Raw genomic sequence first — 675,811 nt, forward strand, 5'->3', positions numbered from 1 at the left:
TAATATTATTTAGCTAAAATATGTGGTTTTAAAGCGTCAGCTATTTTGCGGTCATTAGCTAGACGTGGTATTTTATTTTGACCTCCTAGTTTACCAATAGATTTCATGTAATTTTGAAATCCATTTTTATTAACCTTACTAATTTTTAAAGGTTGTAATACTTTTCCCTCTATCAAATCTAAGTAATAACTGTTTTGTTTTTGCAACGAAGCGTCTATTTTTTTTGCTAAAGCAGAAATGTCTTTTGGTGCGTTTTCAAATTCTACAAACCATTCATGATATGGTAATCCTATTTCTGGATTAATTTGTGGCGCAACTGTAAACTCATTTATTCTTATATCTGTCCCTTGTGTAGCCTCTTTCATGGCTTGTTCGACCTCTTTACCAATAACATGTTCTCCAAAAGCCGAAATAAAATGTTTTATTCTACCAGATACAATAACTCTATAGGGTTTTGTGTCTGTAAACATTATAGTATCTCCGATATTATAAGCCCATAAACCAGCATTAGTGGATATAATCATGACATAATTAACGCCAACCTCCACATCTTTAATCGTAATACGTTTAGGATTTTTATCAAAAAACTGGTCAGCTTTTACAAACTCGTAAAACATTCCAGAATCAAGTTGCAATAACATTCCTTTCTCATTTTGTTTGTCCTGAAAAGCAAAAAATCCTTCACTTGCTGGATACAATTCAATACTATCTACTTTTCGACCTATTAAGTTTTCAAATTTTGCACGATAAGGTTCATAGTTAACACCGCCAAAAATAAATAGGTTGAAATTTTTAAATATGTCTCCTACATTTTTACCTGTTTTTTGTTGCAGTTTTTCAAAATACATTTGTACCCACGAAGGAATTCCGGATATTATTGACATATCTTGATTAACTGTCTCCTCGACTATTGCTTCTACTTTAGTTTCCCAATCCTCAATACAATTAGTTTCCCATGATGGCATTCTATTTTTTTGAAGATATTTAGGGACAAAGTGCGCTACAATACCAGATAGTCGACCTAGTTGTATCCCATTTTGTTCTTTTAAAACTGGGCTTCCTTGTAAAAAAATCATTTTTCCGTCTACAAATTTGGCGTTTCCTGTTTCATGTATGTAAAGCAAAATAGCATTTCTAGCTGCGTTTACATGGTTTGGCATACTGTCTTTAGTTAACGGAATATATTTTGCGCCTGAAGTTGTACCTGAAGTTTTTGCAAAATATAATGGTTTTCCTGGCCATAAAATATTCTCTTGACCAGCCACAACCTTGTCGACATAAGGTTTAAGGTCTTCATAATCCCTAATTGGTACACGTTTTACAAAGTCTTGATAATTATTAATACTAATAAAATCGTGATCAATACCAAAGGTTGTACTTGAGGCTTGGCTAATAAGATCTTTAAACACTTTATCTTGTGTTTGAATTGGGTTATTGGCCCATTTTTGCACTTTTTTATAAATGCGTTTTGCAAATGGTTTAGCTAAAGCTGCTTTAATTGATGGCATTATTTAAAATCTATAAAATTAGTTGGGTTTACTGGATAACCGTCACTCCATAATTCAAAATGAAGGTGTGGACCTGTAGATAACTCGCCTGTATTTCCTGCTGTAGCAATCACTTCTCCTGCTTTAACCAAATCGCCTTGCGCTTTAGTTAAGGAAGCGTTGTGTTTGTATACAGATATTAGACCTTGACTATGTTCGATTATAATAACGTGACCAGTTTGAGCAGTCCACTCGGCAAAAATTACAGTTCCATCTGCAGTAGATTTTATAGGCGTGTCTTTAGCAACGACAACATCCACAGCGTAGTGTTTAGTTTTAACGTTATAGTTTTCGCTAATTGTACCATTTACTGGTGGAAATAAAACAAAATTTGCTTTGGAAGTAGCGGTTTCAAACAAGCTATATTTATCTTCTTTATCTACTTTTTGTCTAAGGATCGAATCTTCTTTAATTGGATTTAAATCAACTTGACTAGCTTCTAATTTAGCAGCCTGTATTATAGAATCTTTATTAAACTTAACTGTACTGACTTCGCCTTGTAACACTTGTTTTATAGACGCAAAATATTTTTCGTTTAAATCAATAGTACGTTGTAAAGAATCTGTTTGAAAACTTAATTTAACAGCTTTCTTTTTAAGTGTTGTGGATGAATATCCTGGAATATATTCCTTTAAGGGTGTAAAAGCTATTAATATAGTGGTTAAAACAATTAATAAAATAGCAGATATTGTTCCAAGTATAAACACGTTTAAACGCGTTAAATTAAGTGAAAGGCGTTCTTCAAAAGTATCATCGTTTAAAATAACTAAACGGTACTTGTGAAGTAGTTTCTTCTTAATTTTTTTAGATTTTTTTTCAGATTTTACCATATTAAAAACAAAAGTAAATAAAAAATTGTGCTAACATCTTTAGCTAAAGCTAAAGTTAGTGTTTTAACGTTATTATTAAAGTTTAATTATTAACTTTGTGGTCTAAATTTTTAGTTATGATTTCAGCAAGTATATTTTTAGGTATGCCAGGACCAACATCAATGATAATAATAGTGGTAGCGATATTACTTTTATTTGGTGGAAAGAAAATTCCAGAATTAATGCGTGGACTAGGTAGCGGAATTAAAGAGTTTAAAGACGCTAGTAAAGACGAAGAAGACAATAAAGATAAAAAGTAATCTTACTTTATTATAAAAAAACCCAATGCAATGCATTGGGTTTTTTTATGACTTAAAACTGCTTTAGTTAATTTTCAATGATTTAATAATAGATTCTAGCTCTAATATATAATCACGTTTATTAACTGATGGTGCAAAGGTAAAACCTTCTAATACTACATAACGGTTATTAATTTTATCTTCTACCATGTAGTTAACAAATGGTCCTGCATTATATGTGCCTTCAATATCCCAAGTGCTTCTTACTTCATATGTTGGTTTATTATCAATTATAGTTGTGAATAAAAAGGGTGTGTAAGCTTCTTCGGTTTTCATGTATGAGCCATCTATTGGTCCAGGAATATACTTTTTACCAACACTATCTCTAATAGTTATAATTTGCTGTGTAATATCTCCTTCTTTATCTATAGCATCTAATGGTACTTGGTACACCATAAAATTATTAGTTCCTGTTGTTAAATTTTTTCTAACCCAGAAAAAATCACCATCCTCTTTAGCTATTCTATAGATAGATGGAAACTTAACCGAGATTCCTAATTTTTTTTCTATGTTATTATTTGTATGCAGTGAGTTGTTTGTCAACGTTTGACGTGCTTCAATTTCTTGGTTTTTAAACGTATCTAAAATTTTATCTTTATTAGACTTTAAAACCTCAATAATTTTGCTGTCATTTGGTCCTGATACAACTACTACCTTTTGAGGTTGTGCATACGCATCTGTAGCTATTTTAATCTCAGACTTTTCGCTTTGTTCTATTTTTAAAACAATTCTATTTTTTGCAGCAAATCCAGAGAATACTTGTGGCGGAATTTGATTAATATCAAACATAGGCTCTGGTTGTGGTAATCCAGGTACTACAGTAGTTAATACGTCTCTAATAGCGTCTCCAACATTACCTTTCCATAACTCGTTATCTACAACAACACTAACGTTATATAAGTTTCCTGAAGATTTTGGGACCATACGCTGGTTTTGTTTTGTCCCTTCGTTGCACGATAATATTGTGCATACTAATACAATTAATACAGCTAATTTTTTCATTTTATTATGCTATTTAAATGATTACTTACCCTTTAGAAACTAAAAGTTTCATTCCTGGTTTTAATTTAGTACCACTAATATCGTTCCAATCTTTAATATTTTGGACAGAAATACCAGAAAACTTTTGAGAGATACTCCATAGACTATCGCCTTGTTGCACAGTATATGTTTTTCCGTTTACTGGCTTAGTACTTTTTTTAGCCGAAGCTACAGCTTTAGATTGGCTTACTGGCACTCCGTTTCTAGGATATATGGTTAATCGCTGACCTATTTTAAGGTTATTATTGCGCATCCCATTCCATTGTTTAATTTGACTTACTCTAACGCCAAATTTTCTGGCTATTTTACCTAAATAATCTCCTTGTTTTACCCTATATCGTGTTTTGGTATCAGAATCCTGAAATTGAGGTAGTGGTTTTTCTCGTTTATCCAATTCTGCTTTTGCATGAGCATACAATTGGTCCTCATTATTTACAAAAGCTCCAATAATATTTCGTGGTAAACGTAGTGTGTAATTTTTACCTTCTATATAAGGTATAACATCTAATTTGTATGCTGGATTTAAAAACTGAAGCGTCTCTATCTCTACACCTGTATACTCTGACACTTGGTCTAGAGTAATCATTTGTTTAACGTGAATTGTATCTGTTTCTATTAAATGAAACTCTGGTTTATGTTGTACAAAGCCATGCTCCTTTGCATATTCAAAAATATACATAGTGGCTAAAAAAGCTGGCACATAACCAGCAGTTTCTCTAGGTAAATTAGGTCTAATATTCCAATAGTTTTGATAACCACCAGAGCGTCTGATAGCCTTGCTAACATTACCTGGACCAGAATTATATGCAGCTAATGCTAAATCCCAATCTCCAAATAATTTATATAATTTTGATAAATATTGTGAAGCAGCAATAGTCGCTTTAATAGGATCACTGCGCTCATCCACATAACTACTTACATCCAAACCATATTCCTTACCTGTTGCAAACATAAACTGCCATAAACCGGTTGCTCCAACTCTAGATCTAGCTCTTGGTTTTAAAGCAGACTCTACAATTGCTAAATATTTCATTTCTAAAGGAATGTCGTAATTATCAAGTTCGCGCTCAAACATAGGGAAGTAATAATTACTTAAACCCATTAAACGCTCAAATGATTGATGACGATTTTTTAAAAAGGACTTAATAACGCTTTCTAAACCAGGATTATATTCAACATTAAAAGGGGTTCTTGCGTTTAAGCGAGAAAGTCTAGCTTTTAAAGTATCTGTAGTTAACTCTGGATAATATACTGCATCATATTTTAATCCTGAAACATCTCTATAAATAGTATCATAAAGTGTGTTACTGTATAACTCTTCAAGCCATTTTTTATCAATTTTAGAAGCAAATTCGTGATCTTCTAAAACCTGTGGTAAAGGTTGTAATCCCTCTACTGTTTTTTTAAAGTAGGCTTGACCATCGATTATTGTATCAATAACGTAGTTTTCTCCTTCTATCAGTTTATCCTGAGTTAATCTTGTTTGCGCTTGTAATGTGTCTTGAGCCACACTAAATGTAATGCCAAATAGGATTAATAAAAAGGAAATATATGTTTTTAAATGCTGCATTTATTATTTGTTTGATTTTATGCTGTAACGTTTACTTTTAGTCTAAAATTGCAGCAATTCCTGGAAGAGTTTTACCTTCTAAACTTTCTAGCATTGCTCCTCCTCCTGTACTTACGTAACTTACTTTGTTTTCAAAACCAAATTGCTTAACTGCAGCAACAGAGTCACCACCTCCAACTAAAGAGAATGCTCCATTTTTAGTAGCTTCTGCAATGGAGTTACCTAACTCTATCGTTCCGTTTGCAAAATTTTCCATTTCAAAAACACCTAAAGGACCATTCCAAAGTATTGTTTTGCATTGCATTACTACATCATGGAATATAGCTTTGGATTTTGGACCAGCATCTAAACCTTGCCATCCGTCAGGTATTTTATTAACATCCACAACTTGGGTGTCTGCATCGTTGCTAAACGCATTTGCTGCCAAAACATCTACTGGTAAATGTATCTGTACGTTTTTTGCTTTAGCTTGTTTTAAAATGTCTAATGCTAAGTCCATTTTATCATCTTCGCAAATAGAATCTCCAACACTACCGCCTTGTGCCTTAACAAAGGTAAAGGTCATACCTCCTCCAATAATTAAGTGATCTACTTTGTCTAAAATGTTTTCTATTATAGTAATTTTAGAGGATACTTTTGCACCTCCAAGCACTGCTAATACTGGTTTTTCGCCAGTTTTCATTACTTTATCAATACTTTTAATTTCTTGCTCTAATAGGTATCCAAAACATTTTTTTTCTGGAAAAAACTGTGCGATTATTGTTGTAGACGCGTGCGCTCTGTGTGCTGTACCAAACGCATCATTTACATAAATGTCTCCTAGTTTAGCTAGTTTTTCCGCGAAAGCGACATCGCCTTTAGACTCTTCTTCATGAAAACGTAAATTTTCTAAAATAAGTATTTTTCCTGGTTCAAGGTTAGCTGCTGCTTTTTCTGCAGCTTCACCTACACAGTCCGAAACAAACTGAGTCTCGACACCTATAATATCTTCTACTTTATTTGCTATGTGTTTTAACGAAAACTCTTCTTGAGCACCTTTTGGTCTTCCTAAATGAGACATTAAAATACAACTTCCACCATCTTCTAATATTTTGATTATGGTTGGTTTTGCTGCTTGAATTCTGGTAGCATCTGTAACATTAAAGTCCGCGTCTAAAGGAACATTAAAGTCTACACGGATTAAGGCTTTTTTGTTTTTAAAATTAAAGTCGTTAAGTGTTTTCATTTGTTTGCTATGTTTTTAGTTTAGGTTTGCTTTTAAAACCCAAGTATCTCTATATCTGTAATTTGTTTTTAAATCTTCTGCCATTTTAAAGGCTTCTTCTGCGGTATCTCCTCTAAATAAATAGACGTAATTCCAACTGTTTTTAGGGTTAATAAACGCTTTTGCTGTATACCCTTTGTTTATTAAATAATCTGTCCATTTTCTTGCTCTCATGTTTTCTGCAAAGACACCTGCTATAACATAATAGCCACCTTCTATTCCTGCAATAGTTGTCGCTTTTTTATTTTTTAAATATTTAAAAGCTTTGGACTTTAATCCACGTTTTGTGTAACTATATGGTTGACGTTTCTTTTTAGTATTATAACTTGGTACTGTTTCTGGTTGTGATCTTACAATCTCTGGAGATACATTAGCTGTTTGGCTTGCACTTGGGTTATTATCTTGTACAATGTCGTCAAAATAATTTTGAGCTATTTCTGTTTGAAATGCTGTAAAATACAGGTAAAATCTATCTGCTTGTGTCTTTAATCTAAGCGTTGTTTGACTTGTACTATTATTAATTATTGCATTGTTATAATTAGGAATATCAAGTTGTGCAATATCAAATCCAAGCGTATTCTCACTATTAGGTAGTCGATCCCGATTTTTTATACTATTATTAGTAATTGAACTATTGAAAAAGTTTTGTTGATAACGTGCTCCATTACTTAATGATTGGAAACTACCATCACGCTGCTTTATGATTGCAAAATCATCACCTTCTAATGCGGAATCTCCTTCCAAAGCAGATAGTATTACCGATGTTTTTACATTTCCTTTTTCTACGGATTTAAAATTTTTAAATTCTAAATCCAAAGGTTCTTGCTTATTAATTAAAGCAAAACCATGGTACGTTGATATGTATCTTGGATTGTCAGTAGGTGATTGGTATACTACATATAACATCCAACCTGCTGCACTACCACCAGACAAATAGCCTTCTGTAGCTTTTACATTAGCAACGACATAATCGCCTGATTTGTTTTCTGCTTGTTTTAATAACGATGTTACGTCTGCATAACACACATAAGGCGCATTAATGGCGTGTGTTGGATCTGTAGACCCATCATATATTACTTCTCCTGTTAAATCCTGATACTCTTGATTAGGTAATTTAAATTTAATCTGATTAATTACTGCAGATCGCTCTCCACTTCCACGATAATCGTAATTACCTTTTTGTTCTTTACGTGTTCCTTTTTCATAGGCATAGGTTGCTGACCAATATAAACCTGCATATGCTATTTTTTTAAAGTCCTCTGGTAAGGTTAGCGTTGCTTGGCTAGAGCTAAAAGTTTCGGTGTCTCTGTCAATATCAACATAACGCATTTTAGTGTCGTCGTTATTAACTGTTAAATCATTAAAAGCATCTTTATCATCCTCACTTAAAATGTTATTACCAATTACCGCAGTATCTCCAAAAATGTAGAATTCGTTTAAAGATTTAAATTCAAGACCTCCATTGGTGACTGAATTTACTTGTTCAGTTTCTTGCGCAATAACATGGTAAGATCCTGTTATAATAAAAAGTAAGCCAAATAACTTTTTCATTTTAAAGATGTAGAACAATTAATAATCCTCAAATATATACAAATACTGCCATACTTTAAATTTGTTACGTTAAAATCAATTTTTAATAAAAATAGTTTTTCAATAATAGGAAAACTATATTTGCCTATGCTTTTCAGTGATATTTTAGGATTAAATCATATTAAAAAACACTTAACCACAAGTGCTAATAATGGTCGTATACCACATGCTCAACTTTTTGTTGGACCTGAGGGTTCCGGAACCTTGCCTATGGCTATTGCTTATGCACAATATATTTTGTGTAAAAATACTTTGGGTGAAAACACAGGAGAAAACGAAGTTTGTAATTTAAAATTTAATAATTTTTCTCACCCAGATTTACACTTTGCGTTTCCTGTTACCACTACAGATAAGGTTAAAAAACATCCTGTTTCTTCTTATTTTTTAGAAGAATGGAGGCAATTACTTAAAGAACAACCTTACGGAAACTTATTTGATTGGTACAGACTATTAGGTGTTGACAATAAACAAGGTCAAATAGGTGTAGATGAAGCTTTAGATATTGTAAAAGCGTTGAGTTTAAAATCTTACGAAGGTGGTTATAAAGTCATGCTAATTTGGATGGCTGAAAAAATGAATACACAAGCTGCTAACAAGCTGCTTAAATTAATTGAAGAGCCACCAAACAACACCGTTTTTATTTTAATCGCAGAAGAGGAAGAACAGATTATTAACACCATAAGATCGCGTTGTCAAATTTTACATTTTCCACCATTAGCCGAAGACGATATTAAATTGGGAGTTATTAAACAATTTAATCTGGATGATGCTACTGCTACAAAAATAGCACACCAAGCGGATGGAAATTATAATAAAGCGTGTGATTTAGTCTATCATGATAGTGAAGATGACCAATTTGAGCAATGGTGTATTTTTTGGATTCGTGCTGCTTTTAAAGCTAAAGGAAATAAAGGTGCAATCCATGATTTAATTGGTTGGAGCGAAGACATTGCTAAAACTGGACGAGAAACACAAAAACAGTTTTTAAATTTTTGCTTAGATTTTTTCAGACAAGCCATGTTACTAAATTATGGTGCTGAAGAATTAGTTTACTTTGAAACTAAAAGCAAAAATTTTGATATAGCTAAGTTTGCTCCATTTATTCATAATAATAATATAATGGATATTTCCAACGAGTTAAACGATGCTATTTACCATATAGAACGTAACGGAAATTCTAAAATAATACTAACAGACTTAAGTATTAAGCTAACACGATTACTACACGCTAAACAAGACTAAATTGACAGCAAAACGTAATTTTTTTGTGATCATTAATCCTGTTTCTGGTAATGGACATGGTAAAAAGGTTTGGCTAGCTATACAGTCCAAATTAAATCTATATTTTAATATTGAGTTTAGTTTTACAACTCATCCCAATCACGAAATTGAAATTACACATACAGCTATTAAAAAAGGCCATAAACAATTTATAATTATTGGTGGTGACGGTACAATAAACAATTTTATTAATGGTGTATTTAGTCAGGATAATAGTAATTACAAGAGCATCATTTTTGGCGTTATACCTGTTGGAACTGGTAATGATTGGGTAAAGACACATGGTATATCAAAAAACATAAATAAGGCTTTACAAACTATTTTAAACGGAACAATTAATACTCAAGATGTTGGTTGCATTAAATACTTAGATCAAAACATTTCAAGTAAATATTTTTTAAACCTAGCCGGAATTGGCTTTGATGGTTTAGTAGTAAACATTGTTAATAACAACAGGGCTTTTGGTCAATTTACCTACATTTTAGGCGCTTTAAAAGGACTTTATAAATATCGTTTTTTTGAAACCAAAATAACTACAAACTCTGAGGTTATAAACATAAAGTGTTGCTTTATGATACAAATAGGAATTTGCAAATACACTGGTTCTGGTATGCAATTAACGCATAAAGCAAATCCAAAAGATGGCCTATTTGATATAACCATTGCTAACCATTTTTACAAATGGGATATTATAAAAAATATCTTTAAATTATTTAATGGTAAAATAGTGTTTCATGACAAAGTAAAAACCTTTAAGGCAAATAATCTTTTAATAGAAAATAGCGCTACTAATACATACTTTCAAGCCGATGGAGAACAAATTGCTCCTGGTAAAATCACGATATCTATTATCAATAATGGAATCCAGTTTTACTGCTAAAAGTGACTAACTAATTTTGAAAACTAACTTTTATGAATAACGTACTTAATAACATTACAGAGCTAATTTTACTACTGTTTTTAGCTATAACTTTTTTACAATCAGGATACGATAAAATAACCGATTGGAAAGGTAATATTGAATGGCTAAAAGGTCATTTTTCAAAAACATTTATGGCTAATATGGTACCTTTAAATGTAGCTATAATATTAATTTTAGAGACCATTGCCGGATTATTTGCTGTAATAGGTTGCTTTACTTTAATAATTGATAGTAATACCAGTTTTGGTTTTTATGCTTCAATTTTAAGTGCTATAACACTACTACTTTTATTGTTTGGTCAACGTGTTGCAAAAGACTATGATGGCGCAAGAACTATTGTAATTTACTTAATTCCAACCTTAATAGCCTTGTATATACTTAAGTAATTAATAGTCAATCATATTAACTTTAAATACCCAATTTTGACTAAAAAGAGCGTTATTTAGTAATGTTTTATGTTGCATGTAAGCATCATAAAAATTTTGGGTATGAAATACGTAAACATAAAATAACTGTTCAGTTTCATCAATAAGTATCTGACTATCGTAACCTTTTTCTTTTAAATATTTTTGCCAAGTAATTGCATTTTGGGGTTTGGAAAAAAACTTATTTATAACATAATAGCCTTCTTTTGCACCTTCTATAAGTGCTGCGTTTTTTTCTAATAACAACTTAAATGCTTGTGTTTCTAAAGGTTTGTCTTCTATTTTTAATGCGCGCACATAATTAGTAGATGAAATTAAAACATCTCCTTTAGCTAGAGCTTCATTTTGTGACTTAGACGATAGTATCTCACTAGACATAGGCACAACCAATTCTTGCTTTAGTTCCTTTTTAATAATTACTGGTTGTTTTAAAGCAAAGGATTGTGTAGTAATGTTAAAATTTTCGGCTTGACCGATAGTTTTAATATCCGTTTTAGCAATAGCTTTTACTGTTTCTGCTTTAGCATTAACAACCTTATTATCAGAGGTTAACACAACATTTGGATCAAGTTTTTCTGACGTTAAAACAATAGCATTTACAGGTGTATTTGATTGAATTTCTTTTAAAAATGACTCACTAATTTCAGTATTAAAAGCAGTAAAAAACAAGTAAAACCGATCCTGTTTGGTATTAAAAATAAGGTCTACTTTTTCTGTTCCATTGACTAATACTGCCTCATCATTATTTGGTAAGGAAACTGTTGCCAAATCAAATCCTAAAGTGTTGCTACTGTTTGGATATCTAACCGTATTAGCTGTGGATATTGAAGTTATTTGACTACTAAAAAAATTATCTTTATCCCTATTTACAGCTTGTAATTGCCACGCTTTGTTAGTTACTGGGTTAGCGACAATGCATTGATCTCCAGACAATGCAGAATCACCTTCTAAAGTTGCTAATACAATTGCTGTACTAGTTGCTCCTTTATCTGGTGTTTTAAACTCGTCCAATGAAATTATTTCTGGTTGATTACCAATATGAGAAAAACCATTAAAAGTAGTTATATACTTAGGTTTACTAGTTGGTGCTTCGTAAACAACATACAACATCCAGCCAGCAGCACTTCCACCAGCTACAAATCCTTGGGTTGCATTAATATTAGCTACTGTGTATTCTCCATTTACTTGTTTAGCCTCTTGTAATTGTTTAGTAACATCTGCAAAGCAAACGTAAGGAGCATTTAAAGCAAACGCTGGACTTTTTGCTCCATCAAACAGCACATTACCTGTAATATTTTGATAATTCTCTCCAGGTAATTTAAGTTTTACCTTGTTAATTAAAGACCTATTTTTTTGTCGATTACCTTGAAAATAAAATTGAGCATCCTCTTCTCTTCTTGTACCTTTTATATAACTGTATGTTGCAGACCAATACAAGACTGCATATGCAATTTTGGACTGATTATCAGGTAATTTAAGATTAGCAGAACTAGATGAAAACGTCGTTTTATCTTGATCAATATCCACATAGACCATATCAATATCATCGTTGGTTAACAGATAATCATTATATGGTTCTTGTTTATCTTTACTTAATATGTTATTACCTATTACTGCAGCATCACCATAAATATAAAACGCTTTTTGCGTTGTAAATGGTACTGTTTGCTGAGCATAAGTAAATGAAAACATAGAAATGAAGATAGCAAAGCGCAATAGCAAGCCTCTCATAATCTTTATTGAAAATAATTAATAGCGCAATAAATATAGCTATTTATATCAAAAAGACTGATATTTAAAGTATTATAAGTCAAAAAAGGCGATTAACAGTAGTTAATCGCCTTTTTTAAAAAATTTATAAAAATCTTACTTTTTATATGCAGCATTTAAGTCTTCAATAATTTTTTGAGTCAAATCATTTTCCTCTTTTCCATACATTACACTTGGAGAATTCTCTACAGTCCCTAAAATGTAATCATAATTGTTATTTTTTCCGTAATCATTTACAAAACCTTTAACTTTAGAAATTAAAGAATCTATTTCTACTTGATATTCGTTTTGAAAGTTTTGCTGTTCTGCTTGCCAAGTTTGTTGTAAGCCTTGTGCTTTTTGGTTTAAAGCTTGTAATTCTGATTCTTGTTGACTTTTAGAAAGCGTTGCTACTTTTTGGTATTCAACTTGAAACACCTGACGGAAACTATCTACCTTTTTCTTAAAGGCTTCATCCTTTTCATTATATCTTGCTTCTAAATCTACTTTCTCTTTAATTTCATTAATTACAAGACCATTATCAACGTAAGCAATTTTTTGCTTTTGACAAGATGTTAATACTAATGCAACAATTGCTAAACCTATTATTTTTTTCATTTTAATTTATTTTGATTTTGAGCAAATGTAAATAATTAAATATGTGAAATTTTATTTTTTTAACAGATTTTAAAAGAATAAGAAATTTTTATAAGGATTTTAATTCTGAATAAGAAATACCTATTAAAAATGACTTCATATAAGCGCATTTAAGGCGTTTTTTAATAAAAGCAATATATTTACACATTAAGACCTGAAATCGTTTAATCCTGATTATTAAATTACTTTTTAGCTGTTTTAAGCGTATAAATCAATGAAGAATATTGCCCAGAAGACCTTGCTTTATAATTTGAGACACAACCAATCCAAAAAGCTTTAAATATATTCATTCGTCCAGATTTATATTTTTCAGATAATAGACTAACATAATATGAATCAAAAAGCATAGGCTTAGTACTTTGAACTTTTAAATTAACTGTCTTAAATAAATTAGAAATAGAAGTTTGATTAAAATGCCATAAATGTCTTGGCACATCATAAGCTGCCCAAAATTGTTTATAATGTTTAGCGTCGTAACTATTGTAATTTGGTACAGCAATAATTAAAACACCGTTTGGTTTAAGTAACGTCTTAAGTAGTGTGATTTGTTCTTCTAAATTTGGAATGTGTTCTAAAACATGCCACAAGGTGATAACATCAAAACTTTGAGTTTTTATAGTTTTTATTTGTGACAGATCTAATACAGCGTTTTTAGTTTTTTGATTTGCTATTGATCTTGCTTCCTTATTTGGTTCAATTCCGGAAACATGCCATCCATTATTTAATGCAGTTTTTAAAAAATCTCCTGTACCACAACCATAATCTAAAATGTATTTATCATTAGTTTGAAATGAATCAATCAACTTTAGCTTACGCTTTAATGCTATTTCCCTTACTGCATGATAAACGTTTTCTAATAGATTTCTTTTAGAATCTGTATGTGAAATATAATCTTCGGTTTTATAATATTCTGGTAATTTATCTAAAGTTGGCTTAGGAATCGTTTCTAAATAACCATAAGTTTTGTTTTCAATTAATTTAAAAACCTCTCCAGAAACTGAGTGATCTTTTACTTCTATAAACGTATTTTGATTATTTTGACTAGCCACAATTACTTATATTTTGATTGATTTTTTGATAAGAGTATAATTATATTATCCATCAATAAATAAAAAACAGAACGTTCCACGTGGAACGTTCTGTTTTTTTTATCCAATTTATCTACCCATATACACCAACAAAACAGAAATATCTGATGGCGAGACACCACTAATTCTTGATGCTTGAGAAATGGTTACAGGCTGTATTTTTTTTAGTTTTTCTCTTGCTTCAAAACTCATAGACTGAAGTTTTGAATAGTCAAAATTAGGTGGAATTTTTATATTTTCTAGACGCGTAAGCTTATCTGCATTGTTCTTTTCTTTTGCAATATAGCCCGAATATTTCACTTGAATTTCGGCTTGTTCGATAACCTCACTATCCAAATTATGATCGTTAATATAACCTGAAACAGATTCAATTTGCTTCATATCTTCAATACCAATATTTGGTCTAGCAAACATTTTAAACATCTTATCTTGCTGTCTAATTGCAGCAGAATCTTTAGCTTCTAACACAGGATTAATTTCGTCTGGCGTAACACTTGTGTCTCTAAAAAATTGTACAAATTTTTCAGCTGCATCATGCTTCTCCTCCATTCTTCTTAAACGTTTTTCGCTAGCTAAACCTAAATCAAAACCTTTTGGTGTTAATCTTATATCTGCATTATCTTGACGCAATAACGTTCTATATTCCGCTCTAGAAGTAAACATTCTATATGGTTCTTCAGTTCCTTTGGTTATTAAATCATCAACCAAAACACCTATGTAAGCTTCATCTCTTTGTAATATAAAAGGATCGCGTTCTTGCACTTTTAAAGCTGCATTTATACCTGCCATTAAACCTTGAGACGCTGCTTCTTCATAACCTGTTGTACCGTTAATTTGGCCAGCAAAATATAAGCCATCTACTAACTTAGTTTCTAAAGTATGCTTTAATTGTGTTGGTGGAAAATAATCATATTCTATAGCATAACCTGGTCTAAAAAACTTAACATTTTCAAAACCGACTACAGAACGTAATGCTTTAAATTGAACATCTTCTGGAAGCGAAGTTGAGAAGCCATTTATATAATATTCGCAAGTATTCCAACCTTCAGGTTCCACAAATAATTGATGTCTATTTTTGTCTGCAAAACGATTAATTTTATCTTCTATAGAAGGACAATATCTAGGTCCTAAACTTTTAATTCGACCATTAAACATTGGCGATCGATCAAACCCTTCGCGCAATAAATCATGAACCTTTTCACTTGTATAAGACATGTGACAAGAACGTTGATGTGTTAATGGTTTTGTAGTGTCTAAATATGAAAATTTTTCTGGATTAACATCTCCAGGTTGCTCGACCATTTTAGAAAAATCCAAAGATCGACCATCCACTCTTGGTGGTGTTCCGGTTTTCATTCTACCAGATTCAAAACCCAAATTAACTAACTGCTCAGTAATTCCAGTTGCAGCTCTCTCTCCTGCTCTACCTCCACCAAAATTTTTATCTCCAATATGGATTAAACCATTTAAAAAAGTACCATTTGTTAAGACAACACTTTTAGCTTTTATCTTAACTCCAAGTGAAGTTGTCACACCTGTAACTTTTCCATTTTCCACAATTAGACCAGAAACCATTTCTTGATAAAAATCAAGGTTTTTAGTTTGCTCTAAAATCAAACGCCAATCTTCAGCAAAACGCATTCTGTCACTTTGAACCCTTGGACTCCACATTGCAGGTCCTTTAGATTTGTTTAGCATTTTAAATTGAATAGCAGAGGTGTCACTTACAATACCAGAGTAACCTCCAAGCGCATCAATCTCTCTTACAATTTGTCCTTTAGCAATTCCACCCATTGCTGGATTACAAGACATTTGAGCAATGTTTTGTAAATTCATGGTAATTAGCAAAGTCTTGCTTCCCATATTAGCTGCAGATGCTGCTGCTTCACTTCCTGCATGACCAGCTCCAACTACAATTACATCATATACTTCGTTAAACATAATTTTAATTTGAATTAATACCAAGCAAAACCCAGTATCCTTATATTGATTGTTCCACGTGGAACGTTTTTATTATTTTACTTTTAAAAGCGTGCAAATATACAACAAACAATTACATTGCTTTTAATAACGCTAATGCTTCGTTTTCTTTAGTACGCATTAAGCTAGCATCAGCTTCAGTCTTATCTTTATATCCACAATAATGTAAAATACCATGAATTATCACACGATGTAATTCTGCTTCAAATGAAACATCAAAATCTTTCGCATTATCCGCAACACGTTCTACAGAAATAAAAACATCACCTTGTAGTGTTTTTCCTAGAGAATAATCAAAACTAATAACATCGGTTAATGTATCATGTTGTAGAAATTCTACATTCAATTTATGTAGATACTCGTCATCACAAAACACGTAGTTTATCTCGTCCTCCTTGCAGTTTTCTTTTAAAATAATAGAAGATATCCATTTAGAGATTTTCGCTTCATCTTGAAGCTTAAAATCGGTTTCGTTATTAAAACTAATCATTTTGTTGTTTAAAATACTGTTGTGCTTTTTGCTTATAAATTTGCTGCAAAGGTAAGGTTTGCTTATTCAATATCTCAGTTGTATTAAAATATTGTTTAGCCTTATCTATTTGGTTGTTAGTTGTATTTTTAAACTCTGTTGTATTAGTTTCAGATTGTCGCTTTTGTTCTTGACCTTGTTGTAATACTGCATTTTCGAGTTTTAATAACTGATGCTGAATATTGTTCATTTTACTAAGCGTTTGATTAGTAAAACCTTTGTTAATTAAATCCACCTCAACCTGCTCCATGTCTTTTAATAATTGCTTTGCTTCTCTACTTTCGCCTAAACCTTCTTTATCCAAGCGCTCTTCTAAAGCTTGACGCAACATTTGCTGTTCTTGATAAATTTTAAATAATTCAGCATTACCTTCTTCATTTAATCCATTATCACCTTGTTGACTCCCACTTTGACCTTGACCATTTTCTCCTGGTTTACCACCTTCACCCTTACCTTCACCTTGTCCTTCTCCATCGCCATTCTCTCCTGATTTACCGTCTTTTCCATCCTTCCCACTTTCGCCAGCTTTTCCGTTTTCACCTGATTCACCTTTATCACCTTCTTCTCCCTTTTTGCCTTCTTTACCTTTTTTCATGGCTTCACCCATTTTTTTAGCTAACTCTTCTTGACTAATAATAATATCTGGCATTGGCATACCTCCTTCACCTTGTCCTGGAGATGGCATACCCATTTGGTTTTGCATATTATCTAAAGCACCACTTAAAAAATCAGCCAAATTATTGGCAGAAGTAACTACATATTGTTGTGACGATACACCTTGATAAATCTTATTTTCAGAAAACTCGTCTAAAGCCATATCTATATTATAATATACTTCGTTAATCTCTCTATTTATATCTTCAGAAAACTTAGGCTGTCTTAATGATATAGCAAAAAGACTATCATCAACATGCTCAAAATGTGTACGAAGTTCTTTTTGTTTTTTAAGGTAAGTCGCATACTCATTATGATTAATTTCTATGCTTTTAAATTGTTTCATCAAAGCTTCTTCATCCATAGAAAAAATCACCAAATTATCCAAGATCTGACGTAACATAGCAATATCTTCCTCTAGTTGCTCTTGCGCAGCACCAGCCATTTGCATCTGCATACTTTGGCTCATTTTTTTCATTTTTTGAGCTGCACTTTTTTGCTTTTGTTTTGCTGACTGTTGTTTATCTTTTTTTTGTTTCTCATCCTTAGCAGCTTCTTTTTCTTGTAACTGGTCACTTGCCTCTTGCTGCTCTTCCTTAATGTTTTCCTCGTTATTTTTGTCTCGAGGTACATCCATTGGGTTTTTTAAATCTTGATTATCCTTTTCTAAATCCTCTAATTGTTTTTGTAAATCTTCAAATTTTTTATTGATCTCGTCTTGTTTGTCACTAGTGTTTTCTTCCTCTTTACTATTAGCTAATTTGTCTTGTTCTTTTGCCAATTTATCAAGCTCGTCACTAATTTTTTCCATTTTTTTGGTCACATAATAACGTTTAGTAAGCTCTACCAATTGTTCTAAACTTCGTTTTTGACTTTTAGCCTTTTTAGCAAGATTGTCCAACTTTTTTGTAAATTGCTCTTTACTAAATTTGTCTTTTAGTTTTTCTAATTCTTCAAGCAATTTTTCATCCTGCTTAAGTTGCTCTTCATTATCTTTAAGACGTTGTTTTAAATCTTCCTTAAACTGATCGTCTTCCTTTTTATCTTTTTGAAATTCGTCTAAATTATCCTTCAACTTTTTGTTGAATTGCTTCATCATTTGTTCTTGTTCTTTCTGACGTTTTAAAAAGTTTTCAAATTTTTTCTTATCATTAAAGTTTAATTCCGCTTTTTCTTTTTGCGTTTTAGATAACTCTTGTAATTCCTTTTGCTGTTTGTCAAATTTTTCTAAAGACTTATTTAAATCCTTAACGGTTTGATTTTGCTCTTGTAATTGCTTTTCTTCTTCCTCATCCTGTGTACGTTTTCTAAAATTAAACACAGAACTTTTAGTACTTTTAATACTATTAACAGCGTCGTTATCAAATACCTCAAAATACAAATCGTAAGACACACCTGCATCTACTGATAAGTTATTAGGAAAACTGCTTATAAATTGATCAAAATTAGATTTTGCGACTGGAATGTTTAGCGTTTTTTTACCAGCTGGATTATCCTTTGGATAATACACCAATTGTAGTTTACTTAATCCATAATCATCACTTACTTGTCCTTTAAAATATAAGGTTTGATTATCCAAACTATCTACCTTAACTTCTAACTTTAAATCAGGATATTGATCTTTGATAATAGTAATGCCGTAAGCTAAGTTTTCGTAATTTTTAATTGACTTATTACTGGTGCTAATATTGTAATCAAAATTAGCATATACCTTTTTTGAGATCTCAAAATAACCAGATTTTATGCTAGAAAAAACAAGAGTATCTGTACTTATTAAATCGACCTTTTCTGTTGCTTTAGTTTTAAGCTGCCATGTAATTTTGGTTCCTTGTGGTACAATTGCATTACCAATACCTTTTAAAGTTTCGTTACGTTTATTGGTATAGTTTGGATACTCCAAATGCATATCAAACCCAACCAATGTAGGTACTTCTACAACTTTTAAAGTGTATGGTTTACTAGTAACACCATTAGCAGTAAAATTAAAAGTTATGTCTGTATTGGGTTGTTCAAAAACGTATTCAAAAGTTCCGGATTGACGTTGTTGCAAATAATAAGTTTCGTTATTGTAAGTAATTTTAACATTATCAGGTACTACGTCGCCTTGCGTTGTTGCTAACAACCTAAATTCTTTATTTTGAGTAGTTTGTAAATTTTCATTTAACACAAAAAAAGTAAAAGGAGCAGGAGGCTCATAAGCAGTTTGATAATTAACAACCCTTTTGTAGCTATCGCTAAACCAATTTAACTTACCAAAAATAGCAGCAATTACAAATATTAAAATAGGTATAGCTGCATATTTTAAATATTTTATGTTTTGTTTAAAATTAACTGCTAACTTAAACGGTATTGGGCTTAATTCTTCTGATTTTTGATCAATACTTGCCAATAATAATTCCGATTGACTACCAGCTTCCTTTAATTGTAAAACATTAAGTAACTTATCGTTAACTTCTGGAAAATGATTACCAATAATTGAAGATGCTTTTTTATAATCAATACCTTTTTTAAGTTTAAATAATCTAGCTAATGGTAGGACAATAAATCTAACAAACAGGGTTAATTCGACAACTATAAACATCCAAAACAAAACGGTTCTAGCGGTTGGACTTAGCCATAAAAAATGTTCGATTAACAGTGTAAAAATAAAATACAGCAAGCCAATACTAAAAAATAATAGCGCACCTTTAATCAACTCATTAGTATAATATTTTCTAATAAATTGCTCTAATTTGGTCTGTATAGTATAAAAATTATTCAAGTAATTGCTATTTAACTGACTAAAATACATTTTTATTTTTACACCTAAATATTTAGGATTATAAGTTATTGTTAAAGGTAATCGCTTACGCGGAAAAAAAAGCCTGTGTATAAAGCTGTTCTTTATCCTTATTTTTTTGCTGTTTCTACTACTCTATTCTATCTTTGCAAGCTCAAACAAAACAAGATGTCAAAACAAGTCATAGTGCGTTTTGCACCAAGTCCAACAGGACCTTTACATATTGGAGGTGTACGTACAGCTCTTTTTAACTATTTATTTGCCAAAAAACATAACGGAACTTTTGTATTACGTATTGAGGATACAGATCAAAATCGTTATGTAGAAGGTGCAGAGCAATACATTGTGGACGCCTTAAATTGGTGTAATATCCCTTTTGATGAAGGACCAGGTAAAAACGAAAAATTTGGACCTTACAGACAAAGTGAACGTAAAGCTTTATATAAACAATATGCTGACCAATTAATTGCTAGCGGAAATGCTTACTATGCTTTTGATACGTCAGAGGAATTAGATTTTCATAGAACTCAAGACGAGTCTAATGGTAAAACGTTTATTTATAATTGGCATAATCGCTTAAATTTAAGCAACTCGTTAGCTCTTACAGAAACGCAAGTTAAAGCTAAATTAGATGCTGGAGACGATTACGTTATTAGATTTAAAAGTCCACAAGATCAAACACTACATTTAAAAGATATTATTCGTGGTGATATTAAAATAGATACTAACGTTTTAGATGATAAAGTATTATTTAAAAGCGATGGTATGCCTACGTACCACTTAGCAAATATTGTAGATGACCATTTAATGGAAATTACGCATGTTATACGAGGTGAAGAATGGTTACCAAGTTTAGCATTACACTTTCAATTATACCAAGCTTTTGGATGGGAACAACCAGAATTTGCACATTTACCATTAATATTAAAGCCAACAGGAAAAGGAAAATTAAGTAAGCGTGATGGTGATAAGTTAGGTTTTCCAGTGTTTCCTTTAGCGTGGAATCCAGAATTTGGTGATAGCGCTACTGGTTATAAAGAAGAAGGCTACTTTGCAGAGGCAGTTATTAACTTTTTAGCTTTTTTAGGTTGGAATCCTGGTACAGAACAAGAGATTTTTGAGTTAGAAGAATTAGTTGCTGCTTTTGATTTAAGCAGAGTAAATAAAGCAGGAGCACGTTTTGATCCAGATAAAATTAAATGGTTTAATCACCATTACATGCAAGAGCAATCTAACGACGATTTAGCAGAAGCTTTTCAAAAAAACCACAAACAATTAGAGGCAATTGATGTAAATTATATAGCATTAGTTGTTGGATTAATTAAAGAACGTGCCACATTTGTCAATGACTTTTGGGATTTAAGCAGTTACTTTTTTGTTGCTCCAGAAAGTTATGATGAAAAAGCTTCTAAAAAAGCCTTTAAAGAGGATACTAAGGCTATAATGACAGATGTTTTAGCTATTGTATCTAACATTGAAGATTTTGAAGTGGAAACCCTTCAAAAAGACATAAAAGGATGGATTACTTCAAATGACATCGGTTTTGGTAAAGTAATGATGCCTTTACGTTTGGCTTTAGTTGGTGCCTTACAAGGACCTGATGTTTTTGATATAATGTATATGATTGGTAAAAACGAAAGTATCAAACGCATAGAACAACTAATTAAAAGTATATAAAACAAAAAAGCCATCTAAATTAGATGGCTTTTTTAATGTCTTTTATGTAGTATAAAACCTAAAAAGTTAACATTCCTGTAAAGGCAAACATGCTTTGGTTTCCTTTAAAATCTCTACCTAATGCTTGATTAAAATCTGAGTCATTTAAAGCACCTAAAATATTAGTAAACCCATAAATGTATTGGGCTCTTAATTTAAAAAAGCCAATACCTAAAGTTGCACCAACAGTACCATTAACATTAAAGTTATTTAAATCCTTTACTGCTTTAGCCTGAACGGTATCAAAATCTGCTAATATAAAGTCTTCTTGTTGGTCATCACTTAACTCTAAATCACTATTATATTGTAACATAGGACCAAAATCTATAGTAAAATGAGAGCTTCTAAAAGGTTTAGCATGCCATAAAAATTGTACTTGAGCAGTAAAAATTTTATACTCCACATCTTGTGCTAATAAAGTAGATGCTAAATCAAATCCAGTTGTACTAATCGTGTTTTCAGACAATTGCATACCGTAACTAACATTAAACCATTTTTGAGGTATATCCACTGTAGCAGTCATGTTAGCAATCCAACCGTCTCCTTTTTTAGTTTCAAAATTGTCTGTAATGATATCAAATTGAGTGATTCCTCCTCCCAAAGAAAATCCGTTTTTAATTTTATAACTTGTATGTTGACCAAAGTTTTTTGTAACAAAACCTATAGTAAGTGCTACTAATAAGATGAATTGAATTTTTTTCATAGTAAATTAAGGGGTTTGTCCGCAAATATAACTTAATTTAGTAACCATAGTAGTATAACCATTAAAATCCATTTTTCATGAATCCAACACTTATTATCCTAATAGTCCTTGTACTATTTGTCTTTTTATCCTCATTTTTTGTTGTAAAACAACAAACAGCTGTTATTGTAGAGCGTTTTGGTAAATTCCATAGCATACGCCAATCAGGATTACATCTAAAGATTCCTGTAGTAGATAAAATAGCAGGTAGATTAAGCTTAAAAATCCAACAATTAGATGTCATTATTGAAACTAAAACCTTAGATGATGTATTTGTACGTCTTAAAGTATCTGTACAATATCGTGTAATTAGTCAAAAAGTTTATGATGCTTTTTACAAATTAGATTATCCACATGAACAAATTACAAGTTATGTGTTTGATGTGGTACGTGCCGAAGTACCTAAAATGAAATTAGATGATGTATTTGTTAGAAAAGATGATATTGCAATTGCAGTAAAAACTGAATTAAATGATGCCATGTCAGACTATGGTTTTGACATTATTAAAACCTTAGTAACAGATATAGATCCAGATGCTCAAGTAAAAGCTGCAATGAACCGTATAAATGCTGCAGACAGAGAAAAAACTGCTGCGCAATTTGAAGGAGATGCTGCACGTATCTTAATAGTTGAAAAAGCTAAAGCTGAAGCTGAAAGTAAGCGTTTACAAGGTCAAGGTATTGCAGACCAAAGACGTGAGATTGCTAGAGGTCTAGAAGAGTCTGTAGATGTATTAAATCGTGTTGGTATTAACAGTCAAGAAGCATCTGCTTTAATTGTAGTTACACAACATTATGATACATTACAAGCTATTGGTAGTGAGACTAACAGTAACTTAATATTATTACCAAACTCACCTCAAGCAGGTAGTACAATGCTAAACGATATGGTTGCAAGTTTTACAGCAAGTAATCAAATTGGAGAAGCGATGAAAAACGCAAAGAAAAAGGAAAACTAATCCTTCAGTTTATACTAAAAAAGCCTCACATTTTGTGAGGCTTTTTTTTATGAGTTAGATTTATATTTATCAACCATTTCATTTAAACTATTTAAATAATTTTGTAATGATTCCGTATCCACTTTAGCATCACTATTATCACCATGTGGTAAGGTAATCCTGGTTTCATCTAGATACTTTTGAAGCTCTGGATAATGTTCTTTAATTTCAATTGTTTTTTGAGATATTTTTGTTAATAGTTCTTGAGACGTATTCATAGCTGTATGATTTTAAGTTATTTACCTAAATTAATGTAAAGGCGTTTCAAAACAAAAAATATAATGCTAAAGATTTACTAAAGTCTTATTTAAATGGATGTCTTTCCTCCCATTTTGAAGTAGGATTTAATGTGTTTACAATATACTTTAAAGTTGGATTTAAAATTAAATTGTCAGTATGCTTAATATATATACTCATAGCATTAGGCTTAGCACCAACTGAGCTTTTAATCTCCATTGCAGTTCTAGCATAAACCACCTTTTTAAACCCATTTGTAATTGCAAAATCTAACATATCGTACAACATATTTAAATACAATTGGTACTTGGATTGAAAATCCGGATTATAACCTAAAAAGTAAGTTTCTAACTGGTTATTGTTTAAAATTAAGGTATAAAACCCTATTAATTGATCATTTAGATAATACCCAAACAGCCTAAAATCTTGATCTAATTCTTTTTTTAAGTTGAAAAAATGCCTTTTATCCAACACAAAAGAATTAACCTTAGCATTATCCGAAACGTTTTTATATAACCTATATATAGCTTCGGATGCTAAATTTATTTCATTTAAATCTAATTCCTTTTTAATAATATTAGTTGCTTTTTTTAAAGCAGATTTGTAACGACTTCTGTACTTTTTACTTAATGCTAAAACGTAATCTTTACTACTACTCCAACTTGGTATTATATCCAAAACCATATTAGGCTGGACTTGTAATTTATATAACTTGTTTTTAGTAAATAAATGTTGATATTGATGGATGTTATCGTTTTCAAAATAGTCTTTAAAACATATTATCCTAACACGTTTTTTGTCTTCCTTTTTAATTTGAAATGATAACGCGTCAATAACTTTAAAAATAGTATCCAAAAACAGGGTTTGAGAAATCATTTTAGTATTAAAATACAGACCATGTTGACCAGTATGCATCAAATTACCAACAATTAAAGCATTACCTCTAACTACAGTAGCTATTAAAGCTTTTGTAAGACGTTTTAAGACATTATCTGTAGGATTTCTAAGGACATCATCAAGATATAACTGCACGCGTTGTATAATAGCTATTCCTACCAAATTATTATCCTTAAAAATGCCAATATAATTAGTACTAATATTTTTTGGACAAGAGTGCTCTAAGGCTTTTAAAAAAGGAGTTTTTAAAAACAAATCATTAGTCGGTAAAGCATCCCAATAATCAGGGAGATCTATAACCGATTTATAAATTTTAAAGTGAATCACGAGTATAAATAAAAGACTAATAACTAATTAATTGGTCTATATTAATATAAAACTTTACAAAATACAAGCTGTAAAAGTCTCCTAAAGTATTACCAACTACCACTTGCACCTCCTCCAGAGGATCGTCCTCCTCCACCAGAATAACTACTGCTTGAAGATGATGACCTTGACGAAGAATACGATGATGACGAGTAACTTGAGGCACCTGATGAAGAATACCCTCTAGCAGAACCTGGATTTAATGTAGCAGATAATTTGGCATCGCGTTTAAAAAAAGCAAATCCAAACGACTTATTATATTCTCCTTTAATTTGATAGATAGCAAAATATATTGCTATAAAATGAAACAGTATAATAACAAATATAAAACTACCTAAGACATAAATAAAATCTACGTTAGCCATTACACTGTTGATATTTTTATTAAAAACAATATCAAGCAAAAAAAAGAAACCCATTACAATTGGCATTGAACCAAATATAAATCCTGCAACAAACAAAAATACTGTTGCTGGTATATAAAACAGATAAATAACTACACCTAATTGTCCTGTAAAAAGACTTTTAAAAATAAGTATTGCTCTAGTAAAAGCTAATTTTAATAACACAAAATAACCTATAAATACAAATATGGATAAAAAGCCAGTTATTAATATTCCAAAAAATAGTTTCAGAAAAAAAACATAAAAACTATCAATAATTAGTAATGCTATAGCAGCATACATCAAAAACTTAGTCTTATGAGTATTGTATAATTTTTTAAGTTTAAATGTTTTAAAACTTTGTTTAATTACTAACCTATAATAAGCATACATAGTAATCCAAAAAAAGACAAATAATAAAAAACTTGATACAATTAATTTAGTTATAAAATGTACACCATCTGTAGACTTATCGTTTGTTGATACTGCTTCTTTATTTATAAAATTAGAAAACTCGTTAGCATAAATTGGATCATCAATTAATTTAATAAGCTCTGAGGTTGCATCATCAATACCTTCAAAAAAACGACCTTGTTTAAAAAGTGGTGTTATCCTATGTCTAATAACTCTTGATGCAAAAGCGTCTGTAATAATAGGCTCTAAACCATCTCCTACTTCTATCCTAACCTTCTTGTCATTAACAGCTATTAAAATTAAAATACCATTGTCAACATCTACTTTACCAAAGTTATTACCTTCTTGATTAAATACAGAATACGCATAATACTCAATATTTTCACCATCCAAATCTGGTATGGTTAGTACAACAATTTCATGTGTTGTTCTGGCTTCAAAAGCAGTTAATTTATCTCTTAAAAGTTGGGCTTCATTGTTACTAAAAATATAGGCATTATCTGTTACCATGTCACTAATAACAGGATAGTCTTGTGCGTTTGTATTATTAATACAAACAATAAGAAAAAATAGTACTATTTTTAGTTGTTTCAATATAAAAAAATAACCTATCAAACTTTTACATTTGATAGGTTTTTAAATTATTAGTTAAGCGCTTTTGCTTCGTTTACTAACAGCTCGCTTTTGTCTTCCAACGCTTTGTTAATAAAGTCGGTTATCGCTTCGTTTTTATCTAAACCATTATCTAGTAAAACACCCAAGGTTATCATAGTAATAACACGAGTTCCTACTTTTTTAACTGCTGTACCAAAAAGTGGCTCTAAATCTTGATAGGCAACGTCCTTAGCTAGTGCTTGTATTTCGGCTTTAGCCTTATCTTGTTGTTCTGGCTTCATCCTATCATACTTTTTACCGTATGATTTTATTTGCTCTATAGCAGGACGATTGTTTTGCTGTGTTTGTTTTTGTTGGTTATTTTGCGCATTACTAGCTGGTTTTTGTTTTGCCCAACTATCACGTAAACCAACAGTTTTATTAAATACTAAAGCGTCTGCTTTAGAGTCGTTATCCACATTAAAATATCCTAAACGTTGAAACTGAAACTGCTCTCCTACCTTAGCTTCTTTTAAACTAGGCTCCACAAAAGCGTCTATAATTTTTAAAGAGTTTGGATTAATAAACTCCATAAAATCTTTATCCTCGTGACTATCTGGTGCTTCGTCTAAAAATAATCTATCGTATTCTCTAACCTCAGCTTTAACTGCATGCTTAATACTTACCCAATGTAAAGTCCCTTTAATACGACGTTCTGTGTCTTCAGAGTATGTACAATGTACTTCTGTTATATTTCCTTTAGCATCCTTAACAACGCTATCTGCTTTAATGATATAAGCGTTTTTAAGACGCACTTCTCCGCCTAGTTTTAGTCTAAAAAACTTACTACTAGCTTCCTCTTTAAAATCTTCTTTTTCAATATAGATTTCTCTAGAAAAAGGTACTTTTCTAAAACCTGCTGCATCATCTTCTTGGTTATTTTCGGCTTCTAACCATTCCTCTTTATCTTCAGGATAATTTGTAATAACCACTTTTAAAGGGTCTAAAACAGCCATTACACGTGGTGCTTTTTTGTTTAAATCCTCACGTATACAAAACTCTAAAAGTGCAACATCAATAATATTATCACGTTTAGCGACTCCAACAGTTTCTACAAATTTTCTGATAGCTGTTGGTGTAAAACCACGACGACGTAGTCCTGAAATTGTAGGCATACGTGGATCATCCCAACCGTTTACAATACCTTCTTCTACTAACTTAAGCAACTTACGTTTACTCATGATAGTATAACTAAGGTTTAAACGTGCAAACTCACGTTGTTTAGGTTGCATTGGATACTCTGATTTAGAATAATCATACACTTGCTCCTTAAACCAGTCGTAAAGCTCTCTGTGAGGCTTAAACTCTAGTGAGCATAAACTATGTGAAATTTGCTCGATATAGTCACTTTCTCCATGCGTCCAGTCATACATTGGATAAATACACCAATCGTCTCCTGTCCTATGGTGTGCTTTCTTTAAAATACGATACATTAATGGATCACGCATTAACATGTTAGGATGCTGCATGTCTATTTTAGCACGTAAAATATGTTCGCCTTCATTAAACTCGCCATTTTTCATGCGCATAAAAAGGTCTAAGTTTTCTGCTACAGTTCTATTTCTAAATGGTCCATCAACTCCTGGTTGTGTTGGTGTCCCTTTTTGTTCTGCCATAGCGACAGAAGATTGAGAATCCACATACGCTTTACCATCTTTAATTAATTGTACAGCCCAATCAAATAGAATTTGAAAATAGTCTGACGAGTATACCTCGTTTGCCCATTTATAGCCTAACCAAGAGATATCCTCTTTAATAGCATCTACATACTCCTGCTCTTCTTTTGCTGGATTAGTATCATCAAACCTAAGGTTAACTGGTGCATTATATTTTTCGCCTAAACCAAAACTAATACCAATTGCTTTAGTATGACCAATATGTAAATACCCATTTGGTTCTGGCGGAAATCTAAAACGTAGTTTACTTTGATCTAAACCATTGGTTAAATCTTCTTCTATAATTTGCTCTAAAAAATTGAGTGACTTTTTATCTTCAGACATACGTGTTTTGCTTTATTGTAATTGATTATTGCTATTATATCAACTTAATAATAAGCTGTAAAATTAGTTATTTTTTAGTTGAAATGAATTTAACCACACTTTAAAAATTTAGTAAACTACTATTTTAGGTACTTTTGTTCAAAATTTAAAGAAAATGGGAATAATTAAAGTTGAAAATATACGTGTTACTGCATATCATGGTTGTTTAAAAGAAGAAACTGCTATTGGAAGCGACTATTTAGTAAATTTAAAAGTGAAAGCAGATTTACAAAAAAGTACAACATCTGATAAATTAGAAGATACAGTAGATTACGTATTTTTAAACAAAGTTGTAGTTGAAGAAATGGCGACACCAAGTGCACTTTTAGAGCATGTTGCCAAGCGTATTTTAGATCGTATTTTTAAAGAAGATACATTAATTACTATTGCAACGGTTGCTGTAAGTAAAATAAATCCTCCAATTGGTGGTGATGTACAGATGGTTACAGTAGAATTAACAGAAAAAAGAAAAAACTAACAGAAATAGGGTAAAACGGTAATTATTTTTATATTTGCTGTCCTATTAAGGGTGTCGTGGCCGAGTGGCTAGGCAGTGGTCTGCAACACCATCTACAGCGGTTCGAATCCGCTCGACACCTCAAGAAAGCGTTACTTTATAAGTAGCGCTTTTTTTTATATGAATTTTAAATGATTAAAAGCAGGTTACACAATAACAATCATGTAAGTATAAAACTTAGATAAAACATTTATTTTTTCTAATTATGATTGAAAATTATGAAAAGATTGCTTCGTGCCTCGCAATGACAAGTTAATTAAACCACACCGCATATTTTTTTCGACGTAAGTCTAAAGCTAATGCTTCTTCCATTTTTAAAGCTTCTGCTCTAGTTGCAATTGGACCAATATGGTTGTATAAACTAGGTCGTAAATACATGCCATACTTCTGGACAATATTTGACGATAAATTGTGTCCTTTTTTATTAATGTAACCTGTTTTATGTTGTAAAAAACGTTCTTTAGGTGTTTTGCTTGTCATGCCAACATACAAACATTCTAGTACACCATTAAACTGTGGATTGGCAACTCTAAACTTTGTATTTTGAGTAAATACTTTTTTAGATAATTCCACAACGTATATATGATATTGCGTTTTAGACATCTTATTTTTTGCGTCTTACAAAATAATCTACAATCAATATAATAGCAGCCAAAACAACACCTAAAGTAAATAAGATATTTGCGTAAGGCCAATGTTGAATTTTAAAAATTGAACCAAAAGCAATACTACCAATACTAATAGCTACAAAACCGTAATATACTTTTTGTGCAATATAGGAAAGGACAAGTCGATTGTTATTAAAATAATTAGCGCTATCTATTAATAACCACCAACCAAACAGTATTAAAAGACCTCCAAAACTAAATACCTGATTAAATCCAAGAAGAAAATTTAAACACCATAAAACAATCATAACAACTTTAATATAATCCATGGTTACTTTGTCTTGTTTAAAGAAAAATCTAATTGGATATACTATCAAAATACCTTTAATACCAATAGTCATTAGTTGATAAGCATTTGGCCAATGCATAATTTTAAATAAGCTACCTAAAAGTATTATTGAAATACAAATGCGAAGTGGTAAACTAAATTTTTTAGGTGGAAAGGTTTTCAAATAATTGAAATTATAATGGATTAATTTGCTCAAGCTTTTCTTTAATTTTTTCTTTTTCTTCTGGAAAAAAACCTTGTGCTAACAGCAAAATACCAAATCCTAAAATAACTAAAGCAATAATTTTTTTAGTTTTAAAAATAAGACGTGGCGTTAATTTATTTTTAAGTCTTTTAGCTGCAATAATTTTTACTAGATCTGTTACAAAATAGGCAACCAACATGGTTGTAACAAAAACAATTACTCCGTTATGCGAAGTTGTAATTTTACTTGCCAAAACTATAAAACCTAGCCAACCTAATAAGACACCAATGTTAATAAAGTTAAGTAAAAATCCTTTGACAAATAATTTACCGTAGCCTTTTTTAAATTCTACTTTATGGTATTCTTTAACAATAGATCTAAACGAGCGCGATGTTTTAACAAACGAAATTATGCCATAAAACACCAATAATACACCACCAAATATTATAAAATTAGGGTCATTTTCAATTTTACCCAGTAACCTTTCAGTACTAAAAAAGGCGACTACAATAAATAAAATATCGGCTAAAATTACACCAGCATCAAATATTAATGCACTTCTTACCCCTTTAGTAGCACTAGTTTCTAACAATACAAAAAATACAGGTCCTACGGTAAAAGAAAGTATTATACCAAAAGGGATAGCTGCAAGTATATCGTCAAACATTGATTTTAATTGTGTTTATTACAAAGTAAAGAAAATATTTAATTAACACATAGTACTATAGCTACAAATAAAAAAAGCTTCAAATTAAATTTGAAGCCTTATTATAAACCGAGTCAAGTTATTTACTCATTTTTTACAGAGATAGAACCTCCAAACGTGTGCTTTTTAGTTACTATTTGTGGATCTCCATAAATATCAATGGTTCCACCTGCTGTAATACGTGCATCTACAGAATCGCTTGCATTAACCTCTGCTTCACCAGCTGCTCTAACTTTTACTGTTGTATTTTTTGTTTCAAAATCACGACCTTCATAAATACCTCCTGTATTAAGCGTAATATCTTGGGTGTTGGCTTTACCTCTAGTTTCTACAATACCTCCAGAAACAGCCCTTACATTAACTGTATTAACGTCTAACCCAACAATTATAGAAGCACCTTCTTGTGCACGAAGCTCTATGCTGTCCTGAGTTATTAACTCGTTACCAACAACTATGGCTCCTTCATTAGCATCTATGACCTTTAAATCTGTATAATGTACAGCTACAAACGTTTTGGTACCATCAAAACTACGGTCAAATTTCATGCGTACTTTTAAAGTATTGTTTTTAATTATAATCTCTACATCATCTACATCCTCTCCAGTAATCATAACTTTATTTTCGTCAGATTTTACAAGACTTACTTTAATTAAGTCAAAGACTTTAACTTCGTTAAAATCACCAACATTTTTGTTTTTTGGATTTTGAGCAAAAATTAAAGTTGTTGCTAAAAAGAAAACTGTAACTAATAAATTTTTCATTTTAAAAAAGGTTTTGTTTTAATAAAGAGGCTTCTTTTTTGCAAGTGTTACACTTTTAGTAATATTAGTTTTTATTTATAACCACACTAAAAAAATAAAAAGACTAAGTATTTATTTTTGAGGCGCTACGCTTACTGCTGTTCCTGTTACTGAAACAAAAAAATAAGAGCCATTTACGGTTTCAAAATCAACATTTATGCCAACTACTGCATTTGCATTTAAATTACTTGCATTGGTTTGTAACTCTTGAAAAGCATGCTCCTTTGCTTCATTTATAACGTCTGTTGTTAACTCTTTATTTTTTTCGGTCTTAAAAGAAAATTTTGTTTTAGTCTCAAAAGAGGTTCCTGTTATAATCCCTTTGTATTCAATTATTCTAAATCCTTCAATAGAATTTGTTGTTGTTAATATCATGGTTATTGGTTTTAAATATTAGTAGTTAAATGTAATAAAAAGTTACTGTTAATAACGAAAACTATATACTGGTTAAAAAAAAATGTATCAAAAACTTAAAGTTAATTGATACATTTTTTAAAATTTTTTTGAGGGTTAAAAAAGGTTAGTTACTATTAACCTTCGTGCTTACCAATTAAGTTAAAGTCAAGATGACGTTTTACTAAATCGGCTTGTTTTACTTTAACAATCACCTCATCTCCAAGTTGATATACTTTTTTAGTATTACGTCCAACTAATGCAAATTGCTCTTGATCAAAATCATAATGATCGTCATTAATATCTCTAATTCTAACCATACCTTCACATTTATTAGAGATAATCTCTACATAAATTCCCCAATCGGTTACACCAGAAATTACACCAACAAATTCCTCGTCTTGATGGTCTTGCATAAATCTAATTTGCATGTATTTAATCGAGTCACGTTCTGCTTTAGTTGCTAAATATTCCATGTTACTAGAATGTTTACACTTCTCTTCATATTCCTCTTGATTAGCACTTTTTTCGCCATCTAAATAACGTTGTAACAATCTATGTGCCATGACATCTGGATAACGTCTAATTGGTGAGGTAAAATGAGAATAATCTCCAAAAGCCAATCCGTAATGTCCTATATTTTTAGTGGTATACTCTGCTTTAGACATGGTTCTAATTGCTAAAGTATCTACCAAATTTTGTTCTTTTTTACCTTGAACATCTGTTAATAACTGGTTTAAAGATGATGCAATTCCGGCTTTACTTTTAAAGTTTAGTTTATGACCAAACTTAGCAACTACGCCTTGTAAAGCAGCTAGTTTACTTTCATCTGGCTCGTCATGAACACGGTAAACAAAAGTTTTTTCTGGTTTCATTTTAGAAACAAACTCTGATACTTTTTTGTTAGCCAGAAGCATAAATTCTTCTATTAACTTGTTAGCATCTTTACTAGTTTTAAAGTGAACACCAATAGGATTTGCATCTTGATCTAAAGAGAATTTAACTTCTACTTTATCAAAACTAATAGCTCCTGATTGCATACGTTTATTACGCATTTTTTTAGCTAGTTCGTCTAATTTTAAAACCGCTTGTGCTATTTCTGGAGTTGTATTATACTGTTTACCAGTTAATGATACTTCATTTGGAATGGTTGTATCTATTTTTTCTGGGTTAGAAATGATTTCGGATTTGTTAAAAGTAATATTATTTTCGATGATTGCCTGTGCTTCTTCATAAGCAAAACGAGCATCACTATACGTTACTGTACGACCAAACCATTGGTCTTTAATTTCGGCTTTATCATTAATTTTAAATACTGCTGAAAACGTATATTTCTCTTCATGAGGACGTAATGAACAAGCACCATTAGATAAAATTTCTGGTAACATAGGTACTACTCTATCTACTAAGTATACTGAAGTTGCACGCTCATAGGCTTCGTCATCTAAAACAGTATTTTCCTTAAGGTAGTGTGATACATCTGCAATATGGATTCCAATTTCATATAAACCATTATCTAAAACTGTAAATGATAACGCATCATCAAAATCTTTTGCATCTTTTGGATCTATGGTAAAGGTTAAATCTTTACGCATATCACGACGTTTTGCTATTTCTTTTGCAGTAATATTTAAGTCAATAGAATTTGCATAATCCTCTACTTCGGTTGGAAACTCGTATGGTAAACCATATTCTGCTAGTATAGAATGTATTTCTGTATTATGCTCACCTGCTTTACCTAAAACTTTAATTACACGACCATTAGGAGAATCTGCTTTGTCTGGCCAATCCTCCATTGTAACCACAACTTTATCGCCATCTTGGGCTTTTAAAGTTTTATTAATTGGCACAAAAATGTCAGTTTTCATTTTATTACCATCTACAACAACAAAAGCAAAGTTTTTCTTTTCGTGTATTTGTATAATACCAACATACTCAGTTTTAGCACGTTTGATAATATTGGTAATTTCGCCTTCAAGCTTACCTTGTTTTCTTCGTTTATAAACGTATAATTCTACTTCGTCACCATTTAGAGCTTTATTAACATTGTTAGAAGCTATATAAATATCGTTCTCAAAAGCATCGCAAATAACGTAACCGTTACCACGTTGAGCTGCATCAAAAATACCAGTATGATACTCAGTGTTAACAACTGCTTTAAATTTTCCACGATCTGTTTCTATAATCTCCTCTTTAGCTTTAAGTTGCGCTAATTTTTTAATAATCTGATTACGACTACTAGCATCATTAACTCCTATTTTAGCTGCTATTTGCTTATAGTTAAAGCTTTGGTTTCTTTCTTTTTTTAAAATACTTAAGATTGTATTTGTAAGGTTGGAAATCTTATTATTTGAAGGTTTCCTGTGTGTTTTTTTTGTCATTTAATTTGTAATCTATTGAATCTCTAAGATACTTGAAATTCTGTTATTTATAACTTAATACAAGGAGAAGATTGGTTATTAAGTTTATACAAAGCTACGTTATTATAATTTAATGGATATTAAACTAATATTAAATCTTGAATTTAGAGTTATTCACATATATACTATATATCATTTATTTTCTTTTAAATTTTAAAAAAAAAATAGTGATTATTATAGCTTGTTAATAGCGGTATAACTTTTTTAGATTTTGATTTGATTTGTGTAATAATAGAGTCTATTAACAAGTTATTAGCTATCTAAAGTATTTGGTTTTAAAGTAAATACTTATGTTATTAACAACTGTTAATAACGACTGTTGACAACAGATTTTTGATAAGTATTTTAAAAATTGATGTTGGTATCTGTAATTTTTTTAATGATAAGTATGCAAAAAAAAAAGGCTAACTTTTTTGGTTGTTAATAACCAATTTTGGTTTGTAAAATTAACTGGATAATCCTAACAAAAGTTTTAAAAAACAATCACAAGATATTAACAAGTAATTAATACTTAATCCTAAGTAGTTAACAATTTAATAATAGTGATTGATTTTTAAATAATTACGAATTTAATTTTTATGAATAAGTTAATACCTATTACTTATTAATACTTGTAATCAATTATTAACTTTGAAATCTAATAAACAATAACACAACTACTACTATGAAAATATCAATTGGTAACGATCATGCAGGCACAGACTATAAGTTTGCTATCCTCAAACATTTAGAAGCAAAAGGTTACACTGTTAATAACTATGGTACTGACCAAACAGACAGCGTAGATTATCCAGATTTTGTACATCCTGTTGCAAATGATGTAGCAAACAATACTGTAGATTTTGGAATTTTAATTTGCGGTAGTGCCAATGGTGTAGCTATGACTGCTAATAAACACCAAAAAGTTAGAGCTGGTATATGCTGGACTAAAGAAATTACAGAGTTAACAAGACAACACAATGATGCTAATATTATTTGTATTCCTGCACGTTATACAGCTATACAACAAGCTATAGCTATGGTAGATACATTTTTAGAAACTAAGTTTGAAGGTGGTCGTCATCAAAACCGTGTCGATAAAATACCAGTTAATTGTTAATAACCCAATATTAGACTGCAAGCTTATTAAGGTTGTAGTCTAATTTATTACTTTACTTTAATTATTTACTATTATGTTAGACATACAAACTAAAACTTTTGACCAATTAACAATACAAGAGTTGTATGATATTTTACAATTACGAAGTGAAGTTTTTGTGGTTGAACAAGATTGTGTGTATCAGGATATTGATGGTAAAGATCAAAAAGCACTACATATTATAGGTTTTAAAAACAAAAAAGTAGTGGCTTACACACGTGTTTTTAAACCAGGTGATTATTTTGAATTTTCTAGTATTGGTAGAGTAGTGGTTGCCCATAATGAGCGCCAACATAAATATGGTGTTGCTATAATGAAAGCCTCAATAGAAGCTATTGCAGCATATTATAACGAAACTAAAATTAAGATTTCTGCGCAGTGTTATTTAAAACGTTTTTATAACAGTTTAGAATTTTTTGAAATAGGTGAGGAGTACCTAGAAGATGGTATACCACACGTAGCGATGATTAAAGATTAATTAATCTTCTTTACCTACATATGTTACTAAAATTTCCACACGTCTGTCTAGTTCTGGAGCTCCACCAAGTGGAAATTTACGACGCATTCCTACGTATTTCATTCGTTTTTTATCAACGCCTTTTCTAGCTAAATAATCATAAATATATTTAGCTCTGGCTACAGATAGATTGCGTTTTTTGGTTTTTTTATCTACCGCATCACGACTCATTTGCGTGCAACATACATGACCTTGTATGGTAAAATAGATGTTTTTTTTAGCGACTAAAATTTTAGCTAAATCTTCTAAAGTTTTTTTAGACTCTGAGGTTACGTAACTATAACTGGTTTTAAAATAAATTTTATCTAGCGTTATTTTATCGCCTTTTTTTATGGTGCCTTTAGCTATGTCATCTGTAGTTTTTTTACTATCATCTGTATCATTTTCAGTGACTTCTTCAGGTTTAGTAATGGTCTTTTTTTCGGGAAGTTTTGGCGTAACAATAATTTCTACCTTACGGTTTAAACCTCTTATTTGGTGGACTTCTTCTTCGTTTAAAACTTTTAGTAGTATTTCACCTTTTCCGTTTACATTGGTAATTAAATTTTCGTCAATTCCGTAACCGGAAAACAACTCTTTAATTGTATTTGCTCTGTTTTGTGATAACTCTAAATTATAGTCATTAGAGCCTCTATCATCGGTAAAACCATAGATAGATATTTTTTGAATTGCTATGGTATCTAAGTTAGAAATAAATAGTAAAATACGGTTTTCTTCAGTTAAAGGAACGTCGTATTCGTCTGTATTAAAATACACATCATGTGTTAATTCGCTTTGCGAAAAACCTAATGTTGTGCTTAATAATATTAATAAAAATAAATGCTTCATGATTATAAACTAGCATTAAATATACCAAAAATTTAATATGTTAAAATGTGTTAGCTTATTTAGTTTAAATATCTGTTGTATTTTGAGGTATTTGATAAAATATCTGTTGCAGTTTTAATCTCTTCATTATGAGTTTTGTAGTACTCATATAACCCTTCTCTGTAGACGTAACGTTTAACAATTTCATCTGTTAATAAGTTAATTAATTGTTTTTTATTATTCTCTACTGCTTTAGCTTTAGAGTTGTCTAGATTAGTTATTAAGGTTTTATAATCCTTGCCAATATCGTCATCTAAATTTTCAGATTTTGAAACTTCCATTGCTTTTTTAAGTGCTTTTTCAGTTTCCGTTTCAAACTCAAAACCTGATGTATTTAGGTAGTTTTTAAAGGTATTAAAGTCGGTATCTGTTAATTTAAATTTAGAGATATCTTCTATCTTGTTGTTATAGTAATAGGTTGTTGCAAAATCAAATATGCTTTGACTATTTAAAATAGCGTCTGTTATTGCTGTATTTTTAGTCACCTCTAAAGCTTCGTCAGGAAAGACACCACCACCATCAAACACTTTACGACCATTTTTAGTTTTAAAGACATTGTAATTTTCTTGTTTAACTCTTACAGCGTTACCGTTGTCATCTCTGTTCCAATAATCTAAAGCCTGTATACATCTTCCAGAAGGTGTGTAATATCTTGATATTGTTACTTTTAATTGTGTACCATAAGTTAGCTTTTTAGGACGTTGTACTAGTCCTTTACCAAAACTTCTAGACCCAACTATAACTGCACGATCAATGTCTTGTAGTGTCCCAGAAACAATCTCTGATGCAGATGCACTGCGACCATCAATTAATACTACAACTGGGATGTTTGTGTCTATAGGTTCTTTAGATGTGTAATAGGTTTTATTGTATTTTTTTACTTTAGATTTTGTGGTAACTACTAATTGTCCCTTTGGTACAAACAGGTTAACTACATTAACCGCTTCGTTTAATAAGCCACCAGGATTACCTCTTAAATCTAAGATTACTTGTGTTGCACCTTGTGCTTTTAAATCTTTTAAAGCATAACCAGTTTGTAAAGACGCTTTTTCGTTAAATTTTTGAAGCACAATATAACCTGTTTTAGCGTCTATCATGGAAAAGTGAGGAACAGCATCAATTTCTATTTCAGATCGTGTAACAGTGGTTGTATTTGTTTTTCCTTGACGTTTATAGGTAATTTCTAATGTAGAGTTTGGTGTTCCTTTTAAAAGGTCTGAAGCATCACCATCAAAACCATCTAGTATTGTGCCATCTACTGCTGTAATTTCGTCACCAGCTTTTAATCCTGCTTTGTCTGCTGGATAGTCTTTGTAGGGCTCAATAACCAATAATTTATCTTTTAGTGTCTTAATCCTTGCTCCAACTCCTGTATAATCTCCTGTACGACGTATACGCTCTGCTTCTACATCTTGCTCGTTATAAAATTTTGTATATGGATCCAAGTCGTTAAGCATATTTTTAATGGCATTATCCATTAATTCTGCAGGATTAGTTTCATCCACATAGTTCATATTCAATTCTTTAAAAAGGGTAGTGAATATTTCTATTTGTTTAGCTATTTCAAAAAAATCGCTTTTAAAAGCAGTACCTGTAAATAAAATGGTAACAGCTAATATTGGAATTATAAGACGTTTTTTTAATATGTTTTTCATGATATTTTTTTTGAACTAAATGCGATAAGAATTTTGAAAATAAAAGTCCTTATGGTTTAGAAATTTGGTCATTAAATTTAGATAATAACGTTTTCATTTTTTGATTAATTACCTCAAAATCTGGCATTTCTTTACTAAGATATAAAATCATAAGCGTGAAATGGTCATTATTATTGTCTATTAATAGATTTTTATTTAATCTGTAGCCTTCCCTAAGTAAGCGTTTAACACGAATCCTATCTACAGCTTTTTTAAAATTACGTTTACTAGCAGATACACCAACTTTTAAAGTAGTATCATTTTTTAAATATACCATACGTAATGGATAAGCAGACACTGATTTACCTTGTTCAAACAATTTTTCGATTGCTTTTTGGCTTTTAAGTTTTTCGTGTTTATTATAAGTAAGACGCATTATTAGTTATTTTTTAAGTCTTTTTTTAATACTGAATCTTGTAATTGTACTAATTTAGTTTCAAGTTCATGCAACCTATCGTAGACATCAACAGGTTGAGCTATTTGTTTAGATGCAAACATTTTTACGTGCCAAATTTCCATAATATCTTCAATGTTTATTGAAAAATCAGGATAATTTCCGTCCTTATTATCACTTTTTAAAATCAGTTTTTTATCCGTTGTAGTGGTATTAATAATACGCTTTAAAACAATACCATCGTTTTTACTAATTACAACATAAATTTGATCATTTTTTATATCCTGTAATTGTTCTACATATTTAGCAAATACTAAATCTCCATCAAAAAATGTACTTACCATTGAGTGACCTTGAACTTCAAAACACCTAAACGTACCATGGGCAAGATTAGGCATATAAAAAGAAGGTAAGGTTTGAATATACTGGGTGTCAGCATAGCCATTTAGGTAGCCTGCTCTTGCTTTTATAGGTACATAAATTACATTTTCGTTATTATCACTTGTTACCGAAATTACCTGAGGCACACTAGAAAATGATGGACTACTGGGTAAATCTTGATTTAGCATAACTTTACTTTTTCCAAATAGATAATTTGGATTGATATCAAATACATTAATAATGGCGTTTAATACGTCATAACCAGGCTTAGTTTTTTTACGTGTACCATCCTTTTGTAAACGTCCATTTATAATACTGTCAATAGTTGTACCAGTCACACCTATACGTTTTGAAAACGCATAATTATTAAGATTAAAATGGTTAATTATTGTGGTGATTTTTTGATCAATCTGCTGCATGGTTCAAGAAGTAATCCTGTTTAAAATCTAATTAAAGGCTAATATACAAATTAATAAAAGTTAAACATTTGTACTATTTAAAACAAGTATAAGATACGCTCTTGATTATCTGGTAATCCAATGATATTATTACAATAGTCATTTTGGTAAATTAAGTCCCCTTTTTTAATATAACCTTCTGCTTTTGGCATACAAGCATCCCAAGCATTTGATGGTTTACAATCTTGTAAATTTAACTTAATTATAGTATGATCTTCTACAGTAATAACTGCATAGTCATGTTTTTTAGCTAAGTTTAAACTAGTTTTAAGATTGTCACTAGTTATATATATAACTTCTTTTGCTTCTGTTGTTGCAGATTTTTTAAAAGCCTCTATTGAATTGGTTGCAGCATCCTTTTCTAAATTTTTTACATTTACAAGAAAAGCTAGCGTTGTATTAGGTTTGGTGTTTTTTTCATTATTGTTAGTGGTCTTATTGCTGTTAGGTGTGATTATATCGTTAGAATTATTTTTACAAGAAAAAATTAAGACACATAAGGTAAGCAGTATAATTTTTTTCATAATAATGTATTGCTCAAAGTTTATTAAATATATCGTTTTAAAAACCAAAAAAGCTACAACCTAAGTTGTAGCTTTTATAAAATAGATTAATCTATTTTTATCTACTGTTTTACAGTATTATTAGTTTTATCTATATCTGCCATTAACTGATTTGGATCTATAGTTATAGATTTAATCATGCTTTTTGGCTTACTAATACTAAAGCTGTAGGTTGGCATTGCCCAAGCCCAATCGTTTATAATTTTAGTTGTTGTTGCTACTGGTTTTTCACCACGCATCATTTGTAACGGAATGTAATATTGCTCTGTTGTTCCGTCTGTATATTCTACTTCTAAATCTAAAGGCATTGGCATTAGCCCAATACGCTCTAAATTAACGGTTGTAATGCTATTATTTTCTTCAAGAGATGTAATGGCATAGTCAATGGTATTTGTAGTCTGTGTCCAGTCCATTAAGTACCAATCTAGCTCTAAACCAGAAATCTTTTCAGCAGTTCTAATAATATCAAGTGGTCTAGGGTGTTTAAAAGAAAAATCATCAAAATATTTTTTAAGCGTTTTCTTTAGGTTATCCTCTCCAATAATATATCCTAATTGAGATAAAAATACAGATCCTTTATTATAAGCAGTAATACCGTAAGCCATGTTAGTTTCATAGCGATCTGCATGAGTTGACTGTGGTTTTTCTTTTCCTGATTTTACTAAATAGTAATAACCATTATATGCTCCAGCAGCTGGATTTTTTAGGTTAGTATTATTAATTGCATCCATTGCATAATCACTAATGTAACTTGTAAAACCTTCGTCCATCCATTCATGTTTTGCTTCATTAGAAGCTAATAAAAATTGAAACCAAGTATGTGCCATTTCGTGTGCAGTAACACCAACTAAACTACCAAAACTACGTTTTCCTGTAATTAAAGTACACATAGCGTACTCCATTCCACCATCTCCACCTTGTATAACAGAGTATTGATCGTATGGATATTTTCCAACGTTTTCAGATAGATATTGCATTAATTGTACTGTTTTAGGCTGTAAATCTTTCCAAAACTGTAAATTTTCTGCTGGTAAATCGTTTTTGTAATAAAAGTTTAGCATCGGACCATTAGGTACTTGCATAGTATCGTGGATGTAATCTGGATCTGCAGCCCAAGTAAAGTCATGTACTTTAGGTGCTTTAAAACGTAACGTTTTTTTGTTTCCTTTTACTTCAGCTTCGCCTTGTTGGTAACCTGTACCACCAACAACGTAATTTTTATCAATAGTTAAATTTACTTCAAAATCTCCCCAAACACCATGAAACTCACGTCCAATGTATGGGTCAGCATGCCATCCTTCAAAATCATATTCTGCTAATTTAGGATACCATTGCGTCATTGATAAAGCAACACCTTCTGCATTATCACGACCAGAACGTCTAATTTGTTGTGGTACTTGTGCATCAAAATCCATTGTAAAAGTCACACTTTCTCCTGGCTGAATAGGTTTTGCTAAGTCAACTTCTAGAACTGTTCCAACAGTCTCATGGCTTAATGTTTTACCATCTTGCTTTAAGCTTTTTACTTTAATGTAACCAATCTCGTTTGGAGCCAATTTACTAATACGATCTCCAACACGTCTATCTGGATCTTCAATAGTACGAGAACGTACATCCATCTCGCTACCTGGTTGGAAGGCATTAAAATATAAATGGTAATACACGCGATTTAAAACATCTGGCGAGTTGTTAGTATACACTAACGTTTGTTTACCATTGTATTGATACGTGTTTACATCCATATCAATATCCATTTTATAATCTACATGTTGTTGCCAATAGGTAGATTTAGAATCTGTTGTGTTACTAGATGAATTGGCAACTTGTTTGGTAGAATTACAAGACGATAAAATACCAAAAGCGGAAATTAAAAGAAATAATTTTTTCATTGTTTTAAATTGAAATAAAAAAGCCTCAACATAATAGGTTGAGGCTTTTTTGAATTATTAATTGTTATTTAGAAATTTGTGAAGCCATAACTAAAGCGTTATAAGCATTTACAATTTTAGCCGATTGACTTAGGTCAGAAAATGGTTGAATGTTTTTAGCATCTCCACCAACAATAACTTTAGACGTTACAGCTAAACCAGAATCCATAATAATTTGTTTTACTTGTGCACCTGTTAGTTTTGGATATTGTGACCAAACTAAAGCAGCAACACCTGCAACAGCAGGAGCAGCCATACTTGTACCACCTTTAGTATCATATTCGTTTTCTGGAGTTGTAGAATATACTTGAGCTCCTGGAGCAAAAACATCTACATTTTTCTTACCGTAGTTAGAAAAACCAGCAACTAATTTTGTACCATAACTTGGTGCTAATGCACCAACACGAATGTAAGTGTTTGATAACTCTACATAATCAATATTGTCATCAGGGAAGTTAGCTTCAACATCTACATCTTTACTATCGTTACCAGCAGCATGTACAAAAATCACACCTTTATCACTTGCATATTTGATAGCATCTCTTACCCATTCTGGGTGCATAGAAAAGCTTTTACCAAAACTACCGTTAATTACTTTAGCGCCATTATCTACAGCATATCTAATTGCTTTTGCAATATCTTTATCGTACTCGTCACCATTTGGTACTGCACGAAGCGACATAATTTTTACGTTATTAGCAACACCATTTGCTCCTAAACCATTGTTACGCTCTGCAGCAATAATACCCGCAACGTGTGTTCCATGACTTTCAGATTTTTTTACTGGCATAACGTTTCCGTTTCCGTAACCTGGCTTATCGTTAAAATCGTTTGGATTATCTCCTGTTTTACGACCGTTAAAGTCTTTGTTTAAGTTAGCGTTTAATTGGTCAGTAAAATACTCTACACCACCTTTAATTTGCTTTTCAGCTTCAGAAATAGATGTCATCCCGTTAGCATACATAAATTTAGCTGTAGCTACTGCTGTTGCTAATTCAGATCCTTCTTCTGCAGTGATTGCGTTAACTTCTGCAGGTGTATAATCTTCTTTTTTAAAGTGTGCAGTTAATACTTTATTTGCGCTACTTACTTGACCATATATTTGGTCGTAACGTTGCTTACCACTTAAGGCTTGTTGGTAATCTTTTTCTAGTTTTTCTGCTGCTTCAGCATATCTTGGGATACTTGTGTCTCCAGTTGCAACAATACGCGTCATTTCTAACTGCTCGTCATAACCATCTCCTAAAAAGTTCCATCCATGGACATCATCGATGTAACCATTATTGTCATCATCTTTTCCGTTTCCTGCAATTTCTTTAGGGTTAGTCCAGATAACACCATCTAAATCTTCGTGTGTAATATCTATACCAGAGTCAATAACAGCAACAATAATTTGCTGTCCTTTTTTACCTTTAATAATTTCGGCGTAAGCCTTATCAACACTCATACCAGGAATAGTATCTTTTACTAAATCTAAGTGTCCCCAATTGTGTGCTTCTGCGTCTGTTAAAGCAGATTCTTTCATTGGTGTGTTGTCAATATTTTCTATAGGTGTAGATAATATTGGAGCACTTCCACCGCAACTAGATAAAACTATCGCAGCAAAAGCCGAAAATAAAATTGGTTTATAGGTAATCTTCATTATAAATTGTTTTGAATTGTTAATTAAAAATATCGTTACAAGTAAAGGTGTCTTTTAATCGTACGCCTTTTTCTGTGTGTTGCACAGTAATTATTTCGTTGTGTGCATCGTGTTCCAAAAATAAGTAATAATTGTTATCTGCTGCTAGATTCAGGAATTTTTCTTTTTCGTCTAACGTCAACAATGGTCTTGTATCATAACCCATTACAAAGGGTAAAGGTAAATGTCCAACGGTTGGTAATAAGTCTGCCATAAAACAAATGGTTTTACCTTTGTAATTAATCATTGGTATCATTTGTTTGTCTGTATGTCCATTGGCATAAAATATATCGAAACCTAAAGCTGAATTTTTTAAAATATCATCCTGCGGAAGGTCTGTAAATTTTAGTCGTCCACTTTGTTCCATTGGCAATATGTTTTCTTTTAAAAACGAGGCAACTTCACGTCTATTAGGTTCTGTTGCCCATTTCCAATGGTCTTTATTGCTCCAAAAGTGAGCATTTTTAAAGGCAGATTCTAATTTTGTACGGTCTTTATTATAATTAAAAGCACCTCCAGAATGGTCAAAATGTAAGTGTGTTAAAAACACATCTGTAACATCGTCTGTAGAGAAACCTGCTGCTTTTAAAGATTTTTCAATAGTATCATCTCCATATAAGTTGTAATGACCATAAAACTTTTCGCTTTGTTTGGTTCCCATTCCTGTGTCAATTAGTGTCAAACGGTTTCCGTCTTCAATTAATAAACAACGTGCAGCGATATCTATTAAATTATTAGCATCTGCTGGATTGGTTCTGGTCCATAAAGTTTTTGGGACAACACCAAACATGGCACCTCCATCTAGTTTAAAATGACCAGCTTGTATTGGGTGTAATTTCATTATAAAGTATTAGTATTAAAACTACCTGCAAATTACTAAATAAGTGTTAAACACTTAAAATATTAAGGTTTTATTAAGAAATAACCGCTTTTAGACGTTTACCAAAATCGTAAATTGCTTTAATTTCTTTTATACTAGCTAATCGCTCGCGTCCAAAGACCAACAAATCTTGACCATTAGACTCGATATGGTAGTAGGGATTACTTTCAAAAAAGTGCGTGATTTCATCTGTAAAAAACTGTTGTATAGCTTGCGTATCTTCACCTAGTAAATAAAAGCGATTGGAAAAATCGGTGTGGTTTTTAATAGGAATATCTTTAAAACCTGCAAAAGCATAGACTTTTTCTAAAAACCCTTCTCTGTCTAGAGTAAACTCTGGAATTTGTTTGTTTAGTTTAATATGAAGCATTGTACTACGCACGACTTCTTTAGCAATAAATTCTCCTTCAGAAAACTCGATATCAAATAATTTTAAACCATTGCTTTTATTAATGGTTTGGTTATAGATGTAGTTGATTTGTTTTACCCTGAAAAATAAAAAATTGTTTAAAAAGCCCGTTTGTTTTTCTTTTTTAGCATTGTAGTCTAAGTTGTAATCGTTTGCTAACTCCTCCATGGTGGTTTGACGACGCGTCAAGCTATTTTTAATAACATTTGGTACAGGAAGTAAGCGACGCAATGCAAATGGATGTTCTGAGTCTGTATCGTGTAAATCTAAGCCTAAAACTTCAAAGTGTCCACCACGTTTTGCAAATAGCTCTTGATAGTTATTAAGGTTTTCCATAACGGTATGGTCCACAAATTGGCATAGCGAAAAATCAATAATAACGTCTTCGTTTTCTGGTACTGCATCTAATTTAGCTTTTAATTTATAGAAATTTAAAAAGCTACAAAAATGCTTAACACTTATGTAATAATGACCATCTTCTTGAAACATTAAAACGTTTGGTTTAAGCCAATTTCTGGCAAAAAGTGATATACTTTTATTTAAGACAATATGTATAATAAATGTGATTAATACTCCTGATAAAATACCTGAAATTAAACCAATTTTTAATGTAACAATTAGGGTAACAAAAAAGATGATTAACTGTTCTTTTCCAATTCTAAAAATCTTTTTAATATTTTCTGGAGACGCTAGTTTATATCCTGTGTAAACTAATATTGCCATTAATGCTGGTAATGGTATACGTGCTAATTGCGTACTAAATAAGACAATAAAAATAACTAAAAAGAAAGCATGAAAAAAGTTGGAAGACCTATTACTACCGCCATTATTAACGTTAACTGAGCTTCTTGCAATTACAGTTACGACATTAAGACCACCTAAAAATCCACTTCCTATGGTTGCTAATCCTAAGGCTTTAAGATCTCTGTTTACATTACTTCTTCTTTTTTCTGGATCTAATTTATCTACAGCTTTGATGCTTAACAAGGACTCTATACTAGCAATTAATGTTAAAGCTAATACACTAGTCCAAAACGGAAATGTCCCGATTTTACTAAAATCCACAGTTGGTATTTGCGATATAATTTCTGAAAATTCTGGTATACCAGAAATCATGTAATTTATTGCAATTGGGTTGGCTTGATGCGCAACCAACTCAAAGTAATAACTAAATCCAATAGAAAGTATAACAATCCACATTGGAGCAGGTATAAGTTGTAAGTATTTGTTTCTTAGTTTAGAATAAAATATCATAATTAAAAAACTAATAACTCCAGCTAATGCAGCATAAATTAATCCTGTATTATCGTAATGTATAGCATCGTTTATAGTAAATGGGATTTCGAATAAATAATCAACCGTATCTTCCCTTTTAATCCTATGCGCTAACATAATATGAAACTGTTTTCCTAGTATAATAAGACCAATAGCAGCTAGCATACCTTGAATGGCAGAGGATGGAAAAAAATCTGCTAATTTGCCTAATCTTAAAAAGCCTAAAAGTAATAATAAGGCTCCAGAGCAAATAATGGCAGCATAAGCACTTTCTATACCCAAGGTTAAAATAGTACCTAAAAGTACACCAACTAATCCGTTACCTGGACCAGAGATAGTAACGTGACTACCACCTAAAATAGAGACTAAAATTCCACCAATTACAGCAGCAATTACTCCAGAAATTGGAGGTGCATCACTAGCCATAGCCAAGCCTAAACCTAAAGGTAAGGCAATAAGACTTACCACAAAACCAGAAAATATATTTTTAGGTAATGCTTTAAAAAAGACTGTTGTATTATTTTGTTTTGGACTCATTGAATAATTAAAACATCGGTTGGTAGCTCAGTTAAAATATGTTCAATATCATGCGGAAATAAACGATCCCAAAACGTCATTTTTGTTGGCGCGTTCATGACTAACAAATCTGCTCGAGATATTTGGGCATAATGACCAATGGAATACCCTTGGGTTCCAAAAATAGGTTGCGATTTTATTGCAATAGTATTAGTATATTCTTGTGGTAAATCTTCAATTATATGATTAATTCTTGAGGTTTCACGATTACTAATACGTTCTCTGACAATATTAGCATGTCTTAAAGATTTGTCATCATCCACATTAACTGCAATTTCATTGGGCTTAATTTCTTCTACTATTGTTATTTTTTCGGCTTTAAGTTTTGATGCAACATAAAAGGCAGTCGCTATGGTTTGTTCGGTTTTTGGATCTTCTAATCCATTAACAACTATGTGTCTACATACAATTCTGTCAATAGATGGATTAATTAATAATAGTAGACTACACTTGGCTTGTCTAGTTATTTTCCTAGCAATAGAACCAACATAGTATTTTAATAAATTTTCACGTTTAGCAGCTCCAATAATTAAAAGGTCTATATCTTTTTTATTTGTAGTGTCTAATATAGCAGCAACTGGGTTTCCTGATTTAAAGACGACTTCATACTTTAGATTATCTTTCTTAAAGCTACTTAATATACTATTTATGGTTTTTGACTTATCATCAGATTGTGCTCCAATATGAATCATAATTAGTTTAGCATCAAAAAATAAAGCTAGTCTAGCAGCTTCAAAAATATTAGCTTTAAGATTGGGCGAAAACGCGATACCAATTCCAATGGTTTTAAAGGGCTTTATTGTCAATTAGGTTAGTAGTTTTTTGATGAAAAATTGTAAGATACCATTTTTTTAAGTTTAAAAAAATTGAGTTAGATAGTGGTCTAGGCTTAAAAATTTAACTTTTTACTCTAAATTTGGGTTAAATTATAGAAGTAGAATTTTAGAATTAGTATTTTCACCAAAACGATAATTGAATGATAGAATTAGGAGGAATCATTATTTTAGGAATACTTGCACAATGGGTTGCTTGGAAATTAAAAATACCAGCAATTTTACCTTTAATATTAATTGGCTTGTTGGTTGGTCCAATTGCAGCCGAGTTTTTAAGTGAAGATGGAACCAAATGGATAGAACCAATATGGAATGGTGACGAAGGTTTATTTCCTGGCGAAAGCTTGTTTTATTTTGTATCCTTAGCCATTAGTATTATTCTTTTTGAAGGAGGTTTAACCTTAAAAATGAGCGAAATTAAAAATGTTGGACCTGTAATTACCAAGTTAATATCTGTAGGGTCTTTGGTTACCTTTTTTGGAGCTGGTATTGCAGCACATTACGTATTTGGGTTAACATGGGAGATTTCATATTTATTTTCAGGATTAATTATTGTTACAGGACCAACAGTAATTACACCTATTTTAAGAAACATTCCGCTTAAAAAAGACATCTCTGCAGTTTTAAAATGGGAAGGGATTTTAATTGATCCAATCGGAGCATTAGTAGCAGTATTAGTATTTGAATTTATTAGTGTTGACGCAGGTGGAGAGTTTACTAAAACCGCATTAATAGAGTTTGGTAAAATTGTGTTATTTGGAGCTACCTTTGGATTTACTTTTGCACATGCTTTAAATTTTATTATTAATAAAAAGTGGGTACCTCATTATTTATTAAATGTCTTTGCATTAGCAGCTGTTTTAGGTGTTTTTGTATTGTCGGATGTCTTTGCGCACGAGTCTGGATTACTTGCAGTAGTGGTCATGGGAATGGTGTTAGGTAACTCAAACTCTCCATACCTAAAAGACTTATTATATTTTAAAGAATCTTTAAGCGTACTATTAATTTCAATATTATTTATTTTACTAGCAGCTAATATTAATTACAGCGAGCTATTATTAATTTATAACTGGAATACAGTAGCGCTTTTTGCTATAATAATATTAGTTATTAGACCTATTGGTGTCTTTTTAAGCACGTATGGATCTAAGCTCAAATTAAACGAAAAACTGTTTATTAGTTGGGTTGGACCACGTGGTATTGTAGCTGCAGGAATCGCTTCGCTTTTTGGTTTAAAATTAGCTAGTAAAGGTGTTGAAGGAGCCGAGTATATTACACCTTTAGTATTTGTAATTGTTTTAGGTACTGTACTTTTAAATGCGACAACAGCTAGACTTTTTGCTAAGTTAGTTGGTGTGTTTTTAACCCAATCTAATGGAATACTAATAGTAGGAGCATCAAAAGTATCTAGGTTAATTGGGCACTACTTAGAGTCACATGGTAGACATGTGGTCCTAATTGATAGTAATCAAAATAACATTAACAAAGCTAAAGAGCTTGGTTTGGAAGCTATAAACACCAATATCTATTCTGAAACATTAACTGATAATATCGAGCTTAATGATGTTGGATATTTAATGGCTTTAACAGGAAACAACGAAATTAATAAATATGCTATCAATAAATTTTCAAAGCAATTTGGAGAAAATGGTGCGTTTAGATTAGTGTCTACAGAAGAGATGTTAGATGAAAATAATAATCCACATGAAGGTTTATTTTCTCATACAGATGACTTTAACACACTTTCAGATGTAACTAGAAAATTTCCTAGTATTCAAGAAATTGAAATTATAGATAAAGCACATCTAATGGATTTAATTAAAACCACAAATGAAGACCGTGAAATAGTTCCATTATTTATAAAGGATGACGAAGGAGAGTTACACATAATATCGTCTTACAACACTAATTTTGAAGACGTAAGTGAAGGTTATTATTTAGTCTATTTAGGAAAACCTTTAGACGTAGAAAAAGTAGACACAGTCTAACTAAAAGTATAAGGCATAAAAAAACCTTCATTTTAACAATGAAGGTTTTTTTATATCTAATAGTTAACTTAATCGTTAAGTTTTAAAACAGCCATAAATGCTTGTTGAGGTATTTCTACATTACCTACTTGACGCATACGTTTTTTACCTTTTTTCTGTTTCTCTAAAAGTTTACGCTTACGCGAAATATCACCACCATAACATTTTGCGGTAACATCCTTACGTAAAGCCTTAACGGTTTCTCTAGCTATAATTTTTGCTCCAATTGCAGCTTGAATAGGAATATCAAATTGTTGACGCGGAATTAATTCTTTTAACTTCTCACACATCTTTTTACCTATGTTATGTGCGTTATCTGCGTGTATTAAAGCAGACAAAGCATCTACAGGCTGTGCATTTAATAATACGTCTAATCGTACTAATTTAGACACCTTCATACCTATTGGGTGGTAGTCAAAAGATGCGTAACCTTTAGACACTGTTTTTAATCGGTCATAAAAGTCAAATACAATTTCGGCAAGAGGCATTTCAAAAGTTAATTCTACACGTTCTGGTGTTAAATACGTTTGATTAATAATCATCCCTCGTTTTTCTATACATAAGCTCATTACATTACCAACAAAGTCTGATTTTGTAATTATCGTTGCTTTAATATAAGGTTCCTCAACACGATTTACGGTTGAAGGATCTGGTAAATCCGAAGGGTTATTCACTATAAAAGCATCTTCAGGATTTTTATTTGTGTAAGCATGGTACGATACGTTAGGTACAGTAGTAATAACCGTCATGTCAAACTCACGCTCTAAACGCTCTTGGATAATTTCCATGTGTAACATTCCTAAAAATCCACAACGGAAACCAAAACCTAAAGCTGCAGAGCTTTCTGCCTGAAACACTAAGGATGCATCATTAAGTTGTAGCTTTTCCATACTGTTTCTCAGCTCTTCATAATCCTCTGTATCTACTGGATAAATACCAGCAAAAACCATTGGTTTTACGTCCTCAAAACCTTCGACAATATTAGTCGTTGGATTAGCAAAGTCCGTAATAGTATCTCCTACTTTTACCTCTTTAGCAGTTTTAATACCTGTAATTAGGTAACCTACATCTCCTGTTTTAACACTTTGTTTTGCAACCTGAGTTAGTTTTAAAGTACCAACTTCGTCTGCATTATACTCTTTATCTGTAGCAACAAATTTAATTTTTTGTCCTTTTTTAATTTCACCATTAAATACTCTAAAATAAGTTTCAATACCTCTAAAAGTATTATAAACTGAGTCAAATATTAAGGCTTGTAAAGGCGCATCAGGATCACCTTTTGGTGCAGGAATACGCTCAATAATTGCTTTTAAAATGTTTTCTACTCCAAAACCTGTTTTACCACTTGCATGGATAACATCTTCTGGTTTGCAACCTAATAAATCTACAATATCATCTGTAACTTCTTCTGGATTTGCACTTGGTAAATCTACTTTATTTAAAACAGGAATAATCTCTAAATCATTCTCTAAGGCTAAATAAAGGTTAGATATAGTTTGCGCTTGTATACTTTGGGCAGCATCTACAATTAGTAAAGCACCTTCACAAGCTGCAATAGATCTTGACACTTCATAAGAAAAATCTACGTGACCAGGTGTGTCAATTAAGTTTAAAACAAATTTTTCGCCTTCATAAATGTAGTCCATTTGGATAGCATGCGACTTAATGGTAATACCACGTTCGCGTTCTAAATCCATACTATCTAATAATTGGGCTTGTTGTTCTCTTGCTGTTACAGAGCCAGTAGCGTCTAGTAACCTATCGGCAAGTGTACTTTTTCCGTGATCAATATGTGCAATTATGCAAAAATTTCTGATGTTCTTCATAGTCAAATCTCTTTATAAATAAAGATATTGCAAATATATAGTAATTATTGGGCTTTTTTTCTTTTTTCTTAGGAATACAAATTCATATAAATTTGCGGTTTTTCCCACACTTTAATGTTAATTACAATTATTATATTGCAGGCTTAACCTATTATAAATGAATCGCTTTAATTTTATTATCGTTTTTTGTTTATCTATGACTACTTATGCTCAGGATTTAACCATTTCTGGGAACGTTGTAGATGACTCAAATCAACCCATTTTATTTGCTAACGCAATCATGTATACTTCTGATCAATCACAAGTTATATCAGGATCAAGTACTAATGAAGATGGTCAATTTAGTATTGACAATTTAACCTCTGGAGAGTATGTTTTAAAAATCTCGTTTTTAGGTTTTGAAACCGAAACTAAAAATATAACATTGACTAATGATGTTAATTTAGATACCATAATATTAAAAACACTACCAGAAACTTTAGGCGAAGTAACCGTTAATGCAAAAAAACCAACGTTTACTAAACAAGCAGATCGCATGATATTTAACGTTGCAAATACTGCTTTAGTGGAAGGTACAATGCTTGATGTTTTAAAAAGTACACCAGGTGTTTTGGTTTTGGACGATAATATTTTGGTTAAAAATAGTAGCCCAACAATTTATATAAACGATAAAAAAGTAAACTTATCAGCATCAGAGTTAGCTATGTTGTTAAATGCGTCTTCAGCAAATGCGGTCCAAAAAATAGAAGTTATTACCAGTCCATCTGCTAAATATGATGCTTCTAGTGGTGTTGTCTTAAAAATTGTGATGAGTAAAAACCTAATTATGGGTTACAGAGGTAGCGTTACAACGCATTACACACAAGGTGTATATCCTAGATATGATGGTGGATTAAATCAGTTTTATAAAACGGATAAAATAAACGTTAATCTTAATTACAGCTACAATCATACTAAGATAAATAGACACAATTTAGACGAAATTAATTACCAAGAAAACAATACTGCAACAGAATTTTGGAGAACAGATTTGGACCGAAATACAACGTCTAATACACACAATGCAAATCTAAATTTTGATTATTATATTAACGATAATAATACCCTTAGCTTGTCTTCAAACGTATTGTATTTACCATATTTTGATTATCAAACAAACGGAAGCACTTTTGTAAACGACTTACAAGGGTTAAATGACTACAATTTTAATTCTTATAACTCATCTAAAGATGACAAGTATAATATTGGTACAGATTTAGACTATAAGCTTAATTTAAAAAATGGTGCTAAATTTTTAGCAAATGCACATTATACGACCTATGATTTTAATAGAAGTCAACATGTCAATTCTGACTATTTTTTCCAGAATAACGCTTCAAACTTTAGTACTGCTTTTAATACCAGAAATAATCAATCTACAGATATTTTTTCTTTAAAATTAGATTACGAACTACCAATCAATGATAGTTCTAACCTATCCTTTGGTGTTAAATCCTCTAGCATAAATACAGACAGCGACATTGTGCAATTTGATGTGGACCAAACTACAGGTAACCAAGTATTAAATACAGCTAATACAAATGCTTTTAATTATGACGAGTCTGTTTATGCAGGATATTTAAGTTATGATAAAAGTTGGGATAAATGGAGTATGTCTGCAGGTTTAAGATTAGAGCATACTGATCTAGAAGGGTTTTCTCCTGCGACTAATGTAAGTCAAACACAAGACTACTTGGAGTTGTTTCCAACACTAAATGTAACTTGGCAAGCGTTTGAAAAAGCTAACCTTTATGTATCCTATAAAAGATATATACAACGTCCTAATTACACAAATTTAAATCCGTTTAACTTCTTTTTAAACGATAACATTATAGTTTCAGGTAATCCTAACTTACAACCATCGTTTACAACATACTCTACCATTGGGACTTCTATTAACAACACCTTTACTATAGAGGCATATTACAAAACAGTATCCAACCAAATTAACGAATTACCTATACAAGATAACGCCAATAATTTTTTGATTTATTCGCCTACCAATATTCAAAATGTTAGAGAATATGGACTTGATTTTATGGCAGATTTATATATCTCAAACAAGTATTCAGTCTTCTTTTTGACTAGTCTTTTTAATCACGATTTTGATATCGATTTTAATAATCAAACGTCTAATTTTAATCAGTGGTCAAACTACTCCGAAATTAATGCTGGGTTTAATATGCTAAAAGATAACAGTCTATCTGTTAACCTTTCCGTAGCTTATTATAGTCAATTTTTACAAGGTACTTTATTAGGAGAGTCAATAACATATTCTAATTTAAGTTTAAGTAAAAAGGCCTTAAAAAACAAAGCAGTAATTAGTTTAATGTTTGCCGATTTATTTAACCAACAAGACCTTGGGGCAAGATCTAAATTTGCTAACCAAAACAATTACAGTTATCATAATATAGATAACCGTTACGTTAAATTAGGTTTTAGTTACAAGTTTGGAAACACTACGTTACAAACAAACGAGCGTACTAAATCGCTAAAAGAACGTGAACGCCTAGAGAAGTAGTATAATAGCTATTTTTTATTGTGTTTATGGTTTATAGGCATTTTATTTAATTGTTAGCAGTTATTTGAGAAATGACATCCAGAAAAACAAACATCAAGCAACATTATGTGCCTCAATTCTATTTGCGAAACTTCGCTGATGAAAATGAAAAGTTTTTTGTATTTGATGTAAATAGAGAAAATAAATATCAAACTTCCCCAAAAAAAGAATGTTACGAAAAACTTCTTTATGATATAAATCCTGATATTCTGAATAAATTTAGTGACCATTCAGAAAATTACGAAGAAATTGTTGATGACAATATTAGAATCTTAAACGAAGAAGTTTCTGCTATTTTATTGAACTTCCTAGATAGAACTATAAAATCTGAAAAAGACTTTAAATTTGAAAGACCTGAAAGAGAAAAATTATATGACTTCATATTGTTACAAACTTTTAGGACACCATTTTACAGGGAAAGACTAGGATATTTAGGTGTTTCATTTGCTTTAAAAACTGGTGTTAACGATTTAGAAGACAAAGAGTTTTTAGATGTAATCCATAATCTACTAATTTTCGGAATTATTGAGCAACTTTATGGTTTAGACTTCAAACTAAACAAAACTTACCACCTGTTTTTTGACCATTTAATTGACGAAATTTTAAATATTAAAACTCAATTAAGAAATGCGGGAAAGTTATTTTTATTAAATAAATCAAAAGAACACTTTATCACAACCAACACACCAATAAACATTCGGTGGAAACCAGATTTTCTTGCTCACCATAGAGCTTTAATGACATTTCCTGGAGAAGACAAACCTGTAGTTGATATTGGAAATTATATTGAGTTTTTAACAATACATCTGCCTATATCAAGTGACTTTTCTATTTTTATTTTCGAGAAAGAACTTGATAAAAACCTCACGGAATTGAATCGAGGAATTGGAATAATTAAAGATTGGAATTCTGATTTGATTACAAATTTAAACTATAGTGCATTTCTGAAAAGTTCTGACAAAGTCATCTCTAAAACAAATGATTTTGAGAAATATGTAGAAATGAAAAAACAAAGACAAAACCCAGCTATGAATTTCAGATTTAGTGAATAAAAACAACTGCTAACACCGTGTATAACTTATTGTTAGTGCTTGCCTATTTACTACAATCCTCAGAGATTTTCTATTCAGTTTGTATTTATTAAATTAGATGCATAAACACAAAACAGTCCATCATGGAAATAGGAACAAAATTTATTAAAATCAATTGGAAATATCGAGTACTATTTGCAATAGGTACAGGTCTGTTGTACGGTTTTACACTATGGCTTTTTGATTATTTTTCTGATGAAAATATTTACTCAACAAACAATATTATTTTTCAAGCCCTTTTCTTTGGTTTATTTTTTGGTATTGGATTTCCGTATATAAATCAAAAGCTTGCTGACAAGTTTTCTAATAAAATAGGACATACAATCAAACCAGATTTATCACCAGACGAAACTGTTGAAGTAGAAGGTCCTGCTAATCTATTTCGTGGTATGGAAGGTGTAGGTGGAAAAATATTTTTGACCAATAAAAAGCTAATCTTTAAATCGCACAAAATTAATATTCAAACAGGACAAACAGATATTGCTTATTCAGATATTGATCAAATTATAAACCGTAAAACTGCAAAACTAATTAATAACGGAATTAGGATTGTGACTAAAGACGGTAAACAATTTGATTTTGTAGTTAATGAAAGAGGAGTATGGTTGGACCACATTAATAATCACCTAAAATAAGATTTTAAGACATTTTAAACTGCCAATAATGTAAATGTGTGCAACCTATATTATTAGCACCTAAAACTACCTTAAAATTAGCTTAATACCGTTTTAATTAAAGTAGATTAATCTACCCATTCTGCGATAAACAAATTAGTATCGCGTCCACCACCATTATTACGGTTAGACGAAAACGCTAACTTTTTACCATCGTTAGAAAACACCGGAAACGCATCAAACGTTTCGCCATGTGTAACACGCTCTAGGTTTTTACCATCAATATCAATTAAGTATAAATTAAACGGAAAACCACGTTCTGCTTCAAAATTAGAAGAGAATAATACCTTGTTACCACTTGGGTGAAAAAACGGACTCCAATTGGCATTTCCTAAATCCGTTAATTGGCGTAAATCACTACCATCTGCATTACAAATGTATAGTTCCATATCTGTTGGCTCAACTAAACCTTCGGCTAACAAATCTTTATAGTCTTTAATTTCTTGTTCAGTTTTTGGTCTAGACGATCGGAAAATTATTTTTGTTCCGTCAGGCGAGAAAAATGCACCTCCATCATAACCTAATTCATCTGTAATTTGTTTTACATCACTACCATCCAAATTCATAGTATATAACTCTAAATCGCCACTTCTGGTAGACGTAAATACAATTTTATCTCCTTTTGGAGATACTGTTGGCTCAGCATCATAACCAACCTCATTAGTCAATTGCTTAACAATATTACCCTCTAAATCTGCAACAAAAATGTCAAACGTATCATAAACAGGCCAAATATATTTACCGTTTTTACGTAAAGGGGTTTCAGGACAGTCTTTATCTGCTAAATGTGTTGATGCATAAATAATATGCTTATTATCTGGCATAAAATAAGAGCATGTTGTACGTCCCATTCCTGTACTAACCATTGGTGGTGCAATACTATCAAAGGTTTGATTGGCATCCATTAAAAACATTTGGTCACAACCAACACTCCATTTTTTGTAATTAGATTGAAACACTAATTTACTATCATCAAAACTCCAATAGGCTTCAGCATTATCACCTCCAAAAGTCACTTGACGTAAATTTTTAAAATGAATTTCTTCAGGATAAATCAAAGGGTTTTTTACTTCAGTAACTTCAGGTTTTACGGTTGTATTAGTAACATCAGTTTTAGTTTCATTTTTACATGAAAAAATAAAAGCTGTAACTAGTAAAATTCCGAATAAGCGTGTTTTCATAATAGGTTTTATTAAATGGCTTTAATTGCCTAATTTTGAGTAAAATTAATACTTCTTATCATGAAATTAATAAAACTACTTGTTTTTTTACTTGTTTTCACCTCATGTAAACACGAAATTTTAAAAGAAATTACCATTCAAGAGGATGTTCAGTTTTTAGCTGACGATGCTTTGGAAGGTCGTCAAACAGGTACAAATGGCGAGCAAAAAGCTGCAAAATATATTGCAGAACGTTTTAAAAATTTAGGCTTAACACCAAAAGGTACCGATGGTTATTTTCAGGCGTTTTCGTTTAAACCAAAAACAGATCCACATCAAGAAGTAAAGTATAATGTAAAGGATGGTGATAGTACAATTACAGGCACAAACGTCCTTGGTTTTATTGATAACAAAGCCGATAACACTGTAATTATTGGCGCACACTATGACCATTTAGGTTATGGAGCAGAAGGGAGTTTATTTAGAGGCGAAAAAAAAGAAATACATAATGGAGCAGATGATAACGCAAGTGGAGTAGCAGTGCTACTAAATTTAGCACAAAAGCTAAAGGCTAAAAACACAAATAATAACTATTTATTTATCACATTTTCTGGCGAAGAAATGGGCTTATTAGGCTCTAATTATTACACAAAAAATCCAACAATCGACAACAAAAAAGCCAATTATATGATTAACATGGATATGGTTGGTCGTTTAAAAGCAGATAGTACATTGGCTGTTTACGGTGTTGGTACGTCACCCATTTTTAAACAGACGTTACAAGCACACAATAACCGTTTTAAATTAGTACAAAAAGAGTCTGGAGTTGGACCAAGTGATCATACTAGTTTTTATAATTCTGACATACCTGTATTGCACTTTTTTACAGGTCAGCATGAAGATTACCACAAACCATCTGATGACACAGAGCGTTTACATTTTAATGGTATGCAAATCATTTCAAATTATATTTTTGAAATCATAACAGATTTAGATAACAACGGGAAACTACCCTTTAGAAAAACTAAAAACGAAAGCGATGAAGTGCCACGTTTTAAAGTAGGACTTGGTGTAATACCAGATTATTTATTTGACGGAAAAGGCATGCGAATTGATGGTATAAGCGAAGATAAACCAGCACAAAAAGCGAACCTTAAAAAAGGTGATATTGTTGTCAAACTTGGCGATAGTACAGTTTTTGATATGATGAGTTACATGAAGGTATTAGCAACTTTTAAAGAAGGTGATAAAACAAATATAACAGTAGACAGACAAGGCACAATGGTTGATGCTGAAATACAATTTTAAAGCTTCCTAATTAAACCATGAAAATCACCAACCAGGACATAATAACAAAAATACACTTAATCATATCTGTATGTATTGTTGTTCCTGTGTCTTTTTTTTATGGTTTTAATCCAAGCTCTCAGTTCGATATTCATTTAAACACCATTGACGAGCATAATTTTTTTAAAGCCATTATGGGCCTATATATAGGGTTTTCTATACTTTGGATTTTGGGTGTATTTAAAGCCAATTATTTAAAAATGGCATTGGTAACCAATATGATATTTATGCTGGGTTTAGGTTTTGGAAGGTTGCTAAGTTTAACATTAGACGGTGTTCCAACCTTTGGCTTTAAATTTGGGACTATTGCAGAGTTATTTTTAGGGTTTTATGGATTGTGGGTATTACTAAGCCATCATACTACCACAAATACCTAAACTAACAATTACATAAACAGCAGCTAGTATAAATAATACTTTAGCTGCTTTTTTGTTTTTTTTAAGCAACGCCAAACCAATAATAGCTAATAAAATGGCTGGTCCAAACATGATAGCAGCAAAAAATAAGACTATTCCGTCATAATTTCCTCCTCCAGTAGCTTCTATTAAAAAAAATGTATTCATAAAATTCCGCAATAGCCTAAGCTAATTAATACATAAACAGCAGTTAAAATACCAATAACTTTAGCTGTTTTTCGCTTTTTGTTTCTTAAAGATAACGCAATAATTGTTGCAATTATTGGTACACCATAAAAGATAAAAAGCAGTAGTAATATAGTATTTCCGCTAATATTCAAAATCATTGCTTGAAGCATATTTTATTTTTTATGATTAAAAACAGTAGTGACATAACTCTATATTTATTTTTACTTAGTAATTAAATCTCGTTTCTAAGTTCTTCTAATCGGGCTTTTTTATCATCACGATAAAACAAATTCATGGTTTCAAAAGGGATGATTTTATTGTCTTTATCCACAATATGCACACATGATTTTTTAATGGCTCTAACATCAAAGTTATAAGCATCTATAAACTGCATAATAATCACTCTAAATAAATTATCATACCCTAATTCTGGAGCATCAATATTTGGTAAGCAACACATTATGGATTTTAGGTTTTCTTCTGCCACTTCAACCGAGTTTCCTGTACTAAACAACTCCACCATTTTACCTTGCAGTGCTTCATCTTGCTCGTAAATAATAGTGTTTTTACTATTATCTAATAAATCGTTTGGATTAATATAACGCGTTAACGGAAACACTTCGTCTCCTAATTTAAGTGCGTAACCCATAACTAATGCGTCGGGATTACAGGGTACAGGAAGTAAATCGTCAGCATTAAAAATAGTGGTTTGTTCCATTATTTTTCGACGTACTTCAGTAATAGTCATTCGATCCGTTTCTGGATTAAAATTATCCAAACGTCCTGCAATTTGTGTTGGTTGTAAGGTTACACCTCTAACACATTTTTGTTTTAAAGCGTAGTCAATAATTTTACCGATTTCGCCATCATTTAAGCCTTTTTGTAGGGTTACCACTAAAGTCGTTGACAGGTTTAGTTTGTTAAGGTTTTCAATAGCTTGTTTACGGATATCATTTAAATCGGCACCACGAAGCTCGCGCAACACACTGTTTTCAAACGAATCAAATTGTAAATAAATTTCAAAATCCGGAGCGTAGGTTTTTAGTCTTTCCGCGAAAGCAAAATCTTTAGCAATTTTAATCCCATTGGTGTTAAGCATTAAATGTCTAATCGGCAACGTTTTGGCGTAATCCATAATGTCCCAAAACTGAGGATGTATGGTTGGCTCTCCACCAGATATTTGTACTACATCAGGCTCCTTTTCGTTTCTAACAATAGTGTCCAACATAGCTTTAACTTCGTCCAAAGTACGATGTCTACCGTATGTTGGTGATGAGCCTGCATAACATGTCGGACAAGTCAAATTACAGCGATCCGTCACCTCAACAACCGTCAAACAACTGTGCTGCTCGTGGTCAGGACACAAACCACAATCATAAGGACAACCATAATCCGTTTTAGTGTTAAAAGTATAGGGTGTTTCGCTAGGCTTATTGTAGTTGCGTATGTTTTTATAATACTTAATATCGTCAGCAATTAACACCTTACTATTACCATGTTCCTTGCAACGTTTTAACATGTAAACATTATCATCTTCAAAAACAATTTTGGCATCCACACGTTTTAAACACTCAGGACACAGGCTTAAAGTAAAGTCGTAATAGGTGTAATTTCTAACTGGCATTTTCTGTTTTTTTAAGTTGTTTGGGCGTTACCACAAGGGTCGCGCTATCCACTAAATCTTTTTTATCGTACCTCAAAAAAGGATACCGTTTCTATCGCTAACGCAGGTGTTTTCCAAGTAAAAGACTAGCAATAAATTTGCTGTAATACAACCAACAAATTACACATAATATTTGGATACTGCTTAAGCCAAAAGTATAAAATACATTAGGTTTTAAAAACTCGATACAAAATCTAAAACAAAAATAACTTAGCATAAAAAACTTGAATAAATCACCATTTTTTAATCGGAAGGTTTTGTGTATAGTTTTTAAAGCAATAAATAATATAGTTAAAAAGACAAGTTCATATAAAGACGTGGGATGACGTAGTAATCCATCACCTAAATCCATTCCAAAAACTGACGTAGTTACTTTACCATAAGTAAACTCGTTAATACCAGATAAAAAACAACCAATACGACCAATAAAGATTCCTAAAATTATAGGAAACACAAATAAATCTCCAGACGATTGCTTTTCGCTAATTATTTTTTTTGCCAATTCTACACCAAGTAAACCGCCAAATAAACCACCCATTATGGTTTTTGTGTTTAGTAATGTAATGGCGTTTTTTAATGTAAATTCAATTAAAGGATTTTCTAAAAACCCAACCAATCTTGAGCCAATTAAAGCAGCCAAAGCTGCGCCTAAAATAATAGAGAGTCTATTATTGCTACTAATAACATCAGTACTGCGTTTTCTTAAAAACACATAATATCTATACGCTATAAAAAAGGCGAGATATTCTAATATAAGATGAATATTTATGTTAACGCCAAAAAGCTCAGGGTTGAAGGGTAGGTCCAAATAATGATAGATTATTAGTTAAATATACACAATTACCTAAAAAACACTAATTTTGCACCAAAATTGTATCGTGGTAAAAATAGGTAATATAGAACTTCCAGACTTCCCATTGTTGTTAGCACCAATGGAAGATGTGTCAGATCCACCATTTAGAGCGTTGTGTAAAGAGCAAGGTGCAGATGTTGTGTATACAGAGTTTGTAAGTAGTGAAGGTTTAATACGTAACGCAGCAAAAAGCGTTATGAAATTAGATATTTACGAAAAAGAACGTCCCGTTGGTATTCAAATCTTTGGAGCTAATTTGGATAGTATGTTACAAACCATTGATATTGTTGCCGAGTCTAAACCTGATATTATTGATATTAATTTTGGATGTCCTGTTAAAAAAGTAGTTAGTAAAGGTGCAGGAGCAGGAATCTTAAAAGATGTTTGCCTAATGGAACAACTAACAGCCGAAATGGTTAAACGCACTAACATCCCAATAACCGTAAAAACACGTTTAGGTTGGGACCACGATTCTATTAGAATTGTTGAGGTAGCAGAACGACTTCAAGATGTAGGTTGTAAGGCTATAGCAATACATGGTCGTACCAGAGCACAAATGTATAAAGGTGATGCCGATTGGAAACCGATTGCACAGGTAAAAAACAACCCACGTATGCATATTCCTGTTTTTGGAAATGGAGATGTGACTACACCAGAACGTGCAATGGAAATGCGTGATCAATATGGTTTAGATGGCTGTATGATTGGTCGTGCAACTATTGGTAATCCATGGTTTTTTAAGCAGGTCAAACACTTTTTTGAAACAGGAGAACATTACAGGCCAATTACTATGCAAGAGCGTGTGGATGCTGCACGCAGACACTTGCAAATGTCTATTGACTGGAAAGGAGAAACACTTGGTGTTTTTGAAACCAGACGTCATTATACAAATTACTTTAAAGGGATTCCGCATTTTAAAGAACACCGAATGAAAATGGTTACTAGTGATGCATCTGTAGATGTATTTGCTGCTTTTGATGAGGTTTTAGAATTGTTTGCAGATTTTCAATTTACAGAATAATCAAGCTAATACTTTGTTAAGCAAAGCGCCAACTATATATAACAGTAAGCGCAAGAAGGATGAAGCAATTTGTCTGAGCTCCTCGAAGAGAGCGAGTTGCGCGAGCCTGTTTGCCTGTTAAGGCAACTTGCCCCAATTTTAATTAGTTTTTACTAAATCACGTGTAATACGTGAGGCTGCTATTTTTGAAGCTATTATCCCTAAAATTGAAATAGTTAGCATGACTATCACAAAGTTTTTTAAGTGTATTGCAACTGGATAAGGTAAGCTTGGTGTAATCATTATTAAGTCAAAACTAGCTTGTAATTGAACAACTATGTAACCTATTACTAATCCTAAAAACCCACCAATAATAGTCATTAAAACACCTTGATAAAAAAAGATGTTTCTTATGTCTTTTGCTGTTGCTCCTATATTATATAGGGTACTTAAGGTTTTCTTTTTGTCTAAAATCATCATTATAATAGAACCTATGACGTTAAATAAGGCAATAATAAGTACTAATGTGAAAATTAAATAGACTGCTAAATTCTCTGTATTTAGCATTTTGTATATCGCATCGTTTAGTTGGTCCTTATTTTTTATCATAATGTTTTTACCTAAAATACTTTTAATGTTGGTTATAACTGTTTCTTGATTAGCATTGTCAGTCAATTTAAACTCTAAGCTGGTAATTTGATTGGGTTGGTAATTTAATAATTGACGTGCAGTATCAATAGATGCAAAAATGTACTTATTGTTAAGTTCTTCGTTAATATCATAAATACCTACATTTATGGTGTTTACTTGGTTTAGTGCTTGGTTTTGAGAGGTGATTTGACCTTTTCCTGGTTTTGGAACAGATAAGGTGACGGTTTTACTGTAATCGTTTACAAATACAGATAATCTATTAGATATTGCCCAACCAACAACTATTTGTGGTGTGTCTTGGTACAGCCAATTACCATAAGGTATAACAGAGTCTATAGCTGTTATTTTGTTATAATTGTTGTCTACACCTTTAATGTAAGCTGGATGGTTATTACCATCTGATGAAGCAATAATACGTTCTTCTATTATTTTAGAAAAGTTGGCAACACCATCTATAGCAAGCAATTGTTGGTTCTGGCTTTCATCTAGAGTAAATGATTTACCAATATTGGTTTCTGCTTTTAAATCAGGATCTATAATACTTGAAAATTCTAGCGTAAAATCTCTTAAGCCAGCAAAACCAGATAGTACTATAAACAGTGAAGCTGCACCTAAAACGATACCTACAATAGCTATTATTGTAATAAAGTTAATGGCATTATTACTGCTTTTACTGCGTATGTAGCGTTTTGCTATGTATAAAGAAAAATTCAATTAACCTTTGCTACGTTTATCTAATAAATCTGGATTTTGTATTGGATTTTCATCCCCTTTTAAAGATTTTTCAATTTTATCGATATGCTCTAAACTGTCGTCAACGTAAAACTCTAATACAGGCATTCTGCGTAATTGGTTTTTGGTACGTTGTGCCAATTCATGTCTAATCATAGGTTTGTTAGCTCTAATTCCCTCTAAAAGCTCTTTAGCTTTATCATTAGGGAATATGCTTAAATAAACCTTAGCGTCTGTTAAATCTGCAGTTACTCTAACCTTAGATACAGATATAATTATACCACGCATTCCACCTTGTGTAGCAGCGCCTTGAAGGATATCTACTAAATCACGTTGTAAAACCGAGGCTATTTTTTTTTGTCTTTGACTTTCTTCCATGTTGCAAAAATAGTTGTTATTACAATAATATATTACTTTTAAGCCATAATTAAGCAATTATTATACCCTAAATTATATATTTAATGGAAAAAATAGAACATATTGGAATAGCAGTCAAAAATTTAGAGGAATCTAATGTACTTTTTGCGAAACTTTTTGGCAAGCCACACTATAAAATTGAAACGGTAGAAAGTGAAGGGGTTAATACTTCTTTTTTTGAAGTTGGACCCAATAAGATAGAGTTATTGGAAGCAACAAAGTCAGATAGCCCAATTGCAAAGTTTTTAGAGAAAAAAGGTGAAGGTATACATCATATTGCTTTTGCTGTAGATGATATAAAAGCAGAAATTTTGAGATTAAAATCTGAAGGTTTTATTATCTTAAATGAAACACCTAAAAAGGGAGCAGACAATAAGTTAGTTGCTTTTTTACATCCAAAATCCTCCAACGGTGTATTAATAGAGTTATGTCAAGAGATTAAGTAATTAAAAAAAGTCTTGCAAGACTTTAAAATAAGTAGTAATATTGCAATCCGATTTCGGGTCCTATAACTCAGCTGGTTAGAGTATCTGACTCATAATCAGAAAGTCCCTGGTTCGAGCCCAGGTGGGACCACCATCAAAACCGATTCATTAATTTGAATCGGTTTTTTTGTTTTATATATGTTAAATGGTTTCTTCCATTCATATTTAATGTTTTGTTTTACGTATCAAATAATTATTCTAATTAATTAAGCATCAGGTAGTATTATTAATATTCAATTAGAATTAAACACTATTTAGCATATGTCTTTTACAAGAATCAAGTCTGTTTTTGTTTTATTATTAGTACTTCTATCTTCTTTTTTATGTACTTCTCAGAATATTAATAAACTACTAAAAAAAGGTAGCATTGAAGATAAAGTGTTTAAATCAACATTTAAATATGAGCCTTACGGTAATTCTATATTTGTTAAGGTGTTAATTAAAGATAAAGAGTATCGTTTATTATTTGATACTGGAGCAGTTACTGCAATTTCACCTAGAATGGTAGAGGAATTAAACTTAGAGATTGTAGGTAAAGAAGACGTTTATGATTTAGGAAATACCTCTAAAAATTTAAATTTTGTTAAAATAGATACTATAAACTTTAATGGAATTAATTTTTTTGATACTGGTGCAGCTGTGCTTGATATTGAAGCGGTAAAAGATTTTAAGTGTACAAGAATAGATGGGTTTTTAGGTGCAAATTTTATGCGAAATGCTGTTTGGGAAATAGATATGGTAAAGCACGAGATTACATTTGCAAATACTATTGACTCGATTAGTATTCCGGAGGGGACACCTTACACTAAAATTTTTATTGGATATGACGGGACACCTGCAATCACAGCTTTTTTAGGTAACGAAAAATTATATAGTACTATGATAGATTACGGTTATGGTGGTGGCATTTCTCTTTTTTTCTACGATTTTAAAAAATTAAGAGATGAAAATCCTAATATTAAATATGTAAAATCTAATGGAGGAAGTACTGTGGCGGGAGTGTATGGCGATCTAAAAATGTCTACGTCTTATAAAGCAATAGTTGATAATTTTAAAACAGGAGAGTTTAAAGTACCAAGTAACTTAATGGCTTTTGGTCAATTAGGTGCAAGGACGATTGGTGCTGGATTTTTAAAAAATTATAGAACGGTTTTAAGCTGGAAAGATCGTAAAATATGGTTTATTGAAAATAAGGCAGCAGATGATCAAGTTATATTTAGTGGTCATGGTTACGGAATTAGACTTGAAAATGAATCCATTTTTATCAGTTCAATTTCGGAAAATTCAGAAGCGGAAGAAAAAGGTCTTAAAATTAATGATAAAATTTTAAGTGTAAACGATTTGGATTTTACAAAAGTGACGGATCAAAAATGGTGTGAGATTCTAAGTACTAATCGTCCTGACAAGGTTAAACTTGTCATCCAAAGGGATACAAAGCAATTAACTGTAGCGCTCGAAAAAAAGGTTTTATTAAGTAATTAATTCACTTTTTTTATTGTCCTCAAGATCTACAAATACTTTTTTATAGAAATTGAATAAAATTAAACATCTTGGGTGTCATAATAACACCTGTTTAAAATACTGATTATCAATTATTTAAACTGTTATTTTGTAGCCTGAATTTAGTCTGTGTTTTAAAAATAGACTAGGTATGAAATGTCAAACCTCTACTTTAGATTATTATTTAAATAGAAGTAGACCATAAATGGAATTAAACAAATACAGTAAAACAGTCACTCAAGATCCAACGCAGCCAGCTGCTCAAGCTATGTTGCACGCTATTGGATTAACTAAAGAAGATTTTTTTAAGCCAATCATTGGTATTGCGAGTACAGGTTACGAAGGTAATCCTTGTAATATGCATTTAAATGATTTAGCAAAATTGACAAAAGAAGGGACTAAAAACGAGGACATCATTGGTCTTATTTTTAATACTATCGGTGTTAGTGACGGTATTTCTATGGGGACACCAGGTATGCGCTACTCATTACCATCTCGTGATATTATTGCAGATTCTATGGAAACTGTAGTACAAGCCATGAGTTATGATGGTTTAATTACGGTAGTAGGTTGTGATAAGAATATGCCAGGTGCATTAATTGCAATGATTAGATTAAATCGTCCTAGTATTTTAGTGTATGGTGGTACAATAGATTCTGGTTGTCATAACGGACAAAAACTAGATGTCGTCTCTGCTTTTGAAGCTTGGGGAAGCAAAGTTGCTGGAACCATGGAAGAAACAGAATACCAAAACATCGTTGAAAAAGCATGTCCAGGAGCAGGAGCATGTGGTGGGATGTACACTGCAAACACAATGGCTTCGGCTATTGAAGCTTTAGGGATGACCTTGCCTTTTAACTCGTCTAACCCAGCATTAAGTGATGCTAAAAAAGCCGAATCTATTAAAGCAGGAGAAGCGATGCGTGTGTTGTTAGAAAAAGACATCAAGCCATCAGATATTATTACTCGTAAATCTCTTGAAAACGCGGTTAGATTAGTTACTATTTTAGGAGGTTCTACAAATGCAGTGCTTCACTTTTTAGCAATTGCAAGAGCAGCAGATATTGATTTCACTTTAAAAGATTTTCAAAAAATAAGCGATACTACACCCTTTTTAGCAGATTTAAAACCTAGCGGAAAATATTTAATGGAAGATGTACACGCTGTTGGCGGAATTCCTGCAGTATTAAAATATTTATTGAAGAAAGGTTTAATTCATGGGGATTGTTTAACCGTTACAGGAAAAACAATTGCAGAGAATTTATTGGATGTTGAAGATTTAACTGAAGGTCAAGATGTAATAAAGCCAATTGAAGAGCCAATAAAAATTTCAGGTCATTTAAGAATGCTTTATGGTAATCTTGCTACCGAAGGTTCTGTTGCTAAAATTACAGGAAAAGAAGGTTTGAGTTTTATCGGAAAAGCAAAAGTATTTGAAGGCGAATATGCTGTAAATGATGGAATAAGAGACGGATTAGTAGAAAAAGGAGATGTGGTCGTAATAAGATACGAAGGTCCAAAAGGAGGTCCAGGAATGCCAGAAATGTTAAAACCAACTGCTGCAATCATGGGAGCAGGTTTAGGTAAAGATGTCGCACTAATTACAGATGGACGTTTTTCTGGTGGGACACATGGTTTTGTTGTTGGACATATTACTCCTGAAGCACAAGAAGGAGGAACTATCGCTTTAGTAAAAGATGGCGATATGATTTCTATTGATGCAGAAACAAACAGTATTGTTTTGGAAGTGTCTGAAGAAGAACTACAAAAAAGAAGACAATCATGGAAAGCACCAGATTTAAAGTTTAAAAGAGGGGTGTTGTATAAATATGCTAAAACGGTATCATCAGCATCAAAAGGATGTGTAACGGACGAGTTTTAAAAAAAACGAATTATCCAAAATAGAATAATATGGATACAAAAACAATAAATAGAGAAACAAACACAACGCAAACTACAGAGCGTATTTCTGGTAGCGAAGCAGTTATCAGATGTTTGTTAGCTGAAGGTGTAGATATCCTTTATGGATATCCTGGAGGAGCAATCATGCCAGTTTATGATGAGCTTTACAAATACCAAGATAAAATTCACCATGTGTTAACCCGTCATGAGCAAGGTGCAACACATTCTGCTCAAGGTTATGCACGTATTTCGGGTAAAGTTGGTGTAGCAATTGCAACGTCAGGTCCAGGAGCAACTAACTTAATTACAGGTATTGCAGATGCGCAAATAGATAGCACACCAATGGTTTGTATTACAGGTCAAGTAGCGTCACATTTATTGGGTAGTGATGCATTTCAAGAAACAGATATTGTTGGTATTTCTACGCCAGTTACAAAATGGAATTGTCAAGTTACAAAAGCGTCAGAGATTCCTGAAGTTATGGCTAAAGCCTTTTATATTGCAAGAAGTGGACGTCCAGGACCTGTTTTAATAGACATTACAAAGGATGCTCAGTTTGAAGAGTTTGATTTTAAATACGAAAAATGTAAAGGGGTCAGAAGTTATATTCCCATTCCAAAATTAGATCAGACTTCGGTTGAAGCTGCTGCAAAATTAATTAATGCGGCTAAAAAACCTATGATTGTATGGGGTCAAGGCGTGTCTTTAGGTCAGGCTGAAGCCGAATTTAAAGCGGTTGTTGAAAAATCAGGAATCCCTTCCGCTTGGACCATTTTAGGTGCAGGAGCAATTCCAACATCTCATCCTTTAAATATTGGTATGGTTGGTATGCATGGTAATTATGCACCAAATGTGTTGACTAACGACTGTGATGTATTAATTGCAATCGGAATGCGATTTGACGATCGTGTTACCGGAAGTTTATCTACATACGCTAAACAGGCTAAAGTGATTCATTTTGAAATTGATCCAGCCGAAATTGATAAAAATGTAAAAACAGATGTGGCTGTTTTAGGTGATGCAAAAGAAAGTTTAGCAGCTCTACTTCCGCTTTTAGAAGAAAAAACACATCCAGAATGGCATCAAAAATTTAAAGATTTATATGCTATTGAATATGAAAAAGTTATAAAACACGATTTGCATCCTACAAAGGAAGGCTTAACTATGGCTGAGGTGTTAAAAGAAATTAATATTCAAACCAAAGGTGATGCAGCAATTGTAACAGACGTTGGTCAGCATCAAATGGTTGCTTGTCGTTATGCCAATTTCAACAAAACAAGAAGTAATATCACTTCTGGTGGATTAGGTACAATGGGCTTTGGTTTACCTGCAGCAATTGGAGCAAAAATGGCTGCTCCAGATCGAGAAGTTATATCAATTTCTGGTGATGGTGGTTACCAAATGACGATTCAAGAATTGGGTACTATTTTTCAGCAAAAAGTACCAGTGAAAATTGTGGTTTTAAATAACGAGTTTTTAGGTATGGTTCGCCAATGGCAACAGTTGTTTTTTGATAAACGTTATGCGTCTACAGAAATGACAAATCCAGATTTTGTAGCCATTGCAAAAGGCTATTTTATTGAAGCCGAAAAAGTAACTAAGCGAGAAGATTTAAAAGAAGCAGTTGCTAAAATGATAAACACAGATGGACCATACTTTTTAGAGGTTTGTGTAGAAAAGGAAGGCAATGTGTTCCCAATGATACCAACAGGAGCATCAGTTTCAGACGTAAGATTAGAATAATATGGAAGCAGAAAACAACATATACACTGTTTCGGTTTACACCGAAAATAATATAGGATTATTAAATCGTATTTCGGCAATATTTCAACGTAGACATATAAATATTGAAAGTATAAATTCTTCGGTTTCAGAAATTGAAGGTGTTTCAAAATTTACAATCGTTGTTAATATTACCGAAGACCAAATGAAAAAAATAATTGGTCAAATTGAAAAACAAGTAGAAGTTATTAAGGCTTACTTTCATACAGATGAAGACACCATTTATCAAGAGTCTTGCATCTTTAAAATGAAGTCTGATTTATTGTTTGAAGAACGACAAATTCAGAATATTATTAAAGAAAGTAATGCTAGGATTGTAACTGTAAATCGTGATTTTTTTGTGATTGAAAAATCTGGACGTAAAGAAGAAATAGAATTATTATATAGAGAATTAAGTGCTTTTGGAATTATGCAATTTACACGCTCAGGACGTATTGCTGTTACAAAAGACGAAATGAAAATATCAACAATGCTAGAAGCTTTTCAAGCATAACCAAAAATTAAAATACAAGACAATGTCAAATTATTTCAACACATTATCATTAAGAAACCAATTAGATCAATTAGGTAAATGTAGATTCATGGATGCTTCAGAGTTTGAAGATGGTGTAAATGCATTAAAAGGGAAAAAAATTGTAATTGTTGGTTGCGGTGCACAAGGTTTAAACCAAGGTTTAAACATGAGGGATTCTGGTTTAGATATTTCATACACATTAAGACAGGTTGCAATTGACGAGCAACGCGAGTCTTTTAAAAACGCAAACTCTAACGGGTTTACGGTCGGGACTTATGACGAGTTAATTCCTACTGCAGATTTAGTGTTGAATTTAACACCAGATAAGCAACATACAAACGTAGTTAAAGCGATAATGCCTTTAATGAAAAAAGGCGCGACATTAAGTTATTCTCACGGATTTAATATTGTTGAAGAAGGGACTCAGGTAAGAGAGGATATTACTGTTATTATGGTCGCTCCAAAGTGTCCAGGAACAGAAGTGCGTGAAGAATATAAACGTGGTTTTGGTGTGCCAACATTAATTGCCGTACATCCAGAAAACGACCCAGAAAATAAAGGTTGGGCACAAGCAAAGGCTTATGCTGCAGCAACTGGAGGGCATCGTGCAGGTGTGTTAGAATCGTCTTTTGTTGCTGAGGTAAAAAGTGATTTAATGGGTGAGCAAACTATTTTATGTGGTTTGTTACAAACTGGAGCAATTTTGTCTTTCGATAAAATGGTAGCCGAAGGTATTGAACCTGGTTATGCTGCAAAATTAATTCAGTTTGGTTGGGAAACAATTACTGAAGCTTTAAAACATGGTGGAATTACAAACATGATGGACCGTTTATCTAATCCAGCAAAAATAAAAGCATACCAATTGTCAGAAGAATTAAAAGATATCATGCGTCCTTTGTTTGAAAAGCATATGGATGATATTATCTCTGGTCATTTCTCAGAAACAATGATGGAAGATTGGGCAAATGATGATGTAAATCTTTTAAAATGGAGAGCTGCAACTGGTGAAACCGCTTTTGAGAAAACAGCATTAACACCAGATCATATTTCTGAGCAAGAGTATTTTGATCACGGAACATTATTAGTAGCATTTGTAAAATCTGGTGTTGAGTTAGCTTACGAAACTATGGTAAGTGCAGGGATTATTGAAGATTCAGCGTATTACGAGTCGCTTCACGAGTTACCATTAATTGCAAATACCATTGCTAGAAAAAAATTATTTGAAATGAATCGTGTCATTTCAGACACTGCAGAATACGGATGTTATTTATTTGACCATGCTTGTAAACCGTTATTAACTGATTTCATGAAAACGGTTAAAACAGATATAATTGGTAAATCATTTTCTCCAACAACAGGCGTTGATAATATCGAATTAATAGCAGTAAACGATGCGATTAGAAATCATCCAATCGAAGCAGTCGGAAAACGATTAAGAGCTGCAATGACAGCAATGAAGATTATAAAATCAGATGTTAAGACAGAAGCATCAGTTTTAGCTTAATAGCTAATTAGCTTCTCACACTGAGCGCAGTCGAAGTGTCTCATTTATAAAACAAAAACATTTCCACTGTCGTGGGAAATAAACATGGAAGAAACCAAAACAACATACAGGCCTACTATAGAAGCTGTTGAGGCTGCTGCCGAAAAATTAAGAGGAGTTGCTGCTGTAACTCCTTTAATTTCAAACATGAGATATTCAAAGCAATTTGAAGCAAATATCATGTTTAAACGCGAAGACTTACAGCAAGTACGTTCCTATAAAATTAGAGGTGCTTACAATAAAATGTCATCTTTAACTCAAGCTGAAGCTAAAAAAGGAATTGTATGTGCAAGCGCTGGAAACCATGCACAAGGTGTGGCCTTATCTTGTAAATTGTTAAAAATAAAAGGGACTATTTTTATGCCTTCTCCAACACCAAATCAAAAGGTGGAACAGGTTAAAATGTTTGGAGAAGATTATATAGAGGTGGTTTTAGTGGGCGATACGTTTGATGATGCTTATCATGCAGCAATGGAAGATTGCGAGCGTTTAAACAAAGCGTTTATTCATCCATTTAATGATAAAAAAGTTATAGAAGGTCAAGCAACGGTTGGTTTAGAGATTATAGATCAAACGGAGTTTCATCCAATAGATTACGTTTTTGTACCTATTGGAGGTGGTGGTTTGTCTTCAGGTTTATCCTCTGTTTTTAAGTTGTTATCGCCACATACAAAAATTATAGGTGTGGAGCCAAAAGGGGCACCTTCGATGTTAACATCAATAAGAAATAATAAAAACACCGAGTTAGAAGAGATCGATAGTTTTGTAGATGGTGCTGCGGTTAAACGTGTTGGTGATTTAAATTTCGCCATTTGTAAAGAGACCTTACATCGTGTGGTTACTGTGGATGAGGGTAAGATTTGCCAAACCATTTTAGATTTATACAATAAAGAAGCGATTGTAGCAGAACCTGCAGGGGTTTTAAGTTTATCTGCTTTAGAGTATTTTAAAGAAGAAATTAAAGGTAAAAATGTAGTTTGTGTTATAAGCGGAAGTAATAATGATATTACGCGTACTGCAGAAATTAAAGAACGCGCGCTATTACATGCCGATTTAAAGCACTATTTTATTGTTAAGTTTCCACAGCGATCTGGAGCATTAAGAGATTTTGTTGTTGATATTTTAGGTGATACAGATGATATTACTCATTTTGAATACACCAAAAAAGCAAACCGTGAAAATGATGTTGCTGTGGTTGGAATTGAGTTAAAATCTCCAAATGACTTAGAGCCTTTAATTACAAAAATGAAGCGTCACAATTTTTATGGAGATTATCTAAATGATAAGCCTGATTTATTTCAGTTTTTAGTGTGATTTTGATAATTATGACCTTAAATACTTTCAAATTCGTAAAAATTCATTAAAAATGACACAAAATAAACTTTTGTATCAAATTAAATTATACGTTTGTACCATGTTTACAACACTAAATAAAAACGAAAGACCCACAAGTTTGCTATTACGCAGACGACGTCGCTAATACGCATACTTCAAGCTTTTAGTTAATAGTTTTTATTTTTTTTCAGACAGTGAACAATTCAACACAAATAGTTTCTTTTTTAAATACAGTTATTAGAAATAATAACAGGATAACCCTACGTCCAATTTTCCGTCGTCGCCCTTAGGGTGTACTTCTATTTATAGAACTAAGGTGAGTCCGGTTCTGCTTTCAAAAACAAAAATTATCACATTTTTTAATTTAAAATTCAATTACAATGGAAATTGTTATTGCTGATAAATCGCATAGTATTTACGCAGATATTATTTGTAACACTATTGCTGATGCTGCTCAAGTTAGAGGAACAGGGATTGCAAAACGCAAGCCTGAATACATTATTACCAAAATGGAAAATGGTAATGCTGTTATTGCTTTAGAGGGCGATAAATTTGCAGGCTTTTGCTATATCGAACAATGGGGTCATGGTAAATTTGTGGCTAACTCTGGATTAATTGTACATCCAGATTTTAGAAACATGGGCTTAGCTAAACAGATCAAACAGAAAATATTCGAGCATTCTAGAATCAAGTTTCCGGAGGCTAAAGTATTTAGTATTACTACAGGTTTAGCAGTTATGAAAATGAATAGTGATTTAGGTTATAAACCTGTTACGTTTTCAGAATTAACAGACGATCAATCCTTTTGGAATGGCTGTCAGACCTGCAAAAATTTTGATGTTTTAACTAGAACAGAGCAAAAAATGTGCTTATGTACAGGTATGTTGTATGATCCTTCTAAAAAGGAAGCAGCAAGACCAGCAGCAAATAATCATGATAAAAAAGTATGGACCAGATTGAAAAATATTAAGCAATCCATGTTTCTAAAAAAAGATAAAAATGAAAAATAAAGGTAAATTAGTCATAGCATATAGTGGTGGATTAGATACATCCTATTGCGCAGTAAGCTTAAGTAAAGCTGGATACGATGTGCACGCGGTAAGCGTAAATACGGGTGGTTTTTCTGATGAAGAAATTACTGCAATAGAAAAAAACGCTTACAAAATGGGTGTGTCAACCTATAAGAACATCGACGCTATTGCATCGTATTATGATAAAGTGATTAAGTATTTAATCTTCGGGAATGTTTTGAAGAACAACACCTATCCTTTATCTGTAAGTGCAGAACGTATTATTCAAGCTATCGAAATTATCGAATATGCAAAAAGTATTGATGCCGAATATATCGCACACGGAAGCACAGGAGCAGGTAACGATCAAGTGCGTTTTGATATGATTTTTCAAACTTTGGCGCCACATATTAAGATTATCACGCCCATTAGAGATGGAAGTTTAAGCAGACAACAAGAAATTGATTACTTAAAAGAAAACGGTATCGAAGCGTCTTGGGAAAAGGCAAAGTATTCTGTTAATAAAGGACTTTGGGGAACTAGTGTTGGTGGAGAAGAAACATTAACATCAGAAAAACCATTACCCGAAAGTGCTTATCCTTCGCAATTAAAACATGCAGACAATGAAAAAGTGACATTAACCTTTTTAACAGGAGAATTGGTTGCTGTAAACGGAGTTGAAAATGCATCTGACGTAAATATTGAAGTCTTAAACAATCTAGCATCTGCGTATGCAATTGGAAGAGATATACATGTTGGAGATACTATTGTTGGTATAAAAGGACGTGTTGGTTTTGAAGCTGCAGGTGCTTTGGTTATTATAAAAGCACATCATTTATTAGAAAAGCATACGTTGACTAAATGGCAATTACAACACAAGGATTATATGTCAAATTTCTACGGAATGCACCTGCATGAAGGGCAATATTTAGATCCTGTAATGCGAGACATGGAAGCCTTTTTACAAAGCAGCCAAGACAAAGTGTCGGGAGATGTTTTTGTGACCTTAAAACCATACCATTTTACCGTAGACGGAATTAGCTCTAAGCATGATTTAATGAATGCAAAGTTTGGAAGTTATGGCGAAGAAAATAAAGGTTGGACTGCTGAGGAAGCTAAAGGCTTTATCAAAATAGTTGGTAACCAAAATAAGATTTATCAACAAGTAAATAATTAATTGAATGAGACCTGTTAGGTTTTTAAAACCTGACAGGTCTGAAGTTAGTTGAACTAAAATATTCCCATTTTCGAGGGAAATAGATATGAAAAAAATAGAAATAGGAATCATTGGAGGAGCAGGTTATACAGCTGGAGAACTTATTAGATTGTTGTTAAATCACCCAAAAGTAAATATCAATTTTATTTACAGTACGTCAAATGCTGGTAATAAAATATCTAAAGTACATCAGGATTTAATTGGCAGTACAGATTTGGAGTTTTCAAATCAAATTAACCCAGAAGTGGATGTGTTGTTTTTGTGTTTAGGTCACGGGAATTCTAAAGCATTTTTAGAGAACAATTCATTTTCTAGTAAAACTAAAATTATTGATTTAAGTAATGATTTTAGATTAACTAAAGACGCCATTTTTGATGGCAAAACGTTTGTTTATGGTTTGCCGGAATTAAATAAAGAAGCGATTAAAAAAGCGAATTATATTGCAAATCCAGGGTGTTTTGCTTCAGCTATTCAGTTAGCATTATTGCCTTTAGCTAAAGCTGAAGTTTTGCAAAACGATGTACATGTTAATGCGGTTACAGGAGCAACAGGAGCAGGAACATCATTATCCGCAACTACGCATTTTACGTGGCGAGATAATAACTTTTCGCATTATAAAGCTTTTACACATCAGCATTTGGGTGAGATTAATCAATCGGTTAAATTGTTGCAATCTAGCTTTAAGTCAGACATCAACTTTATGCCAAATCGTGGTGATTTTTCAAGAGGGATTTTTGCAACTATGTATACTAAGTTTAAAGGAAACTTGGAAGACGCAAAAGCATTGTATAACACGTTTTATAAAGATGCTGCTTTTACTGTGGTTTCGGATGATGAGATTCATTTAAAACAAGTGGTAAATACTAATAAGTGTATGCTTCATTTACATAAACATGAAGACAAATTATTGGTGACAAGCATTATTGATAATTTATTAAAAGGCGCTTCGGGTCAAGCTGTTCAAAACATGAACTTAATGTTTGGTTTTGATGAAACAGAAGGTTTAAAACTGAAAGCAACTTATTTTTAAAAGTACTGCAGCTGCGTTAGCGGTTGAAGTGGCATCCTTTTTATTTGTCTCCTCGAGCGCAGTCGAGAGGTTGACAAATAAAAAGATATAACGGAAAACGCGACCCTTGTGGTAACGCCCAAATAATAAAAGGATGTCACCTTGAGCGCAGTCGAAAGGTCTTAGTAAAAAGAAAGTTTAATTAAAAAGATAATAGTCATTGCGAGCTTTACGAGTGAACGAAGTAAACCTGAAGCAATCTGTTTAAAGAGATTACTTCAGTCATTCTTCTTTCGTAATGACAAAAAAAAACAAACAAATGAAAATAGCAATTATAGGAACAGGAAACTTAGGAAAGTCCATCGCAAAAGGATTGATAACCAACAATGCCATTACTAGTTTGTATTTAACCAAACGGAATTTGGAAGACATTCAAGAATTTGATGGTTATAAAAATGTGCATTTAACGACGGATAATATTGAAGCTGTAAGGCAATCTGATATCATGATTTTTGCAGTGCAACCAGCGCATTTTGAGCAAATATTGAATGACATTAAGCCGGAATTAACAGAGAAACACGTGTTGATTTCGACTATTACAGGTTTTCTAATTCCTAAGATTGAAGCGCAAGTTGGTGCGGATAAATTTATCATTCGTGCGATGCCAAACACCGCAATTGCAGTTGGTAAATCGATGACCTGTTTGTGTAGTAATGTGCAAGGTGCAAAACGCATTAAAATTGCTGAAGCTATTTTTAACAGATTAGGACATTCATTAAGTATTCCAGAAAGTCAAATGCAAGCTGCTACTGTGGTTTGTGCAAGTGGTGTTGCGTTTTGGATGCGTTTAATTAGAGCAACAACACAGGCTGCTATTCAGTTAGGGTTTGATGCTAAAGAAGCGCAAGAACTAGCGATGTATACCAGCGAAGGTGCGGCGAGTTTATTGATTACCAACGGGAATCATCCGGAAGAGGAAATAGATCGTGTAACGACGCCAAAAGGGTGTACGATTGAAGGTTTGAATGAGATGGAACACAAAGGATTGAGTTCGTCTTTAATACAAGGTATGATTGCCTCGTTTAACAAGATTAGTAACATTAAAGAAGAGCAGATATGAGTTTATTTAACGTGTATCCTTTGTTTGATATCACACCTGTAAAGGGTGTAGATGTTTTTGTTTACGATGAAAACAACACCAAATATTTAGATTTATATGGTGGACATGCCGTGATTTCTATTGGGCATTCGCACCCAAAATATGTGGCTGCAATTTCTGATCAAGTAGCCAAATTAGGATTTTATAGTAACTCGATTCAGAATCCTTTACAAGTCGCTTTGGCTAAAAAATTAATCGCTTTTTCAGGCTGCAAAGATTATGCATTGTTTTTATGTAATTCTGGAGCAGAAGCCAATGAAAATGCTTTAAAACTGGCGTCATTTCATAACGAAAAGAAAAAAGTTGTTGCTTTTAAAAATGGGTTTCATGGTCGTACATCAGCAGCTGTTGCAGCAACCGATAATGCGAAGATTATAGCACCAATTAACGCACAGCAAGAGGTTGAGATTCTGGCATTAGGTGACATAGAAGGAGTCGAGAAAGCATTGGCTAAAAACGATGTCTGTGCTGTAATTATTGAATGTATTCAAGGTGTTGGAGGATTAGATGAAAGTACTGCTGCGTTCTACGAAGGTGTAGATGTTTTATGCAAAAAATATAATACGTGTTTTATTGCAGATGAGGTGCAATCAGGTTTTGGAAGAACTGGAGATTTCTTCGCATTTCAGAAATATAATGTGATACCAGATATTGTTTCGATTGCCAAAGGCATGGGGAATGGTTTTCCGATTGGTGGGATTTTAATTCACCCAAATATTAAAGCCTCTTTTGGTTTATTAGGAACCACTTTTGGTGGGAATCACTTGGCATGTGTTGCATCTTCGACTGTATTAGAAGTTATTGAAGAAGAGGATTTGATGCAAAATGCTAAAGACGTCTCAGCTTATTTTCTAGAGAAAGCAAAAGAAATTTCGGCAATTAAAAACATAAAAGGACGTGGTTTAATGTTAGGATTGGAATTTGATTTTCCGATTGCTGAACTACGTAAAAAGCTAATTTTTGAACATAAGATATTTACTGGAAGTGCGAAGAATCCTAATTTATTACGAATTCTTCCGCCTTTAACCATCAAAAAAGAACATGTCGATTTGTTTTTTAAGGCTTTAAAAAGTGAGTTACAAGGCTAGCTTGAGTAACGTCATTCTGAACTAGTTTCAGAATCACATAACAGTGAGAAGTTGAAATAAATTCAGTAAGATTAAAGTAATAAATAGATGAAAAAGTACACAGGAATAAAAGACATATCAAATCTTCAAGAAACCATAAAGGACGCGATTTTATTAAAAAATAATCCTTTTAAATTCCAAGATTTAGGAAAACATAAAACATTAGTGATGCTGTTTTTTAATTCCAGTTTACGAACGCGATTAAGCACGGAGAAAGCTGCAAAAAACCTAGGAATGGATGTGATGATTTTAAACGTAAATGACGCCTGGAACTTAGAATTTGAAGATGGTACAATCATGAATGCTAATACGTCAGAACATATTAAAGAAGCAGCACAAGTGATTTCGCAATATGGAGATGTAATTGCGGTGAGAGCTTTCCCAAGTTTAACGGATAAGAAAAAAGATGAAAGTGAGTTTGTGATTAACAGCTTTATAAAATATGCAACAGTGCCAATTGTAAATATGGAAAGTGCAACAGCGCATCCTTTACAGGCGTTGGCAGATGCAATTACTATTACTGAATTATCAAAAAAAGCGAAACCAAAAGTCGTCTTGTCTTGGGCGCCACATCCAAAAGCGTTACCACAAGCAGTTGCTAATTCGTTTGTAGAAATGATGCAAAACTTGGATGTCGATTTAACTATTACACATCCTGAAGGTTATGAGTTAAGCGAAGCAATCACAAAAAAAACACCAGTAAATCACAATCAAGAAGAGGCTTTAAAAGATGCCGATTTTGTGTATGTTAAAAACTGGAGTAATTATAAAGATTACGGAAAAGTACTTAGTCAAGACGAAAATTGGATGATGACAAAAGCGAAGTTGGGTAATGCAAAATTTATGCATTGCTTGCCTGTAAGACGTAATGAGGTTGTTGAAGATGCGGTTTTAGATAGTGAACAGTCTGTTGTGATTAAACAAGCTAATAATAGGACTTTTGCTGCGCAAATTGTCTTGAAACAAATTTTGGGGAAATTTTAATGTTACGTCATGCTGAGTTTATTTCAGTATCACACAATTAGTAAATAATGAGAAACTGAAACAAGTTCAGCTTGACGATTGAGGTTTTAAAGTAAGCAATAAGTTAATGTTAATCCGTCACGTCATACTGAATTCATTTTAGTATCACATCAAAAGAAGAATAAGCATGAAAACACTAAAAATCATAAAAATTGGAGGAAACATCATCGATGATGATAACGCTTTGCAGCAATTCCTAAAAGCATTTGCGACTATAGATGCTCCTAAAATCCTAGTGCATGGTGGTGGTAAATTAGCAACTAAATTAGCGCGACAAATGCAAGTTGAGGTTAAAATGATTGACGGAAGACGCGTAACCGATCAAGTCACTTTAGATATTATTACAATGGTGTATGCTGGAAAAATCAATAAAACTATAGTCGCACAATTACAAGCTAACAGTTGTAATGCTATTGGTTTTTCAGGAGCAGATGGCAACACGATAGTTTCGGATTTAAGACCATCTAAACCTATCGATTATGGATTTGCTGGAGACGTCAAAAAGGTAAATACAGAAACCTTAGAAATTCTATTAAACAGTTCAATTACACCTGTATTTTGCGCGATTACTCATGATAAAAACGGACAATTATTAAATACCAATGCAGATACGATTGCTTCTGAATTAGCAATAGGTTTTGCAACAAAATATAAAACTGAATTATATTATTGCTTCGAAAAAAAGGGCGTTTTAGAAGATGTAAATAATGACGATTCTGTTATTCAAAATATAAACACCAAAAGCTATCAACCGTTGATTGAAAATGGTATTATATATGAAGGCATGCTGCCAAAATTAAACAACTGTTTTCATGCTGTAAATAATCAAGTTCAAAAAGTTTGTATTGGTAAATCAGAAATGCTTTTCGATAAAAATAATAAACACACAACCATTTCAAAATGATAGAAAAACTAACAACAAGAGCAATTGCTTTATTAAAACAATTGATAGAAACGCAGTCGTTTTCTTCAGAAGAAGGACCAACAGCAGCACATATTGAGCAATGGTTTAACAATCAAAATATTCCTTTTAAAAGAACCAATCATAATGTTTGGGCAACCAATAAATATTTTGACGAGAGCAAACCAACACTGTTGTTAAACTCACATCACGATACGGTAAAACCAAATAATGGGTACACCAAAGATCCGTTTATAGCCATTGTTGAAGACGGAAAATTATATGGTTTAGGTAGTAATGATGCTGGAGGTTGTTTGGTGAGTTTGTTAGCAACGTTTGCTTATTTCTATAGCAGAGAAAATCTAAATTTTAATCTGGTTATTGTCGCTTCCGCTGAAGAAGAAAGCAGTGGAGAAAATGGGTTAAATAGTATGTTGTCAATAATTCCAAAAGTGGATGTCGCTATTGTTGGAGAACCAACATTGATGAATATGGCTGTTGCTGAAAAAGGCTTAGTCGTGTTTGATGCAGTTGTAAAAGGTACGCCAAGTCATGCTGCGCATCCAAATCACGATAACGCCATTTATAAAACAATTCCAGTTTTAGAATGGTTTAAAAATTACACGTTCGACAAGACGTCAGAAGCTTTGGGAGATGTAAAGATGACTGTTACGCAAATAAATGCAGGAAAGCAGCATAATGCGGTTCCCGCAGATGTGAAACTAGTGGTTGATGTCCGTGTAAACGATAAATATTCTAACCAAGACATTGTCGATATTTTGCAGAAAGAAGCGCCATGTGATAGTATTATTCCGCGTAGTATAAAATTAAATTCATCGTCCATTCCAATCGATCATCCATTGGTAATTGCGGGAATAGAAATTGGTAGAAGCACCTATGGCTCGCCAACCTTATCGGATCAAGCGGTGTTGAGTTGTCCTTCTTTAAAATTAGGGCCAGGAGATAGCACGCGGTCACATTCTGCTGACGAGTTTATTTACGTGAATGAGATTGAAGAAGGGATTAAGATATATATTGGATTATTAGAAAAAGTATTGTAATGTCAGGTCGAGCGCAGTCGAGACCTATTAGTATTAAAGACCTCTCGACTGCGCTCGAGGAGACAAAAAAATCAAATTATGAAACTCTGGGACAAAGGAATAAGTATCGATAAAAAAATAGAACAATTTACCGTTGGAAACGATAGAGAGATTGATTTACATATTGCAAAGTACGATGTGCAAGCGTCTTTAGCGCATGCAATAATGTTGGAGTCTATAGGCATTATTTCTTCGGAAGAATTACAACAGCTTAAAATTGGTTTACACGCTATTGCGGAAACTATAGAAAACGGAACCTTTGTTATTGAAGCGTCCTTTGAAGATGTGCATTCTAAAATTGAATATGAATTGACTAAAAGCTTAGGCGATGTCGGCAAGAAAATCCATACCGCACGTTCTAGAAACGATCAAGTTTTAGTAGCGCTTCAATTGTATTACAAGGAGAATTTAAAAGAAATTAATACGAAGACAAAAACGTTTTTTGATACCCTTTTAGGTTTGGCGGAAACGCATAAAGATGCATTACTTCCTGGTTATACACATTTACAAGTAGCAATGCCATCTTCTTTCGGATTATGGTTTTCTGCTTATGCTGAGGTTTTAATTGATGATGTATACTTGCTAAATGCAGCCTTGAAAACCGTAGATCAAAATCCGTTAGGTTCTGCAGCGGGTTACGGAAGTTCGTTTCCTATTGATCGAGAATTAACGACTAAAGAATTAAACTTTTCAACCTTGAAATATAATGTCGTTGCTGCACAAATGAGTAGAGGAAAAAGCGAACGAACTATCGCTTTAGCTTTAGGAAGTGTGTGTAATACATTAGCGCGTTTTGCAATGGATATTTGCGTGTATAATAGTCAGAATTTTGGCTTTATAGCCTTTCCGGATGAGCTAACGACAGGAAGTAGCATTATGCCACATAAAAAGAATCCAGATGTGTTTGAATTGATTAGAGGTAAAGCCAATAAAATTCAAGCTTTGCATGCCGAAATGGTGTTAATTACGAATAATTTACCAAGTGGTTACCATAGAGATTTTCAGTTATTAAAAGAAAATATTATTGCAGCAATTGAAGATGTAAAAGACTTATTAGATATTTTTAATTACGCTATTCAGCAAGTTATTGTAAAAGACATCGATTTAAATGATGCTAAGTATCAATACTTATTTACAGTAGATAATATTAATACATTGGTTGTGGGAGGTATGCCTTTTAGAGAAGCGTATCAAAAAATTGGAGGCGAAGTGGAAAGTGGAACTTATGTGCCAGATACCTCTAAAAAACACACGCATGTTGGTAGTATTGGTAATTTGTGTTTGGATGGGGTTAGAGGCAAGTATCCTGAGTAAAATTTCAGGCATATAACCGTCAGTTTGAGCGCAGTCGAAAACCTTAAGATTTAAGTTTTAATAGCATTTCGACTGCGCTCAATGTGACAAAGCGTTACGTTTATTTAAACTCGAGGCAAATCGCTATCATCCTTTAAAGGTAAACAAGACTCTCCCATCAAATACGTGTCTATATGATACGCTGCCTGTCTTCCTTCAGAAATTGCCCAAACAATTAAAGATTGTCCACGACGCATATCTCCAGCAGCAAAAACACCAGGAATGTTCGTTTTGTAATCTTTGGTAGAGGCTTCAATATTGGTTCTAAAATCCATTTTTAATCCAAACTGGTCTGCTAACGTTTTTTCGGCACCTGTAAAACCAAGTGCTAATAATGCTAAATTACATTTCCATTCTTTTTCAGTGCCTTCCACTTCTTTAAGTTGCGGTCTTTCACCTGGAGTAAAAATCCATTCTACTTCAACCGTTTTTAAGCCTGTTAAGTTTCCTTTTTTATCGCCAATAAATGCTTTAGTAGAAATGCTAAAAAAACGTTCGACACCTTCTTGGTGCGATGAGGTTGTTTTTAGCTTCATAGGCCAATATGGCCAAGGTTGATGTGCTGGACGACCTTCGGTTGGTTTACTTAAAATTTCGAAATTGGTAACCGAAGTTGCTCCATGACGATTAGAGGTTCCAATACAATCGCTTCCGGTATCTCCACCACCAATAACGATAACGTCTTTTCCTTCTGCAGAAATAATATCTTTAAAATCCACTAAACCATCCACGTATTGATTATTTAGTTTTAAGAAATCCATCGCTTGCGTTACCCCTTTTAAGTCTGCTCCAGGAATTGGGATATTTCTTCTTACCGTTGCTCCACCGCATAAAACTACTGCGTCAAAATCGTCTTTAAGTTGGTTTGCGTCTATGTTTACACCAACATGAGCATTGGTTTTAAAAGTGATTCCTTCCTCTTCTAAAACAGCAACACGTCTGTCAATCACGGTTTTTTCCATTTTAAAATCTGGAATTCCGTAGCGTAATAAACCACCAACTTTTTCGTCACGTTCAAAAACGGTAACGGTATGTCCTGCACGATTTAATTGTTGTGCAGCAGCTAATCCTGCTGGTCCAGAGCCAATAACAGCGACTGTTTTTTCGGTTCTAATTTTTGGAGGATTTGCTACAATCCACCCTTCATTAAAGGCGGTTTCTACTATGTTTTTTTCAATATTCTCTATGGTTACTGGGTCTTCGTTAATACCTAAAACACAGGCTTCTTCGCAAGGTGCTGGACATAAACGTCCTGTAAACTCTGGGAAGTTGTTGGTTTTGTGTAAAATTTCAGCAGCTTCTTTCCATTTTCCTTTGTAGACTTTATCGTTAAAATCTGGAATTAAATTCCCAAGCGGACAACCACTATGACAAAACGGAATTCCGCAATCCATGCAACGTGCGCCTTGATCTTTCAGGTGGTCTTCTGGTAACGGAACCGTAAATTCTTTGTAATTCTCTATGCGTTTTTCTGGCGCTATATAGCTTTCGTTCTCACGCTTAAACTCTAAAAATCCTGTTATCTTTCCCATAATTTACGCTAATTCTAGTTGTTCTTGTTCTAATCTCACTAAGGCTTGTCTATACTCTTCTGGTAGCACTTTTTTAAACTTAGGAAGGTAATTGCTCCAGTCTTTTAAAATGCGTGCTGCTAATGGGCTTCCTGTTGCTTCAAAATGATTTTCGATTAATTGTTTTAGCTGAAGACTATCCGCTTCATTTTCAATTGGATCAATATTTAAATCTTCCGAATTGCAATTCTGTTTGAAGGTTCCTTTTTCATCTAAAACATAAGCAACTCCTCCGCTCATTCCTGCTCCAAAGTTTCGACCTACAGTACCAAGGATAACAGCAACACCACCAGTCATATACTCGCAACCATGATCTCCAATACCTTCTACTACTGCTTGTGCTCCAGAGTTTCTAACACAAAAACGTTCTCCAGCCTTACCATTTATATAAACTTCTCCAGAGGTTGCGCCATACAACGTTACGTTTCCTGTAATGATATTGTCTTCCGGAACAATGGTACATTTTTCTGGCACTTTAATAATTAATTTAGCTCCGGATAACCCTTTACCTAGGTAATCATTTGTGTTTCCGTGCACGGTGAATTTTAAACCTTTTGTTGCAAAAGCTCCAAAACTTTGTCCTGCAGAACCTGTAAAATCAATATCTATAGTGTCTTCTGGTAATCCATCTGCACCATAAATTTTAGAAATTTCGTTACTTATAACTGCTCCAACTGCTCTATCTATATTTGTGATAGGCATAGCTAAGTTTGTTTTTTGTCTTCTAAATAACGCTTGATGTGCTTGTTTTATAATTTTAAAATCTAAGTGTACATTCAGGTTGTGGTCTTGACAATAGGTGTTGTATAATTGCACATCTTCTGCCACTTCTACTTTGTGTAAGATTGGTGTTAAGTCAATTCCTGAAGATTTGTAATGGTCTATGGCTTTGTTTCTGTTTAGTTTTTGAGATTGTCCAACCATTTCATTAATAGTTCTAAATCCTAATTTAGCCATAATCTCACGTAATTCTTGTGCTACAAAATACATGTAGTTAACGACGTGTTCTGGTTTTCCTTTAAACTTTTTACGTAAGTCAGGATTTTGAGTAGCAATTCCGACTGGGCATGTGTTTAAATGACACACACGCATCATAATACATCCCGAAGCTACTAAAGGTGCTGTGGCAAAACCGAATTCCTCCGCGCCAAGTAAACATGCAATTGCTACATCACGACCTGTTTTTAATTGTCCGTCACATTCTAAAACCACACGATTTCTTAGGTCATTCATCACTAAGGTTTGTTGTGCTTCTGCAACACCAAGTTCCCAAGGTAAACCAGTATGTTTTTGTGAAGTTAAAGGTGTTGCTCCTGTCCCTCCATCAAAACCAGCAATTAAGATAACGTCTGCTTTTGCTTTAGCAACTCCTGCTGCTACTGTACCAACACCAATTTCCGATACTAGTTTTACATTAATTCTAGCTTCTCTATTTGCTGATTTTACGTCGTAAATTAATTGCGATAAATCTTCAATGGAATAAATATCGTGATGTGGTGGTGGTGAGATTAAACCAACATATGGTGTCGAGTTTCTTGTTTTTGCAATTTCTGGATTCACTTTTGGTCCAGGTAATTGTCCACCTTCACCAGGTTTTGCACCTTGTGCTATTTTTATTTGAATTTCGCTTGCGCTTGTTAGGTAGTTGGAAGTGACTCCAAAACGCCCTGAAGCGACTTGTTTGATTGCTGAGTTTCTCCAGTCTCCTTGTGAGCTTTTGTAGAAACGTTCTTGGTCTTCTCCTCCTTCACCAGAATTAGATTTCCCTCCAATTCTGTTCATCGCAACCGCTAAATTTTCATGTGCTTCTTTACTAATAGAACCATAAGACATGGCTCCGGTTTTGAAACGTTTTACAATTTCTGTCCAAGGTTCTACTTCCTCTAAAGGAATGGGGTCAAATTGATCAAACTCAAACAAACCTCTAATAGTCATTAGGTTTTTAGATTGATCGTTTACTAAGTCTGAAAACTCCTTAAATGTAGATGCTTTATTGGTTCTTACCGATTCTTGAAGCTTGGCAACTGTTAATGGGTTAAACATGTGTTTTTCTTGTCCACGTCTCCATCTGTAATCTCCTCCAACTTCAATTTGCGGTTCTGTATTTTTATGAAAAGCTCTTTTGTGACGTTTAACAATTTCTTGTTCAATTTCTCTTAAGCCAATACCTTGAATACGTGTTGGTGTATTTGGGAAATATTTTTCGACTGTGGAGGTTTTAATTCCGATACATTCAAATAATTGAGAGCCACGGTACGAGTTTAAAGTTGAAATCCCAATTTTGTTCATTACCTTTAAAATTCCTTTACCAACTGCTTTATTGTAGTTTTTAATGGCGGTTAAATAGTCTAATTCACTAAGGTCTGCATTGTTTATTTGTTCTTGAACAATTTCGTTTACAATGTACGGATTTACAGCACTTGCACCATAACCAAATAATAAAGCAAAGTGGTGGACTTCACGAGGTTCTGCAGACTCAATAATTAAACTAATTCTTGAGCGCTTTTCTAATTTATGTAAAGCGTGATTTAGATACGAACAGGCTAAAAGCGCAGGAATTGGTGCGTGATTTTTGTCTACAAATCGATCTGATAAAATAATAATATTTGCTCCGTTATCTATAGCTTTAGAAGCTTTATTCACTAGGTTTTCTAATGCAACTTCAAGCTCGTTTAATCCTCTGTTTACTTCATATAACATCGAAATAGATTCGACTTTAAAATCAGGATTAGTATCATAATCTCTAATCTTATCTAAATCGTGTTTAGAAATAACCGGATTCTGAATTTTTAATTTTTTACAATGTTCGGCATTGATATCAAATATATTGACGTCACTACCAAGCGTTAAACTTATATCTGTAATTAACTCTTCTCTAATTCCGTCTAAAGGCGGATTGGTAACCTGAGCAAATAACTGTTTGAAGTAGTTATAAATTAATTGTGGTCTTTCTGATAAAATAGCAATTGGTGTATCACTTCCCATGGATCCAATAGGTTCTTTTCCTAATTGTGCCATCGGACGAATAATGGTGTTTAAATCTTCTTCTGTATATCCAAAAACAACTTCACGTTTTTTAAGATCAATTTCATCATATTTAATATGACCTTCTTTAGCTTCAATATCTCTAAGATGGACTAAATTTTCGTTTAACCATTGTCTGTAAGGGTGTTTTGCTGCTATTTCTTCTTTAATTTCTTCATCATTAACAATACGACCTTCGCTCATGTTTACTAAAAACATTTTTCCTGGTTCTAAACGACCATGGAATTCTATATTTTCTGGAGCAATGTCTACAACACCGGTTTCAGAAGACATGATAACGTTTCCTTGTTTTGTTACAGTGTATCTTGAAGGACGTAATCCATTTCGGTCTAATACAGCACCTATAAAATTTCCATCTGTAAATGGGATTGAAGCTGGTCCATCCCACGGTTCCATTAGGCATGAATTGTATTCGTAAAATGCTTTTTTAGAATCCGACATGTGTGGGTTTTTCTCCCAAGCTTCGGGTACTAACATCATCATTGCTTCTGGGAGCGAACGTCCCGTCATTAACAGTAATTCGACAACCATATCTAATGTCGCAGAATCTGATTTTCCTCTTAAAATAGTAGGGATTATCTTTTTAATGTCATCTCCAAATAATGGGCTTTCCATGATTTCTTCACGAGAAAACATACGCGATACATTACCTCTAACGGTATTTATTTCTCCATTATGACAGATGTATCTAAAAGGTTGCGCTAAATCCCAAGTTGGAAATGTATTGGTAGAAAAACGTTGGTGTACTAATGCTAATCTAGTGTCTAAAGCCGAGTTAAATAGGTCTAAATAATATTCGTTAATATGTTCCGGCATTAATAAGCCTTTAAATATTATGATTTTAGTAGATAGACTTGGTAGGTAGAAGAATTGTGATTCTGATAATTTAGAATCATATATAGTGTGTTCTGCAATTTTTCGTGCAGCATATAATTTTATGTTGAATTCTCTTTCGGTTTGTGATTCGCTAGCCTTTCCTATAAATATTTGTTTTACAAAAGGTTCTGTTACTTTTGCTATTTCACCTAAAACAGTACTGTTAACTGGTACATCTCTCCAGCCGATTAATTTAAGACCTTGATTTTGGATTTCTTTTTCAAAAACATCAATACAATATTGACGTTGATTTTCTTTTTTAGGAAGAAATACATTGCTCACTGCATATTCTCCAGATTCAGGTAAATCAAACTCACAGAAAATCTTAAAAAATTTATGCGGAATATCAATTAATATACCAGCACCATCACCGGTTACTCCGTCCGAACTGACAGCACCACGATGCTCTAATTTTACTAAAATCTCAAGAGCTTTATGGATGATGTCGTTAGATCGTTTTCCCGTTAAGCTACATATAAATCCTGCACCACAATTATCGTGTTCAAATTCTGGCAAATAAAGTCCTTGTTTTTTTAGCATAATAAGTCAGTTTTAAAGGCTTTTTAGGCCTTATTACATACCCAAGATACACGCTATCAACTGAATTTAAAAAAAGTAGAAACACTTTTCCGAAATTCTGAGTTAGACTATTATTTAATACACTTTAATCAATTTTATGTCGCTAATACTGATAAATCATCAATACAATAAACGCAATAAAAACTAATGTTTATTGCGAAAACGATTTCGTAAAATATAAAAAACTGAATAATTTACAAATAAACAGTTGTTTTTGTGAGAATTAGTTATTTAGTGTGATGCGATATTGTTAGTAAACAGACATTTATTTTATGATACCCTATAAAAAATAGGGGGTAAAATAAAATTATAATAAAAATCAGCACACAACCCTATGTTTTTTAGGGGTTAATTTTTTTTTAACATAGATTTGGGATAATAACTAACTGATTTAACACCAATTTAATACCGATTTTTATGAAACAATTATTGACCCTATCGCTTCTTTTGGTTGCAACAACGCTGTTTGCTCAAGAGGATGCTAATACCCCAGAAAAAAAGTTTGCTTTTGAAGGTAGTGTGGATGCATACTACAGAACCAATTTAACAGCGCCAAATGATGAAAATCAAATTGCGCCCGCAACATCTTTTGCAGATACGGGTGGATTCTCTTTAGGAATGGGAAATATTATTGCATCCTACGAAAAAGGACGTGTTGGAGCTGTTGCGGATTTAGTCTTTGGACCAAGAGGTGAGGCTGCAAGTGCAACAGTATTAAATCAGTTGTTTGCTTTTTATAATATTAGCGAAAACACCAAACTAACCTTAGGAAAGTTTAATACGTTTTTAGGTTACGAAGTTATTGCACCAGCAGGAAATTTTAACTATAGTACCTCTTATTTGTTTTCTAATGGACCATTCTCTCATACAGGTTTGAAAGCAGATTTTACTTTGTCAGAAGATTTTAGCTTAATGTTAGGGGTGTTTAATCAAACGGATGTTACGGAGTTTAATCCTGATGGAAGTTATGCAGTAGGTGCGCAATTAGGATATGACGGACAGTATTTAAATTTATTATATGATGCTGCTGGATTAGGTTTTGAAGTAGATTATACTGGAGGTTTTGATGCATCAGAAGACTTTTTTGTTGGTATCAATGCAGCGTATGCAGATAATGACGGTGAAGGATTTTATGGTGTGGATTTGTATCCTCAATATGGTCTTAGTGACACCTTTACTATAGGATTAAGAGGAGAGTATTTTCAAACGCAAAGCGAATCTGTAGATGATGATCCAAGTGTTATTGGATTAACGCTTACAGGTAGTTTAGTTATTGACGAAGACTTAATTATTAAACCAGAATTTAGACTTGATAGTAGTTCTGAAGACGATTTTATTGATACAGATTTAATGGCTACAAAAAGCTTAGGTTCTTTTGTTTTGGCAGCGATATATAAATTCTAATAAAAACTAATTATGAAAAAAGTAGAAGCAATAATCAGAAAATCTAAATTTTCTGCAGTTAAAAATGCATTGCATGAAGTTGGTGTAAATTTTTTCTCCTATTGGGATGTTACAGGATTAGGTAACGAAAAAGAGGGACATGTTTACAGAGGGGTTTCTTATAGCACAAGTGATATACAAAGACGCTATTTATCAATCGTTGTTAATGATGATTTTGAGGAAGTAACAATAAAGGCCATTTTAGAATCAGGATCGACTGGAGAGGTTGGTGATGGTAAAATATTTGTCTCACAAGTTGATGAGGTCTATAGAATAAGAACAGGAGCAAAAGGCGGAAACACTTTAAAATAAAAAAACATGGAATTACTTACAATAAATAATGTATGGATGATGATCTGTACAGCCTTAGTTTTCTTTATGCATTTAGGATTTGCATTTTTAGAAATAGGGTTAACACGACAAAAAAACACATTAAACATTTTATTTAAAAACATATTTATTATTACGGTAGGTCTATTACTTTACTGTTTAGTAGGTTTTAATTTAATGTACCCAGGTGAATTTAATGGGTTTATCGGATTTGCTGGTTTTGGATTGGATGCGCCAGTAACAGCAGAAGGTGCTTTAGATTTAGCATATAATGAAGGGTATACGTATTGGACAGACTTCTTATTTCAAGGGATGTTTGCAGCAACAGCAGCAACTATTGTGTCTGGTGCAGTAGCAGAACGTATGAAGATTGGACCTTTTATGATTTTTACAATAATATATGTTGGATTAGTATATCCAATTGCTGGCTCATGGAAATGGGGAGGTGGATTTTTGGACAGTTTAGAAACGCCTTTTTATGACTTTGCAGGATCAACCTTAGTGCACTCTGTTGGTGGATGGGCAGCGTTAGTTGCTGTTTGCTTATTAGGTCCAAGAATTGGGAAATTTAAAAACGGAAAGCTTCAAGCAATTCCTGGACACAATATACCATTAGCAACTGCAGGAGTTTTAATACTTTGGCTTGGGTGGTTTGGGTTTAATGGTGGGTCTGTGTTATCTGCCGATCCAAGTTTAACATCGCTAACACTTGTAACTACTTGTCTTGCAGCAGCAGCAGGAGGTGTTGTAGCAGCTTTAGTATCTACGGTACTTTATAAAAACCTTGATTTAACTATGTTTTTAAATGGTATTTTAGGAGGATTAGTTGGTATAACTGCAGGAGCAGACCAAATGAGTCCAACAGATGCTATATTAATAGGAGTCATAGCAGGAGCAATAATTGTTTTTGCAGTATCATTAATAGATAAATTAAAACTAGATGATCCAGTTGGTGCAATTGCTGTGCATTTGGCTTGTGGAATTTGGGGTACTTTAGCAGTTGGTATTTTTGGAGAATTAGCTAGTGGATCGCAATTTTTTAGCCAGTTAATCGGTGTTGGATCTTATGCGGCAATATGTATTGTGTCTTCATTTTTAATTATTTTTATAATGAAGAAAACAGTTGGAATTAGAGTTTCTGAAAAAGAAGAATTAGAAGGACTTGATGCTCATGAGCATGGTATGGATGCGTATCCAGACTTTAGATTAAATGAACATTAAGATTTAGTTAATTTGTTGAAAAAACCTGAAGACATTTTGTTTTCAGGTTTTTTTTGTGATTAATTTGAAATAATATAAAGCAAAAAAAACTCAGCAATTAAATTGCTGAGCATGTTTTAGACTAACAAAAATAGTGTTAAATAATCGTAGATTGTCCTAAGTGAATATTATTGAAATTAATATTCGTATCATTTGGGTTGCTTATAAAATCTGCAATAAAATCGCCGACCTTAGCAGTAGAAATATTGTCGTAGGACGTATTTAAGTCTGGTGTTGTAATTTCTAATTTTAAAGATTTTTCAACTCCTTCTTTAATTAAATTAGCTTCTTCATGTAAGTCAAAATGCTCTAAAAGCATCGCTGCACTTAATATAGATGCAATTGGGTTTGCTATCCCTTTTCCTATTGCTTGTGGGTATGATCCATGTATGGGTTCAAACATGGCATATTTGTCACCAATGGAGGCTGATGCCAGTAATCCAATAGAGCCGCCAATTACACTGGCTTCGTCACTTATAACGTCTCCAAATAAGTTTTCGGTTAAAATAACATCAAACTGTTTTGGGTTTAAAATCATTTGCATGGCAGCATTATCCACAAATAAAAAGTCTAAGGTTACATCTGGGTAATCCTTTGCTAAATCAGTAACAACTTTACGCCATAATCTAGACGTTTCTAAAACATTAGCTTTATCTACTAGTGTTACCTTTTTCTTTCTGTTTTGTGCGTTTTTAAAGGCTAAATGTGCAATACGCTCAATTTCGTGTTTAGAATATTCGCATAAATCAGACGCAGTATTTCCGTCTTCACTTAAATATTTTTCACCAAAGTAAATTCCGCCTGTTAGCTCTCTGTATATGCTTATATCTGTTCCTTCTATTATATGTTGTTTTAAAGGAGATTTATCTAACAGTACGTCATATGCTTTTACGGGTCTAATGTTTGCGTATAAACCAAGTTCTTTTCTTAGTTTTAATAGGCCTTGTTCAGGTCTAACTTTGGCTGTAGGATCGTTATCATATTTAGGGGCTCCAATAGCTCCAAATAAAATGGCGTCACTAGACTGGCATAAGTCTAGAGTGTTGTCAGGTAATGGGTTGTTGTGTTTGTCAATTGCTATTGCGCCAACAGAAGCTTCTTTAAATAAAAAGGTGTGATCAAATTCTAAAGCAATAGCTTTTAAAACTTTGATTGCTTGATTAGTTACTTCTGGACCTATACCGTCACCAGGTAAAACTGCTATGTTTAATTTCATAGTATAATTATTAGTATGTTTTTTTGGCTTCAAAAGCCGAAATAGTTTCTTTTTTACTTAATAGGTAGTCAATATCATCATAACCATTAATCATACAGGTTTTTTTGTAAGCATCAATGTCAAAAGCTTCCTTGAAAGAAGTGTCTTTTACGGAGATAATTTGCGCTTCAAGATTAACTTCTAAAATAGTCTCCGGATTTTCAGTGGTAACGTCTATTAGTACTTTTAAAAATTCTGCTGAAACTTGAACAGGTAACAGTCCATTATTTAAAGCATTTCCTTTAAAAATATCCGCAAAAAAACTTGAAACAATAACTTTAAAGCCATAATCGCTTAAAGCCCAAGCTGCGTGTTCGCGACTAGAGCCGCAACCAAAATTATCTCCCGCAACTAAAATGCTTCCTGAATATTTAGGATTGTTTAAAGAGAAAGACTCATTTACCGAATCATCTTTGTTAAACCTCCAATCTTTAAAAAGGTTGTCTCCAAAGCCTTTTCGGTCTGTTGCTTTTAAAAATCGAGCAGGAATAATCTGATCTGTATCTATGTTTTCTATTGCTAACGGAATAGCTTGAGATTGTAATGTTGTAAACTTTTCCATCTTAATTTAGTTGTTTTGTTATGTCCACAATTTTGCCTTCAATAGCTGTTGCAGCTGCAACTAAAGGACTAGCTAAAATAGTTCTAGAGCCTTGTCCTTGTCTTCCTTCAAAGTTTCGGTTTGATGTTGAAACACAATATTCGCCTTGCGGAATCTTATCGTCGTTCATGGCTAAACAAGCGGAACAACCCGGTTGTCTTAGCTCAAAGCCAGCTGCATCAAATACATCTTTAAGACCTTCTTTTATAATTTGAGCCTCTACTTGTTTGCTACCAGGTACTAACCAAGCAGTAACATTATCTGCTTTTTGTTTTCCTTTTATGTAGCTTGCAGCTACTCTGAAATCTTCAATTCTAGAGTTGGTACAGCTTCCAATAAAGACATAGTTAATGGGTTTATTGATTAAAGATTCTCCTTTTTTGAAATCCATATATTGTAAAGATTTTTCAAAAGAAGCATCGTCTATACTTGGAATGTTTTCAGTCACTTTAATTCCCATTCCTGGGTTGGTACCATAAGTTACCATAGGTTCTATATCTTCCGCGTCAAAAGCATATTCTTTATCAAAAACAGCATCTGTATCCGTTGGTAATGTTTTCCAATAGGCTACTTTTTTGTCAAAAGCATCTCCTTTTGGCGCAAATTCTTTATCCTTTACATAGTCAAAAGTGGTTTGGTCTGGGGCAATCATTCCGCCTCGAGCGCCCATTTCAATACTCATATTACAAACAGTCATTCTGCCTTCCATGGACATGTTTTCAAAAACATCTCCCGCATATTCGCAGAAGTAACCTGTGCCTGAGTTTGTGCCTAATTTGGCAATGATGTATAAAATAACATCTTTGGGTAATACGCCATTTTTAAGTTTACCGCTAACGGTCACTCTTAAGCTTTTTGGCTTAGTTAAAAGTAAGCATTGACTAGCAAAAACCTGTGCCACTTGACTGGTTCCAATACCAAAAGCGATGGTTCCAAAAGCACCATGTGTTGAGGTGTGACTGTCACCACAAACCATTGTCATTCCTGGTTGGGTAATCCCTAATTCTGGAGCCATAACATGGACAATCCCATTGTATTGGTGTCCTAGTTGGTAAAGTGTAATATTATTTTTTTTACAGTTTTTAGATAGTTGTTCTAATTGATTTCTAGACAATAAATCTTTAACTGGTAAGTGTTGGTTTTGTGTTGGCGTATTATGGTCCGCAGTGGCAACAATTTGTTTTGGTCTAAAAACAGGGATGTTGCGTGCTTCTAGCTCATTAAAAGCTTGCGGACTGGTCACCTCGTGTATTAGGTGTTTGTCAATATATAATACTTGTGGTCCGTCTTTAACGGTTTCTACAACGTGGGCATCCCAAACTTTGTCAAATAATGTTTGTCCCATAATTAAGCCGAAATTATTTGTTGATACATTTTGCTAGTTTCAATAATCTGATGGATATCACCATCATTTATTTCTTTTTTTCTATCTGCAAAATTTAAAAAGTTAGCATAAACATCATCTAATTGAAGCTTTGTTAGTTCGTAACCCACATTTTTTGCTCTGTATGCTAAAGCGGCACGACCACTTCTGGCGGTTAAAACAATTGCAGATTCTGTAACACCAACATCTTTAGGATTGATTATCTCGTAAGTTTCACGGTTTTTAATCACACCATCTTGATGTATACCTGAGCTGTGTGCAAAAGCATTAGCACCAACAATAGCTTTATTAGGTTGCGTGTAAATCCCCATGCTTTCTGACACTAATTGACTAAGTCCGTAAAGCATTTCTGTTTTTATACTAGTATCTAGGTTTAGGTAAGGGTGCTGTTTTAAAACCATGACTACTTCTTCAAGCGCAGTATTACCGGCACGCTCTCCAATTCCGTTTATGGTACATTCTACTTGTCTTGCTCCGTTAATAACGCCTTCTATAGAGTTTGCAGTTGCAAGACCTAAATCGTTATGGCAATGACAGGATAAAATGGCTTTTTCAATTCCTTTTACGTTCTCTTTTAAATATTTAATTTTTGCGCCATATTCACTAGGCAAACAATATCCTGTTGTATCTGGGATATTTAGTACTGTTGCTCCTGCCTTTATTGCAGCTTCGCACACTCGTGCTAAATACTCGTTATCTGTACGTCCAGCATCTTCAGCATAAAATTCTACGTCTTCAACAAAGGATTTAGCATATTTTACAGCATCGTAAGCACGTTGTATAATATCCGCTTTGTTAGTTTTAAATTTATGAAGTATGTGGGAGTCTGATGTGCCTATTCCTGTGTGGATTCTTGGGTGTTTAGCATGTTTTAATGCTTCGGCAGCTACTTTTATGTCGTTTTCTACAGCTCTAGTTAAGCCGCAAACGGTAGAATTTTTTACGATTTTTGATATTTCTTCTACCGATTTGAAGTCACCTGGACTAGAGACGGGAAAACCTGCTTCGATTACATTAACACCTAGTTGGTCCAATTGCTTAGCAATAATTACTTTTTGCTCTGTATTTAGCTTACAACCTGGTACTTGTTCGCCATCACGTAGCGTTGTATCAAATATTTGAATTGCGTTTTTTGACATTTTTAGAGAGAATTATTTTTCTTTTGAATTACTAATGTATACTTTGGTTAACTATTTGATTTAGCATTGGAGGAGAAGCTACGATGTTCAAGACACGAAATACAATGTAAACTACTAAAAATCAGATACATAAAAAAACAATTAGTTGATGACTAAAGAGCAAAAAGATAATTTATTTTTATTAGTTAAGTCTTTAACTAAGTCTGAAAAGCGACAATTTAAATTGTACGTGGGTAGACTTGGAGTGAATTCTGATTCTAAATTTTTAAACCTTTTTAATCTTTTAGACAAAGCTTCAGTGTATAATGAAAACGTTATTTTAAAAAGTGGAGTGGTAAAAAAACAGCAGTTAGCTAATGTTAAAGCACACTTGTATAAGCAAATATTAATTAGTCTTAAATTAAACCCTTCCCATCAAAATATTCGCTCTCAAATAAGAGAACAATTGGATTTTGCATCTATATTATATCATAAAGGATTGTATAGACAGAGTCTTAAAATCTTAGACAAGGCCAAAGAGTTAGCAATAATTAATGAAGAAAAAAACCTTGCTTTTGAGATTGTCGAACTTGAGAAAATTATCGAAACACAGTACATAACTAGAAGTATTAGTAATAGGGCAGATCAATTAACTATTCAGGCAAAAGAATTAAGTGAGTTAAATGTTGTTGCTAGTAAGCTATCTAATTTATCATTACAGCTTTATAGTATAATATTAAAAACGGGTTATGTAAAAAATGAGGAAGAAAGCAAAGCTGTCACGACTTATTTTAATGACAGATTGCCTAAAGTAGATTTATCCGCTTTGGGGTTTAGAGAAAAATTATGGTATTATAAAGCGTATTTGTGGTATAGTTTTTTAACACAGGACTTTTTAAACTGTTATAAATATGCTTTAAAATGGGTGAATTTATTTTATGAAAACCCTAATATGATTAGCTTAAATCCAGTGTTTTTTTTAAAAGGAAATAACTATTTGTTAGAGGCTTTATATTTTATAAAAAATAAAGAAAAATTTGAAACTAAGTTGGCTAGTTTTCATTCTGTTGTTAACCAATCTAATTTTCCCAAGGACGAAAATGTAGCTTCTTTAGTTTTTTTGTATGGTAATTTTCATAAAATAAATTTACACTTTATAGATGGTAGTTTTGATGATGGCTTAATATTGATTCCGGAAATTGAGGCTGAATTAGTTCAATTTGATAATAAAATAGATGCACATCATAAAATGATATTTTATTACAAGTTTGCAAGTTTACATTTTGGAGCTAGTAATAATAAGGAATGTATTAAATACTTAGATAAAATTATTTCAAATAAATCATTGTCAATGCGTGAGGATTTATTGTGTTTTTCTAGAGTTTTAAATTTAGTAGCACATTATGAGGCAGGATTGGATTATCATTTAGAAACCTTATTAAAAAGCACTTACAAGTTTTTAATTAAAATGAACGACTTACATGAAGTGCAAAAAGAGATGATAAAATTTATTAGAGGATTACAAGATATTTATCCTCAGGATATTAAAAAGGAGTTTAAAAAATTATTAGAAACTTTAAAACAATATGAAGACCATCCTTTTGAACGTCGTGCTTTTTTATATTTAGATATTATCTCGTGGTTAGAAAGTAAAATTGAAAATAAGCCAGTGGGTAAAATTGTACGAGACAAATATTTAGAACTATATGCTAAGTCATAATTTATAATATTGTTAAAAATAAATAGTTTGTAGGTAAAAAATAAAGTGATTTTTAAATAAAAACTGATGTTATCAAATAGTCAAATAATTCAAAATTTACAGCTAAAAGCGCAGTTTACCGAAGAAAACAGTATTTAAAAGGTGTTTTTGTTTAAAAAAGAGAATCAAATGTTTTGATAGCATGCTTTTTTTATTACATTTACAATCTCAAATCGGCAATGAAGAAAAATAAAACATTAATAGCAACAGTCTTATTTTTAATAATAAGCATAGTTGGTGTAGCTCAGATAGTAACTCCACCACCTCCAGCACAACAAGTACCTCCAGTAGGGTTGCCAATAGATGGTAATATTATTGTGCTTGTAGTTATAGGTTTGTTATATGGTGTTTATAAGTTGATATCTAAGCGTAAGTCATCAAACATTTAATTCGTTTAGACGCTTTACATACTTTCCAATAACGTCAAATTCTAAGTTTATTTTAGTGCCAATTTTAAATTGTTTAAAATTTGTATGCTCATACGTGTAAGGTATTATGGCTACGCTAAAACTATTTTTTTGAGAGTTTACAACAGTTAGACTTACGCCATTTACTGTAATAGATCCTTTTTCTATTGTAATATTGTTTAGCTCTGGATCGTATTTAAAAGTATACAGCCAGCTTCCGTTAGTTTCTTTGGCTTCTATACATAGTGCTGTTTGGTCTACATGACCTTGTACAATGTGACCATCCAATCTGTCTCCAAGTTTCATAGCACGTTCAATATTTACAATATCATTTATTTGTAAATCTCCAATATTGGTTTTGTCTAAAGTTTCTTTAATTGCAGTAACTTTATATTGGTCATCATTTATTTCAACTACAGTTAAACAGACACCATTGTGTGCAACACTTTGATCTATTTTTAACTGATTGGTAATGGTGCTTTCAATAGTAATATCTAAATTGTCCTTAACTGTTGTTAATTGCTTAACAGTACCTAGTGTTTCAATTATTCCGGTAAACATAAACTTAATCGTATTATTTGGTTAAATTTGCTTTGGTAAATTTACAAACAATAGTTATTAGTATTAATGAAGAAAGAAGAAAATATTAGACTAGGAATATCAATAGGAGACCTAAATGGTATTGGAGCCGAAGTGGTTTTAAGAATATTTGAAGATAATAGGATGTTAGATTTTTGTACGCCAATTATTTTTGCTTCGATCAAAACCATGAGTTTTGTAAAAAATCACCTAAAATTGGATATTAATTTAAATGGTATCCATAATATAAATCAAGCATTACCTGGACGTGTCAATGTTTTAAACTGCTGGAAAGAAAACGTAAACATAAATTTTGGTCAAGAGGATCTTAAAATAGGTGAATACGCAATTAAATCTCTAGTTCAAGCAACAAAAGCGCTAAAGGATGATTTAATAGATGTATTAGTTACAGCTCCAATTAACAAGCATAATATACAATCGGACACTTTTAAGTTTCCTGGTCATACAGACTATCTTAACCAAGAGCTAGAAGGTAATAGTTTAATGTTTATGGTAACTCAAGGATTAAGGGTTGGGTTATTAACAGATCACGTACCAGTAAAAGATATTGCTAATCACATTACCCCTAAACTTATCGAAGAAAAGATTGCGACAGTATATAAATCATTAGTTCAGGACTTTAAAATTAGTAAACCAAAAATTGCTGTTTTAGGCATTAATCCACATACAGGTGATAATGGCGTAATTGGAAGTGAAGACGATACCGTTTTAAGACCAACATTACAAAAAATTAAAGCGACAGGTAAGCTAGTTTTTGGTCCATATGCAGCTGATAGTTTTTTTGGATCAGACAATTACAAAAATTTTGACGCTATAATTGCATCATATCATGATCAAGGATTAATACCATTTAAAACGTTATCTTTTGGTCAAGGTGTAAATTATACCGCAGGATTAAATCGTGTAAGAACATCTCCAGATCATGGAACAGCCTATGAAATAGCAGGAAAAGGAACCGCAGATATCAGTTCTTTTAAAGAAGCTATTTTTACAGGAATACAGATTTTTAACAACAGAAAAGAATACGAAGAGCTTACCAAAAACCCATTAGGATTTTCAAAAAGAAAGATATAAACAAAAAAATGTTTATAAGTCTTTTTAATAAAGAAAATTTTATATATTTGCAGGCTCAAAATAGATGTGGTAATGAAGCAATTAAAAGAATTTACAATACCATTTGTAGGTTTAAAAATAGGAAAACATCATTTTGATTATAGTATAGATCAAACGTTCTTTAATCATTTTGAATATGAAGACTTTAACTCTTGTAATATTAAAGTAGATTTAATTTTAGAAAAAAAATCAACATTATTAGAGTTACATTTTGATATTTCAGGAACAGTAAACGTCAATTGTGATGTTACAAACGAACCATTTGACCTGCCAATAACAACAGAATTTGATTTGGTAGTAAAATTTGGAGACGAGTATAATGATGAGCATATAGACATATTAATCATTCCACATGGAGAATATGAATTAAATGTACAACAATATATATATGAGTCAGTTGTTTTAGCATTACCAAGTAAACGTATACATCCAGGTGTGGAAGACGGAACATTAGATTCTGAAATACTTGACAAATTAGATGAACTTAGCCCAAAGCTAAAAGATAAAAAAGAAGACAAAGAGGAAACAGACCCTCGTTGGAATACATTAAAAAAACTATTAACGGATAAATAATAATATAAAATGGCACATCCTAAGAGAAAAATCTCGAAAACAAGAAGAGATAAGAGAAGAACACATTATAAAGCAGTTGCGCCACAAATTGCAACTTGCCCAACAACAGGTGAAGCTCATTTATACCACAGAGCGCACTGGAGTGAAGGTAAACTTTACTACAGAGGTCAAGTTTTAATTGACAACTCAGTTGAAGAAAACGTAGCATAATTACTATGCATGCATATAGAAAAACGCTCACTTGTGGGCGTTTTTTTTATGATTTGTTTTTCTTTACGTTAAAAAGCATTTACTTTGCATAGAATTAGTCTAAAAAAGAGTAATTTTATTATAATTAAGTCAATATGGGTCATTTTAGACCTTTTTTTGACTAAAATAGCTAAAAAATGAGCAAAATCTCTGCTGCAATTACTGCTGTTGGTGCCTATGTACCAGACTATGTTTTGTCTAACAAGGTACTAGAAACTCTTGTAGACACAAATGATGAATGGATAACATCAAGAACAGGAATAAAAGAGCGTAGAATACTTAAACTAGAAGGCGAAGGGACATCTTACCTAGCCATTAATGCAGCTAAAGACCTGCTTAAAAAACGCAATCTAGACCCTAAAGAAATAGACTTAGTTATTGTCGCAACTGCAACACCAGATTTACCTGTGGCTGCAACAGCGGTTTATACAGCAACCCAAATTGGTGCAACCAATGCATTTGCTTATGATCTGCAAGCAGCGTGTTCTAGCTTTCTTTACGGTTTGTCCACAGCAACTAGCTATATAGAGTCTGGACGTTATAAAAAAATATTACTTATTGGAGCAGATAAAATGTCGTCTATAATAGATTACACAGATCGCGCTACATGCATTATTTTTGGAGATGGTGCAGGAGCTGTTTTATTAGAGCCAAATACAGAAGGTCTAGGTTTTCAGGATGAATACCTTAGAAGTGATGGTTCTGGTAGAGAATTTTTAAAAATTGAAGCAGGTGGATCAATATTACCACCTTCACAGGAAACCATAGACAATAAACAACACTTTGTACACCAAGATGGACGTACAGTATTTAAGTTTGCTGTTTCTAATATGGCTGATGTTTGCGAAAAAATAATGGAACGCAACAACCTTAGTCATGATGATGTATCATGGTTGGTGCCACACCAAGCTAATATGCGTATTATTGACGCAACAGCTAACAGAATGAGCTTACAAGACGATAAAGTCTTAAAAAACATACACAGATATGGTAATACAACCTCTGCAACATTACCATTATTATTAAACGATTTTGAATCCAAGCTTAAAAAAGGAGATAACTTAATATTTGCTGCTTTTGGAGGTGGATTTACTTGGGGTTCTATTTATTTAAAATGGGCTTACAACTCTTAAACTAACTAAAATAAAGATTAATAACTTATAATTATGGATTTAAAAGACATTCAAAACTTAATTAAATTTGTTGCTAAATCAGGAGCAAGTGAAGTTAAATTAGAAACTGACGATGTAAAAATCACGATAAAAACGGGATCAGAAACAGAGACAACTTACGTTCAACAAATTCCTATGCAGGCTCAAATGCCAATGCAGCAAGCAATGCAACAAGCACCAGCAGCACCAGCCTCTACAGAGGCAGCAGCACCTGCAGCTGATGAAAATTCAAAATATATCACTGTTAAATCTCCTATTATAGGGACTTTTTACAGAAAACCATCTCCTGACAAACCATTATTTGTAGAGGTAGGACAAACAATTGCAGAAGGTGATGTACTTTGTATTATCGAAGCAATGAAATTATTTAACGAAATAGAATCTGAAGTATCAGGTAAAATCGTTAAAATATTAGTGGACGATTCTTCTCCTGTAGAGTTTGATCAACCATTATTTTTAGTAGACCCATCTTAATTTTAGATTATTAGTATTTTTTAGCTACTTATAAAGTAGTATAAAATCGAATAATCAAATCGTCTAATTATCTAATTTATACAAGATGTTTAAAAAAGTATTAATTGCCAATAGAGGAGAGATAGCATTACGTGTTATCAGAACCTGTAAAGAAATGGGCATAAAGACCGTTGCAGTATACTCTACTGCAGATGCTGAGAGTTTACACGTCAAATTTGCTGATGAAGCAGTTTGTATTGGACCTCCATCAAGTAGTGAGTCTTATTTAAAAATGTCAAATATTATTGCTGCAGCAGAAATTACAAATGCAGATGCCATCCATCCTGGTTATGGATTTTTATCTGAAAATGCTAAGTTTTCTAAAATCTGTGAAGAACACCAAATTAAATTTATTGGTGCATCTGAAGAGATGATTAACAGAATGGGAGACAAAGCAAACGCTAAAGCAACTATGATTGCTGCAGGTGTACCTGTAGTACCAGGAAGCGAAGGTGTAATAGCAGACTTTAAAGACTGCCTAAAAGTAGCTAAAGAAACAGGATATCCTGTAATGCTTAAAGCTTCTGCAGGTGGTGGTGGTAAAGGTATGCGTGCTGTTTGGAAAGAAGAAGATTTGCAAAATGCTTGGGAGTCTGCTCGTGCAGAATCTAAAGCAGCTTTTGGAAATGATGATATGTACATGGAAAAACTTATTGAAGAGCCACGTCACATCGAAATCCAAATTGTAGGAGATAGCACAGGAAAAGCATGTCACTTATCAGAAAGAGATTGCTCTATCCAACGTCGTCACCAAAAGTTAACAGAAGAAGTACCTTCTCCTTTTATGACAACAGCTTTACGTAAAAAAATGGGTGAAGCAGCTGTAAAAGCAGCAGAATATATTAAATACGAAGGCGCAGGAACAGTAGAGTTTTTAGTAGATAAGCATAGAAATTTCTACTTCATGGAAATGAATACGCGTATCCAAGTAGAGCATCCAATTACAGAGCAAGTTATTGATTTTGACTTAATCCGTGAGCAAATTTTAGTTGCAGCAGGCGTGCCAATTTCTGGAAAAAACTATACTCCAAATTTACATTCTATTGAGTGTCGTATAAATGCAGAAGATCCTTTTAACGACTTCCGTCCATCACCAGGAAAAATCACAACATTACATGCACCAGGTGGTCATGGTGTTAGACTAGACACGCATGTATATGCAGGTTATAGTATTCCTCCAAATTATGACTCAATGATTGCTAAGTTAATCACAACAGCTCAAACTAGAGAAGAAGCTATCAATAAAATGAAGCGTGCTTTAGACGAGTTTGTTATAGAGGGAATTAAAACAACCATTCCTTTTCATAGACAATTAATGGATCATCCAGATTATTTAGCTGGTAATTATACCACTAAATTTATGGAAGATTTTGTTATAGAAAAGCAAATAGAAGAATAAAACTAAGGCTCCGAAATTAATTTCGGAGTTTTTTTTTTATGCATATAACAAATAGCTTCAGTATATTTGAATACTAAAGCAATTTACATGAAAAGTCCTAGTTACCTAAAATACAGTCTTTTGTTATTGGTGTTTTTTTCAATAACATCTTGTTTTGAAATTATTGAAGAGATTGATCTAAATAATGATGGTACAGGTACAATGACCTTTACACTAAACATGAGTAAAAGCAAATCAAAATTAGCTTCAATCATGTTGTTAGACTCTGTTAATGGTTATAAAGTGCCTTCAAAAGCAGATATACAAAAAGGATTAAACGATATGGTTTCGGAGCTTAAAAAAGCAGAAGGTATTACTAATATTGTTAAAACAGCAGATTACGAAAATTTTGTGTTTTCAGTAAAATGTGATTTCAATAAAATCGATAATATCAATAAGATTACTAACAAAATAACTAGTCAACAAAAAAGTAACGCTGCATCTACTTCTTATCTTTTTGATGATAAAAACGGTGTTTTTAAAAGAAAATACACCTATTCTTCAGAAGTAAAAAAACAGTATAATAAATTAAAAACCGAGAATAAAAAGGTGTTTAATGATGCGTCTTATACAGTGATTTATAGATTTGATAACGAGGTAATCAGTCAAAATAATAAACAAGCTAAAATTTCTAATTCTAAAAAAGCAGTCATGCAACGCGTAAGTGCAATGGATGTGATTAATGGTACAGGAGATTTTACCACTCATATCCAATTAAAAAAATAATCCTTAAACTAACACCCAACCAATGAAAAAATTATCATGTATAATCATGCTATGTGCATCTGTATTTTCTTTTGCACAAAATTCAACATCAAAAATCCCAAGTGATGCAGCTGTTGTTGCCACAATAAAAGGAAATAATTTGTTACAATTAATGTCAATAGATGAGTTAAATAACTCGTTTATGGGAACTGAGATTTTAAAAGAATTATCTAGAAAGCAGACTAAATACAACTCGTTGGAAGATTTTGGTTTTGACTTAAATGGCTCTGCTCATTATTTTTTCCAAGCTAATGATAGTATTAATTACAATGCATTTATCGTTCCTTTAAAAAATGTAACTGCTTTTGAAAGTTTTTTAACAACTCAAAGCAAAAAAGAAATCGCAAACGTTAACGGAATAAGATCGTTTAAAGATCATAATCAAGGCGGTATTGTTTGGGATAGCTCAACATTAATTATGGTTGTAGGAAGCACTAACGAGGCGTATTTTCAAAACCCAGAAGTCATGGAGCGTTACGGACTAACAGAAGATGATTACTATGGATACGTAATAGATGATGCTGTTGTAACAACTGCAGAGGATTACGATGATGAAGTTATTGAGGCTGAAGAAGCATATGAGGAAGAAATAGAAGAAACGGTTATCGAGTCTACAGAAAGTGAAGAGGTTTATGAGGACGAGTATATTGAAGAGGAAGCTACTGAGGTTGTGGAATATGATTACAATAATGATACGTCTAACTACCAAATTAAAAGTGCTATAAATAAAAATTGGGCTTTATTAAAGGCAGAGCAGCTTTTAACGCAACAACCAAATCGTTCTATCTTAAAAAATAAATCATATTTAAGTAGTCTAGACAGTAAAGCAGAAGCTACATTATGGGTCAATGACTTTGGTCAATTATACTCTAATATGTTAGGGTCTATGTACTACAATCAATTAGTTGGTTTTGATTTATCAAGCATGTATGCTAATAATGGATTAACAGCTAAATTGTTTTTAGAAAACGACAAAATGGTACTAAATACAAAGTACACTATGTCTGATCAAATGGCAGATAGTTATAAAAAAATGACCTCTAGAAAACTTAATAAAAAGTTTTTAGATTATGTAAATGAAGACAGAATGATTGGCTTTATGAGCTACTCTATAGACACAGAAGCCATGTTAGAAGAGTATCCTAAATTAATGAAGTCTATGTATAGCAACATGCCATACTACGGAGAAGAAGCTAGTTTGGGTATAGATTTATTTTCTTTATTATTAGATGAGGAAGCTGTAGGAGAAGTAATTAATGGAGATTTACTATTTTTATTATCAGGTATATCTCAGCAAGAAGTTACCTATACTACTTACCAATATAATGACGATTATGAGTATGTTGAAGTTGAAAAAACAAAAACAGAAACAATTCCAGATTTTTTATTAATGGCATCTACGGATGAGCCTAGTATGCTTAATAAATTAATCCAATATACTGTAAACAAAGAAATGGCAATTTTTGATAATGGTTATTACACATTTGAAGTCCCAAGAAGCCCACTGGCTATTCACTTTGTAATTAAAGACGGAATTGCTTTTTTAGGTACATCTCAAGTAGAAATGAATAAAATCGTCTCAGGTACATTTGATGCTAAAGTAACATCTAAAACTAAAAAAATGATGTTAGACAATTCTTATTCTGTATTTGTTAGCGCTAAACAATTAGCACAACAACTACCAATAGAAGAGATGGGAATTGACAGAAGTGGTAAGCTAGAATGGTTTTTAAATACTACAGAGGATGCTTATATCACTGCATCAAAAATTAAAGGAAATACAGTTAATAGCGAAATGGTTGTTGGTGTGCCTCCAACCGAAGAAAATGCTTTAAAATATATCTTTAATATCATCGAAAAATTTGCAAAATAATTATTAATGAAAATTAAGAAAATATTAAAAAAAGCAGCCATTATTATTAGTGTGCTGCTTTTGGCTTTTAAAGGCTTTTTAATGTACCGTAATTACACGTCTTACCAAGATGTGATTCATTATAAGGCCAATCAAATAGTTAAGGTGAATATAGACGGTATCGCTCAATCACTAGTGTTAAATGCAATAGCAAATCCTTCATTTTATTTAAAATCAAAAAGAGAGAAAGACACTATTTATGATGACGATGACAAACAAAAAAAAGGATTCAATATTCCAGCAAACATCTTTTTATACACTGTTAAGGGACAACCTATAACTACAGTTTTTACATCCTTTAAAATTTCAGAACAAAACACCTTTAAGGGCTACCTTAAAGCTAATTATAGAGCGGAAGATTTTAAAGATAGCCAAGACTATACTGTTGCAACATTATTTAATAATAGTATGATTATAGCATTTAACAAAACACAAGCAGTTTTAGCTTACAACCCAAGTAAAGAAGATGTAAATCAAGTATTTGAAGATATATTGGTAGACCATAAAACATTAACAAAGTTAGATGTAAAATGGGAGAAATTACAGGATGCAGATGGACATTTTAACTACCTCACAAAAACAGATCATTTGGCTATTAATTTTCAATCTGGAAAAGCTGTAATACAAGGTGATTTTGTGTTGCCTGTATTTTTGGATACACCAAAAGTTTATAAAAGCACAAATTTTTCTAAAGATGCTAGTGTAACATTTAATCTTAATCTACTTTCAACACTAAAGTATGTCAGCTTTAAACACAAAAATCAAGCTGTAGATACAGACAGTTTAGATACATATTATAAAGGTCATATGGCTCTAGAAATTGCTAAATCGACAACACAATTAGATTCAGTAATAACTTATGAGTATAATGACGATTTTGAAAAAGTAGAAACCTTAACAACGGTAACAAAACAAGTACCAGAAATTAATTTGCAATTAACATCTGACGCTTCAAAACTTTATAAATATTTAGAAAAAATAGCCATAGTAAAAGATGGTAAATTAAGTAAAGATATATTTCCTTTGTATCAAGTTAAAATAGATTCTACTAACGCTAAAAGTTTGCAAGCAAGTACCAATTTATCCAATACAGTAAAATCTAAATTAAGCGAAACTTCGGAAGTTTTTGCTTTAAAAGTTTATTTTGAAAGGCTGCAAAAGCAGAATCATTTTCCGCTACTGAATAGTTATTTAGAAAAACTGACAACCTTAAAAATTGTTGGAAATAATTCTAAAAACGAAACGATAGCAATTGATGGTCAATTCAATTTAAAAAACGAAGACATAAATGCGCTCGCACAATTTTTTATTAATCAAAAAGAATAAACAAATTTAGTATCTTATTAAAATGACATTAAGTTATTGGGAAATAAAATCATGGCTAACCAACGTAGATTACACTATTGTTGGTAGTGGAATTGTGGGTTTAAATTGCGCTTTACATTTAAGAAAAAGATTTCCAAAAGCTAACATTTTAATTTTAGAAAAAGGCACCTTACCTCAAGGCGCAAGTACTAAAAATGCAGGTTTTGCCTGTTATGGTAGCTTGTCAGAAATTGTAGATGACCTTAAAACACATAGTGAACAAGAGGTTTTAGACTTGGTTAAAAAACGTGTCAAAGGATTACAAAAATTAAGAGAAAACCTAGGAGACAAAACCATAGATTATCAACAATTAGGAGGTTATGAGTTGTTTAATACTAACAGTGATTTATTTGAAATCTGTCTAGAACAAAAAACGTTAGTCAATAATTTATTGAAATCTGTTTTTGGTGACGACGTTTTTAGTTTAAAAGACAACACCTTTCGCTTTAATAATATTAAGAATCAGTACTGTTTTAATCAATTTGAAGGACAAATAGACACAGGTCTCATGATGGAGGCTTTACTACAAAAAGCGTTCTTAAAAGGCATTAAAATACTTAATAATGTTTCGGTGTCTAGTTTTTCAGAAGATGCCAATACTGTAAAAGTTGATACCAATCAATTTAGTTTTTCAACATCAAAATTATTAATAGCAACAAATGGCTTCGCTTCGGTTTTAAACATTCCTGAAGTTAAACCAGCAAGAGCACAAGTGTTAATTACAAAACCAATAAAAAACCTTCATATAAAAGGCACGTTTCATTTGGATGAAGGGTATTATTATTTCCGAAACATCGATAACAGAATACTATTTGGAGGTGGTCGTAATCTAGATTTTAAAGCAGAAGAAACTACGGATTTGGAACAAACGGACTTAATTCAAAATAAATTAGAATCACTTTTAAACACTACAATTTTACCTAATATATCATTTAAAATAGAGCATCGATGGAGCGGAATTATGGGTGTAGGAACTCAAAAAAAACCAATTGTAAAACAGCTTAGTAATAATGTGTTTTGTGGTGTGCGATTAGGCGGAATGGGAGTTGCAATTGGAAGTTTAATAGGAGAAGAATTAGCAAACCTAATAGAGTAATATGTTTAAAAAAATATTCAAGTTTTTAGCTAAATGTTTACTTTGGTTTATTATTTCAACCGTTGGTGTGGTCATTTTATACAAGTGGATGCCTGTACCAATAACACCATTAATGGTCATTAGATATTTTGAAAAAGACAGTCCAAAATTATTGAATCACGATTGGGAGCCAATAGAAAATATCTCTAAAAATTTACAACTAGCAGTGATTTGTAGCGAAGATCAAATTTTTTTAAGTCACAATGGATTTGATTTAAAAGCAATTGAAAAAGCTTACGAAAACAATAAAAAAGGAAAACGTATTAAAGGTGGAAGTACCATTAGCCAACAAACAGCAAAAAATGTGTTTTTGTGGCCAGAACGTAGTTGGCTACGCAAGGGATTAGAAACGTATTTTACTTTTTTAATAGAGTTGGTTTGGTCCAAAGAGCGCATTATGGAAGTCTATTTAAATAGTATAGAAATGGGTAATGGTGTCTATGGTGCCGAAGCAGCAGCACAATATTGGTTTAAAAAACCAGCATCTAAATTATCAAAATTGGAAGCGTCTGCAATAGCTGCAATTTTGCCAAACCCAAGAAAATACAAGGCTAATCCTGTTACTAATTACATAGCCTTTAGAAAAAGTTGGATAATAAAACAGATGAATTTTTATGGTCCTTTAAATTATAAAACAGAGGATGAATAGAACTGAAAAAATTAAACAAGCATTACATAATGGTTGTGTTTTGTTTACACAAAATAGACTAGATACTATAAATAAAACAATTTCAGAATTACAAGAATCCTTAACCTCTGAGACTAAAAGTAGCGCTGGAGATAAGCATGAAACTGGGCGAGCTATGGTGCAATTAGAACGCGAAAAAGCAGGACATCAATTGGCTCAAATCCAAAAAGTAAATCAATTATTAGCAAAAATAAGTACAGAAAAGACCTCTAAAATTATAGGTTTAGGTAGTGTTGTGTATACTACAAAATCCAATTATTACATTGCTATTAGTGCTGGAGAGCTAGAGGTTGACACTCAAAAATTTTACGCAATTGCAGCCAATACGCCTATTGCACAATTGCTTTTAGGTAAAACCATTGGCGATGATATTGTTTTTAGGGCACAAAATTTTTCAATAACAAATGTTAACTAACGTCTAAGTCAACAATTTTCGAGGTATCTTTAGTGAAATTGAATTAGAAAAAAGTTGAATATAATTCCCTTAAATTTAGAATAAGGAACTAGTATTAAAAACAACATTGGTGTGCCTAAATTACAGCATAATAGAGTCTTGTTAGCTGTCTCTTTTTCGTTGACACATCATGGTGCTTTTAGCGGTTATGCTATTTTGTGATTTCTAAATACTGAGTAGTATTTTTTTCTAAGTTTGTTTTACTTTCAAAAAATACAATGTCATCACCTAATAAGGCTTCAATTAAGTAATAGTGTCCTTTAAAATAAGAGTGCAACACTGTAGCTTTAAGCTCAGAATTGGTTACCATTTTTAATTGATGCGCGTATATTATTGCATCGTTAATTATATTAAACTCGCCAAAAAACGAAGCTATTAATGGTGCTTCTGGATTTTTGAATAAATTTTCTGGGCTATCATTAACAACAATTTTGTTGTTGTATAAAACAATCATTCTGTCTGCAAAACCTAAAACATCTTCTCTGTCATGTGTTGCAACAACGCATGTGATGTTTTTGTCTTTTAAATATCTAAACACATTACGTCTAAGTGATTGTTTTTGGAAATTATCAATATGACTAAAAGGCTCGTCTAATAAAATAATTTCTGGCTGTTTTGCCAATGCACGTGCTAATGCGACGCGCTGTTTTTGACCACCACTTAAGGTTTTTACTTTGGTTTTAGCAAGTTCAGTAAGTTCTACAACTTCTAGTAACTCTGCAGTGCGTTCTTTTTTTTCTTCTGGAAAAAAGTTAGACAGGTGTTTACCAATGTTTTCTTCAACGGTTATATAAGGCATTAAGTCAAATTCTTGAGAGACATATTTCATGAATTCATAACCAACCACAAGATTATATTTAGGACCTAAAATCTCTTGGTCTTTCCAGAAAATCTGACCTTCATTTAAGTCAAATTCGCCAAAAATAAGATTTAAAAGAGTGCTTTTTCCAGAACCGCTTTCGCCAATAATAGCAACGTGTTCACCTTGATTAGCAATTAAAGAGATGTCTTTTAAAACAGGTGTTTTATTATACGAAAAAGAAAGATTTTTTACTGCTAGCATAGTCGTGCAAAAATAGTATAAAAAAACCGCTCCAAATGGAACGGTTTTGAAATTTATTATTGTTTTTTAATTCCATCCACCACCTAAAGCTTGATATAGTTTTACATTAGCTAATAATTGGTCGCGTTTAGTTTCTATAATTTCAATTTTAGAATCTAATGCTTCTCTTTGTGTAAGGAGTACTTCTGTATATTCTGCTCTTGCAGATTTAAAAAGTCTAATAGAAAGATCTATAGCTTCCGTAAGTGCCTCCACTTGTTCTGTTTTTAAAAGGTAACTTTTGTTTAAATTCTCTACATTAGATAATTGATTTTCTACTTCTATAAACGCATTTAAAATCGTTTTTTCGTATTCATAAATAATCTGAAGTTGCTTGTTACTGGCAGTTTTATATTCTGCTTTAATTGCATTTCGGTTAATTAATGGAGCGATTATATCTCCAATTAAAGAATACGCTAAAGATTCTGGTGTGCTAGTTAAAAATTTAGGTTTAAAAGCTTCTAATCCAACACCAGCTTTAATACCAATGGAAGGATAGAAATTTGCCTTAGCTATATTTACGTTTAACTTTGAGGCAGATAACTCTAGTTCAGCTTGTCTAATATCTGGTCGATTGGCTAATAATTGTGAGGGTACACCAGAGTGCATAACGTCTACTTCTTTAGTTATAAAATCATTAGAATTTCTGATTACTGTTTGTGGGTATCTTCCAACTAAAAAATTAATCAAATTTTCTGTTTCTACTATTTTTTGCTGAATTTGATATTTATTACTTTTATTTTTAAAAACCTCAGCCTCAAAGCGTCTAACAGCTAGCTGTGTTGCTCTAGCAGCTTCTTTTTGAAGCTTTACCATTTTTAAAGCACTTTGTTGTAAGTCTAAGTTCTGTTTAACTATAGTAAGTTGGTTATCCAAAGCAATAAGCTCATAATAGGCACTTGCTATTTCTGAAACTAATTGCGTAACCATAAAGTTTTTACCTTGGATAGTTGCTAAATATTCTAAAACTGCTGATTTTTTACCATTTCTAAGTTTTTTCCAAATATCCAATTCCCAAGAGGCAGAAAGTCCTGCCGAAAAGTTGGTTAATGGTTCCGGAAATTCTTCATGTTCACGTATGTCTAAGTGTTGCTCTACAGCACCATTTCTGGTGAATTCACCAACTTTATCAATTTCCGCACCAGCGTAAACACCTACATAAGGTAAATAGTCTCCTTTTTTAGCTTTTATTTCGTTTTCAGCCATATTAATTTGCTGTAGCATCATATTTAATTCTTGATTATTAGCTAATGCCAAGTCTATCAAGTTTGTTAAATTTTGGTCGGAAAAAAAGTCTTTCCACTTTACAACTGCTGTGTTTAGTGTATCACTACTATTGTTACTGTAAGTCTCAGAAATGGTTTTATTTTCTTCTCTTATCGCTATTTGTGTTGGCACACATGATTGTAATAATAGTACAATCATGATGCTAACAACAAAAAGATGTTTTATGGTTTTATTATTCATCTTTATTTTTTTTGCTTAGTTTTTTTAATAGATTTTTTAGTTTAACAATCTGCTCAGTATTCTTTTTAGTTTGTTGTCCAGCAGATTCACTATTTCTAATAAATTCTTCAGATAAAGGCTCAAGCGACTCATCTTTTATTAGACTTTTTCCTTCAGCCATTTTGGCGAAAATGTAATATAATCCTGGAATAATTAATACTCCACCAATAGTCCCTATTAACATACCTCCTAATGATGAACTTCCTATGGTTTTATTAGCAATTGCTCCTGCACCTGTTGCTATTATTAAGGGAATTAATCCTGCAATAAAAGCAAAGGACGTCATTAAAATAGGTCTAAATCTAGCTTTGGAACCCTCAATTGCTGCTTCTAGAATTGTAGCGCCTTGTCTTTGTTTTTGTACTGCAAACTCCACAATTAATACTGCGTTTTTACCAAGTAGTCCTACTAACATGATTACTCCAATTTGTGCATAAACATCATTAGCTAATCCCATTGCTTTTAATAGGAAAAATGATCCAAAAACACCCACAGGAAGTGATAAAATAACCACCAATGGTAATAAAAAACTTTCGTATTGTGCAGCTAACACAAAGTAGACAAATACTAAAACTATAATAAATATATAAGTCGATTCATTACCTCTACTGGCTTCATCATAGGACAGGCCTTCCCAAGCGATGTCATATCCATTGGGTAGCTCTTTTTTAGCTACTTCGTTTATCGCGTTTATGGCGTCACCACTTGTATATCCTGAAGCAGGTAACCCTCTTATTGACGCAGAATTGTAAAGGTTATATCGTGTAATTTCATTTGGTCCTAATTTTTTTTCAATAGACATAAAAGCAGAGTATGGTACCATATCTCCTTCTTCGTTTTTAACATAAAGCTTTTCTAGATCAGATGGTAGTCTTCTATATTCTGGTGCTGCTTGTGTGTATACTTTAAAGAATCTACCAAATCGAATAAAACCTTGCTCGTAAGTACTACCAATTAAAATATTTAAATTTTCCATTGCTTTACTAATAGTTACTCCTTTTTGCATAGCAATTTTGTTGTTTATTTTTAACTCATATTGAGGATAGTTTGCAGAAAAGAAAGTAAATAATCCAGTAAGCTCTTTACGTTTGGACAATGCAGCTATAAAGGCGTTATTAATCTTTTCAAAATGTTGATAATCTGTAGAGTTGGTTTTGTCTAGTAAGCGCATTGCAAATCCACCAGAAGATCCAAAACCAGGTACTGCAGGAGGCTCAAAATACTCGATAACAGCTCCTAAATCTTTGGTTTCTTCTTCAAGTTCTTCCATTATCTCATGCACAGAGTGGTGACGATCTGACCAAGGTTTTAAATTAATTAAACACGTACCAGCATTAGAGCCTCGACCTTCTGTCATAATCTCATAACCAGCAAGTGATGACACAGATTCTACACCTTCGGTTTCTTCACAAATTTTTTGAAGTTTTTTAGCAACTTCATTTGTACGTTCTAAAGTTGCTCCAGGAGGCGTTTGGATAATGGCATAAATCATTCCCTGATCCTCGTTAGGTATAAAACCAGCAGGTAATACTTTATTAGTAAAATATATTCCTGCACAAAATGCTGCTAATATCCCAAAGGTTATAATACGTCGCGCTACTATTTTGTTTAGTACTGCTACGTATTTTCCTGTAAGTTTTTCAAAACCATTATTAAACCAAAGTATAAATTTATCTACAATAGATTTTTTAGTTTTCCCATGGTTATTTTTAAGTAGCATTGCACATAAAACTGGTGTTAATGTTAATGCTACAATTGCTGAAATTACAATTGAACCAGCCATAGTAATCGAAAATTGACGATAAAATACACCAACAGGACCTGTCATAAATGAAATAGGTATAAAAACCGAAACCATTACTAAGGTTATGGCTACAATTGCTCCTCCAATTTCGCCTAATACTTCATAAGATGCTTTGTAGGGTGTGAGGTGGTCTTCTTCCATTTTAACATGGACTGCTTCCACAACAACAATAGCATTGTCTACTACAATACCAATTGCTAATACTAATGCAAAAAGAGTAATTAAGTTAATTGACAACCCAAATAATTGCATTACAAAAAAGGCACCAATTAAGGATACAGGTACTGCAATGATTGGTATTAGTGTCGAGCGCCAATCTCCTAAAAATAAAAAGACAACAATGGCTACTAAAATAAAGGCATCTCTAAGGGTATGTAAAACCTGCTCTATAGACGCGTCTAAAAAGTTAGACACATCATAACTAATTTGGAAATCTACATCAGGTGGTAAATCTACTTCTAGCTCTGCTAATTTGGCTTTTACCTCTTTAATAACATCACTACCATTACTACCAAACGTTTGTTTTAGGACTATTGAGGCGGATGGTTTACCATCTAAATTAGAATAAATGTCAAAAAATTCACTACCTAAATTTACATCAGCAATATCTTTAAGTTGAATGGTTTCACCTTCTTTATTTGCTCGAACAATGATGTTTTTATATTGATCAGGTTCGTTATATCTATTTTGATAGGTTAGTACATATTCTAAAGATTGTGCAGTTTTACCAGAACTTCTACCTAAACGACCAGGTCTAGCTAAAATGCTTTGCTCTTCCATTGCTTCTAAAACTTCTTCTGCAGAAATATTATAGGCACGCATACGATCTGGTTTTAACCAAACACGCATTGCGTATTTTCTGCTTCCTAAAATTTGTGCACTTGCAATCCCTTTAATACGCTGTATTTCTGGGATTATTTTGGTATATGCATAGTTATATAAAAACTTTTCGTCGTTGTGCTTATCTGTACTAGATAGGTTAACGTACATTAACATACTAGGTTGCACAGGTGTTATAATTACACCTTCACGTTGCACTAACTCTGGTAATAATGGCATGACCTGATCCACACGTGTTTTAACCCTAACAACAGCTTCGTTAGGATCTGTTCCTGGTTCAAAAATCACACGTACTGTAGCTTCACCAGCACTTGTTGCATCTGATGCTATATAACGCATGTCTTGCACACCATTTATGGCTGTTTCTAGCGGAATTAAGGTAGAGTTTACTAATACCTCTGAACTAGAACCAGGATAGGCTATAAAAATATTTACTGTTGTTGGTGCTATTTGAGGGAATTGAGATATAGGGAGTTGCTTGATAGCTAAACCACCTATAAATAAGATGATAACCGAAATGACAATAGCCAAAACGGGTCTTTTTATAAATTGTTTAAACATGTCTTTTGAAGATTAAATTCTAAAATTATTCAGCGTATAAGTCTAACTCAGACATTACTTTGGTTGGCTCTAAAAACTTGGTTTCTATTTTTTGATTGTTTTTAACCATTTTTATACCTTCTAATAAAATCGTGTCGTTTTGCGAAAGCCCTTTGCTTATTATAAATAGATGTGGTAGCTCTGCTCCAATTGTAATTTCTTTTTGTTTTACTACATTATTTTTATCTATTACAAAAACATAGGTTTTATCTAACACTTCAAAAGTGGCTTTTTGTGGTATAATTATAACATCTTTAAAAGGGATAGACATTAATACACTACCAGTTTCGCCATGTCTTAAAATACCATCAGGATTAGGAAACGTGGCTCTAAAAGCAATATTTCCGGTTTCGCTATTAAACTCTCCTTCTATAGTTTCAACAATGCCTTTTTGGTTAAATGGTTTGTTATTAGCCATTAGTAAGCCAACTTCTTTTTTAACGTCTTTGTCTGTGCTTGTTATATAATCTAGGTATTCCGCTTCTGGTACGTTAAAATACACCCACATTTTACTATTGTCAGACAACGTGGTTAGTAACTCTCCTTCGTCCAAAAGACTTCCTTCTCTTGCTTCTAAATGGTCCATGATACCATCAAAAGGTGCGGTTATTTTAGTAAAACCTAAATGAGTTTGTGCTAAAGCAACTTCAGCATTTGCTTTATCTAAATTGGCATTTGCCATAGCTAATTCATTTTGAGAAACGACATTGCCTTCTGCTAATAGTTTAGTGTTTTGTAATTCAATTTGTGCAGCATTAGATTCGGCTTTAGCCTTTTGTAGTTCGGCTTGATAAATATTTGGCATTATCTGGAACATAGGTTGTCCCTTTTTAACGTGTTGACCTTCGTCTACAAATATACTTTTGAGATAACCTTTCTCTAAAGCTCTTAATTCTATATGTCTTATGGAGTGAATTTGACTAACATAGTCCTTAATTATAGTGGTGTCTTTTTTGATAGGATTTGTAACAAGAAAAGCAACATGTTCTTTCTTTTCTTCTTTTTTAGTTTCGCAACTTGTATGAAATAGACATGCGAATAAACCCATGAAAATGAAGATTTTTTTCATAATTTTTTATTTAAAATAAATTGGTAAAATAAAATGTGATTGTAGCCAGTCATTGCCAATAAGGCATATGACTGGCTATTTGTGTTATGTTAAATGTTTTGTAAGTAATAAACCAATTGCAAATTGGTTTTAAAAAAGAAAGAAAATCAGATTATAAAAACCTCTAATCTAATGTGAAGTTTTGTCGAAGGTTGACAAAAAGTTTGTTTGTAATGGTTAGCCTCTGCTTGAAGTTGAGAGGATAAATCGCTTAATAATTGAGCGTTTAAAAATGCAGCTATATAGCTACCAAAAGAATTTATAGTGGTATTTGTTACCGATTCTTCATTTTCTGCTTCTTCACTTTCTGTATAATCAAAAATTAATTGGTTGTCTTGATTATTGAAAATTGAAAAGTGAGCGGATTGACTTGAGATGTCATCTATTGAAACTGGGATTGTTGTTTCAGATTTAGATGTACTAATTAAAGTGAAATTATTATCTAATGTACTATTTGCAAATACGTTTATTACTCCTGAGAATAACAAGAGTATTATTAGCGTCAAATATTTAGAGATAATTTGTTTCATTTTATGGATGCAAAATTATATCAATTGACTAATATCACCAAAATAAAGATTGTTTTTTATGTGTTATTTAAGACTAGAAATATAATATACAAAAAACCTGTAGGATATTGTACCTACAGGTTTTTAATACGTTGTATGTGTTTGTTTTAATCTTTAAAGTCTTCGATTTCGGTTGGTAAAATTTCAAAACCCATATTGTATAATGTAAATCCGTAAATGTCAGCATATTGCTCTATAGTTTTACTTACAGGTGTTCCTGCTCCATGTCCTGCATCAGTTTCTATTCTGATTAAAACAGGATTGTTTCCGGTTTGTTTAGCTTGTAATTCTGCAGCAAATTTAAAACTGTGTGCAGGTACAACTCTGTCGTCATGGTCACCTGTTGTAACCATCGTAGCTGGATATTGTGTGCCTTCTTTTACATTATGTACAGGAGAGTAGCCTAGTAAATAATCAAACATTTCTTTATTATCTTCTGCAGTACCATAGTCATAAGCCCAACCTGCTCCAGCTGTAAACGTGTGGTAACGTAACATGTCTAAAACACCAACCGCAGGTAAAGCTACCTTCATTAAATTTGGACGTTGGGTCATTGTTGCTCCAACTAGAAGACCTCCATTAGAACCACCTCTAATAGCTAAAAAGTCTGATGAGGTATATTTTTGATTAATAAGGTACTCTGCAGCAGCAATAAAATCGTCAAACACATTTTGTTTTTTAAGTTGTGTTCCTGCATCGTGCCATGCTTTTCCGTATTCACCTCCACCACGAAGATTAGGTACAGCATATATACCACCTTGTTCCATCCATACAGCATTAGCAATGCTAAAACTAGGTGTTAAACTTACATTAAAACCACCATAACCATATAGGATTGTTGGGTTTTTACCATCAAGCGTTAATCCTTTTTTATGTGTAATAATCATTGGTACTTTTGTACCATCTTTTGAGTTATAAAAGACTTGTTTGCTTTCGTAATTTTCAGGATTAAAATCAATATTAGGTTTACGGAATAGCTCTGAAGTTCCGGTTTCAATATCATATTTATAAATACTTCCTGGAGTTACATAGTTTGTAAATGAATAGTATAATTCTTTTTCTTCCTTTTTAGCACCAAATCCACTAGCACTTCCTACACCAGGAAGTTTTACTTCCCTTACTAATTTACCATCGTAGTCGTACTGCATTACTTTAGATACTGCATCTACCATATACTCAGTAAAAAAGTAGCCACCTGCTGTTGATGGGTTTAATACATTTTTAGTTTCTGGAATAAAATCTACCCAGTTTTCTGGTGTTGGATTTGAGGCATCAACGGTAACTATTTTTTTGTTAGGTGCATTATGATTTGTTACTAAGAATAATTTTGAGCCTTCGTTTTCAATTACATAAGTGTCGCTATCTGTGTTGCCAATAATCTCTACTAATTTTGAGTTTGGTTGTGTTAAATCCTTAATGTATAATTTGTTTCCAGAGGTCGATACACGTGGCGATATTATTAAATATCGATCATCCTCTGTTACGCTTCCGTAGATATATCTGTGTTTTTCAGAAGCTGTTCCTCCAAAAATTAACTGATCTTCTTTTTGCGACGTCCCTAGTTTATGGTAATATACTTTGTGCTGATCTGTTTTTGCAGATAACTCGCTACCTTTTGGTTTGTCATAGCTTGAGTAATAAAAGCCTTCGTTTTTGTACCAAGACATTCCGCTAAATTTTATATCTACTAAGGTGTCTTCGATAATTGTTTTAGACTGGGTGTCCATTACTAAAATTTTTCGCCAATCACTTCCACCTTCAGAAATTGCGTAGGCTAGTATCTTTCCGTTTTTAGAAAAGCTAGTACCTCCAAGCGATATAGTACCATCTTCCTTAAATGTATTTGGGTCTAAAAACACGGTTGCTGTACTTGGGTCTTCTCCGGTTTTATAACGGTAGATTACATACTGGTTTTGTAAGCCATCGTTTTTATAAAAATAGGTATAGTCACCCTCTACAAAAGGCGCTCCAATTTTTTCATAATTCCATAACTTCTCTAAACGTTGCTTTAGTTTTTTTCTGTAAGGAATATTGTCTAAATAAGCATAAGTAGTTTTATTTTCTGCTTTTACCCAAGCTTCTGTCTCTGGACTTCTGTCATCCTCTAACCATCTGTAAGGGTCTTCTACATCTGTACCAAAATAGTTAGTTACAGTGTCAACCTTACTAGTTGTTGGGTAGTCTATTACGATACTTTTTTCTTTTTTTGTTGCTTCTTTTTTACAAGACATAATAGTTATTACGGTTAAAATACCAATAGCTAGTTTTTTCATGTTGAAGGGATGGTTTAATTATGTGAATAAAATTAACCAAAAAAGCACATGTTTACTACTAACTTGCGCTTTTTAAGATTTTTTTAGTGTTTTATAAATTTTTGAGCTTTTATACTTCCGTTACTATTTATTTTTAAAATGTAGTTACCTGACTGGATATTTGAAACATCAATTGTATTAGTTTTTAATTTACCTTTTAATACTTGTCTACCATTCATGTCAAATACAACATATGCTGCGTTATTTAAATGTTGATTTTCAATATTTAAATTTAAACTGTGGGTTGTTGGGTTAGGGTAAAGTATTAGGTCAGACAATAAAAACTCATCAATACTTAATTGATTTTGACCTTCAATTATATTTAAAGTTTGATTAACTGTAGGATTTAAAATAACATCTACTATTCCAGAAGGCCATTCTACGGTTAAGCTTGTAATAGTGGTTGCTGTACCTAACCCAAAATGAGTATTTAAGGTGTTCATGTATCTAAATCCATCACCACTTCTAACATCTCTAATTTGACTACCTAAGGTTGTTTCTATTGTTATTCTAGCTCCAATTCCATTTATATTACTAACGTTTCCAACGGTATTTAATGTTATCCAATTATTAATCGTGGTGTCATTCATGTAAATTGAACCATCACTACTAAAAGCATCAATAAATCCATCTGTGTTTAAGTCTCCAAAAGATCCTGCTGTAGGTAATAGACCTGTATAAAGATTAAAAGTCATGTCACCATTACCAATTAATATATTTCCATTTGAAGCTAAGTCTAAAATACCATCATTATCAAAATCGTAAGTTACGTTTTCAATACCTGTAGCAGTCATATCTAATACTCCTGATCCAGTTGTAACATCTGTAAAGGTTACTATTCCAGTTGTTGTGTCTAAATCATTTCTCATTAATTTATGAGTTCCAGAACTAGCTCCAACAAACACATCCATATCACCATCGTTATCAAAATCTCCCCATGATGAAGACCATGTTTGCATTGGATCTGATAATCCAATTTGAGAGGCTACCTCTGTATAATTGACTACTAATGTATTTGAAGCATCGTAATAAGAGTCGTTTCTATACATTTGGTTTTTTCTTCTAGCTTCTTCACCACCACATTTGGCGATAAACATATCACTATCTCCATCGTTATCATAATCAACAAAAATTGATCCATAATGTCCACCAGATGCGTAATCTCCTAAATTAAAAGGAGCAGTTCCTACGGTTGATTGATAGTATTGCAAATTACCATTACCATCGTTAATATAATACACAGTAGGCTCTACATCATGGCAAACAAATGCATCTAAATGACCATCCATATTAAGGTCTGCAAAATTTGATCTTTGGGAAAAAACATATTCTGAGCCTGAAATTTCTGTAAATCCAGTTCCAGTATCGTTTGCTTTCATAAAGGTTACACCTTGTCCAGCTCCATATAATAAATCCGTATAACCATTGGCGTCATAATCTGCAGCAGCAAGACTCCAGTTTGGTGTGAAATCAGCAGAAGTGGTTGCAATATTGACAGTATTAAAACCACCTGTCGCTAATTGATAATTAATATTAATATTTGTAGCTGTAACAGCAACAACATCATCTAGAAAATCCCCATTCATATCAACAACAGCACGATTTGAACCGTTTGTAGAAAGTGATTGTTGACTAAATGTAACAGGAGCAGGAGGAGGTGGAATAACCACTGCACCTTCCGTTAATTCCCAATCAAACCCTGAGTCACTCCATTTATCATCAAAAGCAATGTAATATGATGTACCAACTATTACATTAAATGTCGCAACAGATAAGAAATTAGTTCCAGAATCATCATCTCCAGCAACACAGGTTAGGCTACCACAAGCTCCTGAATAGATATGTACACGTGTGTCTTTACCAGAATTTTGAGTTAAGTCTGTACTGATGGTTACAGAGTAGTCGTTAGTTGGTATATACCTGTACCATTCTCCATTTGTTGCCCCAGTTCCGTTTGCTGCACAAATAGGAGAAGGTATTTCTGTACCATCAATAATTCCGTTAAGGGTAAATGTCCCAGGACCAACTATAGCTGTGTCTGTATTTGTATCCAAGCAGCTGTTGCTGTTTGTTTGTGCTTTAATTATAAATGTAACTAAGCAAATTAAAATAGTAAGTAGTGGTTTTTTCATGGTTAGACGGTTAGTTTATTGGCAGGTTTGTGTTAGTGAAGTAATCCATTGCTCTAAAAGAATAACACCTTCTTGGTGTATTAGTGTTCTACCCAATAAAGGCATTCTATATTCTTCTTGTGTATTATTTAATCTAAAGTGAATTAATGAGCGTGCTATGTTATCTGGTTCTACAATTTTAGAGTAAGGTGCTATTGGTGTATCTGGATCTACACAAACACCTAAACTAGTATCTCCTTGATAATCTCCAAATGCAAACCTAACAGGTCTGTAGTCACAATGTCTATCTTGACTGTGGCAGTGTGCACAATTAATATCTAAGTAACCTCTAATCCTGTCACTAAGTGTAGAAGTAACATCTTGCCAGTTAGAAACTGTATTGATAGTGTTAGGTAAGTTGTCTTCTAAATAACCAATTTCTATCCATTTTTGTAATTGATTTTTTACACCATCAGCGTATGCTAAATCTTTATTTAGATTTTGTGGTTTTGGACCAATTGGAATGGAGTTAACTTCAGACTTGTGGCAAGTAAAGCATTCTGCAGCAGACGGAATTCTGTAAGTGGTAGTTTTTGTTACTCCGTTTTCAATAAAAGTAACATCTGTATAACTTCCAGCTAAATCAAAGTATGCTTCTGTTTGATCATCATTCCAGATATAATTTGCAAATTTCCAACCTTCGGAAGATTTATACATTAATCGTGTTTCAATAATCCTTGATAAATTACTAGGTAATGTATTTTGGTAATAAAAGTTTTTTATAAAAACAGTGCCATCAGGAAAATTTAAAATTGAATAATCATTAACATAAGTTGCCTTTTGGTCTTTAGGCATCCAAATAAATCTTTTTTTGTGCGCGTAATCTGTAAATAAGGAATTAATAGGTTGATATGGCAGGACGCCTACAACAGGAGTTAAGTCTTTAAGGTTGTCTTTAAAAAAATGGTATTCTGATAATGTATTAAAAGGTGTTGCTTCTGGATTAAAAATAACAGGAGAGGTCTCTGTACTTTCTTGGATTGGGATATACGTTTCTTCTGAGCTACAAGAAAATTGCAACAAAGTAAAAAAAGCAATAACTAATAAGCTCGTGTAGTTTTTGACCATATAAAAAATATATGGTCACTAATATATAAATTAATTGACCTAAAAATGGTATTAACTTAATGAAATTTAGATTGTTATATCTAAACTAAGTTGTGTTTTACTAAATATTCTGCAATCTGAACAGTGTTTGTAGCTGCTCCCTTACGCAGGTTGTCACTAACAATCCACATATTAATAGAGTTTGCCTGAGATAAGTCGCGTCTAATACGACCTACAAAGACATCATCCTTACCATTGGCATATAAAGGCATTGGATAGGTGTTAGTGTCTAAATTATCTTGTACGACTACACCTTCGGTTTGGCCTAAAAGCGTTTTAACTTCAGCTAAATCAAAATCATTTTCAAATGCAATATTAACAGACTCACTATGTCCACCAGCTGTTGGTATTCTAACTGCAGTAGCTGTTACAGCAATAGTATTATCGTTTAATATTTTCTGGGTTTCGTTAACCAACTTTAATTCTTCTTTGGTGTATCCATTGTCTTCAAATACGTCACAATGCGGAATTGCATTTTTAAAGATAGGATAGTGATACGCCATTTCTCCTGTAACGCCATTTAATTCATTTTCTAATTGTTGCACAGCTTTTACTCCTGTACCAGAAATGGATTGGTAAGTTGAAACGACTATTCTTTTAATTTTATATTTTTTATGAAGAGGAGCCAAGCACATAACCATTTGTATGGTCGAGCAATTAGGATTGGCTATTATTTTGTCTTCTTTAGTAAGTTGATTTGCATTAATCTCCGGAACCACTAGTTTTTTGTCCTGATCCATTCTCCAAGCCGAAGAATTATCAATCACAGTTGTACCTACTTCTGCAAATTTTGGTGCCCATTCTAATGATGTGCTTCCACCAGCCGAAAATAAAGCAATATCTGGTTTGGCATTTACAGCGTCTTGTAAGCTTACAATTTTATAATCTTTACCGTTAAATGAAAGTGATTTACCTACGGATCTTTCTGAAGCTACAGGTATAAATTCTGATATAGGAAATTGTCTTTCTTCTAATACTTTACGCATAACTTCTCCAACCATTCCGGTTGCTCCAACTACAGCTACTCTCATTTTAAATACAAATTAAATTAAAGGCTAAAATTAGGGTATTTAACTAAAAAAGTAATATAATTAGTATTAATTTTTTCGTAAAAATTTGAGCATAAAAAAACCGATTTTAAAACTAAAATCGGTTTTTTATGATAATACTAAAAATTAGATTACTTTTTTAAAGCATCTCTAATTTCCATTAATAATTCGTTATCAGATGGTCCTGCTGGTGCAGCTGGTTCAACTGGTTTTTTAGTTTTATTGTATGCTTTAACAATTAAGAACATGATAAATCCAACAATTATCAAGTTAATTATTGTATTAATCCAGCTACCATACATTATTGCATTTTCTGGTTTTGTAACAACACCAGCTGCGTCTACTACTGCCTCATCAAGTACAAGTTTTTTAGCAGCAAAATCAATTCCTCCTGCAAAATGTCCTACAAATGGCATAGCAACGTTATTTACAAAGCCATTAATTACTTGGCCTAATGCTCCAGCCATAATTACAGCAACCGCAAATTCAATTACGTTTCCTGTCATGATAAAATTCTTAAATTCTTTAAGCATAATTTTAATTTTTAATGTTAGTTAATATTAATGATATTCGAATTTAGTTAAAATTTTAACATAACTGGTACTTATCAAATATATGTAAATGACATTTATCGACGAAATACACGTTTTACACGTTGAGAGATGGCAGTAATTAATTCGTAGGAAATGGATTGTACATTTTCTGCTAAAGCCTCAGCAGTGTACTTGTTATCAAATACAATAACTTCGTCACCTTCATTACAATCTATGGAAGTGATGTCTACCATAATCATGTCCATACAAACATTACCTAGTATATATGCTTTTTGATTATTAATGGTTACAAATCCATTTTTGTTACCATATTGTCTTTTAATACCATCTGCATGACCTATTGGTAACGTTGCAGTTTTTGTATCTGTTTGTGCTATAAAAGCTCTGTTATAACCTAAGCTTTCTCCTTTTTTTATATGATGAATTTGCGAGATGTTTGTTTTTAAAGCTGTTATTGGTTTTAGGTGTTTGTTTACATTTGGATCGTTTCCAAAACCGTTTAATCCAATACCACTTCTTACCATATCAAAGTGTGCTTCTGGGTAGTTTATAATACCAGAGGTGTTACAAAGGTGTAAAAATGGCTTGTAGTCTAATTTGGCATAGACTTGTTTGTATATTGTTTTAAAATGTTCTATTTGAGATACAGTAAATGCTTTATCATCCAAGACTTCACTTTCTGCGAGATGAGAAAATAAACTGGTGATGTGTACCGCTTCGGTTTTAGATACTGTTTCAACTATTTTAAAAATATCTTCCAAACCAAAACCTAATCTATTTAATCCAGTGTTAAATTTTAAATGTACAGGATAGTTGTGTTGCTTATGTGTTTCTGCGGAAGCAATAAAAAGGTCTAAAACTCTTTGTGAGTATAGACTTGGTTCTAGGCAACGTGTTATAATGTCGTCAAAACTTACAGGTTGTGGATGTAATACTAGTATTGGTGTTGTAATTCCTGCATCACGCAGTGCTACACCTTCATAGGTATAGGCTACAGCAAAATAATCTACGTCTAATTGTTGCAGATATTTTGCAACTTCTACAGCGTCACTTCCGTAGGCAAAGGCTTTTACAACCGCTAAAAATTTGGTGTTTCCGGAGAGTTTTGATTTTAAAAACTTAAAATTATGTTTTAGTGCTTTAAGGTCTATTTCTAAAACTGTTTCTTGAGCTTTATTCATTAGAGATTTTAGATTTTGTGTCAATCTCTTGGGCATCTTCTACCTTTATGTGTTTCACTTTTTCTCTAAGTGTTGCTTTATAATATGCAGCTCTGCTTAGTGGCTCATACTCTTCAGTTTCACCTAACAAAACAAGGTTGTCATTTGCAGATTTCCTGAAACTATATTGTGCTAGGTTTCCGGTTCTGGTACAAACAGCGTGTACTTTTGTAACATATTCTGCTGTTGCCATTAAATAAGGCATTGGTCCAAAAGGATTACCTTTAAAGTCCATATCTAAACCTGCAACAATTACACGTATGCCTTTATTAGCTAGGTCGTTACAAACACGGACGATTTCGTCATCAAAAAACTGAGCTTCGTCAATACCAACCACATCACAGCCATCCGCAAGAATTGGAATATTAGCTGCAGCAGGTACAGGAGTGGATCTAATCTCGTTAGCATCGTGCGATACTACCATTTCATCATCGTAACGAACATCAATAGCTGGTTTAAAGATTTCTACTTTTTGTTTAGCAAATTGAGCGCGTTTAAGTCTTCGGATTAACTCTTCAGTCTTTCCAGAAAACATTGATCCACAGATGACTTCAATCCATCCAAATTGTTCTTTTTGATTTACTGTATTTTCAAGAAACATTTTGTAAATTTAGCACTAAAACGTAAAGCATTTACGTTTTGTATAAAGGTGGGTCAAATTTATTAAAAATCAAAAGGCTAACTTGCAATTAATTCAAAAATTATAAAAAAAAATAAAACCATGAAGAAGAAATTAGAATCAGAATTAATGAGTATTGCACACAGGATTCTAAAACTAGTTGGTAAAGAAGACGTTAATAGGATGCATGCAGAAGTTGCTGTTTTGTATGAAAAGTTAACCGTTTTAAAATTTGCTAACGAAAACTTTGAAGATAGTTTACCGACTATTGGTAATGACTCTTCATTTTTTGATATGTTAGATTCTGCTTTTAATAACAAAGTAAGTGATAACATAGAGGTAGATGATAAAACCTATATCAATTTGGATGATGCAGATCAGGATGATATTATGGAGCCAGTCATGGAGAAAATAAAGGATATGGTTGCTCAAATGCCACAAGAAACTCACCAAGTGGATGACCTAATTGAAGCAGTTATACCAAAGCAAAATTATACTAAAAATGATTTTGAAGAGATAACCGCAGGCTTTGATGAGATTCCTGTTTTTGATCCTGTGTCAAAATCTGATATAAATGAAAAAAAGAGTTTAAACGATAAACTTAAATCTGGTTTAAACATTGGATTAAACGATAAATTAGCATTTATTAAGCATTTATTTGATGGCGAACCTGACGATTATAATAGAGTATTATCACAACTTAATACGACTACAACTTTAGACGAAGCGTTTAATTTAATTAATAATGTAGTTAAACCAGACTACAATAATTGGGTTGGTAAAGAAGATTACGAAGTCCGTTTTATGGAAATTATCGAAGCTAGATTTAAGTAGTTAGTAAACTTTAATACTTAATTTAAATGAAACAAACGTCTATAAAGACTGTGTTGTATTGGATTGTTACAATTTTAGTTTGTGTGATTTTTTTATATTCAGCACAGATGTACTTTTTTAATATAGAGATGGTTGAAGGTTTTTTTAAAGCACTAAATTATCCAACCTATTTAGTAATTCCTTTAGCAATAGCCAAAATACTTGGTGTTGTTATGATTTTATGGCGAAAAAATAAATGGTTAACAGAATGGGCTTACGCTGGATTTTTCTTTGATGCTTTATTAGCAACAGTAGCACACTACAATGCAGGTCATGGTCTTTTTGGTATGTCTTTTTATGCTGTTATAATAGTTTTAATCTCTTATTTTTTAGGGTTATCGGTTCGTCAAAAAAACAAACTAATAGTTTAAATATATATATCCTACCAAAGGATTTTTTATTGTTGAAATACTTAACACATAATAATAAGTGCCAACAGGTAACACTTTGTTTTGATTAAAAGGACCTTGATTTGGCATTCCGTTCCAGTCATTAATATAGTTGTTACTTTGGTATATTAATGTACCATATCTATTGTAAATTTTTAAATCATTATTTGGATAGTCTTCAATGCATGGAATTACAAAGGTGTCGTTTACCATATCACTTCCAGGAGAAAACCCTTTAGGGATTTGTAAACAATCATCAACAGAAATTATTGCCCAATCCTGATTATTTGTGTCATTTCTATCAATCTCTAAAACTTCAGTTAAAGTAGCTGTGTTTAAAAGATTATTGGAAGATATAACTTGAGCTGTTATTGTTAAACTCTCTGATTGATTTGGTAATAAGTGACTTATACTCCATAAAAACGAATTTACATCATAATTTCCAAAGCTGGTGTTAGCAGTTATAAGCTGATAGCCAATTGGAAGTTTTTCAAAAATCAAAATATTTGTAGCTTCGGTAGTTCCAACATTACTAGCGCTAATGGTAAAAGTAACCTCTTGACCAATAGAAGTTTGTGTTGGAGTTACAGATTTTAATACTTCAATATCAACATTAGTTGTATCCTCTAAAACAGTTAATGTTGCATTTGCTTGAGAGCTATCAATATTATTTTGATTGCTAAAATTGCTACTGCTATTATTGTATATACCTTCCATTGTAGAGGTGACCAAAACCGAAAAACTACAACTTGCCACACCTGCTGGAATAATTAAGTCAGATACGCCAACAAATGTTCCGCCTAATGAGCTAGTAAATGTTGCAGTACATCCATTACTATCTGTCCAAGATATTGGACCTGCTATAGTTAATCCAAGAGGTAAATTGTCTGTAAAGGTTATATTTGATTGCGCTGCGTTACCAGAAACATTAAATACTGTAAACTCTAATTGACTTTGTTGACCTACAATTATTTGGTCTGGAGTAAAGGTTTTTAAAACCGTTGGAGCAATAACTTGCATATTGCTAATTGACAGATTGGTATCGGGAGTTAACTCGTTGTTTTCGTTAATGTTGGCTATGGCTTGTGCAGTATTTGTAAATGCACCACCATAACTTGGTGCTGTTACCGGAATTGCTATTTGTATAGTGGATCCGCCTTCCATATTTGTAATATTACCAGAAATAGTATTACCAGAAATATTAAATGCGGACATGCAGGATGCTATGCCTGAAGTCACAATACAAGATGGTGTTCCGTTTATTGTAAATTCTGGACCTAATATATCTTCAAAAGCAATATTTGTTGCGTTTGAACTTGTGTTACTATTTGTGATGTCTATTATCCAATTAAATGTACTATTTACACCAACAGAGGTAAATTCGGGATAGGTCTGTACAACGATGTCAATGCAAGGAGCTAGATATGTAATAACGTGGTCTGTATTGTTGAGTAAATCAATTTCATTGTTATAATCTACGCTTTCTATTGAAACATTATTTCTTATAATAATAGGATCTGTGCTACACTCTGGTTGCCAATCTACAACCACTTCATAGGTTATTGAGCTTTGCGCAGGAAGTACCACATTTTCTTCAGGAGTAATTTCCCAAAAAACATCGTTTTCTCCTGCTTCAGGAATACCATCCTGAAACTCTCCGATGTTAGCATTAATAATATCATAACAAGTGGCAGTACCTGTGGTGCCAATACAATTTACAGAAATTAATGTTCCTGATGAGGCTTCAGTAATAAAGTCACTTAAATAAATTATAGAATCTACATTGCCATAATTAGTTGCCACTACTTGATAAGTGACTTCTCCCCATTCTATTGTGTTTGTTGGTGTTAAACCACTTGGTAAAACTGGGTTTGTCTGTTCTTTTGTAATTTTAAGCATAACAGTTTCGGCAGGATCACATTCCTCTAAAGGAGGTAATAATAAGAAATCACTATCCGCATTATTTCCAATATTCGGATCAATAATAGTGCTTTCTAATAAATTTACACCACTTCTTACGTGTACCAAAGTATTATCGTCTAATTGTATCGAGCAGTCGTCAGGTTCAATAAATACTACAACAGTAATTACTGTAATTGTAGTGTTAGTGGGTAGGAAAAATTCGCTGCTTTCCCAAAACTGATCCTGATCAGTTAAAGTAAAATCTGTACAGGCAACAGGACCTGTGGTAGCATCACAATTTATGGATATAATGTCCCAATCGGTATTTAAGGTTAAATTTTGAAGAAAAAAGCGCATATAAGCATCTTCAGGACCCATATTACAAATAGTGGTTACAAAAGTTACTTCTTCGTTCCAATTAATTTCTGCTAAAGGATCAGGATTAGTTTGTATAGTAGTTATACATAAATCCGTCATGTCGCAAAGGTTTCCTTGTGGTAATGGATTAGTAATTATGTTGGAACTATCTGAAGATTGATTGATATCAGAAGGGATAAACGTTAGTTCGATTAAACTTGACAATTCTAAATTGGCAAACTGTATCGCACATGTTGGATCTAAAAAAAGGACTTCCATTTCAAAAGTTATAGATCCTCCAGGTGTAAACTCGATAGGTGTTGTAAAGGTAAAAAAAGGTTGATACGATGTAATCCCAACTGTTACACCTCCATATGTTGAGGTGTCAGGACACAGCACACCAGCAGTAGTACTAATGCAATTTAAACTATTAAGTTGTATTATAGGTATACCAATTAAAGGTCCAAAAGGATTATCAAATCTACTTATAAAGCTTTGTAATGGAAAAGGGATGTCACTGTTATTGGTAATAGTAAATTGATAAGTTATAGTTTGGTTCCAATCACTTATTGAAGTGCCTGAAGTAGGTGAAATTTGATTGTAATCAACCGTAAAGTTAATTGGAGGTTCGACTATGTCAATAGATATAACAGACGTGTTGTTGGATAAATTATTATCCGTTGTGCCTTCAGGCGAAAAAACTGTGGCGTTGGTAGCAACACCTCCAGGAGTTAAAGAGGCCTTAACAACAACCTTTAATTGTACACTGCTATTTGAGGGTAGGTTTGCTATTGTACCAGATATTGTGTTTCCGCTTAAAGTGATTGGTGTAATTACGCTGGCTCCACCAGTTTGATTTTGACTATTTGTACTTAAAACCGTTAAGTTAGGATTTAATGTTTGTGTAAAAGTTGCATTAGTAACATTGCCTCCCGAATTAAAAATGGTAATAATATATTGAAAATCTTGATAAATATTAACTTGCGAAATTGAACTGCCAGATAAGTTTTGTGCAGCAACTACTATTGATAAATCTGTAGTTTGCGCTTTGCTTATTAAAAATGAAAAACAAAACATAATTAAGCAAAACGATTTTTTCATAGTTGGTTGGTTTATTGATAGATGTCTAAATTACTAAAAGGTTGCTTCAACTCTCTCAAAAAGATTGTAAATTTGAATTAGAATTCAGTTAAAACATGAGTAAATTATACATAGTTCCAACACCAATTGGTAATCTTAAAGACATGACATTTAGGGCTGTAGAGGTTTTAAAAGCAGTCGATTTAATTTTAGCCGAGGACACACGTACCTCAGGAAAGTTATTAAAACACTATCAGATTAGTACGCAAATGCAAAGTCATCATATGCATAACGAGCATAAAACGGTGGATAATTTGGTCCAAAAATTAAAAGCAGGAACCACTGTTGCATTAATTAGTGATGCAGGGACACCAGCCATTTCAGATCCAGGATTTTTACTAACACGAGCCTGTATAGAACATGGTATTGAAGTAGACTGTCTTCCAGGAGCAACTGCGTTTGTGCCAGCATTAGTAAATAGTGGCTTCCCTAATGATAAGTTTGTTTTTGAAGGATTTTTACCAGTAAAAAAAGGTCGTCAAACAAGATTAAAGCTATTAGCCGAAGAGACCAGAACCATTATTTTTTACGAAAGTCCACACAAATTAAATAAAACCTTAGGTCATTTTTGCGAGTATTTTGGAGAGGACAGACCAGTATCAGTGTCTAGAGAACTAACTAAATTATACGAAGAAACCATTCGCGGAACCGCAAAACAGGTTTTAGACCATTACACTAATAAACCACCTAAAGGTGAAATTGTAATAGTGGTAGGTGGAAAAAGTAAATAATATATAGGATAAAGATGACAATAACAGCATTTAAATTAAAATTAAAAAACACACCAAATACTATCGCTTTCGCGGAAACGATGCAAGTCGTGGATACGTATTTTGATTTTACACCAACAGCTTTTGCAAATGGTTTGGTGCAAAATGCTGCAGGAGAAAATTCAGGTTCATGCAAAGTATTTGCTTTTGCAAAAGCAGAAGCTTTATCTAAAACCGAAACCTTGGCATGTTTTGGACAGTATTATTTTGATGACGTTTTAAAAGACCCAAACGGAACAGGTCATCAAAACGTCAGAAACTTTATGATAACAGGTTTTGAAGGGTTGCAATTTGACCAAAACCCATTAACTAAAAAGAAAATCTAATAAAAAACCTCACTAGATATAGTGAGGTTTTTTATTATTAACTAAGTGTAAGCTTTAATTACACGTGTTTCCCGACTTCAAAACCATGTTTTCCTAAATATTGGTTTCCGCTATCAATAGCATCTTCTTCTAAAGTAGTTCCCATACTATCATTCCATCTGTTTAAGTATCCAAATAAAGAGATTACACCAAGCATTTCTACAATTTCACCTTCATCCCAATGTTCGTGTAAGCGTGCTTTAATAGTTTCGTCTACTTGATTTGGTACTTGACTAGCAGCTAAGCTAAAATCTAAAGCAGCACGTTCTGCGTCGCTAAAAGCGGGATGTGTGCGGTATTCCCAAATATTATCTAATTGTTCTTGTTCTGCGCCATAACGTTCTGCTGCTCTAATAGCATGTGCTTGACAATATCTGCAACCTGTAGCATTACTACTTACCCATGCAATCATTCGTTTTAAGGCAGAGGTAACACGACCTTCATTAGCCATAACCGCTTTGTTTAAATTAATAAAGGCTTTACTAATAGCAGGTCTACGTTGCATAGTTAATACCGAATTTGGACAAAATCCAAGAGTCTCGTTAAAGAAAGTCGCCAATTCTTTAGTTTCTAAATCGTAATCTGCTGTTAAAGGTGTTACTAATGGCATCGTTTTTTCGTTTTTAAGTAGTATTTTTGATTGATATCAATAAACGAAAAAATATTCAATTATGTCGCATAAAATTACAACCAATTGGAAGGGAAACATGTTATTCGATTCTGATAACCCAAGTGGTCATCATGTTTTAATGGATACAGATGTAGAAGGTAAAACGCGTGAAGGCCTATCTCCAAAAGCACTAATGTTATCGTCCTTAGCAGGTTGTTCTGGATTAGATGTCGTATCTATTTTAGATAAAATGAAAATTGATACTTATGATTTAAAAATGGAAGTTGAAGGATTGTTAACCGACCAGCATCCTAAATATTATCATACCGTAATTTTAGACTATCACTTTACAGGTAAAGATTTAAACGAAGAAAAAATAAATAGAGCAGTACAATTATCTATTGAAAAATATTGTGGTGTTATGGAGATGTTTAGGCGTTTTTCTGAGGTTAAAACCAATGTGCATTTTCATAATAAGTAAGCTTATTTACTTAGAAAAAGTCTAATTTATATTCTAAATCCATTACATGCGCTGGACCTTAAAACCAAAACCAAATCCTAAAATCGTTAAGTCTTTAGCGGATAGTTTGCAAATTGATGTACCTATTGCATCGCTTTTAGTGCAACGTGGTATTGAAAACTTTGAGGACGCTAAATCTTTTTTTAGACCTAGTTTAGACCATTTGCATGATCCGTATTTAATGAAGGATATGGATAAAGCTGTGGTTAGAATACAGTACGCTATTGCTAATAATGAAAACATATTGGTATATGGCGATTATGATGTAGATGGTACGACTTCTGTTGCGTTAATGTCATCGTATTTAAAAACAAAAACACCATTAGTTGCTACTTATATTCCTGATCGATATGGTGAAGGTTACGGTGTCTCTTATCAAGGTATTGACTTTGCAGAAGACAACGACTTTAGTCTTATTATAGCACTAGATTGTGGTGTCAAAGCTGTAGATAAAGTCGCATACGCGAAACAAAAAAGTATAGATTTTATAATTTGTGATCACCACAGACCAGGTGCTACTGTACCAGATGCAGTAGCTGTTTTAGACCCAAAACAAGCAGATTGTAATTATCCTTATAAAGAACTGTGTGGTTGTGGTGTTGGATTTAAATTAATTCAGGCTTTAGCCGAAAAAGATGGTCAAACTATCAACGATTTACTTCCGTATTTAGATTTAGTAGCGACTGCAATTGGCGCAGATATTGTTCCCATTACTGGGGAAAATAGGGTTTTAGCTTACCATGGTTTAAAAGTGGTCAATCAAAAATCGAGAGCAGGATTTAGAGCGATTATCAATCAGCTCAAAAAAGACACGTTAACTATTACGGATGTTGTGTTTACTATTGCACCACGTATTAATGCTGCAGGACGCATGAAACATGGGCAATATGCGGTAGACTTATTAACGGAAATCGATTTTGATACAGCGGTTACCTATGCTGAAGAAATTGAAGCATTTAATTCTGACCGAAGAGAAACTGATAAAACAATTACAGTTGAAGCGTTAGCACAAATCATAGAAAACAAAGAAGAACAAAGACTAACCTCTGTCGTGTATCAAGAGGATTGGCACAAAGGTGTTATTGGGATTGTAGCTTCAAGATTAATTGAAACGTATTACAGACCAACATTGGTGTTTACTAAAAGTGGAGACAAATTAGCTGCATCTGCTAGATCAGTTTCTGGATTTGATGTCTATAATGCTCTAGAGGCTTGTAGTGAACATATCGAACAGTTTGGAGGTCATATGTATGCTGCAGGTTTAACGCTTAAAGAAGAAAACTACGAAGCTTTTAAACAAGCGTTTGAAGATGAGGTTTCTAAAACCATAGATAAAAATTTACTAACACCAGAAATTAAAATTGATACGACTTTAGAGTTAAGTGCTATTGATGATAGATTTTGGCGTATTATCAAACAGTTTGCACCTTTTGGACCAGGAAACATGACACCTATTTTTATGTCGGAAGATTTAAAAGACACTGGTTATGGAAAATGTGTTGGAGAAGACGATAAGCATATTAGATGCACAGTGACGCAATCTGGTAGAGAAAAATTTGTGTGTATTGGTTTTAATTTAGGCGATAAATTAAACCTTATAAAAGATAGAAAACGTTTTAAAGCGGTCTATTCTGTAGATGAAAACCATTGGCAAGGCAATGTGTCTTTGCAATTAAAATTAAGAGATTTAAAAGAATAATATGGCTAAAAATGATCCATACGCAGCATTAAGAATAAGAGAGTTTAATATCTTTTTATTAGTAAGATTTGCCTTAGTCTTTGGTTGGTCTATGCAATTTGTGGTAATAGAATGGCAAGTTTACTCTATGACTAATAATAAATTAAGTCTTGCTATAATTGGTTTATGCGAGTTTTTACCAGCTTTTTTTCTTGCTCCTTTTGCAGGGCATATTGTAGATAAAAAAGAAAAACGAAATCTATTTGCACTTTGTATTACGCTATTTTCTTTAATTAGCTTTGGACTGTTTTGGTTGACCTCCAATACCATTGAAGCCACCTGGAAAATGCCAACTATTTTATATAGTATTTATGCATTGGTGTTTTTTGGAGGTGTTTTAAGAGCCTTTTTTGGTCCAACTATCTTTTCTTTGATAGCCTTACTTGTGCCTAAAAAGATTTATCCTAATGCAGCAACATGGAGTAGTAGTACATGGAAAGGAGCAAGTGTTTTTGGTGCTTTATCTGCAGGGTTTTTAATAGCTTGGATTGGTGTTCATCATACACTTGGTATTATATTCTTTTTAGTAATGTTGTCCTTAGTACTGGTGTTTTTAATTAATAAAAAGCCAATTTTAAATAGCGGAAATAAAGAAACAGTAAAAGAAAGCTTACAAGCAGGACTTAGTTTTGTGTTTAACGACAAGGTGGTTTTAGGTGCATTAACATTAGATATGATTGCTGTTTTGTTTGGAGGAGCTGTCGCTATTTTTACTGTTTTTGCAAAAGATATTTTAGATGCTGGGCCAAAAGGTTTAGGTATTTTAAATGCTGCATTATCCTCAGGAAGTATTTTGACAATGTTAGCGACAACTTACATTCCTATAACAAAAAACACAGGTAAAAAGTTACTGGTTTCTATCTTTGGTTTTGGGGTTTGTATGATAGTTTTTGGTGCTTCTAAATTAATGTGGCTTAGTGTTTTAATGTTGTTTTTAGCAGGTGTTTTTGACGGAATCTCAATGGTAGTAAGACAAACTATTCTGCAATTAAAGACGCCAGACCATATGAGAGGTCGTGTAGGTGCAGTTAACTCGATGTTTGTTGGGTCGTCTAATGAGTTAGGAGCTGTTGAGAGTGGTATTGCTGCTAAACTTTTAGGAGCGCCATTAGCGGTAATATTTGGTGGGACAGCTACACTTATAATTGTTGCTATAATTGGTGTTAAAAACCAACCACTTCGTGATCTTGATTTAACAAAAGATGTTGAAGACCATGAAAAAGAGGATTAATACTCTTTTAACTCCATGTTTTCGCCATCAAAAACTCCATAAGTAAAGTACTGTATCCAATCGCCTAGATTAACGTATTTAGAGTTGTTACTTAAGTCTATGTTTAATGGTAAGTGTCTGTGTCCAAAGACAAAGTAATCGCGGTGTTTAGTCTCTAGTTTGCGTTTGCAGTATTGTACTAACCACTCTTTATCGTCTCCTAAAAACTTAGCATCATCGTCACCAGAGATCATTTTGTTTTTAACAGACATGTATTGTCCTAAGCGTAAAGCAAAATCTGGGTGTAATAAACGTTGGAATAACCATTTAGCAACAGGATTGGTAAACACTTTTTTCATGCGTTTATACCCTTTGTCTTCTGGTCCTAAACCGTCTCCATGTCCTATAAAAAAGGTTTTGTTGTTAAAGGTAAATTCTTTTGGTTTGTGGTAAACAGGGATGTTTAATTCTTCTTCAAAATAGCCATCCATCCACAAATCATGGTTACCTACAAAGTAATAGATTGGGATTCCGGAGTCACTAATTTCTGCTAATTTACCTAATGTTCTGGTAAATCCTTTTGGTATCACACGTTTATATTCCATCCAAAAATCAAACATATCTCCTAATAAGAAAATAGCTGCTGCATCGTCTTTTACCATGTCTAACCATGCGACAAACTTTTTTTCGCGAGGTAAAGAGAGCTCTTTTGTTGGTGCGCCTAAATGATTGTCTGAGGCGAAATATATTTTTTTTCCTTTTGGAATTTGCATGTGGTAAAGATAACTATTTCTTGATAATGCCTATCGTTAGCAGGTGTGTGCGTTAGCGATTGATACGGTATCCTTTTTTGTGCGCGCTTATGCGCAAAAAAGATATAGTGGAAAGCGCGCCCCTTGTGGTAACGCCCAAATTATTTATTGGTTATCGCTGGCGTACCATTGTGCGTAGCTGGTTGCGGTTTCGGATAGTTTTAAAGAGTGCAGTTTGATGTTGTTTGGTAAACGGTCTTGTATTTTTTGTGCAAAATCGATGACCATCATTTCGCTGGTTGGTTGATAATCCACCAGTAACACGTTGTGGTCTCTGTCTTGAAGCTCTTTGGCTAGTTGGACATGTGGTGTGTTTTTGTTAAATACTGTGGCGTGATCAAAAACGTCTACAATTTCTTCTTTTACTATTTTTTTTAGATCTGTAAAGTCTATTACCATTCCAAATTTTACATTGTTGCTATCAGAAATTGGTGTACCTATTACTGTTACATCTAGTTTGTAACTGTGTCCATGGACGTTTTTACACTTTCCGTCATAACCATAAAGTGCGTGTCCAGTCTCAAAAGTAAATTGTTTTGTAATACGAATATTGCTCATTAACCTAAGTTTTATTGCGCAAAGATATTGAATTTGTAAAAGCGAAAGGTTATTAGGTTACATTTGCGCACTTTTTTAAATATAAAACAGGTTATGAATCAGATTTTTGAGGCTTTAGATTTTATTGAAAATCCATTGTACGAGCAAATTATAGAGGATATTGCAAAGCAAAAATTTACGATTATTGATAATTTTTTTTCTGAAGAAGAAGTTGTTGCTTTAAGAGGGTCTATACTTGATAAGTATGAGGAGGATGCTTTTAAAAAGGCTGCTATTGGTAATAAATTTGATGAGGTAATAGTTAAATCTATTAGAGGTGACGTGATTTTATGGATTGAGGAAGCTAGAGCTAATGCAGCGGAATCTTTGTTTTTTAATAAGATTAATGATTTGGTTGGTTATTTAAATAAAACGTGTTTTTTGGGAATTTTACATAAGGAGTTTCATTATGCGATTTATCCAAAGTCAACGTTTTATAAACGTCATTTAGATACGTTTAAAAATGATGATAGACGTAAGCTGTCTTTTGTGTGCTACTTAAATCATGAAGATTGGCAACCAGAAAATGGTGGCGAATTGGTATTGTATTTAGACGATAATGGTAATGAAGTAGAGAAAGTAGTATATCCTTTTCCTGGTCGTGTGGTAATATTTGAAAGTCAAATTTTAGAGCACGAAGTTAAACCAGTAAATACTAAAAGATTAAGCATTACTGGTTGGCTTAAAACGCGTTAATTAGCGTCTTCTGTTGCGCATTTTATTATAGAAATAAGCTATAATTACAAATAATGCTAGTAATGGAAAAATTAAATTGCTCATAATTTTAAGACTCTTTGTTACGATTTTTATTATATCTGTACAGCAAATAAGCTAGTACTACTAAGATAAAAAGTGGCAAATACGATCCAATTAAAATACCAATTTGATAATTATTATCTGGAGCATTTTTGATTTTGTCTTCAATATTGACTTGTAGTAAGCTTAATAACATACGATTTTATTATGTTGTAAAGTTAGTTGTTTTGTGCAAGAGGCAAAAATTGTTTTCTAAATTTTATAATTAACGGAAAACCACGCGCTATAATCCACAAAGTAAAGGCTATAAATATACCATGTAATTTTAAGTTGTAATAATCTGCAATAAAAAGGACTGGTAAAAAAACAAAAAAAGTGGATAATAATAGTAAGTTACGTAGGTCTTTCATTTTTCCTAAACCTTTAAACATACCATCAAATATAAAGGCTAAAGCACACAAGGGTTGCATGGCTAGTACCATCCAAAAAACACTATAAAAGGTTTTTAAAACTTCGGGTTCTTTGGTGAAAAGTCTGCCTATTGGATAGTAAAATATAGCTCCAATTAGTGCTACTAGGCTACCTAAGTAAATCCCATATTTTATTAGTTTTTTACTTAATTCTAATAGCTCTTTATAGTTTTTTTGACCAAATAGTTTGCCAGACAAAATGTTTCCTGCGCTAGCATAACCATCTATTATAAAGGCTCCTAAAAACCAAAGATTAATTGCAATTGTATAAGCTGCAATATAGTTTTTGCCATAGCCTGTGGCATATTTTGTTGCAAAATATAACGTGATATTTAAGGCTAGTGTACGTACAAACAAGTTTAATATCATGATAGCAAAATTGCTGATTTGTTTGTTTAATGGGAATTTAACCCGAAGCGGAATATTAGTTTTGGTTAATAGTAAATAGCCAGATAGGATTGCCATTATTATTTGTGCTATTACACTAGCATACGCAGCACCTTTTATATGCATGGGTTGTATAAATCCATTAATACCATACACTAGCATAAAGTCTAAAATTACATTTAAAAAGGCTCCAATAATTGCAATTACCATGGGATAGTAAGTGTTTTGTAATCCTCTAAAGGTGCCAAAAACTGCGATAACAAATAAGGTAAACGGAAAACCAAATACTCTAATTTTATAATACTCTATACTATAATCCAAAATCAGACCTGAGGCATTATAAAGTTTAAATATCTGCGATGTAAATGGATATGTTGTTGCTATTATAACTAAGCTTAACGAGGTAATTAATAAAATAGCTTGAGCAGGTAAGTCTTTAACCTGGTCTAATTTATTGGCGCCAACATGTTGTGATATTATAGAAGAAATAGCGCTTCTAGTTTGTCCTAATATCCAAATTAACATAGATAAAAATGTGGTAACTATACCAATTGCAGCTAAGGACTCAGTTGGGTTAAGCTGTACATTTCCAACAACAGCAGCATCTGTTAAAGACAAAATAGGTTCTGATATACCTGCTATAAGTGCAGGAATGGCTAGTTTATTTATATGTCTTAAGCTTATGGAGGTATTCAAAATTTGTATTCAAAATGATTTTGTAAAGGTCGTAAAAGATTATCGAAGTTTTTGTAAAGAAAAATCTGTATTTTTGATTTCTAAACACTCTTTATATGAAATCTATTTTAGTTCCTGTTGGGTCATCAAAAAACGCACAAAGTCATTTACAATACGCAGTAGATTTTGCTGAAGCTTTTGGCGCAAAATTATATGTTGTTCAAGTATATAATGTTTATACCAAATCAGGAACGATGATTAAGGTGGATCATATTTTAGAAAGAGAAAGTTTAGATTTTTTAAATAAGCACGTTGCTTCGGTAAATAAAAAAAATGTTGAGGTTATTGTAAAAACCTTTAAAGGAAAATTAGTAGACACGTTAGAGTTAGTTTCTAAATCGTTAGACATTGATTTAATTATTTTAGAGCCTAGAACAAATTCTATTAAAGATGAAGTTTATTTAGGTAAAACCTCTGGTAAAATCATTAAGCAAACTAATATTCCTGCACTTATTGTTCCTGAAGGTTATGTTTATAAACCAATAAATTCAATACTATTTGCATTAAAATCTGCAGTCATTAATAAAGTTGATGCTTTGTATCCTTTATTAAGTTTAAAAAATCATTTTAATGCTAAGTTAAATTTACTGCTAGTAAAAACACCTTTTCACTCTCAAAGTGATTTTGTTATAGCAGAGGATTTAAAAGAACATTTATCATCTACAAAAGAATCTGAAAACGCTACTACGTTTCAAGGTGTCTTAGAGCATTATAAAGAATTTAATCCTGATATTCTTTGTGTTGTCCGTCGTAAAAGAGGATTTTTTACTAAAATGTGGGAAAAAAATAGCATCCTTAAAAAGGATTTTTATGTGACAACATTTCCTGTTTTAGTGTTAAGCGGACTAAAATAATTTACTCGTGTTTTGTGCTTTTATCGGTAAAATCATTTGATTTAACTAATATAATAGCTGTTTGTCGTAAAGTCACTATTTGGTAAAACTCGACTTTGCCTTAATGCGTAAGTTTATAAAACTAACCAAATAATGAAACACTTATACCTGCTAATCTGTTTTATAAACTTTTCTGTATTTGCACAAAATACAACCTACAACCCAATCACTAGTTCTGGAGATTTATATGAATATAGTCAGTATGCATCGGTTGGGAATAAAGATTTAAGTATACAAGATATACTTTTAGAAAAAAACCTTGAATATCAAGATTTAAGCTCTGATAATCAAAGTTTAGGATTTACTTCTCAAAATTATTGGGTAAAATTTAAATTAGAAAATACGTCTAATGATAAAGCGACCTATTACCTAGAAACTGCAAGACCTGTAACAGATAAAGCTAATATGTTTATTGTTACACAAGACAGTATACAAACGTTTAAAAGTGGTGATCAAATCCCCTTTGAAACCAGACAGGTGGCACACAGATCTACTGTATTTAAACTAGTTTTATTACCTAACACTGTTCAGGATGTTTATATGGAGTTTGGCAGTGATGGAGAAACAATCAACTTACCACTTAACCTATTTACAGAGTCTGAGTTTTGGATCATGAATTATAAGCAACAATTGTTTTTGGGCTTATTTTATGGTCTTTTATTTTTGGCAGGGATTATATACTTGTTCTTTTATACTAGTTTAAAAGAAAAAACATTTTTGTATTATGGCTGTTATGTGTTTTCAATAGCTTTATTACAAGGCGCTTTGGATGGTTTTATTTTTGAATTTTTACTAACCAATGGTGGTTATTTAAATAGTAAAGCGGTTTTAATAGCAGCATTATTTTCTAATTTTTTTCTATTAAAATATTGTGAGTATTTTTTAAAAGTTTCGCAATATTTAAGCAGTTTTAAGATTGTATATAATATTATATATTTCGTGTTAGGTGTTTTATTTGTCATGGTATTTATTTCGCCAAAAACAATGGAGTTTGTATACCCATTATCTAATTTAAATGGCTTGCTAAGCCTTATTTTGCTCTTGGCTACAATTTTTACAATGCGTTATAAAAAACTACGTGTTGATTTTTATTTTTCTATTGGAATTTTCTTTTTGATAATTGGTTTATTAGGCTTTGTAATGAATAACTTAAGTCTATTGCCTAATAATTTTTTTACTTTAAATAGCTCTAAATTTGGATCAGGAATGGAGGTTATTTTCTTGTCTTTATCTATGACTAACTTGCTTAAAAAATTAAGGGAAGATAAGGAAGAGTCGCAAGAATTAGCGTTAAATAGGTCTCAGGAAATAAGTCAATTAAAGACTTTTTTTATGTCCAATATGAGTCATGAATTAAGAACACCTATTAACGCAATTATGGGTATTGCACAAACCGAATTGAAAAATAATGGTAATTCTGAAAGTAATAAAAATTACGAAATTATTAAAAATGCATCACTTAGTTTACTTAGTAATGTTAATGATATTTTAGATTTTGAGAAGATTGAAAAAAACGAATTAAAATTGGTCAACGAGGTTTTTAATCCGTTTAATGCAGTTACTGAAATTAATAATAATTGGAAACTTGAAGCACAGCGTAAAGGCTTAAATTATCATTTTGAAATAGATGCAGATATACCAGATTTTATTGAAAGTGATTTAGAGCGTTTTGTGCAAATTATAAATAATGTTTTAAGTAACGCTGTTAAGTTTACAGCAGAAGGTAGTATTGGTTTTAAATTAAAATGTTTTCCGCAACCTAATGATGTTAATCGGTTTTCACTTCAAGTCTCAGACTCTGGCGTTGGTATGACACCAGAAACCAAGAAAAACATTTTTGACAGTTTTAATCAAATGAGGAATAACCACAAAAGAAAATTTGGTGGTATCGGGTTAGGGTTAACTATAGTCAACCGTTTAGTAGATTTATTTGATGGAGAAATAACGGTAGAGAGTCAGTTAGATAAAGGCACTGTTGTGTATATAGATTTGCCTTTAAAAGTTGTCAAAATAGCAACCCTTAACGATCAAAAAGCAAACCCAAGCACACGTCATGCTGCTCCTTTAAATGTTTTAGTTGTAGAGGATAATATGCTAAATCAAATGGTTATTAAAAAACTACTTAGTACAGATAACAAGTTTACAATGGTTATTGCTAACAATGGTGAAGAGGCTTTAAAACTATTAACAAACGCTAGTTTTGACTTAATTTTGATGGATTTGCAAATGCCTATTATGGACGGTTACGAGGCTACGCAACATATTAGAAGTGGTATTTGTGGACCCAAAATACAATCAATACCAATTATAGCAGTAACCGCAGATGTTATGCAGGAAACTAAACAACGTGTTTTAAACATTGGTATGAATGATTACATGACAAAACCGATTAATAAAGAGCTTTTGTTTAAAAAAATAGAGCGTTGTATTTATGATAATACTAATTTAAAAATTGCTTAATTTATAAAAGCTATGCTTTTTTTGGTGACAACTTCCAATGCTTCTGGTAGATAATTTTCAGTCCAAGGATGTTTAGCATTAAATACATGATTGGTTTCTGGTAGTGCAATTAAGGTGTTTTTAGGGCTCCAAAGTTTTAGCAATTTTGCTTCTTCAAAGCTTACCGAAGGATCTTTAGTACCATGAATTATTAAATGAGGAATAGTTAATCGTTTACAGCAATTTTCTATATCCAATCGGTCTTTATTATTTATGTAATCTAAGTAAAACTGAAAATTATGAGGCATATTTTGTTTTGTCCGACTGTTTAAAACGTATTTAACACCATCTTGTTTCCATTGTTCTAAATCTCCTGTTGTGGAGGTGCGTTTGCCAAAAGCACAAACACTAGCCCAAGTTATTAACTTTGTAATTCTGTGGTCTTCGCTTGCTTTAATTATTGAAATTCCACCACCTCTAGAATGTCCAATTAAAGTGATATTATTAGTGTCAATATTATTTTTGTATATACTTTGGTCTGACGTAAAATGATTTAGTATATCGTCTAAATCTTGTAATTCTTTAGTGTAGTTGTTTTCCGCGAAAGCGTCTAAATCCGGAAAATCTATAGGTTGATTTGCAGTTCCTCCATTATGCGAAAAGTTGAATTTTACAAAAAATAAATTTTGTTTAGCAAAGTTATTTGCTACTAAATCCCACGTTCCCCAATCTTTAAAACCTTTGTAGCCATGACAAAAAATCACTAAAGGTTTTTGCTTTTTGTTATCATTATAAAACGTATCATAAACAATTGGTTTTTGATTAATACGTGTTAATATTTGATTTTTTATCTTCATTTATAGCTCTTTTTCTATAAAATCTTGATCTGTATTAAAGATTTCTATGATTAAATTTTTAAGCTGAATTTCAAATTCATTTAAAGTGTCCTGAGTGATTAATGTATCCTTATTCCTGTCGTGACTGCTTTCTTTTTTTATGAAGGGAATAAAACCTGCACTTAAATTTTTAAACGAAATAATACCTGCTTCTACAGGTAAATTTATTTTTTTATCCTTTAAAAGCATATAGACATACATCAAAACCTGAAAAGATTTGCTGTACTTATTATAGTCCGTTAATAAGTCGTCCCAATTAATAACTGACACTTTACTTTGGTCTACTTTTCCTGTTTTGTAATCTATTATTCTAACAACACCATTACATTGGTCTATTCTATCAACTGTACCTCTTAATTGTATTGTAAAAGGTAATGTGTCTATATTTAGTTTTACGTTTTCGACCTTAGCTTCTAATGCAATAATTTTTATGGAATCTCCTTTTTTTAATGCTTCAATTTCTAAGTTTAAAAAATTTAAAACATAGCGTTTAGCAATTTCAAAAACAATAAGGTTTTTACCCTTTGTCATATCACCTTCCTTGTATTCTTCTTTAAAAAACGAGGTGATAAGAGTATCTATTTTTGGTATTAAAGATTTTACGTTGTCAACAGTTATTGTTTGTCCAATAAAAGGAGTGTATAGGCTTTCAAGTGTATTGTGTACAACGGTTCCTAGTGTATTGGCAGCAATGGTTTCTTCTACTTCTTCTAGATTAGAAATGCCTAGTAACTTTTGATAGTAAAAATCAATTGGGTTTCTAACATAACTGGTTAATGATGAAGGAGAAAATCCTCTGTTAGCAATATTTTTTAATTGCGAAATAACACTTTCGGTTTTACTAACTGTTATTAGTTGTTTATTATGGTTAGGTACTTTTGGCGTTAGTATTTTATGAGTGACCTGATGTGTACCTTCTAATTCTAATTGATTGATAAATCTACTTTTCTCTCCTCCAATTAGCGTATCAATTTCTGTGTTATATAATATATAAACATTTTTTGCACGCTGTAATAAGTGATAAAAGTGGTAGGTGTATACTGCGTCTTTTTCTTTATAAGTTGGTAGTTTGTTTTCTAATTTTACATCAAAAGGAATAAAGGAGTTATTCGTTTTTCCTGAAGGTAAAATACCTTCATTAACATTAGATATAATTATAGTTTCAAAGTCTAAAACTCTAGATTCTAACATTCCCATGATTTGTAAACCTTGTAAAGGTTCTCCTTGAAAATCTAATGTTTCAGAGCTTAGTAATTCTTTATAAATTTTATATAAACCTTTTATATCTTTTATGTGGTTGTAGTTTTCATTTAGTCGTAAAATCTCATTAAATAAGATATTAAATCTGAATAGATATTCTAATCCTAATTGATTTTTATCTTTATTTTCTGTGAGATGTTCTTTAATTATATTAATAAGTTTAAAACAGTTGTTTAGAGCTGTTTTAGCGTCGTTATTCCAATTGCTAAACAATAGTGACACTAACGCTTTATTGTCTTGAGCTAAGGCTGATATTTGAGCTTCTGTTACATAAACTAAATTGTTTTTATTGATAAGCTCTATAATATTAATAGCATTATCGTTTTTAAATAATGGTTGTATGTATTGATGAGAAATTATACTTATAACATCCTTGTAATAAAATGGATTAGCATGCTTTTTATGTAAAGTGAAAATATGTTCAAATAAAGAAGCTAATGGGATGGTTTTTAAAGGAAATCCCATGGTTATATTTAACGTCGAAACGGATTCTGGTACGGAATTTAATACGGGAATTAATAAGTTTTCGTCACCTAAAACTACAGCTGTATTTTTTAAACTGGCATCGTATTTACTTAAATCCTGTAGTATTGTTCCTATTGCTTTTGCTTGACCTATATTTTTTGGTACACCAAAAATATTAATGTTTTTTTTAGATGAGTAATGGTCGTTGATCCAGTTAAAATCATGATCATTAAAATAGCTCCATTTGTTTTTGTGTTGTCTTAAAAACAATCCAGCGTCATGAATTTTATTATTCATAAATTGCTTGTCAGTGTCCCAATAAATGGTTGCTAATTTATTATGTAGTAGTTGTTGTATTATTTTTTCTTCTGCTTCATTTAAAGCATTAAACCCTAAAAACACATGGTGTTTGTCTGTGTTAGATATGTATGCATTACTGTTGTTAAAGGCTTCTCTATAAAGTAAGCCTTGATAACCTTTATTTTTAGAAATTAAAGATGTAGTAAAGGCGTTATAATAATCGTTTAACTTATTCCAGAATTTTAAATAGCTACTGACCAGTTCAGTTTGATCTTCTTGTAGTGACCAATGTTCTAGGTTTTTAATAGCTTTTAGGTAGTCAAATATTTTTTTCTGCGGAATTAGATAGCGATCAATCTCATTAAAATCTTGAAGTATAATTTGTGCCCATTTAGAAAAGGTATCAAATGACTCTCTTTCCTTTTCTGGAGTTAGTATAATATATACGTTATAGAACTCAAAAAGCAGCTCTGTGTTTGTTGTCGTTTTTAAATCTGATAATTCTTCTACAAAGGATTCTATACTAATAATCTTTGGAGCAAAAATAGTCTGATTTAAAGTTAAGCTTAACGTGCGTCTTAAAAAAACACCTGCTCTTCTGCTGGGTAATATAAAGACAAGTTCGCTAAAGTTTACTTCCTTAGTTACTAAGTCGTCAATTACATCTTGTATAAAACTTGTCATTATATAAAAATAAAAAACGCTTCGGAATACCGAAGCGTTTTTCTATAAAACTTATTAGTGTTTGGTTATAACTTATTTTCTAAGTTTAACTTCTACACGTCTGTTGTTAAATCTTCCAGCTTTTGTTTTGTTGCTGTCAATTGGATAGTCTTCACCAAATCCGTAAGCGTTTAATCTTTCAGAGTTAATTCCGTTTTCGATTAAGTAAGCCATTACAGCGTTAGCTCTAGAATCAGATAATGTTTGGTTAGAAGTTTTGCTTCCAACGCTATCTGTGTGACCTTCAATTGTAAAGTTAGCGTCTGGGTATTCTTTTAAGATTGCAGTAATAGACTGTAATACAGAGAAAGTTTCTTTTCTGAAGCTAGATTTTCCAGTGTCAAATAAGATAGTTTTAGCATAGCTATTTAATTTATCTAATACAACTTGAGTTGGGATAACAGCTTCTGGACAACCATTGTTAGCTACTGTTCCTACTTCTTTAGGACAGTTATCATCTTTGTCTAATACACCGTCACCATCAGTATCTGGCCAAGGACATCCTCCGTTTGCAGCAGGACCTGCTTCGTTTGGACATTTATCTTTAGCATCAGCAACACCATCACCATCAGCATCTGGACAACCTTTTAAAGATTTTAATCCTTTTACTTGTGGACAATCATCGTTATTATCAGATACTCCGTCACCATCAGAATCTGGACAACCGTTAAACTCAGCTAAACCAGCTTCGTTTGGACAAGTATCTTTAGAATCTTCGATTCCATCACCATCAGAATCTGGACAACCGTTAAATGCTTCTAATCCAAAAGTATCAGGACAAGCATCATCTTTGTCATATATTCCGTCACCATCAGTATCAGTTCCACCAAATTTAACTGCTAAACCAGCTGAATGTTGGAAATGCTTAGTTAAATAGTCTTCAAATGAGTGCTTGTATTTAGACTCAACAAATAAACCAATATTATCAGAAAACCAGTAAGTTAATCCTAAAGAAGCATTAACTGTTCCTGCTCCAACTGCGTTGTTAGAACCTGCTTTTGTAGAGTAAGTGTTATAAGCACCTTCTTCAATCCAAGTGTAACCACCTCCAACTCCAATAGCTGGATCTAATCTTTTTGAACCTAATACTTCACCTAAGTGGTATCTTACGTTACCATCAATAGCGTAGTATGCTAAATCATTAACACGTAAACTAGGGTTAGTACTATCTTGTCCCCATTTGTTAATTCTGTTTATAGAACCTCCAGCTTGGATAGAGAAGTTGTCACCAACATACTTAGATACAGAAATTGTAGATAAAGATGGTAAAATACTCCAGTGATCGTTAGCGTTAAAGAATTCTTGGAAATAATCTCCTTGTGGAGCGTTTTCACCTACAGGAAAAACATCTACTGCGTTTACACCGAAGTTAATAGCCCATGGGTTGTTTTGGTCTTGTGCCATAACGTTACCTAAACTAGAAAGTAGTAACATTGTGAACAATAATCTGCTAAGATTTTTCATATTCAAAAATTTAATTTTTAAGTGTTAATTAAAAGCAAAAATAAGTTGTTATATATTATTAACAAAGACAAATATATAAAAATATTGATTATTTGTTGCTTTTATATCAGTATTATAGATTGTTTCTAAATAATTTCCAATACTTTACCAACTTTAATAAAAGCACTAACTGCTTTTTCTAGTTGTTCCTTAGTGTGCGCTGCAGATAACTGCACTCTAATTCTAGCTTTGTCTTTTGGTACTACAGGGAAGAAAAATCCTATTACATAGATACCTTCTTTTAATAACATATTTGCCATGGTTTGAGATAGTTTAGCATCGTACAACATTACAGGTACAATTGCTGAGTCACCATCAATAATATCAAATCCTGCAGCTTTCATTTCTTTTTTGAAAAATTTGGTATTTTCTTCTAGTTTATTACGTAACGAGTTGTCATTGGCTAACATATCAAACACTTTTATTGAAGCACCTACAATAGCTGGTGCTAATGAGTTTGAAAATAAATAAGGTCTTGAGCGTTGACGTAATAGTTCTATAATTTCTTTTTTACCAGTAGTGTAGCCACCCATTGCGCCTCCAAGTGCTTTACCTAAAGTTCCTGTTATAATGTCTACTCTGTCCATAACGCCTTTTTCTTCTAGAGTACCACGTCCTGTTTCTCCAATAAATCCAGCCGAGTGACACTCGTCTATCATTACCATAGCGTCATATTTATCTGCTAAGTCACATATTTTATCTAAAGGTGCTACTAATCCATCCATAGAGAATACGCCATCAGTGACAATTATTTTAAAACGTGCGCCATTTGCGTTAGCATCAATAAGTTGCTTTTCTAAATCTGCCATGTCGTTGTTTTGGTAACGGTAGCGCGCAGCTTTACATAACCTTACACCATCAATAATTGAGGCATGATTTAACGAGTCTGATATAATCGCATCTTCTTTACCTAATAAAGGTTCAAATACACCACCATTTGCATCAAAAGCTGCTGCATATAATATGGTGTCTTCTGTACCATAAAATTCTGCTATTTTGTGTTCCAAAGTTTTATGTATGTCTTGTGTACCACAAATAAATCTAACAGATGACATACCAAAACCATGCGTATCCATTGTGTCTTGAGCTGCTTTAATAACTTCTGGGTGAGAGGATAATCCTAAATAGTTATTTGCACAAAAATTTAAAACAGTTTCGCCTGTGTTTAAAGTTATTTCGGCACCTTGAGCAGATGTTATAATACGTTCTTCTTTAAAAAGACCGTTGTCTTTAATGTCTTGTATTTCGTTTTGTAAGTGTTCTTTTATTTTACTGTACATAATTGTATTTTTTTACAAATTTAATAATGTTATCGCGTTAATTGCTTAGTTAAATCTATTCTTTAATTTAATACGTTACTATTTTGATTGTATCGTTTACATAGATTAATATTTTTTTCTTTACCATATAGTTCATCTCCTTTAAAGTATCAGAATATTCTTCTAGTTGTTGTTGGTACTTAGGATTAGATAATCCTGTTTTGTAATCTATAATAATAGCTTCGTTATCTTTTATTGCTAGTCGGTCTGGTCTAATTATTTTGCCTGATTTTGTAATAATATCTCTTTCGTTATATATGGTATAATTATCAGTAAAATAAGGATTTAACTCTGGTGTATTAATAATTTTAGTAATTGTATTGTTTAAAATTAATGCTTGTTCCTTATTAATAGTTCCTGTTTGAGTATAGGTTAAAATAACAGGCTCAACATCTACTATTGTGTTTATTTCTGACATTATATCGTGTATCAGGTTTCCTTTTTCAATAGCATTTTCTTGTTCTGTATCCCATAGATAACCTGATTTAGTAATAATTTTAATATTATGATCTTGTTTAGAAACGCTAATAAACAATTCTGTTTCTTGGGTGTTTTCTAACTTGTCTTCTAGTTGCGATTCGCGATTAGCTTTTCCAAAGGTATACTCTAATTGTGAGTCACTCCATAGACCCTTGTCTATTAAGTAATTTGTTAGTAATCCAGAATACGTATTATGTGTCACTATTCCTTTTACTGACTTTTCTTTTTTAGATATAATATAGAGTTGCTCTATAGGTCTAGTTAATGCTACATATAATAGGTTAATATTATCTAATTCTTGTTCTGCTCTATGTTGATTGTAAATGGTTTCGCCAGTTGTGCCATATTCCTCAAAGTCCTTATTAAAATTGAGTAGCGTTTTAGAAAAACCACTAAATTGTTCTTGGTCTAACGGAAACCATTCTTTGGGCTCCACTTCTTTATATATATCTAAATGTGCATACGGAAAGATAACCACCGGAAACTCTAATCCTTTAGATTTATGGATTGTCATTATCTGAACCGCATTTTGATTGCTAGGAGAGACAATATTTAAACTGTCCTTTTTAGATTCGTAATAATCTACAAAACTTGGTAAATCGGATATTTGCTTTTGAGAAAACTCTAAAACGGTGTCTAAAAAGTACTGTATATAGGCATTTGACGTTTCCGTCATTTTAAAACTTCTGACAATATCTTCAGTTAAATCAAATAAGGATAATTCTACTAATTCGGTTGGATTACAATGTATTGAGAATTGCTCAAAGCCTTTAAAAAACTCGGGAAGTGGCAACTCCAAGTTGGTTTTAAAATAAGCATGTTTATCTTGTATTGCATTAGTATTTGCTATATAATCCAACACTTTAATTCTAACCTCTAAGTGATTTGGGTTTATTAGTAGTTTAAAGATATTAATAACTAGTTTAACCTCTTCAGAGTTGTTTATCAACATGGTTTCGGAAGAGGTGATTTTAACTCCTTTTTCGCTTAAAAATTCGGCAATAGCCACACCTTCTTTTTTCTTTCTTACTAATATGCAAATATCTTTAAGATTGTATCCGTTTGTTAAGCATTGGTTTATGGTGTCAAAAACTGTTTCTGGAAACAACTCGTTAATATCGTCTTCTTTTTGTAAATCTAAAAACTGAATATTAACAAAGCCTTCTTGATTTAACACCGGAATTTGATTTGCTTTTTTATACAAATCAGAATAGTCGTTACTACTAAAACTAGTGTTAGCCAAAAACTCAAAAAACGTATTATTAAACGTAATAACCTTTTTAAAACTTCTGTAATTATACTCTAACCTAACAACTTCTTTGTCAATAGGAAACGGGTTGTCGGTTTTAGTTAGTCCTAAAAATTGTTCTGCTTTTCCACCTCGCCACCTATAAATAGCCTGTTTAGCATCACCTACCAACATGGCTGTGCCTTGTTCACCTTTTAAGTTTTGTCCTGTTAGTGTGTTTTCTATTAAAGGCACTAAGTTTTCCCATTGCATTTGTGATGTATCCTGAAACTCGTCGATAAAATAATGTCTAAATTTTTCACCTAAACGTTCATAAATAAAAGGCGTTGGTTGGTTTTTAATTTCTTTACTGATAAGCGTATTAAACTCGGAAATCAATAATTTATTTTCATCTTCCTTAATCGTAGTTAACTCTTTGTTTATAGCATTTAAAACGGATAAAGGCGTTACATTTTTGTACACAGCTTTTATAAATTTTAAGCTAATAACATTTTCTTTAATTAAGTGATATGCTTTATCTATCTGTGGTAAAAGTTGATCAATTAATTGCGCTTTCGCGGAATCTAAAGTCTTTGTGTAAACGTTACCTTCAGCAATATTATCGGCTAATTTATTATCATATAATTTGTAAAATTCAAAATTAGAAACTTTTACAAAATGGTTATATAACGTTCCTCTAGAAAAACTTTTGGCATCCAGACCATTGGTTTTAAAAACCTCTAATAATTGGTTGGCTGTTTGCTTAATTAATGTTTCTTGATATTTTATTTTTTTAATTAATTGCGCTTTTAAGGATTTAAAATCCTCTAGCGTTTTATGTTTAATACTGTCTAAATGTGGTAAGTCATTGTCGTTAATTAATAGTTTGGCAATAGTATTAAAATCTCTAGAAACGTCCCAACTTTTATCATCATCAGCTTTTTCTAAAGCAAAATCAATTAAAACTTTAGTAAGTGCCACATCAGTTCCTGCTTTAGCTATAAGACTATCCACTGCTTGATTAAGTAGCGATGGTGTATCAAGCTCGACCTCAAAATTTATCGGAATTTTTAAATCATGTGCAAAAGTCCTGATTAATCTATGGTTAAAACCGTCTATAGTAGAAATGTCAAAAGCAGCATAATTATGCATTATGGTGTTTAATAAAGCAATTGATTTTAAATGGACATCAGTAGGTTTAAGGTCTAACTCAGTAGTGATAGCCTCAAACATCCCATTTGGTTTAGTGATAATTTCTGGATCAGAAAACGATTTTAATGTGTCTAAAATTCTAATTTTCATCTCGCCTACAGCCTTATTTGTAAAGGTTATGGCTAATATTTGTTTAAAACCGTCATTATGTTTTCTGGTAAACAATAGTTTTAAATACTCCTTAACTAAAGCAAAGGTTTTTCCGCTACCAGCAGAGGCGTCATAAACTTTAAAAGGTGTTTTTGTAGACATTGTAATTTTAAATTTTAGACAAGATAATAACAATATTATGGTTCCTAAATTTATTTTAAAACATTCTTTGATAATTAAATGGCGATGTTAAAATATTATTAAATACATTTAATCCATTGCTTAAATATTTTCAATTGAAGGCTTTAATGTTTAATTTTGATTATATTGAATATTAACACTTAAAAACATACAATTATGGCTTTTGAATTACCAAAATTAAAATATGCGTATGATGCATTAGAACCAAATATCGATGCACGTACAATGGAAATACATCACACAAAGCACCACAATGGTTACACAACTAAACTAAATGGAGCTATTGAAGGAACTGACTTAGAAGGAAAATCTATTGAAGATATTCTTACTAATTTAGATATGAATAATATGGCTGTAAGAAATAATGGAGGAGGTTTTTACAATCACTCATTATTTTGGGAAGTTATGAATCCAGAAGGTAAAGGACGTTTATCTGGAGAATTAAAAGATGCTATTGAGGCAGCTTACGGAAGCTTTGATGCATTTAAAGATGCTTTTAGTAACGCAGCAGCAACTCAATTTGGATCAGGTTGGGCTTGGTTATGTGTGCATAAAGGAGGTAAGGTTGAAGTGTGTTCTACACCAAACCAAGATAACCCATTAATGCCAGGGGTAACTTGCGAAGGAACACCAATCTTAGGATTAGACGTTTGGGAGCATGCTTACTATTTAAACTACCAAAACAGAAGACCAGATTATATTGATGCATTTTTTAATGTTATTAACTGGAACGAAGTAGAAAGACGTTATGCAGAAGCTAAATAAGCTTTAAAACGTTATAATATTAAAAAAGCAGATTCATATTTGAATCTGCTTTTTTTTATGCTGTAAACTGTGTGTTTTTTAAAATTTTGGCAAATAAAAAAGGAGAACGAGAGTTCTCCTTTTTTGCCCCAAATCTACCATGAACTTAACCTACTTATGTTATGGTAAGCTCAAATATAACGACATTTAATTTGATATATTATAAAATATAGTTAAAACGTAAAAATATTCGCTTAAATGAGTATGTCGTGAGAAAATTTGTACTTCTTATAATTAGTAAGCACGTTCTTTATTTCCTTCGTAAAAATTAATAAAAGCTCTGTTAACTACTCGGTTACCTCCAACTGTTGGATAGTTTCCTGTAAAATACCAATCTCCTAAATGATCAGGTATTGCTTTATGTAAATTAGCAACTGGCTGAAAAATGATTTCAACTTCAGCATTAACGGACTCATCAGTTAAAAGTTGAGAGATCTTAGCCGAAATTTGTTCTGTTGTAAATTGGTCATAAATTTCGTTTACAAAATTCTTAACATCTTTATCTGCTAGGTCTTCTTGTGCTTTGCATCTGTGATATACTTCTTCTACTAAATCGTATTTTCCGTTTTCTTTAAGTAGCGCTAATGCAGCATTAAAAGCTACCAATGTTTCTAGATTAGCCATGTCAATACCATAACAATCAGGAAAACGTATTTGTGGTGCAGACGATACGATAACAATCTTTTTAGGATGTAATCGGTCCATCATTTTAATAATACTCTTTTTTAAAGTGGTACCTCGTACAATACTATCGTCAATAATTACAAGGTTATCCGTAGGTTTTATAACACCATAGGTTACATCGTAAACGTGAGCAACTAAGTCGTCACGACTACTATCTTCTGTAATAAAGGTTCTAAGCTTAACATCCTTTATTGCTATTTTTTCTATACGTGGTCTTTCTTTTAATATAGATGTTACCTGATCTGCAGATAATTGTCCATTTCCGTCTAAAATAGCTTTGGTTTTTTTCTCATTTAAATGCTCCTCGACTGTTTCAATCATTCCATAAAATGAAGTTTCAGCAGTATTAGGAATATAAGAGAAAACACTATTTTTTGTATCATTATTAATCGCCTTTAAAACTTGTGGCATTAATAAACGTCCAAGCATTTTACGCTCTTGATAGATTTCGGCATCACTTCCTCTAGAAAAGTAAATGCGCTCAAAACTACAAGATTTACGCTCTAAGGGTTCTAATATTTTTTTTATCGAAACTGCACCAGATTTTTTAGAGATTAAAGCATGACCTGGAGTTAGCTCTTTAACATCCTCAAACTCGACATTAAAAACTGTTTGTATCACAGGACGTTCTGAAGCAACAACAACTATCTCGTCATCTGTATAGTAATATACAGGACGTATGCCTGCTGGATCACGAAGTACAAAAGCATCTCCATGTCCAATTAAACCAGCCATAGCATAACCACCATCCCAATTTTTAGCAGCACGTCTTAATATTTTGGCAATTTTTAAACGTTCGGCAATTAAAGGTGAGCATTCGTGTTTACCGTAACCTTCTTTTTTTAGGTCTTTATAGATTTTACTTACTGCATCATCTAAAAAGTGACCTATTTTTTCCATTATAGTAATGGTGTCTGTATATTCTTTTGGATGTTGTCCAAGGTCCACTAGGTTTTTAAACAGCTCTTTAACATTAGTCATATTAAAGTTACCTGCCAAAATAAGATTACGATGCATCCAGTTATTTTGTCTTAAAAAAGGATGGACACTTTCCACACTGTTTTTACCAAACGTACCATAACGCACGTGTCCTAATAGTAACTCACCAATATAAGGTATGTGTTTTTTTTGAAGCGCAACGCTATCTTGGTATTCTGGATGTTGTGCTAACTCTTTATTTACACGTTCGTTAATTTGTGCAAAAATATCCTGAATAGGTTGTTGTGCTATGGAGCGTACACGACTAATGTAACGTTCTCCTGGAAGCGTGTCCATTTTAATACTTGCAAAACCAGCACCATCTTGACCACGATTGTGTTGCTTTTCCATCATTAAGTACATTTTATTTACACCATAAAAAGCACTTCCATATTTTTCTTTATAAAATTCTAAAGGTTTACGTAATCTTATCAGTGCAATTCCGCACTCATGTTTTAAAGCATCACTCATTGTTGTTGTGTTGTGAGTTGTTTATTAAAATGATAAAAATAAAAAACGCGCTCATAATTACGAGCGCGTTTTTTTTATTTTAATTCGATATCGAAATGTGTTAATTTTTTAAATTCTTTTAGTCGGTTGTTGACCTCGTCTTTTTTAAGGTCAATCATGCGCTCAGTTCCAAATTTTTCGACACAAAAAGAGGCTAAAGTAGATCCGTAGATTACTGCGTTTTTCATGTTTTCAAAACTAATGTCTCCTGTACTTGCTAAATAACCAGCAAATCCACCAGCAAAAGTGTCTCCTGCTCCAGTTGGATCAAATACTTCTTCCAATGGTAAAGCAGGTGCATAAAACATATGGTCATCATGGAAAAGTAAAGCACCATGCTCTCCTTTTTTGATAACTACATATTTTGGTCCCATTTCATGAATCTTTCTAGCAGCAACAACTAAACTGTATTCTCCAGTTAATTGTCTTGCTTCTTCATCATTAATAGTAATTACATCTACATTTTTAATCACTGCAAGTAAATCGTCTAATGCGATGTCCATCCAGAAATTCATAGTATCTAAAATAGCTAATTTTGGCTTTTTAGTCATTTGGTCTAAAACACCTTGTTGTACTAAAGGGTGTAAATTACCTAACATTACAATCTCCGCATCACGATAATTTTGTGGTACTACAGGGTTAAAATGCTCTAATACGTTTAATTCAGTTGCTAAAGTATCACGAGAGTTCATGTCGTTGTGATATTTTCCACTCCAAAAAAATGTTTTACCGTCTTTTACAATCTCGATACCTTCAATATTTACTTTTCTATCTGTTAAAAGATCTAAATATTCCTGAGGAAAATCTCCACCAACAACAGACACTGCTGCTTGATCTACATCAAAATTTGCTGCAGATAACCCTATATAGGTTGCTGCTCCACCAAGAATTTTATCGGTTTTACCAAAAGGAGTTTCTATTGCGTCAAATGCTACTGTACCTACTATTACTAACTTGCTCATAAAAGCTATTTAAATTAAAGTGCAAATATAGGTTTTTTAGTCGCATTTTTTTTAATTTCCTTTCGGAATAAAATGAAGTCTTTAACATTAGTTTTGTAATTCTTAACAATTCACTTGTATCAAACAACACTTCACTAATCTTTATTTTTTTTGAGGTTGTAAATCATGGATGTTTGCTTTAAATTAAAACAAATTAAAATGAAAAAAAATAAAAAGACTTTGGTGTATGCGTTGGTTTGAACTTTTGTTATTACTTCCTTCCAAAATCCGCAGGTATTTCTCCCCAAGCTTTAGTTTCCCATTTAACAATAGTAGTTTTATAATCGTTAGCTTTTAGCCAAGCTACAGCACGATCTACCAAATCATAAACTGGTTTATTTTTTGCGTTACGCTCAAGCTTACTATTACACGTTTTTTTGCGTACCCAACTCATAGCTGTTTTGGAGTCTGTATATATAATACGGTCGCTATTATGTTTTTTTAAAAAACTTAAACCATGTACTAAAGCCAAAAACTCACCTAGATTGTTTGTGCCTTGCTCAAATGGTCCTTGTTTAAATAATTGTTTCTTGGTTTTGGTGTCTACACCTCTATATTCCATTATACCTGGATTACCAGAAGAAGCTGCATCCACAGAGATAGAATTATAATTTGGACGTCCAATTTTTTTAAGCTGTTCATGGCTTAACTCACTTTTAAAATCTTCTTTTTTTCCAATATAGTCAAAGTAGTTACCTTTCAAGGCTTCTTTGGCAGCGTCAAAAGTAGCAAAGGACTTATATTGCGCACCTGGATAGTCTTTAATTTGTGCTTTACAATCATTCCAAGTTTCAAAAACGCCTTTATGGTGTCCTTGCCAAACGGTATAATATTTTTTCTTCTTTTTACTCATTTTAGTATTTCCGTGTAAACGGAAATCTTATTTTTTTAATAGTTGATCAACCACTTCCGGAAAATGTTTCATCTCTAATTCATGAATCTTGTCTGCAACATCTTGTGCAGTGTCTGAAGCTAAAACCTCACATTTTGATTGAAATATGATCGCACCTTCGTCATAATTCTCGTTTACGTAATGAATTGTGATACCTGTTTCTGTTTCTTTATTATTAATTACAGCTTGATGCACATACATTCCATACATGCCTTTTCCACCAAATTTTGGTAATAAAGCTGGATGTACATTGATGACTTTATTTGGAAAGTTTTTTAGTATTTTTTCTGGAAATTTCCATAAAAAACCAGCTAAAATAATTAAATCAGGTGTATTAGATTTAAGAATATTTAATACATCATCTGTCTCTGTAAAGGCTGTTTTGTTGAAAGATAAAGCGCTAACTTTCAATTTTTTACAGCGATCTAAAACTTTGGCATGAGGATTGTTAGTTAATACCTGAATAACAGACGCATTGTCTCTATTTTGAAAAAACCTTATTAAATTTTCAGCATTAGATCCGCTTCCGGACGCAAAAATTACTACACGTTTCATTTTCTATTTTCAATGTTAAATTCTTCAAACAAAAAAAGCAATAATTATTAACAATTATGGGCTAAAATCGAAATTCTTCGATTTAAATAATTAAATTCGTAGCACATTTTTAAAGTAAACGTGTGTTTTAAAATAAAGTTTTTTATTTTTGCCTCTTAATTAAAACTAAAAAAATTAAAATTATGTCAGACATTGCATCAAGAGTAAAAGCGATTATCGTAGACAAATTAGGTGTTGATGAAAACGAAGTTGTAACTGAAGCTAGCTTCACAAACGACTTAGGAGCAGATTCATTAGACACTGTAGAATTAATCATGGAATTTGAAAAAGAATTCGATATCCAGATTCCAGATGACCAAGCAGAAAACATTGCTACAGTAGGTCAAGCTGTATCTTATATTGAAGCTGCTAAATAAGCACAATATTTATGGAACTTAAGCGAGTAGTAGTTACAGGATTAGGAGCGTTAACGCCAATTGGAAACACTAAGGACGAGTATTGGTCTGGTCTTATTAGTGGTAAAAGTGGTGCTGCACCTATAACATATTTTGATACTGAAAAGTTCAAGACAAACTTTGCTTGCGAGTTAAAAAATTTCGTGGCAACTGATTTTCTAGATAGAAAAGAAGCCCGCAAAATGGACAGGTTTACGCAGTACGCAATGGTCGCATCTGATGAGGCTATTGCGGACTCTAAACTAGACTTAGAGACCATAAATAAATTAAGAGTAGGTGTAATTTGGGGAGCCGGAATTGGTGGATTAGAAACATTTCAAAATGAGGTGTTAAATTTTGCCGAAGGTGATGGTACTCCAAGATTTAATCCTTTTTTCATCCCTAAGATGATTGCAGACATTGCTCCAGGAAACATTTCTATAAAAAATGGTTTTATGGGTCCTAATTACACAACTGTATCTGCATGTGCATCTTCTGCAAACGCAATGATAGATGCCTTAAATTATATACGTTTAGGACATTGTGATGTTATTGTTACAGGAGGTAGTGAAGCAGCAGTTACAATTGCTGGAATGGGAGGATTTAATGCAATGCATGCTTTATCAACCAGAAATGAAAGTCCAGAAACAGCATCAAGACCTTTTGATGCCACTCGTGATGGATTTGTTTTAGGTGAAGGAGCAGGTGCAATTATTCTAGAAGAATATGAGCACGCTAAAGCAAGAGGAGCCAAAATCTACGCAGAAGTTTTAGGAGGCGGAATGTCCTCTGACGCTTACCACATGACTGCACCACATCCAGACGGAATTGGAGTAATTGCAGTAATGAAAAACTGTTTAGAAAACGCTGGTTTAAAACCAGAAGACGTTGATCACATTAATACGCATGGTACATCTACACCTTTAGGTGATGTTGCCGAGTTAAAAGCTATTAAAGAAGTTTTTGGTGATCACGCAAAAAATATTAATATCAATTCTACCAAGTCTATGACTGGGCATTTATTAGGTGCTGCAGGTGCTATTGAGTCTATTGCTGCTATATTAGCAATGGAACATGGTATTGTGCCACCAACAATAAATCATACTACTATAGACGAAAATATTGATCCAGATTTAAATTTAACACTTAATGCACCTCAAAAAAGAGAGATTAATGTTGCTATGAGCAATACTTTTGGTTTTGGAGGACACAATGCTTGTGTGTTATTTAAAAAACTAGACTAGTTTTATTGAATGAAACGCATTCGTAACATATTTAATTCCCAATCAAATGACGATGGGAATTTTTTTGTGGCAATATCTAAAATACTAAAGTTTAAACCAAAAACTTTAAAGTTTTATCAAACAGCCTTTACGCATCGTTCCATGAATATTAAAGACGAAAAAGGACACATAATTAATTATGAACGTTTAGAGTTTTTAGGCGACGCTATGCTTAGTGCTGTGATTGCGCATCATTTATACATGGAAGTCCCTGGAGGTGATGAAGGTTATCTAACTAAAATGCGATCAAAAGTAGTTAGTCGAGAACATTTAAATGAACTTGGTAAAGATTTAGGACTTATAGATCTTGTAGAAAGTAAAATACCTAAAGGTCAATTTGGAGATAATATACATGGTAACCTATTTGAAGCGTTAATAGGTGCAATATATCTTGACAAAGGTTACAAAAACTGTGATAAGTTTATTCAAAAACGGGTTATAGATCCTTATGTTGATATCGAAAAACTAGAAGGTAAAGTCATAAGCTATAAAAGTTTATTGATAGAGTGGTGTCAAAAAGAAAAAAAGGTCTTTGACTACAATGTTTATGAAGACACTGGTAATGACAATATTAAACACTTCTCTGTAAAATTATCTATTGACTCAAAAATAGTAGCTAAGGCTAGAGCAACTTCAAAAAAGAAAGCTGAAGAAAAAGCATCCAAACGCGCCTTTTTTGCACTTCAAAGTCAAATTACTAAAGCTGGCTTTATATAATAAAAGTACTATTCTTAAATTCTTAATAATTTAGGTTTAACTAAAACGTTTTCGTGGTTTTTTGTTGTTAAGTTTAAGTAAAATTGAATTATAATAAGCGTTTAAATGCTATATTTACAATTAATTTTATATTAAAATGGCTGTTCGGAAACTCTCCTTAGATGATTTTTTAGAAGAAGAGCATTACGCATTAATAGGTATTCATTGCGTAATAGAAGACTATAGATTAGCTTTTTTAATAAATCAAACATTAGATATTAAACTTAGAAGACGGTTAGACGACCTAACCAATCCAAGTTTAAATTCCAGTTATGCATTGTTTGAGTGGTTTGACGAAAAACAACTTACCACATACCACCTAGTAGCCAATACATGTAAGGTACAGCATAATAATTTACAGCAACAATCAAATTCGTTATTTGGAGAAGACTCAACAGGTGCAACTAATTTTTATTTGTTACCAGAATTTAAAAAAGTAAATTATCTTCTTAAAATAGAAACCGAATTCCATAATAAAGAAAAAATTATTTTAAATAACATTCTAAGGATTCCACAAGTAGTGACTGCTTACAGTATAGACACAGATGCTTTAAAATCCAAGGACAATTTAATATTCAACTAATGCCAATAAGAAAAAAAACTAAGATCGTTGCAACTTTAGGACCAGCAACTAGCAGCAAAGAGGTATTAAAAGGTATGTTAGACGAAGGTGCTAATGTATTTAGAATCAACTTCTCTCACGCAGATTATAAAGACGTTGAAGAACGTGTAAAAATGATACGAGAGCTAAACGACGAGTTTGGTTATAATGCTTCCATATTAGGAGACTTGCAAGGACCAAAACTTCGTGTAGGAGTGATGAAGGGAGAGGTAATTGTAAATCCTGGAGACGAGATTGTTTTTGCAACAGGTAAACGTTTTGAAGGGACTAAAGATCGTGTATACATGACTTATGACCGTTTTCCGCAGGATGCAAAACCAGGAGAACGTATCCTTTTAGATGACGGAAAATTAATTTTTGAAGTACTATCAACAGATAAAAAATCAGAAGTAAAAGCCAAGGTAATTCAAGGTGGACCATTAAAATCTAAAAAAGGAGTTAACCTTCCTAATACAAATATCTCTCAGCCAGCTTTAACAGAAAAAGACGTCGAAGACGCTATTTTTGCATGTAAGTTAGGAGTCGATTGGATGGCCTTATCATTTGTGCGTCATGCAGAGGATTTAATGCAATTACAAGAACTAATAAAAAAACATAGCGATCATAAAATTCCGATTATTGCAAAAATCGAAAAACCAGAAGCAGTAGAAAACATAGACAAAATTGTAGCCTATTGTGACGGATTAATGGTAGCACGTGGTGATCTTGGAGTAGAGATTCCTGCAGAAGAAGTACCATTAGTTCAAAAACAACTAGTACTACGTGCAAAACGTGCCAGAATACCAGTAATTATAGCAACACAAATGATGGAAACTATGATTACTAGTTTAACACCAACACGAGCAGAAGTTAATGACGTTGCAAACAGTGTAATGGATGGTGCAGATGCAGTAATGCTATCAGGAGAGACAAGTGTAGGACAATACCCTGTGCAAGTTATCAGACAAATGTCTAACATTATCAAAAGTGTAGAAAACTCTGAGCTAATAAAGGTACCACAATCACCACCACACATACGTACCAACAGATATATTACAAAATCCATATGTTATCACGCAGCACACATGGCTAATGATATTGACGCAAAAGCAATATCAACATTAACCAATAGTGGATACACAGCGTTTCAGATATCAGCATGGAGACCAAAATCACATATATTAGTATTTACCTCAAACAAGCGTATATTAACGCAGTTAAATTTACTTTGGGGAGTAACAGCGTTTTATTACGACAAGTTTGTTAGCACAGACGAGACCATAGAAGACGTAAACGCTATTGCATGTAAAAAAGGGTTTTTAGAAGTAGGAGACATGTTAATAAGTTTAGCAGCCATGCCAATTCAAGAAAAAGGAATGGTAAACACGCTAAGAGTCACAGAGATTACAAGTTGTAGTTTTTAAAATAACTTGGGCGTTACCACAAGGGTCGCGCTATCCACTATATCTTTTTTGCGCATAAGCGCGCACAAAAAAGGATGTCGTTTCTATCGCTAACGCATAGCCAAGCACAAAACATTAAATTAAAACCAGTTATAGAGATATAACTGGTTTTTTGTTTTAAAACACTTACAAACTATGTTAAATATTAATCAAAATAGCAATTAAATTAGTCAGTTAAGTAATGATTATGTAATTTAAAGTAATAAACGATTAATAGTATATAAAATGAACAACCTAGCGATACAAACAATAGAAAAAGAGCAAATAAAATTTTTAAAATTCCCTAAAGAAGAATTATTATCCTCGAAAAAAGAAAAAGTAGAACGCTGTCAGACTTTAATAAGAGCAATGGTATTGGGTAATATAGAGCACGAGAAAGTACATATTTTGTTTGCAGACAACGAAGGATTAAAAAGAGTAAACACCACAATTTGGGGAGTAACAGAAGACTATGTAATATTAAAAACGTCTACAATTATTCCAATGGAGCGTATTGTATCTGTAGCCTAGAATTTAAAACTCAATTGGACACTAATGGTTTTATCCAACTCTATCTTTTTAGGTTTATTTAAAGTATTTAGATTGGATAATGAGATGCCAAGTAAACGCACAGAATTATTCATTTTTTCTTGATATAGCAAATCCTTTGCAGTATCCAAAATTATAGCAGCATCAGCAATAAAATAAGGTAATGTTTTACTGCGTGTTTGTAGCGTAAAATCACTGTATTTAATTTTTAACGTAATAGTTTTTCCTGCAACTTTGCTATTAGCTAATCTTTTAGCAACTTCGTCAGCAATAAGCTTTAGTTTTTCAAGCATAAAGACTTCTGAGGATAAGTTTTCAGTAAACGTACGCTCAGCAGCTAAACTTTTTCTAATTCTGTTTGGTTTTACTTCGCTGTTATGTATACCTCTAACAATGTAGTAATACGATTTTCCTGACTTGCCAAAGTTAGATTCTAAAAACTCAATTGATTTAGATTTTAAATCCTTACCGTTATAAATTCCCTTTTGGTACATTTTCTCGGCAGTAACCTTACCAATGCCATAAAATTTTCTAATGTCTAAAGCTTCTAAAAAAGCTAAAACCTCTTCAGGATTTACAACTTTTTGTCCATTAGGTTTGTTGTAATCACTAGCGATTTTAGCAACAAATTTATTAATACTAATTCCAGCTGAAGCAGTTAAGCCAACTTCATTAAAAATTCTAGATCTAATCTCTTCTGCTAACATAGATGCGCTAGGATTACCTTTTTTGTTTTGGGTAACATCTAAATAGGCTTCGTCCAAGGATAAAGGCTCTACCAAATCGGTATAATCGTAAAAAATTTTTCTAATTTTATTAGAGATTTCTTTATAGCGTTCAAAATCTGTTTTAACAAAAATTAGATGAGGACATAATTTTATTGCCAATCTACCAGACATGGCGCTTTTGACTCCAAATTTTCTTGCTTCATAGCTGGCAGCACTAATAACACCACGTGATCCGCCACCTCCAACAGCAATAGCTTTTCCTATAAGTTCAGGATTATCCATTTGGGCTACTGACGCGTAAAATGCGTCCATATCCACATGAATAATTTTTCTTATTGGTAAATCGTTTTGCATCTTGTAAATTTAGACATTAAATGTCTTTTATTGATTTCAATTTAATTTAAGATTTATAATTACCTAAAAAAATGATAGAAATAGAACGTAAATTTTTAGTCAAATCTAATGCCTTTAAAGCAGAAGCATTTAAACTCACCAAAATTACGCAAGGTTTTTTAAGTACTGACAAAAAAAGAACTGTAAGGGTAAGACTTAAAGATAATCAAGGGTTTTTAACTATAAAAGGAGAATCCTCAAGCAGTGGATTGTCTAGGTTTGAATGGGAGAAAGAAATCACAAAAGTAGAAGCAGAACAATTATTATTACTTTGCAAAAAAGGAGTAATTGATAAAACACGTTACGAAGTAAAAGTAGATGAGCATACGTTTGAAGTGGATGAGTTTTATGCAGATAACCAAGGGTTGGTCATTGCAGAAGTTGAGTTAAATCATGAAAACGAAACTTTTGTTAAACCGGAATGGTTAGGTGATGAAGTGACTGGAGATATTAAATATTACAATTCACAACTTATTGAAAACCCATATTGTTCTTGGTAAAGTGAGTGCTTTAAAACAGCTATAAATTAAAAAAGCCACATCTATAAAAGATGTGGCTTTTTTTGGTTTTTAATTGGTTGTTAAACTAGTGTTTATTGTTTAGGTCCACCGCTTACGATTGTAAACTCAGAACGTCTGTTAAATTGATGTTGCTCTTCTGTACAACTAGATCCACAGTCATATAATAGCTCTGATTCTCCCTTACCATCTCCAGATATTCTGCTTGCATCAATACCTTTAGATATGATGTAAGCTACTGTAGATTTAGCTCTTCTATCAGATAAGCTCATGTTATAACCTGCAGGACCTCTACTATCTGTATGTGATGTTGCATAGATTACCATTTCTGGGTATTTATTCATCACTAAGACTAGTTTGTCTAACTCTAATGCTCCTTGTGGTGTAATGTTAGATTTGTCAAACTCAAAGTAAATTGGGTCTAACACCACTTTGTCTGCAACAATAATTTTCTTGATTGGTGTTAGGTCAACTGTAACAGCAAGACGGTCCTCTCGTTTTGTATTAACAGTTACTGCGTTATCTTCAAACTCTGCTTTAGTTACTTTTAAGCTAGTATCTAAGTCACAGTCTGTATTAAATGTTGCTACACCTTGTGCATTGGTTGTTTGTGTCCCTAATACTGATCCTTTAGCATCATGTAGTACTACTGTAGCATTAGCTAGTTTTTCTCCAGTTTCTGCATTTTCTACAGTTACAATTAGGTCTACATCACATAAGGCTTTAATTTCATTAATAGCATAAATGTCATCACTTCCTTTTCCACCTTCACGGTTTGAAGACACGTAACCTTTTTTATCTGCATCAATATTAAAAGCAAAATCGTCTGCTTTACTATTTATTGGTGCTCCCATATTTTTTACTTTTCCTGCATTAGAATATTCAGTATAAAATACATCTAAGTTACCTAAACCTAAGTGTCCATTTGAAGAGAAAAATAAATAGTCGCTTGATCCTGCGTATGGAAACATTTCTTGTCCTGAGGTATTAATCTTGTTTCCTAGGTTTTCTGGTGTTCCAACCATACCATCAGCTTCAATAGTTGCTTTGTAGATGTCGTACATACCAAATCCTCCTGGCATATCAGATGCAAAGTATAATGTTGTTCCGTCTTTGCTTACTGATGGGTTTTTTACAGAGTACGTATTAGTGTTAATATTTAACGGTTGTACTTTATCCCATTTGTCTCCAGATTTTGTCGCTTTAAATAACTGAATAACACTAATTTTTGTGTTCCCTGTTTCTAGCTTTTCGTACATATTCTCAAAAAAGCTTTCTCTAGAAAAATACATCGTGTTACCGTCTGGTGAGAATGATACCACACCTTCATGATATTTAGTGTTTATCTTTCCGTTAAGCAAATTTGGTTCAGCATAACTTCCGTCCTCTGCTTGTGCTATTTCATAGATGTCTAAAAACGGTTGGTCATTCCATCCATAATTACGTCTAGAGTCATTTCTTGCAGAGGTAATATAAAGGGTTCCATCTTTTAAAGTCCCTCCAAAGTCTGAAGCTGCTGTATTAAAATCTAAATTTTCTGCAGTAAATTTTGCTTCAGAGTTTAAGATGTCTTCTAAGTAATTTGGATTAGCAGTGTATGCTTTAGCTCTGTCGTCTGTGCTGTAAAGCGAAGCAAATTTTTTCATTTGTGCGTTTGAAGCATCATATTTACCATTTGCTTTTAACATCTCAGAATACTTATAAAGCATTTCTGGATCTGCTTTTGTTTCTAATGCCTTAGCATACCATTTTTCTGCTTCTACGGTATTAAATGTATTGTAGTTTGCTTCGGCTAATCGTTGGTACACGTATGCGTCTGCTTCTCCTTTTTCTACTAATTTGGTATAGGCTTTAGCTGCTTCAACAAACTCTAACTTATCAAAATGTTTGTCAGCACTTTTGGTCGCATCACTTTGAGCAAACCCATTGGCACTGCTTAGTAATATCGCGAATATAAATAGTTGTATTTTTTTCATTGTAATGGTTGGCTTTTGATTAGAAATAACGTGGTGAACGTGATACTTTTCTTGGAAGATTAATATCAAAGTTGATAAAAATCTCGTGTGATGAGTTGGTTACAACATCTAATTGTGATTGGATACTGTCATACGCATAACCTATTCTTAAATTAGGTGCCACTAAAAAGTTAATCATCCCACTAAAAGAATCGTCTAAACGGTAACCTGCTCCTACTTCTACAAAGTCATACATAAATAAGTTTAAGTTAACATCAAAACTTACTGGCGCATCAAAAGCAACTTTAGCTAAAGCGTGTGGCTTTAGCTTAAAGTTTTCTGATAAATCAAATACGTATCCTGCTGCTCCAAAAAAGTGTTGCGTCTCTGATCCTATTTTAAAACCATTAGCATCTAAATGCACAGAGTTTAAAATGTTAGGCATAGAGGCAGAAATATAAAACTTACTTGGTTTGTAAAAATATAATCCCGCTCCAATATTTGGAGTAACTTCATTAATGTTTTCTGAGAAAAAGGGATCATTAGCATCTATTAAATCTAATCCTGCTAATCCAATGTCATGAAACGTAGCTCCTGCTTTTAATCCAAATGCTAATTTAGTTTTTGTTCCTACAGGTATGGTGTAAGAAAAATCAACATAAGCATTCGTCTCGCTTACTGGTCCTACTTCATCACTTATTAATGATAGTCCCAATCCTACATTCTTACCAACTGGCGAATGTAGGGTTAGTGTTCCTGTAGTTGGTGCTCCTTCTAATCCAACCCATTGGCTTCTGTATAGTGCGCCTATGGCAACACCATCTGTCGATCCTGCATATGCTGGATTAACCACATTCATGTTATACATGTACTGTGTGTACTGTGGATCTTGTTGGGCTTGTACACCTATAAACACTAGGAATACGATATATATTATTTTTTTCATCTGTTTCTTGTTGGTTTTCTAGTTAGTTTATCTGTTTATATATACCCAAGAGGCTTTTGTTTTGTTTCCTTGATACTTCATTACGTAGTAGTACGTTCCAACTGGTAACTCGTCACCTGCGTTAGATTGTCCTTCCCATTCGTTTACATAATTTGTTTTAGAGTAAACTAAAGTACCATTACGGTTGTAAATCTCTAAGCTTTGTACATCAAAACTACTTAAATCAAAATTGTCATTTAATCCTGGTGATACACCTGGAGAGATACCTTGTGGTATTGTACAGTTTTCTAACTCTACTACTGTTACAAATTCTGACTTAGAACATCCTGTATCATTAAATGTAACTTCAATTTCATACTCTCCTGCAGTTAAAACAGTATTTAATGATAAACCTGTTTGACCAGCAATCTCAACACCTTCGTTGTACCACTTGATACTTACTTCGCTTTCAATATAATTAATAGCGTCTGCAGTGATTGCAATTGGTGATGTTGCGTTTGGACAAACTTCATAAGGCACATCTAAATTAAATGATGTTTCTGGACTTATATTAAATAATAAGTTAAATGATGTGGTTTCAAAACATCCTGTAATTGTATTTTCTAACCTAATATATATTGTTGTAGGTGCTGATGTGAAACTGGTTGGGTTAGTAAAAGCATCTATTGCATCAATTGCATTTTGTTCGGTTAAATAATAGCTTATTGCAATATCATTTTGTGTGGCATAAATAGCTGATTCAAATATTGTTAAATCAAACGAGAAAACACCACTATCATCTGGATCACAAGCTGAGATATCTGTAATTATACCTGTTTCAATTTCCGGTTTCGGAAAAAATTCAACCAAAATCTGATCTGTATAAAAACAAGCTGAACTTACGTCTGTAAATGTAATATCTACTTGATATAGTCCTTGTTCAGTAACAACTAAAGAGGTTCCGTTTTCACCTGCAATTGGGTCTGTAATTCCGTCTGCAACCGCATACCATGTTATGGTTGCGTTTGTTGGTGGAGCAATACCTAAGTCTAGTGTTACGCTATCACCTTCGCAAGTTGCTAATCCATTACTAATTAAAATGTCATTTCCAAGGTCAATATTTCCAATATCAAAACTACTAGCTTCTAAAAATACAGCCGAGTCGTAAATAGTATCACCATCATCTGCGATAACCAATTTGATACTATATGGATTGTTAGGTATCACAGCAGAAGTTGCTGTTAATGGTACTGTTCTTCCAATAAAGTTTGTTGGATTAGTAATTGCTGGTAATCCTCCTGCTCCATAGTATGCATCAAATAGTGTTGGGTTAGAGGATGCACAACTAGTATTATAAGCGTCGTCTCTTATTGAAAGTACCGAAACTGGATCTGAAGTGCCTGGTATTACAGCAAGGTTTGTAACATTACCAGTTGTTAAGTCTGTTAATAAAAATGCAAATGCATCAGAGAATCCACATTGAAAAGTTCCATATTCTTCTGCTGCAAAAATAAAATTAAAAGATAGCTGATCAATTAACGGAGTAAATTCGAACTCAATTAATGATGCGTTGTTAGATCCTCCTGCAGGTACATCATCTCCTGGATTTCCGTCTAAATCTGTATTAATAAAAGCCTCTAAGTCTGCATCTCCTGGCCAAGATCCTCCACCTTCACTTAATACACCTGTCTCTGGACCTGGTGCATTTAATACGTTTCCTGTTGTCATAACAATACCACTTTGGAAAGGGAATGAAGATCCGTTGGCTTCAAAATATCCAATACCATTAGTTGTTCCAAAATCGGTTCCTGTTGACCAAGTAACGTTGTTAATTAATGCACAAGGCGAATTTACTAATACATCTGTAACTAATTCTTGTACTGTGTATTGTGTGTCGTTTGTTGTTATTGGAGGCGGAATTGTAAATACACATAAATCAAAGTTTACATCTTGAAAAGGAATATCTCCATCTGTGTAAATTCTAATATAGTAAGTATTACCTATTGTTAACCCATTTGCTATGCTATTGTTTGTAGCCTCACAATAAATATTAGTTAAAGAGTCACAATCAGGACCTTCATAAAGTGCATGGTTTAAATTAACCGTATCTCCAACGATGTTACTTATGTCAATTCCGTGATCGGTTGCAACAGCATCAAACTGAAACCAAACGTCGTCATTTGCTGTTCCAGTACAAACATTTGTTTGTGTTGAAGTTGTTGCTCCATATAATGTTGCGCTTGTTGTATTAGTACAATTCTCGTCTGCGTTTGGTGTGACTATAATAGCATTTAAACAATCATCATTTACTGGAGGGCAAACAGGAACATTTAATGTGCTACTTGTTACAATACAATTTGTATCATCCGCATTTGCAACTGTAACTACTACATCTGTGTCCAATGGATATGGTCCCATTGTTATAATACCACTAGTCATTACGTTTTGTAATGGAGTACTTTGGTTGTCTGTAATATTTAAGCTTAATGCATCTCCTATACTAGTTATATCAACGTTAACAAAAAATTGATTGTTTCCTGCACTACAGTCGGTAGTTGTAGAAAAGTCTACAACAGGATTAATACAAGTTGCACAATTTACTGTAACTGTTAATGGTGTATAGCCTTGAGAACCACAATCAAATACACCATCTGATTGTACAGTAAAAGAAATAGTGTCTCCTGACGATTGATATGTCAACCCTGAAACATCTCCATTATTTCCATATGGTGTTAATGCATTAAGGTCTGTTGTTCCGTCTGTATCAAATACGATTAACTCATCCCATCCTTGCTCTACTTGTCCAGAGTTAAATGTGATATTTAATGCTGTACCATCCGTAGAGCTAAATGTAAAGATGTTTGTATCGTTACTTTCATAACAGTAGTTAATTGTTTGTGGTCCATCCGTCGCACAATCTAAAGTAAAGTTAAATTGTAATAATGTTGAAAAGGTAAACGGACCAGCCCAAGTACTTGTATCTGCTCCACAAATCGATTGTACATAAATCTCGTAATCCGTTGCTGGATTTAATCCTGTCTCTGAAATTGTGGTTGTTGTTACTAACGTACCAGAAGTTGGTATTCCTGTTCCTGCTGGTTGTATAACATAATTCCATTCTGTCTCTGTTCCATTTGATGTCCAAGATATATCTGCTGAAGTTTCAGTAATTGATGTTGCAGTAATATTACTTGGTGCTACGCAAAAGTTTCCACAAGCTTCTACTCGCACTTGGTCAATTGCCATATCGCTTTCAAAAATATCACCAGTACCTACATAGCTAATTTCAATGTACACTATCTGTCCTAAGTAGGCATCTAAATTAACACCAATAGGTACCCAAGCTTCGTCTGCTGTTGATTGGTAATCACCTATCCAAGTATACTCAGTAGTAAAAGGTCCTGTTTGAGAGGTGCTTACACCAATATTTAAAGTTCCCATATTATCTCCAAATGCATGCATCCAAAACGATAATTCTGCACCATCTACTGCTGTAGATAAGTCTATTGCTGGTGTAATAGCAGAGGCTACATTAGTTGTGTTTCCTGAACCTTCATATTCAAGGTGTGTTCCTGCATTTCCGTCCCATGTAATGTTTGGACCAGTTCCTGTTGAGTTTGCATTTACGGTTGTAATATCCCAATCTCCATTAGTATCTGTAAATGCAGTTCCTGTCCATCCTGCAGGCACATAGTTGGTGTCATTACCAAAATCTTCTGTAAAGATAAAAGTAGATGCACCAGAAGTACATGTTACGCCTACTGGAGCAGGTGGTGGTGTGTTTAATGTTGTAAAGTTAATTGGTCCTGCCCAAACACTTAAGCCATTACCACAATCAGAAAGAATATAAACCTCATTAACTGTACTTGCGGTTAAACCTGTTAATGTATAAGGGTTGGTAGTAATAGGTGTTCCAGATCCCGTTGGTACTCCTGTACCTGCTGGTTGTACTACTATTTCCCAATTTGTTTCACCATTATTAGCAGTCCATGATACATCTGCAGTTGTGTCTGTAATTGCATCAACAGTTATACCTGTTGGAGCAACACAAAAATCACCACACGTTTCTACTCTCACTTGGTCAATTGCCATATCACTCTCAAACGTGTCTCCTGTTCCTACATAGCTAATTTCGATATAAATGATTTGACCCAAGTAAGCATCTAAGTTAATACCAATTGGTACCCAAGCTTCATCTGCTGTTGATTGATAGTCACCTATCCAAGTATATTCTGAAGTAAAAGGTCCTGTTTGAGAAGTGCTAACACCAATATTTAAGGTTCCCATATTATCTCCAAATGCATGCATCCAAAACGATAATTCTGCACCATCTACTGCTGTAGATAAGTCTATTGCTGGTGTAATTGCAGAGGCTACGTTAGTTGTATTTCCTGAGCCTTCATATTCAAGGTGTGTTCCTGCATTTCCATCCCATGTAATATTTGGACCTGTTCCACCAGAGTTTCCATTTACAGTTGTAATATCCCAATCTCCATTGATATCAGCAAAAGTGGTTCCTGTCCATCCTGATGGCACATAATTAGTATCATTACCAAAATCTTCTGTAAAGATAATTGTAGAAGATGCGCCAGAAGCACATGATACTCCTACTGGAGCAGGTGGTGGTGTGTTTAATGTTGTAAAGTTTACTGGACCAATCCATACACTATATCCATCAGTACCGCAATTTGCTCTCACGTAAACTTCATATGGTGTGCTAGGTGTTAATCCTGTTGCTGGATATGGTGCGTTTAATGAGGTTACTACACCATCTGTTGTTGGCTCTCCAGTTCCTGCTGGTTGTATCCAAATTTGCCATTCTGTTTCTGTTGATCCAGCATCCCAAGTAATATCTGCTGTTGTATCTCCTGTCGCAGTTGCTGTTACAGCTAATGGGTCTGGACAAGATGGTACTGCGCGTACTTGAAAATTATCTACAAATACATCGTTATCTGTTGGATCATCAACAGTTCCTTCTGATGCTCTAATACCAAACTGAGCAGTAGTACCAGAATAAGCAGTTAAATTTTGTACTACATGTAATCCTGTTGCCGGAATCACGGATGTTGCATCAAAAGTTTCTAATACAGTCCATGTTGTACCATTATCTGTAGTAATCATTAATTCTACTGTATCATCAGATCCTAAAGTTCCTGCGGTAGTTGTACTACCAAAAGTCATAACTCCAAAATCAAATTCTACCTGATAAGGAACACCTGTTAAGTCAATTTCTGGACTTAGCAGCCAATCACTTTTTTCTGCTAACCATAGGTTGATTTTATAAGCTCCAGTAAAACCATTGTTTAAATAGCCATCGTTAGCCCATGAAGAAGTTCCTAGGTCTGTAGGACCTGTTGTTGAATCTCCATTATTAGCTACTTCCCAACAGTTTGCTGGAATGGTTGTAAAGTCTTGTAAATATGTTGGTGTAAATATTGCACAGTCGGTTGTAAAAGTTATTGGACCTGTCCAAATACTTAAGTCTGCACCACAATTAGCTCTAACATACACTTCGTAGTCTGTTGCAGGAGTTAAAGTATTATCCGTATATAATGTATTGTCTGTTGCTGGAGAACCTGCTCCAGTTGGAGCTCCTGTTCCAGCTGGTTGAACAACTACTTCCCAAGCAGCTTCTGTCCCTCCTAAGGTCCAAGATAAATCTACAGATGTAGATGTTACTGCATCTAAAGTAAGTCCTGAAGGGTTTGGACATGTAGCGTTGTATATAAGCACATTGTCAATTAGCCAATACCAAGCCCAAGAATCGGCATCATTATATATGAATCTAACTTGCATGTTAGCGTTAGCATAGGCTGTAATATCTATATGTTGTTGGTCAGGTGCATTAAAACCGCCTATACTAGCGGTTTGATTTAATACTTCGACCCAAGCAGTACCATCAAAAACCTCAACGATAGCATTGTCTGCTCCAATATTTCTGTAATATTGGTCAAAATCTAGAAATAGTGCAGTTGCTGCCGAAGCATCAAAAACAGGAGAGGTTAACGTTTCTAATAATAACGTACCGTTTCCGTTTGCATCACTATCTGCTATAGCTGCATTTGTGCCATCTAAGCTTGAAAAACCTCCTTGAATTCCAGAAATCCATGAATCACCTGTTGCTGCTCCTGCATCTGTTATCGTCCAGGTTGCAGGTATGGAGGCATTAAAATTTTCTTGTAAATAAGTTTGTGAATTAGCTTGCCATCCTGTTAGTAGAAATAGTAAAGCTAAAATGAACGTAGTTTTTTTCATTTTAATGAGATTGGGTGTTAGTTTATTTTTTTTGAAAACCTTGCGAAAAACACAAGTTGGTTATTTAAAGGTATACTTTTATTAAGAATAATTTAACACAGATAGACGTAATGCGTTTTTTTTCGACGAAAAGAGTATTAATTGTTAAAATTGTAAGATTTATATATCGTGTTTAGAATATTATTTAGAAATTATCACGTTTCTTTTTATTTCATTACCAAATTCGTCGACTACAACAAGTGAATGTTCTCCAATTTCGGGCTTAATTGCGATATCATGAATATCTGTAGTTTGACCAATGTAAGTTTTGTCTATATACCAAAAAAGAGTGCTATTTTTTTTAGAATGTGCAACTTTTAAAACGAGTTCGTTCTTCGTTTCGTTAAAATCCTTAGGTAGATAAATAGTACTTTCATTTTTGGGATAAATAAATTGCATTGTGACTTCATTTTCACCTAAACAATCAAATCTAAAAGTTGGAAGTGATTTATAAAAAGGATTCTTTTTTTTATAATAGTATTCCATTAAAGGAGGAAGTGTGAACCAAGACTGAGTGTTAATGTTATTTAGATCTTCGCAAGAGGTATTAACCTGATAAGTGTTTGTTTTGTCTAGGTGAATTAACTTATGATAAGGACACGGTTTTGTTTTAAGACCACTTAGTTGTACGTATTGAAGCTCTGTATCTAAACAGTTAAGCGAGGCTCTGTAGCCACTAAGTCTACAGATTCTAGTTTCTTGCATTTCATCAAAAGGTTTTTTAAACCATTGACTATTTGGAAGCGCATCAAATACGTCAAATAAAATTGGAGCTGCAGATTGTACACCAACTAATCCTGGTCTACCTTCTCCGTCAGCATTACCTACCCAAACACCTACAACATAATCTTTTGTTGTACCAATTGCCCAAGCATCTCTAAAACCGTAGCTAGTACCTGTTTTCCAGGCGATTTGTTTAGAATTGTCAAAAAACTCCCAATTGTCATCGCCTTCTGGTCTGTTTACCTCCTTTAAACTTTGATACGTTAGATAGATTGAGGCAGCATCAAAAAGTGTTTTTTGATTAGTTTTTTTTCCAAAATCAATGGTTTGCGAGTCGTAGAAAGTAGGTTCGCAAAATTCATTGGAAAAATACTCGCTTGAAGTGTCGTTAAAATGATTTATAGTCGAAGAGAACGCTGCATAACTTTTACATAAATCCCATAAATTACTTTCTGCTCCACCTAAAATTAAGGATAATCCGTAATGATTTGCATTATAGGTTATGTCTTTTAGTTTTAAATCTTTTAGATAATGATGAAATCTATCTAAACCAAACGCTTGTAACATTCTAACTGAAGGAACATTTAAAGAGCGTGATAAAGCGCGTTTTGCAGGAACAGCTCCATCAAATTCTTTATTAAAATTTTCGGGACTATAATTTCCAAATTGAGAAGGTATGTCTGCAACTAATGTGTTAGGAAGTATATCTCCTGCATCAAGCATAGCAGCATATAAAAAAGGTTTTAAGATACTACCAGTACTTCTAGGCTTGTTAATTATGTCTACATTTTTTTGATGTGCTTTATCTGTTGGAGCGTTACCAACATAGGCTAAAACTTTTCTAGTTTTAACGTCTAAAACTAAAACTGCAATGTTATATATTTCATTTTGTTTTAAAATGTTATAATGATTAGAAACAATGCTGTTTACTTGTTCTTGAAGTTGTTTTTGAACTGTTGTTTTAACTCGTTTTCCTTTATTAGTTTTTGAAATAGTTTGTAGTAAATGAGGTGCTGTTTGTGGTAATGGATATGGTTTTTGAGGCAAGATTTCAGCTAAAGAAAGATTATAGGTTAATGAATCAATAGTATTGTTTTCTAATAATTTTTTTAATAACCTGTTGCGTTTTTCTAGTAATTTTTTTTGATTTTTACCTGGGTAAATTAGGCTTGGTGCATTGGGTAAAACAGCTAAAGTTGCGCTTTCTGCCCATGATAAATCATGAGCGTTTCTGTTATAATAACGCCAAGACGCAGCATCTATACCAACAACATTTCCGCCAAAAGGCGCATGACTTGCATAAAGCGATAATATTTTTTCTTTACTATGCCTTAACTCTAATCTAGTGGCTAAAATAATTTCTTTAAACTTTTCTAAATAGGTTCTTGATTTTCCTTTTCTAGATAGCCTAATAACTTGTTGGGTAATTGTACTTCCACCACGTTTGACTTCACCAGAATTTAAGTTTTCTTTTAAGGCTTTAATTATAGAGATAGGATTAAATCCAGGATGTTTATAAAAATAGTCATCCTCAAAAGCGATAACACACGTTTTAAATTTTTCCGGAATACTATCGCTTTCTGGAAAACGCCACTGTCCATCTTTTGCTATTTGAGCACCTAATAATACATTAGTGTTACTAGTAATAACAGTTGCTGTTGGATCTTTAAAAAGTATACTTGGTAAACAAAAAAAATAGGCTACTAATAGTATAAAAAACACTATTGTTTTTTTAAAATGTTTTGAAATAATAGCAATTAACCTATACATGAGTGCTACAAAAAGGCTTTAGTTGTTTTAATAATTGTGAATTTAAAAAAATACATTTATACTTGATGATAATATCTTAATTATAAACGTGAAAAGCTACCGATTTACTGTTAATATCATTTTATTTTTATCTCTATTTTTTGCAACTCAAAATGCAGTAGGGCAGTTGGGATTTTGTAATGGTAATTCTGGAGATATTATTTTTAGTGAAACTTTTGGAACTGGAATTGGTCAAAGTGCTTTACCTGCAGGAACAACAACCTATACCTATGCTAATGGGTCTGAGCCAGAAGATGGTTTTTATACGGTAAGTAATACCTCTAACTTTTTTGATTGGTTTATAATTCAAGATCATACTTTAGATGATGTTAATGGTAAAATGTTGGTAATAAACTCCGATTTTACAACAGGTGAGTTTTACCGAACAATTATTAATGGACTTTGTGTGGACACATCTTACGAGTTTTCTTCGTGGTTAGTAAATTTGACACCTTCTACCGGATTTTGCGGTTCAGGAGCTATACCTATAAATGTAAGTTTTGAGATTTGGGATAGTTCTGATACTAATTTATTAGCCTCTGGTAGTACCGGAAACTTGGGTAGTTTGCCTTCACCAGAGTGGTTACAGTATGGATTAGTTTTTCAGACACTTCCTGGTCAGACGTCTGTTATATTAAAGATGAAAAATAATGGTGTTGGAGGATGCGGAAATGATCTTGCAATTGATGATATTGTTTTTAAAAGTTGTGGAGATAATATATCAATAGCAGATGCATCAGCTTCTAATATGATAAGTTTATGTAGTAGCCAAACACCTTTTAGTACGTTTTTGACAGTAACGCCAGATAATAGCGTATTTAGTACTCATTTTTATCAATGGGAAGAGAGTTTAGACGGAACCACATGGACCGATATTATTGGAGAAACAACTCAAAATATAACCATTAATGGTATTACAGATACTAGGTATTATAGGAGTAAAGTAGCTGAATCTGTTGCAAACTTAAATAATAACCTATGCAATGTTGTATCAGAAGTTTTTCAGGTAGATGTAACACCACTGCCACCTGCTCCAACACTGGCGTGCTGGGAAACTGCAACTATAAATAATACGACTTGTTCATGGGATGTTGTTGGTGCGCAACCAATTCAGCCTATTGTAGCATGTTGGGAAACTGCGATATTTAATACTACAACTTGTGCTTGGGAAGTCTCTGGTACGCAACCATTACAACCTTCAGGATTAGAATGTTGGGAAACCACTATATTTAATACTACTACATGTGTTTGGGATATTATTGGTGACCAACCATTTAATGAAGAAACTGAATTTGTAAATTTCTGTCAAAATGAAACGATTACTTTACAAGCCATTACAGATATAATTAGTCCAACATATATTTGGGATACAGGCCAAACGACATCGTTTTTAGAAGTAGATGCTTCTGGTATTTATATCGTAGAAGTAACTGATGGTTGTTTGACTACCATTATAACTTTTATTGTAGCTCAATTAGAAACACCTTTACTTAATAGTATTACCTCCAACGGAAACGATATTGTTGTTAATACAAGCAATACTGGTGATTTTGAATATTCTATAGATGGTGTTAACTATCAGAATTCCAATGTGTTTTTTAATATTGAAGGTGGTTTGTATACAATTTATATTAAAGCTAATGGATGTGATGATGTCGTGACCACATCGTTTTTACACTTTTACATACCGCAATTTTTTACACCAAATAACGATACAAACAATGATACCTTTGATTTAAAAGGAATCCAATATTTTCAGTCCTCAGAGGTTTATATATATGATCGTTTTGGCAAGCTTTTAAAAAGCTCAAAAAATAAATCCTTTTCTTGGGATGGTACATTTAATGGAAGCCCAATGCCTACATCAGATTATTGGTATGTTATAATAATAGATGGTCAGCGTCGTGTTGGACATTTTACTTTAAAACGATAAGGGTTTCTGCGAAAGCAGTATTATAAATTTAAAGTTTTTAATACAGACTTAAGTTCGGTTTCTTTTTGCGTGCCAATAATAAATTTACTTCCATCTTTAAGTGTGATAGATAGTCCTTTATTACCTTTTATGTTATAAACTGTTCCGTATTTAGTCCATAATCTAATTCCCCAACCACCAACAAAACCATAGTTTACAACTTCCATGGTTTTAACATCGTTTAATTTAACCTTCTTTTTTACAAACGGATTAAAAGACATTCTAATTTCGGAATGGTCAATTTCTGTTTTTAAACGAATTAATCCAAAAAGCCCAATAACTAAAAAAAGGATTATTGTAAAAGCAATTAAGCCTTGATTAGATAAAGGTTTATCTCCAAAACTTTGACCAATAATTAGTTGTTTATAAATACCATATATTGGTATCAATCCAATGCCAATTAACAACACCCAAAGCCACCATTGGTTAAATTTTTGCACTTCTTTAAAATTCATAGTTTTAGTATTAAAAAAATACCACTTTCGTGGGAAACTTTTATTTTTCAACTTCAATCCATTGTCCTTTGTTTCTAACAAAAAAGTTGTTATCGTACATTGCTTCAGCTTGTAAACCTGGTAAATAGTATTGTCCTAAATACGAAGCATTAAGCATGACGTTAAACGTGTTGGTTTTTTTAGGTCCTAAGTCAAAATAAAAATTAACACGATCGTCTCTAATATCTGTAAACCTAGCCTGACTTGAAGTTGAAGCTCCAAAGTCTGTAAAACGTGTATTTACTATTTCCCAACCTGACGGAAAAATTTGAGTCAATGCAACGTCATTTATGTTGTAGTCTTTAGTATTAGTAATTTGTACTGTTGCAACAAAATCTTGACCTTGTTGTAGTTTGGAAACATCAATTTTATTACCCTTTAAATCTTTGTAAATTATACTTGTAGTCAGACCTCTTTGTTCTGCTAACTCTTGACCCAATGGTAGTTTTCCAGAATTTAAAACACGTATATAAACTATGTTTTGTTTGTTGTTTTTAACGGTTATGCTGTTGCTTCCATCGTTAATTGCTAAAGTACGTTGTGCAATAGCATTTTTAGTATCGATTGTTTCGGTTTTACCATTAATGGAGTAGCTTAATTTCATGGCTTTTCCGCCATTTGCATTAACCATTTTAGCCATAGCTAGTAAGCTATATGCAGTGGTTTGTGTACTCATCCAACGTTGACTTGATAAATCATTTGCAATGGTTTCTGATAAATCTTTAACCCGTTTGTCTTTAGTTAAAATCATAGTTTCTAAAGCCATAGCTCTGTTTCTGTCAACAGATCCATAGGTGTAATAATTGTATTTTTGTGGCTTAAAGTTAATATTTGCAGTACTTGACACTTGGTTGCTAGCTTCGGTTTGACCAGCTAAAGCATAAGCAGCTGCTAAACGCCATTTGGCTTCGTTAGAAATTTCTGAAAATTCGCGTAAACGATTCATAGCTCCCAAATCTGCACTTCCAGCTAATGCTAAAGTGTATAAGCGATAGGCTTGTGCTAAGTCGGAATTATATGTTCTGTAGCTTGGTCTCCAACTTTGTGCAGCTTGTTTTTGGTATTTAATCCAATTACTTTTAAATGTTAATGGTAAAACAAATCCTTTTTTCTCTGCTTCTAATAAGAAATGTCCAGCATAACTAGTTCCCCAATCATTAGCACTGTTTTCTCCAATCCAATAGCTTAAACCACCATTTGGTCTTTGAAAATGACCTAAACGTTTGATTCCGTTTTCTATGTTTGCTTGGATTTCTTGTTTTTTATTGAAAGGTAAATCAAAGATGTCTTGCAAGAATAACTGAGGAAACACACTTGATGTGGTTTGCTCTACACAGCCATGAGGATATTGTACTAGATATTGTAATCTTCTAGTAAAATCCATTGGAGGCAATGTTGAAAACTCAACGCTTGCACTATTTGTTCCAGTAACACCAAATGTCGAAAAGTCAATAGTTTTAGACCCATTTGAATCTAAAGTAGCATCTAGGCTTTTAGACGAAATTGGATTTACATTTTCAACATCAATCTCTACTTTATAAGTTGAAGATTCCCCATTTCCAGTTGCAATAACTTCAACAGTATTAATGCCTTTTGCCTTGCTAACATCTAATTCAAAATAAGCCATTTGCTCATCTGGATGTGCAAAAGTTAGTGCCTTAGTTTGGTTTCCAACAACTGTAATTCCTTTGCTTAATTTTAATTTAACCGATACGTTTTTTACATTAGGTTCCATAGCAAAAACAGTAACAGGTAGTGTTACCTTTTCTCCTGGACTTAATTTTCTTGGAAGCGTTGCTAAAACCATTAAAGGTTTTTTGACCTGTACAGATTTGTCAGTGCTTCCATAAGCTTCAGTTGTGTTATTACCTGCAACAACCATTGTTCTTACTGCTCCAACGTAATTTGGTATTTTAATTTTATGTGTTTTTCTTCCGCCTGCTTCTAGATTAAATGGCCCAAGGAATTTAACAACAGGTTTAAATCTATTTGCTTTTTTGTTTTTACCATCAGCAGCATTTCCATCTCCTCCAATAGCAAAAACTTGTTCTATACTTCCGCTATATGCACCAACAACATCATCAAAAACATCCCAAGTTTTTACGCCTAAAGCCTCTCTAGCATAAAAGGATTGCCATGCGTTTGGTGTTTTAAAACGTGTTAGATCTAATAACCCTTCTTCAACCATAGCAATAGTGTAGGTCATGGCTTTGTTGTTTTTTTCTGAAACAAATACTTCAAATTCTTGTTCAGGTTGCAAGACGCTTGGCATTCTTATTTCTGGTTCTAATTTAGTATTTGGATCTTCTACCAATAACGGAATTACACCAAATAAGCGTAACGGTAAATCATTAGCAGTAGATGCGTGTGGTTGTAGCAATGAGATATTAATAAATACGTTTGGAGCCATGTCTTTTGTGATAGCAATATCTACAGTGGTTTCTCCTTTTTTAGTTTTTACCCATTTAGTTTGTAAGACCTCTGATCCATTTTCTATACTAACTAATGCGCGACCTTCTGTACCTGATGGGAAAGTAATTTTTGCAGTTTCGCCAACATTATAGTTTTCTTTGTCTGCAGCAAACACTAACATTTTTGCAGCTTCTTTATCTCCAGAAGGTTGACGTTTCCACCAGTCTTTATAAAAGTATGCAGTGCGACCAGTCATGTGACCAGAAACGGGATCTTTTATAGTAATATAATAACGACCACCTTCGTTATCTGGCACTTTAATATTAAACGATGCTTTACCGCTTACATTAGTATTTACTTTGCTGTTTAAAAATGGTTTGTGATAGCTGCTAGAGGTATATTGTGATAGATTGTCGTAAGAGGAGTTCCACCACCAACGCCATTCTATTTTATACACTTTAATCTCTAAATTATTACGTTTTATTGGTTTTCCTTGATCATCCACAGTCACTAAATCAAACGTGTGATTTTCATCTGTAAAAAAAGAACCGTAAGCTTTTGCTTTAGGTGATTTTAAACCAACAAAAGAGTTGTAAGGAGCATATGGCATTGTAAATGCATCCATGGAAAAATCGCCTCCGTTTTCAAAAGCACGTACTAAAAATTGTGCATTTAGCATACCAGGAGCATCTTGTCCAATGTTTAAGTTTTTGGTAATATTTGCTAAACCTTCAGCATCTACATTGCCTTCAAAAATGGTAACCTCTTCTGTATTAAAGTTTTTGGATGGATCTAAAAATTGATAGTCTTCGTAGTTTTTAAAACCAGAATAAGAGGTACTAAATTTTGCTTTAATTTCGGCTTTTACATTTTTAGCTGGAGCACCATGTAGCCAATTTACAGCTAGTTTTCCGTTTAATGGCGTGTTAGATTTAAGTATATCGTCTTCAAAATCTATTTTAATTTTAAGGCGATTAGGTTTTACAGTTTCGACTTTAAGTCCTTTATAAAATGTTGCTCCTCCAACGCTAATTTTTGCATTCCAGTTTCCTGTTTTGTCTTCAGTAGCAGTTGGGATATTAAATTGATAAAAATTATTTAAGCCTTGATTACTTATATTCTTATAAGCTAATTTACCATTAGCATCGGTTACTTCTAATTTTACTGGATGTCCTTTTGGTAGCTTGTTTGCTATATCATTTAGCATAAAAGTTAAATGAATAGAATCTCCTGGTCGCCAAACGCCTCTTTCAGTATAAATATAACCTTTAAGTCCACGTTGTAATGTTGCTCCTGAAACATCAAATTTACTCAGTGATAGCGAGTTTCCGTCTCGTAGTTTCACGTAAGTGTTATTATTACCTTTAGACACTATTGCAAAAGCAGCCAACTTATCGGATTTGATTTTTGCTAATCCATCATTATCGGTATTAGTAGTTGCTAATTCTTGTTGTTGGAAGTTGTATAGAACGACCTTAGCAGCTGGTTCTAGATTGGTAGTTAAAATATTGGTCACTGCAAAATGATACGTATTACTAGCGCCTTTTTTTACAATAGCTCCTAAATTAGAACCAATTAAGTTTTGCGAAATCACCTTATTATTATAGTAAGCATCATTGCAAGGGTTATTGCGTTCTCTCCAGTTGTAATTATTGTCGCGATAGCTGTAAGTGATATTGTCCCAATATTCTTCTTCTTTTAAATCTTCGTCTTCTGTATTTGTGTAAGTATAATCTCCACCACCATAATAATAGTCGTCTTCATAATAATAATCGTCCTCATAATATTCTTCTTCATTATCACTGCTATTACTTGCATTTGCGTCACAGTCGTACAACGAATATGCTTTTTTATAATCTAACTCTACACGATAAATTGCACCAGGATCTGATTTGATGTATTTGGATAAGTCAATGCTATAGGTTTTCCATTTTCCATCATTTTCTATAGGGTTTTCAATTAGTTTAATGGTGTGTTTAGCAATACGACGACCAACACGTCTTATTTGGTTTTGATTATTACTTCCAAGAGTATTGTCTTGTAAAAATTGCAAAATATTATCTTCAAAAATCTTGATTACTCTAACATCTACAGCGCTTAAGTTTACAGCTTCAAAATTGAATTTTAACTCTTGAGAGTTAGGTAGTATTACACCACTATTAATTAGTTTAACTTGAGGTTTGACGTCTTCAAAAGCGATAGTTTCACTAAACGGTGTTTTTAGTTTATAGTCGTCTACGTTTTTTATCCCTTGAAAAACATCGACTTGTACATTACCTGTAATTTTTGATTCAGGATAGGCTTTTAACACGTTTCCGTTTACTATAAATTTAGGGTTTTTGCTATTTTGGATAGTGACTAAACCATCAAAATTTTGCTGTTTTTTAATTGGGTCAGAAAAGTTAATTGACAAATATTGTTCTGGTGTCTGAATAACGTTTACAGACATGATTTTAAAGTTGTTTTTTCCAGGAATAGAAAAAGTGTTTTCTCCAGAATTGTCTGCTTTAATTGCTTCGCCATTCCATTTAATTAAGATTTCAGAATCTTCAACTAATCGATTAATACTATCTATTTTAAATTCAAAATATTTTGAAGGCTGGCTTTTTTCGTTCCATTCAATATTTAGGTTTTTGCCTTTTTGAGTTGCACTAATTAACTGTTTAGCCTGTTGTAATGTAATAATATCAGATGCTTTAGCAACGCCTAAAAGGTATTGCCACTCTTTGGAGTAAGATTGTAAATCATTTGTTTCAATATTAAAATTTGGAGTAATAGTTTTAAACTGAAACGTATAGCTACTAAATTGTTTTGGAAGGTCTTTATATAATTCGCCTAAATTAATTGTCGCTGCATACTCTGTATCTGGTTTTAAATTTTCATCCGGAACAAACCTTAAAGAATGATCGTTTATTACAACAATTTTACCTTCCACATAAGGTGAGATTTTAAATACGTTTTTATCAAGCACTTGGTCAGGTTGCCATCCATCTACCACTTTTGCTAAATTGATGTTTATATTATCTGCAACAGACACGCGTCCTGACGTTGTAAAACTAATGTAATCTCTAAATTTAAAAAGGTTATCCGTTTCAGTGACCTCTTTTTTACAAGAATTAGCTAGTATAAACACAAGAAATAAGATTGATAGCGATTTTAATTTCATGGTAAACAGTATTTTATATTTTTATATCTATGTTAAGAGAAGTTGCTGAGAAAAAACTTGATATCTGGTTATTAAAACAAAACTTGATGTTAAAGTTATTGCAAATTTTGAATTTTCAAGTATTAATCATAGACAATTTTTAATCTATTTTTTTGAGTTAAAGCTTAACAGTATTATAAGACAGGACGTATTTTAAAACGAAGAAATATTAGTATATTCGCTAAAAATTAAATAATTCGTAAAAATTAAAGAAATATGCAAGCAGTTTCAACTGATTTCGGAATAAAAGAAGCTTTAAAACAATTAGGCTTAAAAGATATAAATGAAGGGACTTCTACAGGGTCTAATAATTTTGGAAGTGGAGATTTAATCGCTTCATATTCTCCTACTGATGGAAAATTAATAGGAAAAGTATCTACAACTACTAAGGAAGATTACGAAAAAGTAATCACTACAGCTACGGAAGCTTTTAAAAGCTTTAGAGCGATGCCAGCACCACAAAGAGGTGAAATTGTAAGACAATTTGGTAATAAATTAAGAGAATTAAAAGAACCTTTAGGAAAGTTAGTCTCTTACGAGATGGGTAAATCTTTACAAGAAGGATATGGTGAAGTACAAGAAATGATTGACATCTGTGATTTTGCAGTTGGGCTATCAAGACAACTTAATGGGCAAACAATACCATCTGAACGTCCAGGACACGTAATGCGCGAGCAGTGGCACTCTTTAGGTGTTGTTGGTATCATCTCAGCATTTAACTTTCCAGTAGCAGTTTGGGCTTGGAATACAGCTTTAGCATGGGTTTGTGGTGATGTATGTATTTGGAAAGGATCAGAAAAAGCACCATTATGTTCTGTAGCATGTCAAAACATTATTGCTGCAGTTTTAAAAGAAAATAACTTACCAGAAGGTATTTCGGCAATCATAAATGGAGACTACAAAGTAGGAGAGTTTATGACAACAGATCATAGAATCCCATTAATATCTGCAACAGGATCTACTAGAATGGGACGTATTGTTGGAGCAACAGTAGCAGAGCGTTTTGGAAAATCGTTATTAGAATTAGGAGGAAACAACGCCATTATTATTACACCAACAGCAGATTTAAAAGTAGTTGTTCCTGGTGCTGTATTTGGAGCAGTTGGGACTTGTGGTCAACGTTGTACATCAACTAGAAGACTAATCATTCACGAGTCGGTTTACGATAAGGTAAGAGATGCAATTGTAGGTGCTTATGGACAATTAACAATTGGTAATCCATTGGATCAAAAAAATCATATTGGACCATTAATCGATAAGGATTCAGTAAATACGTATTTAGCTGCAATTGAAAAAGCAAAAGCAGAAGGAGGAAATGTACTAGTAGAAGGAGGCGTTTTAGAAGGTGAAGGTTACGAGTCTGGATGTTATGTTAAGCCAGCTATAATTGAAGCAGAAAACAGTTTTGAAATTGTACAGCATGAAACATTTGCACCAATTTTATATTTAATGAAATATTCTGGTGAAGTTGAAAACGCAATTGCTGTTCAAAACGGAGTAGCACAAGGATTATCATCTGCAATCATGACAAACGAAATGAAAGAAGCAGAAAAATTCCTATCCTTTGCAGGATCTGATTGCGGAATAGCAAACGTAAACATTGGAACATCTGGAGCAGAGATTGGTGGTGCCTTTGGAGGAGAAAAAGAAACAGGTGGTGGACGTGAGTCAGGATCTGATGCTTGGAAAGTATACATGAGAAGACAAACAAACACAGTAAATTATTCGGACGAATTACCTTTAGCTCAAGGTATTAAGTTTGATTTATAATAATTATTTTTTCGCTTTCGCGGAAGTTAAGCCACATCGAAAGATGTGGCTTTTTTTGTTTTAAGCTAACTTTTTAGGTCGTTGGTCGATTTTTAAGCGTCTATAATTCATTTAGTTAAGATAAATGTTAAAAGATTTTTAATTTTTTAATAACTTGATAGTCATTAACTTAAAACAAAACCATAATGAGTAAAAAAACCGGTTATCTTCTGGGTATTTTACTGACCATTATCTTAGGTACAATTTTGTACTGGTATTTATGTTGTAAACCATGTCTTGAAGCAGATAAAGTTGCTATAGATAATACAATAAATACTGAAGATGTTTCAGTAAAAACAGATCAAAAAACAGCAACCATTAATGCATTTGCAGTAAAAGATGTTAATGGTGATTTAGATTTTCAAATTAATGATAATTTAAACTTTAAAACTTCTAGCCCTTTAATTATTGATTCTATCACTTCTAGTGTGGATGAAGGCGCAAATAAGCTGGTCGCGTATTACAATAGTAATCCTAATAAACTATTAAATATTTATGGTCATTATCGTAGTGATGAGGTTAATAACTCAGTCTTTCCGGATTTAGGGTTAGCACGTGCCAATGCTGCAAAAAATTATTTTGTATCAAAAGGTATGGCTTCAAAAAATATTAATACTTACGGTAAATTGGATGATAATTTTAACGCTAATGCAGAAGGTGTATTGCAAGGACCATTAAGTTACGAAGTAAAGACTGTAGCTGCAGGAGACACAAGTATTGAAGAAGACACCAAAAAGTTAGGAGACACCATAAAAGCAGATCCTTTAATTTTATACTTTGATACTGCTCAAGCGACCATTAGTTTGTCGGATAGTCAAAGACTAAAAGTTTCAAATATGGTAAAATATATAGATAAGGTTGATGGTGCGTTAATTACTGTTACTGGCTTTACAGATAATACTGGTAGTCGACCAACTAACATAAAATTAGGGCAAGGACGCGCTGATTTTACAAAACAATATTTAATCCAAAATGGAATAGACAGTAGTAAAATACAATCATTTTCCAAAGGTCCAGATTTACCTATTGCAGATAATGCTACAGAAGAGGGTCGCGCAAAAAATAGAAGAGTAGAAGTAACCATTAACTAACAAAAAATAAAAATTATGAATGTATTATTAACTATAAGTATTCCATGCTGGTTAATCCCATTATTAGTAGGAGCAATATGTGCAATATTAGGCTATTTATTAGGTCGTTTATTTGGAGGTAGCAATCAGGATAATAACAATAACATAGATTTAAATGTTTATAAAAATAGAATTAGCAAATTAGAAACCGATTTAGCTGCCTGTAAAGCAAGTAAAGATAGCGTGTCACGATCGTCTGGAGCTGGTAATACCGCAACTTCATTTACTTCAAATGTAACACCAACATCAACCTCAGTAATTAAAAAAGATGTTGTAGCTAGTGCTGCTCCTATAACCCCTAAGGTAACCGATGCAACTGTGATTGCTTTTGATGCAAAAGCAGCTAAAACAGCATTGGGTAAAAAAATAAAACAAGACGATTTAACTGTAGTTGAAGGTATAGGACCAAAAATTAAAGAGTTATTTCATAATCATAATATTACAACTTGGACAGCATTGGCAGGTTGTACAGTCCAAAAATGTCAAGAGATACTTAAAAGTGGAGGTAAACGATTTGAAATGCATAAACCTGGAACTTGGCCTAAGCAAGCAGATTTAGCAGCTAAAGGATCGTGGCAAGAGTTAAAAGATTGGCAAGACCAATTAGATGGAGGAAAATAATATTTAACTCTTTAAACAAAAAAGCCAATATTTACAATTGTAAATATTGGCTTTTTAAGTAATTTAAAACCTTATTCAATGCCGAAACTTTGTCGGGAGAATCAAGGTTTTCTGTTAATTAATAGGTTTGCTATTGTTTAATAGCTGTATTAATTAACTATTTATAGTTGTTGTTTAAGTATGCTTTAAACAACAACTTTAATCTTAATTGTATTTTACTTTTCGTAAAATACGCAAGACGTCTTTGTACTTTCTGTATACTTCAGGAAGCGGTTTTAAATATGGTTTTGCCTCATTTAATTTGTCCAAAGCTTCATGAAATAAATTCAGATAACATATAAGATACGTATCAGGTAGATTGTTTAGATCTTTTATTTCGTTATTATTTAAAATTTGTCTTTTTTTTAGTTTTTCTAAAATCACATTATTACTATTGTATATGTGGTGTAATACTTTTTTGTCAAATTGTGGAGGATTAAAAACTAAGGTAGACTCTATGTTATAGCTAGCATTGTCAGTAAAATTAATAACTGTTTTTTCTAATGGATAATATTTATAAGAATTTTGAAGTCCTAGTTTTAAGTATTCAATAATCGTAAAAGAATCTTCATTAAAAGTAATTGCAACTTCATCTAAAGTTGAAAAAAATAAACGGACTTGCTCATTAATAAGCTCAATGTCTACTCTAGAGTAAAACGTTTCATCTTTAACTTGCTTTTTTTCGCCAGACCAACACAGGACAAAATATTCTTTAAAAACAATATAATTAGGATTATAGTCTTGGCGTTTTTTCATAAAATCAAAAACACCATCTAATGTATATTGTATATTGTTTTGTGCATGGTTCTCAATAGCTTCCACGATTTTGGAGTTTACATCTTGTATTTCGCTATTAAAAACTTTAGGCATGCTAATGCTTCCATCTCTAAAAAAGACTGATCCTCCATAATATTTCCAAATGTTTTTTCTAAGAGAGGTCAAACCATTATTAGCGCGTATAGTAACTAATCCAACGACTTTGTGGTCTGGTAAGTGTGGAAAAGGAATATTCTCGTATTGTACAATTGGTGGGTTTGATAAATAAGCGTTGATTAAGTTTTGGATTTTAGAATCGTCAAAAAAATCAACGCCAATTATGGTGTTATCTTCATCCTCTACGCCTATAACTATAAACGAGTTGTTTTTAGGATTGGAATTGGATAAAGCGCAAACATGTTTTAAAAATTTAGCTTTACCTTCTTTTTGATTAATATCAATTTTTCGCTTTTTATCATAAAAACTATTCTCGTCGTTATGTGCAAGTAAGTTTTTAATAAGTAAGCGTTTATTAATCATGGATTACTCTTTTTTTACAATAGTTGAGGTTGCTTGAGCTGTGCAAAACATTAAAACATCAGCAATATTAACATGTGCTGGACGTGATACTGCAAAATAAATAACCTCTGCTAAATCCTCTGGCTGTAGCGCTTTGTAGCCTTTGTATACGTTATCTGCTTTGGCGTCTCCTTTAAATCTAACCTGAGAAAATTCTGTCTCTACCAAACCAGGATTTATGGCTGTGACTTTAATGCCAAAAGGATTAAGATCAATACGCATCCCTTCTGTAAGTGCCACAACAGCATGTTTACTTGCACAATACACATTACCTTTAGGGTAGACTTCTTTTCCTGCAGAAGAGCCTATGTTAATAATATGTCCAGATTGGCGAGCAGTCATTTGTGGTATAATGGCTTTGCTAACGTATAACAACCCTTTTACATTAATGTCCATCATAGCATCCCAATCGTCTAAATCGCCATCTTGTATTGGGTCTAATCCATGTGCATTTCCTGCGTTATTAACTAATATGTCAATATGTTTAAATGTTTCTGGTAAACTATTAATTGCCTCAAATACTTCTTTTTTGTCTCTAACGTCAAAATTTAACGTGTAGACATTAGTTTGTTTTTCTAAAGCTTTTTCAATGGTGTCTAATCTTTCTTGACGACGTCCACAAAGAATTAAGTTAATGCCTTGTTTTGCAAATTCATGAGCTGTTGCACGACCTATTCCGCTAGTTGCTCCTGTTATTAATGCTGTTTTATTCATTTAATTATGTCTTGTTTAAGCAATTATTTGTTTTTAGTTTTTGACCTTGTTTTTAAGGTACTTTATGTCCTTGACTAGCTACCAAAATTAAAAACCAATCTTCTAATTCTAAATTTATCTTTGTTGCTGCAATTGCGCCAGATAACCTGTTGCTATTTGTGGTGCCAACTACAGGTGTGATGTTGGCAGGATGTTTTAATATCCAAGATAGAAGTAATTGATCTTCAGTAGCATTGTATTTTTGCGATAATACTCCTAATTGCTTATGAATTCTTCTTGTTTGTTCCGTGTCTTCTTTAAAAGTTATACCTAAAGGGGACCAACACATAGGTTTGATATTATTTAGTAACATGTCATCCAATGTGCCATCATGCATTGCTGTATGATGAGTCAGAGAAAATTCGATTTGATTTACAGAAACCTCAATTTTTTGAGTTAATAAATTGGTTTGAGAAGGTGTAAAATTAGAGACGCCAAACTCTTTTATTTTACCTTGTTGTTTTAGTGTTGTAACAGCTTCAGCTACTTCGTCAACTTGTAATAAAGGGCTAGGTCTGTGCAGTAATAATAAATCTAAATAGTCCGTTTTTAAGTTTTTTAGGGATTGCTCTGCAGACCAAATTATATAATCCTTGCTATAATTATAATGTTTAACTTTTAATTGCGGACGTGCATTGCCAATATACTCTATTCCACATTTAGAAATTAGTTGTATCTGGTCTCTGTCTATATTGCTTTCCGCGAAAGCGTTACCAAACTCTGCTTCAGTTGTATAATCACCATAAATGTCTGCGTGGTCAAATGTAGTAATCTGATTATTAATACAATGGTGCATTAGGTTTATGTATTCTTTTTGGTCTAATTGTTTACCCCATTTTCCCCAAGTCATGGTTCCGGCAATTACTTGAGAGTACTTATTTTTTGTCATAGTTTAAAATCTTCAATAAAAGTAAAACATAAATTACTCTTAAAAGTCTAATAAACACCCTATTTTTAACCAATTATTAACACGATTGCAATAAAAAAATTAACAATTTGCACCACTTGAATTAGAATAGATAGTTCATTGCCTTTAAAAATATTACATAATGGAACAAACAAGTACAATTGATATTAAATCGATTAACGAGAAAATTGAAAAGGAAAGTGCATTTGTAGATTTACTAATGCTTGAAATGAATAAAGTTATCGTTGGACAAAAACACATGGTCGAGCGATTATTAATTGGACTATTAGGACAGGGACACATTTTGTTAGAAGGTGTACCTGGATTAGCAAAAACATTAGCTATTAATACGTTGTCTCAGGCTATTGATGCTAGTTTTAGTCGTATACAATTTACACCAGATTTATTACCATCTGATGTTGTTGGTACCTTAATTTTTAATATGAAAGAGAACGATTTTTCTATTAAAAAAGGACCGATTTTTGCAAATTTTGTGTTAGCAGATGAGATTAACAGAGCACCTGCAAAAGTACAATCTGCTTTGTTAGAAGCCATGCAAGAAAAGCAAGTGACTATTGGAGATGAAACGTTTAAATTAGATAAGCCATTTTTAGTAATGGCAACTCAAAACCCAGTAGAACAAGAAGGAACGTATACTTTGCCAGAAGCACAAGTGGATCGTTTTATGCTAAAAACGGTTATAGATTATCCTAAACAAGCCGAAGAGCAACTAATTATGCGTGCTAATTTAAAAGGTAATTGGGACAAGGTAAATCCTGTCGTGTCTGTAGCGCAAATATTAAAAGCGCAGGAAGCAGTTAGAGAAGTCTACATGGATGAGAAAATTGAAAAATATATCTTAGATATTATTTTTGCGACACGTTATCCAGAAAACTATAAACTAGCCGATTTAAAACCATTAATTAGCTTTGGTGCTTCACCACGTGGAAGTATTAATCTAGCAACAGCAGCAAAATGTTATGCATTTATAAAGCGTCGTGGTTATGTAATACCAGAAGATGTGCGTGCTGTAGTGCATGATGTGTTGCGTCACAGAGTTGGAATTACCTATGAGGCTGAAGCCGAAAATGTAACGTCTGTAGATATTATTAATAAAATAGTTAACGAAATTGAAGTTCCATAATTGAGTTATTACAAATTGTTAATTGTAAACTCAAGACTGCACACTGCATACTTAAAAAATGGATACTAAAGAATTACTAAAAAAAGTACGAAAAATAGAGATTAAGACACGTCGTTTGTCTGATCATATATTTGGAGGAGAGTACCACTCAACCTTTAAGGGTCGAGGTATGACTTTTTCTGAAGTAAGACAATACCAATATGGTGATGATGTTAGAAACATAGATTGGAATGTTACTGCACGTACCAATCAACCACATATTAAAGTTTTTGAAGAAGAAAGAGAATTGACCATGATGTTAATGGTTGATGTCTCTGGATCAGAATTATTTGGTACAGAAAACCAATTTAAAAGTGAAATTGTTACTGAAATTGCTGCAACATTAGCCTTTTCTGCAACGCAAAATAACGATAAAATTGGATTGATTTTATTTTCCGATCAAGTCGAATTATATATACCACCCAAAAAAGGGCGTTCTCACGTTTTACGAATCATAAGAGACTTAATAGAATTTGAGCCTAAAAGCAAACAAACCAATATTGTCGAAGCTTTAAAGTTTTTACGTAGTGTGATGAAAAAGAAGGCGATTGTTTTTGTAATGAGTGATTTTATTGCAGACGATTACCAACAAACCCTTAAAATAGCTGCAGGAAAGCATGATATTACAGGGATTAGGGTTTTTGATAAACACGAGGCTAGTATTCCTAATTTAGGAATGGTGCAAATGGAAGATGAAGAAACTGGCGAATTAATGTTAGTCAATACAGGATCAAAATCAGTAAGACATAATTACGCTAAGTTTTATAACCAGAAAGTTGCCTATTATAAAGATAGTTTTGCTAAATCTGGAGCAGGTAGTTTAGCTTGCAGAACAGATGAGAGTTACGTAAAAAAACTATTAGGTTATTTTAAAACTAGAGGATAATTAATTAGAGTAAAGTAAAAACTTAACAGTGAATACAAAAATAAATTATAATAGGTTGGGTACAATTAAGACTATAAGTATAGGTCTTATTGCTTTTACCTTTTTGCTTTTACCATTCATTTCTTTTTCACAAGTTAAAGCTACAATAGATTCTACTTCCATTAAAATTGGACAACAAATTACTTATAAGATTGAGGTAGAGACTGATACTGTAAATAGCGTTGTGTTTCCGGTTGGTCAAACTTTTATGCCTTTAGAAATGATTGAGGCCTATAAAACAGATACAACAAAGCAACAAGCTAAATATAAACTGATTAAAAAATATGGACTAACCCAATTTGATTCTGGTCAATACGTTATTCCTAAACAAAAAATAATTATTGCAGGTAAGCAATATTTAACAGACTCGTTATTAGTTAAAGTCAACAACATAGTTGTAGACACAACAAAACAAAAATTATACAACATCAAACCTATGATAGCGGTTGAAAAACCAGCTAGCGATTGGTGGAAGTATGTTTTATTAGCATTAGTAATAGTAAGTCTAATTGGATTTCTAATTTACTGGTTTGTATGGCGTAAAAAACCTTTAACAGAAGAGGAGCAAATAGCTTTACTACCACCTTATGATAGAGCAAAATTAGCATTACAAAAATTAGACGAGAGCAATTACCTAGCTTATGATAAGTATAAAGAGTATTACTCAGAGTTGACCTTAGCAATCCGTAAATATTTAGACGAAAAAGTTTACGACAGAGCGTTAGAAAGTACCACAGACGAGCTAATTACGCGCTTAGAAGTATTAAGTGATGGTAATCAAATTGAATTAACAAAAGACCATATTAAAAAAATCGAATCGGTTTTAAAACGTGCCGATTTAGTAAAGTTTGCAAAGTCTGCTCCAGATGTAGAGTTAGCAAAAATTGATAGAACAGTAATTGATCAAGAAATTGATTATGTAAAAGAAGCGTTACCAGAAGCTTCAGAAGAAGAAAAACTTTTAGATTTAGAATATAAAAAACAACAAGAAAAAAAGGAGTTTCGTCAAAAAGTATGGGTGACTATCGCTGCCATTATTTTTATGTTGGGACTAACATTTGCAGCTTTTAGTTACAGGTATGGTTTTAATTATGTCGTAGACACTATTTTTCAAAAGGACACAAAACAATTATTAGAAGGTGGTTGGGTTGACAGTGATTACGGTTTTCCGCCAATAACTATATCTACTCCAGAAGTTTTAAAGCGTGAAGAAGTAGCAATACCAGACGATTTAATCGATAAAATAAAAATTTCTAGTTTTAAATATGAACTAGAAGATAAGTTTACGGTAGATATTACATCTACAGTAGTTAAAAGCTCACCAGATCAAGAAGATGCACCTTCTCCAGAAACTAATGTATTAAAAGCTATTGAAGATAATTTAAAAGCTATTGAAGCAGATGGTGGAAGAAATATAATTTCTAACAAAGACAAGTTTAAAACTCCAAATGGAGCAGAAGGTGTTAAAACATCCGGAACATTTGATTATCCAATAGATGACGATAAAGAGGATTATGTAAATGGACAATTTGTAATTTTAAGTTTTGCTAATAAAGATGTAACTCAGCAAATATTAATTACATATTTGAAGGATGATATTTATTTAGACCAAGTTGTAGAGCGTGTTTTAGCGTCTGTAGAACTTAATCAAAAAGAAGACTAATGTTAGACGGGATTACATTTTTAAATAAAGAATTTTTCTGGCTGTTACTGGCATTGCCATTAGCAATAGTTTGGTATGTTTTTAAGCACAAACAGCAAAACGCAGAACTAAAAATATCTAGCCTTAAAGGGTTTAAAATTACTAATTCTTGGCTGCCAAAATTAAAACATTTATTATTTGCTTTGCGCCTTTTGGCTTTAGGTGTTTTAATAGTTGCATTAGCAAGACCACGCACATCAGAGACTAACACAAAAACCAAAACAACTAGAGGTATAGATATTGTTATGGCAATTGACGTATCTGCAAGTATGTTAGCAAAAGATTTAAAACCTAATAGGTTAGAAGCGCTAAAAAATGTGGCTTCAAAATTTATAAAAGGAAGACCAAATGATAGAATAGGTTTGGTGGAATATGCAGGAGAAAGTTACACAAAAACACCAATTACTAGTGATAAGTCAATAGTTTTAAATTCACTTGAGGATATTAAATACAATACCATTATAGAAGGTGGTACAGCAATTGGAATGGGCTTAGCAACAGCTGTTAACAGATTAAAAGATAGTAAAGCTAAAAGTAAAGTCATTATACTATTAACAGATGGAGTCAATAATTCTGGTGTGTTAAATCCAAAAATTGCTAGTGAGCTGGCTATAGAGTTTAATATAAAAGTATATACTATTGGTCTTGGTACTAACGGTATGGCTTTGTCACCAGTGTCTGCGTTGTCAAATGGTAGATTTCAGTATGATAGAGTCCAAGTAGAAATTGATGAAGATTTACTAAAAGATATTGCTAAAGTTACTGGAGGACAATATTTTAGAGCCACTAATAATCAAAAATTAGAGCAAATCTATACTGAGATTAATAAGCTTGAAAAAACAGAAATTGATGAAATTAAATTTACAACTTACCAAGAGCATTTTAGACCCTTTGTTTGGATTGCAGGACTGTTATTGTTAATTGAGTTTTTAATCAGAATAACACTATTTAGAAGCTTTGTATAAATGATTAATATAAAGCAATTGTAAAAAGTTTAAAATAAAAAGATAGTTAGCATAAATAATAATGTTGGTTAGCTTAAAATAAAAAATAAATGTTTCAATTAGAAGAAAAAATATGGTTTTGGACACTACTGGTAATTCCAGTATTAGTGCTCTTCTTTTTATTGCTACTATTATGGAAAAAGCAAACACAAAAAAGATTTGCAAACGCAGCGCTTTTAAAGCGACTTAGTCCTAATAAATCAATATTTAAATCGGTATTAAAATTAGTTGTTTTATGCTTAGCTTTTGCTAGTTTAACCTTAGCTTTAGTAAACCCAAAAGTTGGTACAAGTCTAGAGACTGTAAAACGAGAAGGTGTAGATATTGTGTTTGCGGTAGATGTTTCTAAAAGTATGTTGGCAGAAGACATTAAGCCAAACAGATTAGAAAAATCACAACAATTAGTCTCTAAAATTATTGATAAACTAGGTAGCGATCGTGTGGGTATTATCGCTTACGCAGGAAAAGCATTTCCGCAATTACCAATAACAACAGACTATTCTGCAGCAAAAATGTTTTTGCAAAACCTAAATACTGATATGCTATCCTCTCAAGGTACTGCAATTAATGAGGCAATTAACCTTGCAAAAACCTATTATGACGATGACCAACAGACAAATCGTGTTTTAGTAATTTTGTCTGATGGAGAAGACCACAGTGAAGCTGCAGTCCAAGTTGCAGAAGAAGCTAGTAAAGAAGGCATAAAGATTTTCACCATTGGTGTTGGAGACGTTAATGGAGGACCAATACCTTTAAGACGTAACGGAGTCCTGCTTAACTATAAAAAAGATAAACAAGGCGAAACCGTTATTACTAAACTAGACGAGGACACATTAAAAAACATAGCTAATCAGGCAAATGGTACTTACATAAATGGTGCGATAACAGACAAAGTTGTAAATCAAATGACGGACATTTTAAATAAAATGGATAAAACAGAATTTGAAGCTAAGCAAGTCGCTAATTTTGAAAGTAGATTTCAATGGTTTTTAGGTTTAGCTATCTTACTACTTTTTATAGATATTTTCTTGTTAGAAAGAAAAACAGCTTGGCTGAAAAAATTAAATCTATTTAACGAGAATTTATAAAACCCTTAACATCAACAATTGCAAGCCTTTAGTATATTTGCGAGTTATTTAATTTAAATGAAACACTTTTTAACATACATATTTTTATTGGTATCCTTATCAATCTTAGCTCAAGATAATACGGAAGATAAAGCTATAATTAAACAAAAGTTAGAAGCTCAAGGTTATACTGCTCAAGCTAATGCTTTAGCAAATAATGACGATTTTGTTGAAGCCGAAATGGAATACCGTAAAGCATTATCTTTAGAACCAAAGCAAGCAGCAGGTGCTTATAATTTGGGGACTCAGTATTTTAAAAAAGGAGACTTTGAAGAGTCATTATACAGACACCAGCAAGCAGCTAAAAATGCCACCTCTAAAGAAGAAAAACATAAAGCCTTCCATAATATAGGAAACATACTAATGGAAGAAAAAAAGTGCAAAGAAGCGGTTGAAGCTTACAAAAGCGCTTTAAGAAACAATCCGTCAGATGATGAAACGCGCTATAATTTTGCATTAGCAAAAGAGTGTGCAAAACAGCAAGAGGACGACAAGCCTCAGGAAGACGATAAAGACGGAGAAAACGATAAAGATAAAGATCAAAATAAAGACGAAGATCAAAAAGAAAATAACGAGAAAGAGCAAGAAGATAAAAATAAAGACGATCAAGGAGAGCAAGACAAAAAAGAAGGTGATCAAGATAAGGATGAAGATGGTAATCCTAAAGATGATCAAAAAAACGATCCCAAAGAAGGTGACCAAAAAAACGAACAAAATCAACCACAACCAGGTCAAATGTCACCACAGCAAATAAAAAACTTGCTAGAAGCCATGAATAACCAAGAGCAAAAAGTACAAGAAAAAATAAATGCAGAAAAGGTTAAAGGCGTAAAACAACAAACAGATAAAGATTGGTAACTAACATTTTATATTGTATTAATTAGATGAAATTACTGAAACACATATGTATCCTTTTATTAGCCTGTACAACAAGTTTTACTTTTGCACAAGATGAAGATGCGGTTCAGTTTCAAGCAAAAGTTAGTAAAAAAAGATTAGGCTTAAATGAGCGTTTGCGTGTTGATTTTCAAATGAATAAAGATGGTGACAACTTTGTGCCACCTAGTTTTTCAGATTTTATTGTAGTTGGTGGACCAAATCAATCGGTTAGCAACTCTTGGAATGGTAAAACAAGACGTTTTACTAAAATTTACAGTTACTTTTTAGCGCCTAAACAAATGGGTACGTTTTCTATAAATCAAGCTAAAATCGAGATTGATGGTCAAGAGTATAAAACATCACCAATAAGTATTACAGTTACAAAAGCTATTGAGAAGCCTGAAGATCCAAACGATCCAGATTATTTATTACAAGAACATATCCATTTAGTTGCAGAAGTATCTAATACTAATCCTTATCTAAACCAGCCCATAAGTGTTGTTTATAAGTTATACGTTTCGCCAACCGTTGGAATTAGTAATTACAGAGAAATTGAAAGTCCAGTTTATAATGGTTTTTGGAGCCAGAGCATGGATGATCAGAGAATAAAAGCTCAAAACGGAACTTATAAAGGTGAAGATTATAGATTTGTAACACTACGTAAAACCGTTTTATACCCTCAAAAAACCGGGAAATTAGTCTTAGAGCCATTAAGTTTGGATCTTACTATAGACGTGCCAACCAATAGACGAGACATTTTTGGTAATCGTATAAAAACACAAGCACACAGAACAATTACTGCAAGCGTTAGAACAATTAATGTAAAACCTTTACCAGAAGAGGGTAAACCAGATAATTTTACAGGAGCAGTTGGTGATTTTGTGTTTAGTTTGACAACAACAAAAAACAGTCTTAATGCAACGGAATCTCTACAAGCTAAAATTGAGGTTTCTGGTCAAGGAAATTTAAAATTGTTTGAGCTGCCAAAGTTAACAACGCCAAGTACTTTAGAGGTTTATGAGCCGGAACATCAGGAAAATGTTAGGACCAACATGGCAGGTATGCAAGGTAATATTTCAGACCTATATACGGTTGTGCCTCAATATAAAGGTAAGTTTCCGATTCCTCCAGTTAGTTTTTCTTATTTCGACTTAAAAACCGAAACATATAAGCAAATTAGCTCTGATGAAATAGTAATAAATGTATTAGAAGGACCAGTTTATGCAGAAGCGGATAATAAATTACCTGTGTCTAGTAATGGTAAACAACCTGTCGTTTTAAATGAAAATCAATTCGCATTTATTAAAACAGATTCAAACTTTACAGCTATTCAAAACGATACTTTTTTAAACTCGACTATATTTTGGACTAGTCTTTTAGGACCTTTATTAGCAATTCCATTAGCCTTATTTTACAGAAGAAAACGAGAAGAGCGATCGGCAGATGTAACAGGGAACAAAAAACGTAAAGCAGATAAGTTGGCTAAAAAGTATTTAACTGAAGCTAAAAAAGCACTAGGCCAAAAAGAAGCATTTTATGTTGCGCTAGAAAAAGCTTTGCACAATTATCTTAAAGGTAGACTTAATATAGAAACCTCAGATTTAAGCAAAGAAAAGATTGCAAAATTATTATCCGATAGACAAGTAGATAGCCAGGTGATTGTAGCTTTTGAAGCGATTTTAGAAAATTGCGAATTAGCAAGGTATACGCCAATTACTAACGTTACAATGCAGCAAGATTATGACAAAGCAGCAACAACAATTAATTTAATAGACAAACAGATTAAGTAGTGTTAATACATACTGAAAGCTAGATTTGACTCATTATTAAGTAAAATATATTAAGGCAGAAAGCGGATTACATGAAACATTTACTTTACATATTATTTTTTTTCATAGGAAACTTGGTGGCTCAAAACCAATCCGTTTTTGAGCAAGCCAATGCGTTATATACAGAAGGTAAATTTGAAGATGCTATTACAAAGTACCAAGCAATATTAGACACCAAACAGCACTCTGCAGAGTTGTATTACAATCTAGCTAATGCACATTATAAGTTAAATAATATAGCACCTAGCATTTATTATTATGAAAAAGCTTTGCAGTTAAAACCCAACGACACTGAGATACTTAATAACATCGCATATGCTAAAAATATGACTGTGGATGCCATACAAGAGGTTCCGCAATTAGGTATGTCTAGATTTTTTAATAAGTTAACCAATGCCTTTGCTTTTGATGATTGGGCTAAAATAGCTATAGGCTTTATTTTAGCATTTGTAGTGTTATTTTTGGTATACTATTTTACAGATAGTACGACTCGTAAAAGAGCAGCTTTTAGCTCTAGTGTCGTATTTTTATTTTTATCTTTAATAAGTTTAGGTTTAGCGTTTCAAAAACAGACACTAGACAAAAAAGATAATCCAGCAATAGTATTTGCTCAAAAAAGCGAAGTTAAAACTGAGCCAAATAGCGTAGGGACTGACGCTTTTGTATTACATGAAGGTACTAAAGTACAAGTATTAGACACTATTAATGATTGGAAAAAAATTAAAATAGCAGACGGTAAAACAGGTTGGATATTATCCAACGACATAAAGCTGTTAAATAATTTTTAATTATTCCTTAACACTAAAATCGTACTTTAGTTATATATTTGCCTTTCTTATTTAGACAAATATGCATAAAAAGATAGTTTCCATCTTCTTTACAATTTTATTTTTGGCGCTTATAACAGCTCCATCTATAATTATTGTTATGGATGATACTGTGGATGTATCTGTGTTTTATAGTTTGTCAGAAGAAGAGGAAGAGCACAAAAATGTAAACTTGACTTTTGTATTAGAAGACACAGAAGATGCCTTTTATGAAGCCTCTAGTATTAATAAGTATTTAGGTTACCACTTCAAAACCTATCCTAAACCACACCTTAATTTAATTTCCCCACCTCCCGAATTCATTTAATAATAAATTAGTCGGACTATTAGTCCATTTAAAATAATTATTAAAATATTACCAATAACAACTGTTATTGGTACAAATGAATTTATATATGTTTAAAACATTAAAAAATGACTTACCAGCGAGTATAGTCGTGTTTTTTGTAGCATTACCTTTATGTTTAGGTATTGCTTTAGCAAGTGGTGCGCCACTTTTTTCTGGTCTAATTGCCGGAATAATTGGTGGAGTTGTAGTAGGAGCTTTAAGTGGTTCTAAAATTGGAGTAAGTGGTCCTGCAGCAGGATTAGCAGCAATAGTATTAACAGCAATTGGTTCATTAGGAGGTTATGAAAACTTTTTAGTAGCAGTTGTATTAGGAGGAATTATTCAAATAGTATTTGGTATTTTAAAAGCTGGTATTATTGGATATTACTTTCCGTCATCAGTAATTAAAGGGATGTTAACAGGTATTGGAATCATTATCATTTTAAAACAAATCCCTCACTTTTTTGGCTACGACGCAGAGCCTGAAGGTGCTGATAGTTTTATTGAAACTTCAGGAGAAAACACCTTTTCTGCAATATTAAATATTACAGATAACATTACTATGGGATCAATGACTATTGGTTTAATAGGTTTAGCAATTTTATTATTATGGGATAAAGTATTGTCTAAAAAAGGTAAAGTGTTTCAAATTGTTCAAGGACCTTTAGTAGCAGTGGTATTAGGTATTGTATTTTTTGTTGTAACACAAGGCTCTAGTTTAGGTATAGCAAACACACATTTAGTTAGTGTTCCAATTCCAGAAGATTTAGACTCGTTTATAGGACAGTTTAGTTTTCCTAATTTTACAGCAATAACAAATCCTCAGGTTTGGATAGTTGCTTTTACAATTGCATTGGTAGCAAGTTTAGAAACGTTACTATGCGTTGAGGCAACAGATAAAATTGATCCAGAAAAAAACGTAACGCCAACTAACAGAGAGTTGTTAGCTCAAGGAACAGGAAACATCATTTCAGGTTTAATTGGTGGTCTGCCAATTACACAAGTAATCGTACGTAGTTCTGCAAACATCCAATCAGGAGGTCGTAGTAAAATGTCTGCTATTATTCATGGTTTTTTATTATTAATTTCAGTAGTATTAATTCCTAAATTGTTAAACATGATTCCTTTATCTGTTTTAGCAGCAATCTTATTAATTGTAGGATATAAGCTAGCAAAACCAGGTTTATTCAAAAAAATGTATGACATGGGTTGGAAGCAATTTGTACCATTTGTAGTAACAGTTGCAGGTATTGTCTTTATTGATTTATTATGGGGAATTGGTTTAGGGTTGTTAGTTGGAATTGTAGTAATATTAATTAAAAGCTACCAAAACTCACACTTTCTACACATCGAAGATAATAGTAACGGAAAGCATAAAATTAAAATGACGTTTGCTGAAGAAGTTACTTTTTTCAATAAAGGAGCTATTTTAAAAGAATTAGATAGCTTACCAAAAGACACGTATTTAGAGCTTGACGTTAGAAAAACTAGATATTTAGATAACGATATTATCGAAATATTAGAAGATTTTGCATTTAAAGCTAAAGAAAGAAATATTGATATTCAGTTAATATCAGAACGTGGTATAGTTGAAAATCCAGATAGTTTTATCGAGTTTTTTAAACTAAGACCAAAATCAGCATAAATTTTAAATCATGAAAAACAATAAATATAAAATATTGTTGCTTTCAGATTTAAATAAGTCGGCAACATCAGAACTGATAAGTACGGTAAGTTTAGCAAGAATGTTAGATGGAGACATCACTTTATTTCATGTTAAAAAACCGACTGACATTGTAGAAAGAGAAAGCCAATTATCTGCTATGCGTTCCATTAATGAGGAGCATATTTCAACTAATAAAATAATTGAAAACCTGATTAAACCTGTTTGTCAGGAATATCAATTAAATATTGGATATGATGTTGCTATTGGTAATATAAAATTCGAAATTGAAGCATATATCAAAAACTATCAACCTGATATTATTGTTTTAGGTAAAAGAAAATCTAAAACCATTAACTTTATGGGAGATAATATTACAGATTATGTTTTAAAAACACACAAAGGATCAATTATGATTGCAGCACCAAACCAATCGTTGCAACCAAATCAAGAAGCAATGTTGGGTGTTTTAAATACAAACGATCAAGCATCAGACACTAATTTTATTGAAAGATTGATTAGTAAAACTAATCAGCCTATTAAAGCATTTAAAATAGTGTCTAAGTTAGAACAATCAAATACAACAGCTAATAATAAAACGGTAGAGTATGTATTTGAAAAAGGAGATGGTGCAGTAGATAATGTTTCAAAATATGCTTTAAAAAGCAAAATTAACCTAATGTGTTTTGATAATGCGCAGCAGCAAAAGTCTAACACTAACATTAAAAGTGTAATAAGTAAACTAAATGTTTCATTATTACTAACAGGACAACAATCAAAAATGCTACATAAGTAGTCATTAATAATATTAAAATACACAAAAATGAAAGCACATACAAAAGAAACTCAGGCAACATTAACACCTGATAAAGCAATACAGTTTTTAGTAGAAGGAAATGAGAGATTTCAAAACAACCTTAAAGCAAATCGTAACCTTTTAGAGCAGGTTAACGATACTAGTGAAGGACAATTTCCTTTTGCAACAATATTAAGTTGTATAGATTCTCGTGTTTCTGCCGAGTTAGTTTTTGATCAAGGTCTTGGAGATATTTTTAGTGTACGTATCGCAGGTAATTTTGTAAACGAAGACATCTTAGGGAGTATGGAGTTTGCATGTAAGTTAGCTGGTACAAAAGTTATCGTCGTATTAGGTCACACTAGTTGCGGAGCAGTTAAGGGTGCTTGTGATCATGCAGAGATGGGTAACTTAACAAAGTTAATCCAAAAAATTACACCAGCTGTAAATGCAGTAACAGAACCTAAAGACGAAAGTTTACGTACCTCTAAAAACTTAGAGTTTGTAGATGAGGTATCAAAGAAAAACGTGCATTTAACAATAGATAGAATACACGCAGAAAGCCCAATTTTAACAGAAATGGAAAAAAATGGCGAAATAAAAATCGTTGGTGCTATGTATGATATTAATACAGGAGCAGTAGATTTTTACTAGAAAAAGATAATTTTTATGAGGGTTTTGAAAATGAAAATGAAAAGGAATAAAATAATAGCAACACTAACATTTATGTTAGTGTTGCCTTTTTATGGACTAAGCCAAGATAGTAATTTAGGTAATTGGCTAATCTATATTGGAAGTAAAGAGCTTAAAAATGGATGGAATATTCATAACGAAGTGCAATACCGTAATTACGATGCTGTAGGAGATTTAGAGCAATTATTGTTAAGGACAGGTTTAGGGTATAATCTTACCGAGAATAACAACAATTTACTATTAGGTTATGGTTATATATTATCAGAAAACTATGTTGGAGATACAGATCAAAAAGTATCAGTAAACGAACATCGAATTTTTCAGCAGTTTACAACAAAGCAAAATGTGGGTGTGCTTGATTTAAGTCATCGTTATCGCTTTGAACAACGTTTTGTTGAAGATGATTTTAAAATGCGATTTAGATACTTTTTAGGCTTAAAGATTCCGTTACAAAATAAGGCTGATGGTAATAATCCATTGTATCTTTCAGCTTATAATGAGATTTTTTTAAATACTAAAAGTGAAATCTTTGACAGAAACCGTTTATATGGAGGATTAGGGTACCAATTTTCTAAACAACTAAGGTTAGAATTAGGATACATGAATCAGTTTTTTGAAACCTCAAGCAGAGATCAAATCAATATTATGGCGTTTGTTAATTTTTAAAACTCACAAACTCATAATTTACTGTTAATTAAGACTGATAGAGCAGGCTAAACTTTTATTCTTCAAAAAAAATGTTAATTTAGTATAAACCCAACTATTAAACTATGAAGAAATTTTTCGCCAATTTCAAAGGAGATGCATTTGGAGGTATCACAGCAGGTATTGTGGCTTTACCATTAGCATTAGCTTTTGGTGTTTCCTCTGGTTTAGGACCTAGTGCAGGTTTATATGGAGCTATATTTATTAGTTTTTTTGCAGCCTTTTTTGGTGGCACACCAACTCAAATTTCTGGTCCTACTGCGCCAATGACAGCAGTAAGTATGGTTGTAATTGCTAGTATAATTGCAACGCATGATGGTGACGTTACTAAGGCATTGCCATATATCTTAACCGTATTTTTATTAGCAGGTTTAGTACAAGTTGGATTAGGTGTTTTAGGTTTTGGTAAATACATTAAATATATACCATATCCAGTTGTATCTGGTTTTATGACTGCAATTGGTGTTATAATATTAGTGACACAAATCCTGCCATCCATTGGTTATTATCCAAAAGAGGATACAGAATACGTCAACAAATTTAAGCCACAAGCTGAAGAGTTAATTTTAGAAAACATTCTTAGAGAAGAAGCAGGAGAAGGGATTTTAGTCTTAGAAGATTTTAAAGAAACTATTAAAAGAGCTGGAGAGTTACAACCGGAAGATATTGCTAAAGAGTCTAAAACACTGGCAAAAACTGAGGCATCAGGCGTTTTAGGGACACTAAAAGTGTTACCAAGAGCCATTCAAAATATAAATTGGTTAGAGCTTGCCTTAGCGTTAGCTACCATATTTATAGTATATGGTTTTAAGCGTATAACAACCAAAATACCAAGTGCTTTAGTGGCATTAGTTGTGGTTTCTGGTGTAGCCTATGGTTTTGGTTTAGGCTATCGTCCCATTGAAGAAATACCATCAGGATTACCAATACCTAATTTTGAAATAATAACAGGTTTTAGTTTCGCTAGTATTTCGCCTTATATCTTTACAGCAATAACATTAGCATTATTAGGTGCAATTGACTCATTGTTAACAAGTGTTGTAGCAGATAATATGACCAAGACTAAGCACAACCCTAATAAAGAATTAATAGGACAAGGTATAGGTAACAGTATCGCGTCAATTTTTGGTGGTATTCCAGGAGCTGGTGCAACCATTAGAACTGTAGTAAACATTAATGCAGGTGGACGTACTAGACTATCTGGTATGATCGCAGGTGTAATGTTACTATTTATCTTATTAGCATTAGGACCAGTTGCGTCAAAAATTCCAGCAGCAGTATTAGCAGGTATTTTAATTACAGTAGGTATTGGTGTTATGGATTATAAAGGTCTAAAAGCAATTCCTGCATTACCAAAGGACATGAAGATTGGACCATTAAAAGTCAGCTCTGAAGTATTGATAATGCTTGTTGTATTAGTACTGTCTAGCGTATGGGATTTAATTTATGCAGTGGGTATTGGTTTGGTTATCGCATCCTTATTATTCATGAAAAAAATTGGAGACCTTACAGCGCAACGTTCAGACGTTAAACCGTTAAAGGAAGAAGCTTGGTCGGACGAGTCAAATTTCCCTGTAGCCTTAAAAGAGGAAGTATTTATAAAACACATCAAAGGACCATTATTTTTTGGTTCAACTTCAGACTTTCAGCAATTAGCAAAACAAATTCCAAGTACAGCAAAAACAGTAGTAATTAGATTGGGTCGTATGCAGTATATGGATCAATCTGGATTATATGCGATGGAAGACGTTTTGGTAGATTTAAAAAAACAAAACATAAATGTGTTGTTTGTTAATCTATTAAAACAACCACGATACATGATGGAACGTATTGGTATTATTCCAGAATTAATACCAACACAACATATTTTTAAAGACTTTAATTCATGTTTACATTGGATTAAAACCAATGTAGAGGATAAATTTTAAGGTAGTCGATGATGGATATCAAAAAAGTATTTGAGAATAATCAAAAGTTTGTACAAGATAAATTAGCCACAGATAAAGACTATTTCGAGAATTTAGGTAAAGGACAAAGTCCAGAATTACTATATATAGGTTGTAGTGATAGTCGTGTAACTGCCGAGGATTTAATGGGTTTAGGTCCAGGAGAAGCTTTTGTACATCGTAATATTGCAAATATGGTATCAGGTAACGACCTAAGTGCCATGTCAGTTGTAGAGTATGCAGTGGTGCACTTAAAAGTTAACCACGTTGTAGTTTGTGGTCACTATGCATGTGGAGGCGTAAAAGCAGCGATGCAATCTGCAGATTTGGGCGTATTAAACTCCTGGTTGCGTAACATACGTGATGTATATCGTATACATAAAGACGAGTTAAACGCAATCCAAGACGACGAAAAAAAATACGACCGTCTAGTAGAGCTAAACGTAAAAGAACAATGTGTTAATCTATTAAAAACAGCTGCAGTACAAAAAGCATACAGAGATCGAGACCTAAAAGTACATGGTTGGGTGTTTGATGTGCATACAGGTAAGCTAATTGACCTAAAAATAGATTTTGATCATTACCTAGAAGACATAATGGAAATTTATCACTTAGATTAAACCTTAAACTTCAGATTCAGTAGTCGGTTCCTCAGGATCAATTATAGGTTCTTCCAATAAAGTATCATCAGACTTAATAATACTAGGAAAAATCATTGGAGCTAATGATTTTACAGGAGCATATAAAATAGAATCTTCAATATCCTCCTCCTGCACAAAAGGGATAGTATTATTCATTTTATCAAAAACAATCAATAAAACACTCAAAATTAAACCAATTTTAAGCGCACCAAAAGCAGCACCTAAAAGTTTGTTTAAAATCCCTAAAGAGGCAAAATCAGCTAACTTAGTTAACGCTTTACCAGCTAAGCTAATGACTAAAATTATAATCACAAACGTAATAGCAAACGCAGTAGTATTAATTGTTTTTTCATTCCAAGACGTTTTATCCATTAAAAATTCGGCAACAAAATAGCTAAAATGAATAGCACCATAAACACCAGCAATTAAAGCAACAATGGATGCAAGTTCTACAAAAAGACCCTTAAACAAACCACGTACCAAACCAAATAATAGTAAAGCACCTAAAACAATATCAATTACAGCCATAAAGTTAGATTTTAGACAAATATAAATTAACTTTGCGACTTTAAAATTAATATGGCAAGAGACGAACAGTTAAAAGAAAGATGGCAAGAGGTTGTAACCAAATTATCTAACCAGTTTGCAGATGGAGACAAACTAGATTTAGATGCAATAATTTATTTAATAGGCGTACAAGAGTTAGGACAATTAGACCGTAAATTTAAAAAAGATCATAAGTTAGACCTTATGCATATTGCAATCTGTAAACTGCTAACACCTTATGGGTATTATGAATTTGATTTTGTAGACGAAGACGGTTGGCCACACTACATAGCAAAAGAAGAATTACCAAATTTAAAAGCAGGAGAACAAAGCATCTTAATGAAAGAAGCCATAGTAAACTACTTTATAGAGACCGATTATATTAAATAAATTTTGGGCGTTACCCAAGGGTCGCGCTCTCGGCAGTCGCTTTTAATTTGCTTTAATGCAAATTAAAGAGCTTCAACAAATGCCTCCATCGCTAACGCAAATCACGATAAAATTCATAAATTTGCCAATCATTTAGAAGATCATGATAGACAAGATAAAAGAACTTATAGCAGAAGCAGAAGCCTTTAAGGCACAAACCAAAGAAGAGGTTGAAGCGTTTCGTATAAAGTATTTAGGAAAAAAAGGATTACTTAATGACTATTTTGCCGAATTTAAAAACGTGGCAAACGACCAGAAAAAAGAATTTGGTCAAGTAATTAACACCCTTAAAACTACAGCTCAAAATAAAGTTAATGCTTTAAAGGAAGAGCTAGACAACAATACACAAGACGCAGGTATAAGTGGAGATTTATCAAGACCAGGAGAACCAATAACCATTGGATCGCGTCACCCAATATCTATAGTTAAAAATCAAATTATAGATATCTTTTCAAACATTGGATTTAATGTAAGCGAAGGTCCAGAAATAGAAGACGATTGGCACAACTTTACAGCACTTAACTTGCCAGAATACCATCCAGCAAGAGACATGCAAGACACGTTTTTTGTGCAAACCAATCCAGATATCCTATTACGTACGCACACAAGTTCTGTACAAGTACGATATATGGAAAACAATAAACCACCAATACGTACAATATCTCCTGGACGTGTATATCGTAACGAAGCAATATCTGCACGTTCACACTGTTTTTTCCATCAAGTAGAAGGATTATATATAGATAAAGACGTTAGTTTTGCAGATTTAAAGCAAACCTTACAATACTTTACTACAGAGCTTTTTGGTAAATCTAAAATTAGATTACGTCCATCATACTTTCCATTTACTGAGCCTAGCGCAGAAATTGATGTGTATTGGGGACTTGAAACAGAAACAGATTATAAAATCACCAAAGGAACCGGTTGGTTAGAAATTGGAGGTTGTGGTATGGTAGATCCAAATGTCCTTACTAATTGCGGTATAAATGCAGAAGAGTATTCAGGATTTGCATTTGGTGTAGGTATTGATCGTATAGCAATGTTATTACATCAGATAGGTGATATTCGTTTGTTAAGTGAAAACGACGTTAGATTCTTAGAGCAGTTCAAATCTGCCTTATAATAATTACTAAAAATGTTTAAAAGCCGACTGTTTATAGTCAGCTTTTTTTTATTTAACAACAATTTAACTTCGATTAGTTCGGTTTGTTACGAACCAATAATATATTTGTATTATAAATTTTAAAGTTTAGATATGACTAAAGAAATCTGTAACAAAAAAATGGAGCTTGTAGAAAGACTAGGCGTTCATTTAGAAAGTAAAGATAGTTTAGCACCTGTTGCAGCACGTATAATGGCTTACGTGAATTTAACAGGAAAACAAGGAGCAACTTTTGATGAAATGGTAGAGGTATTATGCGCAAGTAAAAGCACCATTTCTACACATTTAAACCACTTACAAGACTTAAAAAAAATAGAATACTTTACCAAAACGGGCGACCGTAAAAAGTATTTTGTCATTAATAAAAATTCGGTATTAAATCATATTGATAATATGATTCACGAATGGGAAATAGTAGAGGTACTACATCTTGAAATGAAAGCTTATAAAGAAGCCATAAACGAACATGTTACAGACGACGATGAGAAATTCGATTTAACATTTCATAACAATTATCTCAAATTTATTTCAAGTGCTTCTGCATCAATGAAAGAACTAAAAGACAACCTAATTAAAAATAAATTCAACCTTTAAAATAATGAAAATAAATAAAATAATTTCAATATTATCAATAGCTAGTATTTTTCTAGTTGTGATTAGCTGTGGTAATAATGAGAAAGCGCAAGCAGCTTCAGCACAACAGCAACAGGTTTTACCTTTTCCTGTAACACAATTACAAACAAAAACCGTAACAGGTTTTATTGAGTATCCTACAACTATTGAAGGTAAAGTTAATAGTGATGTAAGAGCAAAAACCTCTGGATATATAGAAAAAGTATATGTAGACGAAGGACAAAAAGTACGTAAAGGTCAAACCTTATTTAAACTAGAAACACAGTCGTTAAGCCAAGATGCAGGTGCAGCTAAAGCACGAGTAAATGTGGCACAAGTTGAGGTTGATAAACTAGTTCCTTTAGTAGAAAAAAATATTATTAGTCCAGTACAATTAGAAACTGCTAAAGCAAATTTAGCTCAAGCTAAAGCTAATTATAGTGGTGTAACAGCAAATATTGGTTATGCCACAATTAAAAGTCCAATAGACGGTTTTGTTGGTGCCATTAATTTTAGAGAAGGTGCTTTAATTAGCCCAAATGATGCAACACCACTAACAACTGTTAGTCAAATAGACGAAGTTTATGCTTTTTTTAGTTTTAACGAAGCGCAATATATAGATCATTTACAACGCTCTGAAGGTCAAAATAAAGCAGAGCGCATCAAGAATTCGCCAGACTTAACTTTAGTTTTAGCTAACGGAAAAGAATATTCTGAAAAAGGACGTATTCAAACCAGTACAGGACAGATTAACCAAAGTACAGGTACAATACAAATTAGAGCTGCTTTTGATAATCCAAACGAAATTTTAACTAACGGAAACAGCGGAAAAATTAAATTTCCAATAGAGTATAAAGACGCTATCGTTGTGCCACAAACTGCAACTTTTGAGCAGCAAGGTAATATTATGATTTTCAAATTAGGAGCAGACAATAAAGTAGAAACTTCTATTTTAAAAGTTAAAGGGACAGTAGATAATTTATATGTGGTAGATTCTGGTTTAGAGGCTAACGATAAGATTATTATTTCAGGAGTAGGAAAGTTAAGAAACGGTATGGCAATTGCACCTCAGGACACGTCTTTTGACGAAGCAATTAAACCAGTTCCAACTTTATTTAGAAATTAGATAACCACCAAACATATTTATCATGTTAAAAACATTCATTGAAAGACCAGTGCTTTCAACAGTAATCTCTATTATCATAGTTTTACTAGGAGTTATTAGTATAACTAGCTTACCTATAGAGGAATATCCAGATATTGCACCTCCAACCATTAAAGTAGTTGCAAATTATACAGGAGCAAATGCCGAAACCGTTTTAGAGAGTGTTATAATACCTATCGAAGAGCAAATTAATGGTGTAGAAGGGATGACATACATTACATCTACAGCATCTAACACAGGTGCAGCCGAAATTACCGTGTATTTTGATCAAGAAATTGATGCAGATATTGCAGCTGTAAACGTACAAAACCGTGTGTCTAGAGCAACACCTTTATTACCACAAGAGGTAATACAAACAGGTATTACCACTCAAAAGCAAGAAACAAGTGTATTAATGTTTATCTCAATGTATTCTGAGAGTGAGGATTACGATGCTACTTTTATTCAGAATTACTTAAAAATAAACGTTATTCCAGCAATGCAACGTATTAGCGGTGTTGGAGATGTTAGTGTATTCTCGCAAAAAGATTACGCGATGCGTATTTGGTTAAACCCAGAAAAATTAGCGTCTTATAATTTAATACCTTCAGATATTTCTGCAGCTTTAGCTGAACAAAACTTAGAAGCAGCAGCTGGTTCGTTAGGAGAAAATAATGGTGAATCATTTTCATACACTTTAACTTATAGTGGTCGTTTTAAAGACGAAGCACAATACAGTGATATTGTTATAAAAGCCTTAGGAAACGGAGAGTTTTTACGTTTAAAAGATGTGGCAACTATAGAGTTGGATGCACAATCTTACGGATCAAACGCCATGAGTAAAGGTAATCCTGCTGTTTTTATGGGGATTTTCCAAACTAAAGGATCTAATGCACAAGAAATTATTGAAAACATAAAAGTAACCTTAGAGCAAGTAAAAGCAGACCTTCCAGAAGGTTTAGATGTATTTGTTCCTTACGATACTAGTTTATTTTTAAATGCCTCTATAGATAAAGTAATTACTACTTTGTTAGAAGCCTTTTTACTGGTATTCTTGGTAGTATTTATATTCTTACAAGATTTCCGTTCTACATTAATTCCTGCAATTGCAGTACCAGTATCTATTATTGGTACCTTCTTTTTCTTGAATGTATTTGGGTATTCTATTAACTTATTAACGCTATTTGCCTTAGTACTTGCTATTGGTATTGTAGTAGATGATGCCATAGTTGTTGTAGAAGCTGTCCATGCTAAAATGGATGAAGGCGAGCACAACCCGAAAAAAGCAACCATTACTGCTATGAGTGAAATTTCTGGTGCCATTATTTCTATTACATTAGTTATGGCAGCAGTATTTATTCCTGTAACCTTTGTAACTGGACCAACAGGAGTGTTTTATGAGCAATTTGGTGTAACTTTAATTATTGCCATTTTAATTTCGGCAGTAAATGCCTTAACCTTAAGTCCAGCATTATGTGCTTTATTATTAAAAGAACATAAAGAGGACGAAGAGTTAAAAGGAAAAGGTCCATTAAAGCGTTTTTATACGTTATTTAATCGTGGATTTAATGCAACCATTGATAAGTATGGAAAATCGCTGCAGTTTTTATACAAAAAGAAATTTATTTCAGTATTACTATTAATCATTGCAGTTGTCGGTATTTATTGGGCTTCAACTACAACTCCAACAGGTTTTGTACCAAACGAAGATAGAGGAATTGTTTTTGCTAATATAGAATTACCACCAGGAGCATCTTTAGATAGAACAGATGCTGTAGCAAGAAAACTTTACGCTCAAATTGAAAACATTGATGGTATTGAAGCTGTAAACTTTATTAAAGGTAGAAGTTTAATAAGTGGTGCAGGTAGTAACTTTGGTTTTGGTATTATAAAACTTAAAAACTGGGATGAACGTGAAGATGCATCACTTTCCGCGGAAGCGATAACAGGAAAATTATTTGGTGTAGCAGCAGGAATACCTGATGCCAATATCATATTTTTCTCTCCTCCAAGTATACGTGGTTTTGGTAACTCAGCTGGTTTTGAAATTAACTTATTAGATAAGTTTGGTGGTGAGTTTACAGATTTAGATAAAGCCAATAAAGATTTTTCTATGGCTTTAATGAGTCATCCAGAAATCAAATATGCAACATCATCTTTTAGTACAAGTTATCCACAATATGAAATGGAAGTTAATGTACCATTAGCTAAAGAAAAGGGTGTGTCTGTAAGTAGTATCTTTTCAACTTTACAAGGGTATATTGGTGGAATTTATGCTTCAGATTTCTCAAGATTCGGAAAACAATTTAGAGTATACATTCAGGCTTTACCAGAAGACAGAGCAGATGAAAACGCTTTAAATAGCATGTATGTACGTACAGATTCTGGCGAGATGACGCCAATTACACAGTTTGTAACCTTAGAGCGTGTGTATGGACCACAATCGGTAACGCGTTTCAACTTATTTAATTCTACCATGATTTCTGGTGCTACAAACGAAGGTTTTAGTACAGGTGATGCTATTAGAGTTATTGAAGAAGAAGTTGCAAAATTACCTAGTAATTATACAGTGGCATATTCTGGATTAACACGTGAAGAGGTTAATGCAGGAAACCAAACAACGTTTATATTTATACTAAGTATCTTATTTGTATACTTTTTATTAAGTGCACAATATGAAAGTTACTTATTACCATTTGCGGTCATATTTTCATTACCATTTGGTGTTTTTGGAGCTTATATTACAACTAAGTTTTTAGGATTAGAAAATAACATATATTTCCAAATTGCTTTAATCATGCTTATTGGTCTATTGGCCAAAAATGCCATACTTATTGTCGAGTTTGCTTTGGCCAGACGAAAAAATGGCGAGAGTATTGTAGATGCAGCAATCCATGGAGCCAAATCACGTTTACGTCCAATTTTAATGACTTCGTTTGCTTTTATTTTAGGATTGATGCCATTAGCATTAGCAACAGGTGTTGGATCTGAAGGAAACAACTCGATTGGATCTGGAGCAGCAGGAGGAATGTTAATTGGTACTATTCTAGGAGTATTTGTTATTCCAATCTTATTTATATTATTCCAATGGTTACAAGAAAAAGTTTCGGGTAAACCAGCAGTACAAACTATTGAAGACTAAAACAATGAAATCAATATTAAAACATAGAAACTTTAGTAAAGGCGCATTAATACTAGTTGTTGCATTAACACTACAAAGTTGTTTTGTAGCTCAAGATTATGTGAGACCAGACTTAGATGCTGAAACGCAAGCACTTTACAGAACTGATAATTTACCAACAGATAGCGTATCTATTGCAGATGTATCCTGGAAAAATTTATTTACAGACCAATACCTTCAAAAATATATAGAAGAAGGTCTTCAAAATAATATGGATGTGCGTATTGCTTTGCAGCAAATTTTAGCTGCTGAAGCTTATGCAAAACAAGGTAAAGCTGGTTATTTACCATCAGTAAGTGTTGGCGCAAATGCAACGCATCAAGAGTTGTCAGAAAACAGTCAATTTGGAGCTTTATTTAGTGGTGGAATAGATACTTATGATATTACAGCTAACTTATCTTGGGAAGCAGATATTTGGGGGAAAATTAGAAGTAATAAACGTGCAACACAAGCTGCTTACTTACAAAGTGTCGCAGGACATCAAGCAGTAAAAACGCAATTAATTTCTAGTATTGCTAATACGTACTATAATTTATTGGCATTAGATGCGCAACTAGAAGTGACTAAACAAACTATTTTAACTAGAGAAAGTGGTGTAACAACCATTAAAGCTTTAAAGGACGCTGGACAAGTAACACAAGTTGCGGTAGACCAAAATATAGCACAATATAACAGTGCCAAAGCGTTACAGGTAGATATTGAAGTTGCTATTTTTAAAACTGAAAATACGCTAAGTATTTTATTAGGAAAATCACCTCAAACTTTTGAAAGAAGTAGTTTAGACATTCAAAATATAGATCAAGATATAGTATTAGGTGTTCCTGCAACATTATTAAGTAACAGACCTGATGTTATGGCTGCAGAGTATGGCTTAATAAATTCTTTTGAGTTAAGTAATGTTGCCAAAAGTAACTTATATCCTTCTTTAACATTAACCGCTTCTGGTGGTTTAGAAAGCTTAGATGTAGATAATTTAATTAATGCCAATTCGATTTTTGCAAATATTATAGGCGGAATTACGCAACCTATTTTTAATCAACGAAAGTTAAAAACTCAAAGAGAAGTTGCTTTTGCACAACAAGAACAAGCATTACTTAGATTTAAGCAAACGTTGTTAGTGGCAGGAAGTGAAGTATCTAATGCGTTATATACTTATAAAGCTGAAACTAAAAAGTTTGAGTTTAGAAAAAATGAAGTGGAAGCTTTACGTACAGCCGAAGCTAATTCTAACGAGTTACTTAAAAATGGTTATGCTAACTACTTAGACTTATTAACAGCTAGAGAAAGCGCTTTAAATGCGGAACTTAATATTATTAACAGCCAATTGCAGCAACTAGTGTCTATCGTAGATTTATACGAAGCACTTGGTGGTGGATGGAGATAATATTTTAATCTAAATGAAATGATAACCAAAGCTCAATTGCTACAATGTGCTATTACTAAGTTTACTAGATTTGGTAGTAAGCACGTTACTTTAGACGATTTGGCAACTGAGCTTGGTATATCTAAAAAAACAATTTATTCTTTTTTTAAAAACAAAGAAGACTTAGTAACATCAAGTCTAGAAAGTTTATTAAACGAGTATAAAAACGATATAAATGGGATTGTTAATAGCAATGGTAAAGATCCTGTTTTGTGTGTTATTTTAATTTACCGTAGAGGGTTTGAGTATTTAAAATACTTTAAACCCTCTTTTATTTTTGGGTTACAAAAATACTACCCTAAAGCAAGTTTGTTATTTGATAATTTCTCTGAAGAATTAGCACATAAAACCATACAAGATTTACTTATTGAAGCACAATTAAAAGGAGATATAAGACCCGAAATTAATATTGAATTAATAGTAAAAATCTATTTTTTTAGAATTGACAATCTTGTTTTTAAAGAAAATAATTTATTTGAAATTTATACAAAAGACGTGTTGTTTAGGCATTTGGTGTTGTATAATTTAAAAGGGATTGTAAATTATAGTTACACTAATAGATATTTAGAACTTGAATTTTAAGCATAAAAAAGCCTTATAAAAATTAAAAAGCCTTAACGATAATCTGTTAAGGCATTTTGTCAGGGATTCATTAAATTTTAAAGAAATTATTGTAGTAAGCTATAAACAAACTCAGGATAACCACGTTCTCCAGCTTCATTAAAAAGTGCTAAAAACTTAAGTTTATATAAGTTTCCATCTGTGTCTCTAATAATATAAAACACATTGTCTTTTAGTGATGGAGATGAACTTGGTCCACCACTGTTTCTCCAACTACTTCCAATACTTCTTTGATCGTCAGAAAATTGTGTGTTGTCTACATCTGCAAGCGTAAAATTATCATAGGATAACTCAGATTGTATTTCCGTATCTATTACATACGCTTTAGTACTTTGTTTAGTGTTTGTAACTACAAAGTCAGAATAAAAGTATGGACCATAACTATCTGTGCCTATAAATACTTCGTCTGTAAACGTAGTAAAGTTTAAATCCCATGCTTCTTTTGCTGGTTCAATTACTATTTCACTAGTAGCATCAAAGCTAAAAAACGTATAGTTATAAGAGGTGTTTTTAGAGATGGTTACTTCGTGGTGAGTCGTATCATCTAAATCTGCATATTGTAAGATATATTTTGTACCATCTTGCAATACTCTAACTTTTTTCCAACCTCTCTCGTCATCCGTAGTGTCAATACTTCCTGTGGTAGGAGTTTCTGTACCTACAGTATAACCTAAGTTTACTAGGTATACTGGATTATCTGCATCTGTTGCTGTAATAGCCGAAAATGCAGTACCATTTAATGCACCATTTGGCGCATCAACATATTGCATGCTAGCTTGGTTATAAGTATTGGTTTTAACCAAAGGTTGTAAGTCTAGTACTTCTTGATTTGTAGAGTTTACCGCATCAATATCTGTAGTGGTTAATTGTGCTGCAGCCATTGCTATAGATCCATTTATGACCACTCTAAATTCTGTTCCTGAATAAAATCCTAAATCCCAAGAGTCACGTTGTACGCTTGTGGTTGTATTTGTACTTAAGTCTACATATACTTGGTTTTGCTGATTTGGACCACCAACTGTTGGCGCTACCGCTGCTCCATCAATAACAACTGTTATCGGTTGTGTTGGTGTATTATCGTCGTCGCTACTACAGTTAGTAAATACTAATGCAGTCATGCAAAGTGCTAGAGTAAATAGTTTGTTTTTCATTGTATTTGTTTTTAAAAATTTAAATTATATAATAGTTTTAGGTAATATGATCTTCCGTAACCTAGTAATAGGCTACTATTATTTGTACTGTGTGTTCCTGTTGTATTTGCGCCATTAATAGCAACGCTAGTGACATCCAATAGGTTTCTACCACCAATTGTAGCTTGTAGTTTGTTATTAAAAAAAGATTTTTTTACTGAGGCATCCATCCAACTATAAGCATCAGTATTATATTTTATAAAGGTGTTGTTTCCACTATCATCTGTACCTTCTGCAATGTAGTTTTGTTGTTTTCCGTTATATTTTAAAAGGACGGTTAAAGCAGTGTCCCATTTTTTAATTAAATAACTAGCACTTGTATTAAGTTGCAATGCGTATAAAAAGTCATTTTCTGCATTAACTTCATCATTCATTACTCTAGACACGCCTTGTAAAGTTGCACCTAAATTAAAAGTCCAATGCTCATGTTTAATAGTGTTTTCTGTGGTTATTCCAAATAGTTTATAGGCATCAATATTGATGTATTGGTATTGAAGTGGAGAAGGATTCACTAAGGCTAGTTCAATCTTGTCTTTAAGTGCTATGTAGCTTAATTTTAAATTGTTAGTTAAGGATGTGGTTTTAAACCAACTTCGTTTTTTAATATTTAAAAAAGCTGAAAACCCTTCTTCTGGACTTAGATTTTCGTTACCTCTAACATCGTGGTTAGAGTCTACAAAATAGTAGTACAACTCTTCAAAATTTGGAGTTCGGTAAGATGATCCAATGCTTGCTCTTAGTTCGTAACCTTTATTTAATAAATACCTAGTGCTAAACGATCCTAATATTTGAGATTTAAATTTAGAATTGTATTCATATCGCAATCCTGGACGTAAGGATAATTTACTAGATAATTTAAATTCTGAAGAGGAGAATACCGCATAGTTATTCTGTTTTTGCGTTTGATCTTGTTGCGTGATTTCTCCTGAAGCTTGTGTGTCAAACCCTTTTATAAATTTAGCTTCATAACCTAATTGATAATTGTAAAAGTCTTTTTTGGATAGGTTGTTAATAGTTCCTTTGGAGAAAAGTACATTACTGGATTGGTAGGTTTGATCAGTTTGATTTGTCTTGTCCTTTGTGATAATAAAATAGTTAAACTGATTTAAATCACGCTTTTGTGTTTGATAAGATAAGGACGCATTATAATTAGCTCCAGACGTTTGTGAGCCACTAATGTTTAAGTTATTTACAAAACGATTTGTAGTAAATATTTTATCTGTTGCAGATGGATTACTGGTTTGTGTTTGCACATTTATATTGGCTCTAACAGCAGCATCATAGAAATTTAAATCTTCATTAAAAAACTCGAATTTGTAAAACAATCTAAATTTATCTGAATTATAATGTAAGCTTGCTTTGGTAGTTAATTGGGTTTTTGGTAACCAGTCATACCCTCTTAACCCATCATTGTTATAGTAGTTTTGTCCGTGTCTATTGTTGTAGAATCCTGCAAACTGATTTCGGTTAAACCCAATTTTTGAAGACCATTTTTCGTTAAAATTATGGCCAATATTTATGCCTTGTATATGTCTGCCTTCATCAAATAAGGCATATTCATTACTAACGGTTTCTTCTTGTATAAAGCTTTGGATTTCCCAGTCATGGTTAACCGTTTTTTTAGTAATTATATTAATAACACCAGAGACTGCATTGGCACCATATTCGACTCCCATTGCACCTTCAACGATCTCTATGCGCTCGATATCGTCTAAATTTATTTGAGTTAAATCAATATTATTACCAACGCCATTATCGCTTACTAAAGGTATATTATCAACAAGAATATTAAAGTATTGCGCATCTAATCCAAAAAATGATATGGTTGATCGTCCAGTTTGGGCACTTGGAATAATGTTTAGATTAAGATTAAAATTAAGTAGGTCTGCTAAATTATTAGCAGCTTGTTGGTCTATTTTTTTTCGGTCAATTATAATAACATTATGTACGGATTTTTTAATGGATTGTGGATTATATTGACCTGTAATAACTACTTCTTCAAGCTTTTGGACCAGTGTGGAGTCATTAGCTGTAATTTCTTTGTCTTAAGCAGTTGTAATTCCGATTAAAAAAAAAGTAAAATAAACCGTTAAATATTTTTTATTTAGAATCATTCTTGATTAAATTTGCTGCAAATATAAACGTTATTTTAATTCAGTCTAAATAAGAACAACATTTTTTCAAATAAATAAACAACCCATTAAATATGAAAACTTTAACAACTTTATCACTATTATTTTTGACCTTTACAGCCACAATTAATGCACAAAACAAAAAAAAGCAAGACCAAGATGCTATTAAAAATATGTGTGGTTGTTATGAAGTCACCTTTAATTTTGCAGAGACTTTTAACTATAGTCAAGATTCATTATATAAGCCATCAGAAACTAAAGTTGATAAAGGTTTAGAGTGGGCACAATTAGTAGAGGATAGCGACAATAAAATTGTGATTCAGCATTTGTTACAAGTTGGTAGTCCAGAGTCTCCATATATTGTAAAGCACTGGAGACAAGATTGGTTATTTGAAAACACAGATTTTTATATGTACAATGGTGACAATAAGTGGACCTATGTGTCTAAGCCTAAAAAAGAAGTTAAAAATCAATGGACACAAAAAGTATATCAGGTAGATGATAGTCCACGTTATGAAGGCTCTGCAACTTGGGTTCATGTAGATGGGAAAAGTTTTTGGGAAAACATTACAACAGCACCTTTGCCAAGAAGAGAGTACACTAAAAGAAGTGATTATAATATTACTTTAAGAGGGAATAGACATCAAACAACAGATACTGGTTGGGTACACGACCAAGACAATGAAAAAGTGCTAAGAGAAGACGGAAAAGAGGACGTGATATTAGCTAAAGAAAAAGGTTATAATACGTACGTAAAAGTTGAGGATAGTAAATGTCAAGCTGCTCAAGATTGGTGGAAAACTAATCAAATAAAATGGTCTAAAGTCCGTACAAAATGGGAATCTGTTTTTGCAAGACATCAAGATCTAGCTTTACAAGCTAAGGTAGATAATAAAGTATTATATAAATATTTGTTTGATGACGAAAACTACTCTAAATCAGAACAAATAAATCCAATAATCGAAAGTTTTATAATAAAGTAAAATAAAGTATAAATGAAAAAAGTAATTACAGTTTGCCTACTATTAATTAGTATCGCAGTTAATGCGCAAGACAATGTTTTTTTAGGTAGAGGTTTTTGGGGACCATCAGTAACCATCCAAGACGTTAAATCTAAAATAGCAGAGGGTAATAATCCAGCCGAATTAAACGAAAATAATTTTGACCCAGTTGTCTATGCCATCCTGCAATCTGCACCAATCGATGTTATTAAATACATACAATCATTAGATGGTAACGATGTTAATAAATTAACGCACGATGGTCGCACGTATATCTTTTGGGCTGCTTATATAGGCAATGATACTATAATGGAATACTTTATTAGCAAAGGTGCTAAAACAGATATTTTGGACGACCATGGTTTTACGCCTTTAAATTTTGCTGCTAATGCAGGTCAAACAAACATCAAAGTATATGAGCTTTGTTTGGCAAATGGCGCAAACTTAAAAAAAGATTTAGACCATAATGGAGCTAATGCTTTACTATTAGCAGCTCCAACCAATATTACATTAACTAACTACTTTGTGTCTAAAGGCTTAAGTCTAAAAAGCGTAGATAGTAATGGTAACGGAATTTTTAATTATGTTGCTAAAACAGGTGATGTAGAATTGCTAAAAGGGTTAATGGAAAAAGGATTAAAAGGTACAGATCAAGCCTTTATTTTTGCCAGTCAAGGGACTAGAGGTAAAACCAACGGGTTACCTGTTTATAGTTATTTAGAAAGTATTGGTTTAAACCCAAATACTAATTCTCCAGATGATGTATCACCTTTACATAATGTAGCAGCAAGAAGTAATGATTTAGAGGTTTTAAATTATTTTATTGAAAAAGGAAATGATGTAAACGCTATCGATAAAAGCGGAAACACACCTTTTTTAAATGCAGTTAGTCAAAATAATATCGAAGTAATATCGATGCTTTTAAAACAGGTTAAGGATATTGATTACGCTAATAAAAAAGGAGAAACAGCTTTAATGTTAGCCATCCAAAACAACACTGCAGACGTGGTTAAATTAGTCCTGTCTAATGATGCAAAAACAGATCTTGTTGATACTTACGGAAATAATTTAGCCCATTATTTAATCCAATCTTTTAACCCAAGAAAAGAAAAAGATTTCACCACTAAATTACAGCTTTTAGAAAGTAAAGGGTTTGAGTTTACAACGCCTCAAAAAAATGGTAACACATTATTCCATTTAGCTTTAGATAAAAATAATGTCGAATTTTTAAAACAAATTAATCAATTTGGTATCGATGTAAATACTGCAAATAACGAAGGGTATACACCTTTACATTTAGCAGCAATGAAGGCTAAGGATAATACGCTTTTAAAGTATTTAATAGCTATTGGAGCAAATAAAAAAGCAACCACAGGTTTTGAAGAAACTGCATTTGATTTAGCATCAGAAAACGAAATTTTAAAGAACAAAAAAGTAGCATTAGACTTTTTAAAATAAGATATCATGAAAAACATAAAACTAATTTTTAGCATTGCTATACTTAGCATAGCCTTGTTTTCTTTTACAACAATAAACACATCTACTAAGTACAAATGCATGGTGCAAATGACCAATTATGTTGGCGAAGGAGCTTATGTAGTCATCTCGTTAATTAATCCAGATGGACACTATGAAAAAACATTATATGTTCAAGGAGATGATGAGGAGTGGTATAATGACATCACAGAATGGTGGAAATTTCAAGGTAAAGTTAGAGCAGATATTGATGCATTAACAGGAGCTACAATTTCTGGAGGAGAACGTGCTATAAGCGTTATTCAAATCGAAGATTCTAAAATAGATGCAGGTTACAGTATACGTTTTGAGTCAGCAGTAGAGGATCAAGAATATTACACAAAAGATGTCCAATTTTTGCTAACCTCAGAGAGTGTAAAAAGCAAAACAGAAGGCTCAGGATTTATACGTTACGTACGTTTAATGCCAAATTAAACCCATATTTATGACCCTTTCTATTTGGAGATATAGTCACCTTACACTAGCTATAACCTCATTTGTATTTGTATTTCTAGCAACAATAACTGGTATTATACTTGCTTTTCAGCCAATATCAGAGCAGATGCAACCCTTTAAAATAGAAAGTGTAAATCAGTTGGATGTAGACCAAACGATAACAACGTTTAAGGATAAATATCCCGAAATTATTAATATAGAAGTAGATGCAAATCAGTTTGTGTCTGCTTCTGTAATTACCGCAGATGGGACTTCGTTAAATGGTTATTTTAATCCAAAAACCGCTGCTTTTTTAGGTGAAAAGCCAGAGATTTCAGCCTTTTTTAAATTTACTACAAATTTTCATCGTTCGTTATTTTTAAAAGGAATAGGACGCTTTTTTGTGGGTTTAGGCTCGTTTTTACTATTCTTGATAGCAATTACAGGTTCTATTTTAATTGTTAAACGTCAAAGCGGAATTAAGCGCATTTTCGCAAAAGTGGTTAACGAGAATTTTTCCCAATATTGGCATGTGGTTTTAGGACGATTATCCTTAATTCCTATTATAATTATCACGTTAACTGGTGTGTATTTGTCACTGCTTAAATTTGATTTAATTTCAGAAAAAAAACAAAAACACACTGTTGATTTTCAAACTACAGCTTTCGCTGAAAAGCAGCCTGATATAAATATTTTTAATACCACACGATTAACTGAAGTTGTCAATTTAGAGTTCCCTTTTTCCGAAGATGAAGAAGACTACTACATCTTAAAGTTAAAAGATAAAGAAGTCTTGGTCCATCAATATTCTGGGCAAGTTTTAAGTCAGGTAGACTATCCTATGGTTACATTTTTATCCAACCTAAGTCTAACATGGCATACAGGTAAAGGTAGTATCCTTTGGTCTATAATATTATTGATTGCCTGTCTTAATATTTTATTTTTTATCTATTCTGGATTTAAAATGACCATTGAAAGAAGAAAAAACAAAGCATTGCCTAAAAATAAATTTACTAAGGATAAAGCTGAGGTTATTATCCTGGTAGGCTCAGAAACAGGACAGTCTTATGCTTTAGCTACAGCGTTTTATAAGGGAGTAATAGCTAATGGTATAACGGTTTACATATCAGATTTAAATAGCTATACGACGTATAAAAACGCCAAGCAACTTGTTGTATTTACTTCCACATATGGCGAAGGTGAAGCACCTATTAACGCTAAAAATTTTATTACGCTATTAAAAAGTGTGCCACAAGAGCAAACTATAAATTATGCAGTTGTTGGTTTTGGTTCATTAAAGTATAAAGCATATTGTAAATATGCCCAAATGGTGGATGCTAGTTTGCAATTACATCCCAATTTTACACCTAATCTGCAATTGCAAAAAATCCATAACCAATCGCAATCTACTTTTAAAGATTGGTTACAACAATGGAATACAGTAGTTGGTACAAATGTTAGTCTAGTACTAGATAATCCAACAATAAAAACTAAAAAGCAACAAACATTTAAAGTCATAAATAAAACGTTATTAAATGTGGACAATACGTTTGTATTACAGCTAAAACCTACCAAGAAAATTAATTTTATATCTGGTGATTTGTTAGCTGTGTACCCAAAACAAGATGGAATAGAAAGGCTTTACTCGATAGGTAAAATGGACAATCAAATTGTTATAAGTGTCAAAAAACACGAGTTTGGTGTGTGTTCTACTTACTTTAATACATTACAAAAAGAGGACGTGGTTAATGCCATAATAAAACCTAATCCTACTTTTAATCTTCCTGTAAATGCTAAACGTGTCGTGTTAATTGCAAACGGAACAGGAATTGGTCCTTTTTTAGGAATGATTAACACGAATCCACAAATTGAAAAGCATTTATTTTGGGGTGGACGTACCAAGCAATCTTTAAGTTTATATCAAAAATATATAGATAGTGGATTACAACATAATACGCTAAGCAGTTTTAATGTCGCTTTTTCTCAAGAACAAGAAGTGAAAAATTATGTGCAAGATATTGTGGCAAAAAATGCAGCAATTATAACACAGGTTTTAGAGGATGATGGCATCATCATGATTTGTGGCTCTGTAGCAATGCAAAACAATGTCTTGGAAGTCTTAAACCATATTACCACAACTAAATTACAACTGCCTATTAGCTTTTATATAGATAATCAGGTGATAAAAACGGACTGTTATTAACTTGTAAAACTTAAAATTATGTGCACTAATATAGAAGCTATTTCAAAAACCTCACAAGGTGAATTAAACTACTGTAAAGGATGCAAGCAGTTTCATTTTGAGTTTAATAATATTTATTTTGAGTTTACGCCAGAACAATTTGAGCAATTTAAAGCCTACATTTTATATGTTGAAGCAGATTATTGGGAACATAAATATGCTTGTGCAAATGTTAAGCGTAAAATACCAATCCCAACTTTACAAGACAATTTAGTGTTAATGTTTGATAGGCAAGAAATTAAAGAGCTTAAAGTACTGGTTAGCCAAAAAAACAAGGCTGTTTTTGATACTTTACTTAATGTAGACGATATAGATTACACTTATATTGTTAACTAGAATAGCTTAAAATTTATTATTATCTTAAATTTGCAGCTTAATACTATTTTAGAGTCAATTAAGTCATGAAAAAGGATATCCAAATACCAGTTGTTGAAAACGTATATGTTGCTATTGTTAATGAGTATAATGACATATACAAAACACAAGACTGGAACGCTTATATTATAAATGATAAAGCGGTTGATTTAGACACGGTATTGATTGTAACTAGTGGTTTCTCGGAGGATAAAATGACTTCTATTTTTAGAAAAAAACTAGACAAGCTACCTAAAAAAAGCTATGCTAAAATCGAGTTGATGCAAGAAGATTTATTTGCATTAAACAATCAATTTAAGGTTACCTTTTTTGAAGGTAATACTATGTTTGACAAAACGTATACTTTTAGAAAAAACACAATTAATTTAAAGGCTTTACAACCAATACCTTTAATGGAAGCACGTGGTGTTTTGGTTAAGTAATATTATAAAGATTACATAATACGGTTTAAAACAAATTATGATTAGTCTTTAGCTTGGCTAATACTTGCGTTAGCGATTGCAGTGTAAATCCTTTTTATGAGGCACGATTAAAAAGATTGTAACGTAAAGCGCGACCCTTGGGTAACGCCCAAAATAAAAATGATTGAAATTAAAAAGTCCCTTTGTTTAGCGCAAAGGGACTTTTTTTAATCTAATTTATCGGTTAGTTTTTGAAACACTTTTTTAGCGTCCTTACCTTCGTATAATACAGCGTATACTGCATCTACAATGGGTAAGCGTGTTTTCTTTTTGTTTTTCTCGTTAAGTAAATGGGCACTTTTTGTGGCATAGTAACCTTCTGCGACCATACTCATTTCCATTTGTGCAGATTTTACGGTGTAGCCTTTACCAATCATGTTTCCAAACATGCGGTTTCTAGAAAATGTGGAGTAGCCTGTTACTAATAAATCGCCTAAGTAAGCCGAGTTGTTTATGTTACGTTTCATTTTGTGCATTTTCTTGATAAAGCGTTTCATTTCGCGTATTGCGTTGCTCATTAATACACTTTGGAAGTTGTCTCCATAACCTAAACCGTGTGCTATACCTGCTGCAATTGCGTATATGTTTTTTAGCATTACTGCGTATTCTGTACCAATAACATCGTCACTTGTTTTAGTTTTAATATAGTCACTGGATAAAACGTCTGCTATGGCTTGCGCTTTTTTCTGGTCTGCACAGGATATGGTTAGGTAAGATAAACGCTCTAAAGCGACTTCTTCTGCGTGACAAGGTCCTGCAATGACACCTATGTTTTCAAAGGGTATGTTATAGTTATCATGAAAATGCTCGCCTAATAGTTTTCCGGTTTCTGGAATAATACCTTTTACTGCAGAGACTACGGTTTTGTTGGTAATATCTACGGTAAGTTTTTGTAACTCGGAATGTATAAAAGCGGATGGTACTACAAAAATTAGTACATCTGCATATTCAGCCATTTCGTCAATGTCGTTACTTAATTTAAGTTGTTCTAAATGGAACTCGACAGAACTTAAGTAGCTAGGATTATGTTGTTCTTTTAATAAGTGTTCTTTTGTATAAACGCTACGCATGTACCATCCTACTTCTTCCAGGTTTTCGCACAGCATTTTTACAATTGCAGTAGCCCAACTTCCGGATCCAAAAACAGCGTATTTTAATTGTTGACTCATATAAGGGATTAAATTCTATATCAAAAATACATAAAATTTTACTTCTTTAATTTTATCTAATTAACAAACCATTATCATTTTTGGCACGCCTTTTGAAATTAGTCTATTATCAATCCTTAAAACGACACATTATGAAGACAATAAAACTACTTTCAGGTTTTGCTTTAATAGCAATATTATTTACCTCTTGTTATAGCGAGGTTATTGTAGACGACTATAATGGTTATAATGAGCTAGTACCAGTTAGTATTAACCAAGTGCTAAATTCGCACGAGTTATGGTACGTTGCAGTGGATGAAACTATAGGTTATGGCGAGTCTCCTTTTTTACAGATAGCATTCACCATTTCTTTTAGAAACGGTACGCTGTACGCTAATAATAATTTAGTTGGTATTGGTAGTCAAGGTAACGGTTTTGGTATCCCAATTGGAAATTATAATGCTTACAACATGATATTAGACGTAGACCATGATATTGATGGTTATGATAGCTTTGATGTGTATCAAATAGATAATAATACCATAGAGTTGTACAACCCGTTTACAGACACCTCGTACTTTTTACATGGTTACCAACGTAGCACTTTTGATTTTGATTATGTGTTTTACGACAACTTACAATACTTTTTACAAGAATATGAAGCTTGGGAAAAAACATACACAAGCAATTATGGTGCTTTAAATGAGTTTGATAACGAAAATTATTTGCAATTTTTATCAGGCGGAAACGATAACACGTTTAGAAGTAGTCAGGATCCAAACGGAATTAATCCAAACAATTTATATTGGGATTACTCAGGATTTTATAACGTAGGAAACTTTAGCGGAAACATGTACTTAAAGTCATTAGTATTAGATTATGATTATTTTGATAATGAGCAGTTTGAGTTAAGTATTATCAATGATCAACGTATAGAGTTATTCCATCCAAGTTCTGGAACCGTTTACGAGTTTACTGGTAGAGGATATATCCAATATTTAAAGGTTGGTACAGAACTTAATAGAGCTAAAACTTCTGGTCTTAAAAAACGTGTACAACACACCAAAAAACAAGATAATCCTAGAGAAAACTCTAGAGCATAATATATTGAATTAGTCATTTAGTTAGTTTAAAAACCGCTTAGAGCAAGTCTTTAAGCGGTTTTTTATTGTATACTTTAACAAAGACTTGGCATAAGAGTTGTTAACATAAGTTGCAGTTAGACAACTAATTTTTTAACTTTATAAATATTAAATAACACTAAACAACAATCATAATTATGGGATTATTTTCATTTATTAAAAATGCAGGAGCTAAAGTTTTTGGAATAGGAAAAACTGATAAAGAAGAAGCTGCAGCAGCCGAAGCAGCAGAGGTTAAAATGGAAACATTAGCTGCTAGAAAATTAGAAGAAACAGCAAGTGATCTAGACTTACAAGTAGAGGGTTTAAGTATCTTTATAGATGATGATGCAGCAACCATTACTGGAGTAGCAGCAGATCAGGCAACCAAAGAAAAAGTAGTATTATTAGTAGGTAATAGTGATGGTATTGCAACTGTAGACGACCAAATGACAGTAGCTGTAGCAGAAGTTGAGGCGCCAGAAGCACAGTTTCATGCTGTAGTAAGTGGAGATACTTTAGGTAAAATAGCGAAGCATTACTATGGTGACGCTATGAAATATCCAGAAATTTTTGAAGCCAATAAACCAATGCTTACAGATCCAGATAAAATTTATGTTGGACAAGTATTACGCATACCTGCTTTGGACTAAACGCATTATATTTTATGTAAAAAACGCTAGCTTAATAGTCGGTGTTTTTTTTGTTTTTTACTCAACGTCATTTATAATATTAATAACATGTCTAGTAAAATAGGCTAGCATAATTAGTAATCCAACTATATTTAACCAAACAACTTTGTTGTTTGATTTTAAGTTTTGTTTGATGTTAACTGTGATAGTGTAAATCACGTAAATTAAGCCTATTGTAAAAATGTATTTCAAGGTTGTGTCAAGCTTTATCTTATTTTTTTTCTGTTTTAAAATATATAAAAAATGGCATTATTATAAATAACACAACTAGAATAGGGATATAATTAAATTTGTAGTCACCTCTTAATAGATGATTATTAACTAAACCAAAAAAACCATAACCAAAAAGAGTAGCAATAAATGATATGATATAATAAAGTATAAACTGTTTTAATGTTTACATGTTTTTTAAGTTTAGAGTATTTGAATTCATATACCATTCTTTTTTAAAAATGATTAATTAGGTTTTTATATAATTCTATAATTGGTTCTATTGGATCAGTCCAATTATCAAATTCTAGATGATAGTTAGTTTCAATGCTCCAAACATTATCATATTGACAAGTTATATTTGGATCAAATTTTTCTTTATTAGCAATTTCACTTAGTATGTTTAATGCGTTGTTTTTACTTAAGAAGTACTTTAGATTTGAATGTTCTGTTGTAACATTTAGTCTGCTTTTTTTTTGTAAAAACAGATTTTTTAAATGAGATGTGGTATTTACAGTAAAAGGTATTGGATGAAGTGTATCATTTAGTTGACAGCGTATAGTTGTAATATAATTGGTTCCTGTCTGATTTATTATGGTAAAAAGATTGTCTTTATAGGTAAAGGTTATTTTATAAATAACGTTAGGACTGCGGACTCCCATACCAATGGATATGTTTTCATCTGTAAAATAAAATTGTCCATTTTCTTTTTCGGCTAAATTCTTGAAAAATTCTTTGTACATATACTGTTGATTGTTACTACATCCAATTTAGTAAAAATTTTAGAAACTAATCTGAAGGTTTAATCCTACCTATAAAAATTCATTTCATCTAAATAAGACCAAACATGTTCTGGCAATAACGGTTTTATGTTTTTACCAGCTTTAATACTGTTTCGTATTAAAGTAGACGATATCTCCATTATTGGAGCCTCAATATGGTGTATTTTTGGGTGGTTATCAAATTGGGTTTCTACTTTACCATCACTTATTCTAGGATAGACATAAATGTTGTGATGGTCTAAAATAACCTGATAGTTTTTCCATTTATGGAAGCTTTTTAAATTGTCTTCTCCCATAATTAGCGAGAATTCTTTTTCAGGATATTTCTCTGTTAAATAGGCTAATGTATTAACAGTGTAATTGGGTTGTGGTAAGTTAAACTCGATATCACTTTCTTTAAGTGTATCATAGTCTTTAGTCGCTAGATATACCATTTCTAAACGATGATGGTTATCTAACAGCGTGCTTTTTTTCTTAAATGGATTATGTGGTGTTACCACAAACCAGATTTGGTCTAAGTCGCTATTTTCCACCAATTGGTTAGCAATTATTAAATGTCCAATATGTATTGGATTAAAAGATCCAAAGTATAAGCCTATTTTCATTGCGTTATCAACACTAGTATAAACGTGTTGTAATTATTTATTTATAAAATCACTAACTAAATGCTCTGCTTCGGTTAGCGCTTTTTCAAGATTATCATTTTCTATAATAACATCAAATAAAGGTGCTGTAGCTAGCTCTGCACTGGCTTTACTAATGCGCATATTAATTTTGTCGTCACTTTCTGTCTTACGTTTTTTTAAACGTATTTTAAGCTCGTCAATACTTGGTGGCTTTACAAAAATAGCGATGGTTTGTTCCGGAAATTTACGTTTTATACGTAAGCCACCAGACACATCTATATCAAAAATCACATTTTTGCCTAAAGCCCAAATGCGCTCGACTTCGGTTTTTAAAGTGCCATAAAAGTTGTCTCTGTATACCTCTTCCCACTCTAAAAAATCGTCGTCCTTTATGTGTTGTTTAAAATCTTTAGCAGATAAAAAATAGTAATCCTTGGCATGCTCTTCCGTACCACGTTTTTCTCTAGAGGTTGCAGATATTGAAAAGGCTAAATTTAAATGGTCTTGCTTTAGTAAATGTCTAACAATGGTTGTTTTTCCGGATCCCGAAGGTGCTGAAAATACGATTAGTTTACCTTGTTTTTTAGTGTTTTTAGTCAATGTGCTAATAATTTTTAATGTTGGACACTACTATTACAACTTGTGTAATGGTGGTTAGTGTGGTTATTTTTTGTGCTTTTTATCTGTTAAAGAACATTAAGTAATTGTTCTTTAATTTTTTCTAATTCGTCCTTCATTTGCACAACTAATTGCTGCATAGGTGCGTAATTACTTTTTGATCCAATGGTATTGATTTCTCTACCAATTTCTTGAGCGATAAAACCTAGTTTTTTTCCGTTAGAGTCTACACTGTTTATACTTTCTATAAAGTAATTTAAGTGGTTGTCTAGACGTACTTTTTCTTCAGTAATATCAAATTTTTCAATGTAGTACACCAGTTCTTGTTCAAAACGGTTTTCGTCATATTTTTCTTTAAGCTCTTCAACCCCTTTACGTAGACGTTCTTTAACACCTTCAACGCGATCTGGATCCATTGCAATAACTTGTTGTAATAAATCTGCAATGTTTTTAATACGGTCGTTAAAGTCTTGCTCTAACACTTTACCTTCGTTAAGTCTGTAGTCTTTTAAGCTATCTAAAGCGACATTAATTTCAGCTTCAATTTGTTTCCACTCAGTGTTATCAATTTCTTCTCTAACAGTATTTAAAGCATCAGGAAAACGCACAGCCATTTTAAGTAACTCAATCTCATTACCATCATTATAAACTGCTTTTAATTGCTCTATATATTGCTTAACAACAGGAGCATTAATTTGTGTTGAGGTGTCATCTGCAGTGGTTTCGACGTATATAGAAAAGTCAACCTTACCACGTTCTAATTGCTTAGCCATTAGTTTACGTAAGTCTAGCTCTTTCTCTCTGTAAATTGAAGGCATTCTAGCGTTTAAATCTAGGTTTTTGCTATTAAGCGATTTTAACTCGATAGTTATTTTTTTTGTTGGTAATTGTAATACAGATTTACCATAACCTGTCATTGAATATATCATATAAACACTAATTAATTGCTACAAAGGTAAGTAAAATGTTAACGCCTAAGAAATCCAAATTTTATTATGCATGCAGAATATATTATTGTAATTTTGAAATAACAAAAGTTAACGATTATGTATAAAAAAGATTTTGAAATTAGATGGAGTGATATTGATGCTAATAGACATTTAGCAAACTCGGCTTACATTAATTTTATGTCGCATACCAGAACCGCTTTTTTACAAGATCATGGGTTTTCTTTAATGGCTTTAAGTAAAGCTGGTATTGGTCCTGTGGTGTTCCATGAGCATGTTCATTATTTTAAAGAAGCGTTTTTAGGACAGCCAATTACGGTTAGTTTAGAGGTGTCAGGATTAAGTGAAGATGGTATGTTTTTTAAATTTGACCATAATTTTTACAATAGTAAAGGACAAAATTTAGCGTTTTGCGAAATCTCGGGAGCTTGGATAGATTTACATACCAGAAAGCTTACTGGCTTATCTGAAGACTTATTAGAAATGGCTAATAAATTTCCTAGAACAGCAGACTTTGCCATATTGACTAAAGAAGACATGCGTAAGCATGGACGTTTACCTAAGGATTTAGTACTTTAGGTTTTTTAGTTACCAAATACACGCCAAAGAATATTAAAGATGACGCTGTTAGTTTAACTATTGTAACTGCGTCACTACCTGCTATTACTGCATATATACCAGCAATTAATGGTTGTAAGTATATAAACACAGTGACAGTAGAGGCTCTAAGGTGTCTTAATGCTAAGGGATTAAGTAAGTAAGTGCCAAAGGTTGCACCTATTATTACAAACACTACAGAAAACCATATGTATGGTGTAAAGGTCGTTGTATTTATGGCTAGAATATCATTAAACCCAAAAGGTAAAACCATAAAAAAGCCAATTAAAAATAACCATCTTATAAATGTAAATGGATGGTAGCGATAGGTTAGTTTTTTAATTATTATAATGTATATACTATAAGAAATAGCATTTAGTAATATCATGATATTTCCTAAAAAGACATTATCTCCTGGACTTGCGGATTTACCATAGACGGTAAGTATTGTTGCGCCTGCAAATCCAAAAAGAACACCTAATATTTTGATTTTTGTAATTTTTTCTTCTAAGTAAAATGAAGATAGTAATAATACGATAATAGGGCTTATTATCATTATTACAGAAGCGTGTATTGGTGTGGTTAATGCTAATCCTTTAAAAAATAAAAGCATATTTGTTGCCACTCCAAAAAAGGCTGCATAGATTAGGGTTAAAAAATCTTTTCGTTCTATTTTTTCTTTTGGTCCTAAGCTACTAAATAGCCAGAATAATATTGCTGCGCCACCAACACGCAGTACAATAAAGCCAAATGGTTTTATAAAACCACCAACCATAACGTCTTTAGCAAAGGTGTAGTTTAGTCCGTAAAGTACTTGGACCATAAATGCTGCTAATAAAGCCCAATACCTAGTTTTCATTGAGTGCTAATTTGGTCGATGCTGTGGTTTTTTTAGAATTACCAATAAATATAGTCTGATCAATAACTACAACTGGTCGACTTAAAAAGGTGTAGTGTTCTAGTAGGTAGTGTTTGTAATCTTTTTCGGTTAGGTTTTGATCTTTAAGTCCCATTTCCTTGTATAATTTAGCACGTTTGCTAAATAAGGCTTCGTAACTACCTGATAATGCTGCTAAATCTTCAACTTGTTTTACGGTTAAAGGGTTTGCTTTTATATCTTGTAATTCAAAATCTGATGGTAGATTAAGCTCTTTTAAAATACGTAAGCAAGTACTGCAGGTTTTAAGGTAGTATACTTTTTTCATGGTACATTTTATTTTTTGCTAAGGTCGTTTTTTTTGTTAAAAACTACTTCATTTTTTTATTAAAACTAGTCCTTGCAAGGCGAAGCTTCCGCGAAAGCGTTATGTATAATTGGAAAATTACATGAGCGTGCTATAAAGCACATGGTATTGGCTTTATGATGTAATTGGTTGGCTTTAGTAATCATGCTTGCGTCTGCAACTGTGACTTTTGGGTGTAGTGTAACGCTGGTAAATTGACCACTTCCATCTTTGTTTTCTTGCATTATGCCTTCTGCATAGTCTATGTAATCTGTAACTATTATATTGTTGGTTGCACACAGGTGTAAGTACCATAGCATGTGGCATGATGAGATGGATGATAGTAGTAACTCTTCTGGATTATAACGTGTGTCATCGCCTAAAAAGGTAGGGTCAGCACTTGCTAGTATAGTTTGCGATTTATTAGGGTTTGCTATGGTATGATTGCGATTATAGCTTTTGTAATTAGTTGTCCCTTGACCAAGATTTCCTGTCCATGTAACGGTTGTGTTATAGTTGTGTGTTTTCATGTTTTAAGTTTAAATACTAAAGTTAAAAATTGAAGTCTAATTAGTTTTATTTTTTTTTATTTACTTTCTTGTGCAAAAATTTAAAACTATGGACTTTACATTTGATGTTACGCTAAAAAACAGAGCAATTTTTAAACAATTTTTAGAGACTTTTACACTTGAGCAATTAAATAAAGTGCCTAGTGGTTATAGTAATAATATTTTTTGGAACATTGCGCATACTGTTGTAACGCAACAGTTGCTAGTGTATAAGTTTTCTGGGTTACCTATGGTTGTTAGTGATGCACTTGTTGAGGCATACAAAAAAGGAACAAAAACAGAACGAGCGGTTAGTCAAGCTGAGGTTGATGAAATAAAGGATTTACTATTTAGTACTATTGAAAAAACTGAGGAAGATTATAAAAACGGAGTCTTTAAATCTTATCAAGAATATACTGTGTCTACAAAAAGTACTTTAAAAAGTGCAGCTGATGCTATCGTGTTTAATAGCTTTCATGAAGGAATCCACTTGGGTTATATCCTAGCGCTTAAAAAAAATATTTAATAGTTAATATATTGATCTACTACTGTAAATGGTATGGTAAACTCTAGTAACTGTGTGTTGACATGACCTAAGTCAAAATTATCATAAATTATAATTACTCCGTTGTCATTAAAGCCAATGGTTTCTGGTAGTTTAAAGTCGCTAGTGTCGTTGTTTATGCTTGTGTAAGTAGTCATTAACTCCTTGTCATAATACTTTTTGACAATGGCTTTAAAAGCGTCAATATCATTAATAAGCTCTTTTGTTGTTAATGATTTTCCATTGGTTAAATCAAAATTAAAAAACTTAAACTTTAAGTTGCTACTTGCAGCTCCTGTGTTGATACTTCCATTCATGGATATACAAACTAACGCTTCGTTTTGGTAAGATACTTCTCCATCAATTAAAGCTTCCCATCTTGGAAATTTACTGTCAAAATCGGATAAAAATGATTTATTAAAATTAGTGTAAGCCTCGTTAAATGCTGCAATGCTTTCTTCAATAGTTTCTTTTTTACTTTTAGCACTATCTATATTTAATATCTGACAAGCAAAATTGTTAAGTGTAGCATTTATGTTTTTTGCAGTCTTGGTTTTACCATTTGCTTTAGGCAAAACAATTTCTACAAAGGTTTCTTTTTCTTTGGATATTTGGGTTTCAGAAAAAGTAATAGTCTTGTCTTTTTGACAAGAGGTTGTCATTATTAAGCAGTAAACTACAGTAATAAGTAACGATTTAGAGTTGGATAAAGTGTTAAACATAGACTAAAGATATTGTTCTAGTTTGAATACAGCGAATTAAAAACTATTTTTATTGTTAACAAAAGTTTTCTTCATGAAATTTAATACAAAAACAATACATGGTGGTCAAAAACCTGATCCAGCTTATGGTGCAGTAATGCCACCAATATATCAAACATCAACATATGCACAATCAACACCTGGAGGTCATAAGGGTTTTGAGTATTCTAGAAGTCATAACCCAACAAGGCAAGCTTTAGAAAAAGCATTTGCTAGTTTGGAAAATGGCGATTTTGGATTAGCATTTGGATCTGGATTGGCAGCTATTGATGCAGTTATGAAATTATTAAAACCTGGAGACGAAGTTATATCTACTAACGATTTGTATGGTGGAACCTACCGTTTGTTTACCAAAATTTTTGAAGGCTTTGGTATTAAATTTCATTTTGTTGGTATGGATAATGCTGCTAATATAGAAAAGTACATAAATGCAAACACTAAATTAATTTGGGTAGAAACACCAACTAATCCAATGTTAAATATTATCGATATTGCTGCTGCTTCAAAAATTTCCAAAAAGCATAACGTACTATTGGCAGTCGATAATACGTTTGCTACACCTTATTTGCAGCAACCTTTGGATCTTGGTGCAGATATTGTTATGCATTCTGCAACTAAATATCTTGGTGGACATAGTGATTTGGTCATGGGAGCTTTAATAGTAAAAGATCAAGACTTGGCTAAAAAACTATATTTTATACAAAATGCTAGTGGAGCAATCTGTGGTCCTCAAGATGCTTTTTTAGCTTTACGCGGAATAAAAACATTACACGTTAGGATGCAGCGTCATTGTGAAAATGGTAAGGCTGTAGCCGAATTTTTAAAGTCGCATCCTAAAGTTGAAACTGTCTATTGGCCAGGATTTGATACGCATCCAAATCATACCATTGCCAAACAACAAATGAGAGATTTTGGAGGTATGGTTAGCTTTGTTACTAAAGGAAATAATTATGATCAAGCAATTAAATTTGTTGAAAACCTTAAAGTATTTACACTAGCCGAATCCCTAGGTGGTGTCGAGTCGCTTTGTGGACATCCAGCAAGTATGACGCATGCTAGTATACCAAAAGCAGAACGCGAAAAAATTGGTGTTGTTGATAGTATGATAAGGCTAAGTGTTGGAATAGAAGATGCTGAAGATTTAATTAATGATTTACAACAAGCCTTAGGTTGATATCTAGGCTGTAAACACAAAAAAAAGGTCAAGTTAAAAACTTGACCTTTTTTTATATTGCTATTTGATTAATTAATCAAGATAATAAATGTATCCTACATTTAACCAAACTAACCAATCATTATATTTGTTATATTCTAACTGGTGGTTTAAACCATCAATCCAATCGTTAAAATAATATTGACCTCTAAGGTCTAACATTAAGTCAGAAATTGTATTTAATTTATATCTTACACCAATACTTGAAACTACAGACCAAGTAGAACCACCACTAACATCAATAGGATTTTCTAAAGGAGGTCTAGACCAAGGGTTATAAAAATTATTTAAGTTATTAATATTTCCAGGATCACCTTCGCCAAGGTATGACGTACTAACTTTAGGATTAAAAGACACATAATGCGCACCTAAACTAACAAATGGAGCAAGTCGGTAACCAAACGCTTGAAAAGATCTAATGCTTAACGGAAAATACTCTAATTGCATTCCAATATCAAAATTATTGGCTTCACCAGAGTGTGCTCTTAATCTATCTGCATCAGCACTAGTTTGTTCTGGTTGAACAAATAAACCATGATGATCTAGTTTGGTTTTGTTGTAAGAAATTTCGGTGCGTAGTTTAAAGTGGTCGTTAAAATAATTGTCTGTCGTATAGCAATTACAATCTGCTTGATAAGCAAAATTAATATAATGTACTAATCCAATACCAAAACCAGTGTTACCAGAGTTAGTTGAAAAATCATTTCGTTCTCCAAAATCAGATTTAAAAGCAACAGGTCCAGTAATTATCCCAATTTCATGAGAGAAGCCTAACTGAGAAAATGCGTTACTAGTACTTAACAATATAAGTATGACTAGTATCAATTGTTTAAGGTTAAACATAATAAGGCTATGGTTTAGAGGCTATTTATTAAGCAAATATATAAAATCACGACGAACATACAAATTTTACAGATAACACGTAGCCTTTTATTTTAAATTTTAATATTTATTAATTCTACTATAACGTTTGCGAAAATTAAAAAAAAATAGGTGTACAAATAAAGATAATGTATCTTTGTATCACATTTTTATGGATTGTATAACACTATCGTAATTATTTACATAATGAAAGATAAAATTGAAGCATTTTTAGATTTAGTAAAGCAAAAAAATGGCAATGAGCCAGAGTTTTTACAAGCAGTACACGAAGTTGCAGAAACTGTAATTCCGTTTATAGAAGAAAATCCAAAATATCAAGGTAAGATGTTGTTAGAGCGTATGGTAGAGCCAGAACGCACAATAATTTTTAGAGTACCTTGGATTGATGATAAAGGAAATACACAAGTTAACAGAGCTTTTAGAGTTGAGTTTAACTCGGCAATTGGGCCATACAAAGGTGGATTGCGTTTTCATCCATCAGTAAACCTAAGTATTTTAAAATTCTTAGGATTTGAACAATTATTCAAAAACTCTCTTACAACTTTGCCAATGGGTGGAGGAAAAGGAGGAAGTGATTTTGACCCTAAAGGAAAAAGCGATAACGAGGTCATGCGTTTTTGTCAATCGTTTATGACTGAATTATTTAGACATATTGGAGCAAATACAGACGTGCCAGCAGGTGATATAGGAGTTGGTGGACGTGAGATAGGATACATGTTTGGACAATACAAACGTTTAAAAAACGAATTTACAGGAGTATTAACTGGTAAAGGATTATCTTATGGTGGATCTTTAATCAGACCAGAAGCTACTGGTTATGGTACAGTATACTTTGCAAAAAACATGTTAGCAACTAAAAACGATTCATTTAAAGGTAAGACAGTTGTTATCTCTGGATCAGGAAATGTTGCACAATATGCTTGTGAAAAAGCAACCGAGTTAGGAGGTAAGGTAGTAACTATGTCAGATTCTTCTGGATATATTTATGATAAAGATGGTATTGATGCAGATAAATTAGCATATATCATGGAAATCAAAAATGTTAATAGAGGTAGAATTAGTGAATATGTAGATAAGTATAGCTCAGCAACCTTCCATGAAGGAGAAAGACCTTGGAGTGTTAAATGTGATATTGCTATGCCTTGTGCTACGCAAAATGAGTTAGACAAATCTGAAGCTGAAACTTTGGTAAATAATAATGTTATTGCTGTTGCAGAAGGTGCAAACATGCCAACAACACCAGAAGCAATTGAAGTGCTTCAAAAAGCTAAAGTATTGTTTTCTCCAGGTAAAGCATCTAATGCAGGTGGAGTTGCTACTTCAGGTTTAGAAATGAGTCAAAACTCTTTACGTTATAATTGGACTAGAGAAGAAGTAGATGCTAAACTAAATCAAATCATGGATGATATACATGCGTCTTGTGTAAAATATGGTACTCAAAAAGATGGAACCGTAGATTATGTTAAAGGCGCAAATGTTGCTGGATTTGTTAAAGTTGCAGACGCTATGTTAGCTCAAGGAGTCGTTTAAGATTTTATTGTAATTTTTATAAAAACCCCTTAGTTGCTTAATGTAACTAAGGGGTTTTCTGTTGTATAAAACAGACACACAATACAATAAATTATAGTATTTTTGAGTTTTATTAATTTACTTTTATAAATGTCTAAAATCAAAATAGTTTTCAATCTGTTTATTATAGTGCTTAGTTGTCTTTTTATGGTTAAGACTAATGCGCAAGATTTTTCTGACTCTTGGAAGGGTCATTTCTCATATTTAGACATTAAGGATGTGTCTCAAGGAAGCACTAAAATTATTGCTGCTGCAGAAAATGCTGTATTTATTTATGACAAAAACACTAATGTAATAGATAAACTTTCTACAATTAATGGGTTATCTGGAGAAACTATTTCTGCTATACAATATATAGAGGACAGTAGTTTGGTACTACTAGGTTTTGAAAATGGTTTAATTCAAATTTATAAAGAAAGTGATAATACTATTTTATCTGTTGTAGATATTCTTGAAAAGCCAACAATTCCACCTAGTGATAAAAAAATTAATCATTTTAATGTTTTTGATGGAAAAGCATATGTTTCTACAGATTACGGAATTTCTGTTTACGATATAAATAGTTTTGAGTTTGGTGACACCTATTACATAGGATCAAATGGTACGCAAATAGTTGTTTCGCAAACTACTATTTTTGAAGATAAAATTTTTGCAGCAACCTCTATAGGTATTAAAAGTGGAGCATTGTCAAATCCAAATTTAATAGATTATCAAGAATGGAACCATTTAGTAGGGTTTTATTGGTTAGGTATACAGACAGTTGGTGATAAGTTGTTTGCGACAAGAACAAATAGAAGTGTTTATGAATATACAACTAGTGGTGTTCAACTTAAAGCAACTTATCCAAACAATATTGTAGATATTAGAGCTTTTGACAATCAATTAATTGTTACTACAGAGAAAGAAGCTAATGTATATAATCCAGAGGGATTTGTAAATTTAGCGCAAGTAGGAAACATACCTGAATATATTACTAACTACACATGTGCTGTAATTGATGAGGCTAATCAGATTTACGTAGGTACTATAGGGACACTTTCAACAGCAAAACCTGGTTATGGTTTGTTAAAAACAAATGTTACTGACACCTCTATTCAAGAGGAAATACATCCTGACAGCCCATTATTAAACAAGTTTTTTAAAATAAAAACTTTAGCAGGTCATATTTATGGAACACATGGAGGTTATGATGTAACATATAACCCTTATGCAATTACTACTAGAAAATCTGGGATAAGTCATTATTTTGATGATGCTTGGCAAAATATTACCTACGATTCTATTCAGCCAATTACTGCTTTTCCATGGTCTTTTACTCATATATCTATTAATCCATTTAATCCTAACTTAGCATATATTAGTTCTTCTGTATATGGCGTCTTAGCTTTGGAGAATAATGAGCCAACGGAATTTTTTAACGGAGAAAACAGTACTATACAACCCTTTTTTACAGACAATCACTTTGTTTTTGCATCAACTTTTGATAGCCAAGGAACATATTGGGTTTTAAATGCAAGGTATGAGTCTCCTTTAAATAGGTATAAGGATGGTGAGTGGACTTCATATAGCTTTTTAGATTTAATAGATCCAGCAACCAGTAATAATGGTTTTTCATCCATAGTTTTTGACGCTAATAATAATGTTTTTATGGGTACTCATCAATATGGTCTAATAGGATTTAACGAAAATGGAGGGAATTATATTTTTGAAAATATTGTTGAAGAAGAAGAGAATATGCCTTCTCCATCAGTAAAGTGTATTGCTATAGACCGTAATGACCAACTATGGTTTGGTACCGATAAAGGTTTAAGAATTGTTTATAATACAGAGCAATTTATGTCAGGATCTCCAGAAGTTGATAATATTGTGGTGTTAGATGATGGTATTGCTAGAGAGTTATTATTTCAACAATACATAACAGATATAGAGGTAGATGGATCTAATAATAAATGGATTGCTACATTGGATACAGGTTTGTATTATTTTTCGTCAGACGGTCAAGAAACCATCTTTCATTTTACAAAAGATAATTCACCTTTACCTACAAACGATGTTTTAGATGTAGATATTGATAGTGTAAACGGTATTATATATATAGCTACTGACAAAGGTATGGTATCCTTTCAGTCGGATGCCTCTAAACCTAAAAGTACCTTAGAAGATGCTTACGTATACCCAAATCCAGTACGACCTAATTTCAATATCCTAACCGAGAAGGTTAAAATTAGAGACATATCAGAAAACGTAAACATTAAAATTGTTGATATTGAAGGTAATTTGGTAGCAGAAGCAGAGTCTAGAACAAACTCTAGATTTAAAGGTTATAACCTTGAAATAGATGGTGGTACAGCACTATGGAATGGTAAAAATTTAGGAGGTAATATTGTGGCATCTGGTGTTTATCTAATCATGCTAAACGATTTAGATACCTTTGAAACTAAAGTGTTAAAAGTGATGGTGGTTAGATAATGTTAACAACAACAAACGCTATTGTTCTCTCAAAACTTAGATTTAAAGATAACGACTTAATTGTTAAGTGTTATACTCAAAAACAAGGTGCGGTTAGTTACTTGCTTAAAGGGGTTTTGTCCTCCAAAAAAGGCAATAAAAAAGTGGCTTACTTTCAATCGTTATCTCAACTCCAATTAAACACAGACTACAAACCTAATAGGTCGCTGCAATATATAAAAGATGTAAAAACAGATTTTTTGTATACTTCACTTCATACAAATATATTAAAAAGTGCAATTGTAATGTTCTTGGCAGAAATCTTAGCTCAGGCATTACAAGAAGAAGAACAAAATGATGCACTTTATAGGTATATACAAATCACATTACAGTGGTTAGATGCTAATGATAGTTATTCAAATTTTCATCTATTATTTCTTTTGGATTTAACTAAGTATCTTGGTTTTTATCCAGATCAAACAGAGATTGATACAGCTTCATATTTTAATTTAATGGATGGCGAGTTTCAGCATGAAAACAATTCTAAATATGCCATTACTGGCGAAAATTTAACACTATTAAAACAGTTGTTAGGCATGACATTTGATGATATAAAAACCATTAAAATTAGTGCAAAACAGAGGCAATCATTTTTAACTATAATTTTAGTCTATTTTGAACTACATTTAGGCAACTTTAAAAAACCAAAATCTTTACAAATCCTCAATGATGTTTTTAATTAAAAATATGAAATTATTATTAAGTTTTTTTCTAATAACTTTTTTTACACTTTCCTTGTCTGCGCAATCAATTACAGTGATTGATATAGACTCTAATCAACCCATTGCAGGCGTAGCTATTTACAATAAAAGTCAATCCAAAAGTCAAATTACTAATATAGATGGTATGGCTGATTTAACCAATTTTAATGCTTCAGAGGTGCTATTCTTTCAGCATATTTCACACACAATACATCAAGTTAAAAAAAGTAATATTACTAATAGTAAAGTCTTCCTTGAGTCTAATGAACAAGGTTTGGACGAAATTGTTATCTCTGCCTCAAATTTTGGACAAACAAAACGGGAGATTCCTAAAACAATAGCCACCATAAATGCCAAGGATATAAGCTTTACTAATCCTCAGACTAGTGCAGATTTATTAGAGGGAACAGGTCAGGTATATATACAAAAAAGTCAATTAGGAGGTGGTAGTCCAATGATTAGAGGTTTTTCTACCAACAGATTACTAATTACTGTGGATGGAGTAAGAATGAATAACGCTATTTTTAGAGGTGGAAATCTTCAAAATGTTATTTCTATAGACCCTTTATCTATTCAAAATACAGAGGTAACTTTAGGTGCAGGTTCTATTATTTATGGTAGTGATGCAATTGGTGGTGTAATGAGTTTTTATACTAAAAAACCTGAGTTTTCTTATACAGATACGCTTAACGTAAAAAGCAATGTATTGATGCGTTATGCCACTGCTAGTAAAGAAAAAACGGGACATATTGATTTAAATTTTGGTCTAAAAAATTGGGCGTTTTTAACTAATGTTAGCTACACGGATTTTGGAGATTTAAGAATGGGTAGTCATGGTCCTTCAGAATATCTAAGACCAGAGTTTGTAGTTACAAATAATAATCAAGATGTTGTAGTGCCTAATGATAATCCCAAAATTCAGAAAACAACAGGTTATGATCAAATTAATGTTATGCAAAAGGTTAGTTATAAAGCTAATGATGATTTAGATTTTGATTTAGGATTGTTCTATACCACAACCTCTGATTACTCAAGATATGACAGGTTGATACGTTATAGAGGTGATGATTTAAGATCTGCAGAATGGAGTTATGGACCACAAAAATGGTTTATGTCTAATTTAAGTGTTACAAAAAGAAGTAGTAATGCAACGTTTTATGACAACATAAAAACAACTTTAGCTTATCAAAATTTTCAAGAAAGTAGAATGGATAGAGATTTTCAGGATACGGATAGAAATGTTAGAGAGGAGTCTGTGGATGCAGTTTCGTTTAATATAGATTTTGAAAAAGAACTAAGCGCGACATCAAAAATATTTTATGGTTTTGAATATGTGTATAATAAAGTAGGATCAATTGGTTTTACTGAAAATATAGAGAATAATACTACTGAAAACACAGTATCTCGTTATCCAGATGGAGCCACTTGGCAAAGTGCAGCTCTTTATGCTAGCTACAAATTTAGACCAACCAAAAAGTTTGTTTTTCAGACAGGTTTAAGATATAATACAGTAATTCAAAAAGTAGATTTTACAGATAATAACCAGTTTTTAAATTTACCATTTTCAGAATCTAATAATACCGCAAATGCTTTAACAGGTACTGCAGGCGTAACGTTTGTACCTAATGAGACATTACAATGGAAATTTAACTTGTCCTCTGCTTTCAGAGCACCAAATGTTGATGATACAGGAAAGGTATTTGACTCAGAACCAGGATCTGTTGTAGTACCAAATGATGATTTAGACCCAGAATATGCCTATAGTGGAGAGTTAGGTTTAAAGTTAAATTTTGATAAAGTGGTTATTTTTGATATGGCAACATATTATACTTATTTGGATAATGCTTTGGTTAGAAGAGATGGTACTTTAAATGGTGAATCACAGATTATCTATGATGGCGAGCTAAGTAATGTGCAATCAATGCAAAACGCTTCTAAATCTTGGATATATGGTTTTGAAGTTGGAGCACAAGTTAATTTTTCGGATGCTTTTAAATTAACATCTCAATATAACATTATTGGTGGTACAGAGGAAACAGATGGTGTAGAAGTACCAGTTAGACATGTTGTGCCTAATTTTGGAAACACACATTTAGTATGGCAAAAAAATAAGGTTAAAGTAGATGGTTTTGTTAATTATAATAATGCGTTGTCATTTGACCAATTAGCACCTTCAGAAGCTGAAAAAGATTACATATACGCATTGGATCAAAACGGTAAGCCTTACTCACCATCTTGGTACACTTTAAATTTAAGGACGCAATACGAAATTGGTGATTCTGTATTGGTGTCTGCTGCTTTAGAGAATATTACAGATCAACGCTACAAAACATATTCTTCAGGGATTGCGGCTCAAGGTAGGAACCTGATAGTCTCCTTACAGTACACATTATAACAAAAAAAACCTCAATGTAAATATTGAGGTTTTTTTATAGTTATTTTTTTAAAGCTTTTTTACTAAGTATTGTGCCATTACTTAATTCAATTTGTGCAATATAAGCAGTTGGATTAAGGTTTGTAAGGTTGTAAGTTTCGGTGTTATTTTCTCCTTTTAAATTGTATAACAATCTACCCAACATATCATAAATTTTTATAGATTTTATGGTCAGGTCTTTGTTGTTTAATGAAAACGTCACAGTATCATCCTGGTCTTCGTAAATAATTAAACTCTCAGATGTAATAAGTGTTTCGTTAACAGATAAACTAGGTTGGTTAAATACAATTTCAAATCTATTATTAAATTCACCTGCTTCTGTAGTAAATGAATAATCTCCTGCATTTAAATCTTGATAAGTGTTAATAAGATTATCTTTTAAGTAAATCGTGTTGTTTGATAAAAATTCACCTTGAAACTGATTAATAGATATAGTATAAATTGTTGGTGTATTAATGTTATTGAAAAAACCTAGGTTTATAGTTTCGTTTAAATCTAAATCGCTTGGTGATTTACCTTGAATTGCTAATTTTTTTGAGTCACTTGGTAATACTGAGTAAAATGAAAAATCTGCAATGGTTGCACCATTTTTTTTAGCATCGTAATATGCTCCATCATTGGCAGCAGTTGCACCAGGAACATAACCAATAACTGTTTGGTTAAACAAACCTGTATCTGTTGTCATATTTAACCATAATTTGTTATTTGTAATTGTAGCTGTAGCTGAATTTGTATTGGATGCTCTAAAAAACTGAGTGTTATTATTTGTAACACGCATGGCATTGTTAAAAGTAACAGTACCAGTTGTAGATGCAGGATTGTCTGAATATGTTACAAAAAAACCTTGACCAGAAGGTATGTGTCTAGTAGGTGTTATTCCGTCTCCACCAGCAAGTTCTGCTGTTCCATTAATTCTGGCATAGTCACTAAACGAAAAATTTAAGGCTTGATTACCATTAGCTGTACCATCAGGAGCTGTTGCATGTGACCATAAATATAATTCGCCATCAAGTTTACCATTGGTTGGATTAGATAGGTAATTGTTTTCGGCAAAAAATAAATCAACGTCAATAGCAGAAGGATACGGATTACCTATTAAATTCCAGTTGGTGTCATTTGTTTCGGTATCATTTCTCTGAACAGGAACAGTTATATTTCCATTATTTAAAGTACCTCTAAATGAATAGCTATAACTACCAGCTCCAAAAATGAAAGCGTCTTGAGAATGTGTAGCTGTATAACCAACTCCAGGAGTCATTAAATCGCTAGATCCTTTTAAAAACCAAACATCTCCATTGTCATCGATGTCATCTACTCCAGAACCATTAACTAAGGTGTTATCATTATTTGTTTCGTATTGTGAGTCTACAAAGTTTGCTGCATTAAATTCAAATCGTCTATATTGACTAGATTGAAACAAGGCGTTGCCAAAAGTTTCGTTAGCAACAGGAGAACTCCAATAGGTGTATTCATACCATTGATTAATAAAGGATGTATTTCTTTCTACTACAGCTGCATTATCTGTTGTAAAAAAGGAACTACCTGTATCATCATAAGTTGCAGAGTTGTCTACTTGTACAAAAGATCCTGTATTTTGAATAGCTATACGACCATTATTTGTTACATCTGTAATAATTTGGACATACTCGTTAGATGAAACGGTAAGATTAACTCCAGGATTTATAACTAGGCTACAAGCAGTAAAACTAGGTTGACCAACAGTACTAGTGTTGTAGTTGCTAGCCAAAATAGCAGTGGTAGATCTGTTTGGAGTTGTTGGTAGCCAATTTGTGCCATCCCAAGTTACAGTTGAGGTGCAATTTTGAGTTCCCCAAATCTCAATGTTATCTATAGCTATATCTTCATGATTTCCGTTTAATCGTATTCTAATACTTATGTCTAAAAGGTTACCAGTTCCAGTAATTGGTCTAGTATGTTGTGTAAAAGTATCTGTAATTGCTACACCATCACCAATACCGTCAAAATCAGTATCTATTAAAGGCGTTCTGTTTGCGCCAACATTATCATTTTCTATCCATAATAAATTAGAGTTGGTTCCACTATTATCAATTTCGTATGTAAATCTTACATTATCACCATTATCCCAATGTTCTGTTCTAGTTCCACCGTTAGTAGTTTGGTCGTCTTCCGCTAAGTGTACTCTAAATTCTAAGTTTGTATAATTACTTATGTCTATATTTTCAATAAACAGTCTAGCAGGTAAAGGTGCTCCTTCACCATCTGTGTCTTGTGCTGCAAAGTAAAAGCCTCCTTGTAAATTATTAAATAAGACTCCGTTTGTACCATGGTTAAAATCTGTTCCGTCTGTTCTTAAAAAGTAGTCGCGACCATTGTCTGTAAATTCGGCAATATTAGTCGTGTAGCCACCAGGAGTTTCAAAATTTAATTCGGCGATTTTAGTTTGTGATAAACAGAATGAAACGGTAAGTAAGCATACTATTAAATGTAAAGATTTAACTTGCATTGAGGGTTTTTTAAAAAGATTATAGCAAGTTAAATATAGTTTGTAAACTTTTTTAGAACAAAAAACTCCAACTTTATTAGTTGAAGTTCTTTTTTCTGTGATAAAGTGTAAGTTGTGATTACTGTTTGATAGCTTTTTTAGAAATTAATTGGCCATCACTTAATTGTATATTTGCGATGTAGGAAGCTTGACTTAGGTTTGAAAGGTTGTAAGTTTCGGTATTAGAGTTTCCTTTTAAATCATATAATAATCGACCTAAAACATCATATATTTTAATAGACTTTATGGTTAAGTTTTGACTTGTTAAGCTAAATGTTATATCGTTATTTTTGTTTTCGATTATCGAAATATTTTGTGTTACAATTGTTTCTTCGTCAATGGAAAGGCTTGAGTCTTTAAACACGATTTCAAACCTATCATTAAAGGTTCCTATCTCTGATGTGAAATTATAGTCGCTATTTGATAAGTTATGAAGACTTGACAATAAGTTGTCTTTTAAATAAACGGTATTGTTGGATAAAAAGTCTCCTTCTAGTTGTGCTATTGAAAACGTGTATACCGTTGCTGTTGTAATATTTGTATTAAATCCTACAGGTATTACTTCGTCTATAGTTAAGCTCTCTGGAGCTTTACCTTGTATGGCTAGCTTATCAGAATCACCAGGAACTGCAGTAAATATTTCGGCAGCATTATTATTATAAAGTGTTTTGTTAGCGTCATAGGATTTACTGTCTTTTCCGTCTGTTGCACCATTTACATAAGCTACTAGTATTTGATGAAACACACCTGTGTCTGAGGTTAGGTTTACCCAAAGTCTGTTGCTTAATGCATTGCTAGATCTAAAAAACTGGTCATTACTTGTGGCATCCGCAGTACGTAAACTATTATTAAACGTTACACTACTGTTAGCAACTCCTTGTACAAAAAAGGCTTGACCAGATGGTATATAGCTGGTTGGTATAATACCATCTCCTCCTGCTGTGTTACCACTTCCAGTTGTAATGATGGCATAATCACTACTATTAAAATTTGCGCCTTCATTTCCGCTTGCATTTGCATTTGCAAGTGTATTGTGTGACCATAAATAAGCGACACCTTGTATAGAAGCAGCGTTATTAGTTAAAAATGCATTAGCATCTATTGCAGATGGATAAGGGTTACCAATTAAATTCCAGTCTTCATCTCCATTTGCTCCATTATAAGCAATTGGGCTAGTAATAATTCCCGTATTAAATGCGCCTTCAAAAGTGTAAGTGTATTGTGAACCGACAGAAAAACCAATTGGCGAATGCATAGATATGTATCCAACACCAGGAGTCATAACTGTGCTTCCTGGTATTAATGCCCAATCATTTCCATCGTCATCAATTCCGTCTGGTCCAGGAGTAAAAGTATTAGTGTTATTGATTTCAGTTAGATTATCTAAAAAGTTAACAGCATTAAATACATAGCGTCGACTTGGGTTAGCAAAAGCTAAACCTTGTCCAATGGTAGTATTTTCCACTGGCGAACTCCAATAGGTGTATTCATAAATACTATTAAGTGGTGTGGTGCGTTTGTTAACTAAGGATACTCCATCAGTATTTAGCGTAAATGCTGCTGCATCGTTGTTCTGAACAAAGTTTCCTTGTGTTTCGACATATAATTCTCCGTCAACAACAACGTCATTTTCAATTTCCACGTAAGTGTTATTATTTACGGTTAATCTAAATTCTGTTCCAGAAGGATTACTATTAATAGTTAAAGAGCATGCGCTAAAACTACCAAAGGTCGCAGTGTCATAACTATCGTTTATGATTACTTTGGTGTTTAAGTTTGGAGCACCATTGTCCCAAGCGCCCAAAGTCCATGTTGTTGTGCCTATGTTTATACGTGCTGCATTTGTGGCAGTACTACAAGATGCATCTTCAGTCACCTCGCAATAAAATTGGTAACCTTGTAGGTCTGCTCCTGTGATTGATAATGTGGTTGAGGTTTCTCCTGTTACTGTCCCTGGAGTAAAAGAGGTGCTAACCACACTAGTCCAGCCATTAGAAACTGTATCATTATAGTACCATTGGTAGGTTAAAGTTCCTGAGTTTCCTGGTGTTGCTGCTGCTGTAAATACAATAGCGTCGTTACAATTATCTATATCCTGAGGCTGTAAAGTTATTGTAGGTGCATTATTAAGAATAACAAAAGTACCTAAGCCACTTGTGTCTCCTGAGGTTGCAGTCGTCCATTCTGTAGCATCAAATGCAGTATTTGGGCTAACAACGTCAGTATTTCTTCTGTAGACATAACCTGGAGTACCAATTAGCGTGTCATGGAAGTCATCCACAACAACGCTTGTTGCTATTAAGGTAAGCTCAAGCCTATCGTCATCATTAAATCCTGCTGTAGAGCCACCAAAGATAAAATCATGTGCACTTCCTGTGTCTGTACTAACCTTTCCTACCAATACTTGACCATCAGCTATTGTACTTCCTGTTCCTGAAGCAGGAAAGGTGTAGGAATGAGAAGAGGAAGCAGAAGCTATATCTGCAAAACGATTAATTTCATATAAGGTTAAGTCGACAGTAGCTCCTGTTCCGTTAAAAATTTCTATATAACCTAGGGATCCTGATGAATTGTCATAGATTTCCGTCATCATTAATCCTGTAGTACTGCCACAGCTTCCTGAATTGTCAATTAATGTAAATGCTGTACTTGCAGGACAGCCTAAATCATCAGTGATTTCAATAATTCCTGATGTTGCTCCTGTAGGAATAGTAACCTCCATTGTTGTAGCAGAAAGATTACTAACTGTAGCAGCCAGTCCACTAACAGTAGCTGTTGCTGTTGTTAAATTTGTGCCTGTCACTGTTACAATGGTGTTTTCTGGACCAGACGTTGGTACTATAGTTATACTGCCAGGATTGCATAATCCATTACCTTGTACCATAAACGTAAAAGGATTCTCGTCTAAATCGTTATTAGTAATTGTAATGGTAGCTGTTCTAGTACCAGAAGCTAAAGGCGAAAAGGTTATTTCAAAAATACCTGGTGGATTTTGACTTGGCGTAACTGTAAAAGGTGAAGGGTTTAAACTTACCGTAAAATCACCTGGATTTACTCCACCAACAGTTATGTTGGCAATATCTAAATTAGCTGTTCCAATATTTTGAATTCTGTAAGACTTGGTTTGAGAGTTTCCTATGTTTTGAGCAGCAAATAATGTGTTGTCTAAGCTGCTTGGTGTAACATCACCATTTGTAATATCTGGAAACGCACCTAGATTACCTTCTACATTAATCTCTTGTTCTGGTATAGTACCTGTACCTTGCAGTAAAATAGTGCAAGTCCCTTCATCTGCATCATTATTATTTATTGTAAGTGTAGCATTTTTAACACCTATGGTCGTAGGCGTAAATCTAACAGTTACAGTTTGCGTACTACCTGCTGTAACCGTAAAAGGTGTTGCAGGCGTGACAATACTAAAGCTAGTTGCGTCTGTACCACTTAGTACTAAGGAAGCGATATCTAAATTTAAAGTACCATCATTATCAATATCAAAAGTAATGTCTGTGTTAAATCCTGTGGCTTGTGATCCAAAAGCTATAGCGTAACCACAAGCTTGGTCAGTATTAGAGGCATCAACAAGTTGTAATTCTGGAATAGAACAAGGAGAAATTAAAGTGTTTGCTCCAGCTGAACCACCTGTTGCAACTTCTTGCCAGTTACTACCAGTATTAGAGTTATCTAGATAAGCGTCAATGACATGTAATGTTGAACCATTATTATTTGCGCCATCAGTACTGTTGTAAGTTACAGAGTCAACAATAGAGGTTCCATTTGCAGCATATAAGAAAATGGTATCACTAGTATTATTAAGATTATTTGTATTATTTGTCGAAGCACCTATACCATAATTTGGCGTGAAAGGGCAATCATTATTATAAACACCATCTCCATTACTGCCTAATGATACAGTGATACACGTACCATCCGCAATACTTGTAGCAGCAGGAAAAGTAAACAATACACTTCCGTTATCTACAATATAATTACTTAAATCTTGTGCACTGCCTGAAACATTACATATTTCTATCCACTCATCATCAGTGCCAGAAGAGTTGTAAGATAATTCAGTAATAACAACATCTGCTAAAGGAGCTAAAACGTCTCCAGATAGCGCAACAGTTTTATCTGTTGCCAATGCACTAGTAGCTGTAATGTTACCAGAATACGTGTTAACTGTCAAACCAGAAATTAAGCGCGTGAAAATTGTGGTAGAAGCGACTGTGCCTGTTGTTGGAACTAAACTTACTGTAGCGCCAAAACCAGCACCTGAAGTTGTTGAAATCTCAAAATTAGTTGGTGCAGTTAATACTAAATTGGAGGTTAGTAAAAAACCTTCAGCAGTAAACGTTTGCTCTACAGATGGACCTGCTCCAAGGGAATAATCTAATCCTATTAAAGCTGTTGGATTTAATACAATTGTTGGTCCTGTAGGGATTCCCCAAATTTCAATATTGTCTATAGCAATGTCTACATCTCCTTGGTTTAAATTATTAAATTCTATTTCAATATCTAACAAATTACCTGTCCCTGAAATAGTATTTGTAAATTGAGCAAATGCATCGGTAACAGTAATTCCGTCACCTGTTCCGTCAAAATTCGTATCTAATCTAGGTTCCGTGTTGGTTCCTCCAGCAGCTTCTATCCAAATTAGGTTTTCATTAGCTCCTGCATCTATTGAAGCGGTTATGTGCATGTATGAATTAGCATCCCAATCTTGATTACTGCCATCGTCATCTTCTGCAATATGGATTCTAAACTCTAAACTTGTAAATCCTGAAACATCAATATTATTAAGGTTAAGTGTTAGATTTGCTGGACCACCATCTCCATCTGTATCTTGCACACCAAAATAATAGTTACCCTGAATATTAGTAAAATTGATTGCTCCTCCGATGTTACTACCATCGGTTCTAGTAAAGTAGTCTGTGCCTCCATCTGTGAATTCTGGGACACTTGTTGAGTAGCCACCAGTATTTTCAAAATTTACTTCAGATATTTTTATCTGACCAAAAGTAAAAGTGACTGAAAATAGTAGTAGTAGAGCGAGTAGGAATTTTTTCATAATAAAGGGATTAGGGCAAGCAGCTAGTTAATGTGTTATAGTCAAATTGTTTCACAAAAATAATAACGTACCATCAAGTTAATCTTTAAAGTTTATTATTATAATGTTATTTTTAGCACATGAATGTAACTAATACTTTTACTGTAGACGAAGCTAAAAAAAAGCTAGAGCATTATTGTGCGTATCAAGAGCGTTGTCACCAAGAGGTTAGACAAAAACTAAAAAGTATGCATATGATACCTGAAGCTACAGATATTATAATTGTACACCTTATGGATCACAATTTTCTTAACGAAGAACGTTATGCTAAATCTTTTGTTCGAGGTAAGTTTAGAATCAAAAAATGGGGTCGTCGTAGACTTTTACTCGAATTAAAGAAAAAGGATATATCCAAATATAATGTAAATCAAGCATTTAGCGAAATTGACGAAGAGGAGTACATCGGAGTTTTTAATGATTTAGCCGAAAAAAAAGCTGAATCTTTAAGAGAAACCGATAAGTATAAGAAAAAAAAGAAGCTTATTGATTACTTATTGTATCGTGGTTGGGAGAGTCATTTGGTATATGATAAAGCAAATGAGCTGATAAAATAGAGTATAAAAAAAACCTTTTAATGTATGACACTAAAAGGTTTTTTATTATGATTAAGTTGTTTACTATAGGTTAAATACAGCACCAACATTTACGGTAAATTGATTATGAATTTTTTCAGCAGGAGTTAAAATATCCGAATTGTATTTGGCAAACGTTGTTCCAAATTCTGAAAATATTCCAAAACCACTAGAGAAAAAGTAACGCATTCCTAAATGTCCACCAAAGTTTTTTAAGCTTAAGCTAATACCAGGATATAAATCAAAATTATCACTAATGTTTAAAACGCTACCTAAGTTAGCATTAAAACGACCTTCAATCTCTACTCGATCTTCAAAATCTGCACTTAAACCATTGTTTAAGTTTAAAGCGTAACCCGTTACAACTCCAACAGATATGTTTTCGCCTAAACCATAGTCGTAAGTTACAGTAATACCGTTAACGTTATCCTGAAAGTTTGCTCCGATTTGTAATTTTTGATCGCCTTTTCCTTCAAAAGACTGAGCGTTTACTAATCCTACAGTTAGTAATACAGCTAATAAAAGTAATCCTCTTTTCATTTTAATTTGCTTTAAAGTTTTTGTTTGTATTAACAATGGCTTTATTGTTTTTCCAATTAATCCATTTTTGACCTTTAATACGTCGCATTAAGTTGTCAAAATTACGCATTATAAAGACATTGTATACTGCTTTACTTAAATTTTTTGGGTTTCTAGCTATTGCACGTAGGCTCATGGAAAATCCTGGTGTTATATAGCGCATGTAATGCCAATAGCCTTCTGGCATGTATAAAACTTCACCATGGTTTAATTGACATTGCCAACCTTTAGCGTATTTTAAAGCAGGCCATTTTGCAAAATCTGGATTAGAAAAATCTATATCTTCTCGTGTAATTAAAGCAAATGGGACTTTATATAAATGCTTGTTTTGTTGTTGATCAAATAAAATAACTTGTTTTTCGCCTTCAAAATGAAAGTGAAAAATATTGGCTAAATCTATGTCATAATGCATGAAGGTGTAGCTGTCGCGACCTCCAAAAAAAAGCATAGGTAATCCCTTCATTAGTCTTAAACCAAAGTCTGGAAAGCTAAAATCCTTTTGAAGCTGAGGGACTTCTTTTAAAATATTCCATAAAAATATTCTAAATTTTGTTGGTTCGCGTTTAAGCAAATCAACATAGTCACTCATTTTCATTTTAGCGTGTGGCTCATTAAACCCATCTTTATGGTCAACAGGTCTGTCGTCATATAAAGGGACTGTTTTGTCTCCAGCAACTGTTTTAATATACTCTAAATTCCATTTAGAATATGCAGGCCAATCTGTTATAAACTGCTCAATAACAACAGGTTTTTGAGGCTTAAAATAGTTTTTAATAAATTCCTGTTTTGTTATTGTTTTAACTCTTGGTATGTCTTGAAGGTTTAAACTCAAATTATTAAAATTAGGGTTCAAAGTTAATAAAACGTTACCAAAAAAAGTAAAAATGTTTGTGTTACACTTTAGTTAAAGTTAAAACGCATACCAAATAACACGTTACTTGGAGGCATTGGTGTAAAGCCAGTTTCGATATAATCTGCGTCAAAAATATTACTTGCTGTAGCAGTAAATTCTAATTGTTTGACCGTTAAAATTAAAGAGGCATCCCAAACATTATAGGTTTGTCCTGTTGTGCGCTCAGCATGTTTATAGACTATGTTTTGTCTAACATTTTTAAATAATTGCGTGCTTAAGCGTGTTGTATAATGATGCTTTAAAGTGTTTAAAGAGTATCGTGATAATTCTTTATTTTGATCTAAAATATCATCTTCTAAAAAGGTGTATCCAATGGCTAAGGATTGATTATAATCTGAAATTTTAAAATTGTAAGAGGCATCTACTTCAAACCCTTTGGTGTTAACTTCTGCAATATTGGTCGCTGTATAAATAGTTTCAGTAGCATTAGGTCTTATAAAATCTATAAGATTTTTTGCATCTCTGTTAAATAAAGCTATCGTTCCGGAAAAATTATTAGTGTTGTATTTTATACCAAGCTCTTGTGCAAACGCTTCTTCAGGCTCTAAATTAGCATTTCCAGAGGTTCTGAAATCATTATAAAATAAGTCTGTATAGGTTGGGATACGGTAAGTATAACCAATGTTTCCGTAAAGCTTTATATTGTCGTTAACCTGATAACCAAGATCTAATCCAGGAAAGGCATGAAATTTAAAATCTGAAAAGTATGTTACTGCAATTCCTGGAGTGATATCTAGTTTATCCTCTAGTAATTTAAATTGGTGTTCTAAAAATAGGTTAGTCATAAATCGATTACGATTCCCTAAATTATTACTTCTAATATATATTTTAGAAACATCAACACCAAAACCAGTAACACCAGCTGTTGATGTATAAGATGCATTTACTTCTGCTCCCATTTTGTCAGTAATGTGAAGGTTTCTAAAAAATGAAGGATCCTCACGTTTTAGTAAAAATAAATCTTCGTTACGTTTCCAATAAATACGAGGTTTAATTTTAAGTTTTTCTGTATTAAAAGTTGTTGTAAATCCAATTAAACTGTTTTTAGTTTCTTCATATTCATTAAAAGCAGGATTGGTCGTGTAAAAGTTTTCTGCTCCAAATTTACGGTCAGAAAAAGTTGTAATCATCTCTATAGCTTGCGCTTTTTTGTTAAATACACTTTTTATGAAGTAGTTAGTATTGTCGTAGTCTGAGTTGTTTCGGTAACCTTCAGAGGTCATTTTACCAACGTGAATAATGTGTGACGAGTTGTCTAATTCTGTGCCAACAGTAACACCTGCATTTAATTGACCAAAAGAACCAGTTTCTAAATTTGCCGAAACCGAATTGTTTAAATTAGTTTTAGTTACAATATTTATTGCTCCTGTAAATGCATTTTGACCAAATACTCTAGCAGCAGGACCTTTTATAATCTCGATACGTTCAATAACCTCAATAGGTAAGGCTGCGTTCATGGTATGGTGACCAGTCTGTGCATCGTCCATTTTTATACCATCAATTAATAATAGGGTTTGGTCAAAACCACCACCTCTAATATATAAATCGGCTTGACTACCAGCAGTCCCACGACGTCTAATGTCTACTCCTGCAACTTGTTGTAATAGATCTGCAACATTGGTTGCTGCACTGTTTTTTATGTCTGAAGACGAAATAACAGTAATAGTTCTGGAGTTTTCCTTAAAAGGAAGCTCAATTCTAGAGGATGTAATTATAACCGAGTCTAATTGCTGTTGTTGCTCTAAATCTTGAGCATAAGATGTTAAAGATAATAACCCAATTAAAGTAAATAAGTAAGTAAATTTCATAATAAAATGTATTCGCATTTTTTGCGATGCAAAATTCGTAACTTTCCGGATCACTAAAGTAGTCCAGTTTTAAAACAATGAGTAGTCCGGTTGAAGATATATTACAAACGTTAATTCATTTTGAAAAATCGCCAAACACTTCGATTTATATTCAGATAGCACAACAAATGATAAATGCTATCCAACGTGGTTATTTACAAGAAGGAACAGCATTACCAGGAACTCGAAAATTTAGTAACTTATTTAGTATAAATAGAAACACTGCTGTTGCGGTTTATGACGAGCTTGCCTCACAAGGTTGGGTGGATATTGTAGCCAATAAAGGCACCTTTGTGCTAATGCCAGAACGTAAGACTGCAACTATAAAAGGTGTTTTACAAGGTGTGGAGCAATTAAAAACATATCCAGAAACAGCAGGATTTCCGTTTCAATCGTCTTTTAATTTAGCTTCAACCGAAGAGTTTTCTGTTAGTAATTATGTGATTAACGATGGGCAACCTGATTTACGATTGCATCCAACGCATCAATTTTCCAAATGGTATAGTGCTTCCATGAAGCGTTCATCTTTAATTTCTAAATGGAATCAAACACAAGAACAGTCCTACACAACTTTTAATATTCAGTTGTGTAATTATCTAAACGCGACACGAGGTTTTTATATCAAGCCTAATAATATTGTAAGTACACGTAGTACAGAAATGAGTTTATATATCATTTCTCAACTATTAATACAGCACAAAGATGTTGTGCTTGTTGGTAATTTAAGTCATTATAAATCTAATATGATTTTTCAGCAAGCAGGTGCAAATTTAATTACTATTCCTGTAGATGCACATGGTATTGATGTGGATTTTATCGAAAAAAACTTTACTAAAAACAGTATTAGATGTGTGTATGTATGTGCACATAGACAATATCCAACAACAGTGACATTGACAGCAGAGCGACGTTTAAAATTATTGCAATTAGCTAAAGCTTATAATTTTGCTATAATTGAAGATGATTTTGATTACGACTTTCAGTTTGAAGGATCAGCAATGTTACCTATGGCTAGTGCAGATGTAGAAGGTGTAGTTATATACTTAGGGCGTTTAGGGCAGTCTTTTTTTCCTAGTTTTCAAATCGGGTTTGTAGTGGCTCCAGAAAATATTATAAATGAAGCTAAAAATTACCTACAAATTCTGGACAAACAAGGGGATTTAATTCAGAAGCAAATTCTGACAGAATTAATATCTGAAGGCGAAATACATAGGTTAATTAAAAAAAACATAACTATTTACAAGCAACGACGTGATTATTTATGTGCTAGTTTATTGACTCATTTTAAAGATAATGCCACTTGGCAAGTTCCTACAGGAGGTTTAGCGGTTTGGATAAATTTTAAGCCTAGTATATCACTTATAAAATTAGCTGAAAAAGCAAAAACGCACGATTTATTTTTGCCAAAAACCATATTGTATCAAAGCAAAACAGTTTGTGCTATACGTTTGGGTTTTGGGCATTTAAACGAAACTGAAATTGAGCAAGTAGTTACGATATTAAAAACTAGTTGTGATGCTATAAAGGCATAGTTTTTTATTAAATCTGTTGTTACTTAATATCAAATTCCGTGTTACAATTAGCACATCGGTATTTATCTTTAGAGTAGAAGGGAAGTGTACCAGAGATAAACCCGAATATAAATGCGAAAAAAGATTTTAAACTTGTAATTGTAGAAAACAATTGTACTTCTGTACTATTACAATTTGGACAGTGTATTGCTTTGCCTTCATCATCAACCGAGTATTTATTAATACTTTCTAAAATATGTTGCGCTTGCATAGCATCTGTAGATAAAACTTTTAATTTAACACCACCTATTGCATTGCTAACCAAAGGGTCTGTGTCAATTGTAATATTGTCACTTAAAAAGACTTCAATACCTTCAGACTCTAATCGTCCCTTTATTATTTGGGCTTCTGATGAGTACTGAAATTTAGCTATAGTTTTAAAGGTTTGAGACATAGACTATTGATTTGATGTTTTTGTTAAATATACGATGTGTTGTTTCATTTTTAAAATAAAATTAAAGTAAAGAATAAACCATTTTATAAATATTATTATTGTTTTTCGATAATTTTATTATATTTGTTATTGTTAAACGATAATAATAATGAGAAAATTAAGTATTTTAAAAGCTATAGTAGATTTTTTTTGGATAATCTCTCTTCCATTAATTCCTCTGTTATTTATTTTTATTGGGTTTGTAATATTTGATAATAGTTTGGAAGGGTTTCCTATTAAAATAAATAATATTGAGGTTACAAGTTTTGATGGTCTAAGCAAAGCTATTTTAATAACCTTAATGTGCTCTTATTTAATTTTAATGTATTGTGTGTTTTTATTTAAAAAGGTACTGAGGTATTTTACTAAAGTTAATTTGTTTGACAATGTAGTTATCTATAATCTAAATAACATTGGTATTTGGTTAGTTGTTGCTGCTTTTTTGCAAGGTGTTCCAACTTTTATTTATAAAATTTTGTACAAACAGAAATTAGAGCTTGAAATTGGTTTTAGTTCTTTTTTAATAATGCTTTGTTTTGGGTTGTTCTTTATGGTCCTAAGCGAAGTGTTTAAGGTAGCTAAGTTTGCAAAACAAGAAAATGACTTAACCATATAGTTTATGTCCATAATAGTAAAACTTGACATAATGCTAGAAAAGCGAAACATGAAAAGTAACGAGTTGGCTGAAATTGTTGGTATAACCACAGCTAATCTATCCATACTTAAAACAGGTAAAGCTAAAGCCATACGTTTTTCTACTTTGGAGGCTATTTGCAAAGCATTAGACTGTCAACCTGCAGATATATTAGAGTTTGTAGAGGACTAATTGAATATTTGAAATACTATTAGCATATTAAGTTCAATAAAACTTTAACATTTCACAAATTTTTAGTTTACAATAATTCAAACATTTTACTTAATTTTACACATATGTTTGCATTAGTAGATTGTAATAATTTCTATGCCTCCTGCGAGCGTGTTTTTAACCCTAATTTAATAGGCAAGCCAGTCGCTATTTTAAGTAATAACGATGGTTGTGTTATCGCACGTAGTGATGAGGCTAAAGCGTTAGGTTTGCCAATGGGAGCACCAATTTTTAAATGGGAATCCTTTTGCAAAGCTAATAACGTTACCGTTTTATCCTCAAATTATCCTTTATATGGTGATATGAGTAGTCGTGTTATGTCTATTTTAAAGCAATATTCACCAGATATTGAAGTGTATAGTATAGACGAATCCTTTTTATACTTTAAAGGATTTGATAATTTCGATTTTACCAAGTATGGATTAGAGATAAAATCACGAATTTTAAAATGGACAGGTATACCAACATGTGTCGGTATTGCACCAACTAAAGCTTTAAGTAAAGTAGCTAATAAAATTGCTAGAAAGTATCCGGATCAAACTAAAGGTGTTTACGTTATAGATGGTGATGAAAGGCGTCTTAAAGCTTTAAAATGGCTGCCTATTGAAGATGTTTGGGGATTGGGAAGGCAGTTGTCTAAGCAATTATTGGCAAAAGATTGCAACACTGCTTACGATTTTACACAATTATCTGACGTTTGGGTTCAAAAAAACTTTTCGGTTGTGGAGTCTAAATTAAAACGAGATTTACAAGGGATTCCAACTTTAAAGTTGGACGAAATAGTTATCCAAAAAAAGATGATTGCAACTACACGTAGCTTTGATTATAGTTATTCGGATATAGAATATATTAAAGAACGTGTTGCGACCTTTGCAGTTAGTTGTGCCGAAAAATTAAGAAAACAAGGCTCTAGTTGTTATGTAATAATAGTTATGTTAAAAAGTGATAAGCATAAAAAAGAATTAGAACAACATCGCATTAGTACAAGTGTAAATTTGACGTATCCCACTAACTCGTCTTTAATTATAAGTAATTGTGCCATCAGTGCATTAATGTCTATCTTTAAAAAAGGAATACAGTACAAAAAAGCAGGTGTTAGTGTTACAGGATTAGTGCCAATGGATAATCATCAATTACATTTGTTTGATCAAGAAAATCCAAAACATGAACCACTAATGAAGTCTATTGATAGCATAAATGCTAAGTACAAAAATAATAAAGTAAAAATAGCAAATCAAGATTTAAAGCATACCTGGAAAATGCGCCAAGACAGACTATCACCTAAATACACAACCAATATAAACGATATTATTGTCGTTAAATAGTATAGTTAAAAATAATACCTTAGTAAACAAAACTATGATTACACATAAATCAGGAAGCTTAACCTTCTTTACGCCAGATGCTGTAGACAATGCAGCCGGACAATTTTTTGATACTGGAATTTCGGCAGGTTTTCCTTCTCCTGCAGAGGATTTTAAAGAGCATCGTCTATCATTAGACGAAGAACTTGTAAAAAATAAAGAGGCTACCTTTTATGCTAAAGTAAGTGGTCAATCTATGATTGGAGCTGGATTAGATGATAACGATTTATTAGTGATTGATCGTAGTTTAGAACCTTCTAACAATAAAATTGCAGTTTGTTTTTTAGATGGTGAATTTACTGTAAAACGCTTAAGAGTCTCTAAAGATGAAGTGTGGTTGCAACCAGAAAATCCTAATTATCCAATTATTAAAATTACAGAGGATAATAATTTTTTAATTTGGGGAATAGTTACAAATGTGATTAAAAAGGTATAATTTTTATATTAGGTATAAAACAAAAAAAACGCGAAACATATGTTTCGCGTTTTTTATTATTATTTAATAATATTAGTCAGCCAATATTATTACTTTGTTTCCATTCATTTCAAGTGTACCAGAGTTTATTTTTAATAAAGTTGTGTTTTTATCACCTGTTGTAAAGCGATCTGCTACTTCTTTATCTAGTACAATATTACCAGCTATTTTAACGGTTCCTTCTTTTAATAAAGACACCACTGGTGCGTGATTGTTTAACATCTCAAAGTCACCATTTACTCCAGGAACAGTAACGCTAGTTACCTCTCCTTTAAATAATGTTGCTTCTGGTGATACAATTTCTAAATGCATGTTTTTAATTTTTTAGATTAAGCTTCAGCAAGCATTTTTTCTCCTGCTTCGATAGCTTCTTCAATAGATCCTTTAAGGTTAAATGCTGCTTCTGGTAAGTGGTCTAAACCTCCATCCATAATCATATTAAATCCTTTAATAGTTTCTTTAATGTCTACTAAAACACCTTTAAGACCTGTAAACTGCTCAGCTACGTGGAATGGTTGAGATAAGAAACGTTGTACACGTCTTGCTCTACCTACAGCCATTTTATCCTCTTCAGATAATTCCTCCATACCTAAAATGGCGATAATATCTTGTAATTCTTTATAACGTTGTAATAACTCTTTAACACGTTGTGCACAGTTGTAGTGCTCATCACCTAAAATATCTGCTGTTAAAATTCTAGAAGTAGAATCTAATGGATCTACTGCTGGATAAATACCAAGCTCTGCAATTTTACGAGATAATACTGTTGTAGCATCTAAGTGAGCAAACGTTGTTGCTGGTGCAGGATCCGTTAAATCATCCGCAGGTACATATACCGCTTGTACAGATGTAATAGAACCTCTTTTAGTAGAAGTAATACGCTCTTGCATTGCACCCATTTCAGTTGCTAATGTTGGTTGGTAACCTACCGCAGAAGGCATACGACCTAATAATGCAGATACCTCAGAACCAGCTTGTGTAAAACGGAAGATATTATCAACGAAGAAAAGTACATCCTTTCCTTGTCCTTCTCCAGCTCCATCACGGAAGTATTCTGCTATTGTTAATCCTGAAAGTGCTACACGAGCACGAGCTCCAGGTGGCTCATTCATTTGTCCAAATACGAAAGTAGCCTTAGACTCTTTCATTATATTTTTATCCACTTTTTGAAGATCCCATCCGCCTTCTTCCATAGAATGCATAAAGTCATCACCATACTTGATAATTCCTGACTCTAACATCTCACGAAGTAAATCGTTACCTTCACGTGTTCTTTCTCCAACTCCTGCAAAAACAGATAATCCACCGTGTCCTTTTGCAATATTGTTAATCAACTCTTGGATTAATACTGTTTTTCCAACTCCTGCACCACCAAATAATCCAATTTTACCTCCTTTTGCGTAAGGCTCAATTAAGTCAATTACTTTAATACCTGTAAATAATACTTCCGTAGATGTTGATAAATCTTCAAATTTTGGAGCAGATCTATGTATTGGTAATCCTGCATCTCCTGCTTTAGGTAGTTCTCCTAAACCATCAATTGCATCTCCAATCACGTTAAATAGACGTCCGTAAACATCTCCACCAATTGGCATTTGTATTGGAGCACCGGTAGCAATAACTTCTGTTCCTCTACTAAGACCATCTGAAGAATCCATAGCGATTGTACGTACAGTGTCTTCACCAATGTGAGATTGTACTTCTAATACTAATTTTGAACCATCAGCCTTGATAATTTCTAATGAATCGTAAATTTTTGGTAGTTCAGAACCAGCAGCGAATTCTACATCGATAACTGGACCTACTATTTGAGCAACTTTACCTGTAACTTTTGACATTACTTATCTATTTAATATTATGGTATTTAATTGAAAGAAAACACCTTCTGTTTTCGCGTGCAAAGATAGGTGTTTTAATTTAAAAAAAAAGGAGGATTTCCTTTTTTATCTATAAAAAAACACCTGCTATCTTAACACAGAATAACAGGTGTTTATAATTTATATAATTTTTGTTTTTATTGTAGTGCTGGAGAATATGTTACACCAAAGTCTTCTGCTTTAGCAACATTACCTGAAGCTACAAAGTTTGATCCGTAAGTTGCATCTATAGCTTCTAAAAATTTATTAGCCATTAATGCGTATCCTCTTGCTGTTAAATGCACACCGTCTAAACTTACTAAACCTCCTGTAACTAAATTGGTCGCTAAATTATAGTCATCAAATTCTACTCCCATTACAGAGGCTTGACTTAAAATAGCATTTAAGTCTACTAAAGCTAGACCTTTAGAGTTGGCTACACTTGAAATAGTAGCATTATAAGCGTCTGTTGCAGTTTTGATTTCAGCTTGTTCTGTTGGTAAAACCACCCATTTGTCTGCTAAAGGTAAACTAACACCTTCTACAGAGAATTGTCCTGCTAAAGCTTGTGGTAAACCTTGTCCCATTAGTGCAGCGACATTAGCAGTATTAACTGTTCCTATAATTGAAGAGCTAGGTAATACTAACAAGTCTGCTTCTGTAGCTTGTCTTGATTGTCCATAAGTTGCACCTAATAAATTTGCAACTAATGGTGCTGCAGACGCAGGCAAACCAAACTGAGCTATAAATCCTGGGAAGGTCGGACTTGCATTTAATTGTTGAATAATAATTGCTGAAATATCTGCTAAGCTCTCATCATGGATAACTACTGGACTTGCAGATGTTTCAGAAAACACAATTGCTCTAGCTGGATCTACCGCATTAAATATTGGATTTAAAGCTCCAAAAATAGAGTTTAATAATGGTATTTGTGGTCCAAAGCTAGGATTTGTAGGATCTAATGGGTTGTGCGGTACTGTTGTAAAATGAGGTAAATCTGTAATATAAGGTACATTAGTTACTACTCCATTAGGACAAACAGCGGTTAATTGATTAACCATATCTGTAAAAACAAAATCAAAAGTTGCTGTTGGTGTGATTGGGTCTGATCCATCTCCACCTGTAGTTGCATATCCTAAAACATCGTTACCACCAATTTCAGACAGTGTAAAAAATGTTGGGTTTTGTGCAATTGCATATTCTAACATTGAAATTGTTGAACTTGTAGCCATACGACCAAAGTAAGGGTTTGCAGTAGCGTATCCATTAAAATCTATATGTGTACTTTTAGCTCCAGGAACACCTACATTAGTAAAGATGCTACCATCTGCAGCTAAACTAGTTGTAATATCTGTTGTTGGTGTAGCAGGTAAAACTTGTGGTCCAGAACCATTAAAAAATAATCTTGGATTAGCAACAACTGTTGATCCAAATACAAGACCTCCAATATTATCATTCATTAATGGTAGCGTTATAGCAGTACCATTTACCTTAACAAATTGTTTAGATAATGTGTTTGGAAATGAATTTTCTTGTGCAGCTTTAAATAAAGCGCCATCAGTGTATCCAGAAGTAAATGATGCGCCTAAAGCTACGTATTTTGAAAAATCTACAGAGCCATTAGTTAGTGTTGGTAATACAACACCTGTGTCTGGTTGTACATCTAAAAACTCTTCATAATCTGATTCATCATTACAAGATGAGAAGCCAATTGCAATAGCAATAAGTCCAATGTATTTTATGTTTTTTAAAGTCTTCATTATTATTAGTTATTAATAGTTATTGATGCATAATACATAGATCCAATAAATCCTGTACCAAAAGCAGTAAAGTACTCGTTACCTGTAAGGTTTGTAGCTCCTACTTTTATAACTGATTTTATGCTAGGTACTTCATAATTAATTTGTGCATCTAATACATGAAATTCTGGTACTATACCATTTCCAAATGTTGCTTCCCAGAAATAATCATCACTAAACCTATATGCGATGTTAAATCCAAAGTTTTCAAATAAATCTGTATGACCAAAAGTTGCTTTAAATTTGTGTTCTGGTGTATTAAAGCTAGTTTGGAAATCTGGGTTAGCAGCTTGATCAAAATCTTGTTTTGTAAAAGTATAACTTCCTCCTAGGTCAAATCCATTTAGTACTTTAGTAGAAAGTCCAATAGATGCTCCATAAGAGTTAACATCTGCATCAGAGTTTGTGTAAGCACTATAAGCTTGATAATCTCCATTAGCAATTGCTTGAGCAGAAAGTCCTCCATCACCAAGTCCTCCATTGCTTACGGTTCCGTAAAAAGGAGCTATTACAACTTCTTGAGAAATAAAGTCTTCGTATTTGTTGTAATAAGCACTAATATCAACTATTACACTTTCGTATTTTCCTCTATAACCAACTTCAAGAGAAGTTACTTTTTCTGGTTTAATTATTTCAGGATTAGCAACAGTTAATAAAGCAGGGTTACCTGCAGCTGCAAAAGCAGTCACAGAACTTGCTGAATAGGAGTTGTTGTATGCAGCTGCACCTGTTTGAGTAACTGTACTAGGTTGTCCAAACATGGTTTGACCTTCAAAACTAACATTAAAATCTCTAGTATATCTATTTAAATTTTCAGGAGCAGATCCTACTAAAATTGCTCTACCAGCATCTAATCCAATAAATAAATCTTGAGTTGTCGGGTTTCTAAATCCTGTTTGTACAGAAGCTCTAATATTATGATTTCTATTTAAAGTTAAACCAGCAGATAATCTTGGAGAGAAGAAACCATCAAATAATTCTGATTTGTCATAACGACCTGATAAGGTTAATTTAAGCTCCATTTCTTCTGATAATTCAATATCTTTCTGTATTTGAGAATATACTCCAAATTCAGAATATTCAATTGGGCTTTGACCATCAGTGTATATTGTACCACCAGAATTTAGTGTGTATTTTCTATAAGAACCACCAACTTGTATATCTGCAATATCCACTAAGTGGCTAAAGTTGTAATTTGCATCACTATGAAAATATTTTGAAGCATCTTGAAATTTAGACCCTGTAGCTAAATTTGGATCATTTATACTTTTGTTAAATGCACTTTTAAATTGTGGTGATCCTGGTTCGTATCTTCCTGTGTCTGCTGCTGCTCTTGCTGCATCATGTTTTTGTTGGTCTGTTAATCCTAATGGGTTACCACCAAGTTCAATCCCAGCATAAGTCGCTATATAATCTCCAAACCAATCTTCGTCACTTTTCCAAGCTCTGTTAACATTAATTCCTGTAAATACCATGTCATAAGAATCTCCTGCTTTGTCAGACACTTCATAAGCTCTAACAAAAAAGTTGTCGTTTCTTACTTCTAGTTTATGTTGTTGTTGGAAAAAACCATCAATATTATATCTGTTTGTTCCTTGATAAATAGTGGTACCTGTTCCTACTTTACCAACATATGAAAACTCTAAACTGTTACCTTCAATTGGACGATAATATAAACCCCAGTCAGCTTTTACACTTTCAGCGTTATATTGTGTTAAGTCTCTTTCGTTATAACCTGTTCTACTCACTACAACATCTGGTATAACACCTAATCCTGATGCAGCTCTAATGTTAGTTGAAACTTCATCTCCATAGACATTTATTCCGTCATAGTTTGTGTTTGATCTTGTTCTAGTTGGGTCAAGTTTGTCAACTTCACTAGTCGCTTGCCAGTCTGTTCCTTTAAGGTAACCAAAGTTGATTTTGGCAGCAAATTTATCGCTAAATTTATGTGCCATTCTTACACTTAAATCGGTGTACGGATTATCTCCTGCAGCTTCTTGAGATGTTATACCTCTTTTAAAAGAAGCACTAATACCTTCATGATCAAATGGGTTTTTACTTCTCATAAATAAAATACCATTAAATGCGTTTGCACCATATAAGGCAGAGGATGCACCAGGTAATAATTCAACACTTAAAACATCAGTTTCTGTCATACCTACTAAGTTACCAATAGGGAAGTTTAAAGCAGGAGTAGAGTTGTCCATACCATCAACTAATTGCATAAATCGTGTATTAGCAAAAGTTGCAAAACCACGCGTATTTACAGATTTGAAGGTTAAACTGTTAGTGTTAACATCTACACCTTTTAGGTTTTCTAAACCATCATAAAAATCTGCAGATGCAGTGTTTTTAATTTCTTTTAATCCAAATCGCTCTACAGTAACTGGAGATTCAAAAATACGTTCTGGAGTTCTAGACGCAGAAATTACTACTTCGTCTAACGCTGTACCTTCATTAAGGACAACATTAATAATTTGTTTATTAGTTGTTACTTCAACATCTTTAGAAGCAAAACCTACACTACTTATTTGTATAGTGAAAGGTGGATTTTGATCAGTCGTTAACGAAAAGTTACCATCAAAATCAGTTGCTGTTCCTACTGATGTGCCAGTAATAATAATGTTTGCACTAGGAATTGGTTGCTGACTTACATCATCTACTACTGTTCCTGTGATCGTTGTTTGCGAAAAAGTTAGTCCGCAAAAGCACAAAAATACAATTGAAAGGATTGTTCTCATTTTTTAGATTTAGTTAATTTATAATGCCAATATACGTTTTTTAACGAAATTTTTAGAAAAAGTGAGAATAAATTATGCACGCATAATAAGTATTTCTAAAAAAAAGACGCTTTAAAGCTAATTATTCACAAAAAAGAGGGTTAGTTTTTGCGTAATTAGAAGCTTTAAAGCGTCTTTGATGTATAAACAGTTGTCTGACTACTCTACAGTAACAGATTTTGCTAAATTTCGTGGTTGATCGACATTTTTTTCAAGCATTACCGCAATATGGTATGATAATAGTTGAAGTGGAATTGTTGTAAGTAATGGAGTTAAAGACTCTATTGTCTCTGGTACTTCAATTACATGATCTGCAACATTTTTAACGTCTACATCTCCAGTAGTAACTATACCTATTATTTTACCTGATCTAGATTTAATTTCTTGAATATTGCTTACAACTTTTTCGTAGTGTCCTTTTTTAGTAGCTATTACAAAAACAGGCATTTGCTCGTCAATTAAAGCAATTGGTCCATGCTTCATTTCTGCAGCAGGATAACCTTCTGCATGAATGTATGATATCTCTTTTAGCTTTAATGCACCTTCCAAAGCTACAGGAAAATTATATCCGCGACCTAAATACAAACAGTTTTTAGCGTCTTTATATATTTCGGCAACTTTTTTAATGTGTTCATCTGCTTTTAAAGCTTCTTTTACTTTTTCAGGTATTAGCTCTAACTCTTGTAAATGATGATGGAAATCTGAATTTGACATACTTCCACTAGCTTTAGCTAACTTTAAAGCTATTAAAGTCAAAACAGTAATTTGTGTTGTAAAAGCTTTAGTGGAAGCCACACCTATTTCGGGTCCAGCGTGTGTATATGCTCCTGCATTTGTTTCTCTAGCAATAGTAGATCCAACGACATTACAAACTCCAAAAACAAAAGCACCTTTTGATTTTGCTAATTTAATCGCTGCAAGTGTGTCTGCCGTTTCTCCAGATTGAGAAATTGCTATTACCACATCCTTTTCTGTAATTACTGGATTACGGTATCTAAACTCTGATGCGTATTCTACTTCTACAGGTATTCTAGCAAGGTCTTCAAAAATATACTCGGCTACCAATCCTGCATGCCAAGAAGTACCACAAGCTACTATAATAATACGATTAGCATTCAAAAACTTTTCTATATTATCATCTATACCAGCCATGCGGATTATTCCTTCTTTGGCTAATAAACGACCTCTGTAAGTATCCCTGATTGCATTTGGTTGCTCATGGATTTCTTTAAGCATAAAATGCTCGTAACCACCTTTTTCAATTTGCTCAAGATTAAACTTAAGCTCCTGCATTGAGGGATTAACTTCAGTATCGTCCTTAATTTTTCTGATTTTTATTTTTTTATTTCGACGCACAATCGCCATTTCTTCATCTTCAAGATAAATAGCATTTTTTGTGTATTCAATAAAAGGAGAGGCATCACTTGCTATAAAAAACTCGTCTTCTCCAATACCGATTGCTAAAGGACTACCTAGTTTAGCTACGACAATTTCGTTTGGTTTGTTTTTGTCAAAAACAGCAATAGCATAAGCTCCAACAACTTCGTTAAGTGCTAGTTGTACAGCTTTACCTAATTTTACGTTTTGTTTTTTCTTAACTTCTTCAATCAGATTTATTAAGACTTCTGTATCTGTATCTGATTTAAAAACGTAACCTCTTTTTATAAGCTCTGTTTTTATCGAGTCGTAATTTTCAATAATTCCGTTATGAATTATAACTAGATCACCTGAATTAGAATAATGTGGGTGAGAATTTACATCATTTGGTACACCATGGGTTGCCCATCTTGTATGACCTATTCCAATTGTTCCTTCTGTTGTGATTTCTTCTTTTACACGTTCTTCTAGATCAGCGACTTTACCTTTAGTCTTAGATAATTTGATGTCAGTGCCATCATATAGCGCAATACCTGCACTATCATAACCTCTGTATTCTAATCGTTTTAAGCCTTCCATTACAATAGAATAAGCTTCTCTATGACCTATGTATCCAACAATACCACACATAATAATTTAATTTTCAGGTTCTGTATAAAAAATTTCAAAACTAGCTCTTACGTTTTCTGGTACAGCTGGTGTATTTCCATAAAGTATTGTTCCTTCTGGAGCGATAACTGAACTTTGAGGAATAATATTTACAATGTTACTTTCATTAGTATTAAATACTTTTGAAGTTCCAAATAAGTTAATATTATTAGTAACGTAAATACCTAATTTTGTATTAGTCGAGTCATTTAATAAGATGTTATTAATATGCTCAGTAAGTCTAATTTTATATTTTACTCCGTTTCCGCTATCATCTCTTTCAAGTTTTGGAGAGTAAATTATTTTTGAGTTATAAGGATCTGTTGAGTTACTAGTTACATCAACAAAATAATCAATAATTGGAAGGTTGTTTTTTAAATCATAAATCATTATCCTGTCTGGCTCTGATGCTCCTCCAGTAGAAGTACTATGATCTACATATAGATTTAGATTAGCTTCATTAATCAACCATTGTCCATTTTTACTTTTAAAGTATTCCCAAGAATCTTGAGTAGCGTTGTTTTCGTCAATAATGTTACCATTAAATAAGTCTAAAACAGTCATTGATCCTTCAAATCCTTTAATGAATAATTGATCATCACCAGAAGTGCTATTTCCGTCTGTTAATGGTGTAAAGTTTGAAAGGTTTGTAAAAGTATTAAACTTGTTACCGTTAAAGTTAAAGGTGTAGGTTCCTGTTTCTCTATCTCCTGCGTCATCACCATCATATTCATACTTAATTTCAACTTTAGCATTAGTAGTAAGGTCTAAAAACAGTAAGCTACCGTCAACAGAAGTATCGTTTTGTTCAACTTTTAAAATTAATCCTCTAAAAAAGTTTTTAAAGTCAGCTGCATTTGTAATTGCAGGGTTTGCGCTTCCGTCTGCAGCAAAGATTATGTCTTCCCAAAAGTTAGCAGGTACAATACTTGGATCGTTTAAATCAACATAAATTCCTGGTGCTAATCTTTCTTCAACTTCAGGGTCTTCTCCTGGTTCAACCTCTGCTTGAATTACATGCTCTAAAGCACTAGGTGTAAATGTTTGATTAGGATCTGCAGGATAAAGTAATTGTTCTTCAAAAGCTTCTAAGTTTAAATTAGTGTAAGCGTTTGAGTAATAAGCTTGTTCGTCCTCAAAATTTGTTTCAGGGTCTAAGTTTCTTAAAAAGTAACTAGATTTGTAAATAGATAGTTTAAAAGGGCTTGAAGAATCACCATATATTGAGTCTAGAGTGTAAGTTGAGTTACCATCTTCATCAGTTTCAGTTACTGTAGAAAAATACGGAAGATATAATTTAACAGAAAGTATTGCTGGATTGTCACCAAAATCTGGAGCTAAATCGTCAGGTGTAATTTGAGAGATAAAACTTGCAGCTGTTGATCCGTAATTAGGATCGTTATATATACCTAAAACATTACTAGATAAACCACTTGTTTGTACTCCATCTAATTTTTTATTGTATGCTATAAAAGGGAATACTCTACTACTTGTAGAAAAATTTTGAGCACCTCTAATATCACTTTCTACATTTACAAAATCTTTGTCGCAAGCAATAGCGGTAAAGGCAATAATCATCAAAACGACTAATGGTTTGATGCTTTTTAATATGAATCTTTTCATAGATATTTCTTAAATATGGCAATATTGCGTTAGTCTAAAACGCTAGTTGTATAAAAATTAGTGTATGCTTCGCTAAATTCGTCTTTAGCATGAAAATCTAGAACAGGTTTTTTAGATTCTTTTAAATAGGATGTTAGCTCTTCAGGTAAATCTTCTGATCCAACAATCAAGGCATCAGAGTTGTCTATTGCTACCTTCATTAGATTATTATAAGTAGGCTTAACTAAATCCTTTATTTGATCTTCATCAATATTATCAAATTTAATTTTATCAACTAATTTTGAATTTAACTCGTTTTCAAAGCCACTTTTATATACTGAAGTAACAATTTTACTTTCGTTAAATAAAGGTTCGTCTTTGTAAAATTGCTTTAAATATAGTGGTAGTAAAGAGGCTAACCATCCATGAACGTGAATAATATCTGGTGACCAATTTAATTTTTTAACGGTTTCAATAACACCTTTAGCAAAAAAGATAGCTCTTTCATCATTATCAGAAAATAAATTTCCATCCTCATCTGTAAGTGTTGCTTTTCTTTTAAAATATTCATCGTTATCTATAAAGTAAACTTGAATACGTTCTTTAGGTATAGAGGCTACTTTAATAATTAAAGGCATGTCTAAATCATTCACAACTAAATTAATACCAGAAAGACGGATAACTTCATGTAATTGATGTCTTCTTTCGTTGATATTTCCATATCTAGGCATGAAAATTCTTATTTGTCCACCTTGCTGATTGATCATCCTAGGTGTTTCAAATGACATTGAAGAAATTTCTGTTTCCGGTAAATAAGGCACCACTTCAGATGATACATATAATATCCTCTTATCTTTCATATATTGTATAGCTTTTTCAGAATTATCATTAAAAAACACGCAAAAGTACAAAATTTTATGCAGATTGCCACTAAAATATTAAGTTTGCATCCGTTAATTAAATATTAAAAATGCTTGTATTTACTAATAAATCTAAAATTGGTGCCCATATTTCTTCTTTAAAACAAGAGGGAGAAACTATTGGTTTTGTGCCTACTATGGGAGCTTTACACCAAGGACATTTGTCATTGGTAAAGGAAGGATTGGCTAATAACTCAAGGTTAGTTGTTAGTATTTTTGTTAACCCTACTCAATTTGATAATGCTGACGATTTAGCAAAATATCCACGAACTTTAGAGGACGATATTGCTCTTTTAAAGACCGTTTCTAACAAAATAATTGTGTATGCACCAACTGTAGATGATATTTATGATGGTAATACAAAAGCCCAACAATTTAGTTTTGATGGCTTGGAGTTTGAAATGGAAGGAAAATTTAGAGCTGGACATTTTGATGGTGTAGGTACTATTGTTAAACGATTATTTGAAATTGTAACACCTAATAACGCTTACTTTGGAGAGAAAGATTTCCAGCAATTGGCAATTATAAAAAAATTAGTAAGTAAATATCATCTGCCAGTAACAATTGTTGGTTGTGATATTTTTAGAGAAATCTCAGGTTTAGCTATGAGTTCTAGAAATGTACGTTTAAAACCTGATTACAAACAAGCAGCACCTTTTATATACAAAACACTTAAAGAAGCTAAAGTTAAGTTTGGCACAAAAAGTGCAGATAAAACAACAAAGTGGGTTCAACAACAGTTTGATAAACATGAGTTATTGCAATTAGAATATTTTATTATAGCTGATGTTGACACTTTAAAAACCGTAAAAAGAAAAAATAAAACTAACACTTACAGAGCGTTTATTGCAGTTTATGCAGACGACATCAGATTAATAGATAATATCGCTCTAAATTAATTATCTTTGCCCTATGCAAATACAAGTAGTAAAATCTAAGATTCACAGAGTAAAAGTAACAGGAGCTGACCTAAATTATATAGGTAGTATAACCATTGACGAGGATTTAATGGACGCAGCAAATATTATTCAAGGTGAAAAAGTGCAAATTGTTAACAATAACAATGGTGCAAGACTAGAGACATATGCCATTCCTGGCCCAAGAAACAGTGGTGAAATCACATTAAATGGAGCTGCCTCAAGATTAGTTGCAAAAGATGACATCTTGATATTAATAACGTATGCGTTTATGGATATTGAAGAAGCTAAAGTATTTAAGCCTTCTTTAGTATTTCCTGACGAAGCGACCAACCTGTTAAAGTAAATGTCCAAAAGGCTTCTAGTAAAAATATTAAAAATAACGCTCCCAATTTTATTGGGAGTTTTTTTAATATGGTATTCTCTATCTCAATTATCTTTTACGGATATAGTTCAGTTTGCTAAAAATGCAGATTATAAATACATTTTGTTAGGTGTTTTTTTTGGCTTACTAAGTCACTTGTCTAGAGCCTATCGTTGGTTGTTTATGTTAGAACCTTTAGGTTATAAAATAAAATTAGGCAATAGTATAATGGCTGTATTTGCTACTTACTTAATTAATTACACAATCCCTAGAGCTGGAGAAGTAGCAAGAGCAACTATATTGACTAATTATGAAGGCGTCCCTTTTGAAAAAGGATTTGGTACAATAGTAGCAGAGCGTATAGCAGATATGATAGTCATGCTAGGTATAATAGCAATTACTTTGTTTTTGCAGTTTGACTTTATATATAGTTTTTTAGTGGATAAATTTGATTTTACTAAAATCCTGGTTGCAGGACTAATCTTAACGGTTTTAGCACTATTTTTTATTCTTTTTATAAAAAGAAGTCAGTCAAAAATAGCTTTAAAAATTAAAGGATTTGTAACTGGTTTGATTGAAGGGGCTCTTAGTATTTTTAAAATGAAAAAAAAGTGGGCCTTTATATTTCACACTTTATTTATTTGGACCATGTACGTGCTTATGTTTTATGTAACTACGCTAGCTTTTCCCGATTTATACGCTATGCCATTTGGAGCTGTTTTAATAGGGTTTATTTTAGCAAGTTTTAGTATTGCAGCTACAAATGGAGGTATAGGGTCGTATCCAGAAGCTATTGTTATTGCTTTTACTTTATTTAATCTACCAGTGGACCCAAGTCGTGCGTTTGGTTGGATTATGTGGAGCTCGCAAACAATTTTGGTTTTTGTCTTTGGAGGAATTTCGTTATTATACCTTCCCTTTTTTAACCGAAACAAATAATTTGTAACTTACACCCAAACTTAATCATCACACATCATGAAACATATTTTTTTTCTATTTGTAGGTTTATTTTTAACGTCTAACCTTAGCGCGCAAACTATATATAAAGAGCTTAACTCTGAAAGGCTAGGAGAAACTAGACAAATAAAAATCCAATTACCAAGAAACTACGATACATCAAGTAAAAAATATCCCGTTATATATGTTTTTGATGCAGATTACTTGTTTGAGCCTGTTGCAGGAAATGTGGACTATTATGCCTATTGGGAAGACATACCAGAAGCTATTGTTATCGGTGTTAATCAATACGGATTAAGAGAAAACGATTGTTATTATAGCGAACAAAACTCTCTGCCAATCGAAAGTGGTGCAGCCTTTTTTGAGTTTATTAGCATGGAGTTGGTTCCGTTTATAGATAAAACCTTCCGTACAGAAAACTTTAAAGTTGCTGTAGGACATGGTAAAACAGCAAATTTTATTAATTACTATCTGTTAAAAGGTATTCCTTTATTTCAATCTTATATTGTTTTAAGTCCAGAGTTAGCTCCAGATATGGCTAATTATTTAACAGAAGTATTTCCTAAACTAGAACAAAAAACGTTTTACTATTTAGCAAGTACTACCAATGATGCCTCAAATATTCATGAACAAACTGAAGCTTTGTCTAACGCATTAAAAGCAATAGACAATAATAATGTTTTAAAAACATTTGAGACGTTTGATGGACCATCACACTACACCTTACCCACTCACGCAATTCCTAAAGCATTAGAGAGTATCTTTTTAGTGTTTCAGCCAATTAGTAAAAAAGAGTACAAAGAAACAATTCTAAATCTAGAAGGCAATCCAGTGGATTACCTGACGGAAAAATACCAAATGATTGATGAGTTGTTTGGAATAGAAAAACCAATTTTAATTAACGATTTTAAAGCAATTGAAGCAGCTATTAAAAAGAAAGAAAATTGGGAATATTTTGAAGATTTAGGAAAATTAGCTAGAAAAGAATATCCAGATACATTATTAGGAAATTATTATTTAGGACGCTTTTATGAAGAAACAGGAGAGCCTAAAAAAGCAATGAAAACATACCAGTCGGCTTATGTGCTATCAGAAATAGCAGGTATTACTAAAGATCACGTTTTAGAATTATCAGAACAGATTAAAGCAGATTTTGGATATTAACTTATGGCTAAAGTAAAAACTACCTTTTTTTGTCAAAATTGCGGTACGCAATATGCTAAATGGCAAGGACAATGTAATGCCTGCAAGGAGTGGAATACAATTGTTGAAGAGGTTGTGCAAAAACCAGAAAAAAGCGATTGGAAAACACCTACTAATAATACAAAACGAGCATCAAAACCATTAAGAATAAACGAAATTGATTCCTCTAAAGAAGCAAGATTAGATACGCTTGATGCGGAATTTAATCGTGTGTTGGGTGGTGGGATTGTACCAGGATCTTTAACGCTTTTGGGTGGAGAACCAGGTATTGGTAAAAGTACATTGTTACTTCAAATTTCATTAAAATTACCCTATAAAACCTTATACGTTTCTGGAGAAGAAAGTCAAAAGCAAATAAAAATGCGTGCCGAGCGTATAAACCCGGAAAACGAAAGTTGCTACATTCTTACTGAAACAAAAACACAAAATATTTTTAAGCAAATAGAAGCCTTAGAGCCAGATATTGTAATTATTGATTCTATTCAAACATTGCATTCTGATTATATAGAGTCCTCAAGTGGAAGTATCAGCCAGGTTAAAGAGTGTACGACAGAGCTTATTAAATTTGCTAAAGAAACCAATACACCAGTAATTTTGATTGGTCATATAACAAAAGATGGTAACATCGCTGGACCAAAAATATTAGAACACATGGTAGATACAGTGCTTCAGTTTGAAGGAGATCGTAACCATGTTTTTAGAATTTTACGTGCGCAAAAAAACCGATTTGGATCTACACACGAACTTGGAATATATGAAATGCAAGGTTCGGGATTAAGAGAGGTTTCCAATCCAAGCGAAATATTAATTTCAAAAAAAGATGACGAGTTGTCTGGTAACGCTATAGCAGCAACATTAGAAGGTATGCGTCCATTAATGATTGAGGTTCAGGCATTGGTTAGTACAGCAGTTTATGGTACGCCTCAACGTAGTGCAACTGGATTTAATGCTAAACGACTAAATATGTTGTTAGCAGTTTTAGAAAAACGTGCAGGCTTCAGGCTTGGCGCAAAGGATGTTTTTTTAAATATAACTGGAGGTATATCTGTGGATGATCCAGCAATAGATTTAGCAGTGGTAGCAGCAATATTATCCTCAAATGAGGACGAAGCTTTGCAAGCAAATTTTTGTTTTGCTGCAGAAGTTGGTTTATCTGGAGAAATCAGACCAGTACAGCGTGTGGAACAACGTATACTTGAGGCAGAAAAACTAGGTTTCTCCACTATTTTTGTGTCTAAATACAATAAAATTTCTTTAAAAAATACTGCAATTAAAATTCAATTAATCTCTAAAATTGAAGACTTGGTGGATTTGATAATTACTTAAACTTCAATTGTAAATATAATTTTGAGATAGTTTTTTAATGAACAAAATAATGCTTTGTGTTTTTAAACGGATTAATATTACGTTCTAACGAAAATAAAAGGTAAATTGAAACCTACATATGATATTTGTCGTAGGTATCTTGCTTTACTGTAAATCCTTTCCCTCATAGCTTTTAAAAGAAAGTAAAATATATGCTATAAATCTATAAGTTAGTTTGTTATGAGTGTTTTGAAGGGTGAGAAAATATCGCTTTTATTTGATAAAATAGTTAGGTTAAAACACTTTTTAACTTGGTTATTTGTTTTTTATAGACAAAAACATTTTTCATACTAATTTATCTGAATTTTCTTTCAAACAACATTTTGATGTGCTCAATATCAATATATTATTCCTTAAACAAATGATTTTAAAACAAACTCTAGCAAATATTTGCTTAAAAGTAGTGGTGTTTATTTTGCTTTTAATCGGTAATCAAACGGTTAAAGCACAATGTATTCCTACAGGGATGCAATCATGGAATTATTTTAATATTAGCAATGTGCAAATAAATGGAGATGGAGCAAGTCAACTAATTAATTTTTCAGGAGGTGATAATTCTGTATATAAAGATTTTACTTCTCAATCGGTAAATGTGACTGTCGGTAACACTTATAATGTGACTATTGATCATGTAAAGGAGACATGGGGAAATGTAAAGGTGAAAATGTGGATTGACTATGAGGGAAATGGAACTTATATAGAGGTTTATGATTCAGGTATAGCGGTAAATAATAATCTATCAACTTATACTACTAATGCATCTTTTACAGTAGATAATGTTTCGATTCCAGGGTCAGTTGTTTTAAGGGTTGCTGCAACGTACCATGGAGGAAGTATTACGGATGCCTGTACATTTATTGATAGAGCAGAGGTGGAAGATTACACATTAAATGTAACACCAATATCTGCTACACCAATTGCTGTAAATGAGGAATTGACTGTGACTAAAAACAGTACTGCTGGTTTGGATAATCAAGTAAATGTAGCTGCCAATGATTATATTGGAACTACAGGTGGTGACTCTGATGATTATGCTATATCTACATTGCCAAGTAATGGAGCGGTTTCAGAAATTTCGGATGGTACTTTCCAATATATTCCAAACGCTAATTTTTTAGGTGCAGATAGCTTTACTTATAATTTATGTAATAATATTAATCAATGTGTGCAAGGTACAGTATCTGTAACTGTCTTAAATAATTATTGTACACCATCAGGAGTAACAAATGGAATACGATACATTACTAATGTCACTTTACCAGGAGAAACCGTTACAATTGATAATGACTCAGGCGATGGAGGAGGTTACGAGGATTTTACTCATATTCCTGCTGCAGATTTATATTTAGGAAATAGTTATGACTTATCTATTTTAATAGATGGAAACACCACTTTAACTGCTAGTAATCATAGGTCTGGATGGGTCGCATTTATAGACTTTAATCAGGATGGTGTTTTTGATACAGGAAGTGAGAGGGTGTATCGTTCTGGTGGTAATACTGGAGGAGAGGAGTCTAATGTATCTTTTCCTTATGCTTCAAGGGAGTTTACTGTTCCTTTTACTGCAGTTCATGGTGCAACTACTATGCGTATTGGTATGAGACAATATTGGTCACCTGACAGTGGTTGCTCTACTGCTACAGTAATAGATTATGAAGATTATAAAGTCAATATAGGGTTAGATCCTAGTGCGCCTCAAGATATAACTGTAACAGGAAATAGTTCTGAAATTACAAATGGACAAACCCAAACTACGTATTCTAATTTTACCGACTTTGGAACTTATGATATTAATGGTGGTGCAAAAACAAGAGTTTTTGAAATAGTTAATAGTGGTTCTCAGCCCTTAGTTTTAGGAGCTGTTCCAGTCCAACTTCAAGCAGGTTCGAGTGCTGATTTTTCTATCTTAACACAGCCAGCAGCAGGAACAACACTTGCAGCGGGAGGCGTTGTATCTTTTTCAATTAGTTTTGATCCAAGTACTATAAATAATAATATTACAGCTGTCGTGTTGTTAAATAGTGACGATCCGGACGAGAACCCTTTTACATACGTAATTAAAGGGGATGGTCAAGAGTTGTATCCTGATACAGATGGAGATGGTGTGTCAAACAATATTGATATTGATGATGATAATGATGGTATAACTGATGGAGAAGAACAATTACAGTGTTTACTGTATAGTAATGCTTCTGTTGTTGAAACCGAATTTTTAAATGAAGATTTTGGATTTGGTTTAAATCGAGCAGCTATAAATGGAAATACAATTGGAGTAACTACTTCATATTGTTATGAAGATGGTGTTTCTGGATTATCTGCAGATGAGTGTGATGCAGATGTAAACCTAAATGATGGAGAGTACGTCGTACATTACTCTGTCACAAATGGTGATGCTTTAAATAATAATGTCACTGCTACGGGAGAAAATATTGCAAATTTTGCTCATTATGCTTGGTATAAAGGAGAAGACCATACACCAGGAGATACAAACGGAAGGATGGCAATATTTAATGCAGCAACGGATCCAGGTGTTTTTTATGAAACAGCAATATCAGGGATTTTACCAAACGTACCTGTTAACTATAGTTTTTGGGCTATAAATATAGATAACGCAGATAATAGGTTTAGCTCAAGCGAGTTGCCTAGAATAAATCCAAACATCACAGTTAGGTTTTTATCATCTGATTACACAACAGAGTTAGCTTCATTTGATACTGGTGATATTACCAGATGTAATTCTGGAAATAGTTGTGTGGATTCTGTATGGAAAGAGTTTGGGACATCAATAATTATTAATCAATCAGAATTTGTTATTCAATTTATAAATAATTCACCTGGAGGTTTAGGTAACGATTTAGCTTTAGATGATATCAGAATAACGCAATCATTATGCGATTTAGATAACGATGGAGTAGTCGATGTTTTTGATTTAGATAATGATAATGATGGTATACCTAATATATATGAATATGGAGCTTTTCCATTTGGTGGTGATTATGATAGAGATGGATTGGTTTTTTCTGGAGTTGCATGGTCAGATAGTAATGGTAATGGAATGCATGATGCATTTGAAGGCTTGACGGGTTTGGATACAGATGGAGATGGTACTCCAGATTATTTGGATTTAGATTCTGATAATGATTCTATTTTTGATGTTGTCGAAAATGATGGATTTGGCGACTTGGATATAGATGGAGATGGTATCGGAGATGGTAATGATGCTGGTACAGGTATAGCAAATGACGACTTTGATAATGATGGTCTTTTAGCATTAATAGATGGTAATGATAACGATGCGGACTCAGATGATCATGGAGCAGGATATAATGGATATAATTTTCCCGTAGATACTGATGGTGATGGTATTCCAGACTATTTAGATGTAGATAGTAATGATAATTTAGATGATATTTCAAATGGTAGTGATATTAGTAATACTATTTACTATTTTTTAGATGTGGATAACAATGGTGTTATAGATGGAAGCACTGATGCGGATAACGATGGTGTTTTGGATGCATTTGATTCTGATAATACACTATATGGGTCGCCAAGAGATATAGAAGATTCTTATAGTCTATATTTTGACGGTCGTAATGATTACGTTCAGGATAGTAATGTAATTTCAAGTGGAACTGCTTCATTAATGACTTGGATAAAATCAGAAGGAGATAATACGTTTAATTCAAATAGAATAGTGGCTGGCCAAAGTAATTTTTATTTAATGGTAAATGATTCCGATAATTCGGTTTCAGTTGTATTAAATGGTAATAATGTTTTAACCTCTACAGATATTGTCGAAGATGGTATATGGATGCATCTAGCATTAACAATAAATGGGTCAGAAACAATTTTATATTTAAATGGTCAAGCTCAAGGTGATCCTGTAAATGTTGGAGTTATCAATGCGGATCCTTCTAACTTTACTATTGGTAGGTTGGCTAATTCAGATTCAAACTACTTCCATGGAGAAATTGACGAAGTCAGAGTTTTTGATGTAGCGCTCACAAAAGATGAGGTACAACGAACAGTATACCAAGAATTAAATGAAAACGAAAACTTTAATCAAGGAAAGATAATTCCTAAAAACATTTCCACAAATGATATAGGCAATAATCTAGTGCGCTATTATAAAATGGATGCTTACAAAGGTGACATCACAGATAATAAAGTAACACCAACAATAGATCAGTCAACAGGAGCTAAATTGTATAATATTAAAAATATTTATTTTCAAACAGCACCTTTACCTTATCAAACTAGTCAAGATGGATTGTGGACTACAGAAGCAAATTGGCAACATGGAGAGGTATGGGATATAAATGAAATAGCAAAAAATAAAGATTGGAGTATTGTTAAAATTAACAACAACATTTCTACTGCAACATCACATACTCTCTTAGGATTAATAATTCAGTCAGATAAAATATTTAACTTATCAGGTGATAATTATGTTGATAATTCATGGTATTTGGAGTTAAACGGTACCTTAGATCTTCCAGGTGATTCTCAATTAATACAATCTATTTCAAGTGATTTAGTGACAGGTTCTCAAGGTAAAATATTAAGACGACAAGAAGGGACAAATAATAAATATCGATACAACTATTGGGCGAGTCCAGTTGGAGCTTTAGGCGTGTCTTCCATCACAAATAATAATGGATTAACCTCTAACTTAAATAATACTCCGTTTACTTTAGATCTTTTAAAAGATGAATCTGGAGCAGCAATACCATTTACATCCAGTTATGACCAAGTAGGAAGCATAAGTACATATTGGACGCATACTTATCAAAATGGATATTCATATTATAATTGGTTAAATTTTGATGAAACAGATGTTATACCAACAGGATACGGTTACTCACAAAAAGGAGTAGGTGTAGGTACAACAGATTATCAATATTTATTTGAAGGAAAACCAAATAACGGAACAGTTGTTATTACTGCGTTAGATACAGGTGGTCCAGGTTCTATTGGTGGTTCGACAAGAACAATTTCGGTTTTAGGAAACCCATATCCTTCAGCATTAAATGTAACTTCCTTTTTAGCAGATAATAGTAGCGTAATAAGTGGAGAGATTTATTTATGGGAACAATGGGCTGGAGATACACATATTTTAAATCAATATCAAGGAGGGTATGCAACTGTAAATAATCTGGCAGGTGTTAAAGCATATCAATTTATTGGATTAAATGGAGACTCAACTCAAAGTGGTGGTGGACCTGCAGAAGGTGTAAAAACACCAACTAAATTTTTACCAGTAGCTCAAGGTTTTGTAGTAGAAATTGTTAACGATGGTGATATTAAATTTTTAAACTCGCAACGTGTTTTTAAAACAGAAGCAACGGACGAAACAATATTTTTTAGGCAAGTAGCATCCAATATTGAAGACGAAGCATCAAATACAGAAGATGTGATTAAAAAAATCAGATTGCAATTAACCACTTCTAATGGTTTGGGACGCGAAATAGTAATGGGTTTTAGTAGTGTAACAAGTGATGAATTTGACTATGGTTACGATGCAAAGGCATATGAGACTTTTAATAATGATTTATTAATGGTCTTAGAGGAAAATACTATGGTGCTTCAGGCGTATTCAGAGATTACATCAGATAAAGTAATTGACTTAACATTTAAAGCGGACGGTAATGGTATGTACAATATAAAAGCGACTCAATTTGTTGATTTTCCATTAGATCAGCCTGTTTTTTTATTAGATAATTTTACGGGTACTTATTATGACTTATCACAAGAGCAAGGTTATAATTTTACATCGCAGTCAGGTATATATACTAATAGATTTGATATTGTATTTCAAGGGTCAGAAACATTAAGTACAGACGGTTTTACTTTTAATAACGATTTTGGTATTTATTACAATTCAAACAGTAATAAATTGTTTGCAAAACAATCAAATCAAGATCTTAAGTCACTAACATTGTTTAATGCTTTAGGTCAGAAAATTTTTCAAATTCAAGATATCAAAGCTGAAGATTTGCAATCCGGTATTAGTCTAAAAAATGCTAGTACAGGTATGTATGTGGTAATATTAAAAACAGTTGAAGGTAAAATACTAAACAAAAAAATTATAATAGATTAATCTCACCACTCTTCCATAAAAACTAAAATGAAAAAAACTTTACAATTGATTGTTGTGCTTTTTGTGCTATCGCTTAAAGCTCAAGTTACTATGACGCCAAGTGCCACTGCAGTTACAGCAGGAGCTAACTGGACTACAACAAAAATAACAGCTAATAACGCGCTAAACTATCCTTGGGAAATAACTGTTGGACCTGATGGAGATTTATGGGTTACTGAGCGTGTTGGTGAAAAAATCTCAAGAATTAGCACAACAACAGCAACAAATACACCAATTACTATGTTAGATTTAAGTGCTAAAGTAACTTATTCTAAACAAGGAGGTTTAATGGGTATGGCAATACATCCAGATTTATATAATCCAATGGTGTCAATAAATAACTATGTTTTTGTATCATATACCTACAATGATGGTGGAGATTTAAAACTAAGGATAGCGCGATTAGTTTACAATAGTGTATCAGGAACTCTAACCGAGGATGTTGCGCTTTCTCCCAATGGAGCTATTTTGGAAGGTGTTCCAGCAAGTGGCGATCATAATTCTGGCAGATTAATTTTTGGGCCAGATAATAAGCTATATTATACCATAGGTGATCAAGGAGCAAATCAATTTGATTATGCTTGTAACCCTATTTTAGCACAAATTTTACCAACATCATCAACAGATTATGATAATTATCCAGGTAAAACGTTGCGAATTAATATTGATGGAAGTATTCCTAATGATAATCCAACTTTAAACGGAGTGAAAAGTCATGTCTATACCTATGGACATAGAAACGTTCAAGGAATTGTGTTTGCAGCAGATGGGACACTTTATGCTTCAGAGCATGGCGCTAAGGTAGATGACGAAATAAACATAATTAAATCTGGTAAAAATTATGGATGGCCTCAAATAGCAGGTTACTATGATAACATGGCATATACCTATTGTAATTGGTCCTCATTAAATGGGACTTGTAATGCTGGTGACTTTAGTGATCACAATTGTCCTGCAGGAGCAGAAACTGCAACAGAATTTGAATCTTATCCTACAAGTAATGATTTGCCAGTAGATTTTGAGCCACCAATCGGAACCTATGGAGGTACTGTAGCTATAGATCCTCCAGGAGGTTGGTTTACTTGGCCAAGTGTAGCTCCTTCAAGTATTGATATTCATGAAGCTAATACAATCCCTAATTGGGGAAGATCATTGTTAATTCCTACTTTAAAAAAAGGAACAATTTACAGAGCTAAATTAACTGCAAATGGAAGTGATATTATTGGTGATGATAACGTTGGGTCTATTGATGGTTATGAGGAATTTCATTCTTCAAACGATAGATATCGCGATATAGCAATTTCTCCAGATGGATTAACGATTTATGCTGTAACTGACAATGCAGGAGGGACCTCTGGTCCTTCATCTAATAGTGGTGTTTCAATATCTAATCCTGGAGTAATTATTAAAATTGAATATGTAGGGCCACAAATTACCAATGCACCTATTGCAAATTGTCAAGATATTACTATAGCATTAGATGCATATGGACAAGCTACAATTACTCCAGCAGATATAGATAATGGGTCTACAAATGTGGATACTATGTTTATTAATCAGGATACATTTGATTGCTCACACATCGGAATACCTCAGGAGGTTTATTTAACAGTTATAAGTGAGGATGGAGGTGAAGATACTTGTGCTGCAATGGTCACTGTTAATAACACTTCAGAGCCTATAACAGCTCCTGTATTAGCGGATGTTTCTGGTTATTGTTTTGTTACAGCAATTGCACCAGTTTTAAACTATAATTGTGTGGATTACACTGGTGTTACATCAGATCCTACTAATTATACTTCAGAAGGTGCTTTTGTAGTGCAGTGGACATTTGATGCTGGATCAGAAGGAATTGTGGTTTCAAATCAAAATGTTATTGTAAACCCAATAGCCAATCCAGCTAATGTGATAGTGACAAGTGTTACTAATACTTCTGCGGAATTAGAATGGGATATTTTGCAAGGTACAACTTATCAAATTCGATATAGAGTTAGTGGCGCATCTGCATGGACAACTATAGCGTCCAACACAAATAGTGTTTCATTAACCGGATTAGATTTTAATACTAATTATGAAGCACAAGTTAGGGCTGTTTGTGGAACAAGTTATTCCAATTATAGTAATCCATTAATAACATTTTCTACAACAGATATTACATATTGTGCATCACAGGGTGTTTCAAATGGTTATATTTCTAATGTTTCCATAAATGGTGAGAGTGCTACATTTATTAATAATTCATCATCAGGAAATTCATCATATACTAATTATACAGCTGTTTCACCTGTTACTTTAAAAGCTGATGGTGAGACTTCGTATTCGTTAAGTGTTAATACAAGTTTTAATGCTTCCGGAGTAGCTGTATGGATAGATTATAATCAAAACGGAAGTTTTAATGATGAAGGAGAAAAAGTTTGGGATGATGCAACTGGTATAACAGGTAATAGTCCAAGGGTTAATACATTTATCATACCTTTAAATACACCAAATGGTACTACAAGAATGCGTATAGCTTCTAGGCAATATTGGACACCAAGCGTTAGTTGTGGAGACATTGTTGAAGCAGGTCAAGATTCAGAAGTAGAAGACTATATGGTCAATATTGTTGCGCCAACCTTATCTATTCAAAATTTTGATTTAGCTGTGTTTAGTGTTTATCCTAATCCTATTAAAGATGCGTTTTCTGTTAAACTATCAAATCTATCAAACAAAGAAACGCATGTAAAACTAATAGATTTACAAGGTCGAATAATTCAGCAAAAAATAATAAGTAAATCTCAAGATACAACTACATTTAATCAATTAAGTCAATTAAATAGTGGTGTCTATTTTATAACGATTGTGGAAGACAATAAAACTTTAGCTTCTAAAAAAATTATAAAAATTTAAATAATATTTTTTTATTAAACTCCAATGCATTTGCATTGGAGTTTTTTTATGCTCAATAATCAGAGTTTTAAACAGAATTCCTTAATTTCGCGACTCTATAACGAAATTAGAAAAAATGAGCGCAGGATTCACTGAATATAAAGGACTTAACTTACCAAACGTAGCAGAAGAAATTCTTAAATATTGGCAGGACAATAACATCTTTGAAAAAAGTGTAACAACTCGTGAAAACGCAGAGCCTTACGTGTTTTTTGAAGGACCACCTTCAGCTAACGGATTGCCAGGAGTACATCACGTTTTAGCACGAGCTATAAAAGATATTTTTCCACGTTACAAAACCATGAAAGGTTTTCAGGTTAAGCGTAAAGCTGGTTGGGATACTCACGGTTTACCAATAGAACTTGGTGTAGAGAAAGAACTGGGTATTACCAAAGAAGATATTGGTAAAACTATTTCGGTGGAAGACTATAATGCAGCCTGTCGTAAAGCGGTCATGCGTTATACTGATGTTTGGAACGACCTAACTCAAAAAATGGGATATTGGGTAGATATGGAAGATCCATATATCACCTACGAGCCTAAATATATGGAAACCGTTTGGTGGCTTTTAAAAGAGATTTACTCTAAAAAGTTAATGTACAAAGGGTATACTATTCAACCATATTCTCCAAAAGCAGGAACAGGTTTAAGCTCTCATGAGGTTAATCAACCTGGAGCATATCAAGATGTAACAGATACAACTATTGTTGCTCAGTTTAAAGCTATTGAAAGTACATTACCAGACTTTTTACAAAACGAAGGCGATATCCATTTTACAGCATGGACTACTACACCTTGGACATTGCCAAGTAATACAGCATTAACGGTTGGCCCAAAAATAGATTATGTTTTGGTGGAAACGTATAACCAATATACATTTAAGCCTATTAATGTAATTATGGCTAAGGCTTTAGTTGCTAAACAATTTGCAGGAAAATCGTTTAATCAAGTACAGACTAAACCAGAACTTTTAGACTATAAAGATGGTGATAAGCAAATCCCTTTTTATGTTGTAAAAGAATTTAAAGGAAAAGACCTTGTTGGTATCAAGTACGAACAATTATTACAATACGCATTACCAAATGATAATCCACAAGATGCCTTTAGAGTTATTGCTGGAGACTTTGTAACGACTGAAGATGGTACAGGTATCGTACATACAGCACCAACATTTGGAGCAGATGATGCCTTAGTAGCAAAACAAGCTTCACCAGAAATACCACCATTATTGGTAAAAGACGATAATGGAAATTTAGTGCCTCTTGTAGATTTACAAGGTAAGTTTAGACCAGAAATGGGAGAGTTTGGTGGTAAGTATGTTAAGAATGAATATTATAATGATGGCGAAGCTCCAGAACGATCAATAGATGTTGAGCTAGCGATTAAGTTAAAAGAAGAAAATAAAGCCTTTAAGGTTGAAAAATATAAGCACAGTTATCCACATTGCTGGCGTACAGATAAACCAATCCTATATTACCCATTAGATTCTTGGTTTATAAAAGTGACTGATGTTAAAGAAAAAATGGTAGCAAATAATGATACCATTAATTGGAAACCAAAATCAACAGGTACTGGACGTTTTGGTAATTGGTTAGCAAATGCAAACGATTGGAATTTATCTAGATCACGTTATTGGGGAATCCCTTTGCCAATCTGGAGAACAGAAGATGGTAAGGAAGAAATCTGTATTGGATCTGTTGAAGAGCTTAAGGCCGAAATGCAAAAAGCAGTTTCAGCTGGTGTTTTAGCTAAAGATATATTCGAAGATTTTGAGGTTGGAAACAATTCCGAAGAAAACTATGCTAAGCTAGATTTACATAAAAATATTGTAGATGGTATTGTATTAGTGTCACCTAGTGGACAGCCAATGCAACGTGAAAGCGACTTAATAGACGTTTGGTTTGATTCTGGATCAATGCCTTACGCACAATGGCATTATCCATTTGAAAACAAAGAAAAAATAGATAATAACGAAGCTTTTCCTGCAGATTTTATTGCAGAAGGAGTGGATCAAACTAGAGGTTGGTTTTATACCTTGCATGCAATTGCAACAATGGTATTTGACTCGGTTGCTTATAAAAACGTAGTGTCTAACGGATTAGTGTTAGATAAAAACGGACAAAAAATGTCTAAACGTTTAGGTAACGCAACAGATCCATTTGAAACTTTAGATACTTATGGAGCAGATGCAACACGCTGGTACATGATATCCAACGCAAATCCATGGGATAACTTAAAGTTTGATTTAGATGGTATTGAAGAAGTAAAACGTAAGTTTTTCGGTACACTTTACAACACCTATTCATTTTTTAGTTTATATACTAATTTAGATAAGTTTAGTTACGCTGAAGCGGAAATTCCATTAGCAGAGCGACCAGAATTGGATCGATGGATTTTATCAGAATTGCATACTTTAATTCAGAAAGTTGATGAGTATTATGCAGAATATGAACCAACCAAAGCAGCACGTGCTATTTCAGACTTTACACAGGATTATGTAAGTAACTGGTTTGTACGTTTAAGCAGAAGACGTTTCTGGAAAGGAGACTATCAAACAGATAAGATTTCGGCATATCAAACCTTATACACTTGTATGGTTACCATAGCCAAGTTAGGAGCGCCAATTGCACCATTTTTTATGGATAAGCTGTATTTAGATTTAAACTCAGTAACCAATAAAGAGGCTTTTGAGAGTGTGCATTTAGCAGAGTTCCCTAAGTTTGACGCTAGTTATGTTGATAAATCATTAGAGCGTAAAATGGAAAATGCGCAAACCATCTCTTCTTTAGTGCTATCATTAAGAGCTAAAGAAAAAATAAAAGTGCGTCAACCGTTGCAAAAAATTATGATTCCGATAGATTCGGAACAACAAAAAGAAGAAATTCTAGCAGTTGCGGATTTAATTAAGCATGAGGTAAACATTAAGGAAATCCAACTTTTAGAAGATGCATCAGATATATTAGTAAAACAAATCAAACCTAACTTTAAAACGTTAGGACCTCGTTTTGGTAAGGACATGAAAACTATCGCAGGAGCAATAAATAAAATGACTGCAGACGATATTAAAATTGTTGAACAAAAAGGAGAAATAGATGTTGATTGTAATGGAAAAATAGTTAAATTACAACGTGATGATGTCGAAATTACCTCTCAAGATATTGAAGGGTGGTTAGTTGCAAATGAAGGTAATATTACAGTAGCTTTAGACGTTACAATATCAGATGCTTTAAAAGAAGAAGGTATAGCTAGGGAGTTAGTAAACCGTATTCAAAATTTACGTAAAGACTCTGGATTTGAAGTAACAGATAAAATTAGTGTACAATTACAAGAAGATGTTAACATTACGCAAGCGGTAAAAACAAACTTAGATTATATTAAAGCGGAAACTTTAACTGATGATCTAAAAATTATTAATCAATTAAATAGTGGTATAGAAATTGCTTTTGATGACGTAAATACCAAACTGTTTATACAAAAAATTTAAAATTATGGCTTCAGATATTAATATTAGATACTCAGATAAAGAGTTAGCAGGATTTAAAGTGCTAATTCAAGATAAAATAAAACAAGCTAAACATGATTTAGAGCTCATTCAAAGTGCGTATATGAATGACCATAATAATGGTACAGATGATACGTCACCTACATTTAAAGCGTTTGACGAAGGAAGCGAAACAATGAGTAAAGAATCTAATTCAGCATTAGCGATTAGACAAGAAAAATTTATTCGTGATTTAAAAAATGCTTTAATCAGAATTGAAAACAAAACTTATGGTGTTTGTCGTGTAACTGGAAAGCTAATAAATGCCAAACGATTAGAATTAGTACCTCACGCAACATTAAGTATAGAGGCTAAAAATATGCAACAATAATAAAAGATATATTCTTTAATTTTATAAACGCTTCAATATATTTTGAAGCGTTTTATATTTAAAATAGTTTGACCTTTTGAAACTTAAAACTACCATTTTATTACTATTAATAGCAATTACATCTGTATGTGCTCAAAAAAGTACTGAAAAAATATGGAATGCAGATGTGATTAATACAATAGTAATAGATGGAGAAAATGTGTTTAATATTACTGTTTCAAATAGTCCATCTAATACTATCTTATTAAAGGTGAAGATTGAAGGCGAACATGCTAATCAACTAGTAATGGTTGACAGTATTGTAAACAAGCAATTGTATATATCCTCATCATTTCAGCCATTATTTGTAAAAGACAACGACAAATTAAGTGCGCACAAGGTTATGTCCGTGGAGTATCAATTGTTTGTGCCCAAAAACATTAAATTAGAGATTAAAAGTAATATTGGATCTGTGGATTTGGTCGGGACGTATCTATCGGTTTTTATTGAATTAAATCAAGGGAATTGTAATCTTAAACAGTTTTTAGGAAATGCCTCCATTAATACAGTAAATGGTGATATTAATATAGAAACAGATCACGCAAAAGTAGAAGCTTTTACCAAAACAGGACAGATTGCATTAACCCAATTTAAATTTTTAAAATATAATCTAAATTGTCATACTATTAATGGTGATATAAAGATTACTAAAACTAAAAAATAGCACTACTTTTGTTTAATTAGATTATGAATTTAAAAAAAGCCACAGCATTAATTTTTGTTATTTTACTTATTGATCAAATAAGTAAAATTTACGTAAAAACTCACTTTGTTTTAGGCGAAGATGTAACTGTTTTTAATTGGTTTAAAATTTATTTTATTGAAAATAGTGGTATGGCTTGGGGAACAAAACTAAGCGATATTTTACCATTTATGACTGATAGAACAGCAAAATTAAGCTTGACAGTATTTAGAGTTTTTGCTATTATTGGTATTGGATATTGGTTAGTTAATACTATTAAAAAGCAACAATCTAAAACTTTAATATTAGCATTAGTATTTATTTTTGCTGGTGCTTTAGGTAATATTTTAGACTCTGTGTTTTATGGTATTATGTTTGAAGACAGTATTAGTCAAGTTGCTTCTTTTTTACCTAGTCAAGGTTATGATAGTTTATTACATGGTAAGGTTGTAGATATGTTATACTTTCCGCTATGGAAAGGCTATTTACCTGAATGGATTCCTGGAATTGGTGGTGATTATTTTACGTTTTTTGAACCTGTATTTAATATTGCAGATGTTGCAATTAGTATTGGTTTTGGAATATTAATTTTCTTTAACGGAAAAGCATTTCCAAAAAACGAACAAGATTAAAATATGTAAATCTTTTTTGGAGTTACGCAGTAATCCATAGGGATATCTCCATCAAAAACATCTTCAATTTCAGCTTCAGCTTCAAAAAAGGATAAGCCAACTTTAAGGGTGTTGGGTTTGCAAGACGCTAATAAATTATCATAAAATCCTTTACCATAACCTACACGATTTCCTTTTAAATCAAACGCTAAAAGCGGTAAAAATACGACGTCTATATTATGGTTTAAAATCTCAATGCCATCTATTGGCTCTGGGATATTATAATCACTTAGTTTTAATGTGGTAGCGTCTGTTAGTAAATAATTGGTTAATGTGTTGTTGGTAAAATTGCTTTTAGAAACAACTATGTTTTTATCCTTTCCTGATAAGATATTTAAAATATAATCGGTATTAACTTCATGTTGTGATGTGATAGTTAAAAATAAATGGTAAAAACTATAATCCCAAATAGGAAGGGTTAGTAACTGATTGGCAATAGTAATGCTTTGTGCTTCAATTTGATCTTGATTAAGTAAGCGTCTTAGTGATTTATATTTTTTTCGTAATTCAATCTTTTTCATCTTAAACTATTTTAAGACTTCTGTAGAGATATGAAACAATGCGTCACCTTGATAAACAATAGGTGATTGATTAATATTAATTATATAACCAGAGTGTTTTGCTTTAACAAAGTGATTAAATTTACCATAAGGATCTGTTATGTTTCCTATGTCATCACCTATTTTAACCTCTATACCAACTTTTATAGTTGCTTTAAACATACCAGAGTGTTTAGCACGCATCCAAGAGCTTTCGGTTATTTTAACACACTCTTTTTTAGGTTCTGTAACCTTAAATTGTCTGCGTAACATCCCAAAATGATTCATTATGCGTTTTGCACCATTAACACCTGTATTAGTAACCGTATTGTCTAAATCAAAAGATTTTCCACCTTCATAAAGTAAGATGGGTTTTCCTAATTTGTTGCACGCGTTTCTAAACGATTTATTAAGGTTTTTAGAATATAAAATAAATGGTGCTCCAAATATTTCGGCCATTACATCATCATCTTCGCTGCCTTTTTCAATACGTATTTGTGGTGCATTAAAACGATACGCACCTCCTGTATGAAAATCTACTATAAAATCTACATGTGGTACAACCTCATGTATCAACTCGTAAGCCACACGACTGGCTAATGACCCATTTTTTACTCCAGGAAACACACGGTTTAGATCACGACCATCAGGAAAAGCCCGAGCCATGTTTATAAAACCAAAAATGTTAAGTACTGGAATACAAATTGTGGTACCTATTTTAGGTTTATTTATCCCTTTAGAGATTAGTTGTCGTACAATTTCAATACCATTAATTTCGTCACCATGTATACCTGCTGTAAATAAAATAGTAGGACCAGGTTTTTTAGAGCGTTCTATAATAATAGGAACATCTACTGGAGTTCTTGTATGTAACTTAGCAACATTAAAACTGACCTCTGCACTTTGACCAGGTTTTATAGCCTCACCTAAAATTTCTAAAACGTCGTTTGTTTGCATCAATTATTTTTTGGTATTTCTTTCTATGTAATTAATAATGCTTTTAGCAATGTTTTTACCTGTAGCATTTTCAATACCTTCCAAACCAGGACTAGAGTTAACTTCTAGTAATAAAGGACCTCTGTCCGATTGTAGCATGTCAACACCACATACTGGTAGCTTCAATGCTTGTGACGCTTTCATTGCAACGCTTAATTCAGCTTCACTTAATTTAATAATTTGTGCATTTCCACCACGATGTAAATTAGATCTAAATTCACCTTCTTTACCTTGGCGTTTCATAGCTCCAACAACTTGACCGTCAACTACAAGTGCACGTAAATCAGCACCTTTAGCTTCTTTTATAAATTCTTGAACAATTACTCTAGCTTCCAAGCCATTAAAGGCTTCTAAAACAGATTCGGCAGCATTTTTGCTTTCAGCTAACACAACTCCTAAACCTTGTGTGCCTTCTAATAATTTAATAATTACTGGCACGCCACCTACATGTTCTATAACTTCTTCAACGTCTCTAGAGTAGTTTGTAAAAACCGTTTTTGGCATTCCAATTCCGGCTTTACTTAATCTTTGTAAACTTTTAAGCTTATCTCTAGATCTTAAAATAGCTTCAGAAGATGCTGTTGTAAAAACATTCATCATTTCAAATTGCCTTACCACAGCGCAACCATAAAAAGTTATTGAAGCACCAATACGTGGTATAATAGCATCTACATAATCTAAATAACGATCTTTGTAGTAGATGGTTGGTTTTTCTTTTTCAATAATAATATCACATTTTAAAGGATCTATTATTTCTATTTTGTGGCCTCTATTTTCGCCTTCTTCAACTAAACGGTCTGTGGAGTATAAGTTAGCGTTTCTAGATAAAATTACAATGTTCATTTATTTATTATAGTTAAAGGATTGGTTTTGTATATCGACATCTACTAAAAATTTTCGTTTTAAAAACTGTCTACCAATTAAAACCGGAAATCTCATATCGTCTCTTGTGCTTAAAGTTAAGTTAATCTTGTATGTTTTACCAAAAAAAACAACATCTGTTTTTATTTTATAACGGTTTTCTACAAAACCATTGCTGCTTTTTACATCAGTAAAAGTGTAATCTTTAAAAACTTTAGTTTTACTATTAAAATTAGGATGACCTTTGCTGTAAAATGTGCAATGTAAGCCATCTTCTTTAACTTCTACCAGAGAGCAGTGTATTGCAGACGTGTAAGCACCTGTATCTATTTTGCAGTCTATTTCAAAAAGATCTAACACTGGAAAGTTAATTTTGTCTGTTCTTCCTATGGTTTTTTTTGTCATGTGTAAAGTTTAAAAAGAGGTGCAAGGTACTAAATAACTAAGCGTGATTAATTTATTTTTAGGTTAAAATTTAGCCGATAAAGGTTAAGTTGTTTTTAAATAATTACCTTTGAATAACTATCAATTTTCTTCGATTTTAAAGTGTAAGATGAGTCAAACTTCTTTAGATGTACAACTTAAAACCCTTCCAGAATCACCTGGAGTTTATCAGTATTTTGATACAGAAGGTACAATAATATACATTGGTAAAGCAAAAAATTTAAAGAAGAGAGTAAGTTCGTATTTTACAAAAACTCACGAAAATGGTAAAACTAGAGTTTTAGTAAAACGTATTGCTAACATTAAACACATTGTTGTACAGACAGAAACAGATGCGCTTTTATTAGAAAACAACCTAATTAAAAAACATAGACCACGTTATAATGTTTTACTAAAAGACGATAAAAGCTACCCATGGATTTGTATAAAAAAAGAGCGCTTTCCAAGAGTATTTAGTACAAGACGCTATATAAAAGATGGAAGCGAATATTTTGGACCTTACACCAATATTAAAACGGTTTATACCTTATTAGATTTAATTAAAGGCTTGTATCAAATTAGAACATGTAATTATGATTTGGCTGAAAGCAAAATCGAGTCAGGAAAATATAAAGTATGCCTAGAGTATCATTTAGGGAACTGTAAAGGACCTTGCGAAGGTTATGAGGATGAGGAAAGTTATAACCAAAACATAAAGGCAATTAGAGAAATTTTAAAAGGAAATTTTAAAGAGTCTTTAGGCGAATTTAAAGCCCAAATGAGCCAATATGCGCAAGACATGCAATTTGAAGAAGCTCAAAAAATTAAAGAAAAAATTCAGGTTCTAGAAAACTATCAAGCCAAATCTACTATTGTAAACCCTAAGATTAGCAATGTGGATGTGTTTTCCATAGTTAGTGATGCAGGTCATGGCTATATTAACTTTTTGCAATTATCATATGGGTCAATTATTAGGTCACATACTTTAGAGATTAAAAAGAAGTTAGACGAAACTGATAAAACCTTACTAGAATTAGCAATTGTAGAAATCCGAGCACGTTTTAACTCAAGGTCTAAAGAAGTTTACGTACCTTTTAAAGTAGATTTAGGTCAAGATATAAAAGTAACTATTCCACAATTAGGAGATAAAAAACATATCTTAGACTTATCCGTTAGAAATGCCAAATATTACAGATTAGAGCGTTTTAAACAAGTAAAAATTACAGATCCAGATCGTCATGCTAATCGTATCATGGCACAAATGAAGGTGGATTTGCGATTAGGTGAGGAGCCAAGACATATCGAGTGTTTTGATAACTCTAACATACAAGGGACAAATCCAGTAGCAGCTTGTGTTGTGTTTAAAAACGGAAAGCCTAGTAAAAAAGATTATCGTCACTTTAATATCAAAACAGTAGAAGGTCCTGATGATTTTGCCTCAATGGAAGAAGTGGTATTTAGACGCTACAAACGTTTGTTAGAAGAAAAACAACCTTTACCACAATTGATAATTATTGATGGAGGAAAAGGGCAATTATCTTCAGCTTTAAAAAGTTTAGATGCTTTAGGGTTAAGAGGAAAAATAGCCATTATAGGAATTGCAAAACGATTAGAAGAATTATTCTATCCAGACGATCCAATTCCCTTATATTTAGATAAAAAATCAGAAACACTAAAAATAATACAACAATTACGTAATGAAGCCCATCGCTTTGGGATAGAGCATCATCGTAACAAACGAAGCAAACAAGCATTAAATACAGAAATGGAAACCATTCCTGGTATTGGAGAAAAAACAATTGTAGAATTATTAAAAGTATTTAAGTCTGCAAAGCGAATTTCAAATGCTAAAATTGACGAGCTAGAAGAGGTTGTCGGAAATTCTAGAGCAACAAAAATTTATAATTATTACCATAAAGAATGAAACAGATATACATTATAATTGTAACATTATTAGCGTTAAGTACAAATCTTAACGCGCAAGAAACACAAGCTGCAGAGCCAAAGGTTGGGCTAGTCCTAAGTGGTGGTGGTGCCAAAGGTTTTGCTCACATTGGTGTTTTAAAAGTTGTAGACAGTTTAGGGATTAGGGTAGACTATATTGCTGGGACAAGTATGGGAGCAATTATTGGGTCACTTTATGCTTCAGGATATTCAGGTAAACAATTAGATTCTATTTTTAAAGGCGTAAATTTTGATGACATTTTAAATGATAATATCCCAAGATCAGCTAAGTCAACTTATGAAAGAGAAATTTCAGAAAGATACGCAATAACACTACCCTTTGATCATCTTAAAGTAAAGCTGCCAACAGCATTATCCAAAGGGCAAAACACCTTTAATTTATTAACAAAATTGTTGCTTCATGTAAGTAGTGAGGATGACTTTTCTAAATTACCAATACCTTTTTTCTGTATTGCTACAGATGTAGAAACAGGTCAGCAAGTTATTTTAGATAAAGGTAATTTACCACAAGCAGTTAAAGCATCCGGAGCTTTTCCTTCATTATTTCAACCAGTAGATATTGATGGTAAATTGTTAATCGATGGTGGTGTTGTAAATAATTACCCAATAAAAGAGTTAAAAGCAAAAGGCATGGATATTATTATTGGTGTAGACGTGCAAGATGGATTAGCCAATAGAACAGATCTGTCTTCAGCACCACAAATTTTATTTCAGATAAATAATTTTAGAACCATTAATGACATGAAAATCAAGTCTAAAATGACTGATATTTATATTAAACCAGATATTTCTAAATTTAATGTCGTGTCTTTTGACGACGGAAATCAAATAATTCACAATGGAGAAGTTGCTGCAAAAAAAGAAATAGATGTTTTAAAACAATTAAAAGCAAAGCAACATTACACACCAAGTAAAAAGCAAACAGACCTGTCTCCAGATAGTTTACAAATTAATTATATAGAAACTAACGGAATAGATAAATACACAAGATCTTACATCCTAGGAAAATTAAAAATCAGACCTTACAGCAAAATTTCATACAACGACCTATCAGAAGGCGCTAACAATATTGTAGCAACCAATAACTTTGATAGCTTTTTTTACGAGTTAAAACCAGAACAAGACAATACTTATAAGATAATTACCAATGTGTCTGAAACTAAAAAAGCAACCTTTTTAAAATTAGGATTACACTACGATGATTTATATAAAAGTGCAATTTTGGCCAACATAACTAAAAAGCAATTTTTATTAAAAAACGATGTAGTGTCAATGGATTTTATAATAGGTGACCACGTTAGGTACAACTTGGATTACTTTATAGATAAAGGGATATATTGGAGTGTTGGTTTAAAATCAAGGTATAACGAGTTTAGTCAGGGCATTGTAGCTAACGCATTTTTAACACCAACACAAATTAACACAACAGGTGTAAATAAAATAAATGCCGAGCTCTCAGACTTTAATAACCAAGTTTACCTACAAACCCTTTTTAGAAATGATTTAGTATTGTCACTAGGTGTTGAGCATAAAAAATTAAGAGTAAAAACCGAAACTATTTTATCCTCAGAAGATGAAAAAGAAACACTATTTGAAAACAGTAACTATGTCAGTCTTTTTGGAGAATTAAAATACGATACCTACGATAGTAAATACTTCCCAACAGAAGGCGTGCTTTTCTCTGCGCAAGGTAATCACTATGTGTATTCCTCAGATTTTTCAAGCACATTTTCTCCATTTACAATTCTAAAAGCAGAGTTAGGATATGCTTTCAAAGTATCAGATAAATTATCATTTAACTTAGTCACAGATGGAGGATTTAAAATAAACCCTAAAGCAAATCGCTTTTTAGACTTTGTACTAGGTGGTTATGGTAATAATTTTATCAATAATTTTAAACCCTTTTACGGATACGATTTTCTGTCCATAGCAGCAGATTCTTACATTAAAGGAGGCGTAAGTTTAGATTATCAGTTTTTACCTAAAAATCACATAATGGTAGCAGCAAACTATGCCAATGTAGAAGACAGGTTGTTTGATGGTACAGATTGGTTTTCATGGCCAGAATATTCAGGATACGCAGTAGGTTATTCGTTTGAATCCTTCTTGGGTCCCATAGAAGCTAAGTATACCATCTCTCCAGAGACTAAACAAAGCTATTGGTTTTTTAACTTAGGGTATTGGTTTTAATTGGGCGTTTTGTACTTAAACCTTTAAGGGTTTAAATACAACCAGGTCATCCATTATATCTTTTTTTGCCATATATGGCAGCAAAAAAAGGATGCCATTACTACCCTTAACGCAAGGTTAGGCGCAACGGTCTCTTTTTTCAATTTAAAAACACTTCCTAAACTCATAAAATTTTACGATATTTGTTACACTATGAAGACAATTTGGAGCGATTTATTATCACATTTAAAATTCTTGATTAAGCGTAATCCAGAGTGATCTTTCTTCCTTGTTAAGCATTTAGTAAAGCGTCACAAGTTTCTTAGACGTTATTTTTTTCAATTTAAAACTATAACAAAATGCCATTTTATCATAAACTAGGAAAAATACCACCAAAAAGACACACACAGTTTAGAAAAGCGGACGGGACATTGTACGCAGAACAGTTATTTGGTACCATAGGATTTGACGGTATGTCAACAAACTCCTATCACGAGCATAGACCAACACAGGTAAAGGAAATTAAAAAACAATACAGTGTTGCACCAAAAATTGCTAAAAAAAACCACATACAATCCTACCGTTTAAAAGGGTTTCAAGTCAAACCAGAAAACGATTATTTACAATCTCGTAAAACAGTACTTATAAACAGCGATTGTAGTATCATTTTAGCAGCACCAAAACAATCAACAACAGATTATTTTTATAAAAATACAGACGCAGACGAGCTTATTTTTGTCCACAAAGGTACCGGAAAACTGCGCACACACTTAGGTAACCTAGACTTCAAATACGGAGACTATCTTTTAGTACCAAGAGGTGTAATTTATAAAATGGATTTTGACACTGAGGATAATCGTTTGTTTATTGTCGAGTCTAAAAGACCAATTTACACACCCAAACGTTACCGTAATTGGTTTGGACAATTATTAGAGCATTCGCCATTTTGCGAACGTGATTTAAGACAACCACAAGAATTAGAAACACATGACCAAAAAGGAGACTTTTTAATAAAAGTTAAAAAGCAAGACGATATTTTTGAAATGGTTTATGCAACACACCCTTTTGATGTTGTAGGTTATGACGGTTACAACTATCCATATGCGTTTTCAATCCATGATTTTGAGCCCATAACAGGACGTATCCACCAACCACCACCAGTGCACCAAACTTTTGAGACAGATGCATTTGTTGTTTGTAGTTTTGTGCCAAGACTGTACGATTATCATCCAGATAGTATTCCTGCACCTTACAATCATAGTAATATAGATAGTGATGAGGTATTGTATTACGTTGACGGAGATTTTATGTCTAGAAACGATATTGATGCAGGACATATATCCTTGCATCCAGCAGGAATACCACATGGTCCACACCCAGGAGCAACAGAGCGTAGCATTGGGAAAGTAAAAACAGACGAGCTAGCAGTAATGGTAGACACGTTTAAACCATTAATGGTCACTGAGGAAGCACTTAAAATAGCAGACGAAGACTATTACAAATCGTGGCTAGACCATTAAAATTAAAAAAGATTTCAAAACAATAATTAATTAAGATCGAATTAAAAATTCAAGAATTTTAAAAGACTACTAAAGTGTTATTTAATAACCACATAATCTTTTGTTCTTGTTGCTATATTCTTTCTTCTATATAAAGTATTATGAGTAAAAAAGAAGTAAAATCAGTAGACTACGGTTTAGAAAAAATATTTGAAGGTGCACAAGATTTCTTGCCACTTTTAGGAACAGATTATGTAGAGTTTTATGTTGGTAACGCAAAACAAGCAGCGCATTTTTATAAAACAGCATTTGGTTTTCAATCTCATGCATACAGAGGGTTGGAAACAGGATCAAAAGATTCAGTAAGTTATGTGTTAAAGCAAGACAAAATCCGTTTAGTATTAACAACACCATTAAACAGTAAGTCACCAATTAACGACCACATTGTAAAACATGGTGATGGTGTAAAAATTGTGGCATTATGGGTAGAAGATGCTAGAAAATCTTACGAAGAAACTACAAAACGTGGTGCAAAATCATACATGGAACCAGTCGTTGAAAAAGACGAATTTGGTGAAGTAATAAGAGCTGGAATTTATACTTACGGAGAAACAGTACACATGTTTGTAGAGCGTAAAAACTACAATGGACAATTTTTACCAGGATTTGTAGAGTGGAAAAGCGACTATAATCCAGAGCCAGTTGGATTAAAATACATTGACCACATGGTTGGTAATGTAGGTTGGGGAGAGATGAATACTTGGGTAAAATGGTATGAAGACGTTATGGGATTTGTTAATTTCTTATCTTTTGATGACAAGCAAATCCATACAGAATATTCTGCTTTAATGTCCAAAGTAATGAGTAATGGTAATGGACGTATCAAATTCCCAATTAACGAGCCTGCAAAAGCTGCAAAAAGATCTCAAATAGAGGAGTATTTAGACTTCTACGAAGGATCAGGAGTACAACACATTGCAGTAGCAACGGATGATATTATTAAAACAGTATCTCAGCTTAAAGCAAGAGGTATCGAGTTTTTACCACCACCACCACAAGCGTATTATGACGATATACCAAACCGTTTAGGTGTGCATATGGAAATGATGAAAGAAGATATCAGTGAGCTTCAAAAGTTATCAATTATGATTGATGCAGATGAGGAAGGCTATTTACTTCAAATTTTCACAAAACCAGTAGAAGATAGACCAACACTGTTTTTCGAAATCATACAGCGTATGGGAGCACAAGGTTTTGGGGCAGGAAACTTTAAAGCGTTGTTTGAATCTATTGAAAGAGAGCAAGCTAAACGAGGAACACTTTAACAAAATTTTATAGTTTAGTAACAAAAAAATGCCATCAAATACTCAGATGGCATTTTTTTGTTTTATACTTTTGGAATAGTAATTGTATTATAAGTTATAATATAATCTGTAACTTAAAAATTAAGTTATATAATTACAATAGTTATGAAAAAACAAATACTTATAATATTAGCAATATTTACCGCTAGCATGTCTTTTGCTTTCCAACAAGAACCTGCTTTTAAAGATGGCGAATGGTTTAAATTTAAAATGAGCTATAGTGGTTGGATGAAAGCTGGTAACGCTACCCTTCAAGTAAAGGAAACTACACTTAACGGAAAACCAGTATTTCATGTCGTTGGAAAAGGTTGGACAACCGGAATGATTAAATGGTTTTTTAAAGTAGAGGATCGTTACGAAAGCTATTTTGATAAAAACACAATTTTGCCTTACAAGTTTATCAGAGATATTGATGAAGGTGGACACAAAAAAAATATCGAAATCGAGTTTGATCAAGCCAATAAAAAAGCGCTAGTTTATAACAAAAAACACGATACAAAAAAGACACTTACAACAAAGCCAAATGTACAAGATATGGTGTCTACGTTTTATTATTTAAGAAATAAATTAGATACAAGTACACTTAAAGTTGGTGACGAAATTAAATTGGATATGTTTTTTGACGAAGAGAACTATGGTTTTAAGCTAAAATTTTTAGGAAAAGAAAATCTAAGTACAAACTTTGGAACTGTTGAAACACTTATGTTTAGACCATATGTAATGGCTGGACGTGTTTTTAAAGAAGAAGAAAGTTTAACGCTTTGGGTGTCTAATGATAAAAATAAAATACCTTTACGTATTAAAGCAGATTTAGCTGTGGGATCGTTAAGAGCAGATTTAGAAGCCTATAAAGGATTAAAGCACAGCTTCAAAATTATTGTAGACTAATTAAAGCATGAGTGTAGACCAAAAAATAACCAACCAGTTAGAAGATAAATATAACGCATTAGACCAAAATGTAAATACACATTTAGAGGGTTTATTGCATAGTAAGCCTATCGATTATTGGGACTACATTCAAACAGATGCGCTTTTAAACTTACAAGTACAACGCACAACCTTGCCTGACGAAATGGTTTTTTTGATGTACCATCAGGTAAATGAGTTGTTGTTTAAAATGATTTTGTGGGAGATTGATCAAGTCGCAAAAAAAGAAAATATAACAGCTTCTTTTTTTGAAACTAAAATCATGCGTATCAGTCGCTATTTTGATGTTTTAACGTCTTCGTTTACAGTAATGAAAGATGGAATGGATGTAGAGCAATACAATAAATTTCGTAATTCGTTAACACCTGCAAGTGGTTTTCAGTCTGCACAATATCGTAAAATTGAATTTGCTTCAACCGAGTTGATTAACCTTATTGACAATAGGTTTAGAGAAACTATAGATAGAAACACGTCTTTTGAGCATGCTTTTGAACATTTATATTGGCAAGCAGCAGGAAAGGATTATAAAACAGGCAAAAAAAGCTATACATTAACAGTTTTTGAAGCCAAATACAAAGACGAATTTATTAGATTTGCAGAATTCTATAACACACATAACTTGTGGACAATCTTCAAAAGTTTACCACAAGATGTTAAAGAAGATAAAGATTTAATCAAAGCAATGCGTCATTACGATTACACAGTAAATATTACTTGGGTAATGGCACATTATAACACTGCAAATCACTATTTAAATATTGGTGGAAAAACTGCAGAAGCAACAGGAGGAAGTGAATGGGTAAAATACATGCATCCAAAGTATCAAAGACGAATATTTTTTCCAGATTTATGGAGCAAACAAGAATTACAAGATTGGGGCAAAAATGTTTAATATTACTAGCTTTTGCTTTAGTAATAATTAGTTGTAAAAAAGAAGATAAAACACCAATAGATACTGTTTCGGTTATTGAACCTGAAGAGGTTTATGAGTTTGGTTTTAAACTTAACGATTATGTTGTTAAGCGTGATACCATTAGAAAAGGTGATAGCTTTGGCGAAATCCTGCAGCGCAACCAGATAGATTATTCTAAAATATTTCAAATAGCACAACAAACAAAGGATAGTTTTGATATTACACGATTGCAAATCGGAAAACCTTACACCTTGTTGTGTTCAAACGATTCGCTTCAACAACCAAAATGTTTTATATATCAACCTACTAAAACGGACTATGTTGTAATCAATTTTCAAGATTCAATTCATGCCTATTCAAGTACTAAGCCTATAAAATTTGTAGAAAAAGAAGTCTCAGGTGTTATCGAGTCTAATATATCTGAAGCTTTTGCAAAGCAAGGTAAAAGTGTATTATTAGCTTATAAAATGTCTGATATTTATGCTTGGACGATTGACTTTTTTAGACTTCAAAAAAACGATAAATTCAGATTAATTTATACCGAAAAATATATCGATGACAGTATTTATGCTGGAATTGATAATATTAAGGCAGCATACTTTCAGCACAACGGAGAAGATTTTTATGCATTCGAATTCGAAACAGATACAGTTAAAGGGCTTAAAGATTATTTTACCGAAGACGCAAAAAACTTAAGACGTGCCTTTTTAAAAGCACCTGTTGAGTATAAACGTATTTCTTCCAGATATAATTTAAACCGTAGAATTGCTTTGTATGGTAATCGCGTAAGACCACACAAAGGGACGGATTTTGCAGCTAATATTGGTACACCAATTAGAGCAACCGCAAATGGGACTGTAATTGAGTCTGCAAAACGTGGCGGAAATGGTAACTATGTAAAAATTAAACACAACTCAACCTACAGTACGCAATACTTGCACATGAGTAAGCGTAAAGCTAAAGTAGGCGATTTTGTTAAACAAGGAGATGTTATTGGTTATGTAGGTATGACAGGTAATACATCTGGACCACATGTCTGTTATCGTTTTTGGAAAAACGGAAAACAAGTAGATCCATTTAAACAAAAATTACCAGAAGCCGAAGCGATTTCGGATAGCTTAAAAGCTAAATATTTAAAATTTGTAAAACCACTTAAAACACAATTAGATGGGATTGAATTTATCCTTCCAATTGACGAAAATCAAATTTTAGATATCCAAGAAACGTCTAAAAACTCAATAACTTATACTAAGTAATGGCATTACCTTCAATCAACCCGACGACCACTAAAGCTTGGAAAAAATTACAAGCACATTTTGAAAACGTAAAAGGTTTAGAAATGAAAGATTTGTTTGCTCAAAATAATGATAGAGCAAACCAAATGGCCATTAATTGGGAAGATTTTTATGTAGACTATTCTAAAAACAGAATTACTTCTGAAACTATTAACTTACTACTAGAATTAGCAGAAGAAACAAAGTTAAAAGAAGCTATTCAGTCTCAGTTTTCTGGAGAAGTCATAAATAAAACGGAAGGTAGAGAGGTGTTGCACACTGCATTGCGTGCTAAAGCTACAGATACTATTTTAGTTGAAGGCAAAAACGTTATGCCTGAGATTTTTGAAGTAAAACAAAAAATTGAAACATTCTCTAATCAAGTAATTTCTGGAGCACTAAAAGGATATACAAATAAAGCCTTTACAGATATTGTAAATATTGGTATTGGTGGTAGTGATCTAGGACCAGCTATGGTTGTGGAGTCGCTTCAGTTTTATAAAAATCATTTAACAACGCATTTTGTAAGTAACGTAGATGGTGATCATGTTAACCAAGTTTTAAAAACATTAAATCCAGAAACAACTTTATTTGTAATTGTATCTAAAACATTTACAACGCAAGAAACGTTATCTAATGCTAATACTATCAGAACTTGGTTTTTAGAGCATGCTAAACAAGAAGATGTTGCAAAACATTTTGTAGCAGTGTCGACTAATATTGAAAAGGTAAAGGCGTTTGGAATTGATCAAAATAATATCTTTCCAATGTGGAATTGGGTTGGTGGTCGTTTTTCGTTATGGAGTGCAGTTGGATTAACAATTAGCTTGTCGGTTGGCTACAAAAATTTTGATTCGCTTTTAGCTGGAGCAAATAAAATGGATACGCATTTTAAAAGCACAGACTTTGAACAAAACATTCCAGTAGTTTTAGCCTTATTAAGCATTTGGTATAATAATTTTTTTAATGCTGAAAGTGAAGCAGTAATACCGTACACACAATACTTAACTCAGTTTGCAACGTACTTGCAGCAAGGTATTATGGAAAGTAATGGTAAAAGTGTTGATCGTAATGGTGATCTTGTTAATTACCAAACAGGAACATTAATTTGGGGAGAACCAGGAACAAATTCGCAACATGCATTCTTTCAATTAATTCATCAAGGAACTAAATTAATTCCAGCAGATTTTATTGGTTTTGCACAGTCACTGCATGGTAATCAAGATCATCAGGATAAATTAATGTCTAATTATTTTGCGCAAACAGAAGCTTTATTAAATGGTAAAACAAAAGCAGAAGTTGAAGCAGAATTTGAAGGTCAAAACCTTTCAGTAGAAAAAATAAAAGAATTAACACCATTTAAAGTATTTGAAGGTAATAAGCCAACAAATACCATCTTCATTAAAAAGCTTACGCCAGAAAGCTTAGGTAAGTTAATAGCTATGTATGAGCATAAAATATTTGTACAAGGAATAATCTGGAATATATATAGTTATGATCAGTTTGGAGTTGAGTTAGGAAAGCAACTGGCAAATAAAATTTTAAACGAGTTTGATAATCAGGCTTTTGATAATCATGACGGTTCCACGTTAAATTTGCTTAATCTCTACAAAAAATTAAGGTAAGCATTGTTAAAAACTTTGTTTATTGTTTGATTTGATTTGTATTACGTAGTACTAAAAAGTATACGTAAATTGCATTGTGTAAATTTGTTAACATTAAGTTAATATTACAACTATAATTAGTCGTATTTTTGCACAAAATTTGAAACTAACAAATCATAATTAAACACAATGAAAAACACAATTAAAGTTATGTTTTTAGCAGTAACACTTATGTTTACTGCATTTACTATGGCTCAAAGTACTGTTACAGGAACAGTTATGGATGCCGATTTAAACTCACCACTACCTACTGCTAGTGTTGTAGAGAAGGGTACTACAAATGGAACTACTTCTGATTTTGATGGAAATTTTACTTTAAAAACTAAATCGCCTTCTGGAGTTATCGAAATTTCTTATGTTGGTTATGGTACAATTAGTATGCCATTCAACGGAGATACTAACTTAGGGAATGTATCTTTAAGTTCAGGTAATTCTTTGGATGAAATTATGATTATTGCATCTGTAGCAGTTGACAGAAAAACACCAGTTGCAGTGTCTACAATTAAAGCTAAAGATATTGAGCTAAAATTAGGAACTCAAGAATTTCCAGAAATATTAAAATCTACACCAGGAGTTTATGTAACTAAGCAAGGTGGTGGTTATGGAGATAGTAGAATTAACCTTAGAGGATTTAACTCAGAAAACGTTGCTGTAATGATTAACGGTGTTCCAGTTAACGATATGGAAAATGGAGCTGTTTATTGGAGTAACTGGGCAGGTTTAGGTGATGTAACATCTACTATGCAAGTACAAAGAGGTTTAGGAGCATCTAAAGTAGCAGTAGCTTCTGTTGGAGGTACAATTAATATTATTACTAAAACTACTGACGCTGAAGAAGGTGGAAGTTTTGGTACAAGTATCGCTAATGATGGATATTTCAAATACGGAATGACATATTCAACAGGTTTAAGCGATAAAGGTTTTGCAGCAACAGTTAGTGCTTCAAAAATTTCAGGTGATGGTTATGTTGACGGAACAGAGTTTTCAGGATATAATTATTTTCTTAGTTTATCACAACAAATAAACGAAGCTCACAGATTATCATTTACAGCTTTTGGTTCTCAACAAGAACACGGTCAACGTTTTAATCGTTCTACAATTGAAGAATTACAAGATACAGATTCAGGACCGCAAAAAGCAAATAGAGATTGGGGTTATAAAAACGGAGAAGTTTATCACCAATCGTATAACTTTTACCACAAACCACAAATGTCCATAAATCACTTATGGAATATAGATGATAATTCAGCTTTATCTACAGCAGTATATGCTTCTTTTGGTTCTGGTGGAGGACGTAGAGATGAAGGATCTAAAATTGGATCTGATGATTACAGAATTGGTACTTCAGGTTTACAACCTATCGATTTTGATAAAATAGTTGCAGAAAATCAAGCTAATGGAGTAAATGGTTCTAGTGATATTATTTCTTCTTCTAGAAACTCTCACGAATGGTATGGTGTATTATCCACGTATAAAACATCTATCAATGATAAATTAACATTATCAGGAGGTTTAGACGCACGTTATTATGTTGGATCACACTGGTACCAAGTGGATGATTTATTAGGAGGTCAATTTTTCTTAGATAATGAGACGGATACATTTGCTTTTGGACAACCACTTAAAGTAGGAGATAGATATAATAAAGATTACGACGGTGTTGTTAATAGATATGGTTTGTTTGCACAAGCAGAATATCAAGTTTCTGAGAAATTAAATGTGTTTATGGCTGGAGATATTTCTAACAGTAACTATAAGCAAAGAGAATACATGAACAATACTATATTTGGTAGCAGAGAGTCTGATGCAGTTGATTTTTCTGGTTATGGTATTAAAGGAGGTGGTAACTATAACTTAGACATAAACAATAATGTTTTTGTAAATGTTGGTTATTTCTCTAAAGCGCCATTTTTAGATGATGTATTTTTAGATGAAGATGGAATTGTTCCAAATGGAGGAGCAGTAAACGAAAAAGTATTTAGTGCAGAGTTAGGTTACGGTTTCCGTAGCGAGAAATTTAGTGCAAACGTAAACGTGTACCATACTAAATGGTTAGACAAATCTCTTAACGGTTCAATTGGTACTGGAGATAACTTATTTTTCTACAACTTACAAGGGATCGATGCTTTACACCAAGGTGTTGAGGTTGATTTTAGATATAAAGCAAATGACAATATTACTTTAACAGGTATGGCTTCTTTAGGAGATTGGCAATGGAAAAGTAATGTATCAGCAATTATTAGAGATCAAGCAGGAGATGCAATTGACGTTGTAGAAGTTGTTGCAGATGGAATTAAAGTAGGTGATGCTGCTCAAACTACATTCGCTTTAGGTTTAGATTATAAATTAGCTCAAAAATCTAATATTTATGTTGATTATAACTTTGCAGGTGACAACTATGCTTCTTATGATGTAACAAACAGAGGGAGTGCAGATTTACCAGATGTATGGGAAGTGCCTGATTTTGGATTATTTGATGTTGGTTTAAAACATGGTTTTGCAATCGGATCTTTTGATGCAACTTTAATAGGAAAAGTAAATAATGTTTTCAATACAGAGTATGTTTCTGATGCTAATGACATCGATGGTACTGCTTTAAAAGCTCAAGTATATTATGGAGCTGGTAGAACTTACAGTGTAGCATTAAAAGTTAATTTTTAAAAAATATTTAAAATGAAAAGAATAATTTATTGTTTAGCAATTTTAGGGATAACCTTAGTGGGTTGTAACCCTATTGAAGACATCTATAATGACTTAGATGCATCAGCAGATCCAATTCAAGGATCAGAATCTTACACACTTACAAGTGATGATTATGATGAGTTAGAATTAGGTTTTGGTAGTTTTAATTCTGTTGAGGAAGCTAAAGCGCTTTTGCCGGATTTTTTAGCTAATAAATATCCATTTTGGGGTCAAGGATCTTCAGTTTTAGTTGGATACCAATTATATGTTGGAAACGCTGAAGGTGTTTCTGATTTAACTAATTCTGATATTTACCAATTAACTAATTCTGATTATGCAACTACAGGTAGTGATGCTTTTGGATTCTACCCAAATGTAAATGCAACATCTCAAATTCCTGATGTATTAACTGCTCAAATCACTGCTCCTACTGAAGGACAAGTAGTTTTAGCAAAATACAAGCAGTATACTGAAAACCCAGTTGTTGGTTTAGCTAACTTAGTAGAGTATAACTTTGCAGGTAGTTTTGAAGGATGGACAATTGTTGAAGAAACTGGAGCAGACGATGTTTGGACATCTTCAACAGGATACCTTCAAGGAAATGGTTATTTTGGATCAGCAGTAACAAATGAAGAGTGGATTGTTTCTCCTTCAGTGGACTTAACTGACGAGAGTGATCTTAAATTTCAAATTACACAAGAACTTGATTTTGCAGATGATGCTTCACTAGTTAAAATTTTAGTGTCTACAGATTACACAGGAGATGTATTAACTGCTACTTGGGATGAGATTACATTAGCAAATCCTGCTACTGGTGATATGGCTGCTTCAGAAGATTACGATTTTTCTGCTTACGATGGTCAAGTTATTAATGTAGCTTTAAAATATGAGTCTATAGGTGATGATCCTGCAACGACTACAGTTGATGAAGGTGACGCTGGAAGATGGAGAATCTCTAACATAGCTATTAAAACTCTAGGAGCAACAGGTACAACAAATTCTAAAGGAGAATACTTTATGTACTCAGGTGGTACATGGGTAGCAATGGAAGGTGTTTATTACTTAAGTTCTGCAGATTATGACGCAATGGGTACAGCTTCTGGACAACCAGGTGAGTATAATAACTTTAGTAGTTCATTATCTCCAAACTCTTATTTACCAACGTTCTTAGATTTAAATTTCCCTTACGGTCAAGAGGATGAGGAGTTATTTATTGTTTACGATTATTTCTCTAGTTCTTCAGGAGCACAAAGAAGAGGTAACTTATACACTGTAGTTAATGGCGAGTTTGAAGCTCATCAATCTACTATATCTACAACGCTTCAGTTTGGATTTGATAACGGTCTTTGGGTACCAGATAATACAATTAGATATACTTTAGCTGCTGAAGATTACGTTACTATAGCATCTGCTTTAGAGGCGGATTATCCAACAGCAACTGCAAGTATGTTAAACTATGGGAATATGGACAGAAGAGTTGGTAACAGTGCAGAATGGACAAACCCAATGGTACTTGAAGCAGTAGCTGTGGTGTTAAACCAAATGGATCCTTCTGCTGCTGAAGAGCAAAAGTATGTTGTGACTATAGAAGTTTACAATGGTAGTAATACTACTGAAGACTTTGCAGTTATTAAAATGGGAGGAATTTGGGTATACCAATAGATTTCTAATTTATAACACATAATAAATTTTAAAAGCCTCTTCAATTGAAGAGGCTTTTTTTATGTAATTAATTATTACCTTTAGACCTTAATTAATAAACTAAAAATATATGTATTCAACATTAAAATGGTTACATCATTATTGGGCATATTTGGTGCTTTTTATGATTGTAGTGGCAACCTTTAACGCAGTGTATAAAACAGTGACAAAAAAGGAGTATGAAGCAAGAGATTTTAGAATGTCTCTTTTTACATTAATTGTATCTCATATACATTTATTAATTGGTATTGTGCTTTGGTTTGCTGCAGACTACTTCTCTGAAATGAGTATGGGCGAAATCATGAAAAATGCAACAATGCGATCAAATGTTGTAGAGCATCCTGTTGCTATGATTCTAGCTGTAGCCTTAATTACTATTGGATATTCAAAGCATAAAAAGAAACTAACATCTACTAACAAACTTAAGTCAATTGCAATCTTTTACAGCATTGCATTAGTTTTAGTGTTAGCTAAAATACCATGGAAAGCATGGTTAAATTTATAGTATAAAAAAAGCGACCTTAATTAAGGTCGCTTTTTTTTATTTATATAATTTAAAAATTAATTCTTCTTAACTTCTGTTTCAGATGTGGTGTCAGTGTCTTTTACCTCTTTAACTAAGTAGATGTAAACAGGGAAGTGATCACTAAACCCATTAGTAAATCCACCATCAGCAAAACTTCTTAAAGGATAACCTTTGTAACGACCCTTTTTGTTTACTAAATAGTATTTATTAAATATACCTGCTTTATAGTAGGTAAAGTTTGAATAATCCTTGTCTAAAAAAGGCTTAGTAATCATTATTTGATCAAATAAACTCCATGCATCTCTATAAGCAGTAGTACCTAATCCCTCTTTTTTAAACATGTCAATATAAGGATTGTAAATACCTTTAAAGTCAACTTTGTTTTTGTCGCTTTCAGCTTTTAAAACATCCTTAACACTAGAGTTTGTTGGGTCATCATTTAAATCTCCCATAGTAATAATTTTAGCATAAGGATCTATAGATTGTAAACTATCAATGATACTTTTGTTTAGCTTAGCAGCTGCAACACGTTTTGGTCTGCTTCTAGCTTCTCCACCACTTCTTGATGGCCAGTGGTTAACAATAATGTGCATTGTTTCTCCTTCTAGTTTTCCCGTAACTAATAGTTGGTCTCTTGTGTTAACGCGTTTACGTGTTTTATCATCGTAAATTTTTAAAGTATGCGTGCTTTTTGATACCACTTGAAATAATGATTTTTGATAAAGTAAACCAACATCAATACTTCTGTTATCAGGACCATCAAAATGTACAATACCATAATCCTTACCTAATAATAAAGGGTCGTTTACAACATCTTCAATTACATTAATGTTTTCAACCTCACAAATACCGATAAGTGCAGGTGTGTTATTAGTAACGTCACTTCCAACATCTGCGATAACACGTGCCATATTATGTACTTTTTTCTTGTACACTTCAGAGCGGTCTGCTTTAAGTTCCATCATCGGACTAGCCTCATCATATTTTGTTGGATCATTAATCGTGTCAAATAAATTTTCAAGATTATAAAAAGCAACAGTATGTACTTTAAACTTCTTCTTTTCTTGAGCATTTACAGAAAAAACAACCGTTAAACAAAACGCTGCAGCCCAGAATTTAAAATTTTTCATGTATTCTAATATTATGTTATAGTTATGTTAATACAAAACTCCTGCCAAAAGTAGATATTTATTATAAATAATGTAAATTTGCACGCCTTAAATAATGATTATTTAACGGTTAAGCATTTTTATTAACTATAATTTCTAGTATGAAAAAAAGTTTTTTAATTTTTTTATTCGGAATTTTCTCAACGTTTACGCTTGTTGCACAACAAACTACAGTAAAAGGTAGTGTTAAGGACGCAGTAACGGATGAGCCTATTCCAGATGTAACAGTATCCATTCAAAAAACAGTATTGACTGAAAAAACAGATGGGTTTGGTCAGTTTACTTTTAAGAATGAAGTCCCTTTAGGAGAGCAAATTCTTAAAATTGAAAAAGATGGATTTACTACAAAGTTTTATCCAATCATTATCAACGAAGGTAAGACGCTTGATATCCAAGATATGACTTTAGATCTAGCAGTTACAAACGAGCAAGATTTATTTACCATTACTTTGTCTGATGACGAGTTAAATGATGACACAAGTGGTTCTGATAATATTTCAGGATTATTATCTGCTTCTCAAGACATTTTTCAGCGTACAGCTGCTTTTGAGTTTAGTTCATCATTTTTCAGAATTAAAGGTTTAGATTCTGACAACGCCAAAGTATTAATTAATGGTGTTGAAATGAATAAGCAAGATACTGGTCGTCCACAATGGAGTAATTGGGGAGGATTAAACGACGTTATGCGTAACCAAGAGTTAAGTTTAGGGTTAACACCATCGGCTTACACATTTGGAGGTGTATTAGGATCTACAAATATTAATACTAGAGCTTCTAATTACAGAGAAGGTGGTCGTATTACTTACTCTTCTTCAAACAGAAGTTATACAAATCGTTTAATGGCTAGTTATGCTTCTGGATTAATGGAAGATGGTTGGGCATATACACTTATGATTGGTAGACGTTGGGGAGACGAAGGTTTTCAGGATGCATCATTATATGATTCAAATTCATTTTTTGCTTCTGTAGAAAAGAAAATAAACGATAAGCATAGCATTAACTTTACGTCTATATACGCACCAAACAGAAGAGGAAAATCTTCTGCAAATACACAAGAGGTTTATGATCTTAAAGGTATTAAGTATAATGAGTTTTGGGGAGATTTTGATGGAGAGCAAAAAAATTCTCGTATTAAAGAAGTGGAAGAGCCAATTTTAATGTTAAACCATTATTGGGATATCACTGAAAAAACAAGCTTAAATACAAACATAGGTTACCAATTTGGTAAAGTAGGAAACAGTCGTTTAGATTATGCTGGAGGAGAAAATCCAAGTCCTGCATACTACCAAAACCTACCAAGTTATTTTCTTGAAGATGACGATTTAGCTGGTGCATATGAAGCTGAACAAGAGTTTTTAAATGATGGTCAAATTGATTGGAACAGAATTTTAGATGCTAACTTAACTAATAATATAACAGGTGCAAATGCTGCCTACGTATTATATGAAGATAGAAACGATGATAAGCAATTAACATTAAATACTATTTTTAATACTGAGATTAACCAAAACATTCTGTTTAATGCAGGTGTAAATTATAAAAAATTAGATTCTGAAAACTTTGCTGAAATTATTGATTTATTAGGAAGCACAACAGGAGCTTTAAATGTTGATTCTTTCAGTCAAAATCAATTTGATTTAAACAATCCTGACCAAGTTGCTTTTGTAGGAGATAAATTTAGATACAACTATAATTTATATGTTAACGAAATATCTGGTTTTGCTCAAGCACAATTCAAATACAACAAAGTTGATTTTTATTTAGCAGGAAGCGTAACAAAAACAGATTACCAAAGAGAAGGTTTATATAAAAACGAAAACCAAGTATATATCGAAAACGGTATTGAAAGAGACAACTCATTTGGTAAAGGAGATAAAATCGAATTTACAGGATATGGTGCAAAAGCAGGATTTACTTATAAAATATCTGGTAAACATTTATTAGATTTTAATGGAGCTTATATCGCAAAAGCACCTTCTATCAGAAACACATATACAAACTCTAGAGAAAGTCATGATTATGTTGGTGTTATTAATGGTGTAAATAATACAGATATTAATATTACTGAAGAGAAAATTTCATCAGTAGATGCAAGTTATATCTTTAGATCTCCAATTATCAAAGCTAAATTAACAGGTTTTTATACTAAAATAGAAGATGCTAACGAAGTAGGTTTCTTCTTTACACAAGGTAGTACTACAGGATTTATCCAAGAAGTATTGTCAGGAGTAGAAAAACAACACATTGGTGGAGAGTTTGGTATAGAAGCACAAGTAACACCTACTATTAAATTAAAAGGTGCGGCATCAGTAGGACAATATACTTACAACAATAATCCAAACTTGTATGTAACATCAACTTCAGAGGATTTTATTGATGTACAAGGTGGAGATGTTGTTAACACATCTGGATTAGTTAGTACATCTAACTTAAAGGATTATAAAGTGGCAGGTGGACCACAAACAGCTTATTCAGTTGGATTTGAATACAGAGATCCAGATTACTGGTGGTTTGGGGCAACAGCTAACTTTTTTGATAATGCTTACATAGACGTAAGTCCATTATCTAGATCAACTGAGTTTTACACAGATGCAGATGGATTACCGTATAATGATTACGATCCAGCAATTGCAAAAGAGTTATTACAACAAGAAAAATTTGATAGCTACATGGTAGTAAATTTAGTTGGAGGTAAGTCTTGGAAGATTGGAGATAAATTTATTGGTTTCTTTGCAAGTGTAGGTAACCTTTTGGATAAAGAATACAAAACTGGAGGTTTTGAACAAGGTAGACGTGCGGATTACAGAGCTTTAAGAGATGATGTAAACCTTGAAAAAAGAGTTTTTGGACCTAAATACTGGTATGGTAGAGGTGCTAATTACTTTGTAAATGTGTATCTTAGATTTTAAAAAGAAAAAGAAAAATTATTAATAATTAACATTACAATTATGAAAACGAATAAATTTTTAACATTAGCATTTAGTTTTATGGCTTTATTGGCTGTAACTTCTTGTGTAGAAAATGACGATTATTCAGTTCCAGAATCTCAAGGAAATGAAGAGAATGCTGCCTTAAATAAATTACTTTCAAAAATTGAATCAGGAGAAGTTGAGTTACAAACAATAACTCAAGTTAAATCTAACTTTGTACAATACGAAGCGACGCAATTTGTATCAGAAATAGCGGTTAAAGGTTATGTGTCTTCAAGTGACGAAACAGGAAACTTTTATAAAGAATTTTTTATCCAAGACAGTCCAACAGACCCAACACAAACTTTAAAGGTAGTGTTAAATCAAGCAGATACTTATAACCAATTTAATAAAGGTAGAGAGGTTTATATCTATCTTAAAGATTTATACATTGGTGAAACTAATACTGGTGATGATGTTGTAACTATTGGTGGTAAATTTGATACGTTTGATAACGATGTTTTAGAAATGACATCTAACCAAATACCTAACCACTTATTTAGATCTACAACTACAGAAACACTAATGCCTGTAGAATTAGAATTATCTGATGTAGGAGAAGAGCATATTGGTATGTTTGTTAAATTAGTTAACGTACAATTTCCTGCAGGTTTAGAAAACAAACCTTACGTAGATCCTACAGACGATTTTGATTCTCAAAGATCTATTGAAAGCTGTTCTGACGCTGGTTCTTTTACTTTAGAGTCTAGTACTTTTGCTGCTTTTAAAAATGAATTATTACCAACAGATGGAAAAGGTTCTATCTCTGGGATAGTAAACAAAACTTATGATGGTTACGACTTAATCATCAATTTAAATACTACAGATGATGTAGTAATGGATGGTTTTAGATGTGATCCTTTATTTCAAGATTCATTCTCTGCTGCTAACTTAGATAAGTGGACAACGTTTAGCGTTACAGGAGCACAAGAGTGGTATTATAACAGCTTTGGTAATCCAAGTGATAGTGCAACTATGAATGGCTTTGCTAGTGGAGCACAAACAAACGAAGATTGGTTAATCTCATTACCAATTGATTTATCTTCAGTACCATCTGCATTTTTATCTTTCCAAACAGTAAAACGTTATGGTGGTAATAACTTAGAAGTATTTTATGCTACAGATTATACAGGAGGAAATCCTAATACAGACGGAACATGGGTTGCATTAGCACCAACGTTAGATACTAACGAAGGTAGCTGGTCATCTTGGACAGATTCTGGTAGCTTAGATTTATCTGCTGCTGCTGGTGGAAATGTATTTATTGCTTTTAAATATACTTCAACAAGTTCTGCTGCTTCAACATGGGAAGTGGATAACGTAAAAATTTCTGCAGAATAATTTTTGCAAAAACTAATATCTAAAAAAAACCTGCTACATTGTAGCAGGTTTTTTTATTCAATTTATGACAACATTCGATCAACTTTTTTTTACTGTTTTTACTGCGTTTAAAGCGCGTTTTAAACAAAAGGCTAATACTATTGCTTTAGTTTATATCTCTGCGTTACAAATCGCCTTGTTCTTTTTATTAGGTGTTTTTACCGCAACATTTTTAACCAAAATGAATGCATCTACTATTTCAAGTCAAAAAGCATGGACCTTATTTGTACTTATTGCGATAGCAATACATATTAAAAACTGGTTAAAGTACAGTGGTAAAACTAGAAAGGTACTTAACGCAAAGTTTAATAGAAGTAAAGCAAGCAGTCACAATCTAACATTACTGTTAAGTTTGCCTTTAGTTAGTTTAATACTTGCAATAATTTTACTGCAAAGTATGTAATCCTACTTAACGTATTAAAAAAAGCCTGCTATATAATAGCAGGCTTTTTTTATGTCTTATGATTTGATTATAACCTTTAATGGATTCAAAACGACCAATAGCCTATTTGGTCTTTATTTACAGGGTCTGACTCTAGACATTTGTGCTATAGCGACAACTCCCAATAAATTGATTAATGCAAATTTTAATAAAGAAGGGTAACAAAACTAAAGGCTTCTTTATATAAACGTGTATAACTAAAATTTAAAAATGTAAATCATGAAAACTCTATTAAAATTTTTATTAATCGTATTTGTATTTGCTTCGGCATTTACTACAAACGCACAACAGGATGACAATAACTATTTTCAATTGTCACCAAGAATTGGTTATGACTTTCCAAGTTATAACAATAACACACCTTTTATAGATTATAATGGTGGAATGGATTTAGGATTATCCTTAGATTATTACTGGAATTGGTTTGGTCTAGGGTTTGATTTTGATTATATCAAAAACCAACCAGAAAGCACCTATCCAACAGACAATCTTTTTTACGCAGGAGGAGGTCAAATTAATAATTTCATTTTGTCAGAAGATGATATTTCTAGAGTCTTCTTTGGTATAGGTCCAAATTTCCAATATCGTAGTCAGTCTAGACGTTTCTCTACAGAGCTGAATACAAGAGTTGGTTTAGCGTCAATAAAAGGTGGAAGAACATTGTTAACAGACGATCCTGCTTCAACACTACTAAACTTTCATTCTGGTTATGACTTATCTAGTGTTTTTAGTTTTAAAGGACAATTGCGTTTCACCTATTACTTAAACGATAATTTTGGGATTAATGTAGGTGCTTATTATTTAAAACATTTTAGTGCTACAGAGCAATTGGATCCAACATTAAATATAGCTGCAGGATACCATCCTTTTAACACGGTTAATGATGTAGACGTAAATTTTAATAGCCTAGATCAAAGTGGTCCAGTGTTAAGAGAGGAACCTTGTGATTGTGATATATCTTCAGTAGGACTATTTGCAGGAGTAACTTTTAAATTTAATAAAAAAGAAAAAGTATCTGTATGCGAAGTATGTGGAGAAGACCACATGCCAAGATGTTGTGCGACTTGTGGTTGTGGTGTAACGATTACAGCTAGAGATAAATACACAGACGAAACATTACCTTTTACAGACGTAGTGTTAACAGACCTAAACGGAAATATTGTGCAGTCTGGTGTGACTAACGCATATGGAGTTGTAGTATTTAATGATGTTGCTGAAGCAGATTTAATAGTAAAAGGAAAACTACATGGTATAAACCTAGAAGAAACAAGTATTACTAAAGATGATTTTAAAGCGTGTAAGAAAGATGGTAATAGCATTCAAAAAGTTATTAGATATGGTGATTTAAACTTCATCCTAAAAGGAAACGTAGTAGAGTGTAATACAGATAAAGGTATTCAAGGGGTTGATATTCTTCTTAAAGATAAAGTTAAAGCTGGACAAAAAAACACCTTGTCTGACTTAGATGGTGGATTTATTTTTCATTTAAAACAAGCGTCTACTTATGCGTTAAACGGAAATAAAGATGGGTATTTTTCTAATGAAGTAGAAGTGTCTACATCTGATATTGATCGTAATAAATCACTATTTATTGATTTTGAAATGTGTGTGAATCCTTGTGGTCAAGCCATTAAATTAGATAACATTATTTTTAATTTAGATAAATGGGATATTCTTCCAGCAGCAAGACCAGACTTAGATTATGTTGTCAAATTAATGCAAGATAATCCAACCATTAAAGTGGAAATGTCATCACACACAGACTCTAGAGGTAGTAACCAATACAACCAAGAGTTATCTCAAAAAAGAGCACAATCTACAGTAGATTATTTAATGACTAAAGGAATTTCTAGAGACCGTTTAATTGCTCGTGGAGCAGGAGAGTCAGAGTTGTTAAATCGTTGTGCAGATGGCGTGCAATGCTCAGAAAATGAACACACTATTAATCGTAGAACAGAATTTAAAGTTGTGTGTATCAATTAAATTAAAAGCTATAAATCAATGTCAAATTAAGGCAGTATATAAAACAAAAAGCTGCCTTAATTTATTAAAAATTATAATCATGAAAACAATATATAAAATGAAAAATAACGATTCAGAATCTAGATTTTTCACATCAATAAAATTAGTAGTAATAACCGTTTTAACTTTATTTGCTTCTGCATGTAGTGATGACGAGGCTTGCGGTTATACCACACCATCAGACACCTTTCCATTTTCATGTGACTCTGGTATGGACGTAGCGTTTTTAATAGACTATACAGGTAGTATGGGAGAAGCTATTGAAGGTATTAAAAGTTCAATTTCATCAATAGCAACAAGTATTGTAACAGAGTCTGGTGGTGATTACCGATTGTCGTTATCAGTTTTTGACGAGGTTACTGCAGGTACTACTCCTAGTTACAATACTCAGGTTGGATATACTAATTTACCTACTGCGCAAAAACAAGTTATTACTACAGGTACACCTACTGACCAATACTTAACCATGATGGAGCCATTTGCTACTGCAAATCAAACAACTTTTAGCACGCAATTAGCTAATTTAAATAGTGCAAATATGTCATTGGGTTCTGGTAATGGTTTTGCAGAGCCTGGAGCATTATTACTAGATCAAATTTTAAATAATAATTTTTCGGGATCTTGGAGATCTGGTATAACTAAACTAGTATTTATAATTACAGATGCACCAGCAGGAGGAGATGATGATATTAATACTGCTATTGATGATACCTTTTTAAATGGATTGGCTACTCAAGCTAATTTAGATAACGTGCAATTAGTTTTAGTATCCACATTAGCATCGTCTAATTATGAGCTAGAGCTTATTAATAATAATATTTTAGGAGATAAAATGATTGTCCCTAACTTTAATAGTATAGCAGAAAATATTATCACACTAATCGAAAATATTTGCGACGGAAACGAAGAATAATCATTACATAATTTCAAAATTAGTCTAACAAACTCAAGACTGTTAATACAAATAGTCTTGAGTTTTATTAAATTTTAAACAATGAAAAAACTCTTTACACTACTAATAACATCTCTTATTTTATCGTCATGTACAGATGCAAATAATGGTTTAACTAAAGCATTAGCTTTACAAAACATTAAAGCTTGCGATGCAGAAAATCCAGTGGAATTTATAAAAGGAATTTATGTTGGTAAAATGACCTATCAAAATGCAGGAACAAGTCTAGCAGAGTTAGTTTACATTAAAAAATTAGCAAAATCTGGGATTGTAGTCTTGGATTCATTATCCTCTAGCAATCAACAAATGTCAGATCATATCAGGATAAATACCGTTTATAATGTTTCCATTAAACCAGAATATAAAAAGCATATTACCAAACAGAAGGACAATATTGCTTATGTTAGATTAGTCTCTAGAGAAGTACAAGAAGTAACATCTATTACATTAAAAAACGATGTTAGAGCAGATGTGATGGCAACTTTTAAAAAGATAAAAACACCATTTTATGACATTCAATTTGATCAATCAACCAGGTTAAAAACAAGACAAGATGTGTTTACAGAAGTCATTGGTTTTAATAAGTCAAATAAAGATGGTTGGACAAGTTGCTTTTTAAAAGAAAACAAACAGTAATAAAATATATTAAAAAGTAAAATACTAACTTAGTAATCTAGCTATTAATTTAAACCACCAACCAATGAAAAATTTAACATCAAAGTCATTACTAATCATTTGTTTAGTACTAGGGTTTTTACTCTTTCAAGAGTGTCAAAAAAACAACGATTCTTACAAAGAACCAACAGGTTTAATCTCATTAAAAAAAGCAGAAATGTATGAGAAAAACTATCTTGAAAACCAATATAAATTTATAAACGAAAAATTAAATCAGCCATTAGTGGATACCATAGAAGGTGTCGACATGCAGGATAGTGATTATATTAAAGACTCTAGAGCGATTCGTTTTAGTCTTGAAGAATTAGAAAACTACATAAAATACGTTAAAGCTTATACTGATAAAGAATATGCAAAAGACGAAATTAGTTTAAGAGTATATTTTGGAGCCAAAAATGTAAAATTTGAAAAAGACAAGGATAGCGTCATGCGCTCCACCTTATTTTTTATTCCAACGGTTAAAGAAGTTACTAGAAACACTGAAGCTCCACATCAAAACATTAACCAGTTAAACCCACTTAACTATGGTAGTGCAGGAGATCCTGATAGTATAGAATATAAAACTAAAGGATAATCTAAATTATGCTTAGCCAAGATATTATATTAAGATTAATAATGTGGTTACCACAAATTGCAGCTTTTGTATTTGCAATTGTAATGTGGCCAAAGTATAAAAATACTACACAGCGCAATTTTATATACTTCTTAGGTTTTGTGTTGGTTATTGAGTGTTTTGGCTACTTATTACCTATTTTATATGGTGTTAAAAGTGGCTATGTATATAATGTTTATACTATATTATCCGGATTGTTTTTACTTACTTGGTTTAAGTCCATATTACAAACAAAAAAACTGGTCATCGTCTTTATTTTTGTATTCATTACATCAATTGGTTATTCTCTTTTTTTTCAAGCGTTTGGTGTATTATGGAAAATCCCCTTAGTCGTTTTAGCAATTGCAATACTAATTTGTAGCACAGTATTTTTTTCTGATTTATTAACCAAAAATGAGGTCGTCAATTTTAAAACCGACCAAAAATTTTGGATTGTTACAGGGTGTTTAGTCTTTTATATTGGCTATTTACCATTAGTATTGTTGCAAAAATATTTTGGATTGTCAGGTATTTACTATCGTATTCCTATCACGATTAACATCATTATAATGTTTGGATTTATAATAAAAAGCTTTTTATGTCTGAAAAAGAATTAATTTTCATAGCATTATTTTCAGTTGCTTTATTGGTGGTTTTATCACTAATATTTCTGTTTATGACGTTCAGCAATCGTAAAAACAAACTCATTCAAGAACAATTAGAAACTAAATTAAATAATCAAAAACGTCAACACGAGCTGGAACTTAATGCGCTTAGAGCACAAATGAATCCACATTTTGTGCACAATTCGCTTAACGCCATTCAATATTATATTCAGCTAAACGAAGTTGAAAAAAGTGAAGATTACCTATCTAAATTTTCAAAATTAATGCGACAATTTTTTGAGTATTCTCGAAAAGAACGCATTTCGGTTGAACACGAAATTTCGTTATTAAAAAATTATTTAGATATAGAAAAGCTTCGTTTTGAAGACGATTTTGACTTTCAATTAAATATAGATAATGCATTGGATACACAAGATTTATTTTTGCCTCCAATGATTTTACAACCTATTGTAGAAAACGCCATTAACCATGGTATCTTTCATAAAAAAGGAAAAGGAGAAGTTGTTATTGACTTTGTAAGTATCAATGATTATAGTTTTAAAGTTGAAATTACAGATGACGGAATAGGTATTAATAAGTCTAAACTTATGAATGCTAAAAAGAAGCAAACGCATACAGAACATTCTAGTTTTGTGTTAGAAGAGCGTTTGGCTTTATTAAAAGTAAGTAAACATTGGGATGTCGCGTTTACAATTCAGGATCGTGCAGATACATCCGATAAAACAGGAACCAAAGTCACCTTGATTTTTAAGGAAGGCTTAAATAAAGACGATTATGACCATTAAAACCATATTAATAGACGATGAGCGTAAAGCGTTAGCTATTTTAAAAAATAAGCTACAACGTTTATGTCCTAATGTTAAAATAATAGCAGAAAGCCAAAGCCCAAAAGAAGGGATTGAATTAATTAAAAGCCTAAAACCAGACTTGGTGTTTTTAGATATTGCAATGCCAGAATTAAGTGGGTTTGATGTGTTAAAGCAATTTGAAAATCCTGATTTTGAAATCATTTTTGCAACAGCTTTTGATAATTATGCTATTGAGGCTATAAAACATTGTGCAATTGGTTACTTAGTTAAACCTGTAGATAATAAAGACCTGGTAGAAGCTGTGGCTAATGCCGAAAAAAATATTGGTGATAAATCTGCGCTTCAAAAAAACAAACAGTTAATTGAAAACTTAGGTGTACAAACGTTTCAAAAAAAGAAAATTATAATTCCGTCTGTGGAAGGCTTAGAGTTTATTAAAATTGAAAACATTGTGCATTGCGAAGGCGAAGCGGGTTATACTAAAATTCATTTAAAAGAGGGTAAACCATTATTAAGCTCCAATAGTATTGGGCATTTTAATAAGTTATTAGAAAATAGTGACTTTTACTTAGTGCATAAATCACATTTAATAAACTTAAGTTATATAGAAAAATACCTGAATGAAGGTTATGTAATCTTGACCGGAAATGCAAAAATTCCTGTCTCGCGTAATCGCAGACAGGAATTTTTAGATCAACTTAAAAGCTGATATGTTACTGTACAGTTAACGTGTACTGTGGTGTTTTATTTAATGGGCAAAAGTATGTGTATTCTCCTTTTGCTAATGTTGTTGCGCTAGACGTTTGTGTTTCTCCATCCTTAACAACACTAGTTACGTAAGCAGTTTTAATGTGGTTTTCTGGGTTAGAAGCATCAGCACCTTTTTTTATTAGTACAAATCCAACATCTGTTCCAACAGCATTATTTGCTATTTCAAAAATATAAGTACCTTCACTTATAGTTAATCCTTTTTGGGTAAACTCACCTGTAGTTTGCTCTAATGCTACTGTTTTTATAGCATCATGTTTCATCATTTTGTCTTGTGCATTAACAGATACTAAAAGTGTTAATGTCATTACTAAAGTTGCGATTAATTTTTTCATTGTTATTTATTTTTAAGGTTATAATTAATTAAGATATTACTGTTTCTAATGGTTGTGCTACTGGAAAATCTACAGGGACTTGTGTTGTATTATGGATGTAGTTAGAGATTGTTTTATCACCAACTAAAGCAATAACATCAATTAAGTTTCCGTGGTTATAACCAGCGTCTAAAAAGTTGTTTAAAATTGTAGCGTCTGTTTTTCCTCTGGTTTCTGTAATGTTTTTAGCTAAAGCAGCTAAAGCATTAAACTTAGTGTCAAAAGAGGCTTTTCCTGCTCTTAATTCTAAAATTTGGTCGTCTGTAAAACCATTCATTTTACCAATTGCAGTGTGTGCAGATAAACAGTAAATACAGCTGTTTACTTCACTTACAGCAAGATTTACTACTTCTTTTTCTTTAGCTTTTAAAGAGGTCTTTGCATTTGCAAAATTCAAGTAGTTTTCTAAAGCAGTTTCGCTATTAGCATACGTTGCATATAAATTTGGTACAAATCCTACAGCTTTTTCTAATTGGTCAAAAATAGCTTGATTGGTTGCATTTACTTCGTCTCTTTTAAGTGCTTTAATAGGTGTCATAATCTTATGTTTTTAATGTTGTGTTTTTATATAATTGAATTGTCAATAATTCCTTTGTTAATTTCTGCATCACAATAGTAATCGTGTAATTGTTTATGCTCACAATGTTCTTGTGGATTGATAGATTTGGTTAGCTTTCTTTTTGCTTTTGTAAAGATTTCAATTAAATTGAATATAGATATGGTCGTTTTCATAATGCTGTTGTTTTTATATTACAGTGCAAAGATGCGACGCGAAAGCGGGTTTTAAAACGACGATATTACCTGAGTGGTTGTCGATTTTTCCCAAATTGTATTTTTGTGAAGAAATAAAGGCCTTAAATGTGGTTTATAAACCTTTTTTAAAGTCCGAAAGGGTAATTCTGGTTTGTTTTTTAAACAATCGGCTTAAGTGTGAAGCATCCTCAAAACCAATATCGTAAGCAATTTGCTTGGCAGTTTTGTCAGTATACATTAATTGACGTTTGGTTTCTAATACTAAACGCTCATGTATAATCTTTAAAGGGCTTTGTCCTGATTTAGCAAAGCTATTGGATAACGTTTTTGGAGACTTAAATAATTTTTCTGCGTAAAAACTAACTTGATGAGCTTCTTTAAAATGGGTTTCTACTAATAAGTTATACTGTCTTAATGTTTCGTCAGTAGCTTTATTAAGTGGCGTAGATGGTGTTTCGTTTTTAAGTAAACGTGTGGTCTTTATTATAAATCGTGCTAATAACATTCTAAGCATTTCGGCCTGAATAGTATCTTCCGTTTCAATTTCATCTAAAAACATATCATGAAGCACATTAAATTTGTGTTGCTCATTTTCGTTTAAAGAAATCACCGGAATAGTATCATTCCCAAAAAATAAAACACCAGCACAACCCACCTCTTTGTCATGGTCTTTTATGCAATAAAACTCTTGGTTAAATTGATAGACTACGCTATCGTCCCCATCAATGTATTTAAAATTTTGGATAGGTGTTAAGGATAATATTTGATGCGGTTTTAAAACCAAAGGGACGCCATCCACTTCTGCGGTAATGGTATTGCTACCCGTAAGAATAAAGGTGTAAAGCCCAATTTGCTTTGCGGTTGTAAACTGTTTTAAAAGACTTTGGTCAGAGATTTTTAATGTTCCGTTAGTGGAAAACTCTGTAAATGTTTTTAGCATAAGTATATAGTCTGATAAAGTAAGGCTACATTACATTTAAAAATAAATTTCTTGAGCCAATCTAAACGTATTTGCATGTGCCTCTACAATGGTTTTAATGTCAGGACTGTAACCACCACCCATGCTGCACATAACTGGGATGTTGTTAGTTTTACAGGTTTCTAAAACAAATTGATCACGTGCTTTACAGCCTGTCACGGTTAGTCCTAATTTGCCTAGTTTGTCTGTAGCAATCACGTCTACACCGCATAAATAATAAATAAAGTCGGGTTGGAAGTCTTTAATTAGTTTGGGTAATGTGTTATGTAAAATGGAAAGATATTCGGTGTCTCCAACATTATTTTCTAAAGCAATGTCTAAATCGCTTTGTTCTTTTTTAAAGGGATAATTATGTTTTCCGTGCATAGAAAAAGTAAACACCGAAGGATCATCCTTAAATATTTGGGCAGTCCCGTTACCTTGATGTACGTCCAGATCTACGATTAAAACACGTTTTGCTAATCCTTTTTTCTGAAGAAATCGAGCGCCAATGGCTTGATCATTTAACATGCAAAAGGCTTCGCCACGATTAGTATAGGCATGATGTGTTCCGCCAGCAATATTCATAGCAATGCCATGTTTTATAGCATATTTACTTGCTTTTATCGTACCGTCTGCAATCACAATTTCACGTTCAATTAAAACCTCACTCAACGGAAACCCAATTTTACGCGCCGCACGCTGATCCAATGTAATATTAAGCAAGTCGTAAAAATATTCGGGATCATGTACTGCCAGTATTGGTGCTTCGTTTAGCATTCTATTGGGTTCAAAAAAATTAGCCTCGGTACAAGTGCCTTCGTGTTTTAATTGTGCAGGAAGCAACTCATATTTTAGCATCGGAAACCGATGTCCCTCAGGTAATGGATGACAGTAAATAGGATGATAAGCTATTTTAAGCATAAGTAAATTGACAGTTTAAGTTTTAAATTTAGGGTTTAGTAGGTTCAAAAAAAAATTAACTGCGTTTTTAAAATTTAGTATCTTCTTAACAACTTATCGTATACCTTTGTACTTTAAATTAAAGTATAACATGGCAAGATTTAGCGTTTTAGTTATTTCTCTTTTAATAGGGTGGTCTACCTTCTTCACTTCTGAAGTTGAGGTCGCTGCTGTCGTGCAAAATACTTTTCCACAACATACAGTGCAAGCTAGTGCAGCCTTAAATTCTCAAGGTATAATTGTAAATTCTCAAATTGATCTTACAGTTAATGTACAGGCAGAAGACAGCATTACTTTTTTTAAGCAATTCGCTTTTGTAAATGCGGTTAGTAGGGAGCAGCAAGAAAATGTCTTGGTGTATCAAAAAACTAACACATCTATTGACGTTGGATTGTCCAAAACACAGATTATTTACCCTTTTCATTGGTTTACATAAGTACAATACGTTTTTATTAACTATTGCAACGCTTGTCTTTTAAGTAAAGATAATGTGTTGATTTCTTATACATTAAATCAAAATATTAAAACAATGAAAATTTCATTCTCATTACTAGCTATACTAGTAACATTAAGCGTATTTGTGCCTTTTTTTATATTCATCTTTAAAGGATTAAATAATACTACAAAAACAAAACATAAAGCAGAAAATCTATTAAAACCAAATGGGTTTAAGTACAAATTAAAAGAGGTTTGGAACAATAAATTTATCGGTTTAACCGAAGATAAAAAAGTACTATCCTATATTGCTTTTAAGCCAAACGAAAACCAAGTGTATAATTTAGAGCTTTCTGAAATCAAGTCATGCGAAGTCATTTCTGATTACAAAAAAGATATAGATAAAGTCACACGATTAAAGCATTTAGATTTAAAAATCTGGTTTTATACACCTAATAAAGAGGCTGTGGTTATTAGCTTTTTTGATACAGACGAAGCCTTTACAGAAGATTATGAAGCACGTAGAATAGAAAACTGGAAAGACATTATTGATAATAACTTAAAGGTTACAGTCAAAGCTAAAATGGCGTCTTAACGTATTGCATTAGTTTTATTAAAAGCATCAATCTATAAGTTATATTGATGCTTTTTTTATTTATGTAGTTTTAATTGTATGCGCTTTCGCGGAACATCAACCTCTAAAACCTTAACAATTACCTGTTGGTGTAAATGGACGTGCTCATTGACATCTTTTACAAAACTATCAGATAGGTTAGAGACATGTATTAAACCACTTTCTTTAATACCAACATCTACAAAACATCCAAAATTGGTGATGTTATTGACAATGCCTGGTAATAATTGACCCGCAACCAAGTCGTTAATTGTTTTAATATTTTGATTAAAAGTAAACACTTTAGCTTCTTCTCTAATATCTAATCCTGGCTTTTCAAGTTCTTTAATAATATCTTCTAAGGTTAGTAAACCAACAGTGTCAGTACAATAATTTTTTAATTCTATTTTTTTAAGCAACTCTTGATTGCCAATCAAATCATTTAAAGTGACCTTTAAATCTTTGGCCATTTTTTCGACTATATTATAACTCTCAGGATGCACTGCCGAGTCGTCTAACGGGTTTTTAGCCGCTCTAATTCTTAAAAAAGCAGCACCTTGTTCAAACGCTTTTCCGCCTAAACGGGGTACTTTTTTTATCGCATTTCGGCTAGTAAAAACACCGTGCTCATTTCTGTAGTTAAAGATGTTTTCTGCTAGTTTTGGACCAATACCAGAGACATAGCTTAGTAAAGACGTACTTGCAGTATTGATGTTTACACCAACACTATTTACGCAGTTTTCTACCACAACATCTAGTTCTTTCTGTAGTTTGCTTTGATCCACATCATGTTGGTATTGTCCAACACCAATAGACTTAGCGTCAATTTTTACCAGTTCTGCTAAAGGGTCTTGCAGGCGGCGCCCAATGGAGACACTACCTCTAACAGTGACATCGTAGTTTGGGAACTCGTCTCTTGCAATTTTTGAAGCAGAGTAAATACTAGCGCCAGCTTCGCTAACCACAAAGACTTGCATGTCTTTTTTAAATTGAATCTTTTTAACCAACGCTTCCGTTTCTCTGGATGCTGTTCCATTACCAATCGCAATAGCTTCAATGTTGTAAGCTTCCGTTAAAGTGGATAGCTTTTTTATAGCACCAATACTATCACTTTTTGGAGGATGCGGATATATGTTTTCGTTATGTAATAAAACTCCTTGTGCATCTAAGCAGACTATTTTACAGCCTGATCTAAAACCAGGATCAATTGCTAATACTCGTTTTTCGCCTAAAGGCGAACCCAATAATAGTTGTTTTAAGTTTTTTGCAAATACCGAAATAGCAGATGCATCAGCCTTCTCTTTTGCTTTTTGTAGCGCTTCGTTGCTTAAAGACGGGAATAATAGTCGTTTGTACGCGTCGCTAATGGCTAACTCAATCTGATCTGCGCAGGCGTTTTCGCTTTTAATAATGCGTCTGTCAATGTTTTCTAACGCCTTTATTTTATCTATTTCAATTTTAACACGAATAAAACCCTCTTTTTCTGCTCTTAAAATGGCTAATAATCTATGCGACGGAATACGACTTAACGCTTCTTCCCATTCAAAGTAGTCTCTGAATTTTTGAGCATTCTCATCCTCTTTTTTTGTTTTTACCACTTTCGTGGAAATCATAGCATGACGCTCCAATTGGTTACGTAAATTATTACGAATATCTGTGCGCTCGTTTATCCACTCAGCAATAATATGTCTTGCACCTTCCAAAGCGTCGTCCACTGTTTTAACGTCGCCTTTTACGTATTTAAATGCGATAGATTCCACATCATTTGCATTTTGTGACATGATGATTTTAGCTAAAGGTTCTAATCCATTTTTTCTTGCAGTTTCTGCCTTAGTTTTTCTGCTTTTTTTATACGGTAAGTATAAATCCTCAAGCGTTGTTAAGTCAGTACATGCTGTAACCTTGTCTTGCAATGCATCAGTTAAAACGTCTTGCTCTTCAAGTGCTTTTAAGATTGCTATTTTTCGTTTTTCTAAGGCTTCAAATTCTTCTTTATATTTTACAATATCTCCAATTTGGACTTCATCTAAATTTCCAGTTGCTTCTTTTCTGTATCTTGAAATAAACGGAATAGTTGCGTCCTGATTTAATAGGTCAATCGTATTTTTTACTGATGTTTCAGGTAATTTAGTCTTAGAAATTATATAGTTTAAAAGCATAAAAAAAGACCTTATTTTTTTATAATAAATAAGGTCTTGTAATATATTTAACTCTGATTAATTTTCCGAGTAAAATCGGACAAAATTCTAGTTTTCTCCAGACTCCATTTTAGCGTCATTAATCATTTTTTCATTTGGTAGAATGGCTACGTTTACACGTCTGTTTTTTGCTCTGCCTTCTGCAGTTGTATTATCATTAGTAGGTTGTGTCTCTCCAAACCAATTTGTTGTAAATCTACCGCTACTTAAGCCTTGATTTGTTAAGTAATTGGTAACAGCATTAGCTCTGTTTTTAGATAATGTCATGTTGTTTTCTTCGCTACCAACACTGTCTGTATGTCCAACAACTAAAATATTAGTATCTGGATACTCTTTAAATACAGCTACAAGTTTGTTAAGTGTCTCTTGCGACGCACCATTTACGTTATATTTTGCTGTGTCAAAATACACACCACTATTTTCGTCAAAAGTTACGACAATACCTTCGTCAACACGTTCCACTGTAGCACCAGGGATTTCTTCCTCTATTTTTTGTGCTTGTTTATCCATTTTGTTTCCAATAAGGATTCCGGCTCCACCACCAACAACTCCTCCAATAACAGCACCTAATTCTCCGTTACCACCTTTACCAACATTGTTACCAATTATGGCTCCTAAAATGGCTCCTCCAGTAGCACCAATGACACCACCTTTTTGTTTATTATTTGCATTTTTTACACTGCTACAATTTGTAAAGCTAAAAGCCATAGCAACTGTTAATGCACTTATTGATATTTTTTTTAATATAGATTTCATAGTTTTTATAATTTAGAAAAGTTCATGTTAATTGTAAATGGTTTACCATCAACTGTGAGGGTTTGTTCCCATCTCATGTTAGTGTCTGATAATTGGGCTAATTTTAATCTAAACCCTTGATTGCTTTCACTTTTCCCTTTAGCATCGGTTGGCTTTAATAAGAAGTTGTATAAACCTGTAGTTTCGTCTATCTCCTGAATAGTAAAGTTAAAGTTTCTTTCTCCTGTATTACAATTTGGAGTGTTTATGGTATAAATACCTGTATTATTATTTGGTATAAACTGCCAAGTACTTTGCTCAAAACATTCCTTAGATGTGTCATTTAATAATGATACATTATAAGTGCCTGATTGATTGTAATTAATGGTGTTTAAAACCCATTGACCTTTAATGGTTTTTTCTGATTGTCTTACTGTTTTTGAAGATCCACAGCTAAATAGTAGACTTAAAAACAAAACGGTTATTATTTGCTTCATGATTGTTTAATTTATTTGATACAAAGGTGCAATATTACTTGATATTTGATATTACACGATTATTAATATAGGTTATATAATTACCATTTTTAAAATTGTAATTGGTAAGGTAGAGAAGGTGTATGCTTGCGATTAGAAGAATTAATTGTCAAATTTAGTAAGTGTATATTCTCCAGTCCTTTTATTATAGTTTCCTAAAAAGTAGCTAGATTGATACTTAAATAAGGTTTGCAAATGTGCATTATTGTACGTTCTGTTAGCGTCTTGAAAGTTTTTGATTTGATCAAATTCGTTTAACGGAATGTCACCTGTTTTGTGATTTAAATCTTTGTCAAATAAACAGCTTATTCTAGTAGATTTTGTTCTAGTGTAGCTATTAAAGCTGTCTAATATTAGACCATATGCAATTACACCAAAAGCGCCAAAATTGACCATAGCAAAACCACCTCTATCAATTTCTACACTGGCTCCTAATGTTATAATTAAGTCCTCATTTTTTGAATAAGCAGTAATACCTATTTTAGACTGTGTTATTTTTCTTAAAAATTTAGAGGTTTTTTCTAGTTCTCTGTAATCATCAAATGCACCACCTTCCTGAATTATTGGTGTGTTTTTAAACGTGATTTCTTCTTTGTCGTTAATATTAAACGTTTTTATTAACCCAAAATCATCTAAATTATAGGCACTAAAACTTAAGTGATCTAATGTAGAATAGATGGTTAACAGTTTGTCTTTATGAATAAAGGAATTAGAATTTGCGCCATGATGATTATTAGTATAACCTGTATTGATAATGCTATTAAAGTTATAAGAGTCACTTTCTAGATCTAAACTAATAACGTAAGTATACTTGTTAAAAAGATTATTGGTAATTGTAAGTTTATTATTGTCTACATATAATTTTGTGAACGCATTAGTTTGTTCTAAACTATTAGGAACATTACTATTAACAACCTCAATAGCTGCGTAGTTAGGGTTACCAAATAGCAAAGGGTATAATGGGTAATCTCTGTCTATGTTATTAACTATTGCTTGCGATGATAAATCGTAATGAGTAGTCTTAATAAGGCCTTTATCAGTTAATGTTCTAGATATTAAAACATCTTCTTTCCTGCTAACAGATAAAATATGAAGCTTATTTTTTAAGACTAGATATTCGACTATTTTTTCTTTTTTAAATTCAATGTTTAAGTCTTCGGTTATTTTAAAATTTCCTGTTTTAAAACTTAACGAAACCGAACTAAAATGAGATTTGTTATTATTACTAAAAAACAGCGTATAAGTCTCTTGGTCATATATTGCACCAATTAAAATCTTACCCTTTTTAGGAATTATTACATTATTTATTGAGCCGATTAATTGTTTATTTTGATCATGAAGATTTCCAAAAATCACCTTTCTGTTTGTAAAAAACATGGCGATTTGGTTAGTATCTTCATTAACCACAGGGATGACGTCCTTAGGGTACAGTTGTTTTGTTTCTTCTTCAATATTAAATCCAACCCATTCTTCTTGAGCAGAAGTTAAGGTGCTAAAAACAAATGCAAATAGTATTAAGGCGTACTTCATAAACTTATTTTACAATAATAATTTTGGTTAACTAATGTGTAATCCATTACTAACATTAGCATCATCGGGATTTACAAATACTAATTTGCCTTCCGCATTTTCTGTCATTAAAATCATACCTTGACTCTCTACACCACGTAATGCTCTTGGTGCTAAATTAACTAAAACAGTCACTTTTTTACCAACAACTTCTTCTGCAGTAAAGCTTTCTGCTATTCCAGAGACTATTGTGCGTACATCAATACCTGTATCCACTTTTAAGATTAAAAGTTTTTTAGCTTTAGGCATTTTTGTAGCTTCTAAAATGGTTCCAACACGTATGTCTAACTTAGTAAAATCATCAAAAGTGATTTCATCTTTTTGAGGCTCAACGACTTTGTTAGCAGCTTCATTAGCTTTTTTACTTGCTTCTAACTTATCTATTTGCTTTTGGATTGTTTCGTCTTCTATTTTACTAAATAACAATTCACCTTTACCTATTTGGTGCAAAGCAGGAAGTAATGTGTCTTTAGTAGATATATCGTTCCAAGAGTTTTCTGTTGTATTAAGAATGTTTTTTAATTTGGTAGAAGTAAATGGTAAAAATGGTTCTGATAATGTTGCTAAAGCGCTTGCTATTTGCAATGCGACAAACATAATTGTTTTTGTTCTAGCTTCATCTGTTTTAACTAGTTTCCAAGGTTCTTCATCTGCTAAATACTTGTTTCCAAGTCTTGCTAAGTTCATTAACTCCTGACCAGCTTCTCTAAAACGGTAACGCTCTAAAGAGCTTTCAATAACTGCAGGATATGCTTTGACAGTCGCTAAAGTTTCTTCGTCTATAGCAGAAAAATCAGATGGTGTCGGTACAACACCTTCGTAGTACTTATTAGTTAAAACTACAACGCGATTAATAAAGTTTCCGAAGATTGCTACTAGCTCGTTATTGTTTCTTGCCTGAAAATCTTTCCAAGTAAAATCATTGTCTTTAGTTTCTGGCGCATTAGCAGTTAAAGCATAACGTAACACATCCTGTTGGTTAGGAAAATCTTGTAAATAATCTGGCAACCAAACAGCCCAATTTTTAGACGTCGATAATTTGTTGCCTTCTAAGTTTAAAAACTCGTTAGCTGGAACATTATCAGGCAAAATATAGCTGCCTTCTGCTTTAAGCATAGCAGGAAATATAATACAATGAAATACTATATTATCCTTACCAATAAAGTGTACTAATTTAGTGTCTTCATCCTTCCAGTATGGCTCCCAATCTTTACCTTCTCTTGCAGCCCATTCTTTGGTTGATGATATGTAACCAATTGGTGCATCAAACCATACGTAAAGCACTTTGCCTTCTCCTCCAGGAACCGGAACCGGAATTCCCCAATCTAAATCTCTAGTTACAGCACGAGGTCTTAATCCATCATCAATCCAAGATTTAACTTGACCATAAACGTTAGGTTTCCAATCTTTTTTATGACCTTCCAAGATCCATTCACGTAAAAACGCTTCGTGTTTATTTAAAGGTAAAAACCAATGTTTTGTTTCTTTTAAAGTGGGAACATTACCAGTTATAGCCGATTTAGGATTAATTAAATCTGTTGCATTATGTGACGTTCCACATTTTTCGCATTGGTCACCATAACTTTCTTCGTTACCGCATTTTGGACACGTACCAATTACAAAACGGTCTGCTAAAAATTGGTTAGCCTCTGCATCATATAATTGTTCTGACACTTCTTCAACAAATTCATTTTTATCATACAAAGTTTTAAAAAACTCAGAAGCAGTATCGTGGTGAATTTTGGCAGACGTACGTGAGTAGTTATCAAACGTAATTCCAAATTCTTCAAAAGAATCTTTAATTATTTTATGATAGCGATCTACAATTTCCTGAGGTGTAACACCTTCCTTTTTTGCTTTAATAGTAATTGGCACACCATGCTCATCACTACCACAAATAAAGGCTACATCGTTACCAGTTAGTCTTTTATATCTAGCGTAAATATCTGCTGGAACATAAACACCAGCTAAATGTCCAATATGTATTGGTCCATTAGTATAAGGTAATGCTGCAGTAATTGTATATCTTTTTGACATCTTTGTTATCTTTTGAAGGTGTAAAAATACGTAATTTGACAGCCATTTAGAAAAAAAATGTAATTTTACATTATGTCAAAAAAGAGATTATTATTGTTAGTGTGTTGTGCTGTTTTTTTCTTAGGAAATACAACAGGATTTGCGCAAAATAAAACCGAAACTAAATTGATACAGCCACCTTATTTAAAAGCAGGAGACACTGTTGCTATTGTTGCGCCTTCTGGTGTTTTAAAAAATAGATTTGATGAAGTAAATCGTGCGAAGCAGCTTTTAGAAAGTTGGAAGTTACATGTCGTTATTGGTAAGCATGTTTTTAATCAGGCAAACCACTTTGCAGGTACAGATCAAGAGCGTTGCGAAGACTTTCAGATGGCTTTAGATGACCCTAAAATTAAGGCTATATGGTCTGCTCGTGGTGGTTACGGAACCGTTAGGATTTTGGATAGCTTAGATTATACCAAATTTTTAAAGCAGCCTAAATGGATTATTGGTTACAGTGATATTACAGCGTTACATAACCAAATACATAATTTAGGAGTGCAATCGCTACATGCAATAATGGGAGTGAGTTTACCTGAAAATTTAGAGGACATTGCAGATAGTATTGCCACTTTTAAAAATACGCTTTTTGGACAACCTTTACGTTATGCATTAAAGGGATCAAAATATAATAAATCTGGAGATGCTAATGGTATTTTAGTAGGTGGAAACCTAACTATTTTACACACTATGTTAGGCTCTAAAGATAGTATAGATACGGATGGTAAAATTTTATTTATTGAAGAAATAGGAGAGTACAAGTACCATATAGATCGTATGTTACAAAGTTTAAAACGTGCTGGTTACTTTGATAATTGTAAAGGTGTTATAGTTGGTGACATGAGCAGAATGCGAAAAAACACAACATTATGGGGAACTTCAATTGAGCAATTAATTTTGGATGCGTTGTCTGATTATAATTTTCCTATTGCGTTTAATATGCCTGCAGGACATGAAAAAGATAACAGAGCTTTAATTTTAGGACGTCAAGTAGTATTAAAAGTAGATAAAAGTAAATCGACTTTAATTTTTGAAGAATAATGGCTAGTCACAATGAACTTGGTAAAAAAGGAGAGCAACTAGCTGTAGATTTTTTAATTGAAAACAAGTACGATATAATAGAACAAAATTATCGTTTTGATAAAGCTGAGGTGGATATTATTGCTCAAAAAGCTGATGTTTTAGCCATAATTGAAGTCAAAACAAGATCTACAGATACTTTTGGTGACCCTCAAGACTTTGTAAAACCTAAACAAATCCAACGTTTAGTAAAAGCTGTGGATGAGTATGTTACAGTAAATGGATTAGATGTTGAAGTCCGTTTTGACATTATCGCAATAGTCAAACAGAATAATCAATTTAATATCAAACATTTAGAAAATGCCTTTTATCATTTTTAATTTGTCGTGATTGCTAAAAAAAAGGTGTCCTAATAAAAATTAGTATTTTGATGTTTAACTTTTTAGTTACCTATTCTTCTTTTTTTGATTGAGGTAATGTTTTAAAATAAGCTTCAAAAGCTTTAAAATCGTATGGTTTTTTGATTATTTTTTTATCACTATCTAATACAAAATAACTTGGTGTAGATTTTACGTTATAGTTGTTTCCAATCTCATTATCCCATTTTCCTTCACCAAAAACATGATAAAATTCAGGATAGTCATAGGTCATGTCTTTCCATCTGTAACGGTCTTCATCTAAAGCAATCGCAATAACTTTTAATTGTTTATTGTCTAAAGTTTTCACATACTTACGTAGTTCTGGAATCTCTTCTAAACAGTGTGAGCATGTTGTGCTCCAAAACACGATTAGGTAATTATTAGACTCATCTAATTGATATAGGTTTTTTACAGTTGCCTCGCCTTCTTCATCATAGATTACTATTTCAAAATCTTGTCCAATATTACCAACAGATGCATTTTTAAAATAAGTTAAATCTTCTATTAATTGCGTGTCGTTTTCCGCTTTAGCTAAAGCTAATAAATGGGTGTCTGTAATATGGTTAGCAACAGGTTCAACTTCTTCTAAAGCAAATTGATTCCATAAAATTTCTAACATTACTTTTTTAATCTTAGGATTGTTACCAATAGCTTTTACTACAGTATCTATGTTATTTTTGTAGGAAGTAATTTGGTCATTGCTATCACTAAAATTAAAAACATAATTTAATGTTGCTTCAATTAAAAAGTTTGAATTTTGAAGTACTGGATTTCCAAAATTGATATGTTTAAAGTAGCTGGTTTTAGCATTTTCTGTAAACGTTTTGGCGTCAATTAAATTTTCAGGAATGTAAGGTTGACTGGCAGTTATAAAATTAAGCACTAATTTACCTTCCGATGCCTTTTCAAACTCTGACTGTGTTGTTTTTAATATGTCAATAATGTTTTTAAAATCTTTTTCTTTTTTACCTCCAGAAGAATAAAAAGCATTTAAGCTCTGTCCAATCATAGACATGCTATTATTGTAAGAAATCCAAAGTTTGTTTTCTTCAGAAGTTACAAATTCTAGACCTTTTTCTAAATCAAACGTTAACTCAATATCCTCGTTGTTATACAAAAAATCGAAGTTATATTCGTCTTGTGGTTGTGCATAAACAATACGATACGTGCCAGGAGCTTGTGTTTTTTTAAGATTAAAAATAAAGCTTCCGTCTGCTGCAATATCTGCATTGTCTACAAAAATTGAAGTGTCTGCAGTAACTTGGTATAGAAATGCAAATTTAAATTGATCTGCTGGAGTAAAAGTTCCTTTAATTGTGTTTTGAGCCATCAAAAAGGTTGGCAATATGGCAAATAAAAACAGTATTTTTTTATTCATTTTTTGTGATTTTCTTTTATAATTTCAAAAACTATTCCAATATTGGTTGTAAGGCAATTAAAGCTTTTTTAACCGTTTTTATATTGTCAAAGGTAAGTAATAAACGTAAGCCATTTCTGGTTTGTTTTTCTTTCATTTTACAAGCCTGAGGATGTGTTTGTACATACTGTAGTAATTTTGTAAAATTTGGGCTTTGGTAAAAACTGCTTTGTTGATCATTAATAAAATAACAAATTAGCTTTCCTTGTTTCATTATTACTTTTTCAATACCTAATTTGGTAGCTACCCATTTGATGCGTACGCTATTTATTAAATCCACAACCTGTGTTGGTAACTCTCCAAAACGATCAATAAGTTGTGTCTCAAATTCGGTTAATTCAGCTTCGGTTTTAAAATTGTTTAATTGGGTGTAAAGACTTAATCTTTCGGCAATATTGTTAACATAGTCGTCAGGGAATAAAAGTTCCATGTCTGTGTCAATAGTAATGTCTTTAACGTATTCTTTATTTTCTAAAGGTTCATCATATAACTCTTTAAACTCATTTTCTTTAAGTTCTTCAATTGCTTCATTAAGGATTTTTTGATAGGTATCAAAACCAATTTCATTTATAAATCCGCTTTGTTCACCTCCTAATAAATCTCCTGCTCCTCTTATTTCTAGGTCTTTCATAGCAATATTAAAACCACTACCTAACTCAGTAAACTGCTCTAAAGCTTGTATACGTTTTCTGGCATCGTCTGTCATTGCAGAGTATTCTGGAGTTATAAAATAACAAAATGCTTTTTTATTACTACGTCCAACACGACCACGCATTTGATGCAAATCACTTAATCCAAAATTATTAGCGTTGTTAATAAAAATGGTGTTGGCATTTGGTACATCCAAACCGCTTTCAATAATTGTTGTACTGACAAGCACGTCAAATTCGCCATCCATAAAACCAAGCATCAAGCTTTCTAGTTTTTTACCTTCAAGTTGTCCATGACCAATACCTATTTTAGCATCAGGTACAAGTCTTTGGATCATACCAGCAACTTCTTTAATGTTTTCAATACGGTTGTGAATAAAAAAGATTTGTCCACCACGTTCTATCTCGTAGCTTACAGCATCTCTAATAGACTCCTCTGTAAATCTAATCACGTTACTTTCTATTGGATAACGATTTGGTGGAGGTGTAGTAATGACTGATAAATCTCTTGCTGCCATTAAACTAAATTGCAACGTCCTAGGTATTGGAGTTGCTGTTAGCGTTAATACGTCTACATTATCCTTTAAAGTTTTTAATTTTTCTTTTACAGCAACACCAAATTTTTGTTCTTCGTCAACAATAAGCAATCCTAGATCTTTAAACTTAACATTTTTACTTGCTAGTTGATGCGTGCCTATAATGATATCGACGTGACCTTTTTCTAATTTTTCTAAGGTTTCCTTTTTTTGTTTTGCAGTCCTAAAACGGTTAACGTAATCCACAGTTACCGGAAAGTCTTTTAAACGTTCTGTAAAGGTTTTATGGTGTTGAAAGGCTAATACTGTTGTTGGTACTAAAACTGCAACTTGTTTACCATTATCCACTGCTTTAAAAGCTGCACGAATGGCTACTTCGGTTTTACCAAAACCAACATCTCCACATATTAAACGGTCCATTGGACGCTCGCTTTCCATGTCTGCTTTTATATCTGCAGTTGCAGTGATTTGATCTGGTGTGTCTTCGTATAAAAAAGAAGCTTCTAGCTCGTGTTGTAAATAGCTATCAGGTTTGTATTGGTATCCTTTTTCTAGCTTACGTTTTGCGTATAATTTAATTAAGTTAAAAGCGACATGCTTAACTCTAGATTTGGTTTTTTCTTTAAGAACTTTCCAAGCTTTACTTCCTAATTTGTATACTTTAGGAGGTTTACCATCTTTACCATTAAACTTAGTTATTTTGTGTAATGAGTGAATGCTTAGATATAGGACATCACGTTCTCCATAAACTAATTTTATGGCTTCTTGTTTTTTACCTTCGACATCTATTTTTTGAAGTCCTCCAAATTTTCCTATTCCATGATCAATGTGTGTTACATAATCACCAATGTCAAGGTTTGTAAGTTCTTTTAAGGTTATGGCTTGCTTTTTAGCATATCCATTTTTAAGATGAAATTTATGATAACGTTCAAAAATCTGGTGATCTGTATAAACGACTATTTTAAGGTCGTGATCTATAAACCCTTGATATAGTGATTGGGTAATGGTTTGGTAATGGACGTCTTGCTCAACATCGTCAAATATATCATGAAAACGTTTTGCTTGTTGCTCACTGACACAAGCTATATAGTTTGTGTAATCGTTATTATGATTGCTATTTAGGTTATCTATTAATAAGTTAAACTGCTTATTAAATGTAGGTTGCGGTGTGGTATTATGTTGTATGACTTGTGTCGCACTAAAAATTGAGTCTGTACCTAGCTCTACGATGCTAAAATCTAATAGTTGTTTTTTTAGCTCGGCAGCATTACAAAATAACTCTAGTGGTTCTGCGTGTTTGATGTCTTTGTTTAATTTAACAAAAGCAGCAATTGCTTTGTCAAAAAAGTCGTCCACACGATCAAAGGTTAAGTCAAAATTTTTGCCAAAAACGACTGTTTTTTGAGCAATGTATTTTAAAAAACTTTGTCTGGACTCATCCATTAATTTATTAGCAACATTTGGTATGATACTAATTTTTTTAATTTGCTCTGTAGATAATTGTGTTTCTACATCAAAAGTCCTGATACTATCTACTTCGTCTCCAAAAAACTCGATTCGGTAGGGTTCGTCATGACTAAATGAAAACACATCTACAATTCCTCCACGTACTGAAAACTCTCCAGGTTCTGTTACAAAATCAACACGTTTAAATTTATACTCAAATAGGACTTCGTTAACAAAGTCTATTGATAGGCTATCATTAACGGTTATTTTAAGTGTATTACGTTCTAGCTCTTTTCTGGTGACTACTTTTTCAAACAGTGCGTCAGGATAGGTAACGATTATAGCGGGTTTTTTACGTGAGTTAATACGGTTTAAAACTTCGGCACGTAGAAGTACGTTTGCGTTATCAGTTTCTTCTATTTGATAGGGTCTACGATAGCTTCCTGGATAAAATAGGACGTCTGTTTTGTTAATGAGTTGTTCTAAATCGTTTAGGTAAAAAGCAGCTTCTTCTTTGTCATTAAAAATAAGTAAAAAGGGCAGCTGTGTTTGTTTAAAAGATTGTGCTACTACGTAGGATAATGATGAGCCTACAAGTCCTTTTAAATGTGTTTTACTTTGGGTTTGGGCAATAGCAGTTTGCAGTTTTTGCAATTGCAAAGACTGTAAATAGGTTTGCGAGATTAAGGTTTTACTCACTATAACTTTAGTTTGTGCAAATATAAGCAATGCATAAATTATTAGCTTTTAGATTTACAAAATTTAACTTTTTAGAAATATCCATGGGTAAGTGCGTTAAGGATGGAGTGGTTTGTCTGAGCTCCTCGCAGAGAGCGAGCCACGAGAGCCTGGTTTTTTACACCTATTAAAGGGTGTAAAATAAACGCCCAAAAAAATAGAAACTTTTAATTTTAAAAGGTGTACGGTTTGACTATATTTGTAGTCTAAAATTAAACAAAAAAGTATGTCATTTTCAGATTTATTCGATAGTGGATTTAAAAAGCGTAATGAGGATCATTTTGCTGCAATTGTACGTGTAGCAATGAGTGATGGTGTGATTAGTGAGTCAGAAAAAGCGTTTTTAGATCGTTTAGCACGTAATTTAGATATTAGTGAAGGCGAGTATAAGCAGATATTAATTGATTATAAAGAGCATCCTATTAACCCTCCAACATCTTATGATCAACGTTTAGAGCGTCTGTATGATTTGTCAAGAATGGTTTGGGCTGATCATATTGAAGGTCCTAAGCAAACAGCTGTATTGGAGCGTTTATGTGTTGGTTTAGGTTTTAAATCTAGCAATGCAAAATATATTACGCATAAGGCTTTAGAGCTAGTGCATGAAGGTGTTGATTTAGATACTTTTGCTGAAGAAATTAAAACGATGAACAGATAATCCTGTTTGATAATTATAAAAAAAAAGCGAACTTTAAAGTTCGCTTTTTTTTATTTTAAATATTCTTCTATTTTGGTAATTAAGGCGTTTTCGTCAAATGGTTTTTGGATAACATCGTTAATTCCTGCTTTTTTATAGCGTTTTAAATCGTCTTTCATAACACGAGCGGTTAATGCTATTACTGGGATTTTTTTATGTTCGCGTTCTGGCATTTTTCTAATTAGTTTGGTAATCTCGTCACCATAACTATTAGGTAATTTTATATCCATAAGTATTAGGTCAAACTCAGAGTTTTCTATTCTTGGAATAACGTCTTCTCCTTTTGTTACTATGTCTAAAAAGTAATTACCTCTAGAGGCTAATATTTTTAGTATGGATAATTGAGTAATTTCTGAATCTTCAACTAATAAAATACTGTATTTTTTATTTGATCGTGGTGAAGTTACAGCGTCTTTCTTTTTAGTCTTTAGTTTATGGTTTTTATCTAAGCTAAAATTGATATTGGTAGAAAACGTGCTACCTTCCCCTTCTGTACTGTCTACACTAATTTTGCTATGTGTTAAGCTTACTAAGTGCTTGGCAATTGCTAATCCTAATCCTGCACCTTTGTAGGCTTGAGAGTTATTTAATTGTGTAAAACTTGTGAAGACATCTTCTATTTTGTCTTGAGGGATTCCTATTCCCGTATCTATTATTTGGAAGTGTATGCTTGCTTTTTGAGCTCTGATTTGGTTTAAAGACACATTAAAGGTAATAGTACCTTCTTCTGTAAATTTTATAGCGTTTTCTAGAAGGTTGCTTAACACCTGTCTTAATCTTAAAGGGTCACCACCAACAACTTCTGGTAGGTTATCATTAAAATTAGTGATTAACTCTAATCCTTTTTGCTGCGCTTTAATTTCAAAAATACTTTTTATGTCTTCTAGTAATTGTCTAATATCAAAAGGACTAATAACAAGGTCTAACTTACCTGCTTCAATTTTAGAGATGTCTAAAATATCTTCTATTAATTGTTTTAGGTAAGTAGATGACGAGTCTATTACTTTTAAGTAATTTAATTGCTCGTCACTTAAATGGGTCTTTTTTAAGATATCAGAAAACGTTAAGATTCCTGTTAAAGGGTCTCTTAACTCATGACTAAAGTTTGCAATAAATGCGTTTTTAAAGGCTTCTTTTTCTTGTAGGTACTCGTTTTTTAACTCTAAAATTTGAGAGTTAATAACAGACTCATTTCTAACCTGAGCTGTTGTTTGGTAATTGTCATAATGCGTAGTAAGATCTAAAACAACTACTAAAGGCGGTTGTTTACCGTCAAAAGTTTTTACAATAATGTCTGTTATTATTGTTTGGTTTTCAGGATTTGTTAAATGAATACAAGAAAATACGTGTCTTTGGTTTGGTTCTAGAAGTGTACTATGTATACTTTCAAAAAAAGGATGAATTGTGGAAATGTTTTTTCCAACTACCTTAGTAAATATAACATCGTCAGACTCTAATATTTTACCATCTAAGTCTACAACTATGTATTGATTTGTGGATTGCGAATATTCTTTTTTGTATTGTTCTAGCATTATTTTTTCGCTTGTTAAATTACAGCTTCTGCTAAATTAATAAAAACATCGTCAACGTTAGTCCCAGATTTTGCACTTGTATAAAAATCGACAAAGCGTCCAAAAATGTCTTTATTCTGTTTAATAAACTCGTTAGTAACCAAATCTTTTTTGTTACCAATAACTTTAATTGGTGTTTTTGGGTAACGGTCTTTGATGTAATCTAAATCCGCTTCTATGTTTTGGTAGGTTGCAGGTCTAGTCATGTCAAAAACATATAAAAAACCATTAGTACCTATAAGGTATGATGGTCTAGTATTTGTAATGTCATCGTTTCCTTCTAAGTCCCAAATAACAAGTGTTATATCTTTATCTGATTTTGGTATTGATACTTCTTTTTTTAAAATGTGTACACCAATAGTTACTTTGTAGTCTTCTGTAAACGTGTCTTCTACAAATCGTCTTATTAAAGAGGATTTACCAACTCCAAAGTGGCCTATTAAAACTATTTTTTTAGATATTTTCATTGTCAAAGTAATCTTTTAGTTTAGTGTTAAAAATATCACTGTTTTCTAAATCTGTTTTGTTTATAATGTTTTGTGCAAAGTCTAGAAGTTTGTCTTCAAGTTTGCTTCTAAAGGTAGCTGTAAATGCACCTGAAATTACAACAGCAATATAATAATTAGAAAAGTTTTGAAGATGAATGTGGTAGTTTTCATATTCTATATATTCTAAATTTTGAATTTGAGTTGTAAACGCATCTTGCGCAAAACTTTTTATGGCTGTTAACATACCAGCAACTGTGTCTTGGTCTATTCCTTGGGTTTTTGAGTATTCTGATACAATTAGTCCTGAGCCACTTTCAATAACCATTATTTGCTCTATCTTAGATTTAAATTGATCGTGAATAATTATTTCTCCTTCTGATACTCCTGATTTTTTTGATCTAAATTTTCTTTTTATCGAAGCCCAAGAAAAGGTGTTGTTTAAGCTTTTATTTATGTTTTCAGATAGGATTTGTATTTCTTTCTGTACATATTTTTTAATCATTTTACCCATTATTGGGTATAAGGCTTCAACTACTGCATCCTGAGAGTTTTTAATTTCTTCTTGTAACGTTTGCGTAATTGTTGGTCCTAATGTTTTTGGCATTTCCTTGATAAACGCTTCTAGTTTATCTTCTAGAATAGGGTCTATATGTTTAGATAAATTATTTTGCTTGTTAATTAAATCTTCAAGTTTTTTAAGCTTTTCTTCAATTGACAAGGCGTACTCATGCTCATCTTTAAGCAAGATGTCCTTAAGGATTTTTAATTTATCTTCTTGGTTCATGCGGAAGTCAATTTGTTATTGACTTATTTTTTCGCCTAATTTGGTAAATAGTTCACCTAAAAGTTTACGATCCACTTTTTTCTCGTTTAAATCGTCAACTTTATCTTCTAAATTGTTTTCTAGCTCTGTGATTCTAATATTAATATCAGTGCTTAGGTTATCAATGTTTTGAAGCAACTCAGACTTGACTTCGTCCATTAAAGCTTCTAATTCTTTTTTCTTAGCAAGAATATCTTTTTTTAGTGTTTCAAACTCACTATCGTAAGCTTGCATGTTTTCACCAAAAATAAGTTGCTTAATCGCATCTATTTTTGAAGTTGCTTCAGAAGATGCTTGCATGTTGTCTTCGTTGATTTTGTCTGTATTTGCCATCAGGATAATTTATGTTTCAAAATTAGCAAAAAAATAAACACAATGTTAATTAATCAGCGTTTTGCATGAATTCTTCAGCTTTAAGTACCATGTTTTTGCTTCCGCAGAAAAAAGGAACGCGTTGGTGTAGTGCTGTTGGCTCAATATCCATAATTCTGTTATAACCATTACTTGCCTTTCCGTTAGCTTGTTCTGCTAAAAAAGCCATAGGATTACATTCATACAATAATCTTAATTTACCGTCTTCATTTTTTGAGCTTTTAGGATACATATAAATACCACCTTTAATCATGTTTCTATGAAAGTCAGAAACCAATGACCCAATGTACCTGGATGTGTAAGGTCTATCTCCTTCTTCCATTTGACAGTATTTAATATAGTTTTTTACACCCTGTGGGAAGTGTGTATAATTACCTTCGTTTACAGAGTATATGTTTCCGTTTTCCGGAAACTGCATATCTGGATGTGATAAATAAAAAGTACCGATTGCTGGATTTAATGTAAATCCATTAACACCATGACCAGTGGTGTATACTAGCATTGTAGATGTACCATAAACCACATAACCTGCAGCAACTTGTTGGTTTCCTGGTTGTAAAAAATCTTCGATAGTTACAGGTGTTCCAACTGGCGTAACACGTCTATAAATTGAAAAAATAGTTCCTACAGACACGTTAACATCAATATTAGAAGAGCCATCCAAAGGGTCAATTAATACAATGTATTTATTTTGATTGTTATCATCTTGACTATTTATTGTAATAAAATCATCTTCTTCTTCACTTGCAATACCACAAACAATATTACGATTTGTAAGGGTTTGGATAAATTTATCATTTGCATAAACATCTAGCTTTTGCTGGTCCTCACCTTGTATGTTTGTATCTCCTGCAGCACCAATAATATCTACTAGTCCAGCTTTGTTAACTTCATGATTTACAACCTTGGCAGCAAGACGTATAGAGTTTATTAATCTAGAGAGTTCTCCAGATGTGTATTTAAACGAAGCTTGGTTTTCAATAATAAATTCTCCTAACGTTTGATTTTTTTTAGACATGTGTTTAGATGTAGTTGTTTGCACAAATATCGTATATTTTAACAATTATAACGTTGTAGTTGTCCATAATTTGGTATTATAAACATTCTTAAACTATATTTGATTAAATTAAAATTTTATGGAGTTTACAATTCGTTTTGCCGAAAAAAGAGATGTTCCGGCTATGCTTGACTTGATAAAAACACTTGCTGTTTTTGAAAAACAACCTGAAGCAGTCATTGTTACAGAAGCAGATTTATTGGAACAAGGTTTTGGAAAACATCCCTTATTTACAACTTTTGTGGCCGAAAAAAATGATGAAGTTGTAGCTATGGCTTTAATATATATCCGTTTTTCTACCTGGAAAGGTAAGACAGTACATTTAGAAGATTTAATTGTTAAAGAAAACTATAGAGGAGAAGGTCTTGGTACTTTACTTCTTGACGAGGTTATCAAATACGGTTATAGTTTGGGTGTTAAACGTATATGTTGGGAAGTTTTGGATTGGAATGAACCTGCAATAAAATTTTATGAAAGTAAAGGAGCTACTTTACTAAAAGATTGGTTTTTAGTACAAATGGATCAATCAAGTATTGAAAATTACATCCAAAAATTATAAATGAGAGTATTTAAATTTGGAGGTGCGTCTGTTAAAGATGCCAAAGGTGTTAAAAATCTAATTTCGGTTTTAGATCAAGTAGGACATGATAATACGTTAATTATTGTGTCTGCAATGGGTAAAACCACTAATGCTTTAGAGCAGGTTATAGGTAATTATTTTGATAACAAACCAGAATTACAGCAGGCTATACAAGCAGTTGTGACTTATCATAACGATATTGTATTAGAGCTTTTTGAAAATAAAAATCATCCCGTTTTTGATATTACAAATGCGCTTTTTGAAGAGCTCACTAATTTTTTGAAAACAAATAAATCTCCGGATTATAATTTTGTTTACGATCAAGTGATAGGATTTGGAGAGTTAGTATCTACCACTATAATTAGCCAATTTTTAAACTTAAAAGGATTTACTAATAATTGGATAGATGTTAGACAATTAATTAAAACAGATGACTATTATAGACGCGCAAATGTTAATTGGGACCTGACACAGCAGTTAATTACTAAACATGTTGATACTAGTAAGCTTAATATAACTCAAGGGTTTTTAGGAAGCGATAAAAATAATTTTACAACAACTTTAGGTCGCGAAGGTAGTGATTATACAGCAGCCATTTTGGCTTATTGCCTAAGTGCAGATAGTGTTACCATCTGGAAAGATGTACCAGGTGTTTTAAATGCCGACCCTAGACACTTTAAAAATGCACAATTATTAAACGCCATATCATATACAGAAGCTATTGAACTGGCTTTTTATGGTGCTTCAGTAATACATCCTAAAACATTACAACCACTGCAACGTAAAGAAATACCGTTGTACGTTAAATCGTTTTTACAACCAAATGAAGATGGAACAATAGTTAGTAAAATTAAAGGAATTGAGCCAAAAGTTCCCTGTTTTATAGTAAAGCAAAACCAAGTCTTATTATCATTATCTACTTTAGACTTTTCCTATATTGTAGAAGATAATATTAGCGAAATATTTAATTTGCTATCAAAATATAAAATGAAAGTTGATGTTATCCAAAACTCTGCGATTAGTTTTTCTGTTTGTTTTGATAATAATTACAATAATTTAGAACCTTTATTGTTACATTTAAAAGCTAAATTTAAAGTGACATGTAATGATAACGTATCTTTGTACACGATTAGGCATTACAATCAAAAAGCAATTGCCGATTTAGAAGTCGGAAAAACAGTTTTATTAAAACAAATGTTTCAAGAAACACTACAAATAGTAACTAAATAAATCTATTGATTACATTTGTAAACTCTAATATGAATAAAATTAAATGGGATTAGTCACTGCAAAAGAAGTTTCAAAAGCTATAAAACTTGATAAATACGGGTTTTTAGGGACTTTTGTTGGTTGGTTATTAATGAAAGTTTTAAAGATATCTACTTTAAATAAAATCTATAATCGTAATAAACATTTATCACATTTAGAATTTTTAAACGGAATTTTAGATGAATTTCAAATTAAATTTGAAATACCTGAAGAAGATTTAAAGCGTTTACCTAAAGATGGAGCATACATTACAGTTTCTAATCATCCTTTAGGCGGAATTGATGGTATATTACTTTTAAAATTAATGCTAGAACAACGCGAAGATTTTAAGATAATTGCTAACTTTTTATTACATCGTATAGAACCGATGAAGCCATATATAATGCCTGTTAATCCTTTTGAAGACAGAAAAGATGCAAAATCTAGCATAGCAGGTTTTAAAAGCGCAATTTCACACTTACGCGATGGTCACCCATTAGGTATATTTCCTGCTGGAGAAGTGTCTACTTACAGAGACGGTAAATTGGTAGTAGATAGACCATGGGAAGAAGCAGCTATGAAGTTAGTACAAAAAGCGAAAGTACCTGTAGTACCAATATACTTTCATGCTAATAATAGTAAGTTGTTTTATAAGCTATCTAAAATTAGCGATATTTTTAGAACCGCAAAATTACCATCAGAGTTGTTGACTCAAAAAAGACGAGTGATAAAGGTTAGAATAGGAAAGCCAATCTCTGTGAACGATCAAGCCGAGCATGAGTCGCTTTCAGATTTTTCTGAATTTATAAGAAGAAAAACCTATATGCTATCCAATGCATTTGAACCAAAAGAAAAAATAATAGATACCATTTCCTCTAGCTTAAAATCTCCAAAATCTGTAAAAGCACCTAAACAAATTGTGACACCTGTTAGTCAGCAGGCTATGATTACTGAGGTTGATGCTTTAAGACAGCAGGATTGCAAATTGTTAACTAGTAAAAATTACGAAGTCTTTTTGGCTACTGCCGAAAACATGCCAAACCTGCTTCGTGAAATTGGTCGTTTAAGAGAAATAACTTTTAGAGAAGTAGGAGAAGGAACAAACGAACCTATAGATCTAGATCAATTTGATAACTATTACCACCATTTATTTTTGTGGGATAGTGAGGCTAATGTTTTAGCAGGAGCCTACAGGATGGGATTAGGATCTCAGATTTTTGCCAACTATGGTATTAACGGATTCTATTTACAAGATTTATTTGGTTTTGAACCGGAATTATATAAAATGATGAGTGAGTCTATTGAAATGGGACGAGCTTTTATTATTAAAGAGTATCAGCAAAAACCAATGCCTTTATTTTTATTATGGAAAGGTATTGTACACACTACGTTACGTCATCCTGAGCATAAGTTTTTAATTGGTGGTGTTAGTATCAGTAATCAGTTTTCAGAATTTTCTAAATCGTTAATGATTGAGTTTATGAAGTCTCATTATTACGATCCTTATGTAGCCCAATATGTACATCCTAAAAAAGAATTTAAAGTAAAACTTAAAGATGCAGATAAGGACTTTGTATTTGATGCAACAGAAGCCGATTTAAATAAGTTTGATAAAATTATAGACGAGATTGAACCAGGAGCATTAAGGCTTCCTGTACTACTTAAAAAGTACATCAAACAAAATGCACGTTTAGTGGCTTTTAATGTTGATCCACTATTTAATAATGCAGTAGATGGTTTAATGTATATTAAAATTGAGGATTTACCAGAAAGTACAGTAAGACCTGTTATGGAAGAGTTTCAAGCAGAATTAGAGCGTAAAGTTACTGAGCAAAATGAGTAACAGAATAGTAATCTTTATTGCTTTTTTTGTTAGCACATTAACATTTGCGCAAACCTATTCTGGTACTGTCCAAGACGCAGATACAAATCAACTGTTATCTAATGTTACCGTTTATTTTGATGGCACAACCATTGGAGTAATCACAGATCTTGATGGTAATTTTTCTATCACAACACAAAAAACTATAAACGCGCCATTAGTAATTAGTTATATTGGGTACGAGACGTTAATAATTGATAAAAAAACACTTCAAAATAATCCTATAATAAAGCTTAAACCTCAAGCTACAGATTTGGACGAGATAGTCTTAACTGATGATGACTGGTCAAGAGAAAAAAAAATAGGATATTTTAAACGCGAGTTTTTAGGACAGTCAATCCATAGTGAAGATTGTAAGATCAAAAACCTAGATGACATTAGATTTAGATATAGCAAAGTAGATCAAACTATGTACGCTATTGCAGATCAACCCATAGTTGTAATCAATAAGTATTTAGGTTATAAAGTCGAGTATAACTTAGTTGATTTTGAAATCATGTTCCATACATCAGCAGCAGGATTTGATTATGTTAAAGAAGTATTTTACAGTGGGACTAGTATTTTTACCGAATTAAATACAAAAGTAAAGAAACGTTATCTCAAAAATCGAAGCTTTGTTTATAAGACCTCATTACTATATTTTATGAGAAGTCTAGCAGCAAGTAATCTTAGGGAAAATGGATTTAAGTTATTTAAAAAGGAGGATGAAGCGTCTTCCGATCCATTATTTGAAACTATTCAAGATGCGGTTTTTAAAACTGAAAAAACAGAACATAATACTACAAAAGTCTCCTTTTTAGGCACTAACAAAGTCGTTGTTAGTTTTGACAACTTAGAGCAAGCCTTTTTATTGCCAAACTCAAAAGATTTGACTTTTTATATAGACAGCTTTGGTATACACTTTCCTATTAACAATGTTTTGTTTGGAGGTCTGTTTGGACAAGATAGATTGGTAAATATGTTACCATCGGATTATAATTTACAATAACTACTACTTATTGCAATTTACCTGAGTTTTTACAAAAAAGTCATTGACAACACGTCTACTTTCGTTTAATTGATCTAAATCAATCGTGTAAAATAGGTTTTTCCCTTTTACTTTTTGTTTAAGTAAACCAATTTTTCTAATCTCGCCAAGATGTTGAGAGATAGTTGGTTGTGACAATCCAGTGCTTTCCACAAGCGCATTGCAATTGCAGTCTTTGTTTTCGCTTATGTACTGTATCATGGCTATTCTAGCAGGATGACCCAAGACTTTAGTAATACTTGCCACTTGATTTTGCGATGTATTAAATAGCTGTTTTTTTGAAAAACCCATAGTTATTATATGATTAATATTAGTATAAAAGTTATATTGCAATATCACAATAATAAATTTAATTAAAAAACCAAAATCAAGCAAGACTTTGGTTTTAAATTTCTAATTTTTTTGTTATTTACCAAATAAACGTTGGAAAAAAGACTTCGTTTTTTTAGTAGTTTCTTCAATAACTTCTTTAGCATCTTCTGCCAAATCTTCTAGTTTATCACCTGCTTCGTCTGCAAATTTTGAAGCTTTTTCTTTGGCGTCATCTAGCATCTCTTTTGCATCCTCGTTAATAAATTCAGTTGCTTTAGCTTTAGCTTTTTGATACGTTTCTTTAGCATCATCTGACAACTCGTCAAATTTTTCTCCTGCTTCTTTAGCTAATTTTGATGCTTTGTCCTTAGCGTCGTCCATAAACTCTTTAGCATCTTCGTTTATAAATTCTGTCGCTTTAGCTTTTGCTTTTTCAAACGTTTCTTTGGCATCCTCTTTTAGATCTTCAAACTTAGACTCTGCTTTGTCTACAACTTCTGTAGTCTTTTCTTTAACAGCTTCAAGTGTTTCTTCAGAGGTTTCCTTAATATCTTCAGAGACGTTATTTGCAGTGTCTTCTATATTGTTTATAGTTTCTTCTGCATTATTTTCAATATTTTTGTGTTCTTCATTCATGATTTATCGATGTTATTTTTCTGAATGCTAATATATTACAATAATAAATGATTATTCTAAAAATGTTTTATCTATAGGTTCCCAAAGTTCAATTTTATTACCATCATTATCCAAAATCCAACCAAATTTTCCGTAGCTATATTCTTCAATTTCTCCAAGTACAGTAACGCCTTCTTCTTTCAAAACAGTTATTAATTCTGTTAAGTTTTCTACACGATAATTAAACATAAAGTCTTTTTTTGAAGGTTCAAAATGCTTACTGTCTTCTTTAAATGGACTCCATTGTGTCGAGCAGTCATTGCCATCTTTGTCTTTCCACCAAAAGGTTGAACCATAATCATCGGTATTAAAGCCTAAATGCTTTTGATACCAATCTTTTGATGCTTTTGGGTCTTTGGTTTTAAAAAATAGACCTCCAATTCCTGTGACGCGTTTTTTCATTTTTTTAATTTTAATACAGATTCATAAATTGTTATCCATTCCTGAACACTCATTTTACCTAATAACTCCTCAATTAAATCATAAGGGATGTCATCCATTTTTTTAAATCTGATACAACTTTTACCCATGTCTAATTTGTATTTACAATGTTTTGGGTATTCTGTAACAAACCAATCGTATAATTCCTTTTTTGCATATAAACCAGAATGATATATTGCTATAAAGTTTTTTTGAGAAGCTACATTAATAAATGGTAAAGGCGGAAACGGTTTGCAATGGTAACCTGCAGGATATATAGATTTTGGCACATAATAAGCCAACATACTATAACCCATGCCTGCTTCTAAGCCTTTTGGCATGTGTTTTACTATTAAATTATGTAGTTTAGTTATAGGTGCTTTTCTTTCTTCAGGAAGTTGATTGATGTAGTCTTCTGGTGTTTTTGCGGTTGAGGTCATTAGGTTTAATTTTATTTTTATGTATCTAGCTAAACTGTGATTTAATTTTATCTACTATTGTTTGTGCTAGTTTTTCTTTACTTTCAATGGTCCATCCAGCTACGTGTGGTGATAAAATGACATTGTCTGTATTAATTAAATATTTGAAGGCTTCTGGCATTTTATTATCGGTAAAAAGGTTTTCGAAGGATGACTTTTCATATTCTAAAACATCTAATCCTGCACCTAATATTTGTCCTGTTTTTAAGGCGTTAACTAAATCTGATGTTACTACACTTTTTCCTCTTGCTGTATTTATTAACCAAAATGGTTTTTTAAAACCGTTTATAAACTTAGCATTAACCATATTAATAGTGGATGGTGTCTCTGGAGTATGTAAACTTAATACGTCTGATTGATCTTGTAATTGTGATAAAGTGACTTGTGTAGCGTTAGTATCTGCTACATTTGGTTTTAGATCATAACACAAGACCTTAACGTCAAAGCCACGTAGTTTTTTTGCAAAGGCTTTTCCCATATTACCGTAACCAATTAAGCCAACGGTCTTACCATCTAATTCTAATCCACGATTGTCTTCGCGTAACCATTTGCCTTCTCTAACTTCTTTGTCGCCTTTATTAAGCTTGTTAAATAGACTTAATAGCATGGCTAAACTATGCTCTCCTACAGCATTGCGATTACCTTCTGGTGCAGCAATTAAAGCTATGCCTTTACTTTGTGCGTAGTCACAATCTATGTTTTCTAGACCTGCACCAACACGTCCTATAAATTTTAGGTTGGTTGCTGCATCTAAAAAAGTTTTGTCAATACTAAATCGGCTTCGTATTATAAAACCATCGTATTGATTTATTTTTTTTTGAATATCTGCTTTAGGTGATGTGTAATCTTCATGATTAGTAAAGCCCAAATCGTTAAGCTGATTGATTAGCAATGGATGATTGGCGTCTAGGTGTAATATTTTCATTTATTAGAGACTGTCTAAATGTGTTAAACAATTTTAATAAAAGTAATGTTTTTATGCGTTAGTGGTAGTAGTGGCATCCTTTTTTTTGCTGCCATATATGGCAAAAAAAAGATATAACGGATGACACGACCTTTAGGTAACGCCCAAATTATTTAAAATCCTAAGATTGATTTTGCAATGATAAAGTAAAGTAAAATACCAAAGACGTCGTTACTTGTTGTTATAAATGGTCCTGTTGCTACTGCTGGATCTATGCCTCTTTTATCTAAAAATATTGGGATAAATGTACCAATTAATGCTGCCATTATAATTACAGCAACTAAGGCTATTGCTATGGTTATTGAAATTATATAGGGTGTTTTAAATGCAAAATGTGTTACTGCTATAGCGACTAAGGCTAGTGCTAAACCGTTTACTAATCCTAAGATAGACTCTTTAAACAAACGTTTTATGATGTTGCCATCTATACTGTTGTTGGCTAATCCTTGAACTACAATTGCAGAGGATTGTACACCAACATTACCTGCTGTTGCTTGTATTAATGGGACAAAACTTAGTAGGATTATAAACTCACCCATGGAGCCATTAAATCCTTCGATGATGCTGGCTGCACCAAGTCCGCCAAACATACCAATTAGTAACCATGGTAATCGTGCTTTGGTTAATTTAAGGATGCTATCATCTGCTTCTACATCCTGCGATATACCAGCTGCCATTTGATAATCTTTGTCTGCTTCTTCACGAATAACATCAACGATATCATCAATGGTAATACGTCCTAATAGTGTTTTGTTTTGATCAACCACAGGAATCGCTTCTAGGTCATACTTTTGCATGATTTTTGCGACTTCTTCTACATCTTCTTCCACGTACACATAGTCCACATTGCTGTTGGCTAATTCTGCTATTTTTTGATCACTTTTTGCTGTTAATAAGTCTTTTAGTGACAGTCGACCTAACAGTTTTTCTTGTTTGTTTACAACGTAAATAGAGTGTACGCGACTAACGTGTTGCGCTTGTCCACGTATGCGACGTAAACAGCCTGCTACTGTCCAAGTTTCGTAAACCTTGACAAGCTCTTTTGCCATTAAACCACCAGCTGTATCCTCGTCGTAGGCTAATAATTCTTGTATTTCGGCTTTGTGCTCTTGGTCTTCTATTTGCGATATTACTTCTGCTTGACGCTCTTCTGGAAGCTCTGCAATGATATCTGCAGCATCATCTGTATCAAGTTCTTCAATTTCTTCAGCAATTTCTTTAGCCGACAGATTTTTTAAAACCTTTTCACGATTGTCCTCATCTAACTCCATTAGGACATCAGATGTGGTTTCAGAATCTAGAAGCTTGATAACATACATAGCCTCTTCTAGATTTACTTCATCTAAGATTTCGGCAATATCTGCATAGTGAAACTCTTCTAAAAGCGTTTTAAGTGCTTTATCGTTTTTTTGTTCGATAAGTAACTCTACTTGCTCAATAAGTGCGTCTGTAAGCTGAAATTGTATGTTTTGATTGTCTTCCACCAAATAATTATTTGTCGTTTTCGATTAGGCTAGTTAACTCTAAAAATTGTGCAACGCTAAGTTGCTCTGGACGTTTGTCAAAGATAGGGTTTGCTTTTAAATTATCTGACAATTCCATTGTTTTTAAACTGTTACGAATGGTTTTGCGACGTTGCTGAAAAGCTTGTTTTACTACTCTGAAAAATAGTTTTTCGTCACATGGTAAACTATAATCTGCTTTACGTGTTAAACGTAGTACGCCAGAATCTACTTTAGGTGGTGGATTAAATACCGTTGGAGGCACTGTAAACAAGTAGTCTGCATCATAAAATGCTTGAGTAAGTACAGATAATATACCGTAAACTTTGCTACCTTCTTTGGAGCAAATACGTTGTGCGACTTCTTTTTGAAACATACCAGAAAATTCTGGGATTTGATCACGAAGCTCTAATGTTTTAAATACAATTTGAGTTGAAATATTATAAGGGAAGTTACCAATTATTGCAAAAGGTTGGTCCTTAAAAGTTTGGCTTAAGTCGTATTTTAAAAAATCTTTTTCAATGATTCTTGGCGCTAAATTTAGATAGTTGTTTTGTAGGTATTCTACACTTTCTGTATCTATTTCTATAACGTAAGTTGTGATAGGTTTTTGTAGTAAGTATTTGGTTAAAACACCCATTCCTGGTCCAATCTCTAAGACGTTTTTGTAACCATTTAAAGTTAATGCGTCTGCAATGTCTTTAGCAATACCTTCATCTTCTAAAAAGTGTTGACCAAGAAATTTTTTAGCTTTAACTTGATGGTTGTTATGTTTTTGATGTGCCATAAAATAGGTTGTTTTTCAGCTTAAGCTGAATTATTTAAACGATACCGAATACTCGTCCACAATTTGAAGCTCTGTTCTAAAAGCTAACATTTTGTCGGCAAATTTTTTAAGACCTTCATTTCTAAGGTTGTCAGCGTCTTCTTTATAATAGGCATCCAAAGCTTCTCTGGAATACGATTTATATTGAATGGAGTAGGTTTGTCCTCCCATTTCTTCATCTACTAAAACCTTTGTAAGTGTTGCTTTTTCAAACTTACCAGTTGCTAACACAGTTGGTATGTGTTGTTTTATCCAGATTAACCACTCGTCATGAGCACTATCATCTATATTTACTGTGACGTTATATATGTACATGGTCTATAAGTTTTTTGCAAATAACATAAGTTCTGAGTCGTCCTCAAAGGGTTTTACCATTTTTATGAAGTTAAAACCTAATTTTTCTATTAATTTAATGGATGCAACGTTATTATGTTTAGTTATTGCTCCAATTTTTTTTAGATCAAAGCTGTTTTTTGCTAAATCTAATATCGCTAAAGACGATTCTAATCCATAGCCTTTACCTTCATATTCTGGTAACATTGCAAAGCCAATGTCAGGTAATTCTAAATTTGCTCGTTTTGTTAAACCGTTTGTGCCAATTGGTTTGTTGTTTTCTGCTTTTAAATGCAATTTGTAAAACCCATAACCATGCGTTTTGTAGTCATTTAAATGGCCCTTTTTAATGCGTGCTTTGGCTTGGTCAATAGTGTTTACTTTACGGTCACCAATAAATAATTTAAATTTTGGAGTGTTAACTAAATCTATAAAAAATTGAGCATCATCCAATGTAAACTTAGTAATTATAAGTCGTTCTGTTTCTGCTACTACCATAATGTTAGTTTAAGGTGTCACCACGAAGCGCTCTAAATTTTTTACGAGCATCGACTGCGTATATGCTATCCGAATGATTGAATAATAATTGTTCGTATAATTTTTTAGCTTCTTCTGGTTGATTTAAGTGATTTACTAATAGTTCTGCTAAATTGTATAGTGCGTTATCTAATAAAATACTGTCTTTAAAGTCTGTTATAATACGTTGGTAATTTGACTTTGCGTTTTCAAATTCATTTTTAATTTCGAATAATGCTGCTTGTTTTAGTAAGGCTTGAGGTACAATAACTTCTGTTTTATGATCCGTTAAAACGCTATTTAGGATACTAATGGCTTGGTCATTTTTATTTTGAAACGCTAATAAATCTGCTTTAGCATATTTAGTTAAAGCTACTTGTAGTGAGTCTTCTGCTCTGTTATCGCTAATTAGTAATTTTAAATCTAATGCATCATTAGCGGTTAATTGAGAGGTTGAGGATTTTAATATTTTTAGCTGTGATTCTGCCCATTTAAAATCGCCTTTATAATAACTAGCTTTTGCAATCTTAAATCTTGCTTCTTGTGCTATGGTACTGTTTTTTAGGTTGCGTTCTATTTGGGTGTAGTATATTAAGGCTTCGTTAAATTTTTCTTTTAATATTAAAATGTCACCTAATTCTAATTTAACTGGAGCTAAATCATATTCTGAAATTTTAAATTTTAATGCGTTTTTTAATATTGAAATGGCTTGATCTTGCTGGTTAAAATTAAAGGCTAAAAAGTGCGCGTAGTTAATTTGTAAATTTAAGGTTTGTGGTGTTTTACCATAGGTTTCAAAAAGCGTTTCATAGTCTTTCTGGATGTTGGGATAGTCGTTAGCAGTGGCTATTTTAGTTTTAATTAATAGCACTTTTAAGTTGCCAACAAGTTTGGTGTCAATGTCCTGAGTATTTTGAATTATAAAATTAAATACAGCTATGGCATCTTCGTATTGTTTTTGGTTTTCTGCAATTAGACCCAATTCAACCAGACGATCTAAGCTTTGCATTTGTCTTTTGTAAATTGCTTTTTCTTGTGCAAAAGCTTTATTGTAATCTTTTTGCTGAATGAATAACCAACTAAGCATCTCATTCCAGATTAAATCTTGTGATTGTTGAATTTTTTTTAAAAGTATTTTTTTTAAAAATATATTATTTTGATTGGAGGCATCATCCGAAATAAACTCGCTAATACTTCTTTTAATGGTGTTTAAATAACTGTAGCTAGTTTCTACTAAATCTATATAGCTTTCAAACATTTTTTCTACTTCACCTTGTGCACCATAAATACGTGCTAATTGCATATTAAACTCTAACCTAGGATTAAGTTGCATAGCTTTTTTATATGTAGTTATGGCTTGGTTTAAAAGTGATAGATTTTCAAAAGTCCTACCAACGCGATAGGCATTATTTGTGTTTTCGTCTAAGGATTTAATTGCTTGATCATAATATTTATTAGCATTTATACTGTCGTTTTGTAGGTTGTAGTTGTAACCTAGTTCTACTAATAATTCTGGATATTTATTGGTATCAAGTACTTCCAGTAGTCTTGCTTCTGCATCTTTATATAGCTCTAATTGTTGCTCTACTTTTACTAATTGCAATAAGTAGTTGGTGTTATTTGTGTTTTTGTTGTATAATTTTTTATAGCTGGTTAAGGCTTTTTCAAACTCACCATTTGTAAAATATTCGCGTGCTACTAAGTCTTCCTGTGCATTTAATGTCACAGAAAATATCAAGAGTATTATTAAAATGTAGCGTTTAATTATCATTGTTGTAAATATAAAAATACGAAAGCTAGTAAATGTAATTAATGTGCAAAAAAAATGCCCGAACTAAGTTCAGGCATTTAGCCAATCTAATAAATGTGCTATTAATCATATATATATTCAATATAAGATTCAATTACTTGATTGGGGTTTATCTATGTAATTTTACTTTTTATTGTTTTACTAGTGCTATTGTCTCTTTGTCCTTGCTTTGGTCGTTAGTTTTGTTTAAAACTTTCACCATAACAGCTAAAAGAAGCATGAAAAGCAGCAATCTTGCAACGTTTTTCATAATTAGTAGGTTGTATAGGGTGTATCAAAGAAAACTTATTTTTTGTTAACTACAAAACAAATCGTACTAAAACCGACGAAACAACGTGTTTTTTAACGTTTAATCGATTAAATTAATTTTAAAAATAAGAAAAAACCCACAAAACTAATTAATATATTCAAAACCTGTATAAGGGACTAATACGTCTGGAATCTTAATTCCGTCTGCTGTTTGGTAGTTTTCTAATATTCCTGCTAAAACTCTAGGTAGTGCTAAAGAGCTTCCGTTTAATGTATGTGCTAACTCATTTTTACCTTCGCTATTTTTAAAACGAAGTTTTAAGCGGTTGGCTTGAAACGTTTCAAAATTAGAAACGCTAGATATTTCTAACCAACGGTCTTGTGCTGTAGAAAAGACTTCGAAGTCATAAGTTAATGCAGAAGTAAACCCTGTGTCACCACCACATAACCTTAGGATTCTGAATGGTAAATTAAGTTCGTTTAATATTGCTTTAACGTGGTCAACCATACCGTCTAATGCTTTGTAAGAATTATCAGGATGCTCTACACGTAAAATTTCAACCTTATCAAATTGATGTAAACGGTTTAATCCACGCACGTGTGCACCATAACTTCCTGCTTCAACTCTAAAACATGGTGTGTAAGTGGTTAGGCACTTTGGTAAATCTTTTTCGTCTAATAAATCGTTTCTGTAAATATTTGTTGCCGGAACTTCTCCTGTAGGAATTAAGTATAGGCTTGGACTAACATTGGTAGCATGATACATTTGTCCATCTTTATCTGGTAACTGTCCTGTTGCTAAAGCTGAAGCTTCGTTTACAAGATGTGGTACTTGTACTTCCTCATAGCCAGCTGCTGTATTTTTATCTAAAAAATAGGCAATTAATGCACGTTGCAACTTAGCGCCTTTACCTTTGTATACTGGAAAACCTGCTCCAGCTATTTTTGTACCTAATTCAAAATCTATGATGTCATATTTTTTTGCTAGTTCCCAATGTGGTAAAGCACCATCATGTAATTTAGGGATTTCACCTTCGGCATAAACTTCTTCGTTATCCTCTTCGCTATTACCTTTTGGTACAGAAGCGTGTGGAATGTTTGGAATTTTGTATAATAGTTGATTTAAAGCTTCGGCTGTAGTAGTGAGCTTGTCGTTTAACTCTTTAGATTCGTCTTTAAAATCTGCTGTTTTAGCTTTTAAAGCATTTGCTTTTTCGGCTTGACCGGATTTATATAAAATACCAATTTCTTTAGAGATAGCATTGGATTCTGCTAAAACTGCATCTAATTTAGTTTGTAAAGCACGACGCTCTTCATCTAAATTTATTACCTCTTCAATCAATGTAGAAGCATCTATGTTTCTAACTGCTAATCTATTGATAACTAAATCTTTGTTTTCTCTGATAAATGGTACTTGTAACATATGTTTTGTTTTGGGTGTTACTTCATGCTTTGGCACACTATAATTGTTGTGCTAGGTGACAATTTGTAACTTCAAATTATATGTTGTAAAAGTAGTAAGATTTTGGTTGCTTTAAAATAAATTATTTATCTAATTGCGAAGGTAATACCCAATCACTGTGCTTAAAGGGTTGCCACTTGACACTAGCTAAATCTGTTTTAGTATTAATTAACGTTTTATGAGGTCTTCCATTAACGCTTACTTTTGCACTTACGTACACAGCAATATCTTGACCTTTTGACTTATAGTCCTTTTTTAAATGCTGTGCAAATTGCCATATTACGTCAGGTCTTGTAGTGACCAAGCGTTGTTGTTTTTTGGTTAAATAATCCTTTAAATTTATTAAGGTTTCTTGATTGGTGTTTTTATCGACTACTTTATAGGTTGCGTATCCAGATTTTGATCTAAGCATCATTCGCCAAGATAATCTATGACCTTCTTCTGTCCATAAAACATTATCGTTTATAAAATGATGACGTAAAGGTAGAATGATTTGAATTATAAAATATATGGTTGTAGCTCCTATTAAGATTGGTTTGTAATTAGGGATAATAACTTGGTTGTCCCTATATAAGGGCTTGTTTTTAAGAAATATTTTTTTAACTAATTCTGGAGCAAAAAAGAATAAGCTAAATGCCAACGCTAAATAAGGGAAAATGCCTACTTGAAATACAACAGAATTAAATAAATGGAATATTATAGAGCTGTAAAAGGCTAGTTTTCTGGTTGGTTTATAAAGCAATAAAGGAATTATTAATCCATCATATAAAATACCTCCATAAGCTACAAAAAAAGGTAAGTATTGATTTTGTAATAGTTGTCCAATAATAGGATAGTTAATTTTGTTTTCTAACAGCTGTCTAGGGACGCTTAGGTCTAACCAATCAGGATACATTTTGGCAATGGATGCGTAAGTATATAATATTAATAATTGCACTACAAAAATCCATTTACACCAGCTAGGCATACTTATTTTTTTTATTTCAGGATTGAGTTTGGCGTCAATTGATGCGTATCTATTAGCAGGCAAAAACACCATAATTCCGCTTAGTAAGCATAATAAGTAATAGTGGTTGTTGTACGATGATTTTTGCATTAAATATGTAGTTGTCCACATAACAGTAAATGCAATCATGCTTAATCTGTATTTGTAACCAACCATGATTAGCAGTCCAAAACAACCCATTATCAAGTAATATACATACATTCCATTACCAGGTAGTGGCTGTAAAAAATCAAAACCAATAAAGTTGAACGTAAATTTTGGTTCTATTAACGTAGTTTTAATCCATCCAGTAAAAATGGCTCCTACGGATTCTAGAAAACACAACAGACCAAAAATAATTCTGAAAACTATTAAGGCGCTATTGTCAATATGTTTAAATAGAAATTTATTTATCATACGACTTTAAAAATTCTGATGCATTATGGTTGTCAATCTCTAATTGTTTTTTTAGTAAGTCTAGGCTTTCAAACTTTTGCTCTTCTCTTAGCCTGTGTAGTAGCTCAATTGATAAGGTTTTGTTATATAAAGATTTATTTAAGTTAAAAAAATGAATCTCGATACTTTGGGTAGTACCACTTACTGTTGGATTTGTGCCAATATTCATCATTCCAAATTCAAGTACGTTATCTATTATGGCTTGAACGACGTAAACGCCTTGTTTAGGAATAAGTTTATAAGTTTCTTCAATTTTAAGATTTGCAGTAGGATAGCTTATTGTTTTACCAATGCCTTTGCCTTTAATAATTGTTCCTGTCAGCATAAAATTATAGCCTAAGTACGTGTTAGCTGTTTTGATGTCTCCTTCATTTAATGCAGCTCTGATTTTTGTAGAACTTATGGCAACATCATCTATATCTTGCATAGAAATCTCTTCAACATCAAAATTAAATTGCTCTCCAAATAGTCTTAGGTCATTGATGTTAGCATTTCTGTTACGACCAAAATGATGATCATAACCTATAATTACGTGCTTTGCTTTTAATTGATCGACTAAAATGTCCTCCACAAATGACTCAGCGGTTAATCTAGAAAAGTCTTTGGTGAATTTTTTTACAACCAAATTGGTAATTCCAAAACGTTTTAATAATAACTCTTTTTCACTTATTGTATTAATTAGCTTAATGTTAGCGTCTTTTTGAAGTACCATCCTTGGATGCGGGAAAAATGTTAATAAAGAAGGTTGAAGTCCTTTATTATTTGCAACCTCAACTAACTGTTTGATTATTTTTTGATGTCCAATATGAACGCCATCAAATGTACCAATAGTTAATACAGTGTTTTGTGTTTGATTTGTTTTCAACTTTCTAATATTATACTACAAAAGTAAAAAAGCCAATTGGATTAAATCCAATTGGCTTTTAAGATTATTGTATTTATCTTTTTATTTCTTGATAAAAGGGAATGTTACAGCATTTCCAGCTTTAGATATTTTAATAAAATACATTCCATTACTAAATGGAGTAGTATCTATAGTAAGATCTTGAGCGTTGTTAATGTTGTTTTCAGTGATTAACTGACCAAGCATGTTGTATACTTTGTAAGCATTTGGTAAATCATTGTTATTAGCTGCTTTTATAGTTAATACACCAACAGATGGGTTAGGGTATATAGATAATGTACTAGCTAATTCAAAATTATTAACCGATAAGAATGCTAATTGTGATCCAAAGTAATAAGTATCTGCGATACCTGTAGTAAATGATGCAGATAATATTAAGTCAGTACCAAACGCACTAATTGTAACAGGTACAACTTCGTTAGTACCTTCTTTTTTAACTTGTAATGCACTTCTGTTATTTCCAGTAGCAGTTTCCCAAGCAGCTATTTCAGCTTCAGTAAAGTAGAAGTTAATTGAAGATGCGTTACTCGTACTAGCATTTGTGGTTGTGATATCAAAAGTTTTAGCAGTTACAAAACCAGCAGCATCAGTTGCGCCAGCATACGATACAGCTCCAGCTCCAGCAGTTGTTGCATCTCTAGATACAGCTACTGTTGTACAGCCATGAGCAAATCCTCCTGTGTTATCAATATCTAGCATGATATTTCCAGTTGAAACATCTGTCGAGTAAGCTTGACCAGCAGCAGTTAAGTTGATCTGGTCAGGTGTAGTAGTGTTAACATCTGTTTGTACTAATGTGTTAACGTTTGATGTCACAGCAACATTATCTATAGCTAAAAAGTCTTGATCTGTACAATCCCAATGTCTAAAAGCAATATAAACATTTGATTGACCAGCAAATGCCGAAATATCAAACGTATGAGATATAATTGCTCCTGTATTTCCAACATCACCTAGTATTTCTGTCATTGAGGTCGCAGAATTTACTAAGGTTGCAATATTGTTTGTGTTACCTACATGGATGCTATATTTTTCTTCATCCCAACTTGCTGCAGCCACTTGAGTAGTCCAGCTCATTGTAACTGTTCCAGAAGCAGCAGATAAATCTATTGCTGGAGTTACAGCCCAATTATCAGGAGTTAATGGTACTTGAATCCATGAACGTGACATTAAACTAGGACTTAAAACAACGCCTACTGTAAATTGATCTCCAAATGAATTACCATCTCCATCGGCATCTGTTGTTGTCCAATCAGAAATATCTTCATCTTCAAAGTCATCACTAAAATATGTAACATTTGCAGTGTTTGAAACTACAGCGTCATCATTTAATATGGTAACATTGTAAGGTACTGTTGATACCGTAGCATCACCTGTAGTTGTTAAATTTAAGGTTAATTCAATAGTTTCATCAGCTTCAACAAAGCTATCATTAAATACTCTTAAAGTAACAGCATTACTAGGTGTAGTTGATCCAGCAGGAAATGTTACAGAGTTATTCATTAACATAAAATCTTCATTTTCTGTAGCTGTTCCACTGTTTGATAATGTTACAGTTGAAGCAGCAGTACCACCTAAAGAGATTGTAAAATCAATTGTATAATCTTGGAAATTACAATCACTACCTTCAGCTATTTGTCCAGGAGAAGGTGTTCCAGAAGACGTGTTGATAAATGGAATTGTTGAAGAGTTACATGCATTAGAGCTAGCTAATTCCATTCTACGAGGCGAATTAGCCATTACAATTAACATTCTGTCTTTTTGATTTTGAGTAAAGTTATTCATACAGATATCGTTTGAATAATCCATATAATTGGTAGTTAAATCAGCAACACCATCACAAGTTGTCGTTGCTGGACAGTTACCACCACTAGATGTTTGTTGCGTTGGTGTATCTGCACAAAAATCATCTCCACAGTTAGCATCACCCCAAATATGTCTTAAACCTAGGTAGTGACCTACTTCATGAGTCATTGTTCTACCTCTATCATAAGGTGCGTTTAATAAAAAGCTACCATCATTGCTACCAATATCTCCAAAAGTACTATATGCAGCTACAACACCATCCGAGTTAGCACCACCATTATTTGCGTTTAAACCTTGTAATCCTGAAGCATTAGGAAATTGTGCATAACCTAAAAGCGTCTGATCAGTAAATTGAACAGACCACATGTTCATGTATTGTGTAGGATCCCAAATTGTAGCAGGTTTAAGTACTGTATCTGTACTACCTCCTGGTCCAGACCATGTTGTACCTAAAGCAGTAGAGTCAAAACGATTAATACCATTAGTTGGATTACCATTTTCATCTTGTTGAGCAAGACAAAATTCTATCTCAACATCAACTCCAGTTCCATCACCAGGTGTACCTGTTAATTTTCTAAAATCTTCATTCATTGCATCAATTTGAGAAATTACTTGTGCGTCAGTAATATTTGGTGCTACACCAATTGCTTGTCCTGAGTGAACAACGTGTACTACTACAGGAATTGAAATAACAACCATACTTCTGCTATCTGGATTTGCAAGGCGTTGTTGTTTAGCTTCTTCAATTTTGGTAGCCATCCAATCTTCAAATTGACCATCTGTAGCTCTTTCAGGAAATTGTTGAGCTAAGTAAGCTTCATATTCTGTGCTTGAACATTTTACATAACCCGTGTCCTCTAGACTACGTGCATTTTCAGGGGTTACGTTTTTTGGACCGTTATTTCTCTTTTCCTCTTGAGCTGTTAAGCTTAAAGTGAATAGTATAGAAAAAAGATAAAGTGTAATTTTTTTCATCAAAGGGTTTTTTAGTTTAATCCGATAAATTTATGGAAAAATTGCTAATTAGGGTGTTAAATTTTAAAAGGAATATTATTTTTTTACACATTTTATTAAGAATTCTCATTATTTTAGTCTAATAATTCAACTAAAACCAGCTGTCATGAAAACAAGATTACTCAATTTATTTAAAATACTTATGATGCTTTCATTTGTATTTTCCTATGGTCAACAGGACTATTGGATTAAATCTACCGAAGCTAAAACTTCTAATTTAGAAAAAGTTAGACGTGCTTCTTTTCCAGATGATTATCAAGTATTTTCCTTAAACGTTGCTAAATTTAGATTAGCAATTAAAGACGCTCCTTTAAGAGGTGAAAATATAGGTAAGTCTAATGTTATAGCTTACTTTCCTGACGCTACAGGTAAGTTAGAACGCTTTAGTGTTTCTGAATCTCCAATTATGGAGTCAGAATTAGCAGCAAAAAACCCGATGATTAAAACGTATAAAGCTGTAGGTATTGATGATCCAACAGCTACAATGCGGTTTAGTTTAACTCAATTTGGATTACATACAATGTCATTGTCAGGAAAAAGAGGGTCATTATTTATCGATCCTTACACTATTACTAATGACTTTTATATTGTGTATCAAAGAAGTGCTTTAGGTCAAGATTTACAAGGTTTTGAGTGTTTGACAGATGAAAACATAGAGCTTAGGTCGCTTACTAATGAAACAGCAAGAGCTTTAGCTGATACCGACGATATGCAACTTAGAACCTATCGATTAGCTCAAACCTGTAATGGTGAGTATGGAGCATTATTTGCTGGAACAGGAACAGATGCGCAGAAGAAGCAAAATATTCAGGCTCAAATGGCAATTACTATTAATAGAGTAAATGAAGTTTATGAAAGAGATTTGGCTATAACACTGGTGTTTATTAATCAAAATGACCAATTGATTTATTATAACGCAGCGACAGATCCTTGGACAGGAGAGTTTAATACAAAAACACAACAAGTGATTTCTACAACATTAAATGATGAAAGTTTGTATGATATAGGACATAATTTTAATACCTCCGGAGGAGGTAGTGCAGGTTGTTTAGGTTGCGTGTGTCTTGATGGTGCACCACCTTATACTGGAAATCAAAAGGGTAGAGGTTATACTGGACGACCAAATCCTACAGGAGACGCATTTGATATTGATTATGTTGCGCATGAAATGGGCCATCAATTTGATGGATGGCATAGTATGAATACTTGCAGTCGTTCAGGAAATGGTATGACAGAAGTAGAGCCAGCTTCTGGTAGTTCTATTATGGGTTATGCTGGTATTTGTGCTACTAACGTACAATCTAATAGTGATGCTCATTTTAACTATGTAAATATTAGAGATATATCTGCTAATATCCAACCAGGAGGAACTAGTGATTGTGGTGTGACTATGGCACTAACTAATCAACCTCCAGTTGCAGATGCAGGTTCTGATTATTCAATTCCACCAAGTACAGCTTTTGTTTTAAGAGGGTCCGCAACAGATCCTGATGGATTAGCAAGTTTAACGTATAATTGGAGTCCTAATGATCCGTCTCAGGCACCAACAAACGGAGCGCCACAACCAAATTGGACTACAGGTCCAATGTATAGATCTATATTGCCAACAGATTCTCCAGATAGATATATGCCAAGTTATAGTGATGTGGTAGCTGGTAATTTAACACCAACTTGGGAAGTGACTCCTGCTGTTGCAAGAACCATGAATTTTTCCTTTATAGTAAGGGATAATGCTAGTGGTTTTGCTAATGGTATTGGACAAACTGATGCAGATTTAATGGTGGTTGACGTTGTAGGTTCGCAGCCATTTACTGTTGTTACTCCACCAGCTTGGGGTTCAGGAAGTGATCAAACTTTAATATGGAATGTTGGAGATACTGATGGAACAGTTATTAATTGCCAATCGGTAAATATTAAATTTTCGACAGATGGAGGTTTAACTTACCCAATAACTTTAGCATCTGGTACTGCTAATGATGGGACAGAAGTTGTGACTATACCTGCAATTGCAGATACGGATAATGCTAGAGTAATGGTTGAGGCTGCGGATAATATATTTTATGCTATGTCTAGCGTGTTTTCAATAAGTAATACGCCTTCTTTTGTGCTTAATAATGCTACAGGAGCTCAAGTTGCTTGTAGTATAGATGCGGTGGATTATAATGTAGATATGATTACTGTTAATGGTTTTTCAGAGACAACTAACTTCACGTATTCAATCAATCCAGCATTACCAAGTGCAAATGTGATATTTACACCTTCAAGTTTAAATACTGATGGAACAACTTTAGTAAGCGTATCTGGTTTACTAAGCGCTGCAGCTGATGACTATACAATTACTATTACAGGTACGTCTGCTACACAAACTAAAGCAGTGGATTTACCTTTAACTATTATTGATGGTATCTGTGCATCTGTTGCTAATACAAGTTATCAAACTAGTACGACTTTAGTTCAATTTGCAGATATAAACAATACTTCTGGTAAACCTTCTGGTTATAGTGATTATACAGGCTCTACTATTGCAACTCAAACAACGGATGTTAATAGAGGCTCTACTTATCCATTAGTAACACACCAAAATACAGATGGTAACTATACTTGTGTAACTAATGTTTGGATAGATTGGAATCAAAATTGTTTATTTGAAGCAAATGAAACTTATGACTTGGGCTCTGCTATTAATGTAACAAATGGACCTTCAGGAAATTCTGGACTAATGGTTACCGTTCCTTCTGATGCACTTATTGGAGCGACAACCATGCGTGTAACTACAAAGTATGCATCTGCTTCAAACTCTTGCGAAAATGGTCATGATGCTGAGGTGGAAGATTATCGTATTAATGTAATGGCACCTTTATCTGTTACAGAATTTACTGATTTTAGTAGTTTTAATGTGTATCCTAATCCTAATAATGGAGAGTTTGTTATCCAAATGAATAATAATAATTTGTCTAGTGATGTTAATGTTGTTGTTTATGATGTTAGAGGACGACGTGTTTTTAACGAGTCTTTTCAAAATTCTACTGAATTTAATCAAACTATAAAATTAAATAATGTAGAATCCGGACTGTATTTATTAAGTATTACAGACGGAAAGTCTACTGCAACTAAAAAGTTAATTGTAAAGTAATTTACTACTCAATATTTATAAATAAAAAAAGGAAGCTACTTAGCTTCCTTTTTTTATTTTCCATTAAAATTATTCATTGTATTATTGATTCCAGCAGTACCAAAAGATTTTACTATTTCTGCACTTTTTTCATAGCGTTCCGGAAGTTTTTTGTTTTCATCATCTTCCCATTCGCCTAATACATAATCAACCTGTCTTCCTTTGCTAAAAGCATCGCTTATACCAAATCTAAAACGATTATATTTTGAGGTGTTTAATTTTTCTTGAATGTCTTTTAGTCCATTATGTCCTCCATCACTACCTTTAGTTTTAATCCTGAGACTTCCAAACGGTAGGTTTAAGTCATCTGTAATAACAAGTAAATTATCTAAAGGAATTTTTTCTTTAGTTAACCAATATAATACAGACTTACCACTTAAATTCATATAGGTACTTGGTTTTAGTAAAATAAATGTTCGGCCTTTATATCTAAAGGTTGCAACATCTCCTAATTTTTGAGTTTCAAATGTAATGTCCTCCTTTGTAGCTAAAAAGTCTAATATTTTAAAGCCTATATTATGGCGTGTATTCTCATACTTTTCACCAATATTACCTAAGCCTACGATTAAAAATTTTTTCATGGGATCTAATTCTTCAATAAAATTTGAGGATTTATTGTTTGTAAACAGTTTAAAAATCCATTTAAGCATAATGTCTGTTTTTGTAAAAATAAAAAAAGCATCCTAAATTAAAAGGATGCTTTTTGGTATTTAATTTTAAAAGAAACTTAATCTTTTACTGCAGCTACATCATCTGTTTCAGTTGCTGGTACATCATCTGCATCTTCATCTTCATCTTCATCGTCTACAGTTACTGCAGCTCTAGAACGTCTTACTAGACACACAACAGTATTGTCTGGGTGCATAAAAGTGTAAGCTTCGTTTTCTAACTTAGTAATGTATAATTTGTTACCGATTTTAAGATCTTCGATATTTGCATCGATAAAATCAGGTAAGTTTCCTGGTAAAGCCTTAACACGTAAACTACGTTTGTTTTTACGTAAAACACCACCATTTCTTACACCTCTTGGGTTACCAATAAAGTTAAGTGGAATATCCATTGTAATTTCTTTGTCTTCAAATACTTGGTAGAAATCTACGTGTAAAATATTATCTGTTACAGGGTGAAATTGAATGTCTTGTAAAATAGCATTAAAAACTGTTCCACCTTCTAATTCGATTACAACTGTGTGCGCATTTGGTGTGTATACCAATTTAGAGAATGCTAACTCAGCTGCTGAAAAATGAACTGGTTTGTCTCCTCCGTATAGTACGCAAGGAACCTGACCAGCATTACGTAAGGCTTTTGTTGCTTTCTTGCCCACGCTTTCTCTTTGAGATCCGTTGATTGTAATTGACTTCATTTTATTATTTATGTTTAATTATTAAATACGTTGTTGATGTAGTTATACGTTACTACATTAAAAATTTTGAGCTAATTGATTTATTGTAATGTACATTTTGCATGACTTCGGCAAATAAATCAGCACAGCTTAAAACTTTTATTTTTTTACTTTCTTGCTTTAATGGGATAGAGTCTGTAACGATTAATTCTTCTAATTTAGAGTTCTCTATTCTTTCGTAAGCATTACCTGACAATATTGGATGTGTACAAATAGCTCTTACACTTAATGCGCCACGTTCCATCATTAAATCTGCTGCTTTTGTAAGTGTACCAGCAGTATCTACCATGTCATCTACCAATACTACATTTTTACCAGTAACATCTCCAATTAATTCCATGTGTGAAATTACATTGGCTTTAGCACGTTGCTTGTAGCAAATAACCACATCACTTTGTAATGCTTTTGAATAAGCATAAGCACGTTTTGATCCTCCCATATCTGGAGAAGCTATAGTTAAATTGTCTAGCTTTAAATCTTTTAAATAAGGTAAAAAGATGGTTGAAGCAAACAAATGATCTACAGGTTTTTCAAAAAATCCTTGTATTTGGTCAGCGTGCAAATCCATAGTAATAATTCTAGTAGCTCCTGCTGCTTCCAACATTTTTGCTACTAATTTAGCAGCAATAGGTACTCTAGGTTTATCTTTACGGTCTTGTCTTGCCCAACCAAAGTAAGGCAATACAGCTGTAATGTGTCTTGCAGACGCACGTTTTGCTGCATCAATCATTAATAACATTTCCATTAAGTTTTCTGAGCTTGGATTTGTTGATCCAATGATGAAAATACGAGTTCCTCTGATAGATTCCTCGTATGATGGTTGAAACTCGCCATCACTATAAGTTGATGTTATTACTTTGCCTAAATCTGATCCGTAAGCATGAGCGATTTTCTCTGCTAACGCTTTACTTTGCGTAATGGAAAATATTTTAGCTTCTGGCTTTGTGTTTGGCATTGTTAATCTGTTGTTTGGTAGGTTTTTAGGCTACATGATTTTTAATGAGGTGCAAATTTAGTATAATTTTTGAGCTTTAAAAGATATTAGACGCTATTTTTAAGGGATATTTCTAAAATATATTTATTTTTGTCATCTCAAATTGCTCAAGTGGCGGAATTGGTAGACGCGTCGGATTCAAAATCCGATTCTTCGGAGTGTGGGTTCGATTCCCACCTTGAGTACGTTTAAGGCCTTTATAATACTAAAAAATAGTTTTATAAAGGCTTTTTTATTGGTTGTAATTAGCTAGTTGTTAGCCTGTTGTTTTGTTTAGTCTTATTTTGAAGAGTCTCTAAATACAATATCAGTTTCTATAGTTTCAATGGTTGTATTTGTTATTTTCTTTTCTAGTTTATTGATTAAAAGTGTGGCTGCTCTTTCGCCAATAATCTCTCCATGTTGACTTATTGTACTTAATCTAGGATTGGAGTGTCTTGCTAAAATTCCGTTAGAAAACGCTAAAACAGATAATTCTGTAGGTATTTTAATGCCTTTTTCATGGGCTATTTTCATTGCAGCAATTGCTACTGACTCGTCAGAAGCAATAAGTGCATCAAAAGTATGTTCAAATAATGGTTTTACGACAGCTTCATGTTTTTTGTAATATATTTCATGAGTTGTTATTATAATGTCGTCGTCTTTTTCTAAATTATTATTTTTTAAACCAGCTAAATAGCCTTCGTGTCTTAGTTTTCCTATGCTTAAGTCCATATTTGCGCCAGCAAAAGCTATTTTTTTGCAGCCTTTATTTTTTAAGTAATTTACAGCGTTTACAGATGCCATAAAGTCGTTAGTGATTACTTTGTCACAATCTATGTCTTCAACAACGCGATCAAACATGACTAAAGGAATTTCTTTAGCAATACAAGATTTAAAATGATCAAAAGATGCTTCGGTTTCTGTTTCTTCAGCTACAGATAAAATAAAACCATCTACAACACCTGTGGATAACATTTCTATCGTTTCAATTTCTTTGTTAAGCGAGTCATTGGATATACAAGTAATTATTTTGTAACCTTTTTTTGTAGCTGTTTTTTCTATTCCTTTTAATACTTGTGCAAAGTAATAGTTAAGCATGTTTGGAATGATAATCCCAATGGTTTTAGTGCGTTGATTTTTTAAGCTTAAGGCATTAAAGTTTGGTGTGTAATTTTTTTCTTTAGCGTAAGATTTTATGTCTTCTGAAGTAGATTTACTAATCTCTGGGCTATCATTTAAAGCTTTTGAAACTGTCGAAATTGAAACACTAAAATGATTAGCTATATCTTTTAAAGTAATTTTTTTCATAGTAATTGTTATAAATAAACTTCTAGTAACTCACAAGATGTTGAAGATAAAGAAATGTTTTTAATACTAGCAGGAAGTAATACTGTTTCACCTTTTTTTAAGGTAAAAACATCCTTTTTCCACTCAATTTCTACGTTTCCTTCAACACATATGTATATTATAAACGAATCTATATTGCTGTAATCTTTATTTAGTGTACCATCAATTTTAATAAAATTGCTTTTAAAATAGGCTGAATGAACTAAATCATTAGATTGGTTAGTCGTTTTGTTATAGTGTGTTTTGTAGGTGTCGTGTACGGAAAAATCTATGACATCCTTAGCTAAATCGTTATGTAATTCTCTTTTTTCACCTGTACTATTATCAACTCTGTCGTAGTCGTAAATTCTGTATGTAATGTCAGATGTTTGTTGTATTTCGGCTAACAACACACCTGCTCCAATAGCATGGACACGTCCTGTTGGAATATAAAAAGTATCTCCTTTACTTACAACTTCATGGTTCATTACGTCTAATAGCTTACCATCCTTTAAATGTTGTTCATATTGTTCTGGAGATAAGTTTTCTTTAAATCCAATGATTAATTCAGCCTCTTTTTCGGCTTGCATAACATACCACATTTCGTTTTTTCCAAAAGAATTGTGTCGTGATTTAGCGACTTCGTTACTTGGATGAACTTGTATTGATAAAGGCGTTTTTGCATCAATAAATTTAATTAACAAAGGGAAGTTGTTTCCAAATGTAGTATAAACGGTTTCGCCTAAAAAATCGCCTTTATATTTTTGGATTAATTGTTTTAAAGTCAACCCTTGAAGTGGACCTTCTAATACAGTCGTTTCGTCATTATTAACGTCAGATACTTCCCAAGACTCACCTATCATGTTTTTGGAATAGTTTTTACCAAGCTCAGTTTTTAGTTTTTCGCCTCCCCAAATTCTGTATTTATAAAGCGGTTGAAATTTTAAAGGATATAATTCCATAGGTATAAAAGGTGATGTTTTGAGTTCAAATTTACCAAACTATCGCTATATTTTATAGTTTTTTACTAAAGTCTTTTTTTTAATCTGTATCGTGCTTATAATTTGGCTAGCGTTTTTGTTTTTATGTATATTTACCACAACCCTAAAACCTAATTTATATGTTCCAAGAATTTTGGATAAATGTACAGTATGGTATTAACCATGTATTAGATATCAACGCTTATGACCATGTTTTATTTTTAATTGTTTTGGCAGTGCCATATCTTTTTAAAGATTGGAAACGCGTATTGTGGCTAGTTACAATGTTTACTGTTGGTCACACTATCTCTTTGATTTTGGCTAGTTACGGAAAAGTAAAAATAGATGGTGATTTAATTGAGTTTTTGATTCCTGTTACTATATTAATTGTAGCTGTTTACAATGTCTTTACAGCAGGTAAGATTGCTAAAAGCCAAAAAATTGGACTTTTGTTTGTGTCTACCTTGTTTTTTGGTTTAGTACATGGTTTTGGTTTTGCTAGAGAGTTTAGGATGAGTTTAGATCAAGGCGATAGTAAGTTATTGCGACTTGTAGAGTTTGCATTAGGTATAGAGATTGCTCAAATTATAATTGTTTTTGTAGTCTTGTTTTTAAGTTACATTTTTCAAACTGTATTTAGATTTTCTAAGCGTGATTGGGTTATGGTAATCTCTGCAATTGTTGTTGGATTAGTAATTCCTATGTTGTTAAACAGTCCGTTTTTAGGTTAATTATCATTAAAATTTTCATAAACTTCATATTTAAAATTGTGATTAAAATATGAAGCGAGTATCTTCGTTTATATCTAAGCGCATCTTTTTATGCGTTATAATTTCTATTACTTAATTATGTCAGACTTAAAACAACTCAAATACGATAAAGCTTATCTAAGAATAGCTACAGAATGGGGTAAGCTATCCTATTGCAAGCGTAAACAAGTAGGAGCTGTTATAGTTAAAGATAGAATGATTATTTCAGATGGTTATAATGGTACACCAAGTGGGTTTGAAAATTTTTGCGAGGACGAAGAGGGTTACACAAAGTGGTATGTTTTACATGCAGAAGCTAATGCAATTTTAAAAGTAGCGTCTTCTACACAATCTTGTAAAGGTGCAACATTGTACATTACAATGTCACCATGTAAAGATTGTAGTAAGCTAATACATCAAGCTGGCATAATACGTGTAGTATATAATCAAGGATACAAAGATAATTCAGGCTTAAAATTTTTAGAAAAAGCTGGAATAGATATCCAATTAATCGAACAATTAGAAGACTAATGTCCAAATCCAAAATATATTTTCCTTTAGTTATAGGTGTTGCAATTGCAGCAGGAATCTTTATTGGTGGGAAATTAAATTTTGGTGATTCATCAGACAGGTTGTTTACATCTAATAGTAAAAAGGATAAACTTAATAGGTTAATAGATTATATTGATTATGAGTATGTTGAAGATGTAAATACCGATAGTATTGTAGACGTTACCGTTAATGGAATTTTGGGGAATCTAGATCCTCATTCAGTTTATATTCCAAAAGAAAATATGCAAAAAGTTGCCGAAAACATGAAAGGTAACTTTGTAGGTATTGGTATTAATTTTTACACATTTAAAGATACCATAACGGTTATCAAAACTATTGAAAATGGTCCAAGCGCAAGAGTAGGTATTGTTGGAGGAGATAGGATTATATCTGCAAATGGCGAGTCGCTTTTAGGTGGTGGCTATGATAATGATACCTTGATTGATAAATTAAAAGGTGAACGCTACACACAGTTGCTTTTAGAGGTTTTTAGAAAAGGAGAGCCTAAGCTGTTAACTTTTAATGTGACTAGAGATGAGGTGTCAATTAAAAGCGTAGATGCAGCATATATGCTAACAGATAAGTTAGGTTACATTAAAATTAACCGATTTGCAGAAAGTACTTTTACAGAATTTAAAAAAGCATTACTAAATTTAAAGAAGCAAGGAGCGACCAGTTTAGCTTTAGATTTAAGAGGTAATCCAGGTGGTTTTTTAGAAGTAGCTGTAAATATTGTTGACGAGTTTTTGGAAGATGATAAGTTAATAGTTTACACTAAAAATAAAAAAGGAAAAGAAGATAGGAGCTATGCTACCAAACGTGGTGACTTTGAAAAAGGACAGGTGTATGTAATGATAGATGAAAGCTCTGCTTCTGCCTCAGAGATTATTGCAGGTGCTTTGCAAGATAATGATAAAGGGACTATTGTAGGTAGACGTTCTTATGGTAAAGGATTGGTGCAACGCGAAATGAAATTAGGAGACGGAAGTGCAGTAAGATTAACAGTGTCTAAATATTATACACCAACTGGTCGATCTATACAACGATCTTACGACAATGGTAACCGAGATTATTATGACGATTATTCTGATCGCCTAAACAGTGGAGAGCTTTTAGACGAAAGTAAAATTGAAGTAGCAGACTCCTTGAAGTATACAACACCTCAGGGAAATATCGTTTATGGTGGAGGTGGAATAATACCTGATGTTTTTGTTCCGTATGACACTAAAATGCTAAACGAAACCTTGACTTTTTTAGAAAAAAGAGGATTGTTAAATAATTTTATTTTTGAAGAGCTAGAAAAAGAACGTGACGTTTATAAAAACATGTCTAGGCAAGACTTTTTTAATAACTTTAAAATTACGGACGAAGTTGTAAAATCTTTCGAAGATTTTTTAAAAATCAAAACACGCTCTAACATCGTATTTGTAGCTTATAAGGAAGAGGTTAAACATTATTTAAAAGCTACTCTAGCAGAACAGTTATATGGTTTTGGTGCTTACTTTAAAATATTAAACAAGCATGATATAATGATTGATAAAGTTATTGACTTATCTAATAGTGCAAATTAAATTTTATCGTGCACCTTAGTGTGTTTGCCATTATTCCATAAAGTTAAAATATCGGTTCCTACATGTGCTCCACTTCCGGAAGCAATAGCAAACTGACTTCTCCAACCAGCTAAAGTTCCAGCAACATAAAGGTTGTGTTTTATTAGATGGTCTATGTTTTCTAGCCAAATCCTATCTTTTTCAATCGCAGCTTTTGGATGTGGTTTAACGTAGTTTTCTAATCCAGATATGGTTAATAAATTAGTGTAGCCAACAGCAATAACAACACGTTTTGTTGTGTAAGTCTTTTTGTTTGTAACAATGCTATAGCCAGATTCTGTTTCAATAACTTGCTCTGCTTTTTCCTTGTCAATTTGTATAACTTCAGGATATAATTGCGATAATTGTAATATACCTTCTTCAAGTAAGTCCTTTCCTAAAGTGCCTGGTTTTAGTCCTAAAACATTATTAAACAATGCATTTTGTAAATGCGAATTTTTTTGATGCGTAATTAATGCAACTTTTTTTCCTTCAGCAAAAGGTTTTTTAAGTCCAGAACCTAAAATTAATGCGCAAGATAATCCTGCAGCTCCAGCACCAATTATTATCGTATCAAAATCCATTAGCTTTTACTTTTAACTTCTATTTTTTTAGAGATACGTAAAATATGTACTAGGCAAATAGCGCATAACGAGGCTAGTATGGTGATTATTGCAACAATGCTTTTTCCTTCAAATAATGCAGAAAAATTAAGGTTTGTAGCATTATATATTATTAAAACAACAGATATTATAGTTGTGATGTATGTAAATAGTTTCATTAAAATAAATTTTTATAAAAATACAACAATTAGGTTAAAAGTACTTTGATATTGTCGGTAAACAGTTTGACAGCAATTGCTAATAAGATGACTCCAAAAACTTTTCTAATAATGCTAATTCCGTTTTGACCAATAAGTCGCTCAATGCGTTTAGATGTTTTTAAAACAATGTAAATTACAATCACGTTTAAAATTACAGCTATTATTATGTTTTTAATATCATACTCAGCACGTAAAGATAGTAATGTAGTTAAACTACCTGGTCCGGCAATTAGTGGGAAAGCTAACGGAAATACAGACGCAGTTAAAGGGTTAGTGTCTTCTTCTTTGTATAGGGTTATTCCTAAAATCATTTCTAAAGCAATAAAAAATAATATAAATGATCCTGCTACAGCAAATGAGCTGACATTAATACCAATAAGATTTAATATGCTTTTTCCTAAAAATAAAAATGAGATTAATATAATTCCAGCTATAATTGATGCTTTTTCACTTTGTATATGACCAACTTTTTTACGCAAATCAATAATTATTGGAATGTTACCTACAATATCAATTACAGCAAAAAGCACCATAAATACAGTAAATATTTCTTTAAAATTTATTGGCATAACGTATAATTTTAATTTATTTATTTTTTTGCAAAAGTAGTCTTAATTCATTGAATTTTAGTGCTAAACAATGAATAAGTTTCTAGTTTTAAAATTATAGCGCTTACTTTATTTAGATGGTTTATATTTGTAAAAAAATAAGTTAAGTTATTTTATGTTTCAATTAGGTAAAACTATAGTGTCTGAGGCTATAATAGAAAAGGATTTTATGTGTAATCTTTCTGCATGTAAAGGCGCATGTTGTATTGATGGAGATGCTGGTGCACCTTTGTCTAAAGATGAAGCTCAAATATTAAAAGACATTTACCCAAAAGTAAAACCCTATTTACGTAAAGAAGGTATTGCTGCAATTGAAGCTCAGGGAACGTCTATTGTTACCGATTTTGGAGATATAGAAACCCCTTTAATTAATGGTGCAGATTGTGCTTATGTTATTTTTGATAAGAAAAAAACTGCGCTTTGTGGTATTGAGGAAGCCTATAATCAAGGCGATGTAGATTGGAAAAAACCAGTCTCTTGTCATTTGTATCCAATAAGAGTTAAGGATTATACCGAGTTTTCTGCTGTTAACTATGATAAATGGGATATTTGTGATGATGCTTGTACCTTAGGTAAAGAATTACAAGTACCAGTTTATAAATTTGTTAAAGAAGCACTTATTAGAAAATTTGGAGAAGATTGGTATACAGAACTTGAAAAAGTTGCCGAAAAAATGTCTAAATAATTCGGCTCTGCCAATAGCTTTAATTAAACTATAAAAATCATACTTTAATTCTCTTAAAGAAAAGTAAAAAAAGCTTTACTATTTAAGACTAAAATCTCAACTCTTTTTAACTTAATTTAAAAAGAAAAAGTGAGATAATTTTGTAATGCTCTATTCAAATAAAAACAATCTTTTTTTAACACTATTTATATCAAGTTTTGATACTAATTAGCGTTTGTTGTAAAATACGTTTTGTGTGCTTTTAGTGTTAACGTTTTTGTGGTATTAATTGTAATAATTTACAAAGTAATAATAATCTCAATTTCATTTTTTTTATGCCATCTACGTATTTTATTTTTAATAATGCAAACAAAACAAATCTTTTAGGTTTAGTTGTATGTCGCTGATAAATAAGATGCTACAAAAGTATTTTTTGTTAAAGGTTGCATAGTGACTAGAGTGTTAGTCAGTTAGAAGTTTAGTATGTATTTTAAATTTGATGTAAAAAAAATGACCATTAAATTACAACTTATTTTTGTTTGTTTATGTGTTTTAAGCGTTTAATTTCAATGTTAAAAAAATATTAAAATGTTAAAAAATCCGAAACATCAACAACAGCCACTTGTAGACCTACATTTCAACAATCGATGTTAAAAACTTTGAAAACATTTAGCTTAAACAAGCTTTTTAAATCATAGATTATTTCCAATCTTTGTTAGTCCCAAGTCAAAGCAAATAATCGCATATTATAATCACAGAAAAACATAGTACAATGTCGCAAGAAGTAGAGCCAATTTTAGCAGAAAATAAAGATAGATTCGTAATTTTTCCTATTCAACACCATGATTTATGGGAGTGGTATAAAAAATCTATGGCTAGTATTTGGACAGCAGAAGAGATTGATTTACACCAAGACATTTCAGATTGGAAAGAAAAATTAAATGACGATGAGCGTTACTTTATCAAACATGTTTTAGCATTTTTTGCAGCTAGCGATGGTATTGTTAACGAAAATTTAGCTGAAAACTTTGTAAACGAAGTACAGTATAGTGAGGCAAAATTCTTTTATGGTTTCCAAATTATGATGGAAAACATACATAGTGAAACGTATTCATTATTAATTGATACTTATGTTAAAGATGAAACTGAAAAAAATGGCTTATTTAATGCTATTGAAACGTTTCCGGCTATTAAGAAAAAAGCAGATTGGGCACTAAAATGGATAGAATCTCCTAGCTTTGCAGAACGTTTAATTGCGTTTGCAGCAGTAGAAGGGATTTTCTTCTCAGGTTCATTTTGTGCTATATTTTGGTTGAAAAAACGTGGTATAATGCCAGGTTTAACGTTTTCTAACGAGTTGATTTCTCGTGACGAAGGAATGCACTGTGATTTTGCAGTACACCTTCATGAAAACCACTTAGTCAATAAAGTGCCAAAAGAACGTATTAAAGAAATTATAGTAGATGCCTTAAACATTGAAAGAGAATTTATAACAGAATCTCTACCAGTAAGTTTAATTGGTATGAATGCTAATTTAATGACTCAGTATCTTGAGTTTGTAACCGATAGTTTATTAGATGACTTAGGTTGCGATAAGGTATATAATACCGCTAATCCATTTGACTTTATGGAAATGATATCACTACAAGGAAAAACTAACTTTTTTGAAAAAAGAGTTGGTGATTACCAAAAGGCTGGTGTTATGAACAAAGAAGTTGATGAGGATAAATACAATATGGATTTCGACTTTTAATACCGAAATCTAATCGTAGATAATTTTTATTGGATTATTTAGTTGTTATAGCATTGCATGCAACGCTTGACAAACTTTTTATACCCAACCCAAAAAAAATAATTAATACTTAAATAACTAACCTATTGAAAAACAGGTTGGTCTATATTTAGGTCAAGAAGTTAACCCCTTTTCTGAAAGGCAAACCAGAAAAGAATAATAAACAGTGTAAAGTATGTATGTAATTAAAAGAGACGGAAGAAAAGAGCAAATAATGTTCGATAAAATAACTGCCAGAGTGCGTAAATTGTGCTATGGTTTAAACGAACTTGTAGATCCATTAAAAGTTGCTATGCGTGTAATTGAAGGATTATATGACGGAGTTACTACTAGTGAACTAGATAATCTAGCTGCAGAGGTATCTGCAACAATGACAACATCTCATCCAGATTATGCACGTTTAGCTGCTCGTATATCAGTATCTAACTTACACAAAAACACTAAAAAAACATTTAGTGAAGTCATGCATGATTTATACATGTACGTAAACCCAAGAACAGGTAAAGAAGCTCCTTTATTGTCAGATGAGGTGTATAACGTGATCATGGAGAATAAAGATAGATTAGACTCGACTATTATATATAATCGTGATTTTAGTTATGATTATTTTGGGTTTAAAACTTTAGAGCGTTCATATTTATTAAAACTAAATGGGAAAATTGCCGAAAGACCACAGCATATGTTAATGCGTGTTTCTATAGGTATCCATTTAAACGATTTAGAAGCAGCTATCGAAACATACGAGCTGATGTCTAAAAAATACTTTACACACGCCACACCAACACTTTTTAATTCTGGTACGCCAAAACCACAAATGTCTTCATGCTTTTTATTAGCAATGCAAGACGATAGTATAGATGGTATTTACGACACATTAAAACAAACCGCTAAAATATCACAATCTGCAGGAGGTATAGGATTGTCAATCCATAATGTACGTGCTACAGGTAGCTATATTGCAGGTACAAATGGTACTAGTAATGGTATTGTACCAATGCTAAAGGTATTTAATGACACTGCGCGTTATGTGGATCAAGGTGGAGGAAAACGTAAAGGTAGTTTTGCAATGTATATAGAGCCTTGGCATGCAGACATCTTTAGTTTTTTAGATTTAAAGAAAAATACAGGAGCGGAAGAGTTACGTGCGCGTGATTTATTTTATGCCATGTGGATGCCAGATTTATTTATGGCACGTGTCCAAGATAATGCAGAGTGGACATTAATGTGTCCAAACGAATGTCCTGGATTATCTGATGTACATAGCGAAGAGTTTGAAGCACTATATACTAAGTATGAAGCAGAAGGTAAAGGACGTAAGTCTATAAAAGCACGTGAGCTTTGGGAGAAAATTTTAGAATCTCAAATCGAAACAGGTACTCCTTATATGTTGTATAAAGATGCAGCAAACCGTAAGTCAAACCAGAAAAATTTAGGGACTATTAAGTCATCTAACTTATGTACAGAGATTATGGAGTATACTTCTAAGGATGAAGTTGCTGTATGTAATCTAGCGTCAATAGCGTTACCAATGTTTATTAAAAACGGAGAGTTTGACCATAAAGAGTTATTCCGTATTACTAAGCGTGTTACTAAAAACTTAAATAAAGTAATTGATCGAAATTACTACCCTGTTAAAGAAGCAGAAAATTCAAACTTCCGTCATAGACCAGTTGGTTTAGGTGTGCAAGGATTGGCAGATGCGTTTATTAAATTGCGTATGCCTTTTACTAGTGATGCAGCAAAAGCATTAAACCAAGATATTTTTGAAACCCTTTACTATGCTGCTTTAACAGCAAGTATGGAAGAAGCAAAAGTAGATGGACCATACCAAACCTATGAAGGATCACCAATTAGTCAAGGACAATTCCAACACAATTTATGGAATATCCAAGAGGACACTTTGAGTGGACGTTGGGATTGGGATAAATTAAGAAGCGATGTTAAAAAACATGGTGTGCGTAACTCATTATTAGTAGCACCAATGCCAACAGCATCTACAAGTCAAATATTAGGTAATAACGAATGTTTTGAACCTTACACCTCTAATATTTACACACGTCGTGTATTATCAGGAGAGTTTATTGTAGTAAACAAGCATTTACTAGAAGATTTAGTAGACTTAGGATTATGGGATGATAATCTTAAAAACGAAATCATGAGAGCTAACGGTTCTGTTCAAAATGTAGATATTATTCCTCAGGACATAAAGGATTTATATAAAACCGTATGGGAGTTAAGCATGAAAGACATTATTGATATGTCTAGACAACGTGGTTATTTTATTGATCAATCACAATCGCTTAACTTGTTTTTAGAAGGTGCAACTATGGCTAAACTAACATCTATGCATTTTTACGCATGGAAAAGCGGTTTAAAAACAGGAATGTACTACTTAAGATCTAAGAGTGCAGTAGATGCTAAAAAAATGACGGTTACAAAAATAAAGAAGGCAGAACCGGTAGAAGTAAAAGCTACGGTTGAGGTTGCAGAAAATGATGGTGTAGCTCAAAAACAACAAAAAGCAGCTAATACAGCAGCTAAGTTTGCAAATACATCTAGTGCAGAAGCAGAACCAATGACACCAGAAGAAATGAAAGCTTTAATCGCTCAAGCTAAAGATGCTGAAGGTGATGATTGCTTAATGTGTGGTTCTTAAATAAAAATTAAGTGTTAATATAAAAGTGCCTTGAATTGCTCAAGGTACTTTTTTTAGTGCCTTTTTGAAAAACGAAAAAGCTGCTTAACTATTTGATTTATATGTATTTATGAATCGAAAAGAGTGAAATTTAGAGTAATTAATAATTTAATAAATATTAATTTGAGGTAAAGAAAAGACATAAAAAAAGGGATATCATTGTAGAACATCCCTGTTTTGTAATTTAAATATTTGGATTGGAACCCCATGTATTTTAAAAAAAAGAGTTTTGAGGAAAACCTCCCCTCTATTTTCAGTTTACAAATGTAATAAATTGAAGCTCTCTTCCAAAATAAACGTTCTACTTTATTAATTCTAACAAACATTAATAGTGATGTTTAAAAATTTTAAAAGTAATATATATGTATACGTATACAATTTACAGAGTGGCGCTCTTAAATAAAGTCAAAGAAGAGCAAATATTAAGCCTTTTTAATGGAGAAACTGATTTTTTGAAAATTTGTAATCAATATTATAACTCTTTACAGAAGCAAAAGATTGATTATTACGATAATCAAGGTAAAAAAAGAGCTTTTTCATTAACTTCAGATATTGAATTTCATGAAAATAATAGAATTGTGGTTTCGTATTTAGATTCTGCCTATAGTGGTGAAAGTCTAGAAATTCGAAGTCAGCTAAATAATCTTAATTATGTAGTCAAAGAAGAAGAATTACAGAGTAGAAGAGTGTTTTCATATATTCATATTCCAAAGAGTTCAAAATTTGGGTATTTAGTGTTTGAAAGTAAAGCTAATCATGGTGTAAAACAGGTTTTTGAAAGACAATTACAAAAATTTTTAAACGAATCCGGTTATCAAGATTTTAGAGTTAAGATAACACCTGGCTTAAATTTTAATTATTTATCCAATATGATTGATAAAGGGAAACTTAAAAAAGTAAGGTTAATTAATTATGGTTTATTACAAGATGTACAATTAAACTTGTTTGATAATCTTGATTTGTATTCTGGTGATGAAGATGTGAGAGAGTTAAAGTTTAAAACTAAGACTGAAAACAAGAAGATTAAATATGAGCTAGGTAGATTGTTTTTCTCTAACTTAAATAAGGAAGAGAAGATTTCTTTTTTCAAACAATATTTAGTAGACGAAATTGCTTTCGAGATTTGTCATAATGGATCGTCTAAAACTCTTTATATCAAAGATAAATCTAAAATGAGATCTAATATTGATGTCTCTAGAAGGTTAGAATTTGAAGGAGGTTTGCCGAAATATTCTTCCATGAAGAAAGTAGCTTTGGATTTAATCCATGAGATTTTGGATTATGACTCTCTAAGTTTAAGTGAGGCAGCATAATAATAAAAGCATCCACATTCGGATGCTTTTTTTTGTTCAAAAACTGCAATAAATACTATATTACTAAACCAAAGTAAAGTGTTAATGGAAATACCGCAAAGTATAATATTACAATCAGAATGTAAACATTGTGAAACGCCAGCAAAGGAAGAAGCCTCTTTTTGTTCTGAATGTGGATATCCAATAAAGGGTAGCGATCAGGACATTGCTAAGTTTTATGCTAAACGCGTAATGGATAAGCGTAAAACGGACAATGCTTACGAGAAAATAAAATCGGCCAGAAAAACCTTATTCATAATTGCAGGTATTATTACTGTGTTTGGTTTTTTTATCTATTATAAAACTGAAGATATAGTACCTTTAAGCATTAACTTGGTAGTTAGTATTGTTTACGTCATTTTGGGTTTTTGGTCTAAACAAAGACCTTTAATAGCCTTGATTTTAGGATTATTGTTATATCTAACTTTAATAATTATTACAGCTATTGCAGATCCTTTAACATTAGTAGCAGGAATAATCTGGAAAATATTAATCATTGGATATCTAGCCAAAGGGATTTACTCTGCATCCTCAATTAATAAAGCTGCGTAATGTCTATTTTCTGTAAAAATTGTAATTATATTTTTGAAACAGAAGTTAAATTTTGTTCGCAATGCGGACAGTCTGTTGTAAAAAATGTGTCTACCAATAAGCTTAAAAAGGTGTCTACCATTATTGGTTTTTATATAGCAATGTTGGTTTATATGTTGTTAGTTTATTACATAGATATCACGTTTCCTAATAATTTAGAGGCCGAAATTATTACAGTCCTAGGCTTTGCGTGCATTGTGATTGGTTTTGCGTCGTTTGATTTACAACCCGTTTTACAATTATACAACTACAAAGATTTAAAACTTAAGCATCTTGCTTTTGCGATTGTTACACCAATATTAACAAGCACTTTTGTTTACTTTTTTATTGGTTTTATTAATAGTTTTGTTGCGGATGGTGCATCTGTAAACTATTTTCAAGAGTATTTGTACTTGGATTATCCTTTATTGTGGGCAACACTATTTATTGCCTTAATGCCATCAGTTATAGAGGAGTTGGCTTTTAGAGGCGTCTTGTTTAATGCCTTAAAAGAGGTGACAAGTACTAGGCTTACTATAATAGCGACAGCGTTTTTATTTGCGGTAATTCACTTTTCAATATTTTCTTTTTTATGGATTTTTCCTTTTGGATTATTGTTAGGGTTTTTAAGAAGTCGCTATAACACACTTTGGTTAGGCATGATTATTCACTTTATCCATAATTTTATAATCTTAATGATTGATTATTACAATTTTTATAACTTTTAGATACAAAAAAAGCATCCAAAATTGAATGCTTTTTTTAAAATATATGTTGTGTCTAACTAGTTTTGTTGTGCCATTAAAGCAAAAAACTTATCAATGTTAGGCAGTATTAAAATACGCGTACGTCTATTTCTAGAACGTCCTTCGCTAGTGTCGTTATCTGTAACTGGTTTATAGCTGCTTCTACCAGATGCAATTAATTTTTCTGGTGCAACACCAAAGTCTTTTTGTAGTTTTCTAACTACAGAAGTGGCACGTAATACACTTAAATCCCAGTTGTCAGCTACTTTATCTGTACTGATTGTTCTAGAGTCTGTATGACCTTCAATCATAACATCTAAGCTTGGCTCAGAGTTTATAACGTCAGCTAATTTTTTTAATATTTTGTCTGCTTTTTTGCTAATTCTGTAGCTTCCGCTATTAAAAAGCATTTTATCAGAAATAGATATCATAACTACAGTTTCCTCGATGCTAATCGCGATATCATCACTTTCATCTAAATCTGTAGTGTCAACAAAACGTTTTAAGTTTAATGATAAAGCCATGTTCATTGAGTCTTCTAATGTCGTAACATATTTCATTACTTCTGGACTAACACGACTTAAAGTTTCGCGCATACCAACTTTAGCTTTTTCTGAAATAACAGCTTTGTTTCCAACTGCGTCAAATTTAGTCTGATTTTCTTCAGTTAAAACACCTACTTCATCAGTCAGATTATTGATTTTAGAATTATACTCATTTACTCTAGCTTCAATTTTTGCAAATTTAGCTTCTAATTCTTCTTTTTCAACCTGAGTCTTTTGTAGCTCGCTAGTTATTTGTCCTTTTTCTTGTTCTAATGCGACAAATTTCTTTTTAGAAACGCATGATGACAATATTACTAAAGCGAATAAGGCTATTGATGTTTTTTTCATAAATACATTAATTTTTTAGTTATTCTATTTACGAATGCTAAGCTGTTTTGGATGTTTTAATCTTGGGTTTATTGAAAACGATGTGTGCTTTCAGTTTAGTTTTTGGGCTGTAAACACTTGTTTATTATGGTTTTAATTAGGTCAGGCTAAGTCTTTGTTTTTTTTAAATTTTGAATTCCATAAAGTGGTATGGACTATGCTTAAAGTATTTGCTATTGATATATAGACATAAAAAAAGCTACCTGATTAAGGGTAGCTTTTTATTATAAATGGTATTTAATTTATTCCTCTTCTAAAGTTGCAGGAGTTACAGATGCATCATGAGCATTATGGTACTCTTCTAAAAGATTCATAGTAGCACTAAGTAAATCTTTAGTTTCTGATAATAAATTAAAATATAAGGTTGTATTTTTTGGACTAGACTCTTCAGTTCTTGTACGCTCTACTTGTTTAATGATTTTAGAGGAAACAAGTTCCATTATTTCATTCTTTCTTCCTAAAATATCTCCTATTTGTTCAAATGAGCGTGAATTAAAGGCGTTTTGTGTATTATTGAAAAACAAATCAAAACGTGCATCAATTTCTTTAAGCTCTTTTATTTGACTAAACTTTAATTTTTTATGATTGTTGTTTACGTGTTTATGACTCATTTTAGTAATGTAGTCTAACGACTGCGTCATGTCTTGTAAATAACCTAAAATATTGATGTAAAAGTTACTTGCGTTTAAGCTAGATTCATCTAAATTTTTAATAAAATAAAAGATATTATCTCTAAGTGCATCTACTTCTGTAGACAGTTTAATAACTTGTTTTTTATTCTTTTTAAGTAATGCGCTATCCTGTTTAGCTAAACCATTAATAGCGTTAGTGTAAATTTTGTTTCCTCTTTTTACAACGTTAGCAATGTTTTTGGCGCTTTCGTGAATAACACCTTGTACAGAGCTGCTTTCTGAATCTGTTAAGCTATCCTCTGGAGCAGTTTTGTTAGACGTCTCTTTGTGTGATAAATAATTTCTAACTAGTAAAATAGCAGTTAATAATAATAATATTGGTGTCATCACTTTAGGATTCCACTTTATTAAAAACACGACTGTACCTGCAGCAAAAAAGGCTCCAATAGCAGTTCCAAACCAACCACCAATTACATTTAATACACCAGCGACTCTATATACAGCACTTTCGCGTCCCCAGGCACGATCCGCAAAGGATGTACCCATTGCGACCATAAACGTTACGTAGGTTGTAGATAAAGGCAGTTTCATAGATGTTGCAATTGCAATTAATACACCAGCCACCATAAGGTTAACAGATGCTCTAATCATATCAAAAGCTGGTAAATCTTTACTTTGTGTTTTAGTTAAAGCTTTAGCAGTAGGCTTTTGAAAGCTTTTGTCAATTTTTGCTTGCGTTGATTTTGGTACAATTGCACTAAAGTAATCAGATAAAGCTGAGGTTCCTTTTACAATACCTCTAGATAACATGTTAGGTTCAAATTTTTCATGCGTATCGCCTTGGCTAGATAAGTTAATTTCAGTTTCGGCTACTGTTTTAGCTTTTTTAGAAAACCATAACGTTAATACCATTATAGCTCCAGAAACAAACAATAATAAAGGCTCGGCTGGTACTTTTTTCTCTAAAATTGCCATAGAGAAATCTGCTGGTAATGTTCCTGAAGTAGCAAAGGCTGTTTGCATCGCCTCAAACGAGTGGTAAGCTGCCATAGGGACACCAATAAAATTTACCAAGTCATTTCCAGAAAAGGCTAATGCTAATCCAAATGTACCAACTGCTATTACTATAATTAGAACACTTTTTTTAGTTATTTTTTGAAAAATATAAGAAAATAAAGTCCAGAAAATAACGCTTCCTATTAGTATGTATAATTCGTTTCCTTCTACAACACTATTAATGCTATTGTAAAAAGGAGTCCCTTTAAGACCTTTTAAAAAGATAAAGTAAGTTATTGAAGCTAATGATATACCGCCAAAAATAGCTCCAAAAAATTTAGATTTTTTTTCGTATTGAAAAGTGAAAATTAAACGCGATACCCATTGTACTAATGAACCAACAGTAAATGCTATAAAGACAGACATTACAATTCCTGTAATAATTTCGACAGCTTTTTTAGTGTTAATATAGTTGCCTAAATCAGCAAATGTTTGCGTGTCTGAAGCACTAATTTTAATTAATGACATTACAACTGCTGCACCAAGTAGGTTAAATACAATGGATACAGTAGTGGATGTTGGTAAACCTAATGTATTAAAAAAGTCAAGTAGTAAAATATCAGTAATCATTACTGCCATAAATATATACATGATCTCCTCAAAACTAAACATAGCAGGTACAAATATACCTTTACGTGCTACTTCCATCATTCCGCTAGAAAATACAGCACCAATAAAGATACCTAAACTAGCAACTATCATGATAGTTCGCATAGAAATAGCTTTGGAGCCTATAGCTGAGTTTAGGAAGTTGATGGCGTCATTACTAACACCTACAACAATATCAACGATTGCTAATACTGTTATGGCAATCAACATAAATAAATAAATATTATCCATAGTTTTTAATTAAAATAAGTTTGCAAATATCTTTACTGTTTTTGAGTGCAATGTTATGACAATGTTATGTTTTATTGTTAAAAATGAAGGTCAAATCCAAGTCTAAAGGTAATGTTATCTTCGTTACCGCTTACAGTTGTGTAACTTAAATCTGTTTGTACTTTTAGTTTGTGTCCAACAATGTATCTAGATCCTCCTAAAGTGTACTGATCTGTCGGTAAGTTTCCGGTTACAGCATCATAAGTTAATGTAGTGTATCTAGCTGCAATTTCATAATTACTTTTAAATAAATAGCCTGCTTGTAAATTTAGGGCTTTACCAGTTAAAACAATATCTCCAGTTGGTGTTGTACCATCTGTGTCAATTGCTATAGGTTGATCGGCCTCTCTATTAGCATATTCTCCCATAAATGAAAATCCTTTGTATTTAAACATAACATCTGCAAAAATAGTAGATATGTTGGTTTCATACAATGTACCATCACTTTTAAACATGTAGTCGCCTAAACCGCTTCGTTCGCGTACAGCGTTTTCGTTAAAATTATAAGTAAAACCTAACATTAATTTAGGTTTAGATTCTCTTTTTAAATCTGCTTGAATATAGGCTCCTTTAGATTGAAACTTACCAAAAGGTAAAAACTCTAAACGACCTGTATATTGTAGACCACCTTCGTTACCTTCCGAGACATTACGACCTTCGCCTTGAGAAATAGCTAATTTTTGACGCATTAAAAAATTACCTCCTAAGTTTGATGTGCGACGTAATTGTAATCCTAAGTCACGATCAATATTAAAACGACTGTTTAATAAAGAACGATCAATTAATTGCAAATTTGCGGATGACACAACACGCTCTACATTACCAGGTAATTTTGTTTGTCCAGCCCAAAGCTCCCAATTATCAGCAAATTGCCACATAATTACAGCATCTAAAATATATCTAGGTGTATTACGATTAAATTGGTTTGCACCAGAAAGATCTCTGTTAGATAAACCTAATTCTATTTTGTATTTTAATTTTGGACTGTAGGCAAAACCATCAAACTTTAAACGTGCACGTCGCACAATAAAGTTGTGTTCTGGACTAGTATATTGCGACCCATCATGATCCCAAGAGGATATAGATCTAACCTGAAAGCGAGGTGCAAATTTTATACTAAAAGAACTGTCCTTTGCTATAAAATTAATTAGTCCTTTACCAAAGGACGTATCACTAATTTCTTGAGCACGCACAGTTAAGGTTATGCACAATAATAGTGCAACAGATAAAATAAGTTTCATTAAAAGGTATTAGTTTTTGTCGCTGCAAAGAAATAACTCTAATGTTAACTTAATGTTTCCTAAGTATTAACCTTATAAAATTAATAAAAAAAGACTGCTTTGGCCAAAAGCAGTCTCATTAGAAATCATAATAATGTAGTCGACAAAAACTAATAGATTATATGAAATGCTAATTGTGTTGTCTTAAGACACCAACAAATATCACCACACAAAGTGATTTTAATGTAACCCTAATATTATGTAATTATTAAGGATTATTATGTTAATTTAATTTGTTTAACGATTGTTTTTCAGTGCTTTATAATTCCAATGTTAATTTAATGTTACGTAAATGTTGCATAAATGTTATGAATTGTGTATCTTTGAAGTATAATGTTAAAACCCATAATTATGAAGAAATCAATTTTAGTTTCAATTGCTTTTTTATTTACTGTGGTTTCTTTTGCTCAAGACAAAAGGGATTTAAAACTTAATAAAAACACTAACTTAATAGAAGTTGTTTATTATCACGACAATGGAGTTGTAAGCCAAACAGGAGCTTATACGACAGATGGTAAGTTACAAGGTGAGTGGTTAAGTTTTGATACAGCAGGCAAGAAACAAGTTTCAGCAAGTTATGATAATGGTAAAAAAGTCGGCAAGTGGTTTTATTGGAATGATACCACTCTTAAAGAAGTAGATTATACTAATAACAAAATTGCTAATGTTAGCGAGTGGGAAGTAAAAAATCCAGTAGCTACTAGTAATTAAGTTATTATATCAAAAAAAAAGCCTTGCATTTGCAAGGCTTTTTTTTTGATATATATTTTGGTTTAATTGATTGTCCAACCAGCTCCCCAAGTTGTGTAATCTGTTCCAGTTGCAGAACCTTCTGCAGTATAAAAGTCAGCATCTGTGAAAGTTACAGTAGTATCATTTTTAACTTTAGTTAAAACGTCAACAAAAGTTACTCCTGTTACCTGAAGATCGTCACTTACAACTCCGTTTCCTGTGTCAGCATCATCTAAATCAAAACCTTCAGCATATCCTGTAATCATTATGTTGCTAAATATACCTTGTGTACCAGCTCTTAATCTAACCGCTTCTGATGAGTTAGCTGAACCTTCTCCAATAATAGATACATTATTTAAAGTTGGCTTAGAAAATATTCCTGTAGCATTACTAAAGTCTGTATTGTAACCATCAGCTTCTATTGCTTTATCGTCTGATGCTCTATTAGAGATGTATACATTATTTAATGTTCCAGAAAAACCTTCAGTCCAGTCTACAGAGTCATCTTCTGCATTGATTACAGAGATGTAGCTTGCATTAACTGTTCCTCCAAAAAATTCGATTCCATCATCTTTTCCTGCAAAAGCCTGGATGTAGTTTACAGACGTTCCGTTACCTACACCATAAAAAGAGAATCCGTTATTTTCAGATTGTCCATCTGCTGCACCACCAGAATACTCAACACGTACATAGCTTAAAGATCCAGAATTGTCATTAGCAGTATTTCCTCCGTAAGGTAAACTTGCAATCTCTGAAGTTGCAGTGTTTGTTCCTGTAACAGAGTTGATAGGTGCTTTTCCTAATAATATTAATCCTCCCCAATCTCCAGCAGCAGGACTTGCAGCATCAGATGTAAAAACAATAGGACAATCAGCAGTACCATTAGCTATGATTTGTGCACCCTGAGATATTGCAATATATACATCTGCTCCAGATGATAATGCCTTAATAGTCATACATGGTGGAATAGTTAAAGTGGTTCCGCTTGCCATGATTAAAGATCCATTTAACTTGTAAGTGTTGTTAGCGTCTAATGTTAAATCTTCAGTATAAGTACCAGATAGGAAAATAGTTGAAGGGTCCGTTGAACCTCCTCCAGACGTATTATTGGTTACACTATTGTCGTTAATTACAATATCAGATGTGTCATCAGTTGAGCAAGAGAATACTGTTGCTGCTAATGCTAAGCCTAAAATTATTTGTTTTTTCATTGTTTTTAGTTTTTTAGTTGTACTATGTTTTTGTGTTATGTTTATTAAAATTTATATTTAAGTTGAAGTCCTATATTCATACCTCTTTTATAATCTGTAACACCTTTTCCGTTTGCAGATACTACTAATACATCGCCTTGGTTTTGGTCTTCTCTAACGTATTGAATAGTTGGGTCTAAAAGGTTTTTAGCGCTTAAGTTGATTTCAAAATTATCATTGATTGTGTTTTTCCAGATAAAGTCTAATGTTGGTACGCTTTTTTCTACAATGTTTCCTAAATCACCAGAACCCAATGCGTCGATACGGTCAGAGAAGTATGAAAAGACTAAGTTGGCAACAGGCTTGTAGTTTTTAAATGTTGGAGAATAGCTGATGTCTGCATTTAGAATAAATGGTGAAGCACCTTGTAATTCATCTTCGGTTTTATTGAAAGCTAAATCAAAAGTACCATCTATGTTGTCATATAAATCTTGTTTAGTTTTCATGTAAGTGGCATTAACTCCAAATGATAAATTGGTGTTTTGATCTGCGTCCACTAATAGGTCTTTTCTTAATTCAACTTCAACACCATAAACAGTTGCTTGATCTCCTGTTCTTACATAACGTTGTGTTCCTGTAGCGTCACCTACTACCACTAGGTTGATTGGGTTGTCAATTTGTTTTGTAAATGCACCTATAGAAAAGATTTCGCTTTTACTAAAAAACCACTCATATTTTAAATCAATATTTAAAACTTCAGAGTAACCAAGTGCATCTGGATTACCACCTATACGAGTTGATACGTCTTCGTAAACAAAAGGAGCTATTTCTTTAAACTCTGGTGTAGATACTGTTTTACTTGCAGATAATCTTAGGTTTTGATCATCCGTTAGGCTGTATTTAATGTTTAAACTTGGTAAAATAAATGTTTCTTCAGATACTTTAGAGTCTACACCATTGTTTCCTAAGTTGATCACGTTATAATCAATACTTTGCTCAAAGTTTTCTAATCTTACGCCTGGTACAAACAACCATTTTTCTCCTGCTTTAATTTGGGCATCTACATATCCAGCATAAATATTAAGCTTTCCATTGTAAGTGTTTTCAAAAAGTCCAGGTCTGTTAGTATTAGAAAGTGTTGGGTAAGGTTTTAGTACTTTAATTTCGTATAAACCGTTTGACGATTCAGTAAGATTTAAGTTGTCAAGATTAAAAACTGAATCAAAGTTGTTTACATCTGTTATTTGATAATTACTATCAACTATATCGTAACCGTATCTAACATTATTAAATTGTCTTGTTTTGTTACGACCATTGTATCCAAAGTTAAACTTAAGATTGTCATTAACTTCGTAAGCTAAATTGATGCGACCGTTATATTCGTCATCTTCAATTTTTTGAAAGTAACGTTGGTTATCAAATACTACATTGCTGTAAAAGGTTGGGTTTGTTGTAGGATCATTATCTAAAGCATAATCATAGTTTTCTACACTAAAACGCTTACGGTCTGGTTGATCAGAAAATACTTTGTTGTATCCAAATCCCCAATCTAATTCAAAATTACCCGATTTATGATTTCCTATTAATTGATTGACAAACATTTTTGTTTGATCAAATTGTATGTTTTGTTGGTAAAACCCTTTATCTGTGTTTAGGATGGCATCTCTGCTTCTTCCATTACCATCTGTTCCATAATATCCAACTTCGTCAGAAGAGCTATTAATAAATACAGAATTAAAACTTAGGTTATTATCAGAGTTTATTTTGTAATTAATATTAGCCATAGCTGTTGAGGTTGTAGAATACTCATATTCTTCAGCAGCTTCAAATGCTTTTTTCTCCACTGTAGAAAAATCTACTGACCTACCTTGTCTGTATTCGTAGTTGTTTTCAAATCCACCAGTTACAAAAAAGCTTAATCTAGAACCGTTTTCAAAATTAAAAGAGCTACCACCTGATGCACCATAAGCCACATTTATTGGTGTGTCTACAGCTACAGGATCTACACCATGAGATAATATAATTGCAAATGGATTATGCTCATTTCTACCATAAAAACCAAAGTAACCTGTACCTTCACTACGTACAAAGTTTTTGTCAATAGCATTAGTGTTAAAGCCACTACCTGTAAAAGCAGTTGCAAAGCTACCACCTTTATGTTCTTTAGAAGTGATATCTACATTTCCAGCAGCAAAGTCTCCGTAAAATTGAGAAGCATAAGCTTTACTTATCGACACGTTTTGAATAACGTCTGATGAAAATAGATTTAAATCAATGTTTTTCTTGTTAACATCATTAGATGGTAATGATAATCCATTCATAGTTGTGTTAAGGTATCTGTCTCCAAGACCTCTTACATATACGTTGCTTGATCCTTCTTGCTTAGATACACCAGATATTTTGGCAACAGCACCAGCAGCATCACTAACTCCTTTTCTTGATAATTCTTCTGCACCAATACTTTGTTTGATTTCGACCGCTTTTTTCTGGTCTAACAGCAATGCAGTTTCACTTTCACGCTTGGTAGTAACCGTTTCTAAAATTACTTCGTCTAAAGACGCAGCACTTGCTCCCATTGCAACATCAATTGTTGTTGTTTTTCCAGCTTCCACTGTAGCAGCAATAGTTTGTGTTTGGTAACCAACAAAACTAAATTCTATATTATACGCACCTGGCTTAAGGTCGGTAATTTGATATTGACCATTATCATCAGATGTTGTACCTATAGTAGTGCCTTTAATTAAGATGTTGGCAAATGCTAGCGGTTCGTCGTTAAATTCTTTATCAGTTAAAGTTCCTGATATCGAACCATTTTGAGAATAAGTTGCGATGCTAAATAAAGCAAAAAGTAAGTATGTTAAATTTTTCATTTTGACTATTAAAATTCTTGGTGCAAAGAAACCTTGATGTTGTAAAGTCAAGGTTAACTGCAGATTAATAGTTAGTCACCAAAAAGTTAGCTAAAGGTTAACAGGGTCGTTTTGGTATCACTTTTTGTAAACATTAAGTTAACATTAGAAAGTACTTTGCTTTATTTTTCAAATAGTTATCTTGCAATACTAAATTTTGTATATGAATTGGGAGCAATTACTATCGTTAAAGCGCTTTGGCGACACTAATAAAAGATTAAGAAAAGAACAAGATGAGACCAGATTAGGTTTTGAAGTAGATTATGACCGTGTCATTTTTTCGTCAGAGTTTAGAAGCCTTCAGGATAAGACGCAAGTAATACCATTGTCTAAAACAGACTTTGTGCATACACGATTAACCCATAGTTTAGAGGTTAGTGTTGTGGGACGCTCTTTAGGTAGAAAAGTTGGACAAAAAATTTTGGAAAAGCATCCACATCTTCAAAATATACATGGCTATTTGCCCAACGATTTTGGTGCAATTGTAGCTTCAGCAGCATTAGCACATGATATAGGTAATCCGCCTTTTGGGCATTCAGGTGAAAAAGCAATTGGCGAATTTTTTATTTCTGGTGAAGGACAGTATTACAAGCATGATTTAACCGATAGTCAATATCAAGATTTATGTGATTTTGAAGGTAATGCAAACGGTTTTAAAATTGTTACGCAAAGTCGTGCAGGAAGAGAAGGTGGTTTAAGATTAAGCTATGCTACGCTAGGCGCTTTTACTAAATACCCCAAAGCCTCATTACCTAAAAAACCAACTCAACATATTGCAGATAAAAAGTATGGTTTTTTTCAAACCGAAAAAGAATCATTTAAAGACGTTGCAGAAGAGTTAGGTTTAATTCCAAGAGGTGATGCTGCCAACTTAAGCTACTCTCGTCATCCTTTAGCTTTTTTAGTTGAAGCTGCAGACGATATATGTTATACAATAATAGACTTTGAAGACGGAATTAATCTAGGATTAATTGAAGAGGAGTATGCGTTAGAATATCTTATTAATTTAGTTCGAAACTCCATTAACACTAATAAATACCATAAGCTAACTAATACTAAGGATAGGGTAAGTTATTTACGTGCATTAGCTATTAATACATTAATTAACGAAGCAGTAACCATATTTATGGATAACGAAGAAGCTATACTTAACGGTCAGTTTAGTATTAGCTTATTGGATAAAAGTAAGTATGAAGCACAAATCAATGATATTATAAAATTAAGCATTAATAAAGTGTATCAATCTAAAGATGTAGTAGATAAAGAAATTGCTGGTTACCAAATATTAAATTCATTATTAAATACTTACAGTAAAGCTGTCAATAATACTTTTTTAGGAAAAGCTACTAATTATGATAAGCTAATAATGAAAGGTTTACCGTCAACATTAGACTTTAATACAGATAGTTTGTATGTAAGATTGCTAAATGTATGTCATTATGTGTCTTTAATGTCTGATAGTCAAGCAATTATTGAATACAGAAAAATAAAAGGGTTTAGTTTATAATTTGTATTTCTTGTAATAAAATGAATTTTTAACAATAAAACTCTTAAAAAAATATTAAAAACCGGTATTTTTATGCTCTTAAAAAAATAAAATGAAGAAGAAAATTATTATCCTAACGTCATGCGTTTTAGTATGTCTTGCTTTTTTTACCCTAACTAAAGTAAAAAACTCTGAAATTTCTGAGATGGCTAACGCTAAAGAAATTCACAAAAAACATTTAGAAAATAGTCCTTTTAAAGACGTTTTAAAATTAACTAAACCAGAAAGAAAAGCTGCTGGATTAACTCCTAACAAATACTACGAACAAGAATGGGAGTTAACAATGGATCCTATTTTAGGAAGACCAACAACAGAAAATCTTAAACAAATTAGAGAGGCTCAACAAGCTAAAAGACAAGCCTTTTTAGCTTCAGGTAGAGTACCTGGAGATGCTATTGATAATAGTTGGACAGAAAGAGGTCCTAATAATGTTGGAGGTAGAACAAGAGCTATTATGTTTGATCCTAATGATACAACTAACCAAACCCTTTTTGCAGGTGGAGTTAGTGGAGGTTTATGGAAAAACACTAATATTTCTGACGCTAATTCTAGCTGGACTAGAATTGATATTCCAGAAAATTTAGCAGTTAGCTGTATCACTTATGATCCAAATAATACTAACATTTTTTATGTTGGAACAGGAGAGTCTTACGTTGGAGGAGATGTAAATGGAGATGGCGTTTGGAAGTCTGAAGATGCAGGTACAACTTGGGCTAAAGTTTTAGGAGGTATCTCTGGACCAACAACAGCACAAACTATTATAAATAATATTACGGTTAATGCGCCAAGCAGTATTGCTGGAGATTATATCTCTAATCCTACAAGCATTTTTGGAGGAAGTATTGATACTGTAATTACAGCCGAGTTTATTTTAGCGGATGGATCTGTACCATTTACAGGTACTAACGGTCAAACATCCAATAATCCTAATGAAGGTTGTGGACCATCAACTATAGATATGACTGGAAAAATCGCTTTGATAAGAAGAGGGGTTTGTACATTTATTGAAAAAGTTAAATCAGCACAAGATGCTGGAGCAATTGGAGCTATAATAATGAACAATGTGGATGACGCATTAATTAATATGTCAGGAGATGATGACTCAATTGTAATTCCTGCAGTTATGATATCTCAAGCAGATGGAGATCTTATTGAAGCAGCTATTAATGCAGGTACTGTAACAGGGTCTTTAAATCCGCAAATTGGTATTTTAAATGGTAATTTAGTTCCAGGAATACAATTTATAAACGATATTAAAGTAAGAGATAATAATGGTGTTTCAGAAGTGTATGTAGCAGCAGGAGATAGTTTTTATGGAGCAGCAAGTACAGCAACATTTTTGACAGGTCCAGAGTTTGGATTATATAAATCAATTGATAACGGTACAAATTGGAACGAAGTAAATTTACCAACAACAACTTTAGGTAATAAGTTTTGTCCAAACGACATCGAAATTGGTGCAGATAACAAAATTTGGTTATCAACCACGAATAGTACAGTTTTTGGTGATGGTGGAGGAAACATCCTTAACTCTACTGATGGTGTAACGTTTACAGTTAAACGTACTGTTCCAGATGCTACTAGAACGCAAATAGCGGTTTCGTCATCTAATGCAGATGTGGTTTACGTATTAGCACAAGGTAGTAATGCTGCAGCTCCAGTTTTAATGGAAAAAACAGTTGACGCTTTTACAAATAACTTAACAATGAGTTTGCCTAACGATGCAGATACTGGTATTCCAGCAAATGACTTTACAAGAGGTCAGGCGTTTTACGATTTAATGTTAGAGGTAGACCCTAATAATGACCAAACTATATTTGCAGGAGGTATTGATTTATTTAAGTCAAATAATGCAGGTGCTAACTGGAGTCAAATCTCTAAATGGTCAAATAATAATAACCTTGCAAGTTTAAATATTTCTTTAGTTCATGCAGATCAGCATGCAATGACCTTTGCAAATGGATCATCAACAGTAGTTGCTTTTGGTAACGATGGAGGTGTTTATTATTCTGCAAATGCAGGATCAAATACAACGTCAAGAAATAAAGATTTTAACACCTCGCAATTCTATACGGTAGGTGTAGCTCCAACAACAGCTTTTACAGGAGATTATTTTGCAGGAGGATTACAAGATAATGGAACACAATTATTTGAAAATGCTAGTCCAAATCAAACAGATGCTACGATTGAAGCTTATGGTGGAGATGGTGCTTTTACATTTTTTGACCAAGACGGAACAGATCAATATTTTGTAAGAAACTACGTGTATAATTCAGGGATTAACGTTTATAATTTTGCAACAAGTTCTAATGTTACCATTAACAATGAAACTGCTTCAAATGGAGCGTTTATAAATCCTCAAGCATTAGATTCTAATTTAGATATTTTATATTCTAATTACTCGTCAGGAGGAAATAGTATTATTAGAAGATATTCTGGGATTAAATCTCAGTCTACACTTCAAGCAGCAAGTTTAACAGATCCGTTATTAACAAGCACACCAACTGCGTTTACAGTTTCTCCTTACACTACAACGTCGTCAAAAGTATTAGTTGGTACAATTCTAGGAGATGTGTTTTTAATAGAAAATGCAAATTTAGCCACACCAACATTTACTAAATTAGATCCTTCAAATGTGATTTTTGGAAGTGTTTCTGATGTAGAATTTGGAGCTACTGAAAACGAAATTTTCTTAACTATTCATAATTATGGTGTAGAGAGTATTTGGTATTCTAACGATGGTGGTTTGGTATGGCAAGCTAAAGAAGGAGATTTACCCGATATGCCAGTTAAAGCAATTTTACAAAATCCTTTAAGTCCTAACGAAGTTATTATTGGAACAGAATTAGGCGTTTGGTTTACAAATAATTTCTCTGATGCTAATCCAAACTGGAGTCAAGCTTTTAACGGAATGTCAAATGTTAAAGTAACAGACCTAGATTTAAGAGATGATAATATGGTGTTTGCTTCAACTTATGGTAGAGGAATCTTTTCTGGAGAGTTTAAAATTGATGCAAATGGTGACGAAGATGGTGATGGTGTTCTAAACGGAGTCGATAATTGTGTTAATACAGCTAATGCAGATCAAGCAGATGCAGACGGAAACGGTATTGGAGATGCATGTCAAGATACAGATGGTGACGGAATATTAGATATAAATGATAACTGTCCATTAATAGCGAATCCTGGTCAAGAGGATGCAGACGGAAATGGCGTTGGAGATGCGTGTCAAGATACAGATGGTGACACTATTTTTGATGATGTAGATAACTGTATAACAGTGTCAAATACAGATCAGCAAGATACTAACGGAAACGGAATTGGTGATGTTTGTGATACTAGTTATACTAATGCAGACAATATTGCTTTACAAATTATTTCAGAAACTTGCGATGGTCAAGATAATGGAAAAGTAGTAGTTACGGTTAATGAAACTTATGTGGATTACGTTGCAACTTTAGTAGGTAATGGATTAAACTTATCTCAATCGTTTACTAATGACACCTATACTTTTGAAGATTTACCTGTTGGCTCTTACACAGTTTGTGTTTCTGTAGATGATATTGCAATAGATTACGAGCAATGTTTTGAAATTAATATAGATGAAGCTGGTGTAATAGAATTGCAGATTGCTAATAACAATACTCTTAATTCAGATACTACCAATGTAGAAGTTAGTAGAGGTACAGCTCCATTTACAGTATTATATAACCAAGAAGTTATCATGATAACTTCTGAAACTAATTTTGATTTAGATCTTGTTGGTAATGGAGAGTTAGAGATAAAAACAGCAAAAGCATGTGAAGGTACTTTTAGAAAAACAATTCAAAATGCGATAAGTTTAAAAGCTAGTCCTAATCCAGTAATTGATAATCTTAAAATAGCAATTCCAAGTTCAGATTCTAAATCTACAATCGGAATTCAAATTTATGACGTTACAGGTAAGTTAGTACTTAATAATAATTACCAAAAAACTAGTGCAAATTATATTCAAGTTCCTTTTGCTAATCTAAATTCAGGAATCTATTTTATTAAAGTAGATTTAGATACTCCAGAGGTTTTAAAAATTATAAAAAAATAAAGAAAGATGAATAAGATATTTAAATTAATACCTGTATTAGCAATAACAGCATTTTTTAGTGCGTCTTGCAGTAGCAGTAGTGATGATGGAGGAGGTGCAGCTCCAGCGGTACCAAATACTGCTCCAACAGCAGTCTCAAATTTAGTGTACCCAAGTTCAGATTTGTTATGTATAGATAGTAACATTACATTTGAATGGGCTGCAGCAACAGATGTAGATAATGATGTTTTAGAATATACAATCAGAATTGCAACAGATAGAGACCAAACTAACATCGTAGCACAACAAACAACCACTAATACTTCAATAACAATCCAATTAGGAGCAGGAACAGCGTATTATTGGAACGTTATGGCTTCAGATGGCGAGGATAATGCAGCAGCATCACCTACCTTAGCATTTTATACCGAAGGTAACGGAGTGGCTAATTATGCTCCATTTACAGCAGCATTAAATGCACCAGCTTTAGATGCTTTTGTAGCTGCAGGAACAACAACTTTAGATTGGACAGGTTCAGATGTAGATGCAGGAGATACATTAACTTATGATTTATATTTTGGGACTTCTACAAATCCTGCTGTAAGTCAATTAGATTTAGCAACATCAACTTTTGATGTAACTACTGTTGCGGCTACAACATATTATTGGAGAGTGGATACTAAAGATAATAACGGAGTAAAAAGTATTGGTCAAGAGTGGTCGTTTACAACAAATTAATACACTATTTACCTTATAATTTTAAATGGCAGACTAATTTTTTAGTCTGCCATTTTTTTTAGTAATTCACTTAGACTTTTAGAGTCAAGCTGAATAGATTGTTGCAATTCTAAAACGGTTCCGTGTTCAATAAACTGATCCGGAATCCCTTTTAGGATTACCGTATTTTTATAATTATGTTTTGCTGAAAATTCAGCTATTGCACTACCAAATCCACCTATAACTGAAGCATCTTCAATAGTAACAATAGTCGTATGTGTTTTAAATATTTTATGAAGCATATCTACATCTAATGGTTTTACAAATCGCATGTCGTAATGAGAAAATGCTGAGGTGTCTTCCATGAAATCGAATGCTTCAGTAACATTTTTAGCCATATTACCAATAGAAAGAATTGCGGTTGTTGTCCCTTGTTTTATGCATTCACCTGTACCGATTTCAATTTTAGAAAACGGTTGCTGCCAATCTAAATTTTGACCACGTCCTCTTGGGTATCTAATAGCAATGGGCTGTTTTAAACCCAACTGTGCAGTGTACATAATGTTACGTAACTCGACTTCATTTCTTGGTGCAAAAATTATCAAGTTAGGGATGCAACGTAAATAAGATAAATCGTAAACACCATGATGTGTTGCTCCATCTTCACCAACCAATCCTGCACGATCCAAACAGAAAATGACAGGTAAGTTTTGTAAAGCAACGTCATGTATCACTTGGTCATAGGCACGTTGTAAAAAGGTTGAGTAGATATTACAAAACGGAACCATACCTTGTGTAGCCAATCCTGCAGCAAAGGTAACAGCATGCTGTTCTGCAATTCCAACATCAAAGGCACGCTCCGGAATTTGCTCCATCATGTATTTTAAAGAGCTTCCTGTTGGCATTGCTGGTGTAATCCCAATTATTTTTTTGTTTTGATGCGCTAGTTCAACAATAGTATGTCCAAAAACATCTTGGTATTTTGGAGCTTGTTTTATGTTTGATTTTGGGTTTAGCTCGCCAGTATCTTTATTAAACTTTCCTGGAGCATGATAAGTGACTTGGTTTTCTTCGGCTTGACGTAACCCTTTTCCTTTGGTGGTTATAACGTGCAAAAACTTTGGGCCTTTTACGTTTTTTAAACGCTTTAATTCTGCAATTAATAGTGGTAAATCGTGCCCATCTATTGGTCCAGAATAGTCAAAATTTAAAGCTTCAAAAATATTGTCTTGTTTTTCGGTACCTTTTTTGACGTTGGTTAAGTATTGTTTCAAAGCACCAACACTTGGGTCAATACCAATAGCATTGTCGTTTAAAATAACTAATAGATTGGCATCTGTAACACCTGCGTGATTTAAGCCTTCAAAAGCCATTCCGCTTGCTATAGAAGCATCGCCAATTACTGCAATATGTTGTGTGTTTAAATCGCCTTTTAATTTAGAGGCAATTGCCATACCCAAAGCTGCAGATATAGAAGTAGAGGAGTGTCCAACACCAAACGTATCAAAGTTGCTTTCTGACCTGTTTGGAAAACCGCTTAAACCACCAAGTTGTCTGTTGGTTTCAAAAGTATCGCGTCTACCAGTTAAAATTTTATGTCCATAGGCTTGGTGTCCAACATCCCAGACCAACTGGTCTTTTGGTGTATTAAATACATAATGAATTGCAATAGTTAACTCTATCACACCAAGACTTGCGCCAAGATGTCCTTCTTTTGTGGCTACAATATTGATAATAAAATCACGAAGTTCTTTAGCAATAATAGGTAAGTCGTCTTGTTTTAAAAGACGAAGCTGTGTTGGGTTTTGTATTTTATTAAGGAATTTAGTCATTGCTTTACAAATGTAGTACTTGAAATTGTATTTTTGATTTTTAATAGTCAACTTTCTGATATGATAAATCCATACGACGATACTTATTTTATGAAAAAAGCACTTCAGGAAGCGGAAGAAGCTTTTGATAAAGGCGAAATTCCGGTTGGTGCTGTAATTGTTATTAAAGACCGCATTATTGCTAGAGCCCATAATTTAACCGAGCTTTTAAATGATGTTACTGCGCATGCCGAAATGCAAGCCATTACAGCTGCTGCCAATTTTTTAGGTGGTAAATATTTAAAAGATTGTACGTTGTATGTCACTTTAGAGCCTTGTCAAATGTGCGCAGGTGCTTTGTATTGGAGTCAGATTTCTAAAATTGTTTATGGTGCAAGAGATGAGGATCGTGGTTGTATTGCATTAAATACAAAGCTACATCCTAAAACTAAAATGGAAGGTGGTGTGTTAGCTGAGGAAGCATCAGCTTTATTAAAACGCTTTTTTGTTGAAAAACGAAACTTAAATTAATAAACTGTGTTTGCGGTTTAGTGCATTAGCGATAGTAACGACATCCTTTTTGTTTTACTAAAAAAACAAAAAGATACAGTGGATAGCGCGACGCTTTGTAGCTTTTTGCGGAAAAGGGTAATGCCCAAATAAAACACTAAAATCGTCTTTTATCGCCTTCTTTTTTACGCATGTCTTCTATTTTTTCTTTGGTTAACATGTATTCTTTGGCGTCTCTGTCTTTCCATCTGTGGTAGGTAAATAAAGGGATGACCACAAAAAACAAGCCTAAAACACCAAAACCAATTAGCTTTTGTCCATAGTCAACTTCTAGCCAATAGCCACAAATAATACTGGCAACTGAGGCGATAAAAGATAATGCGATGATGTATTTCATGTTTTAAAAGACGTTATTTTTTGTAAAGATATAAAATGCTTTACTAAGTGGTGGTGTAGTTGATTAATTGGCGTCTGTAAGCGGTTAATAATTTAGATTTTGATACAAAACCAATGTATATGTCATCTTTGATTACAGGTAAATTCCAAGCATTAGAATCTTGAAATTTTGCCATAACCGTTTTCATAGAATCATTTTTATAATCAATAATATCTGGTGGATTATGCATTAAATCTTCGACTAAAGTGGTGTCGTACAGTGCTTGATTAAACATAATCTCTCTGACATCATCCAGTAGGATTATACCAACTAAAGCTTTGTTTTTATTGACCACAGGAAATAGATTTCTGGTAGATTTTGCAACGCCTTTATGTAGCATGTCTCCAAGTGTCATGTTTGGGTTTAGTTTTACAAAATTAGTTTCTATTACACTATCTAAAGACATTAGGGTTAGTACACTTTGGTCCTTGTTGTGGGTTAATAACTCGCCTTTTAAAGCTAACTCTTTGGTGTAAATGGTAAAATCTATCGCGTTTTTTTTAATTATAAAAGACATGGATACTGCAATCATTAATGGGATAAACAACTCGTATCCACCAGTAATTTCGGCAATTAAGAAAATGGCAGTTAATGGTGCGTGCAGCACTCCTGCAATTAATCCAGCCATACCAATTAAGGTAAAGTTGGTCTCGGACACATTAAAACCTAAGCCTAAATTGTTGATTATTTTGGCAACTACGTTACCCAATGCACTACCCATTACCATGGTTGGAATAAATATTCCTCCAGCTCCACCAGCTGCAAAAGTAGTAGTCATGGCTATTGCTTTAAATACTGTTATACCAATTAGTAATCCAATAATTACCCAAATATTATCCTTTAAATGGTCAAAAGGTGTTGTGCCTAAAGCTGCCAAATGGTTTCCTGCTAATAGGTTGTTTATAAATCCAAAGCCTTCTCCATACAATGGTGGGATAAAATATAACATGACACCAATTGCCAATCCACCAATTATTAATTTAATGAGTCTAGATTTAAAACGCTCGAAGAATTTTAAAATATAGAAATACATTTTAGTGAAATAAATTGAAGCAAATCCAGTTCCGATACCTAAAGCTACGTAAAAGAGAGTGTCTTTAATTTCGAATTTATCAGAAAAATTAAAGTTGAATAGTAAGTCGTCACCCAAAAAGAAGTACGACGTTAACACTGAGGAGACTGATGCGATTAGTAATGGTAATAATGAAGCAAAGGTTAAATCCAAACTAAATACTTCAACCGCAAAAATTATAGCTGCAATTGGCGATTTAAATATAGATGAAATGGCGCCTGCTGCTGCACAACCAATTAATAATGTACGCGTTTGTTGGTTAACATGAAACAGCTTACCTAAGTTAGAGCTGATTGCAGATCCGGAAGCAATAGCTGGTCCAAGTAATCCAACAGATCCTCCAAAACCAACAGTTAGAGGTGCAGTTATTAACGGAATGTAAATTTTAGAGCGTTCTATTAATCCGCTACGTTTTGATAATTTAAATAAAATAGAAGGTATGGCGTGTTCTACCTTTTTTTTAGAGACATATTTTGTAAATAAATACACTAAAAACAAACCAAAAACAGGTAGTATAAAATAGACTTGGTTTTTAGAAAACACGACTAAATTATCTAAAGCACTTTCTATGGTAAACGTTATGTTTCTTAATGTTACCGCAGCTAATCCTGCCAATAGTCCAACCAATCCACTTAAAATATAAGTGAAGTTTTTTTCGGAGATATTTTTAATTCTCCATATAAAAAAACGTTTGTGTAATGGTTGCTTTGGCATTAATTAAATGTAATAAAAAATCCTGCAATTTGCAGGATTTTTATTTTTATGATTTTAAATCTAATTTAAGATTTAATTCCTTTAATTGTGCATCATCAATTGGAGCAGGAGCGTCAATCATGACGTCTCGACCAGAATTGTTTTTAGGGAACGCAATAAAGTCTCTAATGGTTTCTTGTCCACCTAAAATAGATACTAATCTATCAAGACCAAAAGCTAATCCACCATGTGGAGGTGCGCCATATTCAAAAGCATCCATTAAGAATCCAAATTGAGCTTTAGCTTCTGATTCGCTAAATCCTAAATGTTTAAGCATGATTGCTTGTGTTGCTTTGTCGTGTATACGTATAGATCCACCACCAATTTCGTTTCCGTTAAGGACTAAATCGTATGCGTTTGCTTTTACGTCTCCTGGGTTAGTGTCTAATAATTCTATTTGACCTGGTTTAGGTGATGTAAATGGATGGTGCATAGCGTGGTAATGACCGGTTTCTTCATCCAACTCTAATAATGGGAAATCAATAACCCATAATGGAGCAAATACTTTAGGGTCACGTAGCCCTAAACGTGTTGCTAATTCCATACGTAACGCACTTAATTGTGCACGTACTTTATTGGTGTCTCCAGAAAGCACACAAACTAAATCGCCTGCTTTTGCACCTGTTTTTTCTGCCCATTTAGCTAAATCGTCTTGGTCAAAAAACTTGTCTACAGAAGATTTAAATGTTCCGTCGTCATTACAACGTGAGTAAACCATACCCAAAGCACCAACTTGTGGACGTTTTACCCAATCAATTAATTTATCAATTTCTTTTCTTGTGTATTCGTTTCCGCCAGGAACAGCAATACCAACGACTAACTCGGCATCATTAAAGACTCCAAAGTCTTTATGTTGTGCAACGTCATTAAGTTCTCCAAACTCCATTCCAAATCTAATGTCTGGTTTGTCATTTCCGTATAAACGCATCGCGTCATCATAAAGCATACGTGGGAATTTGTCCACCTCGACACCATTTACTTCTTTAAGTAAGTGACGGGTTAAGTTTTCAAATACGTTTAAAATATCTTCTTGCTCTACAAACGCCATTTCGCAGTCAATTTGCGTAAATTCTGGTTGTCTGTCTGCACGTAAATCTTCGTCTCTAAAACATTTTACAATTTGGAAATATTTGTCCATTCCTCCAACCATAAGCAATTGCTTAAAGGTTTGTGGTGATTGTGGTAATGCGTAAAATTCACCTTCATTCATTCTAGAAGGTACTACAAAATCTCTAGCGCCTTCAGGCGTAGACTTGATTAAGTATGGTGTTTCAACTTCAATAAAACCATTACCTGACAAAAAGTTTCTAACCTCTTGCGTTACTTTAGCTCTAAAAATCAAGTTGTTTTTTACTGGATTACGTCTAATATCAAGGTAACGGTATTTCATTCTGATATCTTCACCACCATCCGTTTTATCTTCGATAGTAAAAGGAGGAAGTAAAGATTCGTTTAGAATGTTTAATTCCGAAACTAAAATCTCGATATCTCCAGTTGGGATATTAGGGTTTTTAGAAGCACGCTCAATGACAGTTCCTTTAACTTGTATAACAAATTCGCGACCAAGCTTTTGTGCTTGATCCATCATTGCTTTTGGTGTGCGTTCCTCATCAAAAATAAGTTGCGTTATTCCGTAGCGATCACGTAGATCTACCCACATCATGAACCCTTTATCTCTTGATTTTTGTACCCAACCTGAAAGGGTAACTTCTGTATTTATATGTGATGCAGTTAACTCACCACAGTTATGACTTCTGTACATAATAGTTTATTAGAAATGCAAAAGTAAAAAATCCGAAGTAAAGACTTCGGATTTTTTGTTTAAATCATTTAAATGTATGTACTAAACTGAAAATTTACTCTTCAATTGCAGTTTCTAATGTAATATTGTCTTCGTTTTTGTTTGAAGAAAATTTATCTCTTATCCACATTTTTAATTTAATTGATAAGAAAAATAATATTGGAACAACTATTAATGTTAGGAAGGTTGCGATTAATAAACCGTAAATAACCGTCCATGCTAGTGGTCCCCAAAATACTACGTTATCTCCTCCCATGTAAATGTTAGGATTAAGATCTGCGAATAGTGTAAAGAAGTTAATGTTTAGTCCAATTGCTAAAGGAATTAATCCAAAAATGGTAGTGATTGCTGTTAGTAATACTGGTCTTAAACGTGCTTTTCCTGCATTTACAATACTTTCAAATAGGTCTTCATTTGTAAGGTACTCATCTTCATCTAAATCTAATTTTGCTTTCTTTCTATCAATTAGAAGTTGGGCATAATCTAATAATACCACACCATTATTTACAACAATTCCGGCAAGCGATATAATACCAACCATAGTCATCATAATAACGAAAGAACTTCCTGAAATTACAATACCTCCAAATACACCAATAAAACTAAGGAAAATAGCAATCATGATTATTGTTGGTTTTGAAACCGAATTAAATTGGAATATTAAGATAAAAAAGATTAATCCAAGTCCAGTAAAAAAGGCGCCAACTAAAAATAGCATTTGCTTGTTTTGTTCTTCAATTTGACCTGTGTAATCTATTTTGATGCCTTTAGGTAAGTTTTCAAAACTTTTCATTTCGTTTTGAATTTGACTTACAATAGCAGCCGCATCTGTAAAACCTGGTGATAATGCAGAATAAACAGTTACAACACGTCTGGTGTCTTTGTGTTTAATAGCACTAAAACCTGAGTTGTTCTCGTATTTAATTACAGCAGAAACTGGTACGCTTTTTATTTGGCCAGTGTTGTCTCTAAACGTTATGTTTTGATTAAATAAAGCACTTTTGTTGTATCTGTTTTCTTTATTAAAACGAACATAAATATCGTAATCGTCACCATCTTCTTTATAAACACCTGCTTTAGATCCAAAAACTGAGCTACGTAATTGCTGTCCAACTTGCGCTGCACTGATGCCTAGTTCTCCTGCTTTTTCTCTGTCTATAGTTACACGCATTGTAGGTTTGGCTTTGTTTACATCAATCTTAAGCTCGTCAATACCTTGAATGTTTTTGGTGTTAATAAACTCACGCATTGTTTCTGCTGTAGCAATAAGTTCATCATAATCTTCACCTTCAATTTCAATATTTATAGGCGCTCCTGCAGGAGGACCATTAGCATCTTTTTCTACCGAAATCAATACTCCTGGAAAAATACCTACTAATGCTGTTTGTACTTTTTGTCGTAAAACCTCACTGTCTTCGCCACGTCTAAATTTGTACTCACGCATAGAAGCGGTAATTTTAGCTTTGTGTGGCATTTCTGCAGCAGATCCACCATCGGTTTGAGGGTTTCCTGCACCTTCACCAACTTGAGATACTGTGCTTTCTACTAAATAATTGTAGCCATCATCCATGTAATGGTCATCATTTAATACAGTAAATACACGTTGTTCTATCTCTTTGGTAATCGCATTTGTTTTTTCGATAGCAGTACCTTCAGGATATTCTATATAAACAATAATCTGATTTGGTTTGTTATCTGGAAAAAATTCTACTTTAGTTCGTTTAGCACCTAAAGACATACCAAATGCCACAAATGAGGCAATAAGTAGTAAAAAGATACCAATACTTAGTAGATATGGTTTTCTTCCTGATAATGCAGCACGTAATTTACGCTCGTACCAGTTTTCTAAATTAACTAAAGCTTTGTTTTGGAAACTGTTTGCCCATTTTCTGATAAAGAATCGGTAAGCCCAAAGCATAACAGCTGTAAAAATCATTACTGTACCTAAACCTCTGTATGCTCCTCCAAAAATTAATATTAATATTCCGATGATAGCTATAATAGAGGATGTTTTAATGATTTGCTTTAGTGGCATATCTTTATCTTCAATAGTCATGTATTTTGATACTAAAACCGAATTGAAAAATATGGCAACAAATAAAGAGGATCCTAAAACTACAGATAATGTTATAGGTAAAATTTTCATGAATTCTCCCATAATTCCTGGCCATAATCCTAAAGGAATAAAGGCTGCAACAGTTGTAGCTGTTGATATGATAATAGGAAAAGCAATTTCGCCAATACCTTTTTTAGCAGCTTCAATTCTGCTCATCCCTTCGTCCTCCATTAAACGGTATACGTTTTCAACAACAACAATTCCGTTATCCACTAGCATACCAAGTCCCATAATAAGACCAAAAAGTACCATGGTATTTAAACTTTGACCTAATAATTGTAATATCATTAGCGACATAAACATGGACATTGGTATTGCAAAACCAACAAATAATGCGTTTTTAAATCCTAAAAAGAACATTAAAACCGTAACAACTAGTATTACTCCAAAGATGATATTATTTACTAAATCGTCTACTTGACCAATGGTTTGTGAAGATTGATCGTTTACTACAGTAACAGTTAAATCAGGAGGAAATACATTGTCTATTGCATCTGCAACAATAACCTGAATTTGCTCTGCAGCAGCAACCATGTTTTTACCAGCACGTTTTTTAACGTCTAGCATGACTACAGGATGACCATACTCTCTAGCAAATGTTGTTTTATCTTCTTCTTTAAAAGATACGGTTGCTAAATCTTTAAGGTATATTGAGTTTCCATTTTCTGCTTTTACAACAAAGTTTTCAAGCTCAGCTGGTGTTTCAATTTCACCTAGAACTCTAATAGTACGACGCTGTCCACTTGCTTTTAAGTTACCAGCAGACATCGTTAAGTTCCCATTATTAATAGCGCCAATAATATCGTTAAAAGTAACTTGTGCAGCCATCATTTTATAAATGTCTACAGCGACTTCAACTTCTTTTTCTTGAGCACCACGAATGTCCGCTTTTTTAATTTCTTGCAGATTTTCTATTTCATCTTGAAGATACTCAGCATATTCTTTTAGTTTTTGAATAGGGTAATCTCCAGAGATATTAATGTTTAAGATTGGCATTTCTTCTGAAAGGCTTAACTCAAACACATCTGGTTCTACTTTTGCTCCATTAAAGGTAGGCCAATCTTCGCCAGAAGTTTCTGTGTCAATTTCATCTTTTACTTTTTGTTTGGCCTGATCTACGGTTATACCATCATCAAACTCGACTATTAATATCGAGTAGTCTTCTTGCGATGTTGAGGTGATTTCTACAACATTACTAACCGTTTTTAATTTGTCTTCTAAAGGATCTGAAATTAATTTTTCAATATCCTCTGCAGTGTTTCCTGGGTAAATAGAACTTACATATATTTTAGTTTCGTTTACTTCCGGAAAGTTTTCTCTTGGCATGTCAAAAAACGCAGATATCCCTAAGTAAAAAATTACTGCAATTAGGACATACATCGTGGTTTTGTTATTTATTGCCCACGATGATAAACCAAATTCTTTATCGACTTGTTTTTTCTTTTTAGTCATTATTTAGTTGGTTTAGTATTTAATTACTTTAACAGTTTGTCCATCCTTTACACTACGTGCACCTTCTTGGATTAACTCGGCTCCATTTGTAATACCTTCTAAAACCTCGATCACATCACCTTGTGTTTTTCCGGTTTTTATAATTACCTTACTTACGGTTCCTTGATTATTATCCTTTTTGTCTTTAACGATGTAAACATATTGTTCTCCTTCTGCATTTTCAGATATAATACTTTGTGGTACTAAAATAGCTTTAGGGTTAGTGTAATCATTTATTTTAAGCTTTGCAGTTAAGTTAGGTTTGATAGTTTTGTCTTTGTTTGGTACAGCAACTTCAATTTTAAATGTACGGTTAGCTACGTTAATAACATCACCTGCTTGACGGACTTTAGTGTCAATGGATGTTCCTAAAACTGGAAATTGAACAGTAACATTTTTTCCTTGTACTACAGTAGGAATATAGCTTTCTGGAACATCTGTCTCTATATACATATCGTCTAGGTTTACAATTTGCATTAAAGGTGTTTGACCTGCTCCAACAACACTTCCTTTTTCTGTAATTACGTCATCAATAGTTCCTGAAAACGGAGCTCTAACAATGGTTTTACTAAGTTGTTTTTGTAATTGGTTTATAGCTTCTTCTTGTGCTTCGTAGGATGATTTAGCTTGTAGATATTGGATTTCGCTACCAATTTTTTGATTCCATAATTTTTGTTGACGCTCAAAAGTTGTTTTAGCTAATGAAGATTGTATTTTAAGTTGCGCTAATTGTTGGCTTAATCCACCATCATCAATTTTTGCTAAAGTTTGTCCTTTTGACACACGTTGACCTTCTGTAACATAAACGTTTGTTAAAATCCCACTATACTCTGGTGTTATAATTAGTAAGTTTTTAGTTGTTACGTTACCTTGAAGTTCCAATACGTGATCAAAAACTTCTTCTTTTGCAAGGATAGTAGTAATTAAAGGAATGTTTTGAGTGGTATCTAAAGTTTTAATTCTTTCGTCTAATAATTTTATTTTAGAATTAATATCTTCTTGTTCAGATACTAATTCTGCACGTTTAGTACGTATGTCTTCTAAATTATTTTTTTCTAGAATTTTTTCTACTGAGTTTTTTTTGTCTCCTCCACATGAGGCTAGTAAAACAGCTATAAAAGAAAGCGTTAATATATGTTTCATAATTAATATTTTGTAGGATTGATGATTAGTTAGTTGTGTTTAGTAAAGTTTCTAGTTCTGCTTTTTTAGTAATTACATCTAGCATGGTTTGAAGTAACTCTTGTTGTGCAGTATATAATTGCGTTTGCGCTTGTCTAAGTTCAAAACTAGAACCAATTCCTTCAAAAAATTTGGTTTGATTTTTAGTTTCAATACGCTCTGCAAGTATTAAATTTTCTTTTTTGTTTTGATAATCTTCGATAGCAAATTGGTAATCGCTTTTTGCAGATTGAATTTGAAGATTAAGCATTTGCTCAGTTTCGGTAAGATTTATTTCAGCTTTTTCTAAATTTATTTTGGCACGTTGTGTCGCTGCATTACGCATACCAGAGCTAAATATTGGTACATTTAAACTTACTCCAAATATGGAAGATCCAAACCATTTTTCGTTAGTGTCTGTAAAGTTAAATGACTCTCTGTTACCTGTGTAACCTCCATTTATAAATGCACTTAAACTTGGTAATGCTTTACTTTTTTCTAATTTAACTAATAATTCTTTTGTTGTTTTATCATTTTCTGCAATTTTATAATCAATGTTATTTTCTACATTGTTTTCAGAATCTAAAAGTTGAATGGTTATGTTTTGAAGCGCAAGTGTGTCCAAATTTTCAGTTAAAACGATGTTGTCATTAATAGGCTTTCCTATGGTTAAATTTAACATCTGATAGGCTAAGTCTTTTAATCTTGTAGTGTTATTTAAGGTGCTTTTTACACTTGATAATGTTATTTTTAGTTGCTCGACACTTTCTTCTTCTTCTAAACCGTTTTCAAAAATCTTGGTTATATCGTTTAGGTTTTTTTCTAAAACAGTTATGTTTTTTTCCAGAATTGCAACGCTTTCTTCTGCAAGTAAAACATTACCATATGCATTAATAACAGCTTTTCTTACTTCTAAATCTGTTTTTGTTTTTGCGTTTTTAGAAATTTCTAAATACACTTTAGCAGACTGTAATCCTACTAAATAAGAGCCATCAAATAATAATTGACTTAGGGTAGCAGTACCAGTTAGTGTATGCTGTGATCCAACTTGTATAATTTGATCACCAAAAACAAATACATTACGTTTTAATGCGTTTTGGTAATCAACGGTTGCATTAAGTTGAGGTAAACCTGTAGCAGTAGTTTCCCATTTTTGTTTGATTGCAGCCTCAATGTCTAACGCTGCATTTTTTGATGACCTGTTATTTTCTAAAGCATAATTAATAGCTTCTTGTAAAGAAAACTCGGTTGGAGTTTCTTGAGAATAAACGATAGATGTTAGTGCTAAACTAAATGCTAATATTAGTTTTCTCATTAGTTAAGGGTGGTTTTGTTAATAAATTTATTAAGTGTAAGTAGTCCGTTATCTGTACAAATGGCTCTAAGGTGATATTCCAAATAGCTTTCCATTAAATATTCCATAGTAAATAGTTTGGTAGGAAAAATGTTCTCGTCTTTAATTCCAGACATACCGTTAAAATACATTCTTGAAATAAAATCGACATCAATGTTTTTTCTAAACAAACCTGTTTGTACACCTTTTTCCATACTTTGTTTTACCGACACGTACATTTTTTCAAATTGTTTAAGGTGTAAAGCGCTGTATATCTGAGGGTAGTATTTTTTTAATTGATATTGAGGTGATGCTTTTTCGTTTTTTAAAAAGGTCATTACAAACATTTTAATGTCGTATAGTTCCTCAATAGGATTAAGTGATTTGTTTGAAATGCAATCAATGCCATCACAAATGTTTTCAAACATATGCGATGTAGTCGCTTCTACTAATTTTGTTTTATTAGCAAAATGCTGGTAAATTGTTTTTTTAGAAATACCTAAAGCACTAGCAATGTCATCCATTGTAACGCTTTTAAAACCAAGTGATAAAAACAACTCGGCAGATTTATGTATAATTTTGTCTCTCATAATTTCGTGCAAATGTACAATAGGAAACTTTAAAAACAATAAAAGTTTCCAAAGTTTTAATTATTATTTAACATTGGACTTTTGCTAGACAATAGTTTGTTAGCAGTATTTGCTTTATTTTTGCAGGATGCAAAACATTTTATTTTATCAGTCTGCATTTACAGACTATTTAAAAGACTATTCGTCACCAAAACAACCAGAAAACTTATATAGTCCAATACACTATATACTGCAATTAGGTGGTAAACGTTTAAGACCTGTGTTAACATTAATGACAGCAGAAATTTTTGGAATAGATTATCAAAAGGCATTAGATGCAGCATTAAGTGTAGAGGTGTTTCATAATTTTTCGTTAGTACATGATGACATTATGGACGATGCGCCTTTGCGACGAGGTCAACAAACAGTGCATGAAAAATGGGACCTTAACACTGGTATTTTATCTGGAGATGCCATGTTAATCATGGCTTATCAGTTATTTGAAAACTATAAACCAACAACATTTCAGGCGTTAGCAAGACTGTTTAGTAAAACCGCTTTAGAGGTTTGTGAAGGTCAGCAATATGATGTTGATTTTGAAACCAGAGACGATGTTACTATACCTGAGTACTTAAAAATGATTGAGTATAAAACAGCTGTTTTGGTTGGTGCAGCCATGAAAATGGGAGCGATAGTTGCCGAAACGTCGGAAGAGAATCAGAATAATATCTACCAATTTGGAAGATTATTAGGAATTGCTTTTCAATTACAAGACGATTATTTAGATGCATTTGGTGATCCAGAAACATTTGGTAAACAAGTTGGTGGAGATATTATTGAAAACAAAAAGACCTATTTATACTTAAAGGCTTTAGAGTTTTTAAACAAAAAGGATAAAGTAAAATTAGAACAATTATTTTCTGTGCAATTAGATGATAATTCTGAAAAAATTGAAACTGTAAAACAATATTTTATAGATTCTAAATCTGCTGAAGCAACTCAAGAAGCTATAAAAAGTTACACTAAAAAAGCATTTGATGTGTTAGATGTTTTAACAATCTCTGAGGATAAAAAAGAATTGCTTCGCGAGTTTGGAATGGGACTAATGACTAGAACGGTTTAAAACAAGTACATGACTTTACCTGCAACTTTTGAAGATTTAATTGTTGAAGCAAATAACTTACAACTTTATAAAAAGTTAGTGTTGCAACTTAATAAGGATTTTTTGTACGCAAATATTGATTTGGATTTTGATGAAGGCATCCTGCCAACAAGTTTAAAGCTAATATTACATGAAACAGTATATAAGCTGATTCAAGAAAAATTTGCCGAATATTTAAATCTACTTTATATTATTGACGTATCAGAAGACGCTATCAAAAAATTAGATGGTAGTGATACATTGCAATTGTCGGAGGAGGTTACTTTTTTAATCTTAAAAAGAGAATGGCAAAAAGTATGGTTTAGACATAAATATTCATAAAAGTTTAAACCATACTTTAATGTGTTTAAAGTGTTCTAAAGTATTCCAAAACAGCGCGTGCGTCAGCTTCTGTAAGTCCTTGATTAATCATAGGCGTATTATTATATTCTTTTAATAAATCTTTAGCAATTGGATCGTTTTTTAGCATCTCTTCAGGATTTAAAATCATATTCATAACCCATTCTGGCGTACGTCTTTTTAAAATGTCTTTTGGTGCTGGACCAATAAATTTTTTATCAGATCTATGACATGCTGTGCACATTTTATCGTAGACTTCTTTGCCTAGAGAAACCATTTTAGTATCTATTTGATCAGGTAAGGTTAGTGCTTTTATTGGGCCTATTCCTTTGTTAGTTAGGTCTACAGTGCTTGATGCTGTGTTTTGTTCAGGATTTGATTCTACTTTAGACGAAGGTGGACGCTTATAGCTAAAATTGTCTTTAGCTTTTTTCTCATTGCCACCACAGCTTATTAACACAAAACCTAATACTACAATAATTAAATTTAATTTTGACATGACTTTATATGTTTAAATTTTATCAAAAATAAAATTTTATTAAAGCCTAAAAGGTGACTTAAGTCACCTTAAAATATAAAATAAATTGTATTTAAGTTTAAAAGAAGACTCTTACAAATGGAACAAAAGCATTTGCATAAACACTATCGTTTTCGTCATAAAGTAAATCATATCTTACTCCAAAAGTAACATTGTTAGTTCTGTAACCAGCACCAACAAATAAAGCAGGTACCCAATAGTTGCGATCTGGGTTGCTTGCAAAAACACCTTCAAATTTTTGATTAACGTTAAGCTGTTCAAACTCGGCAGATAATTGGATTTCTTGTAATGGATTAAATAATCCCATAATACTTCCTCCTAATATTGTTGATTTGTAAACGTTTTTATTCCTATTGTAGGTTCCGTTTAATCCTACACCTAAAGCAAAAGTATTATCAAATTGATAAATAGCACTAGGTGCTAAAGTTGCACTAAAAAAGTTATTTCCAGTACTTAAACCTAAGCCTCCTCCAAAACGTACGTTTTTCCAAAATTCACTTTTTTGTTGCGGTAAATTATCCTGTGCATTACTAAAAGTGAGGAAAAAACATGAAAATATTGATAAAACAATAATTTTATGTCGATTTAGAGTGCTGAATTTCATAATTGTTAATTTAGATTTTTTAGAATGTTATAAATATAATAAAAGCATCTTTATATTTAGTAAAAGTTGTATTTTTGATAAAATTTTGTTGAAGCGAACACGTCTTAAAGAAAATAATGGATAAATACTCCTTTTTAAACGCAGCACATACAGCATACTTTGCTGATTTATACGAACAATATACAATAAACCCTGACTCTGTTGAGCCTAGTTGGAGAGCCTTTTTTCAAGGTTACGACTTTGGATCTGAAAATTATGGACTTGAAGGCGAAATTGTAGAAGGTGTTTCTAGTCAAATACCAGAACATGTTCAAAAAGAATTTCAGGTCGTAAAATTAATAGATGGTTATCGTAACAGAGGGCATTTATTTACCAAAACCAATCCTGTTAGGGATCGTCGTAGATATGAGCCTACACTGGATTTGGAGAATTTTGGATTGTCTCAAACCGATTTAGACACCAAATTTAATGCTGGTGATATTTTAGGTATTGGAGCGCAAACGCTTAGAGAAATATTAAAACATTTAAACAGTATCTATTGTGATGCTATTGGTGTTGAATATATGTATATAAGAAAACCTGACGAAATTCAGTGGATTCAAAATAAACTAAATATCAACGATAATCAGCCTAATTTTTCTGGAGAGCAAAAAAAGCATATCCTTAAAAAATTAAATGAAGCGGTATCGTTTGAAAGCTTTTTGCATACTAAATATGTTGGACAAAAACGTTTTTCTCTAGAAGGAGGAGAGTCTTTAATTCCTGGTTTAGATGCTGTCATTGAAAAAGCTGCTGAGCTTGGTGTTCAAGAATTTGTAATGGGAATGGCACATAGAGGTCGCTTAAGTACATTAACAAATATATTTGGAAAATCAGCAAAAGATATCTTTAGTGAGTTTGATGGTAAAGATTACGAGCAGGAAGTATTTGATGGAGATGTTAAGTACCATTTAGGTTGGACAAGTAACCGTCAAACAGATAACGGTAAAAAAATAAATTTAAGTATTGCGCCTAACCCTTCACACTTGGAAACTGTCGGAGCAGTAGTAGAAGGTATTGTTAGAGCAAAACAAGACACATTATATAGTGACAACTTTAGTAAAGTACTACCAATAGTGGTCCATGGTGATGCAGCAATAGCAGGTCAAGGTTTGGTTTACGAAGTTGTACAAATGGCACAATTAGATGGTTACAAAACTAACGGAACCATTCATGTTGTTGTAAATAACCAAGTTGGATTTACAACTAATTATCTAGATGCAAGATCAAGTACTTATTGTACAGATATTGGTAAAGTAACTTTGTCGCCAGTATTACACGTTAATGCAGATGATGCTGAAGCAGTAGTACACGCAATGTTGTTTGCATTAGATTTTAGAATGAATTTTAAAAGAGATGTCTTTATAGATTTATTAGGATACAGAAAATATGGTCATAATGAAGGTGATGAGCCTAGATTTACACAACCAAAACTATATAAAGCAATTGCTAAGCATGCTAATCCAAGAGATATTTATGCAGACAAATTAATTGCACAAGGTATTATTGATAAGGATCACGTTAAACAATTAGAAAACGATTACAAATCTAGTTTAGAAGAAAAACTAGAGGATTCTCGTAAGGAAGACAAAACTATAATTACGCCTTTTATGGAGGAACAATGGAAAGATTTTACTCAGGTAGATGAAACCATTATGATGCAATCTGTGGATACTACTACATCTTCAGATAAGTTAGCAGCAATTACAAAAGTAATCTCTAACTTACCAAAGGATAAAAAGTTTATCAGAAAAATAGAACGTTTGATTAATGATCGCCAAACTATGTTTGACGAAAACAGATTAGATTGGGCTATGGCAGAGCATTTAGCCTACGGAACATTATTAGACGAAGGTTACAGTGTTCGTATGTCTGGTCAGGACGTAGAGCGTGGAACATTCTCTCATAGACATGCTGTTGTCAAAGTAGAAGATAGCGAAGAAGAAATTTTATTACTAAACCAAGTAAGTGACAAACAAGGTCAATTTCATATTTTCAACTCATTATTATCAGAGTATGGCGTTGTAGGTTTTGATTATGGATACGCTATGGCTAGTCCTAATACATTAACAATTTGGGAAGCACAATTTGGAGATTTTAGTAATGGTGCACAAATCATGCTGGATCAATATATATCTGCAGGAGAGGATAAATGGAAAACTCAAAACGGGTTAGTTATGTTATTGCCTCATGGGTATGAAGGACAAGGTGCAGAGCACTCTTCAGCACGCATGGAGCGTTACCTACAGTTATGTGCTAAGGATAATATGTTTGTTGCAGATTGTACAACACCAGCAAACTTTTTTCACTTGCTAAGACGTCAAATGAAAACTAATTACCGTAAACCATTAATTGTATTTACACCAAAAAGTTTACTACGTCATCCAAAATGTGTTAGTACTGTAGACGAGTTTGCAAACGGAACATTCCAAACACTAATTGATGATACAGCTGTTCAGGTAGATAAAGTAAAAACATTAGTGTTATTAACTGGTAAATTCTATTACGATTTAGATGAGGAGCGTGAAAATTTAAACAGAGAAGACGTTGCTTTAATTAGAATAGAGCAGTTATTTCCTTTACCAACAACACAAATTAGAGAAGTATTAGCCAAATACAAAAATGCAGAAGACATTGTTTGGGCACAAGAAGAACCAAGAAATATGGGTGCTTATGCGCATATGTTAATGCATCTAGACGAAGCTAAAACATTTAGATTAGCTTCAAGACGTCCTTATGGTGCACCAGCAGCAGGTAGTTCTGTTCGTTCTAAAAAACGTCATAAAGAAGTTATAGATTTTGTATTTGATAAAACAAAAAATAACCAGCGATAAACAATAAATTTATAACCATGAAAAAGTTACTTTTAATACTAGCACTCTTGGTATCCTGTTTAGGAATAGCACAAGAAAAAGATAACTATAAAAATGCAGTAACTAGTTTTCAAAACCATTATAACAATGGAGATGTTACTAGTATTTTTAACATGTTTGATAATAATTTTAAACAAGTTTTAACCCTAGAAAAAACAAAAGCGTACTTTACAAAAGAGGTAAATATGGAAGCTTTAGGGAAAATTAAATCAATTGAATATAAAGACACAGTTCGTTCAGGAAACAATTATACAATTACTTTTGATAAAGGTGTTTATAATGGGTATTTCCTATTAGGAACGGATAATAAGTTTGAATTTATTCAATTAGATTTAGCAAAAAAATAAAAATAACACAACAATATAAAGTTACATTACGATGATTTTAGAAATGAAAGTGCCTTCTCCAGGCGAATCTATCACAGAGGTTGAAATAGCAGAATGGTTAGTTCAAGATGGTGATTATGTAGAAAAAGACCAAGCAATTGCTGAAGTAGATAGTGATAAAGCAACTTTAGAGTTGCCAGCAGAAGCAAGCGGAATTATTACGCTTAAAGCTGAAGAAGGAGATGCTGTCGCAGTTGGCCAAGTTGTATGTTTAATTGACACAAGTGCAGAAGCACCAGCAAGTAGCACTTTTGAAGGTGGTGATGAAGGCGGAAACACAAACGCTGAAAAAGATTTAGCTAAAGATCAAAAAGCAACACCTAATACTGATGCAGCTAAGGCTCCTAATCCAGCAACAAAAACGTATGCTTCTGGTACAGCAAGTCCAGCAGCTAAGAAAATATTAGCTGAAAAAGATATGGATGCATCATCCATAGCTGGAACAGGAAAAGATGGACGTATCACTAAAGAAGATGCAGTTAAAGCTGTACCATCTATGGGAACTCCAACTGGAGGAGATCGTAGCTCGACTAACACTAAAATGTCAATGTTACGTCGTAAAGTGGCAGAGCGTTTAGTTGAAGCAAAAAATACTACAGCCATGTTAACTACGTTTAACGAAGTAAACATGTCTCCAATTTTTGCATTAAGAAACGAGTATAAAGAAACTTTTAAAGCTAAGCATGGTGTTGGCTTAGGATTTATGTCCTTTTTCTCATTAGCAGTTGTGCGTGCATTACAGATGTATCCTGCAGTTAACTCTATGATTGATGAAAAAGAAATGAAAACTTTTAACTTTGTAGATATAAGTATAGCTGTTTCTGGACCTAAGGGATTAATGGTTCCAGTAATTAGAAATGCCGAAAATTTATCTTTCAGAGGTGTTGAGTCTGAAGTTAAACGTTTAGCACTTAGAGCTAGAGATGGTCAAATTACTGTAGATGAAATGACAGGTGGAACGTTTACTATTACAAATGGAGGTGTATTTGGAAGTATGTTATCTACTCCTATTATTAACCCACCACAAAGTGGTATTTTAGGAATGCACAATATTATTGAGCGTCCTATAGCTGTTGATGGTAAAGTAGAAATACATCCTATGATGTACGTTGCTTTATCTTATGACCACAGAATAATTGATGGTAAAGAAAGTGTAGGTTTTTTAGTAGCTGTTAAAGAAGCATTAGAAAACCCAACAGAATTACTAATGAACAACGATGTTAAAAAAGCTTTAGAGCTTTAATAAGCATAATAGTTTTATAAAAAAAAGGGAATAACTAAATGTTGTTCCCTTTTTTTTTACACCTATTTTTTAAAAAAAATAAATATATTAAAAGCAATTATGATGACTGCTAGTATAATAATACAAGCAGCGATTATACGGTTTTGCTCCTGTGTTCTCTTTTCTAAATCCATAATTTTAATTAATTAAAAACTCTGCACCATTACAGCGCAGAGTTTTCTTTAAATAATTCTCCCTAAGAACTAATTAATAGCATTGTAAAGGTATAATGTACTAAGGACATATGAAATACGTAGAACTACGTATTTTTATTAAGGTCTAGCGTAAAAAAAAGCTCTAAAACAATTAGTCGTTTTAGAGCTTCTACCAATTTTCCCTAAAAATTGATTTAATAGCATTGCTAAGATAAAAGATATTAATAACGTGTGAAATACGTAGAACTACGTATTTTTATTTCATTGAATTCCAAAAAAAAACTCCAAAACAAATTAATGTTTTAGAGCTTTCTCAGTTCTTCATAAATTGATTAATAGCACTGCTAAGATATAAGTAATAATTGAGGTGTGAAATACGTAGAACTACGTATTTTTATTAAGGTCTAGCGTAAAAAAAAAGCTCTAAAACAATTAGTCGTTTTAGAGCTTCTACCAATTTTCCCTAAAAATTGATTTAATAGCACTGCTAAGATATAAGTAATAAATGACCTGTGAAATACGTAGAACTACGTATTTTTTTCAGACTTTATTATATTAAAAAAGCTTTAATTGAGATATCAATTAAAGCTGTAATTGTCCGTATTTGTTATAAAAGTTACTTGTTTTTAAAATAAAATGAAGTAAGCTAACAATTATTTTACGTAAAAGTCTACGTGTTTTTAATTAGGTCTTTATTCATATTAGCCCATAACATAAGCTCGTTATGCGATTTTTTTAAGTCTAATTTTTTTACAATATTACTTCTGTGCTTTTCAATGGTTCTAGTAGAGCTGGCTAATTCTTTTGAGATCTCGGCTGAGGTTAATTTATCAGACAGTAACTTAACCACCTTTAATTCGGTAGGTGTTAATATTTCTAATAAATTAGAACTAGAAAAACTAACTTTTGAATTTAAGTATGAGGCAATCTCTTCGCTAAAATAAGCTTCATCTTTTAATACATGCTTAATACAGGTTTCTATTTCTTCAACCGCAAATTCTTTTAATATATAACCATAAACATTACAAGCTCTAGCTCTATCAAATAAATGTTCTTCGTTATCAAATGTAATAAGAATAATTTTGGTGTTTAATTCGTTTTTAAAGCAAGCTTCAGCGACTTCTAAACCTGTCATTTTTGGCATCCTAATGTCAAGTAAGGCTAAATCTGGTTTTAGTTTTACTATTAAGTTGTAAGCAGTTTGTCCATCTTCGGCACTTCCAATTATTTTAAATCCTCTAGAGGTAATAAAATCAGATAATCCTCTAAGCATTAAAGGATGGTCATCTGCTATTACTATTGATGCTTTCATATTATAGGAGGTCTTTTAGAGGTTGGATTTTGGTAATTAAAATTATAAAAAAATAAGCTGTTAGACTAATTTTTTTAAGTACAAATATTTTTTTTCGTAATCAATTATTCCTTTTACTTTTTTTAATACATCTGCTCCAATGATACCATCAACTGGTTGTGCGTTATGATTGATTAATGCTGTATTAACGTGACTTAAATCAAATAATACTAAAGCAGACTTTGCTATTTTAAGTCGTCCAATTTTGATGGTATTATTTTTAGATACTTGAGTAACCATACCTATTGCACCAGCTCCTGCAGCTAATATTTCAGAATCTTTAACTTTTTTTAAGCTAAATTTTTTAGCTGCCTCAAAACCAACACAGCTATTTGATGCACCAGTATCTAAAATAAATAAGCCTTTATAACCATTTATAGACGCTTTGATTTCAAAATGATTAGTTTTTGTTAGTTTTAATTTGACTCTTATATAGTCTTTAGCAAATAAAAAATCTTTAAGCGTTTGGTCCATTTTTGCGTTTACGTATTATAATCCATAAAAGTAAAGCAATCCCTAAACCAATAAAAGTAAAAATGATATAATTTGAATTTACCGTTGGTCTTTCTGGGGTCAAATGACCATAATAGATAAAGGTACTCCAATAATAAGGTGATTTTTTTATGTTAGAAATGGATTGATCTTTTAAATAATCTAATTTAGCTAAACGATTAGCTATAAAAGGAGAGTGTGATTGACTATAATTTTTGTAAAACGAAGCCATTAGTTGTGAGGTTGATAAATCATTGATTTTCCATAATGAAAACAATAAGTTTTCAACACCTGCATATTGGAAACCTCTTGCTAAGTTCATGCTGCCTTCTCCTTTTTGTAATTTTCCAATACCAGTTTCGCAAGCACTAAGGACTACTAATTGATTTTTAAGATTAAGACTGTATAAGTCGTTTAAAAATAATTTTTGATCTATAAAATCTATGTTTGCAGGTATGGTAAATGTTCCGCTACTTGCGTGTGTAGATAAGTGTAATACGCCATAATTTTTAGCTTGTTGCATCGCATTGTTTTTAGTGGCATCTTGGTACATTAAAAACTTTGCATTTGTATGTTTGTCAATACTTTCAGCTTCGTCTAAAGAGTAGGTTAGTTTTGCATCACTATTGTCAAATACAGGAAACACACCCAAGACTTTATCTTCATATTTAAAATCCGACGCGTTTAAATAAAACAAAGCACTAGTATTGTACGCTAATACTTGGTTGTTGACAACAAATGGCATTTTAGAATAGTTTTTGGTGTCTGTGGATTGGGTTAGTAAACTTTCAAAAGGAATAAAATTTAAAAAGCCATCCGTAATTATTACTACATTTTTAAAAGCTAGAGTTTTGTCAAATTGTAATGCTTTGTATAGTTTAAAAGCAGCATTGGAAAATTGAGGAATGTTATTATTTATAACCGATGAGTTATCAAAATAATGGATATAGTCACTTATAGCTGTGTTAAAAACAGCATCTCTTGTAATGTTATTTAAGCTTATGGCTGTTGCCGAAATTATAAACTGAAAAATATGATTTTCGCCATAAAAATACTCGACCAACACAGCATGATCTGTTTTTAATTTGTGTTGCAGTTTTGAGATTGAAATATCTACATCGTTAGGCTCAGGATACTTAGCTTTAATTTTAGCTTTTAATTTTTTTAATGCAATACTAACTGATGTTAACTCTTGACTTAATTTATTAATCTGTTTTACATCTTGTTGATATTGGACCTTAATTAAGGTATTTGTTAAAAGCTCTTGTTGTTGTAATAATGTTATCTCTTTTATTAATAAGGTGTCTGTTGGATGATGTTCTAACAGTGTTTTTTTACCAATTATTTCTTTTAAAATCGAAGCTTTATTTTTTTCAGCGTATGCAAAAGCTTGTGTAACAAGGGTTGTGTCTTTAGTGTTTTGATAGGCCTTATAAAGTGCACTTATTATGGACTCACTACGTTTACGATTGGCATGTAGATGGATGAGTTTAGACTCTTGTGAGGTTAAGTTATTAGTCAATAATGTTGAAACGTAAAAGCTTAAGTCATAACAGGCTAAAGTATTGTCAAGATTGGATTGTAGTAAAGCCAATAAATCAAAAATATCAATAAATGTGTTTTCAGGATAAAGAGTTTCTTTTTTTGGTAAGTTTTCTAAATTATAATTTGGTAATAAGGCTTGTAAAGCCAGTTTTAGTTTTACCGAAGTGTTTTTAAAATCGTTTAATTTATAGTGTAATTGTGCCTCTTCAAAATTTAATTTTGCTTTAGTTCTAGCGGTTAGTGTATCCTTATTTATGTGTAAATATTTAGTTTCAAAATAGAATAATGCAGTTTTATAATCTTTGTTTTTTAGCGCTAAATGGTATTTACTATCGTTATCATACTTGTTTTCCAACGCCAAGGCATTAGGGTTATTTTTTAATTCAGAATTATTTTGAATAACACTTTTATTAATTATCTGTTGTAATGCTTGCTTTTGTATAGCTGAAGCTCCTTTTATATCTAAGCCATTTTTGGCAATATTAAGTGCAGAATTAAATTTGCCAAGAGTATAATAAAGATTGGCTAGGTTTATGGCACCACTAATTCTGTGTGGATTGTTTTTTTGTTTTTCAGCAAGAAAAATGTAATGTTTAATTGTGTTTTCTGCATTGGTATAATCACCAATTTTATGATAAAGTATACCTAACGGTTTTAAGCAATACTCTGTAATATCATACGCAAAGGTTTTATTTAATTGTTGTGTGTTGTAAACGTCCAATGCAGCCTCATAAGCAGTAATAGCTTTGGGTAGTTGGTTACTTTGATATAAATAATCTGCTTTATTGATTAACAAAAATAGATAGGCAAAATAGTGGTCTTTTGTCTTTAACTTTGAAGAGAATTCAACTTCGTTTTTAAGTAAAACGGAAAAGGTTTGAGCGGTTCTATTTTTGTTAAACGTTTCAGTAGCCACATAAATACTTTCTTCTAAATCTTGCGAAAAGCAACTTCCGAAGACTAAAAAAAGGAATATGACAAGGCTATATTTCATTATTAAAAGTATAAATCAAATTAATTCTATCTAAAATTTCCAGATAGCGTAAAACTGCATGTAATTATAATTTGTTTTAAAATTGAATACATATCGTGCACCAATACTTGGACCAATTCTGGCAAATCCAGCAGTTGCTTCTACTAAAAAACCGGTTCTGAAGTTTGTAAATGTCTCTGTGTTCTGGGTAGCGGTTTGTGATGTGTCTAATAAAAAAGGCGGTTGGATGTTAGTGTTTTCAAATTCTTCTATTAAAATGTTTTCTGTGCTTTTTTGGCTAATGGACAGTGCGCCTTGTAAACCTGCTCCAAGACCAATGTAATTATTAACGTTATATCTTGCTAATACAGGGATTTCCCAGTCTATGTTGTCATAGGATTTGGTGGTTGTTGTGCGCTGTATCCTGTCGTCGATTCCAGGTTCGCCAATAATGGTTTGAGTGACCAATCTATCACTATCAAAGCTATGAAAACTGTTTAAAAGCTCTGCTTGCCAATACCATTTGTAGGATTTGTAAGGCGATATTGTGGCGCCAACAAAGTAACTTTTAGAATTATCTAAATCCGAGAATAGATTGTAACCAGCTTTTGCACCAATAGATATACCTGGTAAAAAACGTGTTGTAGAATAGTTAGTTATTATTGGGTCGTTTTTGTCAAAAATTATAGCAGTACGTGATTTGGTTTTTTGCTTATGAAAATCCTTACCAAACTTAATGCGGTATTGTACAAAACCTTTTGTGGAGTCATAAACCTTCACGTTTTTTTGCTGGCTTCCTGGTAAGTAAATGTTTTTAAAAGTAAATATGGCTTGCTTTTGTGTATAGCTTGTATCAAGGCAACTATATTGGACCTCGTATTTAGGACAAATTTTTACTTTTGGGTACATGTCCAAAACTTCAATAGTGGTTTTGTCAAACATATCTGGTATGTCTGTTTCTAGTCTAATTGTGGTTGCAGGACCTTCGCCATTATTTTGAAATCTAATTTTAAATTTAGGTTTTTTGTAACGTACTAATCTGTAGTTTAAAAAAGTAGCGTTTGAGGACATTTTGTTAGGATCGTGAGAGGTTACAATTTCCATTTCCATGTCTTTTACATTATGATCGTCATAATTATTATCTGGAATATAAACACCTCTTACCGAAATTATCGCACTTGTATCCTTTAGCATTTCTGGTGTTGTTTTTAAGGTGTAAAATATATTACGCTCTTCATTTGGTTGCATGTTGCTAAAGCTTAATTGGCTTGAGTTTTTATAGTTGGCTTTAGCTTCGGCAAGTGTTAATGGTAAATTTTGTCTTTCAGTAGAATCTTGAGGGTTAAATGTATTACGTAAGCTTTGAATTTCTGCGGAAGCGTAATAGGTTTTGTTTTCTGGTTTAGAGGTGTAAACTAGGTTGTCGTTATCTTGAGCAATCTCGCCATGATACGTTCTAGTATCTGTAATTGTAAAATTGTCGTCGCCATATTTTGCTTCGTTATAAAACAAATAGACTTTACCGTTTGTAGTGTAGTCTTTTGTGTTTTTGTATTTGTAAATTACTACTATTTCTTCTTCTGGAATGGGCTCTCTATTGCGTTGTAAATCTATTGCATCTTCCATTGACGCTTGCTCTTGGTAGGTGTCATCTGAGGTGTTAACTCTAATTTTTTTTGGTCTAGTAGTAGGTGGTTTGCCTGTGTCGTAATTGTTGGTAGCCCAAAGTCTTACTTCATAGTCTCCTGATTTTTTGTAAACTTTAGTAGGATTATTTTCTTTGCTGTAAGTACCATCTCCAAACTCCCAATAATTTGTGTAAAACGCTTTAGGTGCACCAGCTATTTGATTTAGTTGTGGTGCATTTGGAGAGAATTGGACCTGTTTGCCTTCTATTTTGTAATCTATGGTTGCAGTGCGTCTAGTCGTATCTATTACTGTGTCTTGACTAAAAGTGATATTGGTTAGACTTAGGGTGAAAATAATAGCGATTATAGTTTTCATTTGTGGTGTGGTTTAGAGATTAAATTTAGTAATAATAATATTGATATTAGCTTTTCAATCTATGAGTGGTGGTTTTAAGTAAAGCAACGGTATATAACAATAGATGTTTAAACATAAAAAAGTCAGAAAAATTAATTTCTGACTTTTAAGTTTAAGTAGGCTAATGGTTTATGGTAAACCATTTATTAAAGCTGTTAAGGTTGCTTCTGTTCCTGTTGTTGTGTCATCCATAGTAAACGTTATAATATCATTTGCTTCAATTGTCACTGGTTTGATTGCATATCTCCAAACACCTTTGTCTTCTGTTACAAAAATAACGTGACACTCTAAACCAATTGGTATTTGTCCATAATGTTCGCTAAATAAATTTAATGTTCCGTCGTAGGTATCCAAAGCAGCTAGTCCAGAATCTTCACCATCATAAGATAAATATACAGCACTATTAGTAAAGTTGTAACCTATTGGAGCTTGTACCTGGATTAATGTTTTTGGTCTTGGGTCGCTATAAAAACGATCAACATTAGACCATCCAAAACCTTGTAACAATCCATAATACTCGCTACCCTCTACAAAAACACCACCTTGACCTGTTGCATCTTCTACCTCGTCCCAAGTTAAATTATCTTCTGCATCAATCTCGCCTTCCCAAAGTGACATTAATGGATCTGCTCCACCTGTTAAGCTAGCAGGTATAATAAGTTGCAAACCACAGGTTGTATCTAATGCGCTACCATTTTGTGTGGCTTCGATAAAAAATTCGCCTCCAGAAATTAATAAGGTTTTATCACCATTAGGTAATGTTCCCATAGTAGGTTTGTTTGTAGTAAGCATGTTTCCTTTTTCAAACAACTCTACATATTCTAGTTGTACTTGCCCAGTTACTATGTTACCATTTAAGGTTAGACAATTACCGTTAATATTTATTTGTACTCCATTGGCAGAGGTTAAAGAAATGTTTCCGTCGTCTGCATTAAAGGTGAAATTTTGAGTTAGATTAGCTAAGGCTGTATCTTTAATATTTTTAAATTCTTGAGCTGTTGCAATGTCAATAGCATTGTCAAAGTCATTGTCTCCATCATCTTTAGTCTCGCAACTAGTTAGTAATGTTAAGGTCATTAATACTGTTCCAAAAATTGTTTTTAAATTTTTCATGATTTTATAGTTTAAAGGTTTATATAGTTATATAAATAGTGTGTCTATTTTGTTACCCTATTTAGTATTTTTTTTATTTCCGCTAGCAATTATTTTATGAGAAATTATATCTCCTTCTGCTACTAGACGTATCATTTGTTTTGCAGATGCTTCTGTGGTAGCATAACCTTTAGCGTATCCTTTTTGGCTTTTTACTTCCCAAAAGTATAGGCGACTTTCTGTTTTAAGCAGGTCACTTTTTAATACATAATAATTAGTGATTTTTCTTTCTAAAACAACTTCGTTTTGCCCAACTAAGTTTGATCGCTTTTTGGCTTCAAATAATGTTGTAGCAGTTCCAGAATATGTGCCATTAGTAGTTATAACTGTCCAGTCGTAAACTGTAATTAATTCATCTTTTAAAAGCTCAATGGATGTATTACTATTAAGTGATTTATTTTGGTTAGTTGCATTTAGGTTAAAAAAGCCTAACACTATGGTTGCTATAATTAAAATTGCTTTTTTACTCACGTTAATTTTGGTGATGCTAACGTGTTCCGGATTGTTTTGTAGTACGTTCATAATTTCTAAGTTTTAAATTGTTGTTCTTTAAGTTTGTGTGTGCTGAATAATTTTGACTGTTACACCCTTATATCAAAACCATTTAAAATTTGTTACCCTTGTTTTGCTAAGTTTTTTTAAATTCGTTGGAAACAAAGGGTTTATGAGTCAAAAAAAAATACACGAAGACCAGAAGTATGTGGATGGATTGGTAAACAACAACTCCTTTATTATTCAGGCTATATATGATAAGTTTGCGCCTAAAGTGATTAATTATATTAAACAAAACAGTGGTGATGCAGATAGTGCTCAGGACATTATCCAAGACACCATACTAACTATATATAATCAAGGCAGTCAAAAAAACTTACAATTAACCTGTCCTTTTGATGCTTACTTTTTTTTATTATGTAAACGCAAATGGCTTAATGTTTTGAAAAAAAGAAATAATAAGGAGGTAACAATAAACGAGGAAGTGCTATCTAAAGATGACGACGCTTATCAGTTATCTTTTGAAACCTCTGTTTTTGAAAACAAACAGATATTATTTAATCAGATGTTTCAAAAATTAGGAGATGCCTGCAAGGATTTGCTAAAAGCTACATTTAAAATAAAATCTATGGAAGAAGTAGCCTTAAGTCTTAATGTAAGTTATGCTTACGCAAGAAAGAAAAAATCCTTATGCATAGGACAATTAACCAAGTTAGTTAAAGAGTCGCCAACGTTTAATCAACTTAATTATTAATGCTATGGAAGAACAAGATTATATCCTTTTTGAAAACTATTTGGCTGGCGACTTATCTGATCAACAATCCTCAGATTTTGAAAACAGATTAAATACAGATCAAGAGTTTAAGCAAGCCTTTACAATTTACAAACAATTGTCTGCTAATTTGGAACATGAGATTGGAAATAAAGATCAAACTGCAGATTTTAAAGCCAATTTAGATACTATTTCTCATAGGTATTTTATCAAACAAGAGGATAAAGAAAATCCAATAGAGCGTAAAAAGACTTTTAATTTTTATAAACTAGCAATTGCAGCAAGTATAGCATTAGTAATGGGCTTTTTTGCGTACAATCAGTTTTCTGGAGGTGCCAATTACTCTGATTTTAATACACATGACACTGTAGATTTTGCAGTAAGAAATACAGAAGGGAATGTGGGTTTATTAATAAAAACAACAAAAGCATTTAATAATAAAGACTATAAAAAAGCTAAAGCGTATTTGGAAGAATTACTGCAAAACAATCCTGATAACGTCGAGTACAATTTTTATTACGCTATTACAAATATAGAATTAGATAATTTTGCTAAAGCAGAAACAATATTAGGTGATATCTCACAAGGAAGCTCTGCCTATAATAATAAAGCAAAATGGTACTTAGCCTTAAGTAAATTGAAACAACAAAAAGAAGCAGAATGTATTAAGATATTAAAGACAATACCAGAAGATGCAGATGACTATGATCAAGCACATAAATTATTAAATAAAATAGAATAAAAAGAGTCTTAAATATAAGGTCTTAAAATACTTAACTAAAAGTCATCATATCCATGATGACTTTTTTATTTTTGCGATATGATAATTACAGATACACATACACATTTATATAGCGAAGCTTTTGACGACGATAGGGCAGATATGATGCAACGCACCTTGGAAGCTGGCGTTTCTAGATTGTTTATTCCAGCAATTGATAGTACCTATACATCAAGTATGTTGCAACTAGAAAAAGACTATCCAGAACATGTCTTTTTGATGATGGGTTTACACCCAACGCATGTTAAAGATAATTATCTAGAAGAGTTGGCGCATGTGTCAGAGATGTTAGATACACATAAATTTTACGCAGTTGGAGAGATTGGTATAGATTTATATTGGGATAAAAGCACCTTAGCCATTCAGCAAGATGCTTTTAGAAAACAAATCACATTAGCAAAACAACACAAACTACCCATTGTTATCCATTGTCGCGAAGCATTTGATGAGATTTTTGAAATTTTAGAAGACGAAAAATCAGACGATTTATTTGGGATTTTTCATTGTTTTACAGGAACATTACAGCAAGCACATCAAGCCATTTCTTATAATATGAAACTTGGTATTGGAGGCGTAGCAACTTTTAAAAACGGAAAGATTGATCAGTTTTTAAATCAAATAGATTTAAAACATATTGTATTAGAAACAGATTCACCTTATTTAGCTCCAAAACCATTTAGAGGTAAACGTAATGAAAGTAGCTACATAATAAAGGTCATTGAAAAGTTATCTGATATATATGAAGTGTCCGAACAAAAAATTGCTCAAATTACAACAGAGAACTCTAAAGCAGTTTTCGGTATCTAAAAACTTATGACTAAAACTATTCCCAACATACTTCTTATTTACACAGGTGGAACCATTGGTATGATAAAAGACCCAGAAACAGGAGCCTTACGCGCTTTTGATTTTGCTAACTTATTAGATCGTATTCCAGAGTTAAAATTGCTAGAGTGTACCATAGAAACCTATTCTTTTGAAGAGCCAATAGACTCCAGTAATATGGAACCTAAATATTGGGTGCAAATAGCTGAGGTTATCCAGCAAAACTATCCGCTATTTGATGGATTTGTAGTACTACATGGTAGCGACACCATGAGCTATACTGCATCAGCCTTAAGCTTTATGTTGGAGCATCTTGCAAAACCAGTTATTTTTACAGGATCCCAATTGCCAATCGGAGATTTGCGCACAGATGCAAAAGAAAACCTAATAACATCAATACAAATCGCTTCTTTACAATATTATAATAAACCTGTAATTAAAGAAGTAGGATTGTATTTTGAATATAAATTGTACAGAGCCAATCGTACCACCAAAATAAATGCAGAACACTTTGAGGCTTTTGCAAGTCTAAATTATCCGGATTTGGCAGAAAGCGGTGTGCACCTAAAAGTTAATAACGAGTATTTATTTAAACCTAACACTAGAAAAGATCTAGTAGTGCATAAGGATTTAGACTCAAATATTGCATTAGTAAAACTGTTTCCAGGAATTTCAAGAAACCTTTTAGAAAGTATTTTTAAAACCGAAGGACTAAAAGGAGTGATATTGGAAACCTATGGCGCAGGAAACTGCACAACAAAAGATTGGTTTTTACAGTTATTAAAGGAGACCATAAATAAAGGTGTGCCAATTATAAATGTAACGCAATGTTCCGGAGGAAGTGTCTTAATGGGACAATATGAAACTAGTGAAAAGTTAAAGCGAATAGGTTTAATCTCAGGAAAAGATATCACTACAGAAGCAGCATTGTGTAAATTAATGTATTTATTAGGAGAAAATATATCTCCTAACTTATTCAAAACCATATATGAAACGTCTTTACGTGGAGAAATGTCTTAAAATTAACCCTCAAAATTTTAACCTTAGGATATTTTTTTGTTATTTGCCCACCGTAATTAGTGATAATTACAGAGAGGTGGCCGAGTGGCTTAAGGCGCACGCTTGGAAAGCGTGTATGCGTTAATAGCGTATCGAGGGTTCGAATCCCTTCCTCTCTGCAAGATATTTAACTGTCTTGATAAATTATAGAGGAGGAAAAGTAGAATTGTATGATTTTACTTATCTCTTTTTGTAATTTTTATTTTTAATTACATTTTTTTTATATCTTTAACACTTTAACTAATAAAATTAAGAACAACAAAATGAAAAGATTATTTTCTATCCTAGCCATAGCGTGTATCATGGCATTCGGAACTGCAAATGCAACTACTAACGCAGCAATGACGACTGCAACTACTGTAGTACTTACACAAGATGAACCAGATGCTGCTGCTGCAACTGCAGACGAAAACTTAACGTTCCACCAAGAACTTAAAAAACGTTTTATTGAAGGTGGACCAGGATTCATGGGGATTGTATTATTATGTTTAATTCTTGGATTAGCAATTGCTATTGAGAGAATTATCTTTTTAAATTTATCTACAACTAACTCTAAAAAGTTAACACAAGATGTAGAAGATGCACTTCAATCAGGTGGATTAGAAGCTGCTAAAGAAGTTTGTCGTAACACAAAAGGACCTGTTGCCTCTATCTTTTACCAAGGTTTAGACAGAGCAGATGGAGACTTAGAGTCTGCTGAAAAAGCAGTTGTTGCTTATGGTGGAGTACAAATGGGACAATTAGAGAAAAACGTATCTTGGATTTCTTTATTTATCGCTTTAGCACCAATGTTAGGGTTCATGGGAACTGTAATTGGTATGATTCAAGCATTTGATAAAATTGAAGCTGCAGGAGATATGCAACCATCATTAGTAGCAGGAGGTATTAAAGTTGCCTTATTAACTACTGTATTTGGTCTTATTGTAGCAATTATATTACAAATTTTTTACAATTACATTATCGCTAAGATAGACAGTATTGTTAACGATATGGAAGACTCTTCTATTAACTTAATGGATATGTTATCTAAGTACAAGAAATAATTTACTCAATTACTAACTTTAAAAATTAAAGATTATGCACAAGATTTTAAAAATAGTTGCTTTAGTATTGAGTTTGGCTGGAATTGGTATATTAGTTAACATTATTGCTAAAGGAGATGAAGCGATTAAAGCTGCGGCTCTTGATGGAGATACTTCAATAGTAGACCCTATGGCAATTGTTGCTTATATCATTCTAGGATTAGTATTAGCTTTTGTAGTGTTTTTTGTATTCAAAAATTTATTTACAGGAGGAAAATCTCTTAAAAATACATTAATAGGAATGGGAGCATTCTTATTAGTATTGGTTATTGCTTATGCAGTATCTGGTGGAGATGTTAAAGAATACTTCTATAATGGGATTGTAGCTACAGAAGGAGAATCTAAAATGGTAGGAGCAGGATTAGTTGCTTTTTATATACTAATTTTAGCAGCTGCTGGAGCAATGTTATTCTCAGGTATTAAAAAACTAATAAAATAATTATGGCAAAAAGATCAGCACCAGAAGTTAATGCAGGCTCTATGGCTGACATTGCCTTCTTATTATTAATATTCTTCTTAGTTACTACAACTATAGAAGTGGACTCTGGTATTAGTTCTAAACTACCACCAGATATTCCACCACCTGAAGTTAAAATTAAACAGAAAAACATTTTTACTGTTGAATTGAACAAAGACAACCAAATGTTGGTTGAAGAAGAATTAATGAAAATTAAAGACCTTAAAGCTGCAGCTATCAAGTTTATTGATAATGGAGCAGGAGAGGGAACTGAGGGAACTAAGTGTGATTACTGTAACGGAGCAAAGGATCCAGCATCGTCTGACCATCCATCAAAAGCTATCGTTTCTATAACACATTCTAGAGCTACAGATTATGAAACATTTATTGTAGTTTATGATCAGTTAGTAAGTGCTTACACTGAGTTAAGAGAGCGTTTAGCACAAAGACTATACAACCGTTCTTTTAAAGAAATGGAAGCTAGTTATGATGACTCTAATTCAGCTCAATTTAAAAGTGAAAAGCTAAAAGAGAAGATTGACAACATTAAGGATAAATATCCTAGAATCATCTCGAAAGCAGAACCTAAATAATTATTAAACTATGTCAAAATTTAAAAAAGGAGGCAGCAAAGAGTTGCCAGCTATATCTACAGCATCTTTACCAGATATTGTATTCATGCTATTATTCTTTTTTATGGTCGCAACCGTAATGAGAGACAACAGTTTGAAAATTAAAAACAATTTACCATCTGCTGCAGAGACTGAAAAATTAGGTCAAAAAAACTTAGTAATGTTTATATACGCTGGAAAGCCTAGCGATAGTTATAAAAACATGGGTAATGAGGCCAAAATACAGTTGAACGATAAGTTTGCTGAAATAAAGGACATAGCTCCTTTTATTGCTGCTGAGCGTGCATCAAAGCGAGAAGAAGAAGTTGATAAATTAATCGCTGCTTTAAAAGTAGATAAAGAAACTAACATGGGTTTAGTGTCTGATATTGAACAAGCATTGCGTAAAACTGGTCAATTAAAAATTAATTACACTACTAAAAAAGGTAGTGGACTTAAATAAGTATTACTCTTAATTTTATAGCAAAAGGTGTTTTGATTTTCAAAACACCTTTTGTTTTTTATAATAATTAATTTCTTTTATCTTAGATTAATAGATGTGATTACATCTGTTTAATTTCAATAAATGTATCAGATGAAATATTTAGTGCTTTTATTTATTATCCCTTTGTTCAGTACAATTAGTGTTGCTCAAGAGTCTACCTCAGTAAATACTGTAATAGATTCACTTTACAGAGAAGATCAGTTTTATTTGGGTGTAACTTATAACCTATTAAGTAAAAAGCCAAATGGTATATCTCAAAATGGTTTTTCAAGTGGTGTACATTTTGGTTTTATTAGGGATATGCCTATTAATAAAAGACGAAACAAGGCTATTGGTTTAGGGTTAGGACTGTCTGTTAATTCATATAATCAAAATTTGCTAATATCTCAAGATAGCAAAACACTTGGTTTTACTGTGTTAAATGATGATACAGATTACACTAAAAATAAATTTAATACTTATGTTATTGAAATGCCCTTACAATATAGATGGAGGACGTCTACAGCAACGCAATATAGTTTTTGGAGGATTTATACAGGCGTAAAATTTGGCTATGTTTTAGCTAATAATACTAAGTTTGAGGGAAGTCCAGAAAATATTAATTTAAAAAATACAGAGGTATTTAATACGTTGCAATATGGATTAACCTTTTGTGCAGGATATAATACATGGAATTTTTATCTATACTATGGTCTAAACGATATTTTTGATACTGCAACTGTTAATGCAGAACCTATAGATATGACTGCTATTAAAGTAGGTCTAATGTTTTACATCTTATAACCAATATTGTAATAATATTAATTGAGGTGTAATACCAATAAATAAACCTATTATTAATTCTCTTGGTGTATGTGCTTTTAGGGATAATCTAGAGGATGCTACAGCTCCAGCTATTATAGCCATTAATGCCAACGAGCCATTTATATTTACACTAAAATGAATAGCAAATGCTATAAAGAACATAAAAACGCCTCCTGTTGCAATTAAATGTATACTAGCCTTAAATTTTGCTAGAGCGAAAAGTAAACAAGTGATATTAGAAATTAATATTCCCACAAAAAAGAAGTATAACTCTGGTATTTGATCTAATGGGAATACGCGTAATATTAGCAAGCCAATTATAAGGCAGTTAATTAGTAAAGGATAAACACGCTCTTTGGTTGTCTTTAAATATATTGTTTCAGTCTTACCTAAAGTTTTTAATAAAAAATAGACTAATATGGGTAATGCTATAGATAGTATAGAAAGCGAAATTAACTTCGCATGAACAATTTCTTCTGGAATAAATCTTGGAGATTTTTTAAAATAAAAATGTACTGCCAATAATGGCATTATTACAGGATGAAATACAAATGACAAACTTTTGATTAGCCATTTCATGAAGTAATATGTTTTAATTTCTGTAAAAAACAGTGTTTATTAATAGCAGTGTAGGTATAAGTTTTACTTGATAGATTTACGTAATTATATTTTTTTACGCAATCTAGCAACTGGTATATCCAATTGCTCTCTATATTTAGCAACTGTACGTCGTGCAATAGGATAGCCTTTTTCTTTTAATATTTTAGCTAAAGCTTCATCTGTAAGCGGTTTCTTTTTGCTTTCTTCTTCAATGACAGTTTCTAATATTTTTTTAATTTCTCTTGTGGATACTTCCTCACCTTGATCGTTAGTCATCGATTCAGAGAAAAATTCTTTTATCAACTTAGTTCCGTAAGGTGTATCTACGTATTTGCTATTAGCCACACGTGATACTGTTGAAACATCCATTTCAATCTCGTCAGCAATATCTTTTAATATCATTGGTTTTAGATTGCGCTCATCACCAGTTAAAAAATATTCTTTTTGGTAATGCATGATGCTACTCATTGTTACAAATAAAGTTTGTTGACGTTGTTTGATGGCATCTATAAACCACTTGGCTGCATCTAGTTTTTGTTTTATAAACATAACTGCATCCTTTTGCGACTTACTTTTATCTTTACTTTCTTTATAACCTTTCATCATGTTACTATATTCTCTAGAAACATGTAATTCTGGCGCATTACGACCATTTAAAGTAAGCTCTAACTCGCCATCAACAATTTTAATTGCAAAGTCTGGTACGACGTGTTCTACAATTCTGTTGTTTCCAGCATAGGATCCTCCAGGCTTTGGATTTAGGCGTTCAATTTCATGAATGGCATCTTTAAGTTGTAACTCTGTAATATCAAATTTTTGCATTAATTTTTTATAATGCTTTTTTGTAAATTGATCAAAAGCGTTATCTATAATATCTGCTGCCAATACAATATCAGGTTGTTTTTCTTTACGATGTAATTGGATGCTTAAACACTCTTGTAGGTTTCTGGCACCAACACCAGCTGGATCTAATTGATGAACAATTCTAAGTACTTTTTTTACTTTATCTTCCTCTGTGTAGACGCTTTGAGTAAAAGCTAAATCATCAACAATATCGCTTAATTCTCTGCGTATGTAACCACTTTCATCAACACTACCAACTAAAAATTCGGCGATATCTCTTTCGTCATCTGATAGTCTATACGTGTTTAATTGATTGATTAAATGTTGTGTAAACGATGTTCCTGCTGCATATGGCACACTTTTTTCGTCATCATCTGCACTGTAATTGTTGACACTAGTTCTATAATCTGGTATTTCGTCATCACTTAAATAATCATCAACGTTAATGTCACCAGTATCAATGGTTTCATTATCATTATAATCGTCTTGAGAGTTGTCAAAATCATCATCTAAATCGTCTGAATTGTCTTCTTTACCACCTTCCAAAGCAGGGTTTTCTTCCAACTCTTGCTTTAATCGTTGCTCAAATGCTTGCGTAGGCAATTGTATCAATTTCATTAATTGAATTTGTTGCGGAGACAACTTTTGCGATAATTTAAACTGTAGATATTGTTTAAGCATGATTTGTTTTAGAATAATGATAAAAATAAAAAAAACAATCTACATTATTGATTTTAGTAGATTGTTTTAAGATATATTTTAAGTATAAAATTACTTTAGTATTGCACTATAGTCATTTATGCTATTAAAATTCTGCATTTTGTGGTGTTCTTGGGTAAGGAATTACGTCTCTAATATTTGTCATACCTGTTGCAAACATTACTAAACGTTCGAAACCTAAACCAAAACCAGAGTGCACAGCTGTACCATACTTGCGTAAGTCTAGGTACCACCATAACTCTTCTTCAGGAATATCTAGAACAGCCATTTTTTCTTTAAGAACTTCTAAACGCTCTTCACGTTGCGATCCACCAACTATTTCTCCAATACCAGGAAATAAAATATCCATAGCACGTACTGTTTTTCCGTCTTCATTTAAACGCATGTAAAATGCTTTAATGTTTGCAGGATAATCAAATAATATTACTGGACATTTAAAGTGCTTTTCTACAAGAAAACGTTCGTGTTCTGATTGTAAATCTGCTCCCCATTCTTCAATGATATAGTTAAATTTCTTTTTCTTGTTAGGTTTAGAATTTCTTAAAATATCTATAGCTTCAGTATAGCTAACACGTTTAAAGTTGTTTTCTGTAACAAATTTTAATTTTTCAATTAAACTTAAATCACTTCTTTCAGCTTGTGGTTTTACTTTTTCTTCATCTAATAGACGTTGGTCTAAAAATTCTAAATCTTCTTTATTATGCTCTAAAACATAACTAATAACAGATTTCATAAAGTCCTCTGCTAAATCCATGTTACCAGCTAAATCCATAAAAGCAACTTCAGGCTCAATCATCCAGAACTCGGCAAGGTGACGAGAAGTGTTAGAGTTTTCTGCTCTAAACGTTGGTCCAAAAGTGTATACTTTACCTAAAGACATCGCATAGGTTTCGGCTTCTAATTGTCCCGAAACAGTTAGGTTTGTGTCTTTACCAAAAAAGTTTTTTGAGTGATCTATTGCTCCATCTTCTGTTAAAGGTGGATTTTTTTGATCTAATGTGCTAACACGAAACATTTCTCCAGCTCCTTCTGCATCACTACCTGTTATGATTGGTGTGTGCATGTAGTAAAAACCATTGTCGTTAAAATACTTGTGTACAGCAAAAGATAAAGCCGAACGTAAACGCATTACAGCACTAAATGTATTGGTACGTGTACGTAAATGCGCGTTTTCTCTTAAAAACTCAAAGCTGTGTTTTTTAGGTTGAATTGGATATGTTTCTGGATCAGAATCTCCTAAAATTTCAATTTTAGTAACTGTAATTTCAACGTTTTGTCCTTTTCCTTGGCTCTCCACTAAATCTCCTGTAATTGCTACAGCAGCACCTGTTGTAATTCGTTTTAATAAGGCTTCGTCAGTTTTTTCAAAATCTACTACACATTGTATGTTTTGTAGTGTTGATCCATCATTTAAAGCCACAAATCTATTGGCTCTAAAGGTACGTACCCAACCTTTTATATGTACTTCTTGTAATTTGGTCTCTTTAAGTAATGTAGCGACTGTATATGAATTCATTTTTAAAAAAATTTGATTAAAAATATACTTTTTATATTATTTTTCTTCTGAAATAAATGATTTTTCGTCATCATCATCTTCAGAAGGTATGATATTTATTGTTGGTTCTTTTAGGACCTCTTTATTGGCAATGCTTCTTTCTAGAGACAATAATAAAGATGGTAGTAGTAATAAGTTGGATAACATAGCAAATAAAAGCGTTACAGATACTAATGCACCTAAAGCAACTGTACCACCAAAGCTAGAGATTATAAATACCGAAAACCCGAAAAACAGCACTATTGATGTGTAAAACATACTTACACCTGTTTCTCTTAAAGCAGCATAAACCGACTTTTTAATTTTCCAATTATTGGCTTGTAATTCTTGTCTGTATTTTGCTAAAAAGTGTATTGTGTCATCCACAGATATTCCAAAAGCAATACTAAATACAAGTATTGTAGATGGTTTAATTGGTACGCCTAAATATCCCATTAATCCAGCAGTAACAACTAATGGTAAAAGGTTTGGGATTAATGAAACGATTATCATCCTAAACGAACGAAACATATAGGCCATAAACAGTGATATTAATATCACAGCTAATGATAATGAAATCGCTAAATTTTTAACCAAATATTTAGTTCCTTTTTGAAACACTAATGCTTTACCAGTCATGGTAACATTATAGCGTTCTTCCGGAAAAACATTATCTATTTTATCTTGAAGATTTTCTTGGATACGTTCCATTTTATCGGTTCCAATATCCTTCATAAAGGTTGTTATTCTAGCATATTGACCTGTACTATCTACAAAGTTTTTAAGTAAGTCTACATTTGACGTAGAGTTTTTTGCGTACGATAATATAAAACTGTTTTCTTGACTAGTTGGTAACTGGTAATATTTTGGATTACCATTATAATATGCTTGTTTAGAGTATTTAACTAAGCCTACTACAGAGATTGGTTTAGAAAATTCAGGTGTTTCATTAATAAACTCCTCAATTTTATTCATACGTTTTAAGGTCGCTAACTTCATGACACCTTGTTTGCGTTTAGTGTCAATCATGATTTCTAATGGCATAATACCATCAAACTCTTCTTCAAAAAAGCGAATATCTTGAAAAAACTCTGCCTTTTTAGGCATGTCTTCAATTAGGCTTCCAGATATTTTAATTTGAAAAATCCCTATTAAGCAAACCACTAATAATACGATTGAGGTAATGTAAATAGTAATGCGTTTTTCTCTAACCATTTTTTCCATCCAATCCACAAAACCACCTATCCATTTTTTGTTTAAATGTTCTAAATGACGCTCTTTAGGGTAAGGTAAAAAAGTGTAAATAATTGGTATTATTAACAGACAAAGTATAAAAATAGCAAGGATACTTAATGATGCGACTACACCAAACTCTTTTAATAGAGTGCTTTCTGTTAAAATAAAGGTTGCAAAACCAGATGCTGTTGTCACGTTGGTCATAAGTGTTGCATTACCAACTTTAGTAATAACACGTTGTAAACTTTTAACTTTGTTACCATGAGATTTAACCTCATGTTGGTATTTGTTAATTAAGAAAATACAATTAGGAATACCAATAACAATAATTAAAGGAGGTATTAAGGCTGTTAATACCGTGATTTCATAACCCAACATTCCTAAAATCCCAAGTGTCCACATAACACCTATACAGACTACGATAAGTGAAATAAAGGTGGCTCTAAACGATCTGAAAAATAAAAAGAATATTAAAGAGGTTACTAATAATGCAGCAAGTACAAATAAGTTAATCTCATCAACAATATTTTGAGCATTAAGTGTGCGAATGTATGGCATACCAGAAATACGAACATTCATTCCCTGACTAGTCTCAAAAGCTTTAACTTTTTCAACTAAATTATCCATCACAAAATCCTTTCTAGCAGGTGTATTTACTATATCTTTTTTTAAATAGATAGCAGTACGTACCGTTTTAGTTTTTTTGTTGAATAAAAAATTATCGTAAAAAGGATATTGATTAAAAAGTTGGTCTTGCAGTTTTTCAATCTGTTCTATTGAAGCTACAGAGTCTTTAATAAAAGGCTCTAATGCAAATTTTTCGTTTTCTTGATCTTTAACTAATTTTTGAAGATCTTTTATGGAGACTACAGTTTCTACTTCTGGAGCTTCCCTAAAACTATCAGAAAGTGCATTCCAAGCATTTAATTTCTCTACAGTAAATAGTGTTGTGTCTTTAACACCAAGGACAATTAAATTACCTTCTTCTCCAAAAACTTTTAAAAAATCGTTGTAAGTAATATTGACCTCATGGTCATCAGGCAATAAATTAGCTTCAGTATAAGTAAAGCGCATGTACTTCCATTGTGTACTAAAAAAAATAGTAACAAGTACAACACCTAATAGAATAGCTATTTTGTTGCGCAATATTAGTCTTGCTACAACGTCCCAAAAATTTGCTGAAAATAGTTTTAACATAATGCTTTAAAAAACGGAGCAAAGGTATGTAAAACCATTGTATTTACTAAGCTAAATTTGGTTTATAATGCAATATTAAAAGTGAATTTTACTGCAATATTATCTTCTTGGTTAGGTAAGTGGTAGGCTCCATATCTATAAGTTGCACTTAATCCAAAACCAAATAGCAGTTTATTAATCTCAAAACCACTTTCAGTATAGCCGTGTTCCAGAGTCCCAAACGTAACTTCTTTATGTCTGTTAATATTATTCATGTTACCAATAGCATAACGAGTAATTAAAACTAATTGTGGATTAAAACGCTTAGCAATTGCAAATGGTTTGACATAATGTTTTAAGACTACTGTTGTAAAACGATCCGAGAAAAACTCATTAAAATACATGGTTTCAAAACTATTAATTCCAGCGACTGAAAACCGTTGTAAAATAGTTTCTTTGGTTATATTATTTGGGTAAGCATGGTAAAGGTGAGTTAAAGGTGCGTCACCATGTGCTATTCCTGCAGATAAAGTTCCTATGGTATAGGAGTTTTTGCTGTGTTTAATTTTATGAATGGTTTTAAAGTCTAGTTTTGAAAAGTTGAAATCAGCATTCAAAACATCTTTAAAACTTTTTGTGTATTGCAGTGTAAATTTTGGATAGCCTTCAATTGTTTTCTCCGCTCCATCGTCAGATTGTTGTGTGGTGTTAAATGGATTCCATTGTAACGCGACTTTTGCTGTAGTGGTTTCAAATCCGCTAAAAGTATTGCCTTCTAAGTCGTAGTTATAAGTATAAGTAGGTCTTATGTTACTTATTGCTATTTCAGATTTTGAGTATAGTTTTGCGGTTATTTCGTGTTCTAAAGATATTGCAGATGTAATGTGTTTATGAAATAAATCTATGTTTAACAATCTAGGTTCAAAAAATGAAAAAGATCTACTGTCTGTTAAAAAGTCAGAGCTACCAGTTTCTTTTAAATCATCAATGTAAGAAATGTTTATCCAGGTTTTTGATTTTTCGTTTACTCTAAAACCACCACCAATTTTATATTTAAAACTATCATCTCTAAATCCATAAACTAAATAAGAATCTATTCTGTATTTTTCAGAAAACGAATCATTAGTAATTCCGCCTAAACCTGTTCTAAATCCTTCGTATTGATTAAATTTAATAAGATACCTCAGGTCAAAATTCCATACTTTGGTAGGGAAAAAACCATTTCCTATTTGTTTTAAAAGTTCACTAGATTTGGTAGTGTCACTAACTTTTAGGTTTTTCTCAGGTGTTTGTGCCCAAGAAAACGTCATGCAAATAAAGCACAACATTACTAACCAATTCTTTTGTTTTTTTGTTTTAAAGTGCTGCATTAATAGCTTTAGTAAGTACAGATTTTATATTAGTTCTGTAACCAACTTCTTTGGTTACAATTTCACCCTTTTTATTAATTACAATAGTGGTCGGGAAGGTGCCTACACCATATAACGATATGATGTTATTGGCATTTGGTAAAATAGTAAATTTAAAGTCTTGGGTTTTTAAAAACTGCTCGATATTGTCTTTTTGATTAAAAGTAATTGCCAAAAATTTTACTTCTTTAGATTTAAAATTGTCTACTAATTTATTTAATTCTGGCATTTCTTGGATACAAGGACCACAATTAGTAAACCAAAAATTTAATATTACAACTTGTCCTTTTAAATCTGATAATTTAAAGGTGTTACCATCTAAATCTGTAGCTATAAAATCATAGGCTTTTTCGCCTTTAGTAAAGTTAGCTTCAGGATTTTTAGCGATAGTATTGTTTATTGCTTTTAGTCTTTTAAATACTACTGACTTTAGTTTGTTGTCGTTGTCAACAAAAAATAAAGGTTTGTAGTCTGAGTTGGTCATTAGTTGTACCTGTGACATGGGTAATAACTTACCTCTCTCATTAAAAAGTAAAACATCAGGTGTTATGACTAACTCCATTGTTTTAACTTCTTCATCTGTTAGGCGATGTTGCTCTTTTGGTATAAAGGCATACTCTTGTGCTTGCAGGATACTAACACATAAAAACAAACATACACAAAGTGATTTTAAAAACTTCATAACTATATTTTATTAAAACCTCTTAACGGTATATTTTGATAAAAGTTATAAAAAAAGCGACTTTTAAGTCGCTTTTAAGATTTATACAGTCATAATCTCTGCTTCTTTAGCAGCTAGTATGTCATCTATTTTTTTAACGTATTTGTCTGTTAAAGCTTGTACATCTGCTTCTGCATTTTTTTGAAGGTCTTCAGATGCATCTTCAGTCTTCTTAATGTCGTTATTAGCATCCTTACGTGCGCTTCTAACACCTACTTTAGCATCTTCAGCTTCAGCTTTAGCTTGTTTTGCTAAATCACGTCTACGCTCTTCTGTTAAAGGCGGAACACTTATTATTATTAAATCACCATTATTCATTGGGTTAAAACCAAGATTAGCGATCATGATAGCCTTTTCAATTGCTTGTAGCATGTTTTTTTCCCAAGGTTGTACTGTTATTGTGCGACCATCTGGAGTGTTAACATTAGCAACTTGACTTAACGGAGTTTGTGATCCATAATAGTCTACCATTACGCTTCCTAACATTGCAGGACTAGCTTTTCCGGCTCTAATATTTACAAATTGTTTTTCAAGATGCTTAATGGCTTTATCCATTGCTTCTTTTGTGCTGTCTACTATAAATGTAATGTCTTCGTTCATGCTTGTAATAATTTAATATTGAATGACTTTCAAAAAGCGAGCCAATTTTAAACGTAATATAATAATCTATTTTATAAACTTACTTGTGTTCCTATGTTTTCTCCAGAAACTACCTTCATTAAATTACCTTTTGTATTCATATCAAATACAATAATTGGTAAGTCGTTTTCTTGGCTTAAAGTAAAAGCTGTAGTATCCATAACTTTAAGACCTTTACGTAATACATCGTCAAAAGTAATATGGTCAAATTTTATAGCAGTACTATCTTTTTCTGGATCTGTATTGTATATTCCGTCTACACGCGTCCCTTTTAGGATTACGTCAGCCTCAATCTCGATAGCTCTTAATACTGCAGCAGAATCTGTTGTAAAATAAGGATTACCTGTTCCACCTCCAAAAATTACAACGCGACCTTTATTAAGATGGCTCATGGCTTTTCTTCTAATAAAAGGCTCGGCAACTTCGTTTATTTTGATAGCTGTTTGAAGTCTGGTTTTTATACCAGCATCTTCTAATGCTTGTTGTAATGCTAAACCATTAATAACAGTTGCTAACATACCCATATGATCTCCTTGTACACGATCCATACCATTCATGGCACCTGCAACACCTCTAAAAATGTTTCCACCACCAATAACTATAGCAACTTCTACACCTTTTTCTGTAACTGCTTTAATCTCTTCTGCGTATTCTGATAATCGTTCTGGATCAATACCATATTGACGGTTTCCCATTAGGGCTTCACCAGATAATTTTAGGAGTATGCGTTTGTATTTCATGTGTTTATTTATTGTTTTTCATGGGTCATATGTTGCTTCCATTTAATCATTCTCTTGCGTTAGAGCGTTTTTTATGGAAGTTTCATAAGTCGTTCTGAAAGTTTAGCAAAGCTACATAAATTTTTTATTTCTGAAATTGCTATTAATACACAAATGTTCGCTTTTTTACTAAGTTGATTAATTAATCATAAAAAAAACCACTAACTCTAAAATAGAGTAGTGGTTTTAAATATTTGTAATTATTTTAAATTTTCGCTTACGCGGAAATAAAAATAGTTTTCTATCTTAAAGATACACGTTTTGAAGTTTTTTACTGCTTTGTAAATGTGTAATCCCCATAAGGGACTCTAGGCTCTGTTGGTGCGCCTTCTGGTATAACATTTGTCCCTAGTTTAACTAATTGTGCTTCTATTTTCTCTACACCATTATCATTTACATATCTAATAGCTAAATAACTACTTAAATGTTGTCTTGTAGGATCTGGGTCATCAAAATATAAACGAACACGTTTTTCAAGGAATTCGCAGTCATCACATCCAGGGTATTCTGCCTCATACAAAATTCTACTACCTGCTATGTTATGATAGTATGGTTCTATGCTTAGATTATCTAAATCAGGTAAAGTATTTACTATTACGGTGTTGTTTTCAATGTATTTATATTCGCCAACTAATGTGTCAAAAAAGCAATCAGAAAACGACGCTTGTTCAATTTTTTGTAAAGTAATTGTTAATGAAGTTAATCCATTTGTGTAAACCCAAGTCCCAGTAAACTTATTTAAATCGTTATCTATATCTTTGTAGTATGCATTGGGTATATAATCCTCTCTGTCATCTAGAGGAATAATAGGTTGTTGAGCTTTACAAACTAAGGTTGTAAAAACAAGGAATATTATCGTAAAAAGTGTGTTTTTCATTTAAAAGAATTTACACTACAATTTAAACAAAAAAAACCACTAACTCTAAAATAGAGTAGTGGTTTTAAATATGTGTAATTATTTTAAATTTTCGCTTACGCGGAAATAAAAATAGTTTTCTATCCTAAAGATACACGTTTGAAAGCTGTTACAGATACGTTTTGAGATGCTACGTAATCTGCTACAGTCATTTTTTCATCTTTAATAAATCTTTGATCTAATAAACATTGTTCTTGATCTAAAGTAGTATTATCAGATACAAAACGATCCATTTTACCTGGTAAAATTTTGTCCCAGATTTGTTCTGGTTTTCCTTCAGCTTTTAATTCTGCTTTAGCATCCTCTTCTGCTTTAGCCATAACTTCTGGAGTTAATTGAGACATTGAGATGTATTGAGGTACATTTTTAAGTGTTTTACCTAAACGACCTAACTCGATGTTGTCTTTTTCGATAACAGCAATTCTTGCTTCAGTTTCTGATGCTACAAATGCAGGATCAAAATCTTTGTAAGATAATGAAGATGCTCCCATTGAAGCTACTTGCATTGCTACATCTTTACCAACCGTTTCGTTTGCTTCAGATAAACCAACTAATGCACCAATTTTATTGATATGAACATAAGAACCTACGTAAGGAGCTTCTAATTTTTCAAATGCAGTAATTTCTAATTTCTCTCCAACAACTCCTGTTTGTTCTACTAATTTTTCAGTAACTGTCATACCACCAAAGTCTGCAGCTAAGAAATCTTCTTTAGTATCAAAGTTGATTGCAATGTCTGCAAATTGTGCAGCTAATGCTAAAAATGATTCGTTTTTACCAACAAAATCAGTTTCACAACCTAATACGATTGCAACACCAACAGTGTTGTCATCGTTAATTTTGATTGCTGCAGCACCTTCAGAAGAATCTCTGTCAGCTCTTTTTTCTGCTACTTTTTGACCTTTTTTACGTAAAACGTCAATTGCTTTGTCAAAATCACCACCTGCTTCAACTAATGCTTTTTTACAGTCCATCATTCCGGCTCCTGTAGCTTTTCTTAGTTCGTTTACTTGTGCTGCTGAAATTTTTACTTCGCTCATAATAAGTATAATTTAAAAAAAGTCGTTTAATTAGTTTTCAACAAAGAAAAGAATTAAACGACTTATTTGTGTTTTGAAATTGTTATTTTATTCTTCTTCGTCTTTAGCTGCTTTAGCTTTTTTAGGTGCTGCTTTTTTATCTGCTTTAGCTGCATCTTTGTCTGCTTTTTCAGCTTTACGCTCGTTTAATCCAGCTGTAATAGCATCGGTAACGTGCGTTAAGATTTTATCAATTGATTTAGAAGCATCATCATTTGCTGGTATAACATAATCTACTTGACGTGGATCAGAGTTAGTATCTACCATTGCAAAAATTGGAATGTTTAATTTTTGAGCTTCTTTAATTGCAATATGTTCGCGCTTAATGTCAACAACAAATAAAGCTCCTGGTAAACGTGTCATGTCAACGATAGACCCTAAGTTTTTTTCTAACTTAGCTCTTAAACGGTCAACTTGTAAACGTTCTTTTTTAGATAACGTTAAAAACGTACCATCTTTTTTCATTCTATCAATTGTAGCCATCTTTTTGATTGCTTTACGGATTGTAACAAAGTTTGTTAACATTCCACCAGGCCATCTTTCAGTAATGAAAGGCATGTTAATGCTACCTGCTTTTTCAGCTACGATATCTTTTGCTTGCTTTTTTGTTGCAACAAATAAAATTTTACGACCTGAAGCTGCAATTTTTGCTAATGCGTCTCCAGCTTCTTCAATTTTAGCTGCTGTTTTATATAAATTTATAATATGGATACCGTTACGCTCCATATATACGTAAGGCGCCATGTTAGGATCCCACTTACGTGTAAGGTGACCAAAGTGTACACCTGCTTCAAGTAATTCTTTTACTTCTACTGCCATTTTGTAATAGTTTACGTTCTGTTGAATTAGCAATAATTAAGTGGTCTTGAAAAAATAATATTCAATAGCCTTAACTATTTAGATGCTAAACTAAATCCTGCGCTTTTGTTTTAAAGAGACTAGGACAACAATAACTGTTTGATTTTTTGTTTTGTGTTGAAAATAAATTCAACAAAGGTATTAACGTTTAGAGAATTGGAATTTCTTACGCGCTTTTTTCTGTCCGAATTTTTTACGCTCAACCATTCTTGGGTCTCTTGTTAATAATCCTTCAGGCTTTAAGATTAATCTGTTTTCAGCATCTAATTCGCACATTGCGCGAGAGATTGCTAAACGTACAGCTTCAGCTTGACCTGTGATACCTCCTCCAAATACATTTACTTTAATATCAAAGTTACCTTCATTATCTGTTAAAGCTAATGGTTGATTTACTTTGTACTGTAAAGTTGCTGTATCGAAGTAGTCTTTAAGATCTTTTTTGTTGATCGTAATGTTACCTTTTCCTTCAGATAGGTAAACACGAGCAACTGCGGTCTTACGACGACCAATTTTGTGAATTACTTCCATTACTTGAATTCGTTTAAGTTAATTACTGTTGGCTTTTGTGCTTCATGTGAGTGAGCTGCACCAACAACAACATTTAAATTACGGAATAATGTTGCACCTAATTTGTTTTTAGGTAACATTCCTTTTACTGATTTTTCTACTAACCTTGCTGGATCTTTTCCAAACATTTCTGTAGCAGTTAAACTTCTTTGCCCACCTGGATAACCTGTGTGACGAATGTACGTTTTGTCATTCCATTTGTTTCCAGTTAAGTTGATTTTTTCTGAATTGATAACAATTACGTTATCTCCACAATCAACGTGTGGTGTGAAGCTAGGCTTATGTTTTCCTCTTAAAAGTTTTGCAACTTTAGAAGCTAAACGACCTAATGATTGACCTTCAGCATCTACTAAAACCCACTGCTTATCTACAGTTGCTTTGTTTGCTGAAATCGTTTTGTAGCTTAATGTGTCCACGTTATTAATTATTTTTTATTAAACATTCCTCTCTCAAAAAGAGTTTGCAAATTTACGATTATATATTTGATTACCAAATACTGATAGCACTTATTTTTAATAAGTTTGTTCATATCTTTTTGAGTATCAAAATGCACTACAAAAAAGCTTCAATATTTAATTGAAGCTTTTTATATGATTATAGGTGTTGATTTAAGATTTTATTAGTTTGGATATTTTAGTTTGTCCGTTAGTGTCTTCTAACTGTATTATATATAATCCGTTAACTAAGTTTTCAATATTAAATTGATGTCCTGCTTCAAATGTTCCTTTATATTCAATTAACTGTTTTCCTGACACGTCTAAGATTTTAACTCCTGTTATTTTAGTTGTTAGTTTAAAAGATGTTTTTGCAGGATTAGGATATAATTTAAAGTTATCTGCAATTTGAAATTGATCTGTGCTTAGGCTTTGTGGAACTGCATTACCATATATTCTAAACTCTCCTGCAGGTATTGTAATTGGTGTTGCAGTGTTAGTTACATTAATAAAGGTACTATTGTTTTGATCCATTAAGTCATACCATGTACCTGTATATGGAAAATCTGGTGTCACGTTTTGTGATGTGACATCAAAGTTTGCTAATATTACTACGTTTTTTAATTCGGTTGAAGGTAAAGCATTGTCAAATATGTAAATTCTAGGTGTTAAAGTGTCTACATTTGGGTTGCTACTATCGTTAATTATATAGTCTCCTTCAAAGACAGCTTCGTTTACCTTTAACTCGTTTATTCTAGACCAATCATTATATACTTGACTTCTGTTAGCGTCCGTAAGCCATCCGTTTGTCCATTGAGGTTGTGGTTTTGTATCTAATTTACAGTTGCCGTCAATAGCATCTGCTTCCGTATTTACACTACCATTATTACAGGTGTAAATAGAATTTTCCATAGCAAGTTCTCCAAAATGCCAAATCATTTTTGGACCAGGTATGGTTAATGATACTGCACCTAATGCAGACATTCTTTTAATAGCTATATTTAAATTAGTAACATTATGACTAGCATTAGTGCTGTTTCCAAATTGTACATTTTTATACATTAGTCTTTCTTCGTCATGACTTTCTGGATAGCCTACTAGTCTTGGTGCATCATAATTACGACTGTTGTCTTTATGACCCATTCTGCTAATGTCGGTTCCTGAAGCATAACCCATTGTTAATTGGTTATAAGGATCTGTCATTTTACCCCAAAGCATGATACCTTTACCTTCATCTAATCTATAATCAGCCCATTCCTTTTCTTCTGCAGCACTTCCGCCAAATCCTAAATGTTCAAATATAACGTAGTGGTCTTCATCCAAACTCCATGAGTAATCTGCATATTCTTTTAAAATTGCAACTCTATCGGCTTGGTAAGCGTTGGTTTGCGTTTCTCCTGAAGAGGCGTTTTGAGTAAACCCTTTGGTTAAATCCCATCTAAATCCATCAATTTTGTATTCTTCAATCCATTGTTTTACAACTCTTTTTGAATATACTTTTGTGAAAGAGTTTGAGTGGTCAAAATCTGAACCAACACTGTAACTATGTGTTGCGACTTGATTAAAATATGGGTTTTCGCTACTTGGTTCTCCCCAACCATCACCATCTGCATCATCCATCCACATGCGTACCATAGGGTTACGTCCAAATGCATGGTTTAGTGCAAGGTCTAATATTACAGCAATTCCGTTTTGATGACAAATATCGATAAGCTCTTTAAGTTTGTCTTCTGTACCATAATATTTATCTAATGCCATATGAAAAGAGGTATTATATCCCCAACTTTCATTGCCTTCAAATTCCATAATTGGCATTAATTGAATAGCATTGATGTTTAGATTTTTAAAATAATCTATTCTATCTATTATATCCTGAAAATTTCTATTAGCATCAAAATCTCTAACTAAGACTTCATAAATTACTAAATCCTCTTTTTTAGGTTTTTCAAAATCTGTAACTACCCATGGATAATCTGTTTGGCCAGTTTGTAAAACAGTAACTTCTCTATCTTGACCAGTAGGATAGGTAGGGATATTTGGATAAGTAGCTGCTGGAATGTATGGATCATCAAAAGGAGACAATACTAATGTTGAATAAGGATCTGCAACCTTAACTAATTTAGGCGAATTTGTTATTGGTGTTTTGTCTACTACCCAATATTGATATGTTTCTATTTGACCTGGAGTTAACCCTGTTAATGTTATCCAATATTTATTATTTCTAGTTGGATCTCTTTTCATAGCGTAGCTGTTGTCAGGCTGCCAATTGTTAAAGCTTCCTGCTACGTATACAAAGTCTTTACCTTGTGCATATAATACTAAAGTTGCTTGTGTAGGATCTGCAGGATCATAAGTGATTCCGTCTTGATAGTTAGTTGGCATGATAGCAAAAGTACTACCAGGATCTACTACTACAGAAAATGATTTTGTTTTAGTTTGCCCACCAACTGTTACGTCTAATGTATAGTTTTTGTTTATTGTAATAGCTGTGTCTTGGAAGTTATACGAAGACACGCCATTTTGAGTGTCAATAGTTGTTCCGTCTGCACTTAAAACGTAATTAGCATTACCACCTGTATTATTAGCAGAAATGTCAAAGTTGCTTCCAGTATCTATAATTGTTGTAGAATTGTCTTCTGGAGTCGTTAAAATTACTTGAAATGAACCAACATCTTCAAGTATATCTTGAGATTTTTTGTCTCCTGAAGCGTCTTTAGCCTTTAAAAGAAACCCAATACGTCCAATTCCTGTTCGGTTATAAAAGTCTTGTGGTATAAATGAAATAGAGTAGGTGTCACTTCCTGAATTATAAGTCAATAGGTTAGGCGTTGTTGTGTTTGAAGAGTCTGTCCAATCTCCATTATTTGGTGCGTCTTGCTGATTAGTTAAGTTTAAATCATATGACCAAGACCATAAATACAGTTCATTATTAACAACATTCCAAGTTGCTTCATTAATACTACTACCATTAAAAGTTAGTGTTACCAATTGGTCTTCTTCAATTACAGAAGGAGTAACATTGTAAGTTACATTTTGTTGCTGCGCCAATGTAATTTGACATAGCAAAAAAATAAAAAAAATAATTTTTTTCATAGCGAAGTTAGTTTTAAAAAAAGAGGCAGCTTACCAAATTGGATGCTGCCTCTTATTTAATAATCAAATTAATTATTATTTAGTTATAAATACATATGTTGGAGCACCAGGATCTGTAAAATCTAGTTTGATATCATAAACTCCAGCAGTTACAACTATGTTATTATCGTTATCAGTATCTAATACACCGTCTGATGTTGCATCTCCATAATTAATTAAAGACCAATCTTCACTTAAACGTATTTTAATTTCTCCATCAATTAATGTCACATTTTCTGCTAACCATTGTGTGTCTGTTAAAGGTGTAAAAGTAGCATCAGGACCTGCATTACCCCAATCATTATAACCAGAACCTACAACTCCCCATAAATCTGTTGGTACTAAGGTGTAAGAAAAATCGTTTAGATTTATAGTCATTAAATAGAATCCAGCAGTTACAGCAATATTATTGTCGCTATCAGTATCTAAAACACCATCAAGTGTTGCATCACCATAGTTTGGTAATCCCCAATCTTGGTTAAATCTAACTTTCATTTCACCATCTATTAATCTTACACCTACTTTAAATGTATCTGTAGTGTAGTCGTAATGGAATTTAGCATCAGGTCCAGCATTTCCCCAATCATTGTAAGCAGAACCAACAATTCCGTAAGAAAACGCTTCAATAGTATAATCTAAGGTAGAGGTGTTATATACAATTTTGTAATCTCCAGCTGTAACAGCAATGTTATTATCGTTGTCTGTGTCTAAAACACCATCTAAAGTTGCATCTCCATAATTAGGTAGTGACCAATCATTACTTTGTCTAATTTTAATCTCTCCATCTTTTAAATTAACATAAGCAACTATAACGTCAGGATCAGAAGTCGTGTAAAATGGTAAGTCTGGACCAGCATTTCCCCAATCGTTAGCTGCAGATCCTACAACTCCCCAAATAGATGGTTCTATTCCAGATCCACCACCACCATTAGTAACAGGCGGTAAATAAACGTTTAATACTTGTGGAAAAGACATTAATTCTGTCCCATTACCAGTATCACCAACATAAGCTCTTAATCTAAAAGTTATGCTTCCAGCATTTAGTTCTGGTGTTGCAGGATCATTATTTAAACCTGCTTCTTCAGCAATAGATAGCATGTCTCCAATAGTCACAGCTAGCTCATTAGCACTTGTTGTTTCTACTACAACCATATCTGTGAAATCTCCAGTTAATGAACGTTGTAGTTCGTAACTGGTGTTAGTAGCTACATTAAAGTTGGCATCATCCCATGTAAATCTTTCTGCGATGTTACCAGACGCTTGCGATGTTAAAACATATTGTTCTAAAAACGAATTTGAAAAGGTGAAATCACCTGTTGGAGCTGCTGTGAAAACTAAATCATCGTCTTCTTGACAAGAGTTAAAGCCTATCAAAGCGATAACTACAAGTAATAAAATTTTAAAATTTTTCATTGTTATTTTATTTAGTTAGTAACCTGTATTTTGTTGTAAATTTGGATTTGCTTCTAAAGCTGTTTGCGGTATTGGGAATACTTTGTATGTGTCAGGAATTGAAGATCCATTTACAGTTCCACCTTTCCAAGGCCATAGGTAGCTTCCACCTGTGAATTTTCCAAAACGAATTAAATCTGTTCTTCTGTGTCCTTCTAGGTTTAATTCTCTACCTCTTTCATCAATGATAAAATCTAAGTTTAAATCTCCCATTGAAATAGCTGTTGCATTTGAACGTGTTCTTACTAAATTAACATAATTTAGTGCGTCTGTCATACTTGCTCCAGCTGCACCACGAAGCGCACACTCTGCATACATAAGGTAAGCGTCTGCTAAACGGTATAAAGGAAAATCTGTACCAGAAAAACTAGTAGGAGTATATTCTGAATTAAATGTTGTGTTTCTAAATTTTATTGAAGGGTAGCCATCAGTCCATACAGTGTAGTCATTCATTTCATAGTTGTGACCTTCAGTCCAAAATAAATCAGCTCTATCATCTGTAGATGTATCTAAATCTCCAAATAATCCATACCAAGCTTTAGTGGCTCTGTGTCCTTGCCAACCTTCTGTTGCTCCAAATTCTGAAATAGTTATTGTGTCTGGACTTAAGTTTCCGTTTACAATATAAGTTGTGTTTCCAAAACTTTGACTTACAATTGGATCTGCAATTAAAGGGTAGATAATTTCTGAAGACATATCATTATCTCCTGAGAAATTTTCAACAAAGTTATCTGTTAAGGTATAACCACCTTCAGTAATTACTTTATTTACATAGGTATAGGCTTGATCATATCGAGGTGTACCTGTATAAACTTCAGCATTAATATAAAGTTTTGCTAATAACATGTCTACAACATACGTGTTTGCTCTTCCGTAACCGTTAAACGTTCCTATTAATGGTTCGATTTCTAAAAGTTCAGACTCTACATAGTTAAATAATTCTTCTCTTGTAGATTCAGGTAAAAGCTCTGATTGGCCAAAGTTTTCGTCAGTAGCTAAAACACCTTTTCCAAAAACATCGATTACATAAAAGTAAGCTAGCGCTCTTAAAAATCTTACCTCAGAGACTACAGTCTCGCCAGCATCAGTACTAGCACTACTTAATACGTTAAGTAAATTGTTACATTGTGGGATTGTGTAATAAGCTCTGTTGTATAAATATCTAAAAAATTTATTATTACTTGTCCATTCTGAGGTTGTTGTTAGTTGGTCTAAACCATCATCTCCCCAACGATTTTTCATTCCGTCTGCAGTAAAGTCTTGTAAATTTACAATTCCTCTTAAAAAAGGTGATTCTCCTGGATCATCACTTATATCTGAACTACCAGGGCCACTTGGACCTGACAATGCAAATGATGCATATAGTCTAGATAAAATACCTTCTACAGCATTTGGATCATTTTCTAATAATTGTTCCAAAGTTAATTCTACTTTAGGCGCTGTGTCAAGGTCATCAACACAAGACGATAGTGTTGTAAATAACGCTAGCCCTAAAACTGTTAATATTATTTTTTTCATGTTCATAGTTTTTTAAAAATCAATATTCACACCCATACTAATTGTTGTAGGTCTTGGATAGAAAGCACCATCAATACCACCATTATTTTCTGGATCTTGACCTTCGTAATTAGTGATAATAAATGGATTGTTAACCGATCCATATATTCTCATACTTGTGTTTTTAATAAAATTACTATCAAAGTTATAACCTACAACAATGTTTTGACATCTTAAAAATGATGCATCTTGTAGGAAGTAATCTGAAAACTGTGTATTACCAATAACTTCATCAAATACAGGATTGGCTGCACCATCATAAAAGTTTAAAACATTTGTAATACTTGTGTTGTTGTTTGGCTCTGCACTACCTGTATGACCATATCTTAATTCATTAAAGTCATAAAGTTTTCCATCTAACTGTCCTCTAAAACTAGCTGATAAATCCCAGTTTTTGTAATTAACATTTAAACCAAAACCAAACGTCCAATTAGGTGCTAAAGCCTCAAAGTATTTGTCATCTTCAGTTATTTGATTGTCACCATTTAAATCTACAAAAGCACCAGGAATTGGATTTCCAGAAGCATCGTATACTTGTTTAAAAACTCCTGCTAAACCAGGCTCTTCACCTAATTTATTAAAAAACAAATTTGAACCAGTCCCTAAAAGACCACCACCTATTCTTAAAGTATTTATTCCTCCTAAATCAGTTACTTCCGTTGTAGCGTAGCTAATGTTTCCGTTAAATGATAGGTTGAAATCTTCATTTTGGATAGGATTAAGGTTTAAGTTAAGTTCAAAACCTTCACTTTCTGTCGACCCTACATTTTTAATAAAAGAATCTGTTAATCCTTGTCCTGGCGGAATTAAAGCATCTGTTAATAAGTCTGTTGTTTCTCTTTTAAAGATATCAAAAGAACCACTAATTACGCTATTTTTAAAGAAGTTGAAGTCTAAACCTAGGTTGTAAGTAGACGTTTTTTCCCAAGTTAAACCTGTTTGAAATGGTAATGCCGAATATAAATTAGCACCTGGAAGGTATTGACTGTTTTGAGATCCTACTGCAAAAAGAGGACTAGTAGGATAGTATGTACCAACTGCTCCTGCAATGTTTTGTTGTCCTGTCTTACCATAACCTAATCTTAATTTTAGGTCGTTTACAAAGTTAACATCCTTTAAAAAGTTTTCTTGTTTTATTTTCCAAGCTAAAGCTGCTGCTGGAAAAAATCCCCAAGCTTCTTCTGCCCAAACATCATCGGTTACAAAAAATGACGAACCATCTGCTCTTAAAGATACAGTTACTAAATACTTGTCTAGTATGTTAATGTTAGAACGTCCAAAAAATGATTGTAAATTTTGATCATTATAATATCTGTTATTAGGATTTTCTGGATTAAAATCTACTTCTCTAAAACCAGTGTCCACGTTGTTACGAAAACGATCACTATTACCATCTGTTTTAAAGTTTTGGTAAGAATAACCTAATTGTACATCATATCTTGTTATAAAGCTTTCCTCGATTTCTTTAGCGTATTGTAAATACGAATCGAAGGTTGCATTTGTTATGTGTTGTCTTTCTCTGTAGCTTGTTCCTGGATTAAAGACAACAGCGTTACCGTTAGTTGTATCAATACCAAAAGCAGAAATTGCATTATTTTCAAAGCTCTCTTTTATTTTAGAACGTGATGCGTCTAATCCAACATTTACAACCGCTTTTAATTCTGGTAAAAAAGGCATGGTATAATCAAATTCTACATTTCCTAAAAATCTGTAAGCTCTTTCAGGTCGTTCTCTTTGCTCCAAAAGTGCTAATGGATTTGATTGTCCATCAATTAATAATCTTGTACCATCCAAAGCTGTGTTGGTATAATAACCACCAAAAATCGAATTATTATCATACACAGGTTTTGTTGGGTCAAACACAATTGCTCCTCCTAATGCTCCACCTGCATCTGTAGCATTTTTATCTACAAAAGTTAATTTAGCATTGGCATCAATTTTTAAATTATCATTTAATAATTTTGGAGATAATTTAAAGGCAGCACTATAACGTTTATAATCGTCTGTTCTTACAACACCTTCTAAATCACTATAACCTACAGAGGCTCTAAAAGGTAATACACCTCCAAGGTTAGCTCTAACGCTAAAGTTTGTGTTTGTTGAAATAGCAGTTCTTAAAATAGCATCTCTCCAATTAGTGTCATAAACAGCTCTGTTTTCTGTTCCTGTGATATTTCCATCCGTATCGTAAATATTTACCTGGATAATGCTAGAAGGTTCAGTGGTTGAAACTTCTCCAACTGGTACTCCTAATTCTGATTGGTATGTTGGATGATATTGTTTAATAAAACGAACATATTCTTCGCTATTCATCATATCTAAACCTTCACCTGCACTATCAACTGATACATTAGTGGAAAATGTATATTTTGCTTCGCCAGAAGTTCCTTTTTTAGTTGTAATAATTATAACTCCGTTTGATGCTCTAGAACCATAAATAGCAGTTGCAGAGGCATCTTTTAATATAGAAAAACTTTCTACATCATTTGGGTTAATTAATGATAAAGGGTTTGAAACTCCAGCTGGATTTTGACCTCCAAGAGCAACACCATCAATTACAATTAATGGACTGTTATCTGCAAATAAAGAGGCACCACCACGTATTCTAATAGTTGGAGCAGAGTCTGGTGATCCACCACTATCTGTAATTCTCACACCTGCTGCTTTACCACGTAACAGTTGATCCGTAGACGTTATGGCTCCTTTATTAAAATCTTCAGACGTAACAACATCTACAGATCCTGTTAGGTCTTCTTTTTTAACACTACCATATCCTATAATAACGACTTCGTCTAATTGCGAAGCGTCCTCTACTAGACCTACATTAATATTAGATTGTCCATTGTAAGTAATTTCTTGAGTTAAATAGCCTATATAAGAAAAGACTAATATATCTCCATTATTAACCTCTAATGTATAATTACCATCAAAATCCGTAGCTGTTCCTCTGGATGTATCCTTAATTATAACATTAACCGTAGGTATTGGTAAGGCTGTAGCTTGTTCTGTAACTGTACCAGTAACTGTACTTTGTGCAAGTATAACCGTTGGTAAAAACAGTAAAGCTAATAGAAGCCTTTTAAAAATTGTTTTCATACAATAATATTAAGTTAGTTTAAATTTTAAATGTATATTTTTACTTCTCGATGATAAATCTATGTAAATTTTATGTTAATATTTTGTCACCTCTTGTATATCAAGCAACGAAAACGTTTTCGTGTTGACAACTTTTTGAGTATTTAAGATAAATGACTACTAAATAATGAATTATCGTCATTTTTTAATGGATATTTGACTTAATCCAATAAGTTTAACCCCTTATATTTGATAAATCTTAATCAAGCATTCTATTTTTAATATACCTATGAAAAAAAAAATAACTTTAAAGCAAATAGCAAGAGAATTAGATGTATCAATATCAACAGTGTCTAAAGCACTTAGAAATAGTATAGAGATTAGTGAGGATACACGCCAAAAAGTACAGGCATTTGCTAAGTTTTATAATTACAGACCAAACAACATTGCTCTTAGTTTAAAAAATAGGAAGACAAAAACTATTGGAATTATTATTCCAGAAATTGTGCATCACTTTTTCTCAAAAGTTATTAGTGGTATTGAAGCTGTAGCAAATCAAAGAGGTTATAATGTTATTGTAGGGTTGTCAAACGAGTCCTTTGCTAAAGAGGTCATTAACATGGAAATGCTTGCTAATGGTAGTATAGATGGTTTTATATTGTCTATTGCTAAAGAAACCTTACAACAGCAAGATTATCATCATTTTACTGAAACTATCAGTCAAGGCATGCCAATTGTAATGTTTGATCGTGTTGTAAACGAAATAAAATGTGATAAGGTAATAGTTGATGACACTGAAGGAGCAAAATTAGCAGTTAATAAATTAATTGCATGTGGTTGTAAAAACATAGCGATTGTAACCACTAAAGATTATGTAAGTGTAGGTAAATTAAGGACTCAAGGCTATTTAGAAGCTTTAGAAGATCATAAAATAGATCCAAAAGCTAGTCTAATATTAAAGGTTCATGATCAATTGTTGTCCGAAGATCATTTGGATTCTTTAGAAATTGAAATTGAAAACTTATTTAAAAATAATAAAAAAATTGATGGTGTTTTTGCTGTAAACGAGCTGTATGCTATTACAACAATGAAGGTTGCTAGAAAGTTAGGCTTAACCATTCCAGACGATTTGCAAATTGTTGGTTTTACAGATGGTGTATTGTCTAAACACGCTGTTCCTGCTTTAACTACAGTCAGTCAACATGGTAAGAAAATAGGCGAAAAAGCAGCCGAATTATTGATAAATAATTTAGAAAGAGAAGACGAAGAAGACATCTACGAAACCGTAGTTATTGAAACAGAATTAATTGAACGCGCATCCACAAAATAAAAATTTAACATTGCTCATTTAAAATCTTTTATATCTTTACGGCAATCAAAACATATATTTTTACTTCTCAGGTAATATAGTTTTGATAAGTAAAAGCTTGTCAAAATAGTAATAATTTAAACTTACTATTTATGAAAAAGCGTACCCTTGGCTTTTGGGAAATCTGGAACATGAGTTTCGGTTTCTTAGGAATTCAATTTGGTTTTGCACTACAAGGAGGCTTTATGTCTCGAATATTTCAAACATTAGGAGCAAGTAAAGACGAAATCCCATTATTATGGATTGCAGCACCTTTAACTGGTTTATTGGTTCAGCCAATAATTGGTTACATGAGTGATCGTACTTGGAGTGTCAAATGGGGAAGACGTAGACCGTTTTTCTTAATTGGAGCTATCTTAAGTTCGTTAGCATTATTTTTTGTGCCTTATTCTCCAGCTCTTTGGGTAGCAGCAGGATTCTTATGGATTCTGGATGCTTCAATAAATGTGTCTATGGAACCCTTTAGGGCTTTAGTGGCAGATAAATTACCTGACTCTCAAAGGTCTTATGGATTTGTTGTACAAACCTTAATTATAGGTATTGGTACTTGGGTTGCTAGTAATTTACCTTGGATGGTGTCGCAATTTGGAGTTAGCGATTCTGCAGACTCTGGTGTAATTACGGACTCAGTTAAAATAGCTTTTGCAATTGGTGCATTCGTGTTTTTACTAAGCATTCTTTATACTGTATTTACTACAACAGAATATCCTCCAGAAGACATGGAAGAGTTTGAGCGCGAGAAAGCTAAGAAAAATAACTTCATTCCAGACATTTTAAATAATATTGGTAACATGCCATTAACCATGAAAAAATTAGGAATCATCCAATTCTTTTCTTGGTTTGCCTTTTTTACTATGTGGAGTTTAGCCAATCCAGCACTTACAGAGCACGTGTTTAATACACCAGCTCCAATAGAAAGTGCTTTTGATATGGCAGACACTGTGCAAAAAGCTGCATTTGATACACAAAATACAGCGTTTCAAAAATCATCAAATTTAGTAGGTTCAGCAATGGGTGTGTATGGGTTATCCTCTATGGCTTTTGCTTTATTATTAGTGCTATATACAGCTAAAAGGCGCATTAACCGTAAGCTAGTGCATATGGTATCACTAATGTTAGGTGGTGTAGGATTTTTGTTAATGAATTATGCTTCACCAGAACACCTAAAGTATTGCTTTATACTTATTGGTTTTGCTTGGGGAAGTATTTTGTCAATGCCATATGCCATGTTATCTAGTTCTGTAGATCCAAAAAAAATGGGTGTAATTATGGGAATATTCAACATGTTTATTGTAATACCACAAATTATTGCAGCACTTGGAGGTATTAATTTTATATCAAGTTTATTAGGAGAAGAAACGATAAATGCTATGACAGTTGCAGGAATTAGTTTAATAATTGCAGGTCTTTGCAACTTATTGATAACTAATAAAAACGCAATTTCATATCAAGCAGAAGAAATTTAAAAGATGAATAAAAAAGGATTCATATTCGATTTAGACGGTGTCATTGTAGACACTGCAAAATATCACTTTTTGGCTTGGCAAAACCTTGCAAAAAGTATTGATATAGATTTTACACACGAGCAAAACGAACAACTTAAAGGTGTAAGTCGTGTAAAATCATTAGAAAAAATACTGGAATGGGGAAATAAAACCATTTCAGAAGAACTATTTACATCTTTAATGAGTAAAAAAAATGAAGAGTATTTAAGCTTTATTGCTAAAATGACTGATGAAGAAATTTTACCAGATGTACCAAAAATATTAGATTATTTAATAGAAAAACAACAGCCAATTTCTTTAGGGTCTGCGAGTAAAAATGCACGACCAATTTTAGAGAAAGTCAATTTACTGTCAAAATTTGATGCTATTGTTGATGGTAACGATGTTAGTAAAGCAAAACCAGATCCAGAAGTGTTTTTAATAGCAGCAAAGCATTTAAACATGAAACCAGAAGATTGTATTGTTTTTGAAGATTCTGTAGCTGGTGTTCAAGCTGCAAATACTGCAAATATGATATCTATTGGTATAGGCGAAAAAGAAGTATTACATGAAGCTGATTACATCTTTTCAGATTTTACTGAAATAGAAAACAGCTTCATAGAAGAATTAATAAATAGATAAAATAACGTCATTCCGAACATAGTGAAGGAATCTCATAAAAGAGTATCACTTCATTTTATGTGTCGCAATGATTAATAAATATATAAAATGAATCAAGATTATATACAACCAGACAAGTGGTCCATAATTGAAGAAGGTTTTGATGCAGATCGCGTTAAGTCTTCAGAAAGTTTATTCAGCATCGGTAATGGTGCAATGGGTCAACGTGCTAATTTTGAAGAGCAATATACAGGTCCAACTTTTCAAGGAAGCTACATTGCAGGTGTTTACTATCCTGACAAAACCAGAGTGGGTTGGTGGAAAAATGGTTATCCAGAGTATTTTGCTAAAGTATTAAATGCACCAAATTGGATAGGTATTAATGTAGAAATTAATGGTGAACAACTAGATTTAAACACGTGTGTTTCTGTTTCTAATTTTAGAAGAGAATTAAACATGAAAGAAGGTTGGTTGTCTAGATCGTTTACTGCAACGCTTCAAAACAAATTAGAAATTGAAGTGAAAGCACTTCGTTTTTTAAGCTTAGATTTAGATGAAGTTGGTGCAATTAATTACCAAGTAACACCTATAAACGGAGAAGCAACAATCAAGTTTCAACCGTATTTAGATTCAGGAATTACAAATGAAGATACCAATTGGGACGACCAATTTTGGGACACTTTAAATGTAAGTTCAGAAAACGAGCAAGCGTTTATTGAAGCAAAAACAATGAAAACAGGTTTTCATACTTGCACATTTATGCAGTCTTCGGTTTTTGTAAATAATACAAAACAAGAGCAAACACCAGAAATTGATAAACAAGCAAATGCTATTGCATTTACCTATACAGTTTCTGTAAATACAGGTGAAACAGCAAGTATCCAAAAGTTTGGTGGTTACACAGTAGATAGAAACCACGATAAAAACCAATTAGTTTCAGCAGCTAAAAAAGCACTAGATACTGCTTCAGATTTAGGATTCAATGCACTTTTAAATAATCAAAAAGAGGCTTGGTCAAAAATTTGGGAAATGTCAGATATCACAATCAATGGTGACGTAAAAGCACAACAAGGTATTCGTTTTAATATTTTCCAATTAAACCAAACCTATTTAGGAAAAGATTCTACATTAAATATTGGTCCAAAAGGATTTACAGGAGAAAAGTATGGTGGAAGTACCTATTGGGATACAGAAGCATATTGTATACCGTTTTACATGGCTACCAAAGATCAAAAAGTAGCACGAAGTTTACTTAAATACCGATATAATCATTTAGAAAAAGCGATTGAAAATGCTGAAAAATTAGGGTTTAATAACGGAGCAGCATTATATCCAATGGTAACCATGAATGGCGAAGAATGCCATAACGAATGGGAAATTACCTTTGAAGAAATTCACAGAAATGGAGCTATCGCATTTGCTATTTTTAACTACTATCGTTACACAGGTGACTATAGCTATATTCCAGAAATGGGATTAGAAGTTCTTATTGGTATTGCTAGATTCTGGCAGCAACGAGCTACTTTTTCTACAGATAAAAACAAGTATGTTATTTTAGGTGTTACTGGTCCAAACGAATATGAAAATAACATCAATAATAACTTTTATACCAACTATTTAGCAAAGTGGTGTATTGATTATGCGTTAGAAAATATAGAGAAAGTTAAAGAAGGGCATCACGACGATTACTTGCGTATTGTAGGCAAAACAAAAATCACCCACGAAGAGTTACATGCTTGGCAAAAAGTAGCAGATAATATGTTTTTTCCATATTCGGAAAAACATCAAGTATACCTACAACAAGATGGCTTTTTAGATAAAGAATTAATTACGGTTGCAGATTTACCAAATCAAGATAGACCAATAAACCAGAAGTGGAGTTGGGATCGTATTTTACGTTCGCCTTACATAAAACAAGCAGATACGTTACAAGGTTTTTACTTCTTTGAAGATCAATTTTCAACCGAAGAATTAAAACGTCATTTCGATTTTTACGAACCATTTACAGTGCATGAAAGCTCATTGTCGCCTTGTGTACACAGTATTCAAGCTGCTAAGTTAGACCAAATGGAACAAGCGTATACGTTCTATTTACGTACGTCTCGTTTAGATTTAGACGATTATAATAAAGAGGTTGAAGAAGGTTTACATATTACCAGTATGGCTGGAACCTGGATGAGTATTGTAGAAGGTTTTGGTGGTATGCGTGTTAAAAACGATATGCTGAATTTTGAACCTCGTATTCCTAAAGAATGGGATGCGTATTCGTTTAAAGTAAACTTTAGAGATCAAATTTTAAAGGTGAATGTATCCCAAGCAGAAACGACTTTCGAGTTAGAAGGCAATTGCGATTTAGATATTATAGTAAATAATAAACCAGTAACAGTGTCACCAAATAATTTGGTGAAAGCATAAACTAAACACACTAATTAAGATGAAAAAATTAATACATCTAGCATTAATCATTTTAATTAGTGTTAGTTTTTCTTGTCAGAAGGAAACTGAAAAAACAACAACTTCTGAAGTTATAACCAAAGTTAAAAACGATATCGAGCGTATCGAACCACCACATTGGTGGACAGGTTTTAATACTACACAAGTACAATTATTGGTGAAGCATCCTAATATTTCGGAAGCAACACCTAGTATAAATTATGCAGGAGTTTCTATTGAAAAAGTGCATAAAGCAGATAGTCCTAATTATCTGTTTTTAGATCTAAATATTTCAGAAAGTGCTAAAGCAGGACAATTCAATATTCATTTTAAATTTAATGAAGAAAAAGAGCTTGTTCAAACCTACGAATTAAAAGCACGTGTAAAAGAGGCTTCCGATTATCAAGGTTTTGATAGTACAGATGCTATTTATCTAATCACTCCAGATCGTTTTGCAAATGGTAATATTTCTAATGATATAAACGAAAGTTTAAAGGAGAAAACCATCGATAGAAAAGACGATTATGCACGTCATGGTGGTGATTTACAAGGCATTATTCAGCATTTAGATTATATAGAAGAAATGGGTTTTACACAAATTTGGTCGTGTCCTTTATTAACTAATGATATGGAAAGAGCTTCGTATCATGGTTACGCCATGACCGATTTTTACCAAGTAGATCCACGTTACGGAAGTTTAGAAGAATACCAAGAATTAGCTGCAAAAGCCAAAGAAAAGGGTATTGGTATAATCATGGACCAAGTGGCTAATCATTGCGGAAGCGAACATTGGTGGATGCAAGATTTACCATTTAAAGATTGGGTGAACCAACAAGAAAGTTTTGAGAATAACAAACCATTAAATAATTCTAATCACAGACGTACCAGTAACCAAGATTCGTATGCTTCCAAACGCGATAAAAAAGAAATGGCAGAAGGTTGGTTTGTACCAACAATGCCAGATTTAAATCAGCGTAATCCGTTTATGGCAAACTATATTATTCAAAATAGTATTTGGTGGGTAGAAACATTAAATTTAAGTGGAATTCGTCAAGACACTTATCCTTATCCAGATAAAAATTTCATGTCTAATTGGGCAGGAGCAATCATGAACGAATATCCTAACTTTAGTATTGTTGGTGAAGAATGGAGTTACAACCCATTACTAATTAGCTATTGGCAAGAAGGGCATGACAATAAAGATGGTTACGATTCTAATTTAAGGTCGACCATGGATTTTGCAATGCAAAACAATATTGTGGACGCTTTAAATCAAGAAGAATCTTGGGATAAAGGTTTGGTTAAAATATATGAAGGCTTAGCAAACGATTTTGCATATGCCTCTCCAAAAGATATTATGGTGTTTCCAGACAATCATGATATGAGTCGCATTTTCACACAATTAAAAGGGGATGTTACAAACACAAAAATGGCATTGAGTTATTTGCTTAGTTTACCTAGAATTCCGCAACTATATTACGGAACAGAAATTTTAATGGACGATTTTGAAAAACCTGGAGATCATGGTTTGATTCGTACTGATTTTCCTGGAGGATGGGAAGGTGATACTGTCAATGCATTTTCTGGTGAAGGTTTAACAGATGCGCAAAAAGACATGCAGGCATTCCTTAAAAAAGTATTGAATTACAGAAAGTCTAGTGATGCCATCCATAATGGAAAAACCATCCATTTTGCTCCATTGATGGGAACGTACTTTTTGTTTAGAGTTATTGAAGGTGAAACTGTTGTCCATATCATTAATAAAAATAGCGAACCAATTAGTTTAGATTTAAAACGTTTTGAAGAAGTTGGTTTGCAAGGTAAAACATTAAAAAACATAGTAACGAATGAAACTTTTGTTTGGGAAGATGAAATTACCTTAAACGAAAGAGGAAGTGTGTTATTATCTACTAAATTATAAATTAAATGTCGCCTCGAGCGCAGTCGAGAGGTCTCCATCATAATGAAAAATATTATATACATATTATCTTTTTTACTATTTCAATTCACCTTTGCTCAGGTTACCATAATAGTAGAAGCACTTCCAGAAGACACACCAAAAGACGCATCCCTATTTATTTCTGGAGATTTTGAAGGTTGGTCTGGCGGACACAAAGACTACCAATTACAATTCGTAAATGGTAAGCATCAAATAACACTACCTAAAAAAGAACAACGCATTTTATTCAAGTTTACCTTAGGGAATTGGGAGACTTCAGAAAGTACCAATACAGGTGAAACTATAGATAATCGTACCTATAAATTTACAGAACCAAACGATACGTTAAAAGTAAAAATCGCAGGTTGGAGTCATTTATTTGATCTTCAGGAAGCATCAACAGCTTCAAAAAATGTTACTGTTTTATCTGAAACTTTCAACATACCACAACTCAACAGAAAACGTCGTGTTTGGATGTATTTACCTGCAGATTATAAAACGTCTAAAGAAAATTATCCTGTAGTGTATATGCACGATGGACAAAATGTTTTTGATGCTAGTACGTCTACATATGGTGAGTGGAAAGTAGATGAAATTCTAGACAAACTATTCAAAGAAAACCTAAAACTAATCGTAGTTGGTGTCGATAATGGTGAGTCCAAACGCTTAGATGAATATTCTCCATGGACCAATGCTAAATATGGTGGTGGTGAAGGTGACGCATACATCGATTTTATTGTCAATACATTAAAACCCTACATAGATACTAATTATAATACCAAAAAAGATAGAGCTAATACAGCCATTTTTGGTAGTTCTATGGGAGGATTAATTTCGCATTATGCAGCTTTAAAACATCCAACAGTTTTTGGTAAAGTTGGTGTGTATTCTCCTGCATTTTGGTTTGCTCCAGAAGTCAATGATTTTACTAAAAAGCACGCTAATCTTCAAAATACCAAAATGTACTTTTTAGCAGGAGGAAAAGAAAGTGAAAACGCAGGTTATATCGAGATTAGCCAAACCGTTACAGACATGAATAGTATGATTTCTATATTAAAAGATAACGGATTTCCAAAAAAAAACATACAGTCTAAAGTCGTTCCAGAAGGGAAACATAATGAGGCTTTATGGGGAAACAATTTTGCTGAAGCTATAACGTGGTTGTTTGCAGATGCTATTAAAAAAAGAGAGTTCAAGACAGCAACCTTTCAAGACAATCAATTACATATTCAGGTTTCAGATGGAAATTATAAAATGCATTTTTACCATCCTGAAATTATCGAAACTACATTTTTGCCAACAGGTGAAACATTTGATAAAGAGTCACACGCTGTTGTTATAGATAAAGTACTTTCTGAGGTGAAATTTAATGAAACAGAAAATGAAATTACTTTTCAATCTGAAAAATTAACTGTAAAAATCACCAAGTCTCCTTTTCATATTTCGTATTGGAAAGATGGAAAAAAAGTTACTTCTGTGAAAAATAGTTTTCAAAAAACGGACGACTTTGAAACCATTAGTTTTAATTTAAAACTAGAGGAAGTACTGTATGGTGGAGGCGCAAGAGCGTTAGGGATGAATAGACGTGGTAATCGTTTAGAGTTGTACAATAAAGCACATTATGGTTACGAAGATAGTAGTGAGTTAATGAATTACACGATGCCAATTGTGGTGTCTTCTAACAAGTATCTTATTCATTTTGATAATGCACCAATTGGCTTTTTAGATTTAGATAGCAAAGCTGATAACACACTAACATACGAAACTATTTCTGGTAGAAAAACCTATCAAATTGTCGTTGGTGATTCTTGGTTAGATCTTACTAAAAACTATACTCAACTTACAGGAACACAACCTATGCCACCACGTTGGGCTTTGGGTAATTTTTCTAGCCGATTTGGATACCATTCACAAGAAGAAGTAACTGCTACAGTAGAAAAATTTAGAGAAGAGAATATTCCTCTAGATGCGATAATTATTGACATTTTCTGGTTCGGAAAAACTATTCAAGGTACTATGGGAAATCTAGCGTTTGATCGTGATTCTTTTCCAAACCCAAAACAAATGCTAAAAGGTTTAAAAAATAATAATGTTAAAACCGTTTTAGTAACAGAGCCGTTTTTATTAACCACTTCTAATCGTTGGGACGAGGCGGTAAAAGCAGATGTTTTAGCTAAAGATTCTATAGGAAATCCGTTTACTTACGATTTCTATTTTGGTAACACAGGATTGATAGATATTTTCAATCCGAAAGGAAAACACTGGTTTCAAAATATTTATAAAGACTTGGCCGATTTAGGAGTTTCTGGTGTTTGGGGAGATTTAGGAGAGCCAGAAGTGCATCCTAAAAATCTAATACACGCCACAGGAACAGCAGACGAAGTACATAATATTTATGGTCACCATTGGGCGGAATTAGTACAAGATATGTACACACAAAATTTTCCAAACACAAGACCATTTATTTTAATGCGTGCAGGAAGTTCTGGATCGCAACGTTTTGGAATGATACCTTGGTCTGGAGATGTTAACAGAACTTGGGGAGGATTGCAAAGTCAGCCAGAAATTGCACTGCAAATGGGACTGCAAGGATTAGCCTATATGCATAGCGATTTAGGTGGTTTTGCTGGTAATAATTTAGACGATGAGTTGTATGCGCGATGGTTACAGTATGGTGTATTTCAACCAATTTACAGACCACATGCACAAGAAGAAGTGCCTGCAGAACCTGTTTTTAGAAGTGATAAAGCGAAAGCCTTTGCTAAAGAGTCTATCGAATTGCGTTACCAATTACTACCATATAATTACAATTTAGTATTCGAAAACAACCAAACTGGTGCGCCTTTAATGCGAGCCTTGTTTTTTGAAGAGGAAGACAATAAAAAGTTGCAAACCAATGCGTCAACTTACCTTTGGGGAAATGACTTTTTAGTGACACCAATTGTACATTCAGAACAAAAAGAAGCTGAGGTTTATTTTCCGAAAAACAGTAATTGGTTTGATTTTTATACCAATAAAAAAGTGGAAGGAGGACAAGCACTTTCTGTTAAAACGCAAGAAAATAGTATTCCAACGTACGTTCGTGGTGGCGCATTTATTCCAATTGCAAAACCAATGCAAAGCACTGCAGAATATGACGGAAACACCTTCGACTTACATTATTATTTTGATGCTTCAGTTACAGAAAGCGAGCGAACTCTTTATAATGACGATGGCTCAACAAAAAATGCTTTTGAAAAAGGAAACTATGAGATTTTAGAGTTTGAAGCAGAAACATCAAACAACAATTTAGAACTAGAATTTGAAGCAGAGATAGGTGTAAATTACTCTGCATCAACAAAACAAATTGATGTAATTATTCACAATTTTCCTAAAGTACCAAAACGCATAAAATTCAATAGAAAAAAAATAGAGTTTAACTATAATGAAGTTTCAAAAACATTGACTTTTCAGGTGAATTGGAATACTTCAAAAGAGGTAGAAGCACAAATTAAATATTAAATTTAAAATGAAAAAGAGCATACTTTTAATCGTATTAACTATTCTTATTTTCGGTTGTAAAACTGATAAAAAAGCAAATCAAGATATCGCAGAAAACATCAAAAAAGAAGAGGTTAAAACACCTTTTGTATGGGAAGCTGCAAATGTCTACTTTTTATTAACCGATCGTTTTAATAATGGCGATAAAGCCAATGACGTAAATTATGGAAGAACTAAAAAGACTGCTGTTTTACGTGGTTTTGAAGGTGGCGATTTACAAGGAATCACGCAAAAAATTGAAGCGGGTTATTTTACAAATTTAGGAATCAATGCCATTTGGATGTCGCCAATTGTTGAGCAAATTCATGGAGCAACCGATGAAGGTACTGGAAACACCTATGGATATCATGGCTATTGGACTAAAGATTGGACTAATGTCGATGCTAATTTAGGAACCAAAGAAGATTTAAAACAACTAGTGGATGCTGCACACAAAAAAGGTATTCGTGTGTTGTTAGATGCGGTTATTAATCACACAGGTCCTGTTACAGATCAAGATCCTGTTTGGCCAAGTGATTGGGTTAGAACAGATCCGCAATGTCAATATGATAATTACGAAAACACCGTAACGTGTACTTTAGTAAAAAACCTTCCAGACATTAAAACCGAAAGTAATGAAGCAGTTGAATTACCACCACAATTGGTTGAGAAATGGAAAGCCGAAGGTCGTTATGAAGAAGAAGTTGCAGAATTAGATGCCTTTTTTAAAGCTACAGGTCATCCTCGTGCACCTCGTTTTTACATCATGAAATGGTTAAGCGATTACATTACAGATTTTGGTATTGATGGTTACCGAGTAGATACCGTTAAACATACTGAAGCTTTTGTTTGGCAAGAGTTTAAAGACGTTTGTGATAACGCTTTCGCGGAATTTAAACAGCAAAACCCAAACAAAGTTTTAGACGATAATACATTTTACTTGGTTGGAGAAGTGTACAACTACGGAATTTCAGCAGGAAAAGCATTCGATTTTGGTGATAAAAAAGTCAACTATTTTAATGATGCATTTAACAGCTTAATCAATTTTGAATTCAAATGGAATGCTGCACAGCAAACCTATGAAGAGCAATTTAAAACATACGATAGTTTATTACATACCAATCTTAAAGGTTATAGTGTATTAAACTATTTAACGTCTCATGACGACGGACAACCTTTCGATAAAAATAGAAAGAAAACCTACGAAACAGCAACACGATTATTACTATCTCCTGGAGCGTCACAAATATATTATGGAGATGAATCTGCAAGAGATTTAACCATAGAAGGTACTGATGGAGATGCTACTTTAAGAAGTTTTATGAATTGGGAAGAACTTTCTCAACAACAAGATTTGCTTATCCACTGGCAAAAATTAGGGCAATTTAGACGTAAACATCCTTCCGTCGGAGCAGGAAAACATACGATGCTAAGCAATGCACCTTACTTTTTTAGTAGAAGCTATACCAAAGGAGATTTTAAAGATGAGGTCATTATTGGTATTGATATTCCTAAAGGAAAACATACTATTGATGTGTCTTCAGTATTTAACGAAGCCTCTCAAATTGAGGACTTCTATTCTGGAGAAATTCTAGAAGTTACAAACGGAAAAATCACAATAGATACAGAGTCTAACATCCTATTATTAGAAAATATTAAATAAAAATTCACATGAAAAAACTAATCTTATCCCTTGCAATACTTAGTGTTTTTGCTTGTAAAGAAGAGAAAAAACAAGAAGATACTAACGTTGTTACAGAAGAAAAAGTAGCAATACAACCTATTTCGGCTTCCGATTTAGAAACTGCTGTTATCTATGAAGCTAACATCAGACAATATTCACCTGAAGGGACTTTTGAACAATTCACAAAAGACATTCCGCAGTTAAAACAATTAGGTGTAAAAGTGATTTGGTTAATGCCTGTGTTTCCTATTTCAGAAACAAAACGTAAAGCTACAGGAGGAGAAGACAGCAAGTTTGCAACCGATTTTCCTGAAGCAGAACAAGATAAATATTTAGGTAGTTATTATGCGGTTTCAGATTTCACTAAAATTAATCCAGAATTTGGGACGATTGAAAATTTTAGAGACTTAGTAAATACAGCTCACGATAATGGAATTTATGTGATTTTAGATTGGGTGCCAAATCATACAGGTTGGGATCATACTTGGTTAAAAACCAATCCAGAATATTACACACAAAACGATAAAGGCGAAGTCGTACATCCTGTAGATACAGATTGGACAGATGTTGCCGATTTAAACTACGACAATCAAGAGATGCGAAAAGCAATGGTTGCAGACATGAGTTATTGGTTGACAGAAGAAGGCGTTGACGGATTTAGATGTGACGTTGCAGGATCTGTGCCAACTAATTTTTGGGAGCAAGCGATACCAGAATTGCGAGCAAAAAAAGACATCTTTATGTTAGCTGAAGCTTGGGAACCAGAATTATTAAAAGATGGTTTATTTGATATGGCTTACGGTTGGGATAGACATCACGCCATGAATGCAATTGCAAAAGGAGAAAAGGGTGCAACCGAATTTACTAGTGCTTTGCAAACCGATTTTGATCGTTACGCAAGTGACGATATTTTAATGAATTTTGTAACCAATCACGATGAAAACTCATGGAATGGTACCATTAAAGAACGCATGGGAGACGCTAGTGAAATGATGACTGCTTTGGCTTATGTAACTCCAGGAATGCCACTAATTTATTCTGGTCAAGAGTATGATTTAGACCATAGATTATTATTTTTTGAAAAAGATAGTTTCCCTCATATTAAAGGAACCACTTGGAAATTATTAGAAAAATTAGCAACATTAAAACAGAATAATGCTGCTTTACATGGAGGAAAAGCTTCCGCTAAATACAACGCAATTGATAATGGAAAAGATGTAATTTCATTTTCAAGAACAAAAGATAATGATGAGGTTGTATTTATTGCAAATGTTTCAAAAGAGAATACTAAAGTAAACCTTGTTCAAAAAGGGACATATTTAGATTATTTGTCTAATAAAACCATAGAATTAGAAGGTGATGCAATCCCTTTAGCGGTTAATGAATTTAAGATTTTAGTTAAAAAGTAAAAGAATTAGTAATTCTTCTTCATAAAAATATAGAAAAGTGCCTGATGGTGCTTTTCTGGTTTAATAAATTGTCAGTTTTTACAAGAAAATGCGACTAACCATAATAATGCGTATTTTTGCATTACATTATTATTATAAATGATCGATTTAAACGACAATATAAATTTACCTTTTTCGTTACAAATAAGTTTTAATAAACTTATTGAGCGCTATAATGACTTGGCTAAAAGTGAAGATTCCTTTATCGCAGCCAAAGCAAATCGCATATTAGAAATAGGACAGGCTAATCCTGTATTAAAAGAGGGATTTAGTAAGATTTCTGTATTGAAAAAATATGAGAAAGAAATCGCAATATTATTGGAAGATTCGTTTAGCGAGGTTTTAAGTCTAAATGAAATTAAAACAGCAAGTGTACCCTATCATAATTTTATTTTTAATGCTTCAAAACGTTTTGAAAATATAATAAAATCAGCTGGTCCCGATTTTGAATTGGTAATTAAAAATATGCCAGAAAATGATTGGTATATTCTTAGTTGTACAATTATAATGAGTTTTTGTTATAACTATGACACTAATTTTAAAAGACCATTATATTATGAGATTCCGAATGAAAATGGTATTGTAAGAATTTACAAGATTACTTATAATGCAGATTTCATGGAAATTATTCCTACTGAAGCTGCACCTAAATTAACGGATAAAGACTTTGACGAATTATTAGATAATTTTGAAAATATAGAGTTGTGGAAAGAAAAATTTCCTCCTAACAGTTATGTGTCAAAAGGATTTGTAATATCTAACATTTTTGATGTTACGGACGATCAGTCTATTTCAAACATAAAAACAACCTTAATAAAAAATAGTAAACGTAAAGACGAAAGCTTTATGGTAGATTTTCAAAAAGTCTTCCGTTCGTTATTAGGGGTTACTGATTTGGAGGTTGGATTTTCTATTTATAATAAAGAAGAAAATACCTTAATGAAGGTGCATGATTCTAGCATTAATAGTTTTTTGCTTAAAGCTAAAGAAGAGTTTAAGTGTGAGAATTTATTTTGTCATTACAGTTATGATAAAATTTTAAAAAGTAAAGCTAACCTTGCTATATCTGATGTAGATGCTAATTTTGAAAAATCTAAAGGTAAGGCTCCTCAGGTTAAAGTTTTAAAAGAGCAAGGTTTTAAAAGTGCCATTTTTGCACCAATAGCAGAACAAGGTGATTTACTTGCTGTTTTGGAGTTAGTATCTAAAACACCTAGAGCTTTAAATAGTATTAATGCCAATAAACTAGCAGACGTTATGCCTTTTATTTTGTCTGCTGTTAAGCGCTCTAAATTAGACGAGGCAAACTTAATACAGGCTATTATACAACGCGAATGTACTTCTATACATCCAAGTGTAAAATGGAAATTTGAAAGTGCTGCACGTAAGTTTATGCAAGAGGAGTATAATGGTAATGAAAACCCATCTTTTAATAAAATTAGTTTTGATAATGTTTATCCATTATTTGGTCAGATAGATGTTAAAGGATCGTCTGATGCTAGAAATAATGCAACACAAAAGGATTTAGCGCTTCAATTAAAATTAGTAGAAAAGATCGTTGAAAAAGCTTTTGATCATCAAAAATTACCAATTTTTGAGCAATTATTATTTCAGGTTAAAAGTTATCAAATTGCTTTAAAAAATGATTTTAAAGTTGATAGTGAGCAAAAAATCACTCATTTTTTTAAATATGAAATAGAGCCACTTTTTAAATTTCAACTTAAATCAAAATCATTTATAACCCAAGACATTGAGGATTATTTTGCTAAAGTAGATGCTAATCTTGAAGTGATATATTATTATCGTAAAAATTATGATGATACTATTAGCTTGATAAACAAAAATATGTCTGCCTTGTTAGATAAAAAACAAGTAGAAGCACAAGCTATGTATCCTCACTTTTTTGAGCGTTTTAAAACGGATGGTGTTGAGCATAATATGTACATTGGAGAGTCTATTACAAAAGAAGATTCGTTTAACGAGTTATACTTATATAATTTAAGATTGTGGCAAATGCAAGTCATGATTGATATGGAAACGTCTTTTTACACCAAACAGCATAAATATCCTATCGCGCTTGATGTTGCATCAATGATTTTAGTGTTTAATCAACCGTTATCTATTAGATTTAGAGCAGATGAGAAACACTTTGATGTGGATGGTACTTATAATGCAAGATACGAGGTGGTTAAAAAACGAGTTGATAAAGCTAATATTAAAGGTACAGACGAGCGCATTACTGCTAAGGGTAAGTTAACAATTGTCTATTCTCAGCAAGAAGATGAGTTTGAATACTTAAAATATGTTAGATTTTTACAATCAAAACATAAATTAGGTGATGAGGTAGAAATATTAGAGTTAGAGGATTTGCAAGGAGTAACTGGCTTAAAAGCTATTAGAGTTAATATCTTGTATCAAGACCAAAACAATACAAAGCAGTTTTACACGTATAACGATTTAATGCAGGCTATAAAATCCTAACCAACTAAAAGTTGGTTAAGATTTTGAGGTAGTATGTATTGTATTTGCGATGTTGTATCTAATACATCCTGAATATTTACACCTGGATTGTTTTTTACAGCAATACCAAAAGCAAGTAGTGATATAATAATACCTATCATAAATACAGTGTATGTTATTCTTAATAAACGGTATTTTCGTTCTAAAACAATTCCTAAAAAATATAAATCTTTAGTCAGTGACTTGTAAATGTACTCCTTGTCATTTATCATTTCATTAATAGCCCATTCAAATTCGTTAAGTTTCATTTTATGAAAATTCCCAAAAAACGTTAAGTTAACTTCTTTGTTTTCTACATCTTCTTTAGTGAATTGACCACTAGTTACATTGGGTCTTGTAGCAATTATGGACATTACCATAGATACAACACTAAACAGAGTGAAAATCACAGTAGGCCAAGTTAGATAAGGGTTGGTGTCTAATTTAGAAATTAAATTAGCCAATACAACCGATATAATAATAGCATTAACAGATAATAAGATGTTGGCTTTAGTGTCCGCAATGTCACTTAATTTAATGTGATTTCGTAGCGCAGTTCTGTAAAACGATTGAATAGCACGTTCTGGACTTTCGTTTTTATATTGGGCTTTGTACTTTGCCTTTAGCTCTTCTGTATTTTGTTTCTTTTTTTGTTTCTTTTTTGCAAGGATCAGCTTAGCAAGATTTTTTTCTTTTCTTTGTTGCCAATTTTGTAAGGCATAATCCGTATAATAACTGTGTTTTTTAGATAAGACTTTAATGTTCTCGTCAAGCCATTCTCTTGGTGTGTAGTTTGCAATACCTGCTAATTCTAACTCTTTTCTTAAAAACTCGCTAGCTTCCGGAAAGTATTTTTTTCCAAAATGAGAGGCATCAGCATCGCGTAAAATTTTCTCTAATTCGGTTTCTGGCTTACTATCAAATTTTGTAGCTAGTATACAATCTTCAACAGCTTTAATAGTTTTTTCGTCTACATTTTCTGTAGTCAAAAATTCTCTAGCTATTTGTGCGCTAACCTCCTCATGGCCTTCTCTTTTTTTAGTGTAGCCCACATCATGTAATAAAGCTGCTAATTGAAGTATTTGCGCATCATTAACATCAATTTTAGAGTTTTCTATAATTTCTTTCGTACTTTTAAATACTCGTAAGGTATGCGTGTGATTGTGATAGACTATCGTGTTTGGTAGCTCATTTTTAAGGAGTTCAAATACAAAAGCTTCGGTTTTTTCAATTAGTTTAGACATGAGTGCATAATTATTCTTATCCAAAGTACTAAAAAAATAAAACTCTCAACCTTTAATGACAAAAAATAACATATTTCTAACGTTTGTTTTAGCTTTTCTATTGACTAATTGTGCCAGTTTTGAGGCGCAATATAAATCAGAAGATAAAACTGTAGTTGCATTACCAAATAAACCAATTGACAAAACGTTTTACTTAGTTGGTGATGCAGGAAAATCACCAATGGGTGGATTTAGTAGTGGATTAACTGCATATAAAAACCTAATAAAACAAAAAGATACCAAAGGTGACTATACTATATTTTTAGGAGACAATATTTATCCTGCAGGTCTACCAACAAAGGAAGATCCATATTATGACGAAGCTAAAAACCATTTACAAGCACAAGTAAATGCTGTTTCTGGTTTTAATGGTGAAGTATTGTTTATTCCTGGAAATCACGATTGGTACGCAGATGGTTTAAATGGGTTAAAAGATGAAGAAAAATTTATTGAAGACGCATTGGGTAAAAACACATTTCAGCCAGAAAACGGTTGTCCGTTAGAAGTGGTCGAGGTTAGTGATGGTATCGAGTTAATTATCATTGACACACAATGGTATTTAGAAAACTGGAATGATCATCCTACTATAAATGACGAGTGTGAAATTAAAACAAGAGAACGCTTTTTATTAGAATTAGAAGGCGAGTTTAAAAAAGCACAAAATAAAACCGTTGTAGTTGCTATGCATCATCCCATGTATACTAATGGTACTCATGGTGGATTTTATAGCGCAGATAAACATTTGTACCCAACACAAAGTAAAATTCCGGTTCCAATATTAGCTTCATTTTTAACGCAAGTTAGAACACAAGGTGGTGTTTCTATTCAAGATAGGTATAACGAGCGTTATAATAAGATGATGAATCGTATTGAAACCTTAGCTTTAGAGTATACAAATATAATTTTTACATCTGGGCACGAACACAATTTACAATACATAGAAAATAATGGAATCAAACAAATTGTATCAGGTTCTGGTGCTAAACAATCTGGAGCAGCCTTAAGTAATAATGGTTTATTTGCCTATGGTAAACAAGGTTTTGCAACACTAACAGTATTTAAAGATGGAAGTAGTTATGTTAGTTTTTATGGTGAGGATAATGAGCAGCCAAAACTGTTATTTACCAAGCAAATTGCTGAAAAAAACGCGTCTCAATTTGATTTATCAACATTACCAGATAGCTTTTCACCGACTATTCAAGCCTCAATTTATACTGAAGAAGAAACTCAAAAAACAGGTGTTTATAAAACATTTTTTGGAGAGAAATATCGTGATATCTATAGCCAAAAAGTAGAAGTTCCTATTGCTACATTGGATACGCTTTATGGTGGTCTAGAAATTGTTAGAGAAGGTGGAGGTCACCAAACAAGATCTTTAAGATTACAAACTAAAGATGGTCGACAATTAAATATGCGTGCGTTGCGCAAAAGTGCTACACAGTATTTGCAAACGGTTTTGTTTAAAGAAACATACTTAAAAGATGATTTTGATAAAACTAAAGTCGAAGATTTAATATTAGATTTTTATACAGCAGCACACCCTTATGCGTTTTCAGTAGTTCCAGATCTGTCACATGCAGCAGGTGTGTACCATACTAATCCTAAATTGTTTTATATACCAAAACATAAATATTTAAAGGATTACAACTATAATTATGGTGGCGAATTATATTTAATTGAAGAACGTCCTGAAGATAATTATACAGATGAAAAAAACTTTGGTTATGCAGATGATATTGAAAGTACACATGACATTATTAAAAAAATTAGGACTGACGAAAAATATAAAATAGACGAAAATGCTTTTATTAGAGCACGCCTTTTTGATATGCTTTTAGGAGATTGGGACAGACACCAAGACCAATGGAGATGGGCTCAGTTTAACCAAGATAATGGAGATAAATTATATAAACCTATTCCTAGAGATAGGGATCAAGTGTTTTCTAATTTTGATGGTGCTTTATTAGATATTATGCGTTTTATTTCTGGATCAACTAAACAGCTTCAAGTGTATGATGGTGAGTTGAAGGATATAAAATGGATGAATAGTGCAGGTATTAAATTGGATAAAGTGTTAATTCAAAATTCTGATAAATCTGTTTGGATTAAGCAAGCACAATACTTGCAAGATAATATTACAGATGCTGTTATTGAAGAGGCTTTTAGTAAAGTTCCAAAAGAAGTACAAGAAGAATCTTTATTGCAGATAAAAACATTTTTAAAAGAAAGAAAAAATAACTTACTAGATATAGCAGAGCGTTATTCTGATTATCTTAATCAATTGGTGATACTAACTGGTACAGATAAGGATGATTATATTGAAGTTAATAGGATTGCAGATAATCAAACGCAAGTTGTAATTTCAAGAATAAAAGATGGTAAAAAAGCAGATGTTATAGTAGATCGTACTTTTGATAAGGATATAACTAAGGAGTTATGGATTTATGCTTTAGATGATGATGATATAATTGAAGTTAGCGGTAAAGCTAGTAACTTAATTTTTACACGTATTATTGGTGGGCAAAATAACGATGAATATATTATTAATAATGGAAGACGTGTACGTATTTATGACCATAAATCAAAACCAAATACCATAACTAAAAACAATGGAGCTAAGGTTAAATTTACAGATATTTACAATAATAACCTGTTTGATTTTCAGAAAAACATAGTTAAAACAAGTGTGGTTACCCCAAGTCTAGGGTATAATCCAGATGATGGTTTTAAAGTAGGTGTAGGCTTAAATTATACTGTTAAGGGATTTTCTCGTAACCCATACTCGCAACAACATCGTTTTAAAAGTGGTTACTTTTTTGCAACTAGTGGTTTTAGTTTAAATTATGATGGTGAATTTGCAAACCTTTTTGGCGAATGGAACTTGCATGTCGCAGGACAACTAACAAGCGAGAATTTTACCAATAACTTTTTTGGTTATGGTAATGAAACCGTTAACAATGATGATGACTTAGATTTAGATTATAATAGAATTAAAACAAGTATATATGCAGCTAGTGTAGGTGTCCTTAAAAAAGGAGATTTTGGATCTGATTACGGAATAAAAATAACTACAGAAGCTGTAGAGATTGGAGAAACACCAGACCGTTTTATTGAAACACAAGAACCGTCTGTAAACACAACAGACTTTTATAATAGACGCTTTTTCGCAGGTTTAGAAGGGAATTTTAATTATCATAGTTTTGATAATGCTATAAATCCTTCCAGAGGGATGACCTTTGATTTAGGTGTAGGAGGTAAAACCGAAGTTAAAGACTCTAAATACACATACGGATTTGTAAATACTGCTTTAGGGTTTTACAACGCGCTATCTACAAACAGAAAACTAGTTTTAAAAACAGATGCACGCGCACAAATGCGATTTGGTGATGATTTAATATTTTATCAAGCAGCAAATATTGGTGGAGCCAATGGACTGCGTGGTTACAGGTTGCAACGTTTTACAGGTCAAAATAGTTTAACAGGTAGTGCAGATATTAGATATAGCTTTAATCAGTTTAAAACAAAAACGTTACCATTACAATTAGGTGTCTTTGTTGGAGGTGATGTAGGACGTGTTTGGACTAAAAATGATGCGTCAAAAATTTGGCATAATGATTATGGAGTTGGATTTTGGGTGACTGCAGCAGATAGTGTTTCTGGAACATTTAACTTTTTTAATAGCGAAGAAGGATTACGTTTTTCTTTTGGATTTGGATTAAATTTTTAAAACCCAATTAATGAAAAATGTTATAGTTAATGGTTTTGAATATTTAAAAAAACTTGAAAGTAAAATTGCTTTTTACCCTTCGGTTTATAGCCTGACAGGATTGCTGTTTACATTTTTTATGTACTATGCAGAAAATAGAGGTATATCGTCTTATTTAGTAGACAATGTACCTTTGTTGGTTATAAATAATTCAGAAACTGCATTTAATATTTTAACCACGTTTATTGCTGGACTAATCTCTATAATGGTTTTTAGTTTTTCCATGGTAATGATATTGTTAAATCAAGCATCAAGTAACTTTTCGCCAAGAGTCTTACCTGGTTTAATATCTAATAAGCGTCATCAAAAAATATTAGGTATATATAACGCAACGTTGCTATTTTGCATCTTTACTATGGTAGGTATAGAGCCTGATGGAGGCGAAAACCAATTGCCAGGCTTTTCAGTATTATTGGCTATTGTATTTATGGTTATCTGCTTAGGTGCTTTTATTTATTTTATACATTCTATTTCGCAAGAGATTCAGGTTCATAGTATCATGCAACGCATATTTGATGAAGCTAAAAATAGACTAGATAAACTTATACATTCAGAAGAAGATATAACTCAAGAGTTTCCAAATACAGATGATTGGACGGTTTATAAGTCACCAGCAACAGGCTTTTTGCAAGATATTATATTAGACCCTTTTAGTCAACACGCAAAACAAAATGACAATCAATTTGAAATTGTAGCAATTAAAGGACAATACGTATATAAGGACAAGCCTTTATTTAAAAGTAAAACAAAACTTAAAGACGAAGCTCTTGAAGATTTATTAGCTTATTTTCTTTTTTCAAGAGACGAGATTATAGAAGACAACTACGTTTTAGGCTTTAAGCAAATTACCGAAATTGCTGTAAAAGCGATGTCTCCTGGTATTAATGATCCTGGAACAACTATTATCGCGATAGATTATCTTGCAGAACTTTTTCAAAGCAGAATGTATAAAAACGATATAAGTATCTTGTTGGAAGATAATAAACCAGTAGTAAAAATTAGCTCTGTGACATTTAAAGAGTTACTATATTTTGTTATGGCTCCAATTAGGACTTATGCAAAGCACGACGTTATTATAGTTAATAAATTAATTAATCTATTTCAGCATTTAGCATTTAATATAGATTGTGATAATAAAGGCTATTTAGCAGATATTGATAACGAAGTTAAACGCTTATCAATAGATGCTAATAGTGCTATAAGTAATCAGGAGGATTTAAAATTAATAAACGACAGGTTAAAATCTTTTAATCTATAATTTAAACTTATAAATGTTATTATCTTCTTTACCAGAGTCTTCGTCTGTAATATAAATAGACGTGTTATTTATAAAGCAAACACCTTCTTTTTGACTATCATGATTTAATGAGATGCTCTCTACATTACCATCAAAAAAAGCATCGGATTTAAAGTTTGTAAGTTTCCAAATCCTATCATGATTTAATAGTATAATGGTAGAGCCATCAGGACTGATGTCTGCAGATGTTACACGTGTATCTTTTCCTTTTAGTTTGTAGTCTGTAACATACGTTGCAACGTGAGACCCAATGGTGTTTGGTACTTTAATAACCATTGTTTTTTTATTCTCTTTACTAAAAATATAAAAGTCATTATTCCATAAAAAGAAAGCTTCAAAATCTTCAGACTTAATATCATCAGGTAATGTAAAGCGTATAGTTTCAGCTTCTGTTTTGTCCTTAATGTTTGCTATGTTATTGACTTTATATATAAAAAAGTGGTCTCGTTTTCTTGAGTTATTTCCAAAATCTCCAATGTATAAATTCCCATTGTTGTCAGCAGCTAAGTCTTCCCAGTCATGGTTTTTAATATTGCTAATATCTATATCTTTAATAATATTACCTTTTTTGTCTAAACCATACACATTGTTTTTATTACCTGCATCCTCAATAGTCCAAATTAAATCAGATCCACTAATTAATTGTGCTGCAGAAGCTTCGTCCAAATCACCATCTATGGATCCTACTACAGTTAGTTTTCCTGTGTTGCAAGACATAAAAAGTAATGCAAAAACTAGTATTGGTTTTAAATGAAAAGTCATAAATTGTCATGTTTAAAATAAGATTAAATATAGGCATATAACAAGCCAGACTAAAGTTTGTAATCTTAAAGTATTTATAAAATTAATGAACAAAATATTAAAATTTGGTCATAGAGGAGCAAAAGGTCATGTGACAGAAAACACTTTGGAGTCAATCCAAAAGGCTTTGGATTTGGGTGTCGATGGGATCGAAATTGATGTTCACGTGTGCAAAACAGGAGAGCTAGTTGTTTTTCATGATTTTACGTTAGATAGAATTACGGATGGTACAGGAGAAATTGGTAAATTTTCGTTATCGGAATTAAAGCAATTAAAGGTTGAAAATCTACATAGTATCCCAACGCTAACTGAAGTATTAGATTTAATTGATAATAAAATTTTTATAAATATTGAGTTAAAAGGCGAACATACCGCTAATCCAACTTGTGCTGTAATTAAAGATTACGTGGACAATAAAAATTGGACAATGGACCATTTTATTGTTAGTAGTTTTCAAGAAAAAGAGTTGCTTGACGTGTTTAGTTGCAACCCTAATATAGTATTAGGCGTTTTAACAAAAGCAAGTGTAAATCAAGCAGTTGCTTTAGCTAAGCGGATTAATGCAAAAGCAATACATCCTAATTTAGCATTGTTAAGTAAGGACAATGTTAAACAAACACAAGACCAAGGTTATAAGGTTAATGTTTGGACAGTCAATACTAAGCAAGCTATTGCACGTATGAAAAGCTATAATGTTGATGCTATAATAAGTGATTTTCCAGATAGATTATGAAACAGTACGATGTAATAATAATAGGTGGTGGTGCAGCTGGTTTTTTTGCAGCAATTAACATTGGTGAGTTATATCCCAATTTAAAAATAGCTGTTTTAGAAAGAGGTAAAGATGTACTAGGTAAGGTTAAGGTGTCTGGTGGTGGACGTTGTAATGTAACACATGCCGAGTTTGTTCCGCAAGAATTAACCAGTTACTATCCAAGAGGTGAAAAGGAACTTTTAGGACCTTTTCACACCTTTATGACTGGAGATACTATGGAGTGGTTTGAAAATAGAGGCGTATCATTAAAAATTGAAGACGATGGACGCATATTCCCAACCAGTAATAATTCGCAAACCATTATTGATTGCTTTTTAAACGAAGCTGATAAATATAATGTTGAGGTATTAACAAATCAATCCGTAACAAGTTTTAGCCCAATCGACCAGCAATGGGAAGTGGTTACAAAATCGGACCATTTTACAGCTAAAAAACTTATTGTGGCTACAGGAAGTAATCCTAAAATTTGGTCTTTTTTAGAGCAGTTAGGGCATACTATTATCAAGCCTGTACCTTCATTGTTTACATTTAATATTAATGATGCAAGGATTAAAGATATTCCAGGTGTTGTGGCTCAAAACGTAACAGTTAAAGTAATAGGGACTAAGTTAGAGTCTTCAGGTCCTTTATTAATTACACATTGGGGAATGAGTGCGCCTTCCATATTAAAACTATCAGCTTTTGGTGCTTTAGATTTGGCTAAAAAAGAGTATAAATTTGATATTGAAGTTAATTTTGTAAACCAAGATTTTGAGGACGTGCTGTCAGATTTAAAAACATATAAGCAAGACTTGTCTAAAAAAACAGTGTTTAAAGCAGCACAATTTGATATGCCAAAACGGTTATGGAAAATGTTAGTTGAAGCTGCAGGAATAACTGAAGATACGCGTTGGGCAGATTTAAATAAATCCCAATTAGATGATTTGGCTGGTCAATTAACTACAGCAATTTTTAAAGTAGACGGAAAAAGTACGTTTAAAGAAGAATTTGTTACAGCAGGAGGAATAGATTTAAAGGAAGTTAATTTTAAAAATTACCAAAGTAAATTGCATAGTAACCTGTATTTTGCTGGCGAAATTATTAATGTTGATGCCTTGACAGGTGGATTTAATTTCCAAAATGCATGGACAGGAGCTTACATTGTGGCTAAAAATATTGAGATTTAATATGGAGACTTTTATTGTGTTTTTAAGAGGTATTAATGTTGGAGGACACAACAAAATAAAAATGCTAGATTTACGTCAAGTGTTATCAGAGATAGGCTTTAATGATGTAAAAACGTATATTCAAACAGGTAATATTATACTAAAAACGGATTTAAAAGACAAAGCAATTATAACCAGTAAGATAGAGGAGTCTATTTTAAATCATTTTGGTTTTAACATACCAACTCTAGTAAAAACAAAAGCAGACCTTGATTTAATATTTAAAAAATGTCCTTTTACTGATGCAGAAAAAGAAAACAGCTATTTTGCTCTACTTTATAACGCTCCAAGTCAAAGTCAAATCACAGCATTATCAAATTATGATTTTCCAAATGAAAAATTTACTATAACTAACCAGTGTATCTATCTTTATTCAAGTGTAGGTTATGGAAGGACTAAGGCAAATAGTAATTTTTTTGAAACTAAATTAAAAATCAAAGCTACCGCTAGAAATTTTAAAACACTTACTAAGGTAGTATCGCTAATAAAAAATTAGTTTTTGTTTCGAATAGCATCCCAAGACATTTCTATTGCTAGATCTATTTCCTCTTTTGTCATGTCCAATTCTTCGTTACTCTTTAGTCTAACTGCAGATATTACGGTTCCAAAAGCCATTTGCAAAATTAATCTTATAGGTACATTTCTAACATGCTTTTCTTCAATTCCTTTTAAAAAGAAATCTCTAATGTTAGCAATATAAGGTACAGATTGATTAACAATCTCTTTAGATATAATTGGTGGTGCAGCAACGTACTCGACAAATTGAAAAGCTAAGGGGTTTCCAACAAAGTAGTTGTACAAATTGGACCACATGGTTTCAAATTGTGCTTTAAAATCGCCTTCAGGTAAATTAGCCATTAAAACCACACCATAATCTTGAACAATCATCTTGTATAGTTCTTGTATAACCTCATTTTTATTTTCAAAATAATGGTATATCGTACCAACAGCTACATTAGCTTCTTTGGCGACTTGAGACATAGGTGTAGCGTGTACACCTTGTTTAACCACTAATTCTAACATAGTGATTATTATACGTTGTTTTTTGTCCATTTAGACAGGTTGTATTTTATGGTAAAAAGCGGTGAGGCGAAGTTTTAAGGGAACTTTTTTTACCTATCAGTTAACATTATAAATTTTTTTAGAAAGACAAACGATTTGTTAAGGGTTGTTAATCAGTAAATTGAATGTTCATTCGGTGCTCAAAATTAATAAATTAGTTTAAATATTAAAGCTATATTTGTATAAATTTAATTATTAGATGGATTTATCACGTTTTTTATTAAAAAACTATCAAAATAAGCTAAATAACGGAAGTGTAACTTGGTCTTCTCCAAGTAATATTGCGCTAGTTAAATATTGGGGAAAAAAAGAACATCAAATTCCAGAAAACCCATCAATCAGTTTTACTTTAGATTCTTGTAAAACAATTACTGAGTTGCATTATATTAAAAAGCAAAAAGGTAATAATAGTTTTGACTTCAAGGTTTTTTTAGATGAAGAATTAAAGCCTGACTTTCATCCTAAAATCGAAACGTTTTTTAAGCGTATTGAAAGTTATGTGCCTTTTTTAAAAGAATTTGAGTTTACTATTAAAACTAAAAACACGTTTCCTCATAGTTCTGGTATTGCATCTTCCGCATCAGGTATGAGCGCTTTAGCTTTGTGTATAATGAGCATAGAAAAACAATTAAATCCAGAATTATCTCAAGCGCATTTTATCCAAAAAGCATCCTTTTTAGCAAGATTAGGATCAGGTAGTGCTTGTAGGAGTGTGGAAGGTGATTTAGTAGTTTGGGGTAAACACCCAAAAATTGAAGATAGTAGCGATTTGTTTGGTGTAAAATATCCGTATAAAGTTCACGATATTTTTAAAAACTATAACGATACTATATTATTGGTTGATAAAGGAGAAAAACAGGTAAGTAGCACAGTTGGTCATAATTTAATGCATGGACACCCATTTGCTAGCCAACGTTTTGATCAAGCAGTAGACAACATAACCGCAATCAAATCAATTTTAGAAACAGGAGACTTAAATCAGTTTATTGCTTTAGTCGAAAGTGAAGCCTTGACGCTACACGCTATGATGATGACAAGTATGCCTTATTTTATTTTAATGAAACCTAATACGCTAGAAATTATTAATAAAATCTGGCAATTTAGGAAGGATACAGGATTACCTGTTTGCTTTACTTTAGATGCAGGTGCTAATGTACATGTCTTATATCCAGATAAATATAAAGATAAAATTTATGAATTCATTAAGGAACAGTTAGTTGCATATTGTCAAAACGGTCACTATATTTGTGATAAAATTGGTTTTGGCGCAAAACAGTTGTAACTTTATAAAACCAATGCTTAATTGCTTATGAAAGGCCCTTTATTTTATTCAAAAATTTTATTATTCGGAGAGTACGGTATTATTAAAGACTCTAAAGGTCTGTCAATACCTTATAATTTTTATAATGGTGCGCTAAAAATGGAGGACAATCCATCGGAAGTAGCGCAACAATCAAATCAAAGTTTACAACGCTTTGCTGACTATTTGTCTAAAATAGACCATTCATTAGTCGTTTTTGATATACAGTCATTAAATAAAGACGTTAAAGCAGGTATGTACTTTGACTCTTCAATTCCGCAAGGATATGGAGTTGGTAGTAGTGGTGCGTTAGTTGCAGCAATATATGACAAGTATGCACAAGATAAAATTACTGTCTTAGAAAATTTGACACGTGAAAAGTTGTTAACGCTTAAAGCTATTTTTTCTGAAATGGAATCTTTTTTTCATGGAAAATCTTCGGGATTAGATCCGCTTAATAGTTATTTAAGCTTACCAATTTTAATAAATTCTAAAGAAAATATTGAAGCTACAGGTATACCAACACAAAGTAGTGATGGTCAAGGTGCTGTGTTTTTGTTAGACTCTGGTATTATTGGAGAAACTGCTCCAATGGTAAGTATCTTTATGGAAAACATGAAGAAAGAAGGGTTTAGAACAATGCTTAAAAATCAATTTATAAAGCACACAGATGCGTGTGTAGATGACTTTTTAAAAGGAGATATAAAATCGCTGTTTAAAAATACCAAGCAGTTATCTAAAGTTGTGCTAAATAACTTTAAACCAATGATTCCGGCTCAATTCCATGAGTTATGGAAAAACGGAATAGAGACTAACGACTATTACTTAAAACTTTGTGGTTCAGGTGGTGGAGGTTATATCTTAGGTTTTACACCTGATATTAAAAAAGCACAATTAGCCTTAAAAGACTATAAATTAGAAGTGGTTTATAATTTTTAATTCACACCATTATTTTTTGAAAACAGAACTAAATCATTTTTCAATAGGCTTATTCGTTTGGCAGTTATTCATGATTTTGCTGTTATTAGCATTCATCGTTTTGGTTTATAAAATTTATAAAAAAATTACATCTAATAAATAGTTAATGCTCACTAGAAAGCAAAAACATATACTTATTAAGTTTTTTAGTATGTTTTCTGTAATTAGAGGCTATAATATACTAGTTGTAGTCCTTGCACAATATTTAGCGTCAATTTACATTTTTGCTTCGGACAAACCACTAAAAAAGGTGTTGTTTGATGTTAATCTGCTAATGCTAGTCTTAGCAACAGCAGCTGTAATTGCAGGAGGATATATAATTAATAATTTTTACGATTCTGAAAAAGATTTAATCAACAGGCCTAACAAAACAATGTTAGATAAGTTAGTAAGTCAAAATACTAAGTTGTCTTTTTATTTTGTCCTTAATTTTTCAGCAGTAGTAATGGCTAGTTACGTGTCTTTTAAGCCAGTATTATTCTTTTCGTTTTATATTTTTTCAATTTGGTTTTATTCACATAAACTAAAAAAAATGCCTATTGTAGGTAATGTAGTGTCGTCAATATTGACATTAACACCATTTTTTGTAATTTTTGTCTACTATCATAATTTTAAGTCAGTAGTATTTGTTCATGCTACGTTTCTATTTTTAATAATTGCTATAAGAGAATTAACTAAGGATTTGGAGAATATAAAAGGAGACTTAACACTAAACTATAGGACTATCCCTATTGTATATGGTGAGCGCACATCCAAAAAAATGATTAGTGTTTTGGTTATAGCGACGTTGTTTCCGGTTTATTTTTTAATAGCAAAATTTGATATTGGATATATGTATCTGTATTTTTATGTGTGCGAGGCTCTGTTGGTTGTCTATTTATTTTTATTATGGCGATCAGTGACTAAAACACACTATTTGTGGTTGCATAATATCTTAAAAATAATAATCGTAGCAGGAGTGTTTAGTATACTGCTAATCAATATTGATTTAGTTTTAAATCGAATTCTTTAGTGGTTAAATCATTAACATTCATACGATAATTAACAACAGATGAAAAATTCGTTGTAGATTTGCAAAAAATTATATTATGAGTAGACATAAAGGTGGTAATGATAAAGGAAAGTCTTCAGGACGAGGAAGTGATAATGCTAAAAGCAAAACTTTTGCTAGAGGCAATGCACCTATAAAAAAGAAAGTTGCTCCAAAAGCAAAGCCTACAAGCGCTACTAACTCTGATTTAATCAGATTAAATAAATACGTAGCTAATTCTGGGATGTGTTCTCGAAGAGAAGCTGATCAACATATTGCAATGGGTTTAGTTACCGTAAATGGTAAAGTTGTGGTAGAGATGGGTTATAAAGTTAAGCTAGAGGATGAAGTAAGATACGATGGAGCTAGAATTAATCCAGAAAAGAAGGCTTACGTTTTATTAAACAAGCCAAAAGGGTTTGCTACAACTACAAGTGAACAAAAAGGTAGAACCGTTATGGACCTAGTAGCTAATGCTTCAAGTTCTAGAATTAAGCCAATAGGACGTTTAGGACGTAACTCTACAGGTTTATTACTTTTTACTAACGACGAAAAGATTGTAGCACGTTTTACTAATTCTAATAAAGGTGTTGAAAGATTATTTCATTTAGAGTTGGATAAAAACTTAAAAATGGAAGATCTTAAAAAAATCAGAGAAGGTTTTAAGGTTGAAGGTAAACAAGTTGGTGTTGAAGAAATTGACTATGTAAATAATACAAAGAATGAAGTTGGTGTAAAAATTAAAAACACAGGAAACACTATTTTGCATACAATATTTGAGCATTTAAAATATGAATTAGTTAGAATTGATTGTGTTCAAATAGCGCATTTAACTAAAAAAGATATACCACGAGGTAATTGGAAAATATTATCAGAACAAGAGGTTAACACATTAAAAATGATGTAGTTTATATCTCTAACAAAACAAAAAAACTCGCTTTAATAGCGAGTTTTTTTGTTTGTTATAATTTTAAGTTGGTAACGTTTTTGGCGGATACTATTCAATTATGATGTTTTCATTTAATCCATCAATGTAGTTTAGTACGTCATCTTTACCAATGTCTTTGCTAGAAGATGTTATAAAGTAATTTGGCATTTCTTCCCATGTTTCTAACAGTATTGTTTTATAGTCTTCAACGTGATTTTCAATAGCTTTAGGTTTTAACTTATCTGCTTTTGTAAATATGATAGAAAAAGGTATTCCGCTTTCTCCTAAATATTGCATAAATTCTTGATCTATAGGTTGTGGTTTATGTCTAATATCCACAAGTACAAATGCAGTTACTAATTGCTCTCGGTTTTCAAAATAATGTGTTATAAATTTTTGAAACACCTTCTTTGTGCTCTTGGATACTTTAGCATAACCATAACCTGGTAAATCAACTAAAAACCAATCTTTATTTATTATAAAATGGTTGATTAGTTGGGTTTTTCCTGGTCTTCTAGATGTTTTAGCTAGACTTTTTCTGCTTGTAAGCATATTGATTAAGGACGACTTTCCAACGTTACTTCTACCAATAAAAGCATATTCTGGTATGCGATCTTTAGGACACTTTGAAGCATCAGAATTACTGGTTACAAACTCGGCAGATTTAATATGCATGTATTACTAGTGTTTTGATTTCGGTTAAACCAAAAATCTTATATTAAGTTATATTGTAAGACTGGTAAGATATTAAATATCACGTTTTTTAAACCAATCAAATAATATTTGATTAAAAGTTTCAGGATGCTCCATCATCGCAGCATGACCACATTTTTCGATCCAAAATAAATCAGAGTCAGGAAGTAATAAATTAAATTCTTCTGCAACTTCTGGTGGTGTTACACCATCATTTCTACCCCAAATTATACAAGTCGGAACAGTCATTTTAGGTAAGTCTTTAGCCATATTATGTCTAATAGCACTTTTTGCAATAGCTAAAGTTTTAATAAGTTTATTTCGGTCGTTAACGGTTTCATAAACTTCGTCCACTATTTCTTTTGTGGCTACTGCAGGATCGTAAAATACCTCTTGCGCTTTCTTTTTAATTACCTCGTAATCACTTCGTTTAGTGTATCCTCCACCCATTGCGCTTTCGTATAATCCAGAGCTACCAGTTATTACTAAAGCTTTTACTTTGTCAGGATGCATTTTTGTGTGATATAAGCCAATGTGTCCTCCTAATGAGTTGCCTAGCAAAATGACGTTATCAAGTTCTTTAAAAGCAATAAAATCGTATAGGTATTTAGCAAATGCTTTGACATTTGTTTTAAGTAAGGACATGCTATAAATAGGCAGTTCTGGGATAATTACTTTGTATCCATTTGTGCTAAAAAAAGTGGTCACAGCATCAAAATTACTTAAACCTCCCATTAGTCCGTGAAGTACAATTATTGGTTGTCCTTCACCAACTTCAATATAGTTGAATTTTCCTTCTTTTTTAAGTATACGCGTCATTAATGGCTAGTAGTTTACATCAAAAGCAAATATAACTAATTCATTTAAAAAACAGACATTTTAATCATTTAGTTAAGTGTCTGTCGTGTTAATAAAAAGCAAAATTTCCCACCTAAGATTTCGGCTTGGTTTGTTGACTTTGTTTAAGCTTGGACTTGATTTGTCTCCTAAAAGGTGTTAAAATTGGAATACTTATCAACAAAGTGGTAAAATGTGGTAAAATGTGGTAAAATTTTCAATATATTTGATTTTTACAAATTCTGACAATTAAAAACGGTTGTGAACTCATTAATAGGAACATACGAATGTAAAGTAGACGCAAAAGGACGGCTTATGCTACCTGCTGCGCTGAAAAAACAGTTGGCTCCTGAGTTGCAAAATGGCTTTGTTTTAAAACGTGCAGTATTTCAGGAATGTTTGGAGTTGTATCCAATGCAAGAATGGAATGCTTTAATGCAAAAAGTGAACAAACTTAATCGTTTTAAAAAGAAAAACAATGACTTTATCCGCAGGTTTACTGCTGGAGTAAAAATTGTTGAAGTCGATGCTAACGGTCGTTTGCTAATACCAAAAGATTTAGTTGAGTTTGCATCTATTGCTAAAGATATCGTGATGTCTTCAGCGGTTAATATTGTAGAAATTTGGGATAAAACGAAGTATGAAAAAGCTATTGATGATGCAGCAGATGATTTTGCTGATTTAGCTGAAGAGGTAATGGGTCAAGATGAAGAGTATGACAGCATATCATAATCCAGTATTATTAAACGAAACAGTAAATGGTTTGGCTATTAAGCCAGACGGAATTTACGTGGATGTTACTTTTGGAGGTGGTGGACACAGTAAAGAGATTTTAAGTCGCTTGGGTGAAAACGGAAAGCTATATGCTTTTGATCAAGATGTTGATGCATTGGAAAATGCAATCGATGATCCACGATTTACTCTAATACATGAAAACTTTAGATATATCAAACGTTTTTTGCGTTTTCATGGTGTAAAGCAAGTGGATGGTATTTTGGCTGATTTTGGCGTGTCATCACATCAATTTGATGTTGCTTCTAGAGGGTTTTCGACGCGTTTTGAAGCAGATTTGGATATGAGGATGAATCAAAATGATACTTTGTCTGCGTTTCATGTTATTAATGAGTATGATGAGGAGCAGTTAAAACAAGTGCTGTTGCAATATGGAGAGCTTCGTGCTGCACCAGCAATGGCAGGTTTAATTGTAGAGCATCGTAAAAACGAAATAATTAAAACTAGTGATCAGCTTAAAAAGGTGCTACAAAGATTTTTGTCGCCTAAGCATGAAAACAAAATATTAGCTCAGATTTATCAAGCAATCAGGATTGAAGTAAATCAAGAGATAGAGGCTTTAAAAGAATTTTTACAACAAACACCTGAGGTTTTAAAGCCAGAGGGTCGTTTAAGTTTGATTTCTTATCACTCCTTAGAAGATAGATTGGTAAAACGATTTATTAGAAATGGATTATTTGAAGGAGAGCCAGAGCGTGATGTTTTTGGTCGTTTTGAAGTGCCATTAAAAAAAGTTGGAGGATTAATAATCCCATCTAAAGAAGAAATTAAAATTAATAACAGAGCGCGAAGTGCAAAGTTGCGTATTGCTGAAAAGATATAACATTGAAAAAAAGTATCTATAGCATATTAAGAGGGACTTTTTTAGTCAGCGAAGATTCATTTAAAAACTGGAAGCTTATCATATTTCTTTCGGTTTTAGCTATTGTAATGATAGCAAGTTCGCATAGTCTAGATAAAAAAGTACATCAAATTGCAAAGCTTAACAATCAAGTTAAAGAGTTGCGATCCGAGTTGTATGATGGAAGAACCAAACTTATGCAGTTAAAAATGGAATCTTCTGTTGTAAAAAAAATGAAAGAAAAAGGTTTGGCGCCTTCTGTTATTCCGCCAAAAAAAATAATTGTTAAACCGCAAACTTAGTTCCACTCGTGGCAGTAAACGAAAAGAACATATTAAACAAATTATATTTTGTCGCAGGATGTATGTTCATCTTTGGGCTGCTTGTGGTTGGAAAATTGTTAACCATTCAGGTTGTGCAAGGTGATAAGTATAGGGCTTTGGCAGATAAGCGTGCTATTAAGGACGTGGTTATACCAGCAAACAGAGGTAATGTTTATTCTGCAGATGGTAGTTTGTTGGCAACATCAATACCTAAGTATGATATCTTGTTTGATGCCATTACACCTTCAGACAAAAACTTTAAAGCTAACTTGAAACCATTAAGTGATGCCTTATCAAACTATACAGGTAAGCCTTCAAGTTTTTATCAAAAAGAATTAGGGAAAGCTAGAGCTAATAAAAATCGTTATTTTTTATTAGCTAGAAATATTGGCTACTCGGAGTATTTAAAATTTAGAGAATTTCCTTTATTAAAATTAGGAGCTTTTAAAGGTGGTTTAATAGTAGAGCAAAAAGTTAAAAGAGAACATCCTTTGGGTGAAGTTGCACAACGAACTATTGGTTATGAGCGTACTGATGATGAAGGTAATGTGACCAGAGCAGGTATAGATGGTGCTTTTGGTGTCGATTATTTAAGAGGAAAAGATGGTAAGCGTCTAAAACAAAAAATAGGTAAAGGACAATGGAAGCCTATTTTAGATTACGATCAAGTTGAGCCTAAAGATGGGTTTGATGTGTATACTACTATTGATGTTAATATACAAGATATTGCGCATCATGCATTACTAGAACAATTAGAGTTGTATCAAGCAGAGCATGGAACAGTTGTGGTGATGGAAGTTGAAACAGGTGAAATTAGAGCTATTTCAAATTTAGGTAAAACAGCATCAGGTCATTATTGGGAAAAAAGAAACTATGCGGTTTATGAAGCGCATGAGCCTGGCTCTACGTTTAAGCTTATGGCTTTAATGGCTGCTCTGGAAGATAACAAAATTGATACGTCAGATGTTGTTGATACGGGAAATGGTTATAAGGTATTTTATGGTAGAGGTATAAAAGATTCTCATGGTAATGGAAAGATATCTGCAGCCAGAGCATTTGAAGTCTCTTCAAATATTGGATTAGCTACAATTGTAGACAACGCCTATGCAAAGGATCCAAACCGCTTTATAGATATTTTAAGTAGTTGGAATTTAGATAAAAAATTAGGAATTTCTATAAAAGGAGAAGGTCAACCAATGATTCCTAGACCAGGAGATGGTAAATGGAGTCGTAACGCTTTACCGTCTATTGCTTATGGTTATAATCTTAAAATTACACCTTTACAAACTTTAACGTTTTATAATGCTGTTGCAAATAATGGTGTTATGGTTAAACCAAGGTTTATTAGAGAGGTAAGGGATTTAAATAAGCAAATAGAGGTTTTTGATAAAACTATTATCAATGAAAAAATATGTTCAGACAAGACCTTGCGCGCAGCTCAAGAAATGCTTAAAAATGTGGTTGTTAAAGGGACAGGTAGATCATTGTATTCGGACTATTTTTCTATGTGTGGTAAAACAGGAACTGCAAGGGTAGAATATTGGATGGATGATTGGGCAAAAAATCCACGTTACATTTCTTCGTTTTCTGGATATTTTCCAGTGGACAAACCTAAATATTCGTGTATTGTGGTGATCCATAAGCCTAGTGTTAAAAAAGGATTTTATGGTGCTGATGTTTCTGGTCCAGTGTTTAAAAAAATAGCTCAAAAAATATTTACAGATACGCCATTAATTGATCAAGTAGCATCGCTAAATGTTAAGGATGTAAAAGTAGATAAAGAGTATGAAAGCTATTATAAAATAGCAAATACTTATAAAACAATTATGCCAGATGTAACAGGATTACCTGTTATGGATGCTATGGCTTTGTTAGAAAACATGAACGTAAAAGTGAATGTTAAATGTCAAGGTCAAGGGACTGTAAAAAGTCAGTCAGTTAATAAAAACACCAAATTAAAAGATAATCAAACTATAGTTTTAGAAGCCTCGTGATTTCATTAAAAGACATATTATATAAAGTAACGCTAGATGCAGTTGTAGGAAGTACAAATATCTTAGTGCGCAATATTCATTTTAATTCTCGTAATGTAGCAATTAATGATGTTTTTGTGGCTGTTAAAGGTAGTCTTACAGATGGACATCAGTATATTGAAAGTGCAATCCAACAAGGCGCAATAGCTGTTGTGTGTGAGGGGCTTCCAAGTGTGACTAAAGCTGGAGTTACTTATGTTAAAGTGGATGACTCAAGCGCAGCTTTAGCAATAATGGCTTCAAATTTTTATGGTAATCCCTCAGATAACTTAAAGTTAGTTGGTGTAACAGGTACCAATGGAAAAACCACGATTGCCTCGCTTTTGTATCAATTGTTTAAAAAAGCAGGATATAAAGTTGGTTTGCTTTCAACAGTAAAAATTATGGTGGATAATCAGGAGTTTTCTGCAACGCATACTACACCAGATTCTTTAACTATCAATAGGTACTTAAAACAAATGAATGATGAAGGTGTTGAGTTTTGCTTTATGGAAGTCAGTTCTCATGGAATACATCAAAATAGAACATTAGGATTAACGTTTGAAGGCGGAATATTTACAAACCTTTCTCATGATCATTTGGACTATCACGATACGTTTGCTGAATATAGAGATGTTAAAAAAAGATTTTTTGACGAATTGCCTAAAACAGCATTTGCATTAACTAATGGTGATGATAAAAACGGAAGCGTAATGCTTCAAAACACTAAAGCAAAACAATATACTTACGCCTTAAAAAGTTTTGCAGATTATAAGGCTCAGATTTTAGAAAATCAGTTTAATGGTTTGTTGTTAAAGCTTAATGATAATGAGGTTTGGGTTAGATTAATCGGGAACTTTAATGCTTATAATATCCTTGCAATTTTTGCTACTGCAGAACTTTTAGGATTGGAAAAAGAAGAAACTTTAAGGTTGATAAGTGAGTTAGAGAGTGTAAGTGGGCGTTTTCAATTTATAATTTCTGATCAAAAAATAACAGCTATTGTAGATTATGCTCATACACCAGATGCGTTGCAAAATGTGTTAGAAACTATCAACGATATCAGAACTAAAAACGAGGACGTAATTACTGTCGTTGGCTGTGGTGGCGATAGGGATAAAACTAAGCGTCCAAAAATGGGGCACATAGCTTCAGCGCTTAGTACTAAAGTTATTTTTACAAGTGATAATCCACGTACAGAAGTAGCAGAAGTAATTATAGAGGATATAGAAAAAGGTGTCGAACCACAAAATTTTAAAAAAACAATGTCAATTGTTGACAGAAAGCAAGCTATTAAAACAGCTTGTCAATTAGCAAATCCAAACGATATTATTTTGATAGCAGGTAAAGGACATGAAACCTATCAAGAGGTAAATGGAAAACGCCATGATTTTGATGATTTTAAAATAGTTCAGGATTTTTTAAAACAATTACAAAAATAATAATTGAAGTTAAGCTAAACGTAACACCATTTAAGACGGTTTAGCTAAATAAAAAAGCAATATAAATGTTATACTACTTATTTGAATTTTTAGAAAAAAACTACCAATTTCCAGGTGCTAGTGTGTTTCAATTTATCACATTTAGAGCAGCTCTGGCTATTATTTTATCATTGTTATTTTCTACAATATTCGGTAAACGTATTATTGTAGCGCTACAAAAAAAGCAAGTAGGAGAGTCTGTTAGAGATTTAGGTTTAGATGGACAGTTAGAAAAAGCTGGTACGCCAACTATGGGAGGAATTATTATAATTCTTGCTACGTTACTGCCAGTACTATTACTAGCAAGATTGGATAATATATATGTCATCATGTTAATTGTAACCATGTTATGGATGGGAGCAGTTGGATTTACAGATGACTATATAAAAGTGTTTAAAAAAGATAAAAAAGGCCTTAGCGGAAAGTTTAAAGTGTTAGGACAAGTGGGTTTAGGGTTATTTGTTGGTTCGATAATGTATTTCCATCCAGGAATTACTATCAAAACAGAAAAAGTTAATCCAGTTTTTGAAACAGAATTAATAACTCAAAGTTCTGAAAGAGAATTTAATGTGGAGGAACAGTCGCTAAAAACAACCATTCCTTTTGTAAAAGATAATGAGTTTGACTATTCAAATTTGGTGACGTGGATGGGAGACGGTTATGCTAAATATGCATGGTTGGTGTTTATCCCAATAGTAATATTTATAATCACAGCAGTTTCTAATGGTGCTAATTTAACGGATGGTATCGATGGGTTGGCAGCAGGTAGTTCGGCTATTATAGTCTTTGTACTAGCAATATTTGCTTTTATCTCTGGTAACATCGTTTTTTCAGATTATCTCAATGTTATGTTTATACCACGACTGGGTGAAATGGTTGTGTTTATAGCTGCTTTTGTAGGAGCATTAATCGGGTTTTTATGGTACAATACATATCCTGCTCAAGTATTTATGGGAGACACAGGTAGTTTGACAATAGGTGGTGTTATCGCTGTAATAGCAATAGCAGTAAGAAAAGAGTTGTTGATTCCTGTGTTATGCGGAATCTTTTTCGCAGAATCATTATCAGTGATTTTGCAGGTTAGCTATTTCAAATTTACACGTAAAAAATATGGAGAAGGACGACGCATATTTTTAATGTCTCCTTTGCATCATCACTATCAAAAAAAGGGCTATCACGAAAGTAAAATAGTAACTCGCTTTTGGATTGTTGGAATTTTTCTTGCAATACTGTCGATAGTAACATTAAAATTAAGATAAAAGCTAAGACTTAAATTAATAAAGTCTATACGTTGAAATATAAATGAAAAAACAAAAACTAGTCATATTAGGAGGTGGAGAAAGTGGTGTTGGTACAGCGCTTTTAGGAAAAGCAAATGGCTACGCAGTATTTGTTTCTGATAAAGGAAAAATAAAAGAAAAGTACAAGCAAGTTCTTATACATAATGAGATTGAATGGGAGGAAGAACAGCATTCTGATAATAAAATTTTAGAAGCTGATCTTGTTATGAAAAGCCCAGGAATTCCTGAAAAAGTGGCAATGGTTAAAGCGCTTATTAATAAAGGAGTGCCTGTAATTTCAGAAATCGAGTTTGCAATTCAATTTACCAACGCAACCATTGTTGCTATAACAGGTAGTAATGGTAAAACAACAACAGCTATGTTAACGCATCATGTGTTAAAACAAGAGTTGGACGTTGGGTTGGCAGGTAATATTGGAGATAGTTTTGCAAAACAAGTTTTGGAACATAATTACAAAAATTATGTTTTAGAGATTAGTAGCTTTCAATTAGATGGTTGCATCAATTTTAAGCCAAACATTGCAGTAATTACCAATATAGTTCCTGATCACTTGGATAGATATGATTATAAGTTTGAGAATTATATCGCTTCAAAATTTAAGATTACCCAAAATCAAACAAAAGAAGATTACTTAATATATGATGCAGATGATGAGGTGATTTTGCAGTATATAAATAACAATAACATTCAAGCTACATTATTACCGTTTTCGTTAACTAAAACAATAGAAAATGGTGCGTATTTGGATCAAGACAACATTATAATAACAATTGATAATAATCAGATAATTATGCCAACAAAAAATATCGCTCTAGAAGGAAAACACAATACTAAAAATGCTATGGCTGCTTCAACAGTAGCACATTTATTACAAATTAGAAAACAAACAATACGCGAAAGTTTAGAAAATTTTCAAGGTGTGGAGCATCGTTTAGAAAATGTACTTAAAATCAATAAAGTGCAGTACATAAATGACTCTAAGGCTACAAACGTAAACGCGACTTACTTTGCTTTGGATAGTATGGAATCGCCTACGGTTTGGATTGTTGGAGGTGTGGATAAGGGTAATAATTATCAAGAATTATATCCTTTTATTAATGAAAAAGTTAAGGCTATCATTTGTTTGGGTGTTGATAACGAAAAGCTGTTGGCAAGCTTTGGTAAAATGGTCGATGTTATTATTGAAACACAGTTTATGAGTGAAGCTGTTAAAATAGCTTATAAGTTGGCAGAAGCTGGAGATAGTGTGTTGTTGTCTCCTGCATGTGCAAGCTTTGATTTATTTGAAAATTATGAAGATAGAGGTAGGCAGTTTAAAGATGCTGTAAGAAACCTTTAATGTGATATCAAACTGTTTAATATATAGTTAGTTCTAAAAAGTAAATGCAAAACACAATAATAAATAATATAAAAGGCGATAAGTTAATATGGGCAATTTCTGCGCTATTAGCTATATTTTCGTTTTTACCAGTATACAGTGCTGCAAGTAATTTGGCATATATTGGTGGAGATGGTAATACCTTTGGTTTTTTTATTAAACATTTAATGCACTTATTTTTAGGTTTTTCAATTATGTACGGAGTGCATAAAATCCCTTATCGTTATTTTAGGGGATTGTCAATGGTTATGATGCCTATTGTATTTGTGTTGTTAATTTTAACAATACTTCAAGGTACAACTATTGATGGTGCCAATGCTAGTCGTTGGATAAGGATTCCGTTTGTAAATATGTCATTTCAAACATCAACGTTGGCAGCTGTTGTTTTAATGGTGTACATTGCTAGGTACTTGTCTAAAATTAAAGACAAAACAATAACTTTTAAAGAGTCTGTTTTGCCTTTATGGATTCCAATTTTTATAATTTTGGCGTTAATATTACCGTCAAATTTTTCCACTACAGCAATCATATTTGTTATGACTAGTGCTTTGTTGTTTTTAGGAGGTTATCCTCTTAGATATTTAATAGCAATGGGTTTTGCAGGTATCGTTGGATTAACCATGTTTATATTGGTGGCTAAAGCATTTCCAGATGCAATGCCAAATCGTGTTGATACATGGATGAGTAGGATTGATAGTTTTTTTAATGGTGAAGATTCAGAAGAAGATTATCAAATAGAAAAAGCTAAAATTGCAATAGCCTCAGGAGGTATCGTAGGTGTTGGTTCAGGAAAAAGTATTCAAAAAAACTTTTTACCTCAATCCTCTTCTGACTTTATTTACGCCATTATTGTTGAAGAATATGGTTTAATTGGCGGATTGGCTTTGATGATTTTATACATGTGGTTATTATTTAGGATTATTATAGTAGCTCAAAAAGCAGATACCGTTTTTGGAAAATTATTAGTACTAGGTGTTGGTTTGCCTATCATTTTTCAGGCTATGATTAATATGGCTGTAGCTGTTGAGTTGTTTCCTGTAACAGGGCAAACATTACCATTAATTAGTAGTGGAGGAACAAGTATATGGATGACGTGTTTGGCAATTGGAATAATTTTAAGTGTAAGTGCAAAACGAGAAGAAATTATAAAAAAAGAAAAAGATTCTGATGACACAAATCCGTTAGATATCTTATCAGAAACATTGGAAGATTAAATTTAAAAATATATAGGCTAAATCTATTTTCAATACGTAGTTTAAAAAGTAAAGTGAGTAATACAAATAAAGCATATAAGATAATATTATCAGGTGGAGGCACAGGAGGCCATATCTATCCTGCAATTGCAATTGCTAACGAGTTGAAATTGCGCTTTCCAGAATCGGAATTCTTATTTGTTGGTGCAAAGGATAGAATGGAAATGGAAAAGGTGCCACAAGCAGGTTACCAAATTAAAGGATTATGGATTACAGGAATTCAGCGTCAATTAACGCTTAAAAATATGATGTTTCCTTTTAAACTAATTAGTAGTTTGTGGAATGCAAAAAAAATAATCAATCAATTTAAGCCAGATGTAGCTATTGGTACAGGTGGTTTTGCTAGTGGACCATTATTACATGTTGCTGCTTTAAAAGGAATTCCAAGCTTAATTCAAGAGCAAAATTCTTATCCAGGAATAACTAACAAATTGCTATCTAAAAAAGTAGCCAAAGTATGTGTTGCTTATAATGGTTTAGAGCGATTTTTTCCTTCAGAAAAGATTATCAAAACGGGTAACCCTGTTAGACAAGATTTATTGGATATTTCTTCTAAAAGAGCAGAAGCGATTAAGTATTTTAATTTAATTGAAGGTAAGCAAACCTTATTGGTTTTGGGCGGAAGCTTAGGTGCAAAAGCAATTAACGAGTTGATGGTTGATGAGCTTGATTTTTTACAAACACTAAACGTCCAAGTAATATGGCAATGTGGTAAGTTGTATTATCAAACGTATAAGTTATATGGTAACACAAAACATGTGCAAGTCCATGAGTTTATTAATAAAATGGATTATGCATATGCTGCAGCAGATTTTATAATATCACGTGCAGGAGCAGGATCGGTAAGCGAGTTGTGTATTGTTGGTAAACCGGTTGTATTTGTACCTTCTCCATACGTTGCAGAAGACCATCAGACTAAAAATGCAAATGCAATAGTTAAAGAAAACGCAGCACTATTAATTGCTCAAGAAGACTTAAAAGTTGACTTTAAAAATAAATTTGGACAATTAGTAGCTTCTAAAGAAAAACAAGAAGAGTTAAGTCAAAATATTAAAAAATTAGCATTAGTAAATGCAACTAAGGATATAGCTGACGAAGTTGAAAAACTATTAAATAAATAATGAACTTAAATAAAATACATAACATCTATTTTATCGGTATTGGAGGTATTGGTATGTCTGCTATTGCGCGTTATTTTAGTGCTAATGGTAAACAGGTTGGTGGTTATGATAAGACAAAAACAGATATTACAGATAGTTTAGTTGCTTTAGGTATTTCTGTAACTTTCAAAGACGATATTAGTAATTTAGATTCTCATTATTTAAATCCAGAAACAACTTTAATAGTTTATACACCTGCAGTGCCTAAAAACCATGTGCAATTAAATTATTTTTTAGATAATACATTTAAAGTGCTTAAGCGATCTGAGGTTTTAGGTTTAATTACAGAGCATTCGTTTTGTTTAGCAGTTGCTGGTACACACGGTAAAACAACTACAACAAGTATATTAGGGCATTTACTAAATGAGTGTGGCGTAAAGTTAACTGCGTTTTTAGGTGGTATAAGTGAGAATTATAATTCTAATCTTATATTAAATGGTGATAAAGTAAGCGTTGTAGAAGCAGATGAGTTTGATAGATCCTTCCTTACTTTAAGTCCAGATATGGCATGTATTACATCCATGGATGCAGATCATTTAGATATATATGGTGACGCTTCAGAGTTAATAAAAACGTTTGAAGATTTCACTAAAAAGCTAAAACCTAACGGTAAATTGTTTGTTAAAAACGGATTGCCATTAAATGGAATTACCTACGGTATTGAAGACAACGCAGACTATTCTGCACAAAATATAACCATTAAAGATGGTACTTATATTTTTGATGTTAAAACGCCAAAAACGGTACTAAAGCAATTTAAATTTAATCTACCTGGTAGACATAATTTGTCAAATGCTTTAGTTGCTTTAGCAATGTCATTAGAGTATGGATTGCCTCATGACCAACTTATAAAAGCATTAGCATCTTATAAAGGGGTTAAGCGCAGATTTACATATCAAATTAAGACAGATGACATCGTTTTTATAGATGACTATGCGCATCATCCAGAAGAGATAAATGCTGTACATCAAGCAGTCAGAGAGATGTATCCAAATGATAAGGTTGTTGCAGTGTTTCAGCCTCATCTTTTTTCAAGAACTAAAGATTTTGCGCAAGACTTTGCAAAAAGTTTAGCGCAGTTTGATCAAATCTTGCTTTTAGATATCTATCCAGCAAGAGAATTACCAATAGAAGGCGTAACGTCGGACTGGTTATTAGGTATGATTGACAATAAAAACAAAAAAATAGTTACTAAACAAACAATGATTCAGCATATTAAAGCAAGTAATGCTAGAATAGTGTTGACCATTGGAGCAGGAGATATTGGTGCAGAAGTATCAAAAATTAAAAAAGAATTATTAAATGAAAGCTAATTGGAGCTATATAAAAATGGGATTACTACTAGGTTTAGTAGTATTTTTGTATGCCTTCTCTTCAGCAAGAAGTGGTAAAAGATTAGTGTCAAAACCTAACATAGAATTTATAGGAAATAAAAACCTATTTATCACGCATGAAGATGTTAGTAAGTTGTTAATACAAAATCAACAAAGTGTAACCAACAAGTCCAAAGAAATTTTAGATTTGAATTTGTTAGAGACAACCCTAAATGCAAATCCAATTGTCGAGTTTGCAGATGTTTACGTTAGCGTGACAGGTAAGTTAACAGCCAAAGTAAAACAAAAAACGCCTATTGCCAGAGTGGTAACAGACGCATCTTTTTATGTAGATAGCAATGGTGGCTACATGCCACTATCAAATAACTACACAGAGCGTGTACCAATGGTAACTGGTTTTGTCAATAAAAAAGATTTAGAAAAGGTTTATACCATAGCAACAAAAATTCAGGAAGACACGTTTTTGAAGACGCATGTGGTGCAAATTCATCAAAATAAAAACAGTACAATTAATCTTAAGTTAAGACAGTGTAATTTTGTAGTCAAATTAGGCAGTTTAGAACAATTGGACAAAAAAATTAATAATCTAAAGGCTTTTTACTTAAAGGCTACAAAAGATAAAGCTTTAGATAATTACAGTATAGTAAACTTACAATTTGGTAATCAAGTTGTATGCACAAAAGCATAAGTTATGGAACAAAACATTGCAGTAGGATTAGACATAGGAACCACAAAAATTGTGGCTATGATTGGTCGTAAAAACGAATATGGTAAAGTCGAAATTTTAGGCATAGGTAAGTCTAAAAGCTTGGGTGTGCATCGTGGTGTAGTAAATAACATAACACAAACCATACAATCTATACAGTTAGCCATTAACGAGGCAGAAGCTGCAGCAGCAACAAAAATTGAAGGTGTTACAGTAGGTATTGCAGGACAACATATTAGAAGTTTACAACATAGCGATTATATCACTAGACCAAACAGCGAGACTGTTATTGACGAGGAGGATATAGAGCGTTTAATCAATCAAGTACACAAATTGGTAATGCTACCAGGAGAAGAAATTATCCATGTGTTACCTCAAGAATATAAAATTGACGGTCAAGCCGAAATTAAAGAGCCTATCGGTATGTATGGAGGTCGTTTAGAGGCCAACTTTCATGTTGTTGTAGGTCAAGTATCTTCTATCCGAAACATTGGACGATGCGTGCAAAGTGCTGGATTAGCATTAGAAGGAATTACTTTAGAGCCTCTAGCTAGTGCCAATGCAGTATTAAGTCAAGAAGAAAAAGAAGCAGGAGTAGCATTAATCGATATAGGAGGTGGTACAACAGACTTAGCTATTTTTAGAGACGGAATCATACGTCATACAGCAGTTATTCCTTTTGGAGGAAATGTAATAACAGAGGATATAAAAGAAGGTTGTTCTATTATTGAAAAACAAGCCGAACTTTTAAAAATAAAATTTGGTAGTACTTGGCCAGGAGAAAATAAAGACAATGAAATTGTCTCAATTCCAGGATTAAGAGGACGTGATCCTAAAGAGATAACTTTAAAAAACTTATCTAAAATAATCCATGCAAGAGTTGTAGAGATTATTGAGCAAGTGTACGTTGAGATCAAAAATTACGGTCACGAAGAACAAAAAAAGAAACTAATCGCAGGAATCGTTTTAACAGGTGGAGGAAGCCAGTTAAAACATTTAAAGCAACTGGTAGAATATATAACAGGTATGGATACCAGAATAGGCTATCCAAACGAGCATCTTGCAGGAGATAGTGATGACGCAATAACCAGTCCTTTATTTGCAACAGCAGTAGGATTAGTTATGGACGGATTAAAACGTCAAGACCGCAAAAAAGCAGAAGCAGTGATTGAAGAAGAAATTCAAGCACAAGAAATTGCAAACGAAGAAGTGCCAGAAGTAGAAAAAATTGAACCACCTAAAAAACAACGCAAGTCGTTTTTAGATACGTTAACAGAAAGAGTAAAAGACTTTTTGGATAACGCAGAATAATAAATACATAAGAATACTAAGCGATGTATGTATCGCTAAAAAATAATAATTGATCCAGTAAAATAGAATTTATGAGCAGCAACAACGAATTCGAAAACATAGCATTTGACTTACCAAAAAACCAATCTAATGTCATTAAGGTCATTGGTGTAGGTGGAGGAGGTAGTAATGCCATAAACCACATGTTTCTTCAAGGAATAAAAGGTGTAGATTTTGTCATTTGTAATACAGATGCACAAGCACTTCAAAACAGTGGTGTTCCAAACAAAATCCAATTAGGTTTAAACTTAACAGAAGGATTAGGTGCAGGAGCAAATCCAGACGTAGGAGAGCAATCAGCTGTAGAGAGTTTTGACGATTTACAACGCATGTTAGATACTAACACAAAAATGATATTTATTACAGCCGGAATGGGTGGAGGTACTGGTACAGGTGCAGCTCCAATCATAGCAAAAATGGCTAAAGATTTAGATATCTTAACCGTTGGTATTGTAACAATGCCTTTTCAATTTGAAGGTAAAATGCGTAATGCTCAAGCCCAAGAAGGAATTGAAAAATTACGTAAAGAAGTAGATAGTTTAGTTGTGATTAATAACAACAAACTACGTGAAGTATATGGTAACCTAGGATTTAAAGCTGGTTTTTCTAAAGCAGACGAAGTCTTATCTACTGCAGCACGTGGTATTGCAGAGGTAATTACACATCACTACACACAAAACATCGATTTACGTGATGCTAAAACAGTACTTAGTAATAGCGGAACTGCTATTATGGGATCTGCTTCTGCATCAGGTCAAAATCGTGCGCACGAAGCGATTTCTAAAGCATTAGATTCACCATTATTAAATGATAATAAAATTACTGGAGCCAAAAACGTATTGTTGCTAATCGTTTCTGGTGCTCAAGAAATTACTATTGATGAAATTGGAGAAATCAATGATCATATTCAAAATGAAGCTGGTCATGGTGCAAATATTATAATGGGAGTTGGTGAAGATGACAATTTAGAAGAGTCAATTTCAGTAACAATTATCGCAACTGGTTTTGATGTTGAACAACAAAATGAAATTTCTAATACCGAAACTAAAAAGGTAATCCATGCATTGGAAGATGACCAAAATATGGAGCAGGATTTAAACAAAAAAGAAAAAGAGCCTGCGATAATCTTACCAAGTATTGAATTAGAAGAAAAGAAAGAAACACCTAAAGCAGTTGTACATACATTAGATTTAGAAGAAGATACGGATGACCAATTATCAGCTTTTGAAATCGCGCAAGTAAACAAGCAAAAAAGTACAACACTTAACGATCAAGATTTAGTTCAAACCACTCAGTCAATAAAAAATATAGATGTTAACTACACACAAGTTAATGCCTTAATAGACGAGACAGAAGAGTTTAATATCACTTCTTCAAGTGCTACAGTAGATCCGGTTAACCATATTGAAGAGACTGAAAAGAAACAACAAATTACCTTAAGTTTTGATATGCCATTATCAGAGCCAGAAGTAGAGCCTGTTGTGGAAGAAGAAAAACCGGTTGTTATGAATTTAACAGATGAAATCAGCAACTTAGAAGTTAATGATTTTGTAGAAGTTGTTCCAGTAACAGAAAACTCGCAGTCAGGAGAAATTAGATATGCGTTAGATGACTACGATGAGGTAGAGACTAATACAACTAAAGTGTCAGAAGCTAAAGTTGAGGTTGATAAAGAAGTGGTTTTTGAGAAAAAACAAATTGAAGCTCAAGAATTAGAAGTGGATATTGATGCCGAAGTTGATCCAATGAATACTCCAATTTCTGAGTTACTAAAAAGTAGAGCAGATGAGCGTAGAAAGAAAATGAAAAATTTTAATCATAAATTCAATAGCTCAAAAATTGAAGATATAGAAAAGATTCCAGCATATAAGCGTCAAGGTTTAGAGCTAGAAGACAGACAACACTCGTCAGATAATAATATTTCAAGAACATCATTAGGTGTGGATGAAAATGACGACATACAATTAAGAAGCAATAATTCTTTTTTACATGATAATGTAGATTAATAATCAATTAGATTAATCCATTTTTTTGACCCGGAAAGTTCCCTCAAACTTTTCGGGTTTTTTGTAGGCTATAATCATGTCATCACTTGCAGTTAGCCTACTTAAATAAATACTTTTAACTATCTTCGTAATAAATATTAAATAATACATACAATGAGTCTATCTACAGATATAATGACAGCCCTAAAAGAGGCAATGAAAAGTAAAAATACAGTTGCTTTAACAGCTTTAAGAGCAGTTAAGTCAGCTATATTATTAGCTCAGACAGAAAGTGGTGCAAAACAAGAATTAACAGAAGAGCAGGAGCTTAAAATTTTACAAAAACAAGTTAAACAACGTAAGGATAGTGCAGCTATATTTTTAGAACAAGGACGAGAGGATTTAGCAGCTCCAGAGTTGGCAGAAGCAGAAGTAATCTCTCAATTTTTACCAGAAGCTATGAGTGATGAAGAAGTCGCTAAAGTTGTTGATGACGTTATAGCAAAAACAGGATCAGAAGGTATGAAAGACATGGGTAAAGTCATGGGAATGGTTAGCGGTCAGTTAGCCGGAAAAGCCGACGGTAAAACGATATCTACAATTGTAAAGGCTAAGTTATCTTAAATACAAGTTGGGCCTTGTAGTTCAACTGGATAGAATATCAGATTTCGGCTCTGAGGGTTGGAGGTTCGAATCCTCTCAAGGTCACAATTTTAATTAAAACCAAACGCTGTTTCAAGTTTTCTGAAGTAGTGATTTGGTTTTTTTATTATCAATTAAAATAATCTTAATTTAAGTATGTGTAATATATAAAAATCACTTTCTTTATTTTTAATTTATATTTAATCAATAAACATTTTAAAACCGTACAATAATTAATGTTATTACAAGCTAAGGCAGAATTAGAGGAAAACCCATTGGTGTACAAATATGTCTTAGGTGTAATTTCTGTAGTGTTAGTTTGCTTTTTGGTAATAGCTGGCTCTATTTGGTTATTTAAATTGGTAGAAAGTATTTATATTGACTATATCGCTAGAAAACCATTATTCCGTCATTTTTACCTTAAATTAAATGACTTAACTCCAGGACAAAGACAAATATTAGAAAGTAATTTTAAGTTTTATAAAAGACTTAATTTAAAAGAACAAGGCTACTTTAGGCATCGCCTTCATAGGTTTTTAAATAATACCGAGTTTGTTGGTAAAGAGCATTTAGAAATTAATGATACACATCGTGTTTTAGTTTCTGCAACAGCAGTAATGCTAACCTTTGGATACAGAGATTATAAAATTGGATTAGTAGACAAAATATTAATTTATCCCACGACTTTTTACTCTAGTTTAGATAAGACCTACCATAAAGGTCATTTTAATCCTGCTTACAGAGCTGTGATATTATCTTGGGAAGATTTTATGATTGGCTATAAAATAGAAGATGATAATCTTAATTTAGGTATACACGAATTTATACACGCACTACACTTAAGTTATTTACAAACCGAGTTTAAAAACGATGTAACTGCATATCTATTTTTAACAGGTTTAAAGGAGTTGCAAAGTTATATTAATGACAATCCAGTTTATAAAAGTAAACTAGTAAATTCAAATTATTTTAGGGCTTATGCTTTTGAAAACAACTTTGAGTTTATTGCTGTTGTTGTCGAGTCTTTTATCGAAACGCCTCAAGATTTTAAAGCACAATTTCCGGAGCTTTATAAAAAGGTTAAGCAAATGCTTAACTTTAATTTTAAAGGCTATTAAATAGGTTTTTACTGACTTTTGTCATGTTTTTTTAAGTATATAAAAGGTAACTTTATTACTATAATTTAAAAGCCAATAACATGAAAAAAAGAACTCCAGTATCAGACATAATGACTAAAAATGTCATTACCCTAAATACAACTGACGATTTAGATAAAGCAGAAAATTTATTTAAGCTTCATAGCATTAGACATATTCCTGTTGTTAGTGGAGAGGCTATAATTGGAATGTTAAGTTATACAGATTTACTTAGAATTAGTTATGCAGATGCAACAGATGATCAGGATAGTAATGTGGACACAGTAGTATACAATATGTTTACAATACAGCAGGTTATGGCTAAAAATTTAATAAGTGTGTCTAGTAATACTACAATAAAAGAGGTAGCAGAATTATTGTCTAAAAAAGAATTTCATGCATTACCTGTGGTAGATAACAATGTTTTGGTTGGTATTGTTACTACTACAGATTTAATTAATTACTTAATTAATCAGTTTTAGGGTTAATAATAAATAATTAAGTAATTAAAAAGGCTCCATAATATGGAGCCTTTTTTTATATCTATTAACCGTTAGCTAATGCTTTCAGGTTTTTTATAGCGTCTTTTTGGTTTTCGCTTTTAAAAACGTGACTACCAGCAACAAAAACATCTGCACCAGCTTTAACTAGTTTTTCAATGTTTTTATCTGTTACACCACCATCAATTTCTATTTTGGTATCAAGACCTTGCTCGTCTATCATTTTTCTAAGTTTTTTTACACGTTGGTAAGTAACGTCTTCAAACTTTTGACCACCAAAACCAGGATTAATGGACATAAGTAAAACCATGTAGCATTCTGGAAGTATATCCTCTAAAACAGATACAGGAGTAGTAATATTAAGGACAACACCAGCTTTACAACCAGCATCTTTAATTTGTCTTAATGTACGATGTAAATGTACAGTAGACTCGTGGTGTACAGTAATAATATCTGCACCTACTTTTGCAAACTCCTCAATATAACGTTCTGGTTTTTCAATCATTAAATGCACATCTAATGGTTTAGTGGCATGTTTTTTAATGGCAGCAATAACTGGCATTCCATAAGATATGTTTGGTACAAAAAGACCATCCATAACATCTATATGAAACCAATCGGCATCACTATTGTTAACCATTTCAGTATCGCGTTGTAAGTTGCCAAAATCGGCAGCAAGCATTGAAGGAGCAATTAATTTAGAAGACATTTATTTTAGTTTTGTGTTGTTTGCACAAAGCTAACATTTTTTATTAGTGCTCGCTTAGTAGCTCTTCAATAATTTGCAAAAACAGTGGACTATTTTCAATATTGTTTTGTTGTAAATCGCTAACAAATTTTTGTAATCCATAAAGTGTATCAGTATCCTTAATTACAGCATAGCCAATATCAAAGGATTTAAAACTTAATTGCGATATGGATTTATTTAAAAGTTCTAATATATTAAAGTGTCTACGATCCTTTTTAATCTCTTCGTAAACTGTGTCAATTATTATAGGGTTACCTTCAAGTATCTGAAAAAACACATCATCTCTTTTAACTAAAACACCTGTAATGTTATGGCTATTGTTTTTTAACTGTGTTTGATTAAAAAGTGCCTCAAACTCTAGTAAGTTTAGATTAGCATTAGCTTGGCTTTTATAGCAAATGGTTTTTAACATAAATAAATATAATAATAAATTTTAAATAATAATACTGTACTACTTTAAATGAGTGAACCCGAAGTAATCAGCTTCGGGTTCTTTCATCAATCAAAAAACGAACAGTTATGAATAACTGTTTGTTACCGCAACTTAGGTATTATCCTAAGTAAGTTTTTAATATTTTACTTCTAGACGTATGTTTTAATCTACGTATAGCTTTTTCTTTAATTTGTCTTACACGCTCTCTAGTAAGGTCAAAGGTCTCACCAATTTCTTCTAACGTCATTGGGTGTTGGTTACCTAAACCAAAGTATAATCTAATAACATCAGCTTCACGTGGCGTTAGTGTTTCTAAAGCACGTTCAATTTCAGTACGTAAAGATTCGTGTAATAATTCACGATCTGGATTTGGTGACTCACCAGAGTTTAATACATCATATAAGTTAGAGTCTTCACCTTCAACTAAAGGCGCATCCATACTTACGTGACGACCAGAATTTTTCATAGACTCCTTAACATCGTTAATAGTCATGTCTAATTCCTTAGCAATTTCTTCTGGACTTGGTGGACGCTCATGCGCTTGTTCCAAGAAAGCAAAAGTTTTATTTATTTTATTAATAGATCCAATCTTATTAAGCGGTAAACGCACAATTCTAGATTGTTCTGCTAAAGCTTGTAAAATAGATTGTCTAATCCACCAAACAGCATACGAGATAAATTTAAATCCACGCGTTTCATCAAAACGTTGTGCAGCTTTAATTAATCCCAAGTTACCTTCATTTATTAAATCCGGAAGCGTTAACCCTTGGTTTTGATATTGCTTAGCTACCGATACTACGAAACGTAAATTAGCTTTAGTCAATTTTTCAAGTGCAATCTGGTCTCCAGCCTTGATACGTTGTGCTAATTCTACCTCTTCATCTGCGGTAATTAAGTCAACTTTTCCAATTTCTTGTAGATATTTATCTAACGATGCGGTCTCACGGTTAGTAACCTGCTTGGTAATTTTAAGTTGTCTCATCTAAAAAAGTGTGATTATTTTCTTTGTGAATATTTTGCTATCAATAGTTATACGTATACAATCCACTTTTTGTTACAAAAATTAGTAATTATTTTTTGGCGTTACCCATTTAAGCTTTTTTGTAAGCTTAAATGCGTCAGGCTGTACGTTATATCTTTTTTGAAAAAAACAAAAAAGGATGCCACTTCCATCCTTAACGCGCTTACTGTTGCGACTTACTCAAAATCTAATAGCTGTGTGGCAGCAATAAGTTGCTTTAAAGCATCAATTTTACTAAACAGTTTATTAAAAAAACGATTACGTTCTTTTTCTCCAGCAGTATTTAATAATTTACTATTCTGTAACTGCTTTTTTAAAAAGCGTTCAGCTTCCTCACACGTGTGTCTGTCCTCAGTTTTATAATAAGATAGCAAAGTAAAAGGCACATATAACATTTGGTTATTAGGCGTGCTAACCAGAACATTGTTATTCATTAAATGTAACTCATTATAATACAGTAAAAAAGGATGGTCTTCCGACGTTAATTTATTAAAAATAGATGTGATTAATTGTTTTAATAAATCACATAACTGTAACGCAGATTTAGAGCTTACTTGTCCAGCCTGAAAGTAAAAATGTATTTGTTTTAAAGTACTATTAATAGTTGTAATGTCCCAAACTTCCTGCGTGTTTAAGGTGTTATACAAACTACCTAGTCGCTTTCCGGCTTCAATTAAAGATGGGCTTGGAGCAAAATTATCAAAACTTTTACTGGCTAATTTAGGGTTTAGCAACTTAAGCCAAACATAATATTTAAACTGGCTTAAAGCATCACCATTTAAGTTGTAAAATAACGGTATATCCTTAGCCGAATATAGTATAGTACTATCCTTTTGCTTTAATAAGGGTAATAAAGACTGATAAGAATCCTCAAAATAGTGTTGCAATTCTGATTCATTCTCTATTTGCTTCGTTTTTTCAATGGTTACAAACTCATTAGCAGTCGTTTCAAATAACCTATCTAATGACACATTGTAGTATTTAGCCAATGCAACACTTTCATCTAAAGATAATTTACTTTTTAAGCTAACACGTCTATGTGCAGCATCATAACTAATATCTAACGCAGTTGCAACAGCATCTATTACAGAAGTATTATTTGGCAATTGTGCTTTTAAATAAGCTAAAAATGAAGTTTGAAACATGTAGTAATTTATTATTAATTTGCGAAAATCGCAAAAATTACTTTTACTATTGGTGGATTAGCAAAAATTTTATGTGATTATAACAATAATTTTGAATCAAATTTTAAAACTATAATCATGAAAAACTTATTAATTACCATTATATTTTTTGGAGGGTTACAGCTATGTATGGCGCAAAAGGATACTATTTACGTGACCAATAGTAATCAATATCATAGTTATATGGACGACTACTTTAAAAAAGTGACGTTTAAAATTGGAGGAGGTGTTATGTTGCCTCAAGGTAAACTGAAAAATTATTTTGGAGTCTCTCCATTAATCGAGCTAAGTTTAGACTTTCCAGTTACTAATAAAAAGTCTTTAGAATTAGCTTTGCAATTTGTAGTTCCGGATCAAAAACAGTCTTTTAAGTATGTTAGAGCTTTGGATACTATTCAGGCTAAAGCTGCTTTTATGTTTAATCCTATGCTGAGGTTTAAAAAAAACTTGAGTCAAAATGTTAATTCGCAATTACATGTTAGCTTTGGTATTGGTGCTTCTATTATTAAAACAGATGCAAGAAATCCCTTTTATACAGGAGACAATGATACAGAAGAAAAGTACGAAGTTATTACTGCATTTTTAATTTCGCCAACTTTAGATTACGTCAAAAAATTTAGAAATAATGAAGAGTTAACCTTTGGTCTAGGATTAAATTATGCACCTTATAAAATTGAAGGTGCAGTTCAGGAAAATGTGGGATCTGTGTATATAACACCTAGAATATTATACAGTTTTTAGTTTAGCATTATAAAAAAATCCGATGAATGTAATCATCGGATTTTTAAATAGTTTTTTTAAACTCTAACTTGGCCATCACCAAATACATAGTATTTATTGGTTACTAATTGTTTTAGTCCCAAAGGTCCTCTGTGGTGTAATTTGTCTGTGCTTATTGCTAACTCTGCACCAACTCCCATTTGTCCTCCATCTGTAAATCTAGTAGAGGCATTATGGTATACAGCAGCACTATCAATATGATTCATAAAATGTAGTGCTTCAGTAGTGTTTTCAGTTATAATAGCTGCAGAATGTTTACCAGAGTGTGTATTAATCATATCTATGGCTTCGTCTAATGTACTAACTTCACCTATAAGTAGCTTTAGGGCTAAAAACTCTTCCTTCCAAATTGCATCTTCTGTTATTTTTTCAGTAGAATCTAAAACTTTAGCAACGCTATTATCAGATAGTATAGTGACATTATGTTGCTCCAGCTTTTGCTGTAGCATTTTAAGTTTTAATTGGTATTCTGGGATGTTTTTATTTATTAATACCTTGTCTAAAGCATTGCAACCAGAGATTTTATCTGTTTTTGCATTTACTATTACACCAACTGCTTTACTCCAATCGGCTTGTTCTGAAACATATAAAAAGTTGTTACCTCTACCGCTAACTAATACAGCACATGTAGCATGTGTTTTTACAAAATTAATTAAACGCTCTCCACCTCTTGGCACTATTAAGTCCAATGGTTCTGTTGGGTTTTTTAAAAAGGCTTGTGTTTCTTCTCTTTTTAAATGTAAAAGTTTAATCCAGTCTTTAGATAGTCCGTTGTCTTCTAACGCTTGATGCCAACATTTTTCTAAAATAAGGTTACTGTTTAACGCTTCTTTACCACCTTTTAATAAAATTTTGTTGTTGGCTTTAAAAGCTAACACTGCAGCTTCAATGGTGACATCTGGTCTAGATTCGTAAATAATTAATATTGTACCAAAAGGAGCGGTTGTGTTAACAACATTAAGTTGATTTTTAAGCGTTAAATTTGATAGCTCTTGACCAACAGGATCATCTTGACTTAATACTGCTTTAACAGCCTCAATCATTTCATTTACCTTTTTATTGTTTACAATCAGGCGGTCAAACAATGCTTGATCGTCTTTGTTAAAAGCGTCTAAGTCCTTTTTATTGGCAGCAATAATATGTTCTCTTTCATGGTCTAAAATCTGTATCATTGATTTTAGAACGTTATTTTTTATATCTGTATTTAATAGTTTCATTAATTTAAATTTTTAGTTAGGCACAAATAAACTTTGTACCAATTTGTTTATTATCTATAATATCTACCATTACATTTTCGCGTTTACCATTAGCAATATATGTTGGTATGTTTTTACGTGCTGTGACTTTTGCTATTCTTAATTTTGAAGCCATTCCACCACGACCTTCTCCTTCTTTTTTACCAGAAGCACACACGTATTTTTCTACATTCTGGTTAGTTTTAACTTCATGTAATTTAACCGAGTCTTTATGGTCAGGATGACCTGTGTATAATCCATCGGTATCTGACAAAATAATTAATCTATCTGCATCAATTAATTCTGCAACCAAACTAGCCAGCTCGTCATTATCAGTAAACATAGACATGGTTAAGGATACAGCATCATCTTCATTTGCAATAGGTGTAATGCCCTCAGACAACAAACCTTCGTAACAGTTAATCATATTCTCTCTGTATTTTCCTAAGTCAAAATCACGTTTTGTGGCTAAAACTTGAGCGCAACGCATTCCGTAATCATGAAAAATGCTATAATAATGTCTCATCATTCTGGGTTGGCCAACAGATGAGTAGACTTGACGTCGTATTGACGAGTCTTCAATTTGTGTATTTCCTAAAATTTCTTTTCCGGCAATTGCCGATCCAGAAGAAACTAATACGACCTTAATACCACGTTCGTACAATACTGCAATTTGTCTAACTAGTTCTCTTAGTACAGGTCCTAATATTCTGTTGTCTTTATTTGTTAGCACGTTGGTACCTACTTTAACTACTACGCGCTTTATATTATCTTCCATTATTATTTTTCTTTTCCTAATTCAACAGCTCTATCAAACGCAGCGTAAGCAGCATCTTGGATAAGTTGTTTTACATTATTATCTTCCATACTATCAATGGCAGCTTGAGTAGTTCCTCCTTTAGAGGCTACTTTGTCAATCCATTTTTCTGGAGATATATCATTTTGACTAAATAATTCTATTGCACCTTCAAAGGTGTTACTTACTAAAACTTTAGAGTCATAATCCGAAAAGCCCATTTTTAAAGCAGCTTCTAACATGGACTGCATAAAATAAAACACATAAGCTGGACCACTTCCGGAAATTCCGGTTGAAGCATCTATAAAGTTTTCACTACTAACTTCAATCGATGTTCCTGTAGTATCTAATAAATGTCTTATCATTAAAAGCTCTACTTTAGAAACAGATGCGTCACCAGTATACGAGGTTACACCTTTACCAACCTTAGCTGGTAGATTAGGCATGGTTCTGATCACTTTTTTTATACCCAAGCCTTTTTGAATGGTGTTTATAGTAACTCCTGCCATAAGAGATACAAAAATTTGCTCTTTATTTACCATGCGCCTCATTTCTGTAAATAGATCGTCACAGTGGTAGGGTTTTACTGCTAAAAAAATAATGTCTGCCTGTGGTAAGCAATCTGTTAAGGACGTGTAAACATTAAATTTAGGTTGTTGTCTTAAAGTTTCAATTTTTTTAGGATCGGTATCAAAAATTCTTAATTTGTGTTTATTTAATAATGAAGAATTTATCATTCCTTCAGAATAAGTTAAACCCATGTTTCCGGCTCCTATTACTAATACTTTCATAATTTTTTTAATTAATAAATTAACTGTCAGTATTATAATAGCCACAATTACTGTGCGACAGTGCCAAAACGAAAGTTTGATTTAAAGAATTTAGATTTTTATAAAGATTTGTATTGATAATTGTGATATTGAAAATTTAAGAAGTAAATAGGTGGCAATATCTAAATTGATAAAATTAAGAAACGGGTTAATTGTGACAGTCTGTCGGTGACAAATTTTGATATTTGTACCATTCTGTAACAATTAACCCGTTTAAAATAGGGGTGTTTATTTAATAAAACACTATTTTTTTTCGACTAACCCTCTTGTTAGCCAGCCTCTTCTATTTGCTGTTGCAATTGCGTAAGGTGTAATCCAAAACAATCCAAAGGTGTATAAAATACTATATGAGTAAGCCCAAAACCCTTGGTAAGTTTTATATTTTTTAGTAAAAAATAATAAAGAAAACGTTGATAATATTAAGATACTTACTAGAGTAGATCCAAAAAATAACAATGGATGTACCATAACAAAAAACAACATAAATATTATTAAAGGATAACTCATTATTAGTTTAGAAAATTGACTAAAAAATAATAATCTAGTTCCTAATTTATTTCCTTCTCTAAAGTTAGTGAACACATATTTAGCCATTTCTAAATTTTCTCTAACATTACTTCTTCCCCAACGTATAAACATTTTGTATAGTCCTAAATACTCTTCAGGTACATTGGTATAGGCAATAGCATTACTTTGAAATAAAACATGATCACCTTGTTTTAAAATCATATTGGTCATAGCTCTGTCTTCTCCAATATCTGAAGGTTGTCCCATAAAAGTTTGATTAATCCATTCTGGTAAGACTTCAAAAACAGCAGTTCTTTTATATGCAGCTAATGCTCCTGGAGTACATAAAACAGAGTTTAAATTGCTTTCTGCAGAACGTACAAATTCAAAACTCATTACAAAACTTACGTCAAGCATTTTAGGAAGCATCTCTGATTTGTTATTTAGTACCCTAATGTTTCCAGCTACAGCTCCACATTTTTCATTACCTACAAATGGACTAACTAAATTTCTTAAAGTATCCTTAGTAACAATGGAGTCGCTATCTACAGTCACAAAAACATCTCCTTTACCAAGTTTAAAACCACGATACAAAGCATGGCGTTTACCTTTGTTTTTAGGTTGTTTATATATTTCTAAACGGTCTCCTAATTGTTTTTTAGCATCAACCATCCAATCCCAAGTGTCGTCTAAGCTACCATCATCTATTGCTAATAGTTGTAATTTATCTTTTGGGTAGTCGCTTTTATCCAAGCTCATAAGCGTATCCCAAACTTGTTTACCTTCATTATAAGCTGGTACTATAATAGTACAGGTTGGCAATTCTTGGTCAGTCACAGATGTAACTGGTTTGTACTTAAAATAATTATAGGCTGTGTATAAAAAGAATAAAACTTTGTATGCAAATAAAGTAGTTGCCACGTATATAAAAGTCAGCCCAATTTTAGTGCTCATTTGTGACGTATTAAATGCGTCAAAATCATTATGGAATACATAAAAGAAATAGACACCTAAAATAATAAGTAAAAAGGTGCTAATTAACACTAATCTATTTTGTGGACTTCCAGTGATGCCTTTACTATGAAAAAACCCGTTGATTTTATTTACTATTTTTTTTCTATTTGATACAGTTTTAATTGTGTTGGTAGTTTTTGTAGCCATAAAAATTGTTTGTCTTTAAATTAGTGTAATATTAGATTTACGCATCAAAATTTAGTTTAGATGTTTTTTAGTATTTATTTAAGAAAACTTTTTTACGGATTAAATAGTTGAAATTTAGTATTTACTTAAAAACGTAAAAAAGCCCAAATAGAAATAAATCTATTTGGGCTTTTTTTATTAAAGTTTAAAAAGAATTAATCTTCTTTTTTATCTTCTCTAGGTTTTCTGTCGTCACGTTTGTTATCACGTCCACGATTATCTCTACCTCTGTTATCACGTCCACCACGATCATTATTTTCTCTTGGTGGTCTAGCTACATAACCTTCTGGTTTTGGTAAGATTGCTTTTCTAGATACTTTTTCTTTGCGTGTTCTTGGGTCAAGACCAAAATATTTAACGTCAAAAACGTCTCCCATGTTTACTACATCAGTAACATTTTCAGTACGTTCCCATGCTAATTCGCTTACGTGTAATAACACTTCGTTTCCTGGTGCATCCATATACTCAACAACAGCACCAAAATCTAACATTTTGATAACTTTTACTTGGTATACTTTACCAACTTCAGGTTTAAATAATATAGCATCAATTTTTGCCATAACAGCATCAATACCTTTTTTACCAACACCTAAAATTTCAACAATACCTTCTTCTGTAACAGGATCTTCGTTTATTACGATAGTTGTTTCAGTTTCTTTTTGCATTTCTTGGATAACTTTTCCTCCAGGTCCAATTAAAGCTCCAATAAATGCGTTAGGAATACGTCTTGTCACCATTGTAGGTGCATGTTCCTTAACTTCTTCATTTGGTGTAGCAATTGTATCTGTAAGTTTACCTAAGATATGTAAACGTCCATCACGAGCTTGTTTTAGTGCATTTACTAAAATCTCGTATGATAAACCTTTTACTTTAATATCCATTTGACAAGCAGTAATACCATCTGCAGTACCTGTAACTTTAAAGTCCATATCACCTAAGTGATCCTCGTCTCCTAAAATATCAGATAATACAGCGTATTTTCCTGTTTCTTGGTCAGAGATTAATCCCATTGCAATACCAGAAACTGGTTTTTTAAGCTTAACTCCAGCGTCCATAAGTGCCATAGTTCCTGCACATACAGTTGCCATAGATGATGATCCGTTAGATTCTAATACTTCAGATACAACACGTACTGTATAAGGACAGTCTGCTGGTACCATGTTTTTTAATGCACGTTGTGCTAAATTACCATGACCAACTTCACGTCTAGAAGTTCCTCTTAAAGGTCTAGCTTCTCCTGTTGAAAAAGGAGGGAAGTTGTAATGTAAATAAAAACGCTCTTCTCCTTCAAAAGAGGCCATATCTATTTGATTTGCTTCTCTAGATGTACCTAAAGTAACTGTAGCTAATGCTTGCGTTTCTCCACGTGTAAAGATAGACGATCCATGTGTAGATGGTAAATAGTTTACCTCACACCAGATTGGTCTAATCTCGTCAGTCTTACGACCATCAAGACGTAATCCTTCATCTAAAGTTAAATTTCTAATAGCAGCTTTTTCTGCTTTAGCATAATATTTAGAGACTAAATCTCCATAATCTGCTAATTCTTCTTCAGTAAATGTTGCTTTAATTTCTTCTTTAATTTCAGAAAAAGCATTGCTTCTTTCTTTTTTAGAAGATCCAGCTTTAGCGACAGCGTAGACTTTATCGTATGCTAAGTCGTAAATCTTTTTTGCTAAATCGTCATCAGAACGTTCTGCATCGTACTCACGTGTTTCTTTTTTACCAAAAGCTTCTGCTAATCTTACTTGAGCAGCACATTGTACTTTAATAGCTTCATGTGCAAATTTAATTGCTTCAGCCATTTCTTCTTCAGAAATTTCTAACATTTCACCTTCAACCATCATTACAGAGTCAGCCGAAGCACCAATCATCATATCTAGATCAGACTCTTCTAACTGCGCACGTGTTGGGTTGATAATAAACTCACCATTAATACGTCCAACTCTAGCTTCAGAGATAGGCGTTTCAAATGGTACGTCAGATAGTTGGATAGCAGCAGATGCAGCTAATCCAGCCATAGCGTCTGGCATAACGTTGTCGTCATGAGACATTAATTGGATCATCACTTGCGTTTCTGCGTGATAATCTTTTGGAAATAATGGACGTAAAACACGGTCAACAAGACGCATAGTTAATACTTCACCATCACTAGGTCTTGCTTCTCTTTTAAAGAAACCTCCAGGATAGCGTCCAGCAGCAGCAAATTTTTCGCGGTAATCTACTGTTAACGGTAAAAAGTCAACGTCACTTTGTTTGTAGTTAGATACTAATGTACATAACAACATACAGTTTCCTGACTGTACAACAACAGATCCATGTGCCTGTTTTGCTAATTTTCCGGTTTCGATAGAAATAGTTCTACCGTCTCCAAGGTCAATAACCTCTTTAAAAACTTGTGGAATCATAAATTTTTTTAATTCTAATTAAACAATGGTCGTTGTGTTGTGGTAGTAGTAGTTGTGATTGACCAATGAAAAACTGTAATTAGCTTCTTCAATTTTGATTATTATACTCGTTCAAATCGAGTTGTTTGGTATCAAAAAACCACGCTAAAAAGCGTGGTTTTATATTATGATTATTTTCTTAATCCTAATTCTTTAATAATTGCACGATATCTTAAGATATCTTTCTTAGTTAAGTAATCTAGTAAGCTTCTTCTTTTTCCTACTAGTTTTACTAAAGAACGCTCAGTGTTATAATCTTTACGATTTTTCTTTAAGTGCTCAGTTAAGTGGTTGATACGGTAAGTAAATAAAGCTATTTGCCCTTCTGCAGTACCTGTGTCCTTTGCATTTTTACCGTGTTTAGTAAAAATTTCTTCTTTTTCTTTTTGATCTAAATACATTCTAATATTATTATAAATGATTGTTATGTACACGAAAGTTTATCTTTCGAGCCGCAAATATAGTTATTTTTAATGATTTCGTAATTTTTAAAACAAATTCTTCTAAAATTTTTTTAAAAATGTAGTATGAACTATTTTTAGGTCAATATTATTGTTGCCATGTACACAGAGAGCCTAGAAGATCTAAAATCCAATTTTTTGCCTGATGTTTTTAATCATGCTTATCATGGTATTGCAATTGTAGGATTGGATGGTAAATGGATAAAAGTTAATAAAAGTATTTGTGACCTTTTTGGCTATACTGAATCAGACCTGTTAGACTTAACGTTTCAGGATATTACCCATAAAGAAGATTTAGATATTGATTTGGATAGGCTTAACAAGTTAAAAAGTGGTGAGATTAATAGTTATACTTTGCCAAAAAGATACTTTGCTAAAAATGGGAGTATTATTTGGGCACAATTATCTGTGTCTTTAGTTAAAAATGAAAAGGGAGCACCCAAGTATTTTATATCTCAAATACAGGACGTGACCGATTTAAAGAAGGTTGAGAGTGAAAAAGAGGTTTTTACGGAAGTTATTAAAGAACAAAATGAAAGGTTATTAAATTTTTCTAGGATAATTTCTCATAATTTAAGTACGCATGCTGGAAATTTAAAGACTTTGGCCAAATTCACGAAAAATGAAGTGCCCGAAATTAAAACGAATGAAAGTTTTATTTACTTAAATGAAGCGATTACCAATTTAAATGAAACGGTAAAACATTTAAAAAGTATTGCAGAGTCTACTTGGTTTGAAAACGAAGATTTAAAACCGTTACATCTTGGTAAATACATTACCAATGCAATATATAGTGTTAATGCTTTGGCTAAAAATAATGCTTGCCAGATTAAAAATTTAGTTACCGACAATGTTAAGGTGGTTGCTGTTGAAGCGTATTTGGATAGTATAATCCTTAATTTGTTGACCAATGCCATAAAGTATAGAGATGCTAATAAACAATCTGAAGTAGTTTTAAGCACTTATGTTCAAGACGACTTTATTGTTTTGAGTGTTAAAGACAATGGTTTAGGTTTGGATATGAATAAGTATGGTGATAAAATGTTTTCGTTGTATCAAACATTTCATAATAATAAAAAGGCAAGAGGTTTAGGTTTGTTTATTACAAAAAGTCAAGTGGAATCCATAGGAGGTAAGATAGAATTTAAAAGTCAAGTTAATATAGGAAGTCAGTTTTTAGTTTATTTTAAAACAGCTTAATCCAATGTATTATTATTTAAAACTACAACAGTAATGAGACCTATCATAAATGTATTACTTATTGTTTTTGCTTTAGTAAGTTGTGCTAATCAAAAGGATTTAAAGCCTGGTAATTTTTCTAAAGATCAAGTCGCATTAATAACTGCTTTAGACTCTGATCAACCCATGCGTGTATTTAAGATTAATAATACTAAAGATTCCATTTTATTAAGACAGCAAAGTGGATATGTTAAACCAGATCCAAATGATATAACTTTAAAACACTTTACTAATCGTTTGTTCGCAACCGTTAGAGATAGTATGTCCTTAGGTGTTGGTATTGCAGCACCACAAGTTGGAATATTAAAAAATATTATTTGGGTACAGCGTTTTGATAAAGATGATGCGCCTTTTGAAGTTTATCTTAATCCAAAAATTATTAATTATTCTGAAGAAAAGCAGACTAGGAGAGAAGGTTGCTTATCGATTCCTAATCGTGCTGAAACCTTAAATACACGATCTAAAGTTATTACAATTGAGTACGACACATTGAATGCTGAGCATGTAACGGAAGATGTTGCAGATTTTACATCCGTAATTTTTCAGCATGAGATAGATCACTTAAATGGTATTTTGTTTTTGGATCATTTGAATAAAGACATTAAAGATGCTAAATAATAAAAAAGCCTTACTAAATAAGTAAGGCTTTTTTTATGGTTTATCAATTAAGCTCTTAATGGCTTATTTGTAATTAAGTCTATATATTGGTTGACTCTGTTTTTTAAATCTTTACGTTGTGTAATAAAATCTAGAAAACCATGTTCTAACAAAAACTCTGAGGTTTGGAAACCTTCTGGTAACTCTTGTCCTGTTGTATCACGCACAACACGTGGTCCTGCAAATCCAATTAATGCACCAGGCTCTGAGATGTTAATATCACCTAACATGGCAAATGATGCTGTCGTACCACCTGTTGTTGGGTCTGTTGCTAACGATATGTATGGTATACCTGCATCTGCTAGTTGTCCAAGTCTTGCCGATGTTTTTGCTAATTGCATTAAAGATAATGCTGCTTCCATCATACGTGCTCCTCCTGATTTAGAGATGACCATTAATGGTACATTGTGTTTTAAAGAATACTCTGCAGCACGTGCTATTTTTTCTCCTACAACACTACCCATTGATCCTCCAATAAAAGCAAAGTCCATACATGCGATTACTAAATCCTGACCTTTTGACTTACCAACTGCACAACGTACAGCGTCTTTAAGGTTTGTTTTAGCTTCGGCTGCTTTTAAACGGTCTGGATATTTTTTTGTATCCTCAAATTTTAATGGGTCTTTCGAGGTTAGATTTGCGTCTAACTCCTTAAATTTATTGTCATCAAATAGTATTTCAAAATACTCTTTGCTTCCTATTCTTACGTGGTAACCGTCTTCTGGGCTTACGTAAAAGTTTTTTTCTAGCTCTTTAGAGTCTACTATTTTTCCTGTAGGAGATTTGTACCACAATCCTTTTGGAATGTCTTTTTTCTCTGCAGTTTCGGTTGTTATTCCTTTTTCTTTTCTTTTAAACCAAGCCATATTGATTTACTATTTTGGGATTAAGATTAGTAGATGTTTTCTAGTAATCTATTCTAATTTTAGTTTTAGTTTGCTTTATACAAGCGTACAAAATTACATTTTTTATTAATCAATCTCAAAAATTGATGTCTCTATCTGTTTTTTTATTGCTTTTTGGGGATAAAAAAATTCCGTTTAGCGCTGAGGTTAATCAGTTTAAACGGAATTTTATTTTATGTAATTATGTTGGCTGCGTTAGGGATTGTAGTGGCATCCTTTTTTGTCTTTTTTCAAAAAAGATATAACGGAAAGCCCGACCCTTGGGTAACGCCAAAATTATTTTAAAGTGTGTTAACGTTGTTTAGGTCTTCGAATGCTTTTTTAAGACGCTCTACAAACGTTACTTCTCCTTTGCGTAACCAAACGCGTGGGTCGTAATATTTTTTGTTTGGAGATTCTGGTCCATCTGGATTACCTATTTGTGATTGTAGGTAGTCTGATTTTTCTGCCATGTAATCTCTTACTCCTGACATGAATGCGTATTGCATGTCTGTGTCAATATTCATTTTTATAACTCCGTAGCCTATAGCTTCTCTGATTTCTTCTAGAGTAGATCCTGATCCACCATGAAATACAAAGTCAATATGGTTGTGTGGTAAGTTGTGTTTTTTTGATAAAAACTCTTGAGAGTTTTTTAAGATTTTTGGTGTTAATTTTACGTTTCCTGGTTTGTATACACCATGTACGTTTCCAAAAGCTGCTGCGATTGTAAACTGGTCGCTTACTTTGCTAAGTTCTTCATAGGCATAGGCTACTTCTTCTGGTTGCGTGTATAACTTAGACTCGTCTACATCACTATTGTCTACACCATCTTCTTCTCCTCCTGTAATACCTAACTCGATCTCTAAGGTCATACCCATTTTGCTCATTCTGGCAAGGTATTGTTTACAGATTTCTATGTTTTCTTCAAGTGGTTCTTCACTTAAATCAATCATGTGCGAGCTGTATAATGATTTTCCAGTTTCTTTAAAATGTTGCTCACTAGCATCTAATAAACCGTCTATCCAAGGTAATAGTTTTTTTGCACAGTGGTCTGTATGTAAAATTACAGGTACACCATAGGCTTCTGCCATTAAGTGGACGTGTTTTGCACCTGCTATAGATCCTGCAATTGCTGCCTTTTGATCTTCGTTACTTAAGCCTTTTCCTGCGTTAAATTGTGCACCTCCATTTGAGAATTGTATGATTACTGGAGCGTTTAATGCTGCTGCAGTTTCTAAGACACCATTAATAGTGTCTGATCCTATTACGTTTACTGCTGGAAGAGCAAATCCTTTGTCTTTAGCAAGTTTAAAAATTTCTTGAACTTCTTTTCCAGTAGCAACTCCTGGTTTGATATTATGAGCCATTTTAATTTTTTTTAGTTGAATTTGTATAGCTTCAAAAGTAATGAAAATTGCTAAATTTTAGGTCTAAATAACTATAAAACCACGCAAACGTTTTAGCTAAAGTGCTAATTTATACTAGAAAGGATAGTTGATTCCGATGTTATAAACTGCGTTTGCAAAATTGTAATCATTAAACCATCTGTTACCTATTGGATAAGATGGATCGTAGGTTTTGAAGCCTATGTCACCACGAAGTACAAAAAAGTTAAAGTCATACCTAAGTCCAAAACCAGAACCTACTGCAATGTCTTTAAGCGAGTCAAAGCCTGATAGTGTTGCCTCATCTTGGTCTATGTCGTCAAAGACATTCCAGATGTTTCCTGTGTCAACAAAAATGGCTCCATTAAGTGGTCCAAATAAGTTAAATCGCTGTTCTGCACTTATGGCTATTTTTAGGTTGGCCTCATTAAACTCGTTTGAGGTTTCTAAGCTTCCAGGTCCTAAGTTATAGGCTGACCATGCTCTGTTATCATTAGCTCCACCAGCAAAAAAACTTTTAGAAAACGGTATGTTTGTAGAGTTGCCATAAGGTATTGCTATTCCAAAAAAGGTACGAAAAGCTAGTACGTTTTTGTACCCTAAACTCCAATGTTTGATATAGTCTAATTCTACTTTTGCGTATTGCGAGTAGGCGACGTTAAACATTTCGTATTTTCCGTTTGCATTTTTTTGTAATCCTAAAACTTTAGAGGTTAGTGAAAATAGGTTTCCTGCTAATTCTACCCTTGATTTAAAGATTGAAAAATCTTCATCTGCTAAGTTATCTCTTCTGTCTTTTGTAAAACTGAAACTAGTTGCAAAAATAAGGTTGTCTTCTGTTAGTCTTTGTTTTCTTTCATTTATAGCGTTTACTGTGTCTAAATCGTCCGAGGATAATATGGTGTCATATGACCCATTTTGTACTTGATCCAAAAAGCTGTCGGCTTGTGTTGGTATACTAAGGTTTTGGTCTGAATTAATAAAGCCTGAGGTTTGTGCAATTTCATTTAAAGAATCAAATGAATTATCATAAACATTAAAGTAGTTTGCTGTATTTAGATTTTTTACAAATTGGATATTAAATAAATCTAATTTATTAGTAATGGTGTTATTTGGATACCATCTGTAATTAAATGAGCCTGTAAAGGTTTGCTTGTCTAAACCTATGTTAGTTTGACTAGAGGTTGCTACAGTTAACCTTGTGCTAGGAAACATGTACTTAGGTATGATTTTCTCTGTATTAAAAGGAGAGAATAATCTTGGAATGGTAAGTTTTAGGTTGGCTCCAATCTCGTTAATATCAAAAAATTGATCTTTTATATTGCTAGCATCTTTGGAAGAACCAATGGATGTAAATCCAGAAATTTCCAAAGTCTCGGCAGCATTAAAAACGTTTCTAATTAATAGGCTTGGGTTAATAGAAAAACCAATGGTTTGTATGTTACTTTGTAGTGCTTCTGCGCTAAACTCTAATTCAAACTTTTTTAAAGGTGTTAAAAATATATTAGCGGTTAACGTCGTGTCTGGATTTTCTACGTAAGTAATGTTTGGATATTTAAACGTGCGTAAATCACTTATTTTTCTTGATGTTAACGGTCTGTTTTTATCTTTAAAAACAGTGTTTGGTGTTATAAATACCGAGTTTGTTAATGCTCTTGGTTTATACTTTAATTTACCAATACTATAGATATTATAACCATCGTAATAAGTGGTATCGTTTGTAGATTGGTTTCTGTTTTTAAATGAGCTATTGGTATAAATATTGACATCCTTTACCTTGAAAATTTTAAAAGGCTCTCGTCTAGAAACGTCTTCTTCTCTAATTAATCGGTTTTCAATAATGGTTTCAATATTCATTTTGTTGGTGCCAAAAATGGTATCGCCTTCAAACTCTATATAATCTTGACTAAAGTGATAAACACCATTATCACGCATTAGTTCTACAATACGGTCTGCTTCATTATAAACGTTGTTAATACGGTATTGTGAACCAGATTTAATTAGCGATTGATCTTTAAACTGGTTGTAGATTTTTTCGACTACGGGAGATTTAATATTGGAAGCAACTGTGTCAAACTTATAAGCGTTTTTTGTTTCGATAGTATAATCAATTGTCGCTTTTTTGTTGTCACCTTTATTAATCTTGTAGTCTGCTGTAGCATTAAACCAACCGTTGGTTTTGTAATAGTTTTCTATCCTTACTAAGGATTTATTAGTTAATGCTGTGTCAATAATAACTGGTGCCTCTCCAGTACGTTTTAACCAACTGTTAAAACTTTTTTTAGAGTCTAAATACTTATCCAATTGTTTTCTTGACAATAATTTAGATTTACGTGCCATTTTTTTTGGATTGCTATAAAATCTAGCATTTAATACAGAGTCAATATTTGGTCTAGCACTATTATATATATAAAGCTTTAAAGGTATTGTAGTAAATGGTATAGGTAATCTAGAGTTTGGTTTTTGGTAAAACAAATTAGATATTGTATCATTTGTTACACTTTCTCCATTAATAGTTATCGTGTTTTTAGTTAATAGATGCTGGTTTTGAGCTACGCGTTTAACGGAGTCACAAGCATTAAACAACATGGTAATTGCTATTAAAACTATTATTTTAAATTGAATTTTTTTCAAAAGAATACTAAATAATAAGGGTGTTTATTACTGATTTGATGTACTGTATATACATCATATTCAAAAATACACTATTTATTGAACAAATAAATTTTAAATAAATAGAAACACACAAATGCGAACTCCTTTTTTTTCTTTTTCTTTATAAAAAAATATTAAAAGCGTGCTTTCTAAAAATCAAATCAAAAATATAACGCGTTTAAAGCAAAAAAAATATAGACAACAAGAAGGTTTATTTATTGCTGAAGGCGGAAAAGTCATCAAAGAGTTTTTAAACTCTACTTTTAAACTTGTGGATTTATTTACAACAGAGACCTTTAATGTAGAAAACGAATGCATCGTGTCCGAAGCTGATTTAAAAAAAATTAGCTGTTTAACTACGCCTAATACAGCCTTAGCTGTTTTTAAAATTCCAGAAACAGATACTATAATAAACGAAGGTCTGATATTGGCGTTGGATGATATACGTGATCCTGGTAATTTAGGTACCATTATACGTTTGTGTGATTGGTTTGGAATCAAGCAATTAGTTTGTAGTCTTAAAACTGTGGATTGTTATAATCCAAAAGTAGTGCAGGCAACTATGGGATCTTTGACTAGAGTAAATATTGTTTATACCGACTTAAGCATTTATTTAAAAGAAGTCGATGTACCTGTTTTTGGTGCCTTTATGGATGGTAAAAATGTGTACCAAACAGAGTTGCCAAAAGATGGGGTTTTAGTTTTAGGAAATGAAGCCAACGGAATATCTTCAATAATTGAAGCTAGCATAACAGACAAAATTAGTATTCCAAGATTTGGAGATCTTCAAGCAACAGAAAGTTTAAATGTAGCCACTGCTGGAGCTATTTTGTTAAGTGAGTTTAGGCGTTAAACTTTTAAGCCTAAATAATTTAAGTTTTTATTGAACCGTAAAATTGATAAAAATACCACGTGTTTGCATTTGACTAATATTACCTGTCCAAGGACTGTTAATATCTTTGTCTCTAACCAGTTCGTCTTGCATTGCAAAAACACCTCTAATAGAAGGTGTAAACTTAAAGCGGTCTAAGTAAAAATCTATACCAAAACCAAGCTCAAAAAACTGCATGTTTTTTACCATTCTAAAATCTCCAGCCGAGTTGTCGTCTGGGTTTTTCTCGTTACTAGACAAGTTAATAGCAGTAGATACACCTGCTAAAACAAATGGTTTGAAGTTATTAATGCGTTTAGTTGACATTTTAAGTAATAGCGGAAAGTATACATAGGTTGACTTAACCTCACGTAGTAAATCCGAGTCTGTAATCTCTTCGTCAAAACCGTCAAAATAGTTTTCTGGATACATCAGGTTACGTTGCGAGATTACCAAACCTGGTTCAAAACGGACATCAAAATAATCGTTAATACGCACGTTACCTAATAAACCTACATTAAAACCAATCGTGCGTTCTGTTTGTATATCGCCAAGATTATTATTGTAGTCAAATTTAAAATCTAAGTTATTAAATCCTAAATAATAACCCCAACTTAATGTTGCTTTATCTACAGTTTCTAGGTTTTTTACTTTTTCTTTAGTGAAAAGCTGCGCTTGAGAAGCTGTGGCTAAAAATAGAGCAATCAGTAAGGTTGATATATGTTTTGTATTCATTATTTTTTAAATGCTTTGTAAATTGTAGCAACACCAAATGTCTGAGGCATGTCTGTAACATTACTAAACCCAATTTTACGTAAAATATTGTTTAAAGCCTCTCCATATGGAAACGCATTAGCGCTTTCGCTTAAATATTTGTAAGCTGTTTTGTCCTTGGAAAATAATTTTCCGACGGTAGGTAAAATAACCTTAGAATGGAATTGATACCCTTGTTTAAAAGGAAACTTAGTTGGGACAGAAGTTTCTAAAATAACAAAAATACCACCTGGTTTTAAAACACGTAAAATGTCTTTTAGACCATTTTCTAAAGTTTCAAAGTTACGCACACCAAAGGCAACAGTAATGGCATCAAAGGTATTGTCGTCAAAAGGCATGTTTTCGGAATCACCAATAACCATATCAATTTTTTGATCTAGTTTTTTAGCTTTTATTTTAAGCTTTCCAACTTCTAGCATACCACTACTAATGTCTAAACCAATAATTTTTTTCGCGCTAGTTTCAGCAAGATTAATAGCTAAATCACCAGTTCCTGTGGCAATATCTAAAACATTATCTGGATTAGTAGCTTTAACAATATCAACTACTTTTTTTCGCCATTTAATATCTATTCCAAAAGAAATTACTCGGTTTAAACCATCATATTCACCAGAAATGGTATCAAACATTTTAGTTACCTGTTCTTTCTTTCCTAAGTCGCTATCTTTGTATGGATTTACTTTTGTCAAAATCAATTTTTTTACAAAGATAATGCATATATAATAGTCTGTAAAACTTCAAAAGAATAAATAATTGACCCTTAAATCTTTAAATTAATTATCTTTGCACTCCGTTTATTAAAGAAACTATGAAAATAATTATTGCTGGAGCTGGTGAAGTTGGATTTCATTTAGCAAAATTATTGTCTTACGAGTCTCAAGAAATTACACTTATTGATACAGATAGAGACAGTTTGTCTTATGCAGATAACCATTTGGATATTAAAGTCTTAAAAGGTGATGCAACATCCATTGCTATTTTAAAAGAAGCTAAAATAGATCGTGCAGATTTATTAATTGGCGTAACAGCATCCGAAACTACAAATATTACAGTCTGTGTATTAGCCAAGCAATTAGGTGCTAAACGTACGATTGCTAGAATTTCTAATACAGAGTTTATTAAACATAAAGATGAGGTTGGTTTTACCCGATTTGGTATTGACGAGCTGATTTCGCCAGAAAGTTTAGCTGCTGCAGAAATAGAGTTGCTTTTAAATCAATCTGCCTTTAAGGATAGTTATGAGTTTGAAGGTGGTGCACTAACAATGGTTAGTTTAAGTTTGACCAGAACAGCAGGTTTTGTTGGTAAAACAGTAAAAGAGGCTGCCGAATCATTTTCGGAAATACATTTTGTGCCAATTGCAATACAACGTTTTGGCACGCAATATACTATTATACCTAGAGGTGATACCGAGTTTAGAGAAGGTGATAATGCAGTATTTATTACTTGTGCAGGAGGAGGTGATGAGTTGTGTAAAATGACAGGTAAAACAAATACACCTGTTAAAGATGTCATGATTTTAGGTGGTAGTAAAATTGGTTTTAAAACCTCTAGAGATCTGTCATTAAGCGGGTTTAATGTAAAATTAATAGAGAATAATAAAGATATCGCTTTTGATTTAGCGGACGACTTACCTAAAGTTTTAGTTATTAATGGAGATGGTCGTAATGTTGAATTGTTAGAAGAAGAAAATATTAGCGAAATGGATGCTTTTATATCTGTAACTGGCAATTCTGAGACTAATATCATGTCCTGCCTTGTTGCTAAATCTAAGGGTGTTAAAAAGACAATTGCCTTAGTAGAAAATATGGATTACTTTGAGTTATCCCAATCTATTGGTATTGACACGCTAATTAATAAAAAACTTTTAGCTGCCAATAACATCTTTAGATACATACGTAAAGGTGAAGTTATTGCAATGACTAAACTTAACAACATGAATGCCGAGTTGTTAGAGTTTAAGGTTAAGCCTACTTCAAAAATTTGCAATAAGTTAATTAAAGATGTCGAGTTTCCTAGATCTGCAATTGTTGGTGGTGTTATCAGAAACGGTAAAGGATTGATCGCATTAGGTAGTTTTAGAATAAAAGAAGGCGATTATATTGTGGTATGTTGTTTACCACGATCAATTAAGGAAGTAGAAAAACTATTTTTATAATGGGAAAACGATTACGCCTTAATTACAAAATTATATTTTATTTTTTTGGTCTACTATTAGTCTTTAATGGTGGTTTTATTTTGCTGTCCGCTTTGGTAAGTTTAATTTATCAGGATGGTGTGACTTTACAATTGGTGTCTTCAGGTTTAGGGATTTTGATTTTTGGGCTTTTAGGGATGATTAATCATCGTAACCATAATAAAGAAATGAATAAACGTGAAGGTTACATTGTTGTAGCTTTTGGGTGGATTGTTATGTCCTTATCAGGTGCAGTTCCGTATTTAGCCACAGGAGCAATTCCTAACTTTACAAACGCTTTTTTTGAAACCATGTCTGGTTTTACAACCACTGGAGCATCCATTTTAAATGATATCGAAATTGTACCTAAAGGGGTTTTGTTTTGGAGAAGTTTAACCCATTGGATTGGTGGTATGGGTATTATTGTTTTAGCAGTTGCCATATTACCATTACTGGGAATTGGAGGTATGCAGTTATTTGCAGCTGAAGCACCTGGACCTAGTGCAGATAAATTACATCCTAGAATTACAGATACCGCAAAGCGTTTGTGGTTAATCTATTTTGGTTATACAGCAGCAGAAACTATTTTGCTTCAAGTGGCTGGAATGAGCTTTTTTGATGCCATAAATCACTCGATGTGTACGTTGTCTACTGGTGGTTTTTCTACTAAAAATGCAAGTGTTGCTTACTGGAATAATCAACCAGTTATACAATATATTATTATCGCTTTTATGTTTTTAGCAGGTTCTAACTTTGTACTAAGTTATTTTGCTTTTAAAGGAAAAGTTCAAAAAGTGATACATGATGAAGAGTTTAAACTGTACTTTAAATTTGTAGCTATATTTACAATAATTGCTGCATTAATTATTTATTTTAGAGCAGATTTAACGATATCTTCTATAGACCATCCAATGGTTTGGGGTAAAGCCGAAAGTGCTTTTAGACACGCTTTGTTCCAAGTGTTATCTGTAATTACTACTACAGGATTTGTCACAGCAGACTATACATTGTGGACACCATTTTTGGTGGTATTTTTCTTTGGGCTAATGTTTTTAGGTGGATCTGCAGGAAGTACAGCAGGAGGTGTAAAAGTAGTGCGTCATTTAGTATTAATTAAAAATGGATTTTTAGAGTTTAAACGTACTTTGCATCCTAATGCTATTTTACCAGTACGATATAATAAAAGAGCTATATCAGGAGATATTGTATTTAATATTTTAGGCTTTTTTATTTTATACATGATTGCTTTTATAATTGGTGCCTTAGGTTTTTCTATGATGGGTATTAATTTTGAATCCTCTATTGGTATTGCAGCCTCAAGCTTAGGAAACGTTGGTCCTGCTTTAGGTCAATTTGGACCAGTAAATAATTATGCAGCACTACCAGCTGTTGGTAAATGGTGGTGTAGTTTTTTAATGTTAATTGGTCGTTTAGAGTTGTTTACTGTATTGATTTTGTTGACGCCTTTTTTCTGGAGAAATAGATAGTTTTCTAAATAGTCTTGTTGTTTTTTTTGGTTGTACTGTAACATTTTAAAGTCTACTTCGTCTTTATTATATAACCAATACATCAATCAATCATGGCATTATCAATTAACACACAGTCTTTACAAACGGACTCAGTAACTACATTAAATAATTATTCTGGGATTTTAAATTCTAATTACAAGTCTATTGTAATAAGTAATTTTAAAAACATTTCGTCTAAATCTTTATTTAGCAGTAAGCAACGTCTAAAAAGTTGGTCTTATAATAAAAGCTGTTGTACAGTTGCTACATCACTTAAACTGTTATTGTTTGTAGTCATGATAATTCTCGCTATTATTTAATTTCTATTAGTCTATCGTTATTTTCTTTAATCAGGAATGTAACATTTTATAAAAAGCTGCTACATATATATAAAGCAGCTTTTTTTATATAATAATTTTAATAGCAACTAATGTATAATGGTTTGCTAAAAAGATTTCAATGTTTAATTTCTGAAAATATTCAGACTAAAATATAGATTTTATGGGTGGAGAAGGATCAATGATGGCTGCCAACCAATCATTAAAAAGTAATAGAAATATGTTAGCAAAACGAAAAGAGAAATCTTTTAGTTTTGTTAGTAATTCTAAAGAAAAAACAAAATACAATTTACCAAAAGCATCAGATAAAGATATAGCGTTGTTACGCAATAAGCTTAAGAGAGAGCATAAGTTGAGACGTGTCAAACAAATAGTATTACTTATTATAACTTTGGCTGTTATGTTATCTATTTTTATATATTTAGTGTAAATAAAGTGATGTTAGTTTATTTTTTTAGATTTAAACTCATGTTTAATTAAACGTTGCTTTTTTTATTTAGTTATTAAATTTTCTCTTTATGAAATCTTAGTATTTGCGTTAGTATTTTACGCATTAGCATCAGTATTATTTTTATTAAAACAATATTATGGATACCAATCTACCACAGATTATAATTGGTTATACTATTTAGTGTTTCTTTTTATAGGTTTAGGTGTTTACTATAAGTTTAAATGGATCTATTTTATTTTGACAAAAAGAAAAAGTATTTAATAAAAAAAGCTTCACAATTGTGAAGCTTTTTTTTATAAGTAATATGTAGTGGGTTAATTAACTAACCGCTTCTTTAATACGCTTTATAGCTTCAGTAATCTCTTTTTGTGAAGCTGCATAACTTAATCTAATGCAATTAGGATTTCCAAAAGCTTCTCCAGTAACTGTTGCTACTAAAGCTTCTTCTAATAAATATAACGAAAAATCTGTTGCGTTATGTATTGTTTTTCCTCTTAATGTTTTTCCGAAAAAATAAGAAATATCTGGAAAAACATAAAAAGCGCCTTCTGGTGTATTTGTATTAAAACCTTCGATGTTAGCAAGTAGATCTAAAACTAAATCACGACGTACTTTAAACTCGTCAATCATAAACTTTACAACACTTGGATCTGCGTTTAAAGCTGTAATTACAGCTTGTTGTGCAATACAATTAGCTCCACTAGTCACTTGACCTTGCATTTTGTTACAAGCACGTGCGATCCAATCTGGAGCACCAATGTAACCAATACGCCATCCAGTCATTGCAAATGCTTTAGAGACTCCGTTTACCGTAATAGTATTGTTAAACATGCCATCAACAGAAGCCATACTTGCGTGTGGTTTTCCGGTGTAATTAATATGTTCGTATATTTCATCAGAAACAACGTATATATTTGGATGTTTTTTTAAAACTTCAGCTAAAGCTTCTAATTCTTTTTGACTATATAATGATCCGCTTGGGTTACAAGGACTACTAAACCATAACATTTTAGTTTTTGGTGTAATAGCAGCTTCTAATTGTGCTGCAGTCATTTTAAAATCTGTGTCAATACTTGTTTGTACTTCTACAGGTACACCTTCACTTAACTTAACAATGTCAGAGTAACTTACCCAATAAGGACATGGTAAAATAACCTCGTCACCTTTGTTTAACATAACTGCAGCTATATTTGCTAAACTTTGTTTAGCTCCTGTAGATACTACAATTTGTGGTAAGGTGTATGTTAAGTTGTTATCACGCTTAAATTTAGTAATAACCGCTTCTTTTAACTCAACATAACCATCTACTGGAGAGTATGAATTGTAATTGTCATTAATGGCTTGGATAGCAGCATCTTTAATAAAATCTGGTGTATTAAAGTCTGGCTCACCTAAGCTTAATCCAATAATGTCTTTACCTTCAGCTTTAAGCTCTCTAGTTTTTGCTGCCATAGCTAAAGTGGCAGAAGTGGACATGTTTAAAATACGATCAGAAAGTGGTTGGCTCATGTGTGTGTTGTTATATTGTGCAAAAATTAATTATGCCATGTTAGGCTTTTGACCTAACATTTTTAGTTGTTGGTAGTGTTCTCCAATAGCTTTCCAAATAGAGTTATATTCATTGTATGGTAAGCTAAATTCATGTGCAGTTTCTTTGACTATATTAGCAATGTTTTTGTAGTGTACATGGCTAATATGTGCAAATAAATGATGCTCTACTTGTCTGTTTAATCCACCTGTATAAAACTCTACTAACCAATTTTTAGGCGAAAAGTTAGAAGTAGTAAATAACTGGTGAATAGCCCAAGTATTTTTCATGTTACCATTTTCGTCCGGTAAAGGCATGTCTGTATTAGGCATTACGTGTGCTAATTGAAACACAACACTTAATATAATTCCTGCTGTGTAATGCATGATTAAAAAGCCAATTAAAACTTGCCACCAAGCATATCCTAAAGATAATGGTAATACTACCCAAATCGTATAATACAATATTTTTCCAATGATTAATTTGGTCCATTGTGTTGCAGGTTTAGGGAAATCACCATAAGATAATTTTCTTTTTAAGTAAATATAAGTTTGTTTGAAATCTGTTGTAATTGCCCAGTTTACAGTTAATAAACCATAAAGTAAAAAGGCATAATATTTTTGATATTGGTGGATCTTTAACCATTTTGAATGTTTAGAAAAACGTATGATTCTTCCTGCGTCAATATCTTCATCATGACCTTCAATATTAGTATACGTGTGATGTAATACGTTGTGTTGTACTTTCCAATTGTAGTCATTACCAGCTAAAATATGGATGCTACTACCCATTAAACGGTTAACCCATTTTTTGCTAGAGAACGACCCATGATTAGCATCGTGCATTACATTCATACCTACTCCAGCCATACCTACACCTATAACCATAACAGATATAATTTGCAGCCAAGTTGGTAGATCAACGGTTAATATAAGTACTAATGGACCCAATAATAATGTAAACATTACTATCGCTTTAAAGTATAATTTCCAATTTCCTGTTTTTTTAATATTGTTTTCTTTAAAATAATTGTTAACACGTTTATTAAGTGTTTTAAAAAATTTTGCAGAGTCTGTTCGAGAGAACGTTACTGTTTGTTTTGTCATTGTAATTGTATTCTTTTTACTATAACGGAAAAATCCGTCAAATAATATTTATTACAAAGATAATTAATTAAGCAAAACAGAAGCTCCCTTTTTAGTGTTAAAATGCATATTTTTGTCGAAAATTATAAACGTTTATGGAGCTGATTTTAAAGTATTTTCCTGATTTAACCCCTTTGCAAATTGAACAATTTACTAAGCTTGAAGCTTTATATCAAGATTGGAATTTAAAAATTAATGTAGTGTCTAGAAAGGATATTGACGAGTTGTATTTACGTCATGTACTACACTCTTTAGCAATTGCTAAAATTATTAATTTTAAAGATGGAAGCTCGATGATGGATGTTGGGACAGGAGGAGGTTTTCCTGGTATTCCTTTGGCTATTTTATTTCCTGAATGTGAATTTCATTTAGTAGATAGTATTAATAAAAAACTAAATGTAGTTAGAGAGGTTGTTGCAGGTTTAGAATTGCAAAATGTTAAAGTAACCCATAGTCGTGTAGAAGAAATTAAAGAAACTTACGACTTTATTATCAGTCGTGCTGTTGCAGCAATGCCAACGTTTGTACATTGGATAAAAGGAAAAGTTTCAAAAACACAGCAAAACGAACTTAAAAATGGAATAATTTACCTTAAAGGTGGTGACTTAACGGAAGAGCTTCAGGATTATAAAACCACTACTATTTATAATATATCAGATTATTTTGAAGAAGACTTTTTTGACACAAAAAAAATTGTGCATTTGCCAATAAAATGGAAAGCTAACTAATAAATAAAAAAGCCTCTCAAATAATTTGAGAGGCTTTTTTTATATGATTAAGGCAAAATGTTATAAGCCAAATTCAGCTTTTACTTTATCTACGTAGTTTAATTTTTCCCAAGTAAATAATTCAACATCTAAAGTAATGTCTCCTCCATTTGGTCTAGAAAATGTTTTAGACACGGTTTCGTTTTGTCTTCCCATATGTCCATAAGCAGCTGTTTCGCTATACATTGGATTACGTAATTTTAAACGGTCTTCAATCGCAGATGGACGCATGTCAAATATCTTCGATATTTTTTGTGCAATTTCTCCATCAGTCATATTAAATGGACAAGTTCCGTATGTGTCTACAAAAATTCCCATTGGCTCAACAACACCAATTGCGTATGATACTTGTACTAAAATTTCATCAGCAACGCCTGCTGCAACTAAATTTTTAGCAATATGTCTTGTTGCATAAGCTGCACTTCTATCAACTTTACTTGGATCTTTTCCAGAAAAAGCACCACCACCATGGGCTCCTTTTCCTCCGTAAGTATCAACAATAATCTTACGACCAGTTAATCCTGTATCACCATGAGGTCCACCAATTACAAATTTTCCTGTTGGATTAATGTGGTATTTGATGTCGTGATTAAATAATGCTTGTGTCGCTTCTGGTAATTTAGCTACCACTCTAGGTATTAATATCTCGACAATGTCTTTTCTTATTTTAGATAACATCACCTCATCGTTAGCATCAAAATCGTCATGCTGAGTTGATACTACAATGGCATCAATACGTTGTGGTACATTATCATCACTATACTCAATAGTAACTTGACTTTTAGAGTCAGGTCTTAAATAAGTAATGTCTTTGCTTTCGCGACGTAACTCAGCTAATTCAATTAAGATTTTATGAGATAAATCTAAAGCTAAAGGCATGTAGTTTTCCGTTTCGCGAGTTGCATAACCAAACATCATACCTTGGTCACCAGCACCTTGCTCTTCCTTACTAGCTCTGTCAACACCACGATTAATATCATCCGATTGCTCATGTATTGCACTAAATACACCACAAGAATTACCATCAAACATATACTCACTTTTAGTATATCCAATCTTATTAATAGTATCTCTAGCTATTTGTTGTACGTCTAAATACGTGTTTGATTTAACCTCTCCAGCTAAAACAACCTGTCCTGTTGTTACTAAAGTTTCGCAAGCAACTTTACTGTCTTTATCAAATGCCAAAAAGTTATCTATTAAAGCATCACTAATTTGATCTGCTACTTTGTCTGGGTGTCCTTCAGACACACTCTCTGATGTAAATAAATACGCCATATTTGTTTTTTAAAATGTATATAATAGATTTGACGAAAGCGTCTAAGGAAGTTTACACTGCCTTTAGCATTTTTTAATGAGGTTGCAATCAGTCAAATCCGTCCTCTAATTTATTGAGCAGCAAAAGTAAGAAAATAAAGTAGTTTTTATCAAAACATACCGTTAAAAATAGTTAATTGATGGAAGTGCCAATTATAATTACATTTAGTAAAAATCAAAATATGAAGATTTAATTACGTAATTCATACAAAGCAGTACTATTAGTTAATAATTCCTAAAAATTTCAATCATTTTATCAAAGTCAACTATTGTTCATTAACTTTATAACTTATCTAAAAATAAAAATTATGCCATTACAGCCTAAGTTAACGCGTTTCAATCAAAACGTATTGTCTAAATATCAAATATACAATGGTATTTTTATGACCCTTCCTTTTGATACAATTACTAAAACAGGTGTGTTATTACCACTGTTTCATGAAACATGCAAAAATGGGTTTGAAGATGGGCATAATCCTACTATTATTGTAGATACTTTTTTTAAAAAATATCAAGCTAGACGTTCAGACAAATCCAAGATAGATTTGTTGTTTAGGTTTATTCAGTATATTGAAAGACAAGTCGTTTTATTTGATGCTATTGAGGATGCTGCTTTCCCGATTGTTAATAATATGGATGGAATTGGTACACTTAGAAGTTTAAAAGAAAGTGCTGCTGCAGAAGGAAAGCTAGATAAGTTACGTCAGTATTTAGAAGAGTTTAAAGTTAGAATTGTGCTAACAGCACATCCAACACAATTTTATCCTGGTACTGTTTTAGGAATTATCACAGACTTGACAGAAGCTGTTAGAGAAAACGACTTACTTCGTATAAATGATTTGTTAGCGCAATTAGGAAAAACACCATTTTTTAAACATGAAAAACCAACACCTTACGATGAAGCGGTTAGCTTAATCTGGTATCTAGAAAATGTGTTTTATGAATCCTTTGGAAAAATATATGACTATATCCAACAAAATATTTTTGACGGGAAACATATAGATAACGATATTATTAACATTGGTTTTTGGCCAGGAGGAGACAGAGATGGTAACCCATTTGTTACACCAGAAATTACAGTTAAAGTCGCAGAAAGGTTACACGAAACTATTATTAAAAATTACCATAAAGACGTCCGAAAGTTAAAACGTAAATTAACCTTTCAAGGTGTTGAAGCGCGTATATCACACATAGAAACACAGTTATATAAAAAAGTGCTTCATGAAGAATCAAGTTTAACTTTAAACGAATTTGTTTCAGAATTAAAAGCCATTAGACAAATTATAATTGATCAGCATCAATCGCTTTACGTTACCGAAGTAACTAGTTTACTTAACAAAATTCATTTATTTGGCTTTCACTTTTCAAGCTTAGATATACGTCAAGATAGTAGAGTGCATCATTCAATTTTTACAACAATGGTGGATAGTATGATTGCTAACGGAAGCAAGGATATTCCGAGTAATTATCATAGTCTTTCAGAAGCGGAACAAGTTAAGGTTTTGTCTGAAGTTAAAGGAACAGTGGATTTGTCTTTAATTAAAGATGAAGAAACGCTAAAAGCACTAAATACTATTAAGGCTTTAAAATCTATTCAGGAAACTAATGGAGAGTTGGCTGCAAACCGTTATATTATTAGTAATAATCAAACCACTTTAAATGTTATGCAGTTATTTGCAATGCTTAAAGTTGTAGCATTTAATGATAAGCTAACGGTTGATATTGGACCTCTTTTTGAAACTATTACAGATTTAGAAAATGCACATATAGTAATGGAGGATTTATATACAAATCCTGCTTATGCTAAACACTTAAAATCTAGAGGAAATAAGCAAACTATTATGTTAGGCTTTAGTGACGGAACTAAAGATGGAGGTTATTTAATGGCTAATTGGGCTATTTATAAAGCAAAAGAACGTTTAACAGCTATCTCTAGAAAATATGATGTAACTGTCATATTTTTTGATGGTCGTGGTGGACCACCTGCTAGAGGTGGTGGTAAAACACACAATTTTTATGCGTCATTAGGACCAACTATAGAGGATAAAGAAGTGCAATTAACCATCCAAGGACAAACTATTAGTTCTAATTTTGGTACTTTAGATTCTTCACAATATAACTTAGAGCAATTAATAAGTTCTGGTATATATAATAGTTTAAGTGATACGGATTTACGCATGGTTCCAGAAAACAGAGCGGTTATGGATAATCTAGCTAAGCTAAGTTATCAAGCGTATGTAGATTTTAAAAACCATCCAAAATTTATCTCATATTTAGAACATATGAGTACACTTAAGTATTACGCAAAAACTAATATTGGAAGTAGACCTTCCAAACGTGGTAAAGCAGAAGGCTTAGTGTTTGAAGATTTAAGAGCCATACCTTTTGTGGGATCTTGGAGTCAACTAAAACAAAATGTACCAGGATTTTTTGGTGTTGGTACTGCTTTAAAACATTACGAAGATGCTGGCGAATTTGAAAAAGCGCAAAACTTATTTAAAACCTCTAGCTTTTTTAGAACATTAATTGAAAACAGTATGATGTCCTTATCAAAATCGTTTTTTGATTTGACAAAGTATATGAGTGATGATCCAGAATATGGTGCCTTTTGGAATGTTATACATACCGAGTATTTAACGACAAAACGATTGATTTTAAAATTAACAGGTTATACAGATTTAATGGAAGAAGAGCCATCAGGTAAAGCTTCTATTAGGGTCAGAGAATCTATTGTATTGCCACTATTAACAATACAACAATATGCTTTAAAACAAATTCAGGAATTAGAAAAAGCAGATGTAAAAGATGCCGAGTTAATTGCTGTTTATGAAAAATTAGTAACACGATCGTTATTTGGTAATATAAATGCGAGTCGTAATTCGGCTTAATTATAGCCAATTAACGTTTAATAAGACTTTAAATAGCAAGTTTAATTTTTTTTGAACTTGCTATTTTTAAATATAACAGAATATTAATCTGTATAATTTAATATTATATGAATTATTTTCTGTATAATTAATAAAAATTTAATTTTTTAGAAAATTATTCCGTTTTGTTTGTTTCTAAAATATTTATTTTGCAATATTTGTACTCACAAAGTTCAAAAACTTACTGAAATGTTATCAAGAAAGGTGGAGGGATTAGACCCATTGAAGCCTTAGCAACCCTTAGACTTACTAAGAAGGTGCTAAATTCTACTTAATTTTCGATTCATTAATCGATACATTGGATAGATAACTAAAAACTAATTACTCATCTGTGGTTAGTATTTTTCTTTTTAACATTTTTCTATTAAGTATGCTTCAAACGAAGCTTATTTGACTTTTGGTTTAATTTATTTATTAACTCAAAAATTAGAAAAATGAGTACTCAAAAATTTGCAACACAAGCATTACACGCAGGACATGACACTGCTAAAACAGGAGGGACAAGAGCAGTTCCTATTTATCAAACTACTTCATACGTTTTTGACGATTCGGATGACGCAGCAGGACGCTTTAACCTGTCTGTCCCTGGATTTATTTATACACGTTTAAATAATCCAACAAACGATGTTTTAGAACAACGTATTGCAGCTCTAGAAGGTGGTATTGCAGCAGTAGCAACTGCTTCCGGAACAGCTGCCATTTCTACAACATTATTAACCTTATTAAAAGCAGGAGATCATATTGTGGCTTCTAGTAGTTTGTATGGTGGTACCTATAATCTATTAAGCGTAACCTTACCAAGACATGGTATTACAACCACATTTGTAGATCCTTCTGATCCAGAAAATTTTAGTAAAGCAGCTCAAGAAAATACAAGAGCTGTATTTGTAGAGTCTTTGGGTAATCCAAAATTGGATGTATTGGATTTAGAGGCTATTTCTAAACATGCAAAAGCCCATAAAGTGCCATTAATTGTGGATAATACAGTTGCGACACCTTACTTGTTAAATCCAATTGAATATGGTGCAAATATAGTCATCCATTCGCTAACAAAATATATTACAGGTAACGGAACTTCTTTAGGTGGTATCATTATAGATGCAGGAACTTTTGACTGGACTAATGGTAAGTTTCCAGAATTTACAGAGCCTTCTGCTGGATACCATGGTTTAGTCTATAGTGATGTTATTGGACCAGCAGCATTTATTGCAAAGGTAAGAATTGAAGGTTTACGTGATTATGGTGGCGCTTTAAGTCCTTTTAATGCATTTCAGATTATTCAAGGATTAGAAACCTTAGAATTAAGAATTTTAAAACACTCTCAAAATGCTTTACAATTAGCTAAATGGTTACAAGAACAGCCAGAAGTAACTTGGGTAAATTATCCAGGGTTACAAACTAGTAAATACAATACGTTAGCTAAAAAATATTTACCTAAAGGACAAAGTGGTGTGGTGACATTTGGAGTGGAAGGTGGTTTTGAATCGGCTAAAAAAATAGCAGATACAACTAAGTTATTTTCACTATTGGCTAATATTGGCGACACTAAATCACTAATTATTCATCCTGCAAGTACAACGCATCAACAATTAAGTGATGAAGCGCAACAAGCCACAGGAGTTACAAAAGACTTAATCAGATTGTCCGTTGGAATAGAAAATATAGACGATTTAAAAGCAGATTTAAAAGAGGCTTTTGCTGTTGTAAACAAAACCGTTTTAGCTTAGACTTAATTTAATTTTAATTATTTAACCCGAAATAACTTCACACTTTTTAGTTGCCATTTTAAAGTGTGATGGTTATTTCTAATGCAATGAAATATGAGTGATTTAAAATTTACAGTAGCAGGAAATAGTACTTCTGCTACTCAATTTATAGGACAAGCAAGACAATTTAAATTAGTGGTTGACGAACCAGATGCGTTAAATGGAACAGATCAAGGTCCAAACCCTGTCGAGTATATTTTAGCAGGTTTTGCAGGTTGCGTAAATGTAGTTGGACACCTAGTAGCAAAAGAGCTTGGTTTTAAAATAGAAAAACTTGATATCGAAGTTTCAGGACAGATCAATCCAAATAAATTCTTAGGAATCTCGCAAGACGAGCGTGCTGGTTTTAAAACAATAGAACTAAACCTAATCCCTAAAACAGATGCAAGTATAGAAACACTTGCAAAATGGTTAGAGATTGTTGAGGCACGTTGTCCTGTTAGAGATAATTTGTCCAATAAAACGCCAATAAAAATAGCTGTTGAAAAAGAATATAGTTTAAAGTAAAATGGAGAATTTAAAATATATAAATATCCCTGAGTTTGTTAACAATAATGGTAAGACATCAGATATTAAGTTGTCTTACCAATTATTTGGCAGACCATTACATACAGCACCAATTATATTGGTAAATCATGCACTTACTGGTAATTCTAATGTGGTTGGAGATCAAGGATGGTGGAATGATTTAATAGGTGATAATAAATGTATTGATACCTTACATTATACCATTTTAGCTTTTAATGTTCCAGGTAATGGTTATGATAATCTAGAAGAAAATCTGATACATAATTACCAGGAATTTACAGCTAGAAACATAGCCGAAATCTTTGCTTTAGGACTGCAACATTTATTAATTAATAAATTGTATGCCATCATTGGAGGTTCCGTTGGAGGAGGAATAGCTTGGGAGTTAGCTGTTTTAAAACCAAACTTAGCAGAGCATGTAATACCAATTGCTACAGATTGGAAAGTGACGGATTGGATTACCGCAAATTGCCATATTCAGGACGCAATCTTAAACAATTCAAATCAGCCTTTAAAAGATGCCAGAATGCACGCTATGACTTTATATCGTACGCCAGAATCTTTGACAAAAAAGTTTTCTCGTAGTAAAAATTCACAATCTTTATTTAAAGTCCAAAGTTGGTTAAGTTATCATGGAGACCAGTTGGATAGTAGATTTCATTTGTCAGCTTATAAATTAATGAATCAAATCCTAAAAACTATTGATATAACAAAAGGACGATTACCATTTAAAGACGTGGCTTCAGTCATTAAAGGTCACGTACATATTATAACAATTAATAGCGATTTGTTTTTCAAGGCTGATGAAAACTGGGAAACTTATATTGATTTAAAATCAGTCAAACAAAACGTAACTATTGGCGAGATTAAATCGCTTCATGGTCATGATGCTTTTTTAATAGAATTTGATCAGTTGTCTAGCTTATTAAACCCAATTTTTAAAAGTAAAGAAGTGTTAACAAACAAATTTGAAACTGTATTAAAAAAGTGTGTATGAGTAGTATTACAGAAGTCATTAAAAAGCGAATTTTAGTGCTTGATGGTGCAATGGGTACCATGTTACAACGCTATAATTTTACTGAAGAAGATTTTAGAGGCGAGCGTTTTAAAGACTATCCAACATCTTTAAAAGGAAATAATGATTTACTGTCATTAACCCAACCCAATGCTATTGCAGACGTACATCGTAAGTATTTTGAAGCTGGAGCAGATATAGTTGAAACCAACACATTTTCAGGAACAACCATCGCTATGGCAGACTATAAGATGGAAGATTTGGTTTACGAACTTAATTTTGAATCGGCTAAAATTGCTAAATATGTTGCTACGGAATTCACTAATAAAAACCCTGAAAAACCACGTTTTGTGGCAGGAAGTATTGGTCCTACAAATCGTACTGCAAGTCTAAGTCCAGATGTTAACAGACCAGAATTTAGAGCTGTAACATTTGATGACTTACGTATTGCCTATAAACAACAAGTAGAAGCCTTAATAGCTGGAGGAGTAGACTTATTGTTAGTCGAAACTATTTTTGACACATTAAATGCAAAAGCAGCATTATTTGCAATTGAAGAAGTAAAAGAAGAAAAAAACATAGACATTCCAATTATGGTTTCTGGTACCATTACAGATGCGTCTGGTCGTACACTGTCTGGTCAAACAGTTGAGGCTTTTTTAGCCTCAATTTCTCACGTGCCTTTGTTAAGTGTTGGCTTTAATTGTGCATTAGGCGCAAAGCAATTACAACCTTATTTAAAACGTCTATCAAATCAAACAGATTTTTACACGTCTGCACATCCAAATGCTGGACTACCAAATGCTTTTGGAGAATATGATCAAACTCCAGAAGAAATGAAAAACTTAATCGAAGGATATTTAAAAGACGATTTAATTAATATTATTGGTGGTTGCTGTGGGACAAATCCAGAACATATTAAAGCAATTGCTCAGGTTGTAAAAAGCTATAAACCAAGACAAATTAAACAACTAGCATAATGGACGACTGCGACTGTCAAAAATATTTAACGCTTTCTGGTTTAGAACCCTTAATTGTAACTCCAGAAAGTAATTTTATAAACGTAGGAGAGCGAACCAATGTTACAGGTTCTAGAAAGTTTTTACGTTTAATAAAAGAAGAAAAGTATACCGAAGCTTTAGCTGTAGCAAGAGATCAGGTAGAAGGTGGTGCACAAATTTTAGATGTCAACATGGACGAAGGTATGTTGGATGGCGTTTATGCGATGACTACTTTTTTAAATCTCATTGCTTCAGAGCCAGATATTTCCAGAATCCCTATAATGATTGATAGCTCTAAATGGGAAATTATTGAGGCTGGTTTAAAGGTGGTTCAAGGTAAATCTGTTGTAAATTCTATAAGTTTAAAAGAAGGAGAAACCGAGTTTATTCGTCAAGCTAAACTAGTAAAACGTTATGGAGCTGCTGTAATTGTAATGGCTTTTGATGAAAATGGTCAAGCAGATACGTATAAGCGTCGTATTGAAATTTGTGAACGTTCTTATAAAATATTGGTTGATATTGTCAATTTTCCTCCACAAGACATCATTTTTGATCCCAATATTTTTCCGGTTGCAACAGGAATGGAAGAACATCGTAAAAATGCATTAGACTTTTTTAATGCTACAAAGTGGATTAGACATAATTTACCATTGGCTAATGTGTCTGGTGGCGTAAGTAATGTGTCCTTTTCTTTTAGAGGAAACAATACTGTGCGTGAGGCTATGCATGCTTCGTTTTTGTTTCATGCCATAAAAAACGGAATGAATTTAGGAATTGTAAACCCAACGATGTTGGAGATTTATGATGAAATTGATAAGGAATTATTACAGTGCGTTGAAGACGTTTTGTTTGACAGACGTGAGGATGCTACTGAGCGTTTATTGGAGTTTGCCGAAACCGTAAAAGGCAATAAAAAAGAAACTACAGAAACGGTTCAGGAATGGAGAAATACCGAGTTGCAAAGCAGGATTACACATGCTTTAGTAAAAGGGATTGATACGTTTATAATTGAAGATGTTGAAGAGGCAAGACAATCTGTTTCACGACCAATTGAAGTTATTGAAGGTCATTTAATGATTGGGATGAGTGTAGTTGGAGATTTGTTTGGAAGCGGAAAAATGTTTTTGCCACAAGTAGTAAAATCGGCTAGAGTCATGAAAAAAGCTGTAGCGTATTTACAACCATTCATTGAGGCTGAAAAAGATGGAAAACAAGCCTTTGCTGGAAAAATTTTAATGGCTACTGTAAAAGGAGATGTACATGATATTGGTAAAAATATTGTGAGTGTAGTTTTAGGATGTAATAATTACCAGATTATAGATTTAGGTGTTATGGTTCCACCAGAAAAAATTATTGAAACAGCTATAAAAGAACAGGTTGATATTATTGGCTTAAGTGGTTTAATTACACCTTCATTAGACGAGATGGTTTATGTGTCCAAAGAAATGGAAAAACAAAACCTAAATATACCATTAATTATTGGTGGTGCAACGACGTCTAAAGCACACACGTCGGTTAAAATTGCACCTCATTATAAAGACGCTGTGGTACATATTAATGATGCCTCAAGAGCTGTAACTGTTGTTGGTGAATTACTAAATAAAAATAATGTTGTTTATAAGGAGCAAATTAGAGAAGAATACGATGTGTTTAGAGAAAAATTTTTAAACAGAACCAAACAAAAAGACTACATAAGTATTGAAGAGGCTAGAAAAAGAAAGTATAAAATAGATTGGCAAACCTCTAAAATTGTAAAGCCAAAACAATTAGGAATTCAAATAATCGAAGATTTTGATATTACAAAATTAGAAGCGTTTATAGATTGGTCTCCATTTTTTAGAAGTTGGGATTTGCATGGTAAATATCCAGATATTTTAACAGATAGCGTGGTTGGTACTCAAGCAACAGATTTGTTTATCGACGCTCAAGAATTATTAAAAAGAATTTTTGACGAAAAGCTATTAAAAGCAAAAGCCATCTTTGGGTTGTTTCCTGCTAATACCATAAATGATGATGACGTTGAAGTAAGTTTGTCACCTCGAGCGCAGTCGAGAGGTCTTACAAGTGAAGATAAAATTAAATTCCTAACCTTACGTCAACAATTAAAGAAAAGAGAAGGTGTGCCTAACCATGCCTTAGCAGATTTTATTGCTCCAAAAGAAACAGGAATACAAGATTATATTGGTGTTTTTTGCGTGTCTACTGGTTTTGGTACAGCAGAATTAGCAGAGCAGTTTGAAGCCGATAATGATGATTATAATTCGATTATGATTAAAGCGTTAGCAGATAGATTAGCCGAAGCTTTTGCGGAATATTTACACAAAGAAGTAAGAACAAAACATTGGGCTTATGCACAAGATGAAAGCTTAACTAACCAAGAATTAATTAAGGAAAATTATAACGGAATCCGTCCAGCTCCTGGTTATCCTGCGTGTCCAGATCATTTAGAAAAACAAACCATTTGGAAGCTATTAAATATAGAAGAAAATATTGGTGTAAAACTTACCGAAAGTCTTGCTATGTGGCCTGCAGCAAGTGTAAGTGGTTATTATTTTGGTAATCCTGAGGCTAAGTATTTTGGCTTAGGAAAAATCACGAAAGATCAATTATTGGATTATTCAAAACGAAAAAATATTAGCATAGAAGAAGCTACTAAATGGCTAAACCCAAATTTAGCGGATTAGTGTGTTAGCGATTGATGTGGCATCCTTTTTACGTCAGTTCGAGTAATACGACGTTAGGAGTATTGTATCGAGAACAAGTAAAAAGATATAACGGAAAGCGCGACCCTTGTGGTAACGCTATAAAAGTAATTGAGATATAATTATAGGTAATACATGAAAGTAACAGAACATATAACGAGAGGTAAAGGGAAAACGCAATTTTCGTTCGAGATTTTACCGCCTTTAAAAGGACAACATATCCAATCTATTTTTGATAATATTGATCCCTTAATGGCATTTAATCCGCCTTTTATTGATGTCACTTACCATCGTGAGGAGTATCATTACAAAGATTTGGGTGACGGATTGCTTAAAAAACAAGTGGTTAAAAAGCGTCCTGGAACCGTTGGAATTTGTGCTGCAATCCAAAATAAATATAATGTGGATGCCATTCCGCATATTTTATGTGGTGGTTTTACTAAAGAGGATACTGAGAATTTTTTAATTGATTTAGACTTTTTAAATATCGATAATGTAATGGCATTGCGTGGTGATGCTGTTAAAACTGAAACTTATTTTACGCCAGAAAAAGAAGGTCATGCGTATGCTAGTGATTTGGTAAAACAAATAACAGCTTTAAATAAAGCTAATTATTTGGATGATCAACTGCTTAATTGTAGTGCGACGGATTTTTGTGTTGGTGTTGGTGCATACCCAGAAAAACATATGGAAGCACCAAGTCTGGAAAGTGATATTCATTTTTTAAAAAAGAAGATTAAAAATGGTGCTGAATATGTGGTGACACAAATGTTTTTTGATAATCAAAAGTATTTTCAGTTTGTAGATAAATGCAGAAACGAAGGGATTACTGTGCCGATTATTCCTGGTTTAAAACCAATATCAACTTTAAAGCAGTTAAATGTTATTCCACATCGTTTTCATGTTGATTTGCCAGAAGCTTTAATTAAAAGTATTATTAAATGTAAAACTAATGTTGAGGTCAGACAGGTTGGTATTGAGTGGTGTATCCAGCAATCTTTAGAGCTTAAAAAAGCAGGCATACCAATGTTGCATTACTACTCGATGGGAAAAAGCGATAATATTAAAGCAATTGCCGAAGCTGTTTTTTAATAACAAAAAACGCTTACTTTTGTAATATGCTTTCTAAGAAAACAAAATACGGAATTAAGGCTTTAGTACACTTAGCTAAAAAGGACCAACGTTGTCCTGTGCAAATTAGTACGATATCTTCGGCTGAAAATATTTCTCAAAAATTTTTAGAGACAATCCTACTTACATTAAAAAAAAATGGGATTTTAGGTTCTAAAAAAGGAAAAGCAGGTGGTTATTACCTTTTAAAAGAGCCTAAAGGTGTTAGTATGGCAGATGTCATGCGTATTTTAGAAGGACCTATTGCAATGGTGCCTTGCGTAAGTTTAAATTTTTACGAGGCTTGTAGCGATTGTCCAGATGAAACCATTTGTGCTGTCCATAACTTAATGGAAGAGGTTAGAGATAGTTCTCTTAAAATTTTTAACAACAAGACTTTAGCAGATTTTATTTAATTTATTTGTGCAAACAAGCTGCAAGCTATACATTTGCATTTAATCTACTATTCCGATAGGAATTAAAGAGTAATTGAATTTAGATATGATTTTAGATGCGTTTTTTAAAGTAGAAAACAAAAAGAAGGAAGCTAAGTCATCCGAAGAGAACATTAATAGAAGCATCCTTAAAACAATAAGTTGGAGAGTTATTGGTACGTTAGATACTTTAGTAATTACCTATTTTATTACTGGCACTTTACAAATGGCTTTAAGTATTAGTTTTATAGAGTTTTTTTCTAAAATGTTACTTTACTTTTTTCATGAACGTGCTTGGAACAAAATTAAATTAGGAAAATGATACAAATAGATATAGATAGTATTAACCAAAAATTAAAAGATAAAACACCACAGGAGATTGTCAATTGGGCTATTGGTATTGCCAAAAACCCTTTGGTTACTACTAATTTTAGACCTTATGAAGCTGCAATATTACATTTAGTATCCAATCAAAAAAAGGATATAAAGGTAATTTGGTGCGACACAGGATATAATACGCCTAATACCTATAAACATGCCGAGTCGGTTATTAATACCCTAAATTTAAACGTAAAACTATATGTCCCAAAACAGACTGTTGCACATCGTGATGTAGTTTTAGGTATTCCTGATGTAAATGATCCTAATCATAAACTATTTACAGAACAAGTTAAGCTAGAGCCATTTACTAGAGCATTTTTAGAGCATAAACCAGATGTTTGGTTTACTAATTTGCGTAAAGGTCAAACTGCTTTTAGAGATAGTATTGATGTTGTATCTGTGGATAAAAATGGAGTAATTAAAGTTAGTCCATTTTATAATTTTACAGATGAAAGCCTTGATGCATATCTTGAAAAACATCAACTACCAAACGAGTTTAAATACTTTGATCCAACTAAAGTTTTAGGTAATAGAGAATGCGGTTTACACGCATAAATGATAAATAAAATAATGAAAAATACCTCACAAATAAATCCGTTAGAAAACGAAGCTATTTATATTTTTAGAGAAGTGGCAGCACAATTTGAAAAACCAGTTTTACTGTTTTCTGGAGGAAAAGACTCTATAACATTAGTAAGATTAGCTCAAAAGGCATTTTATCCTGCTAAGATTCCGTTTCCATTAATGCATATAGACACAGGTCATAATTTTCCTGAAACTATAGCCTTTAGAGACCGTTTGGTCAAAGAATTAGGTTTAGAATTAATAGTGAGAAATGTTCAGGATTCTATTGATCAAGGAAAAGTTAAAGAAGAATCTGGACGATACGCAAGCCGAAACCAATTACAAACAACAACACTTTTAGATGCTATTGAAGAGTTTAAATTTGATGCGTGTATTGGAGGAGCCAGACGTGATGAGGAAAAAGCAAGAGCAAAAGAACGTATCTTTTCAGTAAGAGATGATTTTGGACAATGGGACGAAAAAAATCAACGTCCCGAATTATTTGACATGCTAAATGGACAAATTGAATTGGGACAAAATGTACGTGTATTTCCAATTTCCAATTGGACGGAATTAGATGTTTGGTCCTATATAGAGGAAGAAAAAATTGAAATTCCTTCTATTTATTTTGCACATACAAGAGCTACTTTTTTAAGAGATGGATTAATATGGTCTGCTGACGATGACGTTGTTTATAGAGATGAAGATGAAGAAGTGATTGAAAGAATTGTACGTTTTAGAACCGTTGGAGATATGAGTTGCACAGCAGCTGTCTTATCCGAAGCTTCAGATATATCTAGTGTAGTACAAGAGATTCGCGATTCTTCAATATCAGAGCGAGGTGCTAGAATAGATGATAAGCGTTCTGAAGCTGCAATGGAGAAACGAAAACAACAAGGGTACTTTTAGAGAAGCCTTTTCATTCCTTGAAAAAGTAATATTTAATTTAATAATAAAAACTTCATTTTGAAGTCAAACATATAATATGGACGTATTAAAAATAGCAACAGCAGGTAGCGTTGATGATGGAAAAAGCACATTAATTGGAAGATTATTGTACGATACAAAATCACTTACTTCAGACAAATTAGAAGCTATAAAAAATAAAAGTCAGCAACTAGGTTATGATTATTTAGATTTTTCTTTGGCTACAGATGGTTTAGTTGCCGAGAGAGAACAGGGAATCACTATTGATGTTGCTCATATTTATTTTTCTACAGTTAACAAAAGTTACATCATTGCAGATACTCCAGGTCATGTTGAGTATACTAGAAATATGGTCACTGGTGCGTCAACGTCTCAAGCAGCTATTGTTTTAATAGATGCAAGAAAAGGAGTGATTGAGCAGACCAATCGTCATTTTTTTATAAATAATTTATTACGAATTAAGACCGTTATTGTAGCTATAAATAAGATGGATTTAGTTGATTTTTCTGAAGAGAGATACAATGAGATAAAATCTGAATTTGAAGTTTTGATGAGCAAACGAGACTATCAAGACCAAAACATTAAATTTATTCCAGTAAGTGCTTTAAAAGGTGATAATGTTGTTAATAAATCAGAAAATACACCTTGGTATACTGGTGAAACATTATTGGAGCATTTGGAAAATATTAATCAAAAAGATGTATTAAATACAGGTACACCTAGGTTTCCTGTGCAATATGTTATTCGTCCTAAAACCGAAGAATTTCACGATTTTAGAGGTTATGCAGGTAAGGTTTATGGAGGTGAATTAAGTGTTGGAGATGAGGTTGTTATTCTTCCTTCTCAGACTAAATCCAAGATTAAAGAGATTCATTTTTATAATCAAAAAGTACAAACTGCATCAAGACGCTCGTCGGTATTAATTACTTTAGATGATGATGTAAATATTAGTAGAGGAGACATGATTGTTAAAGCCAATGATTTACCTGTTATTGATAAACAATTTACAGCGACCATTTCTTGGATGGATTCTCAAAATTTAGCCTCAGGTAATAAGTATGTTATACAACATGGTGTCAACAAAGTATTAGCAAAAGTGGATACTATTCATCATAAAATAAATCCTGATTATTCTGGGATTGATCAGTCTGCACAGGTGTTGAACATGAATGATATTGCATCAGTGACTTTTAAATTAAATAAGCCTATATTTTATGATGCATTTAAAGACCATAGGACAAATGGTTCTTTTATTATTATAGATAGTAAATCTAATAATACGGTAGGTGCAGGATTTATACAATAGTAATTATTAAACAAATGCAATGGTATTATCTAAGTAATTGCTATTATTTTAAATAATTAAACTCCTATTATAAATACGCTAAATAGTCTAAAATTAGAAGTAACTTTATAGCCTCAAATAAAAACAGGTTATGCAGGAGACGTTACAAATTCCATTTAGGTTTAAAGAGAAAGTAGAAGACTTAGCAAAAGAGTTGTTTTATTGTGCGTTAGAGACTTCTGACCAACAGGAACAGCTTTTTAAAAATATTAAAGATGCCTTTTTTTATGTTTCTCAGGCATTAGATTGCGGAGTTTGTAATACAAAATGGGATCAGTTTAAAACAGGAGTTAAAGCTTTAAAACCAAAATTACAATTGGATGCAGAAGCTGCTTATAATAATGATCCTGCAGCAAAAAGTGTTAAAGAAGTTTATTTAGCTTACCCTGGATTTTACGCTATAGCAATGTATAGATTAAGTCATATTTTATGGCAATTAGATGTGCCTGTTTTACCACGTATGATATCGGAATATGCGCATGGTATAACTGGAGCAGATATACATCCTGGTGCTACAATTGGAGACTCATTTTTTATAGATCATGCTACAGGAGTTGTTATTGGAGAAACAGCAATTATATATAACAATGTAATTATTTATCAAGGAGTAACTCTTGGTGGTATTAAAGTCGAAAAAGCTTTAGAAAACACTAAAAGGCACCCAACAATTAAGGATAATGTTACCATTTATGCCAATGCCACTATATTAGGAGGTGACGTTATTATTGGAGAAGGATCTGTAATTGGAGCTAATGTATGGATCACTAAATCTATTCCAGAACAATCTTTAGTCACTTACAAATCAGATATTAAAATCACCAATAAATACAGCAAATGAGTATTTTAAAACAAATAGGTAACACACCATTAGTAGAAGCCACCAATTTAGTATCAAAACCTAACGTTAAGTTGCTTTTAAAACTAGAAGGTGATAATCCAGGAGGAAGTGTAAAAGATAGACCTGCTTATAATATGATTGCCGAAGCTGTAAAACGTGGCGACATAAAAAAAGGAGGACATATAGTAGAAGCTACAAGTGGTAACACTGGTATAGCTTTGGCTTATGTAGCCAGTTTATTTGGGATTAATATTTCTTTAGTAATGCCAGAAAACTCCACTATCGAGCGTGTCAAAACAATGCGAGCTTATGGAGCAGAGGTTGTTTTAACAGATGCCCAACGTGGTATTGAAGGCTCAAGAGATGTTGCTTTTAAAATGAGAGATGAAAAAGGTTATTTATTGTTAAATCAATTTGAAAATAACGACAACTGGAAAGCGCATTATAAAACCACAGGTCCAGAAATTTGGAAAGATACAAAAGGAGAAGTGACGCACTTTGTATCTGCAATGGGTACTACAGGAACCATTATGGGGACTTCAACATTTTTAAAAGAACAAAATAAAGACATTCAAATAATAGGTGCGCAACCAGCCGATGGATCTAGTATACCAGGCATCCGTAAATGGTCTCCAGATTACGTACCAAGTATTTTTAATCCATCTAAAGTTGATCAAGTTATCGAAGTTAGTCAAGAAGAAGCAACAGCAATGACTAAACGATTAGCAAAGGAAGAAGGTATCTTAGCAGGTATGAGTAGTGGTGGGTCTGTAGCAACCGCTATAAAATTAATCGAAACTTTAAATCAAGGCGTTGTCGTTGCAATTATTTGCGACAGAGGTGACCGTTATTTGTCTTCTACCTTATTTGATTAGTAATATGCATTAACGCTGTTTATAATTTAATTACTTTTGCGACTTAATTACAGTGTTAATGAAGTCTTATTTTAGTTGTTTATTTTTATGTTGTGTCTTTTTAGCTACAGCACAACAAGAAAAAAATCCGTTTACCTTAGATGCTAATTTTTTCTATGGAAATATAACAGAGCATAACAGTGATATTTCACATTTAATAAAAGGACACCCAACTGGTTTTATTTTAAGTTATAATAAAAAGACATTTGGTCAAAATGCTTGGGAAAGCAGATATAACTATCCAGATTATGGAGCGTCAATTATTTATCAGGATTTTAAAAATGAAACGTTAGGCAATAACCTTGGTGTCTATGCACATTATAATTTTTACTTTTTAAAACGAAACTTAGTATTCAGAATCGGTCAAGGCTTAGCATACAATTCTAATCCGTATGATAAGGTAGATAATTACCGTAATAATGCATTTGGTACACGCTTGTTAAGCAGTACTTATGTGATGCTTAATTATAAAAAAGAAAATATTTTTCAAGGATTTGGATTACAAACTGGTTTATCTTTAATCCATTATTCAAACGCTAACATTAAAGCGCCAAACAGCTCTATAAATAGTATTACATTAAATTTAGGAGTTAATTATCGTTTAGATTCAAATAATTCACCAGAATATATCAAGCATATTGACGAAGCATTTACAGAAAAAGTAAAGTATAATTTTGCTTTCAGAACAGGTGTTAACGAAAGTGATATTATAGATTCTGGACAATACGTTTTTTACATTGTTTCTGCATATGCAGATAAGCGTTTAAATAAAAAAAGTGCCATACAATTAGGAACAGATGTCTTTTTCTCTAATTTTTTAAAAACTCATATTAGATATAAATCAGTTGCCTTTCCTTTAGATAATGTCTCTGGAGACGAAGATTATAAACGTGTAGGTGTTTTTGTAGGTCATGAGTTATTTATTAGTAAAACATCATTAATTACACAACTAGGTTATTATGTGTATTACCCATTTGATTTTGAAGGTCGTGTTTATAATAGAGTAGGTTTAAAACGCTATTTTGGAGATAAAATTTATGGAGCTTTAACCCTTAAGTCTCATGGTGCCAAAGCAGAAGCAGTAGAATTAGGAATAGGAATAAGATTATAAGATGAAAAAAATAATATACATACTATCAGTAATAGTTCTATTTAGTTGTGATTCTGAAAACGCACCAGATTGTTTTCAAAATTCGGGAGATATCGTACAACAAGAAATTGCTGTAGATGGGTTTACCAAGATTACGGTATATGAAAATATCGAATTATTTATAGAACAAGGTCTGACGCAAAAAGTAGTTTTAGAAACTGGAGAAAACTTAGCAAACGATGTTGATGTCTATGTGGAAAACGGACGATTGATTTTAAAGGACAATAACGGTTGTAATTTAACAAGGGATTATGGGATTACTAAAATATATGTTACCACACCTAACGTGACAGAAGTTAGAAACAGTAGTAATTTAGACGTGCATAGTATTGGTGTTTTAAATTTTCCAGATTTAAAATTGTATTCTGAAGATGATTCTGGAGATTATTATAATGTAGGTGTTTTTAATATGGAAGTTAATTGTACCGATTTAGTAGTGGTAATTAATAATATAACTACAAATATAATCTCTGGTACAACAGAGAATTTAAGAGTTAATCATGCGTCTGGTAATGGGCGTTTTGAAGGACGCTATTTAATAGCTCAAAACGTAACTATTTATCATCGTGGTACAAATGATATTATAGTAAATCCGCAACTTAGCTTAATAGCTAGTTTGGTTAGTACAGGAGATGTTATCGCTGTTAATACACCACCAACAGTTACAATTTCGCAACAATTTGATGGACAAGTAATTTTTGAGTAACTAACTTGTTAGTTCTCTAAATAGACTTTCTAGACTTGCGTTTTTTTGATTAAGTTGTAAAATCTTTAATTCGTTATCATGAGCAAAATCAAAGACATGGCTACGCATATCTTCTGACGTTCCAAACGTGATTTCGTAAGTAAAATCGTGGATGTTTTTAACATGTTTTGCATTAGGTAATTTTAATAAAAAAGCTTCTTCAATTCTATAATCAAATTCCACAATAACAATTTGTTGCTGTCCATCGCGCAATTCTTTTAGTTTTTTGTTGGCAACAATTTCACCGTTATTAATAATAATAACACGATCGCACATGGCTTCAACTTCTTGCATAATGTGTGTAGATAAAAATACAGTTTTATCTTTTCCTAAATTTTTAATTAGATTTCTAATGTCAATTAATTGATTAGGATCCAGACCTGTCGTAGGTTCGTCTAAGATTAAAACCTCAGGATTATGTAGTAAGGCGTTTGCTAAACCAACACGTTGTCTGTAACCTTTGGATAGTTGTCCAATAGTTTTATGTGCCTCAGGTGTTAATCCAGTAAGCGTAATAACCTCTTCAATACGCGATTTGTCAACATTATAGACATTAGCGTTAAAGCTTAAATATTCTCTTACATATTGTTCTAAATATAAAGGGTTGTGTTCTGGTAAATAGCCAACACTTTTTTGAACATTTTTTGTGTCAGTTAAAATATGATGTCCATTAACTTCCGCATCGCCTGATGTAGGATTGATGTAGGTTGTTAAGATTTTCATCATTGTAGATTTTCCTGCGCCATTAGGACCTAAAAAACCGACAATTTCGGGACGATTAATTTCAAAAGAAATATTGTTTAAAGCCTTCTGCGAGCCATAAACCTTAGTTATGTTTTCTACTTTAATTGACATGTTTATAATCTTTACTCAAAAATAGACATTCTGTAATTTAAACCATAGATTATTAGTAAATCTTTAAATCTTTACTAAAAACCACAAAAATAGGTGCTTAGTGTTTTGTTATATCATTTTATTAGTTACTTTAGCAATATTATTATAAACATGAGCACAATAAACAATACATATTTTAGCTGGTATTATTTCTTTTTTAACAAAAGGAACGAGACGCTGTATATGTAATTTAGCAACATATATTTTTTAAAAAAGTCTCGATATATATCGAGACTTTTTTTTGTTTTAATAAGTCAGGATTACACAAAACAAATAGGATAACTCAATTAAAAAAGAATAATAAATTGATAAAATCAGTAGCTATACAAGGTATTAAAGGATCATTTCATCACATTGTGTCTCAAAATTATTTTCAGACTAATGTTAGTATTGTTCCGTTTTTGTCTTTTGACCAAACAGTGGAAAGTGTCCTTAATAAACAGACAGATGCAGCAATAATGGCTATTGAAAACTCAATTGCAGGCTCCATTATACCTAATTATGCGCTAATTGATACTAATAATTTACACGTAGTAGGAGAGTATTATTTAGATATTCAACACAACTTAATGGCTTTGCCAAATCAAAAGATTGAGGACATTACAGAAGTATATTCTCATCCTATGGCTTTGTTGCAATGTAAAGCCTTTTTTAAGCAATATCCTCATATTAAACTTATAGAAGATAAGGATACTGCTGAGGTTGCGGAACGTATCCATAATAAACAATTAAAAAATACAGGAGCTATTGCAAGTACTTTAGCTGCGCAGATATTTGAGCTAGATATTTTAGCAAAAAGCATCCAGACTATTAAGCATAACGAAACCCGTTTTGTTATTGTAAAACAAGATAATTCTGAAATCGCTGAAGCGGAAATTAATAAAGCGTCTATAAAATTTGAATTAGACCATAAAAGAGGAAGTTTAGCAACCATTTTAAATGTCATGAGTGATTGCAAATTAAACTTAACAAAAATACAATCTTTGCCAATCATTGAAACTCCTTGGAAGTATGCCTTTTTTGTGGATGTAACCTTTCAAGATTATCAAGATTTCAAAAAAGCAAAATCTATAATGGATATTATGGCCACCCATTTTAAAGTTATAGGTCAATATAAAAATGCGAAAATATAATGAAAGTAGCTAACAGATTACATAGTGTAGAGGAATACTACTTTTCTAAAAAATTAAAGGAAGTCAATGCTTTAAAAGCAGCAGGAAAACCTATAATTAATTTAGGAATTGGAAGTCCAGATTTACAACCATCAAGCCAAGTTGTTGCAGCGTTAACAGCAGGTTTATTAGATATTAATGCACATAAATATCAAAGTTATCAGGGCTTGCCAGAGTTTAGACAAGCTATTTCAGAATTTTATAAAAAACAATATCAAACACAGATTAATCCAGATACAGAAGTGTTACCATTAATGGGAAGTAAAGAAGGGATTATGCATATTTCTATGGCTTTTTTAAATGAAGGTGATAGTGTCTTGATTCCTAATCCAGGCTATCCTACATATGCAGCTGTGACTAAATTAGTGCAAGCTAATCCTATCGCTTATAATTTAGATGAATGCAATAATTGGCTACCTAATTTAGACGAGATTAAAACTTTAGATTTAAGTAAAGTTAAACTAATGTGGATCAGTTATCCACATATGCCAACAGGAGCAAAGGCTAAAAAAGCAGATTTAAAAAAGTTAGTAGATTTTGCTAAAAAGCATGATATATTGCTAGTAAATGACAACCCTTATAGCTTTATTTTAAACGATAATCCGATAAGTATTTTAAACATAGAAGGCGCAAAAGAGGTGTGTTTAGAGTTAAACTCACTTAGCAAAACTTTTAATATGGCTGGTTGGAGAGTAGGTATGGTGTTAGGAAGTCAAGACCATATTAATGCAGTTTTAAAAGTGAAAAGCAATATGGATTCTGGTATGTTTTATGGCATTCAAAAAGGCGCAATTGCAGCACTAGAGAGCTCACAAGATTGGTTTGATAATTTAAACAAAGTGTATAAAACACGTCGTAAATTAGTATGGCAATTGGCAGATAAATTAAACTGTACGTATGATAAAAATGCCTCAGGTTTATTCGTTTGGGCAAAAACACCAGAAGGTTATAAATCAGAAACATTTATAGATACATTGTTACACGATAAAAGCCTATTTATAACACCAGGAACGGTTTTTGGAACACAAGGCGAAGGATATGTAAGATTTTCGTTATGTGCAACGACTGACCAAATAGAAGAAGCAATAGCAAGAGTATGATACAAAATATATACATAATTGGTGTAGGATTAATTGGTGGTAGCTTGGCTTTGGATATAAAAAATAAGCGTCCAGAAGTTTCAGTTTACGGTATAGATAATTCTGAAGACCACTTAAATCAAGCTTTGGAGCTGGGTGTTATAGACCATAAAGCAGTTTTGGAGGATTTAGATAAGGCAGATTTAGTTGTGTTAGCTATTCCTGTGGATGCTTCAGTAATTGTTTTGCCTCAAGTTTTAGATAAAATATCAGATTTCACGTTAGTTGCAGATGTTGGTTCGACTAAGTCAGACATATGTAAAGTTGTAGAAAATCATAAAAGACGACGTAATTTTTTAGCAATGCATCCTATTGCAGGAACGGAGTTTTCTGGACCAAAAGCAGCAATCAGAAATCTGTTTAATCAAAAAACAAATATTATTTGCGAAGTAGAAAAAACAGCTTTTAAATTACAAGAAAAAGCGGTTAGTTTATTTACAGATATTGGGATGCGCATGCGTTACATGAATCCCGAATCGCACGACAAGCATATTGCTTACGTATCGCATTTATCACACATTAGTGCGTTTATGCTAGGTAAAACGGTTATTGAAAAAGAAAAGAATGAGCGTGATATATTTGATATGGCAGGTTCAGGGTTTGAAAGTACTGTAAGATTAGCCAAAAGTAGTCCTGCTATGTGGACACCAATTTTTAAACAGAATAAAACTAATGTAGTCGAAACGTTAGACGATTACATTGCTAATTTAACACAGTTTAAAAAACTGATAGAAAATGATGATTTTGAAGGTGTTTTTAACGAAATGAAAGACACTAATTACATAAAACAAATATTAAACGGAATACAATAAATAGTAATACCTCTAAAATTCTAAATAATTTTGAGGCTTTAGATTAGAAGATTATGGAAAATAAAAAAGAAATGAGAAACTGGTTGGATGACATGAAGTTAGATCATCCATTAGTAATCGCTGGACCATGTAGTGCAGAGACAGAAGAGCAAGTATTAAAAATAGCACACGAGCTAAAAGATACTGATGTTAGCTATTTTAGAGCAGGTATATGGAAACCTCGTACAAGACCAGGAATGTTTGAGGGTGTTGGTGCTTTAGGTTTAAATTGGCTTAAAAAAGTTAAAGAAGAAACAGGTATGAAAACCTGTACTGAAGTTGCTAATGCTGCACACGTAAAATTGGCTATCGAAAATGATGTTGATTTACTATGGATTGGTGCACGATCTACAGTTAGTCCATTTATCATGCAAGAATTAGCAGATGCATTAGCTGGAACAGATAAAATTGTATTGGTTAAAAATCCAGTAAATCCAGACTTAGCGTTATGGTTAGGTGGTATTGAAAGATTATATACTGCAGGTATTAAAAACTTAGGTGCTATCCATAGAGGATTTTCTACTTACGAAAAAACGAAGTATAGAAATATTCCGGAATGGCAAATTGCTATCGAGTTTCAAAACAGATTTCCTGATTTACCGTTAATAAACGATCCGTCGCATATTACTGGAAAACGTGATATGGTTTTTGATGTCTCTCAAACTGCATTAGATTTAAATTTTGATGGATTAATGATTGAAACGCATACAGATCCTGATAACGCGTGGAGTGATGCTGCACAGCAAGTTACACCTACATCATTAATCCAGATGATGGTAGATTTAAAGATTAGAAAAGAGTCTGATCCAGAAGCAGAATACAATCAAGAGTTAACTAACCTAAGAGCACAAATTGATGTTGTAGATAATCAGATTATCGAAGCTTTAGGTAAGCGTATGAAAATTGCTGACGGAATTGGAGGTCTTAAAAAAGAGAAAAACGTTGCAGTTTTACAAAGCAAACGTTGGAACGAGATTTTAGGAAAAATGGTTTTAGAAGGTGAGTCTAAAGGTCTAAGTGAAGAGTTTATCTTAAAAATGTTTAAGGCAATTCACCAAGAATCAATTAATCATCAAGAAAAAATTATAAAAGGATAATTTTAATTTTTAATATAAAAAAAAAAGCCTCTTAAATTTAAGAGGTTTTTTTGTGTTTTAAAGTGTTCTTTTAAACGTGTATCTGGTAATAAAAATACCTTTGCCATCGCCTTTTCCACCTTCACTTTCAACACCAGTATTTATAAAAGCTAATTCCCATCCTTGAGCAACCATATCGTTAACTTTTGAAGTCATAACTGCATCGTTGGCAGCTATATTTTGAAATCTAATTCCACCTAAATTATAAAAATTTAATAGCTTAGTTTCGTCATAATTTTTAACTCTGATTTCATTTCTTTTAGATTTGTTTTTTTCATCAGAATCTTTATCATCAGAGCGCACAGTTGTAAATTCTTTGTAGTCTTTAGTTTCATTTGCAGATATCATTCTAGAACGACCCAAACCATTAGGTACTATAGATTCTACAACAGTTACAACCTTATACTCTACCTGACCACTTTTGTCAGATTTAGTAATAAATGAGAATGAAATAAAGCCAACAATGGCTAATGCGATAAATAAATAGTTTTTTTTCATGATATAAGTTTATGTTAAGACACGAAGTTAATAAAAATTTTAAACCGACAAAGGATGCCATTTGGTGCTGATTTTTGTAGGAATAGAGGATAATAATTTTCATATTTGTAGTAATGACAGGACGCGTATACAAATCTACAGGTAGTTGGTACACAGTAAAGACCCAATTAGGTCAAACTTACGAGTGTAGAATAAAAGGTAAGTTTAGACTTAAAGGTATTAAAAGCACAAATCCAATTGCTGTTGGAGACTTTGTGGATTTTGAATTAGATACAAAGTCTGATCAAGAAACAGGTGTAATTAACACCATTCATGACAGGCAAAACTATATTGTCCGTAAATCCGTAAATCTATCCAAACAAACACACATTATTGCGTCAAATATTGACCAAGTGTTTTTGTTAGTTACTATTGATAATCCACCAACATTTACAAGTTTTATAGATCGGTTTTTAGTAACAGCAGAGGCTTATGATATTAAAGCGGTTTTATTATTTAATAAAATTGATACTTACGATCAAGATACCTTAGATGAGGTAAGGTATTTAGCTCATGTATACCGTCAAATTGGTTATGAATGTATAGGTATTTCGGCTACGACCGGAAAAAATCTAGAGCAAGTTAAAGGCTTAATGGAAGGCAAGGTAAGTATGTTTACTGGTCATTCTGGTGTTGGAAAATCAACATTGGTCAATGCTATAGAGCCAGCTTTAGACCTAAAAACTAAAGCCATATCCATGCAACACATGCAAGGTCAACACACCACAACTTTTGCAGAGATGTTTGACTTAAGTTTTGATGCTAAAATTATTGATACACCAGGAATAAAAGGGTTTGGTGTGGTAGATATGGAAAAAGAAGAAATTGGAGACTATTTTCCAGAATTTTTTGCCTTAAAACAAGATTGTAAGTTTAATAACTGTTTACATATCGAAGAACCTAAATGTGCTGTTAAAGATGCTTTAGAAAAAGATGAAATCGCAGCATCACGATATAAAAGTTATGTACAAATTGTAGAAGGAGACGAGGAACATTACAGAACCGATATCTGGAATCAAGAATAAATGAAAGCAGTCATTCAAAGAGTTAGTAAAGCAAGCGTAACTATTGAAGGTGATTTAGTAGCTAATATTAACAGTGGACTAATAATTTTACTAGGTATTGTAGAGCAAGATACGCAAGATGATATGGATTGGTTAGTCAACAAAATTGCTAATTGTCGCATATTTAATGATGACAATCAAGTTATGAATAAATCATTAATAGACATAAATGGTGAGGCGTTGGTTGTAAGCCAATTTACACTACATGCAAGTACCAAAAAAGGAAATAGACCAAGTTATATCAAGGCTGCAAAACCTGATATTGCAATCCCTTTGTATGAAGCTTTTGTAAAGCAATTACAATCTGTTTTAGATAAACCTGTACAAACAGGTCAGTTTGGCGCAGACATGAAAGTGGAGTTGTTAAATGATGGTCCAGTAACTATCATTATAGATTCTAAAAACAAAGAGTAGCATGAAAAAAAAGGTAATTACATTTTTTGTTTCCGCATTGTTTTACGGAGTTTTAAGTTATCTAATTAATTATTTTGTAAAATCTGATTATACAAATAATCAAATAATTAATATGTCTATCTTTTTTGGAGTGGCTATGGGATTATTTGAAACTTTAGTTAGGCCACTAATTTTTAAAACAAAAACTAAGTAATAAAGTAAGCGTAATTACAGGATTTATTCAAGTTATGTGTTTTACATTTTCTACAAATTTTATATATTAGAGTTTAATTATTTTAAATGTCTACAACTACACTATTTAGAAGTATTTTTTTGATACTTTTTTTCTCCATAAATACTTTTGCTCAGGATACATATCAAGCACTTCTAATTGATTCGGATTTAAAAAAAAATGCCAATGCAATTATTAGATCTAGTCATACCGAAATTACTATTGACGCTAAGGATAAGCTAATTACAAACCAGAAACGTGCTGTTACTGTCCTTAATAAATATGGTCAAAAACACGAAGGTGCATATGTGTATTATGACGATTCTAAATCCATAAAAACACTAGAGGCTGTAATATATGATGCTTTTGGAAAAGAGGTTAAAAAGTACAAAAAAAGAGATTTTTTGGATGTAAGTGTAGCAGATGGTATTTCAATTTTTAATGATAATAGAGCCAAACGTATAGATTATACACCAAGCGCTTATCCATATACTATTGTTTTTAACTTAGAAACAGTATCAACAAACACTGCATTTTTACCACAATGGTATCCAATAGAAGGCTATCACTTAAGTACAGAACAATCTTCGGTAAAAATCATTAATAATTCTGAGATACAATTAAGCTATAAAGAAACAAACTTGGATAGTTTTAAAATTGAAAAAAAGTCTGAATTCTACTATGAAGCTAAAAACATTCCTGCTATAAACTATGAAGCTTATAGTCCATCGTTTACAGAAACAGTTCCCTCTGTTAAATTTGCGCTAAAACAGTTTAGTATGGAAAGTGTAGAAGGCGAAAACAAAGATTGGAATGAGTTTGGAAAATGGATTAATGATAAGTTAATTGCAGGAACCCAAGAGTTACCAGAAACAGTAAAATTAGAAATTTTAAACCTTACTGCAGACGCAAAAACGCCTTTAGAAAAAGCCAAAATTGTATACAATTATATGCAAAACAAAACACGCTATATAAGTGTTCAAATAGGTATTGGAGGTTGGAAGCCTATGTTGGCAAGTGACGTAGATAGGTTGGGTTATGGAGATTGCAAAGGATTGTCCAATTACACTAAGGCCTTGTTAGATGTTGTTGGTGTGCAGTCTTATTATACCATTGTTTATGGAGACTCAGATATAAGAGATATAGATACTTCTTTCTCATCCTTACAAGGTAATCATGCAATTTTATCCATTCCAGATAATAATAGTTATATTACTTTAGAGTGTACAGATCAAACCGTTCCGTTTGGTTATAATGCTAATTTTACGGATGACAGAGATGTGCTTATAGTTACACCAACAGGAGGTCAAATAGTACATACCAAAGCCTATGAAACCAATGAGAATTCTCAAGTGACTAATGCGACGGTTAATTTAGATAATAGCGGAAGTATTATTGCTGAAATAAACATTAAATCTAAAGGCACGCAATATTCCAAATATAGAAGGTTAGAAGCACAAACCGAAAAAGAAAATATACTAGATTATAAAGATAATTTTGATGGTATTAATAATATTCAAATAACTAATTTGTTATTTAATAATAACAAAGATAATATTGAGTTTGAAGAGCAAATTGCTTTAAATGCCAAAAACTATGCTAAAAAAGTAGGTAACAGATTATTGTTTGAACCCAATCTATTTAATAAATCAAAAAAAATACCTCCAAAATATGCTAATCGTAAATTACCGTTTAAAATTAATAGAGGGTTTATAGATACTGATCAATACACAATAATATTACCTGAAAATTTAAAAATAGAAGCGCTACAAGAGGATGTCACTATAAAAAACAAGTTTGGATCATATCAATTTTCTATTACAAAAAATAATGAAAACACCTTAGTGTACAACAGAAAGTTAATAATAAATAAAGGAGATTTCAGTAAAGAAGACTATAAAGCCTATAGGTTGTTTAGAGCTGAAGTAGCTAAGCACGATGCTTCAAAAATAGTATTACAAACTATTTAAAGCATAAAACTAGGTAATTATAAAAACGTATTTCGTTATACATATTTATTAAAACAAACTAGTTACACTATTCAAATAGTAGTAAATTTATAAATTGAAAAACAGTACTTAAAACAGTTTAAAAATGGACATTAAAAATGCACAGTTAGAGGTAGATAATTGGATTGAAAATCATGGTGTTCGTTATTTTAACGAGCTTACCAATATGGCTCAATTAACAGAAGAGGTTGGTGAAGTTGCACGTATTATAGCTAGACGCTATGGTGAACAAAGCGAAAAAGAATCTGATAAAAATAAAGATTTAGGAGAAGAGCTGGCAGATGTTATGTTTGTAGTATTGTGTTTGGCAAACCAAACAGGAATAGATCTTCAGGAAGCTTTTGATAAAAAGTTAGACCTTAAAACTAAGCGTGATCACGACAGACATCACAACAATCAAAAATTAAAATAAAGTACTAATTTCTGTTATTACAGAAATCCTTTACATATGAATTTACATTTACACCAATCAACAATACATCAAACAAACGCTATCCAAATTACTGGGTCAAAAAGCGAATCTAATAGACTGTTATTGTTGCAAGCTTTATATCCCGAAATTAAAATAAATAATATTTCAAACAGTGACGATTCGGTATTAATGGCTAAAGCTTTAGCGTCAAAAGATACTGTTATAGACATACATCACGCTGGAACAGCGATGCGATTTTTAACAGCATATTTTTCAACACAAGAAGGCAAAACAATAGAGCTTACAGGATCTAAGCGTATGAAAGAACGTCCTATTGCTATTTTGGTTGATGCCTTAAATCAATTAGGAGCAGATATAACTTATAAAGAAAACCAAGGGTTTCCACCATTACTAATTACTGGTAAAAAGTTAACTAAAAATAAAGTTACGCTTAAAGCTAATGTAAGTAGTCAGTATATATCAGCACTATTATTAGTGGCTTCAAAATTAGAAAACGGATTAGAATTAACCCTTGAAGGCGATATCACATCTGTACCATATATTAAAATGACGTTAAGCTTATTGGAAGAAATCGGTACAAAAACAAAGTTTCAGGATAATGTAATTACCATTTACCCACAACAGCAACTAGCAAATAAAACGCAACAATTAACCGTAGAAAGTGATTGGTCATCAGCATCCTATTTTTATAGTATAGTAGCAATGTCTGCAATAGGTACAACAATTTCGTTATCATCATATAAGCAAAATAGCCTGCAAGGAGATTCCGCTTTAGCGACAATTTATAACGCATTTGGTGTGACCACAACCTTTAAAAATAATACAGTTGTCCTTCAAAAAACCGAAGCTACATCACCAGATACGACAATTAATTTCGATTTAAAAAATGCACCAGACATAGCACAAACTATTTCGGTTACTGCTTTTGGACTAGGGTTAGACTGTCATTTAACAGGATTACATACACTAAAAATTAAAGAAACAGACCGTTTAGTCGCCTTAAAAACCGAAATTGAAAAACTAGGAGGACAAGTAGCTATTACAGATAATAGCTTAACATTAAAAAAAGCGACTAATAGACATCAAAATGTTACAATAGCAACCTATAACGATCACAGGATGGCTATGGCGTTTGCACCATTAGCCTTAAAAGTTCCAATAATTATAGAAGACTCAAAAGTAGTCTCTAAATCTTACCCAACGTTTTGGGACGATTTGGCTGCTTTAGGCTTCATTTTTAGTGTTTAATAAATAATAATTGGTCATTTACTTGACAACGCCTATCTCCAGATTGTATATTTGCAATCTTGTTAACTTAACAACTAATTAATAAATGAAATTATCACACTTCAATTTTGAATTACCTGAAGAGCTATTAGCAGAATATCCTGCAGAAAACAGAGACGAGTCTCGTTTGATGGTATTAAACCGAAAAGAGCAAACTATCGAACACAAAATGTTTAAAGACTTAATCGAGTATTTTGACGAGAAAGATGTGATGATTCTTAACAACACCAAAGTATTTCCTGCACGTTTATTTGGTAACAAAGAAAAAACAGGAGCAAGAATCGAAGTGTTTTTATTACGCGAGCTTAACCAAGAACAACGTCTTTGGGACGTATTAGTAGATCCAGCACGTAAAATACGTATTGGTAACAAGCTTTATTTTGGTGATGACGAGACGTTAGTAGCAGAGGTAATTGACAACACAACATCTAGAGGACGTACATTACGTTTTTTATATGATGGATCATACCAAGAGTTTAGAATCAAACTACAAGAGTTAGGAGAAACACCTTTACCAAAATATATTAAAAGAGAAGTAGAGCCAGAAGACGAAGACCGTTACCAAACCATCTACGCAAAAGAAGAAGGTGCAGTAGCAGCTCCAACAGCAGGACTTCACTTTTCTAAGCACTTATTAAAGCGTTTAGAAATCAAAGGTGTAGACTTTGCAGAAGTAACTTTGCACGTTGGTTTAGGGACTTTTAATCCAGTAGAAGTAGAAGATTTATCTAAACATAAAATGGATAGCGAAGAGCTTAAAATTGAAGCTAAAGCAGTAGAGATTATCAATAACGCTAAAAAAGAAAAACGTCGTATTTGCGCAGTAGGTACAACAGCAATGCGTGCAATAGAAAGCTCAGTATCATCAAGCGGAACACTAAACGAAGTAGAAGGATGGACCAATAAATTTATCTTTCCACCATACGACTTTAGCATCGCAAACGCAATGATTACTAACTTCCACACGCCAAAATCAACACTTTTAATGATGGTGTCAGCATTTGCAGGACACGACTTCATGAAAAAAGCATACGAAGAAGCAGTAAAAGAAAAGTATAAATTTTACAGTTATGGAGACGCGATGTTAATCATCTAATCCTATCAGTATAAATTACTAAAACCTCTTTTAGCCTTAATAAGTAAAAGAGGTTTTTTTTATGGCATTACCCAAGGGTCGCGCTCTCGACAGTCGCTTTGCATTTGCTTTAAGGCAAAAGCAAGAGCTTCAACAAATGTCTCCATCGCTAATGCACAACCCAAAAACCAGTTTTAAAATAATCTACAGTAAATCGTCAATCGTAATTCGTAAATCAATAAACGATTCACTATTTTTGCAATCCAATGGAAATCAAGAAAAAAGACATACGCGCATTAAGCAAAGACCAACTTAGGGACTTTTTCCAAAAAGAAGGCGATAAAACCTTTAGAGGAAATCAAGTATACGAGTGGCTATGGAGCAAAGGTGCACACACCTTTGAGGATATGACCAACCTATCCAAAGACACGCGTCAAATGCTAGAAGATAACTTTGTTATAAACCATATCAAAGTAGACGTTATGCAGCGTAGTAGTGATGGTACAGTAAAAAATGCAGTACGATTGCACGATGACTTAATAGTCGAGTCGGTTTTAATACCTACAAAAACCAGGACCACAGCCTGTGTGTCAAGTCAAGTAGGCTGTAGTTTGGACTGTAAATTTTGTGCAACAGCACGATTAAAACGTATGCGTAATCTAAATCCAGACGAGATTTACGATCAAGTAGTAGCAATTGACAGAGAAAGTAGATTATACTTTGACAGACCATTAAGTAACATTGTATTTATGGGAATGGGAGAACCATTAATGAACTACAATAACGTACTTAAAGCAATAGATAAAATAACATCACCAGAAGGATTAGGCATGTCGCCAAAGCGTATTGTGGTGTCTACATCAGGAGTGCCAAAAATGATTAAAAAAATGGCTGATGATGAGGTTAAGTTTAAATTAGCAGTCTCACTACACTCAGCAATTGATGAGGTCAGAACATCCATAATGCCTTTTAATGCAACATTTCCGTTAGCAGATTTAAGAGAAGCATTAGTCTATTGGTACGAGAAAACAAAAAATCGCATCACCTATGAGTATGTGGTTTGGCAAGGGATTAATGACAAACGCAAAGATGTTGATGCATTAGTGCAGTTTTGCAAATTTGCACCAAGCAAAGTCAATATTATAGAATACAATCCTATTGACGATGGTCAATTCCAGCAAGCAAGATCACAAGCAATAGATATGTATCAAAGTGTTTTAGAAGAAAATAACATAACCGTAACTATAAGACGTAGTAGAGGTAAGGATATTGACGCAGCATGTGGACAATTAGCTAACAAAGAATAGTTAAAAAAATAGTTTAAACATTAAAAAAGCGACTTTCAAATCAATTGAAAGTCGCTTTTTTTTTATAACTATAACAAGGTTATTCTTTAACAAATTTAAGCGTTTGCTTTTTGTCTTGAGTATTAATTGTTATTAAGTAAATACCATTATTTAAAGAGGCTACATTAATTGAGTTTTCAGTAATATCTGTACCTTTTCTGTTAATTACCAGTTGTCCTAATTGGTTGTATACTTCAACAGATTTAATAGCTAAGTTTGTTTTAATAGTTATAACATCACTAGCAGGATTAGGATAAACGCTAAAATTATTATCTAATGTAAACTCATCAGTAGATAAAGCAGGATCAGTCTCAGTTGTAAAAGACCAAACAGCACTAGCAGTAGACCCAAAGCAATTAAAAGACTCTATAGACCAATAGTATGTAGTGTTATATGCCCAGTTGAAAGTAATTCCGTTTCCATTAGTCGCTCCTGGTATAGTACCAATATTTGTACCAGCAGGATCTGTACCCAAAGACAAGTTAAAAACGGTTGCAGATGGTCCAGCAGTCCAGTTAAACGGAGTAATTAAAGGCGTTGTTCCAGTAATATCCACAGGGATATTTGTAGCTCCATTGGTAGGAGTGGGTGTTGTTGCAGCAATTGGTGCAGCAGTTTCTGTACAAGCAAAAACCTTTACGTTATCAAAAGCCCAAAAATAAGAATAATCTCCAACCCATCTAAATCTAACTTTTGCATTACTGACACCTGCTAATAGTGCAGATACATCATAAGATTTAAAACCAAAATCAAGTTCGTTGGCTCCACTTGTGTTGTTTGTACTGTTAAATAAAACCACTTGTACCCAAGCAGTACCATCAAATACTTCAACAAAACCATTACCACCAAATTCTGCACGAATAACATGATTAAATGTTAACTGTACATCTGTTAATGCAGAAGCATCAAAAGTTGGGCTTTCTAAATAAGTATCTTCAGCCTCACCATCATTACCCAAAATATCACTATCAAAAATTGGATAACTTCCAGAAAAACCTTCGTCATACAAAACAACGTTTCCTACTCCAAATCCAGGAGCTTCTCCGGTGTTATTAAAAGACCAAACACCTCCATTAGCAAGATCAGTATTAGACCAGCCAGCAGGTGTGCTTAAACCTGCATTAAAATCTTCATCAATCAAAACTTGACCGAATGCAATTGAAGCAGTAAGAAATAAAAATAAAAATGTAATTTTTTTCATGTGTGTGTGTTTAAGGATTAATATGTTTTAAATATACCACAAAATTTAAGCACTAGCTTTTTTTAGTATAAATATTGCGAATTATTAACATTTCAATCCATTAGATTATTCGTATTTTTGATATTACTAAAAGTTACACCATTATTTTGAAGATAACAGAACAAATAAAACAGCCTATTGCTTTTGAGATGGATCTTTTTGAGCAAAAATTTAGGCTTGCCATGTCCTCTAAAGTTGCTCTGTTAAATAGGATTACCTATTACATCGTCAATCGTAAAGGAAAACAAATGCGTCCAATGTTTGTGTTTCTAGTAGCAAAAATGGTGTCTAATGGTGAGGTTAGTGAAAGGACGTATAGAGGAGCATCTGTGATAGAGTTGATTCATACAGCAACATTAGTGCATGATGATGTCGTGGATGATAGTAATAAGCGTCGTGGTTTTTTCTCTATAAATGCACTATGGAAAAATAAAATAGCAGTTTTAATTGGTGACTTTTTATTATCAAAAGGATTATTACTATCAATAGATAATAATGATTTTGATCTTTTAAAAATTATTTCTATTGCTGTAAGAGAGATGAGTGAAGGCGAATTACTTCAAATAGAAAAAGCTAGAAAACTAGATATAACAGAAGCTGTTTATTATGAAATTATTAGACAAAAAACAGCAACACTTATTGCTGCCTGTTGTAGTCTTGGAGCAGCTTCAGTAAAACCTAATTCTGTTGAGGTAGAAAGTATGCGTAAGTTTGGAGAGTTGATAGGTATGGCATTTCAGATTAAAGATGATTTGTTTGATTATGGTACCCAAAGCATCGGTAAACCTACTGGTATTGATATCAAGGAACAAAAAATGACCTTACCTTTAATTTACGTATTAAACAATTGTTCTAAAAAGGATAAAAAGTGGTTAATCAATTCGGTTAAAAATCACAACACAGATAGAAAACGGGTTAATCAAGTCATCCAATTTGTAAAAGACAATGGAGGATTGGACTATGCTGTTTCAAAAATGAAAGCATTTCAGGAAGAGGCATTATTACTGCTAAATAGTTTTCCTAAATCAGAATATAAAGACTCGCTTGAGTTAATGGTGAATTATGTCATAGAAAGAAAAAAATAATTTTTTTTCATACTTCAGGCAACCTTCTTAAAAGCTTTTGCGTCTTTATAAATAGAAGACCAAACTAAACAACACTATTTGTGAAAGTCGTTACCTTATTTAATAACGAAGTTAAGCTAATTAAAAAAGCTGCTCAGAATAATCGTGAAGCCCAACACGTATTGTTTGAGTTGCATGCACCTAAAATGTTAAGTGTATGTCGTTACTATATAAAGGATATGCAACATGCAGAAGAGGTCATGTTAAATGGTTTTTTAAAAGTGTTTACTAATTTAAAAACCTTTAAACATGAAGGCAGTTTTGAAGGTTGGATTAGACGTATAATGGTTAGAGAGGCTATCTCTTTTTTAAGACAAAAAAAGACGATTCAGTTTGTAGATGAAGATTATCAACACATCGAGATTCAAGATGAAGCATCGCAACAATATGATGTGGCACAACTTCAAGAATTAATAGACAATTTGCCAGAGGGTTATAAAATGGTTTTTATAATGTACGCAATTGAAGGTTATAAACATGCTGAGATATCAACACTTTTAAACATAAGCGTTGGGACGTCAAAATCTCAATTATTTAAAGCAAGAAAAATGCTGCAGGACAATATTAAGATATTAAATATTAAAGAATATGGCACCAAATAAATTTGAAAAGCAATTAAAAGACACGCTAGAGCGTCGCACAATTGCACCAAGCAAAATAGCTTGGAGCCAACTAGATACGCAATTAGATAATCAAAAAAACAAACGAAAATTCCCGTTTTGGTGGTTTAGTATTGCAGCTACTTTTCTAGGTGTATTTATGGCAATTTTTATTTTTAATGACAAACCTGATCCAATTAATGTGGTTGTTGAGGATGTTAAAAATGAAATACTGTTGCCAAGTAAAGTCAATCAAATTAACAAGCAAAATAAAGTAACTAAAACAATAACAAGTCCAGAAGTAGTCGTTGATAAGGTAAATGTTAAACCAAAACATGAAGCGGTAACAAATAAAAACAAGACAACAGTACAAAGTGTTGAAGCAGATAAATCTAATACTGTTTTGGTTGTAAATGACAATACTAAGTCGGAAGATAAAGTAACTATAGCATCTACTACTAATTTACAAAAACCTATTGATAATACCAGTCAAACGACAACAATAACATCTGAAGCTGACCTTTTATTAAAAGAGGCATACTCAGATGTGCAAAACAACTACACTACTTATAAACCAGAAAAAATTGACGCTAACTCATTGTTGGAAGATGTAGAGATGAAATCTGAAAAATCTCTAAAAAATCGTCTGTTTCATGCTGTAAAATCAGGCTACGAAACATTAAAAACAACAGTGGCAGAGCGTGATTTTTAAATCAATTAATCATTAAAAAAACGAACAATTATGCAAACCATTACTAAACACTTAGTTTATCTAATTATTTTATTTACTGTCAGCCAAATTAGCGCACAAGTAAATGACACAATTCCTAAAATTGAAACCTTGAAAAAAGCGATTATTGCAGGAGAGCGTGATGCTTTAAAAGTTGAAATTGATGCAATTAACGATAGATTGGAAGCGGATGAGATTACTTTTGATGAAGCAGAAAGCTTAAAAAAAGAAGTCGCAGAAAAAAGAGCTTTAAATATTGAAAACAGAGTCGCAATTGCTGTTAATAGATTAGAGTTTTTAGATCGCAACAAGCAGCTGCAAGATGATGATGAAAACGTTAATGTTTTTTCTATTAAAATTGGAGCATCAGATAAAGAGTTAATCGGAGTTACAGCAAATCGTACACCTCCAAAACAAGACATACGCACAGGTAATCAATTACTATTTGCAATGGGTTTTAATAACGCAATTATTGATGGTGTTAGCTTAAGTGACTCGCCATATAAATTAGGTGGTTCTGGCTTTGTAGAATTAGGATGGCTTTGGAATACGCGAGTCTTTAAAGAGTCTAATTTTTTAAGATTAAAATATGGGCTTTCAGTACAATGGAATAAACTAGATATAAAAAACGATATGTACTTTGTGCAAGAAGGTAATCAAACCACATTACAACGTTTTGATGGCGATATAAAACGTGCTAAGTTTAGAACAACCAGTCTTGTTGTTCCTGTGCATTTTGAATTTGGACCTTGGGATAAAAAAGTGTACGAAGATGGTAGAGTCCGTTATAATAATTACGATAAATTTAAAATAGGTTTAGGTGGATACGTTGGTGTTAATGGAAAAGCAGTGCAAAAGCTAAATTACAAATCCGATGGAGAGCGTGTAGAAGAAACCATTAGAAGAGGCTATAATACAAATACATTTACCTATGGTGTAAGTGCGTATGTAGGTTTTGGGGATTTAAGTTTGTATGCTAAATATGATTTAGCACCAATATTTAAAAACCAAATAGTGGATCAAAACAACTTATCTTTAGGTGTTAGAGTAGATTTAGATTAAACAAACAGTATTTATTTTAAAAAGCGTCTTTTTTTATTGTTAAAAAAGACGCTTTTTAGCGTTAAAAGGGTTGTAAATACTGATGTTACCAAATCTTTAAAAAAATATTATTTTTTTCAAAAAAAAGTTTTTAATTAAAAAAAAAGTATTTCATTTGCATCATATTAGCTGAACACCTTGAACTCTGTTTCTATGTTCGGGCTTTTGGAAATTAGGAAGTCATATTCAAAAGCAGCTTACAGATTAAGTGACCGAATTTTAAAGCTAACTTCCGCTTTCACTACAATATTTGCTAGCCAGCATCAGTTTGGCTTCATGCCTACTTGTGAGCTAAAAATTCAGATTTGATAGAATTATTTTGACATAACAGCATAATAAAAATATTATGTTTTATCTTTAAAGTAATTTCTAAACAAAATAATGAATACAAAATACATAGACTTAATAAGTCAAACCTTTGATTTTCCTCAACCAGAATTTAAACTAGAGGAAAAAACCCTACAATTTCACGACATCAATTTAATGGAGTTAGTAGAAGAGTATGGTGCACCATTAAAATTTACGTACCTACCACAAATCTCTAATAACATACAACGCGCTAAATCATGGTTTAGTGATGCTATTAAAAAGTATGATTATAAAGGGAGTTATAACTATTGTTATTGTACAAAAAGCTCGCACTTTAAACACGTTTTAAATGAAGCTTTAAAAAATGATATACATATAGAGACCTCTTCGGCTTTTGATATTGATATTGTTGAAAATTTAAAAAAAGAAGGTAAAATAACAAATAAAACATTTGTAATAAGTAACGGTTTTAAACGTGACCAATACGTTACAAATATTGCTAGATTAATTAATGGTGGTCAGGAAAACTGTATTCCGATTATTGATAATTATGAAGAGATAGAATTGTTGTCAGAACAAATCGAAGGTAACTTTAAAGTTGGTATTAGAATAGCATCTGAAGAAGAACCTAAATTTGAGTTTTACACTTCTAGATTAGGTATTGGATATAAAAACATTGTACCTTTTTTCAAAAATCAAATAAAAGATAATCCTAAGATTGAGCTTAAAATGCTTCACTTTTTTATCAATACAGGGATTAGAGATAATGCCTATTATTGGAATGAGTTATTAAAGTGTTTAAAAGTATACACAAGCTTAAAAAAGATTTGTCCAAGTTTAGATAGTTTAAATATTGGAGGAGGTTTTCCAATTAAAAACTCTTTAGCATTTGATTTTGATTACGAGTATATGATTGATGAAATTATTAATCAAATTCAACAAACTTGTGAAGACGAAGAAGTAGACGTACCAAACATATTTACAGAGTTTGGAAGTTTTACAGTAGGAGAAAGTGGAGGCGCAATTTACGAGATATTATACCAAAAGCAACAAAACGATCGTGAAAAGTGGAACATGATTAACTCTTCTTTTATTACAACATTACCAGATACTTGGGCTATAAATAAACGTTTTATAATGTTAGCCATAAACCGCTGGAATGACTCTTATGAGCGTGTTTTATTAGGTGGATTAACATGTGATAGTGACGATTATTACAATAGTGAGCAGCACATGAATGCAATCTATTTACCAAAATACAATAAAGACAAACCATTATATATAGGCTTTTTTAATACAGGAGCCTATCAGGAAACTATAGGTGGTTTTGGAGGATTACAACATTGTTTGATTCCATCACCAAAACATATTTTAATAGACAAAGACGAAGATGGTAACATCACCAAAACATTATTTTCAGAACAACAAAAAAGTGAAGACTTACTTAAAATTTTAGGCTATGCAAAGTAAAACTTATGCTGGTATTCCAGAAGAATTAGCAAAATTAGAACAAGCAAAAATTGTCTTAATTCCAGTTCCTTATGATGGGACTAGTACATGGCAAAAAGGAGCAGATAAAGGCCCAGAAGCTTTTTTAAATGCTTCAGAGAATATGGAACTTTATGATATCGAAACAGATACCGAAGTTTATCAACAAGGTGTCTTTTTAGCAGATCCTGTTTCAGAAAATAGCTCGCCAGAAGCTATGGTTGAGGCAGTACATCAAGCAACAAAAAAGTATATTAAAAAAAATAAATTTGTAACCATTTTTGGTGGAGAACACTCAGTATCTATAGGTACTATTCGTGCCTTTAACGAGATGTTTCCTAGCTTAACTGTGTTACAATTAGATGCACATGCAGATTTACGTAAAGAGTATGAAGGCTCTAAATGTAATCACGCTTGTGCAGTTTATGAAGCTAGTCAAACCACTAATTTAATTCAAGTTGGAATTAGATCTATGGATGCTATTGAAAAAACAGTTATGGACGAAGAAAAAACATACTTCGCACACGAGATGGCTGTTGACGATACATGGATGGATAGTGCAATTGATCAAATGACGGACAACGTATTTATTACCATAGATTTAGACGCGTTTGACCCATCAATTATGCCAAGTACTGGTACACCAGAACCAGGTGGTTTATTATGGTATGAGACCTTAGAGTTTTTAAAACAAGTATTTGAAGAAAAAAATGTGGTAGGTTTTGATATAGTAGAGTTATGTCCAAACACAATTGACAAATCATCAGACTTTTTAGCAGCAAAATTATACTATAAAATGCTAAGCTATAAGTTTATGGATCAAGGCGTAGAGGACGAGTATGACAATACTTACGACAGTAACAAACAAAAAAATAATAGTTCAAAATTTAACGAAGACGATGAGTACTAAAGGACCAATATCACAATTTATTCAACACCATTATTTACACTTTAATGCAGCAGCTTTAGTTGATGCAGCAAAAGGGTATGAAACGCAATTGGATAATGGAGCTAAAATGTTAGTGTCATTAGCAGGAGCTATGAGTACTGCAGAACTTGGTAAAAGTTTTGCAGAAATGATTAGACAAGACAAAGTACATATTATTTCTTGTACAGGAGCAAATCTTGAAGAAGATATAATGAATTTAGTTGCACATTCACATTACAAGCGTGTACCTAACTATCGTGATTTAACACCTCAAGAAGAATGGGACTTGTTAGAAAAAGGACTTAACCGTGTTACGGATACTTGTATTCCAGAACACGAAGCATTTAGACGCTTACAACACCATATAGAAAAAATATGGAAAGATGCAGAAGCAAAAGGTGAGCGATATTTACCGCATGAATATATGTACAAAATGTTATTATCAGGCGTTTTAGAGGAGTATTATGAGATTGATTTAAAAGACTCTTGGATGTATGCTGCAGCAGAAAAAAACTTACCAATAGTATGTCCAGGTTGGGAAGACAGTACAATGGGTAATATTTTTGCTAGTTATGTATTAAAAGGAGAACTTAAAGCAAGCACAATGAAATCTGGTATTGAGTACATGACCTTTCTTGCAGACTGGTACACAGACAACTCTCAAAAAGGAATTGGATTTTTCCAAATAGGTGGAGGTATTGCAGGAGATTTTCCAATATGTGTGGTACCAATGTTATACCAAGATATGGAGCGTACAGAGACACCTTTTTGGAGTTATTTTTGTCAAATTAGCGACTCAACTACAAGTTATGGATCGTATTCTGGAGCAGTTCCAAACGAGAAAATTACTTGGGGTAAATTAGATATTGATACACCAAAATTTATTGTTGAAAGTGACGCAACAATTGTTGCACCACTTATCTTTGCATATATATTAGGACTATAATTGCTATAAAAAAATGAAAAAGCCAGACAATTTAAAACGCGTCATTGTTGATTTTAAAAAGCTAACACCAGAAATTTTAAAGCTGTTAGTGGATAAATACCCAGAAGGATACGATGAAGATCATATTATCGAATTTAGAAACGCTAAAAACGAATTAATTGAAGCTGTAGAAGTAACTACAGAAGACACTAAATATCTAGTTAAGGTTAGTACTAAATTGGTAAAAACAATGGAAAACTACGATGAGGATGACTACGAGGATTTTGAAGATGATGATCCAGAAGCAGTACAAGACCCTCAATTAGAAGAAAGTGAAGAGCAAGATCACGATTTTTAAAAAAAAAATAAAATTTAAACTAAAAAAAATAGTTTCATAATCTAAACAGATAGTACTAAACGTATTTAAAGTAAAACCACGTGTTATTGTTTTTAAGGAAAACAATACTAAAAGCAGATTCGGACTTGAGGTGGCTAAAATCCGAAACCCATTAACACAATATCAACTTTAATATAGTATTAAAATGAAAACAAAAATTTTAGTTTTAACAATTGCTTTTTTAAGCCTAACTTTAAGTTCTTTTACAATTTCAAAAAATCAAGTAGTATCTGGAGTTTATGATGGTGTAGAGGATACTAATTACGTATTTACAATCACTAAAGGTGATAAGACAGAAAAAATGGAATTTAACTATCTTTCAGAAGATGTTTTTGAAAACTTTGATCTTGATTCTGATGAGTTAATCGGAACAAGCTTTACTATCACTTACGAGAAAGAAAAAGAAATGATTGTAAATGATGAAGGTGATGACGAAGAAGTAGAGTATTTAACTATAACTAAGTTAAGCGTTAATGACTAGAAATAGTTGTTTTACTTAAAATAAAATGAAAAACCGGAATATATTCCGGTTTTTTTTTGCCTTAAAACTAATTATATGTTTCCTAATGCTATTTAGGTTTAAAGGTTAAAAAAATTAGTATTATCAACGCAGTTTCAAACTTATTTAATTCTAAAAACGTCAAAACTTAAAAGTTTCTGAATTGAAAAACGTCTTATTTTGTATTACTTTTACATTCTTAAAATTCAATAAAATTTAATCTTGATTACAAAATCTACCATAGACCAAGTATATGAAACAGCCAGACTGGAAGAGGTTATTGGTGATTTTGTTCAGCTAAAAAAAGCCGGAAGTAATTTTAAAGGATTAAGTCCTTTTTCAGAAGAACGTTCTCCAAGTTTTGTGGTGTCGCCAGTTAAGCAAATTTGGAAAGATTTTTCAAGTGGAAAAGGAGGAAACGTCGTTGCTTTTTTAATGGAGCATGAACATTTTACCTATCCTGAAGCTATTAAATATTTAGCTAAAAAGTATAATATTGAAATAGAAGAAACAGAGCAGTCTAACGAGCAAAAACAAGCACAAGATAAACGTGAGAGCCTATATTTAGTTAGTGAGTTTGCTAGTAGTTATTTTCAAAATACACTACATAATACAGATCAAGGTAAAGCAATAGGATTAAGTTATTTTAAGGAGCGAGGCTTTACAACAGAAACTATCAAAAAGTTTGAACTTGGTTACAGTTTAGATCAATGGAGTGCTTTTACAGATGCAGCCTTAAAAAAAGGATATAATTTAGAGTTTTTAGAAGCTACAGGTTTAACTATAGTAAAGGAGACTAAGCAGTTTGACCGTTTTAAAGGACGTGTTTTGTTTCCTATACAAAGTATGAGTGGTCGTGTTTTAGGATTTGGTGGTCGTATTTTAACTAATGATAAAAAAGCTGCTAAATATTTAAACAGTCCAGAAAGCGACTTGTATCATAAAAGTAAAGTCTTATATGGTATTTATCATGCTAAACAATCCATTGCAAAGGAGGATAATTGTTATTTAGTAGAAGGTTATACAGATGTAATCCAATTTCATCAAACAGGAATTAAAAATGTAGTTTCTAGTTCTGGTACAGCCTTAACTAGTGACCAAATTAGATTAATTAACCGTTTAACAAAAAACATTACTGTTTTATTTGATGGTGATGCTGCAGGTATGAGAGCCTCTTTAAGAGGTATAGATTTAATCCTAGAGCAAGGTATGAATGTCAAGGTTTGTACGTTTCCAGAAGGAGAGGATCCAGATAGCTTTGCAAAATCAAATACATTAGAGGAGCTAACAGCCTATTTAGATCAAAATGCTAAGGATTTTATCCAGTTTAAAGCTTCGGTTTTATATGAAAGTGCTAAAAACGATCCAATTAAAAAGGCCGAAACCATTAGAGATATTGTAAATAGTATTGCTAAAATTCCGGATAGAATTAAAACAGAAATTTACATCCAAGAGTGCGCAAGGATAATGGATATAAGTGAAGAGGTTTTATTTTCTACTCTAGCGCAAATGACTAATAAAGAGCAAAATGAGGCAGCGAAACAACCTCAAAACCCGCAAGCTTTTGAAGTTATTAAAAGTCAACCAGCAGTTAAAAAGGTTGATGTGCAATATACCTTAGAGCGAAAAATTATTGAGATACTACTACTTTACGGAAACAGAAAAGAAGATTTTGAAGACTTAGTTTTAAAAGAAGCAGACAATGGTCAGTTAGAGTTAGAACCAGTTGTTCAAGAAGCTAAAGTGTTTGAAAAAATATACTTAGACTTACAAGAAGACGAAATGGAATTTTTAAACCCACAGTTTAAAGATATTTATTTTGCAATAATTGAAGCTTTAAATCAAAATCCTGAATTTAAAATAGAAAGCATTATTAACACAATAGATCCTGTTTTAGCCTCAGAAATCACATCTATTTTAATGGAGGATGAGCGTTATGCGTTATCCGATTGGCATCGTAATAATATTTTTCCAAAAACAAAAATAGACTCTGTTGCGCAATTAGTTAGCGAGACTATTTTGACTTTACGTTGCTTTTTAATTGATCAAAAAGTATTACAGTTTCAAAAAGAAACATTAGAAGATAGAAACACTATAAACCGAGAAATCCTTGAAGAAGTCAAGGATTACTCAGGTTTAAAAATGTTGTTGTCAAGAAAGCTAAATAGAGCTTTATAAATCTAAACTTTTTGCTTGGTTTACTAAATCAATTAAGTTAGTTACATTAAGCTTTTTCATTAGCCTAGCACGATAGGTACTAACCGTTTTTTCGTTAATCTGTAATTCCTCAGCAATTTCTTTGTTACGTCTACCGTTAGATAAAAGCTTTAAAACTTCAACCTCTCTTGTAGATAGTTTTTTGTAGTAATTACTTTTTCCACTGTTTTTATCCAATGCAATTTTTCTAGATAAATTTGGGCTTATGTAAAGTCCGCCCAAATACACTTTCATTATAGCATCTTTTAAAGTTAGTAAGTCAGTGGATTTGTTAACATAGCCATCTGCTCCAGCTTTAATAGCACTTACAGCATAAACTTCTTCTTGCTGTGCGCTGTAAATAATAACTTTTACTTCTGGATTTTCTTTTTTAATGCGACGTAATACACTTATACCGTTAAGTTTAGGTAAGTCAATTTCGCAAATTAAGATGTCTGTTGTGTACTGTTTTAGTGCGTCAAAAATAGCTTCGCCATCTGCAACCGATGCGACAAATTTTATGTCTCTAGAGTTAGCAAATACCAATTCTAATCCTTTAGTTACTATAGGATGATTATCCGCAACCATTAGTTTAACCATGGTCAATTAGTTTTTTAGGGCCTTTTTAATTAAAAAAAGACTTGAGTTATAGAAATAATAATAGCGTCGTAAAGGTATATAAAATTATAGGATTAAGGACTATTAGATTAAATCTTTAGGGATATTACAGACAGGAATTGCAACCATTTTGTGTAAGTTGTTGGTATTGTATCGTTTAAATATTTTAAAGACTTCTAATTCTCTTGCTTCAAAGTCAGATATAGTTTTCCCTTCATCTTTCATTTTCATAGCCCATTCTAATTCTGGGTAAGATGCACCAATTTGGTCTTCGTCACTTCGTGCATCTCCAAACAAACCATCACTAGGTGCAGCTTTAATTATGGATTTTGGTACATTTAAAAATTCACCTAACTTATACACTTCACTTTTCATTAAATCTGCAATAGGACTTAAATCTACTCCGCCATCACCATACTTTGTGTAAAACCCAACACCAAAATCTTCTACTTTATTACCAGTACCAGCAACTAATAAACCTAGTAAACCAGCATGATAATATAATGTCGTCATACGTAATCTAGCACGTGTATTGGCAAGAGCCATATCCACCACTTCTTTTTTACCTTCTAGGGATACTTCTGTTTTAAACTCTTCAAAAACAGGTGTTAGGTCAGATATAATCCCTTCCACATTGGGATAGCGTTTTTTTAATTGCTCAATATGTTCTTGACCTCTAGAGACGTGACTGGCAGCCTGATGTATAGGCATTTCTACGCAAAGCACCTTTAAACCAGTTTGCGCACAAAGGGTAGAGGTTACAGCACTGTCAATTCCCCCAGAAATACCTACAACAAAACCATTTACTTTTGCGTTATTAGCATATGTTTTTAACCAATCTACAATATGTTTTACAACTTTTTCTGTTTGCATAATCAAAGAATTTAAAGCAAAGTATAGTACCTTTGCCTAACAAAAATAAAGTAATCCCTTTAGTAATAAAAATTAAGAGACCTTAAGTTTTATGAGAGTATTCATTTTAATAATATCATTGTTTTTTACATTGTTTTCTTGTCAAGATGATAATAAAGAAGCAGCCAAAATAGCTAAGATTGATATAAATCTTGCTGTAGAGCGTTTTGATATCGCTTTCGCGGAAGCTAAGCCAGAAGATTTACCGCAATTAAAAATGGCTTATCCATTCATGTTTCCTAAGCAGTTTGACGACCAATTTTGGATACAAAAAATGAATGATACTTTGCAAAATCAATTAAGCGAAGAGACTATTAAAATATTTCCAGACTTAAAAACAGAAACGCAGGAAATTAAGCAATTGTTTAAACACTTAAAGTATTATTTTCCAAATTTTAAGACGCCTAGAGTTATCACATCTACCTCTGATGTTGATTACCGCAACAAGGTAATTGTAACAGATACTATTGCTATTTTAGAGTTAGATACCTTTTTAGGATCAGATCATTTTTTTTATCAAGGCTTACAAACTTATATCTCTGCTAACATGACTGCGGATCAGATAGTCGTAGACTTGGCAAATGCTTATGCAGAGAAGATGGTGCTAAACTCTAAACGTACAAACTTGTTAGAAGAGATGATCTATTCAGGGAAGCTTTTGTATATAAAGGATAAGATTATACCATTTAAAACTGATGCTCAAAAAATAGGTTACACACAATTGCAATTAGATTGGGTATATGCTAATCAAGAGCAAATTTGGCAGTACTTTATTGACAAAGAGTTATTATACAGTACAGACTCTAAATTACCTAATCGTTTTATTAATCCAGCACCTTTCTCAAAATTTTATTTAGCAGAAATAGATAATGAGTCACCAGGTAAAGTAGGACAATTTGTTGGCTGGCAAATTGTAAAAGCCTACATGGATAATAACTCTGTTACATTAACAGAGTTGCTTAATACTCCAGCACAAATCGTATTTAATAAATCTAAATATAAACCAAGAAAGTAATGGCTAAAATAACATCAGAAATAACTTTAAAAGTTGAGTTAGACGAAAACAGAGTGCCTGAAAAATTAAATTGGACAGCACAAGATGGGGGTATTAAAAATGCTGAAGCTAAAGCAATGATGCTATCCGTTTGGGATAATGTAGCGCAGGAATCTTTAAGAATTGACTTATGGACTAAGGATATGCCAGTGGATGAAATGAAAGTGTTTTTTCATCAAACATTGGTAGCCATGAGTGATACTTTTAATAGGGCAACTCAGGACGAAAAAATGACTGCTACAATGAAGGATTTTTGTGATTACTTTGCAGAAAAATTAGAGCTTAAAAAGTAAATTTATTTTTACTAAAGTGAATAGAACAAAAAACGCGAACCATTTGGTTCGCGTTTTTTTATGTGTGATAGTATGCTTAAAGTACTATTCTCCTAAAAAAGGATATCTGTAATCTACAGGAGTTACAAAAGTCTCTTTAATCATTCTTGGAGATACCCAACGTAATAAGTTTAATGCGCTACCAGCTTTGTCATTTGTTCCAGATGCTCTTGCTCCTCCAAATGGTTGTTGTCCAACGACAGCACCTGTTGGTTTATCATTAATATAGAAGTTTCCAGCACAGTTTTGTAACGCTTTAGTTGCTTGTACAACTGCGTATCTGTCTTGTGCTAAAATTGCTCCAGTTAAAGCATACTCGCTTGTTTTATCAACTAATGTTAATGTTTCAGTAAATTTATCATCATCATAGACATAAATTGTCATTACTGGACCAAATAACTCTTCACGCATTGTAGTATAGTTAGGGTCTTCAGTAACAATAACTGTAGGCTCGATAAAGTAACCTTTAGTTTTGTCGTGGTTTCCTCCAACAATAATTTCTACATTACTATCTGCTTTAGCTTGATCTATATATTTAGCTAACTTATCAAAAGATCCTTCATGGATTACAGCAGTAACAAAATTGCTTAAATCTTCTGGAGATCCCATTTTAAATGAGTTAACATCTTCAATTACATAACCTTTAACCTCGTTCCAAATACTTTTAGAAACATAAGCTCTAGAGGCTGCACTACATTTTTGTCCTTGAAACTCAAAAGCACCTCTTACAATTGCAGTAGCTACTTGTTTTGGATGTGCAGTTTTATGTGCAACTATAAAATCTTTTCCTCCTGTTTCTCCAACAATTTTAGGATACGTTTTGTAGTTGTGTATATTGTTACCTATTTGTTTCCATAACTCTTTAAATACATAAGTAGAACCTGTAAAGTGTAAACCAGAGAAATCTGGACTAGCTAAAACGGTATCTGTAATCATGACTGGGTCACCAAATACAACGTTAATTACACCTGCAGGTACACCTGCTTCTTTAAATACATCCATGATTACTTTAGCAGAATATATTTGAGAATCACTTGGCTTCCATACAACAACGTTACCCATTAATGCCATACAAGCAGGTAAGTTTCCAGCAATTGCAGTAAAGTTAAAAGGTGTTACAGCATATACGAAGCCTTCAAGAGGTCTGTATTCTAGACGGTTCCAGGCATCGCTTGTGCTTTCTGGTTGATCATGATAAATCTCTGTCATGTACTGTACGTTAAAACGTAAAAAGTCAATTAGCTCACAAGCAGCATCGATTTCTGCTTGGTGTACAGTTTTTGATTGTGCTATCATTGTAGCAGCGTTAATCTTTGCTCTGTAAGGACCTGCGATTAATTCGGCTGCTTTTAAAAAGATACCAGCTCTATGTTCCCAAGGTGTGTCTGCCCAAGCTGTTCTAGCTTCTAAAGCAGTTGATATTGCTTGGTCAATATGTTTTTTTTCCGCAATAGCGTGTGTTCCAACAACATGTTTATGGTCATGTGGAGGAGACATTGTATGTGTTTTTTCTGTTGTAACATCTTGTCCATTAATGTACATAGGTACATCAATTTTGCTGTTAAACATTGTTTTATAAGCGTCTAAAACTGCTGCTCTTTCTGGAGAGCCAGGAGCGTAACTTTTTACAGGTTCATTCACCGCAATTGGTACATTGAAAAATCCTTTTCCCATGATAAGTGTTGTGTTTTTAGTTTAAAAATAATACTACAAAGTTACAATTTTTTGTTGGGTTATTACGGTTAGTAAAACCGTAAAATATTTGTAGTTAAAGGAAGAATGGTTCTTTTATCTAGAAAGAATAAGAGTATGTAGTTTTAGTTAAGTGCAAATGGAGCGCTTAGTTTAAAAGTAGGAATGATAACTTCAAAGTTTTTGGCAGTTGAGTAATTTATCATACTGTAAAAACCTTTCATGGCTCCAAATGGAGAGGTAAGTAAGCAGCCAGAAGAGTAGGTGTGACTCTCACCAGGTTGTAATACTGGTTTTTGTCCAATAACGCCTTCTCCTGCTACAATCTCAATATTATTTAGGGCATCCAAAATAGTCCAATGCCTAGCATTAAGCTGGACAACATCCTTACTTTGGTTTTCAATGGTTACGTCATATCCAAAAGCAAAGTTAATTTTATAGTTTTTATAAAACGTGCCTTCAAATTTAGTGTCTACGGATATTTTTATCCCTTTTGTAACTTGTTGTACCATGTTAGTATGTAGTTGCTTATTGTAAAAATAAGAAAATTATATATTTATTTGGTCGATATAATGGGATAAAACTTACTTTTAATGAGTGTTAATTGGTAATCCCAACCGAATTAGCTTCGCCTAAACCAATAATTTTGTCATATCTAGCTCCTAATTCTTTGTAATACACTAAAACTTTATAATTGTTCTCTGTTTGCCAAAAGCTGCCTCCAATAGTGTGTTCGTCTATGTTGCCACTTTTGTCGACAATTGCATATTTATAATTATAAAAACCTTGCTTTAATTTTATAGCAATACTGTAAACACCTTCTTCTTCATAATGTTCAAGTTTAGTTTGTGGTTCAATATCATAATTATTAAAATTTCCATAAACATGAATGGATTGACCTTTTTCAATAGTTGGATATTGTAAAGAAAAATGTACCCAAGCATAATCTGCTTCTGTTTCTGGTTTGTCCGAGTTTAAAGCTGTTATAAAAAAGTTTCCGTTTATATCTGGATTGTAGGTGTATTCTAGGTCAGCGCGAGAGGTGTTGGTGTATAAATAGGTTTGATATAGATCTTCTAAGCTAATATATTGTACACCATTATTTGCTGCTCGTATTTCTTTGTTTTCAAAACTTAAAAACTCATTGCCTCCAAAAAAGCTAGAGGCTTCATTGTATCTGTAGCTTAACTCGTTACCTAAAATGTATTGAGGTTTTAAATCCGTAATAGCTGTTTTTAAATTGTTATTTTGAATTATTACTGTTTTTACAGTCTCGGTAGGATTTACAAATTGTAATTGACCCGAACTTATTGTGATGTCTACAGATTGCTTTTGTTCGATTGTTGAAACGTCACGAGAGCGTCTAATTTGTAGGCCAACATTAGCTTGTTGTTGGTATACCATAAATTTTCGGCTAAAAATAATATCATCATAATCATCATAAATAGTGATAATATAGTTTCCGGTAAGTTTGATGCTTTTTGTAAATTGGTTTGGAATGCTAACTTTATAATGAGAAAAAGTTTGTAAAGTGTTAAAAGAGTTTTCGTATTCTCTAATACGTTGCTCATCAAAACCATCTAAATATTCTGATTCAACTAATATGGAAGGAGTCCAATCAAAATTATAGTGCTTAATTTCGTAATAATAATCATCTTCGTTACCATTTAAAACGTCAAACTCTAATAGTAAAGGTTGACCAAGTGGAATGATTGGTAATTGACTTTCTGATGTTCCTCCATTAAAATAGATTGACTTTACATAATCAGGCGGTATTATTTCTTTAACTTGAGCAAAGCTTATAGTAGTGATTAAAAAAGTTAAAAAAATATGTTTAAAGTTGTTAAGCATTTGTAAGCAGTTTTATATAACAAAGATAAACAAAATCTATGCCTAAAAGTTTTTTTTTAAATAGTCAATTAATTATCTATTTATTATTAAATTTGCACGGATTTTTAAGCCTATAAAAATCACAATCAGTATAACTATTAACCAATAGATTTATAATATGTCAAACGACATTAAGATTAAAAAAGGTCTGGATATTAAATTAGTCGGAGCAGCCGAAAAGGTTACCGAAAACGCTATTGTTAGCAATTATTATTCAATTAGACCTGAAGATTTTCATCAAGTTACACCAAAATTAATGGCTAAAGAAGGCGATAAAGTAAAGGCAGGTCAACCTGTTTTTTACGATAAGTCTAATGAAGCTGTAAAATTTGTATCTCCTGTTTCAGGACAGATTATTGAGGTAGCTCGTGGTGAAAAAAGAAAAATACTTTCAGTAAAAATTCAAGCAGACAAGGAACAAGAGTTTCAGGATTATGGTAAGCTAGATTTAAATTCAGCTAATGCTGAAGCTATTAAATCGCGTTTATTAGAGTCAGGATGTTGGGCTTTTGTAAAACAACGTCCATATGATGTTATTGCAAATCCTGCAAACATGCCTAAAGCTATATTTATATCAGCTTACGCAAGTGCACCTTTAGTCGCAGATTTAGATTACGTCCTACAAGGGAAGGAGGCTGAGCTGCAAGCTGCTGTTACTGCTTTAAGTAAATTAACTAATGGTAAAGTACATGTAAGTGTTGCAAAAAATGGTAATTCGCCATTAGCAGGACTTTCAGATATAACTTTGCATAAGGTGTCTGGTCCGCATCCATCAGGAAATGTTGGAACCCAGATTAACAAAATAGATCCCGTTAATAAAGGTGAGGTTGTTTGGACGGTTAATGCTCAGGACCTTGTTATAATTGGTGAATTATTGTTAACAGGACGCTTTAATGCAGAACGTATTGTTGCTTTAGTAGGTTCTTCAGTTAAAAAACCACGTTATTTCAAAACTAAATTAGGAAGCGAAATCGCAACTATGGTTTATGACAATGGTGTGGGTAAAAACGGTAACGATCGTATCATTTCTGGAAATGTATTAACAGGAAAACAAGTTAAACCAGATGGGAATTTAGATTATTATAGTAATACAATTTCTGTAATCCCTGAAGGTGATGATTATGAGTTTTTTGGATGGAACAAACCAGTTTTTAATAAAGTTTCTACTTCTAGAGCTTTAACTTTTTCATGGTTAACACCAAATAAAAAGTTTGACTTAAATACTAATACTAACGGAGAGCATAGAGCTTTTGTTATTACTGGTAGTTATGAAGAAGTATTTCCTTTAGACATCTTTCCAATGCAAATATTAAAAGCTTGTATGTACAAAGATTTAGACGAAATGGAAGCTTTAGGTATGTATGAAGTAGCACCAGAAGATTTTGCTTTAACAGAATTTGTATGTGTGTCAAAACAACCACACCAAAAGATAATTAGAGAAGGTTTAGACTTAATGCTTAAAGAAATAGGATAATGGGCTTAAAAAGTAATTTACATAATTTAAAAGAAAAGTATAAAGGGACCAAGATGGCTCCTGCGTTTAACGCAATTCATACTTTTTTATACTTGCCAAATGAAACCACTCATGGTGGAACGCACATTAAGGCAGCAGATGATTTAAAACGTACAATGAATATTGTAATCATGGCATTAATACCATGTTTAATATTTGGTATTTTTAATGCAGGTTACCAACATTATGCAGCTATTGATGCAGCAGCAGGTATAACTAGAGAAGCGTCATTATTTGCAAACTTTATTACTTGGGATAACTTTGTAGTTGGAGCTTGGACAGTATTACCATTGGTAATTGTATCTTATGGAGTTGGTCTTATTGTAGAATTTATTTTTGCAGTAATTAAAGGTCACGAAGTAGAAGAAGGTTACTTAGTAACAGGTATGTTAGTGCCATTAATAGTGCCAGTTGATATTCCATTATGGATGTTATCTGTAGCAGTAATTTTTGGTGTAGTCATAGGTAAAGAAGTTTTTGGAGGTACAGGAATGAATATCCTAAACCCAGCATTAACCATTCGTGCTTTCTTGTTTTTTGCATATCCAACATGGATGTCAGGAGATAAAGTTTGGGTACATGAAGCGGTTGAGCGTGCAGGAACTGCAGATGCAATATCAGGAGAAACATTACTTGGTGCTTATGCACAAAATAGTAGTCTTGCAGGTATTGATTATATGGATATGTTTTTTGGATTTATTCCAGGATCAGTTGGAGAAACCTCTAAGTTATTAATCATCATTGGAGCTCTATTTTTAATCTTTACTAAGGTTGGAAGTTGGAGAATTATTGTCTCTACTTTAATAGGAGCTTTAACAATGGGGTTAATATTTAACGGAGTTGTTTCTGCTGAGTGGATTGGAGAATCTAGTAAATTTTACGGATTAATGAATGTACCGTTCTGGCAACATTTAATTATTGGTAGTATTTTATTTGGTGCTGTTTATATGGCAACGGATCCAGTAACTGCCTCTCAAACAAATAAAGGTAAATGGATTTATGGATTTTTAATTGGTTTCATTTCAATAATGATCCGTGTATTTAATCCAGCGTATCCAGAAGGTGTTTTCTTAGCTATTCTATTAATGAATGTCTTTGCACCAACTATTGACCATTACGTAATACAAGGAAACGTAAAACGCAGAAAGAAACGTTTAAAAGTTAAAACAGCATAATCATGGCAATGAACACAGATAAAAATTCATACACCTTAATATTTGCAATTGTAATGGTACTAGTTGTAGGATCATTATTAGCGTTTACAGCATCTACTTTAAAACCAACAATTGTAGAGCAAGAACGTATGGAAAAGCAACAGAATATTCTGTATGCAATGGGTGTAAATGGTAATGAAGGGACAGGAGATATAACTTTTGTTTCAAAAGAATTAGTAGATAATGGTTCTGGTAAAAAATCACCAAAAGTATCAGTAGAATTCGCAAAATATATCACAAAGCAACTAGTTATAGAAAACGGAGTTGCTAAAGAAGATAAACAAGCCTATTTAATTGATGTTAAAAAGGAACAAGCAAAAGCTAAAAACGGAGGAACAAGACGTTTACCTTTATTTATAGGGGAAAAAGATGGTAAAACATTTTACATCGCACCAATAAGAGGTAAAGGACTTTGGGATGCTATTTGGGGTTATGTTGCTTTAGATGAAAACATGGTTGTTCAAGGTACATTTTTTGATCACAAAGGAGAAACACCAGGTTTAGGAGCTAATATTAAGCAACGTTACTTTATGGATGATTTTTATGGCGAAAAATTACTAACTGACGCAGGTGTCTTTAAAGGTATTACGGTTGCAAAAGGTAATAATGATCCAAAAAACGAAATTAAAGACGATTACGAAGTTGATGCATTAGCAGGAGCAACTATCACAGGAGATGGTGTAACAGCAATGATTAAAAAAGATTTAAAGTTATACCAACCGTATTTCGAGAACTTAAAAAAACTAGCTAGCAATTAATTATGGGACTACTTTCAAAAAAAGACGCAAAGTTAATAACAGATCCTTTAGCGGATAATAACCCTATTACTATCCAAGTATTAGGTATTTGTTCTGCTTTAGCTATTACCGCAGAGTTAAAAGCGTCGTTGGTAATGGGTATTGCTGTAATGTTTGTATTAGGAATAGGTAACGTGGTAATATCATTAATGCGTAACATAATTCCTTCTAAAATCAGAATTATTGTACAACTTATTGTAGTTGCTTCATTAGTAATTATTGTAGATCAAGTGTTAAAAGCGTTTGCTTACGAACTAAGTAAAACACTTTCAGTATTTATTGGGTTAATTATTACTAACTGTATTATTATGGGACGTTTTGAAGCTTTTGCTTTAGCTAACAAACCTTGGAGGTCTTTTCTTGACGGAATTGGAAACTCTTTAGGTTATGCAGTCATCTTAATAATTGTTGGTTTTTTTAGAGAACTTTTAGGGTCTGGTACACTTTTCGGAATACCAGTATTAGGTGATCCAATCGAAAAAACAGGAGTGTACGCATTTGGTTACGAAAACAACGGATTTATGTTAATGCCTCCAATGGCATTAATAATTGTTGGACTTATCATTTGGGTACAACGTAGTAGAAACAAAGCATTAATCGAAGACTAAAAATATTATGGAACATTTAGAATTATTTTTCAAGTCGATTTTTATAGACAACATGGTATTTGCAGTATTCTTAGGAATGTGTTCTTACCTAGCAGTATCTAAAAAAGTAGCAACAGCTGTTGGATTAGGTGCAGCAGTAATATTTGTATTAGCTATTACTGTACCGCTTAACTGGTTATTGGATCAGTACATTTTACAACCTGGAGCATTAACTTGGTTAGGTGCAGAATATGCAGATTACGATTTAAGTTTCTTATCATTTATCATGTTTATTGCAACTATTGCAACAATGGTACAATTGGTAGAAATAGTGGTAGAAAAGTTTTCACCATCATTATATAACTCTTTAGGTATTTTCTTACCTCTTATTGCAGTAAACTGTGCCATCTTAGGTGGATCATTATTTATGCAGTCAAGAGAAATCGAAACTTTAGGTTTAGCATTTAATTATGGTATATCTTCAGGTATTGGATGGTTTTTAGCTATTCTTGCAATTGCAGCAATTAGAGAAAAGATTAGATACAGTAATGTACCTGCACCATTAAGAGGATTAGGTATCACATTTATCATTACAGGATTAATGGGAATTGGTTTCTTGAGTTTTGGAGGTATGTTAACTGGAGGAGATGAAGAAGCACCTAAAAAAGAAAAGACAGTTAAAGTAGATACTAAAACTGTTGAGTCAAAAGAATTAGCTAACAATACTAAAATAGTAGAGTAACATGATTTTAGCAGCAGGAACATTAGGGACAGTATTAGCAACCGTAGCAGCATTTTTACTAATTACATTAGTATTAGTAAGTTTACTGTTGTTTGTTAAACAAAAATTATCGCCATCTGGTCCAGTAAAGATTTTAATAAATGGCGAACGCGAAATAGAAGTATCTTCAGGAGGTACTTTACTATCAACATTAGGAAACAATAAAATTTTCTTACCATCAGCTTGTGGTGGTGGTGGAACTTGTATTCAATGTGAATGTCACGTTTTATCTGGTGGAGGTGAAGCTTTGCCTACAGAAACACCTCACTTCTCAAGAAAAGAACTAGCACATGGTGCACGTCTATCTTGTCAAGTAAAGGTTAAACAAGACATGGAAATTACCATTCCAGAAGAAGTATTTGGGATTAAAAAATGGGAAGCAACTGTTGTATCTAACTACAACGTAGCGACTTTTATTAAAGAGTTTGTAGTGGAGATCCCTGAGGATATGAACTACAAAGCAGGTGGATATATTCAAATTGAAATTCCAAATTGTACAGTTAATTATTCAGACATGGATATCACTGCACATCCAGAAGATCACCCAGGAGAGCCAAATAAGTTTGAAGCAGATTGGGATAAATTTGGTTTAAGACCGTTAGTGATGAAAAATGACGAGTTAGTTGAAAGAGCTTACTCTATGGCTTCTTACCCTGCCGAAGGAAGAAAAATTATGCTTAATGTACGTGTTGCAACACCTCCTTTTGATCGTGCTAAAGGTGGCTGGATGGATGTAAATCCAGGAGTAGCATCGTCTTATATCTTTAACCAAAAAGTTGGAGATAAAGTAACAATTTCTGGACCTTACGGTGAATTCTTTATCAACGAGTCTGAAGCAGAAATGCTTTATGTAGGAGGTGGAGCTGGTATGGCACCAATGCGTTCTCATTTATATGAATTATTTAGAACTATCAAAACTGGTCGTAAAGTAACGTATTGGTATGGTGGACGTTCTAAAGCAGAATTATTCTACATTCACTATTTTAGAGCTTTAGAAAAAGATTTCCCGAACTTTAAGTTCTTTATTGCTTTATCAGACCCAACGGAAGCTGATAATTGGAAATTGAAATCAGATATTAATGATGAGTCAGGTGATGGATTTGTTGGATTTATTCACCAAGTGGTAATTGACCAATATTTATCTAAGCATGATGCTCCGGAAGATATAGAGTTATATTTCTGTGGACCACCATTAATGAATCAAGCAGTACAAAAAATGGGAGAAGATTTTGGTATCGATGATGAAAACATCAGATTTGATGATTTTGGAGGCTAAAATGCTCAACTTCTAATTATTATATTATAAAGCCAGAACTTAACAGTTCTGGCTTTTTTTTTGGTATACCAAAATAGTGTGTTAAAGTTTCGTATTTTTTTTATTATGTTCCGTAAATTCGGCAAAAAGTAACATTTTAACGTTTATTAAAACATCAATATGAATAAAATTACACTTAAAGGTTTATTTTCCTTTTTATTTTTGAGTGCTAGTGTTTCCGCAGTAGCGCAAATTCAAAGTAGTAATTCTAGTTTAAATTCAAACCTTCAAATTAATGGAGGTCCTTTTGAATTAACAGAAGCTACTAAACAGTCTATCGAAGTCACTGGTTATGCTAAATGTTTAACTGATGAAAACGAACTTTTACTTCAACAAAAACATCCAAATAGAGCAAATGATGCTCAATTTGAAGAATGGTTAGCGCCAAAGTTGTCTCAAATTCAAGCAGACAGAGCAAGTGGTAGAAGCCAGCAAGTAGTATATAATATACCTGTAATTATCCACGTTGTTCACGATGGTGATGCTTTGGGTACAGGAGAAAATATTACAGATGCACAAGCGTTATCTCAAATTCAGGTAATGAATGAGGATTATAGAAGATTAGCTGGTACACCAGGAGGTGTAAATAGTACTGGAGCAGCTGTTGATGTTGAGATAAATTTTTGTATTGCGCAACAAGATGAAAGTGGTAATCCAACAACTGGAGTAGTTAGACACGTAATAACACCATACAGTAATAACCAAACGCCATCTAATACTGGAGATTGGGAAATTAGATCTGATGTGGAAACTATGAAAACAAATACACAGTGGGATCCAACAATGTATTTAAATATGTGGACTATACGACCAGGTGGAAATGCTTTGGATGATAATGTTAATCCTGGTTTAGGAGGTTTGTTAGGATACGCACAGTTTCCTAGTAATTCTGGTTTAATCGGATTGAGTGCAAGTGGAGGAGCAGCTAACACAGATGGTGTAGTTGCAGCTTTTGACTCAATGGGTACATTAGCTGAAGATGATGGTACATTTATGCTTAACCCAACGTATAATTTAGGTAGAACAATGACGCATGAAGTTGGGCACTGGTTAGGTTTACGTCATATTTGGGGAGATAATTCTAACTGTGTTGGAGGTAGTACAGCAGGAGATTTTTGTGCAGATACACCAGATTCTAATCAGCCTAATTACTCTTGTGTAACAGTGGATAATTGTGTTAGTGATGGTTTAGGAAATGACCAAGTACAAAACTATATGGATTATACACCAGATGCGTGTATGGATACTTTTACACAAAATCAAAAAGATAGAATTGTTGCTGTTATGCAGTCTAGTCCTAGACGTATGGAATTAAATGCATCTAATGTATGTAATCCTTCTCAACCAACTATTAGTTTTACTACAACAGCACCAACGTCAACATTAGAAGGTAGCGATTGTGATTTTGTAGATTATAATTTTGATTTAAATATATCTGAAGGTGGTGATGCTACAGCTACTGCTACATTAGTTGCTACAGGTACAGCAGTTGAAGGCGAAGATTTTGAATTAGTAAACAACTCGGTTGTTTTTGCAACAGGAGCAACTACTGCAACAGGAAGTAATGTAATTACTTTAAGAGTTTATAATGATAGTTTTGTAGAAGCTGATGAAACAGTTATACTTAATTTAAACGTTACTACTACAGGAAGTACATTGGCTTCTGCAGCGACTCATCAATTAACAATTTTAAATGATGATGCAGCAGCAGCATTAACAACTACGGTTAATGTGTATACTAATAATTTTGATGATGGTACTGGTTTAGGAGTGTATGATAGAGATGGTGATGGTAACGCATGGTATGCAGGTGTTGGTGGCTTAGATGGTTTTGGAGATATTGTTGGAGATACTGCTCTTTCTGAGTCTAATGGAACACTTTTAGGTACAGGAACTGGTGGATATACTCCGGACCAATATTTAGTGTCTGCAGCATTTACTATTCCAGCTAGTGCAACTGATGTTGCTGTATCTTATGTTGTTGGATCTTATAATACAAGTGGTGTCTATCAAGAACATTACTCTGTGTATTATACTACTATTAGTGCTCCAACAGCATATGCTGATTTAGAGGAGTTTGTATTAGAAAATGACAGAATAGTTCCAGCTACAGGAACAGAAATTAGAACACATGATTTAACACCTTATGCAGGGACGACAGGACAAATTGTAATCAGACACCATAACACACCTGGTGATGGTTTATTATTATTTGATACATTAAGTGTAGATGCTACCACAGGGACTTCTATCCAAACAGTAGAGAATTCTTCAACTTTAGATCAGTTAAGCTTATCAACTTCAGGAACAGTAACATCTAGTGATGCTGTAAGTTCTGATTTAATGTTGGATATTACTAATAATGGAATTGAAGATTTTGGCTGTTTAGATGTATTTGTATCTAGAGCAGGTAATAGTGCACAAAGTTATAATGGTAATACTACACCAAACTTTTTTGCAGATAAAACGTTTACTATTACACCAACAAATGTTTTAACAAGTACTGATGCAGTAATTGAGTTTTACTTTACTAGTGCAGAAATAGCTGGATGGGAAGCTGCTACAGGACAGACAACATCATCTTTAAGTATTATTAGAGAGCATGGAACAGAAGTAGAAGTTGTACCAGCAGCAGTAACAGCTTTTGGATCAGAATTTATTGTGTCTGGAACATTTACAACAGGAATTGATGGAACATTCTATTTTGGTGTACCTCAAGCTAGTTTATCTACTGCGGAGTTTGCTTTTGATCAATTTAGTGTTTATCCAAACCCAACTTCTGGAGCGATTACTTTATCAATAAGTACTAGTGAAGATGTAACGCTTACAGTGTATGATATTAGAGGACGTCAGATATTAAACGACAAGTATACTAACACAGGATCTTTATTTAATAAGACAGTAAATTTAAATGCTAAAGCAACAGGAATTTATATTCTTAAAGTTGAAGCAGGTAATAAATCTGTATTTAAAAAGATTATTGTAAAGTAATTTTAAGATAATTTTAGATAAAAGCCCAATACGAAAGTATTGGGCTTTTTCGTTTATAAATAGTATGAAAAAAATAATTCTTACTCTTTTTATATTTATAACCTTGTTACTTTTAGTCTACAAGCTTAACCCAAAACCTGTTAAGCTGTTTGTAAATAAGTTATCTAAAAGTGTAATACAATCACGTATTAACAAGGATAGTTTAACTATTGCGTCTAGGGTAAATCCTCCAAAAGGATATAAAAGAGTTGATTATCCATTAGGTAGTTTTCAAGACTATATTAGAAACTACAAATTAAAAGCTTATGACAGTAAGATTATTAATTATGATAATTCTTTATACTATTGGCAAAAAGGACATGAAGGTATATTAGATATTAGCGTGCCTAAAAATGGATTACAACAATGTGCAGATGCTTTAATTAGGATAAGAAGTGAATACCTTTGGCAGTCTGACAAAAAGGATAAAATAGGGTTTAATTTTACTTCTGGACATTATTGCTCATGGTCTGATTATGCTAAAGGATATCGACCAAAAATTACAGGTAATAAGGTTGTATTTAATAAGACTGCAAGAGTAAACACTAGCAAAGCTAATTTTTATAACTATTTAAATTTAATATATATGTACTCTGGCACCTTATCACTTTTTAACGAGTTAGAGCCAGTAACCAAAGTAGAAGATTTAAAAATAGGCGACATGCTTATTTTAGGTGGTAGTCCAGGTCATATTGTAATGTTAGCAGATCAAGTTGTTAATGATAAAGGTGAAAGCTTGTTTTTATTATTTCAAGGTAATACACCTGCACAAAGTGTTCATTTAGTAAAAAACCTTGAGGATGCTTCTATGTCTCCTTGGTATGACTTAAAATTGGATGCTGTAATTCCAGTGTCTAACTTTACTTTCTATAACTCTAAATTTGCAAGATTTAAGTAATTTGTTAGTCGGCTTTTTTTCCGCGAAAGCGAAATAAACTTTATTTTTGTAATATGAAAGCACTATCAAAACAAGAGTTACATAATCTAGCCATGAATCATGTAGGTAAAGACCTAGAGAAACGTGGTTTTGAGTTTATAGCAATTAATAGTCAACTTAAAAGTAATCCGCAATTTGTAGTTATGGATAAAAATAAACAATACTTTTTTGTGGTTGTTCGCGCTGTGCTATTACCTGATAATGCTAATAATTACGACGTTATTTGGATGGAGTCATTTAAAAAGCACGCCACAGATAATAATTCTAAAATATTATATGCTGGCGTTGGATTGGGTAATCCAAAAGGAGAAGACTTGCCTGTTTATTTAAATCAAGAATATTTAATCGAATATAATGGGATTCAATTAATTGAAACCAACTTAAACTAAGACTAAGACCTAAAATTAGTAGTCTTTTAAACTTACAGCATAGCCTATATGAAAAAATACACGCTTTTATTTTCTGTCTTATTTATTGTTTTTTCTTGTAAAAAAGAACCACAATTACTTAAGGTATCAGGTCCTATTTTTGGGACAAGTTATAGTATACAGTATTTTGATTTAGATGGTACAAGTTATAATAAACAGTTTGATAGTTTGTTTGCAATTATTAATAAATCCATGTCTAATTATCAAGATAACTCTGATATTTCACGGTTAAACCGAAATGAAGAAGTTGAAGTAGATAATCATTTTACAACCGTTTTTAAAGCATCAAAGCAAATTTATCGCGAAACCGAAGGTGTTTTAGATCCAACCATTGGAAGGATAGTTAATGCTTGGAATTTTGGTTCAGAAAAAAATACAATGACTTTGGATAGTGTTAAAATTGATAGTTTAATGCGCTTTGTTGGCTTAAACAGAGTTGGGTTAGTTGATCGTAAAATAAAAAAACCAGAAGCCTCTTTTATAGATTTTAACGCGATAGCTAAAGGGTATGGAGTAGATGTAATTGCAGATTTTTTAGAATCTAAAAATATTAAAAACTACATCGTAGATATTGGTGGAGAGTTAAGAGCAAAAGGTATTAATGTTAGCAAAGCTAAAGGTTGGACTGTTGGTATTGAAAACCCAAATTATGATGGCTCTCAAAGCTACAATGAAACATTAGTTTTAAAAGACCAAGCTATGGCAACTTCTGGGACATACCGTAAATTTAAAATTGACGAAAACGGAAACAAATACGCACACATTATTAACACTAAAACAGGTTATCCATCTAAAACCAATATTTTAAGTGTCTCTGTTATAGCTAAAACCTGTATGATGGCAGATGGTTATGCTACTGCTTTTCAGGCAATGGGAATGGAAAAAGTAGATTACTTTATGGCAAAACATCCTGAGTTAAAAGCGTTCTTGATTTTTGAAAACGATAAAGGAGAATTGGAGTCTAAAGCATTTAATAATTTTCCAGTTAATTAATCTTATTACCATTTAAATAGGTTTTTATACCGTTCGCTAATAATTTATAATTTAATAGCAGTCAATTTTGTAGCTTTGAGAAAAGCATAACTAATTGATCCATCGCTATTTTATATTATTTTTAATCTTACTCGCTAATCAAATAAGTTTAGCACAACAACCTGTGTCCATACATCTTACTGAAAAAGATGGTTTACCTGATATAGAATTTTATGATTTATTAGAGGATAACAAAGGCTTTATTTGGTTAGCAGCAGATAAAGGTTTGTATAGGTATGATGGCAGAAACTATAAATTATTTACTAATCCCGATAAAAGAGGACGCTCACTTTTTGGTTTAAAATTAGACAATAAAGGACGACTTTGGTGTAATAACTTATCAGGTCAATTTTTTTATGTCCAGGATGAGCAGTTAACGCTTTTTGAGGATTATAGCCATATTAAAACCTTAGTAGATTTTAATATCTACGATAATCATTTAATAATTTATGAGCCATCTAGAATAGTAACTGTAGATATTAACACAAAAAGTATCACTGCTATATTGGATAGTGGGACAAGGTCTTATATGGGAGATCTCAACCATAATCCAAAAGGATTTTATTATAATAAAAACAGTATTATATATTTTTCTCCAACAGTTGATTTTCAAGATGCTAAAACTTTAAATAATTCGCCAATTGCAGCATTTAATAAACGAGTTATAAGTAAATTTTTTAAATGGAATGATCAGATATATTATTTTAACCAATTACAAACGATTAGTAAAACTAGTTTGTATCAATTATTAGATGGTGGTATAAAGGAAGTTAACATCCCAAAACAACTTCAAAATGTAATTGTAATTCATTCTTATAACAACAATAATAACTTATGGGTTTTAACAAATAAAGGCGTTTTTATATGTCAATTGGATAGTGGTGGTTTAGTAGTAAAAAAACATCTTTTTAAAAATGAATATATCACAGATCTTGTTATCGATAAGGACAATAATTATTGGTTATCTACACTTAATAATGGTGTATTTGTTTTGCCAAATAAACAACTAAATAAAATAAATTTACCCAACAATATAGGTGTACAAGCTATTGAGGAAGTTAATGACGATTTACTGTATATAGCTACTAACTCAAATGAGGTATTTAGTTACAATCTAAAAAATAATAAACTTAAAAAATTACCAGAAAGTTTTAATAACAAAATATATAACATTTGCTATAACCCTTTAGCAAAGGACTTATTAATGGTTGCGACTACGGATTCAAAAATTTATAATCTAGACACCAAGCAAAGTCAAAGTAGTAACCTGATAGTAACAAAATCAATTGATGTGTTGGATCATAATCAATATTTAATTAGTCTTCCACATTCACTTTCTATTTATAATAAAAATAAAGACTCTATTTATAATCTTAGAACATTAAGAAGCTATGGGTCTGTATTAAATAAAGCAAAAAACAAAGCGTATTGTAGTTTTGTAGATGGCTTAGGTTGGGTAGATTTAAAGACTAAAAAGTATAAAAAAATAACCCATAATAACAGTCCTGTTTATGCCTTAAAAATCGCGATAAGCCATGACGATACGGTATGGGTTGCTGCAGATGGAAAAGGATTATTAGGTTTTAAAAATGATAGTTTAATTAGGACAATAAATATAAAAAACGGACTAGCATCAAACTTAATTAATGTACTAGTAGCAGATAAAAATGTAATTTGGATAGCTACAGATAAAGGTTTACAAAGCTATAATTATAAAACAAAAACATTAAATACTATTAATAAACAAGATGGTATAGACTCGTACAATATTAACGCTATTGAAGTCGTAGGAGATCAAGTCTTTTTTAGTTCAAATACAGGTTTGTATAAATTTAATAGTAATAAAATAAATACTGTTAGAAGTACTTCTCAACCTTATTTTACTAATGTATCCATACAAGAAAAAGATACCATAATTAAGACGTCATATACCTTAAAGCAAACAGAAAGCGAAATTAGATTTGGATTTAATGTCAATGGATTTCAAACCAATCAGTTTGTCAATTTTGAATATCAGTTAGAAGGTTATGATAATAATTGGATAGCTTTAGAAAACGGATTAAACTTTGTTAAATTTAATACTTTACCAGCAGGACAATATAAATTTAATGTAAAAGCAAAAAACACATCTCAAAGTAATTACACAAACCCAATAAGCATTGCCTTAACAGTCCGTTTACCTTTTTATAAAACTTGGTGGTTTTATCTGTTGTTTTTACTAACTTCTGTTGGATTGGTTTGGTGGTACTATTCCCAAAAAACAAAACGATTAAACAGTGTACAACTTCAAGCCTTAGAAAAGGCAAAGATCAATCAGCAATTGGTGTTTTCGCAATTAGAAAATTTGAGATCACAAATGAATCCTCATTTTATATTTAATGCATTAAACTCTATCCAAGATTATATTATTTTAAACGAAAGTAAATTAGCGCGTCAATATTTAGTTAAGTTTTCTAGACTTATTAGGACCTATTTGGAACATAGTCAAGCCAATGAAATTTCATTAAATGAAGAAATTAAAACACTAAAACTTTATCTAGAACTTGAAAAAGATCGCTTTGATGACGATTTTAAATTTGAAATTAATATTCATCCAGATCTAGATTTAGAAAACACTTTTGTCCCAACATTATTTATTCAGCCATATGTTGAAAATGCTTTAAAACATGGTTTGCTTCATAAAAAAAACAATAAAAAATTGGTGCTTAATTTTAAGCAGGATACTATTAATCAAAGTCTAATATGCGAAATTATAGACAATGGTATTGGACGTAAAGCATCCGCAATTATAAAAAATCAACGTCAGGATAATTACAAGTCTTTTGCAACCTCTGCTAATCAAAAAAGGATAGAGCTACTAAATCGTAGTCATAATAAAGCAATAACATTAAATATTGAAGATATTATTAATGCAAAACATGATGTTTGCGGTACCAAAGTGGTAATTAAAATACAAGTAAAAGATTAAAAATTAGACCATGAAAGCGATAATTATAGACGACGAAAAAAGAGCTAGACGTATTTTAAAAACCTTGATAGAAGAGGAGTGTCCAGAAATTGTAACCGTTTTTGATGCAGAAAATTTATTGGAAGGTGTAGCCATAATTAAAGCAGAACAACCAGACGTTGTGTTTTTAGATATAGAAATGCCTAACCATTCTGGACTTCAAATTTTAGAGTTCTTTAAAAATGATACTATTAATTTTCAAATCATTTTTACGACTGCTTACGGACATTATGCGATTGATGCGTTTAAGTTATCAGCTGTAGATTATTTACTAAAACCAATTGATATTGACGAATTAAAAACAGCTATAAATAAAGCGTCTGATAGTTTAGAAGAAAATTTTATAAAAGAAAAATTACTTAATTTAGAACGTAATTTTCAACAACTAGCATTAAATAAAATAGCTTTAGAAGTCCCAAAAGGAATACGATTTGTTTCGCATGAAGATATCTTGTTTTTTGAAGCAGATGGAGTATACACTAAAGTGTTTTTGCAAAATGGTAAAACAGAATTAATTTGTAAAACGCTAAAACATTTTACTGAGCAATTAAGTAATAAACCGTTGTTTTATAAACCGCATAGATCGTATTTAATTAATCTTAAGTACATGACAGAGATCACTAAAAAAGATGGTCTTCAAGTTATAATGAGTAATAATAAAAGCATTCCAATTGCACGAGACCGTAAAGATGAATTTATGGATATTATTAATCGTGTATTTTAAAATAACCATTCATTTACAAATACTTACCATTCACTAAAAAGTTAAAAAATTAAAGGCTATAGTTTAGCATTTTTGTTCCATAATTTTAAAATTAAATATATTATGAGAATAAAATTACTTTATGTATTGCTTCTTGTTAGTGGTTATGCTTTTGCGCAATTCCCATCAGATGCAACTAAGCACTATTCCTTTACAAATGGTGATATAACCAACCAAGTAGGTAGTAATTATAATTTGGTTGTTAATACAGGTTATGGGACTCCAACTTTTGTAGATGACCGTTTTGGTAATTCAAATTCCTCTGTCGACTTAAATAATGGACATTATAACATGGGTGTAATGCCCAATCGTTCTGGTTATTCTGGTAACCAACTATCTTTAAGTTTTTGGATCAAATCGACTACAGATGGTATTTTATTTCATCAATACGATAATGTTCAAGAAAATGGTTGGATTTTAGGACTAACAGGTAATTCTATATTTTATAGGACTGGGTATTTTTGTTCCTATGGATTTTCTTGTGGTAGTTTTCCAGACAACCAATATATAGCTAGTAACGTTTTAGATAATAATTGGCACCATATTGTAGCTATTGTCGGAAAGGAAAATGATGGTGTTGATCAACAATATATCAAGCAATTGTACATTGATAATGTCCTACAACTAGACTTTGTTTTAACGACTGTGCCTTTTAACGGTGTTCAGGAAGTTGGAATGTTAAATAGTGGCGATTTATATAATGCTTTAACAGGTGGTACAACTGGTAATAATAGATACGACGGAGTAATGGATGACATTTATTATTTTGAGCGTAAAATTACAGCTGCCGAAGTAAATGCGTTGTATAATAATGGATTGGTAGTAGATATTCCAGATGCTAATTTAAAATCAAACTTGGTATCTAATCCAGCCATCAACACTAATGGAGATAATGATATACAAACTGCTGAAGCCATAAATTATACAGGAGCTATTAATGTATCTAATTTAGATATAAGTAATAGTCAAGGTATCGAGGCATTTGTAAATATTACCAGTTTAGATATTAGTAATAATAATTTAGAAACTTTAGACTTATCATCCAATATTGCATTAACAAGTTTACAAGCTCAAAACAATAATTTAGTAAGTTTAAACATTAAAAACACAAATAATAATGCTATTAGTAATGCTAATTTTAATGTGTCAAACAACTACGCTTTATACTGTGTAGAAGTTGATAATGTCAGTTACAGTCAGACAAATTGGACCAATGTTAACGCATACACAATTTTTTCTCTTGATTGTGATACAGCAATTGTTAATATTCCAGATACGTCACTTAAGACTAGTTTATTAAATAATATAGTTATAAATAGTAATGGTGATTCCGAAATACAAGTGTCTGAAGCTAAAAGTTTTACAGGAGGTGCTTACTTAGGGTTTAACGGGATCCAAAGCATAGAGGGTTTACAAGCATTTGCATATATAACTAGTTTAGATTTAGATAATAATAATATCTCTAACATGGACCTGAGAGCGCATAAATACTTAACCAATATATACATTAGTAATAATCCATTAATGACTTTAAATATCGATGGATTAAAATTAGCGACTTCCATTGTAGTAAGTTATACAGGGTTAACAAATATTGATGTATCAACTATTACTAATTTGCAATATTTTGAAGCCCAATATGTACATAACTTAGGTAATTTAGATTTTTCTTCAAATTTGGATGTAAACTATATTTACGTTAGTGGTAATTCTCTAGCAAATATTGATTTAAGAACAGGAACCAATGTGGCCAATAATTTATATATAGAAACGATTGGCTCGCCTAATCTGACTTGTGTTTTTGTTGATGACCCTTCATTTAGTCAAAGTAATTCTTTTAAAAATTCAATTACCGAATTTTATCAGTTAGATTCAGAGTGTACTAATTTTACATTAAACATAGAAGATTTTCAAATTCAATCTAGCTCAATATCACTATACCCAAACCCAACAAAATCTACCTTAAATATAAAAACAGCATCAGCTATTGCTAATATATCTGTCTATTCATTACTAGGAAAACAAGTTATTAAAACCAACTCTAAAACTGTAGATGTTTCTAATCTTTCAAACGGTGTCTATCTAATTAAGATTATGGATGTTAACGGAAATAAACATGTAAAGCGATTTATTAAAGAATAAAGCTATCTATTAATTTTAAAAAAAAGGAAAGTCAATTTGGCTTTCCTTTTTTTTGTTGCTATTCATTAATAAAACCTTACCATTCACAAAAAAGCAGAAAATGGATTACTATAATCGCTCCATATTTGTATCAAACCAGAAACAAATATATTATGAAGTACATTATTTTATTTTTTATTGCATTAGTAACTACAAGTACATTTGCTCAAAACACAATCTTTGAAAATTTAGAAAAACATGGAGATAGTATAACCTATTTAGAATATGGAGCTATTAGAAAAGATAATAAAGGCAAGCTTTACGCACATCTTAATCCAGGAAGACAGCCAGAAGAAGTTCAGATAAAAATAAGAAGACACGAAAATATCCCTTGTGGTATAGAAATCTTATCTATTTCAGAAGATGGAGAGCAATCTGTCAAATATTGGCAGGACATGACTAAACAAACCTATATAGATTTCATTAACTACCCATTTACCTCTATTGCTTTTCATAATGGGTATTATGAAGGTTATGTGGCAATAGGCAACTACGTGTTTTTTATTAAAGATTTTAAAAGTAAAACAGAATTTGGAGAAATTAGTCGTGTTTATGTATTAAAAGGTACAACACCAGAAGGAGAAGAACCAGCAAAAAAGAAAAAGAAGAAAAAGTTTGGCAAATTTTTAAGTAAAGTAAAAGACGTTGCTTTAAACACAAAGTCCGAAGTAGATTATACCAAAGCACCAGAGTATAAAGCATTGATGTCTCAGGATAATAAAAAAATGATTACCGATTATTTAGTGGCAATGAAAGCAAAACAAGCAGCTCACACAACAACTGCTAAAGAAGAAGCAGATTTAGAGATTGTAAAAGCTGAAGGTAAAAAATATGCGGAGTACATTAAGACTAAAAACGATGCCTACTGGCAAAGTCCTGAAGGTCAAAAAACACTCAGAGTTTGGAAATTAAGAGATCAGCATAAAGCAAGTTGTCCTAAAACAGCAGAATCGTGTGACAGTTCCTATCATTAATAAAGACGTCACTAATAATCTAAAAATTTAACTAATTATGAAAAACTTTAAAACCCTAATGTTATTATGTTTAACTGTATTGCTATTTAATTGTAATGCAGACGACGATCAAGCACAAGTAAATAATAATCCAAGTGCTTTTACCTTAACAGAAGGTGTCGCTACAGCAGATGGTATAACTTTTAATTGGACTGCATCTCTAGATCCCGATAATCAGGACGTCGTTTATGCAATTTTTTTAAATGGAGATTTGTTATCCGATAACTTATCTGCGTTGACTTATGTTATAGACTATAATTTATTTGTAGGAGGAGAGGATACTATTGTAGTTGTGGCTTCCGACGGTTTTGGAGGTGTTACTGAGCAGCAGATTGTTGTTAATTTGATATCGTAATCAAAGAAGACTAAAACAAAAAAGGCTACATCTAAGTAGCCTTTTTTGTTTTAAAATATATTAACTATCAATAACAACCAACCTGTCACTAAAAGTAAACCACCAATAGGTGTGATAGGACCTAAAAATTTTAATTTTTTACCTTTAGCATCAGATAAAATTAAACCGTAAATACTAAACGAAAACAGTAGTATTCCAATAACAAAACACCAATAAATAGCAGCAGTCATTGGTCCTTGACCATAGCCAATAGCTAATAAAACAATAGCGTGATACATTTGGTATTTAACGCCAACTTCAAAACTATGTAATTGATCAGTGGTTAAAATCTTTTTTAAAGCATGTGCTCCAAATGCTCCAAAAATAACAGATAGCATACCAAATACAGCACCTGTTGCAATTAATATTTGTGAAGTCATAATTTATAATGTTAGATTATTGTTTTTTATAAACGACAGGAATAATTTCGCCTTTTGCTAAGCAGTATTTTTCTATCGCTTTCGCGGAAAGTTTGCCAGTATAATCTACTTCATTCACCATAAAACCAATGTCTCTAAGTTTATTAAAGTAGTCGTATCCATAGACACGTACATGGTCGTATTGGCCAAAAATTTCAGCACGTTCTTTTTTATCAGTAATGGTATTGTCTTCAAAAGTAGTTTGTCTAGTCAAATCCTGCGGAATTTGAAATATGCCATAACCACCAGGTTTCATAACACGATATAACTCTTGCATAGCCTTAGTGTCATCCGGAATATGTTCTAGCACATGGTTGCATAAAATAATGTCATAACTGTTATCCTCAAACGGAAGATTACAAATGTCTGCTTTAACATCTGCAATTGGAGATAATAAATCTGTTGTTGTATAATCAATATTGTCTAAGGCTCTAAAACGTTTTAAAAAACATTGCTCTGGTGCAAAATGTAGTACCTTTTTTTGATTTGTAAAAAAATCGGTTTCGTTTTGTAAGTATAACCATAATAACCTATGACGCTCTAAACTTAGGGTAGAAGGAGACAAGACATTATTGCGTTGTGTACCATAACCATATGGTAAAAAGCTTTTAAAGCTTTTGCCATCAATTGGGTCTGTAAACGTATCTCCTTTTAAAAAAAAAGCTAGAATAGGACGTACTACGTAACTAAGCCTTATTAGTAAAGGTCTAGGTATTAGATTTAATATAAGTTTAAATAGTTTTTTCAAAGGACTTAAGCTTCAACTGCTGCGTGTGCTGTTATTAAGTTGTAAATACCATCCCATAACTTAATACGATAGTTTAATGCTTGTTTAGAAACGTCTAAAACATCGTCCCATTTATTGGCATCATTAGAACAAAGTTCTTCAATCATTTTTAAAGATAAAGGACCATGCTCATCACCATCTAACTCGATATGACGATTTAAATAATAGGTAAGTTTGTTAAAGCTATTTTGATCGGCTTTAGATTGATTTATAATCTGAAAAAACATGTCAGGTATAACATCTTCACGACCAAAAGTAAACGCTGCAGCTATTTTATGTGCTTGATTTGTTTTAATTATTTCAAATGTAAACTTTACAAACGCTAAAGTTTCAGGATTTAACTGCACTGTTTTTAAAGCTTCGTCAATTGAAAATCCACTTTGTAATTGCGCCATTAAATAATCAATTTGAATAGTATTAGCTCCAACTTGTTGCATCGCTTCTAGATACATTTCAAAGTGGCTTTTTGCTTGGCCTAACTCATTTATATCACTTTCTTCACCTAAAACTATTTCATTTATAAATCTAGCAATGGATGGATTTGCAACAGGAATCCAAGGTAAAGTTGTTGTAGTTAATTGATTTTGAAGCGCTTTTAATAACGACATAAAATCCCAAACAGCAAACACATGTTGTTCCATAAACACCTTAATATCCTCAATGTTTGATAAAACAGAATATAATTTGTGGGTATTTAATGCTTGTCTTAAAGGCTGAAGCTGATCTTCTAAATAACTAATGGACATCATTTTAAATTATAGAACTAAAGGGTTTTGTCTAAATTCATCTTCTTCGTTACTAACAATACCTAAAGCATCATAAATATAGGCAAAGGTTGATAACAACTCAGGTTTACCATCTACGATAGCAACATCATGCTCAAAATGCGCACTTGGTTTACCATCTAATGTGGTAATTGTCCAACCATCTCTATGTTGTTTAATACGTTGCGTGCCAAGGTTAATCATAGGCTCAATAGCCACAACCATACCTTCTATAAATTTTTTACCACGACCACGTTTACCGTAGTTTGGCATTTCTGGATCTTCATGCATTTTAGTTCCTAAACCATGACCTACCAATTCACGTACAACGCCATAGCCATGATCTTCGCAATATTTTTGAATGGCATAACCAACATCTCCAACGCGATTACCAACTTTTAATTCTTTAATACCAACGTATAAAGACTCTTTAGTCACTTGTAGTAATTTTTCGGTTTCAGGATCAATGTCACCTACAGCAAAAGTATAGGCGTGATCACCATAGTAACCATTTAAAATTGAACCACAATCTATAGATATAATGTCTCCATTTTCTAAAGGCGTATTATTAGGAATACCATGCACCACTTGAGAGTTTGGACTCATACATAAGGTGTTAGGAAAATCGTATAATCCTAAAAATCCTGGAACAGCACCTAAATCTCTGATGTGCTCTTCAGCAATTTTATCTAATTGTAAAGTGGTAACACCTGGTTTTACTGCTTTAGCAACTTCACCTAATGTTTTAGAAACAACTAATGCAGCTGCGCGCATTAATTCTATTTCTTCTTTTGTTTTTACTATAATCATGGTTAAAAAAAATATGTGCAAATATAATTAAAATAAACTGCTTATTTTATTTTGAAGACATGACATTTAGCAGGTTTTAAAGTATTTTGATGTATTATTTTTGTACTCTAAATTTTAAAATTATGTTTACATCAGTCACAGCAGAAGACGCTGTAAAAGTTATAAAATCTAATGATCGTGTTTATATTCAGGCTGCAGCTGCTGCACCTCAGTCGTTAATTCAGGCGATGACTAAAAGGCATGAAGAGTTAAGGCATGTAGAGGTTTGTCACTTACATACCGAAGGAGAAGCACCTTACGCTAACCCAGAATTAAAAGACAGTTTTCATGTTAATTCTTTTTTTATAGGAAAAAATGTGAGACATACCTTAAGAGCAGGAAATGGATCTTATACGCCTGTTTTTTTAAGTGAATTACCTGTTTTGTTTAAAAGAAACATTATTAATTTGGATGTGGCTTTTATACACGTATCTGTACCAGACAAACATGGGTATTGCTCTTTAGGTGTTTCTGTTGAAGCTACTTTAGCAGCAATTGATAATGCAACAACAGTTATTGCTCAAGTAAATAAATTTATGCCAAGAACACATGGAGCAGGAATTATACATGTGTCAGAAATTGATACGTTTGTTGAAAGTCATCAACCTTTACCTGGACATGACATGGTGTTACCAAATGCTATAGAAAATACTATAGGTGATTATGTGGCTAATTTAATCGAAGACAGAAGCACTTTACAAATGGGAATAGGATCTATACCAAATGCTGTGTTGACTAGATTAACAAACCATAAAGATTTAGGGTTGCATACCGAAATGTTTTCGGATGGTGTAATTGACTTAATTTTAAAAAATGTAATAAACGGAAACTACAAAGCTATTAATAGAGGTCGTGCTTTATCTACCTTTTTAGTTGGATCACAACGTTTGTATGATTATGTTGACGATAATCCTTTTGTAGAAATGAGAGCATCAAACTATACTAATGATGTGTCCATTATTAAACAAAATCCTAAAATGGTAGCTATTAATAGTGCAATTGAAGTTGATGTTACAGGTCAAGTTTGTGCAGATAGTATTGGTGCACATATGTATTCTGGAGTAGGAGGGCAAATGGACTTTATTAGAGGTGCATCTTTAAGTGATGGCGGAAAAGCAATTATAGCACTACCATCGGTTACTAAAAATGGAATTAGCAGAATTGTCCCTACATTAAAACCTGGAGCAGGCGTAGTTACAACACGATCGCATGTGCATTATGTAGTTACAGAATATGGTGTTGCTAATTTATATGGAAAAACCATAAAAGAACGTGTCAAAGCATTAGTTAATATTGCACATCCAGATCATAGAGAACTGATTGATAGGCAATATTTTGATTTAATAAAGTATTAAAATTTAAACCAACTTTTTTTCTTTGGTTTAGGTATTTGGGGAGTGTCGTTAGTTAACATCTGATAGATTTCTCCCCAACCTAATATACCACCAATATTACGGTCGTCTATAAATAGGTCTGCGTGGATTTTTCTACTTACTTCATTGTTAAAGGTTTCTTCAGGAAAACTTTGGTTTACAGCATAAAACGTGATTCCATTTTCTTCGCAATAAGCAACAGCTTCGTCAAGTTTTTTTCCGTGTCTGTAAGTCCATAAAATTAAGCGATGACCATCAGCTTGCAGGCGTTTTAAGGTTTCAAAAGCAAAAAGACGTTCTTGTCCAATACCTGGATATGCGTCTTCTACTATGGTTCCGTCAAAATCTACTGCAATTATAAGTCCTTTGGAAAGCTTCATTTAATATAAAAATTGAATCCAAAAATACAATAATTATTGATAAAGTAAAGGGTAATCTTAATAGTGGTACTTCAATTAGAATGAAACTCAAAATTAATTATAACGGAGTTCTCGATACACTTTTTTCGTGCCTCAAAAAGCACTCGAACTGACGTATGAGCAAAATAAGGTGTATTATAAATCGAGGTGTTTTTTAGCTCTCCTCTTGTTTTAAGAGGAGAATGAATTTTATTTCACTTTAAAACAAATAAAAAGAAAGAGGTGTTAAGTAATACTAAAACATTATAAATGTTTGATTTAGTTTTAATTTTTGAAACAAAAAAACGTCCTATCAATTATAATAGAACGTTTATTGAGATTTAATATTGAATTTTTGCTACACTAAACTATGACAAGTCATTGCTTTTGGTTGTTCTACACCCATTAATTTTAAAATGGTTGGAGCCATATCACCTAAAACACCATCTTTAATTGTTTTTAATTCTTTATCAATTAAAATAAGTGGCACTGGATTAGTGGTATGTGCTGTATTTGGTGATCCATCAGGATTAATCATTGTTTCGCAATTACCATGATCTGCTATTAGTAACGTTGTGTAGCCATGCGCTAAAGCAGTAGTCACCACTTTTTCTACACATTTGTCCACAACCTCACAAGCTTGTATTGCAGCAGGCATAGAGCCTGTATGACCTACCATATCACCATTTGCAAAATTTAAGCAAACAAAATCCGTAGTTTCTTTTTCTAATTCTGGGACTAAAGCATCTGTTAACTCAAACGCAGACATTTCTGGTTTTAAGTCATAAGTTGCAACTTTAGGCGAATTTTTTAAGATGCGACTTTCTCCTTTAAAAGGCGTTTCTTGTCCTCCAGAAAAGAAAAATGTTACGTGAGGATATTTTTCAGTTTCGGCAATTCTTATTTGTGTTTTATTGTGTTTTTCTAATACTTCACCTAAGGTTTCAGTAATATTATCTTTATCAAACACCACATTAATTCCTGTAAAAGCATCACCATAATTTGTCATTGTCACGTAGTACAATTTCAATTTATGCATGTTCTGCTCATGATGGTCATTTTGATATAACGCATCTGTTAGTTCGCGTCCACGATCTGTTCTAAAATTAAAAAAGATAACAACATCGTCTTCTTTAATGGTAGTTAACGGAAGCCCTTTAGCATTTGATTTTATGATTGGTTTAATAAATTCGTCTGTAATATCTGCATCATAATTATGCTGCACACTTTGTGGTAAGTTATTTGATATTTCTCCTGTACCATTAACTAAAGCATCGTATGCTAATTTAATGCGTTCCCAACGATTATCACGGTCCATTGCATAGTAACGACCTGTTAAACTAGCAAGTTTTGTATTAGTGTTTAGAGTGAAATCTTCGATGTCTTGAACAAACCCTTTTCCTGATTTTGGATCTACATCACGACCATCTGTAAAGGCATGAATATAAGTGTTTTTTACACCAGAAGCTTCTGCTGCAGTAATAAGTCCTTTTAAATGATTAATGTGAGAGTGGACTCCACCATCACTTAATAACCCTAATAAATGAACATTTTTATTTTCCGCTTTAGCGTAATTAAAAGCGTTAATTAAGACGCGTTCTTGTGCTAATGTATTATTATCAATTGCTAAGTTAATTTTAGCTAAATCTTGGTAGACTATGCGTCCTGCACCTAAATTCATATGACCAACTTCGCTGTTACCCATTTGACCTTCTGGTAAGCCAACATGTAATCCGTCTGTGCGTAATTGCGCATTTGGGTAATTGTGATATAAACTATCTATAAAAGGTGTGTTAGCATTATCTATTGCAGAGACTTTTGGGTCAGGAGATTTACCCCAACCATCTAAAATCATTAAGATTACTTTTTTGTTCATTTTATTAGATTTTGTTTATACAAATATAAAAACAAAAGTCCTGCAATTGCAGGACTTTAAGGCTTATTTACTATATCGTTTTAGTTAAGACTATACTTTTTAATAGACGCTCTAATATGTTCAATGCGGTTGTCTGGGTCAGGATGTGTGCTTTGCATCTCTGGTTGTCTGTTAGGTCCTGCAGCACGTTTTAAAATTTCCATTACATCTATCATTTCTTCTGGATTATAGCCTGCACGAAGCATAAAACGTACACCTAAATCATCGCTTTCTAACTCATCATCACGACCATTGGTTAGTAATTTTGTCATTCCGTACTGTTGTATAAATCCTCCAGCATCAGCACCTACAGATCCAGCAGTTGATAGACCTTGCCAAAGCTCAGAATTTGCAATACGTTCTGCGCTATGTTTTCCTAGTACGTGACCAATTTCGTGACCTAAAACGCCAGCTAATTGGTCCTCGTTTTCTAATTGAGAAAATAAGGCGTATGTGATAAATATTTGTCCTCCTGGTAATGCGAATGCATTAATGGTATTTGGATCTGCTAGTAAGTGAAATTCATATTTATAAGGTGTGTCCTTAGCAATACTGTTGTTAACTAGCTTGTTTCCAACATTGTCTACTAAAGCTTGATAGTTTTCATTGGCATATAAACCACCATGTTGAGCAGCCATTTGATCGCGACTTTGTAATCCCATTTGGATTTCTTGATCTGGTGTCATGGATATGGCTTGTTTTTTTCCTGTGTAAGGATTTATTTCTTGTTGACTGCAATATTTAAAACCGAAAAAAGCAGCAATACATAAGCCAATTAATAGTCGTCCTTTTAAGTTTCCTCTCATTATATCAATGTGTTAATGCTACAATTTACAAAAGTTCTGGGTTAATATCTAAAATATTTTGAGAGATGTATTTGTTGATGAAATCTGCTGTAAATGAATCGATTCCGGATAATCCTTCAGTTTTTAATATTTCTGTGATATTTAAGTTTTTGTATGCTTTTAAATATGGAGTTGAAAGTGCCTTGTAGCTAAAGTGCCAAGGTTCGTATTTGAAGCCTTTACGATTAGCATTGTCAGTATATACTACATAAAAACCGTAAGTAGAAGCGTTAGTATCCATCCATTCTTTTAGCTTACAATATGGACCATTGTTATGATAGTTTTTAGGCAACAAAACATTGTTTGGCTGCTTAACATTGGTTTGGTAAATATCAATATCTGTTCCCCAATGATGACGTGATGTCCCAGGAATTGTAGAGTATTCTATTATTTTTTTGATATTATCATGACTAGATAATCCTTTTGCTTTATTGCTTTTAAATTTGCGTTCCCAAATGCGTTTTTGATGCGCAAAACTTCTGTAACTTGAAACTGTACCAATACTAATTCCGTCTTTTAAAGCTGCAGCTTGCATTTTTTTAAAGGCTAAATGGGCTTCTTCTCTTAGATTATATCCGTTTCCAAATAATTGAGGGTTACCTTTTCCTATTAATTCTTGTTCAGAAATACTAGATTGATTAAATGCAAGTTGTGGTAGTGTAGCTATTGAAATTACAATAAATACTATAAAGTTTAATAGTGTGTTTTTTTTCATTTTATAGATTTGTGCATGACGTAATGTGGTCCAACTTTTGGGATGTCAAAAATTTCTCCAATAGTTTCAAAACCATTGTTTTTATAAAAATTTAAAGCTTTAATTCTGGCATTAAACCATAGTCTATCAATTTTCTTAGTTTGTAAAAACTGAACGCCATAATTTAGTAGCTGTTTGCCAAAATGCTTGCCTTGATAGTTTTCTAAAACACCCATAGCGCGCAGTCTGTATTGTGTTTTATCATTAAATAAAGGAGAGCAATCCGCAACAAATGTGCTTACAGCAACTAAATTGTTTTTGTAATACAATCCAAAATGATATGTGTTTTCTAAATCATCTTGCTGAATATAACAGGCTTCAATAGGTTTTCCGTGTCTTAGTACAGCATGTCTAATAGGTATGGTTGCTTTACCAGAAATTTGTTTTATAATTATATCGGTATTTATAATCTGATTTAAGTTAGGTTGCATATCGTTAAGTCTATTAATCTTGTGAAAGTCACATGTCAAAATTAACTAATTTTGACTTAAATTATAGCTATGGCTTTTTGCTTTACAGAATTAAAAACTCAAGCATTATAAAAAAACACCCTTTGCATAAATTCATTATGGCAAAGGGTATTAGTTTTATTGTATAATACTTCTAGATTTTAATAAGTTATATAAATATATCCTGAATAACTCTTGTTGTCATCGGTAAGTTTTAATACGTAAAAATAAGTGCCCACAGGTAATTTTTCGCCTTGATTACCAACTACAGTTTTATTAGATACGCCATTAAAGGTATTATCGTAATTTTCGGTTTCGTAGACAATTCTTCCCCAACGGTTAAAAATTTGTAGATTATTTTTAAATAACTCGACACCTTCTATTATAAAGTTTTCATTTAATCCATCATTATTTGGACTTATACCATTGTAGACCGTTAGTCCATCGCTACCAATTAAGGCTCCAAAAGTTATAATTTCATAATCTTCAGGAGTAAAAACAAATGAATTTATAGTACCATTATTAAGGGTTCCAGTTGTTGCGGAATTACCAAGGTCTAGCCATCTGTTTTCAGTCTTACTCCAACCAACAACTCTTAAATTTATAAGATCCGTAACTAAGTTGTTTATTTGGCTTTCTTGGTCCCAAGTTAATGTGATATAAGTTGCTGTACGTCCATTAAAGTCCCAAAATTCTTCAGTACTGACAGCATTTATAATTCCCTCAGAATTGTTTGTGTCAAAGGTGTTGCTGAAAGTAGAAGGGAAGTTAGGGTCTTCATTAAAATAAGCTGCAGTAAATTTTTCTAATGCTAATTGAGACGGAGTAATTAACGGTCTAAGTTTATCATCTTGTCCTATAGGAAAGTTGAAGGCTTCAGTGCTAATTACTGTAGCATAACCGTCGACATGTCTTAGGTCATCTTCTAGTGTATAAATGGCATTGTCAAAGTATTCAAGCGAAACTTCTGGAGTTTCACGTGGTGTAATAATGTCTCCAATTAAATAGTCTAAGCCATTTGTTACTTGTGTACTAATCTCTAAAAATAAATGATTGTCAACCGCAACTTCCATATCATAAAACCTTGGAATGCTAGTTCCTGAAATGGTTAACGGATTGTCTTCGTTGTAAAATCCAGCAACTCCTAAGTTTTCATTAAATGCGCCATCATTTTCTAGATTAGTATGAAATCCAATTTCTCCTTGGTTGTGTATTTGAACGTTTCCAAAATTGTGAAATGCAGTTTGTGTATTTCCATTTTGAGAAAATAAAATCGCTAACACTATTATAATGTGATGTAACTTATTCATATGCTGTGAAGATTACAAGTATGTTTTCAGTTCTATTATCTACATTTACAGTAAACCCAGTAGGATTAAATGAAACAAAACTAGCTGAAGTTAGTCCTAAATTATCTCCGTTATTATTAGAGTACCTTATTCCAATACAATGAGAACTTGAAGCGTAACGAGAGATATCGTTAATTGAAGAACCACTACCTCCAACATATATAACTTGTTGCGTCGTACCTCTAACATATCCCGTCATAGATCCAAAAGAATTATTAAATCCATTATTGTTATTTCCTAAGCCATTATCAGCATTTATATTTTCACTTTCTACATTAGGATATGCTTGAAAGCTAATTTGAGAAGGTTGAAAAGGAAGACCAGTGATTGTTTGATTTCCTGTTGCAGAGATTATAAAATGTCCAATATATGTACCTGAAGGACCAACAGGACCTTGTGGACCAGTTGCACCATCAGCACCATCAGTTCCTGGAATACCCTGAGGACCTTGTGGACCAGTTGCACCATCTACACCATCAACCCCTGGAGCACCTTGAGGTCCTTCAGGTCCTGATGTTACAGGTATATTGATTGTTCCTCCACCATTACTAAGAGTGACATCCTGTCCACTAATAGATAATGTTTGAATTTCATTAGTTGCATCAATGTCTTCATCAGCAGTAATATGATCCGCTATTGCAGTTTCATTAGCAGTAATTGCTGTGTCTTGAGTTATTTGTTCAGCTTCTAAAGTATCAATACTATCTGTGTTGGTTGTAATGTTTGCAGTATTGTCAGCTATAGTTGTGTTTTGAGTAATCTGTTCAGCTTCAATAGCATCAATATCATCAGCGTTTTCTGTGATTTGAGATTGTAAAGCGGTATCATCAAAAGGAGTAACGCTTAAATCAAAGTCATTACCATTAGCCGTAATAGCAACAGAACCATCAGTAGATTCTACTGTTTGAATTTCATTAGTTGCATCAGTGTCTTCATCAGCAGTAATGTGATCCGCAATTGCAGTTTCATTAGCAGTAATTGCTGTGTCTTGAGTTATTTGTTCAGTTTCTAAAGCATCAATATCATCAGCATTTTCTGAGATTTGAGATTGCAATGCAGCATCATCAAAAGGAGTAACACTTAAATCAAAGTCATTACCATTAGCAGTAACAGCAACAGAACCATCAGTTGATTCTACAGTTTGAATTTCATTAGTTGCATCAATGTCTTCATCAGCAGTAATATGATCCGCTATTGCAGTTTCATTAGCAGTAATTGCTGTGTTTTGCGTTATTTGTTCAGTTTCTAAAGCATCAATACTTTCTGTGTTAGTTGTAATGTTTGCAGTATTGTCAGCTATAGTTGTGTTTTGAGTAATCTGTTCTGCTTCAATTGCATCAATATCATCAGCGTTTTCTGTGATTTGAGATTGTAAAGCGGTATCATCAAAAGGAGTTACGCTTAAATCAAAGTCATTACCATTAGCAGTAACAGCAACAGAGCCATCAGTCGATTCTACTGTTTGAATTTCATTAGTTGCATCAGTATCTTCATCAGCAGTAATATGATCCGCTATTGCAGTTTCATTAGCAGTAATTGCTGTGTCTTGAGTTATTTGTTCAGCTTCTAAAGCATCAATACTATCTGTGTTGGTTGTAATGTTTGCAGTATTGTCAGCTATAGTTGTGTTTTGAGTGATTTGTTCAGCTTCAATAGCATCAATATCATCAGCGTTTTCTGTGATTTGAGATTGTAAAGCGGTATCATCAAAAGGAGTTACGCTTAAATCAAAGTCATTACCATTAGCAGTTACAGCAACAGAACCATCAGTCGATTCTACTGTTTGAATTTCATTAGTTGCATCAGTATCTTCATCAGCAGTAATGTGATCAGCTATTGCAGTTTCGTTAGCAGTAATCGCAGTATTTTGCGTTATTTGCTCAGCTTCTAAAGTATCAATACTATCTGTGTTAGTTGTAATGTTTGAAGTATTGTCAGTAATAGCAGCATCTTGAGTAATCTGTTCTGCTTCAATAGTATCAATATCGTCTGCGTTTTCTGTGATTTGAGATTGCAATGCAGTATCATCAAAAGGAGTTACGCTTAAATCAAAGTCATTACCATTAGCAGTAACAGCAACAGAACCATCAGTTGATTCTACAGTTTGAATTTCATTAGTTGCATCAGTATCTTCATCAGCAGTAATATGATCCGCTATTGCAGTTTCATTAGCAGTAATCGCAGTGTCTTGCGTAATTTGTTCAGCTTCTAAAGCATCAATACTATCTGTGTTGGTTGTAATGTTTGCAGTATTGTCAGCTATAGTTGTGTTTTGAGTAATCTGTTCTGCTTCAATAGCATCAATATCATCAGCGTTTTCTGTGATTTGAGATTGAAGTGCAGTGTCATCAAAAGGTGTAACGCTTAAATCAAAGTCATTACCATTAGCAGTAACAGCAACAGAACCATCAGTAGATTCTACTGTTTGAATTTCATTAGTTGCATCAATGTCTTCATCAGCAGTAATATGATCCGCTATTGCAGTTTCGTTAGCAGTAATAGCAGTGTTTTGCGTGATTTGCTCAGTTTCTAAAGCATCAATACTATCTGTGTTGGTTGTAATGTTTGCAGTATTATCAGTAATAGCTGCATCTTGAGTAATCTGTTCTGCTTCAAGAGCATCAATATCATCCGCGTTTTCTGTGATTTGAGATTGCAATGCAGCATCATCAAAAGGTGTAACGCTTAAATCGAAGTCATTACCATTAGCAGTAACAGCAACAGAACCATCAGTAGATTCTACTGTTTGTAATTCGTTAGTTGCATCAGTGTCTTCATCAGCAGTAATATGATCCGCTATTGCAGTTTCGTTAGCAGTAATTGCTGTGTCTTGAGTTATTTGTTCAGCTTCTAAAGCATCAATACTATCTGTGTTAGTTGTAATGTTTGCAGTATTATCAGTAATAGCTGCATCTTGAGTAATCTGTTCTGCTTCAAGAGCATCAATATCATCCGCGTTTTCTGTGATTTGAGATTGCAATGCAGCATCATCAAAAGGTGTTACACTTAAATCAAAGTCATTACCATTAGCAGTAACAGCAACAGAACCATCAGTAGATTCTACTGTTTGTAATTCGTTAGTTGCATCAGTATCTTCATCAGCAGTAATATGATCCGCTATTGCAGTTTCGTTAGCAGTAATCGCAGTGTCTTGCGTAATTTGTTCAGCTTCTAAAGCATCAATACTATCTGTGTTGGTTGTAATGTTTGCAGTATTGTCAGCTATAGTTGTGTTTTGAGTAATCTGTTCCGCTTCAATTGCATCAATATCATCAGCGTTTTCTGTAATTTGAGATTGTAAAGCGGTATCATCAAAAGGTGTAACGCTTAAATCGAAGTCATTACCATTAGCAGTAACAGCAACAGAACCATCAGTAGATTCTACTGTTTGAATTTCATTAGTTGCATCAGTATCTTCATCAGCAGTAATATGATCCGCAATTGCAGTTTCATTAGCAGTAATAGCAGTATTTTGCGTGATTTGCTCAGCTTCAATAGCATCAATATCGTCCGCGTTTTCTGTGATTTGAGATTGTAAAGCGGTATCATCAAAAGGAGTTACGCTTAAATCAAAGTCATTACCATTAGCAGTAACAGCAACAGAACCATCAGTCGATTCTACTGTTTGTAATTCGTTAGTTGCATCAATGTCTTCATCAGCAGTAATATGATCCGCTATTGCAGTTTCGTTAGCAGTAATAGCAGTATCTTGAGTTATTTGTTCGGCTTCTAAAGCATCAATACTATCTGTGTTGGTTGTAATGTTTGCAGTATTGTCAGCTATAGTTGTGTTTTGAGTAATCTGTTCTGCTTCAAGAGCATCAATATCATCAGCATTTTCTGTGATTTGAGATTGTAAAGCGGTATCATCAAAAGGAGTTACGCTTAAATCGAAGTCATTACCATTAGCAGTTACTGCAACAGAACCATCAGTAGATTCTACTGTTTGTAATTCGTTAGTTGCATCATTATCATTATCAGCTATAGAAAACGTAGTAGAGACATTGTCTTCATTTATATAAGTAAAAGTTTGATTTCCGTTATCAGTAAGAGAAGTCGTCGTTTCTAATGAAGAAATGTCGAAAGTAATCGGGTTTCCATCATTATTATCAAATGTGAAACTTCCATCTGTGTTTTCTGTTAAAGTAGCTTTACTAACTATATCAATAGTTCCATCAGGTTTAATTAAGCTAAATGTCCCGTTATTGTTATCAATTAATTGAATGTTATCTACATAAGACTTAGGGGTTGCATCAGTTGCATTAATAGGGTTTCCAAGATCAGTAACGGTATTTCCATTCATGTCTAGATTTCCAACCATAGTATCTCCAGTTACGTTTACATATCTAGGATCATATAGCGCTGCGTTAAAAGGATCAATTGCAATCCATTCCATATTATCTGCATCATATATGTAAGTGTTTCCTACTTGAGCTGGATCTGGAGAGTCGCTGTTTACTACATATATATCTCCTTCTTGTGGTGTTCCACCAATTTCAATGGTGTCAAAATCTCCTGTTGAAGTAGTTGGTCCAGTATATACGTTTCCAATTGGGATATTTACATTACCGCTTTCGTCCGGAACACTTCCGTTTACTGTTGCTACTCTTGGACCATAAACCCATTGTGAACCATCCCAGTAAATTTCGTCATTAGCATTTACTCCATCTGCAAACATTGGTAACGTAATTTGTCCTGTTAAATCTACAGCGTTATCAGCAGTTGCGGGATTAGATAAAACTAATTCTGGACCGTTTAGTGAAAGATCTTGAAGCTCATTAGTTGCATCAGTATCTTCATCAGCAGTAATGTGATCCGCAATTGCAGTTTCATTAGCAGTAATTGCTGTGTCTTGAGTTATTTGTTCAGCTTCTAAAGCATCAATACTATCTGTGTTAGTTGTAATGTTTGCAGTATTGTCAGCAATAGTTGTGTTTTGCGTAATTTGTTCTGCTTCAATTGCATCAATATCATCAGCGTTTTCTGTGATTTGAGATTGCAATGCAGCATCATCAAAAGGTGTTACACTTAAATCGAAGTCATTACCATTAGCAGTAACAGCAACAGAACCATCAGTCGATTCTACTGTTTGTAATTCGTTGGTTGCATCAGTATCTTCATCAGCAGTAATATGATCTGCTATTGCAGTTTCATTAGCAGTAATCGCAGTGTTTTGCGTTATTTGCTCAGCTTCTAAAGCATCAATACTATCTGTGTTAGTTGTAATGTTTGCAGTATTGTCAGCAATAGTTGTGTTTTGCGTGATTTGTTCTGCTTCAATTGCATCAATATCATCAGCGTTTTCTGTGATTTGAGATTGCAATGCAGCATCATCAAAAGGTGTTACACTTAAATCGAAGTCATTACCATTAGCCGTAATAGCAACAGAGCCATCAGTAGATTCTACTGTTTGTAATTCATTAGTTGCATCAGTGTCTTCATCAGCAGTAATATGATCCGCTATTGCAGTTTCGTTAGCAGTAATTGCTGTGTCTTGAGTTATTTGTTCAGCTTCTAAAGCATCAATACTATCTGTGTTAGTTGTAATGTTTGCAGTATTGTCAGCTATAGTTGTGTTTTGAGTAATCTGTTCTGCTTCAAGAGCATCAATATCATCCGCGTTTTCTGTGATTTGAGATTGAAGTGCAGTGTCATCAAAAGGAGTAACGCTTAAATCAAAGTCATTACCATTAGCCGTAATAGCAACAGAACCATCAGTAGATTCTACTGTTTGAATTTCATTAGTTGCATCAGTATCTTCATCAGCAGTAATGTGATCCGCAATTGCAGTTTCATTAGCAGTAATTGCTGTGTTTTGCGTTATTTGTTCAGCTTCTAAAGCATCAATACTATCTGTGTTAGTTGTAATGTTTGCAGTATTGTCAGCTATAGTTGTGTTTTGAGTAATCTGTTCCGCTTCAATTGCATCAATATCATCAGCGTTTTCTGTAATTTGAGATTGTAAAGCGGTATCATCAAAAGGTGTAACGCTTAAATCAAAGTCATTACCATTAGCAGTAACAGCAACAGAACCATCAGTAGATTCTACTGTTTGTAATTCATTAGTTGCATCAATGTCTTCATCAGCAGTAATATGATCCGCTATTGCAGTTTCATTAGCAGTAATAGCAGTGTTTTGAATTGTTTGTTCAGTTTCTAAAGCATCAATACTATCAGTATTTGTTGTAATGTTTGTAGTATTGTCAGTAATAGCAGTGTTTTGCGTGATTTGTTCTGCTTCAATAGCATCAATATCATCAGCATTTTCTGTGATTTGAGATTGTAAAGCGGTATCATCAAAAGGAGTAACGCTTAAATCATAGTCATTACCATTAGCAGTTACAGCTACAGAACCATCAGTAGATTCTACTGTTTGTAATTCATTAGTTGCATCTGCATCTGCATCACTTAAAGAAATTATAGTGTTTGTTCCAGATTCGTCTGTATACGTTAGTGTGCCATCATTATTAGATACAATTGAAGTAACCGTTTCACTAGCCATGACATCAACACATAGACTATTCCATGCATTATTATTAAACTGAAATAAACAATCTTCATCAGTGTTATAGGCTAATGCACCTTCAAGAGGTGTGATAGCATTCATTTGTGCAGTTGTAATCCTTGTAACGACAAGCGTTTTGGTTGTGCTTTCTAATTCAAGTACTGAATTTTGGTCAATGTTTTGAGGATTATCACCAATCTTGACTTGGGCTAAAGCATTTGTCGTGATTAGGATTGTCAGAATTAGTAGAATTTGTTTCATCTAAGGGGGTTTTTTATGTAAACATATGTTTTATAACTCTATATCTACGTAAAAACAGTCCTTTGCGTTTTATGTATCGATGAAGTGTTTAAAATAATCGATAAAAAACAAAATAAAAATTGAAATAATACTTGTTAATCTAACAATTAGTACTATTTTTGCCACCGGAAATGCGAGAGTAGCTCAGTTGGTAGAGCGTCAGCCTTCCAAGCTGAATGTCGCCAGTTCGAACCTGGTCTCTCGCTCAAAAGCTTCATCATAACGATGGAGCTTTTTTTTTGGAATACAGTTAGATGTTATTTATTCTATATCATCTAACTGTATTCTATAGGGTTTAAAGTTAGCTTTCAATAAAGTTCATACTTTAGTTTTATTTTAATTCATTTAAAAAAGTGTCTGTTTCAATTTCATAAGGCTCACTTCCATGTTCAAAAACTCTAGCATTTAACACACCTTTTAATTGAATAGATTGCCCTTTTACTTCTAACCAACTACCTTCCCTAAGTCCAACAACCGGTTGTGTGTTAAATTTATGAAACTCTTTTATCCTAGTTTCTCTAGTTTCTCCCATATGTTTACTTGAAGGATCTGGATCTAAATAATGAGGGTTAATATTAAATGGCACAAAGCTTAGTGTTTTAAAACTTGGCGGATAAACAATTGGCATATCATTGGTAGTACACATGGTTAGACCACATATGTTACTTCCAGCACTTGTACCTAAATAAGGGGTTCCGTTTTTAACAGCAGCTTTTAAGGGATTGATCAACTTAAATTTATACAACGCATTAACTAAAACAAAGGTATTTCCGCCACCTGTAAAAATACCCTTAGCAGTAGTAATAGCTTCTACTGGATTTTTAAACTCGTGTAATCCTTTTACTGTAATACCAATTTTAGAAAAAGCTTTTGCTGCTTTTTTTGTGTATTCATCATGCGTTATACCACTTGGTCTCGCATAAGGTATAAAAACAATGTCGTCTATATTTTTAAAATGAATTTTTAAATCGTCTAATAAATAGTCTAAATATTGACCAGAATGAAGGGTTGAAGTACTTGCGATTATTAATTGCTTCATAATTTTAGTTTTTGTAAATTTAGGTATTAGAAGCTTTTAACAAAAGATTATAGATGCTTAACATAATAATTTAGTCTAAAAGTTTTTAATTTACCTAAAATCAACCAACATGAAATCATATATTATTGCATTTTTTCTTTTAGCTTTTAGTTTTGCTAATGCTCAAGACAGCACCAGAGTCGAGCTTAAAGGTAAGGTTATTGTCGCGTCTCCAGATTTAGAAGGCATAACCATTTATAATTCGTCTTCAAATAAAGGAACAGTAACTAATGCCGACGGAGAGTTTACTATTAGTGCAAAACTTAATGATAAAATTAGTATTTCGGCTTTACAATTTAAAGATTTTACGGTGTTGGTCGCTCAGGAGGTTTTAGACTCTAAACAAATGAATGTCTTTTTAGTAGAACAAATTAATAAGCTGGATGAGGTTGTTATTTTGCCATACGATTTGTCCGGAATTTTAGATGAAGACATTGCAAACGTCGAAACCTTTAATCCAGATTTAGACGCTATTTATTTTGGAATTGGTGATATTAGTCTTTACGAGTTTGCTGATGACGAATATAGTAAAGTAGAAAATTTAGCAGCTATGAGTCAGAACGATAGATTGCGATACCAAGCCAACGGAATGTTAATTTTAGGTAGCTTAGTAGATTTGATTTTTAGTAAAAAAAATAAAAATAAAAAGGAGACCAAAGAGGTTTTATACCAATCTTCAACTTTAAGTGATACTTATGATCATAAATATTTTACAGACAATTTTAATATTCCGGAAGCTAAAGTAGAAGCCTTTATGGCTTATGTTGAAAGTAATAATTTTGATGTTAATTTATTGAATAAAGGTAACGAAATGCAATTAATAGAGCATCTTAATACAGAAAGCAAAAACTTTTTAAAAGAGAAAGTTGAAAAAAAATAGGTTTTTTTTATGTTTCATGTTATTTGTGATGTTTCAAATGATACACGCTCAGACTGTTGAGCTAAATGGGACAATCACTGCTGAAGACGATATTGAAAGTATTCATATATTAAATAAAACCTCTTTAACTAATGCAACATCAAGCAAAGACGGAAGCTTTGTTATCAAGGCTAAATTAAACGATACCATTATATTTTCTGCAGTACAATATACATTACTAACCAAAGTAGTTAGTCAAGAGGATATAACTTCAAAAACAATAGCAGTTACTTTAAAATTACAAACCAATCAATTAGACGAAGTTTTTTTAAAAAGGTCTTTGTCAGGAAATTTAGAAGACGATTTGTTGCTTCTAGAGGCTAAACCAGTAATCAATTTTTATGACGTAGGCATACCTGGATACCAAGGAAAACAAAAAACATCTGCCGAAAGAGTCTTACATGAAGCAACAACAGGAGGAGGTTTTATACCATTAAATCCATTGTTAAACGGTATATCAGGTCGTACTAAAAAGCTAAAAGAAATTGTAAGACTAGAAAATGATGATGCCTTATTGGTAAGACTTAAAAACGACCTAAAAGAAGCTTTTTTTAAAGACAATGCTTTAGACAAAAAACACCATATAGATTTTTTTTACTTTGTACAAGAAGATCCAGACTTTAGAAGTGTTTGTAGCAAAAGTAATTTAGATGCTTTAGCTTTTTTTCAAAAGAAGTTAGACCAATACAAAACAAATTTAAACACTAAAGAATAAATAATTATTTGGAATACTTTTTGCCATTAATCCATTAGATTTGTAACTACATTATACTTATGAAAACACTAAAACAGCTTTTATTTATAACCGTATTTGCGCTATTATCATTTACATCAGTGCACAAATACTATGTAAGTATCACGCAAATTGAATACGTAAAAGAGAAACAATCACTTCAAATTATTTCAAGAATTTTTGTAGACGATTTTGAAAAATTAATACGTAAACGTTACGATAGTAATATTACTTTAAATAATGGTGGTAACGAGGAGGTTATCAATCAATACGTTAAAAAGTATTTGTTAGAAAAAATTGAAATTTCGATAAATGATGAGCCAAAAAAAATAACATTTATAGGAAAAAAATATGATGACGATATAATGTATTGTTATCTAGAAATAGAAAACATTGCATCAATCAAGAGTTTTGAAATAAAAAATAAAGTGTTGTTTGATCTATTTGACGATCAAAAAAACATTGTACGCACCAATATTAACGACAAAAATAAAACCTTTGTGTTGATAGCAGAGAAAGATAAAGGTTTGTTAAACTTTTAACAAAGATTTTAAACAACGTTAATTTTTGTTAAATTCACGTTCTTAAAGTAACAAACTATCACAATGAAAAAACTAAAGTATCTATTTCTTTCAGCTTTATTTTTGTCCGTAAGTGCTTTTGCACAGGACCAAAATGAAAAGAAAGAACGTCAACCAGGTCATACCAACAACAACAAGTTTAAACAGTTGTATGACGAGTTTTCAACACCAAACATGTACAGAGCAGCATCAGGTGCTCCAGGTTCTGCGTACTACCAACAACAAGCAGATTACAAAATGGACATCCAATTGGATGATAAAAACGCAAAACTTTATGGTTTTGAAACCATAACCTACACCAACAACTCACCAGATAATTTAAATTATTTATGGGTACAGTTGGATCAAAACATGCGTGCTAAAACATCTTTAACACCATTAATTCAAGATGACGCAGCACAACCAGCAGATACACCTGGTAACTTTGCAAACAAATATTTAACCGAAGCTTTTGATGGTGGATTTAACATCCAAGAAGTAAAAGATACTAAAGGTAATGCATTACCGCATATGATCAACCAAACAATGATGCGTGTAGAGATGCCTTCTGTTTTAAAATCAGGAGAATCTTTTTCGTTTTCAATCAAATGGTGGTATAATATTAATGACCACGTAAATGGGAGAGGTCGTTCTGGTTACGAGTATTTTCCAGAAGATGATAACAGAGCATACGTTATCGCTCAGTTTTACCCAAGAATGGCTGTTTACAATGATGTCGAAGGATGGCAAAATTCTCAGTTTTGGGGACGTGATGAGTTCGCATTACCTTTCGGAAACTTTGAAGTAAACATTACAGTTCCAGAAGATCATATTTTAGATGGTACAGGAAAGTTGACTAATAGAAAAGATGTGTTTTCAAAAGAAATGATGAAACGTTATGAAAAAGCACAAAAATCTTATGATGAGCCTGTAGTAATTGTAACTCAAGATGAAGCAATTGCTAAACTAAGCACAAAAGCAACTAAAACTAAAACATGGAAGTTATATGCAGAAAATGTACGTGACTTTGGTTTTGCTACATCAAGACGTTACATCTGGGACATGATGAGTGTTAAGATTGGTAATAAAGATGTTATGGCAGTATCATTATATGGTAAAGAAGGAAACCCATTATGGGAAGACTGGTCAACAAAAGCAGTAGCAAGTACTTTAAAGTCTTACTCTCGTATGACTTTTGATTATCCTTACCACAAAGCAATATCTGTTCATGCTAAAGAGCAAGGAATGGAGTATCCAATGATCTGTTGGAATTATGGTCGTCCTGATAAAGATGGAAACTATAGTGACAGAACTAAATTTGGAATGATGTCTGTAATTATTCATGAAGTAGGACATAACTTTTTTCCTATGATTGTAAATAGTGACGAGCGTCAATGGACTTGGATGGATGAAGGTTTAAACACATTTGTACAATATGTAGCAGAACAAGATTTTGGAAAATGGTATCCAGATGCTTTATCTGAAGGACAAACAGCATATCCATCACGTCGTGGACCAGCAGCAAACATTGTAAGATATATGGGTGGAGATCAAGATTACATTGCTCCAATTATGACTAAAGGATTAAATACTTACCAATTTGGTAATAATGCATACGGTAAGCCAGGAACAGCACTTAATATTTTACGTCAAACTGTAATGGGACCAGAATTATTTGATTATGCATTTAGAGAATACTCTAACAGATGGATGTTTAAACACCCTACACCAGAAGATTTTTTCCGTACAATGGAAGATGCTTCAGCTTTTGATTTAGATTGGTACTGGAGAGGTTGGTTTTATACAACAGACTACGTAGACATAGGTGTTAAAGAAGTTAAAAAATACTTTGTGTCTAACGAGCCAAATGCTGAAATTAAAAAAATGGCTGAGCAAAGAGGGATGAAGTTAAGTGACTTACCACCTTTAGTATTTTTTGTAGAAGAAGGTGCGGATGATTTTGATACTAACTTAAAAGGAAAGTCTGCTCTAGAAAACTCTACTACTTTAAATGAGTATGTAATGGATAACTTTACAGCTGAAGAGCGTGCTAAAATAAAAGAACCAAAATTCTTTTATAAAGTAACTTTTGAAAAGCCAGGAGGATTAGTGATGCCAATTATAGTTGAGTATACTTATGCTGATGGTACATCTAAAACAGAAACGTATCCAGCACAAATCTGGAGACTTAATGATAAAGAAGTAAGTAAAACGTTAGCAACAGAAAAAGAGATTGTAAGCATTACTGTAGATCCTAAATTAGAAACTGCAGATGTTGACACGTCTAACAATTCTTGGCCAAGAGAAATGAAGGCTAGTGAGTTTGATAACTTTAAGCAGCAAAACAAAAACTAAGTACTAGTTTGTTATACTATTGTAAGCCCTTAAAACTTAAGTTTTAAGGGCTTTTTTATTTTGTATATTTAGCATTATAAAATAATATTATGTACACATACAAAGCAAAAATAATAGCAGTTTACGATGGTGACACCGTAACAGCAGTTGTAGATTTAGGGTTTCTACATTCTCAAGAAATGAAATTACGTCTGTACGGGATTGACACACCGGAAATGAGAGGAGCAGAGAAAGAAGAAGGTAGGAAGGTTAGAGATATTGTTAGAAGCATGATATTGGATAAAGAAGTTACTATTCGATCCTATAAAGATAAGCAAGGTAAATATGGACGTTATTTAGCTAATATTATATTAGATGACGGATTAGAACTAAATCAGTGGTTGGTGGACAATGGTCATGCTAAACCTTATTTGTTGTAGTTAATATTTTATTAGATCATTCTATTTTATTACTAAAGCAAATAGGTGTTAATAATTATAGTAAATTCAAAGATAGAAATGATATTAATATTTTTTTAAGGTATAAGAATCCTAAATCTGATAGATTATGTATTATGCCTTATGGTGAAAATAAAAGTGTAATAGAAAATTAAAAATTGAATTCATTTTTTAGTGTCGGATATGATAATAGAATAGGACAACCAATAGGACCGTGGGATCATTAAAAATAAATTGAATGAGAGATAAATATAAAGACAAAGCGTATTTTAATGATTATATAAATACACTTTATAACACTCAAGAAGCTTTAATTGAAAAATTAAAAAATCATTTGGTTAAATCTGATAGAATAGCATCTGTTAAGATGCATATGACTAAAAAATATTTAAGAATTATTTTTGCTAAATATTCTAGAGGCGATGACATGTTTAATAAAGAGGTGTATTCTGTTTTTGAAAACATAGTAAATTTAATGACTGAATATTGGTCTGAACGTCATCAGAATATTTTATATTATTTAGAAAAAAATAAAGTCATTTATTTAAAACAATACGCATTATCCTATCATGTCTTCATGTTAAATATGTTATCTATTGGATATTTACTAAACGTAGATGACGTACAGTTTCAATTAATAAATGATTTTATAGAAAAAGATGAAATTAGGGATTTTACATATGATTTTTTCTTAAGAAGCAAATTAAAAGATAAAGAGCCTATTACTGATACTAATTTTAAAGAATTCTCTGGGTTTAAAGACCCATTCTTAACAATTAAACAAATCATAAATGCTTCTAATAATGAAGAAGCGGAAGTTTTGTTGAAAATGTTTTTAGAAAGCGAGTGGCTTAATTTAATAAATAAACATAATTTATATAGTCCACATACTAATAAGTTTAATGTTTACTATGGCTACTGGTGTTTTCCTGCAGCAGCAATAGTGAAAATTAAAGGACTAGATGATAGTAGTTTTAGAGACAATCCATATTATCCAAAAGATTTAATACAATAATTATGAGATTAAAAATAACAATAGGTATGATATGGTTTTGCGTGTTTGGTTTAAACGCACAAATACAATCCATACAGTTGCCTAAAGGCGAAGATGCAATTAGTATATCTAAAAGTAGTATTACACCAATCTACAGTATTTATGTAGATAAAAATGAATCCATTTATCTAGAAGACGAAGCGATTGCATTATCTGATTTGGCTAAAACCTTAGCGTATAATAGAAGTCAATTAGAGGAGTTACAAAAATTTCAAGTAATAATATTCTTATATATTGATCAATCTGTTAAATACACTATTGTAGATAAAATTAAAACCGAATTAGCTTCTGCCAATTTTTATAATTTAGTTTTTAAAACTAATACCATAAAAGATAAAGATATAGTATCTGGTTTCTCAATAAAGAATCATCAGTCCTTTTTTCATATAGAAGATCTAAAAAAGGTGCTTACTAAAAAAGAAGAAACTAAAAATAAGCGCTATAACGATAGTATAGCTAAACTCAGTAAAGAAGATTCAGATTCGTTTTTAATGTTTCCGCCACCACCTCCACCACCTGTTGATGAAATGTTCGAGTTAGGTTATAGAATTTATACTAATCAACAAGAAGTTATTGATGAGGTTTTAGAAGGGAAAACTTATAATAAGTTTGTGTTATCTAACAGTGGTTTAAAATATGGAAAGAATATTATTAAAATAACCGATAACGCTCAGTTTATTGAAATCATAAATACAAAAGATTTTGCTTTTATTAGTTTTGATCCAGCATTAACTTATACAAATTATTTTAAGTTTATTACGCTTCATAGACAATTATCAAAAAAAGGATGGGTTACCAAACCTTATTTGGAATTATCCAATGAGATAATTAAAATTCATAAAAAGGCTAATATTAAATTCTAGCATAAAAAAAGCGACTACTTTAAATAAGTAGTCGCTTTTTTAAATTTTAAACTATTACTATTGTTCCATTCCTGGAGGATATTTTTCCATAATCTTAGTTACAAACTCTTTAATGCGTTCCTCTTTTTTATCTACATTTTTAGATAAGTATCCAGTACCTTGACCTTGCCAAACTAATTCTTTTTTATTAGCGTCAATTAAGTCAACATACAAAACACCTTGAGTAGTAGTAGAGACTGTAGGTTGCATATTCCAACCCCATCCCCAACGAGGACCACCCCAACCCCAAGCACCAACTCCCCAATTGTTGTTGTAAACATCAACACGTTGATTGGATTTAGTAAAAATACTAACTAGTAGGTCTGGTTTTTCAGATTTAGTATACCCTTTAGCTAGTAACTCAGACTCAATAGCTCTAAGGATGCGACGTTTGTCAATATCATTAATTTCGGCTTTATCAATTCCTGATTTAAAAAAAGCAAAAGTTTTGTAGTTGTTAAAATCTACAGCTTTATCATAATCTGCTGCTACTTTTACTGAGCTACATGAAGTAAATGCTATAAGTAATAGCAATGCTGGTAAAATTCGTAATGTTTTGTTCATGGCGATAATATTTATAGTTTAACTTAATTTAATAAAGCATCATCAACAAGATTAGGTAAAGTTACTTTTAAATTAGGTTCAATATCCATTGCGCGCTTAATAGCAAAAATAGCTTCGTCATTTCTAGCCCAACTACGTCTTGATATTCCGTTATTTACGTCCCAAAACAACATTTGTTTTAATCTTTTTGATGCTTCTATACTACCATCAAGAACCATACCAAATCCACCATTAATTACTTCTCCCCAACCGACTCCACCACCATTATGGATACTAACCCAAGTAGCACCTCTAAAGCTATCTCCAATAACATTGTGTATAGCCATGTCTGCAGTAAAGCGTGAACCATCATAAATGTTTGAGGTTTCTCTATACGGACTATCTGTACCAGAAACATCGTGATGATCACGACCTAATATAACGGTATCAATCTCTCCATTTGCTATGGCTTGATTAAAAGCTTCAGCGATTTTCATGCGACCTTCTGCATCTGCATATAATATTCTTGCTTGTGATCCTACTACAAGTTTATTTTGTTGTGCACCTTTTATCCATTGGATATTATCAGCCATTTGCTGTTGTATTTGTTCTGGCGAATGTTGCTTTATGTCTTCTAAAACTTGACAAGCTATAGCGTCCGTTTTTGCTAAATCTTTAGGATTACCTGACGCGCAAACCCATCTAAATGGGCCAAAACCATAATCAAAACACATAGGACCCATAATATCTTGTACATAACTAGGGTATTTAAAATCAATACCGTTTTTAGCCATAATATCTGCTCCTGCTCTTGATGCTTCTAGTAAAAAGGCATTTCCGTAGTCAAAAAAGTAAGTGCCTTTTGCGGTGTGTTTATTTATTGCGTCAGCATGACGACGCAATGTATCCTGTACTTTTTCTTTAAACAACTCAGGTTGATTGGCCATCATAGTATTAGCTTCGTCAAAAGTAATACCTACAGGATAGTAGCCTCCAGCCCAAGGGTTATGTAATGAGGTTTGATCACTACCTAAATCAATATGTATATTAGCTTCATCAAATTTTTCCCAGACCTCTACAATATTTCCTAAATAAGCAATAGAAATGGTTTCTTTTTCGGCTTTAGCCTTATTAACACGAGAGACTAATTGGTCTAAATCTGTAATCTTTTCATCAATCCAACCTTGATCTAAACGTACTTGTGTAATTTTTGGATTGACTTCTGCACAAACAGTAATGCAGCCAGCAATGTTACCAGCTTTGGGTTGTGCGCCAGACATTCCGCCAAGTCCTGAGGTTACAAATAAATTACCTTTAGGCTCTTTTTTAATTTTTCTAAATCCGTTTAAAACTGTAATAGTGGTACCATGCACAATACCTTGTGGACCAATATACATATAGCTTCCAGCAGTCATTTGACCATATTGCGTAACACCTAAGGCATTAAATTTTTCCCAATCATCTGGTTTCGAGTAGTTAGGTATCATCATTCCGTTAGTAACTACAACTCTTGGTGCTTCTTTGTGACTGGGGAATAATCCCATTGGATGACCAGAGTACATGACTAAAGTTTGCTCATCATTCATCTCTGCCAAATATTTCATGGTTAAGCAATATTGTGCCCAATTGGAAAATACACCACCATTACCACCATAAGTAATTAACTCATGTGGATGTTGTGCAACTGCATAATCCAAATTATTTTGAATCATTAACATTATAGCAGCAGCTTGTTTGGATTGTGCAGGATATTCAGATATTGGTCTAGCATACATCTTATAGTCTGGTCTAAATCTATACATATAAATACGACCATAAGTATCTAGCTCTGCTTTAAACTCAGGTAATAGTGTTTCGTGATGTTTTTTGTCAAAATAACGCAAGGCATTTCGTAAAGCTAATTTTGTCTCTTCACTACTTAATATTGCTTTTCGTTTAGGTGCGTGATTTATGGAGGGATCAAAAGGTTTTACTTTGGGTAAATTATCAGGAATCCCTTGTAATATTTGCTCTTTAAATGTCATAGTAGTTAGTAACTTTACTTGTTTTTTATTGCGTTAGTTTTTGCATTAAATCCATATGGACAATGCCTGCAACCGCTTTGGCAGCAATAACCACGTTTTAAATGGTACTGTTCTGTAAAACAGCGGTAACCTTCAGGTGTAAGGTAAAAATCGCCTTCTTCAACTGGAATTATCTTCTTCATATCACAAAGATAACGTAAATTGGAATATATTTTGAAAGACAGTAATCATGATAATAGTATCTAAATATTTAGTACCTAAAGGTTATACAGGTATGACTGTTTTTCCGTTTATATTTTTAAAATCTAAAGTTTTAAAACAGAGTGAGACCTTGGTCAATCACGAAAAAATTCACTTAAAACAGCAATTAGAGTTATTAATAGTACCGTTTTATATCTGGTATGGTTTAGAGTTTGTTTTTAGGTATATCCAACATAAAAATTGGTATTTAGCTTACAAAAATATAAGCTTTGAAAGAGAAGCCTATTGTAATGACCTAAATCTTGAGTATCTAAAAACTAGACGTTTTTGGCAATTTTTAAAGTATCTTAGCAAGCATGAAATTTAAACCAGAACTTAGTGTTAATCAAAAAATAGAACTTCCATTTAAAAGTTCTGTTTCTTTATATATAAAGCGAGAGGATTTAATTCATCCAATTATATCTGGTAATAAATATAGAAAATTAAAATATAATATCGCTTTCGCGGAAACGCTTAATCAGGATACTTTACTGACTTTTGGTGGTGCATTTTCTAATCATATTGCAGCAGTAGCAGAAGCTGGACGTGTTTATGGCTTAAAAACAATTGGAATTATTAGAGGTGAAGAGCTTAACGACAAGGTCTTGGATAGCCCAACTCTAAAGTTTGCACAGTCTTGTGGTATGCAATTTAAATTTATAAGTCGTGAAGCATTTAGACTAAAAGGAACACAGTCGTTTTACGAAAAAATTAAAAAAGAATTTGGTGACTTTTATTTAATTCCTGAAGGCGGAACCAATGATTTGGCTGTAAAAGGATGCGAAGAAATTTTGACGGAAACAGACCGTAAATTTAATTACATATGTGCTTCCGTAGGAACAGGAGGTACCTTATCAGGCTTGATTAATAATTCAAACACAGCACAAAAAGTTTTAGGTTTTTCAGCTTTAAAAGGTGACTTTTTAAAAGAAGATATTAGTAAATTTGCAAAACAAGATAATTGGCAATTAATGACAGATTACCATTTTGGTGGTTATGCTAAAATAAACACAGAATTAGTAACGTTTATTAATAGCTTTAAAAAGCAAAATAATATTGCATTAGATCCTGTTTACACCGGAAAAATGATGTTTGGTATTTACGATTTAATTAAACGTGATTATTTTAAGCCAAATTCTGAAATATTAGTGATTCATACTGGAGGTTTGCAAGGTATTGTAGGTATGAATAAAAGATTAAAACAAAAACAACAACAGTTAATTTTATAATTGATGAAAAAAATAATTACCATGCTTTGTCTTACTTTATTAATTGTAAGTTGTGGCTCTTCAAAAAAAGTGACTACAAAAAAAGGTAGACAAAAAACCGTTAGGGTTGTACGAAATAAAAAGGATACTAAAAAAGACACCAAGGATGATGTTATTGTAGTAGCCACTCCAATAAAAGAAACACCTGAAGTATATGCTAGTAAAACGGACGAATATATTGCAATTTATAGTGATATAGCTCAAGACGAAATGCGTAATTATAATATACCTGCAAGTATTACTTTAGCACAAGGAATATTAGAGTCTGCTTCTGGACAAGGACGTTTGTCTGTAGAAGCTAATAATCACTTTGGAATTAAATGCCATGAGTGGACAGGTGCAAAAATTTATCATGATGATGATGCCTCTCAAGAGTGTTTTCGTAAGTACAAAAACTCTAAATACTCGTTTAGAGATCATTCACTATTTTTGACAGAACGTAAACGGTATTCAAAACTATTTACGCTAGAAAAAGATGATTATAAAGGTTGGGCCAGAGAGCTTAGAGCAGCAGGTTATGCTACAGACAGAAAATATCCAGATAAATTAATAAGCCTAATAGAGCGTTATCAATTATATCGTTTTGATGCTGTAGTTTTAGGTAAGCAAAATGTAGCAAACGACAAGCATACTGTTGTAAAAGGCGATACATTATATTCGATATCAAAAAAATATAACCTAACTATAGATACTATTAAGTCTTTAAATAGTTTAGAAGGCGATAACCTATTTGTAGGTCAAGTGTTATTTGTAAAACCAATTCCAAAAGATTTTTAAAGTCTATGATTTATAAACGTAGTAGTGCTTTGTTTGCAGAAGCAGAGCAAGTAATACCAGGAGGAGTAAACTCACCTGTAAGAGCATTTAAAGCAGTAGGAGGAACACCTATTTTTGTTAAAGAAGCTAAAGGTGCTTATTTATATGATGAAGATGATAACAAATTAATAGATTACATCGCATCTTGGGGACCAATGATTTTAGGTCATGCACACAAACCAGTGGTAGATGCAGTTATTGATAAAGCAAAAAAAGGAACATCCTTTGGAATGCCAACTCAAATTGAAACTCAAATTGCAGAGTTAGCTGTGTCAATGGTACCAAATATTGACAAAATACGTTTTGTTAATTCTGGGACAGAAGCCTGTATGAGTGCTGTTAGATTGGCTAGAGGATATACAAACAAAGACAAAATAATCAAATTTGCTGGTTGTTATCATGGTCATTCAGACTCATTTTTAATTCAAGCAGGAAGTGGAGCAGTAACTTTTGGATCACCTAATAGTCCTGGAGTTACCCAAGGTACAGCAAAAGATACCTTATTAGCAAAGTATAATGATTTGGCTAATGTCGAAGCTTTAATTAATGCCAATAAAAACGAAATAGCTTGTATAATTATCGAGCCTGTTGCTGGAAATATGGGTTGTATTCCTCCAAAAGCTGGGTTTTTAGAAGGTTTACGTGACCTTTGTGATGCTAATAACATACTGTTAGTTTTTGACGAGGTTATGACTGGCTTTAGATTAGCCAAAGGTGGTGCACAAGAATTACTAGGTATTAAAGCAGATATTGTGTGTTTTGGTAAAGTGATAGGTGGAGGATTGCCTGTTGGTGCTTTTGCAGCTAGAGCTGAAATAATGAATCATTTAGCACCTTTAGGTCCAGTGTATCAAGCCGGAACATTAAGTGGTAATCCATTAGCTATGGCAGCAGGATTAGCTATGTTAACCGAGTTGAATTCTGGTGATGTTTTTGAAAGTTTAGCAAAAAAAACAGCCTATTTACATAAAGGTATTGCAACCGTTTTAACAGAATTAAACATTACTCATACAATAAACAGAGTTGGCTCTATGATATCTGTTCACTTTTGTGAAGATGAGGTTGTAGATTTTGAAACATCTGCTAAAGGAAATAACGACACGTTTAAAACCTTTTTTCATGGCATGCTTAACCAAGGTATTTATTTGGCACCAAGTGCTTTTGAAAGTTGGTTTTTAAATGATGCTTTATCTTATGAAGATTTAGATAAAACTATTGCAGCATGTAAAGCAGTATTTAGTTAACAGCATTAAGCAATAACTATAAAACATAAAAAAGCCGATTATTTTATAATCGGCTTTTTTTATATAAGTGTATTACTACTCTGTGGTTTTATTAATTGGACAACTCTAAAAATTTAGTGTACTGTTCGTCATTTAAAATTTCTTTAAGTTGAAGTGATAAACGCTCGTTAATTTTTTTGCTAAACGTATTATATTCACTTGTACCAACTTCAAATGAGTTGTTTAATGTTTCCGATTTTGAGTAAAATTCTTGATAAGCAACAAACATTAATTCCTGAGTTGGCTCATAAGCTTTAACAAGTCTTCCAATTTCTGCAGTTTTTGCTTGTGCTGCATTATTTATTTCTGCACTAAATTTTTGTTGTGCATTAGCAGTTGTTGTTGCTAGTGTTAAACCAAAAACGAAAAGACAAAGTGTAATTATTTTTTTCATTGTGTAAGTGTTAATTAATTATACTCTCAAAGTAACACTATTTGATTAATAATTACAAATAAAAAAGCACTGAATAGACAATCAGTGCTTTTTTACCTTTAAAAGTTAATATTTGATACTAAATCATAGATTTAATTGTCAGATTTATCCTCTTTTTTATGATCTTTTTTGTTTTTTGAACCCTTTTTCATGTGCTTACGTCCATGTTCTCTTTTTGATAAAGATTTTTCCCACTTAGTGTATTGCTCAGCAGTAAGGATTGTTTTCATTTTTTTCTTAGCTTCAATTTGTGCATCTAATTTAGCATTCATGCGCGCTAACTTTTCTTCTTTAGTAGGTTTTACACGCTCTTTATTATCTTTTTCAGCTAAGCGCTTATCAAAGTTTTCTTTACGTTTTTTAGCACTTTCTAAATTTAAAGCCATCACTTTTTGTTGTTGGGCTTCTGTTAAATCTAAATGTAACGTCATTTTTTTTGTTTGTAACTGTGCCATATCTTGAGGGTCTAAGTTTTGGCGTTGCTCTAAACGTTCTTTTTTATTTTCTTGACGCTTTTCTTTTTTGTTGTCTTGTGCATTTGCTTGAAATGTTATTAAAGCTAATGCTAGTATTACTAATCTTTTCATCTTTTTTTGTTTTTTAAATTGTTATACTACTAAGACGTGCAAATTTGAGAATGGTTTAAACGCCTTAGTTTTTTTAATCTTTAATTAACAGTTTAAAAAGATTGGTCGACAGTTAATTACAATGTGTTTAAATAGGATTTAATCAAGAAATAGCCTTCTGTATGGACAAAGGTAGTGCCCAATAATGGCATGCTAAACAATTCTTGATAGTTGACCATTCTAGAATTTATTTCACCTTTTTTTTCTAATATGGATGTGTTTTCAAAAAGGGTTTCATATCTCAAATCTAAAGTGGTTTGTACATCGCAATAACCTCCTGGTTGGTGACAAGAGGCACAATTAACATCTAAATATGCTCTAGCACGATCTTGTAAGGAGTAGGTGGCATCATCTTCCCAATTTGGTAAAGTTGTTATTGTGGAAATATCTGATATACCAGTAATTTGATTGTTGTTTATTAGGTTTTGTAGTTGATTATTGTAATTAATGGAGCGTAATTTGGGTCCTAATGGTTTTACTTGGTCATTGTTTGAATGGCAGGTTACACAGTCTAAGTTTGATGGAATTTGATAATTTACTGCTACAGTTGTTCCATTTTTATCAATAAAAGACACTGGTACTGTTGCAGCGTTGTTTTCTAAAACTGCTTCGGTTTGTGCTTCGTTCCAGTGGTAATCGCCAGCGATCCATGTTCCGTTTTGTTTTATTAGTAACCTGGTTTCGATAATTTTTCTGCCTTGGCTTAAATCATTTTCATCTAAATTGTAATAAAAAGACTTTACTATTATCGAGTTGTCTGGAAACTCTGGCATTCCATTGCCTACAGCTGCTAATGTTTCGCCTTCAGGCAATACAATAAAACGTGCTTTATGTGCATAATCTGTAAAAAGTGGTGTGTTTAAAGTGTATGTAAAACTATAAGGAGATGGTGTTAAATCTTTAAGTGGTCCTTCAAAAAGATTAAGTTGTGATAGGTTAGGTAATAATTGTGCAATAGGTCGTGGAGTAGTCGTTACTGGTATATCTATGGTGTCAACATCTTCATTTTTGCTACAGGAAAAACAAAGTAATAGTGTTAGTACTAATGTGGTTAATTTATTCATTGTTAGTGGTTTTGAATCGTGAAAATAAAGAAAATGAACCAATTATAATGTCTGTAAGTTTAAATGTTGGGAATAAAAAAAAGGAATTACATGTATGTAATTCCTTTTTATATATTTAAAAGTGGTGTTTTGTAATGCTGTATTTATATAGTTTCAATAAATAATCCATCGTCTGTTTTATTGACTTTAGCGACACCTAATTTGGTTAATCCTTTGATAGTTTTGTCCCACTTTTTGTTACTTAAACCAGATTGTTCTTTAAGTGTATTAAGGTCTATTGGGCTACTTGCTTTTACTAATGCGAATAGTGCTTTTTCGTCCTCTGTCATTGGAACTGCTTTTTTCTCAGGTCTCATTTGTGGAAAGAATGGAACTGACTGGTTGTATCTATTGTAAATACTGATGTTTTGGAGTGTTATCATTTAGAATCTGACATATTCGTGACTGAAAGTAATGTTTTAAGTGCTAATATCTGCGATTATTCATAAACTTTGATGTAACCCTTAAAAGGGTGTTTCTTTTCTAATGATTGGACTAGTTCTTTATTGTCTATTTTAGAAACTCTTTCGATTGATGTATGTAAGCCATCTAATCTATGAGTAACTTTCTCATGATAAACAACTGTTAAAACAGTGTCATCAGGTGCTGTTATAGACCATCTATTGAAATCTGTTTTTGAATCACCAGAAACCCATCCGTTTTGAGTTAAGTGCCAATATGTATATTCTTTGCTTAATGCCATATTTTTTTTATTTTAAATGTTTCCATTCTACATCCCAATTACCAATTGGTCTGTTAAACCATAAATTTTCAATCAAAGATAAGTATTTCATTGATTTGGATATACCTCCTGTGTATTTTGGTTCTAGTGCTATTGTAATTCCATAGGTTCGGTTTAAAATCCAACTTGTCAATTCATTATCATAAGATAATAAATTTTTGATTTCCTTGTCTTTCATGTAAGTATAGATGTTTTTAAAGTCTATCACATCATTTATTATAGTGAAGTAATCTAAATCGATATCAAAAAAAACATGATTTATTCTGCTTTGGAATAGTTTGTTTTTTAAGTCTTCGACATTTTTAAATTTTCTGATAGTATGTTTTTCTCCTCTGTAGTCAGTTATATATTCATCTTCAAACTTTCCAAAATCTGTATCTTGTCTACAGAGTACCCAAACATCGTTGATTAAATTTAAGTATGCTGCGGACATTATATGATTATGATTTAATGGATTCAATCTATATGTTGAAAAGAAAGAAAGTTCAAAAGAATTTGAAATATCTAAGCTTTCTAAATATTCTTTTTCTTTATCACAGGGATAGACTAAATCTTGATGCCAGTCATAAGTTACTAAATCGAAGTTAAGATTTTGATTGTCTTTTCTATACTCATTACACCACTTTGCCCAAGAATAAAATGCATATCGATGATGATTAAAAGTGCTTAATTCAATTGAAATATTTAACCCAAATGGATGACGTAAAATTTGAGAGGTTACGTTTGGGGCATCTACTTCAATATGTTTGTTAAATAAGGGTTTGAATTCTACCATAAGCTGAATTAGTTTTGTATCGAAACTAATCTACAAATTTTTGCTTTACGACCTTGCCTTCCCAAGTATTATATCCTTTATAATTAATCTCTACCCAAAAGTATGATGGGTTATTATAATTTTGATTACAATCAAACTCGCAATAAATTTTTACCAAATACCCAAAGTTCCCTAAGTACCTAAGTAAATAAGGCTGATAATTGCCCTGACTAGTTGTTTTACAATTTGGCTTTTTACTTATCTCTTTTTGAATATATTTCTTAGTTGCTTTATATGCTTCTTTTCTCCAATGGTTGGAGTATTCAAATTCTTCTAACGTTGGTGCATTATCATAATCCCCAATGTCAATAAGTAGGTAGTCGTATTTTCCATCTTTAGTGCTTTTGGATTTATCACTATTTTTTTCAGTTTCTAGTATTTGGTTTGTTTGTTCTTTACGTTTATCATTACAACTTAGAATAAGTGATACTAGAATAATTATGGATGTTATCTTTTTTGATGTTTTCATTATTATAACTCTTTTACGTCATAGAAAACTAGTTTTTGACCATTGTTAAATTCATATCCTATATTTCCTATTGTGCTTACCCATATTTGAAAACAAGTTGGATTATCAATACTGAATTCCATCCCTTTTAAACCTTGCAAGCTTTCTTTTGTATTAGATTGCTTTATTCTAAATTCAAAGGTTTTCCAATTACCATTTTTAGTTTTAGATTTATATGTGATGAGGTTTTTATTGAAGTCGAATGTATGATAGCTAATCTCTTTATTTGTTTGTAATATTTTAACCTCATTTTCAAGGTCATTACTACTACTTACATATTTAAAAATAGCATTTTTATTCCCAGATGTCTTGTTGGTTTGATAATTCTGTTTGTTGGTTTGAGTGCAACCTAATAGTAAGGTTAGAGTAATTAGAATAAGGAGTTTGGTGCTTTTTGTCTTAGTGTAGTTCATTTGCTTATCTCATTATTTCAACCCAGTACCAAGGATGAGTAAGATTAAACAAATAAGGCATGGTACTAAAGCCCACTCCTTGGACGAGGTACTGGTATACCTATCAAGTAAAGCGAACTAAGCCCATGCCCATAAGAGACATGGGCATTAATTCATCTTTTTCTACTTGATTGATTGAAAATTACCAGTTTTCGTCCAAGTTATTAGATGACTAATGCCTATCGTGTATTGTTATGTAAAGAACGTCTTATTAACCCAAATATATAAGTTTATTTAACACCATTAAAATCTAAAGTCTTCGATTTTTTCGTAGAGTATTTACCAACTGTATATTTAGGAATATTTAATTTCTTTGAAATTTTAGAAGTTGTAAAAATTATTTGGAAATCTTTATCCTTAAACTTGTCCAATTCTGCTATTTCAACTACTTTCTTTTGAAAGTTTTTACTTCTTTTATCTACCATTCCTTTATCTTCAACATTGTCACAAAGGATGAATTTAGGATATCTAAAAAAGTCTAACTCTATAGAGGCAAAAAATATGGCGAATCGAACAGAGTTTTTTAAAATCACCATTGAACTAGCGGAGAATCTATTTCTACCGTCTAAATAGAATGTATTTTCTCTAAAGTTTGTTGTGACCTTTCGCCCATCAATAAATTTTTCTTCATATTTTCCATCCGCTTTAATTAACTCTAAAGCATATTCACTTATTTTACTGTATGCTTTAGAGGCATTTCTTCTTTGTAGGGTAGAAAACTTTTCGATTTCGGAGGTTAAAATTTCAATCCTAGCTTGTAATTGAGCTTGTCGAATTCTATATTCTTCATAAGAAGATACTAATTCAAGCTGTTTTTCTTGGTATATTATCTCATAGGTAAGATTGCTTTTCTTTTGAATTAGTTTGTCTATTAAATTATTAGACGAACTTCTTGTCTTATTAGTAAATAAGTCAAATTCTCTTTGCGAATTTCTTAGACCACTTTGTATGGTGCGTAATTCTTCTTTCAATGAAATTATTTCAGAATCTCTTTGTTTTATTAAGTTCTTAGACTCTTTAAGTTGCATTTCCAACTCTAATTTCATTCTTGTGAATCGACTTAGATTAACTGCATCGTTTAATTTAAGTTTACATAATCCGCAATGCTTATCATCAGTTTCAACTATTTTTTCTAAACAAGAAGGGCAATATTCTAACGTTAATTTTCCAAATGATTGTCTAGTTCTAATTGACTTATTAATATCTTTTAATTTGTCTTCAATAACTTTTATAAACTCATTGCTATCGAGGTAGTCAGCTTCAAGATATTCTATTTTACTCTTTATATTTTGATAATCATTTTTATATTTTTTTAGATTGACACGAAGTACATCAAGTTCTTTTTTTGTGTCATTTGGTTTAGTCTTATCAATTAATTCCTGAGGGTTCTGTAGGCTCTCATTAATCTTTCCTAATTGATTTTCTAAAGCTTCAATGTTTTTAACAATTTTTGAGGAATCAAAATCAAATGAAGAATGTTCAAATACATCTTCTAAAGCTTTTACTTGAGATTTTATACTTGAAGATTCTTTTTTAGTTTCTCTTAGTTCTTTTTCAAACTTTAATTTGTCATCACTGTATGTTCCTAGTAATAAATTTCCTATTGCATCTCTAACCAATGGTGAATCAAAATCTTCATTCCGCATAAGTGCGTTTAGGGAACTAAGTTGATCAACATATAGAAGTCTTAATATTTGATTTAAAGTAACCGTTTCAAGGTTGTCAGTTGATACCTCAGGAAAGTTTAATAGGTCGAATATTATCTGACTAAATGTTTCTTGTTTATCTGTTTTGGAGTAAGGGTATATTTTCCAACCTGCAGTATAAGATTTAATAGCATCTTCAAGTTTCGCTATGTTAATATACATAGGTCTCTTAGACATTACATCTTTCTTTTCATTCTTATCTAAATTTCTACGAATTGTTACATAGACATCATTTATAAGAAGTTCTGCAAGAACGTAATCACATGATTTGGCTTCAGGTAACCATTCAGTGAAATCACCTCCTAAGGCAAAAAAAATAAAACTTGATATGGATGATTTACCTGTACTATTATCACCACTAATTATATTTGTTTTTGAATCAAATTTCTCATGGTATACATAAGTATCTCCTTGGACAATTATTAATTCATTAAGTCTAAGAGTGCTCATATCTATATTCTGTAAGTTTTGTTCTTTCTTTCAATTCTCTAAGTGATATCTTGTTGAAGTAAATTTTTATTAGGTTAACTACCTCCGTTTCAGTTTCGGTTAATACATCTGAATCAATATCTGTTATAGTTTTATTTCCTACTATTAAATTTGCTTCTTTATAAGATTTGGCATTAACTAAACCGTGAGTTATTAATGAATTAACACTAATTTTTTGAATGTCTCTAAGTCTTTTATATACAGTCTGAGAGTTTTTTACTTCATTGTATTTATTTTGAAATTTAATTTTTTTATACATCCTAAAATCATTAGGCAAAGATACTTTTCGTAAATCTTGCGGGAATAGTAAGTAGTAATCGTATATGCTAAAACGGTCATTTTCAAAAGTAGTGCCCGTAAATTCATTTAATAGAATTAAGTTTCTATTAATACAGTGATAAACGTCGGTTAAAGGGTGGTATATAAGCATAATTCTAATCCCAAGTAATATGGCAATTGCCAGTTAAAAAATAAATCATTCCTATAATATCATCAGGATAAATGTTTAGTACATTTTTAGCTGATAGCATAGCTTCGATAGGCTTAACAACTTGTTCATCCATTATTTTTGAAATTTGTGCCTTTGAATACCCTTCATCTATAGCTGGATTTACATGAAGTAAAAACAGCTTCCATACTTGTGCTAAAATATGGGCATGAATTTTTTGAGTAGCTTTTGATAATTCATTTTCAGTTAACTCTTTTGTGTATTTTTCCTTAAGATGATTTACTCTTCGATATTGTTTTTCATAGCCTGCTCTTTTAAGTTTTTCATGAAGCCCAATTACTTTATCGTCAACATTAGATGTGTAGTGTTGAATCTTGTCTATAAAATCTAAAATGGTAGTACTTCCATCATCTAATTCTTTTTCGAATTCTTCAACTAAAGCTAGATAATCAGCATAAGTCTCAGATGTATTATGAATATGAAGTTCAGGCTTGTTAACTTCCATATTTCCGTAAGAAGCGTATTGTTCGGAGTCAGGTCCAGCTTCTTGGTTTAAGCTTGTTTCTTCGCTCATTTACTATTCTATTTCTTTATAGTCATATCTCCTTTAGACATATACTGGTTAGATTTTTTTCCAGCTTTTTGAGAAAGCGTAGTTTTACTATCTTGCTTTTCTTTTTTTTCTTCCTTACTTTTTACAAAGAAGGTTCCGATTAGAGCAGATATAGAAACAAGTAAAACAATAAGAGGTTCTTCAAACTCTTCGGCATTTATAAGCCAAATAATACTTATAATTAACACTATAATTTCTATAGCGATAATTATTTTTTTAGCGTTTTTAGTCATAGATATTGTGATGTATTTAAGCGATTAAGAAATAGTTGAAAATTTATATATAGCTCCGCCACGAACCTAAAGACTTGAAAGTCTTTATTAACTATTTTTTAGGGAGAAAAAAGGCTTTAAAATCTAATAATTAAAATCCTTGCTATTGTAAATGTATAAAAATTATTTTTAACATTAAGGAAATAAATATCGATATAACGCTAGGTGTAAAAAAAATGTGGTTTTCAAAAAGGCACTCGGTGTATATACTAAAGTGTCTTTTTATATAATTAATGGGGGACATATTTAATTATTAAATAAAATCTTTAATATTATGAATTTTCTTATTTAATTCGTCTATTAGATTCTTGTCTAGTGTATTCTCGTTCACTGAATTAAATAACTCTTTAATTCTGTACTTCATTTTACTACGCTTACTCTTAGGGTTTTTTAAATCGAAGTCTAAATTTGAAATGGTTTCACTTGTAAAATCAAAACCTAATTTATCAATTCCGTGATAGGACAGGTACTTATATACTCCATTATGATGAAATAATAATTCTGTTGGGTCTAAACCTAATTGAAGTTTATTAATTCTACTGTAATTATTAATCCAAAGTTCTAAGAATTTATTTTGAACAAAATCTTTAGTAAGCATATCTAATGTGAATTTGTCCACACTAAATAATCTTTTAAAATCAAGTCTTAAACCTATTTCATAACGTAGAATGTTTTGATTAAGGTATAATCCTGAGTGGGAGTATAAAAGTTCTTTAGACAGACTCTTTATCTCTTTTCTTTTATCGTAAAATAGTAGTTTCTTCTTAGCATATTTTCTAAAGAAAGTAACCGAATCTTTATACCTCATTGATTCTAGTCTAGGGAAAGAAGCCAGACATTTTAAGTATTCATGAACAGGGTAATCAACAGTAAAACTATATCCATAATCAACTCTTGTTAATGTAGCATTTGACATATCTATTTTTAAATAATCTGATAATTTAGTAATTGCTTTTTTTAATTCTGACTTATCTAAATGGTTTAGGTTATTCCCAAAATGAAATTTAGAAAGAGAACCATTAAACAAAAGTCTAAAAGGTCTTTTATCATTATCAAGTCTAATTGTTATTTTGATATTCTTTGCATTAAATGAAGCATTGTATCCATATTCAGATATTGTGATTTTTGAATTGCTTATTAACCTATTGTAATCGTTATTGGGATTAAGTAGGATATACCCTTTAATTGTATCTATCATAGTTTCTGTTATATGGAAATTAGTTTAACTTATTATTAGAGAGTAGGCTATTTGCTACTATCATATCTACTTCATCAATAGATTTGATGTAGTTTTTCATTAAAAATGATTCTAAATCCTTACGTCTAATAAAAATTAGTTTTCCGTTTGGTTTAGAGTGAGGAATCTTGCTTGAAGCAATTAGTTTTTGAATCTGTGATACACTAACTCCAGAAACAAAGGCAGCTTCTTTAATAGTGTAGATTCTTTTTCTGAAAAGATGACTTTTCTTGATTTCTTTTTTGAGAAGTTTTACCTCTTGGATAAGTTGAGAGATTTTAGTCATAATAAAATAATTATTGATTTATAATGACGTAAATCTCTTGAATTACTAGGGTTTATTTAATAAGTGAAAAGTGAGTTATAAGTTAGTACTTAGTTCCTGAATTATTTTTATTGTAACATCATCATCAGGGATATAATCTTTTTTTTCGGCTAAAACAGAACTAAGTTGTTTCTCTTTGTAATTGTTGCCTTTTTTGTTTATGAAGTGAGCAGTAATAAGTTTGTTTTTGAAATTTTGAGTTTCAATATCAAGAAACGTATTGTCTATTAATTTAGTTATTAGATTTGCGATTTGAAGTTCTGTACCTTTCCATTGTATTTTATCTTCCCAATCTTTATCAAAATGTTTTTCAAAATTGTTAAAATCAGTATCAATTAATTTATATTCTATTAATTGGTTATGTAATGTTTTTATGAATTCTTGCTTGTCAATTTTAGAGCTTAATATAAATTGAACATTACGTTTTTTACTCCTTAATGGTGGATTAATGTTTGATTCAATTTTTGATAGTCTAGTATCAATAATTCGTTTAAGTTTAATTAATCTTAATTTTAGATTCATAAATTCACTACTCATATCATCTTCAATCTCTAAAAGTAAATTTGTAATATCACTTTCATACTTCGAGTAATATTCGTCATAATAAAATTCATCTTCTATTCTATCATCATAACCACCACTATAAAAGTCTTCTAAAACCAAGTAGCTAAAATGGGTTTCAAAGTTTTTAATAATTCTATCTTCAAAGTATTCTACTAACTCTTTAACTTTTTTTAATTCCATAATTTAAAACTCTAGATTTACCATACTATCTACTGCTTTTTGTTTTTCTTCATCAATTACTTTTGCATAGACAAGAGTGCTTTTAATATCCTTATGCCCCATTAATTTAGAAATTGTAAAGACGTTTACACCTGATGTTACTAATAGAGTAGCAAAAGTATGTCTAGCACAATGGAAATGTACTTTTTTATTTATACCAGCTAATTTAATAAGTTTTTTAACTGTTCTGTTCATTGAACTAATATGTTCAGAAAGTTTAAATACAAAATCTTCATTATGTTTCTGTTTTTCTAATATGTTTTTTGCATTATTATTTAATGGTATATATACTGCGTTTTTTGTTTTATTCTGCATTAGTTGAATTCTGTTATCCTTAATGTTGGACCATTTTAAATCTTTAATATCTGATGCCCTTAATCCACTATAACAACTGAAAAGAAAAGCATTTTTTGCTTCATTATCCCAAAATTCTGTATTGATTATTATTTGAATTTCTTCTTTTGTTAAAAATACAATTTCTGTTTCTTCCTTTTTTGGTCTATTGATATATCTAATTGGATTGTCTACGATAATTTTTTCTTTGATAGCATGATTAAGAGTTGCGTTTACTTTATTAATATAAGTAACAATTGAGTTATTAGCTAATCCTTGATTTTTAAGATATTCAATAAAGTTTTCTACCCAAGTAGAAGAGATATTCTCGAAACTTATTTTTTTACCTTGAAAAGTAATTAAATGTTTTAGAGTATTATCCCAAGCAGTTTTTGTTTTCTCTTCTTTTTTATTTCCTAATTTCTCGAAGTAGAGTATGAAATTAGCTTTTTGAAGCTGTCTTGATACTAAACCATTCTTTGCATTACCTAGTTCAATTTCTAATTTAGCCCTGATATTTTCAACTAATCTATCTTTTTGTTTCCTTATTTCTTTGGAATCAGTGGGATTAAAAGTCACTTCTTTTATTGTTTCTCTAACTCTCTTTCCGTTTAAATTGTAATCTAATTGTTTTTTATACGGTCTGTTTTTCTTTGAAAGATTAGTTTTGCCTAAATACTTTGTTCTTAGATTAACTGACATACTTATTATTTGTTTTGTTTACTAAATTTAAAAGATAATTTCTACTCAAGTGACAGATATGTGACACTATTTTGAGACAATCTGCTATTATTTACAACAAAAATAGGTTGCCAAGTGGCAACCTATTATAAGTATTTAGTAAGTACTAAGTTCTGATTTTATGTAATCGACTTAAATAATATAGTTATTCAAACCAAACTTCAAATGTTCCTTCAGGTAATTTATTAACACTGACTAAACCATGTTTACCAAGCTCCTTCATTGACTTATCCCATTTTTTATTACTTAAACCAACTTGTTCTTTTAACCATTTCAAGTCAACTTTGTTATATTCTTTTACAATTTTTAAAATTGACTTCGCTTCATCACTAATCGCTAATGCTTTTTTCTCTGGTCGCATTTGTGGAAAAAACAGGACTTCTTGTATTGATTTATTATTGGTTAAAAACATAATTAATCTATCCATACCAATTCCCATTCCTGATGTTGGAGGCATTCCGTACTCTAATGCACGTAAAAAGTCTTCATCTATAAACTCGGTAGCTTCGTCATCTCCTTTTTGAGCTAATTTTAATTGGTGCTCAAAACGCTCGCGTTGGTCAATTGGATCATTTAGCTCTGAATATGCATTTGCTATTTCTTTACCACAAACCATTAACTCAAAACGTTCTGTTAATTCTGGATTATCTCTATGCTCTTTACATAAAGGACTCATTTCTTTTGGATAGTCTGTAATAAAGGTTGGTTGTATGTAGTTACCTTCACATTTTTCTCCAAAAATTTCGTCTATTAATTTACCTTTACCCATGGTTGCATCTACGCTAATACCCATGTCTTTGGCAGCAGTACGTATTTGATCTTCTGTTTTACCATTAATATCAAAACCTGTAAAGTGTTTAATAGAATCTGCCATAGTGACTCTAGCATAAGGCGCTTTAAAATCTATTTTATGTTCACCAAATGTAGCTTCAGATGTTCCGTTTACAGCTATTGCGCAATGCTCTAGTAATTGTTCGCAAAAATCCATCATCCAATTGTAGTCTTTATAAGCTACATAAATTTCCATTGCTGTAAATTCTGGATTATGTGTACGATCCATTCCTTCGTTACGGAAATTTTTTGAAAACTCATAAACCCCTTCAAAACCACCTACGATAAGTCGTTTTAAATACAGCTCGTTAGCAATACGCATATATAATGGTATGTCTAAACTGTTATGGTGTGTAATAAAAGGACGTGCAGCAGCACCACCTGGAATAGGTTGTAATATTGGTGTTTCTACTTCAAAATATCCAGACGAATTAAAGAAGTCACGCATCGCGTTAAATAACTTAGTACGTTTTACAAAAACTTCTTTTACTTTAGGGTTTACAACTAAGTCCGCGTAACGTTGTCTATAACGTTGTTCGGGATCTGTAAAAGCATCAAATGTATTACCTTCGGCATCTGTTTTAGGCAGCGGTAAGGGTTTTAAAGCTTTACTTAAAACTGTAAAGTTTTTAACCATTACTGTTTTTTCGCCAACTTTAGTGGTAAAAAGCTCACCTTCTACACCAATAAAATCTCCAATATCTAAAAGTTTTTTATAAACAGTGTTGTATTTTGTTTTGTCCTCACCTGTACAGATTTCGTCTCTGTTAAAATAAACCTGAATACGACCTTCACTATCTTGCAGCTCTGCAAAACTAGCATTACCTTGAATACGTCTAGACATCAAACGACCTGCAATAACAACCTGTTTGCCTTCCTTAAATTCCTGTTTTATTTGTTTAGAATTGTTAGAAACAGGATATAAATCTGCTGGATAAGGGTTGATACCTAACTCGCGTAATTTTGCAAGTTTTTCTCTACGTACGAGCTCTAGCTCAGATAATTGTGACATAGTATTATTGTAATAAATTTAAGACGCAAATATAAGGATTTGATTTGCGGTTTTGATATTAAATTTAAGAAATTACGGTTTGTTAAATACTGCCAAATCTTTTCTTTTATAGGGAATAGGCAAGATAAATTGTATCTTTGTAACATTAAACTTTACCATGAATAAGAACGTACAAATACAAGATTTAGGTACTAAAGACTTTAAAGAGACTTGGGATTATCAAGAAGTATTATTTAAAGGTATTTTAGATACAAAAATTAAAAATAGAAGGGAAGCTGCTGGTCTAGAAACTAATAACTACCTTTTATTTGTGGAGCATCCACACGTTTATACTTTAGGTAAAAGTGGTGATATGTCTAATTTATTGTTAAACGAAGACCAATTAAAAGAGAAAGGTGCATCGTTTTATAAAATTAATAGAGGAGGAGATATTACGTACCATGGTCCTGGACAATTAGTTGGTTATCCTATTCTGGATTTAGATAATTTTTTTACAGACATCCATAAATATTTACGTTTTTTAGAAGAAGTTATTATTTTAACTTTAGATGAATATGGTTTAAAAGCAACACGTAGTGAAGGAGAAACAGGTGTTTGGCTAGATGTAGGAACCCCTTTTGCGCGTAAAATTTGTGCAATGGGAGTTAGAGCTAGTCGTTGGGTTACAATGCATGGTTTTGCACTTAATGTCAATGCTAATTTAGGTTACTTTGATAATATTATTCCATGCGGAATTAAAGGTAAAGCAGTAACTTCCATGCAAGTAGAATTAGGTGTTAAGTCTGTGGATGAAGCAGAAGTGAAATCTAAAATATTAAAGCATTTTAGCGCTATGTTTGAAGCTAACTTTATATAAATTTAGTCCTTAACATAGTCTAGGTAAGCCTCTGCAATCTCTGTTAAACTAAAGTGTTTCCACTCTTTGTTTTGTATGCGTTTTACAAGTGCAGGATAATCTTTAAAATAAATACCCATTGCTTTTTTTACTTGACCATTAGTAAACCCTTTACCACTTACTATATAGGCTTTGTCCTCTGTTGGACGTTGGTATAAAAAGTAAACAAATTCCCAAATAGAGTGTGCTCCAGTTATGGATTTCATGATTCCTTTTTTATCCAACTTATAGCGTTGTGCAAGCGAGTAACCTTTAATAGCATCATTGGCATATATAAGTAACATCCAATGTTTATTCTTTTTTTCTGAAACTATTTCTTTTCCAAAAGATTTAAATAAGTGCACAACATTATTTCTGACAAATAAAAATTTGTTTCCGTTTTTGGCAGTATATAAAATTTGAGAAATACTGTCTTCGTCAATTTTTAAAACTTTAGCTTTTGCACTAGATTTATATTCTACTTTACCATCCAACATTTTATTAGAAGGTAGTCTAGCTAAGCCATCTTTAACGGTTCCATTTGTCATTAGTATTTTGGCAGTGTGATATTGTGCGTTAGCAATAAATGAACTTAAAATAAAGGCTAGGTATAAAAGGGATTTCATGTAAAACGGTTAGTTATTGATTATTAGCTTAATTAGCAATCAATTTAGTTAAAAGTATTTACATTTAAAAATGGTCTATCAGTTTTTGATTAGTATACCATCTTTAAAATAGTGAATTTTAAAATCTTTAAAATGGGTTAATACATCCGGTTTAGATATAAAATAGCGTCGATTTATATTATTAAAAAACAAGATTTGAGCTTTACCTTGTTTGATATCTTGGGTCATTTTTTGTAAAGTACTATCGTAAGTTTTTGTATTTACAAATGGAAGTTTATGGTTATTTACATTTTTATAAAAACGCATGATATCGTGTGCATTGGTATAAAGATTTAATGTGTCTTGGGACTTTATGTAGTTAATAGATTGGGAGTTTTTCCATACTTCTGCACTATACTGCGTACCGTTTTGATAATGATTGACTCTTAATTTGTAGGTGTTTAAAATATTGGATAGTAATAGTATTATAAAAAGGACTATGGTTATTGGCTGATATTGTTTCGGTTTTAGAATTGGGTTTAAAATTAAAACGACTAGTGTTAGTATGATAAAATAAAAGGGAAAGAATATTCTGGTGTTAACAGGCACGTTTTCATCAAAAAAAGAAATAGAAATTACTATAAATACTGTATAAGAACACATTAAAGTTACCAATAATAAAATGATAGGTGTACAGGATTTAACTTGTACTATTATTATTTTTTGTATGGTTTTAAATTTAAAAAAACTAATAACTATGACGCTTAAAATGATTGTTGCTATATAGCCATTATATAAAAACCAGTAAATTATTGTTTTGGTTAACGATAATAATCTTCTAAATCTGAAACCAAAAAAATCGATATTTCTTATGGTGTTAGAATTGTTAAAATAGTAACAGTAAATAAGCCAGAGAATAAATAGACTTAAAGAGGAGATTGTATAAATTAAAACCGCCTTTAATCTTGGTTTAATTTTAGATTTATGGAGTATTAAAATATAAGACCCAAAACCACCTATATATCCTAAGCCTGCATATCTAGTTAATAATAACACGCTAGATATTACTCCAGCCCAAATAAGATATTTGTAACTGCTAGTTTTAACCCATTTAATAAAAAGCAATGTTACTAACAGTAGTAAAACCATAAATAACCCTTCGCTTAAAAAGTAAATAAAGACTAGTGATGAGTAGGAGGTTAAAAGTAAAATAACAATAAAAGGAATGACTTTTTTGTCAATTTTTAGTGTTGTTAAAAGGTTGTAAAAAATTAATGAAATTGTAGAAAGGAGTCCTACATTTAATATAAAGGCGCCTGTAAGTATACTGCAATTAAATAGCTTGGTCGTTAATGCTACTAATAATGGGTAAAGTGGAGGCCAATGCGTAATTAGTATTCCGTTTTCGTCTACGATGCCATTACCTAGTAAAATACTTTTTACTATTTGAATATAGGACACAGAGTCTGGCGTGATACCTAATTTATAAGGCCAACTAAAATAAGCGAATAGTAAGGTGAAGGCAATAGAAATTAAAATGATTAATTTTTTTGTCATCACTATTTACCTTTTAATAGCCCATATTTAGTAATACAATATAAGGCTCTAAAACCGTCTTTCCATGATATTTTTTTACCTTCCAGATAGGTTCTTCCATAATATGAAATACCGACTTCGTAAATACGTATGTAAGGTATCCTAGAAATTTTAGCAGTTACTTCGGGTTCAAAACCAAAGCGTTTTTCTTTGAGGTTAACAGATTTAATGATTTCGCTTTTAAACATTTTATAGCAAGTCTCCATGTCTGTAAGGTTTAAATTGGTTACTGCATTAGAGAAAAAAGTTAAAAACTTATTTCCTATAGTATGCCAAAAAAACAATACACGATGTGGATTACTACCCATAAATCTTGAACCATACACGACGTCCGCAAATCCGTCTGTGATTGGTTTTAATAGGACGTTATACTCGTTTGGGTCATATTCTAAATCTGCGTCTTGGATTATAACATAATCTCCAGTTGCTTGTTTAATGCCTTCATGGAGTGCTGCACCTTTACCTAGATTTACTTCTTGCTTAAAAAACTTAATATCTAAATTAGGATTATTAGCAATAAAAGTTTCAATGGTTTTTTTTGTTTGATCTGTAGAGCAATCGTCAATAATTACAATTTGCTTTTTTATACCAAATAGTAATGTTACACTATTAATCTTGTCCAGTATTAGTGTGATAGTGCTTTCTTCATTATAAGCAGGAATTATAATGGACAAGGTTTTAATAGACATGTTTATAGCGTTTGGTTTTAGGCTTCGACGTTAAAAAACACTTTGTAATAATGCATTTTTTTCTCTTCGTCATAACCACGTTCAAGGTATTCTGCACTTGCATCAGGAGCGTCTATGTCTAATTTAATTTGGATGTTTGTATCCAATTTAATTTCGGTTTTAATTTTTTTCTTTTCTTTATTTAAAACTTTTTCTGAGACATCAAATTGATTTCTGATTAACACATTCTGTTCTGATTCAAAATCTTTTTTATAGCTTTCAAATAAATCCATGTGTTTGTCTTCCACAAATACTTCGTCTTTAAAACGCTCGACATTTACTATTTCATTTTCTTTAAAAAAGTCAATAGTTTTAGCTAAAAAGGTGTTATGCTCTTGGGCTCCATAGGTTGTTTTAATTATTTCTGTCGAAAATTCTTTACAAAGCTCAAGATAGTTTTGTGTATGACTATTGTAGTCATCTGCATATTTTATGTTTAAAAACTTATCTATCCAATACGCAGCATCATAATTATTGTTGTCTACGGTTAACACAACTTTACCTTCGGCATCTCCTGTATTTAAAATTAAACAACCCTTATCTACTTTTTTAGCATTGATCCCCTTTTGGACTAATACATCGTAACTGTTATCTTCTAAATAGGTTTGAAAAAAGTTGGTTTTGTTTTCTATTTTAAAAATTCCAATAGCATCCACAACCATTTCATTATGCTCAATACCATCAAAATAGGCAACAATTACGTCTCCAGTTTTAATTTGTGCAGAGGTTGATTGCTCATATAAATGTTTAACTACATTTTTGGAGACGTCCACAAAAGTTTCGTCATCTGCAAAAATTTCTTTAGTGTAAGCATTAATTTCATTTAGCTCGATATTGGCATGATGATTAAATCTGTGACTTTGGACTAAGCTTGTAAATGGTCTTAGTAAAAAAGGAACCATTAACTCATAACTGGCTTCATCAAAAATAAGTTCTTTTTCAGAAAAGGCATTTTTTGTATCGTTATGTTTGTTTCCTACTTTGTGAATAATACACTTTAAAATAGAGGCTTTGTTACGATTAATCATTATTAAAAATGGTGTTTGTTTTAAAATACAATGTTACTAAATATAGCCTAAATACAACACAAAAAAACCGAAGACTTTGCTTCGGTTTATTTTGTGATTTGATATTAATATTAGTATTTGATACCATAATAATCACAGACTTCGTAATAGTTGGTAATGTCAACTCCTGCTTGACTTAGTTGATTATAAGTTTGCTGTTTATTGTTGTTTGCAATTCTAGCGCCAGATGAAGATTTTATAATTATAACTTTTAAAGATGTTAGGTCTCCTGCAGAAATATTGTAAAATGATCCTGAAGCATCATTATAATCTAGATCGATGCCTTCTAAATAGTGTATTACGTGTACAGAAAAGTTAAATGCAACACTATCATAAGGACATGGTATTGTAACCCAATAATTAGGACTATCTGTTAAATAGGTAAGTACAACATCATTGTCTAGGACTTCTTGTGTTATTTCTGGTACTGATATAGAGGTGTAGTTACCTGAAAAAGTGGAAGCATCAATAGTAATTGTTTGCACATTAGCGTTTCCGTCCATACCATCTGCTCCGTTAATTCCATCAATACCGTCTGCACCAGCAGGACCATCTGCACCATCTTCTGTTGAGCATGAAAAGTTAAAAGCAACTATAATTGCTAATAGGACAAATTTTGATTTTAATAATAAATGTTTCATTGTGTTTTTGTTTAAATGATTAATAGTTTTTGTTTTCCTATTAATAGATCAAAAATGTAAAGGTTAACATGAGAGATAAAAAAAAGCCGAAAAAAATATTTTTCGGCTTTTAAACTAAATTGACTAATTCTAGCTTTCTTCTTCACCAACAGGCTCGTTTGAGGTTTTTATGCTATTCCATTCTGGGTGAGTAGAATTTAAGTAAGCATACACTGGTTTTTCATTTCTAACCATATCAACATACATTGGCATGTCTTTAAATGGTAAAAATATGGCTCCAACTTTGTTAGCAGGAATATAAGTTGGATCAGGTACAGGACTTGAGTCATGTAAAAAGTACATAATAAATCTGTGGTCTTTGTCATAACAGGTAATGTAACCTTGGATTTTAATTTTTTTACCATTCCATGTTGCAGAATTTTGATAACCCAAAGCCATTTTGTAAGTGTTAACTGTAAATTGTTTTGTTGCCATAATTAAATATGTTTTAAGATTAATAACACTTATTAATGGTATTAGTAAGTAAAGGTTAACACATAGAATAAAAAAAACCGAAACATTTGTTTCGGCTTTTAAACTAAATTAAATAATGAAAACTCAATCAATCAGTTTTAGGAATATTATCAATTAAAAATAAGCAGACAATCCAATACCCAAAAATATGGATGATAAAGTCTCTTTGTACTCTGAAGGTGCATCTTCTGGATTTATGTCTTCCCAAGAATAATTTATAGAAGGTTCAATAGCGACATGATCTCCTAAGAAAAAAGAATAGCCAACACCAACTCTAAATCCAAAGGATGATGCTTTAGTTTCTAACGTTCCTAGTTCGCTAAAATCACTTTCAGTAGATGTTTTTTGAGAGCCAAAACCAACAACAGCTTCGGCAAAAATACCATTGTCTAAATAATATCTAGCAAAAGGTAATACTGCAAATCCATTAGTTGTGGTTTCTATATCTCCAAAAAACTCATCTTCTTGTTTTTCTTTATTGGTAGTTATGGAAAGCTCTAGTCCAATAGCAAGATTATCTGCTATAAAATAACCTGCTTTTGGTGTAATATTAGTTGTAAAAGCAGTGGCTTTATTATCATTAATTTTTCGGGTTGTATTGTATACTAATATGCTTCCGTTAGTTAAAAATGTCCCTTTGGTTTTGGCTTGAAAAACGTCTTGAGCTTGGCAGTTTAAGCTTAAAATAATTAATGGTAAAATACTTAGTGTTTTAAAAATGTTCATTTTATTATTGGTTTATAATTAATAGTTTACATTAGTTTTTTATAGTCAGATGACTTTATGGTTATAGTGGTTTTGTCCAAAGCAATACATGTCATTTTTATGGCTTTGGGTTTGCGTTTAGAGGTGTCAACCATATCCATTTCTAGCGTTAGTCCATCTATCATTTTCATCCAAGATTGATTGTTCCCTTTTTTGCTTTTAAGGTTGTACATGGATTTTACAAATGATATACCTGCGTTTTGTGTAATCCAAACAGTACCTTCAATGTCTGGTCCTTTAACTTTAAAAGCTTCACATGTATAGCCTAATATTGTTTTAGTGTTTCCGGTAGCTATTATGCTTATTTTGGATTGATTAATAGCGTCGTTAGTGGAGTCCTCAAAGTTTAAACCCATAGCCATTAGTGTTTTGTCGCCTTTATTGTCCATAAACATATACATGGATTTTTTGTCTATATCCATAACGCTTATCACATCATTCTTACCTGTTTTATCAGGAATACTAGTTCCAAAATAATTTCCAGCATTAGTTAAATAGTACGCTAAGTTTGTTGTGCGTTTGCCATCTTCTATTTGCATGACGTATTTATGAGAAAATGTGTAGGTGTTTGCAGGAGTTTCAGCAGATGTACTAGTGCCAAAAGGTGATTTATTATTACTAGTAGCGGTTTTAGGATCACTACTATTATTAAATGTAGAATCAAAAGCTTTTTCTGTTTCGCGTTCGGTTTTTTGTTCAACTTTCTTTTCTAAAGTTTTTTCAGCAGCTTTTTCTGCTTTTTTAGCTAGTTTTTTCCAGATCTGTGCATTACTTGACGTTGCAAAGCAGCACATTAATATTATTAGTAAGGGTTTTAAAAGTTTCATTGTTTTATTTTTAATGGATTAATTATTCGTCTTTTTTAGCTTCCTTTATTTGTTTTCCAATAGCTTGTCCTAATGAGTCTTTTTGTTTTTGTGTCAAATCTTTAGATATCAAGTAATATTGATTTTTTAGCTCTGTTTTTTGTTTTTCAGCTAAGTCCGATTTTTCTAATAACTCTAAATATCCTATTGCTTTTCCGTTAGCTTTACCATCAAGGTTTTCGCCAAAAAGGCTGGTTAAAGTTTGAGTCCCTTTATCTAAAAAATTGTTAGAGTTAGTAGTAGTGGAATCTTTAGTAGTAGTTTTGTTTTGTCCATGTCCACTAATAGTAAAAGTTAATAGTATCATGATTGTGAATAGCAGCGTTTTCATTTTTTTAAAGTTTTATAATTACGCTTATTAATGTTTTGATTTTAAAAAGGTTAACAGAAGATGCTTTTTATTTTAAAAAAAAGTTAATTTTACTTTTACGTGTTAACCTTTCCTTCAAACCAAGTATTAAATGGCAAATAACCAAGAAGAAATATCGCTTCAAAGTTTAAAACTGGGCTCAGACCAAGCGCTTCAGCAAGTGTATGAAGACAACAGAGATAAGTTTATAAATTTTGCTAGACGTTATAATTTGGATACCGATGACATTATAGATATTTACCAAGATGCTTATATCGTGTTTTATAACAATGTAATGAGTGGTAAAATTGAAAGCTTTACAAGCAGTATTTCTACTTATTTATTTAGTATTGGTAAATACTTAATCTTTGATAAGATGAAAAAAAACAACAAAAAAGTAAGCGCTAATTTTGATTTATCCTTAGTTAAGGATTCTGATGATTTAGTAACTACTTTGGAGGTTGAAAATGAAGCGTTAACCCAAGAGCAAAAGCTACTAAAACAGCATTTTAAAGACTTAGGTAAGCAATGTCAAGAGTTACTTACCTTATTTTATTACAGAGGATTTACCATTAAAGACATTTTAAAACATAGTAATTATAATAGCGAAAACGTTATTAAAAGCGCTAAGTCTAGATGCCTAAAAACCTTAAAACAACGTATTAATAGCAATCCAAAATAACATGGATAAAGAACAACTTTTATATCTATATTTTTCTAATACTTTGACTCCAGAGCAAGAACAGGCGTTTAATAATTTATTAAAAACGGACTCTGAATTTAAAGCGCAATTTGAATTTGAAAATAATATCAAGCAAGTCATTAAGGCAGAACAAAGCGAGATTTTAAAATTAAAACTACAGGGTTTTGAAAAAAAGATAAAGACTGAGCAAAACAATGCCAAATCATGGTTTAATTGGCGCATTGCTGCATCCATTGTCTTTTTTTTAGCAGCTGGTTGGTTTGGTTACGATGCTTTTTTTGGTGTAAATTATGAGGATTTATATGCTAGCAATTATAAAAACTATCCAAACACAGTTTATACTATTACAAGAGGGGAAGATACAAGTAGTCTTGAACGTGAAGCTTTTGTAGCTTATGAAACCGAAGACTATAATTTAGCAATTCAAAAATTTAATAAAATAGAAAATAAACAACCCTACTTTAATTTTTATAAAGCAAATTCGTATTTAGGTTTAGGCGAATTAGATAAAGCAAAAGATTTGTTTAAAATAGAAACAGCAGCAGATGAAGCTGAATTTAAAGCAGAAGCTAATTGGTATTTGGCCTTAATTAATTTGAAACAGCATAATAAAACCGAAGCCACTAAATATTTTGAAACTTTAATTGCAAATTATAATTACAAAAAGGAGGAAGCTAAAACGTTACTTGAAAGTTTAAACTAACTATTTTTCTTTTTTAATAGTATACCTAATATTACTATTAGCAGTATTCCTGCTATAATCCATAACCAATAATGCGTTGAGGTTAAAGGCTCAGTATTTCCAGAAATTACAAATGCAGACCAATAATATGGATGTGATAAGGCATTGTCTTTATTTTGTTTTACAAAAGTTAGCTTAGCTTGCTGTAAGGCTAAGTCTTTAGGTTGTCCTTTTGAAAGGTTTTTGTAAAAATCTGACATTAATGCAGCAGAAGACGCATCGTTAATTTTCCAAAGTGTGCTAGATATACTTTGTGCACCACTAAAGTAAAAGCCTCTTGCTAAACTTAATAATCCTTCTCCACGTTTTAAATTTCCTATTCCGCTCTCGCAAGCAGATAGGGTAACCAAATTGGCATTGAGTTTTAAATTATACAAGTCTTTAGTATACAGATAACCGTTTTGCCTATTTTTAATGGTAAATGCTAAAAACGAAAACTCAGGAGCTTCATCATTAAAAACAGCATGTGTTGCCAAGTGTAAAATACTATAATTAGTACTTTTAGTATTAAAATTTTGTAAGGTAGCATTGTCATGACTTAATACTTGACCTTTAAAATAATCTGCACAATCTTTTGCTTCTTTTAAGTTATTAGGTAACGCTAGTAATTTGCTGTTGTTAAAACTTGGCGCGAAAGCTAAAAGTTTTCCATTATTAGATTTTTTAGCTTGTAATTGCTGTAATAATGTTGCAGAATTAATGTAACTTATATTATGTTTTTCAAGTAAATAATTGGATTTTTTATCAATTAAAGCAGCAAAAGGTATGTAGTTTAACAATCCATCTGCTATAATTATTAGATTTTGATTTAATTTATTAATAGGAGCTATTATCTTATCGTGTAAACTTTCTAGATTTTTTCTTAACAGCTCTAAATTGGACTTAGGATTGCTAAGCATTTTATATGTTAATTTTATTGAATCATTAAAATTATAATCCAATGTTATTCTCTTAAGTTGTTTTGTGTTTTTAGTTATTCCAAATGCATAGATCGCATTTTCACCATAAAAATAGGAGATAAGCATATCTTTTTTAGATAATAGTTGTTGTGTTTTTTTTAAACTAATCCCTTTTGAATTGTACTTTAAATTAAAGTAATTTTTATAGTTTGACTCTAGACGTTTTAAATAATTAGTATGTTCTAGTTTTAAGTTGGTTAACTCCTCTTTTAAAGTTTCAGTTTTATTAACGTTTAGTTTTTTTTCTAAAGTGGTAATTTTATATTTCAAAACGTCTCCTTCTTCAATTATGTTTTTTGGGATATTTGCATAATTGGTAGCTTTACTACTTAATAATGCTTCTAAAAGTAAAATGCTTTTACTTTTTTCTGCATATAAAAAAGCTTGATCTATATAAGTGTTATTATTGCTTTTGCTATCTAAAGTAAAACAGGCCTCTATACCTGACTCAAATAATGGAAAAGCATTTTCAATAAAAAAAAGTTTGTCATCATTATACCTAAAGGTTGGTCTTAGTTTGTCTAAAATACTAATAGCATAATTTACGGTGTTGATAGTTTCAATAGGATTATTAAGATTGTTTAATGTAATAGCTTTTAGCTTTAATGTTTTTAATAAGTTTATTTGATTAATGCTTGATTTAATAGAATCATTTTCAAATAAATTTATAGCTATATTATAATGGTTTATAGCCTTATTTGGATCATCGTACTTTTGATGCAACTCGCCTATATCAGAATTTGTAATTGCTATATATTGGTTGTTTTTATACGATCTAGTGGCTTTTTTTTTGTAAAAATCTAGCGCTTTATCTAATTCATTTAATGCTTTTTCATAGTTGTTTTCATTATCATATATTTCGGAGTATAGTTTATAATAATTTACATTGTACATATGGTTTATGTCTAAATACTGCTTAGCTTTTTTTAGATAAAATTTAGCACTATCAATTTTTTTTAATTGAATGTAATTTTTGGCAATATTAAAACACGAAGACATAATATTGTTTGAGCCACCTTTATTATCGTAGTAGTTTAAAAATTTAAGAAAATAGCTGTTAGATTGTTTATGCTTGTTTTCTTTTTTTAAAACTTCGGCTAGCAAATTATAGTTTGAGTATATCAAATCATTATTTGTACTATCTATTGTTTTTAAAAACCTGATATTTTTATCATACAGTGCTTTAGATAAGGCGTATTTACCTTCGTCAGTATTCATTTTAGCCACATAACTATAAGCTACAGAAAGAAACGTTTTGTTTTTTAAAAGTTGGGAGTTGTCAGCGTTTGCTGTGTTATCAATTATTTTTTGAAAACGATTTTTAGCTGCTTCGTAATTGTTTAAGCGGTAATAATAAAAACCATAATAAAAGTTAATATGGTTTTTATATTTAAGACTGTTTTCTAAGGTGTTAAAGTAATTTTGTTGACTATTATATAAGGAGTCAATAGTGAATAAAGTAGATTGTCGTTTGGTAAAATTATTATGGTAAAACGCTGTGTTGTAAATTTCAAAATAATTATCCATTGCATAATTCCAATGCTTATTGATTGCTGCAACTTTAATACTTTGTTTAAAGTAATAATACGCTGAGTCTTGGTTGCTAGTTGCAATATTGATAGCTTTATTACTTAGTTTTTTTATTGTTTTTTCTAAAGCTTGGCTGGACTGTTGTGATAGACTAACTTGAAGTGAAATTAAGCATATAAAAGATAAGATATATTTCATTCATCTTACTTTTTAAACATAACATTATAAGGTTTTTTATTGTTAGTGGTAACTTGTAATTTGTTTGTTCCGTCACATATTGATGATTTCATTTTATTTACCGGAAATACAAGAGTGCTATCTTTTAATGTCGTTAAATCATCAGCTGTAAAAGTTTGAATTGGATTGTCTTTGTTGTCCAATAAGATAATCTTTATGTTTTTAGTGTCCTTGTCAAAACTTATGTATTTAACAGATGGACAACAGTCTGTGAAGGAACTGTCAGGACAAGGTGGAAGAGGATCTCCTCCTCCAATCGCAATAGAGTCGTTAGCTGCAGTGTATGTGCTTCTTTGATCTGTGTTTTGAATATGTATGGTATAAAGCTGTCTTTCGGTTAAAGTGTTTTGTTCAGACAAATCGATTTCAGCTTTATCATTGTTATTACAAGAATTAGCTAACAGAAATAAAGTACATAGAGATATAATTACAGCTTTCATAAAATAGTGTTTGATTTATGTTTACTTAATGTTTTAAGTATCATAAAGTTAACGTTTTAATTGAATAATTTAAATAAATCATCAATTTTTTAGCTGTAATAACCTTTTATTCAGTCACTTAATTTATTTTATAAACCAACACAGAGTTGCTCTCACCTTTTGTCACAAACTCTAGATTATTATCCTTGTCAATATTATCAAGATCTATAGCTGATGTACCGTATACAGGAAAGTTATCTTGCTGCTTTGCATTACTATCAAATAACATTACTTTTTGAGTTTGCTTATCTGTAGTAGAAACGTATATTTTATTGTTAATTAAAAAAAGTTTTGCAGGCGTATAGCTACCAAAATCTAATTGTAAGGTTTGATCTTTAATATTTAAAGTATTGTCACTTTGTGTAATTAATGTTTTTGTAGTCGCGCTTAAAGTTATGTTTTCTGACAGGTTTGTATTACTTACTGTAACCTTTCCTTTTTGGTCTATAGTTGCTAACTTACCGTCTTTAGTTGTTGTTATAAAATCCGAGTTATAATTAAAGATAGCTTGATTTGCATAACTAAGTTTTGTTTTAGGAGTCACTCTGGTTTTACCACGTCTGTCTAAAATGTATAATTGGTTGTCTGTTTTAAATAGCAGGTAATCTTTTCGGCCAATTCTAATATGTTGAGGTGGTGTGTTTATAGTTTCTTCTGCTTGTTTAAAGTTGAAACCTTTGACCGTTTTACCTTGACTATCATAAACTAGTACATTTTTGTCTTGTGTTATAAACAAGCGGTATTTTTTGTTATTGTCATAGTCAAAAACAGAAAGAGGTTGCGTAATATCATCATTAAAGGTCATCGGAAACGGTTTTACATCCTCTCCTGTATGATCTAAAACATAAACGCGATTAGCAGTAGCAAACACTAATTGTAAACGTCCATTTTTGTACATGTCAATTTGATTAACAGATCCTAAAATGTGGCCTTTTAATTGTTTTTTCCATAGTATTTTACCACTATTAGATATTAAATATAAGGTGTTGGCTATGTCCTGCACAATTATATCTTTTTGTTTTGTACGATGGTTTTTAACAAACTGAGGGTTAGTAAGTATGTCATTATCTAATTTAATATTAAACATTTCAATAACCGAGTTGTCTGAAACCGATGGTTTACTTTGCTTAATAATGGCATTAAAGTGTGCAAAGTCTATGTCGTAAATAAATTGTAAAGCAGTTGTTTTGTAGTTGTCAAATTTAAAATCAAAATTAGTATTCAAGTTAGTTTTTACTATTTTACTAAGATTAATAGGATTTATAACCTGAAGTATAGATGCTTGATTACTTAAGTTTTTCTTCAAATCTTTGTAATAATCGCGATCATTTATTGTAGTCTGATTTTGATAATTAACAATTATATTTTCCAGTGTCTCTGTATTAGATGCAAATACTAAAAACTGATTTATTATAAAGTAGTTAGCAGCCTTGTCCAAATTAACAAATGGTTTTAAATAATCGTTAAATAGTCCAGGTTTAGAAAATTTATAAATGCTAATACCTCTAAAGTCTTCAACTTTTTCTTTTTCACTAAGTAAGGCTTCTTGAGTACTAATAATATCAATAGAGTTTAATACAACAGCACTAGTTGTGTCACTGTAAATTTCACCAAATTCTACGATATTATCAAAAAGAGTCGTTTTAGATTTAAGAGTGTCAATCTTATTGAATTTGTTTAAGTTATGACTAAATTTTTTATAATCATTAAAAGTAATACTTAAAAAGCCATCACTATTGGATGGTGTTATTTGTGCTAACTGGTTGTCCTGTGGTAAAGTGTTTTTAAACACGTTTAGCAACTTGTTTGTCGTGTCAGAAGCTTTAGTGATTCCGTTTAAAATTAATTGGTTTTGACCTGTTTCTGTATCAAACGTCAAGTAATCCGTAAAGTTTTTAGATAGCACGTTTTTGTTAACAAACATGCTGTTTAAGCCAATTTTGGTGTTTGTGTATACTGAAAACGATGCCTCTTTATCTTGAGTAGCTATTATTTTTTTAATCGAATTTTTGTCAGGTTTACTATTTATTAAGTGTTGCAAATGATCAAGATTATTAGCTCCTATAAGTAGGTTTCCAACTGTAGAAACATAAATTATTTGATTTTTATTTGTGATTTTTTCAGCAGATAACCCTTTTAACTTTATAGGCTCTCGTTTAATCTTTAAACTATCAAGTTTAAAAACAGTATCATTTAATTTAGTCACAAAACTATATTGTAAACTATCCTTTTTATCTTTAAACAGATTGACGTAAACCTTTTGTTTACTTTTTATTTGGTTTAATAATTCTAGTTTCTCACAAATGTTTTTATAAGACCTTGTGTTAGATAATTGGTCTATAAAATGATTATTGGTTATGTTACTTTTAAAGTTTTCTAGATTGTTAATGGTTAATACATAATCTGCTTGACTAAAAATATAATCTTCAATTGTATTTTTGTTAGTAGATTTTTGACAAGATATTATCAAAAAAATAAATAGTAAACAACACCATATATGTTTCATAAAAGTAGAGAGTTTGTGCAAATATAATAAGTTACAATTCTAATTTCAATTGTTCTGGTAACAGCTTAAAAGATTTTCTGTGGTATTTAGTAGGACCGTATTTTCTTATGGCTTCACGATGTTGTTTAGTTGGGTAGCCTTTATTTTGTTTCCAATTGTACATCGGAAACTCTTCATGGATTTTATTCATGTATTCATCTCGATATGTTTTGGCTAAAACAGACGCTGCAGCAATACTTAAAAACTTACCATCTCCTTTAATTATCGTTTCAAACGGAATGTCTTTATAAGGTTTAAATTTATTTCCATCCACAATAATAAACTCGGGTGTTTTTTTCATGGCTTCAATTGACTTATGCATCGCTAAAATGGAAGCGTTTAATATGTTAATATCATCAATTTCAGCTTCATGGATGTGATAAAAGCCAAAGCACAATGCTTCGTTTTCAATAATTGGTCTTAATAAATCTCTTTTTTTTTCGCTAATTTGTTTAGAGTCGTTCAAAATTTCATTCTTAAAATTAGATTTTAAAATTACAGCAGCAGCAGTAACAGGTCCAGCTAAGCAACCACGACCAGCTTCATCAGTTCCGCATTCTAATTTGTGATTGGTATATTTTAATTTTAGCATTAAATAAAAAAGAAGATTTGACGTTATATTGTTTCAATTTTGTTCCTTTCTTAACAGAAACCACAAAACCATAAAGATATTTGCTATTTTTGGCAAAAATAAATGATTCAGCTTTTAATTAAAGGTCTAAAATAGTCACCATTTAATGAAAAAAATAATTTTCTCTTTCCTTTTATTCATCATAACTGTTTTTGCTTATGCGCAAAGACCAGTAAAAAAGACTTCAAATAAAGCGATATCTACAGCCCAATCTAATGTTGTTACCGTTCAGGATAGCGTTAAAAAGGGTAGTGTAGGTGCTAAATCAACACAAAAAAAAGAGGCTGTTATTACAGATTATTTGATTATTAATCATTTAAGAGATACTACATATTTAGATACGACCTTAACAATAAATAAAGAGTATAAATACAATTATTTAAGACGTGACGAGTTTGGTTTAATGCCATTTGCTAATATTGGTCAGACTTATAATAGTCTTACTTATAATTTTAACGACACCCATTTAATTCCGGGATTTGGGGCAAAAGCAAAGCATTTTAACTACTTAGATGCAGAGGACATCAATTATTATCATGTGCCGACACCACTAACAGAACTTTATTTTAAAACTGCCTTAACCCAAGGACAGCAATTAGATGCGTTTTTTACTACCAATACGTCAAAACAGTTTAATTTATCAATTGGATATAAAGGCGTTAGGTCTTTAGGTATATATCAAAACTCATTAACTAGCTCAGGAAATCTTAGGATGACAGCAAGTTATAAAACAAAAAATAGGCGTTATATTTTAAATACACATTTTACCTCTCAGGATTTATTAACTCAAGAAAATGGAGGGTTAAAAGATGACAACCTTGCGTTTTTTGAATCTGGAGACCCTGATTTTGACGACAGAGGAGTGTTAGAAGTAAATTTTGAAAATGCAGAAAATCTACTTTTAGGCAAACGATTTTATTTAAATCATAGCTACGATTTTATTAGACCTAAGGATTCTTTAAGTTCAAACAGTCTTCAATTAGCACATGTAATGACACTTGAGGATAAGATTTATACATTCGATCAATCGGCAGCCAATACCGATTATTTTGGAGAAGCCTTCCGTACTTCAAGCTTAAAGGATAGGACAGAGCTAGAGCAATTTACAAACCAATTACAATTAAACTACAAAAATGGTACATTAGGTAATCTTCAGTTTAATGCAACTCATAATAACTATAACTATGGGTATGATAAAATTGTAGCACTTAATTCAGGAACTATAACTAATAGGTTAATTGGAGATGTAGTCTCAGTAGGAGCAAAATATAATAAGCAGTACAAAGGTTTTAATTTAAATGGTAACGCAGGATTAAATGTAACAGGAGATTTTGACGGAAACTATATTTCAGGGACAGCATCTTATCAATTAAATAGTGACCTTAAAATATTAGCTAATATCAATCACTCATCCATAGCTCCAAATTTTAACACATTGCTTTTTCAAAGTGATTATAAAAATTATAACTGGAGTAATCAATTTAATAATATTAAATCACAGCAATTACTTTTTTATATAGATTCCAAAAAATATGCGAATCTAACGGTAGATCTAAATACAATAAATGATTATGTATATTTCTCAAAAAATGAAGATGGCAATGTTAAACCATACCAAAATAGCGATGCGATTACCTATTTAAAACTCAAACTTCAAAAAGAAATCAGGTATAAAAATTTCGCTTTAGACAATACCGTGTTATATCAAAACGTCCAAGATAACTCCAATGTCTTAAACGTCCCTCAGATAGTAACCCGCAATACACTATACTATTCAAATCAAGTATTCAAAAAAGCAATGTTTTTGCAAACCGGAATAATATTCAATTATTTCAGTTCATATAATATGAATAGTTATGACCCTTTATTAGCCGAGTTCTATACTCAAAATCAAGAAAAGTTCGGAGGATTCCCAAGGCTAGACTTTTTTGTCAACGCAAAAATTAGACAAACTAGAATATTTTTAAAAGCCGAACATTTTAATTCAGCCTTCACTGCAAAAGATTATTATTCGGCAGCCAATCAACCATATCGTGATTTTACAATTCGATTTGGTTTAGTCTGGAATTTCTTTCTATAGCATAATGTTGGCGTTACCCAAAGGGTCGGGCTATCACTACTCGCTTTTTTTTAGCGCACAGTTTTTACTATTTATTACAATACATTTTATGGATTAATTAATTTACTACTTAATATAGGTACGTATCAAAAAAAGAGCTCAAACATACCGTTCTATCCCTAACGCGCTGCTTAACAGTAAACAAATTAAATAGTGTCAATATTACTTGTTTGTCAATAAGCTTAAGATTAAAAAATAATTAAAAAAAATATTAGACTATAACCTGTTAGCAATAAGGCATTAAAGGTTTGTATTAAAATAAAATTAAAAAAAGATTAAAAAAAGGGTTGCGGGAAAGAAAAAGGCTTGTATATTTGCACCCCGAAAACGACGTAACTGATGTTACTGAGAGTAAAGGGAAACGTTCTAAGATATATTGAAAGTGAAGTTTAAAAAAGAAAAAAAATTTTTTTTTAAATAAAGCTTGTGGGATTTAAAAAAGCGAATTATATTTGCACCCGCTTAAGGAAATAACATCTTAAGAGACAGAGAAAAAAGTTCATAAACATATTGAATTGACAGCGTAAAAATTAATTGGAAACGATTAATTTAAACAAACGAGAATAAACCATTTTGAGTACTGAAAACATTATTAATTGTTAAAACATAGTCGTAAGACTTAAAATTTAACGATGAAGAGTTTGATCCTGGCTCAGGATGAACGCTAGCGGCAGGCTTAACACATGCAAGTCGAGGGGTAGCAGGGAGCTTGCTCCGCTGACGACCGGCGAACGGGTGCGTAACGCGTATAGAATCTACCTCTTACTAAGGGATAGCCCAGAGAAATTTGGATTAATATCTTATAGTATGTTAACTTGGCATCAAGATGACATTAAAGGTTACGGTAAGAGATGACTATGCGTCCTATTAGCTAGATGGTGTGGTAACGGCACACCATGGCAACGATAGGTAGGGGCCCTGAGAGGGGGATCCCCCACACTGGTACTGAGACACGGACCAGACTCCTACGGGAGGCAGCAGTGAGGAATATTGGACAATGGAGGCAACTCTGATCCAGCCATGCCGCGTGCAGGAAGACTGCCCTATGGGTTGTAAACTGCTTTTATACAGGAAGAAACACTCTCACGTGTGAGAGCTTGACGGTACTGTAAGAATAAGGATCGGCTAACTCCGTGCCAGCAGCCGCGGTAATACGGAGGATCCAAGCGTTATCCGGAATCATTGGGTTTAAAGGGTCCGTAGGTGGATAATTAAGTCAGAGGTGAAATCCTGCAGCTCAACTGTAGAATTGCCTTTGATACTGGTTGTCTTGAGTTATTATGAAGTAGTTAGAATATGTAGTGTAGCGGTGAAATGCATAGATATTACATAGAATACCAATTGCGAAGGCAGATTACTAATAATATACTGACACTGATGGACGAAAGCGTGGGGAGCGAACAGGATTAGATACCCTGGTAGTCCACGCCGTAAACGATGGTCACTAGCTGTTCGAACTTCGGTTTGAGTGGCTAAGCGAAAGTGATAAGTGACCCACCTGGGGAGTACGTTCGCAAGAATGAAACTCAAAGGAATTGACGGGGGCCCGCACAAGCGGTGGAGCATGTGGTTTAATTCGATGATACGCGAGGAACCTTACCAGGGCTTAAATGTAAATTGACAGGTTTAGAAATAGACTTTTCTTCGGACAATTTACAAGGTGCTGCATGGTTGTCGTCAGCTCGTGCCGTGAGGTGTCAGGTTAAGTCCTATAACGAGCGCAACCCCTGTTGTTAGTTGCCAGCGAGTCATGTCGGGAACTCTAACAAGACTGCCAGTGCAAACTGTGAGGAAGGTGGGGATGACGTCAAATCATCACGGCCCTTACGTCCTGGGCTACACACGTGCTACAATGGTAGGGACAGAGAGCAGCCACTGGGTGACCAGGAGCGAATCTATAAACCCTATCACAGTTCGGATCGGAGTCTGCAACTCGACTCCGTGAAGCTGGAATCGCTAGTAATCGCATATCAGCCATGATGCGGTGAATACGTTCCCGGGCCTTGTACACACCGCCCGTCAAGCCATGGAAGCTGGGAGTGCCTGAAGTCCGTCGCCGTAAGGAGCGGCCTAGGGTAAAATCGGTAACTAGGGCTAAGTCGTAACAAGGTAGCCGTACCGGAAGGTGCGGCTGGAACACCTCCTTTCTAGAGAAAGACAATTATTGTGTTTTTTTATGTAAACAAAAAGTTTATTCTCCTGCTGTTGATTTATAATCTATTATAGTAGAGTCTCATAGCTCAGCTGGTTAGAGCGCTACACTGATAATGTAGAGGTCGGCAGTTCGAGTCTGCCTGAGACTACTAATACTATGATAAAAGGAAATTCTAGAAGTTGTCAATTCTAAATAAGTAATTCTGAATAGAACATTCGGGATTCCTATATGGGGGATTAGCTCAGCTGGCTAGAGCGCCTGCCTTGCACGCAGGAGGTCATCGGTTCGACTCCGATATTCTCCACTATTCAGTTTTAACTGAAAAAGTTCTTTGACATATTGAAAAAAGATACATGAAAATTTAGTGAGATTTTTCTCATTAAAATTAATGTGGTATTATACTAATCGTAGTATAATACTGCATAGAACTCATTAAAAAGCAAATAGTACAATAAGCTAAATAAGAGCGTATGGGGAATGCCTAGGCTCTCAGAGGCGATGAAGGACGTGATAAGCTGCGAAAAGCTGCGGGGATTGGCACATACAAATTGATCCGTAGATATCCGAATGGGGCAACCCAGCATATTGAAGATATGTTATCCGAAAGGAAGTAAACCCGGAGAACTGAAACATCTAAGTACCCGGAGGAGAAGAAAACAAAAGTGATTCCGTTAGTAGTGGCGAGCGA

567 protein-coding genes, 8 tRNA genes, 2 rRNA genes, 1 pseudogene and 1 riboswitch (1 of these 579 only partly in view) are annotated in these 675,811 nt (G+C 32.4%); of the genes and pseudogenes, 308 read left to right on the forward strand and 270 right to left on the reverse strand.

Annotated features, from left to right (window positions below):
- Positions 1-5: 5 nt before the first annotated feature.
- Entirely contained in the window at positions 6-1,508 is a 1,503-nt protein-coding gene (locus tag JM82_RS13380; protein ID WP_145004942.1) for a GH3 auxin-responsive promoter family protein, read from the reverse strand.
- Positions 1,508-2,377, reverse strand: coding sequence for a M23 family metallopeptidase (locus tag JM82_RS13385; protein WP_145004945.1), 870 nt, complete (start codon positions 2,375-2,377; stop codon positions 1,508-1,510). The genes JM82_RS13380 and JM82_RS13385 overlap by 1 nt, the downstream gene beginning before the upstream one ends.
- Before the next feature lie 116 nt (positions 2,378-2,493).
- Here JM82_RS13385 and JM82_RS13390 point away from each other — a divergent pair, with 116 nt between their 5' ends.
- Entirely contained in the window at positions 2,494-2,676 is a 183-nt protein-coding gene (locus tag JM82_RS13390) for a twin-arginine translocase TatA/TatE family subunit (protein ID WP_145004948.1), read from the forward strand.
- Positions 2,677-2,739: 63 nt separating this feature from the next.
- Here the strand turns inward: JM82_RS13390 and JM82_RS13395 are convergent, their stop codons facing one another.
- The 4 genes from JM82_RS13395 to JM82_RS13410 are packed head-to-tail and all read right to left on the reverse strand — an operon-like array spanning position 2,740 to position 8,141.
- Positions 2,740-3,717, reverse strand: a complete 978-nt coding sequence (locus tag JM82_RS13395) for a DUF4837 family protein (protein WP_145004951.1) — start codon at positions 3,715-3,717, stop codon at positions 2,740-2,742.
- Positions 3,718-3,742: 25 nt separating this feature from the next.
- Positions 3,743-5,326, reverse strand: a complete 1,584-nt coding sequence (locus JM82_RS13400) for a lytic transglycosylase domain-containing protein (RefSeq protein ID WP_145004954.1) — start codon at positions 5,324-5,326, stop codon at positions 3,743-3,745.
- Between the two features lie 37 nt (positions 5,327-5,363).
- Entirely contained in the window at positions 5,364-6,551 is a 1,188-nt protein-coding gene (locus JM82_RS13405; RefSeq protein ID WP_145004957.1) for a phosphoglycerate kinase, read from the reverse strand.
- 15 nt (positions 6,552-6,566) lie between these two features.
- The gene (locus JM82_RS13410; protein WP_145004960.1) at positions 6,567-8,141 is read right to left on the reverse strand and encodes an SPOR domain-containing protein; all 1,575 of its coding nucleotides are present in this window, start codon (positions 8,139-8,141) and stop codon (positions 6,567-6,569) included.
- A gap of 126 nt (positions 8,142-8,267) precedes the next feature.
- On the opposite strand from JM82_RS13410, the gene JM82_RS13415 reads away from it, so the two are divergent.
- The 3 genes from JM82_RS13415 to JM82_RS13425 are packed head-to-tail and all read left to right on the forward strand — an operon-like array spanning position 8,268 to position 10,769.
- Positions 8,268-9,422: an ATP-binding protein gene (locus tag JM82_RS13415; RefSeq protein WP_145004963.1), complete on the forward strand. Its 1,155-nt coding sequence runs from the start codon at positions 8,268-8,270 to the stop codon at positions 9,420-9,422.
- A gap of 1 nt (position 9,423) precedes the next feature.
- Complete coding sequence (locus JM82_RS13420; RefSeq protein WP_145004966.1) at positions 9,424-10,341, forward strand: diacylglycerol/lipid kinase family protein; 918 nt, start codon at positions 9,424-9,426, stop codon at positions 10,339-10,341.
- Between the two features lie 32 nt (positions 10,342-10,373).
- Positions 10,374-10,769 carry a DoxX family membrane protein gene (locus JM82_RS13425; RefSeq protein ID WP_145004969.1) on the forward strand — a complete coding sequence of 132 codons (396 nt, stop codon included), beginning with the start codon at positions 10,374-10,376 and terminating at the stop codon, positions 10,767-10,769.
- Here JM82_RS13425 and JM82_RS13430 read toward each other — a convergent pair whose 3' ends face one another.
- The 6 genes from JM82_RS13430 to JM82_RS13455 form a co-directional block, all read right to left on the reverse strand.
- Entirely contained in the window at positions 10,770-12,500 is a 1,731-nt protein-coding gene (locus JM82_RS13430; RefSeq protein WP_145004971.1) for a hypothetical protein, read from the reverse strand.
- Between the two features lie 174 nt (positions 12,501-12,674).
- Complete coding sequence (locus JM82_RS13435) at positions 12,675-13,175, reverse strand: OmpH family outer membrane protein (RefSeq protein ID WP_145004974.1); 501 nt, start codon at positions 13,173-13,175, stop codon at positions 12,675-12,677.
- Positions 13,176-13,396: 221 nt separating this feature from the next.
- Positions 13,397-14,263, reverse strand: a complete 867-nt coding sequence (locus JM82_RS13440) for a class I SAM-dependent methyltransferase (RefSeq protein WP_145004977.1) — start codon at positions 14,261-14,263, stop codon at positions 13,397-13,399.
- Between the two features lie 108 nt (positions 14,264-14,371).
- Positions 14,372-16,243: a tRNA uridine-5-carboxymethylaminomethyl(34) synthesis enzyme MnmG gene (mnmG, locus tag JM82_RS13445; protein WP_145004980.1), complete on the reverse strand. Its 1,872-nt coding sequence runs from the start codon at positions 16,241-16,243 to the stop codon at positions 14,372-14,374.
- Positions 16,244-16,355: 112 nt separating this feature from the next.
- A complete protein-coding gene (gene ybeY, locus JM82_RS13450; RefSeq protein WP_145004983.1) occupies positions 16,356-16,772 on the reverse strand; it encodes an rRNA maturation RNase YbeY in 417 nt (138 codons plus the stop codon).
- Positions 16,765-20,226, reverse strand: a complete 3,462-nt coding sequence (locus tag JM82_RS13455) for a hypothetical protein (protein WP_145004986.1) — start codon at positions 20,224-20,226, stop codon at positions 16,765-16,767. Before JM82_RS13455 ends, ybeY begins: the two co-directional genes overlap by 8 nt.
- Positions 20,227-20,412: 186 nt before the next feature.
- Between JM82_RS13455 and gltX the strand changes: the two genes are divergently transcribed.
- On the forward strand, positions 20,413-21,921 hold the full coding sequence (gene gltX, locus JM82_RS13460) for a glutamate--tRNA ligase (RefSeq protein ID WP_145004989.1): 1,509 nt from the start codon (positions 20,413-20,415) through the stop codon (positions 21,919-21,921).
- A gap of 58 nt (positions 21,922-21,979) precedes the next feature.
- Here the strand turns inward: gltX and JM82_RS13465 are convergent, their stop codons facing one another.
- The gene (locus tag JM82_RS13465; RefSeq protein ID WP_145004992.1) at positions 21,980-22,663 is read right to left on the reverse strand and encodes a hypothetical protein; all 684 of its coding nucleotides are present in this window, start codon (positions 22,661-22,663) and stop codon (positions 21,980-21,982) included.
- Positions 22,664-22,740: 77 nt separating this feature from the next.
- On the opposite strand from JM82_RS13465, the gene JM82_RS13470 reads away from it, so the two are divergent.
- Positions 22,741-23,661, forward strand: coding sequence for an SPFH domain-containing protein (locus JM82_RS13470; protein WP_145004995.1), 921 nt, complete (start codon positions 22,741-22,743; stop codon positions 23,659-23,661).
- A gap of 47 nt (positions 23,662-23,708) precedes the next feature.
- Here JM82_RS13470 and JM82_RS13475 read toward each other — a convergent pair whose 3' ends face one another.
- The 4 genes from JM82_RS13475 to JM82_RS13490 all read right to left on the reverse strand — a co-directional run bounded on the left by JM82_RS13475 (position 23,709) and on the right by JM82_RS13490 (position 28,651).
- Positions 23,709-23,918 carry a hypothetical protein gene (locus JM82_RS13475; protein WP_145004998.1) on the reverse strand — a complete coding sequence of 70 codons (210 nt, stop codon included), beginning with the start codon at positions 23,916-23,918 and terminating at the stop codon, positions 23,709-23,711.
- Positions 23,919-24,003: 85 nt separating this feature from the next.
- Entirely contained in the window at positions 24,004-25,161 is a 1,158-nt protein-coding gene (locus JM82_RS13480) for a GNAT family N-acetyltransferase (RefSeq protein WP_145005001.1), read from the reverse strand.
- Positions 25,162-25,250: 89 nt separating this feature from the next.
- Positions 25,251-26,591, reverse strand: a complete 1,341-nt coding sequence (locus tag JM82_RS13485) for a TPM domain-containing protein (RefSeq protein ID WP_145005004.1) — start codon at positions 26,589-26,591, stop codon at positions 25,251-25,253.
- Positions 26,592-26,641: 50 nt separating this feature from the next.
- The gene (locus JM82_RS13490; RefSeq protein ID WP_145005007.1) at positions 26,642-28,651 is read right to left on the reverse strand and encodes a glutamine--tRNA ligase/YqeY domain fusion protein; all 2,010 of its coding nucleotides are present in this window, start codon (positions 28,649-28,651) and stop codon (positions 26,642-26,644) included.
- A 154-nt stretch (positions 28,652-28,805) separates the two neighbouring features.
- On the opposite strand from JM82_RS13490, the gene folB reads away from it, so the two are divergent.
- Together folB and JM82_RS13500 are read left to right on the forward strand one after the other, a co-directional pair.
- Positions 28,806-29,168: a dihydroneopterin aldolase gene (gene folB / locus JM82_RS13495; RefSeq protein WP_028282533.1), complete on the forward strand. Its 363-nt coding sequence runs from the start codon at positions 28,806-28,808 to the stop codon at positions 29,166-29,168.
- Positions 29,169-29,218: 50 nt separating this feature from the next.
- Positions 29,219-29,289, forward strand: a tRNA-Cys gene (locus JM82_RS13500).
- A 170-nt stretch (positions 29,290-29,459) separates the two neighbouring features.
- On the opposite strand, the gene JM82_RS13505 is transcribed toward JM82_RS13500, so the two are convergent.
- The 6 genes from JM82_RS13505 to JM82_RS13530 form a co-directional block, all read right to left on the reverse strand.
- Entirely contained in the window at positions 29,460-29,810 is a 351-nt protein-coding gene (locus JM82_RS13505; RefSeq protein WP_145005010.1) for a ribose-5-phosphate isomerase, read from the reverse strand.
- A gap of 1 nt (position 29,811) precedes the next feature.
- Entirely contained in the window at positions 29,812-30,360 is a 549-nt protein-coding gene (locus JM82_RS13510) for a GldL-related protein (protein WP_409994627.1), read from the reverse strand.
- Positions 30,338-31,015 carry a LysE family translocator gene (locus tag JM82_RS13515; protein ID WP_145005016.1) on the reverse strand — a complete coding sequence of 226 codons (678 nt, stop codon included), beginning with the start codon at positions 31,013-31,015 and terminating at the stop codon, positions 30,338-30,340. Before JM82_RS13515 ends, JM82_RS13510 begins: the two co-directional genes overlap by 23 nt.
- Positions 31,016-31,137: 122 nt before the next feature.
- Positions 31,138-31,815: a head GIN domain-containing protein gene (locus JM82_RS13520; RefSeq protein WP_145005019.1), complete on the reverse strand. Its 678-nt coding sequence runs from the start codon at positions 31,813-31,815 to the stop codon at positions 31,138-31,140.
- Between the two features lie 111 nt (positions 31,816-31,926).
- A complete protein-coding gene (locus tag JM82_RS13525) occupies positions 31,927-32,229 on the reverse strand; it encodes a YbjQ family protein (protein ID WP_145005022.1) in 303 nt (100 codons plus the stop codon).
- 155 nt (positions 32,230-32,384) lie between these two features.
- On the reverse strand, positions 32,385-34,628 hold the full coding sequence (locus JM82_RS13530; RefSeq protein ID WP_145005025.1) for a ribonuclease R family protein: 2,244 nt from the start codon (positions 34,626-34,628) through the stop codon (positions 32,385-32,387).
- 703 nt (positions 34,629-35,331) lie between these two features.
- On the opposite strand from JM82_RS13530, the gene rpiB reads away from it, so the two are divergent.
- Complete coding sequence (rpiB, locus tag JM82_RS13535) at positions 35,332-35,766, forward strand: ribose 5-phosphate isomerase B (protein WP_145005028.1); 435 nt, start codon at positions 35,332-35,334, stop codon at positions 35,764-35,766.
- Between the two features lie 73 nt (positions 35,767-35,839).
- Entirely contained in the window at positions 35,840-36,283 is a 444-nt protein-coding gene (locus JM82_RS13540) for a GNAT family N-acetyltransferase (protein WP_145005031.1), read from the forward strand.
- Here the strand turns inward: JM82_RS13540 and JM82_RS13545 are convergent, their stop codons facing one another.
- The 10 genes from JM82_RS13545 to JM82_RS13590 form a co-directional block, all read right to left on the reverse strand.
- Positions 36,284-37,150, reverse strand: a complete 867-nt coding sequence (locus JM82_RS13545) for an OmpA family protein (protein WP_145005034.1) — start codon at positions 37,148-37,150, stop codon at positions 36,284-36,286.
- A 59-nt stretch (positions 37,151-37,209) separates the two neighbouring features.
- Positions 37,210-38,844, reverse strand: coding sequence for a S41 family peptidase (locus JM82_RS13550; RefSeq protein WP_145005037.1), 1,635 nt, complete (start codon positions 38,842-38,844; stop codon positions 37,210-37,212).
- A gap of 49 nt (positions 38,845-38,893) precedes the next feature.
- Positions 38,894-39,259 (reverse strand): ribonuclease P protein component, encoded by a 366-nt coding sequence (rnpA, locus tag JM82_RS13555; RefSeq protein ID WP_145005040.1) that lies wholly within the window; start codon positions 39,257-39,259, stop codon positions 38,894-38,896.
- Between the two features lie 2 nt (positions 39,260-39,261).
- On the reverse strand, positions 39,262-40,077 hold the full coding sequence (locus JM82_RS13560; protein WP_145005043.1) for a S24 family peptidase: 816 nt from the start codon (positions 40,075-40,077) through the stop codon (positions 39,262-39,264).
- A gap of 77 nt (positions 40,078-40,154) precedes the next feature.
- The gene (locus JM82_RS13565; protein WP_145005046.1) at positions 40,155-40,640 is read right to left on the reverse strand and encodes a hypothetical protein; all 486 of its coding nucleotides are present in this window, start codon (positions 40,638-40,640) and stop codon (positions 40,155-40,157) included.
- A gap of 101 nt (positions 40,641-40,741) precedes the next feature.
- Positions 40,742-42,568 carry a M1 family metallopeptidase gene (locus JM82_RS13570; protein ID WP_145005049.1) on the reverse strand — a complete coding sequence of 609 codons (1,827 nt, stop codon included), beginning with the start codon at positions 42,566-42,568 and terminating at the stop codon, positions 40,742-40,744.
- 64 nt (positions 42,569-42,632) lie between these two features.
- Positions 42,633-44,249, reverse strand: a complete 1,617-nt coding sequence (locus tag JM82_RS13575) for a S8 family peptidase (protein ID WP_145005053.1) — start codon at positions 44,247-44,249, stop codon at positions 42,633-42,635.
- 19 nt (positions 44,250-44,268) lie between these two features.
- Positions 44,269-45,129, reverse strand: coding sequence for an MBL fold metallo-hydrolase (locus JM82_RS13580; protein ID WP_145005056.1), 861 nt, complete (start codon positions 45,127-45,129; stop codon positions 44,269-44,271).
- Positions 45,130-45,202: 73 nt separating this feature from the next.
- Positions 45,203-47,389 (reverse strand): SulP family inorganic anion transporter, encoded by a 2,187-nt coding sequence (locus JM82_RS13585; RefSeq protein ID WP_145005059.1) that lies wholly within the window; start codon positions 47,387-47,389, stop codon positions 45,203-45,205.
- Positions 47,386-48,234 (reverse strand): universal stress protein, encoded by an 849-nt coding sequence (locus JM82_RS13590; protein ID WP_145005062.1) that lies wholly within the window; start codon positions 48,232-48,234, stop codon positions 47,386-47,388. The genes JM82_RS13585 and JM82_RS13590 overlap by 4 nt, the downstream gene beginning before the upstream one ends.
- A gap of 170 nt (positions 48,235-48,404) precedes the next feature.
- Here JM82_RS13590 and JM82_RS13595 point away from each other — a divergent pair, with 170 nt between their 5' ends.
- On the forward strand, positions 48,405-50,249 hold the full coding sequence (locus JM82_RS13595; RefSeq protein ID WP_145005066.1) for a cation:proton antiporter: 1,845 nt from the start codon (positions 48,405-48,407) through the stop codon (positions 50,247-50,249).
- A gap of 68 nt (positions 50,250-50,317) precedes the next feature.
- Here the strand turns inward: JM82_RS13595 and lepA are convergent, their stop codons facing one another.
- Positions 50,318-52,114 (reverse strand): translation elongation factor 4, encoded by a 1,797-nt coding sequence (gene lepA / locus JM82_RS13600; RefSeq protein ID WP_145005069.1) that lies wholly within the window; start codon positions 52,112-52,114, stop codon positions 50,318-50,320.
- A gap of 157 nt (positions 52,115-52,271) precedes the next feature.
- Here lepA and JM82_RS13605 point away from each other — a divergent pair, with 157 nt between their 5' ends.
- From JM82_RS13605 to JM82_RS13615, 3 genes are all read left to right on the forward strand, one after another.
- Positions 52,272-54,674, forward strand: a complete 2,403-nt coding sequence (locus tag JM82_RS13605) for a TonB-dependent receptor domain-containing protein (RefSeq protein WP_145005073.1) — start codon at positions 52,272-52,274, stop codon at positions 54,672-54,674.
- A 71-nt stretch (positions 54,675-54,745) separates the two neighbouring features.
- Positions 54,746-55,765: a DUF4238 domain-containing protein gene (locus JM82_RS13610; RefSeq protein WP_145005077.1), complete on the forward strand. Its 1,020-nt coding sequence runs from the start codon at positions 54,746-54,748 to the stop codon at positions 55,763-55,765.
- A 122-nt stretch (positions 55,766-55,887) separates the two neighbouring features.
- Positions 55,888-56,439, forward strand: coding sequence for a GRAM domain-containing protein (locus JM82_RS13615; RefSeq protein ID WP_145005080.1), 552 nt, complete (start codon positions 55,888-55,890; stop codon positions 56,437-56,439).
- Between the two features lie 107 nt (positions 56,440-56,546).
- On the opposite strand, the gene JM82_RS13620 is transcribed toward JM82_RS13615, so the two are convergent.
- Positions 56,547-57,659 carry a TolB family protein gene (locus JM82_RS13620; RefSeq protein WP_145005083.1) on the reverse strand — a complete coding sequence of 371 codons (1,113 nt, stop codon included), beginning with the start codon at positions 57,657-57,659 and terminating at the stop codon, positions 56,547-56,549.
- 60 nt (positions 57,660-57,719) lie between these two features.
- On the opposite strand from JM82_RS13620, the gene JM82_RS13625 reads away from it, so the two are divergent.
- Together JM82_RS13625 and JM82_RS13630 are read left to right on the forward strand one after the other, a co-directional pair.
- Entirely contained in the window at positions 57,720-58,946 is a 1,227-nt protein-coding gene (locus tag JM82_RS13625; RefSeq protein ID WP_145005086.1) for a M28 family peptidase, read from the forward strand.
- Between the two features lie 17 nt (positions 58,947-58,963).
- On the forward strand, positions 58,964-59,362 hold the full coding sequence (locus tag JM82_RS13630; protein WP_145005089.1) for a DUF4345 domain-containing protein: 399 nt from the start codon (positions 58,964-58,966) through the stop codon (positions 59,360-59,362).
- Here the strand turns inward: JM82_RS13630 and JM82_RS13635 are convergent.
- The 4 genes from JM82_RS13635 to JM82_RS13650 form a co-directional block, all read right to left on the reverse strand.
- Entirely contained in the window at positions 59,333-59,548 is a 216-nt protein-coding gene (locus JM82_RS13635; RefSeq protein WP_145005092.1) for a hypothetical protein, read from the reverse strand. The genes JM82_RS13630 and JM82_RS13635 overlap by 30 nt on opposite strands.
- The gene (locus JM82_RS13640) at positions 59,545-59,727 is read right to left on the reverse strand and encodes a hypothetical protein (RefSeq protein WP_145005094.1); all 183 of its coding nucleotides are present in this window, start codon (positions 59,725-59,727) and stop codon (positions 59,545-59,547) included. Before JM82_RS13640 ends, JM82_RS13635 begins: the two co-directional genes overlap by 4 nt.
- A 74-nt stretch (positions 59,728-59,801) precedes the next feature.
- Positions 59,802-61,193 (reverse strand): radical SAM protein, encoded by a 1,392-nt coding sequence (locus JM82_RS13645; RefSeq protein WP_145005097.1) that lies wholly within the window; start codon positions 61,191-61,193, stop codon positions 59,802-59,804.
- Between the two features lie 97 nt (positions 61,194-61,290).
- Positions 61,291-62,040 carry a prolipoprotein diacylglyceryl transferase gene (locus tag JM82_RS13650; protein ID WP_145005100.1) on the reverse strand — a complete coding sequence of 250 codons (750 nt, stop codon included), beginning with the start codon at positions 62,038-62,040 and terminating at the stop codon, positions 61,291-61,293.
- A gap of 70 nt (positions 62,041-62,110) precedes the next feature.
- Between JM82_RS13650 and dusB the strand changes: the two genes are divergently transcribed.
- Complete coding sequence (gene dusB, locus JM82_RS13655) at positions 62,111-63,106, forward strand: tRNA dihydrouridine synthase DusB (RefSeq protein WP_145005104.1); 996 nt, start codon at positions 62,111-62,113, stop codon at positions 63,104-63,106.
- 138 nt (positions 63,107-63,244) lie between these two features.
- Here the strand turns inward: dusB and JM82_RS13660 are convergent, their stop codons facing one another.
- Both JM82_RS13660 and rbfA read right to left on the reverse strand, forming a co-directional pair.
- Positions 63,245-64,450 carry an ABC transporter permease gene (locus JM82_RS13660; protein ID WP_145005107.1) on the reverse strand — a complete coding sequence of 402 codons (1,206 nt, stop codon included), beginning with the start codon at positions 64,448-64,450 and terminating at the stop codon, positions 63,245-63,247.
- Positions 64,451-64,846, reverse strand: a complete 396-nt coding sequence (gene rbfA, locus JM82_RS13665; protein ID WP_145005110.1) for a 30S ribosome-binding factor RbfA — start codon at positions 64,844-64,846, stop codon at positions 64,451-64,453.
- An 83-nt stretch (positions 64,847-64,929) separates the two neighbouring features.
- On the opposite strand from rbfA, the gene mce reads away from it, so the two are divergent.
- The 17 genes from mce (at position 64,930) to argH (ending at position 83,805) form a co-directional block, all read left to right on the forward strand.
- The gene (gene mce, locus JM82_RS13670; RefSeq protein ID WP_145005113.1) at positions 64,930-65,331 is read left to right on the forward strand and encodes a methylmalonyl-CoA epimerase; all 402 of its coding nucleotides are present in this window, start codon (positions 64,930-64,932) and stop codon (positions 65,329-65,331) included.
- 56 nt (positions 65,332-65,387) lie between these two features.
- A tRNA-Ile gene (locus JM82_RS13675) sits at positions 65,388-65,464 on the forward strand.
- A gap of 167 nt (positions 65,465-65,631) precedes the next feature.
- Complete coding sequence (locus tag JM82_RS13680; RefSeq protein WP_145005116.1) at positions 65,632-66,852, forward strand: aspartyl protease family protein; 1,221 nt, start codon at positions 65,632-65,634, stop codon at positions 66,850-66,852.
- A 223-nt stretch (positions 66,853-67,075) separates the two neighbouring features.
- On the forward strand, positions 67,076-68,752 hold the full coding sequence (ilvD, locus tag JM82_RS13685; RefSeq protein ID WP_145005119.1) for a dihydroxy-acid dehydratase: 1,677 nt from the start codon (positions 67,076-67,078) through the stop codon (positions 68,750-68,752).
- 29 nt (positions 68,753-68,781) lie between these two features.
- Entirely contained in the window at positions 68,782-70,515 is a 1,734-nt protein-coding gene (ilvB, locus tag JM82_RS13690; protein ID WP_145005122.1) for a biosynthetic-type acetolactate synthase large subunit, read from the forward strand.
- A gap of 1 nt (position 70,516) precedes the next feature.
- On the forward strand, positions 70,517-71,047 hold the full coding sequence (gene ilvN / locus JM82_RS13695; RefSeq protein ID WP_028288914.1) for an acetolactate synthase small subunit: 531 nt from the start codon (positions 70,517-70,519) through the stop codon (positions 71,045-71,047).
- A 22-nt stretch (positions 71,048-71,069) separates the two neighbouring features.
- Positions 71,070-72,572 (forward strand): ketol-acid reductoisomerase, encoded by a 1,503-nt coding sequence (ilvC, locus tag JM82_RS13700; RefSeq protein ID WP_145005125.1) that lies wholly within the window; start codon positions 71,070-71,072, stop codon positions 72,570-72,572.
- An 84-nt stretch (positions 72,573-72,656) separates the two neighbouring features.
- Positions 72,657-73,925 (forward strand): threonine ammonia-lyase IlvA, encoded by a 1,269-nt coding sequence (gene ilvA / locus JM82_RS13705; protein WP_145005128.1) that lies wholly within the window; start codon positions 72,657-72,659, stop codon positions 73,923-73,925.
- Positions 73,926-74,326: 401 nt separating this feature from the next.
- Entirely contained in the window at positions 74,327-74,956 is a 630-nt protein-coding gene (locus tag JM82_RS13710; RefSeq protein ID WP_145005131.1) for a GNAT family N-acetyltransferase, read from the forward strand.
- Positions 74,946-76,133 (forward strand): argininosuccinate synthase, encoded by a 1,188-nt coding sequence (locus tag JM82_RS13715; protein WP_145005134.1) that lies wholly within the window; start codon positions 74,946-74,948, stop codon positions 76,131-76,133. Before JM82_RS13710 ends, JM82_RS13715 begins: the two co-directional genes overlap by 11 nt.
- Positions 76,134-76,218: 85 nt before the next feature.
- Positions 76,219-77,202: an N-acetyl-gamma-glutamyl-phosphate reductase gene (argC, locus tag JM82_RS13720; RefSeq protein WP_145005137.1), complete on the forward strand. Its 984-nt coding sequence runs from the start codon at positions 76,219-76,221 to the stop codon at positions 77,200-77,202.
- 298 nt (positions 77,203-77,500) lie between these two features.
- The gene (gene proC / locus JM82_RS13725; RefSeq protein WP_145005140.1) at positions 77,501-78,301 is read left to right on the forward strand and encodes a pyrroline-5-carboxylate reductase; all 801 of its coding nucleotides are present in this window, start codon (positions 77,501-77,503) and stop codon (positions 78,299-78,301) included.
- The gene (locus tag JM82_RS13730; protein WP_145005143.1) at positions 78,298-79,428 is read left to right on the forward strand and encodes an aspartate aminotransferase family protein; all 1,131 of its coding nucleotides are present in this window, start codon (positions 78,298-78,300) and stop codon (positions 79,426-79,428) included. Before proC (JM82_RS13725) ends, JM82_RS13730 begins: the two co-directional genes overlap by 4 nt.
- Before the next feature lie 87 nt (positions 79,429-79,515).
- On the forward strand, positions 79,516-80,451 hold the full coding sequence (locus tag JM82_RS13735) for an acetylornithine carbamoyltransferase (protein WP_145005146.1): 936 nt from the start codon (positions 79,516-79,518) through the stop codon (positions 80,449-80,451).
- Between the two features lie 166 nt (positions 80,452-80,617).
- Positions 80,618-81,394 (forward strand): acetylglutamate kinase, encoded by a 777-nt coding sequence (argB, locus tag JM82_RS13740; RefSeq protein ID WP_186439226.1) that lies wholly within the window; start codon positions 80,618-80,620, stop codon positions 81,392-81,394.
- On the forward strand, positions 81,391-82,452 hold the full coding sequence (locus JM82_RS13745; RefSeq protein ID WP_145005152.1) for a M20 family metallo-hydrolase: 1,062 nt from the start codon (positions 81,391-81,393) through the stop codon (positions 82,450-82,452). The genes argB and JM82_RS13745 overlap by 4 nt, the downstream gene beginning before the upstream one ends.
- 78 nt (positions 82,453-82,530) lie before the next feature.
- Positions 82,531-83,805: an argininosuccinate lyase gene (gene argH, locus JM82_RS13750; RefSeq protein WP_145005155.1), complete on the forward strand. Its 1,275-nt coding sequence runs from the start codon at positions 82,531-82,533 to the stop codon at positions 83,803-83,805.
- Between the two features lie 104 nt (positions 83,806-83,909).
- Here argH and JM82_RS13755 read toward each other — a convergent pair whose 3' ends face one another.
- Positions 83,910-85,376 (reverse strand): glutamate synthase subunit beta, encoded by a 1,467-nt coding sequence (locus tag JM82_RS13755; RefSeq protein WP_145005158.1) that lies wholly within the window; start codon positions 85,374-85,376, stop codon positions 83,910-83,912.
- Between the two features lie 3 nt (positions 85,377-85,379).
- Positions 85,380-89,876: a glutamate synthase large subunit gene (gene gltB / locus JM82_RS13760; RefSeq protein WP_145005161.1), complete on the reverse strand. Its 4,497-nt coding sequence runs from the start codon at positions 89,874-89,876 to the stop codon at positions 85,380-85,382.
- Between the two features lie 456 nt (positions 89,877-90,332).
- Here gltB and JM82_RS13765 point away from each other — a divergent pair, with 456 nt between their 5' ends.
- Genes JM82_RS13765 through JM82_RS13775 form a run of 3 tightly spaced genes read left to right on the forward strand, consistent with a single transcriptional unit; the run spans position 90,333 to position 92,909 of the window.
- Positions 90,333-91,319: an outer membrane beta-barrel protein gene (locus tag JM82_RS13765; protein ID WP_145005164.1), complete on the forward strand. Its 987-nt coding sequence runs from the start codon at positions 90,333-90,335 to the stop codon at positions 91,317-91,319.
- 12 nt (positions 91,320-91,331) lie between these two features.
- Positions 91,332-91,670: a P-II family nitrogen regulator gene (locus tag JM82_RS13770; RefSeq protein WP_145005167.1), complete on the forward strand. Its 339-nt coding sequence runs from the start codon at positions 91,332-91,334 to the stop codon at positions 91,668-91,670.
- 6 nt (positions 91,671-91,676) lie between these two features.
- Positions 91,677-92,909, forward strand: coding sequence for an ammonium transporter (locus tag JM82_RS13775; RefSeq protein WP_145005170.1), 1,233 nt, complete (start codon positions 91,677-91,679; stop codon positions 92,907-92,909).
- 136 nt (positions 92,910-93,045) lie between these two features.
- Here the strand turns inward: JM82_RS13775 and leuB are convergent, their stop codons facing one another.
- From leuB to JM82_RS13795, 4 genes are read right to left on the reverse strand one after another with little or no spacing between them, the layout of a single operon-like run.
- Entirely contained in the window at positions 93,046-94,164 is a 1,119-nt protein-coding gene (leuB, locus tag JM82_RS13780; RefSeq protein WP_145005174.1) for a 3-isopropylmalate dehydrogenase, read from the reverse strand.
- A 10-nt stretch (positions 94,165-94,174) separates the two neighbouring features.
- The gene (leuD, locus tag JM82_RS13785) at positions 94,175-94,765 is read right to left on the reverse strand and encodes a 3-isopropylmalate dehydratase small subunit (RefSeq protein WP_145005177.1); all 591 of its coding nucleotides are present in this window, start codon (positions 94,763-94,765) and stop codon (positions 94,175-94,177) included.
- A gap of 1 nt (position 94,766) precedes the next feature.
- Positions 94,767-96,149, reverse strand: coding sequence for a 3-isopropylmalate dehydratase large subunit (leuC, locus tag JM82_RS13790; RefSeq protein WP_145005180.1), 1,383 nt, complete (start codon positions 96,147-96,149; stop codon positions 94,767-94,769).
- A gap of 2 nt (positions 96,150-96,151) precedes the next feature.
- Entirely contained in the window at positions 96,152-97,327 is a 1,176-nt protein-coding gene (locus JM82_RS13795) for a 2-isopropylmalate synthase (protein ID WP_145005183.1), read from the reverse strand.
- Positions 97,328-97,475: 148 nt separating this feature from the next.
- Here JM82_RS13795 and JM82_RS13800 point away from each other — a divergent pair, with 148 nt between their 5' ends.
- Both JM82_RS13800 and JM82_RS13805 read left to right on the forward strand, forming a co-directional pair.
- Positions 97,476-99,026 carry a hypothetical protein gene (locus JM82_RS13800; protein WP_145005186.1) on the forward strand — a complete coding sequence of 517 codons (1,551 nt, stop codon included), beginning with the start codon at positions 97,476-97,478 and terminating at the stop codon, positions 99,024-99,026.
- Positions 99,027-99,244: 218 nt separating this feature from the next.
- Positions 99,245-99,454 carry a hypothetical protein gene (locus tag JM82_RS13805; protein WP_145005189.1) on the forward strand — a complete coding sequence of 70 codons (210 nt, stop codon included), beginning with the start codon at positions 99,245-99,247 and terminating at the stop codon, positions 99,452-99,454.
- On the opposite strand, the gene JM82_RS13810 is transcribed toward JM82_RS13805, so the two are convergent.
- Entirely contained in the window at positions 99,443-100,033 is a 591-nt protein-coding gene (locus tag JM82_RS13810; protein WP_145005192.1) for a riboflavin synthase, read from the reverse strand. The two genes, JM82_RS13805 and JM82_RS13810, sit on opposite strands and share 12 nt — an antisense overlap.
- A 66-nt stretch (positions 100,034-100,099) precedes the next feature.
- Here JM82_RS13810 and pdxA point away from each other — a divergent pair, with 66 nt between their 5' ends.
- From pdxA to JM82_RS13870, 12 genes are all read left to right on the forward strand, one after another.
- Entirely contained in the window at positions 100,100-101,146 is a 1,047-nt protein-coding gene (pdxA, locus tag JM82_RS13815; protein ID WP_145005195.1) for a 4-hydroxythreonine-4-phosphate dehydrogenase PdxA, read from the forward strand.
- Positions 101,147-101,218: 72 nt separating this feature from the next.
- Positions 101,219-101,758, forward strand: coding sequence for a YceD family protein (locus tag JM82_RS13820; protein ID WP_145005198.1), 540 nt, complete (start codon positions 101,219-101,221; stop codon positions 101,756-101,758).
- 9 nt (positions 101,759-101,767) lie between these two features.
- Positions 101,768-101,968, forward strand: coding sequence for a 50S ribosomal protein L32 (rpmF, locus tag JM82_RS13825; protein ID WP_028282597.1), 201 nt, complete (start codon positions 101,768-101,770; stop codon positions 101,966-101,968).
- A gap of 176 nt (positions 101,969-102,144) precedes the next feature.
- On the forward strand, positions 102,145-103,140 hold the full coding sequence (locus JM82_RS13830) for a beta-ketoacyl-ACP synthase III (protein ID WP_145005201.1): 996 nt from the start codon (positions 102,145-102,147) through the stop codon (positions 103,138-103,140).
- Positions 103,141-103,173: 33 nt separating this feature from the next.
- The gene (accB, locus tag JM82_RS13835; protein ID WP_145005204.1) at positions 103,174-103,653 is read left to right on the forward strand and encodes an acetyl-CoA carboxylase biotin carboxyl carrier protein; all 480 of its coding nucleotides are present in this window, start codon (positions 103,174-103,176) and stop codon (positions 103,651-103,653) included.
- 85 nt (positions 103,654-103,738) lie between these two features.
- A complete protein-coding gene (accC, locus tag JM82_RS13840; RefSeq protein WP_145005207.1) occupies positions 103,739-105,091 on the forward strand; it encodes an acetyl-CoA carboxylase biotin carboxylase subunit in 1,353 nt (450 codons plus the stop codon).
- Positions 105,092-105,178: 87 nt separating this feature from the next.
- Positions 105,179-105,856, forward strand: a complete 678-nt coding sequence (locus JM82_RS13845) for a hypothetical protein (RefSeq protein WP_145005210.1) — start codon at positions 105,179-105,181, stop codon at positions 105,854-105,856.
- Positions 105,857-105,878: 22 nt separating this feature from the next.
- Positions 105,879-107,768, forward strand: a complete 1,890-nt coding sequence (locus JM82_RS13850; protein ID WP_145005213.1) for a hypothetical protein — start codon at positions 105,879-105,881, stop codon at positions 107,766-107,768.
- 6 nt (positions 107,769-107,774) lie between these two features.
- On the forward strand, positions 107,775-109,133 hold the full coding sequence (locus JM82_RS13855; protein ID WP_145005216.1) for a hypothetical protein: 1,359 nt from the start codon (positions 107,775-107,777) through the stop codon (positions 109,131-109,133).
- A 22-nt stretch (positions 109,134-109,155) separates the two neighbouring features.
- Positions 109,156-110,268: an NAD(P)/FAD-dependent oxidoreductase gene (locus JM82_RS13860; RefSeq protein ID WP_145005219.1), complete on the forward strand. Its 1,113-nt coding sequence runs from the start codon at positions 109,156-109,158 to the stop codon at positions 110,266-110,268.
- A 1-nt stretch (position 110,269) separates the two neighbouring features.
- Complete coding sequence (gene mtgA, locus JM82_RS13865; protein ID WP_145005222.1) at positions 110,270-110,956, forward strand: monofunctional biosynthetic peptidoglycan transglycosylase; 687 nt, start codon at positions 110,270-110,272, stop codon at positions 110,954-110,956.
- Positions 110,949-111,410 carry a 3-oxoacyl-ACP synthase gene (locus tag JM82_RS13870; protein WP_145005226.1) on the forward strand — a complete coding sequence of 154 codons (462 nt, stop codon included), beginning with the start codon at positions 110,949-110,951 and terminating at the stop codon, positions 111,408-111,410. The genes mtgA and JM82_RS13870 overlap by 8 nt, the downstream gene beginning before the upstream one ends.
- A 190-nt stretch (positions 111,411-111,600) precedes the next feature.
- Here the strand turns inward: JM82_RS13870 and JM82_RS13875 are convergent, their stop codons facing one another.
- The 12 genes from JM82_RS13875 to JM82_RS13930 all read right to left on the reverse strand — a co-directional run bounded on the left by JM82_RS13875 (position 111,601) and on the right by JM82_RS13930 (position 127,992).
- Positions 111,601-112,512, reverse strand: coding sequence for an ABC transporter ATP-binding protein (locus tag JM82_RS13875; RefSeq protein ID WP_145005229.1), 912 nt, complete (start codon positions 112,510-112,512; stop codon positions 111,601-111,603).
- Between the two features lie 66 nt (positions 112,513-112,578).
- On the reverse strand, positions 112,579-114,018 hold the full coding sequence (locus JM82_RS13880) for a TolC family protein (protein ID WP_145005232.1): 1,440 nt from the start codon (positions 114,016-114,018) through the stop codon (positions 112,579-112,581).
- The gene (locus JM82_RS13885; protein ID WP_145005235.1) at positions 114,011-117,262 is read right to left on the reverse strand and encodes an efflux RND transporter permease subunit; all 3,252 of its coding nucleotides are present in this window, start codon (positions 117,260-117,262) and stop codon (positions 114,011-114,013) included. The genes JM82_RS13880 and JM82_RS13885 overlap by 8 nt, the downstream gene beginning before the upstream one ends.
- Before the next feature lie 25 nt (positions 117,263-117,287).
- Positions 117,288-118,370 carry an efflux RND transporter periplasmic adaptor subunit gene (locus JM82_RS13890; RefSeq protein WP_145005238.1) on the reverse strand — a complete coding sequence of 361 codons (1,083 nt, stop codon included), beginning with the start codon at positions 118,368-118,370 and terminating at the stop codon, positions 117,288-117,290.
- A 146-nt stretch (positions 118,371-118,516) separates the two neighbouring features.
- Positions 118,517-118,939, reverse strand: coding sequence for a hypothetical protein (locus tag JM82_RS13895; protein ID WP_145005242.1), 423 nt, complete (start codon positions 118,937-118,939; stop codon positions 118,517-118,519).
- Positions 118,940-119,085: 146 nt separating this feature from the next.
- Complete coding sequence (locus JM82_RS13900) at positions 119,086-121,251, reverse strand: prolyl oligopeptidase family serine peptidase (RefSeq protein WP_145005245.1); 2,166 nt, start codon at positions 121,249-121,251, stop codon at positions 119,086-119,088.
- An 83-nt stretch (positions 121,252-121,334) separates the two neighbouring features.
- Positions 121,335-123,422 (reverse strand): FG-GAP-like repeat-containing protein, encoded by a 2,088-nt coding sequence (locus tag JM82_RS13905; RefSeq protein WP_145005249.1) that lies wholly within the window; start codon positions 123,420-123,422, stop codon positions 121,335-121,337.
- Positions 123,423-123,437: 15 nt separating this feature from the next.
- Positions 123,438-124,484 carry a hypothetical protein gene (locus JM82_RS13910; protein WP_261375434.1) on the reverse strand — a complete coding sequence of 349 codons (1,047 nt, stop codon included), beginning with the start codon at positions 124,482-124,484 and terminating at the stop codon, positions 123,438-123,440.
- A 125-nt stretch (positions 124,485-124,609) separates the two neighbouring features.
- Positions 124,610-125,599 carry an aspartate-semialdehyde dehydrogenase gene (locus tag JM82_RS13915; RefSeq protein ID WP_145005255.1) on the reverse strand — a complete coding sequence of 330 codons (990 nt, stop codon included), beginning with the start codon at positions 125,597-125,599 and terminating at the stop codon, positions 124,610-124,612.
- Positions 125,600-125,748: 149 nt separating this feature from the next.
- Positions 125,749-126,150 (reverse strand): large conductance mechanosensitive channel protein MscL, encoded by a 402-nt coding sequence (gene mscL, locus JM82_RS13920; RefSeq protein WP_145005258.1) that lies wholly within the window; start codon positions 126,148-126,150, stop codon positions 125,749-125,751.
- Between the two features lie 95 nt (positions 126,151-126,245).
- Positions 126,246-127,352, reverse strand: coding sequence for an alanine racemase (alr, locus tag JM82_RS13925; RefSeq protein ID WP_145005261.1), 1,107 nt, complete (start codon positions 127,350-127,352; stop codon positions 126,246-126,248).
- Complete coding sequence (locus JM82_RS13930) at positions 127,345-127,992, reverse strand: thymidine kinase (RefSeq protein WP_145005264.1); 648 nt, start codon at positions 127,990-127,992, stop codon at positions 127,345-127,347. The genes alr and JM82_RS13930 overlap by 8 nt, the downstream gene beginning before the upstream one ends.
- Before the next feature lie 120 nt (positions 127,993-128,112).
- On the opposite strand from JM82_RS13930, the gene JM82_RS13935 reads away from it, so the two are divergent.
- Positions 128,113-128,844 carry a hypothetical protein gene (locus JM82_RS13935; protein WP_145005267.1) on the forward strand — a complete coding sequence of 244 codons (732 nt, stop codon included), beginning with the start codon at positions 128,113-128,115 and terminating at the stop codon, positions 128,842-128,844.
- Positions 128,845-128,870: 26 nt separating this feature from the next.
- The gene (locus JM82_RS13940; RefSeq protein ID WP_145005270.1) at positions 128,871-129,254 is read left to right on the forward strand and encodes a DoxX family protein; all 384 of its coding nucleotides are present in this window, start codon (positions 128,871-128,873) and stop codon (positions 129,252-129,254) included.
- Here JM82_RS13940 and JM82_RS13945 read toward each other — a convergent pair.
- Entirely contained in the window at positions 129,243-132,632 is a 3,390-nt protein-coding gene (locus JM82_RS13945; protein ID WP_145005273.1) for a gliding motility-associated C-terminal domain-containing protein, read from the reverse strand. The genes JM82_RS13940 and JM82_RS13945 overlap by 12 nt on opposite strands.
- Positions 132,633-132,727: 95 nt before the next feature.
- Here JM82_RS13945 and rsmI point away from each other — a divergent pair, with 95 nt between their 5' ends.
- Positions 132,728-133,402, forward strand: coding sequence for a 16S rRNA (cytidine(1402)-2'-O)-methyltransferase (rsmI, locus tag JM82_RS13950; RefSeq protein ID WP_145005276.1), 675 nt, complete (start codon positions 132,728-132,730; stop codon positions 133,400-133,402).
- A gap of 14 nt (positions 133,403-133,416) precedes the next feature.
- Complete coding sequence (locus JM82_RS13955) at positions 133,417-133,767, forward strand: HopJ type III effector protein (RefSeq protein ID WP_145005280.1); 351 nt, start codon at positions 133,417-133,419, stop codon at positions 133,765-133,767.
- Positions 133,768-133,825: 58 nt separating this feature from the next.
- Here JM82_RS13955 and JM82_RS13960 read toward each other — a convergent pair whose 3' ends face one another.
- A complete protein-coding gene (locus JM82_RS13960) occupies positions 133,826-134,416 on the reverse strand; it encodes a carboxymuconolactone decarboxylase family protein (RefSeq protein WP_145005284.1) in 591 nt (196 codons plus the stop codon).
- Positions 134,417-134,477: 61 nt separating this feature from the next.
- Between JM82_RS13960 and JM82_RS13965 the strand changes: the two genes are divergently transcribed.
- From JM82_RS13965 to JM82_RS13975, 3 genes are read left to right on the forward strand one after another with little or no spacing between them, the layout of a single operon-like run.
- Complete coding sequence (locus JM82_RS13965) at positions 134,478-134,897, forward strand: OsmC family protein (protein ID WP_145005289.1); 420 nt, start codon at positions 134,478-134,480, stop codon at positions 134,895-134,897.
- Between the two features lie 46 nt (positions 134,898-134,943).
- Positions 134,944-136,635 (forward strand): single-stranded-DNA-specific exonuclease RecJ, encoded by a 1,692-nt coding sequence (recJ, locus tag JM82_RS13970; RefSeq protein WP_145005292.1) that lies wholly within the window; start codon positions 134,944-134,946, stop codon positions 136,633-136,635.
- 1 nt (position 136,636) lies between these two features.
- Positions 136,637-137,905 (forward strand): MFS transporter, encoded by a 1,269-nt coding sequence (locus JM82_RS13975; protein WP_145005295.1) that lies wholly within the window; start codon positions 136,637-136,639, stop codon positions 137,903-137,905.
- On the opposite strand, the gene JM82_RS13980 is transcribed toward JM82_RS13975, so the two are convergent.
- Positions 137,902-138,657 (reverse strand): UDP-2,3-diacylglucosamine diphosphatase, encoded by a 756-nt coding sequence (locus JM82_RS13980; protein WP_145005298.1) that lies wholly within the window; start codon positions 138,655-138,657, stop codon positions 137,902-137,904. The two genes, JM82_RS13975 and JM82_RS13980, sit on opposite strands and share 4 nt — an antisense overlap.
- 144 nt (positions 138,658-138,801) lie before the next feature.
- Positions 138,802-139,254: a 6-pyruvoyl trahydropterin synthase family protein gene (locus JM82_RS13985; protein WP_145005302.1), complete on the reverse strand. Its 453-nt coding sequence runs from the start codon at positions 139,252-139,254 to the stop codon at positions 138,802-138,804.
- 93 nt (positions 139,255-139,347) lie between these two features.
- Here JM82_RS13985 and JM82_RS13990 point away from each other — a divergent pair, with 93 nt between their 5' ends.
- Positions 139,348-139,989, forward strand: a complete 642-nt coding sequence (locus tag JM82_RS13990; protein WP_145005305.1) for a 2OG-Fe(II) oxygenase — start codon at positions 139,348-139,350, stop codon at positions 139,987-139,989.
- An 88-nt stretch (positions 139,990-140,077) separates the two neighbouring features.
- Here JM82_RS13990 and JM82_RS16430 read toward each other — a convergent pair whose 3' ends face one another.
- Positions 140,078-140,245: a hypothetical protein gene (locus JM82_RS16430; RefSeq protein WP_186439227.1), complete on the reverse strand. Its 168-nt coding sequence runs from the start codon at positions 140,243-140,245 to the stop codon at positions 140,078-140,080.
- Positions 140,246-140,267: 22 nt separating this feature from the next.
- The gene (locus JM82_RS13995) at positions 140,268-141,602 is read right to left on the reverse strand and encodes an MATE family efflux transporter (protein WP_145005310.1); all 1,335 of its coding nucleotides are present in this window, start codon (positions 141,600-141,602) and stop codon (positions 140,268-140,270) included.
- A gap of 95 nt (positions 141,603-141,697) precedes the next feature.
- Between JM82_RS13995 and JM82_RS14000 the strand changes: the two genes are divergently transcribed.
- A complete protein-coding gene (locus JM82_RS14000) occupies positions 141,698-142,495 on the forward strand; it encodes a universal stress protein (RefSeq protein WP_145005313.1) in 798 nt (265 codons plus the stop codon).
- Between the two features lie 132 nt (positions 142,496-142,627).
- Complete coding sequence (locus JM82_RS14005; protein WP_145005316.1) at positions 142,628-144,994, forward strand: hybrid sensor histidine kinase/response regulator; 2,367 nt, start codon at positions 142,628-142,630, stop codon at positions 144,992-144,994.
- Here the strand turns inward: JM82_RS14005 and JM82_RS14010 are convergent.
- From JM82_RS14010 to JM82_RS14030, 5 genes are all read right to left on the reverse strand, one after another.
- Positions 144,991-145,830 (reverse strand): alpha/beta hydrolase family protein, encoded by an 840-nt coding sequence (locus JM82_RS14010; RefSeq protein ID WP_145005319.1) that lies wholly within the window; start codon positions 145,828-145,830, stop codon positions 144,991-144,993. The genes JM82_RS14005 and JM82_RS14010 overlap by 4 nt on opposite strands.
- Positions 145,831-148,578, reverse strand: a complete 2,748-nt coding sequence (locus tag JM82_RS14015) for a PD-(D/E)XK nuclease family protein (protein ID WP_145005322.1) — start codon at positions 148,576-148,578, stop codon at positions 145,831-145,833.
- 72 nt (positions 148,579-148,650) lie between these two features.
- The gene (locus JM82_RS14020; protein ID WP_145005325.1) at positions 148,651-150,081 is read right to left on the reverse strand and encodes an OmpA family protein; all 1,431 of its coding nucleotides are present in this window, start codon (positions 150,079-150,081) and stop codon (positions 148,651-148,653) included.
- A gap of 125 nt (positions 150,082-150,206) precedes the next feature.
- Positions 150,207-151,400, reverse strand: coding sequence for a glycine C-acetyltransferase (kbl, locus tag JM82_RS14025; RefSeq protein WP_145005328.1), 1,194 nt, complete (start codon positions 151,398-151,400; stop codon positions 150,207-150,209).
- Between the two features lie 67 nt (positions 151,401-151,467).
- Positions 151,468-154,611, reverse strand: coding sequence for a UvrD-helicase domain-containing protein (locus JM82_RS14030; RefSeq protein ID WP_145005331.1), 3,144 nt, complete (start codon positions 154,609-154,611; stop codon positions 151,468-151,470).
- A gap of 195 nt (positions 154,612-154,806) precedes the next feature.
- Between JM82_RS14030 and JM82_RS14035 the strand changes: the two genes are divergently transcribed.
- Positions 154,807-155,415, forward strand: a complete 609-nt coding sequence (locus JM82_RS14035) for a superoxide dismutase (RefSeq protein ID WP_145005334.1) — start codon at positions 154,807-154,809, stop codon at positions 155,413-155,415.
- A 273-nt stretch (positions 155,416-155,688) separates the two neighbouring features.
- On the opposite strand, the gene JM82_RS14040 is transcribed toward JM82_RS14035, so the two are convergent.
- The 4 genes from JM82_RS14040 to JM82_RS14055 all read right to left on the reverse strand — a co-directional run bounded on the left by JM82_RS14040 (position 155,689) and on the right by JM82_RS14055 (position 160,074).
- Entirely contained in the window at positions 155,689-157,587 is a 1,899-nt protein-coding gene (locus tag JM82_RS14040; protein ID WP_145005337.1) for an amidophosphoribosyltransferase, read from the reverse strand.
- Positions 157,588-157,661: 74 nt separating this feature from the next.
- Positions 157,662-158,588 (reverse strand): PfkB family carbohydrate kinase, encoded by a 927-nt coding sequence (locus JM82_RS14045; protein WP_145005340.1) that lies wholly within the window; start codon positions 158,586-158,588, stop codon positions 157,662-157,664.
- A gap of 250 nt (positions 158,589-158,838) precedes the next feature.
- Complete coding sequence (locus JM82_RS14050) at positions 158,839-159,480, reverse strand: viroplasmin family protein (RefSeq protein WP_145005343.1); 642 nt, start codon at positions 159,478-159,480, stop codon at positions 158,839-158,841.
- Between the two features lie 27 nt (positions 159,481-159,507).
- Complete coding sequence (locus tag JM82_RS14055) at positions 159,508-160,074, reverse strand: phosphoribosylglycinamide formyltransferase (protein ID WP_145005346.1); 567 nt, start codon at positions 160,072-160,074, stop codon at positions 159,508-159,510.
- A 182-nt stretch (positions 160,075-160,256) separates the two neighbouring features.
- On the opposite strand from JM82_RS14055, the gene JM82_RS14060 reads away from it, so the two are divergent.
- The 6 genes from JM82_RS14060 to JM82_RS14085 all read left to right on the forward strand — a co-directional run bounded on the left by JM82_RS14060 (position 160,257) and on the right by JM82_RS14085 (position 165,121).
- A complete protein-coding gene (locus tag JM82_RS14060; protein ID WP_013869581.1) occupies positions 160,257-160,490 on the forward strand; it encodes an acyl carrier protein in 234 nt (77 codons plus the stop codon).
- 11 nt (positions 160,491-160,501) lie between these two features.
- The gene (gene fabF, locus JM82_RS14065; RefSeq protein ID WP_145005349.1) at positions 160,502-161,752 is read left to right on the forward strand and encodes a beta-ketoacyl-ACP synthase II; all 1,251 of its coding nucleotides are present in this window, start codon (positions 160,502-160,504) and stop codon (positions 161,750-161,752) included.
- A 9-nt stretch (positions 161,753-161,761) separates the two neighbouring features.
- Positions 161,762-162,508: a ribonuclease III gene (gene rnc / locus JM82_RS14070; protein ID WP_145005352.1), complete on the forward strand. Its 747-nt coding sequence runs from the start codon at positions 161,762-161,764 to the stop codon at positions 162,506-162,508.
- 136 nt (positions 162,509-162,644) lie between these two features.
- Positions 162,645-163,130 (forward strand): IPExxxVDY family protein, encoded by a 486-nt coding sequence (locus JM82_RS14075; protein WP_145005355.1) that lies wholly within the window; start codon positions 162,645-162,647, stop codon positions 163,128-163,130.
- Positions 163,130-164,572 carry a pyruvate kinase gene (gene pyk, locus JM82_RS14080; protein WP_145005359.1) on the forward strand — a complete coding sequence of 481 codons (1,443 nt, stop codon included), beginning with the start codon at positions 163,130-163,132 and terminating at the stop codon, positions 164,570-164,572. Before JM82_RS14075 ends, pyk begins: the two co-directional genes overlap by 1 nt.
- 264 nt (positions 164,573-164,836) lie before the next feature.
- Positions 164,837-165,121 carry a hypothetical protein gene (locus JM82_RS14085; protein WP_145005362.1) on the forward strand — a complete coding sequence of 95 codons (285 nt, stop codon included), beginning with the start codon at positions 164,837-164,839 and terminating at the stop codon, positions 165,119-165,121.
- Here the strand turns inward: JM82_RS14085 and dinB are convergent.
- A complete protein-coding gene (dinB, locus tag JM82_RS14090; protein ID WP_145005365.1) occupies positions 165,118-166,221 on the reverse strand; it encodes a DNA polymerase IV in 1,104 nt (367 codons plus the stop codon). The genes JM82_RS14085 and dinB overlap by 4 nt on opposite strands.
- Positions 166,222-166,292: 71 nt before the next feature.
- Here dinB and JM82_RS14095 point away from each other — a divergent pair, with 71 nt between their 5' ends.
- Complete coding sequence (locus JM82_RS14095) at positions 166,293-166,760, forward strand: CYTH domain-containing protein (protein ID WP_145005369.1); 468 nt, start codon at positions 166,293-166,295, stop codon at positions 166,758-166,760.
- Positions 166,761-166,852: 92 nt separating this feature from the next.
- Here JM82_RS14095 and JM82_RS14100 read toward each other — a convergent pair whose 3' ends face one another.
- From JM82_RS14100 to pbpC, 4 genes are all read right to left on the reverse strand, one after another.
- Complete coding sequence (locus JM82_RS14100) at positions 166,853-168,754, reverse strand: OmpA family protein (RefSeq protein ID WP_145004267.1); 1,902 nt, start codon at positions 168,752-168,754, stop codon at positions 166,853-166,855.
- 19 nt (positions 168,755-168,773) lie between these two features.
- The gene (locus JM82_RS14105; RefSeq protein WP_145004270.1) at positions 168,774-169,679 is read right to left on the reverse strand and encodes a type IX secretion system membrane protein PorP/SprF; all 906 of its coding nucleotides are present in this window, start codon (positions 169,677-169,679) and stop codon (positions 168,774-168,776) included.
- Between the two features lie 27 nt (positions 169,680-169,706).
- A complete protein-coding gene (locus tag JM82_RS14110; RefSeq protein ID WP_145005372.1) occupies positions 169,707-175,913 on the reverse strand; it encodes a choice-of-anchor L domain-containing protein in 6,207 nt (2,068 codons plus the stop codon).
- A 180-nt stretch (positions 175,914-176,093) separates the two neighbouring features.
- Positions 176,094-178,445, reverse strand: a complete 2,352-nt coding sequence (gene pbpC / locus JM82_RS14115) for a penicillin-binding protein 1C (RefSeq protein WP_145005377.1) — start codon at positions 178,443-178,445, stop codon at positions 176,094-176,096.
- An 88-nt stretch (positions 178,446-178,533) separates the two neighbouring features.
- Between pbpC and JM82_RS14120 the strand changes: the two genes are divergently transcribed.
- Positions 178,534-180,417 (forward strand): T9SS type B sorting domain-containing protein, encoded by a 1,884-nt coding sequence (locus JM82_RS14120; RefSeq protein ID WP_145005380.1) that lies wholly within the window; start codon positions 178,534-178,536, stop codon positions 180,415-180,417.
- 20 nt (positions 180,418-180,437) lie between these two features.
- Here the strand turns inward: JM82_RS14120 and JM82_RS14125 are convergent, their stop codons facing one another.
- Positions 180,438-180,911, reverse strand: coding sequence for a hypothetical protein (locus JM82_RS14125; RefSeq protein ID WP_145005383.1), 474 nt, complete (start codon positions 180,909-180,911; stop codon positions 180,438-180,440).
- A 40-nt stretch (positions 180,912-180,951) separates the two neighbouring features.
- A complete protein-coding gene (locus tag JM82_RS14130) occupies positions 180,952-186,528 on the reverse strand; it encodes an alpha-2-macroglobulin family protein (protein WP_145005386.1) in 5,577 nt (1,858 codons plus the stop codon).
- A gap of 255 nt (positions 186,529-186,783) precedes the next feature.
- Here JM82_RS14130 and JM82_RS14135 point away from each other — a divergent pair, with 255 nt between their 5' ends.
- The 3 genes from JM82_RS14135 (at position 186,784) to JM82_RS14145 (ending at position 190,127) form a co-directional block, all read left to right on the forward strand.
- The gene (locus JM82_RS14135; RefSeq protein WP_145005389.1) at positions 186,784-188,337 is read left to right on the forward strand and encodes an aldehyde dehydrogenase family protein; all 1,554 of its coding nucleotides are present in this window, start codon (positions 186,784-186,786) and stop codon (positions 188,335-188,337) included.
- 185 nt (positions 188,338-188,522) lie between these two features.
- Entirely contained in the window at positions 188,523-189,467 is a 945-nt protein-coding gene (locus JM82_RS14140; protein ID WP_145005392.1) for an OmpA family protein, read from the forward strand.
- A gap of 15 nt (positions 189,468-189,482) precedes the next feature.
- Positions 189,483-190,127, forward strand: coding sequence for a hypothetical protein (locus JM82_RS14145; protein WP_145005395.1), 645 nt, complete (start codon positions 189,483-189,485; stop codon positions 190,125-190,127).
- 204 nt (positions 190,128-190,331) lie between these two features.
- Here JM82_RS14145 and JM82_RS14150 read toward each other — a convergent pair whose 3' ends face one another.
- From JM82_RS14150 to JM82_RS14160, 3 genes are read right to left on the reverse strand one after another with little or no spacing between them, the layout of a single operon-like run.
- A complete protein-coding gene (locus JM82_RS14150; RefSeq protein ID WP_145005397.1) occupies positions 190,332-191,462 on the reverse strand; it encodes an ATP-binding protein in 1,131 nt (376 codons plus the stop codon).
- A gap of 3 nt (positions 191,463-191,465) precedes the next feature.
- Complete coding sequence (locus JM82_RS14155; protein ID WP_145005399.1) at positions 191,466-192,215, reverse strand: SDR family NAD(P)-dependent oxidoreductase; 750 nt, start codon at positions 192,213-192,215, stop codon at positions 191,466-191,468.
- A gap of 52 nt (positions 192,216-192,267) precedes the next feature.
- Positions 192,268-193,143, reverse strand: coding sequence for an aldo/keto reductase family oxidoreductase (locus JM82_RS14160; protein ID WP_145005402.1), 876 nt, complete (start codon positions 193,141-193,143; stop codon positions 192,268-192,270).
- A 160-nt stretch (positions 193,144-193,303) separates the two neighbouring features.
- Here JM82_RS14160 and JM82_RS14165 point away from each other — a divergent pair, with 160 nt between their 5' ends.
- The 15 genes from JM82_RS14165 (at position 193,304) to JM82_RS14235 (ending at position 209,388) form a co-directional block, all read left to right on the forward strand.
- Complete coding sequence (locus tag JM82_RS14165; RefSeq protein ID WP_028283944.1) at positions 193,304-194,305, forward strand: AAA family ATPase; 1,002 nt, start codon at positions 193,304-193,306, stop codon at positions 194,303-194,305.
- A gap of 58 nt (positions 194,306-194,363) precedes the next feature.
- Positions 194,364-195,230 (forward strand): DUF58 domain-containing protein, encoded by an 867-nt coding sequence (locus JM82_RS14170; RefSeq protein ID WP_145005405.1) that lies wholly within the window; start codon positions 194,364-194,366, stop codon positions 195,228-195,230.
- A 28-nt stretch (positions 195,231-195,258) separates the two neighbouring features.
- Positions 195,259-196,932: a BatD family protein gene (locus JM82_RS14175; RefSeq protein ID WP_261375449.1), complete on the forward strand. Its 1,674-nt coding sequence runs from the start codon at positions 195,259-195,261 to the stop codon at positions 196,930-196,932.
- Complete coding sequence (locus tag JM82_RS14180) at positions 196,932-197,936, forward strand: vWA domain-containing protein (RefSeq protein WP_145005409.1); 1,005 nt, start codon at positions 196,932-196,934, stop codon at positions 197,934-197,936. The genes JM82_RS14175 and JM82_RS14180 overlap by 1 nt, the downstream gene beginning before the upstream one ends.
- A gap of 89 nt (positions 197,937-198,025) precedes the next feature.
- Entirely contained in the window at positions 198,026-199,063 is a 1,038-nt protein-coding gene (locus JM82_RS14185; RefSeq protein WP_145005412.1) for a VWA domain-containing protein, read from the forward strand.
- 57 nt (positions 199,064-199,120) lie between these two features.
- Positions 199,121-199,960, forward strand: coding sequence for an aerotolerance regulator BatC (locus JM82_RS14190; protein WP_145005415.1), 840 nt, complete (start codon positions 199,121-199,123; stop codon positions 199,958-199,960).
- Between the two features lie 26 nt (positions 199,961-199,986).
- Positions 199,987-201,771: a BatD family protein gene (locus tag JM82_RS14195; protein ID WP_145005418.1), complete on the forward strand. Its 1,785-nt coding sequence runs from the start codon at positions 199,987-199,989 to the stop codon at positions 201,769-201,771.
- A gap of 71 nt (positions 201,772-201,842) precedes the next feature.
- Positions 201,843-202,598 carry an SH3 domain-containing protein gene (locus JM82_RS14200; protein ID WP_145005421.1) on the forward strand — a complete coding sequence of 252 codons (756 nt, stop codon included), beginning with the start codon at positions 201,843-201,845 and terminating at the stop codon, positions 202,596-202,598.
- A gap of 61 nt (positions 202,599-202,659) precedes the next feature.
- A complete protein-coding gene (locus JM82_RS14205) occupies positions 202,660-202,944 on the forward strand; it encodes a hypothetical protein (protein ID WP_261375451.1) in 285 nt (94 codons plus the stop codon).
- Between the two features lie 88 nt (positions 202,945-203,032).
- On the forward strand, positions 203,033-204,610 hold the full coding sequence (locus JM82_RS14210; protein WP_145005425.1) for a SulP family inorganic anion transporter: 1,578 nt from the start codon (positions 203,033-203,035) through the stop codon (positions 204,608-204,610).
- Positions 204,611-204,620: 10 nt separating this feature from the next.
- Positions 204,621-205,424: a universal stress protein gene (locus JM82_RS14215; RefSeq protein WP_145005428.1), complete on the forward strand. Its 804-nt coding sequence runs from the start codon at positions 204,621-204,623 to the stop codon at positions 205,422-205,424.
- Between the two features lie 27 nt (positions 205,425-205,451).
- Positions 205,452-206,078: a carbonic anhydrase family protein gene (locus JM82_RS14220; protein ID WP_145005431.1), complete on the forward strand. Its 627-nt coding sequence runs from the start codon at positions 205,452-205,454 to the stop codon at positions 206,076-206,078.
- A 36-nt stretch (positions 206,079-206,114) separates the two neighbouring features.
- A complete protein-coding gene (locus JM82_RS14225; RefSeq protein ID WP_261375452.1) occupies positions 206,115-206,783 on the forward strand; it encodes a DUF2490 domain-containing protein in 669 nt (222 codons plus the stop codon).
- 104 nt (positions 206,784-206,887) lie between these two features.
- Complete coding sequence (locus JM82_RS14230; protein WP_145005437.1) at positions 206,888-208,750, forward strand: SulP family inorganic anion transporter; 1,863 nt, start codon at positions 206,888-206,890, stop codon at positions 208,748-208,750.
- Between the two features lie 11 nt (positions 208,751-208,761).
- Entirely contained in the window at positions 208,762-209,388 is a 627-nt protein-coding gene (locus JM82_RS14235; RefSeq protein WP_145006824.1) for a carbonic anhydrase, read from the forward strand.
- Positions 209,389-209,391: 3 nt separating this feature from the next.
- Here the strand turns inward: JM82_RS14235 and JM82_RS14240 are convergent, their stop codons facing one another.
- Entirely contained in the window at positions 209,392-209,937 is a 546-nt protein-coding gene (locus JM82_RS14240; protein ID WP_145005440.1) for a CvpA family protein, read from the reverse strand.
- Between the two features lie 51 nt (positions 209,938-209,988).
- Here JM82_RS14240 and JM82_RS14245 point away from each other — a divergent pair, with 51 nt between their 5' ends.
- From JM82_RS14245 to JM82_RS14275, 7 genes are all read left to right on the forward strand, one after another.
- Entirely contained in the window at positions 209,989-210,345 is a 357-nt protein-coding gene (locus tag JM82_RS14245; RefSeq protein WP_145005443.1) for a hypothetical protein, read from the forward strand.
- Between the two features lie 142 nt (positions 210,346-210,487).
- Positions 210,488-211,507: a phenylalanine--tRNA ligase subunit alpha gene (pheS, locus tag JM82_RS14250; RefSeq protein WP_028283961.1), complete on the forward strand. Its 1,020-nt coding sequence runs from the start codon at positions 210,488-210,490 to the stop codon at positions 211,505-211,507.
- Between the two features lie 132 nt (positions 211,508-211,639).
- A complete protein-coding gene (locus JM82_RS14255) occupies positions 211,640-212,140 on the forward strand; it encodes a GbsR/MarR family transcriptional regulator (RefSeq protein WP_145005446.1) in 501 nt (166 codons plus the stop codon).
- Positions 212,141-212,144: 4 nt separating this feature from the next.
- On the forward strand, positions 212,145-213,284 hold the full coding sequence (locus JM82_RS14260) for an efflux RND transporter periplasmic adaptor subunit (protein WP_145005451.1): 1,140 nt from the start codon (positions 212,145-212,147) through the stop codon (positions 213,282-213,284).
- A 22-nt stretch (positions 213,285-213,306) separates the two neighbouring features.
- The gene (locus JM82_RS14265; protein ID WP_145005454.1) at positions 213,307-216,444 is read left to right on the forward strand and encodes an efflux RND transporter permease subunit; all 3,138 of its coding nucleotides are present in this window, start codon (positions 213,307-213,309) and stop codon (positions 216,442-216,444) included.
- 4 nt (positions 216,445-216,448) lie between these two features.
- The gene (locus JM82_RS14270) at positions 216,449-217,867 is read left to right on the forward strand and encodes an efflux transporter outer membrane subunit (RefSeq protein ID WP_145005457.1); all 1,419 of its coding nucleotides are present in this window, start codon (positions 216,449-216,451) and stop codon (positions 217,865-217,867) included.
- Between the two features lie 18 nt (positions 217,868-217,885).
- The gene (locus tag JM82_RS14275) at positions 217,886-218,488 is read left to right on the forward strand and encodes a TetR/AcrR family transcriptional regulator (RefSeq protein WP_145005460.1); all 603 of its coding nucleotides are present in this window, start codon (positions 217,886-217,888) and stop codon (positions 218,486-218,488) included.
- A gap of 86 nt (positions 218,489-218,574) precedes the next feature.
- Here JM82_RS14275 and JM82_RS14280 read toward each other — a convergent pair whose 3' ends face one another.
- Together JM82_RS14280 and JM82_RS14285 are read right to left on the reverse strand one after the other, a co-directional pair.
- Positions 218,575-219,678, reverse strand: a complete 1,104-nt coding sequence (locus tag JM82_RS14280; protein ID WP_145005465.1) for an HmuY family protein — start codon at positions 219,676-219,678, stop codon at positions 218,575-218,577.
- Between the two features lie 11 nt (positions 219,679-219,689).
- Entirely contained in the window at positions 219,690-221,753 is a 2,064-nt protein-coding gene (locus JM82_RS14285; RefSeq protein ID WP_315897464.1) for a TonB-dependent receptor plug domain-containing protein, read from the reverse strand.
- Between the two features lie 170 nt (positions 221,754-221,923).
- Here JM82_RS14285 and JM82_RS14290 point away from each other — a divergent pair, with 170 nt between their 5' ends.
- From JM82_RS14290 to JM82_RS14315, 6 genes are all read left to right on the forward strand, one after another.
- Positions 221,924-222,832 carry a DUF6607 family protein gene (locus JM82_RS14290; RefSeq protein WP_145005468.1) on the forward strand — a complete coding sequence of 303 codons (909 nt, stop codon included), beginning with the start codon at positions 221,924-221,926 and terminating at the stop codon, positions 222,830-222,832.
- Positions 222,833-222,844: 12 nt separating this feature from the next.
- The gene (locus tag JM82_RS14295; protein ID WP_145005472.1) at positions 222,845-224,308 is read left to right on the forward strand and encodes an ankyrin repeat domain-containing protein; all 1,464 of its coding nucleotides are present in this window, start codon (positions 222,845-222,847) and stop codon (positions 224,306-224,308) included.
- 6 nt (positions 224,309-224,314) lie between these two features.
- The gene (locus JM82_RS14300; protein WP_145005475.1) at positions 224,315-224,800 is read left to right on the forward strand and encodes a DUF2271 domain-containing protein; all 486 of its coding nucleotides are present in this window, start codon (positions 224,315-224,317) and stop codon (positions 224,798-224,800) included.
- Between the two features lie 10 nt (positions 224,801-224,810).
- A complete protein-coding gene (locus tag JM82_RS14305; protein WP_145005478.1) occupies positions 224,811-227,003 on the forward strand; it encodes a PepSY domain-containing protein in 2,193 nt (730 codons plus the stop codon).
- A gap of 18 nt (positions 227,004-227,021) precedes the next feature.
- Positions 227,022-227,378 (forward strand): DUF6686 family protein, encoded by a 357-nt coding sequence (locus JM82_RS14310; protein WP_145005481.1) that lies wholly within the window; start codon positions 227,022-227,024, stop codon positions 227,376-227,378.
- A 65-nt stretch (positions 227,379-227,443) separates the two neighbouring features.
- Entirely contained in the window at positions 227,444-227,839 is a 396-nt protein-coding gene (locus JM82_RS14315) for a hypothetical protein (protein WP_145005483.1), read from the forward strand.
- Between the two features lie 206 nt (positions 227,840-228,045).
- Here JM82_RS14315 and JM82_RS14320 read toward each other — a convergent pair whose 3' ends face one another.
- A complete protein-coding gene (locus JM82_RS14320) occupies positions 228,046-229,047 on the reverse strand; it encodes an NAD(P)H-dependent glycerol-3-phosphate dehydrogenase (RefSeq protein ID WP_145005487.1) in 1,002 nt (333 codons plus the stop codon).
- A 131-nt stretch (positions 229,048-229,178) separates the two neighbouring features.
- On the opposite strand from JM82_RS14320, the gene JM82_RS14325 reads away from it, so the two are divergent.
- Together JM82_RS14325 and lysM are read left to right on the forward strand one after the other, a co-directional pair.
- Complete coding sequence (locus tag JM82_RS14325; protein WP_145005490.1) at positions 229,179-230,129, forward strand: nicotinic acid mononucleotide adenyltransferase; 951 nt, start codon at positions 229,179-229,181, stop codon at positions 230,127-230,129.
- Between the two features lie 176 nt (positions 230,130-230,305).
- A complete protein-coding gene (gene lysM / locus JM82_RS14330; RefSeq protein WP_145005493.1) occupies positions 230,306-230,800 on the forward strand; it encodes a peptidoglycan-binding protein LysM in 495 nt (164 codons plus the stop codon).
- A gap of 57 nt (positions 230,801-230,857) precedes the next feature.
- Here the strand turns inward: lysM and JM82_RS16435 are convergent, their stop codons facing one another.
- The 5 genes from JM82_RS16435 to JM82_RS14350 all read right to left on the reverse strand — a co-directional run bounded on the left by JM82_RS16435 (position 230,858) and on the right by JM82_RS14350 (position 234,004).
- Positions 230,858-231,031: a hypothetical protein gene (locus JM82_RS16435; RefSeq protein ID WP_186439228.1), complete on the reverse strand. Its 174-nt coding sequence runs from the start codon at positions 231,029-231,031 to the stop codon at positions 230,858-230,860.
- Positions 231,032-231,285: 254 nt separating this feature from the next.
- Positions 231,286-231,792 carry a hypothetical protein gene (locus tag JM82_RS14335; protein WP_145005496.1) on the reverse strand — a complete coding sequence of 169 codons (507 nt, stop codon included), beginning with the start codon at positions 231,790-231,792 and terminating at the stop codon, positions 231,286-231,288.
- A 65-nt stretch (positions 231,793-231,857) separates the two neighbouring features.
- A complete protein-coding gene (gene nadD / locus JM82_RS14340) occupies positions 231,858-232,436 on the reverse strand; it encodes a nicotinate (nicotinamide) nucleotide adenylyltransferase (protein WP_145005499.1) in 579 nt (192 codons plus the stop codon).
- A 33-nt stretch (positions 232,437-232,469) separates the two neighbouring features.
- Positions 232,470-233,057 (reverse strand): guanylate kinase, encoded by a 588-nt coding sequence (gmk, locus tag JM82_RS14345; RefSeq protein WP_145005502.1) that lies wholly within the window; start codon positions 233,055-233,057, stop codon positions 232,470-232,472.
- Between the two features lie 86 nt (positions 233,058-233,143).
- On the reverse strand, positions 233,144-234,004 hold the full coding sequence (locus tag JM82_RS14350) for a YicC/YloC family endoribonuclease (RefSeq protein WP_145005505.1): 861 nt from the start codon (positions 234,002-234,004) through the stop codon (positions 233,144-233,146).
- Between the two features lie 117 nt (positions 234,005-234,121).
- Here JM82_RS14350 and JM82_RS14355 point away from each other — a divergent pair, with 117 nt between their 5' ends.
- Positions 234,122-234,601, forward strand: a complete 480-nt coding sequence (locus JM82_RS14355; RefSeq protein WP_145005508.1) for an acyl-CoA thioesterase — start codon at positions 234,122-234,124, stop codon at positions 234,599-234,601.
- Here JM82_RS14355 and JM82_RS14360 read toward each other — a convergent pair.
- The 3 genes from JM82_RS14360 to JM82_RS14370 form a co-directional block, all read right to left on the reverse strand.
- Positions 234,582-235,478, reverse strand: a complete 897-nt coding sequence (locus JM82_RS14360) for a DMT family transporter (protein ID WP_145005511.1) — start codon at positions 235,476-235,478, stop codon at positions 234,582-234,584. The two genes, JM82_RS14355 and JM82_RS14360, sit on opposite strands and share 20 nt — an antisense overlap.
- Positions 235,468-235,824, reverse strand: a complete 357-nt coding sequence (locus JM82_RS14365; protein WP_145005514.1) for an arsenate reductase family protein — start codon at positions 235,822-235,824, stop codon at positions 235,468-235,470. Before JM82_RS14365 ends, JM82_RS14360 begins: the two co-directional genes overlap by 11 nt.
- A 65-nt stretch (positions 235,825-235,889) precedes the next feature.
- Entirely contained in the window at positions 235,890-236,372 is a 483-nt protein-coding gene (locus tag JM82_RS14370) for an OsmC family protein (protein WP_145005517.1), read from the reverse strand.
- Between the two features lie 88 nt (positions 236,373-236,460).
- On the opposite strand from JM82_RS14370, the gene JM82_RS14375 reads away from it, so the two are divergent.
- Positions 236,461-236,916 carry a DinB family protein gene (locus JM82_RS14375; protein ID WP_145005520.1) on the forward strand — a complete coding sequence of 152 codons (456 nt, stop codon included), beginning with the start codon at positions 236,461-236,463 and terminating at the stop codon, positions 236,914-236,916.
- Here JM82_RS14375 and JM82_RS14380 read toward each other — a convergent pair.
- Complete coding sequence (locus JM82_RS14380) at positions 236,913-237,656, reverse strand: PdaC/SigV domain-containing protein (protein WP_145005523.1); 744 nt, start codon at positions 237,654-237,656, stop codon at positions 236,913-236,915. The genes JM82_RS14375 and JM82_RS14380 overlap by 4 nt on opposite strands.
- Positions 237,657-237,729: 73 nt before the next feature.
- On the opposite strand from JM82_RS14380, the gene JM82_RS14385 reads away from it, so the two are divergent.
- Complete coding sequence (locus JM82_RS14385) at positions 237,730-238,869, forward strand: cystathionine gamma-synthase (protein ID WP_145005526.1); 1,140 nt, start codon at positions 237,730-237,732, stop codon at positions 238,867-238,869.
- 72 nt (positions 238,870-238,941) lie between these two features.
- Here JM82_RS14385 and JM82_RS14390 read toward each other — a convergent pair whose 3' ends face one another.
- Positions 238,942-239,751: a THC0290_0291 family protein gene (locus tag JM82_RS14390; RefSeq protein WP_145005528.1), complete on the reverse strand. Its 810-nt coding sequence runs from the start codon at positions 239,749-239,751 to the stop codon at positions 238,942-238,944.
- Positions 239,752-239,976: 225 nt separating this feature from the next.
- Here JM82_RS14390 and gdhA point away from each other — a divergent pair, with 225 nt between their 5' ends.
- The 4 genes from gdhA (at position 239,977) to JM82_RS14410 (ending at position 246,963) form a co-directional block, all read left to right on the forward strand.
- Positions 239,977-241,320 carry an NADP-specific glutamate dehydrogenase gene (gene gdhA, locus JM82_RS14395; protein ID WP_145005532.1) on the forward strand — a complete coding sequence of 448 codons (1,344 nt, stop codon included), beginning with the start codon at positions 239,977-239,979 and terminating at the stop codon, positions 241,318-241,320.
- A 186-nt stretch (positions 241,321-241,506) separates the two neighbouring features.
- Positions 241,507-243,828 carry a two-component regulator propeller domain-containing protein gene (locus JM82_RS14400; protein ID WP_261375460.1) on the forward strand — a complete coding sequence of 774 codons (2,322 nt, stop codon included), beginning with the start codon at positions 241,507-241,509 and terminating at the stop codon, positions 243,826-243,828.
- Positions 243,828-244,550 (forward strand): DNA repair protein RecO, encoded by a 723-nt coding sequence (gene recO, locus JM82_RS14405; protein ID WP_145005540.1) that lies wholly within the window; start codon positions 243,828-243,830, stop codon positions 244,548-244,550. The genes JM82_RS14400 and recO overlap by 1 nt, the downstream gene beginning before the upstream one ends.
- Positions 244,551-244,554: 4 nt before the next feature.
- Positions 244,555-246,963, forward strand: a complete 2,409-nt coding sequence (locus JM82_RS14410) for a TonB-dependent receptor domain-containing protein (RefSeq protein WP_145005543.1) — start codon at positions 244,555-244,557, stop codon at positions 246,961-246,963.
- 40 nt (positions 246,964-247,003) lie between these two features.
- Here JM82_RS14410 and JM82_RS14415 read toward each other — a convergent pair whose 3' ends face one another.
- Both JM82_RS14415 and JM82_RS14420 read right to left on the reverse strand, forming a co-directional pair.
- Complete coding sequence (locus tag JM82_RS14415; RefSeq protein WP_145005546.1) at positions 247,004-249,487, reverse strand: T9SS type A sorting domain-containing protein; 2,484 nt, start codon at positions 249,485-249,487, stop codon at positions 247,004-247,006.
- A gap of 118 nt (positions 249,488-249,605) precedes the next feature.
- Positions 249,606-254,591: a choice-of-anchor D domain-containing protein gene (locus JM82_RS14420; protein WP_145005549.1), complete on the reverse strand. Its 4,986-nt coding sequence runs from the start codon at positions 254,589-254,591 to the stop codon at positions 249,606-249,608.
- A gap of 119 nt (positions 254,592-254,710) precedes the next feature.
- On the opposite strand from JM82_RS14420, the gene JM82_RS14425 reads away from it, so the two are divergent.
- Positions 254,711-255,184, forward strand: a complete 474-nt coding sequence (locus JM82_RS14425) for a regulatory protein RecX (RefSeq protein ID WP_145005552.1) — start codon at positions 254,711-254,713, stop codon at positions 255,182-255,184.
- A gap of 63 nt (positions 255,185-255,247) precedes the next feature.
- Here JM82_RS14425 and JM82_RS14430 read toward each other — a convergent pair whose 3' ends face one another.
- The 3 genes from JM82_RS14430 to JM82_RS14440 form a co-directional block, all read right to left on the reverse strand.
- Positions 255,248-255,742, reverse strand: a complete 495-nt coding sequence (locus tag JM82_RS14430; protein WP_145005555.1) for a DUF6646 family protein — start codon at positions 255,740-255,742, stop codon at positions 255,248-255,250.
- Between the two features lies 1 nt (position 255,743).
- Positions 255,744-256,613 carry a cupin-like domain-containing protein gene (locus JM82_RS14435; RefSeq protein ID WP_145005559.1) on the reverse strand — a complete coding sequence of 290 codons (870 nt, stop codon included), beginning with the start codon at positions 256,611-256,613 and terminating at the stop codon, positions 255,744-255,746.
- 68 nt (positions 256,614-256,681) lie between these two features.
- Entirely contained in the window at positions 256,682-258,502 is a 1,821-nt protein-coding gene (locus JM82_RS14440) for a TonB-dependent receptor plug domain-containing protein (RefSeq protein ID WP_186439229.1), read from the reverse strand.
- Between the two features lie 77 nt (positions 258,503-258,579).
- On the opposite strand from JM82_RS14440, the gene JM82_RS14445 reads away from it, so the two are divergent.
- Complete coding sequence (locus JM82_RS14445; protein ID WP_145005562.1) at positions 258,580-260,073, forward strand: PLP-dependent aminotransferase family protein; 1,494 nt, start codon at positions 258,580-258,582, stop codon at positions 260,071-260,073.
- A gap of 19 nt (positions 260,074-260,092) precedes the next feature.
- On the opposite strand, the gene JM82_RS14450 is transcribed toward JM82_RS14445, so the two are convergent.
- Complete coding sequence (locus tag JM82_RS14450; protein ID WP_145005565.1) at positions 260,093-260,506, reverse strand: putative signal transducing protein; 414 nt, start codon at positions 260,504-260,506, stop codon at positions 260,093-260,095.
- Positions 260,507-260,654: 148 nt separating this feature from the next.
- Between JM82_RS14450 and JM82_RS14455 the strand changes: the two genes are divergently transcribed.
- From JM82_RS14455 to JM82_RS14470, 4 genes are all read left to right on the forward strand, one after another.
- The gene (locus JM82_RS14455; protein ID WP_145005568.1) at positions 260,655-261,161 is read left to right on the forward strand and encodes a DUF2975 domain-containing protein; all 507 of its coding nucleotides are present in this window, start codon (positions 260,655-260,657) and stop codon (positions 261,159-261,161) included.
- Between the two features lie 3 nt (positions 261,162-261,164).
- Positions 261,165-261,371 carry a helix-turn-helix domain-containing protein gene (locus JM82_RS14460; RefSeq protein WP_145005572.1) on the forward strand — a complete coding sequence of 69 codons (207 nt, stop codon included), beginning with the start codon at positions 261,165-261,167 and terminating at the stop codon, positions 261,369-261,371.
- A 104-nt stretch (positions 261,372-261,475) separates the two neighbouring features.
- Positions 261,476-262,735 (forward strand): Y-family DNA polymerase, encoded by a 1,260-nt coding sequence (locus JM82_RS14465; protein ID WP_145005575.1) that lies wholly within the window; start codon positions 261,476-261,478, stop codon positions 262,733-262,735.
- A 34-nt stretch (positions 262,736-262,769) separates the two neighbouring features.
- Positions 262,770-263,210 (forward strand): LexA family protein, encoded by a 441-nt coding sequence (locus tag JM82_RS14470; protein WP_145005579.1) that lies wholly within the window; start codon positions 262,770-262,772, stop codon positions 263,208-263,210.
- A 72-nt stretch (positions 263,211-263,282) separates the two neighbouring features.
- On the opposite strand, the gene JM82_RS14475 is transcribed toward JM82_RS14470, so the two are convergent.
- From JM82_RS14475 to JM82_RS14505, 7 genes are all read right to left on the reverse strand, one after another.
- Positions 263,283-263,561, reverse strand: coding sequence for a F0F1 ATP synthase subunit epsilon (locus tag JM82_RS14475; RefSeq protein ID WP_099568195.1), 279 nt, complete (start codon positions 263,559-263,561; stop codon positions 263,283-263,285).
- 17 nt (positions 263,562-263,578) lie between these two features.
- Positions 263,579-265,087: a F0F1 ATP synthase subunit beta gene (gene atpD / locus JM82_RS14480; RefSeq protein ID WP_145005583.1), complete on the reverse strand. Its 1,509-nt coding sequence runs from the start codon at positions 265,085-265,087 to the stop codon at positions 263,579-263,581.
- 176 nt (positions 265,088-265,263) lie between these two features.
- A complete protein-coding gene (locus JM82_RS14485; RefSeq protein WP_145005585.1) occupies positions 265,264-266,865 on the reverse strand; it encodes an SGNH/GDSL hydrolase family protein in 1,602 nt (533 codons plus the stop codon).
- 5 nt (positions 266,866-266,870) lie between these two features.
- On the reverse strand, positions 266,871-269,648 hold the full coding sequence (locus JM82_RS14490; protein ID WP_145005588.1) for a TonB-dependent receptor: 2,778 nt from the start codon (positions 269,646-269,648) through the stop codon (positions 266,871-266,873).
- A 198-nt stretch (positions 269,649-269,846) separates the two neighbouring features.
- Positions 269,847-271,694, reverse strand: a complete 1,848-nt coding sequence (gene glmS, locus JM82_RS14495; RefSeq protein WP_145005591.1) for a glutamine--fructose-6-phosphate transaminase (isomerizing) — start codon at positions 271,692-271,694, stop codon at positions 269,847-269,849.
- 6 nt (positions 271,695-271,700) lie between these two features.
- On the reverse strand, positions 271,701-273,335 hold the full coding sequence (locus tag JM82_RS14500; RefSeq protein ID WP_145005594.1) for a DUF4270 domain-containing protein: 1,635 nt from the start codon (positions 273,333-273,335) through the stop codon (positions 271,701-271,703).
- A 29-nt stretch (positions 273,336-273,364) separates the two neighbouring features.
- Complete coding sequence (locus JM82_RS14505) at positions 273,365-274,174, reverse strand: glycogen/starch synthase (protein WP_145005597.1); 810 nt, start codon at positions 274,172-274,174, stop codon at positions 273,365-273,367.
- Between the two features lie 110 nt (positions 274,175-274,284).
- Here JM82_RS14505 and panC point away from each other — a divergent pair, with 110 nt between their 5' ends.
- The 11 genes from panC (at position 274,285) to JM82_RS14560 (ending at position 293,335) form a co-directional block, all read left to right on the forward strand.
- Positions 274,285-275,133, forward strand: coding sequence for a pantoate--beta-alanine ligase (gene panC / locus JM82_RS14510; protein ID WP_145005600.1), 849 nt, complete (start codon positions 274,285-274,287; stop codon positions 275,131-275,133).
- Between the two features lie 13 nt (positions 275,134-275,146).
- Entirely contained in the window at positions 275,147-275,497 is a 351-nt protein-coding gene (gene panD / locus JM82_RS14515; protein ID WP_028284112.1) for an aspartate 1-decarboxylase, read from the forward strand.
- On the forward strand, positions 275,498-276,454 hold the full coding sequence (locus JM82_RS14520; RefSeq protein WP_145005604.1) for a YbhN family protein: 957 nt from the start codon (positions 275,498-275,500) through the stop codon (positions 276,452-276,454).
- 36 nt (positions 276,455-276,490) lie between these two features.
- Positions 276,491-277,636: an alpha/beta hydrolase gene (locus JM82_RS14525; RefSeq protein WP_145005607.1), complete on the forward strand. Its 1,146-nt coding sequence runs from the start codon at positions 276,491-276,493 to the stop codon at positions 277,634-277,636.
- 3 nt (positions 277,637-277,639) lie between these two features.
- On the forward strand, positions 277,640-279,001 hold the full coding sequence (gene radA, locus JM82_RS14530; protein ID WP_145005610.1) for a DNA repair protein RadA: 1,362 nt from the start codon (positions 277,640-277,642) through the stop codon (positions 278,999-279,001).
- Positions 279,002-279,401: 400 nt separating this feature from the next.
- Complete coding sequence (locus JM82_RS14535; protein WP_145005614.1) at positions 279,402-285,143, forward strand: LamG-like jellyroll fold domain-containing protein; 5,742 nt, start codon at positions 279,402-279,404, stop codon at positions 285,141-285,143.
- Positions 285,144-285,170: 27 nt separating this feature from the next.
- Complete coding sequence (locus JM82_RS14540) at positions 285,171-288,071, forward strand: PQQ-dependent sugar dehydrogenase (protein ID WP_145005617.1); 2,901 nt, start codon at positions 285,171-285,173, stop codon at positions 288,069-288,071.
- Between the two features lie 115 nt (positions 288,072-288,186).
- Complete coding sequence (ileS, locus tag JM82_RS14545; RefSeq protein ID WP_145005620.1) at positions 288,187-291,594, forward strand: isoleucine--tRNA ligase; 3,408 nt, start codon at positions 288,187-288,189, stop codon at positions 291,592-291,594.
- 4 nt (positions 291,595-291,598) lie between these two features.
- The gene (locus tag JM82_RS14550) at positions 291,599-291,982 is read left to right on the forward strand and encodes a TraR/DksA family transcriptional regulator (RefSeq protein ID WP_145005623.1); all 384 of its coding nucleotides are present in this window, start codon (positions 291,599-291,601) and stop codon (positions 291,980-291,982) included.
- A gap of 76 nt (positions 291,983-292,058) precedes the next feature.
- Positions 292,059-292,685 carry a DUF4097 family beta strand repeat-containing protein gene (locus JM82_RS14555; protein ID WP_145005626.1) on the forward strand — a complete coding sequence of 209 codons (627 nt, stop codon included), beginning with the start codon at positions 292,059-292,061 and terminating at the stop codon, positions 292,683-292,685.
- A gap of 23 nt (positions 292,686-292,708) precedes the next feature.
- Positions 292,709-293,335 (forward strand): lipoprotein signal peptidase, encoded by a 627-nt coding sequence (locus tag JM82_RS14560; RefSeq protein WP_145005630.1) that lies wholly within the window; start codon positions 292,709-292,711, stop codon positions 293,333-293,335.
- Here JM82_RS14560 and JM82_RS14565 read toward each other — a convergent pair.
- The 4 genes from JM82_RS14565 to JM82_RS14580 are packed head-to-tail and all read right to left on the reverse strand — an operon-like array spanning position 293,332 to position 296,175.
- Positions 293,332-293,895 carry a 5-formyltetrahydrofolate cyclo-ligase gene (locus tag JM82_RS14565; RefSeq protein ID WP_145005633.1) on the reverse strand — a complete coding sequence of 188 codons (564 nt, stop codon included), beginning with the start codon at positions 293,893-293,895 and terminating at the stop codon, positions 293,332-293,334. The genes JM82_RS14560 and JM82_RS14565 overlap by 4 nt on opposite strands.
- A gap of 6 nt (positions 293,896-293,901) precedes the next feature.
- Positions 293,902-294,870 carry a succinylglutamate desuccinylase/aspartoacylase family protein gene (locus tag JM82_RS14570; protein WP_145005637.1) on the reverse strand — a complete coding sequence of 323 codons (969 nt, stop codon included), beginning with the start codon at positions 294,868-294,870 and terminating at the stop codon, positions 293,902-293,904.
- Positions 294,871-294,873: 3 nt separating this feature from the next.
- Positions 294,874-295,752, reverse strand: coding sequence for a 30S ribosomal protein S6--L-glutamate ligase (rimK, locus tag JM82_RS14575; RefSeq protein WP_145005641.1), 879 nt, complete (start codon positions 295,750-295,752; stop codon positions 294,874-294,876).
- Entirely contained in the window at positions 295,753-296,175 is a 423-nt protein-coding gene (locus tag JM82_RS14580; protein WP_145005644.1) for an ATP-dependent zinc protease, read from the reverse strand.
- 148 nt (positions 296,176-296,323) lie between these two features.
- Between JM82_RS14580 and uvrC the strand changes: the two genes are divergently transcribed.
- From uvrC to JM82_RS14635, 11 genes are all read left to right on the forward strand, one after another.
- Positions 296,324-298,117, forward strand: a complete 1,794-nt coding sequence (gene uvrC / locus JM82_RS14585; RefSeq protein ID WP_145005647.1) for an excinuclease ABC subunit UvrC — start codon at positions 296,324-296,326, stop codon at positions 298,115-298,117.
- Positions 298,114-300,348 (forward strand): patatin-like phospholipase family protein, encoded by a 2,235-nt coding sequence (locus JM82_RS14590; RefSeq protein WP_145005650.1) that lies wholly within the window; start codon positions 298,114-298,116, stop codon positions 300,346-300,348. Before uvrC ends, JM82_RS14590 begins: the two co-directional genes overlap by 4 nt.
- Before the next feature lie 338 nt (positions 300,349-300,686).
- On the forward strand, positions 300,687-301,847 hold the full coding sequence (locus JM82_RS14595; protein WP_145005653.1) for a homogentisate 1,2-dioxygenase: 1,161 nt from the start codon (positions 300,687-300,689) through the stop codon (positions 301,845-301,847).
- 140 nt (positions 301,848-301,987) lie between these two features.
- Positions 301,988-303,151, forward strand: a complete 1,164-nt coding sequence (gene hppD, locus JM82_RS14600; protein ID WP_145005656.1) for a 4-hydroxyphenylpyruvate dioxygenase — start codon at positions 301,988-301,990, stop codon at positions 303,149-303,151.
- A gap of 144 nt (positions 303,152-303,295) precedes the next feature.
- Complete coding sequence (locus JM82_RS14605; RefSeq protein WP_145005659.1) at positions 303,296-304,078, forward strand: DUF3108 domain-containing protein; 783 nt, start codon at positions 303,296-303,298, stop codon at positions 304,076-304,078.
- Positions 304,079-304,085: 7 nt separating this feature from the next.
- Positions 304,086-305,009: a tryptophan 2,3-dioxygenase family protein gene (locus tag JM82_RS14610; protein WP_145005662.1), complete on the forward strand. Its 924-nt coding sequence runs from the start codon at positions 304,086-304,088 to the stop codon at positions 305,007-305,009.
- The gene (locus JM82_RS14615; protein ID WP_145005665.1) at positions 304,967-306,286 is read left to right on the forward strand and encodes a M23 family metallopeptidase; all 1,320 of its coding nucleotides are present in this window, start codon (positions 304,967-304,969) and stop codon (positions 306,284-306,286) included. The genes JM82_RS14610 and JM82_RS14615 overlap by 43 nt, the downstream gene beginning before the upstream one ends.
- The gene (gene pgi, locus JM82_RS14620) at positions 306,286-307,929 is read left to right on the forward strand and encodes a glucose-6-phosphate isomerase (RefSeq protein WP_145005668.1); all 1,644 of its coding nucleotides are present in this window, start codon (positions 306,286-306,288) and stop codon (positions 307,927-307,929) included. Before JM82_RS14615 ends, pgi begins: the two co-directional genes overlap by 1 nt.
- A gap of 168 nt (positions 307,930-308,097) precedes the next feature.
- Positions 308,098-310,629, forward strand: a complete 2,532-nt coding sequence (locus JM82_RS14625) for a TonB-dependent receptor (protein WP_145005671.1) — start codon at positions 308,098-308,100, stop codon at positions 310,627-310,629.
- 12 nt (positions 310,630-310,641) lie between these two features.
- The gene (locus tag JM82_RS14630) at positions 310,642-312,312 is read left to right on the forward strand and encodes a choice-of-anchor J domain-containing protein (protein WP_145005674.1); all 1,671 of its coding nucleotides are present in this window, start codon (positions 310,642-310,644) and stop codon (positions 312,310-312,312) included.
- Between the two features lie 109 nt (positions 312,313-312,421).
- Positions 312,422-312,856, forward strand: a complete 435-nt coding sequence (locus tag JM82_RS14635; protein WP_145005677.1) for a hypothetical protein — start codon at positions 312,422-312,424, stop codon at positions 312,854-312,856.
- A 56-nt stretch (positions 312,857-312,912) separates the two neighbouring features.
- On the opposite strand, the gene JM82_RS14640 is transcribed toward JM82_RS14635, so the two are convergent.
- Positions 312,913-314,007, reverse strand: a complete 1,095-nt coding sequence (locus JM82_RS14640) for an endonuclease/exonuclease/phosphatase family protein (RefSeq protein WP_145005680.1) — start codon at positions 314,005-314,007, stop codon at positions 312,913-312,915.
- 140 nt (positions 314,008-314,147) lie between these two features.
- On the opposite strand from JM82_RS14640, the gene JM82_RS14645 reads away from it, so the two are divergent.
- From JM82_RS14645 to JM82_RS14690, 10 genes are all read left to right on the forward strand, one after another.
- Complete coding sequence (locus JM82_RS14645; RefSeq protein ID WP_145005683.1) at positions 314,148-316,955, forward strand: TonB-dependent receptor; 2,808 nt, start codon at positions 314,148-314,150, stop codon at positions 316,953-316,955.
- 39 nt (positions 316,956-316,994) lie between these two features.
- Complete coding sequence (locus tag JM82_RS14650) at positions 316,995-318,356, forward strand: DUF5689 domain-containing protein (RefSeq protein WP_145005686.1); 1,362 nt, start codon at positions 316,995-316,997, stop codon at positions 318,354-318,356.
- Between the two features lie 64 nt (positions 318,357-318,420).
- Positions 318,421-318,798, forward strand: coding sequence for a hypothetical protein (locus tag JM82_RS14655; protein WP_145005689.1), 378 nt, complete (start codon positions 318,421-318,423; stop codon positions 318,796-318,798).
- Between the two features lie 258 nt (positions 318,799-319,056).
- Complete coding sequence (locus JM82_RS16585; protein ID WP_315897459.1) at positions 319,057-320,820, forward strand: OmpA family protein; 1,764 nt, start codon at positions 319,057-319,059, stop codon at positions 320,818-320,820.
- Between the two features lie 79 nt (positions 320,821-320,899).
- Positions 320,900-321,772, forward strand: coding sequence for a hypothetical protein (locus JM82_RS14665; protein WP_145005693.1), 873 nt, complete (start codon positions 320,900-320,902; stop codon positions 321,770-321,772).
- A gap of 81 nt (positions 321,773-321,853) precedes the next feature.
- Positions 321,854-322,447: a hypothetical protein gene (locus JM82_RS14670; RefSeq protein WP_145005696.1), complete on the forward strand. Its 594-nt coding sequence runs from the start codon at positions 321,854-321,856 to the stop codon at positions 322,445-322,447.
- A gap of 64 nt (positions 322,448-322,511) precedes the next feature.
- The gene (locus JM82_RS14675; RefSeq protein ID WP_145005701.1) at positions 322,512-323,060 is read left to right on the forward strand and encodes a hypothetical protein; all 549 of its coding nucleotides are present in this window, start codon (positions 322,512-322,514) and stop codon (positions 323,058-323,060) included.
- An 8-nt stretch (positions 323,061-323,068) separates the two neighbouring features.
- On the forward strand, positions 323,069-323,695 hold the full coding sequence (locus tag JM82_RS14680; RefSeq protein WP_145005704.1) for a hypothetical protein: 627 nt from the start codon (positions 323,069-323,071) through the stop codon (positions 323,693-323,695).
- A complete protein-coding gene (locus JM82_RS14685; protein ID WP_145005707.1) occupies positions 323,677-324,489 on the forward strand; it encodes a sensor histidine kinase in 813 nt (270 codons plus the stop codon). The genes JM82_RS14680 and JM82_RS14685 overlap by 19 nt, the downstream gene beginning before the upstream one ends.
- Positions 324,479-325,222 carry a LytR/AlgR family response regulator transcription factor gene (locus JM82_RS14690; RefSeq protein WP_145005710.1) on the forward strand — a complete coding sequence of 248 codons (744 nt, stop codon included), beginning with the start codon at positions 324,479-324,481 and terminating at the stop codon, positions 325,220-325,222. Before JM82_RS14685 ends, JM82_RS14690 begins: the two co-directional genes overlap by 11 nt.
- 4 nt (positions 325,223-325,226) lie before the next feature.
- On the opposite strand, the gene JM82_RS14695 is transcribed toward JM82_RS14690, so the two are convergent.
- From JM82_RS14695 to JM82_RS14710, 5 genes are all read right to left on the reverse strand, one after another.
- On the reverse strand, positions 325,227-325,616 hold the full coding sequence (locus JM82_RS14695) for a plastocyanin/azurin family copper-binding protein (protein WP_145005713.1): 390 nt from the start codon (positions 325,614-325,616) through the stop codon (positions 325,227-325,229).
- Between the two features lie 28 nt (positions 325,617-325,644).
- Entirely contained in the window at positions 325,645-326,193 is a 549-nt protein-coding gene (locus tag JM82_RS14700; protein WP_101202064.1) for a carboxymuconolactone decarboxylase family protein, read from the reverse strand.
- Between the two features lie 26 nt (positions 326,194-326,219).
- Entirely contained in the window at positions 326,220-326,387 is a 168-nt protein-coding gene (locus JM82_RS16440) for a hypothetical protein (protein ID WP_157814064.1), read from the reverse strand.
- Between the two features lie 133 nt (positions 326,388-326,520).
- The gene (locus JM82_RS14705) at positions 326,521-327,348 is read right to left on the reverse strand and encodes a helix-turn-helix domain-containing protein (RefSeq protein WP_145005716.1); all 828 of its coding nucleotides are present in this window, start codon (positions 327,346-327,348) and stop codon (positions 326,521-326,523) included.
- A 36-nt stretch (positions 327,349-327,384) separates the two neighbouring features.
- A complete protein-coding gene (locus tag JM82_RS14710) occupies positions 327,385-328,290 on the reverse strand; it encodes a histone deacetylase (protein WP_145005719.1) in 906 nt (301 codons plus the stop codon).
- 130 nt (positions 328,291-328,420) lie between these two features.
- Here JM82_RS14710 and JM82_RS14715 point away from each other — a divergent pair, with 130 nt between their 5' ends.
- Positions 328,421-328,765 (forward strand): hypothetical protein, encoded by a 345-nt coding sequence (locus JM82_RS14715; protein WP_145005723.1) that lies wholly within the window; start codon positions 328,421-328,423, stop codon positions 328,763-328,765.
- Between the two features lie 93 nt (positions 328,766-328,858).
- On the forward strand, positions 328,859-329,359 hold the full coding sequence (locus JM82_RS14720) for a hypothetical protein (protein ID WP_145005726.1): 501 nt from the start codon (positions 328,859-328,861) through the stop codon (positions 329,357-329,359).
- Between the two features lie 56 nt (positions 329,360-329,415).
- Here the strand turns inward: JM82_RS14720 and JM82_RS14725 are convergent, their stop codons facing one another.
- The 5 genes and pseudogenes from JM82_RS14725 to metG all read right to left on the reverse strand — a co-directional run.
- The gene (locus tag JM82_RS14725) at positions 329,416-331,536 is read right to left on the reverse strand and encodes a Tex family protein (RefSeq protein WP_145005729.1); all 2,121 of its coding nucleotides are present in this window, start codon (positions 331,534-331,536) and stop codon (positions 329,416-329,418) included.
- Positions 331,537-331,623: 87 nt separating this feature from the next.
- Positions 331,624-332,331: an OmpA family protein gene (locus JM82_RS14730; protein ID WP_145005732.1), complete on the reverse strand. Its 708-nt coding sequence runs from the start codon at positions 332,329-332,331 to the stop codon at positions 331,624-331,626.
- A gap of 5 nt (positions 332,332-332,336) precedes the next feature.
- The gene (locus JM82_RS14735) at positions 332,337-332,807 is read right to left on the reverse strand and encodes a lipocalin family protein (protein ID WP_145005735.1); all 471 of its coding nucleotides are present in this window, start codon (positions 332,805-332,807) and stop codon (positions 332,337-332,339) included.
- Positions 332,808-332,948: 141 nt separating this feature from the next.
- Positions 332,949-334,376 carry a hypothetical protein gene (locus JM82_RS14740; protein ID WP_145005738.1) on the reverse strand — a complete coding sequence of 476 codons (1,428 nt, stop codon included), beginning with the start codon at positions 334,374-334,376 and terminating at the stop codon, positions 332,949-332,951.
- A 27-nt stretch (positions 334,377-334,403) separates the two neighbouring features.
- Positions 334,404-336,497: pseudogene (gene metG / locus JM82_RS14745) on the reverse strand (methionine--tRNA ligase); the annotation flags it as partial.
- 27 nt (positions 336,498-336,524) lie between these two features.
- Here metG and JM82_RS14750 point away from each other — a divergent pair.
- Both JM82_RS14750 and JM82_RS14755 read left to right on the forward strand, forming a co-directional pair.
- Positions 336,525-337,532: an LD-carboxypeptidase gene (locus JM82_RS14750; protein ID WP_145005744.1), complete on the forward strand. Its 1,008-nt coding sequence runs from the start codon at positions 336,525-336,527 to the stop codon at positions 337,530-337,532.
- On the forward strand, positions 337,532-337,891 hold the full coding sequence (locus tag JM82_RS14755; RefSeq protein ID WP_145005747.1) for a YraN family protein: 360 nt from the start codon (positions 337,532-337,534) through the stop codon (positions 337,889-337,891). The genes JM82_RS14750 and JM82_RS14755 overlap by 1 nt, the downstream gene beginning before the upstream one ends.
- Before the next feature lie 70 nt (positions 337,892-337,961).
- On the opposite strand, the gene JM82_RS14760 is transcribed toward JM82_RS14755, so the two are convergent.
- The gene (locus tag JM82_RS14760) at positions 337,962-339,308 is read right to left on the reverse strand and encodes a TlpA disulfide reductase family protein (RefSeq protein ID WP_145005750.1); all 1,347 of its coding nucleotides are present in this window, start codon (positions 339,306-339,308) and stop codon (positions 337,962-337,964) included.
- A gap of 31 nt (positions 339,309-339,339) precedes the next feature.
- Positions 339,340-342,678 carry a transcription-repair coupling factor gene (gene mfd / locus JM82_RS14765; protein WP_145005753.1) on the reverse strand — a complete coding sequence of 1,113 codons (3,339 nt, stop codon included), beginning with the start codon at positions 342,676-342,678 and terminating at the stop codon, positions 339,340-339,342.
- A gap of 265 nt (positions 342,679-342,943) precedes the next feature.
- Between mfd and JM82_RS14770 the strand changes: the two genes are divergently transcribed.
- On the forward strand, positions 342,944-343,375 hold the full coding sequence (locus JM82_RS14770) for a TerB family tellurite resistance protein (RefSeq protein ID WP_145005756.1): 432 nt from the start codon (positions 342,944-342,946) through the stop codon (positions 343,373-343,375).
- Between the two features lie 50 nt (positions 343,376-343,425).
- Here the strand turns inward: JM82_RS14770 and JM82_RS14775 are convergent, their stop codons facing one another.
- Genes JM82_RS14775 through fbp form a run of 5 tightly spaced genes read right to left on the reverse strand, consistent with a single transcriptional unit; the run spans position 343,426 to position 347,686 of the window.
- Positions 343,426-344,946: an ATP-binding protein gene (locus JM82_RS14775; protein ID WP_145005759.1), complete on the reverse strand. Its 1,521-nt coding sequence runs from the start codon at positions 344,944-344,946 to the stop codon at positions 343,426-343,428.
- 14 nt (positions 344,947-344,960) lie between these two features.
- Entirely contained in the window at positions 344,961-345,452 is a 492-nt protein-coding gene (locus JM82_RS14780; RefSeq protein ID WP_145005762.1) for a Rab family GTPase, read from the reverse strand.
- On the reverse strand, positions 345,439-346,257 hold the full coding sequence (locus tag JM82_RS14785) for a cell envelope biogenesis protein OmpA (protein ID WP_145005765.1): 819 nt from the start codon (positions 346,255-346,257) through the stop codon (positions 345,439-345,441). Before JM82_RS14785 ends, JM82_RS14780 begins: the two co-directional genes overlap by 14 nt.
- A 15-nt stretch (positions 346,258-346,272) precedes the next feature.
- The gene (locus JM82_RS14790; RefSeq protein WP_145005768.1) at positions 346,273-346,629 is read right to left on the reverse strand and encodes a fructose 1,6-bisphosphatase; all 357 of its coding nucleotides are present in this window, start codon (positions 346,627-346,629) and stop codon (positions 346,273-346,275) included.
- Between the two features lie 49 nt (positions 346,630-346,678).
- A complete protein-coding gene (gene fbp / locus JM82_RS14795) occupies positions 346,679-347,686 on the reverse strand; it encodes a class 1 fructose-bisphosphatase (RefSeq protein ID WP_145005771.1) in 1,008 nt (335 codons plus the stop codon).
- Positions 347,687-347,804: 118 nt separating this feature from the next.
- Between fbp and JM82_RS14800 the strand changes: the two genes are divergently transcribed.
- Genes JM82_RS14800 through JM82_RS14815 form a run of 4 tightly spaced genes read left to right on the forward strand, consistent with a single transcriptional unit; the run spans position 347,805 to position 352,423 of the window.
- Complete coding sequence (locus JM82_RS14800; RefSeq protein ID WP_145005774.1) at positions 347,805-348,284, forward strand: GNAT family N-acetyltransferase; 480 nt, start codon at positions 347,805-347,807, stop codon at positions 348,282-348,284.
- On the forward strand, positions 348,285-349,535 hold the full coding sequence (locus tag JM82_RS14805) for an aspartate kinase (RefSeq protein ID WP_145005777.1): 1,251 nt from the start codon (positions 348,285-348,287) through the stop codon (positions 349,533-349,535). It begins immediately after the preceding gene.
- Positions 349,536-349,578: 43 nt separating this feature from the next.
- A complete protein-coding gene (locus JM82_RS14810) occupies positions 349,579-351,396 on the forward strand; it encodes a GNAT family N-acyltransferase (protein WP_145005780.1) in 1,818 nt (605 codons plus the stop codon).
- A complete protein-coding gene (locus JM82_RS14815; protein ID WP_145005783.1) occupies positions 351,389-352,423 on the forward strand; it encodes a carboxypeptidase-like regulatory domain-containing protein in 1,035 nt (344 codons plus the stop codon). Before JM82_RS14810 ends, JM82_RS14815 begins: the two co-directional genes overlap by 8 nt.
- A gap of 3 nt (positions 352,424-352,426) precedes the next feature.
- Here JM82_RS14815 and JM82_RS14820 read toward each other — a convergent pair whose 3' ends face one another.
- The 14 genes from JM82_RS14820 to JM82_RS14885 all read right to left on the reverse strand — a co-directional run bounded on the left by JM82_RS14820 (position 352,427) and on the right by JM82_RS14885 (position 367,136).
- Positions 352,427-352,753, reverse strand: coding sequence for an ArsR/SmtB family transcription factor (locus JM82_RS14820; RefSeq protein WP_145005786.1), 327 nt, complete (start codon positions 352,751-352,753; stop codon positions 352,427-352,429).
- 114 nt (positions 352,754-352,867) lie between these two features.
- A complete protein-coding gene (locus JM82_RS14825) occupies positions 352,868-353,410 on the reverse strand; it encodes a hypothetical protein (RefSeq protein ID WP_145005789.1) in 543 nt (180 codons plus the stop codon).
- 51 nt (positions 353,411-353,461) lie between these two features.
- Positions 353,462-353,851, reverse strand: a complete 390-nt coding sequence (locus tag JM82_RS14830; protein WP_028284167.1) for a VOC family protein — start codon at positions 353,849-353,851, stop codon at positions 353,462-353,464.
- Positions 353,848-354,309 (reverse strand): DUF1801 domain-containing protein, encoded by a 462-nt coding sequence (locus tag JM82_RS14835; RefSeq protein ID WP_099568122.1) that lies wholly within the window; start codon positions 354,307-354,309, stop codon positions 353,848-353,850. The genes JM82_RS14830 and JM82_RS14835 overlap by 4 nt, the downstream gene beginning before the upstream one ends.
- Positions 354,310-354,334: 25 nt before the next feature.
- Positions 354,335-355,273, reverse strand: a complete 939-nt coding sequence (locus JM82_RS14840) for a 2-hydroxyacid dehydrogenase (protein WP_145005792.1) — start codon at positions 355,271-355,273, stop codon at positions 354,335-354,337.
- A 152-nt stretch (positions 355,274-355,425) separates the two neighbouring features.
- Positions 355,426-356,799 carry a magnesium transporter gene (gene mgtE, locus JM82_RS14845; RefSeq protein ID WP_099568120.1) on the reverse strand — a complete coding sequence of 458 codons (1,374 nt, stop codon included), beginning with the start codon at positions 356,797-356,799 and terminating at the stop codon, positions 355,426-355,428.
- Between the two features lie 4 nt (positions 356,800-356,803).
- Positions 356,804-357,601 carry a 16S rRNA (adenine(1518)-N(6)/adenine(1519)-N(6))-dimethyltransferase RsmA gene (gene rsmA, locus JM82_RS14850; protein ID WP_145005795.1) on the reverse strand — a complete coding sequence of 266 codons (798 nt, stop codon included), beginning with the start codon at positions 357,599-357,601 and terminating at the stop codon, positions 356,804-356,806.
- A gap of 30 nt (positions 357,602-357,631) precedes the next feature.
- A complete protein-coding gene (locus tag JM82_RS14855) occupies positions 357,632-357,955 on the reverse strand; it encodes a DUF4286 family protein (protein WP_145005798.1) in 324 nt (107 codons plus the stop codon).
- Positions 357,956-357,958: 3 nt separating this feature from the next.
- Positions 357,959-358,471: a GNAT family N-acetyltransferase gene (locus JM82_RS14860; RefSeq protein WP_145005801.1), complete on the reverse strand. Its 513-nt coding sequence runs from the start codon at positions 358,469-358,471 to the stop codon at positions 357,959-357,961.
- A gap of 4 nt (positions 358,472-358,475) precedes the next feature.
- Positions 358,476-360,260, reverse strand: a complete 1,785-nt coding sequence (locus JM82_RS14865; RefSeq protein WP_145005804.1) for a tetratricopeptide repeat protein — start codon at positions 360,258-360,260, stop codon at positions 358,476-358,478.
- 433 nt (positions 360,261-360,693) lie between these two features.
- Entirely contained in the window at positions 360,694-361,971 is a 1,278-nt protein-coding gene (gene serS, locus JM82_RS14870) for a serine--tRNA ligase (RefSeq protein ID WP_145005807.1), read from the reverse strand.
- A gap of 121 nt (positions 361,972-362,092) precedes the next feature.
- On the reverse strand, positions 362,093-363,412 hold the full coding sequence (locus JM82_RS14875) for an HTTM domain-containing protein (RefSeq protein ID WP_145005810.1): 1,320 nt from the start codon (positions 363,410-363,412) through the stop codon (positions 362,093-362,095).
- Entirely contained in the window at positions 363,402-364,316 is a 915-nt protein-coding gene (locus tag JM82_RS14880; protein WP_145005813.1) for a bifunctional riboflavin kinase/FAD synthetase, read from the reverse strand. The genes JM82_RS14875 and JM82_RS14880 overlap by 11 nt, the downstream gene beginning before the upstream one ends.
- Before the next feature lie 81 nt (positions 364,317-364,397).
- Positions 364,398-367,136 carry a M43 family zinc metalloprotease gene (locus JM82_RS14885; protein WP_145005816.1) on the reverse strand — a complete coding sequence of 913 codons (2,739 nt, stop codon included), beginning with the start codon at positions 367,134-367,136 and terminating at the stop codon, positions 364,398-364,400.
- A gap of 145 nt (positions 367,137-367,281) precedes the next feature.
- Between JM82_RS14885 and JM82_RS14890 the strand changes: the two genes are divergently transcribed.
- Positions 367,282-370,308: a zinc-dependent metalloprotease gene (locus JM82_RS14890; protein WP_145005819.1), complete on the forward strand. Its 3,027-nt coding sequence runs from the start codon at positions 367,282-367,284 to the stop codon at positions 370,306-370,308.
- 53 nt (positions 370,309-370,361) lie between these two features.
- On the opposite strand, the gene pth is transcribed toward JM82_RS14890, so the two are convergent.
- The 3 genes from pth to JM82_RS14905 form a co-directional block, all read right to left on the reverse strand.
- Positions 370,362-370,997 carry an aminoacyl-tRNA hydrolase gene (pth, locus tag JM82_RS14895; RefSeq protein WP_145005822.1) on the reverse strand — a complete coding sequence of 212 codons (636 nt, stop codon included), beginning with the start codon at positions 370,995-370,997 and terminating at the stop codon, positions 370,362-370,364.
- 77 nt (positions 370,998-371,074) lie between these two features.
- Complete coding sequence (locus JM82_RS14900) at positions 371,075-371,710, reverse strand: 50S ribosomal protein L25/general stress protein Ctc (protein WP_145005825.1); 636 nt, start codon at positions 371,708-371,710, stop codon at positions 371,075-371,077.
- A gap of 52 nt (positions 371,711-371,762) precedes the next feature.
- Positions 371,763-372,704: a ribose-phosphate pyrophosphokinase gene (locus JM82_RS14905; protein WP_145005828.1), complete on the reverse strand. Its 942-nt coding sequence runs from the start codon at positions 372,702-372,704 to the stop codon at positions 371,763-371,765.
- Positions 372,705-372,848: 144 nt separating this feature from the next.
- Here JM82_RS14905 and JM82_RS14910 point away from each other — a divergent pair.
- Positions 372,849-372,928: transfer RNA gene (locus tag JM82_RS14910), tRNA-Leu, on the forward strand.
- Between the two features lie 94 nt (positions 372,929-373,022).
- Here the strand turns inward: JM82_RS14910 and JM82_RS14915 are convergent.
- Both JM82_RS14915 and JM82_RS14920 read right to left on the reverse strand, forming a co-directional pair.
- Positions 373,023-374,033: a LacI family DNA-binding transcriptional regulator gene (locus JM82_RS14915; RefSeq protein ID WP_145005831.1), complete on the reverse strand. Its 1,011-nt coding sequence runs from the start codon at positions 374,031-374,033 to the stop codon at positions 373,023-373,025.
- An 8-nt stretch (positions 374,034-374,041) separates the two neighbouring features.
- Positions 374,042-375,013, reverse strand: a complete 972-nt coding sequence (locus JM82_RS14920; RefSeq protein WP_145005834.1) for a type I phosphomannose isomerase catalytic subunit — start codon at positions 375,011-375,013, stop codon at positions 374,042-374,044.
- Between the two features lie 158 nt (positions 375,014-375,171).
- On the opposite strand from JM82_RS14920, the gene JM82_RS14925 reads away from it, so the two are divergent.
- The 3 genes from JM82_RS14925 (at position 375,172) to JM82_RS14935 (ending at position 377,903) form a co-directional block, all read left to right on the forward strand.
- Positions 375,172-375,762 (forward strand): HupE/UreJ family protein, encoded by a 591-nt coding sequence (locus JM82_RS14925; RefSeq protein WP_145005836.1) that lies wholly within the window; start codon positions 375,172-375,174, stop codon positions 375,760-375,762.
- Between the two features lie 117 nt (positions 375,763-375,879).
- On the forward strand, positions 375,880-376,311 hold the full coding sequence (locus tag JM82_RS14930) for a deoxycytidylate deaminase (protein WP_028284186.1): 432 nt from the start codon (positions 375,880-375,882) through the stop codon (positions 376,309-376,311).
- On the forward strand, positions 376,311-377,903 hold the full coding sequence (locus JM82_RS14935) for a S41 family peptidase (RefSeq protein WP_145005839.1): 1,593 nt from the start codon (positions 376,311-376,313) through the stop codon (positions 377,901-377,903). The genes JM82_RS14930 and JM82_RS14935 overlap by 1 nt, the downstream gene beginning before the upstream one ends.
- Here the strand turns inward: JM82_RS14935 and JM82_RS14940 are convergent.
- Genes JM82_RS14940 through JM82_RS14950 form a run of 3 tightly spaced genes read right to left on the reverse strand, consistent with a single transcriptional unit; the run spans position 377,900 to position 379,313 of the window.
- Complete coding sequence (locus JM82_RS14940; RefSeq protein ID WP_145005842.1) at positions 377,900-378,505, reverse strand: FAD-dependent oxidoreductase; 606 nt, start codon at positions 378,503-378,505, stop codon at positions 377,900-377,902. The two genes, JM82_RS14935 and JM82_RS14940, sit on opposite strands and share 4 nt — an antisense overlap.
- Entirely contained in the window at positions 378,505-378,702 is a 198-nt protein-coding gene (locus tag JM82_RS14945; RefSeq protein ID WP_145005845.1) for a hypothetical protein, read from the reverse strand. Before JM82_RS14945 ends, JM82_RS14940 begins: the two co-directional genes overlap by 1 nt.
- 29 nt (positions 378,703-378,731) lie before the next feature.
- Positions 378,732-379,313, reverse strand: a complete 582-nt coding sequence (locus JM82_RS14950) for a MarC family protein (RefSeq protein WP_145005848.1) — start codon at positions 379,311-379,313, stop codon at positions 378,732-378,734.
- A 154-nt stretch (positions 379,314-379,467) separates the two neighbouring features.
- Between JM82_RS14950 and JM82_RS14955 the strand changes: the two genes are divergently transcribed.
- The 6 genes from JM82_RS14955 (at position 379,468) to JM82_RS14980 (ending at position 387,153) form a co-directional block, all read left to right on the forward strand.
- On the forward strand, positions 379,468-380,037 hold the full coding sequence (locus JM82_RS14955; protein ID WP_145005851.1) for a DUF3109 family protein: 570 nt from the start codon (positions 379,468-379,470) through the stop codon (positions 380,035-380,037).
- Between the two features lie 751 nt (positions 380,038-380,788).
- On the forward strand, positions 380,789-381,769 hold the full coding sequence (locus tag JM82_RS14960; protein WP_145005853.1) for a ribonucleotide-diphosphate reductase subunit beta: 981 nt from the start codon (positions 380,789-380,791) through the stop codon (positions 381,767-381,769).
- A gap of 214 nt (positions 381,770-381,983) precedes the next feature.
- Positions 381,984-384,464 (forward strand): ribonucleoside-diphosphate reductase subunit alpha, encoded by a 2,481-nt coding sequence (locus JM82_RS14965; protein ID WP_145005856.1) that lies wholly within the window; start codon positions 381,984-381,986, stop codon positions 384,462-384,464.
- 401 nt (positions 384,465-384,865) lie between these two features.
- On the forward strand, positions 384,866-385,816 hold the full coding sequence (locus JM82_RS14970; protein ID WP_145005859.1) for a hypothetical protein: 951 nt from the start codon (positions 384,866-384,868) through the stop codon (positions 385,814-385,816).
- An 84-nt stretch (positions 385,817-385,900) separates the two neighbouring features.
- Positions 385,901-386,407: a zinc ribbon domain-containing protein gene (locus JM82_RS14975; RefSeq protein ID WP_145005862.1), complete on the forward strand. Its 507-nt coding sequence runs from the start codon at positions 385,901-385,903 to the stop codon at positions 386,405-386,407.
- Positions 386,407-387,153, forward strand: coding sequence for a CPBP family intramembrane glutamic endopeptidase (locus JM82_RS14980; protein ID WP_145005866.1), 747 nt, complete (start codon positions 386,407-386,409; stop codon positions 387,151-387,153). Before JM82_RS14975 ends, JM82_RS14980 begins: the two co-directional genes overlap by 1 nt.
- A 56-nt stretch (positions 387,154-387,209) precedes the next feature.
- Here JM82_RS14980 and JM82_RS14985 read toward each other — a convergent pair whose 3' ends face one another.
- The 3 genes from JM82_RS14985 to JM82_RS14995 all read right to left on the reverse strand — a co-directional run bounded on the left by JM82_RS14985 (position 387,210) and on the right by JM82_RS14995 (position 391,911).
- Positions 387,210-388,064 carry an OmpA family protein gene (locus JM82_RS14985; protein ID WP_145005869.1) on the reverse strand — a complete coding sequence of 285 codons (855 nt, stop codon included), beginning with the start codon at positions 388,062-388,064 and terminating at the stop codon, positions 387,210-387,212.
- A gap of 281 nt (positions 388,065-388,345) precedes the next feature.
- Complete coding sequence (locus tag JM82_RS14990) at positions 388,346-390,631, reverse strand: inorganic phosphate transporter (RefSeq protein ID WP_145005872.1); 2,286 nt, start codon at positions 390,629-390,631, stop codon at positions 388,346-388,348.
- Between the two features lie 77 nt (positions 390,632-390,708).
- Positions 390,709-391,911, reverse strand: a complete 1,203-nt coding sequence (locus JM82_RS14995; RefSeq protein WP_145005875.1) for a porin — start codon at positions 391,909-391,911, stop codon at positions 390,709-390,711.
- Between the two features lie 390 nt (positions 391,912-392,301).
- On the opposite strand from JM82_RS14995, the gene JM82_RS15000 reads away from it, so the two are divergent.
- Positions 392,302-392,661 (forward strand): toxin-antitoxin system YwqK family antitoxin, encoded by a 360-nt coding sequence (locus JM82_RS15000; RefSeq protein WP_145005878.1) that lies wholly within the window; start codon positions 392,302-392,304, stop codon positions 392,659-392,661.
- Between the two features lie 62 nt (positions 392,662-392,723).
- Here the strand turns inward: JM82_RS15000 and JM82_RS15005 are convergent, their stop codons facing one another.
- Positions 392,724-393,893 carry a multidrug transporter gene (locus tag JM82_RS15005; RefSeq protein WP_145005881.1) on the reverse strand — a complete coding sequence of 390 codons (1,170 nt, stop codon included), beginning with the start codon at positions 393,891-393,893 and terminating at the stop codon, positions 392,724-392,726.
- Positions 393,894-393,937: 44 nt separating this feature from the next.
- Positions 393,938-396,742, reverse strand: coding sequence for a TonB-dependent receptor (locus tag JM82_RS15010; protein WP_145005884.1), 2,805 nt, complete (start codon positions 396,740-396,742; stop codon positions 393,938-393,940).
- 202 nt (positions 396,743-396,944) lie between these two features.
- On the opposite strand from JM82_RS15010, the gene dgt reads away from it, so the two are divergent.
- The 3 genes from dgt (at position 396,945) to JM82_RS15025 (ending at position 403,125) form a co-directional block, all read left to right on the forward strand.
- The gene (dgt, locus tag JM82_RS15015) at positions 396,945-398,288 is read left to right on the forward strand and encodes a dGTP triphosphohydrolase (RefSeq protein WP_145005888.1); all 1,344 of its coding nucleotides are present in this window, start codon (positions 396,945-396,947) and stop codon (positions 398,286-398,288) included.
- A gap of 91 nt (positions 398,289-398,379) precedes the next feature.
- Entirely contained in the window at positions 398,380-402,408 is a 4,029-nt protein-coding gene (locus JM82_RS15020; RefSeq protein WP_145005891.1) for a thrombospondin type 3 repeat-containing protein, read from the forward strand.
- A gap of 6 nt (positions 402,409-402,414) precedes the next feature.
- A complete protein-coding gene (locus JM82_RS15025) occupies positions 402,415-403,125 on the forward strand; it encodes a hypothetical protein (RefSeq protein WP_145005895.1) in 711 nt (236 codons plus the stop codon).
- A 41-nt stretch (positions 403,126-403,166) separates the two neighbouring features.
- Here the strand turns inward: JM82_RS15025 and dxs are convergent, their stop codons facing one another.
- A complete protein-coding gene (gene dxs, locus JM82_RS15030) occupies positions 403,167-404,936 on the reverse strand; it encodes a 1-deoxy-D-xylulose-5-phosphate synthase (RefSeq protein WP_145005899.1) in 1,770 nt (589 codons plus the stop codon).
- Positions 404,937-404,996: 60 nt separating this feature from the next.
- Between dxs and JM82_RS15035 the strand changes: the two genes are divergently transcribed.
- Positions 404,997-405,446 (forward strand): nucleoside deaminase, encoded by a 450-nt coding sequence (locus JM82_RS15035; RefSeq protein ID WP_145005903.1) that lies wholly within the window; start codon positions 404,997-404,999, stop codon positions 405,444-405,446.
- 136 nt (positions 405,447-405,582) lie between these two features.
- On the opposite strand, the gene JM82_RS15040 is transcribed toward JM82_RS15035, so the two are convergent.
- The 7 genes from JM82_RS15040 to JM82_RS15070 form a co-directional block, all read right to left on the reverse strand.
- Positions 405,583-405,822 carry a hypothetical protein gene (locus tag JM82_RS15040; protein ID WP_145005906.1) on the reverse strand — a complete coding sequence of 80 codons (240 nt, stop codon included), beginning with the start codon at positions 405,820-405,822 and terminating at the stop codon, positions 405,583-405,585.
- A 43-nt stretch (positions 405,823-405,865) separates the two neighbouring features.
- On the reverse strand, positions 405,866-407,647 hold the full coding sequence (locus JM82_RS15045) for a chloride channel protein (RefSeq protein WP_145005909.1): 1,782 nt from the start codon (positions 407,645-407,647) through the stop codon (positions 405,866-405,868).
- Between the two features lie 46 nt (positions 407,648-407,693).
- On the reverse strand, positions 407,694-409,448 hold the full coding sequence (gene aspS / locus JM82_RS15050; protein WP_145005912.1) for an aspartate--tRNA ligase: 1,755 nt from the start codon (positions 409,446-409,448) through the stop codon (positions 407,694-407,696).
- A gap of 94 nt (positions 409,449-409,542) precedes the next feature.
- Positions 409,543-413,055, reverse strand: a complete 3,513-nt coding sequence (locus JM82_RS15055; protein WP_145005915.1) for an efflux RND transporter permease subunit — start codon at positions 413,053-413,055, stop codon at positions 409,543-409,545.
- 12 nt (positions 413,056-413,067) lie between these two features.
- A complete protein-coding gene (locus JM82_RS15060; protein ID WP_145005918.1) occupies positions 413,068-414,237 on the reverse strand; it encodes an efflux RND transporter periplasmic adaptor subunit in 1,170 nt (389 codons plus the stop codon).
- Positions 414,238-414,262: 25 nt separating this feature from the next.
- Positions 414,263-415,570, reverse strand: a complete 1,308-nt coding sequence (locus JM82_RS15065; RefSeq protein ID WP_145005921.1) for a TolC family protein — start codon at positions 415,568-415,570, stop codon at positions 414,263-414,265.
- Positions 415,570-416,178 (reverse strand): TetR/AcrR family transcriptional regulator, encoded by a 609-nt coding sequence (locus JM82_RS15070; RefSeq protein ID WP_145005924.1) that lies wholly within the window; start codon positions 416,176-416,178, stop codon positions 415,570-415,572. Before JM82_RS15070 ends, JM82_RS15065 begins: the two co-directional genes overlap by 1 nt.
- Positions 416,179-416,305: 127 nt before the next feature.
- Between JM82_RS15070 and JM82_RS15075 the strand changes: the two genes are divergently transcribed.
- Both JM82_RS15075 and JM82_RS15080 read left to right on the forward strand, forming a co-directional pair.
- Positions 416,306-417,280: a polyprenyl synthetase family protein gene (locus JM82_RS15075; RefSeq protein WP_145005927.1), complete on the forward strand. Its 975-nt coding sequence runs from the start codon at positions 416,306-416,308 to the stop codon at positions 417,278-417,280.
- Between the two features lie 9 nt (positions 417,281-417,289).
- Positions 417,290-417,640 (forward strand): hypothetical protein, encoded by a 351-nt coding sequence (locus JM82_RS15080; protein WP_145005930.1) that lies wholly within the window; start codon positions 417,290-417,292, stop codon positions 417,638-417,640.
- A 25-nt stretch (positions 417,641-417,665) separates the two neighbouring features.
- On the opposite strand, the gene JM82_RS15085 is transcribed toward JM82_RS15080, so the two are convergent.
- Positions 417,666-418,157 carry a c-type cytochrome gene (locus JM82_RS15085; RefSeq protein ID WP_145005933.1) on the reverse strand — a complete coding sequence of 164 codons (492 nt, stop codon included), beginning with the start codon at positions 418,155-418,157 and terminating at the stop codon, positions 417,666-417,668.
- 97 nt (positions 418,158-418,254) lie between these two features.
- On the reverse strand, positions 418,255-418,800 hold the full coding sequence (locus tag JM82_RS15090; RefSeq protein WP_145005936.1) for an alpha-ketoglutarate decarboxylase: 546 nt from the start codon (positions 418,798-418,800) through the stop codon (positions 418,255-418,257).
- A 116-nt stretch (positions 418,801-418,916) separates the two neighbouring features.
- On the opposite strand from JM82_RS15090, the gene JM82_RS15095 reads away from it, so the two are divergent.
- From JM82_RS15095 to odhB, 3 genes are read left to right on the forward strand one after another with little or no spacing between them, the layout of a single operon-like run.
- Positions 418,917-421,673, forward strand: coding sequence for a 2-oxoglutarate dehydrogenase E1 component (locus JM82_RS15095; protein ID WP_145005939.1), 2,757 nt, complete (start codon positions 418,917-418,919; stop codon positions 421,671-421,673).
- 17 nt (positions 421,674-421,690) lie between these two features.
- The gene (locus tag JM82_RS15100) at positions 421,691-422,059 is read left to right on the forward strand and encodes a DUF3887 domain-containing protein (RefSeq protein WP_145005942.1); all 369 of its coding nucleotides are present in this window, start codon (positions 421,691-421,693) and stop codon (positions 422,057-422,059) included.
- A 31-nt stretch (positions 422,060-422,090) separates the two neighbouring features.
- A complete protein-coding gene (gene odhB, locus JM82_RS15105; protein ID WP_145005945.1) occupies positions 422,091-423,341 on the forward strand; it encodes a 2-oxoglutarate dehydrogenase complex dihydrolipoyllysine-residue succinyltransferase in 1,251 nt (416 codons plus the stop codon).
- Positions 423,342-424,205: 864 nt separating this feature from the next.
- Here the strand turns inward: odhB and JM82_RS15110 are convergent.
- From JM82_RS15110 to JM82_RS15135, 6 genes are all read right to left on the reverse strand, one after another.
- Positions 424,206-424,847, reverse strand: a complete 642-nt coding sequence (locus JM82_RS15110; protein ID WP_145005948.1) for a response regulator — start codon at positions 424,845-424,847, stop codon at positions 424,206-424,208.
- Positions 424,848-424,907: 60 nt separating this feature from the next.
- On the reverse strand, positions 424,908-425,360 hold the full coding sequence (locus tag JM82_RS15115) for a retropepsin-like aspartic protease (protein WP_145005951.1): 453 nt from the start codon (positions 425,358-425,360) through the stop codon (positions 424,908-424,910).
- Positions 425,344-427,917: a CHAT domain-containing protein gene (locus tag JM82_RS15120; RefSeq protein WP_145005954.1), complete on the reverse strand. Its 2,574-nt coding sequence runs from the start codon at positions 427,915-427,917 to the stop codon at positions 425,344-425,346. Before JM82_RS15120 ends, JM82_RS15115 begins: the two co-directional genes overlap by 17 nt.
- 30 nt (positions 427,918-427,947) lie before the next feature.
- A complete protein-coding gene (locus JM82_RS15125; protein WP_145005957.1) occupies positions 427,948-429,900 on the reverse strand; it encodes a PKD domain-containing protein in 1,953 nt (650 codons plus the stop codon).
- A gap of 168 nt (positions 429,901-430,068) precedes the next feature.
- A complete protein-coding gene (locus JM82_RS15130; protein ID WP_145005960.1) occupies positions 430,069-431,052 on the reverse strand; it encodes a hypothetical protein in 984 nt (327 codons plus the stop codon).
- 57 nt (positions 431,053-431,109) lie between these two features.
- Entirely contained in the window at positions 431,110-431,613 is a 504-nt protein-coding gene (locus tag JM82_RS15135) for a hypothetical protein (RefSeq protein WP_145005963.1), read from the reverse strand.
- A gap of 142 nt (positions 431,614-431,755) precedes the next feature.
- On the opposite strand from JM82_RS15135, the gene JM82_RS15140 reads away from it, so the two are divergent.
- The 10 genes from JM82_RS15140 to JM82_RS15185 all read left to right on the forward strand — a co-directional run bounded on the left by JM82_RS15140 (position 431,756) and on the right by JM82_RS15185 (position 438,458).
- Positions 431,756-432,337: an RNA polymerase sigma factor gene (locus JM82_RS15140; RefSeq protein WP_145005966.1), complete on the forward strand. Its 582-nt coding sequence runs from the start codon at positions 431,756-431,758 to the stop codon at positions 432,335-432,337.
- Positions 432,338-432,341: 4 nt separating this feature from the next.
- Positions 432,342-433,097 carry a tetratricopeptide repeat protein gene (locus tag JM82_RS15145; protein WP_145005969.1) on the forward strand — a complete coding sequence of 252 codons (756 nt, stop codon included), beginning with the start codon at positions 432,342-432,344 and terminating at the stop codon, positions 433,095-433,097.
- A gap of 78 nt (positions 433,098-433,175) precedes the next feature.
- Positions 433,176-433,943, forward strand: coding sequence for a TatD family hydrolase (locus tag JM82_RS15150; protein ID WP_145005971.1), 768 nt, complete (start codon positions 433,176-433,178; stop codon positions 433,941-433,943).
- A gap of 6 nt (positions 433,944-433,949) precedes the next feature.
- Positions 433,950-434,981, forward strand: coding sequence for an asparaginase (locus tag JM82_RS15155; protein WP_145005974.1), 1,032 nt, complete (start codon positions 433,950-433,952; stop codon positions 434,979-434,981).
- Positions 434,982-435,051: 70 nt separating this feature from the next.
- Positions 435,052-435,139, forward strand: a tRNA-Ser gene (locus JM82_RS15160).
- A gap of 144 nt (positions 435,140-435,283) precedes the next feature.
- Complete coding sequence (locus JM82_RS15165) at positions 435,284-436,063, forward strand: MotA/TolQ/ExbB proton channel family protein (protein WP_028284231.1); 780 nt, start codon at positions 435,284-435,286, stop codon at positions 436,061-436,063.
- A 34-nt stretch (positions 436,064-436,097) separates the two neighbouring features.
- Positions 436,098-436,541 (forward strand): hypothetical protein, encoded by a 444-nt coding sequence (locus JM82_RS15170; RefSeq protein ID WP_145005977.1) that lies wholly within the window; start codon positions 436,098-436,100, stop codon positions 436,539-436,541.
- A 2-nt stretch (positions 436,542-436,543) separates the two neighbouring features.
- A complete protein-coding gene (locus JM82_RS15175) occupies positions 436,544-437,152 on the forward strand; it encodes an ExbD/TolR family protein (RefSeq protein ID WP_145005980.1) in 609 nt (202 codons plus the stop codon).
- Between the two features lie 10 nt (positions 437,153-437,162).
- On the forward strand, positions 437,163-437,633 hold the full coding sequence (locus tag JM82_RS15180; RefSeq protein WP_145005983.1) for an ExbD/TolR family protein: 471 nt from the start codon (positions 437,163-437,165) through the stop codon (positions 437,631-437,633).
- A 132-nt stretch (positions 437,634-437,765) separates the two neighbouring features.
- A complete protein-coding gene (locus JM82_RS15185; RefSeq protein ID WP_261375468.1) occupies positions 437,766-438,458 on the forward strand; it encodes a porin family protein in 693 nt (230 codons plus the stop codon).
- Here JM82_RS15185 and JM82_RS15190 read toward each other — a convergent pair.
- From JM82_RS15190 to JM82_RS15270, 17 genes are all read right to left on the reverse strand, one after another.
- Positions 438,453-439,058 (reverse strand): hypothetical protein, encoded by a 606-nt coding sequence (locus tag JM82_RS15190; protein WP_145005990.1) that lies wholly within the window; start codon positions 439,056-439,058, stop codon positions 438,453-438,455. The genes JM82_RS15185 and JM82_RS15190 overlap by 6 nt on opposite strands.
- 84 nt (positions 439,059-439,142) lie before the next feature.
- On the reverse strand, positions 439,143-440,603 hold the full coding sequence (gene rpoN, locus JM82_RS15195; RefSeq protein ID WP_145005993.1) for an RNA polymerase factor sigma-54: 1,461 nt from the start codon (positions 440,601-440,603) through the stop codon (positions 439,143-439,145).
- A 124-nt stretch (positions 440,604-440,727) separates the two neighbouring features.
- On the reverse strand, positions 440,728-442,158 hold the full coding sequence (gene asnS, locus JM82_RS15200) for an asparagine--tRNA ligase (protein WP_028284241.1): 1,431 nt from the start codon (positions 442,156-442,158) through the stop codon (positions 440,728-440,730).
- A 36-nt stretch (positions 442,159-442,194) separates the two neighbouring features.
- Entirely contained in the window at positions 442,195-444,609 is a 2,415-nt protein-coding gene (locus JM82_RS15205) for an efflux RND transporter permease subunit (protein WP_145005997.1), read from the reverse strand.
- A 62-nt stretch (positions 444,610-444,671) separates the two neighbouring features.
- A complete protein-coding gene (locus JM82_RS15210; RefSeq protein ID WP_222429224.1) occupies positions 444,672-445,958 on the reverse strand; it encodes a DUF5686 family protein in 1,287 nt (428 codons plus the stop codon).
- The gene (locus JM82_RS15215; RefSeq protein WP_145006000.1) at positions 445,945-446,679 is read right to left on the reverse strand and encodes a peroxiredoxin family protein; all 735 of its coding nucleotides are present in this window, start codon (positions 446,677-446,679) and stop codon (positions 445,945-445,947) included. The genes JM82_RS15210 and JM82_RS15215 overlap by 14 nt, the downstream gene beginning before the upstream one ends.
- Positions 446,680-446,760: 81 nt before the next feature.
- Positions 446,761-447,318, reverse strand: a complete 558-nt coding sequence (frr, locus tag JM82_RS15220) for a ribosome recycling factor (RefSeq protein ID WP_145006003.1) — start codon at positions 447,316-447,318, stop codon at positions 446,761-446,763.
- A 71-nt stretch (positions 447,319-447,389) separates the two neighbouring features.
- The gene (gene pyrH, locus JM82_RS15225; protein ID WP_145006006.1) at positions 447,390-448,097 is read right to left on the reverse strand and encodes a UMP kinase; all 708 of its coding nucleotides are present in this window, start codon (positions 448,095-448,097) and stop codon (positions 447,390-447,392) included.
- A gap of 310 nt (positions 448,098-448,407) precedes the next feature.
- A complete protein-coding gene (locus JM82_RS15230) occupies positions 448,408-449,013 on the reverse strand; it encodes a DUF6705 family protein (protein WP_145006009.1) in 606 nt (201 codons plus the stop codon).
- A 119-nt stretch (positions 449,014-449,132) separates the two neighbouring features.
- Positions 449,133-450,092 (reverse strand): translation elongation factor Ts, encoded by a 960-nt coding sequence (gene tsf / locus JM82_RS15235; RefSeq protein ID WP_099568045.1) that lies wholly within the window; start codon positions 450,090-450,092, stop codon positions 449,133-449,135.
- A gap of 87 nt (positions 450,093-450,179) precedes the next feature.
- On the reverse strand, positions 450,180-450,950 hold the full coding sequence (gene rpsB, locus JM82_RS15240; protein ID WP_145006012.1) for a 30S ribosomal protein S2: 771 nt from the start codon (positions 450,948-450,950) through the stop codon (positions 450,180-450,182).
- 180 nt (positions 450,951-451,130) lie between these two features.
- Positions 451,131-451,517: a 30S ribosomal protein S9 gene (rpsI, locus tag JM82_RS15245; RefSeq protein WP_028289143.1), complete on the reverse strand. Its 387-nt coding sequence runs from the start codon at positions 451,515-451,517 to the stop codon at positions 451,131-451,133.
- Complete coding sequence (rplM, locus tag JM82_RS15250) at positions 451,517-451,972, reverse strand: 50S ribosomal protein L13 (protein ID WP_145006015.1); 456 nt, start codon at positions 451,970-451,972, stop codon at positions 451,517-451,519. Before rplM ends, rpsI begins: the two co-directional genes overlap by 1 nt.
- Positions 451,973-452,164: 192 nt before the next feature.
- On the reverse strand, positions 452,165-455,083 hold the full coding sequence (locus JM82_RS15255; protein ID WP_145006018.1) for an alpha-amylase family glycosyl hydrolase: 2,919 nt from the start codon (positions 455,081-455,083) through the stop codon (positions 452,165-452,167).
- Between the two features lie 75 nt (positions 455,084-455,158).
- On the reverse strand, positions 455,159-456,535 hold the full coding sequence (locus tag JM82_RS15260) for a SusE domain-containing protein (protein WP_145006021.1): 1,377 nt from the start codon (positions 456,533-456,535) through the stop codon (positions 455,159-455,161).
- Between the two features lie 15 nt (positions 456,536-456,550).
- Complete coding sequence (locus JM82_RS15265; protein ID WP_145006024.1) at positions 456,551-458,092, reverse strand: RagB/SusD family nutrient uptake outer membrane protein; 1,542 nt, start codon at positions 458,090-458,092, stop codon at positions 456,551-456,553.
- Positions 458,093-458,104: 12 nt separating this feature from the next.
- Positions 458,105-461,227: a SusC/RagA family TonB-linked outer membrane protein gene (locus tag JM82_RS15270; protein WP_145006027.1), complete on the reverse strand. Its 3,123-nt coding sequence runs from the start codon at positions 461,225-461,227 to the stop codon at positions 458,105-458,107.
- Between the two features lie 268 nt (positions 461,228-461,495).
- On the opposite strand from JM82_RS15270, the gene JM82_RS15275 reads away from it, so the two are divergent.
- The 9 genes from JM82_RS15275 (at position 461,496) to JM82_RS15315 (ending at position 478,184) form a co-directional block, all read left to right on the forward strand.
- Positions 461,496-462,536, forward strand: a complete 1,041-nt coding sequence (locus JM82_RS15275) for a LacI family DNA-binding transcriptional regulator (protein ID WP_145006030.1) — start codon at positions 461,496-461,498, stop codon at positions 462,534-462,536.
- A 131-nt stretch (positions 462,537-462,667) separates the two neighbouring features.
- Positions 462,668-464,041 carry an MFS transporter gene (locus JM82_RS15280; protein WP_145006033.1) on the forward strand — a complete coding sequence of 458 codons (1,374 nt, stop codon included), beginning with the start codon at positions 462,668-462,670 and terminating at the stop codon, positions 464,039-464,041.
- 3 nt (positions 464,042-464,044) lie between these two features.
- Positions 464,045-464,701, forward strand: coding sequence for a beta-phosphoglucomutase (gene pgmB, locus JM82_RS15285; protein WP_145006036.1), 657 nt, complete (start codon positions 464,045-464,047; stop codon positions 464,699-464,701).
- Between the two features lie 87 nt (positions 464,702-464,788).
- Positions 464,789-467,095 (forward strand): glycoside hydrolase family 65 protein, encoded by a 2,307-nt coding sequence (locus JM82_RS15290; protein ID WP_145006039.1) that lies wholly within the window; start codon positions 464,789-464,791, stop codon positions 467,093-467,095.
- Between the two features lie 19 nt (positions 467,096-467,114).
- On the forward strand, positions 467,115-469,034 hold the full coding sequence (locus JM82_RS15295; RefSeq protein WP_145006042.1) for a glycoside hydrolase family 13 protein: 1,920 nt from the start codon (positions 467,115-467,117) through the stop codon (positions 469,032-469,034).
- 42 nt (positions 469,035-469,076) lie between these two features.
- Positions 469,077-472,553, forward strand: coding sequence for a TIM-barrel domain-containing protein (locus tag JM82_RS16570; RefSeq protein WP_145006045.1), 3,477 nt, complete (start codon positions 469,077-469,079; stop codon positions 472,551-472,553).
- A 7-nt stretch (positions 472,554-472,560) separates the two neighbouring features.
- Positions 472,561-474,234 carry an alpha-amylase family glycosyl hydrolase gene (locus tag JM82_RS15305; protein ID WP_145006048.1) on the forward strand — a complete coding sequence of 558 codons (1,674 nt, stop codon included), beginning with the start codon at positions 472,561-472,563 and terminating at the stop codon, positions 474,232-474,234.
- Between the two features lie 8 nt (positions 474,235-474,242).
- Positions 474,243-475,664, forward strand: coding sequence for an alpha-amylase family glycosyl hydrolase (locus JM82_RS15310; protein WP_145006051.1), 1,422 nt, complete (start codon positions 474,243-474,245; stop codon positions 475,662-475,664).
- 138 nt (positions 475,665-475,802) lie between these two features.
- The gene (locus JM82_RS15315; protein WP_145006053.1) at positions 475,803-478,184 is read left to right on the forward strand and encodes a GAF domain-containing protein; all 2,382 of its coding nucleotides are present in this window, start codon (positions 475,803-475,805) and stop codon (positions 478,182-478,184) included.
- Here JM82_RS15315 and JM82_RS15320 read toward each other — a convergent pair.
- On the reverse strand, positions 478,181-479,446 hold the full coding sequence (locus JM82_RS15320; RefSeq protein ID WP_145006058.1) for a Pycsar system effector family protein: 1,266 nt from the start codon (positions 479,444-479,446) through the stop codon (positions 478,181-478,183). The two genes, JM82_RS15315 and JM82_RS15320, sit on opposite strands and share 4 nt — an antisense overlap.
- A gap of 55 nt (positions 479,447-479,501) precedes the next feature.
- Here JM82_RS15320 and JM82_RS15325 point away from each other — a divergent pair, with 55 nt between their 5' ends.
- Positions 479,502-483,212 (forward strand): metallophosphoesterase, encoded by a 3,711-nt coding sequence (locus JM82_RS15325; RefSeq protein ID WP_145006060.1) that lies wholly within the window; start codon positions 479,502-479,504, stop codon positions 483,210-483,212.
- 10 nt (positions 483,213-483,222) lie between these two features.
- On the forward strand, positions 483,223-484,509 hold the full coding sequence (locus tag JM82_RS15330; RefSeq protein WP_145006063.1) for a DUF2254 domain-containing protein: 1,287 nt from the start codon (positions 483,223-483,225) through the stop codon (positions 484,507-484,509).
- On the opposite strand, the gene JM82_RS15335 is transcribed toward JM82_RS15330, so the two are convergent.
- On the reverse strand, positions 484,504-485,310 hold the full coding sequence (locus JM82_RS15335; protein WP_145006066.1) for a hypothetical protein: 807 nt from the start codon (positions 485,308-485,310) through the stop codon (positions 484,504-484,506). The two genes, JM82_RS15330 and JM82_RS15335, sit on opposite strands and share 6 nt — an antisense overlap.
- Positions 485,311-485,395: 85 nt before the next feature.
- Between JM82_RS15335 and JM82_RS15340 the strand changes: the two genes are divergently transcribed.
- The 3 genes from JM82_RS15340 to JM82_RS15350 are packed head-to-tail and all read left to right on the forward strand — an operon-like array spanning position 485,396 to position 487,825.
- The gene (locus JM82_RS15340; RefSeq protein WP_145006069.1) at positions 485,396-486,082 is read left to right on the forward strand and encodes a glycerophosphodiester phosphodiesterase; all 687 of its coding nucleotides are present in this window, start codon (positions 485,396-485,398) and stop codon (positions 486,080-486,082) included.
- Positions 486,079-487,290 carry an NAD(P)/FAD-dependent oxidoreductase gene (locus tag JM82_RS15345; RefSeq protein ID WP_145006072.1) on the forward strand — a complete coding sequence of 404 codons (1,212 nt, stop codon included), beginning with the start codon at positions 486,079-486,081 and terminating at the stop codon, positions 487,288-487,290. The genes JM82_RS15340 and JM82_RS15345 overlap by 4 nt, the downstream gene beginning before the upstream one ends.
- A 1-nt stretch (position 487,291) precedes the next feature.
- Positions 487,292-487,825, forward strand: a complete 534-nt coding sequence (locus JM82_RS15350) for a DUF1697 domain-containing protein (protein WP_186439230.1) — start codon at positions 487,292-487,294, stop codon at positions 487,823-487,825.
- On the opposite strand, the gene JM82_RS15355 is transcribed toward JM82_RS15350, so the two are convergent.
- Positions 487,822-488,382 carry a TetR/AcrR family transcriptional regulator gene (locus tag JM82_RS15355; RefSeq protein ID WP_145006078.1) on the reverse strand — a complete coding sequence of 187 codons (561 nt, stop codon included), beginning with the start codon at positions 488,380-488,382 and terminating at the stop codon, positions 487,822-487,824. The genes JM82_RS15350 and JM82_RS15355 overlap by 4 nt on opposite strands.
- Before the next feature lie 208 nt (positions 488,383-488,590).
- Here JM82_RS15355 and JM82_RS15360 point away from each other — a divergent pair, with 208 nt between their 5' ends.
- The 4 genes from JM82_RS15360 (at position 488,591) to JM82_RS15375 (ending at position 492,606) form a co-directional block, all read left to right on the forward strand.
- Positions 488,591-489,673: a diphosphomevalonate/mevalonate 3,5-bisphosphate decarboxylase family protein gene (locus JM82_RS15360; RefSeq protein WP_145006082.1), complete on the forward strand. Its 1,083-nt coding sequence runs from the start codon at positions 488,591-488,593 to the stop codon at positions 489,671-489,673.
- A gap of 27 nt (positions 489,674-489,700) precedes the next feature.
- A complete protein-coding gene (locus JM82_RS15365; protein ID WP_145006084.1) occupies positions 489,701-490,630 on the forward strand; it encodes a mevalonate kinase in 930 nt (309 codons plus the stop codon).
- Positions 490,631-490,775: 145 nt separating this feature from the next.
- Complete coding sequence (locus JM82_RS15370; RefSeq protein WP_145006087.1) at positions 490,776-491,681, forward strand: geranylgeranylglycerol-phosphate geranylgeranyltransferase; 906 nt, start codon at positions 490,776-490,778, stop codon at positions 491,679-491,681.
- A 76-nt stretch (positions 491,682-491,757) separates the two neighbouring features.
- Positions 491,758-492,606, forward strand: coding sequence for a pseudouridine synthase (locus tag JM82_RS15375; protein ID WP_145006089.1), 849 nt, complete (start codon positions 491,758-491,760; stop codon positions 492,604-492,606).
- Between the two features lie 90 nt (positions 492,607-492,696).
- Here JM82_RS15375 and yihA read toward each other — a convergent pair whose 3' ends face one another.
- The gene (gene yihA / locus JM82_RS15380) at positions 492,697-493,302 is read right to left on the reverse strand and encodes a ribosome biogenesis GTP-binding protein YihA/YsxC (RefSeq protein WP_145006092.1); all 606 of its coding nucleotides are present in this window, start codon (positions 493,300-493,302) and stop codon (positions 492,697-492,699) included.
- Positions 493,303-493,374: 72 nt separating this feature from the next.
- A complete protein-coding gene (locus tag JM82_RS15385; protein ID WP_145006095.1) occupies positions 493,375-494,139 on the reverse strand; it encodes an alpha/beta fold hydrolase in 765 nt (254 codons plus the stop codon).
- Between the two features lie 279 nt (positions 494,140-494,418).
- Between JM82_RS15385 and mraZ the strand changes: the two genes are divergently transcribed.
- From mraZ to JM82_RS15470, 17 genes are all read left to right on the forward strand, one after another.
- Complete coding sequence (gene mraZ / locus JM82_RS15390) at positions 494,419-494,889, forward strand: division/cell wall cluster transcriptional repressor MraZ (RefSeq protein WP_145006098.1); 471 nt, start codon at positions 494,419-494,421, stop codon at positions 494,887-494,889.
- Positions 494,873-495,772 (forward strand): 16S rRNA (cytosine(1402)-N(4))-methyltransferase RsmH, encoded by a 900-nt coding sequence (gene rsmH, locus JM82_RS15395; protein ID WP_186439231.1) that lies wholly within the window; start codon positions 494,873-494,875, stop codon positions 495,770-495,772. Before mraZ ends, rsmH begins: the two co-directional genes overlap by 17 nt.
- A gap of 2 nt (positions 495,773-495,774) precedes the next feature.
- Entirely contained in the window at positions 495,775-496,092 is a 318-nt protein-coding gene (locus JM82_RS15400) for an FtsL-like putative cell division protein (protein ID WP_145006103.1), read from the forward strand.
- 62 nt (positions 496,093-496,154) lie between these two features.
- The gene (locus JM82_RS15405) at positions 496,155-498,107 is read left to right on the forward strand and encodes a penicillin-binding protein (protein ID WP_145006836.1); all 1,953 of its coding nucleotides are present in this window, start codon (positions 496,155-496,157) and stop codon (positions 498,105-498,107) included.
- Complete coding sequence (locus JM82_RS15410; RefSeq protein WP_145006105.1) at positions 498,104-499,567, forward strand: UDP-N-acetylmuramoyl-L-alanyl-D-glutamate--2,6-diaminopimelate ligase; 1,464 nt, start codon at positions 498,104-498,106, stop codon at positions 499,565-499,567. The genes JM82_RS15405 and JM82_RS15410 overlap by 4 nt, the downstream gene beginning before the upstream one ends.
- A gap of 65 nt (positions 499,568-499,632) precedes the next feature.
- Positions 499,633-500,865 (forward strand): phospho-N-acetylmuramoyl-pentapeptide-transferase, encoded by a 1,233-nt coding sequence (gene mraY, locus JM82_RS15415; RefSeq protein ID WP_145006108.1) that lies wholly within the window; start codon positions 499,633-499,635, stop codon positions 500,863-500,865.
- Positions 500,866-500,908: 43 nt separating this feature from the next.
- Positions 500,909-502,246, forward strand: coding sequence for a UDP-N-acetylmuramoyl-L-alanine--D-glutamate ligase (gene murD, locus JM82_RS15420; protein WP_145006110.1), 1,338 nt, complete (start codon positions 500,909-500,911; stop codon positions 502,244-502,246).
- Positions 502,247-502,290: 44 nt separating this feature from the next.
- The gene (locus JM82_RS15425; protein WP_145006112.1) at positions 502,291-503,499 is read left to right on the forward strand and encodes an FtsW/RodA/SpoVE family cell cycle protein; all 1,209 of its coding nucleotides are present in this window, start codon (positions 502,291-502,293) and stop codon (positions 503,497-503,499) included.
- A gap of 53 nt (positions 503,500-503,552) precedes the next feature.
- Positions 503,553-504,659 (forward strand): undecaprenyldiphospho-muramoylpentapeptide beta-N-acetylglucosaminyltransferase, encoded by a 1,107-nt coding sequence (gene murG / locus JM82_RS15430; protein ID WP_145006114.1) that lies wholly within the window; start codon positions 503,553-503,555, stop codon positions 504,657-504,659.
- On the forward strand, positions 504,659-506,011 hold the full coding sequence (murC, locus tag JM82_RS15435; protein WP_145006116.1) for a UDP-N-acetylmuramate--L-alanine ligase: 1,353 nt from the start codon (positions 504,659-504,661) through the stop codon (positions 506,009-506,011). The genes murG and murC overlap by 1 nt, the downstream gene beginning before the upstream one ends.
- Positions 506,001-506,720: a cell division protein FtsQ/DivIB gene (locus JM82_RS15440; RefSeq protein WP_145006118.1), complete on the forward strand. Its 720-nt coding sequence runs from the start codon at positions 506,001-506,003 to the stop codon at positions 506,718-506,720. Before murC ends, JM82_RS15440 begins: the two co-directional genes overlap by 11 nt.
- Positions 506,721-506,723: 3 nt before the next feature.
- The gene (gene ftsA, locus JM82_RS15445) at positions 506,724-508,049 is read left to right on the forward strand and encodes a cell division protein FtsA (RefSeq protein WP_145006120.1); all 1,326 of its coding nucleotides are present in this window, start codon (positions 506,724-506,726) and stop codon (positions 508,047-508,049) included.
- A gap of 71 nt (positions 508,050-508,120) precedes the next feature.
- Positions 508,121-510,094 (forward strand): cell division protein FtsZ, encoded by a 1,974-nt coding sequence (ftsZ, locus tag JM82_RS15450; protein WP_145006122.1) that lies wholly within the window; start codon positions 508,121-508,123, stop codon positions 510,092-510,094.
- Between the two features lie 153 nt (positions 510,095-510,247).
- Positions 510,248-510,697: a GatB/YqeY domain-containing protein gene (locus JM82_RS15455; RefSeq protein WP_145006124.1), complete on the forward strand. Its 450-nt coding sequence runs from the start codon at positions 510,248-510,250 to the stop codon at positions 510,695-510,697.
- 10 nt (positions 510,698-510,707) lie between these two features.
- Positions 510,708-510,781: transfer RNA gene (locus JM82_RS15460), tRNA-Arg, on the forward strand.
- A 170-nt stretch (positions 510,782-510,951) separates the two neighbouring features.
- The gene (locus JM82_RS15465) at positions 510,952-511,833 is read left to right on the forward strand and encodes a zinc-dependent peptidase (protein WP_145006126.1); all 882 of its coding nucleotides are present in this window, start codon (positions 510,952-510,954) and stop codon (positions 511,831-511,833) included.
- An 80-nt stretch (positions 511,834-511,913) separates the two neighbouring features.
- Positions 511,914-512,333, forward strand: coding sequence for a CBS domain-containing protein (locus tag JM82_RS15470; RefSeq protein ID WP_145006129.1), 420 nt, complete (start codon positions 511,914-511,916; stop codon positions 512,331-512,333).
- Between the two features lie 64 nt (positions 512,334-512,397).
- Here the strand turns inward: JM82_RS15470 and rpe are convergent, their stop codons facing one another.
- The 4 genes from rpe to JM82_RS15490 all read right to left on the reverse strand — a co-directional run bounded on the left by rpe (position 512,398) and on the right by JM82_RS15490 (position 515,698).
- Positions 512,398-513,060: a ribulose-phosphate 3-epimerase gene (gene rpe, locus JM82_RS15475; protein WP_145006131.1), complete on the reverse strand. Its 663-nt coding sequence runs from the start codon at positions 513,058-513,060 to the stop codon at positions 512,398-512,400.
- 43 nt (positions 513,061-513,103) lie between these two features.
- Entirely contained in the window at positions 513,104-513,511 is a 408-nt protein-coding gene (locus JM82_RS15480; RefSeq protein ID WP_145006133.1) for a BLUF domain-containing protein, read from the reverse strand.
- A gap of 139 nt (positions 513,512-513,650) precedes the next feature.
- The gene (locus JM82_RS15485) at positions 513,651-514,514 is read right to left on the reverse strand and encodes an RNA polymerase sigma factor RpoD/SigA (RefSeq protein WP_038527047.1); all 864 of its coding nucleotides are present in this window, start codon (positions 514,512-514,514) and stop codon (positions 513,651-513,653) included.
- Positions 514,515-514,729: 215 nt separating this feature from the next.
- Positions 514,730-515,698 (reverse strand): hypothetical protein, encoded by a 969-nt coding sequence (locus JM82_RS15490; protein WP_145006135.1) that lies wholly within the window; start codon positions 515,696-515,698, stop codon positions 514,730-514,732.
- Positions 515,699-515,815: 117 nt separating this feature from the next.
- On the opposite strand from JM82_RS15490, the gene JM82_RS15495 reads away from it, so the two are divergent.
- Entirely contained in the window at positions 515,816-516,478 is a 663-nt protein-coding gene (locus tag JM82_RS15495) for a hypothetical protein (protein ID WP_145006137.1), read from the forward strand.
- A 56-nt stretch (positions 516,479-516,534) separates the two neighbouring features.
- On the opposite strand, the gene JM82_RS15500 is transcribed toward JM82_RS15495, so the two are convergent.
- The 6 genes from JM82_RS15500 to rpsO form a co-directional block, all read right to left on the reverse strand.
- Positions 516,535-517,734: a glutamate-5-semialdehyde dehydrogenase gene (locus JM82_RS15500; RefSeq protein WP_145006140.1), complete on the reverse strand. Its 1,200-nt coding sequence runs from the start codon at positions 517,732-517,734 to the stop codon at positions 516,535-516,537.
- Between the two features lie 16 nt (positions 517,735-517,750).
- Entirely contained in the window at positions 517,751-518,530 is a 780-nt protein-coding gene (gene proB, locus JM82_RS15505) for a glutamate 5-kinase (protein WP_145006143.1), read from the reverse strand.
- Positions 518,531-518,532: 2 nt separating this feature from the next.
- Positions 518,533-519,339, reverse strand: coding sequence for a pyrroline-5-carboxylate reductase (proC, locus tag JM82_RS15510; protein WP_145006146.1), 807 nt, complete (start codon positions 519,337-519,339; stop codon positions 518,533-518,535).
- A gap of 282 nt (positions 519,340-519,621) precedes the next feature.
- Entirely contained in the window at positions 519,622-521,046 is a 1,425-nt protein-coding gene (locus JM82_RS15515) for a glycosyltransferase (protein ID WP_145006149.1), read from the reverse strand.
- A 194-nt stretch (positions 521,047-521,240) separates the two neighbouring features.
- Positions 521,241-523,493, reverse strand: coding sequence for a polyribonucleotide nucleotidyltransferase (locus JM82_RS15520; protein WP_145006152.1), 2,253 nt, complete (start codon positions 523,491-523,493; stop codon positions 521,241-521,243).
- A 170-nt stretch (positions 523,494-523,663) separates the two neighbouring features.
- Positions 523,664-523,933, reverse strand: a complete 270-nt coding sequence (gene rpsO, locus JM82_RS15525) for a 30S ribosomal protein S15 (RefSeq protein WP_145006839.1) — start codon at positions 523,931-523,933, stop codon at positions 523,664-523,666.
- 159 nt (positions 523,934-524,092) lie between these two features.
- On the opposite strand from rpsO, the gene JM82_RS15530 reads away from it, so the two are divergent.
- Positions 524,093-525,193 carry a sensor histidine kinase gene (locus tag JM82_RS15530; protein ID WP_261375469.1) on the forward strand — a complete coding sequence of 367 codons (1,101 nt, stop codon included), beginning with the start codon at positions 524,093-524,095 and terminating at the stop codon, positions 525,191-525,193.
- 33 nt (positions 525,194-525,226) lie between these two features.
- Positions 525,227-525,850: a peptide deformylase gene (def, locus tag JM82_RS15535; RefSeq protein ID WP_145006158.1), complete on the forward strand. Its 624-nt coding sequence runs from the start codon at positions 525,227-525,229 to the stop codon at positions 525,848-525,850.
- 47 nt (positions 525,851-525,897) lie between these two features.
- Here the strand turns inward: def and accD are convergent, their stop codons facing one another.
- From accD to JM82_RS15550, 3 genes are all read right to left on the reverse strand, one after another.
- The gene (gene accD / locus JM82_RS15540; RefSeq protein WP_145006161.1) at positions 525,898-526,755 is read right to left on the reverse strand and encodes an acetyl-CoA carboxylase, carboxyltransferase subunit beta; all 858 of its coding nucleotides are present in this window, start codon (positions 526,753-526,755) and stop codon (positions 525,898-525,900) included.
- A 320-nt stretch (positions 526,756-527,075) separates the two neighbouring features.
- Positions 527,076-528,143 carry a class II fructose-bisphosphate aldolase gene (gene fbaA, locus JM82_RS15545; protein WP_145006164.1) on the reverse strand — a complete coding sequence of 356 codons (1,068 nt, stop codon included), beginning with the start codon at positions 528,141-528,143 and terminating at the stop codon, positions 527,076-527,078.
- 114 nt (positions 528,144-528,257) lie between these two features.
- Positions 528,258-530,795 carry a BamA/TamA family outer membrane protein gene (locus tag JM82_RS15550; protein WP_315897460.1) on the reverse strand — a complete coding sequence of 846 codons (2,538 nt, stop codon included), beginning with the start codon at positions 530,793-530,795 and terminating at the stop codon, positions 528,258-528,260.
- A gap of 163 nt (positions 530,796-530,958) precedes the next feature.
- Between JM82_RS15550 and JM82_RS15555 the strand changes: the two genes are divergently transcribed.
- Entirely contained in the window at positions 530,959-531,669 is a 711-nt protein-coding gene (locus JM82_RS15555) for a TrmH family RNA methyltransferase (protein ID WP_145006168.1), read from the forward strand.
- Between the two features lie 27 nt (positions 531,670-531,696).
- On the opposite strand, the gene JM82_RS15560 is transcribed toward JM82_RS15555, so the two are convergent.
- Both JM82_RS15560 and ubiE read right to left on the reverse strand, forming a co-directional pair.
- Complete coding sequence (locus tag JM82_RS15560) at positions 531,697-532,422, reverse strand: porin family protein (RefSeq protein ID WP_145006170.1); 726 nt, start codon at positions 532,420-532,422, stop codon at positions 531,697-531,699.
- Positions 532,422-533,150, reverse strand: coding sequence for a bifunctional demethylmenaquinone methyltransferase/2-methoxy-6-polyprenyl-1,4-benzoquinol methylase UbiE (ubiE, locus tag JM82_RS15565; RefSeq protein ID WP_145006172.1), 729 nt, complete (start codon positions 533,148-533,150; stop codon positions 532,422-532,424). The genes JM82_RS15560 and ubiE overlap by 1 nt, the downstream gene beginning before the upstream one ends.
- 119 nt (positions 533,151-533,269) lie before the next feature.
- On the opposite strand from ubiE, the gene trkA reads away from it, so the two are divergent.
- The 4 genes from trkA (at position 533,270) to JM82_RS15585 (ending at position 536,913) form a co-directional block, all read left to right on the forward strand.
- Positions 533,270-534,619, forward strand: coding sequence for a Trk system potassium transporter TrkA (gene trkA, locus JM82_RS15570; RefSeq protein WP_145006175.1), 1,350 nt, complete (start codon positions 533,270-533,272; stop codon positions 534,617-534,619).
- Entirely contained in the window at positions 534,619-536,124 is a 1,506-nt protein-coding gene (locus JM82_RS15575; protein ID WP_145006177.1) for a TrkH family potassium uptake protein, read from the forward strand. The genes trkA and JM82_RS15575 overlap by 1 nt, the downstream gene beginning before the upstream one ends.
- Before the next feature lie 92 nt (positions 536,125-536,216).
- Positions 536,217-536,465: a hypothetical protein gene (locus JM82_RS15580; protein WP_145006180.1), complete on the forward strand. Its 249-nt coding sequence runs from the start codon at positions 536,217-536,219 to the stop codon at positions 536,463-536,465.
- Positions 536,466-536,646: 181 nt separating this feature from the next.
- Complete coding sequence (locus tag JM82_RS15585; protein ID WP_145006183.1) at positions 536,647-536,913, forward strand: hypothetical protein; 267 nt, start codon at positions 536,647-536,649, stop codon at positions 536,911-536,913.
- A 339-nt stretch (positions 536,914-537,252) separates the two neighbouring features.
- Here the strand turns inward: JM82_RS15585 and JM82_RS15590 are convergent, their stop codons facing one another.
- Positions 537,253-538,443 carry a pyridoxal phosphate-dependent aminotransferase gene (locus JM82_RS15590; RefSeq protein ID WP_145006187.1) on the reverse strand — a complete coding sequence of 397 codons (1,191 nt, stop codon included), beginning with the start codon at positions 538,441-538,443 and terminating at the stop codon, positions 537,253-537,255.
- A gap of 30 nt (positions 538,444-538,473) precedes the next feature.
- Entirely contained in the window at positions 538,474-539,568 is a 1,095-nt protein-coding gene (locus JM82_RS15595; protein ID WP_145006190.1) for a fatty acid desaturase family protein, read from the reverse strand.
- Positions 539,569-539,702: 134 nt separating this feature from the next.
- Between JM82_RS15595 and rsmG the strand changes: the two genes are divergently transcribed.
- The gene (rsmG, locus tag JM82_RS15600; protein WP_145006193.1) at positions 539,703-540,335 is read left to right on the forward strand and encodes a 16S rRNA (guanine(527)-N(7))-methyltransferase RsmG; all 633 of its coding nucleotides are present in this window, start codon (positions 539,703-539,705) and stop codon (positions 540,333-540,335) included.
- Between the two features lie 60 nt (positions 540,336-540,395).
- On the opposite strand, the gene metK is transcribed toward rsmG, so the two are convergent.
- Entirely contained in the window at positions 540,396-541,652 is a 1,257-nt protein-coding gene (gene metK, locus JM82_RS15605; protein WP_145006196.1) for a methionine adenosyltransferase, read from the reverse strand.
- Positions 541,653-541,999: 347 nt separating this feature from the next.
- Between metK and JM82_RS15610 the strand changes: the two genes are divergently transcribed.
- The 16 genes from JM82_RS15610 (at position 542,000) to JM82_RS15685 (ending at position 559,999) form a co-directional block, all read left to right on the forward strand.
- Positions 542,000-544,579, forward strand: coding sequence for a phosphoenolpyruvate carboxylase (locus JM82_RS15610; RefSeq protein WP_145006199.1), 2,580 nt, complete (start codon positions 542,000-542,002; stop codon positions 544,577-544,579).
- A gap of 228 nt (positions 544,580-544,807) precedes the next feature.
- Positions 544,808-544,931: riboswitch (SAM riboswitch) on the forward strand.
- Positions 544,932-545,052: 121 nt separating this feature from the next.
- Positions 545,053-546,345, forward strand: coding sequence for an O-acetylhomoserine aminocarboxypropyltransferase/cysteine synthase family protein (locus tag JM82_RS15615; RefSeq protein ID WP_145006202.1), 1,293 nt, complete (start codon positions 545,053-545,055; stop codon positions 546,343-546,345).
- A gap of 93 nt (positions 546,346-546,438) precedes the next feature.
- Positions 546,439-546,891, forward strand: a complete 453-nt coding sequence (locus JM82_RS15620) for an OsmC family protein (RefSeq protein ID WP_145006205.1) — start codon at positions 546,439-546,441, stop codon at positions 546,889-546,891.
- Position 546,892: 1 nt separating this feature from the next.
- On the forward strand, positions 546,893-547,909 hold the full coding sequence (locus JM82_RS15625; RefSeq protein ID WP_145006207.1) for an alpha/beta fold hydrolase: 1,017 nt from the start codon (positions 546,893-546,895) through the stop codon (positions 547,907-547,909).
- A complete protein-coding gene (locus JM82_RS15630) occupies positions 547,906-548,907 on the forward strand; it encodes a homocysteine S-methyltransferase family protein (RefSeq protein WP_145006210.1) in 1,002 nt (333 codons plus the stop codon). The genes JM82_RS15625 and JM82_RS15630 overlap by 4 nt, the downstream gene beginning before the upstream one ends.
- Positions 548,907-551,612, forward strand: coding sequence for a methionine synthase (gene metH / locus JM82_RS15635; RefSeq protein WP_145006213.1), 2,706 nt, complete (start codon positions 548,907-548,909; stop codon positions 551,610-551,612). The genes JM82_RS15630 and metH overlap by 1 nt, the downstream gene beginning before the upstream one ends.
- Before the next feature lie 153 nt (positions 551,613-551,765).
- A complete protein-coding gene (gene metF / locus JM82_RS15640) occupies positions 551,766-552,722 on the forward strand; it encodes a methylenetetrahydrofolate reductase [NAD(P)H] (protein WP_145006218.1) in 957 nt (318 codons plus the stop codon).
- Positions 552,723-552,748: 26 nt separating this feature from the next.
- Complete coding sequence (locus JM82_RS15645) at positions 552,749-553,156, forward strand: RrF2 family transcriptional regulator (protein WP_145006221.1); 408 nt, start codon at positions 552,749-552,751, stop codon at positions 553,154-553,156.
- Positions 553,157-553,229: 73 nt separating this feature from the next.
- The gene (locus JM82_RS15650) at positions 553,230-553,496 is read left to right on the forward strand and encodes a DUF2061 domain-containing protein (RefSeq protein ID WP_315897461.1); all 267 of its coding nucleotides are present in this window, start codon (positions 553,230-553,232) and stop codon (positions 553,494-553,496) included.
- Positions 553,493-554,110 (forward strand): phosphoadenosine phosphosulfate reductase family protein, encoded by a 618-nt coding sequence (locus JM82_RS15655; RefSeq protein WP_145006226.1) that lies wholly within the window; start codon positions 553,493-553,495, stop codon positions 554,108-554,110. Before JM82_RS15650 ends, JM82_RS15655 begins: the two co-directional genes overlap by 4 nt.
- 15 nt (positions 554,111-554,125) lie before the next feature.
- On the forward strand, positions 554,126-555,028 hold the full coding sequence (cysD, locus tag JM82_RS15660) for a sulfate adenylyltransferase subunit CysD (protein ID WP_261375470.1): 903 nt from the start codon (positions 554,126-554,128) through the stop codon (positions 555,026-555,028).
- 76 nt (positions 555,029-555,104) lie between these two features.
- Complete coding sequence (locus tag JM82_RS15665) at positions 555,105-556,352, forward strand: sulfate adenylyltransferase subunit 1 (RefSeq protein WP_145006231.1); 1,248 nt, start codon at positions 555,105-555,107, stop codon at positions 556,350-556,352.
- A 130-nt stretch (positions 556,353-556,482) separates the two neighbouring features.
- On the forward strand, positions 556,483-557,229 hold the full coding sequence (gene epsC, locus JM82_RS15670; RefSeq protein ID WP_145006234.1) for a serine O-acetyltransferase EpsC: 747 nt from the start codon (positions 556,483-556,485) through the stop codon (positions 557,227-557,229).
- The gene (cysM, locus tag JM82_RS15675) at positions 557,226-558,104 is read left to right on the forward strand and encodes a cysteine synthase CysM (RefSeq protein ID WP_186439232.1); all 879 of its coding nucleotides are present in this window, start codon (positions 557,226-557,228) and stop codon (positions 558,102-558,104) included. The genes epsC and cysM overlap by 4 nt, the downstream gene beginning before the upstream one ends.
- A 58-nt stretch (positions 558,105-558,162) precedes the next feature.
- Positions 558,163-559,254, forward strand: coding sequence for an acyloxyacyl hydrolase (locus tag JM82_RS15680; protein ID WP_145006241.1), 1,092 nt, complete (start codon positions 558,163-558,165; stop codon positions 559,252-559,254).
- 1 nt (position 559,255) lies between these two features.
- Complete coding sequence (locus JM82_RS15685) at positions 559,256-559,999, forward strand: head GIN domain-containing protein (RefSeq protein WP_145006244.1); 744 nt, start codon at positions 559,256-559,258, stop codon at positions 559,997-559,999.
- On the opposite strand, the gene gldA is transcribed toward JM82_RS15685, so the two are convergent.
- A complete protein-coding gene (gldA, locus tag JM82_RS15690) occupies positions 560,000-560,893 on the reverse strand; it encodes a gliding motility-associated ABC transporter ATP-binding subunit GldA (protein ID WP_145006248.1) in 894 nt (297 codons plus the stop codon).
- A 344-nt stretch (positions 560,894-561,237) separates the two neighbouring features.
- On the opposite strand from gldA, the gene JM82_RS15695 reads away from it, so the two are divergent.
- The 4 genes from JM82_RS15695 to JM82_RS15710 are packed head-to-tail and all read left to right on the forward strand — an operon-like array spanning position 561,238 to position 565,191.
- Complete coding sequence (locus tag JM82_RS15695; RefSeq protein WP_145006251.1) at positions 561,238-562,065, forward strand: prephenate dehydratase; 828 nt, start codon at positions 561,238-561,240, stop codon at positions 562,063-562,065.
- A complete protein-coding gene (locus JM82_RS15700; protein WP_145006254.1) occupies positions 562,062-563,204 on the forward strand; it encodes a pyridoxal phosphate-dependent aminotransferase in 1,143 nt (380 codons plus the stop codon). Before JM82_RS15695 ends, JM82_RS15700 begins: the two co-directional genes overlap by 4 nt.
- Positions 563,204-564,055, forward strand: a complete 852-nt coding sequence (locus JM82_RS15705) for a prephenate dehydrogenase (RefSeq protein ID WP_145006845.1) — start codon at positions 563,204-563,206, stop codon at positions 564,053-564,055. Before JM82_RS15700 ends, JM82_RS15705 begins: the two co-directional genes overlap by 1 nt.
- A 53-nt stretch (positions 564,056-564,108) precedes the next feature.
- Positions 564,109-565,191: a bifunctional 3-deoxy-7-phosphoheptulonate synthase/chorismate mutase type II gene (locus tag JM82_RS15710; RefSeq protein WP_145006257.1), complete on the forward strand. Its 1,083-nt coding sequence runs from the start codon at positions 564,109-564,111 to the stop codon at positions 565,189-565,191.
- Between the two features lie 57 nt (positions 565,192-565,248).
- Here JM82_RS15710 and JM82_RS15715 read toward each other — a convergent pair whose 3' ends face one another.
- Positions 565,249-565,728 carry a hypothetical protein gene (locus tag JM82_RS15715; protein ID WP_145006260.1) on the reverse strand — a complete coding sequence of 160 codons (480 nt, stop codon included), beginning with the start codon at positions 565,726-565,728 and terminating at the stop codon, positions 565,249-565,251.
- 113 nt (positions 565,729-565,841) lie between these two features.
- Here JM82_RS15715 and rsgA point away from each other — a divergent pair, with 113 nt between their 5' ends.
- From rsgA to rlmN, 8 genes are all read left to right on the forward strand, one after another.
- Entirely contained in the window at positions 565,842-566,792 is a 951-nt protein-coding gene (rsgA, locus tag JM82_RS15720; protein WP_145006263.1) for a ribosome small subunit-dependent GTPase A, read from the forward strand.
- The gene (gene dtd, locus JM82_RS15725; protein WP_145006266.1) at positions 566,793-567,245 is read left to right on the forward strand and encodes a D-aminoacyl-tRNA deacylase; all 453 of its coding nucleotides are present in this window, start codon (positions 566,793-566,795) and stop codon (positions 567,243-567,245) included. It abuts the gene before it with no gap.
- A 1-nt stretch (position 567,246) separates the two neighbouring features.
- The gene (locus JM82_RS15730) at positions 567,247-567,438 is read left to right on the forward strand and encodes a hypothetical protein (protein ID WP_145006269.1); all 192 of its coding nucleotides are present in this window, start codon (positions 567,247-567,249) and stop codon (positions 567,436-567,438) included.
- 86 nt (positions 567,439-567,524) lie between these two features.
- A complete protein-coding gene (locus tag JM82_RS15735; protein WP_145006273.1) occupies positions 567,525-569,426 on the forward strand; it encodes a DUF3857 domain-containing protein in 1,902 nt (633 codons plus the stop codon).
- A gap of 124 nt (positions 569,427-569,550) precedes the next feature.
- Complete coding sequence (locus JM82_RS15740; RefSeq protein WP_145006277.1) at positions 569,551-569,877, forward strand: nucleotide pyrophosphohydrolase; 327 nt, start codon at positions 569,551-569,553, stop codon at positions 569,875-569,877.
- A 36-nt stretch (positions 569,878-569,913) separates the two neighbouring features.
- Entirely contained in the window at positions 569,914-571,146 is a 1,233-nt protein-coding gene (locus tag JM82_RS15745; RefSeq protein ID WP_145006280.1) for a 3-phosphoshikimate 1-carboxyvinyltransferase, read from the forward strand.
- 85 nt (positions 571,147-571,231) lie between these two features.
- A complete protein-coding gene (queA, locus tag JM82_RS15750) occupies positions 571,232-572,281 on the forward strand; it encodes a tRNA preQ1(34) S-adenosylmethionine ribosyltransferase-isomerase QueA (protein WP_145006283.1) in 1,050 nt (349 codons plus the stop codon).
- Between the two features lie 245 nt (positions 572,282-572,526).
- Positions 572,527-573,567, forward strand: a complete 1,041-nt coding sequence (gene rlmN, locus JM82_RS15755; RefSeq protein ID WP_145006286.1) for a 23S rRNA (adenine(2503)-C(2))-methyltransferase RlmN — start codon at positions 572,527-572,529, stop codon at positions 573,565-573,567.
- Between the two features lie 79 nt (positions 573,568-573,646).
- On the opposite strand, the gene JM82_RS15760 is transcribed toward rlmN, so the two are convergent.
- Positions 573,647-574,807, reverse strand: coding sequence for a T9SS type A sorting domain-containing protein (locus JM82_RS15760; RefSeq protein ID WP_145006289.1), 1,161 nt, complete (start codon positions 574,805-574,807; stop codon positions 573,647-573,649).
- A 146-nt stretch (positions 574,808-574,953) separates the two neighbouring features.
- On the opposite strand from JM82_RS15760, the gene JM82_RS15765 reads away from it, so the two are divergent.
- The 10 genes from JM82_RS15765 (at position 574,954) to dnaG (ending at position 585,124) form a co-directional block, all read left to right on the forward strand.
- Positions 574,954-575,931, forward strand: a complete 978-nt coding sequence (locus JM82_RS15765) for a polyprenyl synthetase family protein (protein ID WP_145006292.1) — start codon at positions 574,954-574,956, stop codon at positions 575,929-575,931.
- Between the two features lie 80 nt (positions 575,932-576,011).
- On the forward strand, positions 576,012-576,572 hold the full coding sequence (locus JM82_RS15770; RefSeq protein WP_145006295.1) for an RNA polymerase sigma factor: 561 nt from the start codon (positions 576,012-576,014) through the stop codon (positions 576,570-576,572).
- Complete coding sequence (locus tag JM82_RS15775; protein ID WP_145006298.1) at positions 576,559-577,281, forward strand: hypothetical protein; 723 nt, start codon at positions 576,559-576,561, stop codon at positions 577,279-577,281. The genes JM82_RS15770 and JM82_RS15775 overlap by 14 nt, the downstream gene beginning before the upstream one ends.
- 30 nt (positions 577,282-577,311) lie before the next feature.
- A complete protein-coding gene (locus tag JM82_RS15780) occupies positions 577,312-578,361 on the forward strand; it encodes a hypothetical protein (RefSeq protein ID WP_145006301.1) in 1,050 nt (349 codons plus the stop codon).
- Positions 578,362-578,781: 420 nt separating this feature from the next.
- Positions 578,782-580,179: an arginine decarboxylase gene (locus JM82_RS15785; RefSeq protein WP_145006304.1), complete on the forward strand. Its 1,398-nt coding sequence runs from the start codon at positions 578,782-578,784 to the stop codon at positions 580,177-580,179.
- Positions 580,169-581,107: an agmatinase gene (gene speB, locus JM82_RS15790; RefSeq protein WP_099567962.1), complete on the forward strand. Its 939-nt coding sequence runs from the start codon at positions 580,169-580,171 to the stop codon at positions 581,105-581,107. The genes JM82_RS15785 and speB overlap by 11 nt, the downstream gene beginning before the upstream one ends.
- Positions 581,097-582,071 carry a deoxyhypusine synthase family protein gene (locus JM82_RS15795; protein ID WP_099567961.1) on the forward strand — a complete coding sequence of 325 codons (975 nt, stop codon included), beginning with the start codon at positions 581,097-581,099 and terminating at the stop codon, positions 582,069-582,071. Before speB ends, JM82_RS15795 begins: the two co-directional genes overlap by 11 nt.
- A 13-nt stretch (positions 582,072-582,084) precedes the next feature.
- Positions 582,085-582,408 carry a hypothetical protein gene (locus JM82_RS15800; RefSeq protein ID WP_145006307.1) on the forward strand — a complete coding sequence of 108 codons (324 nt, stop codon included), beginning with the start codon at positions 582,085-582,087 and terminating at the stop codon, positions 582,406-582,408.
- Between the two features lie 184 nt (positions 582,409-582,592).
- Positions 582,593-582,928 (forward strand): hypothetical protein, encoded by a 336-nt coding sequence (locus tag JM82_RS15805; protein WP_145006310.1) that lies wholly within the window; start codon positions 582,593-582,595, stop codon positions 582,926-582,928.
- A gap of 240 nt (positions 582,929-583,168) precedes the next feature.
- Positions 583,169-585,124 carry a DNA primase gene (gene dnaG / locus JM82_RS15810; protein ID WP_145006313.1) on the forward strand — a complete coding sequence of 652 codons (1,956 nt, stop codon included), beginning with the start codon at positions 583,169-583,171 and terminating at the stop codon, positions 585,122-585,124.
- Here dnaG and JM82_RS15815 read toward each other — a convergent pair.
- Positions 585,119-585,742 carry a response regulator gene (locus JM82_RS15815; protein WP_145006316.1) on the reverse strand — a complete coding sequence of 208 codons (624 nt, stop codon included), beginning with the start codon at positions 585,740-585,742 and terminating at the stop codon, positions 585,119-585,121. The genes dnaG and JM82_RS15815 overlap by 6 nt on opposite strands.
- Positions 585,743-585,844: 102 nt before the next feature.
- A complete protein-coding gene (gene nadE, locus JM82_RS15820) occupies positions 585,845-586,633 on the reverse strand; it encodes an NAD(+) synthase (RefSeq protein WP_145006319.1) in 789 nt (262 codons plus the stop codon).
- Between the two features lie 91 nt (positions 586,634-586,724).
- Between nadE and gldB the strand changes: the two genes are divergently transcribed.
- Both gldB and gldC read left to right on the forward strand, forming a co-directional pair.
- Complete coding sequence (gene gldB, locus JM82_RS15825) at positions 586,725-587,687, forward strand: gliding motility lipoprotein GldB (RefSeq protein ID WP_145006322.1); 963 nt, start codon at positions 586,725-586,727, stop codon at positions 587,685-587,687.
- Positions 587,687-588,019, forward strand: coding sequence for a gliding motility protein GldC (gene gldC, locus JM82_RS15830; protein WP_090841916.1), 333 nt, complete (start codon positions 587,687-587,689; stop codon positions 588,017-588,019). Before gldB ends, gldC begins: the two co-directional genes overlap by 1 nt.
- A gap of 84 nt (positions 588,020-588,103) precedes the next feature.
- Here the strand turns inward: gldC and pruA are convergent, their stop codons facing one another.
- From pruA to JM82_RS15845, 3 genes are all read right to left on the reverse strand, one after another.
- Positions 588,104-589,732, reverse strand: a complete 1,629-nt coding sequence (gene pruA, locus JM82_RS15835) for an L-glutamate gamma-semialdehyde dehydrogenase (RefSeq protein ID WP_145006325.1) — start codon at positions 589,730-589,732, stop codon at positions 588,104-588,106.
- Positions 589,733-589,875: 143 nt separating this feature from the next.
- The gene (apaG, locus tag JM82_RS15840) at positions 589,876-590,262 is read right to left on the reverse strand and encodes a Co2+/Mg2+ efflux protein ApaG (RefSeq protein ID WP_145006328.1); all 387 of its coding nucleotides are present in this window, start codon (positions 590,260-590,262) and stop codon (positions 589,876-589,878) included.
- A gap of 88 nt (positions 590,263-590,350) precedes the next feature.
- Entirely contained in the window at positions 590,351-591,601 is a 1,251-nt protein-coding gene (locus JM82_RS15845) for a type IX secretion system plug protein domain-containing protein (RefSeq protein WP_145006331.1), read from the reverse strand.
- Positions 591,602-591,758: 157 nt separating this feature from the next.
- Here JM82_RS15845 and JM82_RS15850 point away from each other — a divergent pair, with 157 nt between their 5' ends.
- The 15 genes from JM82_RS15850 (at position 591,759) to JM82_RS15920 (ending at position 610,593) form a co-directional block, all read left to right on the forward strand.
- Positions 591,759-593,114, forward strand: coding sequence for a Na(+)-translocating NADH-quinone reductase subunit A (locus tag JM82_RS15850; protein WP_145006334.1), 1,356 nt, complete (start codon positions 591,759-591,761; stop codon positions 593,112-593,114).
- On the forward strand, positions 593,114-594,328 hold the full coding sequence (locus JM82_RS15855) for an NADH:ubiquinone reductase (Na(+)-transporting) subunit B (protein WP_145006337.1): 1,215 nt from the start codon (positions 593,114-593,116) through the stop codon (positions 594,326-594,328). Before JM82_RS15850 ends, JM82_RS15855 begins: the two co-directional genes overlap by 1 nt.
- Before the next feature lie 2 nt (positions 594,329-594,330).
- Positions 594,331-595,125 carry a Na(+)-translocating NADH-quinone reductase subunit C gene (locus JM82_RS15860; protein WP_145006340.1) on the forward strand — a complete coding sequence of 265 codons (795 nt, stop codon included), beginning with the start codon at positions 594,331-594,333 and terminating at the stop codon, positions 595,123-595,125.
- A 2-nt stretch (positions 595,126-595,127) separates the two neighbouring features.
- Positions 595,128-595,772 (forward strand): NADH:ubiquinone reductase (Na(+)-transporting) subunit D, encoded by a 645-nt coding sequence (locus JM82_RS15865; RefSeq protein WP_145006343.1) that lies wholly within the window; start codon positions 595,128-595,130, stop codon positions 595,770-595,772.
- 7 nt (positions 595,773-595,779) lie between these two features.
- Positions 595,780-596,493, forward strand: a complete 714-nt coding sequence (gene nqrE / locus JM82_RS15870) for an NADH:ubiquinone reductase (Na(+)-transporting) subunit E (RefSeq protein ID WP_222429225.1) — start codon at positions 595,780-595,782, stop codon at positions 596,491-596,493.
- A 1-nt stretch (position 596,494) separates the two neighbouring features.
- Positions 596,495-597,808 carry an NADH:ubiquinone reductase (Na(+)-transporting) subunit F gene (nqrF, locus tag JM82_RS15875; RefSeq protein ID WP_145006350.1) on the forward strand — a complete coding sequence of 438 codons (1,314 nt, stop codon included), beginning with the start codon at positions 596,495-596,497 and terminating at the stop codon, positions 597,806-597,808.
- 159 nt (positions 597,809-597,967) lie between these two features.
- Entirely contained in the window at positions 597,968-600,838 is a 2,871-nt protein-coding gene (locus tag JM82_RS15880; RefSeq protein ID WP_145006353.1) for a T9SS type A sorting domain-containing protein, read from the forward strand.
- 64 nt (positions 600,839-600,902) lie between these two features.
- Positions 600,903-601,775, forward strand: coding sequence for a DUF4846 domain-containing protein (locus JM82_RS15885; RefSeq protein WP_145006358.1), 873 nt, complete (start codon positions 600,903-600,905; stop codon positions 601,773-601,775).
- Positions 601,776-601,828: 53 nt separating this feature from the next.
- Positions 601,829-602,203 carry a Na(+)-translocating NADH-quinone reductase subunit F gene (locus JM82_RS15890; protein ID WP_186439233.1) on the forward strand — a complete coding sequence of 125 codons (375 nt, stop codon included), beginning with the start codon at positions 601,829-601,831 and terminating at the stop codon, positions 602,201-602,203.
- 48 nt (positions 602,204-602,251) lie between these two features.
- The gene (locus tag JM82_RS15895; RefSeq protein WP_145006361.1) at positions 602,252-603,235 is read left to right on the forward strand and encodes an FAD:protein FMN transferase; all 984 of its coding nucleotides are present in this window, start codon (positions 602,252-602,254) and stop codon (positions 603,233-603,235) included.
- A gap of 94 nt (positions 603,236-603,329) precedes the next feature.
- Positions 603,330-606,242 (forward strand): histidine kinase, encoded by a 2,913-nt coding sequence (locus JM82_RS15900; protein WP_186439234.1) that lies wholly within the window; start codon positions 603,330-603,332, stop codon positions 606,240-606,242.
- A gap of 10 nt (positions 606,243-606,252) precedes the next feature.
- Positions 606,253-607,005, forward strand: a complete 753-nt coding sequence (locus JM82_RS15905) for a LytR/AlgR family response regulator transcription factor (RefSeq protein ID WP_145006367.1) — start codon at positions 606,253-606,255, stop codon at positions 607,003-607,005.
- 102 nt (positions 607,006-607,107) lie between these two features.
- Positions 607,108-609,186 (forward strand): T9SS type A sorting domain-containing protein, encoded by a 2,079-nt coding sequence (locus JM82_RS15910; protein ID WP_145006370.1) that lies wholly within the window; start codon positions 607,108-607,110, stop codon positions 609,184-609,186.
- Between the two features lie 152 nt (positions 609,187-609,338).
- Positions 609,339-610,199 (forward strand): hypothetical protein, encoded by an 861-nt coding sequence (locus JM82_RS15915; RefSeq protein WP_145006373.1) that lies wholly within the window; start codon positions 609,339-609,341, stop codon positions 610,197-610,199.
- A gap of 37 nt (positions 610,200-610,236) precedes the next feature.
- The gene (locus JM82_RS15920) at positions 610,237-610,593 is read left to right on the forward strand and encodes a hypothetical protein (RefSeq protein ID WP_145006376.1); all 357 of its coding nucleotides are present in this window, start codon (positions 610,237-610,239) and stop codon (positions 610,591-610,593) included.
- 50 nt (positions 610,594-610,643) lie between these two features.
- Here the strand turns inward: JM82_RS15920 and JM82_RS15925 are convergent, their stop codons facing one another.
- Genes JM82_RS15925 through map form a run of 4 tightly spaced genes read right to left on the reverse strand, consistent with a single transcriptional unit; the run spans position 610,644 to position 613,412 of the window.
- Positions 610,644-611,012, reverse strand: a complete 369-nt coding sequence (locus JM82_RS15925; protein WP_145006379.1) for a DUF423 domain-containing protein — start codon at positions 611,010-611,012, stop codon at positions 610,644-610,646.
- Between the two features lie 16 nt (positions 611,013-611,028).
- Positions 611,029-611,799 (reverse strand): class I SAM-dependent methyltransferase, encoded by a 771-nt coding sequence (locus tag JM82_RS15930; protein WP_145006382.1) that lies wholly within the window; start codon positions 611,797-611,799, stop codon positions 611,029-611,031.
- 5 nt (positions 611,800-611,804) lie between these two features.
- A complete protein-coding gene (locus JM82_RS15935; RefSeq protein WP_145006385.1) occupies positions 611,805-612,587 on the reverse strand; it encodes a DUF3050 domain-containing protein in 783 nt (260 codons plus the stop codon).
- A gap of 6 nt (positions 612,588-612,593) precedes the next feature.
- The gene (map, locus tag JM82_RS15940; RefSeq protein ID WP_145006388.1) at positions 612,594-613,412 is read right to left on the reverse strand and encodes a type I methionyl aminopeptidase; all 819 of its coding nucleotides are present in this window, start codon (positions 613,410-613,412) and stop codon (positions 612,594-612,596) included.
- 122 nt (positions 613,413-613,534) lie between these two features.
- Here map and JM82_RS15945 point away from each other — a divergent pair, with 122 nt between their 5' ends.
- Positions 613,535-614,806 (forward strand): acetyl-CoA hydrolase/transferase family protein, encoded by a 1,272-nt coding sequence (locus JM82_RS15945; protein ID WP_145006391.1) that lies wholly within the window; start codon positions 613,535-613,537, stop codon positions 614,804-614,806.
- Here the strand turns inward: JM82_RS15945 and JM82_RS15950 are convergent.
- The 7 genes from JM82_RS15950 to JM82_RS16475 all read right to left on the reverse strand — a co-directional run bounded on the left by JM82_RS15950 (position 614,803) and on the right by JM82_RS16475 (position 627,300).
- On the reverse strand, positions 614,803-615,204 hold the full coding sequence (locus JM82_RS15950; RefSeq protein ID WP_145006394.1) for a BT0820 family HAD-type phosphatase: 402 nt from the start codon (positions 615,202-615,204) through the stop codon (positions 614,803-614,805). The genes JM82_RS15945 and JM82_RS15950 overlap by 4 nt on opposite strands.
- 376 nt (positions 615,205-615,580) lie before the next feature.
- Positions 615,581-617,098, reverse strand: coding sequence for a 2,3-bisphosphoglycerate-independent phosphoglycerate mutase (gene gpmI / locus JM82_RS15955; RefSeq protein WP_145006397.1), 1,518 nt, complete (start codon positions 617,096-617,098; stop codon positions 615,581-615,583).
- A gap of 80 nt (positions 617,099-617,178) precedes the next feature.
- Positions 617,179-617,946 (reverse strand): M48 family metalloprotease, encoded by a 768-nt coding sequence (locus JM82_RS15960; protein ID WP_145006400.1) that lies wholly within the window; start codon positions 617,944-617,946, stop codon positions 617,179-617,181.
- Positions 617,947-617,968: 22 nt separating this feature from the next.
- Complete coding sequence (locus JM82_RS15965) at positions 617,969-618,697, reverse strand: M15 family metallopeptidase (RefSeq protein ID WP_145006403.1); 729 nt, start codon at positions 618,695-618,697, stop codon at positions 617,969-617,971.
- A complete protein-coding gene (locus JM82_RS15970; protein WP_145006406.1) occupies positions 618,694-619,167 on the reverse strand; it encodes a GNAT family N-acetyltransferase in 474 nt (157 codons plus the stop codon). Before JM82_RS15970 ends, JM82_RS15965 begins: the two co-directional genes overlap by 4 nt.
- Before the next feature lie 179 nt (positions 619,168-619,346).
- The gene (locus JM82_RS15975) at positions 619,347-620,495 is read right to left on the reverse strand and encodes a gliding motility-associated C-terminal domain-containing protein (protein ID WP_145006409.1); all 1,149 of its coding nucleotides are present in this window, start codon (positions 620,493-620,495) and stop codon (positions 619,347-619,349) included.
- A complete protein-coding gene (locus tag JM82_RS16475; RefSeq protein ID WP_145006412.1) occupies positions 620,488-627,300 on the reverse strand; it encodes a collagen-like protein in 6,813 nt (2,270 codons plus the stop codon). Before JM82_RS16475 ends, JM82_RS15975 begins: the two co-directional genes overlap by 8 nt.
- Positions 627,301-627,472: 172 nt before the next feature.
- On the opposite strand from JM82_RS16475, the gene JM82_RS15985 reads away from it, so the two are divergent.
- Positions 627,473-627,545, forward strand: a tRNA-Gly gene (locus JM82_RS15985).
- Between the two features lie 125 nt (positions 627,546-627,670).
- Here the strand turns inward: JM82_RS15985 and pepE are convergent.
- A complete protein-coding gene (pepE, locus tag JM82_RS15990) occupies positions 627,671-628,378 on the reverse strand; it encodes a dipeptidase PepE (protein ID WP_145006415.1) in 708 nt (235 codons plus the stop codon).
- Positions 628,379-628,487: 109 nt separating this feature from the next.
- Between pepE and JM82_RS15995 the strand changes: the two genes are divergently transcribed.
- The 7 genes from JM82_RS15995 (at position 628,488) to JM82_RS16025 (ending at position 635,338) form a co-directional block, all read left to right on the forward strand.
- The gene (locus tag JM82_RS15995) at positions 628,488-629,297 is read left to right on the forward strand and encodes a carboxypeptidase-like regulatory domain-containing protein (protein WP_145006418.1); all 810 of its coding nucleotides are present in this window, start codon (positions 628,488-628,490) and stop codon (positions 629,295-629,297) included.
- Between the two features lie 37 nt (positions 629,298-629,334).
- Positions 629,335-630,051, forward strand: coding sequence for a hypothetical protein (locus JM82_RS16000; protein WP_145006421.1), 717 nt, complete (start codon positions 629,335-629,337; stop codon positions 630,049-630,051).
- A 59-nt stretch (positions 630,052-630,110) separates the two neighbouring features.
- Complete coding sequence (locus JM82_RS16005) at positions 630,111-630,611, forward strand: DUF6702 family protein (RefSeq protein ID WP_145006424.1); 501 nt, start codon at positions 630,111-630,113, stop codon at positions 630,609-630,611.
- 63 nt (positions 630,612-630,674) lie between these two features.
- Entirely contained in the window at positions 630,675-632,984 is a 2,310-nt protein-coding gene (locus JM82_RS16010) for a M1 family metallopeptidase (RefSeq protein ID WP_145006427.1), read from the forward strand.
- 89 nt (positions 632,985-633,073) lie between these two features.
- Positions 633,074-633,403 carry a thermonuclease family protein gene (locus JM82_RS16015; protein WP_145006430.1) on the forward strand — a complete coding sequence of 110 codons (330 nt, stop codon included), beginning with the start codon at positions 633,074-633,076 and terminating at the stop codon, positions 633,401-633,403.
- Positions 633,404-633,659: 256 nt separating this feature from the next.
- Positions 633,660-634,436: a PoNe immunity protein domain-containing protein gene (locus JM82_RS16020; RefSeq protein ID WP_145006433.1), complete on the forward strand. Its 777-nt coding sequence runs from the start codon at positions 633,660-633,662 to the stop codon at positions 634,434-634,436.
- Positions 634,437-634,438: 2 nt separating this feature from the next.
- Positions 634,439-635,338: an ExbD/TolR family protein gene (locus JM82_RS16025; RefSeq protein ID WP_145006436.1), complete on the forward strand. Its 900-nt coding sequence runs from the start codon at positions 634,439-634,441 to the stop codon at positions 635,336-635,338.
- A 57-nt stretch (positions 635,339-635,395) separates the two neighbouring features.
- On the opposite strand, the gene JM82_RS16030 is transcribed toward JM82_RS16025, so the two are convergent.
- Genes JM82_RS16030 through JM82_RS16450 form a run of 3 tightly spaced genes read right to left on the reverse strand, consistent with a single transcriptional unit; the run spans position 635,396 to position 638,126 of the window.
- Positions 635,396-635,941 carry a DUF4136 domain-containing protein gene (locus JM82_RS16030; protein WP_145006439.1) on the reverse strand — a complete coding sequence of 182 codons (546 nt, stop codon included), beginning with the start codon at positions 635,939-635,941 and terminating at the stop codon, positions 635,396-635,398.
- Positions 635,942-635,964: 23 nt separating this feature from the next.
- A complete protein-coding gene (locus JM82_RS16035) occupies positions 635,965-637,944 on the reverse strand; it encodes a urocanate hydratase (protein WP_145006442.1) in 1,980 nt (659 codons plus the stop codon).
- Between the two features lie 14 nt (positions 637,945-637,958).
- Complete coding sequence (locus tag JM82_RS16450; RefSeq protein WP_186439235.1) at positions 637,959-638,126, reverse strand: DUF5522 domain-containing protein; 168 nt, start codon at positions 638,124-638,126, stop codon at positions 637,959-637,961.
- A gap of 47 nt (positions 638,127-638,173) precedes the next feature.
- Here JM82_RS16450 and JM82_RS16040 point away from each other — a divergent pair, with 47 nt between their 5' ends.
- From JM82_RS16040 to hemL, 4 genes are read left to right on the forward strand one after another with little or no spacing between them, the layout of a single operon-like run.
- The gene (locus JM82_RS16040; protein ID WP_145006445.1) at positions 638,174-638,512 is read left to right on the forward strand and encodes a hypothetical protein; all 339 of its coding nucleotides are present in this window, start codon (positions 638,174-638,176) and stop codon (positions 638,510-638,512) included.
- Complete coding sequence (locus tag JM82_RS16045; RefSeq protein WP_145006448.1) at positions 638,502-639,413, forward strand: 1-aminocyclopropane-1-carboxylate deaminase/D-cysteine desulfhydrase; 912 nt, start codon at positions 638,502-638,504, stop codon at positions 639,411-639,413. The genes JM82_RS16040 and JM82_RS16045 overlap by 11 nt, the downstream gene beginning before the upstream one ends.
- Positions 639,414-639,416: 3 nt before the next feature.
- Positions 639,417-640,229, forward strand: a complete 813-nt coding sequence (locus JM82_RS16050; protein WP_145006451.1) for a glucosaminidase domain-containing protein — start codon at positions 639,417-639,419, stop codon at positions 640,227-640,229.
- A gap of 5 nt (positions 640,230-640,234) precedes the next feature.
- Entirely contained in the window at positions 640,235-641,512 is a 1,278-nt protein-coding gene (hemL, locus tag JM82_RS16055) for a glutamate-1-semialdehyde 2,1-aminomutase (RefSeq protein ID WP_145006454.1), read from the forward strand.
- Positions 641,513-641,603: 91 nt separating this feature from the next.
- Here the strand turns inward: hemL and JM82_RS16060 are convergent, their stop codons facing one another.
- The 17 genes from JM82_RS16060 to lysS all read right to left on the reverse strand — a co-directional run bounded on the left by JM82_RS16060 (position 641,604) and on the right by lysS (position 655,019).
- Positions 641,604-641,945: a hypothetical protein gene (locus tag JM82_RS16060; protein WP_145006457.1), complete on the reverse strand. Its 342-nt coding sequence runs from the start codon at positions 641,943-641,945 to the stop codon at positions 641,604-641,606.
- Between the two features lie 131 nt (positions 641,946-642,076).
- Positions 642,077-642,571 carry a hypothetical protein gene (locus JM82_RS16065; RefSeq protein WP_145006460.1) on the reverse strand — a complete coding sequence of 165 codons (495 nt, stop codon included), beginning with the start codon at positions 642,569-642,571 and terminating at the stop codon, positions 642,077-642,079.
- 116 nt (positions 642,572-642,687) lie between these two features.
- Positions 642,688-643,674 (reverse strand): hypothetical protein, encoded by a 987-nt coding sequence (locus JM82_RS16070; RefSeq protein WP_261375472.1) that lies wholly within the window; start codon positions 643,672-643,674, stop codon positions 642,688-642,690.
- A gap of 143 nt (positions 643,675-643,817) precedes the next feature.
- Positions 643,818-644,030: a hypothetical protein gene (locus tag JM82_RS16075; protein WP_409994628.1), complete on the reverse strand. Its 213-nt coding sequence runs from the start codon at positions 644,028-644,030 to the stop codon at positions 643,818-643,820.
- 122 nt (positions 644,031-644,152) lie between these two features.
- Positions 644,153-644,416, reverse strand: a complete 264-nt coding sequence (locus tag JM82_RS16080) for a hypothetical protein (RefSeq protein WP_145006464.1) — start codon at positions 644,414-644,416, stop codon at positions 644,153-644,155.
- A gap of 7 nt (positions 644,417-644,423) precedes the next feature.
- Entirely contained in the window at positions 644,424-645,230 is an 807-nt protein-coding gene (locus JM82_RS16085) for a hypothetical protein (protein WP_145006467.1), read from the reverse strand.
- Between the two features lie 25 nt (positions 645,231-645,255).
- On the reverse strand, positions 645,256-645,738 hold the full coding sequence (locus tag JM82_RS16090; protein WP_145006470.1) for a hypothetical protein: 483 nt from the start codon (positions 645,736-645,738) through the stop codon (positions 645,256-645,258).
- Between the two features lie 2 nt (positions 645,739-645,740).
- Entirely contained in the window at positions 645,741-646,190 is a 450-nt protein-coding gene (locus JM82_RS16095; RefSeq protein WP_145006473.1) for a hypothetical protein, read from the reverse strand.
- 269 nt (positions 646,191-646,459) lie between these two features.
- Positions 646,460-648,385 (reverse strand): AAA family ATPase, encoded by a 1,926-nt coding sequence (locus JM82_RS16100; RefSeq protein ID WP_145006478.1) that lies wholly within the window; start codon positions 648,383-648,385, stop codon positions 646,460-646,462.
- Entirely contained in the window at positions 648,372-648,854 is a 483-nt protein-coding gene (locus JM82_RS16105) for an ABC-three component system middle component 5 (protein WP_145006480.1), read from the reverse strand. The genes JM82_RS16100 and JM82_RS16105 overlap by 14 nt, the downstream gene beginning before the upstream one ends.
- Positions 648,855-648,858: 4 nt before the next feature.
- Positions 648,859-649,446, reverse strand: a complete 588-nt coding sequence (locus tag JM82_RS16110; protein ID WP_145006483.1) for an ABC-three component system protein — start codon at positions 649,444-649,446, stop codon at positions 648,859-648,861.
- Positions 649,447-649,454: 8 nt separating this feature from the next.
- Positions 649,455-649,718, reverse strand: a complete 264-nt coding sequence (locus JM82_RS16115; RefSeq protein WP_145006486.1) for a hypothetical protein — start codon at positions 649,716-649,718, stop codon at positions 649,455-649,457.
- Positions 649,719-650,010: 292 nt separating this feature from the next.
- A complete protein-coding gene (locus tag JM82_RS16120; protein WP_145006489.1) occupies positions 650,011-650,955 on the reverse strand; it encodes a phage/plasmid replication protein in 945 nt (314 codons plus the stop codon).
- Between the two features lie 19 nt (positions 650,956-650,974).
- Entirely contained in the window at positions 650,975-651,280 is a 306-nt protein-coding gene (locus JM82_RS16125; RefSeq protein WP_145006514.1) for a helix-turn-helix domain-containing protein, read from the reverse strand.
- A gap of 75 nt (positions 651,281-651,355) precedes the next feature.
- Positions 651,356-652,063, reverse strand: a complete 708-nt coding sequence (locus JM82_RS16130) for a hypothetical protein (protein ID WP_145006517.1) — start codon at positions 652,061-652,063, stop codon at positions 651,356-651,358.
- A gap of 3 nt (positions 652,064-652,066) precedes the next feature.
- Positions 652,067-653,137, reverse strand: coding sequence for a tyrosine-type recombinase/integrase (locus tag JM82_RS16135; RefSeq protein WP_145006522.1), 1,071 nt, complete (start codon positions 653,135-653,137; stop codon positions 652,067-652,069).
- 184 nt (positions 653,138-653,321) lie between these two features.
- Positions 653,322-655,019 carry a lysine--tRNA ligase gene (lysS, locus tag JM82_RS16140; RefSeq protein ID WP_145006525.1) on the reverse strand — a complete coding sequence of 566 codons (1,698 nt, stop codon included), beginning with the start codon at positions 655,017-655,019 and terminating at the stop codon, positions 653,322-653,324.
- Between the two features lie 157 nt (positions 655,020-655,176).
- On the opposite strand from lysS, the gene lipB reads away from it, so the two are divergent.
- The gene (gene lipB, locus JM82_RS16145; protein WP_145006528.1) at positions 655,177-655,875 is read left to right on the forward strand and encodes a lipoyl(octanoyl) transferase LipB; all 699 of its coding nucleotides are present in this window, start codon (positions 655,177-655,179) and stop codon (positions 655,873-655,875) included.
- A 2-nt stretch (positions 655,876-655,877) separates the two neighbouring features.
- Here lipB and JM82_RS16150 read toward each other — a convergent pair whose 3' ends face one another.
- From JM82_RS16150 to JM82_RS16190, 9 genes are all read right to left on the reverse strand, one after another.
- Entirely contained in the window at positions 655,878-656,519 is a 642-nt protein-coding gene (locus tag JM82_RS16150; protein WP_145006531.1) for a hypothetical protein, read from the reverse strand.
- A gap of 78 nt (positions 656,520-656,597) precedes the next feature.
- Positions 656,598-658,055 (reverse strand): hypothetical protein, encoded by a 1,458-nt coding sequence (locus tag JM82_RS16155; RefSeq protein WP_145006534.1) that lies wholly within the window; start codon positions 658,053-658,055, stop codon positions 656,598-656,600.
- 2 nt (positions 658,056-658,057) lie between these two features.
- The gene (locus JM82_RS16160; RefSeq protein ID WP_145006537.1) at positions 658,058-658,783 is read right to left on the reverse strand and encodes a glycosyltransferase family 2 protein; all 726 of its coding nucleotides are present in this window, start codon (positions 658,781-658,783) and stop codon (positions 658,058-658,060) included.
- 17 nt (positions 658,784-658,800) lie between these two features.
- The gene (locus tag JM82_RS16165; RefSeq protein WP_145006540.1) at positions 658,801-659,850 is read right to left on the reverse strand and encodes a nucleoid-associated protein; all 1,050 of its coding nucleotides are present in this window, start codon (positions 659,848-659,850) and stop codon (positions 658,801-658,803) included.
- A 110-nt stretch (positions 659,851-659,960) separates the two neighbouring features.
- Positions 659,961-660,530, reverse strand: coding sequence for a hypothetical protein (locus JM82_RS16170; protein WP_145006543.1), 570 nt, complete (start codon positions 660,528-660,530; stop codon positions 659,961-659,963).
- 129 nt (positions 660,531-660,659) lie between these two features.
- Entirely contained in the window at positions 660,660-661,004 is a 345-nt protein-coding gene (locus JM82_RS16175; protein ID WP_145006546.1) for a hypothetical protein, read from the reverse strand.
- Positions 661,005-661,157: 153 nt separating this feature from the next.
- Positions 661,158-661,769 (reverse strand): autotransporter outer membrane beta-barrel domain-containing protein, encoded by a 612-nt coding sequence (locus JM82_RS16180; protein ID WP_145006549.1) that lies wholly within the window; start codon positions 661,767-661,769, stop codon positions 661,158-661,160.
- Between the two features lie 26 nt (positions 661,770-661,795).
- The gene (locus JM82_RS16185) at positions 661,796-662,635 is read right to left on the reverse strand and encodes a DUF4412 domain-containing protein (RefSeq protein WP_145006552.1); all 840 of its coding nucleotides are present in this window, start codon (positions 662,633-662,635) and stop codon (positions 661,796-661,798) included.
- 22 nt (positions 662,636-662,657) lie between these two features.
- Positions 662,658-663,005 (reverse strand): hypothetical protein, encoded by a 348-nt coding sequence (locus JM82_RS16190; protein WP_145006555.1) that lies wholly within the window; start codon positions 663,003-663,005, stop codon positions 662,658-662,660.
- Between the two features lie 130 nt (positions 663,006-663,135).
- On the opposite strand from JM82_RS16190, the gene JM82_RS16195 reads away from it, so the two are divergent.
- Both JM82_RS16195 and JM82_RS16200 read left to right on the forward strand, forming a co-directional pair.
- Entirely contained in the window at positions 663,136-663,705 is a 570-nt protein-coding gene (locus tag JM82_RS16195; protein WP_145006559.1) for an RNA polymerase sigma factor, read from the forward strand.
- 1 nt (position 663,706) lies between these two features.
- The gene (locus tag JM82_RS16200) at positions 663,707-664,429 is read left to right on the forward strand and encodes a tetratricopeptide repeat protein (protein WP_145006562.1); all 723 of its coding nucleotides are present in this window, start codon (positions 663,707-663,709) and stop codon (positions 664,427-664,429) included.
- Here the strand turns inward: JM82_RS16200 and JM82_RS16205 are convergent.
- The 4 genes from JM82_RS16205 to JM82_RS16220 form a co-directional block, all read right to left on the reverse strand.
- A complete protein-coding gene (locus tag JM82_RS16205) occupies positions 664,426-667,155 on the reverse strand; it encodes a CHAT domain-containing protein (RefSeq protein WP_145006565.1) in 2,730 nt (909 codons plus the stop codon). The genes JM82_RS16200 and JM82_RS16205 overlap by 4 nt on opposite strands.
- 5 nt (positions 667,156-667,160) lie before the next feature.
- Positions 667,161-667,634 carry a hypothetical protein gene (locus JM82_RS16210; protein ID WP_145006569.1) on the reverse strand — a complete coding sequence of 158 codons (474 nt, stop codon included), beginning with the start codon at positions 667,632-667,634 and terminating at the stop codon, positions 667,161-667,163.
- A 118-nt stretch (positions 667,635-667,752) separates the two neighbouring features.
- Positions 667,753-670,179: a ribonuclease HII gene (locus JM82_RS16215; RefSeq protein WP_145006572.1), complete on the reverse strand. Its 2,427-nt coding sequence runs from the start codon at positions 670,177-670,179 to the stop codon at positions 667,753-667,755.
- A 31-nt stretch (positions 670,180-670,210) separates the two neighbouring features.
- Positions 670,211-670,810, reverse strand: coding sequence for a ribonuclease HII (locus JM82_RS16220; RefSeq protein WP_145006575.1), 600 nt, complete (start codon positions 670,808-670,810; stop codon positions 670,211-670,213).
- 145 nt (positions 670,811-670,955) lie between these two features.
- Here JM82_RS16220 and JM82_RS16225 point away from each other — a divergent pair, with 145 nt between their 5' ends.
- The 5 genes from JM82_RS16225 to JM82_RS16245 all read left to right on the forward strand — a co-directional run.
- Positions 670,956-672,929, forward strand: a complete 1,974-nt coding sequence (locus JM82_RS16225) for a putative porin (protein WP_145006578.1) — start codon at positions 670,956-670,958, stop codon at positions 672,927-672,929.
- Positions 672,930-673,597: 668 nt separating this feature from the next.
- Positions 673,598-675,115: ribosomal RNA gene (locus JM82_RS16230) — 16S ribosomal RNA — on the forward strand.
- Between the two features lie 82 nt (positions 675,116-675,197).
- Positions 675,198-675,271, forward strand: a tRNA-Ile gene (locus tag JM82_RS16235).
- Positions 675,272-675,353: 82 nt separating this feature from the next.
- A tRNA-Ala gene (locus JM82_RS16240) sits at positions 675,354-675,427 on the forward strand.
- A gap of 145 nt (positions 675,428-675,572) precedes the next feature.
- A 23S ribosomal RNA gene (locus tag JM82_RS16245) occupies positions 675,573-675,811 on the forward strand (it continues 2,580 nt past the right edge of the window).
- Together the 16S and 23S rRNA genes with 2 tRNA genes alongside form the textbook arrangement of a ribosomal RNA operon.

Source organism: Olleya sp. Hel_I_94 (genome assembly GCF_007827365.1).
Lineage (GTDB): Bacteria > Bacteroidota > Bacteroidia > Flavobacteriales > Flavobacteriaceae > Olleya.

What these genes read in the sequence shown, in the direction of transcription:
- JM82_RS13635 (WP_145005092.1), bottom strand. Translation starts at nt 59,548, where the DNA reads ATGAATACATTTTTTTTAATAGAAGCTACTGGAGGAGGAAATTATGAC.
- JM82_RS16015 (WP_145006430.1), top strand. Translation starts at nt 633,074, where the DNA reads ATGTACACATACAAAGCAAAAATAATAGCAGTTTACGATGGTGACACC.
- JM82_RS14860 (WP_145005801.1), bottom strand. Translation starts at nt 358,471, where the DNA reads ATGGTAGTAGCAGAAACAGAACGACTTATAATTACTAAGTTTACATTG.
- JM82_RS13900 (WP_145005245.1), bottom strand. Translation starts at nt 121,251, where the DNA reads ATGAAAAAACTAGCTATTGGTATTTTAACCGTAATAACTATTATGTCT.
- JM82_RS14655 (WP_145005689.1), top strand. Translation starts at nt 318,421, where the DNA reads ATGACAACATTCGATCAACTTTTTTTTACTGTTTTTACTGCGTTTAAA.
- speB (WP_099567962.1), top strand. Translation starts at nt 580,169, where the DNA reads ATGCAAAGTAAAACTTATGCTGGTATTCCAGAAGAATTAGCAAAATTA.
- JM82_RS14030 (WP_145005331.1), bottom strand. Translation starts at nt 154,611, where the DNA reads ATGTCTACAAAAACACCTTTTAAAGTTTATGACGCCTCTGCTGGTAGC.
- JM82_RS16005 (WP_145006424.1), top strand. Translation starts at nt 630,111, where the DNA reads ATGAAAACACTAAAACAGCTTTTATTTATAACCGTATTTGCGCTATTA.
- JM82_RS14320 (WP_145005487.1), bottom strand. Translation starts at nt 229,047, where the DNA reads ATGAGTCAACAATTAAAATACGCTGTTTTTGGATCCGGAAGTTGGGCT.
- JM82_RS13385 (WP_145004945.1), bottom strand. Translation starts at nt 2,377, where the DNA reads ATGGTAAAATCTGAAAAAAAATCTAAAAAAATTAAGAAGAAACTACTT.
- JM82_RS16100 (WP_145006478.1), bottom strand. Translation starts at nt 648,385, where the DNA reads ATGAGCACTCTTAGACTTAATGAATTAATAATTGTCCAAGGAGATACT.
- JM82_RS15190 (WP_145005990.1), bottom strand. Translation starts at nt 439,058, where the DNA reads ATGAAATGGCTAATCAAAAGTTTGTCATTTGTATTTCATCCTGTAATA.
- accD (WP_145006161.1), bottom strand. Translation starts at nt 526,755, where the DNA reads ATGGCTTGGTTTAAAAGAAAAGAAAAAGGAATAACAACCGAAACTGCA.
- JM82_RS15070 (WP_145005924.1), bottom strand. Translation starts at nt 416,178, where the DNA reads ATGAGAGACAAAATTATACATAAATCTGCCGAGTTGTTTTTATCACTT.
- JM82_RS14010 (WP_145005319.1), bottom strand. Translation starts at nt 145,830, where the DNA reads ATGAAGATAAAAAATCAAATATTAACACGTATTAATCAAAAACCAATT.
- JM82_RS14200 (WP_145005421.1), top strand. Translation starts at nt 201,843, where the DNA reads ATGAAACATTTACTTTACATATTATTTTTTTTCATAGGAAACTTGGTG.
- JM82_RS14975 (WP_145005862.1), top strand. Translation starts at nt 385,901, where the DNA reads ATGGAAATACCGCAAAGTATAATATTACAATCAGAATGTAAACATTGT.
- JM82_RS15580 (WP_145006180.1), top strand. Translation starts at nt 536,217, where the DNA reads ATGGCATTATCAATTAACACACAGTCTTTACAAACGGACTCAGTAACT.
- folB (WP_028282533.1), top strand. Translation starts at nt 28,806, where the DNA reads ATGGGAATAATTAAAGTTGAAAATATACGTGTTACTGCATATCATGGT.
- JM82_RS16440 (WP_157814064.1), bottom strand. Translation starts at nt 326,387, where the DNA reads ATGAAAACGACCATATCTATATTCAATTTAATTGAAATCTTTACAAAA.
- JM82_RS14140 (WP_145005392.1), top strand. Translation starts at nt 188,523, where the DNA reads ATGAGTAAAAAAACCGGTTATCTTCTGGGTATTTTACTGACCATTATC.
- JM82_RS14125 (WP_145005383.1), bottom strand. Translation starts at nt 180,911, where the DNA reads ATGAATTTTAAAGAAGTGCAAAAATTTAACCAATGGTGGCTTTGGGTG.
- JM82_RS15485 (WP_038527047.1), bottom strand. Translation starts at nt 514,514, where the DNA reads ATGAGACAACTTAAAATTACCAAGCAGGTTACTAACCGTGAGACCGCA.
- JM82_RS14905 (WP_145005828.1), bottom strand. Translation starts at nt 372,704, where the DNA reads ATGCCAAACACAAAGCCAGAAGCTAAAATATTTTCCATTACGCAAAGT.
- JM82_RS14605 (WP_145005659.1), top strand. Translation starts at nt 303,296, where the DNA reads ATGAAAAAACAAATACTTATAATATTAGCAATATTTACCGCTAGCATG.
- JM82_RS16000 (WP_145006421.1), top strand. Translation starts at nt 629,335, where the DNA reads ATGATACACGCTCAGACTGTTGAGCTAAATGGGACAATCACTGCTGAA.
- JM82_RS14755 (WP_145005747.1), top strand. Translation starts at nt 337,532, where the DNA reads ATGGCTAGTCACAATGAACTTGGTAAAAAAGGAGAGCAACTAGCTGTA.
- JM82_RS14055 (WP_145005346.1), bottom strand. Translation starts at nt 160,074, where the DNA reads ATGAAACGTGTAGTAATTTTTGCGTCCGGAAGCGGATCTAATGCTGAA.
- JM82_RS14050 (WP_145005343.1), bottom strand. Translation starts at nt 159,480, where the DNA reads ATGAGTAAAAAGAAGAAAAAATATTATACCGTTTGGCAAGGACACCAT.
- murD (WP_145006110.1), top strand. Translation starts at nt 500,909, where the DNA reads ATGAAAAAACAAAAACTAGTCATATTAGGAGGTGGAGAAAGTGGTGTT.
- JM82_RS15500 (WP_145006140.1), bottom strand. Translation starts at nt 517,734, where the DNA reads ATGAAACTATTAAATACAGATATAAAAAATAACGTTCTAAAATCAATG.
- JM82_RS16030 (WP_145006439.1), bottom strand. Translation starts at nt 635,941, where the DNA reads ATGAACAAAACATTACGAATTTTACCAGCATTGCTATTACTTATAGCA.
- JM82_RS15915 (WP_145006373.1), top strand. Translation starts at nt 609,339, where the DNA reads ATGAAGTACATTATTTTATTTTTTATTGCATTAGTAACTACAAGTACA.
- JM82_RS14335 (WP_145005496.1), bottom strand. Translation starts at nt 231,792, where the DNA reads ATGTACAAAGAATTTTTCAAGAATTTAGCCGAAAAAGAAAATGGACAA.
- JM82_RS15910 (WP_145006370.1), top strand. Translation starts at nt 607,108, where the DNA reads ATGAGAATAAAATTACTTTATGTATTGCTTCTTGTTAGTGGTTATGCT.
- JM82_RS14040 (WP_145005337.1), bottom strand. Translation starts at nt 157,587, where the DNA reads ATGAGTGATGCTTTAAAACATGAGTGCGGAATTGCACTGATAAGATTA.
- JM82_RS15280 (WP_145006033.1), top strand. Translation starts at nt 462,668, where the DNA reads ATGAAAAAGCGTACCCTTGGCTTTTGGGAAATCTGGAACATGAGTTTC.
- JM82_RS15885 (WP_145006358.1), top strand. Translation starts at nt 600,903, where the DNA reads ATGAAAAAAATAATTCTTACTCTTTTTATATTTATAACCTTGTTACTT.
- JM82_RS16225 (WP_145006578.1), top strand. Translation starts at nt 670,956, where the DNA reads ATGAAAAAAATAATTTTCTCTTTCCTTTTATTCATCATAACTGTTTTT.
- JM82_RS16025 (WP_145006436.1), top strand. Translation starts at nt 634,439, where the DNA reads ATGAGATTAAAAATAACAATAGGTATGATATGGTTTTGCGTGTTTGGT.
- rnpA (WP_145005040.1), bottom strand. Translation starts at nt 39,259, where the DNA reads ATGCGTCTTACTTATAATAAACACGAAAAACTTAAAAGCCAAAAAGCA.
- JM82_RS15745 (WP_145006280.1), top strand. Translation starts at nt 569,914, where the DNA reads ATGAATTTACATTTACACCAATCAACAATACATCAAACAAACGCTATC.
- JM82_RS15045 (WP_145005909.1), bottom strand. Translation starts at nt 407,647, where the DNA reads ATGCCAAAGCAACCATTACACAAACGTTTTTTTATATGGAGAATTAAA.
- JM82_RS15865 (WP_145006343.1), top strand. Translation starts at nt 595,128, where the DNA reads ATGGGACTACTTTCAAAAAAAGACGCAAAGTTAATAACAGATCCTTTA.
- JM82_RS15290 (WP_145006039.1), top strand. Translation starts at nt 464,789, where the DNA reads ATGAATCAAGATTATATACAACCAGACAAGTGGTCCATAATTGAAGAA.
- JM82_RS14865 (WP_145005804.1), bottom strand. Translation starts at nt 360,260, where the DNA reads ATGATAATTAAACGCTACATTTTAATAATACTCTTGATATTTTCTGTG.
- JM82_RS16155 (WP_145006534.1), bottom strand. Translation starts at nt 658,055, where the DNA reads ATGACAAAAAAATTAATCATTTTAATTTCTATTGCCTTCACCTTACTA.
- JM82_RS15360 (WP_145006082.1), top strand. Translation starts at nt 488,591, where the DNA reads ATGGATTTATCACGTTTTTTATTAAAAAACTATCAAAATAAGCTAAAT.
- JM82_RS14825 (WP_145005789.1), bottom strand. Translation starts at nt 353,410, where the DNA reads ATGAATGAAGAACACAAAAATATTGAAAATAATGCAGAAGAAACTATA.
- JM82_RS13845 (WP_145005210.1), top strand. Translation starts at nt 105,179, where the DNA reads ATGAAAAGTCCTAGTTACCTAAAATACAGTCTTTTGTTATTGGTGTTT.
- JM82_RS14900 (WP_145005825.1), bottom strand. Translation starts at nt 371,710, where the DNA reads ATGAAGTCAATTACAATCAACGGATCTCAAAGAGAAAGCGTGGGCAAG.
- JM82_RS13390 (WP_145004948.1), top strand. Translation starts at nt 2,494, where the DNA reads ATGATTTCAGCAAGTATATTTTTAGGTATGCCAGGACCAACATCAATG.
- JM82_RS14270 (WP_145005457.1), top strand. Translation starts at nt 216,449, where the DNA reads ATGAAATCAATATTAAAACATAGAAACTTTAGTAAAGGCGCATTAATA.
- JM82_RS13905 (WP_145005249.1), bottom strand. Translation starts at nt 123,422, where the DNA reads ATGAAAAAACCACTACTTACTATTTTAATTTGCTTAGTTACATTTATA.
- JM82_RS13895 (WP_145005242.1), bottom strand. Translation starts at nt 118,939, where the DNA reads ATGAAACAAATTATCTCTAAATATTTGACGCTAATAATACTCTTGTTA.
- JM82_RS15205 (WP_145005997.1), bottom strand. Translation starts at nt 444,609, where the DNA reads ATGTTAAAACTATTTTCAGCAAATTTTTGGGACGTTGTAGCAAGACTA.
- JM82_RS16110 (WP_145006483.1), bottom strand. Translation starts at nt 649,446, where the DNA reads ATGAGCGAAGAAACAAGCTTAAACCAAGAAGCTGGACCTGACTCCGAA.
- JM82_RS14005 (WP_145005316.1), top strand. Translation starts at nt 142,628, where the DNA reads ATGAAACACTTATACCTGCTAATCTGTTTTATAAACTTTTCTGTATTT.
- JM82_RS16165 (WP_145006540.1), bottom strand. Translation starts at nt 659,850, where the DNA reads ATGATTAATCGTAACAAAGCCTCTATTTTAAAGTGTATTATTCACAAA.
- JM82_RS14230 (WP_145005437.1), top strand. Translation starts at nt 206,888, where the DNA reads ATGAAGAAATTTTTCGCCAATTTCAAAGGAGATGCATTTGGAGGTATC.
- JM82_RS13425 (WP_145004969.1), top strand. Translation starts at nt 10,374, where the DNA reads ATGAATAACGTACTTAATAACATTACAGAGCTAATTTTACTACTGTTT.
- JM82_RS13940 (WP_145005270.1), top strand. Translation starts at nt 128,871, where the DNA reads ATGAAACAAACGTCTATAAAGACTGTGTTGTATTGGATTGTTACAATT.
- JM82_RS16160 (WP_145006537.1), bottom strand. Translation starts at nt 658,783, where the DNA reads ATGTCTATTAAAACCTTGTCCATTATAATTCCTGCTTATAATGAAGAA.
- JM82_RS14505 (WP_145005597.1), bottom strand. Translation starts at nt 274,174, where the DNA reads ATGAAAGATAAGAGGATATTATATGTATCATCTGAAGTGGTGCCTTAT.
- JM82_RS14750 (WP_145005744.1), top strand. Translation starts at nt 336,525, where the DNA reads ATGTCAAAAAAGAGATTATTATTGTTAGTGTGTTGTGCTGTTTTTTTC.
- JM82_RS14045 (WP_145005340.1), bottom strand. Translation starts at nt 158,588, where the DNA reads ATGAGCAAGTTAGTAATAGTAGGTACAGTAGCATTTGACGCAATAGAA.
- JM82_RS14430 (WP_145005555.1), bottom strand. Translation starts at nt 255,742, where the DNA reads ATGAAAAGAGGATTACTTTTATTAGCTGTATTACTAACTGTAGGATTA.
- JM82_RS16105 (WP_145006480.1), bottom strand. Translation starts at nt 648,854, where the DNA reads ATGCTTATATACCACCCTTTAACCGACGTTTATCACTGTATTAATAGA.
- JM82_RS14790 (WP_145005768.1), bottom strand. Translation starts at nt 346,629, where the DNA reads ATGGCAAATACAGACAAAATCAACGAAGACAACATGCAAGCATCTTCT.
- cysM (WP_186439232.1), top strand. Translation starts at nt 557,226, where the DNA reads ATGAGTATTTTAAAACAAATAGGTAACACACCATTAGTAGAAGCCACC.
- JM82_RS14105 (WP_145004270.1), bottom strand. Translation starts at nt 169,679, where the DNA reads ATGAAAAAAATAATATATATCGTATTCCTAGTGTTTATAGGTGTACAA.
- JM82_RS15375 (WP_145006089.1), top strand. Translation starts at nt 491,758, where the DNA reads ATGAGTAGACATAAAGGTGGTAATGATAAAGGAAAGTCTTCAGGACGA.
- glmS (WP_145005591.1), bottom strand. Translation starts at nt 271,694, where the DNA reads ATGTGTGGTATTGTTGGATACATAGGTCATAGAGAAGCTTATTCTATT.
- JM82_RS14705 (WP_145005716.1), bottom strand. Translation starts at nt 327,348, where the DNA reads ATGCTAAAAACATTTACAGAGTTTTCCACTAACGGAACATTAAAAATC.
- JM82_RS16210 (WP_145006569.1), bottom strand. Translation starts at nt 667,634, where the DNA reads ATGAAAGCTGTAATTATATCTCTATGTACTTTATTTCTGTTAGCTAAT.
- JM82_RS16185 (WP_145006552.1), bottom strand. Translation starts at nt 662,635, where the DNA reads ATGAAACTTTTAAAACCCTTACTAATAATATTAATGTGCTGCTTTGCA.
- proC (WP_145006146.1), bottom strand. Translation starts at nt 519,339, where the DNA reads ATGAAAGTATTAGTAATAGGAGCCGGAAACATGGGTTTAACTTATTCT.
- JM82_RS13575 (WP_145005053.1), bottom strand. Translation starts at nt 44,249, where the DNA reads ATGAAGATTACCTATAAACCAATTTTATTTTCGGCTTTTGCTGCGATA.
- JM82_RS13735 (WP_145005146.1), top strand. Translation starts at nt 79,516, where the DNA reads ATGAAAAAGTACACAGGAATAAAAGACATATCAAATCTTCAAGAAACC.
- JM82_RS13980 (WP_145005298.1), bottom strand. Translation starts at nt 138,657, where the DNA reads ATGCAAATTCCAAAAGGAAAAAAAATATATTTCGCCTCAGACAATCAT.
- JM82_RS13640 (WP_145005094.1), bottom strand. Translation starts at nt 59,727, where the DNA reads ATGATTTTGAATATTAGCGGAAATACTATATTACTACTGCTTTTTATC.
- pbpC (WP_145005377.1), bottom strand. Translation starts at nt 178,445, where the DNA reads ATGTATAGGTTAATTGCTATTATTTCAAAACATTTTAAAAAAACAATA.
- JM82_RS16205 (WP_145006565.1), bottom strand. Translation starts at nt 667,155, where the DNA reads ATGAAATATATCTTATCTTTTATATGCTTAATTTCACTTCAAGTTAGT.
- rbfA (WP_145005110.1), bottom strand. Translation starts at nt 64,846, where the DNA reads ATGGAAGAAAGTCAAAGACAAAAAAAAATAGCCTCGGTTTTACAACGT.
- JM82_RS14965 (WP_145005856.1), top strand. Translation starts at nt 381,984, where the DNA reads ATGTATGTAATTAAAAGAGACGGAAGAAAAGAGCAAATAATGTTCGAT.
- JM82_RS14275 (WP_145005460.1), top strand. Translation starts at nt 217,886, where the DNA reads ATGATAACCAAAGCTCAATTGCTACAATGTGCTATTACTAAGTTTACT.
- JM82_RS14770 (WP_145005756.1), top strand. Translation starts at nt 342,944, where the DNA reads ATGTCATTTTCAGATTTATTCGATAGTGGATTTAAAAAGCGTAATGAG.
- JM82_RS14455 (WP_145005568.1), top strand. Translation starts at nt 260,655, where the DNA reads ATGAGAAAATTAAGTATTTTAAAAGCTATAGTAGATTTTTTTTGGATA.
- JM82_RS14840 (WP_145005792.1), bottom strand. Translation starts at nt 355,273, where the DNA reads ATGAAAATATTACACCTAGACGCCAATCATCCATTGCTAATCAATCAG.
- JM82_RS16135 (WP_145006522.1), bottom strand. Translation starts at nt 653,137, where the DNA reads ATGTCAGTTAATCTAAGAACAAAGTATTTAGGCAAAACTAATCTTTCA.
- JM82_RS15560 (WP_145006170.1), bottom strand. Translation starts at nt 532,422, where the DNA reads ATGAATACAAAACATATATCAACCTTACTGATTGCTCTATTTTTAGCC.
- JM82_RS13525 (WP_145005022.1), bottom strand. Translation starts at nt 32,229, where the DNA reads ATGATATTAACAACAACAAATTCTATTGAAGGATTTAGAATAATTGAA.
- JM82_RS13715 (WP_145005134.1), top strand. Translation starts at nt 74,946, where the DNA reads ATGAAAAATAAAGGTAAATTAGTCATAGCATATAGTGGTGGATTAGAT.
- ftsZ (WP_145006122.1), top strand. Translation starts at nt 508,121, where the DNA reads ATGAGCAGCAACAACGAATTCGAAAACATAGCATTTGACTTACCAAAA.
- JM82_RS13745 (WP_145005152.1), top strand. Translation starts at nt 81,391, where the DNA reads ATGATAGAAAAACTAACAACAAGAGCAATTGCTTTATTAAAACAATTG.
- JM82_RS16075 (WP_409994628.1), bottom strand. Translation starts at nt 644,030, where the DNA reads ATGAGACCTGAGAAAAAAGCAGTTCCAATGACAGAGGACGAAAAAGCA.
- JM82_RS15000 (WP_145005878.1), top strand. Translation starts at nt 392,302, where the DNA reads ATGAAGAAATCAATTTTAGTTTCAATTGCTTTTTTATTTACTGTGGTT.
- fbp (WP_145005771.1), bottom strand. Translation starts at nt 347,686, where the DNA reads ATGTCTAAAAAAAATCAAACGTTAGGAGAATTTATTATTGAAAACCAA.
- nqrF (WP_145006350.1), top strand. Translation starts at nt 596,495, where the DNA reads ATGATTTTAGCAGCAGGAACATTAGGGACAGTATTAGCAACCGTAGCA.
- JM82_RS13595 (WP_145005066.1), top strand. Translation starts at nt 48,405, where the DNA reads ATGATAGAATTAGGAGGAATCATTATTTTAGGAATACTTGCACAATGG.
- JM82_RS15055 (WP_145005915.1), bottom strand. Translation starts at nt 413,055, where the DNA reads ATGACTAAAAAGAAAAAACAAGTCGATAAAGAATTTGGTTTATCATCG.
- asnS (WP_028284241.1), bottom strand. Translation starts at nt 442,158, where the DNA reads ATGAATTCATATACAGTCGCTACATTACTTAAAGAGACCAAATTACAA.
- JM82_RS15665 (WP_145006231.1), top strand. Translation starts at nt 555,105, where the DNA reads ATGGACGTATTAAAAATAGCAACAGCAGGTAGCGTTGATGATGGAAAA.
- JM82_RS15095 (WP_145005939.1), top strand. Translation starts at nt 418,917, where the DNA reads ATGGATAAATACTCCTTTTTAAACGCAGCACATACAGCATACTTTGCT.
- JM82_RS16090 (WP_145006470.1), bottom strand. Translation starts at nt 645,738, where the DNA reads ATGAAAACATCAAAAAAGATAACATCCATAATTATTCTAGTATCACTT.
- JM82_RS16120 (WP_145006489.1), bottom strand. Translation starts at nt 650,955, where the DNA reads ATGATAGATACAATTAAAGGGTATATCCTACTTAATCCCAATAACGAT.
- JM82_RS15440 (WP_145006118.1), top strand. Translation starts at nt 506,001, where the DNA reads ATGAAAGCTAATTGGAGCTATATAAAAATGGGATTACTACTAGGTTTA.
- JM82_RS14460 (WP_145005572.1), top strand. Translation starts at nt 261,165, where the DNA reads ATGTCCATAATAGTAAAACTTGACATAATGCTAGAAAAGCGAAACATG.
- JM82_RS14015 (WP_145005322.1), bottom strand. Translation starts at nt 148,578, where the DNA reads ATGACAAGTTTTATACAAGATGTAATTGACGACTTAGTAACTAAGGAA.
- JM82_RS15180 (WP_145005983.1), top strand. Translation starts at nt 437,163, where the DNA reads ATGTCAAAATTTAAAAAAGGAGGCAGCAAAGAGTTGCCAGCTATATCT.
- JM82_RS15905 (WP_145006367.1), top strand. Translation starts at nt 606,253, where the DNA reads ATGAAAGCGATAATTATAGACGACGAAAAAAGAGCTAGACGTATTTTA.
- rsmA (WP_145005795.1), bottom strand. Translation starts at nt 357,601, where the DNA reads ATGGCACATCAAAAACATAACAACCATCAAGTTAAAGCTAAAAAATTT.
- JM82_RS15465 (WP_145006126.1), top strand. Translation starts at nt 510,952, where the DNA reads ATGTTATTACAAGCTAAGGCAGAATTAGAGGAAAACCCATTGGTGTAC.
- radA (WP_145005610.1), top strand. Translation starts at nt 277,640, where the DNA reads ATGGCTAAAGTAAAAACTACCTTTTTTTGTCAAAATTGCGGTACGCAA.
- JM82_RS15295 (WP_145006042.1), top strand. Translation starts at nt 467,115, where the DNA reads ATGAAAAAATTAATACATCTAGCATTAATCATTTTAATTAGTGTTAGT.
- JM82_RS14885 (WP_145005816.1), bottom strand. Translation starts at nt 367,136, where the DNA reads ATGAAAAAAATTACACTTTATCTTTTTTCTATACTATTCACTTTAAGC.
- JM82_RS14145 (WP_145005395.1), top strand. Translation starts at nt 189,483, where the DNA reads ATGAATGTATTATTAACTATAAGTATTCCATGCTGGTTAATCCCATTA.
- JM82_RS16220 (WP_145006575.1), bottom strand. Translation starts at nt 670,810, where the DNA reads ATGCTAAAATTAAAATATACCAATCACAAATTAGAATGCGGAACTGAT.
- accC (WP_145005207.1), top strand. Translation starts at nt 103,739, where the DNA reads ATGTTTAAAAAAGTATTAATTGCCAATAGAGGAGAGATAGCATTACGT.
- JM82_RS13560 (WP_145005043.1), bottom strand. Translation starts at nt 40,077, where the DNA reads ATGCAGCAGATTGATCAAAAAATCACCACAATAATTAACCATTTTAAT.
- JM82_RS14695 (WP_145005713.1), bottom strand. Translation starts at nt 325,616, where the DNA reads ATGAAAAAATTAATCGCAACTTTAGTAATGACATTAACACTTTTAGTA.
- JM82_RS15780 (WP_145006301.1), top strand. Translation starts at nt 577,312, where the DNA reads ATGCAAACCATTACTAAACACTTAGTTTATCTAATTATTTTATTTACT.
- JM82_RS15655 (WP_145006226.1), top strand. Translation starts at nt 553,493, where the DNA reads ATGATACAAATAGATATAGATAGTATTAACCAAAAATTAAAAGATAAA.
- JM82_RS16150 (WP_145006531.1), bottom strand. Translation starts at nt 656,519, where the DNA reads ATGAAATCCCTTTTATACCTAGCCTTTATTTTAAGTTCATTTATTGCT.
- dtd (WP_145006266.1), top strand. Translation starts at nt 566,793, where the DNA reads ATGAAAGCAGTCATTCAAAGAGTTAGTAAAGCAAGCGTAACTATTGAA.
- JM82_RS15895 (WP_145006361.1), top strand. Translation starts at nt 602,252, where the DNA reads ATGAAAAAATACACGCTTTTATTTTCTGTCTTATTTATTGTTTTTTCT.
- JM82_RS15350 (WP_186439230.1), top strand. Translation starts at nt 487,292, where the DNA reads ATGGAGACTTTTATTGTGTTTTTAAGAGGTATTAATGTTGGAGGACAC.
- JM82_RS15065 (WP_145005921.1), bottom strand. Translation starts at nt 415,570, where the DNA reads ATGAGAAAACTAATATTAGCATTTAGTTTAGCACTAACATCTATCGTT.
- nqrE (WP_222429225.1), top strand. Translation starts at nt 595,780, where the DNA reads ATGGAACATTTAGAATTATTTTTCAAGTCGATTTTTATAGACAACATG.
- JM82_RS13915 (WP_145005255.1), bottom strand. Translation starts at nt 125,599, where the DNA reads ATGAGAGTAGCTGTAGTTGGAGCAACCGGAATGGTTGGAGAAGTTATG.
- JM82_RS13830 (WP_145005201.1), top strand. Translation starts at nt 102,145, where the DNA reads ATGAGCAAAATCTCTGCTGCAATTACTGCTGTTGGTGCCTATGTACCA.
- JM82_RS13890 (WP_145005238.1), bottom strand. Translation starts at nt 118,370, where the DNA reads ATGAAAAAAATCTTCATTTTCATGGGTTTATTCGCATGTCTATTTCAT.
- JM82_RS15265 (WP_145006024.1), bottom strand. Translation starts at nt 458,092, where the DNA reads ATGAAAAAAATAATATTAACAGTTTTAGGGCTAGCGTTATTTACAACA.
- JM82_RS14370 (WP_145005517.1), bottom strand. Translation starts at nt 236,372, where the DNA reads ATGAAAACACACAACTATAACACAACCGTTACATGGACAGGAAATCTT.
- JM82_RS14710 (WP_145005719.1), bottom strand. Translation starts at nt 328,290, where the DNA reads ATGCTTAAAATAGCTTATCATCCTATTTACTGTCATCCATTACCTGAG.
- JM82_RS14680 (WP_145005704.1), top strand. Translation starts at nt 323,069, where the DNA reads ATGCTTAGCCAAGATATTATATTAAGATTAATAATGTGGTTACCACAA.
- JM82_RS15845 (WP_145006331.1), bottom strand. Translation starts at nt 591,601, where the DNA reads ATGCTTAACAACTTTAAACATATTTTTTTAACTTTTTTAATCACTACT.
- JM82_RS16115 (WP_145006486.1), bottom strand. Translation starts at nt 649,718, where the DNA reads ATGACTAAAAACGCTAAAAAAATAATTATCGCTATAGAAATTATAGTG.
- JM82_RS15515 (WP_145006149.1), bottom strand. Translation starts at nt 521,046, where the DNA reads ATGGCTACAAAAACTACCAACACAATTAAAACTGTATCAAATAGAAAA.
- JM82_RS14875 (WP_145005810.1), bottom strand. Translation starts at nt 363,412, where the DNA reads ATGATAAATAAATTTCTATTTAAACATATTGACAATAGCGCCTTAATA.
- murC (WP_145006116.1), top strand. Translation starts at nt 504,659, where the DNA reads ATGAACTTAAATAAAATACATAACATCTATTTTATCGGTATTGGAGGT.
- metF (WP_145006218.1), top strand. Translation starts at nt 551,766, where the DNA reads ATGAAAGTAACAGAACATATAACGAGAGGTAAAGGGAAAACGCAATTT.
- JM82_RS14150 (WP_145005397.1), bottom strand. Translation starts at nt 191,462, where the DNA reads ATGATTAATAAACGCTTACTTATTAAAAACTTACTTGCACATAACGAC.
- JM82_RS13490 (WP_145005007.1), bottom strand. Translation starts at nt 28,651, where the DNA reads ATGTCTGAAGATAAAAAGTCACTCAATTTTTTAGAGCAAATTATAGAA.
- JM82_RS14935 (WP_145005839.1), top strand. Translation starts at nt 376,311, where the DNA reads ATGTCCAAATCCAAAATATATTTTCCTTTAGTTATAGGTGTTGCAATT.
- JM82_RS15230 (WP_145006009.1), bottom strand. Translation starts at nt 449,013, where the DNA reads ATGAAAAACACACTTTTTACGATAATATTCCTTGTTTTTACAACCTTA.
- JM82_RS14560 (WP_145005630.1), top strand. Translation starts at nt 292,709, where the DNA reads ATGAATTTAAAAAAAGCCACAGCATTAATTTTTGTTATTTTACTTATT.
- JM82_RS15125 (WP_145005957.1), bottom strand. Translation starts at nt 429,900, where the DNA reads ATGAAAACTATAATCGCTATTATTTTCACCCTAAGTCTAACCAATATC.
- kbl (WP_145005328.1), bottom strand. Translation starts at nt 151,400, where the DNA reads ATGTACAGTAAAATAAAAGAACACTTACAAAACGAAATACAAGACATT.
- pgi (WP_145005668.1), top strand. Translation starts at nt 306,286, where the DNA reads ATGGCATTACCTTCAATCAACCCGACGACCACTAAAGCTTGGAAAAAA.
- lepA (WP_145005069.1), bottom strand. Translation starts at nt 52,114, where the DNA reads ATGAAGAACATCAGAAATTTTTGCATAATTGCACATATTGATCACGGA.
- JM82_RS15965 (WP_145006403.1), bottom strand. Translation starts at nt 618,697, where the DNA reads ATGAAAAAAAACACACTATTAAACTTTATAGTATTTATTGTAATTTCA.
- JM82_RS13935 (WP_145005267.1), top strand. Translation starts at nt 128,113, where the DNA reads ATGAAGAAGAAATTAGAATCAGAATTAATGAGTATTGCACACAGGATT.
- rpsO (WP_145006839.1), bottom strand. Translation starts at nt 523,933, where the DNA reads ATGTATTTAGATCAAAAAGAAAAAGAAGAAATTTTTACTAAACACGGT.
- rpe (WP_145006131.1), bottom strand. Translation starts at nt 513,060, where the DNA reads ATGTCTTCTAAATTAATTGCTCCTTCAATGCTTGCTGCCGATTTTGGC.
- hppD (WP_145005656.1), top strand. Translation starts at nt 301,988, where the DNA reads ATGAGTAAAAAAGAAGTAAAATCAGTAGACTACGGTTTAGAAAAAATA.
- JM82_RS15855 (WP_145006337.1), top strand. Translation starts at nt 593,114, where the DNA reads ATGGGCTTAAAAAGTAATTTACATAATTTAAAAGAAAAGTATAAAGGG.
- JM82_RS14190 (WP_145005415.1), top strand. Translation starts at nt 199,121, where the DNA reads ATGAAACACTTTTTAACATACATATTTTTATTGGTATCCTTATCAATC.
- JM82_RS14245 (WP_145005443.1), top strand. Translation starts at nt 209,989, where the DNA reads ATGGCAAGAGACGAACAGTTAAAAGAAAGATGGCAAGAGGTTGTAACC.
- JM82_RS14205 (WP_261375451.1), top strand. Translation starts at nt 202,660, where the DNA reads ATGCATAAAAAGATAGTTTCCATCTTCTTTACAATTTTATTTTTGGCG.
- JM82_RS16085 (WP_145006467.1), bottom strand. Translation starts at nt 645,230, where the DNA reads ATGGTAGAATTCAAACCCTTATTTAACAAACATATTGAAGTAGATGCC.
- JM82_RS16430 (WP_186439227.1), bottom strand. Translation starts at nt 140,245, where the DNA reads ATGTTATTAAGCTTACTACAAGTCAATATTGAAGACAAAATCAAAAAT.
- ilvC (WP_145005125.1), top strand. Translation starts at nt 71,070, where the DNA reads ATGTCAAATTATTTCAACACATTATCATTAAGAAACCAATTAGATCAA.
- JM82_RS13565 (WP_145005046.1), bottom strand. Translation starts at nt 40,640, where the DNA reads ATGAAAAAAATTATACTGCTTACCTTATGTGTCTTAATTTTTTCTTGT.
- JM82_RS14100 (WP_145004267.1), bottom strand. Translation starts at nt 168,754, where the DNA reads ATGAAAAAAATACAACTATTTATATTCGCGATATTACTAAGCAGTGCC.
- accB (WP_145005204.1), top strand. Translation starts at nt 103,174, where the DNA reads ATGGATTTAAAAGACATTCAAAACTTAATTAAATTTGTTGCTAAATCA.
- JM82_RS14950 (WP_145005848.1), bottom strand. Translation starts at nt 379,313, where the DNA reads ATGCCAATAAATTTTAAAGAAATATTTACTGTATTTATGGTGCTTTTT.
- argC (WP_145005137.1), top strand. Translation starts at nt 76,219, where the DNA reads ATGAAAAAAATAGAAATAGGAATCATTGGAGGAGCAGGTTATACAGCT.
- JM82_RS14635 (WP_145005677.1), top strand. Translation starts at nt 312,422, where the DNA reads ATGTATTCAACATTAAAATGGTTACATCATTATTGGGCATATTTGGTG.
- leuD (WP_145005177.1), bottom strand. Translation starts at nt 94,765, where the DNA reads ATGGAAAAGTTTACAACATTACAATCTCAAGCTATTCCGTTAGCAATA.
- JM82_RS15760 (WP_145006289.1), bottom strand. Translation starts at nt 574,807, where the DNA reads ATGAAAAAAATTACATTTTTATTTTTATTTCTTACTGCTTCAATTGCA.
- JM82_RS13680 (WP_145005116.1), top strand. Translation starts at nt 65,632, where the DNA reads ATGTCTTTTACAAGAATCAAGTCTGTTTTTGTTTTATTATTAGTACTT.
- JM82_RS15795 (WP_099567961.1), top strand. Translation starts at nt 581,097, where the DNA reads ATGAGTACTAAAGGACCAATATCACAATTTATTCAACACCATTATTTA.
- JM82_RS15860 (WP_145006340.1), top strand. Translation starts at nt 594,331, where the DNA reads ATGGCAATGAACACAGATAAAAATTCATACACCTTAATATTTGCAATT.
- JM82_RS16070 (WP_261375472.1), bottom strand. Translation starts at nt 643,674, where the DNA reads ATGAATAAATTAACCACATTAGTACTAACACTATTACTTTGTTTTTCC.
- JM82_RS14735 (WP_145005735.1), bottom strand. Translation starts at nt 332,807, where the DNA reads ATGAAGCAAATAATAACCGTTTTGTTTTTAAGTCTACTATTTAGCTGT.
- mce (WP_145005113.1), top strand. Translation starts at nt 64,930, where the DNA reads ATGGAAAAAATAGAACATATTGGAATAGCAGTCAAAAATTTAGAGGAA.
- JM82_RS14955 (WP_145005851.1), top strand. Translation starts at nt 379,468, where the DNA reads ATGTTTCAATTAGGTAAAACTATAGTGTCTGAGGCTATAATAGAAAAG.
- JM82_RS14615 (WP_145005665.1), top strand. Translation starts at nt 304,967, where the DNA reads ATGGAGCAAACAAGAATTACAAGATTGGGGCAAAAATGTTTAATATTA.
- JM82_RS14255 (WP_145005446.1), top strand. Translation starts at nt 211,640, where the DNA reads ATGACTAAAGAAATCTGTAACAAAAAAATGGAGCTTGTAGAAAGACTA.
- serS (WP_145005807.1), bottom strand. Translation starts at nt 361,971, where the DNA reads ATGTTACAAGTACCATTTATCAGAGAAAACAAAGATTTAGTTATCAAT.
- pdxA (WP_145005195.1), top strand. Translation starts at nt 100,100, where the DNA reads ATGAAGAAAGAAGAAAATATTAGACTAGGAATATCAATAGGAGACCTA.
- JM82_RS15370 (WP_145006087.1), top strand. Translation starts at nt 490,776, where the DNA reads ATGCTCACTAGAAAGCAAAAACATATACTTATTAAGTTTTTTAGTATG.
- JM82_RS14360 (WP_145005511.1), bottom strand. Translation starts at nt 235,478, where the DNA reads ATGAAAACTAGGTATTGGGCTTTATTAGCAGCATTTATGGTCCAAGTA.
- gldA (WP_145006248.1), bottom strand. Translation starts at nt 560,893, where the DNA reads ATGTCAATTAAAGTAGAAAACATAACTAAGGTTTATGGCTCGCAGAAG.
- JM82_RS15625 (WP_145006207.1), top strand. Translation starts at nt 546,893, where the DNA reads ATGGAGAATTTAAAATATATAAATATCCCTGAGTTTGTTAACAATAAT.
- JM82_RS15140 (WP_145005966.1), top strand. Translation starts at nt 431,756, where the DNA reads ATGAGTCAAAAAAAAATACACGAAGACCAGAAGTATGTGGATGGATTG.
- JM82_RS14610 (WP_145005662.1), top strand. Translation starts at nt 304,086, where the DNA reads ATGAGTGTAGACCAAAAAATAACCAACCAGTTAGAAGATAAATATAAC.
- JM82_RS15925 (WP_145006379.1), bottom strand. Translation starts at nt 611,012, where the DNA reads ATGACTTCACAAATATTAATTGCAACAGGTGCTGTATTTGGTATGCTA.
- JM82_RS15455 (WP_145006124.1), top strand. Translation starts at nt 510,248, where the DNA reads ATGAGTCTATCTACAGATATAATGACAGCCCTAAAAGAGGCAATGAAA.
- JM82_RS15950 (WP_145006394.1), bottom strand. Translation starts at nt 615,204, where the DNA reads ATGAAGCTTTCCAAAGGACTTATAATTGCAGTAGATTTTGACGGAACC.
- JM82_RS15800 (WP_145006307.1), top strand. Translation starts at nt 582,085, where the DNA reads ATGAAAAAGCCAGACAATTTAAAACGCGTCATTGTTGATTTTAAAAAG.
- JM82_RS13625 (WP_145005086.1), top strand. Translation starts at nt 57,720, where the DNA reads ATGAAATTAATAAAACTACTTGTTTTTTTACTTGTTTTCACCTCATGT.
- JM82_RS16065 (WP_145006460.1), bottom strand. Translation starts at nt 642,571, where the DNA reads ATGAAAAGATTAGTAATACTAGCATTAGCTTTAATAACATTTCAAGCA.
- JM82_RS15100 (WP_145005942.1), top strand. Translation starts at nt 421,691, where the DNA reads ATGAAAAAGTTACTTTTAATACTAGCACTCTTGGTATCCTGTTTAGGA.
- rsgA (WP_145006263.1), top strand. Translation starts at nt 565,842, where the DNA reads ATGACAGGACGCGTATACAAATCTACAGGTAGTTGGTACACAGTAAAG.
- JM82_RS14815 (WP_145005783.1), top strand. Translation starts at nt 351,389, where the DNA reads ATGAGTAACAGAATAGTAATCTTTATTGCTTTTTTTGTTAGCACATTA.
- JM82_RS15470 (WP_145006129.1), top strand. Translation starts at nt 511,914, where the DNA reads ATGAAAAAAAGAACTCCAGTATCAGACATAATGACTAAAAATGTCATT.
- lipB (WP_145006528.1), top strand. Translation starts at nt 655,177, where the DNA reads ATGAATAAGAACGTACAAATACAAGATTTAGGTACTAAAGACTTTAAA.
- JM82_RS14375 (WP_145005520.1), top strand. Translation starts at nt 236,461, where the DNA reads ATGGACTTTACATTTGATGTTACGCTAAAAAACAGAGCAATTTTTAAA.
- JM82_RS14485 (WP_145005585.1), bottom strand. Translation starts at nt 266,865, where the DNA reads ATGAAGACTTTAAAAAACATAAAATACATTGGACTTATTGCTATTGCA.
- dinB (WP_145005365.1), bottom strand. Translation starts at nt 166,221, where the DNA reads ATGCAAAACGATTTACCAATAAGAAAAATTATTCATGTGGATATGGAC.
- rnc (WP_145005352.1), top strand. Translation starts at nt 161,762, where the DNA reads ATGAAACGCATTCGTAACATATTTAATTCCCAATCAAATGACGATGGG.
- def (WP_145006158.1), top strand. Translation starts at nt 525,227, where the DNA reads ATGAGACCTATCATAAATGTATTACTTATTGTTTTTGCTTTAGTAAGT.
- rsmI (WP_145005276.1), top strand. Translation starts at nt 132,728, where the DNA reads ATGAGTAAATTATACATAGTTCCAACACCAATTGGTAATCTTAAAGAC.
- ftsA (WP_145006120.1), top strand. Translation starts at nt 506,724, where the DNA reads ATGGAACAAAACATTGCAGTAGGATTAGACATAGGAACCACAAAAATT.
- JM82_RS14305 (WP_145005478.1), top strand. Translation starts at nt 224,811, where the DNA reads ATGACCCTTTCTATTTGGAGATATAGTCACCTTACACTAGCTATAACC.
- JM82_RS16095 (WP_145006473.1), bottom strand. Translation starts at nt 646,190, where the DNA reads ATGAACTACACTAAGACAAAAAGCACCAAACTCCTTATTCTAATTACT.
- cysD (WP_261375470.1), top strand. Translation starts at nt 554,126, where the DNA reads ATGAAAAATACCTCACAAATAAATCCGTTAGAAAACGAAGCTATTTAT.
- JM82_RS14590 (WP_145005650.1), top strand. Translation starts at nt 298,114, where the DNA reads ATGAAACAGATATACATTATAATTGTAACATTATTAGCGTTAAGTACA.
- JM82_RS14310 (WP_145005481.1), top strand. Translation starts at nt 227,022, where the DNA reads ATGTGCACTAATATAGAAGCTATTTCAAAAACCTCACAAGGTGAATTA.
- JM82_RS14365 (WP_145005514.1), bottom strand. Translation starts at nt 235,824, where the DNA reads ATGAAAAAAGTATACTACCTTAAAACCTGCAGTACTTGCTTACGTATT.
- JM82_RS16080 (WP_145006464.1), bottom strand. Translation starts at nt 644,416, where the DNA reads ATGGCATTAAGCAAAGAATATACATATTGGCACTTAACTCAAAACGGA.
- dxs (WP_145005899.1), bottom strand. Translation starts at nt 404,936, where the DNA reads ATGACTAAATTCCTTAATAAAATACAAAACCCAACACAGCTTCGTCTT.
- JM82_RS14280 (WP_145005465.1), bottom strand. Translation starts at nt 219,678, where the DNA reads ATGAAAAACAAACTATTTACTCTAGCACTTTGCATGACTGCATTAGTA.
- JM82_RS13585 (WP_145005059.1), bottom strand. Translation starts at nt 47,389, where the DNA reads ATGAGTCCAAAACAAAATAATACAACAGTCTTTTTTAAAGCATTACCT.
- argH (WP_145005155.1), top strand. Translation starts at nt 82,531, where the DNA reads ATGAAACTCTGGGACAAAGGAATAAGTATCGATAAAAAAATAGAACAA.
- JM82_RS14470 (WP_145005579.1), top strand. Translation starts at nt 262,770, where the DNA reads ATGATTACACATAAATCAGGAAGCTTAACCTTCTTTACGCCAGATGCT.
- JM82_RS13860 (WP_145005219.1), top strand. Translation starts at nt 109,156, where the DNA reads ATGACATTAAGTTATTGGGAAATAAAATCATGGCTAACCAACGTAGAT.
- JM82_RS14165 (WP_028283944.1), top strand. Translation starts at nt 193,304, where the DNA reads ATGGAACAAACAAGTACAATTGATATTAAATCGATTAACGAGAAAATT.
- gdhA (WP_145005532.1), top strand. Translation starts at nt 239,977, where the DNA reads ATGAAAGATAAAATTGAAGCATTTTTAGATTTAGTAAAGCAAAAAAAT.
- JM82_RS16570 (WP_145006045.1), top strand. Translation starts at nt 469,077, where the DNA reads ATGAAAAATATTATATACATATTATCTTTTTTACTATTTCAATTCACC.
- ilvN (WP_028288914.1), top strand. Translation starts at nt 70,517, where the DNA reads ATGGAAGCAGAAAACAACATATACACTGTTTCGGTTTACACCGAAAAT.
- JM82_RS14450 (WP_145005565.1), bottom strand. Translation starts at nt 260,506, where the DNA reads ATGTCTCAAACCTTTAAAACTATAGCTAAATTTCAGTACTCATCAGAA.
- JM82_RS13615 (WP_145005080.1), top strand. Translation starts at nt 55,888, where the DNA reads ATGGAAATAGGAACAAAATTTATTAAAATCAATTGGAAATATCGAGTA.
- JM82_RS15425 (WP_145006112.1), top strand. Translation starts at nt 502,291, where the DNA reads ATGCAAAACACAATAATAAATAATATAAAAGGCGATAAGTTAATATGG.
- gpmI (WP_145006397.1), bottom strand. Translation starts at nt 617,098, where the DNA reads ATGAACAAAAAAGTAATCTTAATGATTTTAGATGGTTGGGGTAAATCT.
- JM82_RS14315 (WP_145005483.1), top strand. Translation starts at nt 227,444, where the DNA reads ATGAAAAAGGATATCCAAATACCAGTTGTTGAAAACGTATATGTTGCT.
- JM82_RS15215 (WP_145006000.1), bottom strand. Translation starts at nt 446,679, where the DNA reads ATGAAGTTTTTAAAATCACTTTGTGTATGTTTGTTTTTATGTGTTAGT.
- JM82_RS14820 (WP_145005786.1), bottom strand. Translation starts at nt 352,753, where the DNA reads ATGGGTTTTTCAAAAAAACAGCTATTTAATACATCGCAAAATCAAGTG.
- JM82_RS15585 (WP_145006183.1), top strand. Translation starts at nt 536,647, where the DNA reads ATGGGTGGAGAAGGATCAATGATGGCTGCCAACCAATCATTAAAAAGT.
- JM82_RS13755 (WP_145005158.1), bottom strand. Translation starts at nt 85,376, where the DNA reads ATGGGAAAGATAACAGGATTTTTAGAGTTTAAGCGTGAGAACGAAAGC.
- JM82_RS16215 (WP_145006572.1), bottom strand. Translation starts at nt 670,179, where the DNA reads ATGAAACATATATGGTGTTGTTTACTATTTATTTTTTTGATAATATCT.
- JM82_RS13550 (WP_145005037.1), bottom strand. Translation starts at nt 38,844, where the DNA reads ATGAAAAACATATTAAAAAAACGTCTTATAATTCCAATATTAGCTGTT.
- JM82_RS14650 (WP_145005686.1), top strand. Translation starts at nt 316,995, where the DNA reads ATGAAAACGAATAAATTTTTAACATTAGCATTTAGTTTTATGGCTTTA.
- JM82_RS14855 (WP_145005798.1), bottom strand. Translation starts at nt 357,955, where the DNA reads ATGTACATATATAACGTCACAGTAAATATAGATGATAGTGCTCATGAC.
- JM82_RS13410 (WP_145004960.1), bottom strand. Translation starts at nt 8,141, where the DNA reads ATGAAAAAGTTATTTGGCTTACTTTTTATTATAACAGGATCTTACCAT.
- JM82_RS14690 (WP_145005710.1), top strand. Translation starts at nt 324,479, where the DNA reads ATGACCATTAAAACCATATTAATAGACGATGAGCGTAAAGCGTTAGCT.
- JM82_RS15785 (WP_145006304.1), top strand. Translation starts at nt 578,782, where the DNA reads ATGAATACAAAATACATAGACTTAATAAGTCAAACCTTTGATTTTCCT.
- JM82_RS13730 (WP_145005143.1), top strand. Translation starts at nt 78,298, where the DNA reads ATGAGTTTATTTAACGTGTATCCTTTGTTTGATATCACACCTGTAAAG.
- metH (WP_145006213.1), top strand. Translation starts at nt 548,907, where the DNA reads ATGGACGACTGCGACTGTCAAAAATATTTAACGCTTTCTGGTTTAGAA.
- rpsI (WP_028289143.1), bottom strand. Translation starts at nt 451,517, where the DNA reads ATGGAAGTAATTCACAAAATTGGTCGTCGTAAGACCGCAGTTGCTCGT.
- JM82_RS14180 (WP_145005409.1), top strand. Translation starts at nt 196,932, where the DNA reads ATGTTAGACGGGATTACATTTTTAAATAAAGAATTTTTCTGGCTGTTA.
- apaG (WP_145006328.1), bottom strand. Translation starts at nt 590,262, where the DNA reads ATGGTACAACAAGTTACAAAAGGGATAAAAATATCCGTAGACACTAAA.
- uvrC (WP_145005647.1), top strand. Translation starts at nt 296,324, where the DNA reads ATGAGTCAAACTTCTTTAGATGTACAACTTAAAACCCTTCCAGAATCA.
- JM82_RS14160 (WP_145005402.1), bottom strand. Translation starts at nt 193,143, where the DNA reads ATGACAAAAAATAAGTACTCTCAAGTAATTGCCGGAACCATGACTTGG.
- JM82_RS15630 (WP_145006210.1), top strand. Translation starts at nt 547,906, where the DNA reads ATGAGTAGTATTACAGAAGTCATTAAAAAGCGAATTTTAGTGCTTGAT.
- JM82_RS14970 (WP_145005859.1), top strand. Translation starts at nt 384,866, where the DNA reads ATGTATACGTATACAATTTACAGAGTGGCGCTCTTAAATAAAGTCAAA.
- JM82_RS14685 (WP_145005707.1), top strand. Translation starts at nt 323,677, where the DNA reads ATGTCTGAAAAAGAATTAATTTTCATAGCATTATTTTCAGTTGCTTTA.
- JM82_RS15710 (WP_145006257.1), top strand. Translation starts at nt 564,109, where the DNA reads ATGGAAAATAAAAAAGAAATGAGAAACTGGTTGGATGACATGAAGTTA.
- JM82_RS15080 (WP_145005930.1), top strand. Translation starts at nt 417,290, where the DNA reads ATGACTTTACCTGCAACTTTTGAAGATTTAATTGTTGAAGCAAATAAC.
- JM82_RS14295 (WP_145005472.1), top strand. Translation starts at nt 222,845, where the DNA reads ATGAAAAAAGTAATTACAGTTTGCCTACTATTAATTAGTATCGCAGTT.
- JM82_RS14350 (WP_145005505.1), bottom strand. Translation starts at nt 234,004, where the DNA reads ATGATATATTCAATGACAGGTTATGGTAAATCTGTATTACAATTACCA.
- JM82_RS15715 (WP_145006260.1), bottom strand. Translation starts at nt 565,728, where the DNA reads ATGAAAAAAAACTATTTATTTATCGCATTAGCCATTGTTGGCTTTATT.
- JM82_RS13545 (WP_145005034.1), bottom strand. Translation starts at nt 37,150, where the DNA reads ATGAAGCATTTATTTTTATTAATATTATTAAGCACAACATTAGGTTTT.
- JM82_RS15135 (WP_145005963.1), bottom strand. Translation starts at nt 431,613, where the DNA reads ATGAACGTACTACAAAACAATCCGGAACACGTTAGCATCACCAAAATT.
- JM82_RS13540 (WP_145005031.1), top strand. Translation starts at nt 35,840, where the DNA reads ATGTTAGACATACAAACTAAAACTTTTGACCAATTAACAATACAAGAG.
- JM82_RS16190 (WP_145006555.1), bottom strand. Translation starts at nt 663,005, where the DNA reads ATGAAAACGCTGCTATTCACAATCATGATACTATTAACTTTTACTATT.
- JM82_RS15620 (WP_145006205.1), top strand. Translation starts at nt 546,439, where the DNA reads ATGAGTGATTTAAAATTTACAGTAGCAGGAAATAGTACTTCTGCTACT.
- JM82_RS15880 (WP_145006353.1), top strand. Translation starts at nt 597,968, where the DNA reads ATGAATAAAATTACACTTAAAGGTTTATTTTCCTTTTTATTTTTGAGT.
- JM82_RS13395 (WP_145004951.1), bottom strand. Translation starts at nt 3,717, where the DNA reads ATGAAAAAATTAGCTGTATTAATTGTATTAGTATGCACAATATTATCG.
- metK (WP_145006196.1), bottom strand. Translation starts at nt 541,652, where the DNA reads ATGGCGTATTTATTTACATCAGAGAGTGTGTCTGAAGGACACCCAGAC.
- panC (WP_145005600.1), top strand. Translation starts at nt 274,285, where the DNA reads ATGCTTGTATTTACTAATAAATCTAAAATTGGTGCCCATATTTCTTCT.
- JM82_RS15615 (WP_145006202.1), top strand. Translation starts at nt 545,053, where the DNA reads ATGAGTACTCAAAAATTTGCAACACAAGCATTACACGCAGGACATGAC.
- panD (WP_028284112.1), top strand. Translation starts at nt 275,147, where the DNA reads ATGCAAATACAAGTAGTAAAATCTAAGATTCACAGAGTAAAAGTAACA.
- JM82_RS15520 (WP_145006152.1), bottom strand. Translation starts at nt 523,493, where the DNA reads ATGATTCCACAAGTTTTTAAAGAGGTTATTGACCTTGGAGACGGTAGA.
- nadD (WP_145005499.1), bottom strand. Translation starts at nt 232,436, where the DNA reads ATGAAAATAGGCTTATACTTTGGATCTTTTAATCCAATACATATTGGA.
- JM82_RS13415 (WP_145004963.1), top strand. Translation starts at nt 8,268, where the DNA reads ATGCTTTTCAGTGATATTTTAGGATTAAATCATATTAAAAAACACTTA.
- recO (WP_145005540.1), top strand. Translation starts at nt 243,828, where the DNA reads ATGTTAACAACAACAAACGCTATTGTTCTCTCAAAACTTAGATTTAAA.
- JM82_RS15340 (WP_145006069.1), top strand. Translation starts at nt 485,396, where the DNA reads ATGAACAAAATATTAAAATTTGGTCATAGAGGAGCAAAAGGTCATGTG.
- JM82_RS16475 (WP_145006412.1), bottom strand. Translation starts at nt 627,300, where the DNA reads ATGAAACAAATTCTACTAATTCTGACAATCCTAATCACGACAAATGCT.
- JM82_RS14920 (WP_145005834.1), bottom strand. Translation starts at nt 375,013, where the DNA reads ATGGAATTATATCCTTTAAAATTTCAACCGCTTTATAAATACAGAATT.
- proB (WP_145006143.1), bottom strand. Translation starts at nt 518,530, where the DNA reads ATGGAAGATAATATAAAGCGCGTAGTAGTTAAAGTAGGTACCAACGTG.
- JM82_RS14960 (WP_145005853.1), top strand. Translation starts at nt 380,789, where the DNA reads ATGTCGCAAGAAGTAGAGCCAATTTTAGCAGAAAATAAAGATAGATTC.
- JM82_RS13875 (WP_145005229.1), bottom strand. Translation starts at nt 112,512, where the DNA reads ATGCTAGCAGTAAAAAATCTTTCTTTTTCGTATAATAAAACACCTGTT.
- rpoN (WP_145005993.1), bottom strand. Translation starts at nt 440,603, where the DNA reads ATGCTTAAACAATATCTACAGTTTAAATTATCGCAAAAGTTGTCTCCG.
- JM82_RS15315 (WP_145006053.1), top strand. Translation starts at nt 475,803, where the DNA reads ATGATCGATTTAAACGACAATATAAATTTACCTTTTTCGTTACAAATA.
- rlmN (WP_145006286.1), top strand. Translation starts at nt 572,527, where the DNA reads ATGGAAATCAAGAAAAAAGACATACGCGCATTAAGCAAAGACCAACTT.
- JM82_RS14300 (WP_145005475.1), top strand. Translation starts at nt 224,315, where the DNA reads ATGAAAAACATAAAACTAATTTTTAGCATTGCTATACTTAGCATAGCC.
- JM82_RS14800 (WP_145005774.1), top strand. Translation starts at nt 347,805, where the DNA reads ATGGAGTTTACAATTCGTTTTGCCGAAAAAAGAGATGTTCCGGCTATG.
- JM82_RS15805 (WP_145006310.1), top strand. Translation starts at nt 582,593, where the DNA reads ATGAAAACAAAAATTTTAGTTTTAACAATTGCTTTTTTAAGCCTAACT.
- JM82_RS15345 (WP_145006072.1), top strand. Translation starts at nt 486,079, where the DNA reads ATGAAACAGTACGATGTAATAATAATAGGTGGTGGTGCAGCTGGTTTT.
- JM82_RS15145 (WP_145005969.1), top strand. Translation starts at nt 432,342, where the DNA reads ATGGAAGAACAAGATTATATCCTTTTTGAAAACTATTTGGCTGGCGAC.
- JM82_RS13405 (WP_145004957.1), bottom strand. Translation starts at nt 6,551, where the DNA reads ATGAAAACACTTAACGACTTTAATTTTAAAAACAAAAAAGCCTTAATC.
- JM82_RS14985 (WP_145005869.1), bottom strand. Translation starts at nt 388,064, where the DNA reads ATGAAAAAAACATCAATAGCCTTATTCGCTTTAGTAATATTGTCATCA.
- JM82_RS15185 (WP_261375468.1), top strand. Translation starts at nt 437,766, where the DNA reads ATGAAATATTTAGTGCTTTTATTTATTATCCCTTTGTTCAGTACAATT.
- JM82_RS15335 (WP_145006066.1), bottom strand. Translation starts at nt 485,310, where the DNA reads ATGACTTTTCATTTAAAACCAATACTAGTTTTTGCATTACTTTTTATG.
- queA (WP_145006283.1), top strand. Translation starts at nt 571,232, where the DNA reads ATGAAATTATCACACTTCAATTTTGAATTACCTGAAGAGCTATTAGCA.
- JM82_RS15305 (WP_145006048.1), top strand. Translation starts at nt 472,561, where the DNA reads ATGAAAAAGAGCATACTTTTAATCGTATTAACTATTCTTATTTTCGGT.
- JM82_RS14550 (WP_145005623.1), top strand. Translation starts at nt 291,599, where the DNA reads ATGGCTTCAGATATTAATATTAGATACTCAGATAAAGAGTTAGCAGGA.
- JM82_RS16125 (WP_145006514.1), bottom strand. Translation starts at nt 651,280, where the DNA reads ATGACTAAAATCTCTCAACTTATCCAAGAGGTAAAACTTCTCAAAAAA.
- JM82_RS14730 (WP_145005732.1), bottom strand. Translation starts at nt 332,331, where the DNA reads ATGAAATCTATATTAAAAAAAATATCAATAAGTGCATTAACAGTTGCT.
- JM82_RS14930 (WP_028284186.1), top strand. Translation starts at nt 375,880, where the DNA reads ATGTCAGACTTAAAACAACTCAAATACGATAAAGCTTATCTAAGAATA.
- JM82_RS15610 (WP_145006199.1), top strand. Translation starts at nt 542,000, where the DNA reads ATGCCATTACAGCCTAAGTTAACGCGTTTCAATCAAAACGTATTGTCT.
- JM82_RS13985 (WP_145005302.1), bottom strand. Translation starts at nt 139,254, where the DNA reads ATGAGCAATATTCGTATTACAAAACAATTTACTTTTGAGACTGGACAC.
- atpD (WP_145005583.1), bottom strand. Translation starts at nt 265,087, where the DNA reads ATGTCAAAAGTTACAGGTAAAGTTGCTCAAATAGTAGGTCCAGTTATC.
- pyrH (WP_145006006.1), bottom strand. Translation starts at nt 448,097, where the DNA reads ATGAAATACAAACGCATACTCCTAAAATTATCTGGTGAAGCCCTAATG.
- JM82_RS13800 (WP_145005186.1), top strand. Translation starts at nt 97,476, where the DNA reads ATGACTAAAGAGCAAAAAGATAATTTATTTTTATTAGTTAAGTCTTTA.
- JM82_RS13795 (WP_145005183.1), bottom strand. Translation starts at nt 97,327, where the DNA reads ATGTCAAAAAACGCAATTCAAATATTTGATACAACGCTACGTGATGGC.
- JM82_RS14490 (WP_145005588.1), bottom strand. Translation starts at nt 269,648, where the DNA reads ATGAGAACAATCCTTTCAATTGTATTTTTGTGCTTTTGCGGACTAACT.
- JM82_RS15730 (WP_145006269.1), top strand. Translation starts at nt 567,247, where the DNA reads ATGAAAAAAAAGGTAATTACATTTTTTGTTTCCGCATTGTTTTACGGA.
- JM82_RS14835 (WP_099568122.1), bottom strand. Translation starts at nt 354,309, where the DNA reads ATGACCTCAACCGCAAAAACACCAGAAGACTACATCAATCAACTTCCT.
- JM82_RS16010 (WP_145006427.1), top strand. Translation starts at nt 630,675, where the DNA reads ATGAAAAAACTAAAGTATCTATTTCTTTCAGCTTTATTTTTGTCCGTA.
- JM82_RS13885 (WP_145005235.1), bottom strand. Translation starts at nt 117,262, where the DNA reads ATGTTTAAACAATTTATAAAAAGACCCGTTTTGGCTATTGTCATTTCG.
- JM82_RS15175 (WP_145005980.1), top strand. Translation starts at nt 436,544, where the DNA reads ATGGCAAAAAGATCAGCACCAGAAGTTAATGCAGGCTCTATGGCTGAC.
- JM82_RS15740 (WP_145006277.1), top strand. Translation starts at nt 569,551, where the DNA reads ATGGACATTAAAAATGCACAGTTAGAGGTAGATAATTGGATTGAAAAT.
- JM82_RS14535 (WP_145005614.1), top strand. Translation starts at nt 279,402, where the DNA reads ATGATTTTAAAACAAACTCTAGCAAATATTTGCTTAAAAGTAGTGGTG.
- JM82_RS15850 (WP_145006334.1), top strand. Translation starts at nt 591,759, where the DNA reads ATGTCAAACGACATTAAGATTAAAAAAGGTCTGGATATTAAATTAGTC.
- JM82_RS15685 (WP_145006244.1), top strand. Translation starts at nt 559,256, where the DNA reads ATGAAAAAAATAATATACATACTATCAGTAATAGTTCTATTTAGTTGT.
- JM82_RS13465 (WP_145004992.1), bottom strand. Translation starts at nt 22,663, where the DNA reads ATGAAAAAAATTCAATTCATCTTATTAGTAGCACTTACTATAGGTTTT.
- JM82_RS13955 (WP_145005280.1), top strand. Translation starts at nt 133,417, where the DNA reads ATGACAATAACAGCATTTAAATTAAAATTAAAAAACACACCAAATACT.
- JM82_RS13505 (WP_145005010.1), bottom strand. Translation starts at nt 29,810, where the DNA reads ATGTCTAAAACGCAATATCATATATACGTTGTGGAATTATCTAAAAAA.
- JM82_RS14565 (WP_145005633.1), bottom strand. Translation starts at nt 293,895, where the DNA reads ATGAAAAAGATTGAATTACGAAAAAAATATAAATCACTAAGACGCTTA.
- JM82_RS13630 (WP_145005089.1), top strand. Translation starts at nt 58,964, where the DNA reads ATGAAAATCACCAACCAGGACATAATAACAAAAATACACTTAATCATA.
- gltX (WP_145004989.1), top strand. Translation starts at nt 20,413, where the DNA reads ATGTCAAAACAAGTCATAGTGCGTTTTGCACCAAGTCCAACAGGACCT.
- JM82_RS13990 (WP_145005305.1), top strand. Translation starts at nt 139,348, where the DNA reads ATGAATCAGATTTTTGAGGCTTTAGATTTTATTGAAAATCCATTGTAC.
- JM82_RS15130 (WP_145005960.1), bottom strand. Translation starts at nt 431,052, where the DNA reads ATGAAAAATTTAAAAACAATTTTTGGAACAGTATTAATGACCTTAACA.
- leuB (WP_145005174.1), bottom strand. Translation starts at nt 94,164, where the DNA reads ATGAAATTAAACATAGCAGTTTTACCTGGTGACGGTATAGGTCCAGAA.
- frr (WP_145006003.1), bottom strand. Translation starts at nt 447,318, where the DNA reads ATGAACGAAGACATTACATTTATAGTAGACAGCACAAAAGAAGCAATG.
- JM82_RS15085 (WP_145005933.1), bottom strand. Translation starts at nt 418,157, where the DNA reads ATGTCAAAATTAAATTTAATTATTGTAGTATTAGGTTTTGTGTTAATA.
- JM82_RS13810 (WP_145005192.1), bottom strand. Translation starts at nt 100,033, where the DNA reads ATGTTTACCGGAATAATTGAAACACTAGGTACTGTTAAGCAATTAACA.
- JM82_RS14195 (WP_145005418.1), top strand. Translation starts at nt 199,987, where the DNA reads ATGAAATTACTGAAACACATATGTATCCTTTTATTAGCCTGTACAACA.
- JM82_RS15010 (WP_145005884.1), bottom strand. Translation starts at nt 396,742, where the DNA reads ATGAAAAATTTAACATACTTACTTTTTGCTTTATTTAGCATCGCAACT.
- JM82_RS13805 (WP_145005189.1), top strand. Translation starts at nt 99,245, where the DNA reads ATGAAGAAAAATAAAACATTAATAGCAACAGTCTTATTTTTAATAATA.
- JM82_RS14925 (WP_145005836.1), top strand. Translation starts at nt 375,172, where the DNA reads ATGTTCCAAGAATTTTGGATAAATGTACAGTATGGTATTAACCATGTA.
- JM82_RS15355 (WP_145006078.1), bottom strand. Translation starts at nt 488,382, where the DNA reads ATGGACAAAAAACAACGTATAATAATCACTATGTTAGAATTAGTGGTT.
- JM82_RS14110 (WP_145005372.1), bottom strand. Translation starts at nt 175,913, where the DNA reads ATGAAAAAAACTACGTTCATTTTAGCTTTACTATTTCTACTAACAGGA.
- JM82_RS14805 (WP_145005777.1), top strand. Translation starts at nt 348,285, where the DNA reads ATGAGAGTATTTAAATTTGGAGGTGCGTCTGTTAAAGATGCCAAAGGT.
- JM82_RS15935 (WP_145006385.1), bottom strand. Translation starts at nt 612,587, where the DNA reads ATGATGTCCATTAGTTATTTAGAAGATCAGCTTCAGCCTTTAAGACAA.
- JM82_RS15330 (WP_145006063.1), top strand. Translation starts at nt 483,223, where the DNA reads ATGAAAAATGTTATAGTTAATGGTTTTGAATATTTAAAAAAACTTGAA.
- JM82_RS14915 (WP_145005831.1), bottom strand. Translation starts at nt 374,033, where the DNA reads ATGAAAAAAATTACTTTAAAAGATATAGCTAATCATTTTAGTGTTTCA.
- JM82_RS15970 (WP_145006406.1), bottom strand. Translation starts at nt 619,167, where the DNA reads ATGCAACCTAACTTAAATCAGATTATAAATACCGATATAATTATAAAA.
- JM82_RS14700 (WP_101202064.1), bottom strand. Translation starts at nt 326,193, where the DNA reads ATGACACCTATTAAAGCACTTAAAAGAGACGAAGTAAATGCAACCAAT.
- lysS (WP_145006525.1), bottom strand. Translation starts at nt 655,019, where the DNA reads ATGTCACAATTATCTGAGCTAGAGCTCGTACGTAGAGAAAAACTTGCA.
- JM82_RS13965 (WP_145005289.1), top strand. Translation starts at nt 134,478, where the DNA reads ATGTCGCATAAAATTACAACCAATTGGAAGGGAAACATGTTATTCGAT.
- JM82_RS14740 (WP_145005738.1), bottom strand. Translation starts at nt 334,376, where the DNA reads ATGAAGTACGCCTTAATACTATTTGCATTTGTTTTTAGCACCTTAACT.
- rsmG (WP_145006193.1), top strand. Translation starts at nt 539,703, where the DNA reads ATGGAGCTGATTTTAAAGTATTTTCCTGATTTAACCCCTTTGCAAATT.
- pgmB (WP_145006036.1), top strand. Translation starts at nt 464,045, where the DNA reads ATGAATAAAAAAGGATTCATATTCGATTTAGACGGTGTCATTGTAGAC.
- ilvA (WP_145005128.1), top strand. Translation starts at nt 72,657, where the DNA reads ATGGAAGAAACCAAAACAACATACAGGCCTACTATAGAAGCTGTTGAG.
- JM82_RS14720 (WP_145005726.1), top strand. Translation starts at nt 328,859, where the DNA reads ATGAAAATTTCATTCTCATTACTAGCTATACTAGTAACATTAAGCGTA.
- JM82_RS14475 (WP_099568195.1), bottom strand. Translation starts at nt 263,561, where the DNA reads ATGCATTTAGAAATTGTATCACCAGAAGCAACATTATTTAAAGGAGAG.
- JM82_RS14170 (WP_145005405.1), top strand. Translation starts at nt 194,364, where the DNA reads ATGGATACTAAAGAATTACTAAAAAAAGTACGAAAAATAGAGATTAAG.
- rpsB (WP_145006012.1), bottom strand. Translation starts at nt 450,950, where the DNA reads ATGGCAGTAGAAGTAAAAGAATTACTTGAAGCAGGTGTACACTTTGGT.
- pyk (WP_145005359.1), top strand. Translation starts at nt 163,130, where the DNA reads ATGCCAATAAGAAAAAAAACTAAGATCGTTGCAACTTTAGGACCAGCA.
- JM82_RS14995 (WP_145005875.1), bottom strand. Translation starts at nt 391,911, where the DNA reads ATGAAACTTATTTTATCTGTTGCACTATTATTGTGCATAACCTTAACT.
- JM82_RS15020 (WP_145005891.1), top strand. Translation starts at nt 398,380, where the DNA reads ATGAAGAAGAAAATTATTATCCTAACGTCATGCGTTTTAGTATGTCTT.
- mnmG (WP_145004980.1), bottom strand. Translation starts at nt 16,243, where the DNA reads ATGTTTAACGAAGTATATGATGTAATTGTAGTTGGAGCTGGTCATGCA.
- JM82_RS13645 (WP_145005097.1), bottom strand. Translation starts at nt 61,193, where the DNA reads ATGCCAGTTAGAAATTACACCTATTACGACTTTACTTTAAGCCTGTGT.
- JM82_RS14980 (WP_145005866.1), top strand. Translation starts at nt 386,407, where the DNA reads ATGTCTATTTTCTGTAAAAATTGTAATTATATTTTTGAAACAGAAGTT.
- JM82_RS15385 (WP_145006095.1), bottom strand. Translation starts at nt 494,139, where the DNA reads ATGACGCGTATACTTAAAAAAGAAGGAAAATTCAACTATATTGAAGTT.
- JM82_RS15590 (WP_145006187.1), bottom strand. Translation starts at nt 538,443, where the DNA reads ATGAGCCAACCACTTTCTGATCGTATTTTAAACATGTCCACTTCTGCC.
- pth (WP_145005822.1), bottom strand. Translation starts at nt 370,997, where the DNA reads ATGCTTAAATGGATTTTTAAACTGTTTACAAACAATAAATCCTCAAAT.
- rsmH (WP_186439231.1), top strand. Translation starts at nt 494,873, where the DNA reads ATGACAGCATATCATAATCCAGTATTATTAAACGAAACAGTAAATGGT.
- JM82_RS15775 (WP_145006298.1), top strand. Translation starts at nt 576,559, where the DNA reads ATGGCACCAAATAAATTTGAAAAGCAATTAAAAGACACGCTAGAGCGT.
- JM82_RS14415 (WP_145005546.1), bottom strand. Translation starts at nt 249,487, where the DNA reads ATGCAAGTTAAATCTTTACATTTAATAGTATGCTTACTTACCGTTTCA.
- JM82_RS13570 (WP_145005049.1), bottom strand. Translation starts at nt 42,568, where the DNA reads ATGAAAAAATTATTTCTTTTAATTTCCGCTTTTGGTATTTTATCGTCT.
- rpmF (WP_028282597.1), top strand. Translation starts at nt 101,768, where the DNA reads ATGGCACATCCTAAGAGAAAAATCTCGAAAACAAGAAGAGATAAGAGA.
- JM82_RS15005 (WP_145005881.1), bottom strand. Translation starts at nt 393,893, where the DNA reads ATGAAAAAACAAATAATTTTAGGCTTAGCATTAGCAGCAACAGTATTC.
- JM82_RS14830 (WP_028284167.1), bottom strand. Translation starts at nt 353,851, where the DNA reads ATGAAAAAACGCGTCACAGGAATTGGAGGTCTATTTTTTAAAACCAAA.
- JM82_RS15365 (WP_145006084.1), top strand. Translation starts at nt 489,701, where the DNA reads ATGAAAGGCCCTTTATTTTATTCAAAAATTTTATTATTCGGAGAGTAC.
- gltB (WP_145005161.1), bottom strand. Translation starts at nt 89,876, where the DNA reads ATGCTAAAAAAACAAGGACTTTATTTGCCAGAATTTGAACACGATAAT.
- JM82_RS13770 (WP_145005167.1), top strand. Translation starts at nt 91,332, where the DNA reads ATGAAAAAAGTAGAAGCAATAATCAGAAAATCTAAATTTTCTGCAGTT.
- JM82_RS15025 (WP_145005895.1), top strand. Translation starts at nt 402,415, where the DNA reads ATGAATAAGATATTTAAATTAATACCTGTATTAGCAATAACAGCATTT.
- pheS (WP_028283961.1), top strand. Translation starts at nt 210,488, where the DNA reads ATGATAGACAAGATAAAAGAACTTATAGCAGAAGCAGAAGCCTTTAAG.
- JM82_RS15090 (WP_145005936.1), bottom strand. Translation starts at nt 418,800, where the DNA reads ATGAAATTCAGCACTCTAAATCGACATAAAATTATTGTTTTATCAATA.
- JM82_RS16035 (WP_145006442.1), bottom strand. Translation starts at nt 637,944, where the DNA reads ATGACATTTAAAGAGCAAATATTACAAGGGATTCCTGATAATTTACCC.
- JM82_RS15035 (WP_145005903.1), top strand. Translation starts at nt 404,997, where the DNA reads ATGATAAATCCATACGACGATACTTATTTTATGAAAAAAGCACTTCAG.
- JM82_RS14210 (WP_145005425.1), top strand. Translation starts at nt 203,033, where the DNA reads ATGTTTAAAACATTAAAAAATGACTTACCAGCGAGTATAGTCGTGTTT.
- JM82_RS15495 (WP_145006137.1), top strand. Translation starts at nt 515,816, where the DNA reads ATGAAAAACTTATTAATTACCATTATATTTTTTGGAGGGTTACAGCTA.
- lysM (WP_145005493.1), top strand. Translation starts at nt 230,306, where the DNA reads ATGGGATTATTTTCATTTATTAAAAATGCAGGAGCTAAAGTTTTTGGA.
- JM82_RS15120 (WP_145005954.1), bottom strand. Translation starts at nt 427,917, where the DNA reads ATGAAATATAGCCTTGTCATATTCCTTTTTTTAGTCTTCGGAAGTTGC.
- alr (WP_145005261.1), bottom strand. Translation starts at nt 127,352, where the DNA reads ATGAATAAAGCTCAAGAAACAGTTTTAGAAATAGACCTTAAAGCACTA.
- JM82_RS14640 (WP_145005680.1), bottom strand. Translation starts at nt 314,007, where the DNA reads ATGAAAAATTTTAAATTCTGGGCTGCAGCGTTTTGTTTAACGGTTGTT.
- JM82_RS15530 (WP_261375469.1), top strand. Translation starts at nt 524,093, where the DNA reads ATGTACACAGAGAGCCTAGAAGATCTAAAATCCAATTTTTTGCCTGAT.
- JM82_RS16200 (WP_145006562.1), top strand. Translation starts at nt 663,707, where the DNA reads ATGGATAAAGAACAACTTTTATATCTATATTTTTCTAATACTTTGACT.
- gldC (WP_090841916.1), top strand. Translation starts at nt 587,687, where the DNA reads ATGGCTAAAATAACATCAGAAATAACTTTAAAAGTTGAGTTAGACGAA.
- JM82_RS15110 (WP_145005948.1), bottom strand. Translation starts at nt 424,847, where the DNA reads ATGAAAGCATCAATAGTAATAGCAGATGACCATCCTTTAATGCTTAGA.
- JM82_RS15945 (WP_145006391.1), top strand. Translation starts at nt 613,535, where the DNA reads ATGTTTACATCAGTCACAGCAGAAGACGCTGTAAAAGTTATAAAATCT.
- JM82_RS15815 (WP_145006316.1), bottom strand. Translation starts at nt 585,742, where the DNA reads ATGGTTAAACTAATGGTTGCGGATAATCATCCTATAGTAACTAAAGGA.
- JM82_RS13520 (WP_145005019.1), bottom strand. Translation starts at nt 31,815, where the DNA reads ATGAAAAATTTATTAGTTACAGTTTTCTTTTTAGCAACAACTTTAATT.
- JM82_RS16060 (WP_145006457.1), bottom strand. Translation starts at nt 641,945, where the DNA reads ATGAAAAAAATAATTACACTTTGTCTTTTCGTTTTTGGTTTAACACTA.
- JM82_RS16050 (WP_145006451.1), top strand. Translation starts at nt 639,417, where the DNA reads ATGAAAAAAATAATTACCATGCTTTGTCTTACTTTATTAATTGTAAGT.
- JM82_RS14380 (WP_145005523.1), bottom strand. Translation starts at nt 237,656, where the DNA reads ATGTTTAACACTTTATCCAACTCTAAATCGTTACTTATTACTGTAGTT.
- JM82_RS15075 (WP_145005927.1), top strand. Translation starts at nt 416,306, where the DNA reads ATGCAAAACATTTTATTTTATCAGTCTGCATTTACAGACTATTTAAAA.
- JM82_RS16130 (WP_145006517.1), bottom strand. Translation starts at nt 652,063, where the DNA reads ATGGAATTAAAAAAAGTTAAAGAGTTAGTAGAATACTTTGAAGATAGA.
- ilvB (WP_145005122.1), top strand. Translation starts at nt 68,782, where the DNA reads ATGGATACAAAAACAATAAATAGAGAAACAAACACAACGCAAACTACA.
- JM82_RS14220 (WP_145005431.1), top strand. Translation starts at nt 205,452, where the DNA reads ATGAAAGCACATACAAAAGAAACTCAGGCAACATTAACACCTGATAAA.
- JM82_RS14760 (WP_145005750.1), bottom strand. Translation starts at nt 339,308, where the DNA reads ATGAATAAAAAAATACTGTTTTTATTTGCCATATTGCCAACCTTTTTG.
- JM82_RS15115 (WP_145005951.1), bottom strand. Translation starts at nt 425,360, where the DNA reads ATGGACCAAACGCTTAAAGATTTTTTATTTGCTAAAGACTATATAAGA.
- tsf (WP_099568045.1), bottom strand. Translation starts at nt 450,092, where the DNA reads ATGAGCGAAGTAAAAATTTCAGCAGCACAAGTAAACGAACTAAGAAAA.
- JM82_RS15920 (WP_145006376.1), top strand. Translation starts at nt 610,237, where the DNA reads ATGAAAAACTTTAAAACCCTAATGTTATTATGTTTAACTGTATTGCTA.
- pepE (WP_145006415.1), bottom strand. Translation starts at nt 628,378, where the DNA reads ATGAAGCAATTAATAATCGCAAGTACTTCAACCCTTCATTCTGGTCAA.
- JM82_RS13765 (WP_145005164.1), top strand. Translation starts at nt 90,333, where the DNA reads ATGAAACAATTATTGACCCTATCGCTTCTTTTGGTTGCAACAACGCTG.
- JM82_RS14440 (WP_186439229.1), bottom strand. Translation starts at nt 258,502, where the DNA reads ATGAAATTTACTTACTTATTTACTTTAATTGGGTTATTATCTTTAACA.
- JM82_RS14000 (WP_145005313.1), top strand. Translation starts at nt 141,698, where the DNA reads ATGAAATCTATTTTAGTTCCTGTTGGGTCATCAAAAAACGCACAAAGT.
- JM82_RS15255 (WP_145006018.1), bottom strand. Translation starts at nt 455,083, where the DNA reads ATGAAAAAAATTATTTTTTTTATTTTTTTGCTATGTCAAATTACATTG.
- JM82_RS14020 (WP_145005325.1), bottom strand. Translation starts at nt 150,081, where the DNA reads ATGAAAAATCTTAGCAGATTATTGTTCACAATGTTACTACTTTCTAGT.
- JM82_RS14225 (WP_261375452.1), top strand. Translation starts at nt 206,115, where the DNA reads ATGAAAAGGAATAAAATAATAGCAACACTAACATTTATGTTAGTGTTG.
- JM82_RS14130 (WP_145005386.1), bottom strand. Translation starts at nt 186,528, where the DNA reads ATGAAATTAAAATCGCTATCAATCTTATTTCTTGTGTTTATACTAGCT.
- JM82_RS14715 (WP_145005723.1), top strand. Translation starts at nt 328,421, where the DNA reads ATGGCAAGATTTAGCGTTTTAGTTATTTCTCTTTTAATAGGGTGGTCT.
- mscL (WP_145005258.1), bottom strand. Translation starts at nt 126,150, where the DNA reads ATGCTTAAAGAATTTAAGAATTTTATCATGACAGGAAACGTAATTGAA.
- JM82_RS16585 (WP_315897459.1), top strand. Translation starts at nt 319,057, where the DNA reads ATGAAAACTCTATTAAAATTTTTATTAATCGTATTTGTATTTGCTTCG.
- JM82_RS15270 (WP_145006027.1), bottom strand. Translation starts at nt 461,227, where the DNA reads ATGAAAACAATTTTTAAAAGGCTTCTATTAGCTTTACTGTTTTTACCA.
- fabF (WP_145005349.1), top strand. Translation starts at nt 160,502, where the DNA reads ATGGAACTTAAGCGAGTAGTAGTTACAGGATTAGGAGCGTTAACGCCA.
- JM82_RS14785 (WP_145005765.1), bottom strand. Translation starts at nt 346,257, where the DNA reads ATGAACCAAGAAGATAAATTAAAAATCCTTAAGGACATCTTGCTTAAA.
- JM82_RS14945 (WP_145005845.1), bottom strand. Translation starts at nt 378,702, where the DNA reads ATGAAACTATTTACATACATCACAACTATAATATCTGTTGTTTTAATA.
- JM82_RS14085 (WP_145005362.1), top strand. Translation starts at nt 164,837, where the DNA reads ATGAACAACCTAGCGATACAAACAATAGAAAAAGAGCAAATAAAATTT.
- JM82_RS13820 (WP_145005198.1), top strand. Translation starts at nt 101,219, where the DNA reads ATGAAGCAATTAAAAGAATTTACAATACCATTTGTAGGTTTAAAAATA.
- JM82_RS15165 (WP_028284231.1), top strand. Translation starts at nt 435,284, where the DNA reads ATGAAAAGATTATTTTCTATCCTAGCCATAGCGTGTATCATGGCATTC.
- fbaA (WP_145006164.1), bottom strand. Translation starts at nt 528,143, where the DNA reads ATGGCTCATAATATCAAACCAGGAGTTGCTACTGGAAAAGAAGTTCAA.
- JM82_RS15260 (WP_145006021.1), bottom strand. Translation starts at nt 456,535, where the DNA reads ATGAAAAATTTTAAAATTTTATTACTTGTAGTTATCGCTTTGATAGGC.
- JM82_RS14185 (WP_145005412.1), top strand. Translation starts at nt 198,026, where the DNA reads ATGTTTCAATTAGAAGAAAAAATATGGTTTTGGACACTACTGGTAATT.
- JM82_RS14420 (WP_145005549.1), bottom strand. Translation starts at nt 254,591, where the DNA reads ATGAAAAAATTCCTACTCGCTCTACTACTACTATTTTCAGTCACTTTT.
- rimK (WP_145005641.1), bottom strand. Translation starts at nt 295,752, where the DNA reads ATGAACATTGTAATTTTATCTAGAAACGCTAACTTATACTCCACAGAC.
- argB (WP_186439226.1), top strand. Translation starts at nt 80,618, where the DNA reads ATGAAAACACTAAAAATCATAAAAATTGGAGGAAACATCATCGATGAT.
- JM82_RS16045 (WP_145006448.1), top strand. Translation starts at nt 638,502, where the DNA reads ATGAAATTTAAACCAGAACTTAGTGTTAATCAAAAAATAGAACTTCCA.
- JM82_RS14425 (WP_145005552.1), top strand. Translation starts at nt 254,711, where the DNA reads ATGAATGTAACTAATACTTTTACTGTAGACGAAGCTAAAAAAAAGCTA.
- hemL (WP_145006454.1), top strand. Translation starts at nt 640,235, where the DNA reads ATGATTTATAAACGTAGTAGTGCTTTGTTTGCAGAAGCAGAGCAAGTA.
- JM82_RS13850 (WP_145005213.1), top strand. Translation starts at nt 105,879, where the DNA reads ATGAAAAAATTATCATGTATAATCATGCTATGTGCATCTGTATTTTCT.
- JM82_RS14260 (WP_145005451.1), top strand. Translation starts at nt 212,145, where the DNA reads ATGAAAATAAATAAAATAATTTCAATATTATCAATAGCTAGTATTTTT.
- JM82_RS13610 (WP_145005077.1), top strand. Translation starts at nt 54,746, where the DNA reads ATGACATCCAGAAAAACAAACATCAAGCAACATTATGTGCCTCAATTC.
- JM82_RS14675 (WP_145005701.1), top strand. Translation starts at nt 322,512, where the DNA reads ATGAAAAATTTAACATCAAAGTCATTACTAATCATTTGTTTAGTACTA.
- JM82_RS13435 (WP_145004974.1), bottom strand. Translation starts at nt 13,175, where the DNA reads ATGAAAAAAATAATAGGTTTAGCAATTGTTGCATTAGTATTAACATCT.
- JM82_RS15275 (WP_145006030.1), top strand. Translation starts at nt 461,496, where the DNA reads ATGAAAAAAAAAATAACTTTAAAGCAAATAGCAAGAGAATTAGATGTA.
- JM82_RS13710 (WP_145005131.1), top strand. Translation starts at nt 74,327, where the DNA reads ATGGAAATTGTTATTGCTGATAAATCGCATAGTATTTACGCAGATATT.
- JM82_RS15155 (WP_145005974.1), top strand. Translation starts at nt 433,950, where the DNA reads ATGACTAAAACTATTCCCAACATACTTCTTATTTACACAGGTGGAACC.
- JM82_RS14520 (WP_145005604.1), top strand. Translation starts at nt 275,498, where the DNA reads ATGTCCAAAAGGCTTCTAGTAAAAATATTAAAAATAACGCTCCCAATT.
- JM82_RS14540 (WP_145005617.1), top strand. Translation starts at nt 285,171, where the DNA reads ATGAAAAAAACTTTACAATTGATTGTTGTGCTTTTTGTGCTATCGCTT.
- JM82_RS14155 (WP_145005399.1), bottom strand. Translation starts at nt 192,215, where the DNA reads ATGAATAAAACAGCATTAATAACAGGAGCAACTAGCGGAATAGGTCGT.
- JM82_RS15680 (WP_145006241.1), top strand. Translation starts at nt 558,163, where the DNA reads ATGAAGTCTTATTTTAGTTGTTTATTTTTATGTTGTGTCTTTTTAGCT.
- ybeY (WP_145004983.1), bottom strand. Translation starts at nt 16,772, where the DNA reads ATGATTAGTTTTAATAACGAAACCGATTTTAAGCTTCAAGATGAAGCG.
- JM82_RS14240 (WP_145005440.1), bottom strand. Translation starts at nt 209,937, where the DNA reads ATGGCTGTAATTGATATTGTTTTAGGTGCTTTACTATTATTTGGTTTG.
- JM82_RS13775 (WP_145005170.1), top strand. Translation starts at nt 91,677, where the DNA reads ATGGAATTACTTACAATAAATAATGTATGGATGATGATCTGTACAGCC.
- leuC (WP_145005180.1), bottom strand. Translation starts at nt 96,149, where the DNA reads ATGGGACAAACATTATTTGACAAAGTTTGGGATGCCCACGTTGTAGAA.
- JM82_RS13870 (WP_145005226.1), top strand. Translation starts at nt 110,949, where the DNA reads ATGAATAGAACTGAAAAAATTAAACAAGCATTACATAATGGTTGTGTT.
- dgt (WP_145005888.1), top strand. Translation starts at nt 396,945, where the DNA reads ATGAATTGGGAGCAATTACTATCGTTAAAGCGCTTTGGCGACACTAAT.
- JM82_RS14625 (WP_145005671.1), top strand. Translation starts at nt 308,098, where the DNA reads ATGAAAAACACAATTAAAGTTATGTTTTTAGCAGTAACACTTATGTTT.
- JM82_RS15060 (WP_145005918.1), bottom strand. Translation starts at nt 414,237, where the DNA reads ATGAAACATATATTAACGCTTTCTTTTATAGCTGTTTTACTAGCCTCA.
- JM82_RS13380 (WP_145004942.1), bottom strand. Translation starts at nt 1,508, where the DNA reads ATGCCATCAATTAAAGCAGCTTTAGCTAAACCATTTGCAAAACGCATT.
- JM82_RS14780 (WP_145005762.1), bottom strand. Translation starts at nt 345,452, where the DNA reads ATGAAAATATCTAAAAAAATAGTTTTAATAGGCCACTTTGGAGTTGGT.
- JM82_RS16170 (WP_145006543.1), bottom strand. Translation starts at nt 660,530, where the DNA reads ATGAAACATTTATTATTAAAATCAAAATTTGTCCTATTAGCAATTATA.
- JM82_RS15735 (WP_145006273.1), top strand. Translation starts at nt 567,525, where the DNA reads ATGTCTACAACTACACTATTTAGAAGTATTTTTTTGATACTTTTTTTC.
- JM82_RS14645 (WP_145005683.1), top strand. Translation starts at nt 314,148, where the DNA reads ATGAAAAAAAGTTTTTTAATTTTTTTATTCGGAATTTTCTCAACGTTT.
- JM82_RS15210 (WP_222429224.1), bottom strand. Translation starts at nt 445,958, where the DNA reads ATGCAGCACTTTAAAACAAAAAAACAAAAGAATTGGTTAGTAATGTTG.
- JM82_RS14075 (WP_145005355.1), top strand. Translation starts at nt 162,645, where the DNA reads ATGGCTGTTCGGAAACTCTCCTTAGATGATTTTTTAGAAGAAGAGCAT.
- gldB (WP_145006322.1), top strand. Translation starts at nt 586,725, where the DNA reads ATGAGAGTATTCATTTTAATAATATCATTGTTTTTTACATTGTTTTCT.
- JM82_RS14095 (WP_145005369.1), top strand. Translation starts at nt 166,293, where the DNA reads ATGATAGAAATAGAACGTAAATTTTTAGTCAAATCTAATGCCTTTAAA.
- JM82_RS15170 (WP_145005977.1), top strand. Translation starts at nt 436,098, where the DNA reads ATGCACAAGATTTTAAAAATAGTTGCTTTAGTATTGAGTTTGGCTGGA.
- JM82_RS15975 (WP_145006409.1), bottom strand. Translation starts at nt 620,495, where the DNA reads ATGAATAAGTTACATCACATTATAATAGTGTTAGCGATTTTATTTTCT.
- JM82_RS14235 (WP_145006824.1), top strand. Translation starts at nt 208,762, where the DNA reads ATGGATATCAAAAAAGTATTTGAGAATAATCAAAAGTTTGTACAAGAT.
- JM82_RS14215 (WP_145005428.1), top strand. Translation starts at nt 204,621, where the DNA reads ATGAAAAACAATAAATATAAAATATTGTTGCTTTCAGATTTAAATAAG.
- yihA (WP_145006092.1), bottom strand. Translation starts at nt 493,302, where the DNA reads ATGCATATTAAATCTGCCGAGTTTGTAACCAGTAATTCTGATGCTTCA.
- JM82_RS13620 (WP_145005083.1), bottom strand. Translation starts at nt 57,659, where the DNA reads ATGAAAACACGCTTATTCGGAATTTTACTAGTTACAGCTTTTATTTTT.
- JM82_RS14265 (WP_145005454.1), top strand. Translation starts at nt 213,307, where the DNA reads ATGTTAAAAACATTCATTGAAAGACCAGTGCTTTCAACAGTAATCTCT.
- JM82_RS14940 (WP_145005842.1), bottom strand. Translation starts at nt 378,505, where the DNA reads ATGGATTTTGATACGATAATAATTGGTGCTGGAGCTGCAGGATTATCT.
- trkA (WP_145006175.1), top strand. Translation starts at nt 533,270, where the DNA reads ATGAAAATAATTATTGCTGGAGCTGGTGAAGTTGGATTTCATTTAGCA.
- JM82_RS15480 (WP_145006133.1), bottom strand. Translation starts at nt 513,511, where the DNA reads ATGTTAAAAACCATTTGCTATAAAAGCCAAGCTAATGCTAATCTAAAC.
- JM82_RS13475 (WP_145004998.1), bottom strand. Translation starts at nt 23,918, where the DNA reads ATGAATACGTCTCAAGAACTATTAACAAAAATATCTCAAAAAACAATT.
- JM82_RS16450 (WP_186439235.1), bottom strand. Translation starts at nt 638,126, where the DNA reads ATGAAGAAGATAATTCCAGTTGAAGAAGGCGATTTTTACCTTACACCT.
- nadE (WP_145006319.1), bottom strand. Translation starts at nt 586,633, where the DNA reads ATGCAAACAGAAAAAGTTGTAAAACATATTGTAGATTGGTTAAAAACA.
- rpiB (WP_145005028.1), top strand. Translation starts at nt 35,332, where the DNA reads ATGAAAATATCAATTGGTAACGATCATGCAGGCACAGACTATAAGTTT.
- JM82_RS15310 (WP_145006051.1), top strand. Translation starts at nt 474,243, where the DNA reads ATGAAAAAACTAATCTTATCCCTTGCAATACTTAGTGTTTTTGCTTGT.
- JM82_RS14630 (WP_145005674.1), top strand. Translation starts at nt 310,642, where the DNA reads ATGAAAAGAATAATTTATTGTTTAGCAATTTTAGGGATAACCTTAGTG.
- JM82_RS14665 (WP_145005693.1), top strand. Translation starts at nt 320,900, where the DNA reads ATGAAAACAATATATAAAATGAAAAATAACGATTCAGAATCTAGATTT.
- JM82_RS14290 (WP_145005468.1), top strand. Translation starts at nt 221,924, where the DNA reads ATGAAAACTTTAACAACTTTATCACTATTATTTTTGACCTTTACAGCC.
- JM82_RS13430 (WP_145004971.1), bottom strand. Translation starts at nt 12,500, where the DNA reads ATGTTTTCATTTACTTATGCTCAGCAAACAGTACCATTTACAACGCAA.
- JM82_RS14400 (WP_261375460.1), top strand. Translation starts at nt 241,507, where the DNA reads ATGGTTAAGACTAATGCGCAAGATTTTTCTGACTCTTGGAAGGGTCAT.
- JM82_RS13880 (WP_145005232.1), bottom strand. Translation starts at nt 114,018, where the DNA reads ATGAATAATAAAACCATAAAACATCTTTTTGTTGTTAGCATCATGATT.
- proC (WP_145005140.1), top strand. Translation starts at nt 77,501, where the DNA reads ATGAAAATAGCAATTATAGGAACAGGAAACTTAGGAAAGTCCATCGCA.
- JM82_RS13580 (WP_145005056.1), bottom strand. Translation starts at nt 45,129, where the DNA reads ATGAAATTACACCCAATACAAGCTGGTCATTTTAAACTAGATGGAGGT.
- JM82_RS14570 (WP_145005637.1), bottom strand. Translation starts at nt 294,870, where the DNA reads ATGCAAACAAACGACGTTTTAGAAATTTTAGGTGAGGCTATAAAACCT.
- JM82_RS14500 (WP_145005594.1), bottom strand. Translation starts at nt 273,335, where the DNA reads ATGAAAAGATTCATATTAAAAAGCATCAAACCATTAGTCGTTTTGATG.
- mtgA (WP_145005222.1), top strand. Translation starts at nt 110,270, where the DNA reads ATGTTTAAAAAAATATTCAAGTTTTTAGCTAAATGTTTACTTTGGTTT.
- JM82_RS16040 (WP_145006445.1), top strand. Translation starts at nt 638,174, where the DNA reads ATGATAATAGTATCTAAATATTTAGTACCTAAAGGTTATACAGGTATG.
- JM82_RS13975 (WP_145005295.1), top strand. Translation starts at nt 136,637, where the DNA reads ATGGCTAAAAATGATCCATACGCAGCATTAAGAATAAGAGAGTTTAAT.
- pruA (WP_145006325.1), bottom strand. Translation starts at nt 589,732, where the DNA reads ATGGGAAAAGGATTTTTCAATGTACCAATTGCGGTGAATGAACCTGTA.
- JM82_RS14810 (WP_145005780.1), top strand. Translation starts at nt 349,579, where the DNA reads ATGGGATTAGTCACTGCAAAAGAAGTTTCAAAAGCTATAAAACTTGAT.
- JM82_RS14775 (WP_145005759.1), bottom strand. Translation starts at nt 344,946, where the DNA reads ATGCTAGAACAATACAAAAAAGAATATTCGCAATCCACAAATCAATAC.
- JM82_RS15645 (WP_145006221.1), top strand. Translation starts at nt 552,749, where the DNA reads ATGCTTTCTAAGAAAACAAAATACGGAATTAAGGCTTTAGTACACTTA.
- JM82_RS13530 (WP_145005025.1), bottom strand. Translation starts at nt 34,628, where the DNA reads ATGACAAAAAAAACACACAGGAAACCTTCAAATAATAAGATTTCCAAC.
- JM82_RS14325 (WP_145005490.1), top strand. Translation starts at nt 229,179, where the DNA reads ATGAAGACAATAAAACTACTTTCAGGTTTTGCTTTAATAGCAATATTA.
- JM82_RS15995 (WP_145006418.1), top strand. Translation starts at nt 628,488, where the DNA reads ATGAAATCATATATTATTGCATTTTTTCTTTTAGCTTTTAGTTTTGCT.
- JM82_RS14990 (WP_145005872.1), bottom strand. Translation starts at nt 390,631, where the DNA reads ATGGATAATATTTATTTATTTATGTTGATTGCCATAACAGTATTAGCA.
- JM82_RS15325 (WP_145006060.1), top strand. Translation starts at nt 479,502, where the DNA reads ATGACAAAAAATAACATATTTCTAACGTTTGTTTTAGCTTTTCTATTG.
- JM82_RS16020 (WP_145006433.1), top strand. Translation starts at nt 633,660, where the DNA reads ATGAGAGATAAATATAAAGACAAAGCGTATTTTAATGATTATATAAAT.
- ilvD (WP_145005119.1), top strand. Translation starts at nt 67,076, where the DNA reads ATGGAATTAAACAAATACAGTAAAACAGTCACTCAAGATCCAACGCAG.
- JM82_RS16180 (WP_145006549.1), bottom strand. Translation starts at nt 661,769, where the DNA reads ATGAACATTTTTAAAACACTAAGTATTTTACCATTAATTATTTTAAGC.
- JM82_RS14355 (WP_145005508.1), top strand. Translation starts at nt 234,122, where the DNA reads ATGTATAAAAAAGATTTTGAAATTAGATGGAGTGATATTGATGCTAAT.
- JM82_RS14035 (WP_145005334.1), top strand. Translation starts at nt 154,807, where the DNA reads ATGGCTTTTGAATTACCAAAATTAAAATATGCGTATGATGCATTAGAA.
- aspS (WP_145005912.1), bottom strand. Translation starts at nt 409,448, where the DNA reads ATGTACAGAAGTCATAACTGTGGTGAGTTAACTGCATCACATATAAAT.
- JM82_RS15490 (WP_145006135.1), bottom strand. Translation starts at nt 515,698, where the DNA reads ATGTTTCAAACTTCATTTTTAGCTTATTTAAAAGCACAATTGCCAAAT.
- JM82_RS13945 (WP_145005273.1), bottom strand. Translation starts at nt 132,632, where the DNA reads ATGAAAAAATCGTTTTGCTTAATTATGTTTTGTTTTTCATTTTTAATA.
- JM82_RS16195 (WP_145006559.1), top strand. Translation starts at nt 663,136, where the DNA reads ATGGCAAATAACCAAGAAGAAATATCGCTTCAAAGTTTAAAACTGGGC.
- JM82_RS14465 (WP_145005575.1), top strand. Translation starts at nt 261,476, where the DNA reads ATGTTTGCATTAGTAGATTGTAATAATTTCTATGCCTCCTGCGAGCGT.
- JM82_RS14580 (WP_145005644.1), bottom strand. Translation starts at nt 296,175, where the DNA reads ATGACAAAAAAAACCATAGGAAGAACAGACAAAATTAACTTTCCAGTG.
- JM82_RS13855 (WP_145005216.1), top strand. Translation starts at nt 107,775, where the DNA reads ATGAAAATTAAGAAAATATTAAAAAAAGCAGCCATTATTATTAGTGTG.
- JM82_RS16175 (WP_145006546.1), bottom strand. Translation starts at nt 661,004, where the DNA reads ATGGCAACAAAACAATTTACAGTTAACACTTACAAAATGGCTTTGGGT.
- JM82_RS15575 (WP_145006177.1), top strand. Translation starts at nt 534,619, where the DNA reads ATGGGAAAACGATTACGCCTTAATTACAAAATTATATTTTATTTTTTT.
- JM82_RS14525 (WP_145005607.1), top strand. Translation starts at nt 276,491, where the DNA reads ATGAAACATATTTTTTTTCTATTTGTAGGTTTATTTTTAACGTCTAAC.
- JM82_RS15890 (WP_186439233.1), top strand. Translation starts at nt 601,829, where the DNA reads ATGAAAGCACTATCAAAACAAGAGTTACATAATCTAGCCATGAATCAT.
- JM82_RS13960 (WP_145005284.1), bottom strand. Translation starts at nt 134,416, where the DNA reads ATGCCATTAGTAACACCTTTAACAGCAGATTACGATTTAGAAACTAAA.
- JM82_RS14410 (WP_145005543.1), top strand. Translation starts at nt 244,555, where the DNA reads ATGAAATTATTATTAAGTTTTTTTCTAATAACTTTTTTTACACTTTCC.
- JM82_RS15040 (WP_145005906.1), bottom strand. Translation starts at nt 405,822, where the DNA reads ATGAAATACATCATCGCATTATCTTTTATCGCCTCAGTTGCCAGTATT.
- JM82_RS14595 (WP_145005653.1), top strand. Translation starts at nt 300,687, where the DNA reads ATGCCATTTTATCATAAACTAGGAAAAATACCACCAAAAAGACACACA.
- JM82_RS14135 (WP_145005389.1), top strand. Translation starts at nt 186,784, where the DNA reads ATGCAAGCAGTTTCAACTGATTTCGGAATAAAAGAAGCTTTAAAACAA.
- JM82_RS13515 (WP_145005016.1), bottom strand. Translation starts at nt 31,015, where the DNA reads ATGTTTGACGATATACTTGCAGCTATCCCTTTTGGTATAATACTTTCT.
- odhB (WP_145005945.1), top strand. Translation starts at nt 422,091, where the DNA reads ATGATTTTAGAAATGAAAGTGCCTTCTCCAGGCGAATCTATCACAGAG.
- JM82_RS14445 (WP_145005562.1), top strand. Translation starts at nt 258,580, where the DNA reads ATGAGTAGTCCGGTTGAAGATATATTACAAACGTTAATTCATTTTGAA.
- JM82_RS15320 (WP_145006058.1), bottom strand. Translation starts at nt 479,446, where the DNA reads ATGTCTAAACTAATTGAAAAAACCGAAGCTTTTGTATTTGAACTCCTT.
- JM82_RS14060 (WP_013869581.1), top strand. Translation starts at nt 160,257, where the DNA reads ATGTCAGACATTGCATCAAGAGTAAAAGCGATTATCGTAGACAAATTA.
- JM82_RS13605 (WP_145005073.1), top strand. Translation starts at nt 52,272, where the DNA reads ATGAATCGCTTTAATTTTATTATCGTTTTTTGTTTATCTATGACTACT.
- JM82_RS14725 (WP_145005729.1), bottom strand. Translation starts at nt 331,536, where the DNA reads ATGCTTTTAAACTATATAATTTCTAAGACTAAATTACCTGAAACATCA.
- JM82_RS14890 (WP_145005819.1), top strand. Translation starts at nt 367,282, where the DNA reads ATGAAAACAAGATTACTCAATTTATTTAAAATACTTATGATGCTTTCA.
- epsC (WP_145006234.1), top strand. Translation starts at nt 556,483, where the DNA reads ATGCAGGAGACGTTACAAATTCCATTTAGGTTTAAAGAGAAAGTAGAA.
- JM82_RS13470 (WP_145004995.1), top strand. Translation starts at nt 22,741, where the DNA reads ATGAATCCAACACTTATTATCCTAATAGTCCTTGTACTATTTGTCTTT.
- JM82_RS13400 (WP_145004954.1), bottom strand. Translation starts at nt 5,326, where the DNA reads ATGCAGCATTTAAAAACATATATTTCCTTTTTATTAATCCTATTTGGC.
- JM82_RS14670 (WP_145005696.1), top strand. Translation starts at nt 321,854, where the DNA reads ATGAAAAAACTCTTTACACTACTAATAACATCTCTTATTTTATCGTCA.
- JM82_RS15405 (WP_145006836.1), top strand. Translation starts at nt 496,155, where the DNA reads ATGTTCATCTTTGGGCTGCTTGTGGTTGGAAAATTGTTAACCATTCAG.
- map (WP_145006388.1), bottom strand. Translation starts at nt 613,412, where the DNA reads ATGATTATAGTAAAAACAAAAGAAGAAATAGAATTAATGCGCGCAGCT.
- JM82_RS14385 (WP_145005526.1), top strand. Translation starts at nt 237,730, where the DNA reads ATGAAATTTAATACAAAAACAATACATGGTGGTCAAAAACCTGATCCA.
- JM82_RS15595 (WP_145006190.1), bottom strand. Translation starts at nt 539,568, where the DNA reads ATGACAAAACAAACAGTAACGTTCTCTCGAACAGACTCTGCAAAATTT.
- JM82_RS13930 (WP_145005264.1), bottom strand. Translation starts at nt 127,992, where the DNA reads ATGTTTCTTGAAAATACAGTAAATCAAAAAGAACAATTTGGATGGATT.
- JM82_RS14390 (WP_145005528.1), bottom strand. Translation starts at nt 239,751, where the DNA reads ATGTTTAACCTTAAACAATTGATACTAGTCATACTTATATTGTTAAGT.
- recJ (WP_145005292.1), top strand. Translation starts at nt 134,944, where the DNA reads ATGCGCTGGACCTTAAAACCAAAACCAAATCCTAAAATCGTTAAGTCT.
- mraY (WP_145006108.1), top strand. Translation starts at nt 499,633, where the DNA reads ATGTTATACTACTTATTTGAATTTTTAGAAAAAAACTACCAATTTCCA.
- JM82_RS15150 (WP_145005971.1), top strand. Translation starts at nt 433,176, where the DNA reads ATGATAATTACAGATACACATACACATTTATATAGCGAAGCTTTTGAC.
- ileS (WP_145005620.1), top strand. Translation starts at nt 288,187, where the DNA reads ATGAGCGCAGGATTCACTGAATATAAAGGACTTAACTTACCAAACGTA.